The 922746-nt window shown below is 39.9% G+C and carries 850 protein-coding genes, 21 tRNA genes, 2 rRNA genes, 2 other RNA genes, 6 pseudogenes, 11 riboswitches and 6 other annotated features (2 of these 898 cut by a window edge); of the genes and pseudogenes, 207 read left to right on the top strand and 674 right to left on the bottom strand.

The window, feature by feature from the left end:
* A protein-coding gene (locus MKY15_RS17135) for a 2,3-butanediol dehydrogenase (RefSeq protein WP_067208552.1) crosses the window boundary here: on the bottom strand, positions 1–756 show its 5' portion. 294 nt of this gene lie to the left of the window's left edge; the window shows 756 of its 1050 coding nt (coding positions 1–756); the start codon lies at positions 754–756; its stop codon lies off the left edge, out of view.
* A 176-nt stretch (positions 757–932) separates the two neighbouring features.
* Positions 933–976: riboswitch (PreQ1 riboswitch) on the top strand.
* A 5-nt stretch (positions 977–981) separates the two neighbouring features.
* Between MKY15_RS17135 and queC the strand changes: the two genes are divergently transcribed.
* Genes queC through queE form a run of 3 tightly spaced genes read left to right on the top strand, consistent with a single transcriptional unit; the run spans position 982 to position 2776 of the window.
* A complete protein-coding gene (queC, locus tag MKY15_RS17130; protein WP_342539778.1) occupies positions 982–1650 on the top strand; it encodes a 7-cyano-7-deazaguanine synthase QueC in 669 nt (222 codons plus the stop codon).
* Entirely contained in the window at positions 1647–2072 is a 426-nt protein-coding gene (gene queD / locus MKY15_RS17125; RefSeq protein WP_342538087.1) for a 6-carboxytetrahydropterin synthase QueD, read from the top strand. The genes queC and queD overlap by 4 nt, the downstream gene beginning before the upstream one ends.
* Entirely contained in the window at positions 2069–2776 is a 708-nt protein-coding gene (queE, locus tag MKY15_RS17120) for a 7-carboxy-7-deazaguanine synthase QueE (RefSeq protein WP_342538086.1), read from the top strand. Before queD ends, queE begins: the two co-directional genes overlap by 4 nt.
* A gap of 112 nt (positions 2777–2888) precedes the next feature.
* Here the strand turns inward: queE and MKY15_RS17115 are convergent, their stop codons facing one another.
* Positions 2889–3068 carry a hypothetical protein gene (locus MKY15_RS17115; protein WP_340741983.1) on the bottom strand — a complete coding sequence of 60 codons (180 nt, stop codon included), beginning with the start codon at positions 3066–3068 and terminating at the stop codon, positions 2889–2891.
* Between the two features lie 476 nt (positions 3069–3544).
* On the opposite strand from MKY15_RS17115, the gene MKY15_RS17110 reads away from it, so the two are divergent.
* The 5 genes from MKY15_RS17110 (at position 3545) to MKY15_RS17090 (ending at position 8955) form a co-directional block, all read left to right on the top strand.
* On the top strand, positions 3545–4189 hold the full coding sequence (locus MKY15_RS17110; RefSeq protein ID WP_067208541.1) for a 2OG-Fe(II) oxygenase: 645 nt from the start codon (positions 3545–3547) through the stop codon (positions 4187–4189).
* A 196-nt stretch (positions 4190–4385) separates the two neighbouring features.
* On the top strand, positions 4386–5477 hold the full coding sequence (locus MKY15_RS17105; protein WP_342538085.1) for a DUF2157 domain-containing protein: 1092 nt from the start codon (positions 4386–4388) through the stop codon (positions 5475–5477).
* Positions 5458–6009: a GDYXXLXY domain-containing protein gene (locus MKY15_RS17100; RefSeq protein ID WP_255428685.1), complete on the top strand. Its 552-nt coding sequence runs from the start codon at positions 5458–5460 to the stop codon at positions 6007–6009. Before MKY15_RS17105 ends, MKY15_RS17100 begins: the two co-directional genes overlap by 20 nt.
* 959 nt (positions 6010–6968) lie before the next feature.
* Positions 6969–8228 (top strand): MFS transporter, encoded by a 1260-nt coding sequence (locus MKY15_RS17095; RefSeq protein WP_187047553.1) that lies wholly within the window; start codon positions 6969–6971, stop codon positions 8226–8228.
* Between the two features lie 331 nt (positions 8229–8559).
* The gene (locus MKY15_RS17090) at positions 8560–8955 is read left to right on the top strand and encodes an SRPBCC domain-containing protein (protein WP_187047552.1); all 396 of its coding nucleotides are present in this window, start codon (positions 8560–8562) and stop codon (positions 8953–8955) included.
* Between the two features lie 127 nt (positions 8956–9082).
* On the opposite strand, the gene MKY15_RS17085 is transcribed toward MKY15_RS17090, so the two are convergent.
* Together MKY15_RS17085 and MKY15_RS17080 are read right to left on the bottom strand one after the other, a co-directional pair.
* Entirely contained in the window at positions 9083–9793 is a 711-nt protein-coding gene (locus MKY15_RS17085) for a VOC family protein (RefSeq protein WP_342538084.1), read from the bottom strand.
* 130 nt (positions 9794–9923) lie between these two features.
* Positions 9924–11099, bottom strand: a complete 1176-nt coding sequence (locus MKY15_RS17080; protein WP_338652582.1) for an amidohydrolase — start codon at positions 11097–11099, stop codon at positions 9924–9926.
* A gap of 300 nt (positions 11100–11399) precedes the next feature.
* On the opposite strand from MKY15_RS17080, the gene MKY15_RS17075 reads away from it, so the two are divergent.
* From MKY15_RS17075 to MKY15_RS17055, 5 genes are read left to right on the top strand one after another with little or no spacing between them, the layout of a single operon-like run.
* Entirely contained in the window at positions 11400–12764 is a 1365-nt protein-coding gene (locus MKY15_RS17075; protein ID WP_342538083.1) for a sigma 54-interacting transcriptional regulator, read from the top strand.
* Between the two features lie 50 nt (positions 12765–12814).
* Positions 12815–14104 carry an aspartate aminotransferase family protein gene (locus MKY15_RS17070; protein WP_067213920.1) on the top strand — a complete coding sequence of 430 codons (1290 nt, stop codon included), beginning with the start codon at positions 12815–12817 and terminating at the stop codon, positions 14102–14104.
* Positions 14105–14121: 17 nt separating this feature from the next.
* Positions 14122–14907, top strand: a complete 786-nt coding sequence (locus MKY15_RS17065) for a transporter substrate-binding domain-containing protein (protein ID WP_187047548.1) — start codon at positions 14122–14124, stop codon at positions 14905–14907.
* Positions 14908–14937: 30 nt separating this feature from the next.
* Positions 14938–15597, top strand: a complete 660-nt coding sequence (locus MKY15_RS17060) for an amino acid ABC transporter permease (RefSeq protein WP_187047547.1) — start codon at positions 14938–14940, stop codon at positions 15595–15597.
* Complete coding sequence (locus MKY15_RS17055) at positions 15590–16312, top strand: amino acid ABC transporter ATP-binding protein (RefSeq protein ID WP_067208515.1); 723 nt, start codon at positions 15590–15592, stop codon at positions 16310–16312. Before MKY15_RS17060 ends, MKY15_RS17055 begins: the two co-directional genes overlap by 8 nt.
* Positions 16313–16509: 197 nt before the next feature.
* On the opposite strand, the gene MKY15_RS17050 is transcribed toward MKY15_RS17055, so the two are convergent.
* The 18 genes from MKY15_RS17050 to MKY15_RS16965 form a co-directional block, all read right to left on the bottom strand.
* On the bottom strand, positions 16510–17883 hold the full coding sequence (locus tag MKY15_RS17050; protein WP_187047546.1) for an MATE family efflux transporter: 1374 nt from the start codon (positions 17881–17883) through the stop codon (positions 16510–16512).
* A 418-nt stretch (positions 17884–18301) separates the two neighbouring features.
* Complete coding sequence (locus tag MKY15_RS17045) at positions 18302–19252, bottom strand: GNAT family N-acetyltransferase (RefSeq protein ID WP_187047545.1); 951 nt, start codon at positions 19250–19252, stop codon at positions 18302–18304.
* Between the two features lie 25 nt (positions 19253–19277).
* Positions 19278–20873 (bottom strand): FAD-dependent oxidoreductase, encoded by a 1596-nt coding sequence (locus tag MKY15_RS17040; RefSeq protein ID WP_187047544.1) that lies wholly within the window; start codon positions 20871–20873, stop codon positions 19278–19280.
* Positions 20874–20903: 30 nt separating this feature from the next.
* Positions 20904–22607, bottom strand: a complete 1704-nt coding sequence (locus MKY15_RS17035) for an alpha-glucuronidase family glycosyl hydrolase (RefSeq protein WP_342538082.1) — start codon at positions 22605–22607, stop codon at positions 20904–20906.
* A gap of 227 nt (positions 22608–22834) precedes the next feature.
* Entirely contained in the window at positions 22835–23653 is an 819-nt protein-coding gene (locus MKY15_RS17030) for a carbohydrate ABC transporter permease (protein ID WP_338652595.1), read from the bottom strand.
* Positions 23643–24551 (bottom strand): sugar ABC transporter permease, encoded by a 909-nt coding sequence (locus tag MKY15_RS17025; RefSeq protein WP_342538081.1) that lies wholly within the window; start codon positions 24549–24551, stop codon positions 23643–23645. The genes MKY15_RS17030 and MKY15_RS17025 overlap by 11 nt, the downstream gene beginning before the upstream one ends.
* A 24-nt stretch (positions 24552–24575) precedes the next feature.
* A complete protein-coding gene (locus MKY15_RS17020) occupies positions 24576–25256 on the bottom strand; it encodes a hypothetical protein (RefSeq protein WP_340741973.1) in 681 nt (226 codons plus the stop codon).
* A 71-nt stretch (positions 25257–25327) separates the two neighbouring features.
* Entirely contained in the window at positions 25328–26632 is a 1305-nt protein-coding gene (locus MKY15_RS17015) for an extracellular solute-binding protein (RefSeq protein ID WP_338652601.1), read from the bottom strand.
* A 94-nt stretch (positions 26633–26726) separates the two neighbouring features.
* Entirely contained in the window at positions 26727–27443 is a 717-nt protein-coding gene (locus MKY15_RS17010) for a response regulator (RefSeq protein ID WP_342538079.1), read from the bottom strand.
* Between the two features lie 9 nt (positions 27444–27452).
* Positions 27453–29192 carry a histidine kinase gene (locus MKY15_RS17005; protein WP_338652605.1) on the bottom strand — a complete coding sequence of 580 codons (1740 nt, stop codon included), beginning with the start codon at positions 29190–29192 and terminating at the stop codon, positions 27453–27455.
* A gap of 276 nt (positions 29193–29468) precedes the next feature.
* Entirely contained in the window at positions 29469–30443 is a 975-nt protein-coding gene (locus MKY15_RS17000; protein WP_338652607.1) for a Gfo/Idh/MocA family oxidoreductase, read from the bottom strand.
* Complete coding sequence (locus tag MKY15_RS16995) at positions 30440–31159, bottom strand: hypothetical protein (RefSeq protein ID WP_338652608.1); 720 nt, start codon at positions 31157–31159, stop codon at positions 30440–30442. Before MKY15_RS16995 ends, MKY15_RS17000 begins: the two co-directional genes overlap by 4 nt.
* Before the next feature lie 16 nt (positions 31160–31175).
* Positions 31176–32018, bottom strand: coding sequence for a sugar phosphate isomerase/epimerase family protein (locus MKY15_RS16990; RefSeq protein WP_067208497.1), 843 nt, complete (start codon positions 32016–32018; stop codon positions 31176–31178).
* 28 nt (positions 32019–32046) lie between these two features.
* The gene (locus MKY15_RS16985; RefSeq protein WP_338652609.1) at positions 32047–33606 is read right to left on the bottom strand and encodes an FAD-dependent oxidoreductase; all 1560 of its coding nucleotides are present in this window, start codon (positions 33604–33606) and stop codon (positions 32047–32049) included.
* The gene (locus MKY15_RS16980; protein WP_338652611.1) at positions 33607–34659 is read right to left on the bottom strand and encodes a Gfo/Idh/MocA family oxidoreductase; all 1053 of its coding nucleotides are present in this window, start codon (positions 34657–34659) and stop codon (positions 33607–33609) included. It abuts the gene before it with no gap.
* Between the two features lie 142 nt (positions 34660–34801).
* Positions 34802–35800 carry a zinc-binding alcohol dehydrogenase gene (locus MKY15_RS16975; RefSeq protein ID WP_342538078.1) on the bottom strand — a complete coding sequence of 333 codons (999 nt, stop codon included), beginning with the start codon at positions 35798–35800 and terminating at the stop codon, positions 34802–34804.
* 12 nt (positions 35801–35812) lie between these two features.
* Entirely contained in the window at positions 35813–36868 is a 1056-nt protein-coding gene (locus MKY15_RS16970; RefSeq protein WP_187047536.1) for a dihydrodipicolinate synthase family protein, read from the bottom strand.
* Positions 36869–37885 (bottom strand): NAD(P)-dependent oxidoreductase, encoded by a 1017-nt coding sequence (locus tag MKY15_RS16965; RefSeq protein ID WP_187047535.1) that lies wholly within the window; start codon positions 37883–37885, stop codon positions 36869–36871.
* Positions 37886–38148: 263 nt separating this feature from the next.
* Between MKY15_RS16965 and MKY15_RS16960 the strand changes: the two genes are divergently transcribed.
* Positions 38149–39504 (top strand): hypothetical protein, encoded by a 1356-nt coding sequence (locus MKY15_RS16960; RefSeq protein WP_187047534.1) that lies wholly within the window; start codon positions 38149–38151, stop codon positions 39502–39504.
* A 103-nt stretch (positions 39505–39607) separates the two neighbouring features.
* Here the strand turns inward: MKY15_RS16960 and MKY15_RS16955 are convergent, their stop codons facing one another.
* The 4 genes from MKY15_RS16955 to MKY15_RS16940 form a co-directional block, all read right to left on the bottom strand.
* Entirely contained in the window at positions 39608–40501 is an 894-nt protein-coding gene (locus MKY15_RS16955; protein ID WP_338652614.1) for a Gfo/Idh/MocA family oxidoreductase, read from the bottom strand.
* A gap of 188 nt (positions 40502–40689) precedes the next feature.
* Positions 40690–41496, bottom strand: coding sequence for a carbohydrate ABC transporter permease (locus MKY15_RS16950; protein WP_067208479.1), 807 nt, complete (start codon positions 41494–41496; stop codon positions 40690–40692).
* 33 nt (positions 41497–41529) lie between these two features.
* Entirely contained in the window at positions 41530–42459 is a 930-nt protein-coding gene (locus MKY15_RS16945; RefSeq protein WP_067213918.1) for a sugar ABC transporter permease, read from the bottom strand.
* 79 nt (positions 42460–42538) lie between these two features.
* Positions 42539–43840: a sugar ABC transporter substrate-binding protein gene (locus tag MKY15_RS16940; protein WP_067208477.1), complete on the bottom strand. Its 1302-nt coding sequence runs from the start codon at positions 43838–43840 to the stop codon at positions 42539–42541.
* A 419-nt stretch (positions 43841–44259) separates the two neighbouring features.
* Here MKY15_RS16940 and MKY15_RS16935 point away from each other — a divergent pair, with 419 nt between their 5' ends.
* Entirely contained in the window at positions 44260–44877 is a 618-nt protein-coding gene (locus MKY15_RS16935; protein WP_067208475.1) for a DUF624 domain-containing protein, read from the top strand.
* A 255-nt stretch (positions 44878–45132) separates the two neighbouring features.
* Here MKY15_RS16935 and MKY15_RS16930 read toward each other — a convergent pair whose 3' ends face one another.
* The 4 genes from MKY15_RS16930 to hxlA all read right to left on the bottom strand — a co-directional run bounded on the left by MKY15_RS16930 (position 45133) and on the right by hxlA (position 49036).
* Positions 45133–46917 (bottom strand): sulfatase-like hydrolase/transferase, encoded by a 1785-nt coding sequence (locus MKY15_RS16930; RefSeq protein WP_342538077.1) that lies wholly within the window; start codon positions 46915–46917, stop codon positions 45133–45135.
* Positions 46918–47032: 115 nt separating this feature from the next.
* Positions 47033–47386, bottom strand: coding sequence for a winged helix-turn-helix transcriptional regulator (locus MKY15_RS16925; protein ID WP_067208470.1), 354 nt, complete (start codon positions 47384–47386; stop codon positions 47033–47035).
* 452 nt (positions 47387–47838) lie between these two features.
* A complete protein-coding gene (gene hxlB, locus MKY15_RS16920) occupies positions 47839–48393 on the bottom strand; it encodes a 6-phospho-3-hexuloisomerase (RefSeq protein ID WP_340741968.1) in 555 nt (184 codons plus the stop codon).
* 1 nt (position 48394) lies between these two features.
* Positions 48395–49036: a 3-hexulose-6-phosphate synthase gene (hxlA, locus tag MKY15_RS16915; RefSeq protein ID WP_340741967.1), complete on the bottom strand. Its 642-nt coding sequence runs from the start codon at positions 49034–49036 to the stop codon at positions 48395–48397.
* Between the two features lie 929 nt (positions 49037–49965).
* On the opposite strand from hxlA, the gene zwf (MKY15_RS16910) reads away from it, so the two are divergent.
* The 3 genes from zwf (MKY15_RS16910) to gndA (MKY15_RS16900) are packed head-to-tail and all read left to right on the top strand — an operon-like array spanning position 49966 to position 54306.
* Positions 49966–51489: a glucose-6-phosphate dehydrogenase gene (gene zwf / locus MKY15_RS16910; protein ID WP_340741966.1), complete on the top strand. Its 1524-nt coding sequence runs from the start codon at positions 49966–49968 to the stop codon at positions 51487–51489.
* Positions 51490–51520: 31 nt separating this feature from the next.
* Positions 51521–52864, top strand: a complete 1344-nt coding sequence (locus MKY15_RS16905) for a glucose-6-phosphate isomerase (protein ID WP_340741965.1) — start codon at positions 51521–51523, stop codon at positions 52862–52864.
* A gap of 26 nt (positions 52865–52890) precedes the next feature.
* Positions 52891–54306 (top strand): NADP-dependent phosphogluconate dehydrogenase, encoded by a 1416-nt coding sequence (gene gndA / locus MKY15_RS16900; protein WP_342538076.1) that lies wholly within the window; start codon positions 52891–52893, stop codon positions 54304–54306.
* Positions 54307–54469: 163 nt separating this feature from the next.
* On the opposite strand, the gene MKY15_RS16895 is transcribed toward gndA (MKY15_RS16900), so the two are convergent.
* The gene (locus MKY15_RS16895) at positions 54470–55348 is read right to left on the bottom strand and encodes a patatin-like phospholipase family protein (RefSeq protein WP_342538075.1); all 879 of its coding nucleotides are present in this window, start codon (positions 55346–55348) and stop codon (positions 54470–54472) included.
* A gap of 373 nt (positions 55349–55721) precedes the next feature.
* Positions 55722–57407, bottom strand: a complete 1686-nt coding sequence (locus MKY15_RS16890) for an AAA family ATPase (protein WP_342539777.1) — start codon at positions 57405–57407, stop codon at positions 55722–55724.
* A gap of 248 nt (positions 57408–57655) precedes the next feature.
* On the opposite strand from MKY15_RS16890, the gene MKY15_RS16885 reads away from it, so the two are divergent.
* Positions 57656–58903, top strand: coding sequence for an MBL fold metallo-hydrolase (locus tag MKY15_RS16885; protein WP_342538074.1), 1248 nt, complete (start codon positions 57656–57658; stop codon positions 58901–58903).
* Positions 58904–58905: 2 nt separating this feature from the next.
* Positions 58906–59169: a DUF3006 family protein gene (locus MKY15_RS16880; protein ID WP_340741962.1), complete on the top strand. Its 264-nt coding sequence runs from the start codon at positions 58906–58908 to the stop codon at positions 59167–59169.
* A gap of 77 nt (positions 59170–59246) precedes the next feature.
* Here the strand turns inward: MKY15_RS16880 and MKY15_RS16875 are convergent, their stop codons facing one another.
* Positions 59247–60698 carry an MDR family MFS transporter gene (locus MKY15_RS16875; protein WP_342539776.1) on the bottom strand — a complete coding sequence of 484 codons (1452 nt, stop codon included), beginning with the start codon at positions 60696–60698 and terminating at the stop codon, positions 59247–59249.
* 364 nt (positions 60699–61062) lie between these two features.
* Between MKY15_RS16875 and MKY15_RS16870 the strand changes: the two genes are divergently transcribed.
* The gene (locus tag MKY15_RS16870; protein ID WP_067208451.1) at positions 61063–61995 is read left to right on the top strand and encodes an LCP family protein; all 933 of its coding nucleotides are present in this window, start codon (positions 61063–61065) and stop codon (positions 61993–61995) included.
* A gap of 143 nt (positions 61996–62138) precedes the next feature.
* Here the strand turns inward: MKY15_RS16870 and MKY15_RS16865 are convergent, their stop codons facing one another.
* The 8 genes from MKY15_RS16865 to MKY15_RS16830 all read right to left on the bottom strand — a co-directional run bounded on the left by MKY15_RS16865 (position 62139) and on the right by MKY15_RS16830 (position 72820).
* Positions 62139–63386, bottom strand: coding sequence for a glutamate-5-semialdehyde dehydrogenase (locus MKY15_RS16865; RefSeq protein WP_342538073.1), 1248 nt, complete (start codon positions 63384–63386; stop codon positions 62139–62141).
* Positions 63387–63402: 16 nt separating this feature from the next.
* Positions 63403–64503 carry a glutamate 5-kinase gene (gene proB, locus MKY15_RS16860; protein ID WP_340741959.1) on the bottom strand — a complete coding sequence of 367 codons (1101 nt, stop codon included), beginning with the start codon at positions 64501–64503 and terminating at the stop codon, positions 63403–63405.
* A gap of 621 nt (positions 64504–65124) precedes the next feature.
* Entirely contained in the window at positions 65125–67164 is a 2040-nt protein-coding gene (locus tag MKY15_RS16855) for an EAL domain-containing protein (protein WP_342538072.1), read from the bottom strand.
* A 497-nt stretch (positions 67165–67661) separates the two neighbouring features.
* Positions 67662–68732, bottom strand: a complete 1071-nt coding sequence (locus tag MKY15_RS16850; RefSeq protein WP_342538071.1) for a hypothetical protein — start codon at positions 68730–68732, stop codon at positions 67662–67664.
* A 137-nt stretch (positions 68733–68869) separates the two neighbouring features.
* The gene (gene menC, locus MKY15_RS16845) at positions 68870–69982 is read right to left on the bottom strand and encodes an o-succinylbenzoate synthase (RefSeq protein WP_342538069.1); all 1113 of its coding nucleotides are present in this window, start codon (positions 69980–69982) and stop codon (positions 68870–68872) included.
* Positions 69979–70821, bottom strand: coding sequence for a GNAT family N-acetyltransferase (locus tag MKY15_RS16840; RefSeq protein ID WP_067208436.1), 843 nt, complete (start codon positions 70819–70821; stop codon positions 69979–69981). Before MKY15_RS16840 ends, menC begins: the two co-directional genes overlap by 4 nt.
* 5 nt (positions 70822–70826) lie before the next feature.
* Complete coding sequence (locus MKY15_RS16835; RefSeq protein ID WP_342538068.1) at positions 70827–71963, bottom strand: M20 peptidase aminoacylase family protein; 1137 nt, start codon at positions 71961–71963, stop codon at positions 70827–70829.
* Positions 71964–71965: 2 nt separating this feature from the next.
* On the bottom strand, positions 71966–72820 hold the full coding sequence (locus tag MKY15_RS16830; protein WP_067208432.1) for a MurR/RpiR family transcriptional regulator: 855 nt from the start codon (positions 72818–72820) through the stop codon (positions 71966–71968).
* 569 nt (positions 72821–73389) lie between these two features.
* Between MKY15_RS16830 and MKY15_RS16825 the strand changes: the two genes are divergently transcribed.
* Positions 73390–73929, top strand: coding sequence for a transcription repressor NadR (locus tag MKY15_RS16825; RefSeq protein WP_342538066.1), 540 nt, complete (start codon positions 73390–73392; stop codon positions 73927–73929).
* A gap of 188 nt (positions 73930–74117) precedes the next feature.
* On the opposite strand, the gene MKY15_RS16820 is transcribed toward MKY15_RS16825, so the two are convergent.
* The 6 genes and pseudogenes from MKY15_RS16820 to MKY15_RS16795 all read right to left on the bottom strand — a co-directional run bounded on the left by MKY15_RS16820 (position 74118) and on the right by MKY15_RS16795 (position 78470).
* The gene (locus tag MKY15_RS16820; protein WP_342538065.1) at positions 74118–74804 is read right to left on the bottom strand and encodes a hypothetical protein; all 687 of its coding nucleotides are present in this window, start codon (positions 74802–74804) and stop codon (positions 74118–74120) included.
* A gap of 399 nt (positions 74805–75203) precedes the next feature.
* Entirely contained in the window at positions 75204–75668 is a 465-nt protein-coding gene (locus MKY15_RS16815) for a GNAT family protein (RefSeq protein WP_342538064.1), read from the bottom strand.
* Positions 75669–75845: 177 nt separating this feature from the next.
* A complete protein-coding gene (locus MKY15_RS16810; protein WP_340741953.1) occupies positions 75846–76316 on the bottom strand; it encodes a GNAT family N-acetyltransferase in 471 nt (156 codons plus the stop codon).
* 737 nt (positions 76317–77053) lie between these two features.
* Positions 77054–77437: a hypothetical protein gene (locus MKY15_RS16805; RefSeq protein ID WP_342538063.1), complete on the bottom strand. Its 384-nt coding sequence runs from the start codon at positions 77435–77437 to the stop codon at positions 77054–77056.
* Positions 77434–78036 carry a hypothetical protein gene (locus tag MKY15_RS16800; protein WP_342538062.1) on the bottom strand — a complete coding sequence of 201 codons (603 nt, stop codon included), beginning with the start codon at positions 78034–78036 and terminating at the stop codon, positions 77434–77436. Before MKY15_RS16800 ends, MKY15_RS16805 begins: the two co-directional genes overlap by 4 nt.
* Positions 78037–78176: 140 nt before the next feature.
* A pseudogene (locus MKY15_RS16795) lies at positions 78177–78470 on the bottom strand (enoyl-CoA hydratase).
* Between the two features lie 664 nt (positions 78471–79134).
* On the opposite strand from MKY15_RS16795, the gene MKY15_RS16790 reads away from it, so the two are divergent.
* Positions 79135–79503 carry a hypothetical protein gene (locus MKY15_RS16790; RefSeq protein WP_187047516.1) on the top strand — a complete coding sequence of 123 codons (369 nt, stop codon included), beginning with the start codon at positions 79135–79137 and terminating at the stop codon, positions 79501–79503.
* 325 nt (positions 79504–79828) lie between these two features.
* Entirely contained in the window at positions 79829–80230 is a 402-nt protein-coding gene (locus MKY15_RS16785; protein WP_340741951.1) for a hypothetical protein, read from the top strand.
* 170 nt (positions 80231–80400) lie between these two features.
* On the opposite strand, the gene MKY15_RS16780 is transcribed toward MKY15_RS16785, so the two are convergent.
* Positions 80401–81090, bottom strand: a complete 690-nt coding sequence (locus MKY15_RS16780; RefSeq protein WP_187047514.1) for an LrgB family protein — start codon at positions 81088–81090, stop codon at positions 80401–80403.
* A complete protein-coding gene (locus tag MKY15_RS16775; protein ID WP_187047513.1) occupies positions 81081–81461 on the bottom strand; it encodes a CidA/LrgA family holin-like protein in 381 nt (126 codons plus the stop codon). Before MKY15_RS16775 ends, MKY15_RS16780 begins: the two co-directional genes overlap by 10 nt.
* Before the next feature lie 134 nt (positions 81462–81595).
* Here MKY15_RS16775 and MKY15_RS16770 point away from each other — a divergent pair, with 134 nt between their 5' ends.
* Positions 81596–81964, top strand: a complete 369-nt coding sequence (locus MKY15_RS16770) for a DUF2500 domain-containing protein (RefSeq protein ID WP_187047512.1) — start codon at positions 81596–81598, stop codon at positions 81962–81964.
* Positions 81965–82191: 227 nt separating this feature from the next.
* Here the strand turns inward: MKY15_RS16770 and recO are convergent, their stop codons facing one another.
* The 22 genes from recO to hemW form a co-directional block, all read right to left on the bottom strand.
* Positions 82192–82914 (bottom strand): DNA repair protein RecO, encoded by a 723-nt coding sequence (gene recO, locus MKY15_RS16765; RefSeq protein WP_342538061.1) that lies wholly within the window; start codon positions 82912–82914, stop codon positions 82192–82194.
* Positions 82915–83420: 506 nt separating this feature from the next.
* Complete coding sequence (gene era, locus MKY15_RS16760) at positions 83421–84338, bottom strand: GTPase Era (RefSeq protein ID WP_067208394.1); 918 nt, start codon at positions 84336–84338, stop codon at positions 83421–83423.
* Positions 84322–84732: a cytidine deaminase gene (locus tag MKY15_RS16755; RefSeq protein WP_067208391.1), complete on the bottom strand. Its 411-nt coding sequence runs from the start codon at positions 84730–84732 to the stop codon at positions 84322–84324. The genes era and MKY15_RS16755 overlap by 17 nt, the downstream gene beginning before the upstream one ends.
* A 17-nt stretch (positions 84733–84749) precedes the next feature.
* Positions 84750–85100 carry a diacylglycerol kinase family protein gene (locus tag MKY15_RS16750; RefSeq protein WP_067208388.1) on the bottom strand — a complete coding sequence of 117 codons (351 nt, stop codon included), beginning with the start codon at positions 85098–85100 and terminating at the stop codon, positions 84750–84752.
* 7 nt (positions 85101–85107) lie between these two features.
* On the bottom strand, positions 85108–85578 hold the full coding sequence (gene ybeY, locus MKY15_RS16745) for an rRNA maturation RNase YbeY (RefSeq protein ID WP_067208386.1): 471 nt from the start codon (positions 85576–85578) through the stop codon (positions 85108–85110).
* A gap of 22 nt (positions 85579–85600) precedes the next feature.
* The gene (locus tag MKY15_RS16740) at positions 85601–87727 is read right to left on the bottom strand and encodes an HDIG domain-containing metalloprotein (RefSeq protein ID WP_187047509.1); all 2127 of its coding nucleotides are present in this window, start codon (positions 87725–87727) and stop codon (positions 85601–85603) included.
* A gap of 73 nt (positions 87728–87800) precedes the next feature.
* Positions 87801–88757: a PhoH family protein gene (locus tag MKY15_RS16735; protein ID WP_342538059.1), complete on the bottom strand. Its 957-nt coding sequence runs from the start codon at positions 88755–88757 to the stop codon at positions 87801–87803.
* The gene (locus MKY15_RS16730) at positions 88750–89847 is read right to left on the bottom strand and encodes a sporulation protein YqfD (protein WP_067208381.1); all 1098 of its coding nucleotides are present in this window, start codon (positions 89845–89847) and stop codon (positions 88750–88752) included. Before MKY15_RS16730 ends, MKY15_RS16735 begins: the two co-directional genes overlap by 8 nt.
* Entirely contained in the window at positions 89840–90097 is a 258-nt protein-coding gene (locus MKY15_RS16725) for a hypothetical protein (protein WP_067208378.1), read from the bottom strand. Before MKY15_RS16725 ends, MKY15_RS16730 begins: the two co-directional genes overlap by 8 nt.
* A gap of 50 nt (positions 90098–90147) precedes the next feature.
* A complete protein-coding gene (locus MKY15_RS16720; protein WP_187047508.1) occupies positions 90148–90648 on the bottom strand; it encodes a hypothetical protein in 501 nt (166 codons plus the stop codon).
* A gap of 37 nt (positions 90649–90685) precedes the next feature.
* Positions 90686–91699, bottom strand: a complete 1014-nt coding sequence (gene floA / locus MKY15_RS16715) for a flotillin-like protein FloA (protein ID WP_067208372.1) — start codon at positions 91697–91699, stop codon at positions 90686–90688.
* Positions 91699–93033 (bottom strand): nodulation protein NfeD, encoded by a 1335-nt coding sequence (locus tag MKY15_RS16710; protein ID WP_342538058.1) that lies wholly within the window; start codon positions 93031–93033, stop codon positions 91699–91701. The genes floA and MKY15_RS16710 overlap by 1 nt, the downstream gene beginning before the upstream one ends.
* 187 nt (positions 93034–93220) lie before the next feature.
* Positions 93221–93394 carry a 30S ribosomal protein S21 gene (gene rpsU, locus MKY15_RS16705; protein WP_067208368.1) on the bottom strand — a complete coding sequence of 58 codons (174 nt, stop codon included), beginning with the start codon at positions 93392–93394 and terminating at the stop codon, positions 93221–93223.
* A gap of 105 nt (positions 93395–93499) precedes the next feature.
* Positions 93500–94171, bottom strand: a complete 672-nt coding sequence (deoC, locus tag MKY15_RS16700) for a deoxyribose-phosphate aldolase (protein ID WP_067208365.1) — start codon at positions 94169–94171, stop codon at positions 93500–93502.
* Between the two features lie 115 nt (positions 94172–94286).
* Entirely contained in the window at positions 94287–95627 is a 1341-nt protein-coding gene (gene mtaB, locus MKY15_RS16695) for a tRNA (N(6)-L-threonylcarbamoyladenosine(37)-C(2))-methylthiotransferase MtaB (RefSeq protein WP_342538057.1), read from the bottom strand.
* A gap of 15 nt (positions 95628–95642) precedes the next feature.
* The gene (locus tag MKY15_RS16690; protein WP_342538056.1) at positions 95643–96383 is read right to left on the bottom strand and encodes a 16S rRNA (uracil(1498)-N(3))-methyltransferase; all 741 of its coding nucleotides are present in this window, start codon (positions 96381–96383) and stop codon (positions 95643–95645) included.
* Between the two features lie 4 nt (positions 96384–96387).
* A complete protein-coding gene (gene prmA, locus MKY15_RS16685; protein ID WP_342538055.1) occupies positions 96388–97332 on the bottom strand; it encodes a 50S ribosomal protein L11 methyltransferase in 945 nt (314 codons plus the stop codon).
* 15 nt (positions 97333–97347) lie between these two features.
* The gene (gene dnaJ, locus MKY15_RS16680) at positions 97348–98475 is read right to left on the bottom strand and encodes a molecular chaperone DnaJ (RefSeq protein WP_338652654.1); all 1128 of its coding nucleotides are present in this window, start codon (positions 98473–98475) and stop codon (positions 97348–97350) included.
* Positions 98476–98707: 232 nt separating this feature from the next.
* Positions 98708–100534 carry a molecular chaperone DnaK gene (gene dnaK / locus MKY15_RS16675; RefSeq protein ID WP_067208349.1) on the bottom strand — a complete coding sequence of 609 codons (1827 nt, stop codon included), beginning with the start codon at positions 100532–100534 and terminating at the stop codon, positions 98708–98710.
* Positions 100535–100567: 33 nt separating this feature from the next.
* The gene (gene grpE / locus MKY15_RS16670) at positions 100568–101143 is read right to left on the bottom strand and encodes a nucleotide exchange factor GrpE (RefSeq protein WP_067208347.1); all 576 of its coding nucleotides are present in this window, start codon (positions 101141–101143) and stop codon (positions 100568–100570) included.
* Positions 101143–102192 carry a heat-inducible transcriptional repressor HrcA gene (hrcA, locus tag MKY15_RS16665; protein ID WP_067208344.1) on the bottom strand — a complete coding sequence of 350 codons (1050 nt, stop codon included), beginning with the start codon at positions 102190–102192 and terminating at the stop codon, positions 101143–101145. The genes grpE and hrcA overlap by 1 nt, the downstream gene beginning before the upstream one ends.
* 95 nt (positions 102193–102287) lie before the next feature.
* On the bottom strand, positions 102288–103421 hold the full coding sequence (gene hemW, locus MKY15_RS16660) for a radical SAM family heme chaperone HemW (RefSeq protein WP_338652655.1): 1134 nt from the start codon (positions 103419–103421) through the stop codon (positions 102288–102290).
* A gap of 329 nt (positions 103422–103750) precedes the next feature.
* Here hemW and norA point away from each other — a divergent pair, with 329 nt between their 5' ends.
* On the top strand, positions 103751–104914 hold the full coding sequence (gene norA, locus MKY15_RS16655; protein ID WP_338652656.1) for a multidrug efflux MFS transporter NorA: 1164 nt from the start codon (positions 103751–103753) through the stop codon (positions 104912–104914).
* A gap of 600 nt (positions 104915–105514) precedes the next feature.
* Here norA and MKY15_RS16650 read toward each other — a convergent pair.
* From MKY15_RS16650 to MKY15_RS16625, 6 genes are all read right to left on the bottom strand, one after another.
* A complete protein-coding gene (locus tag MKY15_RS16650) occupies positions 105515–105979 on the bottom strand; it encodes a GNAT family N-acetyltransferase (protein WP_342538054.1) in 465 nt (154 codons plus the stop codon).
* Between the two features lie 1105 nt (positions 105980–107084).
* Positions 107085–108857: a hypothetical protein gene (locus MKY15_RS16645; protein WP_340741944.1), complete on the bottom strand. Its 1773-nt coding sequence runs from the start codon at positions 108855–108857 to the stop codon at positions 107085–107087.
* A 76-nt stretch (positions 108858–108933) separates the two neighbouring features.
* Positions 108934–109101, bottom strand: coding sequence for a hypothetical protein (locus MKY15_RS16640; RefSeq protein WP_342538053.1), 168 nt, complete (start codon positions 109099–109101; stop codon positions 108934–108936).
* Positions 109102–109531: 430 nt separating this feature from the next.
* On the bottom strand, positions 109532–110071 hold the full coding sequence (locus MKY15_RS16635) for a DJ-1/PfpI family protein (RefSeq protein WP_067208332.1): 540 nt from the start codon (positions 110069–110071) through the stop codon (positions 109532–109534).
* Between the two features lie 276 nt (positions 110072–110347).
* Positions 110348–110857 carry a GNAT family N-acetyltransferase gene (locus tag MKY15_RS16630; protein WP_342538052.1) on the bottom strand — a complete coding sequence of 170 codons (510 nt, stop codon included), beginning with the start codon at positions 110855–110857 and terminating at the stop codon, positions 110348–110350.
* 294 nt (positions 110858–111151) lie between these two features.
* The gene (locus MKY15_RS16625) at positions 111152–111694 is read right to left on the bottom strand and encodes a DinB family protein (RefSeq protein ID WP_342538051.1); all 543 of its coding nucleotides are present in this window, start codon (positions 111692–111694) and stop codon (positions 111152–111154) included.
* 1454 nt (positions 111695–113148) lie between these two features.
* On the opposite strand from MKY15_RS16625, the gene MKY15_RS16620 reads away from it, so the two are divergent.
* The gene (locus MKY15_RS16620) at positions 113149–113292 is read left to right on the top strand and encodes a YjcZ family sporulation protein (RefSeq protein WP_082786542.1); all 144 of its coding nucleotides are present in this window, start codon (positions 113149–113151) and stop codon (positions 113290–113292) included.
* Positions 113293–113807: 515 nt separating this feature from the next.
* Positions 113808–114251: a tyrosine-type recombinase/integrase gene (locus MKY15_RS16615; protein WP_067208327.1), complete on the top strand. Its 444-nt coding sequence runs from the start codon at positions 113808–113810 to the stop codon at positions 114249–114251.
* A 93-nt stretch (positions 114252–114344) separates the two neighbouring features.
* On the opposite strand, the gene lepA is transcribed toward MKY15_RS16615, so the two are convergent.
* The 3 genes from lepA to gpr are packed head-to-tail and all read right to left on the bottom strand — an operon-like array spanning position 114345 to position 118153.
* Complete coding sequence (gene lepA, locus MKY15_RS16610) at positions 114345–116168, bottom strand: translation elongation factor 4 (RefSeq protein WP_067208324.1); 1824 nt, start codon at positions 116166–116168, stop codon at positions 114345–114347.
* 55 nt (positions 116169–116223) lie between these two features.
* Positions 116224–117066, bottom strand: coding sequence for a stage II sporulation protein P (gene spoIIP / locus MKY15_RS16605; protein WP_342538050.1), 843 nt, complete (start codon positions 117064–117066; stop codon positions 116224–116226).
* Positions 117067–117109: 43 nt separating this feature from the next.
* Positions 117110–118153, bottom strand: coding sequence for a GPR endopeptidase (gene gpr / locus MKY15_RS16600; RefSeq protein WP_067208319.1), 1044 nt, complete (start codon positions 118151–118153; stop codon positions 117110–117112).
* A gap of 349 nt (positions 118154–118502) precedes the next feature.
* Here gpr and rpsT point away from each other — a divergent pair, with 349 nt between their 5' ends.
* Positions 118503–118754 carry a 30S ribosomal protein S20 gene (gene rpsT / locus MKY15_RS16595; protein WP_067208317.1) on the top strand — a complete coding sequence of 84 codons (252 nt, stop codon included), beginning with the start codon at positions 118503–118505 and terminating at the stop codon, positions 118752–118754.
* 61 nt (positions 118755–118815) lie between these two features.
* Here the strand turns inward: rpsT and holA are convergent, their stop codons facing one another.
* The gene (gene holA, locus MKY15_RS16590) at positions 118816–119832 is read right to left on the bottom strand and encodes a DNA polymerase III subunit delta (RefSeq protein WP_067208314.1); all 1017 of its coding nucleotides are present in this window, start codon (positions 119830–119832) and stop codon (positions 118816–118818) included.
* A gap of 373 nt (positions 119833–120205) precedes the next feature.
* Between holA and MKY15_RS16585 the strand changes: the two genes are divergently transcribed.
* On the top strand, positions 120206–120340 hold the full coding sequence (locus MKY15_RS16585; protein ID WP_082786541.1) for a YqzM family protein: 135 nt from the start codon (positions 120206–120208) through the stop codon (positions 120338–120340).
* Between the two features lie 54 nt (positions 120341–120394).
* Here MKY15_RS16585 and MKY15_RS16580 read toward each other — a convergent pair whose 3' ends face one another.
* The 11 genes from MKY15_RS16580 to MKY15_RS16530 form a co-directional block, all read right to left on the bottom strand.
* A complete protein-coding gene (locus tag MKY15_RS16580) occupies positions 120395–122686 on the bottom strand; it encodes a DNA internalization-related competence protein ComEC/Rec2 (RefSeq protein ID WP_342538049.1) in 2292 nt (763 codons plus the stop codon).
* The gene (locus MKY15_RS16575) at positions 122683–123246 is read right to left on the bottom strand and encodes a ComE operon protein 2 (protein WP_342538048.1); all 564 of its coding nucleotides are present in this window, start codon (positions 123244–123246) and stop codon (positions 122683–122685) included. The genes MKY15_RS16580 and MKY15_RS16575 overlap by 4 nt, the downstream gene beginning before the upstream one ends.
* A gap of 159 nt (positions 123247–123405) precedes the next feature.
* Positions 123406–124077: a helix-hairpin-helix domain-containing protein gene (locus MKY15_RS16570; protein WP_342538046.1), complete on the bottom strand. Its 672-nt coding sequence runs from the start codon at positions 124075–124077 to the stop codon at positions 123406–123408.
* 241 nt (positions 124078–124318) lie between these two features.
* Complete coding sequence (locus tag MKY15_RS16565) at positions 124319–125059, bottom strand: class I SAM-dependent methyltransferase (RefSeq protein WP_067208305.1); 741 nt, start codon at positions 125057–125059, stop codon at positions 124319–124321.
* Positions 125056–125403: a ribosome silencing factor gene (gene rsfS, locus MKY15_RS16560; RefSeq protein WP_067208302.1), complete on the bottom strand. Its 348-nt coding sequence runs from the start codon at positions 125401–125403 to the stop codon at positions 125056–125058. Before rsfS ends, MKY15_RS16565 begins: the two co-directional genes overlap by 4 nt.
* 4 nt (positions 125404–125407) lie before the next feature.
* Positions 125408–125971, bottom strand: coding sequence for a bis(5'-nucleosyl)-tetraphosphatase (symmetrical) YqeK (gene yqeK / locus MKY15_RS16555; RefSeq protein ID WP_067208299.1), 564 nt, complete (start codon positions 125969–125971; stop codon positions 125408–125410).
* Entirely contained in the window at positions 125937–126530 is a 594-nt protein-coding gene (locus tag MKY15_RS16550) for a nicotinate-nucleotide adenylyltransferase (protein ID WP_342538044.1), read from the bottom strand. The genes yqeK and MKY15_RS16550 overlap by 35 nt, the downstream gene beginning before the upstream one ends.
* A gap of 15 nt (positions 126531–126545) precedes the next feature.
* Entirely contained in the window at positions 126546–126836 is a 291-nt protein-coding gene (yhbY, locus tag MKY15_RS16545) for a ribosome assembly RNA-binding protein YhbY (protein ID WP_067208293.1), read from the bottom strand.
* Positions 126837–126842: 6 nt separating this feature from the next.
* Complete coding sequence (gene aroE / locus MKY15_RS16540; RefSeq protein ID WP_342538042.1) at positions 126843–127670, bottom strand: shikimate dehydrogenase; 828 nt, start codon at positions 127668–127670, stop codon at positions 126843–126845.
* A 13-nt stretch (positions 127671–127683) separates the two neighbouring features.
* Entirely contained in the window at positions 127684–128784 is a 1101-nt protein-coding gene (yqeH, locus tag MKY15_RS16535; RefSeq protein WP_187047491.1) for a ribosome biogenesis GTPase YqeH, read from the bottom strand.
* 2 nt (positions 128785–128786) lie between these two features.
* Positions 128787–129305 (bottom strand): YqeG family HAD IIIA-type phosphatase, encoded by a 519-nt coding sequence (locus MKY15_RS16530; RefSeq protein ID WP_342539775.1) that lies wholly within the window; start codon positions 129303–129305, stop codon positions 128787–128789.
* 603 nt (positions 129306–129908) lie between these two features.
* On the opposite strand from MKY15_RS16530, the gene sigK reads away from it, so the two are divergent.
* A complete protein-coding gene (sigK, locus tag MKY15_RS16525; protein ID WP_067208284.1) occupies positions 129909–130616 on the top strand; it encodes an RNA polymerase sporulation sigma factor SigK in 708 nt (235 codons plus the stop codon).
* A 316-nt stretch (positions 130617–130932) separates the two neighbouring features.
* On the opposite strand, the gene mtnN is transcribed toward sigK, so the two are convergent.
* From mtnN to MKY15_RS16450, 15 genes are all read right to left on the bottom strand, one after another.
* Entirely contained in the window at positions 130933–131625 is a 693-nt protein-coding gene (gene mtnN / locus MKY15_RS16520; RefSeq protein ID WP_187047490.1) for a 5'-methylthioadenosine/S-adenosylhomocysteine nucleosidase, read from the bottom strand.
* A gap of 24 nt (positions 131626–131649) precedes the next feature.
* A complete protein-coding gene (locus tag MKY15_RS16515) occupies positions 131650–132345 on the bottom strand; it encodes a DUF1510 family protein (protein WP_342538041.1) in 696 nt (231 codons plus the stop codon).
* Positions 132346–132607: 262 nt separating this feature from the next.
* Positions 132608–133084: a transcription elongation factor GreA gene (greA, locus tag MKY15_RS16510; protein ID WP_067208276.1), complete on the bottom strand. Its 477-nt coding sequence runs from the start codon at positions 133082–133084 to the stop codon at positions 132608–132610.
* 106 nt (positions 133085–133190) lie between these two features.
* Positions 133191–133829: a uridine kinase gene (gene udk, locus MKY15_RS16505; RefSeq protein ID WP_067208274.1), complete on the bottom strand. Its 639-nt coding sequence runs from the start codon at positions 133827–133829 to the stop codon at positions 133191–133193.
* Positions 133830–133891: 62 nt separating this feature from the next.
* The gene (locus tag MKY15_RS16500; protein WP_342538040.1) at positions 133892–134527 is read right to left on the bottom strand and encodes an O-methyltransferase; all 636 of its coding nucleotides are present in this window, start codon (positions 134525–134527) and stop codon (positions 133892–133894) included.
* Between the two features lie 25 nt (positions 134528–134552).
* A complete protein-coding gene (mltG, locus tag MKY15_RS16495; protein ID WP_342538039.1) occupies positions 134553–135677 on the bottom strand; it encodes an endolytic transglycosylase MltG in 1125 nt (374 codons plus the stop codon).
* A 433-nt stretch (positions 135678–136110) separates the two neighbouring features.
* Entirely contained in the window at positions 136111–136413 is a 303-nt protein-coding gene (locus MKY15_RS16490; protein ID WP_340764890.1) for a DUF1292 domain-containing protein, read from the bottom strand.
* Between the two features lie 10 nt (positions 136414–136423).
* On the bottom strand, positions 136424–136843 hold the full coding sequence (gene ruvX, locus MKY15_RS16485) for a Holliday junction resolvase RuvX (RefSeq protein WP_067208266.1): 420 nt from the start codon (positions 136841–136843) through the stop codon (positions 136424–136426).
* Positions 136840–137112, bottom strand: a complete 273-nt coding sequence (locus MKY15_RS16480) for an IreB family regulatory phosphoprotein (RefSeq protein WP_067208264.1) — start codon at positions 137110–137112, stop codon at positions 136840–136842. The genes ruvX and MKY15_RS16480 overlap by 4 nt, the downstream gene beginning before the upstream one ends.
* Before the next feature lie 82 nt (positions 137113–137194).
* Entirely contained in the window at positions 137195–139828 is a 2634-nt protein-coding gene (gene alaS, locus MKY15_RS16475; RefSeq protein ID WP_342538038.1) for an alanine--tRNA ligase, read from the bottom strand.
* Between the two features lie 548 nt (positions 139829–140376).
* Entirely contained in the window at positions 140377–142827 is a 2451-nt protein-coding gene (locus tag MKY15_RS16470; protein WP_187047487.1) for an ATP-dependent RecD-like DNA helicase, read from the bottom strand.
* Positions 142828–142842: 15 nt separating this feature from the next.
* Positions 142843–143508, bottom strand: a complete 666-nt coding sequence (locus MKY15_RS16465; protein ID WP_067208256.1) for a tetratricopeptide repeat protein — start codon at positions 143506–143508, stop codon at positions 142843–142845.
* Positions 143509–143521: 13 nt separating this feature from the next.
* Positions 143522–144643 carry a tRNA 2-thiouridine(34) synthase MnmA gene (gene mnmA / locus MKY15_RS16460; RefSeq protein ID WP_067208253.1) on the bottom strand — a complete coding sequence of 374 codons (1122 nt, stop codon included), beginning with the start codon at positions 144641–144643 and terminating at the stop codon, positions 143522–143524.
* Between the two features lie 23 nt (positions 144644–144666).
* Entirely contained in the window at positions 144667–145809 is a 1143-nt protein-coding gene (locus tag MKY15_RS16455) for a cysteine desulfurase family protein (protein WP_067208251.1), read from the bottom strand.
* Between the two features lie 12 nt (positions 145810–145821).
* Positions 145822–146241 carry an Rrf2 family transcriptional regulator gene (locus MKY15_RS16450; RefSeq protein ID WP_067208248.1) on the bottom strand — a complete coding sequence of 140 codons (420 nt, stop codon included), beginning with the start codon at positions 146239–146241 and terminating at the stop codon, positions 145822–145824.
* 131 nt (positions 146242–146372) lie between these two features.
* Here MKY15_RS16450 and MKY15_RS16445 point away from each other — a divergent pair, with 131 nt between their 5' ends.
* The gene (locus MKY15_RS16445) at positions 146373–147659 is read left to right on the top strand and encodes a replication-associated recombination protein A (RefSeq protein ID WP_187047485.1); all 1287 of its coding nucleotides are present in this window, start codon (positions 146373–146375) and stop codon (positions 147657–147659) included.
* A 438-nt stretch (positions 147660–148097) separates the two neighbouring features.
* Here the strand turns inward: MKY15_RS16445 and MKY15_RS16440 are convergent, their stop codons facing one another.
* From MKY15_RS16440 to MKY15_RS16425, 4 genes are all read right to left on the bottom strand, one after another.
* Positions 148098–148427, bottom strand: a complete 330-nt coding sequence (locus tag MKY15_RS16440; protein ID WP_231885796.1) for a hypothetical protein — start codon at positions 148425–148427, stop codon at positions 148098–148100.
* A gap of 105 nt (positions 148428–148532) precedes the next feature.
* A complete protein-coding gene (locus MKY15_RS16435) occupies positions 148533–148721 on the bottom strand; it encodes a hypothetical protein (RefSeq protein WP_340741932.1) in 189 nt (62 codons plus the stop codon).
* Between the two features lie 88 nt (positions 148722–148809).
* Positions 148810–149124 carry a hypothetical protein gene (locus MKY15_RS16430; protein WP_067208236.1) on the bottom strand — a complete coding sequence of 105 codons (315 nt, stop codon included), beginning with the start codon at positions 149122–149124 and terminating at the stop codon, positions 148810–148812.
* A gap of 75 nt (positions 149125–149199) precedes the next feature.
* Positions 149200–149754: a DUF5412 family protein gene (locus tag MKY15_RS16425; protein ID WP_338652732.1), complete on the bottom strand. Its 555-nt coding sequence runs from the start codon at positions 149752–149754 to the stop codon at positions 149200–149202.
* 453 nt (positions 149755–150207) lie between these two features.
* Between MKY15_RS16425 and MKY15_RS16420 the strand changes: the two genes are divergently transcribed.
* Positions 150208–150942 (top strand): DUF5694 domain-containing protein, encoded by a 735-nt coding sequence (locus MKY15_RS16420; protein WP_340741931.1) that lies wholly within the window; start codon positions 150208–150210, stop codon positions 150940–150942.
* A gap of 201 nt (positions 150943–151143) precedes the next feature.
* Here MKY15_RS16420 and MKY15_RS16415 read toward each other — a convergent pair whose 3' ends face one another.
* The 6 genes from MKY15_RS16415 to hisS all read right to left on the bottom strand — a co-directional run bounded on the left by MKY15_RS16415 (position 151144) and on the right by hisS (position 157342).
* Positions 151144–151881: a DUF4184 family protein gene (locus MKY15_RS16415; protein ID WP_338652734.1), complete on the bottom strand. Its 738-nt coding sequence runs from the start codon at positions 151879–151881 to the stop codon at positions 151144–151146.
* A 322-nt stretch (positions 151882–152203) separates the two neighbouring features.
* On the bottom strand, positions 152204–153025 hold the full coding sequence (locus MKY15_RS16410) for a DUF6612 family protein (protein ID WP_187047481.1): 822 nt from the start codon (positions 153023–153025) through the stop codon (positions 152204–152206).
* A gap of 128 nt (positions 153026–153153) precedes the next feature.
* A complete protein-coding gene (locus MKY15_RS16405; RefSeq protein ID WP_067213910.1) occupies positions 153154–153921 on the bottom strand; it encodes a tRNA threonylcarbamoyladenosine dehydratase in 768 nt (255 codons plus the stop codon).
* Between the two features lie 97 nt (positions 153922–154018).
* Positions 154019–154199, bottom strand: a non-coding RNA gene (gene ssrS, locus MKY15_RS16400) — 6S RNA.
* 82 nt (positions 154200–154281) lie between these two features.
* Positions 154282–156048, bottom strand: coding sequence for an aspartate--tRNA ligase (gene aspS, locus MKY15_RS16395; RefSeq protein WP_342538037.1), 1767 nt, complete (start codon positions 156046–156048; stop codon positions 154282–154284).
* Between the two features lie 19 nt (positions 156049–156067).
* On the bottom strand, positions 156068–157342 hold the full coding sequence (hisS, locus tag MKY15_RS16390; RefSeq protein WP_338652736.1) for a histidine--tRNA ligase: 1275 nt from the start codon (positions 157340–157342) through the stop codon (positions 156068–156070).
* Between the two features lie 170 nt (positions 157343–157512).
* Positions 157513–157749, bottom strand: a binding site (T-box leader).
* Positions 157750–157900: 151 nt separating this feature from the next.
* Here hisS and MKY15_RS16385 point away from each other — a divergent pair.
* Complete coding sequence (locus MKY15_RS16385) at positions 157901–159415, top strand: N-acetylmuramoyl-L-alanine amidase (RefSeq protein WP_187047851.1); 1515 nt, start codon at positions 157901–157903, stop codon at positions 159413–159415.
* Between the two features lie 212 nt (positions 159416–159627).
* On the opposite strand, the gene dtd is transcribed toward MKY15_RS16385, so the two are convergent.
* The 7 genes from dtd to MKY15_RS16350 form a co-directional block, all read right to left on the bottom strand.
* Positions 159628–160068 (bottom strand): D-aminoacyl-tRNA deacylase, encoded by a 441-nt coding sequence (gene dtd / locus MKY15_RS16380; protein WP_338652737.1) that lies wholly within the window; start codon positions 160066–160068, stop codon positions 159628–159630.
* Between the two features lie 16 nt (positions 160069–160084).
* Positions 160085–162283 carry a bifunctional (p)ppGpp synthetase/guanosine-3',5'-bis(diphosphate) 3'-pyrophosphohydrolase gene (locus MKY15_RS16375; protein WP_067208213.1) on the bottom strand — a complete coding sequence of 733 codons (2199 nt, stop codon included), beginning with the start codon at positions 162281–162283 and terminating at the stop codon, positions 160085–160087.
* Positions 162284–162442: 159 nt separating this feature from the next.
* A complete protein-coding gene (locus MKY15_RS16370) occupies positions 162443–162955 on the bottom strand; it encodes an adenine phosphoribosyltransferase (protein WP_342538036.1) in 513 nt (170 codons plus the stop codon).
* Entirely contained in the window at positions 162955–165294 is a 2340-nt protein-coding gene (recJ, locus tag MKY15_RS16365; protein ID WP_342538035.1) for a single-stranded-DNA-specific exonuclease RecJ, read from the bottom strand. The genes MKY15_RS16370 and recJ overlap by 1 nt, the downstream gene beginning before the upstream one ends.
* A 149-nt stretch (positions 165295–165443) precedes the next feature.
* Complete coding sequence (locus tag MKY15_RS16360; RefSeq protein ID WP_067208205.1) at positions 165444–165788, bottom strand: lipopolysaccharide assembly protein LapA domain-containing protein; 345 nt, start codon at positions 165786–165788, stop codon at positions 165444–165446.
* Between the two features lie 93 nt (positions 165789–165881).
* A complete protein-coding gene (gene secDF, locus MKY15_RS16355; RefSeq protein WP_067208203.1) occupies positions 165882–168152 on the bottom strand; it encodes a protein translocase subunit SecDF in 2271 nt (756 codons plus the stop codon).
* A gap of 181 nt (positions 168153–168333) precedes the next feature.
* On the bottom strand, positions 168334–168654 hold the full coding sequence (locus MKY15_RS16350) for a post-transcriptional regulator (RefSeq protein ID WP_338652740.1): 321 nt from the start codon (positions 168652–168654) through the stop codon (positions 168334–168336).
* 96 nt (positions 168655–168750) lie between these two features.
* On the opposite strand from MKY15_RS16350, the gene MKY15_RS16345 reads away from it, so the two are divergent.
* Positions 168751–170268, top strand: a complete 1518-nt coding sequence (locus tag MKY15_RS16345; protein ID WP_338652741.1) for an oligosaccharide flippase family protein — start codon at positions 168751–168753, stop codon at positions 170266–170268.
* Here the strand turns inward: MKY15_RS16345 and MKY15_RS16340 are convergent.
* The 43 genes from MKY15_RS16340 to MKY15_RS16130 all read right to left on the bottom strand — a co-directional run bounded on the left by MKY15_RS16340 (position 170262) and on the right by MKY15_RS16130 (position 209999).
* Positions 170262–170903 (bottom strand): DUF421 domain-containing protein, encoded by a 642-nt coding sequence (locus MKY15_RS16340; RefSeq protein ID WP_067208196.1) that lies wholly within the window; start codon positions 170901–170903, stop codon positions 170262–170264. The two genes, MKY15_RS16345 and MKY15_RS16340, sit on opposite strands and share 7 nt — an antisense overlap.
* A 134-nt stretch (positions 170904–171037) precedes the next feature.
* Positions 171038–171301 (bottom strand): preprotein translocase subunit YajC, encoded by a 264-nt coding sequence (gene yajC / locus MKY15_RS16335; protein ID WP_067208193.1) that lies wholly within the window; start codon positions 171299–171301, stop codon positions 171038–171040.
* A 40-nt stretch (positions 171302–171341) separates the two neighbouring features.
* Entirely contained in the window at positions 171342–172481 is a 1140-nt protein-coding gene (tgt, locus tag MKY15_RS16330; RefSeq protein WP_067208191.1) for a tRNA guanosine(34) transglycosylase Tgt, read from the bottom strand.
* A 1-nt stretch (position 172482) separates the two neighbouring features.
* Positions 172483–173532 (bottom strand): tRNA preQ1(34) S-adenosylmethionine ribosyltransferase-isomerase QueA, encoded by a 1050-nt coding sequence (gene queA / locus MKY15_RS16325; RefSeq protein ID WP_067208188.1) that lies wholly within the window; start codon positions 173530–173532, stop codon positions 172483–172485.
* A gap of 29 nt (positions 173533–173561) precedes the next feature.
* On the bottom strand, positions 173562–174572 hold the full coding sequence (ruvB, locus tag MKY15_RS16320; RefSeq protein ID WP_187047471.1) for a Holliday junction branch migration DNA helicase RuvB: 1011 nt from the start codon (positions 174570–174572) through the stop codon (positions 173562–173564).
* Positions 174573–174705: 133 nt separating this feature from the next.
* A complete protein-coding gene (gene ruvA, locus MKY15_RS16315; RefSeq protein ID WP_338652746.1) occupies positions 174706–175311 on the bottom strand; it encodes a Holliday junction branch migration protein RuvA in 606 nt (201 codons plus the stop codon).
* A gap of 287 nt (positions 175312–175598) precedes the next feature.
* Positions 175599–176834, bottom strand: coding sequence for a sensor histidine kinase (locus MKY15_RS16310; RefSeq protein ID WP_067208181.1), 1236 nt, complete (start codon positions 176832–176834; stop codon positions 175599–175601).
* Between the two features lie 188 nt (positions 176835–177022).
* Positions 177023–177751, bottom strand: a complete 729-nt coding sequence (locus MKY15_RS16305; protein ID WP_067208179.1) for a YebC/PmpR family DNA-binding transcriptional regulator — start codon at positions 177749–177751, stop codon at positions 177023–177025.
* A gap of 11 nt (positions 177752–177762) precedes the next feature.
* Positions 177763–178632: a phosphotransferase gene (locus MKY15_RS16300; RefSeq protein WP_067208177.1), complete on the bottom strand. Its 870-nt coding sequence runs from the start codon at positions 178630–178632 to the stop codon at positions 177763–177765.
* Positions 178633–178639: 7 nt separating this feature from the next.
* Positions 178640–179791: a LysM peptidoglycan-binding domain-containing protein gene (locus tag MKY15_RS16295; protein ID WP_342538033.1), complete on the bottom strand. Its 1152-nt coding sequence runs from the start codon at positions 179789–179791 to the stop codon at positions 178640–178642.
* Positions 179792–180227: 436 nt separating this feature from the next.
* Positions 180228–181118: a prephenate dehydratase gene (gene pheA / locus MKY15_RS16290; protein WP_067208171.1), complete on the bottom strand. Its 891-nt coding sequence runs from the start codon at positions 181116–181118 to the stop codon at positions 180228–180230.
* 15 nt (positions 181119–181133) lie between these two features.
* Positions 181134–181589, bottom strand: coding sequence for an ACT domain-containing protein (locus MKY15_RS16285; RefSeq protein ID WP_067208168.1), 456 nt, complete (start codon positions 181587–181589; stop codon positions 181134–181136).
* 57 nt (positions 181590–181646) lie between these two features.
* Positions 181647–182939 (bottom strand): GTPase ObgE, encoded by a 1293-nt coding sequence (gene obgE / locus MKY15_RS16280; protein ID WP_067208165.1) that lies wholly within the window; start codon positions 182937–182939, stop codon positions 181647–181649.
* Between the two features lie 11 nt (positions 182940–182950).
* A complete protein-coding gene (locus MKY15_RS16275; RefSeq protein ID WP_067208162.1) occupies positions 182951–183469 on the bottom strand; it encodes a Spo0B domain-containing protein in 519 nt (172 codons plus the stop codon).
* 284 nt (positions 183470–183753) lie between these two features.
* A complete protein-coding gene (gene rpmA, locus MKY15_RS16270; protein ID WP_067208159.1) occupies positions 183754–184044 on the bottom strand; it encodes a 50S ribosomal protein L27 in 291 nt (96 codons plus the stop codon).
* Positions 184045–184059: 15 nt separating this feature from the next.
* A complete protein-coding gene (locus MKY15_RS16265) occupies positions 184060–184386 on the bottom strand; it encodes a ribosomal-processing cysteine protease Prp (RefSeq protein ID WP_067208156.1) in 327 nt (108 codons plus the stop codon).
* 6 nt (positions 184387–184392) lie between these two features.
* Positions 184393–184701, bottom strand: coding sequence for a 50S ribosomal protein L21 (gene rplU, locus MKY15_RS16260; protein WP_067208153.1), 309 nt, complete (start codon positions 184699–184701; stop codon positions 184393–184395).
* A 13-nt stretch (positions 184702–184714) separates the two neighbouring features.
* Positions 184715–184788, bottom strand: a sequence feature (ribosomal protein L21 leader region).
* 42 nt (positions 184789–184830) lie between these two features.
* Positions 184831–185442: a M50 family metallopeptidase gene (locus MKY15_RS16255; protein WP_067208151.1), complete on the bottom strand. Its 612-nt coding sequence runs from the start codon at positions 185440–185442 to the stop codon at positions 184831–184833.
* Positions 185439–185990 (bottom strand): hypothetical protein, encoded by a 552-nt coding sequence (locus MKY15_RS16250; protein WP_156475998.1) that lies wholly within the window; start codon positions 185988–185990, stop codon positions 185439–185441. Before MKY15_RS16250 ends, MKY15_RS16255 begins: the two co-directional genes overlap by 4 nt.
* A 270-nt stretch (positions 185991–186260) precedes the next feature.
* Entirely contained in the window at positions 186261–187259 is a 999-nt protein-coding gene (locus MKY15_RS16245) for an NERD domain-containing protein (protein ID WP_342538030.1), read from the bottom strand.
* A gap of 247 nt (positions 187260–187506) precedes the next feature.
* Positions 187507–188304: a septum site-determining protein MinD gene (minD, locus tag MKY15_RS16240; RefSeq protein ID WP_067208143.1), complete on the bottom strand. Its 798-nt coding sequence runs from the start codon at positions 188302–188304 to the stop codon at positions 187507–187509.
* A 1-nt stretch (position 188305) separates the two neighbouring features.
* Complete coding sequence (minC, locus tag MKY15_RS16235) at positions 188306–188977, bottom strand: septum site-determining protein MinC (protein ID WP_067208140.1); 672 nt, start codon at positions 188975–188977, stop codon at positions 188306–188308.
* Positions 188978–188999: 22 nt separating this feature from the next.
* Positions 189000–189524, bottom strand: coding sequence for a rod shape-determining protein MreD (mreD, locus tag MKY15_RS16230; RefSeq protein ID WP_067208137.1), 525 nt, complete (start codon positions 189522–189524; stop codon positions 189000–189002).
* Positions 189521–190408 carry a rod shape-determining protein MreC gene (gene mreC, locus MKY15_RS16225; RefSeq protein WP_067208135.1) on the bottom strand — a complete coding sequence of 296 codons (888 nt, stop codon included), beginning with the start codon at positions 190406–190408 and terminating at the stop codon, positions 189521–189523. The genes mreD and mreC overlap by 4 nt, the downstream gene beginning before the upstream one ends.
* Positions 190409–190427: 19 nt before the next feature.
* Positions 190428–191444, bottom strand: a complete 1017-nt coding sequence (locus MKY15_RS16220; protein WP_067208132.1) for a rod shape-determining protein — start codon at positions 191442–191444, stop codon at positions 190428–190430.
* Positions 191445–191590: 146 nt separating this feature from the next.
* Positions 191591–192262: a DNA repair protein RadC gene (gene radC, locus MKY15_RS16215; protein ID WP_082786810.1), complete on the bottom strand. Its 672-nt coding sequence runs from the start codon at positions 192260–192262 to the stop codon at positions 191591–191593.
* A gap of 16 nt (positions 192263–192278) precedes the next feature.
* On the bottom strand, positions 192279–192893 hold the full coding sequence (locus tag MKY15_RS16210; protein WP_342538027.1) for a Maf family protein: 615 nt from the start codon (positions 192891–192893) through the stop codon (positions 192279–192281).
* A gap of 95 nt (positions 192894–192988) precedes the next feature.
* Positions 192989–193636, bottom strand: a complete 648-nt coding sequence (locus MKY15_RS16205; protein WP_067208126.1) for a hypothetical protein — start codon at positions 193634–193636, stop codon at positions 192989–192991.
* A 149-nt stretch (positions 193637–193785) separates the two neighbouring features.
* The gene (locus tag MKY15_RS16200) at positions 193786–194541 is read right to left on the bottom strand and encodes a prepilin peptidase (protein ID WP_342538026.1); all 756 of its coding nucleotides are present in this window, start codon (positions 194539–194541) and stop codon (positions 193786–193788) included.
* A 12-nt stretch (positions 194542–194553) separates the two neighbouring features.
* The gene (locus tag MKY15_RS16195; protein ID WP_342538024.1) at positions 194554–196146 is read right to left on the bottom strand and encodes a diguanylate cyclase; all 1593 of its coding nucleotides are present in this window, start codon (positions 196144–196146) and stop codon (positions 194554–194556) included.
* Positions 196147–196259: 113 nt separating this feature from the next.
* Positions 196260–196418 (bottom strand): prepilin peptidase, encoded by a 159-nt coding sequence (locus MKY15_RS16190; protein ID WP_342538023.1) that lies wholly within the window; start codon positions 196416–196418, stop codon positions 196260–196262.
* Complete coding sequence (locus MKY15_RS16185) at positions 196415–197098, bottom strand: pilus assembly protein PilO (RefSeq protein WP_342538022.1); 684 nt, start codon at positions 197096–197098, stop codon at positions 196415–196417. Before MKY15_RS16185 ends, MKY15_RS16190 begins: the two co-directional genes overlap by 4 nt.
* Positions 197091–197723, bottom strand: coding sequence for a fimbrial assembly protein (locus MKY15_RS16180; RefSeq protein WP_342538020.1), 633 nt, complete (start codon positions 197721–197723; stop codon positions 197091–197093). The genes MKY15_RS16185 and MKY15_RS16180 overlap by 8 nt, the downstream gene beginning before the upstream one ends.
* A gap of 2 nt (positions 197724–197725) precedes the next feature.
* Positions 197726–198679 (bottom strand): pilus assembly protein PilM, encoded by a 954-nt coding sequence (pilM, locus tag MKY15_RS16175; protein ID WP_342538019.1) that lies wholly within the window; start codon positions 198677–198679, stop codon positions 197726–197728.
* A 23-nt stretch (positions 198680–198702) separates the two neighbouring features.
* A complete protein-coding gene (locus MKY15_RS16170) occupies positions 198703–199143 on the bottom strand; it encodes a prepilin-type N-terminal cleavage/methylation domain-containing protein (RefSeq protein WP_342538018.1) in 441 nt (146 codons plus the stop codon).
* Between the two features lie 126 nt (positions 199144–199269).
* A complete protein-coding gene (locus MKY15_RS16165; protein ID WP_342538017.1) occupies positions 199270–200481 on the bottom strand; it encodes a type II secretion system F family protein in 1212 nt (403 codons plus the stop codon).
* 2 nt (positions 200482–200483) lie between these two features.
* On the bottom strand, positions 200484–201521 hold the full coding sequence (locus MKY15_RS16160; protein WP_342538016.1) for a type IV pilus twitching motility protein PilT: 1038 nt from the start codon (positions 201519–201521) through the stop codon (positions 200484–200486).
* A gap of 11 nt (positions 201522–201532) precedes the next feature.
* Positions 201533–203191 (bottom strand): ATPase, T2SS/T4P/T4SS family, encoded by a 1659-nt coding sequence (locus MKY15_RS16155; protein WP_067208104.1) that lies wholly within the window; start codon positions 203189–203191, stop codon positions 201533–201535.
* 26 nt (positions 203192–203217) lie between these two features.
* Positions 203218–204525, bottom strand: a complete 1308-nt coding sequence (locus tag MKY15_RS16150) for a hypothetical protein (protein ID WP_342538015.1) — start codon at positions 204523–204525, stop codon at positions 203218–203220.
* The gene (locus MKY15_RS16145; RefSeq protein WP_067208100.1) at positions 204515–204979 is read right to left on the bottom strand and encodes a hypothetical protein; all 465 of its coding nucleotides are present in this window, start codon (positions 204977–204979) and stop codon (positions 204515–204517) included. Before MKY15_RS16145 ends, MKY15_RS16150 begins: the two co-directional genes overlap by 11 nt.
* Before the next feature lie 236 nt (positions 204980–205215).
* Positions 205216–206823, bottom strand: a complete 1608-nt coding sequence (locus MKY15_RS16140) for a GGDEF domain-containing protein (RefSeq protein WP_338652777.1) — start codon at positions 206821–206823, stop codon at positions 205216–205218.
* A 143-nt stretch (positions 206824–206966) separates the two neighbouring features.
* On the bottom strand, positions 206967–208670 hold the full coding sequence (locus tag MKY15_RS16135; protein WP_342538012.1) for a sensor domain-containing diguanylate cyclase: 1704 nt from the start codon (positions 208668–208670) through the stop codon (positions 206967–206969).
* Positions 208671–208778: 108 nt separating this feature from the next.
* Positions 208779–209999 carry a folylpolyglutamate synthase/dihydrofolate synthase family protein gene (locus MKY15_RS16130; protein WP_342538011.1) on the bottom strand — a complete coding sequence of 407 codons (1221 nt, stop codon included), beginning with the start codon at positions 209997–209999 and terminating at the stop codon, positions 208779–208781.
* Positions 210000–210061: 62 nt separating this feature from the next.
* Between MKY15_RS16130 and MKY15_RS16125 the strand changes: the two genes are divergently transcribed.
* Positions 210062–210928, top strand: a complete 867-nt coding sequence (locus MKY15_RS16125) for a RimK family alpha-L-glutamate ligase (RefSeq protein WP_342538010.1) — start codon at positions 210062–210064, stop codon at positions 210926–210928.
* The gene (locus MKY15_RS16120; RefSeq protein WP_342538009.1) at positions 210925–211722 is read left to right on the top strand and encodes an ATP-grasp domain-containing protein; all 798 of its coding nucleotides are present in this window, start codon (positions 210925–210927) and stop codon (positions 211720–211722) included. The genes MKY15_RS16125 and MKY15_RS16120 overlap by 4 nt, the downstream gene beginning before the upstream one ends.
* 290 nt (positions 211723–212012) lie before the next feature.
* Here MKY15_RS16120 and MKY15_RS16115 read toward each other — a convergent pair whose 3' ends face one another.
* From MKY15_RS16115 to MKY15_RS15940, 36 genes are all read right to left on the bottom strand, one after another.
* A complete protein-coding gene (locus MKY15_RS16115; protein WP_342538007.1) occupies positions 212013–213422 on the bottom strand; it encodes a PilX N-terminal domain-containing pilus assembly protein in 1410 nt (469 codons plus the stop codon).
* The gene (locus tag MKY15_RS16110) at positions 213409–213873 is read right to left on the bottom strand and encodes a prepilin-type N-terminal cleavage/methylation domain-containing protein (protein ID WP_342538006.1); all 465 of its coding nucleotides are present in this window, start codon (positions 213871–213873) and stop codon (positions 213409–213411) included. Before MKY15_RS16110 ends, MKY15_RS16115 begins: the two co-directional genes overlap by 14 nt.
* 2 nt (positions 213874–213875) lie before the next feature.
* Complete coding sequence (locus MKY15_RS16105) at positions 213876–214319, bottom strand: hypothetical protein (RefSeq protein WP_342538005.1); 444 nt, start codon at positions 214317–214319, stop codon at positions 213876–213878.
* A gap of 323 nt (positions 214320–214642) precedes the next feature.
* A complete protein-coding gene (locus MKY15_RS16100; protein WP_342538004.1) occupies positions 214643–217291 on the bottom strand; it encodes a valine--tRNA ligase in 2649 nt (882 codons plus the stop codon).
* 45 nt (positions 217292–217336) lie between these two features.
* Positions 217337–217586, bottom strand: a binding site (T-box leader).
* Between the two features lie 226 nt (positions 217587–217812).
* Positions 217813–218397, bottom strand: coding sequence for a hypothetical protein (locus tag MKY15_RS16095; RefSeq protein WP_342538003.1), 585 nt, complete (start codon positions 218395–218397; stop codon positions 217813–217815).
* Between the two features lie 917 nt (positions 218398–219314).
* A complete protein-coding gene (gene hemL / locus MKY15_RS16090) occupies positions 219315–220553 on the bottom strand; it encodes a glutamate-1-semialdehyde 2,1-aminomutase (RefSeq protein ID WP_067213908.1) in 1239 nt (412 codons plus the stop codon).
* A gap of 54 nt (positions 220554–220607) precedes the next feature.
* Positions 220608–221588: a porphobilinogen synthase gene (gene hemB, locus MKY15_RS16085; protein ID WP_082786533.1), complete on the bottom strand. Its 981-nt coding sequence runs from the start codon at positions 221586–221588 to the stop codon at positions 220608–220610.
* 2 nt (positions 221589–221590) lie between these two features.
* Positions 221591–222349, bottom strand: coding sequence for a uroporphyrinogen-III synthase (locus MKY15_RS16080; protein ID WP_067208073.1), 759 nt, complete (start codon positions 222347–222349; stop codon positions 221591–221593).
* Positions 222342–223271 (bottom strand): hydroxymethylbilane synthase, encoded by a 930-nt coding sequence (hemC, locus tag MKY15_RS16075; RefSeq protein ID WP_067208071.1) that lies wholly within the window; start codon positions 223269–223271, stop codon positions 222342–222344. The genes MKY15_RS16080 and hemC overlap by 8 nt, the downstream gene beginning before the upstream one ends.
* 156 nt (positions 223272–223427) lie before the next feature.
* Positions 223428–224258, bottom strand: a complete 831-nt coding sequence (ccsA, locus tag MKY15_RS16070; protein ID WP_067208068.1) for a cytochrome c biogenesis protein CcsA — start codon at positions 224256–224258, stop codon at positions 223428–223430.
* 89 nt (positions 224259–224347) lie between these two features.
* On the bottom strand, positions 224348–225712 hold the full coding sequence (gene hemA / locus MKY15_RS16065) for a glutamyl-tRNA reductase (RefSeq protein WP_187047445.1): 1365 nt from the start codon (positions 225710–225712) through the stop codon (positions 224348–224350).
* Between the two features lie 373 nt (positions 225713–226085).
* Positions 226086–226667, bottom strand: a complete 582-nt coding sequence (yihA, locus tag MKY15_RS16060; RefSeq protein WP_067208063.1) for a ribosome biogenesis GTP-binding protein YihA/YsxC — start codon at positions 226665–226667, stop codon at positions 226086–226088.
* Positions 226664–228988, bottom strand: a complete 2325-nt coding sequence (gene lon, locus MKY15_RS16055) for an endopeptidase La (RefSeq protein WP_338652793.1) — start codon at positions 228986–228988, stop codon at positions 226664–226666. The genes yihA and lon overlap by 4 nt, the downstream gene beginning before the upstream one ends.
* A gap of 124 nt (positions 228989–229112) precedes the next feature.
* On the bottom strand, positions 229113–230378 hold the full coding sequence (gene clpX / locus MKY15_RS16050) for an ATP-dependent protease ATP-binding subunit ClpX (RefSeq protein WP_067208057.1): 1266 nt from the start codon (positions 230376–230378) through the stop codon (positions 229113–229115).
* 149 nt (positions 230379–230527) lie between these two features.
* The gene (tig, locus tag MKY15_RS16045) at positions 230528–231814 is read right to left on the bottom strand and encodes a trigger factor (RefSeq protein ID WP_342538000.1); all 1287 of its coding nucleotides are present in this window, start codon (positions 231812–231814) and stop codon (positions 230528–230530) included.
* Between the two features lie 113 nt (positions 231815–231927).
* On the bottom strand, positions 231928–232899 hold the full coding sequence (locus tag MKY15_RS16040) for a tetratricopeptide repeat protein (protein WP_067208052.1): 972 nt from the start codon (positions 232897–232899) through the stop codon (positions 231928–231930).
* 383 nt (positions 232900–233282) lie between these two features.
* Positions 233283–233549 (bottom strand): phosphocarrier protein HPr, encoded by a 267-nt coding sequence (locus MKY15_RS16035; protein ID WP_304627122.1) that lies wholly within the window; start codon positions 233547–233549, stop codon positions 233283–233285.
* Positions 233550–233586: 37 nt separating this feature from the next.
* A complete protein-coding gene (locus MKY15_RS16030) occupies positions 233587–234309 on the bottom strand; it encodes an SIS domain-containing protein (RefSeq protein ID WP_342537999.1) in 723 nt (240 codons plus the stop codon).
* 4 nt (positions 234310–234313) lie between these two features.
* A complete protein-coding gene (locus MKY15_RS16025; RefSeq protein WP_067208044.1) occupies positions 234314–235036 on the bottom strand; it encodes a GntR family transcriptional regulator in 723 nt (240 codons plus the stop codon).
* Between the two features lie 14 nt (positions 235037–235050).
* Positions 235051–235779: a glucosamine-6-phosphate deaminase gene (gene nagB, locus MKY15_RS16020; RefSeq protein WP_338652797.1), complete on the bottom strand. Its 729-nt coding sequence runs from the start codon at positions 235777–235779 to the stop codon at positions 235051–235053.
* Entirely contained in the window at positions 235776–236942 is a 1167-nt protein-coding gene (gene nagA / locus MKY15_RS16015; RefSeq protein WP_338652798.1) for an N-acetylglucosamine-6-phosphate deacetylase, read from the bottom strand. Before nagA ends, nagB begins: the two co-directional genes overlap by 4 nt.
* Before the next feature lie 851 nt (positions 236943–237793).
* Positions 237794–239122 (bottom strand): MATE family efflux transporter, encoded by a 1329-nt coding sequence (locus MKY15_RS16010; protein ID WP_187047443.1) that lies wholly within the window; start codon positions 239120–239122, stop codon positions 237794–237796.
* A 115-nt stretch (positions 239123–239237) separates the two neighbouring features.
* Positions 239238–239792 carry a TetR/AcrR family transcriptional regulator gene (locus tag MKY15_RS16005; protein ID WP_067208035.1) on the bottom strand — a complete coding sequence of 185 codons (555 nt, stop codon included), beginning with the start codon at positions 239790–239792 and terminating at the stop codon, positions 239238–239240.
* Between the two features lie 123 nt (positions 239793–239915).
* A complete protein-coding gene (locus tag MKY15_RS16000; RefSeq protein WP_338656882.1) occupies positions 239916–240365 on the bottom strand; it encodes a GNAT family N-acetyltransferase in 450 nt (149 codons plus the stop codon).
* Positions 240366–241580: 1215 nt separating this feature from the next.
* Entirely contained in the window at positions 241581–242774 is a 1194-nt protein-coding gene (gene chrA, locus MKY15_RS15995; protein WP_067208029.1) for a chromate efflux transporter, read from the bottom strand.
* Between the two features lie 390 nt (positions 242775–243164).
* Entirely contained in the window at positions 243165–243494 is a 330-nt protein-coding gene (locus MKY15_RS15990) for a YolD-like family protein (RefSeq protein ID WP_067208026.1), read from the bottom strand.
* A gap of 10 nt (positions 243495–243504) precedes the next feature.
* A complete protein-coding gene (locus MKY15_RS15985) occupies positions 243505–244764 on the bottom strand; it encodes a UV damage repair protein UvrX (protein WP_187047440.1) in 1260 nt (419 codons plus the stop codon).
* Positions 244761–244982 (bottom strand): transcriptional regulator, encoded by a 222-nt coding sequence (locus MKY15_RS15980; protein ID WP_338652806.1) that lies wholly within the window; start codon positions 244980–244982, stop codon positions 244761–244763. The genes MKY15_RS15985 and MKY15_RS15980 overlap by 4 nt, the downstream gene beginning before the upstream one ends.
* Before the next feature lie 116 nt (positions 244983–245098).
* On the bottom strand, positions 245099–246169 hold the full coding sequence (gene xylF, locus MKY15_RS15975; RefSeq protein ID WP_067208018.1) for a D-xylose ABC transporter substrate-binding protein: 1071 nt from the start codon (positions 246167–246169) through the stop codon (positions 245099–245101).
* Between the two features lie 14 nt (positions 246170–246183).
* Positions 246184–247731 (bottom strand): response regulator, encoded by a 1548-nt coding sequence (locus MKY15_RS15970; protein WP_187047848.1) that lies wholly within the window; start codon positions 247729–247731, stop codon positions 246184–246186.
* The gene (locus MKY15_RS15965) at positions 247709–249172 is read right to left on the bottom strand and encodes a histidine kinase (RefSeq protein WP_340741891.1); all 1464 of its coding nucleotides are present in this window, start codon (positions 249170–249172) and stop codon (positions 247709–247711) included. The genes MKY15_RS15970 and MKY15_RS15965 overlap by 23 nt, the downstream gene beginning before the upstream one ends.
* Positions 249169–250149 carry a substrate-binding domain-containing protein gene (locus MKY15_RS15960; protein ID WP_340741890.1) on the bottom strand — a complete coding sequence of 327 codons (981 nt, stop codon included), beginning with the start codon at positions 250147–250149 and terminating at the stop codon, positions 249169–249171. Before MKY15_RS15960 ends, MKY15_RS15965 begins: the two co-directional genes overlap by 4 nt.
* 125 nt (positions 250150–250274) lie before the next feature.
* Positions 250275–251450, bottom strand: a complete 1176-nt coding sequence (locus MKY15_RS15955; protein ID WP_067208008.1) for a sugar ABC transporter permease — start codon at positions 251448–251450, stop codon at positions 250275–250277.
* 11 nt (positions 251451–251461) lie between these two features.
* A complete protein-coding gene (locus MKY15_RS15950) occupies positions 251462–252982 on the bottom strand; it encodes a sugar ABC transporter ATP-binding protein (RefSeq protein ID WP_342537997.1) in 1521 nt (506 codons plus the stop codon).
* A gap of 90 nt (positions 252983–253072) precedes the next feature.
* A complete protein-coding gene (locus MKY15_RS15945) occupies positions 253073–254179 on the bottom strand; it encodes a sugar-binding protein (RefSeq protein ID WP_067208002.1) in 1107 nt (368 codons plus the stop codon).
* 338 nt (positions 254180–254517) lie between these two features.
* On the bottom strand, positions 254518–256074 hold the full coding sequence (locus tag MKY15_RS15940; RefSeq protein WP_342537996.1) for an ABC-F family ATP-binding cassette domain-containing protein: 1557 nt from the start codon (positions 256072–256074) through the stop codon (positions 254518–254520).
* A 309-nt stretch (positions 256075–256383) separates the two neighbouring features.
* Here MKY15_RS15940 and MKY15_RS15935 point away from each other — a divergent pair, with 309 nt between their 5' ends.
* A complete protein-coding gene (locus tag MKY15_RS15935; protein ID WP_342537995.1) occupies positions 256384–256890 on the top strand; it encodes a DUF1456 family protein in 507 nt (168 codons plus the stop codon).
* A gap of 778 nt (positions 256891–257668) precedes the next feature.
* Here MKY15_RS15935 and MKY15_RS15930 read toward each other — a convergent pair.
* The 5 genes from MKY15_RS15930 to MKY15_RS15910 form a co-directional block, all read right to left on the bottom strand.
* Positions 257669–259108: a deoxyribodipyrimidine photo-lyase gene (locus MKY15_RS15930; protein WP_342537994.1), complete on the bottom strand. Its 1440-nt coding sequence runs from the start codon at positions 259106–259108 to the stop codon at positions 257669–257671.
* A 50-nt stretch (positions 259109–259158) separates the two neighbouring features.
* On the bottom strand, positions 259159–259932 hold the full coding sequence (locus tag MKY15_RS15925; protein ID WP_340741887.1) for a DUF1295 domain-containing protein: 774 nt from the start codon (positions 259930–259932) through the stop codon (positions 259159–259161).
* A gap of 13 nt (positions 259933–259945) precedes the next feature.
* Positions 259946–261733, bottom strand: coding sequence for a DegV family protein (locus MKY15_RS15920; RefSeq protein ID WP_342537993.1), 1788 nt, complete (start codon positions 261731–261733; stop codon positions 259946–259948).
* 94 nt (positions 261734–261827) lie between these two features.
* Entirely contained in the window at positions 261828–262499 is a 672-nt protein-coding gene (locus MKY15_RS15915; protein WP_340741885.1) for an ABC transporter ATP-binding protein, read from the bottom strand.
* A 3-nt stretch (positions 262500–262502) separates the two neighbouring features.
* Positions 262503–263570 carry an ABC transporter permease gene (locus MKY15_RS15910; protein ID WP_340741884.1) on the bottom strand — a complete coding sequence of 356 codons (1068 nt, stop codon included), beginning with the start codon at positions 263568–263570 and terminating at the stop codon, positions 262503–262505.
* A 267-nt stretch (positions 263571–263837) separates the two neighbouring features.
* On the opposite strand from MKY15_RS15910, the gene MKY15_RS15905 reads away from it, so the two are divergent.
* The 3 genes from MKY15_RS15905 (at position 263838) to MKY15_RS15895 (ending at position 265865) form a co-directional block, all read left to right on the top strand.
* Positions 263838–264296 (top strand): hypothetical protein, encoded by a 459-nt coding sequence (locus tag MKY15_RS15905; protein ID WP_342537992.1) that lies wholly within the window; start codon positions 263838–263840, stop codon positions 264294–264296.
* The gene (locus tag MKY15_RS15900; RefSeq protein ID WP_342539773.1) at positions 264257–264832 is read left to right on the top strand and encodes an EAL domain-containing protein; all 576 of its coding nucleotides are present in this window, start codon (positions 264257–264259) and stop codon (positions 264830–264832) included. The genes MKY15_RS15905 and MKY15_RS15900 overlap by 40 nt, the downstream gene beginning before the upstream one ends.
* Positions 264833–264947: 115 nt before the next feature.
* Positions 264948–265865, top strand: coding sequence for a MerR family transcriptional regulator (locus tag MKY15_RS15895; protein WP_187047427.1), 918 nt, complete (start codon positions 264948–264950; stop codon positions 265863–265865).
* A 42-nt stretch (positions 265866–265907) separates the two neighbouring features.
* On the opposite strand, the gene MKY15_RS15890 is transcribed toward MKY15_RS15895, so the two are convergent.
* Positions 265908–266321, bottom strand: coding sequence for a pyridoxamine 5'-phosphate oxidase family protein (locus MKY15_RS15890; protein ID WP_187047846.1), 414 nt, complete (start codon positions 266319–266321; stop codon positions 265908–265910).
* 104 nt (positions 266322–266425) lie between these two features.
* Here MKY15_RS15890 and MKY15_RS15885 point away from each other — a divergent pair, with 104 nt between their 5' ends.
* The 5 genes from MKY15_RS15885 to MKY15_RS15865 all read left to right on the top strand — a co-directional run bounded on the left by MKY15_RS15885 (position 266426) and on the right by MKY15_RS15865 (position 272054).
* Positions 266426–266884 (top strand): hypothetical protein, encoded by a 459-nt coding sequence (locus MKY15_RS15885; RefSeq protein ID WP_187047426.1) that lies wholly within the window; start codon positions 266426–266428, stop codon positions 266882–266884.
* Between the two features lie 1211 nt (positions 266885–268095).
* Positions 268096–269178: an iron-siderophore ABC transporter substrate-binding protein gene (locus MKY15_RS15880; RefSeq protein ID WP_067213905.1), complete on the top strand. Its 1083-nt coding sequence runs from the start codon at positions 268096–268098 to the stop codon at positions 269176–269178.
* On the top strand, positions 269171–270211 hold the full coding sequence (locus MKY15_RS15875) for an iron ABC transporter permease (RefSeq protein WP_338652824.1): 1041 nt from the start codon (positions 269171–269173) through the stop codon (positions 270209–270211). The genes MKY15_RS15880 and MKY15_RS15875 overlap by 8 nt, the downstream gene beginning before the upstream one ends.
* Complete coding sequence (locus MKY15_RS15870) at positions 270208–271239, top strand: iron chelate uptake ABC transporter family permease subunit (protein WP_067207974.1); 1032 nt, start codon at positions 270208–270210, stop codon at positions 271237–271239. Before MKY15_RS15875 ends, MKY15_RS15870 begins: the two co-directional genes overlap by 4 nt.
* Positions 271239–272054: an ABC transporter ATP-binding protein gene (locus MKY15_RS15865; protein ID WP_067207972.1), complete on the top strand. Its 816-nt coding sequence runs from the start codon at positions 271239–271241 to the stop codon at positions 272052–272054. Before MKY15_RS15870 ends, MKY15_RS15865 begins: the two co-directional genes overlap by 1 nt.
* 447 nt (positions 272055–272501) lie before the next feature.
* Here the strand turns inward: MKY15_RS15865 and MKY15_RS15860 are convergent, their stop codons facing one another.
* The 5 genes from MKY15_RS15860 to MKY15_RS15840 form a co-directional block, all read right to left on the bottom strand.
* Entirely contained in the window at positions 272502–272885 is a 384-nt protein-coding gene (locus tag MKY15_RS15860) for a VOC family protein (protein ID WP_067207969.1), read from the bottom strand.
* Between the two features lie 204 nt (positions 272886–273089).
* Positions 273090–273365 carry a metalloregulator ArsR/SmtB family transcription factor gene (locus MKY15_RS15855; RefSeq protein ID WP_067207967.1) on the bottom strand — a complete coding sequence of 92 codons (276 nt, stop codon included), beginning with the start codon at positions 273363–273365 and terminating at the stop codon, positions 273090–273092.
* Positions 273366–273741: 376 nt separating this feature from the next.
* On the bottom strand, positions 273742–276354 hold the full coding sequence (gene ppsA / locus MKY15_RS15850) for a phosphoenolpyruvate synthase (RefSeq protein ID WP_342537991.1): 2613 nt from the start codon (positions 276352–276354) through the stop codon (positions 273742–273744).
* 910 nt (positions 276355–277264) lie between these two features.
* A complete protein-coding gene (locus MKY15_RS15845) occupies positions 277265–277888 on the bottom strand; it encodes a GyrI-like domain-containing protein (RefSeq protein ID WP_342537990.1) in 624 nt (207 codons plus the stop codon).
* 451 nt (positions 277889–278339) lie between these two features.
* Positions 278340–278528, bottom strand: a complete 189-nt coding sequence (locus tag MKY15_RS15840) for a hypothetical protein (RefSeq protein ID WP_067207961.1) — start codon at positions 278526–278528, stop codon at positions 278340–278342.
* A 258-nt stretch (positions 278529–278786) separates the two neighbouring features.
* On the opposite strand from MKY15_RS15840, the gene uvsE (MKY15_RS15835) reads away from it, so the two are divergent.
* Positions 278787–279740 (top strand): UV DNA damage repair endonuclease UvsE, encoded by a 954-nt coding sequence (gene uvsE / locus MKY15_RS15835; protein WP_342537988.1) that lies wholly within the window; start codon positions 278787–278789, stop codon positions 279738–279740.
* A 272-nt stretch (positions 279741–280012) separates the two neighbouring features.
* A complete protein-coding gene (gene uvsE / locus MKY15_RS15830; protein ID WP_338652834.1) occupies positions 280013–280978 on the top strand; it encodes a UV DNA damage repair endonuclease UvsE in 966 nt (321 codons plus the stop codon).
* A gap of 652 nt (positions 280979–281630) precedes the next feature.
* Here uvsE (MKY15_RS15830) and MKY15_RS15825 read toward each other — a convergent pair.
* The 17 genes and pseudogenes from MKY15_RS15825 to gltB form a co-directional block, all read right to left on the bottom strand.
* Positions 281631–282170 carry a helix-turn-helix transcriptional regulator gene (locus tag MKY15_RS15825; protein WP_187047418.1) on the bottom strand — a complete coding sequence of 180 codons (540 nt, stop codon included), beginning with the start codon at positions 282168–282170 and terminating at the stop codon, positions 281631–281633.
* A gap of 42 nt (positions 282171–282212) precedes the next feature.
* Positions 282213–283397: an ABC transporter permease gene (locus MKY15_RS15820; protein WP_187047417.1), complete on the bottom strand. Its 1185-nt coding sequence runs from the start codon at positions 283395–283397 to the stop codon at positions 282213–282215.
* A gap of 562 nt (positions 283398–283959) precedes the next feature.
* On the bottom strand, positions 283960–284313 hold the full coding sequence (locus tag MKY15_RS15815; protein ID WP_342537984.1) for a hypothetical protein: 354 nt from the start codon (positions 284311–284313) through the stop codon (positions 283960–283962).
* A gap of 118 nt (positions 284314–284431) precedes the next feature.
* Positions 284432–285214 (bottom strand): ABC transporter ATP-binding protein, encoded by a 783-nt coding sequence (locus MKY15_RS15810; RefSeq protein WP_342537983.1) that lies wholly within the window; start codon positions 285212–285214, stop codon positions 284432–284434.
* Positions 285211–286152 carry an iron ABC transporter permease gene (locus MKY15_RS15805; RefSeq protein ID WP_342537982.1) on the bottom strand — a complete coding sequence of 314 codons (942 nt, stop codon included), beginning with the start codon at positions 286150–286152 and terminating at the stop codon, positions 285211–285213. The genes MKY15_RS15810 and MKY15_RS15805 overlap by 4 nt, the downstream gene beginning before the upstream one ends.
* An 89-nt stretch (positions 286153–286241) precedes the next feature.
* Complete coding sequence (locus MKY15_RS15800; protein ID WP_342537980.1) at positions 286242–287267, bottom strand: iron ABC transporter permease; 1026 nt, start codon at positions 287265–287267, stop codon at positions 286242–286244.
* Positions 287251–288201, bottom strand: coding sequence for an ABC transporter substrate-binding protein (locus MKY15_RS15795; protein ID WP_342537978.1), 951 nt, complete (start codon positions 288199–288201; stop codon positions 287251–287253). The genes MKY15_RS15800 and MKY15_RS15795 overlap by 17 nt, the downstream gene beginning before the upstream one ends.
* 115 nt (positions 288202–288316) lie before the next feature.
* Positions 288317–288586 (bottom strand): 30S ribosomal protein S14, encoded by a 270-nt coding sequence (rpsN, locus tag MKY15_RS15790; protein ID WP_342537977.1) that lies wholly within the window; start codon positions 288584–288586, stop codon positions 288317–288319.
* A 55-nt stretch (positions 288587–288641) separates the two neighbouring features.
* Positions 288642–288791: a 50S ribosomal protein L33 gene (gene rpmG, locus MKY15_RS15785; RefSeq protein ID WP_187047410.1), complete on the bottom strand. Its 150-nt coding sequence runs from the start codon at positions 288789–288791 to the stop codon at positions 288642–288644.
* Between the two features lie 145 nt (positions 288792–288936).
* A pseudogene (locus tag MKY15_RS15780) lies at positions 288937–289056 on the bottom strand (GTP-binding protein); the annotation flags it as partial.
* An 18-nt stretch (positions 289057–289074) separates the two neighbouring features.
* Positions 289075–290115 (bottom strand): zinc ABC transporter substrate-binding protein, encoded by a 1041-nt coding sequence (locus MKY15_RS15775; protein ID WP_342537976.1) that lies wholly within the window; start codon positions 290113–290115, stop codon positions 289075–289077.
* A gap of 456 nt (positions 290116–290571) precedes the next feature.
* Positions 290572–291486 (bottom strand): TIGR03943 family protein, encoded by a 915-nt coding sequence (locus MKY15_RS15770; protein WP_342537974.1) that lies wholly within the window; start codon positions 291484–291486, stop codon positions 290572–290574.
* 8 nt (positions 291487–291494) lie between these two features.
* On the bottom strand, positions 291495–292487 hold the full coding sequence (locus MKY15_RS15765) for a permease (RefSeq protein WP_342537972.1): 993 nt from the start codon (positions 292485–292487) through the stop codon (positions 291495–291497).
* 66 nt (positions 292488–292553) lie between these two features.
* Positions 292554–293450 (bottom strand): GTP-binding protein, encoded by an 897-nt coding sequence (locus MKY15_RS15760; RefSeq protein ID WP_342537971.1) that lies wholly within the window; start codon positions 293448–293450, stop codon positions 292554–292556.
* 777 nt (positions 293451–294227) lie between these two features.
* Positions 294228–294489 (bottom strand): annotated as a pseudogene (locus MKY15_RS15755) (group I intron-associated PD-(D/E)XK endonuclease); the annotation flags it as partial.
* Positions 294490–294584: 95 nt separating this feature from the next.
* Complete coding sequence (gene gltD / locus MKY15_RS15750; RefSeq protein ID WP_342537969.1) at positions 294585–296066, bottom strand: glutamate synthase small subunit; 1482 nt, start codon at positions 296064–296066, stop codon at positions 294585–294587.
* 17 nt (positions 296067–296083) lie between these two features.
* The gene (gene gltB, locus MKY15_RS15745; RefSeq protein ID WP_342537967.1) at positions 296084–300616 is read right to left on the bottom strand and encodes a glutamate synthase large subunit; all 4533 of its coding nucleotides are present in this window, start codon (positions 300614–300616) and stop codon (positions 296084–296086) included.
* A 120-nt stretch (positions 300617–300736) separates the two neighbouring features.
* Between gltB and MKY15_RS15740 the strand changes: the two genes are divergently transcribed.
* A complete protein-coding gene (locus MKY15_RS15740; protein WP_342537966.1) occupies positions 300737–301639 on the top strand; it encodes a LysR family transcriptional regulator in 903 nt (300 codons plus the stop codon).
* 1165 nt (positions 301640–302804) lie between these two features.
* On the opposite strand, the gene MKY15_RS15735 is transcribed toward MKY15_RS15740, so the two are convergent.
* The 7 genes from MKY15_RS15735 to MKY15_RS15705 form a co-directional block, all read right to left on the bottom strand.
* Positions 302805–304013, bottom strand: coding sequence for an ABC transporter permease (locus MKY15_RS15735; RefSeq protein WP_342537965.1), 1209 nt, complete (start codon positions 304011–304013; stop codon positions 302805–302807).
* Complete coding sequence (locus MKY15_RS15730; protein ID WP_342537963.1) at positions 304006–304938, bottom strand: ATP-binding cassette domain-containing protein; 933 nt, start codon at positions 304936–304938, stop codon at positions 304006–304008. Before MKY15_RS15730 ends, MKY15_RS15735 begins: the two co-directional genes overlap by 8 nt.
* Before the next feature lie 23 nt (positions 304939–304961).
* A complete protein-coding gene (locus MKY15_RS15725; protein WP_187047402.1) occupies positions 304962–305807 on the bottom strand; it encodes an ABC transporter ATP-binding protein in 846 nt (281 codons plus the stop codon).
* A gap of 2 nt (positions 305808–305809) precedes the next feature.
* Positions 305810–306199: a GntR family transcriptional regulator gene (locus MKY15_RS15720; protein WP_067207939.1), complete on the bottom strand. Its 390-nt coding sequence runs from the start codon at positions 306197–306199 to the stop codon at positions 305810–305812.
* 15 nt (positions 306200–306214) lie between these two features.
* Positions 306215–306937 carry a hypothetical protein gene (locus MKY15_RS15715; RefSeq protein ID WP_342537959.1) on the bottom strand — a complete coding sequence of 241 codons (723 nt, stop codon included), beginning with the start codon at positions 306935–306937 and terminating at the stop codon, positions 306215–306217.
* Positions 306938–308218: 1281 nt separating this feature from the next.
* Positions 308219–309250 (bottom strand): hypothetical protein, encoded by a 1032-nt coding sequence (locus MKY15_RS15710; RefSeq protein WP_342537958.1) that lies wholly within the window; start codon positions 309248–309250, stop codon positions 308219–308221.
* A 383-nt stretch (positions 309251–309633) separates the two neighbouring features.
* Positions 309634–310404, bottom strand: coding sequence for a hypothetical protein (locus tag MKY15_RS15705; RefSeq protein ID WP_342537957.1), 771 nt, complete (start codon positions 310402–310404; stop codon positions 309634–309636).
* A gap of 269 nt (positions 310405–310673) precedes the next feature.
* On the opposite strand from MKY15_RS15705, the gene MKY15_RS15700 reads away from it, so the two are divergent.
* Positions 310674–311003, top strand: a complete 330-nt coding sequence (locus MKY15_RS15700) for a hypothetical protein (RefSeq protein WP_342537956.1) — start codon at positions 310674–310676, stop codon at positions 311001–311003.
* Positions 311004–311288: 285 nt separating this feature from the next.
* Positions 311289–311807 carry a hypothetical protein gene (locus tag MKY15_RS15695; protein WP_342537955.1) on the top strand — a complete coding sequence of 173 codons (519 nt, stop codon included), beginning with the start codon at positions 311289–311291 and terminating at the stop codon, positions 311805–311807.
* 773 nt (positions 311808–312580) lie between these two features.
* On the opposite strand, the gene MKY15_RS15690 is transcribed toward MKY15_RS15695, so the two are convergent.
* The gene (locus MKY15_RS15690; protein WP_342537954.1) at positions 312581–313285 is read right to left on the bottom strand and encodes a hypothetical protein; all 705 of its coding nucleotides are present in this window, start codon (positions 313283–313285) and stop codon (positions 312581–312583) included.
* A gap of 414 nt (positions 313286–313699) precedes the next feature.
* Complete coding sequence (locus MKY15_RS15685) at positions 313700–313900, bottom strand: hypothetical protein (RefSeq protein WP_342537953.1); 201 nt, start codon at positions 313898–313900, stop codon at positions 313700–313702.
* 356 nt (positions 313901–314256) lie between these two features.
* Here MKY15_RS15685 and MKY15_RS15680 point away from each other — a divergent pair, with 356 nt between their 5' ends.
* From MKY15_RS15680 to MKY15_RS15670, 3 genes are read left to right on the top strand one after another with little or no spacing between them, the layout of a single operon-like run.
* On the top strand, positions 314257–314529 hold the full coding sequence (locus MKY15_RS15680; RefSeq protein WP_342537952.1) for a helix-turn-helix transcriptional regulator: 273 nt from the start codon (positions 314257–314259) through the stop codon (positions 314527–314529).
* 13 nt (positions 314530–314542) lie between these two features.
* A complete protein-coding gene (locus MKY15_RS15675; protein WP_342537951.1) occupies positions 314543–315208 on the top strand; it encodes a hypothetical protein in 666 nt (221 codons plus the stop codon).
* Complete coding sequence (locus MKY15_RS15670) at positions 315209–315484, top strand: hypothetical protein (protein WP_342537950.1); 276 nt, start codon at positions 315209–315211, stop codon at positions 315482–315484.
* A 115-nt stretch (positions 315485–315599) separates the two neighbouring features.
* Here the strand turns inward: MKY15_RS15670 and MKY15_RS15665 are convergent, their stop codons facing one another.
* Positions 315600–316418: a hypothetical protein gene (locus tag MKY15_RS15665; RefSeq protein WP_342537949.1), complete on the bottom strand. Its 819-nt coding sequence runs from the start codon at positions 316416–316418 to the stop codon at positions 315600–315602.
* Between the two features lie 1054 nt (positions 316419–317472).
* On the opposite strand from MKY15_RS15665, the gene MKY15_RS15660 reads away from it, so the two are divergent.
* Complete coding sequence (locus tag MKY15_RS15660) at positions 317473–318060, top strand: recombinase family protein (protein ID WP_342537948.1); 588 nt, start codon at positions 317473–317475, stop codon at positions 318058–318060.
* Between the two features lie 257 nt (positions 318061–318317).
* Here the strand turns inward: MKY15_RS15660 and MKY15_RS15655 are convergent, their stop codons facing one another.
* From MKY15_RS15655 to MKY15_RS15580, 16 genes are all read right to left on the bottom strand, one after another.
* On the bottom strand, positions 318318–318716 hold the full coding sequence (locus MKY15_RS15655; RefSeq protein ID WP_342537946.1) for a hypothetical protein: 399 nt from the start codon (positions 318714–318716) through the stop codon (positions 318318–318320).
* Positions 318717–319055: 339 nt separating this feature from the next.
* Positions 319056–319358, bottom strand: coding sequence for a hypothetical protein (locus MKY15_RS15650; RefSeq protein WP_342537945.1), 303 nt, complete (start codon positions 319356–319358; stop codon positions 319056–319058).
* Between the two features lie 424 nt (positions 319359–319782).
* On the bottom strand, positions 319783–321057 hold the full coding sequence (locus MKY15_RS15645; RefSeq protein WP_342537944.1) for a DEAD/DEAH box helicase family protein: 1275 nt from the start codon (positions 321055–321057) through the stop codon (positions 319783–319785).
* Between the two features lie 929 nt (positions 321058–321986).
* Positions 321987–322952: a site-specific integrase gene (locus MKY15_RS15640; RefSeq protein WP_342537943.1), complete on the bottom strand. Its 966-nt coding sequence runs from the start codon at positions 322950–322952 to the stop codon at positions 321987–321989.
* A gap of 822 nt (positions 322953–323774) precedes the next feature.
* A complete protein-coding gene (locus MKY15_RS15635) occupies positions 323775–323924 on the bottom strand; it encodes a hypothetical protein (protein WP_342537942.1) in 150 nt (49 codons plus the stop codon).
* Positions 323925–324129: 205 nt separating this feature from the next.
* A tRNA-Arg gene (locus MKY15_RS15630) sits at positions 324130–324203 on the bottom strand.
* A gap of 77 nt (positions 324204–324280) precedes the next feature.
* The gene (locus MKY15_RS15625) at positions 324281–324775 is read right to left on the bottom strand and encodes a metallophosphoesterase (protein WP_187047347.1); all 495 of its coding nucleotides are present in this window, start codon (positions 324773–324775) and stop codon (positions 324281–324283) included.
* A complete protein-coding gene (locus MKY15_RS15620; protein ID WP_342537941.1) occupies positions 324772–325386 on the bottom strand; it encodes an XTP/dITP diphosphatase in 615 nt (204 codons plus the stop codon). The genes MKY15_RS15625 and MKY15_RS15620 overlap by 4 nt, the downstream gene beginning before the upstream one ends.
* Positions 325383–326141 carry a ribonuclease PH gene (rph, locus tag MKY15_RS15615; RefSeq protein ID WP_067207874.1) on the bottom strand — a complete coding sequence of 253 codons (759 nt, stop codon included), beginning with the start codon at positions 326139–326141 and terminating at the stop codon, positions 325383–325385. Before rph ends, MKY15_RS15620 begins: the two co-directional genes overlap by 4 nt.
* Positions 326142–326241: 100 nt before the next feature.
* Complete coding sequence (gene racE / locus MKY15_RS15610; RefSeq protein ID WP_338652855.1) at positions 326242–327036, bottom strand: glutamate racemase; 795 nt, start codon at positions 327034–327036, stop codon at positions 326242–326244.
* Between the two features lie 9 nt (positions 327037–327045).
* On the bottom strand, positions 327046–327501 hold the full coding sequence (locus MKY15_RS15605; protein ID WP_067207869.1) for a MarR family transcriptional regulator: 456 nt from the start codon (positions 327499–327501) through the stop codon (positions 327046–327048).
* 203 nt (positions 327502–327704) lie between these two features.
* Positions 327705–327929, bottom strand: a complete 225-nt coding sequence (locus MKY15_RS15600) for a LuxR C-terminal-related transcriptional regulator (protein ID WP_067207867.1) — start codon at positions 327927–327929, stop codon at positions 327705–327707.
* 72 nt (positions 327930–328001) lie between these two features.
* The gene (locus MKY15_RS15595) at positions 328002–328445 is read right to left on the bottom strand and encodes a thioesterase family protein (protein ID WP_067207864.1); all 444 of its coding nucleotides are present in this window, start codon (positions 328443–328445) and stop codon (positions 328002–328004) included.
* Between the two features lie 138 nt (positions 328446–328583).
* Complete coding sequence (gene sdhB / locus MKY15_RS15590) at positions 328584–329390, bottom strand: succinate dehydrogenase iron-sulfur subunit (RefSeq protein WP_338652857.1); 807 nt, start codon at positions 329388–329390, stop codon at positions 328584–328586.
* A 5-nt stretch (positions 329391–329395) separates the two neighbouring features.
* Entirely contained in the window at positions 329396–331150 is a 1755-nt protein-coding gene (gene sdhA / locus MKY15_RS15585) for a succinate dehydrogenase flavoprotein subunit (protein WP_067207858.1), read from the bottom strand.
* 120 nt (positions 331151–331270) lie between these two features.
* Positions 331271–331879, bottom strand: coding sequence for a succinate dehydrogenase cytochrome b558 subunit (locus tag MKY15_RS15580; protein ID WP_067207855.1), 609 nt, complete (start codon positions 331877–331879; stop codon positions 331271–331273).
* A gap of 237 nt (positions 331880–332116) precedes the next feature.
* On the opposite strand from MKY15_RS15580, the gene MKY15_RS15575 reads away from it, so the two are divergent.
* Positions 332117–332533 (top strand): YslB family protein, encoded by a 417-nt coding sequence (locus MKY15_RS15575; protein WP_338652858.1) that lies wholly within the window; start codon positions 332117–332119, stop codon positions 332531–332533.
* 510 nt (positions 332534–333043) lie between these two features.
* Here the strand turns inward: MKY15_RS15575 and MKY15_RS15570 are convergent.
* The 13 genes from MKY15_RS15570 to zapA form a co-directional block, all read right to left on the bottom strand.
* Entirely contained in the window at positions 333044–334261 is a 1218-nt protein-coding gene (locus MKY15_RS15570) for an aspartate kinase (protein WP_067207851.1), read from the bottom strand.
* A gap of 91 nt (positions 334262–334352) precedes the next feature.
* A riboswitch (Lysine riboswitch) is annotated at positions 334353–334532 on the bottom strand.
* A 49-nt stretch (positions 334533–334581) separates the two neighbouring features.
* Positions 334582–336375, bottom strand: a complete 1794-nt coding sequence (gene uvrC, locus MKY15_RS15565) for an excinuclease ABC subunit UvrC (RefSeq protein WP_187047343.1) — start codon at positions 336373–336375, stop codon at positions 334582–334584.
* 146 nt (positions 336376–336521) lie between these two features.
* On the bottom strand, positions 336522–336836 hold the full coding sequence (gene trxA / locus MKY15_RS15560) for a thioredoxin (RefSeq protein WP_342537938.1): 315 nt from the start codon (positions 336834–336836) through the stop codon (positions 336522–336524).
* 125 nt (positions 336837–336961) lie between these two features.
* A complete protein-coding gene (locus MKY15_RS15555; protein WP_187047342.1) occupies positions 336962–337936 on the bottom strand; it encodes an electron transfer flavoprotein subunit alpha/FixB family protein in 975 nt (324 codons plus the stop codon).
* A 32-nt stretch (positions 337937–337968) separates the two neighbouring features.
* Positions 337969–338742 (bottom strand): electron transfer flavoprotein subunit beta/FixA family protein, encoded by a 774-nt coding sequence (locus MKY15_RS15550; protein ID WP_187047341.1) that lies wholly within the window; start codon positions 338740–338742, stop codon positions 337969–337971.
* A gap of 25 nt (positions 338743–338767) precedes the next feature.
* Positions 338768–339541, bottom strand: coding sequence for an enoyl-CoA hydratase (locus MKY15_RS15545; protein ID WP_067213902.1), 774 nt, complete (start codon positions 339539–339541; stop codon positions 338768–338770).
* A 175-nt stretch (positions 339542–339716) separates the two neighbouring features.
* Positions 339717–340298: a TetR/AcrR family transcriptional regulator gene (locus tag MKY15_RS15540; protein ID WP_067207836.1), complete on the bottom strand. Its 582-nt coding sequence runs from the start codon at positions 340296–340298 to the stop codon at positions 339717–339719.
* A gap of 91 nt (positions 340299–340389) precedes the next feature.
* Positions 340390–342087: an AMP-binding protein gene (locus tag MKY15_RS15535; protein ID WP_342537937.1), complete on the bottom strand. Its 1698-nt coding sequence runs from the start codon at positions 342085–342087 to the stop codon at positions 340390–340392.
* Positions 342088–342315: 228 nt separating this feature from the next.
* Positions 342316–342729: a DUF350 domain-containing protein gene (locus tag MKY15_RS15530; protein ID WP_067207831.1), complete on the bottom strand. Its 414-nt coding sequence runs from the start codon at positions 342727–342729 to the stop codon at positions 342316–342318.
* 483 nt (positions 342730–343212) lie between these two features.
* On the bottom strand, positions 343213–345522 hold the full coding sequence (locus tag MKY15_RS15525) for an endonuclease MutS2 (RefSeq protein WP_342539772.1): 2310 nt from the start codon (positions 345520–345522) through the stop codon (positions 343213–343215).
* A gap of 64 nt (positions 345523–345586) precedes the next feature.
* A complete protein-coding gene (polX, locus tag MKY15_RS15520) occupies positions 345587–347293 on the bottom strand; it encodes a DNA polymerase/3'-5' exonuclease PolX (RefSeq protein ID WP_067207829.1) in 1707 nt (568 codons plus the stop codon).
* 102 nt (positions 347294–347395) lie between these two features.
* Positions 347396–347935, bottom strand: a complete 540-nt coding sequence (locus MKY15_RS15515; protein ID WP_067207826.1) for a CvpA family protein — start codon at positions 347933–347935, stop codon at positions 347396–347398.
* Positions 347936–347944: 9 nt separating this feature from the next.
* Positions 347945–348205 carry a cell division protein ZapA gene (zapA, locus tag MKY15_RS15510; protein ID WP_067207824.1) on the bottom strand — a complete coding sequence of 87 codons (261 nt, stop codon included), beginning with the start codon at positions 348203–348205 and terminating at the stop codon, positions 347945–347947.
* Positions 348206–348296: 91 nt separating this feature from the next.
* Between zapA and rnhC the strand changes: the two genes are divergently transcribed.
* Positions 348297–349232 carry a ribonuclease HIII gene (rnhC, locus tag MKY15_RS15505; RefSeq protein WP_342537932.1) on the top strand — a complete coding sequence of 312 codons (936 nt, stop codon included), beginning with the start codon at positions 348297–348299 and terminating at the stop codon, positions 349230–349232.
* 210 nt (positions 349233–349442) lie between these two features.
* Here rnhC and pheT read toward each other — a convergent pair whose 3' ends face one another.
* From pheT to MKY15_RS15490, 3 genes are all read right to left on the bottom strand, one after another.
* Positions 349443–351854, bottom strand: a complete 2412-nt coding sequence (pheT, locus tag MKY15_RS15500; RefSeq protein WP_342537931.1) for a phenylalanine--tRNA ligase subunit beta — start codon at positions 351852–351854, stop codon at positions 349443–349445.
* 13 nt (positions 351855–351867) lie between these two features.
* Positions 351868–352905, bottom strand: coding sequence for a phenylalanine--tRNA ligase subunit alpha (gene pheS / locus MKY15_RS15495; RefSeq protein WP_342537929.1), 1038 nt, complete (start codon positions 352903–352905; stop codon positions 351868–351870).
* A gap of 80 nt (positions 352906–352985) precedes the next feature.
* Positions 352986–353216, bottom strand: a binding site (T-box leader).
* 61 nt (positions 353217–353277) lie between these two features.
* Positions 353278–354042, bottom strand: a complete 765-nt coding sequence (locus MKY15_RS15490; RefSeq protein WP_187047338.1) for an RNA methyltransferase — start codon at positions 354040–354042, stop codon at positions 353278–353280.
* A 91-nt stretch (positions 354043–354133) separates the two neighbouring features.
* Here MKY15_RS15490 and sspI point away from each other — a divergent pair, with 91 nt between their 5' ends.
* Complete coding sequence (gene sspI, locus MKY15_RS15485) at positions 354134–354346, top strand: small acid-soluble spore protein SspI (RefSeq protein ID WP_067207810.1); 213 nt, start codon at positions 354134–354136, stop codon at positions 354344–354346.
* Between the two features lie 129 nt (positions 354347–354475).
* On the opposite strand, the gene MKY15_RS15480 is transcribed toward sspI, so the two are convergent.
* Positions 354476–354673, bottom strand: a complete 198-nt coding sequence (locus MKY15_RS15480) for a hypothetical protein (RefSeq protein WP_342537927.1) — start codon at positions 354671–354673, stop codon at positions 354476–354478.
* Positions 354674–354897: 224 nt separating this feature from the next.
* Between MKY15_RS15480 and MKY15_RS15475 the strand changes: the two genes are divergently transcribed.
* The gene (locus MKY15_RS15475; RefSeq protein ID WP_340765173.1) at positions 354898–355338 is read left to right on the top strand and encodes a universal stress protein; all 441 of its coding nucleotides are present in this window, start codon (positions 354898–354900) and stop codon (positions 355336–355338) included.
* Between the two features lie 47 nt (positions 355339–355385).
* On the opposite strand, the gene MKY15_RS15470 is transcribed toward MKY15_RS15475, so the two are convergent.
* The 13 genes from MKY15_RS15470 to MKY15_RS15410 all read right to left on the bottom strand — a co-directional run bounded on the left by MKY15_RS15470 (position 355386) and on the right by MKY15_RS15410 (position 367470).
* Positions 355386–355901: a DUF2798 domain-containing protein gene (locus MKY15_RS15470; protein WP_067207801.1), complete on the bottom strand. Its 516-nt coding sequence runs from the start codon at positions 355899–355901 to the stop codon at positions 355386–355388.
* 188 nt (positions 355902–356089) lie between these two features.
* Positions 356090–356653, bottom strand: a complete 564-nt coding sequence (locus tag MKY15_RS15465) for a TetR/AcrR family transcriptional regulator (RefSeq protein WP_067207798.1) — start codon at positions 356651–356653, stop codon at positions 356090–356092.
* A 335-nt stretch (positions 356654–356988) separates the two neighbouring features.
* Positions 356989–359142 carry a penicillin-binding protein 2 gene (locus tag MKY15_RS15460; protein WP_342537925.1) on the bottom strand — a complete coding sequence of 718 codons (2154 nt, stop codon included), beginning with the start codon at positions 359140–359142 and terminating at the stop codon, positions 356989–356991.
* Positions 359143–359509: 367 nt separating this feature from the next.
* The gene (locus tag MKY15_RS15455; protein ID WP_255428630.1) at positions 359510–360067 is read right to left on the bottom strand and encodes a GNAT family protein; all 558 of its coding nucleotides are present in this window, start codon (positions 360065–360067) and stop codon (positions 359510–359512) included.
* Between the two features lie 654 nt (positions 360068–360721).
* Positions 360722–361075 (bottom strand): hypothetical protein, encoded by a 354-nt coding sequence (locus MKY15_RS15450; protein WP_067207792.1) that lies wholly within the window; start codon positions 361073–361075, stop codon positions 360722–360724.
* Between the two features lie 324 nt (positions 361076–361399).
* On the bottom strand, positions 361400–361846 hold the full coding sequence (locus MKY15_RS15445) for a small multi-drug export protein (RefSeq protein ID WP_187047839.1): 447 nt from the start codon (positions 361844–361846) through the stop codon (positions 361400–361402).
* Entirely contained in the window at positions 361846–362334 is a 489-nt protein-coding gene (locus MKY15_RS15440) for a hypothetical protein (RefSeq protein WP_340741833.1), read from the bottom strand. Before MKY15_RS15440 ends, MKY15_RS15445 begins: the two co-directional genes overlap by 1 nt.
* Before the next feature lie 2 nt (positions 362335–362336).
* Positions 362337–362540, bottom strand: coding sequence for a helix-turn-helix transcriptional regulator (locus MKY15_RS15435; RefSeq protein WP_187047331.1), 204 nt, complete (start codon positions 362538–362540; stop codon positions 362337–362339).
* Between the two features lie 288 nt (positions 362541–362828).
* Positions 362829–363791, bottom strand: coding sequence for an ornithine carbamoyltransferase (gene argF / locus MKY15_RS15430; protein ID WP_340741832.1), 963 nt, complete (start codon positions 363789–363791; stop codon positions 362829–362831).
* 144 nt (positions 363792–363935) lie between these two features.
* A complete protein-coding gene (locus MKY15_RS15425; RefSeq protein ID WP_342537924.1) occupies positions 363936–365024 on the bottom strand; it encodes a M42 family metallopeptidase in 1089 nt (362 codons plus the stop codon).
* Between the two features lie 339 nt (positions 365025–365363).
* Positions 365364–366344 carry a diaminopimelate dehydrogenase gene (locus MKY15_RS15420; RefSeq protein WP_067207779.1) on the bottom strand — a complete coding sequence of 327 codons (981 nt, stop codon included), beginning with the start codon at positions 366342–366344 and terminating at the stop codon, positions 365364–365366.
* A gap of 16 nt (positions 366345–366360) precedes the next feature.
* Positions 366361–367272 carry a hypothetical protein gene (locus tag MKY15_RS15415; RefSeq protein WP_342537923.1) on the bottom strand — a complete coding sequence of 304 codons (912 nt, stop codon included), beginning with the start codon at positions 367270–367272 and terminating at the stop codon, positions 366361–366363.
* A 30-nt stretch (positions 367273–367302) separates the two neighbouring features.
* The gene (locus tag MKY15_RS15410; RefSeq protein ID WP_342537922.1) at positions 367303–367470 is read right to left on the bottom strand and encodes a hypothetical protein; all 168 of its coding nucleotides are present in this window, start codon (positions 367468–367470) and stop codon (positions 367303–367305) included.
* A gap of 168 nt (positions 367471–367638) precedes the next feature.
* Here MKY15_RS15410 and MKY15_RS15405 point away from each other — a divergent pair, with 168 nt between their 5' ends.
* Both MKY15_RS15405 and queF read left to right on the top strand, forming a co-directional pair.
* The gene (locus MKY15_RS15405) at positions 367639–368805 is read left to right on the top strand and encodes an MFS transporter (RefSeq protein ID WP_342537921.1); all 1167 of its coding nucleotides are present in this window, start codon (positions 367639–367641) and stop codon (positions 368803–368805) included.
* 26 nt (positions 368806–368831) lie between these two features.
* A riboswitch (PreQ1 riboswitch) is annotated at positions 368832–368875 on the top strand.
* Positions 368876–368961: 86 nt separating this feature from the next.
* On the top strand, positions 368962–369459 hold the full coding sequence (gene queF, locus MKY15_RS15400; RefSeq protein ID WP_067207771.1) for a preQ(1) synthase: 498 nt from the start codon (positions 368962–368964) through the stop codon (positions 369457–369459).
* Between the two features lie 46 nt (positions 369460–369505).
* Here the strand turns inward: queF and recQ are convergent, their stop codons facing one another.
* The 6 genes from recQ to MKY15_RS15370 form a co-directional block, all read right to left on the bottom strand.
* Positions 369506–371284 carry a DNA helicase RecQ gene (gene recQ / locus MKY15_RS15395; protein WP_067207768.1) on the bottom strand — a complete coding sequence of 593 codons (1779 nt, stop codon included), beginning with the start codon at positions 371282–371284 and terminating at the stop codon, positions 369506–369508.
* 54 nt (positions 371285–371338) lie between these two features.
* Entirely contained in the window at positions 371339–371755 is a 417-nt protein-coding gene (locus MKY15_RS15390; protein ID WP_340741824.1) for a hemerythrin domain-containing protein, read from the bottom strand.
* Between the two features lie 261 nt (positions 371756–372016).
* Positions 372017–373426, bottom strand: a complete 1410-nt coding sequence (locus tag MKY15_RS15385; RefSeq protein WP_067207763.1) for a SpoVR family protein — start codon at positions 373424–373426, stop codon at positions 372017–372019.
* Positions 373423–374589, bottom strand: coding sequence for a sporulation protein YhbH (gene yhbH, locus MKY15_RS15380; protein ID WP_067213898.1), 1167 nt, complete (start codon positions 374587–374589; stop codon positions 373423–373425). The genes MKY15_RS15385 and yhbH overlap by 4 nt, the downstream gene beginning before the upstream one ends.
* A 98-nt stretch (positions 374590–374687) precedes the next feature.
* Positions 374688–376583 carry a PrkA family serine protein kinase gene (locus tag MKY15_RS15375; RefSeq protein WP_067207760.1) on the bottom strand — a complete coding sequence of 632 codons (1896 nt, stop codon included), beginning with the start codon at positions 376581–376583 and terminating at the stop codon, positions 374688–374690.
* Positions 376584–376708: 125 nt separating this feature from the next.
* On the bottom strand, positions 376709–377536 hold the full coding sequence (locus MKY15_RS15370; RefSeq protein WP_342537918.1) for a DUF368 domain-containing protein: 828 nt from the start codon (positions 377534–377536) through the stop codon (positions 376709–376711).
* Between the two features lie 181 nt (positions 377537–377717).
* Between MKY15_RS15370 and MKY15_RS15365 the strand changes: the two genes are divergently transcribed.
* The 3 genes from MKY15_RS15365 (at position 377718) to MKY15_RS15355 (ending at position 379514) form a co-directional block, all read left to right on the top strand.
* Entirely contained in the window at positions 377718–377930 is a 213-nt protein-coding gene (locus MKY15_RS15365; RefSeq protein ID WP_067207754.1) for a helix-turn-helix transcriptional regulator, read from the top strand.
* Positions 377927–378409, top strand: a complete 483-nt coding sequence (locus tag MKY15_RS15360; RefSeq protein ID WP_342537917.1) for a hypothetical protein — start codon at positions 377927–377929, stop codon at positions 378407–378409. The genes MKY15_RS15365 and MKY15_RS15360 overlap by 4 nt, the downstream gene beginning before the upstream one ends.
* An 856-nt stretch (positions 378410–379265) precedes the next feature.
* Positions 379266–379514, top strand: coding sequence for a hypothetical protein (locus MKY15_RS15355; RefSeq protein WP_342537916.1), 249 nt, complete (start codon positions 379266–379268; stop codon positions 379512–379514).
* Between the two features lie 74 nt (positions 379515–379588).
* Here the strand turns inward: MKY15_RS15355 and MKY15_RS15350 are convergent, their stop codons facing one another.
* Positions 379589–380563 carry a rhodanese-related sulfurtransferase gene (locus tag MKY15_RS15350; RefSeq protein WP_342537915.1) on the bottom strand — a complete coding sequence of 325 codons (975 nt, stop codon included), beginning with the start codon at positions 380561–380563 and terminating at the stop codon, positions 379589–379591.
* Between the two features lie 499 nt (positions 380564–381062).
* On the opposite strand from MKY15_RS15350, the gene MKY15_RS15345 reads away from it, so the two are divergent.
* From MKY15_RS15345 to MKY15_RS15335, 3 genes are all read left to right on the top strand, one after another.
* A complete protein-coding gene (locus MKY15_RS15345; RefSeq protein WP_342537914.1) occupies positions 381063–382574 on the top strand; it encodes a polysaccharide deacetylase family protein in 1512 nt (503 codons plus the stop codon).
* Between the two features lie 237 nt (positions 382575–382811).
* Positions 382812–383195, top strand: a complete 384-nt coding sequence (locus MKY15_RS15340) for a GntR family transcriptional regulator (RefSeq protein WP_342537913.1) — start codon at positions 382812–382814, stop codon at positions 383193–383195.
* A gap of 4 nt (positions 383196–383199) precedes the next feature.
* On the top strand, positions 383200–384306 hold the full coding sequence (locus MKY15_RS15335; protein ID WP_187047321.1) for a DUF5808 domain-containing protein: 1107 nt from the start codon (positions 383200–383202) through the stop codon (positions 384304–384306).
* 1381 nt (positions 384307–385687) lie between these two features.
* On the opposite strand, the gene MKY15_RS15330 is transcribed toward MKY15_RS15335, so the two are convergent.
* The 3 genes from MKY15_RS15330 to MKY15_RS15320 form a co-directional block, all read right to left on the bottom strand.
* Positions 385688–386671: an NAD(P)/FAD-dependent oxidoreductase gene (locus tag MKY15_RS15330; RefSeq protein WP_067207734.1), complete on the bottom strand. Its 984-nt coding sequence runs from the start codon at positions 386669–386671 to the stop codon at positions 385688–385690.
* A gap of 170 nt (positions 386672–386841) precedes the next feature.
* Positions 386842–387123, bottom strand: coding sequence for a DUF6509 family protein (locus MKY15_RS15325; RefSeq protein ID WP_067207728.1), 282 nt, complete (start codon positions 387121–387123; stop codon positions 386842–386844).
* A 105-nt stretch (positions 387124–387228) separates the two neighbouring features.
* Entirely contained in the window at positions 387229–389865 is a 2637-nt protein-coding gene (locus tag MKY15_RS15320) for a cation-translocating P-type ATPase (RefSeq protein ID WP_342537912.1), read from the bottom strand.
* 976 nt (positions 389866–390841) lie between these two features.
* On the opposite strand from MKY15_RS15320, the gene MKY15_RS15315 reads away from it, so the two are divergent.
* Both MKY15_RS15315 and MKY15_RS15310 read left to right on the top strand, forming a co-directional pair.
* The gene (locus MKY15_RS15315; protein ID WP_342537910.1) at positions 390842–392539 is read left to right on the top strand and encodes a M3 family oligoendopeptidase; all 1698 of its coding nucleotides are present in this window, start codon (positions 390842–390844) and stop codon (positions 392537–392539) included.
* A gap of 348 nt (positions 392540–392887) precedes the next feature.
* Positions 392888–393325, top strand: a complete 438-nt coding sequence (locus MKY15_RS15310) for an SRPBCC domain-containing protein (protein WP_342537909.1) — start codon at positions 392888–392890, stop codon at positions 393323–393325.
* A gap of 302 nt (positions 393326–393627) precedes the next feature.
* Here the strand turns inward: MKY15_RS15310 and MKY15_RS15305 are convergent, their stop codons facing one another.
* The 6 genes from MKY15_RS15305 to MKY15_RS15280 form a co-directional block, all read right to left on the bottom strand.
* Complete coding sequence (locus MKY15_RS15305; RefSeq protein WP_342537908.1) at positions 393628–395307, bottom strand: formate--tetrahydrofolate ligase; 1680 nt, start codon at positions 395305–395307, stop codon at positions 393628–393630.
* A 102-nt stretch (positions 395308–395409) separates the two neighbouring features.
* Positions 395410–396393: a zinc-binding dehydrogenase gene (locus MKY15_RS15300; protein WP_338656884.1), complete on the bottom strand. Its 984-nt coding sequence runs from the start codon at positions 396391–396393 to the stop codon at positions 395410–395412.
* A 155-nt stretch (positions 396394–396548) separates the two neighbouring features.
* On the bottom strand, positions 396549–397964 hold the full coding sequence (locus MKY15_RS15295) for an alanine/glycine:cation symporter family protein (protein ID WP_187047316.1): 1416 nt from the start codon (positions 397962–397964) through the stop codon (positions 396549–396551).
* A 218-nt stretch (positions 397965–398182) separates the two neighbouring features.
* The gene (locus MKY15_RS15290) at positions 398183–399061 is read right to left on the bottom strand and encodes a metallophosphoesterase (protein ID WP_338652893.1); all 879 of its coding nucleotides are present in this window, start codon (positions 399059–399061) and stop codon (positions 398183–398185) included.
* Positions 399061–399561 carry a helix-turn-helix transcriptional regulator gene (locus tag MKY15_RS15285; protein ID WP_067207712.1) on the bottom strand — a complete coding sequence of 167 codons (501 nt, stop codon included), beginning with the start codon at positions 399559–399561 and terminating at the stop codon, positions 399061–399063. The genes MKY15_RS15290 and MKY15_RS15285 overlap by 1 nt, the downstream gene beginning before the upstream one ends.
* A gap of 91 nt (positions 399562–399652) precedes the next feature.
* Positions 399653–400138, bottom strand: a complete 486-nt coding sequence (locus tag MKY15_RS15280) for a dUTP diphosphatase (RefSeq protein ID WP_067207709.1) — start codon at positions 400136–400138, stop codon at positions 399653–399655.
* 92 nt (positions 400139–400230) lie between these two features.
* On the opposite strand from MKY15_RS15280, the gene MKY15_RS15275 reads away from it, so the two are divergent.
* Positions 400231–400611 carry a sigma-w pathway protein ysdB gene (locus tag MKY15_RS15275; RefSeq protein ID WP_187047315.1) on the top strand — a complete coding sequence of 127 codons (381 nt, stop codon included), beginning with the start codon at positions 400231–400233 and terminating at the stop codon, positions 400609–400611.
* A 27-nt stretch (positions 400612–400638) separates the two neighbouring features.
* Here MKY15_RS15275 and MKY15_RS15270 read toward each other — a convergent pair whose 3' ends face one another.
* The 5 genes from MKY15_RS15270 to thrS form a co-directional block, all read right to left on the bottom strand.
* Entirely contained in the window at positions 400639–400929 is a 291-nt protein-coding gene (locus tag MKY15_RS15270; RefSeq protein ID WP_231885791.1) for a DUF1294 domain-containing protein, read from the bottom strand.
* Positions 400930–401154: 225 nt separating this feature from the next.
* Positions 401155–401514, bottom strand: coding sequence for a 50S ribosomal protein L20 (gene rplT, locus MKY15_RS15265; protein ID WP_067207704.1), 360 nt, complete (start codon positions 401512–401514; stop codon positions 401155–401157).
* 41 nt (positions 401515–401555) lie between these two features.
* Positions 401556–401756 carry a 50S ribosomal protein L35 gene (gene rpmI, locus MKY15_RS15260; RefSeq protein ID WP_067207701.1) on the bottom strand — a complete coding sequence of 67 codons (201 nt, stop codon included), beginning with the start codon at positions 401754–401756 and terminating at the stop codon, positions 401556–401558.
* A 27-nt stretch (positions 401757–401783) separates the two neighbouring features.
* Positions 401784–402290: a translation initiation factor IF-3 gene (gene infC, locus MKY15_RS15255; RefSeq protein WP_067207698.1), complete on the bottom strand. Its 507-nt coding sequence runs from the start codon at positions 402288–402290 to the stop codon at positions 401784–401786.
* Positions 402291–402690: 400 nt separating this feature from the next.
* Positions 402691–404625, bottom strand: coding sequence for a threonine--tRNA ligase (gene thrS / locus MKY15_RS15250; protein ID WP_067207695.1), 1935 nt, complete (start codon positions 404623–404625; stop codon positions 402691–402693).
* A gap of 645 nt (positions 404626–405270) precedes the next feature.
* On the opposite strand from thrS, the gene MKY15_RS15245 reads away from it, so the two are divergent.
* The gene (locus MKY15_RS15245) at positions 405271–406233 is read left to right on the top strand and encodes a polysaccharide deacetylase family protein (RefSeq protein WP_067207693.1); all 963 of its coding nucleotides are present in this window, start codon (positions 405271–405273) and stop codon (positions 406231–406233) included.
* 422 nt (positions 406234–406655) lie between these two features.
* Positions 406656–406844, top strand: coding sequence for a hypothetical protein (locus tag MKY15_RS15240; RefSeq protein WP_067207690.1), 189 nt, complete (start codon positions 406656–406658; stop codon positions 406842–406844).
* Positions 406845–406903: 59 nt separating this feature from the next.
* On the opposite strand, the gene dnaI is transcribed toward MKY15_RS15240, so the two are convergent.
* From dnaI to citZ, 13 genes are all read right to left on the bottom strand, one after another.
* Complete coding sequence (gene dnaI / locus MKY15_RS15235; RefSeq protein ID WP_067207680.1) at positions 406904–407848, bottom strand: primosomal protein DnaI; 945 nt, start codon at positions 407846–407848, stop codon at positions 406904–406906.
* Position 407849: 1 nt separating this feature from the next.
* Positions 407850–409229: a DnaD domain protein gene (locus MKY15_RS15230; RefSeq protein WP_187047312.1), complete on the bottom strand. Its 1380-nt coding sequence runs from the start codon at positions 409227–409229 to the stop codon at positions 407850–407852.
* Between the two features lie 31 nt (positions 409230–409260).
* Positions 409261–409722, bottom strand: coding sequence for a transcriptional regulator NrdR (nrdR, locus tag MKY15_RS15225; protein WP_067207676.1), 462 nt, complete (start codon positions 409720–409722; stop codon positions 409261–409263).
* 381 nt (positions 409723–410103) lie between these two features.
* Positions 410104–411126 (bottom strand): glyceraldehyde-3-phosphate dehydrogenase, encoded by a 1023-nt coding sequence (locus tag MKY15_RS15220; protein ID WP_187047311.1) that lies wholly within the window; start codon positions 411124–411126, stop codon positions 410104–410106.
* 123 nt (positions 411127–411249) lie between these two features.
* Entirely contained in the window at positions 411250–411846 is a 597-nt protein-coding gene (gene coaE / locus MKY15_RS15215; RefSeq protein WP_067207671.1) for a dephospho-CoA kinase, read from the bottom strand.
* Between the two features lie 22 nt (positions 411847–411868).
* Positions 411869–412741, bottom strand: coding sequence for a bifunctional DNA-formamidopyrimidine glycosylase/DNA-(apurinic or apyrimidinic site) lyase (gene mutM, locus MKY15_RS15210; RefSeq protein ID WP_340741813.1), 873 nt, complete (start codon positions 412739–412741; stop codon positions 411869–411871).
* A gap of 9 nt (positions 412742–412750) precedes the next feature.
* A complete protein-coding gene (gene polA / locus MKY15_RS15205; RefSeq protein WP_342537906.1) occupies positions 412751–415375 on the bottom strand; it encodes a DNA polymerase I in 2625 nt (874 codons plus the stop codon).
* 837 nt (positions 415376–416212) lie between these two features.
* On the bottom strand, positions 416213–417628 hold the full coding sequence (locus MKY15_RS15200) for an ATP-binding protein (protein ID WP_187047836.1): 1416 nt from the start codon (positions 417626–417628) through the stop codon (positions 416213–416215).
* Complete coding sequence (locus MKY15_RS15195) at positions 417628–418338, bottom strand: response regulator transcription factor (protein ID WP_082786522.1); 711 nt, start codon at positions 418336–418338, stop codon at positions 417628–417630. The genes MKY15_RS15200 and MKY15_RS15195 overlap by 1 nt, the downstream gene beginning before the upstream one ends.
* Positions 418339–418355: 17 nt before the next feature.
* Positions 418356–418832 carry a MaoC/PaaZ C-terminal domain-containing protein gene (locus MKY15_RS15190; protein WP_067207661.1) on the bottom strand — a complete coding sequence of 159 codons (477 nt, stop codon included), beginning with the start codon at positions 418830–418832 and terminating at the stop codon, positions 418356–418358.
* Positions 418833–418924: 92 nt separating this feature from the next.
* Complete coding sequence (mdh, locus tag MKY15_RS15185; RefSeq protein WP_067207658.1) at positions 418925–419863, bottom strand: malate dehydrogenase; 939 nt, start codon at positions 419861–419863, stop codon at positions 418925–418927.
* Between the two features lie 114 nt (positions 419864–419977).
* Entirely contained in the window at positions 419978–421246 is a 1269-nt protein-coding gene (gene icd, locus MKY15_RS15180; RefSeq protein WP_067207657.1) for an NADP-dependent isocitrate dehydrogenase, read from the bottom strand.
* A 70-nt stretch (positions 421247–421316) separates the two neighbouring features.
* Positions 421317–422432 carry a citrate synthase gene (citZ, locus tag MKY15_RS15175; protein WP_067207654.1) on the bottom strand — a complete coding sequence of 372 codons (1116 nt, stop codon included), beginning with the start codon at positions 422430–422432 and terminating at the stop codon, positions 421317–421319.
* 184 nt (positions 422433–422616) lie between these two features.
* Here citZ and MKY15_RS15170 point away from each other — a divergent pair, with 184 nt between their 5' ends.
* The gene (locus MKY15_RS15170; protein ID WP_342537905.1) at positions 422617–423591 is read left to right on the top strand and encodes an AI-2E family transporter; all 975 of its coding nucleotides are present in this window, start codon (positions 422617–422619) and stop codon (positions 423589–423591) included.
* On the opposite strand, the gene MKY15_RS15165 is transcribed toward MKY15_RS15170, so the two are convergent.
* The 8 genes from MKY15_RS15165 to MKY15_RS15130 form a co-directional block, all read right to left on the bottom strand.
* Entirely contained in the window at positions 423581–423964 is a 384-nt protein-coding gene (locus MKY15_RS15165; protein ID WP_342537904.1) for an FxsA family protein, read from the bottom strand. The two genes, MKY15_RS15170 and MKY15_RS15165, sit on opposite strands and share 11 nt — an antisense overlap.
* A gap of 217 nt (positions 423965–424181) precedes the next feature.
* Positions 424182–425942, bottom strand: a complete 1761-nt coding sequence (pyk, locus tag MKY15_RS15160) for a pyruvate kinase (protein ID WP_340741810.1) — start codon at positions 425940–425942, stop codon at positions 424182–424184.
* A gap of 163 nt (positions 425943–426105) precedes the next feature.
* Positions 426106–427065 carry a 6-phosphofructokinase gene (gene pfkA / locus MKY15_RS15155; protein WP_067207620.1) on the bottom strand — a complete coding sequence of 320 codons (960 nt, stop codon included), beginning with the start codon at positions 427063–427065 and terminating at the stop codon, positions 426106–426108.
* A 62-nt stretch (positions 427066–427127) separates the two neighbouring features.
* Entirely contained in the window at positions 427128–428081 is a 954-nt protein-coding gene (gene accA / locus MKY15_RS15150; protein ID WP_338652901.1) for an acetyl-CoA carboxylase carboxyl transferase subunit alpha, read from the bottom strand.
* 1 nt (position 428082) lies between these two features.
* Positions 428083–428925 (bottom strand): acetyl-CoA carboxylase, carboxyltransferase subunit beta, encoded by an 843-nt coding sequence (accD, locus tag MKY15_RS15145; protein ID WP_342539771.1) that lies wholly within the window; start codon positions 428923–428925, stop codon positions 428083–428085.
* A gap of 14 nt (positions 428926–428939) precedes the next feature.
* Complete coding sequence (locus tag MKY15_RS15140) at positions 428940–429599, bottom strand: GntR family transcriptional regulator (RefSeq protein ID WP_067207615.1); 660 nt, start codon at positions 429597–429599, stop codon at positions 428940–428942.
* 176 nt (positions 429600–429775) lie between these two features.
* Positions 429776–432859 (bottom strand): DNA polymerase III subunit alpha, encoded by a 3084-nt coding sequence (dnaE, locus tag MKY15_RS15135; protein WP_342537902.1) that lies wholly within the window; start codon positions 432857–432859, stop codon positions 429776–429778.
* 21 nt (positions 432860–432880) lie between these two features.
* Complete coding sequence (locus MKY15_RS15130; RefSeq protein WP_187047303.1) at positions 432881–433816, bottom strand: bifunctional oligoribonuclease/PAP phosphatase NrnA; 936 nt, start codon at positions 433814–433816, stop codon at positions 432881–432883.
* A 92-nt stretch (positions 433817–433908) separates the two neighbouring features.
* Between MKY15_RS15130 and MKY15_RS15125 the strand changes: the two genes are divergently transcribed.
* Positions 433909–434229, top strand: coding sequence for a YtpI family protein (locus MKY15_RS15125; protein WP_067207609.1), 321 nt, complete (start codon positions 433909–433911; stop codon positions 434227–434229).
* 165 nt (positions 434230–434394) lie between these two features.
* Here MKY15_RS15125 and MKY15_RS15120 read toward each other — a convergent pair whose 3' ends face one another.
* Positions 434395–435702 (bottom strand): DRTGG domain-containing protein, encoded by a 1308-nt coding sequence (locus MKY15_RS15120; RefSeq protein ID WP_067207606.1) that lies wholly within the window; start codon positions 435700–435702, stop codon positions 434395–434397.
* 123 nt (positions 435703–435825) lie between these two features.
* Positions 435826–436506: a metal-dependent hydrolase gene (locus tag MKY15_RS15115; RefSeq protein WP_342537899.1), complete on the bottom strand. Its 681-nt coding sequence runs from the start codon at positions 436504–436506 to the stop codon at positions 435826–435828.
* Between the two features lie 105 nt (positions 436507–436611).
* Between MKY15_RS15115 and MKY15_RS15110 the strand changes: the two genes are divergently transcribed.
* Positions 436612–437709, top strand: a complete 1098-nt coding sequence (locus MKY15_RS15110) for a Xaa-Pro peptidase family protein (RefSeq protein ID WP_342537898.1) — start codon at positions 436612–436614, stop codon at positions 437707–437709.
* A gap of 81 nt (positions 437710–437790) precedes the next feature.
* Here the strand turns inward: MKY15_RS15110 and ald are convergent, their stop codons facing one another.
* Positions 437791–438909: an alanine dehydrogenase gene (gene ald / locus MKY15_RS15105; RefSeq protein WP_067207599.1), complete on the bottom strand. Its 1119-nt coding sequence runs from the start codon at positions 438907–438909 to the stop codon at positions 437791–437793.
* Positions 438910–439208: 299 nt separating this feature from the next.
* On the opposite strand from ald, the gene MKY15_RS15100 reads away from it, so the two are divergent.
* Positions 439209–439658 carry a universal stress protein gene (locus MKY15_RS15100; protein ID WP_067207597.1) on the top strand — a complete coding sequence of 150 codons (450 nt, stop codon included), beginning with the start codon at positions 439209–439211 and terminating at the stop codon, positions 439656–439658.
* Between the two features lie 130 nt (positions 439659–439788).
* Here MKY15_RS15100 and MKY15_RS15095 read toward each other — a convergent pair whose 3' ends face one another.
* The 5 genes from MKY15_RS15095 to sppA all read right to left on the bottom strand — a co-directional run bounded on the left by MKY15_RS15095 (position 439789) and on the right by sppA (position 444189).
* Positions 439789–440979 (bottom strand): acetate kinase, encoded by a 1191-nt coding sequence (locus MKY15_RS15095; protein WP_342537897.1) that lies wholly within the window; start codon positions 440977–440979, stop codon positions 439789–439791.
* Between the two features lie 79 nt (positions 440980–441058).
* Positions 441059–441970, bottom strand: a complete 912-nt coding sequence (locus MKY15_RS15090; RefSeq protein WP_342537895.1) for a class I SAM-dependent methyltransferase — start codon at positions 441968–441970, stop codon at positions 441059–441061.
* Between the two features lie 64 nt (positions 441971–442034).
* Positions 442035–442541 (bottom strand): thiol peroxidase, encoded by a 507-nt coding sequence (gene tpx / locus MKY15_RS15085; protein ID WP_067207588.1) that lies wholly within the window; start codon positions 442539–442541, stop codon positions 442035–442037.
* Between the two features lie 30 nt (positions 442542–442571).
* Entirely contained in the window at positions 442572–443162 is a 591-nt protein-coding gene (locus tag MKY15_RS15080; RefSeq protein ID WP_082786520.1) for an RDD family protein, read from the bottom strand.
* Between the two features lie 13 nt (positions 443163–443175).
* Positions 443176–444189 carry a signal peptide peptidase SppA gene (gene sppA, locus MKY15_RS15075; protein WP_067207586.1) on the bottom strand — a complete coding sequence of 338 codons (1014 nt, stop codon included), beginning with the start codon at positions 444187–444189 and terminating at the stop codon, positions 443176–443178.
* 106 nt (positions 444190–444295) lie between these two features.
* On the opposite strand from sppA, the gene MKY15_RS15070 reads away from it, so the two are divergent.
* Both MKY15_RS15070 and MKY15_RS15065 read left to right on the top strand, forming a co-directional pair.
* Positions 444296–445096, top strand: coding sequence for an NAD kinase (locus MKY15_RS15070; protein WP_067207583.1), 801 nt, complete (start codon positions 444296–444298; stop codon positions 445094–445096).
* A gap of 1422 nt (positions 445097–446518) precedes the next feature.
* A complete protein-coding gene (locus tag MKY15_RS15065) occupies positions 446519–446812 on the top strand; it encodes a hypothetical protein (RefSeq protein ID WP_187047300.1) in 294 nt (97 codons plus the stop codon).
* Positions 446813–446849: 37 nt separating this feature from the next.
* Here MKY15_RS15065 and MKY15_RS15060 read toward each other — a convergent pair whose 3' ends face one another.
* From MKY15_RS15060 to ezrA, 10 genes are all read right to left on the bottom strand, one after another.
* Positions 446850–447182, bottom strand: coding sequence for a hypothetical protein (locus MKY15_RS15060; protein WP_187047299.1), 333 nt, complete (start codon positions 447180–447182; stop codon positions 446850–446852).
* 78 nt (positions 447183–447260) lie between these two features.
* The gene (locus MKY15_RS15055) at positions 447261–447725 is read right to left on the bottom strand and encodes a GNAT family N-acetyltransferase (RefSeq protein WP_067207576.1); all 465 of its coding nucleotides are present in this window, start codon (positions 447723–447725) and stop codon (positions 447261–447263) included.
* A gap of 138 nt (positions 447726–447863) precedes the next feature.
* Entirely contained in the window at positions 447864–448769 is a 906-nt protein-coding gene (rarD, locus tag MKY15_RS15050) for an EamA family transporter RarD (protein WP_187047298.1), read from the bottom strand.
* Positions 448770–448945: 176 nt separating this feature from the next.
* On the bottom strand, positions 448946–450517 hold the full coding sequence (locus tag MKY15_RS15045; RefSeq protein ID WP_067207570.1) for an acyl--CoA ligase: 1572 nt from the start codon (positions 450515–450517) through the stop codon (positions 448946–448948).
* A 179-nt stretch (positions 450518–450696) separates the two neighbouring features.
* Positions 450697–450903, bottom strand: coding sequence for an alpha/beta-type small acid-soluble spore protein (locus MKY15_RS15040; RefSeq protein ID WP_067207567.1), 207 nt, complete (start codon positions 450901–450903; stop codon positions 450697–450699).
* Between the two features lie 173 nt (positions 450904–451076).
* Positions 451077–451286 carry an alpha/beta-type small acid-soluble spore protein gene (locus MKY15_RS15035; RefSeq protein WP_067207564.1) on the bottom strand — a complete coding sequence of 70 codons (210 nt, stop codon included), beginning with the start codon at positions 451284–451286 and terminating at the stop codon, positions 451077–451079.
* Positions 451287–451452: 166 nt separating this feature from the next.
* Positions 451453–451659 (bottom strand): alpha/beta-type small acid-soluble spore protein, encoded by a 207-nt coding sequence (locus tag MKY15_RS15030; protein ID WP_067207561.1) that lies wholly within the window; start codon positions 451657–451659, stop codon positions 451453–451455.
* Positions 451660–452062: 403 nt separating this feature from the next.
* The gene (thiI, locus tag MKY15_RS15025; RefSeq protein ID WP_067207559.1) at positions 452063–453265 is read right to left on the bottom strand and encodes a tRNA uracil 4-sulfurtransferase ThiI; all 1203 of its coding nucleotides are present in this window, start codon (positions 453263–453265) and stop codon (positions 452063–452065) included.
* A complete protein-coding gene (locus MKY15_RS15020) occupies positions 453265–454398 on the bottom strand; it encodes a cysteine desulfurase family protein (protein WP_342537891.1) in 1134 nt (377 codons plus the stop codon). The genes thiI and MKY15_RS15020 overlap by 1 nt, the downstream gene beginning before the upstream one ends.
* A 183-nt stretch (positions 454399–454581) precedes the next feature.
* Positions 454582–456273: a septation ring formation regulator EzrA gene (ezrA, locus tag MKY15_RS15015; RefSeq protein ID WP_067207555.1), complete on the bottom strand. Its 1692-nt coding sequence runs from the start codon at positions 456271–456273 to the stop codon at positions 454582–454584.
* Positions 456274–456469: 196 nt separating this feature from the next.
* Here ezrA and MKY15_RS15010 point away from each other — a divergent pair, with 196 nt between their 5' ends.
* The gene (locus tag MKY15_RS15010) at positions 456470–456949 is read left to right on the top strand and encodes a GAF domain-containing protein (RefSeq protein WP_067207552.1); all 480 of its coding nucleotides are present in this window, start codon (positions 456470–456472) and stop codon (positions 456947–456949) included.
* Positions 456950–457140: 191 nt separating this feature from the next.
* Here the strand turns inward: MKY15_RS15010 and megL are convergent, their stop codons facing one another.
* Both megL and MKY15_RS15000 read right to left on the bottom strand, forming a co-directional pair.
* On the bottom strand, positions 457141–458352 hold the full coding sequence (gene megL / locus MKY15_RS15005; protein ID WP_187047296.1) for a methionine gamma-lyase: 1212 nt from the start codon (positions 458350–458352) through the stop codon (positions 457141–457143).
* 70 nt (positions 458353–458422) lie between these two features.
* Complete coding sequence (locus MKY15_RS15000) at positions 458423–460291, bottom strand: GGDEF domain-containing protein (RefSeq protein ID WP_338652935.1); 1869 nt, start codon at positions 460289–460291, stop codon at positions 458423–458425.
* A gap of 348 nt (positions 460292–460639) precedes the next feature.
* On the opposite strand from MKY15_RS15000, the gene rpsD reads away from it, so the two are divergent.
* Both rpsD and MKY15_RS14990 read left to right on the top strand, forming a co-directional pair.
* A complete protein-coding gene (gene rpsD / locus MKY15_RS14995; RefSeq protein WP_067207545.1) occupies positions 460640–461242 on the top strand; it encodes a 30S ribosomal protein S4 in 603 nt (200 codons plus the stop codon).
* Positions 461243–461324: 82 nt separating this feature from the next.
* Positions 461325–462137, top strand: coding sequence for a cobalamin-binding protein (locus MKY15_RS14990; RefSeq protein ID WP_340741802.1), 813 nt, complete (start codon positions 461325–461327; stop codon positions 462135–462137).
* Positions 462138–462204: 67 nt separating this feature from the next.
* Here the strand turns inward: MKY15_RS14990 and MKY15_RS14985 are convergent, their stop codons facing one another.
* Complete coding sequence (locus MKY15_RS14985) at positions 462205–462360, bottom strand: hypothetical protein (RefSeq protein ID WP_156475989.1); 156 nt, start codon at positions 462358–462360, stop codon at positions 462205–462207.
* A gap of 203 nt (positions 462361–462563) precedes the next feature.
* The gene (gene tyrS, locus MKY15_RS14980; protein WP_067207540.1) at positions 462564–463829 is read right to left on the bottom strand and encodes a tyrosine--tRNA ligase; all 1266 of its coding nucleotides are present in this window, start codon (positions 463827–463829) and stop codon (positions 462564–462566) included.
* Positions 463830–464298: 469 nt separating this feature from the next.
* Here tyrS and MKY15_RS14975 point away from each other — a divergent pair, with 469 nt between their 5' ends.
* Entirely contained in the window at positions 464299–467142 is a 2844-nt protein-coding gene (locus MKY15_RS14975; RefSeq protein WP_338656887.1) for a transglycosylase domain-containing protein, read from the top strand.
* A 139-nt stretch (positions 467143–467281) separates the two neighbouring features.
* Here the strand turns inward: MKY15_RS14975 and acsA are convergent, their stop codons facing one another.
* The gene (acsA, locus tag MKY15_RS14970; RefSeq protein WP_067207535.1) at positions 467282–469000 is read right to left on the bottom strand and encodes an acetate--CoA ligase; all 1719 of its coding nucleotides are present in this window, start codon (positions 468998–469000) and stop codon (positions 467282–467284) included.
* Positions 469001–469177: 177 nt separating this feature from the next.
* Here acsA and MKY15_RS14965 point away from each other — a divergent pair, with 177 nt between their 5' ends.
* From MKY15_RS14965 to MKY15_RS14955, 3 genes are read left to right on the top strand one after another with little or no spacing between them, the layout of a single operon-like run.
* Positions 469178–469810 (top strand): GNAT family N-acetyltransferase, encoded by a 633-nt coding sequence (locus MKY15_RS14965; protein ID WP_342537887.1) that lies wholly within the window; start codon positions 469178–469180, stop codon positions 469808–469810.
* Between the two features lie 16 nt (positions 469811–469826).
* Complete coding sequence (locus tag MKY15_RS14960; RefSeq protein WP_067207531.1) at positions 469827–470474, top strand: acetoin utilization AcuB family protein; 648 nt, start codon at positions 469827–469829, stop codon at positions 470472–470474.
* The gene (locus tag MKY15_RS14955) at positions 470471–471637 is read left to right on the top strand and encodes an acetoin utilization protein AcuC (protein WP_067207529.1); all 1167 of its coding nucleotides are present in this window, start codon (positions 470471–470473) and stop codon (positions 471635–471637) included. Before MKY15_RS14960 ends, MKY15_RS14955 begins: the two co-directional genes overlap by 4 nt.
* A 491-nt stretch (positions 471638–472128) precedes the next feature.
* On the opposite strand, the gene ccpA is transcribed toward MKY15_RS14955, so the two are convergent.
* Complete coding sequence (gene ccpA, locus MKY15_RS14950) at positions 472129–473127, bottom strand: catabolite control protein A (protein ID WP_067207526.1); 999 nt, start codon at positions 473125–473127, stop codon at positions 472129–472131.
* A 445-nt stretch (positions 473128–473572) separates the two neighbouring features.
* Between ccpA and MKY15_RS14945 the strand changes: the two genes are divergently transcribed.
* Positions 473573–473704, top strand: coding sequence for a hypothetical protein (locus tag MKY15_RS14945; protein ID WP_255428627.1), 132 nt, complete (start codon positions 473573–473575; stop codon positions 473702–473704).
* Between the two features lie 66 nt (positions 473705–473770).
* Here MKY15_RS14945 and MKY15_RS14940 read toward each other — a convergent pair whose 3' ends face one another.
* The gene (locus MKY15_RS14940; protein WP_067207524.1) at positions 473771–474856 is read right to left on the bottom strand and encodes a bifunctional 3-deoxy-7-phosphoheptulonate synthase/chorismate mutase; all 1086 of its coding nucleotides are present in this window, start codon (positions 474854–474856) and stop codon (positions 473771–473773) included.
* 288 nt (positions 474857–475144) lie between these two features.
* Here MKY15_RS14940 and MKY15_RS14935 point away from each other — a divergent pair, with 288 nt between their 5' ends.
* Positions 475145–477157, top strand: a complete 2013-nt coding sequence (locus MKY15_RS14935; RefSeq protein ID WP_340741799.1) for a cell division FtsA domain-containing protein — start codon at positions 475145–475147, stop codon at positions 477155–477157.
* A gap of 593 nt (positions 477158–477750) precedes the next feature.
* Here MKY15_RS14935 and MKY15_RS14930 read toward each other — a convergent pair.
* The 9 genes from MKY15_RS14930 to MKY15_RS14890 all read right to left on the bottom strand — a co-directional run bounded on the left by MKY15_RS14930 (position 477751) and on the right by MKY15_RS14890 (position 487750).
* Positions 477751–478467 carry a YtxH domain-containing protein gene (locus MKY15_RS14930; protein ID WP_338652941.1) on the bottom strand — a complete coding sequence of 239 codons (717 nt, stop codon included), beginning with the start codon at positions 478465–478467 and terminating at the stop codon, positions 477751–477753.
* 212 nt (positions 478468–478679) lie between these two features.
* A complete protein-coding gene (locus tag MKY15_RS14925) occupies positions 478680–479174 on the bottom strand; it encodes a DUF948 domain-containing protein (protein WP_067207516.1) in 495 nt (164 codons plus the stop codon).
* A gap of 256 nt (positions 479175–479430) precedes the next feature.
* A complete protein-coding gene (gene murC, locus MKY15_RS14920) occupies positions 479431–480744 on the bottom strand; it encodes a UDP-N-acetylmuramate--L-alanine ligase (protein ID WP_067207514.1) in 1314 nt (437 codons plus the stop codon).
* Between the two features lie 114 nt (positions 480745–480858).
* Entirely contained in the window at positions 480859–483468 is a 2610-nt protein-coding gene (locus MKY15_RS14915; RefSeq protein ID WP_342537886.1) for a DNA translocase FtsK, read from the bottom strand.
* 94 nt (positions 483469–483562) lie between these two features.
* A complete protein-coding gene (gene ytpR / locus MKY15_RS14910; RefSeq protein ID WP_338652943.1) occupies positions 483563–484168 on the bottom strand; it encodes a YtpR family tRNA-binding protein in 606 nt (201 codons plus the stop codon).
* Positions 484165–484983: a DUF1444 domain-containing protein gene (locus MKY15_RS14905; RefSeq protein ID WP_342537885.1), complete on the bottom strand. Its 819-nt coding sequence runs from the start codon at positions 484981–484983 to the stop codon at positions 484165–484167. Before MKY15_RS14905 ends, ytpR begins: the two co-directional genes overlap by 4 nt.
* Before the next feature lie 480 nt (positions 484984–485463).
* Complete coding sequence (locus MKY15_RS14900) at positions 485464–485979, bottom strand: hypothetical protein (protein ID WP_067207506.1); 516 nt, start codon at positions 485977–485979, stop codon at positions 485464–485466.
* 99 nt (positions 485980–486078) lie between these two features.
* Positions 486079–486600, bottom strand: coding sequence for a DUF84 family protein (locus tag MKY15_RS14895; RefSeq protein WP_342537884.1), 522 nt, complete (start codon positions 486598–486600; stop codon positions 486079–486081).
* Between the two features lie 76 nt (positions 486601–486676).
* Positions 486677–487750: a M42 family metallopeptidase gene (locus tag MKY15_RS14890; protein ID WP_067207501.1), complete on the bottom strand. Its 1074-nt coding sequence runs from the start codon at positions 487748–487750 to the stop codon at positions 486677–486679.
* A 177-nt stretch (positions 487751–487927) separates the two neighbouring features.
* Here MKY15_RS14890 and MKY15_RS14885 point away from each other — a divergent pair, with 177 nt between their 5' ends.
* Positions 487928–488242, top strand: coding sequence for a peptidase M4 (locus MKY15_RS14885; RefSeq protein ID WP_067207498.1), 315 nt, complete (start codon positions 487928–487930; stop codon positions 488240–488242).
* 188 nt (positions 488243–488430) lie between these two features.
* On the opposite strand, the gene MKY15_RS14880 is transcribed toward MKY15_RS14885, so the two are convergent.
* The 5 genes from MKY15_RS14880 to pepV are packed head-to-tail and all read right to left on the bottom strand — an operon-like array spanning position 488431 to position 493253.
* On the bottom strand, positions 488431–489276 hold the full coding sequence (locus tag MKY15_RS14880) for an MBL fold metallo-hydrolase (RefSeq protein WP_342537883.1): 846 nt from the start codon (positions 489274–489276) through the stop codon (positions 488431–488433).
* 33 nt (positions 489277–489309) lie between these two features.
* Positions 489310–489957: a tRNA (guanosine(46)-N7)-methyltransferase TrmB gene (trmB, locus tag MKY15_RS14875; protein ID WP_067207493.1), complete on the bottom strand. Its 648-nt coding sequence runs from the start codon at positions 489955–489957 to the stop codon at positions 489310–489312.
* Between the two features lie 19 nt (positions 489958–489976).
* Entirely contained in the window at positions 489977–490957 is a 981-nt protein-coding gene (locus tag MKY15_RS14870) for a nuclease-related domain-containing protein (RefSeq protein ID WP_342537882.1), read from the bottom strand.
* A 32-nt stretch (positions 490958–490989) separates the two neighbouring features.
* Positions 490990–491844 (bottom strand): D-amino-acid transaminase, encoded by an 855-nt coding sequence (gene dat, locus MKY15_RS14865; protein WP_338652947.1) that lies wholly within the window; start codon positions 491842–491844, stop codon positions 490990–490992.
* Positions 491845–491846: 2 nt separating this feature from the next.
* A complete protein-coding gene (pepV, locus tag MKY15_RS14860) occupies positions 491847–493253 on the bottom strand; it encodes a dipeptidase PepV (protein ID WP_187047282.1) in 1407 nt (468 codons plus the stop codon).
* 271 nt (positions 493254–493524) lie between these two features.
* Here pepV and MKY15_RS14855 point away from each other — a divergent pair, with 271 nt between their 5' ends.
* The gene (locus MKY15_RS14855; protein WP_067207480.1) at positions 493525–493746 is read left to right on the top strand and encodes a DeoR family transcriptional regulator; all 222 of its coding nucleotides are present in this window, start codon (positions 493525–493527) and stop codon (positions 493744–493746) included.
* A gap of 348 nt (positions 493747–494094) precedes the next feature.
* Here MKY15_RS14855 and MKY15_RS14850 read toward each other — a convergent pair whose 3' ends face one another.
* The 4 genes from MKY15_RS14850 to MKY15_RS14835 all read right to left on the bottom strand — a co-directional run bounded on the left by MKY15_RS14850 (position 494095) and on the right by MKY15_RS14835 (position 497222).
* Positions 494095–494814 carry a pseudouridine synthase gene (locus tag MKY15_RS14850; RefSeq protein ID WP_342537881.1) on the bottom strand — a complete coding sequence of 240 codons (720 nt, stop codon included), beginning with the start codon at positions 494812–494814 and terminating at the stop codon, positions 494095–494097.
* 10 nt (positions 494815–494824) lie between these two features.
* On the bottom strand, positions 494825–496435 hold the full coding sequence (locus MKY15_RS14845) for a polysaccharide biosynthesis protein (protein WP_187047280.1): 1611 nt from the start codon (positions 496433–496435) through the stop codon (positions 494825–494827).
* Positions 496436–496713: 278 nt separating this feature from the next.
* Positions 496714–497034: a hypothetical protein gene (locus MKY15_RS14840; protein WP_342537880.1), complete on the bottom strand. Its 321-nt coding sequence runs from the start codon at positions 497032–497034 to the stop codon at positions 496714–496716.
* A gap of 14 nt (positions 497035–497048) precedes the next feature.
* On the bottom strand, positions 497049–497222 hold the full coding sequence (locus MKY15_RS14835; protein ID WP_342537879.1) for a hypothetical protein: 174 nt from the start codon (positions 497220–497222) through the stop codon (positions 497049–497051).
* A gap of 81 nt (positions 497223–497303) precedes the next feature.
* On the opposite strand from MKY15_RS14835, the gene MKY15_RS14830 reads away from it, so the two are divergent.
* The gene (locus MKY15_RS14830) at positions 497304–498587 is read left to right on the top strand and encodes an NAD(P)/FAD-dependent oxidoreductase (RefSeq protein ID WP_187047278.1); all 1284 of its coding nucleotides are present in this window, start codon (positions 497304–497306) and stop codon (positions 498585–498587) included.
* A 116-nt stretch (positions 498588–498703) separates the two neighbouring features.
* Here MKY15_RS14830 and leuS read toward each other — a convergent pair whose 3' ends face one another.
* The 4 genes from leuS to MKY15_RS14810 form a co-directional block, all read right to left on the bottom strand.
* On the bottom strand, positions 498704–501121 hold the full coding sequence (gene leuS / locus MKY15_RS14825; RefSeq protein WP_067207470.1) for a leucine--tRNA ligase: 2418 nt from the start codon (positions 501119–501121) through the stop codon (positions 498704–498706).
* Between the two features lie 63 nt (positions 501122–501184).
* Positions 501185–501405, bottom strand: a binding site (T-box leader).
* 42 nt (positions 501406–501447) lie between these two features.
* Complete coding sequence (locus tag MKY15_RS14820) at positions 501448–502107, bottom strand: 3-oxoacid CoA-transferase subunit B (protein WP_067207467.1); 660 nt, start codon at positions 502105–502107, stop codon at positions 501448–501450.
* Positions 502108–502125: 18 nt separating this feature from the next.
* On the bottom strand, positions 502126–502812 hold the full coding sequence (locus MKY15_RS14815) for a CoA transferase subunit A (RefSeq protein ID WP_067207464.1): 687 nt from the start codon (positions 502810–502812) through the stop codon (positions 502126–502128).
* A gap of 112 nt (positions 502813–502924) precedes the next feature.
* The gene (locus MKY15_RS14810; protein WP_067207461.1) at positions 502925–504112 is read right to left on the bottom strand and encodes an MFS transporter; all 1188 of its coding nucleotides are present in this window, start codon (positions 504110–504112) and stop codon (positions 502925–502927) included.
* 146 nt (positions 504113–504258) lie between these two features.
* Between MKY15_RS14810 and MKY15_RS14805 the strand changes: the two genes are divergently transcribed.
* A complete protein-coding gene (locus MKY15_RS14805) occupies positions 504259–505218 on the top strand; it encodes a TIGR01212 family radical SAM protein (RefSeq protein WP_067207459.1) in 960 nt (319 codons plus the stop codon).
* The gene (locus tag MKY15_RS14800; RefSeq protein WP_067207456.1) at positions 505215–505802 is read left to right on the top strand and encodes a class I SAM-dependent methyltransferase; all 588 of its coding nucleotides are present in this window, start codon (positions 505215–505217) and stop codon (positions 505800–505802) included. Before MKY15_RS14805 ends, MKY15_RS14800 begins: the two co-directional genes overlap by 4 nt.
* 333 nt (positions 505803–506135) lie before the next feature.
* Here MKY15_RS14800 and MKY15_RS14795 read toward each other — a convergent pair whose 3' ends face one another.
* The 6 genes from MKY15_RS14795 to MKY15_RS14770 form a co-directional block, all read right to left on the bottom strand.
* The gene (locus MKY15_RS14795) at positions 506136–506861 is read right to left on the bottom strand and encodes an SDR family NAD(P)-dependent oxidoreductase (RefSeq protein WP_187047274.1); all 726 of its coding nucleotides are present in this window, start codon (positions 506859–506861) and stop codon (positions 506136–506138) included.
* A gap of 365 nt (positions 506862–507226) precedes the next feature.
* Positions 507227–508564: a citrate:proton symporter gene (locus MKY15_RS14790; protein ID WP_067207450.1), complete on the bottom strand. Its 1338-nt coding sequence runs from the start codon at positions 508562–508564 to the stop codon at positions 507227–507229.
* A gap of 219 nt (positions 508565–508783) precedes the next feature.
* Positions 508784–509491, bottom strand: a complete 708-nt coding sequence (locus tag MKY15_RS14785; protein WP_342537878.1) for a response regulator — start codon at positions 509489–509491, stop codon at positions 508784–508786.
* Entirely contained in the window at positions 509484–511148 is a 1665-nt protein-coding gene (locus MKY15_RS14780; protein ID WP_342537877.1) for a sensor histidine kinase, read from the bottom strand. Before MKY15_RS14780 ends, MKY15_RS14785 begins: the two co-directional genes overlap by 8 nt.
* A gap of 535 nt (positions 511149–511683) precedes the next feature.
* Positions 511684–512265, bottom strand: a complete 582-nt coding sequence (locus MKY15_RS14775) for a 3D domain-containing protein (protein ID WP_067207444.1) — start codon at positions 512263–512265, stop codon at positions 511684–511686.
* 179 nt (positions 512266–512444) lie between these two features.
* Positions 512445–513041, bottom strand: a complete 597-nt coding sequence (locus tag MKY15_RS14770) for a 3D domain-containing protein (protein ID WP_067207441.1) — start codon at positions 513039–513041, stop codon at positions 512445–512447.
* A gap of 126 nt (positions 513042–513167) precedes the next feature.
* Between MKY15_RS14770 and MKY15_RS14765 the strand changes: the two genes are divergently transcribed.
* The 3 genes from MKY15_RS14765 to MKY15_RS14755 all read left to right on the top strand — a co-directional run bounded on the left by MKY15_RS14765 (position 513168) and on the right by MKY15_RS14755 (position 515030).
* Positions 513168–513686, top strand: coding sequence for a GNAT family N-acetyltransferase (locus MKY15_RS14765; RefSeq protein ID WP_067207438.1), 519 nt, complete (start codon positions 513168–513170; stop codon positions 513684–513686).
* Between the two features lie 15 nt (positions 513687–513701).
* Positions 513702–514289 (top strand): VanZ family protein, encoded by a 588-nt coding sequence (locus MKY15_RS14760; protein ID WP_342537876.1) that lies wholly within the window; start codon positions 513702–513704, stop codon positions 514287–514289.
* 78 nt (positions 514290–514367) lie between these two features.
* On the top strand, positions 514368–515030 hold the full coding sequence (locus MKY15_RS14755; protein ID WP_067207436.1) for a GntR family transcriptional regulator: 663 nt from the start codon (positions 514368–514370) through the stop codon (positions 515028–515030).
* A gap of 411 nt (positions 515031–515441) precedes the next feature.
* Here MKY15_RS14755 and brnQ read toward each other — a convergent pair whose 3' ends face one another.
* The 3 genes from brnQ to MKY15_RS14740 all read right to left on the bottom strand — a co-directional run bounded on the left by brnQ (position 515442) and on the right by MKY15_RS14740 (position 521263).
* The gene (gene brnQ, locus MKY15_RS14750) at positions 515442–516797 is read right to left on the bottom strand and encodes a branched-chain amino acid transport system II carrier protein (RefSeq protein WP_342537875.1); all 1356 of its coding nucleotides are present in this window, start codon (positions 516795–516797) and stop codon (positions 515442–515444) included.
* A gap of 234 nt (positions 516798–517031) precedes the next feature.
* Positions 517032–520109: an SMC family ATPase gene (locus MKY15_RS14745; protein WP_342537874.1), complete on the bottom strand. Its 3078-nt coding sequence runs from the start codon at positions 520107–520109 to the stop codon at positions 517032–517034.
* Positions 520106–521263 carry an exonuclease SbcCD subunit D gene (locus MKY15_RS14740; RefSeq protein ID WP_342537873.1) on the bottom strand — a complete coding sequence of 386 codons (1158 nt, stop codon included), beginning with the start codon at positions 521261–521263 and terminating at the stop codon, positions 520106–520108. The genes MKY15_RS14745 and MKY15_RS14740 overlap by 4 nt, the downstream gene beginning before the upstream one ends.
* A gap of 150 nt (positions 521264–521413) precedes the next feature.
* Positions 521414–521517, top strand: a riboswitch (TPP riboswitch).
* Positions 521518–521624: 107 nt separating this feature from the next.
* On the opposite strand from MKY15_RS14740, the gene tenA reads away from it, so the two are divergent.
* From tenA to MKY15_RS14720, 4 genes are read left to right on the top strand one after another with little or no spacing between them, the layout of a single operon-like run.
* The gene (tenA, locus tag MKY15_RS14735) at positions 521625–522317 is read left to right on the top strand and encodes a thiaminase II (protein WP_342537872.1); all 693 of its coding nucleotides are present in this window, start codon (positions 521625–521627) and stop codon (positions 522315–522317) included.
* Positions 522304–523053, top strand: a complete 750-nt coding sequence (locus MKY15_RS14730; protein ID WP_338652972.1) for an ABC transporter ATP-binding protein — start codon at positions 522304–522306, stop codon at positions 523051–523053. Before tenA ends, MKY15_RS14730 begins: the two co-directional genes overlap by 14 nt.
* The gene (locus MKY15_RS14725) at positions 523050–523790 is read left to right on the top strand and encodes an ABC transporter permease (RefSeq protein WP_187047264.1); all 741 of its coding nucleotides are present in this window, start codon (positions 523050–523052) and stop codon (positions 523788–523790) included. The genes MKY15_RS14730 and MKY15_RS14725 overlap by 4 nt, the downstream gene beginning before the upstream one ends.
* A complete protein-coding gene (locus MKY15_RS14720) occupies positions 523787–524764 on the top strand; it encodes an ABC transporter substrate-binding protein (RefSeq protein ID WP_342537871.1) in 978 nt (325 codons plus the stop codon). The genes MKY15_RS14725 and MKY15_RS14720 overlap by 4 nt, the downstream gene beginning before the upstream one ends.
* A gap of 208 nt (positions 524765–524972) precedes the next feature.
* On the opposite strand, the gene MKY15_RS14715 is transcribed toward MKY15_RS14720, so the two are convergent.
* From MKY15_RS14715 to MKY15_RS14705, 3 genes are read right to left on the bottom strand one after another with little or no spacing between them, the layout of a single operon-like run.
* Positions 524973–525905 (bottom strand): metal ABC transporter substrate-binding protein, encoded by a 933-nt coding sequence (locus MKY15_RS14715; RefSeq protein WP_340765358.1) that lies wholly within the window; start codon positions 525903–525905, stop codon positions 524973–524975.
* Positions 525906–525938: 33 nt separating this feature from the next.
* Positions 525939–526796, bottom strand: a complete 858-nt coding sequence (locus tag MKY15_RS14710) for a metal ABC transporter permease (protein ID WP_067213888.1) — start codon at positions 526794–526796, stop codon at positions 525939–525941.
* Entirely contained in the window at positions 526796–527536 is a 741-nt protein-coding gene (locus tag MKY15_RS14705) for a metal ABC transporter ATP-binding protein (RefSeq protein ID WP_067207414.1), read from the bottom strand. The genes MKY15_RS14710 and MKY15_RS14705 overlap by 1 nt, the downstream gene beginning before the upstream one ends.
* A 522-nt stretch (positions 527537–528058) precedes the next feature.
* On the opposite strand from MKY15_RS14705, the gene MKY15_RS14700 reads away from it, so the two are divergent.
* Positions 528059–528844, top strand: coding sequence for an enoyl-CoA hydratase-related protein (locus MKY15_RS14700; RefSeq protein WP_342537870.1), 786 nt, complete (start codon positions 528059–528061; stop codon positions 528842–528844).
* Between the two features lie 15 nt (positions 528845–528859).
* Positions 528860–529894, top strand: coding sequence for an enoyl-CoA hydratase/isomerase family protein (locus tag MKY15_RS14695; RefSeq protein WP_067207409.1), 1035 nt, complete (start codon positions 528860–528862; stop codon positions 529892–529894).
* A 55-nt stretch (positions 529895–529949) separates the two neighbouring features.
* Here the strand turns inward: MKY15_RS14695 and MKY15_RS14690 are convergent, their stop codons facing one another.
* From MKY15_RS14690 to MKY15_RS14650, 9 genes are all read right to left on the bottom strand, one after another.
* Complete coding sequence (locus MKY15_RS14690) at positions 529950–531410, bottom strand: CoA-acylating methylmalonate-semialdehyde dehydrogenase (protein WP_342537869.1); 1461 nt, start codon at positions 531408–531410, stop codon at positions 529950–529952.
* A complete protein-coding gene (locus MKY15_RS14685) occupies positions 531411–532313 on the bottom strand; it encodes an NAD(P)-dependent oxidoreductase (RefSeq protein WP_342537868.1) in 903 nt (300 codons plus the stop codon).
* 16 nt (positions 532314–532329) lie between these two features.
* Positions 532330–534006 (bottom strand): acyl-CoA dehydrogenase family protein, encoded by a 1677-nt coding sequence (locus tag MKY15_RS14680; protein WP_342539767.1) that lies wholly within the window; start codon positions 534004–534006, stop codon positions 532330–532332.
* 195 nt (positions 534007–534201) lie between these two features.
* The gene (locus tag MKY15_RS14675) at positions 534202–535974 is read right to left on the bottom strand and encodes a sigma 54-interacting transcriptional regulator (RefSeq protein WP_342537867.1); all 1773 of its coding nucleotides are present in this window, start codon (positions 535972–535974) and stop codon (positions 534202–534204) included.
* Between the two features lie 102 nt (positions 535975–536076).
* Positions 536077–536985 carry a methylisocitrate lyase gene (gene prpB, locus MKY15_RS14670; RefSeq protein ID WP_067207398.1) on the bottom strand — a complete coding sequence of 303 codons (909 nt, stop codon included), beginning with the start codon at positions 536983–536985 and terminating at the stop codon, positions 536077–536079.
* An 18-nt stretch (positions 536986–537003) separates the two neighbouring features.
* Positions 537004–538440 carry a bifunctional 2-methylcitrate dehydratase/aconitate hydratase gene (locus MKY15_RS14665; RefSeq protein WP_342537866.1) on the bottom strand — a complete coding sequence of 479 codons (1437 nt, stop codon included), beginning with the start codon at positions 538438–538440 and terminating at the stop codon, positions 537004–537006.
* Positions 538441–538522: 82 nt separating this feature from the next.
* Entirely contained in the window at positions 538523–539653 is a 1131-nt protein-coding gene (mmgD, locus tag MKY15_RS14660; protein WP_338652989.1) for a citrate synthase, read from the bottom strand.
* 239 nt (positions 539654–539892) lie between these two features.
* Positions 539893–540092: riboswitch (cobalamin riboswitch) on the bottom strand.
* Between the two features lie 955 nt (positions 540093–541047).
* Positions 541048–542310 carry a hypothetical protein gene (locus tag MKY15_RS14655; protein ID WP_340741782.1) on the bottom strand — a complete coding sequence of 421 codons (1263 nt, stop codon included), beginning with the start codon at positions 542308–542310 and terminating at the stop codon, positions 541048–541050.
* A 109-nt stretch (positions 542311–542419) separates the two neighbouring features.
* Positions 542420–542794 carry a nucleotide excision repair endonuclease gene (locus tag MKY15_RS14650; protein ID WP_067207386.1) on the bottom strand — a complete coding sequence of 125 codons (375 nt, stop codon included), beginning with the start codon at positions 542792–542794 and terminating at the stop codon, positions 542420–542422.
* A 409-nt stretch (positions 542795–543203) separates the two neighbouring features.
* Between MKY15_RS14650 and MKY15_RS14645 the strand changes: the two genes are divergently transcribed.
* Entirely contained in the window at positions 543204–544064 is an 861-nt protein-coding gene (locus tag MKY15_RS14645; RefSeq protein WP_067207381.1) for an S-adenosyl-l-methionine hydroxide adenosyltransferase family protein, read from the top strand.
* A 63-nt stretch (positions 544065–544127) separates the two neighbouring features.
* Here the strand turns inward: MKY15_RS14645 and MKY15_RS14640 are convergent, their stop codons facing one another.
* Entirely contained in the window at positions 544128–544559 is a 432-nt protein-coding gene (locus tag MKY15_RS14640) for a YkvA family protein (RefSeq protein WP_231885788.1), read from the bottom strand.
* Between the two features lie 312 nt (positions 544560–544871).
* Here MKY15_RS14640 and MKY15_RS14635 point away from each other — a divergent pair, with 312 nt between their 5' ends.
* A complete protein-coding gene (locus tag MKY15_RS14635; RefSeq protein WP_067207378.1) occupies positions 544872–545483 on the top strand; it encodes a DUF3298 and DUF4163 domain-containing protein in 612 nt (203 codons plus the stop codon).
* Between the two features lie 224 nt (positions 545484–545707).
* On the opposite strand, the gene MKY15_RS14630 is transcribed toward MKY15_RS14635, so the two are convergent.
* Positions 545708–546271 carry a hypothetical protein gene (locus MKY15_RS14630; RefSeq protein WP_067207375.1) on the bottom strand — a complete coding sequence of 188 codons (564 nt, stop codon included), beginning with the start codon at positions 546269–546271 and terminating at the stop codon, positions 545708–545710.
* Positions 546272–547357: 1086 nt separating this feature from the next.
* Here MKY15_RS14630 and MKY15_RS14625 point away from each other — a divergent pair.
* A complete protein-coding gene (locus tag MKY15_RS14625; protein WP_067207372.1) occupies positions 547358–548065 on the top strand; it encodes a metallophosphoesterase family protein in 708 nt (235 codons plus the stop codon).
* A gap of 36 nt (positions 548066–548101) precedes the next feature.
* The gene (locus MKY15_RS14620) at positions 548102–548527 is read left to right on the top strand and encodes a dual specificity protein phosphatase family protein (protein ID WP_067207369.1); all 426 of its coding nucleotides are present in this window, start codon (positions 548102–548104) and stop codon (positions 548525–548527) included.
* Between the two features lie 73 nt (positions 548528–548600).
* On the opposite strand, the gene MKY15_RS14615 is transcribed toward MKY15_RS14620, so the two are convergent.
* From MKY15_RS14615 to MKY15_RS14590, 6 genes are all read right to left on the bottom strand, one after another.
* Entirely contained in the window at positions 548601–550202 is a 1602-nt protein-coding gene (locus tag MKY15_RS14615) for a BCCT family transporter (protein ID WP_342537864.1), read from the bottom strand.
* A gap of 150 nt (positions 550203–550352) precedes the next feature.
* Positions 550353–551537 (bottom strand): MFS transporter, encoded by a 1185-nt coding sequence (locus tag MKY15_RS14610; RefSeq protein ID WP_335339521.1) that lies wholly within the window; start codon positions 551535–551537, stop codon positions 550353–550355.
* The gene (locus MKY15_RS14605; protein ID WP_067207359.1) at positions 551530–551940 is read right to left on the bottom strand and encodes a MarR family transcriptional regulator; all 411 of its coding nucleotides are present in this window, start codon (positions 551938–551940) and stop codon (positions 551530–551532) included. The genes MKY15_RS14610 and MKY15_RS14605 overlap by 8 nt, the downstream gene beginning before the upstream one ends.
* 118 nt (positions 551941–552058) lie before the next feature.
* Positions 552059–553234: an MFS transporter gene (locus MKY15_RS14600; RefSeq protein WP_067207357.1), complete on the bottom strand. Its 1176-nt coding sequence runs from the start codon at positions 553232–553234 to the stop codon at positions 552059–552061.
* Between the two features lie 97 nt (positions 553235–553331).
* Positions 553332–553802: a DinB family protein gene (locus MKY15_RS14595; protein WP_342537863.1), complete on the bottom strand. Its 471-nt coding sequence runs from the start codon at positions 553800–553802 to the stop codon at positions 553332–553334.
* A 9-nt stretch (positions 553803–553811) separates the two neighbouring features.
* Positions 553812–555032: an MFS transporter gene (locus MKY15_RS14590; protein ID WP_067207351.1), complete on the bottom strand. Its 1221-nt coding sequence runs from the start codon at positions 555030–555032 to the stop codon at positions 553812–553814.
* A gap of 164 nt (positions 555033–555196) precedes the next feature.
* On the opposite strand from MKY15_RS14590, the gene MKY15_RS14585 reads away from it, so the two are divergent.
* From MKY15_RS14585 to MKY15_RS14565, 5 genes are all read left to right on the top strand, one after another.
* Positions 555197–555766: a nitroreductase gene (locus MKY15_RS14585; protein WP_067207350.1), complete on the top strand. Its 570-nt coding sequence runs from the start codon at positions 555197–555199 to the stop codon at positions 555764–555766.
* Between the two features lie 118 nt (positions 555767–555884).
* Complete coding sequence (locus MKY15_RS14580) at positions 555885–556217, top strand: helix-turn-helix domain-containing protein (RefSeq protein ID WP_342537862.1); 333 nt, start codon at positions 555885–555887, stop codon at positions 556215–556217.
* A 17-nt stretch (positions 556218–556234) separates the two neighbouring features.
* Complete coding sequence (locus tag MKY15_RS14575; RefSeq protein WP_342537861.1) at positions 556235–557152, top strand: DsbA family protein; 918 nt, start codon at positions 556235–556237, stop codon at positions 557150–557152.
* Positions 557153–557284: 132 nt separating this feature from the next.
* Positions 557285–558199, top strand: coding sequence for a ketopantoate reductase family protein (locus MKY15_RS14570; protein WP_342537860.1), 915 nt, complete (start codon positions 557285–557287; stop codon positions 558197–558199).
* A gap of 196 nt (positions 558200–558395) precedes the next feature.
* Positions 558396–558770: a hypothetical protein gene (locus MKY15_RS14565; RefSeq protein ID WP_067207337.1), complete on the top strand. Its 375-nt coding sequence runs from the start codon at positions 558396–558398 to the stop codon at positions 558768–558770.
* A gap of 224 nt (positions 558771–558994) precedes the next feature.
* On the opposite strand, the gene MKY15_RS14560 is transcribed toward MKY15_RS14565, so the two are convergent.
* Positions 558995–559582, bottom strand: a complete 588-nt coding sequence (locus MKY15_RS14560) for a YitT family protein (protein ID WP_067207335.1) — start codon at positions 559580–559582, stop codon at positions 558995–558997.
* 211 nt (positions 559583–559793) lie between these two features.
* On the opposite strand from MKY15_RS14560, the gene MKY15_RS14555 reads away from it, so the two are divergent.
* On the top strand, positions 559794–561389 hold the full coding sequence (locus MKY15_RS14555; protein ID WP_342537859.1) for a catalase: 1596 nt from the start codon (positions 559794–559796) through the stop codon (positions 561387–561389).
* Positions 561390–561508: 119 nt separating this feature from the next.
* Here MKY15_RS14555 and MKY15_RS14550 read toward each other — a convergent pair whose 3' ends face one another.
* A complete protein-coding gene (locus tag MKY15_RS14550) occupies positions 561509–562096 on the bottom strand; it encodes an NAD(P)H-dependent oxidoreductase (RefSeq protein WP_067207329.1) in 588 nt (195 codons plus the stop codon).
* A gap of 120 nt (positions 562097–562216) precedes the next feature.
* On the opposite strand from MKY15_RS14550, the gene MKY15_RS14545 reads away from it, so the two are divergent.
* A complete protein-coding gene (locus tag MKY15_RS14545) occupies positions 562217–562645 on the top strand; it encodes an SMC-Scp complex subunit ScpB (protein ID WP_067207326.1) in 429 nt (142 codons plus the stop codon).
* Between the two features lie 419 nt (positions 562646–563064).
* Here the strand turns inward: MKY15_RS14545 and MKY15_RS14540 are convergent, their stop codons facing one another.
* Positions 563065–563454: a stage II sporulation protein P gene (locus MKY15_RS14540; RefSeq protein WP_342539765.1), complete on the bottom strand. Its 390-nt coding sequence runs from the start codon at positions 563452–563454 to the stop codon at positions 563065–563067.
* A 442-nt stretch (positions 563455–563896) separates the two neighbouring features.
* Between MKY15_RS14540 and MKY15_RS14535 the strand changes: the two genes are divergently transcribed.
* Positions 563897–565750, top strand: a complete 1854-nt coding sequence (locus MKY15_RS14535; RefSeq protein ID WP_342537857.1) for an LTA synthase family protein — start codon at positions 563897–563899, stop codon at positions 565748–565750.
* A 40-nt stretch (positions 565751–565790) separates the two neighbouring features.
* Here MKY15_RS14535 and MKY15_RS14530 read toward each other — a convergent pair whose 3' ends face one another.
* The 5 genes from MKY15_RS14530 to MKY15_RS14510 form a co-directional block, all read right to left on the bottom strand.
* Positions 565791–566156: a glyoxalase superfamily protein gene (locus tag MKY15_RS14530; protein WP_342537855.1), complete on the bottom strand. Its 366-nt coding sequence runs from the start codon at positions 566154–566156 to the stop codon at positions 565791–565793.
* Between the two features lie 706 nt (positions 566157–566862).
* Entirely contained in the window at positions 566863–568101 is a 1239-nt protein-coding gene (fabF, locus tag MKY15_RS14525) for a beta-ketoacyl-ACP synthase II (protein ID WP_342537854.1), read from the bottom strand.
* 32 nt (positions 568102–568133) lie between these two features.
* Complete coding sequence (locus MKY15_RS14520) at positions 568134–568709, bottom strand: TetR/AcrR family transcriptional regulator (protein ID WP_067213885.1); 576 nt, start codon at positions 568707–568709, stop codon at positions 568134–568136.
* 109 nt (positions 568710–568818) lie between these two features.
* Positions 568819–569661 carry an aldo/keto reductase gene (locus tag MKY15_RS14515; RefSeq protein ID WP_342539763.1) on the bottom strand — a complete coding sequence of 281 codons (843 nt, stop codon included), beginning with the start codon at positions 569659–569661 and terminating at the stop codon, positions 568819–568821.
* 62 nt (positions 569662–569723) lie between these two features.
* Positions 569724–570932: an MFS transporter gene (locus MKY15_RS14510; protein ID WP_187047240.1), complete on the bottom strand. Its 1209-nt coding sequence runs from the start codon at positions 570930–570932 to the stop codon at positions 569724–569726.
* A 183-nt stretch (positions 570933–571115) separates the two neighbouring features.
* Here MKY15_RS14510 and MKY15_RS14505 point away from each other — a divergent pair, with 183 nt between their 5' ends.
* Complete coding sequence (locus MKY15_RS14505; protein ID WP_067207314.1) at positions 571116–571487, top strand: winged helix-turn-helix transcriptional regulator; 372 nt, start codon at positions 571116–571118, stop codon at positions 571485–571487.
* 415 nt (positions 571488–571902) lie between these two features.
* On the opposite strand, the gene MKY15_RS14500 is transcribed toward MKY15_RS14505, so the two are convergent.
* The 5 genes from MKY15_RS14500 to MKY15_RS14480 all read right to left on the bottom strand — a co-directional run bounded on the left by MKY15_RS14500 (position 571903) and on the right by MKY15_RS14480 (position 577173).
* Entirely contained in the window at positions 571903–572340 is a 438-nt protein-coding gene (locus MKY15_RS14500) for a VOC family protein (RefSeq protein ID WP_338653007.1), read from the bottom strand.
* 649 nt (positions 572341–572989) lie between these two features.
* The gene (locus MKY15_RS14495) at positions 572990–574708 is read right to left on the bottom strand and encodes a serine hydrolase domain-containing protein (protein ID WP_342537851.1); all 1719 of its coding nucleotides are present in this window, start codon (positions 574706–574708) and stop codon (positions 572990–572992) included.
* Between the two features lie 277 nt (positions 574709–574985).
* The gene (locus MKY15_RS14490) at positions 574986–575144 is read right to left on the bottom strand and encodes a hypothetical protein (protein ID WP_156475985.1); all 159 of its coding nucleotides are present in this window, start codon (positions 575142–575144) and stop codon (positions 574986–574988) included.
* A gap of 358 nt (positions 575145–575502) precedes the next feature.
* Positions 575503–576276: a hypothetical protein gene (locus MKY15_RS14485; protein ID WP_342537849.1), complete on the bottom strand. Its 774-nt coding sequence runs from the start codon at positions 576274–576276 to the stop codon at positions 575503–575505.
* A 435-nt stretch (positions 576277–576711) separates the two neighbouring features.
* A complete protein-coding gene (locus MKY15_RS14480) occupies positions 576712–577173 on the bottom strand; it encodes a DUF1572 family protein (RefSeq protein ID WP_342537848.1) in 462 nt (153 codons plus the stop codon).
* A gap of 421 nt (positions 577174–577594) precedes the next feature.
* Between MKY15_RS14480 and MKY15_RS14475 the strand changes: the two genes are divergently transcribed.
* Positions 577595–578332 carry a sulfite exporter TauE/SafE family protein gene (locus MKY15_RS14475; RefSeq protein ID WP_067207301.1) on the top strand — a complete coding sequence of 246 codons (738 nt, stop codon included), beginning with the start codon at positions 577595–577597 and terminating at the stop codon, positions 578330–578332.
* A gap of 233 nt (positions 578333–578565) precedes the next feature.
* Here the strand turns inward: MKY15_RS14475 and MKY15_RS14470 are convergent, their stop codons facing one another.
* From MKY15_RS14470 to MKY15_RS14435, 8 genes are all read right to left on the bottom strand, one after another.
* Positions 578566–578820: a hypothetical protein gene (locus MKY15_RS14470; protein WP_342537847.1), complete on the bottom strand. Its 255-nt coding sequence runs from the start codon at positions 578818–578820 to the stop codon at positions 578566–578568.
* Between the two features lie 297 nt (positions 578821–579117).
* Complete coding sequence (locus MKY15_RS14465; RefSeq protein WP_067207290.1) at positions 579118–579426, bottom strand: hypothetical protein; 309 nt, start codon at positions 579424–579426, stop codon at positions 579118–579120.
* Between the two features lie 172 nt (positions 579427–579598).
* Positions 579599–579886: a hypothetical protein gene (locus MKY15_RS14460; RefSeq protein ID WP_342537846.1), complete on the bottom strand. Its 288-nt coding sequence runs from the start codon at positions 579884–579886 to the stop codon at positions 579599–579601.
* Positions 579887–580072: 186 nt separating this feature from the next.
* On the bottom strand, positions 580073–580546 hold the full coding sequence (locus tag MKY15_RS14455) for an SMI1/KNR4 family protein (RefSeq protein WP_067207284.1): 474 nt from the start codon (positions 580544–580546) through the stop codon (positions 580073–580075).
* 663 nt (positions 580547–581209) lie between these two features.
* Positions 581210–581515, bottom strand: a complete 306-nt coding sequence (locus MKY15_RS14450; RefSeq protein WP_067207281.1) for a DUF4870 domain-containing protein — start codon at positions 581513–581515, stop codon at positions 581210–581212.
* Between the two features lie 64 nt (positions 581516–581579).
* Entirely contained in the window at positions 581580–582821 is a 1242-nt protein-coding gene (nagZ, locus tag MKY15_RS14445; protein ID WP_342537845.1) for a beta-N-acetylhexosaminidase, read from the bottom strand.
* 24 nt (positions 582822–582845) lie between these two features.
* Positions 582846–583235 (bottom strand): DnaJ family domain-containing protein, encoded by a 390-nt coding sequence (locus MKY15_RS14440; RefSeq protein WP_342537844.1) that lies wholly within the window; start codon positions 583233–583235, stop codon positions 582846–582848.
* A gap of 20 nt (positions 583236–583255) precedes the next feature.
* Entirely contained in the window at positions 583256–583489 is a 234-nt protein-coding gene (locus MKY15_RS14435) for a hypothetical protein (protein WP_186669805.1), read from the bottom strand.
* A gap of 154 nt (positions 583490–583643) precedes the next feature.
* Here MKY15_RS14435 and MKY15_RS14430 point away from each other — a divergent pair, with 154 nt between their 5' ends.
* Positions 583644–584921, top strand: coding sequence for an erythromycin esterase family protein (locus tag MKY15_RS14430; protein ID WP_342537843.1), 1278 nt, complete (start codon positions 583644–583646; stop codon positions 584919–584921).
* 333 nt (positions 584922–585254) lie between these two features.
* Here MKY15_RS14430 and MKY15_RS14425 read toward each other — a convergent pair whose 3' ends face one another.
* Entirely contained in the window at positions 585255–585737 is a 483-nt protein-coding gene (locus MKY15_RS14425) for a PaaI family thioesterase (protein WP_342537842.1), read from the bottom strand.
* A 54-nt stretch (positions 585738–585791) separates the two neighbouring features.
* The gene (locus MKY15_RS14420) at positions 585792–586523 is read right to left on the bottom strand and encodes an AAA family ATPase (protein WP_187047190.1); all 732 of its coding nucleotides are present in this window, start codon (positions 586521–586523) and stop codon (positions 585792–585794) included.
* Positions 586524–586647: 124 nt separating this feature from the next.
* On the opposite strand from MKY15_RS14420, the gene MKY15_RS14415 reads away from it, so the two are divergent.
* The gene (locus tag MKY15_RS14415; protein WP_067207247.1) at positions 586648–587091 is read left to right on the top strand and encodes a hypothetical protein; all 444 of its coding nucleotides are present in this window, start codon (positions 586648–586650) and stop codon (positions 587089–587091) included.
* A gap of 264 nt (positions 587092–587355) precedes the next feature.
* On the opposite strand, the gene MKY15_RS14410 is transcribed toward MKY15_RS14415, so the two are convergent.
* The gene (locus tag MKY15_RS14410) at positions 587356–587589 is read right to left on the bottom strand and encodes a hypothetical protein (RefSeq protein ID WP_342537841.1); all 234 of its coding nucleotides are present in this window, start codon (positions 587587–587589) and stop codon (positions 587356–587358) included.
* A 221-nt stretch (positions 587590–587810) separates the two neighbouring features.
* Here MKY15_RS14410 and MKY15_RS14405 point away from each other — a divergent pair, with 221 nt between their 5' ends.
* Both MKY15_RS14405 and pepF read left to right on the top strand, forming a co-directional pair.
* On the top strand, positions 587811–588116 hold the full coding sequence (locus MKY15_RS14405) for a hypothetical protein (RefSeq protein ID WP_067207241.1): 306 nt from the start codon (positions 587811–587813) through the stop codon (positions 588114–588116).
* 110 nt (positions 588117–588226) lie between these two features.
* The gene (pepF, locus tag MKY15_RS14400; RefSeq protein WP_342537840.1) at positions 588227–590059 is read left to right on the top strand and encodes an oligoendopeptidase F; all 1833 of its coding nucleotides are present in this window, start codon (positions 588227–588229) and stop codon (positions 590057–590059) included.
* Between the two features lie 167 nt (positions 590060–590226).
* Here pepF and MKY15_RS14395 read toward each other — a convergent pair whose 3' ends face one another.
* From MKY15_RS14395 to MKY15_RS14385, 3 genes are read right to left on the bottom strand one after another with little or no spacing between them, the layout of a single operon-like run.
* Complete coding sequence (locus MKY15_RS14395) at positions 590227–591039, bottom strand: MetQ/NlpA family ABC transporter substrate-binding protein (RefSeq protein WP_342537839.1); 813 nt, start codon at positions 591037–591039, stop codon at positions 590227–590229.
* Positions 591040–591056: 17 nt separating this feature from the next.
* A complete protein-coding gene (locus tag MKY15_RS14390; RefSeq protein WP_067207239.1) occupies positions 591057–591728 on the bottom strand; it encodes a methionine ABC transporter permease in 672 nt (223 codons plus the stop codon).
* Positions 591718–592731, bottom strand: coding sequence for a methionine ABC transporter ATP-binding protein (locus MKY15_RS14385; RefSeq protein WP_187047186.1), 1014 nt, complete (start codon positions 592729–592731; stop codon positions 591718–591720). Before MKY15_RS14385 ends, MKY15_RS14390 begins: the two co-directional genes overlap by 11 nt.
* 105 nt (positions 592732–592836) lie before the next feature.
* A riboswitch (SAM riboswitch) is annotated at positions 592837–592947 on the bottom strand.
* A gap of 501 nt (positions 592948–593448) precedes the next feature.
* On the opposite strand from MKY15_RS14385, the gene MKY15_RS14380 reads away from it, so the two are divergent.
* Entirely contained in the window at positions 593449–594618 is a 1170-nt protein-coding gene (locus tag MKY15_RS14380; RefSeq protein ID WP_342537837.1) for a pyridoxal phosphate-dependent aminotransferase, read from the top strand.
* A 293-nt stretch (positions 594619–594911) separates the two neighbouring features.
* Here the strand turns inward: MKY15_RS14380 and MKY15_RS14375 are convergent, their stop codons facing one another.
* The gene (locus MKY15_RS14375; RefSeq protein ID WP_187047184.1) at positions 594912–595763 is read right to left on the bottom strand and encodes a GNAT family N-acetyltransferase; all 852 of its coding nucleotides are present in this window, start codon (positions 595761–595763) and stop codon (positions 594912–594914) included.
* Positions 595764–596128: 365 nt separating this feature from the next.
* Here MKY15_RS14375 and MKY15_RS14370 point away from each other — a divergent pair, with 365 nt between their 5' ends.
* Entirely contained in the window at positions 596129–596611 is a 483-nt protein-coding gene (locus tag MKY15_RS14370; RefSeq protein WP_342537836.1) for a uracil-DNA glycosylase, read from the top strand.
* A gap of 129 nt (positions 596612–596740) precedes the next feature.
* Here MKY15_RS14370 and MKY15_RS14365 read toward each other — a convergent pair whose 3' ends face one another.
* From MKY15_RS14365 to MKY15_RS14350, 4 genes are all read right to left on the bottom strand, one after another.
* Positions 596741–598252 (bottom strand): sodium:solute symporter family protein, encoded by a 1512-nt coding sequence (locus MKY15_RS14365; RefSeq protein WP_255428679.1) that lies wholly within the window; start codon positions 598250–598252, stop codon positions 596741–596743.
* 26 nt (positions 598253–598278) lie between these two features.
* Positions 598279–599031, bottom strand: a complete 753-nt coding sequence (locus MKY15_RS14360) for a 3-oxoacyl-ACP reductase family protein (protein ID WP_338653052.1) — start codon at positions 599029–599031, stop codon at positions 598279–598281.
* Positions 599031–600770: a HAMP domain-containing methyl-accepting chemotaxis protein gene (locus tag MKY15_RS14355; protein WP_342537835.1), complete on the bottom strand. Its 1740-nt coding sequence runs from the start codon at positions 600768–600770 to the stop codon at positions 599031–599033. The genes MKY15_RS14360 and MKY15_RS14355 overlap by 1 nt, the downstream gene beginning before the upstream one ends.
* A gap of 110 nt (positions 600771–600880) precedes the next feature.
* Positions 600881–600966: riboswitch (cyclic di-GMP riboswitch) on the bottom strand.
* A gap of 561 nt (positions 600967–601527) precedes the next feature.
* Positions 601528–602517, bottom strand: coding sequence for a S66 peptidase family protein (locus MKY15_RS14350; RefSeq protein WP_342539761.1), 990 nt, complete (start codon positions 602515–602517; stop codon positions 601528–601530).
* Between the two features lie 822 nt (positions 602518–603339).
* On the opposite strand from MKY15_RS14350, the gene MKY15_RS14345 reads away from it, so the two are divergent.
* Complete coding sequence (locus MKY15_RS14345; protein ID WP_342537834.1) at positions 603340–604329, top strand: YpdA family putative bacillithiol disulfide reductase; 990 nt, start codon at positions 603340–603342, stop codon at positions 604327–604329.
* 120 nt (positions 604330–604449) lie between these two features.
* Here the strand turns inward: MKY15_RS14345 and lepB (MKY15_RS14340) are convergent, their stop codons facing one another.
* The 15 genes and pseudogenes from lepB (MKY15_RS14340) to MKY15_RS14270 all read right to left on the bottom strand — a co-directional run bounded on the left by lepB (MKY15_RS14340) (position 604450) and on the right by MKY15_RS14270 (position 617703).
* Positions 604450–605238, bottom strand: a complete 789-nt coding sequence (gene lepB, locus MKY15_RS14340) for a signal peptidase I (protein WP_342537833.1) — start codon at positions 605236–605238, stop codon at positions 604450–604452.
* Positions 605235–605744, bottom strand: coding sequence for an RNA polymerase sigma factor (locus MKY15_RS14335; RefSeq protein WP_342537832.1), 510 nt, complete (start codon positions 605742–605744; stop codon positions 605235–605237). The genes lepB (MKY15_RS14340) and MKY15_RS14335 overlap by 4 nt, the downstream gene beginning before the upstream one ends.
* Before the next feature lie 375 nt (positions 605745–606119).
* The gene (locus tag MKY15_RS14330) at positions 606120–606563 is read right to left on the bottom strand and encodes a hypothetical protein (RefSeq protein ID WP_067207205.1); all 444 of its coding nucleotides are present in this window, start codon (positions 606561–606563) and stop codon (positions 606120–606122) included.
* Between the two features lie 8 nt (positions 606564–606571).
* On the bottom strand, positions 606572–606919 hold the full coding sequence (locus MKY15_RS14325) for an ASCH domain-containing protein (RefSeq protein WP_067207202.1): 348 nt from the start codon (positions 606917–606919) through the stop codon (positions 606572–606574).
* A gap of 127 nt (positions 606920–607046) precedes the next feature.
* Positions 607047–607781 carry an amino acid ABC transporter ATP-binding protein gene (locus MKY15_RS14320; RefSeq protein WP_067207201.1) on the bottom strand — a complete coding sequence of 245 codons (735 nt, stop codon included), beginning with the start codon at positions 607779–607781 and terminating at the stop codon, positions 607047–607049.
* Positions 607782–607816: 35 nt separating this feature from the next.
* The gene (locus MKY15_RS14315; RefSeq protein ID WP_067207199.1) at positions 607817–608518 is read right to left on the bottom strand and encodes an amino acid ABC transporter permease; all 702 of its coding nucleotides are present in this window, start codon (positions 608516–608518) and stop codon (positions 607817–607819) included.
* The gene (locus tag MKY15_RS14310; RefSeq protein ID WP_342537831.1) at positions 608505–609344 is read right to left on the bottom strand and encodes an amino acid ABC transporter substrate-binding protein; all 840 of its coding nucleotides are present in this window, start codon (positions 609342–609344) and stop codon (positions 608505–608507) included. The genes MKY15_RS14315 and MKY15_RS14310 overlap by 14 nt, the downstream gene beginning before the upstream one ends.
* Before the next feature lie 248 nt (positions 609345–609592).
* Positions 609593–610057 carry a 6,7-dimethyl-8-ribityllumazine synthase gene (ribE, locus tag MKY15_RS14305; protein WP_067207194.1) on the bottom strand — a complete coding sequence of 155 codons (465 nt, stop codon included), beginning with the start codon at positions 610055–610057 and terminating at the stop codon, positions 609593–609595.
* A 12-nt stretch (positions 610058–610069) separates the two neighbouring features.
* A complete protein-coding gene (locus MKY15_RS14300; RefSeq protein WP_342537830.1) occupies positions 610070–611263 on the bottom strand; it encodes a bifunctional 3,4-dihydroxy-2-butanone-4-phosphate synthase/GTP cyclohydrolase II in 1194 nt (397 codons plus the stop codon).
* Positions 611264–611276: 13 nt separating this feature from the next.
* The gene (gene ribE / locus MKY15_RS14295; protein WP_067207188.1) at positions 611277–611927 is read right to left on the bottom strand and encodes a riboflavin synthase; all 651 of its coding nucleotides are present in this window, start codon (positions 611925–611927) and stop codon (positions 611277–611279) included.
* A gap of 6 nt (positions 611928–611933) precedes the next feature.
* Positions 611934–612997, bottom strand: a pseudogene (ribD, locus tag MKY15_RS14290) (bifunctional diaminohydroxyphosphoribosylaminopyrimidine deaminase/5-amino-6-(5-phosphoribosylamino)uracil reductase RibD).
* Between the two features lie 77 nt (positions 612998–613074).
* Positions 613075–613222, bottom strand: a riboswitch (FMN riboswitch).
* 215 nt (positions 613223–613437) lie between these two features.
* Entirely contained in the window at positions 613438–614337 is a 900-nt protein-coding gene (locus tag MKY15_RS14285; RefSeq protein WP_342537829.1) for a glycine betaine ABC transporter substrate-binding protein, read from the bottom strand.
* 363 nt (positions 614338–614700) lie between these two features.
* Positions 614701–615600, bottom strand: coding sequence for a glycine betaine ABC transporter substrate-binding protein (locus MKY15_RS14280; protein ID WP_342537828.1), 900 nt, complete (start codon positions 615598–615600; stop codon positions 614701–614703).
* Positions 615597–616448, bottom strand: a complete 852-nt coding sequence (locus tag MKY15_RS14275; RefSeq protein ID WP_067207181.1) for a proline/glycine betaine ABC transporter permease — start codon at positions 616446–616448, stop codon at positions 615597–615599. The genes MKY15_RS14280 and MKY15_RS14275 overlap by 4 nt, the downstream gene beginning before the upstream one ends.
* A complete protein-coding gene (locus MKY15_RS14270) occupies positions 616441–617703 on the bottom strand; it encodes a glycine betaine/L-proline ABC transporter ATP-binding protein (RefSeq protein WP_342537827.1) in 1263 nt (420 codons plus the stop codon). The genes MKY15_RS14275 and MKY15_RS14270 overlap by 8 nt, the downstream gene beginning before the upstream one ends.
* A 218-nt stretch (positions 617704–617921) precedes the next feature.
* On the opposite strand from MKY15_RS14270, the gene MKY15_RS14265 reads away from it, so the two are divergent.
* Positions 617922–618479, top strand: a complete 558-nt coding sequence (locus MKY15_RS14265; RefSeq protein ID WP_187047173.1) for a GbsR/MarR family transcriptional regulator — start codon at positions 617922–617924, stop codon at positions 618477–618479.
* Between the two features lie 468 nt (positions 618480–618947).
* On the opposite strand, the gene MKY15_RS14260 is transcribed toward MKY15_RS14265, so the two are convergent.
* The 7 genes from MKY15_RS14260 to MKY15_RS14230 all read right to left on the bottom strand — a co-directional run bounded on the left by MKY15_RS14260 (position 618948) and on the right by MKY15_RS14230 (position 625786).
* On the bottom strand, positions 618948–620048 hold the full coding sequence (locus MKY15_RS14260) for a DUF2087 domain-containing protein (RefSeq protein ID WP_187047172.1): 1101 nt from the start codon (positions 620046–620048) through the stop codon (positions 618948–618950).
* 137 nt (positions 620049–620185) lie between these two features.
* The gene (locus tag MKY15_RS14255) at positions 620186–620629 is read right to left on the bottom strand and encodes an OsmC family protein (RefSeq protein ID WP_187047171.1); all 444 of its coding nucleotides are present in this window, start codon (positions 620627–620629) and stop codon (positions 620186–620188) included.
* A gap of 68 nt (positions 620630–620697) precedes the next feature.
* Positions 620698–622437 carry a methyl-accepting chemotaxis protein gene (locus tag MKY15_RS14250; protein WP_342537825.1) on the bottom strand — a complete coding sequence of 580 codons (1740 nt, stop codon included), beginning with the start codon at positions 622435–622437 and terminating at the stop codon, positions 620698–620700.
* A 158-nt stretch (positions 622438–622595) separates the two neighbouring features.
* Positions 622596–623729: a bifunctional cystathionine gamma-lyase/homocysteine desulfhydrase gene (locus tag MKY15_RS14245; RefSeq protein WP_342537824.1), complete on the bottom strand. Its 1134-nt coding sequence runs from the start codon at positions 623727–623729 to the stop codon at positions 622596–622598.
* Positions 623730–623732: 3 nt separating this feature from the next.
* Positions 623733–624665 carry a cysteine synthase family protein gene (locus MKY15_RS14240; protein WP_187047168.1) on the bottom strand — a complete coding sequence of 311 codons (933 nt, stop codon included), beginning with the start codon at positions 624663–624665 and terminating at the stop codon, positions 623733–623735.
* Positions 624665–625135: an S-ribosylhomocysteine lyase gene (locus MKY15_RS14235; RefSeq protein ID WP_187047167.1), complete on the bottom strand. Its 471-nt coding sequence runs from the start codon at positions 625133–625135 to the stop codon at positions 624665–624667. Before MKY15_RS14235 ends, MKY15_RS14240 begins: the two co-directional genes overlap by 1 nt.
* A gap of 12 nt (positions 625136–625147) precedes the next feature.
* Positions 625148–625786 carry a class I SAM-dependent methyltransferase gene (locus MKY15_RS14230; protein ID WP_187047166.1) on the bottom strand — a complete coding sequence of 213 codons (639 nt, stop codon included), beginning with the start codon at positions 625784–625786 and terminating at the stop codon, positions 625148–625150.
* 230 nt (positions 625787–626016) lie between these two features.
* Here MKY15_RS14230 and MKY15_RS14225 point away from each other — a divergent pair, with 230 nt between their 5' ends.
* Together MKY15_RS14225 and rpoN are read left to right on the top strand one after the other, a co-directional pair.
* Positions 626017–626601 (top strand): manganese efflux pump, encoded by a 585-nt coding sequence (locus MKY15_RS14225; RefSeq protein ID WP_338653076.1) that lies wholly within the window; start codon positions 626017–626019, stop codon positions 626599–626601.
* A 229-nt stretch (positions 626602–626830) separates the two neighbouring features.
* Positions 626831–628135, top strand: a complete 1305-nt coding sequence (gene rpoN, locus MKY15_RS14220) for an RNA polymerase factor sigma-54 (RefSeq protein ID WP_342537823.1) — start codon at positions 626831–626833, stop codon at positions 628133–628135.
* Positions 628136–628194: 59 nt separating this feature from the next.
* Here the strand turns inward: rpoN and MKY15_RS14215 are convergent, their stop codons facing one another.
* Entirely contained in the window at positions 628195–628947 is a 753-nt protein-coding gene (locus MKY15_RS14215; protein ID WP_338653079.1) for a FixH family protein, read from the bottom strand.
* Between the two features lie 165 nt (positions 628948–629112).
* On the opposite strand from MKY15_RS14215, the gene MKY15_RS14210 reads away from it, so the two are divergent.
* Genes MKY15_RS14210 through MKY15_RS14200 form a run of 3 tightly spaced genes read left to right on the top strand, consistent with a single transcriptional unit; the run spans position 629113 to position 631777 of the window.
* Entirely contained in the window at positions 629113–629787 is a 675-nt protein-coding gene (locus tag MKY15_RS14210) for a response regulator transcription factor (protein WP_231885784.1), read from the top strand.
* 3 nt (positions 629788–629790) lie between these two features.
* Positions 629791–631206 (top strand): HAMP domain-containing sensor histidine kinase, encoded by a 1416-nt coding sequence (locus MKY15_RS14205; protein ID WP_340741726.1) that lies wholly within the window; start codon positions 629791–629793, stop codon positions 631204–631206.
* A gap of 1 nt (position 631207) precedes the next feature.
* Positions 631208–631777: an SCO family protein gene (locus MKY15_RS14200; protein WP_255428619.1), complete on the top strand. Its 570-nt coding sequence runs from the start codon at positions 631208–631210 to the stop codon at positions 631775–631777.
* Positions 631778–632177: 400 nt separating this feature from the next.
* On the opposite strand, the gene MKY15_RS14195 is transcribed toward MKY15_RS14200, so the two are convergent.
* From MKY15_RS14195 to MKY15_RS14170, 6 genes are all read right to left on the bottom strand, one after another.
* Entirely contained in the window at positions 632178–632819 is a 642-nt protein-coding gene (locus MKY15_RS14195) for a DedA family protein (protein ID WP_342537821.1), read from the bottom strand.
* A 392-nt stretch (positions 632820–633211) separates the two neighbouring features.
* Positions 633212–633568 carry a disulfide oxidoreductase gene (locus MKY15_RS14190; RefSeq protein ID WP_231885822.1) on the bottom strand — a complete coding sequence of 119 codons (357 nt, stop codon included), beginning with the start codon at positions 633566–633568 and terminating at the stop codon, positions 633212–633214.
* A gap of 37 nt (positions 633569–633605) precedes the next feature.
* Positions 633606–634265: a DsbA family protein gene (locus MKY15_RS14185; RefSeq protein ID WP_231885782.1), complete on the bottom strand. Its 660-nt coding sequence runs from the start codon at positions 634263–634265 to the stop codon at positions 633606–633608.
* A gap of 42 nt (positions 634266–634307) precedes the next feature.
* Positions 634308–635156 carry a M56 family metallopeptidase gene (locus MKY15_RS14180; RefSeq protein WP_187047158.1) on the bottom strand — a complete coding sequence of 283 codons (849 nt, stop codon included), beginning with the start codon at positions 635154–635156 and terminating at the stop codon, positions 634308–634310.
* A 3-nt stretch (positions 635157–635159) separates the two neighbouring features.
* Entirely contained in the window at positions 635160–635573 is a 414-nt protein-coding gene (locus MKY15_RS14175; RefSeq protein WP_187047157.1) for a BlaI/MecI/CopY family transcriptional regulator, read from the bottom strand.
* 212 nt (positions 635574–635785) lie between these two features.
* Positions 635786–636331, bottom strand: a complete 546-nt coding sequence (locus MKY15_RS14170) for a YusW family protein (protein ID WP_187047156.1) — start codon at positions 636329–636331, stop codon at positions 635786–635788.
* 102 nt (positions 636332–636433) lie between these two features.
* On the opposite strand from MKY15_RS14170, the gene MKY15_RS14165 reads away from it, so the two are divergent.
* The 3 genes from MKY15_RS14165 (at position 636434) to MKY15_RS14155 (ending at position 638629) form a co-directional block, all read left to right on the top strand.
* Positions 636434–636766, top strand: coding sequence for a hypothetical protein (locus MKY15_RS14165; protein ID WP_067207112.1), 333 nt, complete (start codon positions 636434–636436; stop codon positions 636764–636766).
* A gap of 80 nt (positions 636767–636846) precedes the next feature.
* Positions 636847–637167, top strand: coding sequence for a general stress protein (locus MKY15_RS14160; protein WP_067207109.1), 321 nt, complete (start codon positions 636847–636849; stop codon positions 637165–637167).
* Between the two features lie 1093 nt (positions 637168–638260).
* Complete coding sequence (locus tag MKY15_RS14155; protein ID WP_067207106.1) at positions 638261–638629, top strand: hypothetical protein; 369 nt, start codon at positions 638261–638263, stop codon at positions 638627–638629.
* An 83-nt stretch (positions 638630–638712) separates the two neighbouring features.
* On the opposite strand, the gene rlmN is transcribed toward MKY15_RS14155, so the two are convergent.
* The 12 genes from rlmN to hisZ all read right to left on the bottom strand — a co-directional run bounded on the left by rlmN (position 638713) and on the right by hisZ (position 650839).
* Positions 638713–639777: a 23S rRNA (adenine(2503)-C(2))-methyltransferase RlmN gene (gene rlmN, locus MKY15_RS14150; protein WP_342537820.1), complete on the bottom strand. Its 1065-nt coding sequence runs from the start codon at positions 639775–639777 to the stop codon at positions 638713–638715.
* A 168-nt stretch (positions 639778–639945) separates the two neighbouring features.
* Positions 639946–641628 carry a methyl-accepting chemotaxis protein gene (locus tag MKY15_RS14145; protein WP_342537819.1) on the bottom strand — a complete coding sequence of 561 codons (1683 nt, stop codon included), beginning with the start codon at positions 641626–641628 and terminating at the stop codon, positions 639946–639948.
* Positions 641629–641646: 18 nt separating this feature from the next.
* Positions 641647–642819: an ATP-grasp domain-containing protein gene (locus MKY15_RS14140; RefSeq protein ID WP_067207099.1), complete on the bottom strand. Its 1173-nt coding sequence runs from the start codon at positions 642817–642819 to the stop codon at positions 641647–641649.
* A gap of 653 nt (positions 642820–643472) precedes the next feature.
* A complete protein-coding gene (locus tag MKY15_RS14135) occupies positions 643473–643652 on the bottom strand; it encodes a hypothetical protein (protein WP_067207096.1) in 180 nt (59 codons plus the stop codon).
* An 85-nt stretch (positions 643653–643737) separates the two neighbouring features.
* Positions 643738–644799 carry a histidinol-phosphate transaminase gene (gene hisC / locus MKY15_RS14130; RefSeq protein WP_342537818.1) on the bottom strand — a complete coding sequence of 354 codons (1062 nt, stop codon included), beginning with the start codon at positions 644797–644799 and terminating at the stop codon, positions 643738–643740.
* Positions 644792–645433 carry a bifunctional phosphoribosyl-AMP cyclohydrolase/phosphoribosyl-ATP diphosphatase HisIE gene (gene hisIE, locus MKY15_RS14125; protein ID WP_067207090.1) on the bottom strand — a complete coding sequence of 214 codons (642 nt, stop codon included), beginning with the start codon at positions 645431–645433 and terminating at the stop codon, positions 644792–644794. The genes hisC and hisIE overlap by 8 nt, the downstream gene beginning before the upstream one ends.
* Positions 645434–645435: 2 nt before the next feature.
* Positions 645436–646197: an imidazole glycerol phosphate synthase subunit HisF gene (gene hisF, locus MKY15_RS14120; RefSeq protein WP_342537817.1), complete on the bottom strand. Its 762-nt coding sequence runs from the start codon at positions 646195–646197 to the stop codon at positions 645436–645438.
* On the bottom strand, positions 646194–646910 hold the full coding sequence (hisA, locus tag MKY15_RS14115) for a 1-(5-phosphoribosyl)-5-[(5-phosphoribosylamino)methylideneamino]imidazole-4-carboxamide isomerase (protein WP_067207084.1): 717 nt from the start codon (positions 646908–646910) through the stop codon (positions 646194–646196). The genes hisF and hisA overlap by 4 nt, the downstream gene beginning before the upstream one ends.
* Positions 646911–647108: 198 nt before the next feature.
* On the bottom strand, positions 647109–647693 hold the full coding sequence (hisB, locus tag MKY15_RS14110) for an imidazoleglycerol-phosphate dehydratase HisB (RefSeq protein WP_187047149.1): 585 nt from the start codon (positions 647691–647693) through the stop codon (positions 647109–647111).
* Complete coding sequence (gene hisD, locus MKY15_RS14105; protein WP_342537816.1) at positions 647683–648972, bottom strand: histidinol dehydrogenase; 1290 nt, start codon at positions 648970–648972, stop codon at positions 647683–647685. Before hisD ends, hisB begins: the two co-directional genes overlap by 11 nt.
* Positions 648973–648978: 6 nt before the next feature.
* Positions 648979–649605, bottom strand: a complete 627-nt coding sequence (gene hisG / locus MKY15_RS14100; RefSeq protein WP_187047147.1) for an ATP phosphoribosyltransferase — start codon at positions 649603–649605, stop codon at positions 648979–648981.
* A gap of 1 nt (position 649606) precedes the next feature.
* On the bottom strand, positions 649607–650839 hold the full coding sequence (gene hisZ / locus MKY15_RS14095; protein WP_342537815.1) for an ATP phosphoribosyltransferase regulatory subunit: 1233 nt from the start codon (positions 650837–650839) through the stop codon (positions 649607–649609).
* Between the two features lie 95 nt (positions 650840–650934).
* Here hisZ and MKY15_RS14090 point away from each other — a divergent pair, with 95 nt between their 5' ends.
* Positions 650935–651732, top strand: coding sequence for a histidinol-phosphatase HisJ family protein (locus MKY15_RS14090; RefSeq protein WP_342537814.1), 798 nt, complete (start codon positions 650935–650937; stop codon positions 651730–651732).
* Positions 651733–652262: 530 nt separating this feature from the next.
* On the opposite strand, the gene MKY15_RS14085 is transcribed toward MKY15_RS14090, so the two are convergent.
* The 9 genes from MKY15_RS14085 to gdhA all read right to left on the bottom strand — a co-directional run bounded on the left by MKY15_RS14085 (position 652263) and on the right by gdhA (position 663889).
* Complete coding sequence (locus tag MKY15_RS14085; RefSeq protein WP_342537813.1) at positions 652263–652391, bottom strand: hypothetical protein; 129 nt, start codon at positions 652389–652391, stop codon at positions 652263–652265.
* A gap of 205 nt (positions 652392–652596) precedes the next feature.
* Positions 652597–654249, bottom strand: coding sequence for an S-layer homology domain-containing protein (locus MKY15_RS14080; protein ID WP_342537812.1), 1653 nt, complete (start codon positions 654247–654249; stop codon positions 652597–652599).
* 419 nt (positions 654250–654668) lie between these two features.
* Complete coding sequence (locus MKY15_RS14075; RefSeq protein ID WP_187047144.1) at positions 654669–655250, bottom strand: YdcF family protein; 582 nt, start codon at positions 655248–655250, stop codon at positions 654669–654671.
* A 9-nt stretch (positions 655251–655259) separates the two neighbouring features.
* Positions 655260–655934, bottom strand: a complete 675-nt coding sequence (locus MKY15_RS14070; RefSeq protein WP_340741712.1) for an ABC transporter ATP-binding protein — start codon at positions 655932–655934, stop codon at positions 655260–655262.
* Complete coding sequence (locus MKY15_RS14065; protein ID WP_340741711.1) at positions 655927–657060, bottom strand: ABC transporter permease; 1134 nt, start codon at positions 657058–657060, stop codon at positions 655927–655929. The genes MKY15_RS14070 and MKY15_RS14065 overlap by 8 nt, the downstream gene beginning before the upstream one ends.
* On the bottom strand, positions 657057–658295 hold the full coding sequence (locus MKY15_RS14060) for an ABC transporter permease (protein WP_342537811.1): 1239 nt from the start codon (positions 658293–658295) through the stop codon (positions 657057–657059). The genes MKY15_RS14065 and MKY15_RS14060 overlap by 4 nt, the downstream gene beginning before the upstream one ends.
* 2 nt (positions 658296–658297) lie before the next feature.
* Positions 658298–659869 carry a DUF6583 family protein gene (locus MKY15_RS14055; protein ID WP_342537810.1) on the bottom strand — a complete coding sequence of 524 codons (1572 nt, stop codon included), beginning with the start codon at positions 659867–659869 and terminating at the stop codon, positions 658298–658300.
* Between the two features lie 1257 nt (positions 659870–661126).
* On the bottom strand, positions 661127–662338 hold the full coding sequence (locus MKY15_RS14050) for an argininosuccinate synthase (protein ID WP_156476149.1): 1212 nt from the start codon (positions 662336–662338) through the stop codon (positions 661127–661129).
* Between the two features lie 168 nt (positions 662339–662506).
* Complete coding sequence (gene gdhA / locus MKY15_RS14045) at positions 662507–663889, bottom strand: NADP-specific glutamate dehydrogenase (protein ID WP_067207053.1); 1383 nt, start codon at positions 663887–663889, stop codon at positions 662507–662509.
* A 324-nt stretch (positions 663890–664213) separates the two neighbouring features.
* On the opposite strand from gdhA, the gene MKY15_RS14040 reads away from it, so the two are divergent.
* A complete protein-coding gene (locus MKY15_RS14040) occupies positions 664214–664354 on the top strand; it encodes a hypothetical protein (protein ID WP_187047139.1) in 141 nt (46 codons plus the stop codon).
* A gap of 50 nt (positions 664355–664404) precedes the next feature.
* Here the strand turns inward: MKY15_RS14040 and MKY15_RS14035 are convergent, their stop codons facing one another.
* Positions 664405–665691, bottom strand: coding sequence for a glycoside hydrolase family 18 protein (locus MKY15_RS14035; protein ID WP_067213876.1), 1287 nt, complete (start codon positions 665689–665691; stop codon positions 664405–664407).
* A 219-nt stretch (positions 665692–665910) separates the two neighbouring features.
* Here MKY15_RS14035 and MKY15_RS14030 point away from each other — a divergent pair, with 219 nt between their 5' ends.
* Entirely contained in the window at positions 665911–666513 is a 603-nt protein-coding gene (locus tag MKY15_RS14030; RefSeq protein ID WP_067213875.1) for a spore coat protein, read from the top strand.
* An 81-nt stretch (positions 666514–666594) separates the two neighbouring features.
* On the opposite strand, the gene MKY15_RS14025 is transcribed toward MKY15_RS14030, so the two are convergent.
* From MKY15_RS14025 to MKY15_RS14015, 3 genes are read right to left on the bottom strand one after another with little or no spacing between them, the layout of a single operon-like run.
* Complete coding sequence (locus MKY15_RS14025; RefSeq protein ID WP_342537808.1) at positions 666595–667032, bottom strand: hypothetical protein; 438 nt, start codon at positions 667030–667032, stop codon at positions 666595–666597.
* Positions 667029–667379: an MBL fold metallo-hydrolase gene (locus tag MKY15_RS14020; RefSeq protein ID WP_342537807.1), complete on the bottom strand. Its 351-nt coding sequence runs from the start codon at positions 667377–667379 to the stop codon at positions 667029–667031. The genes MKY15_RS14025 and MKY15_RS14020 overlap by 4 nt, the downstream gene beginning before the upstream one ends.
* Before the next feature lie 15 nt (positions 667380–667394).
* Positions 667395–668303 (bottom strand): RluA family pseudouridine synthase, encoded by a 909-nt coding sequence (locus MKY15_RS14015; RefSeq protein WP_187047138.1) that lies wholly within the window; start codon positions 668301–668303, stop codon positions 667395–667397.
* 115 nt (positions 668304–668418) lie between these two features.
* On the opposite strand from MKY15_RS14015, the gene MKY15_RS14010 reads away from it, so the two are divergent.
* Positions 668419–669078: an HAD-IB family hydrolase gene (locus MKY15_RS14010; RefSeq protein ID WP_342537806.1), complete on the top strand. Its 660-nt coding sequence runs from the start codon at positions 668419–668421 to the stop codon at positions 669076–669078.
* Between the two features lie 1162 nt (positions 669079–670240).
* On the top strand, positions 670241–671434 hold the full coding sequence (locus MKY15_RS14005; RefSeq protein WP_067207040.1) for a malic enzyme-like NAD(P)-binding protein: 1194 nt from the start codon (positions 670241–670243) through the stop codon (positions 671432–671434).
* A 61-nt stretch (positions 671435–671495) separates the two neighbouring features.
* On the opposite strand, the gene MKY15_RS14000 is transcribed toward MKY15_RS14005, so the two are convergent.
* The 4 genes from MKY15_RS14000 to MKY15_RS13985 form a co-directional block, all read right to left on the bottom strand.
* On the bottom strand, positions 671496–672206 hold the full coding sequence (locus MKY15_RS14000; protein WP_338653124.1) for a DUF421 domain-containing protein: 711 nt from the start codon (positions 672204–672206) through the stop codon (positions 671496–671498).
* A gap of 142 nt (positions 672207–672348) precedes the next feature.
* Positions 672349–674262: a fructose-specific PTS transporter subunit EIIC gene (locus MKY15_RS13995; protein WP_342539759.1), complete on the bottom strand. Its 1914-nt coding sequence runs from the start codon at positions 674260–674262 to the stop codon at positions 672349–672351.
* Complete coding sequence (gene pfkB, locus MKY15_RS13990) at positions 674262–675191, bottom strand: 1-phosphofructokinase (RefSeq protein WP_067207036.1); 930 nt, start codon at positions 675189–675191, stop codon at positions 674262–674264. The genes MKY15_RS13995 and pfkB overlap by 1 nt, the downstream gene beginning before the upstream one ends.
* Positions 675188–675940, bottom strand: coding sequence for a DeoR/GlpR family DNA-binding transcription regulator (locus MKY15_RS13985; RefSeq protein WP_067213873.1), 753 nt, complete (start codon positions 675938–675940; stop codon positions 675188–675190). The genes pfkB and MKY15_RS13985 overlap by 4 nt, the downstream gene beginning before the upstream one ends.
* A 133-nt stretch (positions 675941–676073) precedes the next feature.
* On the opposite strand from MKY15_RS13985, the gene MKY15_RS13980 reads away from it, so the two are divergent.
* Positions 676074–676340, top strand: a complete 267-nt coding sequence (locus tag MKY15_RS13980) for a phosphocarrier protein HPr (RefSeq protein WP_067207033.1) — start codon at positions 676074–676076, stop codon at positions 676338–676340.
* Between the two features lie 313 nt (positions 676341–676653).
* Here MKY15_RS13980 and MKY15_RS13975 read toward each other — a convergent pair whose 3' ends face one another.
* The 3 genes from MKY15_RS13975 to metA form a co-directional block, all read right to left on the bottom strand.
* Positions 676654–676911 carry a PepSY domain-containing protein gene (locus MKY15_RS13975; RefSeq protein ID WP_222618008.1) on the bottom strand — a complete coding sequence of 86 codons (258 nt, stop codon included), beginning with the start codon at positions 676909–676911 and terminating at the stop codon, positions 676654–676656.
* 180 nt (positions 676912–677091) lie between these two features.
* Positions 677092–677850: a hypothetical protein gene (locus MKY15_RS13970; protein ID WP_338653127.1), complete on the bottom strand. Its 759-nt coding sequence runs from the start codon at positions 677848–677850 to the stop codon at positions 677092–677094.
* Between the two features lie 842 nt (positions 677851–678692).
* Complete coding sequence (metA, locus tag MKY15_RS13965) at positions 678693–679601, bottom strand: homoserine O-succinyltransferase (protein ID WP_067207023.1); 909 nt, start codon at positions 679599–679601, stop codon at positions 678693–678695.
* A gap of 102 nt (positions 679602–679703) precedes the next feature.
* A riboswitch (SAM riboswitch) is annotated at positions 679704–679810 on the bottom strand.
* A gap of 183 nt (positions 679811–679993) precedes the next feature.
* Here metA and MKY15_RS13960 point away from each other — a divergent pair.
* Positions 679994–680173, top strand: coding sequence for a hypothetical protein (locus tag MKY15_RS13960; RefSeq protein WP_067207021.1), 180 nt, complete (start codon positions 679994–679996; stop codon positions 680171–680173).
* A gap of 69 nt (positions 680174–680242) precedes the next feature.
* Here MKY15_RS13960 and MKY15_RS13955 read toward each other — a convergent pair whose 3' ends face one another.
* From MKY15_RS13955 to MKY15_RS13875, 17 genes are all read right to left on the bottom strand, one after another.
* A complete protein-coding gene (locus MKY15_RS13955) occupies positions 680243–680698 on the bottom strand; it encodes an SgcJ/EcaC family oxidoreductase (RefSeq protein ID WP_340741705.1) in 456 nt (151 codons plus the stop codon).
* 26 nt (positions 680699–680724) lie between these two features.
* Positions 680725–681522, bottom strand: a complete 798-nt coding sequence (locus MKY15_RS13950) for a protein phosphatase 2C domain-containing protein (RefSeq protein WP_338653132.1) — start codon at positions 681520–681522, stop codon at positions 680725–680727.
* Positions 681519–682274 (bottom strand): NUDIX hydrolase, encoded by a 756-nt coding sequence (locus tag MKY15_RS13945; protein WP_342537799.1) that lies wholly within the window; start codon positions 682272–682274, stop codon positions 681519–681521. Before MKY15_RS13945 ends, MKY15_RS13950 begins: the two co-directional genes overlap by 4 nt.
* 29 nt (positions 682275–682303) lie before the next feature.
* Complete coding sequence (locus tag MKY15_RS13940; protein WP_340741703.1) at positions 682304–682669, bottom strand: hypothetical protein; 366 nt, start codon at positions 682667–682669, stop codon at positions 682304–682306.
* 91 nt (positions 682670–682760) lie between these two features.
* A complete protein-coding gene (locus MKY15_RS13935; protein WP_342537796.1) occupies positions 682761–683411 on the bottom strand; it encodes an SIMPL domain-containing protein in 651 nt (216 codons plus the stop codon).
* Positions 683412–683552: 141 nt separating this feature from the next.
* Entirely contained in the window at positions 683553–684374 is an 822-nt protein-coding gene (locus MKY15_RS13930; protein ID WP_338653136.1) for a DUF2785 domain-containing protein, read from the bottom strand.
* 52 nt (positions 684375–684426) lie between these two features.
* Positions 684427–684879, bottom strand: a complete 453-nt coding sequence (locus tag MKY15_RS13925; RefSeq protein ID WP_338653137.1) for an ASCH domain-containing protein — start codon at positions 684877–684879, stop codon at positions 684427–684429.
* 84 nt (positions 684880–684963) lie between these two features.
* Complete coding sequence (gene dnaN, locus MKY15_RS13920) at positions 684964–686094, bottom strand: DNA polymerase III subunit beta (RefSeq protein ID WP_338653138.1); 1131 nt, start codon at positions 686092–686094, stop codon at positions 684964–684966.
* Between the two features lie 10 nt (positions 686095–686104).
* A complete protein-coding gene (locus tag MKY15_RS13915; protein ID WP_342537795.1) occupies positions 686105–686683 on the bottom strand; it encodes a nucleotidyltransferase family protein in 579 nt (192 codons plus the stop codon).
* A 136-nt stretch (positions 686684–686819) separates the two neighbouring features.
* On the bottom strand, positions 686820–687113 hold the full coding sequence (locus MKY15_RS13910; RefSeq protein ID WP_231885781.1) for a DUF2087 domain-containing protein: 294 nt from the start codon (positions 687111–687113) through the stop codon (positions 686820–686822).
* A gap of 554 nt (positions 687114–687667) precedes the next feature.
* Positions 687668–688150 (bottom strand): tetratricopeptide repeat protein, encoded by a 483-nt coding sequence (locus MKY15_RS13905; RefSeq protein WP_342539757.1) that lies wholly within the window; start codon positions 688148–688150, stop codon positions 687668–687670.
* Positions 688151–688228: 78 nt separating this feature from the next.
* Positions 688229–688759, bottom strand: coding sequence for a GNAT family N-acetyltransferase (locus MKY15_RS13900; protein ID WP_342537793.1), 531 nt, complete (start codon positions 688757–688759; stop codon positions 688229–688231).
* Between the two features lie 53 nt (positions 688760–688812).
* A complete protein-coding gene (locus MKY15_RS13895) occupies positions 688813–689352 on the bottom strand; it encodes a short-chain dehydrogenase (protein ID WP_342537792.1) in 540 nt (179 codons plus the stop codon).
* Between the two features lie 4 nt (positions 689353–689356).
* Positions 689357–689926, bottom strand: coding sequence for an NUDIX hydrolase (locus tag MKY15_RS13890; protein ID WP_338653141.1), 570 nt, complete (start codon positions 689924–689926; stop codon positions 689357–689359).
* Positions 689927–690071: 145 nt separating this feature from the next.
* Entirely contained in the window at positions 690072–690518 is a 447-nt protein-coding gene (locus tag MKY15_RS13885; RefSeq protein ID WP_338653142.1) for a GNAT family N-acetyltransferase, read from the bottom strand.
* Positions 690519–690646: 128 nt separating this feature from the next.
* Positions 690647–691519, bottom strand: coding sequence for a YitT family protein (locus MKY15_RS13880; protein WP_067206981.1), 873 nt, complete (start codon positions 691517–691519; stop codon positions 690647–690649).
* A 78-nt stretch (positions 691520–691597) separates the two neighbouring features.
* Positions 691598–692077, bottom strand: a complete 480-nt coding sequence (locus MKY15_RS13875; RefSeq protein ID WP_067206979.1) for a metal-dependent hydrolase — start codon at positions 692075–692077, stop codon at positions 691598–691600.
* A gap of 479 nt (positions 692078–692556) precedes the next feature.
* On the opposite strand from MKY15_RS13875, the gene ssrS (MKY15_RS13870) reads away from it, so the two are divergent.
* The 3 genes from ssrS (MKY15_RS13870) to MKY15_RS13860 all read left to right on the top strand — a co-directional run bounded on the left by ssrS (MKY15_RS13870) (position 692557) and on the right by MKY15_RS13860 (position 694527).
* A non-coding RNA gene (ssrS, locus tag MKY15_RS13870) (6S RNA) lies at positions 692557–692748 on the top strand.
* A gap of 74 nt (positions 692749–692822) precedes the next feature.
* Positions 692823–693380, top strand: coding sequence for a DUF1273 domain-containing protein (locus tag MKY15_RS13865; RefSeq protein WP_067213872.1), 558 nt, complete (start codon positions 692823–692825; stop codon positions 693378–693380).
* A gap of 421 nt (positions 693381–693801) precedes the next feature.
* Positions 693802–694527: a glycerophosphodiester phosphodiesterase gene (locus MKY15_RS13860; RefSeq protein WP_342537791.1), complete on the top strand. Its 726-nt coding sequence runs from the start codon at positions 693802–693804 to the stop codon at positions 694525–694527.
* Positions 694528–694602: 75 nt separating this feature from the next.
* Here MKY15_RS13860 and MKY15_RS13855 read toward each other — a convergent pair whose 3' ends face one another.
* From MKY15_RS13855 to MKY15_RS13835, 5 genes are all read right to left on the bottom strand, one after another.
* On the bottom strand, positions 694603–695307 hold the full coding sequence (locus MKY15_RS13855) for a gamma-glutamyl-gamma-aminobutyrate hydrolase family protein (RefSeq protein WP_067206974.1): 705 nt from the start codon (positions 695305–695307) through the stop codon (positions 694603–694605).
* Positions 695308–695337: 30 nt separating this feature from the next.
* The gene (locus MKY15_RS13850) at positions 695338–696996 is read right to left on the bottom strand and encodes an FAD-binding dehydrogenase (RefSeq protein WP_342537790.1); all 1659 of its coding nucleotides are present in this window, start codon (positions 696994–696996) and stop codon (positions 695338–695340) included.
* Positions 696997–697017: 21 nt separating this feature from the next.
* Positions 697018–697335 carry a thioredoxin family protein gene (locus MKY15_RS13845; RefSeq protein WP_338653143.1) on the bottom strand — a complete coding sequence of 106 codons (318 nt, stop codon included), beginning with the start codon at positions 697333–697335 and terminating at the stop codon, positions 697018–697020.
* Between the two features lie 111 nt (positions 697336–697446).
* On the bottom strand, positions 697447–698241 hold the full coding sequence (locus tag MKY15_RS13840; protein ID WP_342537788.1) for a GNAT family N-acetyltransferase: 795 nt from the start codon (positions 698239–698241) through the stop codon (positions 697447–697449).
* Between the two features lie 108 nt (positions 698242–698349).
* Positions 698350–698859 (bottom strand): DUF3231 family protein, encoded by a 510-nt coding sequence (locus MKY15_RS13835; RefSeq protein ID WP_067213871.1) that lies wholly within the window; start codon positions 698857–698859, stop codon positions 698350–698352.
* A gap of 241 nt (positions 698860–699100) precedes the next feature.
* Between MKY15_RS13835 and MKY15_RS13830 the strand changes: the two genes are divergently transcribed.
* Together MKY15_RS13830 and MKY15_RS13825 are read left to right on the top strand one after the other, a co-directional pair.
* Positions 699101–700063, top strand: coding sequence for a M23 family metallopeptidase (locus tag MKY15_RS13830; protein ID WP_342539756.1), 963 nt, complete (start codon positions 699101–699103; stop codon positions 700061–700063).
* Positions 700064–700460: 397 nt separating this feature from the next.
* A complete protein-coding gene (locus tag MKY15_RS13825; RefSeq protein ID WP_342537787.1) occupies positions 700461–701018 on the top strand; it encodes a membrane lipoprotein lipid attachment site-containing protein in 558 nt (185 codons plus the stop codon).
* 68 nt (positions 701019–701086) lie between these two features.
* Here MKY15_RS13825 and MKY15_RS13820 read toward each other — a convergent pair whose 3' ends face one another.
* The 7 genes from MKY15_RS13820 to MKY15_RS13790 form a co-directional block, all read right to left on the bottom strand.
* Positions 701087–701869, bottom strand: coding sequence for a class I SAM-dependent methyltransferase (locus MKY15_RS13820; RefSeq protein ID WP_342537786.1), 783 nt, complete (start codon positions 701867–701869; stop codon positions 701087–701089).
* A 623-nt stretch (positions 701870–702492) separates the two neighbouring features.
* Complete coding sequence (locus tag MKY15_RS13815; RefSeq protein WP_342537785.1) at positions 702493–703011, bottom strand: hypothetical protein; 519 nt, start codon at positions 703009–703011, stop codon at positions 702493–702495.
* Positions 703012–703579: 568 nt separating this feature from the next.
* On the bottom strand, positions 703580–704845 hold the full coding sequence (locus MKY15_RS13810) for a neutral/alkaline non-lysosomal ceramidase N-terminal domain-containing protein (RefSeq protein ID WP_342537784.1): 1266 nt from the start codon (positions 704843–704845) through the stop codon (positions 703580–703582).
* A gap of 146 nt (positions 704846–704991) precedes the next feature.
* Entirely contained in the window at positions 704992–705717 is a 726-nt protein-coding gene (locus MKY15_RS13805) for a class I SAM-dependent methyltransferase (protein WP_342537783.1), read from the bottom strand.
* A 161-nt stretch (positions 705718–705878) separates the two neighbouring features.
* Positions 705879–706337, bottom strand: a complete 459-nt coding sequence (locus MKY15_RS13800) for a VOC family protein (RefSeq protein WP_338653152.1) — start codon at positions 706335–706337, stop codon at positions 705879–705881.
* A 474-nt stretch (positions 706338–706811) separates the two neighbouring features.
* On the bottom strand, positions 706812–708848 hold the full coding sequence (locus MKY15_RS13795; RefSeq protein ID WP_342537782.1) for a prolyl oligopeptidase family serine peptidase: 2037 nt from the start codon (positions 708846–708848) through the stop codon (positions 706812–706814).
* A 124-nt stretch (positions 708849–708972) separates the two neighbouring features.
* Complete coding sequence (locus MKY15_RS13790; protein WP_342537781.1) at positions 708973–709989, bottom strand: LLM class flavin-dependent oxidoreductase; 1017 nt, start codon at positions 709987–709989, stop codon at positions 708973–708975.
* Between the two features lie 154 nt (positions 709990–710143).
* Positions 710144–710371: a binding site (T-box leader), on the top strand.
* Between the two features lie 59 nt (positions 710372–710430).
* Between MKY15_RS13790 and MKY15_RS13785 the strand changes: the two genes are divergently transcribed.
* Positions 710431–711591: an alanine--glyoxylate aminotransferase family protein gene (locus tag MKY15_RS13785; protein ID WP_342537780.1), complete on the top strand. Its 1161-nt coding sequence runs from the start codon at positions 710431–710433 to the stop codon at positions 711589–711591.
* Positions 711592–713178 (top strand): phosphoglycerate dehydrogenase, encoded by a 1587-nt coding sequence (gene serA / locus MKY15_RS13780; protein WP_342537779.1) that lies wholly within the window; start codon positions 711592–711594, stop codon positions 713176–713178. It abuts the gene before it with no gap.
* A 794-nt stretch (positions 713179–713972) separates the two neighbouring features.
* Here serA and MKY15_RS13775 read toward each other — a convergent pair.
* The 4 genes from MKY15_RS13775 to MKY15_RS13760 form a co-directional block, all read right to left on the bottom strand.
* The gene (locus tag MKY15_RS13775; RefSeq protein WP_342537778.1) at positions 713973–714446 is read right to left on the bottom strand and encodes a DUF4306 domain-containing protein; all 474 of its coding nucleotides are present in this window, start codon (positions 714444–714446) and stop codon (positions 713973–713975) included.
* A gap of 1171 nt (positions 714447–715617) precedes the next feature.
* On the bottom strand, positions 715618–716424 hold the full coding sequence (locus MKY15_RS13770) for an HAD family hydrolase (protein WP_067206932.1): 807 nt from the start codon (positions 716422–716424) through the stop codon (positions 715618–715620).
* 189 nt (positions 716425–716613) lie between these two features.
* Positions 716614–718680 carry a catalase gene (locus MKY15_RS13765; protein WP_342537777.1) on the bottom strand — a complete coding sequence of 689 codons (2067 nt, stop codon included), beginning with the start codon at positions 718678–718680 and terminating at the stop codon, positions 716614–716616.
* 137 nt (positions 718681–718817) lie between these two features.
* Positions 718818–719906 carry a branched-chain amino acid aminotransferase gene (locus MKY15_RS13760; protein WP_187047032.1) on the bottom strand — a complete coding sequence of 363 codons (1089 nt, stop codon included), beginning with the start codon at positions 719904–719906 and terminating at the stop codon, positions 718818–718820.
* Positions 719907–720306: 400 nt separating this feature from the next.
* On the opposite strand from MKY15_RS13760, the gene MKY15_RS13755 reads away from it, so the two are divergent.
* Both MKY15_RS13755 and MKY15_RS13750 read left to right on the top strand, forming a co-directional pair.
* Positions 720307–721275, top strand: a complete 969-nt coding sequence (locus MKY15_RS13755; RefSeq protein ID WP_067206916.1) for a ring-cleaving dioxygenase — start codon at positions 720307–720309, stop codon at positions 721273–721275.
* Between the two features lie 296 nt (positions 721276–721571).
* Entirely contained in the window at positions 721572–722219 is a 648-nt protein-coding gene (locus MKY15_RS13750; RefSeq protein WP_187047813.1) for a type II CAAX endopeptidase family protein, read from the top strand.
* A gap of 269 nt (positions 722220–722488) precedes the next feature.
* Here the strand turns inward: MKY15_RS13750 and MKY15_RS13745 are convergent, their stop codons facing one another.
* From MKY15_RS13745 to MKY15_RS13725, 5 genes are all read right to left on the bottom strand, one after another.
* A complete protein-coding gene (locus MKY15_RS13745) occupies positions 722489–722938 on the bottom strand; it encodes an SRPBCC family protein (RefSeq protein WP_067206910.1) in 450 nt (149 codons plus the stop codon).
* Between the two features lie 160 nt (positions 722939–723098).
* Positions 723099–723821, bottom strand: coding sequence for an amino acid ABC transporter ATP-binding protein (locus tag MKY15_RS13740; RefSeq protein ID WP_067206907.1), 723 nt, complete (start codon positions 723819–723821; stop codon positions 723099–723101).
* Positions 723822–723838: 17 nt separating this feature from the next.
* Positions 723839–724522: an amino acid ABC transporter permease gene (locus tag MKY15_RS13735; protein ID WP_187047812.1), complete on the bottom strand. Its 684-nt coding sequence runs from the start codon at positions 724520–724522 to the stop codon at positions 723839–723841.
* A gap of 103 nt (positions 724523–724625) precedes the next feature.
* A complete protein-coding gene (locus MKY15_RS13730; RefSeq protein WP_342537776.1) occupies positions 724626–725420 on the bottom strand; it encodes a basic amino acid ABC transporter substrate-binding protein in 795 nt (264 codons plus the stop codon).
* Positions 725421–725662: 242 nt separating this feature from the next.
* Entirely contained in the window at positions 725663–726280 is a 618-nt protein-coding gene (locus MKY15_RS13725) for a cyclase family protein (RefSeq protein ID WP_342537775.1), read from the bottom strand.
* Between the two features lie 323 nt (positions 726281–726603).
* On the opposite strand from MKY15_RS13725, the gene zwf (MKY15_RS13720) reads away from it, so the two are divergent.
* Together zwf (MKY15_RS13720) and gndA (MKY15_RS13715) are read left to right on the top strand one after the other, a co-directional pair.
* Positions 726604–728046 carry a glucose-6-phosphate dehydrogenase gene (gene zwf / locus MKY15_RS13720; RefSeq protein WP_340742583.1) on the top strand — a complete coding sequence of 481 codons (1443 nt, stop codon included), beginning with the start codon at positions 726604–726606 and terminating at the stop codon, positions 728044–728046.
* A 229-nt stretch (positions 728047–728275) separates the two neighbouring features.
* A complete protein-coding gene (gene gndA / locus MKY15_RS13715) occupies positions 728276–729724 on the top strand; it encodes an NADP-dependent phosphogluconate dehydrogenase (RefSeq protein ID WP_340741678.1) in 1449 nt (482 codons plus the stop codon).
* A 285-nt stretch (positions 729725–730009) separates the two neighbouring features.
* On the opposite strand, the gene MKY15_RS13710 is transcribed toward gndA (MKY15_RS13715), so the two are convergent.
* A complete protein-coding gene (locus tag MKY15_RS13710; protein ID WP_342537774.1) occupies positions 730010–730456 on the bottom strand; it encodes a GNAT family N-acetyltransferase in 447 nt (148 codons plus the stop codon).
* Entirely contained in the window at positions 730450–732669 is a 2220-nt protein-coding gene (gene helD, locus MKY15_RS13705; protein WP_342537773.1) for an RNA polymerase recycling motor HelD, read from the bottom strand. Before helD ends, MKY15_RS13710 begins: the two co-directional genes overlap by 7 nt.
* Positions 732670–733059: 390 nt before the next feature.
* Here helD and MKY15_RS13700 point away from each other — a divergent pair, with 390 nt between their 5' ends.
* Positions 733060–733251 carry a hypothetical protein gene (locus MKY15_RS13700; RefSeq protein ID WP_067206889.1) on the top strand — a complete coding sequence of 64 codons (192 nt, stop codon included), beginning with the start codon at positions 733060–733062 and terminating at the stop codon, positions 733249–733251.
* Between the two features lie 77 nt (positions 733252–733328).
* Positions 733329–733553 (top strand): DUF5342 family protein, encoded by a 225-nt coding sequence (locus MKY15_RS13695; protein ID WP_067206887.1) that lies wholly within the window; start codon positions 733329–733331, stop codon positions 733551–733553.
* Between the two features lie 60 nt (positions 733554–733613).
* Here the strand turns inward: MKY15_RS13695 and MKY15_RS13690 are convergent, their stop codons facing one another.
* The 3 genes from MKY15_RS13690 to MKY15_RS13680 all read right to left on the bottom strand — a co-directional run bounded on the left by MKY15_RS13690 (position 733614) and on the right by MKY15_RS13680 (position 737275).
* The gene (locus MKY15_RS13690; RefSeq protein WP_187047026.1) at positions 733614–735302 is read right to left on the bottom strand and encodes a methyl-accepting chemotaxis protein; all 1689 of its coding nucleotides are present in this window, start codon (positions 735300–735302) and stop codon (positions 733614–733616) included.
* Positions 735303–735482: 180 nt separating this feature from the next.
* Positions 735483–736166 (bottom strand): GNAT family N-acetyltransferase, encoded by a 684-nt coding sequence (locus tag MKY15_RS13685; RefSeq protein WP_342537772.1) that lies wholly within the window; start codon positions 736164–736166, stop codon positions 735483–735485.
* Positions 736163–737275 (bottom strand): dipeptide epimerase, encoded by a 1113-nt coding sequence (locus MKY15_RS13680; RefSeq protein WP_187047024.1) that lies wholly within the window; start codon positions 737273–737275, stop codon positions 736163–736165. Before MKY15_RS13680 ends, MKY15_RS13685 begins: the two co-directional genes overlap by 4 nt.
* A gap of 83 nt (positions 737276–737358) precedes the next feature.
* Between MKY15_RS13680 and MKY15_RS13675 the strand changes: the two genes are divergently transcribed.
* Positions 737359–738609 carry an HTH domain-containing protein gene (locus MKY15_RS13675; RefSeq protein ID WP_342537771.1) on the top strand — a complete coding sequence of 417 codons (1251 nt, stop codon included), beginning with the start codon at positions 737359–737361 and terminating at the stop codon, positions 738607–738609.
* 78 nt (positions 738610–738687) lie between these two features.
* Here MKY15_RS13675 and nhaC (MKY15_RS13670) read toward each other — a convergent pair whose 3' ends face one another.
* Positions 738688–740142: a Na+/H+ antiporter NhaC gene (gene nhaC, locus MKY15_RS13670; protein WP_067206876.1), complete on the bottom strand. Its 1455-nt coding sequence runs from the start codon at positions 740140–740142 to the stop codon at positions 738688–738690.
* 646 nt (positions 740143–740788) lie between these two features.
* On the opposite strand from nhaC (MKY15_RS13670), the gene MKY15_RS13665 reads away from it, so the two are divergent.
* From MKY15_RS13665 to MKY15_RS13655, 3 genes are all read left to right on the top strand, one after another.
* A complete protein-coding gene (locus MKY15_RS13665) occupies positions 740789–742123 on the top strand; it encodes a TrkH family potassium uptake protein (RefSeq protein ID WP_342537770.1) in 1335 nt (444 codons plus the stop codon).
* A gap of 164 nt (positions 742124–742287) precedes the next feature.
* Positions 742288–742998 carry a polysaccharide deacetylase family protein gene (locus tag MKY15_RS13660; protein ID WP_342539753.1) on the top strand — a complete coding sequence of 237 codons (711 nt, stop codon included), beginning with the start codon at positions 742288–742290 and terminating at the stop codon, positions 742996–742998.
* Positions 742999–743902: 904 nt separating this feature from the next.
* Entirely contained in the window at positions 743903–744619 is a 717-nt protein-coding gene (locus MKY15_RS13655; RefSeq protein ID WP_067206872.1) for a 3-ketoacyl-ACP reductase, read from the top strand.
* Between the two features lie 68 nt (positions 744620–744687).
* Here the strand turns inward: MKY15_RS13655 and MKY15_RS13650 are convergent, their stop codons facing one another.
* The 5 genes from MKY15_RS13650 to MKY15_RS13630 form a co-directional block, all read right to left on the bottom strand.
* Positions 744688–745986: a hemolysin family protein gene (locus MKY15_RS13650; RefSeq protein ID WP_340765671.1), complete on the bottom strand. Its 1299-nt coding sequence runs from the start codon at positions 745984–745986 to the stop codon at positions 744688–744690.
* A 69-nt stretch (positions 745987–746055) separates the two neighbouring features.
* Positions 746056–746412 carry a MerR family transcriptional regulator gene (locus tag MKY15_RS13645; RefSeq protein WP_067206867.1) on the bottom strand — a complete coding sequence of 119 codons (357 nt, stop codon included), beginning with the start codon at positions 746410–746412 and terminating at the stop codon, positions 746056–746058.
* A 500-nt stretch (positions 746413–746912) separates the two neighbouring features.
* The gene (locus tag MKY15_RS13640; RefSeq protein WP_342537769.1) at positions 746913–748919 is read right to left on the bottom strand and encodes a penicillin-binding transpeptidase domain-containing protein; all 2007 of its coding nucleotides are present in this window, start codon (positions 748917–748919) and stop codon (positions 746913–746915) included.
* A gap of 367 nt (positions 748920–749286) precedes the next feature.
* Positions 749287–749835, bottom strand: a complete 549-nt coding sequence (locus tag MKY15_RS13635; protein ID WP_067213866.1) for a DUF420 domain-containing protein — start codon at positions 749833–749835, stop codon at positions 749287–749289.
* A 108-nt stretch (positions 749836–749943) separates the two neighbouring features.
* Positions 749944–750726 carry an ABC transporter ATP-binding protein gene (locus tag MKY15_RS13630; RefSeq protein WP_338653177.1) on the bottom strand — a complete coding sequence of 261 codons (783 nt, stop codon included), beginning with the start codon at positions 750724–750726 and terminating at the stop codon, positions 749944–749946.
* Positions 750727–750881: 155 nt separating this feature from the next.
* On the opposite strand from MKY15_RS13630, the gene MKY15_RS13625 reads away from it, so the two are divergent.
* From MKY15_RS13625 to MKY15_RS13610, 4 genes are all read left to right on the top strand, one after another.
* Positions 750882–751787: an AEC family transporter gene (locus tag MKY15_RS13625; RefSeq protein WP_342537768.1), complete on the top strand. Its 906-nt coding sequence runs from the start codon at positions 750882–750884 to the stop codon at positions 751785–751787.
* A 269-nt stretch (positions 751788–752056) separates the two neighbouring features.
* The gene (locus MKY15_RS13620; RefSeq protein ID WP_342537767.1) at positions 752057–752488 is read left to right on the top strand and encodes a YusW family protein; all 432 of its coding nucleotides are present in this window, start codon (positions 752057–752059) and stop codon (positions 752486–752488) included.
* 619 nt (positions 752489–753107) lie between these two features.
* Complete coding sequence (pssA, locus tag MKY15_RS13615) at positions 753108–753641, top strand: CDP-diacylglycerol--serine O-phosphatidyltransferase (RefSeq protein ID WP_067206854.1); 534 nt, start codon at positions 753108–753110, stop codon at positions 753639–753641.
* A gap of 25 nt (positions 753642–753666) precedes the next feature.
* The gene (locus MKY15_RS13610) at positions 753667–754446 is read left to right on the top strand and encodes a phosphatidylserine decarboxylase (protein ID WP_342537766.1); all 780 of its coding nucleotides are present in this window, start codon (positions 753667–753669) and stop codon (positions 754444–754446) included.
* A gap of 64 nt (positions 754447–754510) precedes the next feature.
* Here MKY15_RS13610 and MKY15_RS13605 read toward each other — a convergent pair whose 3' ends face one another.
* The 15 genes from MKY15_RS13605 to MKY15_RS13535 all read right to left on the bottom strand — a co-directional run bounded on the left by MKY15_RS13605 (position 754511) and on the right by MKY15_RS13535 (position 773822).
* Positions 754511–755947, bottom strand: coding sequence for a DEAD/DEAH box helicase (locus MKY15_RS13605; protein WP_067206849.1), 1437 nt, complete (start codon positions 755945–755947; stop codon positions 754511–754513).
* A 250-nt stretch (positions 755948–756197) separates the two neighbouring features.
* Positions 756198–758237 carry a glucose-specific PTS transporter subunit IIBC gene (gene ptsG, locus MKY15_RS13600; protein ID WP_342537765.1) on the bottom strand — a complete coding sequence of 680 codons (2040 nt, stop codon included), beginning with the start codon at positions 758235–758237 and terminating at the stop codon, positions 756198–756200.
* Between the two features lie 379 nt (positions 758238–758616).
* Complete coding sequence (locus MKY15_RS13595) at positions 758617–759459, bottom strand: transcription antiterminator (RefSeq protein WP_067206843.1); 843 nt, start codon at positions 759457–759459, stop codon at positions 758617–758619.
* Positions 759460–759603: 144 nt separating this feature from the next.
* Entirely contained in the window at positions 759604–761166 is a 1563-nt protein-coding gene (locus tag MKY15_RS13590; protein WP_342537764.1) for a carboxyl transferase domain-containing protein, read from the bottom strand.
* A gap of 12 nt (positions 761167–761178) precedes the next feature.
* Positions 761179–762849 carry an AMP-binding protein gene (locus MKY15_RS13585; protein WP_342537762.1) on the bottom strand — a complete coding sequence of 557 codons (1671 nt, stop codon included), beginning with the start codon at positions 762847–762849 and terminating at the stop codon, positions 761179–761181.
* A 209-nt stretch (positions 762850–763058) separates the two neighbouring features.
* Complete coding sequence (locus tag MKY15_RS13580) at positions 763059–764033, bottom strand: zinc-binding dehydrogenase (RefSeq protein WP_342537761.1); 975 nt, start codon at positions 764031–764033, stop codon at positions 763059–763061.
* Between the two features lie 15 nt (positions 764034–764048).
* Positions 764049–765803 (bottom strand): acyl-CoA dehydrogenase family protein, encoded by a 1755-nt coding sequence (locus tag MKY15_RS13575; protein ID WP_342539752.1) that lies wholly within the window; start codon positions 765801–765803, stop codon positions 764049–764051.
* A gap of 7 nt (positions 765804–765810) precedes the next feature.
* The gene (locus MKY15_RS13570) at positions 765811–766572 is read right to left on the bottom strand and encodes a 2-phosphosulfolactate phosphatase (protein WP_342537760.1); all 762 of its coding nucleotides are present in this window, start codon (positions 766570–766572) and stop codon (positions 765811–765813) included.
* Entirely contained in the window at positions 766569–767630 is a 1062-nt protein-coding gene (locus tag MKY15_RS13565; protein WP_340742580.1) for a phosphotransferase family protein, read from the bottom strand. Before MKY15_RS13565 ends, MKY15_RS13570 begins: the two co-directional genes overlap by 4 nt.
* Positions 767631–767673: 43 nt before the next feature.
* On the bottom strand, positions 767674–768546 hold the full coding sequence (locus tag MKY15_RS13560; protein WP_342537759.1) for a 3-hydroxyacyl-CoA dehydrogenase family protein: 873 nt from the start codon (positions 768544–768546) through the stop codon (positions 767674–767676).
* A gap of 3 nt (positions 768547–768549) precedes the next feature.
* Entirely contained in the window at positions 768550–769119 is a 570-nt protein-coding gene (locus MKY15_RS13555; protein WP_067206833.1) for a TetR/AcrR family transcriptional regulator, read from the bottom strand.
* A complete protein-coding gene (locus tag MKY15_RS13550) occupies positions 769116–769889 on the bottom strand; it encodes an SDR family oxidoreductase (protein ID WP_342537758.1) in 774 nt (257 codons plus the stop codon). The genes MKY15_RS13555 and MKY15_RS13550 overlap by 4 nt, the downstream gene beginning before the upstream one ends.
* Before the next feature lie 14 nt (positions 769890–769903).
* Positions 769904–771118 (bottom strand): acyl-CoA dehydrogenase, encoded by a 1215-nt coding sequence (locus tag MKY15_RS13545; RefSeq protein ID WP_342537757.1) that lies wholly within the window; start codon positions 771116–771118, stop codon positions 769904–769906.
* A gap of 301 nt (positions 771119–771419) precedes the next feature.
* Positions 771420–772382, bottom strand: coding sequence for a magnesium/cobalt transporter CorA (corA, locus tag MKY15_RS13540; protein ID WP_067206826.1), 963 nt, complete (start codon positions 772380–772382; stop codon positions 771420–771422).
* A gap of 1122 nt (positions 772383–773504) precedes the next feature.
* Positions 773505–773822, bottom strand: coding sequence for a spore coat protein (locus MKY15_RS13535; protein WP_067206824.1), 318 nt, complete (start codon positions 773820–773822; stop codon positions 773505–773507).
* A gap of 199 nt (positions 773823–774021) precedes the next feature.
* On the opposite strand from MKY15_RS13535, the gene MKY15_RS13530 reads away from it, so the two are divergent.
* A complete protein-coding gene (locus MKY15_RS13530) occupies positions 774022–774633 on the top strand; it encodes a hypothetical protein (RefSeq protein WP_342537756.1) in 612 nt (203 codons plus the stop codon).
* Between the two features lie 216 nt (positions 774634–774849).
* Here the strand turns inward: MKY15_RS13530 and MKY15_RS13525 are convergent, their stop codons facing one another.
* From MKY15_RS13525 to MKY15_RS13515, 3 genes are read right to left on the bottom strand one after another with little or no spacing between them, the layout of a single operon-like run.
* A complete protein-coding gene (locus MKY15_RS13525; RefSeq protein WP_067206819.1) occupies positions 774850–775419 on the bottom strand; it encodes a manganese catalase family protein in 570 nt (189 codons plus the stop codon).
* Between the two features lie 14 nt (positions 775420–775433).
* A complete protein-coding gene (locus MKY15_RS13520) occupies positions 775434–775700 on the bottom strand; it encodes a spore coat protein CotJB (protein ID WP_067206816.1) in 267 nt (88 codons plus the stop codon).
* Positions 775697–775915, bottom strand: a complete 219-nt coding sequence (locus tag MKY15_RS13515; RefSeq protein ID WP_067206814.1) for a spore coat associated protein CotJA — start codon at positions 775913–775915, stop codon at positions 775697–775699. Before MKY15_RS13515 ends, MKY15_RS13520 begins: the two co-directional genes overlap by 4 nt.
* Positions 775916–776053: 138 nt before the next feature.
* Here MKY15_RS13515 and MKY15_RS13510 point away from each other — a divergent pair, with 138 nt between their 5' ends.
* Positions 776054–776863 carry a DUF2935 domain-containing protein gene (locus MKY15_RS13510; RefSeq protein ID WP_067206812.1) on the top strand — a complete coding sequence of 270 codons (810 nt, stop codon included), beginning with the start codon at positions 776054–776056 and terminating at the stop codon, positions 776861–776863.
* Positions 776864–777660: 797 nt separating this feature from the next.
* On the opposite strand, the gene MKY15_RS13505 is transcribed toward MKY15_RS13510, so the two are convergent.
* Positions 777661–779289, bottom strand: a complete 1629-nt coding sequence (locus MKY15_RS13505; protein WP_342537755.1) for an ABC transporter substrate-binding protein — start codon at positions 779287–779289, stop codon at positions 777661–777663.
* A 433-nt stretch (positions 779290–779722) separates the two neighbouring features.
* Between MKY15_RS13505 and MKY15_RS13500 the strand changes: the two genes are divergently transcribed.
* The 4 genes from MKY15_RS13500 (at position 779723) to MKY15_RS13485 (ending at position 785011) form a co-directional block, all read left to right on the top strand.
* Positions 779723–780337, top strand: coding sequence for a YIP1 family protein (locus MKY15_RS13500; protein WP_342537754.1), 615 nt, complete (start codon positions 779723–779725; stop codon positions 780335–780337).
* Positions 780338–781073: 736 nt separating this feature from the next.
* Positions 781074–783050 carry a methyl-accepting chemotaxis protein gene (locus tag MKY15_RS13495; RefSeq protein WP_342537753.1) on the top strand — a complete coding sequence of 659 codons (1977 nt, stop codon included), beginning with the start codon at positions 781074–781076 and terminating at the stop codon, positions 783048–783050.
* A 1076-nt stretch (positions 783051–784126) separates the two neighbouring features.
* Entirely contained in the window at positions 784127–784546 is a 420-nt protein-coding gene (locus MKY15_RS13490) for a DUF948 domain-containing protein (RefSeq protein ID WP_067206802.1), read from the top strand.
* A gap of 15 nt (positions 784547–784561) precedes the next feature.
* On the top strand, positions 784562–785011 hold the full coding sequence (locus tag MKY15_RS13485; RefSeq protein WP_067206799.1) for a DUF948 domain-containing protein: 450 nt from the start codon (positions 784562–784564) through the stop codon (positions 785009–785011).
* Between the two features lie 47 nt (positions 785012–785058).
* Here the strand turns inward: MKY15_RS13485 and MKY15_RS13480 are convergent, their stop codons facing one another.
* The 4 genes and pseudogenes from MKY15_RS13480 to MKY15_RS13465 all read right to left on the bottom strand — a co-directional run bounded on the left by MKY15_RS13480 (position 785059) and on the right by MKY15_RS13465 (position 787222).
* A complete protein-coding gene (locus tag MKY15_RS13480) occupies positions 785059–785592 on the bottom strand; it encodes a DUF948 domain-containing protein (protein WP_082786505.1) in 534 nt (177 codons plus the stop codon).
* 27 nt (positions 785593–785619) lie between these two features.
* Positions 785620–786036 carry a DUF948 domain-containing protein gene (locus MKY15_RS13475; RefSeq protein WP_067206796.1) on the bottom strand — a complete coding sequence of 139 codons (417 nt, stop codon included), beginning with the start codon at positions 786034–786036 and terminating at the stop codon, positions 785620–785622.
* 141 nt (positions 786037–786177) lie between these two features.
* A pseudogene (locus MKY15_RS13470) lies at positions 786178–786268 on the bottom strand (hypothetical protein); the annotation flags it as partial.
* Between the two features lie 198 nt (positions 786269–786466).
* The gene (locus MKY15_RS13465) at positions 786467–787222 is read right to left on the bottom strand and encodes an NRDE family protein (protein WP_342537752.1); all 756 of its coding nucleotides are present in this window, start codon (positions 787220–787222) and stop codon (positions 786467–786469) included.
* Positions 787223–787516: 294 nt separating this feature from the next.
* Between MKY15_RS13465 and MKY15_RS13460 the strand changes: the two genes are divergently transcribed.
* From MKY15_RS13460 to MKY15_RS13440, 5 genes are all read left to right on the top strand, one after another.
* Positions 787517–787888, top strand: coding sequence for a hypothetical protein (locus tag MKY15_RS13460; protein ID WP_067206789.1), 372 nt, complete (start codon positions 787517–787519; stop codon positions 787886–787888).
* Positions 787889–787984: 96 nt separating this feature from the next.
* The gene (locus MKY15_RS13455; RefSeq protein ID WP_342537751.1) at positions 787985–788611 is read left to right on the top strand and encodes a LysE family translocator; all 627 of its coding nucleotides are present in this window, start codon (positions 787985–787987) and stop codon (positions 788609–788611) included.
* A 920-nt stretch (positions 788612–789531) separates the two neighbouring features.
* Positions 789532–789960 carry an Rrf2 family transcriptional regulator gene (locus tag MKY15_RS13450; RefSeq protein ID WP_067206781.1) on the top strand — a complete coding sequence of 143 codons (429 nt, stop codon included), beginning with the start codon at positions 789532–789534 and terminating at the stop codon, positions 789958–789960.
* 138 nt (positions 789961–790098) lie between these two features.
* Complete coding sequence (locus MKY15_RS13445) at positions 790099–790740, top strand: NAD(P)-dependent oxidoreductase (protein WP_342537750.1); 642 nt, start codon at positions 790099–790101, stop codon at positions 790738–790740.
* Positions 790741–790763: 23 nt separating this feature from the next.
* On the top strand, positions 790764–791828 hold the full coding sequence (locus MKY15_RS13440) for an LLM class flavin-dependent oxidoreductase (RefSeq protein ID WP_342537748.1): 1065 nt from the start codon (positions 790764–790766) through the stop codon (positions 791826–791828).
* 851 nt (positions 791829–792679) lie between these two features.
* Here MKY15_RS13440 and MKY15_RS13435 read toward each other — a convergent pair.
* Together MKY15_RS13435 and MKY15_RS13430 are read right to left on the bottom strand one after the other, a co-directional pair.
* The gene (locus MKY15_RS13435) at positions 792680–793945 is read right to left on the bottom strand and encodes an acetylornithine deacetylase (RefSeq protein ID WP_342537747.1); all 1266 of its coding nucleotides are present in this window, start codon (positions 793943–793945) and stop codon (positions 792680–792682) included.
* A 220-nt stretch (positions 793946–794165) separates the two neighbouring features.
* Positions 794166–794268: riboswitch (TPP riboswitch) on the bottom strand.
* A gap of 17 nt (positions 794269–794285) precedes the next feature.
* The gene (locus MKY15_RS13430; protein ID WP_342537746.1) at positions 794286–796472 is read right to left on the bottom strand and encodes an S-layer homology domain-containing protein; all 2187 of its coding nucleotides are present in this window, start codon (positions 796470–796472) and stop codon (positions 794286–794288) included.
* 232 nt (positions 796473–796704) lie between these two features.
* Between MKY15_RS13430 and MKY15_RS13425 the strand changes: the two genes are divergently transcribed.
* Positions 796705–797733 carry an NADP-dependent oxidoreductase gene (locus MKY15_RS13425; protein WP_342537745.1) on the top strand — a complete coding sequence of 343 codons (1029 nt, stop codon included), beginning with the start codon at positions 796705–796707 and terminating at the stop codon, positions 797731–797733.
* A gap of 96 nt (positions 797734–797829) precedes the next feature.
* On the opposite strand, the gene MKY15_RS13420 is transcribed toward MKY15_RS13425, so the two are convergent.
* Positions 797830–798747 (bottom strand): PhzF family phenazine biosynthesis protein, encoded by a 918-nt coding sequence (locus MKY15_RS13420; RefSeq protein WP_067206769.1) that lies wholly within the window; start codon positions 798745–798747, stop codon positions 797830–797832.
* Between the two features lie 41 nt (positions 798748–798788).
* Positions 798789–799334 (bottom strand): hypothetical protein, encoded by a 546-nt coding sequence (locus tag MKY15_RS13415; RefSeq protein ID WP_067206766.1) that lies wholly within the window; start codon positions 799332–799334, stop codon positions 798789–798791.
* A gap of 226 nt (positions 799335–799560) precedes the next feature.
* Here MKY15_RS13415 and MKY15_RS13410 point away from each other — a divergent pair, with 226 nt between their 5' ends.
* The 3 genes from MKY15_RS13410 to MKY15_RS13400 all read left to right on the top strand — a co-directional run bounded on the left by MKY15_RS13410 (position 799561) and on the right by MKY15_RS13400 (position 801624).
* Positions 799561–800193 carry a TetR/AcrR family transcriptional regulator gene (locus tag MKY15_RS13410; RefSeq protein ID WP_067206763.1) on the top strand — a complete coding sequence of 211 codons (633 nt, stop codon included), beginning with the start codon at positions 799561–799563 and terminating at the stop codon, positions 800191–800193.
* Positions 800194–800500: 307 nt separating this feature from the next.
* A complete protein-coding gene (locus tag MKY15_RS13405; protein ID WP_342537744.1) occupies positions 800501–801328 on the top strand; it encodes a DUF418 domain-containing protein in 828 nt (275 codons plus the stop codon).
* Between the two features lie 98 nt (positions 801329–801426).
* A complete protein-coding gene (locus MKY15_RS13400) occupies positions 801427–801624 on the top strand; it encodes a hypothetical protein (RefSeq protein ID WP_067206759.1) in 198 nt (65 codons plus the stop codon).
* Between the two features lie 118 nt (positions 801625–801742).
* On the opposite strand, the gene MKY15_RS13395 is transcribed toward MKY15_RS13400, so the two are convergent.
* The 3 genes from MKY15_RS13395 to MKY15_RS13385 form a co-directional block, all read right to left on the bottom strand.
* Positions 801743–802267 carry a 5'-3'-deoxyribonucleotidase gene (locus MKY15_RS13395; protein WP_067206758.1) on the bottom strand — a complete coding sequence of 175 codons (525 nt, stop codon included), beginning with the start codon at positions 802265–802267 and terminating at the stop codon, positions 801743–801745.
* Between the two features lie 808 nt (positions 802268–803075).
* Positions 803076–805772, bottom strand: coding sequence for a DEAD/DEAH box helicase (locus MKY15_RS13390; RefSeq protein ID WP_338653218.1), 2697 nt, complete (start codon positions 805770–805772; stop codon positions 803076–803078).
* Positions 805756–806148 carry a hypothetical protein gene (locus tag MKY15_RS13385; RefSeq protein ID WP_255428602.1) on the bottom strand — a complete coding sequence of 131 codons (393 nt, stop codon included), beginning with the start codon at positions 806146–806148 and terminating at the stop codon, positions 805756–805758. Before MKY15_RS13385 ends, MKY15_RS13390 begins: the two co-directional genes overlap by 17 nt.
* Positions 806149–806496: 348 nt before the next feature.
* On the opposite strand from MKY15_RS13385, the gene MKY15_RS13380 reads away from it, so the two are divergent.
* From MKY15_RS13380 to MKY15_RS13360, 5 genes are all read left to right on the top strand, one after another.
* Positions 806497–807006, top strand: a complete 510-nt coding sequence (locus tag MKY15_RS13380; protein ID WP_067206752.1) for a ferritin-like domain-containing protein — start codon at positions 806497–806499, stop codon at positions 807004–807006.
* Between the two features lie 546 nt (positions 807007–807552).
* Complete coding sequence (locus MKY15_RS13375; protein WP_067206749.1) at positions 807553–807885, top strand: DUF485 domain-containing protein; 333 nt, start codon at positions 807553–807555, stop codon at positions 807883–807885.
* A 15-nt stretch (positions 807886–807900) separates the two neighbouring features.
* Complete coding sequence (locus MKY15_RS13370) at positions 807901–809451, top strand: sodium/solute symporter (RefSeq protein ID WP_338653222.1); 1551 nt, start codon at positions 807901–807903, stop codon at positions 809449–809451.
* Between the two features lie 83 nt (positions 809452–809534).
* Positions 809535–811454, top strand: a complete 1920-nt coding sequence (locus MKY15_RS13365; RefSeq protein WP_342537743.1) for a DUF294 nucleotidyltransferase-like domain-containing protein — start codon at positions 809535–809537, stop codon at positions 811452–811454.
* Between the two features lie 32 nt (positions 811455–811486).
* Entirely contained in the window at positions 811487–812152 is a 666-nt protein-coding gene (locus MKY15_RS13360) for an exonuclease domain-containing protein (RefSeq protein WP_338653224.1), read from the top strand.
* Positions 812153–812241: 89 nt separating this feature from the next.
* Here the strand turns inward: MKY15_RS13360 and MKY15_RS13355 are convergent, their stop codons facing one another.
* The 9 genes from MKY15_RS13355 to argC form a co-directional block, all read right to left on the bottom strand.
* A complete protein-coding gene (locus MKY15_RS13355; RefSeq protein ID WP_255428601.1) occupies positions 812242–812367 on the bottom strand; it encodes a hypothetical protein in 126 nt (41 codons plus the stop codon).
* On the bottom strand, positions 812360–812668 hold the full coding sequence (locus tag MKY15_RS13350; protein ID WP_231885777.1) for a hypothetical protein: 309 nt from the start codon (positions 812666–812668) through the stop codon (positions 812360–812362). The genes MKY15_RS13355 and MKY15_RS13350 overlap by 8 nt, the downstream gene beginning before the upstream one ends.
* Positions 812669–812825: 157 nt before the next feature.
* Positions 812826–814208, bottom strand: a complete 1383-nt coding sequence (locus MKY15_RS13345; RefSeq protein ID WP_338653226.1) for an S-layer homology domain-containing protein — start codon at positions 814206–814208, stop codon at positions 812826–812828.
* A 194-nt stretch (positions 814209–814402) separates the two neighbouring features.
* Entirely contained in the window at positions 814403–815944 is a 1542-nt protein-coding gene (locus tag MKY15_RS13340) for an S-layer homology domain-containing protein (protein WP_338653227.1), read from the bottom strand.
* A 173-nt stretch (positions 815945–816117) separates the two neighbouring features.
* The gene (locus tag MKY15_RS13335; RefSeq protein WP_342537742.1) at positions 816118–817065 is read right to left on the bottom strand and encodes a stalk domain-containing protein; all 948 of its coding nucleotides are present in this window, start codon (positions 817063–817065) and stop codon (positions 816118–816120) included.
* Positions 817066–817701: 636 nt separating this feature from the next.
* Positions 817702–818853, bottom strand: a complete 1152-nt coding sequence (locus MKY15_RS13330; RefSeq protein ID WP_342537741.1) for an acetylornithine transaminase — start codon at positions 818851–818853, stop codon at positions 817702–817704.
* Positions 818850–819629 (bottom strand): acetylglutamate kinase, encoded by a 780-nt coding sequence (gene argB, locus MKY15_RS13325; protein WP_067206726.1) that lies wholly within the window; start codon positions 819627–819629, stop codon positions 818850–818852. The genes MKY15_RS13330 and argB overlap by 4 nt, the downstream gene beginning before the upstream one ends.
* Entirely contained in the window at positions 819592–820818 is a 1227-nt protein-coding gene (argJ, locus tag MKY15_RS13320) for a bifunctional glutamate N-acetyltransferase/amino-acid acetyltransferase ArgJ (RefSeq protein WP_342537740.1), read from the bottom strand. The genes argB and argJ overlap by 38 nt, the downstream gene beginning before the upstream one ends.
* A gap of 15 nt (positions 820819–820833) precedes the next feature.
* Positions 820834–821868 (bottom strand): N-acetyl-gamma-glutamyl-phosphate reductase, encoded by a 1035-nt coding sequence (gene argC / locus MKY15_RS13315; protein ID WP_338653233.1) that lies wholly within the window; start codon positions 821866–821868, stop codon positions 820834–820836.
* Between the two features lie 217 nt (positions 821869–822085).
* On the opposite strand from argC, the gene MKY15_RS13310 reads away from it, so the two are divergent.
* A complete protein-coding gene (locus tag MKY15_RS13310) occupies positions 822086–822865 on the top strand; it encodes an SDR family oxidoreductase (RefSeq protein WP_342537739.1) in 780 nt (259 codons plus the stop codon).
* A gap of 718 nt (positions 822866–823583) precedes the next feature.
* Here the strand turns inward: MKY15_RS13310 and argH are convergent.
* From argH to MKY15_RS13290, 4 genes are all read right to left on the bottom strand, one after another.
* A complete protein-coding gene (gene argH, locus MKY15_RS13305; protein WP_342537738.1) occupies positions 823584–824912 on the bottom strand; it encodes an argininosuccinate lyase in 1329 nt (442 codons plus the stop codon).
* Between the two features lie 305 nt (positions 824913–825217).
* On the bottom strand, positions 825218–826321 hold the full coding sequence (locus MKY15_RS13300; RefSeq protein ID WP_342537737.1) for a Ger(x)C family spore germination protein: 1104 nt from the start codon (positions 826319–826321) through the stop codon (positions 825218–825220).
* Positions 826308–827402: a GerAB/ArcD/ProY family transporter gene (locus MKY15_RS13295; RefSeq protein WP_342537736.1), complete on the bottom strand. Its 1095-nt coding sequence runs from the start codon at positions 827400–827402 to the stop codon at positions 826308–826310. The genes MKY15_RS13300 and MKY15_RS13295 overlap by 14 nt, the downstream gene beginning before the upstream one ends.
* Positions 827403–827405: 3 nt before the next feature.
* Entirely contained in the window at positions 827406–828890 is a 1485-nt protein-coding gene (locus MKY15_RS13290; protein ID WP_342537735.1) for a spore germination protein, read from the bottom strand.
* Positions 828891–829603: 713 nt separating this feature from the next.
* Between MKY15_RS13290 and MKY15_RS13285 the strand changes: the two genes are divergently transcribed.
* Positions 829604–830506 carry a cation diffusion facilitator family transporter gene (locus tag MKY15_RS13285; protein WP_187046984.1) on the top strand — a complete coding sequence of 301 codons (903 nt, stop codon included), beginning with the start codon at positions 829604–829606 and terminating at the stop codon, positions 830504–830506.
* Positions 830507–830557: 51 nt separating this feature from the next.
* On the opposite strand, the gene MKY15_RS13280 is transcribed toward MKY15_RS13285, so the two are convergent.
* Both MKY15_RS13280 and MKY15_RS13275 read right to left on the bottom strand, forming a co-directional pair.
* Positions 830558–831538, bottom strand: coding sequence for an LCP family protein (locus MKY15_RS13280; RefSeq protein WP_342537734.1), 981 nt, complete (start codon positions 831536–831538; stop codon positions 830558–830560).
* A 20-nt stretch (positions 831539–831558) separates the two neighbouring features.
* Positions 831559–832212: a DUF1232 domain-containing protein gene (locus tag MKY15_RS13275; RefSeq protein WP_342537733.1), complete on the bottom strand. Its 654-nt coding sequence runs from the start codon at positions 832210–832212 to the stop codon at positions 831559–831561.
* A gap of 237 nt (positions 832213–832449) precedes the next feature.
* Between MKY15_RS13275 and MKY15_RS13270 the strand changes: the two genes are divergently transcribed.
* Both MKY15_RS13270 and MKY15_RS13265 read left to right on the top strand, forming a co-directional pair.
* Positions 832450–833031 carry a branched-chain amino acid aminotransferase gene (locus MKY15_RS13270; RefSeq protein WP_340765777.1) on the top strand — a complete coding sequence of 194 codons (582 nt, stop codon included), beginning with the start codon at positions 832450–832452 and terminating at the stop codon, positions 833029–833031.
* A gap of 74 nt (positions 833032–833105) precedes the next feature.
* Complete coding sequence (locus tag MKY15_RS13265) at positions 833106–833990, top strand: methyltransferase domain-containing protein (RefSeq protein WP_340767631.1); 885 nt, start codon at positions 833106–833108, stop codon at positions 833988–833990.
* A 68-nt stretch (positions 833991–834058) separates the two neighbouring features.
* Here MKY15_RS13265 and MKY15_RS13260 read toward each other — a convergent pair whose 3' ends face one another.
* Both MKY15_RS13260 and MKY15_RS13255 read right to left on the bottom strand, forming a co-directional pair.
* Positions 834059–835606 carry a sensor domain-containing diguanylate cyclase gene (locus tag MKY15_RS13260; protein WP_342537732.1) on the bottom strand — a complete coding sequence of 516 codons (1548 nt, stop codon included), beginning with the start codon at positions 835604–835606 and terminating at the stop codon, positions 834059–834061.
* Between the two features lie 1756 nt (positions 835607–837362).
* Positions 837363–838748, bottom strand: a complete 1386-nt coding sequence (locus MKY15_RS13255; RefSeq protein WP_340741635.1) for a leucyl aminopeptidase family protein — start codon at positions 838746–838748, stop codon at positions 837363–837365.
* A 331-nt stretch (positions 838749–839079) separates the two neighbouring features.
* On the opposite strand from MKY15_RS13255, the gene MKY15_RS13250 reads away from it, so the two are divergent.
* From MKY15_RS13250 to MKY15_RS13240, 3 genes are all read left to right on the top strand, one after another.
* Positions 839080–839706 (top strand): LysE family transporter, encoded by a 627-nt coding sequence (locus MKY15_RS13250; protein ID WP_067206695.1) that lies wholly within the window; start codon positions 839080–839082, stop codon positions 839704–839706.
* A 152-nt stretch (positions 839707–839858) separates the two neighbouring features.
* Positions 839859–841091, top strand: coding sequence for an MFS transporter (locus tag MKY15_RS13245; protein ID WP_342537731.1), 1233 nt, complete (start codon positions 839859–839861; stop codon positions 841089–841091).
* A gap of 123 nt (positions 841092–841214) precedes the next feature.
* On the top strand, positions 841215–841508 hold the full coding sequence (locus MKY15_RS13240) for a LysE family transporter (RefSeq protein ID WP_342537730.1): 294 nt from the start codon (positions 841215–841217) through the stop codon (positions 841506–841508).
* Positions 841509–841607: 99 nt separating this feature from the next.
* Here MKY15_RS13240 and MKY15_RS13235 read toward each other — a convergent pair.
* Positions 841608–842098 (bottom strand): annotated as a pseudogene (locus MKY15_RS13235) (amino acid permease); the annotation flags it as partial.
* A 479-nt stretch (positions 842099–842577) separates the two neighbouring features.
* On the opposite strand from MKY15_RS13235, the gene MKY15_RS13230 reads away from it, so the two are divergent.
* Positions 842578–843252 (top strand): DNA alkylation repair protein, encoded by a 675-nt coding sequence (locus tag MKY15_RS13230; RefSeq protein ID WP_342537729.1) that lies wholly within the window; start codon positions 842578–842580, stop codon positions 843250–843252.
* 127 nt (positions 843253–843379) lie between these two features.
* On the opposite strand, the gene MKY15_RS13225 is transcribed toward MKY15_RS13230, so the two are convergent.
* Positions 843380–843565 (bottom strand): gamma-type small acid-soluble spore protein, encoded by a 186-nt coding sequence (locus tag MKY15_RS13225; protein WP_338653252.1) that lies wholly within the window; start codon positions 843563–843565, stop codon positions 843380–843382.
* 348 nt (positions 843566–843913) lie between these two features.
* Here MKY15_RS13225 and MKY15_RS13220 point away from each other — a divergent pair, with 348 nt between their 5' ends.
* The 3 genes from MKY15_RS13220 (at position 843914) to MKY15_RS13210 (ending at position 845663) form a co-directional block, all read left to right on the top strand.
* Positions 843914–844237 carry a PadR family transcriptional regulator gene (locus MKY15_RS13220; RefSeq protein WP_340765795.1) on the top strand — a complete coding sequence of 108 codons (324 nt, stop codon included), beginning with the start codon at positions 843914–843916 and terminating at the stop codon, positions 844235–844237.
* Complete coding sequence (locus tag MKY15_RS13215) at positions 844230–845258, top strand: DUF4097 family beta strand repeat-containing protein (RefSeq protein WP_342537726.1); 1029 nt, start codon at positions 844230–844232, stop codon at positions 845256–845258. The genes MKY15_RS13220 and MKY15_RS13215 overlap by 8 nt, the downstream gene beginning before the upstream one ends.
* Positions 845259–845528: 270 nt before the next feature.
* Positions 845529–845663 carry a hypothetical protein gene (locus MKY15_RS13210; protein WP_342537725.1) on the top strand — a complete coding sequence of 45 codons (135 nt, stop codon included), beginning with the start codon at positions 845529–845531 and terminating at the stop codon, positions 845661–845663.
* Between the two features lie 248 nt (positions 845664–845911).
* On the opposite strand, the gene MKY15_RS13205 is transcribed toward MKY15_RS13210, so the two are convergent.
* Positions 845912–846415: a DinB family protein gene (locus MKY15_RS13205; protein WP_067206678.1), complete on the bottom strand. Its 504-nt coding sequence runs from the start codon at positions 846413–846415 to the stop codon at positions 845912–845914.
* 234 nt (positions 846416–846649) lie between these two features.
* Between MKY15_RS13205 and MKY15_RS13200 the strand changes: the two genes are divergently transcribed.
* Positions 846650–847975 carry a M20/M25/M40 family metallo-hydrolase gene (locus MKY15_RS13200; RefSeq protein ID WP_342537724.1) on the top strand — a complete coding sequence of 442 codons (1326 nt, stop codon included), beginning with the start codon at positions 846650–846652 and terminating at the stop codon, positions 847973–847975.
* 60 nt (positions 847976–848035) lie between these two features.
* Positions 848036–848482, top strand: a complete 447-nt coding sequence (locus MKY15_RS13195; RefSeq protein WP_067206672.1) for a YaiI/YqxD family protein — start codon at positions 848036–848038, stop codon at positions 848480–848482.
* A gap of 80 nt (positions 848483–848562) precedes the next feature.
* On the opposite strand, the gene MKY15_RS13190 is transcribed toward MKY15_RS13195, so the two are convergent.
* The 4 genes from MKY15_RS13190 to MKY15_RS13175 all read right to left on the bottom strand — a co-directional run bounded on the left by MKY15_RS13190 (position 848563) and on the right by MKY15_RS13175 (position 851619).
* Complete coding sequence (locus MKY15_RS13190; protein ID WP_187046973.1) at positions 848563–848700, bottom strand: hypothetical protein; 138 nt, start codon at positions 848698–848700, stop codon at positions 848563–848565.
* Between the two features lie 67 nt (positions 848701–848767).
* Positions 848768–848923: a hypothetical protein gene (locus MKY15_RS13185; protein ID WP_342537722.1), complete on the bottom strand. Its 156-nt coding sequence runs from the start codon at positions 848921–848923 to the stop codon at positions 848768–848770.
* Positions 848924–849512: 589 nt separating this feature from the next.
* Entirely contained in the window at positions 849513–851102 is a 1590-nt protein-coding gene (locus tag MKY15_RS13180) for a DUF4179 domain-containing protein (protein ID WP_342537721.1), read from the bottom strand.
* A complete protein-coding gene (locus MKY15_RS13175) occupies positions 851092–851619 on the bottom strand; it encodes an RNA polymerase sigma factor (RefSeq protein WP_342537720.1) in 528 nt (175 codons plus the stop codon). The genes MKY15_RS13180 and MKY15_RS13175 overlap by 11 nt, the downstream gene beginning before the upstream one ends.
* A gap of 570 nt (positions 851620–852189) precedes the next feature.
* On the opposite strand from MKY15_RS13175, the gene MKY15_RS13170 reads away from it, so the two are divergent.
* Complete coding sequence (locus tag MKY15_RS13170; protein ID WP_342537719.1) at positions 852190–852645, top strand: GNAT family N-acetyltransferase; 456 nt, start codon at positions 852190–852192, stop codon at positions 852643–852645.
* A 367-nt stretch (positions 852646–853012) separates the two neighbouring features.
* Here the strand turns inward: MKY15_RS13170 and MKY15_RS13165 are convergent, their stop codons facing one another.
* Positions 853013–854017 (bottom strand): LLM class flavin-dependent oxidoreductase, encoded by a 1005-nt coding sequence (locus MKY15_RS13165; protein ID WP_340741629.1) that lies wholly within the window; start codon positions 854015–854017, stop codon positions 853013–853015.
* Between the two features lie 132 nt (positions 854018–854149).
* On the opposite strand from MKY15_RS13165, the gene MKY15_RS13160 reads away from it, so the two are divergent.
* Together MKY15_RS13160 and MKY15_RS13155 are read left to right on the top strand one after the other, a co-directional pair.
* On the top strand, positions 854150–855229 hold the full coding sequence (locus MKY15_RS13160) for a 3-oxoacyl-[acyl-carrier-protein] synthase III C-terminal domain-containing protein (protein WP_342537718.1): 1080 nt from the start codon (positions 854150–854152) through the stop codon (positions 855227–855229).
* 12 nt (positions 855230–855241) lie between these two features.
* Positions 855242–855772, top strand: a complete 531-nt coding sequence (locus MKY15_RS13155) for an isoprenylcysteine carboxyl methyltransferase family protein (RefSeq protein ID WP_187046968.1) — start codon at positions 855242–855244, stop codon at positions 855770–855772.
* Between the two features lie 537 nt (positions 855773–856309).
* On the opposite strand, the gene MKY15_RS13150 is transcribed toward MKY15_RS13155, so the two are convergent.
* The 4 genes from MKY15_RS13150 to nhaC (MKY15_RS13135) all read right to left on the bottom strand — a co-directional run bounded on the left by MKY15_RS13150 (position 856310) and on the right by nhaC (MKY15_RS13135) (position 859543).
* The gene (locus MKY15_RS13150) at positions 856310–856564 is read right to left on the bottom strand and encodes a GlsB/YeaQ/YmgE family stress response membrane protein (RefSeq protein WP_067206657.1); all 255 of its coding nucleotides are present in this window, start codon (positions 856562–856564) and stop codon (positions 856310–856312) included.
* 331 nt (positions 856565–856895) lie between these two features.
* Entirely contained in the window at positions 856896–857306 is a 411-nt protein-coding gene (locus MKY15_RS13145; protein WP_067206654.1) for an NUDIX hydrolase, read from the bottom strand.
* Positions 857307–857353: 47 nt separating this feature from the next.
* The gene (locus MKY15_RS13140; RefSeq protein ID WP_342537717.1) at positions 857354–857719 is read right to left on the bottom strand and encodes a hypothetical protein; all 366 of its coding nucleotides are present in this window, start codon (positions 857717–857719) and stop codon (positions 857354–857356) included.
* A gap of 426 nt (positions 857720–858145) precedes the next feature.
* Positions 858146–859543: a Na+/H+ antiporter NhaC gene (gene nhaC / locus MKY15_RS13135; protein ID WP_067206648.1), complete on the bottom strand. Its 1398-nt coding sequence runs from the start codon at positions 859541–859543 to the stop codon at positions 858146–858148.
* 745 nt (positions 859544–860288) lie between these two features.
* Here nhaC (MKY15_RS13135) and MKY15_RS13130 point away from each other — a divergent pair.
* The 4 genes from MKY15_RS13130 to MKY15_RS13115 are packed head-to-tail and all read left to right on the top strand — an operon-like array spanning position 860289 to position 863394.
* The gene (locus MKY15_RS13130; RefSeq protein ID WP_067206645.1) at positions 860289–860660 is read left to right on the top strand and encodes a GntR family transcriptional regulator; all 372 of its coding nucleotides are present in this window, start codon (positions 860289–860291) and stop codon (positions 860658–860660) included.
* A gap of 14 nt (positions 860661–860674) precedes the next feature.
* The gene (locus MKY15_RS13125) at positions 860675–861364 is read left to right on the top strand and encodes an ABC transporter ATP-binding protein (protein ID WP_187046966.1); all 690 of its coding nucleotides are present in this window, start codon (positions 860675–860677) and stop codon (positions 861362–861364) included.
* Positions 861361–862191: a hypothetical protein gene (locus MKY15_RS13120; protein WP_342537716.1), complete on the top strand. Its 831-nt coding sequence runs from the start codon at positions 861361–861363 to the stop codon at positions 862189–862191. The genes MKY15_RS13125 and MKY15_RS13120 overlap by 4 nt, the downstream gene beginning before the upstream one ends.
* A gap of 15 nt (positions 862192–862206) precedes the next feature.
* Positions 862207–863394, top strand: coding sequence for a hypothetical protein (locus tag MKY15_RS13115; RefSeq protein WP_342537715.1), 1188 nt, complete (start codon positions 862207–862209; stop codon positions 863392–863394).
* A gap of 147 nt (positions 863395–863541) precedes the next feature.
* Here MKY15_RS13115 and MKY15_RS13110 read toward each other — a convergent pair whose 3' ends face one another.
* From MKY15_RS13110 to MKY15_RS13065, 10 genes are all read right to left on the bottom strand, one after another.
* On the bottom strand, positions 863542–863730 hold the full coding sequence (locus MKY15_RS13110) for a hypothetical protein (RefSeq protein ID WP_067206634.1): 189 nt from the start codon (positions 863728–863730) through the stop codon (positions 863542–863544).
* Between the two features lie 85 nt (positions 863731–863815).
* Complete coding sequence (locus MKY15_RS13105) at positions 863816–866122, bottom strand: glycoside hydrolase (protein ID WP_342537714.1); 2307 nt, start codon at positions 866120–866122, stop codon at positions 863816–863818.
* 36 nt (positions 866123–866158) lie between these two features.
* On the bottom strand, positions 866159–867346 hold the full coding sequence (locus MKY15_RS13100) for a HAMP domain-containing sensor histidine kinase (protein WP_197485375.1): 1188 nt from the start codon (positions 867344–867346) through the stop codon (positions 866159–866161).
* A gap of 175 nt (positions 867347–867521) precedes the next feature.
* Positions 867522–868169, bottom strand: a complete 648-nt coding sequence (locus MKY15_RS13095) for a response regulator transcription factor (protein ID WP_067206628.1) — start codon at positions 868167–868169, stop codon at positions 867522–867524.
* Positions 868170–868299: 130 nt separating this feature from the next.
* The gene (locus tag MKY15_RS13090; RefSeq protein WP_197485374.1) at positions 868300–869136 is read right to left on the bottom strand and encodes a metallophosphoesterase; all 837 of its coding nucleotides are present in this window, start codon (positions 869134–869136) and stop codon (positions 868300–868302) included.
* 330 nt (positions 869137–869466) lie between these two features.
* A complete protein-coding gene (locus MKY15_RS13085; RefSeq protein WP_342537712.1) occupies positions 869467–870207 on the bottom strand; it encodes a thermonuclease family protein in 741 nt (246 codons plus the stop codon).
* Positions 870208–870319: 112 nt separating this feature from the next.
* Positions 870320–872374, bottom strand: coding sequence for a catalase (locus MKY15_RS13080; RefSeq protein WP_342537710.1), 2055 nt, complete (start codon positions 872372–872374; stop codon positions 870320–870322).
* 59 nt (positions 872375–872433) lie between these two features.
* The gene (locus tag MKY15_RS13075; RefSeq protein ID WP_342537709.1) at positions 872434–872796 is read right to left on the bottom strand and encodes a CrcB family protein; all 363 of its coding nucleotides are present in this window, start codon (positions 872794–872796) and stop codon (positions 872434–872436) included.
* Positions 872793–873170 (bottom strand): CrcB family protein, encoded by a 378-nt coding sequence (locus tag MKY15_RS13070; protein WP_067206613.1) that lies wholly within the window; start codon positions 873168–873170, stop codon positions 872793–872795. Before MKY15_RS13070 ends, MKY15_RS13075 begins: the two co-directional genes overlap by 4 nt.
* Positions 873167–875323 (bottom strand): ATP-dependent helicase, encoded by a 2157-nt coding sequence (locus tag MKY15_RS13065; protein WP_342537708.1) that lies wholly within the window; start codon positions 875321–875323, stop codon positions 873167–873169. The genes MKY15_RS13070 and MKY15_RS13065 overlap by 4 nt, the downstream gene beginning before the upstream one ends.
* A gap of 433 nt (positions 875324–875756) precedes the next feature.
* Here MKY15_RS13065 and MKY15_RS13060 point away from each other — a divergent pair, with 433 nt between their 5' ends.
* Positions 875757–876290 carry an AAA family ATPase gene (locus tag MKY15_RS13060; protein ID WP_187047802.1) on the top strand — a complete coding sequence of 178 codons (534 nt, stop codon included), beginning with the start codon at positions 875757–875759 and terminating at the stop codon, positions 876288–876290.
* A 916-nt stretch (positions 876291–877206) separates the two neighbouring features.
* On the opposite strand, the gene MKY15_RS13055 is transcribed toward MKY15_RS13060, so the two are convergent.
* The 18 genes from MKY15_RS13055 to MKY15_RS12970 form a co-directional block, all read right to left on the bottom strand.
* Positions 877207–877614 (bottom strand): hypothetical protein, encoded by a 408-nt coding sequence (locus MKY15_RS13055; RefSeq protein ID WP_342537707.1) that lies wholly within the window; start codon positions 877612–877614, stop codon positions 877207–877209.
* Positions 877615–877888: 274 nt separating this feature from the next.
* Entirely contained in the window at positions 877889–878350 is a 462-nt protein-coding gene (locus tag MKY15_RS13050; protein ID WP_338653303.1) for a VanZ family protein, read from the bottom strand.
* A gap of 917 nt (positions 878351–879267) precedes the next feature.
* Positions 879268–879843 carry an NUDIX domain-containing protein gene (locus MKY15_RS13045; protein WP_342537706.1) on the bottom strand — a complete coding sequence of 192 codons (576 nt, stop codon included), beginning with the start codon at positions 879841–879843 and terminating at the stop codon, positions 879268–879270.
* 237 nt (positions 879844–880080) lie between these two features.
* Positions 880081–880521 (bottom strand): hypothetical protein, encoded by a 441-nt coding sequence (locus MKY15_RS13040; protein ID WP_342537705.1) that lies wholly within the window; start codon positions 880519–880521, stop codon positions 880081–880083.
* Between the two features lie 212 nt (positions 880522–880733).
* The gene (locus MKY15_RS13035; RefSeq protein WP_342537704.1) at positions 880734–881936 is read right to left on the bottom strand and encodes an IS110 family transposase; all 1203 of its coding nucleotides are present in this window, start codon (positions 881934–881936) and stop codon (positions 880734–880736) included.
* 313 nt (positions 881937–882249) lie between these two features.
* Positions 882250–882483, bottom strand: coding sequence for a hypothetical protein (locus MKY15_RS13030; RefSeq protein WP_067206596.1), 234 nt, complete (start codon positions 882481–882483; stop codon positions 882250–882252).
* Between the two features lie 726 nt (positions 882484–883209).
* Complete coding sequence (locus MKY15_RS13025) at positions 883210–883797, bottom strand: histidine phosphatase family protein (RefSeq protein WP_340741612.1); 588 nt, start codon at positions 883795–883797, stop codon at positions 883210–883212.
* Positions 883798–883937: 140 nt separating this feature from the next.
* A complete protein-coding gene (locus MKY15_RS13020; protein WP_067206574.1) occupies positions 883938–884240 on the bottom strand; it encodes a hypothetical protein in 303 nt (100 codons plus the stop codon).
* Between the two features lie 905 nt (positions 884241–885145).
* Positions 885146–886009, bottom strand: a complete 864-nt coding sequence (locus tag MKY15_RS13015; RefSeq protein ID WP_187046953.1) for a type II CAAX endopeptidase family protein — start codon at positions 886007–886009, stop codon at positions 885146–885148.
* A gap of 59 nt (positions 886010–886068) precedes the next feature.
* A complete protein-coding gene (locus MKY15_RS13010; protein ID WP_067206568.1) occupies positions 886069–886602 on the bottom strand; it encodes a hypothetical protein in 534 nt (177 codons plus the stop codon).
* Positions 886603–886803: 201 nt separating this feature from the next.
* Positions 886804–887187 (bottom strand): hypothetical protein, encoded by a 384-nt coding sequence (locus MKY15_RS13005; RefSeq protein WP_342537703.1) that lies wholly within the window; start codon positions 887185–887187, stop codon positions 886804–886806.
* A gap of 123 nt (positions 887188–887310) precedes the next feature.
* Complete coding sequence (locus tag MKY15_RS13000; RefSeq protein ID WP_342537702.1) at positions 887311–887610, bottom strand: hypothetical protein; 300 nt, start codon at positions 887608–887610, stop codon at positions 887311–887313.
* A 144-nt stretch (positions 887611–887754) separates the two neighbouring features.
* Complete coding sequence (locus MKY15_RS12995) at positions 887755–888195, bottom strand: terpene synthase (protein ID WP_342537701.1); 441 nt, start codon at positions 888193–888195, stop codon at positions 887755–887757.
* A 110-nt stretch (positions 888196–888305) separates the two neighbouring features.
* Positions 888306–888875: a hypothetical protein gene (locus MKY15_RS12990; protein WP_067206558.1), complete on the bottom strand. Its 570-nt coding sequence runs from the start codon at positions 888873–888875 to the stop codon at positions 888306–888308.
* Positions 888876–889356: 481 nt separating this feature from the next.
* On the bottom strand, positions 889357–889926 hold the full coding sequence (locus MKY15_RS12985) for a hypothetical protein (RefSeq protein WP_342537700.1): 570 nt from the start codon (positions 889924–889926) through the stop codon (positions 889357–889359).
* 485 nt (positions 889927–890411) lie between these two features.
* Entirely contained in the window at positions 890412–890702 is a 291-nt protein-coding gene (locus MKY15_RS12980; RefSeq protein WP_187046949.1) for a hypothetical protein, read from the bottom strand.
* Between the two features lie 356 nt (positions 890703–891058).
* Positions 891059–891496, bottom strand: coding sequence for a hypothetical protein (locus MKY15_RS12975; RefSeq protein WP_067206554.1), 438 nt, complete (start codon positions 891494–891496; stop codon positions 891059–891061).
* A 615-nt stretch (positions 891497–892111) separates the two neighbouring features.
* Complete coding sequence (locus MKY15_RS12970) at positions 892112–892300, bottom strand: hypothetical protein (protein WP_067206551.1); 189 nt, start codon at positions 892298–892300, stop codon at positions 892112–892114.
* A 551-nt stretch (positions 892301–892851) separates the two neighbouring features.
* Between MKY15_RS12970 and MKY15_RS12965 the strand changes: the two genes are divergently transcribed.
* A complete protein-coding gene (locus tag MKY15_RS12965; RefSeq protein WP_338653314.1) occupies positions 892852–893385 on the top strand; it encodes a hypothetical protein in 534 nt (177 codons plus the stop codon).
* A 283-nt stretch (positions 893386–893668) separates the two neighbouring features.
* Here the strand turns inward: MKY15_RS12965 and MKY15_RS12960 are convergent, their stop codons facing one another.
* The 7 genes from MKY15_RS12960 to MKY15_RS12930 all read right to left on the bottom strand — a co-directional run bounded on the left by MKY15_RS12960 (position 893669) and on the right by MKY15_RS12930 (position 900470).
* The gene (locus MKY15_RS12960; RefSeq protein ID WP_342537699.1) at positions 893669–894217 is read right to left on the bottom strand and encodes a GNAT family N-acetyltransferase; all 549 of its coding nucleotides are present in this window, start codon (positions 894215–894217) and stop codon (positions 893669–893671) included.
* Entirely contained in the window at positions 894214–894801 is a 588-nt protein-coding gene (locus tag MKY15_RS12955; RefSeq protein ID WP_187046946.1) for a uridine kinase, read from the bottom strand. Before MKY15_RS12955 ends, MKY15_RS12960 begins: the two co-directional genes overlap by 4 nt.
* Positions 894798–895325 carry a signal peptidase I gene (gene lepB / locus MKY15_RS12950; RefSeq protein WP_067206530.1) on the bottom strand — a complete coding sequence of 176 codons (528 nt, stop codon included), beginning with the start codon at positions 895323–895325 and terminating at the stop codon, positions 894798–894800. Before lepB (MKY15_RS12950) ends, MKY15_RS12955 begins: the two co-directional genes overlap by 4 nt.
* Before the next feature lie 377 nt (positions 895326–895702).
* On the bottom strand, positions 895703–896140 hold the full coding sequence (locus tag MKY15_RS12945; RefSeq protein WP_187046944.1) for a YusW family protein: 438 nt from the start codon (positions 896138–896140) through the stop codon (positions 895703–895705).
* 720 nt (positions 896141–896860) lie between these two features.
* The gene (locus tag MKY15_RS12940; protein WP_187046943.1) at positions 896861–898861 is read right to left on the bottom strand and encodes a methyl-accepting chemotaxis protein; all 2001 of its coding nucleotides are present in this window, start codon (positions 898859–898861) and stop codon (positions 896861–896863) included.
* A 184-nt stretch (positions 898862–899045) separates the two neighbouring features.
* Positions 899046–899639, bottom strand: a complete 594-nt coding sequence (locus MKY15_RS12935) for a histidine phosphatase family protein (protein ID WP_335339517.1) — start codon at positions 899637–899639, stop codon at positions 899046–899048.
* 42 nt (positions 899640–899681) lie between these two features.
* Positions 899682–900470: an alpha/beta hydrolase gene (locus MKY15_RS12930; RefSeq protein ID WP_067206522.1), complete on the bottom strand. Its 789-nt coding sequence runs from the start codon at positions 900468–900470 to the stop codon at positions 899682–899684.
* 119 nt (positions 900471–900589) lie between these two features.
* Between MKY15_RS12930 and MKY15_RS12925 the strand changes: the two genes are divergently transcribed.
* The gene (locus MKY15_RS12925) at positions 900590–901102 is read left to right on the top strand and encodes a gamma carbonic anhydrase family protein (protein ID WP_067206519.1); all 513 of its coding nucleotides are present in this window, start codon (positions 900590–900592) and stop codon (positions 901100–901102) included.
* 302 nt (positions 901103–901404) lie between these two features.
* Here the strand turns inward: MKY15_RS12925 and metK are convergent, their stop codons facing one another.
* Complete coding sequence (gene metK / locus MKY15_RS12920) at positions 901405–902601, bottom strand: methionine adenosyltransferase (RefSeq protein WP_067206517.1); 1197 nt, start codon at positions 902599–902601, stop codon at positions 901405–901407.
* A 189-nt stretch (positions 902602–902790) separates the two neighbouring features.
* Positions 902791–902908, bottom strand: a riboswitch (SAM riboswitch).
* Positions 902909–903090: 182 nt separating this feature from the next.
* Between metK and pckA the strand changes: the two genes are divergently transcribed.
* The gene (gene pckA, locus MKY15_RS12915) at positions 903091–904677 is read left to right on the top strand and encodes a phosphoenolpyruvate carboxykinase (ATP) (protein WP_187046941.1); all 1587 of its coding nucleotides are present in this window, start codon (positions 903091–903093) and stop codon (positions 904675–904677) included.
* A gap of 175 nt (positions 904678–904852) precedes the next feature.
* Here the strand turns inward: pckA and MKY15_RS12910 are convergent, their stop codons facing one another.
* The 5 genes from MKY15_RS12910 to MKY15_RS12890 all read right to left on the bottom strand — a co-directional run bounded on the left by MKY15_RS12910 (position 904853) and on the right by MKY15_RS12890 (position 907234).
* Positions 904853–905644 carry a prolyl oligopeptidase family serine peptidase gene (locus tag MKY15_RS12910; RefSeq protein WP_340741605.1) on the bottom strand — a complete coding sequence of 264 codons (792 nt, stop codon included), beginning with the start codon at positions 905642–905644 and terminating at the stop codon, positions 904853–904855.
* Positions 905634–906095, bottom strand: a complete 462-nt coding sequence (locus MKY15_RS12905) for an NUDIX domain-containing protein (protein WP_067206508.1) — start codon at positions 906093–906095, stop codon at positions 905634–905636. The genes MKY15_RS12910 and MKY15_RS12905 overlap by 11 nt, the downstream gene beginning before the upstream one ends.
* A 46-nt stretch (positions 906096–906141) precedes the next feature.
* The gene (locus MKY15_RS12900; RefSeq protein ID WP_231885774.1) at positions 906142–906450 is read right to left on the bottom strand and encodes a transposase; all 309 of its coding nucleotides are present in this window, start codon (positions 906448–906450) and stop codon (positions 906142–906144) included.
* Between the two features lie 88 nt (positions 906451–906538).
* Positions 906539–906721, bottom strand: coding sequence for a putative motility protein (locus MKY15_RS12895; protein WP_067206503.1), 183 nt, complete (start codon positions 906719–906721; stop codon positions 906539–906541).
* A 63-nt stretch (positions 906722–906784) separates the two neighbouring features.
* On the bottom strand, positions 906785–907234 hold the full coding sequence (locus MKY15_RS12890) for a Dps family protein (protein WP_067206501.1): 450 nt from the start codon (positions 907232–907234) through the stop codon (positions 906785–906787).
* A gap of 101 nt (positions 907235–907335) precedes the next feature.
* Between MKY15_RS12890 and yidD the strand changes: the two genes are divergently transcribed.
* Positions 907336–907566, top strand: coding sequence for a membrane protein insertion efficiency factor YidD (gene yidD, locus MKY15_RS12885; RefSeq protein WP_067206498.1), 231 nt, complete (start codon positions 907336–907338; stop codon positions 907564–907566).
* Between the two features lie 160 nt (positions 907567–907726).
* A complete protein-coding gene (locus MKY15_RS12880) occupies positions 907727–908704 on the top strand; it encodes a zinc ABC transporter substrate-binding protein (protein WP_342537697.1) in 978 nt (325 codons plus the stop codon).
* Positions 908705–909067: 363 nt separating this feature from the next.
* Here the strand turns inward: MKY15_RS12880 and MKY15_RS12875 are convergent, their stop codons facing one another.
* The 5 genes from MKY15_RS12875 to MKY15_RS12855 form a co-directional block, all read right to left on the bottom strand.
* Positions 909068–910513 (bottom strand): o-succinylbenzoate--CoA ligase, encoded by a 1446-nt coding sequence (locus MKY15_RS12875; RefSeq protein ID WP_342537696.1) that lies wholly within the window; start codon positions 910511–910513, stop codon positions 909068–909070.
* Between the two features lie 196 nt (positions 910514–910709).
* Positions 910710–911528 carry a 1,4-dihydroxy-2-naphthoyl-CoA synthase gene (menB, locus tag MKY15_RS12870; RefSeq protein WP_067206491.1) on the bottom strand — a complete coding sequence of 273 codons (819 nt, stop codon included), beginning with the start codon at positions 911526–911528 and terminating at the stop codon, positions 910710–910712.
* A complete protein-coding gene (menH, locus tag MKY15_RS12865) occupies positions 911525–912370 on the bottom strand; it encodes a 2-succinyl-6-hydroxy-2,4-cyclohexadiene-1-carboxylate synthase (RefSeq protein WP_342537695.1) in 846 nt (281 codons plus the stop codon). Before menH ends, menB begins: the two co-directional genes overlap by 4 nt.
* The gene (gene menD, locus MKY15_RS12860; RefSeq protein ID WP_342537693.1) at positions 912363–914075 is read right to left on the bottom strand and encodes a 2-succinyl-5-enolpyruvyl-6-hydroxy-3-cyclohexene-1-carboxylic-acid synthase; all 1713 of its coding nucleotides are present in this window, start codon (positions 914073–914075) and stop codon (positions 912363–912365) included. Before menD ends, menH begins: the two co-directional genes overlap by 8 nt.
* Positions 914068–915453, bottom strand: coding sequence for an isochorismate synthase (locus MKY15_RS12855; RefSeq protein ID WP_067206483.1), 1386 nt, complete (start codon positions 915451–915453; stop codon positions 914068–914070). Before MKY15_RS12855 ends, menD begins: the two co-directional genes overlap by 8 nt.
* Before the next feature lie 163 nt (positions 915454–915616).
* Here MKY15_RS12855 and MKY15_RS12850 point away from each other — a divergent pair, with 163 nt between their 5' ends.
* Positions 915617–916528 (top strand): 1,4-dihydroxy-2-naphthoate polyprenyltransferase, encoded by a 912-nt coding sequence (locus MKY15_RS12850; protein ID WP_067206480.1) that lies wholly within the window; start codon positions 915617–915619, stop codon positions 916526–916528.
* A gap of 185 nt (positions 916529–916713) precedes the next feature.
* Complete coding sequence (locus MKY15_RS12845; RefSeq protein WP_067206477.1) at positions 916714–917442, top strand: TraR/DksA C4-type zinc finger protein; 729 nt, start codon at positions 916714–916716, stop codon at positions 917440–917442.
* Positions 917443–918299: 857 nt separating this feature from the next.
* On the opposite strand, the gene MKY15_RS12840 is transcribed toward MKY15_RS12845, so the two are convergent.
* The 22 genes from MKY15_RS12840 to MKY15_RS12735 form a co-directional block, all read right to left on the bottom strand.
* A tRNA-Glu gene (locus MKY15_RS12840) sits at positions 918300–918371 on the bottom strand.
* Positions 918372–918381: 10 nt separating this feature from the next.
* Positions 918382–918472 (bottom strand) — tRNA-Ser (locus MKY15_RS12835).
* Positions 918473–918481: 9 nt separating this feature from the next.
* A tRNA-Asn gene (locus MKY15_RS12830) sits at positions 918482–918556 on the bottom strand.
* A gap of 1 nt (position 918557) precedes the next feature.
* Positions 918558–918634: transfer RNA gene (locus MKY15_RS12825), tRNA-Ile, on the bottom strand.
* Between the two features lie 4 nt (positions 918635–918638).
* Positions 918639–918712 (bottom strand) — tRNA-Gly (locus MKY15_RS12820).
* A 7-nt stretch (positions 918713–918719) separates the two neighbouring features.
* A tRNA-Phe gene (locus tag MKY15_RS12815) sits at positions 918720–918795 on the bottom strand.
* A 59-nt stretch (positions 918796–918854) separates the two neighbouring features.
* A tRNA-Asp gene (locus tag MKY15_RS12810) sits at positions 918855–918930 on the bottom strand.
* Positions 918931–918933: 3 nt separating this feature from the next.
* Positions 918934–919008 (bottom strand) — tRNA-Met (locus MKY15_RS12805).
* Positions 919009–919050: 42 nt separating this feature from the next.
* A tRNA-Ser gene (locus tag MKY15_RS12800) sits at positions 919051–919143 on the bottom strand.
* Positions 919144–919160: 17 nt separating this feature from the next.
* Positions 919161–919237, bottom strand: a tRNA-Ile gene (locus MKY15_RS12795).
* 7 nt (positions 919238–919244) lie between these two features.
* Positions 919245–919318 (bottom strand) — tRNA-Met (locus MKY15_RS12790).
* A gap of 22 nt (positions 919319–919340) precedes the next feature.
* Positions 919341–919416 (bottom strand) — tRNA-Ala (locus MKY15_RS12785).
* Between the two features lie 81 nt (positions 919417–919497).
* Positions 919498–919574 (bottom strand) — tRNA-Pro (locus MKY15_RS12780).
* A gap of 26 nt (positions 919575–919600) precedes the next feature.
* A tRNA-Arg gene (locus MKY15_RS12775) sits at positions 919601–919677 on the bottom strand.
* 21 nt (positions 919678–919698) lie between these two features.
* Positions 919699–919784 (bottom strand) — tRNA-Leu (locus MKY15_RS12770).
* Positions 919785–919791: 7 nt separating this feature from the next.
* Positions 919792–919866: transfer RNA gene (locus MKY15_RS12765), tRNA-Gly, on the bottom strand.
* An 8-nt stretch (positions 919867–919874) separates the two neighbouring features.
* A tRNA-Leu gene (locus tag MKY15_RS12760) sits at positions 919875–919956 on the bottom strand.
* Between the two features lie 30 nt (positions 919957–919986).
* Positions 919987–920062: transfer RNA gene (locus MKY15_RS12755), tRNA-Lys, on the bottom strand.
* 6 nt (positions 920063–920068) lie between these two features.
* A tRNA-Thr gene (locus tag MKY15_RS12750) sits at positions 920069–920144 on the bottom strand.
* A gap of 24 nt (positions 920145–920168) precedes the next feature.
* Positions 920169–920244 (bottom strand) — tRNA-Val (locus tag MKY15_RS12745).
* Positions 920245–920310: 66 nt separating this feature from the next.
* Positions 920311–920426 (bottom strand): 5S ribosomal RNA (gene rrf, locus MKY15_RS12740).
* Between the two features lie 153 nt (positions 920427–920579).
* A 23S ribosomal RNA gene (locus tag MKY15_RS12735) occupies positions 920580–922746 on the bottom strand; it runs 765 nt beyond the window's last position.

Raw genomic sequence — 922746 nt, 5'->3', positions numbered from 1 at the left:
TGCCTGGTTCAACGTAATTTCTACGCCAGCTACCTCGAACGAGACATCAAAGCCTTCAGGTTCAATCTCTTTTCCAACTTCCAAAGGATTCACTTTACCTGAGTTGAACACATGTGTAGCTCCTACTGCCAACGCCTTTTCCAAGCGCTCTTCAGACAAGTCAAATACAACAATTTTGTTAGCACCCTGTGCTTTTGCAGCAATGATTGTCAATAATCCAATCGGGCCAGCACCAAATACAGCAACCGTTTGACCAGCTTGCAATCCGCCTTCTTTCACGGCCTGTACAGTAACTGCCATCGGTTCTACAAGTGCGCCTTCTTCAAGAGATAAACCTTTCGGAAGTGCATAAACGTTTTTCTCAGATACGACTGCAAAGTCTGCAAATCCACCGTCAGAACCTAGTCCAACAAACGTGAAGCCATCATATATATCATACTCAGACGATTTATTGCCATAGGTAATCAACGGATTGATAACGACACGATCTCCTGCTTTAAAGCGTGTCACATCAGAACCAACTTCCTCAACAATACCTGAAAACTCATGCCCTAACGTTAGTGGCGCTTCCTGGTTTGTCAATGGATCCGGACCATTTCCTGGAATTAATACTGGGCCTTCATGGTATTCATGCAAGTCACTGCCGCAAATACCAGTCCATGCCACTCGTACTTTTACATCATTTGCAAGAACTTCTTTCACTTCACGCTCTTCAACACGAATATCATTGGCTTTATACCATACTGCTGCTCTCATTGATAATTCATCTCCTTAAGTTGTTTGCATAGTTATCATACACCTAATTAAACAATTCATTAAACGATAGACTTATAATACGCGGATTGTATTATAAGAATTGTGTGCGCAACTGTTTCCAAACCCCTCTTCTAATCCCTTCCATCACCTATTTATGATATCATTAACGTTGTTCAAAAAAAGAGGTTCGAAAACTCCCTCTCTAAAAAACTAAGGAGATGTTTTATAGTGAAAAATGAAAAAGCGGTTGTCGTCTTTAGCGGCGGCCAAGATAGTACGACATGCCTGTTTTGGGCATTGAAAAATTTCCGTGAAGTTGCTACGGTGACGTTTGACTATGGTCAGCGCCATTCGGAGGAAATCGAGTGTGCTAGAAAAATTGCAGATGAGCTTGGAGTATCGTTTAAAGTACTGGATATGAAGTTGATCAACCAACTGTCAGCAAATGCCTTGACGCGTGATGATATCGAAGTGAATGAAGTAGTAGGTGAATTGCCGTCGACTTTCGTTCCAGGCAGGAATCATTTATTCCTGTCATTTGCCGCGGTCTATGCAGATGCGATTGGTGCTCGGCACTTAATTACGGGTGTCAGTGAAACGGATTTTAGCGGTTATCCTGATTGCCGTGACAATTTTATAAAATCGTTGAATGTGACACTGAATTTAGCTATGGACGGGCGGTTTGTCATCCATACGCCTTTGATGTGGCTCGATAAGTCCGAAGTTTGGGCTTTGTCTGACGAACTTGGTGCGTTCGACTTTGTGCAGAACAAGACACTTACTTGCTACAACGGAGTTCCGAGTACAGGCTGCGGGAAATGTCCTGCCTGTGTGTTACGGAATGACGGTCTCGCTACCTATTTATCTAAAAAGTCTGTAGGTGTCTCTGAATGATGCAGCAATTTTATCCGCAAGTTCAGCATTCATATCGTTTTGAATTAAACAAAGACATGCATTTTTCTGCGGCACATTTCATTCCAAGCGAAGATGCTGGAAAATGCCAAGTAATGCACGGTCATACGTATTACTTAAACATAACAATTGGAGGAAATGAACTGGATTCAATCGGTTTCCTGATTGATTTCAAGGAACTCAAAAACCTCATTCATGATAAATACGATCATTCTGTGCTAAATGATCATCCTGAATTTAACAATAATTTTCCAACGACGGAGAAATTGGCAGAACAGGTTTGCAAATCAATCCAGGAAGTTCTCCGAACGCGAAGCAATAAGCCAGTCTGTCTACAAGTCATTGTCCGAGAAACGCCGACTAGCTATGTCATCTATCGCCCTGAACAGGCGGTAGTCCTATGAAGATTCCTGTAATGGAAGTGTTTGGTCCAACGATTCAAGGCGAAGGAATGGTCATGGGATTAAAGACCATGTTTGTTCGAACAGCTGGATGTGATTATTCTTGTTCTTGGTGCGATTCCAGTTTTACATGGGACGGTTCGGGAAAAAGCACTTCGAAACAGCCGATAGAAATCATAGATGAACTTAAAGCAATAGGCGGACAGTCATTTTCACATGTCACAATTTCAGGTGGGAACCCTGCCCTTCATAAAGGAATTGGGGAACTTGTCGATTTGTGCCACGAACAAGGTTGGAAGGTCGCAGTTGAAACGCAAGCTTCTTTTTGGCAGGATTGGTTATTGAAAATTGATGACATCACGCTTTCCCCAAAACCACCAAGTTCAGGGATGGTGACGGATTTCAGTAAACTGGATACGTTCATGGAGAAACTGATTGATACGACTGCTACTTTGAAAGTCGTCATTTTCGATGAAAAGGATTTCAAGTTTGCGGAAGAGGTCCATCTGCGATATCCGGCGTTTCCTTTCTTTCTACAGACAGGAAATGACGATACGACGACAACTGACGATGCACTTCTCGTTTCGACATTGTTACAACGATATGAGTGGTTAATTGATTTAACAGTCCACTCCCCTATAATGAATGATGCCAAAGTGTTGCCACAATTGCATACTCTGCTATGGGGGAATAAACGCGGCGTCTGATAAGACTTATTCATTTCTCTGTGATCAGTATTGCATCTCTATTTTTGACATATAAAGATGATTTAATAAAGAACCAAGCGTCGGAATTGTTCTAATCCGACACTTGGTTCTTTTACTTGTGAAATTCACTATAAATCGATGAAGGCAGTTTTCTAAATTGATCGGTTTGTAAAGGCAATAAAAATAATAAAAGGTCCTCTTTTGTTCCCTTCCAATCTTCCATTCTCCCCATTGAAATCACTTCAACTATTACTTTTACAACAGATTGAGCCGACACGTTGTCATTTTCCACATCTAAATTTCCTCACTATTAGCCACAGTATTAACGAAAAGATCCCAACATTAAAATGGTTACCAAATTTGCGATATGTTAAAATTCTATGATAAAATAAAATCATTCAAAGAAGAAACTATAAGAGCATGCTCTTATAATCAAATATTTGAAGTGAAAGTAGACCGTTAACACTTATAATCATTACCAATAAAGTTAATCTTCAATCAGAGGGGGGTTCTTCATCCCCCACTGATTGTTTAAAGAACTTAGGCTAAGTGCGCCACGTCCTGTGGCAAAGCCTAAGTAACCAACAGGGAGGAATGAACTGCAATTCCTCCTCGTTGGCCCTAACCATTCGGGCTTTTACGGGCATTTGATCCCCCACTTATTCTTCTTGTGTCCTTTAAGACTTGAAGTGGGGGTCTTACTGCCCGTTAATGCGGGATAAAACGTACTCGTTCTGAAAATTAGATAGTTTAAGGGGTCGTTTGAAGATGATAACGGAGAATAAAGAACAAACTATATTTGATCACGCTGGAAATAAAATAAAAACAGACAGAGAAATTGATATAATCACTAGATTCGAAGAGCCATTGATAGTAATTTTAGGTAATGTTTTAAGTAACGAAGAATGTGATGAACTAATCAAATTGTCAAAGGACAAAATGCAACGTTCAAAAATTGGGAAGACTCGTGAAATAGATGAACTGAGAACAAGTAGTAGTATGTTTTTTCAAGAAAGTGAAAGTGAAAACGAAACTGTTGCTAGAGTCGAAAAGAGAATTGCGACTATCATGAATATTCCTATTGAACACGGAGAGGGAATTCAAATCCTTAAGTATACTCCTGGTCAAGAGTATAAAGCTCATTATGATTTTTTTTCATCAACAAGTAAAGTAGCAAACAATAATAGAATTAGTACGCTCATTATGTACTTAAATGATGTAGAACAAGGCGGAGAAACTTTTTTCCCTAAACTGAATCTCTCAGTAACCCCACACAAGGGTATGGCAGTTTATTTCGAGTATTTCTATAGTGATGATGATTTAAACAAGTTAACTTTACATGGTGGAGCACCAGTTATAGCCGGAGAAAAGTGGGTCGCAACGCAATGGATGAGAAAACAAAAATTAAGATAAAAAGCGCTCAATATGAGTGCTTTTTATTTTGTTAAATTCCATCAAAATTGTAAAAAAAGCAGGAATGATAATAGAAAAAAGAAAGGAGTAGATAAGGGACATTGTACTTAATTTACGAAAAACGGAAACTGTTGCATCTCAATAATTGCGGGTATACTTAGCATAAGGGAGTCTAAAAGAAACGGAGGTCAATGAGATGAAGAGGAAAATTAGTAAATCAGAGTACCGTATCCTTGAGAAGGAATTCCTCTTTTTGGAACAAACAAGACAATTGGAAACAAATCAGGCACGCAAACTTCTAGCAGAATATTTGCCTACTGAGCGACTAAGTTTTGTACAGGTATTGCTAGTCATCGGAGCGATTTTAATCGGCGTTGGCATTCTTAGCTTCATCGCAGGTAATTGGCAAGAAATACCGAAACTTGCGAAGTTCTTACTATTATTCCTTGGGACAGCCGGCTTTTATGCAGGTGGTCATAAGATGGAAGATATTTACCCGAAAACTTCACGAAGTCTCTATTATATTGGTGTATTTGTGTTTGGCGCCGGGATTTTTCTAATTGGTCAAATGTTTAATCTGGGTGAAGGTGTTTATACAGATTTCTTCATGTGGGGCCTCGGTATTTTACCACTCGCCTATCACTTGAAAGACAAACTCATTTTTGCGACTGCTAGCTTATTCTTCATCATTTACGGTTTCAAAGTGTTGAATGGAACGGTTGAATTACCTTATCTGCTTCTACTAATTATTCCGCTACTATTTTGGATGAATGAAAGACGGATGGGTCATTCCAAAGTTTTATTTATTTCCAATGTCATTTTGACTATACTATTTTCATTCAATTTATTCATTTATTTTGATCTGCATGAAGTACTAATTTTATGTACATTCTTTGCACTTGGATTGTTTCTTGCCTTCTATCCATTTGGCCGATACCAGTTGCCATCCGAATGGCTTGGTTCAGTAGTCTATGGAATGGCGGGGCTGTTTCTGACTTTCCCAAGTACATGGGGGGATTTTATACCGGCAAACAATACAGGAATAGCAGCGATTATTTTCACAATCATTTTTTCAATAATACTGTTGTACTTCTTGAAGATTGGCAGTTTGCCAGCGGTTCTTATTGTGTGCACATTGATCTTCCGCTTCTACGCCGATTTGTCATATAATTTTATGCCAAAATCGTTATTCTTTATCGTTGGAGGCTTGATTTTAATCGGTTTTGGTTTTTGGTTCGAGAAAACTCGGAGAGGAACGGTGATTGCACATGAACATGATGAAAAATAAGGGTATTGGTTTCATTGTTGCACTAACTGTCCCCCTTCTCCTATTAATCGGCCTGACAGTCAAACCATTATGGACATTGACATACGGAGATGATATAGCATTGCTGACAGTGCCAGTAGATCCAAGAGATTTACTGTACGGTGATTATGTCACACTCCGTTATGAAATTGAGGAAGTTCCGAAAAATGAAATTTCGACTGTGATTTTGGACAAACTCAACAAGTCGGTGAATTCCAATGGGTTAACTGTTTACGGAAAACTTGTTAAGCAAGACGATATCTATGTGTTGGATAGTTTATCTGATAAAAAGCCTAGAGGTAGCGTCTATTTAACCGGGAAACTGAGCAGTTATGATTACCAGAATGTTGATGGTGTTAACGTCCATTCCATCGATTTTGGCTTGGAACGCTACTTCGTACCGGAAAACACCGGCAAAGAACTTGAAGATTTATCAGCGAAAGGCCGATTGATGGCGCACTTGAAAGTGAAAAATGGCTATGGGATTTTGCAGGAGATTTCTGCGGTTAAATAATACATACGCACCTTCTTTATAATCACAATAAAAGCACTAGGCACGGAATCAATTCAGATTCCGTGCCTAGTGCTTTTTAGCTATTCATTCAAAACCATGTCCTCGTTACCCAATACATCACTGCGTCTACACCGCTTGTTCGGTTAGCCCACAACGTAAATCGGCATTCCACTATATGTTACAAGTACTAGTGTCTCCATTTTCATTGATAATAGCAAAATCATGTTTTAGATTTCTGTACAAAAGTTATTCAGTGAAAGGATGCTACTCATAAATGGAAAAGGATTCATCTGTTACCCAAGTTCGGATATTCCCCAAATTTAATACAGATCTACTTGGTAAATGCACAAGGTGAAAGTAGACGCGGAATGATCGCGTTACGAATGTACATACAGATTGAACCACATCTGTTGATTAACTACATTCTTACATAAAGCACTTGTAAGAAATGCATAAAAGTCTACATTTTCACTTGAACATTTCTTGCTCGCTTTGGACGAAACGATCACAACACCTTTACCGCGTGTCTATATTGTTCAAGTAAAAAATGCAACTATTTTTCAAGAAAGGTTGCAAGTGTAACTGCCTTACATTCGAAAAAGTAATGCTATAAAGAAGGAGTAAGCAGTCATTTACTGGTTAACTTTGGCCAATCAACACATGTAATATTGAACTGAGGGATTGCAATATTTACTGAGTGATGACGCCGCAGAAGCTTATCTAATTAGGCATAATGCATCCCCTAGTGCCATATCAATCCAATGGATTTCTTTATTTCAACATTACTATTTAGAATTTTTTGCGTTCAAATCTAACCAACTAAAAAAATTCACCTTATTGACACATAAGATAGTTTAATGTTAAATTAATATGGCTGTAAGTATTATCGTGGAAAAAGGTAATGAACATTTCGATATACGGAACGATCAAAGTAAAAGAAAAAAGGATGGTTTAACTTAATGAATAACAAGAAAAAAATTCACTTTGGCTGGTGGTTACTCATCGGTGTGTCACTTATGGCGGCATTTACACGAGGTGGAATTAATAGCTCAGGTGCATTATTTTTAACACCCGTTTCTCAGGACTTAGGAATTGGTATGGGTAGTTTGACATTATACTTTAGTGTTTCTTCAATTGCTACAATGCTATTTTTACCGATTGCCGGTAAGATGATGGCGAAATATGACATCAGATTACTACTTATTGTCGGTGTAATTTTACAAGCTGGTTCTTTTGCTATGTTTGGCTTAATGGATTCAGTGTGGGGATGGTATTTATTCGCTATTCCAATGGCAATTGGTTCGGTTTTCGTTGCAACAATGGCTGGGCCAGTATTGATCAATAACTGGTTTAAAAAACATAATGGATTAGCAATGGGGGCCATGATGGCATTTGTTGGAATAGGTGGCGCTATCATCTCACCTATCGTTGGAAACCTTATTGCTAACAACGGTTGGAGATCCGCTTACATTACATTAGGACTTGTCGTAATGGCAATCGTTATTCCCATTATTATTTTAACAATCAGAATGGCACCTCAACAAAAAGGTCTGCTACCAATTGGCATGGACGAAGTTAAAAAAGGTGCAAGTGAAACTATAGTTGAGCCTAATAAAGGTGTAATTGCTGCTGTAGCAAGAAAATCTACTGCATTTTATGCATTAGTTATCTTTTTCTTCTTCATAACAGCAATTGCTAGCTTTGGTCAACATATTCCCACATTCGCAATGGGTCTTGGTTACTCCGTTCAATTCGCCGGTAATGCATTAGGTATTTGGATGATTGGTATGCTAGTTGGATCTATCGTTTTCGGTTTCTTAAGCGACAAGATTGGCGCACGAAATACAGCCATCTTCTCAATGATTACGGGATTGGTTTCAATCGGAATGTTACTTACGATTGCAGATAACTCAACAATTTTTATGATTGCAATCGGGATTTTCGGTGTTGTATCTGCATCGGTTGGAACACTCGGACCTATTCTTACAACTTCCCTTTTCGGCAATAAAGAATTCAGTCAAATTTATTCTACTGCTGCATTAGGACTAGCTGTTGCGGGTATCGTAGCTTTACCTGGATATGGGTTTGTATTTGAATTAACTGGTACTTACACATTAGTACTTTATACAATCGTTGCAATGCTTGTTTTCAATATAGTCTTTATCATCTTAGCGTTTAGAGGTAAAAAGAAACTTGAAAAAGCAGGGTTATGGAATTAATCTCATCTTACCTACTTGAATGAAAAATGCGTTAGAGCCTTCCGGGATACTTTCCAGAAGGCTCTTGTTTTTATTCAAAATTAAAAGTATTTACCGTCACCAAGGGCGATACTACAGCTCGGCTTAGTAACTATTTCTTCGGATTACAAGCGAATGCCACCTGTAACGTTTGATTATCATAGACTGCAAGCGACTCTTCATTATCCATTACTGTCCAATTACTTTCATGAGTCATCATATCTTTTGTTAGATCATCTGACCATCGACATATGTTTGTGTTTCCATCATTCCTTTTTTATACTTGAGAGACTATGTATCGGAGGTTGTTATATTGAAGACTAACAGTAAGTCCATATTAATCAAAAAAGATTTAGAAACAGTTTGGAATGCCATTGCCAATGATGAAGTTTTTTCAATTTGGTATGCTCCAGGTTCCAAGTGGAACATACCCATTTTTAAGGCTGGAGAGCAAGCCACTTTCACATTGATGCCAAGTTCATACAATGATCTTAAAAAAGAAGAGAGCATGACAATGAAATTTACGATTAAAGAAGTCGTGCAAAATCAAAAAATTTCGTATTACTGGGATTCAAATCAAATACTTTTTTCGATTGAATTAAGCTCTGAACCTGACGGAACAAGAGTAGAATTTAACCAAGAAGGATTCGCCTATTCATTGGCAAATCTAAACGCATATTTGGAAAATCAAGAACTTCCCTATTCTTAATTTAAATCACACCTGTTGATTAACCAAATGTAACCAGTTAATAACATGATTGGCAGCTTATTTAATTACGATGTGGGCGTAGACAGTTCCAAAGTTCCAAAACGTATATATGATTAAAAAGAATTCTTTATTTCAACTCTATAGACGATTTTTCATGCTTAATCGGAAATGTTTGTACTTCATTATCAGGCTTGATTACTATTTTATTATTATCCGTTAATGTTATCTCAAGAGGATAGATGGCAGCTTTTTTATCAGAAAATAACCACTTCCTTCCTGGTTGAGTTAATAAAATGAATACCCCATTCTTTCTTTCACCCATAAAATTAAGCATGTTTGTACTTATTGCATTATTGTCACGTTCAGTCACACCAATAACGGAAAGTTTTTCGCCCACACTTATAGCATCATCTACAGTCAAACTGATTTCACTAATATTTAAAATGCTTTTAATCGAAAATGCTTCCTTGCTATCTTTGGATACTGACTGTCTCGAAATGAACTCTACTATATTACCGGCTGGGTCATAGAAGTACAACGCATGAGCTGGTAAATGAACAAATTCAACTTCATCTTCCCCCTCTTCAACTAGTAGACTTACTCTTTCTTTCGTCCATACTTTTGCTTCATTAAATTTGTTAGCTGGTATGTTAAATGCAAAGTGGTAATAGGGATTGCCTTCTACTACTTTTGAGGAAAACTCTAATTCGCTTGTACCAATAGTGATTCGGAAGCTATTCTTATCTTCATTCAGTAAAGAAAAACCTAGTATATTAATATAGAAATTTTTCATTTGCACTAAATCTTTTGTAAACAAAACAACCGTTTTGATTTCCATTGCTATACAATCCCTTTTTTAAGTTTTTTGTGTTCTCTATTCCGCAACCAACTTGTTGAATGAACTGCATAACCAGCATGGAATTGCGGATTACCTCAAATGGGTCTTGCATCCAACTGATACGCCCTCACTATTTTTGATAATCAAGCAAAATCCCTGCAAATGTCTTAGTAATCATTTCCAATGCCGGCTCATGAAAATCAAATTTTTCATGGTGATGTGGGAACACCTTTTTAGTATCCTCCATTTTTGCACCGACAAAAAAATAAGCACCTGGAACTTGTTGCAGATAATAGGAAAAGTCCTCGACTGGCATAATCGGTTGTGTTTCAATTACAGCATCACTACCAAATGTATCCGAAGCTGCTTTTCGAACGATGTCCACCTGCTCGGCATGATTCCAAAGTGCATCGTACCCTCTTTCAATTTGCACATCCACCTCACAACCAAGTCCGCGACCCACAGAACGTGCAAGATCCGTCAGACGTTCGCCGGCCAACGTACGCAACTCTTCATCAAAAACACGAATCGTCCCTTCCATCACTGCTTTTTCTGGAATGACATTATCTGCATCCCCAGCATGAAACTTCCCAATTGAAATAACAAGCTCTTTCATTGGATCTGTATTCCGGCTCACAATGGATTGAAGTGCAACCATGATGTGACTGGCTGCTAAAATTGGATCTGCTCCTTTTTGTGGTTCTGCCCCATGTGCTCCAGAACCATTTACAATAATCTTGACGGTATCTTCACCAGCTTGTAAATAACCGTCACGTACATAAACATGACCTGAATCCATAGTAGACTGAAGATGGGCACCGTAAATCGCATCCACTCCATCTAAACAACCATCCGCAATCATGGCTCTCGCCCCACCTGGCGGCAATTCCTCCCCGAACTGGTGAATGAGGATAATGGTTCCTTGCAATTGATCTTTCACTGCATTTACCGCTTTTGCAAAGCCTAATAATGCTGCAGTATGACCATCGTGTCCACAGGCATGCATAACGCCCGGTACGGTTGACTGGTACGGGATATCCTTTGCATCCTGGATTGGCAATGCATCGAAATCAGCTCGGAAAGCAATCGTTTTCCCCGACTTTCCTCCGCGTATTATTCCTACCACACCTCTCCCCCCAACTCCCCGGCGCACTTCGATTCCTAAGTCATCCAAGTAGTTGGCGATGAAGGCTGGTGTTTCAATTTCCTGATGTGATAATTCTGGGTGCATATGTAAATGACGACGCACCTGAATCATTTCTTCAATAGATTCCTCTATACTATTGATTAGTATTTCTTTTAACATCATCTAATCCCCTTTCCTTCAATTCATTTCTGAATAATAAACGAGTCACTTGACCTGTATCTAATCATAGATAAGCGAAAAAAGGAACTTCTCAGTACTTATATCTCCTATTTGTATAATTATACTTGTAAATGCATTTGAATGCATGTTATAATTTTCGACATCGCCAATACAAGTATCTAGTACATTCACCAATGAGTTAAAAATATATTGCTAATCTTCCAATAATAACGTATATTTTATTTACAAACAAATAATTATTCATTATTGAATACTGTTACCTCTAGGAAAGGTGGTCGTATGACAGGATTTTTCTTACATCCAAATTCAAAAGAAGAAATTATTGATTCGTATGATGAAGATATCATTGTTACTAATCACGCAGGTATTATCGTAAAAGCTTCACAAATTAGTGGACGCTATTACGGGATACGTGCTGAGGATCTCCTCGGAAAATCCGTATATGATTTAGAAAAAAGGGGTATTTTCTCTCCTGCTATTACTCCACTCGTCCTTCTACAAAAAAAGAAGGTAGTTGTCATACAAGCTACCCCTTCTGGACGAAAAGCACTTATTACAGGCGTGCCATTCTTTAATGAGTCAGGCGAAGTTGAATTTGTCCTTAGTTATTCCTATGAAGTAGCCGAACTTCTCGTCATTCAGGAATATATGAAAGAACTTGAAAATGAAATGTCCCTGGCAAAAGAGGAACTCTCGCTACTCCGAAAAGAGAATCTTACAATCGATGGATTGACGATGGAAAACAGGACGACACGAATTGCTTATGAAACCGCTAGGAATGCGGCCGCACTCGATGTTTCTGTCATCTTTTATGGAGAACAAGGAACTGGGAAAACAACAATGGCAAAGTTCATTCATAACGAAAGTAAGCGAAAAAATGGACCTTTCATTGAAATTGACTGCGAAACAATGCCGGAAGCGATGTTTGAACGTGAACTGTTCGGTGGAGAGTTCGAGCAAAGGGTAACGGGTCTGTTGACGTTAGCCCATGAAGGAACCCTCTATTTAAAGGGAATCGATAAACTTTCGGTTCATCTTCAAGGAAAAGTTGCCAATGTACTGAAAGAACGTAGATTTACCCCTATAAATGCAACTACATTTTCTCCACTTGATGTGAGGCTAATTAGCTCAGCTGAAAATGCATTGACAGAATCAATTGCTGTTAAAAAGTTCCATCAAGATTTGTATTACATGCTCCACATTGTTCCAATTCATTTAAAACCGCTTCGTGAACGTAAAGAAGATTTGAGTGCTTTGATTTCCATCTATTTAAGTCAGTTTTCAATTGCACACACTACTACAAAGAAGCTCTCAGATGATGTCTTTAACCAGTTACTACTTCTTGATTGGCATGGAAACCATGGCGAACTCAAAAATGTTATCGAACGGTTGGTTGTCCAAAGTACTTCCCCTATTATCACGGCAAAAGACTTGCCTCCAGAATACCGTAAAAAAACAGACGATGACTTGTCTATTATTCATCTTGAAGGACGAACACTACCAAGTATTTTAGATGATGTTGAAATGAAAGTGTTAAGGGATGCGCAGGAGCGCTATCGTACAACGACTGAAATCGCTAAGTTCCTTGGAATAAGCCAACCTTCTGTCGTTCGCAAACTGAAAAAATATACCGATATTGAGTAGGAGGATTTACTGTGCAGCAAAAATTAGGAGAACAACAAGACTGGCTTCATATGGTCGACAACATTGGAAACTTTCTCGCACCAAGTATGGCAAAAGATCACCCGAACTTACCTGTTGTAAAAGCAGAAGGATGTTATTATTACGGCGCTGATGGTAAGAGGTACCTAGATTTCACTTCTGGCATTGCTGTCGAGAACGTAGGACATCGGCACCCTAAAGTCGTACAGGCGATCAAAGATAGTGCAGATCACCTTATTCATGGTCCATCAGGTGTTATCATCTATGAATCCATCTTAAAACTTGCAGCCGAACTGCAAACGATTTTACCACCAAAACTCGATAACTTCTTTTTCGCGAACAGTGGCACTGAAGCAATTGAAGGTGCGTTAAAACTTGCAAAATATACGTCAAGAAGACCTTATATCGTTTCTTTCACTGGCTGTTTCCATGGACGTTCAATGGGCGCATTAAGTGTGACAACATCGAAAAGTAAATACCGGAAACATTTGCAGCCCACATGGCTTTCCTATCAGTTGCCATATGCACTGCCTGAATACCTTCCTGAAGGAGCAGATCCTGACGTCTTCTTCCCTGAAAAACTTGAGCAAGATGCGAAAAAACTATTCAACCACCAAGTAGATCCGGAAGAAGTCGCTTGTATGATTATCGAACCGATTCTCGGCGAAGGTGGATACATCATTCCACCAAAAGCTTGGCTGAAAAAAGTTCGGGAAATTTGTGACCGCCATGGCATTCTACTTATTTTCGATGAAGTTCAAACTGGATTCGGCCGCACAGGCAATTGGTTCGCTGCACAGACATTCGATGTCAAACCGGATATCATGGCGATCGCTAAAGGGATTGCAGCAGGGCTTCCGCTTAGCGCTACTGTTGCCTCGAAAGAACTAATGGACCAATGGCCGCTCGGCACACATGGAACGACCTTTGGCGGCAATCCTATCGCTTGTTCCGCTGCTCTCGCATCTCTTGAAGTGTTGAAAGAAGAAAAGCTATTGGAAAACGCAACAGCAATGGGCGCCTATGCAGTGGAACGCTTACTTGAAATGAAACTACAACATCCAACCATAAATGACGTTAGAGGTGTTGGTTTGATGATTGGTATCGAGCTTGGCAATCCAGAAACGGGTGAACCTGACGGCGAAGCAGTAATGGCTGTCCTGGATGGTTGTCTTCACAAAGGTGTACTGTTCTACTTGTGCGGCAACTCTGGTGAAGTTATTCGAATGATTCCCCCGCTTACAATAACAAAAGAGCAGATCGATGACGGATTGACTGTATTGGATGAAGCTTTAACGGAATTTGAAAATAAAACAAATTAGAAATGGAGTGATTTATTATGAAAAAGTGGTCAGGGATTGCACTTCTACTCGTTATAATGATGAGCGTACTTGTGGCATGTGGAACCAAAGATGAAGCAGGTGGTGAGAAAACAGGTGCATCAGATACGAAGATACTTAAAATGGGAACTTCAGCAGATTATCCCCCATTCGAATATGTCGACACAGCAGTAAGTGATGAAATCATCGGTTTTGATATTGATTTGGCAAAAATGGTTGCCAAAGAACTAGGTTATGAATTAGAAATTGAAGACATGGATTTCAATGGTTTAATTCCCGCGCTCCAAGCAAAAAGCATTGATATGGTCGTTGCAGGTATGGATGGCAACAATGAAGAACGTAAAAAAGTAATTGATTTCTCAACTGCTTATTTTACAGCTACAAATCTAGTTATTACGATGAAGGACAGCAACATCAATAGCGCGGAAGATCTAAAAGGCAAAAAAATTGGTGCTCAAACGGCATCTGTTCAAGAAAAAGGTGCGAAATCACTTGAAGAACAATATGGTTACTCTGTTGAAAGCCGTGACCGCGTACCGGATCTTTTCCAAGAAATCAAATCTGGTCATCTTGATGCAATCGTCATTGCAGATGTAGTGGCAAATGGCTATATCGAGTCAAATAAGGAACTGTCTAGCTTTGAACTTCCAGAGGAGCACAAATTAGGTTTATCAATGGCTTTCCAAAAAGACAGCGATTTAACTGCTGAATTTGACCGTGTCCTCAAGGAATTACAGGATAAAGGTGAAGTAGAGAAATTAGTTTTGAAATGGTTCAGTAACTAATTCATTCGGGAAAGAAAGGGATGTTAGCCCATGAATTTAGACTTTTCCCAAATTGCCCCCTCAATTCCTTATATTCTACAAGGAATTGGGGTCACTCTGAAAATTGTCGGCGTTGCAGCAATTATAGGTTTTGTAATCGGAATTCTTTTAGCGTTATGTAAAATTGGGAGATTTAAAGGACTAAAATGGTTTGCGGACATCTATACGTCCATTTTCCGTGGAACCCCATTGATTCTCCAACTTCTTTTAATCTATTATGGTACCCCACAGTTATTCGATATTAAAGTCACTGCATATACTGCAGCTGTCTTGGCATTCGGTTTTAATTCGGGCGCATACATTTCTGAAATTATTAGAGCCGGTATTTTAGCTGTAGATAAAGGGCAACTGGAAGCTTCAATGGCCCTCGGCATCCCTTATAAGAAAATGATGATGGATATTGTTTTACCGCAAGCTTTGAAAAACATCTTACCTGCTTTGATGAATGAATTTATTACCTTAACGAAGGAATCTGCGATTGTCACCGTCATTGGTGTAACAGATATTATGAGAAGATCGTATATCGTAGGCGGCAATACTTATCGTTATTTTGAATCGCTAATCTTCGCGGGTGTTATCTATTATCTGATGGTAATTGTTTTAACACTGATTGGTAAAGCGGTTGAAAGGAGGATGAGACGAAGTGATTAAAATTCAGGATCTTCGTAAAAACTTCGGAAAAGTTGAAGTGTTAAAAGGGATTTCAACCACCATTCAAAAAGGGGAAATCATTGCAATTATTGGTCCTTCAGGTTCTGGAAAATCGACATTTCTTCGTTGCATTAATTTACTTGAAACACCTACAAGCGGACATATATGGGTGAATGAAGCTGAAGTAACAAATCCCAAGGTCAATATTATGAAGGTGAGAGAGCAAGTTGGAATGGTATTTCAACAATTTAACCTCTTCCCCCATAAGACTGTTCTTGAAAACATTATCTATGCACCGATGATGGTCAAAGGAACTTCTAAGGATGTAGCAGAAGAACAGGGACGAGAATTATTAAAAAAGGTAGGACTCGCTGAAAAAGAGAACGAACATCCAGTTCGATTATCGGGCGGACAAAAACAACGTGTAGCCATTGCAAGAGCTTTGGCAATGTCACCCGAAATGATGTTGTTCGATGAGCCAACTTCTGCCCTTGACCCTGAAATGGTGAAGGAAGTACTGGAAGTTATTAAATCGTTAGCACTTACCGGTATGACGATGGCGATTGTAACCCATGAAATGGGATTTGCGCGAGAAGTCGCAGATCGCGTGTTATTTTTGGACGATGGGCAATTAGTTGAAGACGCCCCCCCTGCCGCATTCTTTTCTGCACCAAAAAGTCAACGTGCACAAGACTTTTTAGAGAAGATATTATGATTGTATTAAACTAAAAAACCCAGTAACTCTGTCGATTAATTTCGCCTGAGTTGCTGGGGCTTTAGTTATTTACCTCGTTAAAATTGCATATCCACTTTACACCGAGTCAAATAAATGCCACTTAGATAGTAAAACTCTAAGTGACACGCTTTATATATTATTCAACTGTTCCAAGTTCTATGTTTGACTATCTGTATTCACTGACGACTCTTTTTCGGCGATACAAGAGCGTATCTTTCCCATTTCCTACTCTTCCATCGGTAATACATAATAATAGCACGCGTCCATTCATCTACAGTAATCGCTAGCCATACTCCAACGAGTCCAAGGTTTAATTCGAACACTAGAAAATAGCCTAATGGCAAACTCATCGCTACCATTGAAAAAGAACCAATGATAACCGGATATTTTGCATCTCCAGCTGCACGCAATGAGGAGATAATAACAATGTTCAACGTACGCCCGGTTTCTAGTAAAATACTAAGAAGTAAAACGGATGCCCCTATTTCAATGATTTCAGTGTTATCAGTAAACAACCTCATCAATGGATAGCGGAATATGATAACGAGTGTCACCATACATAACGTAAACAGAAATGCCCATTTGACACTTGTCCAAACACTCGTATATGCCTCGTCTTGCTCGTTTCCGCCAACAAACCTTCCAACAATAATCGCCGTTCCCATACCAATCGCAATCGCGAATAAATACGTAAACATTGATATGTTCACAGCATATTGTCTTGCTGCTAATGATTCCGCTCCTAAGTAAGTTACATAGTATAAGAAGACAATTTGACACCCTTGATACATCACCTGTTCGAATGCGGATGGAATGCCTATCTGTAATATTTTACGAATATATTCTTTTGACAATGTAATATAATAGCGGAACTCTACACGGTATTCCATTACTCGATAAAGTATCCAAAAGAAAACAATCAATGCAAGCAAGCGACTGACAACAGAAGAAATTGCTGCACCCTGTACCCCTAACTCTGGAAAACCAAAATTCCCGAAAATTAGTGCATAGTTGCCGACTACGTGAACAATGTTCATACCTAATGAAACAAACATCGTTTGTTTTGTAAAGCCATGTACACGAATAATCGCTGATAACGAATTAATAATAGCTTGTAAGAAAATCGCTCCGCCCACAATGATTAAATATTTTGAAGCATGCTCCAGTACATCGCCTTGTAAATTCATAGCAATCATCATGTTTTTTGAAAATATAACGAAAATAACACTCATAAGAAGACCGACAATTAAATTTAATGTAACCGCTAATGCTGAAATTTTGGATGCTTCAAGATACCTTTTCGAGCCGAGATATTGTGATACAACAATTGCCGCCCCGTTCCCAACAACTTCTAGGATGAGAATGGCAATATGAACATACTGATTTGCCGCCCCTACACCTGACACAGCATCATCTGACAATGCACTCAACATGAATGTATCCGCGATACCCATCAACATAAAAAGAAAGACTTCTAAAAAAATTGGCCATGTTAAATGAAATAAATTCAGTTTTTTGTCTGGTCTTTTTGCAGTTTCGGCTGATGCCATTACTACACTTCCCTTCTTTATCCAATTACATTCAAAGTATCTTACCATAAACCTTGAATGTAAACTATAAAGAATGTATGTTAATCGCTTTCATTTTTTCTGCAACAAAGCTATGTATAAACTGCGGAAATTTCACCGCAATTAAAAAAGTCTTCAATCAGTGGGGATTCTTCATCCTCCACTGATTGTTAGCATAACCATACGGGCTATTACGATTAGTTGACTCTCCACTTATTCTTCTCGTGTTTGAAGTGGGAATCTTACTGCCCGTTAATGCGGGATAAAACTTATTTAGGCCACCCCATCGATGTCTGGCCCTATTCAAGAAATGTTTCATAAGCCAATTGGATCACCTGTTCAAACAATTTGGTTCCGTGTTGGCGGACCCCCATTACTCACTACACCTTCTTTAAAATCTTCACTTCAAATCCTTTAAATAAACGCCATATATTTTCCATGGATTAAAGTCTAGTTTTTTATAAAAGTCCACTAAAATTGTCCAATCAATAATGATAGTTTCAGTGTTTCGTTCTTGTAAATAAGCTATTGCTGCTTGAACAATCGCTAATCCGTACCCTTGCTTTTGTTCATTCGCATCAATCCCTAATGGACCAATCCCACCGACCTCTTGTTCAAAAAGGGGACTCCAATAAATATTTTGTGCAATGAATGGCGAGTGGCTATCATTTATTCTACAAAAACCTATGATTTGACCTTTCTTTTTGACGACAACAAATTCTCGTCCATCCCCATTCATTTCAAAGTACTTCATCGTTTCATAGACCCATCTTCCGGGAAAACATCTTTCTAGAAATAAAATTAGATCAACTTCTTCCTCCTTTTTAAGGATTGTAAATACAACTGAATTATCAACAGGTAAGTCATATTTTTTATCCAGGTGATTAATCAAGTCATATGTGTCTACTCTTTTAGTGTAGCCATGTTTTTTCGCCAACTTTTGAGCATTCTTATATTGATCCGGTATACCCGAGAAATAGTGAAAGGGGTCACCACCCAATTGCATCTCCTCAACACCATTTCCTTTTAATTGTGCTTCTGCACGTTTAAGAAGCTTTGTTCCAAGCCCTTTCCCCCGGTGTGCACTGTCTATTAATAACACTTGGATCCACCCCCTTTTAGGATCCATTTTCACGTCTATTGTTTCTTGCCATCGTTTAGCAACTACAAATCCAATCACATGGTCTTGATCATCTACTGCGATATAAGAACCTTCATAGCTAACGTTCACGTCATTGAAACTATTCTGTATAAACAGCTCTTTACGCATCGGAAAATCTACGGCTAATTCTTTATTCCATAACTCTACTAGCTCTTCTAATCTATCGCGTTTCCAAGCAATGATTTTCATCTAGACCCCTCCACTACTGTAATGGTTATTCCTTTCCGAACGTTTCTTCCATTCGTTTAATCGGATCATCCATCATCTCCTCTCCCCATTCGACAACTTGATCCGCCTTTAGAAGTTCCTGTTTCAATTCTTCATAATCTACATTTTGGACAGCTATTTCATGTTTATAGGCAAGAGCTGCCGCCGTTCCTGCTGTCTGCCCAAGAATCATAAATATCGGCTCCATTCGAATCGAACCATAAGCAATATGTGAACTTGATAAGCAAACGGGAACAAGTAAATTCGTACATTCCTCAAACTTTGGACGAATGGAACGATACGAAATCGCATAAGGAGCAATTGGTACTTGAACATCTCCCTCATTCACACACCTGCCATCAATCACGACACGTCGGCAGTTATGAGAATCCATATGGAATGATGCCAAACCGATCGGATCATCAACAAATGTCTGCTTTAGACAATTATGATCTGTCATGACATAATCAGAAATCATTCTTCTTCCTTCACGGATATACAACTGATGTGGCCAGTTTCCCGTTTTTTCAAATTCATCTTTCGGTAATCCCCAGGCAGCTACTTCCTCACGGATTTCTACTGGTACACGTAAATCATTAGCTAAAAAGTACAACATCCCCAAATCATAATTCAAATGATCTTGAAAAATCTCCTCACGTCTATGATAACTACCTTCAGGCCAGTCATAATTCATCCCAAGATTGTCCGTCGAAATGGCGCCATAATTATTTAAATCGGATTTTCCGTTTGGCAACATCGTGTGAAGGTTCATCGCATCCCAAACACCCGCTTGAATATAACGAAGTAGAAGCTGATATCGATCTGATTCATAATGTGATGGCTTTGGAAATGGAATACGATTCTTTCGTTCCTTCGTCAAGCAAATCCGGAAATTATACGCTTGAATTCGATGATCTCCTTGCCCTTGATAACCTAACTGTTTGGGATCATCTTCTGTAATTCCCGGCAACAAACCACTCTCTGCCTCCCCCTCCACAACATAAGGATCAATCCACTTTTCAAATTTATGATGCGGTGCTCCAAATTGGACGCCATTATAAATCTCTTGATACGTTGCATTTGATTCTCGTCCAACAAAATAACTAACATCTGATTTAGCTAATAAATCACCTTCATAACTACAATCCATAAAGACTTTCCCTTTATAGCGAGACCCATTTTCCATTATAATTTCAATGATTGCCCCATTCTCTTTACTTACCTCTGCTAGATGTTGGTTTAAATAAACCGGGATATCATAATCTTTCATCCATTTATCAAATACATACTGAGCCGCCTTCGGTTCGAATTTCCATTGTTTCTCTTTTCGGTAGTACTTCGCTATTTCATTATAAAATTCTCTTGAAAGACCACCAACAGCATTTTCAGCGCCAAGATCTGTAGCTCCTAATCCGCTCGCAGTCATCCCACCAATATTTCTGCTAAACTCAATGATTGCTACAGTGAGACCCATTCTTGTCGCTTGAATAGCTGCCGTTATTCCCGCTGGTGTTCCTCCGTATATAATCAGGTTTTTTTCAATTAACGTTGGCTTGTTGACTTTTTTTGTTGGTACATAATAATGCAGATTACTAAAATCCATAAGTAAAACCTCCGTAGATTCTGTTAGGCTTTATTGTTCTTCTTTTAATGCCCATGCAGTTGAATAAATCTCGGTTCCTTTTTTTAAATAATAGAAGTAGATCGACATCATTTCTTTTGTTGTAAATGATTTAAAATTATCCTTTGTCTGAATGACAAGTAATGATTCAGTCTCCGTCATATCCAGCTTCGCCAAATGCTCATATACATCGCGTAAATAGGAAGGTATCTTTAATTGACTCATCGGCTCACGGACTTTTTCTGGATCCACTACTCGAGCAGGAAAAAGTGGTGCATTCCACTTCGTATGCTGTGATAAAAGTTTTTCTAATTCGAGCAGCATCTCATGAAATGCTGCTTTATCCTCATTAAAAACAGTGAAATATTCTTCTGCAATCACTTCATATTTTTCACCCCAGGCAATCCTTGTGTATACGTAATTATTAAAATGGTGAATCCATTTCCAGGGGTAGTTAACTTCTAGCTCTGGATAGTGTTGTTTTTGATGCGTTGGTACAATTAAATTTAATACACCGTTTATAGTCAATTGTTTATAATCATGTAAATCTTGCTGTATTCTCATAAGAAGTGGCGGGAATAGCTCCGTTAACATAAAATGATCACTATAGTACTCAAGAACTGTTAACGATTTCCCGCATTTTTTCGTTTGCTCATTCCAGTCTTGCAATGTTTGATAGGCTCTAACTTGCCTAGAATCACTTGAATTTATGGCTGATGAATAATCCCTTCCCCAATAGGCATATAACGCATCGACTTGATTAGATGCTTCTGTTTGTTTTTCCCTTTCCAGCATGTTCCAAGACAACCCAGCATTGTACACAATATATTCTACTTCTACGTGTAATCCTTCTTTATCAAGCGCTTCTTTCATTTTTTCAGTAAATCGAATATATGTCGGTAAAAATCCACTCGCGTTTTTCTCGTCAATTCCGATATCTTCAGGCCACAACGATATTCTAGTAATCACTTTGTTTTCCAAACAGATAGCGACTATTTTTTGAATGACTTTATCCTGAAGATATGTATTTTCAGCAAAGAACTTTAGTTTCTCTTCTTGCTTGAGCATATTCTCGTTCGTATCCTTTTGTATCTCTCTAAGCAAGTAACTTAAACTATGACCGCCTAACGTCACTTGAACATCTCTTTTACGTAACGCAGAAGTTACGTATGATTTAACCTCATTCCATAAGAAGAACGTGAAGAAATATTCATTTTGTCCGTTTTTAACTCCCCAATCTATGAGGGTATTGATATAGCCCGGATCATTAATGGTTTCAATAATATTTCCACGTCTAGCAAACATCGGTTCATGGATATATAGTTCTTCTTTCTTTGGTGAATGAGAGTTAACGATTGTTTCTTTGTCCAAATCAATCCACTGGTAACCAAACTGCTTTTTACAATACATATAAACACCATAGAGAATAGAACGGGGCTCATTCCCAATAATCCACATATCATGCTCTGATCTAATCAATGCAAAACCATCATCATTTAGTATGATTGTTTTTCTCATATCCTTCAAAGAATGATATTCGTTTGTTGTTAGCAGGATAACTCTATTCATGTTTTTATTAAGTGCAGTGAATTCCGCCTGGGCATCGATTGTACTTTCATGTCCTGCTTCTCTCATTAACCTTCTTAACTCTTCAACAGCGAACAAAACCGTTTCGTGATTATTCCAGTAAATAATTTTGTCTATGATTAACAACACCTTTCTTAAATATAGAAGTTGAAATAAAGATTCCCTTCAAATCCGCTACGGCGCTAGGGGATGTCTCCCGCACTCCCCCTTGTAAAGCGCCTTCACTCAGTTGATATAGTTATTCATTTGTTCAATATATAATGGAAGGTTTTACCCCTTTTCCATCAAACAACAAAAGGACACTACAGCTTCCTATCATAATTGACGAAAACTAGTGCCCTTATTGACATTTTAATTCACTTAATGCTCCCTGCCGTCATTCCTTCTATAAATTTCTTTTGGGCAAAGAAAAATATTATCAATAATGGTATTGTAGCTAATGTTGTTGCACTCATTAAGTGATGCCATGCTGTACCTGTCTCATCAGTAAATAGTGATAATCCTATAGGCAGTGTCATGAGTTCCCGTGAATTTATGAATATCAGAGGATACAAAAATTCATCCCAATTTGCCAAAAATGTAAATATAGTTAATGTTGATAGAGCTGGTACAGATAATGGCAACATAATTCTCCAATAAACCTTAAACTTTGAACAACCATCGATTATCGCTGCCTCTTCTAATTCTTTTGGTATCATAATAAAAAATTGTCGCATTAAAAAAATACCAAATGCACCTGAAGCACCAAATGTAGGCAGTAAAATTAATGGAAGGTGAGTGTTGATAAGTCCAAGTTCTCGCATGAATAAAAATAATGGAATAATAGTCACTTCTGCTGGGATCATTAGTACACTTAATAACAATAGAAAAATTACATTCCTGCCCATAAATTTTATTCTAGCAAAAGCATACCCTGCCATTGAAGAGAACAGCAAAACCAGAAGTGTTACTAATATAGAGATATAAATACTATTCCAGTATTGCTTCAAAAAAGTTGAATTACCTAATACTTCAGCATAATTTGCCCATCTTATCGGATTAGGTAGGAATTGTGTGAACGTTTTGGCGGGTTCTTTTAATGAGGTTGCAATCATCCATAATAAAGGACCGATCATTAAAGATGTTATTATCAAAAGCGTAAAATACTTAAACAGATTTCTTCCTTTATTCCTCATAGAAAACCCACCTCTTCCTAACAATCCAAGATAGAATAGTAAATGCTAATAAGATAAAGAACAACACAAATGCTAAAGCTGAAGCATAGCCCATATCGAAATGTTTAAAAGCAGTTTCCCAAATATAGTAAACCAGGACTTTAGTGCTATCGACTGGCCCTCCGCGGGTCATGACGTAGATTTGTCCAAAAACTTTCATAGCACCAATTGTAGTAATAATCATAGTTAAAAATACTGTCGGAGTAATTAATGGTAATGTTACGCTTCTAAATTTCCTGAAATTAGATGCACCATCAAGCTCAGATGCTTCATATAATTCTATCGGAACTTGTTGCATTGCCGTTAAAAATAAGATCATATTTAGTCCAACATTTTTAAGCACACTTACAAAAATAACTACTGGTAAAGCAGTTGATACACTTAAAAGCCATGAAGGTCCTTCTATACCAATTAAAGCTAACATTTGATTAATAAATCCTAATTCAGAAGCCAATAAATACTTCCAGACAATCGACCAGACTATTAAAGAAGTCACTACCGGAACAAATATAGCAGTTCTAAATAAGCCAATCCCAAAGAACTTTGTTTTTAACAAAGATGCTAAAAACATAGCCAGTATTATGTTAAAAGGGACCAACCCTAAACTAAATAATAATGTATTAACTAAGGATTTAATAAATGTAGGATCATGAACCAGCGTTTCGTAGTTTTTTAAGCCTATAAAATTTTCTTCTCCTAGTAGTGGCCAGTCATTCAAACTAATAAAAAAAGCATATAGCAAAGGTCCAAACATAAATATTGTAAATCCAATTAACATAGGCGAGACAAATAACCAACCTGCTATATTGTCACTCCATTTAGAACTAAGTCTTTTTCCTTTGGTGATGTGTCTAAGCATTTTATCTCACCCTCAATAATCATTCTATTTTTTCGTAAACCGTGAAATCGTTTCAAAAATAGACTCTACTGTACTACCAATTGTTACCGCGCCTAGCATAATTGCATTGATACCTATTTCTTGAAGAATAACCATATCATCCGGTACAAGATTTTTTTGAGAAGGTATAATAAGCGGTAGCTTTGTATTATCCCTATAACTTTTATAAGTAATAAAGTCTTCAAAGTTCATCGGAAGTCCGTAGTCTTCCTTTCTCACGATTGACAGTTCAACTGCCTGGATGTTAAATGACTCAATAATCCGCACCTGTTCGAAACAAAAATTATCATTGACCGCTACTGTACGTTCCAAGTCATTCTGAAGTAGCATTTTCGACCCAATATCTTTTGCATATAGTGAATAATAGTCAAATCCTAAATTTTTTAACTGTTTCGTATTTGTGCCAAGTACCTTTTCAATTTCATCACCAATAACTAAACCTATTGGTCCACTAAATTTTCGTCTTACTTCTTCAAATATCTCAAAATAATGCTCTATATCTTTAAATTCATTCCGACTAGCCCGATGAGAAACATTAATATGAAATTTAAGTCCATCTACTCCTGCATCTATAGCTGCTTGCGCTAAATCTATACGATTCTCTGGAAGGCTAGCAATTATAGATATTTCCTTACGAAATAACATCTTTTTTAATGTTGTTTCCATTTCCAATATCCCCCTTTATAAGATTAAAAGTAACGGATTAGAAACCGTTACTTTTAATCTTGTAACTTTTCTCACTTTAATAAAGGTTTTATATCTTTTTCCATTTGCTCAAGTATTATAGTTGGAGTTTCCATTTGTGCAAACAGCTTATCAATACCTTTGATAATTTCACTTTCGATTTTTGTCCAGTCTTCATGTAATGGATACGTATAACCATGGTTCATCTGATCAATCATGGCCAACTGAATAGATTCTCTTGAAGGGTTATTAGGGATATTAATAAATTCATCGGATTCTAGTACACTTTTTCTTGCTGGAACAAAGAATACAGACTGTGCCTGAATACCTTCTTTACTAGCCAAGAACTTCAATAATACCTTTGCCTCTTCTGGATGCTTACTACCCTCGAATGCAACAATTCCCGCTTGCCCAAGTAATGGAGCCCTTCCTTCAGGACCTTTAGGAAGTGGGGCAATATCCCATTCGAAGTCAGTAATCTCTCTTGCATTTGTCATATAGCTATACATTGCGGAGTACATACCAACTTTTCCACCTTCATATTCAATATTCTCACCTGGTGGTACATGTGACTTATCCTCAAACATCATTCGATTCAGCATTTCAAAGGTCTTAATGCCTTCTGTAGAATTCCACTTAAACTCTTTCATATCATCGGAAAAGATTGACCCTCCATATGAGATTGTATGAGAAGGTAACGTTGCAAAGTTAGTCCATTCCCTAAATAATCTTGCGCCATAAGTTCTATTGATTCCTTCACCCGCTGATAATGCTTTAGCAGCTTCCTCAAATTGTTCCCATGTCCATTCATCTTTCATAGCCAGTTCAGTCGGTGTTTCTAATCCAGCCTTTTCAAACATTGTTTTGTTATAGTATAAAATCATAGGTGGTGTAGAAAACGGTAACCCTAATAACTTTCCGTCATGTTTCCATAATTCCAATGTCGACGGAATAAAATCATTCATATTAAAGTCGTCATCCTTACTAAACTCTGAAATATCACTTAAAATATCATTCTTGGTAAATTGAGAGACCATTGCTTCGGAAACCCAACCTACGTCTGGTAATTCACTTCCTGCAGCAAGTACTGACATCTTTTGCTGATAGTCTGGAAACGGAATAAGATCAATTTTCACTTTAATGTTTGGATTTTCATCATAAAACCCTTTTAGAACTTCCTCATACATTTCTGCGTGTTGATCATTTCCCCATATTGAAAACGTCAATTCAACATCCTCTTTTTTATCATCACTTTTAGCTGTTCCATCATCTTTACTCTGGTCTTTTGAATCTTCTTTACTACATGCTGCAAGAAAAATCAATACAAGACTGAAAAAAATCAATAAATACTTTTTCATATCCCTGCCCCCTTTTCTTATTCTCATAATACCAATAATGTAAGCGCTTCATAATCGGTTAGTATTAAGAAATGGTTTGTAATGTTAAGATTATTCAAATCTTTTGCCTATATTGATAAGGAGTCTTCCCAACTATTTTTTTAAAGACCACTGAAAAATGTTTCGAGTTCACATAACCAACTAAATGTGCAATATCATATATTTTAAGTTGAGTTTGAGTTAATAATTCTTTGGATTTTTCTATTCTTTGCTGCATTATGTACTCGGATAATTTTATATTTGTTTTTTGTTTAAACAGTTGACTAATATAATTTGGATGAAGATTTAACGTATTTGAAATGAAATTTAAAGTTATCTCTTTTTCTAAGTTCCGATTGATTACATCTTTAATTTTACTTATATTCACAGATTCACCTGGGTTAATAATATCGTAATTACTAGTACGCTCTTTATCTATATTTTGGAGAGTACTTGCAAGTTCGCTTCGACTTATTGGTTTTAACAAATAATCCTTCACTCCTAACTTTAAAGCCTCCCTTACATAAATAAAATCGTCATGACCACTGATTACGATTACCGATACTAACGGATGTCTCTTTTTAAAATACGATATAAAATCAATACCATTCATTTCAGGCATTCTAATGTCTGTAATCACAAGATCAGGTATTTCTATATTTGCAATTTCAAGAGCTTCGTAACCATTAGATGCTTCCCACATAACCTTATAACCGGTTATAACATCCTCCAGTAACTTCTTTATCCCTTTCCTTATTACTTTTTCGTCATCCACTAACAGGACATTTTTCAACCTCATTACCTACTTTCTAATGATAATATCTACCTGGGTACCTATTCCTACTTCCGATGAAATAAGCAACATACTATTAGGTCCATGAATAAGTCTTAACCGCCTGTTGATATTCACTAATGCAATACCATTTTTAACGCTTTCAGGATGTTCCCCATAATCTTTATTCATTAAAGTAGATTTTAGTGATTCTTTTATTTTTAATAGGTTGCAGTTGTCTATCCCGGTACCATTATCACAAACTGATATAGTAAGTGCGGATCCTTCCATTTTAACTTTCACAAATATCTCAACCCTTTTGACCGTTTTACTGTAACCATGCATTATCGAGTTTTCAATTATTGGTTGAATTATATATTTTGGTACTAGATGATCCAGAATCTCATCTTCCAAATCCCAATGAACGTCAAGTGCATCCTCTAATCTATTCTTCATAATGCTTACATAGGTTTTCGCAAATATTATTTCTTCTTGCAAAGGGATCTGTTGTTCTTCATTTTTTAAACGATATCTAATTAATTTTCCTAATTCGGCAATCATGTCTGAAATTTCAAACTGATCATTATTTATGGCCTTCATGTTAATTGATTCTAGTGTATTAAAGATAAAATGTGGGTCCATTTGGGATTGTAACGCTTTATATTCAGCTTCCGAGTTTCTCAAATTTATTTCATACACTTCCGCAACCAAATAATCTATATCAGATAACATTCCATCATAAGCAACATGTAATTCTACTAATTCATTTTTAGATTGGATACTACTACTATTTGCCAACTTATTTTCTTGAAACCATCTAATTCGTGTTTTTAATAACTCCAATGGTTTTAGTAGATAGTTCGTCATATAGTAAGAGATAAGTAAAGAAATAAGTAAACAAAATCCAATTAATAAAAGCAAAATGTTGTTGAACTCACTGATTTCACTGTATAAATAATCTTTGGGTATAACATTACTTATTTTTAAACCAGTTTTACTTGATGTATGTGTAACACAAAAATACTCTTGATTAGATTTCTCAGTCTTAATCCAACTTTGATTTTTTTGGCAACTAGATAATAGATAATCACTTTGACTTCCTATTAATGGTTCATTATGCGTTGTGGATATTTGCCAATTCTCGCTTCCAAGTTGCTCAGTTATTTCCTTTATATACTTAGGTGCAAAGTCAATTCTTATTACTCCTAATTCATTGTGATTCTCCGGATCTCTCAGCAACCTAAGAAAACTCACATACTTTTCACTGTTATTTTTATAATAAATAGGTTTAACATCATAATATGTTATCCAACCACCTTCTTGTTCCTTAGCTTTCAGATACCATTCTTGCTCTTGTAGATTAATTTGATCTTCAATTCTGTAGTTATCCATATGACTAAATAATTGACCATTTTTTGCAAATATATGTATCCCATATATTTGATCTTTATTAAAAGTCATGCTCGATAAAAATAAAGAAAGTAATTTAACATGACTATACTTTTTATGGGTTATAGGAGTATTCATATCATATTCCCTTAAAACACCAACAAGTTCTTTGTTGTATAATATTGAGATTGTAGACCTTGATGCATCTTCTAACATTAAATCTAAATTATAATTTAGTTGTATAATCGTATTTTCAACTTTAGTAATAACTTCTTCACTTTTAGAAGACATAAATATATTCTGAACAACTATTCCAACAACTATTAGGGGAAGTAATAGTAATAAGGAAAAAGTAATGAATATCTTATTTCTTAATGACATTTTAGTTAATCCCCCTAATCTACTAATTTTGGAGTTGCCTTTAATATATCTTTACTAATGCAAAACCGGTTTCCTCCAACTTTACATCCTTTATGTTAACTACCGAGTAAACCGAATACTCATACAATAACACTGAACATTCTCCAATGCCTACCACATAAAGCAATTTAATACTTCCATTTTCTAAATGCTATCTCCTATATCCAAAAATTAAACATTAAAAGGACACTACAGCTTCCTATCATAATTGACGAAAACTAGTGCCCTTATTAGTGTCTATAACCTAATCGCCTTTTTAAATTTACTTGATTCATAGGCCGCCAATGAAACCTCTAATGATTTCAGTCCGTCATAACCTGTGATAGAAGGTTCTCTTCCTTCTTTTACACAGTTGATAAAATCATTTATTAATCCAAAGTCCATATCGTTTCCATAAAAAACATGTTGCAATGATTTTTCTCCACTGCTGAACATCCTAATATGTTCTTTTAATGCATCTACTTTCACTGTTTGCTTTGTCCCAATCACTTCAATCGTTACATCCCCCCATGTTGGGTACTCTGTAAAACGGGACCAACTTGCATCATGAGAAGCAATCACGCCGTTTTCAAATTCTAGTGTGAGAAGACCAGCATCATCAATAGCAATATCATGAAAATAGGAATCAATAATTGCATTGACCTCCGTTACTTCTACATTTAAATACCAGCGCATGATATCGACCATATGTACGGTATGATCTAATACAGCACCACCACCAGATTGTCCTTCATCAATAAACCAGTCACCAGGATTCTGCCCCCGATTGGTTGTCCGGAAAGCTATAATATCACCAAGTTCTCTGTTATCAATCATTTCTTTTACTTGTTGAATCGGTGAGCTAAAGCGTACAGGGTAAGCAATTTGCAAAATAACAGCATGATCTTTACATACCTGAATCATTTCCTTAGCATCTCTAAGATTCGTTGCAATTGGTTTTTCACAGAGGATATGTTTCTTTGCTTTCGCGGCATTTACAACCATTTCTTTGTGACGATTGTTTTCACTGCAAATAATGACAGCATCCATTTCCAATGCTAAAAATTCTGCTTGGTCACTGTAGTGGTCCGTATTATATGTTTTGGCGACTTCTTGGCCCCTTTCAATATCTTCATCAAAGATGCCCACTAACTCAACGTTCGGTAATCTCTTTACGCCATCCGCATAACTGTATGCATGCATATGTGCAAAACTCATCATGCCAACCTTCATGAATGAGCACCTCCATTGAATAGGTTACTAAAATAATTCAATCGATTAACGAGCACCTGATCTACTTTCTGAGCTGTTGCTAAAATGGCATCGACCGAATAGGCTAATGGTAGAGACGCCTTACTTCCTTGCTGAATCGGTCTCATCTGATCACTATCAAATTCTAAGATCGTTTTAATTCCGCTCCATTCAAGCTCTATTCGCTCCTGATTAGTCACTGTATATTCAATATGCGCCATTGTTCCTCCACCAAAGTCCATCAAAATAATCGTATGTACTGGAATCACAGTTTGATCCGTTTGTTTTACTTGAATACGTTGAGGCTCCCCAAGCAATGACGATAATACATATAAATCGCCCGTGAGTAATGAATTGTTTTCATATTGCTTCACCATGCGTCTAAAACGAAAAACGCCTTTAGGTTTTTCTTCTTTATCGATCAACCCTTTTACTTTTTGATAAAATGGATAGTTTTCTAAATCAAAATACACATGCCATCCTAGACTTTGATGGTCAACTGTTAATTCAGTGAATGGAATATAAACTTCATTTCCGGCATCCGCTATAATTCCCATATACTCTTCAGAAACAGGTAACACATATGTAGTATCTTCATAAGTAGTATTATTTAATTGTTCAACCGACTCTATTAGAATTACATTTTCAACTGTATTACGAAAGTCGAGTTTCTCTAAGCTAGCAAATACAATTTTCATGATTACTTTCAACTCCCTATCTCAATAGGTTTCTTAAACGATTAACCGCTTCTTCATTAGCCATTTTCGCGTCGTCATGTCCTTCATATTCAATAGATAACCAACCATCATAATTCGAATTTTTTAATCCATTTACAATATAAGCGAGATCCACTTCACCATCACCTGGAATAACCCCGATTAGTTCCACCCCTTCTGATGAACGAAAGCCACGAAGTGACTCATTTTCTACTTTTTCACGAAAATCTTTAAAATGAACATGAACAATTTCATCTTTCAACCGCTTAAATGCTTCTGTCGGCTTTTCATGGACAAGCAAAAAATTCCCCGTATCAAACGTCGATTTTACAAAAGGACTATTCACCGCCTTTATAATCTCGCTTACTTGCTTACTCTTACCGGCTAATAAGCCATGATTTTCAATAGCTAAATAGATTCCCTCTTTTTCAGCTATTTCTGCACATTTCTTCAAACCTTCTATAATCCAGGCCGATCCATTTTCATATGTTAAGTCACCTTGGATATCGCCACAAAATACGCGAACAATTGTCGTTCCAAGTTTTTTCGCAACTTGAATACCGTGTAAAACCTTTGCCACTTCTTCAGCACGTTCTTCAACTGCTTCTTTCACAAAATTATTCGTGATATCATATGCAGACACTTGTAAATTATAGCTTTTCAATGCGGTAAGTACTTCTCCGATTTCTTCGTCTTTTTCGTCCTTATTCGTCCAATAAATATCGAGCAATTCCACCCCTTCCGTTGAAATACTGCTGGCATAGTCAATGAAGTCGACAATCGACCAGTTTTCCTTCCGGATAGTGGATGCCAAGCTATACATACTTACACTAATATTCATGCGATCCCTCCACGTCGATTGACTTTCACTAACGATAAAATTCTGCTGGCCACTCTAATTCAAAACCATCTGCTCTTAGCTGATCTTGAAACTCTGATAACAACAGTTTATTTTCACGAACTGTTTTGGGATCTGTGTTGTTCTTCATACAAAATGCAACTAATGCACCGCATGCCTCCCCTATATTCCACTCTGTTGGATGAAGGCGATAGCAACCGTTTGTTATATGTGTTGTTCCAATATTTTTACTACCTGCTAACAGGTTATCTGTATCTTTCGGAATCAGCGCACCTAAAGGGATATGGAAGGGTAACGCTTTTATATCTAGATAGGTTCTCCCGGTCATACTTGGATGTAAATCGATGCTATATGAGCCAATCCCTATACGATCAACATATAACTTTCCTGTCTTCCCTTCATTAAAATCAGGTGAAACATCCTGCTCTACGATTGTGTATTCCGCTTTGATCCGTCTCGATTCCCTAATATAGGCTGCTTTTGCTAAGCCATCTTCAGTTGCGAATAGATCTTTACGAAGTTTCAACCCTGGATATCCTTTACTGCCATCAGGCAGCGGCGCTTCGGTTTGTAACCAATACAAAAGGGACAAGCTTAACTGTTTTGCTTGATAGATATGTTTCTCTTTTTCTACATCGGGCACATCGTAAATGTTACCTAAGAAATAATCACTTTGTGGCCAATTCATTAAGCTGACATCACCAGCATCGACTGGCGTATTAAACTGTTGCTTATCAAAGCTACGTCGGTATTCCCAAAGAGGGAAGCCTGTTTCTTCACGAAAAAGCGTATATTCTCTTTTCTCTTTCGTAATCGGATGTGGCGCAAAAAAGCTTAAATAGTTATCGGGCCATATAGCTGGATGGAATTCTTTCCAAAACTCGTACATCTCCGGCTTCGGTATCGTATGATTTTCTCCTAGCCGGTATTCCATACCAAGTACATATGTGAATGCTTGAATATCGTCAGAATCGGCTACTTTCATTGCATGCGGTTCATGTGTATCTGCTTTCGCTTCCGCACCTGTTACGTAATCGACAGCTGCTAACGGCAATAGATCCCCAGCTTCTGTAGCATCGATGAAATAGGGTGCAGTAACCACTTCTTCTTTTCCAGTTACAGTATTTTTATAGGTTACGCTAGTTAATGTTCTGCCATTTCTTTCAACCGAGGTAGCTACCGTGTTCAATACAATCGTAAGCTGGCTAGTTAAGACATATGGCAGGAGCATTTCATTCAATACATGTAGACTGACTCTCGGATCATGGCAAATGCTACTGACCAAACCATTCCCCGGATTAAATAGTGTTTTAGTAACTTTTACATCCATTGTTCGTAAATAAGTGTCTCGAACTTTTTTACGATAGTCTTGGTATCTCTTCGTTGAACCAAATTCTTCAATCCATTGATGTTCATCAGGCGGCACCCCTTGCGAAGTGACTTGACCACCGATCCAGTCGGTTTCTTCTGTTAACAAGACGTGTAATCCATTGGCACATGCCGATAACGCTGCTGCACAACCACCAAGTCCACCACCTATGATGACAACATCTTTATCCACCGTTTTCATTTATAAATATACTTCTTTGCCTGTTTTTGCTGACTCATAGACGGCATTCAACATTCTCATGATTTGCACACCATCAGCAACAGGTGCAATGGTTTCTTTTCCTTCTTTACAACAGTCAACGAAATGATTGATTTCGTTTTTAAAGGCTTTTTCAAAATCGAAGCTCAAATTATCAACTTGTGGTGTAACATTTAAAATCGTGTTGCTTTTCTCCGTTACCATCACTAATTTCGGTTCAATTTCTGCTCCACCTTTTTCACCAAACAATTTAACGTATAACTCATCCTCTTTGGCATGAAGTGTAAAGCTAACATCTACAAACAAAGAGGCTCCATTGTCAAACCGAATGAGTGCATTTGCTAAATCTTCCACATCATTTAATGCAGGGTCGTAATCAGCTGCTTGGTAGAACGATAGATTTTGTATATGGCTACGATTGCCTAACTTTGAATATGTATTACCACTAACTGAGACAGGTCGTGGTTTCCCCATCATATACCAACAGATGTCAATCATATGGACACCTAAATCAATAAGCGGCCCACCACCAGATTTCGACTGATCGCTAAACCAGCCACCAGGATTTCCCAGCCTTCTTAAACAGGAAGCCTTTGCGTAATAAATTTCACCAAGTTCATCTTGTTCAATAAATTGCTTGAGTAGCTTTGTATTGTCTCCATGACGTCTGACAAACCCAACTTGTAGTACTTTACCGGACTTCTTAACCGCCGCTTCGACAGCTAATGCTTGTGCAACAGTCATAGATAATGGCTTCTCAACCAAAACATGCTTACCTGCTTCCAATGCCGCAATTGCAATCACTGCATGTGTGTTATTCCAAGTACAAATACTAACCGCATCAATTTCCGGATTTTGCAATAACTCTTCATAGTTACTATATAGTTCAGTGACACTATAGCGCTCACCAACTTTGGCTAGACGCTGTTCATTGCTATCACATAACGCCACTAACTCTACTCCATCGTTTTTCATATATGGAATAATATGAAACTCGGAAATAGAACCTCCTCCAATTACACCAACTTTCAACATAGACATAACTCCCTTCTATATAATAGGAATAGTACGCGATGAAATAGTAAAATTATTCAAAATACTAATTATATAAACTGAATAAAGGCGCCTTACAAGGGATAGCCGAAGCGGATTTGATGGGAATCTTTACTTCGACTTATTAATAGTTAATAATCTTCGTCAATGTCGTTGACTTTTTATTGAACAACTCATCATAAGCAGCTGGTGCATCCTGAAAATCAACTTCATCCGTTAAAAATGATTGGACATTAATCCGCTTGTCATTTACTAAACGTAAGTACTCTGCCACATTTCTTCCCTCTGTCCAGCGAACGTAACCGTATGGATAATCGATTGCCTGTTTCTCATAAACTTGGTCATATCGTCCTGGCCCACCAGCGCGTGAAATAAGTATTTGCGCTTCCTTCGCAAACAGTAAATTTCTAGGAAAGTCCGGTTCAATGTCACCGACAATTACGACTTTTCCTTGATGTCGAATCCACTCTAAACTTTGATTTGTCAGCGATGAACCTTTACCACCCGCACATAATAGAACCGCATCTGCCCCATATTTTTTCGTACATTTCTCGATTTCGCTTTCCATCTCTTGGATAGTAGAAAAAGAACGAATACTCGTTTCTTCATGAAGCATTGCGGCTCTTTCTGCTTGATTATCGAAAGCAATCACATTATATGCAGCAGCATTGGCTATTTTAGCGATCATTTGACCAAGCAGTCCTAGGCCAATAATAACAATTGTTTCCCCGAATTCTAGTTTTGCAATCCTTAGTGCATGTATTGCAATCGCACCAATTCCTGCTAAAGCTGCTTCCTTTGCCTCCACGCCAGACGGAACCTTTGCACATAATGTCGTTGGAACTAATAGACAGTCAGAATGCCCTACATATGGAGCACCATAACAGGCAACAATATCCCCTTTTTGATAATCTTCCACACCTTCACCACACTCCATAACAACACCAACCGCACTATAGCCTAATGTGATATCTCTATCCTCACTAATTCCAATCAAGCTTAGTTCAGTCCCAGGTGAAATGACCGAGTGCAGTGTTTTAATTAATAGATAGGAAGGTTTAATCGCCGGTTTCATACACTTAACAATATGAACATTTTGATTTCTCGTGACAATTGATTTCATTTCATCCGCTCCTTACTCTTTAAACCATTTGTCTAAGTTTTCTTTCACAAAAGCATCATCATGTAAATGCGGATAATCGACATACACACGATCTATTTCCTCCGATTGATTTGGGCTTAATTTTTCTTTATCAAGTAAGCACCAACGACCTTTCAACAGCCCTTGTCTTGCCAACACTTCATTAATACCTGCAATGCTCCCTTTAAATTGATTATTCGGGTCAAAAAAAGCAGCGTTTGCATCGGTTATTTCTTGCCCTAAGGTTAATAATTCGCTTGGAATGTCCTCTTTAGATCGAATGTTTTTTATCTTATTAAACATATCTACTGTTGTTTTCGTCCAGACTGACCAATGCCCAAGTAGCCCCCCGACAATCTGTTTCTCTATCTTTTTACCGTCTACATCAATACGGTAGGTCGTTAACAAGTCATTAACGATATTGTCATCATTTCCAGTGTAAATAGCTATTTCTTCATTTCTTTTGGAATGGCAAACCGCTCGAATCACATCGTGAGATTGATATCGATTAAAAGGTGCGATCTTTATGCCATGAACATTCGGTATATCAGCAAGCTTCCTCCAAAAATCATAGGAAAGAATCCGGCCCCCTACCGCCGGCTGCAAGTAAAATCCAATAACCGGGATAATCCCAGCAATTTTTTCAGTCCGATCAAGTAGCTCTTCCTCAGAAGCGTTGTGTAAACCTCCCATACTTAGCAATCCAAGGTCATAGCCAATCGCTTTTATAAATTCCGCCTCATTAATCGCCTGTTCTATGGGACCACTAATTCCGCCAATTTTTATGAATGAATCGGGAACTAGTGCCTTCCTCATCTCTTCAATCGCAAGGGTTAATACTTTTTCAAATAAACTAAACTGCGGATCACGAATTTCAAACTGAGTTGTATGGACACCAACTGCTACCCCACCCACACCTGCATCAATATAATAGCGAGTAAGTGCGCGCTGACCGGCTTCATCTAGTTGCCGTTCTTCTGTTAGGGCTAATGGATGCGCCGGAATAACAGTTCCCTCAAGTAATTGTTTTTTCACAGCAGGATTCAACATTTAAAATGCTCCTTTTCGTTCTTGAAAATGGGTTGGTTTATTATATGTTTCTCCATTATTCACTAACCACTCTGCCGTCATATCAATCATTTGTTGAAGTGTTACTTTTGGATAGCCAAATAACCGATGCGCTTTGGAAGCATTATTTAACAATGCTGTCGGCTGTTCTTCATTGTCATATATAGGTTTCTTATCAAATCGCGTTCCAAATTCTTCAGCCAACCAACGGACTGAAATGGTCTCCGGTCCAGTCACATTCACTATTTTCGGTGGAGTATCACAATGTAGCAAGGACCGTACTGCGTATTCGTTTGCATCTCCTTGCCAAATTACGTTTACACTCCCCATTGTTAAATCAATAGTTTTACCTTCTAAAACTTGTTGAGCGATTTCTACTAACACTCCATACCTCATATCAATTGCATAATTTAGTCGAAATAGAAGCAGTGGCGTTTCATTTTTACGAGAAAAGTTTGTTAGGATACGCTCTCTCCCTAAACAAGATTGTGCATACTCACCAATCGGACTAACAGCTGTCTCTTCAGAACAATTACCACTCACCACACTCGTCAGTGGATAAATATTACCAGATGAAAATGCAACGATACGGGAATTTTTAAACTTATTTGCAATCCTACCCGGTAAATAAGCATTCATTGCCCATGTGAAATGTTCATTGCCAGCAGTTCCAAATTTATTCCCTGCCATTAAAATAATATTTTTTACATCCGGGAGTGATTGTAGTTGCTCATCATTTAGTAAATCAACAGCGATTGTTTCAATTCCAAAGTCCTCTAACTCTTCTTTTAAACTGCCATTTGAAAACCGAGAAACGCCAATCACCTTCTTATCCAAACCCGCTTCATCAATCGCCCGTTTCGTCATCTTCGCTAATGTTGGTCCCATTTTTCCACCAATACCTAAAATTAAGATATCACCATCTACTAATCTAAGATCATTGATTAGTTCTGTTGATGGTTTCGTCATAAGATCTTCAAGCTCTGCAATTGTCTTCATTTCAACACTCCCTATTTTCATTTAATAAAAACTAGTTATCTGATACTTCTAAATTGCTATTCAATAGTATTGTATGTAGACTTTCATTAAAAGACAAGTCTTATTTGAGTCCTTTTATGTCGAATTTCTTTTATCATGCATTAGCGCTGTTATTTCTCATTTTTGACAGAATTACTAGAAGAAAGTATTATAAACAAAACATTAGGTTAAGAGACACTATCCCGTTATTTCACTTTTCTACAACGATAAGGAGGGAACTATTTATGCATAGAAAGAATAATGTACAAGATAATTCAGATATTAATATCGGTATCATCGGGCCAAAAGCACTTGTCGATCAAACACGGGAAACACTGAAAACGTTTCCAAACTTTAAACCTGTTTTTCGAATCATCGAACCTACTAGTCTTATCACAGAAATAACTAGGGAATTAATGAACGATGTCGAAGTATTAATGTTTACTGAATATCACTCATATAACATCGTCAAACAAGTTGTCGATTTTATAATCCCTGTGCATCATATGCCCTTAATGGGCACTGGACTTTACAGGTCATTATTTATCATTAAAAGTAGGTACAGTTTAAAATGCCTGTCCATTGATACAGTTGAAGAAAAGTATGTTGAACAAATTTTATCAGAACTTGAAGAAGTTAATTATGAACTTCTTATCTATAAAAACCCTTTACAAAGTACAATCATTGAGGAAATAGTACAATTCCATATTGGCAATTATCAGGACTATAATGCAATTGCACTTACAGGGATTCAGGACGTAGCGATTCAATTATCTGCTCGCCATATTCCCCATGAATGGGTAACACCTACTCAACAGGACATGATCGTTTCTTTGGAACGAGCCCTCTTAGCAACGAATACACGCAGAAATAAAGAATCGCAAATTGTTTTCGGTTTAATTAATATAGATAATTTCAAAGGCGTAACGGAAAAGTATTCTTCTGAGCATGATGTTCAATTATTAAAATTAACTATCCAACAAATGCTACTTGATTATATTAAACTGCTTGATGGGCATCTAATCAATTTAGGTGGAGAAGAATATTCATTCATTACCACCCGCGGTATTTTCGAACGTGAAACAAGGGGCTATAAATTCATTCCCTTACTCCAAGATATTAAAAATGAACTTGGCATTACGATAAGTCTTGGTGTCGGCTTTGGCCGTACCGCTGCCGAAGCAGGCAATCACGCACGATTAGCGCTCCGTCAATCAAAAGATTTAGGTGGAAACGTTTGCTATATTGTTCGTGAAGATCGCAGTGTCTTGGGGCCTGTCGATATAACAAGCCATAAACAATATGAAAGATATAATTTAGCCATTACAGACCCACATTTGTTAGATAAAGCTGAAAAGGCCGGGATGTCAGCTTCCTATATGACAAAATTAATGGCACGCGTTTCTAGGCATAAAAAAATTGATTATACTGCCCAAGAATTAGCTTCGACATTAAATGTAACCATTAGGAGCGCCAACCGAATTCTATTAAAATGGATGGATGCTGAACTGGTTGATATTGTTGGCGAAGAAAAATTATCGCACAAAGGAAGGCCCCGTCGTATTTATCGACTAAGCTTTATTGAGGAAGAGCAAAGATAACAAACAACTTTATAAGTCGATGGGAAAATCACTGTATTTTTCATCGGCTTTCATTTGACTACTAAAACCTCAGCTCTGAAAGATATAGTATTTTCACTGTTTGTTAAATAATTATTGTTTTTCTATAATGACTACTTTCGTTAGCCGCCTCAACGAAACGGATAACCTCTTTTGTTTCACTTAAAGGAACCCTCGAAATTCCATCGTGAAAAAAATCCATAATTTGCTCCAATAAACTAGCGTAATAAGGTTTTTGGTATAAATTAATATCGACATATTCAGTACCATTCTCAAAGTGAATCAATGCGCCAAACTGAGCGTTTCCTTTTCGATTACCTCTAACCGTTCCTATACGCCCATCCTTCCAAACACCTGTAATAACGTCATGTTCTTTGTCTGTTATGGTCGTTACCGACTTTGCGCCTTGACCTAGAATAGTAAACAGCATCTCTATCATATGAATCCCATACCCAAAAAAGCCTTGTTGTTTATCCAGTAGTTCCATGGGTCCAAAACAATCAGCACCTATAACTCTTCCTCTATCCGAAATTCTAAGAACGTTTGTTAAATTTTCTGCATAACGTAGCGCAGATGTACTCATAATGGGTGTCTGATTGCCCTCAGCTAATTGAATCATTGCGATAGCAACTTTTGAACTTAGACTAAAAGGTTTATCGATAAAAACAGGTTTTTTAAACGCAACAAGCTTTTGTAATTGCTCATGATGCACTGTCCCATCGACTGATTCCAACAAAATCGCATCACTTTCATGCGCAACTTCCTCAATAGAATCCACGATTTCAACATCAAAGCTATCCCTGAGTTCTCTAGTAAAGCCGTCAATCCGGGACATGCTAAGCTCGAAATTAGGTGATCCTCCTGGAAAAGCAATCACTACTTTTCCACCTTGCACATGGTATCTTTCACTCGGATCATTTAATAACTTGGTAAATGCCAACACATGCGATGTATCTAGCCCAATAATGCCGATTTTCAAAGTACAAACGGTATCCTCCACTCCTTTCTAATCATTTTTACCTATATAAGTTGAACAAATGAATACCTTATATACACTGAGCGAAGACGCTTTACAAGAGGCAGCTAAATCTCTAAGACTAGCGGCGAAACTGCTTGGCTTATGACAGAAGGCATCCTCTAGAGCCGAAGCTTATTCAGTGGGACAGTTTATTTCAATCCTGACATTTGAATTCCTTCCGTAAAGTAACGCTGGAAGAATAGGAATATGAGGAAAGTCGGTATAAAAGAAACTGTCGAACCAGCCATTTCAATACCAAAGTTCCCTTCTTTCCCAAGCATTGAAGCTAAACCAAGCGTCACTGGGAACATTTTCTCTTGTGTTAAGTAAATCAGTGGTTGGAATAAATCATTCCAGTTTGAAATAAATGAAAATGTTCCCACTGTAGCTACAACAGGTATCGAAAGTGGCAAAATGACTTTGAAAAATATTTGTATATCATTCGCCCCGTCAATATATGCAGCTTCTTCCAAATCATTCGGTATATTTTGTAGAAATTGTCTAACTAAAAATACACCCATAATTCCCCATAACTCTGGAACAATCAATGCCCAATAAGTATTTATCCAACCGAAATCAGAGAACATAATGAATTTAGGTATAATTAATAGTTGCTGCGGAATCATGATAACTGCCATGAAAACCCAAAATACGATTTCTCGTCCTGGGAATTTCTTCTTCGCAAAAATATAGCCTAAAACCGCACAAAATATCATTTGACTCGCTACTGGAATGACGGTAATAATAACAGAGTTGAAAATCCATCTGATAAATATTCCGTCTCTCATTATATATAAATAGTTTTTCATTGTAGGATGGTCCGGTATCCAGAATAATGGATCTAATTGTGCATATTGAACATCCTTAAAAGATCCTAAAATCATAATAAGAAACGGCAATAGAAAACAAAATCCCAAAACAATTAACGCTATATACGAGATCATTTTTTTAAGCATTTTTTCAATCTCCTTTCTGCGGTCATCTACACATTAGTAATTATTCGATTCTTGTCCTAGATATTTTCTCTGTATAAGCGAGATAACTAGGATAATAAAAAATAATACATAAGAAAGTACAGCTGCATAACTTAAGTTAAGACTTGTAAATCCTTGTTCATACAAATAATATACAATGGTTGTCGTAGCATAATTCGGACCTCCACCTGTTAATAAATAAGCTGAATCGAAAATTTGGAACGAACCGATTGTTGTTGTTATTGCGACAAAAAAGTGAATGGGCTTTAATAATGGAAATGTTATCGTCCAAAATATTTTAAATGATGATGCCCCATCAATTCGTGCCGCCTCATACAATTGTCGATCAATCGACTGAAGTCCAGCAAAGTAATAAATCATCGTACTTCCGGCAACTTTAAATATACTCAATCCCGCTAAAACAGCTAGGGCTTGGCTAGAATTAGATAAAAACAATTGTGGTTCGATACCAATAAAACTAAGCAAGTAGTTGATCATTCCCGCCTCTGTACCTCTAAATAACCAACCCCAGATCCCGGCAATAATTACGAATGAAGTGACCACTGGCAAGAAAAAGATTCCTTTAAAAAATCCTGCTGATTTAACACCCGAATTGATAATTAACGCTAAAATTAACCCTAAGCCCATCGTTGGCACAATATAATATGCTGAAAATTTAACCGTATTCCAAATAGCTTTCCACGCCAATGAATCGGTCAAGAAGTACTTCCAATGTTTAAGTCCTACAAATTCCGGGTCACCAATTACTTTCCAATCCATAAATGTTAAATAAAAGCTCAATGCAAAAGGATATATCTGAAAGATTATGAAATGGATTAAAACAGGGATGAGAAAGATATATACGATAGCATTACGGTTCCACTCACGCTTCACTCTTTCTCCCAGTGGCAATTTACTCTTTTTAGAAGCTACTGCATTACTCAGTGTAATCACCCTTTCATATGTAAGTTAGTAACAGAGAGCTTGATCGTTTATTGATCAAACTCTCTGCTTTACTAACATTTTATTTGCCGATCTTACCTTCAATCGCTTTTGCGGCGGCATCTGCTGCTTCTTTTGGTGTTTTCTTCCCTTCCATCATCGTTTGAAGTTCAGCTTGTATTAACGGCATGATTGTACGTCCTTCTGGATGGATAACTCCCGGTAATGCAAATTGTGTATAATCCGCTAGCTGTGCAAGATATTTTTGCTCTCCAAAGATATCTTTAGCTGATTCTCTAGTAGGGATATACTGTGTGACTGTGTTAAATTTCTTCTGATTATCCGAATCCGTCACGACTTTGATAAATTCTGCTGCAGCTGCTGGATTATCCGTATTAATTGGCGCTACAAACATCCCTGTTGTTCCATATGTTAATTGTTCCTTATTTTTCATTGGTGGAGCAATAACGAATTCAAAAAGGTTTTGACTTAACATACGACTTACTGAAATACCTGAACCTTGAACTGCTAACATTTTTCCGCCTTCCCATAGTGCATCATGTTCTAATGCAGTAATTGAATCTTTCGGAATCCAGCCCTCGTTATACATTTTATTGATGAACTCAAATGCTTCCACTCCTGCTTCATTGTTAATTAATACTTCATTATCTGCCGTAATAACATCTCCGCCAGCTTGCCATAGGAATGGATATAACGTTCCATTCATTGATCCTCCACCTTGAAAACTTGTTGCATAAAAGCCCTTGTCTTTTGCTTTTTCAGCCCACTTTTCAAAATCTTCCCAAGTTGCAGGTAAATTTGCAGGATCTTCACCAATCGCTTTGATTACATCGACATTATATAAATATGTGTAGGCTTCTTGTAAGATTGGCAGTCCATATAACTCATCTTTCCAAGTTGTAGAAACTAACGCTGTATCTACAAAATCATCAATATCAAAGCCTTCTAAATAGGGATCTAACGCTAGTAACATACCCGCATCAGCGTACTGTGGCATCTGATCAGGTATTACGTAAAACACATCAGGACCATTGTTTGCTGCTAAAGCTGTAAGTACTTTTTGATCACGATTGGCCCATGGAATCTGTTCAAAATTTACTTTCACACCTGTTTGCTCTTCATAAGAAGCGATGACTTCATCCCACATCGCGCCCTCAGTTTCTTGATCACCGGTAAATGGATGTGCCCAAACTGTTATTTCACCAGAGAGCCCCGTTTCCTTTTCTGTTTCTTCTCCCACCACTTCTGGTTTTTCTTCACCAGTTTCTTCTTTTTCAGCGCCAGTGTCAGTATCAGTAGAACTACATCCTACAATTAAAGCTCCAAGTAATAGTAATAATAGAAAAAACCCAATTCTTCTCATCTAAATAACCCCTCTCAAATTATATTGATTTGATTTAGTTATAATTGGTCTATTAAACTACAATATGAATTACCCCCCCTTTGCAATTCGGTAGCGACTCTCACTGCACAATATACTTTTCTCGGCTCTAAACCGATTGGGTAAGAATCTTTTGAGTACTCCTTCAAACTTTCTCTACTACAGTTAACAAAAATACTTGTGATTACCTTTTCAAAACAATTAAATAGACTGAAGTAATTGAATTGCGCGTCCATTTTTATCAGATTACATTATTTCTCATCAAGAGACAAGTCTCTAAAGCGTCTTTAATTGGGGACATGCGATTATTATTTTTTTAAAATCCTTCCATATTTGTGCATATTAATGGTTGCTAATTTCAATGTTTTTAATATATAGTTAACTATTGAGAGGTGATCGACATGGTTGGTTGGGAAAAATTTAATAGAATTTCTTATAGAATGATCGAGTTAGCTTATATTAATTTGCTTTGGATCTTTTTTACTTTAGTTGGCTTAATCGCTTTCGGTATCTTTCCAGCTACAGCTGCCATGTTTGCAGTTGTCCGTAAATTAATTCGAGGTGAAGAGAAATTCAAAATACTTCCTATGTTTTGGACTTTATTTCGGACTGACTTTTTAAAGACAAATGGTTTTGGACTTATTTTTCTAGTCATTAGCTACTGCTTTTATTTCAATTTTTATTTCTTACAGTTAAATAGTGGTGAATTACAGTTTTTATTCCCCGTACTAATTTTCATACTTATTTCAAGCATCATCACATTACTATTTTTCTTCCCAGTCTATGTACATTTCAACTTAAAGTTCTTTCAATACATCAAACAGTCTTTCTTAATCGCAATTACATCTCCGATTGAAGTCATCACTATTGGCGCTTTAGCTGGTGGTATCTACTTTGTCTCTACACTTTTCCCTGGGATTATCCCACTATTTACTGGTAGCGTATTTGCATATATAGCTACACTAATAAGTTTCAAATCATTTGCTCGAATAGAGAAGAAGATAGGAGCACTAACTTAACGCTTTTTCCCCAGATTTTTACATTGGCCACATAAATGGTGCTCCTCTTCCCAAAAAGTAAACGCAGATGGGACTTTTCAGTAGTACTTTGTGAACGAATTAATTATAAACAAGCCAGCGGTTCAGTCGGATTAATCGACTGAATCGCTGGCTTATTAATTACTATTTGTGTGAATTACTATCAAGAAAAAGTACCAGATATAGAAACAAATAAGATTTATTTCCTTACCCATAGTTGTGCTTCTCACCTACTAATTATTCACCCTTACTGCAATTCGGCATGCCAAGAACTTTCCCACTCGCTGGCGTCAGTCTTTTTTTTCTGCACTGCTCTTCAAGCACCTTTGTTAACACTCGTTGAATAATAGCCGATTCGATTGTTGCAAATGCTGGATCGGCAAGGTTTGTTTTTTCTAGTGGATCCTTAGTAAGATTGTAGAGCTCATATTGCTCCGGAACTGGTTCTGTTTTTGTTATCGGCACATAACAACCATTTTGTTCAGTTATGACTGTATCACTAGATCCTGGATTCGTCCAAAATTTTGGGTTGTCAAAATATCGGGCGAATTTCCATATCTCATCGCTCTTATCTATTCCAGTTTCTAACTTAGTAATCACCGCCTCGATGTCATTCGGTTCAACAACCGATTTATAGGGTTTGCCCGTGATTGCATTTGTTTGATGTAAACCTTTGAATACATCATCATCTGTCATGAAATAGAGTGGTTCATTTGCACCAAAAAACCTTTCATGCCCATAAAATAATGGAGTCAAATTTCTACCAACTAACGGAAGTGCTTCGGTGTGATCTTTTGAAAGATTTTCACGGATTAAGTCTACGTTTATTCCCGTTAGTCCCAGTAATGTTGGAAGTATGTCGACATGGCTTGTTAGCATATTTGTATATTTAGCTCCTCTGAATAGGGTTGGATTATGAATGATTAATGGGACATGAATCGATTCTTCATACATATTATACCACTTTTGATAGAGTCCGCCATGCGCTCCCAGTTGTTCTCCATGATCAGACGTGAATACAATAATTGTGTTGTCATAGAAACTTGAGTTTTGAAGTGCGGTTAGGACCTTAAGCATTTCATTGTCGGCCTTTTTTTGTAAGCTGTAATACAATTGACGATAAAAATTATTGTCGATTATCGGTTGCAATGCTTTTGGATACGTAACACGATAGCTTTCCTGAGCAGATGGTTTAGTAAACAATGATTCCCCTACTGTTGGTGCCGGTGGGATGTATGGGAGAGTTGGGTCGACTTCAAAATTGAAATTCGGGGAAACTGCGGATAGCACTCCATATAACGCAATATCATGAGGGTTTATGAAGGAGCACTTTATAAACCAAGGTGTCATGTTATTCGTACACTTTGAAATTTCATGTAGGGATTCGATAAGCTTTACTGTTTCAGCAGCGTACACTTCATCCCGCCCACTTGTGCCTATTCCCGCAGACGAACCGGAATTTCGAGGATCCGCGCCATGGGGTTCCGGTCCAATCCAATCGGAGTATCCAAAGTTTTCGAGTCGGTTCGCTTTTTCATATATTTTTTCTTGCTCTTTATTTGGAACGCCAGTTGCTGGATTATAGCTAGGTAATGCATTATGCGTGCCCGGGATTAAGATATCCTCGTCTGAAGCATGCCATTTCCCTTTCCAAAATGTATCATATCCTGCAGATCGAAAGTAATCCCCAATCGTTGGAACAGTGTTTGGATCAAGCCAAAATACATCTGGGTCAAATGATCCCTTAGCAGCACCTGGCGTTTGAGTAACGCCGTGAAGCGAAGGATATTGTCCAGTATATAATGTTGCCCGGCTTGGTGAGCAGGCTGTACTCCCAGCATAATGATTATAAAACTCCATACCATTCTTCCGTAGTAATTCTTGCGCAACTAAATTTTCTTTTCGCCATTCCTTCAATCCCTTTGTTTCATAAACCGATGGAAAGCGTTCCTGATCAACCATTAAGAACAGAATGTTGGGTTGTTTCTTCTTGTAGGGATATTTTCTTTTGTAGGAATCCATTGTTATTATCACCCTTTCTAAAATCATAAGTACTTATATACCATATGTAGAAAGGCGTCGTATTGTATCAGTGATTTGCATAAGTCTTCTTAAATCAAAAAACTGACGTACCCATTTATAGGTCGTCAGTTTTCACTTCCAAGACATTCTCCATATAATCTTTACCCCATTCATACATTGTTTCTAGAATTGGCATAAGACTTCTACCATGTTCAGTAAGTGAATACTCAACTTTTGGAGGAACAACAGCATATACTTCGCGATGGACAATCAAATGGTCTTCAAGTTCACGCAATTGATTTACAAGCATCCGTTGGGTGATACCAGGTATGAGGGTCTTTAATTCACCGAAGCGTTTAGTTCCTTCCTTGCCAAGATGCCATAACACAAGCATTTTCCACTTGCCGCCAATAATAGCAAGCGTCAATTCTTTTTCACAATTAAACGCTTTCTCCCCTAAGTTCGGCATTTACTCCACCTCCATTCTCTATCATAGTATACTTTTCACCACTATGTATGAAAAAAGTACGTACTTTGAATTCAATCATATACAGACTTTATTAAAAACTAAATCATTAACTATTTCCTATTCGATAATCAGCGCTCTCTTTTAATTCCTTTCCTGCTTTGCACATTGCAATACCTAACTATCCTCGCATGTTATTCAGTTAGCTGTCTAGTAAAGCAACTTTGGTTACAGGATAGATATACTAAAAAAGTACACCGATAGTATGAATGAACAAAAGAACTGATTTCCTTTTCGAAAAAGCGAAATCAGTTCTTTTGTTTATTCTTTTAACCATCGCAGATTTGGTTGTACGATTAGCTCACATAAAGTTTGCACACTTTGGACTAGAAACAAATAAGTGCCTTTATAGTCCGAAAATATCCCCTACAGGCTCGGTACATAGGTAAGAGATATCATTCCAAATTAGCATGTCGTCCATACATCACTTCAGAATTCAATCCTTTTTTCTCCATAAATCTCAAAATAACTGCATCATAAAATAAGAGAAGCGATTGCTCGAACAGTGATCCCATCGGTTGGATTGACTTCCCACTATTGCCTTCCCCTTTTGCTTGGGCAGGTATTTCAATTTTAATATCTGCTAACTTCCCAATTGTAGAATCAGAATTAATGGTAACAGCTACCACTGTTGCACCAATGCTCTTCGCTTTTTTAGTCATTGCAGCCAAACTTTGGGTCTCACCGGATCCAGAACCGACAATGAAAATATCATCTGGTTCTAGATTCGGAGTTACCGTTTCGCCTACAATATACGAATCAAGACCTACGTGCATCATTCGCATTACGAATGCCTTAGCCATGAATCCAGATCGTCCCCCACCTGCAACAAATACCTTTTTCGCACATAAAATTCCTTCTACTAATTTTTCGGCTTCTTCACTATTAATTAGATTAATGGTTCGCTTTAGCTCGGCCAAAATTTCATCTGCGTAACTTGTGGTGTTCATGTTACACCATCACGCCTTCTTTAATTAGCTTTTGAATTTGTGCAGCTTCTGCTTTTTTGTCGTCTTTACTTGTGATTCCACCACCAACAATGATTAGATCTGGTTGTGCTTTAATCACTTCTGGTAATGTCTCAAGCTTAATACCACCAGCAATAGCAGTTTTAGCATTTTTTACAATGCTTTTAATTGTGCGTAGGTCTGCGAATGAATCTTTACCTTCTGCTTGCAAATCATAGCCTGTGTGTACACAGATATAATCTACACCCATCAAATCAAGCTCTGCAGCACGTGTTTTAATGTCTTTTACTGCAATCATATCGACCAATATTTTTTTACCGAGTTTTTTTGCTGCTTCAACAGCACCTTTAATAGATGAATCTTCTGCTTGCGCAAGAATAGTAATAATGTCAGCGCCTGCAGCAGAAGCATTACCTACTTCATAACCTGCAGCATCCATGATTTTAAGGTCTGCAAGAACTTCTAGGTTAGGATATGCAGCTTTTACTTCTGCAACTGCTTTTAGTCCTTCTTTGTTTATAACTGGCGTACCGATTTCAACGATATCGATATATTCCTCTACTTCTTTAATAAGTTCGATGGCCTCTGGGATGTTAACAAGATCTAATGCTAATTGTAATTTCATTTTTTCATTCTCCTTTTATTCGTTTTTCGGTGCAAACTTAGTGTATATCCTAAAGTCAAAATTGTGAAGTACGCACTTTTAAATCACATACAGACAAATAGTATACTGTGAAAATCCTTTTAAGTAATGGAGTTACAAGATAACAAATTGATTTCATCATTTCATTACTGCCTCTAAGTCAATATATTGATTATAAAAAAGTTAAGTTTTCTTGAAAAAATTGAGTTCAGAGTCTGTTGACATTACTATCCTCTATATATGTTGAACAAATGAATACGGCGTATGTGCTTTACAAGGACTTTTGGGAAGCAACTGAAAAAATCCCGATACTTAGCACTAATTATAATTCCTTCCAATACCGCTTCGACGCTTTGTGGATGCCTCCCGCGATAAGCCAGAAAGAAGATCACTTTCGGTCTTCTCGCTCCGGCTACCACGAAGTCGCGCCTTCGCTATATAGTCTCTATATAGGGAAGCTCATTTCATTATCGGAGATTAGTGCAGCATGTAGTGCGTCTTTCTTCAATGAAGTTAGTATCAAATAGTAATCACATTATATCTCAATCCATACATCTCTAAATCACAACTCCGTTAATAATGAATTCCCAAGCGCAGGCGCGGCAGAGGCAACCCCAAAGCGCCAAGCGTTCTACAATCCACACCCCGAATTACAACTCTCTCCTTATTGAGCGCCACAGTAAATTCAGTGGGATTCTTTAATTCAACATATATGAATAAGCCAACTGTTTCATTTTCACACTCCTTATCATTTCTTTTTATAATTACAAGCAACAGTATACTTTTAGTCACTATATGATGATAAAGTGCGTACTTACATTAATTGACCACAGTTAGTATAGTGAGAACTGTTGCGATTATCATTCAAAGCTTAAACGGAATATTAATTGTAAAAGTAGGGGGAATCGAATATGGATACCGAAAATCCCTCGGAAGGATTTGATGTTAAACATTGTTTAACGGAATCCCAAGAGGAATGGATCATGCAAGACATGACTTTTATTTTATTTGGAGCAACGGGAGATTTAGCTCAACGAAAGTTATTTCCTGCTTTATATAATTTATTTCTCGATGGAAAAATGCCGGATTCTATCTCAATAGTCGGTTTAGGTAGATACTATTGTTCTAACGAATTTTTTCAATCTAAAGTGGAAAAAGCACTCCGGTTATATTCCAGAAGAGCTGTTCAAACTTTTGGTTTGCAAGATTTCCTAACTAAGTTTCGCTACTTTGCATTTGATGTAACAGACCATGAATCCTATCTGAATTTGTTCGAACTCATCGAAAACAGAGAAAATGAGTTAGATATACCAGAAAACCGACTTTTCTATTTGTCTGTCGCACCGAAGTTGGTTGATGTTATTACGTCAAATCTTTACGCAAATGGTATAAGTCAAACTTTAGGCTGGAAGCGAATCATTGTTGAAAAACCGTTTGGAAGTGACCTGAAATCGGCACAGCAATTGAATGATACTTTGAGCAAAGCCTTCAACGAAAAAGAAATCTATAGAATCGACCACTATCTTGGAAAACCAATGGTCCAAAGTTTTGAAACCTTAGTACTAGCCAACCCAGCATTAGCAGCTTTATTAGATCATAAACAAATTTCCAATGTTCAAATCACAGCAAGTGAAACGGTTGGGGTAGAAACACGAGCTGATTATTATGATCAGGCTGGAGCCTTACGTGATATGGTTCAGAACCACCTTTTTCAGTTAGTGATGATGACAGCACTGCACCTCCCCGGGGAAGTAACGACCAAAGAAAACGAAATCAAGAAAATGGAAATCATAGAATCTCTTCGACCAATTCTTAAAGATAAAGTTTACCTGGATGTTGTTCGTGGACAGTACGAATCTGGAGCGATTCTTGATACACCAGTTGCTGGCTATAAAGAGGAGCCCGGGGTGAATGACTCTTCAATGAATGATACTTATTTCGCAGCGCGTTTATATATTGATAATCCGTCTTGGAATGGAATCCCAATTTATATACGCACGGGGAAGCGGATGGATAAGAAGTCTACACGAATTGTCTTTGAGTTAAAGAATAAGGTAGAAGAATCAAATGTACTTCAAACTGAAGAGATAACTCCTAATTTATTAACATTCGAGATTAGTCCAAACGAAAGTATATCTTTAAGGGTGAATATGAAAAATCCTTCTAGTAACCGTTTTTATCCTGTTTATATGAACCACTCGACCAATTCTAAAGACCAACCAGAAGCATATGAACTACTTCTATTTGATGCAATGCTCGGTAATAAATCATTCTTTGCCCATTGGAAAGAAGTCGAATTATCATGGAAATGGATCCAACCGATTTTGGAGGCATTTCAGGAGGATATGTTGCCTTTATATCCTTACCCTGCTGGCTCTACAGGTCCAGAAGCAGCCAATCAACTATTGCAATCCAATCAATTTAATTGGTGGTAAATAAAAGATAAAGTCCAAAGGAGATAAAAAAATGACAGTTTCATTTGATTACACCAATGTTTTATCGTTCATGAAAAATAGTGAACTTGAAAATCTAAGCGGATTTGTAAAACAAGCTCATAACCAAATCCATCAACAAACAGGACCAGGTTCTGATTTCTTAGGATGGGTTGACTGGCCAGTTACCTATGATACAGAGGAGTTTACCAGGGTGAAAATAGCTGCTAAACGAATTCAACAACAGTCAGACGTGCTAGTTGTTATTGGTATTGGAGGTTCTTATCTGGGGTCTAAAGCAGCAATTGAAGCATTATCACATACGTTTCATAACCAAATCAAAGGTAATACGGAAGTATACTTTGCTGGACAAAATATCAGTTCTACCTACATCGAACATTTACTACATGTGTTAGAAGGGAAAGACGTTTCTATAAATGTTATTTCCAAATCAGGTACAACAACAGAACCCGCTTTAGCATTCCGTATTCTCCGTGAATATATGGAACAAAAGTATGGAAAAGAAGAGGCAAGAAGTAGAATTTATGTAACTACTGATCAAAATGAAGGTGCACTTCGAAACCTTGCTTACGAAGAAGGTTATGAATCATTTGTTATTCCGGATAACATAGGTGGGCGGTACTCAGTTCTGACGCCTGTTGGCTTACTTCCAATCGCAGTAGCCGGTCTCGATATTGACAAAATGATGGCAGGAGCAAAAGCCGCCTATATCAAATACGATGATCCCGTTCTCGCAACGAATGAAAGTTACCAGTATGCAGCGGTAAGAAATATTTTCTATAATAAAGGGAAATCAATTGAATTACTTGTGAATTATGAACCTGGTCTACATTATGTAGCTGAATGGTGGAAGCAGCTCTTTGGAGAAAGTGAAAGTAAAGATGAAAAAGGACTCTTCCCTGCATCAGTTAATTTTACAACGGATTTACATTCGATGGGTCAGTATATACAAGAAGGGCGTCGTCTTTTCATTGAAACAGTCCTACAGATAAAAAAGCCCCAAATTGAACGAACGATTCAAGATGATATAGACAATATTGACGGTTTGAATTTCCTATCAGGAAAAACAATGGATGAGGTAAATAAGAAAGCTGCACTGGGTACTGCCCTCGCTCACATTGATGGAGGTGTTCCAAACTTGCTTATTGAGTTGGATGAACTCAATGAATTTACCTTTGGGGAAATGATATATTTCTTCGAAAAGGCTTGTGCAATAAGTGGAACATTGCTCGGGGTAAATCCATTTGACCAACCAGGGGTAGAAGCTTATAAACAGAATATGTTTGCGCTACTTGGCAAGTCTGGTTTTGAAGTAGAAAAACAAAGTTTAGAAAGTCGCTTAGATAAAATCAAATAACGTATACAAAGGAATGAGAGTAAAATATGATCAAACAACAAATGGGCGTTATTGGTTTGGGCGTAATGGGGATGAACCTTGCGCTAAACATCGAAAGTAAAGGCTATTCGGTAGCTGTCTATGATTATTGGACAGATCGAACAGATGAATTTTCCAACAAAGAAGCGAAAGATAAAGCTATTCATGGTAGCTACAGCATTGAAGATCTAGTCGCTTCGCTAGAAGTTCCACGTAAGATCTTATTAATGGTTAAAGCCGGGGAAACAACAGATACAGTGATCCAGTCCCTTGTCCCTCATCTTCAACAAGGGGATATTCTTATCGATGGAGGAAATACATTCTTTAAAGATACAAATAGACGCACAGCAACCTTAAAAGAATCTGGCATACATTTCATTGGTGCTGGTGTTTCTGGTGGAGAAGAAGGAGCTCGTAACGGCCCATCGATTATGCCTGGAGGCTCAAAAGAAGCTTACGAACAAGTGAAGCCCATTCTTGATGCTATTTCGGCAAAAGTTGACGGCATTCCCTGCAGTGCATATATGGGCCTTGATGGAGCAGGACATTATGTGAAAATGGTTCATAATGGTATTGAATATGGCGATATGCAACTGATTTCCGAAGCCTATTTCATCATGAAACATGCACTTGGTCTTGAAGCGCAGGAGTTGCATGAAATATTTTCAGAATGGAACAAGGGTGAACTCGACAGCTATCTCATTGAAATCACAGCAGATATTTTCACAAAGATGGATGAAGAAACTGGGAAACCGCTCATTGATCAAATTCTAGATGTAGCCGGACAAAAAGGCACAGGAAAATGGACTAGCCAAAATGCGTTAGACTTAGGCGTGTCCCTTCCAATCGTCACAGAGTCCGTATTTGCACGATTTATTTCTTCTATTAAGGGAGAGCGCGTTGCAGCAAGTAAACTACTAAAAGGCCCTGAACTGAAAAAGTATGTAGGTGATCCAAAAGAGTTGATTGAAGCGATTCGTAAAGCTTTATATATGAGTAAAATTTGTTCATATGCCCAAGGTTTTGCGCAAATGCGTGCAGCATCTGAGGAGTATGAGTGGAAAATCCCTTACGGAGAAGTAGCCATGATTTTCCGTGGAGGATGTATCATTCGTGCCCAGTTCTTACAGAATATCAAAGAGGCATTTGATACTAACAGTGACTTGCCAAACCTTTTAGTTGATCCCTATTTCCAAGAAATAGTAGGAGACTATCAGAATTCGCTTCGCGAAGTAGTAGCCGTAGCCACTCAACATGGGATTCCAATTCCTGCTCTCTCAAGTGCATTGGCTTACTATGATAGTTACCGTACGGAGACATTACCGGCCAATCTTATCCAAGCTCAACGCGATTATTTTGGCGCACATACCTATGAACGCCTGGATAAAGAAGGCCATTTCCATACTGAATGGGCAAAAAACTAATTTTAAAGTAAACAAAAGTGCAAGCCCCTAGGCGCTGGAGTCTAGACGTGAAATAGCCTATTTCGCAGGTTATCCATAGTACGTGATTTTATAGTTTCATAAGCTCTAAAAAAAAGTACTGGGTACCGAAACGACTCATAATCGTTTTGGTACCCGGTATTTTTCACCATGTTTTCAAAAATTGAATCGTGCTGTTGCGTCCCGCTTCTATAAGTCCCTCTTTTGTTTCTTGATCCATATCAAATTGGGTTGCACTATAATCATCAACTGGGATGAAAATGATATTTCTTTCATGCTTTCGCGAAATATACCTTTCATCATGCGAATTTTTCATCGTCGAAAAAAGGGCTTCAAATAAATCTAAGGCATTGTCAATTTTATGTCCCGGCATTTCTTCTTGGCTACGACTTAACTTCAAACCAAGGACTGGACGTTCTGTATTTCCACCTTCGTCGTTAAATATCCACATAGGGAAGTTGCTCAACACCCCCCCATCCACAACAATCGTCTCTCCCTTCCCTACTTTTAATCGTACCGGTTCGAAGAAAAATGGAATTCCGCAACTCATGCGTAATGCACGAGCAATTGGAAACGTTTCTGCTGATATTCCATAGCCCTCCAAATCGTCGGGAAGCACAATCATTTTTCCATTCGTTAAATCCGAAGCAACAAGCTTTAGTTTTCCCGGCGGTAAATCTGAAAATGTATAGACATCTTTTGCTGCTAATTTTTCTAAAAACCAATTCTCCAAAGCATTACCTTGGTATAAACCAAGTCGCCAATACAGTTGAAACCATTTCATTAACGGTAAAGGAATTATTGTCTTCCGTGGATCAAGAAGCACCTGAAAATCTTGTTCATCCAGCATCTTTTCAATTTCCTTAGCCGAATAACCAGCCGCAATGAAACTGGCAAGAATTGCGCCCGCACTCGTTCCAGCTACACGATGAAATCGATACCCCTTTTCTTCGAGGACTTGATAAGCCCCAACTAACGCGAATCCTTTTAATCCTCCTCCTGAAAAAACTCCATCTATTAACATAGATAATCTCCCCCATTTCTATGCCTTGTTACACTGTAGGAGGAACGGGAGGAAATTAGAACGAACTTGTGGATTCAAACGCTAGGGAATGGGATGATTTTTATAGATATGCTTGGTTGAGTCTGACTTATGATTGGTTAAGTAGCATATAGGATTGGTCGGGGCTAACTTATGATTGGTTGAGTAGCATATATGATCGGTCAGGGCTGACTTATGATTGGTTGAGTAGCATATATGATCGTTCGCCTTACAGATATAGTCGGCTAACAAATTCTACTGATGAAAGCTCAACCAAACGGCTTTCTATCGTTTTCTACTGCATAAAAAAAGAAGAGGCAAATGCCTCTCCCGTTGATTACTTTTTTTAACACATTTATATTTCGACTACGTGCCTGCTAACAATCTGTTGTATTTCTGAGCCGTCCAGTGTTTCCTTTTGCATTAATAGATCCACCAACTGTTTGAATTCTGACACGTGTTCTTTAATTAGGTTTTCTGTTTTGAGAAGTGCTTCATCAAAAAGAATTTGCATCTTCGCTTCTTTCTCGCTTTTATTGAAAGTTAGCGTGAAGCCGTTTTGTAATAAACCTGTATCAACCATGCGCTCGATGATTTCTTTCGCTTGTTGAACATCGCCGCTTACGCCAATACTGTGTTCGCCAAGATATATTCGTTCGGCAACGCCACCAGCAAGGATCATACTGACTTGGTCTAATAATTCACTATACGTAGACAAGTGAAGCTCTTTCTGAATCGGTGCTACATACCCAAGTGCTTGGCCGCGTGGAATAATTGTTGCTTTCCTTACTGAACCAGGCTTTGTTACTGCAGCTACTAGCGCGTGACCGGATTCATGAATGGCTACTCTTCTCTTCGTCTCCGGGTCATTCATCGAACGGGAGGCGCTTCCAAGAATGGTGCGGTCAATTGCAAAGTCAAGATCACTCTTAGCAATTTGTTCACGTCCATCTCGAATTGCTCTTCTGCTCGCTGTTTTAAAGAGAGAACTCAGTTCAGCTCCTGAAAATCCTGATGTACTTTCGGCAAGAGTATCTAATGCAGCAAAGACTTCATCAGCCAACAGCTTACCTCTCGTGTGAATATCAATAATTTCTCTTCTTCCAGTCGTATCAGGTAAGGGTACTTGGAATGAATAATCGATTCGACCTGGACGAAGAAAAGCTTCATCTAACATATCTTTTCGGTTCGTTGCTGCAATGAATAGCACACCGTCGTTATTATTGCCACCATCTAGCTGAACAAGAAGTTCCGTTAATGTTTTTTCCGCTTCTTCCCCACCATGTGTTTTCCGTTTACCTGCAAGTGCATCGACTTCATCAATAAATATGACTGCTGGTCGTTGCTTTCTTGCATTTTCAAACAGAGATCGTACACGGGAAGCACCTACACCAACAAATAGTTCTGTGAACGCTGACCCGCTGGACGAAAAAAAGGTTGCTCCTATTTCGCGTGCAATTGCTTGTGCAAGTAAAGTCTTCCCAGTACCCGGTGGACCATATAAAAGAATTCCGTTGGGTGGCTGAATACCTACTTGGGCCGACCGTTTCGGATCTTTCACAATAGATAACGTCTGTAAAATCTCTTCCTTCATTTCTTCAGGAAGCCCACCAATATCTTGTAATGTTATATCGGGTAAAGGCGTCGATTTAGATGCGCTATTTTTCATAGAAGAGGCACCTACGCCGATCTTTCCTTTTTTATGAAGCACAATTAATGTAATGAGCAGCGTAATGAACACTCCTCCGAACAATAAACTACTTAATTTGCTTTGATCGGAATAGTTATATGATATATTATATTTTTCGACTAATTGTTCGACTAACTGGCTTTCAGGACGAACTTGAGTTACGTATTGCTCATCTTTCGTCTGTAAGAATAATGTTCCGTTAGACGTTTCTTTAAGCGATACAACTTGATCGTTTTGAGCTTGAATTGTTTTTTCCAATTCGGAAAACGATACTGCGATTCCTTTATTTGCATCAAAGAAGTACCACCCCACACTTGCTACTGTTCCAGTGACTAAGAGGACGAGAACCATAATCTTTGTTGCAAACTTCGAAACATGCTTCAAGCCTACGACAACTCCTTTTAGAATATACTTCTATTATAAGGGCTGATGAGCTATTATAACAGGTGGAATTATTGGATATGCTTGTACAAAGTATGAACGCTTGGTCGTTGGTATTAAATCCCATTAATTTATCACATAATAACAATGTTATCCACAGCACCTATGTCTGCTACACTATACTAGTAAGAAAATACCCGAATGATAGAGGAGAAAAAATGATTAAGAATATATTTACCAGTCTTTATTTAATCGCGGGCCTACTTATTTTTGCAGGTTGCGGTCAAAGTACAACACAGTCACCTATACCTGATAATGTAAATGGGGATTCCGAATTAGTAGAAGAACAAGCAAACGAAGAACAGAACAAAGTTGTTAAAGTGGAAGATGCAGATTCCATTGAACAGCAAAATCTACCGCTCTCGAGGATGAAAGTTCATTACATAGATGTCGGACAGGCAGACGCCACATTGATTGAATACAACCAGGGTGATGAAGCATTTGCAGTACTCATCGATACCGGAGATTGGAGCTCCACAGAAGTTGTGTCCTATCTTCAAGCCCACAACATAACAGACATCGATATTGTCGCGATTACGCATCCCCATGCAGATCACATTGGGCAACTGGATAAAATCATCCGTACATTTGATGTATCAGAAGTATGGATGAATGGTGAAACTACGAATTCGCAAGTTTTCACGAGTGCACTTGCTGCAATTGAAGACAATAACGTAGATTACTATGAGCCTGAGGTTGGCGATGTATTCGACATTGGGCCGCTAGAGGTTGCAGTACTTCATCCGAAATCGCTGTCAGGCGATACAAATAACAATTCGATTGCGATTCGTTTACAATACGGAGAGATTTCCTTCCTCTTTACTGGTGACAGTGAAGAGGAAGCAGAAAGTGAAATGCTTAGTAGTGGTGCAAACCTAAAGGCAGATATTTTACAAGTGGGTCACCATGGCTCGAAAACATCAACAACCGATAGTTTTCTAAAGGCCGTTCAACCAGATATAGCGATTTATTCGGCAAGTGTTGACAATCAATACGGACATCCGCATATCGAAACGATTAATCGGCTTGAAAAAAGCGGTGTTCTCGTTTATGGAACGGATATTCACGGAACAGTTATTGTTGAAACAGATGGTAAGACTTTTAGCGTCCATACAAATAACCAAGGGACTATAAAGCACACACCACCTGAAGTAGAAACTGAAGTTGTACCTACACCTGAACCAAAAAATGAGACACAGCCAGTTTCAATTGCCTCATGTGTTAATATCAACTCAGCAAGTGAAGTGGAGGTACAGCGAATTATCCACATCGGTCCCGCCCGTTCACAAGATTTAATCCAACTCCGCCCTTACCAATCAGTTGACGATCTTAGGAAAATAAAAGGCATCGGACCTGCCCGGATTACCGACATTCTCACGCAAGGCATTGCGTGCACAGGAGGATAATTATGTATTCAGCATATCTTGATCGATTCACAGACAATGACAAAGCACTTCTTTTAGTTGAAAAGTTGCAGAAAGAATTCCATGTCGACATAAACACGCTCCCAATTGACAGCAAGGCTGGCACATGGTTTTTAGTTGAAATCCAAGGGGATGAAATCACTTCATTCCAAGTGGACGAAGGAAAAACAGCTGAAATGGAACAAGAAGTAGACGACAGAATACAACGGTTAAAACCCAAGAAAACCAGTCGCTTCAAACGAAACTAGTTGTAGTAGCAACTGTCATAAATCAAAGAAAAGCTGTCGCGCCCATTGTAAAAAATGGATGTGACAGCTTTAATGTTTTACTGTTTTTTAGTTACATCTAGTCTTTCATTACCCATATAGAAAACGGCAATAACTGCAATTCCAACTGGTATAAGTGACCAGAGATATGTGGCTGAAATTGATGTAGACATTGCATTTACAATCACATCCAATATATCTGGCGGGATGTTGGCGCGAGCTTCTGGCTGAAATACCGTTTGGATATTTCCAAGTGATTCCGGTCCGCCCTGCCCGCTTCCACCAAGTTTCGCAAAACCAGTGCTCATTTCACTTGTTAGCAATTTTGTTTGAATCGCACCGAAGATGGTAATCCCGAGGGCAAGGCCTAACGAACGGAAAAACGAGTTCGTTGAGTTAGCCGATCCCCTATAGCGGTAGTCCATTTCATGCATCGATGCAGAGGGCAGTAATGAAAAAGAAAACCCTACGCCAAATCCAACAAGTACCATAAATAGGGATAATGCGATTCGTGATGTATCAGGTGTGATTGTGCTCATTAACACCATACCGATTGAATAAGCGATAACCGAGATCACCATGATATTGCGATACGATGTTTTCGTCTGCAATATTCCTCCAAGAGCACTTCCAGCGACCGAACCAAGAAGCATCGGCATAAGAATAATTCCCGCATTTGTGGCAGATCCACCGTATACAGCCTGCACAAAAAGAGGGATGAAAATTGTCAGGCCAATAAATGTAGCACCATATAAGAATGCCAGGGCCTGGGATGATGCAAAAAGTCTGTTCTTGAACATCCAAAATGAAATAATCGGTTCTTTTGCTCTCGTTTCAGCCCATATAAAGACAATAAAAAAGACAATAAATATACTAAAGAGGGTAATACTTTGCCATGATAACCACTCAAACTTTTTCCCGCCCAATTCAAGCCCAAACATCAGGCTGACGACAGCTGTAACAAGTGTAATTGCGCCTAGCCAGTCGATTGTCTGCTTGATCGGTTGTGCAGCTTCTTTATAATAGCGAATGATCAAGAATAAAGAAATCGCGCCGATTGGAATATTGACGTAAAATACCCAGTGCCAGCTTATTGATTCCGTAATCCATGCGCCTAGCAAAGGACCTAGAACACTTGAAGCGCCAAATACAGCACCAAGAAGGCCTGTCATTTTACCACGCTGTTCAGGAGGAAATACATCAAAGACAATAGTGAATGCAATTGGTAATAATGCCCCTCCCCCAATTCCTTGGATCGCCCGGAATACCGCAAGCTGCGGAACCGTTTGTGCAAGCCCACAAAGAGCAGACCCAACTAAGAAAACAATGATACCAAATAAAAAGAACCTTTTTCGTCCATACATATCGGATAACTTTCCGAAAATCGGCATACCCGCAAGTACAGCTACTGCATAAGCAGACGTAATCCAAATGTAGCTGTCCACACCGCCCAAATCTCCCAATATTGAACCGAGCGCTGTCGCTACAATTGTATTATCCATTGCAGCCATTAATATTCCCAATAAAATCCCCGTCAAAACGAGGCGTAATCGTATCTTATCTTCCAATGCAGTCTCTCCTTCATTAAACACCGTTGTGAATTTTATAATGCTTTGCTTGTAAAAATGCCCAAACATTTCATAACTAAGTATACGAATTATAGCAGCAGAGTTTCTACATTACAATGCTGTTTCAACACTTATTTAAGTACTGATGCGAATTGTATTCGAGTAAATTTCAGGCTCTAAACTGTAAGAAACTAGAAGTCTTACTAATCTAGCTGGATCTTTCTTAATCTAATTGAAACTTAGACGTAAGGTTGAGCGTCTATATCCAGGTACACTTTTTCGAATGACACCAACTGGAGGAACTATAATGAATCGAGCAGATATGAAGAAAAATAAGAAACGTAGAAAATGGCCATGGGTCATTGCAGTAATCAGCCTAATAATCGGCGGTTTTGCATTGAATGTCTATTTTGACTTGACGTCAACGTTGAAAGCTATGTATAAACCGATTGACCGCGAATTATCTGAGAAGCGAGCAGAAGGAATTACTTTGGGTAACCAAGATCCGTTTTCAGTGCTTGTCTTGGGTGTTGATGAACGCGAAGGTGATAAAGGTCGCTCGGATACGATGATTGTAATGGCCGTTAATCCTAAGTTAAAAACGACGAAAATGGTCAGTATTCCAAGGGATACGTACACAGAGATCATTGGCCACGGGACCACAGATAAATTAAACCATGCGTATGCATTCGGTGGCATTCAGATGTCACTGGATTCGGTCGAGAATCTACTGGATATTCCCATTGATTATGTTATGGAAGTCAATATGGAAGGTTTCCAGACAATTGTAGATACCGTCGGCGGTATCAGCGTTAACAATCCTTTTGAATTTACACAGGATTCGATTCATTACGCTACTGGTGACATCACCTTGGACGGCAAAGAAGCACTATCCTATGTGCGGATGCGGAAAGGCGATCCTAACGGCGACTTCGGGCGTCAAGATCGACAGAAACAGGTAATTGAAGGAGTACTGCATGAAGGAACCTCCATAAAGAGTCTGTTAAAATACCGCAGTGTCTTCAATGCCCTGGGTGACAATGTAAAAACAAATATGACGTTCGATGAAATGGTAGACGTCCAAAAGAATTACCGTGACGCGGCTGGTAAAGTGGAGCAACTTCATTTTGAAAAAGGTGAAGGCAAGCGAATGAACGGCGGTATATGGTATTACATTATGGATGAAACAGAATTACAGGAAGTTACAGGTACCATGAAGCAACATTTGGAATTGAATTAAAGTAATCCGCGGGATGTTAAACTCCGCGGATTTTTTGATGTTGTTTGCTATGGGTTTCCACTTGCTGCTTTCGGGTGTACCCACTGTTTCACGGATTTACCCGCGATTTTCGAACATACCCTCGGATCCACCAATAATTCTCTCTATACCCGCACTTGCCCATTTCCACGGATGACATACTTTGTCGTTGTCAACGCCTTTAATCCCATCGGACCCCGTGCATGCAATTTCTGTGTGCTAATTCCAATCTCCGCGCCATAACCAAATTCAAAACCATCCGTAAATCGAGTCGAAGCATTATGATAGACTGCGGCGGCATCGACATAATTCAAGAAAATCGTAGCATGCTTTTCATCATTGGTGATAATCGCTTCGGAATGCTTTGTCCCGTATTTGGTAATATGAGTAATTGCTTCCTCCATACTCGTTACAATTTTGACACTAACTGTTAACCCGAGATATTCCGTTGACCAATCTGATTCGGATGCAGCTCGCACCTTTTCACATTCTCGAACAACAGTTTCATCTCCGTATATCTCCACATCGTTCTCCTGCAATTTTTCGATAAGTTCTTTTCCATACAACGTAAACCACTTGTCATGGATTAAGATTGTCTCAATGGCATTGCAAACGGATGGACGCTGAATCTTTGCATTCAATGCAATATTAGTAGCCATTTCTAGCTCTGCTGATTCGTCAATATAGATGTGGCAATTACCCGCCCCAGTTTGAATGACCGGAACTGTTGCTTCACGAATTACTGTTTCAATAAGTGTTTTGCCACCCCTTGGAATTAGAACGTCCAAGTATTCATTAAGCCGGAACAGTTCTTTTGCCGTCTCCCTGCTCGTATCTTCAATTAATTGGATAGATATTTTGGGAACATCACTTTTATCAAGAGCAGCATGAATTGACTTTATAAGAGCCAAGTTCGAATATTTCGCAGAAGAACTTCCGCGTAAAATGACGGCGTTCCCCGTTTTAAGGGCAAGCGTCGCCGCGTCAACAGTGACATTCGGTCTCGCTTCATAAATCATACCGATAACGCCAATTGGTACCCGCTTCACTTCAATAAGCAATGCATTGTCTTTTTCAATGGTCTCCACTGTCTCTCCAATCGGATCCTGTAATTCGATTAACAGATGGATGGCATTCGCCATGTCTTCTATTCGTTTTCCAGTGAGTAGGATGCGGTCAAGAATTGCGTCAGTAAAACCTTTCGCTTTTCCATCGTCCAAGTCTTTCTGATTTTCAGCAAGTATGGACGTTTGATCGGCCACTAATTGTTCGGCAATTAATGCCAGTGCTTTGTTCTTTTGGTCGGTTGTGATGTTCACCAACGAATAACTTACTTCTTTTGCAGCTTTCCCTTTTAAGTGTACTTCGCTCATGCTAAATCCCCTCATTTCATATTTGTGCCCAGCGGTCCCGGTGAATGACTTCAACAGCCGATGAAACTAGTTCACCTTCTTTTTCCTTGTTTCTGTCTTCAATCGCGTTTCTTAATTCACCAGAAGAATAACTTACTTCTCCTTTACCTAAAATCCCATTCACGCCAAATACTTCAACAACGTCACCTTTGTGAAAATCCCCGTTTACTTTAACAACACCTGCAGGTAATAAGCTTTTTCCGTTATATAAAATAGCCACTTCCGCCCCTTGATCAACGTGAAGTTCACCTGTCGATTCGGAATGCAACACGATCCATTGTCTGCTCGTATTAATCTTAGCGATAGCTGGATTGGAAATATAGGTGCCGTCGCCTCCCCCCTGTAAAATCGTTAGTAGTTTATTCGAACCTTCTCCCCTTCCGATGAAAACGGAAACACCTAGTGATGTTGCTGTTTTTGCAGCTAGTAGTTTTGATTTCATGCCACCTGTTCCCACTTTTGATCCCGTATCGGCAGCTCCTTTTAGTAAGTCATCTGTAATCTGTTCAAGATAATCAAGTCGTTTCGCTAATGGATATTTGCGTGGATTTGATTCATAAAGTCCATTAATATCCGTTAAAATAATAAGCTGGTCCGCATGGAGAAAGCCACTGACAAGTGCTGACAGCATATCATTGTCACCGAAAGTCAGTTCTTCAACAGAGACTGTGTCGTTTTCATTAATAATGGGCACGATTCCGCGTTCCAACAGTTCCGTCATAGTCGCAAATGCATTTCTATAGCGCTCACGATTCGAAAAATCGATTCGTGTCAATAAAATCTGAGCTGGCACGATTCCATGAACACTAAACTTTTCAATATAAGATTGCATTAACAAACCCTGGCCCACCGCCGAAGCCGCCTGTTTCCCTTTGATTGTTATTGGCCGCGATGAATAGCCTAACTTTGCAAACCCAGCCGCGACTGCACCAGAAGAAACAAGGATCACTTCATGCCCTGCTTTACGTAGTACGGCAAGCGCATCGATATGATCGTTGAATTTCGTTTGATCGATTTCACCTTTAACATTTGTTAAAGAACTGCTTCCTATTTTCACGACAATCCGTTGTTTTTTCATTCCAATACCCCATTCCTTCTTGTGGTGGAAAACAAAAAAAGCCCACTCGTCCTGATATTAAGGACGAAAGGGCTTAGCTTCCGCGGTACCACCATAATTGGATGCATGCGAACACATCCCACTTATCCCCATAACGCCGAGGGGGGCGCCTATGTTTTACATAAGACTACGAAGGTAGGTTCTGCGATTGTCGTGACGGAATCTTCCAGCTGATAAATTCCGCTCTCTTTCACAACATGGATTCGCATAGTAATCCTTCATCACCGTTCAAGTTTTAGAAGATTTTAAACTATCATACAACACTTAACTGAATTGTCAAGCGTGTATGAGTGAACTACTTTTACTTCAGATATTATGAACGGACAATGAATATCGTCACTGCCCCTCTAAAGTAACGACAAATAGTAATACTCCCATATGTCGGTGCCTTTTCAGGTATTGAAGTTCATTTTATTATGAGCAAGATGGTGACGAGAACAACAGGTAGAATTGCGAATAGAACGAATTTCTTATACATTTTTTCGTTAGTTCAAGCTTAGAACGTTTTTCAACTATTTAGAGCACCCTATAGATTATCCATAACATTTAATCTTTTAAACCATTCAGCATAGTTTCTTAAAATTAAACCGGCTTGCGCTGCGCTAACCAATTCAAAAGTTCTGTCGAAGTCATTGGCTTAGCAAAATAATAGCCTTGGAAGATTAACGACTCCGACTCTTGGCTTAGAAATTGTACTTGCTCTTCAGTTTCTACACCTTCTAGTACAATATCTAAATTTAACGTTCGACCGATTGCGAGAATTGCCTTGAGAATAGATGAATCTTTCTCAGATTGTGGTACATCGTCAATAAATGACTTATCTATTTTCAAAGTCGAAATCGGCAATCTTTTCAAGTAAGACAAAGATGAAACTCCTGTTCCGAAATCATCCAATGCTACAGAAAAACCTTTTTCTCGAAACGTATTGAGGGCTTTCACCGCATCTTCAATCGAATTCACTACACTCGTTTCCGTAATTTCTAATTCTAAATTATACGGTTCCAACTTATACTTTTTCACCATTTCCGTTAATACATTAAGTAGGATTGGTGATGTAACATAATCCCCAGGAATATTAATTGAAACGGGGTGTACTTGGAAAGTCGTTTTTCCCCACTCTGCAATCTGTTTGCAAACTTGCTCGATTATCCAGTTCGTGACATCTCCTATTCGTGTGCTTTGTTCAAGTATTGGTATGAAAGTTACTGGAGATAGCATACCGTATTTCGGATGCTTCCAACGAATCAAAGCTTCAAACCCCGACAATTCATTAGTACTAGCCCTTACTTTCGGCTGATAAACCATGAATAATTGTCCTTCGTGCATCGCACCTTCTATACTCTCTAGGATTTCTTCTTCGAATGAATGAGAATGGATTGCATTATCAAAACGAATCACCTGGTAATCATAGCGTGTCGATGGATGCTCTAACACAGTAAGCGCTTCTGTATACAAACGCTTCGGATCCCGATGTTCTTCCGTAGTTGACATCGCGCAGACCGCTTCAATCTTAATTAATTTGCCATCGATTTCAGTCAGTGCTTTAAGTTGCTCTGCAACCTTATTCATGGTGCGTTCAAACTCAACGATTCCGTCCACCCCCTGAAGAAGAAAGACAAAACGCTTGCCCTGAAGCTGGTAAAGTTTCATAGAGGATGATGACCACTGAGAGAAAAAACGTCCCAAATACTGAATAACTTTGTCTCCGAAAATATACCCTTGTTCAACATTGATTTTTTCAATGTCGGGGATATACCACATTGCAAGACTTCCATCATAAGAGGGACTGTTCAACATTTTCTCAAAGCTCCGCCTGTTTGGGATTCTCGTTAAGGACTCGAAATAGTTTACGCGGTAATCAATATACCGATCAATAAAACTCGATAATAGTAATAATAGCAGCAATAGACCCAAACCAATTGAAACTGAAATGTTAAGATAGTTCATATCCATTTGATGAATCTCATGCAGACTATCAATCTTGTCACGATGAATATAGTAAGTAGTCCCCATGAGTCCGGTATAATGCATGCTAGAAATTGCTAACCCCATAACGAGCGAAGTAACTGTTTTCAGGAGTTTATTTTTCAAAAGATGCTGAAGAGAAGAAAAAATGTAGATTGCGATAAAAGAAATACTAATTGCAATCGCCACAGATGCAGTAAAAATTGTGCGATCATATGTATAGATAGCATCTGATTCCATAGACGCCATCCCAATATAATGCATGGCAGAGATACCAATTCCCATTGCGACACCCGAAATCAAACTTAATCCAATCGTTTTTCGCGTGCGGTTGACTAAAGTAAACACTAAAAATGAACTTGCAATTGCTGGAATAATCGACAAAAATGTAAGCTCAGGTTTGTAAGTCATCGAAATGGGTAATAAATAGGCACCCATTCCAATAAAATGCATGGACCATATCCCGAACCCCAAAGCAACCGATGCTAATATGAGCCACAAATTTCGATGAAAAAAGCTATTCTCTTGCATTCGCTCATTCATGGATATCGCGGTATAGGAAGCAAAGCTCGCAATGATAACGGACAAAAGAATGATTGAAAAAGAGTATTCACCAACAACTACACTATATGATTCCATGGAAGGATGAGTAAACAAAATCGGTTCTCCTTTACAACTATTATAAGATAAATCTCTACTAATTATAGTTCTATATAATCATGTGTCAACCTGTTCCATTCTACCTTCAAGATTATTTCACAGCATTTCGAAAAAAACTCCTATCTTCAGGTTAACTTTGGTGAATCAACACATGTTCAATCCGTTAACAATAACATTCTGCAATCTAAGATATTACTATTTTGTTATTGTTGTAAAAAGTAGCAAACCCACCTTCTCTTCTTCCTATACCCAGAAAAAGCCCAATCGTCCTGGTATTAAGGACGAAAGGGCTAACTTTCGCGGCGATAATTCCCTCTATGTTTTTGCATAAGATTACGAAGGCAAATGCAGGAGTTTGTGATGTTGGGATTCGCTAGCTGATAAATCCCATTCTCTTTCACACCTTATTGCCACATATTACTCCTTCTTCACCACTCAATTACCGATAGTTTCAAATAACCAAACAATACTGAATTTGATTTGTGAAGCATTAATTAATTCGAAGAATCTATTTTACCAACTGTTCCTTTTTTCCTTGCCCATGTGAAGATAATTGCAGCAATTAATGTGAAACCTAGGTAGCCCATCACTGGATAGACAGTACCAACAAGTGTGATGAATCCAATAAAACTCGCGCCGAACGCAGCTACACCAAAAATTGTAACGGCACCTTTAAAACGCACTGTTTCAGTTTTAACGATACGAGCTGAAAATGCGTATAACATTCCAACCGCTGTATTGTAAATCATCCCCAATAAGATAATGGACATAATTGCCCCCATTATAGGGCTAATATTATTTGCCAAAAACAGCATTGGCATCGGTACACTTGCAATCGCTTTTAACTGAGTCAGCATTGAGACATTGATAAGCAGGATGAGTAGTCCCAATCCAAGACCACCGATGATTCCACCCCATGCCGCAACCTTCTCATCCTTTACAGTGCCACCCATAACCGTGAGCATCGCGGCTCCAGCTGCCAAATTATAAGAGACATATAAAATTGCGCCCAGTAGCCAATGGGATGCACCTTTATTTTGAGTGACAACAGCGGCTGACAGATCAGCAGTAGCAAAGTCAAAATTTATTAATGAGTAAACTGTAATTACGATCACTATTAATAGTAAAAACGGAGTAAATGCTCCGATGAGTGTAATCACTTTTTGAACACTCAACGTTACCGTCAATATGGTTACAATCGCCATCAAAATACTTCCAATGAAACTAGGAATGCCAAATTGCTGTTCAAAAATTGCGCCAGCCCCTGAGAACATGACTACAGTTACCCCGAAAAGGAAAAATGTAATAATAACATCAACAAGTACCCCTAAATAACGACCACATATATGATAGATTACACGTTGATGAGACTTAGTTTGCAAACGACTTCCCAATTGTGTCAAGTTCATCCCTAAAAATGCAAATAAGACAGTTGCTACAAGTGTTCCAACGATACTAATTGGTCCAAAACTAGTGAAAAACTGTAAAATTTCCTGACCTGATGCAAATCCTGCTCCAACAATCACTCCGATAAAAGCTCCAGCGATTTGAAAACTTTTTCTCATTACTCATCCCCCGTTTTAGCCGCAGTGTCTCTTTATAGTCAAACTACTACAATAGATTTTATTTTCTGATTTCTCCAATCAGAAAGGACGATTTAAGTCATCCTTCCCTACACCTATTCAGCCTTTCTCATCACACCTCATTCAGCTTTGAAGTGTAACTCGTCTACCGTGAATTTATTCATAGCTTTCAAGTTGGGTTCGTAACCTATTCCATATGCGGTTGGAACAGTAATATAGCCGTCCTCCACTACAACTTCTGGAGTAATAACGTCTTCCTCCCAGTAACGTGAGGATCCAGCAGTGTCGCCTGGTAATATGAAGTTTGGAAGTGTTGTGAGCGCTACATTATGCGCACGGCCGATTCCTGATTCCAGCATTCCGCCGCACCAAACAGGTATTTGACGTTCCATGCAATAATCATGAATTTTCTTCGCTTCAGTAAGACCTCCAACACGACCGATTTTAATGTTAATGATTTGCGTACTACCAAGCTCAATCGCTTTTCGTGTATCTTCAAGGGAGTGAATGCTTTCATCCAAACAGATTGGTGTTTTCAATTGTTTTTGTAATTTCGCATGGTCGAAAATATCGTCTGAAGCAAGCGGCTGTTCAATCATCGTCAAGTTAAATTCATCCAGCTGTTTGAGAAGTTCAATGTCGTCCAATGTATAAGCCGAGTTGGCATCTGCCATAAGTGGCACATCCGGGAAATTCTTGCGCAACTCGCGGATTACATCAACGTCATAGCCCGGTTTGATTTTCACTTTAATACGCTTGTATCCCTCTTCCACAAAACCACGTACCGTTTCGACTAGATTAGCAATATTTTCATGGATCCCGATACTGATACCCACTTCAATTTTATCGCGTTCGCCACCAAGAGCCTTCGCCAATGTCAATTTGTTACGCTTAGCATAAAGATCCCAAATTGCGCCTTCCAAAGTGGATTTCGCCATATTATTTTTACGGATTGCAGCGAACAATTCACTTACTTCGTCGGGATGTCCGATTTCCCTTCCTAATACGATAGGTATCAGAAAATCACGGATCATATGTAAATTCGTTTCAAGTGTTTCTTCGCTGTACCAAGGCGAGTGAAATGCCACTGACTCCCCCCATCCCGTATTACCCAGCTCATCTTTCACTTCAAGTAACAGAAAATCTTTATCTTGGAACGTACCAAAACTAGTTGTGAACGGGTGCTTCATTCTCATTTTCATTTTTCGGATGTTGATTTCTTTTATAATCATTCGGATTCTCCTCTATTTTTTATTGTCAGTGGAATTGTGTTTCTTTTTACAAATTGATAATAATGAACGCCTTCTTCAGACCTATTCACTCCTACTAGCGCATAGCCAGAACCAAATAACGATTGAAAAACGGTCCTTATTTTCAATCGCCAGTCGAGCGCTAGTTCAGGTTCATTCTTTTTGATCGACTGAAATTGTTCTGGTACCGGAACTTCAACACCAACACTGTTTAACAGGACATTTTCCGAATCCACAACTAGTGTTGGATTTCCTTTATGGGATTTCTCAACTATAAATGGTCGATCATAGTCGGAAACTTGCGGTGTCCACTTGTCCTCGACCCTTTCGCTCGAAACCCACCATTCGACTTGAAGACGGTCTGATGGTAATCCTTTGTTCAAACCATCTTCCATTTCACCGTAACAATTCACTAAATAAGTATCACAAATTGCGTACAGTTTCGACACATTTAAATAAGCATTGCGACTTTCCAATGGATCGAATGTCCAAGTAATCAAATTGTATCCCATTTCCTTGGCAATTTTAAGCTGTTCATCCTTTAGCAACTTTCCGATTCCCATCAGTTGATAGTTCGGAAGAATGCCAAGCATATGTGAACATAAATACGGCTTACCATTGGTGAAACCCGGAAAACCATATGAAAAGCCAACGATTTCATCACCTAAGAAAGCGCCTAACAATAACCCGCCATTTTTCGCTGCTGTATAGGTTTGATGAGTCGGTATCGGTTCAAGGCCCCAGATTGCTCGTTCAAGCGATTGGACCAGGCGCATGTCTTCATTGGTTTCTAGTTTGCGAATGGATAGGTTGACGTCCATTTGGTTCACTTCCTTCTCTCTAACTGCCCGAATGAATGGATGACCGTTCGAACGAGTATTTCAATTCCGGTCAGTATACTATCATGATTGAATGTCATGTTGGGATGATGAAGGCCTGGCGATAAGTCGCAGCCAAGACCGAGCATTGTCGCTTTAACAGAAGGTCTTTTTAATGTGTAGTAATGGAAGTCTTCTCCGCCTGGTGTGACAATAGGCGGCACCAAAAATTGTTCCCCAACTGTTTCCCTTATCGCTTGTGCCATCATTTCGACAGCAGTGTCATCGACTTGGGCAGCTGCAATTTCCGCGATTATTTCATAATTAATGATAACATCAGACAGTTCTGCAACCGAACTAATCGCTTTATCAACTAAATTCATCAGTTTGTCCATAACCACGTTTGTTTTGGCGCGTAAATCCAGACTAAATACTGCACTTCCGGGAATGATGTTGGCTGACTCTCCACCCGCTTGGAACATCGTCATTTTTGCAGAATGCGGGACCATTGGGTCAACGTGGATGGAGTGGATTGCCTGTACGAGAAGTGCCATCACTTCTATGGCGTTTTGTCCAAGATGCGGTCTTGCTCCATGCGCATCTGTCCCCACGATTGTTCCTTTAATCATTTTTGCAGCACCATGCATAATGGCTGGGGATGCATAGCCATGACCGATTTCTTGAATCGGACGGAGATGGACACCATACAAATAGTCGATATCGTCAACGATCCCTTTTTCCACAAATGATAATGCGCCCGTCCCCTTTTCCTCAGCTGGTTGAAAAATCACTTTTAGTCGCCCGTTTTTCGGATACCTAAGCTTTTTCAAAACGAGTAAAGCGCCAATTGCAATCGTCATATGCGCATCATGTCCGCATGAATGGTTCGCTTGAAAGACCCCATCCACTTCCTGCCAGAGTGCATCGATATCTGTTCGAAGTCCAATACAAGGATCACCAGACCCCAGTGTTACTACAAGTCCCGTTGAATCGTCGAATGTCGTAACTTGAAATCCTTCATTCTCTAACAATTGTTGCAAATAATTTGTCGTCTCAAATTCCTGCCAACTAATTTCAGGATGTGAGTGTAAATGGTTAAAAACCTTTTCAACAATCGGCTTCATTTCTTGTAACACTGCTTTCATTTTCAATCAACTCCTTCAACAAATAAGAAATCGCTTGGTATCGATTGATACGTTTCACGTCTTTTTTCGAAACTGTCCTTCTCCTTCACGGACAATCCTGCAATAATCGCATTCATGAATGAAAATAGAGAAGCCGTTGCATCGAGCGTCGACTTGTTAGGCGAATAAATTGGAAATAACAAATCACTGAATGTATGAATCGGGGCTAACATTGAATCAGTAATTCCGATAATGAAAGCTTGTTGTCTATGTGCCAATTCCGCAATTTGAATTGTTTCTTTCAAGTACCGATGAAACGAAATGGCGATGACAACGGACTTATCGTTCATTTGACTGAGCGTTTGGATTACATCCTCCGTTTCCGGTCGTAACAGTCTGACATTTCCTTTCACTAAACCAAGCGTGTATGAGAGCCAATTGGCTGCAGTATACGAAGAGCGCAGACCAAGAATATAAATGGTTTCTGCTTGAGAGAGCTGCTCGATTGCCTTTTCGTAGTCTTCTTCTTTAATTTGTTTCATCGTCTCTCCAATCGCTATTCGATCCCGCTCCATCACTTTTGTGAAAAAATGCGGTGCCTGTTCAAGTTCCAGTTTAGATTTCTGATATGTTGTGAAGCTACTCTCTTGAAATAGCAATTGTTCACGGATGACCTTTTGTAGTTCGCCATAACCAGAGAGATGCAGGCTATAGCAAAAGCGAATGACTGTCGTTTCGCTGACACCGATTTTCTTCCCAATTTCTTGTGCCGTAGACATCGCAATATTTCTTGGGTTATCGATTATATAAGTCGCGACTTTTTTCTGGCTTTTTGACAGTTGGTCGTAATACTCGTGAATCAGATCCTTTAATTTCATCTTCACTCTTCCTTTTTGAAGTTCTTCCGTCATTATCTTTTCAAATGAAGTTTTGACTTCATATTAATTATTTTATTACCTTAACATACTTGTTCGCGGAATACAATGTATTTTCTGATACTTATACTTTCCTGGGAACCTTTAGCCTCTGTTTCAATTACTACTCGAAAATTACTTGCTATATATGTTGAATTAATGAATCCCATTGAACTTGCTGTGACGCTCAATAAGGAGAGAGTTGTAATTCCGGATATTAGGTTGTAGAACGCTTGGCGCTCAGCGAAGGCGCGACTTCGTGGTAGCCGGAGCGATAAGACTAAGGAGGGATGCAGTTCAATCCCTCCCAAGCGGTCTTCTTTCTGGCTTATCGCGGGAGGCATGCACAAAGCGTCGAAGCGATATTGGCGGGAATTCTAATTAGTTCTAAGTATTGGGACTTTTTCAGTGGCCTCCCAAAAGCCTTTGTAATGCGCATACGCCGTATTCATTTGGTCAACATATATAGAGCTATCATTTAGGGTTATACATACGTTAAATATGGTAAAATAGCTATGCGAGGTGGTTATATAATGAATGAAAACGAAAAAATTCTTGGGGATGAACGTCGCCAATTAATCGTCGATACGTTACAGACGTCCGATAAACCTATTACAGGAAGAATACTCGGAGAAATGACAAATGTCAGCCGTCAGGTGATTGTTGGAGATATTACATTGCTGAAAGCAAAAAACGAACCTATTGTCGCAACAAGTCAGGGCTATATTTATATGCATGTGCAAGCGGCACCTAAGAGAATCGAAAAGACGATTGTTTGCAAACATACTCCGGACCAAACGATGGAAGAGTTGAACATTTTTGTCGATAACGGCGTTACAGTAAAGGACGTCAAAATTGAGCATCCTGTCTATGGAGATCTTAGTGCGTCAATAATGGTTTCCAATCGGAATGAAGTAAAAGAATTCATCAAGCGAATCAGAGAGGCAGATGCAATTTATTTATCAAAGCTAACAGAAGGTGGTATTCATCTTCATACGGTATTGGCGGACGACGAAGAATATATCAGAAAAGCGGAAGAAGCACTTAGAAAAGCTGATATTCTCGTCGAATGAAAAAATAAATCGGGAGTTATATTTTCATTCGGTGCAAATAGCATACAAACTTGAAAAGGTCGATTTCCCATACGAGAAATCGACCTTTTCAAGTTTACCAAAAAGTAATTGCCATCCATCTCCTCAAAATTGAATAGGGTATTCTTTTGATTCATTATCATCAACAAATTCTAAGTCCCTATATGACTTCATTCCATAATAATTTTAATGAAAAATTCATGTTCTTCATCTATACCTACGCAATATTGTTTATCAAGTGTTATTTTCATTGGAAAAATTTCAGATTTCTTTTCCGAGAACAGCCATCTTCTACCTATGCTAGCTAAAATAATAAAAACACCATTTTTATTTTCTTGCATAAAGTTTAAAGAAGAAGTAGTAATTGGATCATTATCACTATCAAAAATATTTATTTCTTTGAATTGCTCGCCAACCCTTGGTGAATCTTTTACAATTAAACCAATTTCACTGATATTCAAAATGTTATTTACTGCAAATGTCGATTCACTATTTGGATTTACATAGTATCGAGCTATGAGTTCTACTATATTTCCTGCTGGATCTTCAAAATAGCAAGCATGTGCAGGCCAAAATGCAAAATCAGCCTCGTCTTCTCCATCTTCTAATAAAAGCGTTGTTTTTCCTTTTAACCATTCCTTCGCTTCTTGAAATTGATTGGGTGGAATATTAAATGCAAAATGATAATATGGCTCCCCTACTACATTTTCATTCGTAAATTCTAAAATGCTAGTTCCTACTTGAATTTGAAAACTTTTTGGACTTTCACCACAAAGAGAAAAACCTAAATATTGCGTATAAAATTCTTTCATTATTTCTAATTTACCTGTTTGTAATGTCAGTATTTTTATTTCCATAAACAATATTCTCCTCATCAAGAAAATTTAATAGTTCATTTTTAAAATTCTATGTCACTTTTCCACTTATAATGCGTGTAAAATAATTGAATAGGCAAAGTAACTATTAATGCCAAAGTTAATACTATTTTTAGTGAATAAGAGATCTCGGAAATAAGTAGCATTATAATCAGAATAATACTAGGTGGAATCATCCATAAAGTCCTAATAAACTTTTTTCTATAATTCAATCTCCAATAAATTAAACCGCTATTACGACCATTTTTCAATGTAAATACCTCCGCATTATAAAACCACTAAGTAACATTAAGTAATAAAAGATTCTTTCTTCTATTTTCGTCATAAAGTTAGTGCCATACATAAAAAGTTATCCCAGCTATTAAAGGTAATGAACCTGTATTAGCATCGATAAAGCATTCTCATAAATTCAAATCTACTTCCATTTGTCTCCTGCATAAATGTATCAACTTCATCAAACCCGATTTCCCTATATATTTTTATAGCTCTTTGATTGAAAGTTGCTACTGATAATGTTATTTTTTCTGGTCTGTATTTTGATTTAGCAAAATCCAAACCTGCTTGGACAAATCCCAAACCGTTGCCATTACCAGTTAAATCTGGTCTCATGCCTAACCCTATATCAATGGTGTTGTTAGCTACTTCATTAAAAGTAAAGAAGCCTATAGCATCATTGTCTTTAGTAACAAAGAAATTTGAGTCACCCCGTTTTTGAGCTTCTAAGAACTCAACTAGATCTTCTTTATCTGCTACCATATCGTAAAAAGAATATTCCGCATTATAGTGCCAATTATATGCAATCTCTTCCGCTTGTTCTTGTGTCAAACTTTCAAACTTATATCCCACAATTATCCCCCTCTAAGACTTCCACACATTCCCTATTACAACTAACTGTCCGCAATAGATAAGCATTTCCTGTTATCCCTGCCTTTTTCCTGTTCCACACGAAACGTGCTAGTTTTCTAGCAATCTGTGTTCCATCCCTTCAATCACTTTCTGTTGGTCAAGAATAATTTATAAGAGTCATAAACCTTTTTTATAATAAATAAGTGTCGTGCTGTCATTTATTTTCTTGGTTTCTCCTGTTTTTATAAAGCCCATCTTTTCATATAAATAACAATTACGTTTTTCTTCCGCTATAGTAGCCAACTCCCAACTAACCGCTTGAGGAAAAAGTCCCTCTATTTGTGATATTGCTTTCTGTGCAATTCCTTGCCCCTGGTATTTCGGTTGAATAAACATTGGGCTGATCCAAAATTCAGTTTCCTCTTTCCACCAGACACTAATAGCCCCAACAAGAATAGTATCCGATTTTATTTTATAAACTCCTCCTGACGTGTTGTTTATCCTTGTTATCATTCGCTCGATCGTTTCATTCGCTGGATTAGTATTGTAATCCTCATAAACTTCAAGTAATGGTAAAAATGCATTTACTTGTATATCAAAAAGAGATTGCGCATCAAATTCGTTTGCTTTTTCTAACGTAACTTCCATAACTGGTACCCCATTTCTACTAATAAAATCATTGTTATAGTGAATCAAAAGACAATATAGTCCTTCCAGTTCACAGTGAAATCTCCTACTACTAAAATCAATATTATCAATAGAAATAATCCAATTGGAATCATTAAGCTTATATAAGTTTCGCTCCATTTATACAGAGTTTTTCGCTTGCTTAAATACCTATCTATCATAAAGTAAATTAGAGCCGCGGGCAGACTAATCCAAAGTAATAATAATCCGAAAATCATATGAAAAAGTAACGATAGAAAACACTCTAACTTTACTGACTCATTTTTCGTGAATTTGGATGAAAGTAAGTCGCTTACTAGAAGAAGTAAACACCCCATATAGAAGAATGGCCGGAAAACTGTATAGAATATACCCTTGCGTTGTAACTAAAATCTTTCCCAAATATCGCCATAGTGAGTACACGTTACTTTCGTAGAAGTATGGTGTCACTAACGCTAATAATATTGCATAAATAGGAACTGTAATCGCCGCAGTTATTATTTTCCTCGGCAACTTTCTGCTAATAACTTCTTTAACGCTCAATCTTCCCACCCTAACTGATAAGCAATTCGATCAGGCATTTCGTTTAATCATTTCTTCTGTATAATCTACCAAAGTGCGATAAGATGAAGTTCCGTTTAGAAAGTGAGATGCCTCAATCACAGCCCCTAGCGAATTTAATTGAATTCTTTGTTTCGACATATTTAGTTCTTAATTTACTAATTTTCTAAAAAGATTTTTTCGGTAATCCCGTTCCATACTACCTTCAAAACCAGCTTCTCTTCTTGTTTCGTTGAAGGGCTATTAGAACTTAAACTTTTGTGTTGAAACTTACCTTTTTCGTTCAATGAAACATTGTTTGTACCAAAATTCAGCACTCCATTGGTGCTTGTTTCAACGAAATAATCAAAGGTTTTAACACTGTCTAACTCATTACCTTTATAAATAATCTGAATTTCATATTGTTCATCTCCGTCAGTTTGGGTCACGGTCACTTCTGCCCACCAATATTCGCCTTCACCAACGAATGTCAATTCTTTTGTTTGCCATGCACTAAAAAATACACTCATTGAAACTATGAGAATGAATAAAACTTTTTTCAACGCCTCCCCTTCCTTGCGAAACGATATAGTAAAATAAGAACTGCGATTACAAACAAAGCAATTACGCAGATATATAATGGATTAAATATATCTGAGTTCTCCTTGTCAATAAGCGCTACATTGTTTCCACTGCTAGGATTCTTGTGACTCGTTTTTAGAAAATCAGCATAATAAGTTACGATTTCTTCATTTTCATTATTTATTATGCCGTTAAGGACTTGAACCATACCATTTGGCCCTCCTACAGGTGTAAGAAATGTCGCAGAATCACTCTTTTCTAAAAACAGAAGAAACTCACCGCCTTCGTTCTGAAATCCCTCAGCCCAACCGACATCATACATGTCAATTCCAGCGATTATTTGTTTAGTAGCCTCTCCTTTATAAACATTTTCAACGGCAAACGTATATCCTTGAAAAATAAATTCACTGTCTATCGGCTTACTTGAAAAGTCGTAAGTTCCACTTATAACTACTTCAGCTTCGTCGCTAACTTCTTGCGGGTCCATCTCGATCCAACTTGTAGCAGAAACACTTACGCTTACTATCATCATTGATAAAAAGACAGTCATTACGAAAAGTCGATACACTAATCTTTTCATAAAGGCACCTTCCTTTTATTTATTTGACGCCTCTTGAGCAAGAAGGTTCATTATTAAGAATAATTTAATAACAATACAATGGAAATAAAAAAGCAATTCAAATTAAAGCAGTATAGCTTTAATATTTTTTTACAGGCTAATTAACCCCTAATAATTCCATGACTCATTCCAATCAGAACTTCTTTTCCGCTTTGATTATGATAAAAGGTAATCATGGCTATTGTCTTAAATTCAACTTCTGTTATCGTGAATTCACAAGTAATCGTGTCCCCTGACAGGGCGAAGGTAACCACTTAACATCTCTCTTGCAATATTAACTAAATCCCCGATACTCGCAGTAAAAGACCTTGTACATAAAGCTCTTTTTCATCTCATTCCATATGATATTTTCCCTTATAACCTATTACCTCTGAAAACTGTTGTGTTTCTTCCACATTAAACGTTTTTAATCACGTGAAAATAGCCCCAACTTTAAGCTTCATTATTCAATCGCTCCCACAATTTATCTGACTTCATTGAATAAAGAGTATCACTTTCAAGCTTGAATGAATATTCACTCATTAACAATTACCTGTTAAACATTACTTACTTTTATCGAAAAAGTTATTCCATTTTAAAATTTCCTCAACTTTGGAAAAGGTGTTTAATCTTTAATATATAAAATAACCTTGTCTATGTAACTATCTATTTGTTTTCCGTAATTTACTTCTAAACATTCAAGGGTTAAAGGATTCTTACTAGCCTCTACCTGTTCCCTAAATGCAAATTCGGAGTCAACTTGACTTATTTGGCTAATTATCCGTATACGTTCCTTTAGCCTTATTTGAATCACCTTAAAACCATTCAGATAGTATTCCACATATTTATACCTAAAATAATGTTTCTTAAACAACCCTACTTTTTTAGTGATAAATAGCGTCCTCAAATAATTGGTACGATGAACTTTGTAATATCTAACTTCCCTTTCCGCTTTTACGATCAAAAATTATTTCCCTTTTTATTCCTACTGTCTAATTGTTTTAAGGACAAGGGGAAGACAATAACCCTTACACGAGGAATTTAGTTTCATACTGTAATTAAGAATAGGAGGTGAAAAAAATGGGATATCATGAAAATAATCATTATGAGAAGAACTATTGTGAGAAGAAAAAGGATTCAAAAAGCATGGAAGCAAAATTAGAAGATATTTTGATACAACTTCAACAACAAAAGCAATGGCAATTCCAGTATCAAAATCAAAATCAATACCAAAATCAATTACAGTATCAAGATCAAGACCAGAAGCAAGCTCAAGTCGATACTGATACAAGTACCTTCGAAAATATCGGAAGTCCAACAATCACTATTACTAATAACGTAGATGTTGTTGCAGTCGCTGTTGCCGTCGCAGCATTATTACAAGGTCCATTAGGAGCAGGTCTTTCTTTTGATACAGTAAAAGAATTGAAGAATATGCTTCAAGCATAATAGTATTTGTTTCACCTATATATATTGAATAATTGAATAGCTATATAAGCTGAGGGAAGGCGTCTTACACGGGTAGCCTCCTAGCGAATTTAATAGAATTCTTTATTTCAACATATATGATTAAAATTTTCTGCCACAAATTACTGAACTAACGTCCGTGAATACGAATAGCTTTGTAAGGTCTGACTTCTCTTTCCGCTTCTAGCTATTAAAACCCAAGTTTCCTTTTAATTTTTAATTATTAGTTTTTCAGGGTCAAAGAAGAACAAAAAACTTACATGATGGATTTGATTTCATATTGTAATTAAGAATAGGAGGAGAAGAAATGGGAAATCATTCAAAAAAGTGTGATTGTTATCATTGTAATGAAAAGAATCATTATGATAAGTACGATTGTTGTGAGAAGAAAAAGGATTTAAGAAACATGGAAGCAAAATTAGATGATATTTTGATACAACTTCAACAACAAAATCAATGGCAATTCCAATATCAAAATCAATACCAGAAACAATTCCAGTATCAAGATCAAGATCAAAACCAGAAGCAAACTCAAGTTGATACTGATACAAGTACCTTCGAAAATATAGGAAGTCCAACAATCACTGTTACAAATAACGTTGATGTTGTTGCGGTCGCTGTTGCCGTCGCAGCATTATTACAGGGACCATTAGGTACAGGCATTTCTCTTGATGCCGTCAAAGAATTGAAGAATATACTTCAAGCATAATAGTAATCGATTCATCTAATTTGAATTTTCTCAGTAGCGGAGAATGCATAGTTATATTCTCTGCTACTGATTACATAACTAATGTGTACTTAACATATACAATTCCTCTTTGTCTTTTTGTTGTAATAACTCGATTTCTATTTGTTCATCCACTTAAATTTTTTTGCCATTCAATAAAACAACCAAGCTATCAGCGGACCAACGATAGACCCAATAATAGCGGAGAGCGTCATTGCAATGGAACTATAGGATGCTTCCTGCTCCCCGATTTCAATTGCTTTCGATGTCCCAAGAGCATGAGCTGCTGCTCCCAGTCCGATGCCACGACCGATTGCAGTATCGATACGATACCATTTCAAAAATGTTGGTCCTAGAATGATACCGGTAAATCCTGCAATCATGACAAAAGCGATTGTTAGCGAAGTTGCTCCACCCAATTCCGAAGCAATCTGTATAGCTATAGGTGTTGTAATCGATTTAGGTAATAATGACACAACGATTTCTTTTGAGAATCCTGCCATTTTTGCAAAAAGTACACCGCTTACCATACCAAAAAGAACGCCCGTCATTACACCGCCAAGTATGGGAAGCATATTCTGTTTGATTAACTCCCTTTGTTTATATAAAGGGATTGCCAATGATACAATCGCGGGTCCCAGCAACAGGTCAACCCACTTTCCACCGAGCATATAAGTTTCATATGGGACTTTGAAAAGAATGAGGATCAAAATAATGCCAACTGTTGTTGTTAGTATTGGTATGAAAAATGCTTTACGATACTTAAAGTATAACAAGTTCATAACAAGATAAACTGCAATCGTTACAATAACAAAGAGGATTGAATACATCATTACTTGCATGAAATTCCCTCCTTGTTAGCAGATTTCTTGGCAAGAAATTGACTTATATAACTAGAAATCCACATCGTCAAAAACGTGCTAATCATCGTGATTGGTATTAACAGAAATCCTTTTCCTGCAAAAACATGTCCGTAATTCATCACACCGACAGTCGCTGGGATAAAATATAATGGTAAATAAGATAAAAGGAAGAAAGAACCTGATTCAATCCATTCAAGCTGAAATACTTTCAATGAAAGGGCCGCCAACAATACTAAAAGTCCTATTATGCTTCCCGGAAGCGGCAAATGTAGAAAAACTTGAAGCCAGTTCCCCATCAAGACAAAACTGTACAAGACTATTATTTGAAGAACTATTTTTATGTATTTCATAGATAAATCCCGTCTCCTTTCGTATCAGTATAAAGATATATAAGTAAAATATCAAAGACGTAATGAAACTATTTCAAAAATAGAACGTATATTATCTATAACTACCACTCAAAAAACATAAGGAGGTTTTGTACATGTTTTCACCTTTTGGAGAAGCTATGTTTACGTTTGTTCCCATCTTTATCGGCGGAGTTGCAATTATCATTTTTGGTGGAATTATTTTCATTGCTGTGAAATCTATCGGTACGTGGAATTCAAATAATAACTCCCCTATACTGACAGTGCCAGCGGAAGTTGTTACAAAAAGAACCAAGACTTCCGGCGGATCAGGCGATTCATCGGCAAGTACTTGGTATTATGCTACATTTCAAGTAGACAGCGGAGATCGTATGGAATTAGCTGTAAACGGTTCCCAATATGGTATGTTGGCTGATGGCGATGTGGGAATGCTCACTTTCCAGGGGACTCGTTTTAGTGGATTTGAACGGGTAAACAGTGTGTAATATTTTTTACATAAGTTCAAGTATTGAATACGATGGATAAACCGGGCGATGGCGCCTTATAAGTGGTAGAAGAAGCTATGAGACTAGTCTGGCCAAGGGCAGAAGGCTTTCCCTAGTGCCCAAGCATATTTGAATGTAATCTTTACTTCAATTTATTTCTATATAAAAACCCCGAATCTAGACCCTTTTTCATAGGATCCAAGGTTCGGAGTTTATTGTAAAGAGGACTATTCGCCACTCTCTTTTGGTTTCTCTTTTCTAGGTAGCAGTTCGGGTGTCGAGTCGAGCTGATCAAGGAATGATCTCGATTTTAATCGAATCCCCACTTGCTCATCGTAAATTGTTCGGACGAGTTTTTTCATGAAGATTTTTGTCGTCTTCTTTAACGTCAAATTACCGACCCGATTAATTGGAACTGTATAAAAGGTTCGGATCAATTTCAATTGACTGGGTGAAATTCGAATCGCATGCTTATCTACATGGAAGCATCGATGACAAATGAAGCCGATTTGCATAAATGAAAAAGCAAATTCACCTTCTGTCGCTCCACAATTTGCACACTGATGAAGTATTGGATGGATACCAGCGATCGGCAACATTTTCCATTCAACAAATAATGCAATTGCTTCTGGATCATATTGTTCATTGATAGCGTGAAGCGCTTCATACAACAAGCTGTATATACCAGAAATTCGCTCATTATCCTCCGTTAACTTATCAATCAATTCAACAACATAACTTGCATAAGCTGTTGCTTCCAAGTCTTCACGAATATGCCGCATCGAATCAATGGGTTCGCCTTGTTCAAGCGTCCCCATTCCTCTACCCGTACGGATCAAGAATGAACCATGTGTGAAAGGCTGCGTCACAGCAGCTAGCCTGCTCGCCGGTTTTTTCGCTCCACGGGCCATTGCTGTCATCTTACCGCCTTCACGAGTAAACAGTGTCACAATTTTATTGGACTCACCGTACGGGATACCTCTTAGGATGATTCCTTCCCATTTGTTCAGCGAAGCAATCACCTCTTTGTCTAGCTTCAGGTGCCAGCTCCTCGGGGTCACAAGTCATTTTGCTGCGGAGGCTAAAAGACGCCTCCTCACACACTACTTTGTGCCTGTCGGAGCTATGCGGCACCTTACGCTTTTCTTTGTCTAGCTTCAGGTGCCAGCTTCTCGGGGTCACAAGTCATTTTGCTGCGGAGGCTAAAAGACGCCTCCTCACACACTACTTTGTGCCTGTCGGAGCTATGCGGCACCTTACGCTTTTCTTTGTCTAGCTTCAGCGACCCAGACGCTCGGGTCATAAGTCATTCCAGCTATGCGGCAAAGTACGCCGCTCCGCCAGACTGTCTTATGCCTGTCGCGTCTTGGCGGGCCGCTTACGCTTTGGGCTCACACGAAGTGGGGCATGCATCCGTTGCCGCAGGACGCGGCGAACTTAGGATGCGTTCAATTCATTAATACTCGTCTTCCCTAAATCCGAATTCCTTCAGATGGCCGGGTTTATTACGCCAGTCTTTCTGCACTTTTACCCACAACTCAAGAAATACTTTCGAACCAAGTAGCATTTCGATGTCATGTCTAGCATTTGTTCCAATTTCTTTTAGCAATGCACCTCTTTTACCGATGACAATACCTTTTTGGGAATCACGGTCGACAACAATTGTCGCCATAACATTTACCATTTCCCGTCCTTCTTCGCGTTCAATCTTCTCAATTACAACCGCTATGGAGTGTGGAATCTCTTCTCTCGTTAAATGCAATACCTTTTCACGAACTAATTCAGAAATGATGAATCGTTCCGGGTGATCCGTTACTTGATCATCTGGATAGTATTTTGGTCCCTCTGGTAAATATTTTATCATCGTCTCGAGAAGGCGTTCAACATTATTTCCGTTGATCGCGGAAATTGGCACGATTTCAGCAAAGTCATATTCTGCTGTATACGAAGTAATGATTTTGAATAATTCATCCGGATGAACAAGATCAATTTTATTAATTATAAGGAATACCGGTGTCTTTGAATTCTCAAGAAGTTCCATGATGAAGCGGTCACCACGGCCAATCGGCTCATCTGCATTGACCATGAACATGACCACATCTACTTCTTTCAATGTGTTACGGGCCGTTTTCACCATGAAATCACCAAGTTTATGTTTTGGCTTATGAATCCCCGGTGTATCGATGAATATGATTTGAGATTTTTCTGTCGTGACAACACCTTGCACTTTATTGCGAGTTGTCTGTGGTTTGTCACTCATAATCGCAATCTTTTGTCCGACTACATGGTTAAGAAATGTCGATTTACCTACGTTTGGACGTCCAATAATCGAGATGAATCCCGATTTGAACCCCTTTTTATTGTTCTGCTGCATATGAAAGATCCTCCTTTGAAAATGCGCCTGGTAATAATTTTGCTACAGTTGTTTCTTCAATGTCCCCTTTTAGGTTCGTGAGGTAGACAGGCATCGAGCCATTACAAAACTCCGCAATTACTTGTCTGCATGCTCCACACGGGGAAACAGGTCCTTCTGTATCTGCAACTACTGCAAGCGCTTTGAAGCTACGTACGCCGTCGGAAACAGCTTTAAAAAATGCTGTTCGTTCTGCACAATTGGTCATGCTATAAGCGGAGTTTTCAATATTACAGCCGTGATAGATAGTCCCATCTTCGGCTAACAACGCCGCTCCAACTGGGAATTTTGAATACGGGACATACGCTTGCTCCCGTGCTTTTTTCGATTCAGCAATTAATTTTTCTACATCCATAAAGACACCTCTTTAATTTAGTTAAACCATTTCGGAATAAATAACATTAAACCGATTATTGCACTTCCAATCGCATACACTAAGACCGCGCCTGCTGCGAGGTCTTTCGCTTGTTTCGCGAGTATATGACGTTCAGTTGTTAGTAGATCGACGACACGTTCGACTGCAGAATTCATCAGCTCAAGCGCCAGCATTCCGCAAATCAGAATAATGACGATGAACCACTCTGTCCGCGAAAGACCCGTCATAAAACCCGCTACAATGACGAGGATTGCGGCCATCACATGCACTTTCGTATTCCGTTCCGCTCCTATGCCATAACAAATCCCATTCCATGCGTAGACAAAAGATTGAAGGAACTTCCGCATTGATCAATCACCTCTCGAGTCCGAATGATGCGAGGATCTCCTTTTGCCTGCCGAACATCTCAGCTTCCTCTTCTTCAGTTAAATGATCATAACCGAGAAGGTGAAGGAAGCCGTGAAGCGCAAGAAATCCAATTTCACGATTAAAATCATGTCCGTATTCCCCTGCTTGCCGCTCAGCTGTTTCTACTGAAATAAGTATATCACCTAAAGCGGTTGGCATGCCTTCTTCAGGAATAATAGCTACTTCACCTTCCGTTAATTCTTCGAGCGCAAATGAAATGACATCCGTCGGTACATTTTTACCGCGATAAGTTGCATTCACTTCCTGAATATCTGCATCTGTCATGAATGTTACCGAAACCTCTAATTCGCCTGCTAGTTCCTCTTCTTTAGCGGTATGGTTTAACAGCTTTCGGATTAAATCCTCGATTTTGTCATCGACTCTAGCTGTTTCATCCTCAAAATGTATTTCCAACATCTACTACTAGCTCCCTTCGTACTCACTTCGGATATTCAATCCGGTTATGGAAAATTCCATTTAACGTTTCACACATAACTCTTTCCGCTTTCTTCAATTCTTTCATAGAAAGATCGCATTCATCGAATTGTCCATCGTTCATTTTATCATTAATGATAGATCGTACGAGAGCTGCAATTTTTTCTGAAGTCGGTTCTTTCATTGATCGTACAGCGGCCTCAACACTATCTGCTATTGAGATAATTGCAATTTCTTTTGTTTGAGGTTTGGGTCCCGCATAACGGAAATCCTCTTCTTTTACATCTTCCCCAGATTCCTTAGCTTTAAAGTAAAAATACTTCAATGTACTTGTTCCGTGATGCTGACGAGCGATATCAATGATTTCTACTGGCATTTTATGCTTTTCCAGAAGTCTCGCACCGTCTTCTCCGTGGGCAATAATGATGTCCCTACTTTTTTCTGGTGGCAATGAATCATGTGGATTTTGACCAGCATGCTGATTCTCGATGAAGTAACCCGGTCTCAGCGTCTTTCCAATATCATGATAATAACTTCCCACTCTGGCAAGAAGTCCATTCGCACCAATCGATTCACATGCTGCGTCGGCTAAATTTGCGACCATAACGCTATGATGATAAGTGCCTGGCGTTTCGGTTAGTACTTTTTTCAGTAGCGGGTGATTCGGGTTCGATAGTTCGATAAGTCGCATATCCGATAATAGTCGAAAGGCAGATTCAAAAAATGGCATAAGCCCAATTGTAAGAGCTCCTGACAATATACCCGAAACAATTGCCGCTATCATATAATACACTAATTCCGTCAAATCGTAAGATGACTGTGTCATTAAGAGGTAAAATCCAATGAACATCATATTTGAAACAGAAACCCCTAAGCTTGTTCGTAAAATATTCGAACGTCTGCCGTTGTCACCGAGTAAATACAAACTGACAATACCTCCGAAAAGTATGTACAATGCGACTTCCATCTGAATGATTGCCGCGTAACCTTCTTGAAGAAGAATTCCTGCTGTTGCTGCTGTGATAATTGTCGTCATTAGTGCAAGTCGCTCGTTCGTCAGAAGCTTAATAAGCATTGGAGCGAGTGCTGTCGGAAACAAGAATGCTAATAGGACATCAAAGTCTTTTTCAATAAGGGAAATGAGTTTCATTATGATGACGAGCAGGAAAAAAACAACTAATACAATGAGCAATGCCTTTTTCTTTACAACCCTATTTTCACTCCAGGATAGGAAATGCATATAAATAATCGCACCGACAAACAGGACAAATAAAATGAGACCTGCCAGCGGTTTCATGGACGACTGATTTGACAATACGCCCGCAAGCTCTAATTGCCTGTATATTTCTTTGTCAATGACCTGCCCTTCACGGACAATCACTTGTCCTTGCAAGATACGGGTAGGTTCAACGCTTTCCCGCGCCTGCTCAACCCTAGCCTTTGTCATTTCCTCATGAATCGATTCCGTCTCTACTACCAGAGAGCGGCTAAGCGTTATTAGAGTCTGTAAGATTGAAGATGAAACTGAATCTGTGAGCCTAATTTTCCGATCTACCTCATAGCGGACTGTCGACAGATCCGCAGTTCGTACCGGCTTCGATAATTCCTCACCTAGTACACCTACTAATACGCTTTGCGCGTTCAGTAAAGCATCTGTACTCTGGGATAAAAGATTAACTATGGCGTCATCACTAAGTCGCAGACTAGGTTCTTCCTTTTCCAAACTGGAAAGTTTAGTGCGCATTTCTGCTACTAATTCTTTAGAGGGCTTAGTAGCTATCTCCGATGTAGTTTGATCAGGCTCATCTTGGTTTTTTACTTCGATTAGAAAATCGAATAAAGACGTAGCGATTGCTTGTCTATTTTTTACAACATCTTCTGAAAATACATAGGAAGGTCCTACTTCATTAGCAGCACGTTCTCTGTCCTGTTCGGTTTTTACTGCGTCCTCAACCGTTTTTAAGGAACGGATAGTATCTGGTGCAATTTGAAAAGCTTTCAATTCATACGTTTCTTTTTTCACACTGCCATACATGAATGAAAAAAGGAGTACAGTGGATAGGCCGATTAAAAATAAGGATAAATAATTGAATTTAAGTGATTTAAATAACTTTCTAATTGGTTGGAACATTGGAATCTCTCCCCCTGCTTCTCTATAGATATAATCAGAGTAGCGATGATTCTAAAGAAAAAGCAGTCACTTTCTATGACTGCTCCTGTTCGTATGCTTCAATTATTTTCGCAACAAGTGGGTGACGAACAACATCACCTTGCTCTAAGTACTGAAAGTGAATATCTCCAACTTTTTTAAGGATTGATTCTGCAACGATTAAACCGGATTCAGTGTTTCTTGGTAAATCAATTTGTGTTTTGTCGCCATTGATAACCATTTTCGACCCAAAACCGAGACGTGTTAAAAACATTTTCATTTGTGCTTTTGTCGTATTCTGTGCTTCGTCCAGAATAATGAATGCATCATCGAGTGTCCGTCCCCTCATATAAGCGAGCGGCGCAATTTCGATTATCCCTCGTTCCATAAGTCGATCCGTTTGTTCCGCTCCCAGAACATCGTGTAGCGCGTCGTACAGCGGACGAAGGTATGGGTCAACTTTCTCTTTTAAGTCACCTGGAAGGAAGCCTAGACTCTCTCCTGCTTCAACAGCGGGACGGGTTAAGACAATTCGCTTCGCAGAGCCCGTTTTCATAGCTAAAACAGCTAGTACGACCGCTAAGTACGTTTTCCCCGTCCCAGCCGGCCCGATACAGAATACAAGATCTCTCGATCGAATTGCGCTGACATATTCACGCTGACCGATTGTCTTCGCACGAATCGCTTTACCTTTCATATTCCTTGAAATTTCTTCATCGTACAACTCTGCAAAGTATTCAATTGTGCCACTTTTCACCATCTCGAGCGCAGTCGAGACATCTCGTTGATTGATATTAATGCCTTTACGTATTACTTTCAACAACTGTTCCAAAAGCTCTTTAGCCGAATTCCTACTATCTTCAGCACCACTGATTGATATCGTGTCGCCTCTAGTTAATACTGAAACATTTAACTGCTCTTCAATCAGTTTCATATTCTGATCAGAAATTCCGAGAAGCATTACTGTTTCATTCGGGTCTTCAACATGTAGTTGAATCATTTGCTCATCCAATAGGCTCAGTCTCCTTGGGAATCAGTCTTTTTTCAGCAATATTGTCATTGATAAGAAACAATATAGTCCCTCTAACTTTATCATTATCGAATGTCACGTGTAAAACTTTTTCATCTTTAATAATTGCTTTCGAAAAAGATTCCGACATTAATTTGTTTTTTAATAAGGGAATTATAACTGTTTCTTCCATTCCCTCAATCAATTCAAAGTGCCCTGCGGTTTCCTCCATATATCTTTCTGTTTCGATGAAAGACCCTAGAGACCATCCTTCTTTACCTTGCTGCTTCCATGGGAGGTTAAAAGAATAGTTCACAATTTCCTCACCCTGTAACTGAAATTTAATTTTTTTCGGAAGAGTAAAGGTGTATTCAACCCAATAATCCGCATACACGGCACCATCCGCTCCAACAACTGTCGTTTTATCACCTTGTTCCAATATACCTGTGGCTAGCACGTCCCCTTTCTTTACAGTCTGATGAACATGGCCGACTCTTTCCCCTTTTTCTAACGCAAAACGCGTTATAACGCCTCCTGTACGCGCTACAAGGTGTGACGGTGATTCGTTCTCTTCAATAATGTTAGTTGTGGGTGGTGATAACATCGGAATAATTGTCAGAGACGTTCCAACTCGTCTAAATCTAACCCACGATAAAGCAGGATCATCGAGCATGAGCTCTCGTCGAATTTCACCTTCATCAGGAATTAAAGCTAAGGGTCTTAACAAAACGATAGAGCTTTTTTCAAGTTTCTGCTCAATTCTGTCCACTACTTCCGGCATATCCGATTCAACATCTACTGTCCAAAGGAAAAATGAGGCAACAAAAGGAATGAGACATGCGATTAGGAAACGGCTAGATGTGAAAAGTCCAATTGAGCCTGATTCAAGATTCGCAATTGAAATGGCTACTTTTAATCGATAATGCCTTCTGTTACGCCGGATAGCACGAAGTCCGCTACGATCTGTTTGAAAATATGCCACCCCATCGACAACTGATAGCGATGTAATTTTTGTTCCAATTGTGACAAGTTTAGTGAGGAATCCGGAAAGGTTGCCGTCGCCTGATATTTTGATAGCATACCTTTTACGCATTGCGCTCCGCTTCCTTGTCTGCACCTGTAGTCACATTCATTGTGGTAATTGAAGTGAATGTGAAAACAGCAACTTCTTCTGATAAAGTTTCAACTGTTAAATCAGTGCCTATCGCCTCAATCCTGTATTCACCACTGCTAATGATCGCGAAATCGGGGCCAAGTTTCAACAAAGAATAAGGGCCATTAATTCGTAATGAAGCGAAATCTTCAATTGTAACTGATGAACCGGTCTGAAATAGTCTTTTCAAAATATAAAACCCCCTATCCACATCGTATGATTCGGATAGAGGGTCAATGCTTATCTTTTTGATTTCGGTGGGCCATAAATTTCAGAGAACACAATGCCTTTCAGCAAGTCCCCTTGACTTTTCGGCATTAAATCGTGCGATTGTATAGCAGACACAGTTGGACGTTGACCACCATGTGCAGACAATCTTCCACTATGTCGATTCACGGATGAATCTGGGCGTTCGATGTGACGATTCGCTGATGAATTAGTACGTTCTTTTCTGTCAGCAGTTGGTCTTGCAGGTGGTACTACTACAGGAGCTGAAGGAACCGTTACTGTTGCCTGTTGCTGCTGTTTTGGCAGCTGGCGGATAGGTGGTTCCGCATCTGCTCCTGCCATTTCTCTCTGCAATTCACGGTACATCTCTTTTAATTTAGTTGTAGGACCCTCTGGAGCGTTCCCCGTTGCCGTGGACGGCTTAGGCTTTGGCCCCTCAGCTGGATCTTTTTTCTTGCCCCTAAAAAAAGATCCGACAATTGCCAAAATTATAAAAATGATTATCTGTTCCATTCGTGCATCCCCTTTCCAGGAAATGGCTCCTCAAGTATTAGTTCTTCTTAATTTCTGTAGATTCCTTATCTCCGCCAAAGTTACTGATGGAGTCACGCATTCCTGTATCTGCCTGGATATTTTTATAATTCACATAATCCATGACACCAATATTGCCCTTACGTAGCGCTTCTGCCATAGCAAGCGGAACTTCCGCTTCAGCACTGACAACTTTCGCACGCATTTCTTCAACTTTCGCTTTCATTTCCTGTTCGTTTGCAACTGCCATTGCACGGCGTTCTTCTGCTTTTGCCTGTGCAATGTTTTTATCAGCCATTGCTTGTTCAGTTTGAAGTTCTGCACCGATGTTTTTACCAATATCAACGTCTGCGATATCAATCGATAGAATTTCGAATGCAGTACCTGAGTCAAGACCTTTTGCTAGAACAGTTTGAGAAATCATATCAGGATTTTCCAATACTTTTGCATGGTCGATAGATGAACCGATTGTCGAGATAATACCCTCACCAACACGGGCAACGATTGTTTCTTCACCTGCACCACCGACAAGACGGTCGATGTTTGCACGTACTGTAATACGCGCTTTTGCTTTTACTTCAATCCCGTTCATTGCCACACCGGCGATGAATGGTGTTTCAATAACTTTCGGGTTAACGGACATTTGAACCGCTTCTAGAACGTCACGTCCTGCAAGATCGATTGCAGCAGCACGTTCAAATGTAAGTTCGATGTTCGCACGGTGTGCAGCGATCAGAGCATTGACAACACGGTCAACGTTCCCTCCCGCAAGATAATGACTTTCAAGCTGATTAATTGAAACATCGAGTCCAGCTTTATGTGCTTTAATAAGCGGATTAACAATTCGACTCGGAATAACCCGGCGAAGACGCATACCGATCAATGTGAATATACTTACTCTAACGCCTGCTGCCATTGCTGAAATCCACAGCGCCACAGGAACGAGTGTGAAAAATGCTGACAATACGATGATTGCTACAACTGCTATTACAACGACCATTACTAAACTTCCTGAACCTAAGAGTCCTGCCATTATTTAATTTCCCCCTTTTCTACTGATTCCCTGACTACAATCCGGGAACCTTCAACCTTTACAATGATAACATGTATTCCTTTAGCGATGTAGCTTCCTTCAGAAACAACATCGATTCGTTCTCCATCTAACTCAATTGCACCAGATGGTCTAAGTGCAGTCGATGTTTTTGCAATGCGTCCAAGCAATTCAACCCTGTTCACATTCGAAACATAACCACTTTCCGTATCAGTTGTATCCATTAGCACAACCTTGTTGAGCAAGTGCAGTTTTTTACCGAAAAATTTCATAATAATCACCATCCCTATAACAGCGATAGCAACCGCGATAAGGACAGAAATCGCCATATACATCGGATTGCCGCCCGCCATAATGATACTACCTATAATTGCGAGCGTTCCAATGACACCTGCTATACCATGGGGCAAGAAGAATTCCGCTACGATGAGAACGACCCCTATTAGAAACAGGATAATCGTTTCATAACCCGCAAGCCCGGCAACAAGATGTCCGTAAAAGAATAGAGCTAATGAACTAGCAGCCATCGTTCCGGCTACACCAAATCCTGGCGAGTACATTTCCAACACAAATCCAAGTCCCGCAATTGATAAAAGAATCGGTACAACGACCGGATGGGTGATGAAACGAGCAATACTTTCCGTAAATGTTTCATTTGTTGAAATGATTTCTGCATTTTCAAGCCCTGTTACTTTTAGCAATTCATTGAAAGATCCAACTGTTCCTTGACTGTAACCGACTTCTTTTGCTTCATCCGCTTTAAGCGTTAACAGTTTCCCAACTCCAGCCCGATATGCGGGTAAGTCAATATCAGGTTCTGCCATTGCTTCTGCATATTTCGGTTCTCGGTCTTTCTTCGACTCAGCAGCCGTTTTCATTTCCGCGACCCATAAACTATGAGCCTTAGCATCCGCCGCATTTCCCTCCGAATCAATTACTTGTGATGCGCCCATTGTGGCTGTAGGTGACATATAGATTTCATCGGCATAAAGCGCTATGAATGCACCAGCAGAGATTGCTTTACTATTAATGTAAGCGATTACCCGCAAATCACTTTCATTTATCAGCCTGGCAATTTGGTCGGCCGCATCAGTAAATCCACCCGGTGTATTAATCTCCAAGATGATCGCCTCTGCTCCCGCCGCCTCCGCTTCTGTAAATGACCGCTGTAAAAATGCGTACAATCCTTTCTCAACTACGTTCTCAACTGGCACTTTATAGACTTTCGAAGCTGCAGCTCCCGTTTCTAAGAGTGGGAATGCTAACACAGATACGAATAAAATGAACAGGAGAACCCTTCCTATCATTTTATGCATAGTATTTTTCACCTCTCTCTATAGATTCTATTATATCTCTATATACGTTCCAAATGCTCAGAAGTTTCACTTTCCCTTAATTTTTTTGTTTTATCTCATATACAAATAAACCGGAAAACCCATAAAGGATTTTCCGGTTTACCAAATTTTAATTTCAAAACAAGGTCGAACTCATCACCACAGGAAATCAGAATTTACGTTTCCTTGCAGCTTCAGATTTCTTTTTACGTTTTTCACTCGGCTTATCATAAAACTCACGCTTTCTTACCTCTTGTATTGTTCCACTTTTGGATACAGTACGTTTGAAGCGGCGAAGAGCATCTTCAAGCGATTCGTTTTTACGAACAACAGTTTTCGACATATCTCTTGTCCCTCCCTCCAAACACACTTCTAGAACATGACCAAGTGCCATGTACTCATAAATTATACCGCGGATTTAACTATAGGTCAATATAAAACTTTTAAATTAATAATCAGATTGTGATTCAAGACCCTGCATAATCTGAACGCCTGAACTGGCACCAATTCTTGTAGCTCCTGCGTCAATCATTTTCTTCATATCCTCTAAATTCCGGACACCACCTGAAGCTTTAACACCCATTTCAGGTCCGACAACAGCTCTCATTAACTTCACATCATCTTCAGTCGCACCGCCTGTTGAAAAGCCTGTCGATGTTTTCACGAAATCAGCACCCGCAAGGACAGAAAGTTCACATGCTTTCCTTTTTTCCTTATCCGTTAAAAGGGACGTTTCAATGATGACTTTAACAATTGCTTTTCCTTTTGCAGCATTAACTACCGCTTCGATTTCTTTTTTCACAGTTTCATCATCACCGCCACGAAGTGCGCCAATATTGATAACCATATCAATTTCATTAGCACCGTTTGTAATTGCGTCCCTAGTTTCAAACGCTTTTACTTCGGAAGTTGAAGCTCCTAGAGGGAAACCAATAACTGTACACACTTTAACAGGTGATCCTTCTAGCGCAGCAGCTGCTGTTTTCACCCATGTAGGGTTTACACAAACAGATGCAAACGTGTATTTTCGAGCTTCTTCACATAATGTTACGATTTCATTGTTCTTTGCGTCAGCTTTCAATAATGTATGATCAATGTAAGTTGCAAAATTTGTATTCAAATGAATACCTCCTCGAGTTGTCCGTACTTCTCACATCATATCAAGAACAATTCATTTCTGCACGAAAAAAGCTGTTTCTACTCAAAATAAAGTAGGAACAGCTTTTATGGAAACCTTAAACAAGTTGTATTTCTTCCTCCATAATGCGGACAAATTGCCCTTCGTTATATGGATAACCTGCTTGTGCAATTTTCACACGAACAATTTTCCCTACCATTGATTCATCGGCAGCGAAAACAACTTTCAAATAGTTATCTGAATAGCCTTCATACAGACCACTTTCCGGTTCAAGTTTATACTTCTCTTCTGGGATGACTTCAAGTACTTCATCTTCAAAAGTAGATGCATATTGTTTCGCTAGCTGATCATTCAATTCAATTAAACGGTGAACACGCTCGTTTTTCACTTCTTCCGGAACCTGATCTTCCATTCTAGCGGCAGGAGTACCAGTTCGTTTTGAATAAGGAAAAACGTGAAGTTCGGAAAATCTGTGATCACGAATAAAATTGTACGTTTCCATGAACTCTTCTTCTGTCTCACCTGGGAAACCGACGATGACGTCCGAAGTGATTGCTAGGTGCGGCAACGCTTCACGAAGTCTGTCTAGACGTTCTGCGAAAAACGCCATTGTATATTTCCGGCGCATACGCTTAAGCACCGTGTCTGAACCGGACTGAATCGGAATGTGCAGGTGGCGGACGATAGTTGTTGAATCTCGAAGAACATCAATTACTTCATCCGTCAGCTGACTCGCTTCAATCGAACTAATGCGAAGGCGTTTCAGTCCTTTGACTTGTGTTTCAAGGTCCCGAAGAAGACGAGCAAGATTGTAATCTTTCAAATCTTCACCGTAACCGCCCGTATGTATACCGGTTGATACAATTTCAAGGTAACCCGCATCAACAAGCTGTTGCGCTTGTCGAATGACTTCTTGTGGATCACGTGAACGCATTAGTCCACGCGCCCAAGGAATGATACAGAACGTACAGAAGTTATTGCACCCTTCTTGGATTTTGAGCGATGCACGTGTACGATCCGAAAATGTAGGTACGTCGAGTTCTTCATAAATCCTGTTTTTCATGATGTTGCGGACTGCATTGATTGGCTGACGCTCCGTACGGAATTCATCAATGAGTCCGAGGAGCTTTGTCCGATCTTGTGTTCCAACAACGATATCTACTCCCGGAATCGCCATAATTTCCGCAGGAGACGTTTGTGCATAACAACCTGTTACGCAAATTACAGCGTCCGGATTTTTCCGAACAGCACGACGGATGACTTGCCGGCTTTTTTTATCACCGGTATTCGTCACTGTACATGTATTAATGACATAAACATCAGAATTTTTTTCGAAATCCCCGCGGACATAACCGGCTTCTTTAAAAAGTTGCCAGATTGCCTCGGTTTCGTAATGATTCACTTTGCAGCCCAACGTATGGAATGCGACCGAAGACACAACTGCTCACCACTTTCATTCAAATTCGTATGACATTGCGGACAATAAATACAATGGAGCCGTTTCCGTCCGCAGTATTCGCGGACCTAACGCTATCGGTAAAAAACCTGCCGAACGTAGTGTTTCGGCTTCTGTCCTAGACAATCCGCCTTCAGGACCAAATACAGCAAGTACTGTTTGACCAGGTAATACACTTTTTAAACGGTCCGAAATTTTATGTGGATCCCCACTTTTCGCGTCTTCTTCATCAGCAACTAGAAGGACATCAAAGTTCTCTGATTCAGCGATTAACCACTTAACAGAAAATGGATTTCGCACTTCCGGGATAACTGTGCGATGACATTGCTCAGCAGCTTCTTTGGCAATTTTGCGAAGCCGTTCAACTTTTTTGTCACCTTTTTTGTCATCCCATTTTACAATAGATCTCTCGGCTTGAAACGGAAAAATCCCTGCCATGCCGAGTTCCGTTCCTTTTTGAACGATTAAATCGAGTTTGTCACCTTTCGGGAGACCACAAGCTACCGTTACTTTAACAGGCATTTCGTTTGACTGAAGAGGTTCTCCTTTGCGACGGATTACGATGCCATCAGGTAAAAGCTCTGTAATTTGGGAGACGAAGGCTTCGCCATTAGTAACAGCGATGACGTCATCATCAACGGTCATTCGCATAACACGCGCGATATGTTTAGCGTCATCACCAGTAATTATTGCATTTCCATCTTCATCAAAAGGAGATTGCAGAAAATAGCGTTGCAAATCGTTACACGCTCCTTTTTTGAGCGATGATAGCAACCCAGTCTTCCATAAGTACAGATTCGACAATCTCAAATCCTTTGCTGATTAGGTCGTCTTTTACTAGATCACGTTTTTGTCCAATGATTCCCGAAACAATAAACAAGCCATTTTCCGGTAAAATTGAATACGCATCTTGCGAAAAGGAAATGATAACTTCTGCAAGGATATTCGCGATGATGATTTCAGCCGGCTCTTTTACAGAATCCAGAAGATTGCCGTGCTTCACTTCCACTGTTTCTTCAACATGATTCAGCTCAATGTTTTCTTTTGCAGCTACAACTGCAACCTGGTCCAAATCAAGTGCGTGGACACGTGAAACACCTAGAAGTGCTGCCCCGATAGATAACACGCCTGAACCTGTTCCCACGTCAACAACTGTGTCTCCCGGCTTGACGTATTTCTCAAGCGCTTGTAAACACATTACCGTTGTAGGATGTGTGCCCGTTCCAAACGCCATGCCAGGATCAAGTTCAATAATCAATTCATCTGATTCAACAGGTTCATATTCTTCCCATGTCGGTACAATTGTAAAGCGTCCAGAAATTTTGACAGGATGATAGTATTTTTTCCAGGCAGTTGCCCAATCTTCTTCATCGACTTCATTTGTCTGAATGGCATTTTCCCCTGCGTCTATTCCGAATTCCGATAAACCTTTGATAGATTGGTCGATATCTTTCACCGTTTCAATAAGAAAAGTAGTGACTGGTAAATAGGCTTTTAAGATAACGCCATCTACTGGGAAATCGTTCTTGTCGAGTGCCCATATTTCACCGAACCGGTCTTCGTGGATTCGACTTGGATCTGCTGAATCTTCGATAACGACTCCACTTGCACCTGCTTCGTGTAAAATATTCGCTACTGCTTCAGTTGCTTCATGCGTCGTATGAATAGAAATTTCCGACCACTTCAAATGAATTCATCCCTTTCAATCGCCTTTAATTGAACGTTTGATTTTATCGAACAGTGAACTTGAATACTCGTCAAGCGAATCGCCGCTAATTGCCGCAAATTCACGCATCAGTTCTTTCTGTTTTTCTGTCATCTTTTTAGGCGTCAACACTTTCACAACAACATGCTGATCTCCAATACCGCGGCCATGAACGTTTTTAACACCTTTACCTTTTAGGCGGAATCGTGTTCCTGTTTGCGTGCCTGCTGGGATTTTCAAATTCACATTGCCTTGTACAGTTGGCACTTCAATCTCATCACCGAGTGAAGCTTGCGGGAAGGAAAGGTTGAGTTCCAAATAGATGTCGTCGTCTTCACGGATAAATTTCTCATGAGCCCTGACGCGGAATACGATATATAAGTCGCCCGCAGGTCCACCTTTATGACCAGGTTCTCCCTGTCCAGATACCCGAAGCTGTTGTCCATCATCGACCCCCTCAGGAATCGTTACTTTAATTTTCTTCCTTTTCGTCACTTTACCTGCTCCGTGACAAGTCGAACATTTCTCAGGAATTATTTTCCCAGTTCCTTGACAATGCTGACACGCTCGACGATTAACCATTTGGCCAAGTGGCGTGTTTTGCGTAACGCTGATTTGACCCGAACCGCCACAATGTGTACACGTCTTAGGTTTAGTCCCTTTTTTAGCGCCTGACCCATCACAAGTATCACAGTCTTCTTCTTTCGGTATTTCAACTTCCGTTTCCTTACCGAAAACAGCTTCCATGAAATCAATGTTCATCGAATACTGTAGATCGTCGCCTTTTCTAGGTGCATTTGGATCACGTCGTCGTGTATTTCCACCGAAAAACGAACTGAATATATCATCGAAGCCGAATCCATCAGCTCCGCCGCCTCCGCCACCAAAACCACCAAATCCTTGATTCGGATCCGTATGTCCATATTGGTCGTAATTCGCTTTTTTCGAATCGTCGCTCAGCACTTCATATGCTTCGGTCACTTCTTTAAACTTATCAACTGCATCATCTGCTTTGTTCAAGTCGGGATGATATTTTTTCGAAAGCGAACGATACGCTTTCCTAATCTCATCTTTTGATGCCGATTTTGTTATACCAAGCACGTCATAATAATCTCTTTTACTCATTACTTCACTCTCCCGAAATACTTTGAATATCATCTATTGTATCATTAAAAACTGAAAAGCGTAAGCGCCTGTTCAGCCTAAAAAAGCGCTAGAAGGCTTGAATTTAAAGGCATTCTTTGCCATTAAAGACTAGACTGAAGCTAGGTACTGAAGTATAGAACGCACAATAAAAATCGGAAAAGCCAAAGCCGGAATATCGGACTTTGACTTTTCCGTCAACGATCATTCTTATTTACTTTTTCTCGTCGATTACATCTTCAAAATCTGCGTCGACTATATCGTCGTCTTTAGGTTCGCCTGCGTTTTCAGCGCCTTCAGCAGATTCAGCTGCAGCTTGTTCATACAACTTCATAGTCATCTGTTGGACAATTTCATCCAATTTTTCTTTTTTAGTACGAATTTCGTCAAAGTCAGCAGCTTCGAGCGCAGTTTTCAACTCTTCTTTTGCTTCTTCGACACTTTTCACTTCTTCTTCTGAAACTTTTCCTTCAAGATCTTTCAATGTCTTTTCAGCCATGAATACAAGTTGGTCCGCTTCATTTTTCAAGTCCGCTTCTTCTTTACGCTTTTGGTCCGCTTCAGCATTTGCTTCAGCATCTTTCACCATACGTTCGATTTCTTCGTCAGTTAGACCTGAGCTTGCTTGAATTGTAATATTATGTTCTTTTTGTGTTCCAAGATCTTTCGCTTTAACAGTAACAATACCGTTTTTATCAATATCGAATGTTACTTCGATTTGTGGAACGCCACGTGGTGCTGGCGGAATATCCGTCAATTGGAAACGACCAAGCGTTTTGTTGTCCGCGGACATTGGACGCTCCCCTTGCAATACGTGAATATCAACCGCTGGCTGGCTATCAGCCGCTGTTGAGAATACTTGTGATTTGCTAGTCGGGATTGTCGTATTACGTTCGATTAGTTTAGTGAACACGTTACCCATTGTTTCAATACCAAGTGATAGAGGTGTTACGTCTAGAAGTACAACGTCTGTAACGTCTCCGCTTAAGATTGATCCTTGAACAGCTGCACCAAGTGCAACTACTTCATCCGGGTTAACACCTTTATATGGCTCTTTACCCGTTTCTTTCTTAATTGCTTCTTGAACTGAAGGAATACGAGTCGATCCACCAACAAGAATTACTTTGTCAATCTCAGATGCAGTAAGACCAGCATCTTTCATGGCCTGACGAGTTGGTACCATTGAACGTTCAACAAGGTGAGCAGTCAATTCATCGAATTTCGCACGTGAAAGTGAAACTTCAAGGTGAAGTGGACCTGCATCTCCTGCTGTAATGAAAGGCAATGAGATTTGTGAAGTTGTTACGCCTGAAAGGTCTTTTTTCGCTTTTTCAGCAGCATCTTTCAAACGTTGCATCGCCATTTTATCTTTCGATAAGTCAACGCCATTGTCTTTTTTGAATTCTTGAACAAGGAAGTCGATGATAACATCGTCAAAATCGTCTCCGCCAAGCTTGTTATCGCCCGCCGTCGATTTAACTTGGAATACACCGTCGCCAAGTTCTAGGATTGATACGTCGAACGTACCGCCACCAAGGTCATAAACAAGAATAGTTTCGTCTTCGTCCGTTTTATCAAGGCCGTATGCCAGTGCAGCTGCTGTTGGCTCGTTGATGATACGTTCTACTTCAAGGCCTGCAATTCTACCAGCATCTTGTGTTGCTTGGCGCTGTGCATCGCTGAAGTAAGCAGGGACTGTAATAACTGCTTTCGTTACTTTTTCTCCGAGATACTCTTCTGCATAACCCTTCAAATACTGAAGAATCATTGCTGAAACTTCTTGAGGTGTATATTCAGTGTCTTCTGCTTTCACTTTGAAATCTGTTCCCATATGTCGTTTTACAGACATGATTGTGTTTGGGTTTGTGATTGATTGACGTTTTGCTACTTCTCCGACTTGACGTTCGCCGTTTTTGAAAGCAACGACTGATGGAGTTGTACGGTTACCTTCCGGATTTGGAATAACTTTAGGCTCTCCGCCTTCATAAATTGCTACTACTGAGTTTGTTGTCCCTAAGTCAATACCGATAATTTTGCTCATAATCAAATTCCTCCTATATATATGCTACATTTTTTATTCGTTTACTTTAACCATTGCTGGTCTTAATACACGATCTTTCAACATATAACCAGCTTGCATTTGTTCAAGTACGATGCCTGCTGGTTTGTCTTCATCTGAACCCGTCATAATTGCTTGATGGAAATTCGGATCAAACTCCTGATCCAGCGCTTGGATTTCAACAAGACCTTCATCTTCAAGGGCTTGAAGGAAAGTACGATAAATCATATCTAATCCCGTCATCATCGTTTGAGCCTCTTCAGTTGTCGCTTCCACAGTAAGTGCCCGTGCAAAGTTATCAAGAACTGGTATTAGATTCGTCACGACGTTCTGTGCACGATACTTCTGTAGCGCTTCTTTATCAAGCGTAGCCCGTCTCTTGAAGTTTTCATAATCTGCTAGAAGTCGAAGTCGTTTATTCTCTTCTTCTTGTAGCTTTTCAGTAAGTTCTTGCACAATAGTCTCTTCCCCGTTTTCAACGATTTCAATCTCCTCAGTATCTTCACCTGATTCGATGATGTCGTCTGTATTATCGGGCGTTTCCATTACTACTTCTTCGTTCTCTTTAAATTCGTCGTTTACATTTGTCATTAGTCGTTCCTCCCTGCTGTTCCGCCGATTGTCAGTCTCGCCAATTCTCTGGACAAATCACTGCTCATTAAATCAAGCATCGTGATAACTCTTGCATAATCCATCCGTTTAGGTCCGATGATAGCGATGGAACCCGTCATATTGTCGCCGGCCGAATATGTCGCTGTAATCACACTACAATCTTCCATCGCATTGTGATTATTTTCAGAACCGATGCGGACATGAATTCCTGTCATACCTTCCTGAAAAAACGTCATTGCTGGTGCGCCCTTGTCCATTAATTCAAAAAATGTTTTCATCTTGTGAATATCATTGAATTCGGGTTGCTTCATCATATTCATTTTGCCGCCAAAAAACAGCCGTTCTTCCGGTTCGATTGAAATCGCCCGTTGGAATGAAGCGAACAAGTCGCCTGCATGGTGGATATGACGTTCCAGCACCATTTGCGTCTCCTGAGCAAGTATCTTCTGAATATGGACAAGCGGAGTACCAATGAGCCGCTCGTTCAGAATGTTTACCATTTTCTCAATATCTGACGCGGTGAAGCCTTCCGGTACATTGAAGAGTCTATTCTCAACACGTCCATTGTCCGTGACAATAATAGCGACAGCTGTCTTCTCATCTAGTGGAACGATTGAAAAACGCTTCACTGCATGTAGCGATGTATCGGGGCCGAGGAGAATCGACGTGTAATTCGTCAAATCAGACAAAATTGTCGCTGACTTTCGTATTAACTCTTCAGTCTCCACAATTTTTTCCCGAAAAACCGAACGCAGGTGAATACTGTCTTCCGTGTTCAACTTTTCTTTTGTTAATAGATTATCTACATAAAACCTGTACCCTTTTTCAGATGGTATTCTGCCGGATGAAGTGTGGGTCTTTTCAAGATAACCCATTTCTTCTAGGTCAGCCATTTCGTTCCGTATTGTCGCAGGACTAAATGGTGCTTCCGGCTTTTTGGATAGCTGCCTCGATCCGACAGGTTGTGCGGATTCGATGAAATCGTCAACCGTCAGTTGCAATATAAGCAATTGTCTGTTCGTCAACATAGTCATCACTCCTGTTAGCACTCTATAACTGCGAGTGCTAATACTACTGATAATTTAACAAATGCAGATCGAAGTGTCAACGAATTGACTCTGGATTATTTAAGAAATTGCTGAAATACATCGTTTCCTCTATAAACACCACGGTGCGTTAACTTAACCGCATCATCCAATCGCTCGACAAGTCCATCTTTAATAAGCGAGTGTAACGTTTCCCCGTAAACCTCTTCAAGTGACCGTCCGAACTTCTCTTGGAATAAAGAGATGGATACACCATTTGATTTGCGTAGGCCAAGAAACATTTCCTCCTCCATTGCTTCGATTGCAGTAACTACATGTGTCTGTTGGACGGGTCGTTCGCCCAATGCTGTTTTCTCCATATATTTCGCAATTGGTCCGATATTGGAATATCGGGTGCCATCTACATAACCATGTGCGCCTGCACCAACACCAGCGTACGTAGCATTTTCCCAATAGATGAGATTATGGATTGATTCGTGACCTGGAATTGCAAAATTACTAATTTCGTAACGTTTGCGTCCTTTACGCTCCATCTGTTCGATTAACATCGTGAACATTTCCGTTTCCATGTCTTCGCCTGGGAGTGGCAATTTGCCTTTATTCATCAAATTATAAAAGACTGTTTTTGGCTCGACAATCAACGAGTACCCTGAATAATGGGGTAGATCGAGGGCAAGTGCTTTATCAAGAGTATCCTGCCATTGCGCGATTGTTTGCCCCGGCAACCCGTAAATTAGGTCGATACTTATATTATCAAATCCGGCTTTTCTCGCTTCTCCTACAACACGTGCAGCGTCGTCTGGACCGTGCGTCCTACCGATTTTTGTCAATAAGTCTGCGTCGAATGACTGAACACCGATGCTCAATCGATCCACGCCGCCATCTTTCAGGACAATCAATTTGCCGAATGTTAGCTCGTCCGGATTTGCTTCCGTCGAAAACTCTTTCAATGAACTGACATCAACATATTCATGGATGATCTCAAGCAACCGTTCAAGCTGTTTTTCAGACAGCGAAGTTGGTGTGCCGCCTCCTAAGAAAACCGTTTCCACTTCTTTGAATGAAATACCTTCCTGCCGCATGATCGCCAGTTCCTGACCCATTGATTCGATATATTCATCGACAGGCTGATTTTTGAAAAACACTTTATTAAAATCACAGTAATGACAAATTTGGTGGCAAAACGGAATGTGGATATACATACCCCTCATATCCGTCACTTCCTTCCTTTAGTTAACGCCTTGTTCAGGGCTTATGACCCCGAATTCCTACGCCTTAGAGTCTATACATGGAAAAGAAGAGGGCTCGTCGCCCCCTTCTTCATTTATTAATCCTTGTCCATCTCCAAGATAGCAATAAATACTTCTTGCTAATTGGATGTACTAACTTGTATCATACAGCATTATGATGTGTCACACAAAGCTTAAATCCCGTACACGACTACCCATCACTTCAACATATATAGATACCAATTGTAATCGTTATAAAATCAATCGAAAGAAGTGGTTTATAGCAACTTAAATGTAGAGGAGTTTTGTTTATGAAAAATCAAAAAGTCACATTAGCTATCTTATTACTGAATTTATTTATCGCCTTTCTTGGTATCGGGCTCGTTATTCCCGTTCTTCCTACGATCATGAATGAGCTAAACATTAACGGTACGGTCGTTGGCTACATGATGGCGGCATTTGCGATTACACAACTTATCGTCTCACCGTTTGCCGGGCGATGGGCTGACAAATACGGTCGCAAAATTATGATCGTGCTCGGCCTGTTTGTATTTGGTTTCTCGGAGTTTTTATTCGGGTTTGGTAAATCGGTTGAGGTATTATTTATCTCGCGCATGCTCGGCGGGGTCAGTGCGGCATTCATTATGCCTGCTGTAACAGCCTTTATCGCAGATATTACAACGAACGCCACAAGACCAAAGGCAATTGGCTATATGTCCGCTGCTATTAGCACTGGCTTTATTATCGGACCTGGGATTGGTGGATTTTTAGCTGAAATTGGTACACGTGTACCATTCTATTCGGCCGGTGTACTCGGAGCGGTTGCTGCGATTCTTTCACTTATTCTATTAACAGAACCCGAACGCGTGGCTGAAGATGCGCCTATCCCAGGACAAAAAACAGGGTTTCGTCGGCTCTTCATCCCAATGTACGCTATTGCTTTCATTTTAATTTTCGTTTTGTCGTTTGGCCTTGCAGCGTTTGAATCATTTTTCAGCTTATTCGTCGACCATAAATTCGGCTTCACGCCAAAAGATATCGCCATCGTCATCACGGGTAGCGGAATTGTCGGTGCTCTTGCGCAACTATTGCTCTTCGATCGCTTATCAAAAAGCATTGGCGAAATTAATCTTATTCGCTACAGCTTAGCTGTATCAGCGATTCTCGTCCTATTGATGACCTTCGTGAGCTCGTACTTCACAATATTACTGACAACATTCTTCCTGTTTGTTGGATTCGATTTAATACGCCCAGCTATTACATCCTATTTATCTAAAATTGCGGGCAATGAACAAGGCTTTATTGGCGGTATGAACTCAACCTTCACCAGTATTGGCAATATCTTTGGCCCGATCATCGGAGGTGTGTTATTTGACATCGACTTAAACTACCCATACTATTTTGCCGCAATCGTATTAGCAATCGGTACGATTATTGCACTATTTTGGAAGAAGCCAAAGCATATAACGTTATAAATTGCATAAAGTGTATTTCTTTAGTAAAAAACAAACGCAAAAGGTGACCGTTCCGTATGGAATGGTCACCTTTTGCTTGAAAATTCTTGTTCGCATCAGGATTTTCTTTATTTCATTTTTTAATCTCTACTACGTTTACCAACCAAAGTTACAACGTTTGCGACGAGATTCTTTACAGTGACATTTCAACCTATCGTCGCGGTCACGGTCACGATTACGGTCACAATGATGTTTATTATCACGATCAGACCTTACTTCACGACATTCACAAATCAACTCTACCCGCCGATTTCGATTTCGATTTTGATTTTCAAAACACATTTTCTATCCCCCCTTTGTTATTCTTTAAAGCTGGCCAGCCTTCTACGTATTATATGGACGAGTACGCGTAATGATTGGACGAACCATCTGGTGCAAACGAATTTTTTTTTTTCCAACTCTTGTTTATTTCGTTAGAGAAAAGTGAACTATGTGAATACCACTAAGAAGGTGACTGTGTCTTGACTCATAAAAAAGAGACCCATCCACTATTGAATCTGTGGATGGATCTCTTTTTCTTTGAATGACTATGGAGGTCACTTTATACGCTATATAACAACTTTAAATTAACTTTTCCATCGTTATATTTGTAATTTCGTAGCCCAACTTTTCGTATAATCCTCGCGCAGTTTTGTTATGACCAAAAACATGAAGTCCAATCTTTTTCATTCCTAAATCCTTTGCAATACATTCAAGTTCTCGCATTGCTTCCTTACCGTATCCCAATCCTTGATATTGCTCAAAAATATTGAAATCATAAATAAAACCTTCATCCTTATTTGTAGGTGATTTTTGTGCGATCCAAATCATTCCAACAATCTGTTCGGCGTTAAAGATAGAGAATAAGTAATTAAATTCGGATTCCTCATCTTTTGTCAATAGATCATCAAATGACTGCTTAGATAAATCAATCGCCTCATCTTCCTTCCAATTTCCAGAAGCGACCTTGTCTTTTGCATAGTCATCAATTGCACTACTAATATACTGCTGAAATTCCTGTTGATTCATTGATTTTAAAATAACCACTTGTTTACCTCCCACTCCGGCGACCTATAGTTAAATATAATGATTATGGGGTACACATATCGCCATCTTTACTTTTATTATACAATTTTTATTAGTACAGATACATCGCAACATTCTTTAAAAATGAGCAAATTAACATCTACTTAATTAAGTTGATGGCTTTCGCATCATATATAGTTAATTAACAGACTTTATCGTACTATGAAACTACTATCAAATAGGAGGAGTAGTCTATTTGGATAGTATACTTTCACTCATCACTTTATTATCGGTGTTTGCATTTTTTTACTTTTTCATACAAACTATTATTGCCATAGTAAAAAAGGACAAGGTGCTGCGCAAAAAGCAGTTGAATTTTTTAGGTATCGCATTTGTAGTAATGTTCGTAGTAGTCAACCTATCCGATACTCCGACTAAGCCCGCAGATATAGAAGAGAGAGAAAAAAACTACTGTAGTAAATTAATAGCGGCGGAATCAGCTAAATGGGATGTATGGAACTACAACTGCTCAATCTGCTTTTCAGTCATAAATCCTCCCCTAATTATCGTCTACGAATTACCAAGCTTGTACGTCTGTTGATTAGTCCCTATCAATTCAGCCCCTTCCTTACCAACCATCTGTTCTTTTGACTTACCTCTTGCCCTGGTACTCTTCTTGTCTAACTAGCATGCATAATCATCAGGAAGACCTTTTCAATCATCTCGTTTGATTAATTTCTACAGTCTTTTCCTCCTCAGTTGCAAGAATCTGTACTAAATTGCAGATTGGTATACATCATCTTTCAAAATCCCCCCTCATCCCAATTAACACTGAGTCACCTTTCTCTTTATGCGCCTTATTAGCATGTGGAGGATTCTCTGCCACCTCGGCCTTACTGCCACTGATTACAATTCCGATAGTTCCGTTGTATCAATATTCAGTACCCCTTGGGAACTAATCTGCAATTCTTTCATTCTCATAAAGGTCCCATTTATTACTCAATATCAAACCAGCTAGGTTTTGTATCTTTCAAGGATTTCCCTACCTCATTAATATCACTCAGCTTAGCGGACCACCTTTCCATTCAATAGCCTGTGTCAAATAAGGTATCCGCAATAAACACTCTTAGCAATTTGATGTGAGTCCTCTTTCTAGTAATCCAGCTAAACCATGAATACCTCGATGAGAAGTTTTAGGAGAAATCCGGATATAACCTCGAACTGCAGAAATATTAGCAGGTGTGTTATGTAAGTTGTTGAATTCACCAGTTGCAATTACACGATCATTGATTTCTTTGAATAAATCAGCATCACCATTAGATGCAAATGAGTATAAGAAACCAGTTGGCTCTGGATTATCTAAATTAACTCTATCGACAAAATCAACGAATGTTGGATAAAGTCCATTAGTTTCTGTTGCACTTGCATTCTTAATGTAGTTTTGGAACTGACCAAGATAAGCTGTTAATGCTAAACCATCATCAGACTTAGATGCATGATGCATTGCGATAGGATTGTTAAGTGTTGTGTTACTTAGCTTTCGACGGTACTCATGACCAAGCTGTTTGGCAACTGCGAAAGCAGTCCCACTTAATTGAGGTGCAGTAGCATATCGATCAGTTACAGTTTCGGTTCCAGATGCATGTGACAGCCATACTAATGCCATAGACACGTATGAATCGTAACCATTTGAGCCTAAGTAGCCTCTCATATGATCTTGAGAGTAATAAGTATTCCCATCGGTAGTACTTGAAGCGTTCAACTGAGAAACAGAAGATACACCAAGTTCAGTAAGACGAGCCTCAGATATTTGAGAAGAAATAAGAGCGAACGTTTGACTTACACCACCAACCCCAAGAGCAAGACCGATGATCGAGCTGAAAGTTGTTGGATTTCCGATTTTGTTAAGGTAGTCAGGGAATTGTTCGAAGTATTGATTTAATTGACCAGTACGCAATGGTGAGTTTGTAGAAATTCCACTTAACAGTTCAGATGTTTCAATAGTCTTGAGTTGTGACTTTGATTTTCCTAGTCCAACTGCTAAATAATAAGCCAATGAAGCAATGTGCGTGTAGATTGTGTTTAGTACACCAGTTGCTGCTTTGAAACCATCAGTTGTAGAAAGATCTGTAGCAATACCAATATCGAAGATTTGTAAGTCAGAAGAACCGTAGTTCTCTGCTAAACGAGCGATAGTTGTATGTGTAAAATCAAAGTCAGAAGTAGCTTGATTTTTCTCGGTAAATTTAGGGTTTTGAGCATAATAAATTGCGAGCTTTTGGAACATAATTTTTGCCCCTTCTTCTACATGAGTTCGGACTGTAGGGTCTAGGGATGATAGTAAAGTTAAATTAGCTAAGATGTTCGTATATCCCACTAAAATAAGACCAAATCCCGGATCTGTTTCAAATCCACCATCAATATAGCCAAGATCTTTTGAGTAGTTATCTAACGTCGGTTCAATAATACCATCTGAAACCGTCGGAGTTGAAAAGTACTTATTGCTTGTAGATACTCCATTGACTATTTCTTTCGAACCCGTAACACCGCTTGTGTTTTTAGTATAGCCAGTGATAGTAGGGGCTAGAGTAATGAAAGTATAAGACTTAGTCCCAACATGTGATCCTACACCAGAGACAGTTTCACCATTAATAATGGCTTCAATCTCTTGAAGGACCCCGGATTTTGTTCCCTTATCAGTAGTTTTTTCGTATAAAGCTGTTAGGAAAATTAATTGATGACCGATACGTTGTAGGGTCAAAGCAAAAAATCCAGTTTCGTTTAAACGTGATTTAAAAATACCAGCTTGTTCATGACGAGCCTGCAACGGTGAAAAGCCTTTTTCAAATTGTTCATCGAATACTTTACGTGACTCTGCAGCTGTTTCAAAATATGTCAAAATAAAATCTCTCCAATTCTATATATATTTTCAGAAGATAAAGTCCATTGCTTGTTTGTATTGAACTTAATTACTTTCAACGATGGCTCGTAGAACCATAATCGCTTTCCTTTTGACGTTGTAGAAATTTCATTCGTGGATCGTGTAGAAATTCTTCTTCTAGGAATGTTCTGCCCATACACAACCGTTTTGACATTTCATTGATATCCCAAAACCTCGCGATTAGCCTCGTCCATTTTTCCATTCAAGTACTCTCTAATCAGATCCTAGTCAACTTCTACTCTGTCCTTCGCAATCGGCATGCAACCTTCATCTCCTTTTTACCCACGATACAGAATATACGTTCGTATTGCAAGTAAATAAAAAACACCTCGTGAGAGCTGCTTTTTTAGATAAATTTATTTAAACGATTCTAAAATTATTAACTTCATCTTTAGTGATTCCGTTTTCAGAGCACAGCTCATTTATTGCTCCTAATGCCCTAGACTTACTTGACTCGGCCTGATGTTGCGTAATCCAATTATCACTATCCAAGTTAAAAGCTGATTTCAACGATGGCGGTATAATCCTATAAAGCATTAAAATCCCAAATCCTAATTGTGTGTCAAATGGAACAACTTCACTTAAAACTAGTGCTATAGTGATATTTTTTCATTAATTTCAATTTTATTACATTATTCCGAATACCATCTTTTATCAAATTCCAGGTTTAACGCTTTCCCTAAATATTCTCCAAATCTAACAAATCCTCTTCCTCTAGCTGTAATTATGTTACCATCCTGTACTACAATCTGTTCTGAATAATTCTCCAGGTTAAAGACACCGGATTTTTCCATATTTTCTTTTATAATCCCTACAGTATATTTTTTATCTCCTAAAACACCCGCTTTTGCTAATAAGAATGGAGAGCTAGATATACTTGCAATCACCGTTTCTTTAGTAACTACTTGTTTAATGAAATCAACTATTCTTTCTTCTTCATATAGCGACATAATATCCATACAACCTGGTAATAAGAGGCTATCTATTTCTTCGAAATTAATTTCATCAACAGTAGCGTCAGCTACACAAGATAACCCTGACTCACCTTTTATAGGTTGTTTGTTTAATCCAACCGTAATAACTTGTTTTTTCCCTTGCATTAATATAGATAAGGCTACAGTTAGTTCATACTCACTGAACTGTGGATACAATAAAACAGCTGTTTTTTTCACTAAGATTCCTCCTACTTAATATCTCTACTTAACCATACAAAGTATTGTACTTTTATATAAAAGTACACTTTCCTCCTTCAACCAACGGGCAAGTTTGGTGAAGGAGGAGAAGGTTTGGCTACATGAGATCAAACCCTAAAACCATCTATTTGATCGTTGAACGGGTTTGTATACGCAATACACAACAGGTTTATACAACTCCGGTTCACGAAAGTCGTCATCCCCTAATTCTCCCTTTAATTAAATAAGAAAAAGAAGTTTGTTTTTAAAAAAACATTAAATATTTCGAAAATACCTCAATGAAGTATATCTTTCTCCATCAACAATTCCATGTCCATCAAATTCATGATTAAAAATAAATCCTTTTGCCTCATAGAAAGGTATTCCTTTTTGATTTTCCTTCGCAACGGAAACCCATTGTTCCGTTGCATTAAGCTCTTCTTTTTGTTGTTTGGTAATAGCATCTAATATCATTGTGCCAATACCTTCGTTACGTCTAGCAGGATTTAGATACAATACAAAAACTTCTCCAGAGGTATCCTCAATCATACCCCCTCCACCAGCCCCAATCACTTCACTCCCTTCTATTGCAACAAAATATCCTCCCCATTCCTTACTGGTTTCTAAAACCTCTTTTAGTATTCTTTCATGATTATAAAACTCTTTAATTATTCCTTTGATGTACATTTCAGAATGTGTTTCGCTGTATGTCGCCCAATAACCATCACTACAAACTTTTGATATTCCCTCAACATGATTAGGTTTGGCTTTTATAATATGTATCATAATTAATTCTCCTTTCGAATAATTAACCATCACTATTAAATATAACATTTATTGAATTAACTGCCCCGTCAATTAAAGAAGAACTGAGCTTTGTTCCCTATTCAATCTTATAAATATGAATACCTCTCTATTTCGACATACAAAAAAGCGACCTATCCATAATCAAATCTCCGGGCAGTTCTTATTTAACTCTTCCACAGACAACTGGACAAATAAAAAGACCGTCAATGGACGATCCCCCGTTGTCCGACTAAATCACCCTTTGGTGCAACAAGGTTTAGATTAGGAAACAGTCTAATTATTTAATTTTTCATTTATTTGTTGTACGTGGTGAATATCATGTTTTAAAAAAATTTTTATAAAACATTCTACTGTGAACTGTCGTTTGCCTTTTCCAATTGTAAATCTAACATTACCCTCTTCTTTTGAGATACTTTCGATAAGTTCTTTTCGTGTTACAACGAAAGCACTTATAATAGATTTTACTGATTGGCCACTTAGAAATGATATTGCTTCCGCATTGTGTTGGTCATGGCTTGGATATTCCGGCAAGGTTGCTCCATTTTTCATTTTCGGAACCATTATTTCCAAATTATACTTATCCCAATAATATAAATGCCCTACAATTTCTCTAATCGACCATTTTTTCTTACTAATAGGTTCAAGTAGCTGGGATTCTTGTATATCTTTTAATTTCGAAATGTCATCAATGGTTTTTTCGAATTGGATTAGTGTTTTATTCATTTTTCCTCCTAAGTAAATATTATTTACCTCCCAGAATCCAATTGTACTTGTTGAACAAGAACAGAACAACGTTCTATATTCGTCCTTATCCATACGAATACCTCTTTAATTCGACAAACAAAAAAGCCCCTCGCGAGAGATGCTTTTTTCTGGGTAAAAGATATCAACTTATTTTTTGTCGAATGTTCTTCTTCCAAATAATTATTAATTATTTTCCTATGTTCATCGGAAGTTGATCCGAATTTATTATTAGGAATATTTATAGAAGTTAATATCCCCTCTATTTCTACTACTTCAGACTTTTCGTTGCTATTTTTCAATAAATTCGGCGGTTTCGGGTTATTAAGTTCGGTCAACAACTTAGCAATACGGCTTCAACAGTCTGAGTACCTTACTCGCCGTTGATCCTATGTAGGTATTTCTTGCCACTCCAATCACGATGCCATTTCACACGATCAATTCCCCATCCGTATAGCTTCAAGACTTGAGCGACGTATTCAACAGTATTTTCTTCTGCAGCTAAATACTTCTGTTCACCACTTTCGCTGTAATATATTTCAATTCTGATGGATGCTCGATTGACTTTGCCCTTACCATCCCTTGCATGATAAATACTACGTGTAAAAGGAATGGCTTGTACAGCTTGCTTGTCATCAATGGATACGTGAAAAGCCTACAATTGTGTCATTGCGAGTCATAGATGGCGCTACGTCGTATACATGATCTTTTAAAGCACCTTCTCTAGCTATTTTACCTGACATTCCTTTTTCGTAATTTGTGGAGATTGCTAAACCACAAATGGGATACAAGACCGGATAAAAACGAGATTTTGGAATGATGATTCCACTCCTGGTGCTGCTCCCTTACTTTTGCAAATCCCAGTTTTGACGACAATTAGTGAGTGGCTGCAAAATCACACCTATCTCCTTCGCAATCGCTGCATACTTCATACCGCTTCCCTCATTTCGTTTACCGCTTCTTCAGTAATTTCAGCAGGGTCTTTCCTCGCCACCTTTTTCACTTTTTCCACTTCTGCTTCAGAACATTCAATTATTGAATTCAATAACTCCTGACCGATTTCACACGTGTAATCAACCGCCCCGCAGCCGCATATATAGAGCGTGCTTTTATTATTACTTCCGACACCCTTACACTTTTCACATAACTCTTTTTTCAATGACTCAAGTTCAGCTAGTGAGTTCAGAAGAGCTTGCCGCAATGAAGCTGATTATTGTCTGCGCTGTTTTCTTTTTGGAATGGATGGCATATGGATTCACTCTTCCGTTGGTACATGAATCTCGTTATCCTGCAGTGAGTGGCACTTATTTTGGTCCTACTATTTTTATTTCTTTCTGAGTTGAATCCCCAGCATTCTTAATATATTTGAATATACTATTTAAGAGCTGTAGGTACACATGCGCGCTCTCTCTCACACTCGCTCATCGTGCCTACAGCGAATAAAGAATATTTTTTTACTAAACAAATGAACCAGACAATCGATAATTACCGGCATAGAATGAATTAATTCGTTTTAGGAGGTGTACTTTATGGGTTATGCAGGTTACGGATACGGTTGCGGACCTGAAAATCGTTCAGGGTTCGGTTCAGGATTCGCCTTACTAATTGTTCTGTTTATTCTTTTGATTATTGTTGGCGCATGTTTCTTAAACAACGGAGGAGACGACTGTTGAGTTTTGAGCTGATTACCAAATTTCGTTTCCCTTCCCTGTAAGGAATTAGCAGTACCTTCCCTTTATAAGTCAACAGTCCAGGAGTTAATACCATTTGTTACGGGGTACTACTTTTCTATGGAAACAGCACCCACTACTAAAATCCAGTCATTTAGGATATAGTGGTGACATATAGTATTGGGTTACCCCCACTTTTTGCTCACTTTCTAAGTTACAGCTTAGAAAGTGAGTTTTTTATTTCACGACTTTTAAGTATTTCGGCCGTGGTTTTCTTGCTTTTGTACTTCATCAGTATCATTGTTCACGAGGATCTACTTACCATTGTCGTCCTCAGTCATCGTTTAAGTAGTGATGTCTTTCTCTTCAAGGAACTTCCTTCCATTATTCCTTTGCCGCCTTCTAAATAGCGTATATCACTCATGATGTCCATATTTTCAATCGCGAAGAAACTAATTTTCCAGTTGTGAAATCCCCAAAAAAATTCTGATAGAGGTACGCTAAGGATTGAACAGGCAATGATTAACAAAGAAGGTGTTTGGGTTTTAGATCCAACAAAGGCTGCTTCCTCAGAAAGAGAAATTCATATTGGTCAAACCTTAGTGTATATATTAAAAAAGCACCGCATTTGGCTTATAAAGAATAAGCTAAAATACGGTGCTCACTATACTGAATCAAATCATGTATGCGTGAAGGAATGTGGAAGCATCGTCACGCCGTCTGTTATTAAATATAATACACAAAAAATGCAAGAAAAACTTGGAATTGAATTCAACTTCCATTCGCTACCCCACATTCATGCCACGATGCTCATGGAGAACGGCGCAAAGGTGAAAGACATCCAAGCGCGTCTTGGTCACAGTAGGTCTGCTATCACGATTGATACCTACTCACACTTAACGCAGAAGATGCAAAATGCGTCAGTTGATATTTTCGAACAAGCCATACGTGATATTGAATAACTTGCCATCCCGCTTTTTCAAAGGATGGCAAGGGGATGGCAAACGACCATTTTCACTAGTTTCACAAAACCGATAACACGATACCTACAACGATTAATCCTCGTCCATCTTCAAGACAGCCATAAATGCTTCTTGAGGCACTTCAACCGATCCTACTTGTTTCATACGTTTTTTACCTTCTTTTTGTTTATCAAGAAGTTTACGTTTACGGGAGATATCTCCGCCGTAACATTTAGCAAGAACGTTTTTACCCATTGACTTGATTGTTGAACGTGCGACAATCTTTTGTCCGATAGCTGCCTGTACAGGCACTTCAAACTGTTGTCTTGGGATTAGTTTACGTAACTTTTCAACAATCGCTTTTCCGCGATCATATGAGAAGTCTTTGTGGACGATAAAACTGAATGCATCGACGTGCTCGCCGTTTAGGAGAATGTCCATTTTGACGAGTTTCGATTGTTTGTAGCCAATCAGTTCATAGTCAAGTGATGCATACCCTTTCGTACCAGATTTCAATTGGTCAAAGAAGTCATAGACGATTTCTGCAAGTGGCAGTTCATAAATGATATTGACACGTGTTGAATCCAGGTAGTCCATTGTCATGAAGTTCCCCCGTTTATGCTGGCACAGTTCCATAACAGAACCGACATATTCGTTAGGCACCATAATAGATGCTTTTACATATGGTTCTTCAACATAATCGACTTTTTGTGCATCCGGCATCATTGCAGGGTTGTCCACTTTCATTTCAGAACCATCTGTAAGTACGACATTATAAATAACACTCGGTGCTGTTGTGATCAAGTCTACATTGAATTCTCGTTCAATCCGTTCCTGAATAATCTCCATATGCAAGAGACCAAGGAATCCACAACGGTAACCGAAACCAAGTGCTTGTGATGTTTCTGCTTCGAATTCAAGTGCTGAGTCATTCAATTCTAATTTCTCAAGTGCATCACGCAGTTCATTATATTTTGATGTATCAATTGGATATAGTCCACAGAACACCATCGGATTCATCCGGCGATAACCAGCTAGCGGTTCGCTTGCAGGGTTTTTCACGCTTGTAATCGTGTCCCCAACTCGTGTATCTCCAACATTCTTAATCGAAGCGGATAAATAGCCAACGTCTCCGACAGTCAATTCATCTCGGGGTGATATTTTTGGTGTGAAGACACCTGTTTCAAGTACCTCGAAATCTTTACCAGTCGCCATCATGTGAATCTTATCGCCTGGCTTAACCGTACCTTGCATAATTCGAATATTAACAATAACCCCTTTGTATGGGTCATAATGCGAGTCAAAAATAAGCGCTTGGAGCGGAGCATCCGGATCCCCCAGTGGAGCTGGAACCTTTTCTACAATCTGTTCCAAAATATCTACGATTCCGATACCTGCTTTTGCCGATGCAAGGACTGCTTCTGAAGCGTCCAGCCCAATAACATCTTCAATTTCTTTTCTCACACGTTCCGGATCTGCTGCGGGTAAATCAATTTTATTGATAACCGGTAAAATTTCAAGCTCATTATCAATTGCCAAGTAAACGTTTGCCAGTGTTTGTGCTTCAATTCCTTGCGCCGCATCGACAACAAGGATTGCACCTTCACAAGCTGCAAGACTTCGAGACACTTCGTATGTAAAGTCGACGTGTCCTGGCGTATCGATCAGGTGGAATGTGTATTCCTGCCCGTCTTTAGCTGCATACGTCAACTGCACCGCATTCAATTTGATTGTGATTCCGCGTTCTCTTTCAAGATCCATCGAATCCAACGTTTGTGTCTTCATTTCTCTTGCTGTTAACGTTTGGGTTTGTTCTAGAATACGATCCGCCAATGTTGATTTCCCGTGATCGATATGAGCGATGATGGAAAAGTTCCGGATATTCTTTTGACGTGCTGCTCTCTGTTCATGATTCATAGTCAGTTCACTCCTATTTTAGCTATATGAATTATAGCAGTGAACCGCGCATACTTCAATATTCGGCACGATTAGAATTTTCAATGACAGTTGTAGCCGCCTTCGCTAAGACAGCAATTGTTCGATTTAGTTGATCTTCAGTGTTGCCGATTCCTCCTAGTTCCACGACAAGAAGAGACGGATCAAGGTCCTGATTATACTTTCCATCAACACCTGGCCCGTGCTTCATGACTAGGTTTCGTGTTATCCCCGGTACAAGCAGTTCCATTTCATTCTTCAGTAGCACAGCATTTGCTCGATTACGCTCAAAGTTCGAATGTTCCATGCCTATAACAAATGCCACTTTCGCATATTGTTCATCATTGAACGCAATTGTTGTTATATCCGGACCAGCCGAATCCCTGTGAAGATCGATTATCAAATCATACTTTTTTTCCTGTATTTTCTTCTTGACATGTGGTCGGATTGCATTATAGGCACCGGTATGGGGCACCTCTACAGCTATCATATCCGTTTCAATTCCGTTGAATTGTAGTTGCGTTTTTAATTTCTCACCAAATTTTGTAATGTTTTCAGTTTGGTGGGATACAGTGATTTTTCCTTCTTTCGCCTGTGTCACAGGTTTAAAGGCTTCGTGGTAATGGGTGAAATAGAGTAACGCTTTCCCTTCTGCCTCTGATGCTTGTATTGGCATTAGCTCCGACTCTAGTTCTGGCTCTTTTTCTGTTTCTGTTTCTGTTTCCTCTTCCAAAATATTTGCGGCGTATACCATGTAAGTAGACTCTTTCACGAGATTAGAAGATTTCGCCGACTGTCCCTTCGGAAATGTTGTGATAATCATTGGAAACAGGAAGAGAAATAAGATAAGTGTGCCCCATATTTGCAGTGTTTTTTTCAAATGGCATCCCTCCGTGTTCCAACTATATGCGTTGGAACACGAGTTAATGACTGTTTTTTATAGTCGAAATCCAGTTCGTCAATGAATCGGCAAGTGATTCCGCATAAAGTGAAACCCATGAATCAATCTCTTTCGGAGAGACAAATGTCCGTAATTCATGGTTCGTCAACACTTCTTCAAACAACTGGATACGGTCTTCGTGCGGCCACGTCGCCCAATCACCAAAGATTGGTAGCAGATTAGCTCGGTCAGCATCCTTATTTTCAGTGTGCAGCCACGGCGTAACGGAAAGTCTTGATGAAGGACTGTCCTTCTCCTCTATTTTTGAAGCAATATAACCAAACATGGAATTGATGGCATCCGCTATTAGAACAGGACCGTCAACGACAGTCGGAATTCCGATTGCGATTACAGGTATTCCAAGTACTTCTTTTGAAATCTCTTTACGGCTATTGCCAACACCAGATCCTGGATGGATACCCGTATCCGTCAATTGAATCGTTCGGCAAAGCCTTGAACTATCTCTTGCCGCAAGTGCGTCGATGACGATAAGTAAGTCGGGTTTTATTTCAGTAACAAGAGCTTTTACAAAGTCCGATGTTTCCAAACCCGTTTGAATCGTCACACCAGGCGCATAGACGAATACTTCGCTGCCCTCTTCGGAATAATAGCCAGGCACAATATCTCGCAACCTGTCCATCGTCAGTGGGCCCACAGCATCGGGCGTGATGTCACGATTGCCAAGACCTATTAAAAGAATCTTTCCCGTTTTGAGCGTGGTAATATCCACAAGGATTTCATCCAGTTTTTCGATTAACACACGCGACATATCAGCAAGTCCTTCTCGATCATCCGCTGTAAGTGCCGGAACTGTCAGTGTAATATAAGTTCCCTGCTTCTTCCCGATCTTTTCCTCACCTTGCGCATCGACTTTTACAGAAGTCACAATGACCCGACCTAATCTTTTTTCGCCAAACAAAACCCCATCTGATTCTTTCAACTTATTTTTGTCATCCGCCGTCCGGTGACGGACTACTTCTTCACTCTCATCTAGAAGATCCGTTCGATAAAAATCATACTTCTCCATACAATCACCTCACCTTTAAGTTTGTGCGATGTGACTCAGAAATATTCTTTGTTCTTTGATTAATTATCCTGTCTCCAGCATGCTCTATGCTCAGGGCCGACAGAACGCTACGAACTACGCCACCACTTCTTTAAATTTCTAGTTGCTGGGGAATTAATAAAAATCTCGACTTGTAGATATTTTCTAACATAAGGATTTCACGTCCAGTACTTGATGGGGCTGAACAGATGCTTGCGCATTTGTTCTTGCAATCTGGCGCTTGATTTGATAAAATAATGCTTGTTGTGAAAGAGATATCCGAAACTTCGTGGAAACACTCTTGCCTTACCTGAAATTGGAGGTGAATGAAATGCCAAACATTAAATCTGCAATCAAACGCGTAAAACAAAGCAATGCTGCGAACGAGCAAAACTCGAATACAAAGCACGCGATGCGTACTGCTGTACGTAAAGCTGAAACTGCTCTTGACGCTAAAGACGAGAACGCTACTGGCCTACTAAGAGATGCGATCAAAAAAATGGATACTGCTGCACGTAAAGGCCTTATCCATAAAAATACTGCATCACGTCAAAAAGCACGTCTTACTAAAAAAGCACTTTAATTTTCAACCTAAGAAAGGCCGCCCGATTATCGGACGACCTTTCTTTTTTTATTGTCATTTTTTATTTTCTCAACGGCTCCATAAAGAACAACTCCAGAATTCGTTCTCTTTTCCCACTAGATGATTTCAATTTATAGTCAATGGCCGCAAGCTTACTTAAGATCAATAGCAAACGTTCAGAACTTGGCAGACTTCTATTCTCCATCATTAATTTCACACGGTACGGATGAACACTTAACGTTTTTGCAATTTGATGTTGCTGGTATCCTTTTTTCTGAAGTAAACCCACATGGACCATGAGCCTAACTTGACTTGCAATAAGTGAAGTCAACATGATTGGCTCTTCACCGTTACGTAATAAGTCATGGTAGATGGCCACGGTATTCGACACTTTTCCTGAAACGTAGGCATCTGTTAATCGGAAGACATCCATTTCTGGAGTCCGTGGTACGAGCGACTCAATTACATCTGCCGTAATATCCCCATTACCATTCAAATAGGTAGCCATTTTACCAATTTCAGATGACAAAGCAAGCAGGTCATCCCCCGCCATTTTCACGAGAAATTCTGCTTCAGTTGGTCCAATTCGCGATCCATTTGCCCCCGCTTCCTGCTGAATCCACGTGAACAGATCCTTCCCTTGCAGTCGTTTTGATTCTATGACAGTCGCATGTTCTTTTATTATTTTGGTAATCCGTTTTCGTGCATCCAGTTTTTCATATGGTGCTATAAATACAACTGTTGCCGTTGGTGATGGATTTGCCAGCCAAGCTTCCAACAGCTCCAAATTATGTGTCACTTTTTCTCTGGTTTTATCTGATGCTTTTAAAAATGATGCGTTTCCAGCTATAATTAATTTTCGGTCTTCAAGGAATGGTAGTGTATCCGCCTCTTCAATGACTGCTTCTACAGGTGTCTCATCCAAATCAAACCGAATGACTGATGCAGCATCAATGTCAGGTAATGCTTTTTTCAGCCGTGTAATTGTGGAGTCGAATAGATGTTGTTCGAGACCAGTCAATAAGTAGACCGGATCGATTTCCCCAGCAGCTATTTTTTTCCATATTGCATTTGCCACATTATTCACCTCTTCCAAATCGATTACGCCTCAGCGCAATTTCGTCCAAATTTTTAATTGCACTTGTGCCCGCAGGACCCGGCGAATTTAGTCTGGGTTCCCCTAATCAGTAAGAAACTTGCCCACCATCGATGTATAAGCGTTTTACCATTCATCCCACTGCTTATAATAGGGGGAACTTCTATATCTAACGCTTCGCTTTCAGTACAAAAAAATTGCTGAATCAAATTAAATACATTCCAATTATACAGTATAGCAAAACGACTGTATGGACAAATTGTGTCAGTTCCAGCCGGACATGTTTAAAAAGTTGATTGCTATGGATTTTTACCATGGAATCATCTATACTATAATGGAATCAGGAGGTGTAGCAATGAATGAGTTTGAACATGATGTACAGTCCAAACGTAATGATTTAATCGATTCAGGAATCGGCTTTGTAGTCGCTTTCGTAGCATTCTCAGCTATTTTTGTTATTGCTACTATAATCGACGTAGTCGCTGGCTAATATGTTTGAAAAAAACGGACAACACATCCTATCCAGGGTGTTGTGTTCGTTTTTTTATTTTTTCATACTCGAAACTTCGAAATGATCTTTTTTAACAGTTACAGTAACCGACCCGAATTCAGCGGTTGACATTGTTGGTAACCCCTTCTTTTCAAACGTTGCGACGACCTCAGGGTGAGGATGTCCGTATCTGCTGTTTCGACCTGCCGAAAAGATGGTTAGTTCTGGACGAAGCACGTCGACAAATGGCTCCGTACTCGATGTCCTGCTGCCATGATGCCCTGCTTTCAAAATGACGGGACCGAAATCAGAATGCCCGTAGTCGCGAAGAAATTGAGCTTCTCCCTCTTTTTCCATATCTCCTGTCAATAAAAACGAAGGTCCCGATGTTTTCATGAAAAGGACAAGTGAACTTGCATTCCCATCATATTTCCCTTCTTTAGGTGCCACATAATGAAAATCCGAGCTTCCTTTTGTCCAAGAGACTCCTTTTTTCATCGACAACATCGGAATGCGTTTGTCCCCTACAATCTGTATGATTTCTTTCATCGCTACTTCAAATTCACTTCCTGGTGCAATATGAATTTCACCAACTGTCAGCTCTTCTAAAACTTCATCTGCCCCTTCCATATGATCCGCATCGGCGTGAGAAATAATTAGTTTATCAATTTTTGCAATACCTCGGCCTTTCAAATAAGGAACAACGATTTTTCGACCTACTTCAAACTGCTTTGTAGGCGTTTTCCAATTCGGGTCGCCAAATGTAATGGTTCCGCCCGCGTCAATCACATATACCGCTTGCCGATAAGGCAATTCGATAACGATACTGTCCCCTTGTCCGACATCTAAAAATGTTACCTTTAACGAGCTGTCCATGTAAGGTATGAAATGAATGACGAGTGCAGGCACGAGCACAATTGGCAACGACTTAAAAACATTGGCCCCTTCTTCACTGCGCATAAAGAACAGCAAGACTCCTGCTACAGCTATAGATGTCCAAAGCGCATCCGGTTTTCCTGGAGTCCATAGTTGATAGGGTAAAGAAGATATCCAACTTGTTACTCCTCCTACGATTTCCCTGAAAGGCTCATATACCATGAATAATAGACCAGCAACCTTCGGCAATATCGATGTCATGATTAGTAAAACAATGTTTGCTGGCAAAATAATGAGTGAATATAGAGGTACATAAACAAGATTAACAACAAATGATGAAATCGACAGCTCATGAAAATGAAATAGTAATACTGGATACAAAGAAAGTTGGCTGATTGACGTGACGAGAAACGATACACCAAAAGCAGTCTTTGCCTTGGCTAAAATACCGGAAGAATAGACGAGTGAACAAGCTGCCAAGTAAGACAACTGAAAACCTGGCTGAAATAGAATAAATGGTTGATAAAGGATAAAACAAGCTGCACTTATCGCCAGTGCATCATCCAGTCTCACCTTCACCCTCCCTGACGACGCGAGAAGGACGAGTATAGTCACCGATACCGCACGCCAGACAGAAGGTGCCCCTCCAGCCATAACGGCATACAGAGGCAACAGTGCCATAACAAGTGTATCAATTGTTTCTTTCCTTATCGTTGCTCTTAGTAGCAATTCCCGCAACATGAATGTCAGCAGTCCGACATGCAACCCTGAAATCGCAAAAAGATGTGTAATGCCAAGCGTCCGATAACTTGATGCCAGTTCTTCATCCATCCCGCTTCGATCACCAATAAGCAAAGCTTCAGCTTCCACTTTCAGCGTCTCAGGGAATGTAGCCCCGATATGATTTTTCACTTTCCGCCTCTGTCCAGATAATCGTGTACTGATACCAGAATTTTTTTCTACCTGAATAATCGTCTCCGATTCAAATAGCCCTGATGCTCCATACATTCTCATATACTTCGTCATGTCGAAAGAATAATCATGTGAAGGAATATCCGGTTTGCGAAATGAACCTGACATCGTGAATGTCACGGACGGGATATTCATCTCAAGAAAACGAGTTTTTTGTTGTTCACTGCTAATTGTATAGATGGCGTATACTGTTTCACCGGTAGATGTTTTAGCAAATCCCTTCATCTTGCCACCATCAATTTTCACATTATCGGTCCAAGAGATGCTAAGGGTTGCATCGCCGGATTCTTTGATTATAGGAATCGTCGCTGAAATATAGAAAAAAGAGAAGGTAGCGGTCGCAACCGCGAGGATAGGTGTGAGGAAATCTTCTTTTCTACTCAAGAAGATGGGAAGAAGAAATAAATTACAGAGTAATAGATAAACCGGACCGTATACAGCAAATGCTGATACGGCGACCGGGATTGCTAAATACATGAAACGTACACGTGAAATCATTTGTCGAATAAGCTATCCACCCTTTTTTTATAGGGGGCAAGTTCTTCATTCCCAGCGCCTAGTGCCTGCATTTTTAGAAGCATTTCATTGATAAGTTCTAACTTACTTTCGCTGGAAAAGTCGACTTTCTTTTCATCGAACGGAATATGATGAACGGAAACATCCGACTGTGTAAATAACTTTAATGCATATTCGTCGTTTTTATAATCTGTTGCATAGATGACATGCTTAATGCCTGCTTGAATAATTGCTTTCGAACATTGTAGGCATGGGAAGTGCGTCACATACAGCGTTGATCCTGCAACAGGTATGCCATACTTCGAACATTGCAGCAATGCATTCATCTCTGCATGGATTGTCCTCACACAGTGGCTCTCAATGACATAGCAACCATGGTCAATACAGTGGTCTCCCCCTGATATGGAACCGTTGTAGCCGCCTGCAATGATCCGGTTATCTCTGACAATTGATGCTCCGACAGAAAGTCTTGTACATGTACTTCTTACTGCTAATAGATGGCACTGGGCCATAAAAAACTGGTCCCACGTTATTCGCTCCATTGTGAATGCCTCCAATATTTATTTCGTTTAGTATGTTTCCCTACTATATAGGCTATATGAAAGATTCCACTCCATACCGCTTCGGCTACCCCTGGAAGGCGCCTACGCTAAGCTCTTATATGAAATTCAATAGTTCAATTAATATAGAATGTACTCCATTTAATTCACAGTAATCTGAGATTCTAGTTTTTCAAATGTTTTCTGACCGATTCCAGACACTTCCATCAATGATTCCGGTGATTTAAAATCGCCATGATCCGTTCGGTATTGAACAATTGCTGCCGCTTTTGAGGGTCCCACACCTGGGATCGTCATCAATTCTTTTTCATCCGCGGTATTAATATTGACTTTTCCGTCATCTTGGGGCGCACTTACACCGCTTAATGGAGTGAAAGAAATATCTAGTACTTCTTCTCCAATGATCGGTACATAGACGACGAATTCATCCGCCAGTTTCATAGCATGGTTCAACATTCTAGAGTCAGCGTTTGGTAAATAGCCGCCTGCTGCGTTTATAGCATCTATCAGGCGGTCTCCATCTTGCATCGAATAGACACTGGGGTGCCTAACAGCGCCTTTCACATCGACAACGATGGGAGCTGGAGCAATTTGAATACTACTTACAATTTCTTCTTCAATCTTTTCTTCAATCAATTCAGGGAATGGGTTTTGTTCGCTCATGACAAACGTATTATCGTCAGCCTGTCCTTTGGGGAAGAACAGAAAAGCGGATATGACAGCGATTGCTGCAATTGGGGTTATAATCTTACGCCATTTACCGGATACAAACGAAAGAAACAGTACAGTCACCCTTTCTTCGGCGGCATCCATATGGAGTACATTCAACTATAAATGAATGCCGACCAAAAATCAAATCTGCCTTGGCGTATTTGCGTCCAGATCAAGTAAAGAAGTTAGCCAAAGAACGTCGCATCCTTGCGACAATGGCTAACTGACCTGCATCACGCAGGCCTGACCTTGCTCGATAATTCATCTGAAAATCTGTGACATCCGTCGGAGGCTTAATTTTATTCAGTGAGGGCTAACCCCTCACCGAATAAAATGAAAAGGTTTATTTTCTGACTTGGAAAAATATTCGTTCGCTTTCTTCGTGTGGCGCTTCATCTTCCCAATCTGCAAAAATCCGTTCAATCGAAAAACCTGTGTCCATAAGCATATCTGCATAGTCACTTACTGGAAACGTTCGTTGCGTGTGAACCTCATCAAAACGCCTATACAACCCACTTTCGCTCTTAACGAAAAAAGCCAGTTCAGAATAAACGGAGTGAAGTTCTTCGCCTTCTTCCGTTATCCATATGTATGTTATTCGACCATTATCAAACGTAAAAGGACCTTCCATGAAGATGACATCCGTTTTAAAAGTTGAATGGACATCAAAGATCAATTTTCCACCAACCGCAAGGGCCGAATGGATTTGCCGAAATGTCGACAGCACATCTTCACGATTCGATAAATAGTTTAACGAATCAATGGCGATAACCGCGATATCATAGTCCGCAAACCCCTCTAGCTGTTGCATAGGTTGTTCGATAAATTGCACAGGCAAAGAAAGCGACTGTGCACGCTCTTCTGCCACCACTAACATGTCGGCAGAAAGATCGATCCCAGTCACTTGTGCTCCTTGCTTAGCAAGTTTCATCGATAAAAGGCCTGTTCCACATCCGATATCTAGCACACGTTTACCATCAATCCCCCCTGCCGCTACATCAATAATATCAATGTAGGCGTCATAGGGAATATCGGTCATTAGTTCATCGTAGACAGAAGCGAATTCGGAATAAGCCTGATTCATCTTTCTTCAGCCATGTCCAACATTGGTGCGTCTCCCCAAAGCTTTTCAAGGTTGTAGTAACCGCGTTCATCTTTATGGAATACGTGAACGACAACATCGCCTAAATCAACGAGTACCCATCTTGCCATATCCATTCCTTCGATTCTTTTTGTAATAAATCCAGCTTCAGAAGCTTTGTCAGCTACTTCTTTTGCAATTGCTTGGACTTGGCGTCCTGAATTTGCATGACAGATAATAAATTGGTCCGCGATAAGTGATACCCCTTCCATATTCAGTACAACAATGTCCTCGCCTTTTTTATCGTCGATTGCTTTATAAGCTGTTTCTAGTAATGTAGTAGTCATAATTTCACTGTTCCCTTCTTATTAACTGATTGTAACAGTCTATTGAGTCCGGAAAAACCGGTACTCTTTTATTCACAAGAAACTGCACTGACTGATAAATGCAAGCTTCCATTGCTGTATCAAGGTTTTCTTCAGCTTTTACTCTTAACTCATCCACTCCTGGAAAGCTGCGTCCAGGTTCAATCATATCAGAAACATAGATCAACTTTTCGAGCGGGGACATAGTCGCCCGACCGGTTGTATGATAGCGGATTGCGTTTAGGATATCCGCGTCACTAATCCCAAATTCATCTCGTGCGATAATCGCTCCAACTGGAGCATGCCACAACTCATGATGAAATGACAAGAGCCGTGAATCTTCGTTTGCTGTGTTTAAAACATGATGCAGGTCAGCCTTGTCCATGAATTTTGCAATATCATGAAATAGCGCCGCTTGCTCAGCTTTAATCACTGGAAGTCGATACTTCTCAGCTAATCTTTTTGCCGTTTCCGTTACCCGTAAAACGTGTTCATAACGTTGTTTCGGCATACGTTTAGCGATTTCTATTTTCAACTGTGCAACTTCCATACAAACCCTCCTCGCGAATAAAAGCTTCCACTGCAGGCGGGATAAGCAATTGGACGGCACCATTCTCAGAAAAGCGTTGTCGAATCAATGTTGAAGACAACTCAATTTGTGGGATATCCACCATAATGATTGGATAATCCGTTGTTCCGTTAGTCCCTGGACGTCCAACACCTACGAAATTGACAAGCGTGACAAGTTCTTCAATCCGGTGCCATTTAGGCAACAAATCAATCATATCACCCCCGATTATAAAGTAAAATTCAATCTCCGGTTCAATTTGTGTCAATTGTCTCATTGTATCAAACGTATAAGAAACACCGCCACGTCCTACTTCAAAAGCAGACACAGTCAAGCCATCAATATCCATCACAGCAAGTTCCACCATCTGCAAACGCTGTTCAGCAGTCGCATCACCAGGTGCAGTTTTATGCGGTGGAACCGCCGTCGGCATTAATCGAACTTCATCAAGACCGAGAGATTGCTTTACTTCATTCGCAACAATCAGATGACCGATATGAGGCGGGTTAAATGTACCGCCAAGAATGCCAATCTTTTTCATATGGGCTTACCTCACTTATGGAAGTTCGATCCGTTTTTTCTCAACTGATTCTTTATATAAAACAATGATCTTGCCGATAACTTGAACGACTTCAATGCCTACTTGTTCTTCAAGTTTCGCTGCAATTTCATTTTTATCTTGGTCACAGTTTTGTAGAATTGTTACTTTGATTAATTCTTTTGCTTCAAGCGCTTCTTCAATCTGCGTGATGACCGATTCTGTTAAACCACTTTTACCAATATGGACAAGTGGTTGTAGACGATTCGATTCGCCGCGAAGAAAGCTTTTTTGTTTATTAGTTAACATAGTTATTTATCCTCCAAGAGTTGTCGTTATTTTGTCAATCATAAATCCTGTTTCAGGGCGGACTTCTGTCCATGTCTCGAACGCAAGCGCTCCTTGATGGACGAACATGCCGACCCCATTCATTGTGCTTGCTCCCCTTTTAAGGGCTTCTGCAAGGAATGCCGTTTCAAGTGGGTTATAGATAATATCAGCAACAACAGTTCCTTCAGACATATTTTCCGGGTTTAAAGGCATTCCTTGTTGTGAAAAGTTCATGCCAACGGATGTCGTCTGGACGATTAAACCAAATTCGGCTAAAGATAATTCTGCCTCTGCTACCGATAGAACCGCCGAATCGGATAGTTCAGTTGCTAATTGTACGGCTTTTTCCAGAGTACGGTTCGTGAAAAAGATAGGGCCGTATCCCGCGGAATGAAGTGCAAAAGCGATACCGCGTGCAGCACCGCCTGCTCCGATAACGAGAACTTTTTTATCCTTACACTGATCAGCACAGGCTTCTTCCAAAGACTGGACAAATCCCTTACCGTCCGTATTGTAGCCCACAAGTGTGCCATCCTCGAGTACGTGGACAGTATTTACAGCGTTCATTTGTCGCGCAGAAGAATCCAACTGATTAAGAAACGGGATAATAGCACTTTTATGCGGAACAGTGACGTTAAATCCTGAACAGCCTAAGTTCTTTAAGCCCTCTACTGCTTCCCGGAGTCTGTCTTCAGTTACATGTATTGGGATATAGGCTGCGTCTATACTTTCTTCATCAAACCAAGCTTCGTGCATGCTCGGAGACATTGACTGTTTGATTGGATCTCCGATAACCGCATACCACTTTTTCATAATGAGTCCCTCCTTAGATTAATGAAGGACGTAGTACAACGTCTACCCCACGAGGTGCATGAATTGCGACTACTACATTAGGATGCTGAATCGTGATCCAACCTAGCCCTGAAATTACAATGTCTGTTTTCGCTTTTTTAATCGAAAATTCATGACGGACAAATGGTGGTAACGTTTCAAGTGATTCACCAGACGGCGGCGCTAGCATCCCACCAAGGTGTTCTTTGTACAAATGATCCGCATTGGAAAGCTTTGTCCGGTGAATTGATAATTCATTCGAAACATGAATTGTAAACGACGAACGGTCACCAGAAATAAAGTCAAAACGTGCAAGACCAGCGATATATAGTGTCTGTTCAGCGTTCAGCTGGAATACTGACGGTTTCAATTCTTTTTTAGGTGTGATTGCCTTCAAATCATTTGCATCCAAATGATGTGCAATCTGATGATGATTAATAATACCAGGTGTATCATAAATTGCTTTGCCATCTTCAAATGGAATTTCAACAAGATCTAAAGTTGTTCCTGGGAAATGAGAAGTCGTAATTACTTCTCCAATACCAGTCGCCCCTTTAATGATGCGATTGATGAACGTTGATTTCCCGACGTTCGTGCAGCCGACTACATAGACGTCTTTCCCACGGCGATGTTTATCAATCGCTGTGAGTGCTTCTTCCATTCCTTTGCCTTTATGAGCAGAAACAAGTAAAACATCAACAGGTTTTAAGCCAAGTTTAGCCGCTTCAGCTTTCATCCAGTTGATAAGACGGTTCGGGTTAATTGATTTCGGTAAAATATCTGCCTTATTACCGATTAATAAAATATCTTTATTGCCAACAAAGCGGTGCAGACCGTTTATCCAGCTACCATTGAAGTCGAAAATATCGACGATTTTAACGACCAAACCGTCTTTTTGACCAATACCATTTAAAATAGCGAGGAAATCATCGCCCGATAATGATACGGGTTGTAATTCATTATAATTGCGCAGTCGGAAACAACGCTTGCAAATAACGTCTTCTTTTTCTAAAGAAGCTGGTGGCGTATAGCCTTCCAATTTCGGGTCTTCAGTCTGGATTGTTATTCCACAACCGATACATTTAATTTCTTCCAAGCTTATTCCTCCCACTTAATCAAGCCACGGCGTTTCAATCCCGCCATGATCCTTCTTTCAATCTTCCTGTTGAACTTCGTAATAGCGGCGTCTGACGTCGCGACAGGCACTACGAGTATCGTATGTAGCCCTTTTCTGTTACCGCCGAGTATATCGGTTAGCAACTGGTCACCGATGACGACGACTTCCTCTTTTTTGACGTTCATAGAAATGAGTGCCTTTTGGAATGATTTCCGCATTGGCTTACGTGCATCATTTATGAATGGAATGCCAAGAGGTTCGCAAAAGGCTTTAACACGCATTTCATTGTTATTTGAAACAATGGTAACCTGTATGCCCGCATCTTGCATTGATGTTATCCATTCGATGATTTCAGGTGTTGCATCCGGCCTGTCCCACGCGACAAGCGTATTGTCCAGGTCCGTGATTACCCCTTTGATTCCTTTATCTTTTAATACTTCAGGGTGAATATGAAAAATGTCTTTCACATACTCATCTGGTAAAAAATACTTATACACGATATCCACTCCGATATAGTACTTAATCTGAAACGATTATAACATAACAATGCAACTTACACGCATTGATAAGAAAAGCGCAAGGCGCCGTTTAGCCCCGAAAAGCGCTGAAAAGCTTGACGATAAAGGTGCTCTTTGCCTTTTCGGCAAGACCGAAGCGACTCGAGGGGCTGGCGCCCGGAGTCTAGACACTAAGAAAAGCGCAAGGCGCCGTTTAGCCCCGAAAAGCGCTGGAAGGCTTGACAATAAAGGCGCTCTTTGCCTTTTCGGCAAGACCGAAGCGACTCGAGGGGCTGGCGCCTGGAGCCTAGACACTAAGAAAAGCGCAAGGCGCCGTTTAGCCCCGAAAAGCGCTGAAAAGCTTAACGATAAAGGCGCTCTTTGCCTTTTCGGCAAGACCGAAGCGACTCGAGGGGCTGGCACCGGAGTCTAGACACTAAGAAAAGCGCAAGGCGCCGACTCGATTAGAGAAACGCAAGTTACGTTCATCTCACATCAAGCTGGCTTAAATTAGGACATCCTTTATCGCCTGTCCGACTAAAAAAACGGTGATACGGCAAGAGCCGACCGCATATGCTGTCATACAACGACACAGGAGGTGGCCCGATGAGCGGGTTTGTCATGGCGATTGTCCAGCTATGGCTCGAAATTCCTGCAGTGATTGGCTATATTAGAGGGCAGGCTTTCCAGCGCCCTCTATCCAAAGAGGAAGAAGCAGCTTGCCTGCAACGTCTTGCAGAAGGCGACGAAGATGCTCGAGATGAATTGATTGAACGTAATATGCGGCTCGTCGCCCACATCGTAAAAAAATTCCACCCAAAACACGAACTACTTGATGATTATATCTCAATTGGAACAATTGGACTCATGAAGGCGGTAAACAGTTTCACTCCGGATCGCAAAACGAAACTGGCCACATACGCCGCCCGCTGTATTGAAAATGAAATACTCATGTATTTACGAACACAGAAAAAGGTACAAAAAGACGTCTCCCTCTTTGATCCGATCGGTATGGATAAAGATGGCCAATCCTTGCAAATTGCTGATTTGCTTCAAACAGATGATGAATCGCCGGTCGATGCAGTCGAACAAAAAGAAAGAAAAGAAAGGCTGTACAGACATCTTGGAAAACTTGACGGTCGGGAACTTGAAATCATTCAAAGACGATATGGTCTGTTAGATGACCTGCCTATGACGCAAAAAGAAATTGCCGAGCAGCTCGACATTTCGAGAAGCTATGTCTCTCGTATCGAAAAACGCGCAATCGTTAAACTGTACCAGCTATTCAAACATGAATACAATGATTCAAATTAAGGACCAAAAGCGCAAGCACCTGTTCAGTGGCACTAGAGTCTTGACGTGAATTACCTTCATTTGTAGGTTATCCACAGTGCAAGATTTTATAATTCCATAAGTAATAAAGAAAAGGCGTTTCCACGCGGGAGTGATCCCAGCATAGGAAACGCCTCTTCTTTTACAGCTCAGTCCGCGCTAACCTCACGGGAGATGACAACTGCAATAATTGTTGTTGCGATAAACACGCCTGCCATTAAAAATAACATAGTTAAATCCCTCCTCGAAAAAGAATATCTGCAAGATCTATTCATATACCTATCTTACCATGAAATGCTTAAAGTTTCGAGATGACTTTTAAAACAATATCTGTGGAATGACGTGCCGCAACCGGAAGGAACTCATCAAAACTAATTGGTGACTCTTTTCCTGCAATATCTGATAATGCCCGAATGACAACAAACGGCGTACCAAACTGATGGCATACTTGAGCGACGGCCGATGCTTCCATATCCGCAGCGATCATCAGAGGGAATGTCTCTTTCACTTTTTTAACATGTTCAGTATTGCTCATAAACGTGTCACCCGAAGCGATAAGTCCTGTAGCATGTGCATGTGCTCCTACTTCATCGACAGCAGCACGAGCTGCATCCACAAGCCCTAAATCTGCTGGATACGCTGCTGGTTGTCCTGGAACTTGACCATGCTCGTAGCCAAAAGCAGTTACATCGACATCATGATGACGCACTTCATTGGAAATAACGACCGTGCCGACTTCAAGTGAATCATGGAATCCCCCTGCTGAACCTGTATTAAGAACAACATCCGGCTTATAATTGCTTAGTAATAACGTCGTTGCAATCGCGGCGTTTACTTTACCAATCCCACTTTTTACAAGTACAACATCATGCTCACCGATTTTCCCTTCGATGAATTCACACCCTGCAATTGTTGTCGCAAGACCTGAATCTATTTGTTCACGTAAGAGTATTACTTCTTCTTCCATTGCGCCAATTACTGCTATCTTCATAGTATTCCCTCCACTAAACTGCATTTAATAATCAAAGTCCAATGTTGTTAATTTATCCATTTTTACAGGTTTCCAGCCTTCGCCATCCACCCATTCGAGATAGACACGGTATTTCTGTGTACTATCTCTTGACGAAACGATTCCAATAGACTTCTGTGGTCCACCGCCGTTTTTAATCTTCAAAAAGATCATTGAATCTTGTGGTAGACCAGTTGCATAGGCAAGTGCTTGCTTTTTCTCATTCCAATCCACTGAAGTGCCATCATACTGGGATACGTGCTCGCCTGTTTGTGTCGTACCTACAGGCTTCCATGCATTATTGACAATCGTCTCGGCAATGATTGCGTCGTCTGAAGGAACGGATGTAACCGAGTCAGACTCCTCACTATCGTCTTCATTAGTTGTTTCGTCGACTTGTTCGGTTTCTGTCGTGTTTTCTGGTGCAGATCTCTCTTCGTCCTTTGTTGGATTACTATCTTCTGTCGCATTATCCTTATCGTCATCTTCAACGTCTTCTGCCTTATCATCATTGACAGTGCTATCATTTGCAGTTTCTTCAATATCGTTCGGTTCATTATCACTCTTGTTGCCAGAGAAAATGGCCACTGTAGCGATAACAATAAGAACTACAACAACTGCAATCATACTGTTCAAAATTTTATTTCGGTTACGACCTTTTTTTCGTTCAACTCTCGAAAGATCAGGTTCTCGTTCTGTCATTCACATATCAACTCCTGTTAAGATTTTGACGATTGCCAGTATGTAATAGACGAGTAGCAACGTAATTTGTTTCATAAAGTTCTAAAAAGGTATTTCATTGAATTTGCTGCACTGCTCGGGGATGGCGTCAGCCTAAGGGCCTCGGTTACTCCTGTTAAGGTGCATTCTCTCAGTTTATATTTAGGCATTCATTTATTCAACTTTTATAGTAAATCATAAAGTACGAAAACCGCCCTCACAATAGAGGGCGGCTATCAGTAAATCATTTTATATCAAGAATTGTAACTGACATTTCTCCACCCGGTGTAATAATTTTCACTTGATCACCTTTAGAACGACCGATAAGTCCTTTTGCAATCGGTGAATCATTTGAAATTAGACCTTCGATTGGATTCGCCTCTGCAGAACCAACAATCGTATACGTCTCTTCATCACCGTCTGGCAGTTCTTTAAATGTGACGGTTTTCCCAAGGCGTACTTCGTCAGTATTTAGTTCGTCTGCTGTGATGATTACCGCATTGCGGATCATCGACTCAATAGAAGCAATTTTACCTTCAAGGAAACCTTGATCTTCTTTCGCGGAATCGTATTCCGAGTTTTCCGAAAGATCCCCGTGACTACGCGCGATTTTTATGCGCTCAACAACTTCTTTTCGTTTAACTGATTTTAGAAAGTCTAGCTCTTCTTCAAGCTTTTGTTTACCTGATGCAGTCATTGGAAATTTCTTTTCTGTAATCATTACACACACCACTCCCTAATATTCCTGTTCATAAAAATACTATGCCGCTCCTACGACAGGTATGCGACATAGTGCTAAATCTGTATAGAATTCTGTCATTATCATATTACAATTCTGTTCCAGATTCAAGAATTGTTTTTATTTTCGTAACCATTAGGTCGATTGCGACTTCATTATGACCGCCTTCTGGAATAATAATATCGGCATACCTTTTCGTTGGTTCGATGAATTGATTGTGCATTGGGCGTACAACAGACAAATATTGCTCGATGACCGAATCAATTGTTCTACCCCGCTCATTAATGTCACGCATAATACGACGAATGATACGCAAATCCCCGTCTGTATCGACAAATAATTTGATATCCATTAGATCACGTAACCTCGCGTCCTCAAGAACCAAAATCCCTTCCAGGATAATGACATCTTTCGGTTCGATAATAATCGTCTCTTCAGACCGCGTGTGTAATGTATAATTATACACGGGTTTTTCTACGAGCTTTCGGTCAATAAGGGTTTCAACATGATGAATTAGTAGATCTGTATCGAACGCCAGCGGATGATCATAATTCGTTTTCAACCGTTCCTCAAATTCCAAGTGAGACTGGTCTTTATAATAATAATCCTGTTCGATAACAACCACAGAATGCTCTTTAAACACATCGTAGATTGAATTGGTAACACTTGTTTTACCCGATCCTGAGCCACCTGCAATACCGATGACGAGAGGTTTTCTAGATTTCATTTCAAACTCCCTTTACGCATCAGAATATCCCGTTATTCTAGGATATCCACATTAATGTCTTTTTATTTTTTTACCGCAATTAAAAGCCCGTCTCCAACCGGAAGCAAAGACGTTTCGTACTCAGGATTATTCATAACCCATTCAGTGAACTCTTTCAAGTTGCGTATCATTGTGCGATTTCGCCTCGGGATATCCTTATCTTCGAGCAGCACTATACCATGCATGAACATATTATCGCAATAAATAACGCCCCCGGCTTTGAGGCTAGACGCATATTTTTCAAAGAATCGTTTATATTGCCCTTTAGCAGCATCAATGAAAAGCGCATCGTAAGTCTTATCGAAAATCTCAGCACTGTCAGTTAACAGCGCGTCCGCTTCAATAATAGCAATCCTTTGTTCAAAACCACTCCGCGTGATGTAGTCAACCGCTTTCAAATACCGATCAGTATCTCTTTCAATAGTCACAATAGAAGCCCTAGGTAGTGCCCCAGCAATCCGTATCGCCGAATAGCCGATTGCACTACCAATTTCAAGGATACGTTCCGGATTTTGAATTCTTAATAGGCTAATAAATAAGTCGATGCCCTCATTATCCATGATTGGAACATGATGTTCTTTCGCATATTGTTCTATCTCAACAATGAGTGTATCTCTTTCTTTCACAAAACTTGCAAGATATGTCTTATAGTTATCCATTGCGTTCATCTCCAGTTCAAGACCGTCAATCCCCTGATAAATAAAGTGTCCGGTTTTTCAAATGCTGATCATAAGAATCCGTAAAATGATTGACACCTTTCTTATCGGCTAAGAAAAATAGATAGTTCGTTTTAGAAGGGTCTATAACTGCTTCGATTGAAGACCTTCCTGCTCCCGCAATCGGTCCAGGCGGCAATCCTTTGACGACATACGTATTATAGGGATCTTCTATTTCAAGATCTGAATAAAGTACTCTATCTTTGTGCTCACCTAGTGCGTAAAGGACTGTTGGATCCGTTTGAAGCGGCATATCTATCTCCAAGCGATTGTAAAATACACTGGCAATCGTTTCTCTATCTGATTGCGCCGTCGCCTCTTCTTCAAGCAGCGATGCGAATGTCAACAACCAATGAACTGATTTATCATTGCTTTGCAGATAATCGAGATAAGGCGTTACATTTAGCGCAGTCCCCTGAATCATCGAATTGACTATTGTTTCAAGAGATGGTTTTTCTTCAAAAAACGGATAAGTTGCTGGGAATAAATAACCTTCCAACGGATATTTAACGTTTTCTGCTTTAATATCTTCTGTCAAGATTTTCGAATATTTCCCCATCAACATATTGACGGTTGCTTCGTCATTTACATAAGCAAGGAATTCTTTCTCTGAAATCCCTGTACTTTTTTTGACAATTTTAGCAATTTGTTTCAATGTCAGTCCTTCTGGAACAGTCATTGTAAAGACTGGTTCTCTATAAACTTTTCCTGTTTTTAAACTTTCGATGATTTCGTCAAGCGTCATCGATTTCGTTAAGCCATACGTCCCTGCTTGAAACTGAGAATTGTTATTGAACTTCACGTAATATTTGAACAGACGAGCATCTTTAACAATCCCATTTTCTTCAAGTTTCGCTGCAATAGTGTCTACACCAGACCCGATAGGAATTTCTACTTCAATGACTTTTTCGGAATCCGGGTCCATGGGTTGAAGGGCCCCTGTTATGTATTTATAGACGTAACGGCCACCAATTAAGCCAATAAGCACTAGAACAAGTACGATTACTAGCACAATCCTTCTAACGATTTTCACTTCTTTCTTCTTTTCACGCATCCGCTCGAACATGATATCTTTTTTCGAACCATCATCCATGCGTAATCCACCTCTTTCGTTCGAAGCATAATAAGAAAAGCGCAAGGCGCCTACCTATAGGGAACGCAGCTTAAATGCGCCACTTCCTATGGCAACAGCTGCATGACCTACATCCTGTAGGCCCGCGACGGGCATAAGTCGATCCAGCGACGTGGCGCTCTTTGCCACATAACTGGATTGCTTATGACCCGAGCGGCTGGCGCCTGAAGCCTAGACACTAAGAAAAAGCGCAGACCGACTAAATTCGCGATGTTCTGTGGCAACGTCGACACTAGTACGTCCTGTATGTCGGAGGGCCTTAAGGACTGAAGCGACTCGAGGGGCTAGGCGCTCGAGTCAAGACATTGCTCAAGGTTCTGACCTACTCTTTCTCATCTCTCAATGAAAAAACGGAACGGCCTGTACCGCACCGTCCCGTCCGTGCACATATAGTTTACTCTTCTTCGTCTTCTTCGTCCTCTTCTGCAAGGAACGTGTTCAACATTTCTTCAATCATTTCCCACTCTGCGTCGTCTTCGATAGGCATCAATTCGCCATCTTCATTGTCTTCAGAAGGTACAAATGCAGATGCATGGATTTCGACTTCTTCGTCGTCATCCGTATCTTCTTCACCAAGTACATGATAAAGAACGTATGATTTACCGAATTCCTCTGAATCAAATGTAAAGATTACTTCACATACGTGTTCCTCGCCGTTTTCATCTACAATCGTCATTGTTTCTTGTCCGTGTTCCATTACGATCACCTCATCTATTTTTTGAATCAAGATACCCTTGGAGTATCATGATTGCTGCCATCTTATCGATAACAGTCTTTCTTTTCTTACGACTAACATCTGCATCGATTAGCACGCGTTCCGCTGCCATCGTCGTCAATCGCTCGTCCCACAATGCAACAGGAAAGCCGAATGTTTGTTTCAAAAGCTCAGCATAATCTTGAGATGCTACCGCTCTTGGTCCGACTGTATTATTCATGTTCTTAGGGAATCCTACCACAAATCCGCTCACTTCGTATTCTTTCACGAGTTCTTGGATTCTTTCCATGCCAAACTGGCCAGCACCTTCATCGACCTTTACTGTTTCAATGCCTTGGGCAGTCCACCCAAGCGCATCACTGATCGCGATGCCAACCGTTTTGGATCCAACATCCAACCCCATTGTCCTCACTCTGTTTTCCCTCCGTTTTCACGAACGTAAAACTTCACAAGTTCTTCTAGGATCTCATCCCGTTCCAACTTTCGGATTAAGTTACGTGCATCGTCATGACGTGGTATATAAGCTGGATCGCCCGAAAGAAGATAACCTACAATCTGATTAATTGGACTGTAGCCCTTTTCGTCAAGTGCCTTGTGCACATGAAGCATAACCTGCTTCACTTCTTGCTCCATTGACTCTTCAGGAAAGTTAAATTTCATCGTCTTATCGTATGACTCCATAATCGACACCCCGCTTTCAGATCATCCGTTTTATGAATCGGATATAATTACATTTCTAATTATACCCGATTTGATTCACCAGTTAAACAGATTTGACATAATCATACACGGATTGAAGGGCATCATCAAGTTTAGACACATCTTTCGCACCTGCCATTGCCATATCCGGGCGACCGCCGCCTTTTCCATCGCACTGTGTAGCTACATGATTGACGATTTTCCCAGCATGATAGTTCCCTGATTTCAAATCTTCTGTCACGCCTGAAACCAGCATCACTTTACCGTCTGCCGCTGCACCTAGGACAATGACTCCTTTTGATAACTTCTGTTTCATTTCGTCCATCATCTGACGAAGTCCATTATTATCTTTCACATCGACACGTGCAGAGATCACTGTCACGTCATTGATTTGCTGAGCAGATGCCATAATGTCCGCCAATTGACTGTTTCCGAGTTTAGCAGATAGTGATTCATTTTCACGTTGAAGTTCTTTCATTTCAGCTAACACTGATGCGATCTTCGTCACAACGTCTTTTGGATTCGATTTTAAAAGGCTTGCAGCGTTAACGAGCACTTCCTCTTCATCTTTGAATGAACGGTAGGCTTGCTGCCCCGTAAGTGCTTCAATGCGTCGTGTGCCTGCGCCGATTCCACTTTCAGATACAAGTTTGAACAAACCGATGACAGACGTTGAAGCGACGTGACATCCACCGCAAAGTTCCAATGAGTAATTCCCAACTGAAACAACGCGAACCACTTTGCCATACTTTTCACCGAAGAGTGCCATTGCACCAAGTTTTTTGGCTTCGTCAATCGGTCTTTCTGCAATATCGACAGCGATGTCTTCCCAGATTTTTTGATTGACAATCTGCTCAATTTTCTCAAGTTCTTCTTTCGTCACTTGACCAAAATGCGAGAAGTCAAAACGCAAACGGTCAGGACCGACGTAGGAACCTGCCTGGTTAACGTGTTCTCCAAGTACTTCTTTCAATGCTTTGTGAAGAAGATGCGTTGCCGTGTGATTTCGAACCGTTAGTTTTCTAGCTGCTTGATTTACTTCTGCTTGAACGGCTGTACCTTTATGCATTTCACCCGAACGAATGATTGCCGTATGCAAGTTTTGACCGTTTGGAGCTTTTTGTACATCTTTAATATCCGCAACAAATGTTGCGCTGCTAATTGTTCCTTTGTCCGCTACTTGTCCGCCACTTTCCGCGTAGAACGGAGTACGATCCAAGATGAATTGAATTTCATCACCTTCTGATGCAGTGTCAACTAATGTTCCTTCGAGTAAGAGCGCGACAACTGTTGCATCACATTGCAGTTGATTGTACCCAATGAATTCGCTTGAATCATGAATTTCACCAAGTACACCCGACTGAACATGCATTGAATCGACGTCTTGACGAGCTGCACGCGCACGCTTACGTTGGCTGTCCATTTCCGAATCGAACCCAGCCCGGTCAACCGTAACCCCTGCTTCTTCAGCAAATTCTTCTGTCAACTCGAATGGGAAGCCATATGTGTCATAGAGACGGAATGCGATAGCTCCTGGAACGATAGAAGTTCCCGATGATTTTGCAGTTTCGATCACGCCAGAAAGGATTGTCATTCCATCCGTTAATGTTTCATGGAAGCGTTCCTCTTCATTTTTAATAACTTTCATGATGAACTCTTTCTTGTCAGTCACTTCAGGATAGAAGTCTTGCATGATTTCTCCTACAACTGGTACAAGTTCAAACATAAACGGCTTGTTGATGCCCAGCTGTTTCGCAAAACGAACAGCTCTGCGTAGCAATCTTCTAAGCACATAACCGCGACCTTCATTGGACGGAAGTGCTCCATCACCGATTGCAAAAGCCACTGTACGGATATGGTCTGCAATCACTTTAAATGCAGTATCTTTTTGTTCATCTGTACCGTATCTCTCTTCGGTAAAGTTTTCAATAGCATTCATGATAGGCATGAATAGATCTGTATCAAAGTTTGTCGGAACGTTTTGGATAACTGATGCCATCCGTTCGAGTCCCATTCCTGTATCAATGTTCTTTTTCGGAAGTGGGGTGTATGTATTATCCGGATTATGGTTAAATTCCGAGAATACAAGGTTCCAAATTTCTAGATAACGTTCATTTTCCCCGCCTGGATATAATTCAGGATCAGAGAAATCGTCGCCGTATGTCGGTCCGCGATCGTAGAAGATTTCTGAGTTCGGACCACTCGGGCCTTCCCCGATGTCCCAGAAGTTTCCTTCAAGACGGATGATACGATCTTCTGCAATCCCTACTTTGTCACGCCAGATTCCATATGCCTCTTCGTCTTCTGGATGGATTGTGATGGATAGCAGCTCAGGGTCAAAACCGATCCATTTTTCATCCGTTAAAAATTCCCATGCCTGAACAATTGCTCCTTCCTTGAAATAATCACCTATTGAGAAGTTCCCAAGCATTTCAAAAAATGTATGATGGCGAGCTGTTTTCCCGACATTTTCAATATCGTTTGTACGGATTGACTTTTGTGCATTGACGATACGCGGATTAGTTGGAACAACACGACCATCGAAATACTTTTTCATTGTTGCAACGCCGCTGTTAATCCAAAGAAGTGATGCATCATCGATTGGTACAAGCGGCGCAGATGGTTCAACACTGTGCCCCTGTTCCTTGAAGTAGTCCAAAAACATGTTACGTATTTGTGACGTTGTTAGTTTTTTCATGAATGAATCCTCCTTTTAAATTGAAAACATGTGGATATCGGGTGTGGGCCTCTTATTGCAACTTTCGAATCGTAATGTCAACTTGGAGGCTCTAATGGCAACTCCGAAATTCTAATCACAACTTTTGATTTCTAATGGCAACTTTCGAAACGTAACGGCAACTCCTGATTTCAAAGCGCGACGTCGGGATATAATTGCAAACCGCTGAAGGAATGCAGCCTAAGTGCGCGACGTCCTGTCGCACAGGCTGCATTCCCGCGTCCTGCGGGCACAAAAAAATCCCCGCCCCTAATGCAAGGGACGAAGATGTTAGTCTCGCGGTACCACCCTAATTACCGGAAGAATTAAATCCGGCATCTCTGGTTGCCTTAACGCGGCGGACGGCAGGGATGAGCTGCACTCGGGAGTAGCTTTTCAACATTTTCGCTCGAGAACCCTTTCAGCCAAGGGGCTCCTTTCTGGACGAGTAAACTTGTCTACTTTCTCCGTCAACGTATTACATATGAATAACATTTCTAACTGGATTATAGAAAAGTTCCGCCTTGTTGTCAATCTGAAACTTCAAGAAATTCATAAGGCGTTACCCCTTTCATGCCAATCAGCGGATCGATTGATAGGAAAGTTTCCATCGTAAGTGAGAAAATGACAGGTTGGGAATCCTCTGAACTCACATGCGCCTCATTAGAAACCTTTGCACGCTCAGGATCAGGAGACTCCATAGCTACCAGTTCAACGACATCGCCGTTTAACCGTTCTTTTAATGTCGTCTGCCTCTCCAATTCGTCAGTTCGTGCTATACCTGCCCTGAACTCTTCAGGCTCACCACAGAGGATAAGGAAGTTTTTTGCACGAGTGATGCCGGTATACAGTAAATTACGACGCAACATTTTACGATGACCGCGGACGATTGGCATAATGACGATTGGGAATTCGCTGCCCTGGGATTTATGGATTGAACAGCAATAAGCAAGTGTCAGCTGGTTAAGATCATTGCGTTCATAGGTAACTTCAATTCCATCGTACGAAACAACTAGTAGTTCTTTTTTATCAATTGTTTCTTTCGCTTTGATAATCGCAATGACTTCACCCATATCTCCGTTAAAAACATTACTCTCGGGTTGGTTGACAAGCTGAAGCACTTTATCACCAATTCGGTAAATCGCTTCGCCAAAAACCACTTCTTTGCGTTTTGGTCCTGGTGGATTGACCATTTCCTGAATCATTTTGTTTAAACCATCAATACCCGCCGGTCCTCTATACATCGGCGCAAGAACTTGGATGTCTTTAATGCGGTGACCTTTGGTAATGGCATTTTTCACGACTTGTTCGACGACTTCGAGAATTCGATCGCTACCCGCTTTGATAAATGAACGATCCGATGTTTTCTTCGTTATGTCATCTGTCCATTCTGACCGTTTAATCATATGAGCCATTTCGATAATCGACGAACCTTCACTTTGCCGAAATACTTCAGTCAGCTCAATGATAGGGACTTTACCAGAATCTAACATATCCCGAAGTACTTGACCGGGTCCTACAGGCGGCAGCTGGTCTTGGTCACCAACGAATAACAGTTGCACATCATTGGCAAGTGCCTTTAATAACTGATGGGCAAGCCATGTATCGACCATCGACATTTCATCAATGATAATAAGACGCCCTTCAACTTCCCGCTCAGTCTCTTCATCCTTTTCCTGCCCGTTGAATCCAAGCAAACGGTGAATTGTCATCGCAGGTAATCCAGTCGATTCCGACATACGCTTAGCTGCACGCCCAGTTGGCGCCGCTAATACAATCGGAAATGGTTCTTTCTTTTTGGCATACTCTTTCGGGTCGAGCGACAATCCGTGAAGTTCTGCATACACTTCGACAAAACCACGAATAACAGTCGTTTTCCCGGTTCCAGGACCGCCCGTTAATATCATTAATGGCGAATGAAGGGCTGTTTCAATCGCTGCAACTTGTGTTTCTGCATAATTAACACCTAGCCGCTCTTCAACTTCCCCGACCGCTTTTCTTATTTCTGACACAGGAAATTGATCCGCTGTGTCATTTTCCATAATGCGCTCAAGCTTCGCAGCGATACCGATTTCTGAAAAGTAGAGGGACGGTATGTATAATCTACGTTCTTCAGCAGATAGCTTGCCTTCCTCAACAAGCACAATAATTGCCTGGGAAATATCTGAAAATGGAATATCAATGCGCTGACTCATTTCAAGCAGGCGTTTGACGTCTGGCAAAATGGCTTCCGCTTCAACGTATACATGCCCCGCTGATTGCACTGCTTGGTTCATCGAATGAAGGATGGCCGCCTTGATTCTTGAAGGGTGGTTTCCTGTAATGCCTAGGTTTTTACCGAGTTCGTCCGCACGCTGAAAACCTACCCCTTCAATTTCTTCAATAAGTCGATATGGATTTTCAGACAGCAATGAAACCGATTCTTCACGATACTTCTGATAAATGCGCATAGCGATTTGCGGTCCGAATCCCCATTCATTCAATTGGATAATTGTCCGCTCAAGTCCCATATTCTGCTCCAAAACGGAAATCAATGTCTCTTTTTTATCATCCGCTAGTTTCGGAATAGTACCAAGAACAGACGGATCGTCAAGTATCTTTTTAATAGCATCCTTGCCTAACTTTTTAACAATTGTTTGTGCTGTCTTCATCCCGATGCCCGGAAACAAATCACCTGACAGATAATGGACCAGTCCCGTTTCTGTTGCCGGCATCTCTTTCGCAAAGGTATGCACATCAAACTGCGCACCGTATGTCGGATGATTAACAAGCTTACCTGTAAATTTATAGTCATCTTCAGGATTCAGTTGTGGAAAACTGCCTTTAACGATGATTTCTTTATCTTCATTCCCACTATTCGTTTCACGAACTTTTAATTTCGCGATCGTAAAAAGGCTGTCGGGGTTATGGAAGATTGTCACGACTGGTCGTCCAATCAAAAAAACTTCATCCGTATTTCCCGCCATGTTGTTCCCTTCCATCACCGCCACCCCTTCTTATTTTCCTTCTTCACCCAACTTGATCATGTCATATATATAGCGTGCTTGAACATGTTCTGGATCGATTGTGAATGCTTTTTCAAGATGATTAAGCGCATCTTGTTTCTCTTCTGTTGACACTGCATATAAGAAACCGAGGTTATAATGAGCATCGGCACTTGCTTCGTCCTGTTCGATGATAAAACGGAATTCATTCCCGGCTTCTTTAAATAGCTCCAAATTGGCAAGAACAATCCCATAAGATAACCGAATTTCAAGATCCTCAGGTGCCAGTTCTGTCGCTCGCTGTAAATAAGGCAACGCTAATTTCTCATTACTCGAACGTTCGAGACTTTTCCCGAGCATGAAATAAGCGTCCGCCTCTTCGACACCTTTGCGGACTGCCTTTTCATATAATTTTGCTGCTTCTTCAAAACGATCTTTATTGTAATAAAGATTGGCAAGACCATAAAACGCTGTGCCTGCTTCAGCATCAAGTGTAATCGCTTTTTGGAAAAATGGTTCTGCTCTTTCAGCATCTCCAAGTGAAGCGAAAACATTCCCTAAATTGATATAACCGACTGCATTTTCCGGGTCCTTTTCGACCCCTTGCATAAATGATTCGACTGCTTTTTCATATTCGCCATTTTGTAGTGCGGCGATTCCAATTTCATTGTATTCCATAGTTAACTTCCCCTTATCCAACATAATCAAGTTGTTTACCGTTTTTGATAACTGTATCGATTGTTCCCCCGCCGAGACATTCGTCTCCATCATAGAAAACGACGGCCTGTCCAGGTGTGATTGCACGCACTGGTTGTGCAAAGTGGACGATTGCACTTCCGTCTTCAGTTAGTTCAACTGTGACGTTGGTATCCGGTTGACGGTAGCGGAATTTCGCTGTACAACTGAATTTTTTCGGAAGTTCACGTACAGTCGAAAAACTGACGTCAATTGCTGTCAAACTATCGGAATAAAGTGCATCGTTATCAAAGTTTTGACCAACGAGAAGGATATTTTTCTTCAAGTCTTTGCCAATAACGAACCATGGTTCTCCAGCTCCGCCAATACCAAGACCGTGACGTTGACCAATCGTATAGTACATAAGCCCATCATGACGGCCTACAGTTTCGCCTTCCATCGTCGTCATATCTCCTGGTTGAGCAGGAAGATATTGACCAAGGAATTCCTTGAAATTCCGCTCTCCGATGAAACAAATGCCCGTGGAATCCTTTTTCGCCGCTGTCGAAAGCCCAGCTTCAACCGCTTTTTCACGCACAGCGCTTTTTTCCATATTGCCAATTGGGAACATCACTTTTTGTAGTTGATCTTGTGTCAATTGATTCAAGAAATACGTTTGATCTTTATTTGCATCTTTCCCGCGCAACATTGATACGCCGCCTTCTACTTCTACGACTTGTGCATAATGACCCGTTGCTAAATAGTCTGCACCTAGACTCATTGCATGCTCAAGAAACGCTTTGAACTTGATTTCTTTATTACACATGACATCGGGGTTCGGTGTACGACCCGCTTTATATTCTTCAAGGAAATACGTAAATACTTTATCCCAATATTGTTTTTCGAAATTGACCGCGTAATAGGGTATTCCGATATCATTACAAACACTGATAACATCTTCATAGTCTTCCGTTGCAGTACAGACACCGAATTCGTCTGTGTCGTCCCAGTTTTTCATGAAAATACCGATAACTTCATAGCCTTGCTCTTTCAGCAATAGTGCTGCAACAGACGAATCTACGCCGCCCGACATACCGACAACAACGCGTGTTTCTGCTGGTGATTTAGTTGTTTTCATTCTATTTTTCATCCTTTATATTTTCATTTCACAGACCGTTTGACGATTTCAGCCGTTAGTTGCGCTGCTTCCTTAATCGTTTCCTCAGTAAGACCGAGACCAAAACTAAATCGGACCGAATTTCGTAATTTGGAAGACCCTTTACCAAACATAGCAGTCAAGACATGCGACGGATCAAGTGAACCCGCAGTGCATGCAGATCCGCTAGACACGGCAATCCCCGCCATATCGAGATTCACTAGGAGCGATTCAATATCTGTCCCAGGGAAGCTGACATTCATTATATGCGGCAGTTTTTCCGCACTTTTTACATTCATTTCGTAAGTGACATCTTGTTGGTTAAATACGTCAGTCATAATGGTTGCGTAGTTAGAATAATTCACAGTATTTTGTTCCATCGCCTGTTGTGCAATTAATACTGCTTCAGAAAAAGCAACAATCGCTGGAATATTTTCGGTTCCTGCGCGTCGTTTGCGTTCCTGTTCGCCCCCGAAAAGAACTGGTGTTGTATCAAGTCCTTTACGCTGATAAAGGAAACCGATTCCTTTTGGACCATTCAATTTATGAGCTGAAACTGATAACAAATCAACGCCGAGTTCATCCACATGAAGTGGAACGATTCCATAAGCTTGAACAGCGTCCGTATGGAAAACGGCTTGGTGTTCCTTCAGCAATGCCCCAATTTCACGAATCGGCTGAATGGTACCCACTTCATTATTGCCATACATAATCGAGATAAGAACCGTTTTGTCTGTCAGTGCTTTTTGCACTTGTTCCACAGTTATTTGTCCATTGTCATCGACTTCTAAGTAAGTTACTTCGAAACCTAGCAGTTCTAGTTGTTTACATGGATTTAATACAGCGTGATGCTCAATATTCGTCGTGATAATATGGTTCCCTTTGACCTTCATCGCCATAACAGTCCCAAAAACCGCGGTGTTGTCCGCTTCCGTACCGCCCGAAGTGAAAATGATTTCCGACGGTTCTGCGTGGATTGACTGTGCTAGCGTTTTCCGTGCGTCATCTAGCCATTTCCGTGCTTCTCTTCCAAAACTATGGATACTGGAAGGGTTACCGAAAACAGATTCAAGTGTTTCTATATAAGTAGCGCTTACTGCCGGATGAACCGGTGTCGTCGCCGCATGGTCAAGATAAATTTTAGTCATAATAAGACTCCTTTAAATGTAAAACATATAACTATCGCGCTCATCTTTTTCACCCGACTTCATCAAGTCTTCAATCGTTGTTGTATCGAGGACACTGCGTACCGCCTCGCCAATCCGTTTCCAAAGTTCTTGTTGCGGAATATCAGATCCCTCTAGTCCCTCTACAACTTGGATGGGTCCTTCAAGAATTCGGATAACATCTCCCGCAGTAATTTCCGTCGGTGGCTTAGCCAGCATATATCCGCCATAAGCGCCGCGAACACTTTTCACAATTCCACTGTTACGAAGTGGGGGAATAAGTTGCTCCAGATATGCTTCAGACAACTTCTGTTCTTCCGCAATTTTCCGTAGCGGTACTGGACCTTCCCCGAATTTAGAGCCAAGTTCAACAACTATTGTTAATCCATATCTACCTTTTGTAGAAATCTTCATATCTATCCCGTCCTTTTACGATTGCTTCAAAATATTATAGCATAACTGACCCTCAAGCTTCCTTAAAATGATTTACGGTTGTCTAACGTGTATAATAGAGGAACGGATGTACTAGGTAAGGAGTGAATAAGTTGCAAAATGAGCCATTGGCGTTTCGCATGCGCCCAAGAACTATAGATGAAATTGCTGGACAAAAGGATATTATTGGTGAAAAGACGGCACTTTACCGAATGATAAAAAACGGTCATGTTCCATCTATGTTGTTGTACGGGGAACCCGGAATCGGTAAAACGTCACTCGCCCATGCAATTGCAGGTACTAGCAATCTGCCTTTCATCGCCATGAATGCAACAGTTTCAGGGAAGAAAGATGTCGAAGACGTTGTAGCAGAATCACGCATTACAGGGAAAGTTCTACTATTCTTAGATGAAATTCATCGTTTCAATAAATTACAGCAAGATACATTACTGCCACACGTCGAAAGTGGAGCAATCGTCTTAATAGGAGCAACAACTGAAAATCCATACCACGACGTCAATCCCGCCATACGTTCCAGATGTGGTGAAATCCGACAATTATCCAGATTAGAGCCAATAGACCTAATGGAAGTGCTTCAAAAGGCGATGGCAGATGAAGAACGCGGGCTTGGAAAAATGCCGATTACCATAACTGATGAGCAGCTTACATTGATTGCGGAAGGTGTTAACGGTGATGCACGAAAAGCGTTAACTGTTCTTGAGTCTGCCGTTTCCGCAAGCGATGAAGTCGATGAAAAAATAATCATCGAAGACTGGCTACTTGAAAATCTGCTTGGACGTATCGGGTTATTTGGGGATAAAAAAGGTTCACACTTTTATAATTTATTGTCAGCACTTCAAAAATCAGTCCGTGGTAGTGACGTTAATGCCGCTATTTATTATCTTGCAAATCTTCTCGAGACTGGCGATTTAGTAGCCGTCAATAGACGCTTGCTTGTGATGGCCTACGAAGATGTCGGATTAGCTTCACCAGAGGTTGGACCACACGTATTAGCGGCGACAGACGCAGCGGTGAAGCTCGGCATGCCGGAAGCGCGTATCCCACTCGCAAACGCTGTTATCGAAATGTGCCTGGCCTCTAAGTCGAATTCAGCTTATAAAGCATTCGATGCGGCTGTAAAAGCGATTAACGAGGGCAAAACCGGAGATATTCCATTGCATTTACGGGACGCACATTATGCCGGTGCGGCGAAGCTCGGTCACGTCGGCTACAAATACCCGCATGACACACCACTCGGTTCCTTCGGAGGCTGGACTAACCAGCAGTATTTACCCGATAAATTAAAAAACTCGGAGTTTTACAAGCCGGTTATAGCAGGAGAAGAAAAAAAGATGGCTGCAATTTATGATAGGTTGAAAGAATTTCGGAAAAAGAAGTGACTGGAATATCTAAAACCCCACCCTAAATGAATTTCCCAAGCGATATAAGACCCATATAAACCCCCAAATAGGCAGTCTATTCTCTACAATCTAATAGAGAATAGACTGCCTATTTTTCTTGAATATGATTTCCATAATACAGTCTTCATGCTCATTTCTGTATTCTTCTTACACAGAAGGGAAACAGTCAAAAGTGTAATTTTTCACTTATTCCCATCTAAATTGCCAGTTACAAAAAATGCGCCTCTACTTTTTTGTAGAAACGCACCCAGTTATATAGTCTGTACTTAACGAATGGGTTTTTTTCCAACTATGCTTCTTCTTTTGGTGACGGCCTCACGCTTGTCGCTCCTTCGCTAGATTTGTTCGTTATCTGGGAGAGGTATACCACCTAGTTTACCCAAAATGAGTAGTGCCGCATTTTTAGTTGAGGAATTGTTATTTTTTTAAGCTGTCTAACAAAACATAACCAAATACAATCCCAGCTGTTGACGTGAATGTAGTATCTCCTAATAGCAGAAACTCTTTTGCGAATAACAAATTCAACCCGAAATAAATAGACAGAATAGGTATCATTGCTATATAAAGAGACGGAATTCCAATTGCAACAACCTTAATCCAATCAAACGACCATTGCTTTTTTTCTTTAATCTCTATAATTAATTTAGGGAATCGTAAAAAAAATCCAATAAAAACAGGAAAAATAGTTATAAAAATTAAATAAGGCATTATATTAAATGTTGTTGCCGACTCTTCTCTTAATCGCACTTTATAATCCATTCCTAGATAAAAAATAAATCCCATAACTACTACGGAAACGAAATAAAATAAAAATCTTTTAATTTAAGACTCCCCCCTTCAACTTTCCTCTTATTAAAACGGTCCATTTTGCTGGTCATTCCGCGCCACTTCTCGTAGAGAACCGGCTACCGCTGAGTTTTGATTCACTGACTTTTCCTGTTCTTTAAAATCATATTTTCGCCCAGTCAAAAAATCCACAAGATATCCACCTACAAGCAAAGTTACAATGGAACCCCAGAAAACCCACATCACCCAATGCATTACATTCCCTCCCCTTTCCACAATCCAAATACCTAATAAGAGAAGTGTGAATTAATTATTTCAACCTTATAAACTGGAATTTGACATCCTACTTCGCTGCTCGGTCACGATATACAATCAGCGTAATTACATTTAATAGGATGGTAACGATGAGAAGAACTGCCGCAACGAACGCCACAGCACCCGTTGTGTCCATAAGAGCAGACCAATCCTCAATCTTTACCAAGTGATAGTTATAAAAAATCTGGAAACATAGCGAAATAGCACAAGCACTGATGCTCATAATAGTAAGAGGGACCCAATTCTTTTGGTTCTGCTTTTCATATCGCATCAGATTAACAACAGGAAGTATCCAAGCAATTAGCCCAAGCACTAAGCTGCCAAGATTAAGCAAAACAATCATATCTAATCCCCCCTTTATATTTTTCGTTTCTTCATTCTTGTTCAACAGTCCTGCCCCTAAACCAAACAAGAGTCGTTAGTTTTGATAGCAAGTCTCATACTGATCTTTCATTATCCAGCTTTGACATACTAACCCACTTTCGTGATAAATTTCTTTGCCGATTTCCAACTCAATACTTCTATTTGAATTTGGATACTTAATTTCTTCATTTATAATATATAAAGTGTTTTCATCCTTCCACTCCATAGAAAAATAACTTTTTGCATCACTATAATAAACTGTCTCAATTTTATCATCCACTTCATTATAAGTGATTTCTATCCATAGATTGACACCTCCAGCGGCACCACCATATGTCATGTAGTAAGCATTAGCTGTATATTTTTCTGTCGGAGAATTGACAGGTCCCTTGTAAAATTCACCTTCAAGATTATCAAATGTGAAAAAATAGTTCGCATATATAAATAGCCCAAAAAACAAAATAGTACCTATCAAAAAAGCAATTAGAAGTTTTTTTGGAAAATGATTCTTTTTTATAAAGTAAATAATTAGTTTGACACAAAAAATGAATAATATTAATATCGTAGTTAAAAAAACTAAGAAACCAAATATATTTAAATAAATATTCACATTTCCTCCTTTAGATGTAAAATCGATCTACACATTACTTAAATTAGGAATCTCTCTACTACTAGTACGTTCATTGTGACTGAATAGTTTCAATAAATAAAAATCAACATTCATTTAACGTTACAAAAATTTGATATTAATTACTCTAAGACCGATAATTAAGTCCATTTACTCTATACTGTTAGTACCAAAAGATTAATCGCTATCTAACTCTAGCTATAAATTTTAAGCGGAAAATTACGAAAAAAGAGAGATAACAGTATGTTTAAAAACAAAAACACTGAAATCTTATATGACCGTTTTTGATTCTTGGAATAGCTTAATTAACTATCTACAAAAAAGTATTCACCTTATTACTTTTTCTGGTTAAAAGCTACATTTTGGATAATATACAATTAATTGAAAGAGTAATAACAATCTTCAACTACAATATCTTTACAGTGGAGGGTTAACATGATTCCAGAAGTGATGATCGTCGGGGTGTATCATTTAGGAGACACATCGGATTTAATCAATGTTGAACGCAAAAACGATATTGATTTAGAGCTAGAAGCAAAGGAAGTTGTTGACGCACTAAGTCGGTTTAATCCGACAAAGTTAGCTGTCGAAGCTGATCGGGAAGTACAATCGAAGTTAAATGAAAGTTATCGAAAGTATCTATTGAATGATCCGACCCCAATGAAAAATGAAATAGAAACGATTGGTTTCCCTTTAGCGAAGGAATCGGGCATAAGCGAAGTTTCTTGTATCGATTGGAGGGGGGACGATAATGAAATAGCAACAATAGGCGATATTTTTCAGTATGCAAAAGAGTATGAACCCGAACGCTATAAGAAAATAATGACAACGTACATGGAACCCATGCAACGTGAGGCAGAAGAATGGTCCAAACTCCCGATTTTAGAAGGCTATAAACGTGTGAATGAAGTAGAAACTGTTAAAAAGATGCACCAATTTTACATGGAATTTGCGATGATTGGAAAAGAGAAAGATTATTACGCAATGGATTGGTTAACTTGGTGGTACAAACGAAATTTAATACTCTATACAAATGTGAGAAGGTTGATATCAACTCCACAGGATAGAGTTTTGCTATTAATCGGCGGCGGCCACGTTCATCTTATTAAACAGTTTTTGGAGGAATCCGGAGTATGTACGGTGGTTGATGCGAATAAATACTTAAATTAAATAGGTGGAGTGTTCTTTCAGTGGGTAACATTAAATTAGATTATGAGTAAGAATATAATAAGTACCCCTTTTTCTGGGGCGCTTATTATATGCTTTACTTGGTTTTATTTAGGATTTGATAATCAAATGAAATACGTTTTTCCACAGAACCTACCCCAATCTGTACTTATCTTCATGTTCCTAAAATCCAGGAAATATTAATTACATTCGAACATATTTTTTCAACAAAGAAATTAGGAATAAACTTAGTAAAGAAGAGTCTATAATTCTAACGACCAATATCCCATAACTGGTTATCGAAACAGGGTCAATAAGACACCACAACGATACAAATAATACTGTTAAAATGAATAAAGAAAACCAAAAAATAATTTTTTTCTTAGGATAAACAGTAATATGCTTATGTTTTCTCTGGGTCAATGCTCTATAATACATGTAAACTAAAATCATTGTTATTCCAAATAATGTACTCCCATGTTGTAAAAATTTATACAAAGGTATAGCAAAACCATAGATGTTATAGCTGTGAGTGAATAAAGCCGGAAATTTTAACACCATATATCCGTTTATATGAGTGAAAGAATCCCATACAACGTGAGTTAACATACCGAACAGGGCAGAATAACAAAATACAACTACCTTTAATATAATAGTCGAATCTACTCTTTTCATATAAGTATCTTGTAGAATAGTTGGTAAATGATTGAATAGAATTTGGTGTACAAATATATGGTAAATTACATAAACGATTGTCACCAAGGGTAAATTAAACAAAACGAGCCCAGTAAAAGTATGTCCAATGTCCCCCATTGGTTGGCCTCTCAAAAAGTATTCAAAATCAGGAGCCATACTACCGAATACCATTGCAGAAAAGTTAATATATTTACTTTTTCTTGAGAACGGAAGTATGGCTGCTGGGTGAGCAAAAGTTAGTGGCATGCTATTACACTCCTAGTTGTTTTGTTAAATTTTATTTCAGTTAAATATTGATAGTCTTAATCTATCATAAGAAACTTCGAAATAAACAGTGGAGTAATCCCTCATGATTGAAATCCCAGTTATCAACCATATTAATATGTAATTAAATGAAAGTTCTTTCATAGTAATGTTGATGGTTATTCAGCCCAATTAGCATAAAGCTTGTTATGCCCGCCACACTTTCAATATAAGCTCCTGCGAGACAATTACTCGATATTCAAAATAGCATATGCAAAACCCTCCTAAAAGTTAAACTTTCAGGAGGGTTTTTACTGAGTATTTTTTAGTTAGCTGCAGCTTCTAATAGTTCTGCCGGAACCTTTACATCATCCACGTTGTCGTAGTGACTATAAACTGCATTGATCGTTTGTTTAACTCGATGGGAATTACCATCAACTTGTACCATTGAGTACGTTGTTGTATCAAGTGTCATTTTGAAATCAGTTACATAGAATGATTTGCTATCAATTCCAATCACAATGTCGAATTTATTAATAAGGGGAAACTCACTGTCCACTACATCTACATCCGTATCGCTACCGTTGTTCGACAGGTACAGTGTTTTTTTAAATTCTTTATATTGTTCTCTCGATAATGACAGCCTTAAGTTATAACCATAGTCAATCGGTTCTAACACAAAATCGTTTTCAAAGTCGTTAAAAAACGCGAGGTCCAGTGTTGGCTGAACATTTTCAATCATCGAACCGAATAATTCAGCAATCGAACCGGACTGCAACTCTTCCCATTCCTTTACTTTCGTATCCTTAATGAAAACACGGTCATTTACTTTATATACTTCCGCATCCCATGGATCCCCATTTATCGGTTGCGGTCGCACTTTTACGTCCTGTTTAACTATTTCTGGTTGTAGCGCAGCATCTGAAGTCATTTCATATTTCACGCTATATCTTTCATCAGGTGCTGTTGTTTTCCAAAAATCATCATAAGAGATATGTGTACGCACATTTTTCAATTTAGCAGAGGCATCTTTCGCTTTTTCGAAAACGTCTTGTGCAGTCATCCCCTGTTTCGCTTCCACATTGCCACATGCTGTTAATAAAAGGGCAACTAACCCAAAAACAAATACCTTAAACACTTTATTCACACATAAACACCCTTTCTAGCAATCCAAGTTCATTTTCATAAGCAATCACTCTATTATACCTCTACCCATATTTTGGTGACAACCAAAAAGGTACCGCATGAAAAAGCTTATCCATACGGTACTATCCATTATACTTTATCTTTCACTCGCCGGATAGGAATATCGGCAACGATATCATTCATTACCCAGCTGGCGCAGACAAGACCGGCAACTGATGGGACGAATGCGTTCGATGCAGGCGGCATTTTCGCTTTTCGAATGAAGGCATCAGGTTTACCAACTGTGTCAACAACTTCCGGTCTCACGACAATGGGGCTTTCATCAGAAAAGACCACTGACACTCCTTGATAAATACCTTCTTTTTTAAGTTTGCGACGAATTACTTTCGCTACCGGATCTGTATGCGTCTTTGAAATATCCGCAATTTGAAAACGGGTCGGATCCATCTTATTAGCAGCGCCCATACTCGATATAATTTTCACGTTACGTGCGACACATTCTTTAATCAAATGAATTTTAAAGATGATTGTATCAGATGCATCGATGACATAATCAGGTTTGTAACTGAAAAACTCTTCAGCTGTCTCTTCCGTATAAAACATATGGAGCGAAATCACTTCACACTCTTTATTAATATCAGCAATGCGCTCTTTCATCACTTCTGCTTTAGAACGGCCGACTGTCGACAAATTAGCGATTAGCTGTCTATTAATATTCGTTATGTCAATATCGTCCTTATCGACAAGGATAATCCGTCCAATTCCGCTCCGCGCACATGCTTCTGCCGCAAATGAACCGACTCCTCCAACACCAAGTATCGCGACAGTCATGTCCCGCATACGATTTACACCTTCTGTACCTATGGCTAATTCATTTCTTGAAAATTGATGTAACAATTGAAATTCCGCCTTTCCATCCATTATAAATTTAAATTTTTCCCCAATAAAAAACCCCTCCGCACGTAAGTCAGAGGGGTGTATGATCATGTAAGTAACGAATCCCAAATGTGCCGTCTTTGTAGTATCGCTTTGAACCCGCTCTCAGCAGGTGGGTGTCCTATCCGATTCTTTTGAGGTCCCGACTAAAGGCATGTCATCCGACTCGAAATGCGGACTCCCGACGAAAAAATGTTCGGTCAAAACTGATTGGCAAATAACGAACACTTCAGGATTCGTATTACATGTATAATAACATACATCTTTAGTCAGTTCAACGATTTCACGGAAATAGTTTTTACATTTTTCTAACTTAACTGATTACCGTTTACTCTTTGCCATCACTCGAATTCCAAGTTCAGCTAGTTGAGTATCGTCAACGTGATCAGGCGCTGACGTTAACAGGCAGCTTGCACTCGCTGTTTTCGGAAATGCAATAGTGTCGCGCAAGTTCGTCGAACCAGATAACAACATTACAATACGGTCGAGACCGAATGCAATTCCGCCATGCGGAGGTGTTCCATAGTCAAATGCTTCAAGAAGGAATCCGAATTGTTCGTTCGCTTGTTCCTTACTGAATCCAAGTGCTTCGAACATTTTTTCCTGAACATCACGTTTGTAAATCCGTAGTGACCCACCACCAAGTTCATAACCATTTAAAACAAGGTCATAGGCTTGTGCTTTTACTGTCTCAGGACTTGTTACTAGTTCTTCCACATCTGCCGGCATTGTAAATGGATGGTGTGCTGCCTGGTAGCGACGAGCTTCTTCGTTATATTCGAACAGAGGCCATTCAGTTACCCAAAGGAAGTTGAACTTCGATTCGTCAATTAAGTCGTGGTCTTTTGCAAGCTTAGTACGTAGTGCTCCTAATGTATCTGCGACAACTTTCTTTTTGTCTGCTACAAATAACAATAGATCTCCTACTTCAGCATTCGCTGCAGCTTTTAGTCCTTCGCCCTCTTCTCCTTCGAAGAACTTCGCGATAGGTCCTTTCAGACCTTCGGCATCGACTTTCAACCATGCAAGGCCTTTTGCGCCGTAGACTGCTGCAAACTGGCCAAGTGCGTCGATGTCCTTACGAGAATAGCTATCCGCTACTCCTTTTACATTGATGAGTTTAACTTGCCCACCTGACTCGATTGCTGCCGTAAATACTTTGAATGAAGAATCTTTAACGACGTCAGAGACATCTGTCAGTTCCAATGCAAATCGCGTATCCGGTTTATCTGAACCGAAACGCGCCATTGCTTCGTCATAAGGAAGACGTTTAAATGGAATTTGAACATCGATTCCTTTTACATCTTTCATTACCTTTTGCATCATTCGTTCATTCAATTCAATAATATCTTCAATTGACATGAAACTCATTTCCATATCGATCTGAGTGAACTCCGGCTGGCGATCAGCGCGAAGGTCTTCATCGCGGAAACAACGTGCAATTTGATAATAACGGTCGAATCCGGCTACCATCAGCATTTGTTTGAATAGTTGTGGTGACTGTGGCAGCGCGTAAAATTCGCCTTCGTGAACTCGGCTAGGTACTAGATAGTCGCGTGCGCCTTCAGGTGTAGATTTCGTTAGAATCGGCGTTTCTACTTCGAAAAACCCTTCATCGTCAAGGAAGTTACGGACTGTTTTAGTGATGTCTGAACGCAATTTGAACGTATTCGCAAGTTTTGGACGGCGTAAATCAAGGTATCTATATTTCAGTCTAATTTCTTCATTCACGTCTGTTTCATCTTCAATCATGAACGGCGGGTTTTTCGCCTCATTCACGATGTTCAATTCAGTAACTTGAATTTCAATCGAACCGGTTTTCAATAGCGGATTTTTCTGGCCTTCTGCGCGCTCAACAACTAAACCTGTTAGCTCGATTACGAACTCATTGCGCAGTTTGTCTGCCGTCACGATTGCTTCGCTTGAAAAACTCGGGTTAAATACAGCCTGAACGATTCCTGAACGGTCCCGTACGTCGACGAAAATTAGTCCCCCAAGATCCCTTCTTTTTTGAACCCATCCTTGTAATGTAACCGGTTGTCCGATTACCTCTTCTGTCAATTCACCACTATAATGTGTACGTTTCATTGCCTTCATCCGCCTCTCTTTAGCCAATCAATGTTTCTTTAAGTTTTTGAACCAGTTCAGCAACAGGAACTTTTACTTGCGCCCCGTCAGCCATATTTTTCAATAAAGCAACGCCTTCCGCTACTTCATCTTCACCGATTAGTACGACTGTCCGTGCATTCAATCTATCTGCCGATTTCATTTGCGCTTTCATTTTCCGGTCCATATAATCCATATCCGACCGAATACCAGCTTCTCGAAGTGCACCAAGCAATTTAAAGCCTGGACGACGTGCTGTTTCCCCAAGAGTAACGATATAAACGTCAAGTACTGGCTCAGCTTCAAACGATTTCCCTTCAGCAGCCATCGCAAGAAGTAAACGCTCAATACTCATCGCAAAACCGATACCTGGTGCAGAAGGTCCACCGATTTCCTCAGCGAGACCATTGTATCTACCACCGCCGCACAAAGTCGTAATCGCTCCGAATCCTTCCGAAGTGCTCATAATTTCAAATGCTGTGTGATTATAATAATCAAGGCCACGCACAAGATTTGCATCGACTTCATAAGAAATCCCTGCATCGTCGAGATAACCTTTTACATCTGCAAAGTATTGAGCAGACGTTTCATTCAAATAGTCAGCTAAGGATGGTGCTGAAGCAATGAGCGGATTGCCGTTATCGACTTTACAATCTAATATGCGTAGTGGATTTTTTTCCAATCTAGATTGACAATCAGAACAGAATTCCCCTATATGCGGATTGAAGTGCGCAATAAGCGCTTCGCGGTGCGCTATTCTGCACTCTGTATCGCCTAGCGAGTTAATAACAAGTTTCAACTTTGTCAATCCCACTCGCTTATAGACATCCAGTGCCAACGCAATCACTTCTGCGTCAATCGCAGGATCTGCGCTGCCGATTGCTTCTGCTCCAAATTGAACGAATTGACGGTAACGTCCTGCTTGCTGACGCTCATAACGGAACATTGGACCTGTGTAAAAAAGCTTTACAGGCTGATCCGGGTAACCAAACATTTTATTCTCCACGAAAGAGCGTACGACAGCTGCAGTTCCTTCAGGTCGTAGCGTCATTGAACGATCGCCTTTATCCGTAAAGGTATACATCTCTTTTTGAACGACATCAGTTGTCTCACCTACGAGACGTTGAAATAATTCCGTTTGTTCAAATATCGGTGTACGGATTTCTTTATAACGGTAGATATCGCATACTTCGTTAATGATTTTTTCTGCTTGCTGCCATTTCCATGTTTCAGATGGCAAAATATCCTGAGTTCCTCTTGGCACTTTGAAAATCATATAAATTCCCCTTCCTAAATAAGAATTGCAGTCTAAGTACACCACGACCTGTAGCAACTAAGAGGGATGAAGTTCAATCCCTATCCACTGCATAACCTACTTCCTGTAGGCACGCCGAAGCCTAGACACGTTAGTCGGTACACAAAAAAAGACCCCCATCCCTTGCCTATGCAAGGGACGAGAGCCTTTATAGCTTCCGCGGTTCCACCCAAATTGACGCAAAAGTTTGCGCCCACTCTAAAACCGGATAACGGCCGGTTCCGTCTGTACTTACTGAATTAGAAATCGTTCAGCACAGAGCCTCGATGGTGTTATTCATTGTAAATCGCTGTAGGATGGATTTCAGCCACGTCCGTCCCTCTCTTGTCAGTCAATTATACAATTACTTTCCATGTCGTTGGCATAAATATAACACGTACTATCCGTGTGAGTTAAATTGTTAATTAATCATCATCTTAATGATTCTGCGTCATAGTGTCAACCTTTTTCGATTAATTGTAGTTTTTTGTAGTGAAAACTTCTACAATGGACTGTAGGGGGTATGATATTTTGTCAAAAATGAGCAAATGGATGATCGCATTCATACTTTTATTCAGCGTATTCCACGACATTCCAACTACTTACGCTAATACGGAATCAGTCGTCGTTGATGCAAAATCCGTTCACATCCGGTCCGGTGCCGGGCTTACTTCTGCTGTAATCGGCTCGCTAAAACAGGGTGATCGGGTAGACGTTATTGCTGTTTCTGGAGACTGGTACCAAATCCAGCATGGCAACAGTTCTGGATGGATTGCATCTTGGCTAACTGCTTCCGCAGATCAAGCTACTGGGACAAGTACCGCAGTCGTTTCACGCGTCAGTCAGTTAAATGTGAGATCCAGTCCTTCCACCAATTCAGCAGTACTTGGTCGGATGGCCGCTGGGGACGAAGCAATTGCCACTGGAAATGATGGTGAATGGACTTCCATTACATTTAACGGCACAAGCGGTTGGGTACATACAGATTATATTACACCGGTGGCAGATCAAACTGAACCACTGACAACCAATCAAGCCGCAACACCCGAGTCATTTACCGTTTCAGTTGAAGCACTCAACGTCAGAAAAAATGCAGACCTTACCTCCAAACGAGTAGGACTCATCCGTCAAGGTGAATCGTATGACGTTAAGGTAGTCAATGGCAATTGGGTACAAATTTCATTAGATGATAACGAATTGGGTTGGGTCTACTCATTCCACGGCACGCTCACATCGAATGGCAACCAGACTTCCGAAAGCTCAAATTTAGGAACGGTTACCATCCTGTCAAATGGGACGAATATCCGTGAAGCCGCTACGACTTCTTCACAGATTGCCGCTCGAGCAGATGCAGGAGAAAAGTTTCCAATTGTTAAACAAGATGGCGACTGGTATGAAATTTCTTTACCGACAGGGGCTTCTGCATTTATTGCTACATGGGTAGTCTCTACGGGCGACGAGGTACTATTGACAGAACCCGTTATGAAAGAATCAATCCCACGTGTTGCCGGCACTTTAAAGGGGCTTACTATCGTGATTGATCCTGGACACGGCGGTAATGACCGCGGCACAACAGGAGCCCGTGGAACAGACGAAAAGGACATTACAATTCTTACTTCTGAATTATTAGCAGCTAAATTAAAAGCTGCAGGCGCGAATGTGATCACAACTCGTGAAACAGACACTTATGTATCGTTGAGAAAACGAGTCGCTATCAGTAATCAGCATGCTGCGGATGCATTCATCAGTCTCCATTATGATGCCAATCCCGATTCTAGCGTAGCGGGCTTTACGACGTATTACTCACACGCACATCAACAAGCGCTTGCTTCTTCGGTTAATGACGGGCTTGCCTCATCAGTGAATTTGCGTAACCGAGGATCACAGCCTGGCGATTTCCTAGTTCTTCGTGAGAATAGGCAAAATGCTATTCTGATTGAACTAGGTTTCCTATCGAATTCTGCTGAGGAACGAACGGTCACAAGCGACATGTTCCGTGAACGTGCGACGCATGGTATATATCAAGGGCTTCTCGACTATTTCAATGCTAATTAACTAGAAATGTTGAGATAAAGAATCCCATTGAATTCGCCACGGCGCTAGGGGATGCCTTCGCTTAGTTTGTATAGAATACAATTACTAGTAGTATGAAGAATAATGCAACGTGCCAGTTACTGACACCACGCACTGTATAGAAAAGGACGTACCAAACACTCTCCAAAAACATAAAGGACCTTCCCAGGTATTGAGGAAGGTCCTTTTCCATGTCATTTCGAGTCTAGAATAATCGTTACAGGCCCATCGTTAATGAGCTCGACATCCATCATTGCGCCAAAAACACCGGTTTGAACTTTCAAGCCTTCTTCTTCTAATTTTTGGTTGAAGAATTCCCAAAGCGGTTTTGCCTGTTCGGGTCTTGCCGCTTCAATGAAACTTGGGCGACGTCCTTTTTTCACGTCTCCGAACAAAGTAAACTGGGATACTGAAAGAATATCCCCCCCTACCTCAAGGATTGAATGGTTCATCTTCCCCTCCGTATCTTCCCATAAACGAAGGCCTGCAATTTTCTTCGCAAGATAGGCAGCGTCTTCTTCGCTATCCGAGTGAGTTACACCAACAAGGAGCACGTAGCCCTTTTCAATTGACCCCGTTTTCTCCCCATCGACGCGGACAGTAGCTGGACCCGATCGTTGCAACACAACTTTCATTTGTTACACCTTCCAATCAATTAATGACACGTTCTACAGAATAGATATCGCGGATTTGTTTAATCCGATCAACAATTCTTTGCAAATGTGCAATATCCATAATTTTAATCGTCATATGAATGCGGGCGATTTTGTCTCGGTCCGCTTTGCCACTGACCGCAACCATCGGCGTTTTCGTATCGGCGACAACCATCATCACTTCATTCAACAACCCTTGTCGATCAAAAGCTGACACTTCTATATCAACCAGGAACTCTTTCCTTGAACTAGAAGGCCCTATCGCCCATTCGACGTCGATAATTCGATCATGCTCATCATCTTCGACCACAATATTAGGGCAGTCGGTACGATGGACGGAAACACCGCGACCTTTTGTGATGAATCCTACAATCTCATCACCTGGGACTGGATTACAACACTTCGATAACCTAATTAGCAAATTGTCGATCCCTTTAACAATAACACCTGATTCAGTCATTTTTTCCGGTTGAGGGGATTTCATGTCTGAAACGATTTTGTCAATTGTATCTTGTTGTTCACGTACTTTCCGTAACTTTTCAGCAAGACGATTAACTACCTGCTGAGCGGTTATACCATTGAACCCAACAGCTCCATACATATCATCTTCGGAAGTGAAGCTGAATTTTTCGATTGTGCGTTTAATATTTTCCTGTGTTAGTACTTCTTTCACATCAAACTCTTGTGATTTTATTTCTTTTTCAATCATTTCTCGGCCTTTTAGGATGTTTTCTTCCCGGAGTTGTTTCTTGAAAAACTGCCGAATTTTATTTTTCGCCTGCGATGTATTGGCAAGTTTTAACCAATCACGGCTTGGTCCAAGCGATTGCTTCGATGTCAAAATTTCAATAATATCTCCCGTAAACAATTCAGTATCAAGCGGGACCATTTTTCCATTCACTTTTGCACCTATTGTCCGATTCCCAATTTCTGAGTGGACACGGTAGGCAAAATCGATGGGGACTGAACTTGCCGGCAGTTCAATAACGTCTCCGTCCGGCGTAAAGACATAGACCATATCCGAGAATAAATCGAATTTAAGTGATTCCATAAATTCTTCAGCGTTAGATGATTCGTTTTGAAATTCGAGTATCTCTCTGAACCAAGTCAATTTCGAATCAATATTACTTGGGGTTTCGGCTACCGTTTTTCCTTCTTTATAGGCCCAGTGTGCTGCAACTCCGAATTCAGCAATTTTGTGCATCTCTTCGGTCCGAATTTGTACCTCAAGCGGATCGCCAGCCGGCCCTACTACGGTCGTATGCAACGACTGATACAGATTCTGTTTTGGCATCGCAATATAATCTTTGAATCTGCCAGGCATCGGCTTCCATAATGTGTGAATGATACCAAGAACCGCATAGCAATCTTTAATACTTGAAACGAGAATTCTGACAGCCAGAAGGTCATAAATCTCATTGAATTCTTTCTTTTGGATAACCATCTTGCGGTAAATTGAATACAGATGTTTTGGACGTCCTGAAAGATCAGCGTCAATTTCCATCTCTCCAATTTCCGTCTTGATTTGCTCCATAACGTTTACTAAATAGTTTTCTCGTTCGACACGTTTGCGCTTCATCATATTGACAATTCGATAATATTGCTGTGGGTTTAAATAACGTAATGCTGTATCTTCTAACTCCCATTTAATAGCTGAAATACCTAAACGATGGGCAAGTGGTGCGAAGATTTCCAGCGTTTCAGCCGCAACCCGGCGCTGTTTTTCTTCCGGGACATGTTTTAACGTTCGCATATTATGGAGCCGGTCCGCTAATTTAATAAGTATGACACGGATATCCTGAGCCATTGCTACGAACATTTTACGATGATTTTCTGCCTGTTTCTCTTCTTTGGATTTATATTGTAATTTTTCGAGTTTCGTCACACCATCGACAAGCATTGCCACTTCTTCTCCAAAATCTCGGATGATGTCGTCCCTGCTGATGTCTGTATCTTCCACAACGTCGTGTAGAAACCCAGCTGCAACTGTCGAAGGGTCCATTTCCAATTCGGCAAGAATACCCGCTACTTGGACAGGGTGAATAATATATACCTCACCTGAACTTCTATGCTGTCCTTCGTGTGCAGTTTTCGCTGCCTCATATGCTTTTTTGACGAACTCAACATGTTCTTCATTCATATAAGAGGCAACAAGTGTGAATATTTCTTCCGCCGTCATGTCACGATTTTTCGCCATACGATTACCCCTTCCGACTTTATCCGCAAAAATGATTGTATTACCTATTGTATGTATAAATACATGCTCGTGTAAAGGGTTAGTATATGGAAAAGTGGTTCGCACCTTCATTCTGAACATATGAAAAGATCCCCCGCTTATTATCGCGGAGGACCTTTTTCAATATGTGATCAGTGAACGCATGTCATAACCTTGCAATTTTTCACGACCGCTTAAATACGATAACTCTATGATAAACGCACAGCCCGCAACAACTCCGCCTAGTTTTTCAACTAGCTCGACTGTCGCTCCCACCGTACCGCCTGTCGCAAGAAGATCATCGACAATCAATACACGTTGACCAGGCTTTATGGCATCTTTGTGAATTGTTAATGTATCTTTTCCATATTCAAGATCATATTCGACTTCAATTGTTTCTCTTGGCAACTTTCCGGGTTTACGGACAGGAGCAAATCCTACTTCCAGTGCATAGGCAACTGGGCAACCAATGATAAATCCACGCGCTTCAGGGCCAACAATTATATCAGTATGAACCTCTTTCGCAAACTTAACAATTTCATCTGTTGCAAATTTATAAGCTTGACCATTATCCATGATTGTTGAAATATCCTTAAAGCTGATTCCCTTTTTCGGATAATCCGGTACAATCGTCACATATTCTTTCAAATCCATTAGTGTTCCTCCCTGTCGACAATTCCATTTCGCACAGTATCGAACCATTGTTTCAATTCCATATAAGGCGCATATAGCAGTCTTTTCTCAAGCTCAATTTGACGTTCACGCTCTTTATAAGCTGGCGCTTCCGTCAAATCGCGTTTACCGGCTGTTTCCTGAACGGAAACAAAACCATCTTCAATCTTAACAAATCCTAGCTCAGAAAACACCTTTGACATGAAATAAACCGTATCTTTTTTCCATGCTTTATGTTTTGTGAGCTGAGCACCGTTCGTAACGAAGTCAAATTTCTCACGTTTTTTCAAGAAACTGTAATACCAGCCAAACTGCTCACGATCAGGAATTCCATCAAAATACCTTGATTCGGATGCATGGAAATGTGCATAGACGCGATCTGGATGGACAGAACCTACAAGTTCTTCAAGTTGGATAACATCGTCCGGTATATCTAGAAGGACAAGATTTTCAGCCTTCGTTATTGCTTCTTGTCCAAATAGAGTAATAACAATCCCCTTCATGGATGATTGAAAATGTGTCACCGTTTGTTCATGGAAAGCAACAAACACTGTATCGTCTAATGGAATGGTTGGCAGCCATCTTGTTGCTTCGCGTACGCCACGCAAATCGAACAGTTGCCAATCATCTGAACGGATATCGCTGATTAATAACTGTGGCTTCTTATTACCATTCCATTCATTCACCTGCAAATCGCCCGTAACCGACAACTTTACACCTGGTGTCAGTTGGTCCGCAATAGGACCCAGTCCGAATCCAATGGCATCAAGTGAAACGCCCTCATCCGCTAATTCCAGCTTCATATGATTCTTTGCCGCACCAATTTTCCGAACAGTCGTGGCTGTAATATCTTCGATCATATAAACAGGCTTTTCAAAAGCCATTCCAAATGGACGCAGCAGTTCCAGTGATTCCAAAACGCTAACATCAATTTCACTAATTGACAGTGGAACATCGATACGAACTTCAGGCGTCAACATTTCTTCAGTCAACACCTCAACTGCCTGTTTATTCAGGTTTTCACGTAGCGTAACAACGTCTGTCACTGCAAGAGACATTCCCGCCGCCATCTGATGACCTCCAAAGTGAGGTAGAAGCTGCGCATTTTTGGATAGCTCGGCAAACATATCAAAACCAGCAATACTTCTTGCAGACCCTTTCGCAATTCCTGTTTCCCTGTCAATCGACAAGACAATTGACGGACGGTAATATTTCTCAGTTAATCTTGATGCTACAATTCCCACCACACCTGAATTCCAACCTTCTCCTCCGATAACGAAGACGAGCGGAACTGTATCACCATACATTTTCAATATCATGTCTTCCGCTTCTTTAGCTATTTCAGCTACAATCGCTTGTCGTTCCTTATTCAGCGTATCAAGTTCTTTTGCCAATGTTGTCGCAAGCGTTGCGTCTTCTGTCTTCAATAGTTGAACTGCCGGGGTAGCATCGCCTAGACGCCCAGCTGCGTTCAGACGAGGCCCAATCATAAATCCGATTGACTCCTCTGAGAGTGTTGCTTGTTCAGTGCTAGCGATGCGTGCGAGCGCCTGGATTGCAGGACGTTTTGAAACACGCATCTGCCTGATGCCCTCTTTGACGAAATATCTGTTTTCATCGCGAAGCGGAACTAAATCTGCAACTGTCCCGATAGCAACAAGTTCAAATAAGTCTTCCGGAACATCTTCAAGTAATGCGCACGCAAGTTTGAATGCTACACCTACCCCAGCAAGCTCTCCGAACGGATACTCCCCTTCTGGATGTCGAGGATGGATGATGGCATCTGCTGCTGGTAACACTTCACCGATTTCATGGTGGTCTGTAATGATGATGTCCATTCCGAGTGATTTCGCATATGCAATTTCATCAACACCCGAAATGCCATTGTCGACAGTAATAATAAGCGAGGCCCCTTTTTCGTATAGCTCCAAGAAAAGGTCTTTATTCGGTCCATAGCCGTGCTGGAACCGATTGGGTATCGCATAGAACACATCTGCACCCATTCGCTCCAAAGCCGTTGTAAGGACCGTCACACTCGTCACACCATCACCGTCATAATCGCCATAAACAGCAATTTTTTTATCTGAAGCGATTGCTGTTGTTATGAGCGACACCGCTTTGTCCATATCATATAGTAAAAAAGGGTCATGCATGCTAGATGCATCCATATGTAAAAAATCTTTTGCCACTCCGGAATCTATTATTCCCCTTGAAGTAAGTATTTTTGCCTGGACAGATGAAATGCCGAGATCCTTTGTCAACATTGCTACAATTTCTTCATTCGGTCGTTCCACTTTCCATCTTTTCATTGATTCGATCAAATTCCTTCACATCCTTACATTCATTATAGCGGATGGGCTCCGACTCTAAAAGAAAAGACTGCTAAAATTCCCTGAAGTAGAAGTCTGCACTAAATCGTTAACAAAAAAGAGCATCTTCCCTGTATTAGTAGCTGGAAGACGCTCTTTGCTTATACATTTTTATTTTCGATAATTACTTCATCATTGGATGGTAAGGCTGTGTACTTTTGCAGTTCCGCAATTTCATTCTGTTGTGCTGCAATTGTAAGCTCTTTGGTGGTCATTTCTTTCATAAGTTCTTTTATGCGGCGGCTTGATTGAAATGACAGGAACATCGCGACAAACCCGCTGACTACAGCACCAAGAAGAGCTGCACCTAAAATAACAAGAACGAGTGGCCACTGTGCTTTGCCAAACACATAATTGACTTGTACCGCGTCAACATTAAAGACAGCAAAGATGGCGATAATAATGGCGAATAATAGACCTAGCAACAAATTCCATTGAAACTTCATATAGTTTTCCCCTTTCATTAAGAAAAAAATAGAACAGAGTATACATAAAGTATACCCTGTTCCATGAATAACCGAAACTTATCATAATAGGTGTTAAACGATAGGTTCGTCTGAACCCCATTGTTTCTTCTTGTCTTCGACTTTAATGGCACCTTTTTCATTGATTTCACGTTTCTTCAGATCAAACCAGATTTGAGCTGAGATGAAAATCGATGAATAAGTTCCCGCAAACAATCCAATTAGAAGTGCGATTGAGAATGTACGGATTGATTCTGCACCGAATAGCATAAGCGCTACTACGACAATGATAACAGTGAGTACCGTATTTACAGAACGTCCAAGTGTCTGACGCAATGATTTGTTAACGATATCCGCCAGTTCTGCTACATCATCGATACGACCTCGATGGTTGATATTTTCCCGTATCCGGTCAAATGTCACAATCGTGTCATTGATGGAATAACCAACAATCGTCAACACGGCGGCGATGAAGGTGATGTCGACTTCTAGACGCAAAAGACTAATTGCTGCTACCATAAAGAACACATCGTGGAGAAGTCCGACGATGGTCGCGACCCCCATACGCCATTCGAAACGAAGTGCAACGTAAATAACGATACCAAGCATGGCAATAAGCAATGCTTTAATGGCGTTTTTCGCAAGTTCCTTACCAACTGTTGGTGAAACAGTTGATATATTTGGATCTTCGCCATACTCTTTTGCAAGATCAGCTTTAAATTTGTTGACTTCTTCTTGTTTAAACTCATCTACGTAACGCATGACAGCCATATTCCCCGTATCGCCAGAAATAACGATATCAGTTGAAGGGTGCCCGATTTCATCTAGATAAGTAGATATTTCATCTTTCGTCACTGGATGGTCTGCAAGCACTTCAACACGTGTACCACTCGAGAAATCAATACCGAGGTTCAGCTTGAAGATTCCAAGCGCAATGACACCACTAATTAGCAATACTGCTGAAATGGCATAGAATTTTTTGCGCGAAGCTACGAAATCGAAACGATCAAATTTCGTTGTCAGTTCCAATGTTTCAATATTTTCTTCGGGTGCATGAACCCTACTTTTCGGAATGCCGAACCATGCTGTTTTCCCATCAAACACACCACTATCGACGAGAAGACCCAAGAGTATACGAGAGCCCCATACAGCCGTCAAGAAGCTGGCTAGAATACTGATGATAAGGATTGTTGCGAAGCCTTTCACTGAGCTTGTCCCGAATATAAACAGGACAACTGCTGCAAGAAGCGTCGTGATATTAGCATCTAGAATGGCGGTGAAAGAATTTTTCGCTCCAGCCATAAACGATGTCTTGATAGATTTACCAACACGTAATTCTTCTCGTATCCGTTCATACATCAAGATATTCGCATCGACTGCCATTCCAACCCCGAGCATGAGTGCCGCAATACCAGGCAGCGTAAGCACACCATTAATCAGCGTGAAGACGAGCAAAATGATGAAAATATAAACCGACAATGTAATAACTGCCACAAAACCTGGCAGGCGGTAATACACAAGCATGAATAGGAAGATAAGCGAGATACCGATTACTCCCGCAAAAATTGTCTTGTTAAGCGCTTGTTCACCGAACTGCGCGCCGACTGATGTCGAGTAGACTTCCTTAAGATTAACAGGTAATGCACCTGCGTTTAATATTCCAGCAAGATTTTTCGTCTCTTCTAAAGAGAATGATCCCGATATTTCAACGTCTGATGAGTTAATCGGGTTTGCCACATAGGGTGCGGAAACGAATTTAGGTTTTTCTTTCGTTACTTCCGCTCTAAATGAATCTTCACCTTCTATGAAGTCTAACCAGATGACCATTACGTTCTCTGGTTTTTTTTGTGAGATTGATGTTGTCACTTCACCGAATTTAGTCGGTGATTTCATTTCAAGCGTAACAACCGGGTTACCATTTTCGCCAAAGTTAGCCTTGGCCTTCCCCTCTTTCAAGTCGTTTCCGTCTAGAAGGAGATTGTCATCGGCATCCCTGAACGTCAAATTTGCCTGAGTCGAAAGTAGCTCCCTAGCTGATTCTTGGTCCTCGACTCCCGCAAGTTGCACGCGAATCCGGTTACCCGACTCGATTTGGATACTTGGTTCACTTACCCCAAGTACGTCAACCCGATTTCTTAGTGCATTCGCTGTATCTTTAACCATTTCTTCTGTTATATCTGGGGCGCCGTCTTTCAAAGGTTCAACTTGATAAAGGACTTCAAAGCCGCCCTGTAAATCTAGACCCAGTTTTACATCGTTCACTACCGGTTTCGCAGTCGTCCCAATCGTCAAGCCAAACACGACGATTAATAATAGAAACGCTACGATCCGTCCTCTTCTTTTCATAATCCAATTTCCCCCTCTAAATATGGAGTGCAACTGTACGGCATTTATCTATGTACATACTCCGAGAATAGCGACAGCGCCCCGCAACAACTAGGCGCTGAATACTACACAATTATAAAAACACAATATGTCTATTATGAAACACAGTCATTCATGTGTCAAATTGTCACGTTTCACTCTATCATAACTCATTTTTCGATTTATGTGGTGTCAGTAAGATTTGAAGTTCTTCACTGTTCAAGTCGGTAAACCAGTTTGCACCACGTTGTTCTTCAATCTGTGTAAACGTCATATATTCTGCTGGTGAGATTTTGAGGATTCCATTTGCAATTTCATGCATCCCCATGTCCTCGATATTTTTTTTACGCCATTTCTTCTGGACGCAAAATGTCCAAATGTCCTCTTCGGTTACTGTTGTATAGCCGTACAGATGAAATTCAGTCTTTTTGCTTTCAATTGCAGGCAGCATATGTGTGAACAGTTGTCCGAATCGTCTTGGCATCTTTTCCATCCCTTTCCTGGACAGTCGTAAGTATGGATATTTCTGCATAGGTTTAGTGTATACGAAATGACCGGAATTGAGAAGGAGTTGTTTAAATTGTCTTCATTCATCCGCGGAACTGTCGTACTGATGGTTGCCGTCTTCCTAACCAAGCTTTTAGGATTCGTCTTCCGGATTCAATTCATGCGGATTGCAGGCGAAGAGGCGGTCGGCATCTACATGACCGCTTATCCCGCTTTTATTTTTTTCCTGTCACTTGTCCAGCTTGGTGTACCGATTGCCATAGCCAAAGTGATTGCCGAACTCGAAGCGAAAGGGCAATCCGTAAGAATCCCTTCCCTTATGAAGACAGCCTCCTTCATCACTATCTTGACGGCAGTAGTATTCATTCCAGCTTCTATTTTGTTCGTTCCCTACTTAGCTGAAACACTTCTCGGTAATTCTGCTTCATCCACCACACTGTATGTCGGAATCGCAATCGTACCTATCGCTGCTATCGGGGGTTTGATCCGCGGATATTTCCAAGGTATCGCACGAATCGAAGAAACCGCATGGTCACAAATCATAGAACAAATATGCCGTATCACGCTAATCACATGGCTTTTACCACATCTCCTCGTAGCTGATAATACAGCACTGAGTGCCGCTTATGCGATGGGCGTTACGCTTCTTGCGGAAATGCTATCCGTCCTTTATTTGTTGTTCAAATATAGGCAACAAAAGAAGCGAATACCAAAACAGCAGGAGAAACTCAAGCGCTATCCAATGGAACCTTTGCTAGCCATCGCTTTGCCATCGTCTGGTAGCCGCCTATTCGGTACTTTCACTTGGTTCCTTGAGCCGATTATCTTCCTCCGTGCACTCGCGTTTTCAGGTGTTTCAGCTGTAGCTGCCACAACTTTGTACGGCATTGTATCCGGTGTCCTTGTACCGTTGCTCCTATTTCCGGCGTTCATCCCATATGCCTTGTCTGTTGTCCTAGTGCCCGCCGTAAGCGGAGCAGTCGCATCAAATAATACGAGAAAACTGAAAGAACGAATTCATCTATCGCTCCGTCTGTCCGCTTTAACAGGTACGTTTGCAGCAACTGTGTTTTTCATTCACGGTGAGGATTTGGCAGTAAAGTTATTCCATGTCACCCAGGGTGCTTCCTATATGGCGTTACTTGCTCCAGTTTTTTTCTTTTATTATATCCAAGGCCCGCTCTATTCAATTTTACAAGCAACGGGCGATGCCAAGGCAGGGATGATGAACTCCGTATATGGTGGTATTGCTAAACTGGCGGTCATGTTCATCCTCGCTTCCCAGCCTGGTTTACAGGTGACAGGGGCAGTCCTTGCGATCGGCTTTGGCGTGCTTATTACATCATTCCTTCATATAGCAACACTTCGGAAAAACAAATCGACCGCTTCCGGCTTCACCATATTTGCTCTGCCTTATGCTTCATTTATCATGACCTGTATTATGCGACCAATTTTCATCCCAATTGGAGATTTTGGTTTATTCACAGAATGTGCAATCACAAGTGTTTTCCTTCTTGTGATACTTATTTTAACGGGTCAAGTTAAAAAAAGTGATCTGTTTCTGTTCAGGAGACTACTGAAAAGTCATTGATAACTCTCTTTCAACTGAAACTTCAGTCCATCATTTTCAAATGAACAATAGAAAATCTGTTCAACATCATTTATTCCGAGGTTCAGTAGTTCTTCTAAAAGCCACTCTTCGGTTTTATCGATAAGTTCAAGATGTTTACCTTGGATAACACCATCGGAAATAAGCGAAAGTACTGGTTGGATACTGTCGTGTTTAAAGACGGACAAATTTCCCGATGGTTCCAAATAAGCGAATGAGACTTCATGAACAGAGCCAATCTGTTGTTCACGAAGTTGCTGAAATAAATCGTCAAGATTATACCGTTGTTTCCGCATTTCATGCTCAATTATTTTACCGTGCCTAATAATAAGTGTTGGTTCACCATCGACAATATCTCTAAACCTCTTACTTCTCATTGAAAAATAAGAAGAAACGACTTGAATGACGAGTAAAATAAGCATCGGTATGACGGATTGAATCAGATCTTTGTCGGGAGAATCGAGTGCAAATGCGGCAACCTCTGCCATAAAGACGAAGACCACAACATCGATTACACCCAGCTCGCCGACTTCTCGTTTACCCATAATCCGTAAGATGATCAAGATGAGCACATAAAGAAATACCGTCCTAAAACCGATAATTAATAAATCGTTCATAAAGATCTACCCCTTTTACGAAAGGATGCCCTTTACACTTCTGCTTATATACACGTTCAGTACGGAAAAAGAGGCGATTGCCTGAATGGGAAATTTCCCACTCAGCCAATCGCCTCTTCAAATTCTTACAATACTTAAATTGATTCTGTTACACGTCCAACAGCTTGTCTATCGAACTGAAGTGTCGTGCCTTCAGAAACTTTAAGAAAAACCGATGAATCATCTACAGCGTCAATCGTGCCGTGAATGCCACCAATTGTGATGACCTTATCTCCACGTTTCAAATCTCCTTGCATCTGCTTCGTCGCTTTCTGTTTCTTTTGCGCCGGTCTGATTAGCAAGAACCACATCACTGCGAACATCGCAACGAATGGCAATAGTTGTGTTAATGAACCCATATATATATCCCCCCTTCAATCAAGATTCATTATACTAGATTTAAAAGTTTTTTGCATTCGGTTTATTAAATCCGTAGCTCTCAAAAAATTCTTCACGGAAATCTCCCAGTCGATCATGGCGAATTGCATCCCTTACCTGCTCCATTAAATTAAGTAGGAAGTGGAGATTATGATAAGAAGTCAGCCTGATTCCGAAAGTTTCATCCGCTCTGATAAGATGGCGAATATAAGCCCTGCTGTACGTTTTACAGACATGGCAGCTACATTTTTCATCAAGAGGACGGAAATCACGCTCGAATTTCGCATTGCGGATATTCAAACGTCCTTCACTCGTCATAAGCGTACCGTTTCGCGCAATACGAGTCGGTAGGACACAGTCAAACATGTCTATACCGCGGATAGCACCGTCAATAAGTGAGTCAGGCGAACCTACACCCATCAAGTAACGCGGCTTGTCCTGTGGTAGAAGCGGTGTTGTGTGTTCAAGGATACGGTTCATAATATCTTTCGGCTCGCCAACAGACAAGCCGCCGATTGCATAACCTGGGAAATCAAGTGACACAAGATCTTTTGCACTTTGAGCACGTAAATCCTCAAACTCGCCACCTTGTATAATGCCGAATAGTGCTTGATCTGCCGGACGTGCATGTGCTCCTAGGCATCTTTCAGCCCATCTAGATGTCCGTTCAACGCTAGCTTTCATATATTCACGCGTTGCAGGGAACGGCGGACATTCATCGAAAGCCATCATAATATCTGCGCCTAGTGAATTCTGAATTTCCATCGCTTTCTCGGGGCTAAGGAACAATTTACTACCGTTCAAATGATGTCTGAAATGGACACCTTCCTCTTCGATTTTACGGAATTCGCTTAGTGAAAACACTTGAAAACCGCCTGAATCGGTCAGAATCGGTCTATCCCAGTTCATGAACTTATGTAGTCCGCCTGCCTCTTCAATGATATCCTGACCCGGACGAAGCCACAGATGATAGGTATTACTTAAAATAATGCCTGCTCCGACTTCTTTCAGCTCTTCAGGTGATAATGTTTTGACAGTTGCCTGTGTACCAACCGGCATAAATGCTGGTGTTTCAAATGAACCGTGTGGTGTATGGACGATTCCAAGACGTGCTCCGGTTTGTTTACAAGTTTTGATGTGTTCGTATGTAACTGCTGTCATTTTATGATTCCTTCCTTTGTGACGGTTTTATGAACATTGCATCTCCAAAGCTGAAGAAGCGATATTTTTCCTCAACCGCTCTGTTATATGCTGCTAAAATATGTTCTCGAGTTGTTAGCGCTGAAATCAGCATGATCAACGTCGATTTAGGTAAATGAAAATTGGTTAATAGTCCATCCAAAATACTGAATGTATAACCTGGATAGATGAAAATCGACGTCCAGCCGCTTGAAGCCACAATTTTACCGGCATTTTCCGAAGCGATTGTCTCTAGTGTTCTCGCAGACGTCGTACCGACCCCTATGACGCGTCCACCTTGTGCTTTGGCTTCATTTATTGCATCCGCTGTTTGTTCAGTGACATGATAATATTCGGAATGCATCGTGTGATCCTCAATTGTATCTGCACTGACTGGACGGAATGTGCCAAGACCGACATGCAGTGTAATGAATGCGATATTGACGCCTTTATTCTGGATACTTTCTAGGATTTCATCGGTGAAATGAAGTCCTGCAGTCGGTGCTGCTGCCGAACCTCGTTCTTTGGCGAACACAGTCTGATAGCGTGCTTGATCATCCAGCGTTTCAGTAATATATGGTGGTAGTGGCATCTGCCCAAGTTCATCTAGGATTTCATAAAAAATACCGTCATAGATAAATTTGAATGTACGTCCACCTTGTTCCAAAATCCCCGTGCACTCTGCTTTCAGACGTCCGTCACCAAAAGTGACAATCGTACCAAGTTTCACACGTTTCGCAGGTTTTGCTAGCGTCTCCCACTCGTCATCTGCCGTTTGCTTCAATAGTAACACTTCAATCATGGCTCCAGTATCTTCTTTCACACCCATTAATCGAGCAGGCAGCACCCGCGTATCATTGAGTACGAGCATATCTCCCGACTCTAGCTCTTCGAGAAGATCACGAAAATGACGGTGCTCTACTTCCCCTGTTTTTGGGTCAAGCACCATAAGACGGCTTGCTGTGCGATCTAGTAACGGTGTTTGTGCTATTAGATTATCTGGTAAATCGAAATCAAAATCATTTACATCCATCGTCTATAAATTCTCCCTTTATAATTGAATTAGAAATCGTTGTGCTCGGGAATTGGATAGCCAAAATGTTCATATGCAAGACGAGTCGCAATCCGCCCACGCGGTGTCCGTTGGATAAAACCGATTTGAAGGAGATACGGTTCGTAGACATCTTCAATCGTTACCGATTCCTCGCCAATACTTGCAGATATCGTATCAATTCCAACAGGCCCGCCACGAAAGCGCTCAATCATTCCCGTAATCAACTTATGGTCAATATGATCAAGACCACGTGAATCGACTTGCAGCATTTCTAGTGCTTCATTTGCCATTTCCATCGTAATGCTCCCGTTGCCTCTTACTTGTGCATAGTCACGCACACGGCGCAACAGTCGGTTTGCAATACGCGGGGTGCCGCGAGAACGGCGTGCTATTTCTACTGCAGCCTGTTCATCAATTGCTACTTCAAAAAGGCCTGAGCTACGAATGACAATTTCCTTGAGCGGCGCAACTTCGTAATACTCGAGGCGCAGTGGAACACCGAAACGATCACGTAGCGGCGCCGATAATGCTCCTGCACGGGTTGTCGCACCAATCAGTGTGAATGGCGGCAAATCGAGTCGGATAGAACGCGCAGAGGGCCCTTTTCCGACAACGATATCCAAACAGAAATCTTCCATGGCAGGATACAGCACTTCTTCGATTGTACGGTTCAGCCTATGGATTTCATCGATGAATAATACATCCCCTGGTTCGAGAGATGAAACGACCGCTGCGAGATCGCCAGGGCGTTCAATTGCAGGGCCACTGGTCATGCGGATATTGACGTCCATCTCATTGGCAATGACCGTTGCAAGCGTCGTCTTACCGAGACCTGGTGGTCCATACAATAGGACATGATCCAAGCTTTCGCTACGGCCTTTTGCTGCTTCGATGAAAATACCGAGGTTTTCTTTCACTTTTTCCTGTCCTATATACTGACTAAGAAATTGCGGTCTAAGCGATTGTTCAAAACGTTCATCAAAATCCGATGCTTCTCCGGAAATAACACGTTCCTCCATTGTCCGCCCCCCTTTCTGCCGTTGCTATATATGTTGAGATAAAGAATTCCATTGAATTCGCTACGGCTACCACTTGTAAGGCGCCTTCGCTTAGTTTAAACGCGGGATACAATACTTCAATTTATCCATACAATTAGTTCTGTTTTAATAATAACCGAAGTGCCATTTTCATGTAGCCTTCTGTATCAAGTTCTTCTTTTTCTAATTTAGGTTTCACTTTTGTCAGCTCGCGCTGTGAGTAACCGAGTGCTTCTAGTGCAAGTATTGCTTCATCAAGTGCACCATTTTCCGCCATTGTCAGAAGTGTGATATCCTCATCTGGCATGTCCATCGCATTAAATAGATCATACAACTTCCCTTTCAAATCGAGGATCATCTGTCGTGCCGTTTTTTTCCCAACTCCCGGAAATTGAACAAGGAACGTTTCATCCTCCCGTTCGATTGCACCAATTACTTGTGAAGGGATGCCGCTAGCAAGTATAGCCAAGGCACCTTTTGGACCAATACCGGATACCGTGATCAATTTTTTGAACAACTCTCGCTGTTCCAAGGATTTGAATCCAAGAAGCAACTGAATATCTTCACGTACATGCAGATAAGTAAATACTTGTTGGATTTCTTCTGTTTTATGAAAAGCATACGGATTGGGCGTCATGATGAGCCAGCCAATCCCACCCTGTTCGAGTGTGATATGTTCAGGCGTCACACGTGTGACTTGCCCTTTTATGTAGTCGTACACGCTACTCTCCCCCTATATATAGAACCGATTATACCATACGAACGCACTTTCTACCTTTAACTTGAATCTTCAGAAGTTCCTGCTGATTAGTGGAACTCAGACTGAAAACACCGTATCCAGTGGCAAGCCCATTTCAAAAAGTGGACATAATTATAACCAGGCGTAGTTGATTGGTGGTTGGTATGCAAAAGAAAAGATGACCGCTTTATCGGCGGTCATCGGTCATTCACTCACATTAATCTAGATTACACTTATCATAGCAATTACCACACTATTTATCAATACAGTTATACAGGTATGTATAACAGAAAAGTTGTTCCCTTCCCTACCGTACTTTTCACTTTAATTTCCCCTTTAACATTCCTGATTGTGCTATAAACCATGAACATTCCAAGGCCTGTTCCTTCTGTTTTTGTAGAATAATATGGTTTTCCCATTTGTGAAATCCCTTCTCTTGTCATGCCGCTCCCACTGTCTTGAATCTTTATCAAGATTTTTTTCTTGTGTTCCGACACATCGACATAAAGCACACCACCGTGATCCTGCATTGATTCGATACCATTTTTAACTAGATTAATGAGACATTGCTGCATCTGATTTTCATCATATGTTGCTTTCAGCGTATTTGTTGAACGAACAAGGATTTCAACTCTATTCCTCTTCGCATACGGTTGCATAATATTCTCAACATACTTTATATCTTTTGCAAAATCAGAGAAAACCATATTTTCACATTGTGGTTTCGAAAACGTTAAAAAGTCACTGACAATAGTTTCTGCTCGTCCTAATTCTTTCAACGAAAATTCGATATATATTTTTTCATCGGCATTAATCGTTTTGGACTCATTTAACAGTTGGAGAAATCCGCGTGTTACAGTAAGTGGATTTCTGATTTCATGAGCAATACTTGCCGAAAAATGACTAACGTCTCTCATTCTTTCTGCTTGCACATATATTTCGCGCCTTTTGATGTTAGAGATAATTTTTTCAATTAAAGCCATTAGTATAAAGGTCGCCATTAGATAAGTGCTAAGCGTATAAAATACCAAGTACCAAAATTCGCTTGTCAGTTTCGGAAATTTAAAGCTCAATGTGAAAAAATAATACGTCATAGTAAGAAAAGTGACGCAGATAGCAATAAAAATTCGCCATCGCGAGTTTTGTTGCTTAAATTTCGCACTTAATAACGGTACCAAAATAAGGACCGCCGTCGAGAGAGCAAGCGACTGAAAAATCCCATCTCCACCGATAAAGAACCGATACGCATTTAGAATTATATAAAGTGGAAAGGCCATTTTGTATCCACCAAAAAGGGCGACAATAATAAACGGAACATATCTTAAATCAACGATATATCCTAACTCCAATTTAATTGGGAATGCCATACAAAAAACGAGCGTCACAGAGGACAGTAACATAAGCAAATATTTATTAAAATTAGTCAACCCATTTTCAATGAAAATTACAGCAATCAGAATCGGAAAGAGTAAAAACAAAAAGTTCAATAATAATGTTTCAATCAAAAGAAATCACCTTCCCACGACTCCTATTACGTAATTACTGTTTTTCTAGATGCACAGACACAATTAGATTGTACACTAGTTTACTGATTGATATGTATATTATTTTCACTGTTCATCTATCACAATAAATATCCATCCACCATTCTAAAACGGTGGATGGATATTAGAATGAATCCTATTTAAAGGGATTAATCTTGGTCTTCTGCATTATGGTAGATATCCTGAACGTCCTCATCATTTTCGAGTACTTCGAGCATCTTTTCAAATTGCTCTTCAGCATCTTCGCTAAGGACCGTGTACATAGAAGGAATCATCTCGATGTCCGCCGAAATGAATTCGATTCCTTCCGCTTCAAGGGTCTCTTTCACTGTTAAAAAGTCCGTTGGTTGCGTAATAATTTCAAAGCCATCTACTGTCGACTCAATATCATCTGCACCTGCTTCAAGCGCCGCCATCATAACTGCATCTTCATCAGTACTGTCCGTCCGTTCGATGAAAAGACGTCCCTTTCGGTCAAACATATAGCCTACCGAACCACTTTCACCGAGATTACCGCCGTTTTTGCTGAAGGCGACACGCATATTCGGCGCAGTTCGATTACGGTTTTCTGTTAAGCAGTAAACAAGTACTGCCACTCCTCCAGGACCATATCCTTCATAGATTACTTCCTCATAGTTTTCATCCGCGCCAGCACCCGTCGCTTTATCGACTGCACGTTTAATCACGTCGTTTGGAACATTAACGCCTTTTGCTTTTTCAATAGCCAAACGAAGAGATGCGTTCGATTCTGCATCAGGTCCGCCTGCTTTTGCGGCTACAAAAATTTCTTTCGACATCTTTTGGAAAACCTTACCGCGTTTTGCATCTTGTGCGCCTTTACGGTTTTGGATATTTTTCCATTTAGAATGCCCTGCCATAACCTTACCCCCTATGTGTTAATCCGTTCTACATCATACCATAATTTTGGCCAATGTGAGAGTGCGGACTCAGTAAAGGGGACCAGTTGCTTCGCCTGTCTTTCTCTTCCAGACGGTGACAATGTGAAGAAATGAAGCCATTCCCGAAGAATTTCATTTGGAAATAGAAGCAGTGTCTTGGAAGCATAATTCAGTCTTCGAAGCGACGGCTGTTCATCAAACAGAAAATCAATGTCGTATCCTATTTGTGGCAACACTCGATGAATCCAGAGCGCAATTTCAGTACCGGCTGGCCCCGTACTCGCTAGATCGAAATCGATGAAACGGATGACGCCATCTCTATCACGCAATATATTATGATGGACGACATCACCGTGAAGCAATGTACCATTCAGATTGTCTTTATAAGTTTTCTTCACTGCGCTAATCGCGTTCAATGCATAAAATAAGATTTCATCGACAAGGCCTTTTCCAATATACGCCTCACACTCTCCACCAATTTCGCGGAAACGGCTGATCCGGTCTTCCCACTTCGCGATAAGGGGGTACGGATGCAGATAGGGTGAGGCGTGCCAGTCGAGTTGTGCTTTTGTTTCATGAAGTGCATGAAGAGCAGCAAGCGAATCCGTCCGATCTGCCCTTTTCTTGAAGTTGACTGCCTTCGCACCATCCAACCATGGCTGAACAAACGTCAGTTGATTCTCTTGGGACACTACATCTACAATATGCGGGAAAGAAACAGAATGAAGAGCTTCATGTACACGTTGTACTTTCATCGCGGTGGAGTTGGACTGATATCGCTTCACCGAAAAGCGCTTGCCATCACTCTCTAACTTCCACACATTATCTTTTATTTTTTCTAATTTCCCATCCAGCGCCATATGCCGGTCAATACGCTCCGAACCAGTTGGAACCTTGATTAGGAGGCATTCCAGAATAAGGAGTTGCCTGTTGCATGCATGAAGGGCAATTGCATGGATGACCATAAAAGATCGGAACCATCATTTGTTGACGATGTTGTTGGTGCTGACCCTCGCAGCCACACCCTTGATGATAACCTGGTTGCGGCATTGCAGGATAACCGAATTGTCCGGGATTCCATTGACCTTGTACAGCTGGTGATATAGCCTGCGGTACGTAGCCCGGCCCAGGTGGACACGGAGCAGATGGTTGCAGGTCAATTTCAGGTGATTCTTCATACATATACTCTGGTGAATACTCAGCGGCTGGTTGCATAACCATTTCAGCCGTCTCTTCAAACATAAAATCAGGCGATTCGAGCAACTGCCACCCTTCTACCATAGGTATTTCTAAAGGAGATGTTGCAGGGCCTTGGCCAGAGAAAATCGGTGATTCTTGTTCATACATCGGAAATTGAGTCGATGGTAAAGGAGCGTGGTGCATCGGTTGTTCTTGCCTTGGCATCGCCTGGATTTGCCCCGAGTGCATGAACGGGAAACAATCTGCGTCAAAAATCGGCATCCACCCACACGGAATACCTATCATCGGATGAGCAAATGTTTGTGGCGGATGCATTGGCATTGGCATCGGCATTGGTGTTGGTGTTGGTGTTGGCGTTGGTAACGGTATGGGAGCTGGCACTGTTGGTTGTACTGCTGGTGGTGGTGCTGGTTTTGGTGGTGTTGGTTTGGATGGTGGTACTGGTGTTGGCGGTCTTGGCGTTGGTGCTGGTGGTCTCGGTGTTGGCGGTTTCGGTGTTGGTGGTCTCGGTGCTGGTGCTGGCGGTATTGGGACTGGTATCGGCTTTGGTGTCGGTGGTTTTGATGTTGGTGGTTTTGGCACCGGTATTGGCGGCGACGGTTTTGTACCCTTTGGAGGATGCGGCGTCACCGGCCCTTTCCCTTTTTCAGGATGTTCAGCATTATGCTGTCTTTTTGGCAAGAAAATTTTCATTCCAGGAACAATATAATCTGGATTAGCAAGATGCGCATTCACCCGCTTTAAATCTTCAAACGGGATACCGTATTGACGCGCAATCTTCCATAGCGTATCCCCTTTTACAACAATATGGACTTCCACTTAAAAATTTCCCCCTTCCGTCAATCCATCGTATGAACGGACGCCCGTCTGTGTGACGCTCATCTTTAACGAGATATCCTCTCTTGCCATGTATATGCGGATGTGGGTTATTTATTCTAAAGAAAAGCGGAAGACGCCGTTTAGCCCCGACAAGTAGGAGGGATGGAGTTCAATCCCTCCCTGCTGTAGTTCTTGAAGATAAAGGCGTACTATGCCTTTTCTGTAAGACTGAAACGACTCGAGGGGCTGGCGCTCAAGTCTAGACACTAAGAAAAGCGGAAGGCACCTTGGTAGACCCGAAAAGCGCTGGAGGGCCTTAAGTGAAAGGCGCTTTTTGCCTTTAACTTAAGGACTGAAGCGACTCGAGGCGCTAGGCGCTGGAGTCTAGACACTAAGAAAAGCGTATACTTTATTTCCCAATAAAAAACCATCACTGTCATATTGAATGACGTGACGGTAGTTGGTCGTATATGAAATATGAACCGAATGAACGAGCAGTACAATTCAGTGCGCTGAGTTCTTCCATCGCACCTTTCATCATCGGGTGGTCTTCGGATTCCATTACATCGATAATGAAGAAGTAATTGCCAAGTCCTGTTTTTAATGGCCTTGATTCAATTTTACTTAAATTGAGTCTGCGCCATGCAAAAACGGATAAAACCTGGTGCAGCACACCTGAACGGTCATCTTCTGGTAATTTTACCATTAATGTCGTTTTTAGATTTGCAGAATGGCCATTTGTTTCCAAACTTTCTTTTCGCAGGGATAATACGACGAATCGCGTATGGTTAAAATGAAAATCGTGAATATTCTCCTCTGCGATATGTAGACCATATTTTTCAGCCGCCAACTTATTTCCGATTGCCGCAACCTTCACTTCCGGGTTTTCGGAAATATATTTGGCAGCTGCCGCCGTGGAGGTCGTCTGGATAAGCGGGACACGACGGTAATGGTATTGCAAATATTTATGGCATTGCGCAAGGGCATGGGGATGGGAATTGATGGATTCGATTTCAGTGATAAAAGGAACTTGCTTTTTATTGACCATAAGATGCTGTTCGATTGGTATCGATATTTCAGCATTGATGAACAAATCTGCTCCATGGAACAAGTAATCGATGGTCATCGGAACGGATCCTTCCAACGCATTTTCAAGCGGGACAATCGCATAGGCGACACGCCCTTCCGCCACAGCCTCTATACAATCCGGTATCGTAGGTTGAGGTATCAATCCCGAATTTCCAAAAAGAGTGCTTGCCGCAACGTGCGTGAATGATGCTTCCGGCCCTAAATAAGCGACAGTCGGCGTATATCTTTCATTTCCCATACTAGTATCCTCCCATCAGAGTGCACCTGAACTGATTAAGACAACTGAATCGACAAAGTCAGGTGCTTTCAACCGTTGCAGGAACTCTTCCATTTTTATGATCATTTCTGTTACATCGAGTGACAAAGTAATATTAGCCCGTGCTTGAACAGGAATGGTCTGATGAATTGTCAAGACATTACATTTTGACTCAGAGACAATCTGCAACAATGTCGCAAGCGATCCTTTCCGGTCTTCCAGCTGAATGAAAATCGTTAGGATACGCTCACGTGCAATTGATTCGAACGGATAAACAGTGTCACGGTATTTATAAAATGCACTACGGGATAATCCTACCCTCTTCGTGGCATCTTGTATCGTCGATTCCTCTCCGCTTGCCAAAAGCCTTTTCGCTTCTAACATTTTCAGCATCGATTCTGTCAGTACGTCTTCCCTTACAAGATAAAACTGACCTTCCCCCAACTGCTTCATAGGATATCCCCCTTCGTGCGTAGCTTTTGTCATTTTTTAGTCATTCATTCCACCTGATTAATCTACGAAGTCAAATTCGAAGTCAAGAAGTCGCACAGTATCTCCATCTTTCGCGCCACGTTTACGGAGTTCATCATCTACACCCATAGCACGCAATTGTCTCGCGAATTTACGTACGGATTGGTCAAAGTTGAAGTCGGTCATTTTGAACAGACGCTCAATTGTATAGCCCGACAATACGAATGCGCCATCATCATCACGCGCCACTTTAAACAACTCTGCTTCTCCATCATATTTGTACAGAACTGAGTTCTCTTTGTCTTCGTCCTCAATTTCATGCATCGGGAATTCCGGTGTCGTTTCAAGGAGATTTGCAACCGCATGTAGCAATCCGTCAAGTCCAGTTCTTGTGAGTGCTGAAATTGGGAAGATGAGTGCATTGCTGTCATTCAGTTTTTCCTTGAAGACTTTTAGATTCTCTTCCGCTTCAGGCATGTCCATTTTATTTGCAACAATGATTTGCGGACGTTCTGTTAAACGTAAGTTGTATTGTTCTAACTCCTCATTAATTGTCAAGAAGTCCTCGAATGGTTCACGTCCTTCAAGGCCGGACATATCAACAACATGGATGATGACGCGTGTCCGTTCGATATGGCGTAAGAACTGATGACCGAGACCAATACCTTGGTGCGCTCCTTCAATCAATCCCGGAAGGTCAGCTAGCACGAAGCCGCGGTGATCATCCGTTTCAACCATGCCCAAATTCGGAACAAGTGTCGTAAAATGATAATCTGCAATTTTCGGTTTTGCAGCGGAAACAACAGATAATAACGTCGATTTCCCTACACTTGGGAAGCCAACTAGTCCTGCATCCGCTAGCACTTTCAATTCCAGGTTAATTTCTTTATTAGCGCCCGGCTCACCTTTTTCAGATAGTTCAGGTGCAGGGTTTGACGGAGTTGCGAACCGGCTATTCCCACGTCCTCCACGACCGCCCTTAGCAATGATTGCTGTCTGACCGTGCTCAACGAGGTCAGCGATGATTGAACCGTCCTCTGCGTCTGTCACAATCGTACCAGGTGGGACTTTGACAACTACATCAGTTGCGTTTTTCCCATGCATATTTTTACTGCCACCGTGCTCACCGCGTGGCGCCTTGAAATGACGTTGGTAACGGAAATCCATAAGTGTCCGCAATCCTTCATCCACGATGAAAACAACGTTAGCACCTTGTCCTCCATCACCACCGGCTGGACCGCCATATGCGATATATTTTTCTCGACGGAAAGCAACCATTCCATCACCACCGTCGCCGCCTTTTACATAAATCTTTACGTGATCGACAAACATTTATTTTCCTCCTATTGTCCACTAATTGTGAACGTCCATTGATTTTGCGAAAGTGTCTCTTCAACTGTAATGTTTCCGAGTGCCACCGGTTCTAACAGATTTTTTTTCATGTGGGCATGCACAGTAATCGTAATTGACCAACTTTCGGCTGTTGCCTGCACATCGATCTGCGTTTCGTACTCAGAAGTCGGGTCCAATGTTTTTTCAGCTTCACTAAACATTCGTTCTAAATAAGTTACAACTGCCGCATCATCAGCTTCCCGGATTCCGGATGCTATTGTACACGTCATCGTTTTTGTAAAAGCACCATATAGCCAGTCGAACGTAGTGAGCCATATCTCAACGGCTGGAAGTCCGAGCCTTTCTAATAATGCCACTTCACGCATACGATTGGTTGCTTCCAAGATCTTTTGTTTTGCTTCCGGTAGTTTATCAAGATCGATATAGAGCAAGACTAATTGAAGTTCATTTAAAAAATCATGTCTTGCAAATTTCAGCGCTTCCGCCGTGGTAAGTTTACTGTTCCCCATTCCCATTCACCGCCAACAATTTTCATGTATATAGTATAGCATCTGTTGCCTAGAAATGCGCAAGACGCCGTTTAGACGCTAAAAGCGCTGGAAGGCTTGAACATAAAGGCACTCTTTGCTTTTTCATCAAGTAAGAGGGATGCAGTTCTAATCCCTTTCCACTGAATCGATGCGAGCAGCTGGCGCCCAGACAACAATCTAAGTAGAAAAAACACATTTTCTTCTCTCGGAAAAAAAGAAAAAGGACTGCATATTCGTATGCAGTCCTTTCTGTCGTACGTATATTAAGCTTCCTGAACTTCAGGGTATACGCTAACTTTCTTTTTGTCACGACCAAAACGTTCGAAACGAACGACGCCGTCAACTTTTGCGAAAAGAGTATCGTCACCACCGAGACCGACGTTTTCACCTGGATGAATTTTCGTTCCGCGCTGACGATAAAGGATTGAGCCGCCAGTAACAAACTGTCCGTCCGCGCGTTTTGCGCCAAGACGTTTCGAGTGAGAGTCACGACCGTTCCGAGTAGAACCTACCCCTTTTTTCGATGCGAAAAACTGGAGATCTAAACGTAGCATGTATGCCACCTCCTACTATTTAAGAATAATTTTTATATGTTGCCCATAGTCATTTTCAATCGTCTGCAATGAAACAATCATCGCCTTTACAATCAACTGTGTATCGTGATCGTTTTCTTCAGTTTCAGGAAAACTGACTTTCAAATAGCCACCGTCAGATCCTTGTTGAATCTCAGGGGTTTTGCCTGTAAGTGCAATAATTGCATTGACAGCACCAAATGATACTGCAGATGCAGCTGCACAGACAAGGTCTTTTCCGTATTCTGCAAAATTAGCGTGGCCTGTCATCTCAAAAGAGTTGATACGACCGGATGATTGTTTCTTGATGATGATCTTGATCATGCCGGCTTACAGGTTAATACCGTCAATGACGATTTTAGTGTATGGCTGACGATGACCTTGTTTTTTGTGATAGTTCTTTTTCGGCTTGTATTTGAAAACAGTGATTTTTTTAGCACGGCCCTGTTTAACAACAGTTCCTGTAACTGTAGCGCCTTCCACGAATGGAACGCCTACTTTCACGTCTTCTCCACCTACGAATAGAACTCTGTTGAAAGTGACAACTTCGTCAGCTTCACCAGCTACTTTTTCAATGTAGATTTCCTGGCCTTTTTCAACTTTGATCTGTTTTCCACCAGTTTCAATAATTGCGTACATACTTGCACCTCCTCTATAATTACAGACTCGCCTTCCAAGGTGATCCGTACGGATACTTGTACCTTATCAGCGCGGTTGTAGCACGGGTGCTACAAACAATAACATTTGAATATTACCACGTATATTTAATTACGTCAACCTATTTAATTTTATTTCTGCAAATGCTTTTTCATATTTTCGGAACCGAAAAGCGGAAATGTTTTGAAGCAAGAGGAACGTTGCCAGGAGAATGTAGGGCAATGTCTTAGGTATATCAATTGATAATAGGATAATACTAGCGCAAAGAAGTAGAATTGAATGCAGCAAAACGAGCGAGCGTGTGCGATAAACGGAACCTTCTGTTTCGAGCAGCGCACATATTGCCTGTCCACCATCAAGCGGTAGAATGGGAAGTAAGTTAAGCACTAGCAATGCAACTTGAATCCGGATAACTTGGTCGTCACCCGGAAATGGAATCCAAATCGCCATTAATAATAGGAGCAACGTTGCTAAAGGACCGCTGAGCGCGACGAGGAGACGATCTCTTCTTGGTGCCATATGTTTATTCCAAATAACGATTTCGCCACCGTAAGGCATGATTGTACAAGATCGTATGCGCATTCCAGTAAGATAGGCAGCAAGGAGGTGCCCAGCTTCATGAATCAGAAGCGAAATAAAGATAATGGCATAGATCGAAATGCTGCCGGTCATGATTAAAAATAGAAAAAAAGGCAAAAGAACAGGATGAAGCTTAAATTTCATTGTTCCCCGCCCGAAAGATATGTCGGCAAAAGTGACGCATCCATTTTCACACCATCACGCTTTACCTTCAGATAAATCGCCCCCTCATCCATTAGCGCCAGCGTGTCCCCTTTTTTCACAGCTGTATACGGCAGTTTGACAACTTTTCCAACGTAACCATACGTCACTTCATCCCCACTATCATATAACACCGTAACGGTTTTCCCCGATTCGCGGGTGAAACCTGTAAAAATGACAAGCCCGTTCTCTTGCGCATCAATCGTTAACGGTTGTGTATAGGATACAATCACACCCTCTTTATATGGCTGCATTGATTCATACGCGGAAAAAGGGTCTTCCTGATGGGGATCTGCCATGACCGCGATTTGGTCAGCAGCCGGATCTTTAATTATTGTTGCCACCCATTTTTTCATCGCTATAAAGTCCTTGCCAGACGTGACATACTGCGTAACAGGTTCCCGTATCACACCCGCATCCTCCAACTTCGCCACACCAATCACCCCGAGCGTCAACACAATTGCCATCATCCACTTCGTTCTCCATTTCAACCGGTCACACCACCCGTTTTTTTTAGTATATGACGTAGGTGGGGGGAATATTATGGGCGGTTGAACGGAATTTATCGAAAGTGGGGTCCGTATAGTTCTATTTCTGCGAGAAAAGTTGGGCAGCAAATACCCGTTATCTCTCTTTGGTTGCAACTTTTTGGTTCTAATTGCAACTAGCGAGTTTTAACTGCAACTCCGGGATTTCAATTGCAACTTTCGAATTCTAATTGCAACTAGTCAAACCTAATTGCAAACCTCCTATTTCAACAACTATTTTTTCAACTCTTCCCGAATAAATTCCGATAATAGATGTTTTTCATCTCTAATTTGAAATAATCTATACCTTGTCTTCGCTTTTTTTATTTCAGCATTATTATTAAGAACACGTATCGCAAAGTAAATGGAGTCGTGCTGCATGAATTCAATCGCACTTCTACTCGTAATTTCCGGTCCAAATAATAAACGATATTCCTGTAGGGTATTGAGATGAGCATCACGTGATTCCTTTCCGCATTTCCCACAACACCATCGCGAATGCTTTCTTAGCATTGGAATGTAATCACACTTTGGACATCTGACCCCTTTCTTCACTTTATCAACCGAAATATTATAATAGTCAACGATACTAAATGGTTTTTCTAGTCTATCTTCGGTCAAAAGCTCAAATGCCAAACGCTTGCATATTTCATTCGCGATCACACGTTTAGTACGACTCTCTAAAAATTCGATATATTCCACCAGTGAATCAATCGGAATCGTTTTCCAGTTTTCCGATGCTTGCATAACGATCCCCGCACGGCTAACGAATACGATAAGTCCATTGGCGGACATCTCGACCCCTATATTACGAAGAAATGAATTGATAATAGTTGTCGACCGACTTAGCTGCGCTTCCGGGTTCCTCATTCCTTCCTTTTTCCCTTCGTCGTTCAGCCTATAAAAATGTTTATTAACGGGATCAAAATAAAATTCCCCCCGCATATTTTTTATTTCTATTACCAAAATGAAATTAGGATGGATAAGTAATGTATCAATTTGAACTTCCTTTTTTCCAACCTTGATATTCAGATTCTGCAAAACGTAATAGGGCATCTTTAGTTCCAGCTCTTTCAAATAATTATCAACTTTCAATTCACCCGCAAATCCCGCTCGACTATTTTTATAATCAGACTTAATTCTTTTATACATTTCATCGGATTCCGATATACGTGAAACAAGCGATGCTAGCCCTGCAAAAGCCCCTGGAATACCTCGTTTTTTAATTATCAATCAAAATCTCCTCCTATTTTGAATTTCTCATTGAAAAAGTATCGATTTCTAACTTCAATCGCGGAACCCAATTCATTTACTATCGCTAATCGCAACTCTCAATGCTTACCTTCAACTCTTGAAACCTAATTGCTACAATCCACGTTTAATTGGAACTTTCGAATTGTAATTTCAACTCTTCCATTTTCACCACCTAAAATTCACAAAAAACCCCCAACACAAAAAATATGTGCAAGGGGTTTTAGGGTTATTTCACAAATATCGATTTAAGTTTACCGAAGAATCCAGGTTTTCCCGTGGTAAGAGACATAAGCGGAACTGATTCGCCGAGGATACGGCGCGCAATGTTACGATAGCCAATTGCTGCAGGATTCGCTGGATCCATGACGACGGGCTCCCCTTTGTTTGAGGAGGTGATGACGTTCTCATCGTCTAGGATGATGCCGAGCAAGTCGATAGACAAGTGTGTCGTAATATCGTTGACATCAAGTGCATCTCCGCTATTCATGAGATGCCGTCTGATGCGGTTGATGATCAGTTTCGGGGGTTCTATGTCTTCCTGTTCAAGCAAACCAATGATTCGATCGGCGTCACGAACGGCCGAAATTTCAGGAGTCGTAACGACAATGGCACGGTCAGCACCAGCAATGGCATTTTTGAAACCTTGTTCGATTCCAGCTGGACAGTCAATCAATATATAATCATAATCCCGTTTCAGTTCAGTAACCAAGTTTTTCATCTGTTCAGGATTGATTGCGTTTTTATCAGTAGTCTGAGCAGCCGGTAATAAAAAGAGACCGTCCTCGAAACGTTTATCCTTCACGAGTGCCTGTTGAACTTTGCAGCGTCCTTCAATAACATCCACTAAATCATAGATGATACGGTTTTCAAGGCCGAGAATGACGTCAAGATTACGGAGGCCGATATCAGTGTCAATCAGACACACTTTTTTACCTTGGAGAGCCAGTGCAGTTCCAAGATTTGCGGATGTCGTCGTCTTGCCGACACCACCTTTACCAGATGTTATTACGATTGCTTCTCCCAAACTAGCTTCCTCCTTTGAATGATGACAGACCAGGCCGAAGAATCCGGAGTTCCTGCAGACGGTCGATGGCAATGAAGCCGTTCGGATGCAAATAAGCACATTCCATTTCCGGTTGTTCCGACAAAATCGTTAACTCATCCGTCATCGTTTCCATTTTGTCCGCGATTATAAGATGTGTTGCTTCAAGCCAAGAAGCCGCGATCACAGCCTTCGTATTGCCGCTCGATCCTGCATGAGCGATCCCCTTCAGTCTACCAAGTACATAAATGCTGCCCGCAGCGACGACGCGGCCATTGGGATTCACGTCACCAATGACAACGAGATCCCCTTCTGCCTGCACAACTTGACCCGATCGCACGATGCCGATGTAGGTTTCAGATTGATTTTCAAGTACTTTTCTATTGCATTCTTCCATCGTGATAACATCACTTTGGATTTTTGATACACGTAAATTTGGAGAATCATGAATCGCGTTCATTATCTCTCGCAATTCTTCTTCATTGCAGTAGCGACTACCCGTATGAACCTGCACTTCCGCAAGTCCTTCCAAGCCGTCTTCCTCCACTTTTCTGCGGAGCTCGGCAATCATGTCCGAATAAGCGCATTTGTCGTCAAGCCGAAGAACAAGACCGTCTTTTGTCCCTTTTATTGTTACATATTGCTGTTTCGTCATTTGCGTCACCCCGCATTTTCTTTTACAAAGTTTCGCCCTGTCGCTCTACTACTCTTTTATAAATAAGTGTTTTGAAAAACCAACCGAACATACCAACGAATATTGAGTTGGCAATTATCGTTGGAATAAGTCTCCCTGTAATGAATTCATCCAATCCAATAGATGTCAATGAAACGAGACTAGCAAAAAAGTATGATAGTACTTCGAGCACGATAATCAGAAGTAAGGCCAAGAACATCACCGTAACAATATGGCGGTGGATTTGGCGAATAATAAGTGTTGCAATAAAGCAGATCAAAGGATAGAGAAATGCATATAATCCAATAATATCAATATGGTACATATCATACAAGAGTCCAAGCACAATTCCGTAAATGATTGCATGTTTTCTACTGTAATAGACAGCTATAAAAATAAGGTACACGATAACAAACCGCGGAACAAGCGTATAGCTATCACTACCAATGTTCACCGGTGAAAACAGACTGAATACAGGCTCTAGGAAAAACAACAATACGGCAATAAGAGGGATGACGGATCGGATCATGATCCATCCTCCCCCTCAGTATCCGCAGAGCTGTCCCCGTCTGTCCCCTGAACAATGGATGAGCGCTTAGCAATGATAACATGGTCCAACAACGAAAAGTCCGCTGCCGGCCGGATATATGCCAACTTCGTCAGTCCATAATCATCTGTCGATACTTCTGTTACTTCTCCAATTAAAAGCCCTTTCGGAAAAATACCACCAAGACCAGATGTTATGACTTTCTGACCGACTTTGACTTCGAAACTAGAGTCAATACGTTTCATAATAAGCTCACTGCGTTTAATGTCGTACCCCTCGATAAGTCCGTAAGTCTTTTCACCTGCAACAACTGCAGCAACACGGAAATTACGATTCTCCGTCGACAATAGCTCAACTGTGGAAGTAAACTTTGTAACAAGTACAACTTTTCCAACTAGGCCATCCGCTGTAATGACCGCCATATTCTTTTCAATACCTTGATTTTCGCCCTTGTCTATGATGATTTTCTCTTCCCACTGGTCAGGGTTCCGCGAAATGACCGTCGCCTGGACCGGATCATAAACACGCAATTCATCTTTTTTGCCGACAATTTCGAGCAGGCGTTCATTTTCTGCTTTCACATCCGCCAGCTCGGCTTGTCCAGAGGCGTATTCGCTTAATCTTACTTTTAAATGTTTGTTTTCTTCATATGTATTCAAAATCCCATCAATATTCCCAATAACGTTTGTTATGTAAAGCGCCGGCTTCGAGAATAGTGACTGCCCGAAGCCGACGACATCTTTCACAACTTGTTCTGGAAGGGAGGCATTCTGCCGGTCTTTGAGGGAGAATGAAATTAATGCCACAAGGATAATGACGCCCACGAGCAGTAATATCAAACGTTTATTTGAAAAAAATCGCGGCATTGCCCATGTCCTCCCTTACTTATCTACCTTGCATTTTTTTGATCAATTCAAAATTATCGAGTGCTTTACCTGTACCGATTGCAACACAATCAAGTGGATCTTCAGCTATGAAAACAGGCATTTGTGTTTCATCAGAAATGACTTTATCAAGATTTTGGAGCAATGCACCACCACCTGTTAGCACAATTCCGCGTTCCATAACATCCGAAGATAATTCCGGAGGTGTTGTTTCAAGCGTCTTCTTCACACCATCAATGATCTGTGCAATCGACTCACGCAATGCTTCTGCGATTTCATCAGAAGAAATTTCGATTGTTTTCGGCAGACCAGTCAAAAGATCACGTCCACGAATTTCCATCTTCTGTGTATCGCCGATTACTTTTGCAGAACCAATTTCAATTTTAATAGCTTCTGCAGTCCGTTCACCGATAGTCAAATTATACATTTTGCGGATATAGCTAATAATCGCGCCATCCATTGTGTCGCCACCGACACGGATTGACTCGCTTGTTACGATGCCGCCAAGTGAAATGACCGCAACTTCTGTTGTACCGCCACCTATATCGACGACCATACTACCAGTAGGTTCCCAAACAGGTAGATTTGCGCCGATTGCAGCCGCAAACGGTTCTTCAATTGTGAACGCTTCTTTTGCACCTGCTTGTCGTGAAGCATCGATAACCGCACGCTGTTCAACGGAAGTAATTCCGTAAGGCACACAAATTAGGACGTTTGGCTTTTTCCATGCTCCGCCCGACGTTTTCGTTGCCTCTTTCATGTAATGCTCAATCATTGCTGTCGTAATTTCAAAATCAGCAATGACACCGTCTTTCATCGGGCGTGTTGCCACGATAGATCCAGGTGTACGACCAATCATATTTCTCGCAGCGCTACCGACTGCTACAATTTCACCAGTATGTGTATTTTTCGCTACTACTGAAGGCTCTCTGAGGACAATGCCTTTTCCTTTAATGAAAACTAATGTATTTGCTGTGCCGAGGTCAATCCCGACATCTCTAGATCCAAATCCAAACAATTGTGTTCTTCCTTTCTGCTAAACCGTTAATTACGGCATTCATGAAATCATACACCATAGTATAACGGATAGAAGAGCAAATTCACAGCGTCACATGTACCCTTATTCATTTTTCGTGCCATTCGAAGCATTATTTCAGAATAAATTTACATATATCCCTTCTCTTTCAGGCTTAAAAACTGGTGATCTCCAATGATAACGTGGTCGAGAACTTCGATACCCATAATCGAACCCGCTTCAATTAATCTTTTCGTTACTTCGATATCTTCTGGAGATGGTGAGGGGTTTCCACTCGGGTGATTATGCGCAACTACAATTGACGCGGCAGACCGCTTTACTGCTTCGCGAAAAATTTCGCGCGGATGAACTATGCTGGAGTTGAGGCTACCGATAAAAATAGTTTGTTTATGAAGGACTTCATTTTTAACATTCAAAAAGAGCACTACGAAATGCTCTTGATTGAGTGAGGCCATATCCGTCATTAAATAGGCAGCTGCATCTTCCGGAGACCTTATCGTGTATCGCCCCTCTGAATGCTTACGATACATCCGCTTGCCAATCTCTGCGGCAGCAAGGATTTGGACCGCCTTCGCCTTACCGACTCCTTTTACCAGCATCAATTCTTCAATAGTAGCGTCTTTCAAGTCTTGGATTTTATCGAATGAGGATAAGATTCGGTTAGCAAGAACAAGAACAGATTCCTGTTTTGTACCTGTGCGCAACAATATCGCAATCAGCTCTTGATTTGACAAACTTTCCGCACCTTGTCTAATGAGTCGTTCACGTGGCCTGTCCGCAATATGTACATCGCGAATCATCATTTTGGGCTGAAGATCAATTGTCAATGAATGATACACCACCATTCAATTCCATAAAGCCCAGCTTCCGCATATACTCAGTTAACTTCGCAATTGGCAATCCCATAACATTGTAGTAATCACCATCAATTTTATCCACCAATAATGCGCCAGCCGTCTGAATACCGTATCCGCCAGCCTTGTCCATTGGATCACCGGATTCCACATATGCATTAATCAACATATCGTCAAGTTCACGAAAAGTAACTTTTGTCTGGACGGAAAATGTACATATCTTATCATCCATAAATACCCCAACGCCTGTTATAACTGAATGCGTTTTCCCTGAAAGCTCTTCTAAAAATGCTCGCGCTTGTTCTTTACTTTCTGGTTTCGAATATAATTTCCCTTTATACACAACAATCGTATCCGCTCCGATTACGATAGAACCCTGTTCTTCATTCGCTACTGCCTGCGTTTTCATCGCGGCAAGTTGCCGTGCATAGCCTTCAAAATCGTCATTTTCTACAGCTAAATCCTCAGCCACATTGCTTGGCACGACTGTAAACGGGAAGCCAAGCAAACTTAGAATTTCTTTCCTGCGCGGAGATGCTGAAGCTAGAATAACTGGTTTAACAACTGTAAATTTCATTAGTAATTCCCCCTTTAGCCAATCATACTGGATAAAAGGATTTGTGAAAATTGTCTCAAAATCCTCACAACTCAAATCCGTCCCCTTTTCAAGCCTCAAAAAGTGATTTTAACGCAGTTTTCTGTATGTGAATACTGGGAAAGAAGAAGCAATCTAACGACACGTAAATCCTTCGTAAATGTTGTAATGGTGGTAATATTCTTGTAAAAACCTTTTGTCTTATCATCATCTTTCCCCTCCTTTGTAGTTTCGTCCAAATTATTAATTTTGGCTATTTCTGTTTGCATGAGGACCTCACGCAATTTCCCTGCACCGATTGCCCCGCAGGATGAGGTATCTGCCCTGAATGTTTTCCGATAAGTACCTTCAGACTCACTAGAATCAATCTCATTTTCCGTCAATCCAACAGCGGTCCAAACTAAGTATTTATCGGCCGCCTTTATAACGGCCGCTTTCGATAGAGTTGGATCTTCTGCAATAAATAGAGTTGCGGATTCCGAGGACGAGAATGCTCCATGCTGTTTTGCAAATAATTGTAACGGCTCTTCATCAGGCTTTGCTGAATTTTCAACAGGTGCTGGACCCGATGCGGCTAATTCTTTGCCGCTGGTCTTTACATCGTCTTTCCCTTTAGTCCCAGCAAGTAGTAGACCAATCACTGCAACAGCTGCGACACCTATGAGGACACCGTGAAGCATCGCCATGAAAACTGTCCCTTTCGAGTAACGTTTTCCGAATTTCATTGCTGACCACCCCGTTTTAAGTTTATCTAGCGCCTAGGTGCTCGGGGCATAAGTCTGCCCTAACCAAGGTACTTTTATAGTTAACGGTATCAGAGTGGACATGAAAAAGAACAAGACGTATGTCGCCTTGTTCCAATAAATTTATCGACTTAATAGAATAGATTGCCATACCAAGCGACAAAATCAGCTCCCCAGAAATAAGAGATGACAGCAGCCACTGCAATCGAGGGACCGAATGGGATTGGTGTTTTTCGTCCTTGCCCTGTCCGTTTTAACACGATAAGCCCAACAATAGACCCGATGAACGCCGCTAAAAACAGTGTCACAAGTGTATTTGTCGTACCTAGCACAAGACCGATAACGAAAAACAACTTGATGTCCCCGCCACCCATGCCACCTTTCGACACAACAGCGATGAGATAGAGTACTCCAAAGCCCACTATAGCCCCAAGGAAGCTATCCCACCAAGGTTCAAGGGGAATGATTAACCGCAGTCCGATAAGCACTATAGCGAACGGCAGCAATACCTTATTAGGGATAAGCATATACGCGATGTCCGACACTGTAATGATGACAAGAAGCGACACGAATAAAATTGCGATGATTAATTCGCCACTAAATCCGAGCATTGCGTAACTTAACACAAATAAAATCCCCGTCACCAGCTCCACAATTGGATAAATCGGGCTAATTCTTGTATCACATCCCCTACATTTCCCTTTTAAAAATAGATAAGAAAAGACTGGAATAAGATCTAGAACGCCTAATTTCCGATTACAGACGGTGCAATGTGAAGGAGGCGAAACGATCGACTCCTTTTTCGGTACACGTAATCCGACAACATTGAAAAATGATCCTAATACAATACCGTATAGGAAAAAGAAAACACCAATAACAATTCCCATGCAATTCTCCTTCTACTGTTTATCTACTGTGTCTATTTGGAGCGCCCTTCGCGTCCTTCTAGACTTTTCCTTATCTTCATACATTCTCACATCGGCCAATTGAAATAGTTCGTCGAATTGGCTTGCCTCAATTGAATAAAAAGCAACCCCGATACTTGGCTCAATTTCCAACACCAAGGCATTTCCAACAAACGGATTGGTTGCGAATTCCTCCCGTAAAACATCCACCCACTCATCCACCGCTTGATCCGTTGAGTATTCCTCCAGGAAAATGACGAACTCATCACCGCCAAAACGTGCGACAATGTCACTTTCCCGTGTTATTTTCATCAAAATGGATGCTGTATGCTTCAGCACTTGATCACCGACAGCATGTCCATATGTATCATTGATCACTTTGAATCGATTTAAGTCAATAAGTACAACCGCCGTCCCATTCGTTGACTGAACGGGCAAGGATTTTAATCTTTCCTTTACTTCAGTAACAAAATACGCTCGGTTGGAAATATTAGTGAGTGCATCATGATAGGCTAAGCGCTGTACTAGCTGCTTACTTTCCAATTCATCGGTCACATTACGCCAAATCAAATAATAAAAGACATCCTCATCCACTCTCACTATCGATGCATCCAGCGAAAAATAGAGGGTTTCATCCTTGGCTGGGTTCATAATTTTAATGAGGTAATCTCTGATTGTCACTTCTTTTTCCAACTGCTCACTGAGTCGAAGAAGTTGCTGTTTATTCTCTGTCACTCTAAAATAATCGATTAAAATGAAACCTTCTTTTATTTGAGACCCAAGCTCAATAGCCGCATTGTCATTGAACTCCAATACTTCCCACTGATCATTCGTAATGATGATGGATACCGGACTTAAGTTGAACAATTCTTTATATCTTCTCGAGACGGAAGGTAGTAACTGAAAACGCAAAACGGAAATAGATAGGAAAACGGAAAACACAATACCAGATAGTAGATAAGGATGCGGGGGTAAGAACCTACCATAATTCGGATAACCCAAAATGACTGTCAAAATGAGCATACTTATCATTCCAACCAGTAAAAACTGTATGGATTTACGTTTTCTGAACGAAGTCGCGCGGTTCATCCCATTCCATAAAGTGACTATCATAAGAATAATTATTACAGTTGAAAGGATCAGTTTCATATAATAGGTTTTATTAAAAATCGGTGAGTACCAAATGCCAGTTTGAATAAATTCTGTATTATCCACGACATTGACGTTCATCAACGTTAAAATGACGACGATTGCGATAGGAACGTAAATAAGATATGGATAGAAGGGAATGCGATAATGCTTGTAAGTTTTCGTCATATGTATAAGAAAGTGGAATAAAATGGTGGTCGTCAATAACCTGATTTGGTAAAAAAATATGCCGATCATCCAAACACTAGAAGACAGTGGTAATAAATGCCGAATAAATTCTTCAAGATACAGCAGACAATACGTAAAACTAAATGCCACCATTAATTTATGTTCCAAACGTCGAGGGCTTTGCGCCAACACCATACAGCCTATTCCAAAAATTATCAAGGCAGGAACCATATATACTAATAGATAGATTACGAGTTGTTGAGTAGGCAATTGTTCCACCTCTTTCTGCTTATAGAACCTAAAAGGAGAAATCGTTTTGATTTCCCCAAGCTGTTGTGAAACTTTGTAGCGCCACGCACCAACTGCTTAAAATTAAACCCTATTCAGAATAGAAAAGACCGGAACGAGGTCAAGAAACAGTTTTTTTGGTCACACGTCGTGCAATAGGAATGCGGTGATACAATTAATTCCCTTATAGGAACTCGCAGGTCAACAATGTTGAAGAAGGAAACGGAAAATAGGCTTGTGATTACAATCGTCATTTGGTATCCCCTGCTTCCACCCCATCATTGAAAGGTGTCGGATCGGTTTTCTCACTAGGCGGAGGTGCATCTATTTTCGGGACCTCGTGCTGTAAACCTACTAAATCAGGACGATAAAAAGCGGAAAACGCCACCGTCATCTCTATCAGTCCCTCGTCTAATTGCTGGTCACGAATTTCAACGGGTACATTGATACTGATGGAATCAATGATAAAAACGCGCTCCATCTTCTCAATTTCATCGACGAATTTTTCAATCCCCGTGTACGAATCGGATTGAAGAACTACTTCAGTCAACAACTGGTTAATATTCTCAACATTTTCAACAGGATTTTCTATGATAAATTCGCCTTGCGCAAATGTTATATCTTGTACCAGGGTGCCAGATTTGATTTCCGCTTTGCCAATTTGGAGAAGTACTGCATCTTCTAATGGCATTGACGGTACTTTACGCTGCAATGGCTGCGAACTGGTCGTATCAGTTTGCCCCTGAGCCGCGGACTGCTTGCGAAGAGCAAACAACACGTCCCGCTCATTGGAAGTCGTGAGCTTCATCTGCTCATTCGTATCTTTAACAGGTACATACACTTTGAAATAAGAATAGGCTGCAAGTGAAATGAATAACAAAACGGAGAGGATGACTAGGACTATTTCTTTTTGGCGTTTCGTCAAATTAGTCACCCGTATCATCTCCCTCATCCGAACTTTGTGCCTCGTCAACTCCAGCTGTCCCCTCGACCGCAACCCGTTGATCAGTAAATAAGATTGAATAGGTAGCCATATAACGCGGTAGAACATCAGTTGCTGGATTCGTTTCTTCAGTCGATGCATTTTCAACTTTCACAGAATCAAGATGAATCTCTGATATGACCTGTGATGATTTTAATCGCGTGTAATAATATGCACTGTCTGGTTTTGTGTCGAATTGGACTATAACCGTCGCCAAATTGGGACCCGTAAAATCAAACGTTTGAAAAAATCCACGTTCTGGCAATAAATTTATAAGTTCATGTAAAAGAGGGACTGTATCAAACTGATAGTCCTCCGCCCAATCTACAGTCGATGCGAGCAACTTTTTCTCGTCACCTGAATCAGTTTGCTGGAGCTCAGAACGGATTTCTTCCTGACTTTGCTGTAGAACTATCAGCTGCTGCTCAAGCATTTCCGTCTCTTTTGCTAGACTATTAGAAAGCATGAATAAAGCCAACCATAAAAGAACAGCTGCACCTAGAATAGCCAGTGCAGCGATGAGGAGCGTCGACCGCTCCTTCTCTTTTTCAGGTAATAGATTAATATCGACTAACATGACTACACCTCTTTCAATGCCAACCCGATTGTTCGGTTGAAGCGCGCTGGCAGCTCTTCCCCGGTCGCAAGTTGTAAAGGCTTCTTAACCAATACATCTGCGTTGACGTTCAGCCGTTCTCTGATTCCGGAAAGGAGTGCATCCATTTGGGAGTACTCCCCATTCACGAGAAGATGCGTGATGGAAGCGGCACCATTCCACATATTATAGCGGTAAAAATTAATGAGTTTTTCTAACTCCATCACAATGGTCGATGGCGTGACATTGCCCACTTTAACAGTCATATCTGTCACAACAGATAAATCCGTCGAGTTTTCCAAATCAACTGGTCGCATAAAGAGGGGGAAATGCTCATGGAAAATAGATACCGTCAGTTTACCATCTTTCAGATCAGCTAAAAGAACATGCTCTTTACCAGTAAATGAATGCTGTCTATAGGCAAGACGATATAAGGCAAGTGGTGTGATATCAGCCGTTATCGGATTTAATTTCACGTCTTTCAAAACCTCTTCGTAACGGTTTAGTACACTTTCTTTTGAGGCAATGATAATCGCTTCGTTCGTTTCGGTATTGGGTAGGTATGGGACGACATCAAAGACAGGGTCATCGAACGGGAGATAAAGTGTTGAACCAATCTCAATGAAAAAATGACCTTTCAATTCGTCCGTCATGACATCGTCGGGGTATGGGACTTTGCGGATAATAACATATTGATCCGGGGCGAGGAATTGGACGGATCGTTTGGAGATTCCCCACTGTTCAATCGCCCCGTCCAATATCGTCGCAAGCGTTTCGGAATCGACAATCTTCCCCTCGACAACGACATTCGGAGGAAGGGTAACTTCCTCCGCAACATCGATAACGAGCGGATCCACCGATTTCAGCCGAACAAACCGGACTGCATCTTCTTCAATTGTCATGGATTCTGTGCGCTTGCGGCGAGTGAATATGGACATGGGAACAGCTCCTAAATTAATAATTATTTTTCAATTACTACAATCGCACCGTTACCATCCTTAGCTTTAGCAATTGAAATATCAGAATTAGTAGCTGCGACAAACTTAACAGTTGGCTTAGTCCCTAAAGTACTAGCTGATAATTTGTTTCCACCTTTAAAATAAGTAACTGTTCCCACATTTGTAGCAGTAAATTTTCCTGCATTATCTAAATAACCATCACTTACAAGTGTCGTAATACTAACTGGTCCTGCAGCAGGATCTTCAGTAAAATAAATATTCGCAGCAGCTAAAACGTTTTGACCATCGGCAAATTGAGCCTTAATCTTGGAACTCTCAATAACCCCACCAATCGAAGGTATCGCAATCGCCGCAATAATCCCTAAAATAACAATAACAGCCAATAACTCGACTAACGTTAACCCTTTTTCATTGTTCAATCGTTTTTGTAAAAATTTCTTCATGTCTATTTCCTCCCTTTTTTCATCTTCTTATTAAACTTACATCTTAATTATACCTAATTCTACAAAATATGAAACTACTATATCGATAATTAGTACGTCATTTTTACTAATTATTGAAATTACCCCTTACATTCCGTCTATGTTATTAAACATTTCGAACATCGGCATCATAATAGCGAGGACTATAGTCCCGACCAATCCAGCCAGCAGCACAATCATCAAAGGTTCAATCAAGGCTTTCAACCGATCTGTCGCAGCTTCCACTTCTTTCTCGTAGAAATCGGCAACTTTCGCCAACATCGCGTCTAAAGACCCTGTTTGCTCACCAATTGCAATCATATGGGGAATCAGCGGTGGAAACGCCCAGTGCCCATTCATCGGCTCCGTCAACGAACCGCCCCGTTCCAATGACTCTCTTGACTTTGCAATCACTCTAGAAATGACTTCATTTTCTACTATCTTTTCTGTCATGGACATCGCCTGTAGAATTGGGACAGAACTCGCAAACAACGAACTTAACGTCCGCGTCATTGTCGCCAAAACAGATTTTTTCATAATGTCACCAAATATCGGTAGCCTTAATAGAAACGTATCTAACAAAAGCTTGCCTTCTTTATTACGCTTCATCATCCAAATCCCACCTACAACAATCACTGCGAATAAAACCAACAAGTACCAGTAACTGGTCACAAAAGTACTCGCGTTCATAACGAAGCGCGTAATCCAAGGTAACTCTCCTCCGAAACTGGCAAACATCTCGACAAACATAGGAACGATGGTCGTCAATAAAAAGATAACAACTCCGATTGCCAAAACTGCGACGACTAATGGATAGGACATCGCAGACACAACTTTTTGCTTGAGCTGATGTGATTTTTCAAAATGATCAGCAAGACGATCAAGTGAATCATCAATCGTACCGGACATTTCGCCTGCCCGAATCATATTGACGACGATTGGTTCGAACGCTTTCGGGTGTTTTGTGAATGCCCCCGACAATGAACCGCCTCCACGTAAATCATCGTTTACCGTTATGAGTATCTTTTGGAACGGTTTCGATTCGACTTGCAATGCGAGAATACGAATAGCATCAATGATCGTAACTCCCGCTCTAAGAAGCGTTGAAAATTGACGGAGGAACATAATTAAATGTTCTCGTTTCACCGGTTTTCCGATGACGATTTCTTTTGTCAGCGCAGTTTCTGCTTGCACAGTTAAGTTCGTCACACGGATTCCCTGACTCTTTAATTTTATAGCAGCTTCCCGCTTGTCCACTGCTACGATGACACCTGTCCGGATTGCTTTTGCATCGCGTCCTTCATACTTGAAACGAGCCATCGTTACTCATCACCTTCTAAATACGGCGTGGCAGTATCATATGAAACAATCCCTTGATCAAGAAAGGTGCGGACGGAAGATGCCATCATATGCATCCCAGACGCACGGTTTGTTTGAATAATAGTTGGAATCTGATGGACTTTCTCTGTCCGTATCAAGTTAGCAATAGCGGGATTATTAATCATTACTTCCGTCGCAGCACGTCGTCCTTTGCGGTCAGCTGTCTGGAGTAATCGCTGTGAAATAACGGATGTCAAAACGCCAGCAAGCTGGACACGAATTTGCGACTGCTGACCATGCGGGAATACGTCAATAATCCGGTCAATAGTCGATGCAGCACTCCATGTATGGAGCGTAGCCAGAACAAGGTGACCCGTTTCGGCCGCAGTGATCGCTGTCGATATTGTTTCCAAATCTCGCATTTCCCCAACAAGGATGACATCCGGATCCTGCCGCAACGCAGCACGTAACCCCGATGTAAATGAAGCAGTGTCAAATCCTATTTCCCGCTGATCAATAATCGATGTACCATGCGCATGCATATACTCAATCGGATCTTCCAACGTAATGATGTGTTTGTGCATTGTTTCATTCATATATTTGATCATCGCTGCAAGTGTCGTCGATTTACCCGACCCCGTCGGCCCTGTCACAAGGATGAGTCCTTGATGCGTCTGCGCCAACATCTTTAACGTTTCTGGCAATTGCAAGTCATCGATTGTCGGTATTATCGTTGGTATCGTCCGAAAAGCAAGTGATATAGAACCGCGTTGCTGAAATGCATTGACACGAAAACGAGCCGCTCCCAGGACTTCATAGGAATAATCGATTTGGCCATGCTCCACAAAGTCTGGATACATCTTATCCGGAATTGTCAATTGTGCGACTGATTCAGTAAATTCTTTATCAATCAACACATCGCCATAGCGTTTTAAATCCCCGTGAACCCTGAATATCGGAGGCACCCCTACCGTTAAATGAATGTCTGAAGCATTTAACTTAAACGCCGTCTTTAGCAGCTCATCAATCTTCCTGTTCATGTACAAAACCCCTATTCAATCAATGCGACGCGCAATACTTCTTCTGTCGTCGTAATCCCTTGTTTTACTTTCAATAAACCATCATCCATCAAAAACATTGTCTTATTGCGAATTGCAATTTCTCTCAAATCTGCGGTCGTTCCGCCTCTATTAATAACGTCTCGCATTTCGTCGTTCAAAACGAGCACTTCGTGAATGGCAATCCGCCCGCGATACCCAGTCATATTGCATACCGCACAGCCGGAACCTCTTATCACTTTTTCAATCGTAATACCCCGCTTCGCAAAAATCTCCACTTCGCGACTAGATGCAGCCATTTCTCGTCCACAATCTCGACAAACACGGCGGATGAGCCGTTGGGCGATAACAGCATTTAGCGATGAAGTTACGAGAAACGGTTCGACACCCATATCTAACATCCTTGTAATCGTAGCAATCGAATCATTCGTATGGATTGTACTAAGAACTAAATGACCAGTTAATGATGCCCTAATGGCAATTTCAACTGTTTCACGGTCACGTATTTCCCCGACCATAACGATATCTGGATCTTGTCTCAATATAGACCTTAGACCTGCCGCGAATGTCAATCCGACATTCGGGTTCACTTGTATTTGGTTTACCCCTTCTAGCTGATACTCAACCGGGTCTTCTACTGTAATTATATTCACTTCTTCTTTATTCAATTTATTAAGCGCTGCATAAAGCGTTGACGATTTACCCGATCCCGTAGGCCCTGAAATAAGGACAATTCCATTAGGTTTTTCTATTTGTTCAAGGAACCGGTCCAGATTCAACTTATTGAAACCAAGTTTCGTCAGGTCGTTCAAAGAACTGCTGAGATCTAGAATACGCATGACAATTTTCTCACCGTAAACTGTCGGTAACGTGGAGACACGAAGGTCAATCGGTCGAAAATCTACATTCGTCTTGATGCGGCCATCTTGTGGTATCCGGTGTTCTGTAATATCTAGATTTGCCATAATTTTTATACGTGCACTAATCATCGCCTGCATATGCTTCGGTAAAAATCGTTCCGATTTCAACAAACCGTCAATCCGGAAGCGTATAGCGACTTGATGCTCTTGGGGGTCGAAATGAATATCACTAGCCTTTTGAGTGATAGCTGAAGACATGAGTTGATTGACAAGCCGGACAATCGGGGAATCCAAATCCGTCAACTCATCTTGTTGTTCTATCTGTTCAGTTGTCTGTTCGATGAAAAGCTCATCGAATGACTCCTCATCGTAATACTTTGAAATAGTCCGCATTATATCATCTTTTGATGCAATCGCAGTTTCAATATGGAACCCAGTAGACAACCGCAAATTGTCGACTGTAATATAATCCATCGGGTCAGACATTGCGACAAAAAGCCTGTCCCCCTCAGCTTTCAACGGGACAAGCAAATTGCGTTTAGCAAATTCTTTCGGTACAACATTAAACAGTTTCGGATCAAAAGGGTATCTAAACAGATTGACGTGCGGAATACCCAGTTGGAATTCCAATACCTCAATTAGTTGCTGTTCGGTGATAAAACCGTATTGAAGGAGCGAGTCGCCAAGTTTCTGATCGCGCGGTTTTTCGCTCAATGCTGCTTGCAATTGTTCATTTGTAATGAGACCAGACTCAACGAGCAGGTCACCTAGTCTTTTACGTGTAGTCGACATGCTATTCCCCCACTCCGTTCTCAAGCTTACTCAATTATATTTCCACCTTTATCATATTGAACTTCTATCTCATCTTCGCCTTGTAATTGTGAAGGGTCTTTATCAACGTTAGACTCCAAACCATTTTGGAAATCGGCAGAGTTTTGATTGTCCTGAGAATTGACTGTTCCATCATTGCTATTTCCGGGAATTTGTTGCGACTCTTTTTTCAATGGATGGAGTTCGATTTTAGGCATCGGAGCATAAAAGTCAGATGAAATCATTTCATCCACTACTACCGAGCCTTCGTATGAAATCGTTCGGTGGACTTCCACTTCCATTCCTTTTCTGCCTTCATCAGCTACACTTACTTGTCCATTTGGTATAAATGCGCTAAATTGCTGCACTGTTTTTGGCTCGAATGATTCTAGTTGCCCGACAAACGGTGAGTAGGAATAGAGTAAAGGCATACCGGTAATTGACGAAACAATTGTTCCATTGGCAGATTGAACATGCAACTGGAAAGCCGTCTTATTTGGATTGGTGAATATGAAATTTAGTCCAAGCCGCTCATTGACCGCTGCTTCGAACCCTGGTTCTGCGAATGGTGCTAGCATATTTCCTATATTGCGTTCATCGATAACAAAATTCGTCTGCAAAATTGTCGCATAGAGAACAGATGCAAGAACTGTTAGCTCCTCGTCAGACACGACACCAATCTCATTATTTTTAATGAAATCAAATAAAGAAAACGTTGCAAAAGATGTGATTTCCATACCATTTAAAGCATTGATTAAATTCGTCAACGAAGTCGAGGGCTCTGTTACTGCAATCGATGATGTTGCGATTTCTATTTCCGTGAAATCAGAGTAATCCGTAATATGAATAGTCAGTGGCATAATACCTGTTCCTAACTCCCGTTCGATACCAGTTGCAATCGATTGAAGACTATCTTCACTAAACAGGATTGAAGAAAACTGTTGTGTCAGAATCGTTCGAAGTCCATCGACTGAAACTGTTGCGACAATGGGATTTTCTTTACCAGAATTCGATTGTTCAACCGTTTTTTCAACGTCGAAAGTAACTACTTCGGCAGGCAAAGCAACTGTGATATCCTGATAAGTTAAATCGACTGCAAAATCTGTTTGAAGTGTTATGAAATCTGCTGCGAGTTTTTCTTTCACCGCTTGTTCTTTTTGTCTTGAGATATCGAAAGGACCGACAAAGGTTTGATCCCCAAAGTCCTTTGATGACACATTAGTAAATGCAAGGGCACCAACAGAAGAAAACCCGTAAAAAACGAGCGTCGACGTCAAGACTATGATAAACGTATTTAAGAATCCTTTACTTCCCATCAGAACGCTCCTCTCTATCGTTGAATTCACTCTGCCCACTTTCAATTTCTTCTCGATTTGCGCTCATCCATTGATTCAAATCATCCTCAATCGGTTCCATCGCAAAACCAACTTCCTTGTTAACTGACGCAGCTATTTCTTCATTCGCATTGATACGGTTAGTGTTGATAATTTCACGAGGGATATCTTTTACTACGGGGCGCTCAGAAACGGTTACTGCCTCCGGTTCAGATCGCTTGTCCAACAAAACTGAAACAGCGAATGCAAGTCCGAACATCGCTACTAGGACATAGAGCGGATCAAATGCGCCTTGCATCAGTAGACCAATAACAGCTATAAATAATCCAGCCATCGTTCCCAATAAAACCCGATTACTTATTCTTTTCCGACGAACTAAATAGATTACTATAGGAAGGGCTAGAATCGCAGCTACTAGTAGAATGATATATTCCATATGTGGTCTCCTCTTACTCGTTTAATAATTGATAGTTTCTTTTTAATTAGAACAATATAATTGTGGATAGTTATTATGTTTACTTATTGATTTACCTATTACTATTATCATAGACTTTCCACAGTTTGTCACTGTAAAGATTGTCAAACGGGAATAAAGATATATAAAAAAGACCGGTTTCCCGGTCTTTTTTTATAAATTAATTTTATAAAATTAGGACAATCTACGATTTAGCATCATAATGTTTCAACGTATTCCCTTCCATAAACCCCTACTTTATTTCTTCCTGCTTGCTTGCCACCTATATACAATGCTCGGTCGGCATTACGCAAAAGCTCTTTTGCATCTTTTGCGTCTTTAGTTACATTAGCAACGCCAATGCTAACAGTCATACAGACATCGACAGGCTCGCGGTCTTTAGAAAGATCTGGAATGATACGAAATATAGATGATTCCACTTCTTCACGAATTTTTTCTGCGAGTTCACCCGTTTCATTTTCCCCATAATTCGGCAAGACGATGACGAATTCTTCCCCTCCGTATCGTGAAAGTGTTGCGTCAATCGGAACAAATGATTCAAGCAGTCTAGCAAGTGCCTTAAGAAGATCATTTCCACTCTGGTGTCCATGTGTATCATTAATCGATTTGAAATGATCGATATCTAGCATTAAAACCGCAAGTGAATTGATAGTCCCAATATGGAATCGTTGGATTTCTTCGTCAAGCTTTGTATCGAGGTAGCGGTAGTTATGCAAGCTAGTCAAACCACATCGTACACTTTGCTCAACAGTCTTTTCATAATAGCGCGCCTTTACTAATGAAATTGCAAAGTATCCGGTCAAAACGTCAACGATTTTCATTTCCATCGCTCGAAATACATTTTTCCGCTTGGAAGTTAGGATTAGAAATCCTTCTGTTTTCTGATTTCGCTTGATTGGAGCGGTCATGACACTTTCCACTGGTTGGTTGAATTTGAAGTTATTTAGCGCCATTGCTTCTTTTTGGGTCGCAAAGATTTTCGGATTGTCCATATCCAATCCATCGTCTACAGTTTTTTCTAGATGAAATGAAAGTCCAGTCATATCTTTTGTAATCATCCCATTTTCAGAAGCCATCAACGTGATTAAATGCTCCCCATTTCGAAGATCTAGAACATAAGCATTGTCATAAGGAACCACATCTTTTAGCTTTCCGATGAATGTCCGAATCACATCTTCAAAGCCCAGTCGCTCAGCAAGTTCACGCCCGATAATACCCGCAGAAGACAGTTTGTCATTTAAATTATCAGACCGATGATACAACCTTGCGATTAATAATACGAGAAGGAATGGGATGCCAATCAAAAGTATTGCATTATTACCAAATTGTTTATTTAGAAAATACAGGGATATGCTGAACGGAAACAACAACATTGTAGAAGCAAAATCCCATACTACAAATTTTTCTTTAAAAGAATAAATGCCAAGTTCGAAATATAAATAAACTTGCATCAAAACACTATTAATCAGCGAATAACTAATCGCATAAATAAGGCCAAATAAGCAGATGTTCAAGAAATCCGTCGAACCAACTTCTCCACCTGCATAATGAAATAGAGTTCCGCTCGCTAGTGAGATGAGTGTGAAAATTAGGGAATTAACAAAAAATCGATGCATATGGGGTAAATCTGACTTTTGACTAAATACTAGGATAAGCATTGCAATCTGTGTAAAAACCAACTCTGCGAATACTCCGTATTGAAAAAAAATGGTGAAGGTAATCCAGCGTTCAAAGGAAACTGTTATGTTTTTCAGTTGTAAAGGCATTGTCATCGTCACGAATAGCAGTGCAAACAAAATGCTCAAATTTAACCATTCTATTTTTATTGATGGAAATAAAGTGAATGCAAGAAAGATGCCAGGAGGAACGATAACAATCCACGCTATTAAAGTGCTAATCTGAAACCTTTTAGATATCTCCATTTCCCCTGGCACTACCTTTCATTAATTCATTTCACATATTCAGCAACCCTATTTCGCCCTGCCTGTTTGGCTCCTAAATAAAGTGCACGATCCGCATTGCGCAAAAGCGTCAGCACTTCATCCGTATCAATTGGAGCCGATGAAACACCGATACTCGATGTAATACGGACGACTAGCGGATGCTTATCCTCAACTAGATCTGGAACGATCGTAAAATCATGTTCACCAATTTCAGCGCGTAGACTTTCAGCGAATTCCACAGCTTCCTTTTTTGCAATACCAGGCAAAATGTAAACGAATTCCTCTCCTCCATAGCGGCCAACTGTCCCACCAATAGGGAGTTCAGCTTCAAGTCTCTTTGCAAGCATACCTAAAATATCGTTCCCACTTTGATGCCCATACGTATCATTCACTTGTTTAAAATGATCAATATCAAGCATAACGACTGAAAGATTTTTTATTGCGTTGTTTTTAAGCCTGTCCATCTCATACGTTAACCGTTCCTCCAGATACCTATAGTTATAAAGTCCAGTTAACGCACAACGCTCATTTTTTGTAACTGCTTCTTGCATATAGCGTGCTTTTTCCACCGAAACAGTGAAATAGGAACATAGTAAGTCTAAGATTTTCAATTGATAGCCATCAAAGAATGCCTTCTTTTCTGAGGCCAAAAACAAAACTGCCTCGATTTTCTGGTTCCGTGAAATTGGGACACAAAGTATACTTTGCATTCCATTAGGCGAATAATCTTTTGAAATCGATTCCCACTCTTTCCTTTCCGAATAGATGATTGGCTTGTTTTGTTCAAGAACTGATCCCGCAATTCCTTGTCCCGCAGATAAAAGGGCAAAATCGATATCAATGAATTTATCATGTTCATAGGAACGGAGGAGCTCTAGCCAACCATCCTGATGGTCAAAAAGATACGTATACTCTGCATCAAACATGTCCGACACTTCCATGACGAATTGGTCAATTACAGCCTTTTCCGTTAATAATTCCGAAAGGCCGTTACCAATATCCCCCGCTTGCCGCAAATCACTATTAATTTTTTCCGAATTATTATAAAGACGGACAATTAATGAGATAAAGAAAAAAGGAATTCCCATTAAAAAAAAGGAACCTCCCCCAACTAGTTGCAATAAATAATAGAACGTGAGTGATAAGGGTAGAACAACCAGGATCATCGCATAGTCGACCAATAGATCTTTCGAAAAGAAAGGCGAGTTAACTTTTTTGTACATTGCATATAATCTCAGCACTATGTTGTTGAATGCTGTATGAATGAATTGATAGCAGAACACCGCAACGATAACTGGCCAAAATTCGATTGAGCCGATTTTCCCACCCACTATATCAAAAAAGATCGCGGCAATAATCGATAAAAAAGTAAAAAGCATCGAGTTATTAAAAAAACGTTGTAGCAATTGTAACTTACTCGGTAATGACAAAAGGATTGCAAGGATTGAAATTTGCATGACTATCATTTCAATAAACAGTCCATACATTAAAAAAGCAGGTACAGTCACCCAAAGTACTAGAAATATCGGTATACCGTTCCATAATATCGGGAAATAGGTAGTGAGAAATCCGAATACTATAAAAACCGCCACGTACATCCAGTTTACTTGCACTGGAGGATAATTTAAAAAAACATAAATCAATCCAGTTGGAACGGTCAATAACCACAAAATAAAATAATGTATAGTGGACCTATTTGCAACCTTCATTACATTATCCACTCCCAAATAAATAAGTCAGAAAAGGTAGAAGTCTTCAAAAGTTTATCAGACCATAATACATTTGTCACTATTACCCAAAAAAAGTTTTTTGAGTAATCAATTCTCTAGATAGTCCATTAGACTACTCAACAGGTATAGTGAACCTGTTACTATTTTCTTCTTATTTCTTACATTAGATAGTATTATAGTATTACTTTCGGCAGTTGTCACCTTTTTTACTTCATGGTGGCAATATTTCATTAATTGCTCGCCGGTGGCCGCTTGAGGATGTGGAAACGTCAGGAATGTGAATGATGCCGCAACTTGGATGAGCTCATTCAGCGTTTTCTCAATGTCTTTCCCTTTTAGCATCCCAATAATGAAGTCCACTTTCTCCCCCGGGAACTCCGAACGAATTGTGGCTGCTAACGCCTTTGCAGCTGCAGGATTATGTGCCCCATCCACGAAGACCCCTGGTGATATTTCCTGGAAACGATGTGCGAGTTGCGTGATAGCAACTGCCCAAGAGACCGCTTCTTCAGCAAGCTGAATGCCAGCCACTAGAAGTGATTGAATCGCAACCGCGGCATTTACACCTTGGTGCAGCCCTTTCATTTTTCGTCCAGCCAACTGGAACGTTTCAGTTCCGTTAAACAAATCATCCTTCATATCAAAACGCTCACCGTACATAAAAAGGGCGCTACCTTGCTGACTTGAAATAGTACGGACAACTTTGAGTGCTTCCTCTTCAAGTAACAGCCCTGTTACAACAGGAATTCCCTTTTTTATAATGCCTCCCTTATGCCTTGCCACTTCCGCAACAGTCGTCCCTAGAAACGCAGTATGATCAAGTGCTATTGAAGTAATAACCGAAACAAGTGGTGTCACGACATTCGTACTGTCTAGCAGTCCACCCATTCCTGTTTCTAGTAAAACATAATCGGGCGCAAGTCGTCTAAACGTTGTAAATGCTGCTACAGTTAGCAATTCAAAATCTGTCAGGAACCCGCTCAATCCTGCTTCCTTCATCGCCTGAAATGATTTATCTAATTCCTCTTCCGTTATCACTTCCCCATTAATACGTATTTGATCATGTATGTCAATAATTGCTGGCGACGAAAAAACACCTGTCGACAATCCATGCTCTTTCAAAATTGCTTCCATAAATGCAATCGTAGAACCTTTCCCATTCGTCCCTGTTACATGGATAACTTGCAATTGTTTTTCGGGACTACCCATTTTTACAAGCGCTTCCTGCACTGCCTCAAGACCAGGCTTAATAGAGTCATCACTATCAATTCCCCATCGTTTTTTATATACATTCATTTTTGGAATCAAAACTATCCCTCCGTATGTTAGAATCTAGTTAGAAAAAGTATATCATTCCCGGAGGGTTCCTAATGCAAAGTTGTTGGGTTATTTATAATGGAAGTTTAACAAGCGATAAATTTAAGGATCAAGCTGAACTGATGAAAGAAGCTGCGGAACGCGCGGGTGTTTGCACTGAACTCAAGAAGAACTATGAAGTGATGATGAATTTGGATACGGTTTTAGAGAATCGTCCCGATTTTGTTATCTTTCTAGATAAAGATATTCTACTCGCTAATTTCTTGAAAAACTCAGGAATTCCTGTTTTCAACGATCCCGATGTCATTGAAACATGTGATAATAAAGCCATACAATATCTCGAACTTTCGAAGCAGGGCATTGCGATGCCCGAAACAATTATTGCACCGAAAGTGTATCCGTATTTCACAATCAAAGATTCAGGTTACTATGAACAAGTATTGGAACGTCTAGGACTGCCAATGGTCATTAAAGAAGGTCATGGTTCATTCGGCATGAAAGTGTATTTGATTGAAACAGAAGAGCAATTTTATGAAAAGACGGATGAATTGGGCGGTATCGACTATGTATTTCAGAAATTCATCGCAACAAGCAGAGGTCGTGATATTCGGGTGAACATCGTCGGGGACGAGATTGTAGCAGCAATGCACCGTCACTCTGAAACTGATTTCCGGGCGAATATAACGAATGGCGGTGTGGCAACAGTAATCGAACTAACAGACCAACAGAAAGCGTTAGCGATACAAGCTGCCCACGCAGTCGGTGCAGAGTTTGCCGGTGTCGACTTATTGTTCGGTGACAACGAAGAACCCCTCGTCTGTGAGGTCAATGCGGCCGCCCATATCCGTAATATTTACAATGTGACCGGTATCAATGTCGCGGATGCGATGATTTCCTATATTTTGAGGAAGCTAGGTTGAAGGGCTATGTTTATTATTCAAAGGCAGAATCAGTTAGAAATCATGCGTTTATTGATGTTTTGATAATCGAATCTGAGAAAATTGGAATTGAACTGCAATTGCTAGTTGAAGATGAAAAACCAAATTCAGATGCAGATTTCATTCTTTTTAGAGATCGCAATCCTGAACGCGCTGCTACATTTGAACTTAAAGGTTTCCGTGTATTTAACCGAGCAGAAGTAAACCGAATTGCGAACGATAAATTGCGGACATTTGAACTAGCTACCCTGCTCGGCGTTCCAGCTGTGCCTACGCGAAGAATTCGTTCTATCGAAGAAATTAATTCGTATCCTTGCGTGTTGAAAACGGTCGATGGCCATGGTGGGAATGAAGTTTTTCTTTGTACATCAACTGCGGACGCAAAGTTGTTTTTCACCAAATTCCACGACCGAAAACTAATTGTCCAACCCTTCATCGAATCCGGCGCCCGAGATATACGCGTATTTATGATTGGCAATGACGTTGTCGGAGCCGTAAAACGCACTGGCCACGGGACATTCAAATCAAACTACACACTTGGTGGCTCCGTCGAAAAATACATACTTTCTAGCTGGCAGGAAAAAGATGCGAAAACTATTTCCCGAGCAATAAAAAGCGATTATGTGGGGATTGATTTTTTGTTGTTGCCTGATGGGAGATGGCTGTTGAATGAGATTGAGGATCCTGTTGGGGCACGATCGCTGTATACAACGCATGATTTTTCTGTGGCTGAAAAGTTGATGATGTATATCAAGAGGAAGCTTTCCGGAGAATAGTTAGTGGCAAGTATTTTTGAGTAACCCAAGACTAACAACTTGAGTAAACGTGGAAAAGATCAGTCATCTGCATAGATGTCTGATCTTCTTTTATAATCTTAATTGTGTAGTGATATTGCTAATGGCATCCGAGTGCGTGTCACCATTTCGCCCCGACAACGTTCTTCATGTTTCCATAATACAACAACCAGTAACTAAGAAAACGGTGACAGACACTCGTGAATCAAAACTCAATGAATTGTGTCTGAATTGAGTGAGTGTCACCAGGGATTAGGCACCAGATATTTATATTATTCTTCTTTAATACTTGATTTTATAGTTACTTTTACACCTTTTGCTGCCGAACCATTTTCATCATTTCCTTCACCCAAATTATTATCAACCATTAATGGAATATTATTTCCAAATATTTCATTCAAACTTTTCAAATTTATAGTATTACCACCTTTAGGTAAACTAATCTCATTTTTGGATATAATTACACCATTAAAAACTCCATCTCCTGAATACTCAACTTTTCCATTAGGGGCAATTAACGCTCCCGTAAATCCATTACCTCCTCTTAATATTATATCTCCCTTACTTACAATAACTACTTGCCCTGTTATACTTTGATTATTAGTATTTATATAATTATTAACCAACATTTTTGCATTAGGAGGAATGGTTCCTGTCTCGTTACCTTTAACTACATATCCATTATTTATATACCAACGGTCTTCTTTTAAATCAAAATCAACCATTGGTATTGTAAAACTATCTACGCTATTCACCTTTATAACTTTACTTAATAAAGACTGATTATAATTTGATGGAGTTATTAAATTACCAGTATAATATATATTTTTTTTAATTTCTGGAGTCCACCCTAATTCCAAATCACCATTTACATATACATCTCCATTGATGACAGCATCCTTTAATCTAAATTTACCATTTACTCTTATATCACCATATACATTCCTTCTTCCTTCCCAAAAATCTAAGTCCCCCTTCACATATATATGCCCTGGTTTTATTTCACTGCCAAAAGATGCTGAACCTCCATCTATTTTAACAGGTCCGTTAAAATACATATTTGTTATATTTAGTTTGGAACCTCCATTTAAACCATGCGTTTCTATTCCATCCATAATGACGCTTCCTGATACTGCATTTACTGCTGTCCCATGAAAACTAAACTTTTTTGAATAAAACAATAAATTATCTATTATTTCATTATTCTTTGACCAATTTATTGATATGATAGCTTTAACTTTTCTTGTACTGTTTCCAATTATCCCCACTGAAGCAACTTTATATTCTCTTGGATTACCTGTATTTAATTCTTCTACATCTATCCGTGCATTAGTTTCTTTCCCATGGATATTTTCAAAAGTAGCTGAGGAAGGCTTGGATACAGCTATAATTCTCGCATTAAGCGCATTAAAAAACTCTGCTTCAGTTTTTGTAATATTATAGACTTCAGTTATAGTTTCTTCTATTTCCGCCATTTCCACCGTCAAACCTGCCTCGGCAATATAAAAAACTGACTGATCATCCCGCTCCCCCTCGGATAATTTCACAAAATTCGACGTTATCATTAGAACGCTTACTCCAAGAACGGATAATACAACAAGCACCATTAATACAGCAACAAGAGTAAATCCGAGTTCGTTTTTATTAATAGGTTCATTTTTTTGCCAATTACTTAATCTCAACGATTACACCTTCTCTTAAGTAAATTTCCGTTTCAATAGACTCATTTTTCCCATTTTGCTCTAAACTATTAATTTTTATCTTAAGTTTACGCTTATTATCATCAGCTGGAATGATCATAAATTCCGAGATTCCTAAAACAAAAGGGCTTGTGTTTTTCAAAATTGCATCATTTCGCAATTCAAATACAGTTTCGTTTGTATCATTTAACGTTAACGTTAATATATTATCTTTCAACATCACTTTTTCTGCTTTCCGAATCTCCTTCGTAATCACCTTCGCTGCATAAGTAACATCAAATAAATGCCTTGATTTTTCTGATTGGCTTTTATATTGTTTCTGTCCAAATAAATGAACATTTGAAATTAATAACATAATAATCGAGCCAATTATTATAACTGCAAGGATCTCAATTAAGGTAAGTCCTCTTTCATTATTTAAATACTTTTTCATATTTAATCAGCCCTCCAAACTACTACATTTTCCATCTGGGCTTGAAGGTTATCATCAGGTATACCACGCACTTCTACTAATACACGATCCATGTTACCTTTTTTATTTTGTAATTTAATTTTTATTAAAATACCAGAATTGTATTCTTTTCCAAATACAATCCAACCATTTTCAACTAATCCATTTGTATAACCTAAACCTTTAATAGTCGCTTCTTTTGCACCATTTTTAGTAGTTGTACTTAGCGCATACATATTTTCCATCTCAGTCTGTGCAATATAAGTCGCATCAATAATATGCTCAGATGCCTTATTTACCTTAGCTGACTGTATAAACATCATTAAGAAGGTTGTTAGTAAGAGGGTTAAAATAACGAAAGAGGCAAGCACTTCAACAAGTGATAGCCCATTTTCCCCCAAAGCCTTTTTAAGTTTAAACTTCTCCATGTCTACCATCCTTTTCATTCGTGCTATTTATATTGAACATATGGATACTTGTAAAAATTGAGCGAAGGCGCTTAACAGATGTAGCCGAAGCGTATTCTAAAGAAATATTTACTTCGCCTTATATAGTTACTAATCCCTATTTTTATACTATATTATTAAACCTTCATAGACTGATATAAATCTATATTACCATATTCTATAATTCATAATCAAAACTGAATTAACAATAATTCAAGTTACTAGCCTCTTAGCAACTTGATGAACAATTTATCAAATGAAAAGACCTCGTCGCATATTCGCGACAAGGTCTCTTCGTTTTAAAATCAGATTTCCTTCAATTCCTGCATACGACGCTCTACTGCCGCGTATTTTTCTAGATAGTCACTTTCTTTAGCTCGCTCTTCAGCAACTACTGCTTCAGGAGCTTTTGACATGAAGCGTTCGTTGGAAAGTTTGCCTTGAACGCGTTTTACTTCGCCTTGCCATTTCGCAAGTTCTTTTGTCAGACGTGCGAGCTCTTCGTCAATGTTCAAAAGACCTTCAAGTGGTAAGAACAGTTCTGCTCCTGTAACGACAGCTGACATCGATTTGCCTGGTGCTGTGATGTTGTTGCCTAGCGTTAATGTCTCAGGGTTACAGAATCGTTCGATGTAGCTGCGATTTGCTTCCAACACGGCTACAGTTGCATCGTCTTTAGCTGAAATAAAGAGTGGTACTTTTTTGCTTAATGGTGTATTTACTTCTGCACGGATATTACGTACTGCGCGGATGATATCCATCAGCAGTTTCATATCTGTTGCACGCGTTTTATCAGTAAGATCAGGATCTGCAACCGGCCATGCAGCGATTGTGATTGACTCGCCTTCATGCGGTAGGTTCTGCCAGATTTCTTCTGTAATAAACGGCATGAATGGGTGTAATAGACGCATTGTATTATCAAGTACGTATGCCAGTACTGAGCGTGTCATTTTCTTCGCTGTTTCATCTTCACCGTATAATGGCAGTTTCGCCATTTCGATGTACCAGTCACAGAAATCATCCCAGATGAAGTTATAAAGTGCACGGCCGACTTCACCGAACTCATAACGATCTGCAAGTTTCGTCACTTGGTCGATTGTTTCATTCAACCTTGTCAGAATCCATGCATCTGCAACGGATTTTTCACCAGTCAAATCTATTTCTTCGTAAGTCATGCCATCCATGTTCATAAGTGCGAAACGGGATGCATTCCAGATTTTATTGGCAAAGTTCCAGATGGCTTCAACTTTTTCAGTTGAGTAGCGAAGGTCCTGCCCTGGCGATGAACCGGTTGACAAGAAGTAGCGCAGTGCATCCGCTCCGTATTTTTCAATAACATCCATTGGGTCGACGCCGTTACCAAGTGATTTAGACATTTTACGACCATCTTCTGCACGTACGAGTCCGTGAATTAAGACGTCTTTAAATGGACGCTGTTCTGTAAATTCGATGCCTTGGAAGATCATCCGTGATACCCAGAAGAAAATGATGTCATAGCCCGTTACGAGTGCATCTGTTGGGTAATAACGTTTAAATTCTTCATTGTCGAGATCCGGCCAGCCCATTGTTGAGAACGGCCAAAGCGCAGATGAGAACCATGTATCAAGAACGTCATTGTCCTGGCTCCAGTTTTCACTGTCAGCAGGCGCTTCATGACCGACATGTATTTCGCCCGTTTCGTTGTGGTACCAAGCTGGGATGCGGTGGCCCCACCAAAGTTGACGCGAGATACACCAGTCATGGACATTTTCCATCCATGTTAAATACGTTTTTTCGAAACGGTCCGGGACAAAGTTTACTTTGTCTTCTGCTTCTTGTAATTTAATCGCTTCATTAGCAAGTGGCTGCATTTTAACGAACCATTGTGTTGATAAATACGGTTCAACGACAGCACCACTGCGTTCAGAGTGACCGACAGAATGATTATGTTCTTCAATGTTGAATAGAACAGCCATCTCCTGCAAGTCTTTAACGATTTCTTTACGGCATTCGAAGCGATCCATTCCTTCGTATTTACCAGCAAGCTTATTCATTGAACCGTCTTCATTCATCACAAGAACACGTGGAAGATTGTGACGGTTACCGATTTCAAAGTCATTCGGGTCATGTGCAGGTGTAATTTTCACGGCACCACTTCCAAATTCCATGTCGACATAATCGTCTGCAATAATCGGGATTTCACGGCCGACAATCGGTAATTTAACCGTTTTGCCGATTAAATGCTTGTAGCGCTCATCTTCAGGATGGACTGCAACCGCAGTGTCCCCAAGCATTGTTTCAGGTCGAGTTGTCGCAATTTCGATACTGCCCGTTCCGTCTGCTAGTGGGTAACGCATATGATAGAAAGCACCCTGTATGTCTTTATGGATAACTTCGATATCGGATATAGCTGTTTTCGTTGCCGGATCCCAGTTGATAATATATTCGCCACGGTAGATAAGCCCTTTGTTGTAGAGTTTAACGAAAACTTCCTGTACTGCTTTCGAAAGTCCTTCATCCAGGGTAAATCGTTCACGTGTATAATCAAGACCCAAACCAAGTTTCGCCCATTGCGCACGAATATGTCCTGCGTACTCGTCTTTCCATTTCCATGTTTCTTCAACGAATTTTTCGCGGCCTAAATCATAACGTGTCGTTCCTTCTTCACGAAGTTTTGCTTCAACACGAGCCTGTGTCGCGATTCCCGCATGATCCATTCCTGGAAGCCATAGTGCATCATAGCCTTGCATACGTTTCATACGCGTCATGATGTCTTGTAAGGTTGTATCCCATGCATGGCCTAGGTGAAGTTTACCTGTGACGTTCGGCGGTGGAATAACAATTGTATAGGGCGTTTTATCGCTTTCTGGTTGCGCTTCAAAGTACTTCCCTTTCAGCCACCATTCGTAACGACCTGCTTCAATTGTCTGTGGATCATATTTCGTCGGCATCGACGTGTTGTTTTCAGTTGACATGTTATTTCCTCCTTTATTTTTGGGTACAAAAAAACTCCTATCGCCTTAAAGGACGAAGGAGCTGTTCGCGGTACCACCTTTATTCGTGCACACAAAAGAGCTGTGCACCTCAAACTTCGATAACGGCTTCAAACCGGCTTCCGCTACTACGCTCAAAAATGTTTTTCTTTTTGAACACACTTTCACGGAAACTGCTCATGGGTTACATTCGGTAAATAATCGACAGGTCCTTTCAGCACTCGAACCCTCTCTTTAGTCTAATCCATTCACGTACTATCCCAATCATCGCATCCATATGCAATTGCAATAATTGTAACGGAATAACCGGTTGCTCGTCAAGTATATAACGAAAGGATTGTGTTATGCGTAGAGGATATAACCCTTACCTACTTCCTCCTTGGCTTCGAAGATGTCGATTTTACTGTAAAGGAATCATTATCCCTATTTGCCTTTTTCAGTTGGTACGATTATTGATCATACCGACGACAGGCGACTTTCTATTGTTCTGTTTCCTGTGTGGTTTAGCTTTCGTTCTTTACAAAAACATCATTTGAACGGTAGGCTGTCGTCGATATGCCATCCGTAAGCTCCGCAATGAACGACAGCACTTCGTCCATCTCGTCTAACGGAGTGCTGTCAATTGCTGCTACAATCGGCGCTGCAACCGCGACCGCTACTTGCACTTCCTCAGACTCTTCCACTATTGCAACCGCTTCTGTGTACGTACATTCTACATTCCAGACAACTCCATAAGTACCTTGTCCGTCTGATTTACCTGTTGCTTGCGTTGTTACAATCTCCAATGGGCTCTCTGCTACTGAAGGCAAGTCAATATTAAGCGGTACCGCGTATTCAAAATAACCGTCTTTGCCATCCACTTCGACATCGTCAATGAGGATAAATGAATCGTCCCATTCCTCCGCCCTTAGCCCTTCACCGAATTCGACATTCGCCGCAATATGATAAATGCCTGTCAACCGGACTGAGTCTTCTGTACGCTCTTCAGTATACCTTGGCGTCACTGTGACTGACTGTACACCAGTCGGTACACCAGCATGTTCTGGGAAATAGAAACTTTCCTCCATTGACCACTGTTTTTTCTCCATACCTGTTCCCTCCTTCTATTCCTTCACAAACAATTGTATGCGCGGCATGGTTACAATAGAAGATTAAATAGATCGAACGCAAATATCCTCCGACCAGTAAACTAGTCGGAGGATATTGTCTTTATTATTAAAAAAAACCACTTCTGTTGATTAACCATTTTCTTGCATAAAGAACAGGTAAGAAAGGCTTGAAAAACCCCATTTTCACTGAATCATTTCCGGTCCGCTTTTGACGAACTATTCATGACAACTTTACCGAGGAGCAAGTGTGGCTAGAAATGACTTCGTCATTCCTAGCCACACCCTTTTCAGTAATCCTGTTACGAATAGTTGCCTGTCGCGTTCCTACAACGTTCAAGTGAAAAATACAGCTACTTTAGAAAAAAGAATAGATGACTTTTTATATAGGTTATAAGTGCCCGAAGATACAATTTCGGGCACTCTAGCACTTTGTACAATGTGTTCCTTGCTTACTATTAGTAAAGAGTATGCACCTTATCATGCGATGGACTATAAGAAAGTGACTCTTCCTTAACTAAAAAAGACAAGTCTATGGAGAAGGCTTCAGTCGCCAAAATTGTATTTTTGGCGGCTACTATCCAGATAAGAAGCCCCGCTATTCTTTCGTCCCGAAAAGTTTTAGCACTTCGTGTACTTATGCATTTGGATAGCGATAGATGAATAAGCACCATACGATTATCGGAAAAAATGTGCAGGAATGCGACGGAGTCGCATTCCTACACATCAAGACATTTCGGTAATCGTATAGAGGTCGTTCAATCTAAAGCAATCCAGAGGTAACTGTACACGAAGGGCATAGTGTTTGATTCAGTTATTTACTGGTTGTTTTTGGTTAATCAACACATGTGAAAACAAACACAACTATCGAATTCGCATTTGAATTGACTAAGCTTTTTTTACGCACGAAGTTTAGCAAACACCGTATGGAACGCTTCAATTGTCTTCTCAATATGCGCTTCTGTATGCGCAGTTGATAGGAACATGCCTTCAAACTGAGATGGTGGAAGGAATATACCCTCTTCAGCCATTAAGCGATAGTAATCAGCAAATAATTCAAGGTCAGCCGTTTTCGCTTTGTCGTAATTCGACACTTTTTCGTTGGTGAAGAAAAAGCCGATCATCGAGCCTGCACGGTTTACCGTGTGCGGGATATCAAACTTTTCAGCCGCCGAACGGAAACCGGCTTCTAGCTGATCACCAAGTTTAATGAAGTGTTCATAAGATGCAGGCGTTAGTTTTTTCAACGTTTCAATACCTGCAGTCATCGCCAGTGGATTACCTGATAAAGTTCCTGCCTGATAAATCGTTCCTGCAGGAGCCATGTTTTCCATAATTTCACGTTTCCCTCCATATGCACCAACTGGAAGGCCGCCGCCAATTACTTTTCCGAGACATGTAATATCCGGCGTCACACCGTAATAACCTTGTGCGCAATTATAGCCAACACGGAAGCCCGTCATTACTTCATCAAAAATAAGAAGCGTGCCGTTTTTCTCTGTCAACTCACGCAATCCTTCAAGGAAACCTGGTTCAGGTGGGACAACACCCATATTACCCGCGACAGGCTCAACAATAATTGCCGCTAAGTCGTCACCAAATTCTTGAATTGCGACTTTAATGCTTTCTAAATCGTTATAAGGAACAGTGATTGTGTTTTTCGCAACCGATTCAGGCACACCTGGGCTATCTGGTAGGCCAAGTGTCGCAACGCCAGAACCCGCTTTAATGAGCAGTGAGTCAGCGTGACCGTGGTAACAGCCTTCAAATTTCAAAATCTTATTGCGACCAGTATATCCGCGCGCCAAACGTAGTGCGCTCATCGTTGCTTCCGTACCGGATGACACCATACGAATCATTTCAATTGAAGGAACGCGTTCAATAACAAGTTTCGCAAGTTCATTTTCCGCTAACGTTGGTGCACCAAAGCTTGCTCCAGTTTCTGCAACGCGCTTAATGCCTTCAACTACGTCTTGATCAGAATGACCGAGAATAAGCGGACCCCAAGATAGTACATAATCGATATATTCATTGCCATCGATGTCTGTAAGAATAGCGCCTTTTCCGCTCTTCATGAAAATCGGGTCCATATTGACAGATTTGAATGCACGAACAGGAGAGTTAACTCCTCCTGGCATAAGATTTACCGCTTCAGCAAATGCTTGTTTCGACTTTTCATAATTTCTACCCAATTATTTCTCCTCCAGCCAGCGTGCCGCATCTTTCGCATGGTACGTCATAACGAGATCCGCACCCGCACGCTTCATACTTGTCAACGTTTCAAGAACGATTGCTTTTTCATCAATCCAACCATTTTGCGCTGCTGCTTTAACCATTGCATACTCGCCGCTCACATTGTATGCAACTACTGGCAATGTAAAATTGTCTTTGACATCACGCATGATATCGAGATACGAAAGCGCCGGTTTAACGATTAGGAAGTCAGCACCTTCTGCAACATCTGATTCCGCTTCACGCATTGCTTCTATGCGGTTTGCTGGATCCATCTGATACGTTTTGCGATCGCCTGATTGAGGAGTAGATTCCGCAGCGTCACGGAATGGTCCGTAATAAGCGGATGCATATTTCACTGCATATGACATAATCGGGATATGCTCAAAACCAGTTGCGTCTAACCCTTGGCGAATAGCTGCTACAAAACCGTCCATCATATTCGACGGCGCAATGATGTCCGCGCCTGCCTTCGCCTGGCTTACTGCAGTACGCGTCAACAGTTCCAATGATGGGTCGTTTAATACGTTACCGTCTTCTAGAACACCGCAATGTCCGTGATCTGTATATTGGCACAGGCAAGTATCCGCAATGACGACAAGTTCAGGATAACGTTCTTTCGCTAAACGAGTGGCTTTTTGGACAATCCCTTGATCAGAATAAGCTTCCGACCCCAATTCGTCCTTAGTTGCCGGAAGACCAAATAAAATAATTGATGGAATTCCAAGTGACACAACTTCATCGAGTTCAATTGTAAAATGGTCGAGTGATTTCTGGAACACACCCGGCATAGAAGCGATTGGATTATTGATGTCTTCCCCATCTATAACAAAAATCGGATAGATGAAGTCCTCTTTCCTCAGAACAGTTTCTCTCACCATAGAACGCAATGTAGTTGATGTGCGCAAACGTCTGTTGCGTCTGAATTGTAAAGTATCCAAAATTACCCTTCCTTTCGCCCCGCCAATTTCTCGACGAGATCCATAAGTGTGTATGTATCGGGTCTAACATGAACGACCGCACCAACTTCTAGCAATGCTTTTTCCGTCACATGTCCGATAGCCCCGATTGTAAAGCCGTTCCAACCTGTCCGCGGAGCCACTTCTTCAGCAAAAACTTCAACCGCCGAAGGACTTGCGAATAAAACGCTCAAATGCTGTTGTTGTTGCAATAAATCTACTAGTGAATCGATGGAATCATTTGCACGCTCTGTCGCATAAACTGTCCATTCATCCACTTCAAAAGGAATTTCCTCTTTGATGGTGACGCCTGCAATTGATCCGCGTAGAAAAAGAATACGTCGAATATCTGTTTCAGCAGGATTAAATTCCTTTACGAATGTATCTGCACTGAACACGGTTGGGATGAAATCGACTGTAAAACCAATTTTTTCAAGCGCTTCTGCAGTTCGAGTGCCTACGGCTGCTATTTTCGCTGGAATTGATTCCGAAGAAACACCATGACGATTGAGTTTTGCACCAAACGCCGCAACCGCACTTTGACTTGTGAATATTAACCAATCATACATCGGACAAGCGGTCAAACGAAGTTCATCTGTCTGTTCCACTAACTCCGCCACTTGGATAAGCGGCAATGAAACAGGCGTCCCTCCGTAGCGCTTTACCAATTCAAAGACATCTTTAGACTTCGGAGTCCCTGTAAAGATGACCGTTTCAGCTAACAGCGGTTGACGATCACGCATCCATATCCGCCTTCACTTTCTCAATCACTTCTGAAGCCCCTTCGGCACGCAATATTTTTGCAACTTCCATACCCGCTTCAACGGGATCCGTGCTTGAGAAAGTCTTTTTAAACACTTGTGTTGCGTCTGGAGAAGCAATATAGCCCGTCAATTCGACTTCGCTACCGTTATATTGCGCAAATCCGGCAATCGGAACTTGGCACGAACCATCCATTTCAGTTAGGAAAGTACGCTCTGCTTCAACTTCTTTCCATGTTTTTTCATCCGTTAATTTCGCAAGTTCTGCAAGTAACTCTTTATCATCAAAACGGCATTCAATTGCTAGTGCCCCTTGTCCTACTGCTGGAATACAATCTTCAACGGACATATATTCCGTAGTCACATCCGCGCTCCAGCCCATTCGCTTCATGCCGGCAGCCGCAAGAAGAATCGCATCGTATTCACCGTCAACCATTTTTTTCAGACGTGTATCGATATTGCCACGAATCCATTGGATGTCAAGATCGGGACGCAGAAGCAGTAATTGTGAACTACGACGTAAACTAGACGTTCCAACTTTAGCACCTACTGGTAAGTCCATGAATTTCACATGACCATTCGAAATGAATGCATCGCGCGCATCTTCACGCGGAGGAATACAACCGATAACAAGTCCTTCTGGAAGAACAGCTGGCATGTCTTTCATGCTATGTACTGCGAAATCGATTTCTTTATCAAATAATGCCTGCTCAATCTCTTTCACGAAAAGCCCTTTACCGCCAACTTTCGATAGCATTACATCTAGGATTTGATCTCCTTTTGTAACGATTTCTTTCACTTCGAATTCAAATGGAGCACCGGCAGCTTTCATCTGGTCTATAAACCAGTTTGTTTGTGTCAATGCAAGTTTACTTCTTCTTGAACCTACGATTATTTTTCTCATATTAATTAATCCAACCTTTCTTAATCGAATACACCTTGGCGTATTTGTGTTCAGATTTTTTCGAGTTTGCTTGATAATAAATCCCCAAAAAATCTGTAGCATCCGCCAGAGGCTTTAACTTAATACAGCCGGGGTTTGAAACCAAGCTGTATTAAGTTATAACCAAAAATGGAACCCGGATAACTTACTTCCAAGAAAAAAATTGATGATAACAAAAAGGAATGCAAATACGTTCGCCCATGCAAAGTCGTTTCCTGTTAGCTTGCCACTTCGCTTCAAGAATAATACAGAACCGTAAATGGCAAGAAGGATAAATGAACCAATAATCTTCATATCAAAAAAGGACCATACATCGAGTGCAACTATCGCCCACTGCATGCCGAGAATTAAACTGACGAGCAGAAACGGAATACCTGTATAAAGAGACGCCTTCATGCCTATCTCTGTTTGATGAAGAGAAGGAAGCCTATTAAATTGTTTTGACCATTTCTTCTTCTTTAAAACTTTATAAACAAGAAGATAGAGTATCGAAAAAACGAATGACATCGCAAACGCTGCATAAGACAAAATCGCGAATGTAATATGGATGAATAGCAGCTCTGAAATAAGCGCTTCCCCTATCGGCGACTGTTCAATTTGTTCAGGTCCAAATGTATGAATTGTCATAAATATGAATCCAATCACATTTAAGAAAAAGACGGCGTGACCAACTTTGTAAAACAGATGCATGACAATTGATAAAGTAATCAACAACCAAGCGTAAAAGTAAATCCCCTCAAAAAGAGTGAGTACAGGGAACCTTTGCCATTCGATTATATACATCACAAGAAAGAATGTTTGTAGAAAGTAGACGACGGTTAAAATCCAAAAAGCGCTTCGGTGTGCAAACGTATCCTTATTCAAGTAATCTATAAAATAAAAAACAAGGCTTACTGCATAGAGTACGACCATTACTTCATGCAGTCTCGCCATCATCATTTCAGCCATGATAACCTCTCTGCCTTTCCGAACTAATAGGGGCGTTTCTGCATCTATAGTGTATCACACTGATGCGGAAACGCCCCTTTGACAAACGTTCAAAATGTCAAATCCGGTTGTGCCGTCGCATGTCTTTCAGCTCTGACTTTTAACCGTTGTTTCGCCTGTTTTGCAAGCGTTTCTTTCTCATTTACTACATCTTCATCAATACCGAATATTTGCTGGAACAATTCCAGCTTTTCGGATGCTTTCGGATCCATTGACAGCTCTTTCGCCTGTAGAATAGGATCTTTCAATAATTGATTAACGATAGATTTCGTATGCTTGCTTAATACTTTCTTTTCACGTTCAGTTAAATTTGGCATTTTGTTTTCAATACTCGCCATTGTCTCCGATTGGATGCGATTCGCTTTTTGACGAAGTGCCGATATAATCGGAACCACTCCAAGTGTAGCAACCCATTCTTTAAATACGACAAGTTCCTGCTCAATCATAAGGCCAATTTCTTCGGCTGCTCGCTTTCTTTCCGCGAGATTCGCTTCCACAATTCCTTGTAAATCATCGATATCGTAAAGGAAAACATTTGGAAGATCGCCGATACGTGGATCCAGATCCCGCGGTACTGCGATATCTACCATAAATATTGGTCTTCCTTTACGCAACCGACCTACTAACTGCATAAGTTCAAAATCGATAACGAAGTCGTTTGCACCTGTTGAACTAATCAGTACATCTGCTTCAAGAAGTGTACATTGCAGTTCTTGCATCGACTTCGCAACACCTCCGAATTTATCGGCAAGGACTTCCGCTTTCGACAGTGTCCTGTTAACAACAGTCACTTTGCTTGCACCGCTTCCGTGCAAGTTCTTAACGGCAAGTTCACCCATTTCGCCTGCTCCAAGAATGGCCACATGCTTTTGGTCCAATGTACCGAAGATCTTTTTACCGAGTTCTACAGCAGCATAGGAAACTGAGACAGCGTTATCGCCAATTGCAGTTTCAGTGTGTGCTTTTTTCGCAAGCGTTACGGCTTGTTTAAATAGCTCATTGAAAACAGTACCTGTTGTACCAATTGTTTGGCCTTCAAGGAAACTGTCCCTCACTTGACCTAAAATCTGTGTCTCACCAAGTACCATAGAATCGATGCCTGCCGATACGCGCATCAGATGCTCAATCGCACCATCATTTTCCATGATAATTAAATGAGAAGAGAAAGACTCAAGTGGCAAATCGAACCACTCAGCCAAGAAATTCTTCACGTAATAACGACCCGTATGCAACTGATCAACAACTGCATAAATTTCAGTTCGATTACAAGTTGATATAATAATATTTTCTAATATACTTTTTTGCTGTTGCAATGTTTGCATCGCCTGCGGCAGTTCTGTTTCAATAAAAGATAATTTCTCTCTTATTTCAACAGGTGCTGTCCGGTGATTGACACCGATTACGATTGTATGCATCAGGTGTTCACACCTCTCACGTTCTATTTCACGCTTCCCATTATACCATATAGTTATCACTTTTCTTGTTGGAAATTGTGAACAACCTATGACTACGAACGGTTAAACGTAACTATTTATAATGATTATAATCTAATCCTAACAGCCTTCGATTTCACATGCAATTAATGTGCAATCCTAAATCAAATTTATTGGAACTGCATTACCGATTACTAATACTATACGACAGATTGGCTAAACTATACGACTGGATAAGAAAACTGAAGAACAAATTATTATAGTATACGACTGAATTACTAAACTGTGCGCCAGCACACTATAAAAAAACGGAAAACGATGTATATCTCGTCTTCCGGATTTTCCAATTCTACAATTACATTCTGCTTTCAATCTCTTTCCATGCTTCGTCCATTCCGATTCCCTTTTCAGATGAAAAGACAATTAATGCATCGTATGGTCGCATTGCAAGCGTTTCACGAACGACTTTTTTATGCTTTTCCCATTTCCCTTTTGGAATCTTGTCCGCTTTCGTCGCAATGATGATTGCAGGCATATTATTCTCTACAAGGAAATCGTACATTGCACAATCATCAGCACTTGGAGCGTGGCGTAAATCTACAATTTGAATGACAGCTCGAAGTGGCTCCCGTTCAGTCATATATTGTTGAATGAATTTCCCCCATGTTTCACGAGAAGACTTGGATACTTTTGCATACCCGTATCCCGGTACATCGACGAAAAATAATTGCTCTTCAATTTTATAAAAGTTTAATGTTTGTGTCTTACCTGGCTTCGAAGAAGTTCGAGCAAGGCTTTTTCTACCAATCATCTTGTTTATGAAAGATGATTTACCGACGTTCGACCGGCCTGCTAACGCAAATTCCGGATACCCTTCCGCCGGATATTGTTCGGGGCGTACAGCACTCATTATCATTTCTACGTTATGGACTTTCATTTGGAAGTCTCCTCCAATGCAATTTCGAGGACCTCTTCTGCGTCAGAAACGAGTTTAAATGTCAGTTCCTCTCGGACGCTTTCTGGAATATCTTCGATGTCGCGCTCATTTTCTTTTGGCAAGATAATCGTCGTCAAGCCAGCTCGATGGGCACTTAATGTTTTTTCTTTCACGCCACCAATCGGTAAAACTCTACCGCGCAGTGTAATTTCACCAGTCATCCCGACCTCACGGCGTACTGGCCGTGAAGTCAATGCAGAGACCAGTGATGTAGCAATCGTCACACCGGCTGAAGGACCATCTTTAGGGATCGCACCTTCAGGTACATGGATATGAATATCACACTTTTCATGGAAATCTGGATCAATACCGAATTCCACCGTTTTCGAACGCACGTAGGACAATGCAGTTTGGGCAGACTCTTTCATAACATCTCCAAGTTTACCCGTCAGTATAAGTTTACCTTTTCCTGGCGATAAAGAAACCTCAATCTGCAATGTATCTCCACCAACTTGCGTATAAGCAAGTCCTGTCGCGACGCCTATTTGATTCACTGTCTCCGCCTGTCCATACCTGTATTTCTTTTTACCAATAAGAGATTCAAGTGTTTTAGAACTAACCGTTATACTTTTCTTCTCTCCCGTGACAATCAGTTTCGCAGCTTTACGGCAAATACCAGCAATTTGTCGTTCTAGGCCACGTACACCTGCCTCGCGTGTATAATACCTTACAATGTCCTGAATCGCAGGATCATTGATACGAACCTGCGATTTTGTCAGTCCGTGCTCTTTCAACTGTTTCGGGATCAAGTGATTTTTCGCAATAGCGTGCTTCTCAATTTCTGTGTAACCGGCAATTGAAATGATTTCCATCCGGTCACGAAGTGGTCCCGGAATTGCACTTAAATCATTGGCAGTCGCAATGAACAAAACATTCGATAAGTTATAAGGCTCTTCGATGTAATGATCACTAAATTTATTGTTTTGTTCTGGGTCAAGCACCTCAAGCATCGCGGACGATGGATCCCCACGGAAGTCATTCGACATCTTATCGATTTCATCCAGTAAGAACACGGGGTTAATCTTGCCAGCTTTTTTCATACCTTGAATAATTCGCCCAGGCATTGCGCCCACATATGTCCGTCTATGACCACGAATTTCCGACTCGTCACGCACTCCGCCAAGTGAGATTCGAACAAACTTCCTACCTAGAGATTCTGCAATAGACCTAGCTAAAGACGTTTTTCCGACACCTGGTGGACCCGCAAGACAAAGGATTGGTCCCCGTAATGAATTCGTTAATTGACGAACTGCCAAATATTCAAGTATACGTTCTTTAACAGCTTCTAGTCCATCGTGGTCGCGATTTAAGATTTCTTCCGAGCGATTAATGTCAAGCTGATCTGTTGATGCATCGGACCATGGCAACGTAACGAGCCACTCGATATAATTACGGATGATTCCGCTTTCAGCTGCAGCAGATGGTAGTTTTTCATATCTGTCGAGTTCACGCAACGCGGCTTCTCTAACACCTGCCGGCATACCGGAACTCTCAATTTTTTCAGTCAAGTCTATTACTTCTAGACCTTTACCGTCTTTATCACCGAGTTCAGTCTGAATCGCCTTCATCTGCTCACGCAAATAAAACTCTTTTTGCGTTCGCTCCATGGCTTCCCTGACACGTTCATTAATTTTCTTTTCAAGGTTCAGCACTTCTTGCTCATTATAAAGTCTACTCATAAGCCATTCAAGGCGTTCATTGACATCTTTTATTTCAAGTACTTCTTGCTTTGCAACCAATTTCAGCGGTAAATGAGAAGCGACCGTATCTGCCAGTCTTCCCGGTTCTATAATTGAAGCGACTGAATCATATGTTTCTTCTGTCACTTTTTTCGAGATTTTTGAGTACTTTTTGAAATATGTAAGTAGCGTTCTCATTAGCGCTTCTGATTCAGCATCAATTTCCTCATCATCTGGATAACCAATTACTTTAACCACGGGATAAAGATCCGCTTCCTCATAATCCGACCATTCTGCACGTTCAATTCCTTCAATAAGTATACGATACGTCCCGTTTGGTAGTTGTGTCATCGATTTAACAAACGCCAATGTCCCTACTTTATACAGATCCTCCGGTTCCGGATTTTCTATACTTATATCTTTCTGCGTAGCAAGAAAAATAAGGTTATCCTGTGCGATTGCGTGTTCAATGGCAAATACGGAGCGCTCTCTTCCAACATCAATATGTAAAATCATCGTAGGGTATACGAGCAGCCCACGCAGCGGCAACAATGGTATATTGTTCAATTCATTAGTTAACATGCGGAAGTCACCTCCATTAATTATGTATATCCAACTTTTAGTTCAATCAAATATTTAAAAAAAGCTGACATCCGAAGAGCGCATTTTCACGCGCGTCATCGGAGTCAGCTTCATCCTTCAGGCGTTACGCCGAGTCTTTCTCATTATCCAGATGAACTCGGGTACCGTCCGCTGTTAAAAGAATTGGATTTGATTGCCCCAAGACGGAGTCTTTAGTAATGACACACTCAGTCACTTCTTCAAGTGAAGGCAGTTCATACATTACGTCGAGCATGATATTCTCAATGATTGAACGCAGACCACGAGCACCTGTTTTTCGTGTGATTGCCTCTTTTGCAATTTCAAGCAAGGCATCATCTTCGAATCGCAGTTCAACATTGTCCAGCCCAAACATTTTTTGGTATTGTTTTACAATCGCGTTTTTCGGAAGCGTCAAAATCTGATACAGCGTATCTTCGCTCAACTGCTCCAAACTTGCAAGAACAGGTAAACGACCTACGAACTCTGGTATCAGACCAAAACGTTGAAGATCTTCCGGAATCAGTTTAGCAAGGTAAGACTCCTCTTCAATAACCAAGTTCGGCTCAGCACCGAAACCAATTACTTTTTGTCCGATACGGCGTTTAATGATTTCTTCAATTCCGTCGAATGCTCCCCCAACAATAAAGAGAATATTCGTCGTGTCGATTTGGATAAATTCTTGATGTGGATGTTTACGTCCGCCTTGTGGTGGCACGCTCGCAACTGTCCCTTCAAGAATTTTAAGAAGTGCCTGTTGGACACCTTCACCTGACACGTCACGTGTAATGGACGCATTTTCGGATTTACGCGCGACTTTATCGATTTCATCAATATAGATGATCCCTTTTTCCGCACGATCTACATCATAATCTGCAGCCTGAATCAGTTTCAATAGAATATTTTCTACGTCTTCACCAACATATCCCGCTTCCGTCAAAGATGTAGCATCTGCAATCGCGAAAGGTACATCGAGGATTCTAGCAAGCGTTTGAGCAAGTAATGTTTTACCGCTCCCTGTTGGTCCGATTAAGACGATATTGGATTTCGATAGCTCGACATCATCAATCTTACTGTTCGAATTAACACGTTTATAGTGATTATAGACAGCAACTGAAAGTGATTTCTTTGCACGGTCCTGTCCAATAAGGTATTCATCGAGTATACTTTGTATTTCTTTCGGCTTCGGAACGTCTTTAAGCTCGAAACCTTCTTCAAGTCCGACTTCCTCTTCAACGATTTCAGCACAAAGTTCAACACATTCATCACAAATATAGACGCCTTGACCAGCGACTAACTTACGAACCTGTTCCTGGGATTTCCCGCAAAAAGAACAGTTCAAGTTATCTTTTTCATCGTTAAATTTGAACATTATGCTCACCCCTATTCAAGTGACAATCTTACAAGATTCCCCCGTTTTTATCAACTAATTAGAATTCTTCCCTATTCAAGAAGGTAATTCTATGTCTTTCTATGAAAAACAAGGTACGGTCTTCCGTACCTTGTCCTTATTTCACTTTATTATTCAGTAATCTTTGCATTTTCAACAAGGAATTCAACTGTTTTATTGAAACGAAGGTCATTTTCAAGAACAGAAGTTCCACCAAGTGTTGTTTTAATTTGCTCAACATCCATACCGAATTGCGTGGACATTTTTTCAAGTTCTGCGTTAATATCAGCTTCTTCAACTACGATGTTTTCAGCTTTACCAATCGCTTCAAGTACAAGTGAAACGCGAACACGGTTTTGTGCATCGTCTTTCATTTGTGAACGAAGTGCTTCTTCATCTTGTCCAGAGAACTGGAAGTAAAGCTCAAGGTTCATACCTTGTGATTGAAGACGTTGTCCGAACTCTTCCATCATACGTTCAATTTCAGAATTGATCATTACTTCAGGGATTTCGACTTCCATATTTCTCGCAGCCGCTTCGACAAGATCGTCGCGAAGTGCTACTTCAGATGCCGATTTCTTCTCTTCCAAAGTAGTTTCTTTCAGCTTCGTACGTAATGCTTCAAGACTTTCTACTTCTTCATCAATTTCTTTTGCAAGTTCGTCATCAAGTGCTGGAACTTCTTTTGACTTGATTTCATGAATTTTCACTTTGAAAATCGCTGGTTTACCAGCAAGTTCTGCTGCATGGTATTCTTCAGGGAAATTCACTTCGACGTCTTTTTCTTCGTCTTGTTTCATGCCAACCAATTGTTCTTCGAATCCAGGGATAAATGAACCTGAACCGATTTCAAGGTCGTACCCTTCAGATTTTCCGCCATCGAAAACTTCTCCATCAACAGAACCTTCGAAATCGATTTTCACTGTGTCGCCATTTTCAACTGCGCCATCTTCTTTAATAGCTAATTCAGCGAATTTTTGTTGACGATCTTTCAGTTGCTCTTCGATTTCTTCGTCAGTAACTGTTGTTTCCTGACGTGTTACTTCAAGGCCTTTATAATCGCCAAGTTTCACTTCTGGTTTCAATGTAACAACCGCTTTGAAAATAAGGTCTTTTCCTTTTTCCATTTGCTCGATGTCAATTTCAGGACGATCGATTGGTTCAACGCCTGCTTCGTCAAGAGCATTTGAATATGCTTCTGGAAGGATGAAATCAAGTGCTTCATTGTAAAGTGATTCTACGCCATACATTTTTTCAAACATTTGACGTGGCATTTTCCCTTTACGGAATCCTGGTGCTTGTATTGTTTTCACAACTTTCTTGAATGCTTTATCAAGACCTACCGTTACTGCTTCTGCAGGTACTTCTACTGTTAGAATCCCTGTGTTTCCTTCTTGCTTTTCCCATTTAACTGACATAATTAAATACCTCCGAATCGTTTTGGCCAATATCTTTTGTTCCGTATATACTCCATTGACAACCATTTCAGTATATCATAGTCTCTTCATCTTTCAACAGATTTCACACTTTGTTAAAGGTCCGAATCGTTGTCAATCTGTTGAATAAGTAAGTTCAGTGCTGTCTCGGGTAACTGCTCACCTGAAAACAGACTTTCTATGTAGTTTACATAGGCTGTTGCGACTTCTTCTGCTTGATGAGTCCCCCAGCCGAAAGGGAAAGCAGTAATTGCAAATTTCTCAATGAGACCTTGAGCCATTTCTAATCTAGATGGATCCTGCAGTAACCGACGATCCACTTCTTCAAGAACTTGTTTCGTTAAATCATCTTGCCCAGGTAATGTCATAGCTGCTGGAACAATACGCTTCTCCCAGCCGAATTTCCGCACTGTAAGTTCATCAGAGTGCCCTGTCTGATGCAGTAGCGTTAATGCGAACGTAATTGCTAATGGTGCCACATCGTCCCGCGCTACAATTATCGCAAGTAAAGGGACTAAATCAGTTAAATCACTACCTTCAAGTGAAGCCAGTGCATACTGTTGTGCCAAAGCATCCATCTTCATGAATTCGTCTAGTGTGAATAATTCCATTCGATAGCTGGGCTCGTCCTGTGCATAGCGGTCAGACAAACGACCATTCAATTCCCGCAGATAATTGAATTTGTTCAGCATATCAGGCGGAACGATTCCTTCATCAATTAGCGCATCAATTGTCATTTCAACTTCATCGTACTCCTGCAGTTGAATGCTAATTGTCAAATACAGCTCCATTGCATCGACGTAATCGGCGGTTCCGCTATGAAGGAGCCTTGCTGCAATTTCTTTTGCACGTTGAAAGTCTTTTGTTTCATAAAGGGCAACCGCGTATGGTCCCAGAAATTCCGGATTGTCAGGTTCATATACAATAGCTTGGTCAAATGCTTCCACCGCTAACTCATAGTTCTCCTGTTCGACGGCTACATGGCCATTTTCAACAAGCTTTTCAAATGTTCCTGGAAAGACGATAACATTTTCTTTTTTCCTGAGTCTTCCGTATTTCTTTCTCAATACGCACACCTTCTTTCATCATTTCCCACTATATCACAGCGATTTCTGTTTTAACATTGATAATTGGTCAATTAGGTAAAAAAAGTCGATGAGCTATCCCGTAAAACAGTAAAGCGTCACCCGACTAGAGCTCGGTGACGCTTTCACAAGGACTTGAAACATCTTTGTTTTATATTTGATGACATAAATAATCCCATTGACTTCGCTTCGGCGCTTGGGATGCCTCCCGCCCTAAGCCAGACAGCTTCGCCATCAGTCTTAGGGTTTCGGCTACCCCTTGTCAGGCGCCTTCGCTTAGTTTATATAGTTTTTAGTAGTTCAATATATAGATGCATTCAAAACGCTAAAAGCATGCAAAAGTGGAATGCCTTAAATCGTTGAAATCACTCACCGATTCCTTCTGATTTTATTACTTCATCCACTTTAGCCATTAATGCTTCTTCATCCTCACCATCAGCGATGATTTTAATGTCTGCCCCAGCTGAAATTCCCAGTGACATAACACCCATAATCGATTTCAAGTTCACTGTCTTTTCCATGTATGCAAGTTTCACATCTGACGTAAATGGTGTCACCGCTGAAACTAATACGGATGATGGACGGGCGTGAAGTCCCTCGTTGCTAGTAACTTTGTAATTTTTCTCAATCATTTTAAACTCTCCCTTTTAATAGATTAGTCGAATCAAGTTAAAACTTAATTCGCTTGCCATAAGTAGCAATCATTTGCTCATTATGTGCTGAGCTTCCATCCAAATTTGCGCTTTTAAATATTGGAGGTTCTATCCCACTTTCAATCATCATACCAATCACACGACTGAATGTCGCATGAAGAAGCATATTCCCAATGACGCCAGAAGCCGGTGCATAAGGTGTTCCCTCCGATAGCAGAAGCCCATCCCCAACCGTTACATGCGTATTCAAAACTGCTTCCGCAACATCTTCAAGTCTATTTCCTGAATGGTGTTTAGATGGCTGTTCAGACGCGTTGTAGTGAAGAGACTGGAGAGAAACAACATAAGCCCCGGACTCTTTTGCAATATACGCCACATCTATTGGTACCACATTTCGGCCAGAAGTTGAAATAATAATGACTACATCTTCAGAACGAATGTCTAGCTGACCCGCAAATGTTTGGGTAAATTCAGGGTCTTTTTCATTCGTAGATGCCTGTGAAGCCCCATTATGAAGCATCAAAGTCTCGACAATAATTGGTCGTACTGGTACTAAACCGCCCGCACGAAAAAACGGCTCCTCCGCGATTAAGTGAGAATGACCTGAGCCAAATAACTGAACAATACCACCACGCGAAAGGCGTTTCGTCATCTCTGCTGCAATCTTTTCAACAGATTGCTGTTCTTCTTGAATAACTTTTTTCATCAACGATTCGATTTCCTTGAAATACGCATTCATTCAATCATCTCCGAATCTCACTGATAAATTTATAACGATCTGCCCGATATGTACTTCGAACAATTTCAATCGGAACATCGTTCGTTAAATAACTGATTCGTTCTATCAACAAAACTGCTGAAGGCATAAAAATTTGAAGGAACTCTGCATCTTCCTTTTTCACTAACACAGCTTCCATGCGTTGCGAGGCATGGCTAATTATTAGCCGTTTATCCTTCTCTATAAACGAATACAGTGATCCTTCTATGTCATTCAATTCAAGATTTGGGACGAGCTTAACAGGAAGATATGACCTTTCGATCGCCATCGGTTTGTCGTCCGCATACCTAATTCGCTTAACGACGAATACTTCTTCATCTTTAGCCAACTGTAACTCATGCATAATATCTATTTCAGGTATCATTTTTTCAAAACTAATAAGTTTGTTACTAGGTTTCATCCCACGTGACAGCATATCTTCCGTAAAGCTTGTAAGACCACTAAGAGGCTGTTCAATCTTGGGTGTCGCTACATATGTTCCGCGCCCCTTTTCACGATAAAGGAGCCCCTCATTTACTAGATTCGTTATGGATTGGCGGACAGTCATGCGACTTACGTCAAACGTATCCGTCAGTTCACGTTCGGAAGGGATTGCCTCTCCAATTACAAAATCCCCTTGCAGAATTTGATTTTTCAAATAGTCCTCGATTTGGACGTACATGGGTATCGGTGACTGTTTATCTAGCATAATACTCACTTCCCTTATGATTTAACCAGTTCATATGCATCCCTATCAACAATAAGTGTAACATTATCGTGATTCCATAAAATTGATGCTGGAAAACTTTCAGTCACATCTTTATTTAATAATGTTCTCACAGCTTCTGCTTTATCTTTTCCGGATGCCAGTAAAATAATTTCCTTACTTTTTAATATCGATTTGATGCCCGTTGTAATCGCATGTGTTGGAACTTCATCAATGGAAGTAAAGAAGCGTGCGTTACTTTCTCGGGTAGATGCAACAAGTTCAACGACATGTGTCAGACTGTTTGAATCCGTTCCCGGTTCGTTAAAGCCGATATGCCCATTTCTTCCTATCCCCAATACCTGCAGATCAATCGGCCCTACGCTATCAATTACTTGTTCATAACGCAGACATTCTTCTGCTGAATCAGATGTCCCATCCGGAATATACGTATTTCCAATTACAATGTCAATCTTATCAAATAAGTTTTCAGTCATAAATGTGCGGTAACTTTCCGGATGCCCTTTATCTAGACCTAGGTATTCATCTAGATTAATCGTGCACACATTTTTATACGATATCCCACGTAATTTAACACCTTCAACTAATCGTTCATAAAGCCCTAGTGGCGTTGATCCTGTTGCAAGTCCAAGCACCGAGTGATCATTTCCAAGAATTTGTGCTTCTACCAATTGTGCGGCCTTTACGCTTACTTCATCATAATTAGAACATACGACTACCTTCATCCCATTACCTCCTTAGTATAAGCAATTTCCCCCCTACAAATAGTCATCTGGACATTCCACTCCCCATCGATGATGGTAAGATCCGCATCTTTTCCAGGCTCAATCCTGCCTTTATTGGATAGGCCAAGTTGTTCGGCAGCATTTGTTGAGGTCATTGCAACTAATTCAGCTAATGAACAATTTGTAATAGCCTTCATATTCTGCGCCGCTTGTTCCATCGTTAATATGCTTCCTGCAAGCGTTCCATCGCGAAGCCGCGCATCTTTGTGTGATACTTCTACATCTTGGCCTCCTAAATCATAAATGCCAGGTGGAAGCCCTTTCGCACGCATTGCATCCGTAATAAGAATAATTCGATTGGAAGTCTTTTGACGATAAGCGAGTTCAACCGATTTCGGATGACTATGAATGCAATCGACGATAATTTCAACGAGAAGTGAATCCTCTAAAAAAGCAGCTCCAACAACCCCTGGTTCTCTATGATGTAACGGACTCATTTGGTTGTATAAATGAGTCACATGAGTAGCACCCTCCTCAACCGCATTACGAACGATATCCGATGTTGCATCCGTATGTCCAATAGATGCAATCACACCACTCGTCGTTACCTTTTCAATGAAAGCAAGACCGTTTTCCACCTCAGGAGCAACAGTTACAATTTTAATGCGGTTACCACTCAGCTCTTGCCATTGTTCAAAAAGGGCAAAAGACGGTGTTGTAATATGCTCAACCGGTTGTGCACCCGCTCGTATAGCTGAAATAAAAGGCCCTTCCAAATGAACCCCCAACATTTCAGCTTGCCTTTCATCCGCATTGAATAAACCCGCATTGCGTAACGCCCCTGCTATCGCTTCATCCGACTGCGTCATTGTTGTTGCTAAAAAACTCGTCGTCCCTTCACGGGGAAGCGCGCTCGCCAAACCATTTAATGCTTCCGGCGTCGCATCCATTACATCAAAACCTGAAGAACCGTGAATGTGAATGTCAATAAAACCAGGCACAACAATCCAATCCTTACCCGCCGCATCGATTCGTATATCTGCAACTTTATTTATAGAAGTAGCGATTTCTATAATTTCGCCATTTTCTATATAAATGTCTCCCGATATACCATCCTTTGTTGCATTGGCAATTGTAATATTTGAAATCAACAATGTCTTCATCAAATTCCTCATCCCTTTTGAATATCCTGTATAAATAGAAATAAATCCCATTCAAATCCGCCGCTTACAGCGCCTTCGCTGGTTTATATAGGTATTATTTGTTCAACATGTCTAGTATTCTTAATTTTCACTATACACTCAATCGGTATAGTTGTCTATACCAGTTTATAATTTAATAAAATAAATTATATGTACTCACTAGAAAAAATAACCCTAAAGAAATTGTTCTTCTTACAACAAAAAAGTAGTACAGACCAATCACTTAGTCTGCACTACTTTTTTTATATTTATCCCCCAATACCTTCTAGATATGTTAAACAAATGAATACGGCGTATGCGCTTTACAAGGGATTTTAGGAGGCCACTGAAAAATCCCTAGTAAGTTGGAATGAATTAGTATTACCACTAATACCGCTTCGACGCTTTGTGGATGCCTCCCGCGATAAGCCAGAAAGAAGACCACTTGGGAGGGATTGAACTGCATCCCTCCTTAGTCTTATTGCTCCGGCTACCACGAAGACGCGCCTGCGCTGGATGGTCTATGTGAGAAAGAGCATTTCATTAGCTGTGATGAAAACTGCAATCTGGAATGTGTCTTTCTTGAATAGAATTAGTAGCGAAAAATAAACACATTATAATCTTGGCATATACATCTCAAAATCATATTTCTCTCGATAATGAATATCCTAGCGCAGGCGCGGCAAAGGGGTCGCCGAAGCGCTAAGCGTTCTACAATCCACACCCCGAATTACACCTCTCTTATTATTGAGCGCCACGGCAGATTCAATAGGATTCTTTAATTCAACATATATAGGTTATTTCTCTTACAACATTCCTTATAAAGTCACATCTCAATTGTTCCATTTTTTGTGGTAATAATAAATTGTCATCAGAACGATGAATTCCGATATTGGTATAGCGAGCCAGACACCTGTTAATCCAAATAGTCGTGGCATGATGGCGAGCAAGATTAGCAAAACAACAATTTCCCTTGCTGCAGTAATCCACGTTGCCATTCGGATCTGTCCGATGGATTGATAATACGTCATCATGACAAAGTTTGTGCCCATAAAAAGATAGGCGATAAAGAACAGTTTAATACCCGGAACCGCAATTTTCATTACTTCTTCTGGAAAATCGCCGAACAAACTTGCAATTGGAGCGGCTGCAAATTGGCCGACAAGCAGAAAGAAGATGCCGGCCCCGAGTGCTGTCCCAATAGCCATACGAACAGTCTTTTTCATCTTGATTTCGCTACCTGCCCCACGGTAATAGCTAATCAGCGGTTGAATCGCCGCACCCATACCTAAAAATAACAGCAACATAACACTGTGAACATAATTCAATATCGTAAATGCAGACACGCCTGCGGTTCCAGCGAGGTATTCAAACGTAATATTATGCGAGATTGTAAAGACCGAAAATCCAACTTCCGCAAGAAAACTCGGAAATCCAATCACTAATATTAATAGAAAAAGCTTTCGATTGAACTTAAAGCGAACAAAACGCAAATTACTTTTCTTTCTGAAAAAATGCGTGCTCAATATGACAAGCCCCACAAATGCACCAATGACCGTTGCCGCTGCAGCACCCTCTACACCATAATCAAGTATGAATAAAAACACATAATTCAATCCGATATTGACGACTGCCGTAGCAACAAGTGCAATCATTGATAAGTTCGGTCCACCGTCATTTCGCACCAAAATACTGAATGCATTTTCAACAGTGAAGATGAATCCAAATAGCAACATGACCTTCATATAACCTGCAGTGTACTGAAATGTGTCGGCATTCGCGCCCAATAAATACGCAAGTTCCGTCCTAAAAACAAAGGCAGTAAGCCCGACAATCAGCGTTAAAATAAATATAGAGACAATGGCATGTGAAAAAATAACACGCGCCTTATCAGGTCGTTTAGCTCCCATCATTGCGGAATAACGGGTCGCTGCACCAATTCCAATCCACAGTGACATCGCGACAAAAACCGTATAAACTGGCGCTGCAATCCCTACCCCGGCAAGAGCGACTGGGCCTAAGCGATTGCCTACCATAATTCCGTCGATCACAATATTGACAGCCATCAGTAGCATCCCAACCATCGACGGGATTAAATACCTCAAAAAAGATTTCCCAACAGATTCCGTATCTAAGCGATTTACTACTTGTTCCTTTTTCATTACCAATTCAATTCCTTATCTTTTGTCGTTCCATAAAACACGGAAACGATTTTAGTTTTTATAGTTTCGTCAGTCAAAAAAATAGACTGGCAGTTAAAATGCCAGTAAGCTCACCTTATTTTTCCTTCACCATACCTGTCAATAACACATCCACAATCGCCCCGTACGCTTCCGTAACTGAAATACTATGTTCTAAAAAAAATTGTCGGTCGAGCGTTGCATTCGAAGCTTCAATAATCAATTTCATCAGCAGATCGATATTTCGATCCACAATAATACCTGTTCGGATCCCTTCTTCAAGAAGACCCTTTAAATCATCCCACTGATGCAACTCACGGTTCACCCGTTCCCACTGTACAGGGTAAGTCCGTTTTAATTGGTTCAGAATCCGGAGATCGTAAAACTCATTGTATTTTGGCATGACGACAATCGCCTTACGGATTTTTTCTAACAGCGTAAGTTCTGGATTGTCAATTATACGCCGTGTTTGTTCATCGAACTCAACGAGCGTCATATCTATAATTGAGTCAAGGATATCTACCTTAGATGAAAAATTTTCATATAACGTCCGCTTGCTAATTCCAAGACGCTTTGCCAAATCATCCATCGTGAACTTAATGCCATTATTTCGCGTTTCTTCAATAAATGCATTTCTGATTCTTGTTTTCAATTTTCGACCTCCCCAGAAACTAATAATCCGTTTGTAGTTTTACCAGTTTCATTATACAACCTCTGTGAGATGAATGTCTACAGAGTTAAGTAGGTCAAGTTCTAAACGATAAACCAAAAAACATTATAAACTTTTCACCATTAGCTTTTCATTATTACTATCCACTTCACCATTGAACTTAAAGCCAAATTTCTGATACAAGTGAAGTGCTCCTTGATTATCGGCAATGATGCTTAAATAGATTTCATTGCAACTATATTCTTGTTCTAACCGTTGAATTAATGCGCTTAACATAATGCTTCCTAATCCAAGACCTTGATATTTAGAATCGATTAAAAACCGATCCAGCCACACTCGTCCATTTATTCCTTCATCGGGAAAAAATCCATACATAGCAAAACCAACTAAATTCTTTTCCCAATAAAGCCCTACTGGTTGAAAGTTGCTGCATACCTTTGCCTCATCTAAACATTGTTGCGGCGTTTCAATAAAAGACTGTTGTTTTTCATTAATACGCAGTTTTAGAATATCGTTTATATTGTCTTTTGTAACTTCATTTATAATTACTGTCATCATTTTTCCTTTCATATTTAAAGACTAGATTTATATAAGAATATACAACTAATAATGGCCGTCTAACACTTTAACATCTATATATGTTGAACAAATGAATACGGCGTATACGCTTTACATGGGCATTTGGAAGGCCACTGAAAAAGTCCCAATACTTAGAACTAATTAGAATCCCCCCAATACCGCTTGGACGCTTTGTGGATGCCTCCCGCGATAAGCCAGAAAGAAGACCGCTTTCAGTCTTATCGCTCCGGCTACCACGAAGTCGCGCCTTCGCTGGATGGTCTATGTGAGAAAGAGCATTTCATTATCTGCGATGAAATCTGCAACCTGAAGTGTGTCTTTCTTGAATAGAATTAGTAGCAAAAATAATCACCTTACAATCTCGGCATATACATCTCAAAATCACATTTCTCTCGATAATGAACAACCTAGCGCAGGCGTGGCAAAGGCATCCCCAAAGCGCCAAGCGTTCTACTATCCACACCCCGAATTAAGAGGAAACTGAAAAAGTTCTTTTATATAGTAAGAACTAGTTGATTGTAGTGAAGAGCGGCGACTCCAGCGGGAACAGCGCGAGCTGAAGACCCCGCAGGAACGCAGTGACGAGGAGGCTGAAGCCGTGCCCGCGGAAAGCGTCCGCTCGGAACGGAAATCAACGGGATTGAAGGATATCGTACTTTTTCAGTGCCCCCCGAATTACAACTCTCCTTATTGAGCGCCATAGTAGATTCAATGGGATTCTTTAATTCAACGTATATAGTATTCTGTATTGCCTGTCACAGCATTATTAACGATTCGATCTCTTCTAATGCTCACATTCATTATCTTAGCAATATAGCTTTCGCCGAAATAAAAATTCCATTGAACTCGAGGTGGCGCCTTCATTCAGTTTATTTAGGTATTCATGTGTTCAACATATATACCAACCTTTTTCACACTCTAAATTCATAACTGATGCAAATGTAGGAGATAAATCTTCTTCCCTAATTTTTAATATGCTCGATTCCTTCTTTAAATGCATTTAAATTTCTTGTTTTCAACTTCAACTATCAAGAAAACTAAAAAACCCATTTTAGTTTTCTTGGTTTTATTGTACACCATCTGTGTGATGAATGTCTATCGAGTTAGATTGAAATGATAAAATGACAATAATAGTAGAAATAAAATAAACGTCACACCTGAGGAAAAACCCCATGCGTGACGTTATTTATTTCATAATAGTGTCAGTAATGAACCACCGATAGCTCCTGTAACTACAATAATCCAAGGTGGAAGCTTCCAAAAGGCAAGCATACTAAACAATAGGGCAGCTAAAGCAAAATCAATAGGCGCTAAAATGGAACTCGTCCAAATAGGAAAATAAAAAGCGGCTATTAATATCCCTATAACTGCTGCATTTACGCCCATGATGGCTCCTTTAATTTTAGGATTGCTTCGTAAACTATCCCAAAAAGGGAGTGCACCGAGAATAAGCAGGAATGCAGGTAGGAATACTGCAAACGTAGCTACTAAACCACCTTGCCAGCCCTTCATTACCGTTCCTAAATAAGCTGCAAATGTAAATAAAGGGCCTGGTACTGCTTGTGTAGCACCATAACCAGCTAAGAATGATTCTTCGCTTATCCATCCAGTTGGTACAAATTCCTGTTCTAGTAAAGGTAAGACGACATGACCGCCACCAAAAACTAAAGCACCTGACCGATAAAAACTATCGAACATAGCTACCCAGTAGGATCCAGTTACTTCCCTGATTACGGGTAACAAAAAGAGTAACCCGAAAAATAGCAGTAAACAGATCACAGAAACACTCTTAGCGATTGGAAATTGCGAACTCACTTCATCATTTTCTTTGTGTTGCTTGAACAGAATGAACCCCAAAAATGCAGCGATTACAATGACGCCTACTTGAGCAAAAGCTGTTTGCAAAAAAAGAGTACCTATTAGTGCGAATAGAGCAATGGATTTCCTTGTTAAATCCGGTGTCAAATTTTTAGCCATTCCGATAATAGCATGCGCAACTACCGCCACTGCTACAATTTTCAAGCCATGTATCCATCCAGCATTTCCGACGTCACCCCCTGTGAGCAACAAGGCAAATAAAATAAGTGCAATAACTGAAGGCATTGTGAACCCAATGAAGGATATAATTCCACCCAAAACGCCCGCCCGCATAACACCTATACCAATACCTACTTGACTACTAGCTGGGCCAGGTAAGAACTGAGCTAAAGCAACTAAATCTGCATAGCTTTTTTCATCCATCCATTTTCTTCTTCGTACATATTCTTCATGAAAATACCCCAAATGAGCTGTTGGCCCACCAAAGGAGGTCAATCCAAGTCGTGTTGAAACTAAAAATAGTTCCAAAAGTGATTTTAATCCCCTATTTGATTTAGCTTTTTTCATATTGACTCCTCTTAATACTTTATCTTCTATGCCACTATTCCCTTAATATCGATATTGTTTTGCAACAAGACAAATATACCATTTCAAATAATACATTCAAGATGTAATCAAGAAGCTTTACATACTCTTAACATGTTTTCACGATTAATGTCCGCTATTTTCTTTTCCTGCGATTAACACCATCCAGATACGACACGATACCGACCACTGAAAAGGACGGACTTTCTTGTTTGAATTAGTCCGGAATGCCTCTTACTGTTTATTGGTCGATAAAGTTAACCATTTCAACTCTCAAAAAACCATTATACCCCATTAATTAACCTCCAAAATAAATAGTATCCCTTAACATAGGGATACTATTATCAGTTTTAAATTGGCGTTATTGTCTCTCTACTCCATGCTTTGCACATTTGTAATAGCAGCTACCCGTATTATTTCTGTACCGAGCGGATTCTTTAATTCAATGCACAGCTCCCTCAAATCGATGTCTTCAACTATCCCATGATGTTGAATAATTCGTCCACTATCCCAGGTTTTAATTAGCGTTTCACATTGCCTCTTATACGCTAATTCAAGCTCTTCTTGAATCGATTGAAGATCCCACTCGTTTAGTTCCGGTCTTTCAGTGTAATTATCCTGATCCATCCATTTTCGTAACTCCCTTACATGCTCCGACAGCATCATCGCTGTCCATTTAATATTTCCTCGGTCCCTAATCATAGTACAACTCCTATCCCTGATGACCGCCAACTAATGTAGATCTCTTAATAGATGTCCCTGCATTTGTGAGTGATACCGCCCTTAATATAGCGTTATCCCCATAACGAGTACGAATAGTATCCATTGTTGTACCTAGCTTCCGTACTTGCCATTTTTTCGTATCAAATAAACTTAATTGCATTGAACGCTCATCTTCTAACTTCGTAATCGAAACGGTGACTTGCCGCACGGCTTGATTGCCATGATTTTCATTCAACAATTCTTTGCAAACGTTATAAATTTTCATTGTGTCGTTTGTGGCTTCCACAATAGTACGAGAACGACGAAATCCACCTCCAAAAGCATTTTTACTATATCCGATACCGAGCGATATAGTGCGTCCGGCCTTGTATTCTTCCCTTACTCTTCTGGCGATATCCTCGCACATCTCTAACAAGACCACGTTTACTTCTTCCCGCAAATTATAATCTCGCATAAGTATTTGACTCTTCCCATAGCTAACCTGGCCTTCAAGAATTGGTGCACCCATCTTGGAGAGGTCTATTCCCCACGCATGATGGAATAACTGATTGCCCATTACTCCAAACTTTTTTTCAAGCCTTTGTAAATCGGCATTGGCCAAATCACCAACTGAAAATATCCCCATATTGTTTAAATTTTTTTCCGTTTGACGACCAATCCCCCACATTTCACTTAATGGAGAAATTGGCCATAATTTCCCCGCTACATCCTCAAAGGTCCATTTTGCAAAGCCTGTATCCTTTGCCTCTAGATCTAGTGCAAGCTTTGCCATTAACATGTTTGGTCCCATGCCGACCGTTGAAGGTAAGCCTAGCGTCGCAACTATTTCCTGTTGAATAACTTTAACAGTTTGCACTGGGTCGCCCCACAACTTTTCGGTTCCAGTTAGATCAATAAAGCTTTCATCTACACTGTAGACATGAATCGCTTCAGCCGGAACGTATTTATGAAGTAGGCATGTAATAGCCATCGACATTTCTAGAAAATAACTCATTTTTGGATTGAATAGCCTAATGTCAGGGTGTTGTGGAATTTCGTACAAACGAGAACCTGTTTTAACGCGAAATCTTTTTTTCATTGGAGGCGATGCCGCGAGCACAACAGACCCTTTTCTTTCAAGATTCCCAACGACCGCAATCGGCACCTTTTGTACATCTAAGCTATACAACGAAGCCATACAACTAGCATAAAAACTCACCATATCAATACAGGCGATGTGCCGATTTGGAAATTTACCGTAGTCAATCATACAACAATCCGCTCTCTTGAAGTAACGGGAACGAGTGCAAGGATAGTGTCGATTTTAAATGTACAATCGGATTTTGGTGAATAGCGATTGGCCCTAAATAAGACATCACCTACTTGTAGTATTTTAATGCTTCGCTTGCCTATCGCATCGTCTTTCACCGCGGATATCATATCTGAGACGTGATTCCATTCCATTGACTTAATCAACTCAACACGCACACTCGTTCCCTCCTCTTTTAGTCATCATATAGAATACACGTTCGTATTGCAATGAAAAATAAACACTTAGCAAGAGTTACCAAAAATGGTCTCTCGCTAAGTGTTGGACACCCGATTTACTTCGATGTTACTTGATACACATCTTTAAATGAATGAAATCCATCGAAAATCACCGTACTATCTAGGTTGTGTTCATTTACAGCGATTGGTGTTAGCAGCACGGAAGGAACTTCGATCTTCCCATTATTAACTTTCTGTTCAGCAGATACTTTCTCACCTTTTGCCATCGCAACCGCTAATTTCGCCATTTCCTGTGTAAGCATCTTGATTGGTTTATAGACTGTCATCGTTTGTGTTCCAGTAACAATTCGCTGCACTCCTGCCAAATCCGCATCCTGTCCGGCAACTGGTACTTGACCTGCTAGTCCAACAGCCGAAAGTGCTTGAATAACACCACCTGCCGTGGCATCATTCGCAGCAATTACCGCATCAATCTGCTTGTTCGTTGTCCGAAGAGCTTCTTCCATATTGGCTTGTGCATTCACTGGAGTCCAATCCTTCGTCCACTGATCATAGACAATCTTAATATCACCTCGTTCAATATAGGGACGCAGCACATTGAACACACCTTTTTTCAATAAATGTGCATTGTTATCGGTAATCGCACCACCAATAAAGACGTAATTCCCCTTCGGTACGAGAGCAGTGATGGCTTTCGCCTGCATTTCGCCCACTTGTTCATTATCAAAAGAAACATATAGATCGAGATCCGCATTTTTGACGAGTCTATCATAGGCAATTACTTGGATATCTGCAAGATGCGCCTTGTGAACAATCGCGGCTGTTGCCTCAGCATTATGTGGGACAATTACCAAAAGGTCGATCCCGCTTTGAATGAGCGCCTCTGCCTGTGAAATTTGAAGCGCATCATCTCCATTCGCAGCGACAATCTCGATTTCGGCTCCTAATGCTTCAACGGCTTCTTTAAACAAATCACGGTCTCTCAGCCATCGTTCTTCAAGTAGTGTGTCCATCGAAAATCCAATACGGATTGGACTGTCGATTGCACTAAAAGGTATCGTTTCTTCTAACTCAACGGTCTCCAATGTCTGCTTTGGTATAGCTATACAAGTAACTAGTATCAAAATCATTCCCAATAGCCATACGATTATAGCCTTTCGTTTCATCTACTTGCCCCCTATCAGACTTCGACTTTTTTACTCATTAACGTTTTTCGGTACTCCTTCGGGGACACTCCACACATTTTCTTGAACACCTTACTGAAATAATTCGGCTCATGATAACCGACCTCAAACGTAATTTCTTTTAGGCTTCGCTCTGGATCATTCAATAGCTTCTTTGCTTTTTCAATTCGGCACTCCGTCAGAAAATCGATGTAGTTAATGCCCAACTTCTCTTTGAACATTTTACTAATATAAATCGGGCTTAAATCGACTTTTTGCGCGAGAATGTTCAGTGAAATATCTTTATGTGAATGCTCACTGATAAATTGTTTAATTTGATGTATCTTATCAGCCTCCACTCGTTCGTAATGTGCCTCATAGGCAGCATTCATCCGTTCGAGTAGCAGTAGCGTCTCCGTACGCAATTGTCGATAGTCCTGTGCTTGAAACGAAAAAAATGGGGCATTCGCTTCCATTCCCATTTCATCCATCACTCTGTTCGCAATCCAAAGCAACTCAAGCATTCGTTGTTGCGTGTAAATTAGTGAATTCCCCTCATTCTCATGTTGTTGTATCAAATCCAATATCCCAGAGCGAATGGATACCCAGTCCCCTAAACGAATTTGGTCAAAAAAGTCTTTCTGCTGCTGCTTGATAACCTGATTATCTGTCTCTAAACTGAGCACTGGAGCGTCAGCATAAAACCGACTCTTGACCGCTAGCGTTGTATCCATAGTCGCAATAAGCGCTTCTTGATACGACTGACGAATCTCGTCTAATGGTTCGCAAACCTGACCAATCCCAATAAACCAGTCTAAGCTCATTTGTTCCTTAGCCAACGATAAAATCGCTTTGGCTAATGTCATTGCTTGCGAACGAAAGGATTTCTCTGGATCACGAAACACAATGATGGGTAGCTGCCGTCCATATAACGCACCTACCCAAGCATTTCCCGCTTCACGCACCTTTTCCTTAATCCTCACATAATAGTGTTCTGCTCCCTCTGGCAACAACACTACTACTACAAACTTTTCATGAGTAGAGCGAATATCTAGCATCTCGACAAGCATATCAATATGAACTTCATGAACATGATCAAATAATAGCTGTGTCACGATATCTGTTTCCACTAATGTCAACGCCTTTTGCCACTTTTCATGCTGCATTTGGCTCGTAGCCTCTGCAATACGTTCTAGCCTGCATTCCTCTAATACTCTCCCTACCGTTGCAACAATCTCACTTGCTCTACTGGGTTTCAGTAAGTAATCCTTCACACCGAGCTTGAGCGCTTGTCTCGCATAATCGAACATATCAAAGGCCGTCACCATAACAAATTTGATAGTAGAATGCTTATCTTGAATCTTTTCTAAGGCTTCAAGTCCTGTCATACCAGGCATCTTAATATCCATTAAGACCAAATCTGGTTGAATTGTATCTGCTAATTCTATTGCTACTTCCCCATTTCTTGCTTGGTAAATGGAAAGTTCAGGGAACGCTTTTTGTAAGATTGCCTGCATCCCTTCTCGCTCAATCGGTTCATCATCAACGATTAGAAGCTTCATCATCATTTCCCTCTTCCCTGGCCCTTGGAATTTGTATGACCACCTTTGTCCCCCGACCTTCTCTACTTTCAATCGTGACCAAATCCTCTATTCCATAGAATAAATGCAATCTTTTCACCACATTTTGAAAGCCTATTCCTGTAGAATGTCCTTCGATTGGTATAATGTGCCCCTTCAGCAACTGTTCCACTTTCTTTGGGGACATCCCTTGTCCACTATCCTCGATTTCAATGATGACCCATGGACCGTCATTCTTAATCCTAAACCAAATAACGCCTCCATCCTGCTCCGGCTCAATAGCATGAATTACCGCATTTTCAATGATGGGTTGAAGGGTTAGTCCCGGAATTTTTACATCTAAGCACGATTCGTTGATGTCAGATTTAAATTGTAAGCGATCCGTAAAACGAGCCTTTTGGATTTCCATATACTGATTCAAAACGACTACTTCTTCATACACCGTCACAGAGCGGTCAATCCGCTTCAAATTATAACGTAGCAAGCCGGCTACACTGACTATAAGATCGCTCGTCTCCTCCGCACCATCTAAATACGCCTTTTTCGACAATGTGTTTAATGTGTTGAATAAAAAATGTGGATTTATCTGGTTCTGCAAGCTTCTAAATTGACTCTCCTTCAATAACAACTTACTTTGCTGAAGCTCATGCTCGAGCTGTGCCTTTTGTTGAATTTCTACTATTAAATCATTAATGTTTACACGCATCTCATCAAAGGTCTTTGCTAAAAAGGCTATCTCATCATTAGACTTCACTTCAATCTGTTGATTAAAACTACCTTGAGACAATGCGTTAGCAGCCTTCGTGAGCTGATGAATCGGCCGCGTAATACTAAGTGAAAACCAGTAGATAGCCAAAAGTAACACAGCAGTAATCAATAGCAACAGCCAGATTCCTAGCTTTTTCAACTCCTCCGATTGCTTGATAATACCTCGATAAAACCGGTTAGAGGTCTTCAGCTCTCGGTCTAAAATCGTTAAGGTCATTTCAGATATGTACATAGAAATACGGTTTGCTTCATTAAATTCGTTCGTCGACCCTTCCATTTCTTGCTCCTCTGAAAACATAATGGAGCGATTCGTCGTCTCAATAAGACTATCGATTAAATGAATATAGTTGGTTATTGAAAATGCATTTTCCACATTCCGCAACTCCGCTACATCCTGTTGTACCTCCTCAATAACGGCTACGCTTTTCTCTATCTGTTGCTTATGATTAGCTGTTGGGTCAAGTAAATAGTTATTTAAGTTGGTAATTATTTGCTGACTTGCTGTTGTTACTTCATTCATCCGCAAATAGCGTTGTAAAATATCATTGGATTTTTCCTGAGTTTTCTGATTATAAGATGTAAGCGTCAACCAAATAATTCCCATTATCAGCAACACAACGGAAACGAGTATCCAAATCTTTTTTTGAATCGTCATCATAGTTCTTCACCTTCCGCGTCAACCATGCGCGTTTCAGTGAGGTAACCATTTGAATCGAGCGGGACGGTCTCGCCAGAAATCCACTCCATCAACCGCTTAACACTCTCGCTGCCCATCGCTTCTGGCTTTTGCTCCAAAATTCCATCGATCTTGCCTTGCTCTAAGAGGGCAGTTAATCCAACGCCGTCATCGAAGGTATAAATATAATACGGCTCTACTTGAGTACGTCTTCCGATCTCTTGAATCATTGGACCTGTATAATTTGCATTGATGGCTATAAATGCAGTGACTCGCGGTACTTCATTCATCAGCTGTTGCGTCGTTGTCATTACTTGTTCCTTTGCATCTGCCGTTCCTTTAACAATCATTTCGATGTCTGGATAGCCACCCAATACATTCTGGATACCGGCTAAACGTTCTTTTTGATAATATGCTTGCTCTTGATCACCAAGTATAATCACTTCTCCTGTGGTGCCCATTTCTTTTATCAATTGACGAGCAACCATTTGTCCTGCCCCAAATTGATCTGAACCAACATATGTTTTTCGCAAGCTCTCTTCCACTGGTACATCATTAGCGATGGTAATGATAGGAATCCCATAAAAAGCCGCCTTAACCTTTGTCAGTTCTTTAAATTCTTCATTATCTAGCCCCTGAACGATAATACCATTCACCTTAGAATGAATCGCAATCTCCATTGTCTTCAAAAAATCATCTTGGTTATTTCCATAGCTTCCCCACACTTCAAGCTGAACATTTTCTTCTTGTGCCTGCTTCAATGCCCCTTGGCCAACCTTATTCCAAAATGGAGTATCAAGCTCTTGGGTAATGAGCACGAGACGAATAGATTCCGGGGAAATGGGGAGGTTAGCTGGCCTATCACTAGTTAAACGATACGCTTTAGTTGCGGATACAATAGTCAAATAGCTAAAAATCATAATGAGTGCGACAAGTATTAAAACAACTTTTTTCCGCATATCCCTTCCCCTTTCCTAAAGCTTGTTTCTTTCATCTTATCAACCTGTCTAGGAATTAACAATGTCTTACAAAACGACATCAGGCACCCTACAAATAGGGTGCCCAGTTATTCTACTATTCTCTTTTAACCCCGTTGCTTCCGTGTCATGACGTCAAAGATTACCGCTCCAGCTAAAACACCACCGCGAATCATATATTGATAGGAAATTCCTACACCTAGTAAGTTCATCCCACTCGATAACGAGGCCATCACGATGGCTCCGATAATAGCACCTGTTACTTTACCGACACCACCTGCAGAAGATACTCCACCAACATATGCCGCTGCAATCGCGTCAAGCTCAAAGAGAGTTCCAGCTGTGGTCGTTGCCGATTGAAGCCGAGATGTAAATAGAATTCCTGATAACGCCGCGAGCATCCCCATGGAACCGAAGACGATATATGTAATCTTTTGTACATTGATCCCACTCAAATGCGCGGCCTCAGGATTACTACCGACTGCATAAATGTGACGACCGAGTACTGTTTTAGTCGTTAAGAAGTGATAAACTATGACAACGATTATTATAATGACAACCGTCCAAGAAAAACCGTTATAGCCAGCTAAAATCCAAGTAATGTAAGCAATAATCGCTGATATCAAAACAAGCTTTACACTAAATATCCCCTTAGACATTACATCAAAGCCATACGTCAATTTGTTACGACGATTGGCGATTTCATTGTATATATATAAAAGTACTCCGACAAACCCTACTAATAACGTCAGTAGATGCAAGCCATTAATTTGCATAATCGATGGAATAAATCCATTTCCAATCGCATTGAATTGTTCATCCCTAACAATAATCGTTCCCGTTTTTTCTGTAACCTGAAGGAGTGCACCACGGAAAATCAACATCCCCGCCAGCGTAGCAACGAATGATGGAATTCCAATTTTAGCAACTAATACCCCGTTAAATAATCCAATGATAGCACCTAAAATTAAAATCAGCGGAATAGTAATCCATACTGACAAGCCCATTTGCGTCAAGAAAATGGCTGTAATCGCACCTAGAAATCCTGCTAAAAAGCCCACCGATAAATCAATATGACGAATGACGATAACAAGGGTCATCCCAACCGCCAAAACCGCAATATAACCAGCGGAATCCAGTAAGTTACTTATGTTTCGAGAAGACATAAACAAGCCGTTCGTCATAATCGTAAATGTTAACAAAATAACGATTAACGCAATATACATCCCGTAATCTCGAATATTGGCTTTGACGAGCGCTTTAGTTTCTTTATAAAATCCCATCGTTATCCCTCCTATTGCGTCGCAAGTTCCATAATCGCCTCTTGTGTCGCTTCCTTCTTGGCCAGTTCTCCTTTGATCGAGCCATTTGCCATAACATAGATACGATCACTCATCCCTAGCACCTCACCAAGTTCAGAGGAGATCATAATAATACTCATACCTTCGTCAATCAACTGATTCATAATCGTATAAATTTCGAATTTCGCCCCAACATCGATTCCCCTTGTCGGTTCATCTAAGATCAAGATCTTAGGTCCAGTAAACAACCATTTCCCAAGCGATACTTTTTGTTGGTTTCCACCACTCAATTTGCCAACTATTTGCTCTAGTGAACTCGCTTTAATATACAACGAGTCTTTGTACTCTTTACCAACCTTCACTTCTTCATTTAAGTTGAGAATCCCCTTCGTCGAAATACCTTTCAGATGTGCCGCCGAGACATTACTCTTAATATCCTGTAATAAAAACAGTCCGTCTCCTTTTCGATCCTCCGTCACATACGCAATACCAGCCTTAATCGCATCACTTGTATGCTTCAGTACTTTTGGCGCCCCTTGAATTTCCAAATCCCCTTGTAACTTATAGTTTTTCGGATTCCCAAAAATGCTAAGAGCAAGTTCTGTACGACCGGACCCCATCAGACCAGCGATCCCAATAATCTCGCCTTTTTTTACGTGAAGATTGATGTTTTTCACAACATTTCTTCCTAGTTGCGTGTCATACGCTGACCAGTTATCCAATTTGAGGACAGTATCTCCGATTTTCTTATCAGGATGTTTCGGGTAAATGTCTTCGATTTCACGTCCTACCATATTTTTGATAATGACATTTTCCGCTACTTCCCCTTTACTTGCATCTAGCGTACAAATCGTCTTGCCGTCCCGCAAAATCGTTACTTTATCCGCTATCTCGATAACTTCCTTCAGCTTATGAGAAATCATAATGCAGCTAATTCCTTGGCTTTTTAATTCCTTTAGGAGTTTTAACAGATTTTCACTGTCATCTTCATTCAGTGCTGCCGTCGGCTCATCTAAAATCAGCAGATTTACATCTTTACTTAATGCTTTGGCAATTTCTACGAGCTGTTGTTTTCCTACACTTAATTCCCTAATCAGTGTTTCCGGCGTCACCTTCAGCTTTACTTTTTTCAGTATCTGCGTAGCTTGAACGATTGTTTGATTCCAATCAACGAACGGACCCTTTTTCACTTCATTGCCAGCAAATATATTTTCATAGACGGACAAATCCGGAAAAAGTGCCAACTCTTGATAAATGATGCCAATACCAGCCTTCACACTATCGCTAATCTCATTGAACTGTTGAACTTGATCTTCAAATACGATATCTCCGTCGTATGTGCCATATGGATAAACTCCACTCAACACTTTCATCAGCGTCGATTTTCCTGCACCATTCTCACCAACCAAACAATGAATTTCTCCTTTTCTCACTTTGAAATTCACGTTCGATAGGGCCTTGACTCCCGGGAACTCTTTAGATATGTCATTCATCTCTAAAATATATTCGCTCATTCTATCGCCTCCCTAACCCAAACAAAATAGAAATGGAGAAATAGTGATAGATTACACTATCACTATTTTCCATTTTCCAATGTGATACTTTTACTCTAAACCTGTGAATTCGCTTGCCTCGTAGTATTCAGAATCGATTAGCTCAGATTTCACGTTATCTTCATTCACCACGATTACGTCCGTTTGTTTCGCTTTAACTTCAACTGAACCATTATCATAAGAACCTGTTGTTTCTGGTGTATTGCCATCTAAGATTTCAACTGCCATACCCATCGCATCTTTCACCAGTGCACGAACGTCTTTGAATACCGTCATCGACTGTTTTCCGTCGATTATATATTGGATAGATGCTTTCTCTGCATCTTGCCCAGTCACAAAGTAACTTGAAATTACACTATCAGAAGCAAATACGTCTGCGATTGACCGAGCTGTTCCATCATTCGGAGCTAGAACTGCAACATCACCTTTTAAGTCGTCACCCGCAGCTGTTAAGTGTGTTTGCGCTTTGTTTTTCGCATCATTTGCATCCCAGTTCGTTGTAACTTGACCAATAATTTTTCCCAGTTGGTCGCGCGAAAGTTCGGCTGAATCTTTTAACCCCTCTGCTTCACTTGAGTTAGCAATTTTAAAGGTACCATCTGCAATTTTCGGTTGAAGCACTTTCCAGGCCCCTTCGAAGAATAAAAATGCGTTGTTATCTGAAGCCGCACCTGCATAAAGGTAAAGAGGAACGTCAGACCCCTGTGCATTGTCCACTAAATACTGTGCTTGTGCAGCACCTACTGCTAAACTATCGAATGTTACATAATAATCTACTGCATCCGTATCTGTAATTAAACGGTCATACGCAATAACAGTTACACCCTCTTTTTTCGCTGCTTCTACTGCAGATGCAGCTGCCGCACCATCATGAGGAGTGATAATTAATACCTTGATGCCTTTATTTAATAATGCCTCTACATTTTCTTTCTCTTTCGCTGAAGATCCTTGACTAAATAGAATTTCCGTTGAATAATCTGAATCTGCTAATGCATCCTTGAAACGTTGCTCATCCTGTACCCATCGAGGTTCATCCTTCGTCGGTAATACGATACCTACGTCAACCGAACTACCTCCGTCATTGTTACATCCAGCTGCGACGAGTGCGAACACCATCAAGATTGCCAAAAATGTTAACCCCTTAAATTTCTTAATCATTTTTTTACCCCTCTCTTTTCGAATAAAAAGTATTTACTACTTAATCATAAACTCTGAAAATTCAATATGAAAGCGCTATCAATAGCATTTTTTCAACATTTACTATACTTTTTTAGCTTTTCGATGAAAGAGGAGTTTTTCAGCTAGTAAAAGGGGCGGAATAAAATCGTTTATGCAAAATGAGATTAGCATTCGACCAGTACTATTTTATATGTGCAAATGGAGGGCTATCAAAAATAACCAAACAAAAATCTCCCACCAATTCGCAAATTGTGAGAGACTTTTGTTTGGTTCATTATTCTATTCGAATTAATTTCAACTACCTAAGTTCAAGCCACTCAAAACATCTTGGTCGTCCAATTTTCGCCGTTCCAAACATCAGTTACAAGGCCTTCATAAAAATCAGGTTCATGAGAAATAAGTAGCACGCTGCCTTTGTATTCCTTTAAGGCACGTTTCAATTCCTCTTTCGCGTCTCTATCAAGGTGATTTGTCGGTTCGTCAAGGACGAGCAAATTTGTTTCGCGGTTAAGCAGTTTACAAAGACGTACTTTCGCCTTTTCTCCACCACTTAGCACCTTCACCTTACTCTCAATATGTTTGGTCGTTAATCCACATCGTGCAAGGGCTGCACGTACTTCGTATTGTGTGAAATGCGGGAAAGCTTCCCATACTTCTTCAAGACAAGTATTGTTGTTTTCCGACTTGGCTTCCTGTTCGAAGTACCCGATTTCCAGATGGTCACCACGAGTAACAGAACCGGCAAGTGCAGGGATTTCTCCTAGAATGCTCTTTAAGAGAGTTGTTTTCCCAATACCATTCGCACCAGACAAAGCGATTTTCTGCCCACGTTCCATCGTAAGATCCAAGGCATTTGACAACGGTTCATCATAGCCAATCACAAGTTCCTTTGTTTCGAACAGATATTTCCCCGGGGTCCGTGCCTGTTTAAAGGAGAATTGTGGCTTCGGCTTTTCAGCATCTAATTCGATGACATCCATCTTGTCCAGCTTCTTCTGGCGAGACATGGCCATTTTACTCGTCGCTGCATTCGCTTTGTTACGTGCCACGAAGTCTTTAAGGTTTGAAATTTCCTTCTGTTGCTTTTTGTAGGCGGCTTCCACCTGTTGCTTCTTCATTTCATGCACACGTAAAAATTCATCATAATCCCCAGAATATCGAGTGATCTGCTGATTTTCCATATGGTAGATAAGCTGAATAACACTATTCAAGAAGGGTATATCATGGGAAATCAATATGAAAGCATTCGCATAGTTCTGCAAATAATTGCGTAGCCAGTCAATATGCTCAACATCCAAATAGTTCGTCGGCTCATCAAGAAGAAGAATGTCCGGTTTTTCCAATAATAACTTACCAAGCAACACTTTTGTCCGCTGCCCTCCACTCAAATCATGAACGTCCCGATCTAGACCAAATTCATTTAATCCTAGTCCGTTCGCTACTTCATCGACTTTGGAATCGACGATATAAAAATCATTGTTCGTCAATTCTTCCTGCATCTGACCCGTCTCCTCAAGAAGGGACTCCAGTTCATCTGCATCGACCTCAGCCATCTTGGCAAAGAGCGCATTCATTTCTGTCTCCTGGTCATAAAGATATTGAAAAGCGGTCCGCAGCACATCACGAATGCTCATCCCTTGTTTTAACGCGACGTGTTGATCCAAATACCCGACCCGCACCCGCTTCGCCCAACTTACCGTTCCCGCATCTGGCTCTAGCTTACGCGTAATAATGTTCATGAACGTCGACTTACCTTCGCCATTGGCACCGATTAAGCCGATATGCTCTCCTTGCAATAACCGAAAAGAGACGTCTTCGAAAATCGCACGATCACCGAAGCCGTGACTTAAATTTGCTACAGTCAATAAACTCATATGTTTTACACCTGTTCCTTCACTAAGAATAATTCTTCAAAATTTAAAACTGTCCACAACCGGGACCCATATTCCGTTTCTACTATATTATATAGGGATTTCATTGATGAGGAAAGCTATGATTTCACACTCACCTTACCCTGAATTTTTAATGCGGATAGGAATTCGTCTATTTTAAAGTCTGATATAACAAAAAAAAGGTTAAACTAATTTTATGTGCTATTATTAAGTTAACTTTGATTGCCTTTTTCCACTTTAAAAATGATGATTCAATTACGTAAATAGTACAATTTCACTGGAGGTTTATACATGAATAATAATGATATATTAATTAGACTACGATATGCTCTCGATATAAAAGACTCGGTTATGGTAGAGATATTTAAACTTGGCGGCGTTGAAGTAACACAAGAAGAAGTGTCAATGATGCTCATTAAGTCAAATGACAATTATCATGATGAAGCTGAAAATGAAGGATCCATAAAGTGTAGTAATAGTATGTTAGATTCATTTTTAAATGGCTTTATTATTTTTAAAAGAGGGCAACAAGATCCAAAAACGGGACAAGCAGAAAAACCAGCACTGTCTATAAAAAATTATGAAAGTGTTAATAATATCCTTCTAAAAAAAGTGAAAATAGCACTAGCATTAACAAGTGATGATATGCTCGAAATATTAGCAGAAGCAGGAGTCGTTATTACAAAAGGTGAATTAGGTGCTGTATTAAGAAAAGAAGGACACAAGAATTATAAAGAGTGCCTTGACAGATACGCAAGGAATTTCTTAAAAGGATTAGCTATAAGATATAGAGAATAAAGGACCGTCCGCATTAATAACTGCAGCTTCAATTATTCAGCAGGGGTGCAGTTCATAAATAGGATTTTGTTTAAAATGGACCGCAATTCAACTGGCCCACGGTTTAAAGTACTTACAAGCCCTTTTCTAGCGGCATCGGCCACACTGTTGCTTGATGTTTCATTACAAGTGAATTGAAAATAGAAAAAACACCACTCAGATTTGAATGGTGTTTTTTTATATTCGGATACCAGAGAGTCATCCTAATATCCATTATCCTTTCCCGTGAATAACATAATCACCTACTGGGCGCTACTTGTATAGTTGCATTTTCCGATTGCGTTGGTTGAATGGCTTCTAAACAATTACCGGGATGTCTGTCTGTGTAGAGATGCGACTTTATCGCATCTCTACACAGTTTTTTCGGTAATCGTCTGGTGGCCCTTCATCCGCCCTGCTCCAAATGCATAAGTATTCGTAGTGCAGAAAATTTTTTTGACTAAAGAATAGCTGACATCTAAGCTAGAGAAAAACCGCCAAAGATGCAATTTTGGCGGCTGAAGCTTTCTATATGGTTTTCCCCTTTTTTAGTAAAGAAGTGTCACTTTCTATAAGGTATCACATGATTAGGAGCATACTTTTTGCTAAACAGTATTACCTCTCGCCACACTCGGTCCCCACAGTAAATCTATCCTGAATAGTTAGTCGAAAGCGGGCCGAAAATAGTGCAGTGAAAATGAAATTCATCAAGCCCGACTCACCAGTATTTTTGCAAATAAATGGTTAATCAACGGACGTGTTATGATTTATTTTTAACTTGCGCATAGGCTTCTAACGCACGGATTCTGGCAAGTGAATGATCGATGATTGGGAGCGGATACGTTTTTCCGAGTACGATACCGGATTCATGTAGTAAATTTGTGGGTGCTTTCCAGGGTTCATGGATATACTTTGAAGAAATTACAGCAAGTTCAGGAACCCATTTTCGGATATATAGTCCTTCCGGATCAAACTTCTGACTTTGAAGAACTGGATTGAATATCCGGAAGTACGGCGCCGCATCGATCCCTGACCCAGCGACCCACTGCCAACCCATTGCATTGTTAGCCGCATCAAAATCAATTAGCGTGTCCTTGAACCAGCTAGATCCTTCTACCCAGGATATGAGTAAATGTTTAACTAAAAATGAGGCGACAACCATTCGAACCCGATTATGGATTACACCCGTCTGCCATAATTCTCGCATTCCCGCATCGACTAGAGGATAACCCGTCAAACCTTTTTGCCATTTAGCAAATTCTTCATTAGAACCCTGCCAAGGAAATGCTGTGAATTTTTCACGTAAAGGGACTTGTAGCACTTCCGGAAAATGAATGAGCTGGTGATATGCGAACTCACGCCATACTAACTGCCTCAAAAAGGCATCGATGGATGATTGCATGTACTCTCCTGTTTCCGTTTCGTTCAGCCGCTTAGCTGAATACCAAATTGCTCTAACACTTATTTCTCCCCAGGCTAAATGGGGCGACAATAATGAAACCGAATCTGAAGAGGGGATATCACGCCCCTCAACGTATCGGCTGAGGCCATCATCGGTAAATTTTTCCCATCTCGTAATAGCGCCCTTTTCACCTGGCTCCCAGTGCGGATGGAACTTTTCATTCCAGCGATTCACTGGTAACAAATCAAGTTCTTCCACTTGTAGAGACGGAAGAACTTGATTGAATGGATTAATGTCAACTGGAATAGGAAGCGGACGATTAACAGACTCCCCCATCGTCCTTTTCCAAAAAGCTGTAAACACTTTATAAGGTTCATTCTTTTGATTCAGTAAATCACCAGGTACGAAGAGTAGATTTGAAGGAAATGAACGAACTTCCATCCCATTAGAAAACAGGTTTTGAGTAATCGCGTTATCTCTTCTAATAATAGATGGCTCATATCTTTCACCCAAAAAAACAGCATCTGCTTTTGTTTGTTTACAAAGTAAAGAAAGCTCTTTTAAACTGCTACCTCGTCTAAAAATGAGGGATAAACCAATTGATTCTAGCTTTTTTTTCAACGCTATCAATGAATGATGAAGCCACCATTGCCCTACTAAGTTTGAGGTGTTTTCATGCTCTTCTTCTTCCGACCAGATAAAAACAGGAATAATCATTCCTTGCTGGGCTGCTTCCCACAAAGCGGGGTTGTCATGTACTCGTAAATCTTTTCTAAACCAGACAATTATTTTTTTCAACTACATCTCATCCTTCAAATCAGTTATCCGTAGTATGTCCAATTTGCTTACTATTTTTTTGGAGGCATTGGTACAAATTTACTCGTTCGCATTGCATAGTCAGCGAATTCAGGATGATTCTTATATTTCTTTTCGAGCAAAGGTACTCCTGATACAAATAATAGAAGCAAAGTAATGATGATTGGACTAATTATTCCTATCCATCCATTAGGTGAAGAGAAGGCGATTAGAAAAATTCCCCACCACATGGTTGCTTCTCCAAAATAATTAGGATGACGCGTATACTTCCATAAACCATACTTCATCAACTTCCCTTTATTCTCAGGTTTTTTAATGAAAGATTTCAACTGATTATCTCCTACGACTTCAAAGAAAAATCCGATTATCCAAACTATCAATCCAATATAATCCAGCGTTCCAAGACCTTTTGTAGAAGATACATTTGTCAGTAAAATAGGTTGCGCAATGATAAATAGCAATACTAACTGGAGTACATATACATTTAGAAATATTTTTAAATAGACAAAATTAGTTCCCCATCTTTTCCTCATATTAACATAGCGGTAATCCTCAGGCTTATTCCAATTTCTTTTGAATAAGTAATACGCTAACCGTACTCCCCAAATAATAGTTAAAATTGTTATGAGAGTTGCGCGATCAGTTTGGAACCCTCCAGCAAAGTAACTAAAAATTGCCGCTATGACAAATCCAAGTCCCCATGCAATATCGACTAGACCGTTGTTTTTCTTTTTCTGAGCAACCAGAAAAAAAATGAAGAAAAATAGTAACAAGGTAATGAACGTACCCAAATAAATAGCTGACATCATAAAACCTCCTTTATTCTGTTGTCAATGCAATTGCAACACATCCCACACCCGCATTCATAGCTACAATTGAAGATATTTCAGTGATGTATTCAGGTGTTCTTCCTATAAGAGGCGAGAAAATTTGTTCATATTCATTCGCCCGATCAATCGCATTTGCATGAACGATTGAATAACTGACAATCTTTTTCGTACGAGTAATTTCCCTTACCAAAGCTTGCATTTTTTTAGTATTAGCTTTCACACTAAGTGCTTTACCAATAACTATGCCATCTCCAGTGTTATTAATGGATACAAGAGGTTTTAAATTCAGCATTTTAGCAGCAAGACCTGTATATTTTTTAATGCGTCCTGAACGAACCATGTACTTCAACGTATCAACGCTCACAAAGATTTTTGTTTTCTTGATTGTATCGTTAATTATTTCAATTACATTCGTAAATTCTACGTCTTTCTCAATCGCTTCAGCAGCCTTTAAAACAACTAGACCTTGTCCGCCTGAGTTTAACATCGAATCTATTACCGCAATTTTTGCACCGGTGCTTTTAATTTTCTTCGCTGCATTGACAATCGTATCGTATGTTCCGCTCATTTTATTAGAGACGGTAATCACAATGATTGATTCATAGTAAGGCACTATAGAATTCAAATAACTTTCTACTGCTTTTACAGTAGGTTGTGAAGATGTCGGATATTTTTTGGCATCATCCATTGATTCATACAAATAAGAAGGACTAATTGTCAATTTGTCTAAATAACTATTATCACCTATAAGTAGATTCAAAGGAATCATATGGATTTGGTGCTTGTCCATTAAATCTTTTGGTAAGTCAGCAATTGAATCTGTAACTAGCGCAATTTTATGTTTCCTACTATGAACAGTTTCAAATTGTCTAAGCATATCATCTGCTTTTTGCTGAATAATCATTCCAAATTCTCTTAGTCTATCAAACAGTATCTCAGGATGGTTTGTATGGATATGAATCTTGACCTTCTCCGGACTTCCTGCGACAATCAGCGACTCTCCTAGATCTAATAGATTATTTCTCAACATTTCCAAATCTATCTGCTCGCCTTTTATAAGCGCCTCCGTACAATATCTGTGACTTGGTTTTGTATTCTCATTCGAATGAAGTCCACTATCCTTAAATTCCACGTCAGCAGATACGTAGTCTGTTTCTTCAACCTCTACTTTCAAAAAGTAATTAGTTATACCTTCAAGAAAACAAACAAATCCTTTTCCACCGGCGTCTACCACTGAAGCATCTCTTAATACTTTAAGCTGCTTACGCGTGGATTGTAGTGATTGGGTGGCGGCTTCCAGCGAGATGGTAAATAGTTGAGAAAAGTCGGTTACACGATCTTTTAGTAAACGAAGAGAGTTACTCCAATCTTTCATAACCGAAATAATTGTTCCTTCTACTGGATTGGAGATTGATTTGTATGCATAGAGTACCGCACTTTCTACTGCTTCAGAAAAACCAGATAACGTTATCTCCTTTTCATCGTCCAATCCTAGATGAAGTCCATTCAGAAACTGCGCAAAAATAATACCAGAATTCCCTCTCGCACCTGTTAATGCCGCATCTGCAATCGATCCTATTGTTTCTTTTGCAGAGCCTTTCATTTGTGTTTCTTCAATAATATTTTGCATCGTAAATGTTAAGTTTGTTCCGGTATCACCGTCAGCTACTGGAAACACATTTATTCTATTAAGTTCATTCTTATGTTTAATAACCCTATTTGCGCCTGAGACAAAAGCATAATATAGCTTCTCACTGTCCAAGTGTTTACTGTTCATTTGATTTCACCACCTTTTCAAGATTCTTTCTACATAATTCATTTTCTATGTATGGAGAAGGGTGCCTTAACCATTAGTAAGGCACCAGACTTCTTTATTTTTCTTGCACAAGTACACCGTCTGTCATTTTGAATACCTTGTCGCAATAGTCTACGAGACGTATATCATGTGTGACGACAATGGTCGTTGTGTTTTTGTTCTTTGTTTCGTTTTTCAGTAGTTCCATAACTTCATAGGCACGATCTGAGTCAAGAGATGCTGTTGGTTCATCAGCTAAAATAATGGAAGGGTTACTGTATAACGCTTTGGCAATTGCCACACGCTGACGTTCTCCGCCAGACAAGTCTGCAGGGTATTTAGTTCGTAAATCCCCAATACCCAAGTCATCATATAACTCTTCTAATTGTTTTTTCGTCATATTTTCTTTCTTAACTTGGTCCAATAGTTTTAACTGATTGGCGACTGTTAAAAATGGAACTAGATTCGATGCTTGTAGAATGAACCCAATTTCCTTCAACCGAATCTTTGAACGCTCTTTCTCATTTAAATCCGCTAGATTCTTATCATTTATGACCACAGACCCTGAAGTGGGTGTAAGAAGCCCGCCGACAATTGTTAGAAATGTGCTTTTACCGGAACCAGACGGACCGATAATAGCTATCAGCTCACCCCTGTCTGCAGTAAAATTTGTTTCCTTCATTGCTTCTATTTCTTTATGGCCACTGCCGAATGTCTTTTTCACTTGTTTTAATTCTAAAACTACCATCATTTACCCTCCTATTGCTTTCAATGGATCGATTCGAACAATTGTAAGAACTGAGAACACCGCACCCAATATCGCAACTCCTATTAGTACGAGTCCGTAGATGACCATTGTTACAAGATCGAATGCTACTGGTACCGCACTTGGTAGAAATGAACCGGTGATTAACGTCAATCCGAAACCTACTGCCACACCAATCGCAGCTAATATAAATGTTTGTGCAATGACTGAACGTGACAGATAGTTATTAGAAATACCTTGAGCTTTCATGACGCCAAACATACTGATTTTTTGGACGGTCAATACGTAAAGGAAAATTGCAACAATGACCGCTGAAATACCAAACAAGAAATAAATCATGAAGTTTAATGTTAAACTCTGTTCCGTGTACCCTGGTAAACTCCGTATAAATGTTTCAATTTCAATGGATTCCAATGAATCATTTTTCATGTCAGCAATTGGTTCATCCCCGCGAACAACAATTCCACTTATACTTTCCTTATTTGCTTCGGCTGCTTCACCGAATTTCACTGATTGGAAAGTAGACAAATCTCCATATAGCACTGGAGCCGCATTAAATCTTGCATTGTCTGTGAAACCTACAATAGTTAATATTTCGTCAGATGATGATAATTGCAGTTCATCGTCTACTTTAAATCCATCTTCTTTTAATGCATCACTGGCGATAACTTCATTGCCTTCTGCAAATTCTTTGCCTTCCGTCACATTCGGCATAATGAATTCATCTTTGTTTATCCCAAAAATAGATACGTTCGTCTTATTATCACCATTGCCGGCAACTGCATTTATTTGACCGATTACGGCAATTTCTTCAGCATCGATTTCATTTGCATCTTGAATTGTTAATGAAGATTGGTACATGCTCTTATCCGATTCCTCTGTCAAAATGATTTCTGTTGCTTTCCATTTATCAACTGATTCACGATTCAGATTTTCTAAGCCTGTAGCAAGTCCCGATAGAAAGAACACTAAGTATGATACGAGCATTAGAACACCAATGATCAACGTAAAGCGTAATTTGTTTTTCTTAATTTCATTTAAAGCTAAAAACATTTCTTCACATCCTTATGTAATTTTGGTTTAAGTAGTTTACATTTTCGAGATTATTTAGCAGCTATCTATCCATTAATTTAATCGATTCAAAACTGTTACCCCTTTCCTAACTTCTCAATTCTTTTCTATTTCTGAACTCAATTAAAACAGAGTAATAAAAGTTTGTCAAACCTTTGTACACTCTAAACAATAAAACGTTATACAAATTATAAGGGTTGTTATATACTAGATGGAGAGGATTCTAGCCAAAGATTAGGAGGAGACTATATGCACATTTGTACTTCATGCAATCCAACGGAGCTGTTTTACAAAATCCGTATTTCTGGAGAAAGTAATTTAACTCACCTTCCCCAACTTATGTCTTACCTTAAAAGTAACGACTTATTGGTCAACTCCCGTGATAATATCATTGTTGTAAGAGAGGCTGCGGTTGCGGGGCTATACGATTATTTCAGTGATGTAATGGAAGTAAAGTCAATTTATTTTAAAGTGGACGACAGTGACTGGAAACCGATTAATGAAATAATTGAATTGCTAGAATTTAAACGGATTGACCAGGTCATACTTAAAAACAACGTCACATTTCACATACAGCCAATCGTTACGAAAAGCCAAGAAGTCTTTGCTTATGAAATGCTGGCCCGTTTCCAAGATGATAACGGAAATTCTGTGGCTCCAAGTAAAGTATTTACAGCAGCAAAAAAAGAAACCGTACTTATGCGCTAGATCGCGTTTGCAGAATTGCTGCCGTTAGGAACGCCGCCGCTATTCATAAGAAAGTGTTCATTAACTTTATCCCGACTTCAATCTACTCTCCCGAACATTGTCTCAGAACTACCGTTCAACTTGCAATTCAGTTGGGGATCCCTTTTTCTCAATTAGTCTTTGAAGTAGTTGAGACAGAAAGTGTGGATGATATTGAGCATTTGAAAAAAATATTAACTTTTTACAGAGAAAGGGGTTTACACTACGCGCTGGATGATGTGGGTGTAGGCTTTAGCACAATTGAAGTCCTTGAACAATTAATGCCCAATTATATGAAGTTAGACATGAAATTTGTACAGGGGGTATCTGGTGATTTAACAAAACAGGCAGCTGCTAAAAAGTTTTTATCGAGTGCCTTACAAGTTGGTGCAATTCCGCTTGCTGAAGGGATTGAAGAGCGAGAAGACTTTGAATGGTTGAAAGAGGTCGGATACGAATTATTCCAAGGCTATTTGTTTGGAAAGCCAACACCTATCCCAACAGACCTAGCCAAATGATAGGCTGTGTTGGGATCGAATTTCCCCATTGTATAACGTTAAAACTACAACATTGTACAAAACATCCAAATTCCCTATACTTACACTAAGACTTCTAGTTTGTCGAAAGGATGTAATGAACATAATCACTCCAGCAGATTCTAATGGTTTATATTTTATACAACAAGTTTCAGACATGACAGGATTATCGAAACAAGTAATCCGCAAGTGGGAAGAACGTTATAATCTTGTACAACCCAATCGATTAGAAAATGGCTATCGTATATATAGTGAGGCAGATATCAACTCCCTATTAAATGTGAAGACTCTTTCTGGGCAAGGACATTCCATTAAGCGTGCTGTCGAACTTACAAAGGATAGACGTAAGTTGTTAGATACTGTTCCAGATCCAATCCATGCGATTCAACATCAAAAATTGCTAAATGATTATGTCTTTCAACTTCTAGAAAAAGGATCCTATTGTGATGAATTGGAATTATATCTAGTGTTGCAGCAGGCTTATCATTCTTTCGGATTAAACGATTTTTTAACATCTGTGATTGTTCCATTTTTAAATGAGGTCGGTAATAAATGGCACATGAAGGAATGGAGCGAGTATCAGGAATCTGTCTCAAGCTTGGTCGTACGAGACTTCCTAGTGCAAATTCGTCGTAACTATCAAAGCAGTGACGATGCACCTTTAGTCTTAGGAGCATGCCTGCCTTATGAACGTCATGAAATCCCTTTGCACATACTATTATTGCAATTTATGATGAAAGGCTGGAAAACAGTATTGGTTGGTACTTCTCCTGCTCCTGGCGCTATAGAGTCTCTGGTAGAAAAATTGAAGCCTGCAAAAGTACTGCTATCAGCAACAACAACAGCCCCTTTTATAAATGATCCGGATTTACTGGAGAGTTTAGATCAGTTTGCAGCTAATAATAAACATATTGATTTTTACCTAGGTGGCATGGGTGCACTCGACTACGCAACAAACAAAACACTTCAGGCAATCCACGTCACCAGTTCACTTGAAGAAGCCTTACGCCAATAAACCAAAAAAAGGTACCAGCTCCTAATGCTGGTACCTCTTTGATCATAGTGTAATCTCTTTTGGTTCGTCACCTTTTTTATTCATCAGCCGAATTGAATCTGGTGAAATTTTCAAGATAACAAGATCGGAATCCTCAGGACCACTGAACCATGGTTTCAGATGCTCATTCCATACTTTTTCTTTTACACTTTCATCGTCGGAAATACTGACAGTTCCTTCTATTTCAAGATATTCGTCACCCACACCTTCTCCTTCATAACCAATTAAGATATGGGTATGTGGATTCACTTCAAGTTCATCCACTTTCTGCGTTTGTTTTGATGTTGCGGTGTAAAGCGTAAATTCATCACTGAAAAAAGTCATATAACGAGTGTGTGGCTTGTTTTGTTGAACTGTAGCCATCGTACCCACGAAGCTTTCTTTCAATATTTTCAGTGCTTGTTTTTTTTCATCCATCATTATCTACTCCCTTTTTTAGCCCTATTGGAGTTTACCTCGCTAAGAAGTGAACTAAACATCATTTACTGAAATGGAAATAAATAAGTGCAAGGGGTGAAAATATGCTTTTAACAAGACGGGGCCTGCAAAGAGCTTTTTTATATGGACTGATTTCAGGTTTATTCTTAGCTGCATTATTAAAAATTATTGAGCACATTACTCGTTTTAAAGTTTACACGCTATTATTAAACGTCGATTATATTCCTTACATCAAAACGTTTGTCTTTCCAGAACTTGTTGAAGTAGGTTTTCATCTAATTGTCTCGATAGCTTTATCGATTTGTTTGTATTTGATGATTATTAATGGAAAGATTTCATCTAGTAGGAAAATCATTGTTTTATGTACCTTCGTCTCTTTCATCATTGGTGTAGCAATATTCCCTACGACCACATTTTCCGACAGAACGCCTGCATTTACTAGTATTCCCTCATTTTCATACTGGATTGTAGGGCACATTATGTATGGCTGTATAATGGGTATATTGTTTGCTCGTTATTTAACAAAAGAAAAAGGATTTTAAGCCGTCAGAAGTCAAGGTGCAGAAACAGTATTCCTCCGCCAATCGTTGTAAAACGGCATGCGTAGCCAATATTGAAATATCCGTGAATAATTCAATATACAATGTACAGGCTTTCCCTTTTGATGGTCCCAAATTCATATAATAATTTAGGTGTTTATAATTGATAATTTGTTCTAACAAGAGTTAAACAGTAATTTTTTTCTACTACAAATCGCCTTTTCATTCGAAAGCTATTGTCCTGTCATTATTCATCATAATGAGTCACCTATTTCCAATCAAAAAGAAGAGAGGTAAGTATGACTACTCCCTCCCTTCCTCTCGAATATAATGATTAGGTTATAATGTTGCTTGCCAACCTCCGGTACCCGAAGTCCGGTAAGTGTATCAAGTTTTCACGGTGCCTAATCATCACCAGATTTTTAACCTCAGGATTCCACAAAAGACACCCCGATGCCCATTAACCTTTCCTTTGAAAAAATCTTAGTCATGGCCAATGGTCAACTTTATTATATGCATCGTCACATGAAATATGCACGATAGCCTGATCTAAGTAATTATATCTAAATACATAGCTTCCAAGTCTTACTTATACGTCAATGTTTGGAGTGTTTAATCCAAATTAGTTCTATCAACTTATACTGATTTTTAAACATTTCTGCATTAATCAAGGCATCAGAAACAGATAGGTGAATGTTTTTAGTTTCCGCCGTCTGTTTTCTTGATTCCAAATAGCGCAAAGAACTCCAGGTTCATCCTTTTTTTTAAAAAAATTCTGAGTTTTTTGTTATGCATTATTATCACTGAGAGTTTTTTGATTTTGTAAGAGTAAAGTGACGAAAATTCATTTCCCAATTCCAGAAGGGATATTAAAGCGGCTAGATTACACTATTGAGTACCAATGAATCGTGGAAATCAAAGAAGATTTGGATACCTATTCCCTCCCAACCGTACATCGCATGTAGCTCTAATAAATTTTCATTGACAACCTATCAAAGTAAATATACATTAATAGAGAATGATTATCATTATCAATTATAAAAAGGAGACAATTAAAGAAAAATTTTATCCCCTTACTGATTCTTTGATCATCTTCGGAAGGTAAAGTTAAAACATCTTTCAAAAAACTTTACAAAATAAATAATGTGAGTTTATTCCGTAAAGTTAGTCACCAATCACTAAAAATACATTTTACGATAAGGAAGGTTATGAAAATGAATACGAAACTAAAAATCTCATTAAAAGCATTACTAATTTCGGCAATGGCTATGATACTACTAGTTGGTTGTTCAGGTGAGAAATCAAGTTCAACACCTGATTCATCATCGGAAAGTACCGAAACATCTAAAACAGAAAAACCTGCTTCTCAAGATGAAAATACTGAATTTCCGATCGTAATAAAGCATGCATTTGGCGAAACTGAAATTGCTAGCAAGCCTGAACGAGTTGTTACAGTTCAATGGGCTAATCATGATGTTGTTCTCGCTCTTGGAGTTATACCTGTAGGCTTCTCAGCCGCTAATTACGGGGTTCAGGATGACAGCGGACTTTTGCCTTGGACAGCTAAAAAACTCGAGGAACTCGGCGCAGATGAACCTAATATCTTCCAGGATACCGATGGTCTTGATTTTGAGGCTATTTCAGATGCAAATCCTGATGTAATTCTTGCAGCTTACTCGGGTATAACACAGGAAGACTATGATGTTCTTAGTAAAATCGCTCCAGTCGTAGCCTATCAGGACGCTCCTTGGGCAACCGAATGGCGTGACCAAGTTATATTAAATTCAACAGGTATGGGAATGAAAGCAGAAGGCGAACAACTTATTAAGGACACTGAGAAACTAATTGAGGAGGAATCAAGTAAATATCCTGAGATGGAAGGCAAAAAAGTTGCCTGGGTCAACTTCTCGGCTAAAGATATGTCTAAACTCCATCTTTATACACCTAAAGATCCTCGAGGTGCTTTTCTAATTGAGCTAGGTATGGAATATCCTGAAAGTATCACGAATCAGATTACTGATCCTACTAGCTACTCATTGTCATTAAGCGCTGAGAATGCTGACATTCTTAACGACGTTGATATCATAATTGGATATGGTGATGAAAGCCTTTATGAAGCAGTTAAAGCTGATCCCCTGTTAGGCAAAATTCCAGCGATTCAAAGAGGTTCTGTTGTGTTCATTGGTAACGATACTCCTATGGCCGCTTCTGGAAATCCAAATCCACTTGCGATATCTTATACGATTGATGAATACCTTGAATTAATAGGAGGAGCCATTAAGAAATTAAATGAATAGTATATCGGTTTCCAAAATAAAAAAGTCAAGCTTACATATTCCGAAGAATTTTATAACAGTTCTGGTGATCTGTTTTGTCCTGCTCGGCTTGTGCATGTTTGCATCCCTGGCTTTAGGTTCTCGTATGGTGGGATTAAATGAAGTGATGGACGGTTTATTTCACCCTGACGTAAACTCCTACGAAGCAAATGTGGTTCGCAAAAGGATTTCACGAACAGTTTTCAGTTTACTTTGCGGTGCAGCACTCGGAGTTTCAGGAGCGCTTATGCAAGCGGTCACTCGCAACCCGATTGCAGACCCGAGTATACTGGGAGTTAATACAGGTGCATCATTGTTTGTCGTTTGCGGAATTGCATTCTTTAACATAAGCAGCGCCAATCAATATATATGGCTAGCTTTAGCTGGTGCTGCGCTTACTGCGATTTTCGTATTTGGTATTGGCTCTATGGGGCGTAGTGGAGCTACGCCCATTAAGCTTGTTTTGGCGGGAGCCGCTACAAGTGCCGCCCTTTCTTCCCTAGTCATCGCAATAATGATCCCACGTTCTCATGTCATGGATCAATTCAGGTTTTGGCAGGTAGGAAGTGTTGGCTCAGCAAACTGGAGCGCTATTACGACTTTTACCCCTTTTTTGATAATTGGAATACTGATAGCTATTATTTCTGCACCAGCACTAAATGCACTTGCCCTGGGAGACGATGTTGCAACCGGACTCGGCGTTAAAACAGGAATACTGAGGCTTGTTGCAGCTCTTGGGGCCGTTCTTTTGTGCGGCTCAGCTACTGCCCTGGCAGGTCCAATTGGCTTTGTTGGGCTTTTATCAACCCACGTCATGCGCCTTATTCTTGGCCCTGACCTGCGTTTTGTTATACCGATGTCTGCTATTTCAGGAGCCATCATTTTGACTGTATCAGATGTAAGCGGCAGGCTCATCGGTAGCCCTGGAGAGCTTGAAGTCGGTGTAGTTACAGCATTTATAGGAGCACCGATACTAATACTATTAGCTATGAAATCGAAAGTGCGGTCATTATGAAAAATGAATCTGTTAAGTTTATTATGGCGGGCAGACGTCAAAGACACCGTCGATGGATACTTGTTACCGGCTCCCTGGCAGCACTTGCATTCATTCTTTGCTGTGCGATGCTTTTACTGGGGAACACCATCTATCCCGTAATAGATGTAATCCGAGTACTTTCTGGAGAAGAACTCCAAGGTGCTTCTTTTGCCATTAATACCATACGTCTACCAAGAATGCTGGCAGGTCTTTTCGCTGGATTCGCTTTCGGCATTGCCGGAAACACCTTTCAGACTATGTTGCGCAATCCCCTAGCTAACCCGAATGTAATCGGTATTACTAGCGGCTCGAGCGCAGCGGCTGTTTTTTGTATAGTCATACTTCATACTAGCGGAGCTGTTGTTTCCATTGCTTCCGTGATTGCTGGCCTTGCTACTGTAATACTAATTTACATATTATCTAGGGGAAAGTCATTTTCAATCGGGAGATTAATTCTTATCGGAATAGGCATACAAGCCATGCTTGGCGCTTTGATATCCTATCTTTTGCTGATCGGTGCAGAACAAGATCTCCCCGCAGCGTTCAGATGGCTCAGCGGTAGCCTCAATGGCTCACAAATGCACGAACTTCCGCCTTTGATACTATCAGTTTTCATCTTTACGCCTATTATTATAGTCCTAGGAAAACACCTAAGTATATTGGAACTTGGAGAACAGTCGGCCACTTCTCTCGGAGTGAACACGGACAAGACAAGAATTGTGCTTATTTTTAGTTCCGTCTGCATGATTTCTCTTGCTACTGCTACCACGGGCCCAATAGCATTTGTCTCCTTCCTCTCCGGACCGATTGCAAAAAGACTAGTCGGAGTTGGCTTCTCAAGCGCAATTCCCGCAGGTCTTGTTGGCGTTAATTTAGTTTTGGCGGCAGATCTAATCGGACAATTTGCTTTTGTGGCCAGATACCCCGTGGGCGTCATTACTGGAATACTCGGAGCGCCGTATCTGATCTTCCTGCTAATCCGAATGAATCGAAGGGGAGAATTATAATGAAACCGACACATGTTTTTCAAGCCGAAGAGATAGTAGCGGGCTATGATAATAAAACGATCATCCATGGAGTCAGCCTTATTATCCCAAGTAATAAAATAAGCGTTATTATTGGAGCAAATGCCTGCGGAAAGTCTACGCTTCTTAAAACACTATCAAGGCTTATAAAGCCTACGTCTGGAAAAATCACCCTTGACGGAAGACCCATCAGCAAAATCCCATCAAAACAATTAGCTCGTGTTTTAGGACTGCTACCGCAATCCCCCATTGTTCCAGAAGGAATTTCTGTCGCTGATTTGGTTGGACGCGGAAGATTTCCGCACCAATCATTGCTCAGCGGTTGGACAAAAAAGGATTATGATGCAGTCGCCGAAGCTATGAGTATTATGGATATAACTGAGCTTGCAAATAATGATATTGACGAGCTTTCTGGCGGTCAAAGACAGCGCGTCTGGATCGCAATGGCTCTGGCTCAACAAACAGATATTTTATTTCTTGATGAACCGACAACCTTTTTAGATATCACATATCAAGTCGAAATTCTTGACCTACTCACAGACCTTAACCGAAAGCACGGAACTACGATTGTAATGGTTCTTCATGATATAAACTTGTCCGCTCGCTATGCAGACTATATTTTTGCACTTCGTAAAGGAAAGCTTATAGTTGAGGGTGAGCCATCAAAGGTTATTACAAGCACATTAGTTAAAGACATATTCGGCCTCGATTGTATGGTGATAAAAGACCCTGTTTCAGGCTCTCCTTTTGCCATACCAAAAGGACGTTATCATGTTAATAATGAATGTACTCCTTAAATGACCCAAACAGTGAATCAAACTACACGATTTTATTTAAGCATTCATCATTGCCCTTATGCTTATGTGCACATTCACTTCAGCATTGCCAGTATTCCTTTCGACCTCCACTGCTTTGATTCGACACCAATACAGTAGAGGATTTTGAAAGGCAACAAGCTTTTTTATTCTTTAAGTTGCATAACACTATAAGTAAATATAAAAAAGTCCAATTTCTCAGTATTATAATTGAGAAATTGGACTTTTTTCGTTACTCCGGAAAAGTGCCCTTTGATGGAATAACCTTAATTCTGAAGCAATGCTGATTAACCGCTCAGTGAATCACTAGCTAGTTTAAATAAAAACTCCCTACATACGCAGATACTCAGTTCTTTCCTATACCAAACGCTTTGGTGCCACGCGTTAATAGGTTGCTTAGCTTAACTCTATTCTGTTATCCGCATAAAGTTACTGCTGGATTATCTGAATATGGTTTCCACATGTATCGTCGAAGACAGCTATTGTAACTTCGCCCATTTCTGTTGGCTCTATAGAAAAGTTCACGCCGTGTTTCAATAACCTATCGTACTCTTTGCGAACATCTTCAACACCAAACATTGTTACAGGTATGCCTTCTTCAAATAGTTTCTTTTGATACTCCTTGGCTGCTGGATGATTATTTGGTTCGAGCAAAATCTCAGTACCTTCTTGCTCCTCGGGAGAAACAAGTGCAATCCATCTAAATTCTCCGGTAGGAACGTCATGCTTTTTTACAAAGCCCAACGTTTCTGAATAAAACTCTAGTGCCTTGTCTTGATCTTCTACGAATATACTAGTAACAATAATTTTCATACTGTTTTTTGCCTCCTTTGATATTTGCGATGTATAGTGCTGTGCTAACAATCTGGTTGCAAGTGAAAAACACAAGTTCGTTCGAAACCCTATTTCTATAATATCCTTTTTTAATAAACCATTCAAAATACACTCAGTGACTTCATCCGCTTTTTATCCCCTTACTTACGTCTGCGGAATATTTTTTCTTGTTTTTCCACAAAATCACTTTATCCATCCATTCAGCAAGTTTTTAAGTGGTTCGGTGTTGAACATAAGTACTCGATATTTTCCCTTTCGTTTTGATTTTACAAGCCCTGCATCTTCCAATACAGTAAGATGTTTAGCTATCCCTTGTCGCGAAATGGTAAGGTTGTGCTTCGTAATGAGACGTACCGTAAGTTCATACAACGTTAGCTCGTTGCGTTCGGATAGTTCGTCTAATATCAGCCGCCGAGTCGAGTCGCCAAGTGCTTTGAATATAGCGTCTTTGTCCTTCATACATTAAGTATAAGCAACCGTGTAGTTGCTTGTCAATCGAACCGGATGCATACAATCCTTTTTCCAACTACCAAAGTTCACTTCATAAACTCAAGAAGTAACCTTAGCCCGAACCATCATGATTTTCACTTTCCCCAATAATTTGCGCTTATTTAAATTGTTATTTTGCACATCCAACTTTAAAAACCCAGCTACCTTCAAATAAGAAGATTGCTGGGTTTCATAATTATTTATAAAAAAATCCGGATTTCCCTAATTAGAAAATGACTGCTCATACGTCCTAGTCACAGGGTTCTAAACATAGACCCCAAAGCACCATGATGTCAATGATTCTTCTAATTCGTATGCTCTTCTTTTATGATTTAAATGTAATGAATTATATTATTTCTATATACCCTTCTGTTCCATTTACTCGAATACGTTGTCCATCTTTTATCAGCTTGGTAGCATTCTCCACTCCGACAACTGCTGGTAAGCCGTATTCACGTGCGATAACTGCTCCATGGGTCATCAGTCCACCAACTTCGGTAACAAGACCTTTTATGGAGACAAATAATGGTGTCCAGCCGGGATCAGTAAAGGAGGTGACTAATATATCTCCTTCTTTTAAAACAGCTTCTTCCATGTTTAAGATGACACGTGCTCGTCCCTCAATAACTCCAGAAGAAACAGGTAGTCCTACAATCGCTTCGGCTGGGAGATTTTCTCGTTTGTAGTTACCTGCAATGATTTCACCATCAGACGTGAGTACACGTGGGGGCGTTAGTTTTCCATAAAATTTGTAGTCGTTCTTACGTTTGCTGATAATCTCGAAATCCAGTTTTTTTGTTCGTACGACTTCACGAAGTTCTTCAAATGTGAGATAGTATATATCTTCTTTTTTATGAATAACGTTGGCTTGTACGAGTTGTTCGGCTTCTTTCAGTAACGCCTGCTTATAAACGAAGTAGCGACTAATCATGCCGTATTTTGGATATTCACGATAACCGATGAAATTCCGGATTAGGCTAATCACTCGTTTTGTCTCTTCGGCTTTTCGTTTGCCATCCGGTAATTGCATCAATCGATCTACTAACTCTTGTTCTTTTTTCAAAGCTGCCTGCCGCCCTTGCTCAAATTTCCGTTTGCCCGAATTAGGCTCAAGTTCTTTGATGTTGCTGAGAAGCATAGGGACAAGTGTAGTTGGTTTTTCACTCCAACGAGTTTTAGTTATATCGATTTCTCCAGCACATCGCATTCCGTATTTGTTGAGATAAGCTATTATTGCATCTTGGCTTTCCTGTCCACCTTCAAACGTAACGATTCCCTCCAAAAAGTTATCATCTTTTACATGCTGTAAATAATGAATTACTTCTGGATATGGACGAATCACATCTGCGACATCCAATAGCGCCAGACCCATTTCCGAAGTAATATTGTTTGGTACAGATTGGGAAAGCGTATCTGCTACGTTCTTTTCACCTAACCACATATTCATTTTTTCATTGATCCATGATGAAGCATCCATAGCAGTCATAATCACACCCAAACTTTGTGGGTCAAATAGAATCTTCTTTAATTGCTGCAGATCTTCTAGTATAAAATCAAATAAATCTGATCCTGATTTCGTTTGGATGGTTTGTTTTAACTCGTTTATCGATGTTTCACTACTATTTATCAATTCAGAAACGATTGTAGGATCGTTTTTGAATTGTGTTTGAAAACCCGCAGAAGACATACTTTTATTACTACTACTTGGACTCAGCTCTTTGTCATCAGTTGGTAACAATTTAATGAAATCCCGCTCGATTATGGTCATTAGTGCGTCTTTTATGAGCGGATCGGATTGTCCCAGCGTATCTACTAAAATTTCTCTGCTAACAGGTGAAGCCAGACTATGTGTGATATCAACAAACAGCCTTCCACCAGCTTTACGCATGGGTGCAGGGGTCGTTAACAGGTAAAAAGCCAATCCTAATGGTTTCATGGGGTCGGTCATCATTTGTTGATGACCGACAGAAACGTAAACGTGATTTTCTTGATCATTCGCTTCAGGGACAGGGAATAAAGTAGTGATTGGGCGACTCTGGACAATATAAAATGTATCTTCAACCAAACACCATTCGATATCTTGTGGGCAACCAAAATAAGCTTCAATCTGTCTTCCTTTGCGTGCTAGTTGTAAAATTTGTTGGTCAGTAAGTGTTTGAGACTTTTGCAGATCAGGATTGATCTGCTGCGTCTCTGTTCCGCCTTCTTTTAGCCCATAGGTAGCCAGTTTTTTGGTTGCTATCATCTTATCGACGATTTCATCTTCTTGCACCTTATAGCAATCCGCCGATACCAAGCCGGAAACAAGGGCCTCCCCTAGTCCAAAGCTAGCATCGATCGATAGTAGCTTTCGATTAGAAGTAAGCGGATCAGCAGTAAATAAAATTCCTGAAGCCTGTGGAAAAATCATGCGTTGAATGATAACGGATAGGAAAACTTGGCTGTGATCAAATCCATTTTGGATTCGGTAAATTACTGCGCGATCAGTAAATAGGGAAGCCCAACATTTACTGATGTGGCGCAATACTTTATCTCTTCCGATGATATTTAAATAAGTGTCATGTTGACCAGCAAAGGAGGCAAATGGAAGATCCTCGGCTGTTGCACTTGAACGAACAGCATATGCATGCTCTAGGCCAAATGTTAAGAGACATCGATCGATATCTTGTTCGATCCCCTTCTCGATTTCAATCCCCTCAATCAGCTCACGAATCTTCCAGCTAATTTCACTAATTCTTTTTCGTTCGTCCACTTTTTGAACTGCTAGTTGATCTAGTAATTGTTGAAGCTCCTCATTTTCCCCAATGACTCTTTTATATGCCTCAGTGGTAACACAAAAACCTTCTGGTACAAGTGTTCCTTCAATCCTCGAACACTCACCCAAATTCATCCCTTTGCCACCAACCACCATTTGACTCATTTTATCGATTTCCCGTAACTCTAGTACATATGGTTTCATTTCTTTCCCTCCCATTTATCGCTCAATACCAAGACGAATCATATGACAAAAGTTGTTCATCTGATCAACCAATTACGCTGTCCACTCGTTCTTGCTCCTGGCGAAGTTCCATATTCACATCAAACACTTCTTTTTTCAAAAAATGATTGACTAAAAAGGGATTTATGATGTATAATTAAAATAGGGTAATCTATACATAATCCACTTAAATAGCGTATAACTATATAAATTTACCACAGTTCCTCATTTTTTTCAATGAATTTATGCAATCATAATTGTTGCGAATTCGAAGATGAAAAATGATATCAAATTATTTAGTGTAGCATCAGGAAAACACGGATTTAAAACATTAAGAAATTCCAATATTAAAAAGCCTAATTCCTTAGTATTAATATTAAGATATTGGGCTTTTTTCGTTCCCCCTTATTAAAGAGCCTAATCACTGAGCACACTGCTGTTCAATTTGAAAGAGACGTTTTTTTCACTTTTTATAAACAATCAATTCCAACCAAATTCTTACCATAAAAAAACACCTAAAACATTGAAATCAACAATGTTTTAGGTGTTTTTTATTGAATCAATTTTCGTTACATAATGTCCCACGAGGACGTTTTTAGAGCGTTTAATTCCTGATATACCTAGGTTTCTTCTATTCAATCTCTATAATATGTGTAAGGCTTTTCATGACGTTATTTGTTATAAAGACTTACTTTTCCGAGTTAACGCTACCCAATATTCTCTTTAACTATATACACTGACCACTTATGTATTTTGCAACTTCAAATACTCTTTTTCGAATTCATTCGTCTGGCATAGAATAGCATTACTAATTGAATGGAAATATACAAAATACAGCTTGGGGTATTCGAGAATACGATTCGTTATAAATAAAGCGCGAAACGAACATTTTTTATTTAGAAACTTTAAATCTTAGCACAGTCTTTAATTTTTCTGGAGCTGTTCTTCTTGCATCTGTAATATAGATTTCTCTATGGCTTTTTTCAATTCGTATCAAACCTTGTTCCTCACAATACTTTTCCATCTTAGAAAACGTTTCTGGTTCTTTATCGTAGCTACCATGGTGCATCATCTGAACACATAATCCATCAGATAAAGATTCGAGTGTTGCTGTATCAACTGGTAAATGTTTCTTTTTTGCTCGTACACTTTCAACAGCCCTTTGAAAAAGTTCCCTCGTCACAAAGTCAGGCTGTCTGATCATTAGTTGATAGACAAAATGATTTTTATCCAGGTAATCTAATTTTCTTCCCTCTTCATCTAAATCCCAAATTCCTTCAAGCGGAAATACTGTATATTCATAGTAGTCTTTTGGTGTGTAGCCACCCTTTGGCATCATTCGAATACTATAAGACAATGCATATAAAATTTCCACATTTACCCGGAATGAATCGCTATCTGGATCTCCTGCACCTTGCAATTTGATATACGACTTTTCGGTATCATTGTAAATAGTAGGTATCTGTTTTGGTAAATAGATTTTTTTATCGTTTTTTCGCCACTCATACTTTATCAATAAATTGCCCCCCTCATACTTCGTTTCTCTATCTACTACATTGTGCCAATTTGCTTCTTCCCATCCCAAGCGGGCTTCCACACGTGCATACTTTAACCGCCTTTTCTATTTATAATTGCTGCCTAGTTTTGTATGGTATTATCTTCGTCAAAATCGCCACCACTTCAGACTAGACTTGTTCCTTCTATAATAGGGGATTCAAGTGAAAGTATCAAAAAAACTCAAAATATTCTAGCCTGTACAATCTAGATAGCATATCTTATCTTCATTTCTCATATTTCTATTCCCTCTTTCAGTAACGTACTCGTTAGTTGAATAAGTGTTACCCATAAGAGTGAAATACCATATTTTTTTACAATGCCATTGTATGTTTGCAACCTTTTAGATAACAATATATTTGTGAGTAGTAACTTAAAAAGACTCAGAATAACTTCTGAGTCTAAACTTCTTATCATTTTCTCCCCAGTAGCGCCATTAAACCTTTATACATTAGGACAAGGGAGAAAATCACAATTGCCAAAATACCTATTAAGTTAGTTATCGGCTCTAAACCCGCTAAAAAAGTATCTGATAAGGGAACCTTTAATAATGCAAATCCAGCTAAAATACTAGCCAACATCAAAAGAATAAATCGATCCATTTAGTTTAACCTCCTCTCAATACATTATATGAACAAGTAAAAGGAAGGTTGAACCAATTGCCTCTCATGGACCGTTAGCTTATATAAAGCCTACTCAATTAACGAAGCGGGTTAACCATTCTCATTTTGTGTATACATAAATGGATTTATGCAGATAATATTTATGTATAAATTTCCCCTCACTGTTTAAAATGCTCTTAGAAATTATGTGTCAGATTAGATTTCAACCTCAAAGTATTGAATAAAGGGGAAAAGTAGATGAAAATCCGGTTCGGATATGTAGGTAATGCACTAGGCTTATGGGATGCGAGTCCATCAAAAACTCTAACTTTTACACGGTATTCAACGCTCCCTATAAACGAGAGAATGGAAAAATTGAAATCGATAACAGCACAAAATTTACAGCACACAAAAAGAATTTTGTATTATAATATCGCGCATGAAATAGAATTATACCGGTTTTCAAGCTCACTTGTCCCTTTAGCACCCCATCCGGAAGTGATGTGGGATTTCTTAACTCCATTCAAAAACGAATGGGAAGAAATCGGGAATTTAGTCCGAAATTTCAAGCTTAGAGTAAGCTTTCACCCAAATCAATTTACACTTTTCACAAGCCAAAGAGAAGAAGTCACAACGAATGCAGTAAGAAGTATGGAATATCATTTTAGGATGCTCAAAGCTATGAACATTCTTGATACGGGATTAATTAATATTCATATTGGCGGAGCCTATGGGGATAAAACTGCGTCATTAAACCGTTTCCATCAAAATCTCAAAAAATTACCAAAGGAAATTAAGAAGCAGATGACGCTAGAAAATGATGATAAAACGTATGATGTTCGGGAAACACTCATTACTTGTGAAAAGGAAAACATTCCAATGGTACTCGATTATCATCACTATATGGCGAATAACGTGGAGAGTGACCTCCCTCTTTACTTAGACCGCATATTTAAGACTTGGAATACCTTTAATATTGTCCCAAAAGTTCACATTTCTTCACCGAAATCAGATCAAGCCTATCGTTCTCATGCCGACTTTGTTTCTTTAGACTTTGTCCTCCCCTTCTTAAAGATGGCAAAGGAGCTTAATAAGGACTTTGACATAATGATAGAAGCAAAACAAAAAAACCTTGCCATGCTGAAACTTGTAGATGAAATAGCTGCAATTCGAGGAGTCAAACGTATTTCAGGGTCATCTGTGGAATGGTAACCGCGAAGAATAGAGTTATTCAATTATTGAGTCCAGATTTTGAATCGAGCTTGAGGCCTACAGGATGTAGGTCATGCAACCGTTGCCGCAGGACGCGGCGAACTTAGATTGCCATTCTTTCTTTGGTCAGCGGACATTTGGACACCCGCTTAACAGGTAAAAAAAACGCATTCATCTCCCACCTATGGAGGTGAGAGTCTTCTGTAGCTGACGCTTCGCTTTCAGTACATAAACATTTGCTGAATAATGATAATACAGATGAGGTGGAATAAATGACGATTGTACGTCTTGGTTATGTCGCAATGAGTATGGAACTTGATAATGCATCCCCTTCGCAAACAATGACTTTTACCCAATTCAAAAAAATTGATGATCGGGAAGCTGCCATCCGTAAATTAGAACGTATTGCACTTTCGAATTTACATAATACACTAAGACTGTTAAAACATAATGTAGCGTCTGATATTCATTTTTATCGGCTAACCTCTCGCCTTATTCCTTTAGCAAACCACGAGGAGCTTCTTAAATGGAATTATATAAAGCCATTAATAGAACCGCTTCGTGAGATTGGAGATTTCGCAAAAAAACATAAGATTAGAGTTGATTTTCATCCAGATCACTTTGTTCTGATTAATTCTAAAGAGAAGCATATCTTAAAAAATTCAATTAGTACCTTAAAGCTACATTACTTATTACTAAAGGCGATGGGGATTGACCCGACTCATCGCTGTGTCATGCATGTTGGTGGTAATTATAAAGAAACCGAACTCTCACTTGAACGTTTTGTTGATAATTGGATGGACGTCCCGAAAAGGATTCAAAATATGATTATGCTTGAAAATGATGATACTTCTTTTACGTTAGAAGATACACTTTACTTATGTGAAAAACTAGATATACCTCTAGTTTTCGATTATCATCATCATCTGGCCCATCACCTAGGTACAAATTGGGAAACCAACTGGAATAGAGTTATTCAGACATGGAGACATTCTCCGCTCTCAATAAAAATGCATATATCAAGTCCAAAGAGTGATAAAGCTTTTCGCCATCATTCAGATTATGTAGACATCGATATGTTTTTTAGATTCCTTCATGAAATAAAGGGCAGTATTCCACGAATTGACTGCATGATTGAGGCTAAGAAAAAAGATGAGGCGCTTTTCAAATTAATGGATGAAGTAAAAGCAAGGAAAGACGTTGAAATTATTGATGGCTCTTCATTCTCTTTAAAGTAAATGAAAAAGAGGTTACTTCCACAATTAGTTGAATTGTTTGTACATCGTTTTATAATGAAGTGGAAAAGAGCACAATCTGTAATTTTCAAAAAAGCATATTGGTAATAAATAAAGAGGACATTGAAGCCATTTGTATCGCTGATTTCGCAATGAAAAAGAGAAAGAGTTACGCTACCATCATGGTGAACCTAGCCGATGGTCGGGTCATTAACCCCGTAGAATCAAGAGAGATAGAAGATGCAGTTATCTAGCTTTCTTTTTTTGCTAATATAAATTATGTCTCAAGAGATGGCTCTCTTACCACTGAGATTTGGAAAGCCCCTCCTGAAGCCCACCATATCAGTGATCGATTTCAACTAGTGATAAATTTGACGGACGCAAGCACTCATTTGAATAAAATGTATCTCTATTCTACAGGACAGACAAACAATTACTTGAATGAAAATAAAAATGAACCGTTATTTCCTTATGCAAGGACGTAACGGTTCATTTAATAAAGTAATTTTCTTTACCCAAAAGACTTCTTTTGTTTAATAAAAACCATACAGTAAGCAATAATCATAAAAGCTGATACCAACATAGCTCATATGGTATAAACCCTTTAAATTCACGGAAGTACTAGCTTCCAATAGCGTTAGATTCATTCATCCAATTATATTTTTCTTTGTTTTATAAGGTCTATCAACACTTCAAGCCAGCTCGCTGTATGCTCGGCCTTGCTGGGGAAATAATCGCCCATAAATTCCATGAGCTTTTCTTTTTCTTTTCCAACATCTACGTGCTCATTTAAACTTTTCAAATACTCCCAGCGGTCTTTATGATCGGCTAACTTCCTTTCAAGAATGGCAATCACTTTGTCGCGATCAACGTACTCGATACTGGCTAAGCCCACAAGCATTTCACTGATTTTGTCGGCTTTTTCAAATAACTTGTATATTTTTTTCGGCAGTTCTTCACGGCCTTTTGCAGTAATGGAAAATACTTGCTTGTCAGGCCGATGATCTTCTTTGATGATTTCCACTGCCTCGATAAGTCTTTGTTTTGCTAAAGTATTAAAATTATAATACAACTTACTTTCTGTCAATCCGGCAAGTTTATCAAATGGAATCGGATCCGACAGCTGTCTTTTTAATTTATATGGATAATTATTGCCTTCGATTAATTTACTCAAAATGTATATTTGGATTGTCATGATCAATCTCCTTCGGCAAGTGACTCCCTCATTGTAACAAAATCATGCAGTGATTTCAGCCGTCTCAATACTTACAGACTCTGTTTCAGGTTCCGATACAGGCTGCGGCTTGTGAAGGAAAGCCACAATTAATATATTAATTAACATAGCCCCGGCTCCCACAGCCACCATCATCCACTGATTAGGCGCTGCACTGACGCTGCCATATAATGTCGCGAAGTACGCTTGGACAGAATAGTACATCGGCGAAATATAGCTCATCCATTCATATGGCAAGTACATCATTTCCCGAGGGATTGTAGCACCGTTGGCAAGTGTTTGGACCAATAGTATTGGCAAGTTGAGAACCATTCCGCCTTCACCCATCAAGAAAATTAAAATCGCCGTGAAATTGAAGCATACCATATAGTTCAAAATTTGCTGTGCAGTCAGGCTCACAAATATGTCAGCTCCATGGCTGCTGACTAAATATGCTATACCCAAAGCTACAAGGGATGATACAACCGCGATTAACAATGCTGTTAATTGAACATATAAGAATAGCCGCGTTTTGCTTGCTTTTCCGCGACTGGCTCTAAATGCTCCGACTAATTGCATAGCGCCAATCATTGCACCCGTGTATCCGGCCATTGTTAAGAACATTGGTAGCATAGTATTATTCATGCCCGCTGGAATCTCATTGATCGTGACCAAATTTCCAGCATATGCAGTTTCGATCATTTCCGCCATTTCAGTTGCTTGCTCTTCGGGTATATTCAAATTCATCAATACACCTTGTGCTGTTTGTGTGGAAAACTGTGCGCTTAATTGATTATTGATTTCGTTAACGATGGAAGTCATTGTCGAAGAAACAACTGTCGCACTTGCTCCATTGGTTGTAAAGTCAATGCTTGATGCTGTTTCCCCATTTTGCATGTCTTCAGAAAACGTTACAGGAATATGGATGATTAACGCCAATTCATTTTTTTCTAATTGTGCTAACGCTTGCTTGTTTGTCAAATCCGTTTCAATTTCTTCAAATGGTAGTTTCTCTGCAAGTTGTTCTGCAATCATTATCCCATATTCGCCTGCATCGTCATTCACCATAGCGATCGGCATTTGATCAATATTATTCGGAATGGCTGAATACCCGGGGATAAATATTCCGAGCATGGCGATTGCGTAAAAAATCCCCATAAAAATAGCGGCAATAGCCCCTTTTGTTTTTAAGAAATGTATAAATTTCATGTATTTCTTCCTTCTTTCTAATAAAATATGTTTTTCGGTTTCAACAAAGTACTCTAATTAGAGTACTTCCGTATCTTACTCTTCCCTTTTTTAAAAGTCAATTGAATCGATTTCATATTACGTACTCTTAAAAAATCATAAAGAAACAGAGTCCAAATGATTTCTTTAAAAAACGAATGAAAATTCCGATTACGCTGTTGTGAATAGTTGAAGCTGGATGAGTTGATTAACTGCAAGTTACTAGTATTGCACTCAATATGAACTCCGACGAAATGAACTTTGGCTTTCTCTCCTGTATAATGTTAGATCTGATTTAGTAGAAAATAACCTTTGAGATTGGTGTTTACACGTTCACTGGAATTTCGTTCCTTATAAGAATTCATTCCATCTCATCAATCCTCTTACAGGCGCTGTATATCGTCTGAGTTCATAATCTGTCTACTTTCTAAATCGACTTGGAAAAAGGATGGACACCAATATTTACAATTTTTTAGTAATCCTCTAGAGCTACATCCATTGAAGATAATCATGTTAATTGCTCTTTACGCTACAATCAATTTTATTAATTGATAAACAGAAATAGCTCTTTACTCCGTCCCTCTTCAGCCGTTTGCAGTAAGTGATCAGTATAGTCAACCCATTTCATCTTTCCACACCTTGTTTCGATTTTTCCAGTTAATTCTACTTCAATAGCAGTCATCAGATGTACCACTTTTGTTATGGGCAATTTAAAATGACGGCCCGCGAGTTCGTACGGAGAATTTTCCACTAGAAGACTAAGAAAATGATCAGCCGTTTCAGCACTTTCAGCCAAAGAATCCTCTAACTCAATGACAAACTGATACAGGCTCCTTTTTTCTTCCGTAAGCTTTTTAACCTCGCTTCTTAGTAAAAACTCCATTAATCGATCATGCATTTTCCTCACCTCACGTATTTACAACTTAAAAACCCAACCATTCTTTAATTAAAGAATGGTTGGATAGACTTTACTAACTTGCTTTTTAAACGTCCGTAAGGTGACATTTTACACAGAATCAGTGGAATGGAAGAATAAATGATTTATTCGACTGTGCATCTTCTATTAAGCTGACTTTCACATTGTAAACATCTTTAATCGTTTCAGCGTTCAATACCTTTTTCGGTTTTCCGCCAATATATAGCGAGCCGTTTTTCATCAATAAAATTTCGTCCGCATATTGAAGTGCTTGGTTTAAGTCATGTAATACCAATAAAATTGTTTTTTGTTCTTTTTGATTAATCTCTTTTATCAATTCAAGCATTGCTAATTGGTGTTGGATATCTAAAAACGTTGTCGGCTCATCCAATAATATAATCGGTGTATCCTGAGCAAGCGCTAAAGCAAGCCATGCCCGCTGTCTTTCTCCACCAGACAAGTTGTCCAATAATTTATTCTTCAAATGATTAACTGAAGTCATCTCCATAGCTTTTCCGATGGCAATATGATCTTGTTTTCTGAGCATGCCAATTGCACCCATATGGGGATATCTACCCTGCTCGACCAGTTCTTCCACCGTTATCCGAATCGATGCATCGTAAACTTGCGGGAGCAACGCCATTTTTTTTGCCAGGTTTTTAGCAGAAAGGCTTGAAATCAGTGTATCTCCAAGCAAAACTTTACCTGTTTGAGGCATTACAATATTTGAAATAGCTTTTAATAGCGTTGATTTCCCACAGCCATTCGGGCCTAAAAGAACTGTGATTTTCCCTTCTTTAATCGTTGCAGTAAATGCTGTCACTACGTCCTTTGAGCCAAAAGAAATCCCGATATCCTGCAATTGTATATCTTGTTGACTCAACTGACTTTACCACCTTTCATGTTTTTAGAAATTAAGTACATAAAGAAGGGTCCGCCAATTAAAGCTGTTACAGCACCCGTCGGCAATTGGATAGTAAACGGTACCCAAGCATCCGGCAGTAATGGAACTGCAACTTGAGCAATTATATCTGCAGCCAATAAAAGTAAAGAGGAAGTCAAGAAACTTATAGGCAGGAATAGTCGGGCATCTTCTCCAGCTAGGTGTCTGGCGATGTGCGGTCCAATGAGTCCTACAAACGCAATTGCTCCAACTGTTGAAACGGCACCTGCAGTTAGTAATCCCGCAACAAGCAGTATGTATTTTTTTGATGATTGTAAATTGATGCCCAATGTTTGAGCTTTCTCGTCACCTAGGCGCAAGCCGTTCACTATACCTGCAAAAGAAAGTGCTATCGGTATCAAAATCAGTGCAAAAGGTACCACCATATAAAATTGCGACCATGTACGTCCGTTTAGCGATCCAATCATCCATAGTAAAATGATCCCCATAGCTTGTTGTTGCTGCAATAGAATGAGAGAAATAAAAGCTTGTATAATAACTGAAAAAAGTACACCAATCAAAGCCAATTTCTGCATCCCGATATGAGGAAACTTCGAGATCCGATAAAGCAACGCAACAGAAAGCGTTGCTCCGATAGCTGCCACTACAGGAAGGCTATAACTCATAAGAATGGAAAATGGCGAGTAGGTAATCCAAAGAACAGCAAACAGCGTACTCAAAGCTGTCACACCAATAACACCGGGTTCAGCTAATGGATTTGAAATGACACTTTGCAATAAAGCACCTGCTAACCCAAGCATCCCCCCACAAAGAACAGCAATAATCGCTCTTGGTAAACGCAGGTTTAGAAGAATATTCCGGACTGTAGAATCATGATTAGGATTCATGAGCTCTTTAACAACTGTTTGAATTTCCACACTCAAACCACCTAAAATCAAATGAAGAGAAAAGAACAGCAAAAGTAAGATACATAGAATAGACCATAATCTTTTAAAAGTATATATATTCATAAGCCGGTTCTCCTTTTTATAAACATAAACAAGAGCCAGCTCCCACCAATTATGGAAGTGAGCAATCCTACAGGAATTTCAACCGGATAAAAATAAATTCGTGTAATTAAATCCATTCCTGTCAAAAATGTTCCGCCCGCAAGAATACTTAATGGCATAACAACATAGCTGTTTGTACTTTGAACACCCCGACGTATTAGATGAGGGATAATAAGCGAAACAAAACCAATTGGACCACAATAAGCGACAACAGCAGCAGTTAAGGTAGCGCTTATTCCAAATACCAAAAGCCTGATGCGATCTACGGAAACTCCCCGCGCCTTTGCCGCTTCATCTCCCAAACGGAAAACATTTAAAGCTTTTCCGGCAAGTAATGCCAAAGGAACGCCGATGATAAACCAAGGTAAAAGGGCCAAAACATGCTCTTGCGTTCGGTTCGCTAAACTGCCGATGAGATAGAAAAACAACAATCCGATGTCATTTGGACTTCCAATGCTTATCACCACAATCACCAGTGCATTTATTGTTGCGGTCATAGCAGCGCCGACCAGTAAGATAGAAGATCGTCGCAATTTACTGGAGGCTACTGTGACCACAATAAGTCCGCTAAACATAGCGCCAGTCAGTGCTGCTAACGGATAAAGTGAAAAAGATAATGGCAAGCTAAATATAGTAACACATGCCATTACCATCGCAGCACCCGCTGACACTCCTGTCAATTCCGGTCCTGCTAAGTCATTTTGAAGGACGTCTTGAAGCATTGTACCAGCAAGTGCTAAAAGAGCCCCTGCAATCCATCCCACAACCCATCTTGGAAATCGTATCTCAAAAACAACAATTCCCTCTAACTTCGTGGCCTGCCCATCCAACACTTGTAACAAGGAAGCAAATGAGAGTCTAGGCTCGCCCAACATTAAACTTAAAATGAGTAGAACAAACGATAGAACCATACATAAAAGTGCGAGGGATAAACTAATGGAAAGTATTTTTTGCCCACTTCTCGGCTTATTTACCGTTTTCAATAATCCCAGTCACTTCATCTAAAACAATTGATAATGAACCTATCCCTCTACCGTTTGCCCAGATATTGGTCCTAACTTCATAGACCTCATCATTTCGAACAGCTTTTAATTCTTTCCAAATTGGACTTTCAGAGAGTTGATCGGACAATGTCGGTCCTTTCTTATCAAAGGAAAATGTTTCGACAAAGATGATATCTGGATTTTGCTTAAGGACTTCCTCTAAGGAAAATTGAGCTCCCCCACTAGTATGACTTTCAGCATCTCCACCAGTAGACCATGGATAGCTGACGCCTTCGGCTAATAAAGAGCCGACAACGCTTTCTTTTGTATCAATACCAAAATTCACATCAGATCCGTACATCACTAATGCGGTAATATCCATAGATGCTTGTTCTTTAAATAATTCAATTTTTCCCTCAAAGTTCTTAATTGCAGCCTCGGCCAAGTCCTGCCTTCCTGTTATGCTTCCCATTACACGTACGAATTCAATAGAATCTTTGTATGACAATGGACTAACTATATATAGCGGTATATCTCCTAAACTTTCACGCAAGCTATCATGAACGCCACCTAAACCAATAACCAGTTGCGGATTCTTTTGATAAATATCTTCAATGTTTGGCTCAAAAAAAGTTCCGCCTATCAATGGGATAGCGACACCCGCTTCTCCAAAAAATTCTGATTCCTGCGTGATTCCAGCAGCTGATACAGCACTGGGCTCGATTTTTAAAAGATGCAGGGTATCCACACAGATTTCTGTTAAACAAATAATTTCAGAGGGTATCTTGTCTAATACAATTTCTGTACTCGTGCTATCTAGTAGCTTCTTCTCTTCCTTTGACTCAGCAGACGATTCCTCCGTTTTATTACTACAAGCTCCTAAAAAAAGTAAAATGAGTACCAAACCGCTAAGCAGTTGTTGTTTTATTAGCAAGATATTTAATCTCCCTTCCGTTTCCTGAGTTAAACTGATACAGGCTCATTTATTCCCCGCACCTCACATTGGAATAATTCAACCATTCTATAGTAACTGAATGGTTGAATAGCTTTTACCAACTGGCTTTTTTAACACCTGGTAGTTGCCCTTTATGCGCAAGTTCCCGAAAAGCAATCCGTGACATGTTAAATTTCCGCATATATCCTCTTGGTCTACCCGTCAGTTCGCATCGATTTTTCAATCGTGTCGGGGAAGAATCCTTAGGTAGCTTATTTAACGATTCAAAGTCACCTTTCTCTTTCAATTCTTTACGAAGTACCGCATAGTGAGCAACCAACTTCCGTTGCCTCTTGTTTTTCGCTACCTTAGATTTCTTCGCCATTCTATTTCCACTCCATAATTAGTAATCATTACGATTTAAAACTTTGCAAATTTTTTTACTTTGTTTCTCTATGAATCGTGACTTTTCTCAAGCGCGGGCTGTATTTCTTTAATTCAATCCGTTCGGGATTAGTGCGTTTGTTTTTTGTAGTTGTGTAATTGCGGTCTCCTGATTCTGTACAAGCTAATGTGATATTTACCCTCATACTAGTTCCTCCTATAGGTCAAATTTCGATCTGAAAATTAGGCAATGGATTCACAAAACTTGTCCAATCTTGCACTAATTCTTCTTCCGTAAGCAAGCATTTATCTAAGCCTTCCGTAATTTCCTATTGATTCATCCGAATACCAATCATTAACGATGACGGCGACTTTCAGCCCGTGTCGATTGTGTAAAGTATGATTCAATAAGGTCGTCTTCCCCGAACCTAAGTAGCGGCTTAACAACGTTACGGGTATCCTTTTTTTCATTCTCCCACTCCTTACGCTTTACTTATTACCCAATGCTTCCGCAAGTGTTGCAATGTTGTATTCCATCAAAGATAAATAGTCTGCTTTGTTTTCCACATCCTCACTTGTTAGAACACCAAGATTATGCAACATCAGTGAATTCGCTCCAATTTCCTTTCGAATGACATCAGTTAGTTTAGAGGAGACGTTTTGTTCGAATAAAACATATTTCACTCCATGTGCTTTCGCGTATTTAACAAGAGCAGCCAATTCCTTTTGTGAAGGTTCACTTTGCGAATTTAATCCGGCAACTGCTACTTGTTCAAGTCCATACGAATCAGCGATATAACCAAAAGCTGCGTGTGAAACGAAAAATGTTTTTGTAGTAGCATTGGAAGCCATGTCTTTAAATTTCAGATCGAGGGCGAGTAAATCCTCTTTTAACCCTTCAAAATTTTCTTTAAACATATCCTTTTTTTCAGGAGATGCTTCGATGAGTGAGTCTTTAATTACCGTTGCGAGTTCTATACTTAATAAAGGAGAAATCCAAACATGAGGGTCGAATTCGCTGTGCTCATGCTCGTCATGATCATGTGAATCGTTTTCTTCATGGTCCTGTTCGTGTGACTCATGCTCTTCTTCATCGTGCCCATCAGACTCATGCCCCTCCTCTCCGTGATCATGTCCTTCACCTAGCGACTCTTCTGGAATATTGTCAGCGACCGCTATCATTTTGACATGCTCGCCTTTCATTGTCTTTTCGGCATTCTCCACAAATCCTTCAAGTCCAAGTCCGATATAAAAGAATAAATCTGAATCAGCGAGTGCCATCATATCCTTTTGTGTTGGGTCAAACGTATGCTCATCTGCCCCCGGCGGATAAATAGATTGTACATCGACCGCGTCGCCGCCAATCCGTTCTGTGAAATATTGAAGCGGATAGACAGTAGTATAAACGGATATGAGGTCTTCGTTACCTTCCGCTTCTACCCTCTCATTCGTTTGCTCTTTGTTGCCGCATGCTGCGAGCAATAGTAGAGTAATAATTGAAAAAATAGATAAAAACTTTTTATTCACCACAAAAAACTCCTCCTTTATTCCCTTAAATCGTAATCATTACGTTTTAAGTATTTATTTATCATACAAGAGCATTTTTGAATTAGCAACTGTTTTTATTTCATATTGTGAAAAGTAATTCCTTTAAACTAAGCACACCTGTACTTTCAGGTCATGAATGAACTCTTTTTACTTTGCGAGTGATAAGGTAACCTTCATTATGATTAATGAATTCTTTAAATACTGTTTCACAAGATTATTGGAGTTAGTATAGAAGTTTGAACACACGTTGGTTAAGTCTACAACCTAAAAAGTAGAGATGACCGTTACCACATTAGTTCAGGCAATGGCGGTGGCATTTATTGAGTATTATTCCTTTCGTTGTATCAGGTCCATTTATTTCACGATAGCTATAAACAGGTTTCCGCACATTATCACACCTAAAAAACATAGCCCTTGTCCGGTTGACAAGGGCTATGTTTAATTTATATATGGATTTTCGGGCTCTTCTACCTTCTCTATGTCAGTTATCTGCAGGTAAGGATAATCCCAATCTTCTAGGGTTATTTTCGATAAATAGCCCGTTGCCCTAATCCATTCATCTTCCTCTACTTCAAACATTTCACCAGAAGACGACAAAATGCCAAAGACAGAAGCATCTGCAACACAACAAGTAATTCCGAATCGTGCAACTACAAACTGATCTTCTTCCAAGTCAGGTTGCTTGTATACAAACCCAACAATTTCTATTTCCTTACCAAGAAACCAATCGAGATAAGCATAAATATTATCGGTAATATCCAGATATCTTGCTTCACTTACAATGATTTTATCGTTTTCTAATAGTTCATCTCTCAGAATTTCCATACGATTAGGGTATTCATCATTTTCATAGTTCACATCTTCATCAGTCTTCGTTCCATCAATGGATTCTTCTACAATGTCAGGATCTGTTCCTGGCAAGTCATAGGAGGTATCCGTTTCATCATTTCTAACGGCTGGCAGTGTGGTATTCAAACCTGTTCCATATATAACCCCTCTTTTGGCGACAATTGAACTATCTAAAACGGTCATTGGAAACCACAATCCAGTCAGAACAGGTAAGACAAACAAAGTGTATATAAAAAATGTTTGTAAGGGTGTTCCAGTTTGAGTATGGCTAAAGCCACAATTACAGTATAATTCCTCCAGATTCTTCGATCCACTTCTCCATAGTTGCATAAGCCCCAATACCAATAAAATCACAAGTGCAAAATAAGAAAAGGGAATCATTTTAGGAGCAATATAATAAGTAATATCCCCTGATACTAGCAATCTAAATAAGAGTAGAAAAAAACCTAGTAATATAATTCCTCTAAACAAAGCATGAGAACTGTAATCCCGTTCTTCCTGCATAACGCACCTCACATAAATAAGTATTGGTATATCAAAATCATCACATATACAGACACAGTAATAATAGCCATTAAGCCTATAACGAATTTAGCACGGAAATAAGCAAATAGCATAATCGTACCTTTCAAATCTAGCATCGGCCCATAGACTAAAAAAGCAAGGAGTGATCCTGCGGAGAATGTGTGTGCAAACGAGGATGCTACAAATGCATCCGCTTCGGAGCAAAGTGATAAGATGAACGCAAATCCCATCATAACAAGAGGTGAAGTCATGTCATTGGCAGCAATACTTACCAATAGACCCCTATCAAAGAACGTCTGAAATAAACTGGCAATCATTGCGCCCATGATCAAAAATTTCCCCATATCGAAAAACTCATCACTTGCATGATAAAATACAGCTTTTATTTTAGGGACTTCCCTGCCACCCGACTGTATAGGTCTATCCAACAGTTCCTCTGTTGTCCACTTTAATTGATTACGATTCCGATAGAAAGCATATATGAGACTACCAATTACAATGGCCAATACGAACGCCAATCCCATCCGGGCATACGCAATTGCTGGGGTAGATTGGAAGGCATAATAGGTAGATGAAAAGACGATGGGATTTAATACAGGTGCCCCAACAATAAAAATAATACCTATATGCAACGGCATTCCCTTTTTCATCAATCTTCGCACCACTGGAATAATTGCACATTCACAAACGGGAAAAATTGCACTTACTAGTACAGCTGGCACGATTGCTATAATAGGATTTTTAGGAATAAACCGTTGTACAGCCTCTTCAGACACAAACGTTTGGATTAGAGCTGATGTAAACACCCCAAGAAACACAAAGGGTAATGCTTCTAATACGATGCTCAGAAAAATGGTATTTACATGCAATATGCTTTTTGGAATTGCCGCTTGTATTTCTGTGAATCCTATTGATAAAAAGAAATAGAGGAGCACTCCTATGAAAAGTAAGCTCACCCCTAAACTTCGTTTGCTTGTCATGAATCGTACTCCTATCTCTCTAATATCCTTAATTTCTGTAAAGTGCTACGCAAAAAAATACGATTTTCATTGCTTTACGAGTTGCTTCCAATGATCGTTTATCTGCTCTGTGTCAAGCCCCAAGCCAATTAAAATAATAACTGGTTTTCTATTTAAAGCGGCGGGGACTGGAGTAAATGCTACCTTCCTTGAAGCATATTGGAAACTGTAAAGTTGGTGTGAGCTTTCGATTTCAACGAACCCCTTTCCTCGTAGTACATTGGCTGGAAGGTGTTTGAGCCATTTTTCGAATTCTTTCTTTCGAACTACAGGGCAATCCTCCAACTTAAGCGCTTGCAATGTCGAGTGATGATGATGATGTTCAACATCCAAAGGCGATTTTCCAATCGTAACAGAGTGGATACGCTTTTCAAAAAGCAATTCAGCATCAATTTTACCGTAGACACTTTCCATAATAGTTTTTTCTTGTTTCGATTTCTTTGTGATTTTTTGTTTAATACTTTCAAGTTGATTTAAAGGAACTAAATCCGTCTTATTTAACACCAGTAGACTTCCACAAATCATTTGTTCATGTATTAAATTCCGGACTTCTGTTGAGCTTGAAAATATGCTTTGATACTCCAAATAATTACTAGCATCCAAAACTGTAATAATAGACATTAAGTCAAATTGATCAGTATATGGATGACTCAGAAGAACTTCTTGTATTTCCATCGGATTGGCTACTCCGGTTCCTTCAATAAATAAAACATCGAGTGGACTGTGTTCCATTTCCGTTATCAACTCGTTCATTGTTTCTTTTAAATCTTCTTGGATCGTACAACAAATACAACCGTCTAACAGTTCAAATACCTTTTGATTTTCAAATAAATGACCTTCTACGTTTGTTTGGCCTATTTCATTTAAAATAATTCCCGGCTGTAGCCCCTTTTTCTTACAATGTTCTAGCATATTTAATAACACGGTGGTTTTACCACTCCCAAGAAAACCGCTTAGTACATATACTGGAATCTTCTTACTTGAGTTAATAAAAATCTCTCCTCTCAAATTAGGTTTATATCTATCCTTCTCTCATCAACGACCAAGACAGTTAAAATTATTATGCTCTGTAACAACTTTAGCCGGCACTATTTCTACTTCACCAATCCCAAACAGTAATGTTTACGATTTACTTGTTTGTTTATCATACAAGAGAGTTTTTAAATTAGCAACTGATTTTTTCGTAATGCGTATTTCTAAAAAAAACCCCTAAAAAAGGTATATCTGACGATCCAATTGCATAGTTTCAAAATACAATCCAAGTCAACAAATCACTAAAATCACGCATTTTCTTGGTTTATCTAGAAACTTATCGTTAAGAAATTGACCTACTTTAGTTGCATATTTATTGAACATTAAAAGGAATTGATGAACCTTGCCGCATCTTCGCATTGTGTAGAGAATTAATCTTGAAAAGGAAAAGATCATAGTGAATTCTCCTTACTATTTGTGATATCAAAAAAGCCGACTACCCCGTTTTGGGTAATTCGACTTTTAAAAGAAACGTCCCCTATTTTACTTTGACTAACCTAACTTTCTTTTGGCACTCATTTTCTGTTTTAAGTAGTCTTTACCAGCATCAGTAAGTGTCGCATTCTGATGATGACTGTTCTTTTACTCTACTTACTAAAAAAACTAGTTTGATATCATTCATATATTTTTTGTCCAAGGAGGGATTCGAGCCCCCGACCGACGGCTTAGCTAGACGCCAGGAACCTCACGATAATCTTTTGCAAATTTTACGTTGTGTAACTGATTATTCTTCGGTGCATCTACTCTCAAGCTAAATGACTTATCAAATCGTTTAGGCTCAAAGTAATAGCATTTCATCGGTTTGTGGACAATAAACGCAGTACACATCAATTTCGTTTTTGTCGACAACTGATGTAACTATTCCTTTTGTGTTGCAATAAGATGAACGAAATCTCACTTCTAGAATCCCTCTTGAAGTTAACTCCCTATAGGAACACTTTGATATCCAGCTTCTCGAAAAGCGATCTAGCCGGTTCCAGAGTGACCCCTGCATACATCTGTTCAGCTTCCTCCAACGCTGCCGTATTAGCAAATGACTGACTGCTTACTTACATACTCATTGACTTTTTTCGCTACATCTTGCCCTTCTTTAATGGCCCAAACGATAAGACTTTGACCTTTTCTCGCATCTCCTGCAGTAAATACGCCATCTACATTTGTTGCATAATCTTTTGTTGTTGCGGCAATTTTTTTGTTTACAATGTTCACGCCCAATTGATTTGGTAATGAAAGCTCTGCTCCTTCAAATCCAATTGCAACAAACACAAATTGTACAGGCCAAATTTTTTCTGTACCAGGTATTGCTTTAAAGAAATGAACCCCATCTTCCCCTAGTATTTTTTCCATATGAATTGTATGAAGCTCTTTTAAATTTCCTTTCTCATCTGCGACCATTCTCGTTGTTTGGATTAAGTATTCACGAGGATCTTTGCCATATTTAGCTTCCGCTTCCTCATAAGCATATTCCAATTTGTAAATATTCGAATCGGTTGGCCACAAATTGTCTTCCGCTCTTGTATCTGGTAGCTGTGGATGTTTTCCGAACTGGACAACTGATTTACAGTTTTGACGAATTGCAGTTGCCACACAGTCTGCCCCCGTATCTCCTCCACCAATTATGATGACATCTTTCCCTTTTGTATTGATAAATTGCCCGTCAGCAAAATTAGAATCCAGCAAACTTTTGGTAGTAAAAGTTAAGTAATCCATTGCAAGATGAACTCCATTTGAATCGCTACCTTCCATGCGAAGTTCACGTTGTTTCTGTGCGCCGATACATAAAATAATCGCATCGAATTCAGCTTTTAATTGATCTGATGAAATATCTTTACCAATTTCCGTATTTAACACAAAATCGATTCCTTCTTGCTGGAGTAACTGAATTCGACGTTCAACTACATCTTTTTCTAGTTTCATATTTGGAATGCCATACATGAGTAGTCCACCAACACGGTCCGCACGTTCAAATACAGTTACAGAATGACCCGCTTGATTTAACTCATCTGCGCTTGCAAGTCCAGCAGGTCCAGAGCCGACTATAGCAATTTTTTTCCCTGTGCGCTCTACTGGAATTCTAGGTACTATCCAGCCATTTTCAAATCCTTTATCGATAATAGTACGCTCAATATTTTTAATCGATATTGCTGGATCTGAAATGGCAAGTGTACAAGATCCTTCGCAAGGAGCTGGACAAACACGACCAGTAAATTCTGGAAAATTATTTGTCATCGATAATCTTTCTAGTGCTTCCTGCCACTTTCCTTTATACACTAAATCATTCCACTCAGGGATTAAGTTATTAATAGGACAACCGGCAGTCGCACCTTGTATTTCAATCCCCATATGGCAAAAAGGAGTCCCACAATCCATACATCTTGCACCTTGTGTTTGAAGTGCTTCATCTGTTAACTTCGAGGCATACTCTCCCCAGTTTTTAATACGTCTGAGAGGGGCTTCTTCCTTTCCTTTTTCTCGTTTATAATCCATAAATCCAGTAGGTTTACCCATTTACTATTCCCCCTCCCTTATTTTTTCACAAGCGCGAGTGGCTTTATTTCTGGGTTCACGGAAGTTGCTAAAAATGCTTGCATTGCAGCTGCATCATCCGTTAAACCATCCCTTTTAAAGTCAGCGATTTTTTCGAGCATTTTCTTATAATCATTTGGCACGACCTTTACAAATCTTTGAACATTTTCCTCCCATTTATCTAGTATGTTCATAGCTTTCGTGCTTTTCGTGTAATAATAATGATTCATAATTAATTGGCGAATCGCATGTTTTTCTTCTGATAATTCAATTCGTTCAAATCCAATCATTTCTGTGTTACATTTTTGTTTTAATCCATCCAAGTCATCAACAAGTACATACGCAATGCCGCCAGACATTCCTGCGCCGAAATTTTTCCCAACATCCCCTAATATGACAGCACGACCACCTGTCATATATTCACAGCCATGATCCCCAATGCCTTCTACGACAACATCTACTCCACTATTTCGAACTGCAAAGCGCTCTCCAGCACGTCCATTTATAAATGCAGTTCCACTTGTTGCACCGTATAGCGCAACATTTCCAGCAATAACATTTTCTTCAGCAACACCTTGAATAGGTGCAGTGACAATCAGTTTTCCACCAGATAATCCTTTGCCAAAATAATCATTTACATCCCCTGTTACATACATAGACATCCCTTTTGGTATAAACGCACCAAAACTTTGCCCGGCTGCTCCGGTAAATCGAAGTGTGATCGAATCGTGGGCTAATCCTCTAGCACCATATAGTTTGGATATTTCGCTTCCAATAATCGTGCCTACTACACGGTCCGTGTTTGCAATTGGATAATTCAATTCCACTTTGGATTCACTTAGAATAGCATGTTCTACTTTTGGTAATAATTCACGTAAGTCAAATGATTGTTCTATTTTATGATTTTGTGGAATTTTAAACGTACGTGCTCCCTCTGGCTGATAAAGCAATGCCGTTAAATCCAATTGTTTTGCTTTCCAATGTTCTTTTGCACGATCACTAACTTCTAGCACATCCGCACGTCCTACCATTTCTTCTACTGTTCTGAATCCAAGTAACGCCATATACTCACGAACTTCTTCCGCTACGAATTTCATAAAATTCACAACATAATCAGCACTTCCTGTGAATTTATTGCGAAGTTCCGGATTTTGAGTCGCAATTCCGACTGGACAAGTGTCTAGATGACACGCACGCATCATAATACAGCCTAAAACGATTAATGGAGCTGTTGCAAATCCATACTCCTCAGCTCCAAGTAAGGCAGCCATTACAACGTCTTTACCAGTCATCAATTTCCCATCTGTTTCCAGTCTCACTCTATCACGTAAACCGTTTAATATTAATGTTTGATGCGCTTCTGCGAGTCCTAGCTCCCAAGGTAGTCCCGTATGTTTAATGCTCGTTTTAGGAGATGCACCTGTTCCACCGTCATATCCACTAATGACAATCACATCTGCTGCACCTTTTGCCACCCCAGCAGCAATCGTTCCAACACCCGATTTCGCCACTAGTTTCACACTAATACGAGCAGTTCTATTCGTATTTTTTAAGTCATGAATTAATTGCGCCATATCTTCAATCGAATAAATATCATGATGTGGAGGTGGAGATATTAATCCAACTCCAGTTGTCGATCCACGAACATCGGCTACCCACGGGTATACTTTATTACCTGGTAACTGACCACCTTCGCCCGGTTTGGCACCTTGCGCCATTTTAATTTGCAGTTCATCTGCTTGCACTAAATAATGACTTTTCACTCCAAATCGACCAGACGCTATTTGTTTAATGGCACTTCTTCGGTTATCTCCATTGGCATCTAGTTCATAACGGCTAGGATGTTCTCCACCTTCCCCACTATTACTTTTACCACCTAGGCGATTCATCGCAATAGCAAGTGTTTCATGGGCTTCTTTGCTTAATGAACCAAACGACATCGCTCCCGTTTTAAATCGTTTGACAATGGAATCTACAGACTCGACTTCTTCCAGTGGAATACATTTAACATCTTTTTTAAATGTCAATAAATTACGCAAAAATCCAATACGCTCTTCATTTGCCATTTCTGCATATTGTCTATATAAACCGTAATCCGCTTTTCGAGTAGCCCACTGAAGTGTGTGGATTGTTTTCGGATTAAATGCATGATGTTCACCAGTACTTCTCCACTGGAAATCGCTACCTGAATCTAAAGAAGCCCCAGTGGAATCTATAGCTGCTTGATGTCTTTTATGCGCTTCTTCCACGATTGTTTCTAGATTAATACCTCCTAATTGAGAAACAGTTCCTGAAAAATAACGTTCAATCACTTTTTTACTAATCCCTACTGCTTCAAAAATTTGAGCTCCGCGATAACTTTGAACAGTTGAAATACCCATTTTCGACATTACTTTCACTACACCATCTGTAATACCTTGACTATATTTCGCAACCGCTACTGCATAACTACTATCAATATGCCCTTCTTCTATTGCTTCTGCAATCGTTGCATAAGCAAGATATGGATTAATCGCATCTACCCCAAATCCAATCAGAGCAGCAAATTGATGTACTTCTCTTGCTTCACCAGATTCCACAATAATACTTACCTTCGTTCGATTTCCTGTGCGAAGTAAATGTTGATGGAGGCTACTTGCAGCTAGTAGGACTGGAATTGTAGATTGCTTTACATCCAACAGTCGGTCGGAAAGTATGAGCAAGGCTATTCCTTGTGCTATATATTCATCCGCTTGTTTAGAAACATGGCATAAATCGATTTCTAAATTTGCAGACATAGTTAAATCTATAGTTGCACTTCGGAATTTGTTTGATTTCATATCGTTTAATTGGCTAAACTGGCTATTTGTTAAAATAGGTGTGTCTAAAAAGATTCGTTCGCTATTAGATCGATTTGGATGCAGTAAATCTCCTTCTGCTCCAAGTAGCGTCATTGTAGATGTCACAATATGCTCACGAATTGAATCTATTGGTGGATTTGTTACTTGTGCAAAGAGCTGTTTAAAATAATTAAATAACGATTGTGGTCGATCTGATAAAACGGCTAGTGGTGTATCATTCCCCATTGATCCAATTGGGTCTTTGCCATCTAACGCAATCGGAATCATGTATTTTTGAATATCTTCATATGTGTAGCCAAATGCTTTTTGTTTGAACAACAAATCATCTATTTGCTCTGGTTCTTCCATTTCAGATGTAATAGTTACTAAATTTTCGTCTAACCATTGTTGGTAAGGTAATGCATTTGCCATATCTGATTTAATTTCTTCATCTGAAATAATACGACCTTGTTCTAAATCAACAAGTAGCATTCTTCCAGGGGTTAAACGTTCTTTGTATAAAATATTTTCTTCTTCTACATCTACTACCCCTACTTCAGAAGAGAAAATAATATAATCATCTTTTGTCACATAGTACCGAGCTGGTCGTAAACCATTGCGATCTAAAATTGCCCCAATTTGTTTCCCATCTGTAAATGAAATAGCTGTTGGTCCATCCCATGGCTCCATTAAACTGCTGTGATAAGAATAGAAAGCCTTTTTCTCCTCAGTTATATGAGGGTTTTCTGTCCAAGGTTCTGGTATTAACATCATGGCAGCGTGAGCTGGTTTTCTACCAGCAAGTACAAAAAATTCAAATGCATTATCTAACATGGAAGAGTCGCTCCCATTTGTATCAATGATTGGCAAAAGTTTTGGAAGATCCTCCCCAAATGCTTCTGATACAAATTGTTGTTCCCGTGCTTTCATCCAGTTAATATTTCCACGTAATGTATTTATTTCGCCGTTATGAACAATATATCTGTTTGGATGTGCTCTTTCCCAACTTGGAAATGTATTGGTACTATAGCGAGAATGTACTAATGAAAAGGCAGATGTAAATAGCTCATCTTGAAGATCCACGTAAAAAAGATTCACCTCTTTGGGAGTAAGTAATCCTTTATAGACGATTGTCTGACTTGATAGACTTGCACAATAGAATTTTTTATCCTGTTGTAGTGCCCAGTGCTCCACTTGTTTTCGAATGATATATAATTTACGTTCAAATGCAAGTGAATCAGTTGCGTTTATTGCTTTGATGAATACTTGACGAACGACTGGTACTGTTTCTTTTGCTTTTTCACTTAGAACACTAGCGTTAATTGGAACTGTTCTCCACCCGATGAGTTCTTGCCCTTGCGCAATAATCATGTCGTTAATTTTTTGTTCAATGCCCGCACGTTCTTCATTATTGTCTGTAAAAAATAGCATTCCTACGCCATAAGCTCCTTTTTCCGGCAAATCCCATTCATTACACACAACACGAAAATAAACATCTGGTATCTGTACCATCAGTCCTGCACCATCACCCGTTTGACCATCGCTTCCACGTCCCGCACGGTGATCAAGTCGACATAACATTTCTAATCCTTTTTCTACGATATCATGTGTTGCATTTCCTTTTATATGTGCATATAAACCTATCCCGCATGCGTCATGTTCAAACGTTGGATCATACATGCCCTGTGCTTTCGGTAATTGATGAAATGTCATTTGAACCCCTCCATTTTCCATAAAAAGTAACTTACTAATATTATATGTTTTCAAACTAATACAAACAATATATAATTTGGATATAAATGATCTGTTTTTGAGATAGATTAGGAGGGAAGTATGGAAATACGCCAGTTGAGGTACTTTATCGAAGTAGCAGAACGTGAACATATTTCAGAAGCAGCTATTCATTTGCATGTAGCCCAATCAGCTGTAAGTAGACAAATTGCAAATTTAGAAGATGAACTTGGAGTAGAATTATTTGAACGTGTTGGTAGAAATGTGAAGTTAACACAAATTGGCAAGATTTTTTCAGAACATAGCATTTCTGCTTTGCAAGCGATTGATTATGCGAAAAAACAAATAGACGAATATTTAGATCCAGATAAAGGGACTATCAAAATTGGATTTCCTACTAGTTTAGCTGGTCACCTATTACCTACTGTCATTTCAGCGTTTAAAAAAGAATATCCCAATGTAGCGTTTCATTTACGTCAAGGATCATATAATTATTTGATCGATGCTGTGAATAAAAGGGAACTAAATCTTGCCTTTTTAGGACCGCTTCCTCCAAAAGATGACTCGATCAACACATCTATTTTATTTACTGAAAATTTCTCTGTACTTTTACCTTCGAATCACCCCTTTGCAAAACGTGAGAAGCTACAACTTATTGATTTAAGAAACGATGATTTCATATTATTTCCAGAAGGATATGTACTAAAAAAAATCGCAGTAGAAGCATGTAATAGCGTTGGCTTCACACCGAAAACTTCATCAGAAGGAGAAGATATGGATGCCATCAAAGGGTTAGTAGCAGCAGGTATCGGTGTAACTATTTTACCCGAAAGCACTTTTTACGATTCTACACCACGATTTACAGTTAAAATACCAATAGAAACACCAATCATTCGAAGAACCGTTGGAATCATTAGCCCCGCAACTCGAGAGCTTTCGCCATCTGAAAAGGTATTCCATCAATTCGTCACCCGCTTCTTCTCTATACTTGGTCAGTACCAGTAAAACCCCTGTAATATTGGCTAAAAAATTATTAATAATAGGAGACAAAATTGTGAGTTTCATGTTTTACATGTTTTTCATTACTCATAAATATTCTGGATGGTTTTTACCCCATCCAGAATTTACGGTAAATAAAAAACTTTAATCGGACTGTATTTATTGTTCTCGACAGCGGAGAATTTCTTGCGCCCCCTTCAGGTCAACCCCCATGAGAATTAGTTTAAGACCCCGCTTTTTTCAAAATCTCCCGAATTCTTTTACCAGAATTCGACATCTGTTCCCTTAAGAAATACAGCCGTCTTCATTTTCACACAATACATTTCGTTCTTTGCCTAAAATCTTGTATTTGAAACAGCGTTTATCCGGACAAAAAAAAGTCAAAACCTTATCAAAAGGGTTTGACGACTTTACGTGAATACTTTTGGAATTAGCACAGTGCCTCGGCAATCTACAGTTAAGATTGCAAAGGGTCAAATCTCTCTACCTTACTAAATAAGAAAGTCACGTCTGTTGATTAACCATTTTCTTGCATAAATAACAGATATGCATAAGCTTGAAAACCCATTTTCACTGGATCATTTCCGGTTCGCTTTCGGCACACTATTCAAGTGAAAAATGCTGTTGCTTTAGAAGTAAAGAAGAGCAACCTTTTTCACAAGGTATCGGTGCCCGAAGATGCAATTTCGGGCACTCTGGTACATTGCACAATGTGTTCTTTAATAAGGCTTAAACTCCACATCAGGTAAGCTCCTATAGAAAGTGACACTTCCTAAAATAAGAAAAGACCATAGAGAAAGCTTCAGCCGCCAAAATTGCATCTTTGGAGGATTTTACCCAGTTCGGAACCCTCCATTCCCTCGTTTCCAAAAGCATTAGCACTTCGTGTACCTTTGCCTTTGGGGCGCGACGGATGAACGACCACCAGACGATTACTGAAGAAGATGTATAGGAATGCGGCGAAGTCGCATTCCTATACATCAAAATAGCTCAGTTATATAAAGAAGTTGTTCAATTCAATGCGAGCCAGAAGCAACTGTACACCGAGCGCCTAGTAGTCAATTAAGTTATTTATTGGTTATTTTTAGTTAATGAACACATGTGCAAGAAAGTTTTCTATTCTATAATTTATAAGGTTAATAGATATTGTTGATTAGCAAGCTCTATTTTTTTACGCCCGAATCCATTTCCAAATTTCGCCCGGTGTAGCGTTCTTGCCATACATCAGGATGCCAATCTTGAAGACTTTGCCCGCAAGTTTCATGAAGACCCAGACGCTGACGACAAGAATTCCGATAGCGATAATGATTTGCACCCACGGCCATTCTTCAAGAAGTGACAGGCGCATAATGAGAACGCCAGGTGATGTAAACGGGATATAGCTTCCAAGCTGCGCCCAGAATCCGCTTGGATCGCTGAAGACTGGTCCAATGAAAAGGAATGGGCTGAATGGTAACATCATGACCATGCCCTGGAAATTCCCCGCTGTCGAGATATCAGCCATTGTGGCACCGATTCCGACGAATAGCGCCGCATAGAGCAGGTATCCGAGGATAGAAATGAATATTAGCACTAGAATTTCGGGCACTAACAGATACTCAATAATCGGAAAATCGATTTTCCAGATGAGCACCGGCAGCGCGATGACAATATAGACAACGACCTGGATGATACCGAGGACAAAATAGCCGATGATCTTGCCTTGCATCAGTTCTGCAGGCGTTAAAGACGACAGAATAATCTCAGCAATTTTGTCTTTCTTCTCCTGGGACGCGCTTTGGAAGATTGCCATTCCGGTGAAGACAATTGACAGCATGACGACAGCGGCAAATGCTCCTGGAATCACACGTTCCAGCATGTTTTCACTGAACAGGCCGCCTTCTTCCGGTTTTTCTGAAGCATCTTCAAAGACGACTCCCTGCGCGACAACTGCCGCTTCTTCCTGTGTCAGGCCGAGCTGTTCGATCTGCAGCATCTGTAGCGGACCACCGAGGATCTGGACTTCATCCATGAAGGCTGAACTCGTATCTTCATGCGTGTAAACTGCAACTTTTCCGGTTTCAATTGCCTGTTCGTCGATGAAGATATACGCAGCGTCTTCTTTGCCTTCAAGCGCTGAGGTGGCTTCCTGTTCTGTGGTGTCTGTCTGTTCCATCTGCCATTCGGTATTTGCTACTGCTGCTTCCAATTGTCCGTAGACCCCGAACTGGTCATTGACGTAGACTGTCGTTGTCGCTGCTTCATCATCCGAACTGAACAGGTCCGGCAGCAGGAAAAATGCTAGGAAGATGATTGGTGTCAGGAATAGGCCGATGATGAACGACTTGCTTTTCATATTGCGTTTGATTTCCCATTTGGCGACTTTCATCGTGTTACGCATGCAACTCACCCACTTCCTTCAAAAGATTCTTGTCCGTGGCGATATCTATGAAGATTTCATGGAGCGAAATCCGGTCGATCGATAGTTCCTGAATGTCGAGTTCATCTGGAAGATTTTTCAGCCAGACAGCGGGTTGCACATGTTTTGTGAGATAAAGCACAGCCGTTGCCCCGTTCTGTTCGACCCGCTCGACTTCTGGCAGGTTTTCAAGCAGGCTGCGGCTGTTGCTGCCGTTGATCGTGCATTTGAAATTAGCATATTCCTTTTTGACATCACTCAGGGTCCCGTAGATCACTTTCGTGCCGCGGTGAATCAGGAACAGCCGGTCCGCCATCTCTTCGACAAGGTTCATCTGATGCGAAGACAATAGAATCGCCGTGCCTTTTTTGGCCAGTGAACGGATTTCTTCTTTGAACAGCTCCTGGCTGACCGGATCAAGACCTGAGAACGGCTCATCCAGAATCAGCAGTTCCGGTTCATGAAGAATGGAGGCGATAAACTGGACTTTCTGACCCGTCCCTTTCGACAACTCCTCGACCGATACTTTATCCTTGCCCTCTAGGCCGAACTTTTTCAAGTACTCGAGCGCGCGTTCTTTAGCTAGGTCCAGCGGATAATCCTTCAGGTCCGCAAGATACAGCAGAATGTCCATGACCTTGACGTTTTTGTAGAGCCCCCGCTCTTCCGGCAGATAGCCAATTTTATCACGCGGGATATCTTTCGTAGAGCGGTTCCGGAAAGCGATCGTACCTTCATCGGGATACAAGATGCCCATGATGTTGCGGATTGTCGTCGATTTCCCCGCCCCGTTCGGTCCGAGCAACGCCATAATCTCTCCCTTTTTCACTTCGAAGGAAATATTTGAGACAATCTTCTTATCCTTGAAGGATTTTCCTAAACCTTCTACAGTAAGCATTGTTTCCATTTCTCTCATCCTCTCTTAGTTCTCTACTTCAGCAGAAGGCTGATGATTTCTTCCAGTTCCAAGGCTTTGACGTCAATGACACTGTGTTCGTGTTGCGTGAAATACTGTTCCGTTGTGTCAGGATTATCTGATATCAGCTCGTTTCCGGAACGGGAAACCTCACCCGGTACTCGCACCGCTGGCATTTCTTTGAGCCAATAGCGGCGGAATCCGGCAGCGAGCATGTCTTTCTCATACCGGCCGACCGCCTGCCCGTCCTTCATCAGAAACAAGTAATCCGCCAGTTTCTGAAGATCCTCCGGCTGATGAGTTGTCAGGATGACAGCACGGTCCTCCTTTTCCATCCACTCGACAAGCAAATCCATGAATTGTTTTTTTGATGGGATGTCGAGTGACACGGTAGGTTCATCGAGAATCAGGATATCAGTATTCCGCGGCAATGCGAGCGACAGGCTCAGCTTCTGCTGGAGACCTGGCGATAATTTGCCGAAACGCTTATCGAGCGGGATGTTGAGTAGCTGGATCATGCGTTCAAAAAGCTTCTCATCCCATTTCGTATATAAAGGGGCAATCAGCCTTTTCAGGTCCTCTCCTGTATAGGCGTTCCAGCCAACAGCGTTTTGCGGTTGGTACGTGACATGCCTTTTCCAGCTTTCGTCTTTCCCGTCGACCGATTTACCAAAGACCCTGATCCCTCCTCCGTCCAGATTCGCCAGATTCATGATCAGCTTCAGCAAGGTGCTTTTGCCAGAGCCGTTATTGCCGACCAGCGCCGTGATGGTCCCCGGCTCAATCGCTAGACTGACAGGCCCGAGCTGAAAATCATCAATCTTTTTATTCGCGTCTTTTATTTCAATCCATGGCTGCATTGTCATTCCCCTTTCGCGAGTTTTTCTAAAGTCTCTTCAAAAACCGTTTTGATTTCATCGACAGTATAGTCGTAATCCATCGCGTTGCGGATGGCCCGTTCGAATTCCGTTTGGACGGAAGCCGTCATCGTTTCCTGTTTCATGGAGTTCTGTATTTCCGCGACAAAAGTCCCTTTGCCATGGACTGTTTCGATGAAGCCCTGTGACTCCAGGTCCTGATAGGCGCGACGTATCGTGATGACGCTAATCTCCAGGTCTTTCGACAGCACCCTGATTGATGGAAGCGGCGTTCCTGCAGGTAAATGGCCTCCTGCAATCAGTGCTTTCAGCTGCTTTTCAATCTGGTGATAAATCGGTTCACGAGAATCTTTGGATAAGCGTATCGGCAGCAAAGTCCAGCCCCCCTCTCACAGATATTCCGTTTTCTTAATGGTTTTTCTCATATCCGCTTGCCAGTATTTACAGCCCGCAATGCTCAAGACAATAGCCACGATGACTGACAGCAGTGTCCATTCAGTTGCAAGCGACATCGTCCAGTGGATAAAGCCGTTCTCTGATAAAAGCGGGAACATTAAATAAAGTGCAACGGCGCCAATCACCAAGTAAATAAACGATTTTACGATGGTACTCGTATTGAAATTTCCTCCCGCTTCGCTCGCCGCCATGATAAAGCCGCCGGAAATCGATAAACCCAGCCAAATCAGCAGGAATGCGATGTAAGCGATAGGCGTCATCATGTCCCGGAAATTCTCCGACATCAGCGGCATCGCGATGAACAGAACCAACTGGAACGGAAATGAACAGAATGCATGAATGATGAAGCGGCTTTTGACGATGATGTTTTTGGAGATCGGTAGCTGCTGCAGCATGATAATTGAGGGCGCTGTCCATAAATCCCCATCCATCTTCTGCATCTGGAATTCCTTACCTTTCATCCAGGCCGGAAACATGAAGAAAATCAGCATGAACATAAAATCAAAGAATTTGAATTCGCCTTCCAGGTAAACATCGAACGACAGCATGAAAATCAGGCTCATCACAATATAGAAAATCAAGATCAGTAGAAAGCTTTTTATTGAAGCCTTTATTTCAAAAGCTGCGAGCCTGTATGCTTCTTTCCATTCATTCATTTATAAACACCCTTTCTTAACTGTTATACTGTTTATACTCATATACACAGTAACACATTCTTTTTAGAGTGGTCAATTCATTTTAAAAAAGAATAAACAGTAGTTGAGGAGCGCGGCATAATTTTCTTGAAGAGAAATATAGTGAAAACAGTTGAAATAGATGGAAATATCTATATTACAACTGGTGATGTTTTATTGCTTATTAAATAGCAGTGGACGCAAGTTATAAAAAACTTGCGTCCACTTTTTATTTATGATCAGATTTTATTCTCTATCTACAAGTTCTAAGAATTTATCTCTCCAAGCTACAGCAACTGCACGACCCTCTTCCGGCAAATCGTTTGCAAATGGAGATAAATACAGTACAGTTGGTATCCTGTTCTTTTACCCTACTTACTAAAAAGACTGATTTGATGTCATTCATACATCTTTTTTTAATGCCCAAGGAGGGATTCGTCACCCGACCGACGGCTTAGCTAAACACTAGGAACCTCATGATAATCATTTGCAAACTTTACGTTGTGGGCCTGATTATTCTTCGGTGCCTCTACTCACAAGCTTATGACTTATCAAATCGTTTAGGGTCAAACTAATAGTATTCAACGGTTTGTGGACAATAAACACAGACACATCAATTTCGTTTTTGTCGGCAACTGATGTCACTATTCCTTTTGTGTAAAAAAAAGATGAACGAAATCTGACTTCTAAATTCCAACTTTATAAACAACATATCAATCGATATTTCTTTCAAAAGCATAGTGTCGAAACGCGCTAATCAATTGTCGTGTGAGAAATCCGCGTAGTTACTGTTCAAAACAATCAAATTCAACCAGGCTCTCAGCAAATAAAAAACACCTGAAACATTGAATTAACAATGTTTCAGGTGTTTTTATTCAAACTAATTTTATTACATTATGTCCCAGGAGGGATTCGAACCCCCGACCGACTTTAATTTTATGTAAACAAACGTTATATTTTAAGGTAATTCAATATTACAGTTCTCGAACTATGACCGAGTTAATTATATTATAATATATCTTGTTGTCGTTCTGCAATATATATTATAAATAACTTACCTTGAAATTATATTTAACGTTAGTCACATATTTTATTTACCCACTCAATCGTTGCTGGCGGCTTAGTTCTTACATCATAAAGGACACGGTTTAGTAAATATCATATAGTTGAAAGTAAAGTACCTATTAGTAAAATTACGGATGGTCATTCGTCTAAAACTACGAGTTCTCCAGTTAAAAGAAAGTCTAATCGCCCTTTCTTATTTTAATGTGTTAACGTGTTTACATAATCATCAAATCTAAATTCTTTCCTGTTTTTCCAATCGCAAATAAAACCATCCATTTCAAAATAACCTTCAAAATCATCGCACAAATTAACCTGAGTTTCAAATGCACCACCATAAAAACTTATAATACCTTTTAGTACTTTCTTATCCTGTATGATAAAGAGGTTATGTGATAGTTCAGGAAAAGGAATAGAGTAAGAAGCCTCTTTGCCGAGAAGACCAGCAAATTTATTTTCGCCACCGTTTACTATCCATTCTCTTAGTGGATCAAAGCAATTTTCTAAAACGAAAGCTTGTCCTTTAACAAAAGCTAGATAATTAAAGATTATCTTTGCACAGACTCTGTAGTATCTATCATCAAACTGAATTGTCTGGATTACATTTGGTTGTATCGTTCCAAAATTAGCACTTTGATTTTCGAATGGTTTTTGTTCTAAGAACTTTTCTATAAAGCTACTAACCTCATTTTCTAGGTCTGTGTTACTTAAAGCTACATACCAGTTATTTTCTGAATAACCAACAATAAACTCATGCTGACTTAACTGTTCATTTTCAAACAATTTATATTTACCTTTGAATTTTTCCAATAACTTAATAAAATCTGAGGTCTGTTTATTAACATCACCTAAAGAACTATCTGAAGTAAAATGGCATGTACCATTCAATTTAAATTTTAATTGAGGAATACTGTACGGTTGCCCTAAACTAATATATCCAAATTCAATGGATTTAGGATCATTAACTCCATTCATTAAACTCACTGAGGACTTTGTTGCATTTTTAGGATTTAAATTTCCTCTTTTACCTGGTCCATAAAATTGACGCGGGAGTGCAATTAGTGAATTTCTCATGAAAGGTAGTTCCATTGCTGAAAAAGCATTATTACAATTATGACTTACATATTTTAAAGGAAGTTTTTGAATACCTCCAATTCCAGCAGGGAAAATATGTTCCTCGGATATGAATGTAACATCAGGTTCAGTTTTCTTAAAGTATATACAATGTTTCATATCTGTCCCTCCTATTATGCCTAACATCCTTATATTTATAGGTCAAACATAGTCGAATCCACCAATGAAGAGTATATCACTAATAATTGTAGAAGCTTTTTCAACCTCTGAATTTTCAGTATTAGTTTCTCGTTGTACCTTACAAGAACTTTCAATGAATCCCACTTACACCAAATACGAAATCTTTTTGCAAAATATCCGTACGAATATGTTAATTTTTGGTATGAACTTTAAAAATTCTAGAACATAGCTATCGATATTTTGTATTCTACTAATAGTACGGGAGTGTAGAACTAAATAGCAAAGCCGATTTATCTGCCGCAGATATTTAGTTATTACTCTTATCTATTCTCTTTCAAGAAAAAAGTCGCCCCCCTTATAGATCAAGGTTTCTGAAGATTATTTTCTTTTTCTTGTTTTATTTTATTTAATACTTTCTTCATGCTATCTCTAATATCAATTTTTGACTCTCTTGCATCAGAGAATTTTAAATATTCTTCCACATGCCTAATGTTTAATTCCCGCATTAGTCCATCTATTACATCTTCAGCCTTATAATGAAGTTGTGAAAACTCTTCTAGTGTTTTTGTAGCATTACTTCTCTTACAATCTCTAACTCTCCAACCTATATACTTTACATTTTTTCTTAAATCTGAAAGTAAATTGCTAAATGCACTCATATCTTCAGAAGAAAGACTTTCATTGTTATAAAATCGTCCAGATAACTTCTCTAAATTTTTCCACTCTTTATAGAACATATCTCTTAGTTCTGTTGTTACTGTTCCTGTTACATTATTACCAACTTTTTTTATATAATCCTCGGCGATTTCAGAAAATCTATTGAATGAGGTCTCAACTTCAGACAAGTTTATGTTAATATGTTTAATAGTTTCTAATTCCAAATTCAACAAAATTAAATCCCTTTGTTTTCTATCTTCATTGCTAATCAAAAAATATGTAGTAAATATAACTCCTAAACACCCTATTAAACCGCCCAATATACTTCCCCAAAATCCTATCCAAATATCTTTACTCCCACTTCCCCACTCTAAATGATTTCCCCAAAAAGTAACTAACCCATTTATTATTAACGAACCCAAAAAGATAACAATCAAGATTATAACAATTACAACCTTAAAATGTTTTAACTTCATCAAATTACTCTCCTTTCAAATCTCAATTCTCTATTGTGCAAAAAAGTATTTCATAAATATTAAATGTACCATGCCTACAAGAGAAAACTAATGAATATCTGCACATTTTTACACAAACACCAGTTTAATAATAGATCGGCATTGTAATGTGGGCAATACTCCTTATTATCCCCCATTTAAATCACTATCTTCCCTACTTTAGTTGATTATTTTATCTAGTACAATAGGTTGTGATATGCTTAGGTAAATATTTCTAAGTAGGTGGTTTTATGGAAAAAGCAATATGGGGGTTTATTCTCGGTGTACTTTGTACATTGATAATAATCGGCTTAAATCCCCCGAGTGAATGGGATGAATATTCATATGACAGTGAATATGACGGTGAAAACGAAAGTGAAGAATATGTAGAAGATGAGGATTATGAAAGTGTTTATTCAAACGTTTCCTCATATACTTATTCATCGATAGACCATAATTGCAGTGATTTTGACACTCAAAGGGATGCCCAGTCGTTCTATTTGGCAAACGGGGGACCTTATTCAGACCCACACGATTTAGATAGAGACAATGATGGTAATGCGTGTGATTGGAATCCGTAATGACGAATAAACTGGAGAATATAACGAGGGGGTGAGTCGGTTTACACTGAATTGATCCCTTTTTTGTCTTGCAACTATTCTAAAATAACGAAAAAACCGATTTATGGCTACGCACAGGTTTCAACAAACAAGAACTAGACCTTCAAATTAAATTCTTAAAAGAAAAAGAGAAAAGATGAGGTCAAAAGATCTATATACCACGCGTGAAGTATATAGGGGGGACGTAGATATAGGATGGTAGAAAGTGTTCAACTTATAGGGGGATAAATGGGGGGTACTATGGTAATGAAAAGATTGAGGAAGATCCAAACGAGTATTCTTATTTGTCTTTTTTTTGTGTTGTTATTTCCTTATGGAACATTAGCACACGGTGGGAATACGGATTCTTATGGGGGGCATAAAAAGAATTCTAATAGAACATATCATTGCCATTCAGGACAATGTTTAGAGGATGCAAGGAAAGAGGCATACAAAATTGCTTTACCCATTGGACAAAAAGACGGTCGCTTAGGAAAAGAGAATGGATATGAAGAATATCAAAATGTCTTATGGGAAAGGGTCGGGACTGGAGAAATAGATAGTGAAAGGGCTGAATATATGATTCCCTATGTATTGGTGGCTTACAAAGAGGGGTTTAAGGATACCTACATCCCACCAGCCCCAACTTTTTGGGAAAAGTACGGAGGTTATATAGCAGCTGCACCTTTCCTTTTATGGGGTATTTATTTTGGAGTAATAATTATATTCATGGTGATCTTGACGGTTATAGGGTGGGTACAAAATGTTAGGGAATTTTTTCGGTAAAACACACAAAAGCCGTGGTGTACTAAATTTGCCCATAAAAAAGCCCCCCAACAGTCATTAAGACCATTAGGGGAAATTGAATATATGTATCGCTGCTATTGAATTATTGGTGATAGATTCAAGTACTTGCTTACGCCACTTCATTCACTACGTTCAATCAGTGTATATTTCAAAGGACTAACTATTACTTTATCTATTGATAGCTATTCTAGTAAGGTTAATGTGTTGTTTTATCTAATAGGTGGAAGTGGTTTTCTTTCACTATCTTTTGACCTTATTACTATTTCTGTTATTAGAGTTTATTATCAGTAGTTCTAAGTAATAGTGTGAGAAATGAACCCCATTTACAGGCACTTGAAAGGCACAATTCGAGGGACTAACCGCAAACCCTTGCTACCACTGACTTTGCAAGGTGTGGACATTGTGTGACAAGCCTGTTTGGTTTTATTGCTGGGGGTATCGGTGGATCGTGGCATATTATCGCTGTGCCTTTCCCTGTCTGCGAACCCTTGATATGACTGGTTCTTTAGTGTGTGAAAGTCACAGGGATTAACAACCTTGTGACCCCCTTGCTATCACTGGATTTGTCATGGCTATTAGTCACCCCCTTGTGGGATTGATAAATAAATGCCTAAATGTGAGGTGTATTTCATGGGCTACGATTGAAAAAAACCCTCAGGCTTATCAGGATCGTTTCTAAGGGGGGTAAAATTAAAGGCGTATTGAATCTCGAACACTTTATACGTGGCTTCAAGACCCTTCAAATGGACGTGTCATCTTCGTGAATTCATCAGTTTGGGCAATTGCGAAATAACAGACGCCACTAGAAAACCAATAGAAAATACAAGGAAAAATGTTTCGAATGTATTCAAATTAAAGGACATAATAACATTACTTAACCCAATATTAATCCCGAATACTAAAAGGCCCGATACTAAAATGATTAATTTGAGTGAATTCTTTTCTTTTAATTTTATAATTTCTCTAACCCCGACAATCCTGCTACTTACTTTCAATTCATTCTCATACGATGCAATTAGAAGTTTTAAAGTCATTTCATCTTTTCGATTTAAAAGTAATGGAGTAATAAAAATCAATCCCATAAAACCCGCATCGCTATTTATTTTAACTCCAATATTAGATGGACTAGATTCTTTCAACTCCGCAGTAAAAACTTTAAATTTCCCATCTCCACCAATGAGAATATCTTCCATAAAATCCTCCTGTTTAATCGAAACATTTCCTGTGTTTACAATTCTCACTAAAACTAAACTTACATCTTCTTTGATTTCTTCATCCTCAAACACAATCTTGATCTTTTTTCTAATCTCTTCATCACTTGTTATTAAAGGAGTACTAGAGATGATTTCATAACTTAATTCTTTGCGATTTTTTTCTTTTATAAAAAAAAGTAAAGAAAGTAAAGCAATTAAAACCCCAACTATACTGACTAAATTATCTACTAAGAATGCACCCATATAAATCTCCTTTTTAAATACAACTATTATTTCATTTGAAACCTTTATCTGTGAAAAAATCAATCAGCCATTCCATTATTCATAGCCCCTCACAGTAACACCTTCCGTAAACACTCATTTATTAACTCGCTTTTGACCCCAATATCTACGTTATCAATGATTGCTTGTATATCGCTATCAAAGTAAAAGCCCCTGTATGTCTTCTTTGCTTTCTTACCTGCCAGTAAACGATCAATGTTATCGCTGTCACTATGGATAGCCTTACTACTCGTTTGAGTACTAGTACGTTCACTAGTTGTTTCGGGGGTGGTAAAGGCTATTTCTTTACTAGCCTCTTTAACTTCGCTTTTAACGGTGGTTTCACTATTCCTTTTACTGTTACTTGTGCTGTTATTATTGCTAGGGCTTTTATCTTTAAAAACCGTCAAGTGGCAAGTTATAGACACTTTCATCAGTCCCGAAAAAGTTATATTTAGCCTCTTTTGCTACCCATTGAAAGCCTATTTCTTTAAGTCTACCTGATAAAGTTCTATCAGAAAGACCATACTTTTCTACAAGGTCAATCATCTTCATTTCTTTGTTTTCTCTTGCCTTTAACATATCTTTTACTAGCATTCCTCCCCCTCCATTTGATTGTAGTTTCACTATTAAAATTGCTGTTGTCTTTACTGTTAATTCCACTATTAGTATTACTTTCATTTTATCATGCTTTAGTGCTAGTGGTATATCCTTCTTACTATCAAGAATGAATACTTTTTAATCGCTAACTGTATTTGCTACCCTTCCCGTGAACTATAAGTAGAAGGGGAGTATATGACGGTTCGGGACTAGCTGGACCCTACTATTCATAGATTCCCTGCGTATAAATGACTTTGACATGTCATTCTCCCTTTGGTGTGCTTAATTGCACGCCTTTTTTTATGCAATTGGTTCTTAAAATATGAAGTTTACTAGGAAAGAAGGCGTATTAAATGATTGGTGTTGACCTGAATAGTCTCCCGTATCAACGAAAAATAACCTACCAAATGATTCGATATATCAGATTGACTAGAAATCTTTCACAGGCAAAGTTTGGTGAGGTATGCAAGATAGGTCAAAGCGTTTTAGCAAAGCTAGAAAAAAATGAATTACAGCTTTCACCTCACTATGAAACTAAGGTGATGGACGGTGTTCGTGCCTTAAATATTAGCCAATACGAATTGGACACTATCAAGACATTGTTACTACTAAAACAAAATAAATAATGGGGGTTTTACTGTGTTAAATGTAAATGTGGAATTTGATAAAAAGGAACTTAAAAAGTTAATTGAAGGAATGGATCTGTACCTAAATACTAAAGAGGTAGTGGCACAATACAAGGCGGTAGCTGACAAGGTGGACGAAAGAGAAATCCTATTACAGCAACAACTTGATGACGTAAAACTGAAGCATCTTCAAAACTTACTGGATCAAGAAACAGCTAATGTTGCTGAAATTATTTACTTGAAGATCCAAGCTAAGAAAATGGCTGAGGAAATGCAGATTATTGATACTTTGGTAGCTGAGGCCAAACAGGAAAAGGAAGAATTGATGATAAATTACTACAAGGTTTATCGCAATGCGTTATCTAAGGACAGTGCTATTGCTAAGGGCTACAATGTTACGCCTATTGTTGATTCAGTTCTTAGTCAAACTATGGCAATAATCGCTGAGGTTGGGGCTGAGGCAAGAGAACAGTATTTAGAAATGTCCCCTGATATAGATGAACTTTTTGGAGATGCTAAAGTTCGTCAAGTTTTCCCCCGTATTCTTGATGAATCTTTTGAGTTTCACCGTCACAATCCGTCATTCAGTGGTTCTAAAACTGTGTTAGAAAGTCATGACATTGAGACGGCTATTAGTGGACGTGTTTCCGATAGATTTAAAGCAAAGGACGTGGAATAAATGAACTTATTGGCTGCTATGAACTTCAATAAACAAGAATTAATGGAACAGCTTAGGAACGGCAATACAGAGGTTCTGAAGGGGTTGCCTGCTTCATTAACCTTACAGCTAAGAATGGAGTTACAGCAGGAACTAGGGGACGTTAAAGACCCCTCGCCGATTGATAATAAAGCGGTGGCTAGGGTAGTGGTTGACCGTTTAAAAGATAGTGGCGTTAAAGAAATGTTACTCAAAAGAATCGAACAGGAAGAACGAGAAAATGACCCACTGGCTTAATGCTGGTGGGCTTTTTATTTATTATTTAAAAGGTGGTAAATGATATGAACGAGGTAGAATATCCGACTGAATACGTTCCCAACTATCCATAGTTTCTATTGTTTTCCTAATCTGTTCATCGGTCATTATTATCTCCGTTAGTATTACTTTCTTCTAACTTTTTCTTTTCCCAATCTCCCAATTCTAACGCAGTGACTATCATTGAGTTTATACTAACAGAATTTCCTGTGAAATTCTTTGGCATTAAAGTGAAAATAATATCTTCGAAATATTTAACAAAAGAAATATCAAATTGGATTAGCTTTTGTTTCCATTCCTCTATGTTTATTGACTTTCTGTTTAACATTTTCAGTTTATACCCAGCCATATCTATTGGAATAGCGTCATCATTTAAGCCTAATCCTTCAATATGAAAAGTACCCCTGTGTTTAATATAATTATATGCACTTCTTATTTCACTAGTAGGTGTGGAAATGAAAAAGTCGTTTATATACTTAAACAGCCCATCCCTCTTTGCTATTTTTACTAAACGCCCTTGCAGGTTTTCGAGATTACAATCTGCTGTCGCTTGTATGTAATAATCTTCATCTTGAATTACACCAAAATGTGCGTCACCATGATACAAATAAAGAACTTGCCAAGACAAGTCAATACAGTAGTTGTATAGTGCTAAAGCATCGAACAAAAACTTTGACCTGATGAATGTTAAGTGGAATTCGTCATTTTCGGCAATAAGCTGACCATAATTATCTATTTCTAGATACATTAGAGAAGCCCTTGCCATTTTAAATTGAATATAAACATCCTGAATCTTGTGTCCAGCTAGTATTAGATTTGCATCCTCCTTTGCAAACTCTATATATTGTTTCATGTCAGGTGTATACTCTCGCCAATGTTCAACATTATGAATGTCTGACAAATCATGTGCTTTCATCTAAATACCCCCCTATTAGAAAATACTGGTAATATTCAATTATACAACAAGCGTTAAAGAATTTCTCATAGTTAGGAAAATATTTTTTAACCCACCGAAAAAGTTTCGTTAAGGATATAAGATTATAGAAACCCTCACAGATACCCAATTATTACTGTCAAAAAGTTTTGAAACCGAGGCTTATATTTTTCATACACCAGTCGGGGGTGTAGGGGGTAGTCGCCCCCCATGCCCACCCTTGTGGTAGTAATTGACAGTACTTATATAACTACATACATGACTACGTGTGATAGGTGGTAGCGTGTCGCTGTCCAGTCGCTTGTGTCTGCTTGTCTGTTGTCCTTGCTTGTGTTGGGGGTGTTGTCGTGCGTCCTGCGTCCATTGTGTGGCGTTGTGCGTTGCCTGTTCCTTACTGTAGCTGTTGCTATGGTGTCGCTGTGTGTGTGCCTGTGGCTGTGCTGTATGCCCTTGCTGTGACGCTGTTCTACGGCTGGCGTTATGCTGTGCTATGGCTGGATTACATAGCATAGTCCACTATTGACACCCACCATTGATAGCCCCCCCCAACCCTTGTTTCTGTGGTGCTGAGGCGGTGCTATTAAATGTGATTATTGATAGTGGGGGTTTTAATAGTTCCATAAAGAAAAGGCTGTAAAGAAAACCCTCTATAAAGAAATGTCCCTAAAGAAATGCCTTATTTCTTAGGCGGCTTTTTGTCTTTCCTTTTATAGATACACCAAGCACCAATGGCACTAACCCCCATACTTAAAACAGAATCTAAAACGCCTAATACCTCGCTAAGTAATTGCACTATGTATGACCTCCTTATTAGTTGATTGTTAGTAATATAGGAGATCCCTTCTTTTACTTTTAAAAGAAGTTTCCTCTATGGACTTAAAACAACTAATAGAGGGTTTTCAGACATAACCAATAAAAATAACCGTGTCATAATGTCTACACTTGTTGACACGGCATAGAAAGCCCTGTACTATAGGATTTAGATAGTATCAAAAAGTCGTATCAAATAGGAAAGACCAAAAAGGGGCAAATACATATGATTTATGGCTACGCAAGGGTATCAACTAATAAGCAAGAATTGGACATTCAAATTAAATCATTAAAAGAGGCAGGGGCTACTAAGATTTTTAAGGAGAAAATCAGTGGTGCTAAAGCTGACAGAAAAGAAATGACCGCATTATTGGAAGTAATCAAGGCTGGTGACACGTTAATTGTCACTAAGGCGGATCGTATTGCACGTTCTCTTTCACAATTAGAATCATTTGTAATGGATCTTACTAAAAAAGGTGTGTCGGTACATATCAAAAATATGGGGCTATTTACAGCCGAATCAATGGATAATCCAATTACAAAGATGTTATTTCAAGTCTTAGGTTCATTTGCTGAGTTTGAACGGTCTATGATATTGGAGAGAACGCAAGAAGGTATACAGAACGCTAGAGACAAAGGCGTTAAGTTTGGCAGGAAGTCCAAGACATTCGTAATTGAAGGGGCTTTATTACATGCTATTGAACAGGTAGAGGACGGCAAAATGTCACAGCCTGAGGGTGCTGAGTTTGCTGGGTGTAGCGTTGCCACTTTTAAGAGACGGTTGAAGGAATATAGAGAACAAAAGGAGGGCTGACCATTTTGGTTGGTCCTTTTTTGTATTTATCTGACAATGTGCATTGCTTTATGCGGATCACCCGTTCGCACTTACTCCCACCTAGCTTTGTGCATAAAAATATCTGAGAGTATGCACACCAATGCACAACGACCAAGCGGTGTTTCCACTGTTTTGACCAATCTAAAGAATTAAGAAACCTTTATTTTATGCGGACTTCAAGCAAAACCATCATTGTACAACCTATTTACGAATTAAAAAAGCACCCAAAATGGATGCTATAATGGTAACGACTGGTAAGCATTATATACTGTTTGTGCCATGCTAATTAGAGATTGCATAGTACTTGCATTTTCGGTAAAGGTTGTGATTTTTTTCATTACTGTTGTAAACTTACTTTCTGCTTCTTCTTCGTTTGAACTTTTCATAATCCCCAATATTTCAATCATTAGCTGGAACATTTCGTCCTGTTTATCATTACTTTTTTGAAGAAGTATTGTCATTTCTGTTAAAAGTGCTGTATTCTTTTCAATTCCCTGTAAAGCATTTACTACTGATTCTCTATATTCTGTTTCCCTTTTCTCAGTTTCTTCTCTATTTCTATAAATTTCTTCTAAACTTTTATCTAGGTAACTAGTGTCAATACCCATGTTTGTTGGATGAATTGGGTTATGCAATGGCTTTGCTTGTTTGCTGAGTTGAATGAATTTATCTTTTCAAAAATTTCTTTACTATCCATTAACAATTCCCCCTTTATCCTACTTCTTACTTGAATCCCATTTTACCACATTGGTTAAATATTACACTATTGCTTTGTTAATAAATTTGTATAACCAGTAAAATAGTGGTCAGGAATTGGGGCATAGTACAAAAAATGAACGTTGATACTTTCTTTACTTTAATTACTTCTTCATTTTTGCACTTCAAATAATTTATAATACCTCAGGACATTGACTAGCAGTTCCTATAATTTTATTGAATTTACCGCTGAATTATTGTTTAGATTGTCAAAAAAGTCATTTTATTATATTTGTTAATCCCACTATTACCGCTTTGGTTTCTATAATTCTTTCTTCTTCCCTTCTATCTAATTCCCCCACCATCTTCTTCAACTCACAAATCTCACTCTTTAAATGAACATTCTCTTCGATCATTTCTTCAAAAGTACGTAAAGTTTTATATGTATGATCCACACATATTTTTAAAGCTTCATTATTACTGACATGCCCATAAAATGAGTTTTCTCTAAAATATTCAAGTAATTCCATAAACTTATCCCAATTTTCTTGGTCAAAATTCCCACCGACTGAATAACCCATCAAATCACTCCATTTTTTCTGTGATACTTATAATTTAGCACACGAGACCAAATAAGTTAAATTAATTGTTGACTTGTTGAGTAATCTATGGTAATCGCGGTAAGTTAATGTAACTCGCTGTAAATTACAGTAACTTAAGTTGCTTCGTTATTAACTCGGCATAAGCCTCGTGTTCGGGTTTACACCCTCACCCCTATAGATTCTTTTAATAGTATTATTACATGCTTCTATTACAGCCATATTAACACGGAGAGGGGTAGCCGTTTTTTGGCTATCCCTTGTAGTGTTATTTGGTAGGATTCTTTACTATGATTATGATTTTATTTATCTTTCTTATAAGGAAATAACCTCTAAACCCAATGGTACCAATGGTTTGCAGACTTGTTTGCTAGGTAGTGTTTAGCAAGGTTTTAAATGAATACAATTAAATCTCATTGTTTAAATAGCGTTCCAATAACGTTCTCATTCGAACAGATGGAATATAAACATTTATAAATTGTTCAGTACGAATACGACTACGAAATAACCATTGAAGTAGTTCTGACAATGCAAATAATTCCATATTCATTTCTACATCATTCCTACTAAAGAAGTTTTTTATCACAGGATTCGTATACCTATTCGCGATGTAGATACATGTACTTTTATGTTGATAATCATTAGTAGCACGTGCATTTACACTGACAAATTGATCCTTTAATCCTGTTGGAGTAATCTTATCCCTAAACGTTTGGAAGGTGGTCCACATAACCTCTTCAGTCGGAACATTGCACTTATGGCGGTAATAGTTATAAGCACAATTTCTGATTACTCGTTTTGTTTCAGTGTTCATAGTCCTCTTCTTTAAATCCGAAACACTGAATGAAGAATGTTTACTTCCAATCTTATTCATATCTTTCTTATCTTTAGGAGAGGGGTAGTAAATATTTATTAGGTTCTTTAAATGTGAACGACTTTCTTTCTCAAAGGGAACGTATGAAGACAGCTTATATTCCCCATTTGATTTCATTATAGATTTGAAATTATAATTGATACCAAATAAATCAAAGTAAGCACGTTGAATTTGTCCGTTAAACATATAAGTTAAGATATAGATTTCCTCAAAACACTTAAAGACTTCAACTGGGAACGTCCAATATACTGCAATAGGATTAGATGCATCATCTTCATACATCATCAGGTTACCTGAGTTTGCTAAATTACGGACTTTCTCAAAATACCCTCGCTGATAGCCAACTTGCTTCCATGACACAATACCCTTGTTGTCCACTTCAATTACCTTATTCTCTTTAAGCATCTTTAAATCATCTTTGGAAATAGTAACCTGTTCAATTACATCCACAACTTCATCCAAAATCAAAATATAATCTTCCATCTCTAAAAGATCAATAATTTCACTATCTACACTATCTACACGTTTGAATAGTGAATGAGTGGATACGATGTTTTCCCCATCAGCTATTAGGCGTTTAATATCCCCTAACTTTGTATCACCTTCACTATCAGCTTCTGGTTGCTTAAAGTTACAGTTAACAGAAGATATAACCCGTTCTACTTCCGTTTTAAAAGGTGTAATGTAAATAAACTTCTGGTTAGGTAGTGCATTTTTCATATATTGAATAGCCCAGCTAGTTTTTCCACTTCCCATAATTGAATCAATAATAGTCGTTTTTGTTTCTGTCGGATTTTTGTATAGCATAATAATTTTCCTCTCTTATGTTGTTGTACAAGAATTACTTCTCACATAAGCACTTGCACTTCTCACACAAAAAAGGACATTAAGAATGTAATTAGTTCTCTATCGAATAATGCTACCTAATCTCCCTCTAAAAACAGCAAGATTATTCTTACTAATCCCCTTCTTTCCCATGTACTTTATTTCATTCCTCATCAATACTTGTACTTTTGATCCGTGTTTATTTGACAAAATCGGGCTATTTTTTCATCATGAAGCCGAGTGAAAGGAAACGGCTGGCGTCAAAATTGACTGCCTACACTAGAAAATTACGAAATCATTCAGTAATTCATCTAGCACAGACAGACAACTGTAACATCTCATATCTCATGAATCCTCGTTCAAGGAATCCGTATGTATGCCTCTTGTTTAATTGTGAGATTTCTCTCAATGCACCTACTATCTACTTCTGCCCCCGATAGTTCTTATAATCCCGTCATGCAACGTCATATGCAAAACGTAAATGTTTATCTCACTTTTTTTAGAACTCAACAACAATTATAATGTGTGGTGCATTCTGCAAGCCCGTAAGCCGTCAGATCTTCCACTCCTAGCCGTTAATGGTCGCTAACACCATTCACACTCAAAGCGAAACAAGAAACGCTTATATAGAGTGCTAGACGTTTGTTTGCGGCGGGAACGTCATAACCTATCCAGTTTTATTTTGATTCGAGTTAGTGGGCAACCTCGAAAGAGTTTCACCTAAAAAAGGCAATAGGAAACTAGACCTTTGCATTTCAGCTTTTTTTCAAGTAAAATAAAGGCAAGATAACTCATATTTAATTAAATTTAAATTTCGAAGGTTTGGGTTTGTTAAGATATGAGGTCAAGTTAAGTCACCTATTACGAGTAGGTGGCTTTTTATTTTTCTCACTTAATACCAAACACTATTACTATAGATAATCTCTTAATTTATCCGCTATATCTGTTAATTCGGTATGCAGATATTTAGTAGTCACAGATAAATCGTTATGTCCTAATGCCTTTGAAACTAACAGCAAATCATTAGATTTTGCATATAAGTTTTTAGCAAAGCCACGTCTTAACGCATGCGGATTAATATTATTGATTCCGTACTTTAATGTGTATTTCCTAAGTTGCTTTTGAATTGAATTAGACGTAATTGAATTTGTTGTCGGCTTTCCTTTAATCGTAATAAATAAATTATCATTAATTTCTTTGTATTCACCTCGAATCAAAACATTTTGTTTTATCATGATTTGTAATAGATAAGCCACTTGTTCATCTATCGGTAAAATTAAACCTTTATGATTTTTCATTACCTCTCCATCAAGTTGTAATCTCTGGTTAACAAAATCAACTTGTTGTTCCTTCATACGTGCAATTGTTCCAATCCGTAATCCACAGCGATACATTAATAAAACAGCCGTAGCATTTCTCAAATCTAAGAACTTTGTATAGTCAAGAACCGATAATAGTAAATTCACATCTTCATCTGTTGCCCCTACCTTAATTTCAGTATCCACTTTGATATTTACTGACCGCCAAAACTTATTAGTAAACCATCCATTATCAAAACAACGTCCTAGAAATGCCTTGAAGCACTTTAAGCGTGTTAATTTGGTTGTATTTTTGACGTTCATTTGTGCCAGCCACGAATATATAATGTCACTCGTTATATCTACTAAATACTCAACTTTAGTATCTCTGATAAAGTATTGAACAATTGTACGGTAATCGTATAACGTTCTTTCACGGCACCCTCCTACTTCAAGTTGTTTTAAAATCACAGTCAATGCCTGTTCAATTTGCAAGTCATTCCGCTTCTCTTGCTGTTTTCTTACTTGGAATAACGGTTGTTCAATTTGGATATCAAATATCCCCTTCTTTTTGGACAAAGAAAAAAGCACCTCCACCTATAATTCTTTAGTACAGAAACTCGACTGACCGAGTACTGTAATATTGAATCATAAGCGAAAATGCTTATTTCTCTTAATATAACGTAATAAAAATGTATGTCCCAGGAGGGATTCGAACCCCCGACCGATGCCTTAGAAGGCCGTTGTTCAATCCAGCTGAGCTACTAAGACAACACAGTCATACCAACAATTTGAGACGTTTTCAGACCGTAACTACCTTTGAACCAATGATAACCTTATACAAACCTATCGCAAAGCTCAGTTCGTTAGCAACTTCAATTCGCGTGGGTGTATGAGGTCACTTATATATAGAAAGATACCCTTCCTCAATATCGGAAACTACGCCCCTCTGTTGCGCTTATAAGGAGAAACAATGAAAGCAAGTCAACATCAAAAGATAGGAACGCTCACAGGATATTCTCAGATGGTATTATCTGTTTTGGCAATACAAATAAAAAACGAGATAAACACTTGGTTACCTCGCTTCATTGCTACTCGCATTCTCTTGCTTCTCAACCGCCTGAACTTGTTCTATACGCTCTTTTAAACTCACCTGAGCAACATACATATATATATACATTTGCCTTCGTAGGAGCGCTCATAAATCTATTCTCTGACCTCGCATTTGCCCAATATCAATGTTCTACCTGCTCATGTAAAAGAATGATTTTACTTTAATCCTCTTTACATAATCAAATTGTAATATATTAAATACTTAAACAAGTGTTATACCGTCACTAATTCTAAAATAGCCTTTTGCCATTGGTCTATTTTTGATAATTTTGAAGATATATCTTCCTTTTATTTATCTGTTTGTTTTTGCTTCTTTTTCAAATACTCCGCACGTATTTTTTCAAGTTGCTGCTTTTTATCAAATTTGGCAGGTATGTTTTTTTCATGATACTTTGTCACAGCTGCCTGACCTTTGGTGTCCAATTGATATTTCCCCACTTTGTTCACCTACTTTTCTTGTTTTTAAAGAGAATCTATTCAACAAATATAATATACTTTATTTTCGGAAGATAATTTCGTGTCTTATTACACGTAAAATACTAGGGTACAAAAAAAGGATTCTGCACCAGTGACCGAAGCCCTGACCGAATCCCTAATCTGTCTCAAACCCTATCACATCAAGGCTTGAACTGCGCTTTTTTAATGTCCCAGGAGGGATTCGAACCCCCGACCGACGCCTTAGAAGGGCGTTGCTCTATCCAGCTGAGCTACTGAGACGTGCGTTTCAAACTTTCATTCATTCCCTAAGGACAATACTTAGTATATATTGCATTAGGAATAAAGTCAACGCTTTTTTAAATCTTTTTTATTTCTATAAAATCTACTATTTCCGATGCCATATTCTTGAATGTAACGCGCACTGTTTCATCCCATTCTACAACAGCATAAGTCGCATCTTTCCCGCCCCGCGGCTGCATTGTGCTGCCTGGATTCAAGAACAGTATTCCGTCTTTCATCTCAGCACCATACAAATGCGAATGGCCAAATAGAACGATATCTGCTCCAGATTCTTTTGCATAATAATAAAGCCCCATCAACGATTGTTTCACATCATGCTCATGACCATGTACAGCTAAAACTGTCTTCCCCTCTACCTTGACCGCAACAGATGCGGGAAACCTAGCATCCCTGTCACAGTTTCCACGGACTCTATGCATTGTCTGTAAAACTGAATCATCGAATGACAGCTCACTATCACCGCAATGGAAAGTCGCGTCCGCAGAAAGTGCAGAAACGGCTTTCACCGTTTCCTTATCTCCATGCGAATCACTCATAACAACAATCTTCATTCTGAATCACCTGGCACTGTCATATATTGAGGTAATTTGAATTTCAACTGAGCTAAAGCTGCTCCCCTGTGTGAAATCTCATTTTTCTCTTCAGGTGACAATTCCGCCATCATTCGATTCTTTTCAGGCACGAAGAAGACTGGATCATAGCCGAAGCCGTTCTTTCCTTGACGTTCATGGTGAATCAGACCTTCACAGCTACCCGAAAACGTTTCTGTAACCAAACCAGGACCAGCCACTGCTAGCACGCAGCGGAATCGAGCGGTACGACCATCCACAGGCGTCGTTTCTAGCTCCTGTAGTACTTTGTCGATATTTGCATCATCATTCTTCTCGAGACCCGCATAACGCGCGGAGTAGACGCCTGGCGCGCCGCCAAGCGCATCGATTTCAAGTCCACTATCATCTGCAATAACGATTTTGCCAAGCAAGCGTGCGACCGTCTCTGCTTTCAGAATCGCATTCGCCTCAAATGTGTCGCCCGTTTCTTCTACATCGATATCTCCTTCGATATCATTTAACGTAAGAACTTTTACTCCCAGTGGCTTAAACAACGCTTCAAAGTCTTTTGCCTTGCCCACATTATTCGTGGCTATCAATACTTCCTTCATGATTCACCTTGTTCTTTCGGTTTGATCAACTGCGCAACAAGTCCAAGTGCTTCTTTTTGCACTTCAACTAGTTGGTTAATTCCTACTTCTGCAAGCTCCACAAGACCGTTCATCTCAACGCGCGTAAATGTCGATTCTTCGCCTGTCCCCTGAAGTTCGACGAAAGCGCCGGCACCAGTCATAACAACATTCATATCGACAGCAGCCGACGAATCCTCGATGTAGTCCAGATCCAGAATGAGTTCACCCTCAACCGTCTTCCCTACACTCGTTGCAGCAAGGAAATCAGTTATCGGGAATTTAGCTAATCCTTTTTCGATGTGTAGTTTCGAGATTGCCATTGCTGTTGCGACGAACGCACCCGTAATCGACGCTGTACGCGTACCACCATCTGCCTGGATAACGTCACAGTCCACCCAGATAGTTCGTTCACCAAGCGTCTCCAAATCGATGACAGCGCGCAGTGCACGGCCTATCAAGCGCTGTATTTCCATCGTACGTCCGCTAACCTTACCTTTTGAAGCTTCACGTTGCGTTCTTTGTCCAGTAGCGCGTGGCAACATAGAATATTCCGCTGTTATCCAGCCTTTTCCGCTATTACGTAAAAAATGTGGAACCCGTTCTTCTATAGAAGCTGTACAAATCACCTTCGTATTTCCGACCGTAATAAGAACTGAGCCTTCGGGGTGAATTAAATAATCTGTTTCAATTGTTACCGGCCTAATCATGTCGGCCATTCTTCCATCATGTCTCATATCGTGTACCCTCCATCATTCAGATTGCGCATTCATCTTATCATAACTCATTTCATATACGCAAAAACCCGGATGTCCAAATCTGGACATTCCGGGTTTCTTACAATTCAATATAGCTTACATTAGGCTTTTCAATCGACAACCAGTCTTCAACAATGCCTTGAAAAGTTTCTGACTCCCCTGTTGTATAAAAAACAGGTGCCACTATGCTGTCAGCAATGCGCTCAATGCCTTTAGAAAGTAGAATACGTTCAACATCACACACTGTTTCTACCGCGGATGAAATAATTTTTACATTATTCGGAAGGGAGGTTGTAATATGTTGCTGCAATAATGGATAATGTGTACACCCCAATATCGCCGCATCAAAATCTTTCCCCTCAAGTTCACGGAGTGTACGGTCAACAATGATACCTGCATTATCTGACTTATACTGACCACTTTCGACAATTGGAACAAATTCAGGACACGCAAGTGAGTAAACCATCGCATTCGGTGAAAGAACATGGATTGCATCATTATAAGCGCCACTTTTAATCGTTCCAGCAGTCCCAAGCACAGCAATTTTTCCCGCCACGGACGCATTAACTGCAGCCCGTGCACCTGGCACGATAACGCCGATGACAGGAAATGAAAATCGTGCTCGGATATCATCGAGTGCAACAGCCGTAGCCGTATTGCAAGCAATGACAAGCATTTTTATACCCATTTCGGAAAGTGCTGATGCCATCTCCATTGTAAACTCCCGGACTTCGTCAATCGGCCGGGGCCCATATGGACAACGAGCATCATCCCCTATATAGACAATGGGTTCATGTGGTAGTCGATTGAGCATCTCTTTAACCACGGTTAGCCCGCCGACGCCCGAATCAATTACTCCAATTGGTGCTTCCACTAAAATCCCTCAATCCTTTTTCATCTCTTGATGTAGTTTACTCAGCAAATCTGAGAAGTCCTTCACTTGTTGTTCATCGAAGTCTACTAACACCGAATTCAAATAATGACGGCGTTTATCAATTACTTCTTCGATTACCCGTTCACCTTCGCTAAGAAGATGAATTCGGACAACACGACGATCTTGATCATTGCGGACACGCTTCACAAGCGAGTTCTTTTCCATCCGATCGACCAAATCAGTCGTAGTACTGAATGCAAGGAACATCTTGTTCGACAAATCCCCAATCGTCATATCTCCATGTTCAAATAGCCACTGTAAAGCAACGAATTGAGGTGGAGTGATTGTATAATTACTAAGAATTCTACGGCCTTGTTGTTTGATGATTGCTGCAACATACCGTAATTCTTTCTCCATATGTGCAACTTCATCTGTATATTGAATTTTTGGTGGGTTATTTTCCATCAACTGAACCAGCTCCCTGAAAACAAATACTGTCTACCTATTGTCCCCCTTTTTTGCGCTTATGGCAATACCTAATAAATTGATGGTAAAAAACGTTAAAAAAAGCTGTTTGAGAGCTGCATAATGCAGATCAAACAGCTACTGTTACAAGGCATCAATCACCTACACTCGGCTATGATCACCCTTCATCATTAACACCTGCTTCAACGCAATTGTAACTCTCCCAACCGTAACAATTCGATTACCGCTTGTGCTCTGCCGGAAACACCTAGCTTTTGAATTGTGTTCGAAATATGGTTGCGAACAGTCTTTTCGCTGATTCCGAGCCGCCCCGCAATATCTTTTGTCGTTTGATCTTCAACGAGCAGATTAAAAATTTCTCGCTCTCTTGCCGTAAGCAAAGAACGGTTTTTAGAGTCCTCTATCAAGACGCGCCCTCCTATCCACTTTCACTTTAAAATATGTGAAGAGGCGGCGAGCTGTGCCGGCTACATGGTGATTTAGTTAACAAAAAGTATTTTCTCCTCTTCAGACCACGCAACACCTTTGCCCGTCTGTCTGCCAATCTGAACCATCGTACCTCGTCCTGTGAAGACGATATCATCTTTACTGTTCTTCGCCATATAGTGAATATCAACAGAACTGTTACCAACTGCGGCGGCTTTAACGAATATTTCCAACTTTTCATCAAAAAAGACTTGCTTCAAAAAATCACATTGCAAATCAGCAACGACCGGAAAATTTTCACCCTTTGGATCAAGCCAATTATTCATAAGCCTAATCTCTTTTAAGAACTCAATCCTCGCATGCTCAAAATAAATAAATGGGACCGTGTTGTTCAAATGACCATACATGTCCGTCTCAGAAAAACGAACGGATATAGGTACAGAAAACTTGAATTCCGATTCCCATGTCGACAACTCTTTTATGTACACTGCTTTCACTGACCAAACATCTCCTCTTCTAAAATGAATACTCATTCATCTATTCTATCAAATACTCCCTAATAAATGAAGGTGCTAAACAAAAATAGAAAAAAGCCCCGCCAAGGCATAATGCCGTAGCGAGGCTAGGGACTGAAATCAGTCCACCATATGGTCACTTCCGAAGAAGTTTTTGAACATTTGTACGTTCGTTGCACGGTTCATTGCTGCAATCGAAGTAGTCAAAGGAATTCCTTTTGGACATGCAACTACACAGTTTTGTGAGTTACCACATTCGCCAATTCCACCGTCTGTCATAATCGTCGCCAGACGTTCGTCTTTGTTCATTGCACCAGTTGGATGCGAGTTGAACAGCCGTACTTGTGATAGCAATGCAGGTCCCATGAAGTTCGTATTGTCGTTAACGTTCGGGCATGCCTCAAGACATACACCGCACGTCATACATTTTGAAAGTTCATATGCCCATTGGCGTTTACGCTCAGGCATACGAGGTCCTTCACCAAGGTCATACGTGCCGTCAATCGGAACCCATGCCTTAATTTTTTTCAACGAATCAAACATGAATTCTCTGTCAACAATCAAGTCGCGAACGACTGGGAATGTCTTCATTGGTTCAAGTTTAATCGGCTGTGTAAACTGATCTACAAGTGCCGTACAAGATTGGCGTGGACGTCCGTTGATAACCATTGAACATGCCCCACAAACCTCTTCCAAACAGCTCATTTCCCAGTTAACTGGTGTTGTTTGCTTACCTTCTGCGTTGACCGGGTTACGACGAATTTCCATTAAAGCAGAAATGACGTTCATATTCGGTCTATATTCTAATTCAAAACTTTCCCAATAAGGTTGTGATTCAGCAGTATCCTGACGTCGAATTTCAAAACGAACCGTTTTCTGTGACGTCTGCTGTTCACGTTCTTGTACTGCCGTATTGTTCTCGCTCATTTAGGTCAATCTCCTTTCTTCGCGGAGTAATCGCGTGTACGTGGTGGAATCAAGGAAACATCTACTTCTTCATAATGGAAGATTGGTGCAGAATGTCCATCGAATTTCGCCATCGTCGTTTTCAAGAAGTTCTCATCATCACGATTCGGGAAGTCCGGTTTGTAATGGGCTCCACGGCTTTCATTACGGTTAAGTGCACCAAGAGTGATAACACGAGCCAAGTATAGCATGTTTTTCAGTTGGCGCGTAAATGTTGCACCTTGGTTAGACCATAGTTGTGTATCCGTAATGTTGATGTTTTCATAACGCTCAAGAAGCTCAACGATTTTATCGTCTGTCGCTTGTAGTCTGTCATTGTAACGAACTACTGTTACGTTATCAGTCATCCATTCGCCAAGTTCTTTATGAAGAACATAAGCGTTTTCAGTACCGTTCATTTTAAGCGTATCATCCCACTTCTGCTGCTCTTCTTTCACTGCTGCGTCGAAGATTGTAGAAGGTAGGTCCACTACAGAACGTTTCAAACCTTTCATGTAATGAATAGCGTTCGGTCCTGCGACCATACCGCCGTAAATTGCTGAAAGGAGTGAGTTTGCGCCAAGACGGTTTGCACCGTGCTGTGAATAATCACATTCGCCCGCCGCGAATAGACCTGGAATACTTGTTTGCTGATTATAGTCAACCCATAGTCCGCCCATTGAATAGTGGACAGCCGGGAAGATTTTCATCGGTAATTTACGTGGATCGTCGCCTGTGAATTTCTCATAGATTTCGATGATTCCGCCAAGCTTAATATCAAGCTCTTTTGGATCCTTATGGGAAAGGTCCAGATACACCATGTTTTCACCGTTGATACCAAGTTTTTGGTTAACACAAACGTCAAATATTTCACGTGTTGCGATATCACGCGGTACTAGGTTACCGTAATCCGGATACTTTTCTTCAAGGAAGTACCAAGGCTTGCCGTCTTTATAAGTCCAGACACGTCCACCTTCACCACGTGCCGATTCACTCATAAGACGCAGTTTATCGTCTCCTGGAATTGCTGTTGGGTGAATTTGTATGAATTCACCATTCGCGTAGTGTGCACCTTGCTGATAAACGATAGAAGCTGCAGAACCTGTATTGATGACAGAGTTTGTCGTTTTCCCGAAAATGATTCCAGGTCCACCTGTTGCCATAATAACTGCATCACCTTTAAAGGCTTGAATCTCCATCGTTTTCATGTTTTGCGCTTTAATACCGCGACAAACACCTTCTTCATCAAGAATAACACCAAGGAATTCCCAGTGTTCGTATTTCGTCACAAGGCCAGCAACTTCATGACTTCGAACTTGCTCGTCTAGTGCGTAAAGGAGCTGCTGTCCTGTCGTCGCACCAGCGAAAGCCGTACGGTGATGCATTGTACCTCCGAAACGTCGGAAATCCAACAATCCTTCTGGCGTACGGTTGAACATAACGCCCATCCGGTCCAATAAACTGATGATTCCTGGTGCTGCATCCGTCATTGCCTTAACTGGTGGTTGATTCGCAAGGAAGTCTCCGCCGTATACAGAGTCATCGAAATGAATGTCAGGTGAGTCGCCTTCCCCTTTTGTATTTACTGCACCATTAATGCCGCCTTGTGCACATACAGAGTGGGAACGTTTAACCGGAACAATGGAGAACAAGTCAACCGGCGTACCTTCTTCAGCGGCTTTGATAGTTGCCATCAGGCCGGCTAGTCCACCGCCGACGACAATCAATCTGCTTTTTGCCATTATTGTTTCACTCCTCAAATTATAGGTGATCTCGTAGTCATTTAGTTAAGTTGTTATTTAATTACGCCTGGGCGTAATTGCGTCCAAATTTGAATCAGCAGGGATTTCTGCTGATTCAAATTAAACAAATGCAAGTAGTGCTTGTATACCGATTACAGAAAGCACTAGGAATATTGCCATTGAGATATACGTAACGATGGTTTGTGAACGTGGAGATTGTGTAATTCCCCAGCTTACTAGGAATGACCAAACGCCGTTCGCCAAGTGGAATGTAGCTGCAAGGACACCTGCAATGTAGAACGCAAGCATGAATGGACTCGATAAGATGTCAGCCATCATATCGTAATCAACTTCATCTCCCAATGCTTTTTGAACTCTTGTTTGGAAGATGTGCCATGCGATGAACACGACTAGGAATACTCCTGTAATTCGTTGTAGCATAAACATCCAGTTTCGGAAAGTCCCGTAACGCTTTACGTTATTTTTCGCTGTGAAAGCTATGTACACACCATAAAACGCATGGAACATAAGTGGGATGTAGATGATGAACCATTCAAGAAACAGTACGAACGGTAAGTTACCCATGAAATTGGATGCAGTGTTGAATGCCTCTGGGCCGCGTGTGGCAAAATGGTTAATCACTAAGTGTTGGGCAACAAAAAGCCCCACTGGAATGATTCCGAGCAGTGAATGAAGACGACGCAAATAAAAATCTGATTCTCTCGACAAGTCTTTTACCCTCCTTTATTAACTGAGTCCTTCAGTGCGCCTCTGTCATCATTTCGACATGAAGCGACCGTTGACGACGTACCTCTTCGTGGTACAATATTATGACATAACCATTGTACTCCTCAGTTTTGAAGAGGTCAAGACGATGTGGGCTTTTCGACACGCCCGAATTTAATATATTATTATTCTCTTGGATTCATTAACGCTATCATTTAACCGAAAGGGTTGCATATTCGATTGGAAAATACTACATATGATTCACCAACCCGTTTTGGCTATGAAATTTTACGAGATCACGTGTTGCCAAGTATCCTCGGGAAACATGAAGATGAAATCCTTTATTGGGCCGGAAAAGAAGTAGCTCGAAAATTCCCGATTTTTGGTATTGATGAACTTCCTGAGTTCTTTCAAGAAGCCGGATGGGGACCACTTCATCTTGAAAAGACGTTGAAAGACGAGGCTTTTTATTCTTTAAAAAATGATTTCGCTACAAATGCCCAAAACAGATCTTGCCAACTTGAAGCCGGTTTCATTGCACAACAGTACCAGAAATTTAGTGGACTGCTCACTGAGTGCTACGGAGAATTTAACGCAAAGGATGGTCTCATCCATTTCCAAGTCAAATGGGACTTAAAAACGAAAGTTGAGGCATGAAAAAGAAGATGCATCCTTTAAATCGGGCGCATCTTCTTTTTCATACAACTAATCTATATATGTTGAACTATTGATTCTATATGATCTCCAGCGAAGGCATCTCCATGCGCCGTGCGTTGTTCAGAGGTTTCTTTATGTCAACATATATAACTAAAAATAACCAGTAAATTACTGCTTATTTTCATGATGAAACACTCTATGTACAGTTTCCGTTGGGTTGCACCTCTCACAGTTTTCTCGTTAATCGCATGAGGGGTTTTTGGGAACGAATGAATAAGCACTTTCCAATCCATAATAGAGCAGCCAAAGATGGAATTTTGGCTGCTGAATCCATCTATATAGCATTTCCTTTTTAATTTTAAGGAAGTGTCACTTTCTATATGGAATTGCACTGTAACTTGTATAGTCTTAACTAAAATTTACAAGGAAGGCTTTATTAAAAGTGATAGAGCGCCCTTTGTCTTCAGGCACTTGCAATAAAATGGTTAACAATAGACATAACAAATTATTTCAGTCGTTGTCTAACCCGAATTGTTTATGAAGCGCCGCTACCGCTATTTCCATATCCGATTCTGGAATAACTACGGATACCTTGATTTCAGACGTACTAACCATTTTCACAGGAACTGATGCACTACGGAGTATCTCAAACATTTGTGCAGCGACTCCTGGGTTGGATACCATTCCACTTCCAACGATTGAAACTTTCGCAAGACCCACTTCAAAGTCGGCTCTGTTGTAACCAAGGGCTTCTTTTTCTGTCTCCAAAACATTAATAGCTTCTGCAAAATCCTCTTTCTTAATGGAAAATGACACAGACGGCTGTACGCCTTCCATAATTGTCTGGACGATAATATCGACGTTAACATGGTGATCCGCAAGTGCAGTGAATATATTCGCAAGCGAGCCATTGTATGGAACGTCATACATAACTGTAATCCGAATAATATCTCTTTCAAAGGCGATGCCCCGAACAATTAAATTGTTTTCCAAATCAATTTCCTCCTTGATAATCGTTCCTTCACCTTCCATATGTGCAGGTCTGACCCGAAGCGGCATTTGATGGTTCTTGGCAAACTCCACCGCTCTTGGGTGAAGTACTCCTGCGCCTAAATTCGCGATTTCAAGCATTTCATCATATGATATTTCCTCAAGTTTCTTCGCTTGTCCAATTAATCTTGGATCTGTCGTAAATACCCCTTCAACGTCTGTGTAAATATCACAGATAGCTGCATCAATTGCAATCGCAATCGCCACAGCACTTGTATCAGATCCCCCGCGACCAAGTGTTGTCAACTCACCCGAGCTGTCAGCACCTTGAAAGCCGGTTATCACTGCAACAGCACCCGATTCAAGCGTCGATACAACCTTATCTGCATGGACTTGCTCGATTCGCGCATTGCCGTGAACTGACTCTGTCGTTACACCCGCTTGCCACCCTGTATATGAGCGAGCCTCCAAACCTTGTGCCGCAATTGCCATCGCTAAAAGGGATGCTGTTACTTGCTCCCCTGTCGCAAGTAGCATATCAAGTTCGCGGCGGCCCGCTTTCGGATTAACTTCCACGGCGAGCTTTAGAAGATCATCCGTTGTTTTCCCCATTGCAGAGACGATAACCGCAACTTGATTCCCCCGACTTACTTCACCTTGTACAAGCTTTGCAGCGCGTGCAATCCTCTCGGGGTTCGCAACTGATGTGCCACCAAATTTCATTACAATTCGTTCCATAATTATTCCCTCCAATTTCCCCCTGAACGCAAAAACGGCCCTCATAAGTATGAGAGCCGGTCCGATTGGAGCGCTCGCCGAAGAGCCGCCCCGTTCAGATAGCTCTCCAGGTATTTTTATACCTGACAGACTTCCATTTATTCAATGGAAATCCAGCAGGACAATCGTGACAGCCGATTGGTCCGCTTCGGCGAATACTCCTTTCAATCCCGTTCATCAGGCTGCCGCCTTCCGGAGATTTACTATTGGTATCCGCACCTCTATCTTCACTACATATGCAATTTTTTAGTGAAAAAACTCAGTGCGTTCACTCTATCACATTACTTCTCTTCTCGCAATGCCTCTTCACGGAAATACGTTTCCACTGATTCCGCAACCACCTTCGGCAAGCCCGCTTGTTGCAGCTCTTCAACGGATGCTTCACGAATCTTTTTCATAGATTCAAAGTGTTTAAGTAATAATGTTTTCCGTTTCGGTCCGACGCCTGGTAATCCATCGAGCGCTGATGTCAATGAATTAGTTTCGCGCCGTTGCCTGTGGAAAGTAATTGCAAACCTGTGCACCTCGTCTTGAATTCGCTGTAACAAGTAAAACGCTTCACTCGTTCTCTTTAGCGGGATCATTTCAATCGGATTGCCATAGAGAAGTTGCGCCGTCTGGTGTTTATCGTCCTTCGCAAGTCCAGCAATTGGAATCGACAAGTTCAACTCATCTTCAATGATTTCCCTGGCCGCTTCCATATGACCTTTACCACCATCTATAACGATAAGGTCAGGTAATGGTAAATCATCCTTTAGCACACGGATATAACGCCGCCTTACAACCTCACGCATCGCCGCATAGTCATCGTGTGCTGCCGCAGTTTTCGTCTTATACTTTCGGTAGTCTTTACGGTTCGGTTTCCCATCAAGGAATGACACCATCGCAGAGACGGCATCTGAACCGTACATATGTGAATTATCAAATGCCTCAATACGGTACGGTATGGTGATATTCATCGCCTTGCCAAGTTCTTCACATGCGCCAATTGTACGAAGTTCTTGTCGTTCAATAAGTTGGAACTTTTCTTTCAATGATATCTCAGCATTCTTGATGGCTAGATGGACGAGATCTTTCTTTTTACCGCGCTGCGGAATGAAGACGTTGACATCTAGAAGTTGACGGACGATTTCACTATCCATTCCCTGAGGCAACAGGATTTCTTTCGGGATTAAATGTTGGGACTTACCGTAAAACTGCCCGATGAACGTTAGCAGTTCTTCTTCCGGTTCTTGATAAACCGGGAATAGCGATACATCCCGTTCAATTAGCTTTCCCTGACGGACGAAAAAGACTTGAACACACATCCATCCATTGTCCACAGCAAATCCGAAGACATCACGATCAGTGAAATCACTCATCGTCATCGCCTGTTTTTCCATAATCGCTTCAATATTAACAATCTGATCGCGGTATTCTTTCGCGCGCTCAAACTCCAAATTCTCCGCAGCTGCAGCCATTTTTTCCGTCAATTCTTTTTTCACACTTTTATAGCCGCCATTCAAAAAGCGGGTAATATCATCAACCATTTCCTTGTACGTTTCCAATTCCACTTCATTGACACAAGGGGCGAGGCACTGGCCAAGATGGTAATACAAACAGACCCGATCAGGCATCGTATGACATTTTCGATAAGGATAGAGCCGGTCAAGCAACTTTTTCGTTTCACCGGCGGCAAAAGCATGAGGATACGGACCGAAGTATTTCCCTTTGTCTTTTTTCACTTGTCTCGTAATGATTAGTTTCGGATGACGCTCTGCCGTTAATTTTAAGTATGGATAGGTCTTATCATCTTTTAACATGATATTATATTTCGGATCATACTGTTTGATAAGGTTCAACTCGAGGACAAGCGCTTCCAGATTGGTTGAAGTGACAATATATTCAAAGTCTATGATTTCTCCAACAAGTCGCTGTGTTTTAGCATCATGGCTACCCGTAAAATAACTACGAACCCGATTTTTCAACACTTTCGCTTTTCCCACATAAATGATTGTCCCTTGCCTATCTTTCATCAAATAACAGCCTGGCAACTCCGGTAATATGGCCAACTTTTCTGCGATTAACTCATTCATCTAATTCACCTACCAAAAAACCGGGTGCCAATGAAGGACCCGGTTATTCTATCAAATACATCTCGGCTATTTGCGACTGCCGCTTCGCTTTCATCGCAAAAAATATTTCGCCCAGATTTTGAACTTCTGCTAAATTAAGTTACTAATTAAGCGTGTTTTGCAATCAATTCAGCAAGTGCTTCTTTTGGTTTAAAGCCGACAACTTTGTCAACAATTTCTCCATCTTTGAAAAGAACCAAAGTAGGGATTGACATGATACCATATTTACCAGCTGTTTCTTGGTTGTCATCAACGTCAACTTTAACAATGTTCGCTTTACCTTCGATTTCGCCGTTTAGTTCTTCAAGAACTGGAGCGATCATTTTACAAGGTCCACACCAAGGTGCCCAAAAGTCAACAAGGACAAGTCCTTCTTTAATATTTTCGTCAAAACTCTGATCAGTCGCGTGAATAATAGCCATAATAAATTTTCCTCCTCTTAATAGATAACCTATGTCTGTATTATAGCATGCAGCTATATGACGGGCTAAATATATGCTTAGTTATTGAAAGAAGCTCCCCACTATTGAGGGAGCTTCACTTTAAATTAGTTTGTCTTAATTTTTTTAATTTCTTCAATCATCATCGGAATAACCTCGAAAAGGTCACCAACAATTCCATAGTCTGCTACTTTGAAAATATTCGCTTCTGAATCTTTATTGATTGCCACGATTACTTTCGAGTTAGACATTCCTGCCATATGTTGGATTGCCCCCGAAATACCTGCAGCAATGTACAAGTCCGGTGTAACAACTTTACCAGTTTGCCCGATTTGTAGAGAATAGTCACAGTAATCCGCGTCACACGCTCCACGAGATGCACCGATTGCTCCACCTAAAAGTGTCGCAAGTTCTTGCAATGGTTCGAAGCCTTCCGCACTTTTCACGCCACGGCCCCCTGCAACAACAACTTTCGCTTCTGAAAGATCGACACCCTCTGTCGATTTACGAATAACTTCTGAAATGATTGTACGAAGATTGGTAACATCAACAGATAGTGCAGCTACGTCGCCTGTTCTGCCTGCGTCGTGCTCTAAAGGCGCAATGTTATTCGGACGTACTGTGATGAATAGAAGTCCGTCTTTGTTCTTCACTTTTTCAAATGCTTTACCAGAGAAGATTGGACGGATGAATACCGCAGCATCGCCCTCGCCTTCAATAGTAGTTACATCAGAGATTAAACCTGATGCTAGTTTACTAGCAATCTTAGGTGACAAATCTTTCCCTAAAGCTGTGTGACCGAACACAATAGCTTCCGGTTTCTCTTGTTCGTAAACCGCCATAAACGCTTGGCTGAATGCGTCAGAAGTATATAGTTTCAAATGTGGATGTTCCACAGTAACGACACGGTCTGCTCCGTAATGAATCATTTCTTCTGCAAGTGACTGAACAGCATCGCCGAGCAATACCCCGACAACCTCTCCGCCTCCCGAAATCTTTTTAGCAGCTGCAATCGCTTCGAATGAAACGTTACGCAAAGCTCCTTCTCGTGCTTCCCCAAGTACTACTACTTTTTTAGACATTTATAGTCCCTCCATTACAATTAAAAGTCTGATTAGATTACTTTAGCTTCATTTTTAAGCAGATTTACAAGTTCATTCACTTGATCAGAAATTTCGCCTTCAAGAATACGTCCAGCAGCTTTTTGCGGCGGAAGGTAAATTTCGATTGTTTGTGTTTTCGCTTCTACGTCATCTTCTTCTAGGTCAAGATCATCTAGTTCAAGCTTTTCAAGCGGCTTTTTCTTCGCTTTCATAATACCTGGAAGTGACGGGTAGCGTGGTTCGTTAAGACCTTGCTGAGCAGTCACTAGTAATGGCAGTGACGTTTCAATTGTTTCAGAATCCCCTTCAACATCACGAATGATTTTGACGGATGTACCGTTGATTTCAAGGTTCGTAATTGTCGTTACGTAGTTAATGCCTAGAAGTTCAGCCACACGTGGACCAACTTGTCCAGAACCGCCATCAATTGCAACGTTTCCTGCAAGAATCAAATCTACTTCTTTATCTTTCAAATACTCAGCAATAATTTTAGCAGATGTGAATTCATCCATTTCATCAAGGTCATCTTCAGTATCGATTAGAACCGCTTTGTCTGCACCCATTGCAAGCGCTGTTCGAAGTTGTTTTTCCGCGTCTTCTCCACCGATTGTAATGACAGTTACTTCGCCGTCATTTGCGTCGCGTACCTGGATAGCTTCTTCAATTGCATATTCATCATAAGGATTGATGATGAACTCCGCACCATCCTCAGAAATTTTACCGTTAGAAACCGTGATCTTTTCCTCTGTATCAAATGTCCGTTTTACTAGTACATAAATATTCATATTGCAGGCCTCCCTAACTTTTTAATTATTTCCCTTTAAATACAGGTACACGTTTTTCAAGGAATGCTTGGATTCCTTCTTTTGCATCCTCAGAGACGAAAACTTCACCGAATGAATCAGCTTCTGCTTTCACACCTTCATAATAAGAAGGATGCTTCGTAAATTGCAGCATCTCTAGTGCAGCTTTCACTGCGACAGGACCCTTCTTAGCAATCTTCTTAGCAAGCTCCATTGTTTTAGGCAGGAGTTCTTCATCTGTATAAGCATGATTGGCAAGTCCTAGACGGGCTGCTTCTATCCCACTGATTGGATCACTCGTTAATAACATCTCCGCTGCTTTCGGCATGCCGACGTAACGCGGAAGACGCTGTGACCCAGCAAAACCGGGGATTAGACCCAATTGCAATTCCGGCAAGCCCAGTTTCGCATTTTCAGTTACAATCCGCATGTGACAGGCCATCGCTAGTTCAAGCCCACCACCCAGTGCCGCGCCATGAATAGCGGCAATAACCGGTTTAGAGAAACGTTCAAGCCGTTCAAAAACTTCTTGTCCGCTTGCGGAAAGTTTTGAAAATTCTTCGCCTGAAGTGACAGATGTAAATTCTTTAATATCTGCTCCAGCCGAGAAAAACTTGCCTTCTCCGTGAAAGACAATGACTCGTACAGAATCGTCGTTCTCCACTTGATCAAGTAATGCATTCACTTCCAGTATGAGTGCGCGTGAAAGCGCATTCGCGGGTGGCCTGTTAATTGTCGCAACAGCTACCCCATCATCAATTGCTACTGTTAGAAACTCCATTTCATCCCCACTTTCCATCAACTACGCCTCGGCGTAATTGCGTCCAAATTTTGAATTATGCCTGCTGGATGCAGGTATGCAACCTTTGCCGCAGGACGCGGCGAACTTTGGTTGCCTTCCCGAACCCACTTCAAAATTTGCGACATCCGCCAGAGGCTACTTAACTTGATTCAAGTTACGCTTTCATTCCATTCATAATCAGCCTATGTACTTCGGGTGATAGTTTCATTAAATCATATTTTTGATCATTCATCACCCATGAAGTGATTGTTTCGTCAATTGTACCAAATACCATTTGTCTAGCAAGTCGAATATCAAGGCCTTCGTCTAGCGCCCCATTCACGATTCCCTCTTTCAAAATTGCATCTAGGAGCGTTAAATATTCTTTTAGGACTTCGTTAATACGAAGACGTAATTCTTTATTCGATTGACGAAGTTCTAGTTGCGTAACAATTGCCAAGTGACGGTCTTCATGTAGAATGCGAAAATGACTGTCAATCAGTCTGAATAGCTTTTCAGATGTATCAATATCCTGTTTCAATATAACTTCGACGTTATTTACGAAAATCGCCATTTTTTCTCTAAAAACAGATATCAGGATATCTTCTTTATTTTTGAAGTAAAGATAGATTGTCCCGTCAGCAACCCCCGCTTCTTTTGCTATCTTCGAAACTTGGGCTTGGTGGTATCCATTCTCAGCAATGACAATGACTGCCGCATCTACTATTTGCTTATATTTTGGTCTATCTCGTTTCATATCTATATATCACCACCAAAAAGAAAATATGAATGATGATTCATTCATATTTTCATATTAGTTGTTAACGGCTACTATGTCAAGCATTACATCACAGTGGAAGTAATTCCTTTTCAGCTTTCTCTTTTTCTTCATCAATCAAAGCACGGCGTAAAATTTTCCCGACAGCTGTTTTCGGCAATTCTGAACGGAATTCATAAAGTCGCGGCACTTTAAACGATGCTAAATTCTCTCGACAATACTTATCAAGCTCTTCCTCCGTTACAGTAGCTCCTTGTTTCAAGACAATATAGGCTTTGACAGTTTCGCCCCTGTACGGATCTGGGATACCCGCGATAACACATTCCTGTATCGCTTCATGTTCATAAAGAACCTCTTCAATCTCCCGTGGATAAATATTGAAACCGCTTGCAATGATTATATCTTTTTTACGATCAACAACATAGAAATAACCCTCGTCATCCATATATCCAAGATCCCCAGTTAAAAACCAGCCATCGCGGAAAGTTTGTTCCGTATCTTCCGGTCTATTCCAATAGCCTTTCATCACTTGAGGGCCTTTTACCGCAATTTCACCAATTTCTCCATTCGCCAGCGGTTCTGATGACTCAGGACCAAGTATGCAAGAATCTGTATCAGGCCATGGAACACCAATTGATCCTTTAGCTCGTTTGTCTGCCCAGACGAAATTTGAATGGGTAACAGGAGATGTTTCCGTAAGGCCATATCCTTCAACTAGTTTTCCACCGGTGATTTTCTCGAATTTTTCCTGCACTTCGACCGGTAATGCAGCAGAACCACTAATACATGCTTTAATTGAAGACAGATCATATTTTTTAAGATTAGGATGGTTTAATAGTCCAATATAGATCGTAGGTGCGCCAGGAAATAAGGTTGGCTTCTGTTTATCGATTGCTTTCAAAGCCGTTTCAAAATCAAATTTAGGGATAAGTACCATTCTATTCCCTTGCATGACAGAAAGAATTAATACGGTTGTCATTCCATATACGTGGAAGAATGGCAAAATACCCATGACCGTTTCTTCGCCTTCTTTACACTTATACAACCATTCGCCACACATTTTAACGTTAGAAATTAGATTAGCGTGTGTCAACATGACTCCTTTTGGAGGACCCGTTGTGCCACCCGTATATTGCAGCAACGCAATATCTTCATCGTAATCAAAGTCATAACTAACCGGATCTGATTTTGCGACTTTCATAATTTCCGTGAATAGATGGTTCATTCCACGGTGCTCAACTTTCACTGTAATCCCGTGTTCTTTTTTCTGAATGAATGGATAGATGAGATTCTTAGGAAACGGTAGGTAGTCTTTTATTCCCGTTATTATTACATGCTCAAGTTTTGTGTCTTTAACGATTTTCGAAATTCGCGGAAATAGAATGTCGAGTGAAATGATTGCTTTCGCTCCAGAATCAACCATTTGATAAGCCACTTCACGCTCCGTATAAAGAGGATTCGTCTGAACGACGATTGCACCCACATACAATATCCCATAGTAGGCAATTGCCCCTTGTGGACAGTTTGGAAGCATGATTGCAACCCGGTCCCCTTTGACAATTCCGATAGTTGTCAAATAGTTCGCGAACTTCAAAGCTGATTCATGAAACTCTTTAAATGAGATGTCTTTACCAAGGAAATGCATAGCCGTCTTGTTAGGATATTTCTCGCTGGATCTTGTCAAGAATTCCTGAATAGGAATATGTTCATAGTCAAGCGTCTTTGAGATTTCAGCGGGATATAAGTCCAGCCAAGGTTTCATTGTCAAATAAAAGCCTCCTTTTTCCTCTTCTTCAATTCTTTGAATATTCCTAATCTAATTATAGTAGTAATTGAGTCAGGTTTCAAATAGAATATTTTATGTCAATAAAAAAAGCCTTGACCAGAATAAACTGGTCAAGGTGTATTTGCCGTCATCCAATAAATACCTACTGCGATAAATAATACGCAGACAACGAGTAATATTTTAGCTAATTTTTCCACAACTTCACAACCCTTATGAAATACTTGCTCCTATAACGAATGAAAGTCCCACTGATATCGTCAAGGATATGAAACCGACCGCACGATTATCTGCTTCGATTTCCTTATCAATATTGAATTTAGGTGTCAGGAATTCAAACAACAAATAGGCGAAAATAAGCAGGGTAAATCCAAACAAGCCCCAGCCAATCATTTGAGGTAATGAATTATGCTGTTCGATTGAGTATCGAAAAATGTTTGCTACCCCAAATATTTTACCACCTGTCGCAAGTGCCACTGCAACGTTTCCTTTTCTAATTTCTTCCCAATTCTTATATTTCGTGACGAGCTCAAAAAGCACCATTGAAACGATAAGACATAGGACTACTACACTGAAATAGCCTGCTGATTCTACTAATGGATGATTCCAAAATTCGGTTTTATTCATAGTTTTAGACTCCTTTTACGTTCGGTCATTCCTTCCTATACGGATAAGCACGTAAAAGGTTTCAAAAACGGGAATATACTTTTTCATTAGCGCATGAAACTTTGAGAGAATCTTATCCACTGCATAGGTGGATATAGAGATTCCTTTCAAGTCGCTGCGGCGCTCGGGGATGCCTTCCGCCCTTAGCGAGAGCACTGAAAAAGTACGATTTCCTTCAATCCCGTTGATTTCCGTTCCGAGCGGGCGCTTTCCGCGGGCACGGCTTCAGTCAATCGAACTACGAAGGGTTCGATTTGCCGTATTTCTGTGTTCTTTGCAGAAATTAAGGCATTCTTGCCCCGTGCTCCCAACGCTAGCAAAAGCCGCTCTTCACTACAATCAACTAGTTCTTACTATAAAAAAGAACTTTTTCAGTGACTCCCCCTTGTAAGGCGCCTTTGCTTGGTTTATACAGGTATACATTGGTTAACTTAAACAGTGGAATTATTTCAATTCAACAACAGTAACGCCGTGTCCGCCTTCACTGGCTTCGCCAAATCGGTACGTTTTCACGCGGCTGTGATTTTTCAAGAATTGCTGGATACCTTGCCTTAACGCCCCTGTCCCTTTGCCATGAATAATCGACACTTGGTGATAATTTGATAGGAGCGCATCGTCCAAATACTTCTCTGTGCGGAAAATTGCATCTTCATAGCGTTCTCCCCGCAGGTCGAGTTCCATTTTAACATGTGTATCTCGTCCCGCTACTGAAGTTGATACATACTGTTTTTTCTCTTTTTCAGGTTTAACAAATTCCAGTCCTGATTGATCAAGCTTCATCTTCAAAATACCGATTTGGACAATCCATTCATGATCTGAAACTTTATCAATGAGCGTCCCTTTTTGACCATAACTGAGCACTTTCACTTCGTCACCTGTTTGAAGGGCCCTTGGCGCTGCCTTCGCTTTCACTGCCTTCTTCTTCGCTTCAGCAGGAGCAGCGCCTTCAAGACGTTTTCGAGCTTCAATCAATTCGTGTTCTTTTACGTTTGCCCCCACATTCAGGCGCATTGCACGTAAATCTGAAATGATTGCTTCCGATTCACGCTTCGCATCTTCGATGATTTTTTTGGCTTTCTCTTTTGCTTTTTCTTCCATTCGTTCTTTCTTGTTATCGAACTCCGTTAGTTTTTCTTCCAATTCACGTTTCAAACGATCCGTTTCTAGTAAGATGTCATGCGTCTCTTCTGCATCTTTTTCTGATTGCACACGGCTTGTCTCAAGCGAAAGGATCATTGAATCAACTTCACCGCGATCTGTACCCGTGAATTTTTTCGCCCTATCAATAACCCAGTCCTGCAATCCTAGTCGCTTTGAAATTTCAAACGCATTACTGCGTCCTGGAACGCCTATTAACAAACGGTACGTAGGACTAAGCGTGTCAACATCAAATTCAACACTTGCATTGGCAACGCCTGGACGGTTATAGCCATATGCTTTCAACTCTGGATAATGAGTTGTTGCCATTACTCTTGCACCACGTCCATGCACTTCATCCAGAATCGAGATGGCAAGTGCCGCCCCTTCCTGCGGATCCGTACCCGAACCGAGCTCATCGAATATAATAAGGGAACGGTCATCGTATTTCTCTAAAATATCGACGATGTTCACCATATGTGAGGAGAATGTACTAAGGCTTTGCTCAATCGATTGCTCGTCTCCAATATCAGCATAGATCGAATCGAACACTGCAACTTCAGAGCCGTCGAGTGCCGGTATAGGAAGTCCTGCCTGTGCCATTAGCGTACATAATCCTACCGTTTTTAATGTGACCGTTTTCCCGCCCGTATTAGGTCCGGTAATAACGATGGTTGTGATATCTTTACCGAATTCAATTGTATTCGCAACTGCTTCTTCCATCGACAACAAGGGATGTCGCGCTTTCGTTAGACGAATATAGCCTTTATTGTTCACTTCGGGCTTCGTGCATTTATGCGCTTTGCCAAATTTTGCTTTCGCAAGGATAACGTCGATTTCAGACAGTATCGCAACAAGGGTGAATAAATCATGTGCGACTTCCTGCACTTTCGCGGACAGATCAATAAGGATTTTCTCGATTTCTTCCTGTTCCTGCAGTTTTAATCTTCTAATTTCATTATTTGCCTGTACGACTGCATCAGGCTCGATGAAAAGCGTTTGACCAGACGACGACATATCGTGAATAACACCACGGTAATGCGAACGATACTCCGACTTTACTGGAATCACATAACGGTCATTCCGGATAGTGACAATGGCGTCGGATAACATCGTTGCAGCATTTTTCCCACGTGTATAACTTTCCAGCTTTTCACGTACGCGGCCTTCCTGCATTCGCAAACCTTGCCGAATTGTACGTAGCGATCCTGAAGCGCTGTCGACAACATGCGCATTGTCATCAATGCATGCATTGATTTCGTGTTCCAAGCCTGTCAAAATCGGAATGGCATCTTTTTTCGCAATGAAATGCGGAATTTCAATATCTTCATCTGCCACTATCGCTTCAATGAATTGACGCAGGTTCCGGCTTGCACGGATTGTGTTGGCTGTTTCCATCAATTCATAAGCACTCAGCATGCCGCCCATTTGTGCACGTTTGGCATGGGGTCTAATATCGCTAATTCCGCCCATTGGCACATTGCCACGAACGCGAAGTATCGATAACCCTTCGTCTGTTTCCTCTAGCAGTTTTACAACTTCATCAAAATCACTAACGGGTACTAATTTCTCCATATAAGATCGACCGGCGAATGATGTGCAATGAGTTGCTGCCATATCCCGGATTTTATCGAACTCAAGTGTTTTTAAGACACGGTTTTCCAATGTCTTACACTTCCTCTCACTTCCGCACAATTTCGCGGATAAATTTATCGAGCGGCCACGTATTAACGACCGTCTCTTTTTTCAACCATGCTTTTTTACCGTAGTTTACGCCAGTAGTCATATAATTTAGTTGTTCAATTGCATGTGCATCTGTATTAATGGCAATAGTAACTCCAGCTTCCTGCGCCATAATCAGATGATCAGTCGCAAGGTCGAGCCGATATGGGTTCGCATTCAACTCAAGTATTTTACCATACTCCTTCGCCCACTGAATAAGTTGGGGTACATCAGGATTATAACCTTCCCGTTGACCAACGATTCGACCGGTCGGGTGTGCAATCATATCGACGTGCGGATTTTTCATAGCCGTATGGAGCCGTTCCATAATCAATTCCTGTGATTGACTGAAATTAGAGTGAATAGAAGCAATGACAAAATCTAACTCACTTAGCAGTTCATCATCAAAATCCAGTGTAGCGTCAGGAAGGATGTCCATTTCCGTTCCGCAAAAAATTTCGATATCATCATATTCTTTATTCAACGAACGGATCTCCACGATTTGTTCACGTATTCGTTCAGGTGTTAGTCCGTTCGCAACTTTGAGATACTGCGTATGGTCTGTGATAACCATATAAGAATAGCCCTTAGCACGGCAGGCCTCAACCATTTCACGGATTGAGTACGCTCCGTCCGACCATGTTGTATGCATATGAAGGTCCGAACGGATGTCCTCGATCGCTACCAAGCCGGCTAGTTCATCGACACGATCGATTTCACTGCCATTTCTGCGCACTGCAGGCGGGATGAACGGCAAACCGAAGTGAGCGAAAAATTGTTCTTCTGAATCGAATGTCTCGATGGAACCATCTTCATTCTCCACTCCGTATTCACTTATTTTCATTCCTCTAGATTTCGCAAGTTGGCGCATTTTGACGTTATGGTCTTTCGAGCCAGTGAAATGATGAATAGCACTTGCGAATTGTTCTGCTTTCACGAAGCGGAAATCGGCGTCAATCGCCTCTTCCAAGTCGAGTGTTACAGACAGTTTCGCATCCCCTGCCGCAATCGTCGCAACCAGAGGTAATGTGGCAAGTAGCTTTTCCCGTACAGTTGCGGGCTCGTCCGTCACAATGATGAAATCGACGTCACTACTTTCCTCTTCCGTTCGACGGTAACTTCCAGCGACAGAAAAATGTTTAATCTCTGGTATCAAACGAAGTTCCTGCTCAACAAATGTAACAACCTTCTCCATTTGCCAATGCGGAAATTTCCCTTGACGAGTTCCTAAGATTTCAATTTCGCTCAACATATTCTCTTCTGTCTTCTTGCCGAAACCAGCTACTTTACTTACTTCCCCTGCCATGCATGCCGCATGGAGCGATTCAACCGAATCGATGCCAATCGCTTCCCGTAGTTTGGCGATTTTCTTGCCACCTAGGCCTGGTATTTTCAACAATGGAATAAGCCCTTTTGGCACAGCTTCTTCCAGTTCTTTCAGCAGATCAGACTCTTCTTTTTCTAGCAAATCGGTAATGACAGCACCCGTGCCTTTGCCAATCCCTTTCAACTTTAAAATATCATCCATTTCGGATAAACTGCGTGGATCTAGTTCAAGCACGTTGGCCGCTTTTCTAAATGCTGCTACTTTGAAATGGTTTTCCCCAAGCAACTCCATATATAAAGCGATTTTTTCAAACGTGCGAATGATTGTTTTTTTATTCACTATAAGCCCTCCTGTTCTGATATACGGAAGCGTCCTTTTGCATTCGGCCGCTGCGGATAGACAATTCTAGAAAAAAGCTTCCCTCCAAAAAGGGGGAAGCCGTCAGTTTGTATAAATGTACCACCATTTTTTCACAGTTTCAGATAGCACCGGCGTATGTTCAAACATCGACTTAGCAAGCAATGAATTGCTTATCCTTTCTTGGATAAACTCTATCGGTAGCATAGCCAGCAGATAGAGAACAAGGAACATAAGTATATAGAATTCGATAAATCCGAACAAAGCTCCCGCAATACGTGCAACGAAACCGAGGACGGGCAAATACTTCAGGAAATCAAACATAGATGCAATGAGCTGCAATCCAAATTTGACAACAAGAAATATCAAAACAAATGCCAGTAATTGATAGAACGTCCCATCTAGATCAAGTTGTTCAACTGTCATGGATAATTTTGAACCGGCAGTCACACCTGGATAAGGAACCCAAAGAACAAATGCTTCCGCAAGTTGTTTATAGTACGTATAAGCGACGACAAGTGCGATGATGAAACCTGTCATATGTATAATTTGGACAATGAGTCCCCGTCTGAATCCAGTTACGAGTCCCCCAAATAGGAGGATAATAATTAATAAATCAAGCATGTAATACCGTCAACCCTTCAGCTTATTCAATTCTACTTCTAATTGTTCAATTTGCATTTTTAATTTAAGATTATCATGTACACTATTAACGGCGGTTAGCACAGCGATTTTTGTACTGTCGAGATAAGGGTTATGGGCACTGATTTCCCTCATCCTTTCATCGACCATCGAGGCGACCAGCCGCATATGAGTGCTTGTTTCGGTACCGACCATTTTATAGGTCTGTCCGTATATGTCAACTGCTATGCGTGTCTTCTGTTCGTCTGCCAATGATACGACCTCCCACATAAAAAACTCTGTTATTAATCATACCACGAAATGGTTTTAGTTGTGAATTAAGTCGACGAAAGGAAGTTATAAATTGAGTAATCAAGTTATTATTGTAAACAGTCAAGATATGAAAAAAGTGATAAATCATTACATGTCTTCAAAAGTCGTACGCAATGCTCCTGGCGTCGTCTTTGCAGCGAAACTACCTGATACCTCAATCACAGCCTACAAGTCCGGAAAAGTACTATTCCAGGGCGCAGGATCTGAACGAGAAGCCGCGCGTTGGGGCACAGCAGAAGTTAAAGCGGGGTCGGCCGCAGTGAAAACAAAAGGTGATGTGCTGCCAGACCGCTTGGCACAGTTATCCGTTCTCGGGTCAGATGAAACAGGAACGGGTGATTTCTTCGGGCCTGTTACTGTTGCAGCTTGTTTCGTCCGTGCCAATCAAATAGAGCTTGTTCGCGAACTTGGTGTAAAAGATTCAAAAATGCTAACAGATGACCTCATGCGAAAAATCGCACCTGATTTACAGGAGGCGCTCATTTATAGTGTACTGACGCTTGAAAACGAGAAATACAATGATGTACAAGCGAGCGGCTGGTCTCAAGGAAAGATCAAAGCCCTCCTCCATAATCAAGCACTTAAGCATGTACTCCGGAAAATGGACGGGGAGAAACCCGATTATATTTTGATTGACCAATTTGCGGAGCGCGGAATTTATTATAATCACATCAAAGCGGAGTCTGAAATTGTGCGAGAGAATGTGCTGTTTTCGACAAAAGCGGAAGGTCTTCATATGTCGGTTGCAGCTGCGTCAATTATTGCACGTGTTGCATTTTTAGAAGAGATGGACCGGTTGAGCGGGATTGCAGGAATGACACTGCCAAAAGGCGCGGGACCGAGAGTGGATGAGGTGGCCGCCAAGATTTTATTAAAAAGCGGTGAAGATACTTTGAAATCACTGACGAAGTGGCATTTTGCGAATGCAGGGAAAGCTAAGAATCTTGCGGCTAGGAAAAGAGGGTGAGTTTTGGTGTGTAATCACAACTCTTCGTTTTCGCGAAAATCTAAGCAACAAATGCCAAGGTAATTACTGTAATTGCAACTTTACGTTTTTAATGGCAACTCTAAGATTCTAATTTCAATTTTTCAAACGTAGTTGCAACTTTTCTTTTCTAATTGCATTTCCCCAAAAAGAGGCACACAGAATAGAATTCTGTGTGCCTCTTGATTTTAGTTATCCGCGAAGCAAAGCTCCTGCTTCTGTTGTTAATGCGTTCAATACTTTGTCATGCGCTTTGACAACTTCTTCGTCTGTCAATGTGCGCTCAGCATCTGAATATGTCAGTGAGAACGCAAGTGATTTCTTGCCATCTTCAACATTGTCCCCTTCGTACAGGTCAAACAATCTAACGTATTTCAACAATTTACCACCAGCGCTGCGAATAACGTTTTCAAGCATACCTGCTGATGTATCGCTCGAAACGACAAGCGCAATGTCCCTTGAACTCGATGGGAAACGTGGAACCTGGGTATATAAAAGTTCTTCCGTTTCAACTGCCAAAATTTCAGCAAGGTTCATTTCCATTACATATGTGTTTTTCAAATCACGTTTTTTCTGTTCTGTCGGGTGAATTTGTCCAATCAAACCTATCCGTTCGGCATTATAGAAAATGTTTGCTGTCCGTCCAGGATGCATCCCGTCAAGAACAGTTTGTTCGAATGACAGACCTTCAGAAAGACCGAGACTATCCATCATGCCTTCGACAATTCCTTTTAGAACGAAGAAGTCGACCGATTTCGTTTCAGCTTGCCATGCATGGTCAACCCATTTCCCAGTAATAACAGCTGCAACATGTTCAACTTCTTGCGGCAGTCCATCTTCCTCTTCACCAAGGAATACCGATCCAGTTTCATAAAGTGCTACCGAATCCATACGGCGTGCAACGTTGTATGTTGCAGCCTCAAGGAGATGCGGGATAAGACTTTGCCGAAGGATACTGCGGTCTTCACTCATCGGCATCAGAAGTTCTGTAACAGGTGCTGTTTCAAGTGCGTAGCTTTGTGCCTGTTCCTTAGATGTTAATGAATACGTCAGTGCCTGGAAGAGTCCTGCGCCTTCAAGGAACGCTCTAACTGTACGACGTTTCGCTTGATACGGCGACAACCCACCCGGCGTCGATTCCGTTATTGGAAGTGTCATTGGAATCAAGTCATAGCCGTACATCCGTGCAATCTCTTCGATAATATCTTCTTGGATTCGAAGATCCTGCCTGCGTGTCGGTGCGTCAATGATCAATTTTCCGTTCACCGCTTCTGTAGGGATTTGTAATCCGTCTAAAATAGCTAGCATTTCTTCAAGAGGGATCTTCATACCAAGGCGATTGTTAATATAATCCGGTGAAACAGTAATGCGTACAGGCGTTTTATCGAGTTCATCAACAATGACAGATCCAGCAAGCACTTCGCCCCCCGCAATTTCAGCCATAAGCTGTGCGGCACGTTCTGCTGCTGCTTCGACTCGATTAGGATCGACTCCTTTTTCAAAACGTGTACTCGCATCACTACGAAGTCCAAGCTCTCTCGAAGTACGGCGGACAGATCCTGATGAGAAGTAAGCAGATTCGATGACAACCGTCGTCGTTCCATCATGTACTTCCGTATTTAATCCGCCCATTACGCCAGCAATCGCTACAGGTTCTTTACCATTCGTAATAACAAGTTGATGCGCTTCCAGTGTCCGTTCAGTATCATCCAATGTCGTGATTTTTTCACCTTGTTCCGCAAGACGGACAGCGATTTCACCTGTTCCAAGACGGTCATAGTCAAATGCATGAAGCGGCTGACCGTATTCCATCAGGACAAAGTTTGTAATATCGACAACGTTATTATGTGGACGTACTCCAGCAGCCATTAAACGGTTTTGAAGCCATAACGGCGATGCTTCTACTTTAACGTTTTTAACGACTTTCGCTACGTACATCGGATTTTCTTCTTTTGCATCGATACGCAGTTTCAGCATATCTTCGGCTTTTTCATTTGAAGCCGTGTAGTTAATTTCAGGGAGTTGTATACCTTGTGATAAAATCGCTCCAACTTCATACGCAACGCCTATCATGCTGAGTGCGTCTGAACGGTTAGGCGTTAAATCGAATTCAAGCACTTGATCATGAAGACCAAGCAGCGGGAGTGCGGATTCACCTGGTACAGCTGATTCAGGAAGCACATAGATTCCTTCTGCATATGCTTTTGGTACAAGCTTGCCTTCAATTGCAAGCTCTTGAAGTGAACAGATCATTCCGTTCGATTCCTCACCACGCAGTTTTGCTTTTTTAATCTTCATGCCGCCTGGTAGTACTGCACCTGGACGTGCAACAATGACTTTTTGCCCTTCTGCAACGTTGGGAGCACCACAAATAATTTGTGTAGTTTCTTCCCCAACATCCACTTGACAAATATTCAACTTATCCGCTTCAGGATGTTTCACACATTCCAACACATAACCCACAACTATGTTCGTCATACCATGCGAACGGTCGATGATGGAATCAACTTCAATGCCCGAACGTGTAATTTTCTCCGCAAGGTCTGCCGTAGAAATTCCCTCTATATTTACATATTCACTTAACCATTTTGTAGATACTAACATATTCGTCTCCTCCTCAAGCTTCCGTCCGGTGGAATTGCGATACGAACCGCACGTCATTTGTATAGAAATGACGGATATCTTCCACACCATATTTCAACATTGCAATACGTTCAGGTCCCATACCGAAAGCGAAACCTGATACAACAGCGGGGTCATAACCAGCCATTTCCAGTACATTCGGGTGTACCATACCGGCACCTAAAATTTCGATCCAGCCTGTTTTCTTACAAACGTTACAGCCGTTTCCGCCACATTTAAAACATGAAATATCCATTTCAACAGACGGTTCCGTGAATGGGAAGAAGCTCGGACGCAGACGGATTTCACGCTCATCGCCAAACATTTTTTTAGCGAATAAAGAAAGTGTCCCTTTCAAGTCGCTCATGCGGATATCTTCACCAATAACAAGCCCTTCAATTTGCGTGAATTGATGAGAATGCGTCGCATCGTCACTATCACGACGGTACACTTTACCTGGGCATATAATCTTAATCGGCGCGCCGCCTTTCGCTTCCATCGTCCGTGCTTGAACTGGAGACGTATGTGTACGAAGAAGAATATCTTCGGATATGTAGAACGAATCTTGCATATCACGTGCTGGATGGCCTTTTGGCAAGTTCAGCGCTTCAAAGTTGTAATAATCTTTCTCAACTTCAGGACCCTCAGCAATTTCATAGCCCATGCTGATGAAGAAGTCTTCGATTTCCTCAACAACACGTGTTAACGGATGGTGATTTCCAGTACGTGCAGGACTTCCAGGCAATGTTACATCAATCGATTCTTTTTCAAGCTGTTCGTTGATGGCTAATTCTTCAAGTTTCGCCATACGGTCTTCGAGCACTTCTGTCACTGCCTCACGAATAACATTGACAAGCGCCCCCATTTTCGGACGTTCTTCAGCAGGAAGTTTCCCCATGCCTTTCAGCAAATCAGTAATTGGCCCTTTTTTCCCTAAGTAGGCTACACGAACTTCATTCAATGATTTTACATCTGAAGCTGCTTCAATTTTTGCAAGCGCCTCTACTTTCAACAGTTCTAATTGTGCTTCCATGTCAATTCTCCTTTCAAAATAAAAAAAGTGTAGGGCGTCTGGCGCCCGAAACTAGACGAAATAAAAACCCCGCCCCTTAAAAAAGGGACGAGGACGATTTCGCGGTACCACCCTGATTATCATACCCGAAGATATGATCACTCAAATCGGAATAACGGTCCGGCACCGGCACACCTTTACAGCTTACGCTGGTCCTGGCGGCAGCTCACGGGGTGAACTTCGACAATCATTTACCCATCTGCGCTTTCAGTCAAGGCGCGGACTCCCTTTCGGCTCATGTATTGTTTACTTTTCCCGATCATTGCTTTTCATTTCTATTCATAACCAATAGTATACCCGATTATGATTTGATCATCAACAACATGCTAATTTTCACACTTTAGAATACGTATATAGCAGGATGCCCGTTGCCACTGCGACGTTTAACGATTCTGCTTTGCCGTACATTGGAATCTTGACCGTATTATCCGCCATCTCAAGCAAATCCGGATTGACGCCACTGCCTTCATTTCCAACAATCAATGCAAATTCGTCTTGTGGCCAAATATCGGAATGATTCACAGCATTTTTCAATCCTGTCCCCAAAACTTGGATGCCCGCTTCTTTCGCCTTAGCCGTCCATTCAATAAGATCACCCTTGACGATTGGAATATTGAAATGTGAGCCTTGCGCAGAACGTACTGTTTTCGGGTTATACGAATCAGCGGTCCCCATTCCAAGAATAACTGCATCCATTCCAGCAGCATCTGCCGTCCGAATCATCGTTCCGACATTACCAGGATCCTGGACTGCGTCAATTAACAAAAGTTTTTTCCATGCTGAATAATCCTCTTCGGCATGCTCCGGCTGACGGCAATGTGCATAAATACCCTGCGACTGCTCCGTTTCCGAAATTTCTTTCGCAATTGCCTCTGTTATCTCAACAAGCTTTACACCTTCGATAGACCATCCTTGAGGTATTTCAACTCCGTCACGGGTGATCAACGCGAGAATTGTCCCGTTACTTTTTAATGCCTCTTCGACGAGATGAAAACCTTCGACAAGGAATTCTTTCGACAGATCGCGTTCTTTTCGTGTTGTGACAAGCTTTTTCCAATGTTTCACGAGTGCGTTTTGTGATGATTCAATTCGTTTCATATGTACGTTACCGCCTTTTTCTTTTCAGTGTATCAAATGACGGTATAGTTGGCGATATTTGTGTCCAAAATGAAAGTGGGAGGTTGATAAAATGGATTTTCAAATAAGAGATGCCATTTCAGCAAACATGACGAATAATACAGCGGATGATATCCGTAACGTTGTGGAAGATGCTATTAAACGAGGTGAAGAGCACCTGTTACCTGGACTAGGGGTGTTTTTCGAAAAGCTATGGAATCATGCAGGAGAACAAGAAAAAACAAAGATGGCCGGAGAGCTAGCACAAGTATTTGCGGCAAGTTGAATTATGCAAAGATTTCACGGAGCACTATCACCGGCGCAATCTTCTATCACGGCGTTTGGATAAACGTAAAGCCGCTCATTAATTGAGCGGCTTTTGTATTTTAAGAACTAGCTATTTTCCAAAAAGAAATCAAAGCCCATCGCCGTTACAAAGCCAAATACAAGTATCCATAATGCAATACGGATGGTCATCCATATGGTTGTGTTCACTTTGCTTGCTCCAAACAATAACCCGATGAGCGCCGCGGTATGCGTACCAATCCATGTATGCTTTATTTACTTCAAATTCATTTGTCCCATTCGGTCCACTTCGAATCCCCTTTTCCATCTTCCTTTTTCCACAACCCCATCTATCCACTTTTTAAAAAGAAGTGAAAATAGAAAGAAAAACTCGAAGAAAAGTATATTGGATAATCTGAAAAACTTTATAGTCGTTTTAGTATTTGCAGTGATTAATGTTATATTGTATTTGTTCATGAAAAAATCAAAAAATGTGAATTTAAAATAACTACAACTGATTTATTACATAATTTAAAAAGGAGATTATGACTAATGGCAACTGGTTATAAAAGTATTGTAGTAGCTGTAGACGGTTCAAAAGAGGCCGATTATGCATTTCGTAAATCACTTGAGATTGCATATCGAAATAAAGGATCACAATTAAACCTCGTTAACATTATTGATACGCGCTACTTGGGACCTCTTGATAAAGAAATTGCTGGGCAAGTCAAAGAACAATCTCAACAAATTTTAGAACGCTATAAAGCACGCGCAGCAGCTGCTCGCGTTGAAAATGTAACTATCATTATTGAATATGGTTCACCTAAAACGGTGATTACAAAAGAGATTGCTAAATTGGTGAAGGCAGACTTAATTATTTGCGGCGCTACGGGGCATACGCCAGTAGAGCGCTACTTAATTGGTTCTGTATCTGAAGCAATCGTACGTTCAGCTAAATGCGATGTTTTAGTCGTCCGTACGCCTGCTGAATGAATAATAAAAAAATCGCTCAGACTTTTTGAAAAGTCTGAGCGATTTTTTTAGATATTTTGTGTATTCGTTTGAACTGCGGCTTTTCTATCTTGCGCTGCGTGCATTTTAACCATTACTAAACGTGCAAATGGTTGGATAACTACGCTCTCTAAAAATAGGGCGAGTAAGAAGTTACGGGGCCAGATTTGGATAAAGTGTGCAAAGATATCAGTTGTAAAACCATCCCCAATGATAACCCCAACAAATGTCATTGTAAATGACATACCTAATACTGTGAAAATTGTACGGAACATAATACGAGCAGCAAAACCATCTGTTGGCGAAATGAATTTAGATGATAAAAATTCTGCAAAACGACCGATTGCTACCGGTTCAATTATCATGACGAAAACCCAAATAATAGGTAACACGATTAGCATGTTCATTGCAACATCTTTGTTGAAGCCTCCAGCAGCAAGGATCATATTGATTGGTCCCATTGTTAATACTGATAATGTTACGATAATTGCGCCAAATAACGCGCCCTCTTTACTGTTTTTCGGTAGTCTGTTTTCTTGATGCATAGTTTGTTTTTCTTCCTTTCAAAATTCATATTTGAGACCTACGTTAAATACATCGATGAATATGCCAATAACAAATCACGCTATGGAGTGAATAATCGTAAGATATATCAATAAAACCGCAGTAAATGTAATTTACACTAAAGATGCACTCAGTTTAACAAACACAATATTAACGGGTTCTGTCGAATTTACTTGTTCACTTTTAATATACCCGGCAATAATGTGGCAATTGTTTTCAAAGGTGTTGCGGATTTTTGCGTCAAACAAAGCATCATTGCACCCTCAATCGAAGCTGTCATCAACAATGCGATAGCGGAAGCTGATTCACTCGAATAGCCTTCCGTTATAAGTTTCTCATAGTAAAGGTGTTGAATGTTTTCATATAGAGCACTACAAGCAGTACGGACTGGTTCACTCATCGTTGCCATTTCACTGACAATGCTACTAAATGTATAGCCGATAATGGTGCCACTTTTTTCAAAATCCCGAATTAACTTATCAATCATTGAGAGTATGGCGTCCTTAGCTGATAGATGCCTGCTGAAAATAGCTTTGATATCTGTGGTAATGGCCTCATTTAAACCTTGTAAACAAATAATCAATAATTCTTCTTTTCCGTTTGGAAAATGATGATAGAGCGCTCCTTTTGTAACATTACAAGCTTTTAAAATCTCGTTAAGTCCAACATTTTTATATCCTTTTTGTTGAAAAAGGGTCGTAGCAGTATCAATTAATTGCGATTTTATATCCATATTTGATGTATCTCCTTCCGCATACCAACTGGTCTGTTTGTAAGTATAACAAAATTTTACCCAGAATTATAGTTTTCAGTTTTTTCGAATTTCAGATGACAAAGAACACGCCTTATTTGAAGGGGTTATTTTAGAATTCTAGGAGTTTTTTCTTAGCGATAGGCGGAGGAATATCCATGAATATTCTTTTAAAATTAATTGACAAGAAGACTGTACGTATTTTATAGGAGCGGATTCTCTTTTCGAAGAGCTTAATTTCATTTTCATCATAAATAGCGGCTTAGGCTTTTATCTATTGAAAAAGTAGGGAAACCATTCTTCTGGTTTCCCTACTTTTATTTTTCAGATTCTTTTTTAGGTGCCTGTATAATTGGTTGCTCGGCTGCTGTAGAAATTTCTTCTTTAGCTCTTTTTACTTTTAGTTTAAAATATTCGTCTACTGCTTGTTGGATAATCTTATTTTGAGCACCAGCCGTGTGATCTCCTGGCTTTGTAGTAATGTTTGGGATAAGAACCGCATAAGCAATTTCCGGATTTTCGTAAGGTGCAAACCCCACATGAGATAGATTGATTGTCGATTTCCCTGAACTGAATGCTTGTGCGGTTCCCGTCTTCCCTGCTCCATCATAGTCTTTTCCAGCAAAATGATTCGAGGCCGTTCCTTTAGGTGCATAATACACGTAATGCATACCACGCTTCACTTGATCAATTTCCGCATCAGTACTATGAATCCTATTTAAAATATTGACCTCTGTTTCTTGAATGAGAGAACCAAGAATTTCACCATCCTCAGATGGTTCGCGTATTTCTTTTAATACTTTTGGAGCTATCCGATAACCGCCATTTGCAATTGTTGAGACGTATTGAGCCAATTGAAGTGTTGTATAGGTATCGAACTGCCCGATGGATAAATCCATTAAAATACCGATTGAATTACTTTCGCCAATCAGACCGGGTGACTCCCCCGGTAAGTCAATGCCAGTTTTTGTTCCAAGTCCAAAAGACGCGAAAGATTGTCGGAACGTATCAAATGCATTTTCCCTAATGCGTTTCGCTCCTTCAGTGCTGTTGTTAGAATCCGCCATAGCCATTGCGATACGGAACATATAAACGTTCGAAGACTTGCCGATTGCTTCAATATCAGTTACAGAAACCCTAGAGTCTTGATTAAACAGCGATCTTTTTGTAATTCCACCGATTCTAATCGGTTCATCTATCTTCGTTTCGCCGATACGTACCACATTTTCCTGATACCCCGTAAGAAGCGTCGCCATCTTCACTGTTGATCCCGCTTCATGGTTCGCAGTAAATGTACCATATGCATAGTCCCATATTTCGAGTTTTCCTGTTTCTGGATTCGTAACAACTTGCTTACCTACAAGCGAAAGAACTTCACCGTTATTTGGATTCATCATAACTACAAAAGCCCTGTCCAATTCTCCGGTATTTGGCCCTCTTTTCAATTCCAACAGTTTATCCGATACAATACTTTCAATTGTCTGATTCAGTTCACTATCAATCGTCAGAATAAGATCCTTACCAGGTTCGCCTTGTCGGATTGTTTTCGTTTCGACGACACGCCCACTACGATCTTTAATATTCTTCACAATTGTTTTTTGCCCTTTTAACAAATCCTCATAATATTGCTCAATATAACTTTTTCCAACACGGTCATTTCCTGAATAATCCCGTGCCAAGAAATAATTCTCACGGGATTTAGGAATACCTTCAATGGGGCTCGTGGTTGTCCCTAGAATCGTATTGTCTGATCTTCTCACACGTTCCCAATCTGTCGTTGTATCCACGCCCGGTAACTCTCCTAGACGTTCAGATACAGTTGCGAATTCCTCGTCCGTCACATTTCCACTTTTCACTATTTGCGGTGAGTATGCATAGCCCGACATCATTTCTCTGTAAATCGCAAGTACTTCTAGCTCCTCTTCCGTAAAAGAATCAATTTCTTCGTCCGTAATTCGTTTTCGTGTAAGCCTATTAATCTTCTTCTGCAATTCCGTCCGTGAAAGCTTACTATCCTTTTCAAGTCTCTCTTGTTCCTTTATAGAAACTTTTTCCGTTGCTGCTTTTGAATTCTTTAAAATCCAAAAGTCTCTCTTATCTCCAGGGGTAATCCTTTTCGTCTCTTGTTCAATCAAGACCGCAAGTTGCTCAGCAACTTTAAGCATCTCGGCTGAAGTCGTCGACGTCATTTTCGTATATGTAATGGCGTTCTTCGGATCATTATCAACTAGAACAAACCCCATACGGTCAAATATTCTTCCCCTTGGCACACTTGTGTTGACGGGTATTTCTTCCTTTTTTTCCAACTCACGGGAATACTCTTCACCTTTAACGATTTGTAAATAACCAAGGCGGAAAATGAGCAATGAAAATAGGACAAAGATTGAAAAGAATAGGAAGTTCATTCGCAATACGATCTGTTTTCGTTGGCGTATTTTAGCCTGATCCGCCTTGCGTATCTGTTTTTTCATTACGCCCCTCCCTCCGTTACTTATTTTGAATTATATCATTCATAATAGAAAATTCACATATTTTTACGTTCACGGAAGTATTTACCTCTCACTCAATAAGAAAAAGCTCCCCCGTAAGGAAGCCGATTCTTAAACTAAAGCATTCGGTAGTGAAATAAATTAGATGCAAAAATAATCCAGTAACAAAAAAGTGAAAAAACAATAAAGACAATAGTATACAATTAACGTTTAAAAGAGAATTACACAATCATAATTGAAATTATAAAAAGGAGCTGCTTAAGCTCCATTACTTATGCTAATGCGCTCGTTCGCTGAAAAAGAGATATAAAAACAGACCATTTAACTGGTCTGCCTATTCAAAGGTTAATTATGTCTTACATTCCCAATCTTTTCTAAGTAAACCCATAATATAAATATCATGATACTTACCAAATCTAAAGAGTTCTTCTTTTAGAGTACCTTCCAAAAGAAAACCACATTTTTCATAAGAACAAATCGCCCTTTTGTTATAGCCAAATACTTGAAGTTTCACTTTATTTAAATTCATATAATTAAAAATAAAATCTACCAATACTTTCATTGAATCGGTTCCATAGCCTTTTCCTTGGTTTTCAGGTCCTATTGAAACACCAACGTGACAAGTACTACTTTTCCAGTTCACTAAGTAAACAGCGATAGTTCCAATGAATAGTTTTTCGTCTTTAAGTTCGATGGCAAACATGTAGTCATCTTTCTCAGAACTAATCTCACTAAGAAATTTCTCGTGGTCCGCCTCAGTAGGTGGAAATGGAATACCATCATTCATTAATAAACGACTTTCCATTATATCTTCAATTGCAAAGAAATTCGCATAATCCTCTTTTGTAATTTTACGTAAAGCAATTTTATTTCCTGATAAAAAACTCTCACTATAATGCTTAATCAATTTAATGTCCCCCAATTAAATTGCAGGGGTCAGCAGTAAGGGTTTGCGATATTCTACTGTGCCCTTGCGAAGTTTTTTTGTTCACTTAATTCTTTTAAAACTTCTACTGCAATGCTCGATAACATAGGCTAATCTCCCTTTTTTTTGATACTCAAAGTATACATTGAATTCGCAGAAATTTCCAACCAATTATAGTTTTTTAATTTTCAAGGGAGTTCGATAAGATAAAACATGCCCAAGAAACCTAAGTAGCTCCGGTAATGTGGATATAAGGTTGGAAGACAACAAATAACATATTGTTCAACAAGTTAAATAACATTAAACTTAGCACAAAAAAATCGCTTGGATATCAATGCGGCCACTGAAAAAGTTCTTTTTCATAGTAAGAACTAGTTGATTGTAGTGAAAAGCGGGTTTTGCGAGCAAGGGTCAAGAATGACTTAATTTCTGCAAAGAACACAGAAATACGGAAAATCGAACCCTTTGCTTTTCGATTGGCTAAAGCCGTGCCTGCGGAAAGCATCCGCTCGGAACGAAAATCAACGGGATTGAAGGAAATATGACTTTTTCATTGGCTTCATATCAATCCGAGCGATTTTCATTTTAGCGTACTTATCTTTTTCAATTAAAGCCATCTTTGCTTAAACAAGGGATTTATTCACCTGGCATATAGCCAATTACTTCATTGAGATTGGGGTCAATAAGTATTAAAGGGGTACCAACCACAACATTCTCTTTGTCTTCAAAAGAAACGATTAATATCTCTTTTCCTTCATAAGTTTTATCCAACAATTCATAGCTATTATTCGCAATCATTTTCTTCACTTTCGCACTTTTCCAGTCTTTTTTAGCATTGTCATTCCAACCTTTTTCTTCGATAAACGCCCAAGCAACTTCTCTGACATTTTCATAACTATCTGTATCAGTGATATTCCCTACTTCTTGGTTATTTGAACAACCAACAATCAAAAATGCTGTTATTGCTAAATATAAAAATTTCAACTTCATATACTTTTCACCCACTATTCTTATTACTCGCCAGGTTTACCAGTATAAATCACTACACCTTCACTATTGTAAGCAATATATTCAGCTTCATAGACATCATTACTATCAATTCTAATGATTCAAACCTTTCAGCAGAACCTTTGGGTAGAAGTTCAAAGTCATAGAAAATGTCCGTAAGTCATTGACGATTGGAAGCAAAGTGTGTTTTGCTAGTTCCTTCACCATTTAATTGTTGAAGTGGCCGTGGTCGATCCAACAATTAAAAAAACAAACTAAACAAACACGAAAGTTTAAACTTTCGTGTTTGTTTCTGTATTATTAGATTCAAAGGTTTTCCACGAAGAAATCGAAGCCCATCGCTGTCGCAATGCCGAATACAAGCGTCCATAACGCAATGCTAATCGTCATCCAAATTGTCGTATTCACTTTACTTGCCCCAAATAACAATCCGATAAACGCCGCAATATGTGTTCCGATTAAAACCGGACCGAGCAACGCGAGTCCAGGCATACCATATTTATTCCAGATTCGTTTCCCCCGCTCAGTCCGCTTCGATTCTTCTTTTCCATCCTTCTTTTTCCTTGACTCCATCCATTCCTTCACTTTTTGGAATGCAATAATGAGAATCAGCACCGTCAACATATTACCAACGAATGCAAGGATCATAACCCAAAACGGGGACAACCCTCTAATGATGCCTAGCGGGATGACAAGTGCGATTTCTAACCACGGAATGGCAGCACCTAGAAACACTAAAAAATATTCAAACATCATTCATCTACCCCCGTATATTTCCTGACTTCTGTGTAATAAATTAAATATTGCCCCATTGAAAGAAGTAAAAGAACCATTACCACACCAATCGTTCCAACTTGGAGTCCTAAAGACAAACCAGCAAAAAGGGGGATGGACCAAACAAAATAAGTATAGACTTTCTTTGTCGCCCGTTTCGTAACCTCTTGAAATAGTTCGTCATCCTCCATATATTCTTGCGGCTTCCATGAGAATACATTAATTTTATGATTCGGCATCCGTTTATTGTGCTTGACAACATTCCAAGTAAATAACGCTAAATAGAAAACGAAAACAAGCAGCGCAACTCCCCAAATCACTCCCCATTCCCCTTGCACATTAACCTCGAAGCTCCTATCTCCCACTGTGAAAACAGAAGATAAACCAACCAGCCAAGTGAGGAGCATTGCTATAACGATGACACCCATTTGCCATAGAGGATACGTAATTCTCATATCATTCTTCATTGTCATTCCTCCCCTTCTAACCAAAATAATTCGTTAATGTCACATTCCAATGCACGTGCCAATCTCAATGACAGTGTCACGGACGGTGAAAATTCCCCTTTTTCGATGAAGCCAATTGTTTGTCGTGTCACGCCAACACGTTTTGCCAGTTCAATTTGTGTGAAATCATGTCGTGCTCGCAATTCTTTCAGCCGATTCTTTAACATCGTGACACCTCCTATTCATAATGTATACTAAACTTAACATTATGTACAGTATTATTAACATTAAGTTAGATTTAATATACAAAAAAAGCCCAGGCATCAAAACCTGGACTTGTTAATCTATAGAAGTTGGATGTGAGTACTTGCCAATTAGTTACAAGTCATTTTTTGATGTAGTCAGGACTGTCGATTACGTTATGACCGGCATGGGGCTAGTTATGCTCACCACGGGTGTACTTATGACCGCCACGTGCTACTCACATCAAAACCTGGACTTGTTAATTTATTTTATTACAACAATGAAGCAAGAACCGCTTTTTGCGCATGCAGTCGATTGCCCGCTTGCTGAAATACATAAGAATTCGGTCCATCAATAACAGACGTCGCAACTTCTTCTTCACGGTGTGCAGGTAAGCAATGCAAGAACATATAATCTTTTTTCGCATGTGCGACCAATCCGTCGTTAATTTGAAACTCTTTGAATGCTTCTAGGCGTGCAGCCGCTTCCTCTTCTTGGCCCATACTCGTCCAGACATCTGTATAAACGACGTCAGCTCCAGCGACAGCCTCTATTGGATTCGTTGTTTCAAAGACACTTCCGCCATTTTTAACAGCAATGGCTTTCGCTTTCACTAAGAGGTTCGGATTGTATTCGAACCCTTTTGGCGTCGCGACAGCTACGTTCATACCCATATGTGCCGCAGCAATTACAAGTGAATGCGCTACATTATTACCGTCTCCTACATAAGCTAACTTCAGCCCCGCTAATGAACCTTTCACTTCCAAAACTGTCAGCAAGTCTGCTAGCGCCTGACACGGATGGAAAATATCCGTCAAACCATTGATGATTGGAACCGAAGTGTGTTGTGCTAGTTCCTTCACCATTTCATGTGAATTCGCACGGATCATGACGCCGTCCAAGTACTCAGACAATACATGACCTGTGTCATAAACGGACTCCCCACGGCCAATTTGCAAGTCACGTGCATTCATGAACATTGCATGCCCCCCAAGTTGGATCATACCCACTTCGAATGAAATACGTGTACGCGTTGAATGCTTTTCAAAAATCATCCCCAGTGTTTTTCCGGCCAATAAATTCGGCATCTTGCCAGCCGCCATATCTTTTTTCATCGCATCTGCTTTATGCAATAAATACGATACCTCTTCATGTGTATAATCAAGCAGGGTAAGTAAATCTCTCCCTTTCAATCCTTCTACTATTTTCGCATTATCCATTTCAATCTTCACCATTCCCTCATCCCCTATCGTTTATTTCAATTGGTATCTCTGATTATATGTATGCATAATTATAAAGTCAAGTGTATTTTTATAGATTTATTCAAATAAAAAAACTGCCCAGACCATTTAATTGGCCTGAGCAGAATAATCGTTCAATTATTCAAATGTAATCTTATTCACCGTGTCACGGTCTAATTTCTTAATGACTGCGACAATCAGTTTCACTGTATTTTCATAATCGTCGCGGTGCAGGATACCTGCATGCGAGTGAATATAACGTGTTGGAATACAGATTGCAAGTGATGGTACGCCATTGCCTGACAGATGAATTGAACCTGCATCTGTTCCTCCGCCTGGAATCGTTTCAAACTGATAAGGAATGCTATTCTCTTCAGCTGTATCAACAACAAGTTCACGCAACCCTTTATGCGATACCATTGAAGCATCGAATAATAGAATTTGTGGACCATCGCCCATTTTACCAGTAGCTTCTTTGGACGTAACACCTGGCGTGTCGCCAGCGATTCCTACATCAACTGCAAATCCGATGTCCGGCTGAATTTTCGTTGCCGCTGTGCGCGCACCACGAAGACCTATTTCTTCTTGTGCAGCCCCCACTCCGAAAACGATATTTGGATGTTTTTCATCTTTAAGCGCTTTCATTACGTCAATCGCAATTGCACAGCCGATACGGTTGTCCCACGCTTTTGCAAGAAGGTATTTTTCATTATTCATCACTGTGAATTCGAAATACGGTACAACCATATCTCCAGGTAGAATGCCCCACTTCATTGCTTCTTCTTTCGAAGTTGCACCAACGTCAATGAACATATCTTTAATATCGACCGGTTTTTTACGCGCTTCAGGCGATAAGATATGCGGTGGTTTCGATCCAATAACACCTGTAACTGTGTCCCCTTTGCGTGTAACGATTGTCACGCGCTGTGCAAGCATTACTTGTGACCACCAGCCGCCTACTGTTTGAAATGATAGGAAACCTTTATCGTCAATTTTAGAAATCATGAATCCAACTTCATCAAGATGTCCCGCTAGCATGATTTCGGGTCCATTCTCATCGCCAGTTTTCTTCGCGATTAATGAACCAAGACCATCCTGTTCAATATTATCTACAAATGGCTCTATGTACTTTCTCATAACTTCACGGGGTTCACGTTCGTTACCAGGAATCCCTTTTGCGTCTGTAAGTTCTTTCAGCATCACTAACGTTTCATCTAATTTCGTCAATTCCTTCGACCTCCTAAATAAATCGTACATGAGTAGTATATGCGAAAAGTGCACTATTATCAAAACATTTAGGATTGAGAATCAAATAAAGTAGAGAGTTGATTGAAATCACTATATAGTCGGCACTCAACAAGTGGAATGTTCTTCCAAAACAACTTAGTCGCTAGATTTGTTCGTTATACCCTGCAAGATATACCACCTTGTTAACTACAAATAAGTAGTGCCGAATATATAGTAATAAATAAAACATCTCCATAAAAACAGCGTTACCTCAACTATAGAGGTAACGCTGCCGTTGTTTATTCAAAAAGCAATATGCAATTCTATTTCCAAGTACAATTACAGCAATTCTTTCCGTAAATCTGCAGCACTTTTTGGAGAAAGCAATCCAGGCGCAATGTCGAAGACTGTTTTCGCACCCGTCTCACCGTTCTGATGCAACCTATAAGCTGCGCGTGCGTACGCAACAAGCACGCTTGATGTGAATTCAGGGTTGCTGTCGAGTTTCAAGGAATACTCCATCACTTGTGCGCTGTCTTCCCCTGTCTTACCGCTGCGAATCACGAAACCGCCGTGTGGCATCGCAGAGTGATCCTGTTTCAATTCTTCTTCAGTAATAAAAGTCACTGTCGTATCGTAATCTGTAAAGTAGTCAGGCATCGTGACAATCGTTTCTTTCACTTTGTTGCCGTCAACGCCATCTGCTAAGACTACATAACATTCGCGGGTATGCTTCTCACGCGTAGTCAATTCTGGTAACGAACCGCTACGCACTTTGTCAACTGCGTCCGGAACAGGAATTGTATATTGGACAGCACCTTTTACGCCTTCAATTCTTCTAAGCGCATCGGAATGTCCTTGGCTCAATCCTTTGCCCCAGAACGTGTAAGTAGCACCTTCCGATAAAACTGCTTCGCCGTACAAACGATTGATGGAGAACAAACCTGGATCCCAGCCGACTGAAATGATGGCAATCTTACCGTTAGGTTTAGCCGATGCATCTACAGCTTCAAAATAACCCGGAATTTTCGCATGTGTATCAAAGCTATCCACCGTGTTGAATAAAGCTGATAGTGCCGGGCCTTGCTCTGGTAAATCATTTTTCGATCCGCCGCAAAGGATGAGTACATCGATTGCATCAGTAAATTTATGAATGTCATCCATCATATGTACGGATACATTGCCATTCAGTAATTTCACATCTTCCGGATTTCTCCTTGTAAACACACCAACCAGTTCCATATCTTTATTCTGATTGATTGCAGACTCAACACCGCGTCCTAAATTTCCGTAACCTGCAATTCCGACTCTAATTGTCATCGTCGTATTTCCCCTTTCAATCTGTTGCATTCAATTTCAGCAATTTATAGTATAAGTTTATCTCTTTATTGGTCATTTTTCTATATAACTCGTCCGCTTTCGTAAAAAAAACTTCATCAATGGCAACGAACCCATAGCCACCGCCATTTTGTCTTAGCACAGGAAGGCCCTCGTATTTTAAGGGATAGCCGCCTTCCTCGCGAATAAACCCTTTTAACGACTTCATATATTTCATAATTTCACTATGCAATTTTTCATTACCATGCATCGGTTCCGATGATGTAAAGATAAGCGTCGTCGTCTCACCGTATGAACCCGTTCCGATTGAATCTGCCACGTTTTCTGCAATCCATCCTGTAAACCGACCTTTGACACCTAGACGACTAATTTTATCAAAAGCTGAACTTAGAATTTTAATTTTCATCAAAGACAAGTCTGATTCCTCTTCCTTTAGCTTCTCATTATCAAAATGCATGACCCATCCTCCAGTCGTCATTTCTCGATCTGATACGCTTTCTAGGCCGACAAAAGGTCCGAATTTGCTGGGTTCATCACTATACAGCTCTGCGAAAGTGTTTTGCATATCTTCTTGGACCGCTTCGGGCATGTTCACAAGCAGTTGCTTTTCTATTGTGAACACTTCATTCACAATCTGCCCAAAATAGAATGGTATCTCTTTTTGAACACTGATTAATGCTGCAGCCAATCGGGAGCTCTCGTCTTCAAGACGGAGATTCAGCAAAAATGGAATTGTTTCCACCTGACCGTTACCCTTCCAAATAATTGCTTCCATCATTATCCTATCAACAGAAGATTGCACATGCTTCACAGCAATACCCGCTTTGATGATTTCCTCCACATCGAAATAATCCGTTAGAATGAACAATTCGATAGAAGTATCTGCTTTAAGATGCGGGATTAATGACACTCCTGCAGCAATTGATTTGTGAAAGCCCCTTTATTCAGGTTGTTTCAAATCGGGAGAGGACATGTTTACTAAATCCCTCGCAAAAAACGGTTCGGAATAATGTTCCAAGTCTAGTTGAACGAAAATATATCGCTTTTCAATTTCATTTACAATTTCGCTATCATCTTGTTTTTTAAATAAGTTTGTAAAAAAGCCCACTCAGCGTTTCCCCCTTTACCCATTCATATATTTCATTAATCTTATCGTTATCTTTCATTAATTGCTAAAGAATATGTTTTGTTCACAATCTCTCCTTTTCCCCTTAGGTCCAAATAATGCTAAAGTATAGGGTAGGATGTTATCTATTAATTGAAAAGAGGCTTCATTATGCGTGGTTTTGTTTACCTCATCGTTTTCTTCTCGTTTTTTGATTTATTTTCGCAACTGCCTGTCATGAGCCCATTTGCATTATCTCTTGGTGCTACACCATTTTTAGTTGGACTTGCAGTTGGTATGTATTCATTTTCAAATACTATCGGGAATGTCATTTCCGGTTTCATGACTGACAAAAGAGGACCTTTTTTCATACTCGTACTTGGACTATTTGCTTCGGCACTCTCTCTCTTCCTCTACGCGTTTGTTGATGGACCAATGTCATTGCTCGGTGTCCGCTTTGTCCATGGTTTTATGGAAGGGCTAATTGTACCAGCTGCGTTCACTTTCCTGGCAAATCGTGCCGAAGAATCTAAACGAGGTAAAAGTGTTGCAATTTCAGGTGCATTCGTTGGATTGGCAGCGATTATCGGTCCAGCTTATGGTGGTATTGTGGCAGCTAAAACAAGTACACCTTTCATTATGGCGGTCAACGGCGGCATCATGATGCTACTGGCAATACTTGCATTCTTTGTTCTCCGATCGTTTACATATGTACGAAAACAGCCTTCAAAAGGAGCTGACAGTTTCCGTGTCAGATATCTTTTCCAACATCCGGGGATGGTCAGAGCATTCGCGGGAGCATTCTTCTTAATGTTCTCACAAGGTGTACTTGCCCTTGTGTTGCCGCTAAAAGTTGAATCACTTGGATTTGATACCAAAACAACGGGGTTGTTACTAAGCACATTTGGCGTCGTCGCTATTCTCATCTTCTTATTGCCCATCAATCGAGTTTTTGACCGTGTACGGCCAGTTGTGACACTTGCATTCGGAACAACACTTATGGGATTAAGTATGCTGTTCCTGAGTCAAGTTGAGGAATTGAATTACTTATATATTGCAATGTGTATTTATGGGGCTGGATTTGCTTTCCTCTTCCCATCCATCAACTCGCTGCTAATCGATTCTTCATCTCCTGAATTTCGCGGGAAAGCATATGGTTACTTTTACGCGTTCTTCTCGATTGGTGTCGTTGCAGGTTCAAGCTTGATTGGATTCTTGGACTTGGAGTACCGAGGCGCTTTCATGCTGACAGGATTCATCCTCCTCGCTGTCGCTTTATATGCCTTGATTGGCTTGAAGAAAAAAGGATCTATTGACAAATCATCGCACGTCCTATAATGTCAGATACGAAATGAATACCCTGTTCGGGAGAGGTTCATAGCGACCCTCTATAAAAAACTATGGATGACGGAATTTACGCCATGTGCATTCGATATGGCCGTTTTCCCGGCGCCTATGGACCTCCCTGACAAAATATACGGGAGGTTTTTTTAATTGGCTGGAAGAGATGAAGCAACATTGACCGACTTAACTTTGCTCGGCAATCAAAACACGAAATACGTGTACGAGTACAACCCCGATGTTTTAGAGGCTGTCGACAATATGCATGTGGATCGCGATTACTTTGTTAAATTCAACTGTCCGGAGTTTACATCACTTTGTCCGATGACAGGGCAACCCGATTTCGCGACGATGTATATCAGTTTTGTGCCGGATAAAAAACTTGTGGAGAGTAAAGCACTCAAATTATATCTATTCAGTTTCCGAAATCATGGCGACTTTCATGAAGACTGCGTCAATATTATTATGAATGACATAATCAAACTAATTGAACCGCGTTATATCGAAGTATGGGGGAAATTTACGCCGCGTGGCGGCTTGTCAATCGATCCTTATTGCAACTATGGCAAACCCGAAACAAAATATGTACAAATGGCGGAACACCGGATGATGAATCACGATATGTATCCGGAAAAAGTTGATAATAGATAATTTGATAACAAAAAACCATCCGGACTGTTCATTGTCCGGATGGTTTTTATGCGTTTTGCATTTGAAAAGTCTTGATTTCTTCCATGAATGCTTCCCCGTATCTTTCCAATTTCGCAAGACCAACACCATTTACTTCGAGGAAATCATCATTTGTAACAGGCATTCTTGCCGCCATATCACGCAACGTTTTATCTGAAAAGACGACGAACGGCGGTACACCCGCTTCTTGAGCCAGTTTCATACGTAGTGCACGAAGCTGGTCGAATAGTGGATCATCATTCGCAACTTGCATTGTAATAACAGTCACTTTTCGATTGACTGTCACTTTACCTGTCAGCACATCTTTCCCTTGTTCACTGACGTAAATGGTTGGAAACTGCCCATTCTCCACGCCAAGATAACTTTCTGAAATGATGAACTCGATGAAATCAGATATATCTTTTGCGCTACGCCCTTTCATTAAACCGTATGTCGTTAATTTATCGAAACCGAATTCAATCACCTTCTTGTTCCGAGATCCTGTTAATACTTGTGCAATCATCGCCTTGCCAAACCGTTGTCCCATTCGAATGACACATGACAATACTTTTTGAACGTCTTCAGTCACATCCGTACTTTCACGTGTGTCGGTACAATTTGCACAGCGACCGCAGTCCTTCACATCTGTCTCTCCGAAATACAAAATAATGAATTTCTGAAGGCATGTTTCTGTATGGCAATAGTCAATCATTGACTGCAATTTTTCAAGCTCTGCCGGAATTCTGCTTGGGTCTTGTGATTGATCAATCAAGAAACGCTGGGTTTGTACATCCTGTGATGAAAATAGCACAGTACAAGCACTGTCAAGCCCATCACGTCCTGCACGCCCTGCCTCCTGATAATAGCTCTCCATATTTTTCGGCATCTGGTAATGAATAACATAGCGGATATTGGATTTATCAATTCCCATGCCGAATGCATTTGTCGCAACCATGACTGACGCCTCATCATTCAAAAAACGGTCTTGTCCAGACTGACGTTCAATATCTCCAAGTCCAGCATGATATTTCGCAACAGACACTCCACTTTTTTGAAGAATGTCGTGCACATGATCAACCGCTTTTCGTGTAGCAGCGTAAATAATGCCCGCTTCTCCTTCATTTTTACGGACGTATTCTTTTACAAATTTTTCACGGTCTTGCCCTTTGACGACCGAAAAAGTGAGGTTTGCCCGCTCAAATCCTGTCATAACCGTATTATTTTCACTAATTCCAAGCTGACGGCAAATATCTTCCCGGACAGCTGGTGTGGCAGTAGCTGTTAGTGCAAGGAGAACCGGCTTTTTATCAAATAGAGAAACAATACTGCTTATATTGCGGTAACTTGGACGAAAATCGTGACCCCATTGCGAAATACAATGTGCTTCGTCAATAGCGACCATCGGAATTGTCATCCGCCGCAACTGATTTTTGAAAGACGGTGAGTCAAGACGTTCAGGGGCGACGTAAAGAAGCTGATACTCGCCCAACACGGCTCTCTCCATTGTTTCAAAGTATTCCTCTGATGAAAGTGAACTATTGATGTACGCTGCGGGAATCCCTACTTGGTGGAGTGCATCGACTTGGTCTTTCATCAGTGAAATAAGTGGTGAAATAACAAGAACGGTGCCATCCATCACGAGTGCGGGCACTTGGTAACAGACAGACTTCCCGCCCCCCGTTGGCATAACGCAAAGTGTATCCTGATAGCTCATAACGCCCCGGATAACTTGCTCCTGACCTGTCCTAAAAGAAGGATACCCAAAATATGTTGTCAATATCGATAAAGCTTTTTCGATTTGGACCATCTCCTAACTATATATCAAAGAAAAAAGCACCGGTTAATGGCGCTTAAAGTAGTATTAGTTTTCAAAAAGCATGCGTTCTTCATCGCGGCTATGTATTTCATTGACGACGATTAATGCATGAAACCTATGAAGTACAGCAGGACTCAGATTTTCATCCTCACGCAGTTGTTCAATATCCTTCACGATAATCCGTAGCAAATCATGGTCTCGTGTCAATTGAACAACAGTTTCCTTCAGATCAGGATTCCGTTCGGCAACTTCTCCGTAAAATCCTTGTTCTTCGGCATCCGCGTGACTGATAACACGTGTCTTCCAGTATTCAATTAAATCATCAGCCGCCTGGTTCGCCAACGCAAGATCACCCTGTTGAAGAAATTCCATCATACCCTCTGTCTTACTAACTGCCCCTGAAAGTCCGCCTTCATGAATTGCGCGGTGGGAGTGTAGTTTCTTAAGTGCTGGTCCAGCCATTTCAATCATCCTTCCGTTTAGAGCTTTGCTTTAAGAATAACAGATTATGCGGCGTATTGAAATGAAAGTCCGTTCGCCATTATATGAATTTCGTTTTCATTGATGTTTTACCTTTTGCCACTTCGATTTCCATATAAGCACCATTAACTAATGTATTTCCCAGTCCGTGAACCTTTACCCCGTTGGAATTTAGACGAGAAAAAACCCCACAATCGAAAATCCGATCGCGGGATAATACTACTTCTAACTACTGGTTATCACTTAAACATACCGTCGATATACCTTGTTCCGATCATATGAATAGACGACTTGCAAATTCTCTACATACGTTTCTAGATGTACAATCCGTCCCCATAATTGATAAATATAAGGAAGCACACTTTCTAAATACTTAAGATCCAGCTCGGTCCCCTCGTATTTATGCACCAAATACAGTTCTCCGTTGCGCAAGTAATCCCCATTTTCAACTACGATATATGGAAAACCACCGTTTACACGCATGGATACTAGTTGATTTCTTACATTTTCATAATCTTTAGTAGTAATTTGATAGTTGCCGCCCTTTTTTTCAAAGAGATATAAATCTTCCTGTTGAACTAACTCTTTGGTGACATAGTTGCGGATAAAGGATATATCCGATTCAATTTCTCTCACTTCAAAGATTTTTTCTATACCCGTGTTAGGCTGGACCCCTAACCTTCTCAATTTCTCCGTCGGATTATTGTATCTCTTTTCAATATCCTCGTAAATTTTCAATCCTAGATAATAGGGATTAATCGAGGTTTTCGAAGGCTGGATAACATTCGCATTCAATGTAGCAAATTCGATTGTTTCATCTGAGGTTAAATCCATTTCCCTCAAAATACGTTGATGCCAAAAAGATGCCCAGCCCTCATTCATAATTTTCGTTTCAAGCTGTGGCCAAAAGTAGAGCATTTCCTCTCGCATCATCGTTAATATATCACGTTGCCATTCTTCCAGTTCACGACTATACTCCAAAATGAATAGCAAAAGATCTTTTTCCTGATTTTGAGGTACTTTCTTTCCCTTTGGTGTTGTTACTTTCTTCTCTGCCGCTTTTCTATCCAAATTCCATAAATCATCATAAGGCGTTTTCCGTATAATTTCTTCTTCAACACTTTCCTCATCCAAATCATCAGCTGGCCGTTGAGGCCTTAGTATAGAAGGATCAATATGTTCCTGAATGGCTAATACAGCATCTAAAAAACGTTCTACCTCATCTTTACCATGGATCATTTCATAATTCGCAATGCGCTCAGCCGTTGCAGTCATACTCTCTACCATGTCTTTTCTTGTGTTAGAGAATCGAACATTATTTTTGAAAAAATCACAATGGGCAAGAACATGGGCAACAATAAGTTTGTTTTGAATAAGGCTGTTCGTATCCAGCAAAAACGCATAACAAGGATTTGAATTAATGACTAACTCATAGATTTGACTCAAACCAAGATCATATTGCAACTTCATTTTATGAAATTGCTTTCCAAAACTCCAATGAGTAAAACGGGTTGGCATCCCATAAGCTCCAAATGTGTAAATTATATCGGCAGGGCAAATTTCATACCGCATGGGATAATAGTCGAGACCAAATCCAGTTGCGATCTCTGTGATTTCATCAATCGCACGGTGAAGCGCTTTTATTTCCGTCAATCGAATCCCTCCAAGTTTTTATGGAAGAAGCTTTTAAGCGCAAAGTAAACATCTCGTTTTTCTTTCAATATATAATGACGGAATTTCGGGTCATCGATTTTTTTAAATGAGGACATCATTGTTGAAAAACGATTATAGGCATTTACCTCACCGTAACCAAACATATTGGAAACAGCCATAAGTTCTTGAACAAGTTTTATACATTTTTCATTATCAGATGACATATTTTCTCCGTCAGAAAAGTGAAACGGATAGATATTATAGCGTACAGGATTGTATTTATTTTCAATCAATTCAAGTGCTTTTATATACGCGGATGAACAAATAGTACCCCCACTTTCCCCTTTCGAGAAAAAGTCCTCTTCAGTTACCACTTTTGCTTCTGTATGATGCGCAATAAATTCAAATTCAACTGTTTCATATTTCGTGCGCAAAAAATTAGCCATCCAAAAGAAAAAACTTCTCGCCATCATTTTTTCGAAATTACCCATTGATGCACTCGTATCCATCATGGCAAGAACTACTGCTTTAGATTCAGGTTTTTTCACATCATCCCATGTTTTAAAACGCAAATCATCATTGTGAAAGGGTGCGATTTCAGCTTTCCCTTTGATGGCATTCCTTTTAATAGCAGTTAAAATCGTGCGTTTTTTATCAATATTTCCGATAAGTCCTTTTTTTCGGATATCATTAAACTCAATTTTTTCAGCCGTGTTTTCGGCCTGCTCTTTTTGTTCCAAATCCGGTAATTCCATTTCTTTAAACAAGGCATCCTCTAATTCAGCAATCGAGACTTCTGCTTCATAATAGTCTTCCCCCGCTTGATCCCCGGCTTGTTTCCCTGTCCCTGGCCCACTTTTCCCCTGCGATCCATCTTTCGCAACCACATCACCTACTTGGCTATCTCCATTTCCTTGCCCTACATGCTTTGATTTGTCATGATTGTAACGAATTTTATATTCATCTAGCGAACGTATGGGGATTTTAATAACGTCCTTACCTTTTGACAAAATAATACTTTCCTCACTGATTAAATCAGGCAAGTTATTTTGAATAGCTTCTTTCACTTTATCTAAGTGACGTTGCTGATCTTGATGGCCCTTTCGGTGAAGAGACCAGTTTTCTTGTGAGATAGCAAAATGTTCATTGTCTTTTTCACTCATCTTCATCCACACCCATCTTTTAGCCAATGTATGCTTGTGATTTTTAGAAAAAAACAAGACCAATGCTTCATCAGTCTTGCTCCTTTATCTTCCAGCTTTTATCGATTTAGTAGACTTCCAACATAGCGCAACAATTCATTTGCCGAAATTGAATTATAACCATACTCATCGATAAGTCGTGCGATGACTTCATTCACCTTTTTAAGATGCGATTCGTCTGGAGTTTTGGATGAAGTCGTAATTTTGACAACATCTTTTAAATCTGAAAACAGTTTCTTTTGAATGGCTTCTCGCAAACGCTCATGGGAATTATAGTCAAAACGCTTTCCTTTCCTTGCATAAGCGGAAAGTCGAATGAGAATTTCCTCTCGAAAAGCTTTTTTAGCATTTTCCGAAATACCAATTTGTTCTTCAATGGAACGCATCAATTTTTCGTCCGGATTCATTTCTTCTCCTGTTAAAAAATCTCGCAATTTGTTTTTATTGCAATAGGCTTCAACATTATCGAGGTAGTTATCCATCATCGATACCGCGGACTCTTCATATGAATAAACGAATGCTTTTTGGACTTCTTTCTTTGCAATTTCATCAAATTCTTTTCTTGCGATTGCAATATAGTTCATATACTTTTCACGGTCTGCTTGCGAAATGGAAGCATGCTGGTCTAGCCCATCTTTCAAAGAACGTAAGACATCTAGTGCATTAATTGAAGAAACTTCTTTTCGAATGATAGCCGATGAAATTCGGTTGATGACATAACGTGGATCAATGCCGTTCATTCCTTCATTCGGAAACTCCTTCTTCAATTCCTCTACATCCATTTGATTAAATCCTTCAACACTTTCCCCGTCGTAAAGACGCATTTTCTTTACAACATCGATTCCTTGTTTCTTAGAATCTTCCAGACGTGTCAACACTGAAAATATCGCAGCTACCTTAAATGCATGTGGAGCAATATGAACATGCGTCATATCACTTTCTTTAATCATTTTTTCGTAAATACACTCTTCTTGGCTAACTTTTAGATTATAAGGAATCGGCATTACAATAATTCTTGAGTGAAGAGCCTCATTTTTTTTATTGGCAATAAAAGATCGGTACTCTGTTTCATTGGTATGCGCAACAATTAGTTCATCTGCGCTAATCAACGCGAACCTGCCCGCCTTAAAGTTACCTTCCTGGGTCAGCGATAATAAATGCCATAGAAACTTCTCATCCAGCTTCAGCATTTCCTGAAATTCCATCATGCCTCTGTTTGCTTTATTCAATTCACCGTCAAAGCGATAAGCACGCGGATCCGATTCGGAACCAAATTCGGCAATTGTAGAAAAGTCGATACTTCCCGTTAAATCCGCAATATCCTGTGATTTTGGATCGGAAGGTGTAAATGTTCCAATACCGACACGTTTGTCTTCCGAGAAAAAGATTCGTTCTACCAGTACATTTTCAATTTCACCATCGTATTCTTGTTCAAGTCGCATAGAATTTAACGGCGACAGGCTTCCTTCAATACGAATACCATACCCCTCTAAAAAATCTTTGCGTAAATGTTGCGGGATTAAATGTAGCGGATCTTCATGCATTGGACAGCCTTTGATGGCGTAAACCGCACCCTCGTCTGTTTTGGAATAGTTCTCAAGTCCGCGTTTCAATAAAGTCACGATTGTAGATTTACCACCACTCACTGGTCCCATCAACAACAAAATCCGTTTACGAACCTCTAGTCTTTTAGCTGCGGGATGAAAGTATTCTTCCACAAGCCTCTCAATTGACTCTTCAAGTCCAAAAATCTCTTCTCCAAAAAATTGATAGAGCCTGTTACCATCTTTCTCCACTAATCCAGAGCTTTTAATCATATTATAAACACGTGAATGTGCTGTTTGTGCGACTTCTTTTCTGTCCTTCACTATGGCTAGGTACTCAGCAAACGTGCCTTCCCACTTAAGTCTGTTTTCTTCTTCTCGGAAATTTCTTACTTTGTTTAATATATCCATCAATTTCCCTCCAGTCAGGGCATGTTTTATCCATAGTATGCGAGGAGGGAAGTTATAATGACGGTCAATATGAAAAGTGCCACATCCAGAAACGGTTCAATCCGTTTCTGATGTGGCACTTTTCACTACTTATTGACGATTGATGTTTTGCTCTGTGAACTGAACATATTCGCGACGACGAGACCTGTAAAGAACGCAATGACACTCATGACAAACGGTGTTCCACTTTCAGGAATCCCGGGATAGATGACGAATAACGAACCTACAATAAGTCCGATAATCACAGCAAACATGATGTACTTAAAATGCTTCAGCAAATAACTGATTGCTTTGTTGCTGACGATGAACCCCACAATGATTCCTGCACCGATAACAGCGATAATTGATAAATTAAAGTTCGATAATGCACCAATTACCGTCGAGTAAACGCCCAAAACCAGCAAAATGAATGAACCGCTAATACCCGGCAATAACATGGCGATACTTCCCGCCCATCCAGCGAAAAAGAGTCCAATCGCATTGGAGGCAGTCAGGGATGTAATGACTGCTGTATCTTGTGGTTTAATGAATGCCAGTGAAGCGAGTGCTCCTCCAACTAATAGAATGACTATGAAATGTTGCCATGTAAAATTTCTTTTCACACCCGCTTGCTTTGTAATGAAAGGTAGTACGCCGACGACAAGACCCATAAAGAAATACTGAGTAGGCGCAGGCTGATTTTTAAGTAAGTATTCGATTACCTTACTGAACAATAGAAGTGTGATTCCGATTCCAATACCTAACGGCAATAAAAATCCGATGTGTTTTTTCCAATTACGGCTGAAAAACCCGCTAATCGATGCTAGTAATTCATCATAAATACCCAAAATGAACGCAATTCTTCCTCCGCTCACACCAGGAATAAGATCGCTAATCCCCATAAAGAATCCACGATATAAATTTCTCCACTGCATAACTATAGTTCCTCCAATATCAATTGACTGTTCTTAGTATAACACTTTGACGTGCCTATAAGTAAGAGGGTAAGTGACAATTTAAGCCTACTAAATGTAAAGTAAAGCATCCTTTTTGTATAGTTAACTTTACAAAAGGAATATCATACTATACAATCAACTTAACATTCAGCAAGGAGGAATCCATTTGCTTACAAACCGCGTGAAGGAATTAAGAGCGCGTTTCAATTTGACACAAGGTGATCTCGCCGACAAGGTTGGGGTAACAAGACAGACAATCGTCTCGCTCGAAAAGGGTAGCTACACCCCTTCCCTACTATTAGCTATGAATATCGCAGAAGTGTTTGAAATGCCGATTGAGAGAATTTTTTCGAAAGAGGAGAAAAATAAATGAGTATGTACATTACAGTGTTTTTAAGGATTATGCTACTGCTATCTCTAGCGGTAATGGTTTTTGATTATTTAAGGGTGGAGCAGCTATATATTCAAATGGACCGAGGCTTTATTGATGGGTTTGAAGTCTTTATCATTCGATGGCCAGGGTTTATTTTTATAATTATTGTCATTTTATTTGTCATCATCAATACCATACAATTTATTCTCGTCCGTAAAAACAAACACTCTATTTTGAATGCATTCTTAGCCGTAGAATACGATGTTTCAGACGAACGAGCTGTTCAAATTACACATAAAGCAGTCAGTAATGCATTCGTCTTTATTTTAGTTTACTCATTTTTTATTGTTGGATCTTATATGTTCATTCCAAATTATTTTGTTGATTATATTTGGTATCCACTCTTTACAACAGTCTCCATTCCTATCGTTGGATTGCTGACGTATTTAATTTCATTTAAAGTACTGCAACATAAGTAATGAAAGTGTGCGGATTTCAGATGAGAAGCTTAACCATAACCATAACCTTAACCTTATCTCTTAGAATTTTGACAATTATTACATTTAGTCTTCATGTATCGGGCACCTTTTATTATGATTCAACTATATATGTTGAACAAATGAATACGGCGTATGGGCTTTACAAGGGATTATGGTAGGCCACTGAAAAAGCCCTTGTAATTGGAATGAATTAGGATTCCCACTAATACCGCTTCGGCGCTTTGTGGATGCCTCCCGCGATAAGCCAGAAAGCGCATTTCATTATTAGTGGTGAAATCTGCAACCTGGATTGCGTCTTTCTTGACTATAATTATATATGTTGAATCCGGTATATATACTGAGCGAAGGCGCCTTAACAGGGGTAGTCGAAGCCATAAGACTGGCGGCGAAGCTGCTTGGCTTATGGCGGGAGGCATCCCCTAGCGCCGTAGCGGTTCAATGGGATTCTTTATTTCAATTTATATAGTATCAACTAGTAATCACCTTACAATCTCGGCATATACATCTCAAAATCACATTTCTCCCAATAATGAACAACCTAGCGCAGGCGCGGCAATGGGGTCGCCGAAGCCGTAAGACTGGATGCAAAGCGCTAATCCAGGCTTACGGTGAGAGGCATCCCCGAAGCGCCGAGTGTTCTACAATCCACACCCCGAATTACAACTCTCTCATTATCGAGAAGCACAGCAGATTCAATGGGATTCTTTAATTCAACATATATACATTACACAATAGTCCAAGTCCTTATTTCACGCTTTCCTTTTGGATTGTATTAGGGCTCATTTGTTTTCAGCAGTATAAGCATAGAAAGAACAGTCCTGACGGTCGGTTTATTATGAAAGAAATGATTTTGCCTGAATTTTATTCGAATGATGAGCGGGAAGCAGTAATAACTGGAAGAGCGGTAAAAGATGCGCTTTCAGCCATACTTCTTTTCACTCCTATCGCCCTAGCGGCAATGGCTTTGGCCCTGATCTTCGAGGGGGAATTCCGGCTTATGTTGTCTTTATTGATTGCTTCTTCCATCCCGATTGCCGGTTTGATCGCTTATTACTTTTCTTTTCGCCACCATTATTTACGATAAAAATCTGACGAAATATTTTCTATACTTCCAACAAAAAACGCCTAAACAGAGGAATCTGTTTAGGCGTTTTTCATTTAGATTGCGTGCATTTCATTTTTACGACGTTCAATTGCTTCGAGACGCTCGTCATATTGTTCTACTGTCATGTTATGCTCAACGAAGTAACGGTTCCGCGGATGTGTACGACATTCGTCCGTACAACTGCGCATATACAAGTGCTCATTTTCTTCAGAACAAATGATTTTTGCGTTACATATCGGATTTGCACAGTTCACGTAGCGTTCACACGGCGTATCATCAAAATGATCACGGCCGACGATTACATGCTCCACTTGATTGATTGGAACCGCAATTCGCTCGTCAAATACGTAACATTGTCCGTCCCAAAGCTGACCTTTGGCAACAGGATCTTTTCCGTACGTGACGATTCCTCCGTGCAATTGACCAACATCTTCAAAACCTTCACGTACAAGCCAACCGGAGAATTTTTCACAACGTATTCCACCAGTGCAATACGTCAGGATTTTCTTCCCTTCGAACTGTTCTTTGTTGTCGCGAATCCACTCAGGCAGGTCGCGGAAGTTTTCAATTTCTGGACGAACTGCTCCACGGAAATGTCCAAGATCAAACTCGTAATCATTACGTGCATCAATGACAACTGTATCTTCATCTTGCATCTGCTTGAAGAACTCTTCAGGACTTAAGTAATTACCCGTTAATTCATTTGGGTTAATATCATCAGGTAAGCTCAAGTTAACGATTTCTTCACGAGCGCGCACATGCATTTTTTTGAATGTATGTCCATCTGCTTCGTCGATTTTGTAAACGATATCTTTGAAACGATCATCGCTTTTCATCATGTTCATGTACGCTTCCGTCTGTTCAACGGTTCCCGAACATGTACCGTTAATTCCTTCAGTACCTAAAATAATACGACCTTTTAAACCAATTTCATTACATGCCGCCAAATGTTCAACAGCTAACGTTTCAGGATCTTCAATCGTTACATATTTGTAATAGAGAAGAACCTGGTATGCGTTTTTTTCCATTTTTTCCAACCACCTTGTTTTTATAATTGCATGTTATAGCAACAACCGGCTCGGATTATTCACAAATAATTGTAAATATACAAAAGCAAACCCGTATTTGCAAGATCCGGGACGCTGATATTATATCACAAATAGACAAAAGCGCAAGCGCCTGTTCAGAGGCGACAGGCATAAGATGAGCTGGCCAAGCCGATTTTTTACCGCACAGCAGGACCGACTTATGACCCGAGCCTCTAGGCGCTGAAGTCTGGACGTAACAAGCTTCTTTAGCTACGTTGGTCAAGAATTATTCCGAGTCAATATATACCCAATTTACCCTTCTATTAACTAAGGTTAATTAGTTTCCCCGAATTTTATGTCAATACTTGGTACATTTCTTTTTTTCATGTATACTATAAAAGTATGTTTAATGATAGATTTCGACATATATATAACTTTTTGAAACTATTAACGAGACTCATCCGTCTAACTTTTTATAAACAGTAAAGGAGCCTACAACATGAAAAATATGCACCGAAAACGTCGTTCATCCTGGATTGACATTACATTTTCAATAGCTATCATCGCATTAACCGTATCGGCCATCTATTTAATTTCACAAACTACTAAGAACGAGGCTTCTTCGCTTCCTGAAAAGAACAAGGCTTCAACTTCGGTCGTAATCGATACGATTGACTCCCATTATCCAGGTATTAAAATTATTACGGAAACTTCTAATGATACATATATTCCATTTGCCATTCAATATCCGCAAAGTTTACATAGTCCATTCAATGAAGCTATTTCCAAATACATAACAACAGCTAAACAAAACTATTTAACTACAATGGCAGAAAACAAAAAAAACGGTAGTAAATTCACAGGTGAACTCAACATTTCTTTTGAAACCCTTTCCCATTATTCAGGAAACTATTCGTTTGTTCTTGTTAACAGTAGTTCAACCGGCGGGGCAAACGGTACAACCGATATTCGATCATTCCATTTGAATCCTGAAACAGGAGAAACGTTTACAATTGCGGACCTCTTTGGACGTGATCCAAAAAATCTCGAACAACTTTCTACTTTAGCACGCGAAGCAATTTACAACGATCCTTTACTTGCAGATCACGTTTTCCCGGAAGAAGTGCATCTCCAGACTGAACCAATCTGGGCAAACTTCGATAATTTCGCAATCACGGATGAATCTCTTATTCTTTATTTCGATGAATACGAACTAGCAGCGGGAGCAGCCGGTCCACCGATTATCGTAATTCCAGTGAGTGATATAAACAGCTTACTTTCCGAAAAGTTCCAATTAGTAGTTGAAGATACTGATGAGAATACGATTACCAAAGATCCGGTGAAGGAGGAAAATCCAACTACGCCTCCTAACGATACAGAATCCTCTACAAATCAAGGCAACAACGATAGTGATACTTCTGAAGATGAAACGGAAGGATCCACTGAAGAAGTCGATGATGGCATTAAACAAATTGCCCTTACATTCGATGATGGGCCCGATCCTAAAGTGACCATTCAAATTCTTGAGACGTTAAATAAATACGATGCAAAAGCAACATTTTTCATGCTTGGTAGTCGGGTTGAATACTATCCGGAAATCGCAAAAAAAGTACAAGAAGCAGGTCACGAGCTTGGGAATCATACCTGGAACCACCCTGATTTAACAAAGGCAAACGTCGAAAAGGTTCGCAGTGAAATCAACGAGACGTCTTCCATTATTGAAAATGTCACCGGTCAGAAAGTAACTGCATTCAGGCCCCCTTATGGTGCAGTTAACAAAACTGTTCGTAGCCAAACAAACTTACCTGTTGTTCTATGGGATGTAGATACGCTTGACTGGAAACACCGTGATCCAGACAAACTTCTTGCACATGTAAAAGGTGCGACAAAAGATGGCAGCATTATTCTTATGCACGATATTCACCAATCGACAGCGGATGGTCTCGATGCAGTTTTAGCTTACTTGCAAAGTGAAGGCTATACATTCGTCAAAGTTTCAGAGTTACAATAAGTAGTCACTTTACTCCCCCTGGACTGGATGTTCAGGGGTTTTTAGTTTAACTTGAGTCAGTAGAAGACTCTGCTTATTCAAGTTAAGCCTCCAACGGATGTCACAAATTTTGAAAGGTGTTAATTGCGCAAGCGCAACTACCCCAAGGCGTAATTGATTAATGTAAACCAACACTTGCTCTATACATAATAGAACACATTTGTTATAATAGAATTAGAACAGTTAGGAGGTAATCAAATGTTCATCCAAATCGAACCGGAATCGGATATACCAATTTACGCACAATTAGCCTCCCAACTAATCGAAGCGATTGCTCGTGGAAAACTGGTAGGCGGGGATGCGCTACCATCCGTTCGATCATTAGCAGCAGACCTTGGCATGAATATGCATACCGTCAATAAGGCTTACCATGAACTTGAAAGAAAAGAAATCATTCGGATTGTTCCAAAGTCAGGAGCTATCGTCAATCCTCTTTCACAAGATGACATTCGTGGGGATCATCTTGAAAGAATTTCCACAGAAATAAAACCAATCATCGCAGAAGGAATCGTGCTCGGGATGAAACCTGAAGCTATTAATAAATTAATTTCATCTATCATTTTATCTATTAAGGAGGAGTAAAGGAATGGAACTTACACTATTTTTAGTCATAATCGGTTTTCTCTTTGTACTGCTATCCGCCACCCCATTTTTATTGAGACGGACAATTGCGTTCGGCGTAACGATTCCAGAAGGACATACAGACGACCCTACAATTGCTTCTTTCAAGAAAATATATGCCGCAACTATTTTCATTACCGGTCTCATTTCACTGATTGCTTATTTTACCTTGGCCAACACTAGTAGCCTAACGGAAGACAAAATTATCTTAACCGGATTAGCGATTCAGTTCGGTATCATCTTTTTGAGTATGGGGCTCTATTTTTACTTTCATGCAAAAACAACACGTCTTAAACAACTCAATGAATGGGGCTTACATTTGAAACAGGTCCGAATCGCTGATTTAGCTATCCGAACAAAAGACGAAATGCTTCCTTCATTTCTTTATGCTTTACCAATGATTATAACTATTGGCCTAATTGCCTATACTGCAACCCAATACAGTAGTATGCCTAGTATGATTCCAACACATTGGGGACCAAGTGGCCAAGCAGATGCCTTTAGCCCGAAAACACCTTTCTCCGTAATTGCCCTTCTACTCATTCTGTTGGTTATGCAAGGGATGATGCTTGGGATCAATGCATTCACAAAAAATTCCGGCATTAAATTGAATGCCGCAAAACGAAAAACATCTCAAATTCAACAATTATCGTTCCGTAAATACACGAGTTGGTTATTATTTATGATAAGCGTACTCATGACTGTTCTTTTGGGATTCCTACAGCTTACGACAATCCATGAAGGACTTGGTAGTGCAGTACTTATGCTTGCATTACCGTTGGGTTTCTCACTAATCGTCCTTATAACGACAGCTATCTATGCTTTCAAAGTCGGTCAGAGTGGCTCACGGATCAATGTTGACATTGAAGATGATTCTATTGCCGGTATTACTGACGTCGATGACGATAAGTATTGGAAAGCTGGGATCTTTTATGTGAATAAAGACGATTCCTCCATTTTTGTTGAGAAAAGATTCGGTGTCGGTTGGACCATCAACTTCGCCAACCCGATTGGATACATCATCCTATTTGGTCCATTGCTACTCATCCTGGCTATCACTTTCTTTTTATAGTTTTAAAAGCAGTATGTTTCAGAGATTAACGTATACACTACAGCTGTATATAAGCTGAACTAAAACCCATTATGAGCTACAAACCATGCAGAGTATTATTTTAGAGCAACAGAAAACCCACCTTGGCCAAGGTGGGTTTTCTGTTGCTCTTTCTACTAAAGCCCTCATTAGTGAAAAACCACTTAACAGCGAGCGCATCCACTTGAAATGATTGACCAAAATGGCGCACCACTAAATTATTTTTACTTTTGAATTTCATTTCTCCATTTCAAATAAGTGTAGAGCAATTGAACAGGTAAAGTAATTAATAATGCCGTAATCCAAATCTTTTTCTCTAGTTCAGGTATTGCTGAAATTAGCAGTACTATGATTGCGATAATACAAATTGGAATATATCATAAAGTTCTATATATGTTGAACAAATGAATACGGCGTATGCGCTTTACAAGGACTTTTGGGAGGCCACTGAAAAAATCTAGTACTTTGAATGAAATAGAAATCCTACGAATACCACTTCGACGCTTTGTGGATGCCTCCCGCGATAAGCCAGAAAGGAGACCGCTTTCAGTCTTATCGCTCCGGCTACCACGAAGACGCGCCTTCGCTGGATGGTCTATGTGAGAAAGCGCATTTCATTAGCTGTGATGAAATCCGAAACCTAGAGTGCGGATTTCTTGAATATAATTATATATGTTGAATCCGGTATATATACTGAGCCAAGGCGCCTTAACAGGGGTAGCCAACTGAACAACGAAGAGTTCGGTTTGTATAATTTCTGCGTTCTTTGCAGAAATTATACAGTTAATGCCAAGAGGTTATTCCAGATAGATTAAAGAATACCTCATCTGACTTATGGTGAGAGGCATCCCCTAGCGCCGTAGCGGTTCAATGGAATTCTTTATTTCAATTTTTATAGTATCAAATTGTAATCACCTTACAATCTCGCCCTATACATCTCAAAATGATATTTCTCTCGATAATGAACAACCTAGCGCAGGCGGGGCAAAGGGGTCGCCGAAGCCGGTAAGACTGGATGCGAAGCGCTAATCTAGGCTTACGGCGAGAGGCATCCCCAAAGCGCTAAGCGTTCTATAATCCACACCCCGAATTAATACTCTCTCCTTATTGATCGCCATAGTAAATTTAGCGGGATTCTTTAATTAAACATATATGATAAACTTTTTTCTATAATTCAACTTCCAGTAAATTAAACCACTATCACGACCATTTTTCACTGTTAGCATCCCCTCTTCATGTACTACTACTATTACGTTCTATATCGTAGGGAAGCTTCAAGCAAATCACTACTGATAAATATTTTCCCGAATTCCACGCAAAAAAAACCGCGCAAGGCGGTTTTTCAATTTACCATAAACTATATTTAACTAAAGATACTTGTACTATGAAGTGGTTGCAATCTTGCTTTTGGATCGACATAAGCTTTCGCATGATTCACCGCAATCGGCGCTTCGCCAAGTCCGACTGCGATTAGCTTCACCTTGCCTTCATAATTTGTAACATCTCCAGCTGCGTAGATACCTTCGATGTTTGTCTCCATACGCGTGTTAACCATAATCGAGTTACGATCCATTTCTAGACCCCAATCTTTCAAGGGCCCAAGAGAAGATATATTACCGTAGTTAACAATTAAATGATCCACGTCAAGACGTTCCTCAGTTCCGTCTTTTTCTGCTAAGACGATACCACTAACCTTGCCATCTTCCCCTTCAATCACTTTCACAGCACGGGAAGTTTTCACATCAACTTTCGATTCCATCAGTTGATTAACGCTCGTCTCATGTGCTGTAAAGCGTTCACGTCGGTGAACCAGTGTCACAGTTGAAGCGATATCCTCCAACATAAGTGACCAGTCAACCGCGGAGTCCCCACCGCCACAAACGAGTACATTTTTATCTTTAAAAATCGTCAGATCCTTAATGCTGTAATGAAGTGTATTTCCTTCAAAAAGTACTTCTTCAGGAAGACCAATCTTACGTGGTTGGAATGCACCGATTCCAGCAGTCAAAAGAATGGTACGTGTCAAATGAACGCCTTTATCTGTTTTAAGAATGAAATGATCTCCATCACGCGTTGCTGACATAGCCGTTTCACCGAGAAGGATTTCTGGTTTCGAATAATGAGCTTGCGTTACTAGATTCGCTACGAAATCTTTCGCAAGAATTTTTGGGAATCCGCCCACATCATATATATCTTTATCAGGATACAGTTCGATCAGCTGACCGCCAAGTTGTGGCAAGCTATCGATGATTTTTACCGACATTTCACGCATTCCAGCATAGAAAGAAGCGAAGAGTCCTGTCGGTCCTCCCCCGATAATTGTAATATCAACGATTTCGTTATTCATAGTTAAACACTCCAATTAGATTAGTCTCGGATAAAAGTTTTCTTCTTCTCTATCCACTCTACACATTATCTAACAAAATACAATAAAATACACATAATCTGATTTTCGAATTAAAGGTACGCAATAAAAGGCCTGTACACATCAAATGTGTACAGGCCTTTTATTTCTTCCTATTCGCGATGCGCTCTGCAATATGCAAGAACAGTTTCTTTCTCGTCATCTTCCAATTCGAAATCAAGAACTTTCTCACTTGAACGCTCAAAGAAGTGATATGAAGCAATTCGACCTTCATCCTCGTCAATTGCAAAGATTACTCGAAGGCCCGTTCCACCTTCAGAATAAAGCTCGTCTTCTTCATCAAGATTAATGTACAATCGGTATTCATAACGTTCTCCAGCAATGATCCCAGTAGGATCGTTAATTTTTTTGATGATATACTCAGTAATTTCCATAGTAGTACCAACCTCTCACTTACAATTTTAGATTCCCCGGCTACAAAGCCACTACACTCCATAATACATCATTCAACACCAAAAGGGTTAACTTTGGCACATACCTTATTTTTTAATGAATTTAATCATTTCGTTTATCAAGAGAGGGAGCAGACTTAAAGCGGCAATAACTAGCCATTCCATAGGCCCTAGTGAATGGACACTAAAGACTTTCGCGATTGGACCAACTGACACGATAACCACTTGCAAAATGATTCCAAGCAAAATTGAGTAAATCAAGAATTTGTTTTTGAAAATTCCTGCGGTAAATACAGACTTATCCATCGACCTGAAGTTAAGGGAGTGAACAAGTTGGGAGAAACTTAGTGCGATGAAAGCCATTGTCTGTCCGTGAACTAGTGCACTTTCTGGAATTCCAGATGAAAACAGGGCTAGGAAACTACCTTCATGCTCACCTGACATGTATACTCCAACCATGAAAGCGACGAGCGTAATCGCCCCAATCAAAATTCCGTTTAAAATCAAAAATGGAATAGATCCTCTGAATATACTCTCATGCCGGTGTCGTGGTTTTTCTTTCATTACTCCAGGCTCTTCAGGATCCACACCGAGTGATAGCGCTGGAAATGTATCTGTCACAAGATTTATCCACAGTATATGAATCGGACGCAATAGTAGCGGCCATCCTAGTAAAATCGCGGCAAAAAGCGCGATGATTTCACCTAGATTACATGACAATAGAAATATGACGGACTTCTTAATATTGCGGTAAATCACACGTCCCTCTTCGACAGCTTTCACGATTGACGAAAAATTATCATCTGTCAATATCATGTCTGCTGCACCTTTTGCAACATCAGTTCCCGTAATCCCCATTGCCACGCCAATATCTGCCGCTTTTAATGATGGTGCATCGTTGACGCCATCCCCTGTCATCGACACTGTATGACCTTTCACTTTAAGTGCTTGTACAATCTTCACTTTATGTTCTGGCGAAACACGTGCATAGACATTAATCTCTCCGGTTTTTTCTACCAATTGATCCCCCGTTATCGAATCAATTGTTTTCCCTTCAATTACTTCTGATTTCTGAGTCGCAATTCCTAGTTCTTTCGCTATTGCAAATGCCGTGTCCTGATGATCACCAGTAATCATCACTGTTCGAATCCCAGCTTCTTTCGTCACTTTAATTGCGTCTTTCACTTCTTCACGCGGCGGGTCAATCATTCCGATAAGGCCAAGGAATGTCAATCCTTCTTCAGCTTGGTCTAGTTCCATGGCTTTGGCTTCTTCTACAATCTTATAAGCGGAGCCTAATACACGTAACGCTTTAGAAGACATCGTCATGGCCGCTTCCAGAATTGATTGCCGGTCGGCTTCATCAAGTATCCTTGACCCATCAGCTACTTCAATATGTGTACACTTCTGTAGGATGCCGTCAATAGCACCTTTTGTATGTGAATAAATTGCATCTGCAGATCGATGTACCGTAGTCATTCGTTTCCGATTTGAATCGAATGGTAACTCCGTGATTCTAGGATAGTTATTATCCAACAGTTCTTTTTCCAGTCCGGATTCTGTCGCCGCTACGACAAGCGCAATCTCTGTTGGATCTCCTGTTTCTCCTGTTTTAGAATACGTCGCATCATTACACAATGCGATATTCTCAAACAACAATTTTTGTACCGGGTTTTTCAGATTAGCTTTACTTAACTCATTTAAAGTCCCATCTGCAAAAAACGTTGTAACCGTCATCCTATTTTGAGTCAACGTCCCGGTTTTATCAGAGCAGATAACATCCACAGAGCCTAGCGCTTCCACAGCAGGGAGTTTTCGGATGATAACGTTTTGCTTAATCATCCTTTGAACGCCGATTGCAAGGACGATTGAAACGATCGCAGGCATCCCCTCAGGTATTGCTGCAACTGCAAGACTGACCGCTAACATAAACATTTCCAAATAGCCACGCCCTTGAAGTATGCCAATCGTAAATATGATGACACAGATGGCAACAGCAGCAATGCCAAGATATTTACCTAATTGGGCAAGGCTTTTCTGAAGAGGCGTCTCGTCGTCCACTTCCTGGTCAAGCATGGTAGCCACTTTCCCTATTTCAGTCTTCATGCCTGTTGCAATAGCAATTCCTGTTGCACGCCCATATGTAGTCAATGTCGACATAAAGGCCATGTCTTTTCGATCTCCGATTGGCATTGAGGGATCTCCACTAAAATGTGCATCCTTTTCAACAGGCACAGATTCACCTGTCAGTGCCGCCTCTTCAATTTTCAAATTTACTGATTCAATTAGTCTGATATCACACGGAACATACCTGCCTGCATCAAGGAGAATGACATCACCTGGAACGACTTCTTCCGACGGTATCTCTTGCTTGACACCGTCCCTTCTTACAAGTGCTTTAGGTACTGCCATATTTTTCAACGCTTGAAGCGCTTCCTCCGCTTTCGATTCCTGGACGACCCCCACAACTGCATTGATGATAACGACCAATCCAATAATAATTGAGTCTGCCACTTCCCCAAGTATTCCGGAAATAACAGCAGCAACGATTAATACATAAATTAACACATTATTGATTTGCGCAAAAATCCGTTGTATCAGCGTACGGCTTTTACTACCCGTAAGTTTATTGGCCCCGTATTCATCCAGCCTTTTATTCACTTCCTCTTCACTTAACCCAATTTCCACATCCGTATCCAGCAATTGTGCAGTTTCATTTCGCATTTTATTGTTCCCTCCATATACCTCTTAAATATCCAATCTATCACATGTGTTGATTTACCAAAAGCAACCAGTAAATGACTGAATCCAACACTAGGCACTTCTTGTACAATTACTTTTGGATTGCTTGGATTGAACGACCTCTATACGATTAACGAGGTGTCTTGATGTGAAGAAATGCGACTTCGTCGCATTTCTTCACATTTTTTCGGTAATCGCATGGTGCTTATTCATCCGTCGCTATCCAAATACACTCGTACACAAAGTACTAAAGATTTTCGGGACGAAAGAATAGCGGGCTTCTTATCTGGATAATAGTCACCAAAGATACAATTTTGGCGACTGAAGCCTTCTCCATAGTCTTGTCTTTTTTAGTTAAGAAAGAGTCACTTTCTTATAGTCCATTTCATGATAAGATGCATACTCTTTACTAAAAGTAAGCAAGGAACACATTGTAGAAAGTACTAGAGTGCCAGAAATTGTATCTTCGGGCACTTACAACCTTTATAAAGAGTCATCTATTCTTTTTTTCTAAAGTAGCTGTATTTTTCACTTGAACGTTGTAGGAACGCGACAGGCAGCTATTCGTAACAGGATTACTTAGGAGGAATGAACTACAATTCCTCCCCAAAGGGTGTGGCTAGGAATGACGAAGTCATTTCTAGCCACACTTGCCCCTCAGTAAAGTTGTCATGAATAGCTCGCCGAAAGCGGACCGGAAATGATCCAGTGAAAACAGAGTTTTTCAAGCCTTTCTTACCTGCTCTTTATGAAAGAAAACGGTTAATAAACAGACGTGCCAATGTAGACGACTATTTTCATACTTCTTCTATTGCTATGCTTTAGTCATGATACTTCTTTAACAAGCTAATTTGACAAAATACATGAAAATCGTAAATTTCTTTTGCAATATTCCGGAACTTCGTGAACAATATAAAGAGTGAAGTAATTCACTAGTAAACTAGCAGGGGGAATCATTTTGATTAAATTTGAAGACTATCAATACTCAAAGCTCAATATGGCAGAAGTAAAACAAGACTTTGACGAGTTGCTACAGGAATTCCGTTCCGCAAGTTCTTATGACCAGCAAAATGAAGTCATTGAGAAGATCAACACGATTGGTAAAGACTACTCAACAATGGCCAACCTTGTCTATATCCGTGCATCCATCGATACAAACGATGAGTTCTATCAGAAAGAACGCGATTATTTCGACGAAATCGGACCTGAGTACCAAGAACTTGAAACCGCTTACTATAAAGAACTGGTTTCCACTCCTTTCAGAGCACAACTCGAAGAAAAATGGGGCACTCAACTATTCGCTTTAGCTGATAATGCCATAAAATCGTTTTCTCCAGAAATTGTTGGCTTGTTACAAAAAGAAAACAAACTAACTTCCGATTACTCGAAACTGGTCGCATCTTCACAAATCGAATTCGATGGTAAAACACTTACACTTGCTCAAATGGGACCCTATGCAGAATCTACGGACCGCTCCGTTCGTAAGTCAGCTATGGAAGCTTCCTACAAATTCTATGCTGACAACGGTGAAAAGTTCGACGTAATTTATGATCAACTTGTTAAGCTCCGTCATGAAATCGCGACGACACTTGGTTACAAAAACTTTGTGGAGCTTGGTTACCTAAGAATGGACCGTATCGACTATGATGCAAATATGGTGAAGAAATTCCGTGATCAAGTACGCGACCATATCGTTCCGCTCGCAAACCGCCTTTATGCGCGCCAAGCTGAACGTATAGGCGTTGACGAATTGAAGTTTTACGATCAGTCCTTAGACTTCCTTACAGGCAATGCAACACCCCAGGGATCTCCTGACTGGATCATTGAAAACGGTAAAAAGATGTATGCTGAACTTTCACCTGAAACTGATGCATTTTTCAAATTCATGACGGACAAGAACTTACTGGACGTCGAAGCGAAGACAGGGAAAGAAGCGGGCGGTTATTGTACATTCATCGATAATTACGATTCGCCTTTCATCTTCTCTAATTTCAATGGAACTTCTGGAGATATCGATGTGTTAACGCATGAAGCCGGGCACGCATTCCAAGTGTTCTCTAGCCAGAATATTGGTATATCAGAATATATGTGGCCTACATCTGAAGGTGCAGAAATTCACTCAATGAGTATGGAGTTCTTCACATGGCCTTGGATGGAACTCTTCTTCAAAGAACAAACGGATAAATATAAATTCGCACACCTTAGCAGTGCATTGCTCTTTTTACCATATGGCGTCGCAGTTGATGAATTCCAGCATGTCATCTATGAAAACCCTGAAATGACAGCTGCAGAACGAAAAGCAGCTTGGAAAAAGATCGAGAATATCTACCTACCTATGCGGGATTACGATGGCATTGAATACTTGGAATCGGGTGCTGTTTGGCAGCGTCAGGGTCACATTTATGAAAGCCCATTCTATTATATCGATTACACCCTTGCACAAATCTGTGCGTTCCAATTTTGGAAACGCTCATTTGAAGACCGTGATGCGGCATGGAAAGATTATTTACATCTTTGCACACTCGGTGGTTCAAAATCATTTACAAAACTAGTCGCCGAAGCCAATTTAATCTCACCTTTCGAAGACGGCTGTGTTGAGTCTGTTATCGGAACAATCGAATCATGGCTCGATTCGATTGACGATAAAGCACTTTAAAATAAAGTTAGTAGAAGCAGAAATGCTTCACGGTTTCTCTTCGGAGGTGCAAACAAGCAAATAACATTAAATTTCGTAGCCAAAACCACATTGTATTAGAGCATAAATTAGCACTGCCATTCGCAGTGCTTTTTTGATTTATATAGAACAACGAAAGTTCGCTTTTGGGCGTAATAATAAAAATCCTCCCAATTTATAATCGGACGGGATACTCTAAGGTAATGGAAAATTTAAATTTCTAAGTATTGTTGGTATAATAGAATATAGGAATTATTTATTATTGAACTAACGACAGTTTTTCTCAATGAAAATATTGACTTAGATCCAACATTTCAGGAGGTAGATATAATGACCAATATACCAATTGTAAAAGATGAAGTTCATATAGAGGCTACTCCTTCAAAAGTATGGGAGGTTCTCATTAACCCAAAATATATTGCACAGTGGGATGAACTTCCAGAAAATTATCCTAGTGAAAATATGAGTAAGGGAAGTAAAGTGGTTTGGGAGCATCCTAACGGTGACCAGACTGTTACAACAATTATAAAAGCAGAAGAATTGAAGGAATTAAAACTTGCCTTATACTCATCAAATTGGGAAGTAAAACCGAATGAAGGTGATGTGGCATATCTATTTAAGTTAGAAGACCTAAATGGTAGTACTTTACTAAAAATTGAAATTGGTGATTTTTCACTCCTAAAAGATGGGCAAGACTATTATGATGCCTCGGTAGAATTTGCATCTGAAGCAAAAAAAGTAATTAAAAAATTAGCTGGAAGTCTATAGGTATATTCTAATAATAGCTACACCTCTTATTATGCTAATCAGTGCTTTAGTTCAAAAGGGAGGAAATTATTTCGTTGTTTTAAATGCAAACACTGAATTACTGTTCAGTGTTTTTTATCGTTTATAGTTAATTATCATACCACGTATACACTCGCTTACTAAATTGCCACCTAAATAAACTGATTTAAATATGTGTGCTTCTAAGCGAAACATGATTCGAGACTTACTTAATTAACAATGAGGTTGTCCCCAATTATTTGGACAACCTCATTAAATTTATTACCTATCCACAATTTCAAAAATCACATTAAACCTACTGCATTGCCTTGTAAATCGATATCCATCTGAAGTGCTGCAGGCGTTTTCGGCAATCCTGGCATCGTCATAATATCCCCCGTCAGACAGACAAGAAATCCTGCTCCAAGTTTCGGAATGATTTTTCTAACAGTAATAGTAAACCCTTCAGGGCGCCCAAGTATTTTCGGATCATCTGAAAATGAATATTGGGTTTTGGCCATACAAATCGGCAAAATTCCCCAGCCATTGTTCTCGATATTTTTGAGATCTTTTAACGCTTGTTCTGTAAATACAACACCCAATCCACCATATACTTTTTGAACAATAGCTGTAATTTTATCACTTACGGGCTGTTCTACATCATAGAGTGGAGCGAAATTATTTGGTTCATCCAGAAGCTTTAAAACTTCCTGCGCCAAAGCAATGCCACCATCTCCACCGCGTTCCCAGACATCAGTGAGTGCTACCCTTATTTCGTTTTCCTCACACCACTCAAAAATGACTTCCAGTTCTGCACCAGTATCCGTGATGAACTTGTTCAACGCAACGACCGGTTGGACACCGAATGCGCGAATGGTATCAATATGCTTAGCTAAGTTGACTAATCCATCCGTGACAGCATGTACATTCTCCTCTGCAAGCTGGTTTTTCGGAACTCCACCATGCATTTTAAGTGCCCGTACTGTTGCCACAATAACAACTGCATCAGGTGAGAATCCACCTTGACGTGCTTTTATATTCATGAATTTCTCAGCACCTAAATCGGCACCGAATCCAGCTTCCGTAACGACGATATCAGCAAGTTTACGTGCCGTATTTGTTGCAATTAACGAGTTACAGCCGTGCGCAATGTTCGCAAAGGGTCCACCATGTATAAGTGCCGGAGTCCCTTCAATTGTCTGCACAAGGTTTGGTTTGAATGCCTCTTTCAGTAGAAGTACCAATGCCCCCTGGACACCAAGGTCTCGTACCGTTACCGCCTCTTTATCATACGTATAACCGATAACGATACGTGCAAGTCTTTCTTTCAAGTCTTGCAGGCTTGTCGCTAAACAAAAAATCGCCATAACTTCAGATGCGACTGTAATATCGAAACCATCTTCTCTTGGAACTCCTTGTGTAGGGCCGCCGAGTCCAATTGTTATGTTGCGTAATGCGCGATCATTCATATCCAAGACGCGTTTCCAAGTAATTCTCCGCGGGTCAATCCGAAGCACATTTCCGTGGTGAAGATGATTATCTATAAGTGCACTAAGCGCATTATTCGCAGTCGTAATTGCATGAATATCACCATTAAAATGTAGATTAATTTCTTCCATTGGCAACACTTGAGCATAACCACCGCCTGTAGCCCCACCCTTCATCCCCATAACAGGTCCAAGGGATGGTTCGCGTAAAGCAATCATTGTCTTTTCTCCGAGCTTTGAAAGGGCATCAGCAAGCCCTACAGTGACAGTCGACTTCCCTTCCCCCGCCGGCGTTGGGCTAATGGCTGTGACAAGAACCACTTTTCCATCCTTGCTACTCTCGGCTAACTTAGTTACATCAATTTTTGCTTTGAATCTGCCGTATGGTTCGACCGCTTCTTCGGGTATACCTGCCTCTTTGGCTATAGTCCAAATCGATTTCATCGTGGCCTGTGATGCTATTTGTAAATCAGTTAATGGCGATACTTTTTTTGTCATGTCTGTCCCACCTTTTTTATTTTAAGTATACCCCGGCTATATCCAAATAGCGGGATATCTCAGTAAATTTTATACGACATTATAATTAACTGAAGTACTACATCATTTCGTTACTTGCAGTACCACTTTTCCAAATTGCTTACTCTCTTCAATATAATCGAATGCCTCTGCCGCTTCATCCAAATTGAAGACTTTATCGACAATTGGACGTGTTCCATATTTTTCGACATGCGCAATCATGTCACGTAACTCTTCTCGACTACCTAACGTAGAACCGAAAAGTTGGTACTGTCCATAGAAAAACGCGCGCAAATCCAAGTCGACTGTATCATCAGTCGTTGCTCCAAAAATGACGATACGCCCGCCTTTTTTCAATAAACTAAGCGAACGATTAAACGTCGCCCGGCCAACACTTTCGATAACGAGGTCGATTGTCTCTCCTTCTAACTCCTTGTTCCAATCCCCATTCGTATCAAGAGCGATGTCCGCGCCAAGGTCAAGCGCCTGTTTTCGCTTAGCTTCACTGCGAGAAGTGACAATCACACGTGCTCCAACGTTTTTAGCGAATGAAATAAGATACGTGGCTACTCCACTGCCGGCACCTGGGATGAAAACTGTATCCCCCGCTTTCAATCCCCCTTTAGTAAATAGTGCACGATAACCTGTTAAACCCGCTAACGAAAGTACCGCTGCCTCTTCCCAGGACAAGTGAGTGGGTTTCCTTTCAATCTGTTCAGCCGAAATAGCAATTTTCTCAGCAAATGTCCCATTATCTGGCATTCCTAAAATATCAAATTCTGCCGGTGGGGCATCGCTGTTTTCAAACCAACGTAGCGAAGGATTAATCATTACTTCATCCCCGACTGCAAACGCCGTTACTCCTGCACCTACTGACTCAATAATTCCTGCACCGTCAGATCCTAGCGTCAATGCTTGTGCCTCATTCCCCCTACGTCCAGGTATATATAAGTCTCGACGGTTCAAACCTGCCGTCTGAATCGCAACGACGACTTCACCACTTGCTGCAACTGGTTCTTTCATGTCACCTATTTTCAACTGCCCTAATTCATGGATAAATGCTTTCATCTTAATCATCCTTTCTTAAGTGCATACTATCTCTATCATACCTTAATAGTTACCTTTTTTCACACTCTTCTAAATAGTAAACGAAATGAAAGAAGGCAAGAAACCAATTATAGTTCAAATAGGTTTCTTGCCTTCTTAACAATTGAAGTAATCTTTTATTTGCCGTCGCTTATCTTTTCATCTTCCCAACATTCTGCACCTTTTAGCCCGGGAATCGTACTAGACTTGAATATAGGATTGAGTCCTCTTTTTCGTTGTTCTGTATAATCATCTAGTGTTTTGAATGCCACTTTTCCTAGAAGGAAGATAACTATTAGATTAATGACTGCCATCATGCCCATGAAGAGGTCCGCCATGTTCCAAACAAGATCCACTTTTGCAAGCGTTCCAAACATGACCATCGCGAGTACACCAAAACGGTAAAGAGTTAACCATATTTTATTCGCGTTGATAAATTCAATATTCGTCTCGCCATAATAATAGTTTCCAATAATTGAACTGAAAGCAAAAAACAAAATGGCAATTGCCAAGAAATAAGGTGCCCACTCTCCTACATGGACACCAAGGGATGTCTGCGTCAAGAGAATTCCATCCACTTCACCTGTATTATAAAGATCGGCAAGAATAATAATGAACGCCGTTGCAGAACAGATGATGATTGTGTCAAAAAACACACCTAGACTTTGAACAAGACCCTGTTTTGCCGGATGCGATGTACTTGCAACCGCAGCAGCGTTCGGTACACTCCCCATACCTGCCTCATTGGAGAATAGTCCACGTCGCACTCCTTGCATAATCGCTGCCCCGACTGCCCCACCGACCGCTTCGTTCATTCCAAATGCGCTCGTGAAGATTAGTTTAAATACTGCGGGAACCTCATTTATATTCATAATAACGACATATAAAGCAACAATAATATAGAGAATAGCCATAATCGGAACGATAACTTGTGTGACGTTGGCAATCCGTTTAACGCCTCCGAAAATAACAAGAGCCGTTATAAAAATAAGAACTAATCCAATAACCCATTTTTCAATATGAAACACACTATTGAATGATAAACTTATTGTATTTGACTGTACAGCATTAAAAATAAAACCGAAGCAAAGTGTCAGCAAAATAGCGAATATGATACCCAGCTTCCGATTCCCCAAAGCCTTTTGCATATAATAAGCAGGCCCTCCCCTGAATGTATCGCCGTCCTTCACTTTATACACTTGCGCGAGCGTACTTTCGATAAACGCAGTCGCCATTCCGATTATCGCAATGACCCACATCCAGAAAACTGCGCCTGGCCCTCCAATGCCAATTGCAAGGGCAACCCCAGTGATATTCCCTGTTCCAACCCGTGATGCAGCACTAATTGTAAACGCTTGAAAGGAAGATATCCCGCCCTTCACTTCCGGTTTTTCCACTATAAGTTTAAACATTTCACCAAACAGGCGAAACTGTACAAATTTCGTTCGAATCGTAAAATAAATACCTAAACCAATTAACAAACCGATTAGGATATACGACCATAAAAGGTTATTCCCTGTCGTTACAATCCACTCTAAAGCACTTTGAATCATTTCTAGTTCCTCCCTATTCCATTTTTAACATTCGCAGTGTAATTTTTATACACATGTCAAAAATGCCTTTACCTTAACTACGGATACTTTCACGTTAAGTACATATCATATCCTATTTCGACAAATGAGAATAGCAGTTATTTAATGGGATTTTACGGTAGATTCTATTATTATTTTCAACAAAAAAACCTCCTTCAATAATCGAAAGGAGGCTAGGACTATTCTATTGTGCGTAATGTGACAACTACTATTTCCGGTTGATTGAACAGCCTCACTGGAATGATGCTATTGCCCAGGCCGCGACTGACTACCAAGTCGCTGCCATTCTTCTCATGGACGCCTGATGAATATTTGGGAAACCAACCTTGTCCGGGTGAAACGAGGCCACCTATCCCTGGTATACGAAACTGTCCGCCATGAGCATGACCACTGAACGTCACATCTATCCCGGCTTCAGCGTATACATCAAATTGCTCAGGTCTATGTGACAATAGCACTTTAAACATCTCATCAGGTATATTTTCAAATGCTTGTTCTATCGATATTTTAACGGCTTCATCATCTTCAAGCTCACTTGCCAGCGGATCTTCAATTCCTCCTATTGCTATTGAACTATCGGGAAACAATGTTATTACATCCGCTTCGTTCGATAAGACACGAACCCCCAAGTCTTCGAGAGCCCCCTTAATACGGTCCATATCCTGCGTAGCGATTTCATGGTTTCCTGTCACGTAATAGATTGGAGCGACAAATTTAAGCTCTTCAATAAGAATCAGACTTTTTTCAAGATCGTAGCGGTTACTGTCGATAAAATCACCCGTAATGAATATCGCTTGAGGCGTGATCATTTTCACCCTATCAACAACATGTGAATGGTTTTCACCCAATTCGGCATCATGTAAATCAGAAATCTGGACGATAGTATATTTGTCGTAATTAGCAGGGATCTTGTCCGACGCAATTTCATAATGCGTTACCCCGACTGTTGTATTTCCTTTATATACGACAAAGCAAAGAAGGACAAGTATGAATAAGATGAAAAACCATTTACGCCGTAAGGGCATCTTTTTTTTCGTTGTATTCGTAGTCGTTTTCATTACAACCAGCGTTTTTTCAACCTTGCAAGTTCTAAAAGTTCTAGGACCTCTTTTTTCGGCAGTTCTGTCAGTATCGCAAGCATTTCGATTTCTGCACGTTTTCTGCCCTTTCCGCTTCTATACGTTTCTTTGTGTATAGCATCAAGTTCTGCATACAGTTCGTCTGTATGACTCGTTTGTTCTTGTTCTTGCGTTTCTATATCGCTAATAACATTTTCTCTCAATTTGTCGTAAAGCATATCTACATTTGCAGATCCCGTGCTTTTAAACGGTTTTGACGTCTTCGAATTCCCTAGAATCAGCTCATCAGTTGTAACATTAAAGCGTTCAGATATTTTTGCCACCCAAGCCGCCGATGGAGCATTCTTCCCTTTTTCCCAATCTTTAATACGACTTGCTGACGTTCCTATAGCTGCTCCGAATGCCATCATTGATAATCCGCGTTCTTCACGCAATTTCTTTAACCTTATACCAAAATCCTCTTTGTTCCAATCGTTCACATTTACGCCCCCTAAAAAGTTTATATACAACTCTATTATTTTTTATCTGGAGGCTTCTGTCAATCTATTTTTTGATTTTTCTATAAAACAATTAATAACCTGTTTTTTGACGGTTATAATTTTCTTCATTCTTCGCTAAGTACGCACCAATAATATCTTCATTTGTGAAACCAAGTTTTTTAGCAATGGCCCCATAATGAATCCAGACTTTCTCATAAGCCGTCATGCTAAGTTCATTCAGGAAACAGTGAATAGCAGCCGTAGTTTCTAGGAATAATTGTGTCAATTCTCCTTCAACTTCACCTTCCGGCCAATTTGTTAGCGTATGTAAGTCCTTTTCTATACCTAAGGAAAGTAGAAAATGAATCGAATCTACATATTCTTCAAGAATCACAGCATCATCTGAAGGACCTTTTGTGCTCCAAAATTTGAAACAACGCGTTTCATTCGCAAGTTCCGCGAGTTCAATTAAGAGTGCAAGTCCTTTTTCTAGAAAAACATCTGTTTTTTCCTCTCTGTTATTTTGGATAAATAAATCGAGTTCACGTTGCATGGTAAATAGTTTTGACAGTTGCATAAAAAAAACCTCCATTTTTTTAACTATATTGAAACTTTTCAGATTGTCATCCGTATAAGATAGTATCTATAAATTCATAAGGGGGATCCGTTATGGGATTACTGATCCGCTTGATCATTATTGCTTTTATCATTTATTTAGTCTACCGCGGGATTCGTTATTTGACGGACCCCAAAAGAAAGCTTGATGATGCATACGCGGAGGAAAAGTATTATTTCTATGATGAAGTAAATAATGTGCGAAAAAATTTCTTCCTATCGTATAAAGGCGCTATGTTTGAGGGTGAAAAATACTTAGATACAACAGATGATTCCATTGACGTCATCTCCATTTTCGTTTGGGTGAAAGATGAAACAAAACTTCAAGATTTCACAAAAGCGGATTTTGATTTTCTTTCATCCACAATCTTATCCAACTACCCCAAAGCCGCTATTAGTTGGAAAAATCCAATCGAACGACTAATGGAACAATAGAACAAGCCCGTTGAAAAGCGGGCTATTTTACACTTCCATCATTCCTGGTAGGGTAACACCTAGAAGATAGAGTATGCCAATACCATAGGCAATTGCTAAAATAAGAAAGCCGATCCGGAAAGATGTACGTCTTGTCTTATGACGGAATGTTTGCATCCCAAGATATGCACCAATGCCTCCACCAAGCAGTGCAAGCGTCCATAAATTCTTTTCAGGTATTCGTTGTCCTTTTCTCTTTGCCTGACGCTTATCATACCCCATCGTAATAAATGCCCAAACGGACATAATTGCAATCCATCCTAATAGTGTCGTTTGCAAGTATGATTCCCCTCTTTTCTTTCTCTACTTACATTTTACACTGTTTAGCAGTCAGAGAGTAATAATATAATTCTTTAAGACTGTAAGACAGATTCACGGATCTATAAGATCCTCTTCCTAAACTCCTCAATACGAAAACTTTACCGTCGCCGTAAAAAAACAAATAAAAAAGTCGCCTCGCACCCAGATTAACTCTGGACCGTTTGGCGACTTTTATTGACGTTCTTATTTAGCGATTGATTTTTTCGCTGCATCTGCAAGTTGTGTGAACGCTTGCGCGTCAGTCACTGCAAGATCAGCAAGCATTTTACGGTTAACATCAATGCCAGCTACTTTCAAGCCGTGCATAAGAGTGCTGTAAGAAAGACCGTTGATACGTGCAGCCGCATTGATACGTGTAATCCAAAGTTTACGGAATTCACGTTTCTTCTGACGACGGTCACGGTATGCATAGTTGAATGATTTCATTACCTGTTGGTTTGCTACCTTGTAAAGTCTATGTTTTGAACCAAAGTAACCTTTTGCTAATTTCAATACTCGATTACGACGCTTGCGCGTCACTGTTCCACCTTTTACGCGTGGCATAGTTCATTACCTCCTGCTTTTCTGTCCGATTGTGTTTTAAATTATTTCATGTAAGTGATCATTTGACGAATGCGTTTGAAATCGCCTGAAGAAACTAGTGAAGCTTTACGCAGGTGACGTTTCGCTTTTGTCGGTTTGTTTGCAAACAAGTGACTTGTGTAAGCACGGCCGCGTTTCAATTTACCAGAACCGGTTTTTTTGAAACGTTTCGCTGAGCCGCGGTGAGTTTTCATTTTTGGCATGTTCTGTTCCTCCTAAATCATTCATTGTTACTCTTTTTCAGCAGTTGGTGCAAGCACTAGGAACATGCTGCGGCCTTCCATCTTCGGTCGTTGTTCAACCGTAGATACATCTTTGCACGCTTCTGCGAAACGGTCAAGGACACGCTGTCCGATTTCCTTGTGCGTAATCGCACGTCCACGGAAACGGATTGAAGCTTTAACTTTATCGCCTTTTTCAAGGAACTTGACAGCGTTCCGTAGTTTTGTCTGGAAATCATGCTCATCGATTGTCGGGCTTAACCGAACTTCTTTAAGCAAAATGATTTTCTGATTTTTACGGACTTCGCGATCCTTTTTCTGCTGTTCAAATTTGAACTTTCCGTGGTCCATGATACGAGCCACTGGGGGTTTCGCTGTTGGTGCTACAAGGACAAGATCCAAATTCGCAAGTGCGGCAATTTCAAGTGCCTCAGTGCGTGTTTTGATTCCGAGCTGATCGCCGTTGTGATCAATAATGCGTAGCTCGCGGGCACGGATGCCCTCATTTACGTACATGTCTTTGCTAATAGTAATCCACCTCCGGATATTTCTCGAATACATGGTTTGGGTATACCGTCCGGTTCGGGTCGGCCCCACAGGTCCATCCAATTAAAAAAGGTAGACAAATTGGATTTGTCTACCCGCGTATGTGTACGTGCAAATGCACGGCACTTCACTCATGTTTTAACCCGTCAACAACGTCTAGGCGTCGAACAGGTGAGAAGCGGGTAGCCTCTTCTTATACCACAAACTGTATTCAGTCATTACTAACCTTAATTACTTTACCATGTGATAGTAAACTTGTCAACATGTTTTAATCTGCGGCTTGGCTTATTCACGGTTGCCGCATTGCTTTCATCGCTGAAAACATGCGTTAAGATTTATATAGTTAGTGTTTGACCACTGCTGTATAAATTTAAATACTTGTAACTTCTTCTTTTAGTCTAGCAAGGAATTCGTCGAATGGCAAGCTTTCAGATTGCTGTTCGCCGTATTTACGAACGTTCACTTCGCCTGATTCGACTTCTTTGTCTCCAAGAACGAGCATATAAGGTACTTTTTGCATCTGTGCTTCTCGTATCTTGTAACCAATTTTTTCATCACGGCTATCAATATTAACGCGGAATCCAGCAGCAACCAATTTTTCACGAACGCCATCTGCATAATCAAAATGTGCATCTGGTGAAACTGGAATTACTTCAACTTGGACAGGTGCCAACCAAGTTGGGAATGCACCTTTGTATTCTTCAATTAGGAATGCAACAAAACGTTCCATAGTTGAAACAACGCCGCGGTGAATGACGACTGGACGATGTTGTTTTCCATCTTCGCCAACGTATGTTAGATCGAAACGTTCAGGAAGCAAGAAGTCGAGTTGCACTGTTGACAATGTTTCTTCCATACCAATTGCTGTTTTCACTTGAACGTCAAGTTTAGGTCCGTAGAATGCAGCTTCCCCTTCTGCTTCAACATAGTCAAGACCAAGTTCATCCATCGCTTCTTTCAGCATTGTTTGTGCACGATTCCACATTGCATCGTCATCAAAATATTTCTCTTTATCCGCTGGATCGCGGTAAGAAACACGGAATGAATAATCCTCGATATTGAAATCTTTATAAACGTCAATAACAAGTTGGACAACGCGTTTGAACTCATCTTTAATCTGATCCGGACGAACAAAGATATGCGCATCATTCAACGTCATTCCACGAACGCGCTGCAAGCCTGATAGTGCTCCGGACATTTCATAACGGTGCATTGTACCAAGTTCCGCAATACGTAACGGCAGGTTTCTGTATGAATGAATTCCATTTTTATAAATCATCATATGATGAGGGCAGTTCATTGGACGCAAAACAAGGTCTTCGTTGTCCATACTCATTACAGGGAACATGCCGTCCTGATAATGATCCCAGTGGCCTGAAGTTTTATATAATTCGACGCTACCGAGAACTGGTGTATAGACATGATCATAGCCAAGCCTCTGTTCCTTATCAACGATGTATCTCTCGATGATTCGGCGAATCGTTGCTCCCTTAGGCAACCACATCGGCAAGCCCTGACCCACTTTTTGAGAGTTCATGAAAAGATTAAGTTCTTTCCCTATTTTACGGTGATCTCGCTCTTTAGCTTCTTCCAAAAGACGAAGATGTTCTTTTAGTTCATCTTTTTTAAAGAACGCTGTACCGTAAATTCGTTGTAGCATTTTGTTATTCGAATCGCCGCGCCAGTAAGCGCCTGCGATGCTAAGGAGTTTGAATTCCTTTAACTTCCCTGTAGATGGAACGTGAACACCACGGCACAAGTCGATGAAGTCGCCTTGTTCATAAATAGACACTTGCTCGCCCTCAGGAATCGCTTCTAGAAGTTCTAGTTTGTATTCGTCATCGATTTCTTCAAAACGCTTTTTCGCCTCTTCACGAGATACATCATGACGAATTACTTCCACGTTTTCAGCAATAATTCTTCTCATCTCTTTTTCAAGTTCTGGTAAGTCTTCTGCTGTAATCGGTTCAGGCGAATCAATATCATAATAAAATCCGCTTTGGATAACTGGCCCAATACCTAGTTTTGCATTAGGAAACTTACGTTTTACAGCTTGTGCAAGAAGATGTGCTGTACTGTGGCGTAATATTTCAAGCGCTTCCGGTGATTGAGGTGTGATAATCGCGATATCACCGTCCTCATTAATTGCTGATTTCAAGTCTACTAACTTGTCTCCAACTTTACCTGCCAGCGCACTTTTTCGCAGTCCCGGGCTAATTGATCCTGCTACGTCTTCTGTAGTTGTGCCTTGTGGAAATTCTTTCACGGCACCATCTGGAAATTTCAAATTAATCATATTTGTCATTGTTAAGCACTCCTCATTTATTATTATTGGAAAACAAAAAAAGCCCCATCCCTGGAAAGGGACGAAGCTTTAGCTCGCGGTTCCACCCTTCTTCCTTCAATCCGGAACACTTGAAAAGCGTAAGTGGCCTGTTTAGACCGCTGAAGCTAGACAAACGTACCGAAAAGATGAAGCTTGACGTCGGGTAACGGACCGGATTCCGTCATCGGTTACTGCACTGTTCACCGATGCTGCTCCAAGGTGGTAAATCATCCTTCTATCCTTCAGGGCTTCCAGCCAATGGCCCCGTTCTCTTTAGGTAGACGAAAAGATTGTTGTCCTCTTCCAAGCATTTCAGATTATTAATTAAAACTGAGTATACGTCGATTACGTAATAAATGCAAGTTCGTTCTACATGTATCTCCATAATTCATTGCATTAATAATTATAAAACAACCTAATCCTCTAGGTTCCTCCAGCTGTTTTTCTATTTATTTAGATTGCAGTGTTGCCAGATAATCAAAAGTATAGTCCTTAGATGAACGGGAAGCCTACTAGTATCAAGATATTGAATGGAGGATTTACCATGGAACAAAGTGATAAAGCTGCCGTAGATTGGCCTGAACATCTTCAATTAGTTAAATGTATTGCATATGAGGAAAAAGAATGAAAAAGATCATTTACATGATTATGATTTTTATTGTGCTAGTCTCAGTGCCGAGCATTCTCATTAAGACATTTACAGCTATTTCTTCAAAGCCTGACGCCGAAAGCTCCATCACTACTTTCTCAGAAGCTGATAATGATGAACTTATTAAAATGATTTCAGCTTATAATGACCAACATAAAATTGAACCTATTAACGCTAAAATCGACAGAGTCTGGAAAGCAATACCCGGATATAATGGCTTAGAAGTAGATATTGAAGCCAGCTATAAGAACATGAAACCCAGCACAGATATTGATACAAATAAAATCATTTTCAAGGAAACTTCTCCGGAAATCCATTTGAGCGATTTAGAACCGTCACCGATTTATCGTGGGAATCCTGAAAAACCAATGGTAGCCCTACTCATAAATGTCGCTTGGGGCAATGAGTACATTCCGGGTATCCTGAAAACATTATCAGACAACCAGGTAAAGGCAACATTCTTTTTTGATGGTAGTTGGGTTAAAAATAATCCCGATCTGGCTACAATGATTAACCTTGAAGGTCACGAAATCGGCAACCATGCTTATAGTCACCCCGACCTTAAACAGCGTTCTCGAAATGAAACAGTGAATGAATTGAAAAAAACAAATGATGTAATTGAGGAAACTCTTGGTATAAAACCGATATGGTTTGCACCGCCAAGTGGAAGCTTTAATCAGGAAACCATTTTGGTCGCCAATGAGCTTGGCATGAAAACCATTCTATGGACGGTCGATACAGTTGACTGGAGAAAGCCAGCAACCTCCGAAATGGTTGTGCGTGTTGTCTCTGGGGTAAGTAGCGGTGCGATGGTTCTAATGCACCCCACAAAAGCCGTTTTTGAAGGGCTGGAAACTATGATAATTGAAATTAAAGGGAAAGGGCTTCGACTAGGTACCGTAAGTGATTTAATGAGCGAAAAGCGGATTGACGACTAAAACCAGCCCTAGTAGCAACGGTATTTAATAGTGAGGTATAAGGGAGATAAAGTGAATAACGAGGACATTCACCCGCCCGATATTGATATGGTAAATTTATAATCATTCAGGCCACTTTTCCGAAGAATTTAAGCCGGAAAGAACAAAATATCAAATTCTGTACAGGAGTGAATAGGGAGTTTGTAGCATTATTGTTATCAATTACGAAACGCGAAGGCTTGTCAAAATATGAAGTTAAAAATCAGAAATCGCACTTGCTATATATGTCGAACTAATGATTCTATATAATCTCCATCGAAGGCACCCCCAAGCGCCGAGCGTTGTTGAGAGGATTCTTTATGTCAACATATATAGGTAGAATTAATTACCATGGAATGAAAAGCTGCATTAAACACATGATACGTTTATGGAGGTGATTAATCTTGCCAAATAACAAAGACAGAAATCCAAACCGTGACCAAAAACAAAATCAAGACCGTAACAAAAACCAAAAACCAAATGATATGCGTGAAGAATTCGGCTCTACATTCGATATCGATAAGTTGAATACTCAAGAAAATGAGAATCAAAAGCAAAGAGAACAACGCACAAACCGTTTTGAAAAAAGATAATAAATAAACTATTAAAAATGACAGAAGCTCAATGCTTCTGTCATTTTTAGGTTTCCCTTTTATTTATCGCGTCTATTTTCACCATCGAGTCGTATTGGAATGCTAATCATTTGCACCCTCTCCATGATTCTTGCCGCTTTTACAGCTTCTTTTTCACCACGCTGTGTGTATGTCAAATGATCTTCAAGTTCAGCGTAACTAAGGTTAGATGTGAAAAAAGTCGGCAATTTTTCTGCCATCCTGTATTGTAAAATAGTGCCGAGCACTTCATCACGCGTCCAAGCAGACATTGTTTCTGCACCAATATCATCAAGCATAAGTACTTGTGCGTTTTTCACAAAATCAATTTTCTCATTTAAGGTCTGATCTTGAATAGATTGTTTCATTTCCCTTAGGAATTCCGGGACATATACAGCAACTGTACGTATCCGACGATTGGCCAATTCGTTCGCCAATGCTCCAAGCACGAATGATTTACCGATTCCAAACGGGCCATAAATGTACATACCTCGCTCTGGAAGTTTTCCGGTTTCATCGAAAGCGTTCAAGAAATCTTTTGCAGCTCGTACCGCCGGCACCCTACTATCATCAAAAAACATATCAATGCTTTGCAATTTCGCTTCCATGACATCTTTGGGCATATACATACTGTCTATCATCTTCTTAATATTACGTTGATCATCATCAACTAATCTGTTGGGACACTTTGTATATTCCACATCTATAAGCCCACGGGATAATACCAATTTCGGTTCGAAGCCGTTCATGATATTCACACATCCTGCGAGGTCGGGACATTTTCCACAACTATGGGAAGCGGTGGCGTATTCGTATAGTTTCCCAAGACTCCGCTCGACCACTTCGCCATCAACTTCAGTGGAATGATCCGTCAAAAATTGTTGTACCCCTGGACTCTCCATCACTTCTCTGCGCAATTCATCATATCTTGCGGCAAATGCCGGTGATTTCACGACCCGTTTCAACGTATCGCCAATATGTTCCATTTCACTTCACCGTCCCGTCCCCCGTTACGCCTAATTCCTCAAGTAATTTACGGCGTTCTTCATCAATCTCTGAAGAAGACTTAACAGGTTTATCTGATTTTGTTTTCTTTTCTTCTTTTTTATAAAACCATTCCGGTACTTTCTCTTCCCGCGCGGATTTTCGTCTAGGCGTCGATTTCGATCCTGTGCTCTGACCTTCATTTTTCCATTTAACATACTGGTCATGCTCATTCCTCGACATTTCAAGTGCAGTTTTCACTGTATCAACCTTTTTGTTCATCCAATGGGAAGCAATCCTCTCGACATAACTATTCGTTATTTTCCCGTCATTGCGCAAATGAACGTATTGCAGCAGAACATTGACGACACCGACGGACAACCCATGTGTATTGACCAACTTTTCAGCAAGCTTCACGTCTACAGAAAGTGGTTCTTTCCCGTTAATCTCACGCAACATTTCAAGGGGTGCCGTATTTTCAAGGTAATGCACCAATTCTTCATCTCGCGTTAATAGTCCTGTTTCAGGCTTAGGTAATTCTTTCGCATACACTTTATGCAAGACTGGCGCCTCTTTTGAAACATTCATTTTATAAAACTCCGCTGCTGACTTTCGCAATCTGTCTTCCGGCAACTTGAGATCTTCATCGAGAGCCATCATGATGACTTTTTGCATATCTAGCGGCGTGAGCGAATAAAGGAATGCGATTTTCGCAATTAATTCCTTAGAAACAGAAGATAATGAAGCTTTGGGAACCATTTGTTCAGATAACCCCGAACTTAGCAGATTGAAATCAAAGTCTGAATGCAAAAACGGAACACCTTCCGGTTCATTCCGTCCGATAAACTGCTGGCCCTCGCCCATATCCATGCTATAGCCCTGCTGAACGGGCGTATACACATCTAAAAATGTACGAGAAACATCTTCAAATCCAACTTCATTAACACTGTCTAGCGCAAAGCGGCTACGTAGATTTCGGTATGCCTGTTCTCCGATTTTACTAAACAAGAATGTCGACAACAGTGGATCTAGGAAAAAAGCTTTGGCATCAAGTGGAGGAAGCAGATCGTAAACAAATAATCTCGCATCTCCATCTTTTTTCTTGTACGTTCGTAATAAGCCGATTGCTTCAAGAGATATACGGGCTTCGAAGACAGGTCCCAGTGGCATCGTCAAAATGTTCATAAGGTGGTAATGGTTGTATTCACGGTCATCTTCACGCTCTGCGTCCGCCCATAATGTCATAAACAAACTCATCGCACCTGGGCCAATCAGCGGTTGGTAAAATAAAGTGAGGAGTTGACGGTCATAATCTGAAAAGGGCTGCGATAACCGTATTTTGTATGCGTCAACTGGCTGTAGTTCTTTATAAAGGGGTGCCATCAAACTCTACTTCCTATCTGAATGGGATACGTTACTTTTTCGTTCGTTTTTGTAGGTCTTGCAATTCTTTTATGAAAACTGTGATGTCTTTATATTGGCGATAGACTGAAGCGAATCTGACATAAGCGACTTCATCAACTTCCGATAGCTGTTCCATAACCATTTCCCCAACATCATCAGAATTAATCTCCACGACACCTGCGCTTCTCAATTCTTTTTCAATAGAATAGACGATCTTTTTTAGGTCCTCAAGGGAAACAGCGCGTTTTTCACATGCTCGAATAAGACCTCTGAGCACTTTTTCTCCACTAAATTCTTCACGCGAATCGTCTTTCTTCACGACAATCAAAGGCATTTCCTCAACTTTTTCAAATGTCGTAAAACGGAATGCGCATTGTTCGCATTCTCTGCGACGCCGGATGGATCTATTCTCCTCGGCCGGTCTAGAATCAACTACCCGGGTGCCATTGAACTGGCAAGCTGGACATTTCATAATGTGTATCCTCCGCTTTTTCTTAGATAATAACTTAATTATAACAGAAAACGACAAAAGAAATCGAAATAGAGTGGAAAGAAGCATTGTACAATGAGAAAAGCGCAAGACGCCATCCACCCCGACAGGCATAAGTGATAAAAGAAGGCAGTTGAAGTTCGCGACGTCCTGTCGCTATGACTGCTTACAAGTACGAGGAGGCGTACTTCAACCCCCACACAGGAGAGATGTAGTTCAATTCCTTCCCAAACAACTTATGACCCAAGGGTTGGCGCCTGGAGCCTGGGCACCGTTCCACGTCGAAAACATATACTTGTCTTCCAAGAAAAAACGTCCCTAAAGTCATCGTTCACTGACTTTAGGGACGCTCTCTATTCACAATTAAGCAAGTTCTTTTGTTTTCAAAGCTACTGCAACTTTCTTTGTCAAATCGACGACTCGTGCAGAATAACCCCACTCATTATCGTACCAGGCAAGTACTTTCACTTTGCGATCTGCCATAACAATTGTTGAAAGACCGTCAATGATTGCTGAGTCAGTTGTTGTATTGTAATCAATAGATACAAGCGGCTCTGTTGAGAAACGGAGAATACCTGCCATCGCTCCTTCAGAAGCCTGCTTAAATGCATTGTTTACCATCTCTACTGTCACGTCTTGCTTCAAATCTACAACTAGGTCGACAAGTGAAACATTCGGCGTAGGTATACGAAGTGACATTCCGTGAATCTTCCCTTCCAATTCTGGAAGCACAAGTGCCAACGCTTTCGCAGCCCCAGTAGATGTTGGAATGATAGATTGTCCGCATGCACGTGCACGTCGAAGGTCCTTATGAGGATTATCCAAGTTCTTTTGGTCATTTGTATACGCATGAACCGTTGTCATTAAACCGTTGTCAATCCCAAATGTATCGTTTAATACCTTAGCTACAGGAGCAAGACAGTTCGTTGTACAACTTGCATTCGAAATGATGTCATGCTTTTCGATATCTAATTTATCATCGTTTACACCTAAAACAATTGTGATATCTTCATTTTTACCAGGTGCCGATATAATGACTTTTTTTGCCCCCGCTTCAAGGTGAAGAGCCGCTTTGTCACGCGAATTGAACTTACCAGTCGCTTCAATGACAATATCGACACCAAGCTTTTTCCAAGGAAGGTTAAGCGGGTCACGGTCAGAGACGATTTGCACTCGTTTCCCATTGACGACAATCGCATTTTCTTCTGCAATGACTTCGCCATCAAATGTACCGTGATTCGTATCGTACTTTATAAGATGAGCGAGTGTTTCTGATGAATACATTGCGTTAATCGCAACGATTGTTACATCTTCTTCTGTAATCATTTGACGGAATACCATTCGTCCAATTCGTCCAAACCCGTTTATCGCAATAGAAGTAGTCATATAAAGATCCTCCTGTATGTATGTTATACTTTTTATCTAATACTCGTCATTAGTATAACACATATTATGCTAAAACCAAGATTTACTATGGACAATTGAAATGTTTCATTTTTCAGAATCACTTCAAGGCTCTGCATTCCATTTAGAAAGTACCTCAGTCAACTGGCTTTCTGTCTCTTCCACTGGACCGTTATTGAATAAAACCGCGTCTGCACTCAGTTCCTTCTCTTCGATTGATAGTTGGGAACGGATTCGTGCATCCGCTTCTTCTTCCGATAACACATTCCTCGCAATGAGACGTTCCTTTTGTATTTCTGCTGTGACAGACACGACAATAATTTTATCCACGAACGATTGCAACTTGCTTTCAAACAACAAAGGGATGTCCATGATAACTGTATTCGATCCCGTTGAAATCAATTGCTCTTTTTGCCTTAACATCTCTTGTCGTATTGCAGGATGGATGATACCATTCAACTTTTGGCGCTCTTCTACATTACCGAATATTTGCTGTCCTAGCTTTTCACGGTTAAGCGATCCGTCCGAACGTAAAATCCCCTGACCAAATACGCGACTGATCTCTTGTAAAACTGGACTCCCGGGTTCGACAACAAGACGTGCAATTTCATCCGCATCTACAATTGGAAAGCCCTTTTTCTTCAACATCTTGGATACGGTGCTTTTCCCACTTGCAATACTGCCCGTTAAACCGATAATCATAGCTCACACAGCCCTTCAACAATCATTTCTGGCATGTCGGACAATAAACGGATGTCCTACCTGCGATTTTCATACTCTCCGTGGCAGAGCCGCAAGCAGGGCAAAATTTCCTGCCATACATTTTAAGACGATCCTGCATTGTGCCCGCTTCCCCATTAATATTCCGGTAATCAGAAATGGAGCTGCCTCCCGCATCAATACTTTCCTGTAAAATAGCCACAATCACATCAAATAATTCATTTTTTCTTTTTAGACTAATCCGCTCCGTAGTCCTTTCGGGATGAATCTTCATCTTATAGATTGCTTCCGTCGCATAAATATTCCCACATCCAGATAGTACATGCCCGTCCATAATGACTTCTTTGATTGGTTTTCGGGCATATTTCGGCATAGCTGCAAACTCAAGGAAATGCTTGCGCGCTCCAGTAGCGAACGGTTCAGGAGCCATTTTCAATAGTGGCGGATGATCTGCTTCACAGCCAAGAAGCCGTAGTTCTCCAAAACGACGAATATCCGAATACACCAGTAGTCCCCCGCCTTCCAGCGTAAAAACAACATGAACATGGTTACGGAACTTCATTTCCGTAATGTCATCAACGCTGTCAACTGTGAACCAAGCCCCTGTCATACCAAGATGACTGACAAGAAGACAGGTGTTACCATCTTTCATTAAATGAAAGTAAATGTATTTACTGCGCCGTGTGACATTTCCAATCGTCATACCAGCCATATCTACTATAAAATCTTCGGTTGTAATTCCTTTTATCACAGCTTCTTTACCTAGTTGTTTTGATTTGATAACCGTATCTGAAACGGTTATGTTCTGGATTTTCCTTCCAATCGCAATTGGTGCGAGTGCACGGACAACCCCTTCTACTTCCGGTAATTCAGGCACTTAATCCCCTCACTTCGTCTCATACCAAGATAATCCGAATGCCCAATCTACTTTCAATGGCACGTCAAGCGCTAGAGCAGATTCCATCACTTCAGGTACGATTTCTTTTAGTTTCTCAATTTCTTCTTGTGGTGCTTCAAAGATCAATTCATCATGTACTTGCAGGAGCATACGTGTCTGCATGCCTTCAACTTCAAGCCTGTTAGCCATTTCAATCATTGCTTTTTTAATAATATCGGCTGCACTTCCTTGAATCGGTGTATTCATAGCAGTCCGTTCCGCAAAACTTCTTAAGTTGAAATTCGAACTTGTGATTTCTGGTAAATAGCGTCTCCGGTTCATAAGCGTCGTCACATAGCCTTTCCTTTTCGCCTCTGCAACAATGTCGCTCATATACTGTTTGACTCCCGGGAAACTGCTGAGATAAGTATCGATGAATTGTGCTGCGTCTTTGCGCGTAATATCCAAGTTTTGCGAAAGTCCGTAATCACTTATACCGTAGACAATTCCAAAGTTGACTGCTTTTGCTGCTCGTCGCATGTCTGACGTCACTGAATCTTCATCAACACCGAAAACATCCATTGCTGTCTTCGTGTGAATATCTGCACCTGCACGGAAAGCCTCAATCAGTTTTTCATCTTGCGACATATGTGCGAGTACCCGCAGTTCGATTTGTGAATAATCCGCGGCAAATAGATACCAGCCCGGTTCAGATGGAACGAACGCTGCACGAATTTTCCTTCCCTCTTCAAGCCGTACAGGAATGTTCTGTAAATTGGGATTGATGGAACTAAGTCGACCTGTTGTCGTGAGTGCTTGCTGGAAACGGGTATGAATCTTGCCATCCTCGTGAATTTCTTTCAATAGTCCTTCGATATACGTCGAATTCAATTTACCGAGTTGGCGATAGTTCAATATATGGCTGATAATTTCATGTTCGCTTTCAAGCTTCTCAAGCACATCCGCCGCAGTTGAATAACCAGTTTTCGTCTTTTTAATCGGAGTAAGTCCGATTTTCTCAAAAAGGATGACGCCAAGCTGTTTAGGCGAATTAATGTTGAATTTTTCTCCTGCAATTTCATAAATAGTTGTCTCAAGTGTCGCCAGTTTAGCAGACAGTTCAGTTCCGATTGTCAGAAGCGTCTCTCGGTCCGTCTTAACACCAGTCGTTTCCATTTTCGCAAGAATCGCCGCAAGCGGTAACTCAAGTTCATGGTATAAATCATATTGATCATTATCTTGTAATTTCTCTTCAATCTCTGCGTGCAATTTCCAAATCGCCAGCGCTTTTCGACCGGCGTGGTCTGCAATTATTTCTTCGGTCGGTATCGCTTTCTTAGCACCTTTTCCATAAATCACTTCATCCTGCTCGACTTCTGTGTAACCAAACTCTCCTGTAATGGAAGCTACATCGGTATAGGTCGTCGATGGGTTGACGATGTACGTCGCTAGCAATAGGTCGAACTGGAAGCCTTCTGCATCTAGACCTTGACGCGCTAGTGATGCACTAGCTGCTTTCGAGTCAGACGAGTATTTCAGCTTGTTCGTATTTTGCAACCAGTTTTTAAATGGTGTCGATTTTTTTGCAACTTCAAGCGGTATAAATAGAATGTTTTTTTCATCCGCTAAACTAATGCCTAAAATCTCTGCGGTCAAATAGTTTTCATCCATCATTTCAACATGAATCGCCATCTCATCTGATAAATCCTTGTCCAAGAGTTCGGCAACAATCCTGACTTCAATTGCTTCTTTTGGTTCCTCAGCTGCTTGAGGAGTAATTTTTTCGAGGAGCGTTTTGAATTTCAACTCCCGGTAAATAGTCGTCACTTGATCCATATCGGGGCCGTCATACGCTAAATCATTAATGTTAACCGTGATCGGTGCATTCACTTCAATTGTCGCAAGATCTTTGCTCATAAACGCTTGTGCTTCATTTTCCGTTAGGTTCTGATTCAACTTTTTAGCAGTAATTTTAGCAAGTGATTTATAAACATTTTCAATCGAACCATATTCGATTAGTAATTTGAGTGCAGTTTTCTCCCCGACTCCAGGAACGCCTGGAATATTATCGGATGCATCTCCCATTAAGCCTTTCATATCAATGATTTGATGGGGCTCAATGCCGTATTTATCCATGACGTGTTCAGGCGTGTATTTCTCAATATCGGTCATTCCTTTTCGGGTGATGAACACCGTTGTATGGTCGCTGGCAAGTTGCGTTAAATCCTTATCCCCTGAAATGACGACGATTTCGGAACCGTCCGCATCTCCGACTTTGCTAAGCGTGCCGATGATATCATCCGCTTCGTACTGATCTAGTTCGTACTGAGGGATATTGTATGCTTCAAGCAACTTACGCAAATAAGGGAATTGCTCCGATAATTCAGGTGGAGTTTTCTGACGCCCACCTTTATATTCTCCATATGTTTTATGCCTAAATGTTGTTTTTCCAGCATCCCATGCCACGAGAATATGCGTCGGTTTTTCATCCTCAAGGATGTTTTGTAGCATCATCGTGAAGCCATATACCGCATTGGTATGGATACCGTTATCATTTGTTAATAAAGGTAATGCAAAAAATGCCCGGTACGCAAGACTGTTTCCGTCAAGTAACACAATTTTCTTTGTCGTCATGTACATTCCACTCCATTCAAAAAAACGTCATCTTCATTCATCTTACCACGGGGGTGGATAGAATTGAAAATGACGCGTTGTTTAGTCTGCTTCTGTAATTCTTTACTTATGAACATGTCTGTTGATTAACCATTTATTCGTATAAAATACTGGTGAGAAGGGCTTCATGACCTTCATTTTCACTGGATCATTTCCGTTACGCTTTCGGCGAACTAATCACGACACATTTAACGAGAGATATGTGTGGTAGAAGTGACTCCGTCACTTCTAGCCACACTTTTTCGGTAATCCTGTTGAGAATAGTTGCCTGTCGCGTACCTACAATGTTCAAGTGAAAAATGCGGTTAAGTTTGAAAGAAATGAATAGATGACTTTCTATAGAGATTGTAGTGCCCGAAGATGCAATTTCGGGCACCCTTTCACGTTGTACGATGTGTTCCTTGCTTACTTTTAGTAAAGTTTATGCATCTAATTATGTGATGTCTACTAGAAAGTGACACTTCTTTTAAATAAAGAAAGGCAAAACCATAGAGTAAGCATCAGCCGCCAAAATTGCATCTTTGGCGGCTTTTATCCAGGTAGATGCCCCTCTATTCTTTCGTCCCAATAAGCTTGAGCACTTCGTGGACTTATCCATTTGGAGCAGGGCGGATGAAGGACCACCATACGATTACCGAAAAAATGTGTAGGGATGCGACAAATTCGCATCCCTACACATCCAGACATCTCGGTAAAAGTATAGAAGTCATTCAATCCAAGCAAACCAAAAGCAATTATACACGTAGCGCCCAGTGTGTGATCCTGGTTACTTTGGTTAATCAACAGACGTGGGATTGCTTAATTACCTTGTCGCAAAGGTAGACAGATACGAATCAATGTACCAACACCGATTGTGCTCTCCACTTCGACTGTACCACTATGGGCTTCCACGAGATGTTTGACAATGGCTAGTCCTAACCCAGTGCCACCCGAGTCACGGCTCCTTGCACGGTCAACACGGTAGAAGCGTTCAAACAGCCGTGCCAGTTCAACTTGTTCGATACCGATTCCTTCATCTTGTACTTCAATAATTACATTTTGCGCTATTCTTTTTACTGAAACAGTGATTTTCGTCTGTTCTTTTGAATAGTTAATCGCATTTGATAAGAGATTCACCATTACTTGAATTAATCGACTTGCATCGCCTTCGATAGCAATTTCATCTGCAATATCCAAGTTGATAGCCATCTTCTTACGCTCCAAACTACCGGAAACGATTTTCAATGCATCATTCATCAGTTCTAACAGCTCAACATGTCCAAACTGAAGTGAAAAGTTTTCTCTTTCCATTGCTGATAATTCGAGCAAGTCATCAATTAATAGATGTAGGCGGTTACTTTCTTTCTGAATGATTTCAAGAAATTCTTTCATTATGACAGGTTCATTCATCGCACCATCTAATAATGTTTCAGTGAACCCTTTAATTGAAGTAATAGGAGTACGAAGTTCGTGGGATACATTTGCAACGAAATCTTTTCTTACTTCTTCTAGCCGGACAAGCTTTGTAATATCATGCATGACAACAACAATTCCGAGCCAATTCCCATGATGGCCGATAACAGGCGCACCATAAACGCCCATGTAGGAATAAAAACCTCCAGAATCAATCCTAACCTGTTTTTCACGTACTTGTTCTGTCATAAAAACATCTTCAATCAAATCTTCAATTTCAATAGGCAAACCGATTGTTTTGAACGTTTTACCTATTGGCTCCTCTTTTGAAAATCCAAATGTCTTTTCGAATACCCCATTTACAAGATTGACTGATCCTTCACGACCAAACATCAGAAGACCGCTTCCCATACTTTCTATAAGTGTTTTCAAGCGTTCTTTTTCCATCATTCGAAGTGTCGACATTTCTTGCAGATTACTCGCTATTTTGTTAATAGAAATCGCAAGTTCATTATCATATTCTGGTTCATCCGTTTTAGTCCTTGCATGGTAATCGCCCTGTGCAATTTGAACGGCCACTTTTGTCACTTCATCGACCGGACGAGCGTATTGCATCATCATCCGCATCGCTATAAAGAGAGAGAGAATAAATGCAATTATCAGCGTGACGATTAAATAGACCCAGTATTGTCGTTGCAGATCAAGTGTGATATCACGCGCGAATAAAGGGAAAAACTGACCCAGGACAATACCGAGGCCAGTTAAAAGAACCGAAAGAAGAATTGCACACGCAATAGTTAATCGGGAATATAAATCTTTCATCAAATTTTCGGCTCCTCAAATTTATAGCCAATTCCCCTTACCGTCTTGATGAAAACAGGTTTCTTCGTGTTTTCTTCAATTTTCTCCCGTAGATGACTGACGTGAACATCGACGATGCGTGTATCGCCAGCAAAGTCATAATTCCAGACTGCACTTAAAAGTTGGTCCCGTGATAGAACACGATTCTTGTTCTGCATGAAATAAACAAGAAGTTCAAATTCCTTTGGTGTGAACTCAAGTTCTACTTTGTCAAGATAAGCTTCATATTGTTCAGCGTGCACAGTTAAAGATCCAGTGGTCAAAATCCCTGTTTCTTCGACACGGCCTGTCCATTCCCCACTACGTCTCAATACAGCCTTAACGCGTGCAACAACCTCTCTAGGACTAAACGGTTTCGTCATATAATCATCCGCGCCAATTTCAAGACCTAGCACCTTGTCGAGCTCGTCCCCTTTTGCCGTCAGCATGATAATCGGAATATCGAGTCCCCGCTGTCTTAACGTTTTGCAGACATCAATCCCATCCATTTTCGGAAGCATTAAGTCAAGTAAAATTAAATCAGGTTTTTCCATTTCTGTTTTCAATACAGCTTCTTCTCCGTCAGCAGCGGTGATTGTTTCGTATTGCGCCTGCTTTAAGTTGTATTCTAATAGTGTTCGAATCGGCTGTTCGTCATCGACAATCAATATTTTCTTTATACTTGAACTCAACTTGCATCAATCCCCCGTCAAAAGTTATCCATTGCTTGTGATGTAAGACGCTCTTCCACTTTTGGCGGAGTGACTGTCACTATTCCAGAAATAACGATATCTTCCTTTTCGTCACACGCTTCTATTGAAATGTCTATTGAGTTTTTTTCTTTATCAACATGAATTACTTCGAGCAAAAAATTGATAGTTGTATAGTGATACACAGCTTTTGGGAATGACAATTGCTGTTTCACGATATGTGAACCAGGTCCAGGTAAATACTTTGAAACGGCGGATGTCACAATCCCTGTCAGCATAATAGTTGGTACGATAGGCAATCCATAAGCCGTCTGTGAAGCGTAATCATGCTGTATATAGAGCGGGTTACTATCATTTGTTAGACCAAGATAGAGTAGGAGATCTTTATCTTCAATTTTCTCTGTCAATTTCAACTTTTCTCCAACAGTGATTTCCTCTATCTTTCTACCTAGACGTCTTTTCTTCCCTAGTATCAACTTATTTCCCCCTTTTAGTGTGATAATACAAGTTTATCAATAATCAGAATAAAAATCGAGTAGCATATGCTACTCGATTTTTATTAAAGATATTAGACAAGAACTTTCATAACAGCTTTAACTGATTCAGCAGAATTAGCCAATGCCGCCATTTCGTCTTCAGTCAATTCAAGTTCGATGATTTTTTCGATACCGCCTGCGCCAAGCACAGTTGGAACACCAATGTAAATACCGTCAAGGCCGTACTCACCCTCAAGATATGCTATCGAAGGAAGTACACGTTTCTGATCTTTTAGAATCGCTTCAGCCATTTCAACAAGTGATGCTGCTGGTGCATAGTAAGCAGAACCATTACCAAGAAGGTTTACGATTTCTGCTCCACCTTTGCGTGTGCGATCTACGATTTCTTCAAGACGCTCAGGAGAGATCAACGTTTCAAGTGGAATACCACCCGCATATGAGTAGCGTACAAGTGGAACCATATCATCGCCATGACCGCCAAGAACGAAACCAGTGACGTCTTTAACAGACAAGTTCAATTCTTGCGCTACAAACGTACGGAAACGTGCAGTGTCAAGTACACCAGATTGTCCGATTACGCGTTCTTTCGGCAATCCTGATTCTTTGTATACTGTGTACGTCATAGCATCGACAGGGTTTGTCAATACAATGATGGTTGTATTCGGAGAATGTTTTACGATTTCACCTGTTACGATTTTCATGACTTTTTGGTTCGTCTGAACAAGGTCATCACGGCTCATACCTGGTTTGCGTGCAATACCAGCTGTGATAATGACGATATCAGAGTCTTTTGTATCCGCGTAATCTGAAGTTCCAATAATACTCGCGTCAAAACCTTGAATAGGTCCAGCTTCCATCATATCAAGAGCTTTCCCTTTTGTCGGATTTTCCATTTGTGGAATATCAACGATCACTACATCACAAAGCTCTTTTTGAGCTAAAAGAAATGCTGTAGTCGCACCTGTGAAACCAGAACCGATAACTGAGACTTTTTTACGTTGCATTGTCATGAGTTGTCTCTCCTTTTATTCATATGTATGAGGGGTTGAGCCCTCATTTAATCTACTATAAACCTTCAGCGGTGAAGAAAACCGAAGTCTTCTCCACCGCTAAAGTAGTAATAATTAAAGGTTTTTGATCAATTCATTTGCGAATTCAGATGCTTTCACTTCAGTTGCACCGTCCATAAGACGAGCAAAGTCGTATGTTACAACTTTAGAAACAATTGTTTTTTCGATTGAAGCAGTGATCATAGCTGCCGCTTCGTTCCATCCAAGGTGCTCAAGCATCAAGACGCCTGAAAGAAGGAGTGAAGAAGGGTTAACTTTGTCAAGTCCTGCATATTTCGGTGCAGTACCATGAGTTGCTTCAAAGATTGCATGCCCAGTAATGTAGTTGATATTTGCTCCAGGAGCAATACCAATTCCACCAACTTGTGCAGCAAGTGCATCAGAAATATAGTCGCCGTTCAAGTTCATTGTTGCAACAACATCGAACTCTTTTGGACGTGTCAAGATTTGTTGCAAGAAGATATCAGCAATTGCATCTTTAACGATGATTTTGCCTGCTGCTTCAGCTTCAGCTTGTGCTTTGTTTGCAGCATCAGTTCCATCAGCATCTTTGATTTGATCATACTGGTTCCATGTGAAGACTTTATCGCCGAATTCTTGTTCAGCTACTTCATAGCCCCAGTTTTTGAATGCGCCTTCTGTAAACTTCATGATATTTCCTTTATGGACAAGCGTCAGTGACTTGCGGCCTTCTTTAATGATATAAGCAAGAGCAGCACGTACAAGACGTTTTGTACCTTCTTCAGAAATAGGTTTGATACCGATACCAGAAGTTTCTGGGAAGCGAATATTTTTAACACCCATTTCGTTTTGTAGGAATTCGATTACTTTTTTCGCTTCAGGTGTACCTTCTTTATATTCAATACCTGCATAGATATCTTCCGTATTTTCGCGGAAAATAACCATATCGCAATCTTCAGGACGTTTAACTGGTGAAGGAACACCTTCAAAGTAACGTACTGGACGTAGGCAAGTGTAAAGATCCAATTCTTGGCGAAGCGCAACGTTCAATGAACGGAAACCGCCACCAATTGGCGTAGTAAGTGGTCCTTTAATAGCGATCAAATACTCATCGATTGTGTCTAGTGTTGCTTGTGGAAGCCATTCGCCAGTTTCGTTGAATGCTTTTTCCCCTGCAAGAACTTCTTTCCACACAAGCTTTTTCTTGCCGTCGTAAGCTTTATCAACAGCTGCTTCAAGTACGCGTGATGCCGAATGCCAAATATCCGGACCAGTACCGTCACCGATAATAAAAGGAATTGTTGCGTGATCAGGAACGTTTAAAACACCATTAGTTACTGTAATTTTTCCACCGTTAGTCATGAATAATTTCCTCCCAAATTCAAAATCAGAGGGCCGGCATATATCTATGCTGCCCCATGTATTTTCGTTCTTATCGTTCTTTAATTGGAACGTATTTTTGCATGCCCGGTCCCGTATAATCTGCACGAGGACGGATCAATCTATTGTTCGCATATTGCTCACGGATATGTGCAATCCATCCCGAAATACGAGATACTGCGAAAATTGGCGTGAATAAATCATGATCGATGTCGAGTGAATGATAGACAGAAGCCGAATAGAAATCGACGTTCGGCGGCAAATTCTTTTCGCCGGTAACAATTTCTTCGATTTTATTGGACATATTGTACCATTTCTCTTCGCCGCGAAGTTCAGTCAAACGCTTAGACATCTCACGAAGATGTTTCGCACGTGGATCACCTTTACGGTAGACACGGTGGCCGAAGCCCATGATTTTTTCTTTGTTATCCAATTTTGCACGGATATATGCTTCTACTTTGTCTTCTGAACCGATTTCCATCAGCATTTTCATTACTTGTTCGTTTGCACCACCGTGAAGTGGTCCTTTAAGTGCACCAATCGCTGCTGTCACACCTGAATACATATCAGAAAGCGTAGCTACACAAACACGTGCTGTGAATGTAGATGCATTTAGCTCATGGTCTGCATGTAGGACAAGTGCTTTGTCGAATGCTTCAATTGCAATTGCTTCAGGCTGTTTTCCTGAAAGCATGTATAGGAAGTTTTCAGCATAGCCAAGTTCAGCTTTTGGAGCAACCGGCTCAAGGCCTTTACGGATACGTGAGAATGAAGTAACGAGTGTAGCGATTTTCGCTTGAAGCTTAATCGCTTTTTCGTAATTTGCTTCATCAGACATATCTTCTGCTTTTTCATCGTATAGTCCAAGTAGAGATACTGCAGTACGCAGTGCAGCCATTGGGTGTACTTCCCCAATAGGATACGTTTTGAAATGATTAAGTACTTCTTGAGGAACAGACATATTCTCTGCAAGCTGTTTTTTCAGCTCTGCAAGCTCGTCCTCTTTTGGCAGACGCTGGTGCCAAAGAAGATAAATAACTTCTTCAAAGCTGGCGTTATCTGCAAGATCATCAATATCATAGCCGACATATGTAAGTGTGTCATCAATAATAGAACTGATTGCTGACTGTGTCGCTACGACTCCTTCCAACCCTTTGGTTGACGTCATATAAATCGCTCCCTCTTTCAGTACAGCTGTCCAATCTACAAAAAGGAGACAGAAGAACAGCTAGTCTGCTAATACTAATTCGCTACTTAAAAACGCTTACAACGACCATTATAATCAATATTGTCATCTTTGTGAATGGATACGCTTGTTTTTGTTTTTAGTTTTATAAAAAGGGGGACGGAAAATGCCAGAAAACCGGAACAAGCAACAAGCATTTCAATCAATTTTCATGAAATGGTTTCCTGCTTTTTTGGCGGGTATTATCCTGTTCACTGTTCCCCCGGCGGCAATCGCTATCATTATCGCCTACTTCACTGCCCCTATCTTATCATCCGTCCGCTCAATGACCAAGCTTCCGCTTACAATTGCAACATTATTCGTTATGACACTTATGCTTTTTTTAATTAGCGCGTTCACTTTCATCGCAATCCATGGGCTTATTGACACCGTTCCAACTGTCGAACGCCATATAGCCCCATTCACACAAAATACCGACATCCCTAGCAAGCTATTCACTTTCCTCGAGGATAAAGTTGTAGAATATGGCCATGCGCTTTTAGAATACACCCTAACAATCATCAGTACCGTTTTTCAACAGTTATTCAGTTTGTTCATTTTCCTCGTTGCTTATTTTTTTGCCTTACGGGAATCCGGAAAAAACCGCTACTGGTTTCTAGTCTATTTCCCTAGCACCATACGCCTGCCAGCAAAAGGTATGTTTACGAAATCCGGTAAACTTATCGGCACTTTCGTATCAGTAGAAGCCCGCTTATTCTTCCTGACATTCTGTATTATCTCAATAGGGTTCTTGCTTTTACGGTTCGAGTCACCCATTGGCAACGCTTTTCTTATCTCGCTGGCAGATAGTCTGCCATTCCTCGGTATCGGCCTGTTCCTACTGCCCATGGCCGCTTTCTTCCTATACACAAACAATTTATATATAGGTATCTCACTTATTTTACTCTATCTATTCACCATGATAACTAGACAAATGGCCGAATCATACATGTGGGCATCCACTTTCCACCTAAAGCCAATTCATGCTTTTTTCATAACGGCTTCTTCCTTCTATTTATTCGGATTACCCGGTATTCTACTGACACCATTCTTACTTTTTACCGCACTGAAAGTCAGACAGCATCCTTTATTTACCGGATAACAATTTGTCCTTTTTTCATTTTATTATAAATCCAATTCTGAATAAATGGTCTGATACTATTTCTTGGTCCTTTGAAAAGGAGTAATAAGCCGACTAAATCGGTAATGAAACCAGGCATGATTAGCAGAAGCCCCCCAAATAGGATACAAACACTATCAATAAGTGCATCTCCAGGTGTCTCCATAGCTGTCATACGCATTTTCAATTCAGTCCAAGCCTTCATACCTTGGCGTTTGGCGAGATATGCCCCTCCTATCCCCGTGATAAAGATAATAGCTATCGTGGGCAATAGACCTAGCGTCTTCCCTGAATAAAGTAGTAAAGCAAGCTCAGCTGCCGGAACAGCAATAAATGTGAGTACTATCCATTTCATGCAAAATTCATCTCCTAAAAAAGGCTGCTTACCGAGCATTTTCGGAAGCAGCCTTATCTTATTTATCCCGAATGGGTAGGGCCAACGAGGAAGAATTGCAGTTCATTCCTCCCTGTTGGTTACTTAGGTTTTGCCACAGGACGTGGCGCACACTTAGCCTAAGTTCTTTAAACAATCAGTGGGGGATGAAGAACCCCCCTCTGATTGAAGATTAACTTTATAGAACGCTCGCGTGTCCATTATAGATAACGCCAGATTCAGCATCCATCGTAATTTCCTTGCCATGTTGGATAAGCTGGGTAGCATTTTCAACTCCGACAATTATCGGTATACCTAAACTGAGTCCGACAATTGCACCATGACTCGTCAATCCGCCTTCTTCCGTAATGAGTCCTGCGCATTTCTCGATGGCAGGCATCATATCACGATCAGATGCGTTCGTTACAAGAATAGCTCCTTCTGTATCATACGCCAATGCTTCAGCTGCATTTTTGGCTACAACAGTTCGACCATAAGCTACATCTTTGCCAATTCCTTGTCCTCGTGCAAGCAAATCACCTATGACATGTATTTTCATCAAGTTCGTCGTTCCCGCTTCACCAACTGGAACACCTGCTGTAATGATAACCACATCACCATGTCCGACATATTGATGTTTAACACTCTCTTCTACAGACTCTTGCAAGATTTCATCAATCGAAGAAGCTTTTTTTCCAACTATCGGGTAGACGCCCCAGATAAGTGATAGTTTTCTTGAACACATTTCAGATGACGTTACCGCAATAACTGGGCAACCTGGACGATATTTGGCAATCATTTTAGCTGTGTGACCACTTTCTGTTGGGGCAAGGACAGCCTTCACTTTCAAGTTGATAGCCGTGTATGCTGCAGCTTGTCCAATCGCTTCAGTCATATTACCATGTTTTTCTCGTCGACGTGTCGACACTACAGAGCGATAATCGATGGCAGCTTCCGTAGTAAGCGCAATTCGATCCATCGTTTGGACTGATTCGACTGGATAAATTCCTGCTGCCGTCTCTCCTGACAGCATAATTGCATCGGTACCGTCAAAAATCGCATTCGCTACATCGCTCGCTTCTGCACGTGTAGGACGCGGGTTACGCTGCATCGAATCAAGCATTTGTGTTGCCGTGATAACCGGTTTACCCGCCTGGTTACACTTCTCAATCAAATTTTTCTGGACAAGTGGTACTTCTTCTGGTGGTATTTCTACACCCAGATCACCACGTGCTACCATAAGACCATCTGAAACATTCAAAATTTCATCGATATTGTCGACGCCTTCTTGGTTTTCTATCTTCGGAATAATTTGCAGGTTCGAGCCGTTGTTGTTCTCAAGAAGGGCACGGATTTCCATAACATCGGAAGCCCGTCTTACGAATGAGGCAGCTATGAAGTCGACACCTTCCCTAATACCAAACAGGATATCTTCTGCATCTTTTTCCGTCATTCCAGGAAGTTGTACTGAAACACCCGGTATGTTAACGCCCTTATTATTGCTTAATGACCCCGAATTAATAATTAGTGTATGAATTAACCCTCGTGCTACGTCTTTACCAGTAACTTCTAATTGGATTAGACCATCGTCTAAAAGAATAACAGAACCCTCGTTTACATCTTCAATAAGTTTATCGTAACTTACTGAAAATACATCATTGTTTCCTTCGACTTGCGTCATGGAAATATCAATTTTTTGTCCTGTTACAAGTTCCAACTTTCCATTCATCATAGAATGCGTCCGAATTTCTGGTCCTTTCGTATCTAATAGAATCCCAACAACTTTGCCTTTTTCACGTGCGACTTTTCTAATGGAATCGATACGGGCTTTATGTTCCGCATGATTACCATGGGAAAAATTCAGCCTCGCTACATTCATACCAGCCTCAATAAGTTGTTCCAATAATTCCGGTGATTCACTTGCAGGGCCAATCGTACATACTATTTTCGTTTTTCTCATCAAATATCGCCTCTTTTAGTTTTTTTAACAACCCAATTAATTGCACCCAGATTTTAAATAGTGCTCGCTCGATTCAGCCGACATTTTGATGCCCTCTGAATTACTGACTTCGTTCGCGTTTGTCTTCCCACGTATAAAGGCAGGGAATTTTTGCTACATAAAGTTAAATAGACAATTCGTTGGACAGCTTGTACATTTCCATATCCAAACCATTTGATTGTTCGAAAACATCTGTCAACTCATAGTCTACCACCACATGATTTCGCATGCCAATCGCAATGCCACCGCGTCCTTCTTTCAAGACTTCTACAGCTTTTGCTCCGTACTGACTTGCAATGACACGATCACGTGCAGAAGGTGAACCTCCTCGCTGAATATGTCCAAGCACTGATATACGTGTTTCGATATCTGCTTCGCGCTTCAATATTTCAGCAAGCTCTGCGGCCGACATAACCCCTTCAGCTACAATAATGATACTATGCTTTTTACCTCGTCCCTTACCGCTTTTCAGCCGTTCGATGATCGTAGGCAATTCATACTTCTCTTCCGGTACAAGAATCGTTTCAGCACCGCCAGCCAGTCCCGCCCATAAGGCAAGGTCTCCAGCATCGCGTCCCATAACTTCAATAATGAATGTACGTTCATGAGATGTAGCAGTATCGCGAATCTTATCGATGGCATCTATGACTGTATTCAATGCCGTATCAAAACCGATTGTGAGTTCAGTGCCATTGATATCATTATCTATTGTTGCTGGAACACAGACACATGGTAGACCAAGAGCCGTTAATTCAAGTGCACCTCTGAACGAACCATCACCGCCAATGACGACTAAAGCCTCAATCCCGTTCAACTTCAATTGTTTCAGTGCTTTTTGACGGCCTTCGAGCGTCCGGAATTCAGCGCTGCGGGCTGACCGTAATATGGTCCCGCCCCGTTGAATTATATCACCCACGGAACCCAGTTGTAGAAGTTCGATTTTTCCTTCGATTAATCCTTGATAACCATTGAAAACGCCTGCAACTTCAAGTCCTTCATAAATTGCTTTCCGAACAACTGCACGAACTGCAGCATTCATCCCAGGCGCGTCTCCCCCACTTGTCAACACAGCAATCTTCTTCATTGAAATCACTCCTATGTAGATTTTTATGAACACGAAAAAATGCGGTCACCCGCATCTTTCTTTTATTCAGAAAAAACGCCTATACAGCGAAATTTATCATAACGATGGTCAACTAAGCCTTTACCATCTAGCGTTCCTAATTCATCCAACGAAGTTCGAATTGCATTCCCGATACTAATAGCTTGCGCTTTCGAGTCACGATGCGCACCACCTCGAACTTCTGGAATAATATCATCGATAATACCCATTTCTTTCAAGTGTGGAGCTGTAATCTTCATAGCTTCGGCAGCTTGTTTGGCAAGACTTGAATCTTTCCAAAGAATGGTAGCGGCTCCTTCAGGTGAAATAACAGAGTAAGTTGAGTGCTCAAGCATATGAATATGATTTGCCACCCCAAGTGCCAGCGCTCCGCCACTCCCGCCTTCTCCGATGACGATAGAGATAACTGGAACAGTCAAGCCAGCCATTTCAACAAGATTACGTGCAATCGCTTCGCTTTGTCCCCGCTCTTCAGCCGCCTTGCCAGGAAAAGCACCTTTCGTATCGATGAAGCAAATGATTGGTCTGCCGAATTTCTCAGCCTGTTTCATAAGGCGCAATGCTTTCCTATACCCCTCAGGATGCGGCATTCCGAAATTCCGTTTGACGTTTTCTTTTGTGTCTTTCCCACGCTGATGGCCGATAACTGTTATTGGAACCGATTCAAATGAAGCGATCCCCCCCACAATTGCTGCATCATCACCATAAGCCCGATCCCCGTGCAGTTGCATAAAATCTTCAAACAACATATTGATATAGTCAATTGTAGTTGGACGTTCCGGATGCCTTGCCACTTGAACACGGTCCCACGGTTCCATATTCTCATATATTTCTTCTTCCAAGTTCTTCAAACGAACCTTTAACGTTCCGATTTCATCTGAAAGGTCAACCGAATTGTTCGCTGTGAACTCTTCAAGTTCTACGATTTTCTCGCGCAGCTTGACGATTGGTTCCTCGAATTTCAACGTTTTCCCCATTTCAGTTAGCCCCTTTCACGTGAAGTCGAACAATCTTAGATATAGTTTCTTTCATATCCGTACGATGAACGACTGCATCCAGTTGGCCGTGGTCCAGGAGAAATTCTGCTGTTTGGAAGTCGTCTGGCAATTTTTCTCTAACAGTTTGTTCGATAACTCGTCTACCTGCAAAACCTATGAGAGCTTTTGGCTCCGCGATATTAATATCACCAACCGATGCGAAACTTGCTGACACGCCGCCTGTCGTTGGGTATGTCATGACTGATATATATAACAAACCTTCACTGGCGTGACGCGTAAGTGCGACACTTGTTTTCGCCATTTGCATGAGTGATAACACGCCTTCCTGCATACGTGCCCCACCGCTCGCCGAAAAGATAATCATTGGAATGCCAAGTGCAGTCGCTTTTTCGATTGCGCGGGTAATCTTTTCACCAACAACCGACCCCATCGAGCCCATACGGAAATGTGAATCCATAATAGCTACAGCAATTTCCAGTCCATCGATTTTACCTGTTCCAGTAAGAACTGCCTCATTCAAACCCGTTTTTCTCGAATCTGACTCAACTTTTTCAGTGTAAGCAGGAAAATTAAGTGGATTTTCCGTCTTCAAATGATCGTCAATTGATTTGAATGTCTCTTCATCGAATAGACAAGCTACACGTTCTGCTGCTGTCATCTTCAAATGATGATCACATTTCGGGCAGACTTTCATTAGTTTGATTAGATCTTTTGTTAAAATAATATTTTTACATTCTGGACACTTTGTCATAATTCCTTCTGGTACATCATTTTTAGCGTCAACGGAAGGTATTGTCGTCGTATGCTTTTTTCTATTTTTCATAAATAGATCGCGAATCATTTATTATTGTCCCCTCTTTCACTTTCAACTAGTTCAATCCATTCAGAATAGGCTTCCAACGTGGCAATCACGTTGCCATCACCCAAGTTTAGAAGCAACATTTTCACACTATCGTTTTCATCAACTTTTGTCATTTCACTGAATGGTACTTTACTATATTGTTTTAATAAAAACCAAATTTTAAGCGATAATCGATTTCCCGCTGCAACAATCATCTCACGGACAAGGTCCTCTCGTAAAATTTCCCCATCCTGATCAATTTTTTTCAGCAAGCTCTCCCATACTGGTAATGCCCGTAATGCACTGTCCTTACATATAGCGAGGATTGCCGCCGTTTCGTGAATTCTCCGTGTTTCCTGAACATCGATGACGGAATCGGGCTGTTGCATGATGAAAGCTGCAAGGACTTCAACAAGTTGATGCTTCCTGAAATCGACAAGGAACGTACCTTCACCACGCCGAGTTTCGATAAGCCCGAGCAGTTCCAAACTTCGTAACGCTTCACGAACCGTGGATCTTCCTGCCTGCAGACGTTCTGCCAGTTCACGTTCGGAAGGTAGCTTTCCACCGGTTTCAATGCCCTCTTCTTTAATTATCGATTTAAGTTCACCGACAATATCTAGAAACATTTTCGACGATGGTTTTGGATTTTGCATGCGTGGACCCCTTTGGAAATAGACATGATGATAAGTGGTCTGACCACTCCTGCCTTTAGCATACAGAAAACGATGCTGAACGTAAAGTGAAAGATGGAAATCGAATCAAACCGTAATACACAACACGTACTTTTATGCAACGGTTAAGAGACATGCCTGTTATATCAGCATGCCTCTTAACTGCCTTTCGTTTGTTGAACAAGTATTTGTGGCTTCCCTCTACGACGTTCGACAGTTCCTTCTACATGAATTATCGCCATTTCAGTAAGCTGACTTTCTGAAATCATATACTGTTTCGGGAATAATGTACAAGAAATTTGTCCCGTCTCATCTTGAATCGTAACAAATGCCATAGATTCCCCTTTTTTTGTTCTTATTCGTTTTATCTCAGTAATCAGACCCACCATTTTCACATATGCGCGGTCTGGAATTCCATCAATTGAAGTAATGGTATGGAATCCACCACCTGCCGCTTTTTTCACTTCTGCTGCAGGGTGTTCTGAAAGATAGAAGCCAAGTACTTCTCTTTCATATTCGAGTAGCGTCATGCGGGGCAGTGTGCCACCCGGAGAATATTTTGGGCTCGCCACCGAACGAAGCACTTCACTTAATAAATCATCGCCATCATCAGGGCGGATGAACAATGCATGAGATATCGCCGCGTCAATTGAAGCGATCAAAATAGCCCGTGATTCTCCAAACTCATCGAGTGCCCCTGCTTTTACAAGTGGCCGAATCGCCTTCTCAGTAAATACATCCCCACCGACTGATGCTGCCATATCAAATAATGTCTTCCAATTACCACCAGACTTCCTTGCACGCTTTATAGCATCGTAAAATGTAGGCGTCACACCTTTGATAGCGCCAAGTCCAATCCGAATTGAGCCTTTTTCAACTGTATACATATATTTACTATACTTAATAGATGGCGGTAAAATCTTAACGCCCGCCGCCTCAGATTCACGCATTAACTCCATTGCCTTGTCATTATTTCCAGTCATCGATGAAAGGAGTGCAGCATAAAAATAAGCGGGTTCATTCGCTTTTAAATAAGCAAGCCGGTACGAGATAAGGGAATAGGCAACAGCATGGCTTTTCGGAAATCCGTAGTCCGCAAACTTTACAATAAGATCGTAAATTGCAACAGCGGAATTTTCCGGAAAACCATTTTCAAGAGCTTTTTGCGTGAAATGAGTTCGTTCCTTTTCTAGATTCTCCCGATTTTTCTTACTTACAGCACGCCTTAACAAATCCGCTTCACCCATCGTAAATCCTGCCACGCAGACTGCGATTTCCATGATTTGTTCTTGATAGACGATAACCCCATAGGTTTCTTTCAAAACAGATTCAAGTTGCGGATGAATATACGTTATTTTTTCATTATCATTTTTACGCCTGCTATACGATGGAATATTGTCCATCGGTCCTGGTCTATAAAGTGCATTAATTGCAAAGATATCTTCAAATTTATTCGGTCGAATCAAACGAAGGGCATCTCTCATTCCATCCGATTCAAACTGAAAGATCCCTGTCATATCTCCCGCCCTAAAAAGCTCAAAGGTTTTTTCATCGTTTAGGGGAATCTTTTCAAAATCCAAGCGAATTCCTCTGTCATAAGTAATCATAGATCTGATACGGTCTAATAAAGTTAAATTACGCAGACCTAAGAAGTCCATTTTCAATAAACCTTGTTCTTCAACATCTCCCATCGGCCATTGGGTAAGGTAAATTCCATCCGCACCACTTTGAAGCGGTACCACCTCAACAAGCGGGACAGGCGATAAAATCACACCTGCAGCATGTGTAGATGCGTTACGAGGTAATCCTTCAAGACGAATTGCTGCTTTCAACCAATCATTTCTTAGCGGGTCAATTGCAATCCAATCTTGCAGTGCCTTCGATTCTGCAACTGCCGCTTCAAGCGTAATTCCATGTCTATTAGGAATTTCCTTCGATAAATAAGCCATTTCTTCATTTGAAAAGTCAAACACACGTGCCACATTTCGAGCAACCGATCTGGCAGAAAGCGTGCCAAACGTAATGATTTGCGCAACATTTGTCTTCCCGTATTTCTGTGCAACATAGTCAATTACTTCCGCACGTCGATTATCCGCAAAGTCAATATCAATGTCCGGCATTGTTACCCGGCCCGGATTTAGAAATCGTTCAAAAATGAGCCTATATTTAATCGGATCAACATCTGTGATGCCAAGCGCATAAGCAACGAGCGATCCGGCCGAAGACCCCCGCCCTGGACCCGTCAAGATAGCATTTTCTTTAGCGTAACGCATAAAATCTTCGACAATCAGGAAGTAATCGGCAAAGCCCATTTCACTAATTACACTAATTTCATAACGGAGTCGTTTTTCATATGCCTCATCCACTTTGCCTAGTCGTTTTTGCAAACCCGTCATTCCATTTTGCTCCAACAAACTTGTCGCCGTTTCTCCCGCCGGAACTGGAAACACAGGCATAAGCGATTGACTCGGAGGCAATTCTGCATCACACGCCAAGAGGATACTTGACGTATTTGTAAGCCACTCTGCTCTGTCTGAGAACCATTCAGCAAGCTCAGCTTCTTCTGGTAGATATGCTGCCTTGTGACGGTTTTCAGGCCTAGCAGGGTCATTCAGCTTGAATCCTGTCCGAATTACTTCCGCAACTTCATAAGCGAATGCATCCTCCTTGTCGGTGTACCGACTTTCATAAACCGCAACGATAGGCGTATTGGTTACATCTGCAATTTTCTCAATTAATTCTTCATCAGGATGTCTGACGCCTTCTGTCCTAGCAACACCAATGAATATCGATGACTTGTCGCAATCCTTTATGACGCGCTGGAACACTTCTTCGTTATGTGATAGTGAAGGCCCCCAGGATATATCCGTCAACGGACAAACGATGATACAGCCTTTGCTGTATGCTTTCAACCATTGTAGCGGCAGCGTTTCAGACTCTCTTACGGAAACGGCACTGCTCATCTTCAACAAATTTCGATAACCTTCATCATCTTTTGCGTAAACGTAAAGAAGAGCAACTACCCCTTCTTCAATTTCTAAAAAGATAGATAATCCTATAACCGGACGAATTCCGTATTTTTTCATCACCTTATAAAATGACCGAATACCGTACAACTTCGAGTTAACTATCGCGACGGCTTTAGCCCCTCTCCTTTTCAGAAGCGGGGCTAAATAATCTAGTTTATTAATTCCACGCAGAAGATCGGCGCCAGTTACTACTTGCGGATAGACAAGTGTCAATGCAATCCCTCCGCCTGTTTTTTATACACATAATTGTTTTAACTTCGCGATGACTTCGTCTACTTCTTCCCATGAATGAACAGAAGCACCCGAGGCAAGAGGATGTCCACCGCCACCGTATTGGGCAGCTAAAGTATTGATGACAGGACCTTTTGAGCGTAGTCGAACGCGAATTTGATCCTCTTCTTCTATGAATATGATCCATGCACAAATCCCTTGCACGTCACCTAACGCCCCAACGAGTTGAGATGTATCAGATGCAGTTACGCCAAATTGTTTAAGTGTCGCTTTATCTATTTTAACAAATGCGGCTCCATTTTCATCCATGGTAAAGTTTTGGTACATATATCCTTTTAAATGTAGCAATTCCCGCTTAACTTCGTACATTCCCGCAAATAATTCCGGACGATCAAAATCAAATTTGATAAGCTCGCTAACTGCTTCAAAAGTTGTTGTTGTTGTACTTGGAAACAGAAAACGTCCTGTATCCCCGACAATTCCCGCGAATAGCAACCTAGCCACATCAGTGGTCATTTTCCACCCATAAAACTGTTTGCCTTCTTCATACAACGAGTAGATCATTTCAGATGTCGAGCTTGCAGAGGTGTTAACCCATTTGATATCGCCGTATGGGTCTGCATCAGGATGATGATCAATTTTCATAAGTACAGCACCTTCTGTATAAAACTCGCTGTCAATTCGACCCGTGTTTCCTGTATCAGTGACAATCACAAGAGCTCCTTCATAAAACGACCGCTCGACGTGATCTTGTTGCGCGAGATAGGTAAGTGATTCTTCGTGTTGGCCAACTGCAAACACTTGCTTATTAGGATAGTTTGCTTTTATCAATTCCTTCAGTCCTGATTGTGATCCGTATGCATCAGGATCTGGTCTCACATGACGATGAATAATGATTTTATCGTACTTTTCAATTGTGTCGATGATTTGTCTTTTCATATCCGATTCCCCCAAGCTTCGATATATTCAGTTCGCATTCTGCTCCAAAAGCCGCTACAATGTAAGAAGTTTGTATGTAATGGAGGGCTTTCATGTTAACGATAAATTTCATTTTCGTATTTTTCATCATCGCTTCTGCGGTCTTCTACTTTTACTTTAAGACTCGGCAGTTCCGCACAAGATCACTATTTCCAATTCGCAAGAAAATGTATGCTAGTATGTCTGGCGCCTCGCTCGGCGGTTTGCTGTTGTTTTTCGGATTCAATCAGCTTATGCTTTTTGACGGTATCACAACATATGTTATCGCAGCCTTATTTATCCTATTCGGAGCTTACGTAGGTATTTTTAATTTCAAGGCCTATAAACATTACAGAAGCTTTGTAGATGAAGAAACAAAGTTGAACGACAACTGATGCGCACATGTGCATCAGTTTTTTTGTCTTTATACGTTAAAATAGAGAATTCCATTGAATCCGCTGCGGCTACCCCTTGAAAGGCGCCTCCGCTCAGTTATCAATACTTCAACTTATATGACCAATTTACGACAGGATGCTGCGTCCTTGGACCGCGTTCTTTAATTATCGTTCAAACAATTGATACATAATCATGGCCTTTGCAACTAGGTCCCCTTCGGTTAGTATGTCGAAATCGACTTTTACAAACCTTCTGCTCATATGTAATATCTTTGGAATAACGACAACTATACTTCCAAGTTCAACATTCTTAATGAAGTACAGTGACATATTTTCCGGGACACTTTCCCCGCGTTTCCGCATTTTGATAGCTCTGTTGCCTGCCTCAGTTAAAAGGGTGGTCAAAGCTCCGTATGACAAAGAACCAAACTGATTCGTCATCTGCGGGATAACTGTAAATTCGACAGTATGCGGTTGTTCAGGAATGGATTTCATCTGATTTTTAACAATATCATCAATTGTTTCACCCTGCTGAGGTTGACGCTGAGTCATTTGAAGCGCCTTCAAGACATCTTGACGACTAATAATTCCAGCAAGTAATCCCGCATCCGAAACAACTGGTAACAAATCAATACCTTCCCAAATCATACTATGCCCAGCCGAAGCAACAGATGTTTTTCCCGTAACTGTTATCGGATGACGTGTCATTACTTTTTCAATCAATTCATCATCCATTTTACCAATCGCGTCACGTGAAGTAATTACACCCACAAGTTTCCCCTTTTTCTCTACAACTGGATAACCAGTATGAGATGTCCTATCGTTCACTTCATGAAAATGAGTGACCTGATCTTTTGCTGAAAGTGTAATTGTGTCAGCGAGCGGGGTCAAAATATCTTCCACCAGCAAAATTTCTTTTTCAATTAACTGATCATAGATTGCCCTATTCAACATCGTTGCTACGGTAAATGTGTCGTAACTCGTCGAAATAACCGGTAGTTCCAATTCATCCGCTAACTTCTTCACTTCATCGGATGCGTCAAATCCACCAGTGACTAGCACTGCAGCACCTGCAAGAAGCGCAGTTTCATGCGCTTTCAATCTATTTCCGACAATCAAAAGACTTCCCGCATCGATGTAGCGCATCATGTCGTCTAATTGCATTGCACCTATAACGAATTTCGTCAACGTCTTATGTAATCCCCCACGGCCACCGATTACTAGCCCGTCGACAATGTTAAGTACTTCTGCAAATGTGAGTCGTTCAATATTCTCTTTCTTTTTCTTTTCAATCCGGATTGTTCCTACACGTTCAATCGTATTGACGAGCTTCTGATTTTCCGCCTCTTTGATGGCCCGGTAAGCAGTCCCTTCGCTGACAGACAGCGCCTTCGCTACTTGGCGGACCGAAATTTTCTCACCGACGGCTAACCCCTCGATATAGCGGAGTATCAATTCATGTTTTGTCGCCATGTCTTCACCTTTTCTCTATCATGACCTTAAGGACATTCTACCACAAAAGGCTTAAGAAAAGCGCTAACCGGGCGCCTGGACGCAATAGATAAGCTATTTCAAAAAAATTTTCGCATAGCTCTTTTATAATTCAAAAACTTCTCCCGCTATCATTATTTTCACTTCATGTCCTTCCACTAGCGCTTTGAATGTTTCGGGGTCCTGCTCAATCGGCGGAAATGTATTGAAATGGATTGGTACAGCTAGTCGCGGATTGAGCAACTTAACTGCGCATGCAGCATCTTCAGGGCCCATTGTAAAATTATCACCTATTGGAACAAATGCGACATCGATTGGATGACGCTTACCAATCATCTCCATATCGCTAAAAATTGCCGTATCCCCAGCATGATAAATTGTTTTCTCTTCCACCATTACTAAAATACCTGCTGGCATACCTGTATAAATGATGTCATTGGTCTCTGTTGTGTAAGAAGAACTATGAAATGCTTGCGTATATTTTACTGTACCGAATTCAAATTTACAGGCACCTCCAATATTCATGCCATGTGTTCTTATTCCCTGCCAACCCAAGTAAACGGCAAGTTCATTTGGTGCTATAACTAGTGCATCGCTCGCCTTTGCAATTGCCACCGTATCTCCAACATGATCATTATGTCCATGCGTCAGTAAAATAATATCCGGTTTTTCGTTTCCAACTTCAAGATCTGTAAGCTTATTTCCTGTAATGAACGGGTCAATGAGAATTGTGCAGTTGCCTGTTTTTATTTTCACAATTGAATGACCGTGGTATGAAATTTGCATTGAATAATCTCCTCCATTTTCTTATCTTATTAAACAATTTTCGTTATACAACCTGAAAACCCTCTTTTTTGTTATGATAGAAGTATATTAGAGGAGGTCATTGAATTGAGTAAAGTTAAAGAAATACAACAGTTTTTACAGAAAGAAAACTTGGACGCGGCATTTATCACTACACCAGATAACGTATTTTACGTATCTGGATTCCAGAGTGACCCGCATGAACGTCTTCTTGGCGTAATGGTATTTAAAGATGCAGAACCATTTGTAATTTGTCCCTTGATGGAAGTACCTGACGTAAAAACAGCGGGCTGGTCCTATGACGCTGTTGGTCACGAAGATACAGATGATGCTTGGGATATCGTAATGGAGGCTGTCCGTAAACGTGGAGAACTCCCTGCTTCAATCGCAATTGAGAAATCTCATTTGACAGTGGAGCGTCTTGAGCGGATGAATGAACTGTTTACTGGCGCTAAATTTGTTCGCCTTGACGAACAGCTAAACGGCATGCGTAACATCAAAAGCGAAGATGAACTAAATAATTTACGTAAAGCCGCTGAACTGGCTGATTACGCTATTGAAGTTGGTTGCAGAGAAATCGCTGAAGGAAAAACTGAACTTGAGATTCTTATGGCAATTGAGTTTGAAATGAAGAAAAAAGGAGTTCAGAAAATGTCGTTCGATACGATGGTTCTTTCTGGCCCGAAAACAGCATCTCCACACGGTACACCTGGAGATCGTAAAATCCAAAAAGGCGACTTCATCCTCTTTGACCTAGGCGTCGTTTATAACGGCTACTGTTCAGATATTACACGCACAGTTGCGTTCGGTGAACCAACGGATGCAATGCGTGAAATTTATGAAACGGTAAGAAAAGCGGAGCAGGCTGCTGTTGATTTGGTTCGTCCCGGCGTCAAGGCTATGGAAATTGATAAAGCTGCGCGTGATGTGATTGATCAAGCGGGTTACGGTGAATACTTCACACACCGTATCGGTCACGGACTTGGAATTTCAGTTCACGAGTTCCCATCCATGACTGGTACAAACGAATTTGCCCTTGTGGAAGGTATGGTCTTCACAATTGAGCCAGGTATTTATAATCCAGCAGTTACAGGTGTACGGATTGAAGATGATGTTGTCGTTACAGCTGATGGCGTCGAAGTATTAACCAAGTTCCCTAAAGAATTACAGATTATTCAACCATAATTAGAAAAGGCTGTCCACACTCTAACAAGTGTGGACAGCCTTTTTATATCAGCAGGGACTTCTGCTGAATCAAGTTAAACATTATTGATTCAAAAGTGTTTCAGCGGATACATACTCAACACCTTGAGCATCTGCTACAGCTCTATACGTAACATGCCCTTCCATTGTGTTGATACCTTTTTGAAGAGGAACGTTGTCTAAACAAGCTTGTTTGTAGCCTTTATTCGCAATTTGAAGTGCATAAGGAACTGTAACGTTCGTTAATGCAGTTGTTGAAGTTTGTGGAACTGCACCTGGCATATTCGCTACCGCGTAGTGAACAACACCATGTTTCACATAGGTTGGCTCATCATGAGTCGTTACACGATCCGATGTCGCAAAAATACCACCTTGGTCAATTGCAATGTCTACAAGAACAGATCCAGGTTTCATTGATTTAACCATTTCCTCTGAAACAAGTTTCGGCGCTCTCGCTCCTGGGATTAAGACCGCCCCGATAACAAGGTCTGCATTTTTTACTGATTCAGCAATGTTGAATGGATTTGAAACAAGTGTCTGAATATCATTGCCGAAGATTTCGTCTAATTGACGCAGACGATCGACTGACAAGTCAAGAACAGTTACTTTCGCACCCATACCAACCGCAATACGAGCAGCATTTGTTCCAGCTTGCCCACCACCAATAACAGTTACGTGGCCACGTGAAACGCCCGGTACGCCACTCAATAGAATACCTTTACCACCATTTGTTTGTTGTAAGTATTGTGCACCAATTTGTGTAGCCATGCGGCCTGCAACTTCACTCATAGGAGCTAGAAGAGGCAACGAGTTATTTGGAAGCTGCACTGTTTCGTAAGCGATTCCTACAACTTTATTGTCAAGAAGTGCTTTTGTTAATTCTACTTCAGGGGCAAGGTGCAAGTAAGTGAACAAGATAAGCCCTTCACTGAAATAACCATACTCAGCGGCAACCGGTTCTTTTACTTTCATAACCATATTTACATTCCATGCTTCTTCTGCAGTTGCAACGATTTTAGCGCCTGCTGCAGTATAATCCTCGTCCGTAAAACTTGAACCTAGACCTGCACCTTTTTCAATGATAACTTCATGACCTGCCGACTTTAAGTTAAAAACCCCTGCAGGTGTCATAGCAACACGGTTTTCGTTGTTTTTCACTTCTTTTGGGACACCAATAATCATTGCGATTCCTCCTAAAGATAACATTTAGTTAGTTGACCATTCGAAAATCTTTCATCCAGGCCAATCTATTTTTAATATTATCAGATAGTAAGGATTTATGCTGTATTTTATCAATTCGCAGAATACTCTATTACTCAAAAGTCTTATTATTCGAGAATTTTTTTAACCTTAATTCGAAAATGTGACATTTTTGTCGAAACTAAAACTATTCGTCACTTTATTCTTTATTATTAAAAGGTTTTTCATCCTTTTTATCGAAGTAAGTAAGTATACCTATTTAAAGAATGGAGTGAAATTAAATGACATTAGTATACAAACAAATTCTTGTTGCTGTCGACGGATCAAAGGAATCAGAGTGGGCTTTCAAAAAAGCGGTGGCAATTGCCGATAGAAACGAGGCTACATTAAACTTGATTAACATCATCGACACACGTTCATATGCTGCGGTCGAAGCTTATGATCGGTCGATTGCCGAAAGAGCACAAAAGTTCGCAGAAGAATTGTTAAACGACTATAAATTGGAAGCCGAGAAAGCTGGCTTGCAACGCGTTAATGTCATAGTAGAATATGGGTCACCAAAAACAATGATTTCGAAAGATATTTCTAAAAAACTAAATGCAGACCTTATCATTTGTGGTGCAACTGGCTTGAATGCGGTCGAACGTTTCCTAATCGGTAGTGTATCCGAAAACATCGTCCGTTCTGCAAAATGTGACGTCCTCGTCATTCGTACACCTGAAGCATTATAATACGAAAAGCGCAAGGCGCCTTCTAGACAAAGTGCTAAGTCAAAACTTATATCTTCTTATCTTTTCAAAAAAGAGTTGCCCATTATTTCCCTGGGCAACTCTTTTATTATCTAACACTCAATTGGATGTTTTATAACTTCGCAACACGCATCGTATCACGTGCAATCATTACTTCTTCATTCGTCGGGATTACTAACACCTTAACGGGAGAGTACGGAAAGCTGATATGCACTTCCTTACCCCTGATAGTATTCAAATCCGGATCAACATAGACCCCCATAAATTCAAGACCTTCTAACACTTTCTTACGAATGACATCACTATTTTCACCGATTCCGGCTGTAAAGATAATCGCATCCACTCCGCCCATCCTTGCCGCATACGAACCAATGTATTTATGAATTCGATCTGCGAAGACATCTAGAGCCAGCTGTGCACGTGCATTCCCTTTTGAAGCCTCGATTTCAATGTCACGTAAATCGCTTGAAAACCCTGAAATAGCAAGCATTCCCGATTGTTTATTCAAAACGTCTAGGACTTCTTCGACCGTCTTTCCCGTCTGCTCCATAATATATGGGATGAGTGCCGGATCGATATTTCCTGAACGCGTCCCCATTGTCACCCCCGCAAGAGGGGTAAAACCCATCGACGTATCGAGTGATTTCCCACCTTCAACAGCAGCTATACTTGCACCATTTCCCAAATGGCAGGAAATAAGACGTGTATCTTCAAGTGGACGATTTAATAATTCCGCAGCACGTTCCGTTACATACTTATGGCTTGTACCGTGGAAACCGTATTTTCGGATGCCATATTTTTCATAATACTCGTAGGGTAACGGATAAAGAAAAGAACTTTCCGGCATCGTCTGATGAAACGCCGTATCAAAAACCGCAACAGCAGGCACATTAGGCAATGCTTTACTAAACTCCTTAATGCCAACAATGTTTGCGGGATTATGGAGTGGCGCAAGGTTTGATAGTCCCTCAAGCGTTGCAAGTATCTTATCATTGATGAGTACGGAACCGCTGAAAACTTCGCCACCGTGTACAACACGGTGACCGATCCCATCAATTTCATCGAATGATCGAACGACTCCTTCACTAATCAGCATCTTAAGAAGCATAGCTACAGCTTCGGTATGATTCTGGATATCTTGACCCTTTTCTACCCTGCGTTGTTCGAACTTCATGTTGAAAATCGATTCTGAATGACCTATTCTGTCAATTTGTCCCTTTGCTATTACGTGCTCTTCTGGCATCTGGAGAAGTTGAAACTTCAAGGACGAACTTCCAGCGTTTATCGCTAAAATGTTCCGCATATAAAGCGCTCCTTTTACACATATTTCTTTACCAAGCAATTCTAAACACACAGCTACCGAGTAAGTCTAGATTCCAGCTTTATTCAGTAGCCCAAATATCGATTTTCTGAAGAAACAGGGCCATGGCATGCTTATCTGTCATATTAGGAACTTTAGCAAGAAGAACATCATGTGTCACTTTTGCTTCTGGTAAAGGTTTTTGTAAGATTAATATACTTTTTGCGTGCGCTACAATTTTAAATAACGAATCAGGTAACTGAATAATTGCCCGGATATTCGTTTGTTTTTTCAAATAGGGATGCAATGTAGGCGATTGATCGGACTCAAACAAATTTGCAGGTATGATGAATACACCGTGCCCACCTGGTTTCGTATGCTTCATTGATTGTTCAATGAACAGATGATGTGCATAAGCATGCCCCTCTGCAGGCATCAATTCATAATTGAGTGCATTTTCATCATCAGGATAAAATCCGACAGGTAAATCGCTTATGGTGATGTCGACTGGATCGACAAATAACGGTCGCAATGCATCCTGCACATAGAATGTGACAGGGTGCTCAAGTAATTCCGCAGTAACAGCGGACAATCTCACTAACAAATCATCAATTTCTATTGCTGTCGCAGTGACATCGTTCTCAATTGTGTTCATGACCGTATAGAGAAGATTTCCTGTACCAGCTGCAGGGTCAAGAAGTGTAATACCTTGTTCACCTATCGCCAATTTTCCAGCAATATGTCCAATGAGCAATCCGATTGAATCAGGAGTCATCTGGTGGTTAGGCTGTACATTTTGCTTCATCCCCTTCAGGACTGCAAGCTGGATACCTCTACGGATATCCTCTTTAGTTACTGTTTCTGATACCGCAGGTTGCGATTCTCCTGAAAGCCATTTTTGACAAATATCAATGGTTGCTTCCAGGTAAAGTACTTCTGTAGATTCTGCATATGCATCAATGAATGAAAATATTTTTTCTGTATTAGTTGTCATTTAGTTATCCCTCAACTCACAAAACCCACCCGTTTCCGAGTGGGTTTTCATTAGTATTTTTTAGTTACTTCGTTAATTCTTTTACCGCTAAGATTGCTTGTTCATAGTTAGGATGGTCTGTACCTTCGCCGACATACTCAACATACGTCACTTTATCATCTTTATCGATAACGAAGACAGAACGTGCAAGCAAGCGAAGTTCTTTCATTACGACGCCGTACGCTTCTCCAAATGATAAATCGCGATGATCGGATAATGTCTGTAGATTTGCAATACCTTCAGCAGCACACCATCTCGCTTGTGCAAAAGGAAGATCGGCAGAAATCGTCAATACTTGAACGTCATCCCCAAGTGAAGCAGCCTCTTCGTTAAATTTACGCGTCTGTGTTGAACAGACACCCGTATCAATTGAAGGAATCACACTGATTAACCTGATTTTCCCTTTTGAATCGGCAAGTGTCACCGGACTCAAATCGTTCGCAAGTGCTGTAAAATCTTGCGCAGTATCACCTACTGCAACTTCTTTTCCAAGCAATGTAACAGGGTTGTTCTTGAATGTAACGTTAGCCATTAAGACGCCTCCTCTTCTAAGTCTATCTTACTAAATGATAGTACCGTCTTGCAACTGTTGTCCCTCAATCCGTTTACGGTAATCTACAACCATCTCTTTTTCATAAGAATGCTCATGTTCAACAACAGTATCGGCGAATAAGTCATGCAATGCTTCTTTTCTAGGCATAAATAGGACCAGCAGATAAGGGATGACCAACATTTTGGATATGAATCTTCCGATGACTTCGCGGAATATGACAGACCCCCACGTAAGCTTACCCTCGTCTTTAGCCACTACTCTTATGCCCATGATCATCTTCCCTACTGTTTGCTGTAAATACTTCGTCATAAGCGCAAAGTAAAGTAACATCAAAATAAGGATAGTAACTTTATAGGTGCTGAAGAAGAAGAATGAGGGATTTGTAATCTCCCAACCTGCAACTCGAAAAATCGGTTTAATGATAATCCCGCTTATTGCTGATAAAACAAGAAGATCGATTGTATATGCCCATAGTCGCGTCCAGAAACCCGCATACTTCGCCCGATAATGTTCAGTTTGAATAGTCTCGTAATCTGGAATAGGCGTCGCAGCAGTGGAATTCCCCGTCAGATCCGGTTGTTGTTCGATGTGTTCCGACATTCGCTAGCCCTCCTTATTTTTCACCATACAAATACATCATCCGTGGTGCATTATAATCGTTTAATAACTTACCGATTAGTTCAGACTCAATATTACCGCCAAACATATTTCCTGCTTTCACGCCGAGTATTGAAGTCCAGCTATCAAGGGACGTATACTCAAAGACTGTGGCATCTTGAAGATTATAATCTTCTTTCATGGCAGCAATAACATCACCCGCCTTGCCGAATTCATCTGCAAGCCCAGCTTCGATTGCCTGACGCCCATTCATGATACGGCCATCAGCTACTTTTTTCACTTCAGCCTCTGTCATGCCGCGACCTTCTTCGATAATATCAACAAAGCGTTCGTAGGAATCATTTATCATTTCTTGAAGCATTACGCGTTCTTCATCTTTCATCTCACGAGATCCACTCATAATATCTTTATATGGACCTGTTTTAATCGTGTTAAAATCAATGCCGTATTTCTCAGCAAGTTTCGCATAGTTAACACTTTCCATAATGACACCGATTGAACCTGTAATCGTTTCACGATTAACAAATATCTTATCAGCTGGAGCTGATACATAATAACCGCCTGAAGCAGCCATTCCGCCCATCGAAACATACAGCGGAATCTCTCTTTCTACTTGAATCATACGGAGAGCATCATAAATGTCCGCTGATTCAACGACTCCGCCACCTGGTGAATTCACTTCAAGCACAACGCCTTTTACATTAGTATCTTCAAGAATTTCAGACAACTGATTCATGAAATACTGATGATTATAACCTGCAGATTGGAAAAGGGATGACGTATCCCCTAAGTCCTGAATAACCCCATCAAGAGAAAGAACAGCGATTTTATCCTTACCCGTTCCTTCCTCAATAATCGCTTCCTCATACCCCGAAGATGAAGTTGCCATCATGTCTTCAAAGAATCCGTTGAAATCTCTCGTAAATATGTACGATAGTGAATTTATGCCTATTGACACAAAAACAAGTGCTGCAGCTACGATGATTGCAATCCATCGTTTAATTGTCATTTCAAATTCCTCCTTTTTCATTCCATTAACTTATACGTTCGGACACACCAAAATGTTTCACCACGTGGTAAAATCAGTATAACTTATTCAGAGGGGGCTTTGTGTAATGACAGATCGAATGAATATTTTTATTTACAGTAAACATGATGAAGATTCACTTGATAAAAAATCCAAAGTGGCAGATGCGTTGATTCATGAGGGTTTTACAATGACCGACAACGATAAAGATGCAAATATTATCATCAGCATCGGTAGCGATGGTTCTTTTTTACAAGCGGTTCGAAAAACCGGTTTCCGACAGGATTGTTTATATGCAGGTATTTCTTTAACAGGTAAACCCGGACTTTATTGTGATTTTCATTATAACAATCTTTACGAAATGACGCAGACCATTCGTAAAGAAGGTCTTGAAGTGAGAAAGTATCCACTTATCGAAGTAAAGATTGATGATCACCAACCATTCTATTGCCTAAATGAATTCAGTATTCGCTCGAATATCATTCGGACATTCGTCCTGGATGTCATTATAGATGATAAATTATTCGAAACATTCCTCGGTGATGGTCTAATAATTTCCACACCGACTGGCAGTACTGCTTACAATAAGTCTGTCAATGGAGCGGTCGTTGATCCACTACTTCGGTGTTTCCAAGTGACTGAGCTTGCTTCCGTAAACAATAATAAATACAGAACACTTGGCTCGTCCTTCATAATGAGTGGCGAACGTAAATTCCAACTAAAAGTTCATCAGGATGGCAACGTTTTCCCTTTAGTTGCTGCTGACAATGAAGCGCTGGGGATTCGCCAAGTTGAAAGTGTGGAAATTAGATTAAGCGATAAAACTGTGAAAACTGTGAAACTGAAAAATAACTCCTTCTGGGAGAAAGTGCAGCGAATTTATTTATAAAAGAAAAGCAACACCGCCTGTCGATTACCGTTTTATAGCAATACATATGATTTCAACATTGAAAAGCTCAACTACTTTAGTAAGAACCTTTCAATCTACAATTACGTCTGTTGATTAACCATTTATTTGCATAAAACACTGGTATTAAGGCTTGGAAAAACCCATTTTCACTGGACCATTTCCGGTTCGCTTTCGGCGAACTAATCACGACATATTTACCGTGAGGCATGTGTGGCTAGAAGTGACTCCGTCGCTTCTAGCCACACTTTTTTTGGGTCATCCTGTTGTGAATAGTTGCCTGTCGCGTACCTACAATGTTCAAGTGAAAAATACAGTTGTTTTGAAAGAAAAGAATAGATGACTTTCTATAGGGATTGTAAGTGCCCGAAGATGCAATTTCGGGCACTCTTGCACGTTATATTGCTTACTATTAGCAAAAGAGTATGCATGTAATCATGTGATACCATATAGAAATTGACACTTCTTTACTAGTAAAAAAGAGATAACCCTAAAGAAAGTTTCAGCCGCCAAAATAACATCTTTGGCGGCTATTATCCAGGTCTATGCCCCTCTATTCTTTCGTCCCAAAAAGCTTTAGCACTTCGTGTACTTATGAAATTGGAACGCGATGGAACAATCATGATTTATCTTCGCCCTAAGTATGTACTTACTCCTAATTCTTTCATTTTATGGCATTACCCTATCTCCATAACCTGATTTCTCCATAAAAATTTAAAAAATATGTTTTAAAGTATTTCGGCATTATTAACTCACTTATCCCTAGCTCTATATATGTTGAACAAATGAATACAACGTATGCGCTTTACAAGGGCTTTTGAAAGGCTACTGAAAAAAACAATAATTGGAATGAAATAAAAATCCTACGAATACCGCTTCGACGCTTTGTGGATGCCTCCCGCGATAAGCCAGAAAGAAGACCACTTTCAGTCTTATCGCGCCTGCGCTGGATGGTCTATGTGAGAAAGAGCTTTTCATTATCTACGATGAAATCTGCAAGCCGGGGCACGTCTTTCTTGAATATAAATAGTAGCAAAAAGTAATCACATTATAATCTCAGCATATACATCTCAAAATCATATTTCTCTCTATAATGAACACCCTAGCGCAGGCGCGGCAAAGGGGTCGCCGAAGTCGTAAGACTGGATGCGTAGCGCTAATCCAGGCTTACGGCGAGAGGCATCCCCAAAGCGCCAAGCGTTCTACAATCCACACACCGAATTACAACTCTCTCATTATTGAGCACCATAGCAGATTCAATGAGATTCTTTAATTCAACATATATACTATATTTTTTAATCCTGTTTTATCATATAGATGAGCTCTAAGTTCTAAAAAAGTAAAGGATATGTACGTGAAGATTTATTAAAATTGAATAGGATTTTTAGAAGGGAGTGGAATGGAATGGAAATAACTATTAATTCATTGTCCTTTATACTTTCTTTACTTTGTATTCCTCTGTTTTTAATCGCAATATCGTCTGCAGATTTTTTTAGTTTTACCACAAAAATCATAGGGCTTCATTCATTAGATATTGTCTTAGGCATAACAGTGATAACATTTTTTCTTGGAGTCATCGGGTTAAAGGATGTAAGGGAATGGAAGGCAATGGCAAGAGGTATATTTACTATAATTTTCATGTCAGTTTTTTCAATCGTATTAACTTTCATTATATTCATCGGCAGAATGCTTGGTTAACCTTCTTCAACTAACTGCTTCGTTCGTTGAAGAAGGTTTAATCTCTATTAACAAACCCATTAACCTCTTGAACTGAGCTAGTTGAAAGTCTGTAAATAGTATGAGTGTCTTTTGTATTCATTATTGTTCCATTGTCTTCTGAAATCCAAAGGGAATATGATTCTTCACCAAGGTCGAATCTATACGACGGATTTACCATATTAACAATTCCTAGTTCGCTGGTCGAATCACTCACCGCTTTACTGAATATAGCTATTCCACTTTTTTCTTTTAAATCTAAATACCCCGTTTTTGTTTCTATTTGTTCCTTTTGAAAACTCCCTACTAGTAAAGTTCCTAGTATAATAAATAGCATTGATAACTCTTTCATATTATCCCCCCTTTCTACTAATAGACGTATACTTATCAGATGGGTTTCACAATATGGCTCTACTAGGAAAGAAGGCTGTTAGCGATATCGAGTTATTTTCTTTTCAAATGAAGTTATTGATAAACCTTCCATTACTTTTGTTTCTCCAGTTATTATGAATCCATTTTTTTCATAGAAGGAGATTGCTGGTGCATTTTTAGAACCCGTTGATACGATCAGTTTTTCATTCCCTTCTCCGACGCTTTCAATGAAATCTAATAATCTCTTGGCAATTCCTTTTCTAAAATGTTTTGGGTGCACCATCAACCTATGAATATCTATTAGATTCTCTTCTGCCTTTATAGAAATGACTCCGCTTAACTCTCCATCTAAATAGCATCCATAGAAATTTTCGCCACATTGTTGCAATGTGCTAACCGAATCCCTTAATGGCGGAATGTCATAGAAATCAATCAACTCCGCCTCTACCTTATACGAAGCAATTTGAACGCTCAATACCTCCTTAGCAAGTTTCGGATTTATAATATCTATTTTATTAATCAATATTATCCTCCTTTTTTTTCAGTTAATGTATGAACAGATGAATATATTTAGCCTAGACATCCCCAAAATACCAGAACGGGTTTGATGTAATTCTTTACTTCAACATATAAAGATAGCCTTTTTCAGTAGCCTCCTAATTTAAAGGAGGCTCTTCTTCATTTTCATCACTTCAATTAGTTTAGATACCGTAAAGAGTAACAATGCTGCCCAAATGAAAGCGAATGACAATACCTCAATTTTCCCGAACGTTTCTTTGTACACAACAACTCCGAGAAACAGCATCATCGTTGGGGCTATGTATTGAAGAAATCCAGCCATATATAGCGGAATTCTTTGTACGCCTTTTGCATACATAATAAGTGGTAAAGCCGTTGCTATACCTGTTAGGATAAGTAAAATGTCCGTCTTGATGTCAGAATGTAAGAACACTGCATTGCCTTCCATGAATAGCCACACATAATAGATGACAGCGAACGGAACAATGAAGAACGTTTCAATTGTCAACCCACGAAGTGCATCTAGCTTAATTTGTTTCTTGATAAGACCGTAAACTGCAAACGTTATTGCCAGTGTAAATGCCAACCATGGAAACTTACCGTACGAAATCGTCAAAATTGTGACTCCTGTTGCCGCCAGTAAAAAAGCAACTTGCTGTGCTCTTGACAACTTTTCTTTCAAGAAAAAGATTCCAAGTAGTACCGATATAAGCGGGTTAATATAGTAACCAAGACTTGTTTGGACAATATAGTTATGATTCACTGCCCATATGTAGATAAACCAGTTCGTTGAAACAAGTGCTGAAGCAGCGAACAAAGCCCAAAAGTCTCTTTGCGAGATCCACAAGGTTTTTATATCCGCCTTAAGATGACGTCCATTTTTCAGAAGAAGAACTACTACTAACGTTAGAACAAATGCCCACACGATGCGACTCACTAATATTTCAGCACTTGCGACATGCTCAAGGCTTTTCCAATAAATCGGCATAATCCCCCAAATAAGATACGAACCGATTGCCCAAAGGACACCGCTTTTTTCTGTTTGCATCACGACGCCCCCATATATTTTGATTATCGAAATAATAAACTAAGTATAGCCCCATTAATTCACTACGTAAAGATGAGATTATTTAGAATACTGACAACCTACTCGTAAACACCAAAAACCGCTTAAAAAGTACGGAATAACCCGTGCTTTTTAAGCGGTTTGTTTTCTGGAATGATTTACAGTTGTTCTTTTTTCCTTAATTCAATTCGCATGATTTTTCCTGAAGCAGTTTTCGGCAAAGTATCCAGGAACTCAATTTTACGTGGATATTTATAAGGCGCTGTCAAACTTTTCACGTGATCCTGTAAGTCTTTAATAAGACCCTCTTCATTTTTCCTTTCAGGGTCACGTAGCACCACGAATGCTTTGACGATATTCCCCCTGACTTCATCCGGACTCGCAACGACTGCGCATTCACGGACTGCGGGATGCTTCGTCAATGCATCCTCTACTTCAAATGGTCCAATTGTGTAGCCGGAACTAATAATAATGTCATCCCCGCGACCTTCAAACCAGAAATAACCATCCTCATCCATTTTTGCACGATCACCCGTTACGTAATAATCACCTCGGAACTGCATTGTTGTCCGTTCCGGATCTTTTAAATACTCTTTGAATAACGCAGGTGTCGATACGTGTACCGCAATATCCCCAACTTCCCCAACAACCGCTGGATTTCCTTCGTCATTGATAATGTCGACCTTATTGCCAGGCGTCGGTTTTCCCATAGAACCCTTCCGCGCCTCCATACCTAGCATCGTCCCGACGAGTAATGTGTTTTCCGTCTGCCCATAGCCATCTCTTACTGAAAGCGAAAAAGTCTTATCAAATATATCAATTACTTCACGGTTAAGCGGTTCTCCAGCCGAAACCGCACTACGAATAGAAGAAAGGTCAAAATCCCCAAGGTTTTCGGCCTTCGCCATAAACCTGTATTCCGTTGGCGTACAACATAATACATTCACTTGATATTTACCAATCAACTCTAAATAAGTCGTCACATCAAACTTCCCGTCATATACAAGTCCCGTTGCGCCGCTACCAATTACGGATAAGAAAGGTGTCCAAATCCACTTTTGCCATCCTGGTGCAGCAGTAGCCCAGACTACGTCACCTTCATTGATACCCAACCAGCTTGCTCCTGTTGTCCGTAAGTGCGCATACCCCCAAGCGTGTGTATGTACGACACCTTTTGGTTTCCCCGTCGTGCCTGATGTGTAAGATAGAAATGCCATGTCCGAACTTTTCGTTTGTGGTGCTGTAAACGCCGTTGATGCAGTTTCCATTAGATCGGTTAATGAAAGTTGATCTTTCTTAGCCTGTCCAACAACGAATACCTTGACATCCCCTATGTTTTTTACTTCGCTAAATTGATCAGTAAACGCATCGAACGCAACGATTGCTTTAGCATCACTATGTGCCAATCGATATTCAATATCGGAAGACCGTAACATTTCTGAACTCGGGATTACGACAAGTCCCGCTTTAAGGGCGCCGATATACGTCACATATGCTTCGATTAGCCTTGGAACCATGACAAGAACGACATCACCCTTTTCAAGTCCGTTCGATTTGAAGACATTGGCTGCCTTATTCGCTAAAGTGATTAATTCATCATATGTAATTTCCTTCTTGTTTCCTTCTGCATTAACATAAATTAGCGCTTTTTTTCCTGTACCTGTTGCATACTTTTCAAATTCACTGACAAGGTTATATTGTTCTGGCGCAATCAGTTGTTCACGATTCATGCAAATTCCCCCTTAGATGTATCATCTAAGTATACAAATAAAGTACCGATAATTCAAAACTAATTTACTTTTCTAAATAAACCTAAGAGTAATTCATTCTTTACTAGCTAATACTTGTAAAAATTATGAAAAGCTGTTCCGGAATAATTCCGGAACAGCTTTTCATTAAACAATTATTCTTAGTGACCCTTCATCTGTTCTTGAGCCTGTCGCACTAAGCGCTTTGTAATTTCTCCGCCGACGGATCCGTTGGCACGCGCTGATGCATCTGGTCCCATTTGTACGCCAAATTCTGTTGCGATCTCATTTTTCATTTGATCCAATGCTTGTCGTACGCCTGGAACTAATAGCTGATTCGAGTTGTTGCTGCTGTTGTTGTTCGCCATGATTGCCACCTCCTTGTATAATTAGAATGTGCTAGATGCAGAAATTCATGCAAAATTATAGGTGGTAAAGTTTGTAAATCACTTTGAATTGATTAAGCAACTGTACTTTTGATAACACTGTATAAGCGAAAGCTGTTTTAGATAATACCTAAACCAGCCTCACAGTTAAAGAGTTATTTTTGGTACCCGCTCATTTGTTGTTGCGCTTGACGCACTAGTCGTTTTGTAATTTCTCCACCGACCGAACCATTAGCACGTGATGATGCATCTGGTCCCATTTGTACACCAAATTCTGCTGCAATTTCATTTTTCATTTGATCCAGTGCTTGTCTTACGCCTGGAACTACTAACTGATTTGAATTACCACTGTTGTTGTTTGGCATGTTTGTCACCTCCTGTGCACATAGAATGTGCCGTTTATAAAACTTTATGCATTTATTTGTTATGGTAATGTCCACCAATTACATAAAATAGTTTAAACATCTGCATTTTTGCTTACACTATATTAGCGAAAAGTTGTTCCGAAACATCTTTTCATTGAATAAATCTTTATTTATTGCCATTCATTTGTTGTTGCGCCTGACGCACTAATCGCTTAGTAATTTCTCCGCCGACGGATCCGTTGGCACGCGATGATGCGTCTGGCCCCATTTGTACGCCAAATTCTGCTGCAATTTCATTTTTCATTTGATCAAGTGCTTGTCTTACGCCTGGAACTACTAGCTGATTCGAGTTGCCGCTGTTGTTGTTCGCCATGTTTATCACCTCCTTGTGCAGTTAGAATGCACAAGTTAATAAAATTCATGCGCGAATAATAAGTGGTAAATAACGCCAAATAATTAAGATTAGTTTAAGCAACCATTCTTTTGCTTACACTATATAAGCCAAAAAGCTGCATCAGACAATGTCCGATGCAGCTTTTATATAGGTTGAAATAAAGAATTTCATTGAATTCGCTCAGGCGCTAGACGATGCCTTCGTACAGTTTATACAGATACTTATTTGTTCAACATATCGTTCTTCAATTTGATTGAGTTCCCATTATCCCTAATTCACTTAAATTGATGCCTTTAACTTTGGTACTAACTTCTATGTGCGTATAGAATGCATCGCAAACGGAATTTCATACAGTGGATGTAAACAGTAATTTATTCTAACATTAAAGAAGGTCTTCGAAGTCGTCCTTTTGTTGAAGTGGTAGTTCAACGATTAGTCGTTTTTCAATCGCTTCTTCAATCATTGGCTCGAAATCAGTAAAGCTTTCATAATAAGCTACTTTTTCAAGCTTTGGTTTTGTTTTCGGGTTTGAAGGCGAGAAGATTGTGCAGCAATCTTCATAGGGTCTAATTGAAATGTCGTATGTGCCAATCTTTTGGGCAATATCTATAATATCCAGTTTGTCCGTTGCAATGAGCGGGCGCAAAATAGGGGAAGAGGTCACAGCGTTAATAGCCGTTAAGCTTTCGAGCGTTTGACTAGCAACTTGTCCAAGGCTTTCCCCTGTTACAATTGCGAGCGCACCTTCTTCTTCACGCACTTTATCAGCAATTTGAAGCATTAATCTCCGCGTTGTCGTCATTGAAACATTATCAGGTACTTGACTGACAATCGCTTGTTGGATTTCAGTGAATGGTATTATATGAAGCCTAACTGCTGCTCCGAATGAACTTAACTTCTCTGCAAGGTCCATCACTTTCTTTTTAGCCAAATCACTTGTGAATGGCGGACTGGCAAAGTGAATTGCATCAATCGACACACCGCGCTTCATCATAAGATAGCCTGCAACTGGGCTATCGATACCACCTGAAAGCATTAGAATTGAATGTCCATTTGAACCTACCGGCATACCGCCTGCACCTTCATATACTTTAGCTGTTAAGAAAGCTCCTTCTATTCTAATATCAATGAGTAGCACGATATCAGGTTTTTTCATTTGCACAATGAGGTCTGGGAAGCTACGTAACACATGTGACCCAATTTCTAGCTGCAACTCGTTTGTCACAAGCGGAAACCTTTTGTCTGTACGTCTCACTTCAACTTTAAACGTTTTTCCAGCTGTTTCGTTTGCCCCAATGATTTCTAAGGCTTTTTCTTTAATCGCTTCAAGCGTCGCTTCACATTTTGCAACTGGACTGAAAGATTGAATGCCGAAAATATGTGGCAAACGAGCTATCGCTTCTTCCATATCGCTTTTGTCTTCCGCAAAAAGAAACATGCGATCACGTTCAGGTTTAATGATTACCGTTTTCAAATCACTCAAAGCATCTTTAATATTGTTTCTTAATTTCTTGACGAATACATTCCTGTTTCGTCCCTTTAATGATATCTCTCCATAGCGTATCAATAGTTCGTTCCATTCCATTACTTATTTCCCCTTCCAAGCAGTTCCATGAACCGTGCAAATACTTGCTCGAATTCCACTACATGCTGTTCTATATTATTTTTTCCAAAGCTGATACGGATTACTCCGTTTTTAAATTTCCCATTAACACCTATAGCTTCTATTACATGCCCCGCAGTGCCACTTTTCGATGAACAAGCGCTAGATGTAGAAATTGTAATACCGTTTTCTTGAAAGAAATTAACTGCAACTTCCCCTTTTACTTTATAAAAAGCGACAGCTAAAATATGCGGTGCTGCCTTATCAGGGGCAAGTACACGAACGTTCTCAAATTGCCCGATAAAGCCTATAAGCCGATTTCTCCATTGCCTGAAATCCTTCTGCTCGATGTCTATCGCACTCATCCGTATCGCCTTTGCCATCGTCACTGCATTCGCTACGGATACGGTACCGTTGCGAATACCAATTTCCTGGCCGCCGCCATAACTAATTGCTTCTGGTGCCATTCCTTTTCTTAATGCTAGTATGCCCGAACCTTTCAAGCCATTAATTTTATGGGCTGAAATCGTTATTGCGTCCGGACCATCTCCAGTTAACGAAACGGGTAGTTTTCCGAAACTTTGAACAGCATCCGAATGAAATAGTGCCCTTGTATTTTCTTTAATGAGGCGTGCACATTCAGCAATTGGCTGTATTGTACCGATTTCATTATTGACATGCATAATACTGACAAGTATTGTATCTTTCCGAAGTTTACTTTTCAACTCTTCAACAGAGATCATTCCTTGCTCATCAACTGACAAATAATCCACTTCAAACCCTTGCGTCTCTAAATATCCCATTGAATGAAGAACAGATGGATGTTCAATTTTTGTTGTGATGAGATGGTTGCCTCTAGCACGCAAAGCACGTGCAAAACCGATTACCGCTAAATTATTGGCTTCAGTACCACCCGATGTGAATAAAAGCTCTCCATCATGTGCACCAAGAATCGATAAGATCTGTTCTCTCGATCGTTCAAGAAGCGCCTCGGCTTCCTTTCCAGCAAGATGTATTGAAGCGGGATTCGCAAAAAAGCGCTTGTTCACTTCTATGAAAGATGTAAGCACACCCTCATCAGGAGCTGTTGTAGCGCTATTATCAAAATAAATCATGTGAATCTTCCTTTCATTTTACATTAAATACGCATTTCAGCATTGATCCCACCACTTATAGAAGTGGGTACTACTTTAGCTAACGCTTCGCTTTCGGTACAAAAAAATTACTGAATCAAGTTCAATGCGTGACAAAGCCACCTGCATTATATGCCGGTGGCTATTTGTAGTCTACTTTTTAACTCAGACATGTTCTTTCACAAGTTCTTCAATTCGTTTCATAGCACCCGGTTCCATTTCTTCAACCGCTGTCGCTGCTTCTTCCAATGCTTTTGCATAACGGAATTGTCTGAATGACTCTTCAGCATCTAACAGGCGGGCGTGAACTTCCGGATTGGATGCACGGTATCTGTTTCCATATTGGATGATCCACTCAATCAGTAATACATTCTCAAGCATCTCTTCAACTTTTATAGATACATCATTTATAGCTTTCCCTGCGTTCTCCAAATAAGAATCGACGAGACTCATATTAAGCGGTACTTCCTGTAAACTTTGTGTCACAATATAAATTTGTTCATCTGCTTCTTCAAGACGTGCTTCCATATCATCCGGTATACCTGGGATATTCCCCTTATGTAGCATACGTTCTGAATTTTGTAATTTACGCGACAGTTCATCCAGTTTAGTTCGAACATTATTTTCATCAATCCGCAAGTTTTTCATACGATTTGTGAAACTTTCCTGTTCAACAGCAATTTGCTCTAGTTCTTCAAAAATGGATTGCAACTCTTCCTGTAATCCCGAATAAGCAGATAATTGTTCCTCAAGCCTATAAATAAGCACACCAAATCGTTTGTCGAGAGAACCTAACTTTTTGAGAGCCAGCTGTGGAATCTGTGCTTCTTTTTCATCCATTCGATAACTTTGCTGAACAAAAGCCGCCTCGTCTGAAGTTTCTCTTGTCAATATCGTTATTGCGTGAAGCCTCTCAGCAATTTGATTATAGTACTCATCTACATAATGCTTTGCATTCACTTCATTTTCAAGCGCATCGTAAAATGAATCAATGCGATCATTTATTTCACTTGTACACTGTTGAACAGATTCAATTTGAAGATCAGCCATTTTTAACAATAGTTCTTCAAGTTCAATCTCAATTGTTCTAAGTTGTTTTGTCAGTTCTAGGTGTTGCAAATAATAGGACTGTTCTTCCATCTCTCTCGTTCCATTTCGTAGTTCACGAATCGATGCTGGAATTTTGCTTTGTATTTCAGAAAGCAACGATGGGATCTCGTGGATTAACGTAAAAACATGATCTCCCTTTGCTGATAATGCCATGACAATTTCCCGTGCCAACAAATAATTGCCATTCGCTGTCAACTCGTCATATTCTGCGAATTTCGGGTTAAATGATTCCAGTTCCTTTTCAAGTGGATTCGCTGTCATCCCAAACGAATGTTGATGAGCGAGTACCGCTTTGCGAGCGGCACGATGCTGCTCTTTTAATTTTTCCATCTCAATGCGATTTTTTTCTTCACTGCCAACGAGTTCGTTTAGCTCTTGCAAAATATTATTCATTTTTTTATCGCAAAATCGAACTTTTTCTTGAATTTCTTTCTCTAATCCTGTTGCTTTTCTAAAACGGAAACGATCTACTACATCCTCTACATCAAATAATAATGTATCGATTTTTGGCATATGTACGTCCATCAATTCTGTCCATTCGCTACGCCACCGTTCGAATTTCTCTTCGGTTTCGCCTGTCATGTTCAGTTGTTTCACTTTTGTCATCTCTTCTAAGATAGGTTTGTGTTGAATTTGTAGCTTCTCCTGCTCCAACCGACCAATTTCCTGGATATGTTTACGCCTGAATAAGAAGGCGATTGTCGTTAATATAATAACTACTAGTATGGCAATGATGATGATTTTCATCGTGGTCCCCCTGTCCAAGTCACTGTACCATGATATTATCCTATATAGTACCACGTTTAAACCCTTTTGGTTGCGAATATGAATGATTTATAGGGAAAAACCTGTTTTCCACCCTAATAATCGACAAAATTTGTTTATAAACGTCTTAATATGTATACTTATTTAAACAAAATATACTTAACAAGGGGTGTTCTATTTGTTTCAAGAAATTGACTATGCCACTGATTTAAAAGTGAAATATGAACAACTTTCAAGTCAATTGGACGCATTGTTGACGGGTGAGAGAAATATGTACGCAAACTTGAGCAACGCTTCTGCTTTACTCAATCAATTTTTCGACCGCATCAATTGGGTCGGTTTTTACTTAATGGATGACGGAGAACTGGTGCTTGGTCCTTTCCAAGGTCTTCCCGCGTGCATTCGTATTCCCCTTGGAAGAGGCGTCTGCGGAACAGCTGCTGAAACAAAAAAATCCATTATCGTATCGGACGTCAATGCTTTCCCAGGACATATTGCATGCGATGCAGCTTCCCAGTCTGAAGTTGTCATTCCTATTTTAAAAGATGGTGTCTTACTTGGTGTCCTTGACATCGACAGCCCCGAGTTGAATCGCTTCACAAAAGAAGATCAGGCTGGACTGGAACATCTTGTCGAGGTACTAGTCAAACATCTTTGAACAACAAGCTGCCCTGGCCACCAAACAATCGGTGCCAAGGCAGTTTTTTCATTGCTCAACAATCATGAAATCCTGCTCTGTTGTTAATTATAGCAGAGAGGTTCCTGTCCTATTTGTTCAAAGATAAAAAAGTATAAGTTTTTTCGCTTAAAATAGTATCTAGTTTCCCGGCGCCTTGCGATTTTCTTATTTTAAGCCCGCTCGGTAATCGCTGTCTCCATGATTGCGAATGCCGCCTTGAAGTCAGCTATGAGATCCTCGGCATGTTCAAGACCGACTGAAAGCCTTAGTAAAGAATCAGTGATACCCATCTGTAGTCGCTCCGCCTCAGGAATAACAGAATGTGTCATCGTCGCAGGATGCTGGATAAGCGTTTCTGCGTCTCCTAGGCTGACTGCAATCTTAATGAGAGAAAGGCTATCCATGAATAGCTGAGCACCTTCTTTACCACCTTTAACTGTAAATGAAATCAGGCCGCCTCCTGCTCTCATTTGACGTTTCGCTATTTCATATTGTGGATTGTCTTTATCGAACGGATAATAGATTTCTTCAACAAGCTTCTGACCTTTTAAATAAGCTATCACTTTTTCCGCATTCGAAGTATGGCGCTCCATGCGAACCGATAGCGTTTTCAATCCGCGGATTAAAAGCCAAGCATCGAATGGCGATATGATGCCTCCGAAATCTTTCTGCACAGACATACGAATTGACTCCATCTCTTCTTTGTCAGCTCCGACAAGAAGCCCAGCTATGACATCTCCGTGACCGTTAATATACTTTGTTGCGCTATGCAAAACGAAGTCCGCACCGATATCGAGCGGATTCTGCAAATAGGGCGACGAAAAAGTATTGTCAACTACAACTCGAAGTCCATGACGTTTAGCTACATTCACGACCGCGTGAATATCGACAAGTTCCATTGTTGGATTGATAGGCGTTTCAATATATATACAGACCGTTTCCGGTTTAATAGCCCGTTCAATCTCCTCTTCTGTCTTCATCTGAATAAGGTCATGCGTGATATTGTATTTCTCATTCAGCATACCAAGAAGTCCAAATGTGCAGCCATAAATTCCACGTGAACACAGAATATGATCACCCGATTTCGTCAAGTGGACGAGAATCGTACTGACTGCTGCCATCCCCGAACCAAACGCAAGTGCACCTTTTCCGTTCTCAAGAGCTGTCATACGCTCTTCTAACACGCGGACAGTCGGATTACCAAGCCTGGAGTAAATGTTCCCTCCCTCTACACCTGAAAAGCGATTCTCCCCTTGCAATGCTGTTTCAAACGAGAAGGTCGATGTTTGGTAAAGTGGTACCGCTAAACTCCCCTGATGTTCCCTATCATCATATCCTTCATGAATGACAATCGTATCTTTGTGAAGGTTTTTTTTGTCCATTTCCATTGCCCTCCTTATGTTTAAAAGAATATTCTAACTCTACATCTATTAGTTTACTCTTTAATCACAGTTAGGAAAAGGTATAACTGGTTTCTTCATGGATTACTACTTGGTTTTTACCGTTATTTTTCGCTATATACAGTGCTTTGTCAGTGTGTTGAAACAGCTCTTTATAAGTCGACTGTCTTTTAGACGTCCAGTTATGCATCCCTATCGATACCGTAATTGAGGGTTCAGTGGCAGCAGGAATAAGTTTAACCAGTCGTTCCGCAAATAATGCCCCTTCTTGAAATTCTGTCAACGGCAAAAAGATAGCGATTTCCTCTCCACCCCATCTTCCCGCAACCCCTCTACCGGATACCTCTGCAAGTATGATGGTAGCGATCTGCTTCAGCACATCATCACCAGTTACATGACCATATGTGTCGTTTATCTTCTTGAAGTCATCGACATCTACGAGAACAAACACACCCATTTCATCATCAACAATCGACTTTTCAATAATCTTATCTACGTAACTTCTTGTATAGAGTTTGGTTAAGTGATCTTTATCAACAAGTTCCTGTAACTGGTCGCGTAATACCGAGTTCGCAAGTGCAAGCGAAGAGTGTCCAATAAGTGATTGCATGAGTTTGAAGCTGTCGAATGAAAAGAAGTATTGATCCATATGCAGTAGTACAACGAAACCCGTAAGTACCTCTTGATTCACAATCGGAATCGCTATGATTGACTCGTAACCAATAGTTTCGTTCATGGTTCGGCTAAAATTCGCATCAAATAAAGCTTCTTTGCCACTCCTCAAGTATTTCGATGAGAATTCAATATAATTCTTGCCTGATTCCGTACGAAAAAAATCTGAACTTAATTGAGAGAGGTCATAACCATCTTGTTCATTGTTAAAAACAAATGCAATTTCTGCTGGCCGAAACGCTTTCAGCAATTGCTGTTTCAAAAATGCTGTCATTTCTCCAAAATGCATATTGCTATTCAATTTTTTCGACGTTTCATTGACAAGTTGTAAATCTTCGATAACACGGTGGGATTGATCATGTAGAATCGCTTTTTCCAGTGCACTTCCTGCTGTATTTACTACCATACTGATAAACTTTTTCTGTGTCGATGAAAAAACGAGGTCAATTGGTGCTTTAATTTGCAACACACCATAGATACCTTGTCTTCCTCTAATTGGTGCATTAATCAGCCTGCATGACAATTCAGGCATTACTTCCTTTGTCGTTTCACCCGATACAAACGCATTCATCGCAGACGGTCTTTCGTTCATGTAATCAATTAACTTATAGTTATGCGTCACCCCTTTTTGATCATGTGATAAAAGAAGTCCCACTTCAGATGACGGGAAATTTTTAGATATCGCAGAGACTACGCCATCTAAAATCACATTACTTTGCATTGTTGAATTGAATAATTCGGTGACTCCGAACAAACGCTTGGAGCTTTTTTCCTCTTTTATAAGAAAAACCATTTTCTTTACTATCTCAATGAGGTCGCTTACCGCCTTTTCAAGTTCATGTAAAAATGGCGATGTAGCAAATGCGTTCCATTCATTAGTAGATTTCAGAACCAGCAATCCGAGTGGTTCAGATTTCAAATTCCGGAACAGAAGAAAGTCATCGGCATAGCTAAAACCTGTCTCTCTAACTCGCGAGATTAAAGAATCATGGCTAAACGCTTTTCCGGTTTTAAGTGCATCAAATACCAAGGCTTGTTCTCTCTTAGAAACGGACTTATGACCTTTAAGTGCCACAAAACTATTATTCGCATATATGAAAAAATCCGCTTCTGCAATATTAAAATGGTGATTTAGTTTTGGTTTCAACGCCTTAAACCATTGTTCATACGATTGCAAAGCAGTATCTTTGGTCCATAAATCCATCAAATCGCTTTTAATTTTCAACATCGTCAATTGATGATCCGTCACATAATCACCCCAATCCTAATCTGTATATAGAATTCAAATAAGTCTTACTATCATTGTAATGCATTGGTACTATAGTTACCATTACTTTACATAGACCATTTGGCTTATTTTAGTTTACAAGTATGACGCTTGACTCTTACTTCTATAGTTGTTATGATGGAACTTGTGTAAAATAGTTGCAGCAGTTGTGTGTTTCAGATTGTCCAGTCTATTCCTTTTACAAGGTGCATCGAGTAACTTCCTGGCTGCGGAGGCGAGGGTGCAAGATGATAGAATGGCATTTGGATTGAACACATCTGGTTCTTATTTTACAACAAAATAAAACCAACAATAGAGGAGGAGTCTTTCATGGCTCGTTATACAGGTCCATCATGGAAACTTTCCCGTCGTCTTGGGATTTCACTTACAGGCACAGGAAAAGAAATCGAAAAACGCCCTTACGGTCCAGGACAACACGGTCCTAACCAACGCATAAAACTTTCTGAGTACGGAAAGCAATTACAAGAAAAACAAAAACTTCGTTTTATGTTTGGCGTAAACGAACGTCAATTCAAAACGATGTTCATCAAAGCAGGTAAAATGCCTGGTAAACACGGTGTTAACTTCATGATTCTTCTTGAGACTCGTCTTGATAACATTGTATACCGCATGGGTCTTGCACGCACACGTCGTGCATCACGCCAACTTGTAAACCACGGCCATATCATGGTTGATGGTAAACGCGTTGATATCCCTTCTTTCAGCGTTAAACCTGGTCAAGAAATTTCTTTCCGTGAGAAATCTCAAAACCTTGATACTGTAAATGAATCGCTTGAAGTGAACAGCTATGTTCCTGAATACGTAACATTCAACAAAGACACTAAAGTCGGTCAATTCGTCCGCATGCCTGAGCGCAGCGAACTTGCAGCAGAAATTAACGAATCACTTATCGTTGAATTCTACTCTCGTTAATAGCATCTTTGGAAAAGAGCCCTTCACAGGGCTCTTTTTTTTCGTGATATACTGTACATACTACGACTTATGAGGTGATTATATGAAACTTGTATCGATTTGTCCGAGTAATACGGAACTACTTGCCTACCTTGGCCTCATTGATCAACTCGTTGCAGTTGATGATTTTTCTGATTGGCCTAGCGGAATCAATTCTTTACCCAAATTAGGGCCTGACTTGTCGATTGATATGGACAAATTGGAATTGTATGAACCTGACTTAGTGCTTGCATCGCTCAGTGTTCCCGGAATGGAAAAAAACATCGCAGAACTCGAGAAGCGAATGATTCCACACGTAGTATTAGATCCACAAAGCCTGGATGATATCGCAGAAGATCTGTTAACTGTCGGAAAAGCATGTGGAATTGAAGAACACGCACTTCAAATTAAAGAAGAGTATTTATTATTTATTCAAGACATGAAAAAACGTGCCGAAACTGTCGAAGTTACCCCTTCTTTATACTGGGAGTGGTGGCCAAAGCCTGTATTTACACCTGGAAAAATTAATTGGCTGACTGAAATAAGCACTATTTCCGGAGCTTTGAATGAATTTCGCGACGTCGAATTTGCCAGTGTTCAGACTGACTGGGAGGATGTACTAAATAGAGCACCTGATTACATCCTTCTAGCTTGGGTCGGAGTACGAATCAATAAAGTGAAAAAAGAAGTTGTTCTGAAACGGCCCGGTTGGAAAGAGTTGGACGCCGTGAAAAGTGACCGCCTTTCAGTAATGGAAGAAGAACTGTATTGTCGCCCTTCCCCGCGGCTCCTTGAAGGCGCTTTGAAATTAGCCAAAATGATTCACCCGGAAATTTATGCGGATTTACAACTACCGCAGTGGGTTAGAAACGCGTAAAATAAAAAGGCTGTTTTCCCCTTCCTAATAGGGAAAACAGCCTTTCGCATTATAAGCAATGTTATTTCTAGACACTTTCAGTTGTTGCCGCGACAGTTGCATGACTTGCCATGACAGTTCTCGTCGTTGTCCTCACAGTTTCACGAATTGCCATGACAGTTCCTGCCGTCGCCATCATAGTTCGAAAATTCAGCTCTAAATTCTCTTCTTCAGTCAATTTCATAAGGAATCATTTCTGATTTTTCGTGCAGACTCGGAAATAGATTTGTGAAGTCAAATGCCCTCCGCGAACTGGCAAACTCATAAAATCATTCTGCAATGAGTCGTTTTAACTTCAGTTATGGAGTTTCTAACATAGCCCTCGAACATCTCTTTTTTCCTGCCGAATGAAAAGTTTGCGGGTTTCGCTTTCATGAATCTCCACAGTTAAACGAATTTCACCATTTTGTAATTTTTCTTACCGCGACGGACAATCGTAAACGCATCATCCAAACGATCTGCTGCGCTCACTTCGTATGCGGTATCCGTCACTCGTTCGCCGTTCAATGATATCGCACCATTTGTCACATCTTCACGAGCTTGTCGTCTTGATGGCGACACGCCAGAATCGACGATAAAGTCAACGATGTTTTTATCCTCTTTCGCCATTTCAAACGAAGGGACATCTTTGAATGCGTCTTTCATTTCATTCGCGGTTAGTGTTTTCAAATCACCACTGAATAATGCTTTGGAAATACGGATTGCCTGGTCAAGTGCTTCCTGACCGTGAATCAGACGCGTCATTTCTTCTGCCAATCTAAGTTGCGCTTTCCGTAAATGTGGTTCTTCTTGAACTGTAATTTCAAACGCTTCGATTTCTTCGCGCTCAATGAATGTGAATATTTTCATATATTTAACAGCATCCGCATCAGCTGTATTTATCCAGAACTGATAGAATTCATAAGGTGATGTTTTTTCTGCATCAAGCCATACTGCGCCGCCCGCACTTTTACCAAATTTCGTACCATCCGCTTTCGTAACCAGTGGAATTGTGATACCGAATGCTTTCACTTCTTCTTCGTGCGTTTTACGAATCACTTCAAGCCCTGTCGTAATATTGCCCCACTGATCCGATCCACCGATTTGAACTCTGCAGCCATAATTATTGAATAAATGGTTGAAGTCAATTCCTTGAATAAGCATATATGAAAACTCAGTGAAAGAAATTCCACTATCAAGACGTGATGCAACATTGTCTTTCGCAAGCATATAGTTAACGCCTAACAACTTACCGAAATCGCGTAAAAATTCGATGACGCTCATCGAACCTACCCAGTCATTGTTGTTCACCATTTGAGCGCCGTTTTCAGAATTGAAATCGAAAATTTGTTCCATCTGCTTCTTAATCCCGGCAACGTTTCTATCGATCTGTTCAGTTGTTTGGAGCTGTCTTTCTTCCGAGCGGCCTGATGGATCCCCAATCATACCCGTAGCTCCTCCAACAAGTAGAATCGGACGATGTCCATGCATTTGGAAACGGCGTAGCGTAAGTAATGGCACGATATGTCCGATGTGCATGCTATCCGCAGTCGGATCGACGCCGCAATACAGTGAGATTTTCTCCTTATTCAGCAAATCTTCAAGACCTGCCTCATCCGTCTGTTGGTAGAGTAACCCTCTCCACTTTAAGTCTTCCATCAATTTCTCTTTCATCCTAACCCCTCCTGTAATTTAAGTAATAACGCATCGCGTCAAATGAGTTTCAAAGCGCTTAGCACCTGGAAGTAGACAACAAAAAAGCCCTTACACGATTTAAAAAAATCATGCAAGGACGCTAATTATTGTATTAACGCGGTACCACCCGGCTTGAGAAAAAATTCTCCACTCAAAACGCAATAACACTGCGCACGCGTCACACTCCAGAGCTGTAATTCATGATTGGTTTACCGGACAGCTTTCACCAGCCGCTGCCTCTCTAAACGGTTCCCCAACCACTACTTCGACTCATTCAACATGTGAAAGTATATGTATCAGTAATTCTAACCGATATTCAAAAGTTGTCAAATATTATCGATTGGCATTTATGGAAATGTGCTATAATAGGTAAGATTTCAGGAGGTTGATTTAAGTGAGTAAACATCAAAAGAATCGTATTGATCTAATAGAAGAGAAACTTGAAACAATGACTAAAACTAAATGGGCTAAAGGGATGCGCATCACCTCAGGCGTCACCTGGAACCTTTTTCTTCTATTCATTGTAGTAGGTTTGACACTGGTAGTGTTTGCCGGTTCAGTCGGAGCAGGCTATTTTGCTTCATTGGTAGCCAAAGAACCGCTTCGTTCAAAGCAAGAAATGCGGGATGCAATCTTCACCTACGAAGAAACGTCCGAACTTTATCTCGCCGGCAATATCTATATCGGTAAAGTTAACTCTGATATAGAACGGAAAGAGACGAAACTCGAAAGTGTATCCCCTTTCGTTATTGATGCAGTATTCGCCACAGAGGATGAGTATTTCGCACAGCATGAGGGCATTGTCCCAAAAGCGATTTTCCGCGGACTATTACAGGATGTAACGAACTCCGATAACCAAACTGGCGGTTCGACTTTGACACAACAACTTATTAAGAACCAAATTTTAACCAACGAAGTGTCATACGAACGAAAAGCGAAAGAAATGCTACTGGCAATGAGAATTGAGCATTTCATGACAAAAGATGAAATTCTCGAAGCTTACTTGAACATTATTCCATACGGCCGTAATTCAAATGGGCAAAACATTGCAGGTATTGAAACTGCAGCTGGGGGTATTTTCGCTTTAAAAGCAGCGAAATTGAATTTACCGCAAGCCGCCTTCATAGCCGGCCTTCCTCAGGCCCCCTTCGCTTATACCCCTTTTAAAAGTGGTGGCGGATTGAAAGAACAAGAATTCTTACAGCCGGGAATCAATCGGATGAAGACAGTTCTTTTCAGGATGAAGGAAACTGGTTACATAACTGAACAGCAGTACAATGAAGCAATCGTCTATGATATTACAAAGGATTTCCGTGAACCCGTCATGCGCGCGAATGAAAGATATCCTTATTTGACGCAAGAAATTCAGAATCGCACGGTCGATATCCTCGCGGAGATTATCGCAGAAAAAGACGGAGTCGATGCTGAACGTCTTGAACAAGAAGATAAATTACGAGAAAAATATTCAATACTTGCGACGCGTTCAATGAAAAATGATGGCTATAGAATTTACTCTACCGTTAATAAAGATCTATATGACAAGATGAATGAAGTCGGTAATGATTTCGAAAGTTACGGATTTACCTATACACGCGAAGTAAAAGATTCTCATTCCGGCGAGGTCGAATTCGCGGAGGATCCAGTCCAAGTCGGGGCTATTATGATCGAAAATAGCACTGGTAAAATCTTATCCTTCATCGGCGGCCGTGGACATGAACACCAAGCGCTTAATCATGCTACACAAGCATTCAGACAGAATGGATCTGCCATGAAGCCACTTCTCGTTTATGCACCTGCTATTGAATATGGCGTCATCGGGGCTGGAAGTCCCGTCGTCGATGTTAAATTCAGTGTCAAACAAGCGAATGGCTCTATGTGGACACCTAGCAACTATACAAAATCGATGGAATATGGAATCATCCCTGCAAGGGAAGCACTCTCCAAGTCATTGAACTTGGCAACAGCAAGATTATATCGCGACATCCTTGATCGACGGCCTGCCGAATTCCTCGACAAGATGGGTATTTCAAAACTTCTCCCAGGAGACTATGTCAATCCCTCTACTTCATACGGGGGCATGACGGTCGGAATGAGTGTTGAGGAAAACACGAATGCATTTGCAACATTTGCGAATGGTGGGCAGTTCATAGACGCATACATCGTCGAAAAAATCGAAGATATGGATGGCAATATCGTCTATCAACATGAAATTGAACCTGTCGATGTTTTCAGCCCTGAAACGAGTTATATTGTTACTGATATGTTACGTGATGTTGTAAAAACGGGCGGCACTGGCTCGCAAGTAACGCAAAACATGAAATTCACTACAGATCTTGCTGCCAAAACGGGAACAACACAAGGTTACGGTGACGCTTGGCTTGTTGGATACAACCCAAATGTGTCTCTTGGTGTTTGGCTCGGATACAAAGACCGAACACGAAGTCTCTATTACGGACTCGAAAAGCAAACATTGCATCCTACTACAAGGACAAGTATGCTTTTCGCCCGTATTATGAATGCTGCGAACGAAGTCACACCAGAAATAGTCGGAGCCTCTGCAAAATTCAGTCGTCCTGACGGTGTCGTTGAAAAATCGTTCTGCGGTATTTCTGGGCTTGCTCCCTCTGCTGCATGTTCGTCTGCAGGGCTCGTTAAAACGGATTTATTCAACGCAAAAGTGATGTTACCAACAAAACCGGATGATAGCATTACCTCTTCTTCTTATGTATCTGTTAAAGGGACGAGGTACCTTGCACTTCCATCAACACCAAGCGAATTCGTGTCATCAGGTGGCACAGGCGTTAACCAAGTGTTCATCGACCGAATGCTCGGACCGTGGGGAGGAGATGCTTCAAAATTGTTCCCAGCGAACTCCGCTTTCGCATCTCATGTCGTGTCGGGAGCTATATTTAATGCAGATGATGTCGCTCCTGCACCAGTAAATGTTAGTTTAAATGGAACGACAATAACATGGGGCAATTCACCTTCCAACGATGTTATTGGGTACTATGTTTATGATAATAATGTTAAAATCGGAACAATAAGAGACGGTTCTTCGAATATATTTACAGTCGGTTCTGGCTCATACTCAGTCAAGGCTGTCGACATTACCGGAAGACTTTCAAATGGCTCCAATGCAGTCACCATTGCGGCGCCTGAGCCTGAAGAGGAAGTTATCGAAACACCTCCAACGGAAAACGTACCACCTGTTACACCACCTCCTGTAACTGAGGATGGGAACGACGGTGGTACCCCGCCTCCTACAAGTGGAGACGATGAAACTGGGGAATGAAATAGGAAAAAGAGCCTGTCCGCTATCAATAGCGGACAGGCTCTTTTTTGAATGCTAAGAAAGTATAAGTTTTTTCGACTTAGAATAGTGTCTAGCTCCAGGCGCCTTGTGTCCTTGTGTTTTTATTAGTTACTCAATGTTAGTCTTCCATTGTCGACAAATCACCTGTCGGCAAATTCAGTTCCCAAGCTTTTAACACACGACGCATAATTTTTCCACTTCGTGTTTTCGGTAATTTATCTTTGAATTCAATTTCACGTGGAGCAGCATGTGCGGCCAGCCCTTTTTTAACAAATTGTCGAATTTCTTCTTTTAATTCATCTGTCGGCTCAATTCCTTCATGAAGCGATACAAATGCTTTTATAATTTCGCCACGAACTGGGTCAGGTTTACCTATAACCCCAGCTTCAACAATCGCGGGATGCTCAAGCAGTTTACTTTCCACTTCGAATGGTCCTACGCGCTCTCCACTCGTCATAATCACATCATCGACTCGGCCCTGGAAAAAGAAATATCCGTCCTCGTCGATGTATGCTGAATCACCCGAAACATACCACTCATCATTGATAAAGGTAGATGCATATTTTTCAGGATTATTCCAAACTTGCCGCATCATTGCAGGCCATCCTTTTTTAATAGCTAAGTTACCCATATGATTTGGAGGTAATACGTTTCCTTGATCATCAACGATGGCTGCTTCAATACCGGGAACCGGCTTGCCCATTGATCCAGGTTTAATTGGCAGACATCCGAAATTACAGATTGTTTGTGCACCTGTTTCTGTCATCCACCATGTGTCATGAATTCGCAATTTAAACGCTTCAGATCCCCAACGGATTACTTCGGGATTAAGTGGTTCACCCACGGAAAGAATATGGCGCAGTGAAGAAAGATCAAACTTGCTTAGTGGCCCTTCCCCAACTCCCATAAGCATCCGGAATGCGGTTGGCGCACTATACCAAACCGTGACACCATATTCCTCTATCGCTCCATACCAAGCATCTGCCGAAAATCTGCCGCCAAGAATCAAGCTAGTTGCCCCGGCAAGCATTGGTCCGAAAATACCATAAGCTGTGCCTGTCACCCAACCTGGATCCGCTGTACACCAGAAGATGTCCTCATCTTTTAGATCGAGTACCCACCGTGTTGTCTGCAGTTGCTGTACCATCGCTTCCTGTACATGTACGATGCCTTTCGGCTTTCCTGTTGAACCTGAAGTGTAATGTAGAAGTGTTGGGTCTTCTTTATCCATCCATTCAACTTGGAAGTACTGGGAAGCATCTGCCATATGCTTGTTAAAGTCGACAATAAGACCTTCTTCCACCACATTTTCTCCTACAATAAAGATTGTCTTCAGGTGTGGTAATTTGTCAACAGGCACTCGTTCAAGAAGTTCAGGTGTCGTGATGATTGCAGTTGCCTCACTATCAGACAATCTGTCATAGACAGCACCTTCCATGAATGCTTCGAAAAGCGGTCCAACAATAGCACCCAGCTTCAACGCGCCCAAAAATGAGAAATACAATTCCGGTGAGCGAGGCATAAAGATGAAAATCCGGTCCCCTTTTTCGAGCGGCGACTGATTGCGCAATACGTTTGCAGCTTTATTTGACATCTTTTTCATTTCATTATACGTATAGCTTTCTTTTCGATTAGCGTCCTTATAATAAAGTGCAACCTTGTTTTTTCGATAAGAATCCGCATGGCGATCTACCGCTTCATGAGCAATATTCATGAGTCCGCTTTCAAACCAGCTGAAGTCTTTTTCTACATCCGTCCATTTAAATTCTGCGGCTGTACGATCATAATCTGCTAACTGATAATCCCCATGAACTGCGGGCAATGTTTTCATTACCATTCATTTCACCCTTTCAAGAATACAATATAACTATCATTCTACCTCAATCCAAACCTAGTTGTCTAATTAATTATATTTTTCCAACAGTTTTAAATTTGTAGTAATCAACAGGCTTTTATTTATCCATATTGTTGTATACTAGGTAGTAGGTTTATATCAAATACGGAGGTGATCATATTGGAACATATAAAAACATATAACGCAATGGAGATAAAACATAAGAATGGAGACATCGTTATCGAGGGGCCCATTACTGCCGGTTACCTTGCTAGCCTTGATTTTCACGAGGATCTTGTTGCATTCAGACCTCCCGCACAACAACACAAGGCACTCATTGAAATTGCAGGACTCCCAGAAGGTCGTATTTTAATCGTTCGCGATTCAAATGAAATTGTGGGCTACGTAACTTATTTGTATCCCGACCCTCTGGAGCGATGGTCGCAAGGAAGTATAGAAAATTTAATCGAACTTGGAGCAATTGAAGTTATTCCAAAGTTCAGGGCCGGCGGGGTTGGCAAGTCACTTTTACGCGTTTCCATGATGGACGATGCAATGGAAGATTATATTATCCTGACGACTGAATATTACTGGCACTGGGACTTGAAGGGTACGAAACTCAACGTTTGGGAGTATAGAAAAGTAATGGAGAAGATGATGAATGCCGGAGGTCTGGAATATTACGCAACCGATGATCCTGAAATAAGTTCTCACCCAGCCAATTGCCTAATGGCACGAATCGGCAAAAGAATTAATCAAGATACCGTCCAGCAATTTGACAGTCTCCGGTTCATGAACCGGTTCATGTATTGAAGGGAGGATAAATCAGATGCTAATTGAAGAAATAATGATAAAAGATGTTCTAACCCTATCACCAGAAAATACGGTAAAAGATGCACTTGACGCCATGCGGGATAGAAAAATTCGCCACTTGCCAATCCTATCTATGGATGGCATAGTAGTCGGCATCGTGACAGACCGAGACTTGAAAGAAGTTGTTCCCTCGTCCATTTCCGAAATAAAAGACAGTAGCCCATATGATACTTTACTTTCTGAAGTGATGACGAAAAATCCGATTACCGGACATCCAATGGACTTTGTTGAAGAAGCAGCGGTACTATTTTATGATAATAAAATCGGTTCACTGCCAATAGTGTCCAATAAAAAATTAGTTGGAATCATCACTGAAACGGATTTACTTTACAAATATATTGAATTAACGGGCGCACATCAACCTGGCTCACAAATAGAAGTACGGGTTCCTAATACACCTGGAATCCTTTTCGAAGTATCCAAAGTTTTCCACGAGCAGAAATTAAACGTTTTGAGTGTGCTCGTCTATCCCGATAAAGAGAACGAAGCAAATAAAATTCTTGTCATCCGGATTAACTCAATGAATCCTCTCAAAATTATTGAGGGATTAAAGGTAAGCGGATTTGAGGTCCTTTGGCCAAATGTCCCGGGCATTGACGTATGAAAAAAGATGCCGTTTTCATCTTTTCAGAAGAACAACTTGGATACTCTTTTTCAGATTCACATCCATTTAACCAAAAAAGAATTCTCTTGACTCTCGACCTTTTAAAGAAATCTGGGGCCATTCAAGATAGCGATATCATCGCCCCTCGCATGGCAACAGACGAAGAATTACTTCTCGCTCATGATAAAAAATTTATTGAAATAGTAAAAAAGGCTGGTAAAGGTGAACTAACTGAGGATGTTGGTAGCATTTACGGTATCGGTACAGAGGATACGCCAATTTTCCCGAATATGCATGAAGCCAGTGCTATGCTGGTCGGCGGTACATTGACTGCGGTAGATGAAGTGATGCAAGGACGCTCTAAGTATGCATTGAACCTAGGCGGAGGTCTGCATCATGGATTTCATGGACGTGCTTCCGGCTTTTGTGTATATAATGACAGTTCAGTTGCCATAAAGTACTTACAAAAAAAGTACGGGGCACGCGTTCTTTATATCGATACAGACGCTCATCATGGAGATGGCGTTCAATGGAGCTTCTACGATGACCCTACAGTCTGTACACTGTCCATCCATGAAACTGGGCGTTATCTGTTCCCTGGAACCGGAAGTATAACCGAACGCGGCAATGGTTCTGGCTATGGGACTTCCTTTAATTTCCCGATTGACGCTTTTACAGAGGATGAGTCATTCCTTTCTGTTTATAAAACAGCCATAAAAGAAGTGACTGAATTTTTCAAACCCGATGTCATCTTGACACAAAATGGTGCAGATGCGCATTATTTCGATCCCTTAACCCACCTTTATGGAACAATGGATATTTATAAAGAAATCCCTCGAGTTGCACGCGAAATTGCAGAGCAATATTGCGAAGGCCGCTGGATAGCCGTCGGTGGTGGCGGATATGATATCTGGCGCGTTGTCCCAAGGGCTTGGGCTCATATTTGGCTGGCGATGAAAAATATCCCTACACCTACTGGTCCACTGCCAGAGGACTGGTTATCAACGTGGCAGGAGCAGTCTCCCGTTACACTTATTCCGACTTGGGAGGATCCTGTACCACTATACGAACCTATTCCACGAAAAGATGAAATCAACGAGAAAAATGCACAGATGCTTAGCCGAGCCTTACATATGATCCGCAACGAAAAAATTGACAAATAACCACGTCTGGTGAGACTGGCTTGATATCCCCCATTTTCACTGGACCATTTCCGGCTCGCTTTCGGCGAAATATTCGTGACATTTTTACCGAGAGGCATGTATGGCTAGAAGTGACACTTCTTTAATAAAAAAGAGAAAACCCTATAGAAAGTTTCGGCCACCAAAATTGCATCTTTGGCGGCTTTTCTCTAGTTAAGAAGCCAGCTATTCTTTCGTCCTAAAAAGCTCTAAATGCACTTCGTGTACTTATGTAGTTGAAGAACGACGGATGAAGGACTACCCTACGCATCCAGACATCCGGTAATCGTAATAGAAGTCAATTCCAATCCAAAGCAATCCAAATGCAACTATACACGTCGCAGCCAGTGTGTGATCAAGTTACTTGCTGGTTACTTTGGTTATTCAACAGACGTGACAAATAGCAGTATTATTCCTCAAAAAGAGCAATCCCCTTCAGCCGGATATATCCGATTGATAAGATTGCTCTTTTTTCATTTCATAGATTTACGTTCTTCAAGCCGGAAAGGTAAAATGACCTGTTGCTCTTCAACCTCTTCCCCATTCATCAATTTCGTCAACAGACGCATTGACACTGCACCCAAATCATAGAGCGGAACGACAATAGAAGTGAGTTGCGGTCTTACTACCCTTGCCAAAATTGAATGTTCAAAACAGATGAGTTCGTAATCTTCAGGTACAGATAGTCCTCCATCCCTAATTCCATTCAACAAACCGACAGCAATCGCATCACTTCCTGCAATGATGGCAGTTGGTTGACCCTGCAATTCACGGATTTGTTTCCAGCCCTCATATGCACCATCGTACGTATCTTCCATTTCAATGACAAACTGCTCATCGACTGGAATATCCGCATCTTGGAGGGCTCTCATGTATCCCACTTTTTTACTGATACGGTTGATATCTCTTGTAAATGGCCCCGAAACAAACACGATTTTCGTATGACCATTTCGAATTAATTTATTGACCGCCACATAAGCAGCTTCTTCATAATCAATATTCACCGTTGCTAATTGTTTTTCCACGTCCAACGTTCCAGCCAAAACGATCGGAACATTCGCTGTGGACATTCCGGCACGAACTTCATCAGAAATCGAATCACTCATAAAGATGAGCCCGTCCACCTGTTTACCGAGATGGTCTTCTATTAATTCTACTTCTCGGTCTGTGCTCTCATCGGAGTTCGACAGGATCATATTATATTCGTACATCGTCGCAACGTCCGCTATTCCACGGGAAAGCTCCGAGTAGAAACTTTTCGAGATATCAGGAACGATGACTCCGATTGTTGTCGTCTTCTTACTAGCCAGACCTCTCGCAACTGCGTTCGGTCGATAGCCAAGCCGTTCAATGCAGTCGAGAACTTTCTTTCTCGTTGCAGGTTTTACATTTTGATTGCCGTTAACGACACGGGAGACCGTTGCCATTGAAACATTAGCCTCCCTGGCTACGTCGTAAATCGTTATAGCCATTAAAATTCCTCCTTCTATATACATTCATTATACCTTATGTCACATGTGTTGATTAACCAAATTTAACGAGTAAATAACTCAATCAAATACTAGGCGCTCGTGTACAGTTACGTTTGGATTTCTTTGGTTTAATGACTCTTATATGATTACCGGGATATCTTGATGTATATGGAAGCCATAAAGTCGCATTCATATACATTTTTCCGGTAATCGTATGGTTATCGTTCACCCGTCGCTCCCCAAAGGCATATGTACACAAAGCGCTAAAGCTTTTCGGGACGAAAGAATAACGGGGCTTCTTATCTAGATAAAAGCCGCCAAAGATACAATTTTGGCGGCTGAAGCCTTCCCCATTGTTTTGTCTTTTTTCAGCAAAGGAAATATTCGTGACAAGATGACCATGGAGGAATGAATTGCAATTCCTTCCCAAAGGGAGTGGCTAAGAATGACGAAGTCATTTCTAGCCACTCCTGTCCTCGGTAAAGGTATCATGATTATTTCGCCGCAAGCGAGCCGGAAATGGTCCAGTGAAAATGATGATTTTCAAGCCTTTCTTACCAGTGTATTATGCAAGTAGATGTTTAATCAACAGATGTGACCTATGTAATCAAAACGCCGGAACCATTATAGGCCCGGCGTCTACTCATGAGATTGTTGTGTGCGTGTTCATGAATTGGTTAATTGCGTCATAAAATTCATCAAATTGTTGCAGATCCATCTGTTGTGCAGAATCGGATAATGCAACAGCTGGATCTGGGTGCACTTCAGCCATTACGCCATCCGCCCCAACTGCTATCGCAGCTTTCGCTGTAGGTAGTAACAAATCTTTTCTACCTGTTGAGTGTGTTACGTCAACGAAGACCGGAAGATGCGTCTCCTGCTTCAAGATTGGAACGGCAGAGATATCTAATGTGTTGCGAGTCGCCCGTTCATATGTACGGATACCACGTTCACAAAGGATGATCTGGCTATTACCTTTAGAGAGTATATATTCAGCTGCATGAATGAATTCATCGATTGTCGCTGCAAGTCCACGTTTTAGAAGAACTGGTTTATTAATCATTCCAGCTTCTTTCAACAATTCGAAGTTTTGCATGTTACGTGCGCCAATCTGAACTACATCGATATATTCAAGTGCTTCTTCGAGATGTGACGGCGTAATAATTTCCGTAACAACTGAAAGACCTGTTTCATCAGCAACTCGTTTAAGTATTTTCAAACCTTCAAGGCCGAGACCTTGGAAATCATATGGCGATGTACGAGGTTTGTAAGCTCCTCCTCTTATCATCGTTAACCCTTTTGCTTTGATGGACAATGCAACAGCTAAAACCTGCTCATATGATTCGACTGCACATGGACCGTAAATGAATGACGGTGTTCCGTCCCCAATTTTATGGCCATTAATGTCGACAATCGTATCTTCGGCTTTTCTCTTACGGGAAACAAGCAAAGCATTGCGTTGGTCGTCTTCTTGTATCTCAAGTGCAGACATGAATATTCCTTTAAAAATCTGTTCAAGTACTCCATTAGGTAACGGACCGTTGTTAGATTCTTTTAAGAAGTTAAGCATTTCACGTTCGCGAATCGGATCATACCGATTAACACCCTGCTTTTCTTTTACTTTACCAATTTCTTGGACCACAGTTGTTCTTTCGTTAATAAGATCCAAAACTTTACCATTCAGCTCGTTTACACGGCCGCGCAATTCATCTAAATCATTTTGTCTCATCTGTCCGTCTCCTCCCCGTATATATAATTCTCTTTCAGTAGAGAAGAATATATGTTACATTTTTGATAATAGACCTAAGTATAAAGAAGACTATTTGAAAAGTCACGTTATTTCTACTTATTCTTTTAAATACGGGACATTTATCGACAGAAAGGATGAATAATTCTGGCTACTACACTATTTGCACTCGACATCGGGACGCGTTCTGTCGTTGGAATCATCCTGATTGAAGACAATGGTATTTTTCATGTTGCTGATCTTGTTTCGATTGAACATAAGGAACGTTCAATGATTGACGGACAAATACATAACATTTTAAGTGTTGCAAACGTCATTTTAGAAATCAAAGGAATTCTTGAGGAAAAGCACGGTCCTTTGAAACGGGTCAGTGTTGCTGCCGCAGGTCGTGCATTGAAAACATCGGAAGGGTCAATGGCTATCGATATTTCAGAAAGGTCCCTCATTGCTGACGAAGACGTCAATCGTTTAGAACTTGCAGCAGTCCAACAAGCCCAGCAAAAACTGCTGTCCTCCGATACAGTGACAAAAGACGACTATTATTATTGTGTCGGTTATTCCGTTCTTTACTATAAACTTGAAGGTGATGAAATAGGTAGCCTGATTGATCAGGCTGGACGGTCTGCTTCTGTTGACGTCATCGCGACATTCCTTCCTCGAGTCGTCGTCGAATCACTTCTTTCTGCGCTCAAACGTGCAGGACTCGAAATGGAAGCCCTGACACTGGAACCGATTGCAGCTATCAACGTCCTAATCCCACCATCCATGAGACGCCTAAACGTCGCGCTTGTCGATATAGGTGCAGGGACATCAGATATAGCTATTACCGATAACAACACCGTTGTGGCTTACGGGATGGTGCCACTTGCAGGTGATGAAATTACAGAAGCACTCAGCAACCATTATCTCCTTGACTTCCAACTTGCTGAGACTGCAAAAAGAAGTATTACAACAGAAGATACAATTGTCATGACAGACATTCTCGGCTTTGAAGATAATGTTGCTTCAAGTGATGTAACCGCTATTATTAAACCTGCTGTAGATCGGCTTGCCAAATCCATTTCGGATGAAATCAAGCGCCTGAACAATGGAGTTTCCCCTAAAGCAGTCATGGTTGTTGGCGGCGGTAGTTTAACGCCGGGGCTGACAAAAGAAATTAGTATATGCCTAGGACTACCCGAAAACAGGGTAGGTATTCGTGGGTTGGATGCTCTCTCGGGAATTACATTGGAACCCGGTATAGCTTCATCGCCAGAACTCGTCACACCAATCGGTATCGCTATCGCAGCAAGAAGAGCGCCGATTCATTATATGTCCGTGTCCGTAAATGACAAGGTGCTACGACTCTTCGAATTAAAAGAGATGACCGTCAGTGATGCACTCCTTGCAGCAAACATTAAAGCCCGTCAACTATACGGTATGCCCGGACTTGGAATGACGATAACAGTAAATGACAATGATATAATAATACCTGGAGAACATGGTACACCCTCAACAATCCTATTAAATGGGGTAAAAGCAAGTACAAAAGACTGCATTAAAAATGGAGATACAATCGACTTACTTCCCGGCAGTGATGGTACTAACGCAATAGCGACTGTGCGTGACCTTGTTGAGGATATGAGAGCCATCAGTGCAATGTTGGACGGAGTTGCCGTGCAATTGGAGCCCCTTATTCATATTAATGGAATTCTAAAAAGCATCGATACATCGATACAAGACCGTGATAAAATCACAGTTTCACACACCAAGACAGTCGCGGCAGTATTTGAAAAAGCACATCGAAATGACCTTTTAAAGGACAATCTTTTCACAGTATCCGTCAATAAAAGAACGGTCACCTTGAAAAAAAAGAACAACGAGTTCTTCATCATGGGGACTTCGGTGCAGCCATCGCACGTACTGAAAGATGGAGACCGAATTACAACCCAAAAACCGCCATTCCCTACCATAGATGAAGTTGTAGCTGAGATAGGTAAAAAGGCGTTCGATAAACTAACAGTACTATTCAACAATGAACCCGTCACAATTCAAAAACCACGTCTTACCTTTACTTTAAACGGGCATAGTGCTGAAGTATCTGCCATTGTAAAACCTGGGGATCATCTTGATTTTGTATCACTAAGTGAAAGTCCTATTACTTTTGGCGACATCTTTGCGTTTACAGATTATAGTTTACCCGAAAACCCATCAAGTAATTATAAACTGCTTCGAAACGACACACCAATCGGATTCAACGATGCTATTTTCGGCGGCGACAGACTTGAAATTAGTTTTACTTAAGAAAAGCGGAAGACGCCGGTTAGCCCCGACAAGCGCTGGAGGTCTTGAAGATAAAGGCGCTCTTTGCCTTTTCTGCAAGACTGAAGCGACTCGAGGGGCTGGCGTCTGAAGTCTAGACAATAAGAAAAGCGGAAGCGCCTTGGGAGACCCGACAAGCGCTGAAGGACCTTAAGATAAAGGCGCTCTTTGCCCTTTAACTTGAGGTCCTAAGCGACTCGAGGGGCTAGGCGCTGAAGTCTAGACACTAAGAAAAGCGGAAGATGCCGGTTAGCCCCGACAAGCGCTAGAGGTCTTGTAGATAAAGGCGTACTTTGCCTTTTTTGCAAGACCGAAGCGACTCGAGGGGCTGGCGTCTGAAGTCTAGACAACAAGAAAAGCGGAAGACGCCGGTTAGCCCCGACAAGCGCTGGAGGTCTTGAAGATAAAGGCGCTCTTTGCCTTTTCTGCAAGACTGAAGCGACTCGAGGGGCTGGCGCCTGGAGCTAGACAACAAGAAAAGCGGAAACGCCTTGGTAGGAACATTTATACTTGCTTACCTTTAAAAAAAGTCCATCTACTCATATTTGAGTAGACGGACTTTTTTCTATTACTTTTTATTTTTCAAGAATGTCTGACACATAGTTCTGGTTAGTTATTTTATCTTTACCAAGGTTCTCGCTATTACCATAAGAGACATCACTATTTCCAGTTGTAGCTTTCTCAGCATTATTAGCTTTTCCCACGACTGCTTTTTTTACAGCTTCTGCAGTAGCTGTAATACTTTCTTCTCCAGCCTCAATAGTATTTTCAACTTTGGATTTAGCTGTATCAACAAAATCAATAGACTCTTCGCCTTCAGAAGATGCTGTTCCATCATCCATCGGCATAGATGTTTTCGATTTCATCGATTTCACTTTATCGACAAGTTGTCCAGACTGTTCTTGGATTGTTTTCGATAATTCACCAGTCTTCTCTTTTGCGACCGAAGTTAGCTCTGTAGCTTTTTCCTTCGCAACAGAACTGATTTCAATACTCTTATCTTTCAGTTGAGTTGCTTGAGTTGTAAGGTTTCCTCGCATTTCACTACCCGTTTTTGGTGCCAAGAATAGTGCCGCAGCTGCTCCGATAACTCCTCCCACAAGTGCACCCATTAAGAAGCTTCCCGCTCCTGAACTTTCATTTTCATCATAGAAAGAATCTGTATAGTCCTTGTTATAATCATAATTTGCCGGTAGGTATGATGGTTGGCCATACGCATTTTCATAACCTTGACCACCCTGGTTGTATTGTGGGTCATTATTATTTGATTTCACTTTGTTTTCTTCACTCATATCCAATTCCTCCTGTTTTTTAAGTCTATATATATATGTTGAAATAATGAATCCTATTGTATCCGCTACGACGCTAGAAGATGCCTCTCGCCCTAAGCCAGGCAGCTTTCACCACAGTCTTAGGGCTTTCGGTTACCCCAATTATGGCGCCTTCACGTAATTTAAACACGCATTTATATATTCAACTTAAATACTTCATATTTAAGTTCTATTTATCTGCCTTTATTCGGGCTAGGCAATCTCTTTTGGCCTGGTACTGGCTTGTAAACAGTCCACCCTTTCGCGCTTGCCTTACCTGTCTTCCGTTCCTTTACTTTACCCATTATATCGATAACCACATTGCTCCATTGAACGATTTGTGCAATCTTGTCACTGTTCCGTTCTGCCTCTGTAGCGATATTGCTGGAAACCCTTCTAACGGAGGAATTAAGTACTGTGACAGACTCGCCTACGCCTTTCACAGCTTCGACAACAGTGTTCAGTTTTTCGGCTTTCTGCTGAATGTCTTCTGCAAGTTGATTTGTTTTATGAAGAAGTTCTGTTGTTTCCGTTGTTACCCCTTCAAGTTGAGTTGTCAACCCTTCCATTGTTCCAGAAACACTGTGTAATGTGTTCTTCAATGAGGATAGGGTCCTCGCTAAACTAATGCATAAAATCAAAAATGCGATTGCAGCGACAATTGCCGCTATGTACAGTAAATTCTCCACGGTACTGCCTCCTTCAAATACTCATATAACATTGTCTACCCTTGTCGAAGGTAAAATAAACGTTATACACATTATTACTTCTTCGACATTAGTCTTCATTTTCCTTCATCAAACTAGAATTCATTTTATTTTTTGTGACAACTTATTCATTCCCAAAACGAAAAAACAGCTAGCCCTGGATCAAGTTAAATCTTTCCCGTCCAGGGTCAAGCTGTTTATATAACTATGCTATACATTCAACTTATATAGTGTCCTGTTAAACCGTTTCTTCTTTATCAAGGTAAGACTTGAATGCGCTCATGTATTTCTGAACATCGCCTGCCCCCATAAAGAGGTATACTGCGTTTCCATGAGATTCAAGTGATTTATTATCATCAAGATCAAGATGCTTTGCACCCGGAATTATATTAATCAAGTCATTAATGGTTAAAATACCTGCCTTTTCACGTGCGGACCCGAATATATCGCATAAATAGACGTGGTCAGCAGTTGAAAGACTTTCCGCAAATTCATTCAAAAGGGCAGCGGTCCGCGTAAATGTATGCGGTTGGAATATCGCAACAATTTCACGGTCAGGATATTTCTGTTGCGCAGTTTGCAATGTCGCCTGGATTTCAGTAGGGTGATGAGCGTAGTCATCCACAATAATTCGATCTGCTATTTCCATTACCGTAAAGCGCCTTTTAACACCATGAAAAGTAGACAGTTTTTCTTGAATAGTGGACGCTTTTACTCCTTCATAATGACAGAGCGCAATTACGCCTAGCGAATTCAAGATTGCATGATCCCCAGCCAGCGGTATTGTAAACGTATGATAAAACTCATTCCTTACAAAAACATCAAAGGATGAACCTTCCACAGTTTTGATGATATTTTTCGCAGCAAAATCATTCGACTCTTCAAATCCGTAATAGAGCACTGGAACATTGGCCTGAATTTTTTGCAAGTGTCTATCATCACCGCAGGCAATTAGGGCTTTCTTCACCCGGAGTGCCATTTCACCAAATGCGTCCATCACATCCGCTAGATCCTTAAAATAATCTGGATGATCAAAATCGATATTTGTCATAATCGCATAGTCAGGTTCGTATGCCAGGAAATGTCTTTTATATTCGCAAGCTTCGAATACAAAGTACTCGCTGTCTGCTGGGCCACTTCCCGTACCATCTCCAATTAAATAGGAAGTAGGTGAATGTCCAGATAACACATGAGCAAGCAAACCGGTAGTCGATGTTTTACCATGTGAGCCTGTAACTCCGATCGATATGAATTTCTCCATATACTTTCCTAAAAAGTCATGGTATCGAATAATTTCGAGGCCAAGTTCCTTAGCCCTTATAAGTTCTGGATGGCTATCAGGAAATGCATTTCCTGCGATAACTGTCATTCCTGATTTAATATTGTTTTCATCAAATTTCAACACAGTTATTTTTCTTTCATGGAGCGGATCTTCTGTGAAGAACCATTTCTCCACGTCTGAACCTTGTACTTCATTCTCAGAATCGTGAAGTATTTGGGCGAGCGAACTCATTCCAGCGCCCTTAATGCCAGTAAAATGGAACAACGTCATAATGCAACCTCCCGGGATCATTTCTGTTCCCCTTAATTAAATATCATTAGTTTATTCCCTCTACAATTATCAGTTAAGTATTTTGATTTACAGCCCGCATTGCAAGGCTCCTTACTATTCTATACGATCTGTAAGTCGATCGAGATCACTTTCTGTCAAAAAGACATCGCGTGCCTTACTTCCCCGCGGCCCTGAGATGAATCCACTTTTCTCCATTCGATCCATTAGTTTGGCGGCTCGATTGTATCCGATACTAAAATTACGTTGTAACAGAGACGTTGATGCACTGCCTGTTTCATGGATAAAGAGACAAGCCTCTTCAAAAAGTGGATCGGCTCCTTCTTCTTCAATACTACTTGCAAGAAGGTCTTCTTGGCCAAATAAATAATCTGGTGTTGCCTCATTCCGAACGTGTTCTATTATACGCTCTATTTCCTCATCCGTGACAAATGTACCTTGTAGTCGAACGCCAGAAGATTGTCCATTTCCAATGTATAGCATGTCACCTTTCCCAAGAAGCCTTTCTGCTCCAGGGGAATCAATTATTGTCCTAGAATCGATTTGTGATGAAACTGAAAATGCGATTCGTGTTGGGATATTCGCTTTGATTGTACCTGTAATAACATCGACAGAAGGACGCTGTGTCGCGATGATCAAGTGGATACCGCATGCACGTGCTTTTTGTGCAATTCGACTAATTGATACTTCGACATCTGCCGGCGCCATCATCATTAAATCTGCAAGTTCATCAATGACAATTAAAAGATAAGGCATCTTCAAAGAGAACCGACGACTTTCTACAACTGCTTTATTGTAACGCTCGATATCCCTCACACCTGCATGAGCAAGTAGCTCGTAACGTCTTTCCATTTCCGCCACTGCCCATTTTAGTGCAGCAGTTGCAGCTTTGACGTCCGTAATCACAGGACTAATTAGATGTGGTATGCCGTTGAATGGTGCAAGTTCTACCATTTTAGGGTCAATCAGCATCATTTTCAAGTCTGTTGGTGTAGCTTTGTAAAGCAAACTGACCAAAATCGAGTTAATGCAGACGGATTTACCTGAACCTGTAGCCCCAGCAATCATACCATGTGGCATCTTGCGGAGATCTAAGGTTACTGGTGTTCCAGTTAGGCTTAATCCAAGCACAGCCTCAAGGGGAGACGTGGAAGCTCTGAACTGTTCCGTCGCAATAACTTCGGATATCCGAACAGGCCTTGTCTTCCGATTTGGAATTTCAATTCCTATGGAACTTCTTCCGGGAATCGGTGCTTGGATACGAATATCTTCGGCTGCTAGCGCCAATTTTAGGTCATCTGTTAAATTACGTACTTTACTCACTTTAGTCCCCACTCCGACAGTCAGTTCAAAACGAGTGACTGTCGGACCTTGCATCGCTTCGATAACGGTCGCTTTAACCGCAAAGTGCGACAACGCTTCCTCAAGCTTTTCAGATTGCGATTCCAGCCACTCTGTATCTTCGATTTGTGATTCAGGGGGGATCAGATAATCCAGTGACGGGAATGCGTAATAGGGTTCCTCTTCTTCTAAGGTTTCGCCAGCTATTTCTTTCGTCTCTACCAAAACCTCTTCTCGAATGTCGACCAAAGGTTTCGTACTTATCGGCTCAGAGATAGTTACTTTTTTGCTTTCATTTGGAACTTTAACACTTAAAGGTTCTACTACTTTTAGCTTCTCTTTATCGGACTTCAACATCAATACATTGAATGGAACAGTCCGTTCTTTTTTTGTTACTTGACTTTGTTGTTCTACCAATTCTGGAATGTCTGGAGAGGGCTCTACTTTTACTTCAGCCTCTACATCAGGTAACGCATCCTTAGTATGGTCCACTTCATCCGAAATAATTCCCTTAAAGTCCTCTTCAATCACTAGTGATTTGATTGTAGCAAATTCATCCTTAGAAAGCTCTATGGCATCTGGCAATACTACGGTCTCTTCGTCCTCAGTTACTGTCGTTTCAGTTTCGTAGACTTCAACTTTTAGCGGCTCTATCTCACTAGATGTGAGTTCTCTGCTGTCATTTTCAATCACAAAGTCCTCGTTCAAAATTGGTATACTACTCGTTTTTTCATTTTCATAATAAAATTCATCCGTCTTTGTCAACTGTGATTCTGTAACAACTACCTTTTCTTCCGGTGGCTGCAACTTCACTTCTTCCGTTTTTAAAGGTGTCGTTACTTCTCTCCTTGGATTAATAAATCCATGAACGGGCGAAGGTACTGCGGTCGGTGTAAATGGCTTACTGGAACGTTTTTGTACCGTCACATTCACTTTCGGTGGAAGTTCCTCCTGAAGAGCCTTTTTTGTGGAGGAGAAAGAACTTCTTTTTCCTTTCTCTTTTACGCCATATTTTTGTAATGAATCAGCCCTAAAGATATTGACTGTTCTGTTATCACTTGGCCATTTAGCATTTTCGGAAAGTGGTTTCGTTTCATAATTATCGTCCGCATCTTTATTTTTAGTTGTGTATTTCGGATAATCTACTTCAGTAACAGATTCATCGTCCCAACCATATATTTCTGCATCTGAGATAATCGGAAAGCGAAATGATGTGTTGTTACTAGTTTCATTTTTATTTAATGATTCGTCAATTTCATTTTCAGTTTTTTCATATTCTGTTTCCACTTTATTATTGTCTTCATCCGGTCCAAATAACCGGTCTACTATTGTTTTAAACCAACTCAAGACTATCACTCTTTTCATGTCAATCACTCTATTTTAACAGTACTGACACGACAAAATCAAATCAATTTATGAAAACAAAAAAACGTACCAAACCGGTACGTTTTTCGTGCTCTTATTTTGTGAAGATTTCACCAGTAACAGCATTGTTATCTAGTACTAAAATCCCTTTTTCTTCAGGCGCGTCAGGCAAACCTAGTTCTTTTGCTGAGCAAATCATTCCAGCCGATGGAACCCCACGCAATTCTGCATCACGAATGACCATTCCAGATGGCATAACAGCTCCAACTTTCGCGACAACAACCTTCTGGCCCGCATCCACATTCGGTGCTCCACAGACAATTTGAACTGTTTCACTGCCAACATCGACCGTGCAAACACTTAACTTATCGGCGTTCGGATGCTTTTCTTTTGTCAAAATATGTCCTACAACAAACTTTGGTGTAAAGTCTATGTCAAGTTTAATCTCTACGCCATTCTTTAGAAGTGCGTCTTGCAATTGCCCTGCCACCTCTTCAGTCAGCTCAACTTCCCCGACTGCTTCATTTTTCACGTAAGATGATGCATTGAATAGGTTAAATGCAGTTAATTCTCCAGTAACCTCGTCATGGATTAACGTAACATCCCCTTGTGACTTAGTTACAATAGATTCTGGACGTGTAAGTGCAAGCTGCACAAGCAACACATCACCAACACCATTTATGTTATAAAAAATATTCACTTTTTCTTTCCTTCCCTTCTTGCTAAACGATTTTTAGCCATAATGAAAATTGGTTCAAGTTTTCCATCTTCATAGATAAATGATAAAGATGTAACCGGTACAGTGCCAGTGGTAAAGAAATGCATAGCCATTTGCGCAAGTACATCATACCCCGTATCGTTCCGGATATCACCAATAATTAGTACATCTTGGTGTGGGACAGAAACAGTCATATGACCCTCGATTTTCGCTTCCATCTCTTTCAGAAATGTGCTGTTCAATATTCTACTAGCATCATAACCATCGTTATTATTGACAAAGTAATAGATGTTACCCGAGACTTCATCCTTCTTCATCGCGGTCGGTAATGCTCTTACACGGAATAATGCAGACTCTGTTATCTCCGTTTCAGACATACCAAGAGACTCCAACATACTTTCATCAATTAACCGGTAGGTAGTTCCAAGGTCAAGTGCATAATAGATACACGTTTCAGCCGTATGGTCCTTCATAAGAAAACGATGTCCTACAGCAGATTCTTTCGGAAACGATGAAGACCTGATCACAGGATAAATAATCGTACTATCAGAGAATCCTATTGATTGTTCTTTTTCCATCGCTTTAAACGTCTCACCAATTGTATAAACTATTTCTTTTATTGCCGCCTCTTTTTTCTGTTCATATTTCACAAGAATTTCCGGGAGTGAAATATCCATCCCTTTTTTTAGAACCGAATGCTCTAGACGAACCTTATCCGTTTTCCGGTCAAATCGCCACTTGAAATATTCAGATGGAAGATGCTCTTTTAAAATTTCAACAAGCTGCGCAGAATTCATCTATTTTTTCCTCCATTCATATATGAAAAGCGTAAGGCGCCTTAAAGGAACGCAACTTAAGTACGCGACGTCCTGTCGCAACGACTGTATGCCTGCATCCTTGTAGGCACGACGTGGCGCACTTTGCCACAATAGCTTGATTGCTTTCAAGGAACCTAGCCTAAGTACGCCGCGTCCTGCGGCAATGGCTACGTGACCCACATCCTGTGGGCCTCCAAGCGGCTGGCGCCTGAAGCCTAGACACTTAGAAAAGCGCAAGGCGCCGTTTAGACGCGACGGGCATAAGTCAATCCAGCGACGTGGCGCACTTTGCCACATAGCTGGATTGCTTTCAAGGAACCTAGCCTAAGTACGCCGCGTCCTGCGGCAATGGCTACGTGACCCACATCCTGTGGGCCTCCAAGCGGCTGGCGCCTGAAGCCTAGCCACTGTTCCTTGTCGAAAATCTTATACCTTCTTACTTTTCTCGGAAAATTGCATCTATTCTTGATTAATAGAACGCACGATTTCCATCATTCTTGCTAGGTTTTCTTCGATGTTTCCTTTTTTCGTCATTGTCGTCATTTTTGATCCGCCCACGCTCGTCATAAGCTCAACATCGTCATTGCCGCTTTTGATTACCGCCGCAAAACCAAAAATGCCTTCATCCGTAAACGTTGCCTGCTCGACAATTTCTTTGCTTTTATCAGCAAGAAGCAAATCATAAAACAGTTTACTGTCATTTTTTTCATTTGGATTGACAAAAAGGATAAATGTTTCTTCTTTTTTCGTAAAGACGATATTTTGTGCATCTGACTTATCATTCATCTTAAATCCGGCAGGTAGATATAGTTTAATGCCGTCAATCTCTTCAGTACGTTTTTTATCATTCGAGTGAAATGCTTCTCTCGCCGCTTCGACTCCTGAAGTTGCACTTTCGTCAAGCGTTTTTCCACATGCTACAAGCGTTAATACAGATATCGTCAACAGGAATATGAATTTCCATTTTCGGAACATTCGATTTCCCCCAATCATTAATTTAAACACTATTTATCATTTTAATGTTGTTACGGATTACTTGCAACCAAAACACGTTGCAATCAAGCACTTCGATATTTACTGGGATTGCAGATGGTATTTATATTGTCCCACCAAAAGCTGTAAAATATGTACGAATAGTTCATCGCGTTTTACCGCGTTCGCAGTCAGCATTCCGATAGCTCCTTCCTTCATCCGAATTCCGCTCGACTTGAAATAAGTATCGACAACCGGACCCAGTTCTTTCCCAGCCATCAACTCATCCGCAATTTCTTTCGGTAATGGAATCTGTGCACCTCCCGCTGTAAACCTCGTCCCATCAGGAAGTGTCAACGCACCCCAGTTACAGAGGTACATCTGTCCCTCAAGAATCCGGACACCACCTTCCAGCCCGATTCCAATTGCACTTGCTCCCTTCCCCGCTGCGCGTAGTGCACGATTAATTGCACCAAGCCTAGTTTCATCATCACTAAAAGGTTGGTCTGAAACACCTGACCCTACCTCAGTATCAGCAATAAGTGCCTGCGGAAAATGAATTGCCAAAACTTCCTTAACTGCTTTTACTTTTGCAGGGTTCGTAGATCCTATCATAAATTCCATCCATATTCTCCTCCATCCAAGTAAAAAACCGTCCTCTACGCCATTTAATAGCGCAAGGACGGATTTCAGTTTATAATTATACGTTACTTTTAATCGTTGCTACAGTTGTCTTATCACACGCCTTAACAAGTTTCACAAGAAGCTCTTTCGCTGCTGCGTAGTCGTCGGTGTGAATGATAGATCCCGATGTATGGATGTAGCGTGAACAAATACCAATGACAGCACTTGGAACACCTTCATTCGACGTATGAACCCGTCCTGCATCCGTCCCCCCCTGTGAGAGGAAGTACTGATAAGGAATATTATGTGTCTCTGCCATATCAAGGATGAATTCGCGCATACCGCGGTGAGTTATCATAGAACGGTCAAAAATCCGGAGTAATGTCCCTTTTCCAAGTTGACCGAATTCATTTTTGTCACCCGTGGCATCATTTGCTGGACTTGCATCTAGCGCAAAGAATAAATCCGGATTGATCATCGTTGCGGCTGCCGCAGCACCACGAAGTCCAACTTCTTCGAGAACATTTGCCCCGGAGTACAAATTATTCGGCAATTTTTCACCGTGCACTTCTTTTAACAATTCGATTGCGAGTCCGCAACCATAGCGATTATCCCAAGCTTTAGCAAGTATTTTCTTGTCATTCGCCATCGGAGTGAACGGGCTAACTGGAACAATTTGCTGACCTGGACGAATGCCGATTTTCTTCGCATCTTCTTTATCGTCTGCACCAATATCGATAAGCATATTTTTTATATCCATTGGTCTATTTCGTACTTCATCACTTAACAAATGCGGCGGAATCGAACCAATGACACCAATAACTGGACCGCTATCCGTAATAATTTCAACGCGTTGCGCTAGTAGTACTTGGTTCCACCATCCGCCAAGCGGTTGGAAACGAATCATTCCGTTATCCGTAATCTGACTAACCATAAATCCAACTTCATCCATATGACCCGCAACCATTATACGCGGGCCATCTTCAGGCCCTTTTCTAACGCCAAAAATCCCCCCCAGATTATCTTGGATCAATTCATCAGAATACTTCCCAAGTTCTCCACGCATATAACCACGAACTGCATGTTCATTACCAGGGGCACCCGGAAGTTCGGTCAAAGTCCTAAACATTTCAAGTGTATCTTTTTGCATTAAATAGTTCCTCCCACTTTTCATATATGTACCTACTGTATATAGTGTAGTCGATTATTCAGAAACTTTCCATCGTTTAATTCGGAAATCGAATTACTATTTCAATAGACTGGCTTGGCAAAGATAAGTAAAATTGTGGTACACTGTTTGAAATACCGACTATAGGGGGTAAAAAGAATGAAAGTATCAGATTTCCTAGCAGGAGTATTAACGGGTGTTGCGGCTGGTATTGTTGTTAGCGAAACAATCGATCGAGTTAACCAAAATGTTTCAGCAGACTCTGTTCTAAACACAATTAAAGATGCTTTTAAAAATGAAGGTCCGATAGATGGTTCATGGATCGTCATGAAAACTGAGCCTTTCACAAACAAAGTCATTACAATGGACGTTTACCGCGGCGGCATATCACGCATTAAAGAAGGCGAACTGGAACAATTCGAATTTGCAGCAGATGCAAAAACAGGTACAGTCGTTGAACTCATAAAAGCTTAAAACAATGCGCCGAAGTCTATATATATCAATAAAAACCGTCACATTCCCAGACTCCTCTGGTAGTGTGGCGGTTTTTTAATTAACCAATGGCTATATATGTTGAGCTTATAAAGACGTGCAACGATCAGGCTTAAGGCGGGAAGCATCCCGAGCGCGGGAGCGAAATTAATGGAATTCTTTAACCCAACCTAACTAGAAACTGTAACGGATTCGATGATTTCTTTTCCGCTAGCATCCCATTTTACAAGTCTATAATAGGCATCATGATAAAACGTAAACTTATAGCCCCCAGCAAGCGCCTCTATCATCAATTTCTCTTTAGCAAAGATTGACGTCATTGGGTAATCATCAAAAGCCAGAACCCACAACGGATTACTATGTGCTTGTGTAGGCATAATATCAGCCATATGAAGAATCGTCTCACCATGCTGTGTCAATTTAATAATACTATGACCATCGCTATGACCGCCTGTATGGATCATTTCGATTCCTGGCATGATTGTAATGCTTCCTTCGAATGTCTTCACCTGCTGCTCAACAGGCTCCCAGTTCTCTTTTAAATATGTATTTCTGGAACGAATATTCGGATTACGTACTTCATCCCATTCGATTTGTGAAACGTAAATTTCAGCATTTGGGAATACAGAAACAAAATCCCCTTCGCGTAATTCCGTCAAACCCGCTGCATGATCATTATGCAAGTGCGTCATGAGAATAATATCGATGTCTTCTGGCGACAAACTGAGCTCAGCAAGATTCCCCTCAACCCTTGCCTCTTCAACTATGCCTAGATTCTTCATCATTTTCTCACTGAGTTTCCCTTTTCCATGCCCTGTGTCAATCAATATATTTTTTCCTTTATACTGAATGAGAATCGGATCGTTTCTCATTTTAATACGGTTTTGTTCATCCGCTTCATAACGTCTTGACCACAGTGCTTTTGGAACAACCCCAAACATAGTTCCGCCGTCTAAAAAATTGCCACTACCATCCAGCCATGTCAACGTCATATCATGAAATGTATAAGTATCCACAGAAACATTCCCCCATTCCCTTACTTGTTTCTATCAAGAATTAGTAAAATGTGATTCAAGTCTGTATATCGGGTGTCCTTTTGCTGAAAACTTCTCTTCATATTCCGTCATAATATTATCTTCCGGCATCTCTGCATGCAAATCAAGTGATACAAAACCTAACTTCATACCGTACTGAGACATTGAGACGAGTGAGTACTCGAACAACAGACGGTTATCTGTTTTAAAGTGAATTTCTCCACCTTCTGCTAGTACCTCTTCATAAAGTTTTAAAAATGTTTCATGCGTCAATCTTCTTTTCGCATTTCTCGTTTTCGGCCACGGATCAGAAAAATTTAAATACACCCTATCTATCTCCCCTTTGTGGAAGATCTTTGCAAGGTCCATTCCATTTGCACGGAATAGTCGTAAATTTGATGGCTTTTCTGCTTCAACAGCCTTTTCAAGCGCAGATACGATAACGTTGTCAAAATGCTCAATGCCAATATAATTCACATCTGGATTGGCAACAGCCATACCAATTATAAATTGGCCCATACCTGATCCAACTTCAATGTGTATTGGATTGCCATTTCCAAACAAGGTATGCCATCCATTCATCATTTTTTCTGGTTCAGCTAATAGGATATCTGGGTGTTCTGCCATGTAGTCTCTTGCCCATGGTTTATTACGAAGCCTCATTATATACACTCTTTTCTATTTATAGGTTATTGCCATCTTCTGGTTGTTCTTCATCGCCAAATAATCTGCTTATTGAAGTAGTTTGCCCCACGTCAAGTATTGCCTGGCCCGCTTTGAATTGCGTAGATTTCATCGGAGCCGGCAATTTCTGAAGTGCAGAAAACCAGTCCTCATATGACCGTCTATCGATAATATCAACATCGAATGCCGAACCTGGGTGATCGATATACCCGTTACGTGAAATCAAATATTTACGTACAGGAAAATCGATACCTTGTGCTTTCAATATACTCGAAACAATCTTTTCAGTTCTGTTCAATGCTATAAGCGGGCTTAGAAATTTCGTTTCTTTTTCCCCAAGCTTCTTTAACCAGAATCTGTCCCCGCTCCCACTAAACGCTGCAACGTCTTCTTTCTCAAGCACCGTAATACACATGCATTCAACAGGTGTCACAATGATAATGTCTAGTTCAACAGGTGCTTTCTTCAGTAGTAAGATTGGATAATAGAACAACAAATAATTATCCGGAAGATTCTGAGCGAAACTTCGTAAAAGTGGATCTCGGAAAAAGCGAGATTCAACCCTTGACTTGTCCATTAACGTCGAACTTGCCCACTTGATTTGAAAATGAAATAGTTGATCCAAATAAAGTCTTCTTAAGTGCTCAAGACTTGAGGGGTTATGAATCAGATTTGGACTAAATCCAAAATTCTCTTCCTTATCACCTTTTTCATCTTCGCTATTGTCGTGATATTGCTCTGCCTCAACATCTTTACGTTGGCCGAAGACCCGAAGTAGAGGAGAAAACCATTTGTTCTCTTCCGGTTCTACTACCTCTTTAATATCCTGTTGCCATTCTGATAAATCCGCTCCACTTTCCCACTGGGTCTTCATACGTTCCCATTGATACCTTTTCAAACGGATATACTGCGAAGGATAACGCGTAAGATCTTGCTCGTAACGGGAGACATAGTCAAGCAGTTTAACAAGTTGCGCCATGTCCATTCACTCCAATCACATACTATACATTATTATTCATCCGCTATAAAAGATGGGATTTGCGAGCTGAATGCTTTTTGTAACTTCATTGTCAATGGTCCCAATATTCCCGAGCTTACAGGACGTCCGTCGATTGAAATGACTGGCGTTACTTCAGATGTCGTTGACGTTAAGAAAAATTCATCCATTTCAAAAGCTTCATCTATTGTAAAGGATTTCTCGACGACAGGAATTCCTTGCTCCTCACACAGACCAAGTACAACTTGACGCGTAATTCCATTCAAAATAAGATTTGTCACAGGATGAGTATAGACTGTTCCACCCTTTACCCCAAACATATTCGATGCAGAACCTTCGGTAACAACACCGTCACGGTGAAGCAATGCCTCTATACAACCCGCTTCATGCGCTTCTTGCTTAGCGAGAACATTGCCAAGCAAGTTAAGGCTTTTAATATCGCAACGCAGCCAACGGACATCCGCTACTGACTTGACCCCAACTCCGTTTTCTATGCCCCTCATAGGTCTTGGGTTGTTAATTGCATATCCAGTCACAACTGGTGGGACTGTCGGATCAGGGAATTGGTGCATCCTTGGTGCGGATCCCCGTGTCACTTGGATATAAACGTGTCCAACCAAAATATTATTTTTCGCCACTAATTCACGGGCAATCTCCATCAATTGTACTTCAGCATAAGGGATTGTCATCTTTATCTTCGTAGCACTTTGAAATAAACGATCAATATGTTCTTCCGCAGTATATAATTCTCCACCATATACTTTAATTACCTCATACACGCCATCACCAAAATAATAACCGCGATCATCAATCGAAATAGCCAATCCATCACGTTCTGTAAACTGTCCATCAATAAAGTATACTGTCATCCTTATTCCCCTTCCGTTTTTTCAGATACGAGTCGGCTGATTGCATCTGCATAGATCCCAGTTGCTTTCACTAAATCATCTATATAAACATATTCATCTGCCTGATGAGCTACGTCTTCCCTGCCAGGAAATAGCATACCAAAAGCAACCCCTTTTTCAAGGACACGTGCGTACGTTCCTCCCCCGATTGCCAATAGTTCTGCATGTTCTCCAGTATGATCAGTATACACTTCTTGCAACGTCCGAATAAGGGGGTCGTTTGCGTCCACATGATGCGGTGCAGAGTTCGATCCAATATCGACCGAAAAAGGTGTTTCCGTTAACCGTTTCATACATGTCGTCATTTTCTCTTCAAATAGATAGCTGACTGAATAACGCATACTAACATTAATTTCCCCACCACTTGTGGGATTGTATGTCACGATACCCGCATTCAGCGTTGTATCGCCTGACATTTCATCATTGAACGCCAAACCTAAGAACAGTCCTCGAGATTCATTAGCAAATGCATCAAACATGAATTGTGTAAAGTCTTTTGATTGACCTTCTTTCAATATGCGATTCAGGAAAGAAGCAAGTAGGACGGCGGCATTGACGCCATTATCTGGCTCCATTGCATGTGCTGATTTTCCATTCAAACTGATGATGGTCTTACCACTATCAGTGGAAACTCCCCCTGTTACGTCATGAATATTCAAAAATGTAACAAACTGTTCATTGTCAAATACAACTTCCTCTGCCAGGTGTGCCTCTGCATAATCTGGCACCATATTTGTCCTATTTCCTGACTTGAATAGCAATAGTTGTCCATCTGAAGTTACTACCTTTTGTTTAAATAGGATAGAAGCAATTCCTTTTTCGGCGTTAATGATGGGAAAATCAGCATCTGGCGCAAATCCAATAGTTGGCATTTCTTCTTTTTCAAAATAGCGCTTCACACATCGAAAACCACTTTCTTCATCTGTTCCGATAATGAGCCGCACTCGTTTGTTCATCGTGATACCTGAATCCCGGACTATTTTCATCGCATGCCAAGCGGCTATAGTCGGTCCTTTATCGTCAATGGCACCGCGACCAAACAGCTTTCCGTCCTCGATAGTACCGCCAAACGGCTCATGTATCCAATTACTTCCTGCTGGCACGACATCGACATGGCAAAGGATCCCGATGAGTTCGTCCCCTTCCCCCATCTCAATATGCCCCGCCATATTATCTACATTTTTCACAAGCATTCCCGCTTTTCGACCTTCTTCTAACAGCCAGTCGAGTGCACGTTTTGGTTCCGGTCCGAATGGTAAATCTTTAGTTGCCGCACTTTCATCAAGTACAGAAGGGATAGCGATTAAACTTTGTAAATCAGCTAGCAGAGATTCTTGTCTTTTTAAAGCTTCATTTTCCCAATTAGACATTCAAGGCACCTTCTTTCACAATAAGTCTATTTTCACACGTTAGCCCAAGAAAATAAAGAGGAATCATCTTTTACAGACTCTTTACAATAAAATTCATGCAAACTTCACGAGAATACGTTATACTAGTATTGTCAGAAGATTTAATCTGACTTTTCAACTTTTTCGAAAGGATGTGCGTCGTCAGGGATAATTTCAACGTGCTTTAGGCAACATTCATAAGTCTCATGACCAAACCTTTTTGGAAAATGAAGATGAAGGGGTGATTCCACACTTGAAACCTGCAACTGATCGTATGCTTACACGCATAAAGGATATCTATTTTTATATCCTTGATAATGGCACTGTAACTACCGAAAACCTGGTCGAAGAATTTGGCATCACTCACCGTACGGTCCAAAGGGATTTAAATGTCCTTGAATACAACGAGCTCATTATGAGCCCGGTACGCGGTAAATGGACGACGACAGCAAAAAAAGTGAAGTTATCTTCGTGACCCGCACATGACCTAGAAAAGCAAAAAGCGCCAGCTCTCATACCTGCTTCACGTAGGTATAAGGGAGCTGGCGCTTGGAGCCTGTATATAACAAAAGCGGAAACGCCTGTTTAGCCCCAAAAAGTAGGAGGGATGCAAGTTCAATCCCTCCCGGTAGCCTTGCTGATAAAAGCACTCTTTGCCTTTAATCAGCAAGACAGAAACTGCATGACCCGCGTCGTGTGGGGCTAGGCGCTGGAGTCTAGACGTGAAATTTTCAAATGGTAACTTATCCCCAGTACGAGATTTCATTATTTTCTAGACAAACAATAAAGAGCTGAACCGTATTCTTAAACGGCTCAGCCCTTTTTATTTTCCAGAAATCTGCATGAGTTGCTGTAATTCCTCTTCCGTCAATTCCCGGTATGATCCAAGCGCTAAAGTTTCATCCAAAGATAAAGGCCCCATCGATAAGCGTTTTAAGTAAACAACTTGCTTACCAACCGCTTCAAACATTCGCTTGACTTGATGGTATTTACCTTCCGTAATCGTCAACTCGATTTCGGAAATATCCGTTGATTTCAATATGCGCAGCTGACCAGGCTTCGTCTCATAGCCATCATCCAGAGTAACACCCTCTGAAAACTGCTTGGTATCTTCTTCTGTAACAATTCCTTCGATATGAGCATAATACGTTTTCGGCACCCCTTTTTTAGGTGACAATAAGTTGTGCGCAAGTTTTCCGTCATTCGTCAGTAACAAAAAACCTTCTGTGTCTTTATCTAACCTTCCAACAGGAAACATTTCAAAAATGTTATATTCTTCATCTAATAAATCAATAACTGTCTGGTCCCTTTTATCTTCAGTAGCAGACAAGACTCCTTGTGGCTTATTCATCATTAGGTACATAAATTCTTTATAGACGACTTTTTGACCCAGTACCGTTACTTCATCCTTCACTGTATCTACATGCAGTGCGGCATCTTTCACTGCCACTTCATTAACCCGTACGGAACCTTTTTTCATCAAAATCTTTACTTCTTTTCGCGTACCAAATCCCATGTTCGACAATAATTTATCCAAACGCATTTTATTCCTCCTAAAAGCCTAATTTCTTGGTGAATCTAGTCAATCGCTCTCCGAACAATTTCTGTGCAAGCCCCGTTTTAAGCGATAGATAACCGTAAATTGCAGCACCAACTGTAGCGCATATCAAAATATACAAGATAGACTGCATTTTTCCGTCAGCAGGACTGATTGCTGTCAGTCCTTTCAATGTAAATGTGACAGCTATTAACATAATGACATTTAATATAGCGATAAGGATAAGTCTTCTAAACACCATCTTCGACCTGTAATTAAGGGTCTTAGTAATGATGACGATATTAATGCCTACCGCGACTGTATAACCAATTGAAGTCGCCATAATGGCACCATTCGTTTCAAATATTTTGATGAGCGGTATATTCAGTACCAGTTTGAAAAACAGTCCGAGTAATGAAGTGAAAACTATCCATTTATGTCGGTCGATGCCTTGCAAAATGGCTGCTGTCACCGTATATAAGCCAAATAAAATCGCGACCGGGGCATAATTCGCTAGTATCTCTGCACCCATTGCATCTTTTTCATATAGAAATTGGTAGAACTCATTTGACAAAACGATTAATCCGATAACGATTGGTACCGTCAAGAACAGCATAATCTGATAGGTCTGATCAAGTGAATTTGTAATCCCTTTTTGATCATTTTTCGCATAATAACTTGTAATGACCGGAATAAGAGCCATTGAAAATCCTGTCGCAATCATGACTGGTATCATGACGACTTTATGCGTTAAAAAGTTTAGCATCGTTAAATAGATGTCAGTTACCTTTGCAAAGCCGATTGAAGACATCGCCTCGTTAAAAGTAATCATATCAACGAATTGATAAAGGGGATTAATAACCCCTACCAGGACGAAGGGCAAGATATAAGCAAATACTTCTTTGTACATGTCTTTGAATGAAACGTCACTTGATGAAGTACTATTCGCAAGAAGATGGTCGAATTCTGGTTTATAACTTTTCCAATACTTGAACAAGACAGCGAGACCCGCAAGCGCCCCGATAAACGCCGCAAATACCGCGAAGTTCACTGCAGTTTTCGGAGATCCATGCATGAAGTTCACGACAATAAACGCTCCTGCCAGAACGACAATAATTCGCACAACCTGTTCTACTAACTGAGAAACCGAAGTCGGCATCATTTTTTGATTGCCCTGTAGGAAGCCTCGCACGATACTCATAAGTGGAACGGCAAGCAGTGCATAACTGACCCAGCGAATCACATTTGCAATCTCTTCAATTGTGAAGATTTGTTCATCATCTTTACGAACAAGTTTCGCAATCGGTTCAGCTAAAAAGTACAGCGTTAAAAAGGAAAGTATTCCTGTGACTGCCATCACAAGCATCCCTGACTTTAACAATTTTCGTCCAGTTGCATAATCGCCACGAGCATTATATTTTGCTACGAATTTTGAAATCGCAAGTGGTGCTCCTGATATCGCGATAGCTAACGCGATATTGTATGGGATGTATGCATATTGATAGAGACCGATACTTTCTTTCCCAACGATTGCGTAAAATGGAATAACGTATAATAGTCCAAGCGCTTTCGATAAAAATAGACCTATTGTCAGTATAAAGGTCCCTTTTACAAGATTTGATGACATGTTTGATCCTTCCATTCTCCCTAAATCTACTTAACAGTTTACCCCCAGACGACGCTTTTCACAATGTATATCCGTCATTAGTGTGGAATAGAGAAAAACTGAAAGTGTGGTTTCCATTATATATGACGTCATCATATGATAATTAGTTAGTCAAACGTACAGACCAGTAAAAAAAGCGGGCAGTCGCCAAAGAAAAATCAGGCTACCCATCTCCACTGGATTCTGGAGAAAAGGCAGCCTAATTTTGTTCTGTATGTGTCTCTAATTACTAGGTAAACTCAGTATGATTCATCTCGTTTTATTTTAATGTTTTCGTTAGCAATCAGTACACCTTGCTTAAATTCTTCATAGTCAGGCTCTGTTGAGTTTAGGAAGCATGTGGTAGCAATTTTTTTCGCAATCAATCTCCTACCTTTTCTGACGACATCCATTCCCCCTGCATGGCTAATCAATTTATGATAGATGCGCTGACACTCTTTTTGTTGAAAAGCATCGTGTCTTATTTTCTCGTTCTCCGCGCTCGTTGGATACGACTGCTCTTGATATCCCTCTTGCTGACTTATATGCTGTTCAACTTCGCTATTTACTTCTCTAGTCATTCCGTACCCTCTTCCTATTCTTCGTTAAAGTAAATATACTCTACTTCCTCATCATTCCAATTTATCACAGGCACTATCCCAGTCTTGGGATAGAAGTTTGCAAACACTTCTACTCGCACTATTCTTGAAAGTTTTATTGTTAAACCATTTTTAATTGTACCACATGCCGTCGTTATATTTTCTTCCATTTTGACCGCCCCTACTATTTTTCAATGATGCTGTGTTAAACTGTTATTTAATAATCCATTACCGAAAGGCTTGATAACACAATGACTACTAACCATGTTGATGTAGACGTCATCATCATTGGCGGGGGACCATCAGGATTGATGGCCTCCATTGCCGCTGCTGAAAACGGAAGGAAAGTTCTCCTTCTAGAAAAAGGAAAAAAACTTGGCACTAAATTGGCCATTTCAGGGGGCGGGCGCTGTAACGTTACGAATCGCCTGTCACAAGAAGAAATCGTTAAAAACATTCCAGGGAACGGGCGATTTTTATATGGTCCTTTCTCCGTTTTCAATAATGAAGACATCATTCGTTTTTTCGAAGGTCTTGGCGTTCCGTTGAAAGAAGAAGATCATGGCAGAATGTTTCCAGTGTCGAACAAAGCAAAAGATGTAGTCAATGCATTGCTGACAGAAATGGATCGCTTACATGTTGAAGTGAGATTAGAAACGCGCGTTAAAAAACTTTTGATGGATGAAGAGCAAATTCTAGGTGTCAGACTCGATTCTGGCAAAGAGATCCGTTCACACGCTGTTGTTGTAGCGGTCGGGGGAAAAGCAGTTCCTCAAACCGGTTCAACAGGAGACGGTTATCCATGGGCAGAAAAAGCCGGACATACCGTGACGGAACTTTATCCAACAGAAGTACCTTTATTATCAAATGAACCTTTCATTGTTTCAAAGGATCTACAAGGTCTTGCGCTTCGTGACGTGGCAGTATCCGTCCTTAACGCCAAAGGTAAGAATCTTATCACACATCAGATGGACATGTTGTTCACCCATTTCGGCTTAAGCGGGCCTGCCATTTTAAGATGCAGTCAATTTGTTGTGAAAGAACGTATGAAAAACGGCAACAAGCCCGTTGAGATGAGAATTGACTCAATGCCCGAGCTCAATGAAGAAAAAGTATTCCAACTGCTCAATACCACACTAAAAGAAGACTCAACAAAAGCAGTGAAGAATGTATTAAAAGGGATTGTGCCTGAACGTTGGATGCTATTTTTATTCGACCGGGCAGGAATTGATCCGGCTGAAACTGGAGCTCAGATGCTAGTAGAAAAGATTAGGGCATTAGCTAAATTATTGAAAGCATTCCCAATGAACGTCAATGGTACGCAGCCACTTGAAAAAGCATTCGTCACAGGCGGCGGAGTATCCGTAAAAGAAATCGTTCCGAAGACATTAGGTTCCCGCAAGAAGGAAGGTCTTTACTTCTGCGGTGAAATTTTGGATATTCACGGCTATACAGGCGGTTATAATATCACTTCCGCACTTGTTACCGGCAGGATTGCTGGGATGAATGCAGGAGAACATGCGACTGATCTATAAACGTTGATTATGGAAAAACTTTATTATAGATTGTACGAACTAAACTACAGCTATCCGATACTGGACAACAAAAAATCCGCGTAAGAGGGCCAACCCTCTTACGCGGATTTTCTTTTTTAACCTACTGCAACAATATTAATCAGTCTTCCTGGAATCGCGATGACTTTTTTCACTTCTTTGCCTTCAAGAAGTACTTTCACATTTTCATCTTCTAGTGCAAGCTTCTCTAGATCATCCTTCGTAACGTCTTTCGATACGACGATTTTCGCACGTACTTTGCCGTTGATTTGAACAGCCATTTCAACTGTATCATCGACCAGTTTTGATGCGTCAAATGTCGGCCATTGTTCATACGTAATTGTATCGCTATGACCCAACTTCTCCCATAACTCTTCTGCAAGATGCGGAATAACTGGCGCTACCATTTTAACAAAGCCTTCAACATATTCTTTTGGAATCGAATCCACTTTATAGCCTTCGTTAATGAAGACCATCATCTGAGAAATTGCTGTATTATTACGCATTCCTTCAAAGTCTTCCGTCACTTTTTTCACAGTTTGATGGTAAACTTTCTCAAGCGATCCGCCCGTTTTTCCACCGATTTTCGTGCTAAGTGATCCATCCTCATTGACGAACAGGCGCCAGATACGATCTAGGAAACGACGAGCTCCGTCAAGACCATTCGTCGTCCATGCTTTTGAACCTTCCAAAGGCCCCATGAACATTTCATAAAGGCGAAGTGAATCAGCTCCGTGTGAATGAACGATATCATCTGGATTAACTACATTGCCTTTTGATTTCGACATCTTCTCATTACCTTCACCAAGTATCATCCCTTGGTTGAACAGCTTTTGGAATGGCTCTTTCGTATGAACTACTCCGATATCATAAAGCACTTTATGCCAGAATCGTGCGTAAAGCAGATGTAGAACTGCGTGTTCTGCTCCACCTACGTAGATATCTACAGGCAACCAGCGTTTCGCAAGTTCAGGATCGATAATCATTTCATCGTTATCCGGATCGATGTAACGCAAGTAATACCAGCAGCTACCCGCCCATTGTGGCATCGTGTTCGTTTCGCGACGACCTTTCATCCCTGTTTCTGGATGAGTCACATTTATCCATTCATCGATGTTTGCAAGTGGTGACTCGCCCGTTCCGCTTGGTTTAATATTATCCGTTACTGGTAATACGAGCGGTAAATCTGCTTCTTCAACAGGTGTCATTGTGCCATCTTCCCAATGGATAATTGGAATCGGCTCGCCCCAGTAACGTTGCCTTGAGAACAACCAGTCACGAAGACGGAATGTAACTTTTTTATCGCCTTTGCCTTTTTCAACAAACCATGCGATTGCTTTTTCGATTGCTTCATCTTTGAGTAATCCATCAAGGAAACCTGAATTGACGTGTTTTCCATCTCCAACATATACTTCAGCAGAAACGTCGCCGCCTGCTACAACTTCAATAATTGGCAGATCAAATTCTTTTGCAAACTCATAGTCACGCTCATCATGTGCTGGAACCGCCATAATCGCGCCTGTTCCATATGTTGCAAGAACATAGTCTGCAATCCAAATTGGCATCTTCTCGCCGCTTGCAGGGTTAATTGCGTAAGCTCCCGTAAAGACACCCGTCTTCTCTTTTGCAAGATCTGTACGTTCAAGATCACTCTTCATCTTCACTTCGTTTAGGTATTTTTCAACTGCATCCTTTTGTTCTGCAGTCGTCACTTTTTCAACAAGTTTTAATTCTGGTGCAAGCACTGCATACGTCGCTCCGAAAATTGTATCCGGACGTGTTGTAAATGCTTCAAATGACAAATCAGTTCCGTCAATTTCGAAAGTCAGCTGTGCCCCTTCTGAACGACCAATCCAGTTACGTTGCATGTCTTTCAAGCTTTCCGGCCAATCAAGTTCATCAAGATCCTCAAGAAGACGGTCTGCATAATTTGTAATTCGCAATACCCATTGGCGCATTGGACGACGCTCAACCGGGTGGCCGCCACGTTCTGACTTGCCATCGATTACTTCTTCATTCGCAAGAACTGTACCTAGTGCTGGACACCAGTTAACAGCTACTTCATCGACGTAAGCTAAGCCTTTATTGTAAAGTTGGATGAAAATCCATTGCGTCCACTTGTAATAAGATGGATCTGTCGTATTAATTTCACGGTCCCAGTCATAAGAAAAACCAAGATCATTCATTTGACGCTTGAACGTTGCGATATTTTTCGCGGTGAATTCGGCAGGATCATTACCTGTATCAAGCGCGTATTGCTCTGCCGGAAGGCCAAATGCATCCCAGCCCATCGGATGCAGGACATTAAAGCCTTGCTTCCGTTTGAATGAGCTCAAAATATCTGTCGCGATATAGCCAAGCGGATGCCCGACGTGTAGTCCAGCACCTGATGGATATGGAAACATATCAAGCGCAAAAAATTTCGGTTTAGACGGATCATCCATCATTTTGAATGTTTTATTGTCTTTCCAGTACTGTTGCCACTTCTTCTCAATTTGTCCGTGATTATAACTCATTTAAAATTCCTCCTTGATAAGTAGAAAAGCACTAAAAACAAAAAACTCCCGTCCCTTAAAAAGATAAGGGACGAGAGTAGTATAATTCCCGCGGTGCCACCCAAATTGACGACAAAGCCGCCCAACTTGACTCCTTAACGCGGAAAACGGCACGGGTTAGTAAATCAAATAATTCACCAATGCAGGCTCCAAGGCGAGTTCATCTCTATCGTACAGGCTTCCACCAACCGCCTGCTCTCTAATAAACGACAGTAAAGATTACTACTCCTCTTCAACACCAAAGCTATTGCTATTAGTTTACCCGAATCATGCCACTTTAACAACAATCATTTTACGCCTTCAATAACATCCTTCACAATTAACACCGCTTCTGTCGAATCAATGACTTCTTGAATAGTGAATCCTTCGAACACTTCTTTCAATTCCAGTCCATCGGCTGTCACGTCAATCAATGCGCGTTCTGTAATGATTTTATGGACGACCGCTTTTCCTGTTAACGGAAGTGAACATTCTTTCTTAATCTTCGCAGAGCCGTCTTTCGCAACGTGATCCATAATAACGATAATTTTTCGCGCGCCATGAACAAGATCCATCGCACCGCCCATTCCTTTGATCATCTTGCCAGGAATCATCCAGTTAGCCAAGTCCCCTTTTTCAGACACTTCCATCGCGCCAAGTATGGCAACATCGACATGTCCTCCGCGAATCATCGCGAATGATTCAGCACTGTTAAAATATGCTGAACCTGGAATAGATGTAACAGTTTCTTTTCCCGCGTTAATAAGATCCGGATCAACTTCATCAGCTGCCGGATAAGGTCCAATACCTAACAATCCATTTTCTGATTGAAGTACGACTGTTTTTTCAGGTGATATATAATTAGCAACGAGCGTTGGCATACCAATTCCAAGATTGACGTAGTTGCCGTCCTCGATTTCCTTTTCAGCCCGTCTTGCGATTCGTTCCCTTACATTCACTTCTCCCATATCACAATTCCCCTTTCCTTAGCGAGTCGTCAGACGCTCAATTCGTTTTTCTTGTTGCGCCTGTAGAAGTCCTTGGACATAAATGCTAGGTGTATGAATCGTCATTGGATCAAGATCGCCCGTTTCCACGATTTCCTCCACCTCTGCAATTGTGAATTTCCCTGCAGCCGCCATCATTGGATTGAAGTTTTGTGCGGTCTTGTTGTAAATCAAATTGCCGAACTTGTCGGCTTTTGCTGCACGAATAAGTGAGAAGTCCGCACGAAGCGCCTCTTCAAGAACATACTCTTTACCATCATAGACACGGATCTCTTTCCCTTCCGCAACGAGCGTTCCAACACCAGCCGGCGTGAAGAATGCCGGTATACCAGCGCCACCAGCACGAATCTTTTCTGCAAGTGTTCCCTGCGGCGTCAACTCAACTTCAATTTCACCTGATAGTACCTGACGTTCGAATTCTTTATTCTCACCAACATATGAGCCTATCATTTTCTTAATCTGTTTATTTTTCAATAGTAGTCCAAGTCCCCACTCGTCGACTCCGCAGTTATTTGAAATAACCGTTAAGTCTTTCACACCTTTTTCAACAAGTGCTAGAATGAGTTGTTCCGGAATTCCTACTAGTCCAAATCCCCCAACCATTAATGTTGCACCATCTTCAATCTGTGCAACCGCCTCTTTCGCTGATGAATAAATCGGCTTCATTTTACATCCCCCTTTGAATCTTTTAAAACTTACGTAATAATCCTTCTTCTCAATTAAATCAAACTCTACCGAATGTTGCAATGATAGTAGCGCACAGAAAAAAACGGAAAGCCTATAAGCGGCTTTCCGGTTGATAGCCGGCTTTTTTAATGGGCCGGTCGTATAGCAAGCTAGTGATGATTGGAATGATCATAAATGCTGTCAATATGAATAGCATCACTTGCATACCATATTGGTCTGCAAGAATTCCTCCAATAAATGGCCCAAACATCCGCCCCATTGTCGCAAAGGAATTGACAATTCCTTGATAAAAGCCTTCCCTTCCTTTAGGAGAAAGTTGGCTCGCAATGGTCGGCACAGCCGGCCAGACAAACATTTCCCCAAACGTCACAATCACCATTGCAACAATGAACATTGTAAATGAAGCTGCAAAACTGACTACAATATAAGAAATACTAAAAATAACAATCCCGATAATTATTTGCGTTTTTATTTTATTTTCCAACCTAGAGATGACTGGCTTAATGATTGGTTGTCCAATCACAATCAGCAATCCATTTATCGTCCATAACAAACTATATTGTTTCAATGAAATACCAAGTGATAATGAGTGGGTAGAAATTGTCGTCATCCACTGGGAATAGACAAGCCACATAATCAGATAACCGCCTGAAATGATAAGTAGCGCATAAAAAGGTGCTTTTTGACGAATTTTCTTATTCTCCTTAATGACACTTGTGTGACGATCAGGTGCAATTTCAAGTTTGCGGTAACCGAAGAAAGCGATAAAGAAAAAGACCACATAAAACACCAAATTCGCAGGGAAAATATAGTCAATACTGACCGAAGCGACAAGTCCTGCTAAGGCTGGCCCAATCGCCACACCGACGTTTTGGGCCAGGTAAATCGAGTTAAAAGCTTTCCTGCCGCCCTCCGGCCAAAGCGTCGCCATCATCGCATACATACTTGGAAAAATAAGACCCCCACTGAAACCTAGAAGCGTCAAAAACCAGATGTATGGTTGCCAGTCATGCCAAAATACAAGGCCAACAAGGCCGATGATTGAAATGATGATTCCAGCCATGATAGACTTAAATCCACCTATCCGGTCAAATAAATAACCGCCAAGCAAGTTGCCCACGACACCAGCTCCTGCATTAGCCATCAAGACAAGTCCAGCGACAGAAAGCGATTTCCCTAAATAATCGTGCATATAAATCGTATTTAGCGGCCATAGAAACGAGTTTCCCATGACATTAATGAACATTCCAATCACGAGAAGCCATACTTTTTTAGGCATACCCTTCGCCTCCGTCCATATATAAAGTCAGTAAAAGTGTATGACTTTTTCTACATTCAGACAAGACCCATAAAATAAGTTCCATAATTCAGATGATGCCAGTACGGAAAAACATGATACAATTAGCTGTTAGAGGAGTGAATAAAGTGGATAAATTAAACTTACCTTTCCCTACTGAGGGGAAACGCTATCATACATGGTCACGTCACTTAAAAGATGAATTCGGATTCAAAGTAATGAAAGTTGCGCTTGACGCTGGATTTGATTGCCCGAACCGGGACGGCACTGTTGCTTTCGGTGGCTGTACATTTTGCAGCGTTGCAGGATCTGGAGATTTCGCCGGGGACCGCGTCGATCCAATCGACGTACAATTTGCAGAAATCAGCGAAAGAATGCACAAGAAATGGAAAGATGGCAAATACATGGCCTATTTCCAGGCATACACAAATACCCATGCCCCGCTTCCAAAGTTAAAAGAAAAATTCGAAGCGGCATTAGCGCAAGAAGGCGTCGTTGCATTATCAATCGCAACTCGTCCAGACTGCTTACCTGACGATGTTGTCGAGTATTTAGCTGAGCTGAATGAACGAACTTATTTATGGGTTGAACTTGGCCTACAAACTGTCCACGAAAAAACGGCAAACCTTGTCAATAGAGCCCATGATTTCAAATCCTACGTTGAAGGTGTCGAGAAATTGCGCAAACACGGTATTCGTGTCTGCACACATATCATCAACGGCTTACCGCTTGAGGATTATGACATGATGATGGAAACGGCACGTGAAGTTGCAAAACTCGATGTTCAAGGCATCAAAATCCATCTTCTTCATCTACTTAAAGGAACGCCAATGGTGAAACAATACGAAAAAGGCCAACTTGAATTCTTGGAGAAACAAGAATACATTGACCTAGTTGCTGACCAACTTGAAATTCTTCCACCGGAAATGATTGTCCACCGCATTACAGGTGATGGTCCAATTGAATTAATGATTGGCCCAATGTGGAGCGTCACGAAATGGGAAGTGTTGAATGGCATAGACAAAGAACTCGAACGTCGTGACAGCTGGCAAGGGAAACATTATGCAGGGGCGGTAGAATTGATTTGAAGCTACATCGCATTCTTCCCTTCGCAAGACAATTATTTAGTGAAACAGTCAATGCTGGTGAAACCGTTGTTGATGCAACTACCGGCAACGGCAACGACACACTCTTTTTAGCTGATCTCGTCGGTGAAAATGGACATGTTTTAGCATTCGATATTCAACAGGCAGCACTCGACTCAACAGCCGAACGACTCGGTAATTTAAGTGAACGCGTGTCACTAATATTGGATAGTCATGCAAACGTTGAAAAATATGTTAGCGGACAAATTGGCTGCGCAGTGTTCAACCTCGGTTACTTGCCGCATAGTGAAGATTTGTCAATTGTTACAAAAGCCGACTCTACAATCAAAGCAATCCATACAATGCTTGGGTTGCTGAAAAAAGGCGGTATCATAGCGGTTGCTGTCTATGATGGACATGAAGGTGGCGGAGAAGAGCGGGATGCACTTCTGGCTTATGTGAAAAACTTACACCAGGCTGATGTCCACGTCATTCGTTATGAAATGATCAATCAGCGAAATAATCCCCCGTTTTTGATAGCCATGGAAAAGATGAAGGATTTTATAACAGTAAAACTAGTTGAATGACAAAAAAAGGTTGCCCGATTGAAATAAAATCAGGGGCAACCTTTTTTCTGTTGTTTTTTAGTTTCTGATTGATTGAACAGCTTATATGCTTGGGACACATGCTATATGATCGGTCAGACCAGTTATATGATTGGTTCGCAACGCTATATGCTCGGCAATCCAGTTATATGATTGGTTCGCAACACTATTTGATCGGCAATCCAGTTATATGATCGGGACGCAACGCTATTTGATCGGCAATCCAGTTATATGATCGGGACGCGACGTTATTTGATCGGCAATCCAGTTATATGATCGGGACGCAACGCTATTTGCTCGCTTCTAACTTCAGTGTCAAAAATCCCGTAAATCAGCAATCGCACCTACTGTTTTGAAGTCTTCATTCACCATAAATGCAATTAATTGGCCAGCAGTTTGTTCCGCACTGCTTAACAACCCTTTCTCCTTATAGTCTATAAAACGATCAAGGAGAGGGAATGCCTCTTCCTTACTTCCCCGAATGGTTTCCTGCATTCCAGTATCTATAATCCCCGGCGCGATAGAAACGATGTCTACTGGGTGTTCCGCGCTCCCCTGCTCAAGTGCGACAACACGCGAGAAATGATCAAGTCCCGCTTTCGTTGTGCAATATGCTCCCCATCCTTCATACGCATTGCGGCCTGCTCCAGATGAGATGTTGACGATTCGCTTCACTCCTTTGAAGTTTTTCAAAGCGCCAATAAATGTATTGGATAAAATCATTGGTGCCGTCAAATTTAATGCTACTGCTTTTGTTATATCTTCCGCATTTATAGCACCCATTATTCCAATAGGATCAACCATGCCAGCGTTATTAATAAGTGTGAATGACACCGCTTCTCGTGGGGAAACAGTGATTAACTCATCCATTAGCGCTTCCAGTTTCTCCGTTTCAGAAAGATCTGCTCTAATGAATTTTACACCGTCTAGTTTACTTATAGTGCGTGCAATCCCGATAACGAAATGCCCCTCACTACCTAGCTGCTTTGCAAGTTCAAATCCAATCCCTTTTGACACACCTGTAATAATATAGACGTTCATTTATTCCACCCCTCCTGCATGTATTTCAACCATTCTTTGAAATCGTTCTTTTTTAACGGCTCCTGTACTTACTCTATGAATTGGATAGCATCCCTTAATTCTGAGAGATTGGTCCCGAATCAATTCCCCTCATTGTTACAGTCGACGATTAATGACTCGTTCAGAAAGCACAGCTCGATTTTCTCCAAATTTTTTATGAGCACAAATATATCGAAATCTATTTCCGAGACTTCTACTCCCACTCATCTTTTTCTTTATTGTATCATCCGAATTGACTGAATCACAGTCACCCAGTCAGTTTCGAAAACTATTCAAACAACAAAAAAACAACTTCCCCGAAGGAAAATTGTTTTTCAATTTTAAACTTAGATTTTAATAACACCGATCACAATAGCGATTGCCAATAGAACAACACTGAAACCCCACATCATCATAAATGAATAACGGATATGACGGCCCATTTCAAGCCCTGCCAATCCTAGTGCAAGCCATAGAGCCGGAGATAAAGGACTGACAAACGTTCCAATGATATTTCCGATAATCATAGCATAAGCGACAGAGAGTGAAGATACTCCAAAACCAGTTACAACCTGATCGACAATCGGAAGCAATGCGAAATAATAGGCATCCGTACTTAGCAGTAAATCGAATGGAACACCGAGCACTCCTATGATGATGTGCAAATATGGAATGATGAATGCTGGCAAAACAGTCACAAGATCTTTTGCAATCGAATTCAACATATCCGTCCCATTTAGAATACCTAAAAACGAACCTGCGGCCAAAATGATCGTCGCCATAAGAATCGCACCTGGTGCATGATCTTTTATGCGCGACATCTGGTCCTGTATATTAGGATAGTTAATAGGTAAAGCAATACTGACCCCAATCATAAATGCGAATCCAGCTGGAATTACGCCCCAGACCAAAACACCGATTACACTGATTGCTAATATGACGTTTACCCAATAAAACCTTGGTCGGCTCAATAACTTTTCCGCGACCGTATCTTGACCCTGATTAACATTTACCGGCAATTCAAGTGAGTCATCTACGGACATGGATTTTTCATCCGCTAATATGTTTTTCGCGATGCGACGTTTTTCACGAAGTCCAAGTAAAACTGCCAAAACAACTAATAATACTAGGCCGATTATTTGAATCTTAATGAGTGGTCTCCACAGTTCAGTGACATCCATATCAAGCACTGCCGCGGTTCTTCCTAACGGGCCAGCCCAAGGAACCATATTCATTACACTTGCACTTGTTCCGACCAACATGAGCAACAAATAGGGACTCATCTTTAACTTTTTATATAACGGGAGCAAAGCGGGGATTGTAATTAGGAACGTCGAGGCTCCTGAACCGTCCAAATGAGCGATTGCAGCAATGATGACAGTACCAACAGCCACTGCAATAACATTTCCACGAGTAAGTGATATCATCTTATCAATGAGAGGGTCGAATACCCCTACATCCTGCATGATTCCGAAAAACAGTATCGCAAAAATGAACATGACAGCAACACTGAAGACAGATTGCGTTCCACTTGTGAAAAACTCACCAATTTGTTCGAAGTTGAATCCTGCACTGAACGCCCCCACTATCGGAACAAGTACTAGCCCTACAATTGGAGAGACTTTGCCACTTATAAGTAGCACAACAACAATGAGTATTGTAAATAAACCAATAATACTAAGCATAATTTCCTCCTTCTAGTAAACGGCTGTTTACTAATGAAAAGGAAGTTCACATAGTGTAAGCGGATACATCAATTTTCACAACGATTGAAAATTTGTTTCGACAGACAAAATGATCACTCTCTTTTTCAAAGTTTTCTATACTCAGAAACTTATCATAAAGAGGTTAGAAAAATAAGTTTAATTAAGTAAAAACATTATTGATCTTTCTGTGTGTTTTGTTCATTTTGTCCACGGTATGTATTTTCGTTCAGGCCGCCCGATGTCTCCATATTTTAATTGTGCTTCTGATTCCTTAACCGACACTAAATACTCTAAATAACGTCTTGCGGTTGATCGACTTACCCCCACTCTTTTGCCAGCGTCCATTGCCGTAACGCCAGAATTATCGGTTGCCTGTATAACATCTTTTATTTTATCTAATGTAATTTGGTCAATTCCTTTCGGTAACTTTCCTATCGCAACAGTTTCAATCTTTTGGGATGTTTGCAAACCTGTCAACCAATCGATTTCATCTTGTTCAAGCTCTTCCCTTGAATTCAAAAGAACGTGCTGATTACTGAAACGTTTCAACGTCTGTTCAAAACGGATGAAATCTGCAGGTTTCACAATATAATCAAAAATCCCGCCACGTAACGTTTCAGCAATGGTCGTTACCTCCTTAGCAGCAGTCACCATAATGACGTCAATTTCAGTGAACTCTTTTCGTAATTGCCAAAACAGACCCAATCCTTCCGTATCAGGTATGTAGACGTCTAATAAAATTAGATGTGGCAATTTCGCTTTGTTCCGTAATAAAATCAATGCTTCTTCCCCAGTTTTAACTACTTCCAGGACAGTAAACCCGTCTACCCGATTGACGAATTGACGATTTATTTCAGCAATTCTAAAGTCGTCTTCTACTATTAATACTTGAATTGTTTCACGCATTGCTTTCTGTCCCTTCACGTGGATTTTTCGGTATGGAGACAACAAAACAAGCTCCACCCAGCTCTCCTTCTTCTAAATAGAGTGCTCCATTCACTTCGGCTATTAGCTGTTTCGTCAAAGCAAGCCCGAAACCACGATTCGTGCCTTCTTTCGAAGTAAATCCTTGTTCAAATATCTTTTGAGCTAGCTTCTCAGTAATTCCTTCTCCTGAATCCTCTATTTCAAAAATGATATCATCACCTATATCAGTGAAAAAAATCGATATCTTTCGGTTTGAGGAAGGATTCTTTTTCACTGCGTCCATTGCGTTATCAATTAGGTTCCCTATTGTTGTCAATAACACCTCACTTTTCTTCTCAGATAATTGATTTTCCAATATACTATCCTGGTGAATTACCAAATCTATACCTGATTCATTCGCCTGATTTAATTTCCCTAATAAAATTCCACTTATTAGCGGATCTGCTACTTTCCTTATCAATATACGAATCCAGTTTTTTTGCAAGTTACTTTCTTTTTGAATATAATCAATAACTTCCTTTTTCTTTCCCAGTTGTAGTAAGCCGAGTATCATATGTAGCTTGTTTGAGAATTCATGGGTTTGGGCCCTTAATGCATTTGCGTATTGTTTAACCCGAGTCAGCTCCTTCGTTAACGACTCAATTTCAGTCTTGTTCCTAAAAGTGGATACCGTCCCGATGAACAGCTGTTCAAAGTAGATTGGAACAGTGTTTATGAAAACACTGTTATTACCTATCACTATTTCCTTATCAGATAGCCCGTTTACGTCATTCAACAACACGGATAAATGTTCAATTGGAGATACTTCTTGTATTTTTTTACCAACGTAATAATCTGATGCAATCTGTTTATCGAATAATAAAAGTTGTGCAGCAGAATTTATCATCGTGATCATTCCATTTTGATTTAATGCAATAATCCCTTCATGCGTCGACTGAAGAATCGTTTCTTTTTGGATCAGCAAATGGGTTATTTCCTCTGGTTCTAATCCATATAATACTTTTTTAATATACGATGCAATGATGATTGCACCGATAACTGCAACTCCTGCAATGAGCAACAAGACAATCCATAACTGACTATTATAGTTATGGATTATAGTTTGCATATCATTAGCTAAAAAACCGACAGATACGACACCGACAATGTTCCCATCAAGGTAAATGGGTACTTTCGCCCTTAATGAGCTGCCTAATGAGCCGATCGCTTTTGAGAGGTACGATTCACCACGCACTAATGCCCTCTCATTGTCTTCCCCCATCATTTTCCCTCCGACTTTAGCGGCTATAGGGTGAGCATACCTTATTTCTTCCGCATTTCCGATGACGATGAATTCAGCGCCAGTCACCTCTTGAATTGGTGCAATAATCGGACCGATAATTGACGCAGGATTGTCATCCTTAAATGCATTAGCCAGTTCGGGGATATGTGCAACGCTTTCAGCAACGCCGAGCGCCCGATCTCCCATCTGCGTTTCTAACATATCAGATATAAAATAATTCATAAAGACCCCGATGACCAAGACGATTGCGATGATTAATATACCAATGAGAAGAATCATTTTCAATTTCAAATTAACTGTTACATTTGGTTTGATATGGGGATTTTTTATGTCACTTTTTTGGAAATAGATCATTGCTTGAAACTCCTTAAAGTTCGATTAATAGGTGAATACGAAATATAGCAGACAGGGCTATGAATAGCAATGTACTGATATGTATTATACATTTTATGTTTCATACTCCTTTACTTCAATAAGAAAAGCGAAAGGCTCCCTTTAAGACGCAACAGGTATAAGTCGGACAAAGAGAAGGCAGTCTAAGTTCGCGACATCGTGTCGCAACGACTGCACACCTGCTTCCTTGCAAGCAAGACGTGGCGTTCTTTGCCATATAACTAGATTACTTATGACTAGAGCGGTTAACGCCTGAAGTCTAGACACTGTTCCAAATCTAAAAACTTATCCTTTCAAGAACAAAAGCGTAAGTGCCTGTTCAGCCCCGACAAGCGCTCTTTGCCTTTACCTACAGGCCAGAAGTGACTCGAGGGGCTAGGCGCTGGAGTCTAGACGTAAAATCTCTACGTTACAACTTATCCACAGTACGAGATTTCATGATTTCCTAGACAATAAAAAAAACTTGCCTAATCGATCAGGCAAGCTTTGATAGTGATTATTCGACTATTGTTATTTTGACATTTTTTCGCCCCCACTTATAGGCCTCGCTTTTCGTAGGTATAAATACATCAATTTTATTTCCTTTAATCGCTCCTCCAGTATCACCAGCAATCGCGTATCCGTACCCTTCTACGTGTACTTTCGTTCCAAGTTTAATAACATTCGGATCGACGGCGATCACTTTTAGATCTGAGTTTTTCCTTAAATTTATGCCCGTTTTTGTGATACCGGAACAACCATTACAATAAGCTGTATATGCAGTTGCCGAGACGGTAAATTCTTTGACGGCATTCGTAGACGTTGACCGTGATACAGCTTTTGAAGCGGGCTTATCAGCTGCTTTCTTAGATTTCTTAGCGTTTGAACCGATACTAAGTTTTTGATTCGGGAAAATGAGATCCGATTTCAAATTATTCCACGACTTCAATTTCGCTACTGTTGTATTATGCATTTGAGAGATTTTGTATAATGTATCGCCTTTTTTGACTTTATACGTTGCTGATGAAGCGAAACCCTCATTTGCTCCGCTAATTAATAAGACAATCGTCAGGATTAATGTCAAAAGTATGTTTTTCATTTACTCGTCTCCTTGTATTTTATTCTCAGGAGACAGCTTGCCCAAGTTGTATGACAATAACATTACAACGAGTTGTCTTTTTCATTACAAAGAGCAAGCAAGATTAAGTGCACACTTTGACTGTAAATCGACGCATAAAAAGCGCCAACCCTCCAATCGGAAAGTTGGCGCTTTATCATTTAATTCAGTATTTTTATCGTCACGTTTTTACGACCCCATTTATACGCTGCCTCTTTTGTCGGGAAAAATACATCAATCTTGTTTCCTTTGATTGCGCTTCCCGTATCACCGGCGATTGCATATCCGTAGCCTTCCACATATACCTTAGTTCCGAGTTTAATGACACTTGGGTCAACAGCAATGACTTTGACATCCGGGTTACTTTTCAGATTAATACCTGTTTTTGTTACTCCTGAACATCCATTGCAATTGGCCGTAAATGCACTGGCCGAAACAGTGAATTCTTTGACAACATTATCAGAATCGGATCGAGATGGTGTTTTCGCAACTGATTTAACCACTTTTTTCGGTGCTGCTGCTTTTTTAACTACTTTTGCCCCAGAAGCGACTTTCAGCTTCATGTTCGGCTGAATTATATTTGACTTCAAGTTGTTCCATGATTTTAATTTGGAAATGGATACGTTATGCATCTTAGATATCGTGAATAACGAATCACCTTTTTTAACTGTGTAATTTGGCGATGCTGCCCAGCTTACATCTGCTCCGCTGACCAATAATGCAATCGTAAGAATGAGGGTCATTAATAATTTTCTCAATTACTCTACTCCCTGCTATTTAGTCTATACTTATAATAGCAATCGACTATTACAGGAACATTACAGAAAGCTGTCTTTACCATTACAATCAGTATGTGTATTATTACATGCAAAGAGGTGTCTGCAATGAAGACGATTACTATTCGTAGAGCGGCAAGGAACGATGCCGCGGCCATAACTGACATACTTATAACGAGTCAATGGTTTACATACGACAAGCTTTATTCCAAGGATTATATTACTAAAATAATTGACCAATATTACAGCGTGCAACGTATTGAGCAAGAAATCGTCTCTATTAATGAACAATGGCACGGTTATTTCATTGCTGAGTCAAATGGAAAAATCGTCGGTGCTATCGGCGGCGGAATGACTAGTAAAACTGCGGGAGAAGTATATGTCTTTTATTTAGACCCTTTAATGCGAGGAATGGGTATTGGCACACGACTTCTCGACTTCTTTACTAAAATACAGAAATATACGTATGGCGCAAATGAACAATGGGTTTCCGTCGCCAAAGGAAACCATTATGGCATTCCCTTCTATGAGGCTCGCGGATTCATCTTCCAGCATGAAGAACTTGCATATGGAACTTCTAAAGAGGATCAAGATATCTCTCTGAAATATAAGCGCGACATTACATAAAATAAGGTGGATTTAATGACTACAATCTTAGGGTATATCGCAGAAATGATTCCTTATCTATTCATCGCTTTGCCAATCATCCTCATCACCCGCATCATTTACAATAAAATACGCGGATACGTGAAACTTCATGTCTACCATGAAATTGGTGTTGTCATCTTTTTATTATTCATGACGGCGTTATTTTCACAAACAATCCTGACGTTTCTTTATACAGGACCGGTCGTTACACGCTCATTTTCGAATGTAAATCTTATTCCTTTCAGGGTTTTTCAAGATAATTATTATGCCATTACGGAATTGAATTTCTGGCAGCCATTTATTATAAATTTTTTAGGTAATATATGCATTTTCATGCCCATTGGTTTTATGATTCCTTTATTATGGAGCAAATTCAATCGATTTTGGAAAGTTTGTTTGATTGGGTTAAGCATATCTCTTTTTATCGAAATAACGCAGTTGTCCCAAGCCAGAAGTAGCGATATTGATGATTTATGGTTAAACACACTAGGTAGTATGATTGGTTACTACGTGTACATTGTTATGAAAAAACGCTTTCCGAAGACAAAACATCTTTTTAAAAACAGAAAAATTCACTCGTAATATATTGCATATCTTCCAACTGACCTTACTTTATTGTATACTAGAGCAATAATGACAAATACAGGATGGTGATTCAAAATGCCGGTACCGACAGATCATACGAAGCCACTTCGAATTTCCGCAAAGGAAAATGCATTTAACCAACTCCAGCAATGGATTATAGATGGCACATTACATCCAGGTGAAAAGTTAAACGATACAGAACTTGCCGGGGCGCTCGGGGTTAGCAGGACACCTATTCGTGAATCGTTGCAATTGCTTGAAGTGCAAGGGTTTGTGAGAATGTATCCTGGGAAGGCAACGCAAGTAACGGAAGTCGATAAAGAATCTATCACAGACCTCCTTCCCCCCCTCGCAGCATTGCAAGCCTTATCCGCTGAACTTGCAATCCCGCAGCTTACAGAAGAGACGATCGCCTTACTTGAAAGTACGAATAGAATATTTGCCCATGCAGTCTATACTGAAGATTACTTTTCTGCTTTAAAAATCGACGAAGAGTTTCATCAGATTATCGTTGACGCAGCGGACAATCCATACATCATAACTATGGTCGCTTCACTTCAAGCACATGTCAGAAGATTATTCTTCCATAACTCTATTATCTTAACTGAAAAATCGATTGATGAGCATGATAAAATTATCAATTCAATGAAAGAACGGGATCCTATAGCTGTTTCCTCAATTATGAGTGGAAACTGGCTACGTGCGATTGAAGAATTTCATTCTCTCAAATCAAATTAACACATGTATTGATTAACCCAAAAAACAGTAAATAACTTGATCAAACACTAGACGCTTTGTGTACAGTTATGTTTGAATTGCTTTGGATCGGAGGACCTCTATACGATTACCGAGAGGTCTTGATGTGTAGGTATGCGACAGGCAACTATTCGTAACAGAATTACCTAGGAGGAATGAACTGCAATTCCTCCCCAAAAGTGTGGCTAGAACTGACAATGTCATTTCTAGCCACACTTGCCCCTCGGTAAATATGTCATGAATAGTTCGCCGAAAGCGAACCGGAAATGATCCGGTGAAAATGGATTTTCCCAAGCCCAACTCACCAGTATTTTATGACAATAAATAGTTAATCAACAGACGCGTCAAAGTATAATAAAAAGCCGGTTCCCTCAGTGAGGAACCGGCTTTTTATTATACTTCTACTGTAGGTTTTTTCCGAATGCGTGCGGCTATTCCGGTTATTAGTATGACAACGAGTACCGGTAAAAGCCAACCAAGCCCTTCCTCATAGAAAGGAAGTACACGATCATAAAAGGATATAATTGGGGCTAACCAATCAAAATACTCTATCTCAAGTGATTTACAAAGTGTTTTAAATCCATCAATAATACTAATCATAAATGCAACGACTGTTGCTGATACATACACTACACGGGCATGGTTGAATAGCGGTGACAGGAATGTCAGAATCATTAAAACGACTGACAACGGATACAAGAACATCAATACCGGAATCGAATACGTAATGATATTCGCCAATCCAAAATTCGCGATAACGAAACAGAATGTTGAGAAGAAAATAACGAAAACTTTGTAGCTAATTTTCGGCATAATTGTATTGAAATATTCACCACATGCAGTAATCAGTCCGATACTCGTAGTCAAACATGCGAGTAGGATTACTACAGCGAGCATAACCAATCCAAATGTCCCCAAATAATGAGATGATGCACCGCTTAATACAGGTCCGCCCGTATCAAAGAGTCCAAATAACTCTGTGCTCGTCGCCCCTAAGTAAGCAATTCCTACATAGATAATCGCAAGGAATGTAGTCGCAATCGCACCTGCTTTTGCTGTCGCCATTAGAATTTCACGTTTATTCGTCACACCCATCGAGCGGATTGCGTTAATGACGATAATCCCGAAGACCAATGAAGCGAGTGCGTCCATTGTGTTATAACCTTCCATAACGCCTTTTATTAACGCTCCGCTTGTATAATCGCCTTGCGGTGACTGAATTACACCCATTGGTTTTACAATAACCATAACCAACAAAGCGAACAAAAGTACGATGAGTGCTGGTGAAAGGATTTTACCTACACGGTCAACGATTTTGGCGGGATTTAATGATAACCACAATGTAAGACCAAAGAACAATAAAGTAAAGATAATTGTAGCAATCTGCATATATTCCGCGCTTATAAACGGAGAGACTCCAATATCAAATGCGACTGCACCTGTACGTGGTGCGGCGAAGAATGGACCAATTGTTAAGTATAAAAGTGATGTGAAAACAACTGCATAAACTGGATGTATCCGGCTTGCAAGTTGCTGTAAATTTTGGCTCCCCGAGAAGCCCATCGCTAAGATGCCGAGAAATGGAAGCCCTACTCCAGTAATTAAAAACCCAAGAACAGCTAGCCACATGTTCGTTCCAGCATATTGCCCAAGCTGTGCTGGAAAAATAAGATTTCCTGCTCCAAAAAATAGTGCGAATAGCATCAAGCCAATGGCAAGATACGATGAAAATGATAACTTCTTTTGCATAACTTCAGTTCCCCCTTGATGTAAATAACATTACACGTATGCAATATATCGCTGAATTAATAATACTCTTTTCCTTTACAAAATGCAATATAATAATGGCAATTTATTATGTTAAAAAGAATAATAAAACATTGATTTTTCTGATATATTAACAATAAACAAATCATAATACTATTTTTGATATAATAATTGTCCGTTTGCATGATCGAACATGCAAACGGACATAAGATTAACTCATTTAATAGTAAACTTCGTGTGACTATGGCCTTCTTTTGCTTTTTTCACTTCGAGAATCGCAGGGAATGCAGCTTTCAGTTCTTCAACGTGAGAAATGACGCCAATCATACGACCTGATTTCTGCAGATCAATTAATGTGTCAATTGCTTTGTTCAACGACTCTTCATCAAGTGACCCGAATCCTTCGTCAATAAACATCGTATCAATTGACACCGAACCTTGGAAACTTTGAATGACATCTGCCATACCAAGTGCTAGACAGAGAGAGGCATTGAACTTTTCGCCACCTGACAATGTCTTCACGTCACGTGTTTGCCCTGTATAAGCATCATATACATCGAGACCCAGTCCACTTTGTCTCCCTCGTACTTCCTGACGGTCACTGCGGATTAAGACAAACTGCCCGTTCGACATTTCTTTCAAACGTTCATTCGCCGATTGGATAATACGTTCCAAGTATTCGATTTGAATATAGCGTTCGAATGACAACTTCAAACCGTTCTGTCCTCTTACGATATCGTAAAGGTCTGTGATTTTCCCATATATTCGTTCAAGTTCAATCACTGTTACGGATGACTGTACAAGTTTCTCCTTCAAACTGAATGCGTTTTTTTCATATTCTGAAGAAGCATTATAGTCAGTAAGAGCGGCTTCATAATCAGTTTTCAATTTGGCCACTTTCGTTGCCAAATCGCTCAAATCCACCACTTCTTTCCCTTCAAGCAGTACCCGTAACTCCCCTACTGCATCGCGTAAACTATAAAGTTGTTGTTTGAATACCGCCACTTTTTCTTTCAACAAAATGCGGTCAACTTCTTGCATTTTCGCCTCACGATAAGCCTGTTCTGTTGGGAATGCCGATTCTTCTAATGCTTTTTTGAATCTACTTTCCGCCTGACCCCTCTTCCCTACAACTTCTTCCAAGGTTTCCCCAGCATGAATTTCTGCTACTTTCGCCGCCCCCAGCTTCTCGCTCGTTTCCTCACGCACTTTCTGGACTACTTCCCAAGCGTAATCTAATTCTTCTTTTTTCTTTTCAGTTTCAGCAATCCGCTCCTGAAGCGTGGCTAGTACCCGTACATCTTCGGGTATCGTTTGTAATGTCATGTTAAACAGGGCTAGTTGTGTATCATAGGACGATTTTTGTTGAAACAATGCACGTTCCATTTCAGTTTTCTGCGCCACGATTTGCGCTGTAATTACTTCTTTCTTTTTCAATTCCACTTTCAGATTAACAAGCAATTTTCGATCTGCGCGAAGCTTAGCCACTTCCGCTTCTAGCTTCTGTTTTACCTCATGTAAATTATTATTATCCTTTTCTATAGCTAACCGCTTCATTTCATTTTCTTTATCAGTTAACTGCTCGATTGTATTTTGGTAGGTAATAGCCGCGGTTCGGAATTGCCCCTCGACTTCTTTCAGCCGTTCTTTCTCCACTTCCAGCTTTTCCCTTGAAATGGTTACTTCAATTGTTTTATGCGATTTAGCGGGATGATGTTCACTCCCACATACCGGGCAGGATTCCCCGTCTTTTAAAGACTCAGCCAACATAGCTGCTTGGTTATTTAGCCAAAGTTGTTCTACTGCATCGTATTCCGATTTACTTTTCTCATAACGCGCCTCGTGATCATTCTTTCCTTGTTCCAATACGTGTATCCGATTTCGAATGGCAATGAATTCATCCAGTAGTTTGCACTTTTCAATCGTTTCATTTAGTTGATCGATACGTTCATCGTACTGAAGTTGTCCCACTTCAAACATCTCGATTTCTACTTTCACTTTTTCCAAGTTCTTCGTTTCTTCATCTGTCATTCTAACGGTTTTCCCAAGTTCTTTTTCCAAATGATTGTTTTCTTTTTTCATCACACCAAGAGCAGTTTCCTTCGATGCCAAACTTGAAACAGCCGGAAGGAAATCTTTTAGTCGTATCAAACTTTCCGTCAGCTTTTCACGGTCAGTTTTTCTTGCTTCTTCCACTCGAAAACGCTGCCCAGCAAGTTCCATTTTTTCTGTTGCTATCTGGACTGCTTCCTTCGCATTCTTAAGATTACCTGCTTTCGTGGCAGTTTCTTCTTTCAATTTGAGTAATTGCATCTCAAGTTCACCGATTGAAACAGCTCGCTCTGCGTCGGCTATTTGTTGCTCTTTTTGTTCCACAATCGGCAAATGTTCCGTTAACTTATTTAACGATAATTCTTTTTGACGTAGTTCAATAAAACGTTCATTCATACTTTTCGCGGCGTGGTACATTTCTTGCATTTTTGTATGTTTTGCATAAACTTCATCGTAACTCTTTTTAACAACAACCGTCTTGTCTTGATAAAACGCAAATTCTTCTTCTAATCCTTGAACGACTTGATTCACATTGTAATGTTCATTCGCAAGAACAGTAAAGACCGATGACTCACGCTCGGGCAGTAAGGTCGCTATTTGTCCAATATGCCCCTCGCTCTGTTGCATCTCTTTCGTCAGAGTCGCTTGTGCGCTGTCTTTCTTCCCTTTTAGCTGCTCCACTATTTCACGGTACTTATCTGTTTTAAATATTTTCCGCATGATTGTTTCTTTATTTTCTGTATCAGACGTTAGAAACTTTCGGAACTCTCCTTGCGGCAGCATAACAATCTGACTGAATTGTGCTTGTGTAAAGCCGATTAGTTCTTCTACCTTCTTGTTAATTTCAGATACAATCTGCCTGTCGACAAGTGGTACCTCCCCGTCTTCCGTCAGTTCATAGAACTCGCAGCGCGCAGACGTTTCGGACTTGTTCCGCTGTTTGACATACGGTATTTGCCGCATGATGCGGTACGTTCGATTATGAATGTCAAACGTCAATTCAACGGTCGTTTGAACTGCGTCGTCTGCGAAGTCGCTTCGCATCGCACGATTATCCGTTCGATCTTCTCCGCTCGCCTGACCATATAGCGCAAAACAAATCCCATCAAATATCGTGGTTTTCCCCGCACCAGTAGCTCCTGAAATAACGAAGAGTCGATTGTCTTTCAATTCCCTGAAATCGACCGTTTCCGTCCCTTTATATGGTCCAAATGCCGTCATCATTAATTGAATTGGTCTCACAGCTGTGTCCCCTCCTTGTGCATAACTTCATGGAGCACTTCTGAAAAGAGGGTCTCCGTTTCTACGTCTGCCGCTTCTCCTTTCATCTCTTCGTAAAAAGCTTTAAAGAGTGCTAAATCATCATGCTTCCCATGTTCCATACGTTGTTCATCAACCGCATTTGCGGTCAGCATGAGCACTTTACGCTCAACATGCATCGCGTTCGGATAGACTGACCGTACTTTTTCCATCGGGAATAAAACCGGTGTCTCATCTAGCAATTTAACAAAAACATAATCCTCACTTACTGGGTGCAACAAAATATGTTCCATCGTCCCTACAACCGTCCGCATATCATGCTTTGGCTTCAACTCCCGTTTCTCAACAGATACCTGCCCTGCAGCGTCAAGTTCGATAATTAGAAACCCTTTATTATGATGTTCTTCTGATATCGAATATTTCATTGGCGAACCCGCAAATCGCACTGTTTCATTTAACACATAATGTGCCTGATGTAGGTGGCCAAGTGCAGTATAATTAAATCCTTCGAAAAGATGCGCCGACACATATTCTGCCCCACCAATTGCCAACGGTCGTTCGGAGTCACTCGTGTTATTTTCACTTTCTCCGTGAGGTGTCACAAAAGCATGTCCAACAAATACATGTCGGACCCCCTCTGCCATTTGTTCACGGATAGTTGCCGTCACTTTCTTCATCGCATCGTTATGGTTCACAATCGTTTCATCTTCGTGCAAATGTTTTACAACAGAAGGATCCGCAAATGGTACGAGATGGAAATGAACCTCACCGTAGTCATCTGACAAAACGACCGGTTCGATTACTTTCGTCATCTGACCTGCAATATGGTAGCCATTTACTCGCATCAATCCGCTTCCAAAATGGAGGCGTCCCGGGCTATCATGGTTTCCTCCAATCGCTAGGACAGGTATTCCAAGTTCCATAGTAATTTTTCCAAGCACTTCGTCAAGTAGTGCAATCGCTTCTGTAGGTGGCACCGCACGGTCATACAAATCGCCTGCGATAACGACCGCATCTGGCTTCTCTTTTTTGACTGCCTCTACAAATTGATCAAGCACATAACGCTGTCCTTCTGTCATATATATACCTTGAACGAGCTTGCCTAAATGCCAGTCCGCTGTATGGAAAAATTTCAAATTCATTTCCCCCTTCAATACTTTTTCTTTCTACTTTACAGGATAATTCTCGTAAAAGGAAACATACATTCCTTTCTAACTTTTCACAAAGTTAAGGTTGACCTTCTATTTTTAATATGCTTATAATGGGGATGAGTCCAATTTCATATGATCCACCGCTAGGGGTGCTCTAACAGAGCTGAGAGAGGCATGTGCCTTGACCCTTATAACTTGAACTGGTTAATACCAGCGTAAGGAAGAGGTGCTGACACAATAATTCTGCCGGTCTATTTTCCGGGATACTTTTGATTGTCTACAACCCACTTCTTCTTCAAGGAGTGGGTTTTTTGGTTTTCAAGAATACAAAGGGAGTGTTGATATCATGAAGTTCACTGACCGTTTGTTAGAAAAGACGTTACCAATCTGGAGACAGAATCATAGCCATCCGTTCGTACAAGGAATTGGCGATGGGACGCTTGATCCGGATAAATTCAGGTTTTATATGGTACAGGATTACTTGTATTTGATTGATTATGCAAAACTGTTTGCGATTGGGGCTGTAAAAGCCGACGACTTGGAAACGATGGGCAAATTCGCGACACTACTCGATGGGACGCTGAACAAGGAAATGGCCCTGCATCGAAGCTACGCACTGCGGTTCGGCATTTCTGAACAGGAACTTGAAAACGCTAAGCCGTCACCAATTGTTCTTGCCTATACACACTACATGTTACACGTCTGTCAAAATGGAACCGTTGCGGAAGTGATGGCTGCTCTGCTTCCTTGCGCATGGAGTTACTGGGAAATCGGTAAGGAGCTAAATGCTATTCCAGGTGCTGCCGATCACTCGTTATATGGCGATTGGATTCAGATGTATTCTTCGGATGAATTCAAGGAACTTGCGGGCTGGTGTATTGATTTAATGAACAAATCAGCAGAAGGAAAACCGGAGCATGAACTGTTAAAGCTCGAGGAGATCTTCCTCAATACAACTCGTTATGAATATATGTTTTGGGATATGGCAAATACAAAACAAATGTGGGCTGGAGTTGAAATGATAAATGCTATCGTTTGACGGTGTTTCATTCACGTACGAATCAGGCAACAGCATACTCGATAATCTGTCATTCAACATTCTTCCCAGTGAGTTTATTTCGATAATTGGTGTTAGCGGTTCCGGTAAAAGTACGATTTTTCGTCTTGTAACCGGATTAGATGAACCCTCAGGGGGTACCATTTCTCTTGAAGGGAATCCAAATACTCAGCGCCTTGGAAAGGTCGGCTATATGCCACAACAAGATTTGTTACTGCCTTGGCGAACCATTTTAGAAAATGCATGTCTTCCGCTTGAAGTAGCCGGATTAGATAAGAAGGCCGCCAAGGAACAAGTACAACCATTATTACAAGAGTTCGGTCTTGGTGGAACAGAGGATAACTATCCAGGAGAACTTTCGGGTGGAATGAAGCAGCGCGTCGCTTTCTTACGCGCTGTTCTTTCTGGCAATTCCCTACTATTGTTGGATGAACCGTTTTCAGCACTCGACGCCATCACCCGACTGGCTATGCAAGAGTGGCTCATCAATCTGTGGGAAAAGCGCAAATCAACTGTCCTTTTCATCACACATGACGTAGAGGAAGCACTGTTTCTGTCAGACCGTATTTTTCTGTTGCAAAACAAACCTGTCACTTCATTCGTGGAAATCGAAGTGCCTCTTGAAAGACCTCGAATAAGAAACGATTTACATCGCGCTGAAATGCTCGAGCTAAAAGAACTGCTTATCGGCAAGCTCAGAAGTGAGGTTTCGCTGTGAAAAATACGGCTTCCTTAGTAATCATTGCAGGATTTCTAAGTATCTGGGAGTTGGGTGCACGCCTTTACGGTAAGGCGTTCATTCTCCCTTCCCCTATACAAATTTTTATACGTTTTTGGGAACTGAGGGAAGTATTATTGTTGAAACATCTACCGGTTACTTTGATGACGATTATTATCGGCCTAGCCATTTCGATTATTTCAGGAACAGCAATTGCAGTGCTAATGTCTTCCCGTCCAGGCATACGAAAAGCGCTCTATCCAATTCTCATTGCATCTCAAATGGTTCCTATTATTGCGCTTGCACCTATTTTTGTACTGTGGTTTGGTTACACAATTTGGAGCAAAGTTGCTGTTACTGTGCTCATCACATTTTTTCCGATAACAGTGAATACATTCGATGGTTTATCGTCAGGAAAAAAAGATATACAAGAACTTTTTTTGACGATGGGTGCTTCAAAAAAGGATATTTTCTATAAATATTCCGTACCAACTGCCCTCCCTCATTTCTTTTCTGGAATGAAAGTCGCTGTGACACTAAGTGTAATTGGCGCTGCAATCGGAGAATGGTTAGGCGCGCAGGCAGGCCTTGGTTACTTCAGTAGGCGTATGATGACGCAGTTCGATGGTGCAGCTGTTTTCGCACCCATCTTTGTACTGAGTGCCGTCGGAATCGGTCTATTCATCTGCGTGACCATTATTGAAAATCGAACGTTAAAATGGAGGATTAAAAATTGAAGAAAATCACATTATCACTTACAAGTCTTGCGCTAATCCTATTGCTCAGCGCGTGCAATGCTAATGAAAAAACAGAAAAGGTAAGTATCATGCTTGATTGGTATCCTAATGCTGTACATAGCTTCCTTTATGTTGCGGAGGAAAAAGGTTATTTCAAAGATGAAGGCATTGAACTGGATATCAAGTTCCCCGCAAGTCCGACTGATCCTATTAACCTTGCAGCAGCAGGAAAAGTGACTATGGGCATCACCTATCAGCCTGACGTTATAATTGCAAAGTCTGAACAGAATATCGGCATTAAATCCGTCGGCGTTCTCGTTCGTTCGCCATTGAATCACGTAGCATTTTTAAAAGAAAGTGGTATCGAGTCACCAAAAGATCTAGAAGGAAAAACTGTAGGCTATTCAGGAATCCCTTTGAACGAAGCAATACTAGAAACAATGATGAAAGCAGATGGTGCAGACTACGGTAAAGTAAACATGGTCGATGTGGGGTTTGAATTAAATTCTGCATTGATTTCAAAAAAAGCAGACGCTGTTATCGGGGCATATATTAATCATGAAGTACCGCTACTTGAATATGAAGGATTTCCAACAGGCTATATTGACCCGACAGACTTCGAAATACCTTCGTTTTATGAACTTATTGTTGTGACAAGTGACGATACGTGGAAGAAAGACCAAAAGAACATCGAAGCATTTTGGCGCGCTGCCGGAAGAGCCTTCGATGATATGGAGAAAGATCCTGAAGAAGCGCTATCTATCTTGCTAAAATACCAGGATGAAGCGAATTTTCCACTCGTCGAGGTTGTTGAAAGAGAGTCACTTTCGATTCTTCTTCCGAAAATGACAGCACCTGGTACGTTTGGTGAGCAGGAGGAACAGGCATGGCAAGCAACTGCCGATTGGATGACAGAAACCGGATTATTGAAAAACGAAGCAAATCTTGATGGGATTTTCATTAATATGGACTAACAAAAAAACAAGCTTATACTGAGTTTATCACCGTTATGGAGGGTGTTACCACCGACTCAAACGAGGTTATCACCGCCACGGATTGTGTTATCACCGACTCAAACGGACTTATCACCGCCATGGATTAGGTTATCACCGACACAACTATTTCCACCAAAAAGCAGCCAGGACTTTTGAAGTAAAAAGTCCTGGCTGCTTCATCATTTTGTTATTGATTCAAACCACTATAAATCATGTCTGCGTTCCATCTAAGCATTTTCACATACGTATCGCCGTCATCACCAGGTTTCCCTAGAGAGTCCGTAAAGATTTTCCCTTTAATCGGCACATTCGTCTCCCTTGATACCATCTCCATGCTACGTGGATCGATACTTGTTTCTAAAAATAACGCTTGAACCTTTTCCTCGTTGATGGTTGCAATGATAGTTGTCAGCTGTTCAGGTGTTCCTTCATGGTGTGAATTGATTTCCCAAATGTAGGCTGCATTAAAATCATACGCTTCGGAGAAGTATTTGAACGCACCTTCACTCGTCACGAGTACCCGTCGTTCTTCTGGGATTTTGTTCATTTTCTCCACGATTTCTTCATGAAGTGCTTTGAGTTCAGTGATATATGCGTCCGCGTTTTCATCATATCGATCTGCATTTTCCGGATCAATTTTCTTCAAGGATTTACGCACGTTTTCTACATACTTGATGCCATTGCGCACATCGAGCCAAGCATGGGGATCTTCTTCCCCTAAATGGTCCTTCGAACTGAGGAGCATCGGTTCAACCCCTTCACTTACACGAAATACCGGCGCATCCTCCCCCGCTTTTCCAGCGGTTTCCATCAATTTAGTAAACCATGCATTTCCTTCTTCTAAATTTAGCCCGTTATAAAAAACAACATCTGCATCTGTCGTCAAAGCTACATCTGCCGGAAGTGGATCATATTGGTGAGGATCTGATCCAATAGGTGCAAGGCTGTGAACATCGACCAAATCTCCCCCGACATTTTTCACAATATCGTAGACAATCGAATACGTCGCAACGACTTGCAGTTTTTCACCCTTCTCTTTTGGAGCAGTCGCCCCTTGGTTACATGCCGACAACAAGACTCCAACAACAACCAGTGCAAACAATAGCATACTTTTTTTCATTCACAATCTTCCCCTTCTATTTTGAATTACCTTTTATAAAACGGCTGATTTTTGTTTATTTGTTCGAATAGCTCTCCACAATAAACCTTGTTTCGGTGAGAATATAAATGCTAAGAAAAATAAAGCGGTTGCGACGAGTACGATTGTTGCGCCAGATGCAAGATTGTACGTGAAGCTCAAATACAAACCAATTATCGCCGAAATCGTTCCACATGCAGCTGAAATGACTATCATGACAGACAGCCGATCAGTTAATAAATAAGCTGTCGAAGCGGGTGTAATAAGCATCGCAACGACTAATATGATGCCCACTGTCTGTAACGATGCGACCGTAACAAGTGTTAATAGAACCATTAAAAAGTAATGGATCATCTTAGTCGGAAGCCCATATGCTTGAGCCATAATCGGGTCAAACGAACTGACAAGCAACTCTTTATAAAATATAAACACACTTAACAACACGAAAATACCAACTATTAGTGTCATCCACATATCAGAAGGTCTGACCGCCAACACATTCCCAAACAGGATGTGATACAAATCTGTACTACTCTTCATAAATGTGATAAGGATAATCCCAGCGGCAAATGCAGCAGTAAACATGATGCCAATCGCAGAATCATTTTTCACTCGACTGTTCTGGTTGATGAATCCTATACCGATAGCTGTTAAAATACCCGTTATCACCGCTCCGATAAAGAAATTGATACCTAGCATGAAAGAAATTGCGACACCTGGTAATACGGCATGAGATATCGCATCCCCCATCAGGGCCATTCCTCTTAAAATAATAAAACAACCAATGACGCCACTAATGATACCAACCATCACCGATGTAATAAGCGCTTTTTGCAGAAAACCATATTGCATAACTGCCTCTATGAAATGCATCATTTCGCCATCACCCCATCTAAAAACGATAATTGTCCGCCGTATGCTTTTGAAATCATTTGAGGCGTAAACACTTCTTTCACACTGCCCTTCGCAATTAACTCCTTGTTTAACAACAACAGTTCATCAAAATATTTTTCCGCCTTGTTCAAATCATGATGGACGACGATGATTGTTTTTCCTTCATCGCGCAACTCTTTTAAAATCTTCACAATCATCTCTTCACTCGTTGCGTCAATTCCAACAAATGGTTCATCGAGTAAAAACAAATCTGCCTGCTGAGCAAGTGCTCTAGCCAGGAAAACACGCTGCTGCTGACCGCCAGATAATTCTCCAATTTGCCGATCCTGAAACTCGATCATATCAACCTTTTCAAGGCACTTCAGAGCCAATGCCCTTTCCTTTCGCCCTGGCCTTTTTAATAATCCAACTGTCGGATACGTACCAATAAGAACTGTATCTTTGACTGTAATCGGGAAATCCCAATCGATTGTACTACGCTGCGGAACGTAAGCAATTCGTTTACGGACCTCTTTCAGCGTGGAACCAAGGATTGTAATATCCCCTTTATCTTTTGAAATCAAATTTAGTAACACTTTAAGCAAAGTGGACTTCCCTGCTCCATTCGGTCCAATGATTCCAACTGATTTCCCACTTGATATCGTGAACTCTATATCATGTAGCACTTCTTTTCCGAAATACGACACATGCAAATTCGAAACTACAATTGCATCTTTCATATTTACACACCTCCATATATCTATTTATATGCCGGAGTTTCCCAAGGGAAACTTTAAACCCAAATTTTTTTTGCCCTAGGGAAACTTTATAGACAAAAAAATGAATTACATTATTGTTTCCCTCAGGAAACTTTACTAACTTCATAGTAGAACATCTAAAACCAAAAGTAAAGAAAAAAATATTTTCTTGAAAAATAACCCCTAGAAAGCCATACCAACAGCATCCGTAGATTCCCTGATTAGATTTCAGTTCACAGGCTTCAACCGATGAAAATCTCCCGACTACGAAAACTTTCATCTGACGAAGAACTGTAAAACTGTCTAGACAGTTTTACAGTTCCATATTAATTAAACATTCCTACTACACACTCTTTAGACTGGCATGATAATTGCATAACTAATATATATATTGAACTAATGATTCTATATAATCACCAGCGAATGCGCCTCATAGGGGTGCCAAGCGTTATTGAGTGGATTCTTTATGTCAACATATATAGTTAATAAAGGAGTGGAAAAATCATGTCGAGAAATTTTACAAATCTACTGATTGAAGATGACATTGCAATCGTGGAAATAGACCATGCACCAGCCAATACATTGTCAACAGCATGCATTGCCGAACTAAGAGAGGTTTTTAAAAGTCTTGCCAATGATGATAAGTTGAAAGCGATTATTTTAACTGGTGCAGGTCGCTTCTTTGTTGCCGGTGCTGATATTAAAGAATTCATTGACGCACTGGGTGACGACCAGAAAGGATTGGCAATGGCCACAGCGGGACAAGCAATTTGCAACGAAATAGAATCGATGAAAAAACCCGTTATCGCAGCCATTAATGGTGCTTGTCTTGGTGGAGGATTGGAATTGGCTATGAGCTGCCATTACCGGATTGCCGTATCTGCAGCCAAACTGGGATTACCCGAGCTTCAACTTGGGCTTATCCCTACGTTCGGCGGAACGCAAAGATTGAGCAGGATAACCAGTACAGCCACTGCATTGGAACTAATTTTAACAAGTAAACAATTTAACAGTGACGAGGCAAAGGAAGCTGGACTTATCCAATTAGTCGTTTCCCCAGAAGATCTTTTGCCAACAGCTAAAACGATTGCCAAAGCATTTGTAGACGGTAAGAGTATGACCAGCGTCACGCGAGCTGTAGAATGTATCATACAGGGAGCAAATGAATCCTTAGTAAATGGGCTAGAACGGGAACGTAACAATTTTGCTGAACTGTTTTTAACAGACGATGCCAAGGAAGGTGTACACGCATTTATTGAAAAAAGAAAGCCGCTATTTAAACATACGTAAAAGGGGTTGTGAAAAATGACAGAAGAAGTCCTTTTTTCAATAAGCGACAATGGAGTTGCTACAATTTTACTCAATCGGCCGAAAGCTTTAAACTCACTGTCCTTCGCGATGGTACAAGCAATCAGGGAAAAATTAACAGATTGGAAGACAAATGAACGTGTCAAAGCTGTCATAATCAAAGGTGCAGGAACAAAAGGCTTATGTGCCGGCGGAGATATAAAAACATTATATGAAGCGAAAAATAGTGAAAATGGTCTCCAAAAAGCAAACGACTTTTTCACAGAAGAATATCAAACAGATTTATCCATTGCCCAATTCCCTAAACCAATCATTGCTTGTTTGGATGGAATTGTCATGGGAGGCGGCGTAGGCTTAACTTATGGTGCTTCTATTAAAATCGTTACCGAGCGTACCGTTTGGGCAATGCCAGAAATGACAATTGGTTTTTTCCCCGATGTAGGTGCCGCCTATTTTTTAAATAAGGCTCCGGGATTCATCGGAAGATATTTAGCATTGACGGCTACACAATTAAAAGCTGCAGATGTACTGTATATAAATGGAGCAGATCATTTTATGTCTCATGAAAAACTCCTGCTTTTCATCGATGAATTGGAGGGAAGGAAATGGGAGCAAACAACTATTGACACATTGCTCGCAAAATACACATCAACCGCACCGGATGAAGGCAAACTAGTATCTTTGCAAAAAGACATAGACGACCATTTCTCTCAGACGACGATAGAATCCCTCTTCGATGCCTTAGGGGAAAATGATACTTCATTCGCGAAAGAAGCCATAGAAACAATGCGTACGAAATCACCTGTATCATTAAAAGTGACACTAAAGCAGTTAATTGACGGCGAACAAAAAACATTGGAAGAATGCCTTGCCACAGACCTTATTCTTGCAATGAACTTCATGAAACACGAAGACTTTTTCGAAGGAGTTCGCTCTGTCTTGATTGATAAAGATTTAGCACCCTGCTACAAGTACCCACACATTTCATCTGTTTCGAATGAAATGGTCAATGGCTTTTTCATAGCCGACTAATTAGAGAAAGCCGAATCCCCCCAAAAAAGGAATTCGGCTTTTTTCAATTCTTTTCTTAGAACCAACGCTCCGTTACAACTTTTTTACGCGTATAAAACTGTACCCCGTCTTTCCCATTTGTGCCGAGATCTCCGTAGAATGAAGATTTGTTACCGGCAAAAGAGAAGAATGCCATTGGTGCAGGTACATTCACATTTACTCCAATCATACCCGCATCAATTTTTTCACGAAACGTTTGAGCGCTTTTACCACTTCCCGTATAAATGACCGCTCCATTGGCAAACTTCGATTGATTTGTCAGCGCAATTCCCTCTTCTAAATCCTTCACACGCACAATGCTTAACACTGGAGCAAAGAGTTCTTCCTGCCAGATTTTCATTTCATTGTTCACGTTATCAAAAATAGTCGCTCCGAGATAATTTCCTTCTGCCAGTTGACTATCTATTTCTCGGCCATCGACAATCAGCGAAGCCCCTTCAGCTATACCACTCTCTATATAACTAAGCACGCGTTCTTTATGCGATTTGCGAATAAGAGGACCGACAAAATTCTCTTCATAACGCCCATCTCCTACTGATAATTCACGCGTTTTTGCAACAAGTAGCTCCATAAAATCATCTGCAACTTCATCAACAACTGCAACGACTGAACAAGCCATACAACGCTCACCGCTACTGCCAAACGCTGCACCAATAACTCCTTGAACTGTTTTTTCGAGATGACAGTCCGCCATGACAACCGCATGGTTCTTTGCACCAGCAAGCGCCTGAACACGTTTACCGTATTTCGTACCCGTTTCATACACATGTTTTGCAACCGGTTCTGATCCAACGAAAGAAATTGCTTTGACATCTGGGTGTTCCAGTAAACCGTTCACCACTTCTTTTCCCCCATGCACCAAACTTAGGACACCTTTAGGGAAACCGGATTCGTGAAATAATTCAACAAGATGTCCCGCTAAAACGGGCGTTCTTTCAGATGCTTTAAGCACAAATGTATTCCCGCAAGCAATCGCCAGTGGAAACATCCAGAGGGGCACCATCATCGGGAAATTAAATGGAGTGATCCCTGCGACAACTCCAATCGGGTAGCGCCAGACAGATCCGTCAATACCGGTAGCCATATTTGGTAGAGCCTCTCCCATCATCATGCTAGGCGCTGACGTAGCAAGTTCCACTACCTCAATCCCTCTTTGCACTTCCCCTCTTGCATCTGTCAATGTTTTTCCGCTTTCCATCGTAATAATCTGTGCTAACTCCTCTTTATGTTCCTCCAACTTTTGCAAGTAAGTAAATAGAAGACGCGCACGGTTCGGAACTGGTATATCGGCCCACGATAGAAAAGCTTGTTTTGCCACTTCCACTGCAGCATCGACGTCTTTCTTTGTAGATAGTTGTACATAAGCAATTGTTTCACCTGTTGCTGGATTAGAAACTGTTTCCGTTTCAGTACCAGATGAGTCCACCCATTCACCGTTAATCCAATTTTTCATTTGCTTTATAGTTGTTGTAGTCATTTATTTCAATCCCCCTATTGTAAATGCTATTTTTTGATGTCCAATTCTTTTATACAAAGCTGACATATCCTCTTCCGCTAATCCCGCATGTTCCGCTTCTTCATAAACTGCAAAAAGGGCTTGGCTGATTGGGAGATGCAACTGATTACTCTCTGCCAATTGCAATGCGAATCCCATATCTTTTCGTAATAACTTCAGCGCAAATCCCGGTTCATACTCCTCATTTTCGATAAATGATTTGAAGTTCCGTTCATATATTCGACTCTGTCCATAGCTAACATTTAACATATCAAAAAGCTTGTTCATGTCCATGTTATTTTCATTTGCTAATGCCAACGCTTCACTCACCCCTGCGGTATAGAAACCGATGAGCAGATTATTTATCAATTTTGCAATTGTACCACTGTCAATTCGCTCATTCACATGAAACAAATTTTCGCCTAGTACTGAAATAATTGGTAATGAACGCTCATAGTCCACCGCTCGGCCACCAACCATAAATGTCAATGTCCGATTTTCCGCACCTATCACACCCCCACTGACTGGTGCGGCTAAATAAGCAACTCCTTTCGCTTGTGCTTCCTCGCTTATGCGGCGATTCACTTCCGGCGAAACAGTGCTCGTATCAATCAAAAGAATATTTTCATCGCTTTGGTGAATCAACCCTGCTTCTCCTAAATAAACTGATTCCACCGCGGCTGTTGATGGTAAACTCGTCAAAATAATAGCGCAACGTCCTGCCATTTGTATTGCAGAAAGACCAATTATTCCGCCCGCTTGCTGAAATACAGTTTCAGCAAATTCACTTCGGTCATTTCCATAAACAGTGAATCCAGATTCCAGTAAGTTTTTCGCCATGGGCATTCCCATATTCCCTAAGCCGATCATGCCAATTTTCATCATCGAGTCCCCCCATATTTTAGACGTTATATCGAGCGCTTTCTATTATTCCTTGAACAATTTCTCTCTTCTTGATAAACATATTACTGTAAAGCGGAGCTGAGATTGCTTGAATTTCCATCAGCATAAGCCCACGACTTTCCTCATCGGGTAGAGCACTTGATACAAACGAAATAGCTGCTGTTTGAATACTTCGATGCCCCTCTTCACAAATGACATCGGACATGAGCATCTTCCTTTTTTCCTCGGATTCCCCATTTTTAATTAGTGCCTTCTCAGTCCTTAGCAAAGCAGATTCCATGATGAATAGCCTTTCATTCATACTGGCTAGTAATCCTAAATACTCTTGTTCCTCTTCAATTGATTTCCCTAAAGGTCCAGCAAGCGCTTTCACGACAATTCCGATAAGTTGTTTCGCCTTTACTAAGTAGCCGTAATGCCGCGTCAAAGCATGCGTCCGATTGTCCACTTCGTTTTTTGCAGACCATAGTTGCCCCTTTTCGATTTTTTTCAGTACACCTTTAGCAATTGCAAGACGATTAATTTCATTTGTCCCTTCGAAAATCCGATTGATTCGTGCATCGCGATATAAATTTTCTACTTCATATTCCTGCATATAACCATATCCCCCGTGAATTTGCACTGCCTCGTCAACAATATAATCAAGGGCTTCTGAACTATTCACTTTATTTATTGCACAATCAATCATGAAGTCAGCGACAATTCTTACTAACTCCTCTACCGAATCAACAGATTGAAGCGCTTCATCCATTTCCCCCGCTGTTCGGTATGCCGCACTTTCTGCACCGAAGATTCGTACTGCCATATTGGCTACCTTTTCTTGGATCATCGTGAAGCCAATCAATGCTTTGCTGAATTGCTTTCGCTCTTTCGCATAAGCTACTGATAGATGTAATGCATGCTTTGCCGTTCCGATATTGGCAAATGCAAGTTTCAAACGAGCCATATTTAAAATATTCAAAGCAATATGATGCCCTTTCCCAATTTCCCCCAGGACGTTTCCAACAGGTATTTTGACGTCTTCCAAAATAAGAGTAGCAGTAGAAGAACCGTTAATCCCCATCTTTTTTTCCTCGGGTCCAACTGACACACCTTCAAATGTTCGCTCTACGATAAATGCAGTCATACCTTCGGCTATTTTTCCAAACACTACGTAACAATCAGCGAGATGGGCATTCGTTATCCATTGCTTTTCGCCATTCAATATCCAATCCGTCCCTTCTTTGTTCAAGACGGCAGTTGTTTTCGAATTCAAAGCATCCGACCCTGCATTCGACTCTGTCAAGGCGTAAGCACCAATCCATTCCCCACTTGTCAATTTCGGTAAGTACTTTTCCTTTTGGGCTTCTGTACCAAAATAGACATATGGCAGTGTACCAACACCAACATGAATATTAAACGAAACGCTAAATGAGCCGGCCGCACCCATTATCTCCGCAACGAGACCTGCAATCATTTTTCCTAACTCAAAACCACCATAGGCTTCCGGGACCTCGATACCAAGAAGACCAATATCCCCAGCTTTTTCAAAAAGTACGCGAACATCTTGATTTTCTATCGACAAACCTTTTTCAAGTTGAGGCTTCACGTCCAGTTTCAGAAATTGTTTGGTTGTTTTAGCAATCATTTCATAGTCGTCTGTAAAATCTTCGGGTGTAAAATAGGAATAAGTCATACTACTATTTGTTAAATTAGTGTCTGAGATTAAGTGTTGTATCTGCTCCATTTCTCATTCCCTCCATTCAATGTTATATATTGCAAGTTGCATGCCAATAAAATCTCGGACGGAACACAGATGTTTCTAAGCTATGGAAAACACCAACTGTCTAAGTGACTAGACAAGTTGACGCTTCTAGTTAGCAGTTTGCATTTATAACTGATAACGAGATAGTTTATTATAAAGAGTTGCTCTTGTAATGCCGAGACGTTTAGCCGCTTCCGACTTGTTCCCGCTTACTTCTCTTAATACTTTTCCAATGATATTCTTCTCTTCTTCCTCATGCACAAGTTGTCTTACTTCATTTCTTTCGCTTAACGACGAGGAAATAGTCATATATTCTTGTTTCTTTTCTATTCGAAAAAATTCGTTTGGCAAATCATTCATTTTAATATGGGATTCGCTTGTCAAAGCAAATAATCTTTCCAATACATTAATTAACTCGCGTACATTCCCTGGCCAATGATATCGAAAGAATAGTTGCATGACTTCCTTATCAATCGTTTTCCCCTCACTATCGTACATTTGACAAAGAGTGGGTAGCTGTGCGGAAATAATCAGTGGGATATCGCTTTTCCGCTCCCTAAGTGGAGGAATATTCAAGGGGATCACGTGAAGCCGATAATATAAATCTTCTCTAAACTCGCCTTCCCTCACCATTTTTTCAAGGTTTTTATTTGTAGCTGTAATAATCCGGAACTGGACCTGAATCGGTTCAGTTCCACCAATCCGTTCCACCTCTTTTTCCTGAATCACCCTAAGAATTTTCACCTGTGTCGCAAGGGGCATGTCACCAATTTCATCCAAGAAAATTGTCCCCATGTGAGCAAGCTCAAATTTTCCGGGTTTCCCTCCTTTTTTCGCACCTGTAAACGCACCTTCCATATAGCCAAATAGCTCTGATTCGATTAAGTTCTCGGGAATCGCCGCACAATTAACACTGATAAAACGTCCACTGCTCATCTTACCCGTATCATGTATCGCCCTTGCAAATTGCTCTTTTCCAACACCACTTTCCCCAGTGATCAAAACGGGAGCCTTAGACTGTGCTGCCTTTCTTGCAAGCTTCTTTGTATTAGATATCGCGGGACTCTCTCCGAGAATATCTTCAAAAGTGAACCGTTTCTGTGCAGCAACTTTGCCCACCTCAATCGACGTTTCACTCCCTTTTCGTTGCTCTAACAAATCTATTTGAGTGATAATTTGCTGGACTTCAGAAACGCCTTCATAAATAAGCATACCGACGGCCCCAACAATACGACCATTTTTCCAAATCGGCATTCGGTGAACAACCATTTTTTGCCCCTGCAGCCAATGGATTTGATTACGCTCAGGGATACCCGTTCTAAGGACAATTGGTATCCTTGTATTCTCAATAACATTTTCTACTGGAAGGCCAATAGCCTCCTCCTTAGTCACGCCAACATAGCGGCTATAGTTTTCATTGAATAATTGAATCACACCAGCTTCATCTACAATCGTCAATCCTTCATAAGCCGTATCAAAACATAGTGTATACCACTCGATTGTCTCCTTTGATTTTTCAAGTCGTTGAAAAAGGGCTTGATTAATCTTCAGCAGTTCTAGTTGTGTGATTACTCCTTGGAGCATGCCTGTCTTCTCACATACGACATAGGTTGGACATCCATCCAATTGCTTCACTGGGAAATCTTCATTCACCGATTGGAAGACTGCACTAATAATAGAGTTAATCGGTTCATTCCAACCTATCCCACTCTTAATAGTAGCAAGACAATCCCCTATTGTGACGACTCCGATTAGTCGTTCATGATCCACAACTGGCAGTTCCGAACAATGTCCTTCGGAGAGCAAACGTAATGTTTCTCCGATTTCAAGGTCCTTTGTCAACACTTGCGGATATTCGCTCATCCATTCTTTAACCCTATAATAATCTTCTTTTACCATTTCTCATCATCCACCTTTTGATAATGTGAAAAGGCGATGATCCATTCTCCAGCAGGCCTTACCTCCATGCCTTAAAGAACGAATCATCGCCGCTATTCAGTATTACTGCTCTTTTGTTAATACGGTCTTCGCTATTGACTCGTCCAATGCTTCAAATTCATCATAAGAAATAGTAACGTATAATTCACTTCTCGTTTGCATATCAGAAAGTGCTTGTTCTTGTGAGCCCTCATTGATGATTTTCTCAAAAACACGTTCATAGGCTTTGGCAGCAACTCTTAATGATGTGACTGGGTAAATTACCATTTGGAAACCCATTTCAGCAAATTCATCGGCGCTATAATAGGGTGTTTTTCCAAACTCAGTCATGTTGGCAAGCAAAGGAACCGAAATCTCTTTGGCAAACAGTCTGAATTCCTCTTCTGATTGAAGAGCTTCCGGGAAAATAGCATCCGCACCCGCTTCCACATATGCCTTCGCTCTATCAATCGCTTGCTCTAAACCTTCCACTGCGCGCGCATCTGTTCTCGCAACAATAAGAAGTGTCGGTGCAACCTGTTTCAATACTACTATTTTCTGCACCATTTCTTCAGTAGAAACCAAGTTCTTGCCATTCAAATGGCCACATTTCTTAGGTAACTGTTGGTCCTCTAATTGTACTGCTGCAACATTAGCTTCTACCATTTCACGGGCTGTCCTTGCTACATTCAATACACCACCAAAACCTGTATCGATATCAACAAGCAGCGGTAAATCGGTAGCACGCACTATATCCCTTGCTCGCTCCGCAACTTCAGTTGACGTCACAATCCCTAAGTCTGGTAAACCACGACTAGCCGTATAGGCGGCCCCCGATAAATAGAGTGCAGAAAATCCGGCATCTCGTGCAATAAGCCCTGCCATCGCATCATGCGCACCAGGGATTTGAACGATTCCTGATGCATGCATGATTGAATGGAATTTCTTAGCTAATGTCTCTTGTGATGATTGTTGATCAACAATCCATGCCATTGTCATTTCCCTCCTCTCTTAAAGCAAAAATAAGTCGACAAATTCTTTGACGTTCATCTGTTCTAACTTACTTTGGCTAACACACGCCACTTCTATTTCTGTTCGCTTCTTTTCAGGGTAATGAGTCATCAATGTAGCCGAAAATTTCTCGCGTATTTGAGGAATAGCTTCCTCTCTTCTAAAGCGATGACCAAGCGGATACTCACTTACAACTTTCTCTGTTGTGGAACCGTCTTTAAATGTAACTTGAACAGCATTGGCGATCGAGCGCTTGCTCGGATCGAGATAATCTTTACTATACTGCTCGTCCTCTACGACAATCATTTTATTTCTTAATTGATCGATTCGTGAGTCATTTGCCACGTCATCTTCATAATGATCTGCAACAACATCGCCATATAGTAAACCAAGTGCCGTAATGTATTGGATGCAATGGTCGCGGTCAGCGGGGTTGTTAAGCGGACCTACTTTATCGATAATCCGAATAGCAGATTCATGTGTCGTGATTGTAATTTTTTCAATATCATCAAGTCGCTCCTTTATCTCCTGATGCAGGATAATGGCACATTCCGCCGCTGTTTGCGCATGGAACTCGGCTGGATACGATACTTTAAACAGTATATTCTCCATCACATAAGAATCTAAAGGACGTGCCAGTGTTAATTCCTTTTGATTGTATAAAACATCTTGGAATCCCCACTCCGGAGCGGATAGCGCTGTCGGGTAACCCATTTCGCCTGTCATTGCCATCATCGCCAGTCGTACACCCCTACTCGTTGCATCTCCTGCTGCCCACGATTTTCGTGAACCGGTATTAGGTGCATGACGATACGTTCTAAGGCTTGCGCCATCAATCCAGGCATTTGTCAACGCATTATTTATTTCTGTACGTCCCCCGCCAAGCATTTTGGTGACGACCGCAGTTGTAGCAATTTTGACGAAATGAACATGGTCAAGTCCAACACGGTTCAAACTATTATCTAATGCCAGTACGCCTTGGATTTCATGTGCTTTAATCATCATTTCCAATACATCACGTACAACAAGTGGTTTTTTTCCTTCCGAGAGACGTAAACGGCTTAGATAATCCGCTGTAGCTAAAATGCCACCTAAATTATCGGACGGATGACCCCACTCAGCAGCTAACCATGTGTCATTATAATCGAGCCATCGTATCATGCAGCCAATATTAAATGCGCCTTGGACCGGGTCCAGTACATACGATGTACCAGGTACACGACTGCCATTTGGAACAATAGTACCCGGTACTACAGGTCCTAGTAATTTCGTACACTCCGGATAGCTTAATGCCAATATTCCACACCCGATTGTATCTATTAACACATTATGTGCTGTCTTATATGCTTCCTCGCTTGTAATTTCTTTATTTAAAACATAGTCCGTAATTTCCTCTATCAGTGTGTCCATTGTCATTTGTTCTTTCAATTTCAACATCTAACTCTTCCTTTCCGCTTTCAATTTGTTTAGAATAGTACTAAGTGATGCCTAGTGTATCGCTGTTGTGGTGAACGGCCAGTTACAACTCCCCAGTTGAATGATTGCTGTGTCGTTCGCCTATATAATGAACCCTTGGACGGTATAAACGATTATTTTCATGTTGTTCAATAACATGCGCACACAATCCTACTGTTCTCGAACCAAAAAAGATTGGTGTGTATAATGGGATTGGAATGCCCAGCATCCAATATACCGGTGCCGCGTAATAATCTAGATTTGGATAAAGTCCTTTCTCTCTCTCCATTATGGTTTCTCCCGCCTCACACATTCGGTAAAGGAGATCGTCACCCTTTAGCGCACATAACTCCTTTAAAGCATCCTTCATTACCAAGGCCCTTGGATCCATCTTTTTCATATAGACTCGATGACCAAACCCCATAATTTTCTCTTTATCACGTAAACGCTTTTCTAATAACAATTCAAATGCGTCAACAGAACCAGCCTCTAAAAGCATATTCATGACTGCTTCATTCGCTCCTCCATGTAAATAGCCCTTTAAAGAAGCAACCGCTCCAGTCAATGCACCATATAAATCCGAAAACGTCGAGGCAATTACCCTTGCGGTGAAGGTGGAATTTGGCATTTCGTGCTCGCTATAAAGTAGTAGCGACTGGTCAAAAATAGATTCTTCCAACTCTGTCGGTTTCCTCCCCGTAATCATATAAAGGAAATTAGCACTGTATGACAATTCTTTCAACGGGTGAATTTGTTCCTCTTCCTGTAAAATGTGAAAGCTGTTCGCAATTATTTCTGGAATTTTGCCAAGTAACTCGTAAGCTCTTTTTTTATTGATAGCTAGAGTGTGCTGATCAATTTCCTTATCATAGCCCGCTAAAGCAGATATCCCAGTTCGCAATGCGTCCATTGGATGTGTCTCTTTAGGCAATGCTTGCAAAATCTTTGTGACACCTTCTGGCACACCATGCTCTTTTTTCAATTTATCTGCCACATCTGCTTTTTCAGTATCAGACGGCAAGGTATTTTCCATTAGCAAGTGGACAATATCAAGATACCCTTTTGTTTTTGAAAGCTCGATTAAATCGTATCCTTTGATAATAATCTGACCCAATTCCGTATCGAGCAGCGAAATGGATGTTTCAGTGGCGATCACGCCTTCAAGTCCTGGTAAAAATGTAAGTGTATTCGTCAAACTATTTTCCCCCAATCTGAATGGTTATGACTCTGAGATTTGTAAACGCTTTCACTTCACCAAAAATTATCCTATTTGTATCTGTTCGCAGCGCTTCCCCTTATTTCTGACCATAAAAAAAACAACTTCATAAGAGAAGTTGTTAAAGAGCGCTAGAATCCCAACTAAAAGAAAGCTGCCTGTTAAAAATAGGCATAGCTCATCCGCGCGTCCTTAACACCCCCTATCCTCGTAGGTCAACATGTGTTATAAAAAGAGGCAGGTCTCCTGGCTAATGATCATTGCTATTCGTACCTTCCCACTTTTTTATAAAAAGCAGTGGTTTAAACGAAATCGCTCCCATTTACAGTTGCGGGACAGCGTCGGATTCTCACCGAACTTCCCTTTTAAGCAGACCAATACGTCAGTATTAATCCGCACCTATTTTTACACATATTCAATTATCGAAATATCCCCTTGACTATAACACAAACTTTTAAATATTCCAATTCTTTATTCATATCTAATTTCTATTGTTTCAGAGAGGCATTAAGTATACCGACTTCAAGAATGCGTAAACAATAATTGGATACTCTTTTCATTTTTCATCACTTATCATTACTATTACATAAATAGGAAACGTATATTCAATCCCCATTTACATACTATATATGTTGAATTAAAGAATCCCATTGAATCTTCCGTGGCGCTCAATAAGGAGAGCGTTTTAATTCGGAGGCCACTGAAAAAGTACGATTTCCTTCAATCCGGTTGATTTCCGTTCCGAGCGGACGCTTTCCGCGGGCACGGCTTCAGCCAATCGAACAGCAAAGGGTTCGATTGGCCGTATTTCTGCGTTCTTGGCAGAAATTAAGGCATTCTTGCCCCGTGCTCCCAACGCTAACGCTTTTGCTCGCAAAAGCCGTTCTGCGTAACGGCACTTCCTGCGGGGTCTTCAGCTCGCGCTGTTCCCGCTGGAGTCGCCGCTCTTCACTACAATCAACTAGTTCTTACTATAAAAAAGAACTTTTTCAGTTTTCTCTTAATTCGGGGTGTGGATTGTAGAGCGCTTGGCGCTTTGGCGACCCCTTTGCCGCGCGTGCACTAGGGTGTTCATTATCGAGAGAAATGTAATTTCGAGATGTATATGCTGAGATTATAAGGTGATTACTAGTTGATACTACTTATATTCAAGAAAGACGTGCTCCAACTTGCAAATTGCATCACAGATAATGAAAAGCTCTTTCTCACATAGACCATCTAGCGAAGGCGCGTCTTCGTGGTAGTCGAAGCGGTATTAGTGGGAATCCTAAACCATTCCAAGTACTAATGCTTTTTCAGTGACCTCCCAAAAGCCCTTGTAAAGCGCATACGCCATATTCATTTGTTCAACATATAGAATTAATTAACTGAACCTATATATCTCCTAAATCGACAATTTCCCCTGTCACCGCATCAACACATTCCGCCGCATCCAACAAGCCGCAAAGAATATACTTACCTGCGAACTCGTCATATACATAAGTCGGATCAAGCGTAATATATGGTATCATTTTCTCAAATGCTTCTTCAGGTGTTACGACCGCGTTTGCGGCAGGGAGAAAGGCTTCAAAAATCTCAAACATCGAGCCGTTATCAAGATAATTTAGCACCTTCATCGTTTCCGGATTCATGAAAACAACTACTTTTCGATTAAAAATCATTGGGTTTTCTTCATTTATTTCACAATGCGCTTCGATAAAGTTCTCTTGACAACGAAGTTGGGACAGCTTCCACTTCCCTGATTCATCAGGATATTCAGCCCGTAGGACATCCCGAACAACTTTTTTACTACGTTCAATTTGATCAGCCGACAACGTCAGTTTTTTACCTGCGTCGACGTTACCGAATGCTTCTTCTACGTTTGCTTCGGAAACAATTGTGATTTCTTCACGATCAATATTTTGTTCTAACGGTTTATTCCATTCGATTACTTCATCAATTTTAACTTCTGAACGCTCATGTTCCATAAATGGGATGATTCGGGCCCCGTCAACCGTTACGTACACTTCTTCCATTGCATAGACGGGAACAAAACGTTTTTCAGTTTCAGATGGAAACTTTATAAGTTGAAGCTGTTTTTTGACGATTGGTTCAATTTCTTCAAGTGTTAACGTGAATTTTGACTGCTCAACGAGATTTTGCGAAGGCATCGTTCCGTACGAATGATAAGAAGTCAGCTTGCCAACATCATCAAATTCAACTTCAATTATACAGCTCGGAGAAAAATAGATACCATCGATGTCTGATGTAAATTGAAACCCATTTGCATTCGCTTGCGTTAGTTTGAAATCCTGTTCGTACACCAATCCAGTTTCCTTTTCAAGCCATGCAGCGACTTCAGCAGCGGCTTTACCCGGAAAGTGCGTTTTTGTAGAAAATGATTCACCTTGTACGAATGACACATTACTAAAGTGTTGCTTTTGAATTGCATATTCAACAATCGCTGTTCCCTCGGGATTATAACCTTCTTCGATTGGCTCGTTTAACTCTTTAGGAAACCACTCCATAGTAAACGTATAGTAAGCATCCCCCATAGTATCTCGTACTTTATAAATCGTATGTCTTGCCATTCGGTAAGCATCCAAACCAAACTTTTCTTGCGCTTCATCGACAATCTTTTGTAGTCTCTTGTCCATGTTCCCACCCTTTTCCTATGTATTATTGAAATAAAGAACTTCATTCGTGTTGTTCAACATAAATGGTCAAAAATAAAAGCTGATTGCGCATGGCAGTCAGCTCTGTAGTTTATTCGAAAAATACTTTATCAAGATTATATTTCGCACGTTGTGTATTAATGATATACGTTTCATAAATTTCGCGTTCCATCGGGTCTTCGACAACGATAATCGCAATTTCATGCACTTCGTTACGATGATTTTTGATTGGAGAGACCGTGTCTTCAAAATGCTTCTTAACACGTTGGCGCAGTTTACGTGCTTTCCCAGCAAACAGCAATTCATCTTTGTTGTTATAAAACAAAATGATGCCGCCTTTATCACGTGGAATTTCATGTAAATCAATAAATCCATAAATTGGTTTTATCGGGGCAACATCGGCACCCATTTCTTGTTTACGTTGTACAATTGTTACATCCGGATTTGGTATAGTAATTGTGATCAATTAAACGTCACGTCCTCTTCTGTTATGAACTTAAATTCTAACATAAAACAGCCCAAAAAGCGAAGAATGGTGTCATTCAAATCAATTCAAAACAACTATATTTCCCTTACTAATTGCTCTGATTGTTCATTTTCTTTAAAATCGGACAACATTTCGGAAATAACAGGAAGATACTAGTCACACTACACTATTGATTCGTAGTAGTGACAGGCATTTTTATAGAACCTTATCATGCAGCATTGTTGACTTTTGATTCATAATCGTGTAAATTATTCAATAATACATACGAGCATTGAAGAGAAAAGTAAAGTGATGAATTCCGTCCTTTTCAATCGGTTAACGATTGATTTGAGCGGGATTTTTTTGTTTCTCACTTTCATAAACTATAGGAATGAGGAGTGGATTTGTAATGACAACAGGTTTATTAGTTTTTCAATCCGATTTCGGCAAAAGTGATGGTGCAGTGAGTGCGATGCATGGCGTAGCAAACTCCGTTCAACGCGGAATCCCAATTTTTGAAATCACACATCAAATTCCTCAATACAATATTTGGGAAGCTTCCTATCGGTTATTACAGTCGATTGGTTATTGGCCAAGTGAAACGGTCTTCGTATCAATTGTCGATCCAGGAGTTGGATCGAACCGTCGTGCGATTGTTGCGAAGACTGCGGATAATCACTATATTATTACGCCGGATAACGGGACATTAACGCATGTGTTGCAATTCATCAAAATAACGGAGATCCGGGAAATCGATGAATCAAAAAACCGGCTTCCAAATTCAGGTGAATCGCATACCTTCCACGGACGCGATATATTTGCTTACACGGGTGCGCGGCTTGCTGCTGGAATTATACAATTTGAAGAAATTGGTGCATCAGTTAATCCATCAACTATTATTGCACTACCATTGAAATTGTCCACCATTGTAGATGAAACAATTACAGGAATAGTAGATATTATCGACCGTCCCTTCGGCAATCTCTGGACCAATATAAGCCGAGAACAATTCAAGGAAATCGTAGAACAGTATGGCGATTCAATAGAAGTTTCTATAACGACAGATGGCCGTACAATCTACAACAACATCATGACGTTCGGCCGATCGTTTGCAGACTTGCATATTGGTGAGCCACTCGTTTATGTGAACTCCCTCGACAATATCGGCATTGCTATCAATCAAGGATCTTTTGCAGATGCCTATCGTATTGGTACCGGAACAAACTGGGAAATTATTATTCGTAAGGCCCCAAGAATTGTGTATGAATAACAGCAGAAATTCAAACAAAAAGAGCTAACTCGGAATTTTTCATTTCCTTGTTAGCTCTTTCCATTATAATAATCGTTTGTCTATTTCTTCATCATTGAATTTAAAACCAAGTAGTGTATTCATTTTCACTTTTGCTTTATTTTTTATATCTTCATCAATATAAGAAATCACTTTAAATACGGCTGCGGCTATGACCCCGGCATCATCCACCAGTCCGACTACTGGTATGAAATCTGGAATGAGATCGATCGGGAAAATCAGATAGCTGAGTGCACCGACAATAATCATCTTTGTCGATTTGGGAACCTCAGGACTTTTTGCAACGTAGAAAAGAAGCAAGCTATAATAGACTGTTGTCTTCCCCGCCAGTTTCCCGTATTTCATCATTTTTCCCCAAAACTTTTCGTCTGAATAATGGTTTTCTGTTTCCGGCATACTGGACTCCGGATCAAAGTTCTTCAATTTATTTTCGTACTCTTTTTGTTTTTTCATCATATTGAAACCTCCTCAATCGCTGCTCATTACATTAATTCTACACGGAACGACCCTATGTGTCATTCTATAGCTCCAGGATCCCACCCGTAGTTTCTATATAAGTTGGATATATGAATAAACAGCGAAGGCGACTTTCAAGGGACCTTCTATCGCCACAGCGGATTCAATAAACTTCATTATTTCAATATATGTATGGTACAACTTCCGAATTAAAAAAGGCTTTGTTTTATTCTTACAAGCCATTATTTCGACTTTCCTAACTCAATTGAACATATGATGTACTACTCTATTGAGAAGGGAAGGACGTATCCAGTGGATTTACCAGTATCAATTGCAACAAAAAGACTGCCCCACGCCTCAAAGGATGTTAAAGTATATTACCCTGTTGTTACCCAATTACCAAATCCCAATGCGCAAAGTACTATTAACCATGCCATCATAACCACTCTGAACAAAATACTAGTCGAACAAAGTTTTTACGAGAAAGACCTCGTGGAATTACTTGCCAACTTCGAGTTAAAGAACAATCAACGCGGTATCCTTAGTTTGAATCTCATCGTCTATTCGTTTACAGGCGGTGCACACGGGATGACTATCGTTAAATCACTGACCTTTGATACAAAAACCGGTAAACAATACGAGTTGAAGGATTTATTCAAAAAGGGTAGCAACTACGAGAAAAAACTGTCGGATATCATAAATCAGCGGATCAAAGACTGGAATATTGAGTTGCTTGAACCATTCAAAGGAATCCGTAGTGACCAGGATTTCTATATCGCTGACACTTCTCTCGTTATTTATTTCCAGCTTTATGAAATCACGCCATACTATTGGGGCTTCCCCTACTTCCCGATTCCAATTCTAGATCTAGCCGATATAATAAAACCCGATGGTCCACTTGACCGGATGATGGCATTCACTTAATAAAGTTAATCTTCAATCAGAGGGGGGGTTCTTCCCCCCACTGATTGTTAGTTTAACCATTCGGGCTTTTACGGGCAGTTGATCCCCCACTTATTCTTCTTGTGTCCTTGAATACTTGAAGTGGGGGTCTTACTGCCCGTTAATGCGGGATAAATCCATAAGAAAACCAAAAATAAAGCCAATTGCCGAAACTTTGATTCTGTTTCGGCAATTGGTTTTATTTCTTATTTATTTCTCTTAACCCGGTACCACCCAAAAATCGCAATCAATCCAGCTATAAAAACAACTCCACCACCAATTAAGACGGTTGATTTCCCATTATCAACAGATTTCACATCTTGTGTTGGAACTTGGCCTTGGCCTAAAATAGCAATATCTTCAGCAGCATTTCCAAGCTCTGTCGTTGGATCGCAAATTATACTCGTAAGCGATTCATCCCCGTACATATCAGATAGCCTAGCATATACCAAATATTCTTCGCCAACGACAAATGCTATGCCGCAATCTCCATCACTACTCCCTGTCGCAATAGCAACTTCCGTTTCATTAATTCCCTTCCATGTTTCTTTCACATTAAATAGGACCGTTTTCCCACGCCTGCCTAACAGCCCGTTATTGTCCTTTATTCCGATAACTTCTCCGCTGAAGACTGCTTGCGAACGTGAATATCCTTTATCTACTGAAGGCTTCATTACACATGAGCAAGCAGCCACAGGTACAGGTTTCAAAAAAAGTGTAAGTAGTAGGACTAAACATAGTAACGGAAACAAACCAAATTTCTTTTTCATAAAAACCCTCCTCGTATTCTTATTAGTCCGTTTTGCTGGTGGCAAAGTTACAACTTATCTAATCAGGTCAAAAACCAACCCCAATACATTCCACCCCCGATACCCCTCTCATATATTAGCTATAGAGTTTTACTTTTTAATCAAATCAAATAGAAAATCATTTTTTGTTCCCCTTCATTAACCGAGAAATAAGTATTTACTCATTGTTCTCGGATGAATAAACTCTAGAACTAATGATATATATGATTATTATTACTATTTATAGCAACTACAAAATATTTCCCCGGAAATAAAGTTCTTCATCAAACCATTCAGCCAAAATCACTAAATACATAAAAACATTTACTTTAAAATAAAGTTAATCTTCAATCAGAGGGGGGGCTCTTCATCCCCCACTGATTGTTAGTATAACCATTCGGGCTTTTACGGGCAGTTGAACCCCCACTTATTCTTCTCGTGTCCTTAAATACTTGAAGTGGGGGTCTTACTGCCCGTTAATGCGGGATAAAATCAGAACACAAGAATCTTTATTATCAATAATGTCGCATTTACATTACCGTATAATCAATTTAAGTATGCATATGCGTTGAGTAACCCAAGTTATCCAATAATGACTAATTAATTTTATGATTAAACCACAGATGCTTTTAAATCGCTTTGGTTCGACCGACTACTGCACCGTTATAGGGAATTCTTATTGCGTAGGGTAGTCGACCTCCGTCGCTCCTAAAAGTGACAGTTACACTAAGCTCTAAACCATTTGGGAAGGAGTGAATAACCACTTTCCTCTCCATAAAGGAGCAATTTTGTCTGCCCCTTCTTTATAGCATTTCCTTTTCTGATGTAAGCCAGTTACACTTTCTATATAGCGTCACACTGTTACTAAAGCGGTGGAGCGGACGGAAGTTTCCAAATCATTTCCAGCTACAATTAACCCGTGGTAAAGGTGTTGCTATTATTTCGGCCAAAAAGAGCCGGAAATGTACAAGTCTACTGTAGACTCTCGTTCCTTATGTAAGAATATGGTTAATCAACAAAATTGATAGATTTGAGTAATATAAAGCATTTCCGAAAGGATGAAGAAGAATGAAGCGTACACTTGTAATGAGTGATATTCATGGCGAATTAGAAATGTTTGAACGTTTATTATCCGATGTGGAGTACGATTCTAATCACGATCAACTCATTCTGTTAGGTGATTATGTAGACCGTGGGCCAAACTCGAGAAAGGTACTTGATAAGGTTATCGAGCTGAAATCAGAAGGAGCCCTTGTCCTAAAAGGAAATCATGAAGACTTGATGATCAAAGCCTTGACGACAAACGAGGAACGAGCTTGGAAACATTGGATCAATCGATGTGGCGGTAGCAAAACCTTAGAAAGTTACGGTCTCAACGAAAGTGAGTTTATGATGCAAGATGCAGAGGTATTTGTTAAACCTGTATTGAATTCCAAAATATTGGACAAACACCTTGAATTCATTCAAAATCTGGATCACATTATCGAACGTGACGATTATGTTTTCGTCCATGCAGGCGTTCACCCTACACAACCAATTGCTGAAACAGATCCCTATATATTGATGTGGATCCGCGAAGAGTTCCACACAGGTTATGATGGAGACAGGACAGTCGTCTTCGGTCATACGCCAACTAAAATTTTTCATGAGGATGCGGAAAATCATACTATTTACTTCGGAGATAACCGGATTATTGGTATCGATGGTGGAGCTGTCTACGGCGGGCAATTAAATTGCTTAGAATTACCGAAACGAAAAGTTCATTACGTTAAATGATATACTGTTTACAAATACATACTAAGGAGATCCTCCATGACAATCAAAAAGTATGAAGAACTAGTCTCAAATCGAATTTTCATAGGTGGCGTAGATGCAATTGATGATCTTCTTGCGAATGAAAAAATTGATATTATCTTTGATTTACGTGCAGAAGTAAAAGTTCCACTTTCAAATAATAAAAGTGTACATCAGCCTATTGTTGACGATACCCAGCAACAAGACGCGTCCATTCAAGCTGCTGTAAAAGAAATAACCGATGCATATAAGGCTGGGAAAAATGTGTATTTTCACTGTAATACTGGTCGGGGTAGAGCAGGAACCATTGCCACTGCTACATTATTGGAATTGGGACTAGCGGATTCCGTGGATGAAGCCGAACAGAAAGCGAAAGAAATCAAACCGGCTATTAATATTAAGCCCCAATTTAAAGATGCACTCAAAAGAATTTACGAGAAGTAATTAGATGATAAAAATCACAAAAAATGCCTGACCCTAAAATATGATAGGGCAGGCATTTTTGTGTTATTTTAATTCACTTCTTCTGCTGATTCCTTCTTTTGGATGAAGGCATAATTGATTTTTCCTTCTCAGCTTTCTTCTTCACTGCACGTTCGATCCTCTCAAAACTTCTTATGTCGGCCGGTCTGACCGTAATTGGTTCTTTCTTCAACAATTTGCCCATTCCGATTACAAGTAAAAGGAGAAGAACCGTGAAAGGCAATGCAGCAATAAGTGAAGCAGATTGCAATGCATCCAACCCGCCGGCATATAACAGCACTGCCGCTATCGCTGACATTAGGATTCCCCAAACCATTTTCACAATCAAGGGTGGCATCAAACTCCCCTTCGTTGTCATACTCGCCAGGATGTACGTTGCCGAATCCGCAGATGTCACCAAGAATGTAAAAATCAATAAGATTGCCAAAGCGGACATGAGTCCAGTGAATGGCATGTGTCTAAACGTCTCGAAAATTGCAGAAGTGACATCAGCGTTAACAGCTTCCGCTATCTTTGTACCGTTGTTCAAATCACTATAAAGTGCTGTCCCGCCCAATGTTGCAATCCACATGCATGCAAACACCGGCGGAATGACCATTACCCCGATGATGAATTCTCGAATCGTTCTACCTTTGGATACACGTTCAACGAACGCCCCAACAAAAGGCGACCATGCGATTGTCCACGCCCAATAGAATATCGTCCAATCCCTGACCCATGTCCCACCTTGATAAGGCTGTAAACGCAAACTGTATTGAATGAAATTCGTTATGTAATCACCGATTGCCAGTGTAAAGGTTTCAAGGATGAATACCTTTGGACCCACGATGAAAAAGAACACAAGCATCGCTATTGCCATTCCTAAGTTAAAGTTCCCTAAATAACGGATTCCTTTATTCAACCCTGAAGCTGCCGACAGCATGTAGCAAATAAAAACGATAATTATAATAATTAACTGTATGCTGAATGTACTTTTAATGTTAAATACAGATTCCAGACCACCAGCCATCTGCAAAATACCGAGCCCAAGCGAAGTGGCAATCCCCATGACTGTAGCAATGACTGCAAAAGAATCAATACCTATCTTCAACTTTTTATTCGATCCTAGCAACGGCTCCAAAGCTGTGGAAATGAGACCATCTTTTTTCTTTCGAAATTGTAAAAACCCGATAACCAAGCCAACAATACCGAAGATAGCCCATTGAGAAATACCCCAGTGGAAAAATGAGTAACCCATTGCAACCCGTGCCGCTTGTTCTGAATGCGGTTCTATGCCTCCAATCGGTGAAGCGAAATAGTGGCTCATCGGTTCCGCTACACCCCAAAAAACGAGCCCTACTCCGAAACCAGCCGAAAATAACATCCCAATCCATGTGAAAAACGGATAATCCGGCCGTTCTTCATCGCCGCCAATCCTGATTGCTCCATACTTACTGATCGCCAGACCAGCTAAAAATATCACTATGATGAAAACAACCAGCAAGTAGAACCAGCCAAAATTCACTGTTGTAAAGTCGTATAATTTATCTGCTACATTTCCAAACTTTTCCGGTAATACCGCCCCCGCAACTACAAGAAACAAGATAACTGTTGCTGAAATTGAGAATACCGGATTTCTCCAAAACTTCCTATCCAAAGAAAACCGACCCCTATTAAATTAGTTAATAACTATATACCCTAAACTACTTCCAATTAAATCGCAAATGAACACTTAAATTTTTTAAAAAGTAATAAGTGCCCTTCCCTTGTTTATCACGATTTGCAGCAAACAAAAAAACATGAATCCCTATGTTAAGGATTCATGTTTCTTTTTCCGATGGATAACCATATAAAGGATAAGGACAGCAAACGCAAGTGCACCCGACACCAAGTAAACGGATTCATATCCGAAATGGAGAGCAATTAGCCCAAGTACAAATGACCCTATCGCAAGGCCCGAATCAAAAAACGTGAAGAATGTAGCGGTCGCATATCCACTTCTCTCATGTTTTGTTGATTGTACTGCAAGTGTCTGGAAGCTCGGAACAAGTGCACCATAACCAAATCCAACAAATGCTCCCGCAATTAAAAAGGATATTGCAGAATCCATGTTTGCCAAAAGGACAAGACCGATGGCAAAAAATATAAACCCGGGTATTATTACATATTGGGGCCCCTTTTCATCGAAGAGCCTACCAGTAAACGGGCGAGTTAATAGCATAACTGCCGCAAACACGAGGAAGAAGGAACTCGCCAATGCTAGGAGTCCTTTTTCCTGTGCATAAATGGATAGGTACGATAAGACACTCGCATAAGACAATGCTATCAAACTTCCAAGGAATGCCACTGGCACTGCCCGTTTTTCAAACAGGTCGCCAAATGACAATTTGCTTTTCACATCATTTTTCACTGGAATAACGCCGGCTGGTGCAGATAGAGATGTTAACACGCCGACAATCATTAATATACTCAGCACGACAAACAATACATCGAATGAATAGGATTGAATGACAGCCAGCGCAATTAATGGACCGAGAACAACAGCTAAATTTGTCGACATCGAAAAATAGCCCAGGCCTGCTCCTCTTCGCGTGATCGGCACAATATCTGCCGCAATTGAAAGTGTCGCCGTCGTAATAATACTAAACCAGATCCCCTGTACAAAACGCAACACTAAAAGTCCCGCAAACGGTTGGATAAAATAATAAAGGACTGTACATATCAAATAGAGGGCAAGACCAATCCATAACATTTTTCGTTTTCCTGCAATATCTAAAATTTTCCCTGTAAACGGTCTGACAACAATTGCGGAAAGTAAAAATACTGTCATCAGTAATCCCGCCTCTTCATCTGTTCGGTTCAACACCCCGATTGCATAAAGCGGTAGAGTAGTTACAAGGCCATAAAATACGATAAATACAGATATATTAGTAAAAAACAAACTGACGAATGGTTTTGTCCAAATAGGTTCTTTTTTTTCCAAATTACTCACTTCTTTCATTGTCGAGCTTTTTCAATAATCCTCTTAGTATTACCTGTTCTTCATTTGACAAACCTTTTAAAAATTCATTTTCAAAATGAATAATCGAGGCCTCAATCATAGGAAACTTGGCTACTGCTTCTTCCGAAAGGCGGACTACCTTTTCCCTACGATCCTTCCCTACGTATGTCTTCAGCCATCCTAATTCCTCCAATCGACTCACAGTTCGTGTTATCGTTGGAGCTTCCACATTCAAATACTTCCATATATTTGTTAATATCATTTCCTCATGTTGATGAACACAGTAAAGCACTGTCCATTGTGATGCGAACAGATCATATTCTTTAAGCACTAGATTTAATTCTTTACTTAATAATCGTGTCTTTTGAAATACTTCATGGAATAATGGATTCATATCTTCAACTCCTTTATTTACTTAGGTAACTATTATATTATACTTCGGAATTCGAAACTTGTAAAGAAACAGAACTCAATAAAACAGGCAATCCCTCCTATGGGGATTGCCTGTTTTATCACATTGAGATGTTTCGTGGACCTTTCCATTTCATAGAGACAAATATTGTAATTACAAGAACGATTAGTCCCAAAATAAATGGATACAAAATATGCACGTCAAACAGAAGCCCAGCAAGAAGTGGTCCAAGGACGTTTCCAATGCTCATATATGCATTGTTCATTCCCATCGCAAATCCTTGCTCATTCCCCGCCAACTTAGATATGAGTGTCGTCAGTACAGGCCTCAGTATAGAAGTCGAGAGGAAAATAATCATTGTAACACCGAAAAACATAATATAACTCGGCACAAAGATGGACAGCAAAAATCCAAGTGCCGCAAGAGCAAGGAAAATGTTCAACACGACTGCTTCACCAAATTTGCGAACAATCCAATCAACAGCAAATAGTTGAATGATTACACTGATGATACCTGTTGAAGTTACTAATACAGCAATATCTTTCGGAGTGGCTCCGAACACATTATCTACAAAAAGGCCGAGAACTGATTCATATGCCATTAACCCAAAGCTCATGACAAGCGTGATAACTAAAGGGATAAAGTACGGTTTGTTAAATGACTGTGCAATTTCTTTTACCATTGGCTCAGGTTTTTCATTAGGCACTTCGATTTTCGTATCCATGCTTTCTTCCAACATGAATGCTGAAAAAGCAACGGCTGCGAGTCCTACTATCGCAGATATAAGCAGTGGCATTTTCAAACCAAAATCAGCTAAAAATCCTCCGATTCCAGGACCAATAACAATCCCAAGTGACATCGAAGCAGAAATGAAACTGTTACCTTTGGCACGCTGATCCATTGTTGTGATATCTGCCACGTAAGCAAAAATCGCTGGGATTAATAACGCTGCTCCAACGCCGCCAATAACACGGGATAGATATAACACACCTATCGAATCTGAAAAGTAAAAAACGAACATGGACAGGGCCAAACCGCTAAGTCCTGAAATAATCATTATTCTACGTCCATAGCGATCCGTCCATTTCCCTGCAATTGGTGACATTACAAGCTGTGCTCCCGCAAATATGGCAATCATCAAGCCCGCTGCCGTTCCACCTTGGCCAATTGACAAAAGATAGGCCGGTAATATAGGTATTATAATTCCGAAACTTCCTACTGCAATAAACATATTAATCATTAATATTAGCATTTTCTTTCTTTGGTCTTTGGACAATTTTTACAACCTACTTTCAAATTTAAGCCGACTCCATATTATAATATGGATTGAATGTAAAAGCCAACTCAAAAAACTATTTATTTTCACCATACAATTATTCAAATAGCTGAGCATTTAAGTCCAAACCATAACAATGAACAAGTATTGAATGCAATTGCCCTCTATGATGGTATAGGTGGGCTGTTGTTTCTACTAGCCACTCATACCAGGAGTAGGTCACCCCCCAATATGAAGTTATTTCCATGTGCAACTCTTCTTCATTAAACTCCATAAATCTCTCTTGTAAAAAAGTATAATTACTCAATAATGCCTCTTTAATTTCCTCTTTTGAAATCAATGAAACTGTTGAATAAAATGTAGCCATTTCTTCTTGGTTTGCACCATCAGCAATATAAAAATCCGCTCTACATATTGTGGCAATATGCTCTAATAACTCACCAACGGAATGTTTTGCAGCTGTTGGTCTTTGTTGTAAGTCATGCTCTTCTAAGCAATCTACTAGTTCAACAAGGGAATCAATCGCAACCCTTATTTGATGCAACGCATATCTACAATAATTGTTCATTTTGTCCCCTTAATCCGCAGTTTCTGCTGTTAATTTTTGATCGCGCGGTAGCGCCAACCCTACAAGTCCAATAATAGGGAGGAATGAAACAATGATCATCGTAGGATGAATACCAATACTATCCATCATTATTCCGATGATAACCGAACCAATTGCTCCCATACCAAATGCCAGTCCAACAGTCAGCCCTGCCATCGTTCCAATTTTGCTTGGTACTAGCTCTTGTGCATAAACAACTGTCACCGAAAAGCTTAGCATAATGAAAAAACCAATTAACATCAGTAACACTGCCACAGCCCATAATGGAACATATGGAAGTATTAAGCATAACGGTATCGGCACTGCGAGCGAAAGTACAATGACATTTTTTCTTCCAAGCTTGTCTGCCATCGGTCCGCCAAAAAATGTGCCGACTGCCCCAAGTGCCAAAAACAGGAATATATAGAGTAATCCTTCTTTATCTGATACCTCATATTTATCCATCAAATGAAATATGAAAAAGCTTGTAATATTCGTAACGTAAAATGAACGGGCGAAGATGATGACAAGAAGTAAACCAAGTGCTATCCCTATTTTCTTTTTCGTTAAGTTACCAATCGATGAGAGAAGGACTTTCTTACGATTGTTTAACTTCTCCTGTTCCAACTGCTTTTTATACCAGGCAGATATTTTCATCAATATAAAAATACCAAGTGCTGCAACAAGCAAAAATAACGCTGCCGATTTTTGACCATACGGAACTAATATGAACGCACCAATTAACGGTGCAAGTGCCTGTCCCGAGTTTCCCCCCACTTGGTAGATGGATTGGGAAAGTCCACGCTTCGATCCTGCAGCCATAAAAGAGACTCGTGATCCTTCAGGGTGAAAAACGGCGGAACCAAATCCAAGTAACATGACGGAAACGATTAATAACCAGTAAGTTGGAGCAAAAGCGAGCCCTCCTATTCCAATAAGCGAAAACATCATTCCGAATGGAAGCGCATAAGGTTTTGGCTTCCGGTCACTTATATACCCGATGACCGGTTGTAAGACTGATGCCACCATATTCAAAGCAAAAAAAATGAATCCAAGTTGGGTAAAGCTAAACCCCCTCTCTTTTACAAGAACAGGAAACATTGCTGGAATCACAGCTTGAAGCGTATCGTTTAACAAATGGCAAGCACCAATTGCAAACATTATTGGATAAACAGGATTTCCTAATGCAGATGATTCTTTTACTGTGGTCATTTGATTCTCACACTCTTTCCCTGACAGTAGTAACTTAATAGACCAAGTATATCGCATTTTCCGAACACTTGAATGTTTAATATAGCGAAAACAATGTTTTTATCTACTCATGTCGATATACTTATTAAGTAGCTATTTAGTATGGATAGAAAGAGGCGATCTTTTTGAATATACACGACGCGATTAAGACACGGAGAACTATTCCGCTAGTCAGTGATCAAGCTGTACCAGCAAATCTTATTGAACAAATTATTGAGGCGGGAACTTATGCGCCGAATCATCATAAAACCGAACCTTGGCGTTTCTATGTACTTCAAGGCGATGGCAGAATGAAATTAGGTAAAGTGCTTCGTGAGATAACGATTTCTCAACAGGAAGATCCTCTTTCGGAAAGTAGTATCGTAAAAATTGAACGAAGTGAACGGAATCCGCTGCGTGCACCTGTCATCATCGCGGTCGGAGTGGAGCCAAGTGAAAAAGAAAATGTTATTTTGAAAGAAGAGTATGCCACTGTCAGTACCAGTGTCCAAAATATGCTATTAACCGCACATGCACTCGGTCTTGGTGCAATCTGGCGAACAGGTGCAATTTGTTACCATCCAAAAGTAAGTGATTTTTTCGGACTATCTACTAAAGGTGAGATTGTTGCATTTATCTACCTAGGATATCCTGAAATTGAACCGAAACCGTTTAAAAGGACCGATTTTAAAGAGTTCACAACTTGGATTAATTAACTAAAACACGCTCATCAAATTTACTTTGATGAGCGTGTTTTAGTTAATATAATTTTTATACTTGATATACTTAGTATACCTGCATATAATAAAGTTATCGAAAGAAGAGGTGATACTTATGAAGGTTTGTCCTTATTTGGAATCGTGCTTTGAAATATTAGGCAGGCGTTGGAATGGTCTCATCGTCCATTACTTATCGAATTGCCCAAACTTTACGGCACACTTTTCTGATATGAAACGTGATTTGAATGATATTACCCCACGGTCCTTATCATTAAAGCTAACTGAACTCGCCAATTATGGCTTGGTTGTGAAAGTAGTAACAGAAGGCACCCCCGTCACCATTTCATATCATCTGTCAGACAAAGGACAGCAGTTAGCAATTGCCCTCCAACCTGTTCATAAGTGGGCACAAGATAATATCGATTTGGAACAGACAATTACAAAATAAAGAAATGAGGAATTAGGATGAAAAACAATATGATATGCGATTTAGAAACTGGCGTATGCGGACCTGGTGGAGAAACAGAAATGCAATTTATCGATCTCTCCACGCCTAAAAAGAAGGTCGACTTATATTATGTAACGGATCCAATTTGCTCCCACTGTTGGGCACTGGAACCCGTTCTCCGAAAATTCGAGGCGCAATATGGCCAATACGTCAACACGCATACATTGATGGGTGGATTATTGGAAAACTGGAACGGCTTTGCGGACACCGCAAATGGCATCAATGGTCCTGCCGATGTCGCTGAGCATTGGAGAGAAGTCGGTGAGCATTCTCGTATGCCGATTGACGGGACTCTTTGGCATGATAATCCGATCGAATCTTCCTTCATTCCTTCTCGTGTATTTAAAGTGATTCATAAGCAAAGTCCCGAAATCGCCAATATATTTTTACGCCGCGCACGCGAAGCCCTCTTCGCTTTCAATCAAAACATTGCGCAAGATGACATATTAATCGATCTTGTCAATAAAGTTGGCCTTAGTGGAGTAGAAATCGTCAAACAATCGAAACTGCCGGAAGCTGAAACTTCATTGCAAGAAGACTTTCAACTCGTTCGTCAACTAGGCGTCCGTGGATTCCCAACTATCGTCATGTTGAATGAAGAGAAAAAAGGCGTCAAGATTGTCGGTGCACGAGCACTTGAACAATACACGGAGGCACTTCAACAAATGCTGCCCGGGGAGATTTTGCAACCAAAACAACAATCAAGTTTGCAGTCACTTATCCAACAAGAAAAACTGTTATTCTCACGTGAAATCGAAGAATTTTATGCAATTAAAGAACAAGATGTTGAAGCATTCGTAAGTGATCAATTGGTCAATACCGATTATAAAACGAAGGAAGTTCTTGGCGAAAAATATATTTCGATTATCGGTTAATGTATACGATGGCAAGCTAGACATATCCTGTCCGGCATGCCATCGTTTTTCATTACACGTAATTCAATGATTCTAATAACCCAGACTACTGTAGAATAGAATTTATCATACAGATATAAGGAGGATTATGATATGAACATATTAATCGTCGGAGCAGGAGCGATTGGCGGATATTTTGGAGGTAGGCTCTTGGAAAAAGGAGAGAACGTTACTTTCCTTGTACGAGCAAAGCGCAAAGAAATGCTTGAAAAATCTGGCTTGAAAATTGAAAGTGTCAACGGGGATGCTAAGCTCGCCCCGCGAATGATTACATCAAAGGATATTGGGGATAAATTCGATTTGATCCTCATTTCTACAAAGTCCTATCACCTTACCCAAGCAATCAATGATATACGTCCATTTGTAAAAGAGGACACGATTATTCTCCCCCTCTTGAATGGCGTCGGGCATCTCGAACAACTAATCAAAGCTTTCGGAGAAGATGCCGTCATCGGTGGTCTTTGCTTCATCGAAACGACACTTGACGAACATGGAACCATATTACAAAAAAGTCCGATCCATCAGCTTATTTACGGCGAAAGATCTGGGGAGATCACACCTCGTATGGAAAAACTGAAAGCTGCTTTTGAAGGGGCCAACGCTTCATGTGTGCTAAGTGAGCAAATCAATCAGGAAATGTGGCATAAATATTTGTTCATCACTGCACTATCCGGTATTACATCACTGATGGAGTCACCAATAGGACCAATTATGGAGTTGGAAACCGGGCGTAATACTGTTGCTTCACTGTTGGAAGAACTCGGCGCAATTATGAAGAAAATCAATGCACCAATACATGATACTATCACGCAAGAACTGTATACCAAAATTAGTGATATGCCATACCTTATGAAATCCTCGATGCAGCGAGATATAGAAAAATCCCTTCCGCTAGAATCCGATCATCTGCATGGTTTATTATTGCAACACGCGAATACACATGACGTCCCAACCCCGATACTGGAAACGATTTATACGAAGTTAAAGATTTACGAAAAAGAAAAATGACAGAAACAAGACCGGGTGGATGGACACCCGGTCTTGTTTTGTATGTCCTCTTTCGATATTCAACTCTAAACTGTGGTCAAATCATTCACATACATATCGATTATTTCTGGATTGCTTTGAAAAACATATCCGCCGGACTTATTTTCCACCGACAATTTGGCAACACTTTAATATACACATACAAGGGCGGAAGGGATTGAATACTTTCATGTTTGCTTTGAATGGAGATACTTTACTTTATTATTTTCCTCTCCTATTAGTTTTAGTTACGTTTGAATTGTCGCTATCAGTTTATAAATCCAGTGATTCACAATGGACTACCAAGCTCGCGGCCGGAAATTTCTTTGTTAATCTTCTATGGATTGCTCTCCTTTTATCTATTGTATTTAATCCTAATTTGTTCACTCCTGAATTTGTACCGTATATGGTGGAAATCTACGACAGTACTGCCGAGAAAATCACTTTAATAATAAACTTAAGTAAGACTGCCATCGTATTAGCGGTCATTGTGACAAATTCAATTGATGTTCACAATGCGTTCAATAATATCGGAGTTAAAGAAGAAACGTAACAGAAGTATATTAATAAAAAGTGATACGGAGTTTGAAATGGATTCTTATTACAACACGTGCTTAAGATTGAAACCCCAGTCCTACTACTGAGAACAATTTACACAAAACCGAAGACTTTCTAAAGGAATGCTGACAGAAACAAGACCGAGTGAAATGTACACTTGGTCTTGTTTCTGTCTTCTTTTTAATTACAATGAAGAATACGTATTTTCATTGCCCTATTCTATGCATTTGCGGATTTTAATACAATCAGACTTGTTGTAATACCAACCATAATCACTGTCGTAAACGACAAGACTAGATGAACAGAAGGTATTAATAAGCTTCCCATTGTGACAATCAATATATCAATGCAAAAGATCATAACACCTGGATTAATGGACAGTTTCCTTGCAATCATTTGTGCTAGTAAATCGGTTCCCCCAATACTAATATCAAGGCGAAGCATGATACCCACCCCAACACCGATAAATATCCCTCCACATATTGCACTTATTAGAGGACTAGTTACCAATTCCCTTCCGATCATATTCAATGGATATAATAAATCCATGATTAGGGATGAAAGCAACATGCCATGGATTCCGTTGTAAAAAAAAGAACGGTAATACTTCCAAGCAAGCATAAAGATTGGGATGCTTACGATAAGAAATGTAAGCCCCACTTTGACACCCATCGCATAATGGATAATTAGACTGATACCAATCGCACCACCATCCAACAACCCAAATGGAACAAGAAATAAATTTACACCGATCGCGACTAATAAACTTCCGATAAATAGCGTTAGCGCCTTTTGTAAAATGTACACAGGACCCCACCTATTTCAAATACTTTATAGATGTATATGCCTGTCTCAAGCATTTCTTCACTCAGTTACGACAATTCGTTATAGTAAAAAACGTAAACAGGAATTAAATCCTTCTTAATTGAGCAGAGTGTGGATGAGATCCCTGTTCAAAACGTATTGTCCTACGATTTACTATGCACACGTTTCATCATATTAAAGAGGAGGTTATCAATTGTCAGACGATCTATTCAATAACAAATTGAATGAAGAACAAGAAGATACATTGACGAATAGACAGGGACATCCTGTTACAAACAACCAGAATCTAAGAACAGTCGGCAATCGAGGTCCTGCTGTTTTAGAAAACTATGATTTTCTAGAAAAAATCAGCCACTTCGACAGAGAACGTATTCCTGAACGTGTTGTCCATGCACGTGGTGCAGGCGCGCATGGCTATTTCGAAGCCTATGGAACAGCTGGTGACGAACCCGTTTCCAGGTATACACGCGCAAAACTTTTTCAGGTAAAAGGCAAACAGACGCCTGTATTCGTCCGCTTTTCATCCGTTATTCATGGTGGACACTCGCCTGAAACACTTCGTGACCCTCGTGGATTTGCTGTGAAATTTTATACAGAGGACGGTAACTGGGATCTCGTTGGAAATAATTTAAAAATATTCTTTATCCGTGATGCAATCAAGTTCCCCGATATGATTCATGCTTTTAAACCAGATCCGATTACGAATATTCAAGACGGCGAACGCTTTTTCGACTTTTGCGCCAGCTCTCCCGAATCGTTCCATATGGTGACATTTGTTTATTCGCCCTGGGGCATCCCTGCCAATTACCGCATGATGCAAGGCTCCGGTGTCAATACGTATAAATGGGTGAACCAAGAAGGCGTTGCAGTACTTGTCAAGTATCATTGGGAACCGAAACAAGGTATTAAAAACTTAACCCAACAACAAGCAAGTGAAATCCAAGGGACAAGTTTTAATCATGCGACACAAGATTTACATGACGCGATCAAAGAAGGTGATTATCCTGAATGGGAGTTGCTTGTCCAAATTATGAGTGACGACGAACATCCAGAACTCGATTTCGACCCGCTCGATGATACGAAATTATGGCCTGAAGATCTGTTCCCATGGTTACCTGTCGGAAAGATGACCTTAAACAAAAACCCTGAAGATTACTTCACTGAAGTTGAACAAGTAGCATTCGGTACAGGTGTGCTTGTCGATGGTCTTGATTTCTCTGATGATAAAATGCTTCAAGGACGGACTTTCTCCTATTCAGATACGCAGCGTCATCGCGTTGGCGCCAACTATTTACAGCTACCCATCAATTCTCCAAAAAAACGGGTAGCAACGAATCAGAGTGGCGGACAGATGCAATATAAACTTGACAGAGCTCCGGGTCAGAATCCTCATATTAACTACGAGCCATCGATCTTAGGCGGTTTAAAAGAGGCTGAACAAGACGGAATAGAATACACTCCTTATATTGAAGGTAAACTTGTGCGAGAGTCCATTGACCGACAAAGCAATACAAAACAAGCCGGAGACACGTATCGCAATTTTGAAGAATGGGAACGAGCAGATTTAATTTCAAACTTGGTGTCAGACCTTTCAAATTGTGACCCACGTATTCAAGTTAAAATGATAGCTCTTGCGGATGAGGCGGATGAAGAATACGGACGTCGTTTACGAGAAGGCTTGGCACAAGCCTCAACAAAAGGATCGAGTCAGAAGCCCCTCGGAAATAGAGATGGCGATAAAGCCCCTGATGAAGCAGTGGAGAAAGGTCATGACGCCGATCCATATTAATAAAACAGCTCACTCAATGGAGTAAATCCATCTGAGTGAGCTGTTTTATTCTACTGAACTTGAATTAGTAAGCTTTGCTTATCGTGTACCTACATTTTAAAAGTATCGAAATACTTTTCTTACCGATCTACTCTTTTAAAATAAAGATAAATTTTCTCTAATTTTTTTGTTTGTTTTCCTTTTAAACTTTCCATATTACCAAATTCAAAAAACTTCACTCTTTTGATTCCTACAAAACTAAACAGTGCTTTTTTCATCAATATTTTATGTGCATTATTCAACCAGAGAAGTGGATATTTTGTAGGGCCCTTCATAGTCGATACACATACAACTGACTTTCCTTTCAAAAGTCCTTCTGGTAGTAGTCCCTTCTTATCCCTGTAAGCAAAATTCGCAGAAAATAATTGATCAATGTATCCCATAAGCATTGCTGGAGGTCTTCCCCACCAGATTGGATAGACAAAGACAATCTTATCAGCCCAAGTAATTTGTGTTCTATATTTTTCAATGCGAGGATCACGATACATATCACGTCTTCGTTTATGTTCACTAAACACTAGGAGTGGATCAAATTTTTCTTCATATAAATCTAATACCTGTAACTCCTTTATGTTCGGATTTTCATTACTTCCTTTGATAATTTTTTGTAAAAATGCATAATTTAAACTTTTGTGATTAGGATATGTGTATATAACTAGCGTTTTCATAACGCACCCCTTTTACTTATCATATGATAAGTAAATAATAGCACTCTCTTCTTTTTGTTGTCAAATGATAATTGTATTAGGACAACGTTTTTGATATCTTGTGAGTAAGAGGTGAGAATTATGGACAAAAAAGCTCTTTTTTATAAATGTGTATCATTTACAACTTCTGTTCATCGCGTGACACACGAATTAACCAAAAATACCAAATCAGATTCCGTCACACCAGTTCAATATAATATTCTTGAGTATATAGCCGTTAGTCAACCTGTTACTCCTAGTGAAATCAGTGATTGTCAGCATATATCTATGCCAAACACGAGCCGTGAACTGAAAAAATTAAGCGAAAAAAATCTAATCGAAAAATCAAGTGATACCGAAGATCGACGAAAACAATATATTCGCCTCTCAGAAGATGGGGAAACCATGATGAACGAGTCTTTTGCATGTGTAGAATTTCGTTTCCTAGATCGAATACAAAATGCTTCGAATGAAGATTTAGATGCTATTAACCAAGCATTAGATATTCTTCAAAAAAAACTATTTTATTAATAGACATGAACTACGGTTTAATCCTCTCAGAGGTAATGGGAGAACAAATAATGGATAAAACAAAACGATTCACCTGGCATAAAATTGGGGGATCGTTTTTTAATAGTATACAAGCACACGTGTTGATAACCAAAATAAACCAAAAAAACAACTTAATCAAACACTAGGCGTCCCGAGTACGGTTGCTTTTAGATCGCTTTGTATTGAATGACTCCTATACCAGTACCGAGATATCTTGATCTATAGGATGCGCATGGTGGTCGATCATCCGTCGCCCTCCAAAGGCACAAGTACACGAAGTACTAAAGCTTTTTGGGACGAAAGAAATTCAACAGACGTGGTATAGAAGATGAATTTTTCATATTAAAACTTGGCAGATTCCGATATATATCATAGATCATCCGTGTTTAAGTAACAGATTAATTCGTTTCAATTATTTCTTTAATGATTGTCGCTAAAATATCCGCTGCTCTATATTCTTCTTCCAATGTATTGTCTATCCCGCCTATATTCATTAATACTGACTCACCAATGAGATCCTGATTGTAAGTACTTTGTGCCTTACCATTCTTAACTATTACCCCTCTCGAAATTCCAGGGTATTTTTGCTCAATTTTAGCGTGTAGTAGTTCTGCGAAATCCACATTTTCATCGTAATTCTTGCTTGTTCGAGACACTATTAACGCCACCTTTGCATATTCTTTTCCATTAGCGATGAAGGTGCTATCTTTTCTTGCTATGGAATCCCTGTGAATATCAAATACCACCTTTACAAATCTCAATGATTCTGTCTTCCAAGTTTTCTGCATCAAGCAAATATATCCCCCCTCATTTTGTCATACAACCATTATTCGTTTAAGCTACCGAAAAGGTTACATGTTTTTTTGAAAAGTTCCTCCAACTACTAGTGTTGATTTTCTCCTTTAACGAGTAGAGTGTATTTCTATGTTAGATAGCTAAAAATGATCTGTTAATAGAGATTAAGATACATGATAGAAATACATTCCAGCGTTTAAAGTGAATTTATCAAACAATTTCGATGAAGGGTTTCACTATATTTAATGAAATGAAAAACGTCAAATCCACTTTAGCACTGTCTAAACTTAGGGCTTCGGCATCCCCTTTCAAGTCTATTTTCATTTACTTCTTTAATTACAAAGAAGTTCCATCTATTTCCTTCTTTTTATTTCACATCAAAAAATATCTTTGTTACACTATATTAATAGAAAGTTCTATTTGGGGGTACTCAATATGAAATTGTTCATCAAAAAAGTTAAGCCTATTCTACTACATCCAACCACCCTGATTTTGACCTTACTTTTCTTAAAAGTGATCGCATTTCGTGTCGTCGTTTTTCATAACAAATCTGTCTTCCATATTGCACTCATTGAATTTCCACTATGGGCATTCTTACTTTCACTCATCGTTCTCTTCGTAAAGAAACGGACGTGGACCGGCATCTTCGTATTCAATACGATATTGTCTGTATTATTTATCGCCATTATTTACTACACACGTTACTTTTCAACAATTCCATCCTATTATGACTTACAGCAACTTTATCAATCGAATTCTGTAGGAGGAACAGTGGGTCTTCTAAGCAAGCCCTATGATTTCCTCTTTTTCTTGGACCTACTACTTATCCTTCCAATTGCATATTACTATAATGCCAAAAAAATAAAATCTTCAGCTAAAGTAACTAGACAATTAGCGATTCTATTTGGAAGTATTGGTCTTATTACAACGCTACTAGCTTTTAGGCAACCACTTATTGACGTTTCTTATTTTGCAAAAGAGAATGGCTATTTACAATCGCAAGCGGTGCAAGTTTTCACGCGGAGCTTCGGTATCGCGCTAGCTTCTGATGTTAATTTATCAGAACAAGACGTGGAGAAACTCAAAGGGAATGACTACGTTCCCACAAATGAGCATAATTCCTATGGTATTGCTAAGGATCGTCATGTATTCGTCATTCAGGTCGAGTCATTACAAGGCTTTGTGATCAATAGAAAAGTGAACGGACAAGAAATTACACCTTATTTAAATGCCTTATTGAAAGATAGTACATATTTCGATAACGTATACCAACAAATCGGGGCGGGCAACACTTCTGACGCCGAGTGGCTTATGCACACGTCCATTTACCCTGAAGGTATGGATCCGACTGTCAATGTCATTACTGGAAAGCCAGTCCCTTCTCTACCTCGAACTTTACAAAAAAATGGCTATGGTACAGCCACTTATCATGCCGATGACATTACCTATTGGAATCGTGAAAAACTATATCCAGCACTCGGTTTTGACTACGTTTATACCAACAAAGAAATTCCAGCAGAACAAGAAATAGGATTTGGTCCAGCGGATGAAGTACTGTTCGATTTTGCTGCTAAACAACTGCCCATACAATTTAAGAAACACGAAAAAATATATTCAAACATCATTACACTGACAAGCCATACACCATTTGAAATGCCTGAAGATCTTCAATACCTAGTATTACCGGATAGTTATGACAACACATATGTCGGCAATTATCTTCAATCAGTTCGCTATACAGATGAGCAAATCGGAGTATTCATTGATACTTTGAAAGAGGTGGGCTTATATGATAACTCGTTGATTCTAGTCTACGGGGATCATTCGGGTGTTCACGGGGCTCCTGTCACGAAAGACGATGAGGCTATTCTTTTGGATCTACTCGACCATCCTTACAACTTACAAGATCGTTTTATCGTGCCGGTCATTTTTTCAGGAGGCGGACTTTTCTCCGGGGAAACGATTAGCCACTTAGGCGGACAAATTGATCTGATGCCTACATTATTAAATTTACTCGGAATAGAACATGATGCACAGATGATGGGTCACGATTTATTTCATTACGAAAACAATTTACTTGGCATGCGTTACCACCTGCCAGGCAGCTCCTTCATAAACGATGACACATTGTATGTCGCACCAAGCGCTAAATTACCTGCTATCCTCTACAATTTGGAAACCATGAAAGAGAAATCTCGGACAAATAAAACACAGCAATCTATCGACAACGCCTTACGAATCATGCAACAATCCGATCAAATCTTAAAATCGTATAGCAAACGAAAATAATAGAAAACGGGTTATCTTTAACGAAAGATAACCCGTTTTTTCATTCTCCATCCTCAAAGAAAACAATGCGATTGCTAAATGGATCAATAACTGTCAGTTCCTTCGTTTGCCATGGAGTTGTTTCAAGACGTGGACGTGCGAAGTTATATTCTTTCGAGTGAAGCACTGCATGGAAGCTTTCGATATCTTCAATCTCTATCCGAATGGCAGCCCCCGGACTACAATCCCCGTGATGCTCTGATAAATGAATGATACAATTTCCGTTTGAAACCTGCATATACAACGGCAAATTATCCTCGAATCGATGCTCCCAATCTAATTTAAATCCTAAATAGTCAACGTAAAATTCTTTTGCTTTCTTCTCATCGAATATACGGAGAATCGGTGTGACACTTTTACCATTCATACAATGCACTCCTCGTTAATCCATAAATTCATTTAATTTTACTAGATATGTTGAACAAATGAATACGGCGTATGCGCTTTACAAGGGCTTTTGGGAGGCCACTGAAAAAGCATTAGTACTTGGAATGGTTTAGGATTCCCACTAATACCGCTTCGACGCTTTGTGGATGCCTCCCGCGATAAGCCAGAAAGAAGACCCCTTGGGAGGGATTGAACTGCATCCCTCCTTAGTCTTATCGCTCCGGCTATCACGAAGTCGCGCCTGCGCTGGATGGTCTATGTGAGAAAGAGCTTTTCATTATCTACGATGAAACCTGCAAGCCGGGGCACGTCTTTCTTGAATATAAGTAGTAGCAAAAAGTAATCACATTATAATCACAGCATATACATCTCAAAATCACATTTCTCTCAATCATGAACACCCTAGCGCAGGCGCGGCAAAGGCATCCCCAAAGCGCCAAGCGTTCTACAATCCACACCCCGAATTAATACTCTCTTATTTTGAGCGCAACGTCAGATTCAATAGGATTCTTTAATTCAACATATATAGACTGCTTCAATATAAATGGAGCTCCGTCTGACAATCGGACGGAGCTCCACATGTATTTAGTTACTTTATAAAGTTAATCTTCAATCAGAGGGGGTTCTGATCCCCCTCTGATTCTTCTCGTGTCCTTAAAGACTCGATGTAGGAGTCTTACTGCCCGTTAATGCGGGACAAATTTCTTAAAAGCAAGTACTGCATTATGCCCGCCAAAACCAAAGCCATTTGAAATCGCATAGTTTATCTCCATTTTCACAGCTTCATTTGGAACATAATTCAAGTCGCATTCTTCATCTGGATTTTCGTAATTGATAGTAGGTGGTGCAATATCTTCCAGTATACTTTTAAGCGTTATGATTGCTTCAACCCCACCTGCCGCACCAAATAGATGTCCTGTCATCGATTTGGTTGAGCTTACCTTTAACTGATAGGCATGAGAACCAAAAGTAGCTTTAATGGCTTTCGTTTCTGATTTATCGCCCTCTGGTGTGCTCGTTCCATGCGCATTAATGTAATCAATATCAGTCGGATTAAGTCGTGCCATTCCTAAAGCTAATTTCATCGCTCTTGCTGCTCCATCAAAATCCGGGGATGTAATATGATAGGCGTCTGTTGTTGAACCATAACCCACGATTTCGCCCAGGATGGTTGCTCCCCGTTTTTTAGCATGTTCATACTCTTCAAGTACTAAAATTCCTGCGCCTTCCGACATAACAAAGCCATCACGCTCACGATCGAAAGGGCGGCTCGCCTTTTCAGGTGAATCATTTAAAGTAGACATGGCTCTCATTCTTGAGAAACCAGCAAAAGATAATGGATTTATTGAAGCTTCTGCTCCCCCCGCTACGATAGCATCGGAATAACCATGTAAAATATTCAAGTATGCTTCACCTATTGCGTGGTTACCTGTTGCACAGGCAGAAACTGGCGAAAAGCTCGGACCTTTAAAACCATATTTAATAGCTATAATACCTGCCGCCATATTACTAATCATCATTGGTGCCATAAATGGAGAGACCTTTCTTACGCCTCTTTCTAGTAAATGTTTATGATTTTCGAGTACAGTGTCAATTCCACCAATTCCAGATCCAACGTAAACGCCTATTCGCTCCTTATTAACGGTGTCCGAATTGAGTACTGATTGGTCTAACGCTTGTTTTGCCGCTGCATAAGCGTACTGCGCAAACAAATCATATTTCCCCAATTCTTTTTTATCAAAGTATTCTTCCGCTGGAAAGTCCTTTATACGCCCAGCAATCTGTGTGTTAATTTCTTTGAATTCATCGTCCTCAATTTTTCCAATCCCAGATTTACCTTCTTTAATATGATTCCAAAACGTATCTACATCATTTCCTAGTGGCGATACGACTCCATATCCCGTTACAACAACTCGACGTTCCATATACTAATACCTCCCATAAAATCGTCATGTATTCACATATTCCTAACTCCATCATTTCCATTTACAAGCAGTTTTAATTGATCAATTACTATTGAATACAAATATTCTCCTACTACACGTCTATATTGTAGCGCACCTTTAATACTCGATATTAGAAGAGCGGCTAATGCCCCTGTATCATGTGTTAGTTTTCCTTCTTCCTTTAAAACATCAAGAAGCTTTTTTAAATAGTCTATCTCCATTTGACTCAATTGTTGTACACTCTCTTGCATAGCGATCGGTAAAAAGTTATAGTCTGCTTGTAAAGATGATATCGGGCAAACTTCATTGTTACCAATCTGATTAGCTCTTCTTGAAATAAACTCCCACGGTTTATCTTCACTGTTTATTTGAGCTTGATCAATGTTCAAATAAGATTTTTCCAGACCTTCTTTTAACTTTGTACAAACGGCTAGACCTAAATCCTCTTTCTTCATGAAGTGATAATGAATGCTTGCTTTCGTTACACCAAGTTCCTTAGCCAAGTCGTCATAACTAAAAGACAAATAGCCCTTTTCTCGAATATTTCTAAGTGCTAGCTCAATGATTTGTGATTTTCTATTTTCCATAACCAAATACTAACTTACTAATAGGTAAGTGTCAATTGACTCTGGTTCTTACACCATATATTACAAAATGAAAAGCCCCTATCTAGGTTAAGATAGGGGTTTAGTTTATTTAAAAATCAAAGTTATCCGGATCTGGACCCACTCGGTGATTCTGATTCAGACTATCGATGCGTTTCATATCATCCGCTGTTAATTCAAAATCAAAAACTGTTGCATTTTCAGCAATACGATGTTCTTTCGTGGATTTCGGAATTGTAATAACGCCATTTTGTAGATCCCAGCGTAAAATAACTTGGGCAATTGATTTACCATATTTATCGGCGATTTCCTGAAGATCTGTGTTGTCGAGTAATTGTCCTGCCATGAGTGGAGACCATGCTTCCAACTGAATATCCTGTTTTCGGCAAAATCCACTCAATTCTTTCTGTGTCAAACGTGGATGGTACTCCACTTGGTTCACCATTGGTTTAATTTCCGCATCCTTCATCAAATCCTCAAGATGATGAATTTGGAAATTACTTACGCCGATTGCTTTAACCCGTCCTTCTTTATAAAGTGTTTCTAGCGCTCTCCACGCCTCTTTATATTTTCCTGCCACTGGCCAGTGAATAAGGTATAGATCTAAATAGTCTAAACCTAGTTTCGTTAAGCTCTCTTCATAAGCTGCAATTGTTGATGCGTAGCCCAACTCTGAATTCCAAACTTTTGATGTGATAAATAAATCTTCTCGCGCAATACCTGTTTCTTTAACTGCCTCACGAATACCTTGTCCTACGCCAACTTCATTGCCGTAAATCGCCGCTGTATCGACACTGCGATAGCCATGTGTAATCGCAGTTTTCACCGCATTTATTAATTCTTGACCCTCTTCCACTTTAAATACACCAAGGCCAAGCCAAGGCATTTTCACACCGTTATGCAACATTGTTGTCGATTGTAAGTTTTTCATTATTTATGTCCTCCTATTTTTTAATTAAAGTTGTGTTGCGGATTATATGGTTCCAATCACCCCCTTTAGGTTAGATTAATCCTTTGCTGATCTTTTCTTTCTAGCGCCCGACTGACGCCTGTTAGTATGGCTGCAATCAGAACCATTGCCCCCCCGATCCAAGCCGTATGAATGAGCCCAATCGAATCAGTAACCACTCCACCTACGTAGGCCCCCATCGCGATCCCCGCATTAAATGCAGCTATGTTCATAGCGGAAGCAACATCTACTGCACTTGGGACAAAACGTTCAGCTAACATGACGACATACACTTGAAGTCCTGAAACGTTCATGAATGCAAACAATCCCATGAAAAGAATTGTTACTAAACCCACGACCTTAAATGGTGCCGTAAATGTTAATATGAAAAGCACAATCGCTTGCGCAATAAACATATAGAACAGCGAGCCAATCGGGTTTTTATTTGACAGCTTCCCACCAATCATATTACCAATTGCAATCGCAATTCCGTAAACAAGTAAGATGATCACGATGGTTCCTTGTTTAAATCCTGTTATCGTCTGAAGCAACGGAGATAAGTACGTGAATACAACAAATGTTCCTCCGTATCCCAGTGCTGTAATGGTCAATACTAGCAATATCCGACTATTTGTTATGAGCTTAACTTGATCTCGAATCGTTGTTGGAGTACTTTGACGTAAATCGGATGGAACAAGAATACTATTCGCAATAAACCCTATAATCCCTATCACTACGATTGCCACAAAGGCAAAGCGCCAACCAAACTGTTGTCCAATAAATGTCCCAAATGGAACTCCTGTAATAGTAGCAACCGTAAGTCCTGTAAACATGATTGAAATCGCACTTGCTCTGCGATTCTCTGGAACTAAATCAGCAGCGATTGTCGACCCAATTGACATAAACACACCATGTGCAAACGCTGAAATGACACGGGCCATAAGCAAAACCGTAACACTTGTTGCACCCGCCGCAATCCCGTTTCCTATGATAAAGACTATCATAATCCATAATAACAATGTTTTCCGTGGCATTCTTGAAGTGAGCGATGTTAAAATTGGAGCACCTATCATTACACCTAACGCGTACAGGGAAACAGTTAGTCCTGCAGTCGTCACCGATATATCTAAGTCTTGGGAAATCAGAGGCAAAAGCCCAACACTAATAAATTCTGTTGTTCCGATTGCAAATGCACTAACAGCTAATGCAAGTAGTGCAAACATACTTCTCTTTTTATCTAAAGTCACTTTTTTCATCCTTTCTTTTCCTTTGTTGTATGATTGAATTTACAAAGACCACAATGAATACCTCGTACAATTCATCTGCAAATGTTAGTATGAGTCACAGGGATTAAAAAGAAAAGTACGCACTTTTAAGTACTATAGGTACCAAAAAGTTATATAGGTACTTTTAAGTACCCATTAGTAAGGAGGATGAGGATGACAAAAAAGAAGTATAATATATCCGTTGAAGCGACATTAGAAGTGATCGGTGGAAAATGGAAATGTGTCATTCTATGCCATCTGACACATGGTAAAAAACGTACAAGTGAATTGAAACGTCTTATGCCAGATATCACGCAAAAAATGCTCACGCAACAATTACGTGAGCTAGAAGCAGATGGCGTTATTAACCGGATTGCTTACAACCAGGTTCCACCGAAAGTAGAATATGAATTGAGTGAATACGGTTTAAGCTTGGAGAGTATATTAGATTCGCTATGCGCTTGGGGGAACGTACATATTATGAAAGTATATGGAGATAAGTTTTCCGTCCTAGAAGAGGGCATTTTAAACGATAAACTAAAGTGATAATCCATATTAATTGAGCGTAGGTCCCTTAATAGGGGAAATCAAAGCGGATTTTAAAGAAGCACTGGTGTCTACCCCTTTATGCAGAAAAGAGTGCCTCTCACAATTGTTTGTGAGAGGTGTTTTTGCTTACTTCACCTTATACAAGCCGAACCATCATTATGAAAGAGTAAAGTTCTTTACTGCATTTCATATAATTTGTTAAATAAACCAACTGCTGCCACCGCCCCGTTAGCTGAATAAGAAATATTACTATTGGTACACTAAATTACCTGTTAGTTGAATAAGAACAGAAACACTTACATAACAATCGCGCCCGCTTGCGGAACAACTTTATCGACGTGATTACATATTTCACTGGCAGGATGTCAAAATCCATCAATTATTGGCCCGATAACTAGTAATTACCCATAATTTATTTGATCTTCTCCGCCAACTCTAAAATAATTCCCTCTGGCCCACTGCAGTAGCATAACTTATAACTTTCTTCATAGTGTAGTATCTCACTAAAGATTTTCGTACCTTTCTTTTTCAACTTGGCAACAATAGCTTCAATATCTTCAACAGCAAAGGCAATATGCCGAATACCCGGGGTATTTGCAAAAGGTTGCTGAATTTCTCTTTCATCTGACGGATTATAAAATTTGATTAGCTCTATCCATACTTGACCGTCTGGTGTCCCTAATCCTACACATGCTACTTTAACGTCATTAAGCCCAAATACCTGATTTATCAACTCTCCTTCCATTTCCCATTCCCCTTGCACCTCAAGGCCAAAATCGAGAAAAAAATCTTTAGCGGCAGTGAGATCATTTACGATTACACCCACATGATCTATTCTATGGATTTTCAAATCTCATACCTCCTTTGTTCCTGTTATTTTGCAATATCTTGTATTCTTGATAAGTTTGTTTGTAATTCTAATTCGCTAAAAACAGAAAATATCCTTGTTCAATAAACTGACTGATTGTTCAACTAACTTGCTTCTTTAGTTCAAGAAGGAAAGCTTTACAGTTGTTCCACTAACCACCCGTTAGTTTAAGTGAAATTCTTCATGTAGTTAAAAAAGTGACGCTATAATTAATTCTAAACATTAATTTTAACCGTATATAACGTTCTCTAAGTGAATAAATAGCTAATTCCAAAAAAACCGAAATATTATTAGCGATACAAATGATAAAAAGGTAATTAAAAGTGATGATAAAATAAAAGTATGTTGACTAGGGTAACTTATTTTTTCTTTCATTGTAGTTACTCATCATACAAATATCAGCAAAAACCTCATTGTTTTCTCATTGAACTAAATAATCAAATATCAACAGCGTAAATTAAACAGAGCCTTTTCACTAAGAATAAAACTGCCATGTTATAAGTAAAAAGATTAATATAACAATAGTAACGATTGATAGAAGATAAATAGCCCTCTGTAATTTCATTAGAGTTGCCTTTTTCCAATTAACTAGAATGAAAATAATAAAAACAACACTTAAAATAGTTAAAACTTAATTAGCAACTATTTGTGGGAATACTTCAAAATATCCTCGATCACTATTACTCAACATCCTAATTACTAATAAAATAATATTTACGATAAATGCTGTACCAACAATATTTAATAGGTAAACCCATTTTCTTATTTTTATAGAAGTTTTTTTTCTTCTCCGATTCAAAATACTGATTACGATTAAAACGAATGGGGAAGCAATAAAGTATACTAAACAATAAATGAATAATACAGCACTTATTGTTAACCAAAATATATTTTTATCTAAAGGGAGATAATCTGAAATCGATGTAGAAATTTGTTTAACTTCACCATCCTCTATAGAAAAATAAAGAACATTTGTAGGAATAAACATAGTACTACCTTTTGTCATTTTATAAACATTTGGATATGTTTGGACGTAATTAGCTTTCATACCTACCAAACTTACTTCAATTTCGTTCGCATTTAGTGATTTCACTGTAAGTGGTAGTAAATAGTAATACAAATTTAAAAATCCACTTTTCATTCTGCGAGTAGTAAGATACGTTCCTTCTGTGATTTGTGAGTTTGGTAAGTCCGCCAATTTTACTTCATCTATCTCTTTTTCTCCAACCAATTCCTTCGTCAGTCCATAGGAAATATCAGACTCTGAAGCTTGATTCGTTAATATTATTACTGCAAAGTTTTCTTCAGGGACGATATGAAAATTACTTGAAAAGGAAACTGTATTTCCACCATGTGTTAATCCTTTAAACTTTCCATCATACTCCCAAAAACCATGTGCGATACCAGGGACATTTTCATTAATAGCATAACTTTGCGAAAGCATTGTAACTAGCGTATTTTCATCCTCAAACAAAACGTTTTCATTTTCGGATTGTGGCATAAGTGCCATTGCAAACTTAGCTAAATCTGGTGCTGTTCCATTTATTTCACCGCTAGGATACATGGACATATAGTACGGTGTCGATAGTTTGAAATCTCCTTCTTCAATAAGCTCATATCCATTTACTTTGTTTTTTGTTATCTGCTCATTTCTCCCTAAAGACAAATATGAAGTTGAATCTAGAATACCTAATTTTTGAAATATATGTTCATCAACATATTCATTAAAGTCTTGTTCTGTAATTAATTGAACTATATATGCAGCTAGAGAAGTTGAATAATTAGAATAAGCAACGACTTTACCTGGACGATATACTTGGTTTGGCTCAGCAATTTTCAATCCTTCTTCTAAAGATTTTACACGGTATTCGTTAGCATATCCCGTGTCAAAAATATTTTCCTCAAATCCTGCAGTGTGATTCATCAAATCCAACATAGTGATAGGGTCATCATATGTTAGTTTTGTTAAAAATCCTTTTGGTAAATATCTGTTTATATCTTCATCTAAATCGATTTTTCCTTGTTCGACTAATTGCATGACCGACACCCAGACAAACAATTTACTTACTGAACCCCATTCAAAAACAGCAGTATTCGGATTTATTTTAATTTGGTTTTCAATATCTCCATAACCATATCCTTTTGATAAAACAACTTTATTATCTTTCAAAATAACAATGCTCGCACCCGCAGTTGTTTCACCAATATATTCATGTGCATAATCGTCTACGAAACGTTCTACATCGGATATTGAAATTCCAGATGGTGTTGTAAGTTCATTAGCATAAATTTTTTCGGTAAAAAACAAAGATAAAGCTATTATTAATATAATGGAAATTTCTTTATTCATGCGGCACCCCCTTACAATAGGATATATTAGCTAGTTATGGAATAGACGGTATTTCATATAAAAAATTATATAATGATTTTAGGTTGTTACGTTAGAGGACGGTTTTTTCGAAACGATTTAGTGGATATGCTTTTATTAAACCTTCCTACAGACAACTAGATAAATAAAAAGACCGTCATTAGACGATCTGCTGTTGTTCAACTAAAGCAACCCGTTATTTTAATAAAAAATATTGTAATACTACTAAAATAACTTCCCTATTCAGTTAGATAGTTCCCTAATTCGAGTCTGCTTTTTCTTTCTTTCCAATGCTATACCCAAGTACAATACCTAAGATAAGGGAAATTAATACATCCATTTCAAAACCTTTTGTTATCAAACTTAATACTACCGCTGTCACAACTGCCCCTAAGATTGCTAATAATAAATTTTTCACAAATCGCCCTCCCTCAACCGCGTAGGTTCAAATTGTTTTAATATTATAATTTTATACTAACATTTATTTATTATAGTTGAAATGTATTATTCAACTATACTGCTCCTTATGTTGAATAATAAAAGGGTGCTTAACCCCTAATTGAAGTAGAGCACCCGTTAGCCATACATGTAGCGCAAAATCAGCGCTACATCACAGAGGATGAAAATATATGCAGAACATTCAACGAAAAAATGCAGAAGGTTTGTTGAGAACTCTCTGTTAAAACCATAGTAATAAAAGTCTTGCGATTTGTTCTGTTACTTTGAATTTTATACCACTCAATTGAACGGGTAATTTTTTCTCATAGGTACTTATTTTATTTATATTTATAATACGAAGGTTCAACACCTTCGTACGCATACAACGTCGATGTGTTTCGTTCAACGGTGTAGGATATTAGCCAAGTATTTTTCGAATTTCCTATTTGCCAATTTTCTTTGAAGGTCACAATATATTTTTCATTCCCTATTACTTTAACGCTAGTTTCTCTCACAACGTTATACCCATCAATTGTTTCTTCTAAAGACCCAACTTCTTTCGGGAAATAATAGATAAGATTTTCCATTCCAGCAGATGCAGTGGTTATCGCATCTTCTTTTGTGAAAGGGGGTTGAGGTGGTGAAATCCATTGTAAAAATAACCACGACAGAAAAATAAAAGCAATAGGCATTAGTACAAACATTTTTAAACTTTTCCCTTTACTTTGTCTTTTGTAGAGCCATTTATCAATAACTCCGTACAGTATAGCCACAAGCATACCAAGCCACATTAACGCTTTTTCTTGAAAAAATAGTCCGTTTGCCAATCCAAAAACACCCAAAATAAGTATTGTTAACCAATCCTTTTTCAAGAACCATTTCCGCTGCACTGCATCCAAAATTAGCGACACAATGTTCCCGTACAGTAAAATAACGACTCCTACATAGATACAATAAACCAATAACCACCCTAGAAAAGAATGCCCTTTGTTATATTCAAAACCATCATAATTAAAAACCATACCGTACACCATCAACCCTGAAAAAGTAATTGTGGCAACAAATGTGGTTAACAGTTTTCTTCTAATTACATTTTCTATACCTTGTTCCATGACTTTCCTCCTCCCTTCATTCCCGACACAATAATAATAAACCACATACTCACTCTGAACCAACATTCCGTTAATAATATTTAAAAAATAAGTGCACAAGAAAAACCTATCCGCATGAACGTAACGCTGTTCAGTACAATAGTGCAAAATGCAAATTAAATGACCAAATAGATTACTAATTCACATATAGAATAGTGGTCTTTTAAATGCCTTTATACCAATTTTTCTAGGCGAATAGCGCTCGTTTTAGCATTTCAAATATCGGATGAGTCGAATGGCTTACAATAATTATCGTAAGGTAACATTATCGTGTTAAAATCAATGTTATTTAACCCGAAAAAAGCACCGCGATTAACAGTGCTATTTGTTATATAATTCGTGTTATTTGAAGCGTTTTCTTCTTTTTTGTACCACTAAACTGAACGGGTTAGCAATTTATTCACAGTTTCTTTTCGTAGATGCCATTTCATTAAACTTTTTTGAACCGTTCTTAGGAATGCTTAAAATTATCCAATCATTATCTCTTATTTGTTTTCCAATATATAAAATTTGCCCTAAGTGATAACTGATATGAGTGACTTCAGTTTGAATTGCTTGAAGAACACTTAAAGGTTGTTGTCTCAAAGTTATTGTTTTATACAAATCTTCTTCATTAAGATTTCCTAAGGAATTAAAAAGTAATTTCCATCCATTTGTCCATATTTCCATAAGCAGTTCCTTTGATTCAATATCATCAACAAATTCTGAATCTCTATCCCTATATGATTTCTCTCCATCAGTAGTTAAAAAATCTACCCATCGAGAATGCATATTCCCACTAATATGCTTTATTATTATTGCGATACTGTTCGATTCTTCGTTGGGTTTCCAATGCAGTTCTTTTTCCAATTGACGCATGATTCCCCCTCCTAAGTTGAATACACAAATTATACAATTCTTTTATATCCAATAAGAATATTTCTTGTTAAACTAACCTGCCCCTTTAGTTTAAGTACAATTTTTCACAATCTCAACTAAACACTAACATAAATATCCAAACTCCTTTAAGGTGATGTTCAATTAAATGGCCCTTTCATGAAGAAAGACGCTCTTTTCATTTCAGAAAAGCTCCCTATTGTTGAAGATTGTTATTAAAAAAAACCGTAAACCTTTAGTTGAATAAAAAACACAATATCGAAAAAATTCTTCTACCTTATCGTTCCATTCATCGAATTTTGATTTAATAAATTAAATAAAAAGTTGTTTCATTTAGAGTTCATATCAAAGATTAGACGTGGTAAACTGAATCTATGGTGTAATTTTGAAAGTAGGTTGTTCAATGGAATTTGTCATCTTTTTTATGATTGGAATTATAGGTAATGTTGTCGGTACATTGGTTGGAGGAGGGGGACTGATTAGCTTACCCACTATGTTACTTATGGGGTTACCCGTGCATTCAGCAATCGGTGCAAACAAGGTTTCCAATACTGTCAGTTCACTCTCAAGCTTTCTTGTCATATTAAAGAGAAAAGAAGTTTCCTCGAAAGAAGCATTATTAGTCCTAATGTTTTGTCTTGGAGGAGGTATTTTAGGTGGACTCATTGCTTCCTTTTTAAGCGGAAGTACCCTAACGATTATTGCAATCATTTTATTAAGCTTTGCATTTGTAACTTCCTTCATGAATACAGGTAATTTTGATGGAACTGAACAGTTTCATGCAAATAAAAAATCAGGAACTGCACTAATTGGTATAGGAATTTATGACGGAATGTTTGGGCCAGGAAGCAGTACACTTGCGATGTATTTATATGCAAGCCAAAAAATTGCCTATATCCGAGCAATTGGCTTAGCAAGAGTTGGGGTTTTTGCAAGTTGCTTTGGTTCTGCCATCACTTACATATCAACGGGTAAAATTTTCTGGCCACTTACCATAGCATTAATGCTTGGATCCATTATTGGTGCACAGTTCGGAGTAAGATTAGCTCATAAATTAAAAACGGAACATGTAAAACCACTTCTTAGATTAGTAACAGTTCTATTAATCTTACAAATGATTGTAGATTACTTTAATTTTTAAAAGTATCTTTTTTGAAGATACTAATTGAATTACAATTCTAACCAGGCAAACAAGACGTCCATCACATTTTTGGATCGACGCCTCCTCCTTGATTTAAGATAATATTTAAAGGGGTTCTAAAAAAAATTAAAATTCTATTCAATTTGTTCTTCAACTATCCTGCCCCGTTAGATCAAGAAGAAAAAAGGCTTTACTCCTTCTTGAAGTAAAGCACCTCGTTAGTGAAAAAAGCATTACATTCCTGATAATAAACTTGCAAATACAACCATCAAAAATATCAAAAGTGATATTCCTAATACTGTTATAGCCAACTTAAATCTATTCCTTTTAATAATTGAAATTACGGAAACAATTAAACCTATGAAAGCAATTAATAAACTAAAAACTGTAGGAATTGGCTCAGGTAATCTTGCCAGTGCGGTACTAAAAAACAATAGAAAAAAGAGAATTTGTAGTGAAAATGAAATTAATAAAGCCTTGTTAATCATTATGTACGTCCTTTCAGGGCAACCCAAGTATACATAAAGCAAGAATTGGAATTCCAATTAACTTCAAACTAAACTGTCCCTTTACTTTAAGACGTTTGACCCGTATAGAAGTTCTAATATTAAGTAAATTACCCTGTTTAATTTAGCAAAAATCATTTCTGCATATTGAACTATCCTGCCCCGTTAGTTTAAAAAGAAACTCGTTTATCTCCATCCGCAAACCATCGATTCGATCGCTGAACGGGTTTGTATGCTGCATGCACCTCTGGTTGACATAACGCCAATATTAGGAAGTAGTTACCTCTCCTCGGCTACCGAATGTTCAATTTGTGTTAGACGCCAGGGTACTTCCTTCTTTTTTGAATACATTGAAAAGTACTCTCTATCTTCCTCGATAAGATTCCAAACCATCTCTTCTTGCACCATTATCTTAAATGCTTCCTCTTTGTTTTGGTTGTTCGGATCGTACGCCTCAATCCAATGGTCTTTGTCGCTATGACCTTTTTTTACGACAACCAATGTTGAAGCGGTATATGTGAGAGGACCTCCACACGCAGCAAGAAATAATGATAAAAGTATAAATGTTAATCCCAAAGTTCTTTTCATTTTTCTCCTCCATGATTTAAAGATGATCTTGCATTTCAACTATTTGGCCCGATTGCTGAACGACCTTGTATAAGCCATACACACCAGGTTAACATAACGCCTGTTCATGGAAGTAGTTACCTCCATTACGCAATAAAAAGCAGTCAATTTTAAAATAAAGTACCTTGTTAGTTTAATAATATTGCTTTTGATCAACATTTGGAAACTTATTATTATAAATTTTGTTCCAAATTTTTAATGTACTTGGATAACAATTATTAATCGAAGGTGCTCCACTTCTCGAAAACATTTCATCAAAGACCTCATGTATCACTACAGCTAATTTTTCAACAGATGCAGTTGGTAATCGCGATACAATGCGACTTATTTCTGGATCATATTCATCCTCAGATGAGAAACTTAAAAAGTTCTTCGGGTCCCAATCATTAATTACTTCTTTTACAATTTGGTAGTGGTTCATAATATCCCTCTTTTAATATTTATTTTTAATGATTTATTCTACACCCTTATTTATCTAAGCTGCCCCCTTAGGTGAAGATGAAAAGCAATAGCTGTGTCAAACCTAGCCTGAAAAATTTGTTCGTGTACAAGAAAATCCGTTAGGTGAACAAGGTTTCGTTGAATTGTTGAGCAGGTATCGAGTTCGTTAGACTATTGCATTTTTAAACAAAAATGCAAGGTTTTCTACTAGTTGAGCTTTAGTGAGATCATCGTGATATATACGATAAACTCTTGTCTCGTCTGAGTTTAGTTTGACATATATAGGGTTGCCGCTACCGTGGGAGCAACTAGCTAGAAAAACGTATCCATCTTTTAACGCAGATATTCCAGGTTCAAATTCAGTGCTTTCTTCAATTATGTCGTCAACACCACCACATATCATATAAGAAATTCCGTCATAATCCTCATCTGGCTCATCTTCTTGGACCCCAAACTCCGTATCAATTAAAGGAACGGTTGTATAAAGTTCGATATACCAATTTGGTAACTTTATCTTCAATTCTTTTTCTAATTTTGCTATGTCACTTTCGCATACTGTTTTACCAACAAAATCGGGATATTTCATCTTAATTCTATCGACCAGTCTTCTGGCTTCCGAAGTAATTTCATTATTCGTCATAATTTAATACCCCCATAAAGACCTCACTTAATTCAATGTGTATGCACACATGTTTACATGCAATTTTAAAGTCAGTGACTTTTATTCAGCTCTTTTCGTTTGAGCATTAAACTATCATAACCAAATTTTTAAAAGTTCCTGATTAAACTAGACTGCTCCGTTTGTTCTAGAAGAAAAAAGAGCTGCCTAGGAACCCTTTGGTCTTCAACTAAACCAGCATCCGATAGTTTAAATACCTTCTCATTTACAAATCATCATAAGTAAATCCCGTTACAGAGAATTTGCCATAATTGATTACATCTAGCACCTGGTCAAGCAATCTCGTTCTAGCTTGCTAAACACGTAGTCTTGCATCACGACAAAAAATATACCTTTACAATTTCCACACCAAAATATCATTCCAATTATTTCTATAAATTCAGTTTACACTCAACTACTTCAATAAGTAAGTCCTTTTCAATGAAACACCCCTTTAGATAAACATCTAAAGGGGTAAAACGTCGCATCTTTTTTATAAACATCGCGGCTTTATTTTTAATCCACAGTGGCATCGTAACATAGGATTATGTTAAAAAATACCACTAAAGCAGATTCTACTTTAGAGGACATTTAGTATGGATTTTTTTCATACTACACTTAATGATTTGTTTATTGATAACATAATTAAATCCATCTACCTACAATCGGATAATTGTACTTTTCGTCATTCAGTGCTTTTACAATTGCTATGATCGGCACAATCAACCACATTAAACCAAATCCAATTAGCAATGGAATCCCGATAATTACAATAATAAGTATCGTAGAAACAACAATCAATGCTCCCATGACCAGTTGGAATAAGATTGCTTGTATCGCCATCCTTTTGACCTCTAAATCATCAATAACTAGATAAATGATAAACGGTACCAAAAATGGCATAAAGAAAGCACTGGCATGAATTAACACTTTTAATCCTTTATTCTCCATATAATAACCCTCCCAATCTTTTTCAAGTATTTTATTATACGAATAATCGGGAGAGAAAATTCATTTATTTCAGCTGAAGCTTGTCGTACAATTCATTGATTTTATCCATATCCACTTTTTCATGCACTTCATCTGACACACTATATTTTTCTTTTAGCGTTAAAATCCGCTTTACACTCTCATTAAGCCGCTCTTCTGTGATTTCCCCTGTTTCAATAGCCTTAATGAACGCATTCAAAGTATTTAGTTGAACTTCATAATCGCGAACTACAAGTAGCTGATCACTTCCCGCGATGAAGGACTGAACTGCCGCTTCTGGGATTGTATAGTCATTCGCAATCGCCCCCATCGTCAGATCATCCGTTATGATGACACCTTCAAATTTCATTTCGTTGCGAAGTAATCCCGTGATAATAGCTTTAGACATTGAGGATGGATAATCAGGGTCAAGTGCTGGAAATAAAATATGAGCGACCATTACAGCATCGGCACCTTCTTCAATTGCCTTTTTAAATGGAACTAGTTCCACGTTACGAAGTGACTCCAAAGTTGTCTCTACTTTCGGTAACACCTTATGTGAATCAACAACTGTATCGCCGTGCCCTGGGAAATGTTTTACGACAGGAATAATGCCATTGTCCATCATTCCACGCATCGTGGATATGCCTAGCTTAGCGACTTGATAGGGATCCGATCCGAAAGAGCGATCCCCGATCACTGGATTGCTTAGGTTACTATTGACATCCAGTACAGGTGCAAAGTTCATGTTATAACCGAATTCGTTAAGCACTCCAGCTAAATAGGTGCCTGAGCGGTAACTAACCGATTCATCATTGAGTTTACCAATTTGCGCACTTGTGGGCAGTTTAGGGATACCGACGGGCAGTCTGGAAACACGTCCTCCTTCTTCATCGACAGATAGGAATAGAGGGATTTTATTATGTTCATTTGCTTTTTTAATTCCATTAATCAGCTGTAGTATTTCATTTGTTGTCGCTACATTTCTTCCCATAATAATAACCCCACCAACATGATAATTACGGATGAGGTTATCCATCTCACTGGAAAACGAGGTACCTTCCACGCCAATCACTAGTAATTGCCCGACCTTTTCTTCCAATGTCATTTGGTCAATCGTTTCTTCTACCTTTGATAAAACAATCTCCTCCTTTTTGGGAGATTCTGTAATCGGTGAGTTTGTTACATCTGTTTCTTTGTCCTTATTTTTTTGTGTAAATTGAGAACATCCCGACATTAATAAAGTACAACAAGCGACGAGAAAAATGAACTTATAATTACGATTCACTGTCACTCCCCTTTTCTTATTGCTTCATTTCCACCGATCAATCGCAGCTTCAATATTACTAAGCGACACTGATCCCTTCTGCATAGGGGGTGGGCAAGATTTATTGTATTCAGCTATTTTCTCATTTAATTTTTCTATCCGCAATTCCAACTCTGCTGCAGCATCTGCACGTTGAATAGCTGTAATTGCGATTAATTCATCGCGAATTTCATGCTGCAGATTTAACCAATGTGGTTTATATCCGGCATCTTTAGCGATTCGCTGAAAATGCTGGAACGTATCACCCGAAAAGTACTCTTGTGATAACGGTTTCCCATGGCCCGCTAAATTATCCATGCCGCCTTTTTTTGTATATTCTTTTAAAATATCCCCGATTAGATCGTTGTATGGTGGGTTTAATTTATCGTTGCTCATACCCCTTCACTCCCCCTCCTTTATATTTTTATAATTTCATTTTTTCCAGATGTATAATCCAGTTTCATTTGTTCCAATTCGATTTTCATCTTTTCAGTTTCCATGATAAAGTTTTGCTGTTTAAGTTTTTCTAGTTCAATCTCATCCCTCATGAATTCCCCTTTAATTTTCACGATTCTTCTTTGATGATCCGTAATAATAGCAATGATTGGCACACTCATCACAAGCCCAACAATAATAACTCCCTCTAGCATTTCAATCGCCCCTTTGTCATGTAATTAATTCAATTGTACATTATTGCAATTGTCTGTCATACAATTTCAATTCATTTTGTTTAACTATCATAGGCTACGATGTGAATAGTTGGGTATACTTCCATAATACATTGCAGGAAATGGGGTTATCCAATTGAAGTTCACACTTGAGGAAGCCGTTAAAAATTATGCACTCCCGTTTCAATCTGATGCGGATCTTTCAACAATAATCGAAGCCATAGGTGATGCAAAAATCGTCTTATTAGGAGAAGCAAGCCATGGGACATCAGAATTCTACACAGTCCGGGCTAAGCTGTCCAAAATGCTAATTGAACAGAAAGGGTTTTCAGCCATTGCGGTCGAAGGTGATTGGCCATCCGCTCAGCATGTTAATCGCTATATAAAAGGATATAACGAAAGTAAAGATGATGCACAAGAAGTATTGAAAGCTTTCGGCAGATGGCCGACGTGGATGTGGGCTAATGAAGAGATTGCGGAGTTTGTCGACTGGTTGAAAATTCATAATGACAAAAGGATTCCCGATCAAAAAATCGGATTTTACGGAATCGATATGTATAGTCTTTGGGAATCGATGGAGGAAATTATCCGTTACTTAACAGAATCCAATCCCGCGGGTGCCGATCTTGAACTAGCTAAAAAAGCTTTTTCCTGCTTCGAACCTTTCAACGGCATGCCAGACCATTATGCAATTTCCACAGCTCACTTTTCACAAGTTTGCATTGACGAAGTGAGTGATTTATTATCGTCCATTCGCTCGCACAATAAACACTATATAGACGATCAGGAAACCACTTTAAATTTAAAAGTGAATGCACTCGTGACTAAAAACGCCGAAAAATATTACCGTGCCATGCTCCAAGACAACGCACTTTCCTGGAATATTCGCGATGAACATATGGTTGAAGCGATAAATGAAGTAATGAATCATTATGGAGAAAATGCAAAGATCATCGTTTGGGAACATAATACGCATATTGGAGACGCCCGTGCAACAACAATGCAGGAGGACGGAATGCTCAACGTCGGTCAATTACTGCGAGAACAATTTATGAAAGAAGATGTCTATGCAGTAGGATTCGGAACGCATCGGGGCACCGTCATCGCAGCTGAACAATGGGGAGTACCTTTCGAGCTAATAGAAGTCCCTCCCGCTCGTCAACATTCATGGGAAGATTTAGTACACAAGTCTGGCGCTTTCAATAAACTATTCGTTTTCAATGAAGATAACCGACACTATTTCACCAGCTGGATTGGCCATAGAGCAATTGGGGTCGTCTACAACCCTGAATACGAGAAATTTGGAAACTATGTACCAACTCAAATCGGAAATCGATATGATGCTTTTATATTTATTGATCAAACAAAAGCACTGGAACCGCTTAATCTAGGGGTAACGGTTACTGATATATGACATTATGATAGCGGAAGAATAAAAATCGTGGTTGATGAATTAATCACGATTTTTATTTCCATTTTAATAGTGTAGTTGCTGAACCCAATTTAATTAGTTTTCTCTTTGATTGTTTTCAACAATATCTTTAAATATTGCTACTTTATTGTTCCAAAACTGTTCGTAGAAAGTAAGCCGTGTTTGCAATTTCCGCAGTGGCTCTCCAAACGATAGACATTTTCACGTCCCATTTTTCGTGCAACAACGAGTTCGGTTGCATATCATCTATTATTTTATAATTCATAAAAAAGCTGACTGCACATAGCAATCAGCTTTTCACATTTATTTACTCCATTACTTATTCGCGAATGTTGCTGGCATGATAACAGCAACGACTTCTCCTGTTGCAACAACTGTGTCATCCGCAAATACTTCAACAGATACCTTAAACTTCTTCGGATGAATTTCTTCCACTTTTCCAACCGCTTTTAACAAAGTACCTTGTTTAGTTGGTTTCATATAATTCACGTTTAATGACGCTGTGACGAAACGTGGTGGTTCTTCTCCACTGCCTGGCTCATACCCATTTTTTCGGTGCAATGCAAGTGCGGCCGAACCAGTCCCATGACAATCGACAAATGATGCGATTAGACCGCCATAAACAAATCCTGGTATCGCAATATGCTTCGGTGACGGTTCATAATAGGTTACAGTTTCTTCCCCTTGCCACCCCGTTCGGAAATGGTAACCATCTTCATTTAAGCGCCCACAACCAAAACACCAAGCGAAATCTTCCGGATAGTCATCTTGAATTGCATGTACTACTTCATTATTCATATCCCTTTTCCCCCATTCCACATTCCTACGTCATCATTATAACATTCCGACAATCTATTCATCCTCTAAAATATCTTTCAGAAACTTTTCACGATGATCCAGGAAATATTTTGTGATCTGATAGTGCTCAGTCATTTCATATTCGGTTTCCTTTATTTCTCCATCATCAAAACTCAAGATTGTCGCATCAGGATAGCCTAAAATTATGGGCGAATGCGTTGCAATGATGAACTGGCAATTTTCTTCTCGGACAAGATCATGCATAATACGCAGAAACGACAGCTGCCTTTGCGGTGATAATGCGGCTTCCGGCTCATCGAGTAAGTAAATTGCCTTTCCATTGAATCGATTTAGAAATAGTGACAGAAATGATTCACCATGAGACTGATGATGAAGTGATTTCCCTCCGTAAGCATGATAGGAGCCATCGGGTTCTTTTGCCATTTCATCAACGTGTGAAGCAAAATGATAAAAAGATTCAGCCCGTAAAAAGAATCCGTTCGTCACTTTCGGCATCCATGACAAGCGAAGATAATCACTTAATGCACTTTCAGACGCATCTACTGCATATGTATTGTTTCTACCGCCACCCGCCGAATTAAACCCGCATAAATCCGCAACTCCCTCAAGTAATGTCGATTTCCCTGAACCATTTTCCCCAACAAAAAATGTAACACTATTCGTTAAATCCAACTCCGTTAGCGACTGAATTGAGGGTATAGAAAATGGATACTCCTCCTTTGAAAGTGACTCTTTATGAAGAAGCGTTATTTTTTTCAAAAACATTTGATTATAACCCCTTTCTACTAATTTCCCCGTGTGATTCTGCATAGATTATTAATGTACAAGCATGATCCCGTACATCTTCATCCGCGTATACTAAAGAAATGAATTACAGGAGGAATAGAACATGAAAATAAGAGCACTATTATCGATTGGCATTATGATTATAGGCACATATGCAATGACTCAACTTTTCCTAGGCTACGACAAGAAAGAGGTTACGAAGGTTCTTGGCACCACGGAATCTCAGTTTAGTGTAATGACCTTTTCGGAACCATCCCTTTCAGGTTCCTCCCCCAAAATTTGGAATATAAGTGATGAATCTGAAATTGAAAGCTTACTTGAATTCCTTCAAGATTATCATGTCCGAAAATTAAAACCTGAAAAAATTAATAAGGTTGATGATATCAATCAGTTCATTATTAATTTAACAGATAGTAATGGAGACAACTTTAGCATTATTGTAAATGAAGATCTAATCATCCAAAACTCTTCACTCTATTACGAAGTAGTTGACGGTCCACTAGATGTTGATTGGATTGTTCATTTTCTCATCAGCAATAAAATTTAACCTATCCAATACAGGGGGCAAGATAGTCATTCTATTCTTGTCCTTTTTAAAAAGACAATAAAATATAAGTTTTCTACTTGAGCATTGTTTAGACTCAAGCGCTTTTCTTATGCGTTTATTTAAGTTGATCAATCAAAAAAATAGCTATCATTAATATGAACAAAAGAAATATGGTATAGATTTGTAGAATCCATTGTTTTGAAGGTTTATTGAATTTCCAATCCATAAATCCTCTTACCATAGATACTAAAATCAGATAAGGTCCTAAAAATAAACAAAGTTAAAATTTTCATACTTTGTAGCTAGAGTAACGGAGCCAATGATAGAACCAATAACAAAACCAATCATCAGGATTGCCAACGCGAAAAATTGAAGACTTTTTGCGCGATTGTCCATTGTATTTGTCTTCTTTGTTATATGCAGCTTCCTTTTTAGAAATCGCTCTCCCAGCCACACTGCAATAATTAACACAATACCAATGATAATTAGTTCTTTCACTTTTCCTTGCACCCTATTCTTGAAATGAACTATATAGTGAACAAAAGATACGAAGGCACCTAACTCCATAGCGAAATCAATTGGTTTCATTATTTCAACATATATAGACTGATACTCTCAACTAATTTGTTGTTCCATATTTATACTTACGTCTATATCCCTTAGAAGTTTCACATTTCGTATATACTTATGGGAAGAGTATTTTAAAGGAGCTAACTAACATGGAATTTAAAAGCATCGATGAACAAGTCATTCAAAAATATCAACAAGATGAGCAGCTAATGATTCGGTTGTTTGTACAATGGTGTGCTAATAATGAAGTGAACCCGCATGAGTTATATAGCCGTGCATACCCAGACCAACAAGAAAATGAGACGATGAAGAAAATAGTTGAGGAAGCTAAATTTGAAGAAGAAATCGACATTGATAACGAAACAATGCTGGATGTCCTACAACTTTTCGGCAATGATGATCTTGCTTTTATCCTAACAGATGAAATCGAACGTCTTTCAAAAAAGCAAAAATAACACATACTATCTGAAAGTTGTCAAAAGAGGGATTTGTTTTTTTACTTTTACCCTATTCTACTATATACTATTATTTAGTTCGACATCCGTAATAAAAGGGAGAGATTAGATTGGTAAAGAGTATGCCGCTGCGTTCAGAAGTAAAGACAGAAGAAACATGGAATCTGCAAGACCTTTTCAAAACAGAAGAGGAATATGATGCTGCGATAATTGACTTGGTAAAAGAAGTCGATGCATTTGCCGAAAAATTCAATGGCAACATTAAAGATGCTAAATCAGTAATAGAGGCATTGGAAAGCTTTGCGGCTGTTTATGAAAAAGTGGTTCCTGTTGGCACGTATACGAGTTTGTCATCAAGTACAGACCAAACGGATGACGAAGCACAAATGCGCTCAAGCAAGTTTGGTTCCACTGCCGCAAAAATAAACAGCAAACTATCATTCGTCAACAGTCAACTTTCTGAATTACCCATTGATGTTTTGGAAGATGCAATGAAACAGTCAGGTGATTTTAAAAATTACTTGGAGAAATTGATTCGCAAAAAAGAGTACCAATTGCATCCTGAAGTTGAGAAAACTTTAGCTGCCTTCTCTTCCACATTCGCCGGGCCATATGGCTTGTATAACACGACAAAAATGGTGGATATGGCATTTGATGATTTCGAAGTCGACGGGAAAAGTTATCCGTTAAGCTATGTGTCCTTCGAAGGTGACTGGGAGGGCGAAACGGATACCGCCAAACGCCGTGCTGCATTCGATGCATTCTCAGCTAAGTTAAAAGACTATCAACATACAACTGCAAAAACATATGACATGCATTTACAAACGGAAAAAACAACAGCTGACCTAAGAGGGTATAATTCGATTTTCGATTACTTATTGTTCACCCAAGAAGTCGATAAGTCCATGTATGACCGTCAAATTGATTTAATCACAAAAGAACTTGCACCTCACATGCGGAAGTACGCGAAACTTCTGCAAAAAGTCCATGGACTTGATAAAATGACGTTTGCCGACTTGAAAATCTCGCTTGATCCAACATACGAACCAAAAATCACCGTAGATGAATCGAAGAAATATATTGATGATGCCCTTGCTATAATGGGTACTGATTACATGGAGATGGTGGATCGTTCATACAAAGAACGATGGATTGATTTCGCTCAAAACAAAGGTAAATCAACAGGAGCATTCTGTTCCAGCCCTTATGGCAACCATCCATATATCCTTATTTCATGGACAGGTAGTATGAATGATGTATTCGTCTTAGCTCATGAATTAGGGCATGCGGGTCATTTCTACAATGCAAATCGAGAGCAAAACGTATTCAATGCACGCCCATCACTATATTTCATCGAAGCACCTTCGACGATGAATGAAATGCTCGTGGCTAACCACCTATTAGAAAACTCAAATGATCCGAAATTCAAGCGTTGGGTTATTTCATCAATCGTTGCACGCACGTACTACCATAACTTTGTAACGCACTTACTAGAAGCTGCCTACCAACGAAAAGTCTATGAACGCATTGACGCAGGCGGAAGTGTCAACGCCGGTGTATTGAACAACTTGAAACGCGGCGTGCTTGAAGAGTTCTGGGGAGATGATGTGGAGATTAATGAAGGCGCGGAACTTACATGGATGCGTCAGCCACACTACTACATGGGCTTGTATCCATACACATACAGTGCTGGACTCACAATCTCCACTCAAGTATCTAAACGTGTCCTTGAAGAAGGTCAGCCTGCTGTCGATGAATGGCTCGAAGTATTGAAAGCTGGTGGTACAAAATCCCCTGCTGAACTGTCAAAAATGGCAGGTGTCGATATTACAACAGAAAAACCATTGCGTGACACAATCGCTTATATCGGTGATTTGATTGATCAGCTAGTTGTGTTGACGGAAGAAATTGAGGCAAACGAAACGGCTAACGTTTCACAATAAAACAAAAGCGCAAATGCCTGTTCAGAGGCGCTTGAGTCTAGACGTGAAATATCAGCTTTCGCAGGTTATCCACTGTACAAGATTTTATAATTTCCTAGGCAGGAAGAACAAAAAAGCTGACGAAACCGTAATGGTCTCGTCAGCTTTTTGACGTTGCTAGTTAGATTTTACTTCATCCACTCTGGTTTACCAAAGCCTTCAAAATCTGAATCAATTACTTTTTCAAATTCTGCTGATTCTACTATTTCAATAATATCTTTAGCAAATTGCTTATCAATGTTTTCCGTTTTTACAGCAACTACGTTTCTGTATATATCAAGCATGTCCTCTAGTGCTAGCGCATCTAATAAATTCATACTTGCAGCCAAGGCAAAGTTTCCAGGAACTGCCGCTAAATCAGTACCGTCAACTGAACGTGGAAGCTGACCCGCTTCGATTGGCTGAAACACCAAGTTCTTCTTATTCATTGTTACATCTTTTTCAGATACTTTTAGCACTTCTGCATTTGGATCTAATTCAATTAGACCTTCATCCTGTAACACTAAAAGGGCGCGGGCTCCATTAACAGGATCGTTTGGAATGGTAACTTTTGCTCCATCCTCAATAGCTTCAATTGTCTTGAATTTATTCGAATAAATGCCCATTGGAGCTGTTGGTACGATAATAAGTGGTGATAATTCAGCTTCCGTTTCTTTAACGACATTTTCTAAATAAGTCGTGTTTTGGAACAGGTTTGCATCAATATCGCCACTTGCCAGTGCATTGTTCGGCTGAATATAATCACTAAACTCAATTAGTTCAACTTTATATCCCTTTTCTTCAAGTCCAGGAATAATCGCCTTTTTCAACATATCACTATATGGTCCAGCGGTTGCACCAATTTTCACAGATTTGTCATCCGAAGCTTTTTCTTTGCCACCACAAGCAGCTAGTGCGGTTCCAACTACAAGTACTAATACAACTAATAGAAACTTATTCATAATTTTCTCTCTCCCCATCATCGTTTATCAATTACTTTTGAAATCCGATCTCCTGCAAACTGAATTACTTGTACAAATAGTATTAATATCACCACGGTCACTACCATTATTGTATTGTCGTAACGATAGTAGCCGAATCGAATTGCTAAATCCCCGATTCCGCCACCACCAACAACACCAGCCATTGCTGAATAGGCGACTAAACTAATTACTGTAAGTGTCACGCCTTGAATAATACTTGTTTTTGCTTCAGGCAATAGTACATCTTTGATAATCATCCACGGAGTTGCACCAACAGCGATTGCAGCTTCGATAACACCTTTATCAATCTCTCTTAGTGAAGTCTCCACAATTCTTGCGAAAAAAGGGATTGCTGCCGCAGATAATGAAACACTAGCAGCCCCAGGGCCAATCGGAGTACCTACTATTAAAATCGTTAAAGGGATTAACGCGACGAGTAAAATAATAAACGGCACAGAACGGACCATATTGACGATAAAGCCAATAACTGAGTTCAATGCCCGATTTTCTAAAAATAAGCCTTTATCGGTAGTGAACAGCAAAATCCCTAGCGGAAGCCCAATAACAAGTGCGATAACGAGAGAAATACTTATCATATAAAGTGTTTCCCCAAATGCTTTTGTAATATCAGGCATTAACTCTATAACGTGTTGTAAATCAATTCCCATTGTCAATTACCTCCACTTGAGCAGCTCGTGATGACATATAGGCAATTGCCTTTTCTATTTCGTCATCCTCGCCTTTTAGTTCCATCAGGAAAGTACCGAGTGGCCTTTCTTGAATATATTCAATGGAGCCGTGTAGGAAATTACCTTGTATAGTAAATTGCTGCACAGTATCTGAGATAATTCCATCGCCTGCGACATCACCTTTAAACATGACTTTGACCAGTTTGCCCGTGCACTTGCTCAAAATCATTGACGGCACATCAAATGACACAACACTACTAATAAATTCTTTCGTTAATTCTTCTTGAGGATCTGAAAATATATCATATACTTGTCCTTCTTCAATCACTTTTCCATCTTGCATAATTGCCATGCGATCACAAATTTCTTTCACGACATTCATCTCGTGTGTTATTAGAACGATTGTAATCTGTAATTCTTTATTTATTTTCTTCAACAGCCTTAAAATAGATAGCGTCGTATTTGGATCTAATGCAGATGTTGCTTCATCACACAGTAACACTGAAGGATTATTCGCTAGTGCTCGGGCAATACCTACCCGCTGCTTCTGGCCACCACTCAGCTGCGCAGGATAAACATCCCGTTTATCAGAGAGGCCAACCATTTCTAGTAAGTCCGTTACCCGAGCGTTTATTTTATTGGCAGGCGTTTTGGCTGCCCGTAAAGCAAATGCTATATTTTCATATACTGTCTTTTGGCTGATTAAATAAAAGTGTTGAAAAATCATTCCTATTTTCAGACGTGCCTGACGGAGATTATTCCCCCGTAACTTCATCAAATTTAATCCATCTACTAAGATCGTTCCGCTCGTTGGTTTTTCCAACAAATTTAGACAACGGATAAGAGAACTCTTCCCTGCACCTGAGTAACCTACGATTCCGAAAATTTCTCCTGTGTTAATGTCGAGTGAGACATTATCAACACCAGTCACGATTCTCTCTTTTGTTTTGTATACTTTTGATACGTTTTGAATTTGAATCATGCAATTCTCCTCTTTCTATAAATAGAAGTACGAAATCTCAGATGTCTGACCATATAAAAATGCTTCTCTCATATATGAAAGAAGCACCGAAAATAAAAAGGTTTCAGCTCATCTTTCAGAATGAAATTCACTCTGTAGGAGTTAGCACCTTCCTTACATTACGCAAGGGGTTGCTGGACGTCATCGGGCCTATCCCTCAGTCTCTCTTGATAAGTACCATTATGTAATTATTTTGATTGATAAGTTTCATATTAGTATGTCTCAATAAGATTGTCAACATAATATGTTCTGATATATAACAATTTATTATCATTTTCATTTCATTCCATGTATACTGACAATAAGAAAAGCGGAAGGCGCCGTCTAGACGCGACAGGCATAAATCAATCCAGGGGAAGGCAGTCTAAGAGCGCGACGTCCTGTCGCAACGACTGCATACCTGCATCCTTGCAGGCACGACGTGGCGCTCTTTGCCACATAGCTGGATTGCTTTCAAGGAACCTAGCCTAAGTACGCCGCGTCCTGCGGCAATGGCTAGGTGACCCACATCCTTTGGGCCTCAGAGCGGCTGGCGCCTGGAGCTAGACAATAAGAAAAGCGCAAGCGCCTTGGTAGACCCGACAAGCGCTGGAGTCTAGACACTGCTCCAAGTGAAAAACTTATACTATCTTACTCTTTTACACTAAAGATTGGATTACATAGAAGAGAGGTTATTACATGGCACTATCAAATCGACTCAAGAACCTACCACCGCACTTTTTCGCATCACTTGTTCGAAACGTACAAGAAGCACTTTCTGAAGGACGCGACGTTATTAACTTGGGGCGTGGAAATCCCGATCAACCGACACCTCCACATATTATAAAAGCACTCCAAGAAGCAGTCGAAGATCCAACAACACATGGATACTCCCCTTTCAGAGGGACTGCCGAATTAAAACAGGCTGTTGCTGACTTTTATAAACGAGAATACGATGTTCATATTGATCCTAAAACAGAGGTAGCGATTCTATTTGGAACAAAACCTGGATTGGTCGAGTTACCCCTCGCGATTATGAACGAAGATGAATTACTTTTATTGCCGGATCCGGGATATCCCGATTATTTATCGAGTGTAAGCTTAGCCAATATTAAATACGATTTAATGCCATTACTTGCAGAAAACGATTTTTTACCTGATTACTCTGCTCTTTCCGATGAACAAAAGAAGCAAGCAAAATTAATGTATTTGAACTATCCAAATAACCCAACAAGCGCAACAGCCACACTTCCATTTTTCGAAGAAACGATTGCTTTGGCAAAAGACAATGATATTGCAATTTTGCATGACTTTGCCTATGGTGGAATCGGTTTTGACGGTGCGAAACCTGTCAGTTTCCTGCAAGCAGAAGGTGCAAAAGAAGTTGGAATTGAAATGTACACATTGTCAAAAACGTATAATATGGCGGGATGGCGGGTCGGTTTTGCCATCGGTAATGCCGATATTATCGAAGCAATCAGCTTATTGCAGGATCATTTATTCATAGATATATTCCCAGCAATTCAGCGCTCAGCAACAGAGGCATTATCGGGAAGCCAGGATTGTGTGGATGAGCTCGTTTCACTTTACGAAAGCCGCCGGAATGTCTTAATTTCCGAATGTAAACGAATCGGTTGGGATGTCATCGCGCCCGCTGCATCTTTCTTCGCTTGGTTACCTGTACCAGAAGGATATACAAGCGAATCATTCACCAAGTTACTATTAGACAAAGCAGACATTGCCGTAGCACCGGGCCATGCTTTTGGAAGGTATGGTGAAGGGTATATACGTGTTGGCTTATTGGAAAGTGAAGACCGTTTAAAAGAAGCAGTTGCACGAATTGAAAAACTCGATATTTTTTCACGATAAAATAATTTAATTTGAATTTCATATCAAAAAAGCCAGGAGTTTTCTATTCTTGGCTTTTTTGACATGAAATATTCTTAGTTCGTTAGAAACATTGAAAAGAGCGAATATCATTTGGACTTATCACATGATGGATCCAGCCACGCCTTCTTCTCTGTACTTTCCAGCTAGTTATTGTGATTGTTTGTGTCATATTTATCTTCTAGTTTCGGAATTAATTTTTCCCATATCAGATATTTTCATATAAATTTCGATCAACTATGTGATTCAGATTTCCTATAAAGATCACACCTTTTTCATTTCAAGCTAAATCCAATCTGTATAGAATCTGCAATTCTCTTGTAGCCGATCTCTTGGTAGATTTTATTTGCTGTCGGATTCATCAAATCAGTGTAAAGCACACAAAAATCATATTTTTTTAGAAGTTCCTTTGTTCCAGCTGCTACCATCGTCCGCGCGTAGCCTTTCTTTCGCTCTTCCTTTGGTGTAAATACAAGGGAGACAGTTACGCCATGATTTGTCGGTCGGGCTTTTTTCATCATGGAAACTACTTTGCCATTATCCTCCCACAAAAATACTTCCTGTTCGGCTACAAATGATGCAACTCGACTTTTCACATCTTCCACTGCTGTTAGCGGAAGTCCTGCATCTTCCTCAAACAAGTTGAACCACATCTCAATGAGTGAACAATCATCCGTATTTGCCAAACGCCAAGAGCCTGGACTGTGTTCAAGTGTTTCATCTATATTATCTAATCGATACAATCCCTGGTCCATCATCAATTGAGGATACACACTTGTTTTCACTTCCCATTTCTTACTGAAGAGGAATGCCCACGGTTTTAAACCTATGATGGAACTAATTTCAATTTTAAGTTCCAATAGGTTTCTTATTAACAAATCCATACATTCTTCCAAACGGCTTTCATCCGTAAAAATTAGGTTTAACGGATGTGGATAGGTCATTTGAAATAAGGCTAGCACCTGCCCCTCCTCTTCAATCGTCGCCATAAACGGCTTCTCGTATCGGCCAGCTTTAATTGCCTGCAATACACCGAAAAAAAGACTGTATACATCTTCCCTTTTACCTAAAACAGGTTCAGCTTTCAATGCAAATTTTTGCACATCTTGATAACGTCTAAACTCCATCCCCACACCCCATTCACATAAAAATAATAAACATCGAAATATTATAACAATTCTACCACATTTAACCTATATGCTGTGACTCTGATTGAAATCCATTGGTTAGTGGAAAGCTCTCCTTATTGCACTGGAAATTATAAAGCTTCCCTGGGGATAATCTGCAAATGGGCCTAGAATGTTGCCACAGGTTGTGGTGTACTAAGGCTGCGTTCTTCTGTTACAGGCGCTTCCTCTTTTTTTTTGCAAATAAACGTCAAAGTGAGCTGAAAATAATGCCTGTCTTCTGTCCAAAAATGTTATTGGAGGAGCCAACCCCTGATCACCTTGTAAATTGCCAGGAATGCGGCCTTTATGAACAAGGGACACGGATGGTATGGGGTGAAGGTAATCCAGCGGCCCCGATTATGATTATTCTTGACAATCCCGGAGCACGTGAAGATCGTGAAGGCGAGTCATTTGTTTGTGGAACGCGGCAAACGCTACAAGAAGTTGCAAATGAAGCTGGCTTGAAAATAGATGATCTGTATGTCACTTTTATACTAAAAAGGAAGCCCGTTCGAGCATACGACAAAGAATTAGTACGTCAAATTTGTATGAGGCATTTAGAACAGCAGCTTACAGAAAAAAAGCCTACTCTCATTCTTTGTTTAGGAAATGTAGCCGTTCAGTCTTTTTTTCAAAATCCTGAAGCCGAAGTGAAGTCAATGCGGAGTAGTTGGCACGATATACGTGGATTCCAAACAGCGGTCGCCTACCATCCACTTGCAGTTAGACGACGTCCAAACTTACGTAACTTATTTTTGGAGGACTTGACTTTCGTTGCGGATCGCTTTCATTCTTTAGACCTCTAGCTACGATATGAAGTTTTTGTAATCCAATATTACTATTAGAAAAAATATTTATGTTTGATAAATTAATCAGATATGGTAGATAGAATTCAAAAAAAAAGGACACACAATTAAGCATGTCCTGTTACCAACTCAGATATTTGGTTGTTTTGAAGTATTCAATATTTCTAGTTCTTCTTTACTTCCAACGTGATCAAGTTCTTTATTTTTTTCAATTTCATGCATGTCAAGAACGTGTTGGGTAGGTGGGATTAATAGACTTATTACAATAATTGTCACTCCAGAAAAAATCACACCTGAGAAAACAGGCGTTAGCCACAATTCGCCCAACAAGCCCAAAAACCCATCCGATTGAATTTTCGGCCCAGGAACGTGAGTAAGTGACGTAATAATATAATATACGAGTCCAACAGATATACTTGCCCATACAGCCGGAGTACTTACCCGCTTCCAAAATGGGCCTAAAACGATTGGCCAGAACAATGTAACAAATACAACATCCCACGCTAAATAGGCTAAATCAATAACTTTTTGAGCACTTAGCGCCAGGATTAAACCTAACAATGCACTTGCAAGAATCACCATTCTGGAAAAAAACAATAGTTTTTTCGGATCAGGATTCTTATTAATAAAATCTAAATAAATATTTTTAGTAACAATTCCTGAGGTTGCTACATAACATGCCGCAACAGTTGACATACCCATCGCCGCCATCGCTGTTAAAAAGATAGCAGATAAAATAGGTGGGAAATAACCTTGTGCAAAAACAAGCATCAATGTTTCGGGATTGGAACTGTTCGGATAAATAGATTTAAAAGCTTCCCCTAACATTCCAGGTATCCAACTAATAGCGATGATTACTGAACCTGCAATAATCATACTCAGCTGTGCGACACGCGGACTTTTTGCCGCTGCAACACGCTGACCTAAGTCCACTGCTGGAATATCACCAAGAGCTAAAACTAAATAGAGTGTCCAGAATTCAACTCCACCTCTACTAAATAATTCATTTACATTCCACCAATCAGGGTTAAATGTAACATCAGGATAATAGAATAAAACAAATATGGTTATCCCAAGGATTCCGGCTACCGCTAGTGCCCCTTGAACAATTTCGGTGTAAGCGACAGCCCATAAGCCTCCAATAACGGAGTAGAGTGCCGTTAACGAAACAAATAATAGTGCAGCTGGAAGGAAATCGATTTGGAAAAGTTGTTGGATAATATAAGTACCCCCAACAGTGAGAGCTGCGGCATTGAAAATACCAAATGCTACCGCCATCACGATTCCCGTGTATGCTCCTAATCTTTTACTACCATATCTCAATCCGTAGTAGTCCGCTAGTGTCCATCCTCTTAATCTTCTTAGGGGCTTAGTCCAGATTAATGCCCCTAAAATCATACATGTACCTAGTCCGCCCATTGTTGCGGATCCTTCAAAGCCTCCACTTGTATAACCTGAGCCGACAGCAGCAAAAAAGAATGGAGCTGCTAATAACGCGGCAATTAAACTCCCAGTTACAACAGATAACGGCATACTCCAGCCCGCCACAATTAAATCTTCGGCAGTTTTGACGCGCTTATATCCTTTATAGCCAATGTAATAAATAAAAACTAAATATACACAAAATACGACGATATTCATCAATTCAAGTGCTCCTCATCTATCTTTTATCCGTTCATAACTACTCCACCGTTTGGTGTTAGTATTTGACCTGTATAAAAATCCGCATTTTCTGATGCTAAAAATAACACAGTTTTGGCGATTTCCTCAGGTTGAGCCAAGCGCTTTAGTGGATACTTCGCTGACTCTTCCGCGATATAGTTTTCACCGAACGCTTCGAGAATGCCAGTATATGTTCCACTAGGCGCCACAGCGTTGACCAATATATTCGGTGCCAACTCTCTTGCCAAAGCTTTTGTAAAAGCATTAATACCGCCTTTTGCCGCTGAATAATGGGTGAATTCTTCACACCCAAGACTTCCTATATCTGAAGAGATGTTAATAATTTTACCTTTATTTTTTTCCTTCATTCTTTTCGCCGCTTCTCGGCAATTATAAAAGTTTCCGTAAAGATGAACCTTTATCATTTTGTCCCACTGTTCATCAGTTAAATCTGTAATAGGAGCATTCTGTGCAAACCCGGCATTGTTGATAAGAATATCTATTGCTCCTAGCTGGTTGTCCATATACTGAAACATATCCTGCACTTGTTTAGAGTCAGATACATCCGCACAATATTTTAGTGCATTCACGCCATGGTCCTTCGCTTGTAGACGAACTGTTTCCGCCTCTTGATCGCTGCCAATATAGTTTATTAGAATATTTGCTCCCTGTTCAGCAAAAGCTAAAGCAATTGCCTTGCCTATCCCCATACTAGAGCCTGTAATGAGAACATTTTTACCGGTAAGCTTTAAATCCATTAATCTTCACTCTCCAATTTAAAGTTTGTAATTAGGGACTGCAGCTTCTCCGCAGTTTGGCCTAATGAAGCAGATGCTTCTTTCACTTCTTGCATCGACACCAATTGTTCTTGTGTAGCTTGTGAGACATTCAATGAAAACTCGGTAGATTGTTGAGATGTTTTCTTAATATTATTAACGGATGCGACTACTTCTTCAGAGGATGCAGAAATTTCTTGAGATGCAGCAGAAATTTCCCGGATTTGATCTGCGACTTCATCTGCAGATTGTACAATCCTTTTAAATATCTCGCCTACTTCATTCGTATAATCCATTCCCACTCTTACGTCTTCTTTTCCTTTTTCCATCACGGTTACAGAGGCATTAGAATCCGTTTGAATCATATGAATTAGTTGGAAAATCTCTTTAGCCGACTGAGATGATTGTTCAGCTAAACGCCTTACTTCATCTGCAACGACAGCAAATCCTTTACCATGCTCACCAGCTCTGGCTGCTTCAATAGCAGCGTTTAGTGCTAACAAATTTGTTTGCTCTGCTATAGCAGTAATAATGTTCACAATGTCGCTAATCTTATTAGAATTAGCATGTAAACCATTAATAGTTTCCTCTATTTGTTCTACAGATGTATTAATTAATTGCATTTGATCAATCACCTGTTGGACAACCTTATTTCCTTGTTCAGCAGCAATTGAGGCTGTCAGAGACGATTCAGAAGCCGTATTGGCTGAATCAGCGATTTGTTGTATGCCACCTGCTGTTTCTTCCATTGCAGCTGCTGTTTCTTCAGTCATCACCAAAGAAGTTTCAGCATTTTGAGCGATATTCTTCATTTCTTTCGAAACGTTTGTTGAACTAATATACGATTCTGTCGCATTCATAGTTAGCTGATTGGCTGATGATGCAACGTGATCAGATGTATTTCTAATGTTTAATATGACATGTTGCAAATTTGAAACCATTGTTTTTATCGATTGTGAAAGTTGTCCAACTTCATCATTTGTAATCTGGAGATCAACATCGTTCAATTCTCCATTTGCCACTTGGTCTGCAACAATGACCACTTTTTTAAGTGGTAATAGAAGCCGATCAATTGTAAAATACAGCAATACTAATAAGATTAAAATTCCGATTACTGCAATAATAATCTGTTTTGTAACACTTTTTTTAATGATGGTATCAATATAATCCGCAGAATAATCAATTCCTAACACTGCAATTGTATTTCCACTTTCATCTTTAAGAGGGCTGAAAACTGTTCGCCATGATCCGAATGAGTCCTCAAAAATGCTTGTTACCTCTGATTGATCATTTTTAATTGCGAGCTTTGCAGTATCTACATGGACAGGAGCAAGATCAGTAAACAATTCCCCCGCTTCATACGCTTCATTCAAATTTTCCGTATAGCCGATAGGAGTGACACCATTATCCTCCATCTCCCATATATAACTCCAAAACATGATTCCCTGTTCTTCCCTTATGCCATCCAAGGTACTTTGCATTTTCAAAAATTCAGGATCGTCTTCCCCTTGAACTTTCAATAGACCATCTATATCTTTGGAATCTAGGTTCATGGCTGTCAATAAGCCAACACTTTTTAACTCTTGTTCTAGGTCATTTTCTAACTGGCCGTTCAATTGAGAAATACTTTGTGTCGTTAGAACAGTAAAAAGTGCTAAAACAATAATAGAAACTGTAAGTAAAAGCTTATACTTTAATGACATGTTTTTAAAAAAACGCATAATAATTATTTCCTCCTCTTCAATTTTTGTATCTTTCTTTACACATAAAAAAAGGCCCATTTCACAATGAAATAGGCAAATAAAAAAACTAGACTATTATCTAGCGTTTCTTGAGCAGCTCAGCCGTCATAGTAATAATTACTTTAGACCTGTAGCTTTGCGTCCCTACTTTTCAGTAGGTTTGCCTATAACCATCAAAAAATATACCACATAGTCTAATAGATGGCAATATGAAGTACCAAAAGATTCATAGAGTAGTATAGTGACACCGCTTAATGTCCTGCTTTCAAAACACCCAAACTAGTATATAGTCATTGGTTAAAAAAGAAAAATAGTGCCTTTACTCCCCCGACCATATTTATTTTCCGCTGTTTTAAATTGTTACATCAAATTCTTTTCAAGGATAGCATTGCTGGAAATTTCAATATCAAAAGTATTCTCATTTCTGGCAACTTCAACCTTTATTCCTCCAGGTAAGAAGCAATGCCTGATATGCTATAGAAAGGTGCTGCTATGAAAACGCTATATAAAAATGCGAATAGCTTGCTCGACCTATCTATTTGTTTATCCTGTTTCATCAGATCTATCTTGCCCTTTTACTATTGAGCATTTTTACTTTTTTCCACTAACCTGTCCATTTGGTGCAATAAACAACAAATTACATAATTCAACATTTCAATAATCAATTTGTTGTTATTGCTTATCGTCAAAAATTATTTCTATTTCTGTTAAACAAAAGTTTTAGATACTGAAAATTTCACAACCATTTTTCCGTGCAAAATACTTTTTTGGCACCTGTATCTAACTTCACTCGTTTGCCAATAGCTAATGGATGCATTGGATGGGTGTGGCACGTATCGAACTCAGCTAAAATGGGAATATCCATCCCATCTAATTGCTCTATCAGTAAGTCCAATGGCTGCTTGCCAGTACCTAAATCATCATACTGTTCATGTTTACCTAAAATAATACCAGCAACTTTATCAAAAAAACCTTGCACTTTTAGCATTGCAAAATTCTTCTCAACAATTGAGGCATTTTTCATACAATCCTCAATTAATAAAATATCGCCTTGTTTAATTGTAGGGAAATAAGAAGAGCCAATAAATCCATACATCGAATTCACATTGCCACCTATTAATCGTCCTTCTGCAACACCACTATGTCCAGTCACCCACTTATTATTAAAAAGCGTTTTCTCTGTCGTTTTTTCTAACCAGTTCACAGGCTCATCAGACCAAAATGGAGACATTGGCACTTCATAAGGTAGCTCTGTCTCTTTCATAAAATATTGTTCGAAATATTGATAAGTATCATTTACTAGTGGTTCAAATTCACCGAACGAAGGTATTAAAGCAGGTCCATAATATGTTGAGATACCTGTTTTTGCATAAAGGGCGAGTAAAACAGCCGTTGCATCAGAATACCCAACGACTAGCTTTGGATTTTGCTTAAATGCTTCATAATCAATATATGGCAGCATGCTATTAGAGTTCGTGCCACCAATTGTGGACATAATCATCTTTATATTCGGATTTCTTAATAGCTCATTTAGTTCATCTGCGCGTGCTTTAGGTGAACCAGAACGATAAACATCAGACTGTCCTGTCAATTTACCTTCTACAATAACAAACCCTTTTGATTCTAAAAATGCTTTTGCACGTTCAAACCGTTGCAACGCAGTAACAGTTGCGGGTGAAGATGGTGTGAATATACCGATTGTATCTCCCTTTTCTAATCGTTTCATCATTAATTATCCCCTTTTTTCATAATTTAGATAGCCCAAAAAACTTAAGAATTTTCAATTTAATAGTGAAGTATACAACTTAAATCTTGACTTATAATCACGAATACTTGTTATTATACTCCATCTATTTAATAGTTTCTATTGAATTTCAGAATAATCGATTTTCGACTCACCTATGCTTTCATGTGAACAATATGAAGAGGTCGAGCCCCAGAAACTCCTCATTTTTAATAACGATGCTCTGTTTGTCGAATAAAAAATCATTTCAAATGGCTATTGTGTTGCTTTGTAGACACTATCTTCCCCTTACAATCACCCCTAATGCTATTGTTTTCTTCTACTTTCAATAACTCCTCTTTTGATCCTATTATGAAAACTCCAAGTACTATCCCCTTTTTTATTTTCCATTTTCTTACAACTTATTCACTATATAATCATAGCTTCCACTGTTTTTAATTCCTTTGCTAAATCAAGGTGATTTTTCTCGTTTTGTGCTTTGCTTTCTTCCCATTGTCCAGTTATTGCATGAAAATCGTATAGAAGTCTTGCTGTATCACCTAAATCATGCAAACTTTTCATGCTCGGTATGTCTGAATGAGGCAAGGTCTTATAGGATAGTTCGCTAGCAAAATATATGAACTCCTTTTCCAGTGCGTAAAACAAGTTATATACAATTAATTAAGTATTTCTTCCCACTCGTCTGAGCATACTAACGGGCAAGGCTTATACAGCATTGTTGCATTATTCATGCATGCAACATTCCTAAAAAATTAATGCTTTTAACCATTGTTTATGTAAAACTTTAAGGAGGATATTTATTGTATGTATGATGTTGTTATTATTGGCGGTGGTCCGTGTGGCTTATCAACGGGTCTTGCTCTACAAGAAAAAGGACTTTCTTATGTGATTATTGAAAAAGAGGCGATTGTCAATTCCATTGTCAACTGTCCATTACACATGACTTTCTATAGTACTTCTGACCGCTTAGAAATCGGCAACATTCCATTCCTATCTCAAGATGTCCGTCCAAATCGAACTGAACTATTAAAATATTATCGTCTTGTAACTGAGAGACAAGAAATTAATATTAAGTGCTATCAAAAGGTTAATTCTATTTCAAAGAATGCAGCATCCTTTACTGTCCACACAGAAGATCGTAATGGCAACACCATTCCTTACGAAGCGAAGATGATTGTTATTGCAACAGGAATTTTCGATACGCCAAGACAATTAGGTGTAGACGGAGATAATTTAGCAAAGGTATCTCATTATTATAAAGAAGGTCATCTCTATTATGGACAACATGTTACAGTAGTTGGTGGTAAAAATTCGGCGATTGAAGCTGCTATTGATCTTTATCGTAATGGGGCCAAGGTTACACTTGTGCATCGTGGAGAAACGGTCTTAGAAGGCATAAAACCATCGTTATTATTAGATATGCGTAACCTTCTTAAAAAAGGAAAAATTGATTTTTATCCCAATTCCAGTATTGCTACTATCGATGAATCAACCATTTGCATAAACTCTTCTAACGGAACAGTTACACTTCAAAATGACTATGTATTTTCCCTCATCGGTTATCAACCCAATATTTCACTGCTTCAAAGCATTGGAATTCAAACCGACCTCTCTTCATTAGTTCCTTCCTTTAATCAAGAGACATATGAATCGAATGTCAAGAACGTATTTCTTTCTGGCGTTGTAACGGGTGGCATTACAAATCGTGTTTACATTGAAGACGGACGCTTTCATGGCATGAAAATCGCAAATGAAATTGCAGAACGTCCGTCCTATGTTCAAAGTAACTTATGATGTTAAAAGCTCACCAAATCACAATTAATGTGACTTGGTGAGCTTTTTTCAATTACAGATGATTTATATTTAAACCCTGTCTAATCCCCTGAATAATAGGCTATCTAGTATCGTTTTTTATTATTCAATTCCATATCCTATTACTTTCCCTTCCACTTGACTTAATGATAAAGATCCGAAGTGACGGCTGTCTATACTTCTCCACCACTGGTCCCCCAGGACAAATACTGTGCCTTCTGGTACTAAAATGGTTTCCATGCTTTCTTCAAAGTCTTCTTCAGTCATAGAGGAATTTTGAGAATCGACTGTTTCCAAATACTTTTCCTTATTCATTCCTCTTACGGTTGGAAATGAATAAAAAGACTCTAGTTTCATTTCATCAATATATACCTGACCTTCTCTAATTTCAATTCTCTCACCTGGTAAGCCCACAACTCTTGATATATAATTTCCTGCTAGATTTAAATTTGGATTTCCATTTGAATACTTCGGTGTTGTAAAATAAATAACGTCCCCGCGTTGAAATCCTGAGACTCCCGGCTCTACTACAATTCTTTTTCCAGTACCTATTGTTTCATAATCGCGATTTCCTTTGTCCATATTATCTATTCCGTATTCTACAGTGATCATATTTGACTCTACTTCGACAATTGGAATTACGGGGACGGTTTGATCATCAATGATTGTTTTCTGACTTTCAACTTCAGATGTATACTCTTTAATCGTCATCATTAAAAATAGTCCAACAGCAAAGATGGCAAAGCTAGAAAAAATTAGTGAGAGCATGTTAAATTTCTTTTTCCCACTTTTAGCAATGACTTTCTCCAAGCTAATCATTCGATCAGTTTCTAGTCTATCAACATCCTTCAACTCGTTAAACTCACCATCAAATTCATCGAAGTCATTCATCCGTTCTCCCCCTCCATTCTGTACATTTCTTTTTTCAGCGCAGCAAATGCCCGCACCATTGTTGATTTCACCTTTGTCTCAGTCCACCCTAAGATATATGCTGTTTCTTTGATCGAGCTTTCGTTGATTTTCCGTAAAATAAGGACGTCACGATAGGTTGGCTTCAAACTAGTTAGTGCATTGTACAACCTTGTATTCAGATCTTTTTTCAGTAATTCATCTTCCGGCGAAAGATTGCTTGTATCCACACTTACCTCTTTATCAAGACTGAAAAATCGAATGATCCTTTTCCGCCTGAAATGATCATACGTAGCATTTCTAGCTATCTTCAAAAGCCATGTCGACATACTAGCTTGTTTATTGAACGTATGAATATTTTTGAACGCTCTATAAAAAGTTTCTTGGGTCAGATCTTCCGCCAACTCCTTCTGACGGACTTGTAAAAAGATATATCGATAAATGCGATCACTATATTCTACATAAAGCTGTTCTAGACTTTGCTCCACTGCCCCTCCCCCTTACTAGACGAACTACTTTCAAAAAGGAGTCGAAAATATGAAATAATGTGCCTGCTTTCCCTTCAAGTAGTTATAGGTTGACTCATCCCAACAGTTTTGACGATTGCTATGACAGTTCAAGCTTACACTGACAGTTTTAATGGTTGCCATGACAGTTCGCGTACTTGCCATTACAGTTTCATCGATTGCCATGACAGTCCAAGCTTACACTGACAGTTTTAATTGGTTGCTATGACAGTTCGTGTACTTGCCATGACAGTTTCATCAATTGCCATAAGCTATGGCAAAATGCTTGTAGAATTAAATATCAAAAAAGACATGCACCAGTTAGATGCACGTCTTTTCCTATGTATCGCGGGTTATCTACCAAAGCATCGGTTTTTGAACCATGAGCCAGAGCATGATTAGCATAAGGCCGATATAGAGCCATGAAGTACCATTTAAACGATCGAGTATCTTATTTTTATCAGCATCTGGATTCTTAAATCTTCGTAGCACAACCGTAAATCCTCTTGCTAGGAAAACTCCAGATAGTAGCAAAACAGCAAGCGTCATGATTACCCATGATGTATACCATGGCCAAGGTCCAAATACCAATAGAAGGACACCCGTGTAGACGAGAACATGTCCTGCATGCATGACCAAGCGAATGATGACATTGATAATAGACAAGTAGACTTGCTCAATGTCCGTTTCAACGCCACGCACTCGCTTAATAATCGGCATCAATAGAAATAATGGACCTATGGCAAGGACAGCACTGATAACATGCAAAAAGACAATCGCGCCATAGATTCCTGAATTCATTCAGAACATCATTTCTCTACTGGGCTATATTCATGCACCCAAACACTCATCGCCGGTAACCATGGCATTTTATCATGCATCGCGAGAATAGATTGTTTGTATTCTTCCATCGTTGTGTAACCTTCTTGTTGTGCATGTTCGTCCGTCATTTCGCCGAGCGTCTGTGAATAAATTGTATCTACTTTAAACTCTTTACCGTCGAGTACCATAATTTCACCAAGATCTGCATAAACACCATTACGGCGAGTAGCTGTCTTTTCGCCATTCAGCACTTTTTTAACATCTTTGGGTATCGTAACTAGCTTTTCAATCGTACATGTTTTTTTAGGTAGTACTACATTTGATTGTTCACTCATGTAAATCGCCTCATTTCATAAAATAACATCTCCTCTATCATAACTATTGTTAACAATTTTAGCGAGGTTCTCGATCTGAGACAAAAAAGATAACCAAGCGTATCGGCTATCTTTTCGTATATTTTAGTTATGAAATTAAGTTCAAAAACTGTCGGGTTCGTTCTTCTTTTGGATTTGTAAATAGTTCGCTCGGTTTATTTCGCTCAACTACTTTTCCATTATCTATAAAAATAACTTCGTCGGCTGCGTCTTGTGCAAAACGCATTTCGTGTGTAACGACAACCATGGTCATTCCTTCATTGGCAAGATCTTTCATGACCTGCAGCACTTCACCGACTAATTCAGGATCTAGCGCAGATGTAGGCTCATCAAACAGCATTACTTTTGGTTCCAATGCCAACGCCCTTGCAATCCCTACCCGCTGCTGCTGCCCCCCTGATAGTTGAAAAGGATAGAAGTCGAACTTATCACCTAATCCAACCTTATTTAACAAGTTCTCAGCTTTTTTCCGTGCTACATCTTTAGCTTCTTTTTTTACGATGACTGGCCCTTCCATCACATTTTCAAGAGCAGTCTTATGAGGAAACAAATTATAATTCTGAAACACCATACCTGTTTCACTTCTAAAATAGTCAATTTCTTTTTTTGCTACACGTTTAGAAAAGTCTGCTTCGTGGCCATCAAGGGTTATAGTCCCGGCTGTCGGGACTTCCAGTATATTCAAACATCTAAGCAGTGTCGTTTTACCAGAGCCTGATGGACCTATGACAACTACAACTTCCCCTTTATTCACTTCCAAATCAATTCCCTTTAACACTTCAAGGTCCCCGAACTTTTTATACAAGCCTTTTATTGAAATCATAGTTTGCACCTTCTAACAGTTGTTTTTTCAACTTATCACTTAGCCACATATCGATCCAGCCGATGTTCGATTCTGTCTTGAATTAAGGAAAGGATAAAACAAATGAGCCAATAGATAATCGCCGCTTCAGTATAAAGTAATAAAAACTCATAGTTTGCAGAAGCGATTTCTTGAGCCCTTCTAAACATTTCTGTCACTAAAATAAGCGATGCCAGCGATGTATCTTTCACAAGACTAATAAATGTATTCGATAAAGGCGGGATAGATACTCTCGTTGCTTGCGGCAAAATGATTCGCCTAAGCGTTTGGGTATAGTTCATGCCAATCGTATGTGCTGCCTCCCACTGTCCCTTCGGTATCGATTGTATTGCTGCGCGAATCACTTCTGAAGCATACGCCCCTACATTCAATGAAAATCCGAAGACGGCGGCTGGAAATGGATCTATAACTATTCCGACCGTTGGCAATCCGAAAAACAAAATAAATAGTTGTACGAGTAAAGGCGTTCCACGAATTGCAGATACATAAATTCTTGCGATAATTTGTAGCGGCTTGCTTGTTGATATTCTTCCTAACGCAGTTAATACTGCAAGAATAATTCCAAAGAAAAAAGAAAGAAACGTTAAAGGAAGCGTATAGTAAAGAGCTCCCTCCAGCAATGGCCAAAGGGATGTTAGGGCAATATCTAGAAGTCTTTGTACTTTCTCTGGGTTAGCTAAAATATTAGTTAAGGACATCTTCACCAAACCATTTCTCGGAGATTTTTAAGTATGTTCCGTCTTCAATCATTGCATTTAGTGCTTTATTTACTTCGTTAACAAGTGTTTCATTACCTTTTCTAAACATTAAACCACTTTGTGAAACGTCATCTGCTGTCGCCACAATTTGGACAGGTGCATCTGGTTTATGCTTCATAAAGTCTAAGAAAGATAAATTATCATTTATCGTTACATCTACACGTTTGGAATTGATGAGCTCAATAGCTTGGTTAAATCCTTCAACACCCACAATTTCAGCCTCGTAAGATCTTGCAGTGTCTGCATAGTTACTCGTTAACGACTGCGCAGACTTTAACCCTTTAATATCTTCAAAGCTTGTCACATCTTTATTACTAGTATTTGTAATGAGGACTGCAGATGATGAAATGTACGGTTCCGAAAAGTCATATTTCTCAATACGGTCCTCACGAATCCCTACTTGGTTTGCAATCATATCGAACCGTTTAGAGTCAAGCCCTGCGAAAATCGCATCCCATTGCGTTTCTAGAAATACAGGCTCTACCCCGAGTCGTTTCGCTATTTCTCTTGCGATTTCAACGTCAAAACCTGTAAGTTCCCCTTTATCATCATGGAATGTAAATGGTGGATATGTTCCTTCTGTCCCGATTGTTAACTTGCCTTCATCCTGTATTTTCACAAGTAAATCTTCAGTTTTCTTTCCTGAATCACCGTTTCCTTTAGACTCTTCACTACCACTTGTATTTCCTTTATTAGCGTTTCCGCATGCAGCAAGTAAAATGATTGCTGTAAATAGTAGAATTACGCGTAAACTAAATTTCTTCATACCCATTCTCCTTAATTCATATTAACTTACTTGGTTATTAGCATCATACAACATTGTATGCACTTCGTCAAAAAATAGTTTCCTCAAAAAACCTTTCCTTTATTCTTTATACCTCGGAATCCCTAAAACTAACCACATTATTCACTCTACTACTACATTTCCTTAACTAACATGTACGCGGGTGTTGAAATATTAAAAAAGGCACAGTTTCCGGATAACCGAAAACTGTGCCTTCTATTTATCAACGATTATATCTGTTTCAACAAATTCGCCATCTCAATCGCTGCATTCCCTGCATCCCATCCTTTATTGCCGGCTTTCGTTCCCGCACGTTCAATTGCCTGTTCAATCGTGTCTGTTGTCAAGACACCGAAAATAACCGGGATGCCTTCCTGCAGATTGATGGCCGCGACCCCTTTAGCCACTTCATTACATACATAGTCGAAATGCGGTGTTGCTCCGCGGATAACTGTACCAAGTGTGATAACTGCATCGTACTTACCGGAAGCCGCCATCTTCTTCGCTATTAGCGGAATTTCATAGGCACCTGGCACCCAAGCAACCGCGATATCACTGTCGGCTACTCCGTGACGAAGCAATGCATCTTCCGCTCCGCTTAGTAATTTTCCTGTAATGAATTCATTGAACCTTGCTACCACGATTCCAACTTTAAGCCCTGTTCCAACTAAATGTCCTTCATAAATTGTTCTCATCATTATTCCCCCTCAATTATGCAATAAGTGTCCCATTTTATTTTTCTTTGTTTCCATATAAATTTTGTTCTCCACTTTAACAGGCGTTTCGATTTGAATGCGCTCTGTTATTTCTAACCCGTGTCCTGCTATTCCAGCAATTTTACGCGGGTTGTTCGTCAGAAGATGAATCGACGTTAAACCGAGATCCCGCAGTATTTGTGCACCGATGCCGTAATCTCGAAGGTCATCTGGAAATCCTAATTTCTCATTGGCTTCAACAGTATCGTATCCTTCTTCCTGCAGCTTGTAGGCCTTCATTTTATTGACGAGACCTATTCCACGACCTTCCTGACGCATATAGAGTAAGACGCCTCTTCCGGCTTTTTCAATCTGTGCAAGTGCAGCTTGAAGTTGCGGACCACAATCACATCGACATGAGCCAAAGACATCGCCTGTCAAACATTCCGAATGAACGCGGACGAGTACATTTTCAGCATCTTCGATATCACCTTTTACCAAAGCAATATGTTCATTCCCTGTTTCTTTTTCAACGAAAGCGACTGCTTTAAAATCTCCAAAATCTGTTGGCAGACTAATATCTACAATGCGCTCAACAAGTTTTTCATTGATGCGACGATAAGCAATTAGTTCCTGAATTGTTAAGATAACAAGATCAAATCGTTCAGCTATCTCTTTCAACTGTGGACCTCTCGCCATTGTCCCATCTACGTTCATAATTTCACATATGACGCCGACTGGTTCTGCTCCCGCGAGCTTCGCGAGGTCTACAGCAGCTTCTGTATGACCAGAGCGCTTTAGGACGCCGCCAGACTTCGCTATTAGCGGAAATATATGTCCTGGTCTTCTAAAGTCTGTTGGACCTGCTTCAGTCCCTAGCATCCTTAATACTGTTTCCGACCGTTCAAATGCAGAGATTCCAGTATGACAATCCGCATGATCAATGCTAATCGTAAATGCAGTTCCGTGCACATCACTATTATTTTCTGTCATAAGTCCGAGTTCAAGCTGTCGCGATTTCTCTTCGTCTATCGGCACGCAAATCAATCCACGGCCTTCCGTCGCCATAAAGTTAATCATTTCGGGTGTAGCGAATTCACCAAGTGCAACAAAGTCACCTTCGTTCTCTCGGTCTTCGTCGTCAACGACAATAATTGCTTTTCCTTTTTTTAGTTCTTCAATTGCTTTTTCTACGGTAGAGTACATCTGCTTTGCCCCCTTAACTGAGGAATCCACTGGCGATAAGGGTATCCATTGTTAAACCGCCAGTTGGATTCTCTTTGTCTGTAGTTATTAGCCGTTCTATATATTTCGCGAGCATATCGCATTCTACGTTCACTCGATCCCCAGCCCGTTTTCGGCCGATGATTGAGTCACCTTGCGTGACTGGAATTAATGAGATGATAAAACCAATACTCGTCACACCAAATACAGTAAGTGATGTTCCATCCACAGTTACTGAACCTTTTGGGATAAAATACTTCAATAATTTAGTTGCGATACTGATTTCCATATAGATTGCATTTTCTTTTTGTCTAACCGAAACAATTTCGCCAGTGCCATCGACATGTCCACTGACTATATGTCCGCCGAAACGACCATTCGCCGCCATCGCACGTTCTAAGTTAACTGGACTTCCCGTACGCAATGCTTGAAGCGTTGTCGCTTTAACAGTTTCAGGCATGACATCAGCTGTAAAATGATTGCTCGAGAAATCTGATACCGTCAAACAGACACCATTCACCGCCAGACTATCGCCTTTTTTAACATCGCTAAGCACTTTGCTACAACGGATTGATAGTTGCAAAGAATTCGCCGCTGGCCTAACCGCTGAAACTGTTCCTACTTCTTCAATAATTCCAGTAAACAACTGCTGTCAATCCTCCTTCAGAAACCTGGCATGAAAGCTGAAATCGTCTCCTATTTGTCGCACATCTAAAAAACGCAGGGATTCGCTTTCTGCCATTAGGTTCCAAGTATCATTCATGAACAATGAAGAACCGTTGTCGATTAATTTCGAAGCCATATACAAATACAGTTCATCTGCGAGACCTTCATTGATGAAATTGGAATGAACTTTGCTACCGCTTTCAACGAACAACGTCATGATTTCTTTATCAGCAAAACGTTTTAAAACTTCATTCAAAAAAGATACGTTTTCTGAAATCCTTTTAATTGAAACTAAAGGATGTTCAAAAAAAGTAGTTTCAGAATGTGTTGAATCGAGTGTAAAAATAACTGTTTCTACAGCGCGGTCTGTAACAACATTCGCTGATTTGGCGTCCTGAGATGCCGGTCTAAATTAATTCGAATTGGGTTCTTTCCACCATGGGGCAAACGGGTGGTGAGGAAAGGGTTATCGTGAAGTACGGTTTGTACGTCTACCAAAATAGCATCATGGGTATGGCGGAGGTGATGGACATCGGTTCGTGATGCAGCCGAAGTAATCCATTTGCTGTCCCCGTTCTGCGTTGAAAGTCTACCGTTAAGAGTTGCGGTGGCTTTCAAGGTAACGTATGGTTTCCCGTATCTGATGAAATGAAAAAATGCTTGGTTTAACTGCTCTGCCTCTTCCTGTAAAATGCCGGTAATGACTTCAATCCCAGCAACTTTAAGAAGCCCGATTCCCGCACCATTGACGGAGGGATTCGGATCGATAGACGCAACAAAAACACGTTGAATTCCAGATGAAATAATGAGATCTGTACACGAAGGTGTTTTCCCAGTATGGGCACACGGTTCCAGTGTCACGTATAGATCCGCACCAATAGAATTCGCACCTGCCATTGCCAGCGCATGCACTTCAGCATGAGGTGTCTCAGCTTTCAAGTGCGCACCAGTCCCTAAAATCCGGCCGTCTTTCACACAAACAGCACCAACAAGTGGATTCGGCGAGGTTTGTTCTGATGCACTACGCGCCAATTCAAGAGCAAGTCTCATATAATGTTGAGGGTCCATTGGCATTCCCCCTTTCGTTTTTTGAAAGGGCAGAGCCTGCAAGCACAGCACGTATATCCAAACAACTTCTCCCATCCAGACTATAACTGTCGGTGCCGGAATTTCACCAGCTCCACCGCCTTCCAAGCAAGGAAGGACGGGTCACGGACTGACGAGCTATGCTCGATCACCGCCGGTAAGGAATTTCACCTTGCCCCGAAGAGTTTGTTTATACGTGCCGACTTAAAGTTATCATACTGCTGCCATAAAATCAAAAAAGACTCAGTCTGATTGAACAAAACTGAGTCTTCTATGTATGATGAAATAAGAATACCATTGCATTTGCAACATATAATAAACCCGGGAAACCGCTGCATATTACAGCGTTCTTCCGGGTTCATTATCCTATTGCTCGCGCTTAAATAACACTGAAATTCTATTATTTATTTCTTTAAGTCTTCAATTGAATCGATGTCCATATACTTCGGTACCACTAAACCAATCTTAACGCCTTCCATATTGACGCCAAGTTCTTCGAATTTACCTTCGAATTTATCAGCGTATGTTTTAGCTGTAATTGGCAACCAAGCTGCAAGTGATGCATCTGCACTACCGTCAGCTACCGCAGTCCATAGCGGGCCTAATTCAACTTGTGTCAATGTAACCTTAAAGCCCATTTCTTCCAGAACAAGTTTCATGACGTTATGGCTTGCGATTTCGCTGTCCCATGCTGCATAAGCCAGTTTAATTTTATCGCCGTCCACCTTCTCCACACCATTTGTCCATTCTGCCACTAACTCTTCGTTTGCATCGATCCAGTTTCGTGCCGCTATTTCTTCTTTTTCACCTTCTTGTATCGCTACCATAACTTCTCCCATATCTTCCTCAGTCCATTTGAACTGTGATAGGATTTTATGTGCTTCTGGTAAATCTTCTTGCAGACCAATTCTCCCGATTGTACGGATTTGTTCTTCTCCACCATACACACCTTTTGGATCTTCAAGGTATTTCAAATCGAATTTCATGAATTTCCAATGTGGTGTCCAGCCCGTTATGATGATTGGCTGTTCTTTGTCATATGCTTTTTTTAGTGAAGCTGTCATAGCTGCGCCTGAACCTGTTGTCAACTTCCAATCTTTAAGTTCATATTCTACCAGCGCTTTTTCAGTCGCCTCCATAATTCCTGCACCTGGATCGATACCCGTAATCTTATAGTCTACTGATTCGCCAACTGTTTTCGTGGAGTCTCCGTCTGCTTCATTCTTGTCACTGCCACATGCAGCAAGTCCAACTGCAAGTAGAGCAACTGCCCCAAGTCCCAATACTTTTTTTGATAATTTCATCGTGTAATTCCCCCTTGTTTTTTCTTTCCTGCGCGTTTCGTGATGCAATAAATGATTGCTACGATCCGGTACCAATTGTGTAACAGCCATTGAAGCAATAACTATCGTGAATAGGAAAGCACAATACTTCACAATGTTTTCAGTTCACTTACCTTTTTGCCGTTCAATTTGTGTAGATACTGTTCATTCTGCATTCTCAGTTCGAAGCTTATATCATAAGAATCACACTCAATAAAACCCGGAAAACCGCTGCATATTACAGCGTTCTTCCGGGTTCATTGTCCTAGTTATTACGCTAGCTAATGCAAGTCTTGTACTATTAGAAAAACGATTTACGTTTAAATAGAAGTAGAATTCTGTTGTTTATTTCTTCAAGTCTTCAATCGAATCGATGTCCATATATTGTGGTACAACAAGACCTACTTTGACACCTTCCATATTGATGCCAAGCTCTTCGAATTTACCTTCGAATTTATCAGCATATGTTTTATGTGTTAATGGCATCCAAGCTGCAAGCGATGCATCTGCACTACCGTCAGCAACTGCAGTCCATAATGGACCTGCTTCAACTTGTGTTAATGTCACTTTATAACCCATATCTTCTAAAACAATTTTCATGACGTTATGACTAGCGATTTCACTGTCCCATGCAACGTAAGCAAGTTTGATCTTGTCGCCGTCCACTTTTTCAACGCCTTCAGTCCATACAGCCACTTTTTCTTCATTTGCTTCAACCCATTTTTGTGCTGCCGCGTCTTCTTTTTCACCTTCTTGAATAGCTACCATTATTTCTCCCATATCCTCTTCAGTCCAGTTGAACTTCGATAAGATTTGGTGTGCTTCTGGCAGATCTTCTGCTAATCCGATTCTTCCGATTGTACGGATCTGCTCTTCCCCACCGTACACACCTTTTGGATCTTCAAGATATTTCAAATCGTATTTCGCAAATTTCCAATGTGGTGTCCAACCTGTAACGACAATCGGTTGCTCTTTGTCATAGGCTTTTTTCAGTGAAGCTGTCATTGCCGCACTTGAACCTGTTGTAAGATCCCAATCTGTAAGGTCATATTCTGTAAGCACTTTTTCAGTAGCTTCCATGATACCTGCACCTGGATCGATACCTGTAATCTTATAGTCTACTGATTCACCAACTGTTTTCGTGGAGTCTCCGTCTGCTTCATTCTTGTCACTGCCACATGCAGCAAGTCCGACTGCAAGCAGTGCAACCGCTCCAAGTCCTAATACTTTTTTTGTTAATTTCATAGTTTAGTTCCCCCTTGTTTTTTCTTTCCTGCGTGTTGCGTGATGCGATCTAAAATGATTGCTACGATAACGATGGACAATCCGGTTTCAAAACCGACACCCGTTTTCAGTTGTGTAACAGCTCGGTAAACTTCTTCACCAAGCCCTGGCGCACCAACCATCGATGCAATAACGACCATCGATAGGGAAAGCATAATACTTTGATTGACACCCGCCATAATTGTCGGTTTTGCAAGCGGAATTTGTACTTTGCTCAATCTCTGCCAAGTTGTAGAACCAAATGCTTCTGTCGCTTCGATTAAATCTTTCGGAACTTGTTCAATTCCAAGCATTGTCAAACGAATTGTTGGCGGCATTGAGAAGATAACAGATGCCACAACACCTGGGACGACCCCGATGTTAAAGAAGAATATAGCTGGCAATAAATAAACGAATGCCGGCATGGTTTGCATCAAATCCAATAAGGGATTGATAATTTTTCTTGCTGTCGCTTGTTGTGATCCCCAAATACCGACTGGAATACCGATAATCAGCGCGAAGAATACAGAGGTGAGTACGAGCGCTAGCATTTGCAGCATCGGGTACCAATAGCCCAAGTAATCGATGAACAGCAAGCCGAACAATGTAAATATGGCAATGCGGCGAGTAGATACGAACCACGCAAGCAAGGCAAATAACACGGCAAGTAAAATAGATGGCACGATATCGAGCAATTCCACTGATCCTTCAACTATTCCTTTGAGAAAATCTGAAATTCCGTCAAACACTGTACCGAAAGTAAGTACGAGCCAATCGACTCCATTGTCAATCCACTCCGCAAATGGCAAACGAGGTAAATATTTATCCATTTATCTTCGCCTCCGTATCCGTTTGTTCATCGGAATCGAAAGTTCCGTTATTATTGATAAACTGATTATCACCTGATAATGCACCAATCAATGCACCACGAATAATAATTCCCTGAAGCTTGTTATTTTCATCAACGACAGCAACCGGAATAACCGCTGTCGATACGATATCGAACAGATCGATTAGTACGGTATCCAGAAGAATCATCGGAAGGTCGGTAATCATTATTTCTTCAAGTGTCTTCCCTGTTTCAATAGCCGAACTCGCATCTTGAGCCGTGACCGCACCTAAAAGACGCTTTGCTTTATCGACAACGTAAATTGAAGATATCCCAAGTTGTTTCATCATTCGAAGAGCTACTCTCGCTCCACGGTCGATTTGAACTGTCTCTGCTTTTTTCATAATATGTCCCGCTGTCAATACTTTAGATAGATCCACATCTTCAACAAAGCGTTCTACATATTCATTTGACGGACTCATCAATATCTCTTCGGGCGTACCCACTTGAACAATTTCCCCGTCTTTCATCAATGCAATGCGGTCGCCTATACGTAGTGCCTCATCTAAGTCATGCGTAATAAAAATAATTGTTTTCCCCATATCATTATGAAGTTGCAATAATTCGTCTTGCATATCTTTGCGGATTAACGGATCAAGCGCACTGAATGCTTCGTCCATCAGCAAAATATCTGGTCCATTAGCTAGCGCTCTCGCTAAACCAACACGCTGTTGCATGCCTCCGCTCAACTGGCTAGGGAATTGATCTTCATATCCTGCAAGTCCGACTAGTCCTAAGGATTCTTTCGCTTTGACTTGACGTTCTGCCTTCGCTACTCCTTGGATTTCTAAGCCATATTCCGCGTTTTCAAGAATCGTCTTGTGGGGAAAGAGTGCGAAGTTTTGAAATACCATTCCAATTTTCTTACGCCTTACATTACGGAGTTGTTCTTTATTCATCCCGACGATGTCCTCACCGTCTAGCAGGATATTGCCCATTGTTGGGTCAATCAGCCTATTCAGTAATCTAACAAGCGTTGATTTTCCGCTACCTGACAATCCCATAATGACGAATATTTCACCATCATACACATCGAATGATGCATTTTTAACCCCGACTGTTGCGCCGGTCGCTTTCAAAATCTCACCTTTTGTTTTTCCTTCTTTTAGAAGCTGGGAAGCCCGCTTCGCATTTTTACCGAAAATCTTTGTGGTGTTTATCACTTCGATTTTCTTACTGGCAATCTGATCACTCATACATACACTCCTTATATTTTAAAAACTGACGAATGTCTTCTAGTATAGCTGTCTTTTTTTTGCATTACAACCGTTTTCTCAATTTAAATGGTTTGTACAGAAAAAACTGTACGAACTTTTATTGCTACGAATTGCTTTTTAAGATAGGATATAATACGCTATAAGAAATGAGCTGGATCGGTTAATAAATGCCGGTTATAGTGGAGGGAAGACGTTGTATGAACGGTAATGAAAAACTTGAAAAAGCTCGTGAGCGGATTATTGAATCCATCGCACAAAATATACATCTTTATGGTCTTACACCTTCTGCTGGAAGACAGTATGGCACGATGTTTTTTCATAATGAGCCGTTAACATTGGATGACATGACAGAAGAACTCGGGATGAGCAAAACGAGCATGAGCACATCTGTCAGAGCACTATCCGATTTGAAGTTAGTGGAACGTGCTTGGAAAAGAGGGGTCCGAAAAGACCTTTATCAAGTGAAGGATGATTGGTATCAAAGCTTTATCGACCTATTTTCAATAAAGTGGAGAAGATCTGTTTCCTTTCATTCAGCTGCAATAAGAAGATCTTTGGCTGAACTGGAAGGACTTGTGAACGATCCCGCGATAGATGATGAATTGAGAGAAGAAGTAACTATAGATATTGAAAAATTACTATACCTACGAGATTATTACGATTGGCTTGATCGTCTTGTTGATGCTTTTGAAGATCATGATATTTTTAATCTCGTGCCAATTAAAAAGCCTGAACAGGATACGCCAAATAAGTGAACACAAGAAAAGCGGAAGGCGCCTTGGTAGACATGAAAAAGACGGCCAGTAAATAACTTGATCACACTATGGGCGCGCTACGTGTATGATTTACTTTAGATTGCTTTGAATTGAATGACTTCTATAAGATTACCGGGATATCTGAATACATTAGTACACGAAGTGCTAAAGCTTTTTGGGACAAAAGAATAGACGATTGTCTACCTGGATAAAAGCCGCCAAAGATGTAATTTTGGCGGCTGATAATTTCTATATGGTTTTTTCTTATTTATTTTAAAGAAGTGTCACTTTCTATAAGACATCACATGGATAGATGCATAATCTCTGCTAAAAGTAAGCTAGGAACAAATTGTACAGGGTACTAGAGTGCTCGAAATGTTCCAGTCAAAATGGATTTCCCAAGCCTTACTCAACAGTGTTTTATACAAATAAATGGTTAATCAACAGACGTGTCTTCTTAACTGTCTATCACATTTTTTTAATACGATTGTATCCTTTTTCCCCATATGGCTGTAACTCTTCTACCCACTTATCCAACTGCTTCTCAAGGATTTTACTTTTACTAATCCCCTGCCAATCCTTTTCATCTATCGTTTCAAGTATTTCAATTTCAAAATTGTCTTTTCCATGTTCATCCCAATCGGTTTGTAGTTCTTTATTTTTATGCCCACCGGTAGTTAACATGAATTTTAATCCGTTCAATGTTTTGAAATTCGGTGTCGAATTTACAAAAAGCTTCCCGTTCTTTACATTCTTGATTTGAAATATTCCATAACTCGGTTTATCTTCTTTCGCCTTCAATTTCATTTCTTTTTTAAAATCCATTTCATCGACATCTCCTTTTTCTAGACTTTGCACAAGGCGATATGCACTTCCTTCAGCATTACGCGTTAACACATCACGGTCGACCATCTCCCGCCGTAACAGCATATAATCTTCGAAGATCGTCACCAAAATTGCATTGACTTCACCTTCTGAATACACTTTATTCGGTTTGAAGAGCAACGCAATTTCTGCTAACAGGCGATTTTTTTCTTGCTCTTTCATACGTAGTGTTTTCAAACGCCCATCCTCCTCAGAGAAATAGCGCGCTAATTCTGTTGAAGGTTCAAATGATTTCTCATTCGGCTTATCTATATTCGGTTCATCTGTTACGATTTCTTGTTGCCGTTTCACTAAATTCATGAGAGCCAGCAGTGTTTTTGCTTGTTTTTCTTTTTTGCGTAATGAAAAACGATGATTACGAATCGTCGACATGCTTCCGATTTTCAGTTCCTGTTGAATTTCTTTATCTGAATTTCCTGCGTAAATCAAAGAAAGCAATTTCGACTGTTGGTCGGACAGCCCCGTCTGTTCCTTACCACCTGAGAGTAATCGTTCAAAAACACTGCCATGCGTCCTTTCAATATGGTGTTCCATATAACGCCAATCTGTGAAAAGTACATCTCCTACAGGATAAATGATCCCTTTTTCAACTTCTTCACCACATAATAAACAGCGATAATAACGATTCTCTTCGATGTATCCCTTTTCCATAACTTCTACCGGGTAATCTAGTGACATATCCATTTAAACATAAACACCTTTCTCTCCACACCGTTTTTATATAAACAAATATACACTTCATCTACGTTAAATACAATCTTATTTTTCTGTATAAAAAAAACCGCACTCCATAGAGCACGGTTTTTGAACATCTTAGCATTCTATTTTATTACAGTTGTATCTAACTCAATTTCTACATTTCCTTTGATAGCACGACTAATCATACAGGACGTTTCAGCTTTTTCCGCAAGCTTGTGTGCCAGTGCTTCATCCTTTTCAGTTGCGTCCTTTTTCAATACGATTTCTGGTTTATGAATAATCTTTTTATATGTAATGACACCGTTCGTTACATCGACAACACCAACTGACTCCATCGTCAAGGCGACTTTCTCCAATTTACTTCGCTCCATCATAGCCGCAAGTGTAATAATATAACATGTTGCCGCTGCACCTAGCAGCATTTCATCCGGATTTGTACCAATTCCCGGCCCGTCCATTTCGGGTGGAATTGAAATCTCCGTCTTTAAATTTCCCGCATCGATTGTTCCTATATCATTCCGTAAACCTGGCCAGTCAGCTTTTAAATGGAAGTGATGTTGTGCCATAAGAAAAGTCCCCCTTTGACTATTTTGTTTCTTTCATTATACAGGTTACTATCCGTCGATTCAGTAAATCAAATTGAAGTAGTGAATTGATTGGCGTTAACCAACAGTTTATTGGAAAGAGAAGATAACTCTGACCCCGTTTTTTCAACAGCTTGCATCGCTTCAAATTGTTCCTGAAATGCGCGCATCATTTGAGCTGCATTACTTTTATTTTTTTCGGAAACATTTTCTACTTGTTTCGTAGATGCCTCCAATAACGGTAGTCCGCTTTCCAACGAGTTCAAGTGATCTTTCATAACAAATAACCTTCGATCCAATACCTTGATTTGATCTGCAGCGGCCTTGAAATTCCCACTATTTTCTTGTGTAATACTTTCAAAATTTATTGCATCTACTTGCATCTCTTCTATATTCAAAGTAGTCCTATCAACGGATTGTTCCATTTGTAAAATAGTACCTTTAATTTCTCCTGTAGCGTTAGCCGATTGCTCCGCTAATCGTTGGACCTCATTTGCTACCACTAAGAATCCTGCTCCTGCTTTTCCAGCTCTAGTTGCTTCGATTTTCGCATTTAATGCAAGCATACGCGTTTGGTCAGTAATGCTATCAATGGTGCTAACTACACTAGAAACGGACATGAACTTTTCATGTAAGTCATCAATCGTTTGAATGACACTTTCCATACTTCGGAAGAAGATTCTCATCATTTTTGCTGCCTCGATTGTCGAAGTCTCTCCTGTTTTCACGACTTGTTTTGTAATCGTTGACTCATGAAAAACATCTTCCATTTCATTAAACAACGTAGCCATTTGAACTTTCATCTGCTGGAAGGCTTGCTGCTGTGTTGCTGATACAGAAACCGTCTCTGCAGCAATCGTCTCCAACTCTGAAACCTGAGCATTCAAATAATCATTTTTTGTCAGCAGCGCAGTTGAGCTGACGTTTAAATGACTTCCAGTCTGTGCTAGTTGTATACTAGTGTTTTTTATTTCCACGAGCATATAGGACATACTTTCAATCATCATCTTGAAGCTTTTAATGAGCGATTGGAATTCAGGTGTAGAAGATTGAATCGCCAAATCGACTCCTAAATCCCCTTCCCTGACCATGCGCATTTTTTGTTGCAATACAATTATCGGTTTCGTCATTCGGTGAATCGTCGGCGCAATCAGTAACAATGCGATGATTAACGCAATTAGGATCGATATCAAAATTTGGGTTCCCATTTCTTTCGTATCCGCCAAATAATCACTGTCCGGAACGACAATAACAAATTCCCCGCCTAACTCTTGAACACGATAATAGCTGATAGTATGCGGATTTCCTTGGATTGTTTCATGTAAAATACCTTTACTGTCTTGTTTGATTTTCTCCACAATTTGATTGGACAAACTCAGATTCGTATTTTTACTAACCGCAAAGGGAATCAGTTGATCATCTTTTGAGTAAAACATCGTTGCATTATAACCATCTTGAGTTAAGGATACATGCTGCCTCTTAACAACCTCTTCAAGAGCAGACATAAAATTTTCCTTATTCCCGATATGTATCAACATCAATGTTTTCGCTAGATCATTGACAATTGTCACCTCTCGTTCCAAATGGGAAGAGACGAGTTCAATAGTGCTTTTCGTCATTTTTTCATATGCTGTGAATCCTATTGTAACCGTGGATATTAGCAGGATTGTTAGAATTGCGAAAAGTAATCGAGTTTTAAATGTGATGTTGGTAACTCTAGAAGATACATTCGTCCAGTTTACTTTTCCAAATCTTATCTTCTTAACGACTTCTTGTGCCAATCGACTCAATTTAATAACCACCTCACAGGAATTTATACTCAATTTTCTCATATACGTGTAAATTTCCTGTAAAGAGTGTGTAAATTTTCTGTATAGAATTTTGAATGTCTTTTTTATATGAACGAAAAAAAGCTATTCACGATGAATGCGAATAGCTTTTCGTACTGTTATGCTAACGCTTTTGCCAAGTCTTCAAGTAAATCTTCCACATCTTCAATTCCTACCGAAATGCGTACAAGACCATCTGTAATCCCCAGTTGCAATCTGCGTTCACGCGGAATTGACGCATGTGTCATGCGTGCAGGTATAGAAATCAAGCTTTCAACTGCTCCTAAACTTTCCGCAAGCGTAAAGTAACGCAATTTCGCAAGCAACTCATCGGCTTTCTTTTCGCTTCCAACATCGAACGAAATCATACCACCGAAGCCGGTCGCTTGCCTTGTCATCAATTCTCGGCCCGGATGTGATTTAAGTCCCGGATAATACACTTTCCCCACTGCCGCGTGTCCATCTAAAAACTCCGCGATTTTCTGCGCATTCACATTATGCTCTTCCATACGAAGTCCGAGCGTTTTTATACCGCGAATCAATAACCATGAATCCTGTGGCCCAAGAATAGCGCCCACCGAGTTTTGAATGAAATGTAAATCCTCTGCAAGTTTCTCTGTTGCTACCACGACAAGCCCTGCTACGACGTCACTATGACCTCCGATATATTTCGTCGCACTATGCAATACAATATCTGCGCCTTGAGCGATTGGTTGTTGAAAATATGGGGTCATAAACGTATTGTCGACAATTGCGAGCAATCCCTTTTCTTTTGCAAGCTTAGTAACAGCTTCAATATCCGTTATTTTTAACAGTGGATTCGTTGGGGATTCCAAGAAAATCGCCTTTGTATTTTCTTTAATTGCTTCATCCACTTTCGTGATATCACTAGAATCAACGAATGTTGCCGAGATGCCAAAGCGATTTAATACTTTCGTAATGACACGGTATGTTCCACCATATACATCGTCTGTTAGAACAATATGGTCACCTTTACTAAATAACATCATAACCGAACTAATCGCTGCCATTCCGGAGCCAAAAGCAAAGCCCGCTTTTCCGCCTTCTAAATCGCTAATTAATACTTCTAGCGCATGACGAGTTGGGTTACCTGTACGTGAATATTCATACCCGTTAAATTGACCAACTGACTGTTGCTTGTACGTACTTACTTGATATATTGGTGTGGAAACAGCACCTGTCGTTGCATCTCCAACAATACCGCCGTGGATTAATTTCGTTTTTGCACGCATGAATTATTCTCTCCCTTTAAATAGATCATAGATGTTCTGACTTAAATAACGCTCACTTGAATCAGGAAAAATGGTAACGATATGGCTTCCCGCTTTCGCAATTTCAGCTTCACGTAAAGAACCATAGAATGCAGCGCCAGAAGAACTTCCAACGAGCAACCCCTCATTTTTCGCCAATGAACGCAATTGCATGAACGCGTCCTCATCGCTAACTGTATGAATGGCATCAAAATACGTTGGGTCCATGTAGTCTGGTAAAAACTCCATTCCAATTCCTTCTGTTACATGAGATCCTGCTGCTCCACCGTTGAGTATAGAGCCTTCAGGTTCCACGACAACTGTTTTCACACCCGGGTTGCGTTCTTTCAAAAACTGCGAGGTCCCCATAAATGTACCACCAGACCCCGCTCCCGCAACAAAAACGTCGATTTCCCCATCTAAATCACGCCATAATTCGGGTCCAAGTGTTTTCATATACGTCGCCGGATTTGCGGGATTTGAAAACTGTGATGGTGTAAAAGCACCGGGTGTTTGTAAAACAAGCTCCCTCGCTTTCTCAATCGCACCTCTCATGCCTAGTTCGGTTGGTGTATTGATGATTCCAGCACCAAGTGCACGCATAAGTGTTTGTTTTTCTAAACTAAACTTTTCTGGAACGACAAATATCACATGATAGCCTTTCCCAATCGCTGCAAGAGCCAAGCCGATACCCGTATTTCCCGCCGTCGCTTCAATAATTGTTCCACCTGGCAACAAGCTTCCCGATTGCTCTGCATCCTCAATGAGTGTTAATCCGAGTCGATCCTTTACGCTTCCCCCTGGATTTAGATACTCTAGCTTCGCGAATATCCGACAATTATTTGGAATATGAATACGACTAATCTCAACAACCGGCGTGTTTCCAACTAATTCTTGTACACTGCCGTAAACTTTCATTACACTTCCTCTTCGTACACGTGGCGCCATTCATCTTTTTTCGCAAGCATACTTCTCGCTAACTCTTTGGCACCTTCCAAACTATGGTTTGCGGCCCACCCACATTGCACTTCGTTACACGCTGGCACTTCCGTCGCTACGAGTACATCTCGCAGAGTATTTTCTAAAATGACTAGAATATCTTCGTAATCATCATGATTAATAACAGATAGATAAAAGCCGGTTTGGCAACCCATCGGACTAAGATCCACAACTTTATCAGAATGATTACGAATGTTCTCCGCCATTAAATGCTCGATGGAATGTAGTGCGTCCATTTTCATAAACTGTTTGTTAGGTTGTGTGAAACGTAAATCGTACTTATACACTTCATCACCATGACTTCCCTGTTTCGTCCCTGCTAAACGCACGTACGGTGCCGCAACTTTCGTATGATCTAAGTTAAAACTTTCAACATTCAACTTTTTCATCGTAGTCTCCCCTTATTTTTTAGTCGCGTCCATTAGCCAGACAAAATCGTTCAATTGTTTAAACGTCACTTCGAATCCGGCTTCTAGAAATAGTTTCAACAATACGGGCAGTACTGTGTAATACTCACGTTCTAAATCGTCTGCAACATTATGAAAATTTCTTGCCCGCTCCTTATCTATCTGAGCCTGCTTTGCATCTTCCGTTATAAAAATGGTATCGGCAAAGACGACTTTTCCATTTATCGGTAACAACTGTGCATACTTCTTCAGCGCAATTCCTTTTTCTTCATCTGTTAAATGATGAAATACATATGAACTTGCGATTGAATCAATTGTTATACCATCAGTTTCAAAATCAATTAAATCCCCGTCTTTGACCTCAATTGAAGGAAATCGCTCCGCCGTTAATCGCCGCATCGCAGTGTTCGGTTCAATGCCAATCACTTGATGACCGGCATCTATTAATTTTGCTGTCAGATTTCCCGTCCCTGTACCGAATTCAAGAATAGTTCCAATAACTTTGCTTGCGACAGCATTTAGAATCTCGTCATAGCCTTCAAATACATCACGGTATTCAGGATCCTCCCCAGCAACTGATGCGTCATACAAGTGAATCCACTCATCAAAAATATCGATGAATTCGCGTCCCATAATAAAACTCCTTTTTTCAAGTATATTATTCCGAGTAGTTTACTACGGTATAGGCGTAATATCAATATTTATACCACACCCCATCTAGAAATGCCAATAAAAAAACAAAACGAAGTCTTATTCGCCCGCATCAATTGCTCCCTCATCATTTCGTAAACCGGGCCCGCACGCTACTTCCCATTTGCTCATATAGATAGATGATAAACAAACAGTTGCAGGGGGAAATAAGTATGCAATGGATATCTATATTATTAATCGGTATTGCTGCAAACATTGATAATTTAGCAATAAGTGTTTCATACGGCTTAAAATTAAAAAGAATTCCTTTACTATACAATTTCATTATTTCTCTTATTTCTATTGTATTTGCATTCTTCTCCATATCAGCGGGGAGTTTTTTATCCAATTACTTTTCACAATCAATAGCTAACTTCACTGGCGGCTTCTTAATTACCATCCTTGGTATATGGTTTATAGCGCCATTGCCATTTTTCATTAAAAATAAATCCATTCAAACAGAAGACAATAGCCCCGTATTTATAGGTTTAGAACAACCAATGAAAATCACTTTAAAAGAATCAACTTTTTTGGGATTTCTACTTTCCTTAAACTGCTTAACAATTGGTTTTGGGGCAGGTATTACAGGCTTCCCTCCGCTTTTCACTTCAATCTCAATTGGACTATTTTCACTGATTTCAATTTCTCTAGGTATTAAAATCGGTAATACAATTGGCAATACACTATTCGGCAAGTACTCCTCTAAAATCGCCGGACTTTTGCTCATCATAATCGGCATTTATGAAATGTTTTTCTAATAGTACTTACTCAATTTCGCATAAATAAATGTAAAAATCATAACGACATCCCTATTCGCAAATGAGATAGTCAAATCAGTATCCATCACTATAATGGCACCAGTTTTACCTACCTTCTCATTCAACATTACCTTCTTTTCTTATCGAAGTTTTCAGAAACATATGGTACACTTAAGACCACTACTTGAAAACGCTTACATTACTTATCAGCTTCAAAAGGAGGGGTTTTATGGTGCTCGTACTCCAACAACGACAGGAACAGAATCTGTTAATGACATTCGAGTTAAGACAAGCAATTGAAATACTTCAATACTCGACGTATGAACTTGAACAATTTATAAGGCAACAAGAGCTTGAAAATCCGATTATCGAACTGAAAGAAAAAAATACATATGAAGAGAGAGTGAATCAGCGGACATCTACTTTTGGTTCTTCCGAGATGCCGGAGGATCTATTCCAGTGTACTGAAAGAAACATGCGGGACACACTATTCGATGACGCAAAATTCATTTATTCAGACGAACACATCCAAAATTTGTTAAAGTATCTCATTTATAATCTGGATGACAATGGCTATTTACGTGTTCTTGGTAAGGATCCAGATTTCTATCTAGAATTTGATGAATTTGATATTGATAAAGGAATTCTTTTACTTCAAGAAGTGGGTCCAGTAGGAATTGGGGCTAGAGACTTAAAGGAATGCCTGCTCTTGCAAATTACATACACCTATCCTGAACAAATGTCAGCTGCCTTTTTAGTAGAACATCATTTAAACTTGCTTGCTGACCATAAATGGAATGAAATCGCCTTACAAATGAACATCGAAATGAGGGAAGTAAAAGAGCTTTACGATTTCATACAAACGCTTAACCCGAGGCCAGGCACATTTATTTCCAATTTCCCAACTGAGTATTTAACTCCTGACATTATTGTCGAATCAAAAGATGATAAATTAGTTTTCCATCTGAATGACGGCTATTTACCAGCTATTCATGTCAATAAAGAGTACACGCAACATCTTCAAACGAAAAATGATGTATCAAAATATATCCATACTCAATATAAAAATGTAGAATGGCTTCTTAGCAGTATTGAACAGCGCCGAAATACGATTATTAAAATTGTGCAAGTCCTGTTAGATAGACAGGAAAGTTTTTTTATAAATGGACTCTCTTCATTGAGACCATTAACGCTAAAAGAAGTAGCTGATGAAATTGAAATGCACGAATCAACTGTCAGCAGAGCGACTACCAACAAAGTCATTCAGACCGCGTTCGGTTCTTTCGACCTTCGAATTCTGTTCATTTCGAAGTTAGAAACTGCGGACGGCACTAGCATTTCTCAAACGAAAGTGAAAACACTTTTGGAGAATTTTATAGCTCAGGAAAATAAATTCAAACCCTATTCTGACCAAAAAATAGCAGAATACTTTAATCGCGAAAAGGGCATCACAATCTCTAGGCGAACAATTAGTAAGTATAGAGAGGAGTTAAATATACCTTCCTCCAGCAAACGTAAAGATATTCAAGTATAATTCACAAAAAAAGCACGGAGAGTACTTGACTTATTTGTCAGGTACTCTCCGTGCTCATTTTAGTTAACTTCTATCGCATGTTCTTCATGTTCATGTAATTCTTTATCATCTTTTACGTGGATTTGAATTTTGTGCGGACCTACTTGTGCAAATGTGTATGAAGCTGTATATTCACCGGCAACTAATTCTTCAACGTCGACCCAGTCGTGTTTGTCCGGATTTTCTTCATTCCAAATTTCATAGCGTACTTGTGCTTTTTCAAATGGTTTTCCATCTAATTGCAAGTGAACGACAAATTCAGTAGATTCGCCGGACTTCATATTTTCAGGTTTCATGAAGTGCATCGAAAATCCTTCTGCATGCCCATGTTCGTGTTCAGCTTCTCCTTCAATGGCTTCTTCATAATTTCCACCATTACCTACTGTCACTTCTTTTTTTGGCATTGTATGCAAGCCTCTCGCTGTTACATGCACTTGAACGTGGAAAAGACCGTCATGATCAAAAGAAGTTTCTGCTGTATACAAACCGTCTTTGTCATTCGTCGATTCAACCTTGAAACTTTCGTGTTTTTTTCCTTCTTCCCATACTTCAAATTCAACTTCATCAGCGTCATCTACTTTGTCATCGCCCTGTGTAACAACTGCTTCCATCTTTATAATACCATTCACATCAACTTGTTCTGTCACTGTTAGCTTCACATCCAGCGGTAGAGGTACTCCTGTTTCGTCCACTTTTACCGCTTCTTCTTTACCGCATGCTGCCATAGCGGCCAGCATGAATAGCCCCACTAACAAACCAAATTTCCTTTTCATCAAGATTCCCCCATAGTCGTTTTACTTAACGTAGTTCCTTATGTTCGTTATGATTATAATAGATAAGTTAGAACTAAGTGTGAACTACCGCGCTTCACATGATTTTCACATTTATTAGAGAAAATGAGTACAATGAGCAACCTATAATTGAAATGAGGTTTTATCTTGAATTCATCCACCATTATGATTATAGACGATGAACCACAAATGAGGAAACTGATTCGAATGTTCCTCGAAAAAGAAGGTTACACTGTCGTCGAGGCTACAGATGGGATCCATGCACTGTCTTTGATAGACCAAACAAATCCACAGTTGCTACTAGTAGATGTAATGATGCCCTTCATGGATGGCTTTACATTCGCCAAAGAAATAAAGCGGACATCGACAATCCCACTCATCTTTCTATCAGCAAAAGGAGATGAATGGGATAAAATACAAGGTTTAAAGCTTGGCGGCGACGATTATATTGTCAAACCATTTTTACCGGGAGAGCTTCTTGCAAGGATTGAATCCGTTCTGAGACGATCTTATCAAAATATACCAGTTGCCGATACATTAACTGTCGGGCCACTCGTAATCGATAATGGAGCACATACTGTGTCATTGAATGGAAAACCCTTATTATTAACATTAAAGGAGTTTGGTATGCTTCATGTGCTTGCTAAAAATAAAGGTCGCGTCTATTCAAGGGAACAACTGCTGCACATCGTCTGGGGTGAAGAACATCAAAGTAGCGAGCGTACAGTCGATACACATATCAAAACGTTAAGACTTAAAATGGGTAATAACGGTGATCTAATTGAAACAGTTTGGGGTATCGGCTACAAATTCGAGGTGTGAAGATTGAAGACACTTACATTAAGCAAAAAAATAGGTATAGTCCTGATTTCCAGTATCGGGTTTACAATTCTTTTTTCCTTTTTCTTCATCCATTATCTCTATTCTGAATTGTATTTGACAAGTATTGAAGAATCCATTGTCTATCAAGGGAAAAGGACGGCTTCTCATTACCATTACGGGGAATTAAGTGATGAAATCATCGATAAAATCCAATGGTATAACATCGTGTCAGAATATGAAATTATCGTAGTTGATAACTTAAAGGATCTCACTTCCTATTTCCCTTACGAGGTCAATTATGAAACACTTGTCGATGCAAATGACATGGCTGAGTTGGAAAAAGGAGCCTATGTATTAAAAGAGGGATTCGTAAAAGAACTTAACCATGAAATTCTAGGCGCCATTTTTCCAATCAAAGGTGAGAACGGACTTATCGGTTTCATCTATATTTATGTTCCACTTGCGGCAGTTCAAGATGTATTTCGGGGAAGCATTCCAATACTTTTGATCGTTGGTTGCTTATTTTTCTTCATACTCTTTTTAGTTGTCAATCGGACTTGGCATTCTTTATTCAAACCGTTGCAAGATCTTCAGCGACTTTCTTTTGAAGTATCTAAAGGGAACTATTCAAACCGGATTCAAAGCGAAAGGGACGATGAGGTCGGCCAATTGACGAAGGCGTTCAATTTGATGAGCCTTTCACTTGAACAACAGGAAGAACGAAAAAAGGAATTCACGTCAAACATCGTGCATGAACTCCGTACACCGCTCACCTATATTAGCGGTTACACGCATGTTCTTAAAGACAAAATATATTCATCGCCCGAAGAAGCACAAAGCTATTTGACAACGATTGAAAAAGAAACAGATCGACTGACCAAATTGATCACTGATCTTGTGGAATTAAATCATCTTCAAGAAGATTTGTATACAATTGACATTCAGCCTATTGCCATCGCGCAATTATTAGTAGATACAGTTGGTTTGTTCACGATTCATATTGCAGAAAAAGAATTATCTCTCGAATTGACTATAGAAGAAGAACTTATTCTAACAGCTGATCCAAAAAGAATTCAACAAATTTTTTACAATACCATAGACAATGCCGTGAAGTATTCCGCCACAAACGGAACCTTGGCAATTGAATTAACGAAAAAAGATGCTTTCCTTCAATTCCGAGTGACAAATGATGGAATTCTTATTGACGATGAAGATCTAGAGCGAATTGGCGATCGTTTTTTCAGGACAGATAAAGCCCGGAATCGGACAACCGGTGGAACAGGCTTAGGGCTCCCTATTGTCAAAGAAATCATCCGACTGCACAACGGAACTTTCGAGATGACTAGCGACACCATGACAGGAACAACCGTAACGATTCGATTGCCCGGCTTATCTATTGATGAACAAGAAGAGGTGTAATTTGAAAAACATATGCTATCTGTTTATTCCCCTTGTCATTGCAGTCTTGCTTTCCGCTTGCAGTTCTGTACCTCATAGTGGAAAGGAAATAGTCCCATTTTCTTATACAGACCAAAATGGACAGCCTTTCGGTACAGATGAACTAACGGGGAAAGTCTGGATTGCTGATTTCGTCTTCACAAAATGTAAGACCGTCTGTCCCCCGATGACACTAGAGATGGCGGATTTGCAAAAAAAGTTCGAGGATGAAGGCGTTCAAGTCGAATTCGTATCATTCACTGTCGATCCAACAATTGATTCACCAGATGTGTTAAAAGAGTACATCCACCAATTTACGGACGATGAAAAGAATTGGCATATATTAACGGGATATACACAGGAAGAAATTGAAGCTTTCGCAAGGGATCAATTTCAAACAATTGTCCAAAAACCTTCCTCATCCAATCAAGTCATTCACGGAACTAACTTTTATTTGATTGATCAGCAAGGCAGTATTGTGAATGAATATAATTATGTAGATGCATCCTATGTCAAGGAAATGATGAAGGATATCAAAAAGATTCAAAGATAATCACATGTGTTGATTAACCAAAAACAACCCGTAAATAACTTAATTAAATAGCAGGAGCTTCGTGTACATTAAATTTGGATCGCTTTGGATTGAAAGGCCTCTATACGATTATCGAGATTTCTTGATGTGTAGGGATGTGGCCTCGTCGCATCCCTACACATCGTTTTTCGATAATCGTATGGTGCTTATTCATCCGTCACACTTGCGCCTCGGTAAAGATGTCATGACTATTCGCCAAAAGCGGACCGAAAATGATTCAGTGAAAATGGGTTTTTTCAAGCCTTTCTTACCTGCTCTTTATGCAAGAAAATGGTTAATCAACAGACGTGAAAGATAATAGACAAAAACACCTCCTAGGCTTATCCGCTTAGGAGGTGTTTCCTTGTTAGCAATACATTCATTATTTCTTCAAACGACTCTTCATAAAACTGATAACAACTGGCAGAACAGACACAAAGATAATTAATAAAATAACAGTGGAGAAGTTATCTTTAATGATAGGAATATTCCCGAAGAAATAACCTGCAATCGTACAAATTCCTACCCATAGAATTGCGCCTACTACATTATAAATGAAAAAGTAGCGATAATTCATACGACTAGCCCCTGCAACAAAAGGTATAAATGTACGAATGAACGGCATAAAGCGGGCAATCACTATCGTTTTACCACCGTGTTTATTAAAGAATTTCTCTGCTTTATCCATTTTTTCTTGATCAATGACTCTACCAATTAAGCTATTAGGCTTGATCGCTGTCCCGACCTTTTTGCCGATTTGATAATTTACAGTATCCCCAATGACAGCTGCAGTAAAGAACACAATAAGGAGAAATACAATGTTAAATGCCCCCATTGCAGCAAGAGCCCCACTTGCAAATAACAAAGAATCACCTGGTAAGAATGGGAAAATAACTAATCCTGTTTCAACAAACACGATTAAGAATAATAGTACATATGACAGCGAGCCGAAATTTTGAATAATTTCAACCAAATGCTCATCAATATGTAATATGAAGCTGATTATGTTTTGAATTATAGTCATACATAGACTCACTTTCAATAATATTTGTCAGATTCATTGACAGAAACAACCTTATTCATCATACTTGTTTCTTTGATAGTTGTCACGTAACAGAATAAAATAGCGATACACTTACATAAAAGCGCAAGGCGCCAAAAAGAATAGCAGGCATAAGTCGATTAAGGGGAAGGCATTCTAAGATCGCGACGACTGCATTCTTGCAGGTACGACGTGGCGCTCTTTGCCCGGGAAGGATGCAGTTCAATCCTTCCCCGCTACATGCCCCACATCTTTTGGGCCTCCGTGCGGCTGGTGCCTAGATTCTAGACACCATTCTATGTCAAACAAACTTATACTTTCCTATATTTGAAGAATGCCCCCCCAATGATTTCAGGGAGGCATTACTCATACTATTATTTACGTCTCCAAAGCATCAACATCATCGCCGTAATAAAAGTGAAAGCAATGAGTGCCAAAAAAGGAATCGTTACAAAACCAAACCAATTAATATATTGTCCCGAGCATGGAACCCCGCTCGTACACGTACTGAATTCTTGCAATGAAGGCAGTTTCTGCAACGCATAATGATAACCAGATAGAAGCATGCCTATGACTGACATCGGAAGAACGTACTTATATATATCGCGGTCATTTCGATAAAATGCCATGCCAAGGAACAGAACTAGTGGGTACATAACTATTCGCTGATACCAGCAGAAAGTGCATGGTACAAAGCCCATACGCTCGCTAAAAAACAAACTTCCTATCATCGCTGTAATCGATGCTAACCAGGCAAGGAGGAGCGGTTTACTTACCACTAGCAGCCGCCTCTTCCACCATTTTTGTGAAATCATCTAACGTACTACCCGTAAATTGTTTTCCACTTATAAAGATTGTTGGTGTGGAGGATACACCTAGGTTATTGGCCGTTTTCATATCTTTTTCCCAAGCTTCTTTCCCCTTGCTTTCACCAAATGACTGCATTACTTTATTCGTTTCTTCTTCAGTTGCCACTTCCGCTAAAACCTCTTCCAAAAATGACTCCGTATATAAGTCCTTTTTTTCGTAGGTTAAATCTTCTGGTTGCTTACTAAATAATAATTCATGGAAAGTCCAAAACTTATCATTCCCTAATTCTTGATAAACCGTTTCTGCAAATTGAGCGGATCGATTTGAATCGATGTTTATAAAGGAATAATTCATAAAGTAAAACTTGGCTTTCCCCGTTTCAACTAACTCCTTGTAAATAACCGGAAAAAGTCTATCATTGAAATCTTTACAACTTGGACATTTATAATCACCAAACTCAATAATGTCAACTGGTGCTGACTCTTCACCCAAGAACGGCTGCCCTTCTACATCTATAACGGTTGACTTTTGATTGGCGTCCGTTAAAACAATAACGCCTACGATACAAATAACTACTAAACCAACAATCCAAAAAATCTTCTTAGACAAGGTAAACACTCCTAATTTGAACTACATGACGTAGTGTAATGAAATAAAAATTTACGCAAGAGCGTAAATAAATAGTGCACAAATGAAGCAAAAAATCGTTACTGACAGAAGCATAACCTTCACAGGTAGCTTTATTTGGATTCCTTTTAACGGATTCAGGATATAGTCAATCCGATAATTGACAGATGTATCAGCAAATGATGCATAGACAAAAGGCATTTTTTCATTTTTGCACACTTTAAGCATCTTTAAAAGCGCACTCCCTAAGTTAACAGACGTCTGTTGTTTTTCAATTGCATATTCATCCGCTGACAATTCCTTAATGATGCTATATTTCTGATTAAACCATTTTAGAATCGGAATATAGCCCATCGTGGACGAACAAAGTGACATCAAAAAGATGGTAAGGGGGTCACGATTTTTTTGATGATACATCTCATGAGAAATTACTGCATTTAATTCATCGTCATTTAATAGGCTTATCAATCCCGTCGATAATACGATTTTAGGACGAACAAATCCCATTGTGATTGCAATCGGTGAAGGATGCGAGATCACAATAAATCCATCTTTTCCATCGCTATAAGTTTGATTCATTTCGGTTGTGAGCGTATTTTCTTCATACTGCTTAAATCGTTTTTTCATTCGTGAAGCATGATAAAATTGTGATCCTATTTTCCATATCGAAAATAACAACGTATAAATGACAAATGCATCGAGGACATACTCAAGAGAAGACAAGCCAATATTTTTCATCCAACTGTGACAGACGACAACAAGGTTATGACCAATATCCCAGCCTGCTATGATCGACATCAGATACAAACCCATTTGAAGATAAATCGTCCCTGAAATTATGAGTGACACAATAAGCATACTTAATGATTGACGTTTGTACATACGTTACATGCCCTTTTTCAGTTCTTTTATTTTCTGTTCGAGCTTGGCCACGAGAGCATCATCTACATCTTCAAGTGCATCTAGCATGTGACTTACAACGACACTTCCAAATTCATCCATCAGCTCATTTGTCATTTCTTTCGACTGTGTAGTCAAAAATTCTTCCCTTGATAGAAGCGGTTTATACAAAAACGACCGTCCTTCCAGTCTCTTGCAAAGAATCTCCTTGTCTACTAATCGATTCATAACAGTCATTACTGTATTGAAATTCGTTGATTTTTCACGTTCAAGTACTTGCTGAACATCTTTAATAGTCATTTCGACATCATTCCATAAAACGTCCATAATCTTTGCCTCAAGAGGGCCAAAAAAGCGGTTTAGCCCACTTTCATTCAACTTAAATTTCCTGATTTTCATGACTACTCATCTCCACATTACTCATTGTAGTGCTAGTCTTTTATCCAGTCAAGAATTCTCTTTTGAAAAACAGACAATTAACAAATCTGTAACATTTATTGCCCTATATTCTCCTTATTTAGGTCAGGTTGTCTTTAACAATTCAGACAAAAATCTCCCCGGCATTTAAACCGAGGAGATTTTCACAACCTATTATTGAAGCTATTTATTGTTTATTTATCATCTTCAAATTCAATTTTTGTACCGTCTTTAAATCGAATTTCTAGCTCAAATTCCGTATAATCTGTCGGTAAATCGAATACCTTCATTACTTCTTGAATGGCAGCTTCCTTCCCTGTCTGTTGAGTAATTGTTAACTGTTTCACCAATGGATACAGTTCATTGAATGCCTCTGTCCCCTTTTTCTTGATATTATTAAGTGAATCCTCAATTTCTGCATCGATTGAATTGTCACTATTTTTTTCAAGCTCTGCCTCATATTCCTGATGATTCGCATAGTCAAGCTTTAGTTCGAAATCAGCATAGCCAAGTTCATCCATCTTTTTTTGCATATCATCTTGATTGACGGTATCTGTATTTTGTTCAGTTTCAGGGCTACTAGTTCCCTCCGTCGAAGTCGCACCATTTGTGTCCCCATTACTATTCTCTCCCGTAATAGGTTCGTCCACTACCTTATCATTATTTTTTTCAGCGTTCCCGCAAGCAACAAGCACAAAGGATAATGCCATGGTCAAGATGAAAATAGAAATTTTCTTCATCGTATCTACCTCCTTATACAGTCCATTCCCCATCGAGGGACTTTTACACATGAAAAAACTACCTATTTGGGATATCGATAAATACCTGTTAGGATGGGGATAATGATGAATATAAATTGTGATAACGGAGGAATTTCAATGAATGAATCGATTAAGCAAACTGTTGCTACACTTACGTATATTTCAGTCGAACGAGTTATGGGTTGGTATGACCAAAAAACAAAGCGTACCGTGCATAGTATCCATTTATATACTGACTCGATTTCAACTTCACGAAATACATTCAGATTAGAACACGTGCATGATATGTCCTATAAGCCGTTTTCCAGCGGAGCAGGATTTTTCTATTTACATACAACCCAAGGCGTCTTCACTTATGAAGTCGATACAGACCCAACTTATTTCATCCGGACCTATCAAAGTTTACCCAGATGATCCGCACTTTCATTTTTTTGTTTAGTCCTTACCTTTTTGGGGAATATAAAAAAGGAGAACAAAAAATGGAGGTAATTTAAATGACTATTAAAAAAACTGTTGAAAACGCCGTTCAGGCAAAGGAAGAAATCGAGAAATTGGTAACACAAGGATATACACATGATGAGATTTATATTTTTGCACATGACAAAAAGAGAGCCAGTCACATAACGGATGCGCTAGATACAGAAAGCGTAGGTATGAAAGAACAAGGTTTCTTGGATAGTATGAAAAACATGTTCTCTTCTCGCGGAGATGAACTCCGTAGCAAGATGGAAGCTGCAGGACTATCCACGGCAGAAGCTGCCGATGCAGAGGCAGAACTTGACCAAGGGAAACTTATCCTAATTGCGAAGAAATAACTTATAAGTTTATGAATCCCATTCCTCTGATATGAGGAATGGGATTTTTTTGATTGCTTGGGGGATTATTTAGTTCGTTGCATATATGGTCGGTTGAATGTCGGTTATGATTGGTTCGTCGGAGATATGATCGCTTCCGCATCCGTTTTGATCGGTTCGTCGGGGTTATGATTGCTTCCGCGTCCGTTATGATCGGTTCGCCGGGGAAATGATCGCTTCCACGTCGGTTATGATTGGTTCGTCGGAGATATGATTGCTTCCGCGTCAGTTATGATCGGTTAGCCGGGGATAGGATTGCTTCCGCGAAGGTTATGATCGGTTGGACGGGGATAGGATTGCTTCCGCATCGGTTATGATCGGTTAGCCGGGGTTATGATCGGTTAGCCGGGGTTATGATTGCTTCCGCGTCAGTTATGATCGGTTCGTCGGGGATATGATTGCTTCCGCGTCCGTTATGATCGGTTGGACGGGGATATGATCGCTTCCGCATCCGTTTTGATCGGTTCGTCGGGGTTATGATTGCTTCCGCGTCCGTTATGATCGGTTGGATGGAGATATGATCGCTTCCGCGGCGGTTATGATTGGTTGGACGGGGATAGGATCGCTTCCGCGTCGGTTATGATCGGTTCGTCGGAGATATGATTGCTTCCGCGTCGGTTATGATCGGTTCGTCGGGGTTATGATTGCTTCCACGTCGGTATGATCGGTTGGACGGGATCATAATTGCTTCCGCGCCGGTTATGATCGGTTGGACGGGGATAGGATTGCTTCCGCGATGGTTATGATTGATTGGTCGGAGATAGGATTGCTTCCGCGTCGGGTATGATCGGTTGGACGGAGATATGATTGCTTCCACGTCAGTTATGATCGGTTAGCCGGGGATATGATCGCTTCCACGTCGGGTATGATCGGTTCGTCGGAGATAGGATCGCTTCCGCGTCAGTTATGATCGGTTAGCCGGGGATATGATTGCTTCCGCGAAGGTTTTGATCGGTTGGCGAGCAAACCGCTTACGTTTTCACTTTTTTAATGCTTTCATTGGCATAATCACACCATTATTCGATATGATGAACAATGGAAGTGGGTGCGTTTTATGATTAACAAGTTCTGGAAGATCGGTTTTTTCACTGGACTTACAAGTTTCGTTCTTCTCATAGTAGGTGTTCGAACTGTTTTGGGTCAAACGCTTGTCTTTACAAACTACTTAACATTTGGTCTTTTCGGGCTAATCATCGGTGTTTTTTCATTTTTACTGCTGTTTTACAATTTGAAAATTGCTTTCAGGATTTTCTTGATTGGTGTGGCTCTCGGTTTTGCAGAGTTTTTCCGCAGCTTGTTAATGAATCCGAATGGGATAGGTGATGTACTCGGAATCTTGTCCTTGTTCATCATTTCTTCCTTTGGATTGGGACTGGCATTTATTGTCCAGTTCATCGTGATTTTAATGAAGAAAAAGAGCTAAGAACAAGAGCACCGAAGTCTAGATGATAAAAAGAGTGTGCAACTCCTAGTTCCCCTAGGAATTGCACACTCTTTTTAAATGGATTAGACGGCTTTATCTTTCTTAATCTGCTTACTTCGTAACTGACCGCATGCTGCGTCAATGTCTGTACCATGTTCAAGACGGACGCCGCAATTGATGCCTTTTCTTTTGAGTGTTTCATAAAATGCTTTAATGTCTTCTGGTGTACTACGGCGATACTGGTCATGTTCGTCAACCGGATTGTAGGGAATCAAGTTAACATATGATAGGTGACGTTTGTTTTCAAGTAGTTTTGCAAGCTGCTGTGCTTCCAGAACATGATCATTTACATCATGCAACATAATATATTCAAACGTGATTCTGCGGTTTGTCGTTTCCAAATAATAATCGATTGAATCCATCAATTTCTCAATCGGGAACGCTTTGTTAATTTTCATAACGCGTGTACGCAACTCATTATTAGGTGCATGCAGAGATACTGCTAGGTTGATTTGGATATTTTCTTCTGCAAAATCCTTAATTCGTTGCGGATTACCACTTGTTGAAACGGTAATGTGACGAGCACCGATGGAAAGTCCTTTTTGATCATTGACGACACGAAGGAAATTCATCAAATGCGAATAGTTGTCAAATGGTTCGCCAATTCCCATAACAACAATATGACTTACGCGCTCATCTTCAGCTTTCGCGTCAAGGTGATGCTGTACTTCCATGATTTGTTCCACAATTTCTCCTGCTGTTAAATCACGGCTTTTTTTCAATAATCCACTCGCACAAAAACTGCAACCGATATTACAGCCGACTTGTGTCGTTACACAAACCGATTGGCCGTAAGGAAATTTCATTAAAACAGTTTCAATCAAGTTACCATCTTGCATTTTAAATAGGAATTTGATTGTGCCATCTTCTGATTCCTGTTTCACAGTCTGTTCTAGCGTTCGGAGGACATAGTTCGCATCCAGCAAGTCGATACATTCTTGATTAATATTTTTCATGTCTTCAAAGTTTGTTACACGCTTTTTATATAACCAGTCCCAAATTTGTGCAGCACGGAATTTTTTCTGCCCTTGATCCACTAACCATTCTGTAAGTTGTTCAATTGTGAGTCCATATATCGAATTCTTCATTAGTTATCCTCATTTCAAAAAATGCAATTCACATATTATACTACATGAAATTAGAAATGGGAACAACTATTTTAGTTAATAAATGTGAATTTCCAGCCCATAATCGCAAAAGACCCTCTATTATTATCTCCTCCGCAAATAAAGACTGTCCTTAATCTTTTTGGATTTTTAAATTTTAAATTTCTTTACATGATCTTTTAAGTTTATTGCCATTTCATTAAGGGTCGTTGTCGTTCCAACCATTTCTTCCATAGAAGCCAATTGCTCTTCCATAGATGCAGCAATGTTTTGCGTATGGGAAGATGTCTCTTCTAATGATTGAACTGTTTCGATTGTAGATGCTAGTATTTCCTCAGAACCCGCAGAGATTTCTTGTATTGTTGCAGATACTGATTGATTTTTTTCTGTAATTTGAGTAATACGATTCAAAATGCTAGTAAACGATTTACCTGTTTCTCGTACGATTCCAGTTTCACGTTCCACATCTTCGTAAACCTTCGTCATGGCCTTCACAGAATTTTGAGAGTCATTTTGAATTTCTTTCACGAGCGTACTAATTTGGTTTGCTGAAGATGCGGATTGCTCAGCAAGTTTCCTCACTTCATCTGCGACTACACTGAATCCTTTTCCAGCATCGCCTGCACGTGCTGCTTCTATAGCGGCATTCAGTGCAAGTAAGTTTATTTGATCAGAAATAGCCGTAATAATTTCTATAATTTGACCAACTTCATTGGATCTCGTATTCATCAACTGTGTGATATCCATAGAAACTTTAACTGAGCTCGTTATCGTATCAATCCCTTGAATCGAGTCTAAAATAAGATGATTACCTTGCTTAGCTTCTTGGGATGCATCCATCGATTCTTCCGTTACTTTCATAGAAGAATCTGCTATTTCTTGCAGACCAATTGTGATTTGTTCAAGCGCCACCAAGTTTTGTGATGCACTACTTGCTAACGTATCGCTCGTCGAAGATACTTCTTGGGTCGTAACAGTCGTATGATTGACTACTTCTGTCATTTGCTCTGCGCTATAGGTCAAGTCATCCGAGGAAGTGATAACGTTGTCCGTCGCTACATTGACATGTTCAATCGTATTTCTCAATTCTTGCTGCATGTTTCGGAAACTGTGGGCAAGATGACCAATTTCATCTTGACTATTCACACTAACTTCTTTTGTCAAATCACCTTGGGCTACAACTTCTGTATACTTCACTAATTGTTGAAGTGGTTTCGTAATTCTTGTTGATAAAATATAAGATATTCCAGCCCCTACCACCAATGCCCCTAGCGTAAGTGCAATACTGATGACAAGTATTTTCCGGGTTAAATCAGGGATAAATTTCGCTTCCTGATCGATTCCTATAATAGAATCTGTCCCTTCAATATGTAAATAGATTGATTTATGTACACCGTACTCATCCTCATAAATCTCACTGAACAATGGCTGTTCCATGTTTAGCGCATCGTTTTGTTCGGATTTAAACGGATAAGGCGTAAGATAATCTGCCGTATCGGACAACGCAAGGATCATATCCTCACCATCAACTTTACTCATGATATAAACACTTTCTAAATCGCCTATCTCACGCGATTCATTGATTATAGCGAGTAATCTTTCATAGTCCTGTTTATTTGTCTTTGCTTTATTAAGCATCTCGGCATCGATATCTTTTTTCAAGTCTAGTAAATTCGTGTTGAGTACTCTCTCAAACTGGGGAATGACATTCTGATTGACAATTGACATAGATTGAAAATAAAAACCTAAACTAAATAATAAAGATAATACTGCAATTGGAATAATCGTTCCAAGCATTATTTTAGTTCTAATAGATCCTTTTTGTTTAAACAAACTAATTCCTCCTAAGATTTATACGAGTTGCGGTTCATAGAGCGATATAAAATTGCTCAATTCAAGTGTAAGCAATCGCTTATTTTCGTCAAATGTGTGATGTTTGAAAAATACAACAGAAAAAATAGGGTACTCTTTGTAATCCATATACCTATAGTCTAGTATTTCATTAAATTGTTGCTTAAAACTTTCATGGTCTACCGCTCGAATTAATTCAAGCGAAATCGACGGGTCAAATTCTGCACAAAGAAAACTATAAATCGCATTATCCATAGCCTCTATTTTTTCTTCCCAATTTGGTTTTAGCTGATTGAAATAATAATCATAAACGTCTACACCATAAGCATGTACGCCCAGTTCTGTCGTACCTATACCAGCAAAGCGGAATGGATTTACTTCAATTGGCACAACTTGTCCTTCTTTAGTTATTCGAACTTCAAAATGTAGCGGGAAGGAAGCCAGCGCATCAATATCCCCTAATTTTTCCAAAAAGTCCGAAATTGGAGCAAGTGTTTCACTTAATACACTTTTGCTTGTGTAATATATACGATCACTCATGTCTTTATCGTTAGCAAACATGCGCTTAAATAAATTTAAGATGACAGGTTTTCCCTCTTTAGTAAAATAAGCATCAATTGCATACTCGTCTCCTTGAATTAGCTCTTCTAATATGACAGTTTGGCTATCAATCACATCATTAGGATACGCGGATGCTGAATCGTTTATATCGACTTTCAATTTTTCTACGGTATGATGCCAATCTTCAATACAATCTATTCTATAAACCCCAACACTCGAGTAGCCGATAACAGGCTTAATAATAATAGGGAATGGAATTGATTCTAAAGGTATTTCATATAAATCTTGAATAGATACTTCACGGAAATAAAATGAAGGATAAATTTTTGTCATTCTCCTCCTAAATTCCGCTTTGTTTTTGAATAGTGATGTCCATTCGGCAAATTTACTCTCAGGTAAGTAATTCATTAACATAGCCAAACCGTTTTCCGAATTAAATAAAAGAGGAGCAGAAGACTTCTCAAGTTGTTCAAAGAACAATGTCTCTTCAAGTAAATCAAGTTTTTCTTCCTCCGGAATCTGCACATCTCCTATTTTTAAAACCGGAGTACCTAATTGCTGTAAAGTTGATGAAAGTAATGTTGATACATAAGGCTTATCAAGTATAATCATTTTATTCTCCTTCTTCTTGTTTTTTTCTACTATATTTTTACAGCAGAATTTTTGTTCGTACCGATATTATTATCTCCCAATAGAGCCTATAGTATTGATTTTGAAAAATGATTAATACCAATGACCTATAATTATCCACTGAAAAATAACAGTTAATAACTCCTATTATCATACATAGTAAGTTTTAACAATGCTATGCATTGTATTAAAGTATCATTATTTTGTATAGTCCGAATAGGTAGATAGTTAATCTGTATTATGTCATAACTGTATTCTAATGGCTTTTCACTCTGCCTATCTCAAAATTCCTTGTTTAATTTAAGACATTATTTTTTCAAAAATTCATCATAGGTCTTTTAGATTAAATAACATAAGCAATAGATTCTATTGCATAAATAAGCCATATATAATTCTTATTACAATTATATATGATTTATTTATTATATTTAAATTCCTTCATTGCTATTATTTTAGTCACATTTTTACTTCCCATGGTTTTCATCACCTTCAATATCTTATTTCGTTCTATGACCTACTGAATTCAAATAGCAAGGGTTCATTCATTTTTCTTTGTCATACGTTAATAAATAAAACTAGGCATCCTCCATATTTCCTGGAGGATGCCTAGTTTGTGGTCACTACTTATTTAAACTTCATCGCACTGCATTCTTTGCGGCTTTGTCCTTATTTATTTTCATGACAAGCGTTAAAATATTCAATAAGCTAAGTACTGTGAAAAAGATTCCAAAGCCAATTTGACCATCCGCAAATCGAGTAATTGCGAAATAACTCATGAATAATATAAGTGCAAGATCAATATATTTAGATCCCATGTCGATAACCTCCCCTGTTTACACAAGTATATCAGTTTCGATGCACTTTTCATTAAGTCATTTCATCTTAGAATCTAACAGTACATTACAAATTCAAAATGTCAGTCAATTTCTCAACTAATCGCTCCACCTGTTCATCTGTACCAACTGTAATACGCAAATAGTTGTCGATTCCAGGCTTGTTAAAATACCTAACTAACACGCCTTCTTTTTTTAATTCATTGTAGAGAAACTCTGCTGGAACAGTCTGATGTGAGGTGAAAACAAAATTTGCTTGTGAAGGTAGCACGTTGAAATTGAGCTGTTGCAACGTCTCGTTCATCTTTTCCCGTGTTGCAATGATTTTCTGAGTCGTCTTCTCAAAATAGTCTTCATCCTCAAATGCAGCTTTTGCTCCCACTAGCGCAAGACGGTCCAGCGTATAAGAATTGAATGAGTCTTTAATGCGAATCAATGCAGCAATTAAAGAAGGAGCTCCCATCGCAAAGCCAACGCGCAAACCGGCGAGTGAACGTGATTTAGATGTCGTCTGGACGACAAGGACATTGTCGTATTTCCGAATGAGTTCAGTCGCTGATTTCGATGCAAAGTCGATATATGCCTCGTCGATGATGACGACTTGGTCAGGGTTATTTTTGACAATCTCTTCAATGTGCTTAAGTTCAGCATAAATGCTAGTCGGCGCATTTGGATTTGGTAAAATGACGCCGCCTTCAGACTGAAAGTAGTTATCCACAGGCAATGTAAAATCTTTATTCAACGGAACTTCCTCATAAGGAATATCGAATAACTTTGCATAGACCGGATAAAAGCTATATGTTACATCAGGAAACCGGATTGGTTTGCCAGGCTCAAAAAACGCCATGAAGGAGAATGCCAGAACTTCATCCGAACCATTGCCGACAAATACTTCTTCAGCAGTAAGTCCATATTGCAGTCCGATTGTTTCTCGTAGCTCAGTCGCTGTAGGAGATGGATACAACTGAAGGTTGCGCCCCATCTCTTGCTGGATTGCAGCTATCACTTTTGGACTTGGAGGATACGGATTTTCATTGGTATTCAGTTTCACGATGTCCTTTTGTTCAATTTGCTCCCCCGGAACATACGGCTCGGTCCGTTTCACCATAGAGCTCCAAAATTTACTCATCTCTCAGCACTTCACTTTTAGGTCGTCTTTTCCGCAATTCGTTTTTGACATCCTCAACACTAACACCTAACTCTTCCATCAATACAAGTGTGTGATACGTCAAATCTGCAAGTTCGCTCGTTACTTCAGCTTTATCACGGTTTTTTGCACCGATGACAACTTCAGTTGTTTCTTCTCCAACTTTTTTCAAAATCTTATCCAAACCTTCGCGGAACAGATACGTTGTGTATGATCCTTCTACTGGATTGGCACGTCGATTTTTTATTTCATCCGTGATCTCATGAACGATTGAGCGAGTCTGTACTACCTCATCGAAAACTTGCTTGTGGAAACAAGTCACTTCTCCCGTATGACACGCTGGACCCAGTGGTGTAACTTGTACTAAAATTGAATCACCATCGCAGTCCAGTGACAAGTTCTTCACAATTTGCCGATTGCCAGATGTTGCTCCTTTATTCCACAGCTCTTTTCTTGATCTGCTGAAAAACCAAGTCTCTTTCGTATCAATCGTCTTCTGCAACGATTCTTTATTCATATAAGCAAGCATCAGTACATTCCCTGTCCGGTCATCTTGAACAATTGCTGGTATCAATCCATTTTCGTCAAATGATAATGTGTCAATTTCTATTGTCATGGTTAGTCATTCCCAACAGATGTATTTTTTTCAGCTAGATATGTTTTTAATTCGCCGATATTAATGTCTTCGAAATGGAATACAGATGCAGCAAGCGCAGCGTCAGCTTTCCCTTCAGTTAAGACAGTATGGAAGTGTTCAGGTTTCCCTGCTCCGCCGCTCGCAATAACAGGAATGTTGACCGCTTCCGCAATCGCCCGCGTCAATTCGAGGTTATAGCCGTCTTTCACGCCATCTTCCCCGATACTATTAACAACAAGTTCACCGGCACCCAGTTTTTCGCCTTGAATCGCCCACTCAATAGCATCCATACCAGTATCTTTCATGCCTCCATTAGAGAATACCGACCACTTAGAAGGGCCCACTTCATTGACATCCATCGACAGGATAATGCGTTCAGAACCGAATCTCTTTGACGCTTCTTCAATTAAAGATGGATTGCTGAGCGCTGCACTGTTGATGGATACTTTGTCCCCGCCAGCATCAAACACCTTCTGAATATCTTCGACAGTCCGTATACCCCCACCGACAATAAATGGTACGGGTACTTCTTTCGCAATTTCTGCAATAAGGTCAAGGAACATGGCACGATTATTTGTCGAAGCAGCAATGTCGTAAAACACAAGTTCATCTGCACCGTCAGCTACATATTTCTTAGCCAATGTCAGTGGATCTGCAACTTCTTTAACTTCTAAAAACTTTTTCCCTTTTACGACTTTCCCGTTATCAAAATCTAGGCATGGTATTATCCGGTTGCTTGTCATCCTCGTTGTCCCCCTAATATTTTTTCTAAAGATATTTTACCTTCATACAATGCTTTACCAATAATTGCTCCATATAAATCTAGTTTCCGTAACTGAATGATATCCTCTTCCGTGGAGACACCGCCTGAAGCCACAATGTCGATGGAAGACGCATTGTCCATCATTTCCAGTTCGTTAAAATTAGGTCCTTGCATCATTCCGTCTTTCAAAATATCTGTATAAATGACTGTTTTCACACCGATTACTTCTAATTCTATTAACAAGTCAACTGCTAATACATCACTTGTTTCCGTCCAGCCATCCGTTGCAACGAATCCTTTTCTTGCATCGATGGAAACTGCAATTTTATCACCGTATTTTTCTACGGCTTGCTTTAAAAATGGTTTATCTTGAATCGCTGCCGTTCCGATGATTACGCGACTAACGCCGGATGCAATATGTGCGTCAATGATCTCCATCGTCCGAATTCCGCCACCTACTTGAACTGGTATCGATACGTTTTTAGCAATCGCTTGAATGGCTTCGCGATTTAATGAATTACCTGTTTTCGCCCCATCTAAATCGACGACGTGAATGTAGTCAGCACCTTGCTTTTCCCACTCCAGAGCCATCGCTGTTGGTGAGTCATTATAGATAATTTCTTGGTCATAATCACCTTGAATTAGCCGAACACATTTACCATCACGTATATCAATTGCTGGAAATAAAATCATCGGTGTTCCCCCTTATATATATAATTCCATTAAATCCGCTACGGCGCTTGGGGATGCCTCCCGCCATAAGCCGAGCAGCTTCGCCGCCAGTCTTATGGCTTCGGCTACCCCTTGTAAGGCGCCTTCGCTTAGTAAATTATGAATTCGAGCAGTACCTGCACACAAAACAAAATTACCAAGTGTGTAAAGGTAATATTCTTATAGCATTCCCTTCGTAGATGGAACTCCTTTTACATCTGGATTAATCGCACTTGCTACGCGCAATGCACGTCCGAATCCTTTGAAAATTGATTCGATAATATGGTGACTGTTTTTCCCGTACTGCAAATTGATATGCAATGTTACTTTGGCATGGCTTGTGAATGCTTGGAAAAACTCCTCAACAAGCTCAGTGTCGAATTCCCCTACTTTATCTTTCAATCCCTCAACGTTATAAACAAAAAATGGACGCCCGCTTATATCGATAGAAACTGTTGATAATGCTTCATCCATAGGTGTTGACACTGTCGCATAACGCTCGATGCCTTCCTTTGATCCGATACTTTCATAGAACGCTTGTCCCAATACAATTCCGATATCTTCGACGGAGTGATGCTGGTCTACTTCGATATCGCCATCACAATCAACAGCCAAATCGAATCGACCGTGATTTGTGAACAATGTCAGCATATGATCGAGAAAGCCCACTCCTGTTTTAATAGTTGTTGTTCCACTTCCATCAATCGCAAAGTCTAAGTTAATCTTTGTTTCCGCTGTCTGTCTTGAAATCGATTTACTCCGCATTCAAATCCGCCTTCCTTACTTGAATTGAATTTGCATGGGCCGTTAAGCCTTCCGCATTCGCAATTGTGATAATGTCTTCGGCTACTTCTTGCAATGCTTGCTCCGTATACTGAATAATGCTCGATTTTTTCATAAAGTCATAGACACCTAACGGCGATGAAAATGCCGATGTCCCGCTCGTTGGCAATGTATGATTCGGACCTGCCATATAATCGCCCAATGCCTCCGGTGAATAGTTTCCTAAGAAGATTGCTCCTGCATTGTGAATGAACGGTAATTGCTCCATCGGATTTTCCACCATAAGCTGTAAATGTTCCGGCGCCAATTTATTAACAAAGTCGTATGCTTCCTCCAACGATTCAACCAAGATAATGCGCCCATTATCAGCGATTGAAACTTCAATAATTCCCTTACGATCTGCTTGTTCAGTTTGCTTTATCACTTCTTTTTGAAGTGCTTCAGCAAATGATTGACTCGTCGTTACGCATACAGCTGTTGCCCGTTCATCATGCTCCGCTTGTGATAATAGATCAGCAGCGACAAACACTGGGACAGCGCTATTGTCTGCAACAACACAAATCTCACTCGGTCCTGCAATCATATCGATGGCTACGTCACCAAAAACCCATTTTTTCGCCCGTGCAACAAATGCATTTCCAGGCCCCGTGATTTTCACTACTTTTTTTACTGTTTCCGTCCCATACGCCAATGCTGCAATCGCTTGAGCACCACCAATTTTATAGACGATATCGACACCGGCTTCTTGCGCTGCTACGAGCACATGTGGATTCACTTTGCCATCCGCTTGAGGTGGTGTCACCATTGCAATCCTTCCGACTCCCGCAATTTTTGCCGGAATAGCATTCATGAGAACAGTCGATGGATAAGCCGCTTTTCCGCCAGGTACGTATATACCGACACTGTCTAAAGGCGTCACTTTCTGACCAAGAACAATTCCTTGTTCTTGATTAATAAACCAAGACTGTTCTTTTTGAACTTCATGGAACGTAGTAATGTTTTGCTTTGCTTTTCTAAGAGCACTTAGGAATTGCCCTGTAATCAACGTCCGCGCCTCCGCAAACTCTTCAGGCGTTACAATCAAGTTATCTTGCCACACGCCGTCAAACTGTTCGGTAAAGCTTCTTAATGCCTGGTCCCCATCTTCACGGACTGTTTCGATAATTCCAAGCACAGTTCGGTCAAATTCAAAATTAGTTGTTTGTACTGCCGTTTGCTGCTCTTTCTCTTTTGTATATTGTTCCAACGTTACAATTCGCATAAATTATCACTCCAATGCAGCTTTTAAGTCCGAAATGACTTGCTGGATTTGACTGGTTCTTGTCGCATAACTTGCTTTATTAACAATCAATCGTGCACTGACATCTGCAATTGTCTCCAAGACGACTAATCCATTTTCTTTTAGTGTCTTGCCCGATTCAACAATATCAACGATGACATCTGCCATACCAATAAGCGGAGCCAGTTCGATAGAGCCATTCAACTTGATGGTCTCAATACGAATTCCTTTGCTGTCAAAATAGGCTTTTGTCACTGCTGGATACTTTGAAGCAACTGTCAGCAACGCACTACTCGGAAATTGTTTATCCGGAAATCCGGCAACAACCAGCTGGCATTTTCCAATTCCAAGATCCAACAGTTCATAGACATCAACTGGATCTTCCATAATCGTATCTTTACCAACAATTCCGATATCTGCTGCTCCTTTTTCGACATAGGTTGGAACATCAACTGCTTTCACGAAAATGAGTTTCACTTTATTTTCATCATCATAGATAACAAGCTTCCTGCTTTTATCATGATATTCTGAAAAACGGATGCCTGCTTTTTCAAAAAACGCTAACGCTTTATCAGCAGTACGCCCCTTCGCCATGGCGATTGTAAGATGTGTCATTTCAATTCAATCCCCCTACGAGTAATTCCAGTAAAGCCTTTAAGTCCGGAAATGGTGTAACTTTATCTTTATATAGAAATGAATTATTTTCTTTCTCCAAACGTATCGAGTAAACACTCTGTCGTGGATCTGCCTGTTCCTTATGCTCTGAAAATGACAGCACACTATAATTTCGTTCCCGTAATTCATTGGAGATGGCAATGGCTTGTTCCAATTGGCTATCTGCATATGTTATTTTTACATCGATTGGAAAGCGGGATGTAACTTCCCTGCTATCTGTCGCTTTGACTAACGATTCAATTTCACATGCAAACCCAATCGCTGGAAGTCTAGCACCAAACTCGTTTCCTAACTCATCGTAGCGCCCGCCCATTAAAACAGGTTTCCCAAATCTTTCGACATATCCTTGGAAAATAACCCCTGAATAATAACCCATATGATTAATCAATCCCAAATCCATGACGATATACTGTTCTAATCCGTACATTTTCAATATACTGTAAACATCCATTAAGTAATCGAGCGTGTCCTGCATTTTTTCCGTTAAGGCGATCCCTGTTGTCCGTTCACTCACATCAACTGGGTTACCGTATAAAAACGGGATCCGTTCGATTACTTCTCTCACATCATCGTCAATGTTTAGGTTCTGAAGAAAAGGTCCAATTTCTACAACGTTTTTCGCTTGTATCAATGACTTCAATTGATCAATTTGAAGTGAAGTAAGTGGTAAATCCTGGACAAGTTCATTGAAAAATCCAGCGTGCCCTAATTCTATTTTAATATCATTAAATCCTAAATCTTTCATTAAGTGACACGCTAGTGCAATTACTTCTGCATCCGCCTCAGGTGAACTATCGCAAAAATATTCAATGCCTGCTTGTGTGCGTTCGATACTGTCGTTTTTATCAAATGGCTGACGGAACACCTCTTGTACATAAAAATATCTAAGTTCACTTGAAAGGTCCGGGAAATTTTGCACCAGTTCTCTTGTGATTGGAATCGTGACATCGGGTCGCAATACTAATACTTGCCCTGTATGATCGATTACTTTAATCATTTCATTTTGGTTGATTGAGCTTTTTACTTTTGAATATAAATCATATTGTTCAAAAGCCGATGTTTTAATGCGTTTATAGCCATATGTGGTAAAGCGCTTATTGATCGTCTTAATGATTCTTTCAAACTTTTCACTATCACTTAACATTCGTTCAGGATACACTTCGTTTCTAACCATTTCCAACACCCCTTACTTCACTACTTTACTAGACTAAAGTTATTTAGTACTATAAAGGTATACCAACGAAATGTCAACAGGAGGAATGATTATTAATGTTCGATTATCACATGCACAGTTCGTTCTCAGCAGACTGCCCAGTTCCAATGGAAGATATGATTAAGGGAGCGATTCAAAAAGGATTGACTGAAATTTGTTTTACAGAACATATCGACTATGAATATCCCGATGATACAATCGTTTTCGATTTTGATAAAAAGGAGTACGCAAGCAAATTGATAGAAATGCAGAAGAAATATGAAGGGCGTATTCGTATAAAAAAAGGCGTTGAAATCGGTGTACAACCACATATACTGGACAAATACGACGAGCTTATGGCTAAGGAAGTATTCGATTTCGTCATTTGCTCCATGCATACCGTTGAGAAAAAAGGATTACACTACGGAGAATTTTTCGAGCATAAAACCATAGAAGAAGCGTATGGTATTTATTACGCAGAGTTATTATATTGTGTAAAAAACTATAAACAATTTAATATCCTCGGTCATGTTGACCTCGTGAAGAGGTACACAAAAAAACCGTGTGATAACCCTTTCCATACTGAATTGACGGCTATTTTCAACGTTATTATTCCAGAAGGTAAAGGAATTGAATTGAATACTTCTGGTGTCCGCTACGGACTGGCAAACGGCATGCCAAGTGATGATATTTTGAAACTATATAAACAATGCGGAGGCGAAATCATCACACTTGGTTCCGATGCACATAAACCTGAAGACATTGCATTCCAATTCAGTGAATCACTAAAATTATTGCAGTCGATTGGATTCAAGTATATCACTACATTCGATAATGAAAAACCTACTTTTCACGCAATTAGTAATATGATGTGAATTAAGAAAAGCTCCAGCTCCTAGACACTATTCCATGTTGAAAAACTTATACTTTTCTTCACACCGGTTAATTAACCAAAAATAACCTGTAAATAACTTGATCACACACTGGGTGCTGTGCATATAGTTACATTTTGATTGCTTTGGATTGAATGACTTCTATACGATTACCGAGATGCCTGGATGTGTAGGGATGCGACTTTGTCGCATCCCTACACACTTTTTTCGGTAATCGTATGGTGGTTCTTCATCCGCCGCGCTCCAAATGCATAACTACACGTAGTGCTGAAGTTTTTTTGGACGAAAGAATAGCTGGCTTTTTCACTAGAGAAAAGCCGCCAAAGATGCAATTTTGGCGGCTGATGCTTTCTCTATGGTTTTTCTTTTTTATTTTAAAGAAGTGTCACTTTCTATAAGGTATCACATGATTACATACATACTCTTTGCTAAAAGTAAGCAAAAAACACATTGTACAAAGTACTAGAGTGCCCGAAATTGTATCTTCGGGCACTTACAATCTCTGTAGAAAGTCATCTATTCATTTCTTTCAAAGCAGCTGCATTTTTCACTTGAATAGTGTAGGAACGCGACAGGCAATTATTCACAACAGGATTACTGAAAAGAGTGTGGCTAGAAGTGACGGAGTCGCTTCTAACCACACTAGGCCCCCCCTCAGTAAACCTGTCATGAATATTTAGCCGAAAGCGGACCAGAAATGGTCCAGTGAAAATGAAGTTTTCAAGCCCTTTTCACCAGTTTTTTATGCGAATTAATGGTTAATCAACAGACATGACTTTTCTTTTAATCAAACGGTCCAGTACGCCTCTACTAACTAGAGACGGACTGGACCGTTTTTACACACTATTACTCCGCTTGTTTAAATATAGAGATAAAATTAACAACCATTTTTGCAGCTTGTGCACGTGTAGTTGAGCTGCTCGGCATGAATTTTCCTTCGAATCCAGTTGCAACATCTAATTCATGAAGCATTGAAATGGCATTTACTACTTCCGCATTATAGTTTCCGAAATCGGAATAAGGTGCTTTAGTAGAGGCCTTATATGCCTTTCCTGTTACGCTTCCATATGCACGTTCAATCATTAAAGCCAATTGTGCGCGTGTTACTAAATCAGTTGGATTAAAGTTTCCTTTATTCCCTTTAATAATTCCATATTTATAAGCGGCATTGATGTCAGCTTTGGTCTTATCTGCATAATTACCAATATCACCAAATGGGGCTACTTCATCCGTTTTCAAACCTAATGCGCGTACAATTATTGTAGCAGCTTGCACACGTGTTAAGTTTTGATCAGGTTTGAATGTCCCGTCCGGGTAGCCACCAATGATTCCAGCTACGGCTGCATGTTCAATATAATTCTTCAAGCCATGATTGGCGATATCCGAGAATAATATTGGTGTTGGTGTCGATGAATCTGCAACCGTTACACTGATTATTGGATTATGAACACTTTTGTTTCCAGCTTGATCTACTGCCATTACTGAAAAAACATACGTTGTATTTGCAGTAAGATTTTCTACTTTATATGTCGTAATGTCTCCAGCTACAGTTGCTAGTTTTTCTTCACCACTGTATATTTCATAACTCGTTACGGCTACATTATCACTAGCTGGTTGCCAGTTTAATTTCACCGAGTTTGGACCCGGCGCATCGGCGACGAGGCTACCTCCTGTGATCCATGTATTAGCTGGTAGCATGTTCGCCCAAAATTGCTCAGTCACTTTTTTATAGCCTGCTTCACTTAAGTGGATATTTTCCGGATTTGGAAGGTAGGTCTTGTAGTCTGACGCGATTACGTCACCAGTAGGCACGAAGATTGCTTGCGTCCCCACTAGGCCTGTTGTAATGGCTTTATTCAACATATCTAGTAATTGTTTGAGCAATGGTTGCAGGTCTTCCGACATATAAGGAAACGGATTATAGTAACCCATGACATACACTTGCGCATCAGGATTGATTTCATTGATTTGAGCCATAATCGATTTGTAGTTTGTACCTACTTGCTGAAGCGTCGTCAGCGCCATTTTCTGATCAATAATGGCCTTACCTGTCGTCGGATCTTGTTTGAAATGCGGTAAAATATCATTTGCACCGGCGCTAATTGTGATAACTTCTGCATCTTTGATGGATTGTTGAAGTTTAGCTGTCTTCTCTTCAAAGCCAATGCCTTGGATATCCTTTGTGACGTTCAGTTTAATATCATTTAAAACGTCTGTTGTTTTATAGCCTGGATACGAGAATCCTTTGTTATATGTTTTCAAAGCCCCTATCTCCATCATTGACACCGCTAAGAAATCTGCATAGCCCTTCCCTAATTCATTGTTAGGAGTGACACCTGCTGCCAATGAATCACCTATAGCAAGATAATCGATTGGCAGCATCCAAGAAGGAGCACTTGTATCTATTTCAGCTGCTGCAAAACGGTACGGTACAACAATCATTTGGATCATAAGTGCAATTACAAAAAGCATTCGAAATTTGAACTTCGATTTCACCATAACCTTCCTCCTATTTTATGTTTTTGCGAACACCCTACCTCGGTATAACTCCTTGTCACACCACCTTCGCATTTAACCGTGCCAACCAGTACTATTCTTGACTAATTCGACATAGAATACTAGTTTTCCTTCACTGTAATTAGATACCGTCGTTTAGCATTGAAAACACTTTTTTCAGCATGTAGTACTATTTATTCCCACGAAAAGCGAATTCTTATCAACCATCATTAAAAATGGCGGTTGCCCGTTTATAAGTTAAGAAATTATAAGTTTTTCACCAGGCGCCTTGCGCTTTTCTTTGTGTCTAGACTCCAGGCGCCAGCCGCTCTGGTCATAAGCAATCCAGTTACGTGGCAAAGAGCGCCACTTCACTGGATCGACTTATGCCTGTCGCGTCTAAACGGCGCCTTGCGCTTTTCTTATTTCCCTACAATATACGTTTTCACAAGGGCGATACGTTCTCTCACAGTCAATTTTGCTGCCACTACTTTCGGCGTTTTAGCCGACACTCCATCTGACTCGAGTCCAAGGCTAGCCGCAATTTTCCGTGCTCTCGCCAGGTGATAATCACTTGTGATGATTGTGATCGAACTAATTTCAGACGGCAACAACTTTTTCGAGAATAAAATGTTTTCATAAGTGGAAGTAGACGCCGCTTCTAAAATAAGCCGTTCCTCGGCGATGCCATTCTCCGTTAGAAACCGTCTCATCGCTTCCGCTTCGCTAATAGGCTCATCCGGACCTTGCCCGCCTGATAAGATTATCGTCACATGTGGATACTCATTAGCGTACTGTAGCGTAGCATCCAAACGATACTGTAATGATAGCGACAGAGAATCTTTTTTCACTCTAGCACCGAGTACGATTACATAGTCATTCGTGCCATCTGCTGCAGGTTCTAATCCCTCATCCATCCATTTGCCCGTTAGCCACCATAAAAACAGACTAAAAATAGTAAGTGCAATTGCACAAGCTATAGCTATTTTCTTTGATTTTTTCATTACAATCACTCATTTCAACTGTTCTACGAAAATTTTATTCTCCATCAATAAATTCATATAAAACGGATCTTTTCCGATTGCATAAACTCGGTCGCAAACGGTAGTAATTTCGTCCATATCATGAGAAGTGTACATAATCATTTTCCCTTCATTTTTCGCCAACCTATGCAAATATGAACCTATCTCCTTTTTGGATTTCAGATCGATACCAACTGTAGGTTCATCTAACAACAAGAAAGTCGGATCATGGAGCAGGCTGATTGCTAGGTTCAATTTCCTTTTCATACCGCCCGATAACGATTGAACTCCCTCCTTCCAATGCGTCAATTGCATATCCAAACAAAGTTGCCGGCATTCCTCTTTTGTACGTTTTTTCCACGACAGCTGTTCAAAAAAAAGCATATTTTCCTCTACTGTGAGTTCCTCCCAAACCGATATATCTTGAGGGACATAACCGATTAAGCGCCTGATGCCCTTTACATCAGTCATATAAGAAAGTTCATCCAATTGAATATCGCCTTGAGTCGGCTGAATAACTGTCGCCAATAGTTGAAGCAAGGTTGATTTTCCTGCACCATTTTCCCCAACGAGACCAACAATTTCTCCAGGCTTCATTTGAAAAGACACATTTTCTAAAACGGTCTTTTCCTTGTACTTTTTCTGTAGTCCCGTCACGTCAAGCATTTGCCTTCCCTCCTCTATGAATCCAAACAGTGAGCAAAGCAATCATAACGAAAAGCCATGTCAGAGGTATCGTCCCATCCAGTAACGATTGGACCGGACTAAGTTCTTCAATCCACGGCCACTTCCCCTTTAGCCCATCCATCGGTATGATTGACCCACCGACTACAATCAGCAACAACGCAATCCCCAAGCCACTTATATAGTACATAAACAATTGCTTGTAGACGCTTGCGAGTAGAAACGCCAGCAAATTTATCGTCAGCCGGAAAGTAAATAGTGAAATCAGAACTCGAATTGTCCATGCTTCCTGGAATAATGATGAGAAGATGAACGCCGTGACAAGATCCATGAGGAAAATGATAACTGTAAAAAACAGCAATGATAAACATGCATACTTTTTAAAAGAGATTTCAGTGAATAACCAGCGCTGACGCATCGATGGTCGATTTTCTTTTAGCATCCAGTCGAATAGGAAGAATGTCGTGATGATTGCGAAGAATGCCCAAACACCCCATGCTTTCAGTAGCGGTAACGTTTGTTCTTCAGCGGTATTTTCCTTATCATAATAAGAAAAACTCGATCGGAGCAGTGCTTCACTTTTTTCCCTTTCGCGACTACTCTCAATAACTTCTTCGTAACTCCATTCATCTTCCATACCATAATCAGAGAATAATTGTTTGATAACGAAAGCTGCTTTTGAACGGGCTGCATCTTGTTGAGCATAGGACGTAATCGTTTCGACGACAGCTCGATAAGCAAAAGACCGATTGGAAGAGTATGCCTCGATAAGCTGATTTCGCCGGTTTGCCAGTATATGATCTTCATACCCCTTGCGAATAACGAACACACTATCCAACTCATGCTGTTCGAGTTTATGTAGTGCTTCATCTAGGGATATGAACTGGATATGGAGAAGCTCCGTACTCGCGATATCGTCAACTAGACGCGCTGCCATTTCAGTCTGTTCCTCAACGACAAGAGCTATCGGCACTCTAGTCTCCTCTTGCCAAGTCACAACACCTTGCATAATTAGCACTGTCATAACGATTGGCAGAAGCATCCAGCATAAAAGACTTTTCCAGTCCTTCTTCAAACGCATCAAGCGGATAAACACAACATTTTTCATCGAATCCACCTCTCTTTTCCGACTGTTGATAGCCAAAGAAGGAGTAGTCCGATAGTAGCAATGACAGTTAGTGTTATGAAGTTCGCATAGTTTCGCCCTTCCAATACAATATCAATCATCCAATTCAAGCTAACGTATGAAAAGATATACGGTAAAACACCTTGTATCACTTGCGGAAAGTAGAGCGTCGGTATAACTGCACCACTTGTGAAAATTAGTACGAACGTATAGAAACTTTGTAATAAAAGAATGACTTTTCGAGATGAAATCCAGACATCGATTAGCGCTATGCCAACTAAAAACAATAAAGCATTAAGAATAGTAAATAAACCAAACCGGAAATAATCAATAAAGAAAAGTTCAAATCCAACAAACTCACCGATAATGAAAAAGGCTACTGCCGCAACGACAAGGCTATATCCTAAAGAGACCAGAATTCTTGCGAGGATAGGTTGCCACGTAGTTACACCGAACAGTTTCATCCGAATTAGCATCGAGGAATGCTCTTCTTTCCCTAAAATAGTATAGATGGCGAAAAGCCAGACTGACATAGTTATAAACCAGCCGGACAATATGTAATAGTGCGTTGGTGATGACGTCGCCACATTTGTAATCATTTCTTCATCAAGTAGCTTATCTTTTCCAAGTGTGTACAAACTGAAATCCATAAACTGTTGAAACATCATTTCTTGTCGTTCTTCTTTGGGCATATCCGTTTTTTTTGCGTACTCATTGACGGTAAGAATAGTCGACTGAGCTACAGAGATGTAACGCATCATACTTTCCACTAACTCTTTCACAAGAAAACTATCTGTTGGACGCGATGGGTTTCCAACAATAGGAACCGTCACGGATTGACCTTCATACAAATCCTCCGTAAATCCGCTCGGAAATGTAAAATAGGAACTGATTTGGTTTTGCTCCATAAGTTTCACAGCATTTTCTTTCGTTATTGATATGATTTGGATGAACTGATTATCCGAGGCTGTTTCTTCCAGTAGCCCACTAAACAGTATCGTTTCCTGCGTTCTGTCTTCATCAACCAAAGCCACCCGGATTGGTGAATCTTCTTCAGGCAGCAGTAAACCAGCCACCAGGAGCAACAGTGAGCCTATCAAAATAATTGGAAATAGAAAAAGAAGAAGAAGTGTTGCCCACTTCTTCTTCAACTGTTTATTATATTGGCGCATGAAAAATAGTATTCTTCTCATGGATAGCATAATGGTCACTTCCATTCTTAAAACTCGCCTATTTCACCTTGTAAATCCTCCATAAATCCGAACATCCATTCTTGGACTTTCACCGTGATTTCTTCAGTGAATGCATCAAATTCATCCTTATTCATTTTACCAATATTCACTGTGCCCTCTGTTTCTACTGGCATATCTACTTTTTTCACAACTTTTCCTTGTTGCTTTAAAATGAGATTGAACATATCAGCGCCCATTGTTTCTTCACTGAAAGTAAATTCATGATTCGCTTTCATAGAATCGCTTTCGTGTGTAGCACTCCCTTTCCAGATAACGGCTGGATCGACATTTCCATCTGTAAAGCCAAACGAACGAGTAAATGTACGTTTCTTATCTTCCAGTTGTTCTTTTCCTTTATAGATGAACTTCATATCATCCATCGAAAATGTTATGGAATCAGTTGCCTTCTGATCTTTCCAACTTAAATCACCAATAATTTTCACAAAGTTTTCATCACCGAAGGAATCTTCTACCCCCATTGTGAAATCCCACTTTTGACTTGTTTTATCTAGCAATTGAGTTCCATTAATCATTAACGTATCGACATCCGTCTTATCTTCTCCAACACCCATTGCGAATTCACGTTTCACAATTTTGTTTGAATGGTGCCAGATTGTCGATTGCAGTCCGTTAGGAAGTTTAATAGCGTCCACACCTTCAATCGCTTCATCAAGCCCATTTTCAAAATCATCCATTATAGTTGCAAGTTCATTGTCGGAAGTATCCCCAGCAAATGAAGTAAGTGTCAATTGCTCTTTCAGTATAGCTTTAAGTTTTTCATCTGATTTCGCTTTTTTCAATAAATCTTTTAATAACGTTTTAACTTGTTGTTCTGTAAGATCCATCTTGGTTTTTTTAGTTTTTATTTTTTCATCAAACACTGTAAGTTCTTCTTTTGCGCTCGTAAATGCCTCTTCAGGAATCTCTTTAATGAGATACGTGATATATTCGTTTTCGACATATGTACGTGATTCTTCCGTCATCGAAAATCCACCTTCGAATAATTGGGATAGACCAAGATTTTCATTTCCTTCATAATCTGGATCCGTTTCTCTCATTAACTTCCCGAAATCCTTATCGTCGAAGCGAATTAGTTCATCCATGAATGGAAATGAAGCCACTAGTTTCTCAGTTGTCACAAAAACCGAACCGAAGTCCATGTTAACACTGCCTAGTTCTCCCCTAAGATCCATTTCGAGTTCTTTTTTGACCGGATCATAGACTTGTTTACTAGATATTTTAGCACTATTGACAATGCTTTGTACTTCCTGCATTTCATGGTCAACAGACGGATCATTCCATTCGCCGGAAAGATCAAAGTTCGTTTCAACTGGCTTTTCCTCTTGAACTTCCAACCATCTTAGTTCGTTCTTATAACGGTCTTCCAAAATAGTTCCCATTTGTTTAAACGTTTCTGCTTCTGCTAAAAAATATTGTACTTTAGGTGACTTATTCACCAAGAAAAATGCCGACACGCTACCGCCTACAATGACCAATCCAGTTAATAACATAATCATTAATAACTTGGGTGACTTTTTCTTCACAGCTTTCTCTTCCATACTATTCTCCTCCTAAATTCGAATCGTGAACTAGAAATGTTTTGCTAAAGTTGAAGTTTTTTCATATTCACATTTTTTCATACTATCACAGTCTATGTCTTTACTCAAAAATAAGTTGGAAGAATTCACCTTTTCAGAGCAATTGATGATATCCGACTAGTCCCCTCTCTACACCCAAAGAATCATACAGCTCAAAGAACCATCTACCTTTAAAAAGTAGATGGTTCTTTGAATGGATAGCACGTCTGTCATTAACCATTTGTTTGCATAAAATACTGGTGAGTAGGGCCTGGAAAAATCCATTTTCACTGGATCATTTCCGATCCGCTTTCGGCGAAATTATCACGACATATTTACCGTGAGGCGTATGCGCTTTACAAAGGTTTTTAGGAGGCCACTGAAAAAGTCCCAATACTTAGAACTAATTAGATTTCCCGCCAATACCGCTTGGACGCTTTGTGGATGCCTCCCGCGATAAGCCAGAAAGAAGACCGCTTTCAGTCTTATCGCTCCGGCTACCACGAAGTTGCGCCTTCGCTAGATGGTCTATGTGAGAAAGAGCATTTCATTATCTGTGATGAAATCTGCAACCTAGATTGCGTCTTTCTTGAATATAATTATATATGTTGAATCCGGTATATATACTGAGCGAAGGCGCCTTAACAGGGGTAGCCGAAGCCATAAGACTTGCGGCGAAGCTGCTCGGGAGGCATCCGCTAGCGCTGTAGCGGTTCAATGGGATTCATTTATATAGTATCAACTAGTAATCACCTTACAATCTCGACATATACATCTCAAAATCACATTTCTCTCGATAATGAACAACCTAGCGCAGGCGCGGCAAAGGGGTCGCCGAAGCTGTAAGACTGGATGCGAAGCGCTAATCCAGGCTTACAGCCAGAGGCATCCCCAAAGCGCCAAGCGTTCTACAATCCACACCCCGAATAACACCTCTCTTATTATTGAGTGCCACGGCAGATTCAATGGGATTCTTTAATTCAACATATATAGAAAGTTTCAGCACTCTGTGTATTAATGCATTTGAAGCGCGACGGATGAAGGACCACCATACGATCACCGAAAAAATATGTAGGGATGCGACAAAGTCACATCCCTACATATTCAGACATCTCGGTAATCATATAGAAGTCATTCTATCCAAAGTAACTCAAAGTCAACTATACACATAGCTTCCAGTAGGTGATCATGTTACTCACTGGTTACTTTGGTTAATCAACAGAAGTGAATGGATAGTGCTTAATTTTTCACTGTTTGCTTCTTGTTTACCATGCTGTGAACTTCTGTAGGTAATCCCCAAAGCTTGATGAACCCAACCGCTGCAGATTGATCAAAGGAGTCATCAGACGTATACGTTGCAAGATTCATGTCATAAAGTGAATTAGCTGACTTTCTGCCTTCTACAATCGCATGCCCCTTGAACAACTTCACACGCACTGTTCCATTAACGTATTGCTGTGTTTCTTTGATGAACGCTTCTAATGCATCTCTCAGTGGTGAGAACCACAAGCCATTATAAATTAATTCACTCAACTTTTGTGAAATAATTGGTTTGAAATGAGCCAACTCTTTAACAAGTGTCAGATCTTCTAATTCCTTATGTGATTTCAACAATATAATTGCTCCTGGACATTCATACACTTCACGTGATTTGATCCCAACAAGACGGTTTTCTACATGGTCAATTCTTCCTACTCCGTGCTTTCCACCAATATCATTTAGTTTTAGAATCAGTTCACTGAGTGGATATTGCTGACCGTCAATACTGACAGGCACACCTTTTACAAAATCAATTTCAATAACATCTGACGTATCTGGTGCATTTTCAATTGAAACTGTAAGACCGAATGCATCTTCAGGTGGTGCTGCCCAAGGATCTTCCAAAATTCCACACTCATTAGCACGTCCCCATAAGTTTTGATCGACAGAATATGGGCTTTCTAAATCGATTGGAATCGGGATATTCTTCTCTTTTGCGTAAGCAATTTCTTCTTCACGCGACCAACTCCACTCACGGACAGGGGCAATAACTTCCAATGATGGATCCAATGCTTTAATTGCCACTTCGAAACGTACTTGGTCATTCCCTTTTCCAGTACAGCCGTGTGCAACTGCAGTAGCATTTTCTTTATGAGCCACTTCAACAAGTTTTTTCGAAATAAGCGGACGTGATAGTGCCGATACAAGTGGATATTTGTTTTCATAATAAGTTTGAGCTTGGAGTGAGAGCAACGCATACTCCTGTGCGAATTCCTCTTTCGCATCAATGACATAACTATTTACAGCTCCAACCTGCAACGCTTTCGCCTGGATGAAGTCCAAGTCTTTTCCTTCTCCGACATCAAGACAAACTGCAACTACATCATATCCTTGTTCTGTTAGCCACTGTACTGCCACAGATGTATCTAGTCCACCTGAATATGCTAAAACTACTTTTTTCTTACTCATAATTAAAATCCCCTTCCATTCATTCATCTAGTTGTATGTTTATGCAACACTTCGTATTTTTATAATAACATATTTTCAATTTTACACAATAGTTTTGTTGAAATTTTTCCGAAATAAAAAAGAGTACACAATTTTCAGCTTGTGTACTCTTTTTATGGGACTGTCATAAGCTTAACTAAGACCATGGGCTACCATTGCATCTGCTACTTTTAAAAATCCTGCAATATTCGCTCCGACTACGAGGTTACCGGGATGTCCATATGCTTCTGCCGCATCCAAACAGCTCGTATAGATATTTTTCATGACCGTCTGAAGTCTTTCATCAACCTCTTCAACTGTCCAAGAAAGACGCATACTATTTTGGGACATTTCCATCGCTGATACCGCAACACCACCTGCATTCGCAGCTTTTGCTGGACCGAATAAAGTTTTATGCTCGTGGAAAACTGCCATCGCTTCCAACGTACAAGGCATATTCGCACCTTCTCCGACTGCAATTACACCATTCGCAATCAGTATACGGGCAGCTATCTCATCAATTTCATTTTGCGTCGCACAAGGAAGTGCAATGTCACATGGAATTGACCAGATTGCAGAACAGTCCTCAAAATACTTTGCTTCCGGATGTTCTTTGACGTATTCCGAAATTCGTTTGTTCTCAACCTCTTTCAAACGCTTGATTGTATCTAGGTCGATTCCATTTTCATCATAAATATAACCGTCTGAATCACTACAAGCCAGTACAGTAGCGCCTAACTGCATTGCTTTTTCAATTGCATAAGTGGAAACGTTACCCGACCCTGAAACAACAACTTTTTTACCTTCAAAACTTAAACCTGCTTCTTTTAACATCTCTTCAACAAAGTAGACTGTTCCATACCCTGTCGCCTCTTTGCGACCAAGGCTACCACCATGTTTTGGATCTTTCCCAGTAAACACGCCTGCTTCATAACCGCCTTTCAAGCGATTATACTGACCAAACATATAACCTATTTCTCTCTTACCTACTCCAATATCACCTGCTGGAACGTCGGTATCAGGACCGATATATCTGCTCAACTCCGTGATGAAGCTTTGAGTGAAACGCATAATTTCACGGTCTGATTTCCCCTTCGGATCAAAGTCAGAACCACCTTTACCCGCACCAATTGGCTGGCCTGTTAACGCATTTTTAAATATCTGTTCAAATGCGAGAAACTTCATAATGCTGCTGTTTACAGAAGGATGGAATCGGATACCGCCTTTATACGGTCCGAGATCACTATTGAACTGGACACGAAAACCACGATTTACATGTACTTTACCTTGATCATCTTCCCATGCAACCCGAAAAATGATGATGCGTTCCGGTTCCGTAATACGCTCTAAAATGCCGTTTGTTATATAATCGGGATGCTTGGAAAAGACAGGTCGAAGCGAATCGAAAATTTCTCTAGTTGCTTGTAAGAACTCTTTTTCATCTGGATTTCTTTTCTTGATCAATTCATAGACTTCATGGACGTAATCATTCGCTCTTTTTTTATTATCATTGTAAGTTTCATTCAACTTCGTCAATTTTCACTCATCCCTTTCTTGCTTTAAGTTAAAGGTGGAAGCTATTAAATCCCTACTTCCACTACTAAATGATAGTTCAAACTCATGTTACCATTTTTAGTATTATCGCTGAAAAAATGAATATATACAACTTTTTTCTAGTGTCGAATAAGTAATTATACAACATTATGTCCTATTTATGTATGGAAAATAAAATTATTTACTTTTTTCCGAAGAGAGAGTATTATTTAGTTATTCAAATAACGATTGATGAAGCATATACTTATCAGTGTAGCTGTCAATAGCTATTAGAAAATTACAACTAGGAGAAAGAAGGTTAGGACAATGAAATTTAAAAAGATTCTCCGTACATTTATCGGTGCGAACGTAATGCTATTAATGACTTTCGTTTTCCTACCTGTTTTACTTTTCAATCCGGATGTAGAGTTTCTGACGAGTTTCATCAATTATATCAATAAAGAGTAATTAATCTTAAAAAATGAACCGCGAGTGCTTAAGCACAGCGGTTCTTTTTTTTAAGTAATTTTTCGTATGGCGAAATTGTCTTCCAACAGCAACCAGTTTTGTGGAAAAGCTAAACCAAGTTTCCAATACATAATCCCGCGTAAGTTGAACTGTTTGATCAAGTCAAATTTAGCTTGAATACTACGTGCATCTTCAAACCAAACTACATGACGTACTCCTGTATCATCCGTGTACTCGAAATTGGGTGCCTGCGCTACATAGTCGTATTCGATATCAACTTCTCGATCTGTCGCAATCAAAATTGCCTGTTGAGGGCTTATCGCTCTGGCAGCAGATCCACCTTGACTCGGATATGGTGTAGACCAATCATAACCGTATAGATTTTGGCCCAAGAATATTTTCTCGCTCGGAATTTGACTGACAGCATACTCGACTACATTCCGAACAGGACCTATTGGACTGACAGCTTGCGGGTCGCTGTATGTGTAGCCCCACTCATACGTCATAAGAGAAACAAAATCCACAATCTCTCCATGCGCACGATAGTCATGTGCCCCGTAAATCCCAGTTCTAACATCACTTGTCATGGGTGCAAGTGCGGTCGATATTGTGAAACCGGCTTGATGGAATCGATCTCTAGCATTTCGCAGAAAACTATTATAAAGTTCACGATCTTCTGGATGTAATAACTCAAAATCAAAATGTATGTCCTTATAACCAATTTCATTAGCCACTTGAATGAGATTGCCGAACAACCGATTTTGTGCTGCCTGATCCGTAAATAATACATGAGCAAGATCTGCATTAAATGCAAAGTTCTCCAAATTACTTACTACAAGTGCATTCGCCGCCCCTGCAGCACTCGCTATATTCGGTATATCATCAATCGAAGGTGCTTTCAATGACCCATCCCGCTGCGCTTCGTAACTGAACATGGCTAAGTACGTTAGTGCATCGACTCTTTGTCTAACTTCATCAATCATTACTTCGGTTACTGGAGTCCTTGGCTCCACATAGAGTAATGACTCAGCCGTTTTTTTCGGTCGCGCTGGAATGTAAAGACGTTGTCCCACACGTAAGTTCTGGGATGGAGATAGTCGATTAATTGTTGCGAGCTCATTGACTGTCAAACCGTACATTTGTGCGATGACATAAAGCGACTGACCTGGCTGAACCCAGTGATAGCTGCCTGTAATTGGTATGACTAACGCTTGGCCTACAACGATACGTGATGGATCTGGTAGTTCATTTGCTTGTGCAATTTCTTGATAATTGATGCCATAAGCTTGGGCAATTCCATATAAACTTTGACCATTTTGAACCACATGAATCTGCATACCTATCATCTGCCTTTCATAAATAAAAATGTCCTCTACTCTAGACTATTTTAGTTAGAAGGAGATTATGCTTATATTGTTTTCATTTCACAATTTCCACGCATAGTTTTCACACGATCATCCATACTATGGTTGATGAAAATCAACAACCATAAAGGAGGAATTTATACAGTGACGCAAAATCCATTCGGTCAATCGAACGATCAAACTCACGAAAACATGCATACGGGAAGCGTTCCGCAACAGCTGAATCATGGTGGTCATGAATTATTTGACGTCCACGAGGCATTATCTGGGACTGTCGCATGTCTGAACCAAGCAATGCTATTACGAACACATGTGAAAGATCCCGAGTTACTTGACATTTTGGATCGCCAATACCGCTTTGCTTTAGATGAATATAACATTACAGTTGAATGTTTCAAAACTGGACAAAATCCTTCGCATCCTACAGGAAGGTATGAGATGAAACAAGGTAATGACTTCGTATATGGTATGAAACCGTCTCAACCGAAAAAACCGATGCAGTCCGTGGCAGACATATCGGATGAAATCATTTCAGGCTTTTTACTAGGCTCCGCAAAGGCTGGAGCATCGATGAAAACGATGGCTGCAACCGAAACATGTAACCCCGTTGTTCGTCGCGTACTTGCTGACTCTGTACCTAACTGTATAGAAATGGCTTATGAACTGGCGATTTACCAAAACAAACATCATTATTACCAAGTGCCACAGCTTGCCGCACAAGATATGCAACAATTATTGAATTCGTTCGCCTCTTCACAAGGTCAACCCGGAATGCCAAATAACACGCTTCAATAATCAAAAAAATCAGGTGCACACTAGAATTCTAGTATGCACCTGATTTTCTTATTAACACCCACTAATTGCAATGCCTGCAAGTCATTTTAAAATCGAGTTGACGATATGTTTTGGTGAATTTTCAAAGAAGGATAAGTAATGCATCGGATGACTTTTGGGAAATAGTTTTTTTCTTATTGCATGCGAAGTCATTCCTTGATTATTGAGCGATTGAACTTCTTGTTGTACGCCCTCCAAATAATCCAACTTTTTCTCAATCGCCTGTCTACCTCTAACTTTTACCCCTGCATGGGAGCAAATATACGTTTCAAAATCATACGTCAATATTTTCTTTAATGATGTAATAATTTCCGGAACAGATTCAAAGGCAAACAAACTTTTCGGAGTCGATTGTATATACAGATCACCGCCAAACATCCAACCTTTTTCCTGATTAAACAACGCAACATGATCATGTGCGTGACCAGGTGTATGAATGACATCCCAATTGTAGTTATCTGTTGTAATCGTGTCATTCAATTCAATCGGTTGGAACGGTTCTCTATCTCCCCAAAAACTTTACGATAAAAAGGCAACTTTGTACGATTTTCACAGTCTTTAATTCCCGATTCATGAATGTAAATCGGGAATTCCGTATTTTCTTGAAGCCAATACGCCAATCCCGTATGATCTTCGTGGTGGTGCGTTAAGATCACTTTCGTTATATCCCACTGTTCAAACAAAGGTATGAGTTTTGCTTTCATTTTAGCTGGTCCAGTATCAATTAATAACCCGTCTATCATAAAGACGGAAACAGTCAATTTTTGCTTACCAAATGAAAGAACCATCTCAGCTTGTTGTAAATCATCATAAGATATAATTTTCATGAACACACCAACCGATCATTTTGACTTCGAAATTAGTGAAGATGGCACATCCGCTTTGAAACGGACGAGTTCTCCAGTACGCGGATGTAAAAGTGCCAATGCCGTAGCATGAAGGCCAATCCGTTTAATCGGGTTAACGCTAGATCCGTACTTTTTATCGCCAACAATTGGGTGACCAATGTCTTCCATATGAACGCGAATCTGATTTTTACGACCTGTTTCCAGTTGAACTTCAAGTAACGAGTAGTTACTATTCGACTGGAGCTTTTTGTAATGTGTTACAGCATGTTGCCCACCATTATCAGTTGGATTTGAGTATACTTTGAATGTTTTACTTTCCTTAAGCCATGATGAAATCGTACCTTCTTTTTTTCTAACAGCACCCTCAACAAGTGCCGTATACGTACGTTCTTTCACGACTTCATTCCAAGCAGCTTGCATTCCATTTTTCACTTCTTCATTTTTCGCGAACAACATCACACCCGATGTATCTCTATCAAGGCGGTGAACGACATAAACCCGGTTTCTTGGATTGGTTTCTTTTACATAGTCCATTAGCTGTCTGTAAGCGGTCATGTCTTCCGGATTTTTTGAAGCGACTGATAGCAGACCTGCTTCTTTATTAATAACAATGATATCGTCATCTTCATGCAAGATAGTGACACCGACCAACGTCTCCTCTTTCATCGCCGCTCGATTTTTAAGGATTTCAACATGTTGTCCAGCCTGAAGTGGATGATTATGTTGCGTTACCATCTTGCCATTCACCGTGACCTGTCCACGTGTCAGTATAGATTTCACCGAGTTGCGGCTACTTTTAGACATCATTTCCAATAGAAAGGGTAATAACTCCATGGGTTCTTTCACTGTATAAACGGATGTATCTTCTTTTCTGCTTGCTGAATTCTTATGATTTTTTTTCATAATTAATAAACTCCTCGCTCTCACTTCTTATTATCCTCAAATTGCCTCTACATTACAAACGCTGTATGATAAAATCAAGGAATTAATTACAAATAGCAGGAAAAAGGGGATTTTTATGCGAGTTGCGATATTCGATTTTGATGGAACACTGTATTCAGATGAAACTTTTCAACTACTAATGAACCATTTAAGATACCACCCCGTCCATCATCCAAACTACAAACGATTTTATCGGGCCATCCTTCCACCTTATATCGGACACAAGTTAAAACTGGTTCCAGAAGCCAAGATGAAAGAACGTTCTATGCAAATCTACTTGAATGCGCTTGGGCAAATGTCCATTACAGAATTAGATACCTATTTCGGGGAATTGACCGATCGGGTACGAGAAGGTTTTAATCCTGAAGTCATCACACGTTTAAAAGAGCATGCTGCTGAAAACATACATATAATGCTTGTTTCTGGTGCCTACACGTCCCTTTTGCAATCCGTCACAAAGGAGTTGCAGTTCGACACCATCATCGGTACCGAAATTCCTATGAAGGAGGGCAAAACCGATAAGCGGGCGCCAATCTATCATATACAAGGTCCTCGAAAAAACGAGAAGATTCAAGAAGTACTACAAGGAAAAGAAATCGACTGGCAAAATAGTTTCGCCTACGGAGATAGTTTTTCCGATTTGTCTGTTCTAGAACTTGTCGGGAACCCAGTCGCCGTTCGACCTGAACCCCGCTTAAAAGCTATAGCTAAAGAACGTGAATGGGAAATAATTTGAGTAAGGAAAAGCGCAAGACGCCGTTTTAGCCCCGACAAGCGCTGGAGGAATTGATGGTAAAGGCGCTCTTTGCCTTTACCATCAATTCTGAAGCGACTCGAGGGGCTGGCGTCTGAAGTCTAGACACCAATCCATGTAGATAAACTTATACTTTCTTACCTTGTATCAAAAGCGCGAAACACCTATTTTCTAAATAGGTTAAACAGATGACTGCTTACTTTTTTGATAAAACACTAGTTACTCTATGTACAGGTGCTTCGGATTGCATTGAACTGAACGACTACTATACAATCATCAGAATTTCTTGCTGCGTAGGATGCGACTTTGTCGCGTCCTACGCAGCTTTTTCGTTAATCAACAGACGTGATAATATGTATACTTTTCCTCCCTCTTCGCTCGATTTCTCACTTGATTGAAGTCTATATATGTTGAACAAATGAATACGGCGTATGCGCTTTACAAGGGCTTTTGGGAGGCCACTGAAAAAGCCCTTGTAATTGGAATGAATTAGAATTCCCCCTAATACCGCTTCGACGCTTTGTGGATGCCTCCCGCGATAAGCCAGAAAGAAGACCACTTTCAGTCTTATCGCTCCGGCTACCACGAAGACGCGCCTTCGCTAGATGGTCTATGTAAGAAAGCGCATTTCATTTTCAGGGATGAAATCTGCAACCTGGAGTGCATCTTTCTTGACTATAAGTAGTATCAACTAGTAATCACATTATAATCTCAGCATATACATCTCAAAATCACATTTCTCTCGGTAATGAACACCCTAGTGCAGGCGCGGCAAAGGGGTCGCCGAAGCCGTAAGACTGGATGCGAAGCGCTAATCCCGGCTTACGGCGGAAGGTATCCCTAAAGCACTAAGCGTTCTACAATCCACACCCCGAATTACAACTCTCTCATTATTGAGCACCACAGTAGATTCAATGGGAATCTTTAATTCAATATATATAGTGAATTTGTTATTTTGAGCGTATTACTGATTTTCATCAAAATAAAATATATTAATCTTAAACGTTGCAACAAAGCTAATGTAAGCGCTACATTTCCTTAATTATCTAACTGTGTTGAATTTTCTGACTTGTGTTTTTTTCGAGTTCATGGTAAAAATTTATAACAACAGTTAAAAAATACGAAGTGGAATGGGGTATATTTAATGACGAGTCGTTATCAATCTTCTTTAGAAATGCATCGTATTCATACAGGCAAAATGGAAACTGTATCGAAGGTCCCGCTTGAAAACAGTGTAGATCTCAGCCTAGCTTATTCTCCAGGAGTAGCAGATCCGTGTTTAGAAATCGCAAAAAACCCCTATGCGGTATACGACTATACAATCAAAGGGAATCTAGTGGCAGTAATTACAGATGGAACTGCCGTGTTAGGCTTAGGTGATATAGGACCCGAAGCAGCACTTCCGGTAATGGAAGGGAAAGCGATGCTGTTAAAGAGATATGCTAACATTGACTCGTTTCCAATCTGTCTAGGTACTAAAGATGTTGATATCATCGTTCAAACAATTAAAGCCATCAGCCCGACATTCGGCGGGATCAATTTGGAAGATATATCCGCTCCGCGCTGCTTTGAAATTGAAAAAAGATTACGTGAAGAGTGCGATATCCCTGTGTTCCATGATGATCAGCATGGTACTGCAATCGTTGTTGGTGCGGGTTTATTAAATGCTCTAAAGGTAGTTAATAAAAGTATGGAGACAGTTAAAATAGTGATCAATGGTGCCGGTGCTGCAGGTATTGCAATAGTGAAACATCTCAAGAATATTGGATTTGAGCAGATTGTCATCTGTGATTCAAAAGGCATTATTTACAAAGGTCGCCCCAATGGCATGAATGCCACTAAAGATGAAATTGCTGAGATTACAAATCCTAACGACTTAACAGGCTCGTTACAAATTGCTATGACGGATGCTGACATATTCATAGGTGTTTCTGCTGCTAATTTATTGACGAAGGAACTTATCGACTCCATGAGCATCGACCCGATTGTCTTTGCTTTGGCCAATCCAGACCCTGAAATCGCGCCTGCTTTGGCAAAAGCATATGGAGTTCGCATCATAGCGACCGGCAGATCCGATTATCCAAATCAAGTGAACAATGTGCTCGCGTTTCCTGGTATTTTCCGAGGGGCACTGGATGTCCGGGCAACAGAAATAAATGAAAGCATGAAGCTGGCTGCGACTTATGCTATTGCATCATTGATCAATGAATCCGAATTACGCGATGATTATATTGTTCCTGATCCTTTTGATGAAAGAGTTGTAAAAGCCGTTACACAGGCGGTAAGTAAAGCAGCAATTGAGTCGGGAGTATCTGCTCTTATGTGTGCTGTCCACTAATTATAGAAGACCCCATTGAAAAGCGTCGCGAAAAGTTCTATCCTTTTCGCAACGCTTTTCCTTATTTTCCATCTTCGGACTTCATATCTACGTGAAGACTTCCATCTGTTTGAACCTCGGCATAAAATACATGTTCTACATTGCCAATACCCTGTTTTTTCAATTGCTCGTACAACCATTCTTGCGTCAAATTTAGCTCCGTTAAATTCTTAGGTGTAATTTTCCCTTCCGCTATTACTTCAGTCGGTATATATTTAGGCACCTGTGCAGGAGCATTTACATCTTTTTTCGTTGCGGCCTCTTGCCCTGCTTTTTTTAAGACACTTAACTGTCCATTTGTTTCAAGTATCGCATAATGAACATCTTTAATTGAAAAAATACTTTGTTCACGCAGCATCATACTTAAGTCATTTAGATGGAGACGCAACTTCTTCAAGGAAGCTTCAACTATTTTCCCTTCATATACAACGATAGTAGGCTGATCATCAAGAATTATCCGTGCCTTTTTAGATTTAAATGCAATGTAGCTCATGAGCATCGTCAGGAATGTCCACCAAATCATTGCTATGAGTCCATCCAAAAGTGGAGTTTTGGATACTCCCGCGATTTCTCCCGCTATGGAGCCTATCGTAATACCGGTTACGTAATGGAAAAACGTCAGTTGAGAAATTTGTTTTTTCCCCATAAATCGTGCAAGTATAAGGAGGACAAAAAATGTAACCGTCACCCTCATAATCATTTCCCAAAAGTCCACTTCAAAAAAGTCATCCAAAGTTCACACCTCCGCTTTACAGAGAGTGTTCCACTGTTGCGCATTGCCTATACATGTAAATGACTAGGCGTTTACTTGTAAAAAAAAGAGAGCTCCGCCTATAGCCATCTGCGAATGACTTTTTGGACAGCTCTCTCTATTTTTATATCGCCTGTATTTTGTTCTTCTTCAATATTCCCGCAAGTAAACCTGTAACCATGGCCCCAGCGACTATCGCCAATGCATATAGCAATACTTTTCCAATACCACCATCGACAAGCCCCATAACGAAGACGCCACCATGCGGTGCACGTAACCCAATATCAAATAGCATTGTAAGCCCACCAGTCAATGCAGCTCCAGCTACCGATGCTGGAATAACACGTGCCGGGTCTGCCGCCGCAAACGGAATGACACCCTCCGTTATAAAACAAGCCCCAAGGACATAAGCCGTTTTCCCCGCTTCACGCTCTTGTTTTGTAAATCGTTTTTTGAACAATGTCGTGGCAATTGCCATGCCTAGTGGCGGTACCATCCCCGCTGCCATAACCGTCGCAATGAATCCGAAGTTCTGTGCATCGAGCATCGCAATACCGAATGTGTATGCGGCTTTATTAATCGGCCCACCCATGTCAATTGCCATCATCGCACCTAATAATATACCGACTAGTACCTGGTTTGTTCCACCAAGCCCTTCTAAAAATACTGACATACCCGTATATAATTTAGTCAAAGGAGGATTGATCATCATCATAATGAGTCCAGTAATCGCAATACCGAACACTGGATAGAACAACACCGGTTTTAATCCTTCAAGTGCATCGGGTAATGCCGCAAATGCTTTTTTAACAAGAACTGTTACATACCCTGCTAGGAAACCGGCAATGATTCCGCCTAGAAATCCAGAGCCCCCGCTGACACCGTCAACACCTGTAACCGTAATCGCGATTAATCCACCGACCATACCTGGAGCAAATCCGGGGCGGTCCGCGATACTCGACGCGATGAATCCTGCTAATACAGGAACCATCAAGAAGAATGCATTTCCACCGCCTATTGTATTTAGCATTGCTGCGAATGCATTGTAATCTGCACTATTCGGATCACTTGAATTTATACCCCAGAAGAACGATAATGCAATTAAAATTCCGCCACCAACAACAAACGGTAGCATATTGGACACACCATTCATTAAATGTTTATAAAAACCGTTTTTGGTTTCGGAAGTGTCACTATCCTCTTTAGACTTATCATGTTTGTATATTGGTGCGTCTTTAATGATTGCACGATTCAACAATTCTTCCGTTTCATAGATTGCCTTGCCGACTTTCGTCTGTATGACCGGCTTACCGCTAAACCGAGCCATTTCAACTTTGGTATCTGCGGCAACAATAATGGCATCCGCTTCCGCAATATCCGCGTCTGTCAAACGGTTTTTCACGCCAGACGAACCGTTCGTTTCCACTTTCAATGAAATGCCCATTTCTTTCGCTTTGTCAGTTAGTTTTTGTGCCGCCATGTAGGTATGCGCTATTCCCGTTGGACACGCAGTAACAGCAAGTATTTTCGATGTAGGTGAAAGTGATGATTTTGATTCATCTATCTCTTCAGGTCCTTCCAACTCGATTTCCTTGTCATTGACCGCTTGTAGAATTTCATTTTTTGACGTAGCATTTAGAATTTTTTCTCTAAAGTTTGAATCCATCAAAAATGTAGCTAGTCTTGATAGCGCTTCCAAATGGTCGTTATTTGCTCCTTCGCTCGCAGCAATCATGAAAAACAGATGAGCCGGCTGGCCGTCCAGCGATGCGTAGTCGATACCTGGTAAAGAACGTCCAAATGCGATTCCCGGCACCTTAACAGCTGCTGATTTCGCATGTGGAATCGCAATTCCATCGCCGATTCCCGTCGTCCCTTGCTCTTCTCGGGCCAAAATATCTTGTGTAAATGCCCCTGTATTATTCAAATTTCCTGTACGATCGAACTGATTTATCAGTTCTGTCAATACATCCTGTTTAGATGTAGCTTTCACATCCAAAATAATTGTAGCTTCAGTTAATAATTGTGTGATTTTCATCATTTCACATCCCCCTTATCTAATGAACTAATCAATACTTGGTCCAGCAATGCTAGTACATCTTTTTTCTCACAAAGATCCACTCTAAAAGCTGTTGCACTTCCGCTTGCAACACCCGATCGGAATGCCTTAACTGGATCCCCCTCTTTCGTGAAGGATGCAAGAAACCCGGATACAAGTGAATCACCAGCCCCCACCGTATTCACAACTTTCCCTTTTGGCGCTTCCGCAAAAACAGCAACCTCTTTCGTAACGAGCAGTGCCCCTTCCCCCCCCATGGAAACGATGACATGTTCGACGCCTTTTTCAATAAGTTTCTTAGCGTAATGGTGTGCTTGCTGTTTGTTTTCTATTACCGTATCGAATAATTCACCAAGCTCCTGTTCGTTTGGTTTAATAAGAAATGGCTTCATGTCAATCAATCCTTTTAATGCAGGACCCGATGTATCAAGAACGAAATGTACGCCATTGTCATTGCAGATAGTTGCGATATCCTCGAAAAAAGTTTTCGCTATTGATTCAGGAAGACGGCCTGCAAGAACGAACCAATCACCTTTTTCCATGTTCTGCACTTTCGCCATCAATTGCTGTTGCTGTTCTAGTGTTATATCAGGACCAGGACCATTTAACTCTGTTTCTTTATCGGCTTTGATTTTCACATTGATGCGCGTAATTTCTTCAGTTTGGATAAAGTCCGTATGAACCCCTTCTGACTGTAGAGATTGTTGAATATAGTCACCTGTGAACCCACCTACAAAACCTAAAGCGATGTTGCTAACTTCTAATCGGCTTAACACACGTGACACGTTTATTCCCTTTCCTCCGGGATAGTAATATACATCTTTAGAACGGTTCAGTTTACCGCTCCTGAATTCGGGTAAATAGGTAGTATAATCAAGCGAGGGTGTGATTGTGCACGTATAAATCATGATTTCCCCACCTTTACTGTTGTTTTTTGCTCCAATAAGTTGATAGCTTGTTTTTCGAAATCACTTACTATCAATACGGCTTTATCGAGTGGCATAATAGTAGCAAAACTTACTTTGTTATATTTTGAATGATCCGTCACGACATATGTTTTTCTCGAGAGTGTAGAAGCAAGCCTTTTAACAGCGGCTTCTTCTGGATCTGGCGTTGTATAGCCGATTTCCAAATGGAATCCGTTGACGCCAAGAAAGCATTTGTCAAACTGATAGTCGCCAAGCGTCTGGATTGTTTGAGGTCCCACAAGGGCACGCGTGCGGGATTTTATATAGCCACCCGTCAAATAAGTCGTTATTTCGTATTCCATCAATGAATCAACATGTGTCAATCCATTCGTCACAACGGTCACTTTTTTATTCTTTAAATAAGGAATCATCTGCAAAGTGGTAGTCCCTGCATCAAGAAAAATACAATCCCCATCTTGGACAAAAGAAGCGGCATAAGTAGCAAGCTGAATCTTCTCTTGAAGGTTTTTGGATGCTTTATCCGAAATACTAAGTTCTTTTGTGATTCGCTCGCTTATTGTAGCGCCTCCATGGATACGATCCAATTTATTTAAGTCTTCGAGATCGTTCAAATCCCTGCGAATTGTTGACTCTGACGCGGATGTCGCATCGACTAACTCTTGAATTTTAACTGTCTTTTTCTCAGTCAATAAATTCAAAATCAATTCATATCGTTCATTTGTCAACATATGAACACCACCTCTAATTAGCTGTAAACTCATATTACTTGAAATCCCTTTCATAATCAATCATAATCTTCCATAGTCAGTCACCGACTTTTATAATACAGTAATTGATACTAACAATTAGGAGGAATACACATTGATAGAAAAACAATACACCATTTTAGGTACTGCTGGTTTACATGCCCGTCCAACATCCGCTCTCGTTAGTGCGGTTAGTTCTTTCAAATCGGATATTACACTGGAATACGTCGGTAAAAAAGTAAATCTGAAATCCATTTTAGGTGTTATGTCACTTGGAGTAGCTTCAGGCACTACCATTACAATTGCGGCGGATGGTGAAGATGAAGCGGATGCAATTGCAAAAGTCGATGCAATTATGGAATCCGAAGGCCTTGGAAAGTAATAACAATCTCGAGTTGTGATAGTAGCAAAAGATCTCTAATCAATTTCATGAACATAAGCGCAATCGCCCGTTCAATCCCTCCCGGTGGACCTATAGGTTAGAAGCGACAGAGGAAGGCAACCTTAGGATCGCGATATCCTTTTCAATAGCTGCATGACCCACGTCTCCAGGGGCTAGGCGCTGGAGTCTAGACGTAAAATCACTAAGTTACAACTTATCCACAGTACGAGATTTCATAATTTCCTAAACATCAAAAAAAGAACAGCCACGAATGGTATCAGTTACCATTCGTGGCTGTTCACATATAGTTTCATTAATCTAGTTTCACTCTGAGGACTGCACCTGTATTCGCATCAATTTTAACTTCATACTTATGACCTTCTGCCGTTCTTACGTCAATTTCATATACCAGCATTCCATCGTCGTAATCTAATTCCGCTTTTACGACCTGGCCTGGAACCCGCTCTAATGCAATGGCCATCGCCTGATTTATTGTAATCCTCCGGTATTGTGGGTTCTGATAATGTTCATGCCAATGTTGGTTTTGATTTTGTCGATTCTGATTCGTCACCCAATCTCCTCCAATTCGATTATCCCGTTGTCCTTAACATTCTATTCAAGGATGGCTAATATGTGCTGAATCCCTAAGCCCATAACTGAAAAGACAATTAAGCAGTTCCTAGGTATATGATTTGCACTTGAGGCTTGCTTAATTGTAATGATGTTTTCCATCATTAAATAGCCATACCTTTCAATCAACGTTCTCCTCTTTTTCTTCCTGCTTTTGGCTCAACATAAAACGTGCCGAAACTGGATCCGATCTGGTCAATAATTTGGATAGATACGAAGACGTCATGCTGTAACTACCTTCTATTTTCCCTGATAAAAAGTTGGTTCGCTCGTATAGGACTGAGCGTAGATAATCCAGTTGCCTTATCACTTTCCCTAGCAATCCTTCTTGGTTGTCCAGCCTGCTGATCACGTCTTTTTGTATATCTTCTTGTTTCAACATTTGCTCTGACAACAGCTTTTGATAATCTAATTGTTCATTCATTTTGACTACAATTTCCTCATTTGCAGAAGTCAGCATTTCTATACTATTGACAATTTCTTCATTTGACTGGCTGACCTCATTCACTTTCCCGATGAATTCTCGATTCATTATTCGCTCATGTATCAACGTACGTTGTAACATTTCGTTTTTAGTTTCTACTTTTTTTAACGACTTCATAACATCTTTTCCAAACTTTTCATGTCGGAAATCACTTTCCTTGATTTCATTCAAACGATTATGGATTGATTTCAATTGATTGGATTGTGTGTTTTTCTGTTGCTTTAGTAAGGTTTCCATGATATTGAACTGTTCACCAACCGAATGAGACGCTTCCCTATGTTCCTTCATCCATTCCGCTATCGGATCTATTTTATAGTGTTCTTGGTTCCTCCCTAAAATGTCTGCATTATTTTTAAAAACATCCGGGTGCCCATTTTTGTTAATAAACAACCCCATCTCACTTACCCCCTCGTCGTATTAGCTTATGCAATTCACGACAAAAGGGTCATTGAGTCACGTCTGATGAGTAACCACTTTCTTTAAAAAAGCACCTATACGCCAGGAATCTAGAGTTTTTTGCAAAATAGTAAGCAGTCATTTTCTGGTTTGGTTAATTGCAGACCTGTTGATTAACCAAAACTAACCAGTGAATAACATAATTACCTTCCGGGCGCTACTTGTATAGTTGCATTTTTGGATTGCTTCGGATTGAATGACTTCTATTCAATTAGCGGGATGTCTGGATGCAAAAGTACTTGTAGTGCTTATGCTTTTTTTGATGAAAGAATAGCTGACATCCAAGTCGGAGAAAAGCCGCCAAAGATGCAATTTTGGCGGCTGAAGCTTTCTATATGGTTTTTTCTTTTTTTAGTAAAGAAGTGGCACTTGCTATAAGGTATCACATGATTAGATGTATAATCTTTGCTAAAAGTAAGAAAGGATCGCATTGTACATCGTCTAAGAGTGCCCGAAATTGCATCTTCGGGCACTTACACCCTTCATAGAATGTCATCTATTCTATTCTTCCAAAACAACTGCATTTTCCACTTGAATAGTGTAGGAACGCGACAGGCAACTATTCGCAATAGTATTACTAAAAAGAGTGTGGCTAGAAGTGACGGAGTCACTTCTAGCCACACTCGGACCCCTCAGTAAATCTGTCATGAATAGTTAGTCGAAAGCGGGCCGAAAATAATGCAGTGAAAATGAAGGTCATCAAGCCCTACTCACCAGTATTTTATGCAAATAAATGGTTAATCTACAGACGTGGTTTAATTGATACATTTGTCATTAACTAGTTATTCCCATTCATAAGGTGTTTCTTGATACACATAATAATTTAGCCAGTTGGAGAAGAGTAGATGCGTATGGGAACGCCATGTATTCAACGGCTCTTTGCTTGGATCATCATTCGGAAAATAATTTTCCGGGATATCAATACCGACTCCTTTTTGCAAATCACGTGCATATTCCTCCGCCAACGTATCCGCATCGTATTCCAAATGACCTGTGATCATAATATGTTTATTATCTTTAGAAATGACGATGAATGCCCCTGCATCCTCTGATTTAGCAAGCAAGTGTAGACGGGGATCATTTTTTATTTCCTCAGTTGAAACGGATGTATAACGTGAATGCGGTGCTTTAAATTCGTCATTAAAACCACGTGCAAGATTAATCGTTGGGTCGGATAGTCGATGCGTAAAAACGCCTGAGCATTTTTTCGGCAATTCAAATTTCCCGATTCCATAATGGTGATAGAGTGCTGCTTGGGCACCCCAACAAATATGTAAAACAGAGGTTACATTTTCTTTTGACCATTCCATAATCTCCGTTATTTCTTTCCAGTAATTAACGTCTTCAAATTCTAAATGCTCAATCGGGGCACCCGTAATAATCAGTCCATCGAAACGACGATGTTTCACATGTTCAAATGTTGTATAAAATGCGTTTAAATGCGTTTTACTAACGTTTTTAGAATCATGAGTTGCTGTGTTCAAAAATGTAACATTTACTTGTAGCGGTGTATTCCCTAATAGACGTAGCAGCTGCAACTCTGTTCTTTCTTTTTCAGGCATTAAGTTTAAAATGGCGATGTTCATAGGCCGTATATCTTGGGACGTTGCGCGTTCTTCATCCATCACAAATATTTTTTCCTTCTTCAATAGTTCTCCTGCTGGTAATTGTTTCGGTACATTGATCGGCATGTGTCGTCTCTCCCTTTTCACTTTGGTTTGAATCAAATGATTCAATATAAAAAACCCTCTTTTCTATAAGACAAGAAAAGAGGGTTTAATTTGGGCACTCTGTTCTTATCTCTCAAGAAAAAATCTTGTTGGAGGTAGCACCTTCCTGACTAAGTCAGAGGTTGCTGAAGCTTCACAGGGCCATATCCCTCAGCTTCTCTTGATAAGAATATTCAATTATTTACTATTATACTATTAAAACTACTATTGTAAACCGTCTTTTTTGACGATAATAATCAAAAGAAACATTTTTATTTTAATTTCCACATTAATTCAGCATGAAAACTGCTGAATAATATTTCTTTAGAAAGCCATATTAACGTGGCACTGAAAAAATGAAAGGAGTTGTTACTATGGGAAGAGATGACAATAAAACTGGCGGAAATAATGCACGGTCTTTACCACAAACGCCGAAAAACCAAAAAATAAAACCGGGCGACATGAATGAAGAAATAGCCCGCGAGTTTGCTGAACTCCGTTCCCTGAAACCAAAACGCGAACGAATGAACTCAAATGAAAAGAAGAGAAAATGATTACCTTTGTCATGAACAGTAACTAAAACACTCCCCGCACTGGTATTATCTTGGTGCGGGGCACTTTTTTCAGCCTACATCAGATACTTGCTTCAATTCTTTGGTCATCCGCTCGACCAAGTCAGATCTTCCGTGAAATTGGGCCGGTGTATTTTGGAAAAGTTTTATTTTCCATCCATCCTTTTCTTTTACTGCAATCAGTGTTTGATGAGCATTCAAATTTGGGTCAAGTTCTGTTCCGCCCGGAGGTATCATCCCGACGATTGCACGCAACATCGCAACTTCAGCACTCAGAAAGTACACATCTTTAACGACATTGATAAATGGAGGTGTTGGATGATCTACAAATATCGGTTCTAAATGTGCAAAAATAGTATTTCGCCCAATTTCTTGACTTCCGTCAAATCCAATCAATTCGCCTTGCTCTGTAAATTGATCAGCCATGCTCTTAGCATCGCGATTATTCCATGCAAGAATTAAGTTATAATAAAGGGTTTTGATTTCAATTAATTCAGATGCTTCCATATCTAATTCCTCCCGTCATTTTTCCTTCATCCGAGATAATCGCTCGGGATGCTACCTTCCTTTTCTACTTCCACATTCCATGCGATAATTGTCGTACTGTCTCGTACATTTTGTCTTTCGATTTCCATCAATAACTGCGAAATCCCTTTATCAAGTTCTTTTTCATTCAGCACGGCAACGAGATCTGACGGATCCAAAAAAGGTTCCCCCGGGCATTCCACTAAACCATCAGTCGTCAAAAAAATAAGATTGTTCCCTTTTCTCATTTCCCTTGTCCCTGACGTGTAGCATGGTACTGCTTGCTCAAACGTATTCACTTGACCAATCCATTCAAAGAATTGCCTTTGGTTAAGTTGAAACTGATTTAGGGCAATTAATTCCGAATGGAACAGATATACTAAACAATCTCCAACCGAAAACCACCAAACGTAATTAGCTTTCCTGACAACGATAAGACAAGCCGTTTCTCCCATGGCACATCTGCATTCATTCAAAAATTGTTCAGATTGAAAAATTTCAAGTAACTTCATTTCCAAACGTTTAAATCGTGGAGGACCCTTCATATCTAAAATCTCCACCAATTTTTCTTTATGCTGCCCGAGTGTTTGTACAACAAGTTCCGCACTTTCAGCACTTTTATGTGCATCCAAAATAGCCGCTAATTCCCAATCCTCATTTTGCCAAATAACGCAGCCATCTTCATTCTTGGTTTGTCCCGCTGAAGAATTACCTCCAAATCTACCAACCGCTACACGATTAATCCATCGTACATCTCGTTCATCGACAAAGTCCTTTTCACTTCCAACCCAAGTAAGATTATTCATGAGCGCTCAATCAATCTATACGGTCTCACTTCATAACTTTCATAAACAATCGTATCGCTATTTCGAGCATCATCCACACTAGATGCAAATTGCGGGCGTTTTATCCAGTCTCCTACTTGCTCTTTATCAAAGTCAACAAATTGTACGTCAATCGTTTCAGGAGGTTGTGCAGCTGGTACGCCTGACATCGCTCTTCCACGAAAAACCATACAGATGACGCCTAACGTGATATCTTGATAAACTCCTGTCATATCACCAATTTCTGCGTGGATACCTGTTTCTTCTAGTACTTCCCGTTTAACCGCCTCTTTCAAGGTTTCACCAAGCTCAAGTCGCCCACCCGGCATTTCATATGTATCATTTCGGTGATTGTTCCGTACAAGTAATACATGTCCTTCCTCATTTACAATGTAACCACTAACAGCTACGATTTGTGGGGATTGCCCGTAATTTCCCGTTGAAGTGAAAAAATCTTCATTTGAAGAGATAAACAATGGAGCTAACGATTTCCGATAGTTTTGTGCTTCAACATGCATTTCCGATGCCCGGATGCCACCGTCCACTGTTTCATAATGAGCCCTATTATCGTATGCCCACATTGCCATTATCTCCGTCTGTTCTTCATTGACCCACCGTCCAACCAGCTGCGCTCCATGCGTCAGCTGATTCGGAAGCAAAAAGGTATGGAAAAAGTGGGTAAACGTTTCGTACATCGCTGGTTCAACCGTGTACGTTTTTCTGCGATACAACATTCAATTATTCCCCCCGTACAAATTAATTTTCAGCGAGCCCTTTTCAATAACCAAACTAGGCCAAGTGTAAAAACAGCAACTAGTGTTAAAGTAAATTTGAGGTCAATGATTGGTTTAAACTTCACCTTCTCCGCATCTATCTCGTAAACACCCAAAGGTCTGACGGAGATATGTCCCCCGCCCCCTTCTCCTTGGGCACCTAAAGAGTTTCCTGTTTCACTAGAATAGCCGCCTCCCCCGCCAACAATATAATTAATCTTTGCTACCGGAAGGACTTTTCTGTTTTCAAAATTAATCGGTTCACCATAAATCAACGATACGTCTTGTTGCCGTGAAAACTTGTCAAATATCCGCGCAATAGGTGATAGGTAATTAGAAGATTTTTTAATTCCCATGTTTTCCCCACTCCCTTAATTTTTAGTTGTGATTAGGTTAGCTGTCGTTTTTTCAACGTAAAATAGTATCCATCTATTTTACGCTGATATTTCAATACCGAAATTGCACTTTAACCGTAGCGTTAATCGAAATCTGCCCCTGTTCAATCGGTGTGGAGCTAGTCATTTCTCTCGCAGCAAATGTTCGATATGCGATGGGTTCTGCTCTTAATTCTTCAACAATTTTAATTGGATGTGGATCAAGTTGCAGTTGCATTGTCTCAGCAATTGTTTGCGCCTTGGCTAATGCATTTTTAAGTGCAAGGCTCAATGCTTTTTGATAGTCCAATTGTTCATTTTCAACCTTGAACTGGATATTTGATATCCTGTTCGCTCCGTTTTGGACAGCCACGTCTATTACATTTCCAACTTGATCAATATCTGTAATTTTTACTGTAATCGCATTCGTAACTTCGTATCCTCTAAATACTTGTTCGCCTTCGATATAGTTGTATTGGGGAACTATAGTGTACGAAACCGTTTGTATATTCTCCCTGTCGATCCCCAATTTCAATAACGAATCGATGACTTGATTCATCTCATAAGCATTTTCCTTTTGTGCATGGTTCAATTGTTTGTTTTCAGTACTGACTTCCAACTGGATTTGAGCAATATCCGGTGTTAGTTTAAGACTCCCAATTCCTGTAACAGTCATAACCCGCGGTTGTCGGCAGGTCATTTGTTGGGCATAAGGATAATACATATGTCTCCACCTTTCCTGAGCATCATTACGCTACCTTAGATAGTATGCTGATTGTCTCGAAAAGATATTTACATTAGCACTTAACGTAGAATTGGACGACAGATTACTCAAGGACCACAGCAGTATCTGAAGACTATATGACTAATTTAGATACATCCACATCCACTTTTCGAGAACTTTAAAAACGTCGCTGTTCACTTTCTTACCGATTCCCTTCGAACTCAAAATTACAAAGACTGATTTCAAAAAGTTCTTTACCGTTCTTTGTACGTGATAGGCGTCAAGTGATCCTTTATTTTCAAGCATTTCAGTTTCTACCATTCCGGCAAGTTCTTCAATCCATACTTGTATAACCTTCTCAGCATCTTGATGCTTTATTAATGAAACTAGTATTATAGCTAAGCGTTCTTCCTCTTCATCCAAATAGTCAACTTGCCTTAACAAGGAATATTGAACTGCATGAAGAATTCGACTGATATCCTCTTTTTTCAGTAGAGGATGTTTTGCCAAGGCATCCAAGGTATCTGCGCCATGTGCGATGGCATGCGCCCATCCATTACCCTGGATAAAACCTCGAGTGTCTTTTTCTTCCCTCATATAGCGTATAACCTTGTTCACTGTATACTGAACAAGATCTGGATTTACTATTTGTTTCTCAATGTCATATTCAATAACTGCAGCAATGACGAGTGCAGAAAAAGAACGTGTAAATACTGAATCAGTTCCAGACTCGCCAATCCCGTAAAATAGATAGTCTTCCTGTAATACCACTTCAAGTAAAGACTGGAATTCTTCCGGATTTAATTGATTGGAAACAATCATTTTTCCGAAGCTTCGATAGATTAACTCGTCACGCAAAAAACCATCTGGATTTCCAATTTGCGTCAACATCTCTTGCCTAACTTCCTTCGATAGCTCTAGTATCTTATCTCCTAAATAACTTTCTAAAGTTGTTGCTAACATCACTATTCCCCCTAAACGATCATTTATCGTTGCCTTGTGTAAGGCAATTTGTCTATCCTAAGTTATTATCTTTTACATGAATTAGCGTAAATCGTTCGCAAACAAGGAGCATGTCCTCAGTGAACTCAAGTCCAACTTCTCGTAATTCACTCGTAAAGAATCTCACATGAGCCAATTTCCAATCTTCATATGACCCTTCCCCTTCAGCAAGCGCAAACTCTTCCGATACTTCGTTCATCGGTACAAGCGATACTGCAATGGTCTTAATGATTGCCACTGGTTTTTCATCGCTATTTAAAATAATGCTGTACTCATCTATTCTGGGTAATGGCTCGTTCTCCAGTTCATAAATTACATGACCTGAACATGTCGCAGTCTTTTCCCCATCAATTACAAGCTGTGCAAGCTCATCTGGCAAACTTCCAAACATCCATGCGTTGACAGAAGTAGGTTTCTCTTCGTTCTTCCAAAATTCGTCCCAATAAGTTTGTGCTGCTAAATTCATCTTGAAATCCCCTTTCGCTACTAAAAATTATAAATCTCCTATATGCCCAAGCTCTCCTCCCTAGATCGAGAGAACTTATTCATTTCAATAAGACCGTACTGGTGAAATTAGATGGAGGCAAGTGGAATCATTTTGCGGCTGAATGACAATCGGTTTCATCAAGCCATCAAAACGTATCGTGACATTTTCTTCTGGTATCCTTTTTAGTGCGTCAAGTACAAAACGACCATCAAATGACATTTGGATATCGTTCTGTCCTTCGATATGTATAATTTTTTGAAGCTCTTCAATCATCCCGACTTCTGTAGAATTGGAAGATATTTTGATAGTAGCATCATCCACAATCTCCAATTGGATGTTATTGTGTTTCCATTCAGTCGAAAATACACAAGCCCGATCCATTCCTTCTATTAATACTTGAGTATTCATGGTTATCAATGCCTTTGATTCAGTTGGCACCAAAGATCCAGTGTTAGGATAGACACCCTCAATTAACCTTGAATAAAGTGAACTCATAGCGGTCCCAAACACAATGAAATTATTCGTATAAGAAATCTCTACGATTGACGAATCCGCCTCTTTAAGATGCGTCAGTTCTGACAAACTTGTACTCGGAACTACAAATGATTCTGTTGTTTTAGATTCTATAGTCACTTCTCTACGTGCTAATCTATGTGAATCTGTTGCTGTACAAATGAGTTTGTTTTCTTCAAACTCCATCCTCACTCCAGTTAGTACCGGTTTAGCCTCACTTTTTGAAACAGCAAAAGCGGTTTGCTTTATAGCCTCCGTTAATTTCCCAAACGGTATTTCAATTTTAGTATTGCGATCCATCTCCGGAAGTTTTGGATAGTCATTCGCATTAAATCCATTTAGTTTTGTTTCAATATCCCCCGATTTTATCGTGATTGAATCATTGCGTCCTAATTTAATACAAATATCATTGGGGAGTTTTTTCACAACTCCGTTCAAATATTTCGATAAAACAACTACACTTCCAAATTCTTTGATATCCACGACCTTTTCTCCACTTTTTAGTAAAGGGATAGTTCTTTCAATAAAAATATCCGAATTGCTACCCGTAAGCTTAAGACCATACTCGTTGGCTTCTATTTTTATTCCAGAGAGTATTGGAATAACGCTTTTTGATGAAATAATTTTATTTATATCAGAAACTGCAGTCGTAAATGAAGCGTAGCTTACTGTAAATTCCATAAAAGCCCTCCTAGTCACTGTCCAAACTTATAATCTCAAGCTTGTTCCATACAACTTGCCAATTCTTTTTCTTAATCCTTTCTTCATAAATCTTCATCCGTTCTTTCTTATCACAAAAATAAGGGGTCGGTTTTACTCTCAAATTTACAACATCTTCTATACCATGAGTCGCTGTTAATATGACATTGTTTCCTTCATCCAATTTCACCCCCAAAGCTGTTGCCGTTTCAGGAAACCTTGAGATCGCATCAACAGACGAAGTATAGGGGATGACATTATTTACACTATGCATTCTTGCCTGATTTTTGACCGACCAAGGGATAGCAGGTAGAAGTCTTTTCAACACTTCCTCGTATTCCTTTTCCACACTTTTTTCACTATTTGTTCGATCATAATAGATGACATCAATATCTGGAATCGTCGTCCTTTCATTGAAACCGTGCTGCACATCCCAAATTTTAGATCGAACAAATCCGGCGCAGATCCACCAATCAGGTAAATTCAATGATTTGGCGCATTTCAATAGGTCCATCATCCACTTATCCTCTTGAATTAAAACAACAATTTCTCTTTCAGTTGTAATGACCATAAACTACTCCTCTTTCATTCACACTGCTCACATACTCGTACAAAAACCGTGGATCAAATCTTCATACTTACAAAAGACCTTTTCAACGAACATATTCACTTCTTTCGGTTCCACATTCCTATGTATTTGCAAATAGTCAGCCTTCAATCCTGTACTGCTTGCCATCATTACTTCTAGTCATGAAACGATAATCTATCAGAAATCGTCTTACTGTGGCAAAATCAGGATAAATCGTCGCCAATAGGTCATTTATTTCTTTTTCCACGTACATTCTATCAACTTCAAATTGCTTAATTATTTCTTGGGCAATAATGTACTTCCTCTTTTCTTTACTCGGAAATACGTCAAGCGGTCCTTGCAAACCTTGTTTGAAGTAATTTCCCAATACTTTTTCTCTTTCCACATCAGTGATTGTAAATCGTTCACCCAATTTAATCATTCCTTAATATATATTGAACAAATGAATACGGCTTATGCGCTTTAAAAGGGCTTTTGGGAGGCCACTGAAAAAGTCCCAATACTTAGAACTAATTAGATTTCCCGCCAATACCGCTTCGACGCTTTGTGGATGCCTCCCGCGATAAGCCAGAAAGAAGATCAGGGAGGGAATGAACTGCATCCCTCCTTCAGTCTTATCGCTCCGGCTATCACGAAGTCGTGCCGGAGCTGAATGGTCTATGTGAGAAAGAGCATTTCATTAACTGTGATGAAATCTGCAACCTGGAGTGCGTCTTTCTTGGATATAATTGGTATCAACTAGTAATCACATTAAAGTCTCGCCATATACATTTCAAACTCACATATCTCTCGATAATGAACAACCTAGCGTAGGCGCGGCGAAAGGCATCCCCAAAGCGCCAAGTGTTCTACAATCCACACCCCGAATTACAAGTCTCTCCTTAATTGAGCGCCACAGTAGATTCAATGGGATTCTTTAATTCATTATATAGATATTATTTTCATCCCCTTTTTATAGCAGTCTACCTACCAAGTTTTGTCGAGTTTATCAGCATAGAACTCAATTGCTCTTTTATATGATAAGATTTCACTATCATTTGTCGTGTAAGCTAGACTGGTTAGTAAAATCTCCATGGCTGCACGATGTTCACCAACATTGTACAATGTCATTGCATAGAAAGTTTTCATTGCATTGTTTTCCGGGAAGTTTTCAATTCCTTTTTCCAAAACTGTTTGCGATTTTTCATACTTGCCTAACGCACGATATGAACTACCTAATCCTATAAATGCGCCTATTGCATTTGTATCATCTAGGCCTAATTGGATGGCTTTTTCGTAATAAGGTACAGCATCTGCTTCTAACCCAAGAACATCGAAACTCCATGCATATTGATAATTAACTAGTGCATCTTCTGGGCATTCCAATACTAATTTTGAGAGTAAGACATTTGACTTCTCAAATTCCCCTTCACTTCTTAACTGAATTGCTTCTTCTAACTTCACCATTATACTTCTCCTGTCTCCTGAAATAATTAAAAAGATGTTTGCAAAAAATGAATAATCCCAATAAATGACCGAACTAATCTGTTACTTCGTTTTTCCCCTGTAATTAGCTATATCATCCCATCCATATGCGACTTCACTCAACTTCTTTCCTGTAATTTCGATTTCTTCAGTGTCAACCTTCTTTCCACCTAACATTTCATAGAAGCGGCAAGCCGGGTTCTCTTCTATCGCCCATATAAGCATCGAGTTCAAATTCTTATTTTTTAAATCATCCACAACAGACTGAACGAGTAATCGACCAATTCCTTTTCCTTGGTATTCTCTCAAGATATAAATCGCATATAATTCCCCTGTAAATGCCTCGTATTTCCCGGTGCGCTCTTTTCCACCTGTAGAAAATCCGATAACTTGACCATTTTCATTTTCTGCTATGTATATGTTATTTTCTTTTATCCCTTTTTTCCAAATCAGCTCGCGTTGCTCGTAAGAAAGGTTATCTAAAAAAGGATCCGGCACAATTCCTTTATATGTCGTCCTCCAACTATCCACATGGACTTTTGCAATTCCTGTTACATCCTCTACCTCTGCTTTTCGGATTAATATCTCACTCACCCCTTTCAACGTTGTAACAGTACTGAAACAACAGGTCAACATTTTTCAAAAAATCATTTCGGACGTGCTTCATAGGGATGGATTTGACCTATTATCCCCATTTCTTCATCTGCCCCAATCTGTTTAATAACTCCGTTCGCAATTTCAGCATGTGTAAGCCAACGTGAGCCACTTTCTTCCATTACAAATCCTAAATAGACTCTCCGATAGTTGCACTTGCTTGGAATACGGATAGGCTCATCTTCGAAATACCGCCGACTTCCCTTTACATGGAACAGACTAAACGGTGTGTCCCCTGGGTTCATCTCACAAATCCGCTCTAGTACACTGTAATTCGATGTCCAGCTAATAATTAGATCAAACGAGCCACGTTCCAGAATCGCTTTTTTAATTTCGTCATATACATCATCTGTATTATAATCAGCTATAAGTGGGAATATAGAATTTGGCGAACTTTCTACTTGCAATCGTTTAAACTTCGACAATGTACGCCCAATGACAGAAACAGAATAACCTTCACGTGCAAGATGAAGACAAACTTCGGCAAGCATACCCGTTCCGCCAATGATTAAAGCATGATTATTACTTTTCATACACTTACCTCTTTTCTGAAGACAAGACAATTGATTTATTCAACATATTCTTGGCCATGTAATAGGCACTTACTGAAAAAAGTTGTGTAATTTTTTGTTCTTGAATCATTTCTTCGATTAAATCAAAAGAAATGAGTTTCACCTCAATCTCCTCAGTTTCATCCAATTCCTGCTCACATTCTTTGAATGCATCCAAAATTAGAAAGGTAACAATCCTATTTGTTTGAGTAGCCGGATTTATCATAAACTCACCAAGTTTTATCGGTTTCGTCGTCGAAATAAAACCCGTCTCTTCGCGTAACTCCCTCAAAATCCCCTCCTCATGTGACTCTCCCTCTTCAATTTTCCCGGCAGGAATTTCTAAATAAAATCCTTCACCAGGATGACGGTATTGTTCTACGAATACGACCCGTTTATCTTCCGTTAATACAATTGCATTTACCCAATCTTCATACTCATGGACAAAATAATCTTCAATGATTGCCCCGTTCGGAAGCTGACACATGTCTTTCCTCAAATTTCCAAAAGGAGTTTTAAAGTGATATTCTGACTTAATCGTTTTCCATTTCTCCACAGTAAATCCCTCAATTCTTCCGTGACATGGCGGCGATATATTTCCCTATACAAACACTACGAAAGTTAACCAGGTGCAGAAATGATTCGGAATCACTTCTACACCTGGTATTGAATTTATTCCAGTAGACTGAGGGATACCTCAATTACAACTTCATCAAATGTGTCGTCTCAGAAGCAGTGTCATCCAGTTCAAATCCGTTTGCCCTATAAAAAGCATCTGCTTTTGAAGATTCTGTCCGCACTGTCACTTCTTTAAATGCATCGCGTGAATGGTCAACAATTTCTTTCAGTAAAAGAGATCCTACACCTTGCCGCCTAGCATCATCTAATACATAAAATCGCTGCAAACGTGCAACTTGTGTATCTTCGGAAAAAGGTGATTGGTTTACTCCACCTATCGCTACTACCTCACCCTCTTCATTTTGAACAGCTAACAATGCTTCACCCGGTTTGTTGAACGTATTTGTTCCATCCTCATAATCATTGACTAGTCGTGTTAAAAATCGGTACCCTTCCGTTTCGCTTTCTTTCACTAAATGAGAGATATCAATTGCCTTTAAATCCTCAACTTGCTCCACTTTGTAAGTCATTTCTATTCCCCCTATCAATTGAATGATTGCAACATACAGTCTATTTCGACAAATGGGGTAGAAAAACCTTTATAATAAACAAAAATGACCTGTTGCGAATTATTCGCAACAGGTCATTTCCAACAATTTCATTTCATATTATCTTCATCAAATTGTGCTTTAGAAAAACCGCGGCCAAGTATCTCCGACGCATTCAAGAAGATGACAAATGAGGTTGGTTCTTGTGTTTGAAGTAATTTTTTAAAGTAGACAGCTTCCGATTGTTCAACGACACATAAAATCATTGTTTTTTCTTGATTGGAATACCCGCCTATTGTTTTAATCTTCGTTAATCCGCGATTAATATCATTTTTTATAATGGCTTGGACTTTCTCTTCTTTATCCGTAATAATGAGAACCAATTTGGTCGGCGACGTTTGCAACTGAACAAAGTCAATCACCTTACTCGTAACGTAAATTGCTATCATCGCGTAAAGAGCAAGTTCAAAGTTAAAGACAAATGCCGATGTGACTACAACTAATCCATCTACAAGCAACTGTGAAAAACCACTCGAAAGGCCCGTATATTTCTTAACCAATTGAGCGATTAAAGCAGTACCACCTGTCGAACCGTTAGCCCTGTATACAATACCGAGACCTACACCAAGCATAATCCCACCGTAAATCGCACTTAATAATGGGTTTTCTACTGCAAGCTTAATGTCCGTTGTGAGCCAGATGACAAACGGAACAAAAAATGTCCCAACTAACGTTTTCATACTGAATTCCTTGCCGACAAGCAAGACCCCAAGTATTAGTAGTGGAATATTAATGAGCCATTGAACGTAAGCTGGATTGAATTGGAAGAGTTCATATAATATTGTACTAATCCCTGAAACGCCACCTGCTGCTAGCCTGGACGGTAAAAGGAAAATATTGAAGGCTAGACCAACGAGTGCAGCCCCAAAGATGATCTGTATATATTCAAATAAGACCGTTTTTCTAAATTTTTGTATTGCCATTTTTTTCTCCCTCTCTTTTACCCTTTCCATTCTAACAAAAAACGAGCTAGAACATCATTTTTTTTAAACCAACTTCAATTATAGATAATAACTGAATGCTTCATAGCCAAAATAGAATGATAAAAGCGATAGAAGACTGAACACGATGCTCTCTACCTTGCTTCCGGTTCTTGTCGTCAATGGAAAGCGAACTGTCATGCTAAGTGGGAAAAGCAGTTTGATTCCGTTTTTCGTCGCCATATCTAATATGTAATGACTCACCATCCCCGCTAAAAGTCCTGCCTTCACAGCCTCATTTGGAGTAAAGGCATTCATTAACGTCGCGATAATCACCAAGAACAATAAACTGTGTGTAAATGTACGATGACCGAATAGCATATTGATAAGTTTCGATAACAACTTAAATTTTCTTCCGATTTTACTACCACTGTGACAAATGTCAGGAAGTAACGCGCCAATTATCCCCGCTCCAAGCATTATAATCGGATCATGATTTGTAAATTGTGCATAAGCAAGACTTGCTGCAATGCCGCCTACGATGTGTGTTTTCCCTGTCATGCTTATTCTCCTTTTTCAGCTAAATTCATTTCTTAACTAGTTTGAACTCATCTTCATTAAAGCAAAAAGATTCGATATGTTTCAATTTCCAAATTTCCACCATTCTAATTCTCTTCTTGGCCACTAAAGCGTATGTATGAGTCCATTTGCGCAAAATAGTTACTGCTCCGTTTACATCGCTATTCATAAAGATATAAGTTCCAGCTCTATAGAGTTCTCGAACACTCGTCTTCCACTGAAAACGGGTTTTTCTCCTTTCAACCCTATCTTCATTATACCAAACGAACGTTCTTTTTAATATAGTTTCTACATATTTATTCCATAATAAAAACCAAGAATACACACAGCTAAAGTCACAAGTGTTTTTAGTTTGTTCATAAACGTTGTTGCACTGCATGGATCAGAAATCATTCAAATATTTCTTAATGGATTCCAACAATTTCATTTGAAAATATCAAGCCGATGATGTACACTATATTTACAAGCTGCGTTGTGCGTATAAATATTAAGTTTTAACCCTTAAGCTGTAATCGGGAGTTTTACCTAGATACAGGAATGGCATACCCAGTTCTTTCGATAACTGGGGCATACAGGATTGTTTCTGCGAACACCCACTTTGAGAAGTGGTGGTTTAAAACTTTCTAAGACCATACGGCAAAGGCGGCTGTTATTTTAATAATTTAAATGAAACTGGTTTCCATTGGAAGCTGGTTTTTTTATTATACATTTGAAGGGGGCGGACATCATTCTCAAACGATTGGTGGTCACGGGTTATAAACCCCATGAACTCGGCATATTCGATGACAAGCATCCAGGCGTCCGTTTTATAAAAAAAGCATTAGAAAAACGACTAGTCGCCTTACTGGACGACGGGTTGGAATGGGTAATTATAAGCGGTCAACTAGGAATTGAAGCATGGGCAGCCGAGGTCGTAATTGATTTGAAAAAAGAATATACCGATTTGAAATATGCCGTTATTACTCCCTTTACAGATCAGGAGAAAAATTGGAACGATATGAAAAAGGAAAAGTATCATTCTCTCATCGCTAAAGCAGACTATCATACGAGTCTTACGAAGAGACCCTATGAAGCTCCGTGGCAATTTATCGAAAAAGATAAGTTCTTCATGCGCAATTCTGATGGAATACTCATTGTTTACGATGAGGAAAATGATGGCTCTCCAAAATTTGTTAAAAGGTCCGCGGAAAAACATGCGGAACGTTCCGATTATCAAGTTCTCACAATCAGCGCGGACGACTTGCAAGTAATTGCAGAAGAAGAACAAATGGATGAATGGCAATAAGGTTTCCGATTCCTTGACACTTCTTGTGCTACATGGTATGATAGTTCCGTTAACAATAAGGTAATGCTTAAGATTTGAATATCTGGCATTCTACGTACTGTTTTTGAGAATACTTATTCACACTGGCGCGACTAAAGGGTCGCAAGGACGTAAAAGTAGGCAGGGTTTATGTTGCTTAAGTTAGAAAGCACCCAGTGGAACAATGACCGCGGCTCTGAAAGCTTATCCTTTCTATGGAAATTATTCCCCGAATAATCGGGATGAAAAATTAAATTCAAAAGTATAGTGTTACCTGACAAAACAAAGGGATGTTCCTCAATCGAGGACATCCCTTTTCCAATTTCATTTACTAATCGGGTTTATAATTGCGTTGCTGTTATACACATATTACAATAGCATGAAAAGGATGGTGGTCCCAATAATGGATATTTACGCACATCGCGGTTCGTCCGGAACACATCCAGAAAATTCACTTGCCGCCTTCCATGAAGCTGCCAGGCTTCCTATTTACGGCGTAGAATTCGATGTTCATTTGACAAAAGACGGTGAACTGGTTGTCATTCATGATGAAACAATAGCTAGAACATCAGATGGCAAAGGTTTCGTGAAAGACATGACACTTGCGGAGTTAAGGTCATTTGATTTTGGCAGTTGGTTTTCTGATGAATTCCGGGGTGAACTTATACCGACGCTGTATGAAGTACTCGATATTTTTTCCGAGACTTCTCACCATCTAAATATCGAACTAAAATCGGATATATTTCCTTACGAGGGAATGGTGGGGAAAGTTGTTGCAATGGTTCAGAAGATGAAACTCGATTCGCGTGTCGTTATTTCATCATTCGATCACGAAGCTGTTCGGGCAGTAAAAAAAATTGCACCGCACATTGAAACTGCAGCCTTGTTCATGGAAGTACTAGTCGATCCGCTCGATTATATGCGTACTATTCCTGCTGATGCACTCCATATCTCATTACCATCCGCTGCTCGTCCATCTATGAGAAAAGTGGTAGAAACCGGAGTGGCTGTTCGTGTCTTCACTGTTAATGAAGTAAAGTATGCAGAAGCACTGAGGAAAATTGGTGTCACCGCTCTATTTACTGATTATCCAAAGAAAATGATGATTCATTTGAATAGAAAAAGCTGAACAAACCCAGCTTTTTCTATTCAATCATTTTTTCGTTTAAAGATTGATTACTATCACTAGCCATTATTTAATTCCCTAGTTAGCACACTCACTAATGAATCTTTCAAATATTCGCAAGGAAACAGCATCCCCTGCTGCCGATAATGCTTCGGGATGCCATTGAACGCCTAATACGAATTGTTCATCCGTGCTTTCAATTGCCTCCACAATCCCATCGCTTGCTACAGCAGTAACTTTGAAATCAGACGGTACTTCCTTCAGCGATTGATGATGATACGAATTCACCTGAATGCGTTCACTCCCCGCAATCGATTCAAGCAAACTTCCTTTATCCAGTTGAACATAATGAGAACAGTGCGTGTTGGGTGCCTTTTGTATATGTTGAAGAATTGGACTGTCGTTTTGTTTATAAAGATCTTGATACAATGTTCCACCAACTGCGACATTCAATACTTGAAGCCCTCTACAAATGCCAAGAATCGGTTTCCCTGTTTTGAGCATTCTGCGCGCAAGTTCAAGTTCGCTTGAATCCCTGCTTGGTGAGACTACTCCGAGATACTCATGCGGTTCTTCATTAAACAACATCGGATTGATATCATTTCCTCCAGATAATAAAAGGCCATCAAACATTTCGATCAGTTGCTCAACGTCTTGCTCCAACCCAACCGGAACAATCATCGGCAATCCACCCGCTCGGATAACTGCCTGTACATATGTGTTTTTTAATATATTTTCCCCATCTTGCTGAACATCTGTCGTTATACCAATAACTGGTTTCATCCACATATCCCCCTTATAACTAGTATATTCTTACGCTCGCGTATAGTTTGCACATGCCCTTCCCGCTTGCCTTCCGGAAAAAATACAGCCTCCAAGGAACGTCCCTTCCAATGAACGATAGCCATGAACACCACCACCGCCAAATCCTGCTACTTCGCCAGCGGCATATAAACCCGGTATTGGATTCCCAGTCAGGTCAAGAACTCGGCCATCTAAATCGGTTTGCAATCCACCAAGTGTCTTTCGACTGACGATATGTAAACGCACCGCAATCAACGGTCCTTTTTTAGGATTAAGGAGTTTATGTGGAGCCGCTACTCTGACAAGCTTATCTCCGATATAGTGACGGGCACCACGCAATGCTGTAATTTGCAAATCCTTGGTGAATTTATTATCCATCTCACGATCCCTAGCAATGACTTGCCGTTCAATGTCGTCTAACTTCAATAAGTTTTCTCCAGTCATTTTATTCATCCCCGAGACAAGTTCCGGGAGTGTATCGGCTACGATAAAATCTTCGCCTTTATCCATGAATGCTTTTACCGGCGCAGTTGGGCCAGGCAGGATTCTCTGTAGCACTTTCCCGATACTCTTTTCCGTCAAATCCGGATTTTGCTCAGATCCGGATAACGCAAATTCTTTCTCGATGATCGATTGGGTCAATATGAACCATGAGTAATCGTAACCGGTTGCCCGGAGTGCTTCAAGTGTTCCTAATGTATCGAATCCAGGGAAATTCGGAGCTGATAATCGCTTCCCCTTAGCATCTAGCCAAAGGGAGGATGGGCCAGGAAGAATACGAATCCCATGATTTGCCCATACCGGGTTCCAGTTTTTAATGCCTTCCGTATAATGCCACATCCGATCCCTGTTAACAATTCGGCCCCCAGCTTGCTCTGTAATCGCCAGCATACGCCCATCCACATGTTCAGGAACCCCTGAAATCATATCTTTCGGTGCTTTTCCAAGACGGAGTGGCCAGTTTTTTCGGATCAATTCAAGATTCGCTCCCATACCCCCACTTGTCACTAACACCGCTTCCGCATATAATTCAAAGCCACTAATCACTTCACGGGAACTCGCTACACCACGGGCGACGGCACTAGGTACAAGTAAAGCACCACGTACTCCAGTCACAGCACCATTTTTCGTAATCAATTCATCGACACGGTGGCGAGGCAGATACTCAACTAATCCTTTATCTATCGCAATCCGCATTTTATCCTCAAAAGGTTTAACGATACCAGGTCCTGTTCCCCATACAATATGAAAGCGCGGGACCGAATTACCAGGTCCTTCCGCTAGATGGCCACCGCGTTCCGCCCATCCTACAACCGGAAAAAAACGAATGCCTTGCGCATGCAACCACTCTCTTTTCTCAGTTGCAGCGAAGTTAACATACGCTTCGGCCCACTTCTTTCCCCAATAATCTTCATCTTCCTGACGGTCAAAACCAGCAGTTCCCAACCAGTCCTGCCAAGCAAGTTCCTGCGAATCCTTAATGCCCATTCTTCGTTGCTCAGGTGAATCAACGAGAAATAAGCCGCCAAATGACCACCAAGCTTGTCCGCCAAGAGAGGCTTCCGGTTCCTGATCGAGCAGTAGAACTTTCTTCCCGGCATTTGTAAGCTCTGCCGTCGCAACTAATCCCGCCAAACCAGCACCAACAACAATGACGTCATATTTCATCGAGTAGCCTCCCCCCTTAAATCAAGCCGAAAGACTGTTAATAAATTCTTCGATTTCCGTTTGCGATTTACGGTCTTTACTAACAAAGCGACCCGCTTCAACACCACTATGGAATGCGATAAAACTCGGGATTCCAAAAATATCTAAGTCTCCACATAAATCTATAAACTCATCACGGTCAACAAGAATGAAACTATATTCCGGGTAATCTGCTTCAATCCCAGGTAACAACGGTTCAATTACTCGGCAGTCGGGACACCAATCTGCGGAAAACATGAACATTGTTCTCTCCTCATTTTTCAGCTTGTCGAATTGTTCCATTGATTGTAGTTTTTCCATTTGAAATCACTCCTATTTTTTTAGTTAGCAAACACGATTTAATTATAGCATCAACAAAGACACAATTTAATATTTTCAGTGAATTATAATCATATTCCACCTAGCATTCAGTTATTTGAAACTCCACATGCACCATTTCCCAATATCAACAAAACCAATTCGTTTATAGATGGAGCCCGCAGCGGGATTATCATAGAAGAGACAAAGCATCTTGCCTTCATTGAGCAATTCTGTGCAAAGAATAGACATGCAATATGAAGCTAATCCTTTTTTCTCATATCCCGATAAAGTACCAACGCCAACAATCATGGCCGACTGACTATTTTCTGCAGTGCTCGATGCGGAACTTATTATCCGCCCATCTTCTTCGATGAAGTACGTACGGGCAGATTTATTACTAAGTGACTCACGTTTACGTTCAACACTGAATGTACTCGTAGCAAATTCGGGAATTCCATACATTTGATCTATGATTCGTTCCGCGTCATCAGGTGTCGCTTTTTTCACTTCAATCTCTGGGGGTACTTCTTGCAAACCCTTAGCATGCTCACATTTAGCGTAATAGAGTACACGTGGATTTGACGGTTTACTAGTCAAATACGGTTCCAATTTAACAACAATCTGCTCAATCCCTGAAATGAACTCATACTTTTCATCATGATTGATAATTTCTGCAAACCCTTTTGCATCGTATTCTTCTGGTGCATATACGATGAAATTACCATCATAGTTTAGTAGAATCCCTCGCAATTCACCATCCTCAACAAAATCACCCCATAATTTCTGAATCGGATTAGTAAACCCATACGCTTCAATATCTCCTATTATAAATAGATTTTCTGCTGGCTTCTGTGAAATGAAATCGAACGTAACTTTCCTGTCTTCTTCCACAAGCTGTCGAATCATCTGAATTCCCCCTCTTCAAGTTTTATGGATTAGCTTACCACATAAGACTTTCAAGGTGCAATACGAAAAGGACCTTGTCAACTTAATGACAAGATCCTTTTCGTTTCGTTAACGACTAGGAGAATCCGTATGAAGCGGTGGCGGTATAATCCACCCTTTTTCTTTGTTCATTCTCAATAACTTCAAACCAAATAACATTTTATCTGCATGGAATTTTCCGAACATCATTGCAAGGTCTTCTCGCAAGCATTGTCCCAACACTTGGCTGCAAGACACAAGAGCTTGTCCGACGTTAATCGATATGGCACCGCTGATTTCAGGATCCATAAACCTTGCTCCGACCGGTATATCTTCCGCTTTCGCTTTAGGACGCTCTGGCAATGACGGCGGCAATGCAATGCCATTCTCTTTTAAAATATTTTCAAGTTGTTTGTTCTCCGATTTCATCGTTTTTACTGCTTCTTCCAACAGCTCGATGAGATCCCCGTCACCTGCATGATTAATAAATGCTTGATACGCACTGATTAAACCATTATTCGCTCCAACAAACGCCCATGAGCCTAGTACTTCACCGTAATGTAACGGTTCATCTTTTGGATTACCATTTAAAATACCCAATTCATCTCTCCTTTTCTCTCCACTTGTGTAATGGATTTCAATCGTATTATGTGTTAGAAAAACATTTATATACATATTTTTCACCTGCGAGTCACATACAAACCACAGGTGAATAATTAGTTTAAATTCAATTTTGAATTGTTTTCCTGAAAAATGTACTTATGAATAAATCCAATTGGGGAATTCTAATATACATGTATTAAAAGGAGGTTTTTTCGTGCGTCACTGGTTTGTCTTACCAATGTATGTACTCGCATTGTCTTTGCTATTCTTAACGGTTGTTTCAGCAAAAGAAGAGCCTACTCAAGAAATGATTCTAGATGAACGAATGCGTCTTTATTTGCGCTTCGAAAACATAACTGTCCCGTGGTATTATTTAGCGGCAGTTGATCAATTTGAACGCAACATCCAACAAGTTCGAACTGACATTCCGAAGAATGAAGGGCCGGTCGCCATTCAGTTTTCAGATGATTATTGGACAGGTCCACTTAACCTCGATAAAAAAGATACTTCTCCTGAATCGATTGCTTATTCAGATGGGAATGGACTTGATGGCAATGAAGATGGGCTAGCCAATATAAATGATGCAGAAGACGTCCTATATACAATGGCAACTTATTTAAGCGAATATGGGCAAGCGGAAGAAGATTTCAAATTGGCTTTATTGGACTATTACAAGCGCGAAGACACGGTTAAACAAATTATAGCTATTGCAAAACTGTATAAACACTTTGAAACATTAGACTTGGATGAACACGCCTTTCCTGTCCCAACCAATTACAATTACAGTTACCGTGGAACCTGGGGAGCAAGCAGAGGATGGGGTGGCAGAAGGATTCACGAGGGAACCGATTTGTTCGCTGGATATGGTACCCCTGTTCGAGCCACGTCCTATGGCGTTATCGAAATAATGGGGTGGAATGATTTTGGAGGTTGGCGGGTCGGCATTCGCGACACCCATAATACGTACCACTATTTTGCCCATTTAGCTTATTTCAATAAAGATCTAAAAGAAGGAGACATAGTTGAACCAAAGACCATCATTGGTTCAGTGGGCAGCTCAGGTTATGGAAAAGCAGGAACATCAGGACGTTTTCCTCCTCATCTCCACTACGGGATGTACAAATATAACGGACGAACAGAATGGGCTTTCGATCCTTATCCTTCGCTTAGAATTTGGGAACGGCAGGATAAACAGAAGTGAGGTCAGTGAAAACATCAGTTATAATACTAACGTATTCGGTTGACGGAGAGAAAACATCAAATAACAACCTATATTGGGGACACAATTCACTATGAATTGATGTCTTCCTTTTTGTTGTTATATCAATGCTTAAGTCGATTTGACAAACTAATTAACAGATCAATACGTACACGAATTGAAGTCACCGCATAAATTTATGCGGTGTTATTGAAACAAATGCCGATAATGTTGCTAATTGTTCACTTAATATGAAGCGAACTTATTATATAAATGAAATTTATGTTTAAATATATTTTGAATTTTTAAATTATCCATTTAAACAAACTAGCAGGATTCTTGAATGAAGTGAAACCAAAAAGTGGGACAATTCGTCTCATTAAAAAAAGGGGGATAATTGTTGAAAAAAATATTATTGTTTATTTTAGCCACCTTCATTTTGAGCGCTTGCAATCAATTGACTAAAAATTCAAATGAATCTAGTGTTTCGCGTTCAAAAGAAACCGCTTCTACTGTTCAAACTTTGCCAGAAGATATGCCAAATGACTTTGGGTTCTCTGTTCAGTTTGGTGTGGGAAAAAATAATGAAATCAACACATTTCAAAATACAGTGACCAAAGATTTAATAACGGATGGGACTGCAAAGGCAACTGTAAATTTAACAGATAAGGAAATGGATAAGATTTATAAGAAAATGAAAGAAGTTAATATAGTAGAAAAGAAAAAATTTATACCCGAACCTATAAACGGAACCACTTGCACACAAGAACCACACGAAGAGGATGAATGGAAAATTACCATCAACGGCGAAACCATAACTCATTCTTTTTCAGGGACATACTGTGATCCTACCAACGATGCTAAACAATTAATTGAGTTACGAAATTACGTATTTAGTATAATTAGAAGTAAGGAAGAATATATAGGACTTCCCGAATCCAAAGGGGGATATGAATAGTTAGTAAAAAATGGATAATTTTTACTTACGTTTAATAATTCAACTAAAGTACTGTTAGTGAAAAAATATTATTCAATCTTTAGCTTTATAGCTCTTGTAGTAATAAAAGTTTTAATATGCTTGTCTAAAATTCTTGTTCCACCGAAGTCATCATCATAAAAACCTGTTATAACAAACCCTGCTTCAATTTGCCCTTGAATTTGATCTTCCAAAGTATGTGCGTATTCTATTGTTTGACTTGATTTTATATAAGCTTGAACTTCATCCTCTAGCAAATAATCCAATGACGATGAAGGTATGGAATATTTAACATCAAGAATACCTTTTCTTTCTTGATTATCATCAAAAATCCATAATAAAGGATTTGTAAATCCTGCAATTAAAATACCTCTATTTTTTAAAACTCTTGAAATTTCCTTCCATACAGGGTTAACATCTTTTACAAACAAGTTAGAAACAGGATTAACAACAATATCAAAATATTCATCTTTAAAGTCACTAAGGTCTGACATATCGCCTTGTACCGTTTTTATAGTTAATCCATCACGTTTAGCTACATATTCATCTTGTTGCAATTGCTTTTTAGATATATCAGTCACTGTTACATCTGCTCCAGCCGCAGCTAAAATAGGTCCTTGTTGCCCTCCACCAGATGCTAAACAAAGTATTTTTAATCCTACTAAAGATTTCGGAAACCAATCTCGTGGAACTGATCTTTCAGTAGTGACAGTAATTTCCCATTCACCAGATTTACTTTTTTCAATGATTTCGCTACTCACAGATTGTGTGTATCTAGACCCCTCTTCAACTTTCTTATCCCAAGCGTTACTGTTTTGTTGTGTTGTGTCCATTGTAATTCCTCCTATTTTGGCTAGTTTGTGGATGGGGCACCTTCTTAAAGTGAATCCGCTACGTTACTTTATTAACAGTAAAAACAATCTCTTGGCAGCCTTGTTTTGCTAAAGTTAGCAATAGGTAAGCATTTGATTCTATTCTCCAGATTTCCCCCTGCTCCGCACGGAACGTGCCAGTTTCCATGCATTCCACAGTTGACACCTACTACTGTGGACAAAAAACACAGATGATTTCTTAGGATAATCATTACATCATATTTGGAATAAATACTTTGATAAACAGGGAGTAGCCTAGAGCACCTACGAATAAGGCAATAAGAATTATTACAATCGGTGTAATTTTTTTCATAGTCCCCCTCCTCGTTTGAATTTTAATAGATAATATTCTGTATTGATACTCTATTGTCATGATCGACTATATTGTGCTCATTCTAGTAATCTGCTCCATTTAGTTCAATAAGGCGTAATAAATATAAGCTGTTTTATATTTACTGATTATTTTCCACACATAAAGGATTTTCTTAAGCTACTTTACTTAAAATAACGCCCCGTTACTTTAAGTACAACTAACTCGTATTGTAAAGATCGTATCCAACACCTTCATCATCGAGTTTTACTTCTTATTTGTTTATTTGAATCCAAAATCCAGCTATATTAATAGCCTTTATATTTTCATTGTTCAATACGATTTGACCCTGTGAAAAAACAAAATACCAATCAAAAGTTAAACCTTGAATTGCATATTTAGTCGCTTGCATTTGAAGCTTGTTATCATTTACAATTTCAACAACTTCTACACATTCCACTACTGAACAATGAATCGCATGTTCCTCAATTAAGTACGTCTCAAATTCGGCTGGGCTTGTGGGAACACGATATATTACAAAAATAAAAATGACTATAAATATAAAAATGACTTTATCTTTTATTGGTGATTTTGTATGCAAAATTAGTCCTATTGCACAAATCAGTGTGATCCATAACACTGATTTAATATCAAAAATAGAAAAAAAGAAAAAGGAATTGATAATTATGAAAGATAAATAACGTTTCAGAACATCATTTTTTGATTTGATGAACAGTATATATATCGAAGCTATTAATATGAAGATAAAAAATGCGAGATTAACAATAACCATTTCTCCCCCTCCTTGTACAGTGCCTGTCTCCTTACTTTAAAGACACGGCTGCCGAATTTCCAAAAATCGCTCCTTTTGCTTGAAGAGATCAGACATCACTGCACAACCATCTAAAATCCAACATAGCAATACTAAAATCACTTTTTTATCAAACATGCACACTCCTCTAATGTGTAAGAAAACAGGTTTTTGACCTTTGTTATAAAAAGCGCAAAACAAAGAGAATGCAAACGTGTACAGAACGGATACTGAATATTACGGCTACCAAAGATGGTCGATCAACAATCGTGTCATAGGGCCCAACCACCAGTCTAACTCCAACGTTCACGGTGCATTACAGATTGTCGCACTTGATATGAGTAGCAGCTATGCGAGATTAATCCTACACTAGTTATTGCACTAGCCTCTAGGAAGAATGGAGTTGGTTGCTGATTTACCTATCATATCGATATAATCATTCTGAAGGCTCAGTCTTTTTTGTTATGCAACTTTATAGATTCTAAGCAATATTTAATTTTCATAGGAGTTCAAGTGGAAAAGTTACATTTACTAATAAGCTCAGCATAAATTATTTAGTATTATATAATTCCAACACCTTTTTCACAACCTGTTCAGCAGTATTATCAACTGGGGGCATCCACAAGTCAGTAATCGGTCCATAAATCACTGGATTCACTTCCACCTCATAACCACCGTATGGATATGCTTCTTTTGTAGGTAAATAGCCAAGATAACCGTTGGTATAACCCCCAAAAAAGGCAAGCTTATTCTTTAGTCTTTTTTGAATGTCAAGAGCTGTTTCAGAAAAGGGCTCCATTGGTATTCCTGAAAATGAACCCTCATTAATTTGAAGTAATTGAATTTCTAAATCAATAGAAAGTTGTTTAATATTTTGTTTATGCAAACCCAAAAGAACCATTAACCATTTATCAGTATTTACACCCCATTGTTCCTCAGCTAATAATGCCATCCTTTTTATAACATCAGGTTCAGGAATATCTTTTAGTTTCATTGACATTTTAGTTGAAACAGTTCTAAGCTTAGAAATAGATTTATAATTAATACTTGGAATCATCGTAAGAACACTACCACTTAAGGCATAAGCCATTTTTCCTAAGGCTTCCTTTGAACCACGATAATTAGCATTAACATTTCCAGCCGCCCCTTGAATAATTATTACAGGACAGTGAAGTGTATTTTGAAGAATATCCCTTGTTAGCCCAGGATAGTCTGCTGATAAAATATCACTATCTCCCTTTAATACATTTGGATGGGCAGTACAAAATACAATTAGACCTTGAAATTTTCCTGTTGTAGGGTGTTTTATTGCTAATACTCCTATTCTGTTATCAACAACCCCATTCACATTTATACCCCTCTTCACTTTTCCATCTAATGAAATCTCTCTTCGGTTTACTCCTATTTCACCCATTGTTACATTCCATCCAACCTCAGATGGTTGCATATTCTCATTTGCATGAACAGTAGCTTTTACGACATTTGTAATTAAGCTACTTGTATAAGATTGAACCACTTGATTATTACTTGCTGTTGCAGGACCAGAATGTGTATGAGTATAAACAACCGTTATATTTTCAAATGGGATTTTCAATTCCTTTACTATTTGTTCACGTATAATTATAGTATCTTTTATTAACATGCCTATGTTATCAATACTAATAATTACGGACTTTGTTTCTTTGCTTTCAAAAATAAAGGCTGTTGCATAAATACGTTCATCAATATTACTTATCCCAGTCGGTCTATGGTATCCAATAAAATCAATACCCAATGGTGGCGTAATATCAACCTTATAAACACCAACTTTACTCATTTAAATCTCCCCATTAATTTTGTGAATTTTCATTTTAGTACGTTACGTTCTTCTTCAACAAACTTGTCCGGTAAGTCAAAAACGTTCCTACTTATCATAGAAACGTCGCGACGTTAATACTAATTTCAGAAATAATATTTCCATCATTACTTTTTGAAAGCTTTTATTATAAATGTTGCAGGCACTAATTGGGCTTTTTGGGTTGAGTACCATCTCGAAGGATTATCTGAATCTTTGTTATCAGGTAACTCAACATCATCTAATACTTTTTCAATAGTGAAACCGGATTCGATTAGTGTATTTATATATGTACTTAATTTCCGATGGTGAATAATGACACTATTATGCCACGCTTCATTGTATTCCGGACCTTCGATATTATAAGATTTATTAAAAGTAAACGATGACTCTTCGTAGGTCAAGCGGTCGTGGATAGGGTGTTCCCAACTAAAGATGAAAATACCACCTGGCTTTAGATAGTTATGGATATTTGACAATGTACGTCGTAAATCAACCGTCCACCCTAATGCATAAATTGAGTATGCAATATCAAAGTAATTGCTTGGTAGTCCTGGGTTTTCCTCCATTGGAGACTCTACTAAAGAAACTTTGACTTGTTGGTTACTCAACAATTTAGTAGCTGTTTCTATTTGCTTTGTTGAAAGATCCACCCCCCATAGTTCCTTTGCTCCTTGGTTACCCATATATTGTAATGAATGCCCACTACCACATCCAATATCCAAGACCTTTTGATTTGAAATATCACCAAATAGTCCAAGTCGTTCTTCATTCAAAGAAAATGGTCCATATTCCGGAAGAGCTGCTCTTCCGAAAAAACGTTCTGCTGATTTCTCCCAGCTTTCCTTATTCAATTTCAAAATCTCCTTATTTGCTTCGATGATTACCACTCGCCTTGATTGTTCACAAATTTAATTTAGTACCAATTTACTTCTGACTATCTAAATTCTACGAAGTATTATTATTCCTTTTTCAATCAAATGACCCTTTAGTTTAACAAGGAAAATAGTTACAATTAGTTATTTTTCCTATTCCAATCTTCTAACGACATCATTTCAAAGTCTTCCTCAAAATCCAACCTTAAAGGGGTGATTAATTCAAGAGAATTACCATCAGGGTCTTGAAAATATATTGCTGCATGCGCATTGGGATTATTCGGTAAAACTAGTGGTTGCTTTTCTGGTCGGAATCCAAAGTCAGTCTTTACTGGAATTCCTTTTTGTTCGAGCCATTCTTTGGCAACCTCTATATCCTCTATATCAACTTGAAAAGCAATGTGTCTCAATGAAGGATGATATGGTGTTTCAACTTTATCTGTTTCCCACAGCCCTAACCAACTACGTCCTTTCTCAATCCAAAAAAATACTAGTTTCTCTTTTTGATATGCAATTTCTAAATTAAGTTTTTTATAAAACTCTATAGATGTTTCAAGATTCCTAACAGGTAAATGTGCTTCATATAAACCTTTAATCATCGACATAACCCCCTTTTGGTTAGAATACTTTTTTCGAATCAATCACCTCAAATTACTGTCTGAAAATCATTCAATTTCAGACCTGAGGTAAAAAGCATTCACTTTATGATCTGGAGACGAAAGATCAAACCAACACCTATGTTGAAGTATTGAATACGGTGTACAAACTGAGCGAAGGCGCCTTACAAGGGGTAGCCGAAGCGCTAAGACTAACGGCGAAGCTGTCTGGCTTAGGGCGGGAAGCATCCCCGAGCGCCGAAGGGAATTCAATGGGATTCTTTATTCCAACTTATTAACTTATCTCATTGAAAAATTCTTGCTAAAACTGTTGCGCTTTTTAATCGCAAAATCATAGGAATGGCTATATACAAAAAAAGGGGGACCTATCCGCTATTGCGAATAGGTCTGTAATTCCCCTAGTTATTTCGTTCCCATCACAAGAAATAGTTACGATTGTTTCGGTTCTTGTCTAACTTAAATTTCAATCTCCAATGTCTTAAACAAGAACGAATACATATCCGTCTGTTCTTCGATGATTTTAACAGTTGGTTTACCAAGTCCGTGGCCGGCATTCTTTTCCACCCGCAGAAGGATTGGATTGTTTCCTAGTTGTGCCGCTTGCAATGTCGCTGCAAATTTCGTCGCATGCCACGGCACCACACGATCATCCGTATCAGCTGTTGTCATAAGTGTCGGTGGATACTCGACGCCTTCTTTGACATTATGAAGCGGAGAATACTTGTACATGAACTCGAAATGTTCCGGATTTGTTTCAGCATTTCCGTAATCGGTCACCCAATAGCGTCCCACAGTAAATTTATGATAGCGCAGCATATCAGTGACAGGAACGAGACAAAGTGCCGCCCCATATAGATCAGGCCGCTGAGTGATGCATGTTGCGACAAGCAATCCACCATTACTTCCGCCCATAATGGCAAGCTTCTTGCTGTTCGTATAGTTTTGTTCAATCAGCCACTCTGCTGCTGCAATGAAGTCATCAAAGACATTTTGCTTTTGCCCCAACGTCCCCGCTTTGTACCATTCCTCACCAAACTCTCCACCGCCACGTAAATTCGCAACCGCATACACGCCGCCCGCCTCAATCCACATACGCTGTGATGGGGAAAAAGCCGGAGTCAAGTTAACATTAAAACCGCCATAACCATATAACAAAACAGGATTATCGCCCGTCAATTTCAACCCTTTTCGATGCGTCAGGAACATCGGAATACGCGTGCCATCTTTGGATGGATAAAACACTTGAGTAGTCTCGAAGCCTGTTGCTACAAATAACTCTGACGTATTAAATACAGTATTCAATTCATCTTTTTCAAAATCATAGCGTGCAATCGTTGTCGGCACCAAATATGATGTATAGCCTATGAACATCGTTGACGCTGTTTTCTTGCCGGTCACGCCTGATAAGGAAATGTAATTAGGAAGAGACACTTCTTTTTGGAACTGTCCGTCCAAATCATAAATACGTAGTTTGTAATGGGCATTATGCAAATAGCATACGACAAACTGCCCGTTAATGATTTTTGCGAATGTAAGGACGTCTTCTTGTTCTGAAATGATGTCAATCCAATGCTCTTTCCCTGGTTTGTCCAAATGAACAGCAATAATTTTTTCTTTCGGTGCATCGTGACTAGTCGTGAAGTAAAAGAGCTTCCCTTCATTTCCTATAAACGAATATTCGCCGTCATCGTCTGCCAATAAATGAACAAATCCTTCATCAGCTTGTTCATCACGATAATAGATACGACTTTTATTTTCTGTTCCTTTCCATACTGATAAAATCAAATAACGATAATCATCAGAGAGTATTGGATTAAAAGATAACTCTTTATCCTCAGTGTCTTCATATGCCAGAATATCCTCTTCTTGGACTGTACCAACCGTGTGCCAGTAAACGCGGTTATAGTTACTCTCATCTTCTGAATCGACCGTCCCAGGTTCAGGGAATCGATTATAATAAAACCCGCTTCCCTCTTCATTCCATGCAATACTGCTAAACTTGCACCATTTGATGACGTCAGCTTCGTCTATTCCCGTCTGTAAATTGCGGATTCGGATTTCCTGCCAGTCACTTCCGTTCAATGAAACACCGTAAGCTAAGCGATTCCCATCTTTCGTAAACGCAAGATTCGTTATCGCTGCCGTCCCTTCTTCATTCAACGTATTCGGATCTATAATGACCTCAAGTTCATCTGATGATATATCCTTTGTCCGATAAAAGATGGCTTGGTTTTGTAATCCATTATTTTTATGAATATAATAATAGTCCCCTTCTTTTTGCGGAACGGAGTATTTCGGATAATTCCATGATTTCGTTAATTTCTCTTTCACTTTATCCCGTTTCGGATACGTTGCTAAATAGTCTTGGGTTGCTTCATTTTGTTCATCAATCCAATTCTTCACCTCTAAAGTTTCCGGCTTTTCGAGCCAGCGAAAAGGATCTGCAACATCAGTACCATGGTAGTTTTCAACAATCGTTTCTGTCTTTGTCATATTGCCCACCTCATTACCCCCTATAAATGTCATCATCTATATTTTACCATATCACCACCTCAATTAAATAACTATTCTAAATAAAAAGCCGCTAACCTAATTAAAGGTTGCGACTTTTATTTATTCAATCCATCATGTCTGCAATTATGCTATACGAACGCATGCGCTCTTCATGACTGTATACTTGCGTATTGATAATTAATTCGTTCGCTCTTGTTTCTTGAATGAAACTTTCAAGCTTGCGTTTAACCGTTTCGGGACTACCCACAATCGTTGTACGAGGATCGAGCGTTTGCTTAATAGATGCTTGTTGCTGTGGTGACCAATACTCATTGATATTGTCAACTGGTGGTTTTAATTGTGATGGCATTCCCGTAGTGATACCAAGGAATTGAAGTTGCTGTGAAGTCGCCAACCATTGCGCTTTTTCGTCCGTCTCCGCTGCGATGACATTGATACCAAGCATGGCATACGGTTCTTTCAAAAACTTAGATGGCTTAAAGTTTTGATTGTACAACTGTAATGCTTGCAACGTATACGCAGGTGCAAAATGACTCGCGAAAGAAAAAGGTAAGCCTTTCTGTGCTGCAAGTTGTGCACTAAAGCCGCTCGAGCCGAGAAGCCAGATGGGTATATCAAGTCCTTCACCTGGAAAGGCGCGAACTCGAGCGGATCTGTCCGGTTCAAAATAAGCTTGAAGTTCGGCTAATTGTTCCGGGAAATCGTCACCAGTACTTTGTAATGTGCGACGCAGTGCATAAGCAGTTGCTTGGTCAGAACCTGGCGCACGCCCAAGTCCCAAATCGATTCTTCCAGGATAGATAGATTCGAGTGTACCAAACTGTTCGGCAATAACAAGTGGTGCATGGTTAGGTAACATAATACCGCCCGAACCTACGCGAATTCGTTTTGTTACGCCTGCAATATGACCTATAAGTACCGATGTTGCGGAACTTCCAATGCCAGGCATATTGTGATGTTCTGCAAACCAGTACCGATTGAAACCTAATTTTTCAGCATGCTGTGCCAATTCCGCACTATTTTTGAAGGACTGTGTTGCATTGCTACCTTCATTTATTGGAGAAAGGTCCAAAACGGAAAGTGGAATCGAATTGAACTTTTTAATTTTATCAGCAACCAAATCTTTTCACTCCTTATTTTGTTCTTATAAGAAAGAATACCGTTCCTGACTAGATTCCTCTACCAATTGGACTCAGAAAAACGTGATTTCGGATAAAATGATGCTTGACATTCAATTTTCATTTGTTATGATTAGTTCTAATTCCATAACTAATCTAACTATTTTGATGGAGACACACTTTATCTACTGAAATCTCAAGAGAGCTGATGGATGGTGCAAATCAGTGATTTCGCAGTAAAGTAGCACTCTGGAATAGATAAACTGAAACGTCTAGTAGGTTTATCCGTCACATGCGCGTTAAGCATGCTAACCAAGACTGTCTATTTTTTCAGACAGTAAAAAGGGTGGTACCGCGTGAGTATTTCAGCTTTTCGCCCCTTACATTTATTTGTAAGGGGAGGAGGGCTTTTTTTTATTCCCAAAATCGAGAGGAGAATGAAGATGTTACAAGATCAAATGCTACTTAGGATTCCAGGACCAAGTCCCATCCCGCCAAGTGTACAACGAGCGATGAGTCAACCAATGATTGGCCACCGAGGACAAGAGACATCGAATATGCTTAAAAATATCGCACCAGGTCTGCAACGGATTTTCGGTACGACACAAGACGTTGTTATTTTAACAGGTAGCGGAACAGCTGGTTTGGAAGCTGCTGTTGTAAATATTGTGAAGCCTGGTGATGAAGTATTAGTCATTGTAACAGGCGCATTCGGCGAGCGTTTCTCAAAAATTTGTGAAGCTTACAATATCACGGTTCAAAGCTTAAATGTTGAATGGGGCGAAGCGCTGAATCCCCTAGAAATTAAACGCTATCTACAAGAGCATCCTGAAATCAAAGCTGTATTTTCTACATATTGCGAGACTTCTACTGGCGTATTAAATCCTATCAAGGAACTCGCACAGGCAGTACGTGAAGTGTCAGATGCATTAATCGTCGTCGATGGTGTTTCCTGTGTTGGCGGTGTTGAGACGAGAATGGATGATTGGGGAATCGATGTCCTGGTGACAGGTTCTCAAAAAGCATTCATGCTACCAGCAGGACTGGCTTTTATCGCGGCAAGTGAACGTGCCTGGACTGTCATCGAGAATAACCCACAACCACGCTACTATATGGATTTAGTAAGATATCGCGACAATTTGTTAAAAGATACTACCCCTTTCACACCTGCACTATCTTTGTTATTCGGCTTGGAACAAGTTCTTCAGCTTGTCGATCAAGAAGGAGTCGAACAAGTAAATGCACGACATATTTTGATGATGAACATGACGCGCGCCGCTTTCCGGGCATTAGGTATTCCTTTATTAACAAGTGATAAAGATGCCTCTCCTACGGTCACAGCGGTTAAACCGGAAGATTTCGACTCAGAAGCGTTTAGAAAAGTGATTAAACATGAGTTCGGCTTAATCGTAGCAGGCGGCCAACAGCATTTAAGCGGCAAAATATTCCGCATTGGCCATATGGGATACTGTTCTCCCGCAGATGTCCTTCAAACAATCAGTGCGATGGAAATCGGCTTACTCAAAGTCGGCAAAGAAATTGAATTAGGAAAAGGCACTGCCGCTGCACAGCAAGTCTACTTAAACGAAGGAGTGTTGGTCTAAATGACTTTTAATATACTTATTAGCGATCCGTTAAGCGAAGATGGTATTTTTCCATTAAGGCAGGCTGAAGGCTTGAACATCATCGTTGACACAACTTGCACACCCGCTGAATTAGCGTCTAAAATTCATAACTATGATGCCTTGCTCGTTCGTAGTCAAACACAAGTGACACGCGAAATTATTAAAAAAGCAACGAGGTTAAAAATCATTGGGCGTGCTGGTGTCGGCGTCGACAATATCGATTTAGACGCAGCGACTGAACATGGTATTATCGTTGTCAATGCTCCGGATGGCAACACGAACTCCGCTGCTGAACATACAATTGCAATGCTGATGTCCCTTGCACGCAAAATTCCGCAAGCCTTCAACTCATTAAAAAATCAGCAATGGGACCGTAAGTCATTCATTGGTGTTGAATTAAAAAATAAGACACTCGGTGTAGTAGGTCTTGGTCGTATCGGTGCGGAAGTTGCGGCAAGAGCAAAAGGTCAGCGAATGAATGTCATTGCCTATGATCCTTTCTTAACAGAAGAGAAAGCGAAGAAGATGGGTATTACTGCGGGAACTGTTGAAGAAGTACTAAGAGCAGCAGACTTTATTACTGTTCATACTCCACTTTTGAAAGAAACGCGACATATGATCAATAAAGAAGCCTTTAATTTGATGAAAGACGGCGTTCAAATCATTAACTGCGCACGCGGCGGTATTATCGATGAAGATGCATTGTATGATGCAATCGTATCGAAGAAAGTTGCAGGAGCTGCACTCGACGTCTTTGAAACAGAACCATTTGTTGGCCATAAACTGCTGACACTTCCTGAAGTCATCGCGACTCCACACTTAGGTGCAAGTACGATTGAAGCGCAAGAAAGCGTTGCAATTGATGTTAGCCGTGATGTTGTCACTTTCTTAAACGGCGGTGCGGTGCAAAACCCTGTTAATCTTCCTTCTGTTTCAAAAGAAGCGCTGGCTAAAGTTGAACCATTCTTTGACTTAGTTGAAAAGTTGGGCGTATTCTTATCTGATTTAGCAGAGGGTGTTATCGAGGAAGTAAATATTTATTACTCAGGGCAGCTTGCTGAATCTGATGTCCGTCCTTTGACACGCAACACGCTAAAAGGCCTGTTGAAGCGCAATCTTGGAAACCATGTCAATGATGTCAACGCCAAGTTTTTGGCAGACCGTATCGGCATCAAGGTTAATGAACATAAAACTTCTACATCGAAAGGTTTTTCAAATTTAGTTACGGTTGAAGTATCGACAACGAATGGAGTAAGACGTGTTGCCGGAACTTTACTAAATGGTTTAGGTGCACGTATTGTCAAAGTCGATGATAACCTTGTCGATGTAAAACCTGATGGCCATTTACTGTTCATTAAACATAAAGACCAACCGGGTGCAATTGGCCGGGTCGGAACATTACTAGCAATCGAAAACATCAACATCGCAACGATGCAAGTTGGTCGATCCACTGTTGGCGGTAATGCAATCATGATGCTATCTGTCGATAATCATGTTGAGAAGGCTAACGTAGAACGTTTGAAAGAGCTTGAAGATATCTTTGACGTTATTGCGATCGATTTGTAAGTACGATTCCGATTTTGTTTGACTTGAATCAAATAAATAAATAAATAAATGGATAGAGTCAAGTCTGGTGAGTAGGGCTTGGAAAAACCCATTTTCATTGGACCATTTCCGGCTCGCTTTCGGCGAAATAATCACGACAGGTTTGGGAAGGAATTGCAGTTCATTCCTCCACGAGAGGCATTTGTGGCTTGAAGTGACTCCGTCACTTCAAGCCACACTTTTTTCTGTAATCCTGTTGCGAATAGTTGCCTGTCGCGTACCTACAATGGTCAAGTGAAAAATGCAGTTATGTTTGAAAGAAACGAATAGATGACTTTCTATCGGGATTGTAAGTGCCCGAAGATGCAATTTCGGGCACTCTTGCAAGTTGTACAATGTGTTCCTTGCTTACATCTAGCAAAGTGTATGCATCTAATCTTGTGATATCTTATAGAAAGTGACACTCCTTCACTAATACAAAAGGGAAAACCCTATAGAAAGTTTCAGCCGCCAAAATTGCATCTTTGGCGGCTTTTCTACAGGTAAGAAGCCAGCTATTCTTTCGTCCCGAAAAGCATCTGCACTTCGTGTACTTATGCATTTTGAGCGCGCCGGATGAAGGGCCACCATACGATTACCGAAAAGAGTGTATAGGGATGCGACAAAGTCGCATCCCTATACATCCAGACCTCTCGATATTGGTATAGACGTCATTCAATCCAAAGCAGCCCAAATGCAACTATACACGTAGCGCCCAGTAGGTGATCACGTCATTCACTGGTTAATTTTGTTTAATTAACAGGTGTGAAATAAAGCTAACTTATTTCTTTAACCTTATTATTAACTAGTCTAACCAACGCAGTAACTAAAAATAAAATACCGATAAACAAAAGACTAGCGAAAATAATTTTCAAACCGCTAGTTGGAGAATTAGACAGGAAACCGCCTAATACCAGGAATAAAACACTAATAGAAGCAAGGTAATATGTGAACACCTTATGGTTACGTTTTAATAAGATATACCCCAGGAGGATTATGAGATATGTCCCACTTAACAACATTAGCAAAGGAAATACAGGTGCAAATTTAGCTGCATACATAAAATAATCAATTGACAGAATATCGTTTGCATTTTCCAGTTGTCCATTCACTATTCCAGAAAAAAGCGCGGTATGTTTCCATTCCCAAGAATGCTCTAGTAGTGCGCTACCTTCATACCATGCTACCCCAGTAGAAAATAGTAAAAGAATTGATGCCAAAACCAATTGGATGATGACCCTAAAAGACATTTTCTCCACCTCAAATTATCGATAAACTCTGATTTCCATTTACTCACAACTTAAATATCTCTACTATATATGTTGAACAAATGAATAAGACGTATGCGCTTTACAAGGGCTTTTGGAAGGCTACTGAAAAAACCTAATAATTGGAATGAAATAGAAATCCTACGAATACCGCTTCGATGCTTTGTGGATGACTCCCGCGATAAGCCAGGGCACTGAAAAAGTACAATTTCCTTCAATACCGTTGATTTCCGTTCCGAGCGGACGCTTTCCGCGGGCACGGCTTCAGCCAATCGAACAGCAAAGGGTTCGATTGGCCTTAATTTCTGCGTTCTTTGCAGAAATTAAGGCATTCTTGCCCCGTGCTCCCAACGCTAGCGCTTTTGCTCGCAAAAGCCACTCTTCACTACAATCACCTAGTTCGTACTATAAAAAAGAACTTTTCCAGTGGCTTAGCGCTCCGGCTACCGCGAAGACGCGCCTTCGTTAGATGGTCTATGTGAGAAAGCGCATTTCATTATTAGTGGTGAAATCTGCAACCTGGATTGCGTCTTTCTTGACTATAATTATATATGTTGAATCCGGTATATATACTGAGCGAAGGCGCCTTAACAGGGGTAGCCAACCGAACAACGAAGAGTTCGGTTTGTATAATTTCTGCGTTCTTTGCAGAAATTATACAGTTAATGCCAAGAGGCATCCCCTAGCGCCGGAGCGGTTCAATGGGATTCATTTATGTAGTATCAACTAGTAATCACATTATAATCTCAGCATATACATCTCAAAATCACATTTTTCTCGATATTGAACACCCTAGCGCAGGCGCGGCAAAGGGGTCGCCGAAGCCGTAAGACTGGATGCGAAGCGCTAATCCAGGCTTATGGCGGAAGGCATCCCCAAAGCGCCAAGCGTTCTATAATCCACACCCCGAATTATAACTCTCTCATTATCGAGAACCACAGCAGATTCAATGGGATTCTTTAATTCAACATATATAATACGTTCTTCACGATACGAAGATTCCGTTAATTTTAGATGATCAATCCAAAACTATTTTCATTTCCATAATTTAAATCCCGCACAAAAAAGCGCTGACCAACTGGAGCGCTTTTTCGTTTTGTAATGTAAATAGTTTGTCCACTCCATTTCCAATCCTTCAGGGTAGATCGGATACTCATTGGACAGCCTGTTTCTTATTCAACTCTTCAAGGATAGGATATAACTTTTCTAAATGATTAATTTCATAAGTCGGTACAACTTCTTCACTGGGCAGTTTATTCTCCCGATTAATCCAGACAGAACGCATTCCGACACGTGATGCTCCTAAAATATCCGTCATTAGATTATCGCCTACCATTATTGCTTCCTCTGCAGTTACGCCGTTTTCAGTAAGCACATGTTGAAAAATAGATGCGTCGGGCTTTCCTACTCCGAATGCGCCTGAGACGATGATTTGGTCAAAATAAGGAACGAGTTCGGATGTGACTTCAAGTTTCGTGTGTTGTAAACTTGGTGAACCATTTGTTAATAGTACAAGCTTGTATGTATCTTTCAGACTGTCCAGCACTTCGAATGTTTCTTCATATAGATAAGGATGCTTTTTCCGTTCCTGTGGGAATAATTCTGCTAACGTGCTGCCAAGGTCTTCATCATTAATGCCGATTCGCTGAAGTCCATTTGTCCACGCTTCCTTACGATAGCCTGGAACAATTGCTTTCATTTTTTGAAAATAGTCCCCTTCATCATTGAATGTCCCCCAGAGACCTTCGAATGGGTTAATGCCAATCATCTGAGTAAATTCATAGGTATCATACGATTCGTAAAGCTTTCTCGCTTCCAATCTGACAGCTTCTTCAAGTTTAGCAGGATTAAGATCATGTACTTGGGCTGCATGTTCACATGTTTTTTCGAATGCGGTTTCTACACTTTTTTTATCCCATAATAATGTATCATCCAAATCAAAAATAATCGCTTTTATCATAAGAAATCATCCCCTATCTGCTTTATAAACTAGTATACATGATTTCAGACTAGTTTAACGAGTAAGAACAAAAGCGCTAGAGTCTAGACGTGAAATAGCTTCTCTTGGTGTTTAACCACAGTACGAGATTTTATAATTTCCTAGTCAAAGAAAAAACCGCTCCCTATTTCTAATCGGAGCGGCCATTCTTCAATAAATTTCTCTGTCCCAGAAGCGTTGCTGTGCGATTGCTTTTACAAAATCATCATCAAAATCGGGATTATCCGTCGCGAAGACAATTCCTGGCCCCGCCTTCGCATTTGATAATTCAAAGAAAGGAAGACCTGTCGATGCAAATCCAATCGGTTTATAATGCTTGAACGATTCGTTAATAAAGTATTGGATATTTGAATTGAATTTTGCTTGATTTTCAGCCGTACCACCAACAACATATAAGCTATCAAATAAAACCGGATCCATTGTAAGGAATGTTTCATTAACGATTACATTAAGGCCATCCGCACCTCTTACTGTGCCTAGTTTTTCACCAACAATATCCACTGTGACGCCATATTTCCTTAACGTTTTGACAGCTCTTTTCACTTCTGCACCATTAAAATCATTACCAATCAGTACGCCGACTTTCAACGTGTAAGGGACTCTCGTCGTATTTTGCTGACTGAGTGCCGGTGATGAGGCCTTGACGTTCACTTGCTTGCTAGTAGGAGGGTTTACCCCGACACCATCTGCGATATGGATTGCCAATTCTTTATCCACATTGGCAAACATATCAACGACTTGCTGTCTCACACTTTTACTAGCCACTTTCCCAACTTCAAAGATGAATGCATCAGTGATATGTTGCTTCTCTGGTGGCGACATACTGTTCCAAAATAGCCTTGCCTGAGAAAAGAAATCTTTGAATGAATCGCTTCTTGCTTGAATGATACGCCCTTCCACTTTTTCTGCATAATGGACGAATCCACCTTCTTTCGCAGTAGAAGTGGACGGTGTATTATCCGCAAGCGAGTTTTTATGGTAACTGACCTGCCCAACATCAATCCTCTGACGGCTATAGCCATTTCGCTGATTATTATGGAATGGACAGACGGCACGATTGATAGGAATCTCAGTGAAATTGGGTCCCCCGAGGCGAATGAGTTGTGTATCTAAATAGGAAAATAATCTACCTTGTAGAAGTGGGTCATTTGTGAAATCAATTCCAGGTACGACATTACCCGGATGGAACGCAACTTGCTCTGTTTCCGCGAAGACGTTGTCAACATTTCGATTAAGTGTCATCTTGCCAAATATTTTAACAGGTACGATTTCTTCCGGCCAAAGTTTCGTAGCATCTAGTACATCGAAATCGAACATGAATTCATCTTTTTCATCAATCATTTGTACACCGAGTTCATACTCCGCAAAATTACCATGTTCAATTGACTCCCATAAATCCCGCCGTTGAAAGTCTGGATCTTTCCCAGAAATCTTCTGTGCCTCATCCCATACAAGCGAATGTACGCCAAGTGCTGGTTTCCAATGGAACTTTACAAACCGGCCTTTGCCTTGTTCATTGACGAATCGGAATGTATGAACACCAAATCCCTCCATCATTCGCCAACTCCTCGGAATCGCCCGATCTGACATTAGCCACATGACCATATGAGCCGATTCTTGGTTGTTAGCAACAAAGTCCCAAAACGTATCATGTGCAGAGGCAGCTTGCGGCATCTCATTATGTGGTTCAGGCTGTATCGCATGGACAAGATCCGGGAACTTAATGCCATCTTGGATGAAAAAGATGGGAATATTGTTACCCACAAGATCATAGTTCCCTTCCTCCGTATAAAACTTAACAGCAAATCCTCGTACATCCCTTACTGTATCCGCAGAACCTTTGCTCCCTACAACATTCGAGAATCTCGTAAAAACTGGGGTTTTCGTTCCGGGTTCCTGCAGAAATCCTGCTTTTGTAAATTCCTTCATTGATTCATACAATTCGAAAAACCCGTGCGCTGCATATCCTCTGGCGTGTACAACCCGCTCTGGAATCCTTTCATTGTCAAAGTGAGTTAATTTTTCACGAAAATGAAAGTCCTCCATTAATGTTGGTCCACGAATACCCGCTTTCAATGATTCCTCGTCATTCGAAACTTTCAGTGCTTGATTTGTTGTCATTTTTGTTCCTTCATTATTCACACGGAATTGTTCCAACTGTTTATCTTTACTGTTTTCATCTATGACTTGTTTGTGGTTTGGTGATAATTTATCCACACAATCCCCTTCCGCTATCCATTTAGTAATTCTAGGCGCTTCCCTACTATATGCAGGACTTCCCCAACTGGATACAAAGAAAAGGATAGCACCTTGGAAGGGCTACCCTTTTCTTCACCTTTATATAGAAGAAACAATTATACTTTTACCGTGTCAGTGACTTCAACTACCCACCCGAATGAATCTTCCACTTTACCGGTTTGAATACCCGTTAGTGTCTCATACAGTTTTTTAGATAATTCACCGGTTTCATTATTATTAACGACCATTATGTCATCGCCCCAATTGAGTTCTCCAATTGGTGAAACAACTGCCGCCGTTCCTGTTCCGAAAGCTTCCTCTAAAGTACCTGCTTGGTGTGCTGAACGAAGTTCTTCCATGGATATTTTACGTTCAACAACCGGAATATCCCAATGCCTCAGTAATTGAAGGATTGACTTCCTCGTAATTCCTTCTAAAATACTGCCATTTAATATTGGTGTAATAACTTCACCGTTAATTTTGAAGAAGACGTTCATACTTCCCACTTCTTCTATATACTTTCTTTCTACACCATCAAGCCAAAGAACTTGTGAATAACCTTTTTTGCTTGCTATTTCTTGTGCTCTTAACCCGGACGCGTAGTTACCCGCCGTTTTTGCCGTTCCAGTTCCGCCTGCTACTGCACGCACATACTCATTTTCAACGAGAATTTTAACGGGATGAATTCCTTCTTTATAATACGATCCAACAGGAGAAAGAATAATGATGAATTTATATTTCTTCGATGGTGAAACGCCAAGATAGGGTTCAGTCGCAACCATGAATGGTCTTATGTACAGGGAAGTTCCTTCTGTTACTGGAATCCAGTCTTTATCGATAGAAATTAATTTTTCTAAAGCTTCGATTGCAATTTCTTCATTGAAAGCTGGCATGCATAAGCGTTCACTCGATTTGTTCATGCGACGCATGTTTTCTTCTGGGCGGAATAACAATACTTGCCCCTCTTTGCCTACATAGGCTTTTAATCCTTCAAAAATTGTTTGACCATAGTGAAAAACGGTTGCCGCCGGATCCATTTCAAGTGGTGCATATGGAATGATTCTATGATCCGTCCAGCCTTGGCCTTCACAATAATCAGCCACAAACATATGGTCTGTAAATACTCTTCCGAATTCCAACTGATCTGATTGTGGTTTTTGTTTTTTTGATTCACTCAATGTGACAGTGATTACATGGTTCGTCATGATGTGTGCATCTCCCTATGTCTAATTTTCAGGCCAGCTGATTTGGCTATTTCCGTATATTATGTGATTAAAAAGGAATACCAAGATAAGCGTTACCTCACGCTTAAACGATATTCCTTCATTTATCCATGTACGTAAATAACTTTCTAATAATATAGATTATATCAACTTCTTCGTAAATAAGCTATCTAATCATAAAAATATATCACATTTTTTATAGTCCCTTTCCAGAATAAAGAATAATCGTTCTGAATACCTATAAAGATAAAAACAGATGATATGTATGGATATTGAACCCTCGAAGGGACACATCTCTTGACAATTTCGTCCTCTCGCTGTAATATTAGCTTGAATTCAAGATAACTTTACAAAGATATTATCCAAGAGAGGATTGATAAAGATGAACGTAAAAGGCATTCACCATCTAACAGCAATGACTGGTAGCGCGGCGCATAACTTTAAGTTTTACACTGAGGTACTTGGTATGCGACTAGTGAAAAAAACAGTAAATCAGGACGACACAACTGCTTATCATTTATTTTACGGAGATGAGCAAGGGAATCCAGGAACTGAACTGACATTTTTTGATTTCCCAAATGCTGGACCAAAACGAGCAGGTGTCAGTAGTATTTCCAACTCATCACTTCGTGTAGCAAGTGACGCTGCACTAAATTATTGGATTGAACGCTTTACTGAATTTAACGTAAAACATGCACCCATTTCAGAATTTGCTGGTCGCAATGTTATTTTCTTCGAAGATGCGGAAGGTCAACAATTGACGCTCGTTTCCGATGAGACAAACTCAGTCGCTGCGACTGGAACTCCATGGGATAAGAGCCCTGTTCCGGTTGAGTATGGGATAACCGGGCTTGGTCCAGTTAGGCTAACTGTCCGCACTCCTGAACCGACTATCGCAGCTCTTCAAATACTCGGGTTTACAGAGAAGAACCGTGTTCCAGCTCTTGTTGAAGGACAAGACGACATCATTGTTATGGAAGTCGGAGATGGTGGTTCAGGCGCTGAAGTGTTCGTTGAGCCACGCAATGACTTACCTGCAGAGGTGCAAGGGATAGGCGGCGTTCACCACGTAGCTTTCCGTGTTAAGGACGAAGAAGAACTACATGCATGGATTGATAAAATTAACAGTACACGATTGCCGAACTCCGGATTTGTAGAGCGATTCTATTTCCGTTCACTATACTTCCGCGAGCCAAATGGTATCCTATTCGAACTTGCAACAGATGGACCTGGATTCGCAACAGATGAGCCGCTTGAAACATTGGGTGAGTCACTTGCGCTACCACCATTTTTGGAAGGTAAACGTGCGGCAATTGAAGCGAATATCAAACCATTGAATACAAGTAGATAAAAGAGCTGCGTGTAGAGATAATGTCTGGCTCTATACATCAAGATTCCTATATGGAGTAATCACCATTACTGGTGGTTACTTCTTTTTTATTGGAACATATTTTATGCGTTAACCATGAAAATCTAACTTAAAATTGTTTAGTGTAATCGATATATCCTTCAAAATCCAATTAGTAGATTATACTGATTAATTAATCGGTAAATGATACGATATAATGATACGGTTTAAAATGATAGTCATTGCTACCCGAAAGATAGGGATCTTTATTACGACTTAAAACAGATGGAGGATTTATGATGAAACTCTCAGTTTTATTAATTGGCCCTACGATTATGATCTTTTTAGGTTTAATCATATTCAAAAGTGTCCCTATTACCTTCATCCTATTCTATGGTTGGCTTTTATTTGTTCCGATTCTACTATACTTTAGAAATAAAAGTATTCGATGGAATCGTAAAAAACACCTCAATCTCAAATCTTTCACAGTTGGTCTGATTAGTGGTGTTATTTCTTTGGTAGCTATTTACGGGGCAGTTGCACTACTACATAATTTAGTTTTCGATCTTGGCGAACTAAAACAAATTTTGGTGGAGTGGAATTTCACAGGAAGTATCCTTTTCTGGTTAATTATTTTCCTCATCTTCATCAATCCTGTTTTGGAGGAGCTCTATTGGAGAGATGTTATGTATAAGCGCCTTATAGATAGAGTAGGTGCGGCTCAAACGATTATGATTACATCATTTTTTTATAGTCTATATCATCTAGTTCCCCTCTTTTCAATTTTCGCATTTCCTTTTAATTTCATTGCTGTTATTCCAGTATTTATAGCAGGTCTTATGTGGGGCTACTTTAGATACAAATTGAATTCAATCAGCGCATCAATTATTAGTCATATCCTAGCTGATCTTGGAATCATGTTGGTTTACTTGAACTATATTTTGTAATTTGCCCTACCAAATATCCCCTAAGTAATTTACTCTATTTGTTGAGATAAAGAATCCCATTGAATTCGCTAGGGAATTCTGCCAGTCTTTGGGCTTCGGCTCCCCCTTTAAGGCGCCTTTGCTTAGTTTATATAGGAATTCGGTGTATGTTGTGTTGTCCTCAAATCATATTGGTACTCATCATGATAAAAAGGCCATTCCCCGTGGGATGGCCTTTTCTATTGTATAGACTCCATCATCCAGTTAGTTTCTGTGAGAGGATCGATAGTTTAGTTTTCCGATTCTGCTACCTCTTTTACCCGTTGTAAAAATTCCACTACAATCTTGTCTGTGGAAAACAGTAAAAATAATTTCATGAACCATTTTAACGGACGATTCGTCGCAGTATAGGTTAAAGAAGTTCTGTGATCACTGAGCTTGACCAGCTCGTAGCGCGCCGTTATATCAAACATATTAGCAAGTGTAAAACCAACCTTTAACTTTTTCGCATTCGGGGAATCGTCATACTCTAACGTTTCTATTTGGTACTCCATAACACGCTTTCCTTCTTTATATTTTTGTAAATACACACTTCCGACCATTCCATCTGTTATTGTAATAGGTTTATTTTCAACTACTTGTGGCATAATTTTTTGCATATTTTCTAAAGAACCATTAAAAAAATTCCATACTTGCTCAATTGGCGCATCAATCTCTATTTCCTTCGTCCACTGTTTCATAATAAAAATCACCTCACAAAAATTTGCTTACATGTATTATAAATTTCACTTTACCACACAAGAAGATTCACTAATTCCTTCATAAAAAAGGAAAACAGTATAAGCGAACATACATCGCCTATCTGCTTTCCTTGATTCCAGCTTGCAAGATTGGTCCAAACTAGAGCACTTTACTTAAAAATGCTTTTGTTCGTTCGTTTTTGGGTTTATTAAATACTTGATCAGGTATACCTTCTTCTACGATTATTCCTTGATCCATAAACATCACGCGATCGCCCATCTCTCTCGCGAAGCCCATTTCATGCGTGACGACGACCATTGTCATCCCTTCAATTGCAAGCTGTTTCATAACATCCAGCACTTCTTTCACCATTTCTGGGTCGAGTGCAGAAGTCGGTTCATCGAATAGCATGATTTTAGGTTGCATCGCTAATGCCCTTGCAATTGCAACACGTTGCATTTGACCACCCGATAACTGTTCGGGATAAGAATTCGCTTTATCAGCTAGTCCGACCTTCTTCAACAATTCATGAGCTAGTTTTTCCGCTTCCGCAGAATTCATTTTCCGGATTTTCCGCGGAGAAATAGTGATATTATCGATTACACGCATATGCGGGAACAGGTTAAACTGTTGAAACACCATACCCACATCTTTCCGGATTCCATTGATATCCGTTTTCGGGTCATTTACTTTAACTCCGTCTATAAAAATGTTGCCGGCCGTAATATCTTCCAACAAATTTATACAGCGTAAAAATGTACTTTTCCCAGAACCACTTGGACCGATAACACAAATGACTTCTTTTTCTTTCACTTCATAATCGATTCCTTTTAACACTTCCAATTTCCCAAAAGACTTATAGAGGCCTTCCACTTTAATCATTTGATCACCTTCCTACCTTAACGCCGAGTTGAGAACATTTTCTTTCTTTGCATTGGAACATAGCTATTACTGAAGCGTTTTTCTACATACGAAATAATTTTACCGAAAACGAAAGTTAGACACAAATAAAGTATTGCAACCGTAAGATAGGGCTCCCAAAACCTTGAATAAGCTCCGGCAACTACTTTCCCCGCGTACAATAAATCATTAGCTGCGATAATCGTAACTAATGATGAATCTTTTAGAAGGGCAATCAATTCATTCCCAAGTGGTGGAACCATCCGTCTAAAAGCCTGCGGTAGAATAATATTTTTCATCGCTACATTTTGCGTCATTCCAAGAGACCTTGCCGCTTCCATTTGCCCTTTTTCAATCGACTGAATACCCGCACGTATAATTTCCGCATTGTATGCAGCGCTATTTAAAACAAGCGCAAGTGCACCTGATACAAAATAACCCAATGAGTGACCGAAAATCCCTGGAATAAGTGCTAGATGTATTAATAAAATTTGTACTAATAATGGCGTCCCACGGAAAAAGTCGACATAGTATTTGGATGGATAATAGATCCACTTTTTCTTGGATAATTTCCCCATACCCACGAATAAGCCTAATACAAAGCCTCCCAAATAGCCAACTACGGTGAGTGCTAAAGTAATTCCAATTCCACGAATGAATAATTCGCGATAATTCCATATCATTTCCCATCTAATATCCATTAAATCCAGAAAATCTAGGAAAACCAATTCAATCACTCCCATTAAATGACTTGGTGTATGCAAATCGTCTTTAAACTACAAACGATTAGTCAACATCAAACCCTGTGATTTCCTTCAATTTCCCGTTGTCCTTGATAATTTTAATCCCTTCATTCAGCATGTCAATAATTTCTGTATTGCCTTTTTTGACCATTAATCCATAAAACTCTTTTTCAAAACTATCATCTTCTACTGTTTTAAGTTTCACCTTCGGGTTGTTCGCTTTGTAATCAATGATAACTGCATTATCCCCTACAGCTGCATCTGCATTACCATTAATCATTTCACTAATTGCTAGTGGCATAGATTCTGTTGCTACAATTTTGGAACTTGTATTCCCTAGAAGTTCCCTAGTTACGATATGACCCGTTGTATTGATTTGAACAGAAACCCTTTTATCTTTCAAATCTTCAAACTTGGCAACAGTTGAATCTTCCGGTACAAGAATCAATTGGTTTGCAGCAAAATATGGATCTGAAAAATCGAATGATTCTTTGCGTTCATCTGTGATCGTAATCGATGACACAGCTAAATCCACTTCTCCACCATCTACTGCCGGGAATAAAGGCTCCCAACCGTAGTTTTTGAATTCAACTTCAAATCCTGCAGCTTCTGCAATCGCTTTCACAATATCAATATCTATCCCAACAATATTGCCTTTCTCATCCATTAACTCCATTGGTGCATACGTTGCATCCGTCCCAACTTTTAATACTCTTTTTCCGCTGTCTCCATCTTTCGATGAACCAGAATCCTTCGTGCCTGTTCCACAAGCAAACAATAGAATGCTTACACTCGCTAACAGTAACCCCAATGATATAAAGCGCAATCCTTTTTTCATCGTCATTCCCCCTTATGTTTTTGAGTTCCTGCAACATGTATCACTATAGTTATCCGAAAGTTCTGGATAGTGACTTTATTATATACGAGTCATCAGTCCTATACAATAGAAAAATAGACGTTACCTAAGCACAACCGACTAGGGTATAATCCACAGACCAATAATTTTATAGTTTCCTATAGGAACAACAAAATCCCACCGGTACTAGTTACCCGGTGGGATTTGATTCTCAATTAATAAAATTATTGTAGTCCCTCAAATAATAACACTCTTGCAGGTGATGCATCTGTACCCGTCAATTTTAAAGGTGCAGCAACCATGAAATAGTCCCCTTGTTCAACTTCTTTTAAACGAAGTCCTTCAATAATAATAATCTCGTTTGCAAATAATGTTTTATGAGTTGGATGTCCTTCTTGGCTTCTTTCAATTCCAAGCGTATCTATTCCCACTCCTCGAATACCAATCTCGGAAAGATATTCTGCTCCATCTTGTGCAAGATAAATAAAATCAAAATTAAATGTATCCTCAAAAGAATTCTTCGTTTTAAATAGAACGAAATCACTCTTTTGGATCTCAAATTTTTCTAAATCCGCTTTAGAAATCCCATCTTCTACATTTGTTAGTTCGAGTACTTTACACTGTCCCACAAGACTTTCCATTGGAATTGATTCGAATGTATCTCCATCTACAACCATGTGTAGCGGCGCATCGATGTGTGTTCCTGTATGCACATCAATCTCCAACCGAGTTTCGGTTACATAGCCATTTGTTACCCGATTAAGTTTTGGTTGTTTTTCAGGTTTATCTTTGTAAACAGTCATACCTTCATAAATAGTGCCTGTTACATCATGCATTTTCATTTTAGCAACACTTCCTTTTTTTTAGTGTCTGACTATATAGCTATCCTCGCATGAAATTTAGCATGCCGTCTAGCAAAACTACTTTCGTTACCTCATCAGTATACCAAAATTGACACTAAGTTCATGCATGTCCTCTATATATGATTTTATTTATAGTCTTAGAACCACACATCGTTTAATGATATACTTAAAGCAGTTTCAAGTATAATTCGTGTCTACACTACAATTGGAGGAAAGCGAAAATGGATAACGTAACAGCCTCAGTTGGACCTGATGAAAAAAATCAATTAATTGATTTCCAAGAAGAATGGACAACCCAAGACATGACCTTTGTTTTATTTGGAGCAACGGGAGACTTAGCAAAACGTAAATTATTTCCTGCTTTATATAATTTGTTTCTCGACGACAAATTGCCAGATTCAATCTCCATAATTGGTTTAGGCAGAAACTATTTTTCCGATGACATTTTCCAATCAAAAGTCGAAAGTGCACTTCGTGAATATTCTAGAAGAGCTGTCCAAACTACCGGATTGAATGAATTTTTAGCCAAATTTCGATACTGTAAATTTGATGCAACAGACAATGATTCGTATCAAAACCTACATGAACTTATTCACGACAGAGAAATAGAATTAAACATTCCCGGAAATCGACTTTTCTATTTGTCGGTTGCTCCTCAACTGGTTGATATCATTACATCTGGTCTTAATCAAAGCGGTATCAGTCAAACATCAGGCTGGAAGCGGCTCATAGTTGAGAAACCCTTCGGAAGCGATTTAAAGACGGCACGACAATTAAACGAGAGTTTGAACAACGCTTTCAATGATGAAGAAATTTACAGAATCGACCACTATCTTGGAAAACCTATGGTCCAAAATCTCGAATCCTTTGAATTCGCCAATCCGATATTTGGTTCATTATTAGATCATAAACGAATTGCTAATATACAAATCACAGCATGTGAAACGGTCGGGGTAGAAACACGAGCCGATTATTACGATCAAGCAGGTGCAATTCGGGATATGGTTCAGAATCATCTTCTTCAGTTAGTAATGATGACGGCCCTTCACCTACCCGAAAAAATGACTGCTGAAGAAATTCGAAAGCAAAAAGTAACGATCATGGAATCCCTTCGACCTATCAATAAAGATAAGATGGAACAAGATGTTGTACGTGGTCAATACGAAGCCGGTGAGATTTTTGACACCCCGGTTGTTGGTTATAAAGAAGAGCCTGGGGTTAATGCTTCTTCAATGAATGATACTTATTTCGCAGCTCGCCTCTATATTGACAATCCATCTTGGAGCGGAATCCCCTTTTATATACGAACAGGGAAACGGATAGGTACAAAATCCACCAAGATTGTCATTGAGTTTACGAACAATGTAAAACAAATAGATGCCCTTCCAGCCGATGGGATCACTCCAAACTTATTGATATTCGAAATTAGTCCGAATGAAGGTATTTCTTTAGTGATAAATATGAAAAACCCTTCAAGTAACCAATTTGAGCCAGCTTCCATTAATTTCTCCACCAATTCAGAGGATCAGCCAGAAGCATATGAACTACTTCTATTTGATGCGATACGCGGTAATGCAACATTCTTCGCTAATTGGAAAGAAGTTGAATTATCATGGCAGTGGATTCAACCACTCCTAGAAGCGTTTCAAGAGAATACACTACCTTTACATTCATACCCTGCCGGTTCAAATGGGCCAGAAGCAGCTAATCAACTATTGCAGGCCGATCAATTTAATTGGTGGTAAAGAGCCGCCTGTTCAGGAGCACAGCCAAAGTACGCCGCGTCCTGCGACAATTAGGAGGGATGAAGTTCAATCCCTCCCCGCTGCGTGACCCATATCCTGGAGGCCTCCAAGTCTCTAGGTGATGGAGTCTAGACGTGAAATCTTCATATTGCAGATTACCTACAGTACGAAGTTTTATTATTTCCGAAGCAAAACGTGATAAATCACATAAAAAGAATGGGGTAGGATTATGACTAAGAAACAAATGGGCGTTATTGGTTTGGGCGTAATGGGGATGAACCTTGCGCTAAACATCGAAAGTAAAGGCTATTCGGTAGCTGTCTATGATTATTGGACAGATCGAACAGATGAATTTTCCAACAAAGAAGCGAAAGATAAAGCTATTCATGGTAGCTACAGCATTGAAGATCTAGTCGCTTCGCTAGAAGTCCCACGTAAGATCTTATTAATGGTTAAAGCCGGGGAAACAACAGATACAGTGATCCAGTCCCTTGTCCCTCATCTTCAACAAGGGGATATTCTTATCGATGGAGGAAATACATTCTTTAAAGATACGAATAGACGTACAGCAACCTTAAAAGAATCAGGCATACATTTCATTGGTGCAGGTGTTTCTGGTGGAGAAGAAGGAGCTCGTAACGGCCCATCGATTATGCCTGGAGGCTCAAAAGAAGCTTACGAACAAGTGAAGCCCATTCTTGATGCTATTTCGGCAAAAGTTGACGGCATTCCCTGCAGTGCATATATGGGCCTTGATGGAGCAGGACATTATGTGAAAATGGTTCATAATGGCATTGAATATGGCGATATGCAACTGATTTCCGAAGCCTATTTCATCATGAAACATGCACTTGGCCTTGAAGCGCAGGAGTTGCATGAAATATTTTCAGAATGGAACAAGGGAGAACTCGACAGCTATCTCATTGAAATCACAGCAGATATTTTCACAAAGATGGATGAAGAAACTGGGAAACCGCTCATTGATCAAATTCTAGATGTAGCCGGACAAAAAGGCACAGGAAAATGGACTAGCCAAAATGCGTTAGACTTAGGCGTGTCCCTTCCAATCGTCACAGAGTCCGTATTTGCACGATTTATTTCTTCTATTAAGGGAGAGCGCGTTGCAGCAAGTAAACTACTAAAAGGCCCTGAACTGAAAAAGTATGTAGGTGATCCAAAAGAGTTGATTGAAGCGATTCGTAAAGCTTTATATATGAGTAAAATTTGTTCATATGCCCAAGGTTTTGCGCAAATGCGTGCAGCATCTGAGGAGTATGATTGGAAAATCCCTTACGGAGAAGTAGCCATGATTTTCCGTGGAGGATGTATCATTCGTGCCCAGTTCTTACAGAATATCAAAGAGGCATTTGATACTAACAGTGACTTGCCAAACCTATTAGTTGATCCCTATTTCCAAGAAATAGTAGGAGACTATCAGAATTCGCTTCGCGAAGTAGTAGCCGTAGCCATTCAACATGGGATTCCAATTCCTGCTCTCTCAAGTGCATTGGCTTACTATGATAGTTACCGTACGGAGACATTACCGGCCAATCTTATCCAAGCTCAACGCGATTATTTTGGCGCACATACCTATGAACGCCTGGATAAAGAAGGCCATTTCCATACTGAATGGGCAATAACAAAAGCGCAAGCGCCTGGTCAGGGGCGACAGGCATAAGCCGGGCTGGCGAAGCGGCGTTCTTTGCCGCACAGCCGGACCGACAAATTAAGGAACACAGCCAAAGTACGCCGCGTCCTGCGGCAATGTCTGCGTGACCCACATCCTGTGGGCCTCCGAGCCTCTAGGCGCTGGAGGCCTAGACGTGAAATAGCCTATTTCGCAGGTTATCCATAGTACGAGATTTTATAGTTTCCTAAGCAGCAAAAAAGTACCAGGTACCGATAATCGGCGCCTGGTACTTTTTATTGGCTTTCGGTCGTTTAAAATTTCGGTGACAGTCATTTAGTTTGCGGACAGTTTTTTCTCCAATATGATTCTATGAATTCCCTCGTCATCCGCGAATGTTTCCACAACATCAAATCCATTTTTAATATTAAGGATAAGCATATTCCGCCAGCTATTTCTCGTCTTTGTTTGAACAATTTTATAACCCGACTCAACTAAAAAGCGATGTTGCTGTTCCAGTAGCCTTGTTGCGATTCCTTTTCCTCTGTAGTCCTCATGAACTGCCCCGTACCAACTATAATACTTATGCGGGTCAAGCTCGTAACCAATTTTATAACCGACCACCGTTGATTGATCAAAAGCTACATTTATTAAGATTTTCCGCTTTAATTTTATTTTCTCCACTAACGTTTTGGAATCTTTGAAAATACTTTCATGTAATTCCAAAATCCCATCAATTATTTCATGTTCAGGAATCTCCAAAAACTGTTTAAAGTTTAGCATAACGAACCCTCCTCACCAATAATATGCAGTTCATGCATTGGCCTTGTCATTGCTACGTATAGTAACTTTCGGTCGATTGGGTGATTTCGGAATGGCTCGTCGAAAGCGGCGATAATGACCGCATCAAATTCCAATCCTTTTGCTAAGTGGCTTGGAACAATGAGCAGACAATTGTCATTGATGCCAGATTGATCTCCCACTAGATGGACTGACATTCCAAACTCCTGCAGAGAGGTGAAAATCTCCCTAGCCTCTTTACGCGTTTTACAAATAAGTGCGACAGATTGATGACCGCGTTCGATAATTCCTTCATAAATACGTTGAATGCCGCCCCCCTCTAACTCATGCATCTCATAATACTTCGGTTCTCTTCCATGACGAACGACCGGTTCTACAAGTGGTAGATCTTCATCCATCTGTGCAAGAACTTGATTCGCCAGATTCATTATTTCAATCGTCGTTCGGTAGCTTTTTTGAAGTGTCGTATACGTTGCTCTTGGAAACAGTGCCTTTATCGGTTCCCATGATGTTAATGATCTGTAACTATGAATTCCCTGGGCCAGATCCCCAACCATTGTAAACATATCCGTCTCTAGACCGTCTTGCATTGAAGCAAGCTGGAATTCGCTGTAATCCTGTACTTCATCGATGAAAACAACCCTCATTTTCCATTCATCTGCAATGCCTCTAAGCTTTGCGTGCAAATAATAAAGAGCTGCTAAATCCTCGACTTCCCAAAACTCTTTTTTATGTGCCTCCAAAAAAGCATATCTGTCGCGCTCGGACCACTCGTCTGCAAATTCCTTTTGTAGTTCGCTACTTGTTAGCCAGTCCCGATATAATTTCTTGATATTGAACTTTTTGAATCTGCGCATATAGGCTGACGCAACCGTTTTGCCTTCCTTTTCAATAACAGGAAGTCTTTCATCTCTTTCTTCCAATATTCTTGTTAACTTCAGTTTCCTTCTTTCATCATCCCTTATTCCGTATAACGCCTTATCAAGTGCCGCGTCGTACTTTGTCGTTAGCATATCCATAAGTTGTTTTCGTTTTCGCTTAACGTCACTTTGAACGATAATTTTAATTCTATCCAGTCTTTTCTCAACTGGCATATACGAAAACTCTTTTAGAAATAGCTGTTTCAACCGAGAAGCTTTCATAATCCGATATTTTTCAATAAAGACATCTTCAAATAACTCAGCCATATCCAGTTCCAACTTATGCACATAGCGTTGCATGATTTCTCGGTATTGTAGGCTTCCCTTCACACGTGTTACAAAAAGCAAACTTGCATCTAGCGTGTCAGATTCAGTAAGCTGTTCCAACTTAGCGTCTGGATCCATCAACTTCAGTTTCAATCCTGTAGCACTTAAAACATATTCGCTATATGTCGTCTGACAGATGCGCCCTACACCGAGTTCGGGAAGCACATCCGCAATATAATCCATAAATAATTTACTTGGTGCCAAAATCATCAATTTATCAGCAGGAAAGTTTTCACCCATTGTATAGAGGAAATAAGAAATACGGTGAAGGGCAATCGTTGTTTTCCCGCTTCCTGCGGCTCCCTGTACAATAATTGGTTGTTTCAAATTCGCACGGATAATTGCATTTTGTTCAGCTTGAATCGTCGACACAATTTCAGTCAGCCGTGTATCCGCCTTGCCAGCAAGGGCTTCCTGAAGTAGTTCATCATTCGTTGTAAGATCGACATCACGGATATCAAGAAGTTCACCTTCTTCAATTCGATACTGCCGTTTGGAATAGAGATGTCCCTCGAACTCTTCATCTCGCACTTTATAGGATAGAGCCCCTAGTCTCCCATCGTAATAGACATTTGCAACCGGTGAGCGCCAGTCGACGATAATCGGTTCCTGCGTTTCCCGGTGGAATAAAGAAGTCTTGCCAATATAGAGTAACTCATCAGCCTCATTCTCTTTTCGAAAATGAATGCGGGCAAAATAGGGCTTCTGCTGAATTGCCTCCAGCCCCTCTTTTTGCGAACGGGCCATTTCAAAAAATCGAGCGTTTGTCAAAATGTTGATATAGCTTAAACTTGAATCCAAATAATCCAGATCAGCCATCGACTGGCGGATCTGTTCTTGGGAGGATTTTACATCACGTCGCGATTCCTCCAACAATTGCTGCATGTACTGTTTGGTGTAGTCAAGGCGCTGTAATTCAAACTCTAAGTCAGGATGTTTCTGAGACATACAGACCCTCCATTTGTTGTATTTTGCGTCACGTGCGGTTGTATGGGAGATGTTGGGGATTATTAAACAGAATTGAAGTTTACCACTTGCTAAAGGCGGAATCAACACCATTTAGTACAATGGAAAAAATATTCTGATTAAAGAAGTGATTCAGCGCGGATAGATACAGATAAGTAAATTCACTACCACTGGTTTAGATATTCGTAAAAGTAAATAGCGCTTTCTCATCAAACTCTCATCTGCGTCTCATGTCTCTCTAATTTAGGTGCGTTACTCTAGATAAGTAGGACAGGTTGAAAGCATGTCCACAAAATTGGCTAGCGTATTTCATGTACATTAATCAATTCTTAAAAATTATTCTATCAAACATAAAAAATGGAGGCCCCAACTATGTTGACTAAACTTCAAAATCGAATTCATGAATGGATAGCAGTAAACTACCAAGGGAATGAATATTCATGGCTCTCCCAGAATGCAGTCACAAACTGGTTTAGCCCTAATCCATTAAGTAAACATGAAATTCAGCAATTACAACAAGCTAAAATCAAAGCAAATGCTAACATGCATAACTTCATGTACTAGTCCTAGAATTATACTTTCTCAGCAAATTTTTATTATGACTTTTAAAATATCAATCTAAAAAAATGGAGGCTACAAGTATGGTCAATCAATTTCAAATTAAAAAAGCGTTATTCCAGAACCACATTAATGAACGGTTTTCATTTTCATTAAACTACCAAGGTAATGATTTTCAAGGCATTTATCACGAGGGCGTAATTAACTGGTTCAATCCACACCCACTAAACAAAATTGAGTCACAACAATTAGGAAAAATCGAATCCAGCGTAACTAATAAAATGAACAGGCTTCTTGTCTCCAGCTAAGAAGTGTGGCGAAAAAACAAGCTAATTGCACGTGGCAATCAGCTTGTTTTTTCCTAACTATTAGACTTTAAATTGTCCCATATCATTTTGCAGTTTTTCCGAAAGCTCCGCAAGCACTTGCGCACTTGAAGAAATCTCTTCATTTGCAGCAAGCTGTTGTTCTGTCGCTGCGCTTGTCGACTGAGCTGCAGCAGATGATTCCATGGCAAGTTCCTGCACTTTTGAAGAACCACTAGATACTTCATCCGTCATTGTACGAATCTGTTCGATTGCGGCGGAAACAGCTGTCACTTTTTCACCGACGTCACTAGCCGCCTGTTCAATCCGGTTAAATACACTGCGTGTACGTTCCGTCACAACAAGCCCCTCTTCAACGCGGCGATTTCCATCTTCCGTGCTGGAAACAGCCTGTGCGACGTTGCCAATCATTCTATCAATCATATTACCGATTTCTCCAGCGGATCGTTTCGACTGTTCAGCAAGTTTTCGCACTTCTTCTGCAACAACCGCGAAGCCTTTTCCATGCTCGCCAGCACGGGCTGCTTCAATCGCCGCATTGAGCGCCAGCAAATTGGTCTGCTCAGCAATATCAGTAATGAGTGACGTTACTCTCCGGATTTCTTCCGAATAATTAGCCATGCCATTCATTATCTCAGCCGACTGTCCAATTGCTGAACTAATGACCGTCATTTGGCCGTTAACATCTTCCATAAGGGATGCTCCCTCTTCGACCAATTGGGCAACGTCTTCAGATGACAGAAGCATTGCTTCATTATCTTCCGTAATTCGGTTGATGCTTGTTACCACTTCTCCCATAGCTAAAACCGTCTCATTTACAATCGCAACTTGCGATTCGCTTCCGAATAAGTTTTTCTCCGAAATTTCGGCAACCATTTCAGATGCTGCTAAACTCTCTTCCGAACTCGCAGATAATTCTTCCGCCTGGACGGCAAGCTGAACTGCAGATTCATTTGCATTCGTAATGATAGCACGAAGGTCTTTGCTCATACTGTTAAATGCCGTCGCCATCTCACCTATCTCATCTTTATTGCGAATTATAACCGGTTCTATTGCTAAGTTACCATCCGCAATTTCTGTTAACGCTGCTGTCATTTTCCCGACTGGACGTGCAATACTACGGCTGATCACAACAGCAATAGCAATACTCAACAGAATCGCTAGGGCAATTAGCCCCACAGTCAAAATACGTGTTTGCTTAATAAGTTTTTCAATTTCTAGATTTATTTCGTCCGTCTTTGCATTTTGATCATTAATTTGGTCATTGATTTCCGTTACAATTATATCCTCAAAGACAGATGCATCAGATGCAATACTGAGCGCCTTTTCTTCACTGGAATTATTAAGTTCACTAATGGCCGACTCTAAAGTTTCTACATAATTTACACGTGAGTCTTTTAGTTCGTTAAATAACACACGTTCGGCGTCTGTCTGTGGCAATTTGTCTAGGATTCCCCAGTACAAATCAAATGTTTCGATTGACTTTTCTTTATTCTTTAAAAACAATTCATTTCCAAACAATAAGTAGCCCCGAAAATCGGTCGAAGTTGCATACTGTGCAGATAATAGTTTTTCAAACAACACCACTTTTGTTACCTGTTCGTCTAGGATAGATCGGTACTCACTATTCACTTTAGTTAGCGACCAAAAACCCATTGCCCCCACTATTATCATAAAGACAAGAACAGATAAGAACCCGCTCCATAATTTTTTACCAACTGAAAATTTCATTTAAGTTTTACCTCCCGCATATTAAATCCATTCATTAGTATAGCTTATATGAAACTAGTAGTATAGTTGTAATAATAAAATATAATGACATAGGTATTAACATCTAATTACAATTTAATCCCATCTAAAAAAACCTTACTTTACATGTATCTTGTAAAGTAAGGTTTTATTCTATCAAGATCACTTTTCAAAACGAACAACCCATTGGTTATCCACTTGTTCAATGCCTGTACCCTTCCAACCATCATACAGGTACTTTTGTTGTTGTTCTGTATCCGCCATCAAGACAAAGCAACAGTCCAAGGTATCCTGTTCTATTAAAGGGCCTGTTAAATCTTTCATCAAAATATATCTGAGTAAATCACCATATTTCACTTTTAATGCTACTATTTGCATACCATGTGCAAATTTATCTTTTAGACTGGCAATATTAAACGGTGCAACAGTTGTACAAATATAGCGGAATCGCTGTGAATCAACTTGCTTCATTAGAACTTTCCCCAATAACACTTGTAAGCCATTGCCTTGGAAGTCCGGATCGACATTCGAGATTTCGGAATAGAGCACAAGCGGCCATTCACTTCTTGGTAGTCCCGCATCTTTCCCTAGATGCTCTTCATCCAGTTCTGGTTCAAGCATGGCCCGAAATGCAATCAGTTGTTCTTGATAATAGGCACCAATCATGAGTCCTTTGCCGTTTAAAATATAGCTAAACTCCTCTGCTGTCAACGGCTGTAAAAAAGAACCTGTAGATAATGATTCAATCACTTTCCGCTGAAGGATAAGAATTTCGTCGAGCTGATCTGCTTCTAAGCGTTTTATAGTAATTTCACGCCCGTTTTTCAACAAATGCTTTTCCCTCATCCGCTTACCTTCTCTGAGAACACAGTCAGTTCCTGCAACACTTGCTCATCAATGTCGATTCCTAATCCCGGCTTGCCACTCAAACGGATAAATGGAACGTCATAATGTAAATTTCCAACGTCTTTGCTGAACTTAAGCGGTCCTGTTAATTCCACACTTGTAATTATTTTTTTCGAGAATGCAACGTGGAATCCTGCTGCTGATCCGATAGATGACTCCACCATCGAACCAATCTGACACTCAATCCCCGCCATTTCGGCCATATGGGCAAGCTTTGTTGCTGGATAAATCCCGCCACATTTCATCAATTTAATGTTCACTTTATCAGCAGCACGCTTCGCGATGATTTCTCTCATGTCACGCACGCCACGTAAACCTTCATCAATCATCATTGGAGTAGAAGACTTAGATTTCACCTCGACCATACCATCTATATCATCAGCTCGCACAGGCTGCTCCAACCAATCGAGCGAACAGTCCTGCAGCTTTTGAAGACCTTGTAATGTATTGGCGCTATTTACCCAACCTTGGTTAACATCGACACGAATCGCGATATCCTCGCCTACACGCTCACGTACCGCTTGAATGCGTAATACATCGTCCGCTACATTGGTGCCGACTTTCATTTTCATCGAACGGTATCCAGCGGCTACACGTTCTTCTGCTTCATTCGCCATTGCTTCCGGAGCTGCGATGCTTAACACATGCGTAATCGGAAACTCTTCGTGGTATCTTCCTCCAAGAAGATTATAGACAGGGACATCAAGTGCTTTTCCTGCAACATCATAGCATGCTATGTCAATTGCAGCTTTTGCTGTTGGTACTCCGTAAATTTCAGCATCCATCAGTTCATGAATTCGCTCCATATTCATAGGATTTTCACCTATTAACTTCGGTGCCAGGGTATTTTTCAAGATTTCAAAAGTACCTTTCCAACTCTCACCCGTTACATGTTCATCGGCAACACCTTCTCCATAGCCGACTAAACCGGTATCCGTTGTGATTTTGACAATGATGGATGGCATATAATCATAAGTAGCGTAACTAATAATAAAGGGTTCATAAAGTGGTAGGTGAATCGCATAAATTTCAATTTCAGCTATTTTCATAAGTCAAAATCCTCTCTCTTGGCAAACTCTATTTTTTATTGTATCATTGTCGTTAAATAGTCGCTAATCATTGGGGGTTCATCGTGAAGATTAAAATCGCAGTTATCGGGTCAACTGATTTTTGCCAACGTACAGAACAACTTGTCAACAATCGAAAAGATATTGAACTTAACTGGTATCGCTACGCTGAACCCAGTGAGGCACCGAGTTTACTGCAGACACTTAAACCGTGTGATGCCCTTTTGTTTTCAGGTTCCCTGCCTTACTTTTATTCCAAAAAGCTACTTGAAAACCTACCGATCCCAGCCGTTTACCTGCAACAAGATGAAACAGCATTGGCGATTACATTGCTTCATTTATCTACACAGAACCAGCAGGAATTGAGTCGCGTATCCATCGACGTGCGTGAGCAATCCTATATTGAACACGTGCTCAATGATTTGGGTCGAAGTGTGGAGTTGCCTTTTGTTCACTTGCTAAAAGATGATGAAAAAATCACTACCATAACGTCTTATCATCAAACTCTTTCTTTACAAGGTAAAACAGATATGGCGATTACAAGTGTCCATGCTGTTTTCGAACAGCTACAGCAGCAAAACATTCCTGCATGTAAGATGATTGACCCTGAAAGTACGATTCTTCGGAGTATTGAACAGGCAAAACAGCAAGCATTGTTACAAAAAAGTAACTCCGCACAGATCGCAGTCGGAATTATAAAATCAATTTCTTCGCGACAAAACGTAGAGACATCTATTGCGAAAATGGCGTCCATCATGCAGGCTCGTTGGAGTGTACATGACGGTGATTTCACCCTGTACACTTCAATGGGAAACATCGAATCCGCTATAAAAAACAAGGAATTTCTTTCTACGTTCCAATCACTTGCTACCAAAGCGAAAATGGCATTCGGCTGTGGCGAATCAATCATTGATGCAACTGAAAACGCGAACTTCGCACTCAATCTTATACAACTAAGTGATGGTCATTGTTTTTATATGTTAGATACAAACAAAAGATTGCATGGTCCGTTTCCACAATCGGAAGTAACCGTTGAGATGAAAATCACTGAACCTGCCCTTGTGGAGATGGCCGAAAAAACCAAGCTCAGTCCAGCAAATATCTCTAAATTGATGCAATATAGTCTGATGCGTCAAACGAAACAATTTACTGCAAATGATTTGGCATTATATTTAGATGTCTCACGAAGAACAGCAGAACGTACATTAAAAAAACTCGTCGACTATAAGTATGCGACGATCATTGGTGAAGAAATGACCTACCGACAAGGAAGACCTCGCGCTTTATATGAATTTAACTTTCACCCTTATTTTTAAAAAGAATGGAAAGTTCACTTGACAGATGTGAACTTTCCATTCTTTCTCGTCTAGACTCCAGCGCTTGCGCTTTTGTTTTTAAGCCAAATTTACCTCTTCGTTTACTTTTTCTTTTTTTAATTCATCTACTGCAAGTTTTTCCTTTTCTTGTTCAGTCAACTTCACAATCGAAAAGCCTGTTAATGCATAAATAATGGATATCAAAGGAACAACTAAATTCAATATGGCATATGGACCGTATTGTACAACACTTACTCCCAATGTTCCAAAAATGAATACACCGCATGTATTCCATGGGATGAAAACCGAAGTCAGCGTTCCACCGTCTTCAAGTGCACGTGATAAGTTTTTCGAATGCAAGCCCATATTCTGATACGCTTTACTGAACATCCGTGATGGAACGACGATAGAGATATATTGCTCTGAACAAGATGCGTTTGTTAAGAAACAAGCTCCGATTGTCGAGATAATTAACGACGCGGAAGATTTAACAACTTTAAGCAGTTGATTCATTAATGACATAAGCATGCCCGAAAACTCTAGAATCCCGCCAAATGTCATGGCGACAATAGTCATAGATACCGTAAACATCATCGAATCCAATCCGCCACCGTTAAACAAAGCATCTACCATTACATTCCCTGTGGCAATTGTGAATCCGCTTTGCAAAGCCTCAATGCCTGCAATAAGCGTACCGCCCTGTACAAAAATTTGTGATAGGAAACCAAGCACAATTCCTATTACAAGAGCAGGTATAGCAGGTACTTTTACAGCAACAAGTACAACAACGGCCAATGGTACAAGCATCAACCACGGTGAAATGACAAAGCTTTCTTTTAACACTTGTGCTGTTTGCGCAATTTCTTCTACTTCAATATTGTTTGCTGCAAAACGATTTCCTAAAAAGGCATAGACGCCAAGAGCAATTGCTAAGCCAGGAATCGTCGTGTAAAACATATGCTTGATATGATCAAACAAATCCGTCCCTGTTAACCCTGCTGCTAAATTCGTAGTATCTGAAAGCGGTGACATTTTATCCCCAAAGTAGGCTCCTGATATAATTGCTCCTGCAATCATACCTGCTGGAATCCCCATACTTAAACCGATTCCCATTCCCGCTACGCCGATTGTTCCCATTGTCGACCATGAGCTACCAATTGCCAAAGATACAATTGAACAAATAAGACAAATTGTTACGAGAAACCAAGCTGGTGTAATGATTTGCAAACCATAGTAAATCATCGTTGCAACAATTCCGCCGCCCATCCACGCTCCAATTGTCAGCCCTACCAAAATAATGATAACGACAGCCGGAAGAGCCAATCGAATACCTTTATACATCATTTCCTCAATTTCCTTCCAAGTAAATCCAGCTCGCCAAGCTACAATAGCTGCAGTCGATGTTCCAATTATCAATGGAATATGAGGACCTTGTTCTAATTTAACAACCGTAAATATCATGACAACAATCATTACGACTAAAGGAAGTAACGCCATCCAAAAACCGATTTTTCTCTCATTTTGTTGATCCATCTATATTCCCCCAGATTGAAGTATTTTCAAAATTATTAACTGTCGCTTAATAGTCGTTAATAGATATATTAAGGGCTGTTTGGAACAAAGTCAACCGTATTTCCGAATTATTTGTAAGCGGTTTCAAAAGAAATGAACTATTATTAAAGTTACCCCCATCAAAAATAATCTCGCCCCGCCCTTCAAATAAAATAGGTAATGAGATTTTTCATTCTGATTTAAAATGGCTAGGCGGAAGCATTTTAACACTTTAAAAGAGACTTTTTGCATTGTAAGTGTTGAAATAAAGAACTTCATTGAATTAGCTACAGCGCTTGGGGATGCCTCCCCCTTTTAAGGCACCTTCACTCAATTTATATAGGTATTCGAATGTCCAACTTATATAGTTGTTTATTTCCAAAAAAAGTATCGTAAAAAAGCACCTATTCTGATAATATGTAAGCAACTAAACACTATCAAGCTGACACGCATAAATTTCTATCCGCTGTGTCATTCTCATCTTTTTAGCTCAGATAGTAACAGTCGAATGGAAAATACTACTCTCCATCGAGAGACTGCAATCGGAAAGGTTTACTGTAGTTGGTTAATCACTAGATATCTATCGACTAGCCCGCAATAAGAATTCCATATTCTATAGGATGGGAGCATGCATATGCACTCAAAGAAACTATATAGACGACACATCTCTCCTCCAGTGGTAATTGCCGGAAATTTCCTCCTACTAATCCTTATCGGCACGTTACTTTTGAAATTGCCGATCGCAACTGAGCGCCCAATCACTTGGATTGATGCACTATTTACAGTGACGTCTGCAACGACGGTGACTGGGCTAATTGTATTCGATCCAGGCTCTACACTTACATTATTTGGAGAAATCGTTTTACTGTCTCTTATTCAATTGGGCGGAATTGGCTTAATGGTATTTGCCGTAGCGATACTTTTATTGCTTGGGCGAAAAGTTGGGATGCAGAACAGAATTTATCTACAAGAATCCTTTAGTTTTCAAACGCTTGGAGGAATGGTGAAATTCGTTCGTCAGATTTTACTTTTTGTTCTGATTGTTGAAGGGATTGCTATTATCATCTTATCGCTCCATTGGGTACCTACCTTTGGGTTACGGGATGGGATTTATTACAGTGTTTTCCATGTCATCTCGGCATTTAATAACGCAGGATTTTCATTATTTCCTGATAACCTTTCTAAATTTGTTAGTGACCCGCTCGTTAATCTTGTTCTTTCTTCATTACTCATCATTGGAGGATTGGGGTTTGTAGTCGTGCTCGATCTTGTCAAAAACAAGTCGTTTGTGCATTGGTCACTTCATACAAAGATGATGATTACTGGAACGATTGCATTAAATTGTGTAGCCACAGTGACAATCTTTGTGCTTGAGTTTAATAATACGCATACAATTGCTGACTTTTCATTGGCCGATAAAGCACTGGCATCTTATTTCCAAGCGGTTTCTCCCCGTACTGCCGGCTTTAACACAATCTCGATTGGTGACATGGAAGAACCTTCTTTGTTATTTACAATGCTCCTCATGTTCATCGGAGGAGGTAGTGCTTCAACTGCATCGGGGATTAAATTAACTACATTTATGATTATTGTCATAGCTACCCTCTCCTATTTTAGATCCATACGCGAACCTCATCTTTTTGGGAGGACGATTAAATTCGACATTATCTTTCGATCATTGGCAATTGCAACGGTTAGTACTATGATCGTTTTTGGTTTTATATTTATATTAACGATTATAGAAACCATCCCGGTATTTCCTCTCGCATTCGAAGTCTTTTCAGCATTCGGGACTGTGGGATTATCAATGGGGGTAACCGAAGACTTTAGTGCTATTGGAAGAGTGTTATTATGTGTGGTGATGTTTTTAGGTCGCATTGGTCCACTGACATTATTCTTTTTACTGCTGAAACCGAAAAAAGAGTCTTTCCGTTATCCTTATGATCAAGTCCAATCTGGATAAAAAATAAATGACTCGAAGTACAAAAAAATAGCCGTATAATCCTTCCTCTTTGACAAATACTATTTGCGAGGACACAAACAACAATGAATCCTCTGCCAAAATAGCAAGGCAAGGAGGGATAATGCGTGAAGCATTGGGGATTAAAAATAGGTATTGTTAGTGTTATGTTTTTTTCAATTGCTTATGTTTCTTTTGCAACAGAGAAAGATAGGCCTTATTACGAGGATAAAGGGTATGTGCTGTGGGATATCCAAACAACAGAGAAAGTCATTGCTCTTACATTTGACGATGGTCCACATCCTACTTATACACCGCAAATCTTAAATGTACTTGCTAAATACGATGCGAAGGCAACTTTTTTCGTTATTGGAGAGTACGCTAAAAAATTTCCAGCTATTATCCTTAGAGAAAAAGATGAAGGCCATGAAATAGCTAATCATACGTATACCCACCCCTATTCAAAAACTGCAGAAGTACTAGAAAATGAATTAATAAAAACGAATGAGGTCATTTATGACATTACCGGTACTTATCCAACGTTATATCGGCCCGTAGGTGGAAGTTATAATGATCGTATTATTAATATTGCTGTAGAGAATGGGTTTAAGGTGGTTATGTGGTCATGGCATCAAGATACAAAGGATTGGCAAAGACCAGGGGTAAATAAAATTGTAACAACCGTATTATCAGGTGCTAAACCAGGCGATGTCGTTTTATTTCACGATGCGGGCGGTGATCGCTCCCAAACCGTGCAAGCACTTGAAGAAATTCTACCTGCACTTAAGAAGCAGGGATATGAATTTGTCACGATATCTGAACTTTGGAATAGTAATGGTAGTCAAGTATCAAATCAAAAAGATGATTTATTGAAATGAAGTGCCATAGATCTATCTACTGAGCCCTTAATGATGAGTTCAAATTTCCCATTGGAATTATAAAAGAGCTATTTATGTTGAATTAAAGAATCCCACTGAATTTACTGTGGCGCTCAATAATGCAAGAGCTGTTATTCGGGTTGTGGGTTGTAGATCGCTTGGCGCTTTGGGGATGCCTCTCGCCCTAAGCCTGGATTAGCGCTTCGCATCCAGTCTTACGGCTTCGGCGACCCCTTTGCCGCGCTTGCGCTTGGGTATTCATTATCGAGAGAAATGTGATTTTGAGATGTATATGGCGAGATTGTAAGGTGATTACTAGTTGATACTATATAAATTGAAATAAAAAAATTCCATTGAACCGCTTCGGCTACCCCCGTTAAGACGCCTTCGCTCAGTATATATACCGGATTCAACATATATAATTATATTCAAGAAATCCACAATCTAGGTTGCGGATTTTATCACCGCTAATGAAATGCGCTATCTCAAATAGACCATCCAGCGAAGGCGCATCTTCGTGGTAGCCGGAGCGATAAGACTGAAAGCGGTCTTCTTTCTGGCTTATCGCGGGAGGCATCCACAAAGCGTCGAAGCGGTATTGGCAGGAATTCTAATTGTGCTAAGTATCGGGACTTTTTCAGTGGCCGCCCAAAAGCCCTTGTAAAGCGCATACGCCGTATTCATTTGTTCAACATATATATTCAATCATTATTGTTATGAAAGCAGTATAAGCTTGGATAAAACCGATTGTAGGTAACTATTTACGGTTGGCATCTGCTTGTGATGCCACTTTTTTCACACCTCAGTTCCTCAAAAACGTTTCTTATAATCGCCGCGGACACTAATTCGCGCTGCATTTGTTATACTGCTCTATGTAGAAACTTTCATAGAGGGAGTGTTATGTATGCAAATCATAAAAGGTAAAAATGCTATAATTACTGGTGCAGGCAGAGGTATCGGCCGCGCGACAGCCATTGCTTTTGCTCAAGAAGGCATCAATGTAGGACTTATCGGAAAAACAGCCGAAAACCTTGAGAAAGTAGCAAAAGAACTTAGCGAATACGGTGTCGAAGTGACGATGGCAACTGCCGATGTGTCGGATAATGAATCAGTCATTGCTGCAGTCGAACATATCAAAACAGAGCTTGGTCCAATCGATATCCTCATTAACAATGCAGGCATCGGTAAATTCGGCAAATTCCTTGAACTTTCACCAGAAGAATTCAAAAATATAATCGATGTTAACTTGATGGGCGTCTATTACGTCACACGAGCTGTTCTACCAGAAATGATTGAAAGAGAATCAGGCGACATCATTAATATTTCCTCAACTGCCGGTCAAAAAGGAGCACCAGTTACAAGCGCATACAGTGCATCAAAATTCGGTGTTCTCGGACTTACGGAATCGCTTATGCTTGAAGTGAGAAAACATAATATCCGTGTCAGCGCATTGACACCGAGCACAGTCGCTACAGATTTGGCTTTCAGTGAAAACTTGACAGACGGCAACCCGGATAAAGTGATGCAGCCTGAAGATCTTGCTGAAGTAATGGTTGCACAATTGAAACTGCACCCGCGGATCCTAGTTAAATCTGCTGGTTTATGGTCAACTAATCCTTAAGAGAACTTCAACTAAATTTTTTCAAAACAAAAGGACCTTTTTAGGTCCTTTTGTTTTGAATGAATAGTCTATTCGTTTTTCCGGATTTCTATATAGCGTATTTGATGCCCGTCTAGTTCTTTGATTATAAAAAGGAAGCCGTCTTTCTCAATCACTTCGTCTTCTTCAAGTTCGTAATTCTGTGACAAGCACCATCCGCCAATCATATCTACAGTTTCATTTTCCAATGATGTTCCAAGTAAATCATTAATTTCTTCTATCAATACTTTACCGCTGACGATATAATGGTCTTCTGCAATTCTTGTGATTTCCGCGATCTCATCTGCATCAAATTCATCGTGTATATCCCCGACAATTTCTTCAAGGATGTCTTCGATTGTTACCATTCCAGCCGTACCGCCATATTCATCGATTACAAGCGATAATTGGGACCGTTCGTTTTGCATTCTTTTTAGAACTTCATCAATGGGCAATGTTTCGATTACCACTGGTATCGGATGCAACAAGTCTTTAATGGAGAATGACTCTAAGGCCGAGCGATCTCCGAGAGTAAAGTATAGCAAATCCTTACTGTTGATAAAGCCTATGATATTATCTATATCCCCCTCGTAAATGGGATAACGTGTATATCTTTCCTCTTGGATTGTATATGCTACTTCATCGAAAGAAACATCCGAGGAGAACGTTACCATTTCAGTCCGTGGCACCATAATCTCTTTTGCAATTCGGTTGTCAAATTCGAACATTTTGTTAACATAGTTCAGTTCGGACTGATTAATTTCTCCGCTTTTAAAACTGTCTGACAAAATGAGCCGTAACTCTTCTTCAGTATGAGCAACTTCGTGTTCCGATGCTGATTTAAAGCCGAATAGACCTATAAGCAAACGAGCTGATCCATTCAACACAAAGATAAAGGGAAACATTAATTTATAGAACCACATTATTGGTTTAGAAAAAAGCAATGTCAATGCTTCTGCTTTTTGGATTGCTATTGTCTTCGGAGCAAGTTCCCCCACTACAACGTGTAGGAAAGTGATGAAGACAAAGGCGATTACAAAGGAAAGTATCTGGGAAACAGATGGATCTACATCGAATTTTTCGAACAGTGGATGTAGCATTGTCTCGACTGTTGGTTCCCCGAGCCAACCAAGCCCTAAAGCAGTAATTGTAATTCCTAATTGGCAGGCAGAGAGATACTCGTCCAAATGAGTGGTGACGTGCTTTGCAGATATCGCACCTTTTCGTCCTTCCGCAACTAGCTGATCAATTTTTGTACTTCTAACTTTCACTAATGCAAATTCTGTTGCTACAAAGAAAGCTGTTAAAGCAATTAGTACTGCGACTAATACTAAATTTAATATTTCCACTATGTCAACCTTACATCAAGCAAGGCCTCCACCTCCTGAAATGATTGTCTGCTACTTTCGCGTGTAAAATTAGACAAGTAATTGTAATAAAGCTTGTATTACTGGCAGAGTGTCATGGGTGATGCTCTCCTTAATTGAAGAGTTTTCCCGTTCAGCTCTTTTTAATAAAACCAAAAGTTCCTGAAGATTACTTTTTACTAAGAGTGCTTTCTCCAGCACCTGCTCACTAGTATCAGGAAACGCCAGCTTCTCATTAATTTCTTCAAGTGAGAAACCTTTTCCCTTTAAATGTGAAATCTTATCTAACTGCTCAACATCAGAAAGTTCAAAAAGCCGATAGCCAGTATCGGAACGTGATGGTTTTAAAAGATTCAAGTTTGTATAATAATCGATTGTCCGTTTAGATACTCCTGCAATGTCGGCCAATTCCCCAATTCTTAGTTTATCCTTCCCAATAGGCTCGCCTCCAAACTATCACGTGATACTTTTATTTTACCATTTTTATGAAACAACAAACAAATATTGAACTAACTATTTTCTACACTTTCAAAAAATTGTTCATAGAATTGTACTAAATCGCGCTCCTAATATAATAGTTAAAACATGATTGGCTAAAATCAAGCTATATCACCTGACAATCTAGAAATCGAGCAAGCCATCACTTTAATCGATAAAATAAGGATTTTTGTAACTATATAGGTTGAAATAAAGAATCCTACCAACAACACTTGGCGCTAGGGGATGCCTCCCACAATAAGCCGGACAGAAAATCACTGTAAGTCTTATTGCTTCGGCTCCCCCAGTAGATGCCTTCGCTGGAGATTATATAGAAACATTTATTCAACATATATACTATGAAAAGCATCATTCGCTGTACTTGCGTTTTTTCAGTGAACTAGACACCCAAACCATGCTTCCACAAGCTATTAGTTCCCCATGACTTGTGCAACCTTTTTTACTACATAGCTGCTTCCACCTTTATCTTCTATACTTTCAATCATCATAGCCAAAATATAAGATGTTTCATCTGTTTGATACCCGACGAAGAATCCATTTTCCTTGCCGCCTTTTTCCTGTGATGACTTTAATTCTGTAGTACCTGTCTTCCCAGAAAGTTTAACAGCAGGGATATTTGCATCTTTAGCAGAACCATTTACCACAACTTCACGTAAGTCTGCCCGAAGGATTGCAGCGTTCTCAGCTGAAATAAGCCCCTCTTTCCATACTTCACCTTTTGGTTCATCTTCGAATAAAACCATCTTGAACATCTTTCCGTCATTTAAGATTGGAGCATAACTCGAAGCTAAGTGAGCGATGTTCATTAACATTTGACCTTGTCCATAAGAGGTATCCACAAGTTGTGCTTCTGTCCCGATTGTTCCGTCATTCGATATTTGAGAAGTTCGGAGTGGATAACTAAAGGGAATATCTGCTCCAAAACCGAATCTTTTTAGACCTTCAGTTAGGGTATCTTTCCCCATTTCGAGTGCTTCCTTTGCAAAATAGATATTATCCGAGTAAGCAAGTGCTTTTTTTAAGTCGATTGGATTCGGTGGAGTATAAACTCTTGTGACACCAAAATTGCCCCATGATTCATCTTTTTTCCACCTCTTCCCTTCAATTGTATACCCTTTACTAGGATCAATCGTTCCTGCCTCTAATCCAATTGCCGCTGTAATCGGTTTTATTGCCGACCCCGGAGCATATGTCGCTGCGAATCGATTTAATAGTGGTTGTAAAGGATCATCAGTCAATTCTTGGTAGCGTGATGAACCCACGCCAATCATAAATTCATTTGGATCGAAAGCTGGTGAACTTGTCAACACAAGCATTTCTCCCGTTTTGGGATCCACTGCTGCCGCTGTTCCTACCTCACCATTCATCGCATTAAATGTCCTCTGCTGAAGTTCCGCATCGATTGTTAATGTGACTGAATTACCATCTGCCGCAGTTTTCTCAGCTATCGTAATTCTCTCTGCTTCTTGTTTCGTTTTCTCAATATATATTCGAATCCCGTCCTGACCACGGAGCTGTTCTTCAAGTAGCTGTTCCAGTCCACGTTTACCGATAGAATCGTTTTCTCCATACCCCTGAGCTTTGACTTTCTCTAACTCGTCAGCATTAATACGACTGATATAGCCCGTAAGATGTGAGAGTGACTCGCCATATGGATATTCTCGCATTTCTACTTGTGTATAGGTAACCCCTGGCACTTCAATCATTTTTTCTATAATCATATCTTGGGTTGATGCCACTTTTTTAATAGGAACAAATTGATCTGGCTTGACCCAACTTTGAGTGAGTTGTTTGTTAATAAATTCCGGCGTTACGCTAAGTATTGTTGCGAGTTTTTCTGCATCTCTTTCTTCATTGAACTTTTCTGGTACGATTCCTGCTTCGTAGCCTTTTCCGTTTATAGCCAAAGGCAGTGCATTACGATCAAAAATTTCACCGCGCTTTGAAGAAATAGTAGAAATGCCTACTTTATCTGCCTTCGTTAAATCTGGGAGAATGAAAGATGGATCCCATTCGACAAACCAATTTTCATCTTCACTTGATTTACTATATGTCATAATTACTTTTTTCTCGAACTCCACTGGTCCTGCAACGGTTTCCATTGTTATATGTACAGGAAACTCCGGTTGATCCTCAGGTTTATAGTTCTTATCTTCATCCGACTTAGTAAAAACAACTTTTACATCAGTGATAGTTAAATCTTTATAAAGCTTCGTCGTTCGGTCAATATATTCACTTGAACCAAAAGCATCTTTTGAAGCTTCACTTACATATTCATCATACATTTTTGTAAACTCAGCATCGTTCCATAATTTGATATAAGCCGAAAGCCTATCTTCGGGCGTTTCCTTTTTTGAACATGCTGCGAGAATAGCAATAACGATAAGAAAAATACCGATGTATCTCCATTTTTTCATATGTATGACCTCTTTCATTTGTATTTACACTGAAAAACCATTTGTGAATAATTGGATTTAATTACTTCCCTTAGTTTCAAGGCATTTCTTAAGGCATTACTCAAAACCCTCCTTTTTATCAAAGGCATCCTTCATCATAAAAAGAACGCTCTACTATCAGTACGTTTAATTATACAGAAGGTTCCATTAATTCAAAATAAAAGACCTTTAAATTACACTTTCAAAATTCACTCCCCTGCATTTCAATTCCACTGACTAAATTTCCACATAAAAAAACACCACCAAAAGGCAGTGCTAATTCATGTGCTACTATGTTGTTAATTTAAGTGTGTTTGTCCATACATTTATACTAACTCCAGCAACTCACTCAATAATAAGGTGAAATCAGTATATACACCAAAACACCTGTAAAGCTGACGTATAACCAAATCGGCATTGTCCATCGCGCAATTTTCTTATGACGCTCATTCTCCATATTCCATGCGCGAGCTACACTCGTCAGTGCAAGCGGGACGATAGCTGCTGCAAGAATAATATGTGTAATTAGAATGAAGTAATAGAATCCAGCCATAAAGCCTTCTCCACCGTAGGGCGTGGATGGTGCTAGATAATGGTAAGAGACATACGTAATTAGGAAGAGAAATGTAGTAACAAACGCCGCGTAGATAAAACGGCGATGAACAGTGATATTCCTTTTAAGAATAGCGATAAGAGCACAAACCAGGAATACAAATGTAAAACTGTTGAAAATCGCATTCATCAAAGGAAGGATTGTTAGATCGAATGCATCAAAATCTTTAACTCCTCGCATTCCAGACAAAACGCCAATTGCACCGATGAGTATAACAGAAAGTGCAATAATCCATGGTTTATAATTACGTTTTTTAAACGTTTTTGCAGATTTTTCATTCTTCATCATAAAAATCATTCACTCCATTACTAATTAGATGAAACGCTATCCTATAATTGTATAGCAAGAAGTAAATCAATGCCTTATCAAAGAGTACTTTTTTGTGAACGAATACTAGCTCCTTATTTCCAACCATGGCCTACTTTCCTTCCAATGCACATGGACGGGAATTCCAAATGTGTCACTTAGCAACTCATCGCTAACTACTTGTTCTTTGGGTCCTGCGGCGATGACTTTTCCATCCTTCAGAAGGAGAACATGTGATATCCCTTGGACAAGCTCTTCGATATGGTGGGTTACATAAACGATATGACATTCATCCTTCATAATTCCATCCAGTGATTGGAGGAACCGCTCACGCGAAAGAATATCCAATCCAGAGCATGGTTCGTCCAACACAAGCATTTTAGGCTCACTCATTAACGCACGGGCGATGATGACTTTTCTCTTTTCCCCTTCTGAGAGTAGCCGATAGGGCTTTCCTTTCAAATACGTCAACTGCAGGCTCTCGAGTAAAGAATCCGCTTTCTCCCATTCTTCTTTTTTCACTTGCTCATAAATACCGAAACTAGCAAACTTTCCACTTACTACGACTCTTTCAATCGTTTCATTATTGAAATATTCGGCAAAGCGCTCCAATGAACTACTGACAAAACCTATTTCTTTACGGAGTTCCGGCAAATTGGTCTTCCCAAACAGATTGCCCAATACGCTAACTTCGCCAGTTGAAGGGAAATGGAATCCAGACATGATACTAAGTAGGGAAGTTTTCCCTGATCCATTCAAACCAAGTATTCCCCAATGTTCATTTTGATGGACGGACCAATTAATGGCCTGCAAGATTACCTTGTCCCCCTTACTGAATGACACTTCCTTGAATGAAACAATTTCATTCACACTAAAAACCTCCCTTTTTTCACGGCAAAAAGCACCGTGTAGGTAATGTAAATTCACTTGACTTCGCTAAATTACTTTGTTTGTCTATCATTATAGTTGACTAGTCCAGATTCTGCTATGCTAGTAGCAGGTCAAAACGTTGGAGCTGAACCCTAATGAATTTACTATTAATTATTTTACCAGTATTTATCATCTTCTCAATTGGCTACATAGGACAAAAATTTATAGGCTTTGATATTAAATCAATTTCAACAGCGGCCCTTTATTTAATGTCTCCCTTTTTAGCATTCCGCACGTTTTACACAAATGAGTTGACGATGGACTATTTCTATATTGTGTTATTTAGTTTACTCCTGACAACTATCCTGCTAATTGTTGTATGGATTACGGCAATTAGTATGAAGGCAACACGGTCAGAACTATCAGCAATGATTCTTGGCGGGGTATTTATGAATAGCGGGAACTACGGAGCTCCGGTAGTACTGTTTGCATTCGGAGCAGTCGGATTTGACTATGCCGTTATTATGATGGTATTTCAATCGTTACTAATGAATACCGTCGGCATCTTCTTTGCAGCGATGGGTGGAGAAGAAAAATCTACATTACGCCAGTCCGCACAGCGGGTGATCCGTATGCCGCTCATGTATGCCGCCTTTTTAGGAATAGGACTCCAGCTAGTTTCAGTGCCCATTCCAAACGCAGTCATGGAAGCCGTTAGCCTCATTGCTGATGCATCTATTCCGACTGTGATGCTCGTACTCGGTATGCAGCTTGCGGCCATTTCGCGAAAAAGAGTCGCTTACCGCTATGTTTCTGCCGTCAGTATTATCAGAATGGTAGCCTCTCCGTTGATTGCAGTCGGAATTTTGCATTTCATGCCCGTCAATGACCTTCTAAAAGCGGTCGTTATTGTACAAGCATCCATGCCGGCAGCGGCAAATACAACGATGCTTGCATTACAGTTTGGGACAGAACCTGATCTTGTATCGTTTACAACATTTTTCACAACACTAATCAGCATTATCACTATTCCAGTCATACTGTTCTTCTTGGGTGTTTAATACTGACACGTGATTGGAAACAGATTTATCCCGCATTAACGGGCAGTAAGACCCCCACTTCAAGTATTCAAGGACATAAGAAGAATAAGTGGGGGATCAACTGCCCGTAAAAGCCCGAATGGTTAAACTAACAATCAGTGGGGGATGAAGAACGCCCCCTCTGATTGAAGATTAACTTTATCGTCTCCATCCGTATAACTCCCCCCTACTCCGGTTAGATTGACAGTAGTCTACTTTAGATAAGGCCGGAAAGGATGACCGAGTTGAATATGATGCGTTTAATTTTACGAATCGCGATGTTTTCTACACTAATACTGATTGTCGGTTGTAGCAATAAGAACCTAGTAACAGAATCCGATTCACCCAAAGAGCCGCTTGGTGAGACATACGGCTTCACGGCTTTTGATGTAGCAATTGATACAAAAGAAATCAAACAAGCAGTCACCGCCAATTATGATGAAAAACGTGATAAAACAGAGGCAACATACGAAAATCAACCAGAGGACCTCTACTTGCATGGCAATAAAGCCATGGAAAAGCTTAATACAATCTTCGAGGAACTCTCGCTTGAACCAGACATGGATGACGAAGATATCATCAAGCAAGCATCAGAAGCATTCGAAGTGATTGATTATACAACGTTAAAATTGACAGTGAAGTTTAAAGGCCACGATATAAAAAAATTAATGATGTCGAAATAGTCCCTCTGAATAACAGTAACGCCCCTATCAGCAATTGATTGGGGCTTTTTTTGTTGCAATCATTAGCTCTACTTTTTGCGCGTTTACACTTCTTTTAAAATGAATCCTCAAGACATTCATGATGCATCGAGTTTTTTGCCAAAACATTTTGGGAAAATCAAAGATCTTGATTTCAGCTTACATTAGACAAAGCAGCTATGATTTTTTAAAGTGTAGGGGATAGTAGATGGTCAGTTCCCCCACTGCTTATCTCTGAATAAGCTATTGTCCACTGAAGTTATTCCTATGGCTAATCATATAGGAGTAGCGCCACCACTTAGCTTGTTTGAACGCTTTTGTTCATGTAGCAAGAAACCCCTACTGCAATAACAGTTTATTATAAGTAACGGGAGGTCCAAGAGATTGAAAGAGAGCAAAGCGGCTGACATTCATACTTTAAATTGCATGGCATTCATTATTCAAGTATAATATAAGATTACCGGTTACATACTTTATTTTAATTCGTCTTTAATTTCACAGTTTTCACCATAGAAATCATGGTATCATTGTATTTTCGGGTAGTTGAAATCATGGCTATTAATTAATCGAAAATCGTATGTACACTATTAGGAGGTGTTTTATGATTTCACCTGATTATGTTGAACAATCCAAAGTGAAAGCGCAGTTAGCAAATGCAATTACATTGATGAACTTATGTTTCGGCGTTATTGCTATTATTCTTATTATAAAAGGCTTAGGTCATATGAGTTTACTTTTCATCTTCCTTGCCGCATTATTTGATCGTTTCGATGGAATGGTCGCGAGACATTATAATGCAGAATCGCTTTTTGGTAAAGAACTTGATTCATTATGTGATTTAGTTTCATTCGGATTAGCACCCGCATTATTGATTTACGAAACAACACTTTATTCGACGCCTTGGCTTGGAATCATTGCTACCGTTTTTTATGTCTTAGCCGGTGCAGTTCGTCTCGCTCGATACAATGCATCTGAATTTGATGGTGCATTTTATGGTGTTCCTATTACGGTAGCAGGGGTTGTCATGACACTAAGCTTTTTCCTTGTTCCATATGTGGGTCCATTATTTTTCGTTATATTGATGTTGATTATGTCAGTATTGATGATTAGCAACATTCGTATTGCGAAAGTGTAAATGAATCGTTCGGAGGATAAATTAAATGAAAAAAGTACTTTTTAAATCTTTTGTTGAGCTCACGGGGAATCCAGTTTCTTCTGCTCTCTTAAAATCATTTACAAGTTCACGATTTAGCCGGCCGTTCATCCAGCCATTCAGCAATGCTTATCGCATTAATAAAGACGAAATGGAACTCCCAATCTCACACTATAAAAGTCTACAAGCCCTCTTCACACGCCAGCTAAAAGAAGGTATTCGTCAAGTGGATCCTTCGCCCAATGCCCTCACTTCACCAGTGGATGGTGTTGCAAGTGGAGTTGGGAAAATAGCTACCGACCAATCTTTTCTGATAAAAGGCCATCAGTATAAGATAAACGAAATTATGGGTACCTCTGAAAAAGCAGCTGCTTATAAAGATGGCACGTATTATATCTTTTACCTGTCACCTAGCCATTATCATCACTTCCACTATCCTGTTACAGGAAGTTTGGTTTCACGCTACGCTCTTGGCGGCGTTTCTTATCCAGTGAATAGTTTAGGATTACGTCTTGGACAGAGCCCCTTCTCCACGAATCATCGCCTCATTTCAGAAGTAATGACAGATTTCGGAAAAGTGGCCATAATAAAAGTTGGAGCTTTAAATGTGAATAGCATACAGCTTCACAATTCATCAAAAGAATGCATTAAAGGAAATGATTTTGGTTATTTCAGTTTTGGATCTACAGTTATTCTGTTTATAGAAAATAATCCGGACTTCATTCCGACTATTGAGTTGAACAGTGAAGTGCAAGTGGGACAAGCAGTTGGTAAATGGACTCAGTAGTATATAAAAAGCAATCCTTGTTCAGTGAATATACTGATCAAGGATTGCTTTTTTATATCGAGATTTATTTATTCGCTTTATGCACTTTCAATAACTTCCCTTTAACTGTTGTCGTTTTCATTTCATTCAACACCAGCTTACCTTTGCCATTCAGTATATCAATATAGGTCACAGTGTCCTGGATTTTAATGATTCCGATGTCTTCTGCAGATACGCCAGGAATATTTGTAATTGTACCGACAAAGTCAACCGCGCGAAGCTTTTTCTTTTTACCACCGTTAAAATAGAGCTTCATAATATCTTTATTTACTAGTTCATTTTTGTTCTTTTTCAATTCAGGAAGGCTTTCTATTTTCTCTGTAAATGCGCCCATTGCTACTACAACTGCCTGTTTGGATGGAGCATTGCGTTGTTGAATTTCAAATCCAATGTACGCTTCAATCTCATCAAGGAAGTGATTTTCATTAGGCGTAACGAAAGAAATCGCTTTCCCTCTCTTACCAGCCCGTCCAGTTCTCCCTACTCTATGCACATAGCTTTCAGTTTCCACAGGGAGATCATAGTTAATTACATGCGTAATGCTGTCGATATCAATACCACGTGCAGCAACATCTGTGGCAACTAGGTAACGGAATTCGCCACGCTTGAATTCATCCATGACAGAGAAACGGTCTTCCTGCATCATGCCGCCATGGAGTTTGTCGCAAGTATAGTGGAGTTTTTCAAGCTGTTCAGTAACACTATCCACTTGATCTTTTGTCCGGCAAAAAATGATGCAGCTATCTGGATTTTCAACAACGGTCACATCACGCAGCAGGTCAAATTTCTGTGGATCCCTTACGATAATGAGTGAGTGGTCAATTTGATCCGTCAATGTAACTGTAGAAGCTATCTCAATATTTTTCGGGTTCTTCATATATTTACTGCTTAGTTTGCCTATCTTTTCTGGAAGTGTTGCTGAGAAAAGCATAGTCGTTCTATTTTTCGGTAATTTATTAATAATCGATTCGACTTGGTCAATAAAGCCCATATTTAGCATTTCATCAGCTTCATCTAGCACCAGATATTCAATTCGATCAAGCACAAGTGAACCTCGCTCAATATGATCGAATACACGCCCTGGTGTCCCGACAACTACGTGGCATTTTTGCTTCAGTTCTTCTTTTTGATAGGCATATGGTGATTTCCCGTAAACAGCGGCAGCTTTAATACGCTTAAAACGGCCAATGTTTGTAATGTCTTCTTTGACCTGATCTGCGAGTTCACGCGTCGGTGTTAAAATTAGCGCCTGTGGTTTGTTCTCGTCCCAGTCAACCATTTCACAGATGGGAATTCCAAAAGCCGCTGTCTTTCCGCTACCCGTCTGTGATTTGACAACTAAATCGTTTTTAGTAAGTGCCGCAGGAATTACTTTCTCCTGCACTTCTGTTGGTGAAGAATACCCAAGCCCGTCTAGCGCCCGTGTAATCTCCTTGCTTAAGTTGTAATCTTGAAATGTCATTGTTAATCAGCCTCTCATTCTAAGTGTATTATCTCACAAACAGGGGCCATTCGTCAGTTAAGGAAGTCTTCTGACACTAATTATAAGGGTGAAATACAAAAAAGAAAGAAATCAGCTATTTTATACATGGCTGATTTCTCTCTAAAGGGGCCTGACACTCAGTATTTACAGGTAAGAAAGTATAAGTTTTCCGACTTAGAATAGTGTCTAGCTTCAGACGCTCGGTTCTAGAAGGCGCCTTCCGCTTTTCTTACTTTTCAATCGTCACAATGTTGTCTTCTTCTAATTCAACAGTACCTGACTTATTAATAACGACTGATTCACCCTCAAATAGATTAGTGAAGATAATCGGAGTAATGATTGAAGTCGCATGCTCCTTAATATAATCAACATCGAATCTCAACAAAGGTTGTCCTTTTTTAACTTGATCACCTTGTGCAACTAAAGCTTCGAAACCTTTACCATCTAATTTGACCGTATCAATTCCAACATGAATTAAAATTTCTCTTCCTGAATCAGCTTGAATTCCTAATGCATGTTTTGTCGGGAAGAAAGTAACGATTGTCCCATCTACTGGTGAAACAACAATACCTTCAGATGGCACAATCGCAAAACCGTCGCCCATCATTTTTTCGGCAAACACAGCATCAGGCACTTCTGAAAGTGGCTTAATCTCGCCTTGTATCGGTGAAATAAATACATCTGTCGTTTGATTCGTTGTAACTTTACTTACAGTTTGGACAGGTTGTTCAACCACCTCAGTACGAGGTCGTTTTCCACTGATTACATCTTGAATTTGGCCTTTAATAATTTCAGAACGTGGGCCGAATATTGCTTGAATGTTATTACCAACTTCAAGTACGCCCGCCGCACCTAACTTTTTCAAGTCTTTTTTGTTAACGGCTTGAACATCGATAACAGATACACGAAGCCTTGTAATACAAGCATCTAACTGGCTGATATTCTTTTGACCACCCATTGCTTCAAGAATATTGTAAGCAAGATCAGTGTTGCCCTTTGGACCAGTTTTCGCTTCTTCTGTAACTTCATCATCTGCTTCACGTCCCGGTGTCATTAGATTAAACTTACTAATCATAAAGCGGAACAAGAAATAATAGATCACTGCAAAAACAAGGCCGAGTAATACGGCAATCCACCATGACTCTTTGCCCGGTAAAATACCGAAGAGGAAGAAGTCAATGGCTCCACCTGAGAAGGTGTAACCGATATGAACTTCCAAAAATGTCATCAATACAAATGATAAACCATCTAAAACAGCATGGAGTAAGAAAAGTATAGGCGACAGGAATAAAAATGAAAATTCAAGTGGTTCGGTTATCCCTGTTAAGAATGATGTTAAAGCACCTGATGCTAATAGTCCTGCAACTAATTTTTTCTTTTCTGGTCGCGCTGCATGATACATCGCGAGCGCTGCTGCCGGCAAACCAAACATCATAATTGGGAATTCTCCACCCATGAAGTTACCAGCTGTAAGTTGTACACCATCTTTTAATTGTGCAAAGAAGATTGTCATATCACCACGAACAACTGAACCAGCCGCCGTCGTATATGTACCAAATTCATACCAGAATGGTGCATGGAAAATATGGTGCAATCCAAACGGTATTAGCAAACGTTTGATAAATCCAAAGAAGAATACGGCTATATATGTACCTTCATCAAGTAACCAAAGTGATGCACTATTCATTCCGGCTTGAACTGTTGGCCAAATAACAATCAATAGTAATCCAGCTACGAAAGCCGCACCAGCTGTAGCAATTGGAACGAACCTTTTCCCTGCAAAGAACCCAAGGAAAGAAGGCATTTCAATATCATGAAACTTGTTGTAACAAAACGCTGCTATCAAACCTACAATAATCCCGCCGAAAACTCCGGTTTGTAACGTTGGAATTCCGAAAACGAGTGCATAGGCTGGATTATCAGCAAGCATGTCTGGTGTAATCCCGAGCCATGAACTCATTACTTGATTCAATACAAGGTAACCAACAAGTGCCGCAAGTGCTGCAGCGCCGTCTTTTGCTAACCCAATCGCGACACCAATTGCAAAGATAAGCGGTAAGTTATCAAAAATAATTCCCCCCGCATCTTCCATTACTGTTGCTGTCAACTGGATCCAATCTGCTGATAAAAATGGCAGATAGTTAAGCATTGTTTCTTGCTGGGCAGCATTACCTATACCAAGCAATAAACCTGCTGCTGGAAGTAGGGCTACTGGAAGCATTAAAGCTTGTCCAACTTTTTGTAAAACACCAAAAGTTTTTTTAAACACTGTATAACCTCCTAAATCTTTAATAAGTCATCGGGGTTTTTCAACTATATAGGTTGACATAAAAAATTCCATTGAATTCGCTACGGCGCTTGGGGATGCCTTCGCTTAGTTTAATAGCTATTCATATGTTCAACATATATACATACAAAAAAGACATGAGAAAAAAGGAAATTGAAATAAGCCTAAGAGTTGCCCCCAAAACTATCATCAATCATCTTTTCACTCATGCCTGATCGTATCAGTAACACGTACGAAGATAATATTTTTATAAATTATGTCTGACGCCAATTGTATTACCCAATGACTTTATATATTAACCCTATCATAGTTATTAGAACCTTGCAAATAGATTTATTTGACCTGCAACAGATTACGATCTTTATTCCATTTTTGCTTGAATCCGTTGGAGATGTAGTGTTAAGTAAACCGCTTCAGCTTCATAGATCTCTTTTTGTAAGGTCTGTTGCATTACTTTAATCAGCTTCCAAGCTAGATTGTAACAAATTGGATACTCGTTTTTTAACAACCCTGTGATTTTTTCCGGCTCAGCAATCTTGTCTCCACGCACCACCCGCTCAATTGCAAAACGAAGATGGCGGATTAAACGAATATAGTCAATGCTAGTTTTATCAATAATTATGTCCAATTGCTCTTCAATCATTGTGACAAGTCGAACAATTAAATCTGAATGTCTCGTTAATTCACGCACATTTTTATTTACAAGGGCACTGTGAATATGTAAGGCAATGAAACCAATTTCACCTTCTGGGAGCGCGACAGATAGCTGTTCATTGACCATCGCTGTCACTTCAGCAGCAATTTTATACTCATCAGGATAAAGTGCCTTTGTCTCCAGTAAAAAAGGATTCCGAATTACCATTCCCCGTCTCATCCGATTAACCGCAAAGAATAAATGGTCTGTCAGCGCTATGTGGATATGTTCATTTAGCGGCATGCCAGCCCGTTCCCGAATAATTTCGACTGCTGAAATAAGCACTTTTAATGTCTTTTCATCAAGAGTGGAAATAAGCTGTTTGTACTGCTCCTGCTCTTCAGGATCATTCAATACAAATAATTTCTCAACTTCCTCTCGAATAATCGACTCTCCAGACTTTTTACCAAAGCCAATGCCCCGACCAATTAAAACGACTTCATTTCCATTCACATCAGTAGCAATAAGTACATTATTATTCAACGCTTTCTTGATCAGGTACGTTTTCATCCATCTATCCCCATTATCTTTTCTTGACTCTATTCTAGCACTAATCTCAATTGAATAGGTGCTTTCAGCATGCTTAAAGAATAGACTCAAGCACTTGACTGCTTGCATGTGCAACGTAAGAGTTAAAACAATTCTAAGGCTCTTTTAAAAACCAGTCGGCCAATTTGCCAAACGCCGCTCGCTTTTACTGCCATTTTTATTACACGCGTATTCGAGGGCTTGGCATAAAAACTTACGGGTGTCGCGTGGGTCAATCACATCATCAATGTAATGCTCTGCTGCCGCCTTGTAAGGTGAACTGTCAAAAGCCCATTTTTGCAAAAGTTCTTCCCTTTCTTTTTTTGGATCATCTGATTGTTCCAATTGCCGACCATATACAACATTAATACCCACTTCAGGTCCCGTAAAGTTTATTTCTGCAGTTGGCCATGCAACCACAAAATCTGCCCCCATCGTTGGGCCACACATATTGCCGTAGGCGGCTCCAATGCTTTTGCGAATGATGACGGATATTTTAGGTACAGTTGATTGTGCCAGGGCTTGATTCCATACCATAATTTTTGTTGGCATTTTCTCTTTTTCGGCTTGGTTACTTACACGAAAACCCGGCGTATCATGCAAAAAGATAAGTGGAATATGAAAAGAATCACATAAGCAAATAAAATCAGTCGCTTTTTCACACTCTTCTGGACCAGAAGCCCCTGTATACTTATTTGGCTGATTCGCTATAATACCAACTACCCTGCCATTTAAATGAGATAAAATTGTTAACAATGCTGGGCCATAGGTAGATTTATATTCGAAATAGTCCCCATCATCCACAAGTTCCTTAACTATTTCTTTCATATTATAAATACGATTTGATTCTTTTGGTAAATTGTCTAGTACATGATCCAACCGGCGTAATGGATCATCGTTCGTTTCTTTTATAGGCGGCTCTTCTGAAGCATTAGACGGCATGTATTGAAAGAAATCCTTCATTTGATTGATACATGCTTCTACTGTTTCCCCGAATGCATCTACTTGGCCTGTATCTCGTGCATGAACTTCCCAACCACCCAGTTCCTCTTTGGAAATCTTTTGGCCTGTTGCCATTTCCAATATACGTGGGCCAGCAACTGCCATACACGTCCCTTTCAATTGGGTAACGAAGTCGGAAGAAACCGCCATCCATGTCGGTCCCCCAAAACTATCGCCAAGAATACTTGTGATAGAAGGTACTTCCCGTCCAACCATTAACATTTCTTGTGGGAACAGCTTCGTACTGATACCGTCGGAACCCATTCCATCCGGCATTCGCAGTCCACCACCTTCACTTAGGTTAAACATCGGCATTCCACGCTTAATCGCGTATGCGAAAAGCCACTTCGACTTCCTTAAGTGTACGGTCCCTTCTGTTCCAGCAAATACCGATTTATCCCCCGCTTGAATAACGACAGGACGACCGTTCACTTTTCCAATGCCACCGATTAACCCATCACCCGCACTTTTGTCTTTTGATCCAACAACATCGGAATGATTTAACATCCCAAGCTCCATGAAGGTCCCTTCATCAACAAGTAATTCGATTCTTTCCCTTGCCGTATAATGGCCGCTTGAACGTTGCAGATTTAATTTATCAATGCCGCCATTTAACTGGGCTTTTTGCTTTCTTTCCTCTAAATCTTTCACTGCCATTTGAATTGTATCTTCAGCACTCTTCGTCATGTTTGACTCCTTTCAATCCCTATTCTCTTTTAGCAGTCTTCTTAATACTTTCCCTGAACTTGTTGTAGGGAGTACGTCTATAAACTCGATTGCTCTTGGATATTTATAAGCAGCCATATTTTCTTTCGCCCATTCAATCATTTCTGATTCCTGTATATTGTTTTTGAAATCTGATTTTAAGACGACAAAAGCTTTCACGCTTTCTCCTCTTTTTTCGTCAGGTACACCGATTACTACACTTTGTAAGATAGCGGGGTGTCGGCTAAGCAATACTTCTACATCTTCCGGGAAAACACTATATCCCGAACACTTAATCATTTCCTTTACACGTCCAAGATAATATAGATAGCCATCTTCATCTATTTTCCCGATATCCCCCGTGTAGACCCAACCATTCCGCAATGTCTCTGCTGTTGCCTCAGGATGATTTAAGTACCCTTTGAAAACACCCGGGTTCTTCAATACAATTTCTCCTTCATGCCCTATTGATAAGTCATCCCCAGTTAGTGGATCTATAATTCTTAACTCAGTTTCATAAGTTGGTATGCCACAACTGCCGAATTTAATTTTTTCTTGTGGCATGAATGTATCTCCTGTATGTGTTTCGCTCAAACCATAGGACGCTTCAAACATAAGACAGCCATCTGTAACCTCTTTCCACTTATTTGCTAATGATTCAGTTACAGCAATTCCGAAACTAGTCGCCATATTTTTTCTGAGTGATGTTAAATCACTATTTTCGATAGTCGGTAAGGTTAAAATGGCGGCGTTCATTGCCGCTATGCTATACCAAGTTGTCACCCGATATTTTTCAATCGCCGAAATTGTAGTTTGTGGATCAAATCTTGTAAGTAATACCGTTTCACAACCGCTATACACGGGAATATTTACTCCCATCAGCATGCCCGCGATATGGCAGAGCGGTGCAACTGTCAACATGATATCAGTCGCTTTTAGTTGATTTGTATCAACATTGGCAGCTGTTTTAAATAATGCATTGCCATGTGTCAGCATTGCGGCTTTTGGCCTCCCAGATGTACCTGAGGTAAACGCCAATAACGCAACATCTTCCCATATATTAATCGTTGGATAGTCTTTTAATGGTTCCGTCGTATTCAAAATTTCGAGTAAATCTATTGTATTTTCATGACGGATTTTCGGTAGGTTATATTCATTTGGAAACAAAAGCGCAGGTTTCTCAGGTAGATAGTCAATGTAGTTGGTCGTAATTATAAACTCCAGTGTTGGCGTCTCATTGGTGATTTTTTCAATATGGCTATATAGTTCCTGACCTGCAATTACAGCTTTCACTCCACTTTCACTTATTAAATAAACCAATTCAGCTTCTTTGTACATAGGATTTAAAGGAACAACAATGGCACCAATTCGCTGAATAGCATAATGACCAATTAAATACTGGGGACAGTTTTGCAAATACAGACCAATTCGATCTCCTTTTACAATTCCTTCTGTCTTAAAAAATTGGGCCAAGCGATCAATAGCTCCATTTAGTTTTTTCCAGGTAAGTTCATTACCGTAAAATTGATAGGCTACTTGATTTGGCGAATCTTCCGCATTACGTTTAACATATTCATGTAATGGAATTTCACCACAGCGAAATGTCAACTCTTTAGAAACACCACTTGGCCAGCTCTTTTGTAAAACATCATTCAAATTCTTCACCATCCTATTCCTTTAATAAATTCCAACTACCTATATATTTTCAACATGTGACTACATGTAAAAACTAAGCGAATCCGCCTTAGAAGGGGTAGCCGAAGCCATAAGACTGATGGCCTCGCAACGATCAGGCTTATGACGGGAGGCATCCCCGAGCACCGCAGCGGAGTTGAGGGGGCATCTTTATCTCAACTCTCTAATTACTACTATTATTAAGGAATCAAAACAAGTTTCCCCATCGTTTTTCTCCCCTGCATCAATCGATGTACATCCGCCGCTTCTTCCAGTCTATACGTGCCGCCAATCGTCAATGCTAAATCGCCGCTCTCAATAAACCCAAGCAATTCCTTGAAACTAGCTTGATACATATCATAATTATTCATAATTTGTGGCAGGAAAAATCCAATGACAGATTGATTGCGGCGCATCAATTCTCCAGCCAGCAGTGGTGAGGATTCACCGCTTGCCGCACCAAATACAACCACACGTCCGAATGGTGCAAGGCATTTCAACGTCTTGCGGAAAATATCGCCACCGACCATTTCAAGTGCTAGATCCACACCTTTACCATTGGTTAGTTCACGGACCTTTAATTCCCAACCTTCTTCTGTATAGTTAACAACATGATCGGCACCCATTTCTTTTGCATGCACCATTTTTTCATCACTGCTTGCAGTAGCAATAATCTTGCCTGCTCCAAATATTTTGGCAAGTTGAACTGCAATTGCACCGACCCCACCTGCTGCTGCATGAACGAGGACGGTTTCTCCTTTTTCAAGCCGTCCCATTGTCTTTAAAATATGGTATGCCGTTTGCCCTTGCAGGGGTAGCGCGACTGCCTCAACAAAATCAACGCCGTCAGGAATAGGGGCAAGTGCCATCTCGTGAAGATTCACATACTCCGCATAACCCGCCGATTCAATTAAAGACACGACGCGCATACCAGATTTATAACGTTTAACGTCTTTCCCTACTTCAGTAATAACGCCTGCAACTTCAGCTCCAGGCATAAACGGCAGCGGAGTCGGCACAACGTATTTCCCTTCACGACGCGCGATATCCGCATAATTCACACCAATCGCCTTCACTTCAACCAGCACTTCTTGATCGCCAATTGTTGGTTTATCGATATCGACTAGTTCCAACACGTTCGGACCTCCATACTGTTCAAATCGAATTGCTTTCATCTTCAAAATCCCCCTTTAAGATATATACTGCCGTGATTCATTAAATGCTTTAGCAATGGCTCTTTTCGTTTGGATTGTGCCTTTACTCGCTAGATTACTAAATCGATTTGTCACATCAGCAAGTGCTGTCTTGCGCTTCTCTCCAGTTGTAACACCTGCAATCAATTTGCGAGCAATCATCTCAACTTCGAAAAGCGTATCGTCAATCAAAGCTTCTGTCAGTTGCACTTTAAGAGTAGATTTTTCTTCACCTTTTTTTGCAATTGATTTCTCAGTTCGCAGTACAGCAGATTCAGCTGCGTATAGTGCAATTGCGATGTCAGCCAATTTTAGTATCGTTTCTTGCTCATCCACAATACGAACTGCAAAAGCTTCATAAGCAAGACCTATGGACAGTAAAAATACATTGCGGATTGAACGAATTGCTTCTTTTTCACGGGCTAGAATTTTATCCTCTAACTCAATTGATTGCTTTAGTTGCGCAACGGCCTGCCCGACAAGCCCTGGTAACGGGACTAATCCTTTCCCCACCTGTTGCAACAGAGCCATCGGAATGAGCAATCGGTTGATTTCATTTGTGCCTTCGAAAATTCGGTTAATACGCGAATCACGATACACTTGTTCAACCTTATACTCTTTTATAAATCCATAACCGCCATGAAGTTGAAGTGATTCATCCGCAACATAATCCAACGTTTCAGAACCGTATACTTTGCAGATAGCGGCTTCAACCGCATACTCCCTCATTCTGTCTGCAATAAGCTTCATGTCACTTGACCCGTCCACTTCACCAAGTGCATCTTCAAGATAGGAAGCAGTTCGGTATTGAAGAGACTCTGCTGCGTAAATGCGTATTGCCATATCTGCCACTTTTTCTTCGGTAGCTGTAAAGGATGCAATCGCCTTGCCAAATTGTTGACGTTCATTTGTATAATCAATCGCTAACTTGAAAGTGTATTTGGCGGCTCCTGTGCAGGCAGAACCAAGATTGAAGCGCCCAAGATTCAGTACGTTCAATGCAATATGATGTCCTTTGCCGATTTCACCTAATAAGTTCTGGACAGGCACTTCACAGTTGTCGAAAAATACGGCTGTCGTGGACGAACCCTTGATGCCCATCTTCTGTTCTTCCGGCCCAAGTGATAAGCCTGGAAAATCTTTTTCAACGATGAACGCCGTAAACTTGGTACCATCGACTTTTGCATAGACAATGAAGGTATCGGAAAACGAAGCATTTGTAATGAACATCTTCGTTCCGTTCAACAAATAATGCGTTCCCTCTTCATTTAATAGCGCTGTAGTAGATGCAGCTAAGGCATCCGACCCGGCAGAAGGCTCTGTAAGGCAATAGGCGCCGATAAATTCACCAGATGCAAGCTTCGGCAAATACCTTTCTTTTTGCCACTGCGATCCGAAATACGTAATCGGTAACGTTGCAATACATGTGTGATTAGAATGTGCAACGCTATAACCACCTGCAGCTCCGATAATTTCCCCTACAAGCCCTTTCGTGATTTTATCGAGGCCAAGTCCACCGTATTTCTCGGGAATACTATGGGCAAGCAAACCCAATTCTCCTGCTTTTCTAAGAAGTGACCTGACAAGCGTAAAGTCCCCGCCCTCAATTTGTTCATTGTGAGGTCGCACTTCTTTTTCAATGAATTTCTTCGCCGTATCGGCAATCATATGGTGTTCAGCCGTAAAATCTTCCGGGGTGAAAATAGCTTCTGGCTGCGATACGCTGTATAAAAATGACGTACCACGATATATTAGTTGATCAGTAGTCAATCGTTTTATCCCCTTTCACACTCATTTTCCCGCCCTCAAATTCGGGTACAACCTCAACTATTCCTCTAGTAGCGGAATAGAGAATATCTTCCTCCAAATCCACTTGCATAAGCATCTGGCCTGTTAAAGATGTTTTGAGTATCGAAGCGGCGTTCTCTTTATTCCCTCTATATAAATACAGAGCTGCTTTCGCAGAATCCGTCAGTTCCCACGACTCATTTTGTCGAAGTAATTCATCTATGAAATAGCCTGCCCCGTAAAAGTCCTCTAGGGAAAACTGCTTCATGGTTCCAGCGCAAATTAAAATGATTGAATCGTCCACGTGCTCTAGTGCTATTTTTCGTGCAACAGCGTGCCCATTTATCAATGAGGCGGCGAATACCTTTTTTGCGTTCTCGACATGACGAATAGCGACGGTGCCATTCGTTGTTGAAAGGATGATAGTTTTTCCCTTTGCAACATGTTTAAGTATCGTGGGAAGCGGATCCACAAAACCTTCAATTGTTAGTCCTTCAGATTCTCCAGCTATAATTGTCGCTGATTTCTCAAAACTTCCCGCTACTTTCAAGGCTTCCTCCCCGTCCATTACAGGGATAACTTCCTTTGCTCCATGATGAAGAAGTGTGGCAATGGTCGTTGTCGCAAGTAAAATATCAAACACGACTGCCACTTTATCTTTATTAATCAACTCTGGCATGATCGCTTCTTTTTGAAGAATGACATGAAGCTTTGGTCGAGTTACTGTCATCATTTTGTCGTTCCGACCATCGCTTGCTTGACAAGTATCTCTACAAATTTATCCATATGAGAGAAGCGAGCATCTGTCGTTTGTCCATTTTTATAGCGGTAATAAATTTGCTGACAAATGACAGCGAGTTTAAAGTACGCAAAGGTACTATAATAATTAATATTCGTCATATCCCGCCCACTTTTCTCTGCATAACGCGCAATAAAATCTTCGCGTGTGAAAAATCCTTTCTGAATCGTAATCGGTGGTTTGCCAAGTCCATGCAGTAACTGATCCGGATCATCTGCCTGCATCCAATAACTTAGTGCCGCCCCGACATCTGCAAGTGGGTCTCCAACAGTCGTCATTTCCCAGTCAAACAATCCTGTCATCACAGAATAATCAGGTGAAAACATCGCATTATTTAATTTATAATCGTAGTGAATAATCGTTGGTTCAGCTGATTCAGGAATATTGTTTTGCAGCCAAGTAGTAAGCGCTGCAACTTCCTCAATAGCAGATGTCTTCGCTTTTTCATAGCGTCCAATCCAGCCATGGACTTGCCTTTCCAAGAACCCGTCCGGCTTGACCATCTCAACAAGTGCTGTTTTTTTGTAGTCAATCGCATGTAACTCCACAAGTTTATCGACCATGATTTCAGATACTTTTCTTCCTAATTCTTCAGGAGAATTCGTACCACTTGGAAACTCTGTATCGAGAACAATTCCGTTCCGTCTTTCCATAACAAAAAATGGGCTACCTATGATAGTTGAATCATTACAAAAGACGAGCGGTTTCGGTGCAGTTGGATAAACAGGATGAAGTGCAGCTAATACATTGAATTCTCGTTCCATATCATGCGCTTTCGCAGCAACTGGACCGAGTGGCGGACGTCGAAGTACCGCTTGCCAAGTCCCTATTTCGATTTCATAGGTTAAATTAGAATGGCCCGTTCCAAACTGCCGAACTTCAAGTTCACCTTCTGGTAAATCGGCACAATTCTCCCGAAGAAATCGCAAGAGGACTTCTTCGTCCAATCCTTCTCCTTTTCGGACAGGTATCGTATCGTTAGTTGTTGATATCACCCTACTCACTCCCTATTCTTTTGGAATTAATTCACCCTCATCAGCCGCGATTGTAGGAATAGAATCCTTGTCCCGTTTTCCGTCCTAAATGACCTGCTTCTACTTTTTGCACAATACATGCAGCTGGTTTGTCTGCCTGATTTCCCGTTTCCGCGAATTGCTGCTGCATGACAAAATTGACAACGTCTGCTCCGGATAAATCAATAAGTTCAAACGGTCCCAATGGATGCCCAAGCGATTTTTTCACGATTAAATCTATATCTTTAAAATCAGCGATTCCATTTTCATAAAGTGCAACGGCTTCTTTATGAATTGCGCCTAATATACGGTTTGCGACAAAGCCGGATATTTCCTTTCGAAGGATAATTCCCTCCTTGCCGATTTTTTCACAAACAGCTAATGCAGTCTGCGCTGTTTCTTCAGACGTTTCTTCACTCATGACGATTTCCACACACTCCATAACCAGAGGTGGGAAAAAGAAATGCGCGTTACAAACTTTGTCTGGACGCTCCGTCACTTCTGCAAGCAACGAGTTGACGATGGTTGAACTATTAGAGGCTAAAATGGCATGTTTCGGTGTAAGACGGTCCAGTTCCCTAAACAATTGCTGTTTACTAGTTAGTTTTTCCACAATCGCTTCAATTACAAAATCTGCATCTCTCGCGGCTTCGTTGAGATTATCCGTGAATGTGAGATTTTGAAAAGCAGTTTCCTTGCTACTGGCAGTTAACTTCCCACTTGCAACCCATTTATCCATTCGCTTTTCCAAGCTCGCTTCTGCATCCTTCAGTGCTTCACTATTTACATCCTGCAATGAAGTCCTGTATCCTCCAAGCGCGCACAGCATAGCAATTTGATGCCCCATTTGTCCCGCTCCAACAACAAGAATATGCTTAATTTCATTCGCACTCATCATTCATTCCCCCTTCAAATCAATTCCGTGTAAGATGAAATCCATATACATACTCGCAAGCTCTTTCGACGATATATTGCCAGACGGGTCAAACCATTCATAACTCCAGTTTGTAACCCCTAAAATCGCAAAAGTAGTCATTTTGGGATCTAGATTATCCCGAAACTCCTTCTTTTCAATTCCCTCTTTAATGATTTTCTCAATAGTGAGATGGAACATTCTTCGTTTATTTTTTATGACACTACTGTTTTCCTCTGATAAATGACGCATCTCCCTAAAGTAAACACGTACATTTGAACCTTGTGTTTGAATATCCTTAATGAGCATCTCAACAATTTTCGTAAGCTGATTTCGGCAACTTTCATTACTGTCTAAAACCTTCTTTTGTCTGGCTACTAAATCATCGATATAGCGGAGATGGATGTCCATAAGAAGCGTTTCTTTACTCGTGAAGTAATAGTAAAAAGTCCCTTTCGTCACGCCTAGTGAATCAACAATGTCCTGGACAGAGGTTGAACTAAACCCTTTCCGTTCAAAAAGTTGAATGCTTTGTCTAGTAAGCTCTTCTTTCATAATGTACTCATTCCACCATCGACTAGCAGAATATCTCCCGTCATATAGTCAGAAGCTTTCGATGCAAGGAAAAGAGCGACACCTTTTAAATCTTCTTCTGACCCTAAGCGGTTTAACGGTGTGGAATTTAAAATATATTCATGCCCTTGTTCAATTGTGACTTTTGACATTTTGGTTGGGAAAAATCCAGGTGCAATCGCATTAACGTTAATATTGTGCTGCCCCCATTTAGCTGCGAGATCTTTCGTAAATGTGATAACTGCTCCTTTACTGGTGTTGTAGCCGATAGTATCCATAAAGCTCGGATGCGTCCCGCCAAGTCCAGCAACGGATGCGATGTTAATGATTTTTCCGTTTTCTTGCTCAATCATGATTTTGCCGACTTCTTGACTCATCAAAAATGTGCCATTGACGTTTACATCCATCACTTTTTTCCACGCTTCATAGGGCATGTCAACAACAGGCGCACCCCATGTTGCCCCGCTATTGTTGACAAGGATGTCTATCGTGCCAAAAATTTTCATCGTCTCTTCAACTACCTTTTTTACGTCTTGCTGATTCGTCACGTCACATGCAAGTCCAATCGACCGAACACCAAGCGCTTCCAGTTCTTTGCTCATTTCAATACAAGCTTCAATATTGCGTGAACACAGCACAACGTTTGCACCTGCTTCCGCAAACCCTTTTGCAATCTGTGCCCCAAGTCCTCTGCCACCACCTGTTACGATTGCTGTTTTCCCCGTTAATCTAAAAAGGTCAAGTACAGTCATAATTAGTTCCCCTTTCAATGAGCTGCATATTTTTTAAGTTCCAGACGTGCGATTTGATTGCGATGAACTTCATCAGGTCCATCTGCGAGACGCAGCGTTCTTGAATTTGCCCACTGCGCCGCCAATGTATAATCTCCGCTTACACCCGCTCCACCAAACGCTTGAATAGCGCGGTCGATTACACGCAGTGCCATATTTGGCGCCGTCACTTTAATCATCGCGATTTCTGCTCTCGCTTCTTTATTACCAACCGTGTCCATCATATAAGCTGCTTTTAACGTCAAAAGGCGTGCCTGCTCGATATCAATGCGTGATTCTGCAATCCATTCTCGAACGACGCCTTGTTCAGCAATAGATTTCCCAAATGCAGAACGTTGTTGAACACGAATACACATTTCTTCAAGCGCACGTTCTGCGGCGCCAATTAACCGCATGCAGTGATGAATTCGACCAGGTCCTAGACGACCTTGCGCTATCGCGAATCCTTTCCCTTCACCCCACAACATGTTTTCCGCCGGTACACGAACATTGTCAAATGTGATTTCCGCATGTCCGTGCGGCGCATGATCATAGCCAAATACGGAAAGCATTCTCTCAACCTTCACCCCGGGTGTATCAAGTGGCACTAAAATCATCGACTGCTGCTCATGCAACGCAGCATTAGGATCGTTCTTGCCCATGAAAATTGCAACTTTACAACGCGGATCGCCCGCGCCGGAAGTCCACCATTTACGCCCATTTAATATATACTCGTCCCCATCCCTGATAATGCTTGATTGGATGTTTGTTGCGTCGCTAGAAGCGACATCCGGTTCTGTCATAGCAAAGCAAGACCGGATTTCCCCATCTAACAGCGGTTCGAGCCATTGTTTTTTCTGCGCTTCCGTTCCATATCGCACAAGCACTTCCATGTTTCCTGTGTCAGGCGCGTTGCAGTTAAATACTTCTGGCCCTATTAATGATCGGCCCATAATTTCACAAAGCGGTGCATATTCTACATTGGTAAGGCCTGCACCCATTTCACTTTCAGGAAGAAACAAGTTCCATAGACCTTTTTCGCGTGCTTTCATTTTCAACTCTTCTATAATTGACGGGTTTTGCGCCCAGCGATTTTCTTGTGCATTTAGCTGTTCGTCAAAAGTCTTTTCATTTGGATAAACAAGTTCTTCCATAAATGCCGTCAACTTCTGTTGCAATTCAATCGTCTTTTCCGAGTATGAAAAATTCATAATCTCTCTCCATCCTTTCATTCTATAAATAATATGTGTACTAACCGGTTAGTATGTTCTGAATATAACAACTATTCAACATGTTAACGCTTACTAATCGATTAATCAAGTAGATATATGGAATTATAGGATGCCATCGAATTCGCTACGGCGCTAGGGGACGCCTTCGCTTAGTCTGTATAGTATTTATTTGTTCAACATATATAGTTTTATAGAGTAAGGAAGAACAACGTTTAAAAAGGCGCCAGCTATGTAGATGCTGACGCCTTTCGATAAATCTATCCATACAAATGACTACCATTTAAGATTTAAACATACCTAACCAGCCTTTATATTTGAACAATGCCAACATAGACGTTCCTATTACAAGCATAACAATTAATACGATGATGTATCCGTATCGCCAAGTAAGTTCCGGCATGAACTCAAAATTCATCCCGTATACACCCGCTATAAACGTTAGAGGTATGAAAACGGATGATACAATCGTCAGTATCATCATAATACGGTTCATTTGATTCGAATTTATCGATAATTGGCTGTCTCTAATATCAGTTGTTAGTTCCCGGTTAGATTCAAGAATATCTCCGAGTCGTAGTAAATTATCATAGATATCACTAAAATAGGCTTGTTCATTCGCAGATAGCTTTATCCGTTCTGAATTAATTACCCGATGTAAAAGTTCATGCATCGGCAAAATTGTTCGCCTTAATCGCAATAAATTGCTGCGGACTTCGAATACAGAATCCATGGATAAATGAACAGTTGATGGTGCAAGCGTGTCTTCAATATCATCCAGATGATCTTCAATTTTATGAAGTACCGGGAAGTAATCATCGACGATTTTATCGATAATCTGATGCGCAACAAAAACATGTCCTTTTTTCCATTTCCCTGGATTTTGAATAATCCTTTCCCTCGCATTTTCCAGCCCCTGAACCGCCGTATAATGAAAAGTGATGACATAGTTTTTTCCGAGATACAAATTTATTTCTTCTGCTTTTATCGTTTCAGGATTTATGGTATGCAATACAAAAAAAGCATAGTCATCATAAAAATCCAATTTCGGTCGTTGAAGACGGTTCAAACAATCTTCGATAGTCAGCGGATGAAACTGAAAAAATGAATGCAACAAAGAAGCTTCTTCTTCATTTGGCTGTTCCAAATCCACCCAGTACCACTTGAATTGACGAGTATGTATGTCTTCTAACGGAAAATCAAACAATAATTTATTCTCTACTGTGAGTCCCATCGTCCGGATCAAACGAACACCTTCTTTCTAACTCCACAAATCCTGTTCATGAGTAGCCTTCGCTCGATATATATATGTTGAATTAAAGAATCCCATTGAATCTGCTGTGGTTCTCGATAATGAGTGAGTTGTAATTCGGGGTGTGGATTGTAGAACACTTGGCGCTTTGGGGATGACTGCGCTAGGTTGTTCATTATCGAGAGAAATGTGATTTTGGATGTATATGGCGAGATTGTAAGGTGATTACTAGTTGATACTATATAAATTTGAAATAAAGAATTCCATTGAACCGCTACGGCACTCAGTATATATACCTGATTCAACATATATAATTATAGTAAAGAAATCGGCAATCTAGGTTGTAGATTTCATCCCAGCTACTAAAATGCGCTTTCTCACATAGACCATCCAGCGCAGCCGCGACTTCGTGGTAGCCGGAGCGATAAGACTGAAAGTGGTCTTCTTTCTGGCTTATCGCGGGAGGCATCCACAAAGCGCCGAAGCGGTATTAGTAGGAATCCTAATTCATTCCAAGTACAAGGGCTGTTTCAGTGGCCTCCCAAAAGCCCTTGTAAGCGCATACGACGTATTCATTTGTTCAACATATATAGTATACAAAAGAAAATCATTCACCGCATTGTTCACACTCTTTCATCAGCCTTACTGTCTAGTATGAATAGCCGCAAGTTATCCCAAACTCTATGTAGAACTTTAACTATCGTCAGCATAGGAGGCGTTACTATTCAGGATGACAGGAATATATTTTCCTCCCGTAAAAAACTGCTTACCGCCGGAATTCTTCTTTTACTATTAGCCGTTGTTGATTCATTTTTCACCGATTTTGGCATTCAAAAACAGTATATCACTGAAGCGAATCCATTAATGGCACTTATCTACGACACAAACATTTGGGGATTTTACGCCCTTAAAATTAGTTTGCCCTGTGTTTTACTCTATTTACTGACAGAGATTGAACAAAAAAGGTATTTAAAACTATTAGTTGGATCTGCAATTCTGCTTTACAGTGTCGTTCTATTCCAACATATCTATTGGATTTCATTAGTGCTTTAGGACAATGAATCCAAAATAAACACCACTCAATCAACTTAGTGGTGTTTATTCGTGTTACTTTTGTTATTTTAGTTGTTGCTTGTACTCGGTGTACTCCTGATAAAGGGCTGTAACCTCACTAGACTGAGCAGGTGTAAGCGAGCACCAACCATGTTGGAATTGCAAATCATATAATTTTCGATGTTGCTGCGATGTTTCTTTCATCATATCAAATAGTGATGAGTAGAACTTTGAATTGCTCGCTTCAGGCATAGCAATTGCGTAGGAGTTGCACATATTTTTTTCCGTCGCTAATGCTGAGCTTAACAGATCAGAATCATTGACCGCGGACTTTTTAGAAAGCTGTGTTTTAGGATTTTGAATCTTTTTAGTAGAAGTCATTGCATATTACCCCCGTTTTCATTTAGGACAGTTAGCAAATTATCATAGTGCGTCAAGTGCATTTTCCCTGCTTCTTCGAATTGTCGTTTTAAATCAGGCAGTTGGCAACTTTGAGCGGCCTGTCTATACTGTTTCACCGCTAGCAAATTCGAATTTAGCATATTTTGCAAATAGCCAATATCTGAAGTTGACACCATTCTTGGGGGCTCAAAGTAAAGTATCTTCTGTTGTTGTTGCGATTGCCCTTCTGATTGTTGTGGTTGTTCCAGTGGTTCAGGTTGCTTTGGTTCTTGTGATTGCGGTGTTTGCTGTGGTTCTGGTTGTTGTTGTTGTTGTTGTTGTTGTTGTTGTTGTTGTTGTTGTTGTGGCGGTTGCTGCTGCTGTTGCTGTTGTTGTTGTTGTTGTTGTTCTTGTTGTGGCGGTTGCTGCTGCTGTTGTTGTTGTTGTTCTTGTTGTTGTTGCAGCGGTTCTTGTTGTTGTGGCGGTTGCTGCTGCTGTTGTTGCTGTTGTTGCTGTTGTTGCTGTTGTTGCTGTTGTTGCTGTTGTTGTTGTTGCTGTTGTTGCTGTTGTTGTTGTTGCTGTTGTTGTTGTTGCTGTTGTTCTTCTTGCTCCTGCTGTTGAATCTGTATCTGTAGTTCGAGTTGTTGAAGTTGAATTTGCAGTTTTTTTAGTTGTTGAAGCTGTTGTTGTGATTGTGCAGACTCCACACTTCTTAGCTCCTTTCAAACAATTTAATCTTAGTATGAATCTTGCGACAGATATTATACGGTCTAAAATAAAAATACCAGCATATGAATCTAGTCGAAATTGAGTCTTGAAGCCCATCTTCTATCCTTCAGTTTCTAGTGAAAAGTCCTATTTGAATTGGAATAGGCGGTTATGCTGATGTTCGCAGAAATCCATCACTTCTTAAACAACGTGAAGGAGGTGGTAGTTCTATAATCAATTAGTTTAGTAAATTTAAGGATACTGATTCTAGTAAATTAAAAATTCCGTCACCCAATTACCAGGGGAACGGAATAATCTTTTAAAATACCTTTTTACGATCACGCTCATCTTTTAGTAGTTCAACTGATTCCCTAAAGCGCAAAGAATGAATATTTTCCCTCTCCCTCAAAAACCTCAAGGAATCATTGATTAACGGGTCGTCTGAAACGTCGATAAGCCATTGGTATGTCGCTCTCGCTTTTTCTTCAGCTGCGATGTCTTCATATAAATCGGCAATCGGATCACCTTTCGCTTGAATATACGTTGCAGTAAACGGAACCCCGCCTGCATTTTCATAGAAGAGATCGTGACCATGATTGACGAAATGTGCACCAAGGCCAGCCTCTACTAGCTGTTCGGGTGTTGCGTCTTTCGTCAATTTATAAATCATCGTCGCTAGCATTTCGAGATGAGAGAATTCTTCCGTTGCAATATCAGTCAATACCCCGATGACCTTACTTGGAACCGTATAACGCTGATTCATATATCTGAGCGCCGCAGCAAGTTCCCCATCTGCTCCACCATATTGTTCCATAAGGTATTTCGCGAGCGTCGGATTACATGTACCTACCTCAACTGGATACAAGAGTTTTTTTTCATAAACCCACATTACCTATCCCCTCCTTATCGTTGCCATGGCCACGGTGTTGAATTCCAGCGCCATCCAATTTCAATTGCCTGTTCAGAAGGAACTGATGCGAGGGATAAAGGTCCATATCTATTTTCGTATTGGTGTCGTACATGGGCTGCTGCTTTTATTGCTTCCCGCCATTGATCTAGGGCTTCCGCTTCATCGGGATGCGTATCCGTGTACAATGTTAGTTCAACAACGACGAAATCTGCTTGCTGCACGCGTAACATCATTTGGCGTTCTTCTTCAAACGCACTCATGAAATCCCCTCTTCCCGAGAAAATCCATCTGCAAGTGACGGCCAAAGTGTCCCTGTTCGTAACGCTTCTTCAGGTGAGTTTTGAGGGAGTCCCGGTTGCTGGTAATTCATAAAAATTTGTGGCGGCAAAACAAAGGTCTTCACCCGTATAGGCGGACACGGGTCAAGCGGCGAAACGTAAGGCCTATAACTCCCCCGGAACATTGGACGTTCCAAATTTAATCACTCCTCGAACCATCATATGATAGAACCGCCTACTTGATACACTGACATATTTTTCATAATCCGAATGCTTTATCTCATAAATACTATGTGTGACTCATAGGAATAACAATAGAAAGAGGAGGTTGTTTTTTGGTTAAATCGTTTCAAGAGGATGCACTATTTGAACTTCATTTTTGGCTACAAATTTTGGGAGACCATAGCCGTTTCATCCATGACTCATTAGCGCCCAGTGAAATTGAAAATATCAAGATTTCTAATACGTTCATAGAGAAATTCGATCAACTGCTTACAGCTTCTGAACAGCAATTAGAAGAGCAACAGCTTCTCACCCTGCTCCAGAATGCAAAAATCGCAAGTGAGGAAATTCGAACATTTAAATTGCAATTAATTCAGGAACAGTTAATCGGAAATATAAAAATCTCTTTACCTCCATCCTTCATCAACCACATGGTCAATGAAGTAGAAGAAGCGATCCGTCTCTTTTCCTATTTGGAAAAAGGACAGATAGCACCAGCCGTTCATCCACTCCATCATGATTTGCTTTGGTTACTTGACGCCGCCGGTCATGCAGGTGCCATTGACGCAAACCTGGACCGGGTTGAAAAACCACTGCATGAGAAAAGCCGTAAATTTACAAAGGAATGGGAAGACTTCTATTTAAAAGCGATAGAACTTGCTGGTTTCTTACGAACAAACATCATGAAATTCCCTGCTTTAGAAAAGTTCCATAATGATGTTCATTTGGAAATGACAATTTTCCAAGTATTTTTGCACGAATTAGAAGAAATGGAACTGAATAAAGAAGCACTAGGAACTTTCACTGCACTTATGGCTGATCATATGGCTCGAGAGGAAAGTTATTATTTAATGAAATTGGCAGAAACAGCCGGTACCCCATCCCCATCAAGCAATCCTACAAAACCGCGAACAACAGCATAATCGAACCGCTGAAGATTACATCAAAATAAATGAGGCAGCGTCTAACACGATTCTAAATCGTGGCAGACGCTGCCCTTATTGTTGTTCAAGTTTTAACCAACACAACTATTCTTTATGTTTAACAGATAACAAGTCTGTTGATTAACCACTTTCTTACATTATGCACCTGTTAGAAAAGCAAATAAGTCTGCATTTGCAACTATACATTTCTGACTCGCTTTGGACTAAATAATCACAATACCTTTACCTCGGGTTAAATGTGGCTGGAAGTGTTGAAGTCACTTCCAACCACATCCCTTGGGGAGGAATTGTAATTCATTCCTCCTCGGCCATTCTGTTGCGATTATCTGTCCGTCGCGAACCTACAATGTTCAAGTGTTAATGCAACTACTTTAGAAGATGAAAATTCGGGCACTCCATCGATTTTAATAAAGCCTCTTTGCTTAATTTAGCAAAGATTATACAAGTAACAGTGTGACACTGCCTTAAACTCGAAAAGGAAATATTAAAAAGATGGGGTAAGTAGCCAAAATTGCATCTTTGACTGCTCCTTTCTGGATAGGAAAGTAGCTATTCACTCGTTCCCAAAAGCTTCAGTACTAAGTGTACCTATATCTTTGGGGAACGAAGGACGAACGGCAACCCTACACAGCAAGAAATCCCGATAATTGTATAGTAGTCGTTCAGCACAAAGCAATACGAATACACCTGTATATTGGTCGCCTTGTGTCTTATCACAATCGTAAGCGGTATCTCCTGTTTAACTTTGGTTAATCAACACTTGAGACCTTTTACCATTATTTATTTAAATAGATTTTAGCGAAATTATCATTTTCCATTGGATGAGCCTCGAAGCCTTCTACATAATCGGCAAGGCCAATAGGCGGTGTTGTATGAGCTATTGTTACCCATGGAGCATCTTCATGGAATATTTCCTGCGCCTTTTTATACAATTTAATTCGTTCTTCTTGATCGAAAGTTTCACGAGCTTGTTGCAATAAAGATGTAAATTCTTCATTTTTATAAAAAGCACGATTACTAGCGGGTTTCTCAGTGTTAGTGCTACTTAAATTCGGAGATAAGAAATTGTCTGGATCGGCCATCACACCTGTCCAACCGTACATTGCCATCGTATGCTCACCGTTTCCTGTTTTCTCAAGATACGTAGCCCACTCATAGGTTTTGATTTCAGCTTCAATACCAATCGCTTGTAAATTTGCTTGAATCACTTCAGCCGTTTTTAAAGGCTGCGGCATATATGGTCTTGGGTTACTCATTGCCCATATCTCTGTTTTAAACCCATCGGGATACCCGGCTTCCGCCAATAATTTCTTCGCATCTTCAGGATTATATGGATAATCCACAATATCATCATTGTATCCCCAAAGTGATGGTGGTATTGGATTCTTCGCCACTTCGGCATAGCCATTATAGAATGCATCTACTAACCCTTTCTTATCAATAGCCATATTAATCGCTTGACGCACTTTTACATTATCAAACGGTGCCTTTTCCGTATTAAATACCATGAAACCATTATTAAAACTTGGTCGTTTGACCAGTTTTAAACTGTCATTCGCTTCGACTGTATCAGCATCACTAGGGTTCATACCATCAATGATATCTACCTCTCCAGATAATAAGCCATTTAAGCGAGCAGAGTTATCAGGAAGTACCGTGAAAATTATTTTATCCAAAAGTGGTTGACCTTCAATATAGTAATTTTCGTTCGCCTTTAATACAATTTTGTCATTACGTGTCCAACTTTCGAATTCAAATGGCCCCGTACCTACGGGATGTTCAATGAATTTCTCATTGTACTTTTCAATCGCCGCTGGACTTGCCAAACCAAACATCGGAATTGCCAAATAGCTAATAAAAGGAGCTGTCTTTTCTATCAATTTAATTTCAACAGTTGAATTATCGATTGCCTTTACATGTTCAATTTTGTGATTTGGTTCTCCTTTAAATCCTCCATAGAGGAACGGATAATATGTAAAATCCCCAATATGATAAGGATTCTGTGGATCCATCCAACGGTCGAAATTGAAAACGACTGCATCGGCATTGAAATCTGTCCCATCGTGAAACTTAATACCGTTTTTAAGATGAATTGTCCACGTTAACCCATCATCAGCTGTTTCGAAAGATTCCGCCAATTTAGGTTGTAATTCCAACTTCTCATCGTATTCAAATAATGTTTCAAAAATAGCATGTGTAACCCGTATCGACTCGCCGTCCGTTACATTAATTGGATCTAGCCCTACAGAATCCGCACCTCGAGCATAAACTAACGAACCGCCTGCTTTAACTGCCCCATCCTTATTTTCTTCTTTTGAATCTTTCTTATTATCTTCTGAACAAGCCGTAAGTACTAGTAATAGTACCACTAGAATACTAGTCAACCTAAAAGCTTTCCTTTTCACTATAATTCCCCCTTTATTTCAACGGGATAAAAAGTAATATGTGTAGACTCTATGCAGAATGAATTCAGCTCAGTTCACATAACAATTATCTGTATTTTAATCCGATTGATTATACTGATTTATCTTATATAACTATTTTCTACTCGTCAAGGTCACTTTTATTGGTTATATAGGTTGAAATAAAGAATCCCATTGTTAGGCGCCTTCGTTCGGTTTATATGGTATTCATTTGTTCAACATATTTAGCACGATTTCCCCCAGTAGAGTAATGGTAAATAGTGACCTGCACTGGGTTGCATCTCATACAATATAAATAATAGAGATGACTATCGATTCGTCATTTCCAGTCAACTAATATGCAGACATCCTAATTTCCCAATATATAAAAAAGAAAAGTGAATCATGAAAACTGACGGAAAGGAGCAATTTAAGAATGAATCCGCTATTTTCGATTTGGTCACAGCCAAGCACCACAATTCGATACATTATTGGTCATAAATCAATGATGTATCCATTTATCCTAATTTCCATTTCCGCGCTTATCAATAGCATTATGGCATTTGCAGACTTAGGCCTTTTTAACGGTTTGTCATTATTTACAACACTTGTTGTCGTTCTTTTTTCTAGCTTGCTTTCAGGGCTGGCAGGCTGGGGAGTTGTTATAGTTGCGTATACGTGGATTGGTAAATTATTAGGTGGAACAGGGACAATGCGGAAAATGGGCCTTGCAACCGGAGCCAGTGCAATTCCTATGATTTGGACAGCGCCTATAGGAGTCATTGCAATTTCCCTCTACGGACAGCAGCTTTTCGCTACTCCAACAGGCCCGTTAGGTACGAATATGTCCGTAGGCTTCTTCTTCTTTCAAACCTGGATTATGTTAGCTATTTCTATTTTCGGGCTTGTTGTCGAGAGTAAAGCAATTGGAATTGTTCACAACTTCTCTGCATGGCGCGGATTTGGCACAATGATGTTATTTATGTGTTTTATAGTCGTTATTTCAATCATTATCCTTGGATCCATATTTTCAATACTTCTTGCTATGTAGTCGGTACTTAACAAATAGACTGTTCTTCCAACAACGCTTTGTCGCATGGTGATGGCCTCACGTAATAAGCTCGCCAGAAGATCACATAGGAGGGATTGAACTGCATCCCTCCTTGATCTTATTGCTCCGGCGCCTGTAGTATGCGGATGTGCTGCCTTTCATTAGTGGCGCTCCTTCGCTAGATTTGTTCGTTATACGGGTGAGGTATAACATCTAGTAACTCCAAATAAATAGTGCCTAATTTATAGTATTTAATCCGAAGGTTACCTACCTTTAAAATAACTACTGATTAAACGACAAACTTCTATGTTTTCCCCCTAATGACGCTATTACTCTAGTAAATTGGTTCACTATTAAAATTGCATTACTTTTCTAGTCAAATAAATAAGCCCTTATTTTTCCATTTGAATTGCATTAATTTCATCCATATAAATGTATTTTAACCGAATCCCCTTTTGGTAATATTGCATTCTCAACTAATATCACAAAAAATATCCCCCTCGTTTCAGTATAATTTTTTTCTTCTTCTCTCCTATTTATTATTTCAAAATAATTAATCAAACCATATAGAATATTATGACATGTTCAATTCTTTCGTTTAGTAGTATGCTAAAGTTAGTGGATAAATATGATTCCTTAGTTCTACGTATTTCCACGTAGTCACCTGAGCAATCAAGCACTATTATCCCTATTTCCAAAGACTTAAAACACAAAGTTAGAGAAAGAGGTTAGCTGGATGAAAAAAATCTTAATGGGCCTGCGAAACATTAAAACGAAACTAATTACATCTTTTGCAATCGTATTAATTATCCCTGCAATTATTATTGGAGCACTGGCTTATATGACGGCCAAAGACGCGGTTAAATCTGAGATATTGGCTGGTTTCACTGAAAATATCAACTTATTAAATTCAACAATTGATAATACGATGCAACTAAAAACACATGATATAAATACCTTTTCTACAAATATAACTTCAAGGCTATACCAGGGAGATAGTAGTCCTGAACTACGCGAAATCTTCACTCAGTACATAGAACTACATCCGGAAGCCGAAATCATCTATATAGGTACTGACAAAGGTTTATTTATACAAGAACCTGAAGTAGGGATTCCTGCGGATTACGACCCTAGAAAAAGACCCTGGTATATAGAGGCAATGGACAAAAAAGGTGAAGTCATTATTTCCGATCCCTATATTTCGGCGAGTACAAATGAAATGGTTGTTACCCTTTCACAGGTAATAAAAGATGGTTCTGGGGTTGCGGCAGTAGATATCAACTTGAATCATTTACAAAATATAACCAATCAAGTAAAAATAGGTAAATCAGGATATGCCGTTCTAATAGACAAAAGTAAAAAATATATCACGCACCCTACCGAAGCTGCCGGAAATGAAGTAAATATTGGCTTATCCGATAAACTTTATGCTCAGGAAATCGGACAGTTTGACGCTAAGTTCGATGGTGAAGAAAGATTAACGGCTTTCGTAACCAATGAGTTAACCGGTTGGAAGCTCGCGGGATCTGTAGCCACCTCAGAGATTAATGCTGTAGCATTACCTATTCTACAAAGGACCGCTTTGATCATCTTGCTTGCGATCATTATAGGAGCGATAACTGTTTACTTTATTATTAAATCCATCATTAATCCAATCAAAGATCTAAAAGAAAAAGCGATTACAATAAGCCAAGGAGACTTAACACAGCATATCGATGTGCAAACTAACGATGAAATCGGACATTTAGGACAAGCATTTAACGACATGCAGGAAAGTCTCAGAACGTTAATTAAAAACGTTGAAAAGAGTGCAGAATTAGTAGCATCCTCTGCTGAAGAGTTATCGGCAAGTGCGGAACAAACAAGCGATGCTACAGAACAAGTGGCAACTTCCATTCAAGAAGTAGCACATAGTGCAGAAATGCAAACAGATGGTGTAGACTCCGCTGCACATGCATTAGCTGCGATTTCTATTGATGTCACGCAAATTGCAGAAAGTTCTACAATGGCTTCTGAACTATCTTATCGTGCAACGACTGAAGCTGAAATAGGTGGTCAAGCGGTCACAGATACGGTTAATCAAATGACATCAATTCATAAATCTGTTATTGAATCGAACACAATCACCAAATCATTGCATGAGCGATCTAAGGAAGTGCGTTCGATTTTGGATGTAATTACAGATATTGCGGGACAAACAAACCTTCTTGCTTTGAATGCCGCTATTGAAGCTGCAAGAGCTGGTGAACATGGTAAAGGATTTGCTGTTGTAGCTGATGAAGTTCGTAAACTAGCGGAACAATCTCAGAACTCTGCAAAAGAAATCCGTGAAATCGTGGAAGGCATTCAAGTAGATACAGAGAACTCCGTTGAAATCATGGAACGTATTACGGAAAATGTACAAGAAGGTGTAGATGTATCAAATGAAGCCATTGAGAAATTCAATCACATCATTCACAGTATGAAAGAGATCACACCTCAAATGGAAGAAGTCTCGGCCACTGCTCAAAGAGTAGCCGGCGCTGTTCAAGGAGTCACTATCACGGCAAATGAAATTGCAAACAGCGCGCAAGGCAATGCAGCTGCTTCCCAAGAAGTAGCTGCATCTTCAGAGGAGCAGCTAGCTTCGATGGAGGAAATTTCTTCATCGGCTGAATCACTATCCTTTATGGCAGAAGAATTAAAAGAATTGATTTCCAAGTTTAAGTATTAATAAACCTTAGATTTCTTCATGATTAAAAGCTCAACTTTCTCTTGTATGAATAGAGAAAGTTGAGCTTTTATCACGTCTATTAATTAACCAATAGTAACCAGTGAATATCATGATCAGCTACTGGGCGCTACGTGAATAGTTGACTTTGGATTGCTTTGGATTGCTTTGGATAGAATGACTTCTATACGATTACCGAGATGCCTGGATGTGTAGGGGTGCGACTTTGTCGAATCCCTACACATTTTTTCGGTAATCGTATGCTGGTCCTTTATCCGTCGTGATCCAAATCCAAAGTACTCGTAGTGCTGAATCTTTTTTGGACGAAAAAATAGAGGGGCATCTACCTGGATAAAAGCCGCCAAAGATGCAATTTTGGCGGCTGATGCTTCCTATATGGTTTTCACTTTTTTATTAAAGATGTGTCAGTTTCTATAAGACATCACATGAATTAGATGCATAATCTTTACTAAAAGTAAGCAAGGTACGCATTGTACAACGTGCAAGAGTGGCCGAAATTGCATCTTCGGGCACTTACACTCTCTATAGAAAGTCATCTATTCACTTCATTCAAACATAACTGCATTTTTCACTTGAACATTGTAGGGACGCGACAGGCAACAATTCACAACAGGATTACTGAAAAATGTGTGGCTAGAAGTGACGGAGACACTTCTAGCCACACTAGGACCCCTCAGTAAATCTGTCATGAATAGTTAACCGAAAGCGGGCCGAAAATAGTCCAGTGAAAATCAAGATCATTAAGCCCTACTCACCAGTATTTTATGCAACTAAATGGTTAATCAACAGACGTAAGTTTTTATCTTACTATGCTCTATAGCTTATTTGAACCTCCCCTCCGCCTACCCTAAATGACAACTCCAAAATCCGAGTTCAACTGCATCCAAACTGTTGTAAGTGTTTAGTGAGGGCTGTATAGTGGTAGAAAAGAGATAAAGATAATTTACTATATATATTGAACAAATGAATCTCTATATAAACTCAGCGAAGGCGCCGCAGCAGATTCAATGGAATTCTTTATATCAACATATATAGTCCGAATTGGAGATGAAGTATTAATGGAAATTCTTTTATATGTAAGTGCCCTCATTGCATCCTTATCCTTATTGCTTATTGTCATTTTTGTTATCATCACATTAAAAAGTGCAAAACAGACCATGGGAGAGGTTTCAGAAACACTGAAACGGGTTGAGACGAAACTCACTGGCATCACTGAACAATCCGAGCAATTGATGGAAAAGACGAACCGAATTGCCGATGATGCGGAAAACAAACTACAAACATTGAATAGCTTATCCGACTCTGCAAAAAAACTTGGAAACTCCACGGATCATATGAACAGATCGATTCTTGCGATTTCGGATGATGTTGCTACACCTCCCGAAAAATATCGTGATTTTATGGAGAAAGCAACGGTTCTAACTGAGACAGCGGCACGGGTTTATTACCGTTTTCAAAAGGAAAAGCATAAAAATTAAATGAGGTGATTCAATATGGATTGGTTAGGTATTGGTGTACTCATTATCGGAATCGCATTTGCTATACTCGTCATTTATTTATTGAAACCGATTAAAAAACTAGCGTCTGTACTTGGAAGCCTCCAACAGACAACAGATCGTCTGCCAAAGGTATTAGACGATGTAACAAGCCAAGCCACGACCGTACTTCAAGCAAGCAATACGACACTCGCTAACGTCAATCAACAAGTAACTGATATTAGTCCAGTATTCCACATTATCGGAGAGGTAGGTAAAGAGGCAGAAAAGTTCACATCCGCTGCTCTTGATAAAACAACTTCGTTAAAACAACAAACTACTGGCGCAAAGGAATTTGTGACAAGCAAAAAGTATGAAGGTATCTTTGGCCTACTGTCATTCCTATTCTTCCTTTCACAGAAGAGACACGAAATCTCAGAAAAAATGCCTAAAACAAAATCAAATTAAGCAAATAAAAATCGTGTGAAGGGAATCTTAATCCCTCCACACGATTTTTATTCTCCCCTACTAACAGCCTCTTTTGCTTCTTCTTTCATCTTATTAATAGCAATTGTATGTTTCTCACCTTCGCTATACAAGTTTTTCCCAAGAATTACACCAGACCGTTTTTTAGCCATTTTAGTTTTTCTCATTGTATAGAATCCGAGAGCGGCAGTACCATATAAACCACCCAATCTCTTATCCTGCTTGTCTCTATCTGCTTCGCTCATTTTATTCTTAGCGGAAGCAGTCAAATCGACAAGTGAAGAGGACAATATCCTTGTAGACTCACCAACATCACCGACGATATGAAACAAAGGTGACAGCGTTCCAAGCTTTTCATTGACATCAGCAAGAGTGTTATTACTATTTTGGATTAAGTTCCCTGTCTCCTGTAAGATGCCGTCCAATTGAGTTGGTAGTTGTTCAATTGTCTTATCAACACCATTTAAAATAGAAGCAACATTATTCAATACGCGTGCGAGATAAATGGCAAGTACCAATAACGCGATTCCAATCAGCAATACGCCGATTCCCATTAAATCCATATCCATCCCTCATTTCAATTTTTTAAATTAAGTACGTTTTCCACGTTGCCAAGAAGTTAATAGGCTTGAAGCGAATTCAGAAAACTGAATGACGCGCACGAACGGTTTTATCCCCGGCAATGAAGAGTTTTGTGCATAGCGCTCAGTTCGCACTTCCAATTCCTCACTCAATAATGATGACGAATCCCCAACATGCTTGACCGTATAAAAAACACTATTTAATGCCAGTGATTTTTCTTCAATATCTGTTGCCGTAGTATTTGCCTCCGCAATCGTTCGTTCCAATTCAATAACCGACTTATCCAGTTTAGTTTCAAACGTACTGACAGTCTTTCCAACAGTCCCAATGATACCTGACACGCGGAAAAGCAATTTTGCAAAGTATACTGAAACAAGCGCAAACGCGATTGCTACGATAAACACGCTAATATGTATGAAAGCCATTTATCTGCAGCTCCTTCCTTCTCATTTTATACCACTTAGACATGGCCCATGAAACATAAGTATTTTTATGATTAATCAGAAGTTAAAAATCAATCCTTTCTACCTAATCACAAACAACCACTTTATCTCATTCTAACAGATTTATTCTGCATCCCAATTCCAATACGTAATTTCACCTAATGAAACGCAATGAATTCCTTTTAATTCTTGCAGTTTCATTAATTCTTTGACTGGACCTGTAACAACCGCACCGTTCGCTTGGAAACCCTGGTCCCTAAAATGGTCGTACTTCTATAAAATGTTAGGGTCTATTTTGAGCTTTCTATAGCTTTTTCAATTAAGACTGAAAAATGTTTCCGATCAACTGAATCGATTGGCAACTTGCACACTAGATATTCGGAATTCTGTATATGTATTTGTGGTAAATACATCAGATGAAATACTTCCTTTCATTCGCCAATTCTCCGTTTACAAAAGTACGCTCAACGAAAGTAATGCTTTGATCATGCCCTACTAACAAAACAGTAGACGAACGGGTTCCATAATTAGGAGTTTTGATGAAGAGCGGTGATAGTTGCCGTTCGAGGTCCAAGCCTACCCCCGTATTCGGCAATAGTGCATCTGGCGCGACGTCAGCATCAGAAATGAGTTCGAACAGTGCATCAGTATCAATAATAGCGTGTTCCAATACATAATCCCGAAGTGTAGTTCTCCCCTTCACCACTTTCGGCCAAGCAGTGTTTAGAAATTGATTGCTCAAACCATGTGTCCCTGCGGATACTTCCATAATTTCTGGTTGCTTATTGGAAAAGTAGAATAAGGAATCAGCATCACCAACGAGAATGTTGAATCCTGCATAATCATCTTTTCTCTCTTTTAACGTTTCGAGGAAAACTTCGGGCGACACGTTCCCCGCCAAAAAATTTGTGACGATATCCCCCCGCGTTTTTTTGTCGGCATTAGCTTCTCCCGGATCACGGTAATTCGTCAATGCTGCAAATCGACCAGACTTCGTTATACCGAGCCAAGTCCCCATATGCAATAAATCACGTCCTGCCAATATATCAGGCTGATCCGTCCAAAATTCTGCGGAAGCTGTCGGACGTTCATAAAACTCATCTCGATTCGCGGCTACAATCAATTTGTACGTCGGATGTTCATCGTAATGAAAATTAATCAGACACACTTTCTCACGTCCTTTTAACCTTTATTATACATTGAATCAATACTAAGTTTCTGAACAATGATGTAACATATATTCATTCGGTTAGAAATTGACAAAAGACTAAATTTTCGTTCACACTAGTAATAATCTATGCTCCTTTTGATAGTGTAGGGCACTGATTGAGTCATCATTTCCCTCTCTACAATTGGTATTTTTTATTTTTCTGCAAGTAATTTAGATATAGCAATCAATTGTTTTACATATTTCCACTAATAATTCAGTGGGTACCTTAGATTTAGGAGGTGAATTAAAACTATGATGTTAGAAATTAAAAATAAAAAAACATTGAACAAAGCTAAAATTACAACCTTTATATTTTACACTATTTTTTTCACACTGCTTGTAGGTTGTAAACAGAGTAGCACAGATTGGGCATTCCATTTTGTAGTATGGAACGAAGATATATACGAAATTGATAAATCGGTTATTGTTGATGTAGAGAAAGAAATTGGCACGGTGAAAAAGTATGTAGAAAATGAAGGATACTATAAAGGGGTTTTTTCAAATTTCGTTCCAAAAGGTACAAAGTTATATAAGATAAAAGATATAAATGTTAACGAAGCAATAGCAGTAGAGTTAGATGGCTATTATATTGAAGCGAGAAACCAGGGAAAGTATGGAGAATAAAAAAAGGCATTTGGCACTAATGCAATTCGGAATTTTGTCTGTACCAGCGGTCTTAAATTTAGTTTGTTTATTAAAATAGTCGAAAGGGGTGGTGAAATGCTTGATATCTCTACTTTGAGCGCATTTATTATCGTCGTCATCGGATTGTTTTTGATACCAGGACCTGCTGTCTTATTAACGATTACCCGGGCGGCACAGGGAGGTCGTAAAACCGGAATCATGACTGGACTTGGCATAGCAACAGGTGATTTCATTCATACGTTATTTTCTGCTGTCGGATTTTCAGCAATCCTAATGACTTCCGCGGTTGCTTTCAATGCTGTGAAATTCGCAGGAGCGTCCTATTTATTATATATGGGTATTCGGGCGATTTTGGCAAAAGCTTCGACAACCAAGATGCCTGATATTTCACAGGTGTCAGCATCACGCGCTTACGGGCATGGTATTTTGGTGGAAGCTTTGAATCCGAAAACTGCTCTTTTCTTTTTAGCTTTTTTCCCACAATTCGTAAAGCCGGAAAATGGGTCAACCTTTATCCAATTTCTAATTCTAGGCATTATTTTCGTTGCATTGAGTATGATCTATACAACAATTTTGGCAATTGGTACGGGTACGATTGGGCGACTGATGAAGCCGAGATTAGGGATTGGCCGGTGGGGCGGAAAAATTTTAGGATTAGTTTATATCGGCATTGGTTTTAAAGTCATTTTTCAAAGTCGTTAACACTTTATTGGTCTAGATAACTACATTTTTCAATAAGAGGTTTCGTGAAGTTAACAAGAACCGGGTCTCTAAAACTTGTTTAGTATAAGTCCCTAAAATCATAATTTCCAGCTCTGTATCAAGATCAAACACCCTATTTATGTTGAACAAATAAATATGGCGTATGCACTTTACAAGGCTTTTGGGAGGCTGTTGAAAAGTCTGATACCTAGTATAAAATAGAACTCCTACCAATACCGCTTCGACGCTTTGTGGATGCCTCCCGCGATAAGCCAGAAAGAAGACCCCTTTCAGTCTTATCGCTTCGGCTACCACGAAGACGCGCCTTCGCTGGATGTTCTATGTGAGAAAGCGCATTTCATTATTAGTGATGAAATCTGCAACCTAGATTGCGTCTTTCTAGACTATAATTATATATGTTGAATCCGGTATATATACTGAGCGAAGGCGCCTTAACAGGGGTAGCCAACCGAACAACGAAGAGTTCGGTTTGTATAATTTCTGCGTTCTTTGCAGAAATTATACAGTTAATGCCAAGAGGTTATTCCAGATAGGTTAAAGAATACCTCATCTGGCTTATGGCGTGAGGCATCCCCTAGCGCCGTAGCGGTTCTATGGAATTCTTTATTTCAATTTATATAGTATCAACTAGTAATCACAATACAATCTCTCCATATACAACTCAAAATCACATTTCTTTCGATCATGAACACCCTAGCGCAGGTGCGGCAAAGGCATCCCCAAAGCGCCAAGCGTTCTACAATCCACACCCCGAATTAATACTCTCTCCTTATTGAGTTCCACAGAGATTCAACGGGGTTCTTTAATTTTATAACACCCACTCCCCATCACTTGAATAATAACAATTGACAATCAATACGCGTTGTAACTATAATGATTACACCGGGAGGTTACTTGCAATGAAAATCAGTAGTCGCTTTACAGTTGCAGTTCATATTCTATCCCTCGTGGCGATTGAAAGTAACGAGCTTTGTACTTCGGAATGGATTGCGGAAAGTGTGAATACAAATCCTGTAGTCATACGAAGAATAATTGGTAAACTAAGAAATGCAGGACTTATTCAAGTTCGGCAAGGTCTTGGGGGAGCTACGCTTCAAAAACCTTTAAAAGATATTACTTTACTCGATGTGTACAGAGCAGTCGAAGTCGTGGAAGAAGGCGAACTTTTTCAATTTCATGAAAAACCAAATCCAAATTGCCCGGTTGGCGCCAACATTGAGGCAGTTCTTGAGCTGATTTTACTTCGAGCTCAAGAAGCGATGGAATCTGTGTTACATGAAATTACGATGGAAGAATTAGTATCGGTATTAACACAAAAAATCGGATAGTTCATTCGATTTTTTAGCCGTCGCTGTAACTGTAACCATTACAGTTACAGTTGGATTAATTATAGCCAATGGCTTCAAATCACTAGGCGCGCATTATTTTATGTGCATAAAAAAACTAATTTACTGGAGGATTTAAACATGAAAATTGGAATTATCGGAGCTACAGGAAAAGCAGGAAGCCTTATTGTAAAAGAAGCGAATGACCGTGGACACGAAGTAACAGCTATCGTTAGAAATGCAGCAAAACTAACTGAAGAAAATGTTGTCGCCCTCGAAATAGATATATTTGATCTACAAGCTGAAGACCTTCGTCAATTTGATGTTGTTGTAAATGCATTCGGTGCTCCTGCAGGACAGGAACATCTTCATCTAGATGCCGGAAGAGAGTTAATAGAGGCGTTTGAAGGCGCTCCAGAAACAAGATTAATTGTTGTAGGTGGCGCGGGAAGCTTGTTTGTAGATGAAGCAAAAACCATCCGTCTAATTGACACACCGGAATTCCCTGAAGAATACTTTGCAACTGCTTCCAATCAAGGAAAGAACTTAGAAGACCTGCAAAAGACGAGTGGAGTTAAATGGACATTCATTAGCCCAGCAGCATTCTTTAATCCTGAAGGAAAAAAAACGGGTTCGTATCAAAAAGGAAAAGACAATTTAATCGTGAACTCAAAAGGTGACAGCTATGTAAGCTATGCTGACTATGCAATTGCAGTTCTTGATGAAATCGAAAATCCTCAACATATAAATGAACGTTTCACCCTTGTTTCTGAAGCGGAATAACTTAGTTTTAGGAGATGAGAACAATGCAAACAGAAACTAGGAAACCCGGAATTGAAATTGGAATATATACATTTGGGGATCTTGGTCCAGATCCCCTAACTGGAAAAACAATAAGTATTCAACAGCGCCTTCATGAAGTATTGGCTATTGGAAAGCTGACTGAAGAAGCCGGACTTGATATTTTTGGTGTCGGTGAGCATCACCGCTTAGACTATGCCGTATCAGCTCCGCCAGTTGTTCTGGCGGCAGTGGCACAAAACACGAAGCGTATTAAATTGACGAGTGCAACGACTGTTTTGAACACAGTCGACCCTGTTCGCCTATTCGAGGATTTTGCTACACTCGATTTAATTTCGAATGGTCGCGCTGAGATTATTACAGGTCGTGGTGCATTCGTTGAATCTTTTCCGTTATTCGGTCATGACTTAAACAATTATGACGAACTGTTCGATGAAAACATACGACTGCTTCAAGAATTGAATACCAATGAAATCGTCAATTGGAATGGGTCATTCCGTTCGCCTTTAACTAATTCTATGATTGCCCCGCGCCCTGTTCAAAATAAACTGCCGATTTGGGTTGGTGTAGGTGGAACACCTGATAGTGCAATACGAGCTGGAAAACTTGGAACTGGTTTAGCATTAGCTATCCTTGGTGGGGATCCAATTCGTTTCAAACCACTTGTTGATTTGTATCGCCAAGCTGGCATAAGTGCCGGACATCGTTTAGAGGATTTAAAAGTGGCTGTAACAGGACATACGTATATAACAAAGACATCCCAACAAGCGAAAGACGAATTTTATCCTTACTATGCAAATTATTGGGGATATGTGAACAAACAACATGGAATGATTACGAGAATATCCCGCTCTGATTTCAATTATATGGCCAGTCCCGAAACCGGATTATTTGTCGGCAGCCCTCAGCAAATAATTGAGAAGATTCTCCACCAACACGAACTATTTGGACATCAACGATTCATTGCACAAATGGATATCGGCGGCTTGCCGTTTTCTAAAGTCGCAGCGAGTATTGAAATGTTAGCAACACAAGTAGCTCCGATCGTTCGGCGTGAAACGGCTCGTTAAGGTATCTCATAATAATCTATCTGGAAACATAGAAATCAATTGATACCGTATAAGTAATAGCTTCACTTATTTATATGTTGAAACACATGACTGCTTACTTTTGTGATAAAACACTAGAAGCCTTATGTACATGTGCTTTTGAATCGCTTTGGACTGAACGACTACTGCACCATTATCGGAATTTCTTGCAGCGTAGGATGCGACTTTGTCGCATCCTACGCTGCTTTTTCGTTAATTGTATGGGGGCCCTTCGTCCGCCGCTCTTCAAAGGTACAGCTACACTAAGTTCTGATGCTTTTGGGAACGAGTGAATAACTACATTCCTATCCATAAAGGGGCAGCCAAAGATGCAATTTTGGCTGCCTAATCCCACTCTATAGTATTTCCTTTTTGTATTTTAGAAAGGGTCACTTTCTATATGGCATCACATTGTTACTTGTATGATTTTTGCCAAAGTAAGTAAGGAAAGCTTGTTAAATGCAGCAGAGTGCCCGAAATTTCATCTTCGGGCACTTGCAACTTTTATAGAAAGGTAGTTATTCTTCCATCTTCCAAAGTAGTTGCATTTTCCACTTAAACATTGTAGGTATGTGGTGGACAGTTAGTTGTAACAGGATTACCGAAAAGAGTGTAGCTGGCATTTCCAGCCACATTTAACCCGCGGTAAAGGTGTTGTAATCATTTCGTCCAAAGCTAGCCGCAAATGTACAAGTCAAACGTAGACTTTTAAGCTTTTCTTAAGGTTTAGGCTGTCCCTTGTAAGGCGCCTTCGCTTAGTTTATATAGGCATCCATTTGTTCAACATGTAACAGTTTAATAGTAGTAGATGAATGGGGAGATTACTTGCACTCCTATTTTTTCGTATTACACCACTCATTTATAAATAACATAAGCGTCTTGGTAAATACCACTAATTCTTCAATGTTTATCTTTTCATCGACTGAATGTGCCTCTTCCAACTTTCCAGGACCATAGATAACAGTTGGAATTCCTGCTGCTCCTAGCCAGCCCGCATCTGTTACTGATCTCGACATACCTATTATTGCAGGACTTTTTTCGGTTTGTTCATGACAATGCGCAAGAAGTTGAACAGCTGCATGGTCCGCATTCATTTCAAGCGCCGGAAATATTTCTCCACGTTCTTCAATCATTGATTTTCCACCCCAGCGAAAGTGAATGGGATTTTCTCTTAACCACGTGTCTGCTTTTGCTACATGGTTCAAATGCTCTTCGATTTCTTTTGTTACAGATTGATAGGTTTCATTCGGATAGAAATGAACGGTGATCCAGAGCCGACATTCATCCGCCACAAAAGCTGCATGCCTTCCTCCTTCTATAACTGCTGGATTAATAGTAGTGGTGCCAGGCGCAAAACCCGGATATTTTTTTGTCACAGCCCAGTGACGTTCTAAATCTTGTAATCCAGCAATAACCTTCATCATCTTTTCTATCGCACTAGCCCCATTAACCGAACCGCCTGCATGAAGCATACTCATCCTCATTGCATCATGGAAAACTTCCTTACTTTTAATCGTTATCCAGCCGGTAATCACACCACCCTGACCATGGATTTGACGATCACTGCCATCGACTACAAGTGCAAAGTCTGCTGTATAGCCTTTTTCCATACATGAAAGTGTTCCAGCCTCTCCCGCTTCCTCCCCAATGACAGTCTGAATTTGCAAATCACCTTTCAGTTCCACACCTAGTTCGTTTAATAATTTAACGGCTAGTAAAGTCGCCGCTACTGCACCTTTCATATCGGATGTTCCTCGCCCATATGCGTTGCCATCTTTAGTCGTTAGTTCAAAGACAGGCACAGTCCACTCTGTTTCATCCCCCACTTCCGCAACGTCTATATGTCCATTAATGATTAGGCTGTTATACAGGTTTCCATCCGTTCCCTTTTTAACGCCTACAACGTTCGGGTCGCCAGGAAATACATCCCAACTAACCGTTTCAAATTTTTCTTGTGCTAAAAAATCTTGAATATACCGCTGTACGCCTGTTGTATTTCTTGCCGGTGGACTAACTGTCGGGAAACGAACGAGGTCCGCTAGCAATTGCACTAACTCCTCTAGACGTTCATCAACTAGGTTACTAATTCTATTTTCCATTTTACTCATCCATCCCTTATCTATATTTTTGGTAGGTGAATCTATATACGTTGTAATAAAGAATTCCATTGAATTCACTACGGCGCTAGCCCTTGTAATGCGCCTTCGCGCAGTTCACTATCTTTATTTCATTTGTTCAACATATATACACTGGAACAGAAAACAGCCGCTTTCCATAATCGGAAGGCGGCTGTTTTCTACGTATATAAAGACATTGAGTGTAGAGTTTCAGCTGCTTCCCTACGCTAGTATGAACTAGATCAGGTTCGAAGGGTTTACATCTATGATGTGTCTCAGCCTAAACGGCTCCCCTAGCAGTATCTATTTAGTTTTTTCTTCTTCACAATGCATCTGTTCTTTCTTCCCCTTTAGGAAGATAGTTCGATAAGTCGATATCACGTAACCCGTTCTTTATTTTAGTTGTGTAACCTAAATTTTCATTCGATAAAAACGAAGCTTTTGAAGCAATCATTTCTTCTAATAAAGGCAAATACGTCGGATCAATATCTTTCCAAAGTTTGTACGAATTTATTAAATCCTCTAAAGTCAGATGCTTGTAATCATCGCCTTTATAGTCACGTAATGCGGAAATACGATACCAAATATCGCCATTATCACGAATCCAATCATCTTTATCCGCTACAATCGCTGTTTGTATAGCCTGCGCTGTATCTAAATACTTCTGATCACCGAACTCATTATAAGCCATGAGTAAAACGTTCATACCGCCCAACACATGATTCATAGAGGCATGTGTCGTTACTTGCTGTGCAATCGGGAAGTAATCCGCGATGTAGTAAGACTCGTCATTCACAGGAATGACGTTTCCTTTACTTTTTTGTGAGACTAGTAAGTCAGCATAATTACGCAATGGCTCTTTCGCATTCTCAATTCCAAAATCAGCACCACTATTATAGTAGAAAAGCGCGATTTGCTCATTAAAACGTGTATCAATGAATGGAGCTGTAATGTCATATAAATCTTTCAAATAGGTGCTTGTAACTTCTGTTTCCCAATAATCTTTGTCACCTTTGAAATTCTTCAAGTTAACAAATGAGTTGTAAATTAAGTTCTCAAAATAACGATCCTCTTGCTCATTATATAAAACCAGCGCACGATCTTCTTTTAATAGAAGTAAGTTCCGCCCATATCCTTGCCCTGTGTCAGGCATTGGCTCTGTGGTTATCGCCATTTTATTGTATGGGCCACCCGCCGTGTACCAATTATTACGTTTTTTATAATACTTAGCTGACTCAAGCATCCAGCTCTCCATATTCTCTTCATTCGCAAATAATTGGTCATCCGCATTCATATACCACTGATCTACAATGTCATTGCCTTTTGAATTTAACGTATGCACAGATAATAATGTTGTTCCAACCTGAGCATAAGACAGTGCCTCTTTTTCACCGAGCAATTGACGCATGTAACTGTAGCCATCATTCTCATACTCTAATGACAATTGCTTTGACAAATAAGACTGACCAACCATCCGCTCCTTCACTGATCCATCTAGCTTCACAAATTGGAGTAAACCTGTCGGATAGGATGTTGTGTCACTGCCAAAAACGTCTTTATCATTACGTTTAATCTTGTATTTATCATAACGGTTTAGCTCAAATGAAGCCACTTCATTTTCTTTTTGAATGACATCTACTGTTACAGCAGATTCAGTAGGGTTAATGATTTTCGAAAATAAGAAGTAATCGCCATTATCAAATGAACGAACCGTTAACTCAATGGTCGCACCTTCTATACCGATGTCATAAGTGTAAATATTATCTCGTGAAAATGAGTTATCGATTCTCGTATGATTCGTGAAAAGTATATTCTCTGTCGATCTTAGGTAAATCGGATGTTCATCAAATGACACCTTCATTAAATTCACAGCAGAGGGAATCCGAGTAAAATTAGGCGACAGCTCTAAGTTCGTTAATTCATATTTTTTGGTAGTTGCAATGTTCCCCTTCTCCACAAGTACTTGATGCAGAATCACCGCAAAAGTAGCGCGGTCTACTTGTGATCCGTGATTGAATAGACCTTTTTGTATGCCTGGCATAATTCTGTATTGTGGAACTGCGCCTACACTTCCTTTATCCAATGAAATAAGACTTGGCCATTCGATTAATGCACTATCTTGCAAATTAAATGCATCTACTAATGCCAACTCCATTTGCCTACGTGTTAAAGGTTCTTCCATACCAAAAGAATTGCCTGTCACGTCTTTGATTAAAAATTCATATCCCGCTTTTGTAAAAGATTGAGTAGCCTCTCCAACTGTCATTGCTAGATCCGGACGAAATTGCATATCGCCGTAACCCGTCAATATGCCCATTTCTACAAGTTGCATAACTTCATTTTTCGCCCAGTGGCTATTTGGAATATCCGTAAATTTTGCAGCTGTCGTGACGTCTTCTGATTTAACGACTTGAGCTTCTGCCGCGTTAGCTGTTAATACAACAGTAGCTGACGTCGGTAAAGCTACCGTTAATGCTAAAGCGAGAAACAGTGTAGTTATTTTCTTCATTTTTGTTTAAAGCCCTCCTTTAGTTAAAATTAATAACATCAAATTATAGTTAAGTATAATTATAACACTTTTGGATACTATTTTGGAGTTCATCCACAGGAGAAAGCAAGGCTGAACAATAGCAATTCAATGGAAAAGAAACACCAGTCCATAATCATTGACCTTAGTAACTCTTGAGTGTTAGGGTTTTCACTTGCCAACTAATTCGGCAAACTACAAAGGAGGAATTGCAATGAAGCAATTGATGCAACAGGAAATTCACCTAGCAAATCGTCCCAAAGGAATGCCTGCGAAAGAAGACTTTACCTTTGTAAAGAATTCAGTTCCCTCACCAAAAGTAAATGAAATTTTAGTACGGACGCTTTATTTATCTGTTGACCCATACATGCGTGGAAGAATGCAAGATGCCAAGTCATATATTGCTCCATTTGAATTGAATAAGGTCATTTCAGGGGGTGTCGTAGCTGAAGTAGTTGAATCCCAGTCAGACGCCTTTAAACAAGGTGATGTCGTTGTTGGGAATCTTGGCTGGGCTGAATATTCCGTAGCTACTCCAAATGAAATTCGCAAAATAGACCCTAAAATGGCACCTATTTCAACACATTTAGGTATTCTCGGCATGACAGGTTTAACTGCCTATTTTGGATTGCTTGATATCGGAAAACCCCAAGAAGGCGAAACGGTCGTCGTTTCTGGGGCTGCCGGGGCAGTTGGATCAGTAGTTGGACAAATCGCGAAAATCAAAGGTGCCAAAGTAGTAGGTATTGCAGGTTCAGATGAAAAGATTGACTACTTATTGAATGTACTCGGCTTTGATGCAGCTGTAAATTATAAAAAGGATAGTTTCTGGACAGATTTGAAAAATTCCGTACCTGATGGAGTAGATGTCTATTTCGATAATGTAGGCGGCGACGTTTCAGACGCTGTTTTTACAATGCTAAATCGAAATGCTCGTATTCCATTATGCGGATCAATTTCTTCCTACAACGCGGAAGGAAATGATACAGGACCACGTATCCAATCCGCCATGATCAAGACCAGCGCTATGATGCAGGGCTTCACACTAGGTGATTTTGCTACTGATTTTGAAAGAGGTTTTACAGACTTAGGTAAATGGCTACTGCAAGGTAAACTGAAATATGAAGAAACAATTGTTGATGGATTTGAAAATACACCAGAAGCATTCCTTGGTTTATTTAAAGGAACAAATCTGGGAAAACAGCTCGTAAAAGTGGCTAATCCTGAATACGCGAAACTTTAACATTTAATGTGAAATAGCATGACCTGCAACTTCCAAATACTTATTCAACAATCTCCTCAGGTTACTAAATGAGGAGATTTTGTTTTGTCAAAAAATCTAAACCTTGTTGTGTTTGTTCGTAACAAAAACTATTTCAAGCTCTTTTACATATACTGCAGTTCCTGTAATTTCAATATCATAACTTTTTTCATTTTTCGAGACTTTAACTAGTACACGACCATCCTTTCCCATTTCATGTCCTTGTTCTACTAAAATACGTAGATGGTTTTCGAAGTTTCTATTTATGTATTCGGCGTAATAAGCACCCATCACTCCTGAGGCTGTTCCTGTAACGGAATCTTCAATTGTACCGGAATATGGTGAAGAGAAATGACGAGCATGCATATCTGCATTTTGATCGTACGTCTCCAAACAAAAAGGATGAATAGATGCTTTAGGTATTTCTTTTAATACGGATGGAAATAGCTCATTGTTAGCTTTCATTTTATTAAAAATGCTAAGTTTCTTAATTGGAACTAACAATGTCCATGAACCTGTACTACCATATACAGTGGGTAAATCAGATTCTATATCATCTCTATTAATTCCGATTGAATGGGCCAATTCTTCGTACGAACCGCTAAAGTCTTTTAATTGTGGGGAATCTTGTTTCATAGTTATGTATTCCTCACCATCCGCTTGTGAATCTATTCTGATAGGTAAAATCCCTACTTTCGTTTCAATTGTTAGTTTACTCTTATCATTCAATAAATTCTTAGACTTTAAAGCATATACAGCAGCAATTGTTCCATGTCCACATAAATCCATTTCTTGTCCTGGTGAAAAATAACGTATTCCAAGATCAGCCACATTCGAATTGACTAAAAATGCAGTCTCGTTGAAACCTGCCCTGTAAGCTATTTCTTGCATCTCAAAATCTGTTAAATCATCCCCGTTCAGCACTACTCCAGCAGGATTCCCTTTGTTTGGCTCTTTACTAAATGCGTCATAATGGTAAATAGTTATCGATTTCACTCTTCATTTCTCCCACCTAAAATAAATATATTATCCACTCTTCATTTCCATACAGTCATATACTTCTTACGGTATTTGATATCTTCTTCTGTCTCAATCAAACCCATTGCTATCTGTTTAATTTCTTCCTCTTTTAATGCATCATATAAATTTTTCAAGCCTTGAATCATATCAAATCGAATCAAGGTGTAATGTTTTTCATGCACACCGTTTTGAAAACGTTCCACTATATGATGAATCACTTGTTGTTTTTGTTCCTTTCCAGCTAAGCCCACTCTCCATATCGACTGTAAGCTATGTCGGGCTGTAACAAATTTCGGATCTTTGGTCACTTCCCATAACGCTGGAAAATCGCCTAATATACGTTTTTCTGGATCACTTTTCGCAAGACCAGCTAGGAACTGAGCACCCCTAGATCTTCGATGATTATCGGAATCTGTTAGCCATTCCTTTAATTCGTCCCAAACTTCATAAGCCCAGTCCACTTCTTCTTTTACAGCTGCATTAATAGCATTAAACGCTTCAAATTGAACATTTTTGTCCTTTGCTTCTAGGTTTTCAAAGTAGGATCGGGTTACACTGTCCACTTGATTCATCTCCCTCTCAATAAAAAGTTATTTACTTACGACATTACATCCTACCGATAAATATACAGTGAACCCCCTCATATATCTATCGCCATACTTCATTAATAAATTGACCGTGAAATTTCTCCGTGTTAAAATTTGATTGAGTGATCAATTAAAAATTTGATTGTACAATCAAATTAACTTGGAGGAATCATAATGTATATAAATAATAGAGGTCATATAAATGAAGGAAGATAACAAAGTTGAAGGAAAAAAATCGTTTATCGCAGAAGCAAGACGTGACCAAATTGTGGAAGCAGCAATTAAAACCCTTGATGAAATTGGATACTTAAAAGCCAGCCTTTCTCAAATTGCTAAAAGAGCGGACATCAGTACCGCATTAATTTCTTACCATTTTTCGGATAAGAACGATTTGATGAACCACCTTCTGATGAATCTTGTAGAAGGGTCAACATCTTATATCTTAGAGAGAGTTGGTCGAGAAAATACAGCTTTTGAGCAACTGAATACATTCATAGCGGCAAATTTAGCATATCAAGGTACGCATCCGACACGTTATACGGCTCTGATAGAAATTGTCTTTAATGCCAGAACGCCCGATAACATTCCCTACTATAAATTAGGCGATGATGAAGAGGACCAAATCATGTATGAACTACAACAAATACTACATTATGGTCAAAAACAAGGGGAATTCGGATCTTTTAATGTAGTAGTCATGGCCAGTATGATTCAAGGAGCTATCGGAGAGTATATGGCTCACACTGCTATAACAAAAAAAGTCGACTTGGATACGTATAGCAGCGAGCTCGTGAAAATTGTTAATCAGGCAGTAAAGGGTAACAAATTTGACTAACGTTACTCTAAAGTCAAATCCTATCTCCAATTATGATCGGAAGCTTGCTCCGGATCTTGCCCGCGGCTTTATGCTACTGTTCATCGCATTGGCACACGCCCACGTATTTCTATACGCCGCCGATCGAGAAATCACAAAGGTTGACCAGATCGTTGTATTGTTTCGGCAAGTCTTAGTTGACGGCCGTGCATTCCCTATGTTCTTTCTCCTCTTTGGCTACGGTATGGTCCAGCTCATGCTTCGTCAGGAAGAAAAAGGTAACGATTGGATTTCAATTCGCAAGCTGTTCCGCCGGCGAGGCTGGTTGATGATTCTCATCGGTTTCTTGCATGTAGCACTATTATTCGAAGATATCATAGCATTATATGGCCTGGCTACCCTTCTCTTGGTCGGATTCCTCCGTGCATCAGACAAGAAGCTGTTATGGATTGCTGGAATATTTCTTGTTCTAGTAGCAATCTTTGGTTCATTGATGCCTCGTGGTTACGACGCCTTAGTAGATAACGCTGTACTCTCCTCAATAGCGCTGGAGAACCCATTTCTCGCTAGCGCTATCCGTATTCCGGAGTGGATTATCTACACACCTTTGCTTGTCTATCAGGTCGTCCCTGGCATGCTTATCGGAATTTTGGCGGCACGGCGGCGAATCCTCGATAATCCGGAGCAACACCTGCTCTTGCTTGTGCGCACTTCAATGATTGGTATTGGTCTCGCTACTGTCGGAGCAATCCCGTTGGCACTGATGTCCTCACAGTATTGGACTAATCCATCGTTTGGAGCGCAGACGTTCGCTACTATTCTACACACCGGTACTGGCTATGCAGGTGGATTGGGCTGGGCAGCGTTTATCGGATTGTTAGTCATCAAGCTTGGGGAAAAACGAGGACCCATCACTATGGCTATCGCCGCAGTAGGACAGCGCTCGATGACCTTTTACATTTTTCAATCGGTCGTATTCATCGCTGTTTTTGCTCCGTATGCCGGCGGTCTAGGTGCACATATGGGCCAAGCCGGCAGCGATGTCATCGCGTTATTCACCTGGCTCCTCTCAGTAGTCAGCGCCGATTTCATGCGTCGCGCTAATGTGAGAGGTCCTGCGGAGACCTTGTTGCGAAAGCTGTCTTATCGTACTTGATTTACTGATTGGGATAGTCGTTAATTTAGGATGCACCAAGGTTGTTAATTAAGAAAGCGATTGTGTGAAGGAAGTTACTCAAGAAAAAGGAGATTACAATGAATTTTATAGAGAAAGTATTTAATTGGATGGTAATGATTGGACTAGGATTATTAGTAGGACGAATTATTACACTTGTGTTTAGACTTCTGGATATTCCGTTTACAACCTTTTTTAAAGACTACAGTATCATTTCATTGATCATTTTAATAGTAGGCGCGATTGGTTCACAAATGATGAAGGATAATAAAAAATAAAAGGTATCTGGTACTAATACAATTCAGGGTTGTATCAGCACCAGATACCTTAAATTTATAATACCCCTCTCTTCCTTTGATGAAGATGAGGGGTTATTTTTGATTCTATCGCACTAATTTACTTAAGAAAATAATCCGCGGTATCTTTCCAATTGTTTAATCGCGTATATCCGGTTGTATGGACATTATGTGGAGCTGTGAAAAGTAGGCCCTTCCCCTGAAATGTTTCTAAATTACTTGGCGTATCGTCTATCAAATAATCTGCAAGAATTATGCTTTTATCGCCGCAAAAGACGAAATTCTTTTCATTCAAAAAACTGAAGTGTTTCTTTAACCAGCGATATTTTGGTGCTAACGAAGCTGGAAACTCCATTGCTGCGGTTACAATATATATTTCATAGCAAGCACTTAATTCTTTTATCACTTCTTGACTATCTTTTATCACGTCTAACTCCAAGAAAAATAATTCGTTTGCTAAATAGTGGTCCACTTTCTTTTCAAATCTAGCATCTAATTCTATGAGTTTCTTGCCATGCAAATGGTGGTCCGTATAACTTTCGTTAAATTCATCATTAAATAATTCTAGACATTTAGCGCTAAAATGCGATATGACTTCATCCATATCTATCGCGATACGTTTCACAGTATTTACCCCTTTATGATTCATCTCATGATTCTACTATATATGTTGACATAAAGAATCCTCTCAACAACGCTCGGCTCCTCATAGGGGTAGCCTTCGCTGGAAATTATATAGAATAATGATTGCGGCGTATGCGCTTTACACAGGCTTTTGGGAGGCCACTGAAAAAGCCCTTGTACTTGAAATGAATTAGGATTCCCCCTAATACCGCTTCGGCGCTTTGTGGATGCCTCCCGCGATAAGCCAGAAAGGAAACCACTTTCAGTCTTATCGCTCCGGCTACCACGAAGACGCGCCTACGCTGGATGGACTATGTAAGAAAGAGCTTTTCATTATCTGCGATGAAATCTGCAATCGGCATATACATCTCAAAATCACATTTCTCTCGATAATGAACATCCTAGCGCAGGCGCGGCAAAGGGGTAGCCGATGCTGTAATACTGGATGCGAAGCGCTAATCCAGGCTTACTGCGTAGAGCATCCCCAATAGCGCTAAGCGTTCTACAATCCACACCCCGAATTAATACTAGCTCCCTATTGAGCGCCACAGTAAATTTAGTGGGATTCATTAATTCAACATATATAGCATGCAATTGTCGTTCATATACTGACTAGTGCTGTGCACGGCTTATCTGAAATTTATGCCCCACAACATTTTTTATACTTTTTTCCACTTCCATGCCAAGCAACCTCTGAATATCGGAAATATCCTCAGGCTTGTCCCCCACTTTCAAATGTAATATTCACGAGATTCTGTACACTCACACAATTCAAAAGCTGTGACATCCACCGGAGTTTTCAACTTTATTCAGCAGGGGTTTGAATCCCTGCTGAATAACCTTAAATCGATAATATCTTCCGATAACGAGGATAGCATCGTTTCACCCGTTTGAATAACTTGATCGATTAATTCCTTTTTACTTTGCTGCAATTCGTTTATCTTTTCTTCTATTGTTCCTTGGGCAATAAGCTTTATAACTTGAACAACGTTCTTCTGCCCCATTCGATGGGCTCTACCAATTGCTTGCTCCTCGATTGCTGGATTCCACCATAAGTCATAGAGAACAACCGTATCCGCACCAGTTAAATTCAGGCCAGTCCCGCCAGCTTTTAATGAAATAAGAAAAATCGTTTCAGATCCTTCATTAAAATCATCGACGAGTTGGACTCGCTCCTTGGCTGGCGTTTGACCATCTAAATAGAAGCAACTTTGTCCTGATTGTACAAGCTTTTCCCGAATAATTTTCAACATACTTGAAAACTGTGAAAAGATTAAGATTTTGCGGCCATTTTCTCGTCCGTTTTCAATAATCTCAAAAAGCTCTTCCAGCTTTCCAGATTGCCCTTCGTAGTTCTCGATGAATAAAGAGGGGTGACAACAAAGCTGCCGAAGTCTTGTCAGTCCCGCCAAAATTTTAATTCTCCCTTTACCTAAACCTTCTGTGTCAAGTGACTCTTTTGTTTCAGCGCGGATTTTGTCCAAGTAGCCGAGGTAAAGCTCCTTCTGTTCTTTCTTCAGTTCTGAGTAATGAACCGTTTCAATTTTGTCAGGTAATTCCTTCAAAACGTCCATTTTCAACCTTCTCAAAATAAAAGGTTTAACCACCCTAGCAATGTATTCAGGTTTTAAACTACGAAACGTTTTCTGATCATGTAAAAACCCAGGCATGATTGCTTGAAAAATCGCCCACAACTCGTCCAATGAATTTTCAATCGGCGTTCCAGACAAGGCAAACCGCTTATGCGCCGTTAACGCCCTTACTGCTTGCGCAATTTTAGACGCATAGTTTTTTATCGACTGCGCTTCATCTAGAATAAGCGTATGGAATTCTTGCTCCTTATACCACTCTAAATCCTGCCTCAACGTATGATAGGAGGTAATGTATACATCCGGAATATTATCCTGGTCCAAAATAGCCTTTCTTTCCTGAACCGTTCCAGTAGCGATATCCACCCTTAATACAGGAGAAAACTTACTGAATTCATTCTTCCAATTATAAACCAATGATGCTGGAGCGACTACGAGCACGGGCTTCCCCGACTGAGCCTGCTTCTCCGATTGGATATAAGCAATACATTGCAAGGTCTTTCCTAAGCCCATGTCATCTGCTAAAATTCCACCCAGTTGGTATTGTGCCAATGACTTCAACCACTGAAAACCCGTCAACTGATAATCTCGCAAGTTTTCTTGAAGTGTGTCCGGTATCACATATTCTTCTTCCTCTGGGGATTTAATGGCGCTTATGAACTGCCGGAAGCTTTTCCCGAATTTCCGGTTCTGTTTGTCCAACTGCGTTAAGCGCTCTTCGATTTGCAGACCTCTATATAACGGCATGTTCATTTTACCATTTACCATTTCAATCGATTTATCATTTAACTCTTTATAAAGATCTGCTACGTCCTTCAACTGTTCATCATCAAGTGACAAAAAGGCTCCAGTTGGTAAACGCACATAGCGTTTCTTTTCAATAACAGACTGGAAAATATGTGGAACCTTGTCGTAATCCACTCCGTCCATTGAAAAGTCAACTTCCAATAGGTTCCCACTTGAGTGGATATCGACAGCAACTTTAGCCATTTTCTCTGTAGGTAGAATCAATGATTTAATGGCTGGCGCTAAAAATATGTCTGCCTTCTCTTCAAGTAGCGCCAATGTGTCGTATAGAAATCCGAATATATCTTCCTCGTCATCTGTGTAATACTGATTCTCACTCACTTTCAATGAAGAATCCTCGAATGCATTCATAAATAATTGTTCCTGTTTTGCATCACGGATTAATATCGTTTGTTCCTCATTAGCATCGGTCTCACTTTGGGCAATCGGGTTAATGACAATCGAATCGTAATGATACTCTACCTTCACCTCGATACGGTCACTAGTCCCTTCCACAAACATTTTCACCCGTAGTGGAGGATTCATAATAAACGCAGAAACAGTCTTAGCTACTTGAACCTTACCAATTTCCTTTAGCTTTGGCATGGCTTGTGAAACAAATGTCCCAACTTGTTCAGCTGATATCGGGATAATTGGACTTCCTCCACTTTTAATTAATGGAACGAATAGTTGTAATGCCCGTTGCTGTTCACCCGATAGTTTATGTAATTTCCCTTTATATGCATACCAGCCATAGGTTTTAAAATATTCCCCATCTACATGTCCGCTTACTTTCAATTGAAATTCTTTGGACTTGCCATTTTCAAGCGAAAAGGAGAAAGGAAGATCTTCGTCTACAATTTGCAGTTGTCCATAAACGAAATCTTCTTGCTGAAAAACACAATTTTGATGTTGCAAGGTAGCAAGTAACTCATCTACCGCGTATGGAGGTATGACTATATCTTTTCCTGACCTACCGTTACCTCCCCAAGTACTCGTATCATAGATGGTTTCAGTTTTATAAAACTGCATTAATTTATGGATAATCGCCAAATCTTCCATTTGAAACACATGATATGCGGGATCATACGTAAAATGCTTGCCAAACTGCAAGTCAGTGTTTTGTGACATGCTGCCGAATATCCTTGACGATATATAATCGTTTAGTTCCAATTTTCATCTGAATGTCAAAAATATCTTTTTCTCTATAATAGCTAGCTAACGTATGTGCCCTCAATAGAAATTCTACTTTCAAATAGCACTCATCTTCTGCATTCAATTCTGAACGATTGTTACTTTCTCCAAAGTAATCAATCAACTCTTCAGCTCGCCGATATCTTGCATTTTTCGTTCCACTCTTTTTGCTACTAGTAGCAACGTTTTGTTCATCGGCAATTGCCAAAACCGTAGCACAAACATGCTTACACTCTCCATAGGAATAATGCGCAGGACAGTTACAATCATCATCAATGTCGTAACCATTCAATTCTATTTGAACAGTATACAACTTGCTTCCTGAGACTGTTGCACGCCATATATTCTTAGCACTATTTAATTGTAAACCATGTACTCTACCACTTTTATGGTAAGCTTCTCATTTATTAAATGTAGAAGCCGTAAATATTCTTTTTATTAAACTAGTATCTAATTTGTTCATATATTTTCCCGGTGCGAACACTCACTTTTATCCTCTATTATACAATGTTCCAAGTTCTAACCGTAAATTTCGTCTTTTCCTATTGCCAAAACTCCTAATACGACAAAATTCCGTGTTTTCAATCAAAATACGTGAATGAAAATCTAGATTAGGCTATGATAAAGAAGAATAGTCTTAACAATAAAAGGAGGCAATATAATGATTAGTCAACGACTAGCAGATGCTCTTAATCAGCAAATGAATAATGAGTTCAACGCTGCACAAGCTTATATGGCAATGGCTGCTTATTGCGAGCACAATAATTATGCTGGCTTTGCCAATTACTATCTTCAACAAGCCGAAGAAGAGCGTTTTCACGGCATGAAAATTTACAACTATATGAATGACCGCGGGTTACAAGCTAAATTCTCCGCAACGTCAGAGCCAAAAATCGAATTCGCGTCAGTATTGGATACATTTGAATCGGGTTTACTACAAGAAAAAGGCGTTACCAAGAACTTTTATGAATTAACGGACCTCGCTTGGGAAGAAAAAGAACATGCCACAATTTCGTTTTTGAGATGGTTCTTGGACGAACAAGTTGAAGAGGAAGCATCTTTCGATACACATATCGAGTATTTGAAGCGTATCGGAGAAGATAAAAACGCATTATACATTTATGAAAAAGAACTTGGGCAACGCGACTTCTCTGCAGAATCTGGAGAATGAATAAGTTCCAATTTTTTCACTCCCCCTCTCTTCCTTGACGAAGATGAGGGGTATTTTTATACACTTTTTTTGTGATATACCTACATGTCTTAGACCTCATAACACTTTCCTCTCCCACCAGATTGATAGGATACTAATACCCTATGACTTCACCTCCCTTTATAAATGTTGAACCATTGGATACTTAAATTGGCTGAGCGAAGGCGCCTTATAAGGGACACCCTCCCGCCGTAGTGAATTCAATGGGTTTCTGTATTTTAATATATATAAATTGGTTCCATTGTCTATACTTGCCGCTAATTCCTAGCCATTTGATAAGTTCCTTTTCTCGCAGTGACAAAACTAAGTTTTAACTATTCAGAAAAATACCTTGTGCGTTATCGGAAAATTTGGTAATGTGAAACTAGCCTTCTATTATATGATTAACATTTTTAACAGATTTAGTGCGTTTTTTACAAAATATGAGAGCTAATTCATCTAAAAGGAGGCTTATTACTTTACTAAACTACCAGTTTTCAACACTTCAGAAAAAAAGGGGATGAAATCGTGGGTAAAAATCCGAAGAAAAAGCAAGCAAGTGAAACATTGGACTATGAAAAAATTATCAATACACCTGAATTCAAAAATTTAGTCAAACGAAAAAGAATCTTTTCTACGCCATACATTATTTTCTTTTTTATCGCCTATTTTACACTACCTATTCTCACCGGATATACAACCATACTTGAAAATCGAGCCATCGGTTGGATGACTTGGACATGGGTCTATTCATTAAGCATGTTCGTAATGGTATGGGTGTTTACATCCATCTATATGAACAAAGCGAAAAGCTTCGATATAGACGTTGAAGAAATTCTAAAGAAAAATGTTTTAAAATAAAGGGGGTACTTACACGTGGACAATATTATATCAATAGCAATTTTCGTTGCAGTGATTGGATTGACACTCGGTATTACATACTGGGCTGCCAAACAGACGACAACTGCAAGTGATTTTTACACGGCTGGGGGATCGTTAACCGGTTGGCAAAACGGAATGGCGATTGCTGGGGACTACTTATCTGCCGCATCATTCCTTGGTATTGCCGGAGCAATTTCGTTAAATGGATTTGATGGATTTTACTATAGTATCGGCTGGTTAACTGCATATCTAGTAGTTTTATTTCTAATCGCCGAGCCGCTTCGTAATCTAGGGAAATTTACAATGGCTGACATGATTGGAGCACGTTTTGGAGCAAAAAAGGTTCGTGGCGCTGCAGCGTTAAATACAATTACGATTGTTTTATTTTATATGCTTGCTCAGCTTGTAGGTGCAGGTGCACTTATTAAATTACTTCTTGGAATTGACTACTGGATTGCAGTTCTAATCGTTGGTGTCATGATGACAATCTATGTACTATTCGGTGGTATGACTGCAACAAGTTGGGTTCAAATTGTTAAAGCGATTTTACTTATGATAGGAACCATTGTTATTTCATTCCTCGTTTTGTTAAAGTTTAATTTCAACTTTATTGGGATGTTTGATGCCATGAGAACGGCAACACCACATGGCGATGCCTTCTTACATTCCGGAATAATCTATAAAGATCCGATTGGTTTGATCTCTGTACTAATTGCACTCGTTTTAGGTACGGCTGGCTTACCGCATATCTTAATGCGTTTCTTCACGGTAAAAGATGCGAAAACAGCTCGTTCTTCTGTTATTTATGCAGTTTGGATTATAGGTATATTCTACGTCTTAACCATTTTCCTTGGATTCGGTGCAGCTAAGTTTGTTGGTGTGGATGCCATTGTTGCTGAGAATGCTGCTGGGAACATGGCCGCACCAATGTTAGCGGGTGTGTTGGGAGGATCAGCACTTGAGTCATTCGTTGCAGCGGTTGCGTTCGCAACGATTCTAGCAGTTGTTGCCGGACTTGTTTTGTCAGGAGCTTCAGCTATTGCACATGATATTTACGCAGAAATTATTAAAAAAGGAAAAGTAACAGAGAAACAACAAGTTAAAGCTGCAAGATTCGCTGCACTTGCTGTTGCTATTGTCTCAATCATTTTAGCACTAGGTGCGGAAAAATTGAATGTCGCGTTTCTTGTTTCACTCGCATTCTGTATCGCCGCCTCTGCGAACGTTCCGACAATTCTTCTTACGATCTATTGGAAAAAATTCAATACGACAGGCGCAGTTGCTTCAATGTTAACTGGTTTAATTGTCGCGCTTGTACTTGTTGCATTAAGCCCTAGCGTTATTAATCCTGTAGAAGGAGCGGCGTTCTTCGTTGGGCAACCACTCTTCCCATATTCGAACCCTGCCATAATTTCAGTTCCAGCAGGATTCTTAGCAGCGATTATTGGTACACTCGTTTCATCTAAGAAATTCGAAGCTGAAGAGGTTTCTTATGCCGAAGTGAAATTTAAAGCAGAAACAGGTTATAGAGAGCTAGAACGATAATTCATAGCAAAAAATCCCCCTCCCTAATTTAACTGGACGAGGGGGATTTTTCTCTAAAAAGATGAAGGTGGAGGAAATTCATAATGAACAGTGCACAACAAGAAATGTATAAGAAAGTGCATGACCAGCCTATTTTCAGAGGATTAACAGATGAAAAATTTGCTGAACTAATGGCTGAATGCAAACTTACCTATTATCGGAAATCTGCAAAAGTGAATTACTTTATAACACCTCATGAAGGGTTGTTACTCATTTTAAAAGGGACAGCAGAGATATTCATTGTTGGTGATGATGGGCACTCCTTCGCCCTTGAAGAAGTTCAAGAAGGTGAGGTAATCGGTTTTTCAAATATCGCTTATTATTTAGGTGAATCCAATCGGCCACTCGATCGTCATCATCTCGAAATAGAAGTAGTGGAAGATTCCTATTGCCTACAGATTCCATACGCTGTCCTAAAAGAAAGAATAGATGACACGGATGTCCGTGACGCTATTTTGAAACTCATGTCTATTCGGCTCGCAAATGTCTATGCTTCCCTTGGTGAGCAGGTTAAGTTGTCAGATGAGTGGGGAGAAAGCGAGCCTTATGTACGTCGTGTCGAAGACTTTATGAACTCCTCTGTGATTACGGCCTCTGAAGATGCGTCAGTTCAGCAAATAGCACGAATAATGGTCGATAACTCAATCAGTTCGCTAATGGTCGTGGATCAGGAAGAGCAACTAATCGGGATCATTACAAAAAAAGACCTTGTCCAAAGAGTCGTTGCACAAGTGGCAAACGGCGAACTGAAAGCTAAAGATATTATGACAAAAAAACCGCATACTATTTCACGTCATGATTATTATTACGAAGTCCTTTCGGCATTTTATAAGAATGGGGTAAAACACTTACCCGTTGTCGAAGGTAATCGTTTGGTAGGTATAGTTACACTGTCCAATCTTATTTTTAAGCGTGATCGTGGATCAATGGGTGTATTGAAAACGATTGAAGAGGCTTCTTTCGAAAATTTACCTGGAGTTAAAAACGCGATTTACGATGTGTTATCTAGTTTAATTAACGATGATATCTCTACCATTCATACGTTGGAGATTATTACAAAACTATACGACCGACTCGCACGACACTGTGTTAAACTCGCTGTACAGTCGTTAGAAAGGCAAGGTAAAGGAACACCGCCCGTCCCCTTCGCATGGTATGAGATGGGCAGTGGTGCTAGGGGCGAACAATTCATGTTGACGGACCAGGATCACTTCCTTGTCTACACCGACCCACAGGAAGATGATAAGAAGCACGTGGCGTTTTATTTTTCATTGCTTGGTGATGCAATTGTTAAGCATTTGGAGAAAGCTGGCTATTCCAGATGCGTCGGAAAAATGATGTCAAGCGAGGTACAGTGGCGCGGTTCCGTTTCCGATTGGCAGCAACGTCTACGTAACTGGGCGCTTAAGGCGACTAATGATGATATATTACTTGGCTATAACTTTTTATCTTTTCGTTTTCTAATGGGTGATGCATCGTTACATAATCATTTTGTTTGGATGGTACAAATTCAATTGAAGTCCTCACAAACTTTTCTTTATTACATGGCGCAGCAGGAACAAAACAAGCCCATACCGCAAGTAAACCAGTCCTTTTTGGCATTATTTAAAGGAAAAGGAACCCGAGAAATCATTGACATTAAAAAAAACGCATTGTTTCCAATGCATCATTGCCTACAAATACTGGGCGTTCAAAAAAATATCATTACACGCACACCATTACAATTAGTAGACGACCTTGTACAATTAGGTGAACTATCGGCTGGCTTTGCCGATGATATACGTCATGCATATGAAATTGCACTAAGAACACGAATTCAACTGGCTTGGAAAAAACATCTGCGAAATGAATCTATTACCACAGAAATTCAGTTTGCATCGATGCGAAGATGGCAACAGGATGAAATAACAACGATGTTAACGACAGTCCACGCGCTGCAATCACATCTACTTGCAAAATTATGATCTATTTTCGCTATCGCTTGGAGGCAATAGGTATGTTTTGGAGAAAACAACGATTAAATTATAAGTTGGATCAATCATTTTTGCTGAATACAAAGTTGCGTGATATGCCGTTTACTGTCTTCGATACTGAAACGACTGGGTTTGCAATTGCTGCCGATGACGGACTCATTGAAATTGGAGCTGTCCATGTCGAAAAGTCTGAAGTAACGAATCGTGTATTCCAGACCTTTGTAAAGCCATTAGGTGAAATACCTGAATATATTACTAGGTTAACTTCTATTGAACAATACCATGTAGAAAATGCCCCAACTGCGCTCGAAGCTATAGAGAGCTACTTTCAGTTTATTGAGGATACGAAGAGTGGAGGGTGGATTGGACATCATGTAAGCTTTGATACGCTGGTCATAAAAAAAGAATTACAGCGTGTGAAATACTCCTACGAAGAACCCACTTCTTTTGATACGCTTGATTTAATCGATTATTTAAATCCATCTTGGGACCAACTAGATCTCAAAGAGTACGCACAGCTATTTGGCACGCCACTATTTGAACGCCACCGCGCACTTGGAGATGCACAGACAACAGCTCATTTATTTGTTGAATTATTGAAGCATCTTGAAGAAAAAGGAATTATAACGCTGGCGGATTTACTGCGATTGAAACACAGTAATCTTCGTCTAAAGACAGCTCGGTTTTAGCTATAGCTAATAAAACAGGACCCGCTGATTTATTTGGAGTCCTGGTTCCCCTTTTTCGTGCTTATAGGATGAAGAAACATTATTAATTATTATAGATCTACCACTTCCGTCAACTCCCCTAAATTCGTCGAGCCAAAAACTAGGAGAAGAAGAAATACGATTAAGATGACCGTATTAATAAAACTTCCGGCGTCAAAACCGATTTTTTCACTCACGTCCGTTCCCCCTGTCTTTATTCATTCGCCTTTTTATTCCCTCAAATAACTCGTCTAATGTTAGATCACCATTTTTCTCTAGAAAATCAGTCATTTCATTTACTTTTTTATCGTTTAAACTTTTAAACTCTCCTAGCAATGTAACTGATATGACTGGTTTATCCCTAAATAGTTGAACGGAATCGACTTTCAGTTTGCCGAGCAAAAGGAGTGATGCCGCTACAATTTCAAGATCTTTCCCTTTCAAGAGATCGCCCAGCGTGTATTTTGTATTTGGATTTTGATTGAAATTATTGTACACGCCTAAACACATCCTTTTTCGGGATAGTGATTCGTACTTTGGTGCCTTATTGTTTATCTTATGTTGAAGGCTTTATGTTTGTGTTTGGAATTCCTTTAGAAAAGGAGTTTCAATTCCTTATTACCACAAAAAAAAACACCCCGAAGGATGCTTTTCGTCATTTTTTCAGAATGTGTTTTTTCCCCTTACTATCTTCAACTATGATTTCAGTGTCCATTACAGTCATATCTTGCGCTTGGATAGTAGACAACCTTTTCGTTTTACCATTCAGCATACTGTAGGAGAAAACACCTTTTTTATTGAAATAATACATGGCACTAGAATCATATTTAATCGATTTATTATTTTGATTTACGTTAGGTTTCACTTTTGAACCTTTTATATCGTCAAAAATGACACGCGCATCAAACTCATGAACTTTCTTTATGCCAAAGCCAATTTGATCGGCTGAATAAAGGATTAACATATCATCAGTATTAACTTCCTCATTAAAACCTTTATCGAATTGACGAACCTTTTTCTCTATCGTGAAGTAGATTTCAAAATTATGGAGTGTTACATTCCGGATAACATTGCTATTCGGAAGGTTATACATGGTAATATCGTTGTACTTGTCACCAGTTGTGCTTAATTTCTCACCCGTTATCGATGATACCATTAGACCATAATCTGTTGGCAACCCGCTCTTTATATCAACTTCTTTCCAATAAGGAGTGAAGATTTGATTATTGAACAAGATGATGGGAAATCCATTTCTAAGCTTTTGCTCTACATAGCCATCTGAATCACTGAAATCATCTTCTGACAGTAAGATAATTTCCTCTTTTGTCTTTTGATTAATTTTCACAAGTTTGTTAGTTTTCACTGTGTATATCCAACCGTCCCGTTCAACTTCTACACCTTTTTCACTGACAGCAGAACGATAACCCGCAAGTTTCATTTTGTCATCAAGAGCACGGGCTAGGAAAGAAGAAAATTGCGAACGTGTTACCGGATTTCCCGGTTTGAACGTTCCATCTTGGTATCCACCTGCTATCAAGTTTTTAGCTAAACTATTGATATCCTTAAAAGCCCAATTTGCTGGCGATACATCGACAAATGTCGGCTGATTGTCCATTGGCAACTCGAATGCTCTGCGCAAGATTGCCGCCATTTGCGCTCTTGTCGTGATTTCTCCGGGGCGCATATAACCATTTTCTCCACGAAGAATACCAAGTTCACTGACTGTCGCCAAGGTTTGATAATGTTTAGATATATTGGAAACGTCTTTAAATTGCACTGTCGGTTTGTCAATCAGCTTAAAATCGAGCGCTTTCACAAGCATTGCTGCGACCTGAGCACGCGTGATGGGTTCATTCGGTCGGAACGTTCCATCTGGATAACCACCGATAATGTTTTTATTATACAAATAAATAATATCTCCATTCGGTCCCTTTAAGTCGGAAAATGGGTTTGAATCGCGCCCTGTTTCTGCTTTCGCAATAGGAATAATAGTAAACACTAGCAGGAATGCAACAAGTGCCATGGTAAATTTCTTCATTTTAATACCCCCTTATTCTAGTAAATTATAACATATGTATTGGAAGCAAGACTCCCTTATAAGGTGCCTTCGCTCAGTTTATATAGGTATTCATTTGTTCAATAAATAGTAATTTCATTTAATAGATGGACCGTTTTCATGAAAAAAAAGACGGTGAACCAATTTCCCAATCGGTTCACAATCTAGTGTAGTGGTTATTTCAAATATCTTCTTGAGCCTGCATAGTTTGCTTTGTATGGGTGTGTATCAATGGATACAATTTCGACGTTTCTACTTGAATTGGGTGCGTGGATCATTTGACCTTTTCCGATATACATGCCGACGTGATAGACCTTCCCTTTACCTTGATTGTACGCAAAAAATAGTAAATCGCCCGGTTGCATACTTTTCCTTGCAACAGGTGTACCATTCACCGCCTGGACGAATGAATCACGCGGAATCATGATGCCGTGATTTTTGTAAACCGAATGGATAAGACCCGAACAGTCAAAGCCAAAACCTGATATCCCTGACCAGATGTACGGAAGTCCAAGAAACATCTTGGCACTATCGACGATATCTTGTTGAGTCGGTTTTGGTATTGCAGCAAAGTTTTTAACGACTTTTGCATCTTGCTTACGCAAATATTTCACACCATTGGCAGGCGTTTGAACGTGTAACCAATCCCCTTCTTCCTTAATGACAGGAAGCATTGTTGTGTAGCTGATATCCATGAACTTGTTGGCCTTTTTCGGTTCATTATAAAGAGTAGCGATATTCGTATCAACGATTGCTAGTTGGCAATCCGTATAATCAGTCGTTATTTCCGTCACATGAGATTTCGGAACCCATCCTGGATATCCCGCTTTATTCCTAGGCGTGTATTGGTCCTTTACAGCAATTTCATGCCAGTTTCCGCTACTTTTTAGAATAACAACTTCTTGCCCATAAAGGGCTTGTGTATCTGTTTTTCCAACAAGCCATAATTTTTGACTGACAGACATGCTTTTCGCCCACTTTTGAATGTCGGTAGGATTAGAAATAGAAGGACGGTCCACTACACGATTGTTGTTCGGTGATTTCCATAAGTTTGTCACCTGCACAGCAACAACTGCCGTCTTTTTACCGTCAGACTTATAGCAGACAGGCTGTTTTTTAAATTCTGGGTTCAGTATTCGTGCGAGAAACACACCGAAATTCGCTTTTGTAATGAATGCTGTTGGCTTATATGTATTGTTTGGATAACCCGTTGTGATTTCATTAGCGAAGAGCGTTTTAATAGAATCAGACGCCCAGTATGCCGAATCGACATCTTTGAAAGTCTGTTCTGTTGTTCCCTTCAACTCAAATGCCTTGACTAAAATCGCTGCCATCTGTCCCCTTGTTAACTTATTGTTCGGCATGAACTCGCCCTCAGCATTACCGTTGACGATACCTTCATCGGTTATTGTCGCAATGATGTCGTATCCCTCGTCTTCTGGAGTGACGTCGGTGAAGTTTGGATCGGGTCGGTCTACCGTTTCGAGTCCTAACGCCCTAATAATCATAGCTGAAGCTTCAAGGCGCGTAATTTCTTCATTCACCCCAAAGTTTTGTGCCGGGTCTGCAAAGATAATACCACGCTCCGCCAAAAAATCTAATTCTGCTTTCGACCCGTACTTATCATTGACGTCTTTAAATAATGGTGCCGCAGAAACATTGCCGAATGTAGCGAACATAACAAGCAGCGCAGTAAAAAATACCATAATCTTTTTCATCAAACATAAACTCCTTTTCTAGTGAAAGATTGTATATTAACAGTACAGGAGATTGAACATTCTGTATAGTGATTCTTCATGAAATAACATAGAAAAAAGCCTGAAACGCCTGACCTTTTACAGGGCAGTCCCATCGTTTCAAGCTTTTTTTCATATGCCATGCTTTTCGATTGTTAGTTTTGGATTAGTAGCTCCAAGAAGTCTTCTGAAACGTATGTTTTCATACCTTTCAATTCTGGTGCAACTTCGAATTTACGAATGCTTTTATTATAACCATATATGTTGTCGCCTCGTTTAATAGTGAATGAACTGTTGTCTAATGTAACAAGTGCACCATTTACTTTTGGTTGAGAAAGAACATGATAACCAAGATGCTCAGCGACTATACGAAGTGGAATCATCTTAACGCCATTTTTCATGTAGTGGTCGTTAGCGATGATGTCTTGTAAGCCTGTTGATACTTCTGGTTTTTCTTCCGGCTCAACTTCAGGTGCTTCTACTGTTGCATTATCCAAAGCAATAATTTTAGTTGGTGGTGTTTGTGGTGGTAGGCTTCTCGTTGTGATTGAGTAAAATACCATCAATTCTTTACCGTTCAACTCTTTCAATTCGATTGCTTTACCTTGTTGATTGAAAAGAGGCGTATCTTTGCCGATATTCAATTTCAACTCGCCATCCAAGCTTAAGAATTCTTTGTCAAACTGGCTGACTTTCACTTCACCAAAAACTTCTTCATCGTTTAAAATGACAATTTCAGGTGTCACTGTTGCCGGATAAATCAGGATCATAGGTTTATTTTTATCATAATAGGCTGAAACAGTTGCACCCTTTTTAAAGTCTGCTGGTTTTAAAGATTTTGTCGTCCCACTATTAAATAGCAAGGAATTATCATTGATGCGCAAAATCGTAATCATTTTATCTTCATTTTCAATCGTTACACGAATTCCCTCTTCTTCTTTTTCAATTTCTTGAATGACACCCGTAGCTTTCATAAAGTTTGTCGTAACTTGTTCTTTTTCACTAATGGCTTGTGTAGTATCTTCTTGTGCTTGTGCTGAATAGCCACCCACTACGCTTCCTGCTAATAGTGCTGCCAATGCGATTGTACCGATTTTCTTCATAATATCTCTCCTCACTTTTCCTTATTCAATTGATTAGACGGAGGACGATGGAAGAAGTTTCATTTTTTTTGGCGGGGCCATTATGGGATATGATCGGTCGGTCGGGTTATTTGATCGGGGCGCGGGGGTTATGATCGGGATGCCGGGGTTATGATCGATACGGCAGGGTTATGATCGGGACGACGGATTTATGATCGATACGTCAGGGTTATGATCGGGACGCGGGATTGATGATCGATGCGTCAGGGTTATGATTGGGGCGCCCGAGTTATGATCGATGCGACATGGTTATGATTGGGGCGCCCGAGTTATGATCGGTGCGACATGGTTATGATCGGGACACCGGATTTATGATCGGTGCGACATGGTTATGATCGGGGCGCCCGAGTTATGATCGGTGCGACATGGTGATGATCGGGACACCGGATTTATGATCGATACGACTGATATATGATCGGGTTGCCAAATTTATGATCGGGACGCCCTTTTTGCATCATTGGGTATGCTTATCAATTGTATGAATGTTTCGTTTCAAATACAAAAAGACCCGCTAGTTTTAGCGAATCCTTTTGTTTTAACCTTCAGACTGAGGTCTATTGAATAGCGCTTCACTGAACGCCTTAATTCAAAAGATCATTACGTTATTGCCGTTTTTTCGGGGAGTAGAACTGCTGATAGAATATCCACAGCTTGGTCGATTTCTTCGTATGTAACCGTTAACGGTGGTAATAGTCGAATGACGTTAGCTCCTGCTTGAACGAGCAGTAAACCTGCTTGTTCTGCCTGTTGAATGAATGGCAGAATCTCCTCTTCGCATTCAATACCGAGTAACAGACCCGCCCCACGAATAGAAAACTGGTCTTGCGGCAATAATGCCTGCACTTTTTCAATCAAGTAAGTCGATTTGTCTTCTACTTCTTGTAGAAACTTCTTCTTAAATACAATATCGACAACTGTTTGTGCAACTGCAACAGCCAGTGGATTTCCTCCAAATGTCGTGCCATGCGTTCCTGGGCCGAATGAAGGAAAAAGCTCACTTGATCCAAGCATGGCACCAATCGGGAATCCACCGCCTAATCCTTTGGCAAGTGTAATGATATCTGGCTCAAGGTTTGTCTGCTCATAGGCATATCGCGTTCCCGTACGACCAATGCCAGTCTGTACTTCATCGACAATGAGTAAAATACCTTTTGACTTACAGATATCTGTTATTTTTTGTGCAAAGTCCGGGTCAATTTGGTTGACGCCACCTTCTCCTTGTATAACTTCTAGCATAATTGCGGCTACATCGCCGTCAATTGCAGCTTCCAGTTGTTGTTCGTCATTGTATGGAATGATACGAAATGTTTCTAGCAGTGGACCGAAGCCCTCACGAACCTTCGCTTGCCCAGTCGCAGACATGGCGCCAAATGTCCGGCCATGAAAGGATTGTTCGAAGGTAATGATGACGTTTTTCTGTGTATGCTTTCGAGCTAATTTAATGGCTGCTTCATTTGCTTCAGCACCGCTGTTACAGAAAAAAGCATGGCTGAAAGGTGTATCCTTTATAAGCTTAGCTGCCAACAGTTCCTGCTCGGGGCTTTCGAATAAATTTGAGACATGCCATAGTTTTTCACTTTGCTGTTTGACTGCTTCAACGAGCGCTGGATGTGCATGACCAAGACTGACGACCGCGATTCCACTTATGAAGTCGAGGTACTCTTTTCCTTTATCATCCGTCACGACTGTACCTCGCCCTTTTACAAGATGAACTGAACGACGTGCGTAATTTTGAAATAGCGTAGTCAAATGAAAACCTCCTCGCATTTAATTATGGTACCTTCTAATTGCTGTCCGACAATTTGCACCGATGGAATACCTGCATCTAGACAATCAAGTGCAGCTTTCACTTTCGGTAACATGCCTCCGTATATTTCGCCTGTTTCGATCCACTGGACAATTTCGGTCGGTGATGCCGTTTGTTGAACACTTCCTTCTATTTGAATGCCAGGAGTATCCGTCACAAGAAGCAGGCTGTCTGCATTTATTGCCAGAGCAATCTTACTTGCGACTGTGTCCGCATTAATGTTGAGAGGAGCTCCATCTTCTGTTGCACCGATACACGAAATAACTGGCACAAGCCCATCTTTAAGAAGTGTTTCTATTAATTCGGTGCGGACATCCTGGATTTCTCCTACAGAGCCGTACAGTTTTTCATTCAACACTTTACATGTTAGGAGATTTCCATCGTATCCGCTAAGGCCAATCGCATCGATGCCACCTTTATTTAATTGATGGACGAGGGCTGGATTCACTTGACCTATTAATGTCGATTGAACTATCCCCACTGCTTCTTTCGACGTTACACGGATACCGTTTACTACGGATGATAACACTTTATTTCTGGCAAGTTCTTTATTAATAAAAGGTCCGCCTCCGTGAACAAGCACTACATCATTATCGGCTTTTTGCAGTTGTATCATATTCTTGAAAAAGTCTTCATTTAACCCTTCCAACATACTTCCACCGAGCTTTATTACCATTCGTTTACGAGCGATACGTTGCGTTGATTTGGACATAGTCATATGTTAAATCGCACCCCCATGCTACTCCCTTACCAATTCCCTGATGAAGATCCACACTAATTTTCACTTCCGGTTGTTTCAAATAGATCAGCAGTTGCGCTTCGGAAAATGGGACAGGCTCCCCGTTTTCAACAACAGTTGTTGGACCGATTTTAATTTTTATGGCATTCGGATCCAGCGTGGCCCCACTATAGCCGACAGCCGCGATAATTCTTCCCCAATTGGCGTCACAGCCAAAGATAGCCGTCTTCACAAGCGGTGAACCAACCACCGTTTTAGCAATTTTACGTGCTTCGATATCCGTAATCGCTCCTGATACTTCGACTTCAATAAGCTTCGTCGCGCCTTCTCCATCTTTCGCAATCATTTTCGCAAGGTCTTGAGAAACAGCATGCAATGCTTCCGTGAATTGTTCCCAGTCCGGATGTGCCGGCGTCAATGAATTATTCCCTGCCATCCCATTTGCAATTACGAGCACCATATCGTTTGTAGATGTATCGCCATCTACTGTAATCGAGTTAAACGTCAAATCTGTCACCGTTTTGAGAGCAGCTTGTAGATGAACTGACTCAATCTTAGCGTCCGTTGTGATGAAACCAAGCATTGTTGCCATATTTGGATCAATCATCCCCGATCCCTTTGCAGTTCCGGCGATAGTGATCTTTTTGCCATCAATCACTGTGCTGTATGCTGTATTTTTTGTTACGGTATCTGTCGTTAGAATCGCTTGTGAAAATAGAATCGAACCTTCTAATTCAGAACTTGGCTCAAGTTTTTGAATTCCCTTCACAATCGGTTCCATTCGCATCATCTCACCGATAATTCCAGTCGATGCAACTCCAACTAACGCAGGCGCAATACCGAGTTTCTCTGCCGCTTTTTGTTGCATGAGACGGGCATCTTTCAATCCTTGCTGGCCTGTACACGCATTCGCATTTCCCGAATTAACAATGATCGCCTGCATTTTCCCCGATTGCTGCATCGCTTCTTTTGTAACCATTAGCGGTGCCGCTTGAATTGCATTCGTTGTAAATACACCTGCAACATTTGCGGGTACTTCACTAACGAGTAATGCCAAATCATTTTTCTTATGTTTAATTCCACAATGGATGCCCGTGGCTTTAAAACCAATTGGGGACACGATGTTATTTCCCGATATGCGCTTTAGAGCTAAAACTGTTGTCGTCATAATACTCCCCCTAAGTTAGATGAATGCCGGGACAAGTGACAAGCCGGTTATTTCCTCGAGACCGAATTGAACGTTCATGTTTTGAATGGCTTGCCCTGCTGCCCCTTTGACTAAGTTGTCGATGACAGAAACGATTGTTGCCCGATTCGTCCGCGGGTCCACTTTCACAAGGAGATCACAATAGTTTGAGCCGTATACTTGATTGGTTCCAAACTTATCTTTTTCTTGCATAACACGAACAAATGGATGATTAGCATATGCTTCTTTCAGACAATCAATGAGGTGAGCTTCTGTTACCCCCTCCACAACTGGTGCATAACTCGTCGCCAGAATTCCTCTTGTCATAGGAACAAGATGTGTACTAAATGTGATAGGTGGAATTTCTTTTGCAAAGAATGCCAACGCTTGCTCAATTTCTGGAATATGCTGATGCTGATTTAATTTATAGATGGCTGTATTTTCATTTGTTTCGCTGAAATGTGTCATCTGACTAGGCTGATTGCCAGCACCGGATACGCCGCTTTTTGCATCGATAATTAACTGGCTTGCATCGATTGCATTTTCTTTCAATAATGGCAATAGCGACAACAGAACCGCTGTTGGGTAACAACCCGGATTGGCAATTAACTGCGCTTGCCGGATTGCCTCATAATTCCATTCAGTCAATCCGTATACGCTCTTCTCAACAGCTGACGCCGGTGCTGGTTCTTTTTTATACCACTGCTCATATTGAGACAGATCTTTTAAACGGAAATCTCCCGACAAATCGATAAGCTTCGGTCCTTTTCCGATTAACGGAGGAAGAAGTGTACTGGCAACACCCGCTGGAGCACTTGAGAATACGACATCGAATTCCGCTAACCTGTCTAGCTCTATTTTTTGAAGGGGCTGATTGACTATATTCATAAGATGTGAATACTTATGTGAAAAAACTACACCTTCTTCAGATGAAGTGAATAATTCAATTTGTTCGACTTTTGGGTGGTTATGCAGTAGCCGGATGAGCTCAAGTCCACCGTACCCTGATGCGCCAATGATTCCTACTTTCATTACAATCACCCCTGTTTATAAGTTATTCTTATTATATGTATGCATAATTATAAAGTCAACTGTATTTTTATTTATGTTTGAATTATGTATCTTTGAATACGTTTTCATTTTTATGTAATGGCTATTCACAACTTCTGAACAAATGTGCTATAATTCTTTTAGCATCTGGTACTAATAATAGGTATATAAGATTTCATTACCTACTCAGGAGGTTACTATGGACGATTTACTTAAAATTAAAGGTAAGAACATTGTTGTAATGGGCGTGGCAAATGAACGAAGCATTGCTTGGGGCGTCGCAAAAACACTTTTTGCAGTCGGTGCAAATGTTATTTTCACATATAGAAAAGAGCGTTCACTTGCTAAACTTGAAAAACTATTAAGTGCAGCCGGTTTTGAAGCAAAACTGATTGTGCAATGTGATGTAAATGAAGATGAAAGTATCCATGAAGCATTTGGGAAAATTGGCGCTGAAGTCGGTACAATTCACGGAGTTGTCCATTCACTTGCATTTGCGCATGCAGAAGATCTGAAAAACGACTTTGTTGAGACTACGAGAAGCGGATACGCATTTGCGCAGGATACGAGTTCTTATTCACTCATTGCGACTGCTAGAGAAGCACGTCCATACATGACAGACGGTGGTTCGATCGTAACAATGAGTTATTTAGGCGCGCAACGTGTGCTTGATGGCTATAATGTGATGGGTGTTGCTAAAGCAGCGCTTAAAGCATCTGTGAAGTACTTGGCGTTTGACTTGGGGAAAGAAAATATCCGTGTCAACGCAATCTCAGCTGGTGCGATTCGCACACTGTCTGCAAAAGGCATAGCTTCCTTCAATACGATTTTGACTCAAATTGAAGAAAACGCTCCATTAAGACGCAACGTCACACAAGAAGAAGTAGCGGACATGACACTTGTTACGTTGAGCAATCTGTCCCGCGGCGTAACTGGTGAAATCATTTATGTAGATGCTGGCTATAATATTATGGGTTAAGAAAATAGCTTGAAAGGATAAATTGTCCTTTCAAGCTATTTTTTTGTTTCGATATGAGGAGTGTTAACATATATCTCTGGGGACCAAGCATATATCGCCCTAACCGATCATATAACCCGCTTACCAATCATATAATCCGCCACCCGAGCATATTTCCCGCTTACCAATCATATTTCCCCCTTACCAAGCATATATTCCACTTACCAATCATATCCCACACTTACCAAGCATATATCCCACTTACCAATCATATCCCACACTTACCAAGCATATATCCCACTTACCAAGCATATATCCCACTTACCAATCATATATCCCACTTACCAATCATATAACCCACTTACCGATCATATATCCCACTTACCAAGCATATAACCCACTTACCGATCATATATCCCACTTACCAAGCATATAACCCACTTACCAAGCATATATCCCACTTACCAAGCATATAACCCGCTAACCGATCATATAACCCACTTACCAATCCTATTTCCCCCTTACCAAGCATATAACCCACTTACCGATCATATCCCCCGCTAACCAAGCATATATCCCACTAACCAAGCATATCCCCCGCCAACCAAGCATATATTCCGCCACCCGAGCATACTTCTCCCTAACCGATCATATCCCTCCGCACACCGAGCATAACCCCCCACTCACATGCCACAACACAACATAAAAAGGACTGTCCTTTTTCAGACAGTCCCATCCTTTATTTCCCTACTTGCTTCATCAAGTGCTTATTCCCTTTTGTTATAATATTTTCATAATCAATGTAATCATATATATCATCAGTAATTTGCTCGCTAAACTTAGCCAACTCTTCGACTGTCAAATCCTCGATTGCTTTCTTCTGTTGCTCACAATAAATAATCAATCTGCCAACGATTTCGTGTGCATCACGGAATGCTGTTCCTTTGCCTACTAAATAATCGGCAACTTCTGTCGCGTTGAGGAAGCCCGCTTTAATCGCTGCTTTCATATTGTCCGCATTGACATGTAACGTATCAATCATTTTCGACATAATTTCGAGGCAGTCCATTACGGTATCCAGTGCGTCGAAAAATTGTTCTTTATCTTCCTGCATGTCTTTATTATAAGTAAGGGGCAATCCTTTCAACGTCGTCAACAATGAAAACAAGGAACCATAGACACGTCCCGTTTTCCCACGAATTAATTCTGCAGCATCAGGATTTTTCTTCTGCGGCATAATGCTACTCCCCGTTGAATAGGCATCTGCCATATCAATGAATTTAAATTCTTGGCTACTCCATAAAATAAGTTCTTCGCTTAATCGACTCAAGTGCATCATAACAATTGAGAAATCTGACATTAATTCAAGTAAATAATCGCGATCACTAACACCATCCAGGAAATTATCCACAGGTTTTGCAAACCCTAATAACGCAGTCGTTACGTCGCGGTCGATATTATGCGTTGTACCTGCAAGCGCTCCGCAGCCTAATGGGTTTTCATCCAAAATATCAATCGCATTGCCAACACGCTTTTTATCCCTTTTGAACATTTGTGCATAAGCCCCTAAATGGTGGCCGAACGTAACGACTTGCGCACGCTGTAAATGTGTATAACCAGGCATAATTACATTGTTTGCTGCCCCTTTAGTATTCAACGAATCGATAAGCATTTGCAGACTATCCATCACTTGCGCCGCTTTGCCTTTTGCATACAAGCGCATGTCTACAGCGACTTGGTCATTACGGCTACGTGCTGTATGTAGTTTCTTTCCTGTTTCTCCAATACGTTCCGTCAAATGCATTTCTACGAATGAATGGATATCCTCATAATTGCCTTCAATTTTAATCGTACCCGTTTCGATATCTTGCAAAATGGAATCGAGTCCACCCACAAGCAGTTCGCCTTCTTCTGGTGTCAATAAATCACAGTGTACCAACATCGTAACATGCGCAAAGCTTCCTGCAATATCCTCTTTATACAACCTATGATCAACAGGTAATGATGTATTAAATTGCTCCATTATTTCATCCGCACGACTTGTAAAACGTCCGCCCCAAAGTTTCATGTATAATCAACCTCTCGAATGTATTATTATTCATTTTAATGTATTATAATAATCATTCTACATGATTGCAACAATAATTACAGATTGACTGTATTGCAATAATTTGTATTAGTTATAAAAAGTGCAACCGATCATTGCACTTGTCATATCACCAATAGAACAATTTTCTTCACTTATGATAATTAACCATTTATTCGCATGAAATATTGGTGAGTAGGGCTTGGGAAGATCCATTTTCACTGGATCATCTCCCGTTCGCTTTCGACGAACTAATCACAACATATTTACCGTAAGACATGTGTGATTTACTTTATAATACCTGCGTTAAGAATTTTAAACTCCACATCTACCTTGTAATCTGCCGTTTCTATTATTTTCTCCGTTAATTCATCCGTCCATTTCCCTTTGTGATACATTCTAAAATTCTCACTGAATCCAACTGGGTCAACTTTCATTTCCTGTAACTTTTTCAGCAAATCTTCTATTTCTTTTTTTATGTGTTTGCTAATTTCTTTTTCAAGCTTTTTATTCTCCTCAACTTTACTAAGATCCCTTTTCCCCTTATATTCAACAATCACTCCTTCTATTTCAAGTGAAATGGACAACTCTGGAGATTCAATATCTTTATTGCTCTTTATTTTTAATTTGTTTTTAATTTGTTCAAGAAATAGTTGTTGATCCTTCTCACTTTCTTCGAATTCAACTGCAATTGGCGAAAGCTTTTGAAGCCCTTTCAACGCTTGAATTAATAACGATTCCTGATTCGTAATCGTTTGAATCATTTTTTCATCATTAAACAAAGCGATACTAGTGATTTTAAGTGATTTCCCCTTTTTCTCTAAAAAAGGAACCATCGTATGAAATATAGGACTTGTTTGGGTGTTCATGTACTCTTGAATCGTTGTAAAAGGACTAAAAGAATTATGGAGTTTAGGCTGAAACAAATCATTCAAATAAGCATCCATATGTTCATTTTCAGGGTAATCGGCTTGTAGTATATCTTCCGCTCTATCTTTTACCACTGCAAGACGAACTTTATTCCCAACTGTTGAATCTCTATAAAAATGTTCAATTACTTCCGTCATCTTTCCACTCTTCGCAAACTCTTCATTAACTAAAACTGTACGTAACTGGTTTAATATAATCATTTTGTCTGCTTCTGAAGATATTTTGACAAGCCCTTCTTGTATCATCTCTGTGTTAACTGTATAGACTTCCGTGAGTACTGGAGACTCGCCCATTGGTTGGGGTATCGATACGGACATCCACATTTCTTTATCATTCACGTAATCGAGAGCAACGCTACTGACTAATGCTAAATCTTCCACGGAACCCCGCTGGCCATCTTGCGTGCAACCTGCTATGAATACGGAACATATAATGAGCAGTCGTAAATTAATTTTCCTCATCTCTATCCCTCGTTCTTTTTTGTTTTAGTACGTGGATTATACATAATACAACTGGCCATATAAACAGCGCATACATAACGTAAAAAACACGTTCAAACAACAGCTTTTGAAACTCTTCCATAAACGGAAATTGGACAATTACGTAGACGAGCGCTGCTATAATATATAGATGTGCCTTCTTAGATGTTGAGCGAATTGAATCTAACCCTCTCTTTGCAACCCACAAGTAAGCAGCAGTCGTAGATAAAATAAGAAACACCCACATCGTCATGGCTAGAACGTCGATTCGTTCAAGAAATGATAATTCTACTTCTTTAAATAATCCTAAAACGGGATACAAAACATTTTTAAGTTGCCAATCCGAATAATACATTACACTCACGAAGGTGAATGCAAAAGTGAACAAAACGGATATCCATATTCCAATTGAAACATGTCTCAATGTTTTTTTTTGATTGATGATATGTGGAAAATAAAACAATATTAATTCGAAACCGCCAACCGCTAGTAACCCTTTTTTAGTTGCTGTGTAAAACTCCTGCTTATTGAAGTTAAAAAAAGGCATCATATGACGAATATCCCCCGCAACAAACCCCCATTTCAAAAAGTAAACGGATCCTATTGTTAAGAAAAAGGCCATGATACAAAATCGTGCGATTGATTTAATTTCGCCGCTTACGATGTAAACGAGCAAGAGTAAAAAAATGAGTAGAGGGCCTGTAATTGTACGGTCTATAAGTGCACTAACTTGGATTAATTGAAAGTAACTTGCGCAGACGGCTGCTATCACAATGATGAAATAGACCAGCAGAACAACATTTAAACTCTTCCCTAGCCATTTGCCAAGCAGTTTTTCATGAATGGCGAATAAATTATCGTCAGTATATTTTAGACCGAGCCATATCATCGGAATGAGTGCGATATTTGCGATAATCCCAAACAATAGGGGCATCCACCACTGACTGTAGCCCATTGCGCTTATTCGATTCGGCAATGACAAGACAGTGGTCCCTACAATCACATTTTGAACAAGAAACACGACATGGTAACTATTCAGTACTTTTAATTTAGTATTATCCATTACTCATTTCCCCCCTTCTACAGGAGGTTTTTTTGTACTCTGTGCCCTTGAAATACCCGCCTTTCGTCTACGGTACAAAGTTGGCACACGCACAACACTGTTTAGATAATCTGACCATTTCCTTGGTATTACGGGCGTCATATATGGGGTCCCTAAAGAAGTTAAACTTAATAAATGATGAAAAAGCCATGCAAATGCAATCATCTGACCGTATAGTCCAAACATACCCGCGGCCACAATAAATAAATAGCGAATCGAACGACTCGCGTTACTCATTACAAAATTCGGCGGTAAAAAGGACAACAGCGCTGAAATCGCGACTAAAACAATAAGTACATTACTCACAAGACTTGCTTCAACCGCAGCTGTTCCAATTACAATCCCGCCAACAATACCTATCGTTTGACCAATTTTTGTCGGCATTCGTGTGCCGGCTTCTCTTAATATTTCAATAACGAGTTCCATAAATAGCACTTCAAGAACAGGAGAAAAAGGAACCTTTCCTCTAGACTCTTGTAAGTTTAGCAAAACATTAAAAGGCAACATTTCCGGATGATGAGATAGCACTGAAATATACGTAGGCGTTAATATTATCGTTAAGAAAAAACCGAAAAAACGAAGAGCACGAAGAAGTGAGGCCGTTGTCCATCGGTTATAATAGTCTTCAGGGGAAGTAAATAGTTCAAAAAATGAAATTGGACAAATTAACAGTGCTTGACTGTTATTCATTAAAATAGCGACTCTTCCGTCTAACAAATAGTTTACTGCAGCATCAGGTCTAACCGTCCCATGAAATTGCGGGAATGGTGAAAATGGATGATCATCCATTAGTTGTTTTAATACAGAGATATCATTAAATCCCGGATGTTTAATTTCAGAAATTTTTTTTAATACTTTATCCAAATTGTCCTTATTCACAATATGCTCCATATAAACGACAGAAATTTTAGTATTTGTTTCAGTTCCTATGGTGTAGTCCTCGTTTTTTAGACCCGTATTTCGAAGCCTTCTTTTTATTAGTGATAGGTTTGTTTTTAACGATTCGGTAAAGGCATCTTGCGGGCCAATGACGCTCGATTCAGTATCAGATCCAATAATTGAACTCATGGGAGGGCTATATGTATGAACAGTTATAAATAGATTTTTTTTATGAAAATATACGATCGTATTTCCTTCAGTGATTGAAAATAAAACACCAGAAAGATTGACTTTCTCTGGCACATCAGCCGATTTTAGCAAGTCTTCCTTTTGATCTAACAATGGAAAAATAACAGTTCTGTACAAAGTAAGCTTTTCGATAAGTGAGCTAAAGTAAATGATCGTCACTAGCTCATTGGGTGTTTGAATGTCTTTAAATACGGCATCATTTATTCCAGTTAACTCGTTCTTAATAGCGGCAATCGTAATGAGCACTTTGTCATTCTGAGCGGATGTAGAATTGGATGTTCCATTATTGTGACTATCCTCCCCTCCTTGCAAAAAGCTCATCAAGATCACCTCCCTTTTTGTATACTGTTAGTTTCACTATCTCCTAAATCTTGATAATTTATTCTAAACGGGGGTAGTATACATCATAATTTTCTCCTTTATAATAAGTTGAAACAAATCTGTTGATTAACCATTTACTTGCATAAATAACAGGTAACAAGAGGCTTGAAAACTTCCATTTCCGGTTCGCTTTCGGCACACTATTCCCGATATGATTAACGGGGAAAAGGGTGTGGCTAGAAATAATTTCGTCATTCCTAGCCACACCCTTTTCGGTCATCTTATTGTGAATAAGCACCTGTCGCATCCCTATACGTAAAAATAGCTCAGTTATGTATAGAAGTTGTTAAATCCAAAGCGAGCCAGAAGCAACTGTACACCGAGCGCCTAGTAGTCAATTAAGTTATTAATTGGTTATTTAACACGAGTGATGTTGATATAAAGAATTTAATTGGATTGGTAAGACGCCTTTGCACTGTTTAAATAGATATTCATTTGTTCAAGACTTAGGGTAAAGAATTGATGAAGTGCTAGCTCTTTTCCTTGCTGTCCGAATCTGTCAGTGTTACAATTGGAAAACGTCTTAATTTAGCGAGTGATAGCTATGAATGCATTCAACTTAAACGATTATACGAATACCAAAAAACCTTGACAGGAGCCTGTCAAGGTTTTTTGTTTCCCTCGGGAAACATATCAATAGGAGGTCATCATTGATGAATAAGCATAGTCATTCAAGCGCTTCAATAATTGCGGTTTGGATTAGTTTAATAAGCAATATCCTCCTAACAGGGATTAAACTTGTTGTGGGCTTCCTCTTTCAAAGTCCGGTCCTTCTAGCTGACGGTTTCCATAATGCAGGCGACGTGATTGCCAGCGGTGCTGCCCTGACCTCGATGCGGATATCCAAACGTCCCGCGGATGATGACCATCCTTATGGTCATGGAAAAGCGGAAGTCATCAGTTCTGCCATTGTCGCACTGATTTTAGGGCTAGCCGCAATTTACATTGCGTATGAAGCGATTTCTGCACTTTTTGAGGAACCAGCAAAGGCTAGTTTAATAGCATTACTAACTGCATTTATTTCACTTATATGGAAACACGCCTTGTATGTCTATACAATCCGGATTGGTAAATTGACTAATAGTAAAGGGTTGATTGCGACCGCCTATGACCACTTGGCAGACGTTTACGCCTCACTAGCAGCTGTTGTCGGAATTGGACTTGCACTTGTTGGTGATCTGTACAACATTCACTTCCTCTCTTACGGTGATCCGGTTGCCGGTATCATTGTGTCGTTTTTAGTGCTCAAACTTGCTTATGATATCGGAAAAGAAGCAATGGATGTCTTGATGGAGAAAAACATAAGCCGGCACAGACTGGATGGATTCGCAGCCTTAATCATGACTATCCCTGAAGTGAAACGGATTGATCGTTTGCGCGCTCGGGAACATGGACATTATATTCTTGTAGACCTGCGTGTAGGTGTACCAGGTGAAATGACTATCCAAGAAGGGCATGATGCTTCACGAAAAATCAAGGATACCATCATGGCTAGTAATGAAGATGTAGATGAAGTTTTAATTCACTTAAACCCTTGGTATAAAGACGACGAATAATAAAAACGACGTACATGTCAGCTGACATGTACGTCGTTTTTTGTTCGTTACTTAGTTTTCAGGTTGCTCTTCGACTAATTCAGTATCTACCACTTCGTCCTCTGTCGATAAAAACTGTTGTAATGCCTCTTTGTTTTGCTCGAAATCAATACTTAGAACTTCCCCTGCCGCTACACGCTTCTCTTCAAAAGAGTGTTCAACAGGAATACGTAGCGTCTCTATCTTATCAGTCTTGCCAAGAAGTAAACCTTTACCAATCGTAAGGATCGTTCGATTATCCACATTTGTATTAACGTAAGGCTCCACAACGCCGAGTAACTTAGGCAAGTTTAGTAAACTGTGGACGCTCACAGCTTCATCCTTTAATTTCGACAACGCTTCCTGCTGCCGCTCCACCCGCCCATAATCATTATTTTTATCGTGGCGGAAACGCACATAGCCAAGTAACTGTTCGCCATTTAAAACTTGGTTTCCAGGCTGTAATGTCATTCCAATTCCATGAGACATGGCATAAGGAATATCAACTTCTATCCCATTAGGAGCTACAACGTCTACGATTTTCGAAAATCCAGTAAAGTCAACAATTGCATAGGAATGAATATCAATATCAAAATTTTGCTTAATTGTTTGCCTTACAAGTTCCGGACCTCCAAGTGAAAAGGCAGAATTGATTTTATGATACCCGTGATCAGGGATATCCACATACGTGTCTCTCATAATAGAAACGAGTTTCATCTGATGAGTCGTTTGATTATAATGAGCAATCATTAACGTATCGGCTCGTGCATCTTCATTTCCCCGCGAGTCACTACCTAATAACAGAACATTAATTTCACCAAATTGTGGATCCGCACCTTCAAATTCATCAAATGACGCGCTGTCATCTTTAAGTGATCCTTCGTTTGCTATAGATAACCCGGTATAGTATTGAACTACTCCGTATATGATTCCCGCTAACAAAATCAATGTAGTTACAATAAAGAAATTTCTTAGTCCTTTACGTTTCTTATTTCTTCGCTCGCTTCTTTTCATTCAAAAATCCACCTATCGCTTTATTCTATGTTAGTTCTTCCTATTGAATTTGAAGCAAGTTGTACTGCAATCGCATCATCTAAATAACCAATGGCAAATAGGTAGTCAGGGATAGCGTCTAAAGGAATGATAAAATATAATAATGCACTTCCAATTATCGCAAGTTCACTCCGTGTACCCTTCCCCAGACGAAACTTCTTGAATAAGTCCTTCATCTGACAAATAAGTGGCCCGATGCTACCCACACTTTCCAGCTTCTTTCCGAATCCAGTAAGAATATCGTTTTTTCCTTCTACTGTTTGTACATACTGTTGGTACTTTGCTAACTTCTGTTCGATGACGGCTTCAGTTATATTTTGATTTGCCACGTCTGAAGATGCAAAAACCTCCTGAATACTTTCAGCAGATGTACGGTTCTTCAACAAAAAATCTTCCTGCTTCTGTTCAATAGGGTAACCAGCTGCTTCAACAAGATCGACCAAAGGCACTTCTAAACAGTCAGCAAATCGCTCTAAATGTTGCAGGTTCGCTTTTCTTTTACCGTTTATCACTCGTGAAATGGTAGCTGTATCGATTTTGCTAAGTTCACTTAGTTTTCGCATTGACAATGAACGCTCTTTTAATAATTCCCTTAGTAACAAACCAAGAGGCGAATTGATTACGTCTTTAGCCATTATCAATTCTCCTTTCCATGAAACTAACCGAGAATTAGACGCTATGAAGAATTGTATAATTGTGTTGACAATTTGTCAATATAAATAAACCCCATCTTCTTCGACCACTTTTTTAAAAATAGTTGAAGGAAATACGTGTTACAAATTAAAAGCCTAATGAAACAATGTAGGCTATACTAGTAGGTAAGAGGAACAGAGTATAATTCAATTCCTCTCTAGTCAAGGAGCTGATCTGAAATGTTAAAAAAACAGATGGAAAAGTATATTGCTGAAAATACGCTGGATAATAAAATCGAGTTCTTTAATGTAGATAAAGAATATGTCGCCAAACATCAATTGATTGCCGGTGATGTAACCGTTGTAGAGAAAGCGTTTAAATTCAGTGCCATAGAGCGGTGTGTGAAAGAGACGGAAAATCTGATACGGGAGGAAGATCAGAACTTTCTAAATGACAGCATTTCCTACTTAAAAAATCATATGAATGAATTCGTTTACGTAGAATCAAATGCTTTTGAAGTAATCAGAGTCGACGCTGTCGTTCTAGAACTTGATGATGTCTTCGAAACGTATACAGCCCTATTCGGACTAAAATTACAAAAGAAATTCGGGAATGACATGAAGGCATATCTTGACAAGCATTTACATGGAGATGGAGCTAAATATAGTGTGATGTTTTCAAATGAAGACGGGTTATGGGATATGAATTTTGCACTTAATTATATTGAAGGTTTTAGTGAAGATTTATCTTTTGTTGAGGTTTATCAACTGATGTATGACTTTATATTCAAAATGGTTGAGGCCGTTGATGAAGCGCAATGAAGGATGGGAATTAATTGAATGATTTAGGTTTTATTTACACATATACGCAGCACACAGATGAGCATGATTTGTGCATGTTAGAGATGAGATCATTTTTCGGCTTTGATGTCACTTCTACTGTGTTGAGAAGTTCGATTGAAATCGATCCAAGTCGCAGCGCATTTATGAAAGAACGACTGGATATTATGTATGAAGGCGACAATCTTGAGGAAATCTCCCGACAAGTTGAACAATACGATTTAGGTGGCTCTACATTTAGAGTCGTCAGTTTGAATACAACGGATCTCGATACGACGAAAAAGATTGGGCATCCGGAGCGTAGGAAAATTGAGCGTGAAATTGGACTACGTGTCAATGGTACTCCCGACTTAGTGAACCCACCTGCAAATACGTTTGGCATTGTTTTATTAGATGGTAAGTGGCATTTTGGGAAGCTTGTTGAAAGTGAGTCGGTCTGGTTCCTTCATCAGAAAAAACCGCATATGTACTCTACGGCATTAAGTACACGTGTCGCAAGAGCAGTGGCCAATATTGCGATTCCGCATCCAAAAGGTGTACGAGCCATCGATCCATGTTGCGGCATTGGTACGGTGCTGGTTGAAGCATTGTCGATGGGCATTAATATCGTCGGACGAGATATTAACCCGCGTGTCGTTTTGGGATCAAGAAAGAACATTGCTCACTTTGAGCTAGAAGGCACTGTAGAAATCGGTCCTATTGCAGAAGTCGTTGACGACTATGATGTTGCGATTATTGACATGCCTTATAATCTTTTTACACATATTACTCCTGAAGAACAGCTTGAAATATTGAAGGAAGCACGCCGGTTTACGAAGAAAGTCATCGTAGTGACGATTGAAACAATCGATCACATGCTTGAAGAGGCTGGATTTGTCATTACTGATCGCTGTGTTGCAAAAAAAGGACATTTTCACAGACAAGTGCTTGTCTGTGAATAAAAGGAAAGACCTCGTTTAAAGTAACGAGGTCTTTCCTTTTGTGATTTCACGGGCAAAATCGAGGCTATTTAATTTTCAGATAGCACAACTCTGTTCCTTCCATCCACTTTTGCTTGATATAATGCTTTGTCTACCCTGCTGAATAGTTCTAGTATTGATTCCCGATTACTATGATAACTACCGACACCTAATGAAATTGTTATATTATTATTTGTTGGACATATAGTTGACGAGACATTTATACGAAGTCTTTCAGCGATATCCATTGCTTCCTTGACATCCGTTTCAGCTAGCAGGATTACAAACTCTTCCCCACCCAATCTAATACAGACATCGTCGCCCCGTATAATTTCGCGCATTTTTTCAGATAGAAACTTAAGTACTTCGTCTCCGATTTGATGGCCATACCGATCATTGACAGCTTTAAAATGGTCGATATCAATCATAATCATAGAAAATGGTCGATTGTCCATAGTCCATTTTGCAGTGACTTTGTCTCCATACCTGCGATTCTTTAGTCCGGTAAGAGGGTCTGTGTAGGAGCGTTCCTTATAATCCTCCACCCTCTGTTGCTGACTCTTAGCATAATCGTGAATTGTTTCATTCAACTGCTTAGCTTCGAAATACCACGTTGGAATGTCCGCCGATTCGCCTGTCCTTTCATTTCCTTTCAGATTCGCCGAAAACATCGCCAATTTGCGCAACGGTGACGATAATCTCTCAGTCAATACAATCGTCAACACGAAGAAAAACATGACAAATGGAAGCGCGTAAAGTAACATTTTGTACACCATTCCTGATAAAGGTTTGACGCTTGCTTCATAGGGTGTTTGCGAAACAACTCCCCACTTACTAGACTTTATGTATGTGTAACCGGCAAGATAATCTTTACCTGTTGAGTTCATAATTTTTTGTGCACCGCTTTTACGCAGGAGGATTTTTTTTGTGATTTCATTTTCAAGGACCGTTTCCCCGATTCTTTCAGGGTCCGGATGGTAAATCAGCATCCCTTTATTATCGACCACCCACACATAAGAACCGTCCGTGGAAAAGTGTTCGCCAAGAATATCATGAATAATATTATCTTCCTGCAAATAAATCGTGCCGCTTAAAAAACCGAGGTATTCATTTTTTTCGTTCCACAATGGGGTGGAAATTAGAATAAGCAGTCTGCCGGTTGCAGCTCTGTAAGGCGTAGAGATCAGGTTCTTTCTTTCATATAGTGCTTCTTTGGGACCTTCTGTATCTAGTTTCTTCCCTACTATCCCCAATTCCGGCGAGGTGGCAAGTACTACGCCATCTTTGTTAACAACGGAGAGCGAGTTAAAGTTTTTACTACTGCTTATTAAGTCCGCAAGTTTTTCAGTTAACTTTTCAGCATCGTCAATTTCAGCACTCATTTCAGACGCTTTAACTTGCAAATTACTTTGCATTCCTTTAAATACTTCTTCCGTTAGTTGCGACAGCTTCATTGAGTAAACTCTATTAATCTCTAGGGAATTATTTATTAAATTTTCTTTTGTGACATAATATCCAGATAACAACGTGATACTGAGAATACCAATCATCGCAAATGATACGAGAAGCGTTATCCAGAATCGTAACGTTTTGATCATATTTATTACCTCTTTTTTTGTTGTATTTCACTTCTATTATTATTTCTGTTATTTAGAGAACTGTTGAATTGCTTGGATTATTAACAAAAAACATGAACGGGATTAGGGTCCGTTTTATGGGGTGTGGATAGACTACGGCTTCCTATATATGGTATACACTCACTTTATAAGATATACTATAAGGGATAACTTTGCCTAGTAAATGTCCCTTATAGTATAGTACATATTCGAAAGTCATGGTGATATAATGGAAATTAATTCAGTCTGGGATAGAAGATTGAGGGAATTTTATGTTGAAATCGTAAAATACTTTTCACTTATTGCAATGGGTGTATTTTATTCCTTTATCATTTTTGTTAGCGTTTTTCTTTATTACTACGTGAAATTTCTTCAATGGTTACCTCCCTTTCTTCCAACCGAAATGATAGCGTCATTAGTAATTACGTTTACTTTTTTGATGACGAGCATTCGGACATTTGTCAAAAAAGCTGATGTCATCTTTTTAATGCCAGCAGAGACAGCGTTATCCTCATATTTTAAAAAATCGATGTTTTATAGCACTTTTATGGATGTAATCAAACTACTAATCATGTTAATTATTATTAGTCCTCTTGTAAAACAGACTGAAATTATTTCGATCACAGTCCTTATTACTTTTTCAGGCTTAATCCTCTTGAATATTCACCTGACTTGGATTGAACAATGGATGACTACTAAACTTCATAAGTTAATTCACAAAGTCATTCGATTTCTAATATTTTATACTATTATTTATTTGATGTTTACGGGTCTGTGGGTAATTGCAGGAACTTTACTAATTATCAATTCCTTCATTTGGTTCTATGTATTTAATAAGAAAGGAACGGGGCTTAATTGGGACTATTTAATAAGCCAAGAAGAGAAGTCCCTATTAAAAATTTACAAATTTATTAATCTATATATTGATGTCCCCCATCTTCAGCATTCGTTTAAACGCAGGAGGTTCTTGGGTTGGCTAATAAAGAACGTAATAACTTATAAGCAATCTTCTTCTTACACATACTTATTTTCACACTTGTTTATTAGGTATAATGAATTTTATTATTTGTATGCAAGATTAACCTTAATAGGGATTAGCATTCATTTTTTCTTTCCTGCTAATGGCTGGATTATAGCTTTTCCACTGTTATTTTTATCTGGGTACCAGTTACTTCCTTTACAATACTCGATAAATAACAGTTCCCGTATTTATCCCGTATCAATTAAGGCCCTTAAGCAGTCTTTTCAAAAACTACTAATGAACCTATTAATCGTGCAGCTACTTTTTTTCAACTTGGCTTCGTTTAGTCCTAATCCTCTTATAAAAGTGGTTGTAATAATTTTCTCGGAGTTGTTAGTTATATATTGGTTTGTTTACTTTTTTGCATCAAAACGAATTATGAGACAACCTGAATAACTATTTACTTCTAAATTACAGCAGTTACTTCACAAGTATAAGTACAGTAAATCGCACTGAAAAATACAAGAGCCTTTTGGGAGGTGCATATGCTGAATTCACTAATGCACACGTCTCTTGCAATAAAACCAAATTTCACTAAATCCTATTTTTTTTTATATTGATTAGTTTCCAGCCTTTCACTCTACCAGGAATAATAGGTAGAAATAGAGGTAATATGTAGATGTTAGTTGTATGAGTACCTATATAATTTGAGCACTACACGGTCAATTTCACAAATAACAAGAAAGTACCCAGCATAATAACTGAGTACTTTCTTTTTTAGTTTGAAACATATGTTGTAAAGTCAGCCAATAGGCGTGCACCGTAGCCTGTCGCAGATTTTGCATAGTATCCTGAAGCACTGTTTTTACTCATCATGCCCGCCATATCAACATGCAACCATTTACTTTCTTTCGGTACAAAACGACGAAGGAATAAGCCTGCCGTAATTGATCCAGCCCCACCTAATGAACTGATGTTGTTCATGTCCGCATAGTCACTGTCAAGCGACTTTTCGTATGCGTCAACTAATGGCATAGGCCAGATGAAATCACCGTTTTGATCTCCGATTTTTTTCATTTGGGCAGAAAGTTCTTCATCTCCGAAAACGCCACCGATTTCAGTGCCGAGTGCATTGACGATTGCGCCTGTGAGCGTTGCGATATCGACGATGTAGTCCGCTTTCCATTCGCCTGCACGAATAAGTGCATCTGCTAAAATGAGGCGTCCTTCTGCATCGGTATTGCCGACTTGCACCGTCAATCCATTTTTGTAGGTAATAACTTCTCCTGGTAAAACTGATGTGTTGTCAGGCATGTTTTCCACAATTGGAATAAGTGCCACGACATTCACTTTCGCGTTCGATTTCGCAAGCAATGTGAGTGCACCAGAAACAGCAGCTGCTCCCCCCATATCCATGCGCATATCACTTAGGTCTTTGCCGCCCTTCAAGCTGATGCCACCTGTATCGAATGTCACGCCTTTACCGACGAGTGCCACAAGCGGTTGCGATGCGTCACCTTTGTAAACTAGTTCAACGAATGAAGGCTTGTAGATACTGCCACGCGCGACTGTCAGGACGCCGTTCATCTTCATTTCCTTAAGCTTTTCTTTATCGAACACATTCACTTCAACGCCAGTACCTTCAAAGTTGTTCTTCAATACTTCCGGGAATGTTTCTGGATTTAAGACGTTTGACAGTTCATTCATCAAGTCGCGTGAGAATGCAGTTGCTGCCGCACGAATCTTCCCTGCTTCAACGAATGGTTTCGCTTCGTCTCCAACTACATGAAGCTTAGTTTGGAATGCTGTGACATCCGATTTATATGTAACAAACTGGTACGCTCCTAGTTCCCATCCTTCTGTAAATGCTGTCAGCACAGATCCTTTATCCAACTTTGTATAGGCATCCAAAAGAACTTGCGCTTCAACAATTGCTGTTTCGGCTTTTTGAGCGCTTACATCTCGAGCAATATTCCCTGCTGTTGCGCGAACTTTCTCTAGTGTCATATCTTTTTCTTTACACTCTTTTACCACAATATAATGTGTTTCTCCGATTAATACAGAACTATGCCCCGCCTTTTGATTGGCTACGAATTGTTTGATCGCAGCATTTCCCGAAACAATTGGATTGTTTGCGAAAATAACTTTTACTTCATTAGACATATGATTTCCCCCTGGTAAATTATTTCGACTTCTAAAATAGTTTATCACAAGTTATCCAACTTCAACGAATTATCTTTTTTCGGAAATCACGAGGCAAAGTGTTGTTTACTAAATCGAGATTTATCATTTCTTCTTACCAAATCCACTATATAAAGGCAGTCTTTAATCAGATGAACGGAGCCATCGCAACTTAATATTATGTTAATAAAAACGCTTCTAAAGCAGAGAATACAACCTCAAACATTCCATTTGAATTCCCCCCTTTAAATAGTCCTATAAGTCATCGCCTTTGAATAAAATGAAATGACGTCATATTAGTGGAGGGCTATTCATGAATTCAATATTCACCTATATCTTTTTAGGCATATCAATGGCTGCACCAATTGGACCGGTTAAGTCCGTCTTATTAAATACGGGTATTAAAAATGGTTTTTTTCATGCCTGGTTTTTTAGTCTTGGTGCTTTGACAACCGACATCATGTATATGTTCATAGTGTATTTTGGCGTTGGTCAATTTATTGATTCGCCTTTAATGAGAATAATTCTTTGGTCTTTTGGCTGTTTTGTACTGTTGTATACGGGTATAGAAAATTTACTATCGCTACATAAAATTGAAATGAATTTGAAATCCGGTAAAAGAGTCCGACTTAGAAAATCAATACTATCTGGTTTCTTCATGTCATTGTTGAATCCACTGACCATCCTTTTTTGGCTAGGGATATATGGTTCCATACTCGCGAATACGGCTGGAGTATCTACAGGATATCAAATTATTATAAATAGTATCGCCATTTTGGTTGGCATTATTTTAGTAGATTTTATAATGTCCTTTTTATCCAGCGGAGCTCGTAAATTATTATCCACCAAGCTTTTGAAAATCGTCTCTCTTATTTCATCCATAATAATGATTGGTTTCGGAATCTACTTTGGCATGCAGGCTTTTCAAGCGTTATTTTAATATGCCCTCAAAAGGTTTGATGAGTATGTTCCCTCATTTTTACATAGTACTGTTTAGTAAAAGACTATACAATAAACATCTAACGCATAAAATGAACACACAAGGAGACCATACCTTTATTAGTCAAAAACAGGATTAGTCGAGGTGTGGTAATGGGAAAAAGTACGGTTCAAGTAAGTATATGGTGCACTGTAAGTATGGCTTCAATTCCTCTTATCATGACACTAGGGAATTCCATGCTTATTCCAGTGCTCCCGATACTGGAAGAAAAGGTTGGAATCACATCATTTCAGTCGAGTATGATCATTACAAGCTATTCAGTTGCGGCTATTTTTCTAATACCAGTAGCCGGCTATTTATCAGACCGTTTTGGTAGGAAAATGGTTATATTACCGAGTTTAATCTTCGCTTTAATCGGGGGTCTGATTGCAGGGTTTGCTTCATGGAAAATGGAGGACCCATACACAATGATTATCGTTGGTAGAATCCTGCAGGGAGTAGGGGCGGCTGGAGCCATGCCAATCATTTTGCCACTTGTGGGTGACCTTTATCAAGATGATGATGAAAAAATGAGTTCTTGTTTGGGTATTATCGAAACGTCGAACACGTTTGGAAAAGTATTAAGTCCCATCTTAGGTTCAGTATTTGCCGCTATTTTATGGTTCCTGCCGTTCTTCTCCATTTCAGCGCTTAGTTTAATTTCTTTTGCACTTATCTTTTTCTTTGTTAAAGTCCCCAAAGAAAAAGATGATCCTGTAAAGTTTAAGCAGTTTTTAAGTAACACAAAAAAAGTATTCAAGGTGGAAGGAAAATGGTTGTATACCGTATTCCTTAATGGAGTCCTAGTTATGCTGATATTATTCAGTATGTTATTTTTTCTATCAGAAAACCTTGAAAAAGTTCATGATATAAAGGGCATAAAAAAAGGGTTTGTTTTGGCCATACCGCTTCTGTTACTTTGTATTTCTTCGTTTATTTCCGGTCGAAAAATTAAAGGGGATCTAAAGACCATAAAAAAAGTAATGATTATTTGCTTAATCGCAATGTCCGCCAGCGTTATATTCGTAGGGTTTACAAGTAAAAAACTGATTATTCTGTTAGCGGTAACAAGTATAGTTGGAATAGCTATTGGTGCATTATTGCCTGCACTCGACGCTATTATTACAGAAAACATAAAAAAAGAGTTAAGAGGCACGGTTTCCTCTTTTTATAGCTCAGCGAGATTTATCGGTGTTGCAGCTGGTCCCCCTATTATGTCACTTGCTATGAAAAATTTTCTCAATGTCAGCTATATTACTGCAGGTGTATTGGGATTCATCCTAATGTTCATTGTCTTTAAGTTCATCAAAGTCGAAGAAATTGAAAAAACGAATAAAATAGCGTAAAAAAGGACCTAGCAGCGATTGTTGCTAAGTCCTTTTTCAATTAGAATTTCTCCTTTAGATAGTTGTACAGGTCAATCCCTTCGAATAAGATACATAGACATCATTTTAAGGGCGGACTTTTTCATGAATTCAATAGTTGCCTATATCTTTTTAGGTGTATCCTTGGCTGCGCCAATCGGCCCTGTTAACGCGGCGCAACTAGACACGGGGATTAAAAACGGATTTTTTCATGCTTGGATTTTTGGTATTGGAGCTTTAACAGCTGATGTCTTGTATATGATTATGGTATATTTCGGGATTGGCCAAATTATTGAGTTCCCTCTTGTAAAAATAATTCTTTGGTCTTTTGGTTGTTTTGTTCTTACATATACGGGTATTGCGGGTTTACTTTCGCTACATAAAATTGAGTTAGCTTAGAAATTCGGTAAAAAGTTCGTCTTAGACGTTCCTTATTACCAGGTTTTTTCATGTCACTTTTGAATCTACTGCAGATTGAGGAATTCCGACCTTTAGATTGCCCTCAATTATCCCTGTCAGCGCTAAAATGGCAATCACAATAAACATAAAAATAGCGGCGATTTTCATTACAGCGTATACATTTTCTAATTTCCGCAAACGGCATAGATCGATGTAAATATCCATAACTAAACGTTAGGAAACCAAAATCTAGACAAGATTGAAATCGCCTTAAGCTGACTGCCAATGATTAATATTTCCGAACACCAGTAAACCCAACCACTACTAAAACCGGCCCAACGTCCATATGCATTTTTGGCATAGGTACGGAATGACCCTTGCTGCGGATCCTTTGCAGACATTTTCGCTAGTATTTCAAACACGATAAGCGTTGCACTTGCAGCCCTGATAACAGAAGGACCTGTCATTTTAATCGCAATACTTGATGCCTGGAAAAAACCTGTACCAATAATGCGACCTACTCCGATAAGGGATAATTGCCACCAAGCAAAATTTGCTGTTTCATTCTTGCCGCCCGACGTCCCCCCCATTTCTACACCTCCACATAAAGATAGACTTCCAAAAATCAGCGGATTTATTTGTTAACGAAATGATAAAAAAACTTCTATTAATGCAATAGATTCAACTTATTAAAATTATTAGCTTCCCTTAATTTAACACAAGAAAGCATCACTACTACAACAGCCCCGTGATGCGAATGTTACTCGCTTCACAGGACTGTTTTCTATATTGAGCACTTTGTTATTTCATTCCGATTAAATTATTTATTCAAGAAATACCCCTCAATATCATCTATATACTCGGCACTTAACAATTGGAAAGGAAGTGAGTTTTTTGTGCTTATTACTAGGAATCAGTTTCCAATATCGCTACGTCGCTAGATTCATGTGTCGTACAAATAGATTATTGCAGTTTCTATTGAATTCTAAATTAATAGTGCCAAGTATATAGCATTAAGTTATTCTTTTTGATACGCTTTTCTTAATCACACCGTCAGGAGGTAATTTCATTGAAAACAGTATGGAATCATCAAGGAATTATTGAACTATTTGAAGCCAATCACAATGAAGAACTAGCTGGACCGATGACGGCCTATCTGAAAAATCATTTCCCTTTCCTCGGTATCAAAAGTCCTAGACGTAAGGAATTATTGAAAGAGCACTTCGCCGAATATACGTTGCCTGGACCTGAGCACCTGTTTGAAGAAGTGTGGAAACTTTATGAACTGCCGAAGCGGGAGTACCAATATGCAGCAATTGCGCTGATTGAGAAAATGAAAAAGCATTTAACGACAGATGATTTTCCTGCATTACTTCAATTAATTGAAACGAAATCATGGTGGGATAGCGTGGATTCAATTGCGCCTCACTTTGTAGGTCACATTGTAAAACTTGATCGCGATTATGGTGAAAAAATCATGTTGGAGTGGTCTCTTTCGGACAATATGTGGACAAACCGTTCAGCAATTCTTCATCAATTAAAATTCAAACAACAGACAGATACCGAGCTATTATTCCAGATTATCAAACAGCATTCAGATTCTAAGGAGTTTTTCATCCAAAAAGCGATTGGTTGGGCATTGCGAGAATATGCAAAGACGGATCCAGATCTTGTGAAAGTATTTGTGGAGGATCATCCATTAAAGCCGCTTAGTAAGCGGGAGGCGTTGAAGCATTTTAAGTGACTTCGCTCTTGTCAGTGTAAGTAAACCATCAAAACAAGAAAATCTCCCCTTAAGTTGAAGTTATTTCATCTAAAAAAATGCCAAGTATCCACACCATTAAAAACGGTTCGGTTACCTGGCATCTTTTTTATAGATTTTTCTTTTTTACCTCTTCCATATTAGTATCACTATAAATTGCGGTTCCAGTTCCACCCGTTTTGGCAAGTATTTCTTTCACCTCATTATACGTTAGACCAGATTCTTCATTTTGTCTTTTAACCTCCATAATGTCCGTACCCGCTTCTGTAAATTTCTTTTGACTATTACTTTTCATTTGAGAACCTCCAATTATTTTGTCCCCTTATAGTTCCCCAATGAAAGATTTTCACGCAGGCTCTTCCTGCCAACTATGAAATCATTGTCAAATGCCAGGAATATCACCGTTACTTGCCTTCCTCATAAATGCTCGCAATTTTTCCAATTGAGGCAATTCGGATTTACACATTAGTTTGGCTAACACTCAAAATTATATGCGGAAATTGTGTGGGTATGAAAAGTACTTGTATAAATGACAAAACCAGTACCTTGCAATGAATAATACTATATGATATATTGTTGTCAACAAGTACATTGTATGAGATAGTACTGTCCATTGAACTATAGTGAAAGGAGTGTAAGCGAAGTGAATGTACAATTCAAAAAAGGTGTGCTGAATTTATGCGTGCTTGTTCTTCTTGATAAGCAAGATCGCTATGGCTATGAGCTTGTGCAAAAGATTTCCGATCAAATTGCAATTTCCGAAGGATCTGTTTATCCCCTGCTACGTCGGTTAACGAAAGAAGGTTATTTCACGACCTATTTGCAGGAATCAACGGAAGGTCCTCCCCGTAAGTATTACACATTGACGGATGCTGGCCGAGAATATCTTCATGAACAGTTAAGCGAATGGAAAAGTTTCACGGATGGCGTGAATACATTAATCGAGGAGGGTGTAAGGAATGACTGAAAACCAATTTATAGTTGAACTTGAAACTGCATTGAACCAACTGCCTGCTGAGGAACGGAATGAAATTATTCAAGATATCCAAGAATACTTCACGAATGGCCGTGAGGATGGAAAATCAGAAAACGACATCGCCACCTCCCTAGGCTCTCCTAGGAAAATTGCTGAAGAATTACTTGAGTCGTCTTCATTTGTGGAAAATAAGGCGGAAATCGTGTCAACGAATGAAATCATTACAATCCAAGATAACCTGTTTTTGAATGTCGATATCAACGTCCAGCATGGCGCACTATTTGTCAGTCCATCTGACAGTTCGATGACGACCGTTGAATTGATTGGTTCTAATGAAAAATTGAAACTAACTGCGGAAGTCGTTGGCGATACATTGTTCATCAGGCTTAAAAGTTTACGCCACTGGTTACTCATGTTCAATTTCAATATGAAAGCGGTGACCCTTAACGTGATTATTCCAATGAAGCTGTATCAATCGATTGCGATGAAGACAGATAATGGACGGATTTCTGCTGAGAAAATACTCTGCAAAAAAGTCAGTGTAAATACCGACAATGGAAAAATCCAATTAAAAGAGATTGCTGCCACTTCGTTGACAGCTGAAACGGATAATGGACGAATTGAAATCGATAAGGTGCAGATCGATCATTTACGAGCGAAAACGGATAACGGGCGAATTGAAATGCGTCATGTCGATGCGGACAGCATTGCAGCTGAGTCTGATAATGGTAGAATCGAGCTCGAACATGTCACGGGTTCCATTGTTGGCAGTACTGATAATGGCCGTATTACACTTCAGACGGACAGCCTTGATCGAAATATTGATTTTCAAACTGATAACGGAAGCATTGTTATTCAATCAACTAGCAAGCCAACAAATGTCTCCATTCATACGAAAACGGGCCATGGTAAAGTCGATGTATTTGGCGAACGCAATTCACGGACGGTCATCGGCACTGGTGAACATACGATTCGTTTGAAGTCGGATAATGGACGGATTACGGTCGGGTGACCATGGATATGATTGGTTGGTGATGGTTTATATTCGCTCGGTGAACTGATATGGTCTGTATGCAATGGCATATGATCGTTTTGCTTACGGATATGCTCGGGAGGCAATGGCATATGATCGTTTTGCTTACTGATTTGCTCGGGAGTAATGGTATATGATCGTTTTGCTTACTGATTTGCTCGGGAGCAACGGCATATGATCGTTTTGCTTACTGATTTGCTCGGGAGCAATGGCATATGATCGTTAGCTTACGGATATGCTCGGGAGGTAATGACATATGATCGATTAGCATACAGATATGCTCGGGAAGCAATGGCATATGATCGTTTTGCTTACGGATATGCTCGAGAGCAATGGCATATAATCGTTTTGCTTACGGATTTGCTCGGGAGTAATGGCATATGATCGTTTTGCTTACGGATATGCTCGGGAGCAATGGCATATGATCGTTTTGCTTACGGATTTGCTCGGGAGCAATGGTATGTAATCGCTTTGCTTACTGATATGCTCGGGAGTAATGGTATATGATCGTTTTGCTTACGGATATGCTCGGTCTACAACCCTATATGCTCGTTTTCCATGTTAACTAGTTAATCTCAAATAAAAAAAGCTGAGGACACCGATTTCCAGGTGTCCTCAGCTTTTTCATGTCTTTACACGACCGGTGCTTCTCCACCAAATGCTGCCCACTCTTCGCGGGATGGTCCATAGACGCCCGGTACAGGCAAACCGGCTTGTCTCATGAGTACGGTCATTTGACCGCGGTGATGCGTTTGGTGCGCTGTTAATATACCAAGCACAGTTCCGATCGCCCATTGCTCCCCATACATCTCTTTTAATTCAGCTAACGATTCATCAGTCCACTGTTCTTTGATTGCCGCAACCATTGCTTCATTTGTTGAACGGTAAGCCCCAGCAATTTCAACAGCCGATGTTGGTACAGCTGCATCGTGAGGATTTGCTTCGAAATCAAGGCCTGTCCGTGACATCATCTCGCCAAGCGTTGTAACGATATGCCATGCGATTCGGCCAAGGGTACGGTCTTCGGCTGACACTTCTTGATCAAGAGATTTATCAGTTAATGTGTTTAGGATTTTCTGTGTCGATTCACTTTCATGGCCCCAGTTAATAAGAAACTCTTCGATTGTTTTAAACATATATATCCCTCCAAATTTTTCTTTACTCTATAAACCTTTTCGTCACCTGTCGTAATTTCCCCTTCATTATCATAAAAATAGAGGACATGGGCATTCTCCTGCTATTTATAGAACTCGCCGTTTCACTTCCTCTAGTAGCGTTGCTTGCCTGGCTTTGTGAATCCATCCCTGTCACGATTTTAATGTAACTGTATCGTCATGGTATAATTTCCATAATTAGAATGGAGGAATCTTATGACCCGTAAAAAAATGCTGTTCCCATTCCTATTACTAATTTCTATCCTAATGACAGCTTGTTCAGCTAGTTCATCTGGCGTGGAAGGTCCTGAATTTGATAAAGCACAAACTGAATTTATCCAGGAATTAAGTGTTGAAAATATTTTTTCTTCATTAAATGAATTAACGAAAAACCCCCGAGTAGCTGGCACAAGTTCGGAAATGCAGGCAGCTGCTTTTTTGACTGCTCAATTGAAGTCGGAAGGATATGAAGTCGAAGTTCAACCATTTGATTTCGAAAGGTACGTCATACCAGAGTCGCATGGCCTAGTTGTCGAAGACTTTCCGGACCCACTCTCTCCTGCCCCATTTCAATATTCAGTTGACGGTAATGTCGACGGTCAATTGATCGATGCAGGATATGGCTTGAAAAAGGATTACAAAAAAATTGATGTAAAAGGAAAAATTGCGCTTGTCGCTGTTGATAAAACTGCTTTTTATGAACTGGTTTTATTCGCTTCAGAGGCAGGTGCTAAGGCTATTCTTCTCTATTTCCCTGATGAACTGGAAATTGATAACTGGACGCTTGGTAGAGAGCATTTTAAAGACTTCATCCCCGCTCTAGCTCTTACTTATGATGAAGGGACGAAGCTTGTTGAATTTCTGAAAAACGGTACCCCCGTCAGCGCGGCTGTTAAAATTAAAGGAGCCCGTATTGACAAAGCTGCATCACAAAATTTGATTGCCACTAAGCATCCCACTTCCGAAACGGATGATGACATTATACTAATTGGTGCCCATTATGATTCCGTCGACAAAGCACCCGGTGCGAGTGACAATGCAAGCGGTACAGCAGTTGTCCTTGAACTGGCAAGGATGTTCAAAACGGTTCCAACAAATAAAGAAATTCGATTCCTATTTTTTGGTGCTGAAGAAGAAGGATTGCACGGTTCAGAAAAGTATGTAAGTACTTTGACGAAAGATGAAATCAAGCGCTCTGCCGCCATGTTCAATTTGGATATGGTGGGCAGTGCCGACGCTGGAGATTTAGCCATACAAACGATAGATGGTTCAGACAATGTAGTTACAAAAGCCGCAAGTAAAGCGAACGAAGCACTAAATGGTGACCCAATCGAGACCGACTTCGGAGACAGAAGCGATCACACACCTTTTCATAATGCAGGAATCGACGCAGCGTTATTCATTTATGATCCAGTGGAAGAGTGGTATCATACGCCAGAGGACACAATTGAAAAGTTAAGTAAGGCCCGTCTTGTTAACGTCGCCAAAATTGTTGGTACATCGATTTTTGAACTAACCTTTTCAGGTACAACCAAAGAATAATACAAAACGAGTTCTTTATTCATAAAATCTGGCATACTAAAGATAAAGGGAGGCTGCTTTATGACGACAATTCTAATCGACGCGGATGCGTGTCCGGTTGTGAAAGAAACGATCCGAATAGCGGGGACCTTCGGATTTCGCTGCATCCTTATCTGCGATACGACCCACGAAATGCATCGAGATGGTGCAGAGACTATTATCGTCTCTAAGGGTGCGGATGCAGTTGATTTTGTACTTGTAAATCGTGTACAGAAAGATGATATTGTCGTTACACAAGATTATGGTTTGGCCGCGATGGTGCTTGCAAAAAAAGGGCATCCAATTGACCAAAACGGGCGACTCTATACGGAAGACAATATTGACCAGCTGTTATATGCTCGCCATACCGCCCAGAAAGTTCGAATGGCTGGCGGACGACTACGCGGCCCAAAAAAGCGTTCAAAAGAGAGTGATTTGAAGTTCGAAGAAAGTTTAAAAAAGTTGTGTACGGAACTTGTAGATAAGTAAGAAAAAACCAGTAAGCATCTTATGAAAAATAGAAAGAGAGCCCAAACCATAATCGGTTGGGCTCTTTTTTGTCAGTATCGTTATTTTTTGTCCCTTATTTCTTCTAAAAGATCTATTACTCGATTGTTTTGCGTTTCAATGGTCTTTAAACTTTTCTCAATTGTGTTTGAAGAAAAAAACACAATCAGTACAAGAGCCACTCCAATAATCAATTCCAATGCTTTTCCCCCATAAAATAGCTCTTTTCATTATGAATATTTTCTAGTTTAAAGCATCGTCGGCATTCTATACTTTTTTCCTCATTTCATCACGTATTTCTTTCAGGTATTCATTCCTTTGTTTCGCCGTTTTTATAATAGCAAGAACTGCATAAATACCAAATCCTAGAATACCTAAATATATTAATAGTGGTAAAATCCCCAATATCGCTAATGAGTTCACAAATAACCCCCCCTTTATTAATAGCATAACCTATCTAAATAATATTATTATCCATTTCTATATATGTTGAACTAATGAATACGGCGTATACGCTTTACAAGGGCTTTTGGGAGCCCGCCGAAAAGTTCTATTACTAGAACTCCTACCAATACCGCTTCGGCGCTTTGTGGATGCCTCCCGTGATAAGCCAGAAAGAAGACCACTTTCAGTCTTATCACTCCGGCTACCACGAAGTCGCGCCTTCGCTAGATGGTCTATGTGAGAAAGAGCATTTCATTAGCTGTGATGCAGACTGCAAGCTGGAGTACGTCTTTCTAGATATAAATAGTATCAACTAGTAATCACTTTATAATCTCGGCATATACATTTCAAAATCACATTTCTCTCGATAATGAACACCCTAGCGCAGGCGCGGCAAAGGCATCAGCAAAGCGCCAAGCTTTCTACAATCCACACCCCGAATTAATACTCTCTCCTTATTGAGCACCACAGTAGATTCAATGGGATTCTTTAATTCAACATATTTAGCAAGACTTTCTTGAAGAAATAACACAGAAAGCTCAAACTTAGGTTCCCCCACTTAAAACAATCATTCAAATGAAATCTCAATTATATCATCGTAAAACGAAGTTACTGAATAGCCTTCAATTTCTAGCACAGCGGGAACAAAATCCCCCTCTTTGTCATCCCTATACAACTGGATATGATGCTCAGTAGAGAAGAATCTTGGATGTTCAAGTTCATTTAGACGGTAAAAGTTTTCATTTACTTTATATTTTCCGCCATGTTTATCAATATAATATCCATCCACGTTTGTGCCACCTGATGCCCCCTGACCGTCTTTGTCATAAAAACGATAGTCGAGTCTTTCGTAGACCCTCTTATGATGTAGCTCCTCAGTCATCTCAATTTTTGTCCGCTCTCCAACTTCAATTTGTTTAATGCAAATTTTATTTCCCCCATACTCAAATGTTTGTGGCAACTCTTTTGAAACATCAACGGCAAATTGCGCTTGCTCTTCTATTGAATATGAAGCACTTCCAATGTGAATAAGGACATCTGTTGGTTTTTCAAAATAGAGCGACTCAAATGTTGTTTCCACTGAATTCCAGCCATCTGCACTCCCGCCGCCACCAGAACCAGCCAATCCTAGTTGACCATACACATGCTTTCCTTTACTTTCGAGACTAGCAATTGTCAGGTATTGTATCTTTCTATTTGGATTTTCATTGCGGTATTGATAAGACAATACCGTTATTGTCGGTGCAATCGTCAGTTTATCAAATATAACCGGATTTCCATCAATTTCAGTTTCAACTTGAAATTCATGTACAATTGCTGGATGTTTCTTAACCGGAATGTCAAAACGCCAATCTCCTTCAATAAATTCATTGGTGCCAATCGATATACTTTGAGAGCCTTCTGTATCTTTAGGAGTATTACTCAATTTCTCAAGCTTGCTAAGCTCCAAATGAATTGTTCCCTCATCAGTAGACATCGGTGCAGCACCTAGTCTGCCTCTATACACATGGTTACTTTCTGAATAGATACTTAGAGAACTACTGACAGGCGAGTATGAAGGTTCATCTTTACTCACCCAAATTTCATCTTGATTAGTGATTTGCAGGCCTTCGTTGTAATTGATCATATAATTATTGTCCTTCCGTTGATCCTCAATTTCATAATAGATGAGCGTCTGTATGTCGTCAGCAACTACACTTGTTATTGTTACCTTCACTCCATTGCTTTCTGCTTCTAAGTTAAGATATTCACCTAAACCATTTTGAACATAGTCCTGCATCTGCTCATTTTGATTGTTACTTAAATCTTTCCACCAATCCATTACACTTGTAAAACTATTCGTTGCAACAGCTGTCCCTACGAATAACGTTAAGAAAAGTGTTGCCACTATTCCCATCGTTGCTCGATGTTTAGATTTCTTTTGCCTGCTTTCCTGAGTGTTAGAAACTGTATTTCTGACATTACGCATAAAATCGTCCGGGACCTGAATTAAATCACTTTCAGAATCAAGGATAACAGCAATCATCTGTAATTCTTTCATGTCCTTTTTGCAGTTTTCACATTCAGTTAAATGCTGTTCAATCTTTTTCCTTGTCAACTCTCCAAGGTTTTCTTCCAAATAATCAATGAAATACTCTTGAACATCATTACAATCCATGGTCTTCACCGCCTTCGATTGTTTTTCTAAGTATCATAAGACCCCTATACAATCGCGATTTCACAGTCCCTACTGGCAGTTTTAGAATAAGTGCAATTTCCTTCTGGGAGTAACCTTGAAGGTACTTTAATATAATAATTTCCTTATGTATTTCATCCAGTTTATCTAACTCTTCCAATACTACTACCGTTGTTTCAAGTGGGTTATTATCCAACGGTTCTTGCAGACTATTCATCTCTGTTTGTTTCCTTTTTCGGTAAATTGCTCTACATTCATTGATAAATATTGAGGTCACCCAAGTTTCAAAATATCTATCTTCCTTTAATTGTCCAATTTTGTCATGCACTTTAATAATGGTATTGTGAAAAACATCTTCAACATCGTGGTGATTTTTAAGATAGGACCAACCGATTTTATAAAACTTGGATTTTCTTTCATCAAACCAATCTACCACTGCATTCATATCTTGCTTTTTAATCTTTTTGAGTCGTTTAGAATCCAAAATCGATGTGACCACAAACGTCTGGCCCCCTTCCCACATACTGCTTTAGCAATTAGAGTATTTAGCTCTACTAAAAGTTCCATTTCAATTAAATTTCTTTGCTGACTGCACTCAATATTTTGGGAGAATAGCATCACTTACAGATAAAAGGTCCATTGGTGTAATTTGAGAATTCCCGATAAGGTCTGATTACTTATTATAGAGGTTGATCAGAAGTTCTGTATTATTTAAACAGGATTTTTTGAATGTTTTAAAATACCAGTCATGTAACTCCACTATAGGTCCTATATAAGTTGAAATAAAGATTTCCTTTCAAACCCACTACGGCCCTAGGGGTAGCCTTCGCTCAGTTTATATAGGTATTCATTTATTCAACATTATAATAGTGAAATTTGGATATTTACGACAATTAATATGATATAATCAAAATGCTCACTAATTATCTGATAATTAGTAGGGAGAAATAGTAAGAGGAGGCGTTCATTATGACAAACAAAATCACTTTTATTACTGACGACTACAAGGGGATAGCGACTAATTAACAAATTGGTTTAGTGTTTCCCCGAATTTTGAAAGGGGAAAATTATGAGTACAGAGAATGTGAAAATTGTAGAACTAAATGCAGAAAACTGGTATGACTGTTGTGAATTAGAGGTATCAAAAGAACAACAAGAATATATTGAGCCAAATGCAATATCAATAGCTCAATCAAAGTTTGAACTTACGTTAAAGCCATATGCTATTTATGCTGAAGAAAGAGTAGTTGGTTTTTTGATGTACAATTCTGTTCAAGAGGAACTTGATGGTTATTGGGTATATAGAATAATGGTGGATAAGCAAATCCAAGGCAAAGGTATAGGTAAAGCCGCTACTAAACTAATGATATCAGAAATGGCTATATCGCTAAATGCAATAAAAATTGTAGTAGGTTATCATCCAAATAACTTGGGAGCTCATAATTTGTACTCTAGTTTGGGATTTATTGATAATGGTGATAGGTTCGGTAAAGAAATGGCTGTTATCAAATATATAATCAATTAATAAACCAATAAGTATCTTAAATTCCGTACTAATCGATGTTTCAATTGAAGATAGAAAGAGTATGTTTCGAATAATTCCTTTCAAAACATGCTCTTTCTTTTTGTTTACTTTTAAATTTCTTTCCTTACTTTTATCAAATCAGTTTCACTATTCTTGTCAGATCTAACGGGCTATTTTATACAGTTCCTTAGATTTCAAAAAAACAAAATAAGAGCACCGCCAAAAGGCAGTGCTCGTCTATGCTGGTATCTTAAATTGAAATACATTGCTCTCCCTGAATGAAATCCAGCAGCCTATCGACAAGCTTTTTTCATCGTTCTGTCATCTTTTGTACAAGTTATGCGTACGTTGAAGGGTAGACAATCGTTCAGACTAACATTTCCTTAGCAATCAATTCATAGGATTTCAGCTTATCTTGGAAATCGTAAGCAATCATGACAAGCATCACTTCATCCGCATTATATTCTTCTGCAATTTTTTCAATCTCAGCACGGACCTTTTTTGGCGTACCGACAATCATCCGTTTGCGATTTTCGATAACCCGTTGCTGTTCATAATGACTATATGGATAAGTAAGCGCTTTGTCGGGTGAAGGAGTTCCAACTGAGGGCATTCCCTGTTCAAGCATGACCATGGACAAATCAAGTGAAGAGACAATTCGCTCCGCTTCTTCTTCCGTTTCTGCACAGGCGAAGAAGACAGCAACTGCCTGCTTTGGCCTTTGCAAATATGCAGAAGGTTGGAATCTTTTGCGATAGTGATTCGCGTAAGAAGGGCCTCCTTCTCCGTTGATGAACTGTGCAAACATATACGGTAACCCTTTTTCTGCTGCGAGAAGTGCGGAACTTTGGCTTGATCCCAACATCCAAACTGGTGGTGCTTCTTCAATGATGGGCGTTGCTTTCAAGCCTTGATATATGTGCTCTGCTGGCATTGTGTCATTCAAATACATGAGCAAGTCATCCACTTGTCCAGGGAATTTATTGACATCTCGGTAGTTCCCGTCATGCAGTGCATATGTCGCACGCGGCATTCCACCCGGTGCGCGGCCAACCCCAGCATCAATCCGTCCTGGAAAAAGTGCTTCAAGAAGTTTGAAGTTCTCAGCTACTTTATAAGCCGAGTAATGAGGCAACATTACACCACCTGACCCTAAACGGATTGAAGACGTAACAGATGCAAGATGGGAAATGAGTATTTCAGGTGATGACCCAGCAAGCGTCGTTGCGTCATGGTGTTCAGAAACCCAGAACCTTGTATAACCCCATTCCTCAGCTTTTTTTGCAAGTTGTGCTGTGTGTTTTAGCGATTCCACGGCGTTACTGCCTTCGGAAATCGGCGATTGGTCTAAAATGCTTAATTTTATGGACATAAAAGCCCCCCTATTATCATTCCCTCCATTTTACATGAAGTTCCCTATTTACATGGTGGGCATGCTCAGTATCAATGTTTGATAAAGTCATATTAAGGCAATGAGTACTATTAATGAAGCTGGAGGTAGCCTATGCCAAAAATTCTTTCTGTCAGTACTTTTAAACCGCCTCATGAAGTGAAACAGCAACAAGCAGTTGAGTTAACCCGATCACTTTTTAGTAAGAAATATAATGATATTGAAAGGCTTTTAAAAGTCTTTCAAAATGGCGACATCGAAACGCGAAATGTCTGTATGCCCATTGAATGGTATGGAAAAGAGCATGACTTTGAAGAGCGCAATAATTTATACATTCAACATACTGTCGATTTCGGTGTACAAGCTGTGCTGTCATGTCTCAAAGGGGATGGCATGCTTGATGAACCGATTGAACCATCAATGATTGACGCCATTTACTTCATCTCAAGCAGTGGGATTTCAACACCAAGCATTGAAGCACTTATTATGAATCGGCTTCCTTTTCGGGATGATACAAAACGTGTTCCTATTTGGGGGCTTGGTTGTGCTGGAGGGGCCGCTGGAATCAGCAGGGCGTATGAGTATTGCCTTGCCTTTCCGGAAGCAAATGTCCTTGTACTCTCTGGTGAATTATGCAGTTTGACGTTTCAGAAAGACGATTATTCAAAAAGTAATCTAGTAGGTGTCTCACTATTTTCTGATGGGATTGCTTGCGCATTGGTTTCTGGGGATAAATCTTCGGTGAAGGTCAAAAAAGCGATGCCCAAGGTTATTGCAACCACGTCAAAACTGATGCCCGATTCTGAAAATGTTATGGGCTGGGATGTGAAAAACACTGGACTGTATGTTGTTTTCTCAAAAAGCATTCCAGCTATCATAACAAATTGGCTCGGACCTTTCGTCCATGAATTCCTCGGTGATCACGGGCTAACAAAAGACGATATCTCACACTTCGTCGCACATCCTGGTGGAAAAAAAATACTTGAAGCATATGAAACAGCCCTAGGATTTGATCAAAACAAAACGAATATTTCGCGTGATGTATTGCGTCACAATGGGAATATGTCGTCCCCTACTATCCTTTACGTGTTAGAGAAGTTCATGGAAAGTGAACCTGCTGCCGGTGAGTATGGACTAATGGCTGCACTCGGCCCTGGATTTTGTGGTGAACTGCTGTTATTGAAATGGGAATGAGGTGTTTTGCAGATGCTATTTGCCATTGTCATTTCAATCGTTATCTTACAGCGGCTTGTTGAACTTGTTGTTGCGAAACGCAATGAGCAATGGATGCGCAGCCAAGGGGCTTTCGAAGCGGGTGCCGCCCACTACCCCATTATGGTTGCCATGCATATAGCCTTTTTCATTTCCCTTCTTGCAGAAGTCATTCTGCTCGACAAGTCACTGTCATCAATATGGATTATACTTCTCGTCATTTTTCTAACGGCGCAAGTAGCACGGATCTGGTGCCTTACTTCGCTCGGGAAGTTCTGGAATACAAAAATCATCATCTTACCAGGTGCAGACGTTGTACAGAAAGGCCCGTATAAGTGGGTGCGCCATCCGAATTATGTAATTGTGACGACTGAGCTCTTGGTGCTTCCCCTCATGTTTGGTGCTTATTTAACAGCAATCATTTTCACATTGCTGAATGTTTGGATGTTATCCGTGCGGATTCCCGCAGAAGAAAAAGCATTGAAGGATGCGACGAATTATAGAGAGAAGTTTTCGCTGGACTAATATATTTGGCACTACTTATTAGAATTAACTAGGCGGTATACCTCACCCGTATAACGAACAAATCTAGCGAAGGAGCGACACTAATGATAGACAGCCCAATATCGCCGCATCCTGCAGGCACCGGAGCAATATAGACCAAGGAGGGATGCAGTTCATCCCTTTCTGACGGGCTTATTGCGTGAGGCCATCACCAAGCGACAAAGCGGTGTTGGAAGAACACTCTAATTGTTAAGTGTCGACTATATAATTAACAAATACATTCGATACCTACTTTTCTAAAGAACAAAAGCGCAAGTGCCTGTTCAGGGGCGACAGGCATAAGACGGGCTGGCGAAGCGGCGTTCTTTGCCGCACAGCCGGACCGACTTATGACCCGAGCCTCTAGGCGCTGGAGTCTGGACGTAAAATCTCTATGTCGCAGCTTATCCACAGTACGTGATCTTATGATTTTCTAAGCTACGATTAAAAAACGCTGAGCTTAACTAGTCAGCGTTTTCTTATTTCCTTGCCATCAAATAACTTTCAATCATGAAGAGATTAATATCTCCTACGCATGGATTTCATAACGAAACTAACAACAATCACTATGATAAGTGCTCCGACAATGGCAGGTACAATGTAAAAATCAGCTAATTTCGGACCCCAATTCCCTAGCAACCTACTTCCAATCCATGCACCAATGATACCAGCAATCACATTTCCTACGAGTCCACCCGGCATATCTTTACCTGCGACTAACCCTGCAAACCAACCGATGATTCCCCCAATAATTAAATATAATAACAGTCCCATACATTACATCCCCTTGTTATTTATTTTTAGTATATGAATTAATTATGATAACGGTAAAAATCCATTTTTTTAATCAACTAGAATGTTTATAAAGCCTATAGAATACTTAGAAATTGCCCTGAATAATTGAAGAGACAAATGACATGTCGTTACTCCTCCCCATATTCATCAGTTCCTTTTCCTTACTCCAATGAAAAAGTTCAAATTTCGTATTCTCTATAAACTAATACGCTTAATAATTCTTGAATATACCTTTTCTCCATAACTCTTGCCACTCCATTTCACCATCGACTAATCCCATATTCTATTCTATCTTCTAGCATCCCTCCCATTACACTTGAATTGTATAAGCCGAAGATGATTTAAGCATTCTTTCTACTCCGCCAGGATGATAAGGCATAAAGCCATTCGCTGTCGGCAAATCTACCCACTTTATTTCTAAAATTTCTTCTTCGTCTTGAATCGAGCATTCCCCGGATACGATCGTTGCTTTAAATGTTAGAAATAAAGCGTGATGCCCTTTTGCATTAAAAAATGCTTCATTCACCGCCACGATACGGTCAACTTCAATTGTCAAACCTGTTTCTTCTTGGGCTTCACGAATAATTGCCAGCTCTAACGTTTCCCCATCTTCAACGTCACCGCCGGGAAGAGACCAGCCGCTACCTTTGTTATTGACCATCAGTACTTTTTGCTCATCTTCTTTATAAATAAGTGCATAGACAACATTTACTCTTTTCATTTCTGACTTCCCCCCAATGTCCATTAACTACAACAGAATCCCCAAAACTACCCTTCATACATGCCTATATAGGGTATTTCCTTACCGTCTACTATTACAATATATGCGGGCGTATCCGTTATATATATCTTTGTTCCAACAGGTAATTTATTAGATGTACCACTTTTAAAGTTCCATGCTTTGTCCGTCTTTTTTGTTATTTCTCCCACTTGCTCACCCAATTCATAGGATAATTCTTTTAGCCATTCTAGATCTCGAGCCTTCGAGTAGACGATACTATCTAAAACAAAAATATCCGCATCACTACTTCCAAGAAAATCTTTCGGCGTGGGATTTCCTTTATAAGCTTCTTGACAGCCTGATACTACCAATAGAAGGAAAGTTATAAAGAGTACTAATCGACCCATTTTCATGAATATAACTGCCCCCCTTATTCAAAAGTCTTATAAGTCAACATGCAAAAAGCGAGTGATATGACAGGCAGAAAACCGTAAACAGGCCCAAGTGTAAATGAAACCCCGCCATTAACATAGCGACTAGTCCGAAGCGGTTTCGTATTGATATTCTATCTAAATATGCTTTATCAGCCTCTGAAATACCTTCATCGTCTTATGAAAATCTCTTTATAAACTCCATGCATTTTTTTATAAAGCCTCATAATTCATATGCCCTAAAATACAACATAACCTCCTATATTCGCCACAATATGGAACAACCCTACTACTTATACGTTGTTCATGTACAAATGGTTCCATAATCTACAAATAATAGGCTTTTGAATGTTTTATTAATTTCCAAAAGCGAAGGAGCACTCCCTAACAGGTGTGCTCCTTCGCTTTTTACACTTTTACCTTTTCATCAGTCAGATACGTCAATGTTTTCCCAGTAAACCCAAACAGAACTGTTAATATCGGAGACAACAGGCAAAAGAATGCGAATGGCAAATAGTCTACTGTTGCGACACCCAACACACCTGTAATGAAAATACCGCAAACGCTCCACGGTACTAACGGATTGACAACCGTGCCCGCATCTTCCATCACTCTACTCAAGTTCTTATTCGCTAACCCTACTTTTTCATATTGTGATTGGAAAGCTTGCCCTGTCAATAATATCGACAAATACTGTTCACCAATCAACACATTAATCCCAATCGCCGTTAACGCAGACGCTGCAATGACAGAGGAAACTTTCTTCAAAAGACTTTCAATTTTCCCGAGTAGACATTGGACAATTCCTAGTGTAAATAACAATCCCCCCATACTAAGTGCCAACAACACCAAACCAATTGTAAACATCATACTTTGCATGCCACCACGAGTAAGTAATTCGTCAATGTCTTTGATTCCTGTCGTTGAAACAAAGCCTTCGAATAAAATCTTAAACACTTCTGGAGCACTGAAACTCTGATGGAAATAGGAAATGATAATCGCACTGATGGAACTTAACGCCAATGTCATTAACGCCGGGACTTTCATTATCGTCAGAACAAAGAGAACAACAAGAGGAATCACCGTATACCAGTGAATCATCCCTGTTTCCAACAAGCCATCTTGGAAATAGGCAATTTTATCAACATCGCTTAATGTGACACTTGGTGATAATAAAGCGAAGATAATCAGCGATAAAATAAATGCCGGGATTGTCGTCCAACCCATATTTCGAATATGTTCAAACAAATTGACGTCAACAATGGATGAGGCCAGGTTTGTCGTATCCGACAGGGGTGACATCTTATCTCCAAAAAATGCTCCGGAAACAATTGCACCCGCCGCTATAGGCAGTGACAAATCGAGCATAGTCGCCATCCCAATAAATGCTACCCCTACTGTTGCTACCGTCGTCAACGAACTACCGATTGAAACACCAACAATTGCAGTAACAACAAAAACAATTGCAAAGAAAAATGACGGTGTAATTAGATTAAACCCGGTATAGATTAGCGTCGGTATCGTCCCACTCATGATCCAACTACTAACTAAAATACCGATGAAGAAAAACAGGAATACTGCACTCATACCCGCTCCTGCTCCTTCGACCAGGCCACCTTCAAGTTTGCGGTACGAAACCTTTTTGAGCAGACCATAGCAAATTAATAGTAATATTGAAAACAAAATTGGCAAATGTGGAACTGCACCAAACTGAACAATACTAACACTAATTATCGTTACAATTGCTGCTATAAGTGTTATCGCCTCTAGAAATGTGGGTGAAATAACTTCCTTTATTCGAAACATGATGAAATCCTCCTCGATGGTTTAAAACTGTGTATTATTTTTGGATACAAAAAAGCCCCTTCAATCCCTTGGAAAGGGACGAAGAAGCTCTCCGCGTTACCACCCTAATTGATGAACCAGTTCTGGACTGGCCATCCACTTCATTAGTTGTTGAGAAAATCGGATGGCGTACTTCATACATATTGCTGCCTGAATTCACACCTACCATTCAGTCTCTTGCTGCTGCTCACAATATGATTACTGGACCATCTCTCAAATATATTCAATTTTAATGATTATCTTTTGTACAAAAGTAATTGATTTGAATCTTATCACGTTTAGCGGGCATGTCAAGGAGTTTCGCAAAAAGATTAAGTGTTGCACGTTTCTCGAAATTCAGATAACAACCAACGTCTAACGCAATTTAGGACTCAATAAGAACCCTCGAACAAGAAGAAATGGATATTATTGGTTGACAGTAAAAGTGTATTAAGGATATAATACAAATTGTAATGTGTATCAACCAATTAATACACATTGTTTGTAGGACAGGTGAATGTATTACGTGGCATTTCTTTGCGATTACTGTATAAATGCTTTAATACATAATATTGCTTTTCTAGACGCATTCTTTTATCGCAAAAGTATTAGACACTTAATACAGTCATCGTAACTAGTGTTTCGTCCATTATTTTTGCCAACACTGTATCACCCCCTTAGTACAGGTTAGGCGTAAAACCATTATGTTTTTTTAGGAGTTGGGTTTATGGATATAAAGTTTAATAATCGTGATCCTGTTTATGTGCAAGTGATTCGGCAATTTAAAGAACAAATTGCAACAGGTTACTTTGAACCGGGTCAGGAGATTCCATCGAGAAGGGAACTCGCTAATCAGCTGAAAATCAATCCAAATACGGCGCAGCGAGCGTATAAAGAAATGGAGGAACAAGGGTTGATTTTTACGGAGGGGAATTTGCCAAGTCGCATTACGAGGGATGCGCAGATGCTCAAAATAGTAAGAGAAGAATTGATTTTAGAGGCTGTAGATACGTTTGTTCATTCGGTTCGATCCATCAATGTTCCTGTACACGAGGCTTTGGATTTAGTGAAGAATACGTATGAAAGGGAAAATAATTAAATGGGGGGATCTTTGTGATTGAAATAAAAAATATAACAAAAAAGTTCGGCAGGAAAAAAGTATTAAATGGCGTTTCTTTTACTGCTGAAAAAGGGAAAATCACTTGTCTAATTGGCATTAATGGTGTTGGGAAAACAACAATTATGAAAGCAATTATGGCTTTAACTCCTATTAATGGAGGTGAAATCCTCATTGATGGTGAAAAAATTCATAAAGGGAGTTATGAAAAAATCACCTTTATACCAGATACAATAACGATGTTACCGCAAATGCGAATACGGGACGCCTTTGTATTTATGACTGATTTTTACAACTGTTGGAATCAGGAACGTGCCACTGAACTGCTCCAGTTTTTCAAACTAAACGAAACGGATCGTATTTCTGAACTCTCAAAAGGCAATTCCGCAAAAGTGAACCTTATACTTGGTTTGGCAATGGATGTCGATTATGTCTTAATGGACGAACCATTTTCAGGAATTGATATATTTAGCCGTGAGCAAATTGCCAATGTATTTACGAGTCATTTAATTGAAAATCGTGGCGTTATTATCACAACACATGAAATTAATGATATCGAACATTTAATTGATAAAGTTGTTTTACTAGATGACGGCGTAGTTTTAAAAGAATTCGATACAGAAGAAGTAAGAGAAAAAGAGGGGAAATCGGTAATCGATGTAATGAGAGAGGTGTATCAAGCATGAATCGTTATTTGAAGTTAGTCAATTTCGAAGTGAATAGATTTTTAAAGCTTTACCTCGTTTTACTTGGCATTACGATTCTTTCGCAAATCATTGGGGTGATTGTTCAATCACGGGCCTATTTAAATCGGGCAAATGAATTAATGTATAAGGATTTAATGACGAAGGACCAGTTTATCGAACAATATGGGAATATCTCTTTCTATAATTTTACTCAGGCAGCTTGGTTTCTGCTCCCCATTATGCTTTGTGTTGTAGTATTAATAATCTATGTCTTTTTTATTTGGTATCGTGATTGGCTTGGAAAAAATACATTTAGTTATCGTTTACTCATGTTGCCAACAGCACGCATTACTATTTATTTTGCAAAGGCTACAACGATTTTACTCTTCGTTTTAGGTCTTGTTGCATTACAACTAGTATTATTGCCAGTTGAAAGTCAAGTTTTACAGTGGGTGGTACCAAGTGAGTTTCGTACCGATCTTTCGATTTATGAAATTACCAACCTCCACAATTTAAACGTATTATTGCCAAGCTTTTTTATAGAGTTTGTTCTTGATTATGCTGGCGGAATGCTAGCGGTGTGTATTGTTTTTACGGCGATTTTGTTTGAACGTTCGTTCCGTATTAAAGGGATTATTTATGGCGTTCTCTATTGTGTTGGTTCCCTTTTAATCTTCTTTGCACCTCTATTCGTTAATGGGTTCATCTTAAGAAATTATTTTTATCCAATAGAACTATTTTTCCTGGAACTAGTAGCAGGTCTTCTCGTTTTAGCTTGCGCCATTTGGATAGGTAATTTTCTACTAAAGAATAAAATAAGAGTTTGATGGGAGGTTACATAAGTGAAACGCTATTGGAAAATCATTTTGATTTGTTTGGCTACGTTAATTGTGATTGGAACTTTTTATATACAATCCAGTTTAGCTACAAATGAGCATTTAAAAATTGAATTTGAAAAAGTAAATGGCAATGAGGATGAGTTGAAAAATATAGTGTTATACGGTGATTATTTAGGAGATCTTCCCTACCAGTTTCAACCTTTACAAATTACAAGTGAAGAAACATTCAATCCAACTAATTTATCTTTTTCACAAAAAATATCAAGAACAGGTATTCCGATTGATCTTGAAGAATTGGTAGAAAAGCATAGGAGTTTTATGCGAAGTAAGGATTTAAGTCCGCATCTTTTTTTTGAAGACGAAAATTTTGTAGCATATGCCCATATGAATGATTTTAGCTTTGATATTGAAGTGTTAACTAAAAAAACGGACGAAATTACGTCAATCCAGTTGGATGTATCCGAAAAAGAAAATTACGGTTGGATGCAAGTTGAGGAAGTTCAAGTAATAGATAGTGAATTAAAGGTCATTACACGTGCTTCTCGTATAGGTGGTAGTGTTAGAGATGAATTACGAGTCTATACATTTGATATGAAAGAGCAAAAGCTTTTAAGTGATGACACGATTGCTTCTACTCCGACGGTAGAGAATGGTTATTCTGATTTAAGAATCATAAATGATAATTATTCTATTCAGCGACAAAAATACCTTCTAGTTAAAATTGAGGCTTTTGAAGATGAAAAAATCTATAGAGACGGTGAACCGAAATTAGTCGCGAATGAATTCATCGTTTACGATATAGAAACTAATCAATCGAAAAAAGTTGTTGCTTCTGATGAAACACTTGGATCTATAGGTGGTTCATCCGCTATCTCTAATTCTACACTCTTTATTCCTTCACTGATATCTAATGGTATAGAAGTCAATTTGTATGACATTGAAAGCGACAAATGGGGCAAAAAACTATCATTTGATTTAGTAGATAATAAGGATGATGAGGAGGCACCTTACATTAAGGTAATGAATGGAAAATTCTATATTATTCATGCAACAACTAACGGGCATACCATTTTTATAGGCGATTTAATAACAGGGGAATCCCTATATGAAGGTAAGTTGAAAGTGAAAAACCAAGAAGAAGTTCAAAAGAATTATCGTCTTTACTTTCATGGAATCGAGAATGTTCAATAAAAAAAAAGGGTAGTTTGGTCAACCACCTTTTAATTAGAAAGAGATGAGAATGACAGCATTATTGCTGTCATTCTCATCTCTTTCATTTTGAGTAACGGATTCTAACACAATTCGGGGTTCAATGGGAATCCTCAATAACATCAACGTTCACACGTAAAGCCACCCCTTTTCCGAATAGGCGGGATGCTTTTTCTTTACGCCGTTTGGATAGTTCTCGCTATCCGCTGTTGAATAGCTCATGAGTACGTTCTTTCGCTTCCTCTCCGAACGGCTGCTTCCCAAGTCGAAGGTGGTGTTCGTTTCAGGCGTATCGATCAGTAAATAACGGATATTCATCACAAATATCTCCATGTCAAAAGTCATCTGATTTATTTTTAAGTCTCATTAAAAATAAGCAATTAAAATGTGCTAAATGCAACATCTAATTTTTCGGCGTATAGATACTTTTACTCTTTCCATCAATAATTAATAATGACTTTTCTGGTATTGTCTCGCCTAGATAATTAAATTCATCTTCTGAAAAATTGGCTACTACACTTAATGTTTCACCATATTCAGTCATTTGAACTAATCTATCATCTGATATGATTATAAAATCCGTCATTTCTTCTGTTATTGCTTTTTTGCTAAAATTTGACCATACCTTAGAATGTCTTACGATTGTTTCTTTATGTTTTTTCCACTCGTTTTTATCTATATGATATAAAGGAGGTACATTATAAAGTATCTCATACAACATCCTATTTGATATTTCATCTTCCAATTTTAAGGTTCCCCATCCCCACCAATAAGTCGTGATTACTGAATCGTTGTAAACCAACTTATACAATGGGATCGTGTAGTTTGAATCCAAAAATAACTTCTTGTATTTATCCTTTACAGGTATTTGTTTAGAAAACAGTTCGGGAACTCCGCCGTTACTCGAATAGTATCTCCCTACATAGTACTCACTTTCTTTATTTGTTTTCATATCCTCATCCATCCAAGAAAATGCTGGCGTTTCTATTCCATGTGCAAAGGCAATCGTTTTGTTTGCAAAATCATTTCCGCCTTCAGTTCCAACTACCATATCCCATTCTTGTTGCAGATACTCCATTCTCTTAATTCTAGCCTGGATATCATCCTTTTCAGTAGTAATATGTTCTGGCGAATAGTCATCATAGATCTCCCCAGTGCCATCGGTGTCTAGAAACCATGAGTTAAATGCTAGACCAGTATCTAGAATCGAAGTTATTCTTTCTTCTACACTAGGCATTGCAAGCGTCGGATTCAACTTTCTACCTTCACCTTGGAATCCTTCAATCTTGTTTCCATCTTTATTGGTTACAGTTGCATTCTCGTAAAGTGAAGTATCCCTAAACTTAGCAGTTTCCCACTTCTCTTTACCGGGTTCATGGATTGAATGATACGAATCATAGGTGCCAATTAAATAGCCAAGGTCTTCTGCTTCTTTTACTAACTCTGGTTTAATAAATCCTTCCTGCCAGTCATCAAGTCCAATCCACATATTTTCTAACTCTGAATCCTTCATATCCTTTATCACATCTACAGTATTTGCATCTGCCCACTTCTCTATTGGGTCAACTACATTTCCAAGTACGCTTTTTAATAATCTCTTATTTAGGTCAATTAATTCAACAGGATTTAAATTTTCTATTTTCCTGTTTAATAGCCCCTGAGTTTCTTTATCTGATTCAGTAAATATTTCCGGATTATAGAATTCTTTTAGTTGCATTACGGCACTTAAGCCTTTTACTATTCTATTTTTAGTGTATTTGTCTACATAATCTAAGTTATTTAAATCATCAAAGGCCGATGAAAGATCTGATCCATCTTCAACTTTAGTAGTTAATAACTCCTGAATCCATAATCTCAGTTTTTCGGGGAAACTGTCTCTTAGTTTTGCCCATTTTATATTTTCCTCTGAAATAACAGTTCTGTCCCAAAAATAAGCATGGGGTGCACCGTAAAGCTTTTCAATTTCACTATTTTCTTTAGCCTTATCCGCCAAGCTTTTGAAGTCACCCTGTTCAACCAAATACTTTTTATAGGTCTTTGCAACATCTGCTGGATTTTTTTCCGTTACATATATTCTAAAACCATATTCCTTCACTTTATTAATCGCTGGAAACTCATGATTAAAAGTAAACTCAATATCATTTTCTGTATTAAAAACAACTTCACTATTATAAGGATTTTTAATTATATAGACTAGCGAATACGCACTTTTATCAACTGCAAAAAACTGCATAGAGAAAGCCTCAATCACCTTCATTTTTTCTTCACTTAAATAATCTTTCCAGACTGGATCATTGCTTGGAATATGCTTCCCTTGATTTAATGGGAGCATATATCCATCACCTTTCACTTTTGGCCATGCAAACATGTTGTCTTCATCTTTGTTGGATTTTATGGTTACATCTACATACTTATCTTTTTTTTCTATTTCAACATCAATTGCCTTTTCTAAATAGGTCCAAGTTATAGTATCTCCACTGTCTTTTAAATTTGAAACTTTCATTTTCTCCAGTGGTTCCGATGCTCTTTCAGTAATTCCATTGGACTCCACCTCAAACGCAAGGGTCTCTGGATCCACACTAAAGTTAAAATCCACATTATCTTTTCCTGAATTAACCTCTTTGATTGGTATCTTTTTGTCGTTCACACACCCTACTAGAACACTTGTTACAATTGCAGCAATTAACATGATTGATAGAATTTTTTTCATGTATCACACCTCCATAACTAGAGTAACCGGGGTGTGTTACGCGAATGTTACAAAAAAAGCTAACTTATTATTTTTTAATTCAAACCCAAAATCCAACTTGTGATTATCCAAAATGGTCTTGATAATAGGTAAGCCCAAACCTGTACCTGAAAGCTCCTTACTTCTTGATTTTTCTAATACATAAAAAGGTCTCCATATATGTTCTAAATCATTTTCGTCAATTGCGCCAACCCCGTTAGCAATCGTAAGCTTGACGATATTAGTGTCTATAGTTAATGTAATTTCAATACGCTTATCATCGGAATATTTAATAGCATTAGTAATTAAATTATCGAGAACAACATCTATTGCTTCTTTTTCTGCATTGATAAAATATTCCTTGTCCGCATCTACATTTAATGAAAAATCAATACAGTTTTCCTGTAGTATCAGCATGTATTTTCCCGTCATGTCTATAACCCTTTTACCTAAATCAAAAGTAGATTTGTTTAATGAACTATTTTCTAACTCTGTCCAAAACAGAAGCTTCTCGATTAATACATCCATTTTCTCAATCTGTTCTTCAATTACATCTCTAAATGTTCCGTCATCCAAACCGTCCACTATCCCCTGTTCATACACTTTCATTATTGATAGTGGCGTTTTTAGTTCATGGGACACATCTGACATTAATTCTTTCAATCGCTTATTTTGGCCATTGATTTCATTATGGGCTTTCTCTAATTTTCCACTCATACTGTTTATACTTTTCGCAAGTTCTCCTACCTCATCATTGGTTGTAATCTCTTCTTTCCTGAACTTTAAATTAGCTATATCTTGAGACAAACTTTTCAAGGATTCTAAAGGCCTTGTAATTTTTTTAGATATGATTACTACTAAGAAAACAATTAATATGACTGAAATGGTCATCAAAAATAGATTAAATCTATTTATGATTATGATTGCTTCTTCCATATGTGGTAATGGTAATCCTATGGCGATAATCGTATTATCAATTTTTATAAATTTAGTTAAAACTTTATATTTGCTTACACCTTGATCGTATATCTTATTGACGCTTTTCTCCTGCAAAGTAGTTAACGTACTTTCAGTAATCCAAAATTTATTTAACTTTATTTTTTTCATTTCAAATTCTAATTTTATTTTTTCATTAAGTTGATTCAAACTTCCACTAATCTCTGAATGAACAATAGTTACGGCGTACTCTTCTTCTATCTGTTTCAATTCGTTTAAGAAACCACTTTCAGGTACACTGATTATCTCGTTAGCTACCTTGTCTAAAACCTTTCTTTGCTCATAAATGTAATATCTGTCTACCAGGAATATATTTATGAGTATTGAAAAAATAAACGTGCAAATTACAATGGATGATATGCCAACTGAAAACTTGCTTCCGATTTTAATCTTCCTTCACCTCCAGGCAGTACCCAATGCCTCTATAGGTTTTGATAAGGTCATCCCCTATTTTAGTTCTTAATCTTCGGATGTGAGTATCTACTGTTCGATGATCCCCTTCATAATCCATACCCCAAACTATATCAATAAGCCTATCCCTCGATAAAATAACACCCCTATTATTAATGAAGAACAGTAATAAATCATATTCAATCTTGGTAAGTTGTAAGGGTTCATTGCTCTTATATGCTTTTTTTTCATTCTCCTTTATCCTAATACCTCTGAATTTAATTTCCTCACCAATGTTCAGGAGCTTTTTAGCTCTTAATATTACGATTCGTGGATCAAATGGCTTCTTAATATATTCATCAGCCCCTCCATTTAAGGCCTTTATTTCATCTTCATGTTGACCTTTAGCTGTTAATATCAGAACTTTGGTTTGACTATTTCCCTTTATATATTTACATACTTCTATTCCACCAATTTTTGGCATCATCCAATCTAAAACGGCTAAGTCAATCTTGGTTGATTCAGCTATATTCAATGCTTCCTGTCCATCCCTAGCTCCCAGGACATTGAAGCCTTCTTCTTTGAAATATGCTGACAGTATCTTAACCATTTGCGGTTCATCATCTGCGATTAGAATATTCATTTTTTCCCCCTTGAGTTAGAAACTTTGACCAAAACCATATTATTACAAAAGAAAAACAAAAAAGGCATCACAAAAGTTTGGTCAACTCAGGAGAAGCCTTCAAAAGTACAAAAACAATCTAAAAGAAATTTTATATAGCTATGTCAAACACGGATATCTCAGGAGGGCTCCAAAATCGAATAGGTATCCTCGTAGTGCCGATTCCGCTATTCACATAAAGATGAGTATGAATTCCTAGTTGATACATTCCTTTTCTATATTTCTTTGCAAGAGGAGGTGTCACCACGGGACCAAGCGTCGGAACAATGACCTGCCCTCCGTGACTGTGTCCTGCCAGTGCCAAATCAAAATTATCATACCCTATTTCGTCCACAAGGTCCGGTTGATGCAACAGAAGAAGCTTAGCCCCCTGATCGTCAACACCTGAATACGCCTTTTGAACATCGGGGTTTCCAAGCATGGCATCATCCACCCCTATTATAGTTAATACTTTTCCACTTTCAAGTTCTATTTTGCTATTCTGATTTGTAAGTAGCTTAAATCCTGATTCTATCATAATCTTTTCGTAAAACCTGACGCCGCCACCTCCATAGTCATGGTTCCCCCAAATGGCGTACTTTCCATATCTACTACTTAGCTTATCAAGTATTCCACTTATCTCTGATCGCCCCTCGAACTCGGATGCTACATCTATGAGATCGCCTGTAAAAGCGATTAGGTCAGGTTTGAGTTTATTAATTCGGTCTACAAGTCTCTCCAGCTGCTCTAGCGAATAATTCGGACCTAAATGGACATCTGAAAACTGTACTACCCTTATAGAATTCTCACCTCCCGACGAGAACTTAAGTTCATATTCCTTTGTGATCAGACGTTTTGGCTCTATTTTAAGTGAGTATACAACTATTCCTGCTACTACTATGCTTACTATAATCAAGAATTTTATACTGCCAAGAACTACTCTTTTCAATTCTCCACTGCCTTTCTTGCACATTAGTACTAGCTATTGTTTCAAAGTATTAGGTACCTCTTGCTAGTACTATACAATCTCATTGTGACACCAATGTTACGTACGGAAGAAAAGCTCAGCTAAACTCGGGTACCCTTTCACAAAAAAGTAGATGAATTTTTTTAATCACATATTTAAGTATTCATTTGTGATAATTGGTTACACAATTAAAAACATCCTTAAATCGATAACTGATTTAAGGATGTTTTTGTTTTATATGCTGTGCCTATCATCTTTCCCCGTTTACAAAAAACGAGAAGTTAAGTATAGTTCTATCTTTTCCATCGAATATTAACGCTCGCACGCGTTACCATCTTTATTGCCATCCATTTTTTCTGAATAAGCAGGATGCCCTTTTTTCACGCCATTCGGATACTTCTGACGTAGTTCCGTACAGTTTTTAAACGCTTCTTTAGCACCGGATACTGGTTGTGTTTCAGGTTTCTTTTCTACATACGTTTCGCTGTCAAATCCGCGATCAGTCGCATAATCTTCAAGCGTCCAGATGCCAATTCCCGCTTTTTTGGCCTTCTCTTCTGCTTTCTTAAAAGCGTCTAGATGTCGTGTATTTGGCGGATAAACGTACCCCACGCGGGCTAGCCCTTCTTCCAACAGTTTTTCCTGAACACTCACACCATCAATATAAATATAAGCAAGCAATCTATCATATTTATCTGTTTTCCCACCGACATCGAATTCGATTTCTAATTTCCCGCTGTTCATCAACTCACGATTACGCTCTTTTGCTTTCTCGCCAAACGGCTGCTTTCCGAGACGTGGATGATTCGTTTCCGGTGTATCAATTAGTAAATACCGGACATTCTGTTCTTTACCTTCATACATAATTTTTACCGTATCGCCGTCAATCGTTTTCACAAGCTCCACCGGGATTAAACCGACTCGGCTCGGTTCGGCTTCCTGTTCAGGAAAGAAAATATTGTACACAATCAATGCGAGTAAGACGACACCGATACTCACAATGCCTGCTGGTTTTTTCAGTAAGGTACTAGTATTCTTTTTGTTTTGTTTCATGTATCCGTCATCCTTTTACTAGTTCATTAGTTGTAACATTCATATGTTACCAGTTCTGCAACCAAATGAAAACAGCCGCCACCTAAGTGACGACCGCTTCACTTTCAATCCATCAAAAGATTTTACGTTGCCAATGCCTGTGCTCAGCGACTGCGGCGATAAACTCGCTGTTGAAATCTGCTACGTCAGACAGTACGATGCCTGGACCTTCTTCTGCATCTGAAGCCTCGAAGAAAGGCTTGCCGGTTGTGGCGATACCGATTGGTTTATAGTGTTGAAAAGTTTCGTTGATAAAATTGACGATATCTTTCTTAAGTTTCCTTGGATTATCCGCCTCGCCTCCGACGACGTATAGTCCATCATACAAAACGGGATGGACAGTGAGGAATGTTTCCGTCACTTCGACTGCCAGTTTATCATCACCATAAACGAAACCGAACTTCTCGCCGACGATATCTACAGTCATTTCTGCATCCAGGCAGGCTTTGACAACCGCTTCCACTTCGCTGCCATTGAATTTTTCACCAATGAGAATGGCGATTTTTCGTGTAGCCGGCGATTTCACCGTTAATTCCTGACTAAGGGCTGGTGACGATTCGGTCACATCCGATTCCTTGCCCTCGGGATGCTTGACGCCGACTGCTTCCGCAATAGCTGTTGCCAGGCCTTTATCGACATTGACAAACATATCCACAACTTGTTGTTTGACATTCTTATCTTTCACTTTACCGACTTCAAAACTGAACGCATCGACAATATGCTTTTTCTCGGGCAATGTCATACTGTTCCAGAAAAAACGTGCTTGCGAGAAATGGTCACTGAAAGAATCACTGCGTGCTTGAATTTTACGTCCTTCTACTTTCTCCTGATAGTGGACGAAACCACCTTCTTCTTCGGTAGATGTTGTCGGTGTATTGTTTACCAATGAATTTTTATGATAGCTGACCTGCCCCACATTGATTGCCTGTCTGCCATAGCCATCACGCTGATTGTTATGGATTGGACACACTGGACGGTTAATCGGTAACTCATGGAAGTTCGGTCCGCCAAGGCGAATGAGTTGCGTATCCGTATACGAAAACAAGCGACCTTGCAGCAATGGATCATTTGAGAAATCAATCCCGGGAACAACACTTCCCGGATGGAATGCGACTTGTTCCGTTTCGGCAAATACATTATCAACATTGCGGTTCAACGTCATTTTCCCTATGATTTTGACGGGTACTTTCTCTTCCGGCCATAGCTTGGTCGGATCCAGGATATCAAAATCAAACATGAATTCATCTTTTTCCTCAATCAATTGGACGCCGAATTCAAACTCGACGAAGTCCCCTTTTTCAATGGACTCCCAAAGGTCCCGACGATGAAAATCTGGATCTTTCCCGGCGATCTTCTGCGCTTCATCCCAAACGAGGGAGTGAACGCCGAGTTTCGGTTTCCAGTGGAATTTCACAAAATGCGCTTTCCCTTCAGCGTTCACCAAACGGTATGTATGAACCCCGAATCCTTCCATCATCCTGAAACTCCGAGGAATCGCACGATCGGACATATGCCACATGATCATATGCGCAGACTCCTGGTTACTTACAACGAAATCCCAAAAAGTATCATGTGCAGAAGCCGCCTGCGGCATTTCATTATGCGGTTCAGGTTTTACGGCATGGATAAGATCGGGGAATTTGATGGCATCCTGGATGAAGAAAACTGGCATATTATTACCCACTAAATCATAGTTTCCTTCTTCGGTATAGAATTTCACCGCAAATCCGCGTACATCGCGTACTGTTTCTGCCGATCCCTTGCTGCCGGCTACGGTGGAAATCCGTGTGAATACCGGTGTTTTCGAACCGGGTTCCTGCAGGAATGCCGCTTTCGTATAGTCTTTCATCGATTCAAATAATTCGAATTCACCGTGTGCCGCGTAGCCTCTAGCGTGAACGACTCTTTCAGGAATCCGTTCATGGTCAAAATGGGTCATCTTCTCACGGAAATGGAAGTCCTCCATCAATGTCGGACCACGCAATCCTGCTTTCAAGGAATGTTCGTCCTCTGACACGTTAAGTCCTTGGTTCGTCGTCATCTTTTTACCCGCATCATGTGAACGGTACGTCTCTAACTGCCTATTCTTTTCATCATTATGTTTGTTGTCCAATGTCGTTTCCTCCATTCGGAATTTTAGTAGTCTACTAATCTATTCCCAAATGTACTCAACTCAAACGGACAAATTTAGTAAACACTGCTTCCCGCCAGGTAGGCTAGAAATGCAAGGCCGATTCCCGATATATATATAAGCAGAAGATAGAGTACCGCATTCCTTTTCCTACCGTTTTCCCACATGATTAACAGCTCTTTATTCATCGTGGAAAAGGTCGTCAGCGCCCCTGCGAAACCGGAGGCAAACAGCAGAGTCGCCCATAAAGGTAGTTCCAGCCCGAAAACGACTCCAATCATTAGGGACCCTGCCAGATTGACGAGCAATGTTCCAGCTGGTAACCCATCCTGCTCATTCATCTTTGCTGAAATAAAATAACGAATGACTGCACCGGAAAAGCCTCCGATTCCAATCATCAATAAATCCACGAAAGTCATGTACGAACCTTCTTCCTGCCTAGATGAAAGCCGAGCGCCCCGGCAGTAAGTCCGCCGATTATACTAAGAATGATATACAATCCAGCCAAGAGAATTTGATCTTTTTCCATCAGTAGTACAGTCTCCATGCTTAACGCTGAAAACGTTGTAAAAGAACCTAGAAAACCCGACGTTACGATATCTTGCAATTGTTTATCCGCTGCTAGTTTGCGAAAAGCTCCTGCTACTATAAAACATAGCAAAAACGTTCCCACAATATTTACACCTAGCGTCGAAAAGGGAAATCCTGAATCATTGGAAACGACATGGCCAATCGCCACGCGTATAATTGCTCCTGCCGCTCCTGCCAATCCAATCCATAAGAGCTTTTTCATAGGGCAACTTTCTCAAGTAACCTAAGGGAAAGAACCGTTTCAAGATCAAGCCTTTTCTCGATTTTACCAAATTGGATATGAATTTCATCACCATCACGCCGTGTGACTTCACCCTGCCCGAATACACGGTGTTTGACCGCTGTTCCAACCGCTAGCTCGTCACTATCTTGAATACCATCAGGATTTAGTGCAATCGACGCTTTCTTAATCTTCACTGGTTTCTGCTCTTTGTTCGCTTCACCCGGTTTCAAAAGAAGGCCCCTTACTTCATTCAGAAACCTAGAATCTTCTTTCAGCTTCCCTTCGTCCTGACCATATGACAGCAATTCAAGTCGGTTTTTCGCACGTGTCATCCCGACGTAGAAGAGCCTACGCGCTTCTTCCAACATCGCTACATCACTCTCATCTTCCTCTGATGGAATAACCCCTTTTAGTAAATCAATCATGAACACACGCCGGAACTCAAGCCCTTTCGCACTGTGAAATGTCGATAACGTCACCGCATTTTCAGGTGCATTGAATTTCGCATTTTTTACTGCCTGTTCAAGTTCTTTCAAACGCGTCGCAAATTCCACCATCGTTCGGAGTTGTGATGCAATTCCTTCAAGTGTATCTAAAATGCTAAGCAGGCTTTCAAAACGGAATCCAAACTTTTCAGCTCTACTTTTAAGCGCCGCCTCATACCCAAAATCATTCCGAATCAGTTGAATCACTCGTTCCGGACGCATCTCTGGAATCACAGCGTATCCTTTTTTATAGTCAGCTAACTTTTTGACTTGACTGTCTTTCATTTCAACCGTTTGAATAAATACATCGAATACATTCCCCGTTGTTGCAGTATTTTCAAACTGGGTGAGCATGTTTCGTGAAATAAAGGCATTCATTTTCATGATGATCTTCGCAAATATATCTTTCCGTTCCATATTAAAACTGAGACGCATAAAGTTCAAAATATCCTCGACAATCCAATGTGTGAAAAACTTGTCATCTGCATCCTTCATATAAAATGGGATACCTCGCCTGTGTAGTTCGCTCACGAACATCGTTGACGATGAATTGTTCCTGAACAAAATAGCAACCTCATTCAAATTCTTCTCGTTCAGCAGTTCATATGTTACGTATTCTAATTGCTGTTTCGGGCTAGTAAGCTGTTTGATATAAATTGGCTCGATCTTGCCGTTTTCCGTATGCATGTCTTTCGGATAGCGCTTTTTGTTCCGTTTGATGAACTTCGAAGCCATCTCCACGATTTCTTTTGACGAACGGTAATTACGCTCCATCATCAGCACTTGAGCATCTGGATAGACACTCTTGAAATCAAGAAGATAATCCGGCTCCGCCCCGCGCCACGTATAGATCGACTGGTCATCATCAGCAACCACACAAAGATTGCCGTGATGCGCCACAAGATGCTCCACAATTTTATGTTGAACAAGGGACGTGTCCTGGCTTTCGTCGGTTAGGAGGTAGTCGTAGAGGTTTCGAAAGTGCTCGCTAAGTTGTTCGTCTTCTCGAAGTGCCTGTTCCGCAATTGTCAGCATATCATCGAAATCAAGAAGCAGTTGACCACTTGTACGCGTCTTATACTGCTCGTATTTCCTGGCAATGCGTCCTGCCTTATCAACAGGCCCTTCAAGCTCCTCCCATTTCCCAAGTGGGATCATGCGGTTTTTAATCCCACTGATGAATGTCGAAAGAGACGACAGTTCGTCATCCGTGCAATCCTCTTTCAATACGTCTTTATATATGCCTTTCAATAAAAATGCCTTATTGATAGACTGACGCCCTGTCTTACTTCCTTCAATCAGCTCGTATGTTGTACCTATTTTCTCTAAGTAGCTACGCGCAATCATAAATGCCAAACTATGGATTGTGGAAAAGTCCACGCGTGCACTGTGCGGGAAAAACCTTGTGAAACGCTCCGTCATATCTCGCGCAGATGCCCGGCTAAATGTAATTGCTTTAATACGCTTCGGATTGACGTTCTTTTCTTCAATCAAATATCCGATTCGCATGATCATTGTCGTCGTTTTCCCTGATCCAGGGCATGCTAAAAGCAAAAGCGGGCCATCTGTTTGCAGCACTGCTTTCTTTTGCACTTCATTCAAATCTATATTCAATTCTTTCTTTTTTCGTTCAAAAAAATCATTCATTTTACCGTAACTCCTTTTACTTACACTGTACTTAATTTACCATACGAACGCCTATTTGTAGAGGAATCAAACATCATTCATATCAAAAAACCTCCCCTGAGTAAGCAAAGGTGACGGTTACCTTAATTTAGTCGAATATAACCGCGAAGGACAAAACTAAACAGAACCAAGGTACTAAATTTACATATGCACACTTCTTCACTTTCAAAACCTCACATATTGTCTTGTTTCATTTCAATATTAATTATAGTGTTTAACTTCTTTTGTTTGGTTGAAAATGTATGCAGAACAATTCTACGACTGGGAAAATTTGAAGATAACATCAAATACTTACCTATTACCACCGTTAGTTGAATAAGGGAGTTTTACTAAAGATGAATTTTATCTGTATAATCAAAAATAATGAAATGGCCTATTAGAGGAGGAAATTCTTATTACAAAAATACATATATTTGGTGCTGCTGGTTCTGGAACTTCGACACTCGGAACTGCGTTATCACAGGCACTTCCTTATACTCTTCTTGATACAGACGACTATTTTTGGTTAACTAAGTTCACAGAACAAAGACCAATACCTGAAAGAACAAAAATGCTAAAGCATGACTTAACAATATATCAAAACTGTATTCTTTCGGGGGCAATATGTGGTTGGGGTGACGAATTTAAAGCCCATTTTGACTTGGTTATATTTTTGCAGCTTCCCCAAAATATAAGACTTGAGAGATTGCAACAAAGGGAATTTCAAAGGTATGGGAATGAAATATTGGATGGTGGTAGTAAATACGACGAATCCAAGGCTTTTTTGAAGTGGGCTTCCTTATATGATGAAGCAGGAATGGAAGTCAGAAGTAAAATGTTACACGTACATTGGATGTCGGACTTAGTTTGCCCGATATTGAGAATAGAAGGTGACGATACGGTAAAAGAGCGAGTGAATATAGTCCTCAATTATTTAAGTTCAAACTGAAAAAATTATTGTGCTATCGGATTAGTTGAGCAAAATGGCCAATCCTTTTATCAGATTTTGTCACATCATAACAGTGTCGTGATTTTTAAGTTATGACACCAGCAATAGATAAAAAAGTCTCCCTTTCTAAATAAAAGTGAGACTTTTCGCAAATCTAACATATTTGTATTGTGATAGTTTTGCAATTTTCCCAAGCATACTTTTATACATTTACTGTTCTAATGCGAGTTTGGATGCTGCATACACCCGAAGTGTTCAGGGAAAAGTAATCGGTGAATGTGAATCATATAACGAACTTTCGGAATTCATTGGAGAGCGTGATGTGATGAGTTAAAGAAAAAAGCGTCACTTTTTTTAGTTGTTGGTTTCTTTTTTTGATTGAGTAAATAAATTCCAGATAAAATTAAAACAAAAGTGAAAATGGCTATTAAAATGTTGGCCATTAAAACCGACATGTGGTTTTTAAAATCAAATACTATATGTATTAATAAAAATATTGCTGATAGAACTATGCTAAGTATAGATAATTTCCGCATATGAAAACTCCTTTTTTCAGTAATTTTACGTTTCACTTTTATGTATTTTTAATTTCAAAAAAACCCCAATAACTAATGTATATACTATTTACTACTGGTTGACGTAATACCCCTTTACGGAAGTATTCTTACCCTTTAATTCAAAGAAAAGGCTGCCAATTCTCGTTTAACTAAACCAGCACTCGTTACTTTAAGTGATATGTTTCACAAACTTCTTTTCTCCTGCGTTCCATGGATTTAGAGTGTCCAAAACAATCCATAAATAACTTCCTGCCAATATATTTTTTGAAATCATTGTTTCTATATCTGTAATATTCGTTCCAATAGCTAATCATTCTATTGTAACTTTTGCAAAACAGCACAATATTTTCAAGACAAAATCACTTAATCCGTTCTGTTTCCTGTTCTTTTAAAGTATCATAAGTCATTTCTATTATCTCTACGACATATTCATCACATATTTTTACGATATAAGGAATAGCCCAATCTTCATAATCCATCTGAAGCAACGAAGAGATATGCTTTTGACGAACAAATCCGTCACAACTTCTTGAATAAATACAATGCAAAATCATTTTTTGTCGTAGACTTAAATTGTCTATAACTTCATCTAAACTATCAATATAATATATGCGATAAGGAAACCTAATCATGGTATCATCTAGAAAGCATTGAATAGTATCCTGGGACACACCAGTAGTGACATTTTCATAATTTTCATGAGGAATCATTCCAACCGCTGTGGCCACATCATCTCTCAAATAATTTGGAAATCCATCTTGAAACATTCAATCACATCCTAGCTTCGCTTAATCCTACATTTGCTTTTATCCCATTATATCCATATGTCTAATAGTCAAAATCATTATACCAATAGAAATTAGGATCGCAATTACAAATTGATTAAATGTAATCTTTTTAAATTCACCTGTTCTTTTCTTACCGGATAAAGCCATTATAAACACAATAACCCACGTCACCATTAGTCAATAAGAAAAAGCCGCCGTGAAAGGCAGCCGACTCTTCACTAAAGCCCCAGATAGTTGAAGAATAATTACAGTTCTATTTAAGTAGATTCTGAACAAACTTTGTTCTCCAAATTCCAAACCCTATTAAAGCACCAGGCATATTTAGGATGAAATCATCAACGTCGAAACTACCCTTTCTTGTAACTAATTGCATTACCTCAATAATAAATAATAATACAATCATTGAAATAGAAAATACCATTACTTTGTTTGTTTTCTTTATGAAAAATGGTAAATAAATACCCATTGGTAAAAACAAAATAAAATTACCAAAAAGGTTTTTGATAGGGATATCCAAATTTATACTTCTATCAAGTATTGCTTGAAAATATGTATTTATAGTTTTAAATGGAACGAAATTTGAAGAGTTTTTCATATACTCTAAGAATGGTAGGTCATACCTATAACCCCTAAAACCTAAGAATAATATAAACACCAATACCAATAAGTAAAATATAAAACTTATACTAAATACAATCTTAATTTCTTTCTTCATTTTCTCCCCCTGCACTTGCTGTTATTCATAAGGTACTTTTTTTACTTTACACCATTTAGCCCGTCGTTGGATGGTATATGAGTTTCCTCATGTTCTAACTTTAAACCTTTTGGAAAGTCCGTCAGTTCCTTTATAACGGAACTATTCTCACCATGTCTAGCTTTTCAGCCGCTCGGCATACCTTTTCCTTAGGAATGTCTTTAGCCTTTGTTCTGTCGACTTCATCTGGCTTCAGAACTTCTAACCTATCAGTAATAATGCAAGCAGAAGTATTAACGCGATGGTTTTAGGTAACTTGGTTCCTTCATTCCTACCCTCCATTGTAAAGTTGAGATTTTAAATCACAGAATCTCCTGTCTTTCACGCTGTTTTCATTTATAACAGAACTTATCGCGCGTACCCAGTTAGCTTAAGAAGATAGAGATTATGATTAGATAAACGTGTGTTGCAATAATTACAGTTAACACAACTAAACCGAACCACGCTATCAATTTCCAATTACCCTTCGAATTCAAATAGAACGCGACATATAAAACTATCGCCAGCACTGCGATAGGCAAGTGATAGAACCATACTCCACCAAGTTGCAGAAATATTGTCATTGGGTAGCTTAAAAGTAAAGCTACTATGCCTCCCAATATATATCTAAGTGCTTCAGTGTTAAAAAATTTACGACTTACTTTATAGCTCAGGAAACCACCAATAGCACTGATAAACACCACTAACAAACACATATAAAGAATGGTTAGATAGGTCACAGTCACTCCCCTTTTCAATCCCATATTACCATAATTGTTCATACGTTTTGTTAAGCTAACCTGCCCCGTTAGCACAATAAGAAAAGAATTACTGTTGTTACACTAAAGCACCCGTTAGTTTAAGTGTATAGTTTCACAAACATCTTCATTTAATTGATTTTATTTTATGATGAATAAATCTGGATGTTCTTTTAACAATTTTGAAAGAAATAATAGTTGAGGAAAAGGGATTAAAAATAAATCTCTATTTATATTTCCTTTTAATATCGCTTTTCCATTTTGTTTAATAAAATCATTTAAAGTAATTTTATTATTACAGATAAAAAGAACATCTTCTGGAGTTAGTAGTAGAAGTCCATTAGTTTCTGAAGAGGGATTTGGTTCATTTTCAGAGTAGGAAAGATACATTATTGATAAAGATTCCTGCTCATTTCCTTTAACTAAAATTGGAGCTATTTCCTCGCCTAACCGTATTATGGAAGGCTTATTTCCCCACTCACTCATATGATAAGTTATTGGAGAATTTATTGGAGTTATTTTCATTGAAGCCTCTTCAAAAACTTCACGCCTAGCTGCCTCTAATGCGGTTTCTTCAAATTCTTTATGCCCACCAAGTCTAACTACTCCAAGGTTATCTGCCTCTTCTGTAGGACCAACCTGAAAAATAAACAGCCCCCGATATAAAACGTAAGCACCCGACGTTTTTACATTTTGATTAATATTAATGTCACTCACTCCCCTAAAATAATTTAATGTTTATTGATTGATAAGAATCCTAATCCTCAATGTTTATATTCTATTCTCGTTTTTTATTTCCTCTTTCACTAACCTGCTCCTTTAGTTCAATAAGAAAAAGAGCTCCCTAAGAAGCACCCGTTAGTTGAATAAGTATTATAAAAACTCAACTTTTTTAATTTCACCTTCATATTTTAGGAGAATTTGAAAGTTGCGTTCTTTGATTAGCTTTTCAAGTTATTCCTCGGAGTACTCTCTATACATTGTTTCAAAGACAAGGGTATATAAGTAACCATCACGCGTGTCTGTTAAAGTCAAGGGTTGAATTGGTCCGAGTGATTCTTTCAATAAAGAAGAATCAGTTACAACGTCAAATTTAAAGGATAATCTATCCTCATTTGTGAGTTCCTTTTCAGAAAACAACGATACTTCATACCTTACTCCACTAAGAGGTTTATCAAAAGCACTATCATTCAAGCTAGCAAAATCACTATTAATTTCCCTTATCTTAAATGGCACGGTGTAGATTTCGTTCTCTTTAACATTTACATGGTCACTTTTTACTTTTTCCTCCGTTTTTACTGATTGCTTCGTATCATTAACTACTTTTGGTTCGGTACATCCTGATAAAAATAATAGTCCGAGTACGGCAAATAAACTAATATAAATAACTTTCATTATTCTCCCCCTTTTTTTCTTATTGAACTAATCTGCTGCTTAAGCTGAATAAAAAAAGGTGCTTAACCTCTAATTGAAGTAAACCAGCTAATAGGATGTCAATATTTTTCTCTAAAATAATTATTAACCCTATGTTATACTATTTTGAGCATGCCAAACAGCCCTCCAAAAACCTTTTGGAAGATTTTCTCTCTCATTATTAAAACTGTTAATTAAGCTATATCAAGGAAAGATTCTTTTCTGTTTAATAATGCATAAATCCAATGAAGTAATTTATTAATACAGGCTACAATCGCTACTTTGGCAGGCTTTCCTTCTGACTTTTTCTTATCATAGAATTCTTTAAGCTTTTTGTTCCTTGAACTTCTTATTCCACATAATACTGCTAGATACGAGGCCTGACGCAGTCTGCTTGAACCTCTTTTAGTAATACGGTTGGTTGTTGCTGTGAACTTTCCTGATGAGTAAACTCTGGGATCTACTCCTGCAAAGGCAACCAGTTTTTTCGGATGACTAAACCGATCGATTTCACCAATTTCGGAGATAATCGTTGCAGCGATTTTTTCTCCTATTCCAGGAATCGATTGGACAATCTTGTAGTCTTCTAGCTCATTTGCCAAGGTCACAATACGATTCTCTAAAATTGAAAGGTGTCCTTGGTACTGAAAAAGCATCTCAATATACATTTGAAGATTGATTAAGTGACTTTGATACACGACTTTTTGAAATGGATTTCGCATTGCGGCATCCATTATTTTTTTTGCCTTTTCTCTTGCCCATTGGACAGAACGAATAGGGCAGAACTCTGCAACACGCACGGCTATTTTACTTTCCCCAGCTGATAAGACGGCTTCTGAAGTCGGAAATTCCTCTAACATCAATAAAGAAACCTTTGAATATAGATCACCAAAAACCTTCCGATATTCAGGAAATACTTGATCTAAAATAGTATGAAACTGAAGTTTTGCTTCTACATACATATTCGTAACGATCTCCTGTTGTCTTGAAAGATTTCGAAGGTCTAAAAGCTGAAGCCCTCTGTTTTTATGAGGTTCAAAATCTTCTTTGTAATAAAGTACACACAACTGATACGCATCGATTGCGTCCGTTTTCACCTTTCTTAAACTGGACTTCTTAGCCTGATAAGAAATTATAGGGTTAAGCAAGATATATATAACATCATGTTCCTCCATGAATTGAACAACGGGGGTATGATAATGACCAGTGGATTCTAGAATGACCATAGGCATTTGTCCTGTCATCTTTTCTATCTCTTTTAAAAATCCAATAAAGCGATGTAATTCCTCTCTGGTATGCTTCACAGAAAAGCTCTTTCCAAACGGTTTTGATTTATCTAAGAATGCCTGAACTTGGCTTTCTCCTTTTGCCACATCCAGGCCAACTACTGGATTCATTTTTATTCCTCCTCTAATTTCTACTTGCCAGTACCCCTAATCCTTCTTGTAGTGTCATAGCTTCGCTTGTTATACGAGATCTACGTCCCAACCAGCCTCAAACATGTTTCTACAAGTAGGGGGTGGACAGTTTACTTGACGGGATCAATGCCCCACGCACCCGTACGTCCTACCCTGGCTACTGATATATTAAATCCAATTAAAAAAAGGTCAACCAGTAAAAACTGGTTAACCTTATAATACGAAAGCACCCGTTAGTTTAAGTACAAACCTTCACAATATCTATAAAGTAGTAATACACCTGTTGAGTTTGTTACTCTTTTTCCTTATTTAACAGTATATATAGCAATACACATATTACTGCAATGATTGAAGTGATAATAGAATATCTAATAATTTGAAAGAAAAACTCTGGATAAGGCGTTACAACAAATGAAGTCATCCCCTCAAAATCAGTTGTGCTTACTTCTCTTTTCATAAAGACTACGAATAAGAAGAAAGATAAAACCAATGAATATATCCCTGTTTTCACTAAGATTTTCTCCATTTAAAATCCCCCTAAAATATAACGTTCTTAGCTCAATAGAGGAAGCTGAACAAAAACATTTGAGTTATTTTTTATTTTCATTTTACCATATTCATCCTAATGTACTTTATTCAACTAACCTGCCCCTTTAGTTCAATAAGGAAAAAGGCTTTACTCCTTATTGAACTAAATACAAAACTATTCCTTTGATTGTTTTAATCTCCACGCAAATGAAATGATGAAAGCTGATATTCCACCCAAAACAAGGGCATAAAACAGTAAAAAGAAAATAAATGCCCCATAATCTTCGAGCCCAAAAAAGGGATTATTAGATATATAAGGCTCGGAAATAATACCGATTAAGAAAATTGGAGTAAATAGAATAAAAAATCTTTTCCAAAAGTATTTTTTGTAATTATCGTCTGTGTTCTGAAACAAATAAGAACATCTCCTTTCAGAGTATTTATGTGAAATTCATGCAATAATCTGGTCCGATTGTTGAACACAAGTTAAACAACACTCTTCAACTAACCTGCCCCGTTAGTTTAACAAGAATCTCGATTATCTCCACCCGCAAACCTTCGATTCGATCGATGTAAGAACTTGTATGCGCCATACACCTCTAGTTAACATTACGCTAGCAAGTTCACGGAAGTTAACTACATTACTCAATAAGAAAATCTGCCCTGTAAAGGCAGATGATTACTAAACTAAAACGCCCGATAGTTTAAGAACAAAAAAATTTTTTTATTGGTTAACATCAATATTTACACCCCATAGTCTTTGAACATTCACTAATTTCTTTTCATTGAATTCCATTCTATAAATATCAGGTTTTGATGTGCTATGTAAAAAATCCAAGTCATAAGTGCTATCGAAATATTCCATCATCAAGGTCATAACAGCCCCGTGAGTACCTATCACTATTTTTTTATCTCTAAAAGTTTCTAATAGTTCTTTTAAGACCTTTATAGCTCTTTTTTGACAATCAGCATTTGATTCTCCTCCCTCTAAAGAGAAATTTGATTCAAAAAATGACTTCTCTAAAAGTGGAACCAATTCTTTATCTGATACTCGATTGTTTCCTGAAGAGAATATCCTCTCTTTTAAATCTTCAAAAACTAAAACTTCCTCTCCTATTTGTTGGGCTAACTGTTCTACAGTTAAAATTGAGCGTATATATGGACTTGAAGTAACTACATCAATTTCTTTATCTTTCAAAATGTCAGTCACTCGTTTAGCATCTAAATAACCTTTTTCGGTTAATCCTCTGGTTCTATCGTTTCCTTCTTTTGGCGATTCACCGTGTCTCACCATATAAACAAATGTACTCATAATATAATGTCTCCCCCAATAACTTCCTCTTTTTTTCCTCCTAAACAAAACTACGGCATTAGTTCAATAAGCAAAAAGAGCTGCCAAAGCAACTCAATAATCTTCCGCTAAAGCGCCCGTTAGTAAACAAAGACCTAAATTTATTCAGAATACAACCAAGGGATAACTGGTGGTATTCCTGCTTCAGGTACAAGATAAACAAAGACAAAAAATACACAAATTAGTACCCCAAAAAGAGAAACGAATATAGAAATTAAAGGATTAATTCTTTTCAAAATACCATATATCCCACTAACAAAGCTGGCTAATCCAAGAAATAACTCAAAAAATGCTACTGGATATACATTAAACTGTTCCATTACAAAAATTCTAATAAAGTTAAAAACAGAAATAGATAACATAAAAAACACTTGTAAAATCAACCCTAAAACTGGAATGCTCAATTGATATCACCATCCTACCTCACAAACTCCCCTGAAGAGTGTAACAAGTGATTGTCATCTTTTTAAAAAACTAAACTCCCCCGTTGGCACAATAAGAAGAGCATTATTGTTGTTCCAGTAGTCGAGTAGAAGGGAACCTCTCTACCTTACGGTAAATTGTGTTCCTCCCCCCTCACAGAACCGTGCTTGCGCTATTTACGCACACGGCTCTTCCTAGTCACCATTCACAAAAAATAGCTAATCTCTTTCACTCGGATTTTTGCTGATTCTGCTATCCTTACTAGTTTTGTTTCCATTTAGTATCCCTACCTCTGTGTGTAGTAAATGTGTCCCTAATAAGGGTGATAACTTGGTAGCAGCCTTTCCTCCATCGGCATTACCCAACTTCATTGGTACTACGCTGCTATCCGACTCCCTACAACGGCATTTGGCTTCCTTGCTTATTATCGCTTGTACACCATACTCTTCTATAAGCAGAAAAGACCGGTAGGGTCTCCCGAGTTGCCGTATCCTATCAATGTGACACGTGCCAAGGTCTCTGACTCCAGAGAGGTTTTATCCTTCTTGCCTTTAACGATGGATAAAATGTAGCTTTCTGCTGTGCTTAAGGCATAAGCCCTCTCGATTTACTAACATTATGGAGCTCAATCCCTTCAACCAGTTGGCTTTCGGCCCGCCACCTAACTGTCTACGCTTAAAGGCTACTGTTACCAATAGCCCTCCAAGACTCGCTACGAGTGAATGGCTAGTTCTTTCTCGACGGGAATCCCACCCGCTATATGATACGACCTAGGCTCGGCCGCACAAGCACCTCATTAGTTTAATAAGAACAGAGACGCTTATTAAACAATCGCGCCCGATTGTAGTAGATTTGTTATTCTAAAGTATTTTTTATTAAATCCTAATCACAAAGAGCGGTTACGTCTTATTTTTCTTTTATCATTTAATATTAAAACTGATAACACCACGACACTAAGTATTACAATAAACAAAAATGATAAGTATAGCGACATGAAGCCTTCAAACGTCTCATCAAACTCTAAAAGCGCAACACCTGATTCATATATACCTCCCAGAGAAATATATCTAGCTACTTCAAGGTAAACCAAATGGAATATTATATTCATCCATAGTGAACCGGTATATGCTCTATAAAGCTGTAGAGCAATTCCAAAAGCGAAGAGTAATATAAAATAATCTATAGTTATTGCAAATGGCTTATCAAAGAATATTGATTCCATCGCCATCACTGTTATCGGTACACAAATAAAGATTAACGGTTGCAAAATTAACGAAGTAAAAAAGCGGAACTTTTTTTGCAACTCTTCAAATATTAAACCACGTATAAAGACTTCTTCTGGAAATGCTTCGTATATAAATGCTGTTATTGTATTGATTAAAACGGAAATTACAGCACTTGTTGTCAAGTTCATACTGAGATTTTCAATCCCGCCGAATAAATAGGCCGTTAAAATACCTACTCCAAGTAAGATAAAAGGCAATGCAATTCCAATAGCCATCTTAGATGATGAATTTACACCTTTTAGGCCGATACTTTTAAACGATTCGGGACTTTTTCTCTTCAGTATATAGAGTACAATGAGCGTTAATCCAGTAAAAATCCCCCCTTGTAGAAGCATGGCTACTTTTCGTTCAATATCGTGAGTTTCTATTAAATATCGTCCGACATTACCCGATACAAAGAGAAATACCGATACTAGTAGAAAATACAAAAGCAATCGACTAATCCTAAACTTCGATGAATCCAATTGGTTGCTCCTTTATATTAAGACTTAAGGTTATACATGAGTACCTAGTTATGTCCGCATTAATCAAACAATATATTTTCAACGAATTCGGATTCATTCTTATAAATTTTATACATAAAGTACATCAAAATAGTAACAGCAAAAAGTAAAGTTGATTCGTAAATATTGTCTTCAGTGAGTATAGTTGTTTTAAGCGTGAACTCATTTGCTTTGATAGTAGCGATATGAATTTGGTCTATTTTCACTTCTATCTCGCTGCTCCAATTTTCTTCAATACGTATGTCTTGTTCATCAATTTTTCCTACAACACAAAAGTAGAGTAGGCTATTCCCTGGCTTATCTTTCAAAAAATAGGTCTTCTCTTCTGTTTCAATGATATATGTAGCAACAAGTAAGTTTTTGATATTTCGTTTTTTAATCCCTATCTTAATTTCGGATCCTTTGTGAGCAGTAAATGACACTACACTTCTCTTTTCACATCCTGTAATATCTGCTTTTTCAATGGTTCCAACACTCTCTTTCTCCCTGTTTTCCACTTGAATAGCATTTTTTTTTTTCATGTATCTCACATCATTGAATTGATATTTTTTCATTTATATCCCACCTTTCTTAGTGGCTTATTCATGGTTATACATTTTTTATATTCCTCACTCTTATATTTATTACGATTTAAGCAAAATTAAGTTTCAAATACATAGTTATTCTATAATTTGGCCCGTTTGCTTTATATGGTTTCCTTAAGGGCAGCCAGCTCGCCTTAAGGAAATTTATTCAACAATCGCGCCCGATTGTTGTTACTTTGCATTCTTCATACTTTTTATCGTTCTCCCGTATCCAAGTGCTAGCAAGAGCATGGCTGTATATATTATCGTACCGCCCATGGTGAATAGCGCTGATGATTTATAACTAATCAGTGGATAGCCGCTATGCGCATTATAATGCCATTCTGCACCAGCAAACACTGACTGGATAATGAATAACGTAATTCCGAACAATGCTAAAGCCAATACAGCCTTTTTTTGAAAGACCATCTTAGCTAAGTTGTCTTTAAAAACAAATAGAAAGGTTGATTGTCCTTTATGCACTTTTCTACTTTCCTTCTTAGCAGATGGAACTAAAAAGAAAATAAACATTCCGCTGTAAATCAGTGGCAGGATAGTAACTTCAGAAATGCTCATCAAAAAAACTCCTTTACCTTTTGAACGTTTTTGACTCGAAATAAGATTCGTCAATCTGGCCCAATTGCGATATAGACGAAATCGCTTATAAAGCAATCGCACCAGTTAGTGCAATAAGCGACATTAAAATAAATCACCCAGACTTACTACTATTCCAATAAGTGAAAGGGCGAACACTAACAATATCAATAAAGTTATAATAGGGGCTATCTTCTTCAGAAAGCCTTCTTCTTTGTTTTTAAACGCCAAATAGCTAAGTATCAGACTAAGAACACCCGCGATAATGAAAGTGAAAAATAATATTTTTAGAAGTACAACCATCGAGCCTTCAGGCTCTTGTGGTGCAATTGCATAAGAAGTAAAAATAGTTATTGCACAAATAATACTTAATATGGCAGACCACTTGCTATATTTTTTGTTCATTGTGTTCCTCCTACTTTTTCAAATCATACCATTTATTGGATTTCGGCATCATAATTAATATGAAAGTTTGTTGAACTAACCTGCCCCGTTAGTTCAACAAGAAAAAAGAGTTACCTAAGTAACCCATTTTTAACTAAATTGACATTATTCTTGAGATAAATTTAACCAATTTTTTTCATCAATTGATTGGATCTTATACTTTGAACCAACTATATCTAATATTCTTTGATGAGTTTTAATATCCCATGAATCATCCACATGTTCATATAAGTCTTTCTGTATAAATTCTTGAGTAATATAGTTTGTAACAGAACTAATGTCAACTAATTCTCCAAAAAACTGTCTTAACATCATCGAATCTTCTTTTTCTAAAGGTTCATCTGACAAGAAATAAATTTTGAATACATTAACAATTATATTTATATCTTCGTCATCTAAAAAACAAAGTGGCTCTAACTTTTTATCTTCTTCTGTAAATGGTCCTCTAGTATCTTCAATAATGACATAAGCCAACATTTTATTGTCTTTAAAGAAACGAAAAATTTCTAAATCTCGTAATCTTAGTTTTCTATCGATTGAAATCATTTTTTTCACCTATTCAAATATGAATTTATAACCCGCAGTTATATCTGTACATATTCTTAATCTAAACAAATTTTCCTTCTGAAACAAGAAAAAAGAGATGCATATTAAAGTTACTTAATTAGTATTTTAATCTCATTTTTATGTTCTTTTACAAATTCATTCAAAAAGTCATTGGCTTTTTTATTGTATACCTCTAACCCATCTTCGTTGTATGCGTCTGGTTCACCAAACATTTCTTGCGTATAAGCATCTATATAAGCAATTTGTTCACTCCTGATTTCTACGTACTTCTTATAATATTCTTTAGGTTCCATACCTAACTTTTGAGCTTGCATTTCGATAAAATCAATCATAGATTTTCCGAATGGATCTTCTTTATCTCTAAGAGGTAGCAACATCATTGTTTCCTCTTGTAGATCTTTGTTATCGGAAACATCCAAATTCATTCTTTTAGCTTCTTGCAGAATTAATTCGATTTTTACAGTTCCCTCAATACTTTCCAACACCTCTTCATCTGGATACAAAAATCTTAATTCACCTATCGTAATTTCTTTGTCTTTGACAATAGCTGCAATATCATTGTCATTAAAATCTTTTATACTACTTTGAACACTTGAACTGCATCCCATCAGTGAGATAATTAAAGACAAAGAAATTATAAAAAGAGAAATTCTTTTCAAAAAAACACCTCCATAATATAAATCCTACCACCTGTAATACGTTTTATAATGCAAAATGTTTCAAATTTTCTCTCGAACGAACCTGCCCCATTAGCCATACATGAAGCGCAAAATCAGCGCTACACCATAGGGGATGAAAATGTGTACAGTACGGGTATTGGATATTACGGCTGGGAGAGGAAGGTCGATTAACTATGGTGCCATAGAGCCCATCCGTTAGTCTGACTCCAACGACCACGGTGCATCACAGACTGTCGCACTCTATACGAGTAGCACACATGGGAGATTAATCCTACTCTGGTTATTACACCAGCCTGCCTTTATTCTATGAAGAATGGAGTTGGTTTCTGATTAACTTTCAACTTAATATAATCATTTTGAAGGCTCAGCCTTTTTTCAAAAAACTTTTTCTGTGTTTTTTTGTTATGCGGTTTTATAGATTTAGAGCGTTTTTTAATTTTCATGGGAGTTTAACTAGACGTTATGTTAAATAATGAAGCCATTTATGTTCCGGTTCGTGCAATTGTATAGCATACTGAAGCCATTTTTTTCTCTCGTCATCTAAACATTCTAATATCGCCATAAAGTCTTGTTGGTCTTTTTCTCTTGTGTTTTTCACTTTATATAAAAGCACAATTTCTGGATTTAGATAGGGAATGCCTGTATCAGAATAACTCCAAACTGACTTAAGTGGATAGGAAATCGTTAAATCCCTTCTGAATTTCCAATCATAATCCTTTGTTTCATTTAGAAGAACTTCTAATTTGTTTCCATTTGAATTATTCAAAGTATGTATTTCGTGAATAGGTAACTCTAAAAACTCATTTCCCCAAGTATAGAGCTTACCTTTAATAACCTTTTTAAAATCCCAATCTTTAAGGTATTCCTTCAGGTTTAATTGGTCTTTTCGAAATAAGGCAATCTCTATATCTTGATGCTGTCTTGTTTCCCTACCGATAAATAGGTCAATTGCCCAACCTCCTGCAATAAACCACGTTTTGTTAAATCCTGACATTAAAGAAGTAATTCTTTGGCATTGTTCAAATGACATACAAAATCCCTCCAGACTAAACAACTAATATCCTTCTCTATTCTTTTTCTATTTTGAATAACCTCTATACTGAAACCTTGTTTAACTAACCTGCCCCTTTAGCCATACATGTAGCGCAAAATCAGCGCTACACCACAGAGGATGAAAATGTGTACAGTACGGGTATTGGATACTACGGCTAGCGATGAAGGTCGATTAACTATAGTGCCGTGGAGCCCTATCCTTTAGCCTGACTCCAACGACCACGGTGCATAACAGAATGTCGCACCCAATACGGGTAGCACTTATGGAAGATTAATCCTACTCTGGTTACTACACCAGCCTGCCTTTATTCTAGGAATAATGGAGTTGGTTCTTGATTAACTTTCAACTTATATAATCATTTTGTAGGCTCAGCCTTTTTTCAAAAAACTTTTTCTGAGTTTTTTTGTTATGCGGTTTTATAGATTTAGAGCGTTTTTAAATTTTCATGGGAGTTTAATGATTTATACAGGAACGTCCGTTTCCTTCTTCTTGAATATGCCTATTAATAGTATAATTAGTCCTATGATGAAACCAATCGTAAACAGTATAATAATTGTTACTGGTATTGCCCATATATTCCTAATAATTAAGCCATAGGTTAAACCAATCTGAAAAGATAATAATGGTGAGATTACCAACATAAAAGTGATTCCCCAAACAATGTATTTCCTTTTCTTTGACTTACCTTCGCTTAGATGATAAGCAGCAAGTGCTCCTATGAATGCAAATACATACCCTACAAAAAGCACCATTTTATCATCCCCTTCTTTTTTTAAATTTCACAATATCTCTTATCTCACTAAACTGCCAGTTAGTTCAACAAGGAATTCGATCGCTGAACAGCCTTGTATAACCATGCACACGAGGTTAACAAAACGTCAATTCTCGGCAGGTAATTATACTTCATAACCCTATAAACTCTCAGTTTCCCCCTGCGATCCTTCGTTTTTTGTATGCATCCAATTTTATACATCGTTGAGTTAACAGGATTTCCGCTGAACGCCAGGTCCATTTAAATCCATATTTATGTAAATTTAACTAAACAACAAGAAAATAGAATACCTCCCAAAATCCTGTATACTAACAACCATCCCAATGAATTTTTGTTTCATTTTATATTAATATCAAAAACATAAGTTGCTTTTCCTTTGTTCCATTCTACGATAACTTCATAAATATAATATCCCTCTTCCGATGGAAGGATTATTTCATTATCTTTAAGTTCAACAACATCACTTGTTTCATCTTCGTTCCATTGTTTTAGGATGATAGATGAAGGATTTTCTTCAATTTCAATTTTTAATTTACCACCTTTTTCAACTTGTAATGTATTGAATCCAACTGCTAAGTCATTTATATCTGAACTACTAATTTTTCTAAATTTCACGTCAGTATCTAGCCATTCGAACTCACCTATCATCATTATATAATCGTGAGTACCCACAATAACTTTGCCTTCTGCTTGCTTATAAGTATTGTTTGAAGATATTCCATTACAACCAGCTATAATAATAACTGTTAACATTAACAGCATTGTTTTTTTCATTATCATATTCTCCTTTTAATCTCTAAAATTGCATTTTTTTATTTATTTGGAATATGTTCACATATTTATATATTATAGCATGCGTATTGATTAATCAGACTACAAAAATCCAGTGTCACTTTCCAACTAATTTGTCATCTTTTTGGCAGGTGATAAGGCTAAGGTTTATATTGCGTATAACGTCTGCAAACACTTCCCGATAATCTTCCTTTTAGTCAAATAAAAAAGAACAGGTAACTTTCACCCATTCTCTGCTGCAATTTCATCAATTCATCTATCATAAAAAACACTCACCTAAACACATCACCAAATAAAGGGATAACAATAAACATCCCGCTTACTAAACCAAAGATAAAAATTATTGAATAAGTAACGTACTTTTTTCCCTATATTACTCCTTCTCTAAAGGAGTTAGTTCGCTATCTTCGAAGCATTATTGAAGAACGCGCAAGACAACAAGTAATCTGTTCCATAATCTAGACGCTGTACTTTTTTTTTAAAAAAAGAGCTGCGTTTAATTTTCATGAGAGTTCAATAAGAAAAGCTACCCTTACAGGCAGCTACTTGTTCAACTAAAGCTTTCATTAGTTGAAGTATTTATGAGGTTTCCTTAATTTAAAACGGTCCAATTTGTTGATCAATCCGTCCCACTTCTCGTAGAGTATCGTTTACAGCTGAATTCTGATTTAATGACTTTTCCTGTTCATGAAAACTATATTTCCTTTTAGTCAAAAAATCCACAAGATAGACGCCTACAATTAAAGTTACAAAGAACCCCCAGAAAATCCACATTATCCAATGCATTACATTACCTCCCCTTTTTAATATATACGTAGCGTTCGGCTAAAAGTTACATTTACTATAAAATGACAAACCTACCCGTAAGTAAAAATGGCACGTACCCCAACGAATGCAACACCAATCACAAGAACAATAGAACCTATCAATAATTTAGATTTGATGTCATTTTTCCCTATTTCAATTTATACAAAGTATACCATTAATGTGTAATAATGCGATGTGCAAGACTGGCTGGTTTTAAATGCTTGACCGATACAGCAAAATATTGCTTCAGTTGATTTGTATCCAGCAATTCCATCTCACCATCATTAAAATAACCAATTAGTAGCAAAGACTGTAACTGCGGGGGATAAGGACTCCGGGATGTAATTGTTGGTGATAGTATAAGACATATCTCTTTCCCCCTTATCTTCTCTTCGATATTTCTATTTGACTTGGTTAGGTATAACCGAATTGTTTTTTTGGTATATTCGCGTTATTCGGTAGTCTTTGTAAGAGAAGACAATGAGTATGCTATTATTGGGAATAACTAGTATTTTTAAGGGAGTGAAAAAATGAAAAAGATTTATATTGCTTTATTAAGCTTAGCCTCCATCGTTATATTTCTTTTTATAATGAAGTTTTTTGGATGGACTATTGTGGTCAATAGAACTAGTATTGATAAATGGCTTTTATTGATCGCTGTCTTTTCTTTTCCTTCTGCAATTTACATAATTTCAGTTAAAAAAGATGTAAATATACGGGCAGCAGATACATTATCATTTTTTGTAATAATCATTGTAACAACGTGTTGTTTTAGGGCGTTTTTACTACCGACTTATTTTTATGCGTATGTAGAAAGTAATGATATTCTTTCAAAACCATACTTTATCTCTGAAAAGACGAATTCAAAAACACCACTAATTGAAGATGTTTTTTATACCAAGTACACTATATATAAATCCATTACTCCCGTTCTCTTTAAAAAAGAATCAACAGTAGTGGAGGAACGTGGCATAATTCGCTTGAAGGAAAGTATAGTGAAAACGGTTGAAATAGATGGAAAAATCTATATTACAACTGGCAATGGTTTATTGCCTATTAAGTAGCAGAGGACGCAAGTTATAAATCATACTAAGAACAGTAGTGCAGACCAAGGCAATGGTTAGTACTACTGATCTTAGTATGTTTTCTTATTGTGCAATGGATTTAACTACTTACGTTAAGGGAGGTGTTAACTAAGGTGCATGCGGTATACACACTTGAAAAGGTCTATTTCTTGTAAGAGAAATAGACCTTTCTTAATTTAATGATTTTCAATTAAAGCTACTCGTAAGTCTGAATCCATTTTTCAGTGGTCTCAAAATTATATGCAGAGTACTTGGGGTGTCGTTACTGATTTATCTTCCATTCAGTGTGCAAAATTGAAAATATCAACGCATCGTGGGAATGCCCATTTTGGAATAAATAACTTCTTAACTTTCCTTCTGCCAAGAATCCATTCTTCTCTAACAGTCCGATAGATGCACTATTTGCAGGAAATGTGACTGCCCCCATACGGTGCAGCCCAAGTTCATCAAATGAATAATCCAAAACCGCTTGTAATGCTTCAGAGGTAATACCGCTTCTCCAAAAGTCCGGATGTATTTCAAATCCAACTTCCGCTTTTTTCATGCCAAGTGCCAAGTTATTCAATCCAATTGTGCCTACAAACTGGTTCCCGTCTTTTATCGTAATCGCCCAGCGCACTCCTCTTTTTGTTTCATAAGTACTTTTGAAATGCTCAATAATTTTTTCCGCCTGAGCCAACTCGTACATCGGATCCATCCCATAATACTTAACTACTTGTGGATTTGAAAAAATGGTGAATAGTGCAGGCGCATGACCTGATTCCACTTTAGTCAATCGAAGTCGCGGCGTATTTAAAACTGGAAATGTCATACTAGCCCCTCTTTCACTTCATTTTCAACTATATCTGCCAAAGCTAATGGATTGCATTGTTCTATATACTTTTCTTCCGCGGGGAAATACCGTTGATCGTACTTTAAAGCGATTTCTTTCTTATTCCCCATATAGATGTCCCTATCTGTAATCCTTTTTAACCTCGTCTCTTGATCCAACTCTAGATAGACGACTATTTCAAAATACGGTCTCAATTCAGGACGTTGTAGAAAAACCCCTTCAACGATTACTGTTGTTCCCGCGGGGATTTCAATTTCCCGCAGTATATAACTGTCAGTTTCTCTGTTATACACTTCGATTGTCTCATTCACATCCAAACCACTTTTCAATGGTAGCAGTAATTTTTGTATTAAATAATCATACCGCCATTGTAAATGATAATAGCAATACCATTCTTCATAATTCTCGTTATAACGGACTTCCTTTTTGTGTACAAAATCATCAAGGTGCAAGATCACTGAGCCCTCTAACTGTTGCTGCAATTTATAGGCATACATCGTTTTTCCCGATCCGCCAAGACCGTCAATTCCAATGAGCATGGAACATTTAGAGTGATTTTTCATTTTGGTATTCCCATTTCACGAAATGGATAGAACCTGAACTTCACTGAACCAATAACTGATTTTTCATCGATGAAACCGATGATTCTACTATCTGTACTGTTTCTTCGATTATCTCCAAGCACGTATAAATAGCCTTCAGGTACTTCCACTTTAAAGTCTTGTGTTAACTTCTGGCCTTCGAAAATCCCAGCTTTATTCTCTTGCACATAGTCCTCTTCATATTCCACGCCATTTATATAAAGCTTGTCGTTGTTCATGACGACGACATCTCCCGGAAGACCAATTACCCGCTTAATGAAATTGTCCTCTGAATCCGGAGCATGGAAAACAATCATGTCAAAACGATCAATCTTATACACTTTTGAGATGACGATTTTATTATCATTTTCAAAAGTCGGCTGCATCGATTGACCCGATACGACGACTGGTGTAAATAAAAATTGGCGTATGACGATTGCAATGACGAATGCAATTGCTACTGATTGTATCCACGAAATGAGCTCACTTTTGCCGCCTTCTTTCATACAATACCCCCGTCTACTATATAATTCATATTATTTACCATATAACGTTACTATGCGTTTATAGACTACTATGCTCTATATTCTATTCTTTATGATAAATTCCTGCCCAACTTAAAAGATTCTTATTATAACAATCGCGCTTCGTTCACCACAATGTTAGGTAAGTGAAAAAAATGCCTTCGTCAATTCAATAAAACTTAATCATTCATCTCTTTAATTCCGTGTTACTTTTCCACTTATAACGGTCGTAAAATTATTGGATAGGCAAAGTAACTAGTTGTATATGATAAAAACAAAAAGCACTGAACTTTTGAGGTTCGGCGCTTTGAATATTGCGTACTATTTACCCCGAAAACTAGAATTCTCCCGGTAGTTTATTATTTCATATCCGAAAATTCTTGCTCACTTCCATCTGTGAATTCAATTTCCAGATCAAACTCCGCGTAATCTTCTGCACCAAATGCTTTGGACACCTTTTCTATTACTTCTTCTCTCGACATGTCTGTTGTTAAACCTAGCTCTTTAAAAATCGGTTGCAATTCACTATAAGCTTTATCTCCTGATAGCTTAATGTTATTTAATTTGTTCTTGTATTCTGCTTCGGTTTCGGACATATCCAAGTCAAATGAAGCTTCAATTGCATCTCTCTTCTTGACTGTATCTATATCTAAGTCAAATGAACGGAAACCGAACTCGCTCTGAATTTCCTCATTCGTAGGAGCGTTCTTTACTATCTCTTTATCGGTACACGCACCTAATATAAGTGCCGTCGATAATAGTGCTGTAGCGTATAACGAAAGTTTTTTAGTGTTCAAAAGATAATTCCCCTTTTCAATGTATTATCCATGCTTCATAATTCATCTTTTCAAGTAAGTTCACCTATCACGTTGAGACGAATTATCCACTGATTAGTAGGGTACATGAACAAACGGTGTTGAAAGGATAAATAAGAATACATATATAACCTAGCATTCTCAGAAACTGTCTTACAATGTTCGACAGAAAAACTGATACTTATACATAAATATAGCATACCTTATCCTGTCGGTACCATTATGGACCCAAAAATATACATCGTTTGAAATAGAGGTCGCCTGCTATTTAGTGATAGTCATTGAAGGCATCCAAAAAAGTTAAAAATAATAAACCCCTTTCCATAGGGAGATATTCTGCACTACATATTAAGATTAACAAGGTGGTATACCTCACCAGTTTTACGAACGAATTTAGCGAATGAGCAACAAGTGTGAGACGAAGTAGAGGTATGCAGTTCAATCCCTCCTCAGAAATCTACTATCGGGCTTATTGCGTGAGACCATAACCAAGCGACAAAGCGTTGTTGGAAGAATCTTCTATCCGTTAAGCGCCGACTGTATAGTACAAAGATTATAGTAGCAAAACCATTAAGTATTTTACCGATTCCGTTATACCGCATACTAGTAAAGCGGCTCCGTCCAAAGACAGAACCGCAAGATGATTAAGATTAATTTTAACTCTAAACAAAAACCTTCCAATTTCCCGGCAACTAATTGTTATTAAACTTTGAAATGGCTCATGGCGGTGTGCAGATTGTCACTTAACCCCGCCAATGTATCCGCGGCTTGTGCTACCTCACGGATTGCCCGAAGCTGCTCGTCCGTCGATGCACTAATTTCTTCACTTGCCGCAGCTGTTTCTTCAGCTGTCGCCGCCATAGTTTCAATTGTCTCCATAACCGTCTCCTTATGTTCAACGACCTTATTTACTTCGTCATAGACACTGCTGATGGACTGTTCAAGCTTATTCATGAGTTTGGAAATGTCTCCGAACGTCATTTGTGTAGCCAGCACGACTTTTCCTTGTTCCTCAAATGTCTCCCCCGTTTCCCTCATTTGCCTCGAAACTTGGTGGGAGCCATTTTGAAGTTCTTGAACGGTCGCTTTTACTTCATCTGTTGCTCGTGCAGATTGTTCAGCTAGTTTCCTCACTTCATCAGCAACGACCGCAAAGCCTTTACCGTGTTCGCCAGCACGTGCTGCCTCAATGCTCGCATTAAGCGCCAACAAGTTCGTCTGCGTGGAAATTTGAGTTATCGTTTCCATGACAATTCCGATTGCTCCAACTTTCGTTTCCAAATCTCCAACGACATCCGCCATCGATTGCAGATTTGTCTTCCAGCCATCGAACGACAATTGTAGCTGATTGACTTGGCTGACTCCACTTTTGTTGACCTCTTCAGCTTCTATTGCAATGCCTGTCATAATGCTCGCTTTTTCTTGAATCCCTATTAGTTGTTCGCTTAAATAGCCAACTGTTTGCGTCACATCTTCTGTATCATGTGCGGATTTCGTTGCACCTGATGCGATATCATCGATAGCCCCCGCCATCTGCTCACTAACGGCATTCGTCTCTTCTGCGGATGCACTTAAGCTTTCTGCCGCTAAACGAACTTCATCGACAGAAAGGTTAACCAATGTAATAACATCACGAACTTTTGAAGTCATAGCATTAAAATTGTTTGCAAGTTGACCAAATTCATCCTTCGATTTCACATCCGCGTATGCGTTAAGGTTTCCTTCCGTCACCTTATCCATTGCTGTACGAATTTCACCGAGAGGACTAACAATTCTTGATATTAAGAACCAAAGAACAACAATCATTACTATTCCTGCTAATATGAAAGTTATGATGATTAAGTTCCTAGTTTGACTAACTGAACCATCAATTGCATCTTGATTGAACGCGGCACCAACTGTCCAACCGAAATGCGGGACTTCGGTAAAAACGCCGACCATTTCATTCTTATCTTCATTGTATTGTCCGATTCCCTTAGTTTTTTCTTCGTTAAATAATGCCGTTAAATAAGATAAATCCGCCAATTCCTCTTTGTCTGTTAGTAAATGAGGGTGAACGATTGCCCCATCATTTCTATCAAATAAGAATGGGTAGCCTCCAAATCCAAATTCACTTTTGGATACACTATCAGTAATATTTCCCAAACTAATGTCTACCCCAATAACACCAACAAGTGAATTGTTTCGTTTCATCGCTTTAGATGCCGTAATAACATATCCACCTGACGCTGCATCGACATATGGATCCGACCATACAACTTTGTCTGGTTGGTCGCTAGCTGCTGTATACCATACGCGGCTAGTCGGATCAAATCCATCGATAACGAGATGGGGAACAAATTTGGTATATTTGTTTTCGAATCCAAAATACATTAAATCCGTATCCGTCATTTGTCCCATATAATCATTAAAGACCTTTTCGATGCCTCGACTTAATTCGCTATCACTTCCGGTGCCATACTGCGTCTCTATAAATGATGTGACTTCCGGATTTTCGGTAAGCAAATATAGCGTTTTTTCATATTGCAACATACTGTTTTCAATCGATCGACTCATCTCCTGCACGGCAACTTCACTTTGATTTATAAGGACATTTTCCGTTTGCTTTTGCATTTGAAGATTAACGAACAAGTTTACTACCGTAAGGATAATGAAAAATAACGCTATTACACTGACAATAATTTTTGCTTTAATCGATTTCATTTCACTTACCTCCTTCTACTTTGATTCGACATACTTCACTCATTAATTCTGACCTCATTAGACTATATTTTTGATTATAGTCTAATAGTCACTAGAATGATAGAATATTTTAAATAATATAATGTATTTCGACTTATTAAATATACGCAAAATAAAAAACGCCATTCTCTGGCGTTTTAAATGCTTACTTAATACGTTGTAAATGTTTCGTACAATTAAACAGCTCGCATAGGTTTCGATCTTCTTGCAGTTTAATAATAGTGACTGATGTGTTTTCCAGATCCATAGCTAAATCCTTGTAAGGGACAAGCTCTTTTATCAATCGACCAATAAATCCTCCATGACTGACGACTAAGATTCGTTTATCTGGATGCAATTCTTTTATTTCCTCTATGAAATTAAGTCCGCGTGAAATAATTTCTTCCTGCGGTTCGAAACCGAGTTCCAGCTGTCTCCATGAGTGCCCCCATTTTTTTACTCGCTCCATTTCCGTCAATCCTTCAACCAGGCCACCCCCTGATTCCCGCAAGCGATTGTCCGATAAGAGACGGATATCAGGCATACTGTCCGCGATGATTTCAGCTGTTTTTGCAGCACGAATTAAAGGACTTGTGTAGATGACATCCCATTGTTCACCAGAAAGTCTTTGAGCTACACCGTGTGCCATCTCAATTCCTTCATCATCAAGTGGGACATCAGTACTTCCTTGTGCCCTTCCTTCTTTATTCCACGCGGTAACGCCATGTCGTACAAACCCAATTATCGTAATCGTAAACACCTCCCTCTTCACATTTACTCACAAACCATTTCCAAGTATTCCCTATACGACATACCCTAGCGACCTTAGAACATTATTCATAAATGATTCCGTATATAAGTATACTTCCTCGCGCTCTGGTTCCTGATAAACGTCATGGTACAGCCGTTTCCATTGCTTATATTGAAACTCAGAAAGTTCCTGTCGGATAAACCATTTCTTAGCAAGCACTATGTCTGTTATTTTATCCTCTTCCGCAATATGCATAAGCACTGGGATATCATGAACACTTCTTTCGCTCTGCGCAACCAATTTCATGAATGATTGTAACTCTTTATACCAGGCTACGGTGAATTCATCGTTATAAAAGTCATCTTGCTTAGCTTCTTCATATAAATCACTATTGCGTGTTAACATCTCAATGTCAATTTCATGATTCAATTTCATGGATGACGAGAATTTTGTCAATACGTTCGAAAATTTAGGTGGCTGATGACGCAATGCTAGCCATGGGGAACTAAAAACAGCCCCTGCGCATTCAATTTTCTTTCGCTGTAAAAGACGCATTACGAAGGTGGCACCTATTCCATGTCCAATAATGAACAACGGTAAATTATCATCGAGACCGACCGCTATTAATTTTTCCACAAATTTAGCGTAGGCATCAAATTGTTCATCGTGAATTTTTCCGACACCTTCCGCCCCGTGTCCAGGTAAATCTCCTGTCACGACATGAAATCCGCTGTTTCGGAGTTTCTGAATAAGCCATGCATTTCTACTATGATGTTCGTACACATTATGGACGATGGCCACGACAGCTTTTGGTGGCCCTTCTGCTTCCCATTTCCACATGGTCATCTTCCCCTCATCTATCTAGTTCTTTTATCTATATATTTCCCTATTTATCTACAATAAAAACCTAATCTTTGTTACGATAATTATACACTACCTAAAGAAAAGAGGAGAGCATCATGATTTATCCTTATAAAGGAAAAACGCCTGTAATTGATCCGTCCGTTTTCATTGGCGACTTCACGACGATTTCAGGTGATGTGACAATTGGTCCTGAATCGACAATTTGGTTTAATACCGTAATCCGGGGTGACGTATCTCCAACAATTATTGGACGTAAAGTAAATATTCAAGACTTATGCTGCCTTCATCAAAGCCCAAAGTTTCCGCTTATTCTTGAAGATGAGGTGACAATTGGGCACCAAGTAACGTTACATAGTTGTACGGTAAAAAAAGGAGCGCTTATCGGTATGGGTTCCATTGTTTTGGACGGTGCTGAAATTGGCGAAGGGGCATTCATTGGCGCAGGCAGTCTCGTGCCGCCTGGTAAGAAGATTCCCCCGAATACGCTAGCACTCGGGTCGCCAGCAAAAGTCGTGCGTGAGCTGAATGACGACGATCGTGCGGACATGGAACGGATTGTTCAGGAGTATGCCGAAAAAGGGCAGTATTACAAGAGTTTACAACAATAATAAAAGAGCTGCCTTTGAAGGCAGCTCTTATTTTTTTATAAATAAAAAGATTACTAAACCAATTAACACAAATAACGCAACAACCCCAACCAGTAGTAACAAACCTATTAAACTCATAGCCCGACGCTCTCTCCTCTCCGATCAGGTTTCACTTTATAACAATTGTATCATTTGTTTATAGCTCCTGTGATGAGAGTGTACGACAGATTCGCTACACTCTATGACGCCCGCTAAATCAAACATCCTAAACAGAAAAAACACCAAAAAACAGGGAGATCCTGCCTTTCAGTGTTTACACTACATTATTTCCCTGCTAACTCTTTCAATGCATCAGCTTTATCCGTTTGTTCCCACGGTAGATCAATGTCTGTACGGCCGAAGTGACCGTATGCAGCTGTTTGTTTATAAATTGGGCGGCGCAGATCAAGCATTTTGATGATGCCTGCTGGACGAAGGTCAAACAGTCCACGCGTAAGCTCAACAAGTTTACTTTCCTCGACTGTGCCTGTTCCAAATGTATCGATAGAAATCGATACAGGTTGTGCAACACCGATTGCATAAGCAAGTTGCACTTCACATCGATCTGCAAGTCCTGCAGCGACAATGTTCTTCGCAACATAACGTGCCGCATATGAAGCCGAGCGGTCCACTTTCGTCGCATCTTTCCCAGAAAACGCACCGCCGCCATGACGCGCATAACCACCGTACGTGTCAACGATGATTTTACGGCCAGTAAGACCTGCATCTCCTTGAGGTCCCCCTATTACGAAGCGGCCAGTTGGGTTGATGAAGTACTTCGTGTCTTCATCGATTAAATCAGTTGGTACAACCGGGTTTATGACGAATTCTTTAATATCACGCTGAATTTGCTCAAGTGTTATTTCAGGGTGATGTTGCGCTGAAATAACAATTGTATCGATGCGTACTGGTTTATTGTTTTCATCATATTCAACAGTCACTTGTGTTTTTCCATCTGGACGCAGATACGTAAGGGTTTCATCTTTGCGTACTTGTGCAAGTCGGAATGATAATTTATGAGCTAGGCTAATTGGTAACGGCATCAGTTCCGGTGTTTCATTACAAGCGTAACCGAACATCAAACCTTGGTCACCAGCTCCAATTGCTTCAAGTTCATCATCTGTCATCGAACCTTCACGCGCTTCAAGTGCCTGGTCAACGCCTGCAGCGATGTCGGCTGATTGTTCATCGATCGCAGTCAAAACTGCAGATGTTTCCCAATCAAATCCGTATTTCGCGCGTACATAACCAATTTCTTTAACAGTTTCACGCACAACTTTCGGGATATCGACATATGTTGTCGTCGTAATTTCTCCTGCAACGAGGACAAGTCCTGTTGTAATTGTCGTTTCACATGCAACACGTGCATTTGGATCTTCTGCCAATATAGCATCTAGAATAGCATCCGAAATTTGGTCACACATTTTGTCCGGGTGTCCTTCAGTTACCGATTCTGAAGTAAATAGTCGGCGATTTGTCATGTTATTTCCTCCTTATATCCTACGAGATTGATACGGTACTCATATGTCCCATGTAGAGTCTTTTCTAAATGAAAAGACTACAAGCCATTGCGAGCTCTATACACGAGGATTAAGGGCGATATCATATAAAAAGCCCTTCGCTCACGTAATAATACATGAGGAAAGGCATGATTTCATAAGCACCTTTCACTCTTATCATACAAGGACTGTGCCTTGCTACAGGTTTGGCACCTTCGCGCAGACAAAACGTCTGTGCAGGTTGCCGGGTTTCATAGGGCCTGACCCCTCCACCAGCTCGGGATAAGAGTATCCGTTCAACTATATATGCTACGAAAAATCTTGTTGCATGTCAAATCTTTTTACCCATTTTGCGTATAAATCCTTGAGGTTTGAATTAGTATAGATTATTATTCTTAATGTGTTATACTAATTCAATAATGTGATGACACCCAATTGATTGGGACTATATGCAAAGGACGGTACATACTTATGATATCTGCGAAAATTAGTGATGACCTCAACAAACTTCTTTCTGGGAAAAATGTAAAAGTTCAACTTTCAGTTCCACAACTTGTTGAAAAAGCGATTTCACGTGGTGAAGCTCAATTGACATCAGACGGAGCGGTTACAGCTCAGACAGGCAAATATACAGGTCGTTCACCTAAGGACAAATACATTGTTGAGGAAGCGTCCTCCAAAGACAAAATCGATTGGGGCAACGTCAATCGTCCAATCTCTTCTGAAATTTTCGATTCATTATATAATAAAGTAATTACTCATTTGAGAACAAAAGACGAACTGTTCGTCTTCAAAGGTTTTGCAGGCGCAGATCCAGCTTCACGACTATCCATTCAAGTTGTGAATGAATTTGCATGGCATAACCTGTTTGTTCACAACTTGTTCATCCGCCCAACTGAAGAAGAACTAGTACAACATGAATCACAATTTACAATCGTTTCGGCTCCTTCATTTAAAGCTGATCCTGTGGTCGATGGTACGAATTCAGAGACATTCATTATCGTATCAATGGAAAAACGTATTGTTCTTATCGGTGGAACTGAATACGCTGGCGAAATGAAAAAATCAATCTTCTCAATCATGAACTACTTACTACCAGAAAATGGAATTATGCCGATGCACTGTTCGGCAAACGTTGGTGAAGACGGTGATGTTGCCCTATTCTTCGGTCTTTCTGGAACAGGTAAAACAACACTTTCGGCAGATGCAAACCGTAAATTAATCGGCGATGACGAGCATGGCTGGTCTGACACTGGTGTCTTCAATATCGAAGGCGGTTGCTATGCAAAATGTATTAATTTATCACAAGAAAAAGAACCTGAAATTTTTGGTGCAATTCGTTTTGGTTCCGTACTAGAAAACGTTGTCGTCGATCCGGAAACACGCATTCCTGACTACGATGATGGTTCATTAACTGAAAACACGCGTGCAGCTTATCCTATCCAAGCAATTGATAACATCGTTGACCCTTCTGTTGCTGGTCATCCGAAAACGATTGTATTCTTAACGGCAGATGCGTTTGGCGTGCTACCTCCAATCTCGAAGTTAACAAAAGAACAAGCAATGTATCACTTCCTAAGCGGGTTCACTTCGAAGCTTGCCGGAACTGAGCGTGGTATCACATCACCTGAAGCAACGTTCTCAACGTGCTTCGGTTCACCTTTCCTTCCACTTCCAGCGACAGTATACGCTGAAATGCTTGGGAAGAAAATTGATGAACATGATGCACAAGTATTCCTTGTTAACACAGGCTGGACTGGCGGCGTCTACGGCGTTGGTAAACGTATGGATCTTAAATACACACGCACTATGGTACAGGCAGCTCTTGCTGGAGAATTGAACAACATTGAAACAGAAACTAACGGCGTATTCGGCCTCGAAATGCCTACATTCATTGAAGGTGTTCCAACAGAAGTGTTGAACCCGCGCAATGCATGGGCAGACGGCGAAGCATACGATGTAAAAGCAAATGAATTGGCAAACATGTTCCATGAAAACTTTAAAAAATTCGGTATGGTTTCTGAAGAGATTACGCTTAAAGGCGGACCGATTGCATAATTTTCAAATTAAACAGTGTAGCACATTGAATGTGCTACACTGTTTTTTTGTACCTTGGATTTGTAATTGTAAAAATGGAGTTGTAACTGCAACTTATTTCGTCTAATTGCAACTTTGGCGTTTTAATTGCAAACCCGTACTTCTAATTGCAACTTCATTTCATTCAAAAAACCACTCATTTTTCTTGTCTTCTCATCCAACTACATAAATCGCGTACAAGTTGTGCATTCATGACAGGCGGTATGAAGTGTGTATATTCAGGGAAATACCATGTCTCATATACTTTTTTATGTTCACGCAGTGCGTTTTCAAGCAAAACTGCTTGTTGAAATGACACGTTCTCGTCGATCATGCCATGAATGATGAGTACGGGAGCATCAATTTCATCCACGCGGAACAGCGCCGTACGGTTTCTGTATTCATCCGGCATGTTATTCGGTGTCCCGCCGATAACTCTTTTCATCATCCGCCGCATATCTTTCCGTTCTTTATATGTAAATACGATATCGGATACGCCAGACCATGTAACTACCGACGTAATATCTTCACGTAAAATTGCTGTCCAAAGAGCCATTATACCGCCCCGTGAAAATGCAAACAAGTGAATTTTTTCCACGTTTGTCTTCGGATTTTGCTTCAGCACATCAACGGCATTCACCGCATCCTGACGATCGGCCCCAGCAAACTCATCCCGTCCCTCGCCTCCACGGTTCCCCCGATAATAAGGAGCGAAGACAACAAATCCTTGCGAAGCAAACTGTGCAATTCGGGCAGGACGAACCATACCGATATGCTGCATGCCCCCTCGCAAATAGATGATGCCTTCGTAGTTCCCTTCTGTAATTGGTTCTGCCATGAGTCCCTTCACTTTTAACCCATCTGAAAAATATGTAATTTCTTCAAGCGAAACATGTGGATTTGGAGACGGATAGGGCCTTCTATGAATAATCGTACCATCATGACTCATGCTCTTCCACCCACTTTCTTAATGTTTCCATGCCTGTGTTTTTCATAAGGAAACTCAATTCTTCACACTGGTCAAGCTCTTCATTAGTCATCCACATAGCTCCTTCTGTTTCGTAAAGGGCTGGATGCTCATCGATTTCCGCAACTTTCCCTGTGAATACAGCTTTGCAAAATGTACTATTACTTCGAACGACATACTCTGCAAATTGCACAAGATCCGTAATTTTCACACCTGTTTCTTCAATCGTTTCGCGTATAACTGCCTCCTCGATCGTTTCTCCATGCTCTGCTTTACCACCTGGAAACTCAACGCCTCGAACTAAATGCCGAGTCAGTAACCATTTACCATTATGCTTGAGGATAACAAGGACATGCCGAGCTGGCATTCCAAATTGGTTTTCTCCGAAAGTCAGCTCAACACGACCACCATTAACATCATTGAAAATAAGCATTGCACTCACGTCCTTTCAACCAGTGTAGCGAAGGACAGCAATCCTTTCAACGAAAATACGGAAGCTTTTCGATAAATCGCTTCGACTTATCATCTGTAAATTCATGAATGAGCGCATAGATCTTCATCGTACGTTGATCGACGTTGAAATTGTTCCGACCATAATGATAGGGCAAAAACGGTAAATGTGACCTAAGGAAGTTTCGGAATTCGAGTTCATCTATCTGACTAAATAACCGATGAAAAACAGGAACATACTGACTTTCTACATTAACCTCATATTCCCACGGTGAATCATCTGGGTAATGGTATACTTGCTGATTTACGACAGAAACGTACATTTTGTATTTCTCCATGCTACACCATCCTTTTTTCTTTTTAGCATGGCTTAGTATGAAAAAAGCATGCATCCCCTTTTACTGGAGATACATGCTTTACCGCAATTTACGCTTGTACGTCAACCGAAGCTCCCTTATGAGGATGGGCTGCAACAGACTGATTAGATAAACTTTTCAACATATCTGTTGCCGCTGCAGTATTCATTGCAAGTGCATTATTTAACACACTCAACTGAACAGTCGATTGCAAACTTCTCAATTGACTTGCCATGATGGAGCTCATATCCATTTGCCATCACTCCTTCCACAAGCTTATTATCGGCATTTTTCTAGTATTTTTAATGAAAAATGATTACTTGTTATCTTCACCCAGGAATGCATTCAGCATCCATTGATGTTTTTCGATACTTTGATATGTCGCGTTCAACAAATCTTCCGTCATATCGTCGCCATCTTTCGCAGCCAGCTGCATGCCTTTTTTCAACGATTTCATAATTTCACCGAAATCATTTACGACAGTTTTCACCATGCTGTCTTCTTTTTCATCTCCCGTTGCTTCTTTCACAACAGATTGTTCAAGATGTTCTTTCAGCGTCGCTACAGGATCTCCGCCAAGTGTCAAAATACGTTCTGCGATTTCATCCATATGTAACGTCGCTTCATTATAAAGTTCTTCAAACTTTACATGTAACGTGAAGAAATGATGACCTTTAACATACCAGTGATAGTTATGGAGCTTCGCATACATAACCGACCATGTAGAAACTTGGACATTCAATTCATTAATAAGTTCTTTCGACATATAAATCTCTCCCCTTATTGTTAAATATAATTCATCTCTCTGTTAATTTACCACCGAAGCATCTACAATAAACATCGAGGCATTAATAAGGAGTTTTTTAAATGAAAAAGATTTTAATTGGCTTTATTAAACTATATCAAAAAGTAATTTCACCCCTTACACCACCTTCATGCCGTTTCTATCCCACTTGTTCTCACTATGGGATTGAGGCAGTCGAAAAGCATGGAGCACTAAAAGGTTCATGGCTTGCGGTACGTCGAATTTCAAAATGCCATCCGTTCCACGAGGGTGGATTTGATCCTGTACCAGACAATGATATGCATAAAAAGTGATCTTTTTAGATAGAACGGTTTGACATAATTGTCGAGCCGTTTTTTTCGATTAAAAGAAATTCGCTTATTTAGTTGCCAAATTAGAAACACTCTTGTATGATAAAAAAGTCAGTTACACAAATCGGAATGATTACTATTAATAATACGGAGGATATATCTAATGAATAAGAAACTTTTTTTCATCATGTCATTACTAACAATTATGCTACTTAGTGCTTGTGGCGCTAAATCCACAGAAAACTCGGAAACTGGGACAGAGAAATTGTCTATTTATACAACAGTATACCCGCTTCAATACTTTACAGAACGAATCGGCGGCGACTACGTCGATGTGAAATCCATCTATCCTGCTGGCGCGGATGAACATACTTTTGATCCTACACAAAAAGATATGATGGGACTCGCGGACTCGGATTTGTTTTTCTATATAGGACTTGGCCTTGAAGGTTTTGTGGAAAATGCAGAAAAAACCATGAAAAACGAACATGTAAAAATGGTTGCAACAGCAGAGGCGATTCCTGATGAGATGCTAGACGAAGGTCATAGTGATGAAGGTCACGACGAAGATGCTGAACATGATGAACATGGACACGAAGGTCATGATCATGGGGGAATTGATCCCCATGTATGGATCTCACCACTGCTTAGTGTCGAACTTGCAACTTCTATCAAAGATGCATTGATTGCATCAAAACCTGAAATGAAAGACGAATTCGAGAAGAACTTTGAACAACTGAAAGTAGAACTTGTCGAACTCGATAGCAAATTCAAAGAGATGGCTTCCACTATCCCTTCCAAAACGTTCTTTGTTTCACATGCATCATTTGGTTATCTAGCCGATTCATATGGACTGGAACAAGTCGCGATTGCGGGACTGAACTCACAAAGCGAGCCGTCACAAAAGCAATTAGCACAAATTGTCAAAGAGGCAAAAAATCACAACATCCACTATGTACTTTTTGAACAGAATGTATCATCTAAACTAACTAATGTCGTGCGGAAAGAAATTGGTGCTGAATCACTCATGCTCCACAATCTTGGCGTATTGACAGTGGATGATGTAAAAAACAACAAAGACTATTTTTCTTTGATGGAACAAAACATTGAAACGCTGAAGAAAGCGTTAAGTGGAAAGTAAATGAAGAAAGGTTGTCCCGTATACCAGATTTAATCTGGTATATGGAACAGCCTTTTTGTTTTTGCTGTGACAGTTTGGAGTTGCCCTTACAGTTTAATCATTTGACATGACAGTTAGCGCAATTGCCCTTACAGATTGATGACTTGCCATGACAGTCCAGAGTTGACCTCACAATTTAATCTGTTGCCAGGACAGTTAACGCAACTGCCCTTACAGATTGATGACTTGCCATGACAGTCCAGAGTTGACCTCACAATTTAATCTGTTGCCAGGACAGTTAACGCAACTGCCCTTACAGATTGATGACTTGCCATGACAGTCCAGAGTTGACCTCACAGTTTGACTTTAATTTCGACTTCAACCTTACTCCAAATCCACTGACTCTTTCAATTTGCGACGCAATAACTTATTTGACCCGTTACGCGGCAGTTCATCTACGAAGCGGAATGATTTCGGTACTTTGTAACGCGCCAATCGCTCTTCACAATACGCTATCAAATCAGCTTCTTTCACATTTCCTGACACTACGACAAACGCAACTGGGACACTTCCCCACTCGGAATGTTCTTTCCCGCAAACGCCTACCTCTCGAATATTCGGATGCGCTATCAGTACATTTTCAATTTCAGCAGGGTAAATATTTTCTCCTCCTGAAATGATTAAGTCGGATCTTCTATCGACGATATACAAATAACCTTCCGAATCAAGATAACCGATATCACCTGTTGGAAGCCAGCCATTTTCTAATGGATCCACTTCGGAAAAACGACCAATATATCCAGGTGTCACATGTGAACCGCGTATAAATACTTCACCTTTTTCACCTGGCGTTTCTGTATCTTTGATTTTGATTTGATTGAAAAACAATGGTTTGCCTGCTGAACCCATTTTCCTCATTGCATCACTTGCTGCTAAGGTCGCTGTTTGCGAACTAGTTTCTGTCATGCCGTACGTTTGGAGAACAGGAACTTCAAGTACTTTTGCCCGCTTCAAATAATCGATTGGAACGGGGCCACCACCTGCCAGCATTGATTTAAATGATGAATGTGCGACACTATTATCCTTTTCCAGTTCACGCAGAACTTTATCCAATGTAAGAGATACAACAGACATCCGTGTGACGGACCCATCCCTTACCGCTTTCGCAGACTTGACCGCATCAAACTTCTCATGCAACTGAACCTCATTTCCGTATAGAACAGAACGAACGAGAATCGAGAACCCGCTAATATGAAATAAAGGCATCGCACAGAGCCAGACATCGTCTTCATCAAGCCCTAAATTTAGAACAGACGACAGTGCACTCGAGACGTGATTACCTGCAGTCTGACGGACCCCCTTCGGAAATCCTGTCGTGCCCGATGTATACATAATCGTAATGGTTCTGTCTGATTGCCAACTTTCCTGGATGACAAAAGCCTGTTCCGCACTTTCTTTGATCGTAGAAAATAGTAGCTGACGTACCGGCGTATCGGCAACAACACTACTCAGTTCATTCGACACAATTACCGTATTGGCGCCTGAATCATCCAATTGATATGCGATTTCTTTTTTCGACAACCGACTGTTTAGCATAACAATCTCAAGGCCGGCCAGCATACATGCATGAATGATGACTACCATTTCAGCATTGGAGGACCCAAGCAAGGCGATCCGTTCCCCTTCATTTAAACTGTTAGCCCTCAATTTTCGTGCAAGAACCACAGCATCATCTTTTAACTGTGCGAATGTCCACTTTTCCTCTTCGAACGATAAAGCTATTTTATCAGGCGTTAAATAAGCCCGTTGCATTAACCAATTTGGAATCATGCCATCACCATCCATTCAGAAAAAGCTGCCCGATTAGAGGCAGCTTTCTTAGTTTTTATCCAGTTTGATTACTGTCTAGGCTTCAGGCCCCAGCCCCTCGAGTCGCTTCAGGCTTGCTGAAAAGGCAAAGTACGCCTTTATCTTCAAGCCTTCCAGCGCTTGTCGGGGCTGAACGGCGCCTAACGCTTTTCTTTGATCAAGGAAAACGTGGGAATTGTCCGAAGTCCGGTTTGCGTTTTTCTTTGAATGCATCGCGGCCTTCTTTCGCTTCGTCTGTTGTGTAATAAAGAAGTGTTGCGTCGCCAGCCAATTGTTGAAGACCAGCAAGTCCGTCCGTATCCGCATTCATTGCCGCTTTCACGAAACGAAGTGCCGTAGGGCTCATGCCAAGCATCTCTTCACACCATTGGACCGTCTCGTCTTCCAGTTGTTCATAAGGAACTACTGTATTGACTAGACCCATGTCGAGTGCTTCCTGTGCGTTGTATTGACGGCAAAGGAACCAGATTTCGCGCGCTTTTTTATGGCCAATGATTCGTGCCAAGTAGCCCGAACCGTAACCTGCGTCGAATGAACCAACTTTAGGTCCTGTTTGTCCGAAAACTGCATTTTCTGCTGCAATCGTCAAATCACAAACGACATGAAGAACATGTCCGCCGCCGATTGCATATCCTGCAACCATTGCCACAACCGGTTTTGGAATAACACGGATTAGACGCTGTAAGTCCAAGACGTTGAGACGTGGAATTTCGTCGTCTCCTACATAACCGCCATGCCCTCGTACGGATTGGTCTCCGCCTGAACAGAATGCTTTCTCGCCTTCGCCTGTTAAGACGATGACTCCAATGCTTTGGTCGTCCCGTGCGCGTGAAAATGCGTCGATTAACTCCGATACCGTTTTAGGACGGAATGCATTGCGCACTTCCGGACGGTTGATTGTTACTTTTGCAATCCCGCCATACTGTTCGTATTTGATGTCTTCGTATGTACGTATCGTTTCCCATTGACGTGTCATAGTGATCCTCCTCGATTTTTCAACTCTGAAATATGCTCCTCTATCATTGTAGCAAATGTAGCCGGTTTTTCCACATGAATTGCATGTCCAGCATGTTCTATCGTTTCGTGGCGGACATTAGGGAAATCCCACTGCATTTCCCGGGAAATATTTACGAACTTCGTGTCGAGTTTTCCCGTTATGAGCAAAACCGGAAGATTGACTGTTCCTAGGCTCTCCCAATAAGAAGCTTGGCTACCTGTTCCAATACCACGTAAGCTGTTCGCAAGGCCTATTTCACTCTGACTAAGCCGTTCATTCCTCACTGCCAGCTGCTTTTCTTCCGACAAAGTCTTCTGAGACGCGAACAAGGGAATATTTCCCCAGAAATCGATGAATGCCGGCAATCCGTCCCTTGTGATTCTGTCTGCCAGCCGCCTGTCAGCTGCTTGTCGTTCTTCTCTTTCCACTTCCGTCTTCAATCCTGGAGAAGAACTCTCGAGAATCAATGACGAGACCCGCATTGGATGTCGCACCGTATAAGCCAGTGCAATACGTCCCCCCATTGAATAGCCAACTAAGATGAATTGATCAAGAGAAAGCTCAGTAAACAGTTCCTCAAGGTCCTCTACTTGCTGATCCATAGAGTAGCGGCCAATGTCTTCCGGAATAGTCGATTTGCCGTGTCCCGTCAAATCGACAGCTATTGTCTGGTAGTTACCTTTTAGCAACTTTGTAATTTCACGCCATGATGTGGTGCTCCCCGTAAAACCATGTAGAAATACGATGACAGGTAGATTTTCTCCACCTTGGATTTCCACATACATATTAATTTCACGTATACGAATAGTCTTTTCATTCATTACGATCAAGCCTGTCCGTGATTTGCTTCCATAGGTCTCGGTGCGCTTTCACATTCGCTTGACGATTCGTGAACACTTCGATAATACGCACTGGTTTTTCCTTCGCTTTATCGAGCTCCATTCCGAACTCTTCTGGCGTGTGGATTGCCGCATACTGCGCATCATACATCGCAGCAATGTGGCCGAATGTTAAGCCTGTTGGTGTGCCAAACAGCTCTTCGAAATGATTACCTGCATCAGCTTGCGGAAGGTACGAGAATATTCCACCCCCATCGTTATTAATAATGACAATGGTTAAATCTGCCTCGTGGAAACGAGTAACAATTAATCCGTTGACATCATGCAAGAACGATAAATCGCCAATTAACAGCCATGTTGGACGCTTTCTTGCCGCCTGGATACCGAATGCTGTCGATACAACACCATCGATACCATTCGTCCCGCGATTCGCAAAAATTGTAATATCCTTATCCGTCTTCCTGAAGAACGTGTCTACATCACGGATTGGCATGCTGCTGCCACTTACGAGGTCGCTCTCTGTGGGAAGGTGCTCAAATAATGTTTTTGCAAATATCCCTTCATCGCCAGCAACACCCTCATACTTATTTGTAATCGCTGATGCCGCCTCATTCGCCATCGTCCACAACTCTGTATAAGATGTCTTCGGTTTATCCACAATAATTTTCATGACTGTTTCGGATGAAGTCTGGATATGATGCGTAACGACACCGAGCGAATCCCTAAATTCCGGCGATTCATCCACCGCTATAACTGTAGCTGGTCTTACTTTTTTCAAGTAAAGCGAAAGCGGCTTCGCTACTGGCTGTGCACCAAAACGAATGACAGTATCAGGTACGACTTTCTCTTTGAATGCATCACTTTTTAATAGCGCATCATAATGATCAATACAGAGCGCTATGCATTGTTCAGGTACTTCCGTGCGAAGATTTGATAGCGGATCGCATAATACTGGCCATTCCAGTGCTTTGGCAAAGTTCCAAAATGCTGCTTTATCGAACCCTATCGGCATTTCACCAGCAATGATGAAGCCTTTTTCCGACGTTGCAAGCAACTGTGAAATTTGTTGGGCAGTAGATGCATCCAAACTGTCTACACTTTTAAATCGTTTTTTGAAAGTCATTTTCGGCGTTTCCCGATTAAAATCGATCAGAAGTGGTTCCCGGAACGGCACATTTAAGTGAACGGGTCCGCGTGGAGCTGTAGTCGCAACTGACAGTGCACGGCTAATATGGCGATCAATAAAGTCTTCGATATCCGGATTGTTTTCAGCAAGTGGGAAATCTACACTATATTTCACATGCTTACCATACATTCGAATTTGATCGATTGCCTGTGGCGCACCGACTTCCCTTAATTCATGCGGACGGTCAGCCGTGATAACAATAAGAGGAATACGCGCATAATACGCTTCTGTTATAGCAGGATGATAATTCGATGCTGCAGTACCTGACGTACAGAGAAGGACGACAGGATTACCGGATGCCTTCGCCAAACCTAATGCAAAGTAGGCAGCCGATCGTTCATCGACTTGCATATAGACATCAAGGCCTTTTGTTGAAGCGAAAGCGTAAGCCAGTGGTGTCGAACGAGAGCCTGGACTAATAACTACCGTTTTCACATCAGCCATCATCAAAGCAGCAGTCATTCTACGAACATAATCAGTCAAAACTGTACGGTTATCCATTCAGTTTTCCTCCAAGCGCCCGCATAACCGGTCTGAATTTCACCCATGTTTCATCGTATTCTTTATCTGGTTCAGAGTCTGCCACAATTCCTCCACCTGCGTATAAGTACGCACTATTGCCGTCAAGAAGTGCGGAACGGATTGCCACAGCGAATTCACCATTTCCAGCAGTATCTGTCCAACCAATTGGTCCAGCATAATAACCCCGATCCAAGTTTTCCTCAGAACGAATCATTTCCATCGCTATATCAGTTGGGACACCGCCTAGCGCCGGTGTCGGGTGAAGTGCTTGAACCAAACTAAAAATATCAGTTCCTTGTTCAACTTTTCCTTCAACTGGCGTAAACAAATGCTGAATATCACGGACTTTCATCAGTTTCGGTACTTTCGAAATTTTGATGTCTGTGCAAAATGTCTTAAACACTTGTGAAATCATATTAACGACATATTGATGCTCTTCTCGATTTTTTCTATCTTCAAGAAGTTCATCGCCAAGTTCGCGGTCTTCAGTTGCCGACTTGCCTCGTTTAATGGAACCCGCAACACATGCCGAATACGCACGGCCATTTGATATTTCAATTAAACGTTCAGGTGTAGCACCAAAAAATAATTGGCCGTCTTTTTGCAATCCAAAGTGATAACTTTCCTGCTGTTCATTTGATATATGATGAAGTGCAGTGACAGCCGGCACGTCATCTGCAAAGTTTAGTTTAACCGAACGTGCAATTACTACTTTTTCAGCTTCACCATTGTTAATTTTCTTTGTGACATCTGCAACGGTTTCCAGATAATGTTCTTTCGAAAGTTCCTCTATTGACACAACTTCCGGTTTTGTAAGCAGAGCGGATTCCTCGACTTGCGCGATATGAATTAGACGGTCTCTTTCATCCCTTAACTTCTCAAACTGTTCTGCCCCATCGTTGCTTTTTGTTACGAGGTTAATGGAAATTTCTGTCTTACCATTCGTAATCGACAACTGGAAAGAAGGTACAACGAAATGGGCCGATGGAAATGCATCCCACTCTGATTGCTTAACACTTTTCGGATCAAACGAGAAACCTCCAAAAAGAACAGGTTCCCGATCATTTTCTTCTTTAATAAGCGCACTACATAATTTTTTCCAACTTGTTGAAATATGTGTGAAACGATCATTCGTTCCATCACTTGTTAATACCGTAGCATGTCCAATACCAACAAGCGTTAAAGTTTTATCTGCATTTTGCCAATAGAAACGTTCATCTTTGTAACACGAATCCCCTGCTTCAAAAAACGCAAGTGGTGAGATTCTCCCCGCATCGACAGTTTCTGTAAAAAAACGCAGCTCATTCTGCCTAACATTTAATTGAGATTCACGGGTAGCGGTCAACTTCCGATTCATTATTTTCCCTCCGTACATTCATTCGACTGATTTAAAACAATACCTATAGTCTATCATACCGAATCAATGTCGTTTCAGCACATAATAAGCAGTCCATATGTTCACTCCACCCATTTTGGAGTACAATAGATAGGGTCATTAAAAGGATAGGGAGAGAGCCAAATTGCAACAGACAATAAAAGCGGATAAAGGCTGGCGTATTTGGTGGCAGCTTACACGTCCACATACACTAACGGCAGCCTTTGCACCTGTATTTCTCGGTACCATGATTGCACTAACTTACGGAAAATTACATTTTCCTTTATTCATCGCCATGCTCGTCGCGAGTGTTTTCATCCAAATGGCAACGAATATGTTCAATGAATATTATGATTTTAAAAGAGGACTTGATACAGAACAGTCCATTGGTATCGGCGGTACAATCGTCCGTAATGGTGTAAAACCAAAAACCGTGTTGAATCTTGCCTTTATGCTTTACGGGATTTCCGTCCTTATTGGTATCTATATATGTATGGAAACCTCATGGATGCTCGCAGTCGTCGGGATCCTGTCAATGATGGTAGGCTACTTTTATACTGGAGGACCGTATCCTATCGCCTACACGCCATTTGGAGAACTGTTTTCCGGTGTTGTCATGGGAATGTTACTTATCCTTATTTCGTTTTATATCCAGACAGAAACAGTAACGACAGAAGCGGTTCTGCTATCTATCCCAAGTATGTTGCTAGTCGCAGGTATTATGCTAGCAAATAATATACGTGATTTAGAAGGCGATAAGGAAGGCGGACGAAAAACACTCGCTATTCTTGTGGGCCGCTACAACGCAATTACAATCCTAATGCTATTTTTCATTATTTCCTATGGCTGGATTATTGCAATGATTCTCTTCGGTCATCTTACTCCATGGGCACTGCTTGTATTTCTTAGTATCAAAAAGCCGATTGGAGCGATTACTGTGTTCCGAAAAAATCACATCCCAATACATGTGATGCCTGCGATGAAAAACACTGCAGTTACGAACACTTTATTCGGCTTACTATTAGGGATCGGAATACTCATTGGGCATCTGCTCTAACTAATAAAAAAAAAGCGTAAAGCCTCGATTTAACTCGAAGCTTTACGCTTTTTCTGATTTATATGTTTAGATGGAACGAAATAAAGGAAAGTTAAGTAACGATAGTCAACAATCTGTACTTTTGTTTATTAAGTACGGTGTGTATGTGCAGACTAATGCCATTACTAAAAAGGACGTGACAAAACTTGTTGAACGATAAACAAAAAGCCACTCTAAAAAAAGAACTATATGAAATGAAGGATCACTTAACAAAAACAGAAGAAGAAACAGATATTAAGGAAAGTGCACAAGAAGCTGCCGGCGAGCTGTCGATGTATGACAATCATCCCGGTGATATGGGTACAGAACTGTTTGAAAGAGAGAAAGACATGGCTTTAAACGTTCATGCTGGCTCTGAATTAGATAAAGTAGAAAGCGCCTTACAAGCGATGGTGAACGGTTCTTATGGGAAATGTGAAGTGTGCCAAAAAGATATACCATTTGGGCGACTTGAAGCAGTTCCTTACACAACTCTTTGCATCGACCATGCGACTGAGCAAGAAATCCCCAATGATCGACCTGTCGAAGAAGATACGCTTACCATGGCCAACCCAAATTCTTTTTCCGGAGCGGCCCGGGATGGCGAAGACAGCTTTCAGGAAATCGCAAAATCTGGAACATCAGAAACCCCTTCCGATTTCAGCGGAGATCACGATGACTACAATACGTTATACGACAGCGGAATTTCAGATGGTGCAACCGAAGTATTTGAAGAATTCACAGGAACCGATATAAATGGAAAGTCACGCGGTTTCATCAGGTCCGATGCCTCAGAGAAATATGAAGCGGAACTGGATGATGAAGGAATCGAATCCCCTCTCGGAGATATTCCTTATCATGAAAAAGATAGTTATATAGAGGATCAGAAGAAGTGAAAAGAAACACCATAGGCCATTGCTTATGGTGTTTCTTTTCAGGATATTTTAGCTCACGTATGTTAATTAACCAAAAGTAACCAGTAAATGATTTAATCAAACACTAGGCGCTGCGTGTGCAGTTGCCTTTGAGTTGCTTTAGATAGAACGACCTCTTTACTATTATCGAGATATCTTGATGTGTAGGGATGCGACTTCGTAGCACCCTACACATTTTTCGGGAATCGTTTGGTGGTTATCCATCCGTTGCTCTCCAAAGGCATAAGTACACGAAATGCTAGAGCTTTTTGGGACGAAAGAATAGCGGGGCTTCTTAACTGGATAAAAGCCGCCAAAGATATAATTTTGGCGGCTGAAGTCTTCTCCATAGTCTTGTCTTTTTTATTTAAGAATGAAACAGAACTCCTACCAATATCGCTTCGACGCTGGATGGTCTATATGAGAAAGAGCATTTCATTATCTGTGATGAAATCTGCAACCTGGAGTACGTCTTTCTTGAATATAAGTAGTATCAACTAGTAATCACCTAATAATCTCGGCATATACATCTCAAAATCACATTTCTCTCGATAATGAACACCCTAGTGCAGGCGCGGCAAAGGGGTCGCCGAAGCCGTTAGACTGGATGCGAAGCGATATCCAGGCTTACGGTGAAAGGCATCCCCAAAGCGTCAAGCGTTCTACAATCCACACCCCGAATTATAACTCTCTCCTTATTGAGCGCCACAGTAGATTCAATGGGATTCTTTAATTCAACATATATAGTGAGAATTTAAGTGAACTAGAAAACTATATATAAACAAATTAAAAAGTAGCTTTACAAGTTCATTAAGAACTTGTAAAGCTACTTTTATGTATGACCCCTACGGGATTCGAACCCGTGATACCGCCGTGAAAGGGCGGTGTCTTAACCGCTTGACCAAGGGGCCAAATTATATATGGCGGAGAAGGAGGGATTCGAACCCTCGCACCGCTTTCGCGATCTATACCCTTAGCAGGGGCACCTCTTGAGCCGCTTGAGTACTTCCCCATATATAAATGGCTCCGCAGGTAGGACTCGAACCTACGACCGATCGGTTAACAGCCGATTGCTCTACCACTGAGCTACTGCGGAATGGTGGGCCTAAATGGACTCGAACCATCGACCTCACGCTTATCAGGCGTGCGCTCTAACCAGCTGAGCTATAGGCCCTTTTTGGAGCGAGTGAAGGGAATCGAACCCTCATCATCAGCTTGGAAGGCTGAGGTTTTACCACTAAACTACACTCGCATAACAATGGTGGCTCAGGACGGAATCGAACCGCCGACACAAGGATTTTCAGTCCTTTGCTCTACCGACTGAGCTACTGAGCCACGTATTTAGTTTACATTAAGTCGTTAACTTATTCTAAACCTTATAGTATTAATAAAAATGGCGGTCCCGACCGGGATCGAACCGGCGATCTCCTGCGTGACAGGCAGGCATGTTAACCGCTACACCACGGGACCATTTGGTTGCGGGGACAGGATTTGAACCTGTGACCTTCGGGTTATGAGCCCGACGAGATACCACTTCTCCACCCCGCGACAACAATATAAGTACTATTTAATTTCACCACTAGTTAAAAATGGAGGAGGTAGAGGGATTCGAACCCCCGCGGGATTTGACTCCCCTGTCGGTTTTCAAGACCGATCCCTTCAGCCGGGCTTGGGTATACCTCCATGGCTGTATATAATAGTGGTGGACCTTGCAGGACTCGAACCTGCGACCGGACGGTTATGAGCCGTCTGCTCTAACCAACTGAGCTAAAGGTCCTTTAAGATGGCGGCAGAGGGGATCGAACCCCCGACCTCACGGGTATGAACCGTACGCTCTAGCCAGCTGAGCTACGCCGCCAGGATCTTTATTAAAATTGTGTTGGTGGAGCCTAGCGGGATCGAACCGCTGACCTCCTGCGTGCAAGGCAGGCGCTCTCCCAGCTGAGCTAAGGCCCCATTATAGCTGGCAATTATTAAAGCACAAATCTACTTAAAATGGTATATTCTTTAAGCGGCGAATCTGCTTAAAAATCTTAATGGTCGGGAAGACAGGATTCGAACCTGCGACCCCTTGGTCCCAAACCAAGTGCTCTACCAAGCTGAGCTACGTCCCGAAGAATTATAAAGTTTAAAAACATAATGGTGCGCCCGGCAGAAGTCGAATCCACAACCTCCTGATCCGTAGTCAGGTGCTCTATCCAATTGAGCTACGAGCGCATATAAGTGAAAAGTTATTAATGCCGAGAACCGGAATCGAACCGGTACGGTAGTCACCTACCGCAGGATTTTAAGTCCTGTGCGTCTGCCAGTTCCGCCACCCCGGCAAAAATATGGAGCGGAAGACGGGATTCGAACCCGCGACCCCGACCTTGGCAAGGTCGTATTCTACCACTGAACTACTTCCGCATTATAAGTGCGGGTAAAGGGAGTCGAACCCCCACGCCCGAAGGCACTAGATCCTAAGTCTAGCGCGTCTGCCAGTTCCGCCATACCCGCAATATAAATTATGACACTAAGTCATAAAAATGGTGAGCCATGCAGGATTCGAACCTGCGACCCTCTGATTAAAAGTCAGATGCTCTACCAACTGAGCTAATGGCTCGAAAAGTGGTGCCGGAGAAAGGACTTGAACCCTCAACCTACTGATTACAAGTCAGTTGCTCTACCAGTTGAGCTACTCCGGCTAATAGTTTTCATTATAAATAAAATGGTGGAGGATGACGGGCTCGAACCGCCGACCCCCTGCTTGTAAGGCAGGTGCTCTCCCAGCTGAGCTAATCCTCCTGGGTATAAGTGCGACAAACTTCAGTTGTTCGTCCTATTCATAAACCTATGTAATAATTGTTACAAGACCGGCGACGTCCTACTCTCACAGGGGGAAACCCCCAACTACCATCGGCGCTGAAGAGCTTAACTTCCGTGTTCGGGATGGGAACGGGTGTGACCTCTTCGCAATCGTCACCAGACTTGTATGATCTTTTCTCAAAGACAATAATTATTATAACATATCATCTAATTAATTGCAAGTACTTTTTTTATGAACGGTACTTATTCGCTCAAAACTGAATAAAACAGACATTGTGCTACACAGAATCAGGGTAATCAAGCCCTTTTCAAAATTGGTTAAGTCCTCGATCGATTAGTATCCGTCAGCTCCACACGTCGCCGTGCTTCCACCCCAGACCTATCAACCTCATCTTCTTTGAGGGATCTTACTTACTTGCGTAATGGGAAATCTCATCTCGAGGGGGGCTTCATGCTTAGATGCTTTCAGCATTTATCCCGTCCATACATAGCTACCCAGCGATGCCTTTGGCAAGACAACTGGTACACCAGAGGTATGTCCATCCCGGTCCTCTCGTACTAAGGACAGCTCCTCTCAAATTTCCTGCGCCCGCGACGGATAGGGACCGAACTGTCTCACGACGTTCTGAACCCAGCTCGCGTACCGCTTTAATGGGCGAACAGCCCAACCCTTGGGACCGACTACAGCCCCAGGATGCGATGAGCCGACATCGAGGTGCCAAACCTCCCCGTCGATGTGGACTCTTGGGGGAGATAAGCCTGTTATCCCCGGGGTAGCTTTTATCCGTTGAGCGATGGCCCTTCCATGCGGAACCACCGGATCACTAAGCCCGTCTTTCGACCCTGCTCGACTTGTAGGTCTCGCAGTCAAGCTCCCTTATGCCTTTGCACTCTACGAATGATGTCCAACCATTCTGAGGGAACCTTTGGGCGCCTCCGTTACTCTTTAGGAGGCGACCGCCCCAGTCAAACTGCCCGCCTGACACTGTCTCCTGCCCCGATAAGGGGCATGGGTTAGAAGTCCAATACAGCCAGGGTAGTATCCCACCAACGCCTCATCCGAAGCTAGCGCTCCGGAATCCAAGGCTCCTACCTATCCTGTACAGGCTGCACCGGAATTCAATATCAGGTTACAGTAAAGCTCCACGGGGTCTTTCCGTCCTGTCGCGGGTAACCTGCATCTTCACAGGTATTATAATTTCACCGAGTCTCTCGTTGAGACAGTGCCCAGATCGTTACGCCTTTCGTGCGGGTCGGAACTTACCCGACAAGGAATTTCGCTACCTTAGGACCGTTATAGTTACGGCCGCCGTTTACTGGGGCTTCAATTCGAAGCTTCGCTTGCGCTGACCTCTCCTCTTAACCTTCCAGCACCGGGCAGGCGTCAGCCCCTATACTTCACCTTGCGGTTTTGCAGAGACCTGTGTTTTTGCTAAACAGTCGCCTGGGCCTATTCACTGCGGCTCTCTCGGGCTTTAACACCCTACCAGAGCACCCCTTCTCCCGAAGTTACGGGGTCATTTTGCCGAGTTCCTTAACGAGAGTTCTCTCGATCACCTTAGGATTCTCTCCTCGCCTACCTGTGTCGGTTTGCGGTACAGGCACCTCCCGCCTCGCTAGAGGCTTTTCTTGGCAGCGTGAAATCAGGGACTCAGGGATAAATCCCCTTGCTGTAACAGCTCAATGTTATAGGAACGGGATTTGCCTCATTCCACACCTCACTGCTTAGACGCGCATAACCAACAGCGCGCTCACCCTATCCTACTGCGTCACCCCATTGCTCAAACGGCGGGGAGGTGGTACAGGAATATCAACCTGTTGTCCATCGTCTACGCCTTTCGGCCTCAACTTAGGTCCTGACTAACCCTGAGCGGACGAGCCTTCCTCAGGAAACCTTGGGCATTCGGTGGAAGGGATTCTCACCCTTCTTTCGCTACTCATACCGGCATTCTCACTTCCAAGCGCTCCACCAGTCCTTACGGTCTAGCTTCGACGCCCTTGGAACGCTCTCCTACCACTGACATCTAAGATGTCAATCCACAGTTTCGGTGATTCGTTTAGCCCCGGTACATTTTCGGCGCAGCGCCACTCGACCAGTGAGCTATTACGCACTCTTTAAATGATGGCTGCTTCTAAGCCAACATCCTGGTTGTCTGGGCAACGCCACATCCTTTTCCACTTAACGAATACTTGGGGACCTTAACTGGTGGTCTGGGCTGTTTCCCTCTCGACTACGGATCTTATCACCCGCAGTCTGACTCCCAAACATAAATCATCGGCATTCGGAGTTTGTCTGAATTCGGTAACCCGGGATGGGCCCCTAGTCCAAACAGTGCTCTACCTCCGAGATTCTTAAGTTTGAGGCTAGCCCTAAAGCTATTTCGGAGAGAACCAGCTATCTCCAGGTTCGATTGGAATTTCACCGCTACCCACACCTCATCCCCGCACTTTTCAACGTACGTGGGTTCGGGCCTCCAGTAA

The organism is Sporosarcina sp. FSL K6-1540, assembly GCF_038620285.1.
GTDB classification, from domain to species: domain Bacteria; phylum Bacillota; class Bacilli; order Bacillales_A; family Planococcaceae; genus Sporosarcina; species Sporosarcina psychrophila.
Note: the sequence above shows the minus strand (reverse complement) of the source record. Positions and strands in the feature narration are given on the sequence as shown.

What these genes read in the sequence shown, in the direction of transcription:
- queD (WP_342538087.1), top strand. Translation starts at nt 1,647, where the DNA reads ATGATGCAGCAATTTTATCCGCAAGTTCAGCATTCATATCGTTTTGAA.
- queE (WP_342538086.1), top strand. Translation starts at nt 2,069, where the DNA reads ATGAAGATTCCTGTAATGGAAGTGTTTGGTCCAACGATTCAAGGCGAA.
- MKY15_RS17110 (WP_067208541.1), top strand. Translation starts at nt 3,545, where the DNA reads ATGATAACGGAGAATAAAGAACAAACTATATTTGATCACGCTGGAAAT.
- MKY15_RS17105 (WP_342538085.1), top strand. Translation starts at nt 4,386, where the DNA reads ATGAAGAGGAAAATTAGTAAATCAGAGTACCGTATCCTTGAGAAGGAA.
- MKY15_RS17100 (WP_255428685.1), top strand. Translation starts at nt 5,458, where the DNA reads ATGAACATGATGAAAAATAAGGGTATTGGTTTCATTGTTGCACTAACT.
- MKY15_RS17095 (WP_187047553.1), top strand. Translation starts at nt 6,969, where the DNA reads ATGAATAACAAGAAAAAAATTCACTTTGGCTGGTGGTTACTCATCGGT.
- MKY15_RS17085 (WP_342538084.1), bottom strand. Translation starts at nt 9,793, where the DNA reads ATGGAAATCAAAACGGTTGTTTTGTTTACAAAAGATTTAGTGCAAATG.
- MKY15_RS17080 (WP_338652582.1), bottom strand. Translation starts at nt 11,099, where the DNA reads ATGTTAAAAGAAATACTAATCAATAGTATAGAGGAATCTATTGAAGAA.
- MKY15_RS17075 (WP_342538083.1), top strand. Translation starts at nt 11,400, where the DNA reads ATGACAGGATTTTTCTTACATCCAAATTCAAAAGAAGAAATTATTGAT.
- MKY15_RS17070 (WP_067213920.1), top strand. Translation starts at nt 12,815, where the DNA reads ATGGTCGACAACATTGGAAACTTTCTCGCACCAAGTATGGCAAAAGAT.
- MKY15_RS17065 (WP_187047548.1), top strand. Translation starts at nt 14,122, where the DNA reads ATGAAAAAGTGGTCAGGGATTGCACTTCTACTCGTTATAATGATGAGC.
- MKY15_RS17060 (WP_187047547.1), top strand. Translation starts at nt 14,938, where the DNA reads ATGAATTTAGACTTTTCCCAAATTGCCCCCTCAATTCCTTATATTCTA.
- MKY15_RS17050 (WP_187047546.1), bottom strand. Translation starts at nt 17,883, where the DNA reads ATGGCATCAGCCGAAACTGCAAAAAGACCAGACAAAAAACTGAATTTA.
- MKY15_RS17045 (WP_187047545.1), bottom strand. Translation starts at nt 19,252, where the DNA reads ATGAAAATCATTGCTTGGAAACGCGATAGATTAGAAGAGCTAGTAGAG.
- MKY15_RS17040 (WP_187047544.1), bottom strand. Translation starts at nt 20,873, where the DNA reads ATGGATTTTAGTAATCTGCATTATTATGTACCAACAAAAAAAGTCAAC.
- MKY15_RS17030 (WP_338652595.1), bottom strand. Translation starts at nt 23,653, where the DNA reads ATGAGGAATAAAGGAAGAAATCTGTTTAAGTATTTTACGCTTTTGATA.
- MKY15_RS17025 (WP_342538081.1), bottom strand. Translation starts at nt 24,551, where the DNA reads ATGCTTAGACACATCACCAAAGGAAAAAGACTTAGTTCTAAATGGAGT.
- MKY15_RS17020 (WP_340741973.1), bottom strand. Translation starts at nt 25,256, where the DNA reads ATGGAAACAACATTAAAAAAGATGTTATTTCGTAAGGAAATATCTATA.
- MKY15_RS17015 (WP_338652601.1), bottom strand. Translation starts at nt 26,632, where the DNA reads ATGAAAAAGTATTTATTGATTTTTTTCAGTCTTGTATTGATTTTTCTT.
- MKY15_RS17005 (WP_338652605.1), bottom strand. Translation starts at nt 29,192, where the DNA reads ATGTCATTAAGAAATAAGATATTCATTACTTTTTCCTTATTACTATTA.
- MKY15_RS17000 (WP_338652607.1), bottom strand. Translation starts at nt 30,443, where the DNA reads ATGAAGGTTGGCATGATGAGTTTTGCACATATGCATGCATACAGTTAT.
- MKY15_RS16995 (WP_338652608.1), bottom strand. Translation starts at nt 31,159, where the DNA reads ATGAAAATTGTATTTGCTAGCTTAGAGAAACTCGACTTTCGTAATACA.
- MKY15_RS16990 (WP_067208497.1), bottom strand. Translation starts at nt 32,018, where the DNA reads ATGAATATTAGTGTAAGTATGTATAGCTTGGCATCCACTATCCGGAAG.
- MKY15_RS16985 (WP_338652609.1), bottom strand. Translation starts at nt 33,606, where the DNA reads ATGAAAACGGTGGATAAAGATGTTGTCATCATAGGTGGTGGACTTGGT.
- MKY15_RS16980 (WP_338652611.1), bottom strand. Translation starts at nt 34,659, where the DNA reads ATGTTGAAAGTTGGTGTAATTGGAGGAGGTTCTATTTCCGAGTTTCAT.
- MKY15_RS16975 (WP_342538078.1), bottom strand. Translation starts at nt 35,800, where the DNA reads ATGAAATCAATTGTCACGAGAAATCAAAATGTTCATATTGTTAAGTGT.
- MKY15_RS16970 (WP_187047536.1), bottom strand. Translation starts at nt 36,868, where the DNA reads ATGTTGAATCCTGCTGTGAAAAAACAATTACTTGAGGGAACTGTTATT.
- MKY15_RS16965 (WP_187047535.1), bottom strand. Translation starts at nt 37,885, where the DNA reads ATGAAGACAATTGCAGAGCTTGAAGATCTTATGACGAAACCATCAACA.
- MKY15_RS16960 (WP_187047534.1), top strand. Translation starts at nt 38,149, where the DNA reads ATGCATAGAAAGAATAATGTACAAGATAATTCAGATATTAATATCGGT.
- MKY15_RS16950 (WP_067208479.1), bottom strand. Translation starts at nt 41,496, where the DNA reads ATGCTTAAAAAAATGATCTCGTATATAGCGTTAATTGTTTTGGGATTT.
- MKY15_RS16940 (WP_067208477.1), bottom strand. Translation starts at nt 43,840, where the DNA reads ATGAGAAGAATTGGGTTTTTTCTATTATTACTATTACTTGGAGCTTTA.
- MKY15_RS16935 (WP_067208475.1), top strand. Translation starts at nt 44,260, where the DNA reads ATGGTTGGTTGGGAAAAATTTAATAGAATTTCTTATAGAATGATCGAG.
- MKY15_RS16930 (WP_342538077.1), bottom strand. Translation starts at nt 46,917, where the DNA reads ATGGATTCCTACAAAAGAAAATATCCCTACAAGAAGAAACAACCCAAC.
- MKY15_RS16925 (WP_067208470.1), bottom strand. Translation starts at nt 47,386, where the DNA reads ATGCCGAACTTAGGGGAGAAAGCGTTTAATTGTGAAAAAGAATTGACG.
- hxlB (WP_340741968.1), bottom strand. Translation starts at nt 48,393, where the DNA reads ATGAACACCACAAGTTACGCAGATGAAATTTTGGCCGAGCTAAAGCGA.
- hxlA (WP_340741967.1), bottom strand. Translation starts at nt 49,036, where the DNA reads ATGAAATTACAATTAGCATTAGATCTTGTTAACATCCCAGAGGCCATC.
- zwf (WP_340741966.1), top strand. Translation starts at nt 49,966, where the DNA reads ATGGATACCGAAAATCCCTCGGAAGGATTTGATGTTAAACATTGTTTA.
- MKY15_RS16905 (WP_340741965.1), top strand. Translation starts at nt 51,521, where the DNA reads ATGACAGTTTCATTTGATTACACCAATGTTTTATCGTTCATGAAAAAT.
- gndA (WP_342538076.1), top strand. Translation starts at nt 52,891, where the DNA reads ATGATCAAACAACAAATGGGCGTTATTGGTTTGGGCGTAATGGGGATG.
- MKY15_RS16895 (WP_342538075.1), bottom strand. Translation starts at nt 55,348, where the DNA reads ATGTTAATAGATGGAGTTTTTTCAGGAGGAGGATTAAAAGGATTCGCG.
- MKY15_RS16890 (WP_342539777.1), bottom strand. Translation starts at nt 57,407, where the DNA reads ATGGTTCTCGTCCTCTTAGTCACTGGAACAGTAGCAAGTGTGGGGTGG.
- MKY15_RS16885 (WP_342538074.1), top strand. Translation starts at nt 57,656, where the DNA reads ATGATTAAGAATATATTTACCAGTCTTTATTTAATCGCGGGCCTACTT.
- MKY15_RS16880 (WP_340741962.1), top strand. Translation starts at nt 58,906, where the DNA reads ATGTATTCAGCATATCTTGATCGATTCACAGACAATGACAAAGCACTT.
- MKY15_RS16875 (WP_342539776.1), bottom strand. Translation starts at nt 60,698, where the DNA reads ATGGCTGCAATGGATAATACAATTGTAGCGACAGCGCTCGGTTCAATA.
- MKY15_RS16870 (WP_067208451.1), top strand. Translation starts at nt 61,063, where the DNA reads ATGAATCGAGCAGATATGAAGAAAAATAAGAAACGTAGAAAATGGCCA.
- MKY15_RS16865 (WP_342538073.1), bottom strand. Translation starts at nt 63,386, where the DNA reads ATGAGCGAAGTACACTTAAAAGGGAAAGCTGCAAAAGAAGTAAGTTAT.
- proB (WP_340741959.1), bottom strand. Translation starts at nt 64,503, where the DNA reads ATGAAAAAACAACGGATTGTCGTGAAAATAGGAAGCAGTTCTTTAACA.
- MKY15_RS16850 (WP_342538071.1), bottom strand. Translation starts at nt 68,732, where the DNA reads ATGAGAAAAAGTTTTCAAATCGCTGGAGCTTTTATCGGAGTGATTGTT.
- menC (WP_342538069.1), bottom strand. Translation starts at nt 69,982, where the DNA reads ATGATTATAAAAGAAATCAACATCCGAAAAATGAAAATGAGAATGAAG.
- MKY15_RS16840 (WP_067208436.1), bottom strand. Translation starts at nt 70,821, where the DNA reads ATGGACGTCAACCTATCCATTCGCAAACTAGAAACCAATGAAGACATG.
- MKY15_RS16835 (WP_342538068.1), bottom strand. Translation starts at nt 71,963, where the DNA reads ATGAAAGCAGTGTTACAAGAAATGAAGCCGATTGTTGAAAAGGTTTTT.
- MKY15_RS16830 (WP_067208432.1), bottom strand. Translation starts at nt 72,820, where the DNA reads ATGAAATTAAAGGATCTGATTCACGAGTATTACGACCAACTGTCAAAA.
- MKY15_RS16825 (WP_342538066.1), top strand. Translation starts at nt 73,390, where the DNA reads ATGAATGAAAACGAAAAAATTCTTGGGGATGAACGTCGCCAATTAATC.
- MKY15_RS16820 (WP_342538065.1), bottom strand. Translation starts at nt 74,804, where the DNA reads ATGGAAATAAAAATACTGACATTACAAACAGGTAAATTAGAAATAATG.
- MKY15_RS16810 (WP_340741953.1), bottom strand. Translation starts at nt 76,316, where the DNA reads ATGGAAGTTACGTTAGAAAAAGCAAACGAATTTGATGCGCAATCTCTT.
- MKY15_RS16800 (WP_342538062.1), bottom strand. Translation starts at nt 78,036, where the DNA reads ATGAAAAGATTAGTGTATCGACTTTTCGTAATGACTGTCTTTTTATCA.
- MKY15_RS16790 (WP_187047516.1), top strand. Translation starts at nt 79,135, where the DNA reads ATGGGATATCATGAAAATAATCATTATGAGAAGAACTATTGTGAGAAG.
- MKY15_RS16785 (WP_340741951.1), top strand. Translation starts at nt 79,829, where the DNA reads ATGGGAAATCATTCAAAAAAGTGTGATTGTTATCATTGTAATGAAAAG.
- MKY15_RS16780 (WP_187047514.1), bottom strand. Translation starts at nt 81,090, where the DNA reads ATGCAAGTAATGATGTATTCAATCCTCTTTGTTATTGTAACGATTGCA.
- MKY15_RS16775 (WP_187047513.1), bottom strand. Translation starts at nt 81,461, where the DNA reads ATGAAATACATAAAAATAGTTCTTCAAATAATAGTCTTGTACAGTTTT.
- MKY15_RS16770 (WP_187047512.1), top strand. Translation starts at nt 81,596, where the DNA reads ATGTTTTCACCTTTTGGAGAAGCTATGTTTACGTTTGTTCCCATCTTT.
- era (WP_067208394.1), bottom strand. Translation starts at nt 84,338, where the DNA reads ATGCAGCAGAACAATAAAAAGGGGTTCAAATCGGGATTCATCTCGATT.
- MKY15_RS16755 (WP_067208391.1), bottom strand. Translation starts at nt 84,732, where the DNA reads ATGGATGTAGAAAAATTAATTGCTGAATCGAAAAAAGCACGGGAGCAA.
- MKY15_RS16750 (WP_067208388.1), bottom strand. Translation starts at nt 85,100, where the DNA reads ATGCGGAAGTTCCTTCAATCTTTTGTCTACGCATGGAATGGGATTTGT.
- ybeY (WP_067208386.1), bottom strand. Translation starts at nt 85,578, where the DNA reads ATGTTGGAAATACATTTTGAGGATGAAACAGCTAGAGTCGATGACAAA.
- MKY15_RS16740 (WP_187047509.1), bottom strand. Translation starts at nt 87,727, where the DNA reads ATGTTCCAACCAATTAGAAAGTTATTTAAATCACTTAAATTCAATTAT.
- MKY15_RS16730 (WP_067208381.1), bottom strand. Translation starts at nt 89,847, where the DNA reads ATGCGTAAAAGGTATGCTATCAAAATATCAGGCGACGGCAACCTTTCC.
- MKY15_RS16720 (WP_187047508.1), bottom strand. Translation starts at nt 90,648, where the DNA reads ATGGAACAGATAATCATTTTTATAATTTTGGCAATTGTCGGATCTTTT.
- floA (WP_067208372.1), bottom strand. Translation starts at nt 91,699, where the DNA reads ATGGCAGGACTCTTAGGTTCAGGAAGTTTAGTAATGGTCGTTGTAATA.
- MKY15_RS16710 (WP_342538058.1), bottom strand. Translation starts at nt 93,033, where the DNA reads ATGCATAAAATGATAGGAAGGGTTCTCCTGTTCATTTTATTCGTATCT.
- rpsU (WP_067208368.1), bottom strand. Translation starts at nt 93,394, where the DNA reads ATGTCGAAAACTGTTGTTCGTAAAAACGAATCGCTTGAAGATGCTCTT.
- dnaJ (WP_338652654.1), bottom strand. Translation starts at nt 98,475, where the DNA reads ATGAGTAAAAGAGATTATTATGACGTGCTTGGTATAACAAAATCGGCA.
- dnaK (WP_067208349.1), bottom strand. Translation starts at nt 100,534, where the DNA reads ATGAGCAAAATTATCGGTATTGACTTAGGGACAACAAACTCAGTAGTA.
- grpE (WP_067208347.1), bottom strand. Translation starts at nt 101,143, where the DNA reads ATGACAAATGTAAACGACGAATTTAAAGAGAACGAAGAAGTAGTAATG.
- hrcA (WP_067208344.1), bottom strand. Translation starts at nt 102,192, where the DNA reads ATGTTGACGAACAGACAATTGCTTATATTGCAACTGACGGTTGACGAT.
- hemW (WP_338652655.1), bottom strand. Translation starts at nt 103,421, where the DNA reads ATGAGGGGTATGTATATCCACATTCCGTTTTGCCACCAAATTTGTCAT.
- norA (WP_338652656.1), top strand. Translation starts at nt 103,751, where the DNA reads ATGAAAAATCAAAAAGTCACATTAGCTATCTTATTACTGAATTTATTT.
- MKY15_RS16640 (WP_342538053.1), bottom strand. Translation starts at nt 109,101, where the DNA reads ATGGAAAAATGGACGAGGCTAATCGCGAGGTTTTGGGATATCAATGAA.
- MKY15_RS16630 (WP_342538052.1), bottom strand. Translation starts at nt 110,857, where the DNA reads ATGATACATATTATAAAAGCCAAACCTAATCATGTTGAGGGAATATCA.
- MKY15_RS16625 (WP_342538051.1), bottom strand. Translation starts at nt 111,694, where the DNA reads ATGGATAAGGACGAATATAGAACGTTGTTCTGTTCTTGTTCAACAAGT.
- MKY15_RS16620 (WP_082786542.1), top strand. Translation starts at nt 113,149, where the DNA reads ATGGGTTATGCAGGTTACGGATACGGTTGCGGACCTGAAAATCGTTCA.
- MKY15_RS16615 (WP_067208327.1), top strand. Translation starts at nt 113,808, where the DNA reads ATGATTAACAAAGAAGGTGTTTGGGTTTTAGATCCAACAAAGGCTGCT.
- lepA (WP_067208324.1), bottom strand. Translation starts at nt 116,168, where the DNA reads ATGAATCATGAACAGAGAGCAGCACGTCAAAAGAATATCCGGAACTTT.
- gpr (WP_067208319.1), bottom strand. Translation starts at nt 118,153, where the DNA reads ATGGAGAAGTATGATTTTTATCGAACGGATCTTCTAGATGAGAGTGAA.
- rpsT (WP_067208317.1), top strand. Translation starts at nt 118,503, where the DNA reads ATGCCAAACATTAAATCTGCAATCAAACGCGTAAAACAAAGCAATGCT.
- MKY15_RS16585 (WP_082786541.1), top strand. Translation starts at nt 120,206, where the DNA reads ATGAATGAGTTTGAACATGATGTACAGTCCAAACGTAATGATTTAATC.
- MKY15_RS16580 (WP_342538049.1), bottom strand. Translation starts at nt 122,686, where the DNA reads ATGATTTCACGTGTACGTTTCATGTATTTAGCAATCCCGGTCGCCGTA.
- MKY15_RS16575 (WP_342538048.1), bottom strand. Translation starts at nt 123,246, where the DNA reads ATGGAGCGAATAACGTGGGACCAGTTTTTTATGGCCCAGTGCCATCTA.
- MKY15_RS16570 (WP_342538046.1), bottom strand. Translation starts at nt 124,077, where the DNA reads ATGGATGCCGCCGAAGAAAGGGTGACTGTACTGTTTCTTTCGTTTGTA.
- MKY15_RS16565 (WP_067208305.1), bottom strand. Translation starts at nt 125,059, where the DNA reads ATGAATCAGGCTTATTCCGAATTCGCTTCTGTCTACGATGAACTAATG.
- rsfS (WP_067208302.1), bottom strand. Translation starts at nt 125,403, where the DNA reads ATGACTACTACATTACTAGAAACAGCTTATAAAGCAATCGACGATAAA.
- yqeK (WP_067208299.1), bottom strand. Translation starts at nt 125,971, where the DNA reads ATGGAAGTTGCACAGTTGAAAATAGAAATCGCTAAACGTATGCCGAAA.
- MKY15_RS16550 (WP_342538044.1), bottom strand. Translation starts at nt 126,530, where the DNA reads ATGAAAAAGATTGGCATTCTTGGCGGTACATTTAACCCGCCTCATATC.
- yhbY (WP_067208293.1), bottom strand. Translation starts at nt 126,836, where the DNA reads ATGTTAACTAATAAACAAAAAAGCTTTCTTCGCGGCGAATCGAATCGT.
- aroE (WP_342538042.1), bottom strand. Translation starts at nt 127,670, where the DNA reads ATGAAAAAGTGGTATGCGGTTATCGGAGATCCAATCAAACAGTCAATG.
- sigK (WP_067208284.1), top strand. Translation starts at nt 129,909, where the DNA reads ATGAGCGGGTTTGTCATGGCGATTGTCCAGCTATGGCTCGAAATTCCT.
- mtnN (WP_187047490.1), bottom strand. Translation starts at nt 131,625, where the DNA reads ATGAAGATAGCAGTAATTGGCGCAATGGAAGAAGAAGTAATACTCTTA.
- MKY15_RS16515 (WP_342538041.1), bottom strand. Translation starts at nt 132,345, where the DNA reads ATGACAGAACGAGAACCTGATCTTTCGAGAGTTGAACGAAAAAAAGGT.
- greA (WP_067208276.1), bottom strand. Translation starts at nt 133,084, where the DNA reads ATGATTACAGAAAAGAAATTTCCAATGACTGCATCAGGTAAACAAAAG.
- udk (WP_067208274.1), bottom strand. Translation starts at nt 133,829, where the DNA reads ATGAAATCTAGAAAACCTCTCGTCATCGGTATTGCAGGTGGCTCAGGA.
- MKY15_RS16500 (WP_342538040.1), bottom strand. Translation starts at nt 134,527, where the DNA reads ATGGATAACTATAAGACATATCTTGCAAGTTTTGTGAAAGAAAGAGAT.
- mltG (WP_342538039.1), bottom strand. Translation starts at nt 135,677, where the DNA reads ATGGATGATGGTTCGAAAAAAGATATCATGTTCGAGCGGATGCGTGAA.
- MKY15_RS16490 (WP_340764890.1), bottom strand. Translation starts at nt 136,413, where the DNA reads ATGGAACACGGACAAGAAACAATGACGATTGTAGATGAAAACGGCGAG.
- MKY15_RS16480 (WP_067208264.1), bottom strand. Translation starts at nt 137,112, where the DNA reads ATGGAGTCATACGATAAGACGATGAAATTTAACTTTCCTGAAGAGTCA.
- alaS (WP_342538038.1), bottom strand. Translation starts at nt 139,828, where the DNA reads ATGAAAAAACTAACAACGTCACAAATACGTAACATGTTTTTGGACTAC.
- MKY15_RS16470 (WP_187047487.1), bottom strand. Translation starts at nt 142,827, where the DNA reads ATGGAAGGGAACAACATGGCGGGAAATACGGATGAAGTTTTTTTGATT.
- MKY15_RS16465 (WP_067208256.1), bottom strand. Translation starts at nt 143,508, where the DNA reads ATGGAATACAATGAAATTGGAATCGCCGCACTACAAAATGGCGAATAT.
- mnmA (WP_067208253.1), bottom strand. Translation starts at nt 144,643, where the DNA reads ATGAAAACAACTAAATCACCAGCAGAAACACGCGTTGTTGTCGGTATG.
- MKY15_RS16455 (WP_067208251.1), bottom strand. Translation starts at nt 145,809, where the DNA reads ATGACTAAAATTTATCTTGACCATGCGGCGACGACACCGGTTCATCCG.
- MKY15_RS16450 (WP_067208248.1), bottom strand. Translation starts at nt 146,241, where the DNA reads ATGAAGATTTCTACAAAAGGTAGATATGGATTAACAATAGTTGTTGAA.
- MKY15_RS16435 (WP_340741932.1), bottom strand. Translation starts at nt 148,721, where the DNA reads ATGCATTGGGTGATGTGGGTTTTCTGGGGTTCCATTGTAACTTTGCTT.
- MKY15_RS16430 (WP_067208236.1), bottom strand. Translation starts at nt 149,124, where the DNA reads ATGATTGTTTTGCTTAATCTTGGCAGCTTAGTGCTTGGGCTAATTGCT.
- MKY15_RS16420 (WP_340741931.1), top strand. Translation starts at nt 150,208, where the DNA reads ATGATTCCAGAAGTGATGATCGTCGGGGTGTATCATTTAGGAGACACA.
- MKY15_RS16415 (WP_338652734.1), bottom strand. Translation starts at nt 151,881, where the DNA reads ATGCCACTAACTTTTGCTCACCCAGCAGCCATACTTCCGTTCTCAAGA.
- aspS (WP_342538037.1), bottom strand. Translation starts at nt 156,048, where the DNA reads ATGAAACGTACACATTATAGTGGTGAATTGACAGAAGAGGTAATCGGA.
- hisS (WP_338652736.1), bottom strand. Translation starts at nt 157,342, where the DNA reads ATGATTTTCAAAGTGCCAAGAGGAACTCAGGATATTTTGCCATCTGAA.
- MKY15_RS16385 (WP_187047851.1), top strand. Translation starts at nt 157,901, where the DNA reads ATGAGCAAATGGATGATCGCATTCATACTTTTATTCAGCGTATTCCAC.
- dtd (WP_338652737.1), bottom strand. Translation starts at nt 160,068, where the DNA reads ATGAAAGTTGTGTTGCAACGATCGGGTCCAGCTACTGTCCGCGTCGAT.
- MKY15_RS16375 (WP_067208213.1), bottom strand. Translation starts at nt 162,283, where the DNA reads ATGGCGAAAAATCGTGACATGACGGCGGAAGAAATATTCACACTTGTT.
- MKY15_RS16370 (WP_342538036.1), bottom strand. Translation starts at nt 162,955, where the DNA reads ATGGATTTGAAAGAATATGTGACGATTGTACCGGATTATCCGAAAAAG.
- MKY15_RS16360 (WP_067208205.1), bottom strand. Translation starts at nt 165,788, where the DNA reads ATGAAGTTTCAATGGAATTTGTTGCTAGGTCTATTATTCGCCATTATT.
- secDF (WP_067208203.1), bottom strand. Translation starts at nt 168,152, where the DNA reads ATGAAAAGAAGAGGACGGATCGTAGCGTTTCTATTATTAATCGTCGTG.
- MKY15_RS16350 (WP_338652740.1), bottom strand. Translation starts at nt 168,654, where the DNA reads ATGCCAAGACGATTCGGACAACTGTTCACACATATGCTGCCTGCAATT.
- MKY15_RS16340 (WP_067208196.1), bottom strand. Translation starts at nt 170,903, where the DNA reads ATGAACGATTTATTAATTATCGGTTTTAGGACGGTATTTCTTTATGTG.
- yajC (WP_067208193.1), bottom strand. Translation starts at nt 171,301, where the DNA reads ATGGGTTCATTAACACAACTATTGCCATTCGTTGCGATGTTCGCAGTG.
- tgt (WP_067208191.1), bottom strand. Translation starts at nt 172,481, where the DNA reads ATGACAGCAGTTACATACGAACACATCAAAACTTGTAAACAAACCGGA.
- queA (WP_067208188.1), bottom strand. Translation starts at nt 173,532, where the DNA reads ATGGATGTAAATGATTTTGATTTCGATTTACCAGATAATCTAATAGCA.
- ruvB (WP_187047471.1), bottom strand. Translation starts at nt 174,572, where the DNA reads ATGGAGGAACGTGTTATTTCCGGAGAAGCATCGGATTTTGATGAACGT.
- MKY15_RS16305 (WP_067208179.1), bottom strand. Translation starts at nt 177,751, where the DNA reads ATGGCAGGGCATTCTAAATGGAAAAATATCCAAAACCGTAAAGGCGCA.
- MKY15_RS16300 (WP_067208177.1), bottom strand. Translation starts at nt 178,632, where the DNA reads ATGGCGCTGGATGGGAAATTAGAAAAAATAAAAGATAATGTGTGGAAG.
- pheA (WP_067208171.1), bottom strand. Translation starts at nt 181,118, where the DNA reads ATGGGAAATGAAAGATATACGCCGACTGTCGCTTATTTAGGGCCGGAA.
- MKY15_RS16285 (WP_067208168.1), bottom strand. Translation starts at nt 181,589, where the DNA reads ATGAAGCAGTTGGGGGAAGGTCAGTTTTATCTTGTAAGGGAAGACGTA.
- obgE (WP_067208165.1), bottom strand. Translation starts at nt 182,939, where the DNA reads ATGTTTGTCGATCACGTAAAGATTTATGTAAAAGGCGGCGACGGTGGT.
- MKY15_RS16275 (WP_067208162.1), bottom strand. Translation starts at nt 183,469, where the DNA reads ATGGGGAACAGTAAACTTACCACGGCGGAAGCGCTGAAATTTGCAAGA.
- rpmA (WP_067208159.1), bottom strand. Translation starts at nt 184,044, where the DNA reads ATGCTACGTTTAGATCTCCAGTTTTTCGCATCGAAAAAAGGGGTAGGT.
- MKY15_RS16265 (WP_067208156.1), bottom strand. Translation starts at nt 184,386, where the DNA reads ATGATCAAGATCATCATCAAGAAACAATCATCCGGTCGTATCAACTCT.
- rplU (WP_067208153.1), bottom strand. Translation starts at nt 184,701, where the DNA reads ATGTACGCAATTATTGAAACTGGTGGAAAACAGATCAAAGTTGAAAAA.
- MKY15_RS16255 (WP_067208151.1), bottom strand. Translation starts at nt 185,442, where the DNA reads ATGAAATTTAAGCTTCATCCTGTTCTTTTGCCTTTTTTTCTATTTTTA.
- minC (WP_067208140.1), bottom strand. Translation starts at nt 188,977, where the DNA reads ATGACGAAACAGCAATATGTAACAATAAAAGGGACAAAAGACGGTCTT.
- mreD (WP_067208137.1), bottom strand. Translation starts at nt 189,524, where the DNA reads ATGATCCGATCCGTCATCCCTCTTATTGCCGTATTGTTGTTTTTCCTA.
- mreC (WP_067208135.1), bottom strand. Translation starts at nt 190,408, where the DNA reads ATGCCGCGATTTTTTTCAAATAAACGTTTGATATTACTGCTCGTGGGC.
- radC (WP_082786810.1), bottom strand. Translation starts at nt 192,262, where the DNA reads ATGATTCGCGATGTACATATTGCGGACAGGCCACGTGAACGACTCATT.
- MKY15_RS16210 (WP_342538027.1), bottom strand. Translation starts at nt 192,893, where the DNA reads ATGAAATTTACAGTTGTTAAACCAGTTATTCTAGCTTCAGCATCTCCG.
- MKY15_RS16205 (WP_067208126.1), bottom strand. Translation starts at nt 193,636, where the DNA reads ATGAAATTCGGAAAACGTTACTCGAAAGGGACAGTTTTCATGGCGATG.
- MKY15_RS16200 (WP_342538026.1), bottom strand. Translation starts at nt 194,541, where the DNA reads ATGGGAATTGTTATTGGTGTTTTCTTTTTCCTATACGGTATTGTATTA.
- MKY15_RS16190 (WP_342538023.1), bottom strand. Translation starts at nt 196,418, where the DNA reads ATGACGATTGTAATCACAAGCCTATTTTCCGTTTCCTTCTTCAACATT.
- MKY15_RS16180 (WP_342538020.1), bottom strand. Translation starts at nt 197,723, where the DNA reads ATGTTAGTCGATATTAATCTATTACCTGAAAAAGAGAAGGAGCGGTCG.
- pilM (WP_342538019.1), bottom strand. Translation starts at nt 198,679, where the DNA reads ATGTCCATATTCACTCGCCGCAAGCGCACAGAATCCATGACAATTGAA.
- MKY15_RS16170 (WP_342538018.1), bottom strand. Translation starts at nt 199,143, where the DNA reads ATGAAGAAATTTTTACAAAAACGATTGAACAATGAAAAAGGGTTAACG.
- MKY15_RS16165 (WP_342538017.1), bottom strand. Translation starts at nt 200,481, where the DNA reads ATGGCTCGTTTCAAGTATGAAGGACGCGATGCAAAAGCAATCCGGACA.
- MKY15_RS16160 (WP_342538016.1), bottom strand. Translation starts at nt 201,521, where the DNA reads ATGAACAGGAAGATTGATGAGCTGCTAAAGACGGCGTTTAAGTTAAAT.
- MKY15_RS16155 (WP_067208104.1), bottom strand. Translation starts at nt 203,191, where the DNA reads ATGTCGACTACACGTAAAAGACTAGGTGACCTGCTCGTTGAGTCTGGT.
- MKY15_RS16150 (WP_342538015.1), bottom strand. Translation starts at nt 204,525, where the DNA reads ATGGGAAGTAAAGGATTCTTAAATACGTTTATCATAGTCTTGACGTCG.
- MKY15_RS16145 (WP_067208100.1), bottom strand. Translation starts at nt 204,979, where the DNA reads ATGGAATATATCATTCTACTAGTAGCTGCGATTCTAGCCCTTCCTATA.
- MKY15_RS16135 (WP_342538012.1), bottom strand. Translation starts at nt 208,670, where the DNA reads ATGAAGGTTGCAAATAGGTCCACTATACATTATTTTATTTTGTGGTTA.
- MKY15_RS16125 (WP_342538010.1), top strand. Translation starts at nt 210,062, where the DNA reads ATGCAAAGTTGTTGGGTTATTTATAATGGAAGTTTAACAAGCGATAAA.
- MKY15_RS16110 (WP_342538006.1), bottom strand. Translation starts at nt 213,873, where the DNA reads ATGAAAAAGTATTTAAATAATGAAAGAGGACTTACCTTAATTGAGATC.
- MKY15_RS16105 (WP_342538005.1), bottom strand. Translation starts at nt 214,319, where the DNA reads ATGGAGAAGTTTAAACTTAAAAAGGCTTTGGGGGAAAATGGGCTATCA.
- MKY15_RS16100 (WP_342538004.1), bottom strand. Translation starts at nt 217,291, where the DNA reads ATGTCAACTGAAAACAACACGTCGATGCCGACGAAATATGATCCACAG.
- MKY15_RS16095 (WP_342538003.1), bottom strand. Translation starts at nt 218,397, where the DNA reads ATGGAGAAAAAACAGTGGTCAATGGAGGAAAGTTTCTATTTCCCAGAA.
- hemL (WP_067213908.1), bottom strand. Translation starts at nt 220,553, where the DNA reads ATGCCAGGAGGAGTTAACTCTCCTGTTCGTGCATTCAAATCTGTCAAT.
- MKY15_RS16080 (WP_067208073.1), bottom strand. Translation starts at nt 222,349, where the DNA reads ATGCGTGATCGTCAACCGCTGTTAGCTGAAACGGTCATCTTTACAGGG.
- hemC (WP_067208071.1), bottom strand. Translation starts at nt 223,271, where the DNA reads ATGAGAAAAATAATCGTAGGTTCAAGAAGAAGTAAACTTGCATTGACA.
- ccsA (WP_067208068.1), bottom strand. Translation starts at nt 224,258, where the DNA reads ATGGCTGAAATGATGATGGCGAGACTGCATGAAGTAATGGTCGTACTC.
- hemA (WP_187047445.1), bottom strand. Translation starts at nt 225,712, where the DNA reads ATGCATACAATCGTAATCGGTGTCAATCACCGGACAGCACCTGTTGAA.
- yihA (WP_067208063.1), bottom strand. Translation starts at nt 226,667, where the DNA reads ATGAAAGTCCATAACGTAGAAATGATAATGAGTGCTGTACGCCCCGAA.
- lon (WP_338652793.1), bottom strand. Translation starts at nt 228,988, where the DNA reads ATGTTAACTAATGAATTGAACAATATACCATTGTTGCCGCTGCGTGGG.
- clpX (WP_067208057.1), bottom strand. Translation starts at nt 230,378, where the DNA reads ATGTTCAAATTTAACGATGAAAAAGATAACTTGAACTGTTCTTTTTGC.
- tig (WP_342538000.1), bottom strand. Translation starts at nt 231,814, where the DNA reads ATGTCAGTTAAATGGGAAAAGCAAGAAGGAAACACAGGGATTCTAACA.
- MKY15_RS16035 (WP_304627122.1), bottom strand. Translation starts at nt 233,549, where the DNA reads ATGATTGAGAAAAATTACAAAGTTACTAGCAACGAGGGACTTCACGCC.
- MKY15_RS16030 (WP_342537999.1), bottom strand. Translation starts at nt 234,309, where the DNA reads ATGAATGCGTATTTCAAGGAAATCGAATCGTTGATGAAAAAAGTTATT.
- MKY15_RS16025 (WP_067208044.1), bottom strand. Translation starts at nt 235,036, where the DNA reads ATGCTAGATAAACAGTCACCGATACCCATGTACGTCCAAATCGAGGAC.
- nagB (WP_338652797.1), bottom strand. Translation starts at nt 235,779, where the DNA reads ATGAAGGTAGTCGTATGTTCTAATTATGATGAAGTAAGCGTAAAGGCC.
- nagA (WP_338652798.1), bottom strand. Translation starts at nt 236,942, where the DNA reads ATGAAGACATTGTTGATTTCAAATATTACAATTGCCAATGCAACAAAG.
- MKY15_RS16010 (WP_187047443.1), bottom strand. Translation starts at nt 239,122, where the DNA reads ATGAAAAAGGAACAAGTAGTAAATCGCTTAGATACGGAATCTGTTGGG.
- MKY15_RS16000 (WP_338656882.1), bottom strand. Translation starts at nt 240,365, where the DNA reads ATGACAGTAATTATAAATGAAGTTACAAAAGACAATATAAACGATATT.
- chrA (WP_067208029.1), bottom strand. Translation starts at nt 242,774, where the DNA reads ATGAAAAAAGCTAAATCAAATAGGGGATTAAAATCACTTTTGGAACTA.
- MKY15_RS15990 (WP_067208026.1), bottom strand. Translation starts at nt 243,494, where the DNA reads ATGATTAGGGACCGAGGAAATATTAAATGGACAGCGATGATGCTGTCG.
- MKY15_RS15985 (WP_187047440.1), bottom strand. Translation starts at nt 244,764, where the DNA reads ATGATTGACTACGGTAAATTTCCAAATCGGCACATCGCCTGTATTGAT.
- xylF (WP_067208018.1), bottom strand. Translation starts at nt 246,169, where the DNA reads ATGAAACGAAAGGCTATAATCGTATGGCTATTGGGAATGATTTTGATA.
- MKY15_RS15970 (WP_187047848.1), bottom strand. Translation starts at nt 247,731, where the DNA reads ATGATGAAGCTTCTAATCGTTGATGATGAACCGATTGAGCGAGAAGGG.
- MKY15_RS15965 (WP_340741891.1), bottom strand. Translation starts at nt 249,172, where the DNA reads ATGATGACGATTCAAAAAAAGATTTGGATACTCGTTTCCGTTGTGTTG.
- MKY15_RS15960 (WP_340741890.1), bottom strand. Translation starts at nt 250,149, where the DNA reads ATGCGGAAAAAAGTTGTTTTAATACTTGTCGCACTCATTATGATTTTT.
- MKY15_RS15955 (WP_067208008.1), bottom strand. Translation starts at nt 251,450, where the DNA reads ATGGGATTTTATAAAGAAACTAAAGCGCTCGTCAAAGCCAATATTCGA.
- MKY15_RS15950 (WP_342537997.1), bottom strand. Translation starts at nt 252,982, where the DNA reads ATGAGCGAATATATTTTAGAGATGAATGACATATCTAAAGAGTTCCCG.
- MKY15_RS15945 (WP_067208002.1), bottom strand. Translation starts at nt 254,179, where the DNA reads ATGATTAAGAAATTTAAGGGGTTAACATTTTTGGCAATCTTGATGGTG.
- MKY15_RS15940 (WP_342537996.1), bottom strand. Translation starts at nt 256,074, where the DNA reads ATGAGTTTATTGACTGTAGCAAATTTAAGTCACGGCTTCGGTGATCGT.
- MKY15_RS15935 (WP_342537995.1), top strand. Translation starts at nt 256,384, where the DNA reads ATGAATAATAATGATATATTAATTAGACTACGATATGCTCTCGATATA.
- MKY15_RS15925 (WP_340741887.1), bottom strand. Translation starts at nt 259,932, where the DNA reads ATGTCAGCTATTTATTTGGGTACGTTCATTACCTTGTTACTATTTTTC.
- MKY15_RS15920 (WP_342537993.1), bottom strand. Translation starts at nt 261,733, where the DNA reads ATGAACAGTAAACACTTGGACAGTGAGAAGCTATATTATGCTTTTGTC.
- MKY15_RS15915 (WP_340741885.1), bottom strand. Translation starts at nt 262,499, where the DNA reads ATGGTAGTTTTAGAATTAAAACAAGTGAAAAAGACATTCGGCAGTGGC.
- MKY15_RS15910 (WP_340741884.1), bottom strand. Translation starts at nt 263,570, where the DNA reads ATGTTTTTAGCTTTAAATGAAATTAAGAAAAACAAATTACGCTTTACG.
- MKY15_RS15905 (WP_342537992.1), top strand. Translation starts at nt 263,838, where the DNA reads ATGCACATTTGTACTTCATGCAATCCAACGGAGCTGTTTTACAAAATC.
- MKY15_RS15895 (WP_187047427.1), top strand. Translation starts at nt 264,948, where the DNA reads ATGAACATAATCACTCCAGCAGATTCTAATGGTTTATATTTTATACAA.
- MKY15_RS15890 (WP_187047846.1), bottom strand. Translation starts at nt 266,321, where the DNA reads ATGGATGAAAAAAAACAAGCACTGAAAATATTGAAAGAAAGCTTCGTG.
- MKY15_RS15885 (WP_187047426.1), top strand. Translation starts at nt 266,426, where the DNA reads ATGCTTTTAACAAGACGGGGCCTGCAAAGAGCTTTTTTATATGGACTG.
- MKY15_RS15880 (WP_067213905.1), top strand. Translation starts at nt 268,096, where the DNA reads ATGAATACGAAACTAAAAATCTCATTAAAAGCATTACTAATTTCGGCA.
- MKY15_RS15875 (WP_338652824.1), top strand. Translation starts at nt 269,171, where the DNA reads ATGAATAGTATATCGGTTTCCAAAATAAAAAAGTCAAGCTTACATATT.
- MKY15_RS15870 (WP_067207974.1), top strand. Translation starts at nt 270,208, where the DNA reads ATGAAAAATGAATCTGTTAAGTTTATTATGGCGGGCAGACGTCAAAGA.
- MKY15_RS15865 (WP_067207972.1), top strand. Translation starts at nt 271,239, where the DNA reads ATGAAACCGACACATGTTTTTCAAGCCGAAGAGATAGTAGCGGGCTAT.
- MKY15_RS15860 (WP_067207969.1), bottom strand. Translation starts at nt 272,885, where the DNA reads ATGAAAATTATTGTTACTAGTATATTCGTAGAAGATCAAGACAAGGCA.
- MKY15_RS15855 (WP_067207967.1), bottom strand. Translation starts at nt 273,365, where the DNA reads ATGAAGGACAAAGACGCTATATTCAAAGCACTTGGCGACTCGACTCGG.
- ppsA (WP_342537991.1), bottom strand. Translation starts at nt 276,354, where the DNA reads ATGAAACCATATGTACTAGAGTTACGGGAAATCGATAAAATGAGTCAA.
- MKY15_RS15840 (WP_067207961.1), bottom strand. Translation starts at nt 278,528, where the DNA reads ATGGATCGATTTATTCTTTTGATGTTGGCTAGTATTTTAGCTGGATTT.
- uvsE (WP_342537988.1), top strand. Translation starts at nt 278,787, where the DNA reads ATGAAAATCCGGTTCGGATATGTAGGTAATGCACTAGGCTTATGGGAT.
- uvsE (WP_338652834.1), top strand. Translation starts at nt 280,013, where the DNA reads ATGACGATTGTACGTCTTGGTTATGTCGCAATGAGTATGGAACTTGAT.
- MKY15_RS15825 (WP_187047418.1), bottom strand. Translation starts at nt 282,170, where the DNA reads ATGACAATCCAAATATACATTTTGAGTAAATTAATCGAAGGCAATAAT.
- MKY15_RS15820 (WP_187047417.1), bottom strand. Translation starts at nt 283,397, where the DNA reads ATGAAATTTATACATTTCTTAAAAACAAAAGGGGCTATTGCCGCTATT.
- MKY15_RS15815 (WP_342537984.1), bottom strand. Translation starts at nt 284,313, where the DNA reads ATGCATGATCGATTAATGGAGTTTTTACTAAGAAGCGAGGTTAAAAAG.
- rpsN (WP_342537977.1), bottom strand. Translation starts at nt 288,586, where the DNA reads ATGGCGAAGAAATCTAAGGTAGCGAAAAACAAGAGGCAACGGAAGTTG.
- rpmG (WP_187047410.1), bottom strand. Translation starts at nt 288,791, where the DNA reads ATGAGGGTAAATATCACATTAGCTTGTACAGAATCAGGAGACCGCAAT.
- MKY15_RS15770 (WP_342537974.1), bottom strand. Translation starts at nt 291,486, where the DNA reads ATGCAGGAAGAACGGGATTACAGTTCTCATGCTTTGTTTAGAGGAATT.
- MKY15_RS15765 (WP_342537972.1), bottom strand. Translation starts at nt 292,487, where the DNA reads ATGACAAGCAAACGAAGTTTAGGGGTGAGCTTACTTTTCATAGGAGTG.
- gltD (WP_342537969.1), bottom strand. Translation starts at nt 296,066, where the DNA reads ATGGGTAAACCTACTGGATTTATGGATTATAAACGAGAAAAAGGAAAG.
- gltB (WP_342537967.1), bottom strand. Translation starts at nt 300,616, where the DNA reads ATGACATTTCATCAATTACCGAAAGCACAGGGCATGTATGATCCAACG.
- MKY15_RS15740 (WP_342537966.1), top strand. Translation starts at nt 300,737, where the DNA reads ATGGAAATACGCCAGTTGAGGTACTTTATCGAAGTAGCAGAACGTGAA.
- MKY15_RS15735 (WP_342537965.1), bottom strand. Translation starts at nt 304,013, where the DNA reads ATGCGTAACACGATGAAAGTCGCCAAATGGGAAATCAAACGCAATATG.
- MKY15_RS15730 (WP_342537963.1), bottom strand. Translation starts at nt 304,938, where the DNA reads ATGGAAACAATGCTTACTGTAGAAGGTTTAGGAAAATCCTTCAAGGAT.
- MKY15_RS15725 (WP_187047402.1), bottom strand. Translation starts at nt 305,807, where the DNA reads ATGCAGCCATGGATTGAAATAAAAGACGCGAATAAAAAGATTGATGAT.
- MKY15_RS15715 (WP_342537959.1), bottom strand. Translation starts at nt 306,937, where the DNA reads ATGAATGAATGGAAAGAAGCATACAGGCTCGCAGCTTTTGAAATAAAG.
- MKY15_RS15710 (WP_342537958.1), bottom strand. Translation starts at nt 309,250, where the DNA reads ATGAAACATTGTATATACTTTAAGAAAACTGAACCTGATGTTACATTC.
- MKY15_RS15705 (WP_342537957.1), bottom strand. Translation starts at nt 310,404, where the DNA reads ATGAAGTTAAAACATTTTAAGGTTGTAATTGTTATAATCTTGATTGTT.
- MKY15_RS15700 (WP_342537956.1), top strand. Translation starts at nt 310,674, where the DNA reads ATGGAAAAAGCAATATGGGGGTTTATTCTCGGTGTACTTTGTACATTG.
- MKY15_RS15695 (WP_342537955.1), top strand. Translation starts at nt 311,289, where the DNA reads ATGAAAAGATTGAGGAAGATCCAAACGAGTATTCTTATTTGTCTTTTT.
- MKY15_RS15690 (WP_342537954.1), bottom strand. Translation starts at nt 313,285, where the DNA reads ATGGGTGCATTCTTAGTAGATAATTTAGTCAGTATAGTTGGGGTTTTA.
- MKY15_RS15685 (WP_342537953.1), bottom strand. Translation starts at nt 313,900, where the DNA reads ATGCTAGTAAAAGATATGTTAAAGGCAAGAGAAAACAAAGAAATGAAG.
- MKY15_RS15680 (WP_342537952.1), top strand. Translation starts at nt 314,257, where the DNA reads ATGATTGGTGTTGACCTGAATAGTCTCCCGTATCAACGAAAAATAACC.
- MKY15_RS15670 (WP_342537950.1), top strand. Translation starts at nt 315,209, where the DNA reads ATGAACTTATTGGCTGCTATGAACTTCAATAAACAAGAATTAATGGAA.
- MKY15_RS15665 (WP_342537949.1), bottom strand. Translation starts at nt 316,418, where the DNA reads ATGAAAGCACATGATTTGTCAGACATTCATAATGTTGAACATTGGCGA.
- MKY15_RS15660 (WP_342537948.1), top strand. Translation starts at nt 317,473, where the DNA reads ATGATTTATGGCTACGCAAGGGTATCAACTAATAAGCAAGAATTGGAC.
- MKY15_RS15650 (WP_342537945.1), bottom strand. Translation starts at nt 319,358, where the DNA reads ATGGGTTATTCAGTCGGTGGGAATTTTGACCAAGAAAATTGGGATAAG.
- MKY15_RS15645 (WP_342537944.1), bottom strand. Translation starts at nt 321,057, where the DNA reads ATGCTATACAAAAATCCGACAGAAACAAAAACGACTATTATTGATTCA.
- MKY15_RS15625 (WP_187047347.1), bottom strand. Translation starts at nt 324,775, where the DNA reads ATGAAGATTGTTGTTATGAGTGATTCGCATGGAGATAAGGAAACGGTG.
- MKY15_RS15620 (WP_342537941.1), bottom strand. Translation starts at nt 325,386, where the DNA reads ATGAAGGAAGTATTGATAGCCACGAATAATGTGGGCAAGGCAAAAGAC.
- rph (WP_067207874.1), bottom strand. Translation starts at nt 326,141, where the DNA reads ATGAGACATGATGGAAGAATGGCCGACATGATTAGGCCGGTAACAATT.
- MKY15_RS15605 (WP_067207869.1), bottom strand. Translation starts at nt 327,501, where the DNA reads ATGGAAAATAACCCACCAAAAATTCAATATACAGATGAAGTTGCACAT.
- sdhB (WP_338652857.1), bottom strand. Translation starts at nt 329,390, where the DNA reads ATGAGCGAGAACAATACGGCAGTACAAGAACGTGAACAGCAGACGTCA.
- sdhA (WP_067207858.1), bottom strand. Translation starts at nt 331,150, where the DNA reads ATGGCAAAAAGCAGATTGATTGTCGTCGGCGGTGGACTAGCCGGCCTG.
- MKY15_RS15570 (WP_067207851.1), bottom strand. Translation starts at nt 334,261, where the DNA reads ATGGAACGAATTGTAATGAAATTTGGTGGCACATCAGTTGCGAACCCC.
- uvrC (WP_187047343.1), bottom strand. Translation starts at nt 336,375, where the DNA reads ATGAATGAGTTAATCGCAGAAAAGTTGGCCATATTACCGGAGTTGCCA.
- trxA (WP_342537938.1), bottom strand. Translation starts at nt 336,836, where the DNA reads ATGGCTATTATTCACGCGACTGATCAGAGTTTTGACGAAAATATTAAA.
- MKY15_RS15555 (WP_187047342.1), bottom strand. Translation starts at nt 337,936, where the DNA reads ATGTCTAAAAAAGTAGTAGTACTTGGGGAAGCACGAGAAGGAGCTTTG.
- MKY15_RS15550 (WP_187047341.1), bottom strand. Translation starts at nt 338,742, where the DNA reads ATGAATATTTATGTACTAGTAAAACGGACATTTGATACAGAGGAAAAG.
- MKY15_RS15545 (WP_067213902.1), bottom strand. Translation starts at nt 339,541, where the DNA reads ATGGAGTTTCTAACAGTAGCAATTGATGATGGGGTAGCTGTTGCGACA.
- MKY15_RS15540 (WP_067207836.1), bottom strand. Translation starts at nt 340,298, where the DNA reads ATGAAACGAGATAGACCAAAATATAAGCAAATAGTAGATGCGGCAGTC.
- MKY15_RS15530 (WP_067207831.1), bottom strand. Translation starts at nt 342,729, where the DNA reads ATGAATAAAACCGAATTTTGGAATCATCCATTAGTAGAATCAGCAGGC.
- MKY15_RS15525 (WP_342539772.1), bottom strand. Translation starts at nt 345,522, where the DNA reads ATGGCAGCAACTCATTGCACATCATTCGCCGGTCGATCTTATATGGAG.
- MKY15_RS15515 (WP_067207826.1), bottom strand. Translation starts at nt 347,935, where the DNA reads ATGCTTGATTTATTAATTATTATCCTCCTATTTGGGGGACTCGTAACT.
- pheT (WP_342537931.1), bottom strand. Translation starts at nt 351,854, where the DNA reads ATGTTAGTATCTACAAAATGGTTAAGTGAATATGTAAATATAGAGGGA.
- pheS (WP_342537929.1), bottom strand. Translation starts at nt 352,905, where the DNA reads ATGGAAGCACAATTAGAACTGTTGAAAGTAGAGGCGCTTGCAAAAATT.
- MKY15_RS15490 (WP_187047338.1), bottom strand. Translation starts at nt 354,042, where the DNA reads ATGAAACGAATTGAATCATCACAAAACGCACTCGTGAAACATTGGAAA.
- sspI (WP_067207810.1), top strand. Translation starts at nt 354,134, where the DNA reads ATGGATTTTCAAATAAGAGATGCCATTTCAGCAAACATGACGAATAAT.
- MKY15_RS15480 (WP_342537927.1), bottom strand. Translation starts at nt 354,673, where the DNA reads ATGGAAAAGGGGATTCGAAGTGGACCGAATGGGACAAATGAATTTGAA.
- MKY15_RS15475 (WP_340765173.1), top strand. Translation starts at nt 354,898, where the DNA reads ATGGCAACTGGTTATAAAAGTATTGTAGTAGCTGTAGACGGTTCAAAA.
- MKY15_RS15470 (WP_067207801.1), bottom strand. Translation starts at nt 355,901, where the DNA reads ATGCATCAAGAAAACAGACTACCGAAAAACAGTAAAGAGGGCGCGTTA.
- MKY15_RS15465 (WP_067207798.1), bottom strand. Translation starts at nt 356,653, where the DNA reads ATGGATATAAAATCGCAATTAATTGATACTGCTACGACCCTTTTTCAA.
- MKY15_RS15460 (WP_342537925.1), bottom strand. Translation starts at nt 359,142, where the DNA reads ATGAAAAAACAGATACGCAAGGCGGATCAGGCTAAAATACGCCAACGA.
- MKY15_RS15450 (WP_067207792.1), bottom strand. Translation starts at nt 361,075, where the DNA reads ATGAAGTTGAAATTTTTATATTTAGCAATAACAGCATTTTTGATTGTT.
- MKY15_RS15445 (WP_187047839.1), bottom strand. Translation starts at nt 361,846, where the DNA reads ATGTTTGAATATTTTTTAGTGTTTCTAGGTGCTGCCATTCCGTGGTTA.
- MKY15_RS15440 (WP_340741833.1), bottom strand. Translation starts at nt 362,334, where the DNA reads ATGAAGAATGATATGAGAATTACGTATCCTCTATGGCAAATGGGTGTC.
- MKY15_RS15435 (WP_187047331.1), bottom strand. Translation starts at nt 362,540, where the DNA reads ATGTTAAAGAATCGGCTGAAAGAATTGCGAGCACGACATGATTTCACA.
- argF (WP_340741832.1), bottom strand. Translation starts at nt 363,791, where the DNA reads ATGGTGAAGATTGAAATGGATAATGCGAAAATAGTAGAAGGATTGAAA.
- MKY15_RS15420 (WP_067207779.1), bottom strand. Translation starts at nt 366,344, where the DNA reads ATGACAATTAGAGTCGGAATTGCAGGTTACGGAAATTTAGGACGCGGT.
- MKY15_RS15405 (WP_342537921.1), top strand. Translation starts at nt 367,639, where the DNA reads ATGCGTGGTTTTGTTTACCTCATCGTTTTCTTCTCGTTTTTTGATTTA.
- recQ (WP_067207768.1), bottom strand. Translation starts at nt 371,284, where the DNA reads ATGGTCCAAATCGAAAAAGCTTTATCGATATTGACAACATATTTTGGG.
- MKY15_RS15390 (WP_340741824.1), bottom strand. Translation starts at nt 371,755, where the DNA reads ATGGCTGGACCAGCACTTAAGAAACTACACTCCCACCGCGCAATTCAT.
- yhbH (WP_067213898.1), bottom strand. Translation starts at nt 374,589, where the DNA reads ATGAGTGAAAAAGACAATGAACATTTTGCTATCTCACAAGAAAACTGG.
- MKY15_RS15375 (WP_067207760.1), bottom strand. Translation starts at nt 376,583, where the DNA reads ATGGATATATTAAACAAAGTAAGAAATTTCCGAGAAGAAGAAAACAGA.
- MKY15_RS15370 (WP_342537918.1), bottom strand. Translation starts at nt 377,536, where the DNA reads ATGCAGTGGAGAAATTTATATCGTGGATTCTTTATGGGGATTAGCGAT.
- MKY15_RS15360 (WP_342537917.1), top strand. Translation starts at nt 377,927, where the DNA reads ATGAGTATGTACATTACAGTGTTTTTAAGGATTATGCTACTGCTATCT.
- MKY15_RS15355 (WP_342537916.1), top strand. Translation starts at nt 379,266, where the DNA reads ATGAAAGAAATGATTTTGCCTGAATTTTATTCGAATGATGAGCGGGAA.
- MKY15_RS15350 (WP_342537915.1), bottom strand. Translation starts at nt 380,563, where the DNA reads ATGGAAAAAAACGCATACCAGGTTCTTCTCTATTACAAATATGTAACG.
- MKY15_RS15345 (WP_342537914.1), top strand. Translation starts at nt 381,063, where the DNA reads ATGAAAAATATGCACCGAAAACGTCGTTCATCCTGGATTGACATTACA.
- MKY15_RS15340 (WP_342537913.1), top strand. Translation starts at nt 382,812, where the DNA reads ATGTTCATCCAAATCGAACCGGAATCGGATATACCAATTTACGCACAA.
- MKY15_RS15335 (WP_187047321.1), top strand. Translation starts at nt 383,200, where the DNA reads ATGGAACTTACACTATTTTTAGTCATAATCGGTTTTCTCTTTGTACTG.
- MKY15_RS15330 (WP_067207734.1), bottom strand. Translation starts at nt 386,671, where the DNA reads ATGAATAACGAAATCGTTGATATTACAATTATCGGGGGAGGACCGACA.
- MKY15_RS15325 (WP_067207728.1), bottom strand. Translation starts at nt 387,123, where the DNA reads ATGGAAATTACTGAGTATATCATCAAAAAAATTAACGATCCTACTGGG.
- MKY15_RS15320 (WP_342537912.1), bottom strand. Translation starts at nt 389,865, where the DNA reads ATGCGAAATGAAACTGCACAATTGCTGGATACGGATGTGGAAATTGGG.
- MKY15_RS15310 (WP_342537909.1), top strand. Translation starts at nt 392,888, where the DNA reads ATGACCAATATACCAATTGTAAAAGATGAAGTTCATATAGAGGCTACT.
- MKY15_RS15305 (WP_342537908.1), bottom strand. Translation starts at nt 395,307, where the DNA reads ATGACAAAAAAAGTATCGCCATTAACTGATTTACAAATAGCATCACAG.
- MKY15_RS15300 (WP_338656884.1), bottom strand. Translation starts at nt 396,393, where the DNA reads ATGAAAGCATTTATCCATGAATTAGGGCAGTTGAAAATAGGTGACATG.
- MKY15_RS15295 (WP_187047316.1), bottom strand. Translation starts at nt 397,964, where the DNA reads ATGATTCAAAGTGCTTTAGAGTGGATTGTAACGACAGGGAATAACCTT.
- MKY15_RS15290 (WP_338652893.1), bottom strand. Translation starts at nt 399,061, where the DNA reads ATGAAAACGACTACGAATACAACGAAAAAAAAGATGCCCTTACGGCGT.
- MKY15_RS15280 (WP_067207709.1), bottom strand. Translation starts at nt 400,138, where the DNA reads ATGCAACTGTCAAAACTATTTACCATGCAACGTGAACTCGATTTATTT.
- MKY15_RS15275 (WP_187047315.1), top strand. Translation starts at nt 400,231, where the DNA reads ATGGGATTACTGATCCGCTTGATCATTATTGCTTTTATCATTTATTTA.
- rplT (WP_067207704.1), bottom strand. Translation starts at nt 401,514, where the DNA reads ATGCCACGCGTAAAAGGTGGAACAGTGACGCGCAAGCGTCGTAATCGA.
- rpmI (WP_067207701.1), bottom strand. Translation starts at nt 401,756, where the DNA reads ATGCCAAAAATGAAAACTCACCGCGGCTCAGCGAAACGTTTCAAAAAA.
- infC (WP_067207698.1), bottom strand. Translation starts at nt 402,290, where the DNA reads ATGTACGTAAATGAGGGCATCCGTGCCCGCGAGCTACGCATTATTGAT.
- thrS (WP_067207695.1), bottom strand. Translation starts at nt 404,625, where the DNA reads ATGACAAATATGATTAATTTGAAATTTCCAGATGGTGCCGTGAAAGAA.
- MKY15_RS15245 (WP_067207693.1), top strand. Translation starts at nt 405,271, where the DNA reads ATGAAAAAGATCATTTACATGATTATGATTTTTATTGTGCTAGTCTCA.
- dnaI (WP_067207680.1), bottom strand. Translation starts at nt 407,848, where the DNA reads ATGGAACATATTGGCGATACGTTGAAACGGGTCGTGAAATCACCGGCA.
- MKY15_RS15230 (WP_187047312.1), bottom strand. Translation starts at nt 409,229, where the DNA reads ATGGCACCCCTTTATAAAGAACTACAGCCAGTTGACGCATACAAAATA.
- nrdR (WP_067207676.1), bottom strand. Translation starts at nt 409,722, where the DNA reads ATGAAATGTCCAGCTTGCCAGTTCAATGGCACCCGGGTAGTTGATTCT.
- MKY15_RS15220 (WP_187047311.1), bottom strand. Translation starts at nt 411,126, where the DNA reads ATGACTACTTCTATTGCGATAAACGGGTTTGGACGAATTGGACGAATG.
- coaE (WP_067207671.1), bottom strand. Translation starts at nt 411,846, where the DNA reads ATGATTATCGGTTTAACGGGCAGTATTGCAAGTGGGAAAAGCACCGTA.
- polA (WP_342537906.1), bottom strand. Translation starts at nt 415,375, where the DNA reads ATGACGACAAAGAAAATTGTGTTACTTGACGGAAACAGTCTTGCGTAC.
- MKY15_RS15200 (WP_187047836.1), bottom strand. Translation starts at nt 417,628, where the DNA reads ATGAAAGATTTATATTCCCGATTAACTATTGCGTGTGCAATTCTTCTT.
- mdh (WP_067207658.1), bottom strand. Translation starts at nt 419,863, where the DNA reads ATGACAATGCAACGTAAAAAAGTCTCAGTTATCGGTTCTGGTTTCACA.
- icd (WP_067207657.1), bottom strand. Translation starts at nt 421,246, where the DNA reads ATGACTAACGGTGGAAAAATTACAGTAACTAATGGTGTTTTAAACGTT.
- citZ (WP_067207654.1), bottom strand. Translation starts at nt 422,432, where the DNA reads ATGACGTCAACCAAAGGGTTGGAAGGAGTCGTAGCGACACAGTCAGCA.
- MKY15_RS15170 (WP_342537905.1), top strand. Translation starts at nt 422,617, where the DNA reads ATGCCAGAAAACCGGAACAAGCAACAAGCATTTCAATCAATTTTCATG.
- MKY15_RS15165 (WP_342537904.1), bottom strand. Translation starts at nt 423,964, where the DNA reads ATGAAATGGATAGTACTCACATTTATTGCTGTTCCGGCAGCTGAGCTT.
- pyk (WP_340741810.1), bottom strand. Translation starts at nt 425,942, where the DNA reads ATGAGAAAAACGAAAATAGTATGTACGATTGGCCCTGCAAGTGAATCA.
- pfkA (WP_067207620.1), bottom strand. Translation starts at nt 427,065, where the DNA reads ATGAAGAAGATTGCTGTGTTGACAAGTGGGGGAGACGCGCCTGGGATG.
- accA (WP_338652901.1), bottom strand. Translation starts at nt 428,081, where the DNA reads ATGGGGAAAACGTTGAAATTCGAGGAACCAATCGTCAAGCTGCGCGAG.
- accD (WP_342539771.1), bottom strand. Translation starts at nt 428,925, where the DNA reads ATGAAAAATAGAAAAAAGCATACGACGACAATACCTTCCGTTGACGCT.
- MKY15_RS15140 (WP_067207615.1), bottom strand. Translation starts at nt 429,599, where the DNA reads ATGCAAAATCCAAAACCATCGTCGAAAATGTTTCTAGATATTGTCGGT.
- MKY15_RS15130 (WP_187047303.1), bottom strand. Translation starts at nt 433,816, where the DNA reads ATGAAAAGACAAATCATCGACACAATTGAAAAGTACGATAAAATCATT.
- MKY15_RS15125 (WP_067207609.1), top strand. Translation starts at nt 433,909, where the DNA reads ATGTTAACGATAAATTTCATTTTCGTATTTTTCATCATCGCTTCTGCG.
- MKY15_RS15120 (WP_067207606.1), bottom strand. Translation starts at nt 435,702, where the DNA reads ATGGCGACAAAACATGAATTGATACTCCGCTATATCGAGGGGTTAGCC.
- MKY15_RS15115 (WP_342537899.1), bottom strand. Translation starts at nt 436,506, where the DNA reads ATGCAAATTTCATACCACGGTCATTCAATTGTGAAAATAAAAACAGGC.
- ald (WP_067207599.1), bottom strand. Translation starts at nt 438,909, where the DNA reads ATGATTATTGGTGTCCCAAAAGAAGTGAAAAACAACGAAAACCGTGTT.
- MKY15_RS15100 (WP_067207597.1), top strand. Translation starts at nt 439,209, where the DNA reads ATGACATTAGTATACAAACAAATTCTTGTTGCTGTCGACGGATCAAAG.
- MKY15_RS15095 (WP_342537897.1), bottom strand. Translation starts at nt 440,979, where the DNA reads ATGCGGAACATTTTAGCGATAAACGCTGGAAGTTCGTCCTTGAAGTTT.
- MKY15_RS15090 (WP_342537895.1), bottom strand. Translation starts at nt 441,970, where the DNA reads ATGACAACTAATACAGAAAAAATATTTTCATTCATTGATGCATATGCA.
- tpx (WP_067207588.1), bottom strand. Translation starts at nt 442,541, where the DNA reads ATGGCTAACGTTACATTCAAGAACAACCCTGTTACATTGCTTGGAAAA.
- MKY15_RS15080 (WP_082786520.1), bottom strand. Translation starts at nt 443,162, where the DNA reads ATGTCGGAACACATCGAACAACAACCGGATCTGACGGGGAATTCCACT.
- sppA (WP_067207586.1), bottom strand. Translation starts at nt 444,189, where the DNA reads ATGACAATTAAACGATGGATTGCAATCATCGTAGCTGCAGCACTTGTT.
- MKY15_RS15070 (WP_067207583.1), top strand. Translation starts at nt 444,296, where the DNA reads ATGACAGATCGAATGAATATTTTTATTTACAGTAAACATGATGAAGAT.
- MKY15_RS15065 (WP_187047300.1), top strand. Translation starts at nt 446,519, where the DNA reads ATGGAAATAACTATTAATTCATTGTCCTTTATACTTTCTTTACTTTGT.
- MKY15_RS15060 (WP_187047299.1), bottom strand. Translation starts at nt 447,182, where the DNA reads ATGAAAGAGTTATCAATGCTATTTATTATACTAGGAACTTTACTAGTA.
- rarD (WP_187047298.1), bottom strand. Translation starts at nt 448,769, where the DNA reads ATGCAAACAGAAAAAAGCGGTGTCCTTTGGGCAATCGGTTCGTATCTT.
- MKY15_RS15045 (WP_067207570.1), bottom strand. Translation starts at nt 450,517, where the DNA reads ATGAATCGTGAACAACTGATTGCGCCAGAACAATATAACCTTGTCAGT.
- MKY15_RS15040 (WP_067207567.1), bottom strand. Translation starts at nt 450,903, where the DNA reads ATGGCGAACAACAACAGCAGCAACAACTCGAATCAGCTATTAGTTCCA.
- MKY15_RS15035 (WP_067207564.1), bottom strand. Translation starts at nt 451,286, where the DNA reads ATGCCAAACAACAACAGTGGTAATTCAAATCAGTTAGTAGTTCCAGGC.
- MKY15_RS15030 (WP_067207561.1), bottom strand. Translation starts at nt 451,659, where the DNA reads ATGGCGAACAACAACAGCGGCAACTCGAATCAGCTAGTAGTTCCAGGC.
- thiI (WP_067207559.1), bottom strand. Translation starts at nt 453,265, where the DNA reads ATGGAATGGAACGAACTATTGATACGCTATGGAGAGATATCATTAAAG.
- MKY15_RS15020 (WP_342537891.1), bottom strand. Translation starts at nt 454,398, where the DNA reads ATGATTTATTTTGATAATAGCGCTACAACAGCTCCTGATGAGGGTGTG.
- ezrA (WP_067207555.1), bottom strand. Translation starts at nt 456,273, where the DNA reads ATGAAAATCATCATCATTGCCATACTAGTAGTTATTATATTAACGACA.
- megL (WP_187047296.1), bottom strand. Translation starts at nt 458,352, where the DNA reads ATGGACAAAAAAAACCTTCACAAAGATACGATTGTCATTCATGAAGGA.
- rpsD (WP_067207545.1), top strand. Translation starts at nt 460,640, where the DNA reads ATGGCTCGTTATACAGGTCCATCATGGAAACTTTCCCGTCGTCTTGGG.
- MKY15_RS14990 (WP_340741802.1), top strand. Translation starts at nt 461,325, where the DNA reads ATGAAACTTGTATCGATTTGTCCGAGTAATACGGAACTACTTGCCTAC.
- MKY15_RS14985 (WP_156475989.1), bottom strand. Translation starts at nt 462,360, where the DNA reads ATGAAATTGACTGAAGAAGAGAATTTAGAGCTGAATTTTCGAACTATG.
- tyrS (WP_067207540.1), bottom strand. Translation starts at nt 463,829, where the DNA reads ATGAAAGAGAAATTGATGGAAGACTTAAAGTGGAGAGGGTTACTCTAC.
- MKY15_RS14975 (WP_338656887.1), top strand. Translation starts at nt 464,299, where the DNA reads ATGACTAAAACTAAATGGGCTAAAGGGATGCGCATCACCTCAGGCGTC.
- acsA (WP_067207535.1), bottom strand. Translation starts at nt 469,000, where the DNA reads ATGGTAATGAAAACATTGCCCGCAGTTCATGGGGATTATCAGTTAGCA.
- MKY15_RS14960 (WP_067207531.1), top strand. Translation starts at nt 469,827, where the DNA reads ATGCTAATTGAAGAAATAATGATAAAAGATGTTCTAACCCTATCACCA.
- MKY15_RS14955 (WP_067207529.1), top strand. Translation starts at nt 470,471, where the DNA reads ATGAAAAAAGATGCCGTTTTCATCTTTTCAGAAGAACAACTTGGATAC.
- ccpA (WP_067207526.1), bottom strand. Translation starts at nt 473,127, where the DNA reads ATGGCTATAACGATTTACGACGTAGCCAGGGAGGCTAATGTTTCAATG.
- MKY15_RS14945 (WP_255428627.1), top strand. Translation starts at nt 473,573, where the DNA reads ATGACGAAGTCATTTCTAGCCACTCCTGTCCTCGGTAAAGGTATCATG.
- MKY15_RS14940 (WP_067207524.1), bottom strand. Translation starts at nt 474,856, where the DNA reads ATGAGACAAAATGATTTAGATGAATTGCGCGGCCGTGTAAACGAGCTG.
- MKY15_RS14935 (WP_340741799.1), top strand. Translation starts at nt 475,145, where the DNA reads ATGATTGACGGACAAATACATAACATTTTAAGTGTTGCAAACGTCATT.
- MKY15_RS14930 (WP_338652941.1), bottom strand. Translation starts at nt 478,467, where the DNA reads ATGAGTGAAGAAAACAAAGTGAAATCAAATAATAATGACCCACAATAC.
- murC (WP_067207514.1), bottom strand. Translation starts at nt 480,744, where the DNA reads ATGACGTTGTTCCATTTTACTGGCATTAAGGGCGCTGGAATGAGTTCG.
- MKY15_RS14915 (WP_342537886.1), bottom strand. Translation starts at nt 483,468, where the DNA reads ATGAAAAGAGTGATAGTCTTGAGTTGGTTTAAAACAATAGTAGACCGG.
- MKY15_RS14905 (WP_342537885.1), bottom strand. Translation starts at nt 484,983, where the DNA reads ATGAATTCTGCGCAGCTTGTTGAAATTTTAAAAGAGCATCTTCCATCT.
- MKY15_RS14900 (WP_067207506.1), bottom strand. Translation starts at nt 485,979, where the DNA reads ATGTTCCGAAAATGGAAATTCATATTCCTGTTGACGATATCTGTATTA.
- MKY15_RS14895 (WP_342537884.1), bottom strand. Translation starts at nt 486,600, where the DNA reads ATGGAATTTATGATAGGATCTACGAACCCTGCAAAAGTAAAAGCAGTT.
- MKY15_RS14890 (WP_067207501.1), bottom strand. Translation starts at nt 487,750, where the DNA reads ATGCAAAAAGATACACTTGAAATGTTTAGGACTTTGACCGAACTTCCG.
- MKY15_RS14885 (WP_067207498.1), top strand. Translation starts at nt 487,928, where the DNA reads ATGAAAGTATCAGATTTCCTAGCAGGAGTATTAACGGGTGTTGCGGCT.
- trmB (WP_067207493.1), bottom strand. Translation starts at nt 489,957, where the DNA reads ATGAGGCTTCGTAATAAACCATGGGCAAGAGACTACATGGCAGAACAC.
- MKY15_RS14870 (WP_342537882.1), bottom strand. Translation starts at nt 490,957, where the DNA reads ATGGCGCAACTTGTTAAACTGCTTGACTATGTCTCCCGTTACGAGCAA.
- dat (WP_338652947.1), bottom strand. Translation starts at nt 491,844, where the DNA reads ATGACAGTATACTTTATTGATGGACAGTTTACAGAACGTGATGGATTG.
- pepV (WP_187047282.1), bottom strand. Translation starts at nt 493,253, where the DNA reads ATGTCTAATTGGGAAAATGAAGCTTTAAAAAGACAAGAATCTCTGCTA.
- MKY15_RS14850 (WP_342537881.1), bottom strand. Translation starts at nt 494,814, where the DNA reads ATGCGTTTGGATAAATTATTGTCGAACATGGGATTTGGTACGCGAAAA.
- MKY15_RS14845 (WP_187047280.1), bottom strand. Translation starts at nt 496,435, where the DNA reads ATGTCATCAAATCTTGTAAAAGGGACCTTTATACTGACAATAGGTCTA.
- MKY15_RS14840 (WP_342537880.1), bottom strand. Translation starts at nt 497,034, where the DNA reads ATGACTAGAGAAGTAAATAGCGAAGTTGAACAGCATATAAGTCAGCAA.
- MKY15_RS14835 (WP_342537879.1), bottom strand. Translation starts at nt 497,222, where the DNA reads ATGGAAGAAAATATAACGACGGCATGTGGTACAATTAAAAATGGTTTA.
- MKY15_RS14830 (WP_187047278.1), top strand. Translation starts at nt 497,304, where the DNA reads ATGACTACTAACCATGTTGATGTAGACGTCATCATCATTGGCGGGGGA.
- leuS (WP_067207470.1), bottom strand. Translation starts at nt 501,121, where the DNA reads ATGAGTTATAATCACGGACAAATTGAGAAGAAGTGGCAACAGTACTGG.
- MKY15_RS14820 (WP_067207467.1), bottom strand. Translation starts at nt 502,107, where the DNA reads ATGGGAGAAGTGAATGTAAGGGAACGAATCGCAAGACGGGCTGAAAAG.
- MKY15_RS14815 (WP_067207464.1), bottom strand. Translation starts at nt 502,812, where the DNA reads ATGAAGCCGATTTATTCATCAGCGAAAGAGGCGGTTGCACAGATTGAA.
- MKY15_RS14810 (WP_067207461.1), bottom strand. Translation starts at nt 504,112, where the DNA reads ATGCCTAAAAAAGTATGGCTTCTCGTGATTGGAATGTTCATTAATGTC.
- MKY15_RS14795 (WP_187047274.1), bottom strand. Translation starts at nt 506,861, where the DNA reads ATGAACGTCTATATTATTACAGGTGTGTCAAAAGGGATTGGATTTGAA.
- MKY15_RS14790 (WP_067207450.1), bottom strand. Translation starts at nt 508,564, where the DNA reads ATGCTTAGTATTATTGGTTTATTTACAATACTCATTGTTGTTGTGCTA.
- MKY15_RS14785 (WP_342537878.1), bottom strand. Translation starts at nt 509,491, where the DNA reads ATGCGTGAAACAATTCAAGTATTAATAGTAGAAGACGACTTTAGAATT.
- MKY15_RS14780 (WP_342537877.1), bottom strand. Translation starts at nt 511,148, where the DNA reads ATGATCTATTTCCAAAAAAGTGACATAAAAAATCCCCATATCAAACCA.
- MKY15_RS14775 (WP_067207444.1), bottom strand. Translation starts at nt 512,265, where the DNA reads ATGAAAAACATACTTTTGACATTAATCCTGACGATTGTCTTATTAATT.
- MKY15_RS14765 (WP_067207438.1), top strand. Translation starts at nt 513,168, where the DNA reads ATGAAGACGATTACTATTCGTAGAGCGGCAAGGAACGATGCCGCGGCC.
- MKY15_RS14760 (WP_342537876.1), top strand. Translation starts at nt 513,702, where the DNA reads ATGACTACAATCTTAGGGTATATCGCAGAAATGATTCCTTATCTATTC.
- MKY15_RS14755 (WP_067207436.1), top strand. Translation starts at nt 514,368, where the DNA reads ATGCCGGTACCGACAGATCATACGAAGCCACTTCGAATTTCCGCAAAG.
- brnQ (WP_342537875.1), bottom strand. Translation starts at nt 516,797, where the DNA reads ATGCAAAAGAAGTTATCATTTTCATCGTATCTTGCCATTGGCTTGATG.
- tenA (WP_342537872.1), top strand. Translation starts at nt 521,625, where the DNA reads ATGAAGTTCACTGACCGTTTGTTAGAAAAGACGTTACCAATCTGGAGA.
- MKY15_RS14730 (WP_338652972.1), top strand. Translation starts at nt 522,304, where the DNA reads ATGCTATCGTTTGACGGTGTTTCATTCACGTACGAATCAGGCAACAGC.
- MKY15_RS14715 (WP_340765358.1), bottom strand. Translation starts at nt 525,905, where the DNA reads ATGAAAAAAAGTATGCTATTGTTTGCACTGGTTGTTGTTGGAGTCTTG.
- MKY15_RS14710 (WP_067213888.1), bottom strand. Translation starts at nt 526,796, where the DNA reads ATGCATTTCATAGAGGCAGTTATGCAATATGGTTTTCTGCAAAAAGCG.
- MKY15_RS14705 (WP_067207414.1), bottom strand. Translation starts at nt 527,536, where the DNA reads ATGAAAGATGCAATTGTAGTTTCGAATTTGCATGTGTCGTATTTCGGA.
- MKY15_RS14700 (WP_342537870.1), top strand. Translation starts at nt 528,059, where the DNA reads ATGTCGAGAAATTTTACAAATCTACTGATTGAAGATGACATTGCAATC.
- MKY15_RS14695 (WP_067207409.1), top strand. Translation starts at nt 528,860, where the DNA reads ATGACAGAAGAAGTCCTTTTTTCAATAAGCGACAATGGAGTTGCTACA.
- MKY15_RS14690 (WP_342537869.1), bottom strand. Translation starts at nt 531,410, where the DNA reads ATGACTACAACAACTATAAAGCAAATGAAAAATTGGATTAACGGTGAA.
- MKY15_RS14685 (WP_342537868.1), bottom strand. Translation starts at nt 532,313, where the DNA reads ATGATGAAAATTGGCATGATCGGCTTAGGGAATATGGGAATGCCCATG.
- MKY15_RS14680 (WP_342539767.1), bottom strand. Translation starts at nt 534,006, where the DNA reads ATGACTTATTCCTATTTTACACCCGAAGATTTTACAGACGACTATGAA.
- MKY15_RS14675 (WP_342537867.1), bottom strand. Translation starts at nt 535,974, where the DNA reads ATGGTAAAAGAAGATTATTATAGGGTTAAAGAATGGATGAGCGAATAT.
- prpB (WP_067207398.1), bottom strand. Translation starts at nt 536,985, where the DNA reads ATGGCATGGATTGTTGATCAACAATCATCACAAGAGACATTAGCTAAG.
- MKY15_RS14665 (WP_342537866.1), bottom strand. Translation starts at nt 538,440, where the DNA reads ATGTTGAAATTGAAAGAACAAATGACAATGGACACACTGATAGAGGAA.
- MKY15_RS14655 (WP_340741782.1), bottom strand. Translation starts at nt 542,310, where the DNA reads ATGGACAAGAGACTACAAAAGATTGTCGATGAAGCGCAAGAAAAGTTT.
- MKY15_RS14645 (WP_067207381.1), top strand. Translation starts at nt 543,204, where the DNA reads ATGACAACAGGTTTATTAGTTTTTCAATCCGATTTCGGCAAAAGTGAT.
- MKY15_RS14640 (WP_231885788.1), bottom strand. Translation starts at nt 544,559, where the DNA reads ATGATGAAAAAACAAAAAGAGTACGAAAATAAATTGAAGAACTTTGAT.
- MKY15_RS14630 (WP_067207375.1), bottom strand. Translation starts at nt 546,271, where the DNA reads ATGAAAAAGAAATTTGGTTTGTTTCCGTTACTATGTTTAGTCCTACTA.
- MKY15_RS14625 (WP_067207372.1), top strand. Translation starts at nt 547,358, where the DNA reads ATGAAGCGTACACTTGTAATGAGTGATATTCATGGCGAATTAGAAATG.
- MKY15_RS14620 (WP_067207369.1), top strand. Translation starts at nt 548,102, where the DNA reads ATGACAATCAAAAAGTATGAAGAACTAGTCTCAAATCGAATTTTCATA.
- MKY15_RS14605 (WP_067207359.1), bottom strand. Translation starts at nt 551,940, where the DNA reads ATGAATCCATTATTCCATGAAGTATTTCAAAAGACACGATTATTAAGT.
- MKY15_RS14595 (WP_342537863.1), bottom strand. Translation starts at nt 553,802, where the DNA reads ATGAACAATTATTGTAGATATGCGTTGCATCAAATAAGGGTTGCGATT.
- MKY15_RS14590 (WP_067207351.1), bottom strand. Translation starts at nt 555,032, where the DNA reads ATGACCACAGTAAAAGAATCATCTGCATTAGGAAATCCTGTTTATCCA.
- MKY15_RS14580 (WP_342537862.1), top strand. Translation starts at nt 555,885, where the DNA reads ATGAAGGTTTGTCCTTATTTGGAATCGTGCTTTGAAATATTAGGCAGG.
- MKY15_RS14575 (WP_342537861.1), top strand. Translation starts at nt 556,235, where the DNA reads ATGAAAAACAATATGATATGCGATTTAGAAACTGGCGTATGCGGACCT.
- MKY15_RS14570 (WP_342537860.1), top strand. Translation starts at nt 557,285, where the DNA reads ATGAACATATTAATCGTCGGAGCAGGAGCGATTGGCGGATATTTTGGA.
- MKY15_RS14550 (WP_067207329.1), bottom strand. Translation starts at nt 562,096, where the DNA reads ATGAAAACGCTAGTTATATACACATATCCTAATCACAAAAGTTTAAAT.
- MKY15_RS14545 (WP_067207326.1), top strand. Translation starts at nt 562,217, where the DNA reads ATGGACAAAAAAGCTCTTTTTTATAAATGTGTATCATTTACAACTTCT.
- MKY15_RS14540 (WP_342539765.1), bottom strand. Translation starts at nt 563,454, where the DNA reads ATGCAGAAAACTTGGAAGACAGAATCATTGAGATTTGTAAAGGTGGTA.
- MKY15_RS14535 (WP_342537857.1), top strand. Translation starts at nt 563,897, where the DNA reads ATGAAATTGTTCATCAAAAAAGTTAAGCCTATTCTACTACATCCAACC.
- MKY15_RS14530 (WP_342537855.1), bottom strand. Translation starts at nt 566,156, where the DNA reads ATGAATGGTAAAAGTGTCACACCGATTCTCCGTATATTCGATGAGAAG.
- fabF (WP_342537854.1), bottom strand. Translation starts at nt 568,101, where the DNA reads ATGGAACGTCGAGTTGTTGTAACGGGATATGGAGTCGTATCGCCACTA.
- MKY15_RS14520 (WP_067213885.1), bottom strand. Translation starts at nt 568,709, where the DNA reads ATGGAAAATAGAAAATCACAAATCATTGAGCTAGCACTTAGAAATATT.
- MKY15_RS14510 (WP_187047240.1), bottom strand. Translation starts at nt 570,932, where the DNA reads ATGAAAAAAGTGACTTTAGATAAAAAGAGAAGTATGTTTGCACTACTT.
- MKY15_RS14505 (WP_067207314.1), top strand. Translation starts at nt 571,116, where the DNA reads ATGACAAAAAAGAAGTATAATATATCCGTTGAAGCGACATTAGAAGTG.
- MKY15_RS14495 (WP_342537851.1), bottom strand. Translation starts at nt 574,708, where the DNA reads ATGAATAAAGAAATTTCCATTATATTAATAATAGCTTTATCTTTGTTT.
- MKY15_RS14485 (WP_342537849.1), bottom strand. Translation starts at nt 576,276, where the DNA reads ATGGAACAAGGTATAGAAAATGTAATTAGAAGAAAACTGTTAACCACA.
- MKY15_RS14480 (WP_342537848.1), bottom strand. Translation starts at nt 577,173, where the DNA reads ATGCGTCAATTGGAAAAAGAACTGCATTGGAAACCCAACGAAGAATCG.
- MKY15_RS14475 (WP_067207301.1), top strand. Translation starts at nt 577,595, where the DNA reads ATGGAATTTGTCATCTTTTTTATGATTGGAATTATAGGTAATGTTGTC.
- MKY15_RS14470 (WP_342537847.1), bottom strand. Translation starts at nt 578,820, where the DNA reads ATGATTAACAAGGCTTTATTAATTTCATTTTCACTACAAATTCTCTTT.
- MKY15_RS14465 (WP_067207290.1), bottom strand. Translation starts at nt 579,426, where the DNA reads ATGAAAAGAACTTTGGGATTAACATTTATACTTTTATCATTATTTCTT.
- MKY15_RS14460 (WP_342537846.1), bottom strand. Translation starts at nt 579,886, where the DNA reads ATGAACCACTACCAAATTGTAAAAGAAGTAATTAATGATTGGGACCCG.
- MKY15_RS14455 (WP_067207284.1), bottom strand. Translation starts at nt 580,546, where the DNA reads ATGACGAATAATGAAATTACTTCGGAAGCCAGAAGACTGGTCGATAGA.
- MKY15_RS14450 (WP_067207281.1), bottom strand. Translation starts at nt 581,515, where the DNA reads ATGGAGAATAAAGGATTAAAAGTGTTAATTCATGCCAGTGCTTTCTTT.
- MKY15_RS14440 (WP_342537844.1), bottom strand. Translation starts at nt 583,235, where the DNA reads ATGAGCAACGATAAATTAAACCCACCATACAACGATCTAATCGGGGAT.
- MKY15_RS14435 (WP_186669805.1), bottom strand. Translation starts at nt 583,489, where the DNA reads ATGCTAGAGGGAGTTATTATTGTTGGGCTTGTGATGAGTGTGCCAATC.
- MKY15_RS14425 (WP_342537842.1), bottom strand. Translation starts at nt 585,737, where the DNA reads ATGAATAATGAAGTAGTACATGCAATTCAAGATGACTATCCGGAAGAT.
- MKY15_RS14420 (WP_187047190.1), bottom strand. Translation starts at nt 586,523, where the DNA reads ATGTTTTTGAAAAAAATAACGCTTCTTCATAAAGAGTCACTTTCAAAG.
- MKY15_RS14415 (WP_067207247.1), top strand. Translation starts at nt 586,648, where the DNA reads ATGAAAATAAGAGCACTATTATCGATTGGCATTATGATTATAGGCACA.
- MKY15_RS14405 (WP_067207241.1), top strand. Translation starts at nt 587,811, where the DNA reads ATGGAATTTAAAAGCATCGATGAACAAGTCATTCAAAAATATCAACAA.
- MKY15_RS14395 (WP_342537839.1), bottom strand. Translation starts at nt 591,039, where the DNA reads ATGAATAAGTTTCTATTAGTTGTATTAGTACTTGTAGTTGGAACCGCA.
- MKY15_RS14390 (WP_067207239.1), bottom strand. Translation starts at nt 591,728, where the DNA reads ATGGGAATTGATTTACAACACGTTATAGAGTTAATGCCTGATATTACA.
- MKY15_RS14385 (WP_187047186.1), bottom strand. Translation starts at nt 592,731, where the DNA reads ATGATTCAAATTCAAAACGTATCAAAAGTATACAAAACAAAAGAGAGA.
- MKY15_RS14380 (WP_342537837.1), top strand. Translation starts at nt 593,449, where the DNA reads ATGGCACTATCAAATCGACTCAAGAACCTACCACCGCACTTTTTCGCA.
- MKY15_RS14375 (WP_187047184.1), bottom strand. Translation starts at nt 595,763, where the DNA reads ATGGAGTTTAGACGTTATCAAGATGTGCAAAAATTTGCATTGAAAGCT.
- MKY15_RS14370 (WP_342537836.1), top strand. Translation starts at nt 596,129, where the DNA reads ATGGTATGGGGTGAAGGTAATCCAGCGGCCCCGATTATGATTATTCTT.
- MKY15_RS14365 (WP_255428679.1), bottom strand. Translation starts at nt 598,252, where the DNA reads ATGAATATCGTCGTATTTTGTGTATATTTAGTTTTTATTTATTACATT.
- MKY15_RS14360 (WP_338653052.1), bottom strand. Translation starts at nt 599,031, where the DNA reads ATGGATTTAAAGCTTACCGGTAAAAATGTTCTCATTACAGGCTCTAGT.
- MKY15_RS14355 (WP_342537835.1), bottom strand. Translation starts at nt 600,770, where the DNA reads ATGCGTTTTTTTAAAAACATGTCATTAAAGTATAAGCTTTTACTTACA.
- MKY15_RS14350 (WP_342539761.1), bottom strand. Translation starts at nt 602,517, where the DNA reads ATGAAACGATTAGAAAAGGGAGATACAATCGGTATATTCACACCATCT.
- MKY15_RS14345 (WP_342537834.1), top strand. Translation starts at nt 603,340, where the DNA reads ATGTATGATGTTGTTATTATTGGCGGTGGTCCGTGTGGCTTATCAACG.
- lepB (WP_342537833.1), bottom strand. Translation starts at nt 605,238, where the DNA reads ATGAATGACTTCGATGAATTTGATGGTGAGTTTAACGAGTTGAAGGAT.
- MKY15_RS14330 (WP_067207205.1), bottom strand. Translation starts at nt 606,563, where the DNA reads ATGAATTCAGGAATCTATGGCGCGATTGTCTTTTTGCATGTTATCAGT.
- MKY15_RS14325 (WP_067207202.1), bottom strand. Translation starts at nt 606,919, where the DNA reads ATGAGTGAACAATCAAATGTAGTACTACCTAAAAAAACATGTACGATT.
- MKY15_RS14320 (WP_067207201.1), bottom strand. Translation starts at nt 607,781, where the DNA reads ATGATTTCAATAAAAGGCTTGTATAAAAAGTTCGGGGACCTTGAAGTG.
- MKY15_RS14315 (WP_067207199.1), bottom strand. Translation starts at nt 608,518, where the DNA reads ATGTCCTTAACTAATATTTTAGCTAACCCAGAGAAAGTACAAAGACTT.
- MKY15_RS14310 (WP_342537831.1), bottom strand. Translation starts at nt 609,344, where the DNA reads ATGAAGAAATTTAGTTTACGCGTAATTCTACTATTTACAGCAATCATT.
- ribE (WP_067207194.1), bottom strand. Translation starts at nt 610,057, where the DNA reads ATGAGAACAATTTATGAAGGACATTTAGTTGGAACAGGGCTTAAAGTT.
- MKY15_RS14300 (WP_342537830.1), bottom strand. Translation starts at nt 611,263, where the DNA reads ATGTACTCTACCGTAGAAAAAGCAATTGAAGAACTAAAAAAAGGAAAA.
- MKY15_RS14285 (WP_342537829.1), bottom strand. Translation starts at nt 614,337, where the DNA reads ATGAAATTATCAAAAAAAGTATTGGGACTTGGGGCAGTTGCTCTACTT.
- MKY15_RS14280 (WP_342537828.1), bottom strand. Translation starts at nt 615,600, where the DNA reads ATGAAATTAACAAAAAAAGTATTAGGACTTGGAGCGGTTGCACTGCTT.
- MKY15_RS14275 (WP_067207181.1), bottom strand. Translation starts at nt 616,448, where the DNA reads ATGGATAAATATTTACCTCGTTTGCCATTTGCGGAGTGGATTGACAAT.
- MKY15_RS14270 (WP_342537827.1), bottom strand. Translation starts at nt 617,703, where the DNA reads ATGAGTGATCAGATTGCCAGTAAGAAAATCGAAGTGATAAACACCACA.
- MKY15_RS14265 (WP_187047173.1), top strand. Translation starts at nt 617,922, where the DNA reads ATGAACGGTAATGAAAAACTTGAAAAAGCTCGTGAGCGGATTATTGAA.
- MKY15_RS14260 (WP_187047172.1), bottom strand. Translation starts at nt 620,048, where the DNA reads ATGGATATGTCACTAGATTACCCGGTAGAAGTTATGGAAAAGGGATAC.
- MKY15_RS14255 (WP_187047171.1), bottom strand. Translation starts at nt 620,629, where the DNA reads ATGGCACAACATCACTTCCATTTAAAAGCTGACTGGCCAGGTTTACGG.
- MKY15_RS14245 (WP_342537824.1), bottom strand. Translation starts at nt 623,729, where the DNA reads ATGCGTGCAAAAACGAAATTAATCCACGGCGGTATTGTTGGAGATGCA.
- MKY15_RS14240 (WP_187047168.1), bottom strand. Translation starts at nt 624,665, where the DNA reads ATGAAAGTTTACGGCAGTGTACAAGAATTAGTTGGAAACACGCCGGTT.
- MKY15_RS14235 (WP_187047167.1), bottom strand. Translation starts at nt 625,135, where the DNA reads ATGAAAAAGTTGAATGTTGAAAGTTTTAACTTAGATCATACGAAAGTT.
- MKY15_RS14230 (WP_187047166.1), bottom strand. Translation starts at nt 625,786, where the DNA reads ATGGGACGCGAATTCATCGATATTTTTGATGAGTGGATTCACTTGTAT.
- MKY15_RS14225 (WP_338653076.1), top strand. Translation starts at nt 626,017, where the DNA reads ATGCAATGGATATCTATATTATTAATCGGTATTGCTGCAAACATTGAT.
- rpoN (WP_342537823.1), top strand. Translation starts at nt 626,831, where the DNA reads ATGGTGCTCGTACTCCAACAACGACAGGAACAGAATCTGTTAATGACA.
- MKY15_RS14215 (WP_338653079.1), bottom strand. Translation starts at nt 628,947, where the DNA reads ATGAAAAGGAAATTTGGTTTGTTAGTGGGGCTATTCATGCTGGCCGCT.
- MKY15_RS14195 (WP_342537821.1), bottom strand. Translation starts at nt 632,819, where the DNA reads ATGACTATAATTCAAAACATAATCAGCTTCATATTACATATTGATGAG.
- MKY15_RS14190 (WP_231885822.1), bottom strand. Translation starts at nt 633,568, where the DNA reads ATGATAGGAAGTTTGTTTTTTAGCGAGCGTATGGGCTTTGTACCATGC.
- MKY15_RS14180 (WP_187047158.1), bottom strand. Translation starts at nt 635,156, where the DNA reads ATGTACAAACGTCAATCATTAAGTATGCTTATTGTGTCACTCATAATT.
- MKY15_RS14175 (WP_187047157.1), bottom strand. Translation starts at nt 635,573, where the DNA reads ATGAAAATCAGGAAATTTAAGTTGAATGAAAGTGGGCTAAACCGCTTT.
- MKY15_RS14170 (WP_187047156.1), bottom strand. Translation starts at nt 636,331, where the DNA reads ATGAAGAAAATTTCTATTTTCATCTTGACCATGGCATTATCCTTTGTG.
- MKY15_RS14165 (WP_067207112.1), top strand. Translation starts at nt 636,434, where the DNA reads ATGATGAATATAAATTGTGATAACGGAGGAATTTCAATGAATGAATCG.
- MKY15_RS14160 (WP_067207109.1), top strand. Translation starts at nt 636,847, where the DNA reads ATGACTATTAAAAAAACTGTTGAAAACGCCGTTCAGGCAAAGGAAGAA.
- MKY15_RS14155 (WP_067207106.1), top strand. Translation starts at nt 638,261, where the DNA reads ATGATTAACAAGTTCTGGAAGATCGGTTTTTTCACTGGACTTACAAGT.
- rlmN (WP_342537820.1), bottom strand. Translation starts at nt 639,777, where the DNA reads ATGAAGAATTCGATATATGGACTCACAATTGAACAACTTACAGAATGG.
- MKY15_RS14140 (WP_067207099.1), bottom strand. Translation starts at nt 642,819, where the DNA reads ATGATTATACTTGATAAGCCTTATGTATCAACATTACTTTCATCAACT.
- MKY15_RS14135 (WP_067207096.1), bottom strand. Translation starts at nt 643,652, where the DNA reads ATGGGATCTAAATATATTGATCTTGCACTTATATTATTCATGAGTTAT.
- hisC (WP_342537818.1), bottom strand. Translation starts at nt 644,799, where the DNA reads ATGAGTAAATTTTGGAGCTCTATGGTGAAACGGACCGAGCCGTATGTT.
- hisIE (WP_067207090.1), bottom strand. Translation starts at nt 645,433, where the DNA reads ATGACAATAGAAATTGACACATTATCATTTGACGAAAATGGATTGATA.
- hisF (WP_342537817.1), bottom strand. Translation starts at nt 646,197, where the DNA reads ATGACAAGCAACCGGATAATACCATGCCTAGATTTTGATAACGGGAAA.
- hisA (WP_067207084.1), bottom strand. Translation starts at nt 646,910, where the DNA reads ATGATTTTATTTCCAGCAATTGATATACGTGATGGTAAATGTGTTCGG.
- hisB (WP_187047149.1), bottom strand. Translation starts at nt 647,693, where the DNA reads ATGCGGAGTAAATCGATTTCAAGACAGACAGCGGAAACAAAGATTAAC.
- hisD (WP_342537816.1), bottom strand. Translation starts at nt 648,972, where the DNA reads ATGCGAATTGTAACGTTGGAACAATATACAAAAGAGAAAGAGCAGCAA.
- hisG (WP_187047147.1), bottom strand. Translation starts at nt 649,605, where the DNA reads ATGACACATCTTACAATCGCCATGGCGAAGGGGCGTACTGCTGATAAA.
- hisZ (WP_342537815.1), bottom strand. Translation starts at nt 650,839, where the DNA reads ATGGTTAGAAACGAAGTGTATCCTGAACGAATGTTAAGTGATAGTGAA.
- MKY15_RS14090 (WP_342537814.1), top strand. Translation starts at nt 650,935, where the DNA reads ATGTTCGATTATCACATGCACAGTTCGTTCTCAGCAGACTGCCCAGTT.
- MKY15_RS14080 (WP_342537812.1), bottom strand. Translation starts at nt 654,249, where the DNA reads ATGGTGAAATCGAAGTTCAAATTTCGAATGCTTTTTGTAATTGCACTT.
- MKY15_RS14075 (WP_187047144.1), bottom strand. Translation starts at nt 655,250, where the DNA reads ATGAAAAAATCAAAGAAAATAGCTATAGCTTGTGCAATTGCACTTACT.
- MKY15_RS14070 (WP_340741712.1), bottom strand. Translation starts at nt 655,934, where the DNA reads ATGCTTGACGTGACGGGACTACAGAAAAAGTACAAGGAAAAGACCGTT.
- MKY15_RS14065 (WP_340741711.1), bottom strand. Translation starts at nt 657,060, where the DNA reads ATGAAAAATGTTGTGTTTATCCGCTTGATGCGTTTGAAGAAGGACTGG.
- MKY15_RS14060 (WP_342537811.1), bottom strand. Translation starts at nt 658,295, where the DNA reads ATGGAAGTGACCATTATGCTATCCATGAGAAGAATACTATTTTTCATG.
- MKY15_RS14055 (WP_342537810.1), bottom strand. Translation starts at nt 659,869, where the DNA reads ATGGAAGAGAAAGCTGTGAAGAAAAAGTCACCCAAGTTATTAATGATT.
- MKY15_RS14040 (WP_187047139.1), top strand. Translation starts at nt 664,214, where the DNA reads ATGAAATTTAAAAAGATTCTCCGTACATTTATCGGTGCGAACGTAATG.
- MKY15_RS14035 (WP_067213876.1), bottom strand. Translation starts at nt 665,691, where the DNA reads ATGCAGATTCATGTGGTTCAAAATGGTCAAAGTTTATATGGAATTGCC.
- MKY15_RS14030 (WP_067213875.1), top strand. Translation starts at nt 665,911, where the DNA reads ATGCATACGGGAAGCGTTCCGCAACAGCTGAATCATGGTGGTCATGAA.
- MKY15_RS14020 (WP_342537807.1), bottom strand. Translation starts at nt 667,379, where the DNA reads ATGAAAATTATATCTTATGATGATTTACAACAAGCTGAGATGGTTCTT.
- MKY15_RS14015 (WP_187047138.1), bottom strand. Translation starts at nt 668,303, where the DNA reads ATGAAAAAAAATCATAAGAATTCAGCAAGCAGAAAAGAAGATACATCC.
- MKY15_RS14010 (WP_342537806.1), top strand. Translation starts at nt 668,419, where the DNA reads ATGCGAGTTGCGATATTCGATTTTGATGGAACACTGTATTCAGATGAA.
- MKY15_RS14005 (WP_067207040.1), top strand. Translation starts at nt 670,241, where the DNA reads ATGACGAGTCGTTATCAATCTTCTTTAGAAATGCATCGTATTCATACA.
- MKY15_RS13995 (WP_342539759.1), bottom strand. Translation starts at nt 674,262, where the DNA reads ATGAAAATCACACAATTATTAACTGAAGCTACAATTATTTTGGATGTG.
- pfkB (WP_067207036.1), bottom strand. Translation starts at nt 675,191, where the DNA reads ATGATTTATACGTGCACAATCACACCCTCGCTTGATTATACTACCTAT.
- MKY15_RS13985 (WP_067213873.1), bottom strand. Translation starts at nt 675,940, where the DNA reads ATGTTGACAAATGAACGATATGAATTGATTTTGAATTTATTGACTGAG.
- MKY15_RS13970 (WP_338653127.1), bottom strand. Translation starts at nt 677,850, where the DNA reads ATGGGGTTGTTTATTAACAAAAATGGGCACCCGGATGTTTTTAAAAAT.
- metA (WP_067207023.1), bottom strand. Translation starts at nt 679,601, where the DNA reads ATGCCGATCAATGTACCGAAACAATTACCAGCAGGAGAACTATTGAAG.
- MKY15_RS13960 (WP_067207021.1), top strand. Translation starts at nt 679,994, where the DNA reads ATGGGAAGAGATGACAATAAAACTGGCGGAAATAATGCACGGTCTTTA.
- MKY15_RS13955 (WP_340741705.1), bottom strand. Translation starts at nt 680,698, where the DNA reads ATGGAAGCATCTGAATTAATTGAAATCAAAACCCTTTATTATAACTTA.
- MKY15_RS13950 (WP_338653132.1), bottom strand. Translation starts at nt 681,522, where the DNA reads ATGAATAATCTTACTTGGGTTGGAAGTGAAAAGGACTTTGTCGATGAA.
- MKY15_RS13945 (WP_342537799.1), bottom strand. Translation starts at nt 682,274, where the DNA reads ATGTTGTATCGCAGAAAAACGTACACGGTTGAACCAGCGATGTACGAA.
- MKY15_RS13940 (WP_340741703.1), bottom strand. Translation starts at nt 682,669, where the DNA reads ATGGGAATTAAAAAATCTTCTAATTACCTATCACCTATTGCGCGGATA.
- MKY15_RS13935 (WP_342537796.1), bottom strand. Translation starts at nt 683,411, where the DNA reads ATGTATTATCCTTATGCCCAACAAATGACCTGCCGACAACCGCGGGTT.
- MKY15_RS13930 (WP_338653136.1), bottom strand. Translation starts at nt 684,374, where the DNA reads ATGTTAGCAACAACTTTAGAAAGTTATTTAGGAGATAAGATACTAGAG.
- MKY15_RS13925 (WP_338653137.1), bottom strand. Translation starts at nt 684,879, where the DNA reads ATGAATTTAGCAGCACAAACTTATTGGGACGAATTTTGGAAGAACGAA.
- dnaN (WP_338653138.1), bottom strand. Translation starts at nt 686,094, where the DNA reads ATGGAATTTACAGTAAGCTACGCTTCATTTACGACTGCAGTTTCTGAT.
- MKY15_RS13915 (WP_342537795.1), bottom strand. Translation starts at nt 686,683, where the DNA reads ATGGTCATTACAACTGAAAGAGAAATTGTTGTTTTAATTCAAGAGGAT.
- MKY15_RS13895 (WP_342537792.1), bottom strand. Translation starts at nt 689,352, where the DNA reads ATGAAAAGTAATAATCATGCTTTAATCATTGGCGGAACGGGTATGCTT.
- MKY15_RS13885 (WP_338653142.1), bottom strand. Translation starts at nt 690,518, where the DNA reads ATGACTTACAAAGTGGAGCAAGTTGAGGATTTAAAGGCAATTGATATC.
- MKY15_RS13880 (WP_067206981.1), bottom strand. Translation starts at nt 691,519, where the DNA reads ATGGCAATACAAAAATTTAGAAAAACGGTCTTATTTGAATATATACAG.
- MKY15_RS13875 (WP_067206979.1), bottom strand. Translation starts at nt 692,077, where the DNA reads ATGACAGGGAAAACACACATCGTAGGCGGCATTGCAGCAAGTCTTGCT.
- MKY15_RS13860 (WP_342537791.1), top strand. Translation starts at nt 693,802, where the DNA reads ATGGATATTTACGCACATCGCGGTTCGTCCGGAACACATCCAGAAAAT.
- MKY15_RS13855 (WP_067206974.1), bottom strand. Translation starts at nt 695,307, where the DNA reads ATGAAACCAGTTATTGGTATAACGACAGATGTTCAGCAAGATGGGGAA.
- MKY15_RS13850 (WP_342537790.1), bottom strand. Translation starts at nt 696,996, where the DNA reads ATGAAATATGACGTCATTGTTGTTGGTGCTGGTTTGGCGGGATTAGTT.
- MKY15_RS13845 (WP_338653143.1), bottom strand. Translation starts at nt 697,335, where the DNA reads ATGGAAAAACTACAATCAATGGAACAATTCGACAAGCTGAAAAATGAG.
- MKY15_RS13840 (WP_342537788.1), bottom strand. Translation starts at nt 698,241, where the DNA reads ATGATTCGACAGCTTGTGGAAGAAGACAGGAAAGTTACGTTCGATTTC.
- MKY15_RS13830 (WP_342539756.1), top strand. Translation starts at nt 699,101, where the DNA reads ATGTATGTACTCGCATTGTCTTTGCTATTCTTAACGGTTGTTTCAGCA.
- MKY15_RS13820 (WP_342537786.1), bottom strand. Translation starts at nt 701,869, where the DNA reads ATGGACACAACACAACAAAACAGTAACGCTTGGGATAAGAAAGTTGAA.
- MKY15_RS13815 (WP_342537785.1), bottom strand. Translation starts at nt 703,011, where the DNA reads ATGGTTATTGTTAATCTCGCATTTTTTATCTTCATATTAATAGCTTCG.
- MKY15_RS13810 (WP_342537784.1), bottom strand. Translation starts at nt 704,845, where the DNA reads ATGAGTAAAGTTGGTGTTTATAAGGTTGATATTACGCCACCATTGGGT.
- MKY15_RS13800 (WP_338653152.1), bottom strand. Translation starts at nt 706,337, where the DNA reads ATGATTAAAGGTTTATATGAAGCACATTTACCTGTTAGGAATCTTGAA.
- MKY15_RS13795 (WP_342537782.1), bottom strand. Translation starts at nt 708,848, where the DNA reads ATGACAAAGACAGAAACGATTGTTGAAAACTACCATGGTACTGATGTT.
- MKY15_RS13785 (WP_342537780.1), top strand. Translation starts at nt 710,431, where the DNA reads ATGTTACAAGATCAAATGCTACTTAGGATTCCAGGACCAAGTCCCATC.
- serA (WP_342537779.1), top strand. Translation starts at nt 711,592, where the DNA reads ATGACTTTTAATATACTTATTAGCGATCCGTTAAGCGAAGATGGTATT.
- MKY15_RS13775 (WP_342537778.1), bottom strand. Translation starts at nt 714,446, where the DNA reads ATGTCTTTTAGGGTCATCATCCAATTGGTTTTGGCATCAATTCTTTTA.
- MKY15_RS13770 (WP_067206932.1), bottom strand. Translation starts at nt 716,424, where the DNA reads ATGATAAAAGCGATTATTTTTGATTTGGATGATACATTATTATGGGAT.
- MKY15_RS13760 (WP_187047032.1), bottom strand. Translation starts at nt 719,906, where the DNA reads ATGACGAACCATGTAATCACTGTCACATTGAGTGAATCAAAAAAACAA.
- MKY15_RS13755 (WP_067206916.1), top strand. Translation starts at nt 720,307, where the DNA reads ATGAACGTAAAAGGCATTCACCATCTAACAGCAATGACTGGTAGCGCG.
- MKY15_RS13750 (WP_187047813.1), top strand. Translation starts at nt 721,572, where the DNA reads ATGAAACTCTCAGTTTTATTAATTGGCCCTACGATTATGATCTTTTTA.
- MKY15_RS13745 (WP_067206910.1), bottom strand. Translation starts at nt 722,938, where the DNA reads ATGAAACAGTGGACGAAGGAAATAGAGATTGATGCGCCAATTGAGCAA.
- MKY15_RS13740 (WP_067206907.1), bottom strand. Translation starts at nt 723,821, where the DNA reads ATGATTAAAGTGGAAGGCCTCTATAAGTCTTTTGGGAAATTGGAAGTG.
- MKY15_RS13735 (WP_187047812.1), bottom strand. Translation starts at nt 724,522, where the DNA reads ATGATATGGAATTATCGCGAATTATTCATTCGTGGAATTGGAATTACT.
- MKY15_RS13730 (WP_342537776.1), bottom strand. Translation starts at nt 725,420, where the DNA reads ATGAAAAAAGGATTGCGCTTTATATCATTGGGGTTACTGTTAGCGAGT.
- MKY15_RS13725 (WP_342537775.1), bottom strand. Translation starts at nt 726,280, where the DNA reads ATGAAAATGCATGATGTAACAGGCACTATTTATGAAGGTATGACTGTT.
- zwf (WP_340742583.1), top strand. Translation starts at nt 726,604, where the DNA reads ATGACCTTTGTTTTATTTGGAGCAACGGGAGACTTAGCAAAACGTAAA.
- gndA (WP_340741678.1), top strand. Translation starts at nt 728,276, where the DNA reads ATGACTAAGAAACAAATGGGCGTTATTGGTTTGGGCGTAATGGGGATG.
- MKY15_RS13710 (WP_342537774.1), bottom strand. Translation starts at nt 730,456, where the DNA reads ATGCTAAACTTTAAACAGTTTTTGGAGATTCCTGAACATGAAATAATT.
- helD (WP_342537773.1), bottom strand. Translation starts at nt 732,669, where the DNA reads ATGTCTCAGAAACATCCTGACTTAGAGTTTGAATTACAGCGCCTTGAC.
- MKY15_RS13700 (WP_067206889.1), top strand. Translation starts at nt 733,060, where the DNA reads ATGTTGACTAAACTTCAAAATCGAATTCATGAATGGATAGCAGTAAAC.
- MKY15_RS13695 (WP_067206887.1), top strand. Translation starts at nt 733,329, where the DNA reads ATGGTCAATCAATTTCAAATTAAAAAAGCGTTATTCCAGAACCACATT.
- MKY15_RS13690 (WP_187047026.1), bottom strand. Translation starts at nt 735,302, where the DNA reads ATGAAATTTTCAGTTGGTAAAAAATTATGGAGCGGGTTCTTATCTGTT.
- MKY15_RS13685 (WP_342537772.1), bottom strand. Translation starts at nt 736,166, where the DNA reads ATGAGGGAAAAGCATTTGTTGAAAAACGGGCGTGAAATTACTATAAAA.
- MKY15_RS13680 (WP_187047024.1), bottom strand. Translation starts at nt 737,275, where the DNA reads ATGAAAATAGCTGAAATTGAAATTTATGCGATTCACCTACCACTTTAT.
- nhaC (WP_067206876.1), bottom strand. Translation starts at nt 740,142, where the DNA reads ATGGATCAACAAAATGAGAGAAAAATCGGTTTTTGGATGGCGTTACTT.
- MKY15_RS13665 (WP_342537770.1), top strand. Translation starts at nt 740,789, where the DNA reads ATGCATATGCACTCAAAGAAACTATATAGACGACACATCTCTCCTCCA.
- MKY15_RS13660 (WP_342539753.1), top strand. Translation starts at nt 742,288, where the DNA reads ATGTTTTTTTCAATTGCTTATGTTTCTTTTGCAACAGAGAAAGATAGG.
- MKY15_RS13655 (WP_067206872.1), top strand. Translation starts at nt 743,903, where the DNA reads ATGCAAATCATAAAAGGTAAAAATGCTATAATTACTGGTGCAGGCAGA.
- MKY15_RS13640 (WP_342537769.1), bottom strand. Translation starts at nt 748,919, where the DNA reads ATGAAAAAATGGAGATACATCGGTATTTTTCTTATCGTTATTGCTATT.
- MKY15_RS13635 (WP_067213866.1), bottom strand. Translation starts at nt 749,835, where the DNA reads ATGAAGAATGAAAAATCTGCAAAAACGTTTAAAAAACGTAATTATAAA.
- MKY15_RS13625 (WP_342537768.1), top strand. Translation starts at nt 750,882, where the DNA reads ATGAATTTACTATTAATTATTTTACCAGTATTTATCATCTTCTCAATT.
- MKY15_RS13620 (WP_342537767.1), top strand. Translation starts at nt 752,057, where the DNA reads ATGATGCGTTTAATTTTACGAATCGCGATGTTTTCTACACTAATACTG.
- pssA (WP_067206854.1), top strand. Translation starts at nt 753,108, where the DNA reads ATGATTTCACCTGATTATGTTGAACAATCCAAAGTGAAAGCGCAGTTA.
- MKY15_RS13610 (WP_342537766.1), top strand. Translation starts at nt 753,667, where the DNA reads ATGAAAAAAGTACTTTTTAAATCTTTTGTTGAGCTCACGGGGAATCCA.
- MKY15_RS13605 (WP_067206849.1), bottom strand. Translation starts at nt 755,947, where the DNA reads ATGACATTTCAAGATTACAACTTAAGCAAGGAGATTACACGGGCGCTA.
- MKY15_RS13595 (WP_067206843.1), bottom strand. Translation starts at nt 759,459, where the DNA reads ATGAAAACGTACCTGATCAAGAAAGCGTTGAATAATAATGTACTTATT.
- MKY15_RS13590 (WP_342537764.1), bottom strand. Translation starts at nt 761,166, where the DNA reads ATGACGAAGAGTGCTGAAGATACAATTCAAATGGCAGTGAAAGATTTA.
- MKY15_RS13580 (WP_342537761.1), bottom strand. Translation starts at nt 764,033, where the DNA reads ATGAAAGCAATTCGATTTGAACAGTATGGAGGTCCGAACGTGTTGGAA.
- MKY15_RS13570 (WP_342537760.1), bottom strand. Translation starts at nt 766,572, where the DNA reads ATGATGACAGTAACTCGACCAAAGCTTCATGTCATTCTTCAAAAAGAA.
- MKY15_RS13560 (WP_342537759.1), bottom strand. Translation starts at nt 768,546, where the DNA reads ATGAGTGCGAATGAAATTAAGCATATTCTTGTTGTTGGAGCGGGACAA.
- MKY15_RS13555 (WP_067206833.1), bottom strand. Translation starts at nt 769,119, where the DNA reads ATGAAAGAAGAGCTTACTAGACAAAGCATTCAACTTTTTGAACGGAAA.
- MKY15_RS13550 (WP_342537758.1), bottom strand. Translation starts at nt 769,889, where the DNA reads ATGACTGTACTTGACCTTTTTAGATTAACGGGGAAAACAGCAATCGTA.
- MKY15_RS13545 (WP_342537757.1), bottom strand. Translation starts at nt 771,118, where the DNA reads ATGAATTTTTCATACTCGGAAAAGACGATTGAATTGCAACAGAAGTTG.
- MKY15_RS13535 (WP_067206824.1), bottom strand. Translation starts at nt 773,822, where the DNA reads ATGACTTCTACTAAAAAGATTCAAAATCCTAAAACACAGCTTTCTAAA.
- MKY15_RS13525 (WP_067206819.1), bottom strand. Translation starts at nt 775,419, where the DNA reads ATGTGGGTTTATGAAAAAAAACTCTTGTATCCAGTTGAGGTAGGTACA.
- MKY15_RS13520 (WP_067206816.1), bottom strand. Translation starts at nt 775,700, where the DNA reads ATGAGTGCGTTTGAAGAAGAACGCCAAATGATGTTACGCGTGCAGCAA.
- MKY15_RS13500 (WP_342537754.1), top strand. Translation starts at nt 779,723, where the DNA reads ATGAATCCGCTATTTTCGATTTGGTCACAGCCAAGCACCACAATTCGA.
- MKY15_RS13495 (WP_342537753.1), top strand. Translation starts at nt 781,074, where the DNA reads ATGAAAAAAATCTTAATGGGCCTGCGAAACATTAAAACGAAACTAATT.
- MKY15_RS13490 (WP_067206802.1), top strand. Translation starts at nt 784,127, where the DNA reads ATGGAAATTCTTTTATATGTAAGTGCCCTCATTGCATCCTTATCCTTA.
- MKY15_RS13485 (WP_067206799.1), top strand. Translation starts at nt 784,562, where the DNA reads ATGGATTGGTTAGGTATTGGTGTACTCATTATCGGAATCGCATTTGCT.
- MKY15_RS13480 (WP_082786505.1), bottom strand. Translation starts at nt 785,592, where the DNA reads ATGGATTTAATGGGAATCGGCGTATTGCTGATTGGAATCGCGTTATTG.
- MKY15_RS13475 (WP_067206796.1), bottom strand. Translation starts at nt 786,036, where the DNA reads ATGGCTTTCATACATATTAGCGTGTTTATCGTAGCAATCGCGTTTGCG.
- MKY15_RS13460 (WP_067206789.1), top strand. Translation starts at nt 787,517, where the DNA reads ATGATGTTAGAAATTAAAAATAAAAAAACATTGAACAAAGCTAAAATT.
- MKY15_RS13455 (WP_342537751.1), top strand. Translation starts at nt 787,985, where the DNA reads ATGCTTGATATCTCTACTTTGAGCGCATTTATTATCGTCGTCATCGGA.
- MKY15_RS13450 (WP_067206781.1), top strand. Translation starts at nt 789,532, where the DNA reads ATGAAAATCAGTAGTCGCTTTACAGTTGCAGTTCATATTCTATCCCTC.
- MKY15_RS13445 (WP_342537750.1), top strand. Translation starts at nt 790,099, where the DNA reads ATGAAAATTGGAATTATCGGAGCTACAGGAAAAGCAGGAAGCCTTATT.
- MKY15_RS13440 (WP_342537748.1), top strand. Translation starts at nt 790,764, where the DNA reads ATGCAAACAGAAACTAGGAAACCCGGAATTGAAATTGGAATATATACA.
- MKY15_RS13435 (WP_342537747.1), bottom strand. Translation starts at nt 793,945, where the DNA reads ATGGAAAATAGAATTAGTAACCTAGTTGATGAACGTCTAGAGGAGTTA.
- MKY15_RS13430 (WP_342537746.1), bottom strand. Translation starts at nt 796,472, where the DNA reads ATGAAGAAAATAACTACACTGTTTCTCGCTTTAGCATTAACGGTAGCT.
- MKY15_RS13425 (WP_342537745.1), top strand. Translation starts at nt 796,705, where the DNA reads ATGAAGCAATTGATGCAACAGGAAATTCACCTAGCAAATCGTCCCAAA.
- MKY15_RS13410 (WP_067206763.1), top strand. Translation starts at nt 799,561, where the DNA reads ATGAAGGAAGATAACAAAGTTGAAGGAAAAAAATCGTTTATCGCAGAA.
- MKY15_RS13405 (WP_342537744.1), top strand. Translation starts at nt 800,501, where the DNA reads ATGATTCTCATCGGTTTCTTGCATGTAGCACTATTATTCGAAGATATC.
- MKY15_RS13400 (WP_067206759.1), top strand. Translation starts at nt 801,427, where the DNA reads ATGAATTTTATAGAGAAAGTATTTAATTGGATGGTAATGATTGGACTA.
- MKY15_RS13390 (WP_338653218.1), bottom strand. Translation starts at nt 805,772, where the DNA reads ATGTCACAAAACACTGACTTGCAGTTTGGCAAGCATTTTACGTATGAT.
- MKY15_RS13380 (WP_067206752.1), top strand. Translation starts at nt 806,497, where the DNA reads ATGATTAGTCAACGACTAGCAGATGCTCTTAATCAGCAAATGAATAAT.
- MKY15_RS13365 (WP_342537743.1), top strand. Translation starts at nt 809,535, where the DNA reads ATGAACAGTGCACAACAAGAAATGTATAAGAAAGTGCATGACCAGCCT.
- MKY15_RS13360 (WP_338653224.1), top strand. Translation starts at nt 811,487, where the DNA reads ATGTTTTGGAGAAAACAACGATTAAATTATAAGTTGGATCAATCATTT.
- MKY15_RS13345 (WP_338653226.1), bottom strand. Translation starts at nt 814,208, where the DNA reads ATGAAGAAATTTACCATGGCACTTGTTGCATTCCTGCTAGTGTTTACT.
- MKY15_RS13340 (WP_338653227.1), bottom strand. Translation starts at nt 815,944, where the DNA reads ATGAAAAAGATTATGGTATTTTTTACTGCGCTGCTTGTTATGTTCGCT.
- MKY15_RS13335 (WP_342537742.1), bottom strand. Translation starts at nt 817,065, where the DNA reads ATGAAGAAAATCGGTACAATCGCATTGGCAGCACTATTAGCAGGAAGC.
- argB (WP_067206726.1), bottom strand. Translation starts at nt 819,629, where the DNA reads ATGACTATGTCCAAATCAACGCAACGTATCGCTCGTAAACGAATGGTA.
- argJ (WP_342537740.1), bottom strand. Translation starts at nt 820,818, where the DNA reads ATGACGACAACAGTTTTAGCTCTAAAGCGCATATCGGGAAATAACATC.
- argC (WP_338653233.1), bottom strand. Translation starts at nt 821,868, where the DNA reads ATGAAAGTAGGAATCATTGGCGCATCAGGGTACGGTGGACTTGAGCTC.
- MKY15_RS13310 (WP_342537739.1), top strand. Translation starts at nt 822,086, where the DNA reads ATGGACGATTTACTTAAAATTAAAGGTAAGAACATTGTTGTAATGGGC.
- argH (WP_342537738.1), bottom strand. Translation starts at nt 824,912, where the DNA reads ATGAAACTTTGGGGCGGACGTTTTACAAGTCGTGCGGATGAAATAATG.
- MKY15_RS13300 (WP_342537737.1), bottom strand. Translation starts at nt 826,321, where the DNA reads ATGAGGAAAATTAATTTACGACTGCTCATTATATGTTCCGTATTCATA.
- MKY15_RS13295 (WP_342537736.1), bottom strand. Translation starts at nt 827,402, where the DNA reads ATGGATAATACTAAATTAAAAGTACTGAATAGTTACCATGTCGTGTTT.
- MKY15_RS13290 (WP_342537735.1), bottom strand. Translation starts at nt 828,890, where the DNA reads ATGAGCTTTTTGCAAGGAGGGGAGGATAGTCACAATAATGGAACATCC.
- MKY15_RS13285 (WP_187046984.1), top strand. Translation starts at nt 829,604, where the DNA reads ATGAATAAGCATAGTCATTCAAGCGCTTCAATAATTGCGGTTTGGATT.
- MKY15_RS13280 (WP_342537734.1), bottom strand. Translation starts at nt 831,538, where the DNA reads ATGAAAAGAAGCGAGCGAAGAAATAAGAAACGTAAAGGACTAAGAAAT.
- MKY15_RS13275 (WP_342537733.1), bottom strand. Translation starts at nt 832,212, where the DNA reads ATGGCTAAAGACGTAATCAATTCGCCTCTTGGTTTGTTACTAAGGGAA.
- MKY15_RS13270 (WP_340765777.1), top strand. Translation starts at nt 832,450, where the DNA reads ATGTTAAAAAAACAGATGGAAAAGTATATTGCTGAAAATACGCTGGAT.
- MKY15_RS13265 (WP_340767631.1), top strand. Translation starts at nt 833,106, where the DNA reads ATGTTAGAGATGAGATCATTTTTCGGCTTTGATGTCACTTCTACTGTG.
- MKY15_RS13260 (WP_342537732.1), bottom strand. Translation starts at nt 835,606, where the DNA reads ATGATCAAAACGTTACGATTCTGGATAACGCTTCTCGTATCATTTGCG.
- MKY15_RS13255 (WP_340741635.1), bottom strand. Translation starts at nt 838,748, where the DNA reads ATGTCTAATGAAGTAAAAGTTATTTTCGCAAACAATCCAATTGTTTCG.
- MKY15_RS13250 (WP_067206695.1), top strand. Translation starts at nt 839,080, where the DNA reads ATGAATTCAATATTCACCTATATCTTTTTAGGCATATCAATGGCTGCA.
- MKY15_RS13245 (WP_342537731.1), top strand. Translation starts at nt 839,859, where the DNA reads ATGGGAAAAAGTACGGTTCAAGTAAGTATATGGTGCACTGTAAGTATG.
- MKY15_RS13240 (WP_342537730.1), top strand. Translation starts at nt 841,215, where the DNA reads ATGAATTCAATAGTTGCCTATATCTTTTTAGGTGTATCCTTGGCTGCG.
- MKY15_RS13225 (WP_338653252.1), bottom strand. Translation starts at nt 843,565, where the DNA reads ATGAAAAGTAATAGTCAAAAGAAATTTACAGAAGCGGGTACGGACATT.
- MKY15_RS13215 (WP_342537726.1), top strand. Translation starts at nt 844,230, where the DNA reads ATGACTGAAAACCAATTTATAGTTGAACTTGAAACTGCATTGAACCAA.
- MKY15_RS13210 (WP_342537725.1), top strand. Translation starts at nt 845,529, where the DNA reads ATGACATATGATCGATTAGCATACAGATATGCTCGGGAAGCAATGGCA.
- MKY15_RS13205 (WP_067206678.1), bottom strand. Translation starts at nt 846,415, where the DNA reads ATGTTTAAAACAATCGAAGAGTTTCTTATTAACTGGGGCCATGAAAGT.
- MKY15_RS13200 (WP_342537724.1), top strand. Translation starts at nt 846,650, where the DNA reads ATGACCCGTAAAAAAATGCTGTTCCCATTCCTATTACTAATTTCTATC.
- MKY15_RS13195 (WP_067206672.1), top strand. Translation starts at nt 848,036, where the DNA reads ATGACGACAATTCTAATCGACGCGGATGCGTGTCCGGTTGTGAAAGAA.
- MKY15_RS13180 (WP_342537721.1), bottom strand. Translation starts at nt 851,102, where the DNA reads ATGGATTGTAATGATGTTCAAGAGTATTTCATTGATTATTTGGAAGAA.
- MKY15_RS13170 (WP_342537719.1), top strand. Translation starts at nt 852,190, where the DNA reads ATGAGTACAGAGAATGTGAAAATTGTAGAACTAAATGCAGAAAACTGG.
- MKY15_RS13165 (WP_340741629.1), bottom strand. Translation starts at nt 854,017, where the DNA reads ATGTCCATAAAATTAAGCATTTTAGACCAATCGCCGATTTCCGAAGGC.
- MKY15_RS13160 (WP_342537718.1), top strand. Translation starts at nt 854,150, where the DNA reads ATGCCAAAAATTCTTTCTGTCAGTACTTTTAAACCGCCTCATGAAGTG.
- MKY15_RS13155 (WP_187046968.1), top strand. Translation starts at nt 855,242, where the DNA reads ATGCTATTTGCCATTGTCATTTCAATCGTTATCTTACAGCGGCTTGTT.
- MKY15_RS13150 (WP_067206657.1), bottom strand. Translation starts at nt 856,564, where the DNA reads ATGGGACTGTTATTATATTTAATTATTGGGGGAATCATCGGTTGGTTT.
- MKY15_RS13145 (WP_067206654.1), bottom strand. Translation starts at nt 857,306, where the DNA reads ATGAAAAGAGTAAATGTTGTCTATGCACTTATTTATAAAGAAGATGAG.
- MKY15_RS13140 (WP_342537717.1), bottom strand. Translation starts at nt 857,719, where the DNA reads ATGAAAATGGGTCGATTAGTACTCTTTATAACTTTCCTTCTATTGGTA.
- nhaC (WP_067206648.1), bottom strand. Translation starts at nt 859,543, where the DNA reads ATGTTTCGAATAAAGGAAGTTATTTCACCCACATTTCTAGAGGCGATA.
- MKY15_RS13130 (WP_067206645.1), top strand. Translation starts at nt 860,289, where the DNA reads ATGGATATAAAGTTTAATAATCGTGATCCTGTTTATGTGCAAGTGATT.
- MKY15_RS13120 (WP_342537716.1), top strand. Translation starts at nt 861,361, where the DNA reads ATGAATCGTTATTTGAAGTTAGTCAATTTCGAAGTGAATAGATTTTTA.
- MKY15_RS13110 (WP_067206634.1), bottom strand. Translation starts at nt 863,730, where the DNA reads ATGAATATCCGTTATTTACTGATCGATACGCCTGAAACGAACACCACC.
- MKY15_RS13105 (WP_342537714.1), bottom strand. Translation starts at nt 866,122, where the DNA reads ATGAAAAAAATTCTATCAATCATGTTAATTGCTGCAATTGTAACAAGT.
- MKY15_RS13095 (WP_067206628.1), bottom strand. Translation starts at nt 868,169, where the DNA reads ATGAATATTCTAATCGCAGATGATGAACCGCAAATGGTTAAGATACTG.
- MKY15_RS13085 (WP_342537712.1), bottom strand. Translation starts at nt 870,207, where the DNA reads ATGAAACAAAACAAAAAGAATACTAGTACCTTACTGAAAAAACCAGCA.
- MKY15_RS13080 (WP_342537710.1), bottom strand. Translation starts at nt 872,374, where the DNA reads ATGGAGGAAACGACATTGGACAACAAACATAATGATGAAAAGAATAGG.
- MKY15_RS13075 (WP_342537709.1), bottom strand. Translation starts at nt 872,796, where the DNA reads ATGACTTTCGTGGATTTATTGATGATTGGAATCGGAGGCTTTTCCGGT.
- MKY15_RS13070 (WP_067206613.1), bottom strand. Translation starts at nt 873,170, where the DNA reads ATGAAAAAGCTCTTATGGATTGGATTGGCAGGAGCGGCAGGAGCAATT.
- MKY15_RS13065 (WP_342537708.1), bottom strand. Translation starts at nt 875,323, where the DNA reads ATGAATGATTTTTTTGAACGAAAAAAGAAAGAATTGAATATAGATTTG.
- MKY15_RS13055 (WP_342537707.1), bottom strand. Translation starts at nt 877,614, where the DNA reads ATGTTTCAAGATGGATTTCCAAATTATTTGAGAGATGATGTGGCCACA.
- MKY15_RS13050 (WP_338653303.1), bottom strand. Translation starts at nt 878,350, where the DNA reads ATGAAGAAAGAAATTAAGATTGTATTTAGTATAAGTTTTATATTTTAC.
- MKY15_RS13040 (WP_342537705.1), bottom strand. Translation starts at nt 880,521, where the DNA reads ATGAAAGTTATTTATATTAGTTTATTTGCCGTACTCGGACTATTATTT.
- MKY15_RS13035 (WP_342537704.1), bottom strand. Translation starts at nt 881,936, where the DNA reads ATGAATCCAGTAGTTGGCCTGGATGTGGCAAAAGGAGAAAGCCAAGTT.
- MKY15_RS13030 (WP_067206596.1), bottom strand. Translation starts at nt 882,483, where the DNA reads ATGGAGAAAATCTTAGTGAAAACAGGGATATATTCATTGGTTTTATCT.
- MKY15_RS13025 (WP_340741612.1), bottom strand. Translation starts at nt 883,797, where the DNA reads ATGAGTACATTTGTTTATATGGTGAGACACGGTGAATCGCCAAAAGAA.
- MKY15_RS13010 (WP_067206568.1), bottom strand. Translation starts at nt 886,602, where the DNA reads ATGAAAAAATATCAATTCAATGATGTGAGATACATGAAAAAAAAAAAT.
- MKY15_RS13005 (WP_342537703.1), bottom strand. Translation starts at nt 887,187, where the DNA reads ATGAGCATTTCTGAAGTTACTATCCTGCCACTGATTTACAGCGGAATG.
- MKY15_RS13000 (WP_342537702.1), bottom strand. Translation starts at nt 887,610, where the DNA reads ATGAACAAAAAATATAGCAAGTGGTCTGCCATATTAAGTATTATTTGT.
- MKY15_RS12995 (WP_342537701.1), bottom strand. Translation starts at nt 888,195, where the DNA reads ATGATTTCAATCGATAGAAAACTAAGATTACGAGATTTAGAAATTTTT.
- MKY15_RS12985 (WP_342537700.1), bottom strand. Translation starts at nt 889,926, where the DNA reads ATGTCATTTGAACAATGCCAAAGAATTACTTCTTTAATGTCAGGATTT.
- MKY15_RS12980 (WP_187046949.1), bottom strand. Translation starts at nt 890,702, where the DNA reads ATGGTGCTTTTTGTAGGGTATGTATTTGCATTCATAGGAGCACTTGCT.
- MKY15_RS12975 (WP_067206554.1), bottom strand. Translation starts at nt 891,496, where the DNA reads ATGAAAAAAACAATGCTGTTAATGTTAACAGTTATTATTATAGCTGGT.
- MKY15_RS12970 (WP_067206551.1), bottom strand. Translation starts at nt 892,300, where the DNA reads ATGCATTGGATAATGTGGATTTTCTGGGGGTTCTTTGTAACTTTAATT.
- MKY15_RS12965 (WP_338653314.1), top strand. Translation starts at nt 892,852, where the DNA reads ATGAAAAAGATTTATATTGCTTTATTAAGCTTAGCCTCCATCGTTATA.
- MKY15_RS12960 (WP_342537699.1), bottom strand. Translation starts at nt 894,217, where the DNA reads ATGACATTTCCAGTTTTAAATACGCCGCGACTTCGATTGACTAAAGTG.
- MKY15_RS12955 (WP_187046946.1), bottom strand. Translation starts at nt 894,801, where the DNA reads ATGAAAAATCACTCTAAATGTTCCATGCTCATTGGAATTGACGGTCTT.
- lepB (WP_067206530.1), bottom strand. Translation starts at nt 895,325, where the DNA reads ATGAAAGAAGGCGGCAAAAGTGAGCTCATTTCGTGGATACAATCAGTA.
- MKY15_RS12940 (WP_187046943.1), bottom strand. Translation starts at nt 898,861, where the DNA reads ATGAAATCGATTAAAGCAAAAATTATTGTCAGTGTAATAGCGTTATTT.
- MKY15_RS12930 (WP_067206522.1), bottom strand. Translation starts at nt 900,470, where the DNA reads ATGTGGAAATGGGAAGCAGAAGGGCCACCAAAAGCTGTCGTGGCCATC.
- MKY15_RS12925 (WP_067206519.1), top strand. Translation starts at nt 900,590, where the DNA reads ATGATTTATCCTTATAAAGGAAAAACGCCTGTAATTGATCCGTCCGTT.
- metK (WP_067206517.1), bottom strand. Translation starts at nt 902,601, where the DNA reads ATGACAAATCGCCGACTATTTACTTCAGAATCGGTAACTGAAGGACAC.
- pckA (WP_187046941.1), top strand. Translation starts at nt 903,091, where the DNA reads ATGATATCTGCGAAAATTAGTGATGACCTCAACAAACTTCTTTCTGGG.
- MKY15_RS12910 (WP_340741605.1), bottom strand. Translation starts at nt 905,644, where the DNA reads ATGAGTCATGATGGTACGATTATTCATAGAAGGCCCTATCCGTCTCCA.
- MKY15_RS12905 (WP_067206508.1), bottom strand. Translation starts at nt 906,095, where the DNA reads ATGCTTATTTTCAATGATGTTAATGGTGGTCGTGTTGAGCTGACTTTC.
- MKY15_RS12900 (WP_231885774.1), bottom strand. Translation starts at nt 906,450, where the DNA reads ATGGAGAAATACAAAATGTACGTTTCTGTCGTAAATCAGCAAGTATAC.
- MKY15_RS12895 (WP_067206503.1), bottom strand. Translation starts at nt 906,721, where the DNA reads ATGGATATGAGCTCCATCATGGCAAGTCAATTGAGAAGTTTGCAATCG.
- MKY15_RS12890 (WP_067206501.1), bottom strand. Translation starts at nt 907,234, where the DNA reads ATGTCGAAAGAACTTATTAATGAATTGAATGTCCAAGTTTCTACATGG.
- yidD (WP_067206498.1), top strand. Translation starts at nt 907,336, where the DNA reads ATGAAAAAGATTTTAATTGGCTTTATTAAACTATATCAAAAAGTAATT.
- MKY15_RS12880 (WP_342537697.1), top strand. Translation starts at nt 907,727, where the DNA reads ATGAATAAGAAACTTTTTTTCATCATGTCATTACTAACAATTATGCTA.
- MKY15_RS12875 (WP_342537696.1), bottom strand. Translation starts at nt 910,513, where the DNA reads ATGATTCCAAATTGGTTAATGCAACGGGCTTATTTAACGCCTGATAAA.
- menB (WP_067206491.1), bottom strand. Translation starts at nt 911,528, where the DNA reads ATGACACGTCAATGGGAAACGATACGTACATACGAAGACATCAAATAC.
- menH (WP_342537695.1), bottom strand. Translation starts at nt 912,370, where the DNA reads ATGAATGAAAAGACTATTCGTATACGTGAAATTAATATGTATGTGGAA.
- menD (WP_342537693.1), bottom strand. Translation starts at nt 914,075, where the DNA reads ATGGATAACCGTACAGTTTTGACTGATTATGTTCGTAGAATGACTGCT.
- MKY15_RS12855 (WP_067206483.1), bottom strand. Translation starts at nt 915,453, where the DNA reads ATGAATCGGAAGTTGACCGCTACCCGTGAATCTCAATTAAATGTTAGG.